Origin of the sequence: Myxococcus guangdongensis, assembly GCF_024198255.1 — a bacterium.
GTDB classification, from domain to species: Bacteria; Myxococcota; Myxococcia; order Myxococcales; family Myxococcaceae; genus Myxococcus; species Myxococcus guangdongensis.
In genome coordinates this window covers 342,416-1,120,510 of sequence record NZ_JAJVKW010000002.1, presented here as the reverse complement: position 1 = coordinate 1,120,510, position 778,095 = coordinate 342,416, and the positions used below count along the sequence as shown (strand labels likewise).

The 778,095-nt window shown below is 70.4% G+C and carries 627 protein-coding genes, 1 tRNA gene, 2 pseudogenes, 1 CRISPR repeat array and 1 riboswitch (1 of these 632 running past the window's edge); of the genes and pseudogenes, 331 read left to right on the top strand and 299 right to left on the bottom strand.

Annotated elements, in window-relative coordinates:
• The 10 genes from LXT21_RS09395 to LXT21_RS09350 all read left to right on the top strand — a co-directional run.
• Positions 1 to 3,806, top strand: a 3,806-nt coding sequence (locus LXT21_RS09395) for a response regulator (protein ID WP_254037748.1), incomplete at its 5' end; no start/stop codon positions are given.
• On the top strand, positions 3,803 to 4,636 hold the full coding sequence (locus LXT21_RS09390) for a CheR family methyltransferase (protein WP_254037747.1): 834 nt from the start codon (positions 3,803 to 3,805) through the stop codon (positions 4,634 to 4,636). The genes LXT21_RS09395 and LXT21_RS09390, both read left to right, overlap by 4 nt.
• Entirely contained in the window at positions 4,633 to 5,181 is a 549-nt protein-coding gene (locus LXT21_RS09385; protein WP_254037746.1) for a chemotaxis protein CheB, read from the top strand. Before LXT21_RS09390 ends, LXT21_RS09385 begins: the two co-directional genes overlap by 4 nt.
• Positions 5,178 to 6,239, top strand: coding sequence for a response regulator (locus LXT21_RS09380; protein WP_254037745.1), 1,062 nt, complete (start codon positions 5,178 to 5,180; stop codon positions 6,237 to 6,239). The genes LXT21_RS09385 and LXT21_RS09380 overlap by 4 nt, the downstream gene beginning before the upstream one ends.
• A gap of 30 nt (positions 6,240 to 6,269) precedes the next feature.
• Complete coding sequence (locus LXT21_RS09375) at positions 6,270 to 6,674, top strand: hypothetical protein (RefSeq protein ID WP_254037744.1); 405 nt, start codon at positions 6,270 to 6,272, stop codon at positions 6,672 to 6,674.
• Entirely contained in the window at positions 6,667 to 6,927 is a 261-nt protein-coding gene (locus LXT21_RS09370) for a DUF5985 family protein (protein ID WP_254037743.1), read from the top strand. The genes LXT21_RS09375 and LXT21_RS09370 overlap by 8 nt, the downstream gene beginning before the upstream one ends.
• 15 nt (positions 6,928 to 6,942) lie before the next feature.
• A complete protein-coding gene (locus LXT21_RS09365; protein WP_254037742.1) occupies positions 6,943 to 7,209 on the top strand; it encodes a DUF5985 family protein in 267 nt (88 codons plus the stop codon).
• A gap of 84 nt (positions 7,210 to 7,293) precedes the next feature.
• Complete coding sequence (locus LXT21_RS09360) at positions 7,294 to 8,463, top strand: alkaline phosphatase PhoX (RefSeq protein ID WP_254037741.1); 1,170 nt, start codon at positions 7,294 to 7,296, stop codon at positions 8,461 to 8,463.
• 51 nt (positions 8,464 to 8,514) lie between these two features.
• Positions 8,515 to 9,450, top strand: coding sequence for an aldo/keto reductase (locus LXT21_RS09355; RefSeq protein WP_254037740.1), 936 nt, complete (start codon positions 8,515 to 8,517; stop codon positions 9,448 to 9,450).
• Positions 9,451 to 9,654: 204 nt separating this feature from the next.
• The gene (locus LXT21_RS09350; RefSeq protein WP_254037739.1) at positions 9,655 to 12,045 is read left to right on the top strand and encodes a sensor histidine kinase; all 2,391 of its coding nucleotides are present in this window, start codon (positions 9,655 to 9,657) and stop codon (positions 12,043 to 12,045) included.
• Here LXT21_RS09350 and LXT21_RS45340 read toward each other — a convergent pair.
• A complete protein-coding gene (locus LXT21_RS45340; protein WP_254037738.1) occupies positions 12,014 to 14,551 on the bottom strand; it encodes a S41 family peptidase in 2,538 nt (845 codons plus the stop codon). The two genes, LXT21_RS09350 and LXT21_RS45340, sit on opposite strands and share 32 nt — an antisense overlap.
• A 328-nt stretch (positions 14,552 to 14,879) precedes the next feature.
• On the opposite strand from LXT21_RS45340, the gene LXT21_RS09340 reads away from it, so the two are divergent.
• From LXT21_RS09340 to LXT21_RS09330, 3 genes are all read left to right on the top strand, one after another.
• Entirely contained in the window at positions 14,880 to 15,371 is a 492-nt protein-coding gene (locus LXT21_RS09340; protein ID WP_254037737.1) for a hypothetical protein, read from the top strand.
• Positions 15,372 to 15,932: 561 nt separating this feature from the next.
• The gene (locus tag LXT21_RS09335) at positions 15,933 to 17,777 is read left to right on the top strand and encodes a protein kinase domain-containing protein (protein ID WP_254037736.1); all 1,845 of its coding nucleotides are present in this window, start codon (positions 15,933 to 15,935) and stop codon (positions 17,775 to 17,777) included.
• Positions 17,778 to 17,855: 78 nt separating this feature from the next.
• A complete protein-coding gene (locus LXT21_RS09330) occupies positions 17,856 to 19,160 on the top strand; it encodes an ABC1 kinase family protein (protein WP_254037735.1) in 1,305 nt (434 codons plus the stop codon).
• 7 nt (positions 19,161 to 19,167) lie between these two features.
• Here the strand turns inward: LXT21_RS09330 and LXT21_RS09325 are convergent, their stop codons facing one another.
• Both LXT21_RS09325 and LXT21_RS09320 read right to left on the bottom strand, forming a co-directional pair.
• On the bottom strand, positions 19,168 to 19,572 hold the full coding sequence (locus LXT21_RS09325; RefSeq protein WP_254037734.1) for a response regulator transcription factor: 405 nt from the start codon (positions 19,570 to 19,572) through the stop codon (positions 19,168 to 19,170).
• Positions 19,573 to 19,774: 202 nt separating this feature from the next.
• Positions 19,775 to 21,004, bottom strand: coding sequence for a sensor histidine kinase (locus LXT21_RS09320; protein WP_254037733.1), 1,230 nt, complete (start codon positions 21,002 to 21,004; stop codon positions 19,775 to 19,777).
• Between the two features lie 309 nt (positions 21,005 to 21,313).
• Here LXT21_RS09320 and LXT21_RS09315 point away from each other — a divergent pair, with 309 nt between their 5' ends.
• Positions 21,314 to 22,015 carry a LuxR C-terminal-related transcriptional regulator gene (locus LXT21_RS09315; protein WP_254037732.1) on the top strand — a complete coding sequence of 234 codons (702 nt, stop codon included), beginning with the start codon at positions 21,314 to 21,316 and terminating at the stop codon, positions 22,013 to 22,015.
• A 177-nt stretch (positions 22,016 to 22,192) separates the two neighbouring features.
• On the opposite strand, the gene LXT21_RS09310 is transcribed toward LXT21_RS09315, so the two are convergent.
• From LXT21_RS09310 to LXT21_RS09280, 7 genes are all read right to left on the bottom strand, one after another.
• Positions 22,193 to 23,236, bottom strand: coding sequence for a methyltransferase (locus LXT21_RS09310; protein WP_254037731.1), 1,044 nt, complete (start codon positions 23,234 to 23,236; stop codon positions 22,193 to 22,195).
• The gene (locus LXT21_RS09305; protein ID WP_254037730.1) at positions 23,233 to 24,132 is read right to left on the bottom strand and encodes a tryptophan 2,3-dioxygenase family protein; all 900 of its coding nucleotides are present in this window, start codon (positions 24,130 to 24,132) and stop codon (positions 23,233 to 23,235) included. The genes LXT21_RS09310 and LXT21_RS09305 overlap by 4 nt, the downstream gene beginning before the upstream one ends.
• Positions 24,133 to 24,288: 156 nt before the next feature.
• Complete coding sequence (locus LXT21_RS09300) at positions 24,289 to 24,681, bottom strand: response regulator (protein WP_046710855.1); 393 nt, start codon at positions 24,679 to 24,681, stop codon at positions 24,289 to 24,291.
• On the bottom strand, positions 24,674 to 27,613 hold the full coding sequence (locus LXT21_RS09295; RefSeq protein WP_254037729.1) for a response regulator: 2,940 nt from the start codon (positions 27,611 to 27,613) through the stop codon (positions 24,674 to 24,676). The genes LXT21_RS09300 and LXT21_RS09295 overlap by 8 nt, the downstream gene beginning before the upstream one ends.
• 3 nt (positions 27,614 to 27,616) lie before the next feature.
• Positions 27,617 to 28,780 (bottom strand): FIST signal transduction protein, encoded by a 1,164-nt coding sequence (locus LXT21_RS09290; RefSeq protein ID WP_254037728.1) that lies wholly within the window; start codon positions 28,778 to 28,780, stop codon positions 27,617 to 27,619.
• A 28-nt stretch (positions 28,781 to 28,808) separates the two neighbouring features.
• Positions 28,809 to 30,662, bottom strand: a complete 1,854-nt coding sequence (locus tag LXT21_RS09285; RefSeq protein ID WP_254037727.1) for a cytochrome C — start codon at positions 30,660 to 30,662, stop codon at positions 28,809 to 28,811.
• Between the two features lie 263 nt (positions 30,663 to 30,925).
• Positions 30,926 to 32,776 (bottom strand): sensor histidine kinase, encoded by a 1,851-nt coding sequence (locus tag LXT21_RS09280; protein WP_254037726.1) that lies wholly within the window; start codon positions 32,774 to 32,776, stop codon positions 30,926 to 30,928.
• Between the two features lie 239 nt (positions 32,777 to 33,015).
• Between LXT21_RS09280 and LXT21_RS09275 the strand changes: the two genes are divergently transcribed.
• The 5 genes from LXT21_RS09275 to LXT21_RS09255 all read left to right on the top strand — a co-directional run bounded on the left by LXT21_RS09275 (position 33,016) and on the right by LXT21_RS09255 (position 40,298).
• Positions 33,016 to 36,072, top strand: a complete 3,057-nt coding sequence (locus tag LXT21_RS09275) for a helicase-related protein (protein WP_254037725.1) — start codon at positions 33,016 to 33,018, stop codon at positions 36,070 to 36,072.
• 162 nt (positions 36,073 to 36,234) lie between these two features.
• A complete protein-coding gene (locus LXT21_RS09270) occupies positions 36,235 to 37,029 on the top strand; it encodes a TadE family protein (protein ID WP_254037724.1) in 795 nt (264 codons plus the stop codon).
• The gene (locus LXT21_RS09265; RefSeq protein WP_254037723.1) at positions 37,008 to 38,543 is read left to right on the top strand and encodes a pilus assembly protein; all 1,536 of its coding nucleotides are present in this window, start codon (positions 37,008 to 37,010) and stop codon (positions 38,541 to 38,543) included. Before LXT21_RS09270 ends, LXT21_RS09265 begins: the two co-directional genes overlap by 22 nt.
• A 1-nt stretch (position 38,544) precedes the next feature.
• On the top strand, positions 38,545 to 39,501 hold the full coding sequence (locus LXT21_RS09260; protein WP_254037722.1) for a hypothetical protein: 957 nt from the start codon (positions 38,545 to 38,547) through the stop codon (positions 39,499 to 39,501).
• The gene (locus LXT21_RS09255; RefSeq protein ID WP_254037721.1) at positions 39,498 to 40,298 is read left to right on the top strand and encodes a hypothetical protein; all 801 of its coding nucleotides are present in this window, start codon (positions 39,498 to 39,500) and stop codon (positions 40,296 to 40,298) included. The genes LXT21_RS09260 and LXT21_RS09255 overlap by 4 nt, the downstream gene beginning before the upstream one ends.
• 42 nt (positions 40,299 to 40,340) lie before the next feature.
• Here LXT21_RS09255 and LXT21_RS09250 read toward each other — a convergent pair whose 3' ends face one another.
• The 3 genes from LXT21_RS09250 to LXT21_RS09240 are packed head-to-tail and all read right to left on the bottom strand — an operon-like array spanning position 40,341 to position 41,930.
• On the bottom strand, positions 40,341 to 40,895 hold the full coding sequence (locus tag LXT21_RS09250; RefSeq protein ID WP_254037720.1) for a hypothetical protein: 555 nt from the start codon (positions 40,893 to 40,895) through the stop codon (positions 40,341 to 40,343).
• Between the two features lie 3 nt (positions 40,896 to 40,898).
• Positions 40,899 to 41,660: a hypothetical protein gene (locus tag LXT21_RS09245; RefSeq protein ID WP_254037719.1), complete on the bottom strand. Its 762-nt coding sequence runs from the start codon at positions 41,658 to 41,660 to the stop codon at positions 40,899 to 40,901.
• 45 nt (positions 41,661 to 41,705) lie between these two features.
• A complete protein-coding gene (locus tag LXT21_RS09240) occupies positions 41,706 to 41,930 on the bottom strand; it encodes a hypothetical protein (RefSeq protein ID WP_254037718.1) in 225 nt (74 codons plus the stop codon).
• Positions 41,931 to 42,101: 171 nt separating this feature from the next.
• On the opposite strand from LXT21_RS09240, the gene LXT21_RS09235 reads away from it, so the two are divergent.
• Positions 42,102 to 42,758 (top strand): hypothetical protein, encoded by a 657-nt coding sequence (locus tag LXT21_RS09235; RefSeq protein WP_254037717.1) that lies wholly within the window; start codon positions 42,102 to 42,104, stop codon positions 42,756 to 42,758.
• Here the strand turns inward: LXT21_RS09235 and LXT21_RS09230 are convergent.
• From LXT21_RS09230 to LXT21_RS09220, 3 genes are all read right to left on the bottom strand, one after another.
• Positions 42,650 to 43,633 (bottom strand): hypothetical protein, encoded by a 984-nt coding sequence (locus LXT21_RS09230; protein ID WP_254037716.1) that lies wholly within the window; start codon positions 43,631 to 43,633, stop codon positions 42,650 to 42,652. The two genes, LXT21_RS09235 and LXT21_RS09230, sit on opposite strands and share 109 nt — an antisense overlap.
• Positions 43,634 to 43,731: 98 nt before the next feature.
• Entirely contained in the window at positions 43,732 to 44,109 is a 378-nt protein-coding gene (locus tag LXT21_RS09225) for a hypothetical protein (RefSeq protein WP_254037715.1), read from the bottom strand.
• Between the two features lie 73 nt (positions 44,110 to 44,182).
• Complete coding sequence (locus LXT21_RS09220) at positions 44,183 to 45,946, bottom strand: ABC transporter ATP-binding protein (protein WP_254037714.1); 1,764 nt, start codon at positions 45,944 to 45,946, stop codon at positions 44,183 to 44,185.
• Between the two features lie 158 nt (positions 45,947 to 46,104).
• Between LXT21_RS09220 and LXT21_RS09215 the strand changes: the two genes are divergently transcribed.
• The 4 genes from LXT21_RS09215 (at position 46,105) to LXT21_RS09200 (ending at position 51,888) form a co-directional block, all read left to right on the top strand.
• Positions 46,105 to 46,545 (top strand): hypothetical protein, encoded by a 441-nt coding sequence (locus LXT21_RS09215; RefSeq protein WP_046710872.1) that lies wholly within the window; start codon positions 46,105 to 46,107, stop codon positions 46,543 to 46,545.
• Between the two features lie 175 nt (positions 46,546 to 46,720).
• Positions 46,721 to 47,851, top strand: a complete 1,131-nt coding sequence (dnaJ, locus tag LXT21_RS09210) for a molecular chaperone DnaJ (protein ID WP_254037782.1) — start codon at positions 46,721 to 46,723, stop codon at positions 47,849 to 47,851.
• Between the two features lie 246 nt (positions 47,852 to 48,097).
• Positions 48,098 to 50,266, top strand: coding sequence for a penicillin-binding protein activator (locus tag LXT21_RS09205; protein WP_254037713.1), 2,169 nt, complete (start codon positions 48,098 to 48,100; stop codon positions 50,264 to 50,266).
• Complete coding sequence (locus LXT21_RS09200) at positions 50,263 to 51,888, top strand: WD40 repeat domain-containing protein (protein WP_254037712.1); 1,626 nt, start codon at positions 50,263 to 50,265, stop codon at positions 51,886 to 51,888. The genes LXT21_RS09205 and LXT21_RS09200 overlap by 4 nt, the downstream gene beginning before the upstream one ends.
• 57 nt (positions 51,889 to 51,945) lie before the next feature.
• On the opposite strand, the gene LXT21_RS09195 is transcribed toward LXT21_RS09200, so the two are convergent.
• Entirely contained in the window at positions 51,946 to 52,638 is a 693-nt protein-coding gene (locus tag LXT21_RS09195) for a ferredoxin reductase domain-containing protein (protein ID WP_254037711.1), read from the bottom strand.
• Positions 52,639 to 52,726: 88 nt separating this feature from the next.
• On the opposite strand from LXT21_RS09195, the gene LXT21_RS09190 reads away from it, so the two are divergent.
• Positions 52,727 to 53,467 (top strand): transglycosylase domain-containing protein, encoded by a 741-nt coding sequence (locus tag LXT21_RS09190; RefSeq protein ID WP_254037710.1) that lies wholly within the window; start codon positions 52,727 to 52,729, stop codon positions 53,465 to 53,467.
• A gap of 36 nt (positions 53,468 to 53,503) precedes the next feature.
• Here LXT21_RS09190 and LXT21_RS09185 read toward each other — a convergent pair whose 3' ends face one another.
• From LXT21_RS09185 to LXT21_RS09170, 4 genes are all read right to left on the bottom strand, one after another.
• Positions 53,504 to 55,588, bottom strand: coding sequence for a protein kinase domain-containing protein (locus LXT21_RS09185; protein WP_254037709.1), 2,085 nt, complete (start codon positions 55,586 to 55,588; stop codon positions 53,504 to 53,506).
• 140 nt (positions 55,589 to 55,728) lie between these two features.
• The gene (locus LXT21_RS45155) at positions 55,729 to 57,405 is read right to left on the bottom strand and encodes a hypothetical protein (RefSeq protein ID WP_267145397.1); all 1,677 of its coding nucleotides are present in this window, start codon (positions 57,403 to 57,405) and stop codon (positions 55,729 to 55,731) included.
• Positions 57,406 to 57,419: 14 nt separating this feature from the next.
• Positions 57,420 to 58,361: a hypothetical protein gene (locus tag LXT21_RS09175; protein WP_254037708.1), complete on the bottom strand. Its 942-nt coding sequence runs from the start codon at positions 58,359 to 58,361 to the stop codon at positions 57,420 to 57,422.
• Positions 58,362 to 58,782: 421 nt separating this feature from the next.
• Positions 58,783 to 60,549 (bottom strand): CpaF family protein, encoded by a 1,767-nt coding sequence (locus tag LXT21_RS09170; RefSeq protein ID WP_254037707.1) that lies wholly within the window; start codon positions 60,547 to 60,549, stop codon positions 58,783 to 58,785.
• A 171-nt stretch (positions 60,550 to 60,720) separates the two neighbouring features.
• On the opposite strand from LXT21_RS09170, the gene ung reads away from it, so the two are divergent.
• From ung to LXT21_RS09145, 5 genes are all read left to right on the top strand, one after another.
• The gene (ung, locus tag LXT21_RS09165) at positions 60,721 to 61,398 is read left to right on the top strand and encodes a uracil-DNA glycosylase (protein ID WP_254037706.1); all 678 of its coding nucleotides are present in this window, start codon (positions 60,721 to 60,723) and stop codon (positions 61,396 to 61,398) included.
• A 63-nt stretch (positions 61,399 to 61,461) separates the two neighbouring features.
• Positions 61,462 to 62,280 carry an acyl-CoA thioesterase gene (locus LXT21_RS09160; RefSeq protein ID WP_254037705.1) on the top strand — a complete coding sequence of 273 codons (819 nt, stop codon included), beginning with the start codon at positions 61,462 to 61,464 and terminating at the stop codon, positions 62,278 to 62,280.
• Between the two features lie 39 nt (positions 62,281 to 62,319).
• The gene (locus LXT21_RS09155) at positions 62,320 to 62,814 is read left to right on the top strand and encodes a DUF3592 domain-containing protein (protein WP_254037704.1); all 495 of its coding nucleotides are present in this window, start codon (positions 62,320 to 62,322) and stop codon (positions 62,812 to 62,814) included.
• A 90-nt stretch (positions 62,815 to 62,904) separates the two neighbouring features.
• Complete coding sequence (locus LXT21_RS09150) at positions 62,905 to 63,849, top strand: hypothetical protein (protein WP_254037703.1); 945 nt, start codon at positions 62,905 to 62,907, stop codon at positions 63,847 to 63,849.
• Positions 63,849 to 65,033: a tetratricopeptide repeat protein gene (locus LXT21_RS09145; RefSeq protein ID WP_254037702.1), complete on the top strand. Its 1,185-nt coding sequence runs from the start codon at positions 63,849 to 63,851 to the stop codon at positions 65,031 to 65,033. Before LXT21_RS09150 ends, LXT21_RS09145 begins: the two co-directional genes overlap by 1 nt.
• A 57-nt stretch (positions 65,034 to 65,090) precedes the next feature.
• Here LXT21_RS09145 and LXT21_RS09140 read toward each other — a convergent pair whose 3' ends face one another.
• Positions 65,091 to 65,459 (bottom strand): response regulator, encoded by a 369-nt coding sequence (locus LXT21_RS09140; RefSeq protein WP_254037701.1) that lies wholly within the window; start codon positions 65,457 to 65,459, stop codon positions 65,091 to 65,093.
• A gap of 76 nt (positions 65,460 to 65,535) precedes the next feature.
• Positions 65,536 to 66,897, bottom strand: a complete 1,362-nt coding sequence (locus LXT21_RS09135) for a M24 family metallopeptidase (protein ID WP_254037700.1) — start codon at positions 66,895 to 66,897, stop codon at positions 65,536 to 65,538.
• Between the two features lie 170 nt (positions 66,898 to 67,067).
• On the opposite strand from LXT21_RS09135, the gene LXT21_RS09130 reads away from it, so the two are divergent.
• Together LXT21_RS09130 and gyrA are read left to right on the top strand one after the other, a co-directional pair.
• Entirely contained in the window at positions 67,068 to 67,811 is a 744-nt protein-coding gene (locus LXT21_RS09130) for a tetratricopeptide repeat protein (protein WP_254037699.1), read from the top strand.
• A 244-nt stretch (positions 67,812 to 68,055) separates the two neighbouring features.
• Positions 68,056 to 70,845 carry a DNA gyrase subunit A gene (gene gyrA / locus LXT21_RS09125; protein ID WP_254037698.1) on the top strand — a complete coding sequence of 930 codons (2,790 nt, stop codon included), beginning with the start codon at positions 68,056 to 68,058 and terminating at the stop codon, positions 70,843 to 70,845.
• Between the two features lie 86 nt (positions 70,846 to 70,931).
• On the opposite strand, the gene LXT21_RS09120 is transcribed toward gyrA, so the two are convergent.
• From LXT21_RS09120 to LXT21_RS09105, 4 genes are all read right to left on the bottom strand, one after another.
• Positions 70,932 to 71,426 (bottom strand): hypothetical protein, encoded by a 495-nt coding sequence (locus LXT21_RS09120; RefSeq protein ID WP_254037697.1) that lies wholly within the window; start codon positions 71,424 to 71,426, stop codon positions 70,932 to 70,934.
• Between the two features lie 258 nt (positions 71,427 to 71,684).
• Positions 71,685 to 72,260, bottom strand: a complete 576-nt coding sequence (locus LXT21_RS09115; RefSeq protein ID WP_254037696.1) for a hypothetical protein — start codon at positions 72,258 to 72,260, stop codon at positions 71,685 to 71,687.
• 121 nt (positions 72,261 to 72,381) lie between these two features.
• Complete coding sequence (locus tag LXT21_RS09110) at positions 72,382 to 73,218, bottom strand: PfkB family carbohydrate kinase (RefSeq protein WP_254037695.1); 837 nt, start codon at positions 73,216 to 73,218, stop codon at positions 72,382 to 72,384.
• A 6-nt stretch (positions 73,219 to 73,224) separates the two neighbouring features.
• Positions 73,225 to 73,848 (bottom strand): nuclear transport factor 2 family protein, encoded by a 624-nt coding sequence (locus tag LXT21_RS09105; protein WP_254037694.1) that lies wholly within the window; start codon positions 73,846 to 73,848, stop codon positions 73,225 to 73,227.
• A 177-nt stretch (positions 73,849 to 74,025) separates the two neighbouring features.
• Between LXT21_RS09105 and LXT21_RS09100 the strand changes: the two genes are divergently transcribed.
• The 7 genes from LXT21_RS09100 to LXT21_RS09070 all read left to right on the top strand — a co-directional run bounded on the left by LXT21_RS09100 (position 74,026) and on the right by LXT21_RS09070 (position 80,106).
• Complete coding sequence (locus tag LXT21_RS09100; RefSeq protein ID WP_254037693.1) at positions 74,026 to 75,009, top strand: iron ABC transporter substrate-binding protein; 984 nt, start codon at positions 74,026 to 74,028, stop codon at positions 75,007 to 75,009.
• A gap of 14 nt (positions 75,010 to 75,023) precedes the next feature.
• Positions 75,024 to 76,589, top strand: coding sequence for an ABC transporter permease (locus LXT21_RS09095; protein WP_254037692.1), 1,566 nt, complete (start codon positions 75,024 to 75,026; stop codon positions 76,587 to 76,589).
• Between the two features lie 93 nt (positions 76,590 to 76,682).
• A complete protein-coding gene (locus LXT21_RS09090; protein WP_254037691.1) occupies positions 76,683 to 77,435 on the top strand; it encodes a hypothetical protein in 753 nt (250 codons plus the stop codon).
• 35 nt (positions 77,436 to 77,470) lie between these two features.
• Positions 77,471 to 78,526 (top strand): ABC transporter ATP-binding protein, encoded by a 1,056-nt coding sequence (locus tag LXT21_RS09085; protein ID WP_254037690.1) that lies wholly within the window; start codon positions 77,471 to 77,473, stop codon positions 78,524 to 78,526.
• Positions 78,527 to 78,614: 88 nt separating this feature from the next.
• Positions 78,615 to 78,920 (top strand): YkvA family protein, encoded by a 306-nt coding sequence (locus LXT21_RS09080; protein ID WP_254037689.1) that lies wholly within the window; start codon positions 78,615 to 78,617, stop codon positions 78,918 to 78,920.
• Positions 78,921 to 79,033: 113 nt separating this feature from the next.
• Entirely contained in the window at positions 79,034 to 79,864 is an 831-nt protein-coding gene (locus LXT21_RS09075; RefSeq protein WP_254037688.1) for an SDR family oxidoreductase, read from the top strand.
• 104 nt (positions 79,865 to 79,968) lie between these two features.
• A complete protein-coding gene (locus tag LXT21_RS09070) occupies positions 79,969 to 80,106 on the top strand; it encodes a hypothetical protein (protein ID WP_254037687.1) in 138 nt (45 codons plus the stop codon).
• Here the strand turns inward: LXT21_RS09070 and LXT21_RS09065 are convergent.
• From LXT21_RS09065 to LXT21_RS09055, 3 genes are all read right to left on the bottom strand, one after another.
• Positions 80,097 to 81,206, bottom strand: a complete 1,110-nt coding sequence (locus LXT21_RS09065; protein WP_254037686.1) for a tetratricopeptide repeat protein — start codon at positions 81,204 to 81,206, stop codon at positions 80,097 to 80,099. The genes LXT21_RS09070 and LXT21_RS09065 overlap by 10 nt on opposite strands.
• Positions 81,207 to 81,302: 96 nt before the next feature.
• Positions 81,303 to 83,870, bottom strand: a complete 2,568-nt coding sequence (locus LXT21_RS09060) for a VIT domain-containing protein (RefSeq protein WP_254037685.1) — start codon at positions 83,868 to 83,870, stop codon at positions 81,303 to 81,305.
• Positions 83,867 to 84,364 (bottom strand): MerR family transcriptional regulator, encoded by a 498-nt coding sequence (locus tag LXT21_RS09055; protein ID WP_254037781.1) that lies wholly within the window; start codon positions 84,362 to 84,364, stop codon positions 83,867 to 83,869. Before LXT21_RS09055 ends, LXT21_RS09060 begins: the two co-directional genes overlap by 4 nt.
• 165 nt (positions 84,365 to 84,529) lie before the next feature.
• On the opposite strand from LXT21_RS09055, the gene LXT21_RS09050 reads away from it, so the two are divergent.
• Positions 84,530 to 85,012 carry a DUF2721 domain-containing protein gene (locus LXT21_RS09050; protein WP_254037684.1) on the top strand — a complete coding sequence of 161 codons (483 nt, stop codon included), beginning with the start codon at positions 84,530 to 84,532 and terminating at the stop codon, positions 85,010 to 85,012.
• A 6-nt stretch (positions 85,013 to 85,018) separates the two neighbouring features.
• Here LXT21_RS09050 and LXT21_RS09045 read toward each other — a convergent pair whose 3' ends face one another.
• Genes LXT21_RS09045 through LXT21_RS09035 form a run of 3 tightly spaced genes read right to left on the bottom strand, consistent with a single transcriptional unit; the run spans position 85,019 to position 87,610 of the window.
• Complete coding sequence (locus LXT21_RS09045) at positions 85,019 to 85,858, bottom strand: slipin family protein (RefSeq protein WP_254037683.1); 840 nt, start codon at positions 85,856 to 85,858, stop codon at positions 85,019 to 85,021.
• Positions 85,855 to 87,171 (bottom strand): NfeD family protein, encoded by a 1,317-nt coding sequence (locus tag LXT21_RS09040; protein ID WP_254037682.1) that lies wholly within the window; start codon positions 87,169 to 87,171, stop codon positions 85,855 to 85,857. The genes LXT21_RS09045 and LXT21_RS09040 overlap by 4 nt, the downstream gene beginning before the upstream one ends.
• A gap of 52 nt (positions 87,172 to 87,223) precedes the next feature.
• Positions 87,224 to 87,610 (bottom strand): hypothetical protein, encoded by a 387-nt coding sequence (locus LXT21_RS09035; RefSeq protein WP_254037681.1) that lies wholly within the window; start codon positions 87,608 to 87,610, stop codon positions 87,224 to 87,226.
• Positions 87,611 to 87,841: 231 nt separating this feature from the next.
• On the opposite strand from LXT21_RS09035, the gene LXT21_RS09030 reads away from it, so the two are divergent.
• Entirely contained in the window at positions 87,842 to 88,054 is a 213-nt protein-coding gene (locus LXT21_RS09030; protein ID WP_254037680.1) for a hypothetical protein, read from the top strand.
• 175 nt (positions 88,055 to 88,229) lie between these two features.
• Positions 88,230 to 89,819 carry an amidohydrolase gene (locus LXT21_RS09025; protein WP_254037679.1) on the top strand — a complete coding sequence of 530 codons (1,590 nt, stop codon included), beginning with the start codon at positions 88,230 to 88,232 and terminating at the stop codon, positions 89,817 to 89,819.
• A gap of 7 nt (positions 89,820 to 89,826) precedes the next feature.
• Here the strand turns inward: LXT21_RS09025 and nhaR are convergent, their stop codons facing one another.
• The gene (gene nhaR, locus LXT21_RS09020) at positions 89,827 to 90,726 is read right to left on the bottom strand and encodes a transcriptional activator NhaR (protein WP_254037678.1); all 900 of its coding nucleotides are present in this window, start codon (positions 90,724 to 90,726) and stop codon (positions 89,827 to 89,829) included.
• A gap of 120 nt (positions 90,727 to 90,846) precedes the next feature.
• Here nhaR and LXT21_RS09015 point away from each other — a divergent pair, with 120 nt between their 5' ends.
• Both LXT21_RS09015 and LXT21_RS09010 read left to right on the top strand, forming a co-directional pair.
• Positions 90,847 to 91,641, top strand: a complete 795-nt coding sequence (locus LXT21_RS09015; protein ID WP_254037677.1) for a sigma-70 family RNA polymerase sigma factor — start codon at positions 90,847 to 90,849, stop codon at positions 91,639 to 91,641.
• Positions 91,642 to 91,728: 87 nt separating this feature from the next.
• A tRNA-Phe gene (locus LXT21_RS09010) sits at positions 91,729 to 91,801 on the top strand.
• A 36-nt stretch (positions 91,802 to 91,837) separates the two neighbouring features.
• On the opposite strand, the gene LXT21_RS09005 is transcribed toward LXT21_RS09010, so the two are convergent.
• Positions 91,838 to 92,359 (bottom strand): hypothetical protein, encoded by a 522-nt coding sequence (locus LXT21_RS09005; protein ID WP_254037676.1) that lies wholly within the window; start codon positions 92,357 to 92,359, stop codon positions 91,838 to 91,840.
• A gap of 138 nt (positions 92,360 to 92,497) precedes the next feature.
• Between LXT21_RS09005 and LXT21_RS09000 the strand changes: the two genes are divergently transcribed.
• Positions 92,498 to 93,043: a hypothetical protein gene (locus LXT21_RS09000; RefSeq protein WP_254037675.1), complete on the top strand. Its 546-nt coding sequence runs from the start codon at positions 92,498 to 92,500 to the stop codon at positions 93,041 to 93,043.
• Positions 93,044 to 93,086: 43 nt separating this feature from the next.
• On the opposite strand, the gene LXT21_RS08995 is transcribed toward LXT21_RS09000, so the two are convergent.
• Both LXT21_RS08995 and LXT21_RS08990 read right to left on the bottom strand, forming a co-directional pair.
• Positions 93,087 to 93,893 (bottom strand): type VI immunity family protein, encoded by an 807-nt coding sequence (locus tag LXT21_RS08995; RefSeq protein WP_323394260.1) that lies wholly within the window; start codon positions 93,891 to 93,893, stop codon positions 93,087 to 93,089.
• An 80-nt stretch (positions 93,894 to 93,973) separates the two neighbouring features.
• The gene (locus LXT21_RS08990) at positions 93,974 to 94,762 is read right to left on the bottom strand and encodes a hypothetical protein (protein ID WP_254037673.1); all 789 of its coding nucleotides are present in this window, start codon (positions 94,760 to 94,762) and stop codon (positions 93,974 to 93,976) included.
• 240 nt (positions 94,763 to 95,002) lie between these two features.
• On the opposite strand from LXT21_RS08990, the gene LXT21_RS08985 reads away from it, so the two are divergent.
• The 3 genes from LXT21_RS08985 to LXT21_RS08975 all read left to right on the top strand — a co-directional run bounded on the left by LXT21_RS08985 (position 95,003) and on the right by LXT21_RS08975 (position 99,782).
• Positions 95,003 to 96,409, top strand: a complete 1,407-nt coding sequence (locus LXT21_RS08985; protein WP_254037672.1) for a M16 family metallopeptidase — start codon at positions 95,003 to 95,005, stop codon at positions 96,407 to 96,409.
• Complete coding sequence (locus LXT21_RS08980) at positions 96,406 to 97,878, top strand: M16 family metallopeptidase (protein WP_254037671.1); 1,473 nt, start codon at positions 96,406 to 96,408, stop codon at positions 97,876 to 97,878. The genes LXT21_RS08985 and LXT21_RS08980 overlap by 4 nt, the downstream gene beginning before the upstream one ends.
• Before the next feature lie 239 nt (positions 97,879 to 98,117).
• Positions 98,118 to 99,782 (top strand): hypothetical protein, encoded by a 1,665-nt coding sequence (locus LXT21_RS08975; protein WP_254037670.1) that lies wholly within the window; start codon positions 98,118 to 98,120, stop codon positions 99,780 to 99,782.
• Between the two features lie 57 nt (positions 99,783 to 99,839).
• Here LXT21_RS08975 and LXT21_RS08970 read toward each other — a convergent pair whose 3' ends face one another.
• The 5 genes from LXT21_RS08970 to LXT21_RS08950 all read right to left on the bottom strand — a co-directional run bounded on the left by LXT21_RS08970 (position 99,840) and on the right by LXT21_RS08950 (position 105,884).
• Positions 99,840 to 101,090 (bottom strand): DUF1615 family protein, encoded by a 1,251-nt coding sequence (locus LXT21_RS08970; protein WP_254037669.1) that lies wholly within the window; start codon positions 101,088 to 101,090, stop codon positions 99,840 to 99,842.
• 580 nt (positions 101,091 to 101,670) lie between these two features.
• Positions 101,671 to 102,426, bottom strand: coding sequence for a hypothetical protein (locus tag LXT21_RS08965; RefSeq protein WP_254037668.1), 756 nt, complete (start codon positions 102,424 to 102,426; stop codon positions 101,671 to 101,673).
• A gap of 438 nt (positions 102,427 to 102,864) precedes the next feature.
• Entirely contained in the window at positions 102,865 to 103,680 is an 816-nt protein-coding gene (locus tag LXT21_RS08960) for a hypothetical protein (protein WP_254037667.1), read from the bottom strand.
• A gap of 118 nt (positions 103,681 to 103,798) precedes the next feature.
• Positions 103,799 to 105,604 (bottom strand): acyl-CoA dehydrogenase, encoded by a 1,806-nt coding sequence (locus LXT21_RS08955; RefSeq protein ID WP_254037666.1) that lies wholly within the window; start codon positions 105,602 to 105,604, stop codon positions 103,799 to 103,801.
• 22 nt (positions 105,605 to 105,626) lie between these two features.
• On the bottom strand, positions 105,627 to 105,884 hold the full coding sequence (locus LXT21_RS08950; RefSeq protein ID WP_254037665.1) for a hypothetical protein: 258 nt from the start codon (positions 105,882 to 105,884) through the stop codon (positions 105,627 to 105,629).
• A 243-nt stretch (positions 105,885 to 106,127) separates the two neighbouring features.
• On the opposite strand from LXT21_RS08950, the gene LXT21_RS08945 reads away from it, so the two are divergent.
• Both LXT21_RS08945 and LXT21_RS08940 read left to right on the top strand, forming a co-directional pair.
• Positions 106,128 to 107,270 (top strand): linalool dehydratase/isomerase domain-containing protein, encoded by a 1,143-nt coding sequence (locus LXT21_RS08945; RefSeq protein ID WP_254037664.1) that lies wholly within the window; start codon positions 106,128 to 106,130, stop codon positions 107,268 to 107,270.
• Positions 107,267 to 107,530: a hypothetical protein gene (locus tag LXT21_RS08940; RefSeq protein WP_254037663.1), complete on the top strand. Its 264-nt coding sequence runs from the start codon at positions 107,267 to 107,269 to the stop codon at positions 107,528 to 107,530. Before LXT21_RS08945 ends, LXT21_RS08940 begins: the two co-directional genes overlap by 4 nt.
• 3 nt (positions 107,531 to 107,533) lie before the next feature.
• Here LXT21_RS08940 and LXT21_RS08935 read toward each other — a convergent pair whose 3' ends face one another.
• Positions 107,534 to 108,082 (bottom strand): ECF-type sigma factor, encoded by a 549-nt coding sequence (locus LXT21_RS08935; protein ID WP_254037662.1) that lies wholly within the window; start codon positions 108,080 to 108,082, stop codon positions 107,534 to 107,536.
• A 491-nt stretch (positions 108,083 to 108,573) separates the two neighbouring features.
• Between LXT21_RS08935 and LXT21_RS08930 the strand changes: the two genes are divergently transcribed.
• Complete coding sequence (locus LXT21_RS08930) at positions 108,574 to 110,661, top strand: methyl-accepting chemotaxis protein (protein ID WP_254037661.1); 2,088 nt, start codon at positions 108,574 to 108,576, stop codon at positions 110,659 to 110,661.
• A gap of 55 nt (positions 110,662 to 110,716) precedes the next feature.
• Here the strand turns inward: LXT21_RS08930 and LXT21_RS08925 are convergent, their stop codons facing one another.
• From LXT21_RS08925 to LXT21_RS08915, 3 genes are all read right to left on the bottom strand, one after another.
• The gene (locus LXT21_RS08925; RefSeq protein WP_254037660.1) at positions 110,717 to 111,016 is read right to left on the bottom strand and encodes a hypothetical protein; all 300 of its coding nucleotides are present in this window, start codon (positions 111,014 to 111,016) and stop codon (positions 110,717 to 110,719) included.
• 56 nt (positions 111,017 to 111,072) lie between these two features.
• A complete protein-coding gene (locus LXT21_RS08920) occupies positions 111,073 to 111,372 on the bottom strand; it encodes a hypothetical protein (RefSeq protein ID WP_254037659.1) in 300 nt (99 codons plus the stop codon).
• An 88-nt stretch (positions 111,373 to 111,460) separates the two neighbouring features.
• Complete coding sequence (locus LXT21_RS08915; RefSeq protein WP_254037658.1) at positions 111,461 to 112,123, bottom strand: hypothetical protein; 663 nt, start codon at positions 112,121 to 112,123, stop codon at positions 111,461 to 111,463.
• Between the two features lie 245 nt (positions 112,124 to 112,368).
• Between LXT21_RS08915 and LXT21_RS08910 the strand changes: the two genes are divergently transcribed.
• From LXT21_RS08910 to LXT21_RS08885, 6 genes are all read left to right on the top strand, one after another.
• Complete coding sequence (locus tag LXT21_RS08910; protein ID WP_254037657.1) at positions 112,369 to 113,304, top strand: 4-hydroxyproline epimerase; 936 nt, start codon at positions 112,369 to 112,371, stop codon at positions 113,302 to 113,304.
• Positions 113,301 to 114,437, top strand: coding sequence for an NAD(P)/FAD-dependent oxidoreductase (locus LXT21_RS08905; RefSeq protein WP_254037656.1), 1,137 nt, complete (start codon positions 113,301 to 113,303; stop codon positions 114,435 to 114,437). Before LXT21_RS08910 ends, LXT21_RS08905 begins: the two co-directional genes overlap by 4 nt.
• A gap of 278 nt (positions 114,438 to 114,715) precedes the next feature.
• Positions 114,716 to 114,985 (top strand): (2Fe-2S)-binding protein, encoded by a 270-nt coding sequence (locus LXT21_RS08900; RefSeq protein WP_254037655.1) that lies wholly within the window; start codon positions 114,716 to 114,718, stop codon positions 114,983 to 114,985.
• Entirely contained in the window at positions 114,978 to 116,258 is a 1,281-nt protein-coding gene (locus LXT21_RS08895; RefSeq protein ID WP_254037654.1) for an NAD(P)/FAD-dependent oxidoreductase, read from the top strand. Before LXT21_RS08900 ends, LXT21_RS08895 begins: the two co-directional genes overlap by 8 nt.
• Positions 116,255 to 117,145, top strand: a complete 891-nt coding sequence (locus tag LXT21_RS08890) for a dihydrodipicolinate synthase family protein (protein WP_254037653.1) — start codon at positions 116,255 to 116,257, stop codon at positions 117,143 to 117,145. Before LXT21_RS08895 ends, LXT21_RS08890 begins: the two co-directional genes overlap by 4 nt.
• Before the next feature lie 79 nt (positions 117,146 to 117,224).
• Positions 117,225 to 118,799: an aldehyde dehydrogenase (NADP(+)) gene (locus tag LXT21_RS08885; protein WP_254037652.1), complete on the top strand. Its 1,575-nt coding sequence runs from the start codon at positions 117,225 to 117,227 to the stop codon at positions 118,797 to 118,799.
• Positions 118,800 to 118,846: 47 nt separating this feature from the next.
• On the opposite strand, the gene LXT21_RS08880 is transcribed toward LXT21_RS08885, so the two are convergent.
• Positions 118,847 to 120,982, bottom strand: coding sequence for a M9 family metallopeptidase (locus LXT21_RS08880; RefSeq protein ID WP_254037651.1), 2,136 nt, complete (start codon positions 120,980 to 120,982; stop codon positions 118,847 to 118,849).
• Between the two features lie 326 nt (positions 120,983 to 121,308).
• On the bottom strand, positions 121,309 to 123,498 hold the full coding sequence (locus LXT21_RS08875) for a M9 family metallopeptidase (protein ID WP_254037650.1): 2,190 nt from the start codon (positions 123,496 to 123,498) through the stop codon (positions 121,309 to 121,311).
• A 106-nt stretch (positions 123,499 to 123,604) separates the two neighbouring features.
• Between LXT21_RS08875 and LXT21_RS08870 the strand changes: the two genes are divergently transcribed.
• On the top strand, positions 123,605 to 124,405 hold the full coding sequence (locus LXT21_RS08870; protein WP_254037649.1) for an AraC family transcriptional regulator: 801 nt from the start codon (positions 123,605 to 123,607) through the stop codon (positions 124,403 to 124,405).
• Positions 124,406 to 124,460: 55 nt separating this feature from the next.
• The gene (locus tag LXT21_RS08865) at positions 124,461 to 125,078 is read left to right on the top strand and encodes a hypothetical protein (RefSeq protein ID WP_254037648.1); all 618 of its coding nucleotides are present in this window, start codon (positions 124,461 to 124,463) and stop codon (positions 125,076 to 125,078) included.
• Between the two features lie 3 nt (positions 125,079 to 125,081).
• Here LXT21_RS08865 and LXT21_RS08860 read toward each other — a convergent pair whose 3' ends face one another.
• A complete protein-coding gene (locus LXT21_RS08860) occupies positions 125,082 to 125,702 on the bottom strand; it encodes a hypothetical protein (protein ID WP_254037647.1) in 621 nt (206 codons plus the stop codon).
• A gap of 66 nt (positions 125,703 to 125,768) precedes the next feature.
• On the opposite strand from LXT21_RS08860, the gene LXT21_RS08855 reads away from it, so the two are divergent.
• Positions 125,769 to 126,545: a hypothetical protein gene (locus LXT21_RS08855; protein WP_254037646.1), complete on the top strand. Its 777-nt coding sequence runs from the start codon at positions 125,769 to 125,771 to the stop codon at positions 126,543 to 126,545.
• Between the two features lie 5 nt (positions 126,546 to 126,550).
• Here the strand turns inward: LXT21_RS08855 and LXT21_RS08850 are convergent, their stop codons facing one another.
• From LXT21_RS08850 to LXT21_RS08830, 5 genes are read right to left on the bottom strand one after another with little or no spacing between them, the layout of a single operon-like run.
• Positions 126,551 to 126,751, bottom strand: a complete 201-nt coding sequence (locus tag LXT21_RS08850; RefSeq protein WP_254037645.1) for a hypothetical protein — start codon at positions 126,749 to 126,751, stop codon at positions 126,551 to 126,553.
• A gap of 2 nt (positions 126,752 to 126,753) precedes the next feature.
• The gene (locus LXT21_RS08845) at positions 126,754 to 127,596 is read right to left on the bottom strand and encodes a hypothetical protein (RefSeq protein ID WP_254037644.1); all 843 of its coding nucleotides are present in this window, start codon (positions 127,594 to 127,596) and stop codon (positions 126,754 to 126,756) included.
• A gap of 35 nt (positions 127,597 to 127,631) precedes the next feature.
• Complete coding sequence (locus LXT21_RS08840; RefSeq protein ID WP_254037643.1) at positions 127,632 to 128,801, bottom strand: TadE/TadG family type IV pilus assembly protein; 1,170 nt, start codon at positions 128,799 to 128,801, stop codon at positions 127,632 to 127,634.
• Between the two features lie 12 nt (positions 128,802 to 128,813).
• On the bottom strand, positions 128,814 to 130,430 hold the full coding sequence (locus LXT21_RS08835) for a TadE/TadG family type IV pilus assembly protein (RefSeq protein WP_254037642.1): 1,617 nt from the start codon (positions 130,428 to 130,430) through the stop codon (positions 128,814 to 128,816).
• Positions 130,431 to 130,453: 23 nt separating this feature from the next.
• Positions 130,454 to 131,287 (bottom strand): TadE/TadG family type IV pilus assembly protein, encoded by an 834-nt coding sequence (locus tag LXT21_RS08830; RefSeq protein WP_254037641.1) that lies wholly within the window; start codon positions 131,285 to 131,287, stop codon positions 130,454 to 130,456.
• Positions 131,288 to 131,622: 335 nt separating this feature from the next.
• Here LXT21_RS08830 and LXT21_RS08825 point away from each other — a divergent pair, with 335 nt between their 5' ends.
• The 3 genes from LXT21_RS08825 (at position 131,623) to LXT21_RS08815 (ending at position 136,274) form a co-directional block, all read left to right on the top strand.
• On the top strand, positions 131,623 to 134,754 hold the full coding sequence (locus LXT21_RS08825) for a GAF domain-containing protein (RefSeq protein ID WP_254037640.1): 3,132 nt from the start codon (positions 131,623 to 131,625) through the stop codon (positions 134,752 to 134,754).
• Complete coding sequence (locus tag LXT21_RS08820) at positions 134,751 to 135,887, top strand: hybrid sensor histidine kinase/response regulator (protein ID WP_254037639.1); 1,137 nt, start codon at positions 134,751 to 134,753, stop codon at positions 135,885 to 135,887. The genes LXT21_RS08825 and LXT21_RS08820 overlap by 4 nt, the downstream gene beginning before the upstream one ends.
• Positions 135,888 to 136,058: 171 nt before the next feature.
• A complete protein-coding gene (locus LXT21_RS08815) occupies positions 136,059 to 136,274 on the top strand; it encodes a hypothetical protein (RefSeq protein WP_254037638.1) in 216 nt (71 codons plus the stop codon).
• A gap of 6 nt (positions 136,275 to 136,280) precedes the next feature.
• On the opposite strand, the gene LXT21_RS08810 is transcribed toward LXT21_RS08815, so the two are convergent.
• The 3 genes from LXT21_RS08810 to LXT21_RS08800 all read right to left on the bottom strand — a co-directional run bounded on the left by LXT21_RS08810 (position 136,281) and on the right by LXT21_RS08800 (position 137,960).
• Positions 136,281 to 137,069, bottom strand: coding sequence for an FRG domain-containing protein (locus LXT21_RS08810; protein WP_254037637.1), 789 nt, complete (start codon positions 137,067 to 137,069; stop codon positions 136,281 to 136,283).
• A 79-nt stretch (positions 137,070 to 137,148) separates the two neighbouring features.
• The gene (locus tag LXT21_RS08805; RefSeq protein WP_254037636.1) at positions 137,149 to 137,568 is read right to left on the bottom strand and encodes a response regulator; all 420 of its coding nucleotides are present in this window, start codon (positions 137,566 to 137,568) and stop codon (positions 137,149 to 137,151) included.
• Between the two features lie 155 nt (positions 137,569 to 137,723).
• The gene (locus LXT21_RS08800) at positions 137,724 to 137,960 is read right to left on the bottom strand and encodes a hypothetical protein (protein ID WP_254037635.1); all 237 of its coding nucleotides are present in this window, start codon (positions 137,958 to 137,960) and stop codon (positions 137,724 to 137,726) included.
• 262 nt (positions 137,961 to 138,222) lie between these two features.
• Here LXT21_RS08800 and traC point away from each other — a divergent pair, with 262 nt between their 5' ends.
• Together traC and LXT21_RS08790 are read left to right on the top strand one after the other, a co-directional pair.
• Positions 138,223 to 140,034, top strand: coding sequence for an outer membrane exchange accessory lipoprotein TraC (gene traC, locus LXT21_RS08795; protein ID WP_254037634.1), 1,812 nt, complete (start codon positions 138,223 to 138,225; stop codon positions 140,032 to 140,034).
• Between the two features lie 312 nt (positions 140,035 to 140,346).
• Positions 140,347 to 141,822 (top strand): M57 family metalloprotease, encoded by a 1,476-nt coding sequence (locus LXT21_RS08790; RefSeq protein WP_254037633.1) that lies wholly within the window; start codon positions 140,347 to 140,349, stop codon positions 141,820 to 141,822.
• 75 nt (positions 141,823 to 141,897) lie between these two features.
• On the opposite strand, the gene LXT21_RS08785 is transcribed toward LXT21_RS08790, so the two are convergent.
• Positions 141,898 to 143,169 carry an MDR family MFS transporter gene (locus tag LXT21_RS08785; RefSeq protein ID WP_254037632.1) on the bottom strand — a complete coding sequence of 424 codons (1,272 nt, stop codon included), beginning with the start codon at positions 143,167 to 143,169 and terminating at the stop codon, positions 141,898 to 141,900.
• Between the two features lie 908 nt (positions 143,170 to 144,077).
• Between LXT21_RS08785 and LXT21_RS08780 the strand changes: the two genes are divergently transcribed.
• The 3 genes from LXT21_RS08780 (at position 144,078) to LXT21_RS08770 (ending at position 146,745) form a co-directional block, all read left to right on the top strand.
• Positions 144,078 to 144,983 (top strand): AEC family transporter, encoded by a 906-nt coding sequence (locus tag LXT21_RS08780; RefSeq protein WP_254037631.1) that lies wholly within the window; start codon positions 144,078 to 144,080, stop codon positions 144,981 to 144,983.
• Positions 144,984 to 145,145: 162 nt separating this feature from the next.
• A complete protein-coding gene (locus tag LXT21_RS08775; RefSeq protein ID WP_254037630.1) occupies positions 145,146 to 145,946 on the top strand; it encodes a nucleotidyltransferase family protein in 801 nt (266 codons plus the stop codon).
• Between the two features lie 124 nt (positions 145,947 to 146,070).
• A complete protein-coding gene (locus LXT21_RS08770) occupies positions 146,071 to 146,745 on the top strand; it encodes a hypothetical protein (protein ID WP_254037629.1) in 675 nt (224 codons plus the stop codon).
• A 139-nt stretch (positions 146,746 to 146,884) separates the two neighbouring features.
• Here LXT21_RS08770 and LXT21_RS08765 read toward each other — a convergent pair whose 3' ends face one another.
• Positions 146,885 to 147,196, bottom strand: a complete 312-nt coding sequence (locus LXT21_RS08765; RefSeq protein WP_254037628.1) for a hypothetical protein — start codon at positions 147,194 to 147,196, stop codon at positions 146,885 to 146,887.
• Positions 147,197 to 147,458: 262 nt separating this feature from the next.
• Here LXT21_RS08765 and LXT21_RS08760 point away from each other — a divergent pair, with 262 nt between their 5' ends.
• A complete protein-coding gene (locus tag LXT21_RS08760) occupies positions 147,459 to 147,848 on the top strand; it encodes a hypothetical protein (protein WP_254037627.1) in 390 nt (129 codons plus the stop codon).
• A gap of 55 nt (positions 147,849 to 147,903) precedes the next feature.
• Here the strand turns inward: LXT21_RS08760 and LXT21_RS08755 are convergent, their stop codons facing one another.
• Entirely contained in the window at positions 147,904 to 148,113 is a 210-nt protein-coding gene (locus tag LXT21_RS08755; protein ID WP_254037626.1) for a hypothetical protein, read from the bottom strand.
• A 231-nt stretch (positions 148,114 to 148,344) separates the two neighbouring features.
• On the opposite strand from LXT21_RS08755, the gene LXT21_RS08750 reads away from it, so the two are divergent.
• Both LXT21_RS08750 and LXT21_RS08745 read left to right on the top strand, forming a co-directional pair.
• Positions 148,345 to 148,539: a hypothetical protein gene (locus LXT21_RS08750; RefSeq protein ID WP_046710946.1), complete on the top strand. Its 195-nt coding sequence runs from the start codon at positions 148,345 to 148,347 to the stop codon at positions 148,537 to 148,539.
• Positions 148,540 to 148,626: 87 nt separating this feature from the next.
• Positions 148,627 to 148,908: a hypothetical protein gene (locus LXT21_RS08745; protein ID WP_254037625.1), complete on the top strand. Its 282-nt coding sequence runs from the start codon at positions 148,627 to 148,629 to the stop codon at positions 148,906 to 148,908.
• Here the strand turns inward: LXT21_RS08745 and LXT21_RS08740 are convergent, their stop codons facing one another.
• Positions 148,909 to 150,102: a hypothetical protein gene (locus LXT21_RS08740; protein ID WP_407666974.1), complete on the bottom strand. Its 1,194-nt coding sequence runs from the start codon at positions 150,100 to 150,102 to the stop codon at positions 148,909 to 148,911.
• A gap of 107 nt (positions 150,103 to 150,209) precedes the next feature.
• On the opposite strand from LXT21_RS08740, the gene LXT21_RS08735 reads away from it, so the two are divergent.
• The 4 genes from LXT21_RS08735 to LXT21_RS08720 all read left to right on the top strand — a co-directional run bounded on the left by LXT21_RS08735 (position 150,210) and on the right by LXT21_RS08720 (position 159,589).
• Complete coding sequence (locus LXT21_RS08735) at positions 150,210 to 153,296, top strand: MG2 domain-containing protein (RefSeq protein ID WP_254037623.1); 3,087 nt, start codon at positions 150,210 to 150,212, stop codon at positions 153,294 to 153,296.
• Positions 153,293 to 155,722, top strand: a complete 2,430-nt coding sequence (locus LXT21_RS08730) for an alpha-2-macroglobulin family protein (RefSeq protein ID WP_254037622.1) — start codon at positions 153,293 to 153,295, stop codon at positions 155,720 to 155,722. The genes LXT21_RS08735 and LXT21_RS08730 overlap by 4 nt, the downstream gene beginning before the upstream one ends.
• Before the next feature lie 210 nt (positions 155,723 to 155,932).
• Positions 155,933 to 156,967 carry a trypsin-like peptidase domain-containing protein gene (locus LXT21_RS08725; protein ID WP_254037621.1) on the top strand — a complete coding sequence of 345 codons (1,035 nt, stop codon included), beginning with the start codon at positions 155,933 to 155,935 and terminating at the stop codon, positions 156,965 to 156,967.
• 48 nt (positions 156,968 to 157,015) lie between these two features.
• Positions 157,016 to 159,589 (top strand): coiled-coil domain-containing protein, encoded by a 2,574-nt coding sequence (locus LXT21_RS08720; RefSeq protein WP_254037620.1) that lies wholly within the window; start codon positions 157,016 to 157,018, stop codon positions 159,587 to 159,589.
• A gap of 9 nt (positions 159,590 to 159,598) precedes the next feature.
• Here the strand turns inward: LXT21_RS08720 and LXT21_RS08715 are convergent, their stop codons facing one another.
• Both LXT21_RS08715 and LXT21_RS08710 read right to left on the bottom strand, forming a co-directional pair.
• Positions 159,599 to 160,174 (bottom strand): imm11 family protein, encoded by a 576-nt coding sequence (locus LXT21_RS08715; RefSeq protein WP_254037619.1) that lies wholly within the window; start codon positions 160,172 to 160,174, stop codon positions 159,599 to 159,601.
• 19 nt (positions 160,175 to 160,193) lie between these two features.
• On the bottom strand, positions 160,194 to 161,531 hold the full coding sequence (locus tag LXT21_RS08710) for an AHH domain-containing protein (RefSeq protein ID WP_254037618.1): 1,338 nt from the start codon (positions 161,529 to 161,531) through the stop codon (positions 160,194 to 160,196).
• 299 nt (positions 161,532 to 161,830) lie between these two features.
• On the opposite strand from LXT21_RS08710, the gene LXT21_RS08705 reads away from it, so the two are divergent.
• Complete coding sequence (locus LXT21_RS08705) at positions 161,831 to 163,324, top strand: DUF4041 domain-containing protein (RefSeq protein WP_254037617.1); 1,494 nt, start codon at positions 161,831 to 161,833, stop codon at positions 163,322 to 163,324.
• Positions 163,325 to 163,340: 16 nt separating this feature from the next.
• Here LXT21_RS08705 and LXT21_RS08700 read toward each other — a convergent pair whose 3' ends face one another.
• Entirely contained in the window at positions 163,341 to 164,492 is a 1,152-nt protein-coding gene (locus LXT21_RS08700) for a hypothetical protein (protein WP_256571480.1), read from the bottom strand.
• 184 nt (positions 164,493 to 164,676) lie between these two features.
• On the opposite strand from LXT21_RS08700, the gene LXT21_RS08695 reads away from it, so the two are divergent.
• Complete coding sequence (locus LXT21_RS08695; RefSeq protein ID WP_254037616.1) at positions 164,677 to 164,982, top strand: hypothetical protein; 306 nt, start codon at positions 164,677 to 164,679, stop codon at positions 164,980 to 164,982.
• A 53-nt stretch (positions 164,983 to 165,035) separates the two neighbouring features.
• On the opposite strand, the gene LXT21_RS08690 is transcribed toward LXT21_RS08695, so the two are convergent.
• Complete coding sequence (locus LXT21_RS08690) at positions 165,036 to 165,848, bottom strand: SDR family oxidoreductase (protein WP_254037615.1); 813 nt, start codon at positions 165,846 to 165,848, stop codon at positions 165,036 to 165,038.
• Positions 165,849 to 166,005: 157 nt separating this feature from the next.
• On the opposite strand from LXT21_RS08690, the gene LXT21_RS08685 reads away from it, so the two are divergent.
• The 6 genes from LXT21_RS08685 (at position 166,006) to LXT21_RS08660 (ending at position 173,892) form a co-directional block, all read left to right on the top strand.
• Positions 166,006 to 166,680, top strand: a complete 675-nt coding sequence (locus LXT21_RS08685; protein WP_254037614.1) for a MotA/TolQ/ExbB proton channel family protein — start codon at positions 166,006 to 166,008, stop codon at positions 166,678 to 166,680.
• A 2-nt stretch (positions 166,681 to 166,682) separates the two neighbouring features.
• The gene (locus LXT21_RS08680) at positions 166,683 to 167,108 is read left to right on the top strand and encodes an ExbD/TolR family protein (RefSeq protein WP_046710966.1); all 426 of its coding nucleotides are present in this window, start codon (positions 166,683 to 166,685) and stop codon (positions 167,106 to 167,108) included.
• A gap of 10 nt (positions 167,109 to 167,118) precedes the next feature.
• Complete coding sequence (locus LXT21_RS08675; protein ID WP_254037613.1) at positions 167,119 to 167,910, top strand: energy transducer TonB; 792 nt, start codon at positions 167,119 to 167,121, stop codon at positions 167,908 to 167,910.
• 59 nt (positions 167,911 to 167,969) lie between these two features.
• Positions 167,970 to 170,690 carry a TonB-dependent receptor gene (locus LXT21_RS08670; RefSeq protein WP_254037612.1) on the top strand — a complete coding sequence of 907 codons (2,721 nt, stop codon included), beginning with the start codon at positions 167,970 to 167,972 and terminating at the stop codon, positions 170,688 to 170,690.
• 2 nt (positions 170,691 to 170,692) lie between these two features.
• A complete protein-coding gene (locus LXT21_RS08665) occupies positions 170,693 to 171,619 on the top strand; it encodes a hypothetical protein (RefSeq protein WP_254037611.1) in 927 nt (308 codons plus the stop codon).
• Between the two features lie 95 nt (positions 171,620 to 171,714).
• The gene (locus LXT21_RS08660) at positions 171,715 to 173,892 is read left to right on the top strand and encodes a caspase family protein (protein WP_254037610.1); all 2,178 of its coding nucleotides are present in this window, start codon (positions 171,715 to 171,717) and stop codon (positions 173,890 to 173,892) included.
• A gap of 6 nt (positions 173,893 to 173,898) precedes the next feature.
• Here the strand turns inward: LXT21_RS08660 and LXT21_RS08655 are convergent, their stop codons facing one another.
• From LXT21_RS08655 to LXT21_RS08645, 3 genes are all read right to left on the bottom strand, one after another.
• Positions 173,899 to 174,474, bottom strand: coding sequence for an imm11 family protein (locus LXT21_RS08655; RefSeq protein ID WP_254037609.1), 576 nt, complete (start codon positions 174,472 to 174,474; stop codon positions 173,899 to 173,901).
• A gap of 22 nt (positions 174,475 to 174,496) precedes the next feature.
• On the bottom strand, positions 174,497 to 175,831 hold the full coding sequence (locus LXT21_RS08650; RefSeq protein WP_254037608.1) for an AHH domain-containing protein: 1,335 nt from the start codon (positions 175,829 to 175,831) through the stop codon (positions 174,497 to 174,499).
• 161 nt (positions 175,832 to 175,992) lie between these two features.
• The gene (locus tag LXT21_RS08645; RefSeq protein WP_254037607.1) at positions 175,993 to 176,772 is read right to left on the bottom strand and encodes an alpha/beta fold hydrolase; all 780 of its coding nucleotides are present in this window, start codon (positions 176,770 to 176,772) and stop codon (positions 175,993 to 175,995) included.
• 97 nt (positions 176,773 to 176,869) lie between these two features.
• Here LXT21_RS08645 and LXT21_RS08640 point away from each other — a divergent pair, with 97 nt between their 5' ends.
• Both LXT21_RS08640 and LXT21_RS08635 read left to right on the top strand, forming a co-directional pair.
• Complete coding sequence (locus LXT21_RS08640; RefSeq protein WP_254037606.1) at positions 176,870 to 177,376, top strand: nuclear transport factor 2 family protein; 507 nt, start codon at positions 176,870 to 176,872, stop codon at positions 177,374 to 177,376.
• Between the two features lie 237 nt (positions 177,377 to 177,613).
• Entirely contained in the window at positions 177,614 to 178,033 is a 420-nt protein-coding gene (locus tag LXT21_RS08635) for a type II secretion system protein GspG (protein WP_254037605.1), read from the top strand.
• A gap of 145 nt (positions 178,034 to 178,178) precedes the next feature.
• Here LXT21_RS08635 and LXT21_RS08630 read toward each other — a convergent pair whose 3' ends face one another.
• Entirely contained in the window at positions 178,179 to 180,338 is a 2,160-nt protein-coding gene (locus LXT21_RS08630) for a Kelch repeat-containing protein (protein WP_254037604.1), read from the bottom strand.
• A gap of 152 nt (positions 180,339 to 180,490) precedes the next feature.
• Positions 180,491 to 181,003, bottom strand: a complete 513-nt coding sequence (locus LXT21_RS08625; protein ID WP_254037603.1) for a hypothetical protein — start codon at positions 181,001 to 181,003, stop codon at positions 180,491 to 180,493.
• A gap of 223 nt (positions 181,004 to 181,226) precedes the next feature.
• Here LXT21_RS08625 and LXT21_RS08620 point away from each other — a divergent pair, with 223 nt between their 5' ends.
• Positions 181,227 to 182,318 carry a leucine-rich repeat domain-containing protein gene (locus tag LXT21_RS08620; RefSeq protein WP_254037602.1) on the top strand — a complete coding sequence of 364 codons (1,092 nt, stop codon included), beginning with the start codon at positions 181,227 to 181,229 and terminating at the stop codon, positions 182,316 to 182,318.
• A 4-nt stretch (positions 182,319 to 182,322) separates the two neighbouring features.
• Here LXT21_RS08620 and LXT21_RS08615 read toward each other — a convergent pair whose 3' ends face one another.
• On the bottom strand, positions 182,323 to 183,114 hold the full coding sequence (locus LXT21_RS08615) for a ceramidase (protein ID WP_254037601.1): 792 nt from the start codon (positions 183,112 to 183,114) through the stop codon (positions 182,323 to 182,325).
• A 186-nt stretch (positions 183,115 to 183,300) separates the two neighbouring features.
• On the opposite strand from LXT21_RS08615, the gene LXT21_RS08610 reads away from it, so the two are divergent.
• A complete protein-coding gene (locus tag LXT21_RS08610; RefSeq protein ID WP_254037600.1) occupies positions 183,301 to 185,751 on the top strand; it encodes an ABC transporter permease in 2,451 nt (816 codons plus the stop codon).
• 62 nt (positions 185,752 to 185,813) lie between these two features.
• Here the strand turns inward: LXT21_RS08610 and ureG are convergent, their stop codons facing one another.
• From ureG to LXT21_RS08585, 5 genes are all read right to left on the bottom strand, one after another.
• Positions 185,814 to 186,548 (bottom strand): urease accessory protein UreG, encoded by a 735-nt coding sequence (gene ureG, locus LXT21_RS08605; RefSeq protein ID WP_254037599.1) that lies wholly within the window; start codon positions 186,546 to 186,548, stop codon positions 185,814 to 185,816.
• 12 nt (positions 186,549 to 186,560) lie between these two features.
• A complete protein-coding gene (locus LXT21_RS08600) occupies positions 186,561 to 187,223 on the bottom strand; it encodes an urease accessory protein UreF (protein ID WP_254037598.1) in 663 nt (220 codons plus the stop codon).
• 20 nt (positions 187,224 to 187,243) lie between these two features.
• A complete protein-coding gene (ureC, locus tag LXT21_RS08595) occupies positions 187,244 to 188,959 on the bottom strand; it encodes an urease subunit alpha (RefSeq protein WP_254037597.1) in 1,716 nt (571 codons plus the stop codon).
• Positions 188,956 to 189,726, bottom strand: a complete 771-nt coding sequence (gene ureA / locus LXT21_RS08590) for an urease subunit gamma (RefSeq protein WP_254037596.1) — start codon at positions 189,724 to 189,726, stop codon at positions 188,956 to 188,958. The genes ureC and ureA overlap by 4 nt, the downstream gene beginning before the upstream one ends.
• An 84-nt stretch (positions 189,727 to 189,810) precedes the next feature.
• Positions 189,811 to 190,647 carry an urease accessory protein UreD gene (locus tag LXT21_RS08585; RefSeq protein WP_254037595.1) on the bottom strand — a complete coding sequence of 279 codons (837 nt, stop codon included), beginning with the start codon at positions 190,645 to 190,647 and terminating at the stop codon, positions 189,811 to 189,813.
• 185 nt (positions 190,648 to 190,832) lie between these two features.
• Between LXT21_RS08585 and LXT21_RS08580 the strand changes: the two genes are divergently transcribed.
• Both LXT21_RS08580 and LXT21_RS08575 read left to right on the top strand, forming a co-directional pair.
• Positions 190,833 to 191,945, top strand: coding sequence for a saccharopine dehydrogenase family protein (locus tag LXT21_RS08580; RefSeq protein WP_254037594.1), 1,113 nt, complete (start codon positions 190,833 to 190,835; stop codon positions 191,943 to 191,945).
• Positions 191,942 to 192,601 (top strand): TetR/AcrR family transcriptional regulator, encoded by a 660-nt coding sequence (locus tag LXT21_RS08575; protein WP_254037593.1) that lies wholly within the window; start codon positions 191,942 to 191,944, stop codon positions 192,599 to 192,601. Before LXT21_RS08580 ends, LXT21_RS08575 begins: the two co-directional genes overlap by 4 nt.
• Before the next feature lie 12 nt (positions 192,602 to 192,613).
• Here the strand turns inward: LXT21_RS08575 and LXT21_RS08570 are convergent, their stop codons facing one another.
• From LXT21_RS08570 to LXT21_RS08560, 3 genes are all read right to left on the bottom strand, one after another.
• Complete coding sequence (locus LXT21_RS08570; protein ID WP_254037592.1) at positions 192,614 to 192,973, bottom strand: PilZ domain-containing protein; 360 nt, start codon at positions 192,971 to 192,973, stop codon at positions 192,614 to 192,616.
• 81 nt (positions 192,974 to 193,054) lie between these two features.
• Positions 193,055 to 193,747, bottom strand: a complete 693-nt coding sequence (locus LXT21_RS44780) for a TFIIB-type zinc ribbon-containing protein (RefSeq protein WP_256571375.1) — start codon at positions 193,745 to 193,747, stop codon at positions 193,055 to 193,057.
• A gap of 56 nt (positions 193,748 to 193,803) precedes the next feature.
• A complete protein-coding gene (locus LXT21_RS08560) occupies positions 193,804 to 195,168 on the bottom strand; it encodes a glyoxal oxidase (RefSeq protein ID WP_254037779.1) in 1,365 nt (454 codons plus the stop codon).
• A 304-nt stretch (positions 195,169 to 195,472) separates the two neighbouring features.
• Here LXT21_RS08560 and LXT21_RS08555 point away from each other — a divergent pair, with 304 nt between their 5' ends.
• Together LXT21_RS08555 and LXT21_RS08550 are read left to right on the top strand one after the other, a co-directional pair.
• A complete protein-coding gene (locus tag LXT21_RS08555; protein WP_254037591.1) occupies positions 195,473 to 196,900 on the top strand; it encodes an ELWxxDGT repeat protein in 1,428 nt (475 codons plus the stop codon).
• A gap of 45 nt (positions 196,901 to 196,945) precedes the next feature.
• Positions 196,946 to 199,459 (top strand): hypothetical protein, encoded by a 2,514-nt coding sequence (locus tag LXT21_RS08550; protein WP_254037590.1) that lies wholly within the window; start codon positions 196,946 to 196,948, stop codon positions 199,457 to 199,459.
• Positions 199,460 to 199,463: 4 nt separating this feature from the next.
• Here LXT21_RS08550 and LXT21_RS08545 read toward each other — a convergent pair whose 3' ends face one another.
• Together LXT21_RS08545 and LXT21_RS08540 are read right to left on the bottom strand one after the other, a co-directional pair.
• Positions 199,464 to 200,237: a glucose 1-dehydrogenase gene (locus LXT21_RS08545; protein ID WP_254037589.1), complete on the bottom strand. Its 774-nt coding sequence runs from the start codon at positions 200,235 to 200,237 to the stop codon at positions 199,464 to 199,466.
• 29 nt (positions 200,238 to 200,266) lie between these two features.
• Positions 200,267 to 201,253 carry a zinc-dependent alcohol dehydrogenase family protein gene (locus LXT21_RS08540; RefSeq protein WP_254037588.1) on the bottom strand — a complete coding sequence of 329 codons (987 nt, stop codon included), beginning with the start codon at positions 201,251 to 201,253 and terminating at the stop codon, positions 200,267 to 200,269.
• Positions 201,254 to 201,437: 184 nt separating this feature from the next.
• Here LXT21_RS08540 and LXT21_RS08535 point away from each other — a divergent pair, with 184 nt between their 5' ends.
• Positions 201,438 to 202,547: a lysylphosphatidylglycerol synthase domain-containing protein gene (locus tag LXT21_RS08535; RefSeq protein WP_254037587.1), complete on the top strand. Its 1,110-nt coding sequence runs from the start codon at positions 201,438 to 201,440 to the stop codon at positions 202,545 to 202,547.
• Here LXT21_RS08535 and LXT21_RS08530 read toward each other — a convergent pair.
• A complete protein-coding gene (locus tag LXT21_RS08530; protein WP_254037586.1) occupies positions 202,480 to 204,696 on the bottom strand; it encodes a molybdopterin oxidoreductase family protein in 2,217 nt (738 codons plus the stop codon). The two genes, LXT21_RS08535 and LXT21_RS08530, sit on opposite strands and share 68 nt — an antisense overlap.
• Before the next feature lie 76 nt (positions 204,697 to 204,772).
• Here LXT21_RS08530 and LXT21_RS08525 point away from each other — a divergent pair, with 76 nt between their 5' ends.
• The 9 genes from LXT21_RS08525 to LXT21_RS08485 all read left to right on the top strand — a co-directional run bounded on the left by LXT21_RS08525 (position 204,773) and on the right by LXT21_RS08485 (position 216,349).
• On the top strand, positions 204,773 to 205,684 hold the full coding sequence (locus LXT21_RS08525) for a hypothetical protein (RefSeq protein WP_254037585.1): 912 nt from the start codon (positions 204,773 to 204,775) through the stop codon (positions 205,682 to 205,684).
• Between the two features lie 142 nt (positions 205,685 to 205,826).
• The gene (locus LXT21_RS08520; RefSeq protein WP_254037584.1) at positions 205,827 to 206,822 is read left to right on the top strand and encodes a 3-oxoacyl-ACP synthase III family protein; all 996 of its coding nucleotides are present in this window, start codon (positions 205,827 to 205,829) and stop codon (positions 206,820 to 206,822) included.
• Positions 206,823 to 207,146: 324 nt separating this feature from the next.
• Positions 207,147 to 207,698 (top strand): chalcone isomerase family protein, encoded by a 552-nt coding sequence (locus tag LXT21_RS08515; protein ID WP_254037583.1) that lies wholly within the window; start codon positions 207,147 to 207,149, stop codon positions 207,696 to 207,698.
• Between the two features lie 128 nt (positions 207,699 to 207,826).
• Positions 207,827 to 208,630, top strand: a complete 804-nt coding sequence (locus LXT21_RS08510; protein WP_254037582.1) for an OmpA/MotB family protein — start codon at positions 207,827 to 207,829, stop codon at positions 208,628 to 208,630.
• Positions 208,631 to 208,673: 43 nt separating this feature from the next.
• On the top strand, positions 208,674 to 211,292 hold the full coding sequence (locus LXT21_RS08505) for a TonB-dependent receptor (protein WP_254037581.1): 2,619 nt from the start codon (positions 208,674 to 208,676) through the stop codon (positions 211,290 to 211,292).
• Positions 211,293 to 211,294: 2 nt separating this feature from the next.
• Positions 211,295 to 212,164, top strand: a complete 870-nt coding sequence (locus LXT21_RS08500; RefSeq protein ID WP_254037580.1) for a hypothetical protein — start codon at positions 211,295 to 211,297, stop codon at positions 212,162 to 212,164.
• Between the two features lie 249 nt (positions 212,165 to 212,413).
• Complete coding sequence (locus LXT21_RS08495) at positions 212,414 to 214,681, top strand: pyridoxal phosphate-dependent decarboxylase family protein (RefSeq protein ID WP_254037579.1); 2,268 nt, start codon at positions 212,414 to 212,416, stop codon at positions 214,679 to 214,681.
• 169 nt (positions 214,682 to 214,850) lie between these two features.
• Complete coding sequence (locus tag LXT21_RS08490) at positions 214,851 to 215,279, top strand: hypothetical protein (protein ID WP_254037578.1); 429 nt, start codon at positions 214,851 to 214,853, stop codon at positions 215,277 to 215,279.
• A gap of 113 nt (positions 215,280 to 215,392) precedes the next feature.
• Positions 215,393 to 216,349 (top strand): hypothetical protein, encoded by a 957-nt coding sequence (locus LXT21_RS08485; protein WP_254037577.1) that lies wholly within the window; start codon positions 215,393 to 215,395, stop codon positions 216,347 to 216,349.
• A gap of 6 nt (positions 216,350 to 216,355) precedes the next feature.
• Here the strand turns inward: LXT21_RS08485 and LXT21_RS08480 are convergent, their stop codons facing one another.
• Complete coding sequence (locus LXT21_RS08480; protein ID WP_254037576.1) at positions 216,356 to 217,609, bottom strand: Hsp70 family protein; 1,254 nt, start codon at positions 217,607 to 217,609, stop codon at positions 216,356 to 216,358.
• A gap of 166 nt (positions 217,610 to 217,775) precedes the next feature.
• On the opposite strand from LXT21_RS08480, the gene LXT21_RS08475 reads away from it, so the two are divergent.
• The 3 genes from LXT21_RS08475 (at position 217,776) to LXT21_RS08465 (ending at position 220,392) form a co-directional block, all read left to right on the top strand.
• Entirely contained in the window at positions 217,776 to 219,257 is a 1,482-nt protein-coding gene (locus LXT21_RS08475) for a hypothetical protein (RefSeq protein ID WP_254037575.1), read from the top strand.
• Positions 219,258 to 219,335: 78 nt separating this feature from the next.
• Complete coding sequence (locus tag LXT21_RS08470) at positions 219,336 to 219,695, top strand: tenascin-X (protein ID WP_254037574.1); 360 nt, start codon at positions 219,336 to 219,338, stop codon at positions 219,693 to 219,695.
• A gap of 118 nt (positions 219,696 to 219,813) precedes the next feature.
• Complete coding sequence (locus LXT21_RS08465) at positions 219,814 to 220,392, top strand: DUF4142 domain-containing protein (protein ID WP_254037573.1); 579 nt, start codon at positions 219,814 to 219,816, stop codon at positions 220,390 to 220,392.
• Position 220,393: 1 nt separating this feature from the next.
• Here LXT21_RS08465 and LXT21_RS08460 read toward each other — a convergent pair whose 3' ends face one another.
• The 3 genes from LXT21_RS08460 to LXT21_RS08450 all read right to left on the bottom strand — a co-directional run bounded on the left by LXT21_RS08460 (position 220,394) and on the right by LXT21_RS08450 (position 222,581).
• Entirely contained in the window at positions 220,394 to 221,293 is a 900-nt protein-coding gene (locus LXT21_RS08460; RefSeq protein WP_254037572.1) for a CHAD domain-containing protein, read from the bottom strand.
• 4 nt (positions 221,294 to 221,297) lie between these two features.
• The gene (locus tag LXT21_RS08455) at positions 221,298 to 221,837 is read right to left on the bottom strand and encodes an inorganic diphosphatase (RefSeq protein ID WP_254037571.1); all 540 of its coding nucleotides are present in this window, start codon (positions 221,835 to 221,837) and stop codon (positions 221,298 to 221,300) included.
• 90 nt (positions 221,838 to 221,927) lie between these two features.
• Positions 221,928 to 222,581: a hypothetical protein gene (locus tag LXT21_RS08450; protein WP_254037570.1), complete on the bottom strand. Its 654-nt coding sequence runs from the start codon at positions 222,579 to 222,581 to the stop codon at positions 221,928 to 221,930.
• 181 nt (positions 222,582 to 222,762) lie between these two features.
• Here LXT21_RS08450 and LXT21_RS08445 point away from each other — a divergent pair, with 181 nt between their 5' ends.
• The 3 genes from LXT21_RS08445 (at position 222,763) to LXT21_RS08435 (ending at position 225,224) form a co-directional block, all read left to right on the top strand.
• Positions 222,763 to 224,076, top strand: a complete 1,314-nt coding sequence (locus LXT21_RS08445) for an AHH domain-containing protein (protein WP_254037569.1) — start codon at positions 222,763 to 222,765, stop codon at positions 224,074 to 224,076.
• Between the two features lie 3 nt (positions 224,077 to 224,079).
• Entirely contained in the window at positions 224,080 to 224,649 is a 570-nt protein-coding gene (locus LXT21_RS08440; RefSeq protein ID WP_254037568.1) for an imm11 family protein, read from the top strand.
• 62 nt (positions 224,650 to 224,711) lie between these two features.
• The gene (locus LXT21_RS08435; protein ID WP_254037567.1) at positions 224,712 to 225,224 is read left to right on the top strand and encodes an Imm21 family immunity protein; all 513 of its coding nucleotides are present in this window, start codon (positions 224,712 to 224,714) and stop codon (positions 225,222 to 225,224) included.
• Positions 225,225 to 225,352: 128 nt separating this feature from the next.
• On the opposite strand, the gene LXT21_RS08430 is transcribed toward LXT21_RS08435, so the two are convergent.
• The 6 genes from LXT21_RS08430 to dps all read right to left on the bottom strand — a co-directional run bounded on the left by LXT21_RS08430 (position 225,353) and on the right by dps (position 230,007).
• Positions 225,353 to 225,778 carry a hypothetical protein gene (locus LXT21_RS08430; RefSeq protein WP_254037566.1) on the bottom strand — a complete coding sequence of 142 codons (426 nt, stop codon included), beginning with the start codon at positions 225,776 to 225,778 and terminating at the stop codon, positions 225,353 to 225,355.
• A complete protein-coding gene (locus LXT21_RS08425) occupies positions 225,775 to 226,323 on the bottom strand; it encodes a hypothetical protein (protein ID WP_254037565.1) in 549 nt (182 codons plus the stop codon). The genes LXT21_RS08430 and LXT21_RS08425 overlap by 4 nt, the downstream gene beginning before the upstream one ends.
• Positions 226,324 to 226,369: 46 nt before the next feature.
• Positions 226,370 to 227,812, bottom strand: coding sequence for a protein adenylyltransferase SelO (locus LXT21_RS08420; RefSeq protein WP_254037778.1), 1,443 nt, complete (start codon positions 227,810 to 227,812; stop codon positions 226,370 to 226,372).
• A 58-nt stretch (positions 227,813 to 227,870) separates the two neighbouring features.
• Positions 227,871 to 228,488, bottom strand: a complete 618-nt coding sequence (locus LXT21_RS08415; RefSeq protein ID WP_254037564.1) for a glutathione S-transferase family protein — start codon at positions 228,486 to 228,488, stop codon at positions 227,871 to 227,873.
• A complete protein-coding gene (locus LXT21_RS08410) occupies positions 228,485 to 229,348 on the bottom strand; it encodes an SDR family oxidoreductase (RefSeq protein ID WP_254037563.1) in 864 nt (287 codons plus the stop codon). Before LXT21_RS08410 ends, LXT21_RS08415 begins: the two co-directional genes overlap by 4 nt.
• Positions 229,349 to 229,452: 104 nt before the next feature.
• Entirely contained in the window at positions 229,453 to 230,007 is a 555-nt protein-coding gene (gene dps / locus LXT21_RS08405; protein WP_254037562.1) for a DNA starvation/stationary phase protection protein Dps, read from the bottom strand.
• A 321-nt stretch (positions 230,008 to 230,328) separates the two neighbouring features.
• Here dps and LXT21_RS08400 point away from each other — a divergent pair, with 321 nt between their 5' ends.
• Complete coding sequence (locus LXT21_RS08400) at positions 230,329 to 231,420, top strand: TonB C-terminal domain-containing protein (RefSeq protein ID WP_254037561.1); 1,092 nt, start codon at positions 230,329 to 230,331, stop codon at positions 231,418 to 231,420.
• Positions 231,421 to 231,425: 5 nt separating this feature from the next.
• Here LXT21_RS08400 and LXT21_RS08395 read toward each other — a convergent pair whose 3' ends face one another.
• Complete coding sequence (locus LXT21_RS08395) at positions 231,426 to 231,863, bottom strand: rhodanese-like domain-containing protein (RefSeq protein ID WP_074949113.1); 438 nt, start codon at positions 231,861 to 231,863, stop codon at positions 231,426 to 231,428.
• Positions 231,864 to 231,987: 124 nt separating this feature from the next.
• On the opposite strand from LXT21_RS08395, the gene pdxR reads away from it, so the two are divergent.
• The gene (pdxR, locus tag LXT21_RS08390) at positions 231,988 to 233,454 is read left to right on the top strand and encodes a MocR-like pyridoxine biosynthesis transcription factor PdxR (protein ID WP_254037560.1); all 1,467 of its coding nucleotides are present in this window, start codon (positions 231,988 to 231,990) and stop codon (positions 233,452 to 233,454) included.
• A 30-nt stretch (positions 233,455 to 233,484) separates the two neighbouring features.
• On the opposite strand, the gene LXT21_RS08385 is transcribed toward pdxR, so the two are convergent.
• Complete coding sequence (locus LXT21_RS08385; protein ID WP_254037559.1) at positions 233,485 to 234,999, bottom strand: hypothetical protein; 1,515 nt, start codon at positions 234,997 to 234,999, stop codon at positions 233,485 to 233,487.
• Positions 235,000 to 235,157: 158 nt separating this feature from the next.
• The gene (locus LXT21_RS08380; RefSeq protein WP_254037558.1) at positions 235,158 to 236,300 is read right to left on the bottom strand and encodes an esterase/lipase family protein; all 1,143 of its coding nucleotides are present in this window, start codon (positions 236,298 to 236,300) and stop codon (positions 235,158 to 235,160) included.
• Positions 236,301 to 236,407: 107 nt separating this feature from the next.
• Between LXT21_RS08380 and LXT21_RS08375 the strand changes: the two genes are divergently transcribed.
• The 4 genes from LXT21_RS08375 (at position 236,408) to LXT21_RS08360 (ending at position 242,646) form a co-directional block, all read left to right on the top strand.
• Positions 236,408 to 238,486 (top strand): S46 family peptidase, encoded by a 2,079-nt coding sequence (locus LXT21_RS08375; protein WP_254037557.1) that lies wholly within the window; start codon positions 236,408 to 236,410, stop codon positions 238,484 to 238,486.
• 201 nt (positions 238,487 to 238,687) lie between these two features.
• On the top strand, positions 238,688 to 241,057 hold the full coding sequence (locus LXT21_RS08370; protein ID WP_256571372.1) for a serine/threonine-protein kinase: 2,370 nt from the start codon (positions 238,688 to 238,690) through the stop codon (positions 241,055 to 241,057).
• A 297-nt stretch (positions 241,058 to 241,354) separates the two neighbouring features.
• Positions 241,355 to 241,954: an adenylate/guanylate cyclase domain-containing protein gene (locus LXT21_RS08365; protein WP_254037555.1), complete on the top strand. Its 600-nt coding sequence runs from the start codon at positions 241,355 to 241,357 to the stop codon at positions 241,952 to 241,954.
• A gap of 41 nt (positions 241,955 to 241,995) precedes the next feature.
• Complete coding sequence (locus LXT21_RS08360; RefSeq protein WP_254037554.1) at positions 241,996 to 242,646, top strand: glutathione S-transferase family protein; 651 nt, start codon at positions 241,996 to 241,998, stop codon at positions 242,644 to 242,646.
• A 10-nt stretch (positions 242,647 to 242,656) separates the two neighbouring features.
• On the opposite strand, the gene LXT21_RS08355 is transcribed toward LXT21_RS08360, so the two are convergent.
• Together LXT21_RS08355 and LXT21_RS08350 are read right to left on the bottom strand one after the other, a co-directional pair.
• Positions 242,657 to 243,256 carry an HAD family hydrolase gene (locus LXT21_RS08355; RefSeq protein ID WP_254037553.1) on the bottom strand — a complete coding sequence of 200 codons (600 nt, stop codon included), beginning with the start codon at positions 243,254 to 243,256 and terminating at the stop codon, positions 242,657 to 242,659.
• Between the two features lie 56 nt (positions 243,257 to 243,312).
• On the bottom strand, positions 243,313 to 243,753 hold the full coding sequence (locus LXT21_RS08350) for a host attachment protein (protein ID WP_254037552.1): 441 nt from the start codon (positions 243,751 to 243,753) through the stop codon (positions 243,313 to 243,315).
• Between the two features lie 191 nt (positions 243,754 to 243,944).
• Between LXT21_RS08350 and LXT21_RS08345 the strand changes: the two genes are divergently transcribed.
• The 4 genes from LXT21_RS08345 (at position 243,945) to LXT21_RS08330 (ending at position 250,242) form a co-directional block, all read left to right on the top strand.
• Positions 243,945 to 245,171, top strand: a complete 1,227-nt coding sequence (locus tag LXT21_RS08345) for a hypothetical protein (protein ID WP_254037551.1) — start codon at positions 243,945 to 243,947, stop codon at positions 245,169 to 245,171.
• A gap of 5 nt (positions 245,172 to 245,176) precedes the next feature.
• On the top strand, positions 245,177 to 246,463 hold the full coding sequence (locus LXT21_RS08340; protein WP_254037550.1) for a MopE-related protein: 1,287 nt from the start codon (positions 245,177 to 245,179) through the stop codon (positions 246,461 to 246,463).
• A gap of 226 nt (positions 246,464 to 246,689) precedes the next feature.
• Positions 246,690 to 248,237: a serine/threonine-protein kinase gene (locus LXT21_RS08335; protein ID WP_254037549.1), complete on the top strand. Its 1,548-nt coding sequence runs from the start codon at positions 246,690 to 246,692 to the stop codon at positions 248,235 to 248,237.
• 169 nt (positions 248,238 to 248,406) lie between these two features.
• Positions 248,407 to 250,242, top strand: coding sequence for a gliding motility-associated C-terminal domain-containing protein (locus tag LXT21_RS08330; protein ID WP_254037548.1), 1,836 nt, complete (start codon positions 248,407 to 248,409; stop codon positions 250,240 to 250,242).
• A 33-nt stretch (positions 250,243 to 250,275) separates the two neighbouring features.
• Here LXT21_RS08330 and LXT21_RS08325 read toward each other — a convergent pair whose 3' ends face one another.
• Positions 250,276 to 250,812: an FHA domain-containing protein gene (locus LXT21_RS08325; RefSeq protein ID WP_254037547.1), complete on the bottom strand. Its 537-nt coding sequence runs from the start codon at positions 250,810 to 250,812 to the stop codon at positions 250,276 to 250,278.
• Positions 250,813 to 250,960: 148 nt separating this feature from the next.
• Between LXT21_RS08325 and LXT21_RS08320 the strand changes: the two genes are divergently transcribed.
• Both LXT21_RS08320 and LXT21_RS08315 read left to right on the top strand, forming a co-directional pair.
• Positions 250,961 to 251,506, top strand: coding sequence for a hypothetical protein (locus LXT21_RS08320; protein WP_254037546.1), 546 nt, complete (start codon positions 250,961 to 250,963; stop codon positions 251,504 to 251,506).
• A gap of 39 nt (positions 251,507 to 251,545) precedes the next feature.
• On the top strand, positions 251,546 to 252,970 hold the full coding sequence (locus tag LXT21_RS08315) for an alpha/beta hydrolase (RefSeq protein ID WP_254037545.1): 1,425 nt from the start codon (positions 251,546 to 251,548) through the stop codon (positions 252,968 to 252,970).
• Between the two features lie 24 nt (positions 252,971 to 252,994).
• On the opposite strand, the gene LXT21_RS08310 is transcribed toward LXT21_RS08315, so the two are convergent.
• Positions 252,995 to 253,843: an ATP-grasp domain-containing protein gene (locus tag LXT21_RS08310; protein ID WP_254037544.1), complete on the bottom strand. Its 849-nt coding sequence runs from the start codon at positions 253,841 to 253,843 to the stop codon at positions 252,995 to 252,997.
• A 295-nt stretch (positions 253,844 to 254,138) separates the two neighbouring features.
• On the bottom strand, positions 254,139 to 255,755 hold the full coding sequence (locus LXT21_RS08305) for a serine/threonine-protein kinase (protein WP_254037543.1): 1,617 nt from the start codon (positions 255,753 to 255,755) through the stop codon (positions 254,139 to 254,141).
• A 182-nt stretch (positions 255,756 to 255,937) separates the two neighbouring features.
• On the opposite strand from LXT21_RS08305, the gene LXT21_RS08300 reads away from it, so the two are divergent.
• Positions 255,938 to 260,467: a lamin tail domain-containing protein gene (locus tag LXT21_RS08300; RefSeq protein WP_254037542.1), complete on the top strand. Its 4,530-nt coding sequence runs from the start codon at positions 255,938 to 255,940 to the stop codon at positions 260,465 to 260,467.
• Positions 260,468 to 260,566: 99 nt separating this feature from the next.
• Here LXT21_RS08300 and LXT21_RS08295 read toward each other — a convergent pair whose 3' ends face one another.
• The 4 genes from LXT21_RS08295 to LXT21_RS08280 all read right to left on the bottom strand — a co-directional run bounded on the left by LXT21_RS08295 (position 260,567) and on the right by LXT21_RS08280 (position 263,969).
• A complete protein-coding gene (locus LXT21_RS08295; RefSeq protein WP_254037541.1) occupies positions 260,567 to 261,208 on the bottom strand; it encodes a TetR/AcrR family transcriptional regulator in 642 nt (213 codons plus the stop codon).
• 67 nt (positions 261,209 to 261,275) lie between these two features.
• A complete protein-coding gene (gene sitI6, locus LXT21_RS08290; protein WP_254037540.1) occupies positions 261,276 to 261,989 on the bottom strand; it encodes a SitI6 family double-CXXCG motif immunity protein in 714 nt (237 codons plus the stop codon).
• Between the two features lie 13 nt (positions 261,990 to 262,002).
• Entirely contained in the window at positions 262,003 to 262,674 is a 672-nt protein-coding gene (gene sitA6 / locus LXT21_RS08285; RefSeq protein WP_254037539.1) for a SitA6 family polymorphic toxin lipoprotein, read from the bottom strand.
• Positions 262,675 to 262,712: 38 nt separating this feature from the next.
• Positions 262,713 to 263,969 carry a metallophosphoesterase gene (locus LXT21_RS08280; RefSeq protein WP_254037538.1) on the bottom strand — a complete coding sequence of 419 codons (1,257 nt, stop codon included), beginning with the start codon at positions 263,967 to 263,969 and terminating at the stop codon, positions 262,713 to 262,715.
• Between the two features lie 240 nt (positions 263,970 to 264,209).
• On the opposite strand from LXT21_RS08280, the gene LXT21_RS08275 reads away from it, so the two are divergent.
• Complete coding sequence (locus tag LXT21_RS08275) at positions 264,210 to 268,565, top strand: RCC1-like domain-containing protein (protein WP_254037537.1); 4,356 nt, start codon at positions 264,210 to 264,212, stop codon at positions 268,563 to 268,565.
• Between the two features lie 61 nt (positions 268,566 to 268,626).
• Here LXT21_RS08275 and LXT21_RS08270 read toward each other — a convergent pair whose 3' ends face one another.
• The 3 genes from LXT21_RS08270 to LXT21_RS08260 all read right to left on the bottom strand — a co-directional run bounded on the left by LXT21_RS08270 (position 268,627) and on the right by LXT21_RS08260 (position 274,412).
• Positions 268,627 to 269,601, bottom strand: coding sequence for a TIGR02996 domain-containing protein (locus LXT21_RS08270; RefSeq protein ID WP_254037536.1), 975 nt, complete (start codon positions 269,599 to 269,601; stop codon positions 268,627 to 268,629).
• Positions 269,598 to 271,013, bottom strand: a complete 1,416-nt coding sequence (locus tag LXT21_RS08265) for a reverse transcriptase family protein (protein ID WP_254037535.1) — start codon at positions 271,011 to 271,013, stop codon at positions 269,598 to 269,600. The genes LXT21_RS08270 and LXT21_RS08265 overlap by 4 nt, the downstream gene beginning before the upstream one ends.
• Before the next feature lie 210 nt (positions 271,014 to 271,223).
• On the bottom strand, positions 271,224 to 274,412 hold the full coding sequence (locus LXT21_RS08260; protein WP_254037777.1) for a HEAT repeat domain-containing protein: 3,189 nt from the start codon (positions 274,410 to 274,412) through the stop codon (positions 271,224 to 271,226).
• Positions 274,413 to 274,449: 37 nt separating this feature from the next.
• Between LXT21_RS08260 and LXT21_RS08255 the strand changes: the two genes are divergently transcribed.
• The gene (locus LXT21_RS08255; protein ID WP_254037534.1) at positions 274,450 to 275,082 is read left to right on the top strand and encodes a hypothetical protein; all 633 of its coding nucleotides are present in this window, start codon (positions 274,450 to 274,452) and stop codon (positions 275,080 to 275,082) included.
• 155 nt (positions 275,083 to 275,237) lie between these two features.
• Here the strand turns inward: LXT21_RS08255 and LXT21_RS08250 are convergent, their stop codons facing one another.
• The 4 genes from LXT21_RS08250 to LXT21_RS08235 all read right to left on the bottom strand — a co-directional run bounded on the left by LXT21_RS08250 (position 275,238) and on the right by LXT21_RS08235 (position 278,634).
• Positions 275,238 to 275,855 carry a hypothetical protein gene (locus tag LXT21_RS08250; protein WP_254037533.1) on the bottom strand — a complete coding sequence of 206 codons (618 nt, stop codon included), beginning with the start codon at positions 275,853 to 275,855 and terminating at the stop codon, positions 275,238 to 275,240.
• 167 nt (positions 275,856 to 276,022) lie between these two features.
• Entirely contained in the window at positions 276,023 to 277,087 is a 1,065-nt protein-coding gene (locus tag LXT21_RS08245) for an alpha/beta hydrolase-fold protein (RefSeq protein WP_254037532.1), read from the bottom strand.
• 75 nt (positions 277,088 to 277,162) lie between these two features.
• Positions 277,163 to 278,071 carry a TIGR01777 family oxidoreductase gene (locus LXT21_RS08240; protein ID WP_254037531.1) on the bottom strand — a complete coding sequence of 303 codons (909 nt, stop codon included), beginning with the start codon at positions 278,069 to 278,071 and terminating at the stop codon, positions 277,163 to 277,165.
• Positions 278,068 to 278,634, bottom strand: coding sequence for a peroxiredoxin family protein (locus tag LXT21_RS08235; protein ID WP_254037530.1), 567 nt, complete (start codon positions 278,632 to 278,634; stop codon positions 278,068 to 278,070). The genes LXT21_RS08240 and LXT21_RS08235 overlap by 4 nt, the downstream gene beginning before the upstream one ends.
• A 112-nt stretch (positions 278,635 to 278,746) precedes the next feature.
• Between LXT21_RS08235 and LXT21_RS08230 the strand changes: the two genes are divergently transcribed.
• The 11 genes from LXT21_RS08230 to LXT21_RS08180 are packed head-to-tail and all read left to right on the top strand — an operon-like array spanning position 278,747 to position 289,122.
• Positions 278,747 to 279,832 carry a polyprenyl synthetase family protein gene (locus LXT21_RS08230; RefSeq protein WP_254037529.1) on the top strand — a complete coding sequence of 362 codons (1,086 nt, stop codon included), beginning with the start codon at positions 278,747 to 278,749 and terminating at the stop codon, positions 279,830 to 279,832.
• A 7-nt stretch (positions 279,833 to 279,839) separates the two neighbouring features.
• A complete protein-coding gene (locus tag LXT21_RS08225) occupies positions 279,840 to 281,396 on the top strand; it encodes a phytoene desaturase family protein (RefSeq protein WP_254037528.1) in 1,557 nt (518 codons plus the stop codon).
• Positions 281,393 to 282,409 carry a phytoene/squalene synthase family protein gene (locus LXT21_RS08220; protein ID WP_254037527.1) on the top strand — a complete coding sequence of 339 codons (1,017 nt, stop codon included), beginning with the start codon at positions 281,393 to 281,395 and terminating at the stop codon, positions 282,407 to 282,409. The genes LXT21_RS08225 and LXT21_RS08220 overlap by 4 nt, the downstream gene beginning before the upstream one ends.
• Before the next feature lie 33 nt (positions 282,410 to 282,442).
• Positions 282,443 to 283,900, top strand: a complete 1,458-nt coding sequence (locus LXT21_RS08215) for a phytoene desaturase family protein (protein ID WP_254037526.1) — start codon at positions 282,443 to 282,445, stop codon at positions 283,898 to 283,900.
• On the top strand, positions 283,897 to 284,820 hold the full coding sequence (locus LXT21_RS08210) for a carotenoid 1,2-hydratase (RefSeq protein WP_254037525.1): 924 nt from the start codon (positions 283,897 to 283,899) through the stop codon (positions 284,818 to 284,820). The genes LXT21_RS08215 and LXT21_RS08210 overlap by 4 nt, the downstream gene beginning before the upstream one ends.
• The gene (locus LXT21_RS08205; RefSeq protein ID WP_254037524.1) at positions 284,817 to 285,944 is read left to right on the top strand and encodes a glycosyltransferase; all 1,128 of its coding nucleotides are present in this window, start codon (positions 284,817 to 284,819) and stop codon (positions 285,942 to 285,944) included. The genes LXT21_RS08210 and LXT21_RS08205 overlap by 4 nt, the downstream gene beginning before the upstream one ends.
• On the top strand, positions 285,941 to 286,318 hold the full coding sequence (locus LXT21_RS08200) for a lycopene cyclase domain-containing protein (RefSeq protein ID WP_254037523.1): 378 nt from the start codon (positions 285,941 to 285,943) through the stop codon (positions 286,316 to 286,318). Before LXT21_RS08205 ends, LXT21_RS08200 begins: the two co-directional genes overlap by 4 nt.
• The gene (locus tag LXT21_RS08195; RefSeq protein ID WP_254037522.1) at positions 286,315 to 286,671 is read left to right on the top strand and encodes a lycopene cyclase domain-containing protein; all 357 of its coding nucleotides are present in this window, start codon (positions 286,315 to 286,317) and stop codon (positions 286,669 to 286,671) included. The genes LXT21_RS08200 and LXT21_RS08195 overlap by 4 nt, the downstream gene beginning before the upstream one ends.
• A complete protein-coding gene (locus LXT21_RS08190) occupies positions 286,668 to 287,345 on the top strand; it encodes a lysophospholipid acyltransferase family protein (protein WP_254037521.1) in 678 nt (225 codons plus the stop codon). The genes LXT21_RS08195 and LXT21_RS08190 overlap by 4 nt, the downstream gene beginning before the upstream one ends.
• Positions 287,342 to 288,208, top strand: a complete 867-nt coding sequence (locus tag LXT21_RS08185; RefSeq protein ID WP_254037520.1) for a MerR family transcriptional regulator — start codon at positions 287,342 to 287,344, stop codon at positions 288,206 to 288,208. Before LXT21_RS08190 ends, LXT21_RS08185 begins: the two co-directional genes overlap by 4 nt.
• Before the next feature lie 14 nt (positions 288,209 to 288,222).
• Positions 288,223 to 289,122, top strand: a complete 900-nt coding sequence (locus LXT21_RS08180; protein WP_254037519.1) for a MerR family transcriptional regulator — start codon at positions 288,223 to 288,225, stop codon at positions 289,120 to 289,122.
• On the opposite strand, the gene LXT21_RS08175 is transcribed toward LXT21_RS08180, so the two are convergent.
• The 7 genes from LXT21_RS08175 to LXT21_RS08145 form a co-directional block, all read right to left on the bottom strand.
• The gene (locus LXT21_RS08175; RefSeq protein ID WP_254037518.1) at positions 289,085 to 290,161 is read right to left on the bottom strand and encodes a WD40/YVTN/BNR-like repeat-containing protein; all 1,077 of its coding nucleotides are present in this window, start codon (positions 290,159 to 290,161) and stop codon (positions 289,085 to 289,087) included. The two genes, LXT21_RS08180 and LXT21_RS08175, sit on opposite strands and share 38 nt — an antisense overlap.
• A 35-nt stretch (positions 290,162 to 290,196) precedes the next feature.
• Complete coding sequence (locus LXT21_RS08170) at positions 290,197 to 291,690, bottom strand: ADYC domain-containing protein (protein WP_254037517.1); 1,494 nt, start codon at positions 291,688 to 291,690, stop codon at positions 290,197 to 290,199.
• A 163-nt stretch (positions 291,691 to 291,853) separates the two neighbouring features.
• Positions 291,854 to 296,566, bottom strand: coding sequence for an nSTAND1 domain-containing NTPase (locus LXT21_RS08165; protein ID WP_254037516.1), 4,713 nt, complete (start codon positions 296,564 to 296,566; stop codon positions 291,854 to 291,856).
• The gene (locus LXT21_RS08160; protein WP_254037515.1) at positions 296,563 to 298,380 is read right to left on the bottom strand and encodes a sigma 54-interacting transcriptional regulator; all 1,818 of its coding nucleotides are present in this window, start codon (positions 298,378 to 298,380) and stop codon (positions 296,563 to 296,565) included. Before LXT21_RS08160 ends, LXT21_RS08165 begins: the two co-directional genes overlap by 4 nt.
• Positions 298,381 to 298,475: 95 nt before the next feature.
• Positions 298,476 to 299,141, bottom strand: coding sequence for a hypothetical protein (locus tag LXT21_RS08155; RefSeq protein WP_254037514.1), 666 nt, complete (start codon positions 299,139 to 299,141; stop codon positions 298,476 to 298,478).
• 5 nt (positions 299,142 to 299,146) lie between these two features.
• Positions 299,147 to 299,638 carry a hypothetical protein gene (locus LXT21_RS08150; protein ID WP_254037513.1) on the bottom strand — a complete coding sequence of 164 codons (492 nt, stop codon included), beginning with the start codon at positions 299,636 to 299,638 and terminating at the stop codon, positions 299,147 to 299,149.
• A 262-nt stretch (positions 299,639 to 299,900) separates the two neighbouring features.
• Positions 299,901 to 301,433: a hypothetical protein gene (locus tag LXT21_RS08145; protein WP_254037512.1), complete on the bottom strand. Its 1,533-nt coding sequence runs from the start codon at positions 301,431 to 301,433 to the stop codon at positions 299,901 to 299,903.
• 339 nt (positions 301,434 to 301,772) lie between these two features.
• Between LXT21_RS08145 and LXT21_RS08140 the strand changes: the two genes are divergently transcribed.
• A complete protein-coding gene (locus LXT21_RS08140; protein ID WP_254037511.1) occupies positions 301,773 to 303,017 on the top strand; it encodes an APC family permease in 1,245 nt (414 codons plus the stop codon).
• On the opposite strand, the gene LXT21_RS08135 is transcribed toward LXT21_RS08140, so the two are convergent.
• On the bottom strand, positions 303,014 to 304,453 hold the full coding sequence (locus LXT21_RS08135; RefSeq protein ID WP_254037510.1) for a glutamine synthetase family protein: 1,440 nt from the start codon (positions 304,451 to 304,453) through the stop codon (positions 303,014 to 303,016). The genes LXT21_RS08140 and LXT21_RS08135 overlap by 4 nt on opposite strands.
• Before the next feature lie 289 nt (positions 304,454 to 304,742).
• On the opposite strand from LXT21_RS08135, the gene LXT21_RS08130 reads away from it, so the two are divergent.
• Positions 304,743 to 305,549 (top strand): alpha/beta hydrolase family protein, encoded by an 807-nt coding sequence (locus LXT21_RS08130; RefSeq protein WP_254037509.1) that lies wholly within the window; start codon positions 304,743 to 304,745, stop codon positions 305,547 to 305,549.
• A 10-nt stretch (positions 305,550 to 305,559) separates the two neighbouring features.
• On the opposite strand, the gene LXT21_RS08125 is transcribed toward LXT21_RS08130, so the two are convergent.
• Entirely contained in the window at positions 305,560 to 307,623 is a 2,064-nt protein-coding gene (locus LXT21_RS08125; RefSeq protein WP_254037508.1) for a thaumatin family protein, read from the bottom strand.
• 227 nt (positions 307,624 to 307,850) lie between these two features.
• On the opposite strand from LXT21_RS08125, the gene LXT21_RS08120 reads away from it, so the two are divergent.
• Together LXT21_RS08120 and LXT21_RS08115 are read left to right on the top strand one after the other, a co-directional pair.
• Positions 307,851 to 308,189: an ArsR/SmtB family transcription factor gene (locus LXT21_RS08120; RefSeq protein WP_254037507.1), complete on the top strand. Its 339-nt coding sequence runs from the start codon at positions 307,851 to 307,853 to the stop codon at positions 308,187 to 308,189.
• Complete coding sequence (locus tag LXT21_RS08115; RefSeq protein WP_254037506.1) at positions 308,186 to 308,665, top strand: SRPBCC family protein; 480 nt, start codon at positions 308,186 to 308,188, stop codon at positions 308,663 to 308,665. The genes LXT21_RS08120 and LXT21_RS08115 overlap by 4 nt, the downstream gene beginning before the upstream one ends.
• Before the next feature lie 83 nt (positions 308,666 to 308,748).
• Here the strand turns inward: LXT21_RS08115 and sitI6 (LXT21_RS08110) are convergent, their stop codons facing one another.
• From sitI6 (LXT21_RS08110) to LXT21_RS08070, 9 genes and pseudogenes are all read right to left on the bottom strand, one after another.
• On the bottom strand, positions 308,749 to 309,492 hold the full coding sequence (gene sitI6, locus LXT21_RS08110) for a SitI6 family double-CXXCG motif immunity protein (RefSeq protein WP_254037505.1): 744 nt from the start codon (positions 309,490 to 309,492) through the stop codon (positions 308,749 to 308,751).
• Between the two features lies 1 nt (position 309,493).
• Positions 309,494 to 310,153, bottom strand: a pseudogene (sitA6, locus tag LXT21_RS08105) (SitA6 family polymorphic toxin lipoprotein).
• A 104-nt stretch (positions 310,154 to 310,257) separates the two neighbouring features.
• Positions 310,258 to 310,995 carry an SDR family oxidoreductase gene (locus tag LXT21_RS08100; RefSeq protein ID WP_254037504.1) on the bottom strand — a complete coding sequence of 246 codons (738 nt, stop codon included), beginning with the start codon at positions 310,993 to 310,995 and terminating at the stop codon, positions 310,258 to 310,260.
• A complete protein-coding gene (locus tag LXT21_RS08095) occupies positions 310,973 to 312,370 on the bottom strand; it encodes an FAD-dependent oxidoreductase (protein WP_256571370.1) in 1,398 nt (465 codons plus the stop codon). Before LXT21_RS08095 ends, LXT21_RS08100 begins: the two co-directional genes overlap by 23 nt.
• A complete protein-coding gene (gene kynU, locus LXT21_RS08090; RefSeq protein WP_254037502.1) occupies positions 312,357 to 313,634 on the bottom strand; it encodes a kynureninase in 1,278 nt (425 codons plus the stop codon). The genes LXT21_RS08095 and kynU overlap by 14 nt, the downstream gene beginning before the upstream one ends.
• Positions 313,631 to 314,647 carry an amidohydrolase family protein gene (locus LXT21_RS08085; protein ID WP_254037501.1) on the bottom strand — a complete coding sequence of 339 codons (1,017 nt, stop codon included), beginning with the start codon at positions 314,645 to 314,647 and terminating at the stop codon, positions 313,631 to 313,633. Before LXT21_RS08085 ends, kynU begins: the two co-directional genes overlap by 4 nt.
• Positions 314,644 to 315,168, bottom strand: a complete 525-nt coding sequence (nbaC, locus tag LXT21_RS08080) for a 3-hydroxyanthranilate 3,4-dioxygenase (protein WP_254037500.1) — start codon at positions 315,166 to 315,168, stop codon at positions 314,644 to 314,646. The genes LXT21_RS08085 and nbaC overlap by 4 nt, the downstream gene beginning before the upstream one ends.
• Positions 315,169 to 315,597: a RidA family protein gene (locus LXT21_RS08075; protein ID WP_141324887.1), complete on the bottom strand. Its 429-nt coding sequence runs from the start codon at positions 315,595 to 315,597 to the stop codon at positions 315,169 to 315,171.
• 21 nt (positions 315,598 to 315,618) lie between these two features.
• Positions 315,619 to 317,061: an aldehyde dehydrogenase gene (locus LXT21_RS08070; RefSeq protein WP_254037499.1), complete on the bottom strand. Its 1,443-nt coding sequence runs from the start codon at positions 317,059 to 317,061 to the stop codon at positions 315,619 to 315,621.
• Positions 317,062 to 317,347: 286 nt separating this feature from the next.
• Between LXT21_RS08070 and LXT21_RS08065 the strand changes: the two genes are divergently transcribed.
• Both LXT21_RS08065 and LXT21_RS08060 read left to right on the top strand, forming a co-directional pair.
• Positions 317,348 to 319,090, top strand: a complete 1,743-nt coding sequence (locus LXT21_RS08065; protein ID WP_254037498.1) for a GAF domain-containing sensor histidine kinase — start codon at positions 317,348 to 317,350, stop codon at positions 319,088 to 319,090.
• A gap of 48 nt (positions 319,091 to 319,138) precedes the next feature.
• The gene (locus LXT21_RS08060; RefSeq protein ID WP_254037497.1) at positions 319,139 to 319,921 is read left to right on the top strand and encodes an SDR family NAD(P)-dependent oxidoreductase; all 783 of its coding nucleotides are present in this window, start codon (positions 319,139 to 319,141) and stop codon (positions 319,919 to 319,921) included.
• A gap of 71 nt (positions 319,922 to 319,992) precedes the next feature.
• Here LXT21_RS08060 and LXT21_RS08055 read toward each other — a convergent pair whose 3' ends face one another.
• Positions 319,993 to 320,601: an outer membrane beta-barrel protein gene (locus tag LXT21_RS08055; RefSeq protein WP_254037496.1), complete on the bottom strand. Its 609-nt coding sequence runs from the start codon at positions 320,599 to 320,601 to the stop codon at positions 319,993 to 319,995.
• A 236-nt stretch (positions 320,602 to 320,837) separates the two neighbouring features.
• On the opposite strand from LXT21_RS08055, the gene LXT21_RS08050 reads away from it, so the two are divergent.
• Positions 320,838 to 321,623: a 2-keto-4-pentenoate hydratase gene (locus tag LXT21_RS08050; protein WP_254037495.1), complete on the top strand. Its 786-nt coding sequence runs from the start codon at positions 320,838 to 320,840 to the stop codon at positions 321,621 to 321,623.
• A 7-nt stretch (positions 321,624 to 321,630) separates the two neighbouring features.
• Here the strand turns inward: LXT21_RS08050 and LXT21_RS08045 are convergent, their stop codons facing one another.
• The 3 genes from LXT21_RS08045 to LXT21_RS08035 all read right to left on the bottom strand — a co-directional run bounded on the left by LXT21_RS08045 (position 321,631) and on the right by LXT21_RS08035 (position 326,139).
• Positions 321,631 to 323,085: a hypothetical protein gene (locus tag LXT21_RS08045; protein WP_254037494.1), complete on the bottom strand. Its 1,455-nt coding sequence runs from the start codon at positions 323,083 to 323,085 to the stop codon at positions 321,631 to 321,633.
• Positions 323,086 to 323,276: 191 nt separating this feature from the next.
• Complete coding sequence (locus LXT21_RS08040) at positions 323,277 to 324,566, bottom strand: hypothetical protein (protein ID WP_254037493.1); 1,290 nt, start codon at positions 324,564 to 324,566, stop codon at positions 323,277 to 323,279.
• A 118-nt stretch (positions 324,567 to 324,684) separates the two neighbouring features.
• Positions 324,685 to 326,139 carry an FAD/NAD(P)-binding protein gene (locus tag LXT21_RS08035; protein WP_323394258.1) on the bottom strand — a complete coding sequence of 485 codons (1,455 nt, stop codon included), beginning with the start codon at positions 326,137 to 326,139 and terminating at the stop codon, positions 324,685 to 324,687.
• Between the two features lie 199 nt (positions 326,140 to 326,338).
• Here LXT21_RS08035 and LXT21_RS08030 point away from each other — a divergent pair, with 199 nt between their 5' ends.
• A complete protein-coding gene (locus LXT21_RS08030) occupies positions 326,339 to 326,863 on the top strand; it encodes a cysteine dioxygenase (protein ID WP_254037491.1) in 525 nt (174 codons plus the stop codon).
• On the opposite strand, the gene LXT21_RS08025 is transcribed toward LXT21_RS08030, so the two are convergent.
• The 4 genes from LXT21_RS08025 to LXT21_RS08010 all read right to left on the bottom strand — a co-directional run bounded on the left by LXT21_RS08025 (position 326,802) and on the right by LXT21_RS08010 (position 332,055).
• A complete protein-coding gene (locus tag LXT21_RS08025; protein WP_254037776.1) occupies positions 326,802 to 327,803 on the bottom strand; it encodes a sensor histidine kinase in 1,002 nt (333 codons plus the stop codon). The two genes, LXT21_RS08030 and LXT21_RS08025, sit on opposite strands and share 62 nt — an antisense overlap.
• Positions 327,804 to 328,082: 279 nt before the next feature.
• Positions 328,083 to 329,279, bottom strand: coding sequence for a serine/threonine-protein kinase (locus LXT21_RS08020; protein WP_254037490.1), 1,197 nt, complete (start codon positions 329,277 to 329,279; stop codon positions 328,083 to 328,085).
• A gap of 123 nt (positions 329,280 to 329,402) precedes the next feature.
• Entirely contained in the window at positions 329,403 to 330,308 is a 906-nt protein-coding gene (locus LXT21_RS08015; protein ID WP_254037489.1) for a hypothetical protein, read from the bottom strand.
• A 343-nt stretch (positions 330,309 to 330,651) separates the two neighbouring features.
• Entirely contained in the window at positions 330,652 to 332,055 is a 1,404-nt protein-coding gene (locus tag LXT21_RS08010; RefSeq protein ID WP_254037488.1) for a serine/threonine-protein kinase, read from the bottom strand.
• Positions 332,056 to 332,337: 282 nt separating this feature from the next.
• Here LXT21_RS08010 and LXT21_RS08005 point away from each other — a divergent pair, with 282 nt between their 5' ends.
• Both LXT21_RS08005 and LXT21_RS08000 read left to right on the top strand, forming a co-directional pair.
• A complete protein-coding gene (locus tag LXT21_RS08005) occupies positions 332,338 to 334,599 on the top strand; it encodes a PAS domain S-box protein (protein WP_254037487.1) in 2,262 nt (753 codons plus the stop codon).
• Positions 334,600 to 334,619: 20 nt separating this feature from the next.
• Positions 334,620 to 336,395, top strand: a complete 1,776-nt coding sequence (locus LXT21_RS08000) for an OPT/YSL family transporter (protein ID WP_254037486.1) — start codon at positions 334,620 to 334,622, stop codon at positions 336,393 to 336,395.
• A 250-nt stretch (positions 336,396 to 336,645) separates the two neighbouring features.
• Here the strand turns inward: LXT21_RS08000 and LXT21_RS07995 are convergent, their stop codons facing one another.
• The gene (locus tag LXT21_RS07995) at positions 336,646 to 340,674 is read right to left on the bottom strand and encodes a serine/threonine-protein kinase (RefSeq protein WP_254037485.1); all 4,029 of its coding nucleotides are present in this window, start codon (positions 340,672 to 340,674) and stop codon (positions 336,646 to 336,648) included.
• A 172-nt stretch (positions 340,675 to 340,846) separates the two neighbouring features.
• Here LXT21_RS07995 and LXT21_RS07990 point away from each other — a divergent pair, with 172 nt between their 5' ends.
• Both LXT21_RS07990 and LXT21_RS07985 read left to right on the top strand, forming a co-directional pair.
• Positions 340,847 to 341,197: a hypothetical protein gene (locus LXT21_RS07990; protein ID WP_254037484.1), complete on the top strand. Its 351-nt coding sequence runs from the start codon at positions 340,847 to 340,849 to the stop codon at positions 341,195 to 341,197.
• A gap of 46 nt (positions 341,198 to 341,243) precedes the next feature.
• Complete coding sequence (locus tag LXT21_RS07985; protein WP_254037483.1) at positions 341,244 to 341,597, top strand: DUF1428 domain-containing protein; 354 nt, start codon at positions 341,244 to 341,246, stop codon at positions 341,595 to 341,597.
• 78 nt (positions 341,598 to 341,675) lie between these two features.
• Here the strand turns inward: LXT21_RS07985 and LXT21_RS07980 are convergent, their stop codons facing one another.
• Complete coding sequence (locus tag LXT21_RS07980; RefSeq protein WP_254037482.1) at positions 341,676 to 343,169, bottom strand: Do family serine endopeptidase; 1,494 nt, start codon at positions 343,167 to 343,169, stop codon at positions 341,676 to 341,678.
• Between the two features lie 440 nt (positions 343,170 to 343,609).
• Between LXT21_RS07980 and LXT21_RS07975 the strand changes: the two genes are divergently transcribed.
• The 5 genes from LXT21_RS07975 (at position 343,610) to LXT21_RS07955 (ending at position 348,094) form a co-directional block, all read left to right on the top strand.
• Complete coding sequence (locus LXT21_RS07975; protein ID WP_254037481.1) at positions 343,610 to 344,065, top strand: response regulator transcription factor; 456 nt, start codon at positions 343,610 to 343,612, stop codon at positions 344,063 to 344,065.
• 72 nt (positions 344,066 to 344,137) lie between these two features.
• Entirely contained in the window at positions 344,138 to 345,088 is a 951-nt protein-coding gene (locus LXT21_RS07970) for a lysylphosphatidylglycerol synthase domain-containing protein (RefSeq protein ID WP_254037480.1), read from the top strand.
• A gap of 126 nt (positions 345,089 to 345,214) precedes the next feature.
• The gene (locus LXT21_RS07965; RefSeq protein WP_456094087.1) at positions 345,215 to 346,513 is read left to right on the top strand and encodes an AHH domain-containing protein; all 1,299 of its coding nucleotides are present in this window, start codon (positions 345,215 to 345,217) and stop codon (positions 346,511 to 346,513) included.
• Between the two features lie 174 nt (positions 346,514 to 346,687).
• Positions 346,688 to 347,188 carry a peptidylprolyl isomerase gene (locus LXT21_RS07960; RefSeq protein ID WP_254037478.1) on the top strand — a complete coding sequence of 167 codons (501 nt, stop codon included), beginning with the start codon at positions 346,688 to 346,690 and terminating at the stop codon, positions 347,186 to 347,188.
• A gap of 129 nt (positions 347,189 to 347,317) precedes the next feature.
• Positions 347,318 to 348,094, top strand: a complete 777-nt coding sequence (locus LXT21_RS07955) for a glutaminyl-peptide cyclotransferase (RefSeq protein ID WP_254037477.1) — start codon at positions 347,318 to 347,320, stop codon at positions 348,092 to 348,094.
• Here LXT21_RS07955 and LXT21_RS07950 read toward each other — a convergent pair.
• The 7 genes from LXT21_RS07950 to LXT21_RS07920 all read right to left on the bottom strand — a co-directional run bounded on the left by LXT21_RS07950 (position 348,091) and on the right by LXT21_RS07920 (position 359,732).
• Positions 348,091 to 349,461 carry a sigma-54-dependent transcriptional regulator gene (locus LXT21_RS07950; RefSeq protein ID WP_046711085.1) on the bottom strand — a complete coding sequence of 457 codons (1,371 nt, stop codon included), beginning with the start codon at positions 349,459 to 349,461 and terminating at the stop codon, positions 348,091 to 348,093. The two genes, LXT21_RS07955 and LXT21_RS07950, sit on opposite strands and share 4 nt — an antisense overlap.
• Positions 349,443 to 350,924: a sensor histidine kinase gene (locus LXT21_RS07945; RefSeq protein ID WP_254037476.1), complete on the bottom strand. Its 1,482-nt coding sequence runs from the start codon at positions 350,922 to 350,924 to the stop codon at positions 349,443 to 349,445. Before LXT21_RS07945 ends, LXT21_RS07950 begins: the two co-directional genes overlap by 19 nt.
• A gap of 369 nt (positions 350,925 to 351,293) precedes the next feature.
• Entirely contained in the window at positions 351,294 to 352,877 is a 1,584-nt protein-coding gene (locus LXT21_RS07940; RefSeq protein WP_254037475.1) for an MXAN_6577-like cysteine-rich protein, read from the bottom strand.
• Entirely contained in the window at positions 352,874 to 354,853 is a 1,980-nt protein-coding gene (locus tag LXT21_RS07935) for a TonB-dependent receptor plug domain-containing protein (RefSeq protein WP_254037474.1), read from the bottom strand. The genes LXT21_RS07940 and LXT21_RS07935 overlap by 4 nt, the downstream gene beginning before the upstream one ends.
• Positions 354,850 to 356,949 carry a carbamoyltransferase family protein gene (locus LXT21_RS07930; RefSeq protein ID WP_254037473.1) on the bottom strand — a complete coding sequence of 700 codons (2,100 nt, stop codon included), beginning with the start codon at positions 356,947 to 356,949 and terminating at the stop codon, positions 354,850 to 354,852. Before LXT21_RS07930 ends, LXT21_RS07935 begins: the two co-directional genes overlap by 4 nt.
• An 8-nt stretch (positions 356,950 to 356,957) precedes the next feature.
• Positions 356,958 to 358,190 carry a hypothetical protein gene (locus LXT21_RS07925; protein WP_254037472.1) on the bottom strand — a complete coding sequence of 411 codons (1,233 nt, stop codon included), beginning with the start codon at positions 358,188 to 358,190 and terminating at the stop codon, positions 356,958 to 356,960.
• Positions 358,191 to 358,259: 69 nt separating this feature from the next.
• Positions 358,260 to 359,732, bottom strand: a complete 1,473-nt coding sequence (locus LXT21_RS07920) for a cobyric acid synthase (protein WP_254037471.1) — start codon at positions 359,730 to 359,732, stop codon at positions 358,260 to 358,262.
• Here LXT21_RS07920 and LXT21_RS07915 point away from each other — a divergent pair.
• The 3 genes from LXT21_RS07915 to LXT21_RS07905 are packed head-to-tail and all read left to right on the top strand — an operon-like array spanning position 359,731 to position 362,401.
• Positions 359,731 to 360,672, top strand: coding sequence for an ABC transporter substrate-binding protein (locus tag LXT21_RS07915; protein WP_254037470.1), 942 nt, complete (start codon positions 359,731 to 359,733; stop codon positions 360,670 to 360,672). The genes LXT21_RS07920 and LXT21_RS07915 overlap by 2 nt on opposite strands.
• Entirely contained in the window at positions 360,669 to 361,463 is a 795-nt protein-coding gene (locus tag LXT21_RS07910; protein ID WP_254037469.1) for an ABC transporter ATP-binding protein, read from the top strand. Before LXT21_RS07915 ends, LXT21_RS07910 begins: the two co-directional genes overlap by 4 nt.
• A complete protein-coding gene (locus LXT21_RS07905; protein ID WP_254037468.1) occupies positions 361,460 to 362,401 on the top strand; it encodes a FecCD family ABC transporter permease in 942 nt (313 codons plus the stop codon). The genes LXT21_RS07910 and LXT21_RS07905 overlap by 4 nt, the downstream gene beginning before the upstream one ends.
• A gap of 269 nt (positions 362,402 to 362,670) precedes the next feature.
• On the opposite strand, the gene LXT21_RS07900 is transcribed toward LXT21_RS07905, so the two are convergent.
• The 6 genes from LXT21_RS07900 to LXT21_RS07875 form a co-directional block, all read right to left on the bottom strand.
• Positions 362,671 to 363,924 (bottom strand): cytochrome P450, encoded by a 1,254-nt coding sequence (locus LXT21_RS07900; protein WP_254037467.1) that lies wholly within the window; start codon positions 363,922 to 363,924, stop codon positions 362,671 to 362,673.
• Between the two features lie 97 nt (positions 363,925 to 364,021).
• Positions 364,022 to 364,642 carry a histidine phosphatase family protein gene (locus tag LXT21_RS07895; RefSeq protein WP_254037466.1) on the bottom strand — a complete coding sequence of 207 codons (621 nt, stop codon included), beginning with the start codon at positions 364,640 to 364,642 and terminating at the stop codon, positions 364,022 to 364,024.
• 28 nt (positions 364,643 to 364,670) lie between these two features.
• Complete coding sequence (gene cobS, locus LXT21_RS07890; RefSeq protein ID WP_254037465.1) at positions 364,671 to 365,411, bottom strand: adenosylcobinamide-GDP ribazoletransferase; 741 nt, start codon at positions 365,409 to 365,411, stop codon at positions 364,671 to 364,673.
• 54 nt (positions 365,412 to 365,465) lie between these two features.
• A complete protein-coding gene (cobT, locus tag LXT21_RS07885; RefSeq protein ID WP_254037464.1) occupies positions 365,466 to 366,527 on the bottom strand; it encodes a nicotinate-nucleotide--dimethylbenzimidazole phosphoribosyltransferase in 1,062 nt (353 codons plus the stop codon).
• A 153-nt stretch (positions 366,528 to 366,680) separates the two neighbouring features.
• The gene (locus LXT21_RS07880) at positions 366,681 to 367,226 is read right to left on the bottom strand and encodes a metal-dependent hydrolase (protein ID WP_254037463.1); all 546 of its coding nucleotides are present in this window, start codon (positions 367,224 to 367,226) and stop codon (positions 366,681 to 366,683) included.
• 34 nt (positions 367,227 to 367,260) lie between these two features.
• Positions 367,261 to 367,494, bottom strand: coding sequence for a hypothetical protein (locus LXT21_RS07875; RefSeq protein WP_254037462.1), 234 nt, complete (start codon positions 367,492 to 367,494; stop codon positions 367,261 to 367,263).
• Positions 367,495 to 367,607: 113 nt separating this feature from the next.
• Between LXT21_RS07875 and LXT21_RS07870 the strand changes: the two genes are divergently transcribed.
• The 3 genes from LXT21_RS07870 to LXT21_RS07855 all read left to right on the top strand — a co-directional run bounded on the left by LXT21_RS07870 (position 367,608) and on the right by LXT21_RS07855 (position 371,033).
• The gene (locus tag LXT21_RS07870; RefSeq protein ID WP_254037461.1) at positions 367,608 to 368,129 is read left to right on the top strand and encodes a MarR family winged helix-turn-helix transcriptional regulator; all 522 of its coding nucleotides are present in this window, start codon (positions 367,608 to 367,610) and stop codon (positions 368,127 to 368,129) included.
• A 109-nt stretch (positions 368,130 to 368,238) separates the two neighbouring features.
• Positions 368,239 to 369,489 carry an HlyD family secretion protein gene (locus LXT21_RS45150; protein ID WP_267145396.1) on the top strand — a complete coding sequence of 417 codons (1,251 nt, stop codon included), beginning with the start codon at positions 368,239 to 368,241 and terminating at the stop codon, positions 369,487 to 369,489.
• A gap of 2 nt (positions 369,490 to 369,491) precedes the next feature.
• On the top strand, positions 369,492 to 371,033 hold the full coding sequence (locus LXT21_RS07855; protein WP_254037460.1) for a DHA2 family efflux MFS transporter permease subunit: 1,542 nt from the start codon (positions 369,492 to 369,494) through the stop codon (positions 371,031 to 371,033).
• Between the two features lie 143 nt (positions 371,034 to 371,176).
• Here the strand turns inward: LXT21_RS07855 and LXT21_RS07850 are convergent, their stop codons facing one another.
• On the bottom strand, positions 371,177 to 372,217 hold the full coding sequence (locus LXT21_RS07850; protein WP_254037459.1) for a heparin lyase I family protein: 1,041 nt from the start codon (positions 372,215 to 372,217) through the stop codon (positions 371,177 to 371,179).
• A 459-nt stretch (positions 372,218 to 372,676) separates the two neighbouring features.
• Between LXT21_RS07850 and LXT21_RS45145 the strand changes: the two genes are divergently transcribed.
• Positions 372,677 to 375,424, top strand: a complete 2,748-nt coding sequence (locus LXT21_RS45145; protein WP_267145395.1) for a CHAT domain-containing protein — start codon at positions 372,677 to 372,679, stop codon at positions 375,422 to 375,424.
• A 7-nt stretch (positions 375,425 to 375,431) separates the two neighbouring features.
• Here the strand turns inward: LXT21_RS45145 and LXT21_RS07840 are convergent, their stop codons facing one another.
• Entirely contained in the window at positions 375,432 to 376,442 is a 1,011-nt protein-coding gene (locus LXT21_RS07840) for a cupin-like domain-containing protein (protein ID WP_254037458.1), read from the bottom strand.
• Positions 376,443 to 376,589: 147 nt separating this feature from the next.
• On the opposite strand from LXT21_RS07840, the gene LXT21_RS07835 reads away from it, so the two are divergent.
• The 4 genes from LXT21_RS07835 to LXT21_RS07820 all read left to right on the top strand — a co-directional run bounded on the left by LXT21_RS07835 (position 376,590) and on the right by LXT21_RS07820 (position 380,704).
• Positions 376,590 to 376,748: a hypothetical protein gene (locus LXT21_RS07835; protein WP_254037457.1), complete on the top strand. Its 159-nt coding sequence runs from the start codon at positions 376,590 to 376,592 to the stop codon at positions 376,746 to 376,748.
• 165 nt (positions 376,749 to 376,913) lie between these two features.
• Positions 376,914 to 377,471, top strand: coding sequence for an RNA polymerase sigma factor (locus LXT21_RS07830; protein ID WP_254037456.1), 558 nt, complete (start codon positions 376,914 to 376,916; stop codon positions 377,469 to 377,471).
• The gene (locus LXT21_RS07825) at positions 377,468 to 378,904 is read left to right on the top strand and encodes a zf-HC2 domain-containing protein (protein ID WP_254037455.1); all 1,437 of its coding nucleotides are present in this window, start codon (positions 377,468 to 377,470) and stop codon (positions 378,902 to 378,904) included. The genes LXT21_RS07830 and LXT21_RS07825 overlap by 4 nt, the downstream gene beginning before the upstream one ends.
• A gap of 153 nt (positions 378,905 to 379,057) precedes the next feature.
• Entirely contained in the window at positions 379,058 to 380,704 is a 1,647-nt protein-coding gene (locus tag LXT21_RS07820) for an acyl-CoA synthetase (RefSeq protein ID WP_254037454.1), read from the top strand.
• Between the two features lies 1 nt (position 380,705).
• Here LXT21_RS07820 and LXT21_RS07815 read toward each other — a convergent pair whose 3' ends face one another.
• Positions 380,706 to 381,794, bottom strand: coding sequence for a YcjF family protein (locus LXT21_RS07815; RefSeq protein ID WP_254037453.1), 1,089 nt, complete (start codon positions 381,792 to 381,794; stop codon positions 380,706 to 380,708).
• A 314-nt stretch (positions 381,795 to 382,108) separates the two neighbouring features.
• On the opposite strand from LXT21_RS07815, the gene LXT21_RS07810 reads away from it, so the two are divergent.
• From LXT21_RS07810 to LXT21_RS07800, 3 genes are read left to right on the top strand one after another with little or no spacing between them, the layout of a single operon-like run.
• Positions 382,109 to 385,045: a cation-translocating P-type ATPase gene (locus tag LXT21_RS07810; protein WP_254037452.1), complete on the top strand. Its 2,937-nt coding sequence runs from the start codon at positions 382,109 to 382,111 to the stop codon at positions 385,043 to 385,045.
• Complete coding sequence (locus LXT21_RS07805; protein ID WP_254037451.1) at positions 385,042 to 385,281, top strand: hypothetical protein; 240 nt, start codon at positions 385,042 to 385,044, stop codon at positions 385,279 to 385,281. The genes LXT21_RS07810 and LXT21_RS07805 overlap by 4 nt, the downstream gene beginning before the upstream one ends.
• Positions 385,282 to 385,292: 11 nt before the next feature.
• The gene (locus LXT21_RS07800; RefSeq protein WP_254037450.1) at positions 385,293 to 385,901 is read left to right on the top strand and encodes an HMA2 domain-containing protein; all 609 of its coding nucleotides are present in this window, start codon (positions 385,293 to 385,295) and stop codon (positions 385,899 to 385,901) included.
• On the opposite strand, the gene gndA is transcribed toward LXT21_RS07800, so the two are convergent.
• From gndA to zwf, 3 genes are read right to left on the bottom strand one after another with little or no spacing between them, the layout of a single operon-like run.
• A complete protein-coding gene (gene gndA / locus LXT21_RS07795; RefSeq protein ID WP_254037449.1) occupies positions 385,898 to 387,334 on the bottom strand; it encodes an NADP-dependent phosphogluconate dehydrogenase in 1,437 nt (478 codons plus the stop codon). The two genes, LXT21_RS07800 and gndA, sit on opposite strands and share 4 nt — an antisense overlap.
• Positions 387,335 to 387,355: 21 nt before the next feature.
• Positions 387,356 to 388,027 (bottom strand): 6-phosphogluconolactonase, encoded by a 672-nt coding sequence (gene pgl / locus LXT21_RS07790; protein WP_254037448.1) that lies wholly within the window; start codon positions 388,025 to 388,027, stop codon positions 387,356 to 387,358.
• Positions 388,024 to 389,565 (bottom strand): glucose-6-phosphate dehydrogenase, encoded by a 1,542-nt coding sequence (zwf, locus tag LXT21_RS07785; protein WP_254037447.1) that lies wholly within the window; start codon positions 389,563 to 389,565, stop codon positions 388,024 to 388,026. Before zwf ends, pgl begins: the two co-directional genes overlap by 4 nt.
• Positions 389,566 to 390,088: 523 nt before the next feature.
• On the opposite strand from zwf, the gene LXT21_RS07780 reads away from it, so the two are divergent.
• From LXT21_RS07780 to LXT21_RS07770, 3 genes are all read left to right on the top strand, one after another.
• On the top strand, positions 390,089 to 390,814 hold the full coding sequence (locus tag LXT21_RS07780; protein ID WP_254037446.1) for a lysophospholipid acyltransferase family protein: 726 nt from the start codon (positions 390,089 to 390,091) through the stop codon (positions 390,812 to 390,814).
• 7 nt (positions 390,815 to 390,821) lie between these two features.
• Positions 390,822 to 392,705: a hypothetical protein gene (locus LXT21_RS07775; RefSeq protein WP_254037445.1), complete on the top strand. Its 1,884-nt coding sequence runs from the start codon at positions 390,822 to 390,824 to the stop codon at positions 392,703 to 392,705.
• A gap of 130 nt (positions 392,706 to 392,835) precedes the next feature.
• Positions 392,836 to 395,598: a PQQ-dependent sugar dehydrogenase gene (locus LXT21_RS07770; RefSeq protein ID WP_254037444.1), complete on the top strand. Its 2,763-nt coding sequence runs from the start codon at positions 392,836 to 392,838 to the stop codon at positions 395,596 to 395,598.
• Here the strand turns inward: LXT21_RS07770 and LXT21_RS07765 are convergent.
• Complete coding sequence (locus LXT21_RS07765; RefSeq protein ID WP_254037443.1) at positions 395,589 to 396,227, bottom strand: hypothetical protein; 639 nt, start codon at positions 396,225 to 396,227, stop codon at positions 395,589 to 395,591. The genes LXT21_RS07770 and LXT21_RS07765 overlap by 10 nt on opposite strands.
• Positions 396,228 to 396,274: 47 nt before the next feature.
• Between LXT21_RS07765 and LXT21_RS07760 the strand changes: the two genes are divergently transcribed.
• Positions 396,275 to 396,469: a hypothetical protein gene (locus LXT21_RS07760; protein ID WP_254037442.1), complete on the top strand. Its 195-nt coding sequence runs from the start codon at positions 396,275 to 396,277 to the stop codon at positions 396,467 to 396,469.
• Here LXT21_RS07760 and LXT21_RS07755 read toward each other — a convergent pair.
• On the bottom strand, positions 396,460 to 397,098 hold the full coding sequence (locus tag LXT21_RS07755; protein WP_254037441.1) for a hypothetical protein: 639 nt from the start codon (positions 397,096 to 397,098) through the stop codon (positions 396,460 to 396,462). The two genes, LXT21_RS07760 and LXT21_RS07755, sit on opposite strands and share 10 nt — an antisense overlap.
• A gap of 236 nt (positions 397,099 to 397,334) precedes the next feature.
• Here LXT21_RS07755 and LXT21_RS07750 point away from each other — a divergent pair, with 236 nt between their 5' ends.
• Genes LXT21_RS07750 through LXT21_RS07735 form a run of 4 tightly spaced genes read left to right on the top strand, consistent with a single transcriptional unit; the run spans position 397,335 to position 404,197 of the window.
• The gene (locus LXT21_RS07750) at positions 397,335 to 398,579 is read left to right on the top strand and encodes an exonuclease SbcCD subunit D C-terminal domain-containing protein (protein ID WP_254037440.1); all 1,245 of its coding nucleotides are present in this window, start codon (positions 397,335 to 397,337) and stop codon (positions 398,577 to 398,579) included.
• Positions 398,576 to 402,589: an AAA family ATPase gene (locus LXT21_RS07745; protein ID WP_254037439.1), complete on the top strand. Its 4,014-nt coding sequence runs from the start codon at positions 398,576 to 398,578 to the stop codon at positions 402,587 to 402,589. Before LXT21_RS07750 ends, LXT21_RS07745 begins: the two co-directional genes overlap by 4 nt.
• A 37-nt stretch (positions 402,590 to 402,626) precedes the next feature.
• On the top strand, positions 402,627 to 403,385 hold the full coding sequence (locus LXT21_RS07740; protein ID WP_254037438.1) for a hypothetical protein: 759 nt from the start codon (positions 402,627 to 402,629) through the stop codon (positions 403,383 to 403,385).
• Positions 403,385 to 404,197: a hypothetical protein gene (locus tag LXT21_RS07735; protein ID WP_254037437.1), complete on the top strand. Its 813-nt coding sequence runs from the start codon at positions 403,385 to 403,387 to the stop codon at positions 404,195 to 404,197. The genes LXT21_RS07740 and LXT21_RS07735 overlap by 1 nt, the downstream gene beginning before the upstream one ends.
• Before the next feature lie 15 nt (positions 404,198 to 404,212).
• On the opposite strand, the gene LXT21_RS07730 is transcribed toward LXT21_RS07735, so the two are convergent.
• Positions 404,213 to 405,145 carry a serine/threonine-protein kinase gene (locus tag LXT21_RS07730; RefSeq protein WP_254037436.1) on the bottom strand — a complete coding sequence of 311 codons (933 nt, stop codon included), beginning with the start codon at positions 405,143 to 405,145 and terminating at the stop codon, positions 404,213 to 404,215.
• Positions 405,146 to 405,148: 3 nt separating this feature from the next.
• Positions 405,149 to 405,943, bottom strand: coding sequence for a TIGR02266 family protein (locus LXT21_RS07725; RefSeq protein ID WP_254037435.1), 795 nt, complete (start codon positions 405,941 to 405,943; stop codon positions 405,149 to 405,151).
• A 220-nt stretch (positions 405,944 to 406,163) separates the two neighbouring features.
• Here LXT21_RS07725 and cglD point away from each other — a divergent pair, with 220 nt between their 5' ends.
• Positions 406,164 to 409,544 (top strand): adventurous gliding motility lipoprotein CglD, encoded by a 3,381-nt coding sequence (gene cglD, locus LXT21_RS07720; protein ID WP_254037773.1) that lies wholly within the window; start codon positions 406,164 to 406,166, stop codon positions 409,542 to 409,544.
• A 111-nt stretch (positions 409,545 to 409,655) separates the two neighbouring features.
• Here the strand turns inward: cglD and LXT21_RS07715 are convergent, their stop codons facing one another.
• Positions 409,656 to 411,410: a M14 family zinc carboxypeptidase gene (locus LXT21_RS07715; protein WP_254037434.1), complete on the bottom strand. Its 1,755-nt coding sequence runs from the start codon at positions 411,408 to 411,410 to the stop codon at positions 409,656 to 409,658.
• 31 nt (positions 411,411 to 411,441) lie between these two features.
• Positions 411,442 to 412,377, bottom strand: a complete 936-nt coding sequence (locus LXT21_RS07710; RefSeq protein WP_254037433.1) for an MBL fold metallo-hydrolase — start codon at positions 412,375 to 412,377, stop codon at positions 411,442 to 411,444.
• A gap of 209 nt (positions 412,378 to 412,586) precedes the next feature.
• On the opposite strand from LXT21_RS07710, the gene LXT21_RS07705 reads away from it, so the two are divergent.
• Positions 412,587 to 413,537, top strand: a complete 951-nt coding sequence (locus LXT21_RS07705; protein WP_254037432.1) for an alpha/beta fold hydrolase — start codon at positions 412,587 to 412,589, stop codon at positions 413,535 to 413,537.
• A 12-nt stretch (positions 413,538 to 413,549) separates the two neighbouring features.
• Here LXT21_RS07705 and LXT21_RS07700 read toward each other — a convergent pair whose 3' ends face one another.
• The 4 genes from LXT21_RS07700 to sitA6 (LXT21_RS07685) form a co-directional block, all read right to left on the bottom strand.
• Positions 413,550 to 414,506: a hypothetical protein gene (locus tag LXT21_RS07700; protein ID WP_254037431.1), complete on the bottom strand. Its 957-nt coding sequence runs from the start codon at positions 414,504 to 414,506 to the stop codon at positions 413,550 to 413,552.
• A gap of 1,064 nt (positions 414,507 to 415,570) precedes the next feature.
• A complete protein-coding gene (locus tag LXT21_RS07695) occupies positions 415,571 to 415,786 on the bottom strand; it encodes a hypothetical protein (RefSeq protein WP_254037430.1) in 216 nt (71 codons plus the stop codon).
• A 614-nt stretch (positions 415,787 to 416,400) separates the two neighbouring features.
• On the bottom strand, positions 416,401 to 417,123 hold the full coding sequence (sitI6, locus tag LXT21_RS07690; protein WP_254037429.1) for a SitI6 family double-CXXCG motif immunity protein: 723 nt from the start codon (positions 417,121 to 417,123) through the stop codon (positions 416,401 to 416,403).
• Positions 417,107 to 417,805: a SitA6 family polymorphic toxin lipoprotein gene (gene sitA6 / locus LXT21_RS07685; RefSeq protein WP_254037428.1), complete on the bottom strand. Its 699-nt coding sequence runs from the start codon at positions 417,803 to 417,805 to the stop codon at positions 417,107 to 417,109. Before sitA6 (LXT21_RS07685) ends, sitI6 (LXT21_RS07690) begins: the two co-directional genes overlap by 17 nt.
• 83 nt (positions 417,806 to 417,888) lie before the next feature.
• Between sitA6 (LXT21_RS07685) and LXT21_RS07680 the strand changes: the two genes are divergently transcribed.
• On the top strand, positions 417,889 to 419,349 hold the full coding sequence (locus LXT21_RS07680; protein WP_254037427.1) for a sensor histidine kinase: 1,461 nt from the start codon (positions 417,889 to 417,891) through the stop codon (positions 419,347 to 419,349).
• The gene (locus tag LXT21_RS07675) at positions 419,346 to 420,764 is read left to right on the top strand and encodes a sigma-54-dependent transcriptional regulator (protein WP_254037426.1); all 1,419 of its coding nucleotides are present in this window, start codon (positions 419,346 to 419,348) and stop codon (positions 420,762 to 420,764) included. The genes LXT21_RS07680 and LXT21_RS07675 overlap by 4 nt, the downstream gene beginning before the upstream one ends.
• 145 nt (positions 420,765 to 420,909) lie before the next feature.
• On the opposite strand, the gene LXT21_RS07670 is transcribed toward LXT21_RS07675, so the two are convergent.
• The 7 genes from LXT21_RS07670 to thrA all read right to left on the bottom strand — a co-directional run bounded on the left by LXT21_RS07670 (position 420,910) and on the right by thrA (position 429,452).
• Complete coding sequence (locus tag LXT21_RS07670; RefSeq protein WP_254037425.1) at positions 420,910 to 421,758, bottom strand: MetQ/NlpA family ABC transporter substrate-binding protein; 849 nt, start codon at positions 421,756 to 421,758, stop codon at positions 420,910 to 420,912.
• Positions 421,759 to 421,825: 67 nt separating this feature from the next.
• Positions 421,826 to 422,509: a methionine ABC transporter permease gene (locus LXT21_RS07665; RefSeq protein WP_254037424.1), complete on the bottom strand. Its 684-nt coding sequence runs from the start codon at positions 422,507 to 422,509 to the stop codon at positions 421,826 to 421,828.
• A complete protein-coding gene (locus LXT21_RS07660; protein ID WP_254037423.1) occupies positions 422,499 to 423,500 on the bottom strand; it encodes a methionine ABC transporter ATP-binding protein in 1,002 nt (333 codons plus the stop codon). The genes LXT21_RS07665 and LXT21_RS07660 overlap by 11 nt, the downstream gene beginning before the upstream one ends.
• The gene (gene cysK / locus LXT21_RS07655; protein ID WP_254037422.1) at positions 423,497 to 424,465 is read right to left on the bottom strand and encodes a cysteine synthase A; all 969 of its coding nucleotides are present in this window, start codon (positions 424,463 to 424,465) and stop codon (positions 423,497 to 423,499) included. Before cysK ends, LXT21_RS07660 begins: the two co-directional genes overlap by 4 nt.
• Positions 424,466 to 424,722: 257 nt before the next feature.
• The gene (locus LXT21_RS07650) at positions 424,723 to 425,880 is read right to left on the bottom strand and encodes a trans-sulfuration enzyme family protein (RefSeq protein WP_254037421.1); all 1,158 of its coding nucleotides are present in this window, start codon (positions 425,878 to 425,880) and stop codon (positions 424,723 to 424,725) included.
• A complete protein-coding gene (locus LXT21_RS07645; protein ID WP_254037420.1) occupies positions 425,792 to 426,919 on the bottom strand; it encodes a trans-sulfuration enzyme family protein in 1,128 nt (375 codons plus the stop codon). Before LXT21_RS07645 ends, LXT21_RS07650 begins: the two co-directional genes overlap by 89 nt.
• A 31-nt stretch (positions 426,920 to 426,950) precedes the next feature.
• Positions 426,951 to 429,452: a bifunctional aspartate kinase/homoserine dehydrogenase I gene (gene thrA / locus LXT21_RS07640; protein WP_254037419.1), complete on the bottom strand. Its 2,502-nt coding sequence runs from the start codon at positions 429,450 to 429,452 to the stop codon at positions 426,951 to 426,953.
• A gap of 308 nt (positions 429,453 to 429,760) precedes the next feature.
• A riboswitch (SAM-I-IV-variant riboswitch) is annotated at positions 429,761 to 429,880 on the bottom strand.
• Positions 429,881 to 430,861: 981 nt separating this feature from the next.
• On the opposite strand from thrA, the gene LXT21_RS07635 reads away from it, so the two are divergent.
• The 3 genes from LXT21_RS07635 to LXT21_RS07630 all read left to right on the top strand — a co-directional run bounded on the left by LXT21_RS07635 (position 430,862) and on the right by LXT21_RS07630 (position 432,674).
• Positions 430,862 to 431,116 carry a hypothetical protein gene (locus LXT21_RS07635; protein WP_254037418.1) on the top strand — a complete coding sequence of 85 codons (255 nt, stop codon included), beginning with the start codon at positions 430,862 to 430,864 and terminating at the stop codon, positions 431,114 to 431,116.
• Positions 431,117 to 431,232: 116 nt separating this feature from the next.
• Entirely contained in the window at positions 431,233 to 431,553 is a 321-nt protein-coding gene (locus tag LXT21_RS45615) for a type II toxin-antitoxin system HicB family antitoxin (RefSeq protein WP_407666970.1), read from the top strand.
• Between the two features lie 539 nt (positions 431,554 to 432,092).
• Positions 432,093 to 432,674 carry an imm11 family protein gene (locus LXT21_RS07630; protein WP_254037417.1) on the top strand — a complete coding sequence of 194 codons (582 nt, stop codon included), beginning with the start codon at positions 432,093 to 432,095 and terminating at the stop codon, positions 432,672 to 432,674.
• A gap of 48 nt (positions 432,675 to 432,722) precedes the next feature.
• On the opposite strand, the gene LXT21_RS07625 is transcribed toward LXT21_RS07630, so the two are convergent.
• Positions 432,723 to 433,520, bottom strand: a complete 798-nt coding sequence (locus LXT21_RS07625; RefSeq protein ID WP_254037416.1) for a hypothetical protein — start codon at positions 433,518 to 433,520, stop codon at positions 432,723 to 432,725.
• 319 nt (positions 433,521 to 433,839) lie between these two features.
• Between LXT21_RS07625 and LXT21_RS07620 the strand changes: the two genes are divergently transcribed.
• The 11 genes from LXT21_RS07620 to LXT21_RS07570 all read left to right on the top strand — a co-directional run bounded on the left by LXT21_RS07620 (position 433,840) and on the right by LXT21_RS07570 (position 451,693).
• Positions 433,840 to 435,084 (top strand): TolC family protein, encoded by a 1,245-nt coding sequence (locus LXT21_RS07620; RefSeq protein WP_254037415.1) that lies wholly within the window; start codon positions 433,840 to 433,842, stop codon positions 435,082 to 435,084.
• A gap of 479 nt (positions 435,085 to 435,563) precedes the next feature.
• Entirely contained in the window at positions 435,564 to 436,025 is a 462-nt protein-coding gene (locus LXT21_RS07615; protein ID WP_254037414.1) for a hypothetical protein, read from the top strand.
• Complete coding sequence (locus tag LXT21_RS07610) at positions 436,022 to 437,188, top strand: efflux RND transporter periplasmic adaptor subunit (protein ID WP_254037413.1); 1,167 nt, start codon at positions 436,022 to 436,024, stop codon at positions 437,186 to 437,188. Before LXT21_RS07615 ends, LXT21_RS07610 begins: the two co-directional genes overlap by 4 nt.
• Entirely contained in the window at positions 437,188 to 440,361 is a 3,174-nt protein-coding gene (locus tag LXT21_RS07605; protein ID WP_254037412.1) for an efflux RND transporter permease subunit, read from the top strand. The genes LXT21_RS07610 and LXT21_RS07605 overlap by 1 nt, the downstream gene beginning before the upstream one ends.
• 36 nt (positions 440,362 to 440,397) lie before the next feature.
• Positions 440,398 to 441,696, top strand: coding sequence for a cupredoxin domain-containing protein (locus LXT21_RS07600; RefSeq protein WP_254037411.1), 1,299 nt, complete (start codon positions 440,398 to 440,400; stop codon positions 441,694 to 441,696).
• Between the two features lie 23 nt (positions 441,697 to 441,719).
• The gene (locus tag LXT21_RS07595) at positions 441,720 to 442,268 is read left to right on the top strand and encodes an RNA polymerase sigma factor (protein ID WP_254037772.1); all 549 of its coding nucleotides are present in this window, start codon (positions 441,720 to 441,722) and stop codon (positions 442,266 to 442,268) included.
• A gap of 203 nt (positions 442,269 to 442,471) precedes the next feature.
• Entirely contained in the window at positions 442,472 to 443,446 is a 975-nt protein-coding gene (locus tag LXT21_RS07590) for a GIY-YIG nuclease family protein (protein WP_254037410.1), read from the top strand.
• 234 nt (positions 443,447 to 443,680) lie between these two features.
• Positions 443,681 to 447,292, top strand: a complete 3,612-nt coding sequence (locus LXT21_RS07585) for a chitobiase/beta-hexosaminidase C-terminal domain-containing protein (protein ID WP_254037409.1) — start codon at positions 443,681 to 443,683, stop codon at positions 447,290 to 447,292.
• A 110-nt stretch (positions 447,293 to 447,402) separates the two neighbouring features.
• On the top strand, positions 447,403 to 449,895 hold the full coding sequence (locus LXT21_RS07580; protein WP_323394202.1) for a heavy metal translocating P-type ATPase: 2,493 nt from the start codon (positions 447,403 to 447,405) through the stop codon (positions 449,893 to 449,895).
• 107 nt (positions 449,896 to 450,002) lie between these two features.
• Entirely contained in the window at positions 450,003 to 451,067 is a 1,065-nt protein-coding gene (locus LXT21_RS07575) for an aromatic ring-hydroxylating dioxygenase subunit alpha (RefSeq protein WP_254037408.1), read from the top strand.
• Positions 451,068 to 451,264: 197 nt separating this feature from the next.
• Positions 451,265 to 451,693: a hypothetical protein gene (locus LXT21_RS07570; protein WP_254037407.1), complete on the top strand. Its 429-nt coding sequence runs from the start codon at positions 451,265 to 451,267 to the stop codon at positions 451,691 to 451,693.
• 68 nt (positions 451,694 to 451,761) lie between these two features.
• Here LXT21_RS07570 and LXT21_RS07565 read toward each other — a convergent pair whose 3' ends face one another.
• The 4 genes from LXT21_RS07565 to LXT21_RS07550 form a co-directional block, all read right to left on the bottom strand.
• The gene (locus tag LXT21_RS07565; RefSeq protein ID WP_254037406.1) at positions 451,762 to 452,451 is read right to left on the bottom strand and encodes a helix-turn-helix transcriptional regulator; all 690 of its coding nucleotides are present in this window, start codon (positions 452,449 to 452,451) and stop codon (positions 451,762 to 451,764) included.
• A 12-nt stretch (positions 452,452 to 452,463) separates the two neighbouring features.
• The gene (locus LXT21_RS07560; protein ID WP_254037405.1) at positions 452,464 to 452,874 is read right to left on the bottom strand and encodes a DUF1761 domain-containing protein; all 411 of its coding nucleotides are present in this window, start codon (positions 452,872 to 452,874) and stop codon (positions 452,464 to 452,466) included.
• Between the two features lie 159 nt (positions 452,875 to 453,033).
• Complete coding sequence (locus LXT21_RS07555; protein ID WP_254037404.1) at positions 453,034 to 454,017, bottom strand: serine/threonine protein kinase; 984 nt, start codon at positions 454,015 to 454,017, stop codon at positions 453,034 to 453,036.
• Positions 454,018 to 454,100: 83 nt separating this feature from the next.
• Positions 454,101 to 454,958: a class I SAM-dependent methyltransferase gene (locus LXT21_RS07550; protein ID WP_254037403.1), complete on the bottom strand. Its 858-nt coding sequence runs from the start codon at positions 454,956 to 454,958 to the stop codon at positions 454,101 to 454,103.
• 79 nt (positions 454,959 to 455,037) lie between these two features.
• Here LXT21_RS07550 and LXT21_RS07545 point away from each other — a divergent pair, with 79 nt between their 5' ends.
• The 4 genes from LXT21_RS07545 (at position 455,038) to LXT21_RS07525 (ending at position 461,558) form a co-directional block, all read left to right on the top strand.
• On the top strand, positions 455,038 to 455,526 hold the full coding sequence (locus LXT21_RS07545; protein WP_254037402.1) for a helix-turn-helix domain-containing protein: 489 nt from the start codon (positions 455,038 to 455,040) through the stop codon (positions 455,524 to 455,526).
• 270 nt (positions 455,527 to 455,796) lie between these two features.
• Entirely contained in the window at positions 455,797 to 457,119 is a 1,323-nt protein-coding gene (locus LXT21_RS07540) for a hypothetical protein (protein WP_254037401.1), read from the top strand.
• Positions 457,116 to 461,171, top strand: a complete 4,056-nt coding sequence (locus LXT21_RS45335; protein ID WP_323394199.1) for an RHS repeat-associated core domain-containing protein — start codon at positions 457,116 to 457,118, stop codon at positions 461,169 to 461,171. Before LXT21_RS07540 ends, LXT21_RS45335 begins: the two co-directional genes overlap by 4 nt.
• A 33-nt stretch (positions 461,172 to 461,204) precedes the next feature.
• On the top strand, positions 461,205 to 461,558 hold the full coding sequence (locus LXT21_RS07525; RefSeq protein WP_254037400.1) for a hypothetical protein: 354 nt from the start codon (positions 461,205 to 461,207) through the stop codon (positions 461,556 to 461,558).
• A gap of 14 nt (positions 461,559 to 461,572) precedes the next feature.
• Here the strand turns inward: LXT21_RS07525 and LXT21_RS07520 are convergent, their stop codons facing one another.
• The 10 genes from LXT21_RS07520 to LXT21_RS07475 all read right to left on the bottom strand — a co-directional run bounded on the left by LXT21_RS07520 (position 461,573) and on the right by LXT21_RS07475 (position 474,247).
• The gene (locus LXT21_RS07520) at positions 461,573 to 462,466 is read right to left on the bottom strand and encodes a hypothetical protein (RefSeq protein WP_254037399.1); all 894 of its coding nucleotides are present in this window, start codon (positions 462,464 to 462,466) and stop codon (positions 461,573 to 461,575) included.
• 177 nt (positions 462,467 to 462,643) lie between these two features.
• The gene (locus LXT21_RS07515; RefSeq protein WP_254037398.1) at positions 462,644 to 464,008 is read right to left on the bottom strand and encodes a multicopper oxidase domain-containing protein; all 1,365 of its coding nucleotides are present in this window, start codon (positions 464,006 to 464,008) and stop codon (positions 462,644 to 462,646) included.
• Between the two features lie 83 nt (positions 464,009 to 464,091).
• Positions 464,092 to 465,513, bottom strand: a complete 1,422-nt coding sequence (locus LXT21_RS07510) for a TolC family protein (RefSeq protein ID WP_254037397.1) — start codon at positions 465,511 to 465,513, stop codon at positions 464,092 to 464,094.
• Entirely contained in the window at positions 465,510 to 465,854 is a 345-nt protein-coding gene (locus tag LXT21_RS07505) for a heavy metal-binding domain-containing protein (RefSeq protein WP_254037396.1), read from the bottom strand. The genes LXT21_RS07510 and LXT21_RS07505 overlap by 4 nt, the downstream gene beginning before the upstream one ends.
• A 290-nt stretch (positions 465,855 to 466,144) precedes the next feature.
• Positions 466,145 to 466,972 (bottom strand): peptidoglycan recognition protein family protein, encoded by an 828-nt coding sequence (locus tag LXT21_RS07500; RefSeq protein ID WP_254037395.1) that lies wholly within the window; start codon positions 466,970 to 466,972, stop codon positions 466,145 to 466,147.
• A 96-nt stretch (positions 466,973 to 467,068) separates the two neighbouring features.
• Positions 467,069 to 470,197: an efflux RND transporter permease subunit gene (locus LXT21_RS07495; RefSeq protein ID WP_254037394.1), complete on the bottom strand. Its 3,129-nt coding sequence runs from the start codon at positions 470,195 to 470,197 to the stop codon at positions 467,069 to 467,071.
• A complete protein-coding gene (locus LXT21_RS07490) occupies positions 470,187 to 471,371 on the bottom strand; it encodes an efflux RND transporter periplasmic adaptor subunit (RefSeq protein ID WP_254037393.1) in 1,185 nt (394 codons plus the stop codon). The genes LXT21_RS07495 and LXT21_RS07490 overlap by 11 nt, the downstream gene beginning before the upstream one ends.
• Positions 471,368 to 472,594: a TolC family protein gene (locus LXT21_RS07485; RefSeq protein WP_254037392.1), complete on the bottom strand. Its 1,227-nt coding sequence runs from the start codon at positions 472,592 to 472,594 to the stop codon at positions 471,368 to 471,370. Before LXT21_RS07485 ends, LXT21_RS07490 begins: the two co-directional genes overlap by 4 nt.
• Positions 472,595 to 472,707: 113 nt before the next feature.
• Entirely contained in the window at positions 472,708 to 473,046 is a 339-nt protein-coding gene (locus tag LXT21_RS07480) for a hypothetical protein (protein ID WP_254037391.1), read from the bottom strand.
• 235 nt (positions 473,047 to 473,281) lie between these two features.
• Complete coding sequence (locus LXT21_RS07475; RefSeq protein ID WP_254037390.1) at positions 473,282 to 474,247, bottom strand: PLP-dependent cysteine synthase family protein; 966 nt, start codon at positions 474,245 to 474,247, stop codon at positions 473,282 to 473,284.
• Positions 474,248 to 474,416: 169 nt separating this feature from the next.
• Here LXT21_RS07475 and LXT21_RS07470 point away from each other — a divergent pair, with 169 nt between their 5' ends.
• From LXT21_RS07470 to LXT21_RS07460, 3 genes are all read left to right on the top strand, one after another.
• Complete coding sequence (locus LXT21_RS07470; RefSeq protein ID WP_254037389.1) at positions 474,417 to 475,883, top strand: sensor histidine kinase; 1,467 nt, start codon at positions 474,417 to 474,419, stop codon at positions 475,881 to 475,883.
• A gap of 66 nt (positions 475,884 to 475,949) precedes the next feature.
• Positions 475,950 to 476,546, top strand: a complete 597-nt coding sequence (locus LXT21_RS07465; protein ID WP_254037388.1) for a DUF2378 family protein — start codon at positions 475,950 to 475,952, stop codon at positions 476,544 to 476,546.
• Between the two features lie 596 nt (positions 476,547 to 477,142).
• Positions 477,143 to 478,393: a hypothetical protein gene (locus tag LXT21_RS07460; protein ID WP_254037387.1), complete on the top strand. Its 1,251-nt coding sequence runs from the start codon at positions 477,143 to 477,145 to the stop codon at positions 478,391 to 478,393.
• A gap of 11 nt (positions 478,394 to 478,404) precedes the next feature.
• Here the strand turns inward: LXT21_RS07460 and LXT21_RS07455 are convergent, their stop codons facing one another.
• Complete coding sequence (locus LXT21_RS07455) at positions 478,405 to 480,285, bottom strand: trypsin-like serine peptidase (protein WP_254037386.1); 1,881 nt, start codon at positions 480,283 to 480,285, stop codon at positions 478,405 to 478,407.
• 349 nt (positions 480,286 to 480,634) lie between these two features.
• Between LXT21_RS07455 and LXT21_RS07450 the strand changes: the two genes are divergently transcribed.
• Together LXT21_RS07450 and LXT21_RS07445 are read left to right on the top strand one after the other, a co-directional pair.
• A complete protein-coding gene (locus LXT21_RS07450) occupies positions 480,635 to 484,978 on the top strand; it encodes a DEAD/DEAH box helicase (RefSeq protein ID WP_254037385.1) in 4,344 nt (1,447 codons plus the stop codon).
• A gap of 69 nt (positions 484,979 to 485,047) precedes the next feature.
• Entirely contained in the window at positions 485,048 to 487,630 is a 2,583-nt protein-coding gene (locus LXT21_RS07445) for a S8 family peptidase (RefSeq protein ID WP_254037384.1), read from the top strand.
• Positions 487,631 to 487,656: 26 nt separating this feature from the next.
• Here the strand turns inward: LXT21_RS07445 and LXT21_RS07440 are convergent, their stop codons facing one another.
• Positions 487,657 to 488,478, bottom strand: a complete 822-nt coding sequence (locus LXT21_RS07440; protein WP_254037383.1) for a metallophosphoesterase family protein — start codon at positions 488,476 to 488,478, stop codon at positions 487,657 to 487,659.
• A 56-nt stretch (positions 488,479 to 488,534) separates the two neighbouring features.
• On the opposite strand from LXT21_RS07440, the gene LXT21_RS07435 reads away from it, so the two are divergent.
• On the top strand, positions 488,535 to 489,194 hold the full coding sequence (locus tag LXT21_RS07435; RefSeq protein WP_254037382.1) for a biliverdin-producing heme oxygenase: 660 nt from the start codon (positions 488,535 to 488,537) through the stop codon (positions 489,192 to 489,194).
• Positions 489,195 to 489,202: 8 nt separating this feature from the next.
• Here LXT21_RS07435 and LXT21_RS07430 read toward each other — a convergent pair whose 3' ends face one another.
• Positions 489,203 to 489,766, bottom strand: a complete 564-nt coding sequence (locus tag LXT21_RS07430; protein WP_254037381.1) for a DUF420 domain-containing protein — start codon at positions 489,764 to 489,766, stop codon at positions 489,203 to 489,205.
• A 171-nt stretch (positions 489,767 to 489,937) separates the two neighbouring features.
• Here LXT21_RS07430 and LXT21_RS07425 point away from each other — a divergent pair, with 171 nt between their 5' ends.
• From LXT21_RS07425 to LXT21_RS07400, 6 genes are all read left to right on the top strand, one after another.
• Positions 489,938 to 491,977 (top strand): DUF1585 domain-containing protein, encoded by a 2,040-nt coding sequence (locus LXT21_RS07425; protein ID WP_254037380.1) that lies wholly within the window; start codon positions 489,938 to 489,940, stop codon positions 491,975 to 491,977.
• Entirely contained in the window at positions 491,977 to 492,654 is a 678-nt protein-coding gene (locus LXT21_RS07420) for a hypothetical protein (protein ID WP_254037379.1), read from the top strand. The genes LXT21_RS07425 and LXT21_RS07420 overlap by 1 nt, the downstream gene beginning before the upstream one ends.
• 17 nt (positions 492,655 to 492,671) lie before the next feature.
• Positions 492,672 to 494,069: a DUF1501 domain-containing protein gene (locus tag LXT21_RS07415; protein ID WP_254037378.1), complete on the top strand. Its 1,398-nt coding sequence runs from the start codon at positions 492,672 to 492,674 to the stop codon at positions 494,067 to 494,069.
• A gap of 7 nt (positions 494,070 to 494,076) precedes the next feature.
• The gene (locus LXT21_RS07410; protein WP_254037377.1) at positions 494,077 to 495,642 is read left to right on the top strand and encodes a hypothetical protein; all 1,566 of its coding nucleotides are present in this window, start codon (positions 494,077 to 494,079) and stop codon (positions 495,640 to 495,642) included.
• A gap of 31 nt (positions 495,643 to 495,673) precedes the next feature.
• Positions 495,674 to 499,393 (top strand): VCBS repeat-containing protein, encoded by a 3,720-nt coding sequence (locus LXT21_RS07405; RefSeq protein WP_254037376.1) that lies wholly within the window; start codon positions 495,674 to 495,676, stop codon positions 499,391 to 499,393.
• Positions 499,394 to 499,459: 66 nt separating this feature from the next.
• Positions 499,460 to 499,873, top strand: a complete 414-nt coding sequence (locus LXT21_RS07400; protein WP_254037375.1) for a hypothetical protein — start codon at positions 499,460 to 499,462, stop codon at positions 499,871 to 499,873.
• A gap of 13 nt (positions 499,874 to 499,886) precedes the next feature.
• Here the strand turns inward: LXT21_RS07400 and LXT21_RS07395 are convergent, their stop codons facing one another.
• Positions 499,887 to 500,831, bottom strand: a complete 945-nt coding sequence (locus LXT21_RS07395; RefSeq protein ID WP_254037374.1) for a DMT family transporter — start codon at positions 500,829 to 500,831, stop codon at positions 499,887 to 499,889.
• A gap of 78 nt (positions 500,832 to 500,909) precedes the next feature.
• A complete protein-coding gene (gene ligD / locus LXT21_RS07390; RefSeq protein ID WP_254037373.1) occupies positions 500,910 to 501,839 on the bottom strand; it encodes a non-homologous end-joining DNA ligase in 930 nt (309 codons plus the stop codon).
• A 207-nt stretch (positions 501,840 to 502,046) separates the two neighbouring features.
• On the opposite strand from ligD, the gene LXT21_RS07385 reads away from it, so the two are divergent.
• The 9 genes from LXT21_RS07385 (at position 502,047) to LXT21_RS07345 (ending at position 512,495) form a co-directional block, all read left to right on the top strand.
• Positions 502,047 to 502,364, top strand: a complete 318-nt coding sequence (locus LXT21_RS07385; protein ID WP_254037372.1) for a hypothetical protein — start codon at positions 502,047 to 502,049, stop codon at positions 502,362 to 502,364.
• A 120-nt stretch (positions 502,365 to 502,484) separates the two neighbouring features.
• Positions 502,485 to 502,970, top strand: coding sequence for a ferritin-like domain-containing protein (locus LXT21_RS07380; RefSeq protein ID WP_254037371.1), 486 nt, complete (start codon positions 502,485 to 502,487; stop codon positions 502,968 to 502,970).
• Between the two features lie 93 nt (positions 502,971 to 503,063).
• Entirely contained in the window at positions 503,064 to 504,536 is a 1,473-nt protein-coding gene (locus tag LXT21_RS07375; protein WP_254037370.1) for a TraB/GumN family protein, read from the top strand.
• A gap of 66 nt (positions 504,537 to 504,602) precedes the next feature.
• Positions 504,603 to 506,102 (top strand): hypothetical protein, encoded by a 1,500-nt coding sequence (locus tag LXT21_RS07370; RefSeq protein ID WP_254037369.1) that lies wholly within the window; start codon positions 504,603 to 504,605, stop codon positions 506,100 to 506,102.
• A 66-nt stretch (positions 506,103 to 506,168) separates the two neighbouring features.
• On the top strand, positions 506,169 to 507,704 hold the full coding sequence (locus LXT21_RS07365; RefSeq protein WP_254037368.1) for a hypothetical protein: 1,536 nt from the start codon (positions 506,169 to 506,171) through the stop codon (positions 507,702 to 507,704).
• Between the two features lie 66 nt (positions 507,705 to 507,770).
• The gene (gene hutF / locus LXT21_RS07360) at positions 507,771 to 509,153 is read left to right on the top strand and encodes a formimidoylglutamate deiminase (RefSeq protein ID WP_254037367.1); all 1,383 of its coding nucleotides are present in this window, start codon (positions 507,771 to 507,773) and stop codon (positions 509,151 to 509,153) included.
• A gap of 57 nt (positions 509,154 to 509,210) precedes the next feature.
• On the top strand, positions 509,211 to 510,344 hold the full coding sequence (argE, locus tag LXT21_RS07355; protein ID WP_254037366.1) for an acetylornithine deacetylase: 1,134 nt from the start codon (positions 509,211 to 509,213) through the stop codon (positions 510,342 to 510,344).
• Between the two features lie 473 nt (positions 510,345 to 510,817).
• Positions 510,818 to 511,405 carry a flavodoxin family protein gene (locus tag LXT21_RS07350; protein WP_254037365.1) on the top strand — a complete coding sequence of 196 codons (588 nt, stop codon included), beginning with the start codon at positions 510,818 to 510,820 and terminating at the stop codon, positions 511,403 to 511,405.
• A 181-nt stretch (positions 511,406 to 511,586) separates the two neighbouring features.
• A complete protein-coding gene (locus tag LXT21_RS07345; protein ID WP_254037364.1) occupies positions 511,587 to 512,495 on the top strand; it encodes a DUF2167 domain-containing protein in 909 nt (302 codons plus the stop codon).
• Between the two features lie 72 nt (positions 512,496 to 512,567).
• Here LXT21_RS07345 and mfd read toward each other — a convergent pair whose 3' ends face one another.
• Positions 512,568 to 516,161 (bottom strand): transcription-repair coupling factor, encoded by a 3,594-nt coding sequence (mfd, locus tag LXT21_RS07340; protein WP_254037363.1) that lies wholly within the window; start codon positions 516,159 to 516,161, stop codon positions 512,568 to 512,570.
• 237 nt (positions 516,162 to 516,398) lie between these two features.
• Between mfd and LXT21_RS07335 the strand changes: the two genes are divergently transcribed.
• Positions 516,399 to 517,871 (top strand): PAS domain-containing sensor histidine kinase, encoded by a 1,473-nt coding sequence (locus LXT21_RS07335; protein ID WP_254037362.1) that lies wholly within the window; start codon positions 516,399 to 516,401, stop codon positions 517,869 to 517,871.
• A gap of 12 nt (positions 517,872 to 517,883) precedes the next feature.
• Here LXT21_RS07335 and LXT21_RS07330 read toward each other — a convergent pair whose 3' ends face one another.
• The 9 genes from LXT21_RS07330 to LXT21_RS07290 all read right to left on the bottom strand — a co-directional run bounded on the left by LXT21_RS07330 (position 517,884) and on the right by LXT21_RS07290 (position 529,591).
• Positions 517,884 to 518,195, bottom strand: a complete 312-nt coding sequence (locus LXT21_RS07330) for a hypothetical protein (RefSeq protein WP_254037361.1) — start codon at positions 518,193 to 518,195, stop codon at positions 517,884 to 517,886.
• A gap of 69 nt (positions 518,196 to 518,264) precedes the next feature.
• The gene (locus LXT21_RS07325) at positions 518,265 to 518,588 is read right to left on the bottom strand and encodes a c-type cytochrome (protein ID WP_254037360.1); all 324 of its coding nucleotides are present in this window, start codon (positions 518,586 to 518,588) and stop codon (positions 518,265 to 518,267) included.
• Between the two features lie 48 nt (positions 518,589 to 518,636).
• Complete coding sequence (locus LXT21_RS07320; RefSeq protein ID WP_256571363.1) at positions 518,637 to 519,272, bottom strand: pilus assembly FimT family protein; 636 nt, start codon at positions 519,270 to 519,272, stop codon at positions 518,637 to 518,639.
• Positions 519,273 to 519,279: 7 nt separating this feature from the next.
• Complete coding sequence (locus LXT21_RS07315; RefSeq protein WP_254037358.1) at positions 519,280 to 520,500, bottom strand: PilW family protein; 1,221 nt, start codon at positions 520,498 to 520,500, stop codon at positions 519,280 to 519,282.
• A complete protein-coding gene (locus LXT21_RS07310; RefSeq protein WP_254037357.1) occupies positions 520,497 to 521,012 on the bottom strand; it encodes a type IV pilus modification PilV family protein in 516 nt (171 codons plus the stop codon). Before LXT21_RS07310 ends, LXT21_RS07315 begins: the two co-directional genes overlap by 4 nt.
• Positions 521,009 to 525,406: a pilus assembly protein gene (locus LXT21_RS07305; protein ID WP_254037356.1), complete on the bottom strand. Its 4,398-nt coding sequence runs from the start codon at positions 525,404 to 525,406 to the stop codon at positions 521,009 to 521,011. The genes LXT21_RS07310 and LXT21_RS07305 overlap by 4 nt, the downstream gene beginning before the upstream one ends.
• A 42-nt stretch (positions 525,407 to 525,448) precedes the next feature.
• The gene (locus LXT21_RS07300; protein ID WP_254037355.1) at positions 525,449 to 526,129 is read right to left on the bottom strand and encodes a hypothetical protein; all 681 of its coding nucleotides are present in this window, start codon (positions 526,127 to 526,129) and stop codon (positions 525,449 to 525,451) included.
• A 305-nt stretch (positions 526,130 to 526,434) separates the two neighbouring features.
• Complete coding sequence (locus LXT21_RS07295; protein ID WP_254037770.1) at positions 526,435 to 528,069, bottom strand: hypothetical protein; 1,635 nt, start codon at positions 528,067 to 528,069, stop codon at positions 526,435 to 526,437.
• 172 nt (positions 528,070 to 528,241) lie between these two features.
• Positions 528,242 to 529,591: a methyltransferase domain-containing protein gene (locus tag LXT21_RS07290; protein WP_254037354.1), complete on the bottom strand. Its 1,350-nt coding sequence runs from the start codon at positions 529,589 to 529,591 to the stop codon at positions 528,242 to 528,244.
• Positions 529,592 to 529,807: 216 nt separating this feature from the next.
• Here LXT21_RS07290 and LXT21_RS07285 point away from each other — a divergent pair, with 216 nt between their 5' ends.
• From LXT21_RS07285 to LXT21_RS07265, 5 genes are read left to right on the top strand one after another with little or no spacing between them, the layout of a single operon-like run.
• Positions 529,808 to 531,991, top strand: coding sequence for a GumC family protein (locus LXT21_RS07285; RefSeq protein ID WP_254037353.1), 2,184 nt, complete (start codon positions 529,808 to 529,810; stop codon positions 531,989 to 531,991).
• The gene (locus LXT21_RS07280) at positions 531,988 to 533,247 is read left to right on the top strand and encodes a glycosyltransferase (protein ID WP_254037352.1); all 1,260 of its coding nucleotides are present in this window, start codon (positions 531,988 to 531,990) and stop codon (positions 533,245 to 533,247) included. Before LXT21_RS07285 ends, LXT21_RS07280 begins: the two co-directional genes overlap by 4 nt.
• A gap of 9 nt (positions 533,248 to 533,256) precedes the next feature.
• Positions 533,257 to 534,381, top strand: a complete 1,125-nt coding sequence (locus LXT21_RS07275) for a glycosyltransferase family 4 protein (RefSeq protein ID WP_254037351.1) — start codon at positions 533,257 to 533,259, stop codon at positions 534,379 to 534,381.
• On the top strand, positions 534,378 to 535,868 hold the full coding sequence (locus tag LXT21_RS07270) for an O-antigen ligase family protein (RefSeq protein ID WP_254037350.1): 1,491 nt from the start codon (positions 534,378 to 534,380) through the stop codon (positions 535,866 to 535,868). Before LXT21_RS07275 ends, LXT21_RS07270 begins: the two co-directional genes overlap by 4 nt.
• Positions 535,837 to 536,979 carry a glycosyltransferase family 4 protein gene (locus LXT21_RS07265; protein WP_254037349.1) on the top strand — a complete coding sequence of 381 codons (1,143 nt, stop codon included), beginning with the start codon at positions 535,837 to 535,839 and terminating at the stop codon, positions 536,977 to 536,979. The genes LXT21_RS07270 and LXT21_RS07265 overlap by 32 nt, the downstream gene beginning before the upstream one ends.
• Positions 536,980 to 536,983: 4 nt before the next feature.
• On the opposite strand, the gene LXT21_RS07260 is transcribed toward LXT21_RS07265, so the two are convergent.
• On the bottom strand, positions 536,984 to 538,132 hold the full coding sequence (locus LXT21_RS07260) for a glycosyltransferase family 4 protein (RefSeq protein WP_254037348.1): 1,149 nt from the start codon (positions 538,130 to 538,132) through the stop codon (positions 536,984 to 536,986).
• Between the two features lie 46 nt (positions 538,133 to 538,178).
• Positions 538,179 to 539,423, bottom strand: coding sequence for a glycosyltransferase family 4 protein (locus tag LXT21_RS07255; protein ID WP_254037347.1), 1,245 nt, complete (start codon positions 539,421 to 539,423; stop codon positions 538,179 to 538,181).
• Positions 539,424 to 539,704: 281 nt separating this feature from the next.
• Here LXT21_RS07255 and LXT21_RS07250 point away from each other — a divergent pair, with 281 nt between their 5' ends.
• Positions 539,705 to 541,270 (top strand): serine/threonine-protein kinase, encoded by a 1,566-nt coding sequence (locus tag LXT21_RS07250; protein ID WP_254037346.1) that lies wholly within the window; start codon positions 539,705 to 539,707, stop codon positions 541,268 to 541,270.
• A 117-nt stretch (positions 541,271 to 541,387) separates the two neighbouring features.
• Here LXT21_RS07250 and LXT21_RS07245 read toward each other — a convergent pair whose 3' ends face one another.
• Genes LXT21_RS07245 through LXT21_RS07235 form a run of 3 tightly spaced genes read right to left on the bottom strand, consistent with a single transcriptional unit; the run spans position 541,388 to position 544,338 of the window.
• Positions 541,388 to 542,497: a glycosyltransferase family 4 protein gene (locus LXT21_RS07245; protein ID WP_254037769.1), complete on the bottom strand. Its 1,110-nt coding sequence runs from the start codon at positions 542,495 to 542,497 to the stop codon at positions 541,388 to 541,390.
• 26 nt (positions 542,498 to 542,523) lie between these two features.
• Positions 542,524 to 543,666 carry a glycosyltransferase family protein gene (locus tag LXT21_RS07240; protein ID WP_254037345.1) on the bottom strand — a complete coding sequence of 381 codons (1,143 nt, stop codon included), beginning with the start codon at positions 543,664 to 543,666 and terminating at the stop codon, positions 542,524 to 542,526.
• A 3-nt stretch (positions 543,667 to 543,669) separates the two neighbouring features.
• Positions 543,670 to 544,338 carry a class I SAM-dependent methyltransferase gene (locus tag LXT21_RS07235; RefSeq protein ID WP_254037344.1) on the bottom strand — a complete coding sequence of 223 codons (669 nt, stop codon included), beginning with the start codon at positions 544,336 to 544,338 and terminating at the stop codon, positions 543,670 to 543,672.
• Between the two features lie 246 nt (positions 544,339 to 544,584).
• Between LXT21_RS07235 and LXT21_RS07230 the strand changes: the two genes are divergently transcribed.
• The 7 genes from LXT21_RS07230 to LXT21_RS07205 all read left to right on the top strand — a co-directional run bounded on the left by LXT21_RS07230 (position 544,585) and on the right by LXT21_RS07205 (position 550,238).
• Positions 544,585 to 546,102, top strand: a complete 1,518-nt coding sequence (locus LXT21_RS07230) for an oligosaccharide flippase family protein (RefSeq protein WP_254037343.1) — start codon at positions 544,585 to 544,587, stop codon at positions 546,100 to 546,102.
• Positions 546,103 to 546,119: 17 nt separating this feature from the next.
• Complete coding sequence (locus tag LXT21_RS07225) at positions 546,120 to 547,070, top strand: glycosyltransferase family 2 protein (protein WP_254037342.1); 951 nt, start codon at positions 546,120 to 546,122, stop codon at positions 547,068 to 547,070.
• 4 nt (positions 547,071 to 547,074) lie between these two features.
• On the top strand, positions 547,075 to 547,992 hold the full coding sequence (locus LXT21_RS07220) for a glycosyltransferase family 2 protein (protein ID WP_254037341.1): 918 nt from the start codon (positions 547,075 to 547,077) through the stop codon (positions 547,990 to 547,992).
• 132 nt (positions 547,993 to 548,124) lie between these two features.
• Positions 548,125 to 549,153: an ROK family protein gene (locus LXT21_RS07215; RefSeq protein ID WP_254037340.1), complete on the top strand. Its 1,029-nt coding sequence runs from the start codon at positions 548,125 to 548,127 to the stop codon at positions 549,151 to 549,153.
• 277 nt (positions 549,154 to 549,430) lie between these two features.
• Complete coding sequence (locus LXT21_RS44765) at positions 549,431 to 549,553, top strand: hypothetical protein (RefSeq protein ID WP_256571362.1); 123 nt, start codon at positions 549,431 to 549,433, stop codon at positions 549,551 to 549,553.
• A gap of 44 nt (positions 549,554 to 549,597) precedes the next feature.
• Positions 549,598 to 549,867, top strand: coding sequence for a hypothetical protein (locus LXT21_RS07210; protein WP_254037339.1), 270 nt, complete (start codon positions 549,598 to 549,600; stop codon positions 549,865 to 549,867).
• Between the two features lie 5 nt (positions 549,868 to 549,872).
• Positions 549,873 to 550,238: a hypothetical protein gene (locus LXT21_RS07205; protein WP_254037338.1), complete on the top strand. Its 366-nt coding sequence runs from the start codon at positions 549,873 to 549,875 to the stop codon at positions 550,236 to 550,238.
• 94 nt (positions 550,239 to 550,332) lie between these two features.
• Here the strand turns inward: LXT21_RS07205 and LXT21_RS07200 are convergent, their stop codons facing one another.
• The 4 genes from LXT21_RS07200 to LXT21_RS07185 form a co-directional block, all read right to left on the bottom strand.
• Positions 550,333 to 551,295 (bottom strand): glycosyltransferase, encoded by a 963-nt coding sequence (locus LXT21_RS07200; protein ID WP_254037337.1) that lies wholly within the window; start codon positions 551,293 to 551,295, stop codon positions 550,333 to 550,335.
• A 278-nt stretch (positions 551,296 to 551,573) separates the two neighbouring features.
• The gene (locus tag LXT21_RS07195) at positions 551,574 to 552,635 is read right to left on the bottom strand and encodes an acyltransferase family protein (RefSeq protein ID WP_254037336.1); all 1,062 of its coding nucleotides are present in this window, start codon (positions 552,633 to 552,635) and stop codon (positions 551,574 to 551,576) included.
• 13 nt (positions 552,636 to 552,648) lie between these two features.
• On the bottom strand, positions 552,649 to 553,611 hold the full coding sequence (locus LXT21_RS07190; protein WP_254037335.1) for a glycosyltransferase: 963 nt from the start codon (positions 553,609 to 553,611) through the stop codon (positions 552,649 to 552,651).
• Positions 553,608 to 554,705 (bottom strand): acyltransferase family protein, encoded by a 1,098-nt coding sequence (locus tag LXT21_RS07185; protein ID WP_254037334.1) that lies wholly within the window; start codon positions 554,703 to 554,705, stop codon positions 553,608 to 553,610. The genes LXT21_RS07190 and LXT21_RS07185 overlap by 4 nt, the downstream gene beginning before the upstream one ends.
• Before the next feature lie 315 nt (positions 554,706 to 555,020).
• On the opposite strand from LXT21_RS07185, the gene LXT21_RS07180 reads away from it, so the two are divergent.
• The 5 genes from LXT21_RS07180 (at position 555,021) to LXT21_RS07160 (ending at position 561,216) form a co-directional block, all read left to right on the top strand.
• Positions 555,021 to 556,505, top strand: a complete 1,485-nt coding sequence (locus LXT21_RS07180) for an MraY family glycosyltransferase (protein WP_254037333.1) — start codon at positions 555,021 to 555,023, stop codon at positions 556,503 to 556,505.
• Positions 556,502 to 557,539, top strand: a complete 1,038-nt coding sequence (locus tag LXT21_RS07175; RefSeq protein WP_254037332.1) for a nucleotidyltransferase domain-containing protein — start codon at positions 556,502 to 556,504, stop codon at positions 557,537 to 557,539. Before LXT21_RS07180 ends, LXT21_RS07175 begins: the two co-directional genes overlap by 4 nt.
• A 118-nt stretch (positions 557,540 to 557,657) precedes the next feature.
• A complete protein-coding gene (locus tag LXT21_RS07170) occupies positions 557,658 to 558,629 on the top strand; it encodes a nucleotidyltransferase family protein (RefSeq protein ID WP_254037331.1) in 972 nt (323 codons plus the stop codon).
• A gap of 101 nt (positions 558,630 to 558,730) precedes the next feature.
• Complete coding sequence (locus tag LXT21_RS07165; protein ID WP_254037330.1) at positions 558,731 to 560,029, top strand: UDP-glucose dehydrogenase family protein; 1,299 nt, start codon at positions 558,731 to 558,733, stop codon at positions 560,027 to 560,029.
• Positions 560,026 to 561,216, top strand: coding sequence for an acyltransferase family protein (locus tag LXT21_RS07160; protein ID WP_254037329.1), 1,191 nt, complete (start codon positions 560,026 to 560,028; stop codon positions 561,214 to 561,216). The genes LXT21_RS07165 and LXT21_RS07160 overlap by 4 nt, the downstream gene beginning before the upstream one ends.
• Before the next feature lie 6 nt (positions 561,217 to 561,222).
• On the opposite strand, the gene LXT21_RS07155 is transcribed toward LXT21_RS07160, so the two are convergent.
• On the bottom strand, positions 561,223 to 561,513 hold the full coding sequence (locus tag LXT21_RS07155; protein ID WP_254037328.1) for a hypothetical protein: 291 nt from the start codon (positions 561,511 to 561,513) through the stop codon (positions 561,223 to 561,225).
• A gap of 185 nt (positions 561,514 to 561,698) precedes the next feature.
• Between LXT21_RS07155 and LXT21_RS07150 the strand changes: the two genes are divergently transcribed.
• Positions 561,699 to 564,299 carry an O-antigen ligase family protein gene (locus LXT21_RS07150; protein ID WP_254037327.1) on the top strand — a complete coding sequence of 867 codons (2,601 nt, stop codon included), beginning with the start codon at positions 561,699 to 561,701 and terminating at the stop codon, positions 564,297 to 564,299.
• A 7-nt stretch (positions 564,300 to 564,306) separates the two neighbouring features.
• Here LXT21_RS07150 and LXT21_RS07145 read toward each other — a convergent pair whose 3' ends face one another.
• A complete protein-coding gene (locus LXT21_RS07145) occupies positions 564,307 to 564,846 on the bottom strand; it encodes an aminoacyl-tRNA deacylase (RefSeq protein WP_254037326.1) in 540 nt (179 codons plus the stop codon).
• A gap of 128 nt (positions 564,847 to 564,974) precedes the next feature.
• Entirely contained in the window at positions 564,975 to 566,297 is a 1,323-nt protein-coding gene (gene astB, locus LXT21_RS07140) for an N-succinylarginine dihydrolase (protein ID WP_254037325.1), read from the bottom strand.
• 5 nt (positions 566,298 to 566,302) lie between these two features.
• Here astB and LXT21_RS07135 point away from each other — a divergent pair, with 5 nt between their 5' ends.
• From LXT21_RS07135 to hpf, 9 genes and pseudogenes are all read left to right on the top strand, one after another.
• Positions 566,303 to 567,277, top strand: a complete 975-nt coding sequence (locus LXT21_RS07135) for a lysophospholipid acyltransferase family protein (RefSeq protein WP_254037324.1) — start codon at positions 566,303 to 566,305, stop codon at positions 567,275 to 567,277.
• Positions 567,278 to 567,291: 14 nt separating this feature from the next.
• Positions 567,292 to 567,849 carry a hypothetical protein gene (locus tag LXT21_RS07130; RefSeq protein ID WP_407666969.1) on the top strand — a complete coding sequence of 186 codons (558 nt, stop codon included), beginning with the start codon at positions 567,292 to 567,294 and terminating at the stop codon, positions 567,847 to 567,849.
• Entirely contained in the window at positions 567,842 to 568,429 is a 588-nt protein-coding gene (locus LXT21_RS07125; protein WP_254037323.1) for an LptA/OstA family protein, read from the top strand. Before LXT21_RS07130 ends, LXT21_RS07125 begins: the two co-directional genes overlap by 8 nt.
• A complete protein-coding gene (gene lptB, locus LXT21_RS07120; RefSeq protein WP_046711212.1) occupies positions 568,426 to 569,169 on the top strand; it encodes an LPS export ABC transporter ATP-binding protein in 744 nt (247 codons plus the stop codon). Before LXT21_RS07125 ends, lptB begins: the two co-directional genes overlap by 4 nt.
• A gap of 248 nt (positions 569,170 to 569,417) precedes the next feature.
• Positions 569,418 to 570,935 carry an RNA polymerase factor sigma-54 gene (gene rpoN, locus LXT21_RS07115; RefSeq protein WP_254037322.1) on the top strand — a complete coding sequence of 506 codons (1,518 nt, stop codon included), beginning with the start codon at positions 569,418 to 569,420 and terminating at the stop codon, positions 570,933 to 570,935.
• A 57-nt stretch (positions 570,936 to 570,992) separates the two neighbouring features.
• A complete protein-coding gene (locus LXT21_RS07110; protein WP_254037321.1) occupies positions 570,993 to 571,643 on the top strand; it encodes a GNAT family N-acetyltransferase in 651 nt (216 codons plus the stop codon).
• A 94-nt stretch (positions 571,644 to 571,737) separates the two neighbouring features.
• A complete protein-coding gene (locus LXT21_RS07105) occupies positions 571,738 to 572,517 on the top strand; it encodes a hypothetical protein (protein ID WP_254037320.1) in 780 nt (259 codons plus the stop codon).
• Between the two features lie 223 nt (positions 572,518 to 572,740).
• Positions 572,741 to 573,503, top strand: a pseudogene (locus LXT21_RS45610) (SDR family oxidoreductase).
• Positions 573,504 to 573,739: 236 nt separating this feature from the next.
• Positions 573,740 to 574,393: a ribosome hibernation-promoting factor, HPF/YfiA family gene (gene hpf, locus LXT21_RS07095; protein WP_254037319.1), complete on the top strand. Its 654-nt coding sequence runs from the start codon at positions 573,740 to 573,742 to the stop codon at positions 574,391 to 574,393.
• 301 nt (positions 574,394 to 574,694) lie between these two features.
• Here hpf and LXT21_RS07090 read toward each other — a convergent pair whose 3' ends face one another.
• A complete protein-coding gene (locus LXT21_RS07090; RefSeq protein ID WP_254037318.1) occupies positions 574,695 to 575,312 on the bottom strand; it encodes a hypothetical protein in 618 nt (205 codons plus the stop codon).
• A 233-nt stretch (positions 575,313 to 575,545) separates the two neighbouring features.
• Here LXT21_RS07090 and LXT21_RS07085 point away from each other — a divergent pair, with 233 nt between their 5' ends.
• A complete protein-coding gene (locus LXT21_RS07085; RefSeq protein ID WP_254037317.1) occupies positions 575,546 to 576,007 on the top strand; it encodes a PTS sugar transporter subunit IIA in 462 nt (153 codons plus the stop codon).
• A 22-nt stretch (positions 576,008 to 576,029) separates the two neighbouring features.
• On the top strand, positions 576,030 to 576,875 hold the full coding sequence (locus LXT21_RS07080) for a hypothetical protein (protein WP_254037316.1): 846 nt from the start codon (positions 576,030 to 576,032) through the stop codon (positions 576,873 to 576,875).
• On the opposite strand, the gene dtd is transcribed toward LXT21_RS07080, so the two are convergent.
• Positions 576,872 to 577,339, bottom strand: coding sequence for a D-aminoacyl-tRNA deacylase (dtd, locus tag LXT21_RS07075; protein ID WP_254037315.1), 468 nt, complete (start codon positions 577,337 to 577,339; stop codon positions 576,872 to 576,874). The two genes, LXT21_RS07080 and dtd, sit on opposite strands and share 4 nt — an antisense overlap.
• Positions 577,340 to 577,554: 215 nt before the next feature.
• Here dtd and dacB point away from each other — a divergent pair, with 215 nt between their 5' ends.
• Both dacB and LXT21_RS07065 read left to right on the top strand, forming a co-directional pair.
• A complete protein-coding gene (dacB, locus tag LXT21_RS07070) occupies positions 577,555 to 579,825 on the top strand; it encodes a D-alanyl-D-alanine carboxypeptidase/D-alanyl-D-alanine endopeptidase (protein WP_254037767.1) in 2,271 nt (756 codons plus the stop codon).
• 543 nt (positions 579,826 to 580,368) lie between these two features.
• On the top strand, positions 580,369 to 580,872 hold the full coding sequence (locus tag LXT21_RS07065; protein ID WP_254037314.1) for a single-stranded DNA-binding protein: 504 nt from the start codon (positions 580,369 to 580,371) through the stop codon (positions 580,870 to 580,872).
• 153 nt (positions 580,873 to 581,025) lie between these two features.
• Here the strand turns inward: LXT21_RS07065 and LXT21_RS07060 are convergent, their stop codons facing one another.
• On the bottom strand, positions 581,026 to 581,703 hold the full coding sequence (locus LXT21_RS07060) for a succinate dehydrogenase (protein WP_254037313.1): 678 nt from the start codon (positions 581,701 to 581,703) through the stop codon (positions 581,026 to 581,028).
• A gap of 265 nt (positions 581,704 to 581,968) precedes the next feature.
• Here LXT21_RS07060 and hslO point away from each other — a divergent pair, with 265 nt between their 5' ends.
• The 7 genes from hslO (at position 581,969) to LXT21_RS07025 (ending at position 591,952) form a co-directional block, all read left to right on the top strand.
• Positions 581,969 to 582,859 carry an Hsp33 family molecular chaperone HslO gene (hslO, locus tag LXT21_RS07055; RefSeq protein ID WP_254037312.1) on the top strand — a complete coding sequence of 297 codons (891 nt, stop codon included), beginning with the start codon at positions 581,969 to 581,971 and terminating at the stop codon, positions 582,857 to 582,859.
• 34 nt (positions 582,860 to 582,893) lie between these two features.
• Positions 582,894 to 583,925: a Glu/Leu/Phe/Val dehydrogenase family protein gene (locus LXT21_RS07050; RefSeq protein WP_254037311.1), complete on the top strand. Its 1,032-nt coding sequence runs from the start codon at positions 582,894 to 582,896 to the stop codon at positions 583,923 to 583,925.
• Between the two features lie 56 nt (positions 583,926 to 583,981).
• The gene (locus LXT21_RS07045) at positions 583,982 to 584,803 is read left to right on the top strand and encodes a phosphoribosyltransferase (protein WP_323394176.1); all 822 of its coding nucleotides are present in this window, start codon (positions 583,982 to 583,984) and stop codon (positions 584,801 to 584,803) included.
• A 19-nt stretch (positions 584,804 to 584,822) separates the two neighbouring features.
• The gene (selB, locus tag LXT21_RS07040) at positions 584,823 to 586,739 is read left to right on the top strand and encodes a selenocysteine-specific translation elongation factor (RefSeq protein WP_254037310.1); all 1,917 of its coding nucleotides are present in this window, start codon (positions 584,823 to 584,825) and stop codon (positions 586,737 to 586,739) included.
• Positions 586,736 to 589,252 (top strand): ATP-binding protein, encoded by a 2,517-nt coding sequence (locus tag LXT21_RS07035; protein ID WP_254037309.1) that lies wholly within the window; start codon positions 586,736 to 586,738, stop codon positions 589,250 to 589,252. The genes selB and LXT21_RS07035 overlap by 4 nt, the downstream gene beginning before the upstream one ends.
• Positions 589,249 to 590,694 carry a sigma-54-dependent transcriptional regulator gene (locus LXT21_RS07030; protein WP_254037308.1) on the top strand — a complete coding sequence of 482 codons (1,446 nt, stop codon included), beginning with the start codon at positions 589,249 to 589,251 and terminating at the stop codon, positions 590,692 to 590,694. The genes LXT21_RS07035 and LXT21_RS07030 overlap by 4 nt, the downstream gene beginning before the upstream one ends.
• A 451-nt stretch (positions 590,695 to 591,145) precedes the next feature.
• A complete protein-coding gene (locus tag LXT21_RS07025) occupies positions 591,146 to 591,952 on the top strand; it encodes a GNAT family N-acetyltransferase (protein ID WP_254037307.1) in 807 nt (268 codons plus the stop codon).
• 91 nt (positions 591,953 to 592,043) lie between these two features.
• Here LXT21_RS07025 and LXT21_RS07020 read toward each other — a convergent pair whose 3' ends face one another.
• From LXT21_RS07020 to LXT21_RS06990, 7 genes are all read right to left on the bottom strand, one after another.
• The gene (locus tag LXT21_RS07020) at positions 592,044 to 593,603 is read right to left on the bottom strand and encodes an NADH-quinone oxidoreductase subunit N (RefSeq protein WP_254037765.1); all 1,560 of its coding nucleotides are present in this window, start codon (positions 593,601 to 593,603) and stop codon (positions 592,044 to 592,046) included.
• 24 nt (positions 593,604 to 593,627) lie between these two features.
• Complete coding sequence (locus LXT21_RS07015) at positions 593,628 to 595,358, bottom strand: complex I subunit 4 family protein (protein ID WP_254037306.1); 1,731 nt, start codon at positions 595,356 to 595,358, stop codon at positions 593,628 to 593,630.
• A complete protein-coding gene (gene nuoL, locus LXT21_RS07010) occupies positions 595,355 to 597,589 on the bottom strand; it encodes an NADH-quinone oxidoreductase subunit L (RefSeq protein WP_254037305.1) in 2,235 nt (744 codons plus the stop codon). The genes LXT21_RS07015 and nuoL overlap by 4 nt, the downstream gene beginning before the upstream one ends.
• A gap of 22 nt (positions 597,590 to 597,611) precedes the next feature.
• Entirely contained in the window at positions 597,612 to 597,914 is a 303-nt protein-coding gene (gene nuoK, locus LXT21_RS07005; RefSeq protein WP_046711231.1) for an NADH-quinone oxidoreductase subunit NuoK, read from the bottom strand.
• Between the two features lie 75 nt (positions 597,915 to 597,989).
• On the bottom strand, positions 597,990 to 598,499 hold the full coding sequence (locus tag LXT21_RS07000) for an NADH-quinone oxidoreductase subunit J family protein (RefSeq protein WP_254037304.1): 510 nt from the start codon (positions 598,497 to 598,499) through the stop codon (positions 597,990 to 597,992).
• The gene (gene nuoF / locus LXT21_RS06995; RefSeq protein WP_254037303.1) at positions 598,496 to 599,836 is read right to left on the bottom strand and encodes an NADH-quinone oxidoreductase subunit NuoF; all 1,341 of its coding nucleotides are present in this window, start codon (positions 599,834 to 599,836) and stop codon (positions 598,496 to 598,498) included. The genes LXT21_RS07000 and nuoF overlap by 4 nt, the downstream gene beginning before the upstream one ends.
• Before the next feature lie 35 nt (positions 599,837 to 599,871).
• Positions 599,872 to 600,360 (bottom strand): NADH-quinone oxidoreductase subunit NuoE family protein, encoded by a 489-nt coding sequence (locus tag LXT21_RS06990; protein ID WP_254037302.1) that lies wholly within the window; start codon positions 600,358 to 600,360, stop codon positions 599,872 to 599,874.
• Between the two features lie 105 nt (positions 600,361 to 600,465).
• Here LXT21_RS06990 and LXT21_RS06985 point away from each other — a divergent pair, with 105 nt between their 5' ends.
• The 3 genes from LXT21_RS06985 (at position 600,466) to serB (ending at position 604,241) form a co-directional block, all read left to right on the top strand.
• Positions 600,466 to 601,215 (top strand): TIGR02266 family protein, encoded by a 750-nt coding sequence (locus tag LXT21_RS06985; protein ID WP_254037301.1) that lies wholly within the window; start codon positions 600,466 to 600,468, stop codon positions 601,213 to 601,215.
• 66 nt (positions 601,216 to 601,281) lie between these two features.
• The gene (locus tag LXT21_RS06980; protein ID WP_254037300.1) at positions 601,282 to 602,868 is read left to right on the top strand and encodes a serine/threonine-protein kinase; all 1,587 of its coding nucleotides are present in this window, start codon (positions 601,282 to 601,284) and stop codon (positions 602,866 to 602,868) included.
• Between the two features lie 182 nt (positions 602,869 to 603,050).
• A complete protein-coding gene (serB, locus tag LXT21_RS06975) occupies positions 603,051 to 604,241 on the top strand; it encodes a phosphoserine phosphatase SerB (RefSeq protein WP_254037299.1) in 1,191 nt (396 codons plus the stop codon).
• Between the two features lie 4 nt (positions 604,242 to 604,245).
• Here serB and LXT21_RS06970 read toward each other — a convergent pair whose 3' ends face one another.
• Entirely contained in the window at positions 604,246 to 605,109 is an 864-nt protein-coding gene (locus tag LXT21_RS06970) for a GspE/PulE/PilB domain-containing protein (protein WP_254037298.1), read from the bottom strand.
• 81 nt (positions 605,110 to 605,190) lie between these two features.
• Between LXT21_RS06970 and LXT21_RS06965 the strand changes: the two genes are divergently transcribed.
• Together LXT21_RS06965 and LXT21_RS06960 are read left to right on the top strand one after the other, a co-directional pair.
• On the top strand, positions 605,191 to 605,385 hold the full coding sequence (locus tag LXT21_RS06965; RefSeq protein WP_046711237.1) for a CPXCG motif-containing cysteine-rich protein: 195 nt from the start codon (positions 605,191 to 605,193) through the stop codon (positions 605,383 to 605,385).
• A 259-nt stretch (positions 605,386 to 605,644) separates the two neighbouring features.
• Entirely contained in the window at positions 605,645 to 606,094 is a 450-nt protein-coding gene (locus LXT21_RS06960) for an Hsp20/alpha crystallin family protein (protein WP_254037297.1), read from the top strand.
• A 132-nt stretch (positions 606,095 to 606,226) separates the two neighbouring features.
• Here LXT21_RS06960 and LXT21_RS06955 read toward each other — a convergent pair whose 3' ends face one another.
• The 6 genes from LXT21_RS06955 to LXT21_RS06930 form a co-directional block, all read right to left on the bottom strand.
• On the bottom strand, positions 606,227 to 606,847 hold the full coding sequence (locus LXT21_RS06955; RefSeq protein WP_046711239.1) for a response regulator: 621 nt from the start codon (positions 606,845 to 606,847) through the stop codon (positions 606,227 to 606,229).
• Positions 606,848 to 606,882: 35 nt separating this feature from the next.
• Entirely contained in the window at positions 606,883 to 607,464 is a 582-nt protein-coding gene (locus LXT21_RS06950; protein ID WP_046717472.1) for a KdsC family phosphatase, read from the bottom strand.
• 29 nt (positions 607,465 to 607,493) lie between these two features.
• A complete protein-coding gene (kdsA, locus tag LXT21_RS06945) occupies positions 607,494 to 608,333 on the bottom strand; it encodes a 3-deoxy-8-phosphooctulonate synthase (protein ID WP_254037296.1) in 840 nt (279 codons plus the stop codon).
• Entirely contained in the window at positions 608,330 to 609,964 is a 1,635-nt protein-coding gene (locus LXT21_RS06940; protein ID WP_254037295.1) for a CTP synthase, read from the bottom strand. The genes kdsA and LXT21_RS06940 overlap by 4 nt, the downstream gene beginning before the upstream one ends.
• 84 nt (positions 609,965 to 610,048) lie before the next feature.
• Complete coding sequence (locus tag LXT21_RS06935) at positions 610,049 to 610,282, bottom strand: hypothetical protein (RefSeq protein ID WP_254037294.1); 234 nt, start codon at positions 610,280 to 610,282, stop codon at positions 610,049 to 610,051.
• A 316-nt stretch (positions 610,283 to 610,598) separates the two neighbouring features.
• Positions 610,599 to 612,365: an ABC transporter ATP-binding protein gene (locus LXT21_RS06930; RefSeq protein WP_254037293.1), complete on the bottom strand. Its 1,767-nt coding sequence runs from the start codon at positions 612,363 to 612,365 to the stop codon at positions 610,599 to 610,601.
• A 94-nt stretch (positions 612,366 to 612,459) separates the two neighbouring features.
• Between LXT21_RS06930 and LXT21_RS06925 the strand changes: the two genes are divergently transcribed.
• Complete coding sequence (locus LXT21_RS06925) at positions 612,460 to 613,308, top strand: aldo/keto reductase (protein ID WP_254037292.1); 849 nt, start codon at positions 612,460 to 612,462, stop codon at positions 613,306 to 613,308.
• Between the two features lie 14 nt (positions 613,309 to 613,322).
• On the opposite strand, the gene kdsB is transcribed toward LXT21_RS06925, so the two are convergent.
• The gene (gene kdsB / locus LXT21_RS06920; protein ID WP_254037291.1) at positions 613,323 to 614,066 is read right to left on the bottom strand and encodes a 3-deoxy-manno-octulosonate cytidylyltransferase; all 744 of its coding nucleotides are present in this window, start codon (positions 614,064 to 614,066) and stop codon (positions 613,323 to 613,325) included.
• Positions 614,067 to 614,171: 105 nt separating this feature from the next.
• On the opposite strand from kdsB, the gene wecB reads away from it, so the two are divergent.
• Both wecB and LXT21_RS06910 read left to right on the top strand, forming a co-directional pair.
• On the top strand, positions 614,172 to 615,302 hold the full coding sequence (gene wecB, locus LXT21_RS06915) for a non-hydrolyzing UDP-N-acetylglucosamine 2-epimerase (RefSeq protein WP_254037290.1): 1,131 nt from the start codon (positions 614,172 to 614,174) through the stop codon (positions 615,300 to 615,302).
• A gap of 276 nt (positions 615,303 to 615,578) precedes the next feature.
• Positions 615,579 to 616,634: an RluA family pseudouridine synthase gene (locus tag LXT21_RS06910; RefSeq protein ID WP_254037289.1), complete on the top strand. Its 1,056-nt coding sequence runs from the start codon at positions 615,579 to 615,581 to the stop codon at positions 616,632 to 616,634.
• 66 nt (positions 616,635 to 616,700) lie between these two features.
• Here LXT21_RS06910 and purF read toward each other — a convergent pair whose 3' ends face one another.
• Entirely contained in the window at positions 616,701 to 618,086 is a 1,386-nt protein-coding gene (gene purF / locus LXT21_RS06905; protein WP_254037288.1) for an amidophosphoribosyltransferase, read from the bottom strand.
• Between the two features lie 144 nt (positions 618,087 to 618,230).
• Between purF and LXT21_RS06900 the strand changes: the two genes are divergently transcribed.
• Both LXT21_RS06900 and LXT21_RS06895 read left to right on the top strand, forming a co-directional pair.
• Positions 618,231 to 619,541, top strand: a complete 1,311-nt coding sequence (locus LXT21_RS06900) for a neutral/alkaline non-lysosomal ceramidase N-terminal domain-containing protein (RefSeq protein WP_254037287.1) — start codon at positions 618,231 to 618,233, stop codon at positions 619,539 to 619,541.
• 107 nt (positions 619,542 to 619,648) lie between these two features.
• Positions 619,649 to 620,437 carry a crotonase/enoyl-CoA hydratase family protein gene (locus LXT21_RS06895; RefSeq protein WP_254037286.1) on the top strand — a complete coding sequence of 263 codons (789 nt, stop codon included), beginning with the start codon at positions 619,649 to 619,651 and terminating at the stop codon, positions 620,435 to 620,437.
• A 30-nt stretch (positions 620,438 to 620,467) separates the two neighbouring features.
• On the opposite strand, the gene yhbY is transcribed toward LXT21_RS06895, so the two are convergent.
• The 3 genes from yhbY to LXT21_RS06880 all read right to left on the bottom strand — a co-directional run bounded on the left by yhbY (position 620,468) and on the right by LXT21_RS06880 (position 624,399).
• Positions 620,468 to 620,758, bottom strand: coding sequence for a ribosome assembly RNA-binding protein YhbY (gene yhbY, locus LXT21_RS06890; protein WP_141328741.1), 291 nt, complete (start codon positions 620,756 to 620,758; stop codon positions 620,468 to 620,470).
• A gap of 61 nt (positions 620,759 to 620,819) precedes the next feature.
• Positions 620,820 to 622,553, bottom strand: coding sequence for a J domain-containing protein (locus tag LXT21_RS06885; RefSeq protein WP_267145398.1), 1,734 nt, complete (start codon positions 622,551 to 622,553; stop codon positions 620,820 to 620,822).
• Positions 622,554 to 623,586: 1,033 nt separating this feature from the next.
• Positions 623,587 to 624,399, bottom strand: coding sequence for a hypothetical protein (locus tag LXT21_RS06880; RefSeq protein WP_254037284.1), 813 nt, complete (start codon positions 624,397 to 624,399; stop codon positions 623,587 to 623,589).
• A 199-nt stretch (positions 624,400 to 624,598) separates the two neighbouring features.
• Between LXT21_RS06880 and LXT21_RS06875 the strand changes: the two genes are divergently transcribed.
• A complete protein-coding gene (locus LXT21_RS06875; protein ID WP_256571421.1) occupies positions 624,599 to 625,312 on the top strand; it encodes a TSUP family transporter in 714 nt (237 codons plus the stop codon).
• Between the two features lie 6 nt (positions 625,313 to 625,318).
• Here the strand turns inward: LXT21_RS06875 and LXT21_RS06870 are convergent, their stop codons facing one another.
• On the bottom strand, positions 625,319 to 625,834 hold the full coding sequence (locus LXT21_RS06870) for a YfbM family protein (protein ID WP_254037283.1): 516 nt from the start codon (positions 625,832 to 625,834) through the stop codon (positions 625,319 to 625,321).
• A gap of 196 nt (positions 625,835 to 626,030) precedes the next feature.
• On the opposite strand from LXT21_RS06870, the gene LXT21_RS06865 reads away from it, so the two are divergent.
• The gene (locus LXT21_RS06865) at positions 626,031 to 626,522 is read left to right on the top strand and encodes a hypothetical protein (protein ID WP_254037282.1); all 492 of its coding nucleotides are present in this window, start codon (positions 626,031 to 626,033) and stop codon (positions 626,520 to 626,522) included.
• Positions 626,523 to 626,525: 3 nt separating this feature from the next.
• On the opposite strand, the gene LXT21_RS06860 is transcribed toward LXT21_RS06865, so the two are convergent.
• The 4 genes from LXT21_RS06860 to LXT21_RS06845 all read right to left on the bottom strand — a co-directional run bounded on the left by LXT21_RS06860 (position 626,526) and on the right by LXT21_RS06845 (position 628,773).
• Positions 626,526 to 626,795: a hypothetical protein gene (locus LXT21_RS06860; protein ID WP_254037281.1), complete on the bottom strand. Its 270-nt coding sequence runs from the start codon at positions 626,793 to 626,795 to the stop codon at positions 626,526 to 626,528.
• Positions 626,796 to 626,897: 102 nt separating this feature from the next.
• Positions 626,898 to 627,530: a hypothetical protein gene (locus LXT21_RS06855; protein WP_254037280.1), complete on the bottom strand. Its 633-nt coding sequence runs from the start codon at positions 627,528 to 627,530 to the stop codon at positions 626,898 to 626,900.
• Positions 627,531 to 627,593: 63 nt separating this feature from the next.
• Positions 627,594 to 628,400 carry a hypothetical protein gene (locus LXT21_RS06850; protein ID WP_254037279.1) on the bottom strand — a complete coding sequence of 269 codons (807 nt, stop codon included), beginning with the start codon at positions 628,398 to 628,400 and terminating at the stop codon, positions 627,594 to 627,596.
• 88 nt (positions 628,401 to 628,488) lie between these two features.
• Positions 628,489 to 628,773 carry a hypothetical protein gene (locus LXT21_RS06845; protein WP_254037278.1) on the bottom strand — a complete coding sequence of 95 codons (285 nt, stop codon included), beginning with the start codon at positions 628,771 to 628,773 and terminating at the stop codon, positions 628,489 to 628,491.
• Between the two features lie 194 nt (positions 628,774 to 628,967).
• Here LXT21_RS06845 and LXT21_RS06840 point away from each other — a divergent pair, with 194 nt between their 5' ends.
• Both LXT21_RS06840 and LXT21_RS06835 read left to right on the top strand, forming a co-directional pair.
• Entirely contained in the window at positions 628,968 to 631,238 is a 2,271-nt protein-coding gene (locus tag LXT21_RS06840; RefSeq protein WP_254037277.1) for a zinc-dependent metalloprotease, read from the top strand.
• Positions 631,239 to 631,315: 77 nt separating this feature from the next.
• Positions 631,316 to 632,140 carry a hypothetical protein gene (locus LXT21_RS06835; protein WP_254037276.1) on the top strand — a complete coding sequence of 275 codons (825 nt, stop codon included), beginning with the start codon at positions 631,316 to 631,318 and terminating at the stop codon, positions 632,138 to 632,140.
• Positions 632,141 to 632,187: 47 nt separating this feature from the next.
• Here LXT21_RS06835 and LXT21_RS06830 read toward each other — a convergent pair whose 3' ends face one another.
• Together LXT21_RS06830 and accC are read right to left on the bottom strand one after the other, a co-directional pair.
• A complete protein-coding gene (locus LXT21_RS06830) occupies positions 632,188 to 632,697 on the bottom strand; it encodes a biotin/lipoyl-containing protein (protein ID WP_141331022.1) in 510 nt (169 codons plus the stop codon).
• Positions 632,698 to 632,724: 27 nt separating this feature from the next.
• A complete protein-coding gene (accC, locus tag LXT21_RS06825) occupies positions 632,725 to 634,245 on the bottom strand; it encodes an acetyl-CoA carboxylase biotin carboxylase subunit (RefSeq protein WP_254037275.1) in 1,521 nt (506 codons plus the stop codon).
• Positions 634,246 to 634,524: 279 nt separating this feature from the next.
• Between accC and LXT21_RS06820 the strand changes: the two genes are divergently transcribed.
• Positions 634,525 to 639,006 carry a hypothetical protein gene (locus LXT21_RS06820; RefSeq protein ID WP_254037274.1) on the top strand — a complete coding sequence of 1,494 codons (4,482 nt, stop codon included), beginning with the start codon at positions 634,525 to 634,527 and terminating at the stop codon, positions 639,004 to 639,006.
• Positions 639,007 to 639,130: 124 nt separating this feature from the next.
• Here LXT21_RS06820 and LXT21_RS06815 read toward each other — a convergent pair whose 3' ends face one another.
• The 3 genes from LXT21_RS06815 to LXT21_RS06805 form a co-directional block, all read right to left on the bottom strand.
• Positions 639,131 to 639,742, bottom strand: coding sequence for a hypothetical protein (locus LXT21_RS06815; RefSeq protein WP_046711263.1), 612 nt, complete (start codon positions 639,740 to 639,742; stop codon positions 639,131 to 639,133).
• Between the two features lie 122 nt (positions 639,743 to 639,864).
• Positions 639,865 to 641,427, bottom strand: coding sequence for an acyl-CoA carboxylase subunit beta (locus tag LXT21_RS06810; protein WP_046711264.1), 1,563 nt, complete (start codon positions 641,425 to 641,427; stop codon positions 639,865 to 639,867).
• A gap of 50 nt (positions 641,428 to 641,477) precedes the next feature.
• A complete protein-coding gene (locus LXT21_RS06805) occupies positions 641,478 to 642,191 on the bottom strand; it encodes a Coq4 family protein (RefSeq protein ID WP_254037273.1) in 714 nt (237 codons plus the stop codon).
• Between the two features lie 242 nt (positions 642,192 to 642,433).
• On the opposite strand from LXT21_RS06805, the gene LXT21_RS06800 reads away from it, so the two are divergent.
• A complete protein-coding gene (locus LXT21_RS06800; RefSeq protein ID WP_254037272.1) occupies positions 642,434 to 643,591 on the top strand; it encodes a site-2 protease family protein in 1,158 nt (385 codons plus the stop codon).
• A 27-nt stretch (positions 643,592 to 643,618) separates the two neighbouring features.
• Here LXT21_RS06800 and LXT21_RS06795 read toward each other — a convergent pair whose 3' ends face one another.
• On the bottom strand, positions 643,619 to 645,007 hold the full coding sequence (locus tag LXT21_RS06795; protein ID WP_254037271.1) for a hypothetical protein: 1,389 nt from the start codon (positions 645,005 to 645,007) through the stop codon (positions 643,619 to 643,621).
• A gap of 315 nt (positions 645,008 to 645,322) precedes the next feature.
• The gene (locus tag LXT21_RS06790) at positions 645,323 to 645,739 is read right to left on the bottom strand and encodes a hypothetical protein (protein ID WP_254037270.1); all 417 of its coding nucleotides are present in this window, start codon (positions 645,737 to 645,739) and stop codon (positions 645,323 to 645,325) included.
• 209 nt (positions 645,740 to 645,948) lie between these two features.
• On the opposite strand from LXT21_RS06790, the gene LXT21_RS06785 reads away from it, so the two are divergent.
• The 4 genes from LXT21_RS06785 (at position 645,949) to LXT21_RS06770 (ending at position 652,558) form a co-directional block, all read left to right on the top strand.
• Positions 645,949 to 649,032, top strand: a complete 3,084-nt coding sequence (locus LXT21_RS06785) for an aminotransferase class I/II-fold pyridoxal phosphate-dependent enzyme (RefSeq protein ID WP_254037269.1) — start codon at positions 645,949 to 645,951, stop codon at positions 649,030 to 649,032.
• A gap of 180 nt (positions 649,033 to 649,212) precedes the next feature.
• Positions 649,213 to 650,211, top strand: a complete 999-nt coding sequence (locus tag LXT21_RS06780) for an SAM-dependent methyltransferase (RefSeq protein ID WP_254037268.1) — start codon at positions 649,213 to 649,215, stop codon at positions 650,209 to 650,211.
• A gap of 88 nt (positions 650,212 to 650,299) precedes the next feature.
• On the top strand, positions 650,300 to 651,088 hold the full coding sequence (locus LXT21_RS06775) for a hypothetical protein (RefSeq protein ID WP_254037267.1): 789 nt from the start codon (positions 650,300 to 650,302) through the stop codon (positions 651,086 to 651,088).
• A gap of 93 nt (positions 651,089 to 651,181) precedes the next feature.
• Positions 651,182 to 652,558, top strand: coding sequence for a WS/DGAT/MGAT family O-acyltransferase (locus LXT21_RS06770; protein ID WP_254037763.1), 1,377 nt, complete (start codon positions 651,182 to 651,184; stop codon positions 652,556 to 652,558).
• Between the two features lie 13 nt (positions 652,559 to 652,571).
• Here the strand turns inward: LXT21_RS06770 and LXT21_RS06765 are convergent, their stop codons facing one another.
• The 6 genes from LXT21_RS06765 to LXT21_RS06740 form a co-directional block, all read right to left on the bottom strand.
• Positions 652,572 to 653,963 (bottom strand): sigma-54-dependent transcriptional regulator, encoded by a 1,392-nt coding sequence (locus LXT21_RS06765; protein WP_254037266.1) that lies wholly within the window; start codon positions 653,961 to 653,963, stop codon positions 652,572 to 652,574.
• Positions 653,960 to 655,501: a sensor histidine kinase gene (locus LXT21_RS06760; RefSeq protein WP_254037265.1), complete on the bottom strand. Its 1,542-nt coding sequence runs from the start codon at positions 655,499 to 655,501 to the stop codon at positions 653,960 to 653,962. Before LXT21_RS06760 ends, LXT21_RS06765 begins: the two co-directional genes overlap by 4 nt.
• A gap of 60 nt (positions 655,502 to 655,561) precedes the next feature.
• Complete coding sequence (locus LXT21_RS06755; protein WP_254037264.1) at positions 655,562 to 658,918, bottom strand: GspE/PulE/PilB domain-containing protein; 3,357 nt, start codon at positions 658,916 to 658,918, stop codon at positions 655,562 to 655,564.
• Positions 658,919 to 658,969: 51 nt separating this feature from the next.
• A complete protein-coding gene (locus tag LXT21_RS06750) occupies positions 658,970 to 660,265 on the bottom strand; it encodes an RDD family protein (protein ID WP_254037263.1) in 1,296 nt (431 codons plus the stop codon).
• Positions 660,266 to 660,400: 135 nt separating this feature from the next.
• The gene (locus LXT21_RS06745) at positions 660,401 to 660,667 is read right to left on the bottom strand and encodes a GlsB/YeaQ/YmgE family stress response membrane protein (protein ID WP_141333503.1); all 267 of its coding nucleotides are present in this window, start codon (positions 660,665 to 660,667) and stop codon (positions 660,401 to 660,403) included.
• Between the two features lie 110 nt (positions 660,668 to 660,777).
• A complete protein-coding gene (locus tag LXT21_RS06740) occupies positions 660,778 to 661,512 on the bottom strand; it encodes a 16S rRNA (uracil(1498)-N(3))-methyltransferase (protein WP_254037262.1) in 735 nt (244 codons plus the stop codon).
• Positions 661,513 to 661,695: 183 nt separating this feature from the next.
• On the opposite strand from LXT21_RS06740, the gene LXT21_RS06735 reads away from it, so the two are divergent.
• Positions 661,696 to 663,090 carry an adenylate/guanylate cyclase domain-containing protein gene (locus LXT21_RS06735; RefSeq protein WP_254037762.1) on the top strand — a complete coding sequence of 465 codons (1,395 nt, stop codon included), beginning with the start codon at positions 661,696 to 661,698 and terminating at the stop codon, positions 663,088 to 663,090.
• Positions 663,091 to 663,117: 27 nt separating this feature from the next.
• On the opposite strand, the gene LXT21_RS06730 is transcribed toward LXT21_RS06735, so the two are convergent.
• From LXT21_RS06730 to LXT21_RS06715, 4 genes are all read right to left on the bottom strand, one after another.
• Positions 663,118 to 663,633, bottom strand: a complete 516-nt coding sequence (locus tag LXT21_RS06730; RefSeq protein WP_254037261.1) for a DUF962 domain-containing protein — start codon at positions 663,631 to 663,633, stop codon at positions 663,118 to 663,120.
• A gap of 18 nt (positions 663,634 to 663,651) precedes the next feature.
• Positions 663,652 to 664,140 (bottom strand): Mpo1 family 2-hydroxy fatty acid dioxygenase, encoded by a 489-nt coding sequence (locus tag LXT21_RS06725; protein WP_254037260.1) that lies wholly within the window; start codon positions 664,138 to 664,140, stop codon positions 663,652 to 663,654.
• Positions 664,141 to 664,268: 128 nt separating this feature from the next.
• Positions 664,269 to 665,258: an AraC family transcriptional regulator gene (locus LXT21_RS06720; RefSeq protein WP_254037259.1), complete on the bottom strand. Its 990-nt coding sequence runs from the start codon at positions 665,256 to 665,258 to the stop codon at positions 664,269 to 664,271.
• Positions 665,259 to 665,375: 117 nt separating this feature from the next.
• Positions 665,376 to 665,882: a DUF1993 domain-containing protein gene (locus LXT21_RS06715; protein ID WP_254037258.1), complete on the bottom strand. Its 507-nt coding sequence runs from the start codon at positions 665,880 to 665,882 to the stop codon at positions 665,376 to 665,378.
• 124 nt (positions 665,883 to 666,006) lie between these two features.
• On the opposite strand from LXT21_RS06715, the gene LXT21_RS06710 reads away from it, so the two are divergent.
• Entirely contained in the window at positions 666,007 to 667,140 is a 1,134-nt protein-coding gene (locus LXT21_RS06710) for a metal-dependent hydrolase (RefSeq protein WP_254037257.1), read from the top strand.
• Positions 667,141 to 667,353: 213 nt separating this feature from the next.
• On the opposite strand, the gene LXT21_RS06705 is transcribed toward LXT21_RS06710, so the two are convergent.
• A complete protein-coding gene (locus tag LXT21_RS06705) occupies positions 667,354 to 668,220 on the bottom strand; it encodes a 50S ribosomal protein L11 methyltransferase (RefSeq protein ID WP_254037256.1) in 867 nt (288 codons plus the stop codon).
• A 130-nt stretch (positions 668,221 to 668,350) separates the two neighbouring features.
• Here LXT21_RS06705 and LXT21_RS06700 point away from each other — a divergent pair, with 130 nt between their 5' ends.
• A complete protein-coding gene (locus LXT21_RS06700) occupies positions 668,351 to 668,623 on the top strand; it encodes a hypothetical protein (RefSeq protein ID WP_254037255.1) in 273 nt (90 codons plus the stop codon).
• The gene (locus LXT21_RS06695) at positions 668,620 to 669,588 is read left to right on the top strand and encodes a hypothetical protein (protein WP_254037254.1); all 969 of its coding nucleotides are present in this window, start codon (positions 668,620 to 668,622) and stop codon (positions 669,586 to 669,588) included. Before LXT21_RS06700 ends, LXT21_RS06695 begins: the two co-directional genes overlap by 4 nt.
• A gap of 6 nt (positions 669,589 to 669,594) precedes the next feature.
• On the opposite strand, the gene LXT21_RS06690 is transcribed toward LXT21_RS06695, so the two are convergent.
• Complete coding sequence (locus LXT21_RS06690) at positions 669,595 to 670,050, bottom strand: hypothetical protein (protein ID WP_254037253.1); 456 nt, start codon at positions 670,048 to 670,050, stop codon at positions 669,595 to 669,597.
• A 122-nt stretch (positions 670,051 to 670,172) separates the two neighbouring features.
• Here LXT21_RS06690 and LXT21_RS06685 point away from each other — a divergent pair, with 122 nt between their 5' ends.
• The gene (locus LXT21_RS06685) at positions 670,173 to 670,742 is read left to right on the top strand and encodes an imm11 family protein (protein WP_254037761.1); all 570 of its coding nucleotides are present in this window, start codon (positions 670,173 to 670,175) and stop codon (positions 670,740 to 670,742) included.
• A 60-nt stretch (positions 670,743 to 670,802) separates the two neighbouring features.
• Here LXT21_RS06685 and LXT21_RS06680 read toward each other — a convergent pair whose 3' ends face one another.
• Positions 670,803 to 673,403 (bottom strand): M16 family metallopeptidase, encoded by a 2,601-nt coding sequence (locus LXT21_RS06680; protein WP_254037252.1) that lies wholly within the window; start codon positions 673,401 to 673,403, stop codon positions 670,803 to 670,805.
• 195 nt (positions 673,404 to 673,598) lie between these two features.
• Here LXT21_RS06680 and LXT21_RS06675 point away from each other — a divergent pair, with 195 nt between their 5' ends.
• The 13 genes from LXT21_RS06675 (at position 673,599) to LXT21_RS06615 (ending at position 688,660) form a co-directional block, all read left to right on the top strand.
• Positions 673,599 to 676,088, top strand: coding sequence for a plectin 1 isoform 8 (locus LXT21_RS06675; protein ID WP_254037251.1), 2,490 nt, complete (start codon positions 673,599 to 673,601; stop codon positions 676,086 to 676,088).
• Positions 676,089 to 676,101: 13 nt separating this feature from the next.
• Complete coding sequence (hemW, locus tag LXT21_RS06670) at positions 676,102 to 677,307, top strand: radical SAM family heme chaperone HemW (RefSeq protein WP_254037250.1); 1,206 nt, start codon at positions 676,102 to 676,104, stop codon at positions 677,305 to 677,307.
• 33 nt (positions 677,308 to 677,340) lie between these two features.
• Complete coding sequence (locus LXT21_RS06665) at positions 677,341 to 678,186, top strand: hypothetical protein (protein ID WP_254037249.1); 846 nt, start codon at positions 677,341 to 677,343, stop codon at positions 678,184 to 678,186.
• Positions 678,187 to 678,352: 166 nt separating this feature from the next.
• On the top strand, positions 678,353 to 679,891 hold the full coding sequence (locus LXT21_RS06660; RefSeq protein WP_254037248.1) for a DUF4388 domain-containing protein: 1,539 nt from the start codon (positions 678,353 to 678,355) through the stop codon (positions 679,889 to 679,891).
• Positions 679,892 to 680,171: 280 nt separating this feature from the next.
• Positions 680,172 to 680,960, top strand: a complete 789-nt coding sequence (locus LXT21_RS06655) for a TadE/TadG family type IV pilus assembly protein (RefSeq protein ID WP_254037247.1) — start codon at positions 680,172 to 680,174, stop codon at positions 680,958 to 680,960.
• Between the two features lie 8 nt (positions 680,961 to 680,968).
• Positions 680,969 to 682,504 carry a hypothetical protein gene (locus LXT21_RS06650; protein ID WP_323394166.1) on the top strand — a complete coding sequence of 512 codons (1,536 nt, stop codon included), beginning with the start codon at positions 680,969 to 680,971 and terminating at the stop codon, positions 682,502 to 682,504.
• Positions 682,505 to 682,560: 56 nt separating this feature from the next.
• Positions 682,561 to 683,628 (top strand): hypothetical protein, encoded by a 1,068-nt coding sequence (locus LXT21_RS06645; RefSeq protein WP_254037245.1) that lies wholly within the window; start codon positions 682,561 to 682,563, stop codon positions 683,626 to 683,628.
• Entirely contained in the window at positions 683,628 to 684,479 is an 852-nt protein-coding gene (locus tag LXT21_RS06640; RefSeq protein ID WP_254037244.1) for a hypothetical protein, read from the top strand. The genes LXT21_RS06645 and LXT21_RS06640 overlap by 1 nt, the downstream gene beginning before the upstream one ends.
• Positions 684,476 to 684,682: a hypothetical protein gene (locus LXT21_RS06635; RefSeq protein ID WP_256571356.1), complete on the top strand. Its 207-nt coding sequence runs from the start codon at positions 684,476 to 684,478 to the stop codon at positions 684,680 to 684,682. Before LXT21_RS06640 ends, LXT21_RS06635 begins: the two co-directional genes overlap by 4 nt.
• A gap of 408 nt (positions 684,683 to 685,090) precedes the next feature.
• On the top strand, positions 685,091 to 685,894 hold the full coding sequence (locus LXT21_RS06630) for a TadE/TadG family type IV pilus assembly protein (RefSeq protein WP_256571355.1): 804 nt from the start codon (positions 685,091 to 685,093) through the stop codon (positions 685,892 to 685,894).
• Positions 685,870 to 687,423, top strand: coding sequence for a hypothetical protein (locus tag LXT21_RS06625; RefSeq protein ID WP_254037242.1), 1,554 nt, complete (start codon positions 685,870 to 685,872; stop codon positions 687,421 to 687,423). The genes LXT21_RS06630 and LXT21_RS06625 overlap by 25 nt, the downstream gene beginning before the upstream one ends.
• A complete protein-coding gene (locus tag LXT21_RS06620) occupies positions 687,420 to 688,484 on the top strand; it encodes a TadE/TadG family type IV pilus assembly protein (RefSeq protein ID WP_254037241.1) in 1,065 nt (354 codons plus the stop codon). Before LXT21_RS06625 ends, LXT21_RS06620 begins: the two co-directional genes overlap by 4 nt.
• A complete protein-coding gene (locus LXT21_RS06615) occupies positions 688,484 to 688,660 on the top strand; it encodes a hypothetical protein (RefSeq protein ID WP_254037240.1) in 177 nt (58 codons plus the stop codon). Before LXT21_RS06620 ends, LXT21_RS06615 begins: the two co-directional genes overlap by 1 nt.
• A 27-nt stretch (positions 688,661 to 688,687) precedes the next feature.
• Here the strand turns inward: LXT21_RS06615 and LXT21_RS06610 are convergent, their stop codons facing one another.
• The gene (locus LXT21_RS06610; protein ID WP_254037239.1) at positions 688,688 to 689,929 is read right to left on the bottom strand and encodes an ABC transporter substrate-binding protein; all 1,242 of its coding nucleotides are present in this window, start codon (positions 689,927 to 689,929) and stop codon (positions 688,688 to 688,690) included.
• Between the two features lie 184 nt (positions 689,930 to 690,113).
• Here LXT21_RS06610 and LXT21_RS06605 point away from each other — a divergent pair, with 184 nt between their 5' ends.
• From LXT21_RS06605 to LXT21_RS06570, 8 genes are all read left to right on the top strand, one after another.
• The gene (locus LXT21_RS06605) at positions 690,114 to 690,626 is read left to right on the top strand and encodes an SUF system Fe-S cluster assembly regulator (RefSeq protein ID WP_254037238.1); all 513 of its coding nucleotides are present in this window, start codon (positions 690,114 to 690,116) and stop codon (positions 690,624 to 690,626) included.
• Positions 690,623 to 692,059 (top strand): Fe-S cluster assembly protein SufB, encoded by a 1,437-nt coding sequence (sufB, locus tag LXT21_RS06600; RefSeq protein WP_254037237.1) that lies wholly within the window; start codon positions 690,623 to 690,625, stop codon positions 692,057 to 692,059. The genes LXT21_RS06605 and sufB overlap by 4 nt, the downstream gene beginning before the upstream one ends.
• Positions 692,060 to 692,062: 3 nt before the next feature.
• Positions 692,063 to 692,851: a Fe-S cluster assembly ATPase SufC gene (gene sufC, locus LXT21_RS06595; RefSeq protein WP_254037236.1), complete on the top strand. Its 789-nt coding sequence runs from the start codon at positions 692,063 to 692,065 to the stop codon at positions 692,849 to 692,851.
• Positions 692,848 to 694,167, top strand: a complete 1,320-nt coding sequence (gene sufD / locus LXT21_RS06590) for a Fe-S cluster assembly protein SufD (RefSeq protein ID WP_254037235.1) — start codon at positions 692,848 to 692,850, stop codon at positions 694,165 to 694,167. The genes sufC and sufD overlap by 4 nt, the downstream gene beginning before the upstream one ends.
• Positions 694,164 to 695,387, top strand: coding sequence for a cysteine desulfurase (locus tag LXT21_RS06585; RefSeq protein ID WP_254037234.1), 1,224 nt, complete (start codon positions 694,164 to 694,166; stop codon positions 695,385 to 695,387). Before sufD ends, LXT21_RS06585 begins: the two co-directional genes overlap by 4 nt.
• Positions 695,384 to 695,845: a Fe-S cluster assembly sulfur transfer protein SufU gene (sufU, locus tag LXT21_RS06580; protein WP_254037233.1), complete on the top strand. Its 462-nt coding sequence runs from the start codon at positions 695,384 to 695,386 to the stop codon at positions 695,843 to 695,845. Before LXT21_RS06585 ends, sufU begins: the two co-directional genes overlap by 4 nt.
• A gap of 18 nt (positions 695,846 to 695,863) precedes the next feature.
• Positions 695,864 to 696,406, top strand: coding sequence for a putative Fe-S cluster assembly protein SufT (sufT, locus tag LXT21_RS06575; protein WP_254037232.1), 543 nt, complete (start codon positions 695,864 to 695,866; stop codon positions 696,404 to 696,406).
• A 160-nt stretch (positions 696,407 to 696,566) separates the two neighbouring features.
• On the top strand, positions 696,567 to 696,956 hold the full coding sequence (locus LXT21_RS06570) for a hypothetical protein (RefSeq protein WP_254037231.1): 390 nt from the start codon (positions 696,567 to 696,569) through the stop codon (positions 696,954 to 696,956).
• 63 nt (positions 696,957 to 697,019) lie between these two features.
• Here LXT21_RS06570 and LXT21_RS06565 read toward each other — a convergent pair whose 3' ends face one another.
• Entirely contained in the window at positions 697,020 to 697,727 is a 708-nt protein-coding gene (locus LXT21_RS06565; protein WP_254037230.1) for a type 1 glutamine amidotransferase domain-containing protein, read from the bottom strand.
• 241 nt (positions 697,728 to 697,968) lie between these two features.
• Here LXT21_RS06565 and LXT21_RS06560 point away from each other — a divergent pair, with 241 nt between their 5' ends.
• From LXT21_RS06560 to LXT21_RS06545, 4 genes are all read left to right on the top strand, one after another.
• Positions 697,969 to 699,087, top strand: coding sequence for an isoaspartyl peptidase/L-asparaginase family protein (locus LXT21_RS06560; protein ID WP_254037229.1), 1,119 nt, complete (start codon positions 697,969 to 697,971; stop codon positions 699,085 to 699,087).
• A gap of 82 nt (positions 699,088 to 699,169) precedes the next feature.
• A complete protein-coding gene (locus LXT21_RS06555) occupies positions 699,170 to 700,543 on the top strand; it encodes an alpha/beta hydrolase family protein (protein ID WP_254037228.1) in 1,374 nt (457 codons plus the stop codon).
• A gap of 103 nt (positions 700,544 to 700,646) precedes the next feature.
• Positions 700,647 to 701,009: a hypothetical protein gene (locus tag LXT21_RS06550; protein WP_254037227.1), complete on the top strand. Its 363-nt coding sequence runs from the start codon at positions 700,647 to 700,649 to the stop codon at positions 701,007 to 701,009.
• Between the two features lie 102 nt (positions 701,010 to 701,111).
• Complete coding sequence (locus LXT21_RS06545; protein WP_254037226.1) at positions 701,112 to 701,489, top strand: hypothetical protein; 378 nt, start codon at positions 701,112 to 701,114, stop codon at positions 701,487 to 701,489.
• A gap of 61 nt (positions 701,490 to 701,550) precedes the next feature.
• Here the strand turns inward: LXT21_RS06545 and LXT21_RS06540 are convergent, their stop codons facing one another.
• Positions 701,551 to 702,408: a DUF6463 family protein gene (locus LXT21_RS06540; RefSeq protein ID WP_254037225.1), complete on the bottom strand. Its 858-nt coding sequence runs from the start codon at positions 702,406 to 702,408 to the stop codon at positions 701,551 to 701,553.
• A 118-nt stretch (positions 702,409 to 702,526) separates the two neighbouring features.
• On the opposite strand from LXT21_RS06540, the gene LXT21_RS06535 reads away from it, so the two are divergent.
• Positions 702,527 to 703,153 carry a TetR/AcrR family transcriptional regulator gene (locus LXT21_RS06535; RefSeq protein WP_254037224.1) on the top strand — a complete coding sequence of 209 codons (627 nt, stop codon included), beginning with the start codon at positions 702,527 to 702,529 and terminating at the stop codon, positions 703,151 to 703,153.
• A gap of 48 nt (positions 703,154 to 703,201) precedes the next feature.
• On the opposite strand, the gene LXT21_RS06530 is transcribed toward LXT21_RS06535, so the two are convergent.
• The 6 genes from LXT21_RS06530 to LXT21_RS06505 form a co-directional block, all read right to left on the bottom strand.
• Positions 703,202 to 704,542 carry a PQQ-dependent sugar dehydrogenase gene (locus tag LXT21_RS06530; protein WP_254037223.1) on the bottom strand — a complete coding sequence of 447 codons (1,341 nt, stop codon included), beginning with the start codon at positions 704,540 to 704,542 and terminating at the stop codon, positions 703,202 to 703,204.
• A 138-nt stretch (positions 704,543 to 704,680) separates the two neighbouring features.
• Positions 704,681 to 705,736, bottom strand: coding sequence for a hypothetical protein (locus LXT21_RS06525; RefSeq protein ID WP_254037222.1), 1,056 nt, complete (start codon positions 705,734 to 705,736; stop codon positions 704,681 to 704,683).
• A 148-nt stretch (positions 705,737 to 705,884) separates the two neighbouring features.
• Positions 705,885 to 709,661, bottom strand: a complete 3,777-nt coding sequence (locus tag LXT21_RS06520) for a DUF3858 domain-containing protein (protein WP_254037221.1) — start codon at positions 709,659 to 709,661, stop codon at positions 705,885 to 705,887.
• 76 nt (positions 709,662 to 709,737) lie between these two features.
• A complete protein-coding gene (locus tag LXT21_RS06515; RefSeq protein WP_254037220.1) occupies positions 709,738 to 711,591 on the bottom strand; it encodes a serine/threonine protein kinase in 1,854 nt (617 codons plus the stop codon).
• 105 nt (positions 711,592 to 711,696) lie between these two features.
• Complete coding sequence (locus LXT21_RS06510) at positions 711,697 to 712,287, bottom strand: GAF domain-containing protein (protein WP_254037219.1); 591 nt, start codon at positions 712,285 to 712,287, stop codon at positions 711,697 to 711,699.
• 305 nt (positions 712,288 to 712,592) lie between these two features.
• Complete coding sequence (locus LXT21_RS06505; protein WP_254037218.1) at positions 712,593 to 712,838, bottom strand: hypothetical protein; 246 nt, start codon at positions 712,836 to 712,838, stop codon at positions 712,593 to 712,595.
• 302 nt (positions 712,839 to 713,140) lie between these two features.
• Here LXT21_RS06505 and LXT21_RS06500 point away from each other — a divergent pair, with 302 nt between their 5' ends.
• The 5 genes from LXT21_RS06500 (at position 713,141) to LXT21_RS06480 (ending at position 720,476) form a co-directional block, all read left to right on the top strand.
• Positions 713,141 to 713,596: a hypothetical protein gene (locus LXT21_RS06500; protein WP_046711314.1), complete on the top strand. Its 456-nt coding sequence runs from the start codon at positions 713,141 to 713,143 to the stop codon at positions 713,594 to 713,596.
• A 48-nt stretch (positions 713,597 to 713,644) separates the two neighbouring features.
• The gene (locus tag LXT21_RS06495) at positions 713,645 to 715,078 is read left to right on the top strand and encodes a sensor histidine kinase (RefSeq protein WP_254037759.1); all 1,434 of its coding nucleotides are present in this window, start codon (positions 713,645 to 713,647) and stop codon (positions 715,076 to 715,078) included.
• A complete protein-coding gene (locus tag LXT21_RS06490; RefSeq protein WP_254037217.1) occupies positions 715,075 to 716,418 on the top strand; it encodes a sigma-54-dependent transcriptional regulator in 1,344 nt (447 codons plus the stop codon). The genes LXT21_RS06495 and LXT21_RS06490 overlap by 4 nt, the downstream gene beginning before the upstream one ends.
• Positions 716,419 to 716,615: 197 nt before the next feature.
• Positions 716,616 to 717,872, top strand: a complete 1,257-nt coding sequence (locus LXT21_RS06485; RefSeq protein WP_254037216.1) for a peptidase C39 family protein — start codon at positions 716,616 to 716,618, stop codon at positions 717,870 to 717,872.
• A 900-nt stretch (positions 717,873 to 718,772) separates the two neighbouring features.
• Entirely contained in the window at positions 718,773 to 720,476 is a 1,704-nt protein-coding gene (locus LXT21_RS06480; RefSeq protein ID WP_407666968.1) for a L,D-transpeptidase family protein, read from the top strand.
• Between the two features lie 2 nt (positions 720,477 to 720,478).
• Here the strand turns inward: LXT21_RS06480 and LXT21_RS06475 are convergent, their stop codons facing one another.
• From LXT21_RS06475 to LXT21_RS06460, 4 genes are all read right to left on the bottom strand, one after another.
• A complete protein-coding gene (locus tag LXT21_RS06475; RefSeq protein WP_254037215.1) occupies positions 720,479 to 720,892 on the bottom strand; it encodes a secondary thiamine-phosphate synthase enzyme YjbQ in 414 nt (137 codons plus the stop codon).
• A 7-nt stretch (positions 720,893 to 720,899) separates the two neighbouring features.
• Positions 720,900 to 721,646 carry an alpha/beta hydrolase gene (locus tag LXT21_RS06470; protein ID WP_254037214.1) on the bottom strand — a complete coding sequence of 249 codons (747 nt, stop codon included), beginning with the start codon at positions 721,644 to 721,646 and terminating at the stop codon, positions 720,900 to 720,902.
• Positions 721,646 to 722,380, bottom strand: a complete 735-nt coding sequence (locus LXT21_RS06465; protein ID WP_254037213.1) for a peptidylprolyl isomerase — start codon at positions 722,378 to 722,380, stop codon at positions 721,646 to 721,648. Before LXT21_RS06465 ends, LXT21_RS06470 begins: the two co-directional genes overlap by 1 nt.
• A 90-nt stretch (positions 722,381 to 722,470) precedes the next feature.
• On the bottom strand, positions 722,471 to 723,469 hold the full coding sequence (locus LXT21_RS06460) for a PGAP1-like alpha/beta domain-containing protein (protein ID WP_254037212.1): 999 nt from the start codon (positions 723,467 to 723,469) through the stop codon (positions 722,471 to 722,473).
• Between the two features lie 178 nt (positions 723,470 to 723,647).
• Here LXT21_RS06460 and speD point away from each other — a divergent pair, with 178 nt between their 5' ends.
• The 7 genes from speD (at position 723,648) to LXT21_RS06425 (ending at position 731,966) form a co-directional block, all read left to right on the top strand.
• The gene (speD, locus tag LXT21_RS06455) at positions 723,648 to 723,947 is read left to right on the top strand and encodes an S-adenosylmethionine decarboxylase (protein WP_254037211.1); all 300 of its coding nucleotides are present in this window, start codon (positions 723,648 to 723,650) and stop codon (positions 723,945 to 723,947) included.
• Positions 723,944 to 725,845, top strand: coding sequence for a DUF4178 domain-containing protein (locus tag LXT21_RS06450; protein ID WP_254037210.1), 1,902 nt, complete (start codon positions 723,944 to 723,946; stop codon positions 725,843 to 725,845). Before speD ends, LXT21_RS06450 begins: the two co-directional genes overlap by 4 nt.
• 30 nt (positions 725,846 to 725,875) lie before the next feature.
• Positions 725,876 to 726,037: a hypothetical protein gene (locus LXT21_RS06445; RefSeq protein WP_170300389.1), complete on the top strand. Its 162-nt coding sequence runs from the start codon at positions 725,876 to 725,878 to the stop codon at positions 726,035 to 726,037.
• Entirely contained in the window at positions 726,037 to 726,264 is a 228-nt protein-coding gene (locus LXT21_RS06440) for a DUF350 domain-containing protein (RefSeq protein WP_046711323.1), read from the top strand. Before LXT21_RS06445 ends, LXT21_RS06440 begins: the two co-directional genes overlap by 1 nt.
• Positions 726,265 to 726,310: 46 nt before the next feature.
• Positions 726,311 to 727,807 carry a polyamine aminopropyltransferase gene (locus tag LXT21_RS06435; protein ID WP_254037209.1) on the top strand — a complete coding sequence of 499 codons (1,497 nt, stop codon included), beginning with the start codon at positions 726,311 to 726,313 and terminating at the stop codon, positions 727,805 to 727,807.
• Positions 727,798 to 729,429: an FAD-dependent oxidoreductase gene (locus LXT21_RS06430; protein ID WP_254037208.1), complete on the top strand. Its 1,632-nt coding sequence runs from the start codon at positions 727,798 to 727,800 to the stop codon at positions 729,427 to 729,429. Before LXT21_RS06435 ends, LXT21_RS06430 begins: the two co-directional genes overlap by 10 nt.
• A gap of 179 nt (positions 729,430 to 729,608) precedes the next feature.
• Positions 729,609 to 731,966: an arylsulfatase gene (locus LXT21_RS06425; RefSeq protein ID WP_254037207.1), complete on the top strand. Its 2,358-nt coding sequence runs from the start codon at positions 729,609 to 729,611 to the stop codon at positions 731,964 to 731,966.
• Between the two features lie 83 nt (positions 731,967 to 732,049).
• Here the strand turns inward: LXT21_RS06425 and LXT21_RS06420 are convergent, their stop codons facing one another.
• The gene (locus LXT21_RS06420) at positions 732,050 to 733,216 is read right to left on the bottom strand and encodes an acyl-CoA dehydrogenase family protein (protein ID WP_254037206.1); all 1,167 of its coding nucleotides are present in this window, start codon (positions 733,214 to 733,216) and stop codon (positions 732,050 to 732,052) included.
• An 87-nt stretch (positions 733,217 to 733,303) separates the two neighbouring features.
• Between LXT21_RS06420 and LXT21_RS06415 the strand changes: the two genes are divergently transcribed.
• Entirely contained in the window at positions 733,304 to 734,317 is a 1,014-nt protein-coding gene (locus LXT21_RS06415; RefSeq protein ID WP_254037205.1) for an NADP-dependent oxidoreductase, read from the top strand.
• 37 nt (positions 734,318 to 734,354) lie between these two features.
• On the opposite strand, the gene LXT21_RS06410 is transcribed toward LXT21_RS06415, so the two are convergent.
• The 6 genes from LXT21_RS06410 to LXT21_RS06385 all read right to left on the bottom strand — a co-directional run bounded on the left by LXT21_RS06410 (position 734,355) and on the right by LXT21_RS06385 (position 741,485).
• Positions 734,355 to 735,422, bottom strand: a complete 1,068-nt coding sequence (locus LXT21_RS06410; RefSeq protein ID WP_254037204.1) for a hypothetical protein — start codon at positions 735,420 to 735,422, stop codon at positions 734,355 to 734,357.
• 56 nt (positions 735,423 to 735,478) lie between these two features.
• Positions 735,479 to 735,886, bottom strand: coding sequence for a hypothetical protein (locus tag LXT21_RS06405; protein WP_254037203.1), 408 nt, complete (start codon positions 735,884 to 735,886; stop codon positions 735,479 to 735,481).
• A 132-nt stretch (positions 735,887 to 736,018) separates the two neighbouring features.
• Positions 736,019 to 736,624 carry a hypothetical protein gene (locus LXT21_RS06400; RefSeq protein ID WP_254037202.1) on the bottom strand — a complete coding sequence of 202 codons (606 nt, stop codon included), beginning with the start codon at positions 736,622 to 736,624 and terminating at the stop codon, positions 736,019 to 736,021.
• Between the two features lie 6 nt (positions 736,625 to 736,630).
• Positions 736,631 to 739,453, bottom strand: coding sequence for a hypothetical protein (locus tag LXT21_RS06395; RefSeq protein WP_254037201.1), 2,823 nt, complete (start codon positions 739,451 to 739,453; stop codon positions 736,631 to 736,633).
• Positions 739,454 to 739,719: 266 nt separating this feature from the next.
• The gene (locus LXT21_RS06390) at positions 739,720 to 740,031 is read right to left on the bottom strand and encodes a hypothetical protein (protein ID WP_254037200.1); all 312 of its coding nucleotides are present in this window, start codon (positions 740,029 to 740,031) and stop codon (positions 739,720 to 739,722) included.
• Positions 740,028 to 741,485 carry a DUF6209 family protein gene (locus LXT21_RS06385; protein WP_254037199.1) on the bottom strand — a complete coding sequence of 486 codons (1,458 nt, stop codon included), beginning with the start codon at positions 741,483 to 741,485 and terminating at the stop codon, positions 740,028 to 740,030. Before LXT21_RS06385 ends, LXT21_RS06390 begins: the two co-directional genes overlap by 4 nt.
• Before the next feature lie 228 nt (positions 741,486 to 741,713).
• On the opposite strand from LXT21_RS06385, the gene LXT21_RS06380 reads away from it, so the two are divergent.
• The 3 genes from LXT21_RS06380 (at position 741,714) to LXT21_RS06370 (ending at position 744,174) form a co-directional block, all read left to right on the top strand.
• Positions 741,714 to 743,015, top strand: a complete 1,302-nt coding sequence (locus LXT21_RS06380) for an AHH domain-containing protein (protein WP_254037198.1) — start codon at positions 741,714 to 741,716, stop codon at positions 743,013 to 743,015.
• A 1-nt stretch (position 743,016) separates the two neighbouring features.
• Complete coding sequence (locus tag LXT21_RS06375) at positions 743,017 to 743,595, top strand: imm11 family protein (protein WP_254037197.1); 579 nt, start codon at positions 743,017 to 743,019, stop codon at positions 743,593 to 743,595.
• Positions 743,596 to 743,739: 144 nt separating this feature from the next.
• Positions 743,740 to 744,174: an SgcJ/EcaC family oxidoreductase gene (locus LXT21_RS06370; protein ID WP_254037196.1), complete on the top strand. Its 435-nt coding sequence runs from the start codon at positions 743,740 to 743,742 to the stop codon at positions 744,172 to 744,174.
• A gap of 7 nt (positions 744,175 to 744,181) precedes the next feature.
• On the opposite strand, the gene LXT21_RS06365 is transcribed toward LXT21_RS06370, so the two are convergent.
• Together LXT21_RS06365 and LXT21_RS06360 are read right to left on the bottom strand one after the other, a co-directional pair.
• Positions 744,182 to 745,534, bottom strand: coding sequence for a sigma-54-dependent transcriptional regulator (locus LXT21_RS06365; RefSeq protein WP_254037195.1), 1,353 nt, complete (start codon positions 745,532 to 745,534; stop codon positions 744,182 to 744,184).
• Positions 745,531 to 746,742, bottom strand: a complete 1,212-nt coding sequence (locus LXT21_RS06360; RefSeq protein WP_254037194.1) for a sensor histidine kinase — start codon at positions 746,740 to 746,742, stop codon at positions 745,531 to 745,533. The genes LXT21_RS06365 and LXT21_RS06360 overlap by 4 nt, the downstream gene beginning before the upstream one ends.
• 458 nt (positions 746,743 to 747,200) lie before the next feature.
• Here LXT21_RS06360 and LXT21_RS06355 point away from each other — a divergent pair, with 458 nt between their 5' ends.
• From LXT21_RS06355 to LXT21_RS06345, 3 genes are all read left to right on the top strand, one after another.
• Positions 747,201 to 748,349 (top strand): hypothetical protein, encoded by a 1,149-nt coding sequence (locus LXT21_RS06355; RefSeq protein WP_254037193.1) that lies wholly within the window; start codon positions 747,201 to 747,203, stop codon positions 748,347 to 748,349.
• A 14-nt stretch (positions 748,350 to 748,363) separates the two neighbouring features.
• A complete protein-coding gene (locus LXT21_RS06350) occupies positions 748,364 to 750,532 on the top strand; it encodes a bifunctional alpha,alpha-trehalose-phosphate synthase (UDP-forming)/trehalose-phosphatase (RefSeq protein ID WP_254037192.1) in 2,169 nt (722 codons plus the stop codon).
• Between the two features lie 168 nt (positions 750,533 to 750,700).
• Complete coding sequence (locus LXT21_RS06345) at positions 750,701 to 751,903, top strand: serine hydrolase domain-containing protein (protein ID WP_254037191.1); 1,203 nt, start codon at positions 750,701 to 750,703, stop codon at positions 751,901 to 751,903.
• A 420-nt stretch (positions 751,904 to 752,323) separates the two neighbouring features.
• Positions 752,324 to 753,924: a CRISPR direct-repeat array (repeat unit 37 nt; unit sequence GTCGCTCCTCGTGAACGCGAGGGGCGTGGGTTGAAAC).
• Positions 753,925 to 754,030: 106 nt separating this feature from the next.
• Here LXT21_RS06345 and LXT21_RS06340 read toward each other — a convergent pair.
• Positions 754,031 to 755,374, bottom strand: a complete 1,344-nt coding sequence (locus LXT21_RS06340; protein WP_254037190.1) for a hypothetical protein — start codon at positions 755,372 to 755,374, stop codon at positions 754,031 to 754,033.
• Between the two features lie 88 nt (positions 755,375 to 755,462).
• A complete protein-coding gene (locus LXT21_RS06335) occupies positions 755,463 to 759,122 on the bottom strand; it encodes a DUF3857 domain-containing protein (RefSeq protein WP_254037189.1) in 3,660 nt (1,219 codons plus the stop codon).
• A gap of 269 nt (positions 759,123 to 759,391) precedes the next feature.
• Between LXT21_RS06335 and LXT21_RS06330 the strand changes: the two genes are divergently transcribed.
• Positions 759,392 to 760,360, top strand: a complete 969-nt coding sequence (locus tag LXT21_RS06330; RefSeq protein WP_254037188.1) for a DUF6624 domain-containing protein — start codon at positions 759,392 to 759,394, stop codon at positions 760,358 to 760,360.
• A gap of 13 nt (positions 760,361 to 760,373) precedes the next feature.
• Here the strand turns inward: LXT21_RS06330 and LXT21_RS06325 are convergent, their stop codons facing one another.
• The 8 genes from LXT21_RS06325 to rsfS all read right to left on the bottom strand — a co-directional run bounded on the left by LXT21_RS06325 (position 760,374) and on the right by rsfS (position 770,280).
• Complete coding sequence (locus LXT21_RS06325; protein ID WP_254037187.1) at positions 760,374 to 761,117, bottom strand: arylamine N-acetyltransferase family protein; 744 nt, start codon at positions 761,115 to 761,117, stop codon at positions 760,374 to 760,376.
• Positions 761,118 to 761,208: 91 nt separating this feature from the next.
• Positions 761,209 to 763,932, bottom strand: coding sequence for a M1 family metallopeptidase (locus LXT21_RS06320; protein ID WP_254037186.1), 2,724 nt, complete (start codon positions 763,930 to 763,932; stop codon positions 761,209 to 761,211).
• Positions 763,933 to 764,048: 116 nt separating this feature from the next.
• Positions 764,049 to 765,317 (bottom strand): SBBP repeat-containing protein, encoded by a 1,269-nt coding sequence (locus LXT21_RS06315; RefSeq protein ID WP_254037185.1) that lies wholly within the window; start codon positions 765,315 to 765,317, stop codon positions 764,049 to 764,051.
• Positions 765,318 to 765,520: 203 nt separating this feature from the next.
• A complete protein-coding gene (locus LXT21_RS06310) occupies positions 765,521 to 766,222 on the bottom strand; it encodes a ComF family protein (RefSeq protein WP_254037184.1) in 702 nt (233 codons plus the stop codon).
• Positions 766,223 to 766,395: 173 nt separating this feature from the next.
• The gene (gpmI, locus tag LXT21_RS06305) at positions 766,396 to 767,937 is read right to left on the bottom strand and encodes a 2,3-bisphosphoglycerate-independent phosphoglycerate mutase (RefSeq protein ID WP_254037183.1); all 1,542 of its coding nucleotides are present in this window, start codon (positions 767,935 to 767,937) and stop codon (positions 766,396 to 766,398) included.
• Positions 767,938 to 768,024: 87 nt separating this feature from the next.
• On the bottom strand, positions 768,025 to 769,176 hold the full coding sequence (locus LXT21_RS06300) for an RNA ligase RtcB family protein (protein WP_254037182.1): 1,152 nt from the start codon (positions 769,174 to 769,176) through the stop codon (positions 768,025 to 768,027).
• Positions 769,177 to 769,246: 70 nt separating this feature from the next.
• Positions 769,247 to 769,711, bottom strand: a complete 465-nt coding sequence (locus LXT21_RS06295; protein ID WP_323394251.1) for a 23S rRNA (pseudouridine(1915)-N(3))-methyltransferase RlmH — start codon at positions 769,709 to 769,711, stop codon at positions 769,247 to 769,249.
• Positions 769,708 to 770,280, bottom strand: coding sequence for a ribosome silencing factor (gene rsfS, locus LXT21_RS06290; protein ID WP_254037181.1), 573 nt, complete (start codon positions 770,278 to 770,280; stop codon positions 769,708 to 769,710). The genes LXT21_RS06295 and rsfS overlap by 4 nt, the downstream gene beginning before the upstream one ends.
• Before the next feature lie 60 nt (positions 770,281 to 770,340).
• On the opposite strand from rsfS, the gene LXT21_RS06285 reads away from it, so the two are divergent.
• Positions 770,341 to 770,655 (top strand): tetratricopeptide repeat protein, encoded by a 315-nt coding sequence (locus LXT21_RS06285; RefSeq protein WP_254037180.1) that lies wholly within the window; start codon positions 770,341 to 770,343, stop codon positions 770,653 to 770,655.
• A 9-nt stretch (positions 770,656 to 770,664) separates the two neighbouring features.
• Here the strand turns inward: LXT21_RS06285 and LXT21_RS06280 are convergent, their stop codons facing one another.
• A complete protein-coding gene (locus tag LXT21_RS06280; protein WP_254037179.1) occupies positions 770,665 to 771,729 on the bottom strand; it encodes a hypothetical protein in 1,065 nt (354 codons plus the stop codon).
• A 99-nt stretch (positions 771,730 to 771,828) separates the two neighbouring features.
• On the opposite strand from LXT21_RS06280, the gene LXT21_RS06275 reads away from it, so the two are divergent.
• The gene (locus LXT21_RS06275; protein ID WP_254037178.1) at positions 771,829 to 772,368 is read left to right on the top strand and encodes a hypothetical protein; all 540 of its coding nucleotides are present in this window, start codon (positions 771,829 to 771,831) and stop codon (positions 772,366 to 772,368) included.
• 11 nt (positions 772,369 to 772,379) lie between these two features.
• Here LXT21_RS06275 and LXT21_RS06270 read toward each other — a convergent pair whose 3' ends face one another.
• Positions 772,380 to 773,441: a coiled-coil domain-containing protein gene (locus tag LXT21_RS06270; RefSeq protein WP_254037177.1), complete on the bottom strand. Its 1,062-nt coding sequence runs from the start codon at positions 773,439 to 773,441 to the stop codon at positions 772,380 to 772,382.
• A 174-nt stretch (positions 773,442 to 773,615) separates the two neighbouring features.
• Entirely contained in the window at positions 773,616 to 775,022 is a 1,407-nt protein-coding gene (locus tag LXT21_RS06265; protein ID WP_254037176.1) for a sigma-54-dependent transcriptional regulator, read from the bottom strand.
• Between the two features lie 135 nt (positions 775,023 to 775,157).
• Here LXT21_RS06265 and LXT21_RS06260 point away from each other — a divergent pair, with 135 nt between their 5' ends.
• From LXT21_RS06260 to LXT21_RS44760, 3 genes are all read left to right on the top strand, one after another.
• Positions 775,158 to 775,733 carry an NUDIX hydrolase gene (locus LXT21_RS06260; RefSeq protein WP_254037175.1) on the top strand — a complete coding sequence of 192 codons (576 nt, stop codon included), beginning with the start codon at positions 775,158 to 775,160 and terminating at the stop codon, positions 775,731 to 775,733.
• A 225-nt stretch (positions 775,734 to 775,958) separates the two neighbouring features.
• Positions 775,959 to 776,735, top strand: a complete 777-nt coding sequence (locus tag LXT21_RS06255) for a TenA family transcriptional regulator (RefSeq protein WP_254037174.1) — start codon at positions 775,959 to 775,961, stop codon at positions 776,733 to 776,735.
• A 231-nt stretch (positions 776,736 to 776,966) separates the two neighbouring features.
• A protein-coding gene (locus LXT21_RS44760; protein WP_256571354.1) for a methyl-accepting chemotaxis protein crosses the window boundary here: on the top strand, positions 776,967 to 778,095 show its 5' portion. 662 nt of this gene lie beyond the right edge of the window; the window shows 1,129 of its 1,791 coding nt (coding positions 1-1,129); the start codon lies at positions 776,967 to 776,969; the stop codon falls past the right edge of the window.

Genomic DNA, 778,095 nt, shown 5'->3' with positions numbered 1-778,095 from the left:
TGGACGTGCGCGGCGAGATTCTGGAGCTGAAGAACACCATCAACACGATGGTGGACCAGCTCAACTCGTTCGCGTCCGAGGTGACGCGCGTCGCGCGTGAAGTGGGTACGGAAGGAAAGCTGGGCGGACAGGCTGTCGTGAAGGGTGTGGCCGGCACGTGGAAGGACCTCACGGACAACGTGAACTCCATGGCGTCCAACCTCACGTCGCAGGTGCGCAACATCGCCGAGGTGACCACGGCCGTGGCGCGCGGTGACTTGTCGAAGAAGATCACCGTGGACGTGCAGGGCGAAATCCTCGAGCTGAAGAACACCATCAACACGATGGTGGACCAGCTGTCGTCCTTCGCGTCCGAGGTGACGCGCGTCGCGCGCGAAGTGGGGACGGAAGGAAAGCTGGGCGGTCAGGCCGAGGTGAAGGGGGTGGCCGGCACGTGGAAGGACCTCACGGACAACGTGAACTCCATGGCGTCCAACCTGACGACGCAGGTGCGTGGCATCGCCAAGGTGGTGACGGCGGTGGCCAACGGAGATTTGAAGCGCAAGCTCGTCGTGGACGCGAAGGGCGAGATCGCCGAGCTGGCGGACACCATCAACGGGATGATCGACACGCTGGCGGTGTTCGCCGACCAGGTGACGACGGTGGCCCGCGAGGTGGGTATCGAAGGGAAGCTGGGCGGACAGGCGCGCGTGCCCGGCACGGCCGGCATCTGGCGCGACCTCACCGACAACGTGAACCAGCTGGCCGCGAACCTGACGACGCAGGTGCGCGCCATCGCCGAGGTGGCCACGGCGGTGACCAAGGGTGACCTCACGCGCTTCATCACGGTGTCCGCGCAGGGCGAAGTGGCCGCCCTCAAGGACAACATCAACGAGATGATTCGCAACCTGAAGGACACCACGCGCAAGAACACGGAACAGGACTGGCTGAAGACCAACCTGGCCAAGTTCACCCGCGTCCTCCAGGGCCAGCGAGACCTGCTCACCGTCTCCAAGGTCATCCTGTCGGAGCTGGCGCCGCTGGTGGACGCGCAGCACGGCGTCTTCTACATCTCCGAGCGCGCCGAGGCCGGGGAGCAGATTTTGAAGCTGCTCGCGTCCTACGCGTACCGGGAGCGCAAGGGCCTCTCCAACTCCTTCAGGCTGGGCGAGGGGCTGGTCGGCCAGTGCGCGCTGGAGAAGGAGCCCATCCTCCTGTCGGACGTGCCGGACACGTACATCCGCATCTCCTCCGGGCTGGGCGAGGAGGTGCCGCGCAACATCGTCGTGCTGCCGGTGCTCTTCGAGGGTGAAATCAAGGCCGTCATCGAGCTGGCCTCGTTCCACCGCTTCAGCGAGGTGCACCTGGGCTTCCTCGCGCAGCTCACCGAGTCCATCGGCATCGTCCTCAACACGATTGCCGCCAACATGCGCACCGAGGCGCTGCTCAAGCAGTCCCAGGCGCTCACGGACGAGCTGCGCAAGCAGCAGGAGGAATTGACGGAGACGAACAAGCGCCTGGAGCAGCAGGCCACCTCGCTCCAGCAGTCGGAAGAGCTGCTCAAGCGCCAGCAGGAGGAGCTGCGCCGCACCAACGAGGAGCTGCAGGAGAAGGCGAAGCTGCTCTCCGAACAGAAGACGGAGGTCGAGCGCAAGAACGGCGAGGTCGAGCAGGCCAAGCGCGCGCTGGAGGAGAAGGCCGAGCAGTTGAGCCTCACCTCCAAGTACAAGTCCGAGTTCCTCGCCAACATGAGCCACGAGCTGCGCACGCCGCTCAACTCGCTGCTCATCCTCAGCCAGACGCTCAGCGACAACGTGGAGGGCAACCTCACCGGACGTCAGGTGGAGTTCGCCAAGACGATTCACGCCTCGGGCGCGGACCTCCTGGAGCTCATCAACGACATCCTCGACCTGTCCAAGATTGAGTCCGGCACCATGACGGTGGACGTGGGCCCGCTGCGCTTCAGCGACCTGCGCGAGTTCGTGGACCGCACCTTCCGCCAGGTGGCGGACAAGAAAGGCCTCCAGTTCGACATCGACCTGTCGCCGGGCATGGCGGGCGAGGTGGAGACGGACGCCAAGCGGCTGCAGCAGGTGCTCAAGAACCTGCTCTCCAACGCCTTCAAGTTCACCGAGTCCGGCTCGGTGTCGCTGCGCATCGGCATGGCGAAGAACGGCTGGACGCCGGACCACGCGGTGCTCGCCAGCGCCCCCTCGGTGGTGGCCTTCTCCGTGCGCGACACGGGCATCGGCATCCCCAAGGACAAGCACCACATCATCTTCGAGGCCTTCCAGCAGGCTGACGGCTCCACCGCGCGCAAGTACGGCGGCACCGGCCTGGGCCTGTCCATCAGCCGCGAAATCGCGCGGCTGCTCGGCGGCGAAATCCGGCTGGAGAGCGAGCCGGGCCAGGGCAGCATCTTCACCCTCTACCTGCCCCTGGACTTCATGGCGGACCGCCCCGGCGCGGAAGCCCGGCCGGTGTCCTCCGTGCTGGCCCACTCCGTCGCCATGCTGCCGCCGCCCATGCACCTGGAGGAGCCGTCTCCGACGCCGACGGGGCACCTCGCGCTGTCCATCGACGATGACCGCGCCAGCATCCAGCCCGGGGACAAGGTGCTGCTGGCGGTGACCCACGCGCCGGACCACGCGTCCAGGCTGCGCGCGGCGGCGCAGGGCGCGGGCTTCAAGGTGCTCGTCTCCACGGAGGTGGAGGGCGCGCTGGACGTGGTGCGCGACTCGCGGCCGGTGGCCGTGGCGGTGGACCTGGACCTGCCGGAGATGGCGGGCTGGGTGGTGCTCGACAGGCTCAAGCACGACGCCAGCACGCGCGCCCTGCCGGTGTACACGGTGTCGGATGACGACCACCGCGAGCGCTCGCTCAACCTGGGCGCCATCGGCCACCTGCGCGCGGCGGCGGACCCGGCCGCGGCGGTGGCGGCGCTGGCCTCCCTGCGCGACTTCGTGGACCGCAAGGGCCGGGGGCTGCTCATCGTCGAGGACGACACCGTGCACCGTCAGTCGCTGCTGGAGCTGCTCGGCAGCGATGACGTGCAGACGGTGGCGGTGGGCACCGCGGCGGCGGCGCTGAGCGCGCTGGCGGAGCGGCGCTTCGACTGCATGGTGCTCGATTTGGGCCTGCCGGACCTGCCCGGCACGGAGCTCATCCGCCGCGTGCGCGAGGCGCATGGGGCCGGCGGGCCGCCCATCATCGTCTACACGGGCCGCGAGCTGTCGCGCGCGCAGGAGACGGAGCTGCGCCGCGTGGCGGAGGCCATCGTCGTCAAGGACGCGCAGAGTCCCGAGCGCCTGCTGGAGGAGACGAGCCTGTTCCTGCACCGCTCGCCCTCCACGCTGTCGGAGACCAAGCGCCGCATGCTGGAGAAAGCGCGTGAGAGGGACCCGCTGCTCGTCAACCGCAAGGTGCTGGTGGTGGACGACGACGTGCGCAACATCTTCGCCCTCAACACCGTGCTGGAGCGCTACGGCATGAAGGTGGCCTTCGCGGAGAGCGCGCGCGAGGGGCTGGCGCAGCTGGAGACAGACGAGGACATCGAGCTGGTGCTGATGGACGTGATGATGCCGGAGATGGACGGCTACCAGGCCATGCGCGCCATCCGCCGCATGGAGCGCGTCTCACACCTTCCGATTCTCGCGCTCACCGCCAAGGCGATGAAGGGCGACCGGGAGAAGTGCCTGGAGGCGGGCGCGTCCGACTACATCACCAAGCCGGTGGACATCGAGAAGCTGCTCAGCCTCTTGCGAGTCTGGCTGCACGCGCCCCGGGGTGCCCAGGCCAAGGGGCCGCGCACGGAGGTCTCCGGGTGAGCGCCGGGGCCCAGTCCGCGGCGCTGGAGACGCTGGAGGCGGAGCTCCTGCTGGAGGGCGTGGCCCGACACTGGGGCTTCGACCTGCGCAGCCACTCACGTCCGCAGCTGCTCCGGCGGCTGCGACGCCACCTGCGCGAGGAGCGTCTGGAGTCCTTCTCCGCGCTCCAGGCCCGCGTGCTCCACGACGGCGAGGCGCTGGAGGGGCTCTTGCGCGCGCTGTCCTGCACGCCGCCCGCGCTCTTCTCCGACGCGGCCTTCTTCCGTGACTTCCGCTCGCGCGTGGTCCCCGTGCTGCGCACCTGGCCGTCGGTGCGCGTGTGGCACGCGGGCTGCGGCACGGGCGAGGACACCTACGCCTTGGCTGTCCTCCTGCACGAGGAGGGGCTGTGGGGGAGATGCCGGCTGTACGCGTCCGACGCGAGCGAGGGGCTGCTCGCGGACGCGCGCACGGGCGTGGTGCCCCTGCCCGACGAGGACTGCGCGCGCCGCCACGCGGAGTCGGGGGGCAAGGGGTCGCTGTCGGAGCACTACACGCGCGACGGCAACTGGGCGCTCATCCACCCGAAGCTGCGCGACGGCATCTTCTTCACCCAGCACAACCTGACCATCGACGGCTCGTTCAACGAGTTCCACGTCATCGTGTGCCGGGACACGCTGCTGTCCTTCAACCGCGCGCTGCACAACCGCGTGCACTCACGGTTGTACGAGAGCCTGGCCCGCTTCGGCTTCCTGTGCCTGGGGCGCAAGGAGTCGCTGTCGCGCACGCCACACGCCCACGCCTTCGAGGAGCTGGAAGGCAGCGGCCGCATCTTCCGGAGGGTGTCATGAGCGTGGGGTTGCTGGTGGTGGGCGCGCCCCGTGGCGCCGCGGCGGACCTGGAGACCCTGCTGTCGGCGCTGCCGGCGCACCTGCCGGCGCCCGTCGTCGTGACTCTGCACCGGGGGCCGCACGACCGGCTGGTGGAGCCCTTGGGCCGCCGCTGCGCGCTGCCGGTGGTGGAGCCGGACGACAAGGACGACCTGGTGCCCGGCCGCGTGTACCTGGCGCCGTGGGGCTACCACCTGCTGGTGGACCGGGGCTCGGTGTCGCTGTCGGTGGAGCCTCCCGAGCACGGCTGCCGGCCCGCCATCGACGCGCTCTTCGAGTCCGCGGCGGACAGCCACGGCGCCGCGGCGGCGGGGTTGCTCTTCGGCGGCCATGACGACGGCCTCGCGGGGCTGGGCCTGCTCCAGGCGCGCGGCGGCCGCGTGGCGCTGGTGGGCGGCGAGGACGTGGAGGTGCTCGACACCGAGGTGGAGCGGTTGTCGCTCCATGACGTGGGAGGATGGCTCGCGCGACTGGCCTACGTGTCGCGCGGCAGGGTGCAGCCATGAGCGCGGGGCCCGTGTCCATCCTCATGGTCGACGACCAGCCCGAGGGGCTGCTCGCGCTGGAGGCGACGCTCGCGCCGCTGGGGCTCAGGCTGGTCACCGCGCGCAGCGGCCGCGAGGCCCTGCGCCACCTGCTCTCCCAGGACTTCGCCGCCATCCTCCTGGACGTCGTCATGCCGGGCATGGACGGCTTCGAGACGGCGAGCCTCATCCGCGAGCGCGAGCGCAGCCGCCACACCCCGCTGCTCTTCCTCACCGCCCTGTCGCGAGGCCAGCTCCCGGAGCTGCGCGCCTACGCCGTGGGCGCGGTGGACTACCTGCTCAAGCCCTACGAGCCCGAAATCCTCCGCTCCAAGGTGGGCGTCTTCGCGGACCTCTACCGCAAGACGGAGCTGGTGAAGCGCCAGGCGGAGGTGCTGCGGGAGACCGAGCGGCGCGAACACGAGGGCGAGCTGGCCGAGGCCCAGCGCCGCGTGGAGGCCGAGCGCGCCCGCGCCCGCGAGGAGCTCTTGCGCCGGGAGATGGAGACGCACCGCAACCAGCAGCGGTGGCTGGAGGCCGTGCTCGCCGCGCTGCCCACGCCGCTCGCCCTGGTGGAGCCCGGCACCGGTCAGACGCTGCTGGCCAACCGCGCGGCCCAGGGGCTCGCGGGCGGAGGGCTGGCGTACCGCGAGGCGCCGGGCCTCCACGAGGGCCTGGTCGTGCGAGGCCTGGCGGGCCACGTGCTCTCCACGGACGAGCGGCCCCTGATGCGCGCGGCCCGCGGCGAGGCCCTCCAGGGCTTCCACGTGGACTGGGAGTGGGGCGGACAGCAGGGCTCGGTGCGCGCCTTCAGCACCTGGCTGCCCCGGATGCACGGTCGTCCGGAGACGGTGCTCCTCGCCCTTCTGGACGTGGCGGCCCCCAGCGCCACGCTGCAGCTTGTGGAAGGAATCAAGCAGCTTGTGCCCGCCCACCTGGGACAGGAGGGCGTGGAGGGCCCGCTTCCCGTGAGGCAGGGCGAGCGGGCGAGGGACGCGTCCCCGCAGGAACCTGAACATCCCGTTGCGAGAAAAGGTTGACGCACAAAATAACGTGGGCATGGTGGCCCTGTGAGCGACGCCGGACTTCAGCCGCGGGTCCAGCGCTTCATCACGATGCACATCGACTCCCTGGAGAAGCTGGAGGTGCTCCTCCTGCTTCGAGCCCAACCGGGGCGGGAGTGGACCGCGTCATCGGTGAGCCTGGAGCTGCGCATCACAGAACCTTCCGCCGCCGCGAGGTTGGCGGACCTCGCCGCGAGGAGCCTGCTGGTGAGCGACGGCGGACGTGTGCCCGTCTACCGCTTCAGTCCCGCGAGCTCCGAGGACGTGCAGGCCGTCACGGAGCTGGCGGCGGTGTACGGGGCGCGTCGGGTGAGTGTCATCTCCTTCATCTTCTCGAGGCCGCTGGACAAGGTGCGCGGCTTCGCGGAAGCCTTCGTGCTCAAGAAGGACAAGGACGGCGACCATGGCTGAAGCGGTCTACATCCTCTGCGCCCTGACGAGCATCGCGTGCGCGGTGCTGCTCCTGCGCGCGTGGAAGCGCAGCCAGTCGCGGCTCTTGCTGTGGAGCGGGCTGTGCTTCGTGGGCATGGCGGTGAGCAACACCCTGTTGTTCATCGACCTGGTGGTCCTGCCGACGACGATTGATTTGTACGTGCCCCGTCAGCTCGCCACGCTGGCGAGCGCCTCCATCCTGCTGTACGGCCTCATCTGGGACGCCTCGTAGCGACGGACTCCGCCCATGCTCCATTCCATGCTCAGCGGCGCGGTGGCGATGGCGTGGCTGGCGTGCGCGCTGTTCTTCCTGCGCTTCTGGAGGCAGTCGCACGACCGGCTGTTCGCCTTCTTCGCGCTGTCGTTCGCGGTGCTCGGCGTGAACTCGGTGGTGGCCGCGCTCATCGACGCGCAGGACGAGCGGCGCTACTACATCTACGTGGCCCGGCTTGTCGCCTTCCTCATCATCCTCTACGCCATCTGGGACAAGAACCGCGCGAGCCGACGCGGCTGATGTGTCCTGACGCGCACCCGGCCTCCGCGTCCAGTGGTGGGTCGGCGCGAGGGTGATTCTCCTGCCCGGTACAGGAGAACCCGCATGCGGCTCGGTCGTCGTGACTTCCTTCGTCTCTCCGCGCTCGGAGGGAGCGCGCTCGCCTTCGGCCCTGGGTTCTGGAAGGCGGCCTACGCGGCGCCGGCCCAGGCGGGTCCGGGGCCCTACGGCGCCCTCTCCAGCTCACCGGACGTCAACGGCCTGAGGCTGCCGGCGGGCTTCACCTCGCGCATCATCGCGCGCTCGGGGCATGGGGTGGGGCACACCGGCTACGTGTGGCACCCGGCGCCGGACGGGGGCGCCTGCTTCACGCGGCCGGAGGGCGGCTACGTCTATGTCTCCAACAGCGAGGCCGTCTCTGGCGGAGTCAGCGCGGTGCGCTTCGACGCGGGCGGCGGGGTGTTGGCGGCGTACCGCATCCTCGCGGGCACGCGGCTGAACTGCGCGGGCGGGCCCACGCCGTGGGGCACGTGGCTGTCGTGCGAGGAGCACCCCACCGGGTGGGTGTGGGAGTGCAACCCGTCAAGGCCGTCCCAGGGCGTGGAGCGGCCGGCGCTCGGCGCGTTCCCGCACGAGGCGGTGGCGGTGGACCCGGTGGGCAAGCGGCTCTACCTGACGGAGGACCAGCCCGAGGGGCGGCTGTACCGCTTCACGCCGTCGGTGTGGCCCCGGTTGTCGGAGGGCACGCTGGAGGCCGCGAAGGTGTCGGGCGACGCGCTGGCGGGCGAGGCCCGACTGTCCTGGGTGCGGTGCTCGCCGGCGAAGTCCGTGACGCGCCAGCCGGACGTCGCGGCGCGCACGACGGCGTTCGATGGCGGCGAGGGCTGCTGGTACGACGGCGGCACCGTCTACTTCACCACCAAGGGGGACAACCGGGTGTGGGCGCACACGCCGGCGACGGGGAGGCTGGAGGTCATCTACGCGGCGTCGCTCCTGCCGTTCGCGCCGCTGACGGGCGTGGACAACCTGGTGGTGTCGCGCTCGGGGGACCTCTTCGTCGCCGAGGACGGCGGCACCATGGACCTCTGTCTCATCACCCCGGGGCCCCAGCGCGTGGTGTCGTCGTTCCTCCGGCTGAGGGGGCACTCGGGCTCGGAGCTCACCGGGCCGGCCTTCAGCCCGGATGGGCGGCGGCTGTACTTCAGCTCGCAGCGCGGCACCACGAACTCCATCAACGAGGGCGTCACGTTCGAGGTGTCCGGTCCCTTCCGCTGAAGCACGCACGTGGCTTGACGATGCGGGAAGGCTCTTGCACATACGGGGGCCATGTCCACGCTCCCTTCCTTCTCGCCCCGCCGCGCGCTGGGCCGCACCGGCTTCGTCGCCACGGCGGTGGGCATCGGTGACATCGCCGACCGCTCGACGCCGCGCGAGGTACTCGTCGCCACGCTCACGCGCGCGCTGGACGCGGGGCTGAACGTCATCGACACCGCGCCCAACTACGAGGAGGGCCTGAGCGAGGAGGTGGTGGGCGAGGCGCTGCGGGGGCGGCGCGAGGGCGTGTTCCTCATCGACAAGGTGGACGTGCTCGACGCGCCGGTGGGGCCTCAAGTCGCGGCGAGCCTGAAGCGGCTGGGGCACGCGCACGTGGACCTGTTCGTCTTCCACGCCGTGTCGGAGCTGTCCGCGTGGGAGTCGCTCGCGGCGCCCGGTGGGGGGCTCGAGCAGCTGGGGGAGTGCGTGCGCGCGGGGCAGGCGCGCTTCCGGGGCATCTCCAGCCATCATCCGGAGGTGCTGCGCCAGGCGGTGCTGTCCGGGCTGTGCGACGTGGTGATGTTCCCGTTGGGGCCCTTCGTGGACGCGCGCTACGTGGAGGACGTGCTGCCGCTGGCGCGCGCTCGCGGCGTGGGCGTGGTGTCGTTCAAGACGTTCGGCGCGGGCAAGCTGTTGGGCGACACGGAGGGCTATGGCCGACCGCTGGAGTCGCGTCCCCGGGGCAAGGTGGGCTCGGGCGGACGGGATGACCGGGAGGCGCCGCTCTTGCCGCACCTGGGCGTGGAGGAGTGCGTGCGCTACACGCTGACGTTGGACCCGGACGTCATGTTGATGGGGATGAGCCACCCCAACGAGCAGGACGCGGCGCTCGCGGCGGCCCACGCGTGGCGTCCGCTCACGCCCGAGGCGCTGGAGGACGTGCGCGCGCGCGCGACGCGGGCCATCGACGGCAAGGGCGCCGTGTGGTGGAACCCGACCTCGGCCTGACTTCGTGGCGCGAAGGCCCCGAGTCATTTCGTACGAGACACACCGTGAGCGTGGGTGGTGTGGCCATTCAACGTCTCGCGGGTCTGGGATTGGACAGTCCTCCCGTCCGCGGAGGGGGGCGGCATTGTTGCCAGCGTCGAGACGCTCTTAGCTGAGGACCTCACCGCCGCGCGGCGCCTCACCACTCTCTCGGGGTCCGCCTCCATGTCCGCCGAGCCGAACCTACTCGACGACCTTCCTGGCGATGCAGCCGGGACCCCGCGTGGTACCGCGGCGCCGGGGCCTCGCGCCGAGCCCGCGCCCTCCGAGTCCGCGCGGCTGGCCTTCCTGTATCGCGCGGGTGAGGCGCTGGGCGCCTCGCTGGAGTGGCGCACGGTGTTGCGCCAGCTGGCCGAATTGGTGGTGCCGGAGCTCTCCGACTGGTGCGCGGTGGACGTGCTGGGGGACGACGGCCGCGTGGAGCGCGTGGCCGCGGCGCATCGGGAGCCGGAGCGGGTGGCGCTGGTGCACGAGCTGTTCCGCCTGCGTCCGGTGGACCTGGCGACGTCGGACGCCATCGCGCAGACGCTGCGCACCGGAGTCGCGTCGCGGCTGGAGGCCACGTCGGAGCGGGCCTGGGAGCGCGAGGTGGCGCTGGGCGCGCGGGCGGGGATGGTGCTGCCGCTGGTGGCGCGGGGCCGGGTGCTGGGGGCGATGTCGCTGTTGCGCGGTGACGCGGCGGCGGGCTTCACGGAGCAGGACCTGGAGGTGGCGCGGGAGCTGGGGCGCCGCGCCAGCCTCTCCATGGAGAACGCGCTGTTGTACGAGGAGGCCCGGGCGTCGCAGGCCCTGTCCGCGCGGCTGCAGACGGTGACGGCGGCGCTGTCCCGCGCGGCCACCGCGGAGGACGTGGCCCGGGTGCTGGTGCATGACGGGTTGGAGGCCTCGGGGGCGTCGCGTGGCACGGTGATGAGCCTGTCGGACGAGGGCTTCATCCGCTTCATCGGCGCGTTCGGTTACTCGCGGGAGTTCAGGGCCGCGCTCGAGGGGCAGCGTCCCCAGGTGGTGCCGGTGCTGGCGCGCGCGGCCGAGCGGCGGGAGGCGCAGTGGTTCTCGCGCCTGGAGGACTTGTTGCCCATGACGGGCATCGTCCGGCGCGAGGTGGCGGCGCTGGGGGACGGCGCGCGCGCGATACTTCCGCTGCTCACGGAGCGGGGTGTGCGCGGCTTCGTGTGGCTGGCCTGGGAGGGGCAGCGAGGCTTCACGCCGCTGGAGCGCTCGTTCCTGGGGGCGCTGGCCCAGCAGTGCTCGCAGGCGCTGGAGCGGGCGGTGTTGTACGGCACGCTGCGGGAGCGGGGCGAGCGGTTGCACCACGCGCTCCAGATGGGGAAGGAGGCCGAGGAGCGGCTGTTCTTCCTGCTCGAGGCGAGCCGCGCGCTGGCCGAGCACCTGGACGACGTGGAGTGGACGCTGGAGCACGTGGCGCGCGTGGCCGCCAGCAGCGTGGCGTCCAGCTGTCTGGTGGAACTGGTGGGGCCGGATGGCACGCTGCGGTGCGTGGCGTCCGCGCACCAGGAGCCCTCGCGGGATGCGTCGGTGCTCCAGGCGCTGGGGGGCGAAGGCGCGCTGTCGCTGTCGCGGGAGTGCTTCCAGTCCGGGGAGCCGCGCTTCGTGCCGGACGTGGACGCGGCGTTGTGCGAGCGATTGTCGGACAGCTCCGAGCAGCGGGCGTTGTTGCAGGCGCTCAGGCCCGCGTCGCTGCTGGTGGTGCCGGTGCGCACGCGCGGCCGCACGTTGGGCGTCATCACGCTGGGGACGTCGCCGCCGCAGCGGCCGTTGGCCATGTCGGACGTGTCGATGATGGAGGAGCTGGCGCGACGCGTGGCGGTGGCGCTGGAGAACGCGTCGCTGTATCGGGATGCACAGGCGGCGGTGCGGCTGCGCGACGAGTTCCTCTCCGTGGCGAGCCACGAGCTGAAGACGCCGTTGACGAGCTTGAAGCTCCAGCATGGGCTCATCGACCGGGCGCTGGGGCCGGACTCTCGTGAGAAGGTGGCGCCGAGGTTGTCCACGGCGATTCGTCAGGTGCAGCGGCTGGCGTCGCTGGTGGACCACCTGTTGGATGTGAGCCGTGTCTCGCTGGGGCGGCTGGCGCTGGAGCCCACGGAGGTGGACCTGGGGCAGGCGGTGCGCGACGCGGTGGACCGGATGGAGGAGGTCTTCGCGGTGGCCGGGTGCTCGGTGCGGGTGGAGATTCCCGAGCCGCTGCAGGGCCGGTGGGACTCGCTGCGGTTGGACCAGGTGTTGGTCAACCTGCTCACCAACGCGGCGAAGTACGGCGCGGGGCGGCCGGTGCAGGTGTCGGCGGCGGCCGAGGGCGAGGCGCGGGTGCGCCTGTCCGTGCGCGACGAGGGCATCGGCATCTCGGAGACGGATTTGCCGCGCCTGTTCGGCCGCTTCGAGCGCGCGGTGTCGGAGCGCCACTACGGTGGGCTGGGATTGGGGCTCTACATCAGCCGGCAGATCGTGGAGGCGATGGGCGGGAGCATCGAGGTGGAGAGCCGCGAGGGCGTGGGCTCCGTCTTCACCGTGCTGTTGCCTCGTTCAGCAGGCTGAGGGCGCGCTCGAGCACCTCGTCGCGGCCGGCGCGCAGACCTTCGAGTGTGGGGTGGACCTCCACGTCGGGGCGCAGCCCCGCGCCCTGGACGGCGTGGCCTTCGGGCGTCTCGAAGCGCTGGCCGGTGAAGAGGACGCAGAGGGCGCCGGGGAGGCAGACGTTGGTGGTGTCGCCCACGGCGCCCGCGGTGGTGGAGCCCACGAGGCGTGCGCCCGAGGCGGCGCGCAGCATCATCGCGGTGTATTCGCCCTGGCTCAGCGTCCGTGCGTCCACGAGGAGGATGACGTGTCCTCGGTAGAGGGGACCGTTGCTTGGTGGGAGCAGGGCGGGGAAGCGCTCCTCGAGGCGCTCTCCGGCGGAGAGCCTGGGGCGGGAGATGAGCGCGGACGTCGTGGCGCCGCGCGTGTTGAGTCGGGGCGCGAGTGTCCAGGCGCTGCCCTGGGGATATCCGCGCAGGTCGAGCACCAGGCCCCGCGTGTCCTTCAGGGCCGTGAGCATGGGGTCCACGGACTCGGCGCGCAGCCTGCGCAGGTCCACGTAGCCGATGCCGCCCTTCAGCGTCTTCCAGGGCGCGTCATCGCGGGGAGGGGGACGGAGGAACGGGAGGAAGTTGCGCGAGCGTGGCAGGCGTGACTCCTTGATGCGGCCGTCGGAGCCCTGGAGCATGACTTCGACGGACTTGCCGTCCGCGCCCGCGAGCAACAGGCTGGCGACACGCTCGGTTCTCGCGGCGTCGTGCGAGGCGCCGAGGAGTGAGGCGAGTCGCTGTGCGCGCAGGGCGACGGGCTCTTGTTCCACGGCGACGACCTCGTCGCCCACCTGGAGGCCCGCGGCGCGGGTGACTTCGGGCGCGGGCAGCTCCGTCACGATGAAGCGTCCCTGCACGGGCCGCAGGACGACGGGCGCGGTGGCCTCGGCGAGCGAGCGCAGCGGCTGGCCCTGCTCCGCGACGAAGATGTGTCCGTCGTGGACGCGCGCGGCCAGGGTGTAGAGCACTTGTGCGTATTCGCGAGCGTCCGCCGCCGCGCGAGCCTGACCGAGGAACGTGGGCAGGACGGCGTCCCAGTCCCGCAGGGCCTTCGGGTCGGGGTGAAAGAAGCGCATCACGTTCCAGAAACGGATGACGGCGAGCAGCCGATGCGGCTCCGGTGGATACGCCGGAGTTTCGTACATGGCATCGACGCTGATGGCGGGGAGCGTGGAGGCAGATGCGGTTTTGCGACGAGAGGCCTGCCCGCCGCTGGTGGTGCGTGGTGTGGCCTGTGCGCCCGAGGGTGCAGAGGTGGTGCGCATGGATGATGCTGCATGCGGTGTGGCGTCCGCGCCGCCAGTGGGGAGTGCGGATGCGGTTGAGCGAGTCGCGGCCTGTGCGCCGCTGATGGCGAGCGGCGTGGCCTGTGCGTTACGTGTGGAGGGCGCGTTGGTGTTGCGCGTGGCTGATGTCGCGTGGGGCGCACCTCCTGTTCCGGAGGAGCGGCGCGATATGGATGTGCCGGTGCGTGTCCGTGTTCCCACAGTGCCCGAACGCACCAGTCGGAGCGCGGCTTGAACCGCGGGACCTGAGTCACCCTCGTCCGCCCCATCCGGCACGGTGACGTCCGAGAACAGTCCCGAGGCGCCGGAGGCGAACACGAGCTCCGACGCGCGCACCACCGCGCGATATCCCCCAGGCAGGGGCAGCGTGCGAGTCTTCACCGCGGAGGACTCATCGAGCCCGCCCTGCGCCACGACTCGTGTCCGAGGCGTGGACATCAGCGCGAGCACCCGCGGCGTCAATGGCGTCCGCGCGTTGACGAGCAGGGCCACCGTGCGCTTCGGTGTACCCGCCACCGGTGTGAATCTCCGCGCCAGCCGCGTCTCGACGGACGCGCTGTATCCCCCGGAGCTGGGACCGAACTGCACGGGAAAGCCCGAGTACACACGGAAGCGCTCCGCGGGCGCCGTCAGCTCCTCCGCCACCAGCGCGCGCTCCAGGACGCCGAGCGCCATCTCCGCCCACGCGGCCTCGTCACCTCCACTCACGCGCAGGTCGATGACGACGCGGCGAGCCCGCGCGAGCTCCGGCTCCAACGCGCTCATCGCGGGATACAGCGCGTCGACGTTCGCGAAGCGTCGGTCCAGGTCCAGCACCAGCACGTCATCCACCCAGCGAGACAGCGGCCCCGCCCCGGTGCTCGTGGCCACCACCGACTCATCCCTCACGACCCGGGTGAGCGGGTCCTCGAGCGCGCGCAGCATGTCGCCCACCGTGGCGGCGAGCGCGTCGGGGGTGCTCGCGGCGAGCGCACCGGGCAGCGCGTCGAGGAGCGCCGCATCCCAGTCGACCGCGTCCATCGCGAGCGCCGGATGCGCGTACTTCACCTCGCCCCAGACGCGCCCCAGCACCGCGGCGTTCTCCAGCGCGGGCTCGACGCGCGTCCCCGGTCCACGAGTCTCCGCACCCGTCACGCCCCCCGCGCCGAACAGCACCGTCAACACCCCGACACCCACCGTCCAGGTCGGCACCCGCCGGACTCGCACGCGCTCCACAGCCACCTCCGATGACGGCCCCGCCTGCTCGACACCACCGGCACGGGAAAGTTCCCGAGCGAACCGCGCCGAAACCTCTCGAGGCGCTGTCATCGAGGCTCCGCGTTCAAGCGCGTCCACACACGGTGAAGCGCGTGGCCGCGCGCGCGGGTGCCGGGTCTTCTTCGCGTGGTGGAAGTGCTCGCGGGGAGCCGTGGTCGGATGGGCTGACTCCCTCGCTCCAGGCGTGTGGCCCGGCCGTGCTCACGGCTCCGGGGGCTCGCGCGGCGCTCGACACCCGTACACCTGGAACTGGAGAACGTTCATGCGACGTCTGAACCTCATTGCGATGCCCTCTCTCGTGGTGGCCCTGTGCGCGTTGCTCGCGAGCGGGTGCGGTGGCTCACCCGGACCCGACGCGGAGCCGTCCACCGGCGCGCCTCAATCCGGTGGCCTGGAAGGCTCGCCCGACACGGACGAGGGACAGGCCTCGGGAGTCGACTCGGATGATCCGCTCCACCTGCTCGACTCGGGCAAGGTCACCGTCTGTCACATCCCGCCGGGCAACCCCGCCAACGCGCACGCCATCAGCGTGGGCCTGGCCGCCGTGAAGGCGCACGTCAAACACGGCGACACGCTGGGCGCATGTGACAGCGAGCCCGACGCGGGCACCGGCGGCGAGCCCGACTCGGGCACGGGTGGCGACGTGGATGCCGGCGCCTGCGCGCCCGTCGAAGCACCTTGTGGCGGCGGCGTCACCTGCTGCGCGGATCTGGCCTGCTCGAACGACGGCTCCTGCGAGCCCATCATCGGCTGAGTCCCGAGGGCTTCGGCCCCGCCAAGATGACGTCTCGCCAAGACCCCTCCGGCGGCGCCTTCGTGGCCCCGTCCGAGGGGTCTTCCTGTTTCCCAGGTGCGCTTCGCCCCTCGGTTCATCCTCATCACATCTTTTGACTCAAGGAACCCGACCCCCTGCGTCTTTCCTCCAGGGGGGCGTCGAGACAGGAAAGCCGTGAAACGTGTTCCACAAAACATGGGAGTGAGACGGAGAGAAAAGGAATCCCAGAAACCCAACCGCCCAATGCGAGTCGAGCGGTAAAGTTTTCAACCGAATGGCTGTAGTTTCTGCGGAGAGAGCAGGGGAGACTTCCAGCAATGAGGGGTGCTTTCCTCCCTCACTGTCCGGAACCCGAAGCTGCTCGACTCCTTTCGCATGAAGCGCCGGTGCCAGCGCGGTTGAATCGAGGGTGGCACACGACTCGCAATCCGTCGTCCGCATCACCCTGTCCCCGCGTCCCCCAATCGCCCCGTGTTCGTCCAGAACGTCATCTGCTCCTGCGTGCCTCCGCACTCCGACCCCAGCGAGTGTCCGACCTGGGTGCGTCCGCACCGGAACACGCCGGTGGAGGGGAACACGATGCTGTACGCGGGGACGCCGCCTCCGCCCGTCCGGGTGGAGACGCTGACGCCGGTCCCCACGCCCGTGCCGGGCTCGCTGGTGGGGCAGCAGCTGGGGCACTTCAGGCTGCTGAAGGAGCTGGGCCGCGGCGGCATGGGCACGGTGATGCTGGCCGAGCACGCGCTCATCCAGAAGCGCGTGGCCATCAAGGTGCTGCACTCGCACCTGGCGCAGGACCCGGACCTGGTGGCCCGCTTCCTGTCGGAGGCGCGCACGCTGACGGTGGTGCAGCACGAGAACGTCGTCGCGCTCTACGACCTGGACACGCGCGACGGCCGTCCCTACCTGGTGATGGAGTACCTGGAGGGGCAGAGCCTGGCGGCCTTCGCCAAGGAGCCGCTGCCGCCCGCGCTGGTGGTGGACCTGCTCTCGCAGGTGTGTGACGCGCTGGGCGCCGCGCACGCGCACGGCATCGTCCACCGCGACCTGAAGCCGGCCAACGTGTTCCTGGTGCCGGGGCCGCAGGGTCGCCACCGCGTGAAGCTCCTGGACTTCGGCATCGCCAAGCTGCTGTCGCGTCCGGCGGGCGTGCACACCACGGAGGTGGGCGTGCTGTTGGGGACGCCGGAGTTCATGGCCCCCGAGCAGTGCGGCGATGACGTGGTGGACGCGCGCACGGACCTCTACGCGGTGGGCGTGCTGGGCTACTTCCTGCTCACCGGGCGCGTGCCCTTCGCGGGCCGCACCGCGGCGGAGGTGCTCATCGGCCACCTGCAGAAGCCGCCGGTGCCGCCGCACGAGGTGCGCCCGGACGTGCCCAGGACGCTGTCGCGCGTGCTCCTGCGCGCCCTGGCCAAGCGCCCCGCGGACCGCTTCGCCCAGGCCTCGGACCTGCGCGCCGCGCTCGCCACCGCGCTGGTGCCCGAGTCGGAGCCCGCCGCGTCCGGCTTCACCGCCCGGGTGCGCATGGCGGGCACGCCGCACTCGCACGAGCTGTCCTGCGAGTGGGTGGGCCGCGCCGGCCTCTTCCTGCACTCGCCCGCCGCGCCGCCGCCGCTGCTCTCCGACGTGGGGCTCCTGTTGCGGCTGCCCGGCGGAGAGCTCGCCTGCACCGGCCAGGTGGTGCGCCACGTGACGGAGGAGCAGGCCAAGGCCTGGCGCATGTCGCCGGGCTTCGGCGTGCAGCTTCGCGACACGTCCCCCGCCTTCCAGGAGGCGCTCGCCCGGCTGAAGTCCGGCGTGCGCCTGGAGCCGCCCACGCCGCCGCCGTCCCCCATGCGCGAGGACGCCGAGGCGGAGCGGGTGCTCCAGGGCTTCCGCAACCGGCTGTCCGGAGACCACTACGCCGTGCTGGAGGTCCCCCGGGACGCCACGCCGGAGACGCTGCGCGTGGGCGCCCAGCGTGCCCGCATGGCGCTCGAGTCCCTCAAGGCGCGCAACCTGTCCTTGGGCCAGCGCGCCCAGTTCGAGCGGGTGGGGGAGCGGGTGGCCGCGGCGCTGCATGTGCTGGGGCACGTGGAGCGCCGGGCGGAGTACGACGCGCGCCTGGGCAACGTGGAGGGCGTGGAGCGCTGCCTCGCCGCGGGCCTCACCGCCACCGCGCTGGAGCACTGCCGCCGCCGCTTCCTCTCGGAGTTCCCGGGCCGCGACGGCCGCGCCGCGGTGCAGCGGCTGTCCGGTGACGCGCTGTCCTCGGTGGGCCGGCTGCAGGAGGCGCTCGCCGCCTATGAGCAGGCCGTGCGCATGGACCCGTTGGACTTGGAAGGGCTCAAGCGCTGGCGCATGCTCCGGGCCCGGCTGCGCAACACCCCCACGCCCCGGTAGGCGGGCGGCCGGGCGACAGGGGTGGACCCACGTACCTTGCGTCCCGGGGTGGGCTCCTCGTTAATCCCCCCTGTACCCATGGCCTCCGACTCCGACGACTCGCTTCCACCTCAAGGGCGCTTCACCCGGCTGCGCAAGCTGGCGGGCCTCTCCATGCAGGTGGGCACCGACGTGCTCAAGAGCAGCGCGAAGCGCCTGGCGGGTGGCACGCCGGAGCTGCTCAGCAAGAACGCCGCGGAGAAGCTCGTCTCCACCCTGGGGGAGCTCAAGGGCGCGGCCATGAAGCTGGGGCAGGCCCTCTCCATGGACCCGGACCTGCTCACCCCCGAGGTGCGCCAGGTCCTCGCCCGCCTGCAGAACCAGGCCCCCGCCATGTCCTACGACATGGTGTCGCGCGTGGTGCGCGAGGAGCTGGGCTGTCCCCCGGAGGAGGCCTTCCGCGAGTTCAGCCGCGAGCCTTTGGCCGCGGCCTCCCTGGGCCAGGTGCACCGCGCGGTGCTCGCGGACGGGCGCTCCGTGGCGGTGAAGGTGCAGTACCCGGGCATCGCGGAGTCCCTGACGCACGACATGGAGAACCTGGGCCTCGTCGTGAAGACGATGTCCAAGGCCTCGCGGCTGATGGACGGCTCGGCGTACTTCCAGGAGTTCCGCGACGAGCTGCTGCTGGAGCTGGACTACCGGCGCGAGGCGGCGCTCGCCCGAGGCTTCGCGAAGAGCGTGGCCCGGCTGGAGGACCTCCAGGTCCCCGGCGTCATCGACGGCCACAGCGCCGGGCGCGTGCTGACGATGGAGCTGCTCGAGGGCCTGACGCTCAAGGACTGGGTGACGCGGGAGTCGTCCAACGAGGAGCGCTTCCGCGTGTCGCGCCAGCTCATCCGCGCGACGTACGGGCCCTTCTTCGGCGCGGGCGAAATCCACGCGGACCCGCACCCGGGCAACTTCATGGTGATGCCGGACGGGCGCCTGGGCCTGCTCGACTTCGGCTCCATCAAGCGCTTCAGCCCGCGCTTCGTGGACGCCAACCGGCGCATGTTCCAGCAGTCCCTGAAGCTGGAGCCCTTCGACGTGCTGCGGCTGAGCCTGGAGGTGGGCTTCACGGTGGAGCTGCCCGGTGACGAGGCCGCGGACCTCATCCGCGAGGTGCTGCACATCGCCGGCAGGCCCATGCGCACCACGCCGTACGACTACACGACCTGCGAAATCCCCCGCGACATGCGCAACCACTTCACGCGCAACGCGGCCCGCTTCCTGAAAATCAAGCCGCCACCGGAGGCGGTGATGTTCTTCCGCTCCACGGGGGGCCTGGCGCAGAACCTGCGGCTCATCGGCGCCAGCGGGGACTTCCGCGGCGTCTTCCTGGAGATGGCGGAGCTGCTCGGCTGACGGCGCGCTACGGCGCGGACGAGGCCGCCTGGCCGCGGCCCTTGGCGTGGATGGCGTGGAGCCTTCGCGCCAGCTCCTCGCCCTGGGTGCTCTTGGTGATGTAGCCGTCCGCGCCCGACTCCAGCGCCAGCTTGCGCAGCTGCGCCTCGTCCGACGCGGAGAAGAGCACGAAGCGCGTGCCCACCGGGGCCTGCCCCCGCGCGAGCGTCAGCACCTTGTCGCCAGTGAGGGCCGGGATGTTCACGTCCAGCAGCACCAGGTCCGGCATCGTCGTGCGCACCAGGTTGGACACGCCCAACGAGGAGCGGTGGGTGCGCACGTCGAAGCCGTACGCCGACAGCGAGCGCTCCGCGAGCGTGAGCTGCTCCTGGTCGTCATCCACCACCAACACTCGGATTTTCATCTCCGACATGACTCCTCCCCCTCATGGGCGCCCGACGCCCACCGGATGTCGCCACCAGGCCGGGTGGCCTACGGATTATCACCTAGGCGGGGGCCGCCTGTCGCCCCCTCCCGCCCTCGCGAAGGGGCCTGTCTCCCCCGGGTGACAGGACGTGGTGGGTGGACCGGGTGTGCCTCCACCCGCCCCGTCCACCCCGACGGGGGTTCGTGTCTCAGCCGGAGCGGTACTCCGAGGCCCGGCCCCGGCCCGTGGCGGTCCGCCGCAGCGAGGGGAGGGTGATGGTGAAGACGGCGCCGCCTTCCGGGCGGTTGGACGCGACGAGGGTGCCGCTCGCCCGCGTCACCACCTCGTGCGCCATGGAGAGGCCCAGGCCCGTGCCGTGCTGGCCCTTGGTGGTGAAGAAGGGCTGGAAGATGGAGAGCAGGTGCTGCTCGGGGATGCCCGTGCCCTCGTCCTCCACGGTGATGATGACCTGGCCCGTCGGGCTCTGGTGGCCGCGCACGCGCAGGGTGCCGCCCTGGGGCATGGCGTCGCGTCCGTTGCGCAGCAGGTTGAGGAACACGCAGCGCAGGTCCGCCGCGGAGCTCTCCACCAGCGGCATCCGGGGCACGTCCACGTCCAGGTGCAGGCTCAACCCCTCGCGCGCGGCCCGCGACTCCAGCTCGCTCCGGGCGATCTCCACCGAGTCACGCACCACGTCGGCCAGCTGCACCGGCTCCACCGGGGACTCGGGCTTCTGGCGCGCGAAGTCGCGCAGCCGGGTCAGCCGGGTCGTCGCGTCCGCGACGATGCGCAACAACGTGTCCACGTGGGCCGGCGTCTGCTGCCCGCCCTGCTTCCCGGGGTGGGTCTGCAACATCTCCAGCCGCAGCTTCATGGCCACCAGCAGGCTGCTCAGGTCATGCGCGATGCCCGACGCCTGCTCACTGAGCATGCGCAGGTGCTCCCGCTCCGCCAGGGCGCGGCGCTCCTTCTCCAGCGCCTCCTCCTGACGCGCCTGCTCGGTGATGTCCCGGGCGAGCACCAGGACGACCTTCGGCGTCAGGTCCGCGCGGACCTGACGGGCGCTGATTTCCAGCTGCTGGTGGCCCCCCGCATAGGTGTAGCGCGACGTGCGGGCCAACTCCTCCGGTGCCGAGTCCAGCGCCCGCACCTCCGCGGCCACCACGCTGCGCAGCGTGAGCAGTGCGGGCCCCTCCTCCTGTCCACGCTCTGTCAAACGTCGCCAGGGTCCCCGGGCGAGTGTGAGGGATTGCCAACGCAGGTTGACATAGAGCACCGCGTCACCCCGGAGCAGGGCCGCCGCGCCTGCAATGCCTTCCAGGGCGGAGGAGTGTCGGGAGGGCGTCAGGGGCTCGTCCTGGAAGTCAGGTCCGTGTGTCTTGTTCACCTTCTCGAGGATGGCCGTCAGCTCATGCTCGGTCGATGACGCGGGTGACATGCGTTGAGCTGTAACCCAGCCAGCATCACGCGGCAAGGGAGCCCCCCGCTCCCTCACGGAGCTCCAGCCCGCACGGGTATGTAGGGTGTGGACTGTACTGCCATTCCCCCGTGCGCCGGACGCGAAAGACTGACATACGGAGGGGTACCCGACATGGACATCATCCCTGGATGGAGGACCCGCGCGCCAGTGAATGGCTTACCTTGAACAGCCCTTGAACAACTTTTGAACATCACATGATGAACAAGGTCGCGGAAGGACGCTCGTCGCAGGTGCATCCCGAGGGCGCTCCTTGCATCTGGAGTGATGATGACGACAGACATTTCCAATGAGAGAATCCGGGTGGCGCTCCTGGAGGACCAACAGGTCTTCAGGGAGAGTCTGGTATTGGTCCTCGAGAGTGCGGGCATGGACGTGGTGGCGCGCTGCTCCCAGACGCCGCCCTTCCTGGCGAGGGTGCGTGAGCAGATGCCGCACGTGGCGGTGTTGGACCTGAAGCTGGAGCCGCCGGACCAGGAGGGGTCGGCGACGGGGATGACGGCGCTGCAGTGCCTGCATGACTTCTATCCGTCGGTGAAGTCGTTGGTGTTGTCGAGCCACCACGAGCCGGAGGTGGTGGAGCAGTGCCTGCAGGCCGGCGCCGCGGGCTACCTCTGGAAGCACAACGTGGGCTGCGCGGAGGTGGTGGAGGCGGTGACGCGCGTGGCGCGAGGGGAGCGGCTGATGCCCCCCGGGCTGTCGTGGGTGCCGTCGCTGCCCGGCTTCCTGATGCAGCAGGACGTGCCGACGGGCGGCGCGGAGCTGGGGCTGCTCACGCCGCGAGAGCGCGAGGTGCTGGGGTACGTGGCCGCGGGCGCGGACAACCTCAAGATTGCCGCGTGCTTGAGCATCACCGAGCGCACGGTGAAGGCGCACATCACCAGCATCTACAAGAAGATTGGCTCGGAGAACCGCACGCAGCTGGCGGTGCTCGCGCTGCAACTGGGCGTTCAGCGCCCGGCAGGCATCTGAGACCGCGGTGCGCCAGCACTTGCAGGCAATGGGCGCGCGCGCGGGCCCATGAGAGGGTGTTTGAGCCCGTGGCGCTCCACTCCCGAAACCCCCGCGCGCGGGTCTTCGCGACACCGTCCCCGGCGGGCCAGGGCAGAACCGAACGCAGCGGCTGCCCTGGCCCGTTCACTGTTCGCGTCAGGGCTTTTCGGCCGTCACCAGCTCGAAGGGGCCTCCGGACAGCACGCGCACGCGGTGGAAGCCCGCTTGCGAGAGCATCCGCTCGTACAGCTCCACCTCGCGCAGCCGGCTGACGCACGAGTCCACGCCGATGAGGAAGTAGGTCCAGAAGAACTGCGCGGCCAGGCGCTCCGGGGTGCGGAACTCCTCGCAGATGATGACGCGCCCGCCCGAGGGCAGCGCCGCCCACGCGGCCTGCAGCAGCGCCTGCGCCGTCTGGGGGGACCAGTCGTGCAGCACGCGCACGAAGCTCATCACGTCGTAGCCCGTGGGCAGCGGCTCCTTCAGGAAGTCGCCGGCCACGAAGCCCAGGCGCGAGGGGGACAGGCCGAAGCGCTCGCGCGTGCGCTCCACCAGCGCGAGCGTCGCCGGCAGGTTGAAGACATCCACCTTCAGGCCCGGGTGCTCTTTGGACAGGTGCGCCGCGAGGCTGCCGTCGCCGCCGCCCACGTCGAGCACGCGCTGGTCCTCCCTCCACAGCACGGGCGCGTGCAGGCGCAGCGCCTCGAGAATCGGCGGCAGGCCCGCCGCCATGCTCGTCTCGAAGCCCTCGAGCTGCTCGGGCGTGCGCAGGGGCCAGTCGAAGTCCGTGGGGGCGATGGAGTGTTGCCCGCGCAGCACCTCCGGCAGCCGTCCGTGCAGCGTGCGCCAGGCGAACTTCTCGCGGTCCGTCTCCCGGCCGTTCGGCCCCAGCACCGCCAGGGCCGCGTCGCGCAGGCCCTCCACCGCGTGGTAGCGCGCGGACGCGAGCGCGTCCGTGTCCTGCTCGCGCGTCACCAGGCCCAGGCTCTCCAGACAGTCGAGCAGCTTGTAGAGCCGGCCCGGCACCAGGCCATGCTTCGAGGCCAGCTGGGCCAGGGTGATGGGCTCGGGGCCCTCCAGCGAGTCGAGCAGCCCCAGCTCCAGCGCCGCCGTCAGCACGTCCACCGCCTTGGCGCCGTTGTAGAGCAGGTGCAGGAGCGCGCGAGGCGAGCGATTCGCACCGCCCGCCTGCGACGTCACGACTCGCTCCGGGTGGGCGTGAAGCCCGCATGCGCCACCGGGCACACCCCGCCCGTCCTGGCGGGAGCCGTGTAGGCCGCCGTGCTCATCGCGCCCTCCATGCAGCCGTCGCGGCGCGCGCCCGGAGAGTGGCCTCCCTCGCGGCGCCACCCGGCCGTCAGCTCCACGCGCACGTCCCAGAGCTGACGGAACAAGGGCAGCGTCATCCGCCCCGCCAGCACCTGCGTGGGCAGCCCGTCCAGCGCCTTCACCGAGCGGTCCACGCCGATGGTGCGCCGCACCAGCTGGAAGTGTTTGTACAACCAGCCCTGGAAGGCCTCGTCCACGTCCACCAGCTGCTCGCACAGCCGCTTCAAGTCATCCGGCCCGCCGCCCGAGTAGACGTCCAACAGCGTGCGAGCGCGCCGCGCCAGCAGCCGCTCCATCGCCCCCTCCAGCCCCTCGGCCGCCTTGCGCAGCGTGTTGTAGCCCGGGGACTCCTGGCCGCTGCCGTTGCCCAGGCTGCGGCGGATGACCTGGTAGGTGTCCGGCGTCATCGTCTCCATCACCACCAGCTCCGCCTCCAGGCTCCGGAGGATTCGCGCCAGCCGCTCCAGCCTCGCGGACGCGGCCCACAGCGAGTCCCGGTCCAGCTCCGCCACCACCTCCACCGCCTCGCGCGAGCCCAGCTTCAGCCACAGCTCCTGCGCCTGATGCACCACCTGGAACATCAGCTCGTCGTGCGAGACGCGCTCCTCCTCCGGCGACTGCAGCGACAACAGCTGCTGCGTCTTCAGATAGACCTCGTAGTCCAGCTCCCCCTTCCCCACCCACTTCTTCAACAGGGGGTTGAACAGCGGTCCATCCAGTTCTCGCCGTAACTTTTCCGCAGGACTGTAATCATTGAACGTGTGCATGGACCCCTCCGGAGGGGAGAAACGGGCATTCAGGGCGGAGAGCGAAGCAGACGTGCCCGACGGTGACGGCCAGAGGCTCGCGACGACGAGGGTGCTGCTGTTGCGGGGGGAGCCGCGCCCCGGCCCTGGGGGGCACGAGGCGCGGCGGTGAGGACTTCAGGGTGAAGGGGGGCGCGGCTTGAGGCGGAAGGTGCGCAGCCGGTTGGCGAGCTCCTCCCCCTGGACACTCTTGGAGATGTAGCCGTCCGCGCCGGACGCCAGCGCGAGCGAGCGCAGCTTCGACTCGTCGGACGCCGAGTAGAGGATGAACTTCGTCTTGGCGGACGCGTACTGGCGCGCCAGGTTGACGACCTTGTCGCCCTTGAGGGCGGGGAAGTTCACGTCGATGAGCACGAAGTCCGGCTCCGACTGGCTCACCAGGTTGGACACGCCCAGCGCGGAGGTGTGCGTGAGCACCTCGAAGCCATACGCGCTCAGCGAGCGCTGCACGAGGTCGAGCAGGTCCGGGTCATCGTCCACCACCAGGACGCGTGCTTTTTCTTCAGCCATGGCTTCTCCCTAGATGCTTGCGGATCATCTCGAGCAACTGGTCACGATCAAGGGGCTTGGTGAGGTACGCGGTGCAACCGGCCGCGTGCGCCTTGTCCTGATATTCACGCCCCGCGTGAGCCGTCACCGCGATGACCGGCACGTTGGCCACGGAGGGTACCGCACGCAAGCGACGTGTTGCCTCCCAACCATCCAACCGCGGTAGGGACAAGTCCATCAGGATGAGGTCCGGATTGTCGCGCGTGGCGCGCTCCAGGCCGTGCTCGCCGTCCTCCGCTTCGATGACTTCGAACAGTCCGCCCAGATAGCGGCGGACGATGTCCCGATTCTGGGCACTGTCCTCCACATACAGGATGCGCGGCAGCCGCCCCGCGGACGCGGCGCGCTGGGACAACAGCAGGCCCTTCGCCTGCGCGATGACGTCCTCGAGCGCGTGGCCGCCCTTCTTCACGAAGCCGGCGAAGCCGTCGCGCAGGAGCGCCTCCTCCTCGGGGGTGAGCGACTTGCCGGTGAGCACCACCACGGGCACCTGGAGCTTCTCGGCGCGCAGGCGCCGGAGCACCTCGAAGCCGTCCAGGTTGGGCATCATCAAATCCAACACGACGAGCGACGGCGGGGACACGCGCGCCTTGAGCAGCGCGTCCTCGCCGCTCCGGGCCTCGGCGGTGCTGAAGCCCGCGCGGCGCAGGTTGCGGCTGACCAGCTCGCGCGTGGCCGAGTCGTCGTCCACCACCAGCACTTCGCCCACCCCCGCGGACGAGCCCAGCGACTGGGCCAGGCTGCGCTGCACCACCTCCACCAGCCGCTCGGGCTCCACGGGCTTGACCAGGTACTCGCACGCGCCCAGCGAGAAGCCGCGCGAGCGCTGCTCCTCCACGGAGATGAGGATGACGGGGATGCCCGCCAGCGCCGGCTCGCTCTTGAGCTGGCTGAGCACGCTCCACCCGTCCAGCTTGGGCAGGTGGATGTCCAGCAGGATGGCCTGGGGCTTGAGCTCCCGCGCCCGCTTGAGCGCGATGATGCCGTCCTCGGCCACCACCACCTTGAAGCCCGCGGGCTCCAGCTGGCCCGTCACCAGCTGCTGGATGAGCGGATCATCATCCACCACCAGCACGGTGCTGCCCGGCTGCGCGAGCGCGCCCACGTGGCTGGCCACCTCGGCCACGGGGACGGGCTGCGAGGCCTGGGCGCCCGTCGGCGCCGTGTCCGTGGTGTTGGGCAGGCGCACCGTGAAGGTGGTGCCGCGGCCCAGCGTGGACGTCACGGAGACGGTGCCGCCCAGGACGCGCGACAGCTCGCGGACGATGGCCAGCCCCAGGCCCGTGCCGCCCACCTTGCGCGTGGTGGAGCCGTCCACCTGGCGGAACTTCTCGAAGATGAAGGGGAGCTGGTCGGCGGGGATGCCCACGCCGGTGTCCTCGACGATCATCACCACCTCGTCCCCGTTGGGGACCAGGCTCAGCGCCACCTCGCCCGTCTCGGTGAACTTGGCGGCGTTGCTCAACAGGTTGAGCATGATCTGCCGCAGCTTCAGCGCGTCGGTGCGCAAGGTCTCCGTCGCCGCGTCCACGTGCACCGTGAGGGCCACGTCCTTGCCCTTGAGGTACTCCTTCACGGTGGCCATGCACTCCTCGGCCAGCTCGCGCACGTCCACGGGCTCGGTGACGACGTCCACCTTGCCCGACTCGATCTTGGACAGGTCCAGGATGTCGTTGATGAGCGCCAGCAGCGTCTTGGCGTTCGTCTTGACGACGTTGAGGTCCCTGCGGCCGTGGGCCGTCAGCCGCGAGCCCTCCTCGCGCATGAGCAAATCGCAGTAGCCGATGATGCCGTTGAGCGGCGTGCGGATTTCGTGGCTGAAGTTGGCCAGGAACTCGCTCTTGAGGCGGGCGGCGGCCTCGGCCTCGCGGGCGCGCTCCTCCTCGTTGCGCTTGGCCACCGCCAGCTCCTGGGCCAGCCGGTCCAGGTCCTCGTTCTGCTGGCGGATGATCTCCATCTGCAGCGCGCGCTGCTGATAGGACGCCAGCGAGCGGGCGGACACCGCGCGCGTGCGCTTGATCTCCTCCAGGCTCGCGGCCAGCTGCTTGTTGGCCGCCTCCAGCTCCGCCTTGGACGCGCGCAGCATCTCCTCGTTCTGCTTGCGCTCGGTGATGTCCTCGGTGACGCCCAGCACGTAGCGGGCCTCGCCGGTGGCGTCGAGCAGCGGCAGCTTGCGCGTGGCGAAGATGCGGTCCACGCCGCCGGCGCGCGCCACCTCCTCGAACGAGCGCATCTTCTTGGACGCGAGGATGTCCGAGTCGATGGCGATGAACGACTCGGCCTGCTCCTTCGGGAAGTAGTCGTGGTCCAGCTTGCCGAGCAGCCACTCCTTGGTGACGCCGAACGCGTCCGCGAACGTCTTGTTCGCCACCACCAGCCGCCGCGTCGCCGCGTCCTTCACGAAGAGGACGAAGGGCAGCGCGTCGATGATGTTGCCCAGTATCCAGTTGGCGTGATGCAGCTGTTCCTGGGTGGCGTCATGGCGCAGCCGGTCCCCGGCCAGGGGCAGCTCGCGCCGCAGCACGGGCCCCAGCCGGTTGAAGCGGTCCTCGCTGACGTAGTCGCGGGCGCCCGCGCGGGTGGTGGCCTCCAACACCGCGTCGCTCCACTCGCGCGACACGACGACGAAGGGCAGCTCGCGCGAGTGCTTGCGCCACAGGGCCTGAGCCTCGGCGAAGCCCAGGCCGGGCAGCTCCGAGCCACACACGACGAGCGACCAGGGGCGGGCGAGCGCGGCCTCCAGGGCGGGGGCGCTGGTGGCGCGCTCGACGTGGGCGACGACACCCGCGTGCCCGAGCGCCTCTTCCACGCGCTGGCACTCGCGCTCACTGGCGACGAGCAACAGGGACGTGGCGTCCGTCGCGGGGACGGAAGGGGGGAGGGAGGTGGCCATGGCTCAGTTCGCCCCGAACACCAGCGCGGTCAACGTGGTGTTGATGTGGAACCCTGAATAGATTTCGAAGTGCACGTTCATCCCAGCGGCGGTGGGTGCGGCCTTCAGGGTCTCCGCGAGCTGGGCCACGCTGTTGGTGGCATGCGCGTACCACATGCGCCCGCCGCAGTGGAACAGGAGAGCGGCCTGGGGGTTCTGCACCCTGCGGGGCATCTCGTCGGTGAAGAAGCCGCGCGTCATGCCCGCCATGTCCCCCAGCTTCATCAGCTCCAGCTCCGTGCCCTCCTCCAGCAGGTTGGCGAAGAGGATGGAGCCGTCCTCCTGGGGCCGCCACGCGGCGCGGATGAAGTACTCGCGGCCCACGCGCAGCGCGGTGGGGCGCACCGCGAAGCCCTCGGGCGTGCCGAACTCCAAGTCCTTCACGTCCTTGACGCCCAGGATTTCGGCGTAGCGCTTGGCGGCCGGGTGCCCGTCGATTTCCAGCGCGCGGGTGTGGCTCTCGTCCACCTTGGTGATGGTGAGCTTCTCCCCGGTGGGCACGTACCAGTGCGAGCGCAGCGCCGCCCAAGGGGCGCTCGTGCGGAACAGCGCCACCAGCACCGCGTCGGTGGCCACCTCGCCGTCCACGTGCACCAGCGCGGACTGCTTGGCCGGGTCGCGGTTGTCGTCGCTCGCGCCGCCGCCCACCAGCACCAGCGTCTGGCTGCGCTCCAGGATGCCGAGCAGCAGCTCCTCCTTCTTGTAGCGAAAGCCGTCATCGATGACGAGGCCCACGTAGCGCCGCGGGTCCAGGTCCTGCTGGCGCACGCCCAAATCCTCGCACGCGCGCTTGATGGCCGTCTGTCCCGCGGTGATGGCGTCCACGGACAGCTGCGTGCCCAGCCCCAGGCCCACCTCCACGTCGCCGGAGAGCGCGGACAGCACCACGCTGCCCTCGTGGATGCCGGTGTTGTCCAATTCGCCCGCCGTCGTCGCGCCGACCAGGCGCGTGCCCGGGGGCAGCCGCTCGCGCACCGCGCGGTTCAGCGCGTGCTGGTCGCGGTTGCGCGAGGCGAACATGGTCACCAGCACGGGCTTGACGTTGCCCAGCTGGCTCAAGAGGTCCTCCGCGGCCGCGGACGGCTCCGTCAGCGTGGTTCGAGCCGTCTGCATCTTCACTTGGGCCATGGAGGACCTCTTGGGTGTCTGGCGGCGGCTAGAGGCCGCTGCGCGGGTGCTGGGTATGACAGGCGCCGGTGCACTGCTCGAAGGACGTGGGTCCTCCGCCGACGTACATGCTTTCAATCTTCCCGAACTGGGCCTCGTGGCTCTTCGGGTAGCTCTTGTGGCACGACAGGCACGCGGCCTTGCTCGTGCGCTGGATGCTCTCCTTCGTCAGGTGGCAGGAGGCGCACTGCTCCAGCGGCTTGTCGAAGCGGTTGGAGCGCGAGTGGATGAAGTGGGTGCGCACGAAGACGGGCCCCTCCAGCTCGAAGCCCAGGGGCGCGTGGCACCCCGAGCACGCGGCGCGGTTGTCGTTGCCGTGGAGCACCTGGGACAGCTCTCCGCCCTCGCTGTGGCAGCTGTTGCACGGGCCCGTGGTGAGCCTGGCCTCCGTGCGGCGCGTGGTGCCCACCTGGATTTCAATCGTGCGCGAGCCGGGCAGGTCCTCGCCCAGGTACGTGCGGCGGCCCTTCACCGTCACCAGATACGTGCCGGGCGTGGCGTTGGCGGGAATCTTGTACTGCCACCTGTCCGTGTTGGGCCGGTCCCAGAGGCCCTCCTCCGGGAAGAAGGCGCCGCGGAAGACGATGTTGGCGAACGGGAGGATGGCGAACTGCGAGTACACGCCGTCGCGCGCCTCGGTGGCGACGACCTGCTCGTCCACCTCCGGGTCCAGGAAGGCCTCGAGCGCGATGACGCTGCGGATGGGCTGGATGTTCTGTGCGGGCCCGATGATTTGGGACATCAACATCCGCTCCCGGTGCTTGCGCCGGTAGTACGTCGTCGTCGCATCGAAGAAGGCCCGATAGTACTGGATGCCCGCCGCGTTTCCGTCCGGCGCGACCTCATTGTAGGACGGCAGACTGCCTTCGGGGTGCAGTCTGTTGCCCGCCCCGTCCTTCAGGGTGACCTGGAAGGTGATTTCGGACCCTGGGGCATAGGTGCCATCGCGGCGCGGCGGGGTGAGCGCCTTCACGTCGATGCCGAAGCCATAGGTGTAGTCGGCGTCGCGCACCTGCTCCACGGGGATGATGTAGGGCGTGAAGGGGCGCAGGCTCCAGCGCAGCCGCAGCGCGGTGGTGGTGTTGGTGAGCGTGAAGGCCTTCGCCTTGGCGTGCTCGTACGCGTTGCGCACCTCCAGCAGCGCCTCCTCCTCGAACTTCTTCGCGCCCGCGCAATTGGTGGGGGACTGGCAGTCGGTGATGGACTGGATGGCGCGCAGCCGGCGGATGAAGAAGTCGTCGGTGCGCTCGCGGCGCGAGTCCTCCGAGCCGATGTTGAGCACCACGGGCAGGCCCGTGAGCCGGCCGCGCGAGTCCACGGGCTCCACCGTGAAGAGGCTGGGCACGTCCATCCACGCCGCGCCCCGGTAGAAGCGCCGACGGGTGAAGGCGCCCGGGCTGCCCAGGAGCACCGGCTCCTCGTCCACGGCCTTGAGCCCCGCCCAGCCCAGCCCCGCGAAGTCGCTCTGCGTCTTCAGCGCGTTGAGCCCCGTGTCCCGGTTGGACAGCACCGAGGCGCGCAAATCAATCTGGTTGATGTAGAAGCTCGAGCCCGCGCGCACGCGCAAGAGCTGCCCCTTGCCGTTGTCCACCTCGAGCGCCAGCCCCACCGGCTTGGGCAGGGGCGGCCACGGCCAGCCCAGGAGCGCCTGCGCCTGCGGGGTGCCCTGCGCGGGCTCCGTCGCCAGCGCGGACTCATCAAAGGACACGTCTTCCGGTCCGCCGCAGGCCACCAGCAACCCCGTCACCAGGGCCCACGCCAACGTCTGGCGGGCCGTGGGGTAACCGAGCGAGCGGTGCGTACACGCTTCGCGCTGGGACCAGGGTGCTCCAAGTCCACCCATGGGTGACTCTCCTCGTACATGTGGTTGAAGGCACCGCCATTGGCGCCCCGGCCAGCGGACCCTGTAGCCCGTCGCCCGCAGGGGGCGAGGGGGGCCGGATCTCTCCCGTTTCCGGGTTTCCCCGGTTCGAGCCTTTTTAGCCGTACGAAGAATATCTGGACTGAACAGACGCCTTCAACTTCTGGGAAAATAATCCGCTCTCTTTGAATCCCGGAAGGCTTTAACTGTTCGGATTTCCTCAATACGCTGCGGGCTGAACCGACTCAAGCGGTTGCTTGCAGGGGAAGGTGAGTCCTGCCCTGGAGGGCACGTGGAAGTTCGACGGTGAATTCCGCGCCTTCCCCGATTCGGCTCCGGACGCGGATGGAGCCGCCGTGGGCCTGGACCAGCTGGTGGACGATGTAGAGCCCCAGGCCGGTGCCGGGGTGGTGGCGGCCGTCGCCGTGGACGCGCTCGAAGCGGTGGAACAGGCGCTGCTGGTCTCCGGGGGCGATGCCCAGGCCCGCGTCCTTCACGGTGACGCGCGCATGGGAGTCGTCGGCGTGGACGGTGACTTCCACGGGGTGGCCGTGGCCGAACTTGAGGGCGTTGTTGACCAGGTTGGTGAGGGCGCGGTCCAGGCGCAGCCTGTCCCATGAGCCGGAGGTGTCCTCCTCGAGCACGCGCACGGTGAGGGCGCAGCCAGCGGCGGCGGCCTGCTCCGCGTGGCGCTCGGCCACCTCCCGCGTCAGCGTGGCCAGGTCCATCTGCTCGCGGTCCAGCGTCATGGGGCCCGCGGACAGGCTCGACAGGTCCAGCAGGTTGTGGAGCAGCCGGCCCATGCGCCGCGCCTCACTCTCCGCGCCCACCAGGCCCTCGCGCAGGCGGGGCTCGTGGGCGTTCGCCTCCAACAGCCGCAGGCGCCTCAGGCGAAGCTGGAGCGAGGACAGCGGGTTGCCCAAATCGTGCGCGGCCACGCCGATGAGCTCCAGCGCGCCCTGCGCCTCGGTGAGCAGGCGCGCGTTGTCCAGCGCGAGCGCGGCCCGGGCGGCCAGCTCCTCCATGAAGGCGCGGTCCACCTCGCCGTAGCGCCGCGCGCCGGTGGACAGCAGGCACAGCGCGCCCAGCACGCGCGAGCCCACCGCCAGCGGCACGGTGAGCGAGGAGGTGACGCCCAGCACGCGCAAGAGCTCGCCGTGGGCGCTGCCCTCGAGCGCCGTGGGCAGGTGCGCCGCGTCCACCTCCGACAGGAGCTCGCCTCGGCCGGTGCACACCACGTGGCAGGGGCCCACCTCGTCCGCGTCGGGGCAGCGCAGGAGCGGCTCCCACAGGCGGCTGGCGGCCTGGTCGTCCGCGCACGCCACGGCCTGGGGGCGCACGCGGCCGTCGGCGGAGGGGAGGAAGAGGATGCACGCGTCGGCGACCTCGGGCACGCACAGGCGCGTGAGGGCCTCGCCCACCTCGCGCGCGCCGGACAACGGCTGCAGCACGCGGCCCGCCTCGGCGAAGAGCGCCTGGGCGCGCTCCATGCGGCGCCGCTCGGTGATGTCGCGCGTCACCTCCGCGAAGCCGCACAGCCGCCCGCGCGAATCCGACAGCGCGGTGAGCAGCGTCTCCGCCCAGAAGCGCGTGCCGTCACGTCGCACGCGCCAGCCCTCGGACAACAGGCGGCCCTCGCGCCGGGCCCGCTCCAGCTGGGCGCGAGGCAGGCCCGCGGCCACCGCGTCCTCGGGGTGCAGACGCTCCAGCGCGCTGCCCGCCACGTCCTCGGCGGCCCAGCCCGTCAGCCGCTGCGCGCCGGCGTTCCAGGCCGTCACGCGGCCCCGGGAGTCCAAAAAGCACAGCGCGTAGTCCGTCACCGCCTCCATCAGCAGGCCCAGGCGCTGCTCGCTGTGCTCGTGGCGCGCGTGCAGCGGCGCGAGCAGCTGGCGCAGCACCAGCCCCAGCGAACCCACGCCGATGAGCCCCACCGAGCCCGCGAGGAGCGCCTGTCGCAATGCCAGGCGGGAGACCTCCTCGTGGGTGAACAGTCCGTGCACGACGGACAGGAGCGTCGCGAACAACAACAGGCCGGCGAGCATGCAGGCGGACACCCCCGCACCCACCCGCTGGGCGAACGTCCAACGTCGCATCATGTGAGGCTCCCCCCGCTCCTGGCGAAAGCCCGCACGCGGCCCGCATCAGGAAGGTGATGGACAGCATCCCCGATGCGAGGACAGCGGAAAATTGCCCGGTTGGACAAAGTCTGAGTCACCCCAGGGAGGTTGCTGACACTCCCTGGGTGGAAGGACTCCCCATCTGGCATGGCCATCACCAGGGCGCGGGGTTATGAGGCGAGCCCCCCTCATTCGTCTTGCGTCTGTCCCCACCGCCTATGTCTCTCGTCGAAGGTCTGAAGGTCCGCTATCTCCCCCAGCCCGAATGGGGTGTGGGTCACCTGCTGTCCCTCCAGGAGGACGGAGCCAAGGCGCTCGTCGTCTTCCCCGCACGGGAGGACGCCCCGGTGCTGGTGTCCACCAAGGGCGGCGCCCTGGTGTCCTACCCGCTGCCGCCGGGGGAGCCGGTGGTGACGTACAAGGGTCGGCTGGCCCTGGTGGTGGCCGAGGAGCCGGGAGCGCGGGGCCTGCGGCGCTACGTGTTGAGGTACGCGGACACGGGCGAGGAGGACGAGCTGCCAGAGTCCGAGGTGCGCGCGCTGCCGCCGCGTTCGGACCTGTTGTCGACACTTCGCGAGGGCCGGGTGGGGGACGCGCGCGCCTTCACGCTGCGCAAGCAGGCGCTGGTGCTGGATGACGAGCGGCGGTGTGACGCGCTGGGCGCGCTGCTCGCCAGCCGCGTCATGGTGAAGCCCCACCAGGTGGGGGTGGTGCAGCGGGTGTTGTCCGCGCGTCGCCCGCGCTTCGTGCTCGCCGACGAGGTGGGCCTGGGCAAGACGATTGAAGCGGGCATGGTGTTCAGCGCGCTGCGGCTGTCGGGCCTGGCGCGGCGCTGCCTGGTGGTGGCGCCCAGCCACCTCACCGTGCAGTGGCTGGTGGAGCTGTTCCACAAGTTCAACCAGCTCTTCACGCTGATGGACTCGGACCGCTACGCGCAGTCCCTCAAGGAGGCCCCGGGTGTGTCGCCCTGGGCGCGCTTCCCGCTGGTGGTGACCAGCCTGGAGCTGCTGTCGCGCAGCGAGGAGCACCGCCAGGAGCTCGCGGGCGAGGACGCGTTCTGGGACCTGGTCATCATCGACGAGGCGCACCACTTGAAGGGCGAGCGCGCCTTCGAGGCCGCCTCCGTGCTGGCGAAGAACTCCTGGGGCCTCTTGCTGCTCACCGCGACGCCCATGCAGCTGGACCCGGCCGAGTACCACGGGCTGCTCACGCTCATCGACGCGGCCACGGCCCCGTCGGTGAAGGGCTTCGAGGAGCGGCTCGCGCGTCAGGAGGAGCTGTCCACCGCGGTGCGCGCGCTGCGCGAGGGTGGCAAGGCCCAGGCCACGGCGGCGGTGAAGGCCCTGGCCCAGCGCTTCCCCGAGGACGCGCGGCTCAAGACGTTGAAGGAGCCGGACGCGCTGTTGCAGCACCTGGCGGAGACGTACAGCCTCAGCGACACGCTGGTGCGTAACCGCCGCGCGGTGGTGGGTGGTTTCTCCACGCGCAGGCTGCACCGGCACCCGGTGGCGCTGCCCGCCGAGGAGCTGAAGGTCCGCGACGCGGCGCTGGAGGTGTTGGCGCAGGGCACGCTGAGGGGCGCGCCGCTGGGCAACGTGCTGCGCCGGTTGGAGTCCAGCTCCGCGGCGTTCTCGGGCGCGGTGAAGTCCAACCCGGTGCTCAAGGCGAAGGCGGACGTGCTGAAGCTGCCGTCGCGCGACGCGAAGTTCAGCGCCTTCGTGGACGTGCTGCGTGGCGTGTGGAAGGCGGAGCCCTCCGCGAAGGTGCTCGTCTTCACCGAGAGCCGCGACACGCTGGAGATGCTCCAGTCGGAGCTGTCGCGCGAGAACGTGGAGGCGCTGGGCTACCACGGTGACCTGCCGCTGGTGGAGCGGGACAGGCAGGTGGCGCGCTTCAGGGATCCAGAGGGCCCCAAGGTGCTGCTCTGCACGGAGGTGGGTGGCGAGGGCCGCAACTTCCAGTTCGCGCACCACCTGGTGCACTACGACTTGCCCTGGAGCCCGGCGACGGTGGAGCAGCGCATCGGCCGGCTGGACCGCATCGGCCAGACGCACCCGGTGGAAATCCATGTCTTCGACGTGGCGGGCACGCTGGCGTCGGACGTGCTGACGCTGCTGGCGGACGCGGTGGGCGTGTTCGGCGAGACGGTGGGCGGCCTGGACGCGGTGCTGGAGGAGGTGGAGGACCGGCTGGCGGAGCTGGCGCTGCTGCCTCGCGAGGCGCGCGTGGCCTATGCGGGCGAGCTCAAGGCGAAGGTGGAGTCGGCGCGGGAGCAGGTGAAGCGCGCGTATGATCCGCTGCTGGACGTGCGCAGCTTCGACCGCCCCGCGGTGGAGCGCCTGGTGAAGAAGGCCCAGGAGCGCATGGGCATCGAGTCGGACGAGGACGGCGACGACGGCGAGGCCCCCGGGCTGGAGGACGGCCTGTGGGGCGTCGCGCGGGATTTGGACGAGCGGCTGGAGGAGACCGTCACGGAGCTGGCGCGCCGGGTGGGCATCGGCGTGGACACCGACGAGCAGGTGGAGGCCTTCCAGGTGGCGTTCCAGTTCGGCCACGCGCTGAAGGTGGACGGGCTGCCGGGGCTGGACGTGCTGGAGGACCGCACGCAGCTGGGCACCTTCTGGCGCGACACCGCGGTGGAGGCCGAGGAGCTGGAGTACTTCGCCACCGGCCACCCGCTGGTGGAGGCCCTGTTCGGCTTCCTGCGCGACGGGCCCTATGGCCGCAGCGCGTTCCGCTTCATCGAGAAGCGCGGGCCCCAGAAGGCGCGCGGCGTGGAGCTGCTCTACCACCTGCAGCTGCCGGAGCCGGAGGACACCTCGCCCGGCGCGCGCGTGCCCAGCCGTCAGCTGGCGCGCTTCCTGGAGCGCACCCTGGTCCACGTGGCCGTGGTGGACGGCGGCGCCTCGGGCCCCAAGGCCGACGACGCGGTGCTCCCCGCGCTGGAGACCGAGGGCAAGACGCTCAAGGGTGACGAGGTGTCGCGCGCCTTCCCGGGCTTCGACGCCTTCCTCGACGCCGCGGTGCCCGTGGGCCAGAAGACCGCCGAGGCCGCGCTCAAGAAGCTCACCACCTCCGCCCGCGAGGCCATCGAGGCCGAGCGCGACGCCGGCCTGGAGCGCCTGCGCCTGTCGCTGGACCACCAGGGCCTGTCGGATGACGCCCTCGCCACCCAGCTGGGCGCCGAACACGCGCACTACGAGCGTCTGCTTCACGCCCTTCGTGACGCGAAGGTGACACTCGACTCGGCTTGCGGTTTCATTCTCAACCGCTGAGACGTGCGGGGCAGGGCGGGGCGTTGTGCCTGTGACGCGAGGTGTCGGATGCTCGCGCGGACAGTCCCACTGTGTCGTGGACAGTGGGACTGGGTACCGAATTTGGCTACGGTCCAGTTGACCGATTCCTCAATCAACAAGATTCAGGGAATTGGAAGGTGTATGCTTTCCCGCGCCATTGCACCCACATCCCGGCAGTCCGGACAGGCAGCGGTGGAAGCGGCCCTGACGCTCCCGCTGGTGGTGTTCCTGGTGTTGGGGACGCTGCAGCTCTTCATGATGCTGCAGGCGCGAATCCTGGCGCAGGTGGCGGTGTACCGGGCGGTGCGGGCCGGCAGCCTCAACCACGCGGACTGCCTGCCGATGATGCACGCGGCGATGGTGACGATGCTGCCGTCGGTGGTGCGCACCGACAGCCCCCGGGCGCTGGCGGACGCGTTCCGGCTGCGACGGGACAACGAGTACCGGGTGACCAGCTCCTACGGGAACGTGTTCCGGGGGCCCATGGTGGAGATCGTCCGCGACTCGCCGGACGTGGCGTGGGTGAACTCGCTCGCCTTCAACGAGGACCTGCTCTTCGACCAGCCCACGGACAGCGACGCGGCGCTCGACAGCCGCACGTTGGAGATCCGCATGGTGGCCTGGTACTACATGCGCATCCCCTTCGCGAACTGGGTGATGAGCCGGATGTTCCTGGCCCACTTCGGTCTGCGTCGGTACACGGCCACCAACCCGCTGATGCCGGCGCAGAAGCAGTCGGAGTGGTGGAACGACGAGGCGCCGCCCTTGGGTCCGGATGACTGGCCAGGGGGCGCGCTCGACGAGCGCATGGTGTCGTGGAGCCGGCAGGGCCACTTCGTCTTCCCCATCCAGGTCCACGCGGCGATGCGGATGATGACGCCGGTGATGGCCCAGAACTTCCCGCGAGGCGCCGAATGTCCCGTCACCGGCTTCTGAGTGCGCCGCGCGGTCAGGCGCTCGTCCTCTTCGCGCTGACGCTGCTCTTGCTCGCGTTGATGGTGCTGATGACGCTGGGCTTCGGCATGCGCGCCAAGGAGCGCGTCGAAATCCAGATGGCGGCGGACGCGGCGGCCTACAGCCAGGCGGTGGCCGCGGCGCGCACCTTCAACGCCATCTCCGTGATGAACCGCGCGCAGGTGGCGCACATGGTGGCCATGGCCGGCACCCAGGCGCTCATCAGCCGCAGCAGCCAGGTGTACGCGGCCCACATGGTCTGCGCGCCCAAGTTCACCCTGGCGCAGTGGGAGCTGGGGGACAAGGACGCGGCCACGCAGACGAAGGAGGCCCAGTCCAAGGCGGGTGCCCTGTACCGGGCGGGGCTGGAAATCTACGCGCACCTGCTGGAGGAGCACATCGCGGGACAGAAGCTCGCGGTGCGCATCGCCCGGGGCGCCAACCCGGAGCTGGAGGCGACGGCGGACGGCGCGGCGAAGAGCTTCCTGGAGCTCAACGGCTCCGAAGACGTGCCCCGCCACGGGGCCCTGATGGACGCCGTGCGGCGGGGCGAGGGCGCGTGTGGCAGCGGCGCGGTGTGCCCGGTGGGCGGCAGCACGCGCGCGCACCTGAACGCCACCATGGGCAGCCTGGGCTGGACGTGGGTGCACAACCGGCCCACCGGCAGCGCGGGGTTCGGCACGGGAGGCGCGTCGGCCGGGGCGGGCTTCCGTCGCTATGGCTCGGCCGCGGAGATGGACCCGTCGACGTACGGCACGGTGTCCGGGCGCAACTCCACGGGGCATGACCACGCGACGGCCATCGTCCCCACGCAGTGCGCGAGCAACGCGCCGCCCGCGCCGGTGCCGGTGCTGGATGCGTGGGTGATGTCCGACGAGCGGCAGACGCCGCAGGACCAGCACGTCTACGGCCTGCGTCTTCCGCCGGGGCAGGCGCCCGAGGCGGGTGAGCCCCTCTTCGAGCGGCACACGCTGGGCATGTGCGTGTCCTGCCCGGGCATCTGGCCGTTCGCCATGAGCTACAACGTGGACGAGATGTGGCGCGGGCCGAGCAACCACTACGCCCAGCCGAAGCTGTACTCGGTGTTGCATCGCGATTACGGCAGTGACGCGCGCCGCAACAACCCGGACCCGTGGAACCTGTTCTTCCGCTTCAAGTTCTCCGAGGAGAACACGACGGAGTTCGACCTCTCGATTCCGCTGGGGCGCTCGCGGCCGACGGGGCGTGAGAGCGTGCAGCGCAACCAGGTCGCGCTGTCGGCGGGCATCGTCTACTACCACCGGCCGCGCGCGGCGGCGCAGGGGGGAGGCTGGCGCGAGCCGCCCAACTTCCTGAACCCCTTCTGGCGCGCCACGCTGGTGAGCGCCGAGGGCGCGGTGGACGACAAGCCAGCCGAGAGCCTGGAGACGGCGGGGTTCTCCGAGCACGGCCGGACGCTGCGGGAGCTGGAGCAGGCGGGGTATCGCGGCGGCAGCCGGCGGGGAGCGGGGTACTGACATGCGCTCACGACGCGCGGCACGGCGAGGACAGTCGCTCATCGAGACGGCGCTGGGGTTGATGGTGTTCGTCACCATCCTCCTGTTCGGCATCTACTTCGCGGAGGTGGGCGCGCTGACGCTGAAGGTGCAGGAGGCCGCCAACTTCGCGCTCTGGAATGCCACGGGGCGCGTGATGCACGACCCGGCGGCGGGGGAGTGGCAGCGGCCCTCCGCGGTGACGGGCGCGCTGGCGGAGGCGAACGGGCGCTACGTGGACTACGACGGGCGCAGCCGCATGGACGGAGCGGGTGGGGTGCCGGTGCAGCTCGCCGTCGCCCGGGCGCAGCCCATCCAGGTGGACTGCGAGGCGGAGCTCCCGGCGAACGTCCCCACGCTGGCGCCGGTGCACGCGGGCGGGCCGCTGGCGGAGATGCGGGTGGCATCGCCGGGCATGCGCTGCACGGCGTCCACGCGGCTTCGCGCCGAGCGCATCGGCCGGTTCATGGAGCCGAGCTTCTTCCAGACCTCGCAGCGCGTGGCGGCGGCGACGTTCCGCGTGTGCGCGGCGGGGCGCGCGACGGCGGGCGAGTGCCGGGGTCGGTTCGGGTTGTTCCTGGACGACTGGGGCCTGTCGACGGTGGCGGAGGGGCGCGCCTGCGCGCTGAGCCTCAACAGCGGCGCGGTGTGCGGCAACCCGGACTACTACCTCTGGGCGGAGCGGGTGTATCGCCGCAACGGCGGTGGAGGGAGCGCGGGCTCGGCGCTGGCGAACCTGGTGGGCTCGGAGTCGGTCAACGAGGACCAGTTCTTCATGAGCTTCCGGGGCGAGGAGGACCGCTACGAGGAGAACATCGGCGCCACGCACGCGGGCGGACAGTCCGTCTGGGAGACGACGCCGTTCCGCGCCTCGAACCTGGGGCGCCGGTATGACGTGCCCCGGGAGAACCGCTGGCTCGGTGGAGTGCGGGTGCGGTGAGGTCCGCGCTCGCCGTCCTGTGCCTGCTGGGCACGGCGCCTGTCGCCGCGAGCGACGCGACGCCCAAGCCCGCGGCGGCGTCTCCTGAGTCGAAGCGTGTCGGGAAGGGCGCGTCGAAGTCCGGCACTGCCACCGCGAAACCGGACGCCTCGAAGTCCGCCGCGAGCCCTCCCGCGGACACCGGGCCGCGCTTCGCGTGGCCGTCGCTGCGCGTGCTGGAGCAGGTGGACGCCAGCGAGGTGCTCGACGCCAACGGCGTGCCCGTGGTGCTCCGCGCCGTGGTGGTGAAGGACTCCGCGCAGGACCTGGTGCAGCGCTTCGCGGACGCCTTCCGCGCGGGCGGCCTCCACGTCCCTCCGGGCTCCGAACAGCCGCAGCTCGCCAGCGGCGCGGCCATGCTCACCGGCGTCGACATGGTCCGGGGGCTCACCTACACCGTCATCCTCCAGCCTCAGGAGGGCGGCGTCACGCTCGTGTACCTGGGCGAGGCCAACCACGCGCTCGCCCGCGAGCCGAGCGCCGCCGGTGACGTCGCCACGCTCCCTCCCGGCGCGCACGGCGTGATGCGCGTGAGCGACGAGAGCTCCAGGACCCTGTCCTTCCTCGTCCCCATGTCCGAGGCCGAGGTGAGGACCTTCTACGCCCAGGTGTTGGTGCGCGACGGCTGGCGGCTCGCCGACGGGGAGACGTCCCTCTACACCCGTCCCGGTGAGGAGCTGCGCATCATCCTGGCCCCCGCCGAGAAGGGCCTGCGCTCCGTGGTGCTCGTCCACCGGGGGCGACTTCGCGGGCCCTGAGACGCGAATCGTCGCGCCACGTCCCGTCGGACACCGTGCGACTCAGGCGCGCAGCTTCTCGCGCAGCGCCTTGGCGCGGCCCTGCATGTCCGGGTCCATGCTGGTCAGCTCCACCGACTTCAGCCGCTGGTCCAGGCTCTGCGGCTTCTTCTGCAGCTTGCCTTCCTCCGCCAGCACCTCCAGCCGGGCCAGCGCCTTGTCGACGATGCGCTCGCGGGGGTGGTCCAGCAGGCTGTCGAGGAAGTACGCGTCCTCGGGCAGCTCCGGGTACTTCTCCAGGTAGTCCACCACGGCCTTCACCCAGTCGGCGCGCGTCTCGGACTCCGTCACCTTCTGCATGGCCTGCTTCTGGGCCTTGCGCTTGCCCTCCGGGTCGAACGTCTTCGCCAGACCCTCGGGCAGCTCGCCGCCCGTGAAGAGCGCGTCCGCCGCGGCCTTGTACTTCTGGTAGCTCGCGCTGCGTTCAATCTTCTGCTGCGCGGGGTCATCCTGGCGCGAGTGGTACTTGCTGCCCTTGGCGCGGCCCGCGTCGATTTCTCGCCACGTCTTGTTGCGCTTCCCGGAGAAGCCGCCGCCGTCGTCGTTGTCCTTGGCCATCCTTCATCTCCCCTTGCGTGCGCCCCAGAGCGCCGCGAGTCCGCGTTGGACGAGGGTGCGCACCACCTCCAGCTCCTGTGCGGTCAGGGGCTGCTCCTCGTCCTGCTCCGCCTCGAAGAGCGCCTCGGCCGCGTACGTCCGCAGCGACTCGGGCACCGGTGGAGCCGTCGTGTCCGCCACCAGCGCCGCCGAGCGCACCGAAGCGACTCCCGGCGACCAACCCAGCTCCAGCATGGCGTACAGCTCGAAGAGCAGGTGGCGGGCGACCCCGTATCCTTCGTCCGTGAGCCCCGCGGCGTCAAGCGCGCCCAGCAAGGCATCCTGTCGGTTCTCGAAGGCGTGCATCAGCCGCGTGCGCGCCTTCTCGTCATCCTCCAGATAACGCCAGGCCGTCTCGACGAATTCGCTCGAGGGCTCGCCCGGGTGGAAGTCCGCGGGAAGCACGGGCCGGCTCTTCTTCGGCCGGGGCGGCCGCTCCCCATCCTCCAGGCGCACCACGCGCCCCTCCGCCACCAGGTCCCAGAGCCCCAGCAGGTTCTGGTACAGCTTGCGCGCGATGTCCGGCGAGGGGAAACGCGGCTCGCCCTCGAAGAGCCCCGGGATGACGTCGCCCTGCGGGCGGCCCTTGGCGTGCGCGGCCTGCATGCGGGCGAGCACCTCCGCGGTGTCGTACGGGCTGCCGGACAGCTCCAGCAATCCATCCAGCATCGGCGCGCCCTCGAACTGGCGCTGGAAGTCACTGCCTCGGTCCTTGGAGCGGCTCATGGCGGCGGGACGCTTACCCCGGCGGGCTGCCGAGCGCACGCGGCTTCAGGTGTCCTGGGGCCACTCGCCCATCAGGTTGTCCTGGTGCTCCTTCGGGTTGGACGTCCACTCGAAGTCCTCCGGGACGTGGCCGCCGCCGTGCTGGCGCGTGCCGTCCCAGCTCACCTGTCCGGTGAGGAAGTGCTCGTCGGGCTCCCCCGTGATGGCCGCGCGCTCGTCGGGCAGCGTGAAGGGCGTCTCCAGGGGCTCGTTCGGGATGAGGATGGGCATGGCGGACCTTGCTGCGCAGGCGTCGCGGGCGCCAGGTGTTTGCTGGCGCACGCGCGCGTCACCCCCTCAACCTGGGCAGGCGGCCGGGACCTGGGGAGCCGGTGGGGGCGACCGGGCGGGGGCATGGCCGCCTTCCGTTTCGGGGCCGACGCACCTAGTCTCCCATCCCGAATGGCCGAGTCCTCGCCGGAGACGTTGAAGACCGCGGTGCTGGCCCTCTCCCGCGTGCACGCGGTGGAGGGGCCGCCGGGAGAGAACGGGCTGCGCACCGTCTGGCACATGGGGACGGACGGCGCGGAGCTGATGTCCCAGGTGGACACCGACGGGCGCGTGCGCAGGCAGGAGCTGACGCTGCTGGAGGACCACTACATGTGGGCCAGCGGCGAGGGCGTGCGCACCGGCCGGGTGGAGTCCGAAGGGGGCCCCACCGTGCCCGTGGTGAAGGCGGACCCACAGCTGGTCCCCCACCGGCTGGTGCGCGCCGCGCAGGCGCTGGGCACGTACACCGGACAGGACCGCTACATCCTCCACATGCAGCGCGTGCTCGCGCTCGCCCGCGAGGGCCTGGAGATGGCCGGCGCGGGTGTCATCGTCCGCGAGTCCCAGCGTCCCTCGGAGCCCACGTTGCCCTCACTGGAGTCCGCGCCCGTGTCTCCGCCCGTCACGCCCGAGCCATCGCCGGAGGAGCAGGTCCAGTACGTGTTCGGCGCGCCGCATCCTCACGAGGTGGCCCCGCCGGTGTCGCGCGGCTCCGAGGGCATGGTGATGCTCGCGGTGTTCGGCGTGGGCGTGGTGGTGGGCCTCCTGTTGCTCATCTGGCTGCTGTGAGCGGGGGCGATCTCCAGGCCTAGCAGTCGCAGCATGTCCAGCGTGGTGGGTACTGTGTCGCGGGGCAGGGTGACGTGGGTGTTGCGGGCCACCGAGCGCACCGGGTGCAGGTCCATCACCAGCAGCGCCGCCACGGCGGCAGCGGGCACCAGCCTGGGAATCCAGCGCGGCCCGGGGTGTGCGGGGTCCTGGCGGCTGAGGCCCCGCGCCAGCAGCATGATGCCCAGCACCACCAGCACCGACGTGCACATCCACCGCAGCTCGCGCAGCCGCACGGCGGACTCCATGCCGAAGGACACCCACTCCTCGCGGCCGGCATGGGGCACCTGTCCCAGGCCGGTGAGCATCTCCAGGAAGTGACGCGCCTCCAGCGCGCCCACCGCCGCCACGGACGCCAGCGCCGCCGTCACCCCGCTGGCCAGCAAGAGGCCCCGGGCGCGCCGCGTCCCGCGGGCCTCGTCCGAGGGACGGAAGCGCGCCAACGCGAGCCCCAGCGCGAGCCCCAGCAGGAGCGCGGTGCTGGTCCACGCCCCCAACAACCGGGGCGCCATGGCCTGGCCGGTGCTCAGGGCGACATCCAGCGCGGTGTCCTGCGTGGACAGCCGAGTCAGGCTGGACATCGCGCGGCCCACGAGCACCTCGGTGCCGAGCAGCCCGACCATCCACGGCAGCGTGGCCATGCCCAGCATCACCGCCAGGGGGACTCGACGACCCAGCCCCGTGCTCGCCAGGGCCAGGGACAACAGCGGCAGCTCCACCAGCAACGACAGGGCCACCATCGCGGCGAAAGGACCTGCTGCGTCCACCACCTCCGCCAACGCCTCCGGACCGTTCATCAGCGGTGCGAGCGTGAAGCACCACACGAAGACGGTCACCGGCACCGCCGAGGCGACGGACAGTGCAGGAGCGAGACGGGGCCGCAGAGTAACAAGCATTCCCGGATAGACTAGTCTCTCCAGGTAATTCTTGGAATTCAGACTGGGGGACGACCGATGAGCCAGTACACGACGGTGGCGAGTGCGCCGGCGATGGGCGAGGCGAGCACACCCAGCAGGTAGAGCTGCGAGCAGCCGCCCTCAGCGCAGCCGATGCGGCCGTAGGCGAGGGCGCCGGCGAGCAGGAGCGGCACGTGCATGCCGATGAAGAAGACGCCCAGGCCCCGCACGACGAGCCCGCGGTACCAGGTGCGGGTCCACAATCGGAAGACGATGGGGACCAGGACGAGGGTGCTGGTGGTGGCGGCGGCGAGCACCCCTTGGCGCGCGGACACCGCCACGCACGCGAGGGCGGCGAGTGCCAGGGAGGGCACCAGGAGCAGCGCGTTGAGGGACAGGGGCTCCCGGTGACGCATGACGCGCTCGGAACGCTGGCAGAGCAGGTGCCCGGAGGCAAGCGCGTCCCACGCGGGTGTCGGGCAGGAAGCCTTACGCGGCGACCGCGCCTTCACCCAGCAGTCGCGTGTACCGGCCGCGCAGCGCGAGCAGCTCCGCGTGAGTGCCCGCCTCGACGATGCGGCCCTCCTCCACCACGGCGATGACGTCCGCGTCGCGCACGGTGGACAACCGGTGCGCAATCACCAGCACCGTGCGCCCGCGCATCAGCGTCTCCAGCCCGGCGCCCACCGCGGCCTCGCTCTCCGCGTCCAGCGCGCTCGTCGGCTCGTCCAACAGCAACACCGACGGCTTGCACAGGAACGCTCTCGCCAGCGCCAGCCGCTGCCGCTGTCCACCTGACAGCCTCGCTCCGCGCTCACCCACGGACTCGTCCAGTCCCCCCGGCAGCGCGCGCACGAAGTCCTCCGCGTGCGCCAGCTTCAACGCCTCCCACAACTCCGCGTCCGTCGCCTCCGGCCGTCCCAGTCGCAGGTTGTGGCGCACCGTGCCCGAGAACAACACCGGCTCCTGCGGCACCCACGCGAGCTGTCCCCGCACGCTCGACGGCTTGAGCGACGACAGCGGCGTGTCGTCCCACGACACCTGTCCACCCGACGTCGGCAGGAAGCCCAGCAGCACGGAGAACAGCGTCGTCTTCCCCGCGCCGGACGGCCCCACCAGCGCCACGCGCTTGCCCGCGGGCACCACCAGGTCCACGCCGCGCAGCGCCTCGCGCCCGTCCTGGTACGTGGCCCTCACGTCCTTCAGCACGAGCGCCTTCGACAACGGCCGCGCGTCGTCACCCGTGTCCGGAGGTGAAGGCTCGTCCGCGATGGCGAACAGCCGCTCCGCCGCGGCCAGGCCCGTGAGCACCTGCGACAGCGTGCCGCTCAGCGACTTCACCGGCTGGTACAAGAGCAGCGCCGCGGCCAGGAACGACAGCAGCCGCCCGGCCAGCTCCGGGTCCGCCGACACGGCGCGCGCGCCCCACGCCACCGCCATGGCCACGCCCGCGATGCCCAGCAGCTCCACCGTGGGGCTCACCGCGCCGCGCAGGAACAGCGAGCGGCGCATCTCGCCCAGGTACTTGTCCGCCTCCACGTCGAAGGCCTCGAGCGCCCGCGCCTGCCCGCCGTACGCCTGCACCACCGGCAGGTTTTGCAGCTGCTCGGCCATCAGCGACGTCTGCAATCCCAGACTCTGCAGCGAGCGGGCGGCGACCTTCTTCAGCGAGCGGGCGAAGCGATTGATGGGCAGCACGGTCACCGGCACCACGATGAACGTGAAGAGGAAAAGCTTCGCGTCGATGAGGAAGCACGTCGTCAGCAGGGCCAACGCCTGCAGCCCATCCTTCACGTACGATGACAACGCCTGCGTGATGGAGAACTCCACCAACGGCACGTCCGACGTGAAGCGCGCGAGCAGCTCCCCCGAGTGACGCCGCTCGAAGAACGCGGGCGGCTGTCCGAGCAGGCGCCCGTAGAGGAAGCCTCGCAAATCCGCCATCACCCGCTGGCCCAACCGCTGCATCAGCCCGCCCTGGAGGAACTGGGCCGCGGCCTTCACCAGCGCGAGCGCGATGACCACCAGCGGCAGTCGTCGCAACAACGCATCACCCGGCAGCGACACGCCCGCCACCGTGACGGGCTGACTCGTGAGCACCGCGCGCAAGAGCGGACCGACGACCCACGCGTACGCGGACGTGGCCACCGCGGCGACCAGGGACGCGCCCACTCCCGCCGCGAGCAGCGGACGATAGGGACGCAGATAGCCGAGGAGTCGGCGGTAGACGTGTGCGGAAGGACGAGGAGCCACTGTTCGGCGGCGGACTCTGTCACTGAGTCGTCAGGAGGTCCACGTCCAGGGGCGCCTCGCGCGTCGTGCCCCGTCGCCTGCCCTGCCACCAACCATCACCGGCAGGCAGGCCCGTTCCATTGCCCCCCTTCATCCCTGCGGACAGCTTCAGGGGAGCCATGGACACCAATAACGAAAAAGAGGTCCTTTTCAATCCGGGCTGCGAGCCGGTGGTTGAAGACGAGGAGCGTCGCCGGCTCCTGTGGCTCATGGCCGAGTACTTCCGCACCATCGGATACACGGACATCAAGGCCCGTCTCCCCGGCTTCATGCCGCCTCCCATCCTGTCGGGCACCATCGAGGATGCGCGTCCCGACTTCACCTGCCGCCAATCCGATTCGGCGCGCACACCCATCATCCTGGAGATCGTCACCCCGAGCATGGTGGAGGAGCCGACCGCGGAGAACCGCTGGAGCCTGCTGGCCAGCGCCGCCAAGCTCTACAACGCGGAGCTCCACTTCGTGGTGCCCAAGTGGGCCTCCACCGGCGCCGTGGACCCGACGCTCAAGCGCCGCCTCGCCCGCATGGAACTCACCGCCAACCGCGTGTGGACCGTCTAGGCCCACCCGCCTCAACCCAGGCTCGATGCCCTCTCTCGCCGCCCGGCGGGCCCCACGGCCCCCGGGCGGCCCTCGTTTCAACCCCCTCGGATTGCTGGCGCGTTCGGCTGCGTTATAGTGACTCAGAGTTTTTCGCTGAGTCAAAAAGTCCAGCAAATTCCAGGGGTTGAAGCGAATGCCAGCGGCGGCGGGACAGAAACGCGACTACTACGAGGTCTTGGGTGTGGCCAAGACCGTCTCCGCGCAGGAGCTGAAGAGCGCGTTTCGCAAGGTGGCGCTCCAGTACCACCCGGATCGCAACCCGGGGAACAACGAGGCCGAGGAGAAGTTCAAGGAGGCCTCGGAAGCGTACGAGGTGCTGAGCGACCCTGACCGGCGGGCGAAGTACGACCGCTTCGGGCACTCGGGCAACCCCTTCGAGGGCTTCGGCGGCGCGGGCGGCGGGTTCCAGGGCGTCAACATCAACGACATCTTCGGTGAGATCTTCGGCGACATCTTCGGCGGTGGCCGGGGTGGCGGGCGCCGGACCAGCTCGCGCGGCGCGGACCTGCGCTACAACCTGGAGATCACCTTCGAGGAGGCCGCGTTCGGCAGCCGGCCCAAGGTGACGATTCCCCGGCCGAAGAAGTGCGAGACGTGCAGCGGCTCGGGCAGCAAGAGCGGCGCGGGCCCGCGTCCTTGCGGCACCTGCGGCGGCAACGGCGAGCTGCGCTACACCCAGGGCTTCTTCGCGGTGTCGCGTCCGTGTGGTGACTGCGGCGGCACCGGCGCGGTGGTGCCGGACCCGTGCGCGCGCTGCAAGGGCTCCGGCAAGACGCCTTCGGAAGAGGTCATCGAGGTGGCCATCCCGGCGGGCGTGGACAACGGCACGCGCGTGCGGCTGACCGGCATGGGCGAGCCGGGCGACAGGGGCGGGCCTCCGGGCGACCTCTACGTCACCGTCATCGTCAAGGAGCACCCGCTCTTCCAGCGCGAGGAGTACGAGGTCTTCTGCGAGGTGCCCATCTCCTTCACCCACGCGGCGCTGGGCGCGAAGATCGACGTCCCCACGCTCGACGGGAAGGTGAAGATGACCATCCCAGCCGGCACCCAGTCCGGAAAAGTCTTCAGGCTCAAGGCCAAGGGCATCCCCCACCTGCACAGCCAGCAGCGCGGAGACCAGCACGTGCGCGTGGTGGTGGAGACGCCCACGGAGCTGTCCTCCAAGCAGCGCGAGCTGCTCGAGAAGCTCGCGGAGCTGTCGGGCGAGGAGTCCCATCCCCAGTCGAAGAGCTTCTTCGCCAAGGTGAAGGAGCTGTTCGGCTGACGCGGTGAGGCCGGACCTCCCGTGTCCGGCTGGCCGCTCCACGTGGAGGCCCGGGAATCCATGGAGCGTGGCCCCAGGGCCGCGCGGGCGTGGTCCGGGCGCCGCGCCAACGTGAGGAAGTCAACGCAGGCCGGGGCATGGGCCGCATGGGCATGAAGGGTGCAGCAGGCGAGGGGTTCCACGAGGAATCTTCTCCCCGCTCCGTTGTCGACGGAGGCGCGTCGCCGCGCTATGCACCCCACTGCCATGGAAGTCCTGCCTACCTTGCGCCGCTCGCTCATCGTCGCGCTGGCCCTGCTGCTGACGGCCTGTCCTCGTTCCTCCCGCATTCCGTCCGGTGGCACCACGGGCGAGGAAGTGCCCACGGGGGACCCGTTCCCGAAGAAGCCCGCCATCGAGGTGAGGAAGGACGCGTCCGCCGACGCGGCGCTCGCCCAGGCGCGGCAGACGGCCCAGGCCACGCCGGACAAGAAGCAGGCCGCGGAGGCCTACCTGTCGGTGCGCAAGGCGTACCCGGCGACGACGGCGGGCCAGGACGCGCTCTATCAGGCGGGTGTCCTGTTCTTCGAGTCGAAGGACTACGTCAACGCGCGCAAGTCCTTCAACGAGCTGCTCTTCGAGAACCCGCTCTACACCCAGGCCGAGGACGCCAAGCGCAAGCTGGCGCTGTCCGCCATGGAGGTGGGCGCGTACCGGGACGCGTACCAGACGCTGTCCAGCCTCGCCGAGCGCGCCGAGGGCGCCGAGAAGGAGCAGCTGCTGCGTGACGCTGCGCGCGCGGCCGAGGGCGCGGGCCTCTACGGCCAGTCGCTGACGATGGCGGTGGAGCAGGCGGGGAAGGCGAAGACGCAGGCGGAGCGCGACGCCGCGGTGGCCCGGGTGGAGGCGCTGGTGGAGGGGCGCGCGGACTTCGTGGACATCGCGCGCGTGGCGGACGGGCTGTCGCCGTCCAACCCGGCCTGGCCCGTGCTCACCTTCAAGCTGGCGCGCGTCTACTACCACCTGCGCGAGTGGAACCGGCTGGAGGAGACGCTCAACCGCTTCCTCGCGGAGGCGCCCAACAGTCCGTTCGCGCCCCAGGCCCGGGAGCTGCTCGCGCGCGCCACGCGGCGCGTGGAGGCCAGGCCCCGCACGGTGGGCGTGCTGCTGCCCATGACGGGCCGCTACCAGCCCATCGGCGAGGCGGTGCTGCGCGGCATCCAGCTGGGCCTGGAGGGCAGCGACATCGAGCTGGTGGTGAAGGACACGCAGGGCGACGTGAACAAGACGGGCCAGGCGATGGAGCAGCTCGCCTTCGACGACGGCGCCATTGCTGTCCTGGGGCCGGTGCTCGCGGAGGACTCCAAGCGCGCGGCGCTGGTGGCCGAGGAGCTCCAGGTGCCGCTGCTCACCATGACGCGGCAGGACGGCGTCACGGACCTGGGCGCGTACGTGTTCCGCAACATGCTGACCAACGCCGCGCAGGCCAACGCCGTCGCGGACTACGCCATCAACGTGAAGGGCTACAAGAAGTTCGCCCTGCTGTACCCGAACATCCCGTACGGCGTGGAGCTGGCGAACGAGTTCTGGGACCAGGTGGTGGACCAGGGCGGCGTGGTGCGCGGCGCGGAGCGCTACTCGCACGACCAGACGACGTTCACCCAGGAAGCCAAGAAGCTGGTGGGCCGCTACTACCTGGAGGACCGCGGCGACTACGTGGAGGGCGTGCGTGACTTGCAGGGTGAGAACCTGGACGCCTTCCGCCGCCGCAAGGCGCTGGAGAAGGTGAAGAGCAACGTCGAGCCCATCATCGACTTCGAGGCCATCTTCATGCCGGACGACTGGCGGCGGGTGAGCCTGGTGGCCCCGGCGCTGGCGGTGGAGGACATCGTCACCAACGCGTGCGACCCGCGCGATTTGGAGCGCATCCGCAAGACGACGGGCAAGAAGGAGCTGAAGACGGTGACGCTCTTCGGCGCCAACCAGTGGAGCAGCCCCAAGGGGCGCTCGGGCCTGCCGGAGCTCATCGAGCGCGGCGGCAAGTTCGTCACCTGCTCGGTGTACGTGGACGGCTTCTTCGTGGACTCGCAGCGTCCGGCCACGCGCAACTTCGTGCGCAAGTACCGCGAGTCGTACAAGCAGGAGACGGGCAAGGACCCGGGCCTGCTGGAGGCCATCGGCTACGACTCCGGCCGCATGCTGCGCCAGCTCGTGGAGAAGAAGGAGGGCGCTCCTCGCACGCGCGCGCAGATGCGTGAGTCGCTCGCCAACCTGAAGGACTTCGACGGTGCCACCGGCCGCACCTCGTTCAACGACAAGCGCGAGGCGGTGAAGCAGCTGTTCCTCCTGTCCATCGACAACAAGGGCGTCACCGAAATCAACGTGGACAAGGAGCGCGAGAAGGCGACCTCCGCGACGGGAGGCTCGGGTTCATGAGGTGTGGGGTGGGGCTGCTGGCGGCGGCGCTGCTGGCGGCGGGTGGTGGTGGGTGCGCGCACGGTGTCGCGGCGCTGCCCTCGGACGTGGTGTCCCGGCTGGACGAGACGCCGGGCGCCTATGTCACGGGCGCGACGGCGGGGCTGGGCAAGGGCGCGGTCCTCAACCGGACGGACTTCATCTGGGGCCTGGACTTCTCGCCCCGGCAGCGGCGCGTGGCGTACACGCGGCTGGGCTCGCGCTCGTACTTCCTGACGCTGTGGGCGCTGGAGACGCCGCCCCGGAAGTTGGGGGACCCGGCCCTCAACCCGTACGAGTTCGACGTGGAGGGCGTGGCCTTCTCGCCGGACGGCGGGCTGGTCGCCACGGCGGGGCGTGACGGCGCGGTGCGCCTGTTCGACGCGGCCACGGGTGAGTCCAAGGGTGTGCGCGTCACCGAGGAGCCGCTGTCCGTGGTGGCCTTCCACCCCGAGGGCAAGTGGTTGGTGGCGGGTGGGGCGAAGGGGCTGCTCACGGTGCTGGCGGTGCCGGACCTGGCCTACGTGTCCGAGGAGCGTGGGCACGAGGGGCCGGTGAGCGGCGTGGCCTTCTCCCCGGACGGGACGCTGTACTCGGGCGGTTGGGACAAGCACGTGCGCGCGTGGAACACCGAGGTGCAGTCGCTGTCGCCGCAGGAGGCGCGGGTGCGCTTCGAGCGGCGGGGCGGCTCGGCCATCGTGGTGGGCGCGCTCAACGGCAAGACGCCGGTGGGCTTCACGTTGGATGCGCGGGTGCCCCAGGTGGTCATCACCCGCGAGGCCGCGTCGCAGGCGGGCATCGACCTGTCTCAGCTGAAGGACACGGTGGACGTGCCGGGCGCGCTGGGCACGACGCAGGCGCGGGTGGCGCGGGGACAGTCGCTGCGCTTCAAGGCGCTGGAGGTGCGCGACGTGGACGTGGCGGTGTGCGACGCGTGCGTGCCCCAGGGGTTCCAGGGCGTGCTGGGCGCGCCGTTCTCCGAGAAGGTGGACGTGGCCTTCGACGAGCAGACGCTGGAGGCGCGCCTGACGCTGAAGGGCGGTGTCCAGGCGGGCGCGGCGGTGGTGGACACGCTGGTGCTCGCGCGACGCTCGGACTTCACGTTCCCCGCGTACGTCAGCGACGTGACGGTGGACGCCCGGGGCGCTCGGCTGGGCGTGGGGTTGTCGGAGCAGAAGCCGGAGCGGGACCGCGCCGTGTACGAGCGCGAGCGCAAGGGCGTCGAGGAGCCTCGGGGCGACTTCAACGCGGGCGCGGTGGTGGATGCGGCGAGTGGGAAGGTGCTGCACAAGTGGCCCGTGCACCGGGGCGTGGTGTCGACGGCGGCGATTTCTCCGGATGGGCGCTCGCTCGTGTCCGGGGGCTGGGACAAGCAGGTGCACCTCTTCACGGAGGGGCAGGAGTCCGCGCGGGGCTCGTACGGCTTCGACTGGTCCGTGCGCCGTGTGCGCTTCAGCCCGGATGGGCGCAGGGTGGGCGTGGCCGCGTGGACGCCGCAGGTGGCCAGCAGCTCCGGGGAGAGCGACCCGTCCGCGGTGCTGCTCGACGTGGGCTACGTCGACGGAGCCACCGTGGTTCCTCCGGGGGCGCCTGTCGTCCCGTAGCGCTGGGCTGGCTCGCGCGCCGTCTGGGAGGGCACGAGCCGTGCTGGCTGACTCGACTCAGAAGTTGAAGAAGATGTGCTCGCGAGGCACGCCGCGCTCTCGCAGCGCCTCGATGACACCCTGGGACATGCCGGGCTGTCCGCACACGAAGGCGCGAGCGTCCGCGACGGCTTCTTCCCCCAGGTGGGTCTGCACGTAGCCGGTGAGCCCCTGCCAACCGCTGGCGCCGGGCTGGCTGACGGTGCGCACCACCTGCACGCCGCCGTCCTCCCACGTGTGCAGCTCGCCCTGGTACGCGAAGGCCCCGGGCGTGCGCGCGCCGAAGTAGAGCTTCACGCGGCCAAAGAGCGAACGGTCCCGACGCACGGTGGCGATGACGGGCCGGATGGCGGAGATGCCGGAGCCGGTGGCGAACAGCAGCACGTCATGCCCGCGCGCCCGCTCCACGGGGAATCCCCGGCCCTCGGGGGCGGACACCTGCACCTGCGCGCCGAGCGGCAGGCGGATGAGCGCGTCGGGCAGCGGGCTGCCGTCCTTGAGCAGGAACTCCCAGCGAAGCCCCTGGACCTCGGGTGGAGAGGCGATGGCGAACATCCCTGGCTGGAGCCCGGGCAGGCTCATCCGGACGTACTGGCCGGGGTGCGCGTGGGTCCCCACCAGGGGCGTGCCCTGGATGTCGAGCACGAGGTCGGTGAGCCCATCGGCTGCGGGGGTGCGGGCGGTGACGGTGGCCGGATGCCAGTCGGGCATGGTGAGTGCGGTTCTAACCCGTGTGTCGGGCGAGTGCTGCCCCTGGTAGCCTGGGGCGGTGAAGAGTCTCTTGTGGATAATCCTGTTCATGCTCGGCCTGGCCGGCGTGCTCATTCCGCTGACGTATCTCTATACGGCCAGCAAGCTGCCCCAGCTCGAGAGCGAGTTCGACGTCGAGAAGCTGCTCAAGCACAGCATCGAGGGCGAGCGGATGAGCCTGCGCGCGGGCCAGTTCGAGCGCAACCCGCGCCCCATCACCTTCAACCGGCCGGACTTCTCCCGGCTGCCCAAGGACCTGGTGGCGCTCTACATCCGCCACATGGACTGCCCGCGCTACTTCCAGACGCCGCGCGAGGATGGCGCGGCCTGGGCCTGGCGCCTGTTCGTGGGCGCCACGGTGGGCTCGTCCCCGCCGGGCGAGGGCGCCTGTGAGCGGCTGTTGGCCATGCGCATCGCCCAGTCGCTGGGCATCTCCGGCAAGCTGGAGCTGACCGTCGCCGCGCACCGGCTGCACACCTTCATGCAGAAGGACCAGCTCATCGCGTACGACCTGGCCATCCTCTACTTCGAGCGCGGCATCGTCGGCGTGGAGGACGCGGCCTTCCGGCTCTTCAAGAAGGAGCTCAACGAGCTGCAGCTCCAGGAGTTCGCCGAGCTCCAGCTCGCGCTGCCTCCGTTCTACCGCTACTGGGACATCCGCCAGTGCAAGAACCCCACGGTGCTGCGGCAGGACCGCGACACGCTGCTGGGAGACCTGGCCGGGTGGAAGCTGGTGAGCGAGGACCGCGCGCGCAACGCGACGTCCCAGAAGCTCGGCTGCATGGAGTGAGCGGGACGCTCGGGCGCGCGCCGCTGCGCCCGGGCCTCAGTCCTTCTTGATGAAGACCCTCTCCAGGTGGTCGAGACCCACCTGGACGTTGCGCAGGGCCTCGGCGTCGCTGGCCTCCTTGGCTGCGGTGCGGAGTGTGGCCAGTGAGTTGATCATGGCGTCCGGGCTCGTCACCCGCTCCTGCTCCATGAGCTCGGGGAGGGCGTCCTCCAGCGACTCGATGCGCTTGAGCACCCTGGCGCGTGACTGCGTGTCCAAGGGAAGGGCGGAGGACTTGCTCGGGCTCGAGGGGCGTTCAGTGGGAGCCAGCGTCTCCGGTGCCTCAGGGGTGGGACGGGTCGCGCGCGAGGACTTCACGGCCAGCGACTTCTTCGCGGTGGTGGCCGAGCCCTCGGACTTCATGGCGTCCTCCGCTTCGGACTCAGGCGGGGCGCCCGTGGGCGCGCTCGCCGCCGCCAGTGGACCACCGGGCTGTCCGCTCGCGCCAGCGACGGTGGGGACCTGCTGCTCCGGAGTGGTGCTCCCGGGATTCTGACCCTCACCGAGCGCCGCGGCTCCGACGGAGCCACCCTCCACCGGGACCTGCTGACCGGCGCGAGCCGCATCACCCGTCGCCACGGCGAGCTGTCCCGCGCGAGCCTCGTTCTCTGCATCCACGACGGGATGCTCGACGCGGGCCGTGTCATCGGTCGCCGCGGCGAGACGCTCGGCCTGGGCATCCTCCCGAGCCTTCGCGGCGAGACGCTCTGCGTGGGCGTCGTCCCGAGCCTCCGCGGCGAGACGCCCGGCGCGAACATCCACCTCGCGCTGCGGCGTGAGCGGCACGGCGCGGGCCGGCTCGTGCATGATCAACGCCGCACCGCCGGCGAGCAGCAGCACGGCCGTCCCCACCGCCACGGCCACGGGCAGGTGCTTGCGCGTGGGCGCATCCAGCACGGCCGTCGGCCGGAGGCCCCGCTCCGCGCCCAGCTCCGTCGGCGCGGGCACGGGCGCGGTGGGCCTGTGCGAGGCGGCGGCGTCCGGGACGGACGGCTTCGGGTGGGTGGGAGCGAGCGCGCTCGCGTTGGAGTGGGTGGTGGAGCGCAGGGAGCGGCGCAGCTTGTGGAGCTGCTGCCGGAGCGCGTCCGCCGAGTTGGGGCGCGCCTCCGGGTCCTTGGTCAGCATCTGCAGGATGAACGCATCCAGCGCGGGAGGCAGGTCGGGGACGAACTCCGACGGCCGGGGTGGACGCGCCTCCACGTGCTTCATCAGCAGGTCCACCGGCGAGCTGCCGATGAAGGGCAGCCGCCCCGTCACCATCTCGAACGTCACGACGCCCAGCGCGTAGAGGTCGGTCATCGGACCCACCTCCTGGCCTCGCGCCTGCTCCGGAGCCATGTACTCCGGCGTGCCCACCACCATGTCCGTGCGCGTCTGCGCGGTGCGGCCGGTGGGGCCCTGGCCCCGCTTGGCGAGACCGAAGTCCAGCACCTTCACGTACCGCGAGCCGTCCGGCTGGTGGACCATGAAGATGTTGCTCGGCTTCAGGTCCCGGTGCACCACGCCCGCGCCGTGCGCCGCGGCGAGCGCCGCCAGCACCTCGTCCAGGATGGGCAGCGCCTCCAGCACGGGCAGCCGCGTCCTCTCCGAGAGCACCGCGTCGAGCGGCTGGCCCTCCAGGTACTCCATGACGATGTACTGCCGACCGTCGGGCACCTGGCCGAAGCCGAAGATGTCGATGATGCCGCGGTGGCGGATGGCGTTCACCGCGCGCGCCTCGGCGAGCAGCCGCTCCACCTGCTCGGTGGAGTGCGCCAGCTCCGGGCGCAGCACCTTCACCGCCACGCGCTTGCCGATGAGCGGCTGGATGCCCTCGTACACCAGCCCCATCCCGCCCACGCCCACCCGAGCGCGCAGCTCGTACTCACCAAGCTTCAGGCCGATGAGCGGATCCCTCATGGACTCCGCCGAGGCCTCCAGGGTGCTCTGCACGATGACCTTCGGCTCGTCGGCCCCCGGCGATGCCGGTGCCGGCGGTGGGACGTGGAACGCAGCGAGTGCCACGGTGCCATCCCGCGGGCACACACCGGTGTCGGCGGGGACGGGAAGACCACAGGTTTCGCAGTTCAGCTCGGAAGCCATCTCAGGAAGAAAGGCCAGCGTAGCAAGACCGGGAGGGGGGCGCGATGGGCTTCGGACCTGAGTGCAGGGCGAGCGTTCAGGCGACGCACACCCCAAGTGCCCCCGACGCTCCTCCAGCGTCGGTCAGCCGACGGATGTCCCTACGGCGAGGTAGGACAGCCCAACGTCGGCACGGACGCGCCGGGTTCGCCCGCAGGGCCCGCGCTCGGTCCGCCATCGCCGCCCGGCCCCTGGGTGATGGTCGTCCCCGCGTCGCCCTGAGTCACCTGCGCGCGTGTGCACCAGATGCCCACCGAGGGGCCACCGCCACCACCACCGCCAGGCCCACCCGCGCCGCCGTTGCCGCCCTTGCCACCAGGACCGCCGGCGCCGCTCTTGTAGGTCATGTCCTCGACGTTGGTGCGCCCCACGGTCAGGCCGCCCTCACCGCCGGAGCCCCCGCGGCCACCCGCGCCGCCCCGGCCACCCGCGCCGCCGCCGAGCGTCTCGATGGACGTGGCCGTCTCCAACGTCACGCTCGAGTCGAACAGCAGCAGGCCGATGGAGGCACCGCCGCCACCGCCACCCGCGCCGCCCTGGCCGCCGCAGCCGCCCGCGCCGCCGCCGCTGCCTCCGGGGCTGGCGGGCTCGGGGAGTTGGGGGCTCGACTGGATGACGCAGCTGCCACCACTGCCGCCGCCGCCGCCGCCCGTGCCAGACGTCCCCGCCTCACCCGCGACGCCGTTCTGGCTCGCGCCCACCGTCCACGTCCCGTCGATCTCCGACAAGGTCCCCATTCCCGCGCCGAACGCGCCCGCGTCCCCAGGGATGCCCGCGACGCCCGCGTCTCCCGCGAAGCCGTCGCCCGCGCCACAACTGCAGGTGGAGGGGGAGGACCGACAGTCCCTCGTGTCCAGGGCCCCACCCAAGCCACCCGTGCCTCCCGTCGCAGGACCTCCCGCCTGGGGCTGCCCGGGGGCTCCGTCGTTGCCCACGGTCTTGTGAACTCCGTGGGCGCCGTCTCCGCCTGAGCGCGAGCCCTCCTCGCCGGGGCACGCCAGGTTGATGCCGCCCGCGCCACCCTCACCCGGCACGTTCGTGCTGGTGGGGAGCGTCTTGGTGCCCTCGCCGCCGTCGGGGCCCGGTGCTCCGGCGTCCCCATTCGCGCCATCCTGGCCCGCGCCGCCGCGTCCCGCCGCGAGCACGGTGTGGCGCAGCCGCACGTCCGAGCCGATGACGCGCAGGGCGATGGAGGGCTGTCCTGGCGCCTGTCCATCCGCGGAGCTCACGCGCAGGTACTCCAGCACGACGCCCGCGTCCGACAGACCGCGCACGGTGAGCGCGGTGGGGCCGGCCTCCAACTGGGCCACCTGGGTGCCGACGCGGCGCCAGCCCCCATCACGCCCCGCGTAGCCGCCGTGGAGGGAGACGGGGACGTCCAGCGTCAGCTCACCCTCCTGGTACGCCCCGCCCGCCAGGTACACCCGCGTGGGCGCGCCGCCGTCCCACTGGCGCACGAGCGACAGCGCGTGGCCGAGCGTGCGCAGCGGCGCGTCGCGCGAGCCCGTGCCGTCGACGTCGCTGCCGTTCACGGGGTCGACGAACAGGCCCTCGCTGGCGCGGCCATCCACGCCATCGCAGTCGGAGTCCTCGAAGGAGTCGTCCGGCGTGTCGTCGATGGCGGTGTTGGGGATGCAGCGTCCGGCGTCAGGCACCTGCTCGCACCGGCCCTCGTCGAGGCAGCGCTTCTGCGCGGCGTCGAAGTCGTAGCAACCGCCGGCGGCGAGCACCGCGCCGAGTGCCGCGCCCAAGGCGCCGAGCGTCCAGGTCTTCCGCATGGGTCCTCTCGAGGTCATGGCCACGTCCCGGACAGGCCCACCATGGCGCCACCCGAAGTCACGGTGGCGGAGGGGACGACCTTCGCGGGCGGGTCCTCCGGCCACAGGAACATCACCGCGCCGGCGACGAGCCCCGCCGCGCCCAAGCCGAAGGCCACGCGGCTCACCGTCTGCGCGTTCTTCCCCTGGGACACCAGCGCGTCCGAGTCACGCAAGGGGAGGTCCGTGCCGCCGGTCTCCAGCGTGTCGTAGCGGTCCTTGGCCTTCAGGTAGAACACCGTCCCCACGCCCGCGAGCACCACGCCGCCCGCCGCGGGCAGCCACGCCCAGCGTCGCGCGGAGGAGGACTTCTGCACGATGGCGGGAGCCTCCGGCACGGTGGATGTCTCGGGGCCGGGCTCGGAGGCGCCGGGCCGGGTCACGCGCGTGGGCGGGGGGACGTCGTCGATGCGCGGTGCGGGGGGCGGGGGGCGCAGGGCGCGCAGCGTCGCGGGCAGCACCACGTCCAGCGTCTGCGTGAGCGCGTCCAGCAGTCGGTCCTCGAGCACGTCGGAGACGGAGTGCTCGGAGATGAGCGCGCCGTCCTTGGCCGCGTGGGTCTTCACTCCCGCGCGGTAGCCCTGTGGTTTTCGCACCAGCTCCGTGATGAGCACGACCTCCGCCTGGCTGGCGGTGCCCAACCACTGGAGACAGGGGGCCTCCGTGCGCTTGCAGCGCAGCAGCGCGCGCCGCTTCGTGGCGGGCATCTTCCGGGTGACGTTGTCCATCCGGATGACGCGCACGCCTCGCGCCTCGAGCTGCGCCGTGACGTGCTCGCGCGCGAAATCCACGATGTGTGAGGGGGTTCCCGTCGCGTCTGGAGGCGCGACCAACACGCTCAAGGGCCCTTGTGGGGCGGGGAGCGCGGGCGCCTGCGCGGCGACCACGGTGAGGACGGCGACGAGGGAGATCAACACGCGAGCACTTTCCCCCCGACACGACCTCCTCGCAAGGCCGGGAATCAGGGGTGACTCACCTCGGGGGGGGCGTCACGCTCGCGGGCGGTGCGTGCGGTGGCGGGGGACTCCACCACCCGGGTAGGGCGATGGAGTCGTGACCCAAATGTTCAGCGACGAGGCCGCCTCAATGGACCACCGAGGATCTGCATCCGTGAAGCCGCTGGGAGCGGCGCCATGGATTCAGCGGTGAGGGCGCGCAAGGGCGGGGCGATTCAACCTCGGCAGCTGCCGGGCGCGTCCCATCCGCTCCGCGACGAGGCCGCTCCGACGGAGTCTCCTCCCTGGCGGGGACATGGATGCTGTCCCCGCACTGGGCGGCGAGGCTTCTTCGAGGAACACGGTGCGGCTCCGCCTCCGCGGAGCCCGGGCCCCCACCTGCTCAGCGACGAGGCCGCTCCGACGGCGCGGGGCGGATCTGCGTCTTCTCGGAGCCGCCCTGGGGCTCGGCTGTCGCACCCGTGTCCTCGTCTTCGTCGTCGACGTGGGCGGGCATGGACGGCGGGGGCCTGCGCGCGGCGAGCGCGGGGCGTGCCCCGGGAGGCGGCGGCCTGGGCGGCGGCGTGCCCGGGCGACGCGGCGGCGGAGCACGGCCCGCGTCGGTGAGCAGCTCCTCATCCACCTCCACCTTGGCCTCGGCCGCGTGGTCCATCCCGCTGGCGAACGGGCTGCGGCTGGGGGGCGGCGTCTTGTCGTCGTCGCTCTCGGGAGGCGGCGGCGGGCGCGCGGCGGCGGGAGGCCGGGCGGCGGCCTGACCCGCGGGCGGCGTGGCGCTGGCCACCCGGGGCGGCGCGGCCGGCGGCATGGCGGGCTTCGAGGTGGGCAGGTTCGCGGGGACCTGCACCTGCACGGGCGCGGCGGCGGGCGCGGGCGCTCCACCCGCCTTGGCGGCCTTGGCCTCGCGCGCGTCCTGCTTGAGCTTCTCCTCGAAGGCGGACCACTCCTGCTTGAAGTGCGAGGGGTCCGGCTGTCCCTCCTCGCGGTGCTTCAGCGAGGGCGCCCATCGCACGGTGTACGACTCACCGGCGTGGAACGTGGGCGGAGGCGGCAGGCCGTAGGTGGCCGGGTCGAAGAACGAGTCCTCCAAGTCGTTGAAGCCGTACGCCTTCGCCTTGGCGACGAAGTTGGGGATGATGCCCGTGGGCGCGTGGTAGCCCAGGATGTGGTCGTCCTCGTCCTTGGCCACCGGCGTGAAGACGAAGATGTCCTGCGTGCGGTAGTCGCCCTTCTCGTTGAGCGGCAGCACCTCCGACAGGGCAATCGTCTTGCGGCTGCCGTCGTGCAGACGCTCGCAGCAGATGACGAAGTTGATGGCGCTGGCCACCTGCGCGCGCACGGCCACCATGGGCAGCTCCACGCCGGACATGAGGCACAAGGACTCGATGCGGCGCAGCGTGTCCGTGGGCGTGTTGGCGTGCGTGGTGGCCAGCGAGCCGCCGTGGCCCGTGTTCATCGCCTGCATCAGGTGGAACGCCTCGCCGCCGCGCACCTCGCCGACGACGATTCGGTCCGGGCGCAGACGCAGCGCCGAGTGCAGCAGGTCTCCCATGTCCACGCCGCCCTTGCCGAACTTGTCCGGCGGACGGCTCTCGAAGGCGACCACGTGCGTCTGGTTGAGCTGGAGCTCGGCCGAGTCCTCGATGGTGAGGATGCGCTCCTCGTCGGGGATGAGCGACGAGACGATGTTGAGCAGCGTCGTCTTGCCGGAGCCCGTGCCGCCGGCCACCAGCATGTTGAGCTTGGTGGCGATGCCCGCCTCGATGAGCCGCGCCATCTGGGGCGTCAGCGAGCCGAACTTCAGGAGCGACTGGACGGTCAGCTTCTCCTTGAAGAACTTGCGGATGGAGATGGTGGTGCCGCGGCGGGCAATCGGCGGAATCACCACGTGGATGCGGCTGCCGTCCGGCAGGCGCGCGTCCAGGCGCGGGCGCTCGTCGGTGAGCATGCGGCCGACGAACTGGGCCATGTTGCGCGCGGCGCCGATGAGGCCTTCCTCGGTGAAGGCCGCGTCCGTCTTCGTCAGTCGGCCCTTCTTCTCGATCCACACGTCGGTGGGGCCGTTGATCATGATCTCCGACACCGCCTCGTCGTCCAGATAGGGCAGGACGGGCTTGAGGAAGGCGCGGAGTGACTCGGTGTACATCGTCATGGCGCCACCCAGGCTAGCGCGCCCGGGGCCTTCCCCCCAAGAACCCGTCCCGCCCGCCCGGTCGCTTCCAGTCCGGCTGTCGGGCCCCGGACGCCGGGACGAAAGCGGTGGGCCCCCCGCGTGGGCGGTGCTTCAATGTCCGACCTCGTTGGTCGGACGGGGAGTCACGCCATGTTGAAGGACGGGTTGCCGGAGGACTGGAAGCGGGAGCTCAAGTCCGCGCTCGATTCACCCTCGTTCCAGGACCTGGAGGGCTTCGTCGCCCGGGAGCGCGAGGCCGCCACCGTCTTCCCCTCGGAGGAGGACCTCTTCTCCGCCTTCCGGCTGACGCCCTACGCGGACGTGCGCGTGCTGCTCCTGGGCCAGGACCCGTACCACGGGCCCGGGCAGGCACACGGGCTGGCGTTCTCCGTGAAGCCCGGCGTGCCCTCGCCGCCCTCGCTGGTGAACATCTTCAAGGAGCTGGAGGCGGACGTGAAGCAACCCCGTCCCAAGACGGGCTCCCTCATCCCCTGGGCCGAGCAGGGTGTGCTCCTGCTCAACGCCGTGCTCACCGTGCGCCAGGCCCAGCCCAACAGCCACGCGGGCCACGGCTGGGAGGACTTCACCGACGCCGTCATCCGCGCGGTGAGCGCCAAGCAGGACGCCGTCGTCTTCCTCCTCTGGGGCAAGTACGCCCAGAAGAAGAAGAAGCTCATCGATGCCAGGCGCCACGTGGTCATCGAGGGCACCCACCCCTCGCCCCTGTCGGCCAGCAGCGGCTTCTTCGGCAGCAAGCCCTTCAGCAAGGTGAACCAGGCCCTGGAGTCCAAGGGCCGCCCCCCGGTCGACTGGCGCCTGTCCCAGTGAAGAAGCGGGCCGCACCGCGCGTCCGGGCACGAAGGCCGTGCCTCCAGGACGAGGCTTGATACGGTGCGTCGCGACATGACCGCCGCCTTCGTCGCCGCCTCCACGCCCGAGCCGCTGGAACCCAACGTCTACCGCACCCGCTTCCACGCGGACTGGTACCAGGGGAGGGGCGCCTACGGCGGCGTGGTGGCGGGCACGGCGCTGCGCGCGCTGGAGCACACGCTGGCCGACGCGGCCCGGCCGGTGCGCTCCTTCACGATGCACTTCTGCTCCCCCGCGGTGGAGGGCGAGGCGCGGGTGCTGACGCGAATCGAGCGCGCCGGCAAGCTCGTCACCCACGCCACGGTGCGGGTGGAGAACGACGCGGGCGTGGTGGCCGTGGGCAGCGCGACCTTCGGCGCCTCGCGCGGCGGGGCCCTGGAGTACCTGGACCTGACGCCCCCCAAGGTCCCGTCCCCGCTGGAGGTCCCGGCGACACCCGACGACGTGCCCATGCCGGACTTCTGCCGCCACTTCGAGTTCCGCTTCTGCCTGGGCTCGGCGCCGTACTCGGGTTCGGACGTGGCGGAGACGGGCGGGTGGCTGCGCCCCCGGCAGCCCACGGTGCTGGACGCGCCCCTGTGCGTGGGGTTGATGGACGCCTATCCCCCGGCGGCCCTCTCCCGCGTGGAGGGCTTCCGCCCGGCGGCCACGGTGGACTTCACCGTGCACTTCTTCCACCCGCTGCCCATGCCCGGGCTGAAGCCGGACGCCCACTTCCTGCGCACCGGCCGCTCGCGTCAGGCAGGGGAGGGCTACGCGGACGACTACCAGCAGCTGTGGACCGAGGACGGCGTGCTCCTGGCCCAGTGCCGCCAGCTCTTCGTCGTCATGGGCGGCTGAAGACCGGACGGCCTCCCGCCATCTGGTAGTGTCGGCGGCGTGCAAGTGCTCTGGGTCGTCGTCACCGCCATCTCCGCGCTGCTCGCGGCGGTGGGTGTCCTCTTCGTGGTCGCCGGTCTCAAGGACGTCCTGCGCGCCCGGCGCACCCTGAGCTGGCCCACGGCGCCGGGCACCATCCGCTCCGCCGAGGAGTTCGAGCGCCGCCTCCCCGTGGCCGGCCCGGCAGAGCCCCGCATCCACTACGAGGCCGTCGTCCAGTACGAGTACACCGTGGGCCGCGTGCTGGTCGGCACCTCCACCCTGCGCGTGGACCCCGCCGCGTACACCAACCCGGAGCACGCCCAGTCCGTCCTCCGGCGCTATCCCCCGGGGCAGGCCGTCCGGGTCGCCTACAACCCGGCGGACCCCACCGACGCGGTGCTGGAGCCCGGCGCGCACGCGCCCAGCTTCGTGCGGCTGGGGCTGGGGCTGGGGCTGGTGGCGCTCGGCGCCTGCATGCCGCTGGTGGCGCGCTGGTTCGCGGCGCGGCTGTAGGAAAATCTCCGTCCTGGACGCAACTGATCCACGTCCTCCGCGACAATCCCTTCACATTCTTTCCCGGCCAGTCCCCGGCCGAGGTCCGCCATGAGCGATCGCTCCTCCATCCGTCGCGGTCAGCAGAACCCGGTTCGCACCAGCCAGACGTCGCAGAACGGCTCGGTGGTGAAGAACACGACCACGGAGAAGGTCGTCAAGGACACCAACACGGGCGTCCAGACCACCTTTGATAACGGCCGGCTCCAGAGCCACTTCGAGCGTGAGAAGAGCACCACGCAGAACTGGAACACCAGCTACAGCCACGAGTCCCAGCACGAGTCCTCGGGCCGCGTGACGGGCGCCATGGCGAGCCTGCTGGGCGCCATCCCGAAGGTCGGCATCGACGGCCAGTTCACCAAGGGCGCGGCGGTCAAGAAGTTCGAGGGCGGCTTCGGCGACGCCAACAGCGTGGCCCAGGGCTACGGCAAGGTGAGCCTGCTCGAGGCCGAGCTCAAGGGCTCCGGCGAGGTGGGCATCGAGGGCGGCAAGCTGTTCGCCCGCGGCGATTTGGACGCGAAGGCCACGCTGGTGGACGCCGAGGGCACGCTGCGCGCGGGTGTCGGCCCCATCCAGGCGGAGCTGCAGGGCAAGGCGTGGGTGGGCGCGAAGGCGGGTCTCCACGGTGAAGTGACGGTGGACCCCATCAACGGCAAGTACGCGGCCCGCGTCGGTGGTGACGCGTTCATCGGCGCCCGCGCCGGTGCCACGGGCACGGTGAAGCTGGGCGACTACGGCGGCGTCACGGGCCGTGCGGAGGCCTGGGCCGGTGTGGGTGTCTCGGCGCGCGCCGAGGCCAGCTGGGACAACGGCCGCTTCAAGGCCCGCGTGGACTTCGGCGCGGCCCTGGGCGTGGGCTTCAAGCTCGGCTTCGACGTGGACATCAACTTCGGCAAGATTGCGGACGCGGTGAAGAGCGTCGTCGAGAAGCCCATCGAAGTGGCCAAGAATGTGGTGAAGTCCGTCGGCAACTTCTTCAAGGGGCTGTTTGGCTGATGGCGGAGACCGCCAGGTACGACGCACTTCTCGCAGCCGGGGAGCTGGACCAGGCACGCCGGGAGGCCGAGGCCGCGCTCAAGCGCGACGCCTCGGACCTGGCGGCCCGGGTCGCGCTCGCCCGGCTCGCGGCATTCGATGGCAACGAGGCCCAGGCCGAGTCATGGCTCGCGGGCGTGAGCGCGGAGGAGCCGGACGTGCAGCTGGTCCGGGCCGCGCTGCTCACCCGGCGAGGTGACGCGGCGGGCGCCCTGGCGCTCTACCGGAAGGTGGCGAAGGCGCGGCCCCAGAAGGCCGAGGCCTGGTTCGGCCAGGGCTACCTCCTGGCGGAGCAGGGCGACAACGCCGGCGCCCGCACCGCGCTCGAGCAGGCGGTGAAGCTGTCGCCGAGCACGGCCATCCATCACTTCCACCTGGGGCGCGTGCTCTTCGCCCAGGAGAACCTGAAGGACGGCTTCCACCACCTCCAGGAGTCGCTGCGCCTCAACCCGAGGCACGGGCCCAGCTACCTGGTGCTCGCGGTGGCGCTCCAGGCCGGCGGTGAGCTGGGCGCGGCCGAGGAGCTGTTGCTGACGGGCATCAAGGCGCTCGACGGCGACCCGTACCTGCTCAACGCGCTGTGCAACGTGCAGCTGGCGCGCGGCAACCTGAGCGGCGCGGTGGCCACGGCGGAGACGCTGGCGCGCGTGGAGCCGGACGCTCCCGCGGCGCAGGCGAACCTGGCGCGGCTGCGGCTGGCGCAGGGGCGGCTGACCGACGCGCTGGAGCTGTGCAAGAAGCTGGCGTCGCGCGGACAGGCCACCGCGCAGAGCTGCATGGTCGAGGGCATGGCGCTGGAGGCCATCGAGCCGGTGGACATCCCCGCCGCGCTGACGGCGTGGCGCGAGGCCATGAAGCTGGACCCGGATGACTGGGCCCCCGCCAACAACCTGGGCAATCTGCTGATGCGCATCCCGGAGGACGAGCTCCCGGGCGCGGGCCAGCAGGCACTGGAGGTGCTGGAAGAGGCGCACCGCCGCGCGCCGGAGCGCCCCGAGCCGCAGCTCAACCTGGCGCTCGTGAGCGCGCGCCTGGGCGACAAGCCGCGGGCGACGCAGATGGCTCAGTCGCTCTTGAAGCTGGAGCGCCTGGACCCCGAGTGGCGCGATCAGGCCGAGCGGCTCATCAAGGCGCTGGCCTCCTGAGCGGATGTGACGGACGGGCGCTCACGGGCGCCCGTCCCCAGACATGAAACCCGTGTTTCACGCCGCCACGTTGGCGAGCTGCTTCATGAGCAGGCGAATCAGCTCCACGGGGTGGATGGGCTTGGGCAGCAGCTCCGCGCCGTAGCGGATGGCGACGGGGATGAGGTCGTCCAACTGCTCGTGGCCGGTGAGGAAGATGAAGGGCGCGTCGCACTCCTTCAGCTCGCGCATGGCGATGAGCACGTCCGCGCCGTTCATCGACGGCATGTTGTAGTCGCAGAGGATGGCGGAGATGCTCCCCAGCTCCTCCTGGAACGCGCTCTCGGGTGACTGCACCGTGCGCACCTGGAAGCCGGCGCTCTGCAGGATGTCCGTCACCAGCGAGAGCACGAACAGGTCATCGTCAATCACCAGCACGGTCTGCATCACACGCTCTCCCGGCAAGCCTGTCTCATCCTATGAGCCGGGCCAGTCGGGAGAGTAGGGCGAGCAACGCATTCCGTCAGCGCGGTGCGGGAGCCACGGGGTTCTGCTGACCCGGGGTGCCCGGCGACGGGATGAGCACCAGGTCCTCCTGCGGCGGAATCAGGTACTCGGCGCCCGTCTCGGTGACGACGGCCATCTCCTCCACGGAGAGGACGCGCATCGCGTCCGGGCCTTCCTTCCACGCGAAGAACCCGTCGAAGGCGAACACCTGCCCCGTCCGGATGATGCGCGTGGACTGGCCCTGCTTGGGCTTGTCCTTCGCCCCACCGGAGAGCGCGGGCCCCACATCATGCGCCCAGTACCCCACGGGGTGGCCGGTGCCGAACATGTTCATCGGCTCCGAGCCCGCCTCGCTCATCCACACGCGCTGCGCCTTGTCCACGTCCCAGCCGCTGACACCCGGCTTGAGCGCCGCCAGCGCCACGCGGTTGCCCTGCCGGCCCTTCTCCCACCGCTCCAGCGCGTCCTTCGGCACCTGGGTCTGCCCTGGCGCGAGCACGTAGGCGAAGCGCTGGATGTCCGTCACCCACAAGTTGCCCACGCGGATGCCGAAGTCTGTCTGGATGAAGTCACCGGGCTGAATCACCTTCTCCGTGGCGTGCGAGTGGCCACGCAGAGGTCCGCTGTTGACCGCCGGGTTCTGGTCCGGCGCCCACGCGTCCCCCACGCCCAGCTCCGCCATGCGCTTGCGAAGGAAGCGCGCGACGTCGGAGTCACGCGTCTTGCCCGGCACCACCGTGGCGTACGCCTCGATTTGCAGCTGCGCCGTGAGCGCCGCGGCCTTGCGCAGGATGTCCACCTCCTCGGGCAGCTTCACGGACAGCCACTCGGAGACGACGTCCTCGGACGACACCAGCTTCTTGCGCAGCGCGGGCGTCAGCGCCTTCTCCAGCGCCGCGCGCTGCGAGGACGACAGCCCGTCCGCCACCGTGACGGACGTGGACGCGTTGATGGCGATGCGCGCGGGCTTCGCCGCCGACAGCTTCGCGGCAATCTGCGCATAGAGGTCCTGCCCGCGCTCCACCGAGATGACCTCGTCCATCGGCGCCACCTCGCGCAGCGCCGTGGCCTCGCTCACCGGCGACAGCGCGAGCGAGCGCACCGTGTCCCCCTGTCGCAGGAACAGGAACGCCGCGGTGCCGCCCGCGTTCTCCCCGCCGACGTGGATGGCCAGCGGGTCGTTGTCGTTCTCCCGGCAGAGCACCACCCAGGCGTCCACGTTCGCTCGCGCCATGGCCTGCGGCAGCAGCTTCTGGATGCGCTCCTTTCGGATGCGTGGCCACGGGTCGCCGGAGACGATGGAGGCCTTGCCCGTCGCGCCCGCCAGGGGCGCGGCGAGGAGCAGGGTGGCGACGAGAGCGGACCGGACGCGCTTCATGCTTCGGGAATCCTTTCGGGAGAAGGCGCCGCCATCATCCCCGACCTCGTCCGCCCCAGGCACCGCCCCCATGTGAAGTCCTGTCGCGTCGCCCTGAAGAAATGCCCGGGCAAACCGGAGAAAACCGCGAGTGCAAGCGCCACCGCCGTCGCTCGTTTAAGGTGATGACCATGGCCAAGAGCTCCTCCCGCAAGTCCGCCGCGAAGGCGAAGGTGAAGGTGAAGAAGCCCGCCGCTCCCCGAACCGCCGCTCCCCGGAAGAGCCAGGCGAAGCGGCCCGCTCGCCCGCCCGAGCCGCCGCCCATCGTCCTCGAGGCCGAGCCCGTCTTCCCCGATGAGCCCACGCTGGAGGACGCCCCCAAGGCGCTGCCCGCGGGCGAGGAGGGAGGAGGCCGCGTGCTCCCCTTCGAAATCGACCCCAAGCGCATGGAAGAGGGCCTGCGCAAGCTCCAGGGCGAGGTGGTGCACTGGGCCAACAAGGGCCGCTACACCCGCGTGCGCTTCAAGTTCCGGGGCAAGCAGCTCTTGCCGGACCTGCCGCTCGCCGCCGTCGTCGCGGCGGAGGGGCTCACGTTCTACTGGGGCGGCATCCTGCGCGTGCTCATCGCCAACGTGGTGGGCGGCAGCGTGTTCCAGGTGGAGCTGGTGAATGACGCGGAGAAGCGCGTCCAGGCCGGCAAGGAGGCCCTGCTGTCGGGCGACGTGGACCAGGCGCTGGCCCTGTTCCGCGAGGCCGTCGCCATGGACCGCGACTCCGCGCCCGCACACCTCAACGTGGGCGTGGCGCTCAAGCTCAAGGGCGACAAGCAGGGGGCGCTCGCGGCCTTCGAGAAGGCCCTGGAGAAGGACCCCGAGGGCCCTGTTGGCACCGAGGCCGAGCGGCTGGCCGCCCCCCTTCGTCCCTCGCCCGTCTAGCGTCCGTCCCGGGCCCTTCCGGAGGCCCGTTTTTCTTCGTCGGAAGCGGGCTGAAAACAGGGTGTTCGAGCGTTCAGTAGGGGGCGCTTCTTCGCGCTCCGATGACTTGATTTCGAACCCCTCCGCATGTGGGGCGTACACCCCCTCGTTTCCCTTGTTGACGTAGGGAAATCCAGGGGTTACGAACGCTCCCTCACTGGACGGCGGCCCTTCACGGGGTCCCTCCGCGAACCTCCCAGAGCCCATGGCTGACGACACCACCGACAAGCCGGCCCCGCCCTCCCCGCCTCCTCCTCCGGACGGCGCTGGAGAGCTCATCCCCGTGAACATCGAAGACGAGATGCGCCGCTCGTATCTCGACTACTCGATGTCCGTCATCATCGGTCGCGCGCTGCCCGACGTGCGCGACGGCCTCAAGCCCGTGCATCGCCGCGTGCTGTTCGCGATGAACGACCTGGCGAACTACCACAACCGCCCCTACAAGAAGAGCGCGCGCGTGGTGGGTGACGTCATCGGTAAGTACCACCCGCACGGCGACTCCTCCGTGTACGACGCCATGGTGCGCCTCGCGCAGCCGTGGAGCCTGCGCTACCTGCTGGTGGACGGTCAGGGCAACTTCGGCTCGGTGGACGGCGATATGCCCGCCGCCATGCGCTACACCGAAGCGCGCATGGACCGCCTGGCCGAGGAGCTGCTGGCGGACATCGACAAGGAGACCGTCGACTTCGGCGCCAACTACGACGACTCCCTCGAGGAGCCGCTCGTGTTGCCGGCGCGCTTCCCCAACCTGCTCGTCAACGGCAGCAGCGGCATCGCGGTGGGCATGACCACCAACATCCCGCCGCACAACATGACGGAGGTCATCAGCGGGACGCTGCACCTCATCGAGAACCCCACGTGCACCGTGCGGGACTTGATGGAGTTCATCACCGGCCCGGACTTCCCCACCGGCGCGTTCATCACCGGCCGCGAGGGCATCCACCGCGCCTACGAGACGGGCCGCGGGCAGATTACCGTGCGCGCCCGGTCGGAAATCGAGACGTCGAAGAAGGGTGACCGCGAGGCCATCATCTTCACGGAGATTCCGTACCAGGTGAACAAGGCGCGGCTCATCGAGAAGATCGCCGAGCTGGTGCGCGAGAAGAAGCTGGAGGGCATCAGCGACATCCGTGACGAGAGCGACCGTCAGGGCATGCGCATCGTCATCGAGCTCAAGCGCGACGCGATTTCGCAGGTGGTGCTCAACAACCTGTACCAGTCCACGGCACTGGAGACGACGTTCGGCGCGGTGATGCTGGCCATCGACGGCGGCCAGCCGCGCACGTTGAACCTCAAGGAGCTGCTGGACCGCTTCATCGCCCACCGCCGCGACGTGGTGACGCGCCGCACGCGCTACGAGCTGCGCAAGGCGCTGGCGCGCATGCACATCGTCGAGGGTCTGCTCGTCGCGCAGGACCTCATCGACCTGGTGGTCAGCCTCATCCGCGCGTCCAGGGACCCGGACGAGGCGCGCTGGGGCCTGATGAACATCCTGTCGCCCACGCTGTACGAGCACGAGCGCTTCGCGAACCTGCAGCGCATCGACTACGACAAGGCGAAGGCGCAGATGGAGCTGCTCGTCTCGCGCGCGCGCAACGAGGAGCCGCAGTACCGGGGGCTGGCGCACAAGTACGAGGGCGCGGGCTTCAGCCAGGAGCAGGCGCAGAACATCCTCGAGATGCGCCTGCAGCGGCTCACCGGCCTGCAGCGCGAGGAGCTGTTCCGCGAGCTCATCGGCCTGGTGCGCGACGTGGCGCGCCTGCAGGACATCCTCGCCAACGAGCAGAGCCTGCTCAACGTCATCAAGACGGAGCTGATGGAGATTCGCGAGCGCTACGGCGACAAGCGCCGCACCGAAATCATCGGCGCCGTGGATGACATCACCAGCGAGGACCTCATCGCCGAGGAGACGATGGTGGTCACGCTGTCGCACACCGGCTACGTCAAGCGCTCGCCGCTGTCGGAGTACCGGGCGCAGAAGCGCGGTGGGCGCGGCAAGACGGGCGCGGCGACGAAGGAAGATGACTTCGTCAGCAAGCTCTTCGTGGCGAGCACCCACGCGTACCTGATGCCGATTACGACCAAGGGCAAGCTGTACTCGCTCAAGGTGCACCAGATTCCGGCGGCCAGCCGCACGTCGCGCGGCAAGGCGATGGTGAACCTGGTGCAGTTTGGCGAGGGCGAGAAGCTGGCCCAGGTGCTGGTGACGCGGGACTTCCCGGAGAGCCGCTACGTCTTCTTCGTCACGAAGAAGGGCGTGGTGAAGCGCACGGACCTGAGCGCGTTCGAGAACGTCCGCTCCAGCGGCATCATCGCGCTGGGCATCGACGACGGGGATGAGCTGGTGGCGGTGATGATCACCGACGGCTCGAAGGACATCCTCCTGTCGACGGCGACGGGCATGAGCATCCGCTTCCCGGAGTCGGAGGTCCGCTCCATGGGTCGTCAGGCCTTCGGCGTGAAGGGAATCACGCTGGAGGACGGGGACGAGGTGGTGGGCGCCGTGGTGGTGGAGAACGAGTCCGCCATCCTCACGGTGACGGAGAACGGCTACGGCAAGCGCACCGAGGAGGCCGAGTACCGGCAGCAGGGCCGCGGCGGCAAGGGCATCATCGACATCAAGACCACCGAGCGCAACGGCAAGGTGGTGAGCGTGGTGCAGGTGAAGGAGTCGGACGAGGTGATGCTCGTCACCAACGGCGGGATGCTCATCCGCATGAAGGTGAAGGAGATCTCCGTCATCGGCCGCAACACGCAGGGCGTGCGCCTGATTGCGCTGGAGAACGAGCAGGAGAAGGTGATGGCCCTCTCCAAGCTCCCCGAGGGCGAGGAGTCCGAGGAGGAGTCGGAGACGACGCCGCCCGCCGAGGGCGCTCCGGAGGGCGCGTCCGCGGAGGCCGTGGCCACCGAGGTCGAGGCCGCTCCCGCCGCCGAGGAGGCTCCTGCCTCCGAGACGTCGGCCGAGGACTCCAGCTCCGAGGAGCCGCAGGCCTGAGTCGGACGATGATGTGAGGCACCCAGGCCCCTCTTCCCCGTGTGTGGGAAGAGGGGCTTCGTCTTGTCATGGGCGCGGTGGGACGCTCAGGGCAGCCCGAGCAGCGTCAGCGTCGTCACGCCGGACATGCCCTGGATGCCTGAGGAGGAGAAGCACTCGAACAGGTCCACGTCCAGGTACGTCAGCGTGCGGACCGCGGTGGCCCCCTGGAACTTCCCGGACTCCACCGTGCCGCTGTAGGTGACGGCGATGGTGGTGTTGCTGATCTGGAGGGAGGTGCGCGTCTGGAACAGCGTGGACGTCTCGCCCGTGTTCCAAATCACCTCCGCGCGCGTCGAGCCGAGCTCCAGCAGGTCCCGACAGGAGTAGGCGGGGCGCTGGACGTCGATGAGGAGCTCTCCGGACGTCACCTCCGGGTCGAACAACGAGACGCAGTTCGTGAACGAGGACATCCCGGTGATGTGCGTGTCGCGGGGGATGACCGACAACGGTGGCGTGTATTGATTCACCGTCGCTCCCACTGGACAGGCCACCATCGACAGCCGCTGCTCCGTCTGGGTGGTGTCCTCCTCGGACGGCAAGGGAGCGGGCGGCTCCTCCCCGCAGCCTTGCAGGACACCTCCCGCGAGACATGACAACAACAGGATGAATCTGGAGTTTCGGCGCATCGTGGACCCCCTGGTTTGAAGAGGTCGCTGGGATAGGGATGTACCTTCGTCCAGGGCCACGTGGGACCCGGGCGCACCGTTCGTGGACGGGCCCGGGCCTTGGACCTTCGTCCAGTGCGCGAGGGTGATTCGTCAGGCTCAGCGCAGGACGTCTGGGAGCTTGGAGACTGTCTAGGGCAGGCCGAGCAGCGTGAGGGTCGCCGTGCCGCTGAGCTGCGCGAGGCCTTCTGGCGAGGAGCAGGCGTCGAGGTCGGCGCTGAGATAGGTGGTGGTCCGAATCGCGGTGGCGCCCGCGAACTTGCCCGACACCACCGAGCCCAGGTGCGTGTAGAGGACAGAGAGCCCTTCCACCCGCGTGCCGACCCGGGTCAGCGTCAGGGTCGAGGTCTCGAGGGTGTTCCAGGTGATGACCGAGTCCGACGTGCCGGAGGTCAGCAACTCGTGACAGGAATAGCCGGGCCGGAAGAGGTTGAGGCCGATGGTCCCGGAGCTCACCCCGCTGAACAACGCGTCGCAGCCTGAGAGGGTGAAGCTGCCCGTGTTCGTCACGTCCTGGGGCGTGTTCTTCAACGGCGGGGAGTATTGGATGACCGCTGTTCCGAGGGGGCACGAAACCAGCGTCACCAGGCCCTGCTCCACGGTCGCCGGGCTTCGTGGCGCGGTGGGCTCCTCGTGTCCTCCGCAAGCGGTGAGCGTACTTCCCGTCATGATGAGCACGACGATTGCGCGCCACGATGGTCGATGCATGACTGCCTCCTGGGTGTGAGGCATTGGCTATAGCTGTCTGGTTTTGACGGGGCCACTCGCGACGCGAGGGGGCTGTCCGGGAGGATGCAAAGGCCTTGGACTCGAGGACAGTCGCCCGGGCTCAGCGCAGGATGTCCGGGAGCGTCGAGACATCCACGCGTGGCACGCCGACCTGCGTCACCGCTTGTGCGCCGAACCAGTTCGCCAGCTCCGCGCACTTCGCCAGCGTCCAACCCCGCAGCAGTCCCAGGGTGAAGCCCGCGAGGAAGCAGTCCCCGGCGCCCGTCGGGTCCACCTCCTCCACGGGCCAGGAGGGCAGGTGGACCGAGTGCCGCGCGGTGAGCACCGTGCTGCCTTTGCGTCCGCGGGTGATGACCACACACGTCCTCGCGCGCACGGCGTCGAGGTCCAGCGCCCGCGCCTCCTCCTCGCTCGCCTTGAGCACGCGCAGGTGTCCCAGCAACTCCGCGTAGGGCGTGTCCTCCAGCCGCTGGTTCCACACGCGCCCCTCATCATCCAGCGTGCGCAAGAGGCCCTGCGCGTCGGCGAGGACATGCTGGGCCCGCTGGGACATCCGGACGAGCGTCTCCGGAGGCACCTCGCCCATCACCCCGCAGGCGAGCGCCACGCGCGCATCGAAGACGATGTCCTCGGGCGGGATGCTCACGGAGCGCGCGTCCACGCGCAGCACGCGCTCTGCCTGGCTGAAGTCCGCGAGGAACCGCGTGGTGCGCGTGCCCGGGATGATGCGCGGCGGGTACCGGACGCGGTCCGCATAGGCGAAGTCCTCGCCCGCCACCGCCACCACCGCGTGGTCCACGCCCGCGGCGTCGAACACCGAGGAGATGTACGCCGCGGAGCCGCCGAGCGTGTGCACCGCGCCGCCCTCTCCCGAGGGCAGCACGTCATGGCAGTAGTTGCCCACCACCAGCACGTCGCACGAGGCGCGTCCCGACACGGGCGGCTACTTGCGCGTGAAGGTCGCGGGCACGGGCGCGCCGGCGGCCTTCTCGTCCGTCCAGGAGATGTGCAGCACCCACCAGCGCTGGCCGTCGAAGACGAGCTGGATGTTGTTGACGCCCTTCGTGAGCACCGCGCCCTCCGGCGCCTCACGGGCCTCGTACGCGCTCAGCACGTTGACCAGGTCGCCATAGCCATACATCTGGCGGTGCGTCTCCTTCTCGAAGAAGCCGTGCGTCTTGAAGAACGTCTCGCCCCAGGCCACGTAGTCGTCCGGGGTGATGGGGGACACACCCGGGAGCCCGCCGGGCTTGGTGCGATTGACGGACGCCATCTGCGCGCCCGGATAGAACAGCGAGCGGAAGCGCTGCCAGTCGCGCGCCTTGCCGGCGGGACCGCTGATGACGTCATAGAGCGCGGCGAGCAGCGCCTCCTGCGTCTTCACGTCCTCCGACCTGCCGGGGGGATGTTGCTGGAGCGCCGCCTGGGTGCGCTCCGCCGCGAGCTTCATCGGGCTGGGCGCGGCGGGCGGCTTGGGCGCGACGGGGGGCGGCTTCGCGGACTGCGCGAAAACGGAGGCGGAGCTCAGCAGGACCACGACGGGGACCGCGGCGATGAAGCGGGGCATGGGATGGACCTCCAGACGTCGAGGAAGCACCGCGCGACAGGTTACCCTGACGTCCGAGGAATGTCTGACGCGGTTCGAGGCGGGCGTGGGGTGTTCGCGCTCCGACACTCGACGCGCGGCGCAAAAGCCCGGGCTCCGGGTGGCATGGTGAGGGCCCGTCCGTTAGGGTGCCCGGCCATGATGCGTCGACTCCTACTGACCCTGTTGTTGTCCGTGTCCTCCACCGCGATGGCGGCGGAGACGCTCACCGTCTACTCCGGCCGCAACGAGAAGCTCGTGGGGCCCCTGCTCAAGAAGTTCACCGAGAAGACCGGCATCGAGGTGAAGGTGCGCTACGGCGAGACGCCGCAGCTGGCCGCCACGCTGCTGGAGGAGGGCGACAAGACGCCCGCGGACGTGTTCTTCGCGCAGGACGCGGGCGCGCTCGGCGCGCTGAGCAACGCGGGCCGTCTGCAGGCGCTGCCCAAGGCCACGCTCGACAAGGTGGACGCGCGCTTCCGCTCGCCGACAGGCCAGTGGGTGGGCGTCAGCGGCCGCGCGCGCGTGGCCGCGTACAACACCAAGAAGGTGAAGGCCGCGGACCTGCCCGACAGCATCCTGGGTTACACGGATGCGAAGTGGAAGGGCCGGCTGGGCTGGGCGCCCACCAACGCGTCCTTCCAGGCCTTCGTCACCGCGCTGCGGCTGCTCAAGGGCGAGGACGCGGCGAAGCAGTGGCTCCAGGGCATCCAGGCCAACGGCGTGCGCGTGTACAAGAACAACGCCGCCATCGTCGAGGCGCTGGGCCGCGGTGAAATCGACGCGGGCTTCGTCAACCACTACTACCTGTACGCCGCGAAGAAGAGCAACGCGGAGCTGCCGGTGGCCAACGACTTCTCCGTGGCGGGCGACCCGGGCGCGCTGGTGAACGTGGCGGGCGTGGCCATCCTGAAGGAGTCGAAGAAGCAGGACGCGGCGCGCAAGTTCTCCGCGTGGCTCCTGGAGAACGACGCCCAGGCGTACTTCTCCCAGGAGACGCACGAGTATCCGCTGGTGGCCGGCGTGAAGACGGCGCAGGACCTGCCGGCGCTGTCCAAGGTCGGCTCGCCGGAGCTGGACCTGTCGAAGCTCGACGACCTGCGCGGCACGGTGAAGCTGCTGCAGGACACCGGCGTCCTGTAGAGGGAGCGGGCTTCGTGACACGGCGGGCTCCGCGGTGGTTGTTGATATCGGGCGTGCTGGTGGCGGCGCTCGCGGTGCTGCCCGCCGTGTACCTGGGGGTTCGCGCGGCGGAGGCCGACACGAGCGCCTGGGGGCTGCTCTTCCGGGAGCGCACGTGGGGCCTGTTGTGGCGGACGTTGGGGCTCGCGGCGGCGGTGACGGTGCTCGCCGCCGCGGTGTCCCTGCCGCTCGCGTGGCTCACCACGCGCAGTGACTTGCCGGGCCGTCGCCTGTGGACGGTGCTGTTGTGCGTGCCGCTCGCGGTGCCCACGTTCGTCAGCGGCTACGTGCTGCTGGCCGCCTTCGGCATCGGCGGAGTGTTGGAGGAGCTGCTGACGCGCTGGGGGCTGCCGGTGCCACCGGTGTATGGCTTTCCAGGTGCGCTCGTGGCGTTGACGGTGTCGACGTATCCGTACTTCTTCCTCGCGCTCCGAGCGGGGCTGCTCTCGCAGGACCCCGCGTGGCTGGAGGGCGCGCGCAGCCTGGGCCTGAGCCCGACGCGGGCCTTCTGGAAGGTGACGGCGCCGCTGCTGCGTCCGGCCTTCGTGTCCGGGGCGCTGCTCGTCGGCTTGTATGTGTTGTCGGACTTCGGCGCGGTGGCGCTGGTCCAGTACGACGCCTTCTCGCGCGCCATCTATGTGCAGTACGAGGGCGCGTATGACCGCACCTACGCCGCGCTGCTCGGGCTGGCGCTGGTGGCGGTGACGGTGGTGGTGCTGGTGCTGGAGGTGAGGCTGCGAGGACGTGCCGGCTATCACCGCAGCTCGAAGGGCGCGGCGCGGGCCTCGGCGCCGGTGTCACTGGGGCGATGGCGGGTGCCCGCGCTGCTCTTCTGTGGCGCGGTGGTGCTGGCGGGCGTGGTGCTGCCGGTGGGCGTGCTCCTGTACTGGGGCGCGCGAGGGCTGGCGCGGGACGAGGCGTCGCTGATGCAGCCCGCGCTGGGCTCGCTGCTCGCGTCGGTGCTGGGCGCGGTGGCGTCGGTGTTGTGCGCGCTGCCGCTCGCGTTCCTCGCGGTGCGCTACCCGAGCCGGCTCACCCTGGCGATGGAGCGCGTGTCCTACGTGGGCTATGCGCTGCCGCCCATCGTGCTGGCGTTGTCGCTCGTCTTCCTGGGCGTGCAGGCGCTGCCGTTCCTCTATGGGACGCTGGTGATGCTGGTGCTCGCGTACGTGGTGCGCTTCCTGCCGCAGGCGGTGGGCACGGTGCGCTCGGCGCTGCTCCAACTCAACCCGCACCTCGCGGAGGCCGCCGCGTCCCTCGGGGAGTCCCCGGCCGGAGTGTTCCGCCGTGTTACCGCGCCGCTGTTGCGTCCGGGATTGCTGGCGGGAGCGGCGCTCGTCTTCCTCACGGCAATGAAGGAATTGCCGGCGACGCTGCTGCTCGCGCCCATCGGCTACGAGACGCTGGCCACGCGCGTGTGGGGCGCCACCGCGGAGGGCCGCTTCGCCGAGGCCGCGCTGCCCGCGCTGGTGTTGATGGCCGTCTCCGCGCTCGGCGTGGGGCTGCTCGTGTCGCAGGAAGGCGACGCGCCCCGGGGCTGAGACACCGCCTCGAAAATCGAGACACTCTCGACGGATGAGATGTTGCTCGCGTCGCTTGGCCTGTGCCCGCACGCGCGTTACACGTCTGGCTTCATGTCCCTGCCAGCATCCGTCCTTCCTCCGCTCGCCGCTGATGCGTTTGCTTCCACCGCCAATGCGCTCGGTGAGCTGCCCTGTGGCCCGCCGTACTCCCCGAAGCACGTCCAGTCCGTCATCGAGGAGCAGAAGCCCACCACGTTCGACGGCGCGGTGAAGGCGCTGGGGTCCGCGGGCAGCTCCACGCTCGCGTTCGTGGCCTCCGTCTACAAGGACGCGCCGCGCACGGCGGCCACGCTGGCGGGGCCCTTCACCGTCACCGAGCCCACGGGACACGCGGGGGATTTGCACATCCAGGGGGACCTGACGCTCGGGAAGTCGCTCGTCGTCGTGGGCGACCTCACGGTGGACGGCGTGCTGCGGGACGGCGAGCACACGAAGCTCGTGGTGGTGGGGCAGGTGCGCTGCCGCGCGATGCACACCTCGGGCTGGGTGACCATCATCGGCGGGCTGACGGTGGAGCACGCGCTCTATGGCCGCTACAACGATGACTCGGTGGAGGTGCTCGGCCCCATCACCGCGGGCATCATCGTGAGCGACGACCACCTCATCTACGGCAAGCCGAAGACGGCGACGCTGCGCCCGTCCCAGGGGGGCGCTTGGGGGCCGGACACCTTCGACGCCCGGGATCGAGCCCACAAGGCCGAGCTGCCCAAGGTCCTGGTGGACGGCATCACCTCCCTCGACGAGGACGGAGAGGTGAAGGTGGATGGGGAGAAGCTGGTGGCCGCTCGGCCGCCCTGGAAGTAACGGCGGAACGCGGTAGGGTGCGTGGCGCTTTCGCCATGCCCCTGCTCTCGCTCGAAGCCCTGTCCCTTCGCTACACCACCGGCGGCACCGCCGCGGTGGATGGCCTGTCGCTGTCCGTGGAGCCCGGGGAGGTGGTGGCCCTGCTGGGCCCCTCCGGCTGCGGCAAGACGACGACCCTGCGTCTGGTGGCGGGCTTCGAGCGCCCCGGCACGGGCACCATCACCCTGGACGGCCGCGTGCTCGCGGGCCCCGGGACGTTCGTCGCGCCCGAGCAGCGCAGCGTGGGCATGGTGTTCCAGGACTACGCCCTGTTCCCGCACCTGTCCGTGCTGGAGAACGTGACGTTCGGCCTGTCGCGACTGCCGCGCGCGGAGGCCGAGACGAAGGCGCGCGCCATGCTGACGCTGCTGGGCCTGGGCGAGTTCGGCGCGCGGATGCCGCACGCGCTCTCCGGGGGCCAGCAGCAGCGCGTGGCGCTCGCGCGGGCCCTGGCGCCGGGGCCTCGGGTGCTGTTGTTGGACGAGCCCTTCTCCAGCCTGGACAGCGCGCTGCGCGCCTCCACGCGGGTGGAGCTGCGGCGCGTGCTCAAGTCGCTGGGGGTCACCGTGCTGCTCGTCACGCATGACCAGGCGGAGGCCATGGCCTTCGCGGACCGGATGGCCGTCATGCGCTCGGGGCAGGTGGAGCAGGTGGGCACGCCGGAGGCCATCTACTCGACGCCGCGCACGGCCTTCGTCGCGTACTTCCTGGGCGGCACCAACCTGTTGCCCGGCATGGGCTTCGGCGGCGCGGCGCGCACGGTGCTCGGCAACCTGCCGGTGGTGGGGCAGGCGCGCGGCAAGGTGCTCCTCTCGCTGCGTCCCGAGTCGCTGCGCCTCACGCCGGACACGGACGCCGTGGCGGTGGGAGGTGCCCTGCGCGCGGAGGTGTTGTCGCGCGAGTTCCAGGGCCCCAGCGCCGAGTTCACCATCGCCTGTGGCGGCATGGAGCTGGTGGTGCGCGGCGCGCCGGAGCTGCCCCTGCGGGCCGGTGACAGGGCCCGTCTGGAAGTGGTGGGCCGAGCGGGCGTGCTGGAGGACAGTCCCGACTAGCTCGGCTGTCCTCCGAGCGTGCGGACGGCATACGCTGGCGGTGTCCCCTGGGTGCAATCACCCGGGCTCTCCGTGCGTAGAGGTGGGTATGAACATCGCAGGTCTTCGTGGCATGGGCACCCGCTTCTTCCGGTACGTGAGAGACCCTCGCGTGTCGCTCTGGCGCAAGCTGGCCGGAGTGTTGGCGGTGGTCTATTTCGTGTCGCCCGTGGATGCGGTGCCGGACGTCATCCCCGTGCTGGGCTGGATGGACGACCTGGGCGTGCTCTCCGCGGCGGCGCTCTTCATGATGCGCGAGGTGCAGCGCTACCGGCCCGAGCAGCCCTGGGACGGCGTGCCTCGCGACGAGGAGGGCCACGAGCGCGTGCCGCCCGCCGTCCGCAAGCACGTCTGAGCGGGAAAGTTCCGCCGGGAATCCCCGGCTCCAGCACTGTCCCAGGACTGTGACGCCGCGCGTCCGCGAGTTCCCGTGGTGTGCGCGGAGGGGACGCGGAATCATGGGCGTGCATGGACACGTCCCAGGGAAGCAAGGTGGTCCTCGTCACGGGAGCCTCCTCGGGTATCGGCGAGGCGTGCGCGGAGCTGCTCTCGGTCCGCAAGCACGTCGTCTACGGCACCAGCCGTCGTCCTCCGGAGACGCCGTCGGTGGGCTACCGGATGCTGGCGTTGGACGTCACCCAGGAGGACTCGGTGCGCCGCGCGGTGGCGGAGGTCCTCGAGCGCGAGGGCCGCATCGACGTGGTGGTGAACAACGCCGGCCACGCGCTGGCGGGAGCGCTGGAGGACACCTCCTTGGAGGAGGCGTGGCGCCAGCTCGACACCAACGTGCTGGGTGTGCTGCGCGTGTGCAAGGCCGTGCTGCCGCACATGCGTGAGCGGCGCTCGGGCCGCATCATCAACATCGGCTCGCTGGGCGGCGTGGTGGGACTGCCATTCCAGAGCCTCTACAGCGCCAGCAAGTTCGCGCTGGAGGGGCTGACGGAGAGCCTGCGCCAGGAGGTGGAGGCGTTCGGCATCCAGGCCTCGCTGGTGGAGCCCGGCGACGTGCGCACGCGACTGACGGACAACCGCGTCCGCGCGGCGGGCTCGCGTGACGGGTCCGCGTACCGCGAGCCCTTCGAGAAGGTGCTGGCCCTCATCGAGAAGGAGGAGCGCGAGGGTGTGCCCGCGGAGGCCGTGGCGCGCAAGGTGCTCGAGGTGATGGAGGCGACAGAGCCGGACGTGAGGTACTCGGTGGGGAAGCTCTCCCAGCGCGCCGCGGTGGTGGCGAAGACGCTGCTGCCCGCGAGGACCTTCGAAAGCCTCCTGATGTCCATGTTCGGACTCAAGCGCCGCTGAGCACCGCCCTCAAAGACAGTCACTCCGGTGCTCGTGGTGGGGTGACATGTCTTTGCCATTGAGTGGCGGAAGCCTCGCGCTCCTCACTCGCGCAGGAGGCTTCCATGCGACCGTCGAGCCCGTGCGCCAGTGTTGTTCTGGCGAGGGTGTCCCCCGTCCTGGCCCGTGAGCGATTGCCGACGGTGGGTGTCTCCACCGCGGCGCTGGGGCTCGCGGCCCAGAAGCGACGTCGTCAGAACTGACCACCCATGGCGAGGCCCGCGCCGTTGCGACCCATCAGCGTGGGCGTCACCGCCACCGGAGGCAGACGGCGGGCGTCGAAGTTGCGCGTCAGGTAGGCCGTCAGCGCCAGGCCGCCCATGACGCCGATGCCCGTGCCGATGAGGATGGGGTCTTCGTCGTTGGTGCCCGTGAGCAGCAGCGTGGTGCTCGCGCCCATCAACCCGCCGATGATGCCGCCCGCGTCGATGATGAGCATGCGGCCCCGCGTCACCGGCATGTTCCGCGACAGCAGCGAGAAGGCGATGATGCCCGCGGACGCCGACGCCATCTGGGCCCCGAACAGGCTCCTCGTGCTCTCGCCGTCGACGACTCCCAGGAACAGCGTCGTCAGCACGCCGGCCCACAGGCCTCCCGAGTTCGCCATCGACACCTGCCCCGCGGTGGGCTTCAGGGTGGTGGCCAGCAGGATGCCCACGCCGGTGAAGCCCGCGGCGCCCAGCGCCACCGAGCCGAACGCCGCGTCCTCCTCCAGGTCGAACGCGATGAGCGAGGCGACGCCGAAGTAGAACCCCCACATCGTGCCGGCGTTGATGACCGACGCCTGCCCCGGGGTGATTCCGTCCTGGACCAGCAGCAACGTGCTGAGCGTTCCCAGGCCCGCGCCGAGCAACGCCGAGGCCGGATAGGCCCGGTCCGCGCACTCCGCGATGGCACACAGCAGCATCCCCTGAACCGCGCCGTGCATCGTCTGAATCACCGTGAGAGAGGCCGTCGCGCCGCGCGTCGGGCGCTCCGTGTTCTCGAACACCGCGGCCTGCGCCAGCTTCGCGCCGGGCTTGAGCCGCGCGCGAGCAAGCCGCTCGAGCTCGGGCGCTTTCGAGTGCTGGGGACACAGCTCCAGGACCTGACGGAAGGCCTCCGCGGCCTCCTCGTCGTCGCCCTTGCTGAGCGCGTCGAAGCCTTCGTTGTAGAGGGTCTCCGACTCGGGGGGGCAGGCCTCGGGCGAGGCCATCAGCGGCGGAGCCGTCAGCGTGTCCTGGGCGCGGACAGGGGCTTCGTCCTGGGAAGGTGAAACCTGGGCGGCACCCAGAGCGACGAGCAGGATGGTGGCGAGCGTCATGTGCGCCCGCCACTTTACGCGACGACCCCGGCCCGTCCACGAGGGGAGGGGCCGAGGTCGCCGATGACTTGGGGCGTCGGGTGAGACGACCCGGGGTCAGCGCGTGGCGAGCGTGTCCACGTGCTGACGCAGCTCGACGTCATTGCCCAGCCGGGCGGCGAGCCCGGACAGGGGCTTCGCGGCCTGCTCGATGCGGCCGCGGGTGCGGGGCCCCGCCGCCACGAGCCACGCCACGCCCAGGGCGAGCTCGGCCACCTCGGGCGCGCCGGTGAGCTGGCTGGCCAGGTTGAGCAGCGCCTCCACCGCCTTCTTCACCTGGGCGCCGTGCAGCGCGTGGCCGCTGGTGATGCCCTCGCGCAGCAGCTCCAGCAGGGCGAGCGCCGTGCCGCGGGCCTGCCGCACCGGCTCGGGACCCGTGCCCGCGCCGTCCCACAATCCGTTGGCGAGCTGGCGGCCCAACAGCGCCTCCACACCCCCTGCCTCGGGCTCGTGGGCGACAGGCGCCATGTCCCGCGACTCGCGCAGCTCCGCTTCCTCCGACAGCGAGTCGTCGTACGAATCCATGGGCGCCATCTCCGCGCGCTCCATCTCCTTCTTGCGGGACTTCTTCATCCCGCCTCCGCCGAAGATGCCGCCCAGCATTCCGCTCGCGCTCTTCGCCATCTCGCCGACGACGCTGACGCTGCGGCTGGGCATCATCGGGGACGGCGACGGAGGCGCCATGGGCGCCGCGGCGGCGGGCGCGGGGATGCGCATGGGCGGGGGCGGCGGCGGCATCTGCGCCGAGCCTCCACGGTTGCGCGCACCGGGGCGCTGCACGACGTTGCCACCCTCGGCGTCCGCCTCCCCCTTGTCCTTGTCGAACATGGCCCAGCCCGCGGGCGCGTTCACCGGGACGACACGCGTCTCCGGCTGACCCGAGGCGCGGCGGTCGCCCGTGCGCTCCTCGACGACGACGAAGGACGTGTAGCGCGTGACGATTTGATGGGCGACGGCGAGCTCCACGATGCGCTTCTTCATCGACTCGGCGCGCCGGCCGATGAGGCCCGTGGACTCCCAGCCCTTGATGCGCTCGGCGGCCCACAGCTTCTCCACCGCGGGGCGGTCCGACTCGGCGGGGAAGTTCACGCTCACGGTGAGCGCGAAGGGCTCCTTGCCCGAGCGTCCGCGCAAGGTCAGCTTGCCCGAGCCCGGCGCGGTGTAGCGGCCCAGGAGCGTCCAGGGCACGCCGTCCACCATCGTCGGCAGCTCCGCGGGCGCCAGCTCCGTGCCCTCCACGCCCTCGAACGTCGCCTGCAGCTCGGTGACGCGAGGCGCGAGCGCGCGGGCGAACTGGGCCACGACCTTGTCGTCGATGCGCTCGCCGGGGTGGATGAACTCCACGTCGCCGCCCGTCTGGCGGGCCATGTCGCGCAGCAGCGCGTCGCTCACGTTGGTGCCGATGCCGAACGAGTACACGCGCGCCGTCTTGCGCTCGGCGAGCACGGCGCGGAGGATTTCGTCCTCGTTGCCCACCTGGCCGTCGGTGAGCAGCACGAGCACGCCATCCGGCGCGGTGCGCGCGGCGGCCTGCATGGGCCCGAGCAGCTCGGTGCCGCCGTCGGCGCGCAGCGCGGCCACCCACCGGTCCGCGTCCTCCAGCATGCGCTGGGTGAAGGGCACCGGCTGCGGCTGGAACGAGCGGAAGCTGCTCTCGAAGGCGATGACGTTGAAGCGGTCGCCCTCGCGCAGGTGGCGCAGGCACAGCCGGAGCGCGGCCTGGGCCTGGGGCAGGCTCTCGCCGTCCATGGAGCCGGAGACGTCCACCAGGAAGATGACCTCCTGCTTGGGCGGCGTGGACGCCATCGCGAGCAGGTCGGGCACCACGGTGAGCGCGAAGGTGCCGGGGCCGTCACCCTTGCGGTGCGTGACGAGCGGCACGAAGACGGCGCTGGTGTCCGGGCTGCGCAGGGTGAGGACCAGGTCGCGGTCCAGGGCCACCTCGCCGCGCGCGAAGCTCACGCGGCCCCGGGTGCTGCTCTCGCGGGTGAAGGTGATGGCGTGCGAGGGGCTCTCGACGACGACTTCGCGGCCCAGGTCGACGAGCAGGTCCAGGCGCAGGCCGTACTGCACCTGACCGATGGGAGGGCTGATGCGGTCCGCGTCGGGGACGCGGGCGGTGGGCTCGGCGGCGCCGTGACCGGTGCGGTCACCCGAGGGCGCGCCGGGGATGTAGCGCGGGGCGACGAGCGTGGGCAGCATCCAGCGCACGCTGCCCTCCTCGGCGGTGACGGCCTGGAGGAACTCCACCTCGATGAGGGTCTCTTCGCCGGGCAGCAGGTTGCCCACCTGGGCGGTGAAGACGTTGGAGCGCTCCTCGTCGAGCAGCGCCGCGCCGTGGCCGGCGGTGACGGCGTCGTCGTAGGTGCGGAAGGCCTCTTCGCGCTCCTTGACGACGCCGTCGATGCGGCGGCCCGCGCACGTCATGGAGAAGGCGGACAGGGTGCCATCGGAAGGAAGGGGGAAGGTGTAGACGGCCTCGACGGGGCGCTTCTCGTCGTTGAGGTAGCGCTGGCGCACGCGCACGCGCGCATGACCGCCGAGCAACTCACCCGTGACTTCGACGCCCTGCAGCGGCACCTGCTTGCCTTCGCGCGTGAACAGCCCAGCTTGCTCCGTCGTCATGGCTTCTCCTTGTCCTGGAACTCTTCGATGAGGGCGCGCACCCGCTCGGCGAGCGCGCGAGTCTTGGCTTCCGCTGAATCCGACACGTGCAGCTCCAGCCCGGGAGCCAACTCCCACCGCTGGTAATTCGATGCCCCGTTGGGACGCCGGACGGGTGGCGCAGGTGCCACGATTTGTGGCTCGGGGGAGGTCGCCGGCCCGTACGTGGGCGGCGTGGGGGTAGGGTCCGACTCGGCGAGCTTTCGCAGCTCGTCGGGCGTCAGCCGGAGCAGCTCCGCCTGGATGGCGTCCAGGGGCAGGAACCGCGCCTGGAGGACCCGGATGGCCTTGAGCCGGATGAGGTGCTCCTCGCCATACACGGTGTCCGGTCCCTTGAAGGGAGGCGCGGGGAGCAGCCCCCGCTGGACGTAGTAGCGCACCGTGCGTGGCGAGACGCCCGCCTCCTCGGCCAGCTCCGCCAGCTTCCACTCGCTCTGTGTCTTCCGCGTGTTCACGACACGAACAGTAGGATTCGACATGGTTACTGTCAAGTCGACAGTGTCGAATTGTTGGGAGCGCGGTGTCGAGATGGAGGGTGGGTTGGTGTCGGATTGGACAGTGCTGGTGTCGAGATGACCGGGCGGGTTGCGCGGGGTGGGGCGGGGTGGAACAGAGGGGGGATGAACGGTGCGGAAGGGTTGGATGTCTCGTCGATACGGTTGATTGGGACGGCGGTGACGCCGGCGGTGATGGTGTCGGCGTGCGGCATCGTAGCGACGGGGTTGGACAATCAGATTGCGCGGATGACGACGCGGATGCGGGAGATGTTGCGGGAGGTGCGGCTGTTGCCGGAGGGGCACACTCGGCGGGAGGTGTTGCGGCAGGAGGTGGACATCCTGGACCGGCGACACGCGATTCTGGCGAGGGCCATCGCGCTCACGTACACGGCGCTGTTGTCATTCGTGGTGACGTCGCTCTTGTACCTGACGAAGCGTCAGCTCGACATCCCGGAGCCGTTGCCGGTGGTGGCGTTCGCCCTGGGCGTGTTGTTGCTGGGCGCGGTGGCGGTGCTGGCGTTGGCTTCGCTGAGACTGAGCCGGCTGGCCATCCAACTCGAGCGCGAGGAACTCTTCGGCAGTAAGCGCGCGCCGCCGGTGCGTTAGGGGGGCTCAGCTGAGCCCGCCCGCGGGAGGGCCCTCGTCATCGTCGTCGAACTCATGGCGTGAGTCGTCACGCGAGCCGAAGCCGCTCCGGGCTGCCGCGGCGCCGACGGCGCGCAGGATGTCGAGCGGGATGGGGAGGATGGTGTGGTTGCCGCCCGTCGTGATCTCCACCAACGTCTGGAGATAGCGGAGCTGGAGCGTGGCCGGATTGCGGCTGAGCACGTCCGCCGCCATGGCGAGCTTCTCGGCGGCCTGGTGCTCGCCCTCGGCGGCGATGATCTTCGCGCGTCGCTCGCGCTCCGCTTCGGCCTGTCGCGCGATGGCTCGCTGCATCTCCAGCGGCAGGTCGATGTGCTTCACCTCCACGTTGGAGACCTTGATGCCCCACGGGTCCGTGTGCGCGTCGAGCACCTGCTGGATTTCGCGGTTGATGCGCTCGCGCTCCGTGAGCAACTGGTCCAGCTCCACCTGCCCCAGAATCGCGCGCAGCGTGGTCTGCGCGAGCTGACTGGTGGCGTAGAGATAGTCCTCCACCTGGAGCACGGCCTTGTCCGCCTGGATGACGCGGAAGTAGACGACGGCGTTGACCTTCACGCTGACGTTGTCTCGAGTGATGACGTCCTGGGGCGGCACGTCGCGAGCCACGGTGCGCAGGTCGATGATGACCATGCGCTCCACGAAGGGGATGAGCCAGCGGAAGCCCGCGCGCTTCAGCCCCACGTAGCGTCCCAGGCGGAACACCACGCCGTTCTGGTACTCGTTGACGATGCGCACTCCGGAGAGGAACAGCAGGAAGACGACGCCCAGGGGGATGAGGAACCCGAGCAGTCCGAACACGTCGGTCATGGCTTCACCTCGTCGACGAAGAGGGTGAGCCCGTCCACACGACGGACCACCACGTGAGCGCCCCTGTGGATGGGCTTGGGGGAGGTGGCGCGCCAGCGCTCACCGTGGACGAAGACCTCGCCGTGCTCGGGCGAAGTCGGCGAGAGCGTGGTGCCCTCCTCACCGATGAGCCCCGCGTCACCGCCGAGCTGCGGCAACCGGCGCGTCTGCGCACCCCGCCACGCGATGTAGGCCGTGGCTCCCGCGAGCACCAGCGTGGTGGGAATCAACCACGCCCACGTCACACGGAAGGACGGGTCCACGAACCAGCCCGGGTCGAACCGGTCCACGAGGAACAGTCCCCCCAATCCCAACAGCACGACCCCCGAGGCGCCGAGCAGCCCACTGGTGACGAACAGCTCCGCCACGATGAGCGCCACGCCGAGCAGCAACAACAGCAGTGCCCCCATGCGAACGGGCAGCGCCGACGAAGCCATCAACGCGAGCACCAGCGCCACCGCGCCGAGGAGCCCCGGAGCGATGCCGCCCGGATGGGTCAGCTCGATGACGAGCCCGAGCGCGGCCATGAGGAACAACAGGTAGACGAGCGAGGGATGCGCGAGCGCATGGACCAGTCGTTGTGACAGTCCAGGCGTCAGGTCCACGAATCGCGCATCGCGAGTGTCCAGACGTACGGTGTCCCCGCTGGCCACCTGGACCGCGCGTCCATTCACCTGGTCGAGGAACTCCTCCTCACTGGAGGCCAGGTACTCCACCACGCGCAGCTCACGCGCCTGGTCCGCGCTGACGGCGACACTGGCGCGCACGGCGGAGGCGGCCCAGGTGACATTGCGTCCGCGTTGTCGCGCGATGCTCTCCGCGAAGGCGACGGTGTCGTTCTCCACCTTCCGCGCGAGCTGCGCGCCTCCCGCCTTCTCCGGGTCCTCGCCGGTGAGTCCCACCACGGGATGTGCGGCGCCGATTCGGGTCCCCGGGGCCATGGCGGCCACATTCGATGCGAGGGTGATGAACACGCCCGCGCTGCCCGCATGCGCGCCGGAGGGTCCCACCCAGACGAGCACGGGCACGGACGCGCCCAGGAAGGCGCGCACGATGGCATTCGTGGCCTCCAGCGAGCCACCCGGCGTATCCAGTCGGACCAGCAGCGCCGAGTGCCCACCCAACTCCGCGCGCCGCACGCAGTCGACCAGATAGGCGCCCGAACCGGAGTCGACCACGCCATCCAACTCACAGCGAGCCACCGTGTCGTGAGGAGCCTCTGTCGACGGTGTCGCCGCGAGCAACCCCAGCGACAGTGACAACAAGAGCCCCATCGCACCGAGTCGTCGCGTGTGTCGAAGTGCCGAGGAACGAGATGGCCACACGTCACACCTCCCGGAGCGAGCCGTGGGAGGTGTCCCGCTGGGCGACGTCGCGCGTCCAATCCGCCTCGATGTCAAAGCCATTGCCGCACGACTTCCATTTCCAATCGGTCTCGTTGCCTCGGTCCGCGAAGCGCGACATCAACAGGTGGACGTTGTCGAGGTGCCGAGCGGGCGCCTCATCGCCGTGGAGATGCTCTCCGTTGGCATGGATGGAAGAGTGGGGGTCGCGTGACACCAGGGCGCGGAGGATGTCCCAGACGCCTTTACCGCCAGACGCTGCACTCAGAGGTTGAGCGCGTGCTCCACGCAGATGCTCGGCGCGGAGCGGGAGCCTGACGCCACGGTGCGTGGCGAGTGCTCGCTTGTCGGCGTCGACGACATCCCGCATGGCCGTGAAGCTCCCAGGGGTGAGTCCCTCCCAGCACAACGGTGCTCATGGCCCACGGCCCGTTCCTGAAGGTCCCTCCGCATGTCCGGTATCCGGCATCGTGAGCGAGCGCCCGCATGCCCGGTCGGTCACCGGGTGGTGGGACCAGGCGTCAGACCCCACATTGCTTCAGGAGGTTCGCGCGGCATGGGCCGCCAGAGGCAGTCCCATCATCTTGGACGAGGAGGATTCATGCGCCGTGTCGTTCTCATCGCAGCTCTGGGCCTGGGCGCCACCGCGGCGTTCGCCTGTAAGACCACGCAGCCTCCCGGGACGGAGACGCAGGCGCCGATACAGGGGCCTGATCAGGTGAGAGAGCCCGTGCAGACGGTGCCGGACGACCCGCCCGGTCCCGCCACGCCCATGCCCACCGAGGCGGACGCGGGCACGACGGAGACTCCGTAGCGACCGAGGCCGCACCGCCGAACCTTGTCGTCCACAGCCATCGTCATGACTCGAGCGGCGCGGATGTCTCCGTCAGGAGCATCCGTGCCGGGCCATCTGGACGCCGTCCGTGACAGCACGCCAGGGCTCGCGCACAGTGCGCGGGCACACAGGCAGGCACCCACGGAGGCGCACGGTGGCGACCACGGTCTATCTGGCGGAGCGAATCTGGACACTGGATGCCGAGCATCCCCGGGCCCGGGCCTTGGCGGTGCGCGATGGCCGCGTGCTGGCGGTGGGCTCGGCGGAGGACGTGCGAGCCGCCGCTCCGGGCGCGCGCGAGGTGGACCTGGGTGACGCCACGGTGGTCCCGGGTCTGGTGGATGCGCACGCGCACATCCACGGGCTGGGCCGGAGCCTCACCACGGTGCGCCTGGAGAAGGCGCCATCGGTGGACGAGGTGGTGCGTCGACTGGCGCAGGCGCCCGCGTCCAGCTTCCAGGGGGACTGGTTGTTGGGACGCGGCTGGGACCAGAACGAGTGGCCCGGCGGAGCCTTCCCGGGACGCGCAGAACTCGATGCGCGCTTCCCATCGACGCCCGTGTTCCTCACGCGAGTGGACCATCATGCGGCGTGGGTGAACGGCGAAGCGCTCCGCCGCGCGGGCATCACCCGAGACACGCAAGACCCCGAGGGTGGCCGCATCCTGAGGGACTCGCGGGGAGAGCCCACGGGCGTGCTCGTGGACAACGCGATGGACGTGGTCGCCGCGGCGATGCCTCCGCCCACGAAGGACCAGCTCGAGACGCGACTGCGCGCGGCGCTGGAGCGCTGTGCCCGGGTGGGCCTGACGGGCATCCACGACGCGGGCATGGACCTGGATGCCTTCCGTGTCCTCCAGCAATGGGACGCACAGGGCGCGCTGCCCTTGCGCGTCTACGCGATGGCGGCGGGCCAGGGCGACGAGCGGCACGCGTACCTGGAGCAGGGCCCCTGGCAGGGGCGGATGTTGACGATGCGCGCGGTGAAGTTCCTCGCGGATGGCGCATTGGGGAGCCGAGGCGCCGCGCTCCATGAGGACTACAGCGATGAGCCCGGCCAGCGCGGACTGTTGTTGATGTCACCCGAGGAGCTGGAGTCGAGGACCCGCGCGTTCATGGCGAGGGGCTTCCAGGTCTGCATCCACGCCATTGGAGACCGTGCCAATACGTTGGTCGTGGACGTGCTGCTGCGAGCGTCGGAGGCGACGGGGACGCAGGCGCTTCGACACCGCGTCGAGCACGCGCAGATTCTCCGACGCGAGGACATCACGCGGCTGGGCGCGGCGAAGCTCGTGGCGAGCGTGCAACCCACCCACGCGACCAGCGACATGCCCTGGGCGGAGACGAGGCTGGGCCGCGAGCGGCTGCGCGGAGCCTACGCGTGGCGCAGCCTGAAGGACGCGGGCGCGAACCTCGCGCTGGGCAGCGACTTCCCCATCGAGAACCCCGACGTGCTGGCGGGCCTGTATGCGGCGCGCACGCGGCAGGACGCCACGGGCAGACCCGAAGGCGGCTGGAGGTCGGAAGAAGCCCTGTCGGGACGAGAGGCCCTGGAGGGCTTCACGCTGGGCCCCGCGTGGGCGTCGTTCGAGGAGGCACGGCGCGGACGGCTGGCGCCGGGACAGGACGCGGACTTCGTGGCCCTGTCCGTGGACCCGGTGGAGGGCGCCGCGAGGGGCCTGGTGGACGCGCGAGTCCTCGCGACGGTGGTGGCGGGCGTGGAGGTGTTCCGCGAGTCGCCGTGACGGCCGCTCACACGCTGAAGATCTGCGAGCGCGCCGCCTCGGCGATGGCGACGACGGCGGGGTGGCGCAGGCGGCGCTCGACGGTGATGGCGTAGAAGCAGGTCTCGATTTCATCGGTGCGCCCGATGACGGAGCAGTTGAACGCGCGCTCCATCTGCGACTCGATGACGGAGGGCAGGGCGAACACGCCGTGGCCGCTCTGCCCGAAGGCCTGCAGCAGCGCGCTGTCGTCGAAGTCGCCGGCGATGAGCGGGCGCAGGTTCTGTCGCTCGAACCAGAGGTCCAGCGAGCGGCGCACGGAGGACTCGTCCGAGGGGAGCAGCATGGGCGCTCCATCGAGTGAGCGGGGGAAGTCCTTCTTCAGGTGGCGCAGGTTGTTGGCCGCGAAGAACGACACACCGCACTTGCCCAGCAAGTGGTTGAAGGAGCGGACGCTGACCGGCTCGGAGCTGGGCGCATCCGCGAGCACCACATCCAGCTCATGCAGCGCCAGGGAAGCGAGCAGCTGGGGCAGCGGGCCCTCGCGGCAGATGATGCGCAAGGAGGGCCCCGCCTCGAGCGCGGGCTTGAGCAACTGCTCGGCCACCAGCTTCGGGATGACGTCGAGGATGCCCACGTTGAGTCGCAGCTGCTGACCCGGGGGCAGGCCGGCGACCACGTTCTTGAGCTCGTTGCCCAGACGGAAGATTTCGTCCGCGTACCGCATGACGGTGCGGCCCACGTCCGTGAGGACCAGCTTGCGGCCCTGTCGCTCGAAGAGCTTGTGGCCCAGCGACTCCTCCAACAGCTTGAGCTGGCTGCTGATGGTCGGCTGGGCGAGGTGCAATTCCTCGCCCGCCTTGGCGATGCTGCCCGCCCGCGCAACCGTCCAGAAATACAGGAGATGGTGGTAGTTGAGCCAGCTCATGAGCTTAGAAATAACCGATGGATTCGGTTCAAACTACCTAATTTTTTTAAGAATGGCGGTGACTTATTCCTTGGGGCGTTCGCGGCGATTGGTTCGCCGCGAATGAACCGGAGGAGGTCCATGGAAGCCATCAAGGTGAACGAGTTCTGCGAGTCCCCTGAGCTTGAGGTGCCGGGCGCGGTGGTCGAGGCGCGGGTACGCGAGCACCTGAAACTGGTGGAGCGGCTGGCATGGAAGTACCGCTGGACGGGGCTGCCGCAGGACGAGCTGGTGGCGGAGGGCAACGTCGGGTTGATGGAGGCGGCGGGGCGGTTCGAGGACCGGGGCGTTCCGTTCGGGGCGTACGCGAGTCAGTGGATTCGGGCGCGCATCCGGGCGTACGTGGGGCGCAACTGGAGCATGGCGGGTGGGCGGGCGCCCTGGGTGGTGTTCCAGCTGCGTCGGGAGCGGGCGCGGCTGGAGGCCCGGTGGGGGGAGGGTCACCCGGAGGTGGTGCGGCGGCTGGCGGACGCGCTGGGCAAGAAGGAGGAGGACGTGGCCCGGGCGGCGGAGTCGCTGACGAGGGACTTGTCGCTGGACGCGCCGGTGACGCAGGACGGGGACGTGACGCGGCTGGAGGTGTTGGAGGGGGACTTCGAGTCGCAGGAGGACTCGGTGGACCGGGCGCAGTGGGCGGAGCGGCTGCGGGCGAGCGTGGAGGAGGCCTGGCCGGAGCTGGACGCGAGGGAGCGGGCGTTGGTGGAGGAGCGGATGATGGTGGAGGAGGGGGTGAGCGCGGAGTTCCTGGCCCAGCGCTTCGGGGTGACGGCGGTGCGCATCCGGCAGATCGAGCAGGGGCTGAGGGCCAAGCTGAAGAAGAGGCTCACGGCCAGTCTGACGACCTGGGACGCGGAGGCGATGCCGCGTGCGGCGTGACGACGAGGTGAAGGGCCGTCAAATGGGTGCTTGACGGCCTGGGGACGGGCTCGATATGAGAGCGCGGCTTCTCGCGGTGACCCGTACGCCCAGGTAGCTCAGTCGGTAGAGCAGGGGACTGAAAATCCCCGTGTCGGTGGTTCGATTCCGCCCCTGGGCACACGTTGAAGACTTCAGGGCCCTGGACCTCTCTGGTTCAGGGCCCTTTGTTTTTCCGGCGGGTGTCCGGATTGAGCAGGGGCGGGCCGCAGGACAGGGCGCCACCCTTGACCTGGTTCTCCAGGCTCAGGGCGGACGTGCCGTCCGGGACCTGCACGAACCGGTAGCCGAGGTGCGCGTGGATGAACGCCTGCGTCCGCGCGTCCAGTGACAGGGCTCCACTCGCGACCTGTCGGATGTCCTCGGGTGACAAGGTGGGGAGCACCAGCCGGTCGCAAACATAGACACAGAAGTTGTCGCCGCTGCGCCGTCCGCTGGCGTGGCTCCTGAGCCGGTCCGTCAGTCCCCGGGTCTTGGTGGAGGAGGACTCCTCCACGAGCGGGCCTCTGCCTGCCATTCCCACGTAGACGAGCTGCGGGTCTCTCCAGATGGAGTACACGCCCGCGGCGATGCTCGGCAGGGCGTGGTGGGGCCAGTCCGAGAACGCGAACAGTGGCCCGTGCTCAAGATGATGAAGTGCGGCCGTCCAGTCGGGTCCCTGGAAGTGTGGGCTCGTCATGATGTGTGCAGGCTATCCCGCACGGCGTGGTGGGCCCATCGTCGAGCGAGGTGGCGGCGAGCAGACGGCCTCGTGCGAAGCCGGGTGCACAGGACGCCTGGGGCAGGGTAGAGAGAGGGCTCGGAGGAGTGACTCGAGATGGACGCGAACGCAGTGGCGGAGCTGGAGAAGGCGGGCGTGAAGGCGGATGCGCCGGACCGGCTGTTTGTCGCCGTGGAGTGGGACGCAGACAAGAAGCACGTGGTCCCCGTGGGCTCCCGCGCTCTGGTGCGTGATGGCGAGAAGCTCGCGCACGTCACCCTCCAGCCCATCTCCAAGCTGTGGACCGGTGACGTGAAGCCTCCCAGCTTCGCCAAGACTCCGCCCCCCGAGTACCACCCGTTCTTCATGCTCCTCGAGGCCACGGCCGCCGGCTACTGCCGCGCCGTGCGCAACACGGAGACGGACCAGGAGTTCGAGCGGCTCTATCGTCACCTCGCCCGCCGTCCGGACGGCACGGACCGCAACCCCCTGTTCTCGTACCTGCAGGGCGCCGCGCGCCTCTACATGTCCCTGCGTGACGTGAGCCAGGCCGAGTTCGAGGCCGTCGTCCTCCGCCTGCACCAGTCCGCCAAGCACCACCAGACGCATACCGGAAGCATCAACTACTTCCAGGACGTGCTGCGCGGCGTGCTCGGTGCTTGAGTCAGTGCCGGCTCTCGTAGGCAGGGCGTGTCTCGACGCCCTGTCAGTCGATGAAGCGTCGCTCCCATCGGCGTAGCTCCTCGCTCGAGGGAATCTCGCCCACGGGTTGCCGTTCGTGAAAAAGCCAGGGAGCCAGTGAGGTGGCGAGCTTGCGGTACGAGGGCCGAACGCCGCCGTGCTCCGCCTCTCCCGTTTCGGGTCCCGGGGCGAGTACGACGGCAACTCGCTCGTTGCCCAACTCCAGCACGGTGCCCCCCGTTGAGCGAAGCTGCTCACGGAGCCCCGCCGCACCCAGCACCGGCTCTCCCAGGAGCGTCATCCAGGAGACCGTGCTGACCTTCGTGCCGAGCTGTGATGCAAGCCGGCTCATCCGAGGGAGGTCCATCCCCGGATACTTGTGGCACCACGTCCAGACCTCAGCTTCGACTCCCACGAGGTCCAGCTCGCAGTTGAAGGCGAGCCCCGCGTGCCCGGAGTTGAAGGGGAGCTCCCTGGCAAGTTCCAGCACCAACTCCCGCAGGGGTTCGGCGCCGTGCTCCGTCAGGTACTCGGTGGGCAGCCAGAAGCCCACCGCGCAGACTGTGTCCGAGGGGGCATGCACCGACATGTTCCGGCCGAGATACTCGAAGCGATACCGCTTCTCTCCCGATGCGTCCCGAAGGTCCAGGACCGCACCCCTCGGTTCGAGGAGTTCGTCTCGGATGGTGGTGTTCCATCCCTCCTCGTCGATCGGCTCCCAATCCCCCGCCTCTTCGGCGTAGCTGCTCAAGGCGCCTGCGGGAAGCTCGCGCCGATAACGCTTCAACGCCCTCAGGACGAACGGGGCCACATCCACATGTGGACGGTGCATGTAGAACTGGATGCAGAGTGAATCTCGAATCAGGAGCGCGCCGCTCGTCGCGTGAACGCGGATGCGCGGTGGACGCTCAGTCATCGGACGATTCCGAGTCGAGGAACGATGCGTACGGCGCGCACTCCGAGCGCCTGTTCGTACATCTCACCCTGATGGAAGCCTTGATGGCAGTGCCCCTTCGGATATTTGCGCCAGGGAGGCGCCTCATCGACATTCGCACAGGGGAATTTGAAGTCGTAGACGGCTTGCGCCTGCGCGGGGTGGCCCGCGTGGATGACGACATCGGGGACAAGTGTCCCTTGGAGTTCGCCCCCGTTCCCAGATTGTTTCAGGGCCTGGACATCCGCCTCGGTGACGACCTTCGTCCCTCCGGTCTGCGCGTCATGGCGGTAACAGGGCTCGAGGCTGTAGTCGCCCGGTCGCAGGCTCGTCAACGCGCGTTCGGCACAGCTCATCGCGGCCGCGTGCATCTCCATTCCCAACTGCATGGCCCGGCTCAGGTTTCTGCCTGATGCGTTCCGGACCATCTGCTTGCACTCCTCGCGCGTCGGCGTTTGTCCCGCGAAATCCCCCCGATGCGCGAGCAAGACCTCCGTACGTGACTGCTCCGCGCAACGGACGAGCGCTTCCTCGATGCGTTCCTGTTCCCCACGCTCCAGAACTCGCAGCGCCTCACGCGCCGAGGCCCCCATCGTGGCGACTGTGAGCCCGGGCGTCTGGGTGAACTCCTTCCCGGCAAGCGCGGCGCACGTCTCCGGCCGCTGCCTGCAAGTGTTCGAGACCGTGTCGAAGCGATAGCTGCTCGTCCCCTGGGTGGGAGTGGCCGCGCAGCCAGCAAGAGTCCACACGAAGGCGACCACCAGCAAGAGCCCTCTTGAGAGGGGCTCGACACCTGGCGATGTGCGACGTCCTGCGAACATGGAGTCACTCGATGGAGCCCCACGACCAGGCGCGCTGCTCCGAGAGGGAGGGTAGTCGATGCCCGGCCCCGATGGACGCGCCGCGGCGTGGCCGGGATGTCCTCCGAGGTAGGTACGGGGCGCAGAATCTGGAATATCGTGCCCCGCCGCCCGTTCCCGGGCGTCTTCCTCACCCCAGGAGCACGGATGTTCCGTCAGTCCCTCCTCTGGACGTCGTGCCTGGCGCTGCTGGCGGCTCCTGTCGCCTGCGCCCAGACACAAGCCAAGGCCCCCAAGCCCGCCGCCGCGTCCTCCCAGAAGCTCGGCGCCAACGTCGAGACGCGCACCTTCAAGAACGGCCTCAAGGTCATCGTCTGGCCGGACCACGACATCCCCAACGTCGCCCTCTTCAACTGGTTCCGTGTCGGCAGCCGCAACGAGTACCCCGGCATCACCGGCCTGTCCCACTTCTTCGAGCACATGATGTTCAACGGTGCCAAGAAGTTCGGCCCCGGTGAGTTCGACCGCGTCATGGAGGCCAACGGCGGCTCCAACAACGCCTTCACCTCCGAGGACGTCACCGTCTACCAGGACTGGTTCCCTCGCTCCGCCCTCGACATCATCTTCCAGCTCGAGGCCGACCGGCTCCAACACCTGTCCTTCGACCCCAAGGTCATCGAGTCCGAGCGCGGCGTCGTCTACTCGGAGCGCCGCTCCAGCGTCGACAACAACAACATGGGCGCGCTCGCCGAGCAGGTCCAGGCCACCGCCTTCGTCGCCCACCCCTACCAGTTCCCCGTCATCGGCTGGCCGTCCGACATCGAGTCGTGGCGCATCGAAGACCTCCAGCGCTACTTCAAGACCTACTACGCCCCCAACAACGGCACCCTCATCATCAGCGGCGCCGTCACCCCCGCCGAGGTCTTCGCCCTCGTCGAGAAGTACCTCGAGCCCATCCCCTCGCAGCCCGCCCCCGAGCCCGTCCGCACCAAGGAGCCCGAACAACAAGGCGAGCGCCGCGTCGTCGTGAAGAAGGTCTCCCAGTCCCCGCTGCTCCAGCTCGCCTACCACGGCATCGCCGGCAACGACGCGGACGCAGAGGCCCTCACCCTGCTGCTCAACATCCTCGGCGACGGTGATTCGTCGCGACTCCACCGCCGCCTCGTGGAGGAGGAGCGCGTCGCCATCCGCGCCGGCACCATGTACTCGCCCGGCTTCGACCCCGGCCTCGTCTGGCTCACCGCGGACCTGCCCGCTGGCGGCGACCTGGCCCGCGCCGAGGCCCTCCTCACCGAGGAAGTCGCCCGCGTCGCCAAGGACGGCGTCACCGAGGCTGAGCTGCGCAAGGCGCGCAACATCACCCTCGCCAACCACTGGCGCTCGCTGGAGACCATCAGCGGCCGCGCGTACACGCTCGGCGCCTCCGAGGTCTTCCGCGGTGACTACCGCAAGGTCTTCGACGCCCCTGCCCGCTACGAGCGCGTCACCCGCGAGGACCTCCGCAAGGTGGCCGCCCGCATCTTCGTCACCCAGCGCCGCACCGTCGGCTGGCTCGTCCCCACCGACGCCGCCGAAGTCGCCTCCCCCGCCGCTCGCAAGGACGCCACGCGATGATCGCCCCCCTCACCTGGAAGACGGTCCTCACCGCCGTCCTGCTCTCCTCGGGCACCGCCGCGGCCCAGGGCGCCGCGCCGTCCAAGCCCGCCTCCACCGCCGCGCCCGCCGCGGCCCAGGGCGTCAAGCTGCCCAAGCCCACCACCGTCACGCTCAAGAACGGCGCGAAGCTGCTCCTCGTCGAGCGCAAGGAGGTGCCCCTCATCGCCTTCAGCGCGTGGCTGCGCGGCGGCGCGCTCGCGGACCCCTCCGGCAAGGAGGGCCTGGCTGCCCTCACCGCGGAGTTGCTCCAGAAGGGCGCCGGCTCCCGCGATGCCCGCCAGTTCGCCGAGGCGGTGGATGGCGTCGGCGCGATGCTCGAGACCAGCGCGGACCTGGAGAACCTGGTCGTGCGCGGCGAGTTCATGTCCCGCGACAGCGCGCTGATGGTGGAGCTGCTCGCGGACCTGCTCACCCGCCCGCGCTTCGCCCAGGACGAGCTGGAGAAGACGCGCGAGCGCATGGCCTCCGAAATCACCGCGGCCAAGGACGGTGACCCGCGCGGCCTCATCAACACCTACTTCGAGGCGTACCAGTTCTCAGGCCACCCCTACGGCACCCCCGTGGGCGGCACCGAGGCCTCGCTGCCCACGCTCTCCCGCGAGGACGTGCTCGCCTACGCCAAGAACCAGCTCGGCGGCGACCGGCTCATCCTCTCCGTCGTCGGTGACTTCGACAGCAAGGCGCTCGCGGCGAAGCTGGAGGCCGCGCTTGGCGGCTGGGCGAAGGCCGCGAGCCCCGCGCCCCAGGTGCCCGCCACCACCGTCTCCCAGGGCCGCCGCGTCCTGCTGGTCGACAAGCCCGACGCCACGCAGACCTACTTCACCATCGGCAACACGGGCATCGCGCGCAACGACGCGGACCGCGTCACCGCCAACCTGGTGGAGACGGTGCTCGGCGGGCGCTTCACCTCGCTGCTCAACACCGAGCTGCGCGTGAAGTCCGGCCTCACCTACGGCGCCCGCGCCTACTTCGCCCCGAGCACCCACCCGGGCACCTTCGCCATCTTCTCCTTCACCCAGACGGAGAAGACGGACAAGGCCATCGACATGGCGCTGGAGGTGTACAGCCGCTACCGCAAGACAGGCATGGATGACGCCATGCTCGCGTCCGCCAAGTCCTACGTGCTGGGCCAGTTCCCGCCCCGGCTGGAGACGGGCGGCCAGGTGGCCAACAAGCTGTCGGAGCTGGCCTTCTACAACCTGGACGCCAACGACGTGGATGGCTTCGCCACCGCCGTGTCCTCCGCCACCCGCGACTCCGTGGGCGCCGTCCTCCAGCGCACGCTGCCCGCGCCGGAGAACCTGACCTTCGTCTTCATCGGCAAGGCCTCCGCCATCCGCGAGATGGCTCGCAAGTACGGCCCCGTCACGGAGATGAAGATCTCCGACAAGCGCTTCTCCCCGGCGCCCGCGCCCGCCAAGCGCTGACGCCTGGCTGTCCCATCGCGCCCTCCGGGTCCGCCGACACCTCGTCGGCGCCGGGGGGCGCGGTGCGTCCGGCCCATGGACAGACATCCTCGCCAGGAAATGGCCCGCAACACCTGACGGGCCCGGAATGCGCAAAGCTCGCGCGGATGCTTGCTGGATGTGATTCAGCGGGAGCGCCCTCTGGGCCGGCTGGAGGGCCTCGGCTAGCGTGCCGAGGCTTTCTTCCGAAGGGGGCTCTCATGAAATCGCCGCGATTGTCTTTCCTGCTGGGCGCGACGTGCGTCGCGTGGCTGGTGGGGTGTGGAAGTGGTGCGCCCGAGTCGAACGGACTCGGCGCCGGGCTGGCCTCTGTCGATACGGACACGGACTCGACAGGGGATGGGACGTGGATGGGTGAGCCCATCGCCGAGGGCTGCGCGCCGGATGCGGGCGTGCCCACGGATGGAGGCGAACCCCCGGTCGACGCGGGCGCACCCTGGGGCGTGGTGCAGGTGATGAGCACCACCCGCTTCCACACCTCTGTCGGCATCGCCGAGCGCCAGGAGGACCTGTCCGCCAATCCTCCCGAAATCCTCGTGCCCACCGGCTCGACGTTCGAACTCCATCAGGGCTCGCCGGGCCCGGAGGGCGGCTGGAGGTTCACCAGCATCCGCCAGGGGCCGTACTACGTGCGCACGGGGTCCACCTTCCTCGTCACGAACTCGAGATACGTGGACGTCGGCCGCAACCGCCTGGGCCGCCCCGACGCGGAGTACGTGGACGTGGCGTCCTCGCCGCTCCAGGTCAACCTGCTGAACCTGGCGCCGTGGCAGAACTGGGAGGGCAGCACGCAGCCCGGCTCCAGCCTCCAGCTCACCTCGTCGCAGGTGGACCTGTACTCCACCGCGAGCGTCTTCGACTTCATCCCGGAGGGCGCGACGTCCATCGTCACGTCCAACGCCGTGATGGACTCGGGCCTGGGCAACCTGCCGGTCTTCGAGGCGGACAGGGGAGACCGGCTCTACGTCAACCAGCTCAGCGAGTTCAGCGCGGGCTCCCTGCCGGATGGACGCCCGCTGGGCTACACCGCCGTGGAGCGCTCCGCGCAGGTGGGGGCCTTCGACTTCCTGCCGGATGGCTTCACGCCCATGCCCGTCACCGGGCTGCTCCAGCCGGCGCGGATGCGGGAGTTCCCCATCGAGTGGCGGCTGCCCGACTTCGCGCGCTTCGCCTCCCACGTCCACCCCAATGCGCAGCCGGGGATACCGCGGCTGGACCTCGTGCCCGGCCCTCATGGATTGCAGGAGGGGTGGATTGGCTATACCGGCGAGCTGCTCAGCCTGAGCCTGCCGCGTGGCACCGCGTATGACCTCACGGCGCGGCTGCGGTTCGGCAATCCCTATCCGTCGAACTGGGGCGTCATCGGCGTGGTGTCCTATTCGTTCCGCAACCAGGAGCGCATGCCGGATGGCTCGGGCCGACTCGGCAGCATCACCGGGAGCTATACGGAGTGGGACTCCGTCGACAGCCTCATCGCCGGGCCCCTGGTGCCCAAGCTGTCGCCGCCGCTCGCCTTCACCATCGATGGCGTGTCCGCCTCGATTCCGCGCAGGGTGGGGACCGTCAGCCCGGTGCTCGCGTGGACGCCGCCGCTGGTCGGCACGCCCAGTGCCTATCGCGTCAGCATCCAGCGGTTCGACCCGGACTTCGGCTTCGCGTTCACCTGGCGGGTGCTCTACATGCCGGGCACCATCACCCAGGTGCGCCTGCCGCCGGACACCCTGGAGCCCGCGACCAGCTACATCGCCACGGTGAGCGCCATCGACAGCCCGAACTCCAACATCCACACCTTCCCCTTCCGGACGTTGGATCGACTGCCGTATCGCTCGTTCACCACCACGAGCTCGTACTTCACCACGCCGTGAGTCGCGGCGGGTGAGCACGCCGGGAGCCCTCTGTGCACGGGGCTCTGGGGGTGCGGGTCACTTCGCGCCCTGGATGTCCCGGGCGCGAGGTGGCGGCTTCGTCAAATCGCGGTAGCGGCCCTGGCACTTCTGGAAGCGCGCGTCGACGGAGCGGGCGAACCAGGCCGTGGTGCGCTCGCCCTTCAGCTTCGGGCTCTGGAGTGTCACCTGCGGCAGCTGCGCGTAGACGGGGGACTGGCCTGTCTGGTTCGCGAAGACGCGCTTCACCGCGCGGAACGTCTCCGTGGACTCGAAGGACTCCTCCTTCTCCTTCTTCACGTCGCGGCGGACCTGGCGCTCGCTGAGGTCCGGGGCGAGCGTGCGACGGAAGGTGAGCAGCGCGGTCAGGGACTTGCTGTCCTGGCTCCTGGGCTCGCCGTTCTTGTCGTAGAGCTGGAGGTCTCCGTCGAGCACCAGTGACACGCCGGTGAGCTGGCTGACCTGGGCCTGGAGCGCGGCGTTGCGCGAGGCGTAGACGCCGGCGTTGTAGTCCGCGAAGCGGAAGAGGGGCTGGGGGTAGGCGGCCTCGAAGCCGAGCAGTCTCGCGGTGCCGTAGCGCACGCCGCCTTCGCGGGTGTACAGCGCGTCGCGCACCTTCACCGGGTCCGCGTCCTCGCCCGCCTTCTCCACCGCGTAGCGGACGCTCACCTGCATGGAGCCCGCGGTGGTGACGGGGTTGAGGTCCTCCAGTCGACGCGAGGAGAACAGGGCGCTGGCCAGGTTCATCGTGGCGAAGGTGGTGGGGTACTCGGCCTCGTAGAACGCGAGCATGTCGCGGAAGAGCGTGTCCAGGTCGCGCTCGGTCTGCACGGCGCGCAGCCGCGCGTCGAACGTGCGCTTCTGTCCAGGCGCCTTGCCCGAGAGCACCGAGGCCAGGGCCTTGTGGCCGAGCGGGCCCAGCGTGTCGGCGTGCTCCTCCAGCTTCGTGCGCACCATGCGCGAGAGGTTCGGCACGGCCGGGTCCGCCTTGAAGCCGGACTCCTGCTCGATGATGGCGAGCACGGAGCACACGGTGACCGGAGATGGCGGCACATCCTCCGCCTCCAGCGCCGCGAGCACGTCACGGGCCCAGCCCTCCTTCTCCTTCACGTGGGTGGGGATGAGGCGGGTGACCTGCTGGACGGAGAGCCTGGGTGGAGGAGGGACGGTGGGCTCGGGCGTTCCCGCGCCTCGGGGGGCGCATGCGGTGAGGAGACACAGCAGTGGCCAGGTGACGCGCTGGCCTGCGCGGCGCCGCGCTCCGGTTCCACCTGGGCCTGGGTCATCCATCCGCTCGCCTCCAAGATGCGGCACACCGCTCCACCGATGTCGGACGGTGGAACAGCCGGCACGGCGACTTCCTCCCGCCGCCGTGCTCGTCGACGGGGGAACAGCGGAGGCATTCAGTCCGTGACTCGGGGCGTCATCCTACCTTGGCTTGAGTGGTGGCGGAATGTGTTCGCACGGGAGCGCGGTGGGCCGCACCTCGCGTGTGAGGCCGCGTGCTTCCTCGGTGATGAGGCCCTTGTGCGGACCGGATGGTGGCAGGTGAGGGCTGCCTGATTCGACTGGGGATGGCGTGCTCTCCCGTCGGAGCGCCGGTGCTCGGTGACGGATGCTCGCGTCGGGCTTGATGCCGTGACTTCTCTCTGGGGCTCTCGTTGTGGCTCGCTGGGCCTTGTCCTGTCTCGACGAGGCCGAGCCTTGTCAGGACACGCGAGACAGTGGCGGATGCGCGCGATGCCGCGGCCTCCCGTGAGGACGAAGCCCGCGTGTACGGGCTGGTCCTCATCGAGTGGGCCCGGCGACATGCGGGGCCTCGCCTCTTCTAGGTGAGAAGGGAGCGTTTGCCGTCGTCAGCACATGCGCGTCAGCGGCGGATGCGCACGTCGCGCGCGATGCTGCGGCCCCCCATGAGGACGAAGCCTGCTCGCACGGGCGTGCCCTCCTGGAGCTGGCGCAGTGACACGCGTCGCCCCTGGCGCATGCCCTGGCTCCGCTCGTCGAGCGTGAGCACGTAGTCGTTGCCCTCACGGTCTCGCACGGTGATGGTGTCTCGGCCCACGCGCTTGACCCGGCCGCTCACCGCGCTGGACGCGATGACCACGTTCTCGAGCGAGTGGTTCGACGTGTTCTCGGGGAGCGCGGCCTGCGCTGCTCGCGCGGCGCCCTTGAACCAGTCCTCGTCCTCGCTCGCCTGCACCGCCTCGGTGCCAATCATGATGCGTCCCGCGCCACCGGTCCCCGTGTTCTGCGCACCCGTGCTCGTGGCGTTGCCCTGCGTGTTGCTGGGGTTCCGCGCGCCCGTCGCGGAGGCGCCTGCGCTCGCGCCCGTGGCGGCGGTGCCCTGTGCGTTGCCGGTGTTCCTTGCGCCCGTGGCCGCGGTGCCTGTGTTCACGCCCGTGGCGGTGTTGCCCTGCGCGTTGCCAGTGGTCCGTGCGCCTGTCGCGGCACTGCCCTGCGCCGTACCCGTGTTCGCCGGGGTGCCGGGGTTCCGCGCGCCTGTCGCGGCGTTGCCTGTGTTCGCCGCGGTGTTGCCCGGGGCTGTACCCGTTACAGGGTTGCCTCGCGTGTCGCTGGCCGTGTTCTGCTCACCACCAGGCTGAGCTCCGACGACTCCCGCCATCGCGGGGGCCTCGACCTCCTTGGACTGTCCACTCGTGGCGCGAGCCGCCTTCCCACCTTCGTGTCCTTGACGCTCGGCACAGCCCGTGACGCACGCGCAGAGACCCAACATTCCCACCCACGCCCATCGACTACCCATCCGCGCACCTCGCGTTCTCATTCGGAGTGACCTGCGAGGAGGTCCGTGCAAACGCCGTGCTTCAGCCAACCAGCCCGTGGGCCCGTGCGCTCGTCAGTCCCTGACGTCGTCTGCTCGCCTGCTCCGTGGCCGACCTCCACGACAGTGCATCCCGCGGGATCGCGGCGCTGAAGCCGAGCTCACTGCGGGCGTGCCCACCCACGCGTCGAGCCGCCATGGCTCGTCAACGCGACGTCACGCCGCGCGCTCGCGTCGATTCGGCGACACATCCCCACCCGATGCGCGTCGACCCGACGTCGCTCAGCGCGGGCTCGCCATCGCGCGCGCCACGGCCTTCACGTGGGCTCGCACCAGCTCTCGCGACGCCATCAGGTCCGTGGCGTTGTCGGGCGCGTAGCCCAGGCACAGCACCACGTCGTCCTCGGGCGCCGCCCGCATGCCGAGCTTCATGTAGTCGAGCATTCGCGGCACGGGCTCGCCCTCCGTGTCCTTCGTGAAGCGACCGAAGACTCCCGCCTTCGGGTCCCTGCGCGGCGCCGTCTCCTTCAGCGCGAACAGCTTCCGCACCGCCGCCAGCACCCCGGGCTGCTCCAGCATCTGCTCCGGCCGCGCCGGCCCACCCAGCTCCCACTCCAACAGTCGCAGGCAGCCGCGCACGTACTCCACATCCGTGATGACCAGCCCGTACAGATACCAGTCCGCGCACGCCGCCTGGACCAGACGCGCCTGCCCATCCGTCAACCACCCGAACGACGGACACGTGAACGTCTCACACACCGACGAGCGATACACACCGCAGTCCCGCAGGTCCGTCCCACCCGTCGTCAACGGATGCCCCAGGCACCCCACCTGCTTGCGGTCCTTGTCCAGGAACCCCAGCAGCGGACACACCCGGACCGCTGGGAACATCGGGGCCGCGCGACGCGCGTCCACCAGCTCCTTCGCCGCCGCGCTCCAGGCCGAGGCCTCGTACGGCACCCGACGCAGCCGCTCGGTCTGCATCGCGAGCTGCTCCATCAGCGCCCCGCGCGAGTGGTCCCGGAAGTTGTAGAGGCCACAGCAGGCGCCACACGAGGCGCCCCCACCGGGCTGACAGAGGTGGAAAGAGACAGACACCCTTCACATCTTACGAGCACCAACGATTAATGCAGCCGAAACGTAGCGAGCGAGCAGTCGTTTCACACGCCCGGAGCGGGCGGGCGGACGTCGAAGAGTGAAGCCGAGCGGGGTGGGGTCAGAACCACTCGGGGCGCATCCGGGCGTAGGAGTCCTCGCCCGTGCGGCACAGGTCGATGAGCAGGGGCACGCGGGGCAGCTCCACCGCGAACCAGTACTGCGCGGTGGCGAGCTTCCCCTCGTAGAAGTCCGAGTCGCCCTTGCCGCGCGCCAGGCCCTCCTTCGCCGCGGCGGCCTGCTCCAGCCAGCGCCACGCCACCGCGAGGATGCTGAACAGCTCCAGGAAGTCCGCGCTGTGGCGCAGCATCAGCTCCACCTCGCCGGCCATGCCCCGGGCGCCAAGCTCCGAGACGAGCTCCGCCACCTGGCCACACGTCCGCTCCAGCGCGTCACCCCACGCGGTGTCCACCCCGGCCGCCTTCGCGCGCGCCGCCGTGCGACCCACCTCCCGCGCGAAGATCGCCAGCGCCGCGCCGCCGCCCGCCACCACCTTGCGGCCGAGCAGGTCGAGGCCCTGGATGCCCGTGGTGCCCTCGTGGATGCTGTTGAGCTTCTGGTCCCGCAGCCACGCCTCCGGCAGGTACTCGCTGGAGTAGCCGTAGCCGCCGTGCACCTGCACCGCGAGCGCGTTCGCCTCGAAGCCGCGCTCGGCCGGGAAGCTCTTCGCCACCGGCGTGAGCAGGTCCACCAGCAGCCCCGCGCTCCGACGCGTGTCCTCGTCCGTGGCGTGCGACGCGAGGTCCGCCTGATACGCCGACGTCACCAGCAGCGACAGGCCGCCCTCCACGATGGCCTTCTGGCGCAGCAACATGCGCCGCACGTCCGCGTGCTCGATGATGGGCGACTGCGGCCGCGTGGCGTCCTTCGCTCCGACGGGCCGGCCCTGGGGCCGCTCGCGCGCGTACGCCACCGCCTCGTGGTACGCCGCCGACGCGGTGGCCACGCCGTTGAGGCCCACCATGATGCGCGCCTCGTTCATCATCTGGAACATGCACGCGAGGCCCCGACCCGGCGGGCCCACCATCCAGCCGCGACAGTCACCCGCTTCGCCATAGTTCAGCGCGAGGCTGGGGATGCCCTTCCAACCAATCTTGTGGATGACGCCCGCCACGCGGACGTCGTTGTCCACCAGCGCTTCCCCCTCGCGCCGACGCGCCGGCACCGCGAACAGGGAGATGCCCCGCGTGCCGCTCTCGGGGCCCTCGGTGCGCGCGAGCGTGAGGTGCACGACGTTCTCGGTGAAGTCCTGGTCACCACCGCTGATGAAGATCTTGGAGCCCTGGATGCGCCACGAGCCGTCCTCCGCGAGCGTCGCGCGCGTGCGCACGTCCGCGAGGCTGCTGCCCGCCTGGGGCTCGGTGAGGGCCATGGTGCCGGTCCACTCGCCCCGGTACAGCGGCTCCATGAAGGCCTGCTTCACCTCCGGCGAGCCGAAGACCTCCAACAGGTGCGCCGCGCCGTGCGTCAGCCCCAGGTACGCATACGCGCTGAGGTTGGCGGCCATGAGGTACGCGCTGGCCAGCGCGTGCACCGTCATGGGCAGCTGCTGTCCGCCCACGTCCGGAGGCCGGGTGGCGGTGAGCATGCCCAGCTCGACCAGTCGCGGATACAGCTCGCGCATCAGCGGATGGACCTTCACGCGTCCGCCCTGGAAGGACGGGGGCTCCAGGTCCAGCGTGCGATACGTGGGGTAGAGCACCTCGCGCGCGAACCGGCGGGAGCTGTCGAGCAGCAGGCCGAAGGTCTCTCGCGAGTGCTCGGCGAAGGCGGGCAGCGTGCAGAGATGCTCGACGTGAATCACCTCGTCGAGCTGGAAGTCCACGTCGCGGTCCGACAGCAGCGGATTGGGGCGGGGCGCGCTCATGCCCGCGTTGTTAGCAGGAGCGCTACCAGGAGGCGATGGCCTCGTCGAAGTCCACGGCCTCCTCGGCGTCGTCGCGAGGCTCGTGGGTTCGCGGTGCGGAACGTCGCCACCGCTGGCCGGGGCCGCGCGGTGTCTGGTGCCGCTCGCCCAGGACCTCCAGCAGGCCGGACGTCATCGCCGCTTCACCGAGGCCCTCGAGTCGCGAGGGGCGACGCAAGCGCCCCAGGATGCGCCGCCGCGCCGGGCCCGAATCCCAGTTCGAAGATGCTGTACTCCACATGACACACCCCTGCTCCGGGAGGCACCCGCGCCTGCTTGTACGTACGACTCCTCAACTTGGGTCTGCCCTTCAGTCCGTGCCATGTGGGGAGCACTCGCCCCCTTGCTGGCCGCAGGCTGGCCGACAGGGAGGCCGAGCGCCCGTCCCCTCGTCCCCCGAGCTGGAGCGACCGCTCACCGGGTGGCGCTGACCGTTCACTGGCGTCGTCCACGAACGCGCTGTCCGCTGGCGGATAACCCGCGCATGCGACGCATGCTCCTGCTGCTGCTGGCGATGGCGGTGTGGGTTCCCTCCCTGCAGCTGGGGTTTCGGCCCGACAACCCCCGGGACTGGGTGCCGGCGCTCGCCGCGCGGCAGCGGGCCCTGGCCCTGGTGGCGGACAGCCCCGAGCGCGACGTGCTGCGTCGGTCCAATCCGGAGTGGGACTTGATGGCGCGCACCTTCTCCGTGCTCGCCTTCGCGAACCTGGCGCTCCACGAGCCGGAGCGCAGGGCGGACCACCTGGCCGTCGTCGACACGCTCATCACCCGCACGCTGGAGGACGAGCGGGGCGGGGTGGACACGTTCCTCCTGCCGTACGTGCACGCCGCGCCGTTCAAGGACGCCTCGGGGCGGAGCCTCTTCATCGACGGTGAGGTGGCGCTGATGCTCGCGGCCCGACAGTTGGTGGAGCCGCGCGAGGCGTGGGCGCGGCCGCTGCGCGAGCGGGTGGACCGCGTGGCGGCGCAGATGGAGCGGGCTCCGCTGCTCTCGGCGGAGAGCTACCCCGACGAGGGGTGGATTTTCTGCAACACCGTGGCGCTCGCCGCGCTGCGCCTGTCCGACGCGGTGGATGGCCGCAGCCATGCCTCGCTGCGCGAGCGGTGGGTGCGCTCCGCGCGCGAGCACCTGCTGGACGCGCGCACCGGGCTGCTCGTCTCCAGCTTCACCCATGAAGGCGCGACGCGGGACGGGCCCGAGGGCTCCTCGCTGTGGCTCGCCGCGCACATGCTCCAGCTGGTCGATGCCGACTTCGCGCGCGAGCAGTTCGAGCGCGGCCGGGCGCTGTTCATCGGCGAGCGCCTGGGCTTCGCCTGGGCGGCGGAGTGGCCCGCGTCCGACAGTCGCGCGGATGACATCGACTCCGGTCCGACGATTCCCCTGGTGAACGCGAACGCGGGCTCGAGCGGGCTCGCGTTGGTGGCGGCCTCGGCCTTCGGCGACGAGTCGCTGCTGAAGGGGCTGTCCACCAGCCTGCGCTTCGCCGCGTTCCCCATCTGGGAGGACGGCGGCCTGCGCTTCGCGGCGGGCAATCCGCTGGCCGATGCCGTGTTGCTGTACTCCCTGACGCAAGGTCCGCTGTGGCGGCGAGCGCTGTCACCGCGAGGGCTGGAGGCCCATCGATGATGCTCTCCCGGATGTCGCGCGCGCCCATGGTCCTGATGGCGCTGGCGTTGGTCGCCGTCTTCCTGCTGCTGCACCTGGCGGGAGGCCGGCAGTACGTCGGTGTGCTGTCGGGCACCCGCGTGGGGGGCGCGCCCGAGCTCCTCTTCGGGCTGCTGTACGCGCTGACGTGGTTCGGCGCCGTGCTGCTGGCGCCCATCCTGCTGCTGGCGGGCCTCGCGGACGCGGCGCTGCCCCGGCCGCCCTCCGCGAAGCGGCGCTGAGCTTCAGTGGCTCAAGCGCTCGGTCAGCCAGACGCGCACGTAGGCCCAGTCCCGCCGCGCCGTGGCCTGGGACACCTCGAGCGCCGCGGCTGTGTCGGACAGGCTCAGGCCCGCGAAGTAGCGCAGCTCCACCAGCCGCGCGAGCCGGGGCTGGAAGGACTCCAGCTCCGACAGGGCCTCCTCCAGCTGGAGCACCTCGAATTCGGCGCCCGCCGGGGCTTCGTCTCCCAGATGACGCAGGCTCACCCGCTCGCGCCTCGCCGCGCGACGCAGGAGGAGCGGCGCCCGGGCCCGGTCCACCAGGACCTTCCGCATGGCGCGCGACGCGGCGCACAGGAAGCGGGGACGGGACTCCGGAGAGACGCCCGCCGCGAACAGCCGCGCCCAGGCCTCCTCCACCAGCCGCATGGGATGCAGGGGCGTGACCTCGGACACCTCCGGCGAGAGCCTCCACTGGAGCTCCCGGCAGGCCGCCGCCATCAGCGCATCCCGAGCGCCCGAGTCCTCCTCACGTGCCCCTTCCAACAACTCCGCCAGCTCCGCCGTGCTCATGTATCCCCCTCGGTCCTACCTGGACCGCCCCCGGAACCATCTCCGTGCCTCTTCTTAACGACGGATTAGCCGGAAATCCTTGAGTGGCCGGAAGTAGCCCTCACGGGACAACAATCCGACCGGAGGGGGAGGGACGGCGGTCCGGGCCGTTGACTCGCTCGGCGGAGGGCCACTGGGGGCCCTGGTCCCCCAACAGCGTGTCGACATGAATACAGGTGTGACACAACTTGCTGTTTGTTCGTGATTGGCTCGCGTGGCACGAGTTTGTTCCATGTAGACAGTGGAGCACTGTTCCAAGTGTCGATGACTGTCTCGGGCTTGCTCATACATCGAGAATGAGCAGACGGGCGGGGTGGGGTGGACCCGTTTACAGCGATGTCTCGAACACACGAGCATCGCCACACATGTCTTGGTCTCTTGTCCCGCAGCGCGTGTCGTCACCGTGTCATGTCTCGCGTCGCGCTCCTCTTGTTTCGAGAGGGCGTCTCCCCGTGGAGCGGTCCACGCGTTGGTGGGCGAAGCTGTCCTGGGTGCTGGCGCTGGCGCTGGCGTGGAGCTTCGAGGCGCAGGCGCAGACGCGCCTCGCGAGCATCACGGAGCTCAAGGACGGGTGGCTCTACCGCTGGGGAGACTCACCGCTGGCGCCGGACGGCGTGCCCACGTGGGCGAAGGAGCCCGACAAGGTCGACTGGAAGTCGATGGAGCCCCTGAAGGTTCCGCCGGGTCGGGACGCGCACACGATGTTGTGGGTGAGCATCCCCGTACCCCAGGGCGGGTGGGGTGAGCCGGCGCTGATGCTGGGCTCGGTGACCAACGCGTACGAGGTCTATGTCGACGGCAAGCGCGTCTACGCGAACGGGAAGCTGAACCCGTCGGGGACCGAGGTGCGCGAGTCCATCTGGGCGCAGCTGATTCCGCTGCCCGCCTCCGCGCAGGGCTCACGGGTGCTGCTGCGCATCCAGAGCAGCACGGCGGCCATGGGCGTGAGCCAGCACGCGCGGGTGGGGCCGCGTCATGAGCTGCTGGCGCAGGTGGTGCGCACGGGCCTGGGCTGTCTCATCACGGGCAACCTGCTGCTCGTCATCGCGCAGGTGGCCCTGGGCATGTCGTTGCTGGGACGGCAGCGGCGCATGCTGGTGGCGCTCGGAATCTTCTCCGGTGGCGCGGGCGTGCTGCTCGTGGGCATGAGCGGGGTCATCAGCGCGGTGTGGGGCGTGGAGCTGTCGCTGTGGCGCGCCACCTTCCTCGCGGCCTACTGCGTGCTGCCGGGGCTGGGCTGGTTCATCCAGGAGGGCATCCTGGAGGGACGCGCGCGCTGGTTCAGCGCGGTGGTGTGGACGGTGACGGTGCTCGCCGCGCTCCAGGGGGTGGTGGCCATGGTGGACCTGGGGACGGCGAGCCGGCTGTTCCAGGTGCTCATGGTCTACTCCATCCCGGTCCTGCTCACGTACGTCATCGTCGCGGTGGTGGCCGCGCTCCGGGGCAATGTCGACGCGCGCATCTTCGGCGGCGGTCTGGGCGTGCTCACCCTGGTCCTGGTGGCGGCGATGCTGCCGCTGTTGGGCTGGGTGAAGATGGATGGGATGTTCATCCACTGGGGCTTCCTGGCCTTCACCGCGTCGCTGGTGGGAATCGTCGCGCGGCGCTCCTCGCATGTGGTGCGCTCGCTGTCGTCACACGCGAACCAGCTGGAGGCGCGGCGCAAGGACGTGCGCGAGCTGGCCGAGGGCATGGGCACCGGCGCCGGAGAGCTGGCCACGGTGGTGCAACAGCTGCGCACCTCCAGCGAGGAGCAGACGGACGGCATCGGTCGTCAGGCGACGGCGCTCAAGGAGCTGGAGCAGACGGTGCAGGAGATTCGCCAGGGCTCGCTGGTGACGTCGGACAAGGCGCGCGTGCTGGCCGAGTCCATCGTCGCCGCGGAAGAGGCGGGGCGCGACGGCGGCGCGGCGCTGGACAAGACGCTGACGAACCTGGAGGCCATCCGCGAGGAGGTGTCGGAGATGGCGCGGCGCATCCTCGCGCTCGATGAGCGGACGCGGGAGATCGCCGGCATCGTCGACACGGTGAAGGGCCTGGCGGACCAGTCCAACATGCTCGCGGTGAACGCGGCCATCGAGGCGGCGCGCAGCGGCGAGCACGGCCGGGGCTTCAGCGTGGTGTCCCGCGAGGTGCGCAGCCTCGCGGACCAGTCCATCCTGGCCACCCAGCGCATCCGCGAGGTGCTCGAGGGCGTGAGCGGCAGCATGCGCGAGGCCGCGAAGATGAGCGAGCAGGGCGAGCAGCGCGTCCGGGTGAGCGTGGAGGCGGTGCGCGTCTCTGGCACGCAGCTGCGCAAGCTCGCGGGCATCATCGGTGACACCAGCAACAGCGTGCGGCAGATTTCAGCGGCCGTGTCCCAGCAGGACGCGGGCACGTCCCAGATCGCCGTGGCCATCCAGGACATGTCCGGACAGATGCAGCAGACGCTGCGCGTCGTCGAGGAGACGCGCAACGTGACGCGCTCGGTGCAGACGCTGGCGGAGAGCATGGCTGGCTCGGCGCGCAAGGCGATTCAATCCGGCACGCTGGGCAGCTGAGGTGATGCGTCTCGTCCACGCTCTTCGCGGCGTGGACGAGACGGGGGAAGCGGCCTCAGAGGGCGGCTTCACCGCCTCCGCACAGGCCACTCCAGTAGTAGTAATAGGGCGTGGGCGTGGTGTCGCCCCAGGTCTGGATGACGCCGCGGCACTTGCAGATGACCACGCCGGTGGGCTCGCCGCTCATCGAGGGGTCCGCGTAGTAGTAGTACTCCCAGGCCGTCGTCCCATCGCAGACGTCGCTGGCGCTCCGGGTCGCGTCGTCCTGGACCTGCTCCTGGCCATCGGGGGCGACTCCACAGCCCGCGAGGATTCCGGCCGTCAGCATGACTCCGAGGAAGTTGCGTGGATGCATGTCGTGCTCCTTGGGGGTGAGGAACAGATGCTATTCCATGACGGATGCCATCCGGCTTACGGGTCGATGGGGGCGGGGCAGAGGGGGAAGAAGGGACCACACGCGAAGCGCTGGGTGCAGAATCCACCCCCTTGCGTGGGCCAGGCGTAGGCCATCCCCTCGGGGGCGCCGGGAGGACAGTCGAAGGTGTGTGTTTCGACCCGGCACCAGTCCGCGGGGTCACACGTCCACGGGTCCGACAGGCGCTGGGGCGTGGAGGTGTTGGGGGCTTCGGGGCTTCCGACGTCGGAGTCCGGACCACAGGCCGTCAGGAAGAAGGCCACCACGACAACTCCACTTCGCTTCCGAAGGTTCATTGCGTGCTCCCTTTGCGTGAGGAAGCACCGCCTCACGCGAAGGGCTGACACTCCCAGGGAAACCCCGTGGGAGTCGTGGCCGGGTGCGTCACCCGGGGACGAGGCCGTGGCGTCGCAAGAACGTCTGGGCCTGGGTGCGCAGGGTGGGAGACACGACGGAGAGGTGCTTGTGGACCTTCCTGGCGAGGTCGGGGTGGCGGGCCTGGGTGAGCAGGAGCGCCGCGACGGCGGCGACCTGGTCCTCTCCACGGCCGTGCTCGAGGGCGGCGATGAAGTGAGGCACGAAGGGCGTCTTCCCGAAGGTGCCGAGCGTCACGAACACGATGCGTCGGGCGCGCGCGTCGGCGTGCATCACCACGTGCTTGAGCATGCCGTGGGGCGCGCGAAGCTTCCCGTCTTGCTTCAGGAGGGCGACGGGCGGCACCGCGTGCGGGTCCACCGCCGCCAGGGCCTGCGAGATTCCCAGGGGTGCGCGAGCAGTGAGGTTGTGCCTCGCGGCGTCGAGCCACGCGGCGGCGAAGGCCTTGTTGTCGACGCTGCGGAGGGTCTTCTTCCAGGCGGTGGGTGAGAAGGGCGTGGCCGTGCTCGGGCGCGTCCTTGGGGTGGTGGCCTTGGGCGCGAGGGCCGCGAGCCCGGCGCGGAGGTCCTTCAGGGCCCGGGCATCGAGGACCTGCTTCGCGTTCGCGGGCAGCGAGCCGATGTTGAGACCGGGCTCACGTGGGGCGCGGGTGAGGGTCGCCTGCCAGAGCACGTCGAGGGCGTATTCGACGCGAGGGCCGGGCCAGTCGGACAGCAGCCCGAAGCCCTTGGGCGAGAGCTGCTTCTTGCCGCGCAGGTGGTCGCGAAGCTGCGCGCGGCTCCGGGGGCACTCAACCCGTTGGGTCCCTGGCGGATTTGCGTGTTTGCCACGCGGGTGTGGTCGAATCGCGCAAGAAACCGCGCTCCAGGACTCCTAGGGTGTCATTCGGGAGGTCCCGGGTGGAGGGAGTGGTCCGCATGCGGCGCATTCGAGTCATCGACAGTCATACAGGTGGAGAGCCCACGCGGGTGGTGACGGAGGGCGGCCCGGAGCTGGGCACGGGCGACCTGGCGAGCTTGCGCGAGCGGTTCCGGGAGCGCTTCGACGACTTCCGCAAGGCCATCGTCTGCGAGCCCCGGGGCTCGGACGTCATGGTGGGCGCGCTGCTGTGCCCGCCTGTCAGCCCCTCGAGCGTCGCGGGCATCATCTTCTTCAACAACGTCGGTTACCTGGGCATGTGTGGCCACGGGACCATCGGCGTGGTGAAGACGCTGGAGCACCTGGGCCGCATCGGCCCCGGCGTGCACGCGCTGGAGACGCCCGTGGGCGTGGTGAAGGCCACCCTGCACCCGGACGGGAGCGTCAGCATCGCCAACGTGCCCAGCTATCGATATGCGCACGACGTGAAGGTGGACGTGCCCGGGCATGGCGTGGTGCACGGCGACATCGCGTGGGGCGGCAACTGGTTCTTCCTCTCACGCGCGACGAACCCTCCGCTGGAGCTGGCGCGGGTGCCGTCGTTGCTCGCGTACACGTCCGCCATCAAACAGGCGCTCGTGGACCAGGGCATCACCGGCGAGGGCGGCGCGGAGATCGACCACGTGGAGCTGTATGCGCCGTCGCCGACGCCGGGCGTGAACGCGCGCAACTTCGTGCTGTGTCCGGGGCTCGCGTATGACCGCTCGCCGTGTGGCACGGGGACGAGCGCCAAGGTGGCGTGCCTGGCCGCGGAGGGGGTGCTCGCCGAGGGCGACACGTGGGTGCAGGAGAGCATCATCGGCAGTCGCTTCCAGGCGCGCTACGTGCGTGATGGCGACCGCGTCCTGCCCACGATTACGGGCACGGCGTCCGTCAACGCGGAGGCCACGCTGCTGGTGGACCCGAAGGACCCGTTCGCGTGGGGCATCGGATGAGCGCCTTCGATTGCGTCATCGTCGGCGGTGGCATCGTCGGCGCGGCGCTCGCGGAGTCGCTGTCCACCGAAGGGTTGTCCGTGGCGCTCGTCGAGGCGCGCTCCATCGGCACCGCGACCACCGCGTGCGGGATGGGGCACCTGGTCGCGATGGATGACAACGCGGCGGAGCTCGCGCTGACCGCGTACTCGGTCTCGCTCTGGCGACAGCTCGCCCAGGGGCTGCCGCGCACCGTGGAGTACGACGCGTGCGGCACGCTGTGGCTGGCCGCCGATGACGAGGAGATGGCCGCCGTCTCCGCGAAGGTCGCCAACTACCGCGCCGCGGGCGTGCGGGCCGAGGTGTTGGATGCGGCCTCGCTGTATGAGGCGGAGCCTTCGCTGGCTCCCGGGCTCGTGGGTGCGCTGCGGGTGCCGGAGGACGCCGTGTTGTATCCGCCTGTGGCCGCGCGGACCTTCGCGCAGCGGGCGCAGGCGCGTGGCGTGAAGGTGATGACGGGATGTCCGGTCCGCGAGCTGCGACCCGAGGGCGTCTTCCTGGCGAACGGGGACGTGCTGAAGGCCGGGCGGGTGGTGCTCGCGGCGGGCGTGGCGAGTCCCTCGCTCTGTCCGGAGCTGCCCATCTCTCCGCGCAAGGGACATCTGCTCATCACGCGGCGCGGTGCTCCCGTGGTGCATCACCAACTCGTGGAGTTGGGGTACCTCAAGAGCGCGCACGGCACGGATGGCGCGTCGGTCGCGTTCAATGCGCAGCCGCGTGTCACCGGGCAGTTGCTGCTCGGGTCGTCGCGACAGCCAGGGGAGGCGAGCCGTGAGGTGGAGGCCGCCATCCTGGAGCGCATGCTGAAGCGCGCGGCGATGTTCCTCCCGGGGCTCGATGGCTTGCAGGCGCTGCGTGTGTGGACGGGACTGCGTCCCGCGAGCCCGGATGGACTGCCGCTCCTGGGGCCGCATCCGGAGAAGCCGTGGCTGTGGCTGGCCTGTGGGCATGAGGGATTGGGCATCACCACCGCCACGGGGAGCGCGAGGCTGGTCGCGGACCAGATGCTCGGGCGGACGAGCGCCATCGATGTGGCGGCGTACTCGCCCTCGCGCTTCCTGGGGGCGTCGGCTCGCGAGGTGGCGCATGCGTGAGGCTGTGCCGCATGGGGCCTGCGTGGGTGCCTCGACGGGAGTGAGTGGGGATGGGGCGCGCCGCCCGTGGGTGGGCGCTTCGTCGCTCTACGCCGCCGGTGGGGTGTGGCATGCGCAGGAGGTGCGAGGCCCTTGGATGGGCGCTTGGCTGGATGCCGTCACGAGCGGGTCTCTTCGTGAGTGTGCCGCGCCACGCGCTGGGATGGGTGCCTCGTCGTATTGGTCCATGGGTGGGCGGACGTCGCGCCACTCCGTGCGGTTGCGTCGTGAGGTGTCCCATGGGTGAGCCATCGCGCAAGGCACCTGCCTCCGTCACGTTGCGCATCAACGGGCAGGCCGTCACCGTCCCCTCGGGCACCTCCGTGGCCGCGGCGCTCGCGATGACGGAGCGGTTCGTCAGCCGCGCGGACCTGGGTGGACGTCCCCGCGGACCGCTGTGCGGCATGGGCGTGTGCTTCGAGTGTCGGGCCACCGTCGACGGCGTGTCCGAGGTCCTCACGTGTCTGACTCCGTGTCGTGACGGCCAGGAGGTGGCGACCGATGCGTGAGACGTGTGACGTCGTCATCGTCGGCGCGGGACCCGGTGGACTCGCCGCCGCCTGTCATGCGGCCGAGGCGGGGCTGAAGGTCCTGGTCCTCGATGCGCAACCCGAGCCCGGTGGGCAGATCTGGCGCGGTGAGGCCCGGACGGGGAAGAACCCGCTCGCGCGCAGATGGCTCACGCGCTTCGCGGCCTCGGGTGCCCGCTTCCGTCCTGGCTCGCGGGTCATCGCTTCTCCCGAACCCGGTGTGCTCCTGGTCGAGGAGGGTGCCTCCTCGTTCGCGGTGCACCACGGCCGCGTCATCCTGGCCACGGGCGCACGTGAGCGCTTCCTCCCGTTCCCCGGCTGGACGCTCCCCGGTGTGCTCGGGGTCAGCGGTCTCCAGGTGCTCGTGAAGGACGGCCTGCCGATTCGCGGCAAGCGCGTGGTCCTCGCGGGCACGGGGCCGCTGCTCCTCGCCGCCGCCGCGACGATTCAGTCCCACGGCGGGGAGGTCCTCTACATCGCCGAGCAGGCTCCCGCCGCGGACCACTGGCGCTTCGCGCTCCAGCTCTGGCGCCATCCCTCGAAGCTGCTCCAGGGCGCGGCGATGACCGCGAAGCTCATCAGCGTCCCCACGTCCACGGATGCGTGGGTGCTCGCCGCCGAGGGCACGGACCGACTCGAGTCCGTTCGCCTGTCCGTGCGCGGCCACGAGGAGCACCTGCGCTGCGATTACCTGGGCGCGTCCTTTGGTCTGGTGCCCAATCTGGAGCTGCCCCGGCTGCTGGGCTGCGAGGTCTCCCACGGCGCGGTCCTCGTGGACGAGCGACTGGAGACCCGCGTCCCTCGCGTGCACGCCGTGGGCGAGCTGCTCGGCATCGGCGGCGTGGACCAGGCGCTCGTCACCGGCGAGCTCGCGGGCCTCGTCGCCGCGGACCGGCCCATCCCCGAGTCACTCGTTCGTGCATGGCGAAGCGTGCGCGACTTCTCCGTCCACCTCGCGCGCCACGACGCCCCTCGCGAAGAGCTGCGCCGACTGGCCCGGCCCGACACCTTGCTGTGCCGCTGTGAAGACGTGCCCCTGTCCGCGCTGGAGGGGTGCACGAACCTGCGCGAGGCGCGCCTGTACGCCCGGCTGGGCATGGGCGCGTGTCAGGGCCGCACCTGTGGCCCTGCGGCGCAGACGCTCTTCGGCTGGTCGGGCGAGGACGTGCGCCCGCCCTGTCTCCCCGCGCGCATCGGCAGCCTGCGCCTTCCTCCCCCCGACGTTTCCTCTTCCCACACGAGCAAGTCATGAGCCTCTGGTCCGGTGTCCTCCCCGCCATCACCACCCCCTTCAACGCGGACCTGTCCGTCGACCACGGCGCGGTGCGCTCGCACGTGCAGTGGCTCATCTCCCAGGGCTGTACGGGCATCATCCCCTGCGGCTCGCTGGGCGAGGGCGCGACGCTGACCTCCGAGGAGAAGGCCGCGCTGATGCGCACGTGCGTGGACGCGGTGAAGGCGCCCGTCATCCCCGGCATCGCCGCGCTGTCCACCGCGGAGGCCGTGCGTCTGGCCCGCGCCGCCGAGGAGGCCGGGTGTGCGGGCCTGATGGTGCTGCCGCCGTACGTCTATTCCAGCGACTGGCGCGAGATGAAGGCGCACATGTCCACGGTCCTCCGCGCCACGAAGCTGCCGTGCCTGCTCTACAACAACCCCGTGGCCTACAAGACGGACTTCACGCCCGCGCAGTTGGCGGAGCTGGCCGCCGAGCACGACAATGCGGTCGCCGTGAAGGAATCCTCCACCGATGCCCGCCGCGTCACCGGCATCCGCGCCCTGCTGGGCGACCGGTTGGCCCTGGGCGTGGGCGTGGATGACTGCCTCGTCGAGGGCGTGGAGGCGGGCGCGCGCTTCTGGGTGGCAGGGCTGGTGAATGCGTTCCCCGCCGAGTCGGTGCGCCTGCTCGAGCTGTCCCTGGCGGGCAAGAAGGACGCCGCGTTCGCGCTGTACCGGTGGTTCCTGCCGCTGCTGCGCCTGGACACCGTCCCGAAGTTCGTCCAGCTCATCAAGCTGGTGCAGCAGGAGATGGGCTGGGGCCACGAGCGGGTGCGTGGGCCCCGCATGGAGCTGGTGGGCGCCGAGCGTGAGGAGTGCCTGCGCGTGCTGCGCGAGGCGTTGGCGAACCGTCCCGCGCTGTAGGGACGATTCGTGGTGTGACGTATTCGAGGTCGAAGCTCGAGGGGCACGCCCGTGTCCCTCCCCGACGTGAGGTAGTGGAATGAGCTGGATGGGATTGTCGTTGATTGGCGCCGAGCGCGGCGAGCCGGGTGGCGCGACGTTCACCGGATGGAACCCGGCGGAGGGCGTGGCGCTGGAGCTGCGCTTCCACTCCGCGCGGCCTCAGGAGGTGGAGCGGGCGTGCTCGCTCGCGGCGGAGGCGGCGCCGTCGCTCGCGGCCCTGTCCTCGCGTCAGCGCGCGGTGTTCCTGGAGCACATCGCCGAGGCGCTCCTGGCGGCGGAGGCGGACTTCCTCGCGGTGACGCCGAAGGAGACGGGGCTGCCTCCCGCGCGCATCCAGGGAGAGCTGGCCCGCGCGGCGGGACAGTTCCGTCAGTTCGCGCGGCTGTTGGAGGAGGGGAGCTGGGTGGATGCGCGCATCGACCACGCGCTGCCCGAGCGCAAGCCCCTGCCGCGCGCGGACCTGCGCTCGATGCTGCGTCCGGTGGGGCCGGTGGCGGTGTTCGGCGCGAGCAACTTCCCGCTCGCGTTCTCCGTGGCGGGAGGTGACACCGCGTCCGCGCTGGCCGCGGGCTGTCCCGTCGTGGCCAAGGCCCACCCCGCGCACCCGGCGACGTCGGAGCGCGCGGCCGTGGCCATCCGCGCCGCCGTGGTCGCGTGTGGTCTGCACGAGGGCGTCTTCTCGCTCCTGTTCGATGCGGGCACGGAGGTGGGCGCGGCGCTGGTGCGTCACCCCGCCATCCGCTCGGTGGGCTTCACGGGCTCGCGTCAGGGAGGACAGGCGCTGATGGCGCTGGCCGCCTCCCGGCCCCTGCCCATTCCGGTCTTCGCGGAGATGGGCTCCATCAATCCCATCTTCGTGTTGCCGGAGGCCCTGTCCGCGCGCCCCGAGGCGATGGCGGACTCGCTGGCCGCGTCGATTCTCCAGGGCGCGGGACAGTTCTGCACCTCTCCCGGTCTGGTCGTGGCGGTGGAGGGGCCGGGGTACGAGGCCTTCCGCGCGCGACTGGCCGAGAAGCTGGGAGCGGCCTCGCCCGCGCCCATGCTGACGCCGAACATCGCCAATCGCTTCCGTGAGGGGGTCGGCCGTCTCGCGGCGCGCGCGGACACGCGGACCTGTGTGCGCGGTGAATCGAGTGCGGCGCTAGGGGCCGCGGCGTTGTTCGAGGCGCCGGCCACGGCGGTGCTCGCGGAGCACGCGCTGACCGAGGAGGTGTTCGGGAGCTGCGCGGTGCTGACGCCGGCGAAGGACGCGGCGGAGTTGGTGCGTGTGGCGTCCGGGTTGGAAGGCCAGCTCACGGCGACGGTGTTGATGGACGCAAGGGACACGGAGGTGGCCGCCGCGCTGCTCCCCGTGCTGACGGACCGCGTGGGGCGCGTGCTGGTGAACGGCGTGCCCACGGGCGTGGAGGTCTGTCCGGCGATGGTGCATGGCGGTCCCTTCCCGGCCAGCTCGGAGGCTCGCTTCACCGCGGTGGGCACCGGCGCCATCCGGCGCTTCGTGCGGCCCGTGTGCTACCAGGACGTGCCGGATGCGCTGCTGCCGTCCGAGCTGCGCGAGTCGAACCCGCTCGGCCTGTGGCGCACGGTCGATGGGGTGCTGAAGCGGGAGTGAGTCGACTCCCGGGTGGCGCCACGTCCACCCGGGAATCTCGCTTCACGTCACGGTCCCGTGTCGAAGCGGGACTCCAGCTTCACGTCCGAGTACGGCGCCCGGGCGTTGAGCATCAGGTAGATGTAGCTGCCGGTCGGCGGTGACGGGATGTCCACCGTCTCGTCATTGCCCGCCAGGTAGGGCCGGTGGTCGTAGGTCGTGAGGCTGGGCCACGACGCGGCGCGCACGTAGAGGTCGGCGTTGCCCGTGCCGCCGCTCATCTGGAAGCGCAGGTTGCGCGCGCCATTGGGCACCCACAGGTAGAAGTACTGCAGGCCGCTCGTCGCGGAGAGGGGGCCGCGGTAGCAGCCGTTGCCCAACCTCCGGGCGTCGGAGTCCGTGCACGGTGTCCCCGTCCCAGGTCCGGGCCCAGGCCCAGGACCCGGGTTCACACAGGTGCTCGGGTCGCTCGCGGTGGCCACACACGTCAACCACTCGTGGAACTCCGTGTCGTTCGTCGTGCCCAGCGCGTCGAGCGACTGGCGATACGCGGCGTAGCTCCCCGCCCGGAACTGTCCCAGGAACGTGCCCACCTGGTCCGCGTGCCGCTCGAACATGAAGCGCACCGCGAGATAGCCCCACGTGTACACACGCTCCGTGCCGCTGTTGTAGTCGTTGCGCAGGATCTGGCTGAGCTGGAACGCCTTGCCGGCGCCCACCGCCACCGCGCTCGCGTTGTCGCTCTTCTTCGAGATGTACTCGGCCAGGCCCTCAATCCACCAGATGGTGGGCTGGCTGACGCTGGCGCTGAAGTCGCCCTTCATGTCGAAGCGGCCGTCCAGGTAGTGCACGTACTCGTGCTCCAGGTTCCATATCTGGAACGTGGGCCGCACCCACTCCGCTTCATACGCGATGAAGCGCGCCTGGTTGCCCGACGCCGAGGGGTTTCCCTCCAGGTACATGCCGCCATTGTTCGTGTCGATGCCGAACAGCGCGCCCGCATACGTCTGGTAGTCCAGGCTGCTGTCGAAGATGACCATCTCCAGCGCGGTGTTGTTGTCCCCCGCCACCGGCACGCGCCCCGTCTTCAGCGTGTCGTGGAAGTACGTCTCCTGCGTGGCGAGCCGCGAGCAGCTCTGGCTGAACTGCGCGGCCGTCATGTCCTGCGCGCGCATGCGCAAGGTCGCGCCGCAGTTGTACGTCATGCTCAACACCGTCTGCTCCAGCGTGCGACGGAAGTCACAGATGCCGTAGTACGCGCAGTTCGCGCCGTCGTAGTACTCGGCCATCTCCGCCGAGCCCACCCAGACACCCGCCGTGGGCCCCGTCATCTGGTGGTTGACGATGAGCGCCCGCACCCTGGGCCGCGCCTTGTCCTGGAGCGCGCCCGGGTACTGGAGGAAGCGCGCCAGCTCGCGCGCGGCGTTGACCGTGAGGTACTGGTTGTCCGTGCCCAGCAGGTGCTCGGTGCGCAGGCCGAAGGACTCCAGCGCGTCGATGATGGTGCTGTCCAGCCGCACGGCCGCGACGAAGTCCGCGTTGTAGTGACCCCGGAACAGGCCCACGAAGACGTTGTTCGTGGCGCTGCGCATGTACCAGAACGCCTCCGCAGTGGCGTTGAAGCGGTCCAACAGCCCCTTGAACGTGCCCAGGTGCAGCGCGTTCTGTCCCGAGCTGTCGATGAGCGTCACGAACTCACGCAGCACCGCGCCGTGCGCGTCGTTGACGTCCCGGAAGTGGCTGTTCGCGACGAAGGCCGCCAGCGCCGGACGGATGGCGTCCCTGAGCGCCGTGCCGTACGCACCCACCACGTCCGGGCTGTAGAACTGCACATAGTACCCGGCCCGTAGGAACAGGATGAGCTGCAGCGTCTGCGCGCTGTTGTCTCCCACGTAGCCCTGCGCGCTGGTGGTGAGCGCGTTGGCGACGGTGACCATCTTGCTCTCGATGAACACCTGCCGCGCCAGCGTGCCCGTGACGCTGAACAAAGAGTTGATGCACGCCTCCGTGGAGCCCTTCACCAGGGTGACGAGCGCCGCGCCGCTGGCCGAGCCGAAGGCCGCCGTGTCACAGGCGGCCAGCAGGGTCCGGGCAGGAGGCGGCGGTGCGAGCTCCCGACGCAGGTTCTCCGGCGCGACGTCGGGCGAGCGCTCGTCGGGCAGGATGCGCTGGTGTGCGTGCTCGAGCCCGTGCGGACGTTGCACGGACCCGGTCGGCGGGGGAGCCCCAGGGCGGGCGTCCGCTCCAGGGGCGAGGACTCCGATACAGAAGGCGAGGACGATGTGACAGCGACACCAATCCGTGATTGGACTGCGCATGCTCGTGCTCCTCGGGGTGGGGGCTTTGCTGCACGGTGTCGACAGTACAGGACGACTCCGACGTGGGTTTCACGCGGTGTTCAAGGTATCCATGTCCAGAGATGTCTTTCTTGTGTCTTTCCATCGTGGAGACGCATGGAAATGACCAAGGGATGCCGAAGCGGGAGTGACTCCCAGGTGGCGGCAGGTCCACCCGGGAGTCGCCTCAGGACTCACGGCCCCGTGTCGAAGCGGGCTTCCACCTTCACGCCCGTATAGGGCTGGCGGGCCTTGAGCATGATGTAGAAGTAGCCGGAGCGCGGAGACGGGATGACCACCGCCTCGTCATTGCCCGCCAGATAGGGCCGGTAGTCATACGTCGTGGCGGTGGGCCAGATGCCGTGGTTCACGTAGAGGTCCGCGTTGCCCGTGCCGCCGCTGAGCTGGATGCGCAGGTTGCGCGCGCGGGAGGGCACTACCAGGTAGAAGGACTGCTGGCCCTGCACGTTGCTCAAGGCGAGGGGGCCTCGGTAGCAGCCATTGCCCAGCGCCTGGGGGTCGGAGGCGGTGCATGGGGTCCCCGTGCCGGGCTCCGGGGGCGGAACGGTGTTCGCGCAGGTGCTCGGGTCGCTCGCGGTGGCCACGCAGGTGAGCCACGCGTGGAACTCCGTGTCGTACGCCGTGCCCAGCGCGTCGAGTGACTGGCGATACGCGGCGTAGTTCCCCGCGCGAAAGTGTCCCAGGAACGTGTTCACCCGGTCCACGTGTCGCTCGAACATGAAGCGCACCGCGAGGTAGCCCCAGGTGTAGAGGCGCTCCGTGCCGCTGTTGTCATCGTTGCGCAGAATCTGGCTGAGCTGGAACGCCTTGCCGGCCCCCACCGCCACCGCGCCCGCGTTGTCGTTCTTCTTCGAGAAGTACTCGGCCAGGCCCTCAATCCACCAGCGGGTGGGCTGGCTGATGCTGGTCTGGAGGTCGCCGCTCATGTCGAAGCGACCATCCAGATAGTGCACATACTCACGCTCCAGGTTGGATACCTGGAACGCGGGCCGCGCCTGCTCCTCTTCATAGGTGATGAAGCGCGCCTGATTGTCCGACGCGGAGGGGTTCCCCTCCCGGTAGATGCCGCCGTTGTCCGTGTCGATGTCGAACAGCAACCCTGCATACAACTGGTAGTCCAGGCTGCTGTCGAAGATGACCAGCTCCAGCGTGGTGTTGTTGTCTCCGGCCACCGGCACCCGCCCCAGCATGTCGTGGAAGTACGTCGCCTGCGCGGAGAGCCGGGCGCAGGTCTGCCTGGACTGCTCGGTCGTCATGTCCTGGGCACGCATTCGCACGGCGCCGCAGGTGAACGTTTTCGGGAGCACCGCCTGCGCCAGCGTGCGACGGAAGTCACAGATGCCGTAGTACGCACAGTTGGCGCCGTCGTAGATGTCCGCCGCCTCGACGGAGTTCACCCAGACCACCGCCGTGGGCCCCGTCATCGGGTGGTTGGCGATGAGCGCCCTCAACATGGGCCGCGTCTTGTCCTGGAGCGCGCCGGGGTACTGGATGAAGCGCGCCAGCTCTCGCGCGGCGTCGATGGTGAGGTCCTGATGGTACGTGCCCAGCAGGTGCTCGGTGCGCTGGACGAAGGAGTCCAGCGCGCCAAGGATGGCATCGTCCTGCCGGACGGCCGCGATGAAGGCCGCGTCATGGTGCCCGCGAGACAGGCCCGTGAAGACCTTGCTCGTGGCGGAGTACATGTACCAGGACTCCAAGGTCGTGTCGTCGAAGCGGTCCAACAGCCCCTGGAATGTGCCCAGATGCAGCGGCGTCTCTCCCGAGCTGTCGATGAGCGTGACGAACTCCCGCAGCACCACGCCGTGCTCGTCGTTGACGTCCTGGAAGTGGCTGTTGGCAACGAACGCGGCCAGCGCCGGACGGATGGCGTTCCTCAGCGCCGTACCGTAGGTCCCCACGATGGGGTTGAAGGACTGCACGAAGTACCCCGCCCGCAGGAACATCATGAGCGGGAGCGCCGTCCCATGGGTATCCCCGGCGTAGGCGTTCGCGCTGGGTGTGAGCGCGTTCGCCACGGTGATCATCTTGCTCTCGATGAACACCTGGCGCGCCAGCGTCCCCGTCACATCGAACAGCGTTCGGAGGCACTCCTGCGTGGAGGCCTCCACCAGGGTGACGAGCGCCGCGCCGCTGGCCGCGCCGAAAGCCGCCGTGTCACAGGCGAGTCGCGACGGCGTGGAGGAGGGTGGAGACTCCTCGGGCAGCGGACGCTGGCGGGGCTGCTCCAGCCCATGCCGCGGGAGTTCGGCCCCGGCTGGCGAGGGGCCTGAAGGTCGGGCGTCCGCTCCCAAGGCGGAGACGGCAAGACAGATGGCAAGGACGATGGGATAACGACACCCATTCGTGACGGGGTGACACATGGTTGGAGCTCCGAGGTGTGTGACTGCCTGCGCGGTGTCCCTTTCAGGGGGAGACTGGCGGGGAGTCCACTCTCCAGGAAATAGCCGTAAAAGAGAACAGCTCTGAATGGAAACCACCCAAGGGCGTGAGGCGTTGGAGCACTGGCGGGTGGAGTTCATGGGACGGGTGACGAACCCGCTGTTCGCGGAGGCGCTGTTCGACCGGGTGCCGGACATCGTCTTCTCCGTGAAGGACATCCAGGGTCGCTACGTGTGCATCAGCGAGGCGTGCGCGGAGCGCTGCGGCCTGAAGAGCAAGGCGGCGGCGGTGGGGCGCACGGCGCACGAGCTGTTCCCCCAGCACATGGCGGACCGGTACGTGCGGCAGGACGAGAGGGTGTTCCGCACCGGGCGCCCGCTGGTGGACAACCTGGACCTGACGCTCTTCAACAACCGCGAGCCGGGCTGGTGTCTGACGAGCAAGGTGCCGCTGTTCGACGCCGGGGGCGAGGTGATGGGGCTGGCGTGTCTGTCCAAGGACATCCACGAGCCGGGGCGCGCGGGGCTGGTGGACGAGCGCTTCGCGGCGACCATCGACTTCATCCAGGCGAACTACGGCGAGCGGCTGCGCATCGACTCCCTGGCGCGACGCGCGGGCATGTCCGCGGCGCAGTTCGAGCGGCGGATGCGGCGCATCTTCCAGCTCTCCGCGGGGCAGTTCATCATGAAGACTCGCATCGACGCGGCGGCGGAGCGACTGGTGGAGGACACGCGCGAGCCCATCGCCGTCATCGCCCTGTCCGTGGGTTTCTGCGACCAGAGCGCCCTGTCACGTCAGTTCAAGCAGGTGACGGGCCTGAGCCCCCGCGAGTACCGGCAGCTCGTCGAGTCCGTCCCCGGCACCGCCGTGTCCCGTCGCAAGCGCTGAGGGGCCTGGGGGGCTTCCCCAAAGCCTGTCAGATGTGATGCGCTCCGGGGCGGCCATGAAAGCCTTCACGCTGCCCGTGTCCACCGTCCTGTTCCATGTCGTGGCCCTGGGGTTCTTCGGGGGCTGCGCGGCGTGGCTCGTCCAGGAGGCCCTGTCGTTGGGCGAGCGTCGGGAGATGATGGGGTTCGCGGTGGCCCTGGCCTCGGGCGCGCAGGTGCTGATGTCATTGAGCACCTTGAGGGCGCTCTGGAGCGCGAGGGGCCCCATGCCGCTGTCTCCGCGCTCCCGGGTGGGGACGTACCTCCAATTCCTGGGGCTGATGGTCTTGTTGGTGCTGTTCGGCGTGCACCTGATTCACACGGAGGGCCGACCGGCGCTGGGCACGTTCTGCGTGGGGTTGGCGGTCTGGCTGGGGGTCCTCGGGCTGCACCTGGTGCCCGCGCTGTTCCTGTCCGCCGATGGGTTCATCGACCACCTGGGGCGCCACACGCGCTTCTCGGAGCTGGAGTGGTACTCGCTCCAGAAGAGCGAGGGCACCCCGCCGCGCGTGCTGCTCCAGGTGGGCCGGGGCTCGACGCTGCGGCTGGAGGCGCGGCTGCGCGGCGCGGAGGTGGAGGGGGTGAAGGGGCGGCTGCGCGAGGCGGGGTTGGCGCTGGAGCCCTCCTCGAGCTGACGCTCACTTCCGGGCGGCGGGCGGGGGCGACACGGGCTCCGGAGGGCGCTCCCTCCACGGGTCTCCGCCCACGCCGAAGTCCACGAGCTGGAAGGGGTTCTCTCCGCTCATCCGCACCAGCCCCAGGCCGGGCACGGAGGCGGACCACTCGGCGGTGATGCCGCCGGAGTAGGAGTATTCGCTCACCTCCAGCGTCCTGCCGGCGAGCGTCTCCGTCGTCTTCTGGAGGAACCTGCCGTCGCGCCGCGTCTTCAATTCGTCGGGGAGCGGGCCGGGCACCTCGCGCGGCTTGTCGCCGGGCAGGGCCGCGCGCATCAGCAGCACATTGCCCGCGCTGAAGCGCTCTCCGGCGACCAGGAACTGGAGGGTGATGCGCCCCGTGGCGGGCACTTCTATCTCCATGTCGAGCCAGCGGCCCTGCTTGCCCTGATGCCGCCCCGGCGCGCCGACCTTGACCACGAAGCGGGTGGGGCCGTCCGAGGACACCGCCTGGTAGCGCGCCCAACCTCCCTCGCGCACCACGAGGGGCAGCTCGGGCATGCCTTGCGGTGAGGCGACCTGGGATTGAATCAGCACGGCCAGCAGGGAGAGCAACCCAGCGCCCATCATCCACGTCCTTGCCATGTGGCGCCCCTTGGCCAGACATGTGCTGGAATTGGGGGGAGAGGCAGAACCCTATAGGATTGGCACATGCCCCGCCTCCCCCCGGTTGTGAGTGTTTCCTTGTGGCTGCTCTGCGCCTGCACCGACTCGCGGCGCGCTGCGGAGGACGCCGGACCGGGCTTCGAGCGGATTCCCCTGACACCCCCTCCCGCGCCTCCACCGGAGGCCCAGGTCGAACCCGAGGACGCGGGAGTCGCCGTGGCGCAGGCGTCGACGGCGGTGGACGTGTCGCGGCTCGCGGAGGCTCGCGCGTTGGTGCCCGCGCCCTTGTTGTATGGGCGGTTCCAGCCCGTGGTCGGCGCGTGGGTCGACTACGAGCTGCGCGGCGGCAAGGGCTCGACGCGGGCCCGTGTCTCGCTGGTGGGGGAGACGACGCGCGAGGACGGCGTTCCGCTGTACCAGCTGGAGATGGACCATGAGGTCTCGCCGCGCACGCTCGTGGTGCTCTGGGTGCGCGGGAAGGAGCGGCCCTTCGTGGAGCGGCTCGCCGTCTCCGTGCCGCCGCATCCGCCGATCTCCATCCCTGTGGACCTCTTCGTCGACCAGCCGGAGCTGAGGGGCGCGCCGCGTGGAGACAAGGACGCGGTGCTGCGCGAGGGGGCGTTCGCGGGCAAGGCGCGCGAGCAGACCTTCCTGCGCGAGGACGGGAGCACCGTGGGCGTGGTGCACACCGAGCGCGTCCCGCTGTGGGGCGTGGTGTCCGTCCGGGACGGGGAGACCACGTGGGTGGCGCGGGCCTCGGGCACGGGCGCGAAGCCGTCGCTGGACGCGGTGCCCATCGCCGTGCCCCGCGTGCAGGAGTGAGGGCATCAGCCCAGGGGATAGCCGAGCACGACGTAGAAGCCGCGCACGTAGATGGTGTACGCGGCGAACATGTCCGGCGCGAACGAGTGGAGCCCGAGCGTCATCAGGAACAGGGCCATCAGCAGCAGGGACAGCTCCGTGAGCGCCTGTCCTCGCGAGCGGGGACGACGAAGCCAGTGGACGGTGGAGCGCATCCAGCCATTCATGTTCAGGGCTCCTTCCTCGAGTCGATGAGCTCGAGCACCGCGGTGACGAGTGTCTGCGGGGACTCGCTCGTGCCCATGGGCGACAGGGACAGCGAGAGGGTCTCCCCGGGCTTCTGGAAGTCGAGCAGCTCCACGCCGGCCGCGCCGGTGCGCGCGTCCTTCTGCACGTAGCCGCGCTGCTCCAGCTGGGTCCGATAGAAGGCCGCGAGCGCGCCGGGCGTGCCCTGGGCGAGCTCGGTGATGGTGGTGTTGCCCTGCGTGGGCCCGCGATTGCGGTCCTCGATGCGCATCATCGTCATGGCGCCCGGGGCGCGCGGCAGCGCTGGCAGGGGTTGGGCTTGCAGGTGCATGCCCTCGGGCGCGTCGATGATGGAGGGGAAGACCTGGGTGCGAGGCGGCGTGCCGCCCATGCCCACGGCGGTGACGGAGACGAGCGAGCCGCGCTTCGCGTCGTAGTAGCTGATGGCGCCGCCTCCGGCCCCATCGGGCTCGACGGCGGTGCGGTGCCCCTGGCGACGGAACTCCCGGGCGTAGAACTCCATCACCGCGCCGGGGGAGTCGCCGGTCTCGAAGACCGCCATCTCCATCGGGTTGCCGTTGGCCTCCAGTTTCCCCATCGGGATGACCTTCGCCCGAGGGTAGGCGGGGAGCAGGCCCAGGAAGCGCTTCGTCATCGGCTCCGCGCTGGCGGGCGGCGTGAGCAGCGGCGTCGCGGGCGGCTCGGGCGGTGGAGGTGGCTCGGCGGGAGGCTCACGGAGCGTGGCCGCCGTGGCGACGACGAGCAGCACGCCGCCCAGGCCCAGTACCCGTGTCACGGTTCCCGTGCGGTCCCTCAACAGCCTCATCGCGCGTGCTCCTCGTCCTGCTGCCGCCGTGGTGACTACTCGTTGTCCCGGCTCGTGTTCGGACCGTCCGCGCACGCGAAGTTGCCGTAGTTGAAGTACTCCTTGCCCTGGCTCTTCGAGAGCGCGTACTCGGACTCCGGCGCATCGGACTTCGCCGCGCCCTGGAAGAAGTCGCCTCGGCAGTTGTATGCACGCATGGGCCAGTTGTAGTGGCCCTTCTCCGAAGAGCCCTTGAGCCCACGCTTCTCCTTGATGGGCTCGGGCTCGCAACCGTTGAAGCAAGGATCGATGTCGCTCCGCCAGTACGCGGCGAACAGCCTGTCTCCGGGGACGGTGCGAGTGTCGGTGTTCGGTGCGGCCATGTAGCGACCCGAGTCCTTCACGCTCTTGATGCTCACGGAGTCGCGCAGGTAGTCGGACTTCAGGGGGAAGTCCAAGCCCAGCACGGACAGCACCGCGCCGATGGCGTCGAGCGTCCCGCCCTGGGAGGCGAGGCCCGCGTAGGCAATCTGTCTCACCCGCAGATAGGTGAGCTCCTCGACGCGGGGATAGGTATTGGCGGGATGGTCGCCCGGGTTCCACGCGCGCCACGTGTCGTGGACCAGGAAGAAGGACTCCTTGAAGGTCACATCCAGGCGCGGGTCGTCGACGCCGCGGGTGAGGAAGGCGAGCTGCGAGGGGATGAGGCCGTTCTCGATGCGGACCTCCACCTGCGCGCGCACGGCGCCTCGGTTGGGGTCCAGTCCCATGGCCTGCGCGACCTTGCCCGCGGTGGAGCCCAGCGCGCCGAGCACCACGCTCATCCCCTGCATCGCGCCTCCGGGGCGGCCATCGCCCGAGAGGGACTCGTCCTGGAGCGAGGCCTCCGTGTCCTCCGCTTGGATGTCGAGCGTGACGCGGTTCCTGTGGCCCAGCCCCGTCGGGCGCGAGCCCGTCTTGGTGGTCCCGTCGAGGTCCTGGTAGCGCGTCCTCGCCTCGCTGACGATGCGGTTCACGTCGGAGCGCACCGTGCGCTCGAAGGCGACGTAGCGCACCACCTCCGCGGCCTTGAGGCGCACGTGCTGCACCTCCCAGAAGTAGGTCGTGCCCAGGATGAGCAGCACGAAGACGGGCGTGAGGATGGCGAACTCCGTCGTCGCCGCGCCCCGCCGTGCCCTCCGGCCCAGGTGGACCTGTCCTCGCCTCGTGATGGCTGGAGTCGTCATGGTCACCTTCCGTCAGTAATTGAGGGCATTCGAGAAGCCATGCTCGGCGACATCCCAGCCGTCGATGAATTCGCTCATGGCCTGCTGTTCCCAATGCGTCTTGGTGGGGGCCAGTCGGGCGGTCCACAGCGGATTGAAGAAGTTGGGCTCCTCCTTCCAGACTCCGGGTCGGTGGTAGATGGCGCGGCCCACGGCCATGGCCATCATGCCTCCTGTCGCCTTGCGGAACTCCGCGACGCGCTTGCCGTTGGCTCCGCCGGTCAGGTTCCAGGTGATGTCGAGCATCCCGCCGAGGATGCTCTCGCCTTCGTCATCGAAGCGCTTGGATCTCGCGGACTTGAGGAAGCCCTCGCCGGTGCGCAGCCCGTCCAGGTGGAAGGGCTGGGGCTTGGAGATCATGTCCTTCGACAGGAGGGTGACGTTGCAGGCCGCGCTGAAGTGGTTGTGCCACGGGTCGACGAAGCTGGTGTCCGTCGTCAGGAAGGGCGTGATGCCCTCCCACCCGTGGTGGTCATCCGTCTTGGTCGTCCCGTAGACCTGATGGAAGCCGCCCCGCTTGTCCGCGGCGGCCCGGAAGTCGAGGTCGAGGATCGTCTTCCAGCCCTTGTTCGCGCCACCGAAGTAGGGGCAGGGCATGCGCCATTCAATCTTGATGTCGTCGGAGGCGAAGAGCTGGTCCCTCCGGTTGCCCTGGAATGTCTCGTCGAAGCTCTTGATCTGACTGTCCGCCACCTTGTCGATGCGGAACTGGATGACGGGGGGGACGCAGAGCTTGAGCGACCACTTGCGTCCGACGAGCAGGACGTTCTTTCCCTCGGCGGTCCACTGGCGCCGCACGCCGTTGGCGAGGTTGCCCATCAGCAGGCGGTACTTGGCCAGGTCCGGGTCGGACAGGATGTTCTTGTTCTGGTTCAGCAGCCTGGCGCGTTGGGCGAGCCCGGTCGGGTCCGTGAGGGAGAAGGTCTTGTCACTGCCCCGGGGCCCGTCGTCGATGATGTGCAGGAAGTTCTTCAGGTTGGAGTGATTGACGTTGTACTTGCCCATGATGGCGCCGAGCGCCGAGCCGTTGGACATGGACGGGCCTGGGCGTGATTTGGGGTCTGTCCCCATCAAGGTGGTCTCGCCTCCGGTCAGCAGCAGGTCCTTCAGCGTGCCCATCATCATCGCCTCCTGGGCGAGCCAGAGCGCCACGTTGAGGGCGGATAGGAGGGGGATGAGCAGTCGTGCGACGGTCTCCACGGTTTTCTTCCAGGCCTTGATGAGGGTCTGGACCGCCTTGAAGATGGCGCCGATGCCCGGGATGTACTGGGCGACGCTCGCCAGCTTCCCGATGGTCATGTCCAGGTACAGGGCATGGCTCACGTACGACATGAAGGTGAGCATGGCCGAGTAGTGCACGACCATCGCGCGGTTGGTGTAGGCCAGGAAGTTGTAGGCCCGGGCCTCCTTCACCGCGAGCGAGTAGGCCTGCGCGTCGGCGGCGTCCTGGAGCTTTATCTTCTGGTGCACGCCATGGCCGATGCTGACCGAGGCCATGACGGTGACGGCCAGCACCAGCATGGCGACCGCGCCCATGACCAGGGCCTGGCCCCGCTCGTCCCGGCGCAATCTGCGAAGCAGTGAGAACATGTTCGTCCTCTCGGGAGCCGGCGTCAGCCGCCGACGGCGCAGCGGCCGGGGCCGTGCTGGTCGTTGTTGAAGAGGTTGGACTGCATGCGCATGGTCCAGGTGGCGACCAGCGGCATCACGTAGTGGCGATCTCGGCCCGTGCCGCGCGCCAGCGCGACAATCTTCGGGAAGTCCCCCTGCTTGCTCAGCGCGCGCTCCTGCAGGTACTGGATGGCGTTCCTACCACCCACGCGCTGCAGCTCGAACTGCATGCCCTTGAGCTGGTCCAGGTACTCACGCCCCAGATAGAAGGCGTGCAGCTGCATGTTGGCGAAGGGGATGCGCAGCTCGTAGAAGTAGGTGAGCCGGATGGACAGCAGGTTCGCCTCGATGACGCGGTCATCCCGCACGTCGTCGTAGTCGATCTCCCGCCCCTGCACGCCATAGGTGGTGAAGAGCTGGCTCAGCTCGCCCCGACTGGGATTGAGCACATCCACCCGGAACAGGGGCAGCCCCGCCTCCAGGTAGAAGGGCAGCAACCGGTTCGCGGCGAACAGCCTCTGGACGAAGTTCGTGTGGACCTTTCGCGCGGCATCCAGCGTGTCCACCCGGCCGTCCTTCCCCGGCAGGGGCGGCAGCGTGGGCAAGAGCGCAGAGAGCGCCGCCTTCTCCATCAGCGTGCAGTCGCCATGGTTGACGATTCCCGCCCGCACGGCCCGATAGGCGCCGTACTCGGTCATCAACCGGGCGTTGTGCACCATGCCCAGCTGGATGATGCCCAGCACCATGAAGACCATCATCGGGACGACGATGGCGGTCTCCACGGCGGCCTGTCCGGACTGCCCTCCGGCAATCCCGCGTCTGTCTTTCGAGTGCATGGCCCTCCCCGGGCTCGACGTCACTGCACCCCGACCCTCCCACCCTTGAACCCAGACTCGTTGGATGTACGCGCTGTGCTGGAAACGTCAGACCTTACGGGAGGTCGCAATGAAATGACAAATTTGCATGCGGGTGGTTCCTGCAATTCCGTGACGGCAGATGCCGCGTGTCTGGCGTCAGACAGAGAGAGAGGGATTCCCAGCGGGTCGGAATCGTCCCTCCCGGGGAGGGGGCCGGCGGGGCCTTGTCCCTCGGGACGATTGTCAGCTGGTGGAAAACCCGGGGGTGCTGAAAGGGCGGTCCCTGTGCGGACTGTTAAGGTCACGTGCGCTCCATGTCCCCTCACCCCCCCTCTCCGGAGGCGCCGGTCCCCACCGTGGACCTGACCCCGGGCGCGCTGTCCCTCCAGGTCCTGGAGAGCCTCCCCCAGCTCGTCTGGATGACCCGTCCCGACGGGCACCACGTCTACTTCAACCGCCGCTGGTACGAGTACACCGGCCTGACGCCCGAGCAGGCCATGGGCGACGGCTGGCTGCGCATCGTCCATCCGGAGGACGCGCAGGAGGCCGGCAGGCGCTGGGCCCACTCGCTGAAGACGGGGGAGCCCTACGAGGTGGAGTTCCGCTGCCGGCGACATGATGGCGTCTGGCGATGGATGCTCGGCCGCGCCAGCCCCCTGCGCGACGCGAAGGGCGATGTCCTCCAGTGGTTCGGCACCACCACGGACATCGAGGAGCCCAAGCGCGCCTCGGAGTCCATGCGCTTCCTGGCGGAGGCGGGGGCGCTGTTGTCCTCGTCCGCGCTGGACCTGGACGACACGCTGGCGCTGCTGGCGAAGCTGGCCGTGCCGCAGCTGGCGGACTGGTGCGCGGTGGAGCTGGTGGAGGAGGACGGCGGCACGCGTCAGGTGGCGGTGGCGCACGTGGACCCCAGCCGGGTGCGGCTGGCCGAGGAGGTGCGGGTTCGCTTCCCGCCCCGCGAGGACGACCCGAACGGCGTGCTGGCCGTCATCCGCACGGGCAGGCCGGTGTTGCTGGAGTCCGTGTCCGACGACGTGCTGACCCTGGCGGCGCGGGACGCGGAGCATCTGCGCTTCCTGGAGGCGCTGGGCCTGCGCTCGGCGATGCTCATCCCCCTGAAGGCGCGCGGCCGCATCCTGGGCGCGCTCACGCTGGTGACGGCCGAGTCCAGCCGGCGCTTCGGACGGGCGGACCTGGAGCTGGGCGAGCAGCTGGCGTCGCGCGCCGCGCTGTCGGTGGACACCGCGCGGCTGTACCGCGAATCCCAGGTGTCGCTGCGCCGCAGCCAGGAGGAGCGCCGCACCGCCCAGACGCTCTTGCGCATCGGCGAGACGCTGTCCTCGGAGCTGGACCCAGGCGTGCTCGTCCAGCGCATCACCGACGAGACGGTGGCCCTCACCGGCGCGGGCTTCGGCGCCTTCTTCGAGAACCGCGTGGACGAGCGGGGTGAGTCCTATCTGCTCTACACGCTGTCCGGCGCGCCCAGGGAGGCCTTCGCCCACCTGCCCATGCCGCGCAACACCGCCATCTTCGGCCCCACCTTCCGGGGCGAGGGCTCGCGGCGGTACGACGACGTGACGCGCCAGGCGGACTACGGCAAGAGCGCCCCGTACCACGGCATGCCCCAGGACCACCTGCCGGTGAGGAGCTACCTGGCGGTGCCGGTGAAGAGCCGCTCCGGGGAGATTCTGGGCGGGCTGTTCTTCGGACACTCGGAGCCCGGCCGCTTCCGCGAGGAGCACGCGCGGCTGGTGGAGGGCGTGGCGTCCCAGGCCGCGGTGGCGCTGGACAACGCGCGCCTGTTCCGCGACGCGCGGCGGGCCGAGGAGCGCTTCCGCTCGCTCGTCACCGCCACCGCGCAGGCCGTGTGGGTGACGCGGCCGGACGGGCTCATCGAGGAGGACAGCCCCTCCTGGCGCGAGTACACCGGCCAGTCGTACGACGAATGGAAGGGCACCGGCTGGCTGGACGCCGTGCACCCCGAGGACCGGGAGGCGTCCCACCGCGCGTGGACGGCGGCGGTGACGGACGTGAAGCCGTACGAAGTCGAGTACCGGCTGCGCCGTCCGGACGGGACGTACTCGCCCACGCTGGCGCGCGCGGTGCCGGTGCTGCACTCGGACGGCAAGCTGCGCGAGTGGATAGGCACCAACACGGACATGACGGCCCAGCGCCGCGTGGAGGAGGGCCTGCGGCGGTTGGACCGCGAGCAGGTGGCCCGCAGGCTGGAGGCGCTGCGCGCGGAGATGAGCGGCGCCCTGGCCAAGGAGGGCTCCGTCGCCGACATCCTCCAGGGCTGCGCGCAGGCGCTGGTGCGTCACCTGGACGCGGAGGTGGCGCGGCTGTGGCTGTACTCGCGCAGCTCCGCCATGTTGGAGCTGGTGGGCAACGCGGGCGTGTCCGCGCCGCCGCGCGAGAAGTGGGCGCGCGTGGCGGTGCACGGCACCAGCCTGGTGGCGGAGGTGGCCCGCACGCGCGAGCAGGTCTGGGTGGACAAGATGGAGCACGACGCCCGGGTGCTGGACCCGACGTGGATTCGCGAGACGGGGCTGCGCTCGTTCGCGGGCATCCCCCTGGTGGTGCGCGGGCAGCTGGTGGGCGTGATGGGGCTCTACAGCAAGACGGTGCTGGGCGGGGACAAGGTGGCGGCGCTGGCGGCGGTGGCGGACGCGCTCGCGCAGGGGTTGGAGCGCCGGCGCGCGGAGGACTCGCTGCGGCTGCGCGCCAAGGAGCTGGCCCGCTCCAACGAGGAGCTCCAGCAGTTCGCCTACGTGGCCTCGCACGACCTGCAGGAGCCGTTGCGCATGGTGGCCGGCTACACGCAGCTGCTCGCGCGGCGCTACCAGGGCAAGCTGGACGCGGAGGCGGACACCTTCATCCACTACGCGGTGGACGGCGTCACGCGCATGCAGCGGCTCATCCAGGACTTGCTGACGTACTCGCGCGTGGGCACGCAGGGCCGCGAGCCGCGCGCGGTGGACGCGGCTCGCGCGGTGGAGCGGGCCCGGACGAACCTGCAGGTGGCGCTGCGGGAGTCGGGCGCCACGCTCGACGTGGGCCCGTTGCCCACGGTGCTCGCGGACGAGACGCAGCTGGTGCAGCTGTTCCAGAACCTCATCGGCAACGCGCTCAAGTTCCACGGCGCCGCGCCGCCCCGGGTGGAGGTGGCCGCGGAGGTGAAGGGCCCGGAGGCGCGCTTCACGGTGCGGGACTGGGGCATCGGCATCGACGCGCAGGACTCCGAGCGCATCTTCGTCATCTTCCAGCGCCTGCACGGCAAGGAGGCGTTCGCCGGGACGGGCATCGGGCTGGCCATCTGCAAGAAAATCGTGGAGCGTCTGGGAGGCCGCATCGGCGTGGAGTCGAAGGTGGGGGAGGGAAGCACGTTCTGGTTCACCCTGCCGCTGGCGCCGTCGGTGCCCGCGCCTTCCGAGGTGTCGTCATGAGTGACATCGGCACCGAGGAGCGCCCGCTGCGGCTCCTGTTGGTGGAGGACAACCCGGGCGACGCGCTCCTCCTCCAGGAGGAGCTGCGCGAGGTGGGCACCACGCGCTTCGAGGTGCTGCATGTCGAGCGCCTGGCGGAGGCGGTGCGCCTGGTGAGCGAGGGGCCCTCGGTGGACGCGGTGCTCCTGGATTTGTCGCTGCCGGATGGGCACGGGCTGGGCAACATCCCGCCGCTGTTGCAAGCCGCGCCGTCGGTGCCGCTGGTGGTGCTCACCGGCACGGACGACGAGCGGCTGGCGGTGCGCGCGGTGCACGAGGGCGCGCAGGACTACCTGGTGAAGGGCCAGGTGTCGGGGCCGCTGCTGGTGCGCGCGCTCAGGTACGCCATCGAGCGCAAGCGGGTGGAGGAGGGCCTCAAGCGCGAGGAGGCCGCGCGGCGCACGGCGGCGTTCCGCGAGCAGTTCCTCGGCATCCTCGGCCATGACCTGCGAAACCCCCTGCAAGCCATCGCCGGCAACGCGTCGCTGCTGTTGCGCCACGGGGGCTTGAGTGAGCCGCAGCGCAAGGCCATCAACCGCATCTCCATCTCCGCGGACCGCATGGCGCGGATGATCAACGACCTGCTCGACTTCACGCGCACGCGGCTGGGCGCGGGGTACGTGCTGGAGCGGGCGCGGATGAACCTGCACGAGGTGCTGCGGCAGGTGGTGGAGGAGCTGGAGGTGGCGCACCCGCGCCGCCAGTTCGAGCTGTCGCTGGCGGGCAACGGCTGGGGGGACTGGGACGCGGACCGCATCGCCCAGGCGGCGTCGAACCTGGTGGGCAACGCCGTGCAGTACTCCCCGGAGGACACCGTGGTGCGCGTGACGGTGGCGGACGCGGAGGGCGGCGTGCGGGTGGAGGTCCACAACTGGGGCCTGCCCATCCCCGCCGAGCGCCTGGGCTCCATCTTCGACCCCTTCGGTCGCGCGCAGGACAAGCGCAGCGCGCAGCGCAACGGCCTGGGGCTGGGGCTCTACATCACCCACGAAATCGTCCGGGCCCACGGCGGCCTGTTGGGCGTGTCGTCCACCCCCCAGGACGGGACGTCCTTCTGGCTGAGCCTGCCGCGCCAGTACGTCGCCGGGGAGTGAGGGGCCAGCACGTCAGCCCCCTGGCCGCCCGCCCGCTGACGGAAGGGGCGAGCCGGGCAGCCGGGCACGAGGCGTGGGTCGCGGCGGGAAGAAGGAGGACACACCCTTCGGGGGTGCGTTCAACCTGGCCGGCGCTCTTCGGGTGACGGCCCCCAACCTCGAGGTCCAGCGATGACCATTCTCGGCGCGGCGCTCATTGGAACGCTCCTCTTCGGTCTCATCATCCTCGCCGTCATCCTCTTCGGCGCGGCCGGCAACAAGTGGGAGAAGGACATCCGCGAGGTGACCGAGAACCAGCGGGCGCGCGGCATCGTCGGCGACGTGACGATGAACGACAGTGACGATGACCACCACCACGACGGCCCCCACGTGCACGCGCACGCCTGAGCGGGCCTACCGGGGCCGCGGGCTGTAGTAGCGACGCAGCCAGCGGCTCAGCCCGTCCAGGCCGGGGAAGAGCACCCGCTCGGTGAGGTTCGCCTGGTCCAGCTTGTCGCGCACCTCCCACTTGAGGTCCGCGGGGATGATGAGCCGGCGCACGCCCTGCTTGCGCCGCTCCAGGAAGGTGTCCAGGCGCGCCTCCGGTCCGTTCATCACCGAGAAGAGCGCGAACTGGTTGACGATGCGCGCGTCCAGCGACGGCGGCTCGAAGAAGAGCACGAACGGGTGGCGCGCCAGCCGGTCCAGGTCGGAGATGGACGGCGCCACTTCCGCCAGCATCTCCCCGGAGAAGACGTCCGCGCCCTCGCGCTCGAGCAACGTCTTGAGTGGGCGGGGCAGCAGCCGGTTCGTGGCCCGGTAGTCCACGCACCACACCACGCCGTCCTCGTGGGCCAGGTCCGGGTCCTCGGTGAGGAAGTGCAGCGCGACGTAGGGGCTGAACGTCCAGTCCAGCATGCGCGTGGGCAGGCCGTGGTGCTGCGCCAGGGCGAGCCAATCCCAGACGGAGTCCAGGGGCTCGCGGGGCGTGCCGCGCGCGTACTTGCGGAAGGCGCGCAGCAAGTCCTTCTCCTTGCGGACGAACAGGCCCCGGCGGTTGAGCGCGGTGGACAGGTCATGGTCCGCGTGGGGCATGCCGCGGAACACGTAGCTCGCGCGGTGGCGGCCCAGCGCCTCGTTCCAGGAGTCCGCGAACAGCGCCTCCTGGAGCTCCAGCCACGAGCTGACCCGGTGCTCTTGCATGGGAGAAGGCCCGCCTCCCCGCGAGGGGACACACGGCCTCCAAGATGCGGCGGGCGGGGCTGCTTGGGAAGCCGCGCCTTCAGCTGGCGCGCGAGTCGGTGGGCGCGAAGGATTGGGGCGCGGACGTGGACCGCGTCGGGTGGGTGAGCCGGTGGAGGATGCGCGACAGCTCGGTCGAATCGAAGGGCTTGCGCAACAGGCACACCGCGCCCTCGAAGCCCGGCAGCTCCAGCTCCAGTCCCGTGGTGAGCACCACCGGCAAATCGGACAGCTCCCGCTGCGCATGGAGCAGCCGGATGAGGTCTCTGCCCTCGATGTCGGGCAGGAGCCAGTCGAGCACCAGCACGTCCACGTGGGGCTCGGCGAAGAAGGCCTTGAGCGCGGAGAAGCCGCTGTCGCACGGCACGACGCGGTAGCCCTCCAGCTCCATGGCCTCGGCCACCGCCTCGCGAAGGAGGCCATCATCCTCGGCCAGGACGACGACGGGACGGTCGGTCATGCGCGCGGACTCACAGCGGCCGGAAGAAGACGTCCAACGAGCGGCGCGTGGGTCCGGCGCTCCCACCGCCTGCGAAGGACCAGAACCCCCGAGCCCCCCGGCCCTCCTCCCGCACCTGGAGGAGGGGCCGGCGCGTCGGGGCCCGGGCGGACGGCCTAGGGCCTGCCGGTGTCCGCGGGCTGGTTGAAGGCGTACTGGTCCGCGCCGGGCGCGGCGTCCTGCTGGAACAGGGGGCACCTGGAGCAGGTGAAGCTGTCCCAATCCTGGCGCACCGCCACGTCGATGCAGCCGCCGTAGAAGCGGCAGTGCACGTTGCGGTGCTCCTCGATGGAGAAGGACTCCGCGCGCATGGGCAGGCGGAACTCGGTGGGACGCGGTTGTGGACAGGACATGATGACTCTCTTGCCCCCCTCGTGGGTGCGATGAACCGACTACCGGCTGGTGCGACGCGTCATTCCCATCCGCGAGTCCGGGAGCGCGGGCACCACGAGGTGCGTCTCATAAGGGCCAGCAGCAAGGGTTGCCGACCCGCCGGGTCGTCCGTTCGAGGGGCGAGGTGCCAGGCGTGTGGGAGGGGCCTGGCGGGCGTGGAGGGGGCGGGTCGCCGACATCCGAACACTTCACCCGGTGGCGCCTTTCCCCGAAGATGCGGGCGTGTCCGCTCCCCTCCGTCCCCCCCGTCCGGCTCCCTCGTTGTCCCGCGGCGCGCTCGGCGCCTTCGCCCTGGCCGCGCTCCTGGCCCTGACGGCCTGCTCGGCCTTCTCCCGCGCGGTGAAGGAGGGCGACACCGCCAGCCAGCAGCAGAAGTGGGCGGAGGCGGAGGCCGCCTACCTGCGCGCGCTCGCCGCGGACCCGGAGGCGTCCGAGGTGACGGTGAAGCTGCGCGAGGTGCGCCGCGCCTGGAGCCAGGTGGTGCTGGAGGAGGCCCGGAGCGTCCATGACTCGGGGGATTTGGACGGCGCCATGAAGCGGCTGGTGCGCGCGCTGGAGCTGGACGCGGAGAACGTGGCGGCGCGGGAGCTGCTCAACGTGACGCTGGACGAGCGGGTGGCCGTGGCGCTCACCGCGCTCAAGGCGGACAAGCTCCAGGAGGCCCGCGCGGAGCTGGACGCGGTGCTGGCGGTGGCGCCGGATCACGCGGGCGCCAAGAAGGCCCTGGACGCCGTGCAGGTGGCGTGGGCGAAGCGCTGGTTCAACACCGGCGACGGGCTGGAGAAGGCGGGCAAGCTGGGCAACGCGCTCGTCGCCTACGTGCGCGCGGACCAGGAGCGCGTGGGCGCCACCGCGGCGCGCGAGCGGGCGGAGGCGGTGCGCCAGAGGCTGCGCGACGAGGTGGCCTTCCTCGTCGTGGCGACGCCGGTGGAGGACCGCGCGGGCGCGCCCGACGTGGCGCAGCGCCTGGCGGCGGGGAGGCTCGCGGCCATGCTGCCCACGCACCTGCCCCTGCGCGTGGTGACGGAGGCGCCGGACGGGCGCGAGGGCGTGAAGCTGGATTTGTCGCTGGAGCGCGTGCTGCCGCTCAAGGCGGTGGAGGACTCGCAGCGCTCGCACCGCTACCTCGCCGGCAAGACGTCCGTGCCCAACCCCCGCCGCACCGGCTTCGAGACGAAGCTCCTGCAGGCCGAGCGCACCCAGGAGGAGGTGGACCGCAAGCAGGCCCAGGCCCTGCGCGAGTACCTGCGCCTGCAGACGGAGCTCAACCTGCTGCGCGCGGGGACGGAGCGCTGCCGCGAGCGCGAGCGCCGCGAGTGCCTGGAGGCGCTCAAGGAGTGCGGCGAGGCCGCGCGCGAGGCGGAGAAGCCCGGCACGCTGCCCGGGGAGTGCAGCCCCGCCCGCTGCGCCTCCAGCTCCTGCGCGAAGGAGGAGCAGGCGCTGGTGGTGCTGCTGCTGGCGGTGAAGGCGAAGGAGTCCATGCTGGAGTCCGCGCTGGAGAAGTCGGAGACGCAGCGCATCGAGGTGCAGCGCCACCGCGACACCACGTTCCGCGAGCCGATTACCGTGGAGGAGCCGATGTTCTCGGACTTCGTCTACGACGTGCAGCTCCACCGGCTCACCGTGACGGCCTCGGTCACCGCGGTGATGCGGGATTTGCTCAAGTCCCAGGTGCCCGCGCCGCACACGGATGACTTCTCCGTGATGCACGAGGACCTGACCCACAAGGGCTACGACCGGTACGGCGTGCTGGCGGACCCGGTGCAGCTGCGCAACGAGCTGGAGCTGCGCGTGGAGGTGGGCGACAAGGCCGTGTCGGACCTGGCCCGCCGGGTGAAGGAGCGCTTCGACGAATACCGCGGCAAGCGCGTGGAGGACGCGCGCCGGGGCATGGTGCGCCCGGGCGCCGAGGACGTGGTGGAGACCGCCGTGCGCGCGCTGCTGCTCACCGCGGACGCGCCCCCCGCGGATGTCCTCCAGCCCCTGGCCCGCGCTCGCGGCCTCAACCGGCCCGAGACGCTGCTGGGCCTGTAAGTCGCCGTTGCCCCTGTAACCAGAGTCCGTCCGGACCCGCGACACCTTTCCACTCAGGTGTCCTGTGTCAGGACACTTTCGTTGCGGCGTTGTAACCCTTTGAAATCAAAGAACTCGTATTTCGAAATGTGACGAGTCTTTACGCTTCGGTCACGGAGGCGTGGAGTCCATGCGCTCCGTGGATACCGGGTGTTTCAGTCGTCACCTAAGGGAAATCCGCTAGTTACCTGGATGGCATGACACCTGCTCAGGGCAGGGGTCCCCGGGCTGTGGGAGTCCGGGAGCCTCGTTCCTCTGTGAAGAAGGATGTTCATGTCCCAGTCCAAGATTGTCGGTGCCCTCGCGGGCCTGGCGCTGCTGGCCGGTTGCGGCGGCGGCGAAAACACCACCCCTCCCCCCTCCGAGGAGGTCAGCCAGGGCATGTCGTGGGAGGAGTTCCTCTCGGGCGTGTACCAGGAGCCCGACACCGGCATCTACATCGCGGATGGTGACACGCCGTTCGCCACCGAGAAGCACCTGCGCGAGTTCTATGAGAACACCGTGCGCGACGGGCAGCTCATCGTCCACCGCCCGGGCGGCGTGGATGCGGCGTGGAACGCGACGCAGAAGAAGAACATCACCTACTGCGTGAGCACCACGTCGTTCGGCACCCGGTACAACACCGCGGTGGCGGCCATGAAGAGCGCGGCCGAGGCCTGGGAGGCCGTGGCCAACGTGGACTTCGTGCACGTGGTGGCGCAGGACGGCAGCTGCACCGCGAGCAACCAGAACGTCGTCTTCGACGTGCGCATCGTGAACTCGGGCGACCAGTACCTGGCTCGCGCGTTCTTCCCGAACGACACGCGCGCCAACCGCAACGTGCTCATCGACACCTCGGCCTTCGGCAGCATTCCGCCGTGGACGCTCGCGGGCATCCTGCGCCACGAGCTGGGCCACACGCTGGGCTTCCGCCACGAGCACACCCGTCCCGAGGCGAACGCCGGGAACTGCTTCGAGGACAACAGCTGGCGCCAGCTGACCCCGTACGACGCGAAGTCGGTCATGCACTACCCGCAGTGCAACGGCACGCAGACGGGTGACCTGGTCATCACCGCGCTGGACGAGCAGGGCGCCGTGGCGCTCTACGGCGCGCCGGGCGGCACGGACCCGGAGCCGCCGGGTCCTGGCACGGGCACCCCGACGACGACGACGCTCACGGGCACCGTGGCGGCGAGCACCAACAACGCCTTCGCGGGCATCTCGGTGGTTCCCGGCACGGCCTTCAACGTGACGATGACGGGCACGGGTGACCCGGACCTGTACGTGCGCTTCGGCGCGGCCCCGACCACCGCCACGTACGACTGCCGCCCGTACCTCGACGGCGCGTCCGAGTCCTGCAACCTGACGGTGCCCGCGGGCGTGACGACGGCGTTCGTCATGGTGCGTGGCTACACGGCCGCCACCTTCACGCTGACGATCAACTACACCCGTCCGGCGACGGGTGGCACGCCCGCCACGGACAGCAAGACGGGTACGGTGGCCTCGGGCAGCGTCACCAACTTCCCCGCGTACACCGTGGTGGCGGGCAGCACGTTCAAGGTCGTGATGACGGGCTCGGGTGATCCGGACCTCTACGTCAGCTTCGGCTCCGCGCCCACCACCACCTCGTACACGTGCCGTCCGTACCTGACGGGCGCCGCCGAGACGTGCGATGTGACGGTGCCGGCCGGTCAGACGAGCGCGTACGTCCAGGTCCGTGGCTACTCGTCGGGTTCGTACAGCCTGGCCATCAGCTACACCAAGCCGTAGTCCACTCGCTCCCGACACCCGGGAGTGAAACACGGGCGGTCTTCCCGAGTCGGGGAGGCCGCCCGTGGTCTTTTTTCAGTCCAGGAGTGGGCTCAGTTGCGCGCCCACCGCGCGCTGTGCATCCAGGCGGCGGCGGCGGGCTGGGGCGATGACGAGCTGCCACACCGCGCAGACGAGCCCCAGCACCAGACATCCGAGCCACAGCGTGGTCGTGCCCGCGCGCCCCAGCACCCGTCCCCCGAGCGCGGGCGCGGCGCTGGACGCCAGGCCCCAGAGCATGTGGTACGCGCCCTGGTAGCTGCCGCGCAGCCTCACGGGCGCCAGGTCCGCGACGACGGAGGGCGCGACGGGTGCCTGGGCCATCTCCCCGAGCGTCCAGATGGCCACGGCCAGGGCCGCGAGCGCCACGTTGCCCGTCAATGCGTGCAGGCCGAAGCCCAGGCCCGTGAGCGCCGCCGCCAACGCCAGCGAGTGCGCGCGGCGAAGGTGCTTGAGCGCCCGGTGGGACAGGGGCTGGAGCGCGACGATGAGCAGGCCGTTGACGGACAGCACCGCGCCGAACTGCGCCTCGGTCAGCCCGCGCGCGCTCAAGTCCAGCGGGAGCGACACCTGGCTCTGATGGAAGATGATGGCCACGCCGAGGATGGGCAGCGCGAAGGCGACGAAGGTGGGGTCCAGGAAGGGCGTCAGGAGCGAGCGCAGGGCGCCGGGGGCCTGGGCGTCCTCCGACGCGGTGCGGGCGGGGCGCGTCTCCGGCAGGAGGAACCAGATGCAGCACCCATACGTGAACGTGGTGATGGCGTCGGCGACGAACAGCGTCACGTAGCCGAAGCGGACCATCAGCCCCGCCAGCGGCAGCGCCACGGCGAAGCCCACGTTGATGACCCAGTAGAGCAGGCCGAAGGCGCGCTGCCGGTCCTCGGGCGTGACGACGTCCGCCACCGCCGCGGACACAGCGGGACGGTAGAGCTCGCCCATGATGCCCAGGCAGAAGGCGGCCAGGGCGATGGACGAGGGCTCACGCGCGAAGCCGAGGAAGAGCATGCCCACCGAGCCGAGCCACAGTCCGCCCGCCAGCGTCAGGCGCCGGCCCACGCGGTCCGCGAGCATGCCGCCCAGGGGGCTGGCGATGACCGCGCCCACGCCGTAGAGCGACACGGTGAGGCCCGCCTGCTCCACGCTGAAGCCGCGCTCGCGCGTGAGGTACAGCGCGAGGAAGGGCACCACGAAGCTGCCCAGTCGATTGACCAGGGTGCCCACCCACAGCACCCAGTAGGTGCGCGGCAGGCCGCCGGCCATCTCATGTACGGCCCTGCCCAGCGCGCTCGTCGTCCATCGCGAACTCATGTGCGCACGCAGCATGTGTCAGCGCGAACGCCCATGCACGGGCCGCCGCGGGAGCCCGTGGAACGTGGTGCTGCTTGGTGCTCAGAGGAGTTCAAGTGGGGCGGATGGGGGAGGTCGGGCATGGGAGCGACGGCGGTGGGGGTGCGTGCTTCGCGCTGCGCCAGAGGCTCCGGGGACGGCCGCTCGATGAGGCCCTGACGGAGGCTGGGACGAACCGAGTTCGCGGCGCTGGGCTCTCGAGTGAGGGCTGGGCGAGGGCCTCGCGGGCACTGGCGCGGTTGCCCCGCCGGGGCCCGCGAGTGAGCGCGGTGGCGAGGGCCTCGCGGGCACTGGCGCGGTTTGCTCGCCGGAGCCTGCGAGTGAGCGCTGTGGAGAGGGCCTTGTTGTGGCGGTGGGGCGGTTTGCTTGCCGGGGCTTGCGAGTGAGCGCTGTGGCGAGGGCCTTGTTGTGGCGGTGGAGTGGTTTGCTCGCCGGGGCTTGCGAGTGAGCGCTGTGGCGAGGGCCTTGTTGTGGCGTTGGGGCGGCTTGCTCGCGGGGGCTTGCGAGTGAGCGCGGTGGAGAGGGCCTTGTTGTGGCGGTGGGGCGTTTTGCTCGCCGGGGCTTGCGAGTGAGCGCGGTGGCGAGGGCCTTGTTGTGGCTGTGGAGAGGGCCTTGTTGTGGCGGTGGGGCGTTTTGCTCGCCGGGGCTTGCGAGTGAGCGCGGTGGCGAGGGCCTTGTTGTGGCGGTGGGGCGGTTTGCTCGCCGGGGCTTGCGAGTGAGCGCGGTTGCGAGGGCCTTGTTGTGGCGTTGGGGCGGTTTGCTCGCCGGGGCGCTGGCGTGGGACCACTCCTTGGCGCTATCAGCGCGGGACGTCGTCGTCCTCGAGGCAGGTGTGGGACGGCGCGGCGAAGCAGGAGGGCGTGGGCGTCATGAGTCAGGTCATCGGGTTGTTGGGCACGTGTCTGGTCTTGGGCGTGCTGGCCCGCAGGAGCGGGAAGTTCCCGGAGGGCTCCGCGGGGCCGTTCAACACCTTCGTGCTGTACGTGGCGCTGCCCGCGCTGGTGCTGCGCGTGATGCACCGGCTGGAGTTCGTACCGTCGCTGCTGGTGGCCGCGGTGGTGCCCTGGCTGTACTACCTGGCCGCGGGGCCGTTCTTCCGGTGGCTGGGGCCCAGGCTGGGGTTGTCCAAGGAGTCCGTGGCCGCGCTGGTGCTGACGGGCGGCCTGGGCAACACCGCCTTCGTGGGCCTGCCGATGGCGGAGGCGCTGCTGGGCTCCGAAGGGCTGGCGGTGGCGGTGGTGGTGGATCAGCTCGGCTCGTTCCTGGTGCTGTCCACGCTCGCGACGCTGGCGGCGGCGAGGGCGAGCGCGGAGGTGGCGCTGCCCCTGGGCGCGCTGGCGAAGAAGGTGGCGACCTTTCCGCCGTTCGTGGCGCTGGTGCTGGCGCTGCTCCTGCGGCCCGTGGGCTACCCCGTCTGGGTGGACTCCGTGCTGGAGCGGCTGGGCGCGCTGCTCACACCGCTGGCGCTGTTCTCGGTGGGCCTGCAGCTGCGACTGTCGGGCGTGAGGGCGCGGCTGCCGGCGCTGGCCTTGGGTTTGTCCTACAAGCTGGTGCTGGTGCCGGGCGTGGTGATGCTCGGCCTGTGGGCCCTGCCCGGACTGTCGCCCATGGTGGTGCAGGCGACCGTGCTCCAGGCGGCGATGGCGCCCATGGTGAGCGCGGCGATTCTGGCCGCCGAGCACCGCCTGGACCCGGAGCTGGCGGTGTTGATGGTGGGCGTGGGCATCCCCCTGTCCTTCGCCACCGCGCCGCTGATGTTGTGGCTGGTGCGCTGAGTCCTTCGCCGGGCTCGGGGGAGCGGGCGTCCGGCCTGCTCGCCTGCTCTGCGGGCGGGTGTTTGGACGGCTCACTGACATGTAGCCGGGGCTCCCCTATCTTCCGTCATGGCCGAGCAACCACCGAAGGCTTCCGGGGCACCCGGAGGAGACCCGAGGCGGATGGAAGTGCGGCGCTCCGTGGCGGAGCTGGGCGCGCGCACCTACGCCATCCAACTTCTCACCGACGCAGGCATCCCGTTCCTCGTGGGTGGGGCCTACGCCTTCGCCCACTACACGGGCCTCTACCGCGACACGAAGGACCTGGACCTCTTCCTGCATCGCAAGGACGGCGACCGCGCGGTGGAGCTGCTCGCGCGCCACGAGTGGCGCACCGAGAGCGAGGTCCACGGCTGGCTGCACAAGGCCTTCTGGGAGGACTTCCTCGTCGACCTCATCTACGGCTCCGGCAACGGCTTCACCGCCGTGGATGACGCGTGGTTCGAGCACGCCGTGCCGGCCCAGGTGCTGGGCTGTCCGTGCCGTGTCCCGCCCGCGGAGGAGATCTTCTGGAGCAAGGCCTTCGTCCTCGAGCGCGAGCGCTACGACGGCCACGAGCTCACCCACCTGTTGTTGAAGGTGGGGCCCACGTTCGACTGGCAGCGCCTGCTGCGCCGCTTCGACCGGTACTGGGAGGTGCTGCTCTCGCACCTGCTCTTCTTCCGCTTCGCCTATCCGTCCGACCGCGCCACGGTGCCGGAGTGGTTGATGCGCGAGCTGCTCGCGCGCGCGAGCGGCTCCGTGGACGCGGGCAACTGGCAGGAGCGCATCTGCCGGGGGCGCATCCTGTCCAAGGTCAGCTACCAGGTGGACGTGGACGAGTGGGGCTTCCAGGACGGGCACACCTGGGACAAGGAGGAGCGCCAGCGCGAGGCGGACTCCGTCGCGAGCGGCGAGGCGCCGGGCCTGCACGGGCCCCACTGAGCGCCCGGACTCGAGGGGCTCCACGTCCCACCGTGCGAGCCCCCGAGTCATGGGCCCATGTGCCTTCCGGGCTCACGGCCCTACCTTGCTTCCAGTGTCCCTTCGCGAACAAGGCAGGTGTCCCGTGTCCCGTCCCCCATCAGGACCTCGACGCGCGCTCGGCCGCTTCGGCGCGGTGCTGTTGTCCTTCGGTGTCGTCGCGCCCGCGAGCGCGCAGCTCGCCACGTCCCAGCGCACGGGGCCCATCCGCTTGCAGGTGGGCGACCAATCCCTCGCCGTCTCCCTGGGGAAGGACCGCCTGAGCGGCGGCGGCTTCGACCTGCGCCGCACGGGGGCGTCCTTCCAGGGGACGCTGCGTGGAGGCGACGTGGAGCTCGGTTGGCGACGAGGCCCCATCGTGGGACGCGTGGGGGTGGAGGACACGCGGCTGGAGTTGTCGCGCTTCTCCTCGGAGCAGGGCATGCGCGTGGACGGCGAGCTGTCGAACTGGTCCACCTCGCTCGTCTTCTCGCCCGTGGGCATCTCCGGGGACGTGGGCGGGTGCAGCTACTCGCTGACGGTGGCGGGAGGGCGCTACACCGGCTGGCGCACCTGTCAGCCGGACCTGGAGGGTGAGCCGACCGCCGTCACGTTGAGCCTGCCGGAGACGGTGCTCGCGCTCGACACCCCGGAGCAGGCCGCGCTCCTGTCGCTGCTGCTCTCCGCCAAGGGCCTGCCACCCGCGCCACCGCGCGAGGCGCCCGCGAACACCGGGCGCACGCTGGAGGGGCCCGGCTTGAGCGACACCCCCCGACGCTGACGCCAGCGCGGTGTGTGCTGTTGGCGCGGAAGGTCCCCCGCAAGTCCTTGCGTGGGAGGCGCATGGTTCAATTCCTTGCTCGCGCGCACGTCGGTGCGTGAGGGCCCTTTGGGGGGCCCATCCTTCGCGAGAGAGGGAGTCACATCATGCGGCTGTCGTCGGCTGTGTTGTCTGCCCTGGTCGTGTCCTGTTTGTGGGCGTGTGGTGGCACGGACGCCGTCGAGCCGGAGCCGCCGGAGGCGGAGGTGTCGGCCTCGGTCATCTGCGTGGCGACGTGCGCGAATGGTAACTCGGTCTTCTGTGAGGGCCAGACGTGCACCGGGAATGACGGGGTCGGTGTCTGGTGCGATGGCGTGCCCACCACCTGCGTCATCACGCCGAGCTGCATCCCGTCGGCCGGGGCCTGCTCCTCCCACGCGGGCAAGCCGTGCGCGTCACCCGGCAGCACCAAATCGTGTTGTCTCCCGCAGAATGGGGCGGGGACTTGTACCTGTATCGCCAGCAGCGCCCAGGCCCGCTGGGTCTGTAGATAGCCTCCCGTCCGGCGGGTGACACAGCGGGCCGCTCCACGCGGAATCGTGCAATCCGGATGCAGCCGCCATGGTGAGTCACGGGGCACTCGCGAGAGTCCCCTTGGGGTTCGTGGTTCAATCCCTCTCTCCGCTCGCGCGTTGGGTATGAGCCCATCCTTCCCGCGGAAAGGGAGTCCCACCATGAAGCTGTGCTTGGGTGTGTTGTCGGCCCTCGTCGTGTCCGGTCTCTTGGCCTGCGGTGGCACCGGCGTCGTGGAGCCGGAGGAGGATTCGCTGGGGCAGATTTCGAGCGCGGTCGTCTGTTCGACGACGTGTCCGAACGGCTCGACGGTGACGTGCGAGGGCACGACGTGCAACACCTATCCAGGCGAGTCCGTGGAGTGCGACGGGCTGCACAACATCTGCGTCCCGACGTTCCCCTCCGTCTGCCTGTCGCCCAACAGCGCCTGCTCGTATCTGGCGGGACGCTCCTGCTCACCGGTGGGCGGCACGCGCTCGTGTTGCATCAACCGCCGCGTGGGCAACTGCTACTGCATGCCGACGGGCCAGTGGGCGTGTAGCGCGTCCTGAGTCAGGAGGGAGATGCGCGTCGAGCCCTCTCCCGGGCTCGACGCGGAGGAAGACTTCAGGCGGTGGCGGTCGCGCCGAAGGACAGCTCCACGCCGTTGTCCTTCACGCGCATGCGCGGCTTGGACAACCAGTGGCAGTGCGCGCAGTAGCTGTTCGCGCCGGAGGGAGTGGCGCGCACGCTCACCTCTCCGCCGCAGAGCACGCAGCCGTCGGGAAGGACGAATTCGGCGAATCGCTCGCCGAGGTTGCTCTCGATTTCGGTCATGTCTCACAAGTAACGCAGGAATCGCGCGGCACAAGCCGACCGCATCCGACCCTCCCGTATGCTGCTGGCCCCCATCCCGCAAGGAGCAGGCGGACAGGCGAGCGCACCTGCATTCCTTACGGGCTCGGACGCGAGTGACGTCCGGGCGACATCGCAACCCCTGGCTCCGACGTGGCGCGACTGGCACGTGGATTGATCTGCCACGCGCCGGGAACACGAGAGGGGGAGGGCATGGGTGGTGTGGAGCGTGTGGATGTGCGCGAGGAGAAGAAGGGGTGGGGCGTCGAGGTCGTCACCTCGGACGGCGAGGTGAGGCGCTACCGGTACGCGAGCGAGGCGCAGGCGCGCTACTTCGCGGCCATCTTCGAGCTCGGTCCCCGGGTGTGGCCGCCCGTGCGACGGGGGAAGGCCCGGAAGGCCGCCTGAGCCGGGAGCCCTCGTGCCCGGCCTCAGGGAGCCGGGCCTGGTGGCTTCTGACTACCCTTGGGGCCGGGTTTCGGAGAGGCTTGGGCCATGAGCGACGCGAGCAAGAACTTCCTCCACCGCCCGAACCGGGAGTACATCACGCAGGAGCCGGACCCCGCGGGCCGCTGGAGCACGCAGTTCCCGGACATGATTGGCTACCGCAACCAGGGTGGCGGCAAGGTGCCGGCGGACTTCGGCTGGAACACCAGCCCCAAGCAGTGGCAGGAGGAGATGACGCCGCAGACGCTGGCGGAGCGCTTCAACGAGCTGCGCGTGCTGCCGCCGAAGCCCGAGGCGCCCGCGCTGCCCGCCGACACGCAGCAGAAGTAGTCAGCTGAAGGGCAGGGCCGCCAGGCGCTCGCGGAAGCGCTCGAGCAGGCCCCAGGAGCCCGCCTCGTCCAGGCCCTCGGCGGCCTCCTGACGCGCCTTGCGCAGGAAGCCGTCGAAGGGCGTCGAGCGACCATAGAGCGCCGCGGCCGTGTCCACCGCGTCCGCCAGCACGCGCGCCGCGCCCTGGGAGCCGAGCGTCAGGTGCATCTCCGCCTGCTCCAGCTTCGCGCCGCACGACGCCCACAGCTCGCGGTCATGCACGGTGAGCCACGTGCGCGTCACCTCGTCCATCGCCTCGTCGAGGAACCCCAGGAACGGGTCGACCAGCTCCGGCAGCGCCTCCGCGGGCAGCTCGCTCCTCCCCGCGGCCTCCTGGATGCGCGCGCGCAAGGTCAGCACGTGCTGCTTCTGCGGCGTGCGCAGCGCCACCGAGGCGGGCAGGGTGATGAACGCGGACAGGCTCTCGGCCGCCTGCCGCGCCAGCGTGGGCCGTGAGGGCGCCTCCGCCTTGGCCGCGCGCTCCAGGCGCCCCTGCAGCGAGCGACGCAGGTCCGCCGCCGCCGCGCGCAGGGCCGCGCGCGCGCCCACCTGGTGCACGTAGCCGGGCACCACGTCCTCGCGCCGCACGTCCTCGAAGGCCGCGGCCGTCAGGTACACGAGGTCGCCGATGCGCACGCGGAAGTCCGCGCGGAAGGCCTGCAGCTTGGCCATCAGCGTCCACTGGTCGCTGACCACCTCCGGCCGGCGCATCTGCTGGCCCAGCTCCGACACGCGCTTGGACAGCCGCTCCGCCATGGCGTGCAGCACCGTCTCCACCTCCTGCGCCAGCCGCTCGTCGGAGCTGGCCGGGGGAGGCGCCCAGCCGCCGTCCGAGGAGGCTCGCGCGGGCGGCGGGGGGAACTCGTGGTGGATGGCGGTGACGAGCTGGTTGACGCCCACCAGCGTGTCGCCGATGGCGGGCGCCATCGTCTCCCACAGGGCCAGGTCCGCGCCGCCCTCGGGCTCCACCGTGGTGGGCTCGTACTTGGCGATGCTCAGGTGCCCCAGCCGGTCGATGGCCACCGCCGCCGCGCGGTGCACGCGCTCCAGCCGGTCCGCCAGGTGTCGGTCCGTGAGGGAATGCAGCAGCGCCTCCAGGCGGGAGGGCAGGGCATCCTGGGGAACGCGGGGCGCGCGGGGCTTGGGTGGCGACACAGGCATGGAGCGCTCGACGCTACCGCATGGGTGCCGTGTACGCGAAAAGGGACGCTGGGAACGGTTTGGGGGCGTCCCGGCGTACAGTAGGGACTCGGGGAGGATGCATGACAGAGCGGTTGCGACGCCGTCCATGGCTGACGGGGGGCCTGGTGGTGTTCCTGCTGGCGGGCCTGTGGGCCTTCACGGACTGGGACGTGTGCGTGTCCACGTGGATGCTGCGAGGCGTGAAGCTCGCGCGCTGCCCGGCGGGGACGCTGCGTCAGACGGTGAGCCTGGGTGCACAGGGACTCGGTCGGAACCTCTCCGGCGAGGTCTTCGCGTGGGTGGACGCGCACGGCGTCGACTCGCGGGGCGCGCGGATGACGGCGCGGGTGCGGCGCGGCTCGGTGGAGTTGTTCCTGGTGGACGCCGAGGGCAAGCAGACGCCGCTGACGCCCGAGAAGGACGGCCCCTGGAAGCGCGACGACGGTGAGGTGTCGCGAGCCACGGTGAAGCTGCCCGACGTGCCGGATGGTGACTACCGGCTGCGCGCCCGCCTCTCCACGCCGCTGGGCGAGGACACGGTGGAGATGCCGCTGCCGCTCTATGCGCCCGCGGTGGCGCACGTGCTGACGGACCGGCCGTTGTATGAGCCGGGCAACGAGGTGCGCTTCCGCGCTGTCGTGTTGCGCGCGAAGGACCTGGCTCCGCTGGATGGGCGGCCCGGGACGTGGTTCCTGAAGGACCCCTCGGGCGAGGTGGTGCTCGAGGAGCGCGCCCCCGCGGGGCCGTGGGGCGTGGTGGCGGGAGGCTTCCCGTTGGACCGCGGCGCGCCCACCGGACAGTGGACGGTGGAGTGGGCGAGCGGTGAGGCGGTGGCCCGCGCGCAGTTCACGGTGAAGCCGTTCACCCTGCCGCGCTTCCGCGTGGAGGCGCAGAGCTTGCGGCCCTACTGGCGCGCGGGTGACGTGCCCCAGGTGGAGGGACAGGTGGTGTACGCGTCTGGCGCGCCGGTGGCGGACGCGGAGGTGGAGCTGACGTGGGAGGTCTCGGGCGCGTGGCCGCCGCCTCCCGAGTGGAGCGCGGGCGGGTTGCCGGGCCAGGCGCGCACGGACAAGGCGGGCCGCTTCCAGGTGACGCTGCCGCGCGTGCCGGAGGACCTGCGGGGCCAGGCGCGGCTGTCGGCGAGCGTGGTGGCGAAGGACGCGGCGGGTGACCGGGTCGCGAGCGGCGTGTCGCTGCTGCTGTCGGAGGACGCGCTCGCGGTGTCCTCGGTGACGGAGCTGGAGGACGGGTTGGTGGAGGGCTTCAGCAACCGCGTGTACCTGCGCGCCACCACGCCGGACGGACGGGTGCTGCCGGGCGCGGAGCTGACGGTGACGCGCGCGTGGGATTCCCAGGACGAGGGCGTGCGGGGCGTGACGGACGAGGACGGCGTGGCGGCGTTCCAGCTGGACCCGGGCCCGCCCGTCAACGTGGTGGTGCCGCCGATGCCGGTGCGCCGCCCGCCGCCGACGCCCTCGGTGACGCTGACGGAGGTGCGCAGCCTCTTGGAGGAGGACGGCGAGGAGTCGCTCCAGGACCGCGTCGCGGTGGAGGCCTGGCTGCCCGCGTTCTTCCCGTGCGCGCGCTTCGTGCTGCCGGAGGACTCGGTGCGCGAGGTGCCGCTGGCGGCGCGCGTGGGCGCGGGGGGCGCGGTGGTGGACGTGGTGGGCGCGAGCGACGCGCTCTCCCGGTGTCTGGCCCAGGCGGTGCGCACGCGCACGCTGCCGGCGGGGCGTGAGCGGATGCTGTCGCTGAGCCTCGAGGTGCGGGACCCGGGGCTGCCGTGGCTGGAGCTGGAGGTGAATCCGGCCTTCGGCACCGCGACGGCGTTGATGGAGGCGCTCGGCGAGGCGTCCCGGGATGCGCGGGCCTGTGTGCCCTCGACGCAGTCCACGAGCAGCCTGTTCCCCCTGGCGCTGGGCTGGCGGTTGGGCGCCAAGGGCGCGCTGACGACGTCCTGGTCCTCGCGGCCCTGGGTGGAGCGCACGCTGGGGGTGTCCACGGTGGCGTGCATCCAGGAGCGCTTCTCGCGACTGAAGGCCTCCGCTTCCGGTGAGGACACGGGGCTGGAGGCCATGGGCATCGTCAACCTCGTCGTCCACCCCGCCGGAGGTGAGGGCGAGGACGACGGCGAGGGACAGGCCACCACCTTCCTGGGCTACGAGCTGAAGGTGGCCGCGACGGTGGAGGGCAAGCCGGTGGGCGACACGAAGTGGCTGCTGCGCCCGGCGAGCCTGCCGCCCTTCCGCCTGCGCGCGACGCCGGTGCTGGCGCGCGGTGGCGAGGAGGTGCGCATCGACCTGATGCGAGGCCCATCCTTCCAGGGCAAGCTGCCCGAGGAGCTGCGGCTCCAGGCTGGCAAGCAGACGCTGGTGACGAAGCTGGAGAAGGGCGCCACCTCGGCGCGCTTCCGGTTGCCGGAGGACTTCGAGGGCTGGGCGGAGGCCGAGTGGGAGGGGACGCGGGCGCGGGTGTACGTGGCGCCGCGCGCGCGGCTGTCCGTGGAGGTGTCGCCGGAGAAGCCGGCGTATGCGCCGGGCGATTTGGCGCGGCTGCTCGTGCGCACGCGGGTGGATGGGAAGGACGGCTCGGCGGCGGTGGGCCTGGTCGGCGTGGACGAGACGCTGGGGCAGCTGGTGCCGCTGCCGGGTGGGGACGCGCTGTCGAGCCTGCGTCCCTCTCCGTCGGTGTCCTCGCCCGCCTTCGGGGTGCTGGATGGCGTGGCGCTGGCGCAGGGGCGCATCCGGGGCTCCAACGCGGCCGCCGCGGCGCTGCTGCGGGTCAGCTCGGTGCCCACGCTGGTGGACACGGAGACGCGGGTGCGGGGCCTGAAGGTGAGCGAGTTCGACCCGGACGTGGAGCTGACCGAGCCCTTCTACGCGGTGCTCGCGGAGCTGCACGCGCGGGTGCGCGAGTGGGAGGAGAAGGCGCCCGAGGGGGAGACGCTGGCGCCCGAGGGCCTGGCGAAGCTGTGGGCCCAGGCGCTGTCGGCCTGCGAGGCGCGCGGCGAGAAGGTGACGGATGCGTATGGTCAGCGACTGCGGTTGTCGCGGCTGCCCCAGGCGCTGCTGGAGCTGACGGACCCGCGCGCGGTGGTGTCGCGCGGGACGCGGCTGCCGGAGGACGTGGAGAACTGGAACGCGTGGGTTGCCCGGGAGGCGCCATGAAGCGCACGGTCATCGTCGGAGTGGTGGGCTTCATCGCGGGCGTGGTGGCGGTGTTCTTGGTGCTCTTCGCCGCGCAGCCGCTGATGCGCTCGTCGGCGGACGCGCTGGCCGGCTCGTTCAACGAGGTCCGGCTGGTGGACAGGGACGAGTCCATTCATGCGTTGAAGGCCCAGGCCGCGGCGCCGATGGAGGCAGTGGCAGAGCCGATGATGGAGGAGGCGGAGGGCGGCGGTGGACCGGGCGCCGTGGCCATCGGCGGCATGGATGATGGCTTCTTCGGCAAGAAGAAGGGCGCTTCGCGAGGCGGCCCGACGAAGGACGAGGCCAAGCCCCAGGACGAGGGTGCGCCGAGCCGCGCCTGGTTCCCCGAGACGTTCCTCTTCGAGCCGCTGGTGGTGACGGACGACTCGGGCGCCGCGACGCTCCCGGTGCGCGTGCCGGACCGGCTCACCCGCTGGCGGGTGCTGGCGCTGGCGCACTCTCGCTCGGGCGCGCAGGCGGGTGCTGTCACGAGCTTCGCGGGCACGCTGCCCACGTACGTGGACCCGGTGGTGCCGGCCTTCCTGCGCGCGGGAGACACCGCGCGGGTGCCGGTGCAGGTGGTGAACACCACGGAGTCCGCCGTGGAGGCGCCGCTGAAGGTGGCCGTGACGGGCGCGGTGGTGGAGGGCGGCCTTCGCACCGTGCGCGTGCCGGCCCGGGGCAGCGTGGTGGAGTACGTGACGGTGCGCGTCGCGGGCCCCGGGCCCGTCGCGGTGCGCGCGGCGCTGGGGGACGCGGACAGCGTGGAGCGTCCGCTGGATGTCTGGCCCACGGGACGTCCGGTGGTGCAGACGCGCAGCGGCACGCTGGCCACGCCGCGCACGCTGTCGCTCACGGGCCCCGCGGACGCGCAGGAGGGCAGTGAGCGCGTGCGGCTGCAGGTGTACCCGGGTGGGCTCGGCGTGCTGCGCTCGGAGCTGTCGTCGGCGGGCGGGCGCGCGAGCGTGGAGGACGTGGCGCACGCGCTGCTGCTGGCGGGCAAGGCGCCCGAGCTGCTCACGGCGCTGGGCGAGCCCGACGCGGCGAAGGCGGTGCGCTCCGCGCTCTCGCCGAGCCATGGCCGGGTGGCGATGCCTCCGGAGTCCTCGGGCGGGCTGGTGGACGCGGAGTCGATTCGCGTCCTGGTGGCGCAGGCCACGCAGCGCGCGCTGCGGATGTCGCGCACGCCGGACGTGGTGGCGGGGACGCTGCTGGTGGAGGGCGCGCTCGCGCATCCGGACAACCCGGTGCTGGCGCGGCTGGGCGAGCGGCTCGCGGGCTGGGTGGCGCAGGCGCAGCGGCCGGATGGTACGTGCCAGGGCGGTGATGGCTGGACGCTCCAGCGGCTGCTGGTGGCCACGGCGGACTGCGCGCGCGCGGTGGTGGCGGCGTCGGGGAGCCCCGCGGGAGCCCGGCGCGCCTCGCGCTTCACGGCGCTGGCGGAGGGCGCGCTGGAGCGCAACCGCGCGCACGTGAAGGACGGCTATACTGCGGCGGCGCTGCTCTCGAGTGGCGTCGTGAAGGGCTCGCTGCGGGAGGCGCTGCGGGCGCAGGTGCGCGACGCGCTGAAGAAGCGCGAGGACGGCTCCGTGTACCTGCCGGTGGAGTCCGGCGTGGTGGCGGCCAACGGCGAGTCCCCCACCGAGGCCGAGGCCACCGCGCTGGCGGTGCTGGGCCTGGAGGGTGACCCCCAGGCGCCCCTGGCGGACCTGGGCGCGTCGCTCCTGTCCGGCTACGCGCCGTCCACCGGCTGGGGCAACGGCCGCGCGAACCGGCTGGCGCTGAGGGCCGTGGTGTCGCTCTTCAAGGAGCCCCTGCCCGCGCGGGTGCGGGTGGTGCTGGAGCGCGACGGCCAGGCCGTGACGGAGGGCACCTACGACGCGAAGGCGCTGCGCGAGGTGCTGGTGATGGAGGCCCCGGCGACGGGCTCGGCCGGCGCGCATGCGTGGACGGTGCGCGCGGAGCCGGCGGTGCCGGGACTGGGCTTCGCGCTGGCGCTGTCCGCCGCGGTGCCGTGGGCGAAGGAGGACTCGCGAGGACTGGAGCTGGCGGTGGCCTCGCCCCGTGAGGCGAAGGTGGGCCAGCCGGTGGAGGTGACGTTGCAGGCGACCACGCCCTCGGGCCTCGCGCTGGAGCTGCGGCACGGGTTGCCGGCGGGCGCGCAGGTGGACGCGGCGAGCCTGGATGCCCTGGTGGCCTCTGGCAGCGTGTCCTCCTGGACGTCGGAGGACGGCGCGGTGACGTTGAAGCTGCCGCCGCGCGGTCCGGGGACGCCCTTCCAGGCGCGCTTGCGCGTCATCCCCACGCTGGCGGGCACGCTCCAGACGGGCGCGTCGTCGCTGCGCGTGGTGGCGCGGCCGGACCTGGTCTCCTACGTCCCCCCCGCCACCTGGGCGGTGCGCTGAGCGCGGTGTCCGCGTCGACTCCCGGCCCCGGGCCTCAGGGGCTGGGGCCATGGGGTGGGGGGGCCTGCCAGGAGGTGGGGCCCTGCACGTCAGGGCATGCGGGCCGCTTCCACTGGGAATCCCGTCGCGCCGTGCGGAGAATACAGGAGCGTCACGGCGGCGGCGGCGGGCCGGGGCAGGCCTCGTCAGCGGTTCTTCACGGGTGGCACCATGGAGCTCGACGGCGCGGAGAGAGACGAGTTGCTGCTGGCGCTGCTGGGGGCCTTCCCCTCGGTGGAGGAGCTGCGTCGGGTGGTGGCCAATGTCTGCCACCGCGACTTGGAGTTGCTCGTGCCCAAGGGGGGCCCGAGGGAGCGGGCGTCGGGGCTCATCCTCCGCGCGGAGTCGGAGGGGTGGACGCGGGAGCTGGTGACGGGCATGCACGGCGCCCAGCCGCGCCACCCGCGCTTGAATCGCTTCATGCAAGGCTACCTCGCGTCGGTGCAGCGCAGCGTCCCGCGCCGCAGCCTGGAGCGCATCGTCGGCCCGGTGTGGGAGCAGGGCGCGGCCGACGGGTGGCGCAAGCGCCTGTCCGCCATCGAGCGGCGCGTGTGTCGGGTGGAGCCCGTGGTGGGGGCCTCGCTGGGCACGGGCTTCCTGGTGTCGCGCGACGTGGTGCTCACCAACTTCCATGTCATCGAGAACCGGCTCCTGGAGTCGTTGCGCGTGCGCTTCGACCACAAGGTGCTGCCGGACCGGACGCTCTTGCAGCCGGGCAAGCAGTACGCGGTGAAGCGCTGCATCGCGCGCAGCCCGTACAGCCCCGCGGACCTGATGCACCCGCGTCCGAGGGAGGCGACGGTGGGCGAGCTCGACTACGCCTTCCTCCAGGTGGAGGGCGCGCCCGGTGACGAGCGGGTGGAGGACGCGCCGAGGGGCTGGTTGGAGTTGCCCGAGGAGCGCACGCCCCTCATCCCCGGCCAGCTGGCGCTCATCGTCCAGCACCCGGAGGGGCAGCCGATGAGCGTGGCGCTCGACGAGTTCCTGGGCGTCAACGCCTCGCGCACGCGGGTGTCCTATCGGACGTCCACGAGCCCGGGCTCCTCGGGGGCGCCCTGCTTCACGCAGGACCTGCGGCTCGTCGCGCTGCATCACAGCGGCGGGCCGCGCATGCCGTCCGCGACCGGTCACAACGAGGGCATCCCCACGGACACCATCCGCCATGGGCTGTCCCCGGAGGTGAAGGCGCTGCTCGGCTGGACGTGAGGGCGGGCGCGAACTGGAGGCGGGGGGCGCGCCTGTTATCGTCGGTGGATGTTCGTCCTCGATGCCCGCTTCCTCCGTGGTCGGGGCTCCTGCTTCCTGGCCCTGCTCGTGTGGCTCGTCACGCCGTGGCATGGCGCGAGCGCCCAGTCGCGGCTCCGCGTGGCGGGCGCCACGGCCAGCAACGAGGTGAAGCTGCGCACGACGTCGGAGGACTTCCGCGCGGTGCTGCGCGTGGACCTGTTGTCGCCTCCCTCCGTGGACGCGGGCGTGGAGGACGGGTTGCCCGGCGGCGTGACGGTGCTGGTGGATCCGCTCCAGGCGAGCGACGGCTCCCAGGTGGCGCTGACGGCGGTGGTGCGCGAGACGGCCTCGGCTGACGCGGGCGTGGCGCCGTTGTCCCCGCGCTCGCCGCTGCACGTGGAGGTGTCCGGGAGGCTGCCGGCGGCGGGGGATTACACGGGGCAGGTGGTGCTGGTGCACGCGGGTGGGCGGGAGACGACGTCGCTCCTCGTCACGCGGGTGCAGGCGGTGCCCGCGGTGCAGTTCGTGGCGACGTCGCCCGCGGTGGCCGCGCCGGGGTGGGGCTTCGGCGTGGTGGACGCGACGGTGCGCCTGCCGTTCAAGGAGACGGCGGGGGTGACGGGCGAGGTGTCGGTGCCGAGGCTGCTCCAGCTCGCGCACAAGGCGCCGGACCTGGGGGCCACGCTGGTGCAGCCGCGCTTCGGTGGCGCGGACTTCTGGTTGGAGGGTGGGGGGAAGGATGGGAGGGATTTGGACCTGGCCACGGTGGAGGGCGTCACGGTGGCGGCGAATGGCAGTGGCACGCTGTTGATGCGGTTGAAGGGGCTGGATGGGCCGGGCGAGTACACGGGCACGGTGCGCATGGCGGTGCCGCAGGGCGTGGCGGTGGAGCAGCCCTTCACGGTGTGGGTGAGGACGCCGTGGTTGTGGGGGGCGCTGCTCATCGCGGCGGGCGCGGTGTCGTCGTATGGCGTGCGGTTGTACACGCAGAGCATCCGGCCGAGGGCGCAGCAGCTCCAGCGGGCGCGGGTGCTGCGGCGGCGGATGAGCGTGTTGTTGGAGGGGCAGGAGGAGGACGCGCGCAAGGTGGGCTTGGAGGTGCGTGGGCGCATCGACGCGCTCATCTCGCGCATCCGCTCGCCGGTGAGGGGTGGCCGGGTGGCGGACGGGGAGCTCTCGCGGGTGGAGTCCGAGCTGCGGCTGTACGAGGCGTGGCGGGGCTGTTCGCGCGAGCTGCGGGCGCTTCCGGCGGAGATGCGCCCCGAGTCGGCGAGCGCGGCGCTGGAGGAGGCGGAGACGTCGCTGCGGATGGGCACGGTGCCGGCGGAGCGACTGGAGGAGCAGCTCAAGGTGCTGCGCGGGCAGAACGTGCAGGAGCTGGCGCGGGCGGGGTTGAAGGCGAAGCTGGAGGAGTTGGAGGCGCAGGCGCGAGCACTGGCGCAGAAGTTGGGGGAGGACAGCCTGGGGTTCCGGCTCACGTACGAGTTGTTGCCGTTGCTGCAGGACGTGAGGGCGCGGTTGGGGCAGGGGGACGTGGCGACGGCGCGGCAGCAGTTCGAGATGGCGCGTCGCTCGTACTTCGATGTCCTGTGCGCGGAGTTGTCACAGGCGGTGGCGTCGCCGCGCAATCCCCGGGGCTTCTCGCTGGAGGAGTGGCGGGAGCTGACGTCGGATGTGAAGGAGCGGTTGAAGCAGGCGCGGGCGCGCGCGGACGTGAACGTGGATGAGGGCTTCCGGCTGTACCAGGGGGCGTACGCGCACTACGTGCGGCGGTTGTTGTTGGAGCTTCGTGGCGCGGTGGAGGAGGCGCGCAGCACGGCGACGGAGGGGCAGAAGGCGGACCTGGACGCGGCGGAGGCGAAGCTGCGCGAGGCGATGCTGGCGCTGGCGGCGGAGTCGCCGCACGAGGCCTCGGCGAGGTATCGCGAGGCGAGGGATGCGCTCCATCGCGCGCAGACGGGACAGGTGCGTCTACGGATTGCCGGGTTGCGCGCGGAGGTGTCGCGCAAGCGGGGGGAGGCGGAGGGCGAGGGGCAGTTGCACGAGCTGGGTCACATCCAGGCGTTGCTGAACGAGGCGGAGCTGGCGCTGACGCCGGAGACGTTGCAGGACGCGGAGTACAAGGCGGACAAGGCGCAGCTGGCGTTGGAGGGGTATCCGAGCTCCCAGGGGGTCGGCATGGGACGACCGGGGATTCCGATGCCGTTCGTGGAGCGGGGCTCGTCGCCGTCATTGCCCGAGGTGCCCTCGGCGAGTGCGCCCACGGGAGGCAGCCTGCCCGCGTTGCCGGAGGCGCCCGTGGGGGCGGAGGACGCGGGCGGGGCGCTGGGGGAGTTGGAGGGGATGCCGTTGCCGTCGGCGCGCCACCTGTGGCTGGTGGAGCTGGCGATGTTGGTGTTGCTGACGGGCGTGGCGGTGGTGCTGGGGCTTCAGTTGCTCAATGTCTTCTCACCGACGTGGGGAGGCTTTGGCGCGGGGATGACGGCGTTCCTGTGGGGCTTCGGCTTGCATCAAGTGGGCAACGCCAGCTTCGAGGGACTCGCGGGCCTGTTGACCCGAGTGGACCGCCGAGGCGGCGCGAGCGCGGGCGGGGAGTCCTGACAGACGGGGTCAGACTTCTTCGAACTCAGCGCCGGTGACCTTGGCTCGCTCCAGGGCGGTCTTGATGTCCTCGGAGACGATGAGCGCGACGGGCCAGCCCCAGGTGCGGAACACCTTGGCGTCACCGACCCGTGTCGGGTCGAGCTTCATGCCGAAGACGCTGCGGTACTGGCCGAGCATGTCGGGCCGGTCATCCTCCGGCTTCCAATAGAGGACGTCCTCCGTCGCCGCGTCGTCGATGCAGCGGACAAGCCGCGTGGCGACGAGAATGACGTACTCGTCGGCACAGCCCGCGATGTCCACGGGGAGCAGTTGAACGTCCCCAGGTGCAAGCTCCGCGAAGAGGGTTGCTACTCTGACATGAATGACGGGAGTCATGCTGACGCCCGCCAGGCTGAAGTCACGTCGTTTCCCAGCTTCCTGCAGGGGGATCGTCAGTCGGCCATGCGTCTTGGTGGGCCGCCCCGATGTAAACTCCCAGAGGTCATCCGGTTCCTGTCCCCGTTCGTCTAGCGGAGTCCCGAGGTACCAATTGCCAGCCTGAACATGCTCAGCGAGCCTGAAGTAACGAGAGCGCTTCGGCATGGTGGACGACCTGACGACCTCATTTTCGTTGAGTCAGAAGCCTGTGGAGATACGAACCTGGGGTCTGGGCGTCCTTGCCGAGAAGCGTCAGTTCGCTTGCGAGTCGCTTCCGGCAATCTACCATCCTCCGGCAGTTCCCCAATGCCCTCGCCAGTCGCTCCATCACGAACCGATGATATCGCTCGGGATGAGGCCCCTTGTGGCCAACGACCTCGACGATGTTCTCGGGGTCCTTGAGCTTCATCCCGGCCCGTTGGAAGAGCTCACGGAACCGCGGTGTCCACGGACCACCGCGCGCGGTGGAGACGTCGTTCTTGTTCGTGGCGATGTGGTGACGCTCGCTCCTGCCTCGCATCCCCTGGCTCGCCATGGCGACGGCGTTGGGCGCGAGCGCGATGGTGAAGCCCTCAGAGGTCAGGGCAACGGACCGCACACCACTGACGGCGGCGTACTGGAAGCCCGCCTGGGTCTCCACGGCGAGTGCCGCTGGCGCGGAGGCAGGTAGCCGCGTCGAACTGGCGGCGAGCCCGGCGGTGTTTCCGATGGCGACCGTCGCCAGCATCACGAAGACGCGCGCCGCGTTCTCCCCGAGCACCTCGCCGTAGGCTTGTCCCGCAGCGTCGATTTGCTCGAAGCGGGTGGCCTGGTCCACCTCCCGCACCAGCATCAGCCAGCCATCCAGCAGCCGCCACACCGTGTCCACGCCGAGGTAGGCAATGGCGAGAGCGGTCAACGTCGCCGCAACACCTTTCGAGATCGGCTCGGGGAGAGACCAGAGCAGGAGGTACATCGTGACCGAGGCCGTCAAGGTCGCCATGACGGCGCCCGGGTCCGTCATGTCCTCCAGTGCCTCAGCGGTCTCATCCCAAACGGAGTCCATGGCGATGGCCAAGGCCCAGACGTATTTGCCATCACTGGCCAGTAGCGGGCCCTCGTCCAGGAGATGCAGGCAGTCTCCGGGCCGGTCCTTGACTTCGCACCAGTGGCCATAGGAGCGCGTCAGTGCATCATCCGCGTAGGACTCCAGCAGGCGGGGTCCATCTACGTCATCCCGCTGGGGGATGAGTCGCGCTGGGCGCTGCTCGAACCGATAGACTCCGCTGCGCGACGGCACGCCAAAGAGTTCTCGTGCCTCCTGCAACGGATGGCGGAAACGGCGCACGTCGCGGGCCAGTTCGGTGAGCGCCTCTTCATATTCGTCATCCTCGACTTCGGCTGCGGACAGTTCCGCGCCAGGTGCTTCGTGCGGAGTGACGACGAAGGAATCGAGCTCCGTGTCCAGCCGGACGACCCGGCTTGTCGTACATCCTGTGACCATCATCAGGAGGAGCAACGAAGCCATCTGGTGCGCGGCCATGAAGTCTCCCCAGCGAGAGTCCTGCGGCCTGCGATGAGTATCGTGAAGGGCTGACAACGTTCAGACGCCCCCCAACTGTTGAGGTTCCGCGAACGCAGGCCCCGGACATCGATGTCTCTACCCCTCGGGTGGTATGGCCGGTCATGGGGCTCCACTCGATGCTGGTGTGAATCATTGCTGGAAGGGGGCCCTGTATGACCGGGTGGTGTCTGCTGCTCCTGGCTGTTGCGTTCGCGGAGTTCATTGCGATCTCCGTCCTTGTCGGGCTGAAGAAGGATGCGGAGGCAACGCTTCGTTCGGTGAAGGATGAGAGCGAGCGGCAGCTCTCCACCCTGCGTGAGCGCAATCGCGTGCTCGAGAAGTACCAGGGAATCATCGACGTGGAAGCCCACGTGGTGACGATACGCGCCGAGGCCCAGAAGAAAGCGGACGCGGTCCTGGCGAGCGCTTCGGAGGATTCAGTGTCCCTGCTGAGCCGGGCCGACGCTGACGCCGCTGCGATTCGCAAGCGCGCCGACGCAGTCCTCGCGGATGCGAGCGGTGAGGCCAGTCGGCTCATCGAATCGGCGAGCAAGCGCGCACAGGAGATCGCCGGAGAGGCCTTCACGGCCATCCAGAAAGCAAAGCAACTGGAACAGACCGCCACGGCGATGCGCAACGTCATCGAGGGATACGGAGATCGCTACCTCGTTCCCTCTTACGGCGTGCTCGATGAGTTGGGAGAGCAGTTCGGCTTCACCGACGCCGGTGCCAGGCTCAAGACCGCCCGAGAGAAGATGCGCTCGATGATTCGCACCGGCAAGGCGGCCACCTGCAACTACGCGGAGGCCCATCGCCGCGCCACCGCCATCGAGTTTGTCCTCGACGCCTTCAACGGCAAGGTGGACTCCATCCTCGCGGACGTCCGCCACGACAACCACGGCACGCTCTCACAGAAGGTCCGCGATGCCTTCAGTGTCGTGAACCACAACGGGCAGGCCTTCCGTGAGGCGCGAATCCAGCAGGACTACCTGAACGTGCGCCTCGATGAACTCAAGTGGGCCGTGGTGGTCAACGAGCTGAAGTTGAAGGAACGCGAGGAGCAGCGGCTCATCAAGGAGCGCATCCGCGAGGAGGAGAAGGCCCAGCGGGAGTTCGAGCGCGCACTGCGTGAGGCCGAGAAGGAAGAAGACGTCCTCCGCAAGGCGATGGAGAAGGCCCGAGGCGAGTTCGAGAAGGCAGGGGACGCGCAGAAGGCCAAGTATGAAGAGAAGCTCGCCGAACTCGCCCTGAAGCTCCAGGAGGCGGAGGAGAAGAACAAGCGAGCCCTCTCCATGGCCCAGCAGACGAAGACGGGCCACGTCTACGTCATCTCCAACATCGGCTCCTTCGGCGAAGATGTCTTCAAGGTCGGACTCACCCGTCGGCTGGAGCCGCTTGACCGCATCCGGGAGCTGGGGGACGCGAGCGTGCCCTTCGAGTTCGACGTGCACGCCCTCATCCACAGCGAGGACGCGCCGTCCCTCGAACGCGAGCTGCACAAGCGCTTCGTCCGAGCCCAGGTCAACAAGGTCAACCCCCGGAAGGAGTTCTTCCGCGTCGCGCTCAGCGACATCCGACAGGTCGTCGACGAGATGGGCCTGCAGACCCAGTGGACGATGACCTCCGAGGCCCGGGAGTACCGGGAGACGCAGGCCGTCGAGCGCTCCATGCAGAGCCAGTCCTTCGAGGAGAGCGCCTGGCTCAAGAAGCAGCTCGAGGCTCAGGACACCATGCGCCTCGAAGCCACCCGTGGCGCCGAGCTCGCGGGGTGACGCTCCCGCGCCCCGGCTACGGCGCCGGCAGCGGCTGCCAGTTCGGGTCGGGCCAGACGAACGGATTGCCGCCCTGGCCCGGGCTCGCGTTGCCGAAGTAGCGCCGGCAGCCCTCGGTGTTCCCCGGCTCCCCCCGAGACTCCCAGAAGCCCTGACACACCTCGGCGGAGATGCGCACGCGGCAGTCCGCCATCGTCCGCTCGCCTGCGTTCGGCTGCGCGTAGTACGCACTCACGAAGTTCCACGCGATGCGCTGGAGCGCCTGGACCGTGGCGGCGTTCGCGCCCGTGGGGCCCGCGGCCCCCTCGGGCGAGGACCGGAACACGGCGGCATGGTGCACCGTGGCCATGAAATACGAGCCCAGGTTCGTCAGGTGGACGTTGTCGCTGAAGAGCACGTTGAGTCGCTGTGACGTCGTCCCCGTGATTCCCGGCACTTCACCCGCGATGACCCGCTCCACCAAGTCGACCAGCGCCGCTCCGCCCGGAAGCGCACGCACCCGGTCCGTCCGTCCCGCGGCCTGCAAAGTGAGGTTCACCTTCGAAGACACACACTCCCATGCCACCCGGGCGTTCTTCTCATAGGCAATCCACCGCGAGGGGTTGGCCTTATCGATGTCCAACCACGTGTGATAGAAATACGTGACGGCTTGTGGGTTCCCGGCGATCAACCGGTCATGGAAGTGCCGCAGATAGCCGACGGTGTTCTCCCACTCGATGGTGCCCAGCAGGTCGTGTCGCTCAGTGATGAGCAGGGTGTCGTACTTCTCTCCCGTGCCCAGCGTCCGGGGTGACAACAGTTCCTGGACCACGTCCATGTCGGAGCCCTCGCGGTTCTTCCCGGTGCGATACCCCTCCCAGTTCCTGTTGCCCCAGGTCCGCACCCGGAGGGGGGAGCCAATCACATTCTGCTGGTTCCACTTGGAGTCCTTGCCCTTGCTCGCGGCGATGTCCGCGAAGTGGTCGGGCATGGGGTTGTCGAGCAGGCTGTGTCCGGAGAAGAAGACCCGGGCGCTCGTGATGGGCGCCGCGTCAGGTCCGCCCGCATCCGGAACCCCAGCATCCAGTGTCCCCGCGTCCGGAGTCCCCGCGTCACCCGGACCGGAGTCCGGCGCGCCCCCGTCCGGCGGCTGTGTGCCCGAATCCACGGCATCGGGCGGGTCCTTCATGATGTTGCTCTCGCCACATGCCAGTCCGAAGGAGACAGATAGCAGGGCGCACAAGCCCCAACGCGATGCATTCATGGTCCAGGCCCTCATCCCGCGAATGGGACCTCTCTAGCGCGGGCCCGAAAGGGAAGTCAGTACGTCAGCCGGCCAGTCTGCCTTGCAATACTTCGAGTGCGGGTTCGTAATGCCTGACGTCCGCACCGACGCGGACGGCACGGGAGACTCGATGAAGAACCTGCGATGGCTGATGTGCGCGGTGGCGCTGTCTGTCGTTGGCTGTGGTCCTGTCCCGGAGGAGGAGACGCTCTCCGAAGAGGCGTCCGAGGGTCAGGTGTCCCAGGCGGCCGTGACGTGCACGGAGACCTGGGGGACGTGCAACGTGGGGCGGTGCGAGCTGGGCGCGCTCGACCGGTTCCAGATTCTCACCACGACGTGTTGTGACGCGAACGGCGCCTGTACCACCACGCGCAAGCGCATCTGCGGCTGCTGACGGCTTCACGGCTCCCGGTCCACCCCCGTCACGGTGGACCGGAGCCTTGCGTCCTACCGACGCCGGTCCTGGATGGTCTTGAAGACGATGCGGTCCAGCAGGCCCGGAGTGAAGAGCTTGAGGTACTGGCCCACCTTGCCCTTGGGGGTCATCACCACCTCGCGCTCGCGCCGGTCCATGGCGCGCAGGATGATGGCCACGCAGGTGGCCACGTCCATGTTGTTGCCCTCGCTCTCGTCATGCGCGCTCACCTGGAGCGGCTTGCCGTCCTTGCCCAGCGCGTTGGCGCGCACGTTGGTGGACACGAAGCCGGGGCACACCACCGTGACATCCACCCCCGTGCCCATCAGCTCCACGCGCAGCGAGTCGAAGAACCCGTGCATCGCGTGCTTGCTCGCCGCGTAGCCCGTGCGCGTGGGCACACCCGTCTTCCCCGTCAGCGACGAGATCGCCACCAACAACCCGCGCCGCGACTTCAGCGAGGGCAGCGCGGCGTGCGTGCAGTACACCGCGCCCAGGTAGTTGATGCGCATCAGCCGCTCGAAGATGCCCAGGTCCGTGATGTCCTCGAACTTCGCGTCCATGGAGATGCCCGCGTTGTTGACGAGCACGTCCACGCCGCCGAAGACCTCCACCGCCTTCGCCACCATCCGCCGGCACGCCTCCGGCTCTCCCACGTCCGTGGCCACCGCCACGGCCTTGCCGCCGGCCGCCTCGCAGCGCTGCTTCACCCGCTGGAGCGCGTCCTCGCTCCGGGCCGCCAGCACCAGGTTCGCGCCCCGCGCCGCCAGCGCCACCGACAGCTCCTCGCCGATGCCCATGGAGGCACCCGTCACGACCACACACTTGCCTTGCATGGCCCGCATTCTCACCGCGTGGGAGGCGGCCCGTCGAGGCCGCCTGCTCCGGGTCCTACACCCGCGCACAGAGGATTCAGATCGCCCGTAAATCATCCGGGTGACACTTCCTGGAGCCCCCGGTGTTCCAGTCGCGCCAACGCTTTTCATGAGGGGAAGGAACACCATGTCGTCCATCGCGGTCATCGCCCAGGCTCACGCGGAGAACCTCGGGTGGCTCAGCAGCAAGCTGCTCGGCTTCACGCTCACCTCCGCCGAGTGGGTGCTCTGGATTCTGGTGTGCCTGTCGGTGCTGTCCATCGGCATCATGCTGGAGCGCGCGGTGTACTTCGCCCGGTACCGGCTGGCGGACTCGGAGGCGCTCGCGGTGCGCCTGGCGCGCGGCGAGCACGAGGCGGTGCGCGTGGCCATCCAGGGCAAGCGCGGCATGGAGGCCGCCATCATCCGCGAGGGCCTGGCCTCCAGCGAGCAAGGCGCCGACACCGTGGAGCAGGTGATTGCGTCCACCATGGCGCGCGAGCGTCCCCAGTACGAGCGCTTCCTGTCCTTCCTGGGCACGCTGGGCAACAACGCGCCCTTCATCGGCCTGTTCGGCACGGTGCTCGGCATCATCAAGGCGTTCAATGATTTGGGCGCCACCAACGTGAAGGGCGCGGCCATCCAGCAGACCGTCATGGGCGGCATCTCCGAGGCGCTCGTCGCCACGGCGGTGGGCCTGGCCGTCGCGATTCCCGCCGTCGTCGCGTTCAACGTCTTCAACCGTCAGCTCAAGACGCTCACCAGTCGCGCCAACGCCCTGGGCCACGCCCTGGTCGGCAGCCTGCGCGCGGAGGCTCGCTAGCCATGGCCGGAGGAGCGCAGGAGAACGAAGAGGAAATCACGGGCATCAACGTCACGCCGCTGGTGGACGTGGTGCTGGTGCTGCTCATCATCTTCATGGTGACGGCGAACTTCATCGTCCGCGAGACGGTGGAGGTGGACCTGCCCCGCGCGGCCAACGGCGGCGAGACGGTGCAGGGCCTGGTCAACGTCGTGCTCGACAAGGAGGGCAAGCTCTACTTCGACGGCGCGCCCGTCACCGAGCCGGAGCTGTCCGCCAAGGTCGCGGAGGCCGTGGCCAAGGACAAGGACACGCGCGCCATCATCAGCGCCGACCAGACCATCGCCTACGGACAGGTGATGCGCCTCATCGACACGGTGAAGGGTCAGGGCATCGCGAAGTTCGCCCTCAACATCGAGAAGGACGCCGCGCCCGCGCCGCGGGGCTGACGTGAAGGCCATGAGTACGAGCGCGCTCGACAGTGATTTCGTCCTCCCTCGCAGGGGCGGCAACGGGTTGTTCGTGGGGTTCGTCGCGGGCTCGCTCGTGTTGCACGGGTTGGGGTTGGTGGTGCTGCACACCCGTCCTCCCGAGCGCACCGCGCCGCAGCGGCCCGTGGAGTTGGTGATGGTGGAGGTGGCGAAGCCGCCGCCTCCTCCGCCCGAGGTGAAGGAGGAGCCCAAGCCCGAGCCGCCTCCGCCGCCCAAGGTGCGCCTGAAGCCTCCGCCGGTGAAGGTGGCCCAGGCCTCCAGGCCCCTGCCGCCTCCGCCCCAGGAGGCGCCGCCGCCCCCCAACGAGACGCCGCCTCCGAGCGCGAAGCCCGCGCCGTTGGTGGTGGGCATGTCGATGTCCTCCACCACCAGCGCCGGGGGCTTCGCGGCCCCGGTGGGCAACACGCTCTACGGTCGCACCGCCGACAAGGCCAAGGCGCCGCAAGAGGTGAAGACCTACAGCGCGCCGAAGTACACGCCCATCTACCAGGTGGACCGTGAGCCGCAGCTCGCCAGCGAGGTGAAGGTCCCCTATCCCGAGGAGGCGCGCAGGCTGGGCGTCGAGGGCACGGTGACGCTGTCCATCACCATCGACCCGGAGGGCCGCGTCGTGAACGCGCGGGTGCTCAACGGGCCGGGGCACGGACTGGAGGAGGCCGCGCGCAACGCCATCCTCCGCTTCCGCTTCCGTCCCGCCTTCAAGGGCGGCGAGGCCGTGTCCACCGAGATGAAGTACGCCTATACCTTCCTGCTCGATTGAAACCCCGCTCCGCGCGAGAGCCCACACCCCGTCTCCACGTCCCTGCTCCTGAAAGACTTATGTCCTCGAATGTGAATGCCCGCGCCGCGCTCGCCGCCGCCTCCCTGTGGGTGGCGACTCCGGTGCTCGCCCAGGCGCCCACGCCTCCGGCCCCGGGCACGGAAGCCGCGGCGCAGCCCCAAATCACCAAGCCGCCCGCGCTGGTGCAGCCCGTGGAGGCCGTGTATCCGCCGGAGGCGCTCGCCCAGGGCCTCACCGCCTCGGTGCGCCTCATCATCACCATCGCCGAGGACGGCAGCGTCTCCGACGTGCAGCCCACCGAGCCCGCGGGCCACGGCTTCGACGAGGCCGCGCTCGCCGCCGTGCGCCAGTTCCGCTTCTCGCCCGCCGAGGTCGACGGTGTCCCCGCGCCCGTGCAGGTCGAGTACGTCTACCACTTCACCCTCACCGAGAAGGCCCCCGCGGAGGGCGCCGCCACCGAGGAGGCCGAGCGGCCCAAGGCCGTCCTCACCGGTCAGCTCATCTCGCGCGGCAGCCGCTCGCGCGTGGCGGGCGCCACCGTGCGCTGCGGCGACGATGCGGACGCGACGGAGGCCGTGTCGGACGTGGACGGCCGCTTCACCCTCGAGGTCCCGCCGGGGGAGTGCGCGGTGCGCGTCGTCGCCTCCGGCTATCAGCTCTACCAGACGAAGGAGACGCTGAAGGAGAACGAGACCACGGAGGTGAACTTCTATCTGGCCCCGGCTGGGAGCGCCTTCGAGACGGTGGTGCGCTCGGACCGCCCGAAGAAGGAAGTGGTCCGCCGCACGGTGACGCGCGAGGAGGCGCAGAAGACGCCGGGCACCTTCGGTGACCCCATCCGCGTCCTCCAGACGCTGCCCGGTGTCGCGCGCGCGCCGTTCATCTCCGGTGACTTGCTGGTGCGCGGCTCCAACCCGGGCCAGACGGCGACGCTGATGGACGGGGTGCGCATCCCCAACCTCTTCCACCTGCTCGGCGGCCCGTCGGTGGTGAACGCGGAGTTCATCGACTCGCTCGACTTCTTCCCGGGCGGCTACGGCAGCCAGTACGGGCGCGCGGTGGGCGGTGTGGTGGACGTGACCACGCGCAAGGGCGCGGCGGACACGGTGCACGGCTCGGTGAAGGTGGACCTGCTCGACGCGGGCTTCTTCCTCGAGGCGCCCATCACCGAGGGCATCAGCGTGGCGGCGTCCGCGCGGCGCTCGTACATCGACACGATTCTCCCCGCGGTGCTGCCCAAGGACGAGGGCACCACGCTCTCCATCGTCCCGGTGTACTGGGACTACCAGCTCCGGTTGGACTTCGGCGCCCCGCGCGGCTCCACCCCGGAGCCCGGCGCCGCGCGCAGCACCGGCTACGTCATGGCCTTCGGCAGTGACGACAAGCTGCGCCTCGTCACCGGCGGCGAGGAGTCGTCCGCGGACATCGAGCTGAACACGCACACGCGCTTCCACCGCGTGAAGGGCGACTGGACGTACCGCAAGGGCAACTTCAGCTCCGTCTTCACGCCGTACGTGGGCGTGGACTACTTCGACATCTCCTTCGGCAACTACGTCGAGGACGACACCATCTACTCGCTGGGCGCGCGCGAGGTGATGGCCCTGGACGTCTCCTCGCTGCTCACCGTGCGCACGGGCCTGGACGTCTACTTCGACCACGTGAAGATCGACGTGCAGGCCCCGTCCGTGGGCGGCGCCGAGTACGTGCCCTTCCCGGGCGCGGAACCCGTCTCGGAGCTCATCTACGAGAAGCGCACCATCAACGGCTTCGACGGCGCGCTCTTCGCGGAGGCGGACCTGAAGCTCGGCCCCGTCACCATCACTCCGGGCGTGCGCGGCAACTTCCAGAAGGTGGGCGGCACGCGCAACTTCCTGTTGGACCCGCGCCTGTGGGTCCGCTACGGGTTCAGCGAGCGCACCGCCTTCAAGGGCTCGCTCGGCCTCTACAGCCAGCCGGCGGACACCTTCCAGTTCGTCTTCGCCCCGTACGGCAACCCGCTGCTCGGCTACCAGCGCGCCTTCCAGTCCAGCCTCGGCGTGGAGCAGCGCATCACCGACGTGTGGAACGTGGACGTCACGGGCTTCTTCAACCGCCGCTTCGAGAACGTGGTGTCCCCCGGCGACGTGCGCCCCTCGGACAACGGCAGCTTCGTCCAGGACCGCTTCGTCAACATGGGCATCGGCAAGGCGTACGGCGTGGAGCTCATGGTGAAGAAGGAGCGCGCCTCCGCCACCGACAAGTGGTACGGCTGGCTGTCGTATACCCTCAGCCACGCCGAGGACGGCCGCGCGGGCCTCAAGCCCCGCGCCGAGGGCCCCCTGGGAGACGGCGGCCTGCCGGGTGTGGGCGAGGAGACCTACGGCCCCAGCCCCTGGGACCAGACGCACATCCTCACGCTGGTGGCCAACTACGTGCTCGGCAACGGCTGGGAGCTGGGTGGGCGCTTCCGCCTCACCACGGGCCGCCCGGTGACGCCGCTGGTGCACCCGCATGACATCTACAACTCGGACTCGAACAACTATTCGCCGTCGTACGGGCGCTATCTCTCCGGGCGGGCCTCGAGCTTCCATCAGCTCGACGTGCGCGTGGAGAAGGGCTGGCGCTTCGACAACTGGACGCTCGCGCTCTACCTGGACGTCCAGAACCTCTACAACGCGGAGAACGTCGAGTTCGTCTTCAACGACTACCGCTACCGCAAGGAGATGGAGATTCCCGGCATCCCCATCCTCCCCGTGCTGGGCGTGAAAGGGAGCTTCTGACCATGGGGACCTGGTTCAAGTGTGGCGGACTGTTGTTGGTGGCGCTGGGCGCGGTGGCCTGCGTCGACCCGGATGACCACTCCTCCCACGTGCGCGACCTGCGCGTGCTGGGCATCGCCGTGGAGCGCCCGGAGCTGATGGCTCCGACGTGCGAGGCCACCGCGGAGGCGCTGGAGGTGCTCACCGAGCAGGTGTCGTATCGGGCGCTGCTGGTGGACCCCTTGGGGCAGGGGCGCGCCATCGACTACACGTTGACGGCCTGCGCGGACCCGGAGGACTCGCTCTGCGCGGACGCCTCGAAGCGCGTGGAGCTGGCGCGGGGCACGACGACGGCGGGCGAGCTGGTGCTGCCCATCCGCCCGGGGGCCTCGCAGCTCGCGGACGGGACGCTCTTGCTGGACGCGGTGCGCGAGGCGGACCCGTACCAGGGCTTCGGGGGCCTGCGCATGCCGCTGGTGCTGCACGTCACCGCGGGCGAGGAGGGCGTCTACGCGCAGAAGCTGATGGTCTTCACGTGTCCGCTGGTGCCGGGCATGGCGCCCAACCAGCAGCCGCGGTTGCAGGGGCTCACGTTGGACGACGCGGCGTGGGACGCGGAGGCGCTGCCCGAGCTCAAGGGCGAGGGGCCGTTCGTGGTGCGCGCCAACGACATCTCCGCGCTCGAGGAGTCGTACGTGGTGCCGGGCTTCCGCAAGGAGGCGGTGCAGCTCAAGGAGTCCTGGGCCATCACCTGGCACGCGACGTTGGGGAAGTTCACCGTGGAGCAGACGGAGAGCGTGGAGTTCAACGGGCAGCCGGGGCGCCATCGCACGGAGTGGGAGCCGCCGGAGAAGGACGGGGTGGCACAGGTGGTCACCTTCTGGGCGGTGGTGCGCGACGGGCGGGGAGGCAGCTCCTGGCTCGTCCGTCAGGCGCGCTGGACGCCGTGACGTGGTAGCGGATGGCTCGCAAGGGGGCGGCCATCCGAGGTATGCCCGGTGCTCGCGCGAGGCCGGGCCGGAGCAGGAGCGGAAGTGGGACGCGGATGATGAGTGGGAGCACAGCGCGCCGGTGGGGACGCGTGGCCTGCATGTTGGCCATGTGGGTGCTGGGAACGTGGACGCGCGAGGTCCGCGCGGCCCGTCGTGACGAGGCGCCCGACGCCACGTTGCGCCGCTTCGCGCTCATCGCGGGCTCCAGCGAGGGCGGCCCGGGGCGCGAGCGCTTGCGCTACGCGGGCTCGGACGCCCTGGCGATGTCGCGGGTGTTGCAGGAGCTGGGCGGCGTGGCCTCGGCCGACCAGGTGCTGCTGCTGGAGGCGGACCGGGGCACGCTGCTGGCCGCGCTCGAGCGGCTGGTCTCGCTGGTGGAGGCCGCCGCGGTGCCGGGGCTCCGGCGCGAGCTGGTGGTGTACTACTCGGGCCACTCGGACGCGGACGGGCTGTTGCCGCGCGGCGAGCGCGTCTCCTACGACGACCTGCGCAAGCTCATGTCCCGCGTGCCGGTGGACGTGCGCATCGCGATCCTGGACTCGTGCGGCTCGGGTGCGCTCACGCGGTACAAGGGTGGGCTCAGGCGCCCCTCGTTCCTGACGGATGCGTCCGCGCAGGTGCGGGGCCATGCGTACCTGGCCTCGAGCTCCGCCGACGAGGTGGCGCAGGAGTCGGACATCATCGGCGCGTCGTTCTTCACGCACTTCCTGGTGACGGGGCTGCGCGGCGCGGCGGACACGTCCGGGGACGGGCGCGTCACGCTGCACGAGGCGTATCAGTTCGCGTTCCACGAGACGCTGGCGCGCACGGAGCGCTCGCAGGGTGGGCCGCAGCACGCGGCCTATGACATCCAGCTGGCGGGCAGTGGTGATTTGGTGATGACGGACCTGCGCGGCTCGAGCGCGCGTCTGGGGATTGCCGAGGAGGTGCACGGCCGGCTGTTCGTGCGCGACTGGGGCAACCAGCTGGTGGCCGAGCTCCAGAAGCCGTTGGGGCGGAGGTTGTCGTTGGGGTTGGAGCCGGGGCGCTACCACGTCACGTTGGAGCGTCCCTCGCAGCGCTTCGAGGCGGAGCTGGTGGTGGGGGTGAAGGGCGGCGCGGAGCTGCGGGTGGGGGACTTCGTCCCGGTGACGCTGACGCGCACGGTGTCGCGTGGCGGCGTGGTGACGGACGTGCCGCTCGCGCGGGAGTCCTCCTCGGAGGGGCGGGCGGATTTGCCGTCGGTGCCCATCAACCTGTCGCTGGTGCCGCCGCTGTCCACGTCGATGCTGTGGGGAGGCGGTGGGCTCAACCACGTGGCGTTGGGTGGGTTGGCGGTGCGCTCGTTCCAGTTGCGCGGGTTGGGGTTGGCGGGTGGGTTGGGTTGGGTGGATGGGACGATGGAGGGCGCGCAGGTGGCGGGCATCGGCAACGTGACGGGGGGCGAGGTGTTGGGGCTCCAGCTCGCGGTGGGCGGCAACCTGGCGTTCGGTGGCGCGACGGGCGTGCAGGCGGCGGCCATCGTGAACTATTCGGAGCGCGCCTTCGGTGGGCTCCAGCTGTCGGTGGTGGGCAACCGCGCGGACGCGCAGATGCAGGGTTCCCAGGTCGCGGTGGGGGTCAACATGGTGGAGCGCCTCACGGGGGCGCAGGTGGGGCTCTTCAACCTGGCGGGCAGTGTGTCCGGTGCGCAGGTGGGCTTCATCAACGTGGCGGGGAACGTGAAGGGGGTGCAGCTGGGGCTCATCAACATCGCGGATGACGTGTCGGTGCCCATCGGGTTGTTGAGCCTGGTGCGCAAGGGGCGCATCGCGTTCGAAATCTGGGCGGACGAGGTCTCTCCGTTGTCGGTGGGCGTGAAGTACGGCAGTCGCACGGTGCATGTGATTGCGAGCGCCGGGGTGTCGCCCTGGAAGGGTTCGTGGCGTTCCTTCAAGTCGTTGGGCGTGGGGGTGCACCTGCCGGTGGGGGTGGCGGACCGCTATTACGTGGACCTGGACCTCTCGATGGGGGGTTGGACGCCGCAGTTGTTCGAGGATGGGACGCCGAACCACCTGTATCGGCTGCGCGCGAGCTTCGGTTGGGAGCTCAAGCGGCGCTTCGCGCTGTTCGGTGGATTGTCGCTGAACGCCTACAAGCCGCCCGAGGAGGACCCGGACCAGGGCGTCACGTGGATGCCGCAGTTCCAGACGGGACGCGGTGCCTCCGGCACGCGCATGTGGCCCGGCCTGTTCCTGGGCGTGCGCATCTGACGCGCGTCAGACCTCCTCGAACGCGGCCCCGGTGACCCTGGCGCGCTCCAGGGCCACCTTGAGGTCCTCGGAGACGATGAGGGCGATGGACCATCCCCAGGTGCGGAACACCTTGGCGTCGCCCACTTTCGTGGAGTCGATTCGCATTCCGAAGACACTGCGGTACTGACCGAGCTTATCGGGGCGTTCGTCCTCCGGCTTCCAGTAGAGGACTTCTTCGGTGGCCTGGTCGTCGATGCAGCGGATGAGCTTCGTGGCCACGAGCATGACGTACTGTTCAGGGCAGCCTTCGACGTCGACGGGGAAGAGCTGTACGTCGTCGGGAGCCAGCTTGGCGAAGAGGTCGGCGACCCGGACATGGACGATGGGCGCGCTTCCGACGCCTGCCGTGCAGAAGTCCAATCGCCGTCCAGGCTCTCTGATGGGGAACGCCAGGCGACCTGGAGGCGGGATGGGGTGTCCCATCTTGAAGGCCCAGATGTCCTCGACCTCCTGGCCTGTCGCATCCAAGGGGTCTCCCAGGTACCAGTTCCCGCCTTGGACGTCCTCGCTGAGCCTGAAGTATCGCGGTGGGTTCGGCATGACGGACGCTCTAGCTACCACACTAGCCCTGCGTCAGAAGCTTGTGGATTCGTGTCCCGGGCGTCTGTGCTTCCTGGGAGAGCTTGCGCAGCTCGCTTGTCAGCGCCTTGCGACAATCCACCACGGTCCGACAGCCTGACAGGGCCTGCCTCAGTCGCTCATCGACTTGCTTGTGATAGCGCATGGGATGGGGGCCTTTGTGGCCCGCGACCTTGACGATGTTCTCCGGGTCCTTGAGTTCCATCCCCGCGCGGGTGAAGAGTTCCCGGAATCTTGGCGTCCAAGGTCCCCCTCGCGCGGTGGAGATGTCGTTCTTGTTCGTGGCGATGTGATGTTTGTGGGGCTTGCCCATGCCCTGGTTCGCCATCGCCAGTGCATTCGGAGCGAGTGCGACGGTGAATCCCTCCGAGGTGAGAGCGATGGACCGCACGCTTCCTGCCGCCGCATATTGGAAACCCGCCTGGGCCTCCACGGCGAGGGCTGCCTGCGCCGAACCTGGGAGTCGGGGGGCTTTCGCCGCGAGCCCGGCCGTGTTGCCGATGGCGGCCGTGGCCAGCATCAAGAAGACGCGTGCTGAATTCTCCCCGAGGACTTCGCCGTAGGCTTCGCCGGCCGAGTGGAGTTGCTCGAAGGTCCTGGCCTGGTCGACTGCGCGGACCAGCATCAACCATCCGTCCAACAAGCTCCACACCGTGTCCACGCCGAGATAGGCGATGGCGAGGGCCGTCAAGGTGGCCGCGACGCCCTTGGACACGGGTTCGGGCAGTGCCCAGAGCAGCAGGTACATGGTCACCGCGGAGGTGAGGGTGGCCATGACCGCGCTGGGGTCCGTCATGTCATCGAGGGCCTCCAGCGACTCCTCCCAGACCGAGCCGAGGGCGATGGCCAGCGCCAGCGTGTACTTGCCATCGCTGGCCAGCAAGGGGCCCTCGTCCAGCAGACGCAAGCAGTCTCCGGGCTGGTCACGTCGTTCACACCACTGGCCATAGGCACGCGTCAGTTCGTCGTCCGCGTAGGACTCGAGCAGACGGGGTCCATCCTCATCCTCCCGGGACTGAGGAATGAGCCGTGATGGACCGCGCTCATACCGGTACACCCCGCTGCGTGTGGGCACGCCGAAGAGCTCCCTTGCCTCCTTCATGGGGTTTCGGAAGGCGCGTACGTCCTGGGCCAGCGCCGCCAGCGACTCCTCGAACTCATCGTCGTCGATTCGGGCTTCTTCGACTTCTCCGCCGACCTCCTCGTAGGGAGTGAGCGTCACGGAGTCGTACCCTGTCTCCAGCCGCACGATTCGATTCGTCGCGCAGCCGGAGGCCCACAGCATCAGGAGCAGCGGAATCGCGCTGCGAAGCAACATGGAGAATCCCCCCGGCGAGTTGCCAGCAATCCCTGCGCATCTTCGCCGAGGGACGGTGCGTGCTCCACCGTCATCATGGCCCTTTCATCCTGGCCACACGGCGCGGAGTCGGGCGCCATGTCGAGCAGTGAGGTGTGTGCGGAGGGGCCGATGCGCGGACCTCACTCGCGCAGGAGCCACTCCAGCAACTCCTTGGCTGCGTCCACGTGGACGAAGTGGCCCGCGTTGGGGAACGTCGTCACCGGGCAGCCGGCGGCCTCCAGGCGCGCGGCCTCGGCGTCGGAGACGTAGCGCGAGCGGCCGCCTCGGACACCGCGCATCGGAGGATGGTCCGGGCGCTCCAGCGCGGCCCACAGGTCCGTGCCGTTGACGCGCGAGTGCAGCTCCGCGAGCGCCTGCCGGTCGAAGCGCCAACGCACGCCGTCTCCCTCCGCCATCAGGTTCATCACGAGCCAGTCGGCCAGGTGGTCCGACAGTCCACGCGAGGTGAGCTCGGCGCGCATGTCCTTGCGGTTGGGCGCGCGTTGCGGCGCCTGGAGGAGGATGCCCAGCACCATGCCGCTGTCGGACAAGTCGTACGGCACGGGACCCGGCGCGATGTCGAGCAGCGAGACATGCGCCACGGCCTCGGGGACGTGGAGGCTGGCGGCGAGCGACACGCGGCCTCCGAGCGAGTGGCCCACCCAGTGGAGCGCGCCGGTGAAGCCCTGGGCTCGCGCGGTGTCCACCACGTCGCGGGCCATGCTGAAGAGGTCCGAGCTGGGGGGCGGGACGGGAGAGGCGCCGTGGCCGGTGAGGTCCGGGAGGAGGAAGCGTCGCCGAGGGTCCGCCTGGCTCCACGCCGTCGCCAGCGAGCGCAGGTTGCGCCCCGTGCCGAGGAAGCCGTGCAGCAGCACCGTGGGCACATCCCCCTCACCGACCTGGAAGCTCTCGAGGACCACGCGAGTCACACCTTTCTGGCCAGCCCGGGTGCGCTTGACCCGGGGGTGGGCCGTGCCGCTTCATACCGCGAACTTCTCTTCGACGAGGTTGCTTCGCGTGTCCACTGTCTCCCTGTTGTTGTTCGTGCTCGCCGCGGCCCCCGTGACGGGTAAGGCCGCTGACCCGAAGGCCGCCATCACCACGCTGCTGGACGACTGGCACCTGGCCGCCGCCCAGGCGGACGAGGCGCGCTACTTCAAGTACTTCACCCCCGACGCCACCTACCTGGGCACCGACGCCACCGAGCGCTGGACGCGCGACGAGTTCCGCGCGTGGGCGAAGCCCTACTTCTCCAAGGGCCAGGCGTGGAGCTTCAAGGCCACCTCGCGCCACATCACCCTGTCCAAGGACGGCAAGGTGGCCTGGTTCGACGAGGTGCTCGACACGCCGAACCTGGGCCCCAGCCGCGGCAGCGGCGTGCTGGTGAAGGACGGCGCCACCTGGAAGATCGCCCAGTACAACCTGTCCATCCCCATCCCGAACGACATCGTCGATGACGTGGTGAAGCGCATCGCCGAGGCGTCGAAGCCGGCGGCGCCCGCGACGCCCGCGCCGAAGAACTGAGGTGACGGGTCCCTGAGCGGGAACTCTCGGCCTGGGACATCGCCGACAGTGGGCCCGAACAGGAAGAGCCTCATGACGGCACGTGGTCTGCACTGGCCTCCTCGTGGCGCCTATCTCCAGTTGTCGGCGGTAGGGCCACGGGGCAGCGCCATGCGTGAAGCCAGGCGTTCGAGCGACATGGCGACGCGCGCGACGCAAGCGGGCCTGCCAGAACGTCACATGAGGTGAAGAACAGTCATGAGCCGGAACAAATCCAGGCAGCACCGTCGTCACCGTCGCGGCATGACCCTCATCGAAATCATGGTGGTCATCACCATCCTCGGACTCATCGCCGCGGCCGTCGGCGTCGCCGTCATGCCCATGCTGGGAGAAGCGAAGGAAGACAGGGCCTCGTTGGACATCAAGAACATCGAGACCGCGCTCAAGCTCCACTACACGAAGACGGGGCGCTTCCCGGACACCAGCACGGGGCTCGGCGCGCTCGTGGAGAGTCGCGTCCTCGAGCAGCTCCCCAAGGACCCGTGGCAGAACGACTACGTGTACCTCAACGAAGGCGGGCGTCCCGTCGTCCTCTCCTATGGCGCGGACGGCACCGCGGGCGGCGAGGACGAGAACGCGGACATCGCGTCCCCCTCCGCACAAGCCCACAAGAGTTGAGTCGGACCGATGGCTTCGGAGTGGAGCGAACTCCACTCAGCTGACTGACCTCGGGCGTCTTGCCCGAGGCTGTTCGGCGCGCGTCTTCTCTTCGCAGTACCTCCAGGGCGACGGGCCCGAAGCACCGTCGCCCCGTGACACGCTGCTACGGCGTGTACAGCTCCGCCGAGGGCTCACCGGCGGGCGCGCATCCCACCGCGAGCACCTCCTGGGTGTAGAGCGGCGTCAGCGTGAAGCCCGCGCGGGCGACGCGCATGCCCGCCGTCTCCTTCCAGGTGTTCGTCGCCGGGTCGAACAGCTCCGCGCTGGCCAGCGTAGTGGTGACGGGCTGCCCGCCACCCACGCGCGACCAGCCTCCCGCCGCCATGAGTGAGCCCGAAGCGAGCAACGCACTCGAGTGCTCGTGGCGCGTGGTGGCCAGGCTCCCCACCGGAGTCCAGGTGCCCGTGGCGTGCGAGTACACGTCCGCCACCTTCACCGAGAACGCGCCGAAGTTGAGGGAACTGCCCGAACGTCCACCGACCGCGAGCGCCAGCCCCGAGCCCAGCACATCCAGGGTGAAGTCGCTCCTCCCAGCCCAGGCGATGTTGCTGGTGTACGTCCAGGCACCCGTGGCCGGGTCATAGAGCTCCACCGTCGGCGTCTGCATCGTCATGGAGCTCGCGAAGTACGCGCCGCTCGCCGCCATCACCCGACCATCTGGGAGCAACACCGCGCTGTGGTCCGCGCGGCCGAAGTTGAGGCTGCCCGTGGCCGACCAGGTGCCCGTGGCCGGGTCGTAGACCTCCGCGCTGGTGAGGTAGTTGATGGTGGCGGCGCGGCCTCCGGCGACGACCACCCTCCCCGTGGGCAGCACCGTGGCCGTGAAGCCCGAGCGCGCGTTGAGCAGGCTGCCGCGCGCCGTCCACGTGTTGGTGTCCGGGTCGTACAGCTCCGTCGTGGTCTGCGTGGTGGACGCATTGCCGCCGATGACCAGCACCTGCCCCCACGGCAGTCGCACGGCCACGTGCCCGCTGCGTGCCTCGGTCATCGAGCCCCGCGACGTCCAGGTCTTGGTACCCGGGTCATAGGACTCCACGCTCGCGAGCGGAGTCCCCGAGTTCGAGCCGCCCGCCACGAGCACCGCCCCCGAGGGCAGCTCCGTGGCGGTGTGCTGGCAGCGCCCCACCCAGAGCGAACCGGTGGCGTTCCACGACTGCTGTCCCGGCTCATACAGCTCCGAGGAGGCCGTGACCGTGGAGCCGAGGTAGCCGCCGGAGAACAGCACCTGCCCGGAGCGCAGCAGCGCGGACACGCCGCCGCTGCGGCTGGAGACCAGCGGCGCGGTGATGCTCCAGGTGCCCGTGGCGGGGTTGTACAGCTCGCTCGTGCCGCTGCTGTCGAAGACGAGCACCTTCCCGGACGGCAGCAGCGCGGCGTGGTGGTTGGAGCGGGCGCGGGACATGGCGCCCGTGGGCGCCCAGGTGTTGGTGGCCGGGTCATACAGCTCGGCCGTGTTGATGCCGCTGCCACCGGCGATGAGGACCTTGCCGGAGGGCAGCAGCGTGGCGGTGTGGCTGTGGCGCGCCTGGATCATGGGGGCGGCAAAGGTGAAGCTGTTCGTCGCGGAGTCGAACACCTCCACCGTGCTCAGCGTGCTCAGCCGGCTGCTGCCTCCCGTGACGAGCGCCTTGCCGCCGGGCAGCGCGGTCATCGTGTGGCGGTAGCGACTTCCGTTCATGCCCGTGGCCGTCCAGCTGTTCGTGAACGGGTCATAGAGGTCCGCGCTGGAGAGGATACCGATGGCGCCCGAGTAGCCGCCGCTGATGAGCACCTTGCCCGTGGTGAGCTTCACGGCCTGCCCCTGCGTGCGCATCGAGGGCGCGGCGGCCGCGGCGGTCCAGGTCCCCGTCGTCGGCCAGTAGATTTCCGCGGTGTTGAGCACGACGCCCGCGCCACCCCCGCCGTAACCGTTCGCCACCAGCACGCGGCCATTGTCGAGCAGGGTGGCGGTGTGCTCGCTGCGAGCACCCGTCATCGAGCCCGTGGACGTCCACGAGGCGTTGGCCGGGTTGTACAGCTCCGCGTTGGCCGTCACGACGTTGGAGACGCTGCCTCCGACGACGAGCACCTGACCGGTGGCCAGTCGCGTGGCGGTGGCGTTGCCCCGCGCTTGGAGCGCCGAGGTGGTGGGGAGCCATTGCGGCGCCGCCAGCACGGATGTCTGAGAATCCGTGGCGGGAGGCGGTGACTCCACGGCCGAGGAACCACAGGCCGCACATGCGAGGAGCGTGAGCAGGGCAGGGAGGAGTGCAATTCGTTTCATGGGAGCGCCCGACGGCGCGGGAATCGCTCTCCGCTCGGGCGCGGCGAATCCTGGACGCTTATCCCAGCCAGTTCAAATGGACCCCGGCCGGGTCGGTCGCCACCTCGGCGCTCGAAGGCAGGCTTTGAGCGCGGTGCGTCAGTCGTTGTGCATTACTGGATGTAGGTGACGATCTGACTCTGACAGGTCACCGGGTCGATATAGGAATTGGCCGTGTCGACGCCGCACTGGACGCCCTGATTGCCGAGGGCGGCCTGGTTGAGGGTGCCGGTACAGACACCGTTGTTGTCGAAGAGGACCGCGAACTGCCAGAAGCACGTCTTCGCGTTGCCAGTCGGGTCCGCGGGATTGGTCGTGGAGTAGTATTGCTGGGTGACCGGAATCCAGGCGGCCACCCTCCCCATCGCGAAGTTGCCGTTGGCGGTCGGGCTCGAGATGGGAGGAGCGAAGGAGCTGAAGGTCGAGATGATGAGGCCCGTGAAGTTCCCCACGTAATAGTCTTGTTGTATGGGCATCAAGAGTGAGGCCGTGTCCGCGCCCGTGAGGCGCGAAGGCAGCACGAAGGTCTCTGTCCAGGACGGGCTGAGGGGCTCCGAGAGCGCGCCCATCGGCGCAAGGGACAGCGGCAGGGCGAGGGCCAGCAATCGCTTCACGTTTCGCGTCACGAGAACCTCCTGGAATGCCATTGTGGGAATGGGTTCAATTGCTAGCATGTTTGCCGTTGGTGCCGCAAATGAGACGGGTGGGGTTGAAGTGGGAATAGATGTTTTCGAAGAGGCACGGTCTGGCCTGGAAGTCTGGGAGGTCGGGCGCGCTGTCGTCGCGAGCCGGGCTCCGGGATGAATTCGCGCTTCCCTCGCTCATTCGGATGCGGGTAGGGAACGAGGAATGCCGAAGAAGTCCGTGTCGCCGACGACGCAGTGGAAGAAGGTGGAGAAGCAGGCCACCCAGGTGCTGGGGAAGGGCTCCGCCGGGCGCTATCCGGAGGACCTGGAGCCGCGCGTCGTCCCGTTCGCGTCCGCACCCGACGTCGCGCCGCTGCTGCCTCCCGAGTACGTCGAGTTCATCGAGGCGCTCGGCTACCGCTGGCTGTCGACCTCCGAGTCCACGCTGGGGTTCCTCCCGCCGCGCTGGCGGGTGAGCCTGTCCCAGCAGACCGGCGTCCCCGACCGGAGCTGGATCGAGGTCCGCGCCGAGCGCGAAGCAGGGACTCACCCGTACTCGTTCGTGATGTTCGCCGCTCGCGACCTCGAGGACGTCAACGGCTTCGCCTTCGGCAAGGGCACGCAGGGCGACGGGCTGGTCGTCTGGAGCGTCGAGGAGAGCCTCCCCGTGGACGAGCTGGGGTCGTTCTCCCACTGGCTCGCGGAGGAGCTGGACTCGATGGCCGCGTCGCTCGCGGACGTGGAGGAGGGCGCCACCTCTCAGGAGCCGCCGGACCTGGAGAACGCTTCCCTCCCCACCGCGAAGAAGAAGGCCCCCGCCGCCGCGAAGGCCAAGGGCGCCTTCGCCCTGTTCGACACGTTCCCGCGCGACTCCAAGGAGCTGCTGTTCAACGGCCGCAAGCTGGGAGAGCTGCCGCCCGTCATCGGCGAGTTCACCGAGCTGCAGTCCCTGTGGGTGCGCACCACGGGCATCCAGCAGGTCCCTCCGGAGCTGGGGCGACTCACGAAGCTCAAGAAGCTGGACCTGTCCTTCAACCCCCTGCTGGTCGAGCTTCCGCCGGAGCTGGGGAACCTCGAGTCACTCGAGTCGCTCGACCTCCGGCAGACCGGCGTGAAGACGTTGCCCGACTCGCTGGAGCGGCTGCGTGGCCTGAAGTACCTCGACCTCCAGTCCACGCCCCTGACGACGGTGCCCCCGGTCCTCTTCCGGATGCCGTGGCTCAGGGCACTGGACCTCTACTCGACGACGCTGCCTCCCCAGGAAATCGAGCAGCTCCGGCGCGCGCTCCCCGAGTGCAAGCTGGGCCTGAACTGACGCATCACGCTCCGGGCGGTGTCAGGCTCACGCGCGGGACTACGCCCAGGAGCCTCCCGAGGCGTGAGTCCTTCCCCAGCGTCCGCAGCCGCTCCTTCGCGATGACCAGGAGGAGCGCGTTGAACCCGAAGGCCACCAGCACGTGCCACCAGGCATGGAACTGGGGGTTGGGGATGCCGTGCGCGGGGAGCGCCTCGTTGAGCGTGGGACAGAACTGGATGTCGCTCACCCACAGGATGATGGCGAGCGCATAGGACGCGATGCCGAGCCGGAACAGCCGCTTCGTGCTCGCGTCCGGGCTGCGCCGCTGGAGGACGTAGGCGCGGCCGAGCGCGAAGAACTCCAGTGACGCGAAGCTCACCTGGAAGAGGAAGAACTGGAGCTCGCCGCGCGTGAAGGCGGTCAGGTACGTCACCAGCACCGCGTGTCCGAACAGGAGCCACGGGAACCAGCGCCCGAAGCGCCGCTGCGGTCGGTCCTCGAGCAGGATGTAGACGATGACGATGGCCAGATAGAGCATCGGCAGCTCGTCCAGCATCTGGTGCTCGCGGCGCAGCGTCGTGTGGAACGCCGTGCTACCCACGCCCACCAGCGCGAGCAACCCGAAGGCGAGCAGGAACCGGCGCTCCAGCACGCGCCAGTGGAGCACGACGCCCAGCACGCCCACGAGGACCAGCACCAGGCTGGAGGCCGAGTTGAACAGCTCGCCGATGTGGAAGAAGTGCTGGTAGTTCGTCTCGCACCAATCCACGGTCGAGGTGCTCGGGCCCCAGTAGCCCGTGGGAGTCGCGGACATGTGGGCGGAGCGTAGCACCTCGGGGCGTGCGCCCAGGGGCCATGCGAGCAGGCGCGCGTTCCACGCCTGGGATGCGCGCGTCCCAGAAGCGGAGCGTCGACTTCACGCAAGGACTGGCGCGCCGAGGGTGTCCCTCATGGCACGCTAATTCCATGGCCGGGGTCATTCCCCAGCGGAGGACGCGGCATGACGGCAGTCTGGCAGGACCTTCGATATGCCGTGCGTGGCCTTCGGCGCGCTCCGGGCTTCACGTTCGTGGCGGTGCTCGTGTTGTCGCTGGGCATCGGCGCGAACGTGAGCTTCTTCTCCGTGTTGAACGGCGTGCTGCTCAGGCCCCTGCCGTACCCGGAGCCGGAGCGACTGGTCGTCCTGCAGCAGGAGAAGCAGGGCGAGACAGGCGGAGTCGCATACCCGAACCTGCTCGACTGGCGCGCGGGGGGCACGTCGTTCGAGCGCATCGCCGTGTACACAGCCACGCGCTTCACGCTGAGCAGCGACGGTGAGGCGACGCGCGTCACGGGCGCCATCACCTCCGCGGACCTGTTCCCGCTGCTGGGTACGTCGGCGCTGCTGGGGCGCACGTTCCTCCCGGAGGAGGACCGGCTCGGCGGTGGACCCGATGGTGCGCGCCCGGTGGTGTTGAGTCACGCGTTCTGGCGCAAGCACTTCCCCGGCGCGGGAGCGGGAGACCCGGGAGTGCTGGGGCGCGTGGTGCGTCTGGACGAGTTGCCCTTCACCATCATCGGGGTGTTGCCGGAGGGCTTCTCCTTCCCGCTCCAGCGCGAGTCCGCGGACCTGTGGGTCAGCGTGGCGGTGGACGCGGAGCCGAGCGTGTATGGCGGCACCATCCCCACCAGTCGGGGTTACATGCGCTACGACGCGGCCCTCGGGCGGCTGAAGCGCGGTGTCTCGCTGGAGACGGCGCGGCGGGAGATGGGCGCGCTCGCCGAGGAGCTCTCGCGGACGTATCCGGACGCCAGCTCGTACACGGGCGTGCGGGTCACCTCCGGACACGAGCGTCTGGTGGGACCCATCCGGCCGGTGTTGTGGCTGCTCTTTGGCGCCGTCGTCTGTGTGCTGCTCATCGGCTGCGTCAACGTCGCGAACCTGCTGCTGGCCCGGGCCACCGTGCGGCGCCGCGAGGTGGCGGTGCGCCTGGCTCTGGGCGCCAGCCGCGCGCGCGTCGTCCAGTGGATGCTCACCGAGAGCGTGGTGCTGTCGCTGCTCGGCGGCGCCCTGGGGTTGCTGCTCGCCGTGTGGGGCGTGGATGTGCTCCAGGCGTTCGCGCCGCCCGGTGTGCCCCGGCTCGACGAGGTGCGGGTGGACGCGGTCGCCGCGGGCTTCGCGGTGGTGCTGTCGTTGGTGACGGCGCTCGCCTGTGGGCTCCTCCCCGCGCTCAGCGGCACCGAGCCGGGGCTGCGCGAGGCGCTCAAGGACGCGGCTCGGGGGACGACGGGAGGCCGCGCGGCCCTGCGCGTGCGCGGCGCGCTGGTGGTGGCGCAGACGGCGTTGGCGCTGGTGTTGCTGGTGGGCGCGGCGCTGCTGGTGAACAGCCTGGTGCGCCTCACCCACGTGGACCCGGGCTTCGACACGCGCGGGGTGCTCGCGGTGGGACTGGACCTGCCGGTCTCCCGCTACCCGATGCGCTCGGCGGACGTGAGCGCGTTCTACGCGCGACTGACGGAGCGGCTGCGTGGGGTACCTGGGGTGCTCTCCGTGAGCACCGCGGAGTTCTTGCCCCTGAGCGGCCTGGACAACGGCACCAGCGTGCAGTTGGAGGGCGCGGCTCCGCGCAAGGACGAGGCGCAACTGCGCTTCGTGGGCCTGGACTACTTCCGCACGCTGGGCATCTCGCGGGTCTCCGGCCGGGACTTCTCGGTGGCCGACGACCGGACGGCGCCTCCGGTGGTGTTGGTGAACGAGGCCTTCGTCCGTCGCCACCTGGAAGGGCAGTCCCCGCTGGGTCGCAGGCTGCGGCTGGGGTGGGGCGGGGAAGCTCCGAAGGAGATTGTTGGCGTGGTGCGGGACGTGCGGCACCAGTCCCTGGGCGCCTCTCCGGAGCCGGAGGTGTACGTCCCCCACGCGCAGTTCCCCCTCAACGCCTTGACGGTGTTCCTGCGCACGTCGCGCGAGCCGATGTCCCTGGTGCCCACCGTGCGCGCGGAGGTGCGTGCCCTGGACGCGGGGCTCGCGCTGTCGGAGGCGAGGACGGTGGAGGGCTTCGTCGACGAGGCGCTGGTGCCTCAGCGCTTCGTGACGCTCCTGCTCGGTGCCTTCGCGGGGGTGGCGCTGGTGCTGACGCTGCTGGGGCTCGCGGGTGTGATGGCGTACACGGTGGCGCAGCGCACGCACGAGTTCGGCGTGAGGGCCGCGCTGGGGGCCCAGGCGTCGGACGTGTTGTGGCTGGTGCTGCGGCAGGGCGTCCAGCGCATCCTCGCGGGCGTGGCCCTGGGGCTCGTGGGCGCGCTGGTGCTGTCGCGGATGCTCGGGCGCTGGCTCTATGGCGTCACCGCGACGGACCCGTGGACCTTCCTGGGGGTCTGCGTGCTGCTGACGGGGTGTGGGCTGCTGGCCTGCTACGTGCCGGCCCGGAAGGCCACGCGCGTCTCGCCGCTGGTGGCGATGCGCGCGGACTGACGTGCTCCCTCGTCGAAAGGGAAGGCGGCCGTGATTCACGACGACGGCCGCCTGGGTGAGGCTCAGCCCGCGCGGGCCCCGGTGCGCTGCCTCCACGCGGTGAGCAGGTGCTCGACGACGGCGTCCACGCCCACGCCCTTGGTGACCTGGGTGAAGACGAAGGGACCGTCGCCGCGCATCTTCTTCGCGTCGCGCTCCATGACGCCCAGGTCCGCGCCCACGTGGGGCGCCAGGTCCGTCTTGTTGATGATGAGCAGGTCGGACTGGGTGATGCCCGGTCCACCCTTGCGCGGCACCTTGTCCCCGCCCGCCACGTCGATGACGTACACGGTGTAGTCCGCCAGCTCGCGGCTGTACTGCGCCGCCAGGTTGTCTCCGCCGCTCTCCACGATGAGCAGCTCCGGCGTCAGCGCCTCCATCAACTGCTCGAGCGCCAGCAGGTTGTGGCTGATGTCCTCACGGATGGCCGCGTGCGGACAGCCTCCCGTCTCCACCGCCTTGATGCGCTCGGGCGAGAGCGCGTGGTTTCGCACCAGGAACTCCGCGTCCTCCTTGGTGAAGATGTCGTTGGTCACCACGCCCAGCCGGTGACGCTCGCGCAGCGCCCGGCACAGCGCCAGCACCAGCGCCGTCTTCCCGCTGCCCACCGGCCCGCCGATGCCGATGGTGAAGGCGCGGGCCTTGTAATCGCGCTTCTGTGGCTCCTCGCGCTCGTGGAAGTGGCCCGGATGCTCCCACTCCTCATGCGTGTGCTCGTGGTCATCGTCGTGGCCGTGGCCCCTGTGGTCGTCGTGCATGTGCGCTTCACCTCAGGACAGGAAGAGCCTCGAATAGAGGCGGTCGTGCGTGGAACCCAGCAAGTCCAACAACGGCGAGGGCTGCGCGAGCGACTCCAACCCCAGCCCCGCGCAGCGCTCCAGCACCGCGTCCAACAGCGGCGCCGCCTGATGCTGGAGCTGGTGTGACTCGTGCGTGCCGATGATGCCCAGCCGCACCGCCGCCGACAGCGTGCCGCGCAGCGTGAGCGACAGGTGCAGCCGCTGCGCCTCCGACAGCTCGACCTCCAGCGCGGCCAGCACCGCGCCGAACACCGGCGCATGGTGGAAGCCCAGCCCTTGGGCCCGCGCCGATTCGCGCAGCGGACCCACCGGCCCCGGGAAGATGCGCGCGCACGTGTCCAGGAAGGCCCGGCCCTGCGTGCGGCTGGCCCGGTGCGCGACGTGGCTGGTGAGGAACGCGTCCGCCCGCGCGTCCAGCTCCGGCAGCCGCGAGGGCTCGCGGTGCGCCGCGCTCAACAGGGGCAGGGCGCCATATCCCGCCTGCCACAAGAGTTCCCGCGTGAAGCGGCGCAGCTCCGGCGCGCCGCGCACCTCGCCGGCCTGCACCGCCGCCTCCAGCCCTCCCGAGTGGGCGAAGCCGCCCGTGGGAAAGCCCGAGTCCGCCAACTGGAGCACCTTCCAGGACGAGCCCATGCGCGCGTGCCCTCGTGCTTTCAGAACAGCGAATAGCGCTGCGCGAGCGGCAGTCGGACGGCGGCCTCGCAGCGGAGCAGCTCTCCGTCCGCGCGCACCTCGTAGGTCTCCGGGTCCACGGTGATGACGGGCAAGGCGTCGTTGAGCCGCATGTCGCGCTTGCCCAGGCCCCGGCACCGCTTCACGGCGACGACGCGCTTGCCCAGGCCCAACTCGCGCGTGGTGCCCTCGGCCAGCGCGCGCGGTGAGACGAAGACGAGGCTGGTGGCCCCGAGCGCCCGGCCCCTCGCGCCGAACATGGGCCGCATCATGAACGGCTGCGGCGTGGGGATGGAGGCGTTGGCGTCCCCCATCTGCCCCCAGGCGATGAAGCCGCCCTTGAGCACCAGCTCCGGGCGGATGCCGAAGAAGGCGGGGCGCCATAGCACCAGGTCCGCCAGCTTCCCCACCTCCACCGAGCCCACCTCGTGGGACAGCCCGTGGGCGATGGCCGGGTTGATGGTGTACTTGGCCACGTAGCGGCGGATGCGCAGGTTGTCGTTGTCGCCCTGCTCGCCGGACAGCCGCCCGCGCTGCTCGCGCATCTTGTGCGCCGTCTGCCACGTGCGACAGATGACCTCGCCCACCCGCCCCATGGCCTGGCTGTCCGAGGACATGATGCTGATGGCGCCCAGGTCGTGAAGGATGTCCTCGGCGGCAATCGTCTCGCCCCGGATGCGGCTCTCCGCGAAGGCGACGTCCTCGGGGATGCCCGGGTCCAGGTGGTGACAGACCATGAGCATGTCCAGGTGCTCATCCAGCGTGTTCACCGTGTACGGGCGCGTGGGGTTGGTGGATGAGGGCAGCACGTGGTCCACGCCGCACACGCGGATGATGTCCGGCGCGTGTCCGCCGCCCGCGCCCTCGGAGTGGTAGGTGTGGATGGTGCGGCCCTTGAGCGCCGCGAGCGAGTCATCCACGTAGCCCGACTCGTTGAGCGTGTCGGTGTGGATGGTGACCTGGACGTCCTCGTCCTCGGCCACGGTGAGGCAGGTGTCGATGGCGGCGGGCGTGGTGCCCCAGTCCTCGTGCAGCTTCAGGCCGATGGCACCCGCGCGAATCTGGTCCACCAGGCCGTGGGGCAGGGACGTGTTGCCCTTGCCGGTGAGGCCGATGTTGAGCGGCAGCGTGTCGGTGGCCTGGAGCATCCGCTGCAGGTTCCACGCGCCCGGGGTGCACGTGGTGGCCTTGGTGCCGGTGGCGGGGCCGGTGCCGCCGCCCACCCAGGTGGTGATGCCGCTGGCGAGCGCCTCGTCCGCCTGCTGCGGGCAGATGAAGTGGATGTGCGTGTCCAGCCCGCCCGCGGTGACGAGGTGTCCTTCCGCGGAGATGGCCTCCGTCGTCACGCCCACCACCATGCCCGGTGTCACGCCCGCCATGATGTCCGGGTTGCCCGCCTTGCCGATGCCGACGATGCGGCCCGCCTTGACGCCGATGTCCGCCTTGTAGATGCCCGTCCAGTCGAGGATGAGCGCGTTGGTGATGACCAGGTCCAGCGCGTCCGCGTCGCCCACGCCGGCGCGCTGGCCCATGCCCTCGCGCAGCACCTTGCCGCCGCCGAACTTGCACTCGTCGCCGTAGACGGTGGCGTCGCGCTCCACCTGGGCCCACAGGCCCGTGTCGCCCAGCCGCACCTTGTCCCCGGTGGTGGGGCCGAACATGTCCGCGTAGTGACGACGGTCCATCTTCCGGCTCATTCGCGCTCCTCCTCGTGGCCGAAGCCCCGCTCGCGGACCTGCGCCATCGCGCGCGCCCGGTTCTCGGCGGACACCTTGCCGCTGCCCAGCGCGTTGCCGCCCCGCACCACCTGCTCGCCCGCGATGGCGACCAGGCTCACCGTCTTCGTCTCCCCCGGCTCGAACCTCACCGCCGTTCCCGCGGGGATGTCCAGGCGGTGGCCGTAGGCCTTCTCCCGGTCGAACACGAGCGCGCGGTTGGTTTCGAAGAAGGGATAGTGGCTGCCCACCTGGATGGGGCGGTCTCCCCGGTGCGTGACGGAGAGGGAGACGCTCTCGCGGCCCGCGTTGAGCTCCACCTCGCCGGGCAACACGCGCACCTCGCCGGGGATGCCGTCGCCTGGGGTGGTGGTGGCCGTGAAGCGCTCTGTCGAGGGCACTGGCAGGAAGCTGCCGTACAGCGCGAGCTCCAAGTCCCCGTGCTCGGCGACGACGGGGTGGTGCACCGTCACCAGCTTGGAGCCGTCCGGGAAGGTGCCCTCCACCTGCACCTCCGCGAGCATCTCCGGCACGCCCTCCATCACCTGCGCGCGGCCCAGCAGCTTGCGGCCCAGGTCCATCAACTCCGCGACGCTTCTCCCGTCACGGATGAACTCCAGCAACTGGGTGGCGATGAGGGCGATGGCCTCCGGGTAGCTCAGCCGGACGCCTCGGGCGAGCCGCTTCTGGGCCAGGAAGCCCGCCTGATGCAGCAACAGCTTGTCGACGTCTCGAGGGGACAGGTGCACGCGCGCGACTCCCGGGGTTCGACGGCGCCATGACTTGACGCGTCAACACTAGTGCAAGGTCGGGGCGGGCCGCCAGCGGGGGGCTCACACGCGGCGGGCCCAGGGGTTGTCTCCGAGGAGGGCGGGGAGGAAGGAGAGCCAGTCGTGGGTGGTGCGCACCAGGGATTCGACGGAGACGGCGGCGGCGCGGAGGAGCAGGCCGTGGGTGCCCAGGGGGCTGGCGGAGGGGATGAGGTCGGCGCGTGGGGTGACGGGCAGCGCGGTGACGCGGGCGAGCAGGGCCTCGCGGGCGGTGGCGAGGGCGGGGCCGACGAGGAGGACGGAGGCCATGGCCTCGAAGCGGCCGAGTCGCTCGCACAGGGGGCCGTGGGTGGGGTCCAGGAGCCAGCGCTCGTCGACGAGGGCGCGCTCGCCCACGTGGACGCGCAGGGTGGAGGCGTAGTGGGAGAAGGCCCAGCGCTCGCCGCTGGCGCTGCGGCCGGAGGTGACGATGTCGGCGACGACGAGCGACGCGGTGGGCGCGAGCTGGAAGGCGAGTGTCTGGGTGTAGCGCGCGCCGGTGAAGCATGCGGTGGGGTCTGGCACCCACGCGAGCAGGGCGTCGTCGCCCACGCGGGCGGACACGTCACTCGCGCAGCCGGAGGGGGAGCGGTAGACGCGGTTGGCGCCCTGGGAGGACAGCCACGCGGAGGCGCCGGGGGCCACGTCGATGTCGAGGTGGAGCGAGTCTCCGTCCACGAGCCCGCCGCCGAACGAGCTGGTGTAGGCCCACGCGGCGTGGCCGTGGTTGCGGGGTGTGAGCAGTCGCAGCGGGCTGTGCGCGAGCGCGGTGCGGACCACGGTGCGCTCACCTGCGCGCTCGAAGGCGAGCCGGGCGAAGCCCGCGCGTCGGGGTGTCTCGGAGGAGGGGACCTGGCTCACGTGGGGGGAGCCTGGGCCAGTTGGTAGGGGAGCACAATGGCTGGTGTCTGAGAGGGCTCCAGTTGGAGGGTTGAGGCCCGAGGTGGCAGGGACCCTCCGGACGATTGTCGTGAAAATTAGGTCGAATGACCTATATTGACCTCCCGTGAGGCACGGATGTCCCGTGTCCGTGCACGGGAGTCGTCATGGAGTCCGAGGGAAGCGTCGTCCTGGTGGGTGGCTATGGAATCGTCGGCGTCCGGCTCGCCCGGCTCTTGCGGGAGCGGCACCCGACGTTGCCGCTGGTCATCGCGGGCCGGCGGCAGGAGCCGGCCGAGGCGCTCGCCTCCCAGCTCGGCCTGGCCCGCGGCGTGGCGATGGACATCCGCGCGAAGGACCCGCTGGCCGTGCTGAAAGGACGACCCGCCGCCGTCGTCGCCCTGGTGAACGACCCCGAGGACCACCTCCTCGTCTCCGCCGCGCGCGCCGGAGTGCCGCTGTTGGACATCACCCGATGGACCTCGCGCATGCGCTCCGCGATGTTGCGACTGTCGGGCATGCCCCCTCGCGCACCCGTGCTGCTGGGCTCCGCGTGGATGGCCGGACTGGTGCCTCGCCTCGTCGCCGTGGCCGCCTCGCGCGTGGGGGCGCTGTCCCAGGTGGACGTGGGCATCCGCTTCGCGCTCGCCGACGTGGCGGGGCCGGACTCCCTCGAGTACATGGACCGGCTGGCCCTGTCCTTCGAGGTGAAGGAGGACGGCCAGGAGCGCCACGTGCTGCCAATGACGGATGGACGGAAGGTCACCTTCTCCGACGGGAAGAGCACGCGCGTGTTCCGCCTGGACACCCCCGAGCAGGCCACGCTGCCCGCGGTGCTGGGCGCGCGCGGCGTGGCCACGCGCATGGGCTTCGACTCGGACTCGGCCACCTGGTCGCTGGTGGTCCTCCAGCGGCTCGGCGTGCTCAAGCTCCTCCAGCACCCCCGCCTGACGCGCCTGCGCCGCGCGCTGCTCGCCACCAGCAACAAGGGCGGTGACGCGGCCTGGGTCGCGGACGTGGTGGGCGAACACGGCCGCGCCCGAATCGAGGTGCTCGACCCGAAGGGCCAGGCCCACCTGACGGCCGTGGGCGCGCTGCTCGGCGTCGAACGACTGCTCGGCGTCGACGGCGCGCCTCCACCCGCCCCCGGCGTCTGGTTCCCCGAGCACGAGCCCCGCGCCGAGGCGTCCCTCGCGGCCCTGCGCGCCTGCGGCGTCCAGGTGCGCATCGACGCGTCGCTCGTCGCCTCCGCCCCCGCGCCGTTGAAGGTGGCCGCGTGAGCCCCCGCCGCGCGAGCAAGACGCCCGGCACGCTCCCCTCCGCGAAGCCCCGCGAGGGCACCGCCGTCCACGCCAAGGGCCACGAGCGCGTGGAGCGCATCCTCGACGCGGCCATGGAGGTGCTCGTGGAGGAGGGCTACGCGGGCCTCGCCCTGCGCGGCGTGGCCCAGCGCGCGGGCCTGAGCCTGGGCAACCTCCAGTACTACTTCCCCACCAAGCAGGACGTCGTGCGCGCGCTCCTGTCGCGCTACCTGGAGGCCGCCATCCGCCACGTCCGCGAGCGCATGGACGGCGCGGGCGCGCACCCCGACCAACGGCTGCGACACGCGCTGGACGCCATCCTGGAGGACCAGGAGTCCCCCCGACACTTCCAGCTCTTCGCCGAACTCTGGGCCCTGGCCGCGCGCGACCCCATGGTGGCCGAGGCGCTCGGCGTCTTCTACGCCGGCTATCGCGAGGGGCTCGTCGAGCTGCTCCAGCCACTCACCCCCGCGCTCACGCCCGCGCGAAGGGAGCGGCGAGCCGCCCTGTTGATGGCCTTCTTCGAAGGACTGTCCCTCTTCCGCGGCGGCGGCAGCCTGCGCTCCGTGGCGGTGCCAGGACTGGAGCAGGAGCTGCGCGCCCTCTGGGCCGACTGGACGACCCCGCCGAAGTGAGCGGGGGGCGCCTCAGTCCTCGGCGACGAGCACCGACTTGAGGCGCTCGAGCGCCTCCGGGGTGACGTCCATGAACGCGAGCCCGACTTCGTAGACGGCCTCCGCGTCCTTGGGCAGCTTGCGCAGCCACGCGACGCGCGCGCGACACTCCAGCGTCGTGCCGTCCCCGAGAAACAGGTCCACCTCCAGGTTGCTGCCCTCGGTGTACGCGTCGTCGGAGTAGATGCGCACGCCGCCGAGGCTCGCATCCAGCACCCGCTGCTTGTCCCCGAACTTCAGTCGCGCGGGGCGCGCGTACAGCGCCGCCTGGAGGCGGGGGAACAAACGGCGGTCATCCGCCAGGCTGCTCTTCTGACTTGCTGGGTTCATCATCGGCGCTCCCCCCGTCAGGATCCGGCGGGTCTCACGGGCCTGTCACGAGCATAGGGGATTCAGGCGTTCTGTGCAGGTGGGTCACTGGAACAACCCCGCCACCACCGCGAGCAGCCCGCCCACGGCGGCGGAGACCACCTCGCCCCCCTCCACCGCGGCCTCGACGGCCGTGCCCACCCCCTCGGCGGCGCTGCCCGCCAGGTCCACCGCCCCCACGGCCAGCTCCACCACGTCCACCGATTCGGCCGCCTGCTCCACCGTGGACTGGAGGACCTCCGTCACCCGGGTGCGGGTGGGGGTGTCGGCCGCCACCTGGGAGAGCGCGATGGCCGCCGCCGCCGTGGTGCCCGCCGCCGTCAGCCCCACGACGAGCGGCCGCTTCCAACGGCGGTGCCAGTCCATCAGCTGCTTCAGCTCGTTCGCGTCCAGCCAGAGCCCGTGGCAGCGCGAGCACACATCCACCGCGCAGACCTCCGTGCGCACCTGGGACAGCGTCTCGTCGCAGGACGGACAGCGCGCGACGGCCGACCCACACAGGCCACATTCTTCGCGCGTGGCCGGAACATGGTGCCGCGCATGACGGCAACGCCGGGTCGCGGAGGGCAGCGCGGCCTGGAGCGCCTCCGTCCTCCATCCCGGTGCCAGCCGCTCCAGCTCGCCCGCATCCAACCAATGGCCCTGGCAGCGCGCGCAGGTGTCCACCGGGACACCGCGCAGGTCGATGACGCGAAGCGTGGGCGCGGGAGGCGGGCAGACGGGGCAGGAGCGTTCCATGGACCGTGCATCCTCCCATGAAACCGCGGGGACCGCGGGCCGAGTCGGCACGGGGCTCATGGGGGCGGGATGCGCAGCCTTCGGCCGGTCGAGGGCACGCCCGCGTCGTTCACGATGAAGAGCTGGTAGTAGCCCGGCGGCGCGAGGTTGCGATTGGGGGGCGCGGTGACGGTGAGGGCGCCGGCGGTCCGGGTGAAGGGCAGCGTGAGCAGCCGCTGGTTCATGTCGAAGGTGTGCGTCACCGAGTTGAGCGCGATGAGCGACACGAGGGTGATGCGGTCCGCGTCGGGCGTGGTGATGGAGAAGGTGGCGCCCGGCTGGGACGTGGTGGGCGCGGCGGTGACGACGGGGCGAGGCCCCTTGAAGAGATAGGGCGGGGAGAAGACCTCCGCGGTGCGCTCCTGGGCGCCGCCGGCCGACAGCACGCGCCCGTCCGGCAGCAGCGCCGCGGTGGAGTGGTAGCCGCGGTAGCGCACCTGGCTGGAGAGCTTGGTCCAGGTGTTGGTGGCGGGGTTGTAGAGCTCCGCGTAGAGGACGGGCGAGTCCGCCGAGTCGAAGCCGCTGCCGCTGCTGCCGCCGATGACGAGCACGGTGCCGTCCGGCAGCAGCACCGCGTTGTGCTGGCGCCGACGGATGCTCATGGACGTCATGTACCGCCAGCTCGGCGCCGCCGCGGTGAGGTCGATCTGCTCCACCGTGGGGGTGGGGGGCTCTCCTCCGCCGAAGAGCGTCACCTTGCCGTCGATGTACACCGCGGGCCCGTAGCTGCGCCCGCCGAAGTTGCTCAGGGGGCCGGGGGTCCAGGCGCCGTTGCCGTTCGGGTTCAGCCACAGCGAGCCTCTGAGCTGGCCGGCGTAGAAGAGCTGCCCGTTGGGCGCCAGGAACATCTTCGGATAGAAGGGCACGCTGAGCTGCGCGCCGGTCAGCGTGCGCCAGAGGCTGGTGCCCGCGATGAAGCGCTGGGGTATCTGGTTGATGTCGCCCGCTCCGGCGATTTCACCGGAGACGACCACCACGTCCCCGTTGGGCAGCGTGGTGTTGGTGGGGTACCAGCGCCCCGCGTTCATGTCCGGCAGCCGGGTCCAGGTGTTGGAGAGGTAGTCGTAGGAGCTGGTGTGGGGCAGGCCCACGCGCGTGGCGATGTGGCCCCCGGTGACGAGCAGCTTGCCGTTGGACATGAAGCTGTGGCCGCTGCAGAAGATGTTGTAGCCGGCGTACGGGTACGGGTTGAGCGCTCCGGTGACCGGGTCCCACCGCTGCGGCGGCTGCGCGCCCTCCTCGAACTCCCCGTAGAAGAACACCTTGCCGTCGGGCAGCACGGACAGGTGCGTGGCGGAGATGGGCCAGTTCATGACCGCGGACCAGCGGCCCACCTGGGCGGGGTTGGGGGTCTGGGCCCGCGCCGACGCGGAGGCCAGCATCACGATTCCCAACAACCAAGCCCGGAGCGGGCATGGCCGGGTGAGGAGGTGGCGATTCTTCATTGCGGGCTCCGAGCGGGGACAGGCCAGGCGAGGGGGCAGAACCTAGGGGCAGGTCACGCGGGCGCGAGCTGTCCCGGCGTCGCAAGCGCCTGCCATCCGCGCGACGGGATGCCCCCACCCCGGGGGGATTGTCCCGGGGGCCGGAAGGGCGTCGTCTTCCGCCCTGTGCGCGGGTGGCTCGGGCGGGGTTCGTCTCGTCGCGCGCTCGCGGTCGACTCCGGTCGACGAAGGAGACGTCCCGATGAGGTGCTGTGGCCTGGTGGTGATGTGTCTGCTCGCGGCGTGTACCCAGTCGCAGGGGACGCCGGAGCCGGTGGGCGCGACGTCCGCGCCGCTGGTGGATGCGTGGGAATACTGCTCGCGGACCGCGGTGTCGTTGGGCGTCAACCTCATCGACGACGTGACGTTCGCCGCGCCCATGGCGCCCAGCGCGGGGGGCATGGTGTTCACCGCGGATGACAGCGCGCGCGGCCACGAGCCCTGGGTGAGCACGGGCTCGCCGGGCGCGGGCACGCGGTTGTTGGTGGACCTCTTCCCGGGGACGCGGGGCTCGGAGCCCCGGTGGTTCACGCGGGTGGGCGGACAGGTGTTCTTCGCCGCGACCGACCCGGTGGCGGGGCGCGAGCTGTTCGTCACGGATGGGACGACGGCGGGCACCCGCCGGGTCAAGGACATCTGGCCCGGTGAGGTGGGCTCGTTCCCGAACGCGCTCTTCGAGTACCAGGGGCTCTTGTACTTCACGGCCGGCACCCCGGCGTACGGGCGGGAGCTGTGGCGCAGTGATGGCACGGCCGCGGGCACGGTCATGATCGCGGACCTGGAGCCCGGCGTCGAGGACTCCGCGCCCGACCAGCTCACGAAGGGCGGAGATGGCGCGCTGTACTTCGTCGTGTCGGCGGAGTCCGTGTTCGTGAAGCTGATGCGGCTGGGCGTGAGCGGCTCTCCGGTGGAGGTGTTCCGGACGACCAGTGATCTGGGCTTCCAGTTCCCGATGGTGGCGGTGGGGCGCAAGTTGTTCTTCGTCACCCGCATGGAGCACCACGGCGCCGTCTCGCTGCGGGTGACGGACGGGGGCGCGCCGTCGGTGTCGGTGGGCATCTTCGGCCGGGTGGGGGACATGGTGGCGCAGCGCGACTGGCTGGCCTTCGTCGCCGCGGCGCACATGGAGGACGAGAACACGGAGCTGTGGCGCAGCGATGGCACGGTGGCGGGCACCGTCCTGGTGGAGGACGTGCGCGCGGGCAACGTCGGCTCCGCGCCCGACCACCTGGCGGTGCTCGGGGACACGCTCTTCTTCGCCGCGGACAACGGGACGAACGGCGTGGAGCCCTGGGACAGCGACGGCACGGCGGTGAAGACGCGCCTGTTCGGAGACCTGGAGCTGGGGCCGGGCAGCTCGTTCCCCCAGGCGCTGACGGTGGTGGAGGACTTCCTGTTCTTCAGCGCGGACGTCCGGGGGCGGGGCCAGGAGCCGTGGGTGAGCAACGGCATCCGCGTGGGCACGGTGGCGTTGACGGAGCTGGCGCCGGGGCCGCGGGGCTCGTCGCCGAGGAACTTCCGTCGCTCGGGGTGGAGCGTCTTCTTCTCGGCGGAGGACGCGGCCGGGGTGCGGCGGCTCTATGCGCTGCCGTTCCATCCGGAGGGGGAGTGCCTGGTGCCGGAGCCGTGAGCGTCGGGAGGGCAACCGGCGCCGGGACGTTGTAGACAGGAGGGCATGGCTCCCTTCTGGGACAATGGCGCGGTGCGTGGCGCGCGGGTGCGGTGTCCGGGCTGCACCCGCTTCAATCCTCCCGGTGTCCGGTGTCCCAGTTGCGCCTGTGGCCCGGTGGCGCCCGAGCACTACGGCGCCGCGCGCATGTTGCTGCACGCGGGGGTGGACCGCTTCGCCTTGACGGGGCGACTGGAGGTGCTGGAGCCGGGGCTGTCCCGACAGTTGGAGGCCCAGTACGCCGCGCAGTGGGCGGCCGCGCTGCGCGTCGTCGAGGAGGCGCGGCGCTGCGAGCCCTTCCTGACGCTCGGAGGCTTCGCGGAGGAGGCGGAGGACCGTTGGGCGGACGCGCTCCCCTGGAGCCAGCCGCCGGCTTCGCGTGACGCGACACCGGAAGAGGACGACTCGCTGGAGTCGCTGTACCAGCGGAGCCAGGACCCGAGCGTGCGACAACTCACGGCGCTCGCGGCGGTGAATCGAGGCCAACCGTCGCGGGAGTTGTACTCCGCGGCGCAGGGCGCGCTGTACACCGACGGGCTCGCCCGCCTGGAGGCCGCGCTCGCGTTGACGCGTTGGCGAATCTGGTTCGTCGCGTCGTCGGGCAGGCCGCAGCGTGAGCTCATCGCCCGCCATGCGCGTGACGTGTTCGAGACGCGTCCGGAGCATGCCGCCCGCGCCGCCGTGGCCTGGGTGCGCGCCACCGGCCAGGCGCCGGAGGTGGACCTGTTGCTCGCGCTCCGCGCGGGGCTGCGCGCCCAGGACGAAGACATCGCCTTCGAGTGCGCGCTCGTGTTGGGGGATGAGCTGGGGTTGCTCGCCGCGGTGGGCTCGGACGACGAGGACAGGGCCGCGCTGGCGGCGAGGACGCTGGCCTCGATGGGCGCTGCCTCGCTGCTCGCGGTCCTGCGGGAGACGCGGAGCGCGGTGCTCGCGCGCGAGGTGATGCGGCGTTGGCCCGCCCCCGCCCCGTGGGAGGTGGTGGACGCGCTGCTGACCCTCTCGCCCGGGTTCGATGGCGGGCTCATCGAGGCGCTGTCCCAGTGGGCGCCCCAGACGCCCTTCATGCGCCTGTCGCCCGAGGTGCGAGAGCGCTGGCGGCAGTGGGCCCACGACAGCCTGGGGACGTGGCCCGCGGCGCGTGTGCTGAAGATGCTGGAGTGGGTGCGCGATGGCGACGAGGCCCCGGATGATGCGTCCGCGCGAGCCTTCCAGCGGGCCGCCGCCCGGGCCCTGTCCTCCGCGTCCTCGGCCGAGCGCGCGGAGCTGTTGCAGTCGCGGGTGCTCGTGGACTTCCTCGTTCACGGTGACGTGGAGGAGCTGGCGCTGGTGCACACCTGGGCGCGGGACGCGGTGTGCGCGGCGCCGCTCCTGGAGCTGCTCGTGTCGATGCCCGGACGCCTGCGCCGTGAGCACGCGGTGCCGGGGCGTTGTGCGCGGCTGCTGATGGCCGCGTGGGAGCGGCCCTCTCGCTCGTCGATTCTGGCGCCCTTGAACAAGGCGGTGCGCTCCTGGAGCGGCATCTCCGGGCGCGAGGAGCTCATCGACGCGGTGTGGCTGCGCTTCCAGCGTCACCCCGTCGAGCGCGCGGAGCTGCTGGCCGCGTTCGAGCCCTGGCGCCAGGAGCTGTGGGAGCGGCAGCTCGCGGCGGAGCCGGACGCCATCGCCACCTTCGAGACGTGGTGGCGCGTGGACTCACAGCGGCGGCTGCCGGAGCTGGTGTCCTTCCTCGTGGAGAACGCGCCCGCGGAGGCGCTGCCCGCGAGGCTCCCCTTCGTGTGGGCGGCGGCCGAGGCGCGGGTGGACGCGTGGCCCCGCTCCACGTCGCACGCCGTCTTCCTCGCCGCGGCGCCGCTGGCCGGGGGGCTGCGCTCGGGACATGACGCCCTCGTCCCCGGCGCGGAGCGCTTCCTCGCGTGGTTCCCCGGCTTCGAGGCGCGGGTGCTCGCGGCGTCCTCGCCCGAGGCCGAGTCGAGCTACCACAGGGACTTGCTCGAGGACCTGCGCGTCGAGGTGCGACTGATGCGCGAGGCCCTGGAGCGTCGAGCCCAGGAGGCGGAGTCCCAACGCCAGGCGGAGCTGCTGAAGCGGGTGGAGGAGTCGCGGCGCAGGGACCGGGAGCGTCAGCAGGAGCTCGCCCGACGCGAGGCCGAGGCCGCCGCGCTGGAGGCCGCGCGGGCGCGCGCGGAGCAGGAGGCGCACCAGGCCCGGTTGGCGGACGCGCTGGAGCGGCTGGGGCCGCGTCCCGTGCAGTTGCGACGGTTCGACGCGAGCCCCCAGGTGGAGCTCCTCCCGATAGACGTGGAGGTCATCTTCCCCGGCGCGACGATGGCCTCGGTGCTGGACTACTCGCGCACCCTCAAGGCCCTCAGCGGGGCCGGGGACTGGATGGAGTTGCTCGCCGCCAATGGTCTGTCCATGACGACGTGGAGCACGGAGGCCCGCGCCTGGGGCGAGGCGATGATTCGACGCCCGGAGCTGGGACTGCGCTTCTCCCAGCTCTTCCATGCGCCTTGGAGCTGAACCGCTACTGCGCGGTGGCGCCGCCGTCGAGAATCATCTCCGCGCCCGTCATCAGCTTCGACTCGTCCGAGGCGAGGTAGACGACGGCGTTGGCCACGTCATCCGGCTCCCCCAGCGCGCCCTGGGGAATCGTGCGCCGCAGCCCCTCGCGCGCCCGCTCCGGCGAGCCCGAGGAGGCAATCAGCGCCTTCACCATGTTCGTCTCGATGAACGTGGGGTGGATGGAGTTGCAGCGGATGCTGTAGCCGTGGTGCGTGCAGTGCAACGCCACCGACTTGGTGAACATGTGCACGGCCGCCTTCGCGCTGCCGTACGCCACCAGCGTGGGCACGCCGATGAGCCCCGCCACGGAGGAGATGTTGATGATGGAGCCCCGGGCGCCCGACTTGCGCATGGCCTGGATGCCGTGCTTGCAGCCCAGGAAGGTGCCGTCCAGGTTGACCGCGTGCACCAGCCGCCACTCGGCCAGGGTGATGTTCTCCACGTCCTTGGGGACGCCCAGGCCCGCGTTGTTGACGAGCACGTCCAGCCGGCCGAACTTCGCGAGCGTCGTCTCCATCGCGCGCACCCAGTCCTCCTCGCGCGTGACGTCCAGCGGGACGAACAGGCCCATGCCCTCACCCAGGGATTGGGCCACCTGGACGCCAGCCTCCTCCTGCTGGGGCCGGTCCGTCACCACCACCTTGGCGCCCTCGCGCGCGAGCATCCGCGCCGCCGCGCTGCCCAGCCCGCCCGCCGCGCCCGTAATCAGTGCCACCTTGCCTTCCACGCGCTTCATCGTCGTGCCTCCCGTCGAACAGCGTGTCTTCAGACAGGCCCATTGGGCGTGAGCAGCACCTTGCCGCCGCGTCCACCCTCCATGGAGCGCGCCAGCGCCTCCTGGATGGCGTCCAGCGTGAAGGTGCCCTCCACGGCCGTCTTCAGCGTGCCGTCGGCGACCAGCTTCGCCAGCCGGCCGAAGGTCTCCTGCTGCTGCTCGCGCGGGGCGCGCTTGAGCCACAGCACCAGCCAGAAGCCGCGCAGGGTGATGTCCTTGAAGATGGTGGCCGCGGCCGACAGCTTGGGGCCCTTGCCGGACATCACGCCGTAGTTCACCACGGTGCCGCCGGTGGCGAGCGAGTCCCCCAGCCGCCGCGTGGAGTCGCCGCCCACCGCGTCGATGGCCAGCCGCACCTTGGCGCCGCCCGTCGCCGCCTTCACGCGTTCGGGCAAATCGTCCGTGTCGGTCAGCACCACGTCCGCGCCCAGCTCGGTGAGCTCCTTCGCCAGCTCCTCGCGGCGCACCACGTTGAGCGTCTTGTAGCCGGCCTGCTTCGCCAGGGTGATGAGGTAGCGGCCCACCGCGGAGTTGGCGGCGTTCTGCAGCACCCAGTCCCCGGGCTTCAGCGCGCCGAACTCGCGCAGCAGGATGTCCGCGGTGGGCGGGTTGACGAACAACATGGACGCCTGCTTCACGTCCGTGCCGGGCGGCACCGTCAAGAGCCCCTCGGCGGGCGCCACCAGGTGCGTGCGCCACGTGCCCGCGCCCAGCGGCAGGAAGACCAGGTCTCCCACCTTCACGGCCGAGGTGTCCTTCACCTCCACCACGCGGCCCACGCCCTCGTTGCCCGGCACCGCCGGCAGCTTGGGCAGCGAGCCGTACTGGCCCGACAGGGTGAGCACGTCCGAGGGGTTGATGGGCGTGGCGAGGACCTCGATGCGGACCTGCCCCGATTCGAGCGCCGCGTCGGGCTCCTCCACCACCTCCACGACCTTCAACGGGTGCCCGAACTTCGAAAACCGGACCACTTTCATGGGTTGCTCCGAGTGCGCGCGGGAAATCGTGGCCGCACCCTAGCGACCTTCGGCCCCGGAGCCGAGCACGCACTCCAAGTCGTCGCGACAACCCGTTCGCCGGGGTGGGGGCACCGGGCACGGTGTCCACCGGAGGACGCGCGGGGAGGGGCAGGGAGGCACGAGGGCCTCGCATTCCCGCGTCGTGCTGCTCACCTTGCGTGGTGACTCGGGGCGGCTGGGTGGCGAGGAGGCGACAGTGGGCAGCGACGTGCGCGGGGGGATGACCCTGGGCCGACCGATGGAGGCCGCGACGGTGGCGGCTCCGCTGGCCGTCCCCTGGAGACGCAGGGCGATGGGGATGTTACGGCCCCTCTTCGCGGTGGCCGGGGTGGGCATGCTGGCGCTGCTGGTGCGCAAGGTGGGTCCCCAGGAGCTCGGAGCCGTGCTGCTGGACGCCGCGCCGTGGCTGCCGTGGGTGGCGCTGTTGGAGGTGGGGCGTCAGGGCATGGACGCGCTCGCCACGCGCGCCTCCTATGGCGCGAGCGCGGAGCGGGTGCCTCTGAGGGTGCTGGCGCGCGCGCAGCTCATCGGCACCGCGGTGTCCAGCATGGCGCCCGCGGGCCGCGCGGCGGCGGAGGCCACCAAGGCCGCGCTGCTGTCGGCGCACATGGGCGGCGGCACGGCGGCGGCGGCGGCGGCCACGTCCCAGGCGGCGTCACTGGCGGCCGGCGGACTCATCTCCTTCCCCTGCGCGGCGGCCTCGTTCCTGCTCACCGGTTGGTCCGTCTTCACGCTGGCGATGCTCGGCCACGGCGTGGTGTTGGTGCTGGCCTCCACGGGCGTGCGCGCGTGCATGCGGGCCCATGGGCCGTGCGCGTGGCTGGCGAAGCGCTCGCGCAGGTGGGCGCAGCTCACGGAGCAGTTCCGTCAGACGGCGTGCCATGGGTCGCTGCTCCCCAGGAGCCCGGTGCTCGCCTTCCTGGGCAGCCGCACGCTGCAGGTGGCGCAATACGCGGTGCTGACGCACGCGGTGGGCATCGACACGTCGCTGGTGCAGGCGCTCTTCTCGCAGGGCCTCTATCTGTGCGCGCTGGCGGTGGGCTCGCTGGTGCCTGGACAGGTGGGCGTGAGCGACGGCGCCTTCGCGCTGGCGGCGGGCGTGCTGGACACCACCGCCGCGCGCGCCATGTCGGTGGCGCTGCTGGGCCACCTGGTGCAGCTGGTCTTCGTGTTGGCGGGCGCGCTCACGCCGCTGGTGTGGCGGCTGCCTGGGGTGGCGCGGCCGGCCGCACCCGCACCGGCGTGCCGTTGAAGGCCGCGTTGCCGCTGACGGCGTCCACCGCGTGGTCGTCCGTCAAATCGTTCTGGCTGATGCCCGCGTGCTCGGTGGCCACGCGCAGCTTCGTGCCCTGACGGCGATGGCCATAGCCGTGCGGCAGGCTCACCACGCCCGGCATCACCTCGTCCGTCACCGCCACCGGCACCGTCACCTCGCCCACGCGGGAGGTGACGGTGGCGTCCACGCCGTCCGTCAGCCCGAGGCGTGTCGCGTCCTCCGGGTGCACCATCAGCGTGCAGCGCGGCTTGCCCTTGAGCAGGCCCGGCACGTTGTGCATCCAGGAGTTGTTGTCGCGCAGGTGTCTGCGGCCGATGAGCAGCAGCTCCCCCGCGCGTGCGTCGGGCGCCGCGCCCTCCGGGAAACTCTGTGCGAGCCGCTGCACGTCCGCGACGAGCAGCGAGGGGGCCAGGTGGAGGCGCCGGTCCTTCGTCTGCAGCCGCTCGGGCAGGCACGGCTTCAACGGGCCCAGGTCCACGCCGTGCGGCGCGGCGCGCAGCTTCGACAGGGACAAGCCCTGGCGCAGCGGGTGGAACCGGTTGCCGTGGGGGCCCATCCGCAGGCCGACATCCAGCATCCGCTCCGGCCCCAGCCGCGTGAGGGCCTGGTAGCGCAGCGTCTGGCGCACGGACGGACGACCCTTGCGCAAGGTCTCCAGGCGGTGCTGCAGCGCGAGCACGATCTGCCAGTCGTGACGCCCCTCCGGCCCGGGCTCGAACAACGGCGGCGAGTACTTGGCGGTGTTGCGCACGGCCAGCGCGTGGAAGGCCACGTCGTAGTGGCCGCGCTCCAGCGGAGACACGGGCGGCAGGATGATGTTCGCGTGGCGCGTGGTCTCGTTGAGGTACGGGTCCACGCTCACCATGAAGTCCAGCCCCTCGAGCGCGCGCTCCAGCTGCGCGCCATTGGGCGTGGACAGCACGGGGTTGCCCGCCATGGTGACGAGCGCGCGCACGCGGCCGTCTCCCGGGGTGAGCATCTCCTCGGCGAGCACGGCCGAGGGCAGCTCGCCGCCCGTCTCCGGCAGGCCCCGCACCCGGCTCTTCCACCGGCCATGGCTGCCCCGGCCGAGCGCCATCGCCTTGGGGCCGCAGATGATGTCGAAGGCGGGCTGGGTGAACATGGCGCCGCCCTCCTTGTCCATCTGGCCCGTCACCACGTTGAGCACGTTGATGAGCCATTGGCACAGCGAGCCGAAGGGCTGCGTGGACAATCCCATGCGCCCGTAACAGACGGCCGCTTCGGCGGCGAGGAAGTCGCGCGCGAGCGTGCGCACCGTCTCGGCCGGAACCCCGGTGTGGGGCGCCACGCGCTCGGGTGGGAAGTCGCGCGCGAGGGCTCGCACGGTGTCGAGCCCGTCCGTGAGCGCGTCCAGGTGGCCCGTCCTCGGCGGGTGCTCGTGGAGCACGACGTTCAGCAGCGCGAGCAGGAGCAGCGCGTCCGTGCCGGGGCGGATGAAGACGTGCGTGTCCGCGATGGCCGCGGTCTCCGTGCGGCGCGGGTCCACCACCACCAGCTTGCCGCCGCGCTGCTGGATGGCGCGCAGCCGGGTGCGCACGTCCGGGGCCGTCATCAGGCTGCCGTTGGACGCGAGCGGGTTGGCGCCCATCACCAGCAGGTACCGCGTGCGGTCCAGGTCCGGGATGGGCACCAGCAGCTGGTGGCCGAACATGAAGTACGACACCAACTGGTGGGGGAGCTGGTCCACGGACGTGGCGGAGAAGCGGTTCTTCGAGCGCAGCGCGCGCACCAGCTCCGAGCCGAACACCATGTTGCCCAGGTTGTGCACGTTGGGGTTGCCCAGGTACGAGGCCACCGCGTCGCGCCCGTGTGCCTGCTGCACCGCGTGCAGGCCCTTCGCCGCCGCGTCCAGCGCCTCGTCCCACGACACGCGCTCCCACCCTGCTTGGGTGCGGAGCATCGGGTGGCGCAGCCGGTCCGGGTCCTCGTGCAAGTCCTTGAGCGCCAGCGCCTTGGGGCACACGTGGCCCCGGCTGAACGGGTCCTCGTCATCTCCCCGGATGGAGGTGATGCGCTCCTCCCGCAGTTCGATGCGCAGGCCGCACATGGCCTCGCACAGGTTGCACGTACGGAAGTGGACCCGGGACGTGGCCTTGGCGCTCATGCCGCGCACTCTACACAACGCCAATGGCTGACGCGGATGGCGGTGCCATGGAAGGATTGTGTCTCCAGGAGAACACATGCGCCGGATGGAGCCGTGGGTCATCGCCGTGGGGTTGTTGGCATTGTCACCGCTGAGCGTGGAGGCCACCGAGCCGCCCCGGGTCGCCGTGTCCAAGGCCCGCGCGCTGACCTTCACCCGGCAGGACGCGGTGGTGGGGCGCGCCGAGGACGTGCGGATGGGGATGACGATGCGGCAGGACTTCTACATCACCGCGCCCGACATGGAGCCGGAGCCCATCGACGTCTCCACCGAGATGGCCCAGGCGCAGGTCTTCACCCCGCTCGAGGTGAAGGGGCCCCTCGTCACCAAGGCGAAGCTCGCCTACGGCGACGTGGTGGATGTGATGAAGGACCCGCAGGGCCGGCAGAAGCGGCAGGTCACCCTCGTCCACCAGAAGACCTACGTGGGTGAGGCCAAGGCGGGCCGCATCGAGGTGACGGACGCGGACGGCAAGCCGGTGACGCCCGAGGAGGCGGAGCTGGTGCGCAAGGATTTGGACGGGCTGGGCGTCGAGGACCCCATCACCGCCGCCTTCCCCCAGGGGCCGGTGAAGGTGGGCGCGAAGCTGGACGGCGTGGCGCGCGCCTTCGAGAAGCTCCTGCAGAAGGGCAACCCCGCGAACGTGAAGTTCCGCAAGACGCGCGTGCAGCTCAAGGAGATACACGAGGACCCGCGCGGCCTCGTCGGCCTGTTCCTCGTCTCCACCACGCTGGAGATGGCCCCGGACGAGCAGAACCCCATGACGACGACCATCGCCTACCAGGGGACGATGAACGTCCTGGGCGAGGGCACCGAGCTCACCGCCTTCAACCTGCAGGGGCCCGTCGTCTACACCCCGATTCCCGCGATGAAGGCCAAGGGCATGAAGGTGGAGGGCAAGGGCGACTCGGTCCTCTTCTTCTCCGTCCAGCCCGCCGCGAAGCCCTGACGACACGTCGCGTCAGGCCGTCGTCGCGCTGTGACGGGGATGGTCCGGCGTGACGCACGGATGGCCGGCTGCCCCGCGAAGCAGCGCGAGCGTGACAGCACGCTGACAGAGAATGGGCAGGGTTGGGCGTTAGAGGGTTCCCATGTTCCTGCACGCGCTCGGGCACTTCCATCCGCCCAACCTCCTCACCAATGCCTTCCTGGAGGAACTGGGGCTCGAGACCTCGGACGCGTGGATTCTGGAGCGGGTGGGCATCCGCTCCCGTCACACGGTGCTGCCGCTGGACTACCTGCGCCAGACGCGCAACCGGGACGTGAGGGCCGCGCAGGAGGCCGCGCTCTACAGCAACGCCCAGACGGGCGCCCACGCCGCGCGCATGGCGCTCGAGCGCGCGGGGCTGAAGCCCTCCGACATCGGCCTCGTCGTCGCCGGCGGATGCAGCCCGGATGAATGCATCCCGGCCGAGTCCAACCGCGTGGCGCAGGAGCTGGGCATCGACGCGCCGGCCGTGGACCTGCAGAGCGCCTGCTCGTCCTTCTGCACGCAGCTGCACTTCCTGACGGGCATGCGCCCGGAGCGGCTGCCGGAGTACGTGCTCGTGGTGAACATGGACAACTCCACGCGCGTGGTGGACTACACGGACCGCTCCAGCGCGGTGCTGTGGGGTGATGGCTCCTCGGCGGCGGTGCTGTCCCCGCGCGTGCCCGGTCGCTGGCGAATCACCGAAACGCGGCTCGCCGGAGACCCCTCGGGCGCGGACAAGGTGCGCGTGCCGCGCATCGGCCACTTCACCCAGCACGGCGCGGAGGTGCAGAAGTTCGCCATCCGCCGCGCGGGGGAGACCTTCCTGGACCTGCGCGCCGACTACCTGGCCCGCCACCCGGACCGGAGCAACGCCAACGTCACCTTCATCGGCCACCAGGCCAACCTGCGCATGCTGGAGGCCGTCCAGCGCCGCTGCGAAGTCCCGGAGTCACGCCACTTCTTCAACGTCCACGTCCGGGGCAACACCGGCGCGGCCGGCGCCCCGGGCGTCCTGAGCGAGCACTGGGACGACCCCGGCCTGGGCGACGCCCTGGTCCTGAGCGTGGTGGGCAGCGGTCTCACCTGGGCCGGCGCCCTGCTCGAGCGCACTTAGGCCCCCCTGGCGCTCCCCGGCCGCCCCGGCTCGAAGTGTCCGCCCGGGCGCCCGTCATGCAGCCTCCTCCCCCGCACGTCGGAGACCGCTGGTATGTTCTCCAACGAGCGCCATGGCCCCGACACACCGCGACATCCCCCTCCCGAGTTCCTCGTGGCTCACGGCCCCGGACCGGTGTGCCTCGACGCCGGGCATGGGCGGGGCCTCACCCCAGGTCCGCTCCGTCCACTGCTCCACAGGGATTTGGAACGATCGGCTGGCGGTCGCGTCCAGGCATGCGCACCTATCCGGGCACCGTACTCGGACGGGGCGGGGGTCGGACGCATGAGAGAGCAGGCGTGGCGGAGCGCGCGGTGGCTCGTGCTGGGGCTGGTGCTGGCGACGGGCGCGGCGCAGGCGGGACAGAAGCAGGTGGGTGGGGTCGACATGCCGGACTCCCTGCAGCTCCAGGGGCGCACGGTGGAGTTGGCCCACATGGAGCTGCACAAGCGCTTCTTGTTCAAGGTGTACGTGTGGAGTCTCTATCTGGAGTCGCGGCCACGCAGCGCGTCGGAGGCCATCGCCTCCAACTCCGTGAAGCGGCTGCACTTCCGCTTCCTGCGAGACATCACCCGCTCGCAGCTGGTGGACAGCCTGCGCAACGGCCTGCACCGCAACCCGGAGCTGCGCGAGGGGCCGCTGTCCCATCAGCTGGGCGTGATGCTCGCCTCGCTGCGTGACGTGGAGAAGGGCGGGGACCTCATCATCACCTACACCCCGGATGGCGGCCTGGAAGTCGGCGGCGCGGCCAGCGGCGGCGTGTTCATCCCCGGCAAGACGTTCGCCGACGCGCTCTTCGCGGTCTGGCTGGACGTGCACCCCATCTTCCCTCGCTGAATCTTTCCACCCGGGCCCTCTGGCGAGGGGCCGGGCTGGCGAAATGCCCGTGTGGGTTCTCCCTGACCTTGGTGCTTCCTGGCGGTAGGCTGGAGCTCCAACCATCGCTGTCAGGAGAAAACATACACATGCGGACACGGCTGATGCTGGCTGCGCTCATCGCGCTCTCCACCACGGGATGCGTCTCCCAGGGCACCTTCGACGCGAAGGCCCTGGAGGCGGAGAACCTCACCAAGGGCCTCAACGACGAGAAGGGCGCGCGCGAGGCCGCCGAGGCCAAGGTCAAGGAGCTGACGGAGAAGATCGCCGCCCAGGAGGAGGAGAAGAAGGCCCTGGAGACGCGGCTGACCACCTCCGAGTCGCGCCTCACGGCGGGCGCCGCCGAGCGCCGCGCGTTGCAGGACCAGAACGCGCAGCTCGCCGCGCTCAACGAGGAGCTGGCGCGCAACTCCAAGAAGCTGGCCCAGGCCAAGGAGGAGCTGGAGAAGAAGAGCTCCGAGTACGAGAACCTGGCGCAGAGCCTCAAGTCGGAGATCGCCGACGGGAAGATTGAATTGTCCGAGCTGAAGGGCCGCATGACGGTGCAGCTCAAGGACAAGATCCTCTTCGCCTCCGGCTCCGCGCGCGTGGGCAAGGAGGGCGGCGACGCCCTGAAGAAGATCGCCGACGCGCTCAAGACGGTGCAGGGGAAGATCATCCGCGTCGAAGGACACACGGATGACGTTCCGACGGGCGGCGGCCAGTTCCCCACCAACTGGGAGCTGAGCCTGGCGCGCGCCATGGCGGTGGTGCGGGCGCTGCAGGACGCGGGCGTGGACCCGACGACGCTGTCAGCGGCGGGCTATGGGCAATACCAGCCCATCGCGGTCAATGACTCGCCCGAGAATCGCAGTCTGAATCGTCGTATCGAAATCGTCCTCGCGCCCAAGTAGTGAAAGGGTTAGGGAGGTCGGGCGCCTTCGCGCCCTTCCTCCCATGAGAACGTTCCTGGCCGTTTTGTGTTTCTGCCTCGCCGCCGGAGCCTGGGCCCAGGCTCCGGACGGCGGTGTCGCCGACCCCGACGCGGGCGTCCCCACGGGCGTGTTGACGAAACCGCCCGAGCTGTTGCGTCAGGTCGAGGCTCCCTATCCACCCGAAGCCGCCGCCCAGCAGCTCGAGGGCACGGTGGTGATGTTCATCGACATCTCGGAGACGGGCGCCGTCACGAATGTCGAAATCACCCAGCCCGCCGGCCACGGCTTCGACGAGGCCGCCGTGGAGGCCGTGAAGCAGTTCGAGTTCTCCCCCGCGGAGGTCGACAACGTCCCCTCCCCGGTGCGCATCCAGTACGCCTACCAGTTCGTCTTCCGGCCCGTGGCCCCGCCCACCGACGCGGACGGCGGCACCGTGGAGCCCGAGGCCCCGGTGAACTTCAGCGGCCAGGCGCTGGAGCGCGGCACGCGCAAGCCGCTCAACGGCGCGGAGGTGGTGCTCCCGGAGCTGGACCGCTCCGTCGTGGCGGACTCGGAGGGGCGCTTCTCCTTCCGGGGCGTGCCGCTGGGCACCCACGAGGTGCTGGTGGTGCAGGGCGGCTATGACCGCTTCAAGACCCGGGAGACGGTGTCCGAGGGCCGTGAGACGCGCGCCACGTACTACGTGCAGAAGCGCATCTTCAGCCCCTTCGAGACGGTGGTGCGAAGCGACCGTGAGCGCAAGGAGGTGACGAGCACCACGCTCCAGGTGGCCGAGGTGCAGCGCGTGCCCGGCACCCAGGGCGACACGCTCAAGGTGGTGCAGAACCTGCCCGGCGTGGCGCGCCCGGCCTTCAACGGCGGCGCCCTGGTCATCCGTGGCACCAGCCCCCAGGAGTCCGGCGTCTTCCTGGACGGCCAGCGCATCCCCCTGCTGTTCCACTTCGGCGGCCTGACGAGCGTCTACAACTCCGAGCTCCTGGAGTCGCTGGACTACCTGCCCGGCAACTTCTCCTCGTACTACGGCGACATCACCGGCGGCGTCATCAACGTCAACAGCCGCGAGCCGAAGATGGACCGCATCCACGGCACCGTGGGCGTGAGCCTCATCGAGTCCAACGCCGTCATCGAGGGGCCGATTACGGACACGCTGGGCTTCGCCATCGGCGGCCGGCGCTCGTACATCGACCTGGTGCTGGGGGTGATTCCGGAGGGCGACGACGGCCCGAGTCTCCAGGTGGCGCCGCGCTACTACGACGCGCAGCTCAAGCTGGTGTGGAAGCCCATCTCCCGCCACACCTTCACGCTGCAGGGCATCACCTCGCGCGACCGGCTGGGGCTGGTGTTCGACCGGCCGTCGGACAACGACCCGTCCGTCAACGGCAACCTGGACGTGACGACGGGCTTCAACCAGCTGCGCCTGCGTCACCAGTACCGCGGGGAGCGGCTCACGCTGGACACGCACGCGCTGGTGGGCAACACGCTGGTGGAGTTCGAGATTGGCGAGCGCAACCTGCGCATCGCCTCCACGGACCTGAACCTGCGCGCCACGGCGGAGTACGCGCTGGTGGAGCCCTTCACCCTGGCGGGTGGCGTGGACGTGACGAGCAGCTTCGCGAACGTGAAGGCGCGCATCCAGCGGCCGCCTCGCGAGGGTGAGCCGCCCAGCCCGCTCATCACCGAGGACCTGCTCGACACCGACGGCGACTTCCTCCAGTACTTCCCCTCGCTCTGGATTGAAGGGCGCTGGCGCCCGTTCAAGGGGCTCCTGGTGGTGCCGGGCGTGCGGTACGAGGGGTATGTCTTCACCGACCAGAAGAAGGTCAAGCGCACGCTGAACCCGCGCCTGGCGGTGCGCTACGCGCTGACGGACACGCTGACGCTCAAGGGCGGCGCGGGCGTGTACCACGGGCCTCCGGTGCAGGATGAGCCCAGCCTCGCGTTCGGCAACCCGGACCTCTCCGCGAAGCGCTCGCTCCAGTACGGCGTGGGCGCGGAGTGGCAGCCCGTGCAGGAGTGGTTCGTCAGCGGCGAGGTCTTCTACAACGACTTGGACAACCTCATCAGCCGCTCGGACGCGCTGGTGGAGCGCGACGGGGAGCTGGTGCCGGAGCGGCTGAAGAACGGCGGCATCGGCCGGGTCTACGGGTTCGAGCTGCTCGTGCGCCGCGCGCTGACGGAGCGCCTGTTCGGCTGGATTGCGTACACGCTCAGCAAGAGCGAGCGCCGGGACGCGCCCGGGGCGAACTGGCGCCTGTTCGACAACGACCAGACGCACGTGCTGACGGCGATTGCGTCCTACAAGCTGCCGAGGGGCTGGGAGGTGGGCGCCAGGTTCCGCTTCGCGTCCGGCAACCCGACGACGCCGGTGGTGGGCTCGGTGCGTGACGACGGCACCGACGTGTTCCTGCCGCTGTTCGCGGGGGTGAACTCGCGGCGGCTGCCGTCCTTCAACCAGCTGGATGTCCGCGTCGACAAGATCTTCGTCTTCGACCAGTGGACGCTGGACCTCTACCTGGACTTGACGAACGTCTACAACAACGCGGCGGTGGAGGGCATCGCCTACAACTACAACTACACCCAGAGCGCCTACTTCGAGGGACTGCCCATCCTCCCCGTCATCGGCGCCAAGGGGAGCTTCTGACCATGCGCGCGTGTGTCTTCATCTCCCTGGCCGCGGCGCTCCTGGCGTGTGGCCCCGACTTCGAGCTGCAGAGTGAGATCCGCCGGGTGCGGGTGCTCGCCATCCGCGCCGAGCCGCCCGAGCTGGTGCTGGACCCGGACACCGGCGCCTTGCCCGGGCCCACGTCCTTCACCGCGCTGGCGGTGACGCCCGACGCGCGGCCCGTCACCGTCACCTATGCGCTGTGTCGCCTCAACGGCAACCCGTACGACGGCCGCTGCCCGGGTGAGAACGGCGTGACGCTCGCGGATGGCACCCTGTCGTTGCAGAACCCCGACGTGCAGGCGGTGCTGCTGCAGGCCCTCCAGGCCGCCAACCCCAACGGTGGCGCCACGCCCAACCCGGACGACCCGCGCACGCGCGCGGCGCTGGAGAAGGGCATCCCCCTGTTCGTGGGCTACGAGGCGACGGACGGCTCCGGCACGCCCGAGGGCTCCGAGCGCGGCGTGCGCCAGGTGCTGGTGCGCATGACGCGCGAGCCGAACCACAACCCGGGCGTGGCGGACATCCTGTGGAACGACGCGCCGCTCGTGGGGCCGCTGCCGTTGAATCAGGAGGTGGTGTTCCGCCCCACGCTCACCGAGGGCAGCCTGGAGGTCTTCACCGGCGAGGACGGCCCGGAGACCGAGCAGGTCTTCTACAGCTGGTTCGCCACGGGTGACGGCGAGGTGAAGGAGTTCCGCTCGCTGGAGCCGGTGGACGGCAGGCCGGGGGACCCGACGTCGAAGTACGAGACGCCCAAGACGCCCCAGCGCATCACCGTGTACGTGGTGGCGCGCGACGGACGCGGCGGCGTGGGCTGGCTCAGCCGTGAGGTGGATGTGGGGCCGTAGTCACTCCCCCACGTGAGCACCTGTCGATGAGGGAGCGGCCCGCTTTCGAGCGGGCCGTCTGCCTTTGAGGGAGGGGTCGACGGCTCCCGGCCCCGGAGGGCGGTGGGACTGTCTGGAATTGTCGCCACGTCGCGAGCGTGACGGGGGCGGGACACGACTCCTGTATGTCTGGCGCGGACCGTGGCCACCCCCCAGCGCGCGCGCCCACGTCGCGCCACGGTCCTTCCCCGTCGGCAAGGAGCGTCCCTCATGGCTAACAAGTCCCAACCGGACTACGCCGGTCGTGCCCTCGACAGCTTGAAGCAGGCGTTGCTCGAGCGATTGGACCGCAATCAGCTCGTGCACCGAGATGTCCCCTGGAGCTCCTCGCGCGCGGAGGAGTCGCCGCTCACGGGCGGACGCGACGTGGAGGCGTGGTTCCTGGGCCCGCGCGCGGAGAACGCGGAGCTCTTCGAGCAGCTGGTGTTGGAGGCGCTGAGGGACCACTCCTTCTGGCGCCGCAACTTCCACCCCACGGACCCGCCCGCAATCACCCAGAGCATCAAGCGGGACCCTGGCTACCTGCGCGCGCTGGACACGCTGCACACGGAGTTCGACACCCTGCTGGCCGAGCTGAAGAAGTCCGCGCCCTTCTTCAGCATGCGCTACCAGGGCCACATGACGTGGGACCAGACGCTGCCGGGCATGGCGGGCTACTTCGCGGCCATGCTCTACAACCAGAACAACGTCGCGCTGGAGGCCTCGCCGCTGACGACGGTGCTGGAGGTCCGCGTCGGTGAGGATTTGTGTCGCATGGTGGGCTACGCCGAGCAGGGGCAGGTGCGGCCCTGGAGCCACCTGACGTGTGGTGGCACCACCGCCAACATCGAGGCGATGTGGGCCGCGCGGAACCTCAAGTTCTACCCGCTGTCCCTGCGCGAGGCCTTGAGCAAGGAGCCCTCGCTCGCCGCCGCGAAGGGGCTGGAAGTCACCCTGCCGTCCGACAAGAAGGCGCGACTGTTGGACTTGAACGCGTGGCAGGCGCTCAACCTGGAGGTGGACGAGGTGCTGGGGCTGCCCACGCGCATCCAGGACCAGTTCGGCATCCCGGTGGAGGCGCTGACGGCGCGGCTGTCCGACTACACGCTCCAGGACCTGGGCCTGGTGGAGTTCACCCGGCGCCACCTGGGGGAGGTGAAGGCGCCGGTGTTCATGGTGCCGGGCTCCAAGCACTACTCGCTGCCGAAGGCCGCGGCGATTCTGGGCCTGGGCGCGGACCACATGTACAGCATCCCGCTGGATGAAGCCGGGCGCATGGACATGGAGAGCCTGGAGTCACGGCTGGACCAGTGCCGCGCGGACAAGCGACCGGTCATCGCGGTGACGGCGGTGATGGGCACCACGGAGGAGGGGTTGGTGGACCCGCTCGCGTCGGTGACGGCCCTGCGCAAGCAGAAGTACCACCCGCTGGACATGTCCTTCTGCGTGCACGCGGACGCGGCGTGGGGCGGCTACTTCGCGTCGCTCTTGCGCCCGGCGCCCGGGCCCAAGGGCGCGCGCTCGGGTCCCCCGGCGCCGGTGCTGCAGCTGAGCACCTATGCGATGAAGCAGTTCGAGGCGCTGCCGGAGGCGGACACCATCACCGTGGACCCGCACAAGACGGGCTACCTGCCGTACCCCGCCGGCGCGCTGTGCTACCGCAACCAGGCCATGCGCAGCCTCGTCGCCTTCGAGGCGCCGTACATCAACACCGCCGGCAGCCAGGAGGACCTCACGGTGGGCAAGTACGGCATCGAGGGCTCCAAGCCCGGCGCCGCCGCGGCGGGCGTGTACCTGAGCCACGCCGTCGTGCCGCCGGACCAGCGCGGCTACGGCAAAATCCTCGGCAGGGCGCTCTACAACTGCAAGCTGTTCCACGCGCGCCTGCTGATGATGAACGCGGTGGCGGACGACTACCGGGTGGTGCCCGGCCCGCGCTTCGAGCTGCCGGAGAACCTGCGCAAGAAGTACGGCGGGACGCAGAAGGCGCTGGAGATGCTGCGACACCAGCTCACCAGCAAGCGCCACGAGGAGCTGCTCACCAGCGCGCAGCCCGAGGAGCTGGAGCTGCTGCGTGAGATGGGCGCGGACCTCAACATCCTCACGTATGCCTTCAACTTCCAGACGGCGGATGGGCTCAATCCCAGCCTCGCCAAGGCCAATGAGTTCAACCGGGGCATCTACGACCGGCTGGGCGTGAAGGCGGATGGCCGCGACATCTACGGCTACCGGCTGCTGGTGAGCACCACGGACTTCATCGAGGCGGACTACGGCAAGAAGTTCTTCGCCGACTACGAGGAGCGGCTCTTGGGCACCGCCACGCCCGAGGACGCCGAGGAGGGCCGCATCACCGTGCTGCGCTCCGTCATCATGGACCCCTGGATTACCGAGGACCTGGAGGGCCGCCCCTTCCTCGACACCATCATCCAGGAGCTGCGCGCCGCGGTGGAGGACACCCTCTACGAGATGAAGGGCAAGGCCACCCGCCGCACCCGGTAGCCGGGGGACTCCGGCCACCTCGGGGTGCTCCGAGGTGGCCGATGTAGACCGAGTCAACGGAAACCTTGTTTTGTCTTCGTAAATAAGAATTTACGAGAAGGCCCCTTGGCTCTGTTCGCGGGGAATGCTTGGTTGCGCGTTCCCCCTCACCTGGAAAGGTGCGCATCGAATGCGGAACTTCCTCGCAGTGACGGCTTCCATCCTCTCGCTCTCACTGTTCGGCTGCAGCAGCGCGGCGCCGGAGCAGGCCCCGGCCGAGCCGACGCCGGAGACCACCGAGCAGACCCAGAGCCTCTACCCCACGGGCAGCGGCTGTCAGTATGACTCCGAGTGCGGTTCGGGCCTGTGCTGGCTCGAGGCGGACTCCTACCCGCTCTACAACCCGTACTGGATTCGCGCGGACTCCTGCACCGAGGAGTGCAGCGAGGGCGACCACCAGAGCTGCCGTGACCTGGCCGCGTCCCTGAACGCCCCGTCGCCCAACACGGCGCGATGCATCCCCGCGCGCGGCGTCTACGACGACTACCCCTACGACGACATCTTCTACGTGTGCGACATGGTCGCCGCGGGCCTGGGCCACGTCGCCTGGGTGGAGTGATGTCTTTCGCGCCGTCCGGAGCGGGTGTCTCCGGGCGGCGCGGTGGTGCTGGGAAATCCATGCCGATTCCATGATTGGCGTGAGGCGCCTTCCGGAGGGAATGCTCCGAGCCCATGGAACGCAGGCTCCTTGTCGTGGGTGTGATTGCAGGGCTCGTGCTGGGGGCGTGTGCCCCGCGCGGGGTGCGTCCGGTGAGTCCCCTGGGGAGCGAGTCCGACGTGCGGACGCGGCCGGGGAGGTACGTCGGCTACTCGGTGACGCTGAGCTTCTTGCAGACGGCTCGCCACCAGGGATACCTGGGCGATGTCGTGGTGATGGGCCTGGGCGAGGTGCCCCTGGTGACGACGTCACTGCGGCAGGGCGAGGTCGCGCTGGAGCGGCGGCTCGCGCCCGGCCTGAGCATCGAACATCCCGTGATGATGGAGTCCCAGCGACCCTCGGCGGCGCGACCCGGGCGGGTGCTATCGCGTGTCGAGGGCCTCGACTACGACTACCTGCGCGACCAGGGATGGTTGTTCGAGCACTGCGAGCCGGGGTTCGCGTGGCTGTGTGAGCCCGGCAACAGGGTGCTGGTGGCTCCCAGCTTCCAGGTGGTGGATGCGCTCGTCGCGTATCTGGGGCGCTGGATGCAGGAGGGGCATCGCAAGGGCGCCATCGTCATCCAGGTGTGGGCGCCACTGGGCACGGTCGACCAGGTGAAGACTCGCCTGGGCGCGCAGGACGGCTACACCGTCGCGTGGTGCAAGCCGGCGGAGCACCCGGGCCACCGTCTCCTCGTGCTCACGGGGCAGGGGACGCGGCTCTTCGCGCCGCTGGTCGCCGGTGAGCCCGAGGCCATCGAGCAGCGCGGCAACACCGGGGTGCTGATTGGCGCGCCCGGGACGGAGCGTGGGCTCACCACGGTGTCCCGGCCCGGCTGCCATGCGCCCTACGCGGCCTGGGTCGACGTCCACGGGTATGGACAGGTCGACGCGGCCATCGCGTGGTGGGGCCGCCGCCTGAAGGAGGGCGACCACGCGGGAGAGCTCCTGCTCCGGGTGTCGGGGCCCGAGCTGCTCCGCCTCGAGTGAGCGGGCTCAGCCCACGGTGGCGGAGGCGCGGCCGAGGCCCTCGGCCACGGAGGTGAAGGCATCGGCGGTGCGCACGCGCTCCTCGCCGAAGCGGCGCACGTAGAGCTGGCGCACGGCGGGAATCTGCGACGAGCCGCCGGTGAGGAACACCGCGTCGATGTGCTCGGCCTCCGGGTGGCGCGCGAGCAGACCTTGCGTGCACTGCTCCAGCTCGTCGAGCAGCGGCTGGCTGAAGGCGTCGAACTCGGCGCGGGTGATGAGCTCGTGGAGGTTGATGCGAGCCTCCTCGAAGTCGATGGTGGCGACGTCCTCGCGGGACAGGCGCACCTTGGCGGCTTCGATGGCGCGGAACAGGCGGTAGCCCAGGTTGTCGACCACCAGGTCGTGGAGGGCCTGGATTTCGGTCGGCTTGTCGCTGGTCTCCATCATCGTGTTGAGCAGCTCCTGGGTGGACTTCTCACGGATGAAGGACATCTCGTGCCAGGACATCAGCTTGGCCATGATGTGTTGCGGAATGGGCAGGCGCTTGTCGCTCAGGCCGCGCACCCGGTACGTGGAGCCGGCGCCGAAGCGGGGCAGGAGCTTGTGGCGCATGATTTCGGCGTCGAAGCGATCTCCGCCGATGCGCACGCCGGTGGAGCCGACGACGTCCGGGCGGCGGTCCTTGGCGCCCCGGCGTGAGGGGCCCAGGCGCATCAGGGTGAGGTCGGTGGTGCCGGCGCCGAAGTCGGCCACGAGGACGAGTTCGTCGCGGGTGAGCTGGGCCTCGTAGGCGAGCGCGGCGGCGATGGGCTCGATGAGGAACTCGATGTGCTGGAAGCCGGCGAGCTCGGCGGCGCGGTGCAGGCGCTTCTGGGCGAGCGCGTCCGCGTCCGGGTCCGGCGTGAACACGGCGGGGCGGCCGAGGACGACGGCCTCCGGGGGCGTGCCCATGTGGGCGCCGGCGGCCTCGCGCACGCGGCGCAGGAGGATGGCGACCAGGTCCTCGATGGTGAAGGTGCGGCCCTTGACCTGGGTGGCGCGGAAGGAGCTGGAGTGGAGGAAGGACTTCACGGACTGGATGAAGCGTCCGGTGTTGTCCTCGAGGTAGCGGTTGATGGCGTCGGCGCCCGTGTAGATTTCGCGCTCGTCGTCCGGGAAGAACATGACGGAGCGATAGAGCCGGGGCTCCGGGGTGTGGGGTTGCAGGGACAGCACCGTGCCATCAGGCAGGGCCGCCGCGGTGTTGCTGGTTCCGAAGTCGAGTCCGCAGGCGTGCATGGGGGTGCGCCCCTTATCCCCAAAGTCCCTGAAAGGGTAGGGCGTCGTGAGGTGGGCTGCCCGATGTAGGACGGCCGAGTGGGCGTCCGCCCGGAGAGGGCGTGGGTTGGGCGGAGTTCGATGACTTCCCATGTTCCTTGTTCGGGCAGTCACGACAGGAGGTTTCATGAAGCTCCGCGCGAAGTGGGCAATGGCCTCGGCCGCCGCGTTGCTCGTCACGGGATGTCGGTCGAAGTCGTCGCAGGCGGACGAGCAGCAACAGCAGGCCGCCCAGGCTCGCGAGGACGTCCAGCGAGAGCAACGCGAGCTGGACGAGGCGAAGGGCCGGGCCGGGCGAGAATCCGCCGAGGCCCAGCAGGCTGGTCAGCCGTCGGGCCAGGGCGCACAGGCAGGCACGGATGCACGGCAGCAGGCCGGACAGCAGGCGGCCGAGGCACAGCGTCAGGCCACGCAGGCGGGGCAGCAGGCCGATGTGGCTCGGCAACACGCCATGCAGGCTCAGGGCGCTCAGGCGGGGCAGAGGGGCGAGGCCGGGCCGCAGAGCGCGCAGGCAGTTCAGACGGGCGAGGCCGGGCCGCAGTCCGCACCGGCGGGACAGCAAGACGCAACCGCACAACAGCAGTCCGCGCAGGCGAGTCAGGTGGGCGAGGCACCGCAGCAGACCACACAGGCGGGTCAGCAAGGCGCGGATGCGCAGCAGCAGACCGCACAGGCGGGGCAGCAAGGTGCGGATGCGCAGCAGCAGACGGCACAGTCCCAGCAGGGCACGGGAGCCACGGGGACGCTGACGGACGACGCCAGCGACCTTGCGTCGGAACGCGAGGCGGAGCGGAAGGCCGAACTGCGCGCGGAGCATCAGGCGAGACAGTCCGGCACGGCGGCCAGTGGTTCGAGCGCGGAGACTTCATCGAGCCCGTCGGTCCCGTCCCAGTCCAACACGGAGCCTGGAATCGGAGGATCCTCCGTGGCGGGCGACTCCCAGTCATTGCCCTCCACCGATTCGAGCAGCTCCGCGCAGTCCTCGACACAAACCGCGCAACCCGTCGAGGAGGGACCCCAGCCCCTCTCACCCCTCGAGCAGCTCGATGCACGGCAGCAGCAGGAGCAGATCCTCGGCAAGACGGAGCCGCAGCCCAGCGCATCCACTTCGGACACGCAGCAGCCCGTGGCCACCGCGCCCTCCACCGATACGCAGACACAGCCTCAGACGGGAACCTCGACAGGAAGCACGGGGGCCCAGACACAGACCGGGACGGGCACGCAGCAAACCCAGCAGCCCGTGGTCATGCTCCCCGTTCCGCCCACGGGGACATGGCAGGGCGGCACGGCGTCATCCGCGGCCCAGTCCCAGCTCGGCGCGGAACAACTGTTCAACGGCGAGGTGGTGCGAGCCTCCGAGAGCGAGGTGCTGCTCAGCGAGAACGGCGAGCCCCAGCTCCGCGTGTCGGTGAGCCCCTCGACGTTGGTGATGGTGAACGGCATGCAGTCGGTCGCCGAGGACCTCCCGGAGGGAGCCCAGGTGCGCGCCGCGTACACCATGGACGAGACGGGCGAGGCCACGGCGACGCGCATCGAGGCCACCTCTCCGGGTGGGCCCACCGGCTCCACCACCCCACTCCAGGACACGCAACCCACACCGCAGCAGTAACCCCATCGCTCTGGTGACGGGGTGTCGAGAATCGCCACGTGATACGAGAGGCCTCCTCACATCCGAGGAGGTCTCATCATGAAGCAGCGTCTCGTCGTCATCCTGGGAGCACTGGGGTTGGGCGTGGTGATGGGCTGTGGTGGAGCCGTCGAGCAAGCCCCCGAGCCGACCGCCAGCGAGGCCGCGTCCCTGTGGGACGACCCGCAAGAACCCGCGCTCTGCAAGCAGGATGGGGAGTGCGGCTCCGGTGAGGACTGGGTGACATGCCCGGCGGACTGCGAGCCTCCACCGGACACGTGTGGGGACGGCGCTTGCCTCGGCGCGGAGACGCACCAGAGCTGCCCGGCGGACTGCGACGCTCCGGGTGACGGGTGTGGCGACGGCTATTGCATCGGCACGGAGACGCACCAGAGCTGTCCGTTGGACTGCGACGGCTGAGCATCGTCGGTCGGGCACCTATCGTCCGCCGGACAGTGGCAACGGTTCCCGCGCCCATACCGCTCGCACCTGCCCCTCCCCAACCTCCGCCAGCCTGGGTGGGAATCAGGGAGGGGACATGCACGGGGTGAGAGGGTGGATGGGCGCGCTGCTGGCGGGCGTGGTGGTGGTGATGGGCTGCATGAGTGAGTCGAGCGAGAGCCAGGTGCCGGGGCTCAGCGTGCGGACGGTGGAGCTCACGGACGCGCAAATCCTCCGGGCGATGCAGGTCGCGAACGAGAACGAGATTGCCTTCGGGGCGCTCGGGCAGTCCCGCGCGACGACCGCGTCGGTGCGAGCCTTCAGCGTGAAGATGGTCACCGAGCACACCGTGGCGCGCGAGGAGCTGGGCATGGTGGCCGTGGACCAGGAGCTCCGGCCCGCGGACAGCGAGCTGTCCTCCATGCTCATGGCGGAGGCCCAGCACATGATGGCGGAGCTGGACTCGCTGGAGGGGACGCGCTTGGACCTGGCGTTGATGGACGTGCAGCTCGCGCTCCATGCGCGCACGGCCATGCTGGTGGACTCCCTGCTGTTGCCCCAGTCGAGCAACGTGGCCTTGAGCCAGTTGCTCACGGCGCAGCGCAAGGCGGTGCAGGGGCATCTGGAGGAGGCCCTGTCCATCCAGAAGGCCGTCTTCGACGCCCCTGCGCCCTGAGCTACGAGAGGACCTGGAGCAGCCGCTTGGGGATGTCCTCGGCGTGCCAGCGCTGGAGCTCGCGGGCAATCTCGGCGGAGCGCTTCGCGCGGCCCTCGCGGATGAGGGGGAGCAGGGCGCGGGCCGCCTTGCGCTCCTGGGGCTTGCCGCCCGCGGCGAGCCGCTCGAAGACCTCCAGCCGGACGTCCGCGTCGTGCAGCTCGCCGAGTCCTTCCTGGAGCGGGACGAGCATCTCGGTCAGCGCGCCGAGGGTCCGTCGGAAGGCGGGCTGGAAGATTTCGAGCTCGTAGCGCAGCTTCTTCAATTCCTTGCGCAGCACATGGGCGGAGACGGCGTCGGGCGCGTCCATGTAGACCTTCATCCGCTTGTGCACGCGGCGCACGCGCCAGTGCAGGGGCTCCTTCACGCGGCGCCCGCCGAAGCGGTGGTCATCCTCCAGGCCATCCACTTTGCGCAGCATGCGAGGCAGGGTGCGAGCCGCCCAGCGCTTCAACTCCGAGCGCAGTCGCTTCTCCTTCGGCGCCAGTCCGGACAGCTGGGCCTTGCCCAGCGCGGCGATGCCCTTGCGCGTCTGCGGCTTCTCCCGGCGCGCCTTCTTCGCGACGTCCTCCAGCCACAGGGCCTGGACGTGGAGGTCCCGCACGTCGCCGAGCGCGTCCTGGAGGCGCTTCACCTCGTGCTCCAGCTTGGTGAGTCCACCCAGGGGGCGGAACACCTGGAGCGCGGCGCGGAGCCTGCGGGTGGCGACGCGCATGTCGTGGACGGCGTCGTCGTCGATGGTGCCGTTGAGCTTGGACTCCGGCTTGCGGACATCGGCGAGCCGTCCGGCGAGGATGCGGCGCGCGGCCTGTCCCAGTTCGCTGTCGGGGCCGAGGCCTCGGATGGGCGTGGGTTGAGCCATGGGGTCAGCCTTTCTTCGCGGGGTAGGTGCGAATCATCTGCTCGGCGGCCTCGGGGCCTTCCCAGCCGAGGACTCGGGCGTCCTTGTCGGCGAAGTGCACGACGGTGAGGAAGAAGTGCGCCAGCTCGTCGCGCTCGCGGTGGGAGATGTCCTGGTAGGTGCGCAGCTGTTCGGCGCGAGGCGCCTGGGTGGGGATGGCGAGGATGCGGTCATTGCGCTCGCGCTCACCGGGCTTGCCGTCCTTCTTCTTCTGGTCGACCAGGAGGACGCCGAGGGCGCGGCAGGGCAGCACGACGCCGGGCCAGGTGGAGTCGTCCCACAGGACCATGGCGTCGAGCGGATCTCCGTCCGGGCCGAGGGTGGAGGGGATGAAGCCCCAGTCGAAGGGGTAGCGCAGTCCCCGGGTGAGGGGGCGCGAGAGCGAGAAGGCCGAGAGCGCGGTGTCGTACTTGAGCTTCACCGTCGAGCCGCGAGGCGACTCGACGACGACGTGGAAGGCGCCCTGGGGCCCGCGCGTGGGCAGGCGGGAGAGGTCCGTCGTCATGGAAGGTGAAAGGTCGTGCCGGAGGTGCATCTCGGCAAGAGCCCATGTGGGCGACGTTACGGGTCGCCAACCTTCCGAGTGTCGAGAAGTCTACCGGGCCTGGGTGGGCTGGCCCTTCCAGAGGAAGCGGCCGACGTTCTGGAAGGAGGTGCCCCTCCACTTGAGGATGCGCTCGGGGAGGGCGGAGGGCTCGCGGGACTGGCGGAAGACGATTTCCGGGAGCCCGTCGCCATCGACGTCCTGGAGGGCGCCGACGGAGCAGGCGCTGGAGGTGCAGCCGTTCTTCCACTCCTCGGAGGTGAGGAGCTTGCGGTTGGGGACGTCGTAGACGCGCACGTAGGTGGTGGCGTTGCCGACGTCGTAGTGCTCCACGACGATGAGGCCCTTGCCGAGCTCATGCAGGCAGGTGGTGAGCTGCGAGATGCAGGGGGAGGCGTCGACGATGGTGGCGTCGGTCTTGCCGCAGCTCGACAGGGTGAGGCTCTTGATGGACTGGTTCTGGCCGCAGGCCTTCGAGCTGGCGCGGATGAGGGCGTCGTTCTTCTCGAGGAACCAGAGGGCGTCGGGTTGCCGGGAGAGGGTGCAGAGCCCCCAGGTGACGCGGCCGCTCCAGTCCTTGTCGCACGAGCGCTCGGGGGCCTTGTCGCGGGCGTCGTCGAAGTTCGGAATCAAGGAGGAGGGACGGGCCGTCTGGGCCTGGGCGAAGGAGGCCAGGAGCACGGCGAGGAGCAGCAGGGCGCGCATGCGGACATCCTGGGCGAGCGCGGGGCGGGAACTCAAGTGCCGGGTGGCTCCGTCGCTGGAGTGGAAGTGAAAAGATGTAGGGAGTCATATCTTGATTTGGTGACCTTTGAGGTTGTCTGTCTGGACTGTTATGTCGCGCCGGACCGCCCGAGGCATTTGGTGTCAGGGCTGGGGGGAAGACATGAAACTCCAGGGATTTATCGCCCTGCTCTTGCTCGGTGTCGGGTGTTCAGCGCCCCGTGTCGTGAACCTGAGGACCGGGCCTGGGGCCGCCATCGCCTACAGGCCGGTGGAGTCAGCGCCGGTCGAGATCGAAGAGGACGCCTTCAGGGAGGTGGTCTCCCGGCTCGTGCTCGACATGAAGCTGGATGTGGCGTTCAGGGAGAGTGAGGAGGAGGACCTCCGTCGCTCGTTGCTCGCGTCCTCGGGTGGCTTCGTGGATGGGGCGCAAGGACGCGCCGTTTCTCCGGAGTATGAGCGCATCTGCCAGCGGCAGGATGATCCTGGAAACTGCCTGGGAATGCTGGCGGGAGGGCTCGCGCTGGGGCCGATGGAGCGCAGGATGATGGCGCTCTACTTCGCGCTCGACACGGTCTGGGAGGGAGTGGAGGAGGCGCTCGATGACGTGGTGAACGCGGCAGCCTTGCGCGCGATGGTGACATCCCTGATTGGGACGGCGCTGGTGATGTTGGTGGCGCCGGAGCCCATCACGAAGCTCGTCGCGGTGGCGCTGACAGCGTCGTTGATTGCGTATTTGGGGACCGGGCCGGTGTGGAATCTCGGGCAGGGGTTCCTGCGGCTCATGGACGAGTCGAAGGCGGCGGCGAACTTCGCGGACCTCGAGCGGGCGGGGCACCGCTTCGGCAAGCTCCTCGGGGACAACGGCGCGCGGGTCCTGGTGGTCGTCGCGTTGTCCGCGCTGGGTGGAAGGGGCGCGATGGCCGCGCAGGGGCCGAGGCTGCCGGGCTTCGCTCTCGCGGCGACACGGGCGCAGATGGAGGGTGGCTTCCTCCTCACGGGGGCTTTGGTCGGCGAGGTGCAGGCCATCTCGGTGGCTTCCGCCGGAGTGTTGAACGTGACGCTCGCGCCGACGGCGGTCGCCGCCGTGGCGATGGGGCCGGGCGCCTCCGCGCAGACTGGAGGCGTCATCCAGGGTGACCCGGAGGGCAACGTCCACCATATCTGCACTGACAAGAACGAGATCTCCGAGGTAGCCGGTGGCCCATGGACGCCGATCTTCCAGGCGTTCTTCGAACGAGCGAACATGAGCCTGAATGACACCGCGAACCTCGTACGAATCCAGGGGCATAAAGGCCCGCACCCTGCTGAGTATCATCAGGAGGTGCTCCGCAGGCTCACGGATGCCATGCAGGGCTGTCGAGGGCCCGCGAAGTGTCGTGTCGCGCTTGTCGACGAGCTGGCGAAGATTGCGCGGGACCTGACGACCCCTGGTAGTTGGCTCCGGAAGCTGGTGTTGAAGGACATCGAGGGATGACACATGGGGCGCCGCTTCTTTGATTTGAAGATCGACGTATACGTGCCCGGCCGTTGGTACCTGTCGGACCCTCAGAATCCCGCCGGAGACGAGATGGAGGACATCTGGCAGTTCATCCAGGGCAAGCCGGTCGAGTTGACCGAGCGATTGTGCATCCCGCTCGATCAAGCGGGGGCTTCACTGGACTTCACGACCGCGGGGGCAGGGCAGGCGCCAATTGTCAGCGACCGCGTCGCGTCACTGTTCCGCCAGATGGCCCCCGAGGATGTTCAGCTCTTCCCCGTGGACGTTGAAGGAGAAACTGGGTCCTTCTTCCTGCTCAACGTGGCTCGAAAGATTCGGTGCATCGATGATGCCGCATGTGCGGAGGTCCAGATTCGTACCGCGGACGAGTACACGGAGCGGGTCGGGGAGTACCGTTCAGTGTCCAGGTTGCGAATCGACAAGACGAAGGTTGGCGACGCGCGCGTGTTCCGGACCTGGGGATGGCACGCTCCCATCATCGTCGATGAGGACATCAAGGACGCGCTGGAGGCCAATGGCATCTTCGGCGGCAGATTCGACGAGGTCTGAGGGATGAAGATCCAGGTGGCGCTGGAGCTGCTACTGGAGAGAGAGTTTCGGGGCCAGGATGAATGGTGCCTTGCGTCCTGGAGAGGGAGACTGCTGTGCTGAGCACGGAGTGGATCGAGTCAGCGGGTGGGCCCCTTGTTGTCATCCCGCGCTCTGTCATCGCTGAGTGGAAAGGGACTCCTGCCGACTATGAAGAAGCCTGCGGGGTAGCGGACTATCTGGGCTTGCTCTGTCGTGAGTGGGGGGACGTACTGGTTCTCGGAGATGAGCCTCTGCGAACAGCGGTTGTTGCTCGCCCGGAGGGTCCGGTGATTGTGCGCTGGATGTTCGCTCCTTCGGCAGAGCAACTAGTGGACGTGGCACTCAATGCGAAGCTTGATGAGTTGAGTGCGGTTGAAACACACTGTGTTGGGCTGTGTGATGAAGTTTATAGTGTGTTTGATAGTGGCGCCGATGGCTCAGGCGCTGTGACGGTGGAGTTTATTCCGCCGCGCGGAGTTTCTTTGGTTAGGACTTATGTGGTCAGGGATGATGTGAAGGAGGTTGGGATGATTCTTCATTGCTTTTGGCGCTGATTGCCTGTGGCCTATGGCCTCGTGTGGCTGTCGTCGCTGCTTCGGCGCATCGGCTCGAAAATCATTGCCTAGGTCCGACGGCTTGCTGAAGGCGATGTCTGATGGCGCGTCCTGTCGCCCCGCATCGCTCAGTCCCGCACGTCGCCCCCCAGCAGCCAGACCAGCAGCGTGATGGCGAGGCCAAGTCCCGAGCAGGCGAGGCCCGCGATGGGCATCCAGCGCAGTCTCGCGAGCTCGGGCGTCTTCGCCACGCGGCTCATCATCACGAGGTTCATGACCACCGCGCCCCCCTGCAGGATGAAGCAGAAGGGGAGCAGTGACATCACGCCCAGGACGAAGCCCGTGATGACCGTCGACTTGCTGGTGCTCTCCTCCCCCGGCACGACGCGCGAGCGCAAGTCCCAGCACGGCGGACACATGGGCCGTGCCTCCGGCCGCACCCGGCGCTCACACGCCGGGCACATGAACGTGCCACAGCGCAGGCACACCCAGCTCGCCCCGGCCTCCGGATGCGCCGCACAGCTCGCCCCCTCCGGCGGTGCCTCCACGCTCATGCCGAGCGCACCTCACGCGCTGGCATCGCCCTCGAGGCCTGTCCCGCCTGGAGATGCCTCAGGATGGCGGACGCCGCCTCATTGCTGGGAAGCTGCAACGTGACGTTCCGGTCGTCGATGCGCAACACCTGCGGCACCTTCCCCTTCACCGCCACGAAGTACGCCACCACGGGGATGAGCACGGCCACCAGGACAGCCACCATCAGGTAGCCCCCTGTCCGCGTGTTCCCCGCGAAGGTGGCGATGGAGCCGAACAACACGGCGATGGTCCCCAGGAACGACAACCCGAAGACGACCTTCGCGCGCTTCCACTGCGCCCAGCCCTCCTCGCTGAACGGCAACGTCCCCTGCGCCCTCTTCGTCAGCAGCATCGCCACCAGCAGCACGATGAGCGCCGCGAACGGCACGAAGATGAGCAGCCAGCGCGGGTACCACGAGAACTTCACCGGCTGGAACGTGATGCCTTCCGTCTGCCCGGTGATGACGCACACCCGGGGCAAATCGAACTCACTGAGCTCGTTCTTGGGAATGACGACCTGACGCATGGCCGTCTTTCTAATCCACCGCTTCCCTCGAACACCAGCCAACCCCTCAAGAGCTGCAGCTCACCACCAGGTGCCGACCCCAGGCAGGCGGCGCCACCGTGTACTCCTCGTACTCCGGGCGCTGGGTGAACGGATCCGCCAGTGCGGACAGCAACCGGACCACCTCCGAGGAGTCCCCCTGCCGCGCCCGGTCGATGGCCGCCTGCGCCATCCAATTGCGCAGCACGTACCGCGGATTCACCCGCTCCATCCGGACCCTGCGCTCCTCGTCCACGCTCCCCTCCGCCACCAGCCGCGCCCGGTAGCGCTCCGCCCACGCTTCGAACGGCACGCGGTCCGCGAACATCACCCCCGCCTCCTCCACCCGCCCGAGCGCTCGGAAGAAGCGCGTGTAGTCCACCGCCGCCTCGGCCATCACCGAGAACAAATCCCCCACGAGCCCCCGGTCCTCCTCGCGTGCCTCCCGCAGCCCCAGCTTCTCGCGCATCAAGGACAGGAACTGCGCGCTGAACGTCGGCTCGAACGTGGCCAGCGCCGCGCGGGCCTCGTCCTCGGTCATCAGCGTCAACAGCGCCTCACCCAGGCACGCCAGGTTCCACATCGCGATGCGCGGCTGCTGGTCGAACGCATACCGGCCCCGGTGGTCCGAGTGGTTGCAGATGAACCCCGGCTCGAAGTCATCCAGGAACCCAAAGGGCCCATAGTCCAGCGTGAGCCCCAGGATGGACATGTTGTCCGTGTTCATCACCCCGTGCGCGAAGCCCACCGCCTGCCATCGCGCCACCAACCGCGCCGTGCGCTCCACCACCTCCGCGTAGAAGCGCGCATACCGCCCCTCCACCCCGGACAGGTGCGGGAAGTGCCCGTCGATGACGTGGTCCGCCAGCCGCGCCACCTGCTCGGGCTGCTCGGTGTAATGGAAGTACTCGAACGTCCCGAACCGCACGTGCGAGGGCGCCATCCGCACAATCATCGCGCCGGTCTCCACCTCCTCGCGGTACACCGACTCATCCCCGCCAATCAGACACAACGTCCGCGTGGTCGGGATTCCCAATCCGTGCATCGCCTCGCCGCACAGGTACTCGCGGATGGACGAGCGCAGCACCGCGCGCCCATCCCCGCTGCGTGAGAACGGCGTCGGGCCTCCGCCCTTCAGGTGCAAATCCCACTTCGCCCCATCCGCCGTGCGCACCTCGCCCAGGAGAATCGCGCGCCCGTCCCCCAGCCGCGGCACGTACACGCCGAACTGATGCCCCGCGTACACCATCGCGAAGGGCTCCATGCCCGGCAGCGGCCTGCCACCGCCGAAGGCCTCGACGAACTCCGGCCGCCGCGCCTCCTCCGGCTCCAACCCCAACAGCCGCATCGCCGAGGGGTTCACGCTCAACAGCCGGGCGTCCGGGAAGGCGCGGGGCGCCACCCTCGCTCCAAATCCAGACGGCAGGCGGGCGTACGTGTTGTCGAAGACGAGTTGTTCGAGCGTGGGCATGACGGAGGACAACATGCGGGGACGCGGCCGTCGTCCGGCCGCATCCCAGGAGGACGACTCAGGGAATCTTCATGCCGCGCTGCACGGCGGGGCGGCTGCCCACGCGCGCGAGCCACTGCGGCACGCGCGTCAGGCCCGCGAACAGCTCCGGGAAGTAGCTCTGCATGCCCGCCACCCACGGATACAGCGAGATGTCCGCGATGGAGTACGCCCCCGCGACGTGGTCACCCTTGCCGAGCTGCCCGTCGAGCACCTTGAGCAGCCGCTTCGACTCCTGCGTGTACCGGTCGATGGCGTAGGGAATCTTCGAGGAGTGGAAGCGCGCGAAGTGGTTGAGCTGCCCGAACATGGGCCCCACGCCGCCCATCTGGAACATCAGCCACTGCGTCACCTGCGCCTTGCCGCGCAGGTCCGAGGGCATCAGCTTCCCCGTCTTCTCCGCCAGGTACAGCAGGATGGCGCCCGACTCGAAGACCGTGATGGGCTGACCACCCGGCCCCTGCGCGTCGACGATGGCCGGAATCTTGTTGTTGGGATTGACGGCCAGGAACTCGGGCTTGAACTGCTCGCCCTTGGAGATGTCCACCGACTTCGCGGTGTAGGTCAGCCCCAGCTCCTCCAGGGCGATGGAGACCTTGCGCCCGTTGGGCGTGGCGAACGTGTACAGGTCAATCATGGTGTGGTGACTCCCGTGAGCCGCGCGCTTTCGCGCCAGAGTTGCTCTGCGAGGGCGTCGTCCCGCGCGGCCGCGGACGGCTTCCTCTTCTTGCGTCGAACGAAGTACTTCCCGGAGACCTTCTCCACGTCGGGCGAGGTGGCCAGGTAGATGGACGTCCTGGCGCCCCCTGCCGGCGACAAGAAGAACGGCCCGCCCAGCTTCACGATCCACTTGAAGAAGCCCAGCGTGTTGTGCCCGAAGCCCGAGCGCACCACGCCCGGGTGCACCGCGTTCGTCGTCACGGCCGTGCCCTCCAGCCGCTTCGCCAGCGCGTGGGTGAACAGGACGTTGGCCAGCTTCGACGTGGCGTAGACGCGGAAGCCGTCATAGCGGCGCTCGCTCTGCAGGTCGTCGAAGTCCAGCTTGCCGATGTAGTGCACGTCCGACGACAGGTTGATGACCCGCGCGGCGCCGCTGGCCTTGAGCGTGTCCAACAGGAGGTTCGTGAGCAGGAAGGGCGCCAGGTGGTTCGTGGCGAGCGTCGCCTCCAGCCCATCCACCGTCACCTGCCGGCGGTCGATGATGAGCCCCGCGTTGTTCACCAGCACATCCAGCCGCGAGTAGCGCGAGAGGAACACCTTCGCCAGCGCGCGCACGGCGGACAGCGAGCTCAGGTCCGCGAGGATGAAGTCGACCCGGGCGTCCGGCGCCGCCGCCTTCACGGCGTCCACGGCGGCCTGGGTGCGAGTGGCGTCCCGGCCCACGAGCACCACGGTGGCGCCCAAGCGGGCCAGGGCCTTCGAGGTCTCCAGGCCGATACCGCCGGTGGCCCCGGTGATGAGGCACACCTTCCCGTCCATCCGTGTCTCGGCGCTCATGTGACGTCCCCAGGATTTCGAGGACGCCTTCTATATGCCGACGCGGGCCCGGACGCTCGTGGAAGCGCCGGGCCCGTGTGGAAGGGACGACCCTTGTCGTGGCCTCAGGCGTTGGAGGGGCGCGAGGGCTCGGTGCCCGCGTCCCGGCCACCCTTGCCAGGGCGCGTGCCCGGGCGAGCGCCGCCGTTGAGGTGGCTCTCCAGGAACCACATGTCCAGCTCCACGTCGCCCAGCACCTGGGTCAGCAGGTCCACGGTGATGGGCTCCTCCAGCTCATCGCAGCGCTGGATGCCGCCGCGGATGGAGGCCGCGTAGCGGGCGAAGCGGTCCACCAGGGCCTTCAGGTGGTCCTCGCTCTCCACCGCCTTGAGGTCGTACTCGGGCAGCTCGCTGTTCTTGGCGGCCAGGCGGATGGTGCCCTCGGCGTAGCCGCCCAGGGTGCCGGCGCGCTCGGCGAACTCGTCGGCCTGCTTGCGCGCGTGCTTGGCCAGGTCGTCGAACAGCAGGTGGCGGCTGTAGAAGTGTGTGCCCCGGATGTTCCAGTGCGCTTGTTTGATCTGCCAGTGCAGGTCGATGGAGTCGGCCAGCAGCGTGTTGAGCAGGTCGATGATCTCCTCACGCTTCTCACTGGCGACATTCACATGGCTGGGAAAGTTCATGGTGTGGCGCTCCCTCCAGAAAGCTTTCCGAAGAGTGGGGATGACCTCCCACATGCGCCATGGCGGCCCATCACGCCCGCAGAGCGGCCGGCCAACCGGGCGGTCTCCCCGACGACACGTGGCGGCCAGCCCCGGCGTGAGCAGCGCGAGGCAGGCTCCACTCCGAGGGGTTTCCCCGGAAGACAGGCCTGCTCCTAGGGGCTCCGACGACGTGGCTCGAAGCCTCCTTCGCCACGGGAGGGGCCGGGTGGGGGCTCGGGGACGGACATTTCGGGCGGCGAAGTGCTTCATCTCGGGGCGCACTGGAGGCAGACTTCAGGTGTGTCCCGGCGCTCTTCGTGGTCCATCGCGGTCGTCCTGTCGCTGCTCCTGCACGCGGCGCTGTTCGTGGCGCTGTCGCGCATGAGCGGGCCTGTGCCCGCGAAGCGGACGACGGTGACGGAGATGGACATCGTCTACGTACCGCTCAAGGCGCCGCCGGTGGCCCCGCCCGCTCCGGCGCCGAGCCCCGCCGCGCCGCAGGCCCCCAAGCCCTCGCGCAAGCCGGAGCGCCCGCCGTCGGACCTGGCGAAGGCGCCCGCCACGCCGCCGTCCTCCCCTTCGACGGAGCCCCCGCAGGTCGCGCAGGCACCGGGGGGCGGGAAGCAGGAGGACACACCGCAGGCCGACGAGCTGCCCGCGGATGCTCCCCGTGCGCGCGGGCCGGCGATTTCGCTGATGCCCAAGGGCTGGGTGGGCGGAATGCCGGTGGGCCCGTCGCAGTCCGGGCGGACGCTGCGCAACAACGGTGACGCGGGGCCGGACCCGAGCGTGATTGCGCGCGAGCAGGCGGAGGAGGCCCAGGCGCGCGTGGATGGCTGGGCGGCGGACGTGGCGGCCTCGGCGCGCGCCGAGAGCGGCGCGGTGAACCCGTACTTCACGAACCTCCAGGACCGGTTCGCCAAGAAGCTGGTGAACCCGCCGTCGCCGGACCTGAAGGTGCTGGGCTCGCGGATGAAGCGCGAGCAGGTGGAGGCCACCGAGCGCTACGGGAAGACGGGGACGCCCTCCGTGGCGCAGAAGCGCGACCGTCGTCTCGAGGAGCGCAACCGCATGCAGGCCGCGGTGGAGGCGGGGCGCGCGGCGCCCATGTTCATGGTGGACATCACCGAGCCGATTCTCGCGCTCGCCGCGGTGGTGGAGGTGCGGCAGACGCGCGAGGGTGAGCTGGTGGACCTCCGGGTGCTGGAGGGCTCCGGCGACCCGAAGTTCGACGCGTGGGCCGTCGCGCACCTGAAAGAGGCGCTGGCCAGCGCGGACTCGCCGCCGGAGTCGGGCCATGGGCTCCGCTCGGATGGGCTGCGCAGTCGCTGGCGCCTGGAGGAGTACGTGGGCAACCCGCGCGTGAAGGTCATCCTCATCGGCGTGTACTGAAGGGCTCAGCGCTCCGCGTACACGGGTTGGCCCTGGGGCGCCGTGCCCTCGGTGGCGTAGCCCTCCTTCACCCAGTACTCGATTCCCCCCAGCATCTCCTTCACGCGGAAGCCGAGCGCGGCCAGCTTCGCGGCTGCGCGCGTGGAGCCGTTGCAGCCCGGGCCCCAGCAGTAGGTGACGATGACGTCGTCCTTGCTCAAGCGGGCGGTGGTGGTCTCGGAGAGGGTGCGCGTGGGGAGGTTCAGCGCGCCTGGGATGTGGCGCTGGGCGTAGGCGTCCGGCGAGCGGGTGTCCACGACGACGAAGCCCTTCTTGCCGCGCTCCAGGTCCAGGTGCACGTCGGCGGCGTCGGTCTCCACGGAGAGCTTCGCGAGGAAGTGGCGACGGGCCTCCTCGGGTGACGCGGCGGGGACTTCGAGGACGAACGAGAAGGGAGTGGTCATGCGAGGGGCTCCTGGCCGGTGGGCCGTGATGCCCGGAACAGTGCGCTCCAAGTGGCCCATGGGAAAGCACCACTTCGATGCCCCGGAGTGGACCATTTCGCGGGGCCCGGTTACGTGAGGGGGCATGTCGAAGCGCTCCCAAGGCGTGCCGCTGTCCTTCCTGATGCTGGACCCGAGTCGGGGGACAGGCCCGCTGCATCGGCGCCTCTACGAGCGGCTGCGCGAGGCCATCCTCTCGGGCACGCTGGCGCCCCGGAGCCGGCTGCCCTCCACGCGCACGCTCTCCCGGGAGCTGGGGCTCTCGCGTGGGACGGTGGAGGAGGCCTTCGCGCAGCTCGACGCGGAGGGACTCCTGGAGCGGCGCGTGGGCTCGGGGAGCACCGTCGCGCTGCCGGAGCATTCACGCGCGCCGCGAAGCACCCGTGTGCGCGGCGGCGCGTCGTCGGCCCGGGGCGCTGGACTCTCCCGCCGGGGACGGCGGATGGCGAGCGACGTGCTCCCACCCGAGGCACGGGACGTGCGTCCCTTCACGCCGTGCCTCCCCGCGTTGGAGCTGTTTCCGGCGAAGGCGTGGGCGCGCGCCGTCGCGAGGCAGGCGAGGGCGTTGGTGCCGGAGCGGATGCTCTCCGGGGAGCCCGAGGGTTTTCGTCCCCTGCGCGAGGCCATCGCGGCACACCTGGGGCCCGCGCGTGGCGTGCGCTGTGATTGGCGTCAGGTGCTGGTCTTCTCCAGCACGCAGCAGGCGTTGGATTTGACGGCGCGGCTGCTCCTGGATGAGGGCGATGGCGTGTGGCTGGAGGAGCCGGGCTACCTGGGCGCGCGCGTGGCGTTCGACGCGGCGGGCGCGCGGCTGCATCCGGTGCCGGTGGACGCACAGGGGCTCCAGGTGGACACAGGCAGGGCGCGGGCGCCGAGGGCGCGGCTGGTGTACGTCACGCCCTCGCATCAGTACCCGCTGGGCGTGACGATGAGCCTGCCGAGGCGACTGGCCTTGCTGGAGCATGCGCGGGCCTCTGGGATGTGGGTGCTCGAGGACGACTACGACAGCGAGTTCCGCTACGCGACGCGGCCGGTGGCGGCCATGCAGGGCATGGACGCGGCGGGGCGGGTGCTCTATGCGGGGACGTTCAACAAGGTGATGTTCCCGTCGCTGCGGCTCGCGTTCCTCGTGGTGCCCGACTCACTCGTGGATGCGTTCGCCTCCGCGCGAGCGTCGACGGAGGGGCATGCGCCCGTGCTGACGCAGGCGGCGATGGCGGACTTCATGGAGGCGGGCCACTACGTCGCGCATCTGAGGCAGATGCGGCAGGTCTACGCGGAGCGGCGTGACGCGCTGCTGGATGCCTGGCGGCGTGAGGGACACCCCGCGCTAAGGCTGGGAGAGGCCGAGGCGGGCATGCACGTCACGGCCTTCCTGTCGGGACGGCGCGATGCGCAGCCACGAATGGAGGAACGGCGGCTGGGCGCGCGTCGACTGTCGCCGCTCTATCTGGGACGGGCGCGTGAGCAGGGCTGGGTGCTGGGCTTCTCGGGAGCGAGCCCCGCCGGGCTTCGTGGGGCGGTCCGGGAGTTGTCGCGGCTGCTCGAGTGAATCCTCAGGCGAGAGAGGGCTCGGGGGGCGCTACCAGTACACCAACTCGGTGGGGTGGTCGCAGTCATCACAGGCCCGGGTGGTGCGCACCGCGAAGCGGGGCTGTTGACTGGCGGAACGCAGCATGTTGCCGCAGACGTTGCAATAGACGAAGTAGCAGCGGGTACAGATGTGCCAGTGCCCCCAAGGACCCGAGGGGAACGCGCCATGGTCGCGGCTGCAGGCGTGACACTGAATCGTCGCTGTCGCGACGCGGGGCGCGCGCAGCAGCGCGGGAGGGTTGAGCGTGGGCTCGGTGTCGTAGCGAGTGAACCGCGCCGTCTCTTGCTTGAGCTGGCTCACGTCCGAGATGCGCGGGTCAGGGCGTAGCTCCAGGACGAGGTTGGGCCAGCCGCGCATGTACTCAGGACAGTGGGTCGTGTCCTCGACGTCGATGACCAGCCGGTCGACGTCGGCCAGCTTGGAGCCCTCAGGCACCGTGTCCGTGAGCACCGCTTGCAGGAAGGTGCCGTAGGTGTTGTCCGAATCGCGGAGGGCCTTGCCGTGGACGTCTGGGAGGAAGCTCGACAGCGTGGTCTCCAGCGACAACGGAGAGGTGTTGTGGCGGTAGGTCCTGACCGCATCGAGCACGCTCATGTAGACAGCGTCGGGACTCTCCATCTGGGACCCCAACCAGCCCTGGCTGGCTGTGTCCAGATGGGCTCGGGCCCTGCGAAGGTTGAATCGAGGGAGGAGGCAGAAGCGATTCTTGCTCACCATCTGGTATTTCTTCTCGACGTTCTCCGCGGCCAGCCGATGGAAGAGGAAATAGAGAAAGCCAATCAGGGCTGGCTCCTTCTTTCCGAGGGAGGCGGCGTCGGGATTGTTCTCGAGGAAGTGGGTCAGCATCAGCTGGCCGACGAGTTCGGGCGCCTGTTTTTCGACCTCGCACCAGCCGAGTAACTCTTCGAAGGGCCCCCCGGGTGAACGCTGGACGAGTTCTCCCAACGTGGAGAGGTTCGTCGAGAAGCTGATCTGCAGGCTCTCTGACGGACCCGTTCCGTTGACGTGCAGGGTCTCGCCAAGTCTTTGCACCAGCGACTGGAGGCCATTGGGCTTGGCCTTGCTGAAGTTCTTTGGGAGGTGGAGGTCCTGCTTCAGGGACTGCTGGAGCTTCGTGTGGCGCGCGAGGCTGCTCTCTTCGAGCAACTGCCAGTCCTTGGCGACGCCCACGTTGAGCGCGTCCAGCGTCTCTTTCATCGGCGCTCCGCTGGGTTTGCTTTGGAGGAAGCCGTCCAGCTTGTTCCGGATGCGTTTGACGGCGTCGATCATCTCCTCCCATTCCCGCTCCCGATAGGGGTCCCGGGCGGGGGCGGTCACGAGCTCCAACAAGGAAGGTCCATCGCGGCCCGCGTACTCGATGACGCCCGCGATGCTTCGATTCCGGGAACGGAAGAGCGGCAGTCCCTTGAACCCGTCATACCGGAGTGGCTCACACTTGCCCTTGCCGGCCATGTCGGCCTTGACGGTGACGTGGGGGAGTTCGAGCTCGAAACCCAATGACAAGGCGCACCTCCTGGGCGAATCCAAGACACTACTTCGCCTGGGAACGCCCTCGATCAGGGGAACCCCTTATCCGGGGGCGGATGGCCGTGAGCCATTGCTGCTCTCTACGAGGCAGGCTCATTCCATATTCATGGGCGCCAGTCCCGCGGCCACCGGCCTCAGCGCGACGCATCCTCGAAGATGAAGTCGGTGATGCTCTTCCAGGTGGCCTCGAACTGGGGCCGCCGGAAGCCGGAGCCGGAGATGAGCCAGTCCACGTGCGGCGGCTGGTGCGCGGGCTGGTCGAAGTGGCCGATGGCATCCAGGTGGTCCGCGCGCACCGCCGCGAGCACGCGTCCGTACACCTGTGAGCGCGTGGGGACGATGCCATCACACGCCGTGGGTCCCGGCATCGCGCCATACGCCTGCACCAGCGCCGCCGTCTGCGCGGGCGAGTGCAGTGGCAGCGCCGTCAGCGGCATGCGCTGCGTCTGGCCGTACACGAACGCGTAGATGGTGTGCGTGAGCTGCGCGTACGGGTCCAGGCCCGCGGACACGCGCGTGCGCAGCGACGGCGGCCGGGCCTGCGTCACCACCGAGCCATAGCGCACGCCCGGCCGGTCCACGGTGCTCGCGTTGAACAGGTCGATGCCCTCCGGCGTGAGCTGCGGAATCAGCGACGTGTCGTTGCCCACGTCGCTCAGGAACTTCGACACCGCGTCGCGCCGCTCGGAGGAGAAGTCCCCCAAGAGCTGGTCATAGAGCTGGTCCAGCAGCGTCTGCTTCCAGCCGAGCTGGTCATCCGCGCGCGCCATCAGGTGCCCGAAGCGGAACACCACCCGCAGCGGCAGCCGGCCGAAGCGCAGCACGTACACCGTGAACAGCGACAACAGCTTCAACAGCCGCTGGCCGAACAACCCCAGGAAGAACGACGCCAGCGGCGTGCCCGCGTGCGGCGTGGACACCGTCACCACCGAGCGCACCCGGCGCGCGAACGGCTCCAGCTCCAGCCCCTCCGCCAGCTGCGCCCCGGGGCTCGTGAACAGCCGCGCGTCCAGCCCGCCCGTCGAGTGCCCCACCAGATGGATGGGCCCGTCGTCCCCGCTCGCCGTCTCCTGCACCACCTTGAGCAGGTCCGCGGTGCGCGTGCGGATGGACGCCGTCGGATGGGACAGGACGATGGTGACCTCCGAGTCCGTCATGCCCCGCCGGGCCAGCTCCGCCTTCAAGTAGTCGAGCGCGTGTCCGAAGTAGACGAGCTCGCCCAGATTGATGAACCCGAAAAAACCGGGGACGAGATAGATGTGGTGCTTCGCGGCCATTGCCTCCACCATACCTGACGCGCCGCGTGGTTCCCCTCGGGAATGCTGCCGCCGAGCAGGCGTTGTGCGGCGCCTTTCTCACTCGACTTCCAGAAGGATGAACACCCGTGGACCGTGCATTGCTCGCACTTGGCCTGCTCCTGTCGCTGCCCGCCGTGGCGGACGAGGGCATGTGGACCTACGACGCCTTCCCCGTGGAGACGGTGAAGAAGGCCCATGGTTTCACGCCGACCCAGGCATGGCTGGACAAGGTCCGGCTCGGCTCGGTGCGTCTGGCGGGCGGCTGCTCCGCCAGCTTCGTGTCCCCGGAGGGGTTGGTGATGACCAACCACCACTGCATCCGCGGATGTATCGAGGATTTGTCCTCACCCAAGGAGGACCTGCTGGCCAAGGGCTTCCAGGCCCGCACGCCCGCCGAGGAGCGGCGCTGCCCCAAGGTGGAGGCCAACCAGCTGGTGAAGATGACGGACGTCACCGAGCGGATGAACACCGCGACGAAGGGCCTGTCCGGCGCGGCCTTCAACACCGCGCTCAAGAAGGAGATGTCCGCGGTGGAGTCCGCGTGCGCCACGTCCACGGACGTGCGCTGTGACGTGGTGACGCTGTTCAACGGCGGCAAGTATCATCTCTACGAGTACCGCCGCTTCCAGGACGTGCGCCTGGTGTTCGCGCCGGAGTTCTCCATGGCGGCGTTCGGCGGGGACCCGGACAACTTCAACTTCCCGCGCTTCGGCTACGACGTGGCCTTCCTGCGCGTGTGGAAGGACGACGCGGCGGCGAAGAGCCCGGACTACCTGCCGTGGGCGAAGACGGGCGCGAAGGATGGGGACCTGGTCTTCGTCTCCGGCCACCCCGGCGGCACCGAGCGCAAGGCGAGCATCGCGGAGCTGGAGTTCCAGCGCGACGTGAATCTGCCCTACACGCTGCTGATGCTCGCGGAGGTGCGCGGCAAGCTGAAGGAGTATTCGAGCACGTCGCCGGAGCGCTTCCGCACCACGCGCTCCCGGCTGCGCGGCGTGGAGAACGGGCTCAAGGCCCTGCGCGGTCGGCTGCAGGCGCTCGCGGACCCGTCGGTGCTCGCGAAGAAGCGCGAGGACGAGGCGGAGCTGCGCCGGCGCGTGGAGGCCCATCCGCAAGTCAGGGCCGCCACGGCGGGGGCGTGGGAGGAGACGGCGAAGGCGCTCGACGTGTACCGCCGCATGCTGCCCGAGTACCGCATGAAGGAGGCCGGGGACGCGTACGGCTCGGAGCTGTTCGGCATCGCCCGGCAGCTGGTGCGGCTGTCGGAGGAGCAGGGCAAGCCGAACCCGGAGCGGCTGCGCGAGTACACGGACGCGCAGCTGCCCTCGCTGCGTCAGCAGCTGCTCCGGAGCGCGCCCATCGCGCTGGAGCTGGACGAGTCGATGCTCGCCTTCGGCCTGGGCCGGCTGCGGGAGACCCTGGGCGCGGATGATCCGTTCGTGCGCGAGGTGCTCGGCACGGAGTCCCCCGAGGGGCTGGCCCGCGCGCTGGTGCGCGGCACGAAGCTGGGCGACGTGAAGACGCGCAAGGCGCTGCTCGAGGGGGGCAAGGCCGCGGTGGACGCGTCCAAGGACCCGATGGTGCTGTTCGCGCGCAAGGTGGACGGCCCGGCGCGCGAGGTGCGCAAGCGCTACGAGGACACGGTGGAGGCGGTGCTCAAGCGCAACGGGGAGCGGCTGGCCAAGGCGCACCTCGCCGTCTACGGCACCTCGGGCTACCCCGACGCCACCTTCACCCTGCGCCTCAACCCCGGTCAGGTGAAGGGCTGGGAGGAGAATGGCCGCCCGGTGGCGTCGCTGACGACGTTCGGCGGGGCCTACGCGCGCCACACCGGCAAGGAGCCCTTCAAGCTGCCCGACACGTGGATGAAGGCCCAGGGCAAGGTGCCCGACGCCACCCCCCTGGACATGGCCACCACCAACGACATCATCGGCGGCAACTCCGGCTCGCCCGTCGTGGACCGGGACGGGCGCGTGGTGGGGCTCATCTTCGACGGCAACCTGCACTCGCTCGGCGGGCGCTACGCCTATGTCCCGGAGACGAACCGGGCCGTGGCGGTGCACGGAGACGGCATCCTCGCCGCCCTGGAGCACGTCTACGGCGCCGCCCGCGTGGTGCGCGAGCTGAAGGCCGCCAGCGACGTGGAGGCCCCACCCGCGAGGTAGGTTGGATTCAGGACGCTTCGCCGAAGCTTCCTCAAGCTGTGAGAAGTCGATACCCCGAGGTGTCCCCGTCGAGGGCGCCTCGGGGTGCAGTGTGCCTGCGGAAATTTCGCGGGGACGTGCGCGGAGGGTTGCTGACGGGCCGAGGCATGTCAGGGGTTCCAGGATAGAATGCGGTTTCCGGTGTGAAGGCCGGCTTCATCCATGGGCTCCTCGCCAACGAAAGACATTCCCCTCGGTACGGTCCTGCGGGACACGTATGAGATCTCCGGCGTCCTGGGCCGAGGAGGGATGGGGACCGTCTTCCTGGCGCGGCATCTGCGGCTGCCGGGCAGGCACGTGGCGGTCAAGGTGCTGCGGCACGACGCGAGCCTGGGGGAGGAGGTCTACCTGCGCTTCCGGCGGGAGGCGGAGATCGCCTCGCGGCTGGGGCACCCGAACATCGTGGAGGTCATCGACTTCGACACGCTGGCGGACGGCTCGCCGTTCCTGGTGATGGAGCACCTGAAGGGGATGCCGCTGTCGCGGCGCATCCGCAAGGGCGCGCAGATGACGCTGCCGGAGGTATTCTCCATCGCGCGGCAGATGGGCTCGGCGCTGCAGGCGGCGCACGGGGCGGGGGTGGTGCACCGGGACTTGAAGCCCGGCAACGTGTTCCTGGTGCCCACGGAGCTGGCGGGCATGTCGGTGGAGCACGTGAAGCTGCTCGACTTCGGCATCTCGAAGATCATCGATTCGAAGACGGTGCAGACGCAGGACGCCATCCTGCTGGGCACGCCGCAGTACATGGCGCCCGAGCAGGCCACGGGGAAGAACCGGGAGGTGGACCCGCGCACGGACATCTTCTCGTTCGGGTGCATGGTGTACGAGATGCTCGCGCGCAAGCTGCCCTTCAAGGACGGGGGCATCCTGCCGGAGCTCATCTACCGCATCGTCTATGATCCACCGGAGCCGCTGCTGGAGGTGGCGCCGCAGACGCCGGCGCACGTGGTCCGCGCCATCGAGCAGGCGCTGGCGAAGCGCCCGGAGGACCGCTTTCCGGATGTGAGCGCGTTCATCGCCGCGCTGACGGGGACGCCGCTGCGCACCGCGACGCCGTCACCGGACGCGCCTCCGCCTGCCCCGCTCCCGTCGGCGGCGCAGGTGCCGACGGCGACCGTGCAGCCCCGGCCCATCGCGTCGCCACCGTCGAAGCCCGCGACGCAGGTCGTCTCGCCTTGGCGTGCCTCGAGGCAACAGGCGGACGCGGCGGCCCGCCCGAAGGCGGCGGAGGCTCCTCGTGAGGAGGTCTCGTCTCGCGCCGTGCTGGAGTCCACGGGGCGCGCGCCGAACGGCGCGGATGCGTCGCCGCGCTCGGCGCAGGGGGCGGGACGAGAAGCGAACGGGGCGGAGGCCTCGCCTGGGGCGCAGGGCCCGGGTCGTGGCGCGAACGGGGCGGATGCCTCGCCTGGGGCGCAGGGCCCGGGTCGTGGCGCGAACGGGGCAGACGCCTCGGTGCGCTCGGCGCAGGGGGCGGGACGAGAAGCGAATGGGGCGGATGCCTCGGCGCGCTCGGCGCATGGCACAGGACGCGGGACGAACGGAGCAGAGGCTTCGGCGCGCGCGCCACTCGGTGCGGTGGTCCATGGCGGTGACGGCTCCACGCGTCCCGCGCGAGGCTCCGCGGCGCAAGGCCCGAGGGCCTCGTCCGAGGTCGAGCGAAACGACGCGGGGCAGGGCGCCGAGGACCCGAACAAGCTTCCCGCCGACGCCTCGCGAGCACCCGCGTCGGGGCTCGTCGGCAAGTCGGTGCGCGTCTCTCCTCCGAAGTCCGGAGCCGTCGCGCGCGCCCCCGTCGCGGCGCCTTCCCCGCCACTCGAGCTCTCCCGGCCTCCCGTCCCGGATACTCCCGCCGTTCCGCTGGCGGTCTGGAGACCTCCCGCCGCGAACGCGCCTCCCGTCGAACCTGATTCGGACTCCGAGCCGGAGACGATTCGCTCGCCCTCGGGCGGTGTCCCGGTGGTGGGCCCCCGGCGCTACGGGCGGTGGCTGCTCGCGGCCGCCGTGCTCGCCCTCCTGGGCGCGGGCCTCGTGGTGACCCAGAAGAACCGGTCCACCCCCATCGTCCCGCTGGTGACGACTCCCACCCAGAACGCGCCGCCGCCCGAAGTCGCGCCCCCCTCTCCAGCACCGCCGCCGCCCGCGACGGAATCACAGACACGGCTCGTTCAGGGCACGTCCCCCGCGGAGACGAATCCTCCCGCGCCGGAGCCCACCGACCCCGCGTCGCCCCCGACGGGCATCGGCCAGATGGAACCCCCCGAGGCCAAGGCGAAGCCCGAGGGCGGCAATACGAAGCTCACCGACCTGGAGCTGGCCGAGAAGGCCCTGGCCCGTGGAGACCCCGGCGAGGCCATCCAACTGGCCCGTCGCAGTCAGCGCGGAGAGGCCACCGGCGCCTCCTTCGCGCTCCTCGCGCGCGCCCACTGCCACCAGAAGGACCTCACCAGCGCGCGCTTCGTCTGGCTCCGCGTCCCCACCTCCGAGCAGGCCGAGGTGCGCAGGTACTGCCAGCAGCACGGCATCACCCTGTAAGCACAGACGAGCGTCCGCTCGCCTCTGTCATCAGCCCAACCCCGACACGACCCGCCACGTTGTTGGCCAGACACGACCCGCCAGGGCCCCTTGGGCATGACTGGTGCGCCGCGTTACATATGAATTCTCCTGATGGTGCCGAGCAGGATGGTTCAACGACGCAAGGCGGCGTCCTACCAGGGCGAGCAGCCGTCCGAGGTCCGGTCCCCGCTGTGACGGGGGGCCCGGCTGGGACCGGGACCCTCGTCCTGAAGTAGGCTTTCGAACAGCAGGCATCGGGGGGAGGGGAGATGAGCGATGGTGGTGGAGGCACCCGAGCCGGGCAAACTGTCGGCCATCCTGTTCACGGGCATCGAGGCCGTGGGCCGTCAGTCCTGGCGTGATGAAGCGCTCCAGCAGGTGGTGCGCGAGGAACACGCGTCATTGGTCCGAGAGCTGCTGCCGCGCCATGGAGGGCGCGAGGTGAAGCGTCTGGAGGATGGGTTCCTGTTGGAGTTCGAGGGGGGGCTGTCCGCGGTGGACTTCGGCCTGGCGCTCCAGCGGGAGCTCGAGACCCGCAACGGCACCGTGGCCGCCGAGCGCCGCGTGGTGCTGCGCGTGGGGGTTCACGTGGGCATGGTGGTGCACCGCGACGGCGACGTGTTCGGCGAGGGCGTCAACCTGGCCGCGCGCATCGAGGCCCTCGCGAGGCCCGGCACGCTCTACGTCAGCGAGTCGGTGGCCCGACAGGTCGAAGGCCGGCTGGCGTCGCCGCCGGTGCGCCTGGGCCGGGGCGAGATGAAGAACATCCGCCTGCCGGTGGCCGTCTATCGCATCGACCCCCGCGAGCATCGGGGCCGTCGTCCGTTCCTGTCGCGGATGCGCTCGCTGTTGAGTCGCACGCCCACGGCGAACTGAAGCGCGGGCGTTCAACGGACGCTGGCGCTACGGTGCGCGCCATGCCCCAGCTCACCCTCGTCGTCGCCTCGAAGAACTACTCCTCGTGGTCGCTTCGGCCGTACCTGGCGCTCTGCCATACCGGGCAGCCCTTCCAGGAGGTCGTCATCCCCCTGGACACGCCAGGGACGCAGGCCCTCCTCCTCCAGCACTCGCCCAGCGGACGGCTGCCGGCGCTCCAGCATGGAGACCTGGTCATCTGGGACTCGCTGGCCATCTGCGAGTACCTGGCGGAGACCTTCCCGGAGGCCCGGCTGTGGCCCGAGTCCCGCGAGGCCCGCGCGGTGGCGCGCTCGGTGACGGCGGAGATGCACTCGAGCTTCTCGCGGCTGCGCGAGCACATGGGGATGAACCTGCGCGCGCGCAAACCCGGACAGGGCCGCGCGCCGGGCGTCGCCGAGGACATCGCCCGCATCCAGGCGCTGTGGAACGACTGCCGCTCGCGCTTCGGTCAGGGCGGGCCGTTCCTGTTCGGCCGCTTCAGCATCGCGGATGCGTTCTACACGCCGGTGGCCACGCGCTTCGTCACCTACGATGTGACGCTGGACGCGGTGAGCGCCGCGTACCGCGACACGCTCTTGTCCCAGCCCGCCTTCAAGAAGTGGGCGGAGGCCGGACTGCACGAGCCGCCCGTGGCGAAGTACGAGGACTGAGCGCGGCGCCTCACAGCCCCAACCGGGTGAGCTGCGCGTCGAACGCGGCGGCGGTGGTGAAGCGCTGGCCGCGCAGGCCCAGCGCGTCGGCGGCCTCCACGAACTCCGGCAGGTCGTCGAAGAAGGCGGCCTCGCGCGGCTCCACGCCGGCGCGCTCCAGGGCGATGCGGTAGATGTCCGGCTCGGGCTTCACGAAGCCCACCTCGCAGCTCATCACCAGCGCGTCGAAGCGCCGCAGCAGCGGGAGCTGGGGCCGCAGGTAGGCCGCGTGCAGCGCGTTGGTGTTGGACACCAGCACCAGCTTCACCCGGCCGATGAGCGACTCCACCCGGGGCAGCACGGCCTCGTGGGTGGTGAAGTGGCTGCTCCACAGGGGCGCGAACTCGGCCATGGGCAAATCGACGCCCAGCGCGCCGCACACGCTCTTGCGGATGCCCTCGGCGTCCAGCGTGCCCCGGTTGGCCTCGGTCCACCCGGCGCCCATCAGCCGCTGGGAGACCTCCGCCGCGGACATCCGCGCGCACGCCCCCAGCCGCGAGAAGAGCAACGCGTTGTCGTGGAAGACGAGCACGTTGCCCAGGTCCAGCAGGACCGCCTTCACCTCCGCCATGCCTGCTCCTCGCACCGGGCCGGCTGGCGGCCCGGTCATCAGAAGGGCAGGCGAGGCTAGAGGAGCGGGACGCGCTCAGGCAAATCCCGCGCGGGCACCGTCGAGTAGTCCGAGCCCACGTCCAGGAGGACCCGCTGGCGCACCCGGGTGCTCAGCGCCTTGCGCAACCTGCCGAGGAACTCCGGCGGCGCCGCGATGATGAGCTTGTCGAACGCGTGGCGGTCGTGCCCCTTGTCCAGCACGCCGGACAGCTCGCGCGCGAAGCGGTCGTGCTCCAGCTCCCGGCGACCCTGGGGCTCGTTCTCCCCGGGAGGACCGTGCAGGGTGCCCGCGTTGGGGTTGTCCGGCTGCTCGCGGAGTTGCTCGCTCTTGACCCGGCTCTCCTCGTGATGGAACTCCTCGACCAGACTCCACGCCTCACGCGCCTTCGCGTCGGTCTCGAAGAGCCGCGCCCGGCTCGCGTTCCCCACGAGAATCCAGAGCTTTGCGTCCGCCATGTGTCACGCCTCCTTAGGTGGGAGATGAGGACCCACGCGGCGCCCGGCAAGCTTCCTGTCCCGTGCCGCTCCCCTGTCGCGCGCAGGGCAGGCGGGCGTGTCACGCGGGTTTGACACCCACATCTGGAGTTCCGGTGTTCGGAACCGGACCGATCATTCCGTTGGGAATGGCAAAGGAGTAGAACGGCGGCATGCGCATTCCCGCGTCGTTGCCTGTCGCCGTGCTGGCGCTCGTGTTCTGGGCCCAGCCCGCGAGGAGCCAGGAGCAGGGTGGCCTGGGGCTGGACCTCAGCTCCGAGACATCGTCATCGGAGTCTCCGCCGCAGGAGCAGCCGGCGCCGGGCATGGGCCTGGACCTGCGCGAGGGCGAGGAGAGCGCCGTGTCGCTGACGCCGCGCTTCATCCTGTTGGGGTTGGAGACGCCGGAGCGCGCGGGCTCGCAGCAGGCGGCGGCGTGGCTGCGGGAGCTGGCGAAGGGCGCGATGTCGTCCGGCATGGTGGAGTTCGCCGCGACGCCCAAGCAGGCGCGAGAGCGGCTGGAGGCGGGCTACGAGGCGGCGCTGAGCTGCGCCCAGGCGTCGTGCATGACGGAGCCGGCGGAGCAGCTGGACGCGGACCTGCTGACGACGGCGCGGCTGTCGCTGGAGGACGCGGGGTGGACGCTGCGCGCGTGGACGTATGACCGCGACCGCGGCGTGGTGCACGAGGACGTGGTGTCGGGGCGCAACCCGAAGGACGAGGCCTTCCAGAAGGAGGCGGCCACCAAGCTGGGCCACCGGATGATGGCGCTGGCCCGTCCGCGCGCGCTCTTGAAGGTGAGCGTCAACGTGCCCACGGCGGTGGTGAAGGTGGGCGAGCGCATCCTCGGCGTGGGCAGCGTGGAGGCGCGGCTGGCGCCGGGCACGGTGCAGCTGGAGGTGTCCGCGGACGAGTACGCGTCCTTCACGAAGACGGTGGTGCTCAAGCCCGGCGCTCGTGAGGAGGTCCAGGTCCGCATGGAGATTTTCGGTCCGGCGCCGGAGGGGCCCGAGGACGGCGTGGCGCGCGCGTCGTCGAAGCGGCGTGGCGGCAGCAACACGCCCATCTACAAGCGGCCGGCGTTCTACACGGCGCTGGTGGGGCTGGCGGTGGCGGGCGCGGGCGCGGTGATGAGCATGAGCGCCAAGGACGTGGAGAAGCGGGCCACGGACACGAACGGGGACGGCATCATCGACGTGACTCGCCAGGAGATGCTGGACGCGAAGTCGAAGGCCAACCTCGCCGCGGGCCTGCTCATCGGCGGTGGCGCGGTGGCGGCCGGCAGCGTCACGTGGCTCTTGGTGATTCCGTCGCGCAGCGAGTCTGCCGCGCCCGTGGGTACGGTGAGCGCGGGTGGCGCGTCCACGGCGGTGCACGTCGTCGTCGGTGGGAGCTTCTGAGCCTTATGAAGACCTTCGAATCCTGGCTGCGAGCCCTCACCGCGGTGCTGCTGCTCTCCGGCGTGGCGGGCTGCAAGGTGACCTTCCCCGACAACGCCGCCTACACCTGTGAGAAGGACGGGGACTGCGGTGGCGAGGGCTTCGTCTGTACGTCGCTGCCCGAGGACGGGCCCCGCTACTGTTGCCTCCCGGAGGGCGAGGAGCGCTGCAACGGTCTGGACGACGACTGCGACGGCGTCATCGACGAGCTGGAGTCGTCGTGCTTCTCGGGCAAGGACGAGAACCGGGGCAAGGGCGCGTGCCGTGATGGCCAGTCCGTCTGCACCCGCCAGGGCACGATGGCGTGCGTGGGCGACGTGCTGCCCACCGTCGAGCGCTGCAACGGCGTGGATGACGACTGCGACGGCGAGGTGGACGAGGACTTCAACCGGCTGACGGACCCGTTCAACTGCGGCACGTGCGGCACGGTGTGCACCGCGCTGCAGGCCTGCGTGGAGGGCGTCTGCCAGAAGCGCGGCGAGCTCGACTGCGGCAACGGCATCGACGACAACCGCGACGGCGCCACCGACTGCGCGGACCGCGACGACTGCGACAACCAGCCGTGCGGCGCGGGCTGCCTCTGCGAGAACGGCCGGAAGAAGGAGTCGAACTGCGGCAACGGCGACGACGATGACGGTGACGGGAGCATCGACTGCGCGGACCGCGACGACTGCGACGGTCAGTCCTGTGGCACCGGCTGCCTCTGCGAGAACGGCCGCAAGACGGAGTCACTGTGCACGCCGGACAGCGGCGACGAGGACGGCGACGGCCGGCTCAACTGCGCGGACCCCGACTGCGAGCGCAGGGAGTGCGGGCCGGGGCTGGCGTGCCTGGGCTCCAACTGCGTCGAGGGCGCCTGCAACAACGGCGAGGACGATGACAAGGACGGCCAGACGGACTGCGCGGACTCGGACTGCAGCGGGCAGTCGTGCGGCGTGGGCTGCGTGTGCCGCAACAGCGCCAAGGCCGAGGCGAACTGCACCGACCGTCAGGACAACGATGGGGACGGACAGGTGGACTGCGAGGACTCCGACTGCGGCGGTCAGCTGTGCGTGGCCGGAGAGGCGAACGCCGTGTGCGGCGTCTCGTCGAAGCGCTGCGCGGAGGTGAGCTGCAACGACCTCATCGACAACGACGGCGACACCCTGACGGACTGCGCGGACACGCTGGACTGCCCGAACAACTCCCGCTGCTCGCGGCTGGTGAACGGCAACCGCGTGGCCGGAGTGTGCCGCGCGGGGGTCTGCACGTGATCCACGCCGCCCCGCCTGGAAGCCCGGCCTCCGCGCCTGTCCACGAGTGGACAGTGGCGGTGCCGCCGGGCTGGTGCGGGGCGGGTGGTGCTGGGCTTCGGACAGGGTCTTCGTCGACCTCCGTCTCGCGAGCACCGCTGAGGACGTGGGACGTGGGCGTTACGTGGAAGACAGAGGGGCCGCGGTGGGTTGCCGTTGGGCCCGAGCATGGAGAGTTCTACACACCATGGGCAACGATGACCTCTTCGCGCAGACCTTGTTGTCCTCTCGCGGAGGGCCCGTGAGCGGCGAGCAACGCGTCGGCGTGGAGCTGCGGGAGGGCTCGCTGCTGGGCAGCTACCAGCTCGAGTCGCTCCTGGGCGAGGGCTCCATGGGCCGGGTGTTCCAGGCGCGTCACGCGCGGCTGGGGCGCCAGGTGGCCTTGAAGGTGCTCAAGCCGGAGCACGCGCGCGACGGCGGCTTCGTGCAGCGCTTCTTCCAGGAAGCCCGCACGGTGAATCAGATCAACCACGAGCACATCGTGGAGATCTTCGACTTCGTGGACGAGGGCGAGGGGGGCCACGTCTACTGCGTCATGGAGCTGTTGCGCGGGCAGGGCCTGGGCGCGCTGCTGAAGCAGGAGCCCCTGTCGCTCGCGCGCATCCAGCGCATCGCGGTGCAGGTGTGCGCGGCGCTGGGCGCGGCCCACCAGGTGGGCGTGGTGCACCGGGACATCAAGCCGGACAACCTCTTCCTCACCCAGCGCGCCGGGCAGCCGGACTTCGTGAAGGTGCTCGACTTCGGCGTCGCCAAGCACCTGGCCACCGAGGGCGCGGTGCCCACGGGCACGCTGGACGGGACCATCATCGGCACGCCGGCGTACATGTCCCCGGAGCAGGCCGCGGGCCTGACGGTGGACGCGCGCTCGGACATCTACGCGGTGGGCAACATCCTCTACGAGATGCTCACCGGCCGCCCGCCCTTCCAGGCGGAGGCCTTCGGGCAGTTGGTGGTGCAGATCATCACCCAGCCGCCGCCGCCGCTTCCCACGCAGATGGCGACCGGTGAGCCGCTGCCGTCCCAGCTCGCGGAGCTGGTGATGCGGTGTCTGGCGAAGGAGCCGGAGGCCCGGCCCCAGACGCTCGCGGAGGTGACGACGGGGCTGTTGCTGTTGCCCGTGCAGGTGTCCTCGTCGCCGGAGGCCGTGGCGGCGCTGGAGCCGTCGGAGCGGCCTACGCGCCGGATGCCCACCGTGATGGGAGGCCCCCATCGTCGCCGCGCCCTGTGGGCCGCGGGGGTGGGCACCCTGGCGCTGCTCGCGGCCGGTGCGCTGGTATGGCGTGGGGCCACGGCGCCGAGCGCGCCGGTCATCGTCCCGAGCGCGGCCGAGTCCGTCGTCTCCCCGGAGCGCGCGCCGGAGCCCGTGGTGCTGGCGCCCACGCCCGAGGAGGTGGTGGTGCCCGCGGTGAAGCTCACCGTGCACTCCTTCCCGGAGGGCGCGCAGGTGGTGCGCTCGGACACGGGTGAGGTGCTGGGCATCACGCCGCTGGTGCGAGAGCTGCCGCGCCGCGAGGTGCCGCTGCACCTGCGCGTGGAGCTGGCGGGGTACGTGTCCTCGGTGCGCTCGGTGCGGCTGGATTCGCACACGGAGCTGGAAGTGCCGTTGGCCAAGTCGCTCACCGCGCCGAGGGCGAACGCGAGCAAGAAGTCGAACGCGAAGAAGCCGCCCCAGGGCACCGCCAGCTCGCGCAAGTCGCACACGCGCGCGGCGAGCGCCGAGCCCTCGGGGCGTTAGGCCGCCTGTCGCGAGAGGCCCTGCGCGCTCTCGCGCGGCGGCGCAAGCCCGTCGCCTCCATCCCAAGACATCCTTGCTCCGTGCAATGGTGTGACAACCGTCACCATTGTGCCCCAGACATTGGGTGGATTAGACGCGGCGAGGTGCCCTCTCGAATGGAGCGCCTCGGATGAAACACCTGCTGCTGATGCTCGTCTGTCTGTCTTCGCTGCCCAGCCTCGCGGATGGCTACATCCGCGGCAACACCCGGGTCCTCCAGGGCTCCGTGGAGACCTACGTCGTCGAATGGCCCTCGTGGACCAGCGACCACGACCGCTACGCCACCGTCACGTGGAACGTCATGCACGGCACCCTCCTCTCCCAGGACAAGGGGTCGGCCACGGTGCAGTGGGACGTGTCCGAGGACCACCTGGACCTGCTCGGGAGCCTGGATGTCTATGAGGACCTGGGCGGGCAGGGGGCCTCCATCAGCGTGGAGACCATCAACACCCACGCGGGGGAGTCCTCGTTCTGCTCGGGCGTGCTCGGGCCCGCCGCCATCGCGGTGGACTTCGGCCGGGGAGGCAATCCGGGGCCGGCGCTCCCCTCGGGGGCCACGACCTATGGCTACGAAGCGCTCTGCGCGATTTCGCCCAACCACTACACGCTCACGAACAGCTCGGTGAACTGCCGGAGCCCCTGGCATGGGATTACCCAGGACCACACCCCGGGCGACACGAACGGCTACTTCCTCATGGTGGACGCGGATTCCAACCCCGGCGAGTTCTACCGGACCACCGTGAATGGGCTGACGCCGGCCTTCCGCTACGAGTTCTCCGCCTGGGTGGGCAACCTGGACAGGAATGGCCTCTACGAGCGCCCGCGCATCCGCTTCGAGGTCCATGGGCCCTCGGGCTTCATCGCGACCAGCGGGGACCTGGTCATCCCGCCCACGTCGCCCTTCCAATGGCAGAAGGTCGGCTTCATGTTCGACCTGCCCGCGGGCGTCTCATCGGTCGACATCGTGATGGTGAATCGCAACCAGAGCGGCTCGGGCAATGACCTGGTCATCGACGACCTGTCGTTCGCGCCGTGCTACCCACCGGTCATCGCCTCCTTCGAGAATGGCCCCGTGGTGGACCGGGAGCACGCGTGCAACAGCGGCGCGGTGAGCCTGTATGGCCGGTGGCCCTCCACCATTCCGTTCACCACGCCGGCCTATCAGTGGCAGTGGAGCCCGGATGGCGGCGAGAGCTGGCTCAACGTCCCGGGGGCCACGAGCCTGGCGTCCGCCCATTCCCAGCCGTCGCCCGGAATCCACCGGTACCGGCTGATGAGCTACGAGGCCCTGAACCCGTCCCAGCAACTCGTGTCGAACCCGCTGACGTTCTATGTGCAGCGGCTGGTCGTGGAGCCCCGGACCCACCACCTGTATTCCTGCAATGGGGGCAACACCTACGGCTCCCTGGCCGCGTTCTACCGGTTGGAGTTCTCCGACCCCGTCATCCAGACGTCCTATGCTGTCCGGTGGTCGCCGGCCACGTACCTCTCCAATCCGAACACGAGCCCGACGTCCATCCTCCTGCCTTCGCTGGGGGCGTCTCCGCCTCCCAACGGGCCGCCGGTCCCGGCCGCCAACCACCTCTACACGGTGACGGTGACCGACAGTGTCCATGGCTGCACGGGGAGCGGGCAGCAGACGGTGGCGCAGCACAACCCGCGCAAGGTCGCCGTACCCAACGCCTTCACGCCGAACGGTGACGGGTTGAACGACCTCTTCCGGCCGCTCAACCTGGACGACTACCCCGGCTCGCGCTTCTTCATCTACAACCGCTGGGGACAGGCCATCTTCTCGTCCCAGGGGCCCACGCTGCTGGACTACTCCTGGAATGGCACCTTCGGTGGCGTCCCCCAGGGCAGCGGGGCCTACGCGTGGCGCATCGAGATGAGCGACTGCTTCGGCAACATCATCAACGGCTCGACAGGGAACAACAGCCCGTCCGGAACGGTGACCCTCATCCGGTAGTCAGCATCCGGGCGAGCGCCCGCCACGCGCGCTTCAGCGTGGCGGCGCCGTCTGGGCGAGCACCTGCGCGGCGATGCGGGAGATGCGCTCGTCGAAGCCCGCCGCGTCGTGGAAGGTGAGGCGCACGTCGCCCACCTCCAGCCTGGCGCCGGGCGTCAGCACCACGCCCGCGTCGGGCAGCTCCCGGCCGTCCAGCTTCACGGGCCGGGCGTCGGCCACGCGGGCCACGTGCCAGCTGGCGTCGGGCTGGGGCGTGAGGATGAGCTGCTCGCGCGACACCGTGGCGTCGTTGACCACCAGCGCGTTGTTCTGCGACGCGCGGCCCAGGCGGATGGGGCCTCGCTCGGCCAGGGCCACCAGCTCGAAGCACATGGCGTCCCCGGCGGGCAGGCAGTCCTTCAAGTCCGTGAGCGGCAGCCGGGTGGCGCCCACATTCCCGTCCACCGTCTCCGGGACGTTCCACGCGCCTGCCTCCCACACCAGCCAGGGGTGCGGGTACTTGGCGCGAAACTTCTCTTTGAGTGCAAGGTGCTGCCTCACCAGCAGCGAGAGCAGCAGTGCGCGAGCCATGGAGGACTCATAACCCCTTCGGCCCCCGCAGCGCGCGAGAAGGTGCATTCCGGTGTCCACGAATCGTCTGAAACCCGGCGGGTGCCCCCCACTCGCGCGCGGAGTGGGCCCTGTAGTACACCCGCGCCCACATCCCTCTGGAGGTCCCATGCGCCGTCTCCTGCTCGCTCCGCTCCTGCTCCTCGTCCCCGCCTGCAAGGGAGAGACGGCCAAGGACGTCACCGCCACGGTGGTGGGCAAGACGGTGGAGGTCGCCAAGGGCGCCGGCAGCGGCGTCGTCGAGGGCTTCAACGAGGGCCGCAAGGGCGCCGCCAGCGCGGACGGCTCGCGCACGCTGTCCACCGCGGAAGAGGTCAACGCCAACACGGAGCTGTCCGTGCTGGAGGCGAAGGCCTCCAACGGCGGCGGCGTGGAGGTGGTGCTCGCGGTGACGAACAAGACGGCGGAGCCGCTGCACCTCCTGGGCCTCCACGAGGGCGGCGGCGCGCAGCTGTTGGACAAGGACGGCTTCGCCACGCCGCTGCAGGCCCGCTCTCCCGGGCAGTCGGCCGACTCCATCAAGGTGCCGCCCTCCGTGAAGGTGAAGGCGAGCATCTACTTCGATGGCGAGGCGGAGAAGGCCGCGAAGGTCCGGGTGTGGGGGCGCGAGCTCACCGTGCCCGCCGCGGCCACCGCCGCCAAGCCGCAGCCGTAGTCCGTCCCTGCTTCTCGCCTGCCGCCGCCTGGAGTCGTGATGCGCCGTCTGTCCTTCGTCCTGCTGTGCGCGAGTCTGCTGTCCGCCTGTGATGATTCGGAGGGCGCGCCGGTCGTTCCGCCTCCGCCCTTCACCCAGTCCTATCCGGACGCGGGGCCGACGCCCGACGGCGGTGGGGGCCCGACGAGCTGGGCCTGTCAGCGGCAGGCGGTGGTGAAGGGCGCGCCCATGTCGCTGCTGGCGGACCTGCAGCTGGCCATGGGCCGGGCCGCGACGTCGAATGAGCGCACCCAGGCCATCGACCGCTTCGTGGCGCAGGTGGAGGCCCAGGGCGGCACGCCGCTGGTGAGCGACGCGAGCGCGGGCCGTCAGCGCGTGGCCTTCTTCGTCCGGGGCGAGGCCGCGCGCGACACCTTCGTGGCCGGTGAGTTCAACGAGTGGTCGCCCACGGCGACGCCGCTCGGGCAGGTGCGGGACACGGACTTGTACCTCGCGGAGGTGGAGGTCCCGCGCACGGGCCCGCAGCCGTACAAGCTGGTGAAGGGCGGCGACTTCTTCGAGGACCCTCGCGCGCGCAACGTCGTGTGGGACCGCCTCAACCGCAACGACGTGGGCCAGTTCAACTCGCTCGTCTACCCGGACGCGCAGGACCCGGCGAAGGGCCGGCTCACCGCGTGGTACGACGTGCGCGCCACGGCGTTGAACGACGCGCGCGATGTCTTCGTCTACACGCCCGCGTCCTATGACGGCCCGGAGTGCCCGTCGCTGCCGGTGATGTACGTGCACGACGGCAACGAGAGCATCACCCGCGAGTCCTTCGTGGACGCGGCGGACGCGCACTACAAGGCGCGGCCCCAGGACGCGGCGGTGCTCGTGTTCATCGCGCTGCCGAGCCAGGACGTGCGGCTGGGGCAGTACACCTTCCCGCCCGCGCTCGCGCCGGGCTGGCCCACGCCTCGGGGTGACGACTACCTGGCCTTCATCGTCAATGACCTGATGCCGCGCGTGGAGTCGGGCCTGCGCGTGAAGAAGGGGCCCCAGGAGACGGGCATCTCCGGCGCGTCGCTGGGCGGGCTCATCTCCGTGTACGCGGGCTTCCGCGCCCCGGAGAAGTTCGGCTTCGTGGGCACGCAGTCCGGCACGCTGTTCTGGCCGCACGACGGCGAGGTGGACCGCAACGACGGCAACGCCATGGTGGTGCGCGCGAGCGCGGACCCGGTGGTGCCGGTGCGCTTCTACGTGGACCACGGCTCACCCTCGACGGGCTGCACGCGCGACGGCGAGCAGGGCGGGGACGACTGTCAGTCCAACCTCCAGTTCGTCACTGCGCTGCGCAACAAGGGCTACGGCGTGGTGCACGTGAACGAGGTGAGCGGCGCGCACGACTGGGCCTTCTGGAAGAAGCGTCAGCCGGGGCTGCTGTGCGTGTTCCGCAACGCGGATGCGAAGGAGTGCGGCTTCTAGGCGCGCACTCCCTCGGGGGCGCCGCTACAGCTTCGCGGCGATGGCGCGCGCCAGCCGGTGCGGGGACTCGGCGTCCAGGGTGAGGAAGAGGGAGGGCTCGGTGACCTCCACTTCCTGCAGCCGGGTGACGCCTTCGTTGTCGGTGGCCACGTCCACGCGGGCGTAGAGCAGCGGGGCGCCCATGGCCTCGAGCACGCGCTCGGACAGCTTCAGCTCCTTGGGGTCGGGCGCGAAGGTGCTGGGCTCCGCGAAGCCGCGAGGCGCGGACTTCAGCGTGGGCGGGCGGCGCACCGCGTGGCTGAAGACACCCTCGAAGAAGATGTAGCTGCGCTCGCCTTCCGACTCGAAGGCCCGGAGGTAGGGCTGCACCATCAGCTCTCCGCTGGCGGCGAGTCGGGTGACGAGCGCGTTGCCAGCCGAGGCCTCCGCGCGCGGGATGATGTGCGTCTCCACGGCGCCAGCGGACACGGCGGGCTTGAGGACCAGCGTGTCCCAGCCCCGGGCGCGGGCGAGGACCTCGAGGTCCAGGGCGCCGTCGCGCTCCACCCACGCGGTGGGCGTCACGGGGATGCCCTTCTCCTCGAGCTCACGCAGGTAGAACTTGTGCGTGTTCCAGCGCAGCACGTCGGCCGGGTTGTGGAGCCGGGTGAGCCGGCCGACCTTCTGGGCCCAGGCGACGAAGGTGTCGCGGCGCAGGTGGCTGTCCCAGGTGCTGCGCACCACGGCGAGGCGCACGGTGTTGAAGTCCACCGTCGGGTCGTCCCAGACGACGGGCCGCGCATCCAGGCCCAGGGCTCGGAGCGCGGGGAGCAGGGGGCGCTCGAACTCGGCGAGCTCGGGCATGTCTGAGTAGGTGAGGACAGCGACATCCATGGTGACGGACTCCAGGTGGGGCGCCGCGGGGTGTGGGCGGTGGCCTGGCACGGGCGCCCCGGACCTCGAGGCGGACCGTGCGGCGCGCATCGATACGATACGTAGCGCGAGGGCGTCGGGGCAGCAGGAGTTTCGCGCGGTCGCCGCGCTGTACGGGTCCGTCGCGCGACGAGGTGTGCTCCCGTTTCGCGCGAAGCCTGCTGGCAGGCCGGGACGTGGAGCGGAGGGCCCCAGCACTCGCGAGGAACGCCGCGCTGAATCCCTCGCGGACGGGGGGCCGAGCGGAGCCGACGTCTCAGGCCGAGCGAGCGGGGGCCTGAGCGCGCGCGGGGCCCTCGGCGGAGGCCTGGGCTCGAGCCTCCTTCTCCTGCTGCTGTCGCTCCGCCGCCTCGCGCAGGACGCCCGCGAGCAGCGCCTGGCCTCGCGGATACGGCGCGGACTCGCCCTCGAGCGCGAGCAGCTGCTGACGCAGGAGGGCCCCGCTGGCGGTGCGCTGCTCGGGCCGCTTCTCGAGCAGCCCCATCACCGCCGCGTCGAGCGCGGGCGGCACCTCCGGATTGAAGCGCGAGGGCGGGAGCACCTCCTGGTCCAGCGTGGCGCGCAGCAGCGCCTCCTGCGTGGAGCCCTGGAGCGCGCGCCGCCCCGTGAGCGCCTCATGCAACGTCAGCCCCAGCGCGAAGAGGTCCGCGCGCCCATCGAAGGGCCTCCCCGCGGCCTGCTCGGGCGCCATGTAGCCCAGCTTGCCGCGCACGCTGCCCGCGGCCGTGAGCTGCGAGCGCGCCGAGTCCCGCGCGATGCCGAAGTCCGACAGCTTCACGTCGCCGAAGCGCGACACCAGCACGTTGGGCGGGTTGAGGTCGCGGTGCACCAGCCGCAGCGGCTGTCCGTCCGCGCCCGTGCGCCGGTGCAGGTAGTCGAGCGCCGACGCCAGCTCCGCCCCCAGGAACGTCACCGCCGCCACCGGCAGCGGCCTGCGCGCAAGCCCCCGCATCAGCGAACTCAACGGCATGCCGTCCACGAACTCCATGGCCAGGAAGTACGTGCCCCCGTGCCGCCCCAAGTCGAAGACCTGCACGATGTTGGGGTGATTGAGCGACGAGCACAGCTCCGCCTCGCGGCGGAACATGGCGACGAAGTCGTCGTCATCCGCGAACGAGGGGAGGATGCGCTTGAGGGCCACCTGCTTCTGGAAGCCACCCTCCGGGCAGTACGTGGCCCGGTACACCTCCGCCATGCCGCCCGCGCCCACGCGCTCGTGCAGCACGTACTTGCCCATGACCTCCTGCTCCCGCAGCGCGGACAGCGCGCCCCGCGTCAGCTGCAGGAAGTGCCGCGCGAGCGTGGCGGTGAAGACGCCCGCGGCCACGAAGAAGAAGGCCCGCGTGGCGATGAAGCGCGGCGTCAGCGTGATGAGCGCGGACTCCGGCAGCAGCGGCTGGACGAAGAGGAAGTAGATGCCCAGGTACTCGGCGGCCACCAGGATGCCCGCGGCCAGCGCCAGCCGGGGGTTGCTGCGCAACGTCGCGAGCGTGATGAGCGTGGGCCAGATGACCAGCGTGGGCGCGGTGAGCGCGTAGATGGGCCCCTGGAAGCGCAAATCGAACGCGAGCACCACCGCGGGGATGCTGACCTCGATGGCCACGTTGAGCCAGGGGATGGCCGGATGGAACGCGCCCGAGCGCAGCACGCGCCACAGCGCGGTGTAGTAGAGCGCCAGCACCGCCGACAGCCCCATCAGCGCCTGCGTCAGCCCCCAGCCCAGCGAGGGGCCCAGCGCCGCGGCCACCACCACCGACGCGCCGGACAGGCCCGCCATGAAGCGCGCCACCGACAGCTCGCGCCCCTGCGCATCGCGTCGTAGGTGTCCGTCGAGGAAGCGGGAGACGGGGCTGGTCAGGGTGTGGGCGGTCATCGGCTTCTCAGTCTACAGAAAGGTGGGAAGTCGCCACTGGGGCGCCCCGAACCCCTTGCAATTCGCCAGGGCGGATTGCCCCGGGGACGTCTGTTACCGAAATGTTTCACAGGCTACTCTGCGCCGCATTTCAGGGACATGCCGTCGAGCACCCAGGTGGGTGCCCCCAGGAGACCCACGAGATGCGAATGTCGCCTCGCTTGTTGTTGGCCGCGCTCAGCGCGGTGTGGCTGTTCCAGGTTGGATGTTCGCGGGAGGACCCGAAGCCCTGTGAGGGGACGGGCTGCACCCAGGCGCCCGTCTGCGGCAACGGGGTCCAGGAGGAGGGGGAGGCGTGCGACGACGGCAACAAGCAGGGCGGCGATGGCTGTGAGGCGGACTGTACCTCCACGCCCACCCGGCCCCAGGCGGCCTGTGGCAACGGCAAGCTGGAGGGCACCGAAATCTGCGACGACGGCAACCTGACGGGCCAGGACGGCTGTGAGGCGGACTGCTCGCTGACGCTCACGCGCTGCGCGGCGGCGGATGCCCCGCCCCTGGCGAGCGGCGCCACGTGCGAGGTCTCCAAGGCCGGCAACGGCGCGCGCCTGTTCACGGGCGTGGTGCTCATGGAGGACGAGACGCTGGTGGGCGGCCAGGTGCTGGTGGACGCGAGCGGCGTCATCACCTGCGCGTCGTGTGACTGCTCCGCGGAGGCGGGCGCCGCCGAGGCGACGCACGTGGCGTGCCCCACGGGCGTCATCTCCCCGGGCCTCATCAACACGCACGAGCACCTCACCAAGCAGAGCGGGCCGTTCGCCGGGACGGACGAGCGCTACGAGCACCGGCTGGACTGGGTCGTCGGCCTGGGCAACCACACCCGCATCTCCAACAGCACGAGCTCGGCGGTGGACAAGGTGAGCTACATCGAGCTGCGCCACCTGCTTGCGGGCACCACGTCCATCGCGGGCCTGGGCGGCGCCGCGGGCCTGCTGCGCAACGTGGACCAGCCGGTCAGCCGTCAGGAGGGCCTGGACCAGTGGCTCACCTCCTACGTGGACTTCCCGTTGGGCAACCGCGAGACGGACATCAAGTCCGACACGTGTGACTACGCCAGCATGCCGCGCACCTCGAGCGTGCCGAACCACGGCACGTACCTGTCGCACCTGGCCGAGGGCATCAGCCAGGAGGCGTTCAACGAGTTCCGCTGCCTGTCGACGGGCATCAACGACATCATCCAGCCGCGCACGTCGGTCATCAGCGCGGTGGGCGTGACGGCGAAGGAGATTGCGCTGATGGCGGAGCGGGGCACGGGCCTCATCTGGTCGCCGCGCTCCAACGTCGCGCTGTACGGCGACACGGCGATGGTGACGGCGTACAAGCGGCTGGGCGTGAACATCGCGCTGGGCACCGACTGGGTGCAGTCCGGCTCCATGAACCTGCTGCGCGAGCTGAAGTGCGCGGACGCGCTCAACACCGTGCAGTTCGACCGGGCCTTCAGCGACGTGGACCTGTGGCGGATGGTGACCAGCCAGGCCGCGGGGGCGGTGGACATGCAGGCGGGGGTGGGCCGCATCGCCCCGGGCAAGCTGGGTGATTTGGCCATCTACTCGCTGCGCACGCACGCCGCCTCTCCGCACCGCGCGGTCATCAGCGCGGAGGCCGCGGACGTGGTGCTGACGATGCGCGGCGGCAAGGCGCTCTACGGAGACCAGGCGCTGGTGGGCGCGCTCGTGTCCGGCGCGGAGCCGTGTGACGCGCTGGACGTGTGCGGCAGCGGCAAGACGGTGTGTGTCCAGTCGGAGCTGAAGAAGACGCTGGCCACGCTGGCGGCCGCCAATCCCGAGGCCTACAAGCTGTTCGCCTGCGGCGTGCCCGAGGGCGAGCCGGTGTGCGTGCCCCGCCGCATCTCCAACAACCCCAGCTTCCCCGCGTCGGTGAAGCGCTCGAACGTGTACTCCGGCGAGAGCCGCTCGGATGACCCGGACGGTGACGGCCTGAAGGGCAACGCCGACAACTGCCCGTTCGTCTTCAACCCCATCCGTCCGATGGACGGCGGCAAGCAGGCGGACTCGGACGGCGACGGCGTCGGTGACGCGTGTGACGTGTGCCCGCTCGACGCGAACACGACCTCGTGCGCCACGTACACCGCGGGCGACGACGACCATGACGGCCACCCCAACTGGCAGGACAACTGCCCCTACGTGGCGAACCCGGACCAGGCGGACCAGGACGGCGACGGCAAGGGCGATGCGTGCGACGCGTGTGTCTCGGACCCGAACCCGGGCCACCTGGGCTGCTCGAGCGCCTCCGTCCACGAGCTGAAGACGCAGGACGGCAATGGCCGCTACCCGTGGGTGGGCAAGACGGTGAAGTTCGACGACGTCGTCGTCACCGCGCTGGTGAAGGGGGCGCTGACGGAGATGGGCTTCTGGGTTCAGGTGCACCCGCTGCCGGCGGGCCTGGGCGTGGAGAACTCGGGCATCTACGTGTACGCGCCCAAGGACGACCTGGTGGTGGGAGACCGGCTGGACATCCTCACGGCGACGCTGACCGTCTACCAGGGCCTGCCGGAGCTGGTGGACGTGAAGTACCGCAAGCGCGGCGCGGTCGGCCCGCTGCCGGTGCCGGTGGCCGTCACCACGGCGGACGTGCGGACCGGCGGCGCCCGCGCGAAGGGGCTGGAGGGCGTGCTGGTGGACGTGTTCGACGTGACGGTCTCCAGCGGCGTCGACTCGTTCTCCCAGTTCCTCGTCAACGAGAGCGGGGACCCGGGGCAGCCCGGGTTGATGGTGGATGACTTCGCCTACACCTTCCGGGACCCGGCGGTGGGGACGCGGTATGGCGTGCTGCGCGGGGTGCTGACGTACATGTTCAGCGACTCGAAGGTGTTGCCGCGCAGCTCGGCGGACCTGATGGCGCCCATGCCGACGTTGACGAGCTTCGGGCCGGGGGCGTACGTCCGCCTGGGTGGGACGGGCGCGGTGAGCACCTTCCCGCAGGTCCTCACGCTGACGTTGTCGGCCCCGTACACGGAGGCCATCGACGTGGCCGTCACCTCCAGCAACAGCGCCGCGCTGCGCGTGGTCAACGACGTGGTGCGCGTGCCGCGCAACCAGGGCTCGGTGGAGGTGAAGGTGGAGGCGCTGGCGCCCGCGCAGAGCGTGGTGCTGACGGCCACGCTGCGCGGGGTGTCGCGGCAGGCCACGGTGCGCGTGCTGGGGCAGGATGAGCAGGCGCTGCTGGCGCGCTTGTCGCCCGCGGAGGTGACGATGGTGCCGGGCGGCTCGGTGACCTACACCGTGTCGTTGGACCGGCCCGCGGCGGACAACGCGTCCGTGGCGCTGTTCGCGACGCCGGAGACGGGGTTCGGCACCTTCACGCCGGCGGTGTCCGTGCCGGTGGCGAAGAACGCGATGCAGACGACGTTCACCTTCACGCTCGACGAGGCCGCGGTGGGGCCCACGGGCACGGTGACGGCGGCGGTGGGGACGAGTCAGGCGAGCTCCGCGGTGACGGTGGACCTGACGGCGCCCCGGCTCGTGTCGCTGTCTCCCGCGGGGCCGGTGTCCGTGCGGTACGGCGAGACGCAGGAGTTCCGGGTGGCGTTGTCCTCGGCGCCCGCGCAGGACCTGGCGGTGACGTTGGGGGCGGCGCCGGGGACGGGTGTCACGCGCTACGGCTCGGTGCCGGCCACGGTGACGGTGCCGGCGGGGAGCACGGAGGCCACGTTCCTGTTCACCGCGGACGCGGAGGGCGAGGGCACGGGCACGGTGACGGCGTCGCTGCTCGGGGTGAGCCGCGCGGCGACGGTGGTCGTGACGCCGCCTCCGGCGAAGCTCGCCTCGCTGACGCCCGAGACGTCGACGGCGTACTTCGGCGCGAGGAAGGGCTTCATCGTGACGCTGGACCGCGCGGCGTCGTCGGGCGGAGTGGTGGTGGAGCTGACGCTGACGCCGGCCACGGGGCTCGGCGTCCTGGCGTCTCCCACGGTGACGGTGGCGCCGGGGCAGCGGAGCGTGCAGGTGCTCTTCGTCGCGGGCTCGGAGCCGATGAATGGGAGCCTGTCCGCGACGTACGCGGGCGTGACGAAGACGGCGCAGATCTCCACCCTGGAGCGGCCCCCCATCAACCACCTCGTCATCAACGAGGTCGACTACGACGTGAAGGGCTCGGACACGAACGGGAAGGAGTTCGTGGAGATCTACAACCCCACGCAGAACACCCTCTCGCTGGGCGGCGTGTCGCTCGTCTACGTGAATGGTGGCACGGCGTCACACGCGAGCTACGCCAAGGTCGACCTCGCGCCGGTGGGCTCGCTCGGGCCAGGGGAGTACCTGGTCGTGGGGCCCTCCTCGGTGACGGGTCCGCTCAGCGGTCTGCCGGGCGTCAAGGTGCTCGTGTCGACCACCGCCATCCAGAATGGCGGCACGTCGGGCAACCCCTCGCCGGATGCCGTCGCTCTCTATGACGGCGCGCACGACGCCATCATCGACTCGTTGTCCTACGAGGGGGCCGTGGTGCAGGCCTCCATCACGGGCACGCAGACGCGGTTCGACCTGATGGAGGGGCCGGTGAGCACGGCGGCACTGGCGGACCTCGACTCGATGGACGGCTCGCTGTCCAGGATTCCGAATGGAGTGGACACGGACGACAACGAGCTGGACTTCAAGTTCACCACCCAGTTGACGCCGGGGGCTCCGAACGTGTTCGTGCCGGTGCCCAATCCGTGAGGTCGGTGGCGTGAGTTGAGGACGTGGTCCGGGCGGCTCCTGGAGACGGGGGCCGCCCGAGTCGTTTCATGGGGCGGGGTGGATGGTGCCGCGGGGGTGTCAGGGGTCCTTGCGTGCGAGGGCGCCGGAGGTCAGCAGGCCGTCGAGCACGGCGGCCATCGGGTCGTAGTCCAGGGTGGAGCGGAAGAGATTCTGGAACATGAGCGCGCCCATGTAGCCACCGTAGATGCCCTGGGCGGCAATCACCGGGTCGAAGTCGCGGCGGAACTCACCGGTCTTCTGGCCGTGGCGGAGGATGCCGCTCAGGATGTGTGAGTACAGGGCGAGCTTCTCGCGGATGGCGTCGGCCACCCGCTCGTTCGAGTCGGCGGCCTCGGCGGCGAGCATGCCGAAGAAGATGCCGCACTCGCGATGTTGTCCGAGGAAGTCGTGGGTGCGGCGGGTGAAGGCCAGCAACTGCTCGCGGGCGGGGAGCTCGCGGTAGGTGGAGAAGAGGTCCCCGAAGGCGATGACGTAGCGTTGGTGGAGCTCGTCGATGGCGGCGAGGAGCAGGTCTTCCTTGGCGGGGAAGTGCCAGTACAGGGCGCCGGGCGTCATGTGGATGGCGCGGGCGAGGTCGGCCATGGTGGTGGCGAGGAAGCCACGCTTGGCGAACAGGGTGATGGCCGCTTCGAGGATGTCCACGCGGGTGCGCGCGGAGCGTTCCTGCTTGAGCTCTCGTTTCGCTGGTTCCTTGCCCATGGCGGCGAAAACCATACCCCGAGGGTCTCGGGTCACCAGCGTTACCTTCACGATTCCGGGCGGAACGCTAACGGGTGGGCAGCTCGTGGAAGGTGAGGCCGGACAGCTCCAGGCGCTGCACGGCGTCCATGAAGCGCTCGGTGACGACGCTCACCGTCGCGAAGTTGCCCACGCGGAACAGGTCCAGGTCCGAGGGCAACGAGGCGGCGTCGAGGATGGGCTCATCTGGGAGGCGGAAGTACCTGTGGCCACACATTCCGCACGGAGGGGGCACATCCGGAGGGATACAGTCCGGATGCAGTTGGCCATGGGGCTCGAGCTGGAGCTCCAGCAGCTCCGGTGGGTTCTTCTTGCGGAAGCGCAGCTCGGTGGGGCCGCCGAGGAGGCCTCGGACTCCTTCGGCCTGGAGGCGCTCGAAGGCATCCTTGAGAACCACCCAAGGCAGATGGCCCAGGGATGTGAACGCGCCGAAATTTCCGGACGCGGTGCCCACGAGCGGGCCGAACAGCGTGCCGGGAAGGAGCAGGGCGTTGGGTGGCGCGAGAGGGCGCACCAGCTCTCGGAGTCGTGCGAATTCGGCGAAGGGTTCGGGACGGGCTTGCTCGAACTCACGGCGCTCCGGCAGTTGGGACAGGTCTACGGCCGGGTACAGGAGTCCAGAAGTAGCCCAGGTGGTTTGGCAAGCGGGGCAATGGACGCCAGGAAGGCCCCACTTGTGACTCGCGTCGAAGCTCGCCGTGACGGTTGCCTTGTTCTCGCGCAGCCGAAAGTACCGGGTCATGAGTGAGAGGCTCTCATGTCCCGGGATGCTGGTAGTAGGGTCGAATGGGCCCGCCCACCAGTTCAAACCGGTGGATCAACTCACCCGCGAACCGGAAGATCTCCGTTGGAGGAGCGCCTGGGTTGTTTGCCATGAATTCCCGCCAGGCATCATTCCACGCCCCTCCGCGTGCGCCTCCATCATGGATGCGTCGGTGGACGTGGAGCGGAATGGGCATGGTGTAGTGGTGGATCTTCACACCCTGTCGGTCGAACCACTCCGCCAGGTCTCGAGACTGGGGAAAGATGTGGTGCTTCTCCCAACGTCCCTTCGGGAGCTGCCGTGACGGCGGGATGACCTGCGAGGGAGCGCCGTTCCAGTTGGGGAACGTCATCACCCAGCCCTTGGGGAGCTGCTGCGCGCCTCCCCAGTTCCTCCTCGGTCCACTGCCCGGAGCCGCCGCGGCGGCAGGTGGACGCGAGGGAGGAAACCGCGTCAGCTCGATTTCGCCGGGCGTGCTCTCACAGGGATAGAACCCACAGGTGTCTCCCAGACACAGCAGGGTGACGCACCGGTCTTCACTCGAAGCATCGCACTCGGTCTCCGCGACCTCCCAGGCCTCTTGTGCCACGGAGGGCGCGACGCTGGCGCAGCCCAGCCAGGAGACGGCGAACAGCGAAAGGCAGACGGCGAGTCGGGTCCGCATGGTCAGACAGACCTAGCATCCAGGTCTGTCATGACTTGTCAGGCCAGCAGCGTCACCTTCACGATTTCAGGCGGAGCGCCGACGCGCAGCGGAGGACCCCAGAAGCCTGTTCCACGGCTGACATACAGGTGCTTCCCCTCCTCCTGGAAGTGTCCCGCGTCGTGCTCCCAGATGGCGGACACCGCGAGCGTGAAGGGGAAGAACTGTCCCCCATGCGTGTGCCCCGACAACTGCAATCCCATCCCCGCCTGCGCCGCCACCCGCCAGTTCGAGGGCTGGTGCGCCAGCAGCACCGCCGCCCGCTCCGGCTCGCGCCCCTTCACCGCCGCCTCCAAATCATACCCGCGCACACCCGTGTGCCCGCCGGACCAGTCGTCCACACCCACCAAATCGAAGGACGCCCCCGCGTCGCCAATCCTCACATGGCGATTGCGCAGCACCTGGATGTCCATTCCCTCCAACGCCCGCGCCCACGCATCCTGGTCCCAGTAGTACTCGTGGTTCCCCGTCACGAAGTACGTCCCGTGCCCCGCCCGGAGCTCCCGCAGCGCCGCCACCGCGGGCCCCAATGACGCCACCTGCCCGTCCACCAAATCTCCGGTGATGGCCACCAGGTCCGGACGCAAGTCATTGCACCGCGCCACCAGCTCATCCATGAACCGACGCTGGATGACCGGACCCACGTGGATGTCACTGAGGTGGACGATGGTGAACCCATCCAATGCCTTCGGCAGCCCTGGCAGCTTCACCGCCACCTCGTTCACCACCGGCGGGTGGAACGCACGCCACGCCCCGTAACCCGTCAGCCCTCCCGACGCGAGCAACGCGCCGCCCGCCGTGGCCCGCGCGAGGAACCGCCGCCGCTCCACGTTCACCTCGGCGGGCGCCACCTCCACCTCCAGCCCACTCCCCGCGCCCTCCATCACGGCCAGCACCCCTCCCGCCACCACGCGCCCCGTGTCCGCCTTCGACACGCGCGAGCCCGTCAGTCGGCGCCCCAGCGCCCGCGCACCGCCGATGCCCCACAGCGCGAGCAGCAGGTACAGCGCCGCGCCCATCCACATCCACACGCCCGTGGCCACCGCGAACAACGCGTCCATCGGCAGGAAGCGCGTCACGGACCAGGACAACACCAGCAACGTGCCCAGCACCGTCAGCACGCCCATGCCCACCCGCCGCCACCTCGCGTCCTCCAGCGTGTCCGCGAACAGGCGCCGATACAGGTAGATGTGGACGGCCACGGTGATGAGCCCCGTGAGCACCGCGAAGACGATGAAGCGCGCCGGTGAATCCATGGTCCCCCCAATACTCCCCCGAGCCCGACGCGTCGCAAGGCGCTCCTCCGTGAAGAAGCGTGAATCACACCGCGTGTGCGCCCGACACGCCTGCCCGCCTGGGAGGCACCAGGGTCCCTCCTGACGCGGGCCGATGACGCGACGTCACGTGCGCGCCCTGGCAAGCAAGCTCACGCTCCGTGCTTCTCATTCCCCAAGGACACGATGTATGGACGGCCGCTTCTCGCTGGAGGCTGAGTGATGCGGATGGACAACCTGAGGGTGGGCGCGGCGCTCCCACTGGTCTTGGTGCTGGGCCTGCTGCTCGCCACGGGATGTGAGGACACCTCCTCTCCCGAGGCCTTCCCCGAAGCGCGGACCTCCCGCACCCAGGCCCTCGAGGCCGCGTCGTCCCGGGTCGCCGCCGGGGGGCAGCACTCGCTCTACGTCACCCCGCTCGGCGCCGTGTGGGCCTGGGGTGGCAATGCGTCCGGGCAGCTCGGCTCCGGCAGCATGTCCTTCCAGCGCGTCGTCGCCCGACAGGTGTCGGGACTGACGGACGTGCTCGCCGTCTCGGCCGGCAACGTCCACTCGCTCGCGCTGCGCTCGGACCGCACGGTGTGGTCCTGGGGTGGCAACACCTCCGGGCAGCTCGGCGACGGCACCCTCGTCGACCGCGCCACGCCTCGCCCGGTGCCCGGCCTCTCCGAGGTGGTGTCGGTGGCCACCGGCGAGTTCCACTCGCTCGCGCTGCGCTCGGACGGCACCGTGTGGGCCTGGGGCAGCAACTTCTACGGGCAGCTCGGCCGAGGCCACACGCAGCAAGGCCCGTCGCCCGCGCAGGTGGTGGGCCTGACGGACGTGGTGGCGCTCGCGGCGGGGTTCGACTTCTCCCTGGCCGTGCGCTCGGACGGCACCGTGTGGGCGTGGGGCGCGAACGCCTCCGGTCAGCTCGGCGACGGCACCACCACCCAGCGCCTGTTGCCCAAGCGGGTGCTCGCGCTCGAGGGCATCACCTCCGTGGCCGCGGGTCTCTATCACGCGCTCGCGCTGCGCAAGGACGGCACGGTGTGGGCCTGGGGCAGCAATGGGTCCGGTCAGCTCGGTGACGGGGCGTGGGCGGACCGCTCCACGCCGATGCAGGTGCTCGACGTGAAGAACGTCCGGTCCGTGAGCGCGCAGGAGGCGGGCTCGCTGGTGCTGCTCCATGACGGCACCGTGGCCGCGTGGGGCCGCAACACGCAGGGGCAGCTGGGCGACGGCACCACCAACGACAGCAACTTCCCGGTGAAGACGAAGGGCCTGGGCTCGGTGACGGAGCTGGCCGCGGGGGCGCAGCACTCGCTGGTGCTGCGCGCCGACGGCACGCTGTGGACGTGGGGCAGTGGCGCGTCCGGTCAGCTCGGCCACGGCGGCGCGGAGCGCCTGCTTTCACCCGAGGTCGTCACGCGCCTGTCCGGTGTCACCGCCGTCGCGTCCGGCAGCTTCCACTCCCTGGCCACGCTGTCGGATGGCTCGGTGTGGAGCTGGGGCCGCAACGCCAACGGACAGCTCGGAGATGGCACCCTCACCGAGCGCATCGCGCCCGTCCGTGTGTCCAATCTCACCGCCATGGTCTCCGTCGCCGCGTCCGGGCATCACTCGCTCGCGCTGCGCTCGGATGGCACCGTGTGGAGCTGGGGCCGCAACGCGAACGGACAGCTCGGCGATGGCTCCACGAGGGACCGCGCCATCCCCGCGCCGGTGTCGGGACTCCAGGGCGTGACGTCGCTGGCCGCCGGCGGCGGTCATGTGCTGGCGCTGCGCGCGGACGGCACCGTGTGGTCCTGGGGCTACAACGGCGTGGGGCAGCTCGGCGATGGCTCCACGAAGGACCGCCTCACGCCGGCGCAGGTGCCCGGCCTGTCAGGCATGGTGGCCGTGGCCGCGGGCACGTACTTCTCGCTGGCGCTGCGCTCGGACGGCACCGTGTGGGCGTGGGGGGATGGCTTCGAGGGGCAGCTCGGTGATGGCACCGGAGCCCAGCGCGTCTCGCCGGTGCAGGTGGTGGGGCTGACGCGCGTGGTGAAGCTCGCGGCGGGCGCGGCGCACGGGCTGGCGGTCCGCGACGACGGCACCGTGTGGGCCTGGGGCGACAACGCGGACGGCCAGCTCGGTGACGGCTCGTGGACGGACCGCTTCCGCCCGGTGCAGACGGCGGGCCTCACGGGCGTGGAGTCAGTGGCCGGAGGCCAGTACCACTCGATGGCGGTGCTGAAGGACGGGACGCTGCGCTCCTGGGGCGCGAACACCTACGGACAGCTGGGGGATGGAGGCGTCGCGTCCCGCGTGGTGCCCGGTGGGGTGCCGGGCCTCTCCGAGGTGAAGGTGCTCGGGGCCAACTACATGCACGTGCTCGCGGTGCGCCGCGATGGGCGGCTCTTGACGTGGGGCTACAACCGCTTCGGCCAGCTCGGCCTCGGCGCGGTGGGTTGGAGCGCGCAGCCCGTCCTGGTGCTGGGCCTGGGGCAAGGTCGGCGGCTGTCGGCGGGCAGCTCGCACTCGATGCTGGTGCGCTCCGATGGCGGGGTGCTGGCGTGGGGACAGAACACGTCCGGGCAGCTGGGCGATGGCACCACCACGCATCGCGCGGCGCCCATCTCGGTGCAGGGCCTGCCGTGCACGCGCTCGGTGGCGACGGGCGCGAAGCACTCCCTGGCGCTCGCGTGTGATGGCTCCGTGTGGGCCTGGGGCGCGAACGCGCGGGGGCAGCTGGGCGACGGCTCGCTCAAGCCGCGTGTCGCTCCTGTCCTTGTCAGTGGCCTGGAGGGCGTGGTGGCCGTGGCCGCGGGCGGTGACGCGTCGATGGCGCTGCGCGCGGATGGCTCGATGTGGACGTGGGGCGCCAACGAGCGTGGGCAGCTGGGCGATGGCAATCGTCTGGACCGCTCCACGCCAGCGCCATTGAAGAGCCCGTCGAACATCGCCTCGATGTCGATGGGCGCCGGGCATGCGCTCGCGGTGGGCACGGACGGTGTGGTGTGGGCGTGGGGGGCGAACGACAGCGGGCAGCTCGGCGATGGGAGCACCGTGTCCAGCGCCACGCCGATGCGGGTGAAGGGGCTGGAGGCGGCGACGGCCGTGAGCGCGGGGTTGGCCTACTCGCTGGCGGTGCTGAGCGACGGCACGGTGTGGGCGTGGGGCGCGAACACCAGCGGGCAGCTCGGTGACGGCACCAACGAGTCGCGTGGCGCGCCGAAGCCCGTGTCGCTGCTCGCGGGCATCAAGGCGGTGGCGGCGGGCGCGCATCACGTGATGGCGATGAGCCTCGACGGGACGGTGTGGGGGTGGGGTGACAACGGCTATGGGCAGTTGGGGGACGGCACGCACTTCCTGCGCTTCAAGCCGGTGCCGGTGGTGGAGCTGTCCAACGTGGCGGAGGTCGTCGCCGGTGAGCAGCACACGCTGGCGCTGCTGGGCGACGAGAGCGTGCGCTCCTGGGGCAGCCACGAGTACGGCCAGCTGGGTGAGGTGGAGTCCGGTCCCCGGATGCTGCCCGTGGACGTCAAGCTGCCGACGTCGAAGGACTTCGCGCCGGTGGTCACCGTGCGCGCCTGGCATCAGCACGCCGTGGCGGCGCTGGCCGACGGCTCCGTGCAGACGTGGGGCAGCAACTCCCACGGGCAGCTCGGGGATGGCACCACGGAGAGTCAGTCCATGCCCACCACGGTGGAGGGACTGACGAAGGTGCGCGACGTCGCTCCGGGCGCGTGGCACACGCTGGCGCTGGCCGAGGACGGGACGGTGTGGGCGTGGGGCAACAACGTCTTCGGGCAGCTCGGCGATGGCACCACGATGAATCACACGCGGCCGGTGCAGGTGCTCGGCCTGCAGAACGTGGTGGCCATCGCCGCGGGCAGCTACCACTCGCTCGCGGTGGACGCGGACGGCGCCGTGTGGAGCTGGGGCTACAACGTCTTCGGACAGCTCGGTGATGGCACGGCGGTGGCGCGCGCGGTGCCCACGCGCATGGTGGACATCGACGGCGCGGTGGCGGTGTCGGGTGGAGACCACCACTCGCTGGTGCTGCGCGGCGACGGGACGCTCTGGGCCTGTGGCAACAATGCCTACGGGCAGCTGGGCGAGGGGACGGCCACCAACCGGATGACCCCCATGAGGGTGATGGACCTGGACGATGTGAGCGCCGTGCAGGCGGGGGGCTATCACTCGCTCGCGCTGCGCTCCGATGGGACGGTGTGGTCCTGGGGCGACAACAGCCATGGCCAGCTGGGCGATGGGACTCTGTCGACGCGCATCTACCCGAAGCCTGTTCCGGGGCTCTCGGGGGTGAAGCGCCTGGGCGCGGGCGCCTACCACTCCTTCGCCGTGGGCGACGAGGTGTGGACGTGGGGACGCAACTCCCACGGGCAGCTCGGTACGGACGACTGCGACAATCGGTGGGAGGCGACGCCCGTGAAGGGCCTCGCCGGCGCGAGGATGGTGTCGGGAGGTGGTGAGTTCTCCGTGGCCCTCGACATGGAGGGACGGGCGCGCAGCTGGGGCACGAACTTCCACGGCACCCTGGGCGTGGGGCTCCCCGGTCAGCGCGCCGTGCCGGGCGTCGTGTCGCTTCCCTGAGTCGGGCCTTCGTCGTCCGGAGCGGGTGTGGACTCCCCGCTCCGGGCGTCGAACCCGACGCTCAGAACCGCAGCCCGGTGCCCAGTCGCTTGATGAGCGGAGCCAGCGCGTCCGGGTCCAGGCCGATGTCGAGCAGCTCCAGGCGGCGCAGCGACGGCAGCGACTTGGGCGAGCGGAATGCCAGCGCGCCCTCCTCGCTGATTTCGTTGCGGGACAACTCCAGTCGCTCGAGGCGGGGCAGTCCCTTGCTCTTCGAGAGCGCCACCGCCGCCTCGTCACTCAACTCGTTGCGATTGAGCGCCAGCCACTGGAGCGCCTCCAGGCCCTTGGCGCGGGCGAGCGTCGCCACGCCTTCATCGGACAGGCCGCTGCCGGACAGGTACAGCCGCTCCCAGGGGACGGTCGCCTTCGCGAGCACCGCCGCGCCCTCGTCCGACAGCGCTCCGCTGGAGAAGCTCACCGAGCGCACCGCGGGCAACGCGGGCTTCTGTGTGAGCGCGCGCAGGGACGCGTCCGTGGCGCCCGCGAGCACCAGCCCCGACAGTCGCTCCGTGCGAGGCGCGGACACCAGCGCCTGGACCGCGGCGTCGACCCCGGGGCCTTGCAGTCGCAGCCAGCGCACCTGGGAGAACCAGGGCTGCTCGGCGGCGAGCCCCAGGCCCTTGCCGTCCCGGGTGGCCACGCACAGGCGCGACACCGGCTCCCGCGCGAACAGCTCGTGCCCGTGCTGGGCGAGCTTGTCCTCGGCGAGGTTCAGCTCCTCGATGAAGCCCCGGTGGTAGGTGGGCTCGTGCACGCGCGCGTCGCGCAGGGGCTTGAGCCAGGCCACGCCGTGCTCGTCGAGCAGCGCGCGCTGGCGCAGTTGGAGCGACCTGCGTCGGGCCGGGTCCATGCGTCCGGGCAGCGCGAGCTGCACGCGGATGAACTCGGCGCGCGCGGGGTCCACCGTCTGAAGGGCGTCCGCGCAGGCGAGCCTCACCGCGTCGTCATCGGGCGCCTGCACCAGCTTCGCCAGCCACGTGTCGAAGTCGCTCATCGTCCCAGCAGCTCCTTCACCTCGCGCTGCCAGCGCGTGCCCAGCTCCGGGTGCACCATGCGCACGTACGCGGCATAGCCCTCCAGATACGCCGGGAAGTCCGGACGGCCTCGGGCCTGCGAGTCCACGCCGTGCTTGCGGCAGTTGGCGAGGATGGCCTTGAAGCGGCGGCGCTCCTCGCGGGGAATCGCCACGCGCTGGTTGACGGTGAGCCCCGTCACCCGCTGGCGCCCGGCTTGTCGCATGACGCGGCGCTTGGGGGCGTTCTCCGTGAAGCCCTCCTGCTGGAGGATGGCGTTCACCCACCAGAAGAAGCGGCCCAGCTTCTCCGGAGGCTTCGCGAAGGAGAAGGACAGGTCGTCCGCGTAGCGCGTGTACGCGGCGCCGGCCTTCGTCGCCAGTGCCTGCAGGCGCGCGTCCATGCGGCGACAGACGAGGTTGGCGATGGCGGGCGAGGTCGGCGCGCCCTGCGGCAACACGCCGGGCCACACCACGGTGCCGTCCGGCAGCTTGGGCCGCCACGTGGTGAGGCCCGCGAGCGTGGTGGCCACCTCGTCGTTGTAGCCGTACGCCGCGAAGAGGCCCTTCACGCGCCGGTAGTGCACGGTGGGGAAGAAGTCCTCCAGGTCCACGCGCACCACGACGTTCGCGCCCACGTGGGCGTTCGCGTTCGTCACCGTGGAGCGGCCCTGCACGAAGCCGTGCACGGCGTCATGCGGAGGCAGGTGCGCGAGCAGCCCTTCGAGCAGGGCGCGCTGCGCGGACTTGAGCTTCTCGCGGGGCGCGCAGATGCGGCGCACGCCACCGGAGCGCTTGGGGGCCTCGAACTCCACGTAGCCGGAGCCAGGGCCGGAGCCGGGACGCATCAGCGCCTCCAGCTCCGATTCCTCCACGCCCACGAGGCGGGCCACGTCCTGTCGGCTCTCGAGCTTCGGCAGGGTGGGGAGGTCGTCGGGCTTGCGCTTCACCTTGCCGCGCGAGCGGGGGTAGAGGCCGTAGAGCCAGCCGGTGGGGTTCCAGCCGCCCAGGGCCCTGGGGTGGGGACGTCGCGGCGGCTTCATGCGCGTGTCGGGCAGCGACACGTCGGAGAGCCCCAGCTTGTGCACGGCGGCGCGCGCGGCGGAGGCCACGCGGGTGTCGGCGTCCTTCACCCGGCGGCGCAGGTGCCCGGCGGCGATGAGGCGCGGGAAGAGCAGGGGGATGAGGCGCACGGCCTCCTGGCGCTCGCGCGGGTCCTGACTGTTGAGCCGGCGGGAGACCACCGCGCTCCAGTGGCGGCTGACGTAGAAGCGGGCGACCTCGTACTCGGCGAGGCCCTGGTGGCGCTCGAGCAGTCCCGTGATGCGGCTGAAGTTCCCCTCGGGGTCCTCCATCAGCGGCTTGAGCTCGAGGAGGAGTGAGACCAGGTCCATTCACGTGCTCCGGGACCACCGATGAGACTGCGAGCTCCTGGGGACGCCGCCACCTGCACGGCAGAGGCGGACGAGGTCGGGGAAGCCCGCCAGGCGGACCTCGTACCGCGTCGTCCTTCAATGGGTGTCATGGGCAGCCGCGACGTGACATCGCGGACGGAAGGCTGGCTGCACGCGACCCCAGGAGCGGAACGAAGCTGACCACATCCTTCACGATGAAGGAAGGTCCTCCAGCTCGGCCGGGCCTTCTTCGTCCATCAGGGCGAGCAGCGCTTCGCGAGGGCCTCCGGGAGCCCGGCGGACCAGGGAATCGAGGAGTCGTCCCTGGGCGCGCACGCGCTCACCGTGGGCGCGCATGGCCCCCAGCGCGTCGGGTTCCATGTACGGGCGGGACAGCACGTCGAGGTTGTGGAGCAGCTCGCGCCGGTTGCGCGGCGCGGTGAGGCTCGCGCTGACGCCTGGCTGCGAGAGGGAGTAGCGGTAGCAGTCCACGGCCGTCGGGAGGGGCGCGTCCTGGGGCTCGCCGGGGACGGGCTTGAGCAGCCGGCCGTAGCAGGTGGTGGTGAAGGTGAGGACACCGGTGCCGCGACGTTGGGCCTCGGGGAGGAAGGTGGCCTCGGCGCCCGGGTGCGCGGCGCTGTGGCGGGTCATCACCACGGGCCAGTCGTGTCGGACGAGGGCGTCGCGGGCGAGGTCTCTCAGGTGTGTGGAGAAGCCGAAGGCGCGCAGCTTGCCCTCTTTGCGGAGTTGCTCGAGCACGGCGTGGTTCTCGTCGGAGAGGCGCTCGGGTGCGCGGACCCAGAAGAGCAGGAAGACGTCGAGCCAGGTGGTGTGCAAGCGGCGCAGCGCGGACTCCACGTCGCGTCGGATGGCGGCGGCGCCCGAGTGGTAGGTGCCCGCGATGATGACGGACTGCTCGCGCGTGCTCCGGCCTCCGCGCAGGAACTGCGTCAGCGCGGCGTAGCGGGGCTCCCAGAAGAACGTGTCGATGCCTGCGTCGCGGGCCTCGAAGAAGGGCTCGCGCGTGGTGAGGTGCGCGCCGGAGAGGACGAGGGGGGAGACCGTCAGGCCCGTGCGGCCGAGAGGGCGTGCGCTGGCGCGTGGGAGGAAGGGCCGTGGCGCGGGACGCTCCCGGGGGCGTGAGGAGGCGGTGGGGCGCTGACGCGCCAGCTCGGGTTCGTCGGCGAAGAGGGGCTCGGGGAAGGTGAGGGAGAGGGCCCGCAGGTGGGGGACGACGCGGGGGGACTCGGTGGTGCCGCCGAGGGACTCACGGAGCCGGGCGAAGGCGTCGTCGTCCGCGCGGCGCAGGCGCCACGTCCAGGCGGCGATGCGCAGGTCCACGGTGTCATCGGTGGCGGGCTGGCGCAGGAGTGCGTCGAGGCGCGCGTCGAGTGTCTCGCAGGACTCCAGGGGCGAGGCCGCCGCCGTGCGGACCATGAGCTCGGTGTCGCGTGACAGGCGCAGGAGCGCGCGCAGCTCCGTGTCTGCGTGCTCGGGCGAGAGCTGCTCCGCGGCGCGGGCTCGTACCCACGGGTCCGGTGAGCCGCAGCAGGCGAGGGACACGACGGTCTTGAGCGCTGGGGCTTCATCGCTCTCGGGCGCGAGTGGCTCAGCGGATGAGGGGCCGCCGGCTGTGCTCGCCGGGGTGGGCCGAAGCGCCGAGGCTTCATCTGTTTCGAGCGAGAGCTGCTCCGCGGAGCGGGCGCTCATCCCTGGGGCGGGCGCCCCGTTGCGTGCGAGTCCTTCGGTGGATGGGACCGCTGGGGTTTCAGCGCGCTCGGTCGAGGGCTGCTCGTCGAATCGGGCGCGCATCCCCTGTGCAGGCGAGTGACTGCGAGCGAGCGTCCCTGTTGATTCGTGCGCGAGGCCTTCGTCGTCGAGCTCGCGTGCGTGCGTGAGCACCAGCTCCAGCGCCTGGCGTCGCAGCGTGGCGTCCGCGTCGTGGAGGCAGGCGTGTGCGGCGTTGTCCACGTCCAGCACGGCGGCGCGCAGCCACGGGTCTTCGTGAGCACGGGCCTGCTGTCGCTCCGCGTCGCTGAGCTCGCCCAGCGCGGACAATGCCTCCAAGGACGCCGCGCTCGTCGCGGAGTCCTCGTCCCAGGCGAGCTGTCGGAGCACGTCGAGGTCCTGCTGATGGGCCGCGGCGGAGGCGACAGCCCGGCGCTCTCTCGGCGTCCGTGCCTTGGGCGCGAAGGCGACGAGTGCCTCGACGAAGTCGTCGAACGCGGCGCGCGCCTTGGGGCGTTGCTCCCACGCCGCGATGACCTCCTCGCGCACCGTCTCGTCCCCGTCATCCAGGGCGTTCAGCACGTCGCGACGATGCGTCGGCGCATGCACGAGCGCGCCGAGCGCGGCGCGGCGATAGGTGGCGTCCGGATGCACCATCCAGGCAAGGAGCTGGGACACGTGGTCCTGAAGGCCGTGCTTCACCGCGATGCGCCCGGCCCACGCCAACGCTCCGGGCCTGGGCTTCGGGAGGGATTCGAGGACCCGCCTGGCGAGCGCGACTTCATCCACGGGCGGTCGGTCGAGCAGCGCCTGCGCCTCGTCGCGCGCATGCGGGACACGGGGCTCGTCCAGCCATCGCATCGCGAGGCGGATGGCCTCGACCTCCTTCCGCTCCCTCAACCGCCGCCGCGCGAGCGCACGCAGGGGCTCATGCGGATCTCCCAGCCACTCCACCAGCTCGCGCGCGGAGACGGACTCGGCGGACCGTGCCTCCAGTCGCGCGGTCGTCACCGCCGGGTCCTCGCTGGAGAGGGGCTCGGCTCCTGGCACCCCGGCCGGAGACGCGAGAGGCGCGGGCAGCGTGGCTCCATCCCGAGCGCCGGTGTTCCACTCGGACTCCAGCCACGCCACCGCCGCGCGCACGGGGCCCTGGGGGTGTCTCTCCGCGGCCTGCTGGACCTCGTTCCGCAGGGCTTCGTTCTCCGCGCCCAGCCACGCCAGGGCCTGCACCGACGCGTGACGCACGCGCCAGAATGGGTCCTCCAGCGCAGCCAGCAACACCGCCACGGCCTCCGCGCCCGCGACAGAGGCCGAGGCGCGCACCGCGGCCCTGCGCACCCACCACACGGGCTCCCAGCGCACGGCCCGTGTCGCCGACGCGAGCAGGTCCTTCACGCCCAGTCGCGCGAGCGCGCGCCACGCCCGGTCCCGCACCATCGGCATGGGGTCTTCGAGCGACTCCAGCAGCGCGGGGGCGAAGCGACCGTCCCTCGCGTCTCCCAGTCGCCGCGCGGCGATGGCGCGCACCTGCGCGTCCTCGTCCGTGAGCAGCGCCTGCCTCAGCGCGTAGCGTCCGTCGAGCCGCGAGCCGTCGACGGTGCCCGCCGCCTCGCGCCGCACCGTGACGTCCTCGTCGAGCAACCGCACGGTGGCCAGGTCCCAGTCGAGCATCACCCGCGAACTCTATGCGCCCTGGTACACTGCGGACATGCCCGACATGCTGGCCATCATCAGCAAGGCGATTTTCGAGAAGGAGGCCGCCGGCCTCGCTCCCGGCAAGGTGCTGCCCACGGACCGCTACCGCAGCCAGAGCAAGCACCTGGCCCCGCTCGAGAACGGCGGTCGCCTCTTCCTCGTCACGGTGCGTCCCCCGGACGAGGCCCTGTGGCTCGTCGCCGTGCTCGAAGGGCTGTCCCTGGATGACGACGGCTGGGTGGGCCGCAAGAACCGCGTGCCCATCACCGACATCACCACCGCCATCCCCAAGCTGCGCTTCGAGTCGGGCAAGGGAATCCAGGCCGCGAAGGGCGCGCTGGGCATGTCGCTCCAGACGCCGCGCACGCTCACCGCTGGAGACGCGGAGCTGCTCCTCTCCAGCGCGGGCGGGGGCCCCATCAACTTCACCGCGCACCAGGAGAACTCGGCGCTGCCGTGCCTGTGCAAGAGGTGCCTGCCCGCGAGCCAGGAGCACGCGCAGGCCCAGGGCATGCGCTTCGTCCGCGCCCAGGTCGAGACGGGCGGCAAGCTGCTCTACTACTGGATGCCCGAGGAGCTCACGAAGCAGGCGCGCGCGGTGTCCAACGCGGTTCGCGGCGCGCTCGTCGGGCGGCTCGGTTCCTGAGTCGGGGCGGGGCGCATCGTCCGCGCCCCGCGCTGATTCTCGAGGAGCGGCGGGTCTGCGCGCGCCGGGCATGACGCGTCGTCCGACGCAGGGCAAGGCGTGCGCTCATCACCACCGGCGCGGCCCGGCGGGGCGACAACCCCTCGCCTGGGTGACTACGGCTTCGCGTCCGGAGCGGACAGCTCGGAGCCGATCTGCCGCCACTCCTGCGCGTAGGCGCCGCGGGTGAACGAGCGCAGGTCGTCGCTCGTCACGGTGCCCCGCGCCATCGCGGTGTCGAGCGCGCGGACGACGGCGGCCCGGTGCGGCTGCTCGACGTACGGGTTGCCCTCGCGGAACACCTCACCGAAGAGCGACTCCAGCCGGCCATCCTGCTTCAGCCGCTCGACGATGCGGGCCTGTGAGGCGGGCTCGTCCGCGTGCGCGTGCAGCATCGCGGAGGCCATGCCGCCCTGCGCGTCCGCGTCGGAGAACTCGGAGAGCAGCTCCAGCTCCGCGTCCGCCCCGGCGATGGCCGAGGCCTCGGAGGACGCGGGCGCCAGCGGGCCACCCCCCAGCGCCACCGCCGGCGTGGCGCGAGGCGTCGGACGGCGGTCCGGCTCGAAGTCGCTGCGCCCCTGGAACGGGCTCACCGCGCGAGTTGCCTGGGCGTCCTTCTTTCCGGGGCTCTGCTGCGCGCCCTTGGCGGCGGAATCCGCCCGCTCCGTGCTGGAGCGCTCCGGGAGGGAGCTCTTCGGCGACGACGAACGGTTTCCACCATCAATGCGCGACATGCGTGCGCTCCAGGAAGACTGCGAGCCGGTGCTGACATGGCTCCGGGAAGTCTCAAGGGAGTTATCGGACGCCTCCGGCGCCAGTTGCGTCCAGCCCGAAGGTGGCTCCTCCCTCCGCTGTGCGCGAGTCGAATGACCACCTGTAGACAATCCAATTCGTTCAGCAACTACCGGCGTTTGGCGGCGGGGGAGGGAGGGAACAGGCACTCCAGCCCACGCACCAGGTCATCCCGCCAGGCGGTGTAGTTGTGGCCGCCGCTGTACTCCCGGTACTCCACCTGGTGGCCGCTGGCCTTCAGCAGGGGGTCGATTCGCTGGTTTCCCTCCAGCAGCCCCTCGAACCGGCCGCAGCTCATCCACACCTCCAGCGGGCGTCGGGGCACGTGCCGCGCCAGGTCGAAGACGACGAACTCGTGGTTTTCCACCACGAAGGCGCCCGACTGGGACAGCACCTTCCCGAAGGTCTCCGGCGCGCGCAGGCCGATGAAGAGGGACATCAGCCCGCCCAAGGACGAGCCCAGCACCCCATGGGCGCCCGGGTGGTGGCGCTCGTCCATCAGGGACAGGTGCTCCCGGGCCAGGGGCAGCACCTTCCACGCCAACAGGCCCACGGTGTACTCGCTGCACGCGTACTCCACGTCGCGCATGGGGCCGCCGTGGGAGACGAGCGCCAGGGCGATGGGGCTCATGCGGCCATCGGCGATGAGCGTGTCCACCAGCTCCGGCAGCCGCACGCGGCGCAGGTACTCCTCGCCGTCGAGCACCACCACCAGCGGCACGGGCGCCTTCGTCGGCGGGGCGTACAGGTGCACGGTGCGCTGGCCCGTCAGGCCCGTGTCGGACATGTCCACGCGGTGCCGGGTGACGCGGCCGCGGGGGATGCCTCGGGGCCTGCGCGAGGGCAGGGCGGGCCCTCCGTCGGGCATGTAGAAGACGTGGTTGCTCTCGCCGAAGCCGTTGTCGCAGACGCGCGCGTTGAAGTCGTCCCTCACCCGACGGCCCTTCGCGTCGAACAGCGCGTACTCGACATAGGCGTCGCGGGGCAGCGCCAGCGAGCGCTTCCACAGGCCGGGGCCCGCGCGCTCCAGCGGCAGCGGCTCGCCCTTCCAGTCCTGGAAGTCCCCCTGGACGAAGACCGGCCCGCGCCCGCGCCACACGAAGGTGGCGGTGTCGCCGATGATGACGGGTGTCCCTTCCGCTCGCGCTCGCGCTTCCAGCTCCCTGGCGTCCATCCCGCGTCGCTCCTAGGCAGTTCGAGTCACCGTTTCTAGCCCGAGTCACCCACGCGAAGGTCTGGGCTTCATCGCTCAGCCGAGCAGCTGCTTCAGCGCGCCTTCCAGCTCCGGGAAGCCGAACGCGAAGCCCGCCGCCTGCGCGCGCGCGGGCAGCACCCGCTGGCCCTCGAGCACCACCTTGGACATCTCCCCCAGCGCCGCCTTCACCATGAAGGCCGGGACATGCATCACGCTGGGGCGCCCCAGCGCGTGGCCCAGCGCGTGCGCGAAGGCCGCGTTCGTCACCGGCTCCGGCGCGGTGGCGTTCACCGGCCCTTCCAGCTCCGGGTGCGCCAGCGCGAACTGGAGGAGCGCTCGCGCGTCGTCCAGATGAATCCAGCTCACGTACTGCTTGCCGCTGCCCACCGGGCCTCCAGCGCCCATGCGGAACGGCGGCAGCATCTTGTGCAGCGCGCCCCCGTCCGGGTGCAGCACCATGCCCATTCGCACCACCGCCGTGGAGATGCCCGCCTCCGCGCGCGCCCGCCACGCCTCCGCCTCCCACGCCACGCACACCCTCGCGAGGAAGTCGTCGCCCGGCGCGCTGTCCTCCGTCAGGGGCTCCGCCTCGCGCGCTCCGCCGTAGTAGCCGATGGCCGACGTGGACACGAAGCGCTTCACCGTGCCCGCGGCCTTCATCGCGTCCACCAACACCCGCGTGCCCTGCACCCGGCTGTCGTGGATGCGCTGCTTCGCGTCCTTCGTCCACCGCTGCGCCACCGGCTCGCCCGCCAGGTGCACCACCGCGTCCACGCCCGAGAGCGCCTCGGCCCCCATCGCCGTCCGCCCGTCGAACACCGCCCCCGTCACCCCCGAGGGGAGCCGCTCCAGCGCCCGGCCCACGTCCCGCGTGAGCACCTGGACCTGGTGGCCCTGGGTCAACAAACCCTGGACAACCCCCGGGCCCAGAAACCCCGTGGCCCCCGTCACCGCCACCTTCATGGGGTGGCTCCCGGCGCGGCCACCGGCGTGGTGAGGTCCACCCCCACCAGCTTGCTGAGCGTCTCGAAGAAGGCCGTCTGCTCCTCCGGCTTCATCTTTCCGGAGTGTCGATAGAGCAACACTCCCTGGGCATCCAGCAGCAGCACGTTGGAGGTCTTCAGCGGCAGCGTCCACGGCGCCGCGCCCATCGTCCCCTTGAGGTCCACCAGGATGGGCACCCCCACCTTCTTCTCCTCGTCCCGGACATAGGAGAGGGCAATCTGCCGGGCGGGAAAGAAGTCGAACTTCATGAGGTTGGCCACCGCCACCACCGTGGCCGCCCCCAGGAGGTTGCGCTCCTTGCCCCGCGCGAAGAGCTCCTCCTTCAGCCCCGCGTTGAGCGCCGTGGAGTCCTTGTCCTCGTAGAAGAGAATTACCGGTTTTCCACGCCAGCGAGAGAGACGCACCTCATCTCCGCTCGAGGTTCGTAACGTCGCGTCCTGCGGGCCGTCCGGAAGGTTGGACGCGAGGGCTCCCTGGGAAAGCAGGGCGGCCGCCAGTGTGCCGGTGATCCACGTCTTCATGAGGTGACCCCTGGTGGACAAGGTTGATACAAACCATGGACATAGCCTTGACAAGGCCTGGACGCAAACGCTACCTCTCAGTGGCAGCCGCCTGAATCCGGAGGATCAACCGATGGCCCTTCCCCGTCCCGCCGCACAGCCGATGTCGGGCGAGCTTCCCCTGGAGCAGGCCTGGCTGAAGCTCGTGCAGGCGCAGGTGGAGACGTCGTTGGGCGAGCTGTTCGACTTGCCGGACGAGGCCCGCCTGGACGCGCGCTGGACCTGGGCCATGGCGCAGGCGCGCACGTACGCCCTGCGGCCAGCCAAGCGGGTGCGACCGGCGCTGGTGATGGCCGGGCATTGTCTGGCGAAGGGCACGCCGGTGGTGCCGGCCGAGCTGTGGCGCTTCGCGGCGGGGCTGGAGCTGCTGCACACCTTCCTGCTCATCCACGACGACGTCGCGGACCGGGCGCACCTGCGGCGGGGCGGGGCGGCGCTGCACCACCTGCTCGCGCCGGGGCGCGGAGGCGAGGACCTGGCGGTGGTGGTGGGCGACCACCTCTTCGCGCGCTCGCTGGAGGCCATGTTGGAGTCGGGCCTGCCGGGCGTGGCGAGGGTGGTGCGCTACTACTTGTCGGTGTGCCGGCACACGGCGGCGGGCCAGTACCTGGACCTGGCGTTGGGCGGCACGCCGCTGTCGCAGGTGTCGCTGTTCCAGACGCTGCGCGTGGCCTACCTCAAGACGGCGCGCTACGGCTTCTGCGCGCCGCTCGTCTGCGGGGCCATGTTGGGGGGCGCGAGTCCGGAGCTGGTGGCGGGGCTCGAGCGCGTGGGTCGGCACGTGGGGCTGGCCTACCAGCTGCGCGACGACCTCATCGGCCTGTTCGGTGACTCGAGCGTCGCGGGCAAGGCGGCGGACGGCGACTTCATGCAGGGCAAGCGCACCTTCCCGGTGCTGGCGGCCTACGTGCGCGCCACGCCCAGGGCCCGCGAGGAGTTGGACCTGCTCTGGTCGCTGCCCGAGTCGCTCAAGGACGCGCGCGCCCTGGCGCGGGCCCGGACGTTGGTGGAGGAGTGCGGCGGCCGTGAGGCGTGCGAGCGATGGGTGACGCGCGGCTCCCACGCGGCCCGGCGCGCGCTGCATTCGCTGCCCAACCCCAACGGGGCCCGGGATTTGTTGGACGCGCTCATCGCCCGTCTGGCCCATCGCATCGCCTGAGGACCTCATGAGCTCGCGAATCCAAGGCAGACGCGTGGTGGTGGTGGGCGCCGGAGTCGGAGGTCTGGCCGCGGCGGCGCGACTGGCGCACCAGGGCTTCGACGTGCGCGTCGTCGAGAAGACGTCGGGGCCGGGAGGTCGCTGCAACCGGCTGCGGGTGGAGGGGTTCACCTGGGACATCGGTCCCACCATCGTGCTGATGCCGGAGGTGTTCGAGGAGACCTTCCGCGCGCTCGGCCGCCGAATCGAGGACTACCTGACGCTGCTCAAGTGCGAGCCCAACTACCGGGTGCACTTCCGCGACGGCTCGGACGTCACGTTCACCTCCGAGCTGTGCGCCATGGGGCGCGAACTGGAGCGGGTGGAGCCGGGCAGCTACGCGCGCTACCTCGCCTTCCTCGCCCAGGGGCGTGTCCAGTACCGCACGAGCCTGGACCACCTGGTGGGCCGCAACTACGAGGGCATCACCGACTACCTGTCCCCGCGCGTGCTCGCCCGCATCCTCCAGGTGCGCGCGCACCGGCGCATGTACCCGGACGTCAGCCGCTACTTCAAGGACGACCGGCTGCGCGCGGCGATGACCTTCCAGACGATGTACCTGGGCGTGTCTCCCTTCGAGTCGCCGGCGGTGTATGGCCTGTTGCCCTTCACCGAGTTGGGCGTGGGCATCTGGTTCCCCAAGGGCGGCCTGTATGCGATTCCGCAGGCGCTGGAGAAGCTGGCGCTCGAGGAGGGCGTGCGCTTCCACTACGGCACGCCCGTGGAGCGCATCCTCACGGAGGGCGGCCGCACCACCGGGGTAAGGCTCGCGGGCGGCGAGGTGCTGGAGGCGGACGCGGTGCTGTGCAACGCGGACCTGCCCTACGCCTACGAGAAGCTGCTGGACCCGGAGGTCACCACGCTCAAGCGCCGCGAGTCGCTGCGCTACACGTCCAGTGGCTACATGCTCTACCTGGGGATGCGCCGGAAGTACCCGGAGCTGGGGCACCACAACGTGGTCTTCGGCCGCGACTACAAGGGCTCGTTCGAGGACATCTTCCAGCGCTTCCGCGTGCCGGAGGACCCGAGCTTCTATGTGAATGCGCCCACGCGCACCGACGCGTCGCTCGCGCCCGAGGGCAAGGACTCGCTCTACGTCCTCGTCCCCGTGCCGCATCAGCACCCGTCGCTCGACTGGAAGGAGGAGGGCCCCAAGGTGCGCGCCAAGGTGTTCGCGCGTCTGGCGGAGCTGGGCCATCCGGACCTGGAGTCGGACATCGAGGTGGAGCGCGTCTTCACGCCCGATGACTGGGCGGGCACGTTCAACCTGGCGAAGGGCAGCGCCTTCGGACTGGCGCAGAACTTCCTGCAGATTGGTCCGTTCCGTCCGTCGAATCAGGACGCGCGGGTGAAGAACCTCTTCTTCGTCGGTGCGTCCACGCAGCCGGGCACGGGGTTGCCCACGGTGCTCATCTCCGCGCGGCTCGTCACGGAGCGGTTGTTGTCGTGGGCTCGCGACCGGGGCGTCCAGCTGGCGCCGCGCTCGGACCCGTCGAAGTCGGTGACGGCGGAGGTGGCGGCATGAGCGCGCCCGACGAGAAGGCGCTGGTGCGGCGGGGCTACGGGCTGGCCCGCCGGGTGACGCGTCACCACGCCAAGAGCTTCTTCTTCGCCTCGTATCTGTTGTTCGGTCAGCGTCGGAAGGCGGCGTTCGCGCTGTATGCGTTCTGCCGGCGGCTGGATGACCTGGTGGACGAGGCGGGGACGGAGGGCGAGGAGCTGGCGGTGCGGTTGGACCGGGCCCGGCGCATGGTGGCGGAGCTGTATGTGCCCATGCCGGAGCTGGCCTCGCACGAGCTGGGGCCTCCGAGCGGACGGCTCAGCGGCGTGGCGGCGCGCTCGCCGTGGGACGCGGGGGAGTTCGCGGCGCTGGCGCACACGGTGCGGCACTACCGGATTCCGGAGCAGCCTTTCCAGGACCTCATCTCTGGCATGGAGATGGACCTGACGAAGAACCGGTACGAGACGTGGGAGGAGCTGGACCTCTACTGCTACCGCGTGGCGGGCGTGGTCGGGTTGATGCTGACGCCGGTGCTGGGGTGCTCGGACGTGTCGGCGTTGCAACCGGCGGCGGACCTGGGCCGGGGCATGCAGCTCACCAACATCCTGCGCGACGTGCGTGAGGACTTGGAGCGCGGCCGCGTGTACCTGCCCGCGCGGGAGCTGGCGCACTTCGGGCTGTCCGAGGAGGACTTGCGCCAGGGGAAGGTGGACACGCGCTGGCGGGACTTCATGCGCTTCCAGGTGGCGCGGGCCCGCGTGTACTACGCGCGCGCGGCGCAGGGTGTGCCCTCGCTCACGGGCTTCGGCAGTCAGCGCATGGTGCGGCTGATGGGCGCCATCTATGGCGACATCCTCGGGGAAATCGAGGCGCGCGACTACGACGTGTTCAGCGCGCGTGCCTTCGTGTCGACGGGCCGCAAGCTGTCGCTGGCCGCCGCGACCTTCCTGCGTCCCATGAGCGTGCTGCCCGCGCCGCGTGGCGAGGCGAGCGTGCCGTTGCTGCCGAGTGAGGCAGGGGGCCGACACCATGGCTGATGCGTGTGTGCGCGAAGGCCTGGAGGCACGGTCATGAGGGCCTCCCGGGTCGCGGTGGTCGGCGGAGGCATCGGCGGGCTCACCGCCGCGGGACTCCTGGCGAAGGAGGGCCACGCGGTGACGCTGTTCGAGGGCAGCGCGTCACTGGGCGGCAAGGCGCAGGCGGTCACCGTGGACGGCGTGACCCTGGACACCGGGCCCACGCTGTTGACGTTGCCAGACCTGGTGCGTGGCACCTTCGAGCAGCTGGGCGCGATGGACCTCCTGCCTCAGCTCACGGAGCTGGAGCCGCAGTGCGCCTATCGTTTCTCGGACGGGTGCTCCTTCACCGCGTACAAGGACGTGGACCGCACCGCGGACAGCGCGGGGGACGTGAAGCCCTCGGAGCGTCGAGGCATCCGTGGCTTCTACGCGGAGGCCGCGGCCATCTGGGCCGCCGCGGGTGAGCCCTACCTGGAGGCGCCCTTCGAGGGCATGGCCGGCTTCATGGGCCGCGTGGCGAGGCGGGGCATCGGCGCGGTGCTCGCGGGCATGCAGCTGTCGTCGCTGCACTCCCTCGCGGTGAAGCACCTGCGCACCGAGCACCTGCAGCAGTACGTGGGGCGCTTCGCCACCTACGCGGGCGCGTCTCCGTACGAGGCGAGCGCGGCCTTCGCGCTGATTCCGCACATCGAGCACGCCTACGGTGTCCACCATGCGCGCGGTGGCGTGGGCGCGCTGGTGGATGCGCTGGGGCGCGCGGTGCGCAGGCTGGGCGTCACGGTGCACCTGCAGACGCGGGCCCGCTTCGAGCGCACGCACGAGGGCTACCGCGTGGGCCCGGAGGAGGACGGCGCGCTGTTCGACGGCGTGGTGGTGAACGCGGACCCGCTGGAGTCGCTGCGGCGCGAGGACGAGGCGCTGGCGCTCTCCGGCTTCGTGCTGCTGCTGGACGTGGAGGGACGACTCCCGCTGCCGCACCACGCGGTGCTCTTCGGCAGCGACTACCAGCGCGAGTTCAGGGAGCTGTTCAGCGGGCAGCTCGCGTCGGACCCCACGGTGTACTTCTGCAACCCGTCCGCGACGGACCCCACCATGGCGCCCGCGGGGCGCACGGGGCTGTTCGTCATGGTGAACGCGCCGCCGTTGTCCGGAGGGCCTGGTGCGCTTGAGGCCAGCGCGCGCGCGTGGGAGCAGCACGGCGAGCGGGTGAAGGCGCAGATGTTCGAGAAGCTGCTCGCGCACCACCCGGAGCTCAGGGGGCGCGTGCGGGTCATCGGCCAGCGCTCACCGGTGGACCTGGCGGCGCAGGGGGCGCCGGGTGGCTCCATCTACGGCTTCCTGCCCCACGGCAAGCTGGGGCCCTTCCGGCGTCCTCGCATCCGAGGCAACACGCCGGGCCTGTTCTTCGCGGGCGGCGGCACGCATCCGGGCGGTGGGGTGCCCCTGGTGATGCTGTCCGGCCGCTTCGCCGCGGAGATGGCCTCCGCGCATCTGCGGAGGGGCGGATGAACACCTTGCGAGACATTCCGGCGCTGCCCGGTGAGGCGGGGGCCTATCGCTGGTTCTACGCGGACGTGACGGCGGGTCCGTTCAGCGCGGTGTGCATCTTCATGCTGGGCTCGCTCTTCTCGCCCCGCTACTCGGTGGCGGCGCGGCGAGGGGGACGGCCCATGGAGTACAGCGCGGTGAACTTCGCGCTGTACCACGAGGGGGTGCGCCGCCTGTGGGTGCTCAGCGAGTATCCGCATGCGCAGATGGAGTCGCCTGGGCGGCTGCGCATCGGCCGCTCGACGCTGACGTATGGCGAGGACGGCGTGGTGTGCATGGAGGTGGACGACTGGACGGCGCCGTGGGGACGGCCCGTCAGCGCGCGCCTCACGTTGGAGCCTCTGACGCCCATGGGCGAGGTGGTGCGGTTGATGCCCGAGCTGCCGCACTACTGGCAGGCGCTGGCGCCGCGCGCGAAGGCGAAGCTGGAGGTGTCCTCGCTCGGCGTGACGGCGGAGGGGCTGGGCTACCACGACACGAACCACGGCGAGGAGTTGCTGGGCGAGCGGCTCGCCGGCTGGCACTGGGCGCGCACGCACCGCGAGGACACGACGGTGGTGGACTACCACCTGCCGGATGGCGTGGCGCCGCTGCGGATGACGGCGTGCTCCAGTGGCGTGCGCTGCGAGCGTGGCGAGGAGCCGCAGTCGCGGCCGACCGTGATTACAGGCTGGGGGCTGCGCGTGCCCTCACGGCTGGAGTCGGGCAACACGGTGGTGGGGCAGGCGCGGCTGTTGGAGTCCTCGCCCTTCTATGCGCGACTGGAGGCTCGCAAGGGCGCGCTGGACTGCATGGGCGAGGTGGCGGACTTCCGCCGGTTCCACTCGCCCTTCATCCGGTGGATGGCCCACTTCCGCACGCGCCTGGGGAGGGCGGCATGAGCGCGCCGGTGCTCCTGGGCCTGGGATGGACGGCGCTCGCCACGGGCTTCAGCGCGGTGACGCTCGCGCGCCTCCTGCGCCTGCGGACGGGGCGCGTGATGCGAGCCCCTTCGCCAGCCCGCGTGCTCTTGCTGCGCCCCGTGGACGCACCCACGCCGCGCGAGCTGGAGAATCTCGCGCTCCCCATCGACTACGCGGGTGAGCTGGAGCAGGTGGTCGTCTCGCCCTACCGTCCGCGCCTCGGCCCGGACGTGCGCTGGCTGCCGAGCGACCCGCTCACGCCGAACCGCAAGGTGGGCCACCTCCTCTACGCGTTCTCGGTGCTGCCCACCGAGGGGCGCGTGGTGCTGGCCGTGGACGCGGATGTCGCGGTGACGGGCGCGCTGGTGGAGGGACTGGTGGCCCCGCTCCTCGAGGGCGCCGCGCTGAGCACCGCCGCGCCCACCCCCGTGGACGCGCGTGACGGCGCGGGCCGCGCCATGGCGGGCCTGCTTCGCTACACGCACCACAGCTTCCTCGCGCTGCACGCGATGAGCGCCGGCGCCCCGGCCGTGTGTGGCAAGGCCCTGGGCCTGTCCGCCGAGGCCCGTGCCTCACTCGAGCCCCTGGCCGACCACATCGGCGAGGACCTGGAGCTCTCCAAGCGCCTGCACGCGCGCGGGCTCGACGTGGCGCTGAGCGCCGCTCCCGCCGTGGTGCCGCTGGGCGAGGTGGGCTCGTGGGACATCCCCCTGTCCCGCTTCACGCGGTGGATGCGCGTGCTCGCGAGCCACCGGCCCGGCCTGTACCCCACCGTGCCGCTGCTCTTCACGCCCACCGTGCCGCTCGTGCTGTGCGCGGCGCTCCTCGGCTCGCCCGGGTTGTCCGCGGCCGTGGCGGTGCTGGTCGCGGTGCGCGCGGCGCTGGCACACCGACTGTCGGTGCTCGGCGCGCCCCAGGGACCGGTTCCAGGACGTGGCCGGGCCTGGACGGACTGGCTCCTGGGAGAAGGCTTGCTCCTGGCGGCCTTCGCCGTTTCACTGGGCCGGCAGGGGACGGTGACGTGGCGTGGACGGACGTACACCCTCTTGCGCGGTGGCCGCATGGTCCGCGTGTCGCCAGAGCTGACGGGAGGACCCGGATGACCTACGCACGTTTCCTCGGGCTGTTCGTCGTACTGCCCATCCTCATCCAACTCTGGCGCTACCGGCGGACCTTCTCCGCGAAGACGCTGGCGCCCATGGGGATGCTCCTCATCGTCGTCTACGCGGCCACGTCCCCCTGGGACAACCTGGCCGTGAAGTGGGGCCTGTGGGGCTTCGATGCCGAGCGCATCTGGGGCATCAAGCTGGGCTACCTGCCGCTCGAGGAGTACCTCTTCTTCGGCCTCCAGACGCTGCTGGTGGGCCTGTGGGCCCGCGCCCGGCTGGCCCGCGCGCTGGAGTCGCCCTCCGTCGAGACGAAGGCTCCCGCGACGCCGTCCGACCGCGCGCTGTCCCCGAGCGAGGTGTCGTCATGATGGAGTCTCGCTGGGCCTACCTCATCCACCTGCTCGCGTGGACGCTGCCGCTCATCGCGTTCCAGGTGGTGGTGCTCGTGCGCCACTACAAGGAGCGCTCGGGCGCGGTGCTGCGCGCGGTGCTGCCGCCGGCCTTCATCCTCGGCCTGTACCTGGCGGTGGCCGACCACCTGGCCATCTCCACTGGCATCTGGAACTTCGGTGAGGGCAAGCACCTGGGCATCTACCTGGGCCTCGTCCCCCTGGAAGAGGTGCTCTTCTTCGTCATCACCAGCGTCCTCGTGTCGCTGGGGCTGGCCCTGTTCACCGGGCTGGTGGAGCTCGTCTGGAAGAAGGAGGCGCGCTCGCCGTGATTCCCGCGGCCAAGGGAGGCCCCTTCGGGTGGGCGCTCGACCGGTACATCGGGTGGAAGTTCCGCTCGGCGTTCCGGGGCCTGTGGGTGCGCGGCGAGCTGCCCGCGTCCGGCCCGGGTCGGCTGGTGTACCTGAACCACGCCAACTGGTGGGATGGCTTCATGCTGCACCAGCTGTCGCGCGTTGCGGGGTGGGACGCGTACTGCCTCATGGACGAGGAGAACCTGCGGCGCTACCGCTTCCTCGCGCGCATCGGCGCCTTCAGCATCCGCCGCAAGGACGCGATGTCGTCCATCGAGTCGCTGCGCTACGCGAAGGAGCTGCTGCGCCGTCCGAGCGCGGCGCTGTACGTCTTCCCCGAAGGTGAGCACCGCCCCTTCGGTGAGCTGCCCCTGCGGCTGGAGCGCGGCGTGGAGATGCTGGCCCGGGTGGCGAAGGTGGAGTGCGTGCCCATCGGCGTGCGCTACGCCTTCTTCGAGCACGAGCTGCCGGACGTGTTGTTGGAGGTGGGCACGCCGCACCCACCCGGACCGCTGTCCGTCTTCCAGACAGGCCTGGAGACGGTGGTGAAGCGGCTCATGACGACGACGAGCCTGGAGGGCTTCACGCGCAAGGTGTCCGGCGCGCGGGGCGTGGCCGAGCGGTGGGACGCCGCTCGGGGAGTCCAAGCATGATGTTGCGCATCCGCACCATTTCCCGACTGACCGGCATCCGCGAGGCGACGCTGCGCGCGTGGGAGCGCCGCTACGGCTTCCCCCGGCCCCTTCGCAGCGAGGGCAACAACTACCGCGTGTACTCGCGTGAGGAGGTGGAGGCCGTCCGCCGCGTCGTCCGCCTCATCCAGCTGGACGGGCTGGCGGTGAGCGAGGCCATCGCCCAGGTGGTGACCTCGCCGCTCAAGTCGATGCCTGGCGCGGAGCGACTCCAGGAGCGCTTCTGGGGCGCGGCGCTGCTGCTGGACGAGGACGAGCTGTCGCGCGTGCTGGACGAGGCCCAGCGCGCCATGGACGTGGACACGTTCTGCGACGGCTTCCTCATGCCGCTGTTGCGTGAGATGGGCACGCGGCTGGACGTGGCGCGCGAGCACCTGGCCTCGGGCTACATCCGCCAGCGGCTGCGTCAGGTGCTCTCCAGCCTGGAGAGCACGGCCGGCGGGCCCCGGGTGCTCCTGGCGTGTCCCCGGGGGGACTCGCACGAAGGGGGGCTCCTGGGGCTGGCCGTGCAGCTCAAGCGCAAGGGCTGGCGCACCACGTTCCTGGGCGCGGACACCCCCGAGGAGGCCCTGCGCGTGGCGTGCGAGCAATTGCGGCCGGACATCGTGGCGCTGTCCTTCGTCCACGGGCGGGAGCCGGAGGAGTTCATGACGGTGCTGGCCGAGGCGCTGCGTGCCTGCGCCCCATCGCCCGTCGTGATAGGAGGGCCCGGCGCGCGCGAGCACCTGAAGACCGTCTTCACGCTCGGCGCGCAGTTCGCGGAGTCGTCGCAGGAGTTGATTGCCCTCTGGAATCAGGTGCGGACCGCGCAGAATCGCCCCTGAACCGTCCGCCCCATATGGCCGAGCGCACCTACCGAATCCACGTCGCCGCGGAGCTGTCTGGGGTTCGGGTGGAGCTCATCCGTGCCTGGGAGCGGCGCTACGGGGTGCTCCAGCCGCTGCGCACACCCGCCGGCTACCGCGTCTACACGGAGCGGGACGTGGCGCTGCTCAAGCGCCTGAAGAAGCTCACCGACGAGGGCGTGGCCATCAGCGAGGCGGCGAAGATGCTGCCCCAGCTGCTGGCCGAGCTGGACGCGGCGAGCGTGGCCTCCGCGGAGGACCCGCTGGCCTCGGGCGCGGGGCTGGACTTCTGGCGCGACGCGGCCCTGCTCGCGGCCGAGGCGTATGACCAGGGCGGCGTGTCCGCGGTGGTGGACGAGGTGCTGTCCGCGCTGCCTCCCCTCAAGGCCTTCGAGGGGGTGCTGGCGCCCCTCCAGCGCGAGGTGGGCGAGCGCTGGCACCGGGGCACGCTGACGGTGGCGCAGGAGCACCTGGTGACGCAGGTGGTGCGCGCGCGGCTGGTGAGCCTGCTGCACGCGGCGCCGCAGGGGGGCCGCAAGCACGCGCTGCTCGCGTGCTTCCCGGAGGAGGAACACGAGCTGGGCCTGCTCGCCGTGGCCCTGCGCCTTCGCCACGCGGGGCACCGGGTGACGCTGTTGGGTCAGCGCGTGCCCGCCGTGGACCTGGGCCGCGCGGTGACGCGGCTGCGTCCGGACGTGGTGGGCCTGTCGGCGGTGAACAACCCCGGTGCGGACGTGTTCGAGGCCACGCTCACCCAGGTCCTGCGCGAGCTGCCCCCGGGCATCCCCGTCTGGGTGGGCGGCGCGGCGGCCATGGCCCACGCGGCCCTCGTGGACCGGCTGGGCGCCCGGCTGTTCAGCGCCGAGGGCGACTGGGCGAGGCTGGTGGGTTAGCCCGGGACGGCCGCGAGCGCTGGAGCGTGGCGATGAGGCCCGCCTCTCCCACGGCCCAGACGCGGTTGCCCGAGCGCGAGGTGGAGACGGCGTGGAAGCCGGTGGTGCCCAGGGACATCCACGTGCGCGCGCCGTCCACGGACAGCTCCGAGCCGGACGGGCCCACGGTGACGAGCGTGGGCCCCGGCGCGCCGTGCACCTGCGCGACGCACGAGCGATAGCCCGCGGGCCGTGTGCCCGGGGGCACCGTCCACGTCTTGCCGCCGTCCTTCGTGAGGGCCAGGTTGCCGGTGGCGTCGGTGGGGCGCTGGTGGTTGCCGCCCACGGCGATGCCCTCGTGCTCGTTCCAGAAGAGCAGCGAGAAGACGCCGCCGCCGTCGCCCGTGGCCAGGGGCGTGGTCGCCACGCTCCACGTCTTGCCGCCGTCGGTGGTGCGCACCACGCGGGCCGCCTTGCCGCCCAGGCCGAACCACGCCTGCCTGGGGGCTCGCACGGCGATGCTGGTGCCGCTGGCCGCGAAGCCCGCCTCGCCCGGCAGCGCGGGAGGGAAGGCCTCGGTGGGGAGCGGCGTCCAGGTGGCGCCGCCGTCGGACGTGGCGATGACCAGGAAGCGGCCCTGCACCGGGTCGCTGAAGGCCACGCCGTGGCGCTCGTCCCAGAAGGCCATGCCGTCGAAGAAGGCGCCGGGCGTGGTGTTGGTGAACTGCAGCCGCCACGTCTCGCCGCCGTCCTCCGTCTTGTAGATGCGGGACTTGTCGCCCTCGCCGATGGAGAGCAGGTACGCGGTGTTGGCGCTGAAGGCGTCCACGTCCCGGAAGTCCAGCGCCTCCGCGCCCGGCACCTTGCCCGGCCTCCACGTCTGGCCTCCGTCCGTGGTGCGCACGAAGGTGCCCTGGTCTCCGCTGGCCCAGGCCACGCGGGCGTCGACGGCGCTGACGCCGCGGAGCCTCACGCTGGTGAGGCTCGGCTGGGTCTCCCACCGCATGCTCGCGCTCCCCACCGACAGCATCGCGGCCAGAAAGATGGCTCCCGTCATCATCCCTGAAGTCCTCCTCGTGAGGACGGGAGGCTAGCTCACGGCTGGGGCGGGGCCAGCTGTTCGTTGGATTTGGAGTTGTTGAAGACGACGCTCTTGTAGCGCTGGGCCGCCTCCTGCGCGTTGTCGCAGATGGGCGAGCACTTGTGCGTGCCCGCGACGTTGTTGGGGTCGCGGCAGTCGTTGATGACCTTGCCCGAGGCGTCCACGATGGGGGGCTGCAGCTCCACGCAGCCGGCCTGCAGGTGCTGCCAGCGCCAGTGGCTCAGGCACGCGGGGCCCGTCGTGTCCCAGCCCGCCTCGAACTTCATGTCGGAGCTGCCGCCCGCCTGCGGCGCGGTGATGATGTTGGGCGTCAGCGCGTCCCATGGCTGGATGGGGGTGCCGTCCTGGGTGAAGGGCGTGCCGTTGCCGCAGTAGTCCGCGCGGGCCATGCGGGTGCAGGCCCAGTGGGCCTTCGTCACCGCGCCCGGCGAGGCGCCGTCGAGCCAGGGCTTGTAGCCCCAGCGGTAGCACTTGGCGAGCACGCCCGGGTCGCAGCCGAGCGTGAAGCTGCTGGGGGTCTCCTGGCGCGTGCCGCTCGCGTTGAAGTAGCCCTCCAGGGGCACGGCCCAGGCCCAGCCCACGGCCGGGTCCACGCCCGTCTTGCACAGGTCGACGGTGGTGCCTCCGGACGCGGGCGTCACCTGCACGCGGTAGAGGAAGGTGGCGCCGCTGGCGTCCCAGATGCCGGGGGACTCGGGGATGGTGACCTGGTCAGCGTTGATGGCGTCCACGATTTCAATCGTGGAGCTGTAGTGGGCCGTCGAGAGGCTCCGCAGCTGGGTGCCGATGAGCTGCTTGCCGCGCAGCTCCTTGTGCTCCACGGGGAAGCGGGCGCTGCGGGTCTTCGGCGCGGCGCTCCAGGGTTGCCCCGGGAAGTAGGGCCCCGCGAGCACGGTGAAGATGCCGCTCCTGGGACAGGTGAACTGCACGGAGGGACACTCGAGGGCACAGCTGGGGTCGGGCTTCACGACGCCCTCGGACGAGCCGAGGTAGCCCTGGCGCGCGTGCTCACAGGGCTTCTCCCCCGCGCAGACGCGCAGGACGGGGCGCCCGGTGCAGCTGCCGGCCGAGCCCGCGCACTCGCCGCTGTCGAGGGTGACGACGGCGTCAGGGGTGCACACGCCCTGGCCCTTCACGGTGAAGCCGCAGCTGCGCGCCGCTCCCGATTCGGGTCGCAGGAGGCACGGGCTGAGGCTGGCGGTGGTGCCCGAGACGGCGAGCGGCATCTTCGCGGCGAGCTCACCTCGGAAGACGCGCAGCAGCGCGGGGCGGCGCACGTTCTCGAAGAGGACGGTGGCGGGGTCGTAGAAGAACGAGCCGATGGTCGTGCCGTGGAGCTGCGTCCCCTGGGAGTGGGAGTCGTCGTTCCCGGCGAGGAAGTCCTGGGGGGTGAGCTCGGGTGTGGCTTCGCCGGGGGACACGGGCGCGCAGGCGGCGAGCAGGGACAGACACAGCGTGGATGACAGCAATCGCGAGACGGTGCTCATGCGAGGGACCTCGGGTTCGTTCAATCCATCCAGACGCGGTGCGGTAGAGCATCCGGCATGCCATGGATGGGGCAGGGGACACGGGGTGCGTCATGGGGCCGAGGTGGCAAGGGATGCCGGCAAGACTTGCCGGAGTGTGGCGAGGGTTGCCGTGTCCGGGCCTTCAGGGCCGAGGCGTGGCGCACACGCGCAGGCCGGTGAGGGCCTCGCGTTGGGTGGGCTCGACGCGGTCGCGATTGGCGGAGTGCGCGGTGAGGTCGCTCTGGTACCAGCTGCCGCCCTGGGCGGAGGGCTTGGACGGGTCCACGCTGGAGCGGGTCCATTCCCAGACGTTTCCGGCGAGGTCGTCCACGCCGAAGGGGCTGCGGGAGCCGGGGTGGCTGCCCACTTCGTCGGGGCCGAAGCCCCAGGGCTCGCGGCCGTAGGTGACGTCGTGGTTGGCGTCGTCGGGGGAGAGCCAGTCGCCGGAGGGGTAGCGGCGGCCGTCGGCGCCTCGGGCCGCGCGCTCCCATTCGTGCTCGGTGCAGACGCGGGCGCCGGGGACGCGGCCGGTGTGGTCCAGCCAGGTGACGTAGGCGAGGGCGTCCTCGAAGGAGATGGCGGACACGGGGAAGCGCAGCCAGTTCTGCTCGGCGCGGCGGTCGCGCTTGCCGTAGCGGAGGGGTTCGCCGTCGAGGACGCTGTAGCTGGCGGAGGCGGGGCGCAGGTTGAGGCGCCAGCGGCCATCCGGTTCGCGGGAGAGGTCCACCACGGTGAGCCGGCGTCGGGAGCCGGGCATGCGCGCGGCGCGCTCCTCGGGGGAGAGGGTCTCGAGGAAGGCGATGTAGTCGCCGAAGGTCACCTCGTGACGGGCGATGAGGTACGCGCCGGTCTCGACCTCGTGGAGAGGTGGGGCGAAGAAGAAGGCGCGGCGCAGGTACGCGTTCTCGGCGGCGCCTTGCAGGAAGCGGCCGGGTGGGATGTACACGAAGCCCTCGGGGACCTGGGGGGGCTCCGGCAGGGTGAGCTCTTGTGAGAGCGATTCACCCGGGCGCAGGAGGATGGGGACGCGCACGGGGACGCGGCCGGGCGCTTCGATGAGGAGCAGGTGCGAGCCCGCGGGGAGCGAGAGTTCTCGCAGCGGTGTCAGGCCGAGGAGCGCGGTGGAGGGCTGATTCCGCGAGGCACCCATGGAGCCAGACTGTGCGGTGTCGTTCGCGGAGTCCCGCGCATGGTGTGGGCCCTCCACGTTCGGCGTCGAGGGAGGGGGCGTGAGGTTCGCATGGCCCGCTGTCGACGACGCGCCGACGGGCGCGATGTTCGACCCACTCGCGGGGGCTTGCGCCTGGTGCGGGCTCTCCGCGCTCGGTGTCGAGGCAGGAGGCGCGAGGTTCGCATGGCCCGCTGCCGACGGCGCGGTGTTCGCCCCGTTCGCGGGAGCTTGCGACTGGCGCGGGCTCTCCGCGCTCGGTGTCGATGTGGAGCCAGTGCGTGAATCCAGCAACGTCACCCGTGCGCCTGGAGGGGACGTGACAAGGGAGATGCGCGCGGGAGCATCGAGCCTGCGCTGTCGCTGCCCTCCCGTGTCATAGGCGGCGAGCCGTGCGAGGAGTTGTGCGCGGACCTCGGGCTGTCGTTGCCGGTCCGCGCGCTCCACGCGCTCCGCGAGCAGGTCCGCGAGCAGCTCGTTCAACCGCGTGCTCCCGGGGTCCAGGCCCCACGCCGTCTCGAGCGCGGCCTGGGCTCGGAGGCTGAGCGTCTCCACCGCCAGCTCCTCCTCCTGGACCTGTGTCCACAGCGTCTCGGCGGCCTCGCGATTCTGGGGGCCCGGCGTGTCGAACAGGGTGAAGGCGTCCTGTCTCAGTTGCTGGGCTCGCGCATCCTTCGCGCGCGCTTCGTCGTGATGTCGCTGTGCTTCGTTCAGATGCTGAGAGATGCGTGAGTCGAGCTGCGCACGTGACTGCACCCGGGTGACGGCCACCACCGCCAGCAGCGCGAGCGGCGCGGCGATGGCCACCGCCCAGCGAGCCACGCGGCGTTGGCGCGCGACCTGTCTGGAGCGCGCGAGGAAGTCCTGCTGGAGGCGCGCGCCGGGAAGCACGTTCGCGGCAGCGGCCTCGGAGAGCTGTCGCTCCGCATAGAGCAGCTCCGGGGGACGCCCCAGTCGCTCCCACTCCGTCGCCGCGCGCGAGAGTCGATGGCGGATGGCGCGATGCTGTTCGTCCTGTCCCAGCCAGCCGCGCAGCGTGTCCCAGTGGGTCAGCAGGCTCTCGTGCGCGAGCGTGTACACACCCTCGCCGCTCTCCGCCTCGCTCGCGGTGAGCAGTCGACCGCGAACGAGCCCGTCCAGCACCGCGCGACCGGCGTCGTCATCAGACCCACGCAGCAGCTCGTCGCGAGTGCGACGCAGCCGGGTCCCCTCGGAGGTGACCAGCTCGAGGAGGAGCTCTCGCGCCCGAGGTCGCTGCTCGGGTCTCAGTCGGTCCACCACCGCGTCCGCGTGCCGGGCCAGTGCGCCCTCCACGCCGCCCAGCGCGGTCAGCGCGGCCATCGGGATGAGGCCACGAGAGACGTCGCGTGCTTCCCAGAGGGCTTCGAGGACGAACTGCAATGACGGCAGTCCGCCCTCGGCGCGCGTGGCGGAGGTGACGAGCGCATCGACCAGCTCGGTGGACTCGAAGCGCACGCCGAGCGCACGCGCGGGACCTTCGACGGCGTCGCGCAGTCCACGCTCCGTCAAGGCGCGCACCAGGTAGAGCGCGCGAGGCAGCTCATCGCCCAGTCCCGGCAGGGCCACCAGTCGGGTGAGACAGTCGCTGCGCGCGGTGGCGAGCACGCGGATGCGCGGCACCCGGTGCAGCGCGAGCGCCAGCTCCTCGGCGAGTCGGGTGACCTGCGACGGCTCGGAGAAGGTGACGAGCTCTTCGAGCTGGTCGATGAACAGGAGCACCGGATGCGCGCTCCTGCGACGCCTGCGCAGCGCGCGAGCCAGGGCGCCCGGCTCCTCGGTCTCCACCTGTGACAGCAGCACATCCGGGCTCTCGTCGAGCGTCGGGGCGAGCGCCGCCGCCAGGGACTCCAAGGGGCGTCGCCCCGGTGCCCACGAGACGATGTCCCACGAGGTGTCACTCCCGGGACCGGTGAGCGCGGGAAGGACCCCCGCGCGACACAGCGAGGACTTGCCGACACCAGAGTCACCGGCGAGCAGCACGAAGCGCTCGCCACGAAGGCGGTCCATCACCTCACGCAGCTCCGCTTCGCGACCGAAGAAGACCGCGCGGTGCTCGGCCTCGAAGGCGCGCAGTCCGCGATAGGGATTGCCGGAGGGGAGGGGCGTCGCCTGCGCGGGGAGGTTCAGGGCTTCGAGTGCTTCCCTGAGCGCATCACCCGAATCGAAGCGCTGGTCTGCTTCCAGTGCGAGACAGCGGTCCACCACGGACGCGAAGCCAGCAGGCAGGTCGAGCCGTTGTCCCTCGAGCAGCGGTGGGCGTCGCGCTGTCACCGCGAGGCCCAGCTCCGCGAGAGGCACGTGCTGATGGGGTGCGCCGCCCGTACACAGCTCGTGCAGCATGACGCCCATCGCGTAGATGTCGGTGGCGCGACTTGCGGGCTCGCCACGCCAGAGCTCGGGAGCGAGATAGAGCGGCGTGCCGGGCACGGTGAGCCGCGGCGCGGGAGCGACACCGTCTCGGGCTCCTCCAGGCCCCGAGTCGTCCCCAGGGCTCGCGGGATGCGCTGACGCGCCGAGACCCGGAGTCATCCTCCGGTGCGGGGACCCATCGAGGTCCGGAGCCATCGCTCGCGCTCCGCTGCCCGGTGGAGCGCCGAGAGCCGATGGTGGCTGCTCAGGCCCTCCGTGTCCCGGCGATGCCTCGCGGTCCAACAGGCGCGCAGACTCCGCCGTCGCATCGATTCCCATCGCCATCGACGCATGTGCTGGCGCGCCGAGGTCCTGAGTCCACCCATGATGCAGTGGCCCATCGAGCTCGACCGTCGTTGACGGAGACGCCAGCTCGCCAGGGACTGGTGGCAGTGCAGGTCGAGGTGGCCCACCGAGGCCCCGAGCTCTCTCGTCATGCGACGGCCCGTCGATTCCCATCACCATCGACGGATGTGCTGGCGCACCAGGGTCCTGTGTCTTTCCTGGATGCGCCGGCTCAATGAGGCCAGGACTCATCGCGGGCGGAACCCGCGTCTCCACGGCCGACGCCGGCACGCCCTCGTGAGGCACTGCCGGAGCCATCGGCCGCGTCTCCACCTCCGGTGTGCGAGCCGCACGGTCCGGTTCGAGGTGACGGCGTTCGTCGCGCGCCGGCTCGACACGCGTGTCCCTCCTGGAAGCCGCTCCCCGGTCCGTATCGGGCGTCGCGCGCGGCCCCTCTTGAGCCACTGTGTGCGAACCCGACCAAGCCTCCGCCAGCCCGAAGTCGAGCAGCTTCACCTCACCGTCCTCGGAGAGGATGGCATTGGCGGGCTTGAGGTCCCGGTGCAGGACGCCCCGGCGATGCGCGGCCGCGAGCCCTCGCGCCAAGCCGATGGCGAGCGCCAGCAGCCGTCTCCCCTCGACCGGCAAGCTCAGCGTGTCCAGCGTCTCGCCCCGGATGAGCTCGGACACGAGGTAGGGCTGTCCACGCACTTCGCCCACGCGATGGATGGCGACGACATTGGGGTGCTGCAGTCGCGCAATCGCACGGGCTTCCTGGAAGAAGCGCGCCCGAGCCCCCGCGTCCGGCAACCGTCCCGCGGGCGTCGCGATGAACTTCACCGCCACCAGTCGGTCCAGCAGCGTGTCGCGCGCGAGGAACACCTGTCCCATCGCCCCGCGCCCGAGCGGCCGGAGCACCTGGTACTCCTCGAACTCGCGGGGAGGCTCCAGCAGCCCGGGCGGAGTGCTCATTCCGTGGGGGGGCCCCGGCGCGGAGCCCGGGGTTGGAGCCCGAGCTGCTTCAACTTGAACGAGAACGTCCGGATGGGCATCCCAATCAGCGCCGCCGCGCGCGTCTGCACGCCCTCCGCCTCCTCCAGCGCCTCCTGCATCCTCCGTCGCTCCAGCTCGCGAATCTCCTGCGCCAGCGGCAGCCGCGCGCGTCGGGGCGCCTCCACGGGAGCCACGTCAGGGGCCACGGGCTCACCCCCCGACACCCCCCGTCCTCCGCCGAGCATGCGCGCCGGGAGATGGTGCGGCTCCACGACATTCCCCGTCACCGCCGCGGCGACGTAGTCCATCAGGTTGCGCAGCTCGCGCACGTTGCCCGGCCACCCATGCCGAGACAGCGCATGCATCGTCCCCGACGCCAGCTCCAACTCCGGACGCCCGAGCGCCGAGCACGCCCGCTCCAGGAAGTCCCGCGCGAGCATCGGCACCTCGCGAGGCCGCTCCCGCAGCGACGGCAGCAGCACCGTGGCCGCCCCGAGCCGGAAGTACAAATCCTGTCGGAACCGCCCCTCCGCCACCTCCGCCTCCAAGTCCCGATGCGTCGCCGCCACCACGCGGATGTCGATGGGCCGCTCCCGCGTCTCTCCCACGCGGGTGACGCGACGCACCTCCAACGCACGCAGCAGCTTGGCCTGCGCGGACGCGGGCAGCTCGCCCACCTCGTCCAGGAACACCGTGCCGCCCTGCGCGCTCTCCAACAACCCCACGCGCGCATGGGTCGCCCCGGTGAACGCGCCGCGCTCGTGGCCGAACAGCTCGCTCTCCACCAGCCCCTCCGGCAACGCCGCGCAGTTGACCGGGACGAAGGGCCCGCCCGCGCGCCTGGACCAATGGTGCACGGCGAACGCGGCGTTCTCCTTGCCCACGCCCGTCTCTCCCCGGATGAGCACCGGCAGCTCACTCGCCGCCAGCCTGCGCAAGAGCGCATACAGCTGCGCCATCGCCGGGTCCGCCACCAGCACCACGCGCTCCGCCAGCGCCAGCCGCGTCACGCCCTCCGCCGCCGACGCGAAGCCTCCCGGCGCCGCTGTCTGCGCGGCCGTGCGCGCCGCGGCCACCAACGTCTCCGCGTCACACCCATCCGACGGACACGTCGCCGCGCCCAGCCGAGCGCGAGGGCTCGCGGACAACAGCGCCTCCACGCGCTCGCCCAGCCCCTCCTCGCCCGGCTCTCCGGTCACCTCGGGCAGCAGCCACAGCAGGTGCCCCGCGTCGAGCCAGCCCGCCGCCTCCGCGGGGCCCGCCTCCGACGTCAGCACCGCCTCCACCAGCTCGCGCCCCCCCTGCTCGCCGAGCGCGAGGGCCAGCACCGTCAGCGGCCGGCCATACCGCAGCGCGCGCTCCACCTCCTCGCGCAGCCGCCCCATCAACCGCTCCGAGTCCAACGCGCGCCGCGCGGGCATGGGCCGATGCCGCGCGCGCACCACCGCCACCACCGCGCCGAAGGAGACCACGTCCCCGGACAGCAGCGGCCGGGCGTCGTCGATGGGGCGGCCATTGAGGCTCGTCCCGTTCTGGCTGCCCAGGTCCACCACCCTCGGCCCCTCGTCCGTGACGAGGATGCGCGCATGTCGGCGCGAGACGCTCTCGTCCTTCAGCCGCAGGTCCGCCTTGTCGTCGCGCCCCACCAGCACCACGCCCTCCGCGGGCAGGGGGAAGCGCCACGACGACTCGCCCTCCAGCACCAACAGGTACGCGGCGCTCGTCTCGGCGGACTCCGAGCCGGAGCCGATGGGACGGGTGTCTCGGGCGCTGGGAGGCAGAGCGGACGACATCGAGCGGGCGTCCATGCTGGCACGCCCGTGTCGAGTCGGGCAACTCGTGGGCATCCTGGAAAGCTGGAGCCACATGAACCCCAACCGCAGCCTGCTCACCGGCGCAGCGTCATGGGCAGGCGTTCACCGGCGCGAGACAGGTAGACGCGCGAAGTCACACGGCCCCCCTCGTTGTGGGGGCGGACCACCGTCTGTCCCCGCAGGCCCGGCACACGGGAGAGCGAGACGAGCAGCTCCGCCTGGGAATCGTTCCCCTCGTGCTCCACCTCCAGCGTGCACAGGTGGGTGCGGCACTCCACCCGGGTGAGCCGCGAGCCCGCGAAGTCCTTCCCCCGGAAGGACTCCGTGACGAGCGACTCGGTGGTGCCCGCCCACGCCGTGTCCCGAGGCTCGGTGTTCATCGCCCCCTCCAGCTCCGCCTCCAACTCCAACACCCGCTCCTGGCGCCGCTGCTCGTACACGACGAGCGCGGCCTCCCGCGAAGGCGCGGAGTCCTCCTCGACCGGGACGTCCTCGCGCGCCGGTTGTGCGACGGGCGACGGCGGCTGCTCCAGGCGCCCCTGCCGTTGACGCAAGGACTCCAGCTCCGCGCGCAGCACGCGCACCTCCCGCTCCAGGTCCGCTGGGGCGTTGGCGGGAGCCCGAGCGGCCTCCACGGGTGTGGCGCCTCCCCCAGGCGCGTCCCCCCTCGAGCTCCAGACTCCCGCGGTGAGCACGACGGCTCCCGCCAACCCCAGCACTCCCCAGCGGACCTTGGACATGGCGGCTACTCCGAGATGTAGAAGCTGGAGAGCGCGGAGTTGAAGCCGGAGTAGGGCGCCGGCAGCTCACAGCGCAGCGCGATGAAGCCGCTCACCGAGGCGAAGGTCGTCGGCACGCTCAGGCTGATGGTCTTCGGGTTCGCGGTGTCGGCGCCCGCCGTGCAACCCGTGTCGGAGGCGAGGGCGGTGCCGTCGGACTCCGTCACCGTGGCGGTGCAGCACACGTTCTCGGTGAGGTGCGGGTCTCGCGCGGTGACGAGGAAGGACACCGTCTCGTTGAAGCCGGGGATGGTGACGTTGCGCTGCACCGGGCACACCACCTCGAGCGCGCTGCCCGTCTGGTTGATGAGCCGGCCGCTGCGGAACATGCTGGGCGCGCTGAAGCCCGACACGGAGGTGCACAGCGAGCCCGCGTAGGTCGCCGGACCGGCGAGCGTCGGCATCGCACCGAGCACCGCGAGCGCGGCCACGGACTGCTTGAACAGGTTCTTCGTCATGGAGGTCTTCCTCGTCGCGCGCGTCCCCCTCGAGCTGTCGCGTCATGCGCAAACTGGGGTGACGTGCTGGCCGCGAGGAAGAGCAACGCGAGTGCCAAGCAGTCCCGGCCCGGAGCGGCCTCGCGGGCACGGCAAGTCTTGCCGTACTCCCCGCGAGTCGGACGGCAAGCCTTGCCAGGGCCGGCGAACCTTGCCGGTGGAGACGACGAAGCCCCGGCCCACCACGGGCACCGGGGCTTCGGAAACCTCGGACGCGAGCGGACTACTTGCGCGCGGGGGCGCTGTGCGCGACGTGGTTCTGCGACTGGAGCGCCGGGGGCGAGGCGTTCAGCGTGCCCAGGTACAGCCGCCCGTGGAAGCCATCCGCGCGCGCCTCGCTGGCGAGCGCCACGCCGGGGCGCTGCTTGGAGGACTGCCGCGCCTGGAGCGTGGGGCTGATGCCGAAGACATTGCACTCCACGTCGTCCCAGACGCTGTAGCGACAGGCGAACTGGGTGCCGCGCTGGAAGCCCACGTCCAGCGCGCGCACGGAGGGCAGCGCCTTCGCCACGCGCGCGCCCATGGGCTCCAGGTCGCCGTCCCAGTCCACCTTCGAGGTGCGCGCGTGCACGCTGCCGGTGAGCACCAGCGTCCAGGCCTGGGCGCGCTGGGCCTGGAAGGCGAGGAGGTTTCCGGCGAGCTGCGCCTCGCGCTCGTTGCCCTGCGCCTTGTCCGCGTCGATGGCGGCCAGCGCCACGTCCTTGCCGGAGGCGCGCAGGCGGCGGGCCTGCTCCACGAGCCACAGCATGGCGCGGCTGCTGCGTCCGTCCTGGTGCGCGCGGCGCCAGAAGGCGCTCTCCCGGAGCAGCTCCTGCGCGTCCTGCGACGTGCCCTCGCTGGCGAGGTAGCGCGTCAGGAGCGGCTGCTCGGAGGCGGGCACCGACAGGGCCAGCGTCACCGGCAGCCCCTGGGCGGTGGCCTCGCACAGCATGCGCAGCGCCGCGGAGGGCAGCTCCTGGGTGCCCAGCGGGTCCGCCATCAGCACCACCCCACCGGCCGACAAGAGCGACGTGGCGCCCTCCACCCGCTCGCCGCAATCCGGGGCTGCGCTGGACGCATCGCCCGCCTCGCCCCAGCCCTCCATCATCACCGAGCGCATGGACACCGGCGCGTTGCCGCCCACCAGCTCCAGCGCGGGCACCATCTCCATCCGGGCCAGCAGCGTCTGCTCGACGTCCAGGTCCCGGTAGCCGCGCACGTAGCGGAAGCGCTCCAGGCCGGGCGCGTTGGGGAAGGGGTTGCGCATGGCGATGGTGCGCAGGGCGTTGTGCCGCGCGGGAGGCGCGCTCAGGTGGGCCTCGGACCTCGCGTCGAACGCGTGCTCGGTCTCCTCGAGCGACAGCTGGCTGTCGCGGCTCGTCATGTCGCCAATCTGCTTGGGCGTCTCCTCGATGAGGTTCTCCATCTCGGAGTAGCTGAGGCGGAACACCCGGATGAGCGTCTGGCGGGGCCCCAGCCGCTCGCCCTTCACGTAGTAGCGCTCGTGGTTGCGCAGGCCGTTGCGGTTCTTGCCGGGCTCGTGCGCGGAGGAGAACAGCTCCAGGCCGCCCTCCTTCTCCATCACGTCGTAGCGCTGCTCCTCGAGCACGCGCCGCGCCATCATCATCGCGTCCTCGGGGGGCGCCAGGTACACGGTCTCGTGGGTGGGCGTCTCGTACTCCCCCGTCTCGGGGTTGAACTGGGTGTCGAGCCCCCGGGTGAGGGTGGTACACCCCGCACACCCCAGGACGCCCATCAGCAAGCCGATTCGACGCATCACTTCCTCCGTGCAGCCCAGGCGCATCCGGGCCGCGGTGTCTCGAGCTGGAGCCGCGGCGGGAACGACGGGTACACGGGGAGTATATCGCGGGGGGAGTCACCTCCCCAGCCGGTGGGGACGGGCCGTGTGGTGGGGGACACGCGCCCGCTCGGAGGAGGCTCTGGCTGTGCACCCGTCGACGGGGACGAGCCGATGGCCGCCGCCCCCACGTCCGCAGAGCGAGCGTTCGGCGGGCACTCCTTGACGCGGTGGGTTGGTGTCGGGCGCCCGGCTGTAGTGAACTTCCCCGCCGTGCCTGCCTCTCCCGCTGTCTCCTCCGTGGCGCAGGAACGGACCGTGGGTCCGCTCCAGCTGCTCGCCTTGGGCGTCAACGGCATCGTCGGCGTGGGCATCTTCTTCGCGCCCGCGGAGGTGGCCGCGCGAACGCCGGGCCTGGGCGCGGTGCTCGCGTTCGCGGTGACGGGGCTGGCGCTGGTGCCGGTGGCGCTCGCGTTCGCGGTGCTGGGCCGGCGCTTCGACGCGGATGGCGGGCCCGTGGTGTTCGCGCGAGCGGCCTTCGGTGAGCGGGTGGCCTTCCTGGTGGGCTGGGTGGCCTACGTCAGCGCGTTCCTGAGCACGTCCGCGGTGGTGGCGGGGCTGTCGCAAGCGGTGGCGCCGTCGCTGGGGCTCGAGGGCGCGTGGGGACAGCGGGGGTTGGCCTCGGCGCTCGTGACGGCGCTGGGAGCGATTGTCGCCTCGGGCATCCGCGTGTCGGCGAGGGCGTGGACGGCGCTCACCGTGCTCAAGCTCCTGCCGCTCGGGGCGCTGCTCGTCGCCTTCGTCGCGGTGGCGTTGTCGGGGCCGCTGCCCGTCGCGGCGAGCCCCGTGGCGTGGACGGCGGGGGCGTGGCTGCCCGCGGGGCTGACGGTGATGTTCGCGTACCAGGGCTTCGAAGTCGTGCCGGTGATTGCCGGGCAGGTGCGCTCGTCGGAGAGGAGCGTGCCGTGGGCCACCGTGGGCTCGCTCCTGGGCGCGGTGCTCCTGTACGTGGGGCTGGTCTGGGCGTGCGTGGCGGCGCTGCCGGAGCTGGCCTCGTCCAGCGCGCCCCTGGCCTCGGCGGCGGGCGTGTGGGGCGGGGCGGGGCTGTCGCGCGTGGTGGCGATGGGCACCAGCGTGTCCGCGCTGGGCATCTGCGTGGGGATGATGGTGACGACGCCGCGCTACCTGTCCGCGCTCGCGTCGGGGGACAGGACGCTGTTGGGGCTGGAGCGCATGTCACCCAAGGGCGTGCCCGTGCGGGCGCTGGGCGTCACGTGGGCGGTGGTGCTGGTGTTCGTGAACCTGGGGAACCTGTCGGAGCTCTTCGCGCTCTCCAGCATCGCCGTGCTGATGCAGTACGGCGTCACGGCGGCGGCGCTGGCGTGGCTCTCCTTCCGACGGGAGCGCGCGTTGACGCCGTGGCATGCGGTGCTGGCGGTGCCCACGCTCGCGCTCGGCCTGACGCTGGTGGCGTTCGGCGCGAGCCTGCGGGAGGCCGCCACCACCGGTGGCGCGGTGGTGGCGGGCCTGGTGCTACGGGGCCTGTCCCGGCCGAGGGCCTAGAACTGGCTCCAGAGGTACTGGTTGGTGATTTCGTGGTGGAACTGGATTTCGGACGTCTTCACGCGCGTGCCCAGCTGCTTGGGGCAACGCTCGGCGGAGGCGGTCTTCAGTTCCGCGAACTTGCTCTGCACGTTCTCGCCCAGGATGTTGGCGACGAACGAGCTGCCCTTGAAGAGGCGCACGGCGTCGAAGATGTTGTCGGGCAGGAAGCGGGTGCGGCTGCGCTTGGACTCGGCGTCCTCCTGGGGCTGCGGGCCCTCCAGGCCGGTGCGCAGCAGGGTGTAGAGCACCAGGTAGGGGTTGGCGTCCGGGGCCACGGAGCGGCACTCGACGCGGGCCGAGCGCTCGTTGCCGTAGGGGATGCGCACCATGGCGCCGCGGTTGTTGGCGCTGGCCTTGATCTGATTCGGCGCCTCGTAGTGCGGGTCCAGGCGGCGGTACGCGTTGACGCTGGAGTTGAGGACCAGGCAGATGTCGTTGGCGTTGGTGAGCAGCCGGTCGATGAAGTCCCAGCCCATCTGGCTGAGGTTGTCCTGGCCGGCCTTGTCGTAGAACAGGTTCTTGTTGTTCTTCGACAGCGACATGTTCATGTGCATGCCGTTGCCATTGACGCCCGTCACCGGCTTCGGGAGGAAGCTGGCGGTGGTGTCCATCTGCGCGGCGACCTGGCGGCAGAGCAGCTTGTAGAGCTGGATCTGGTCCGCGGAGACCAGGGCCTCGCTGTACGAGAAGTTCATCTCGAACTGGCTGGGGGCCACCTCGGGGTGGTCCTTCTCGTTCTGGAAGCCCATGGCGCGCTGGGCCTCGGCGGCCTTGTCGATGAAGGCGCGCAGCGGGTCACCGGGCAGCGAGTGGTAGTAGCCGCCGGTGGAGATGAAGTCGAACTTGCCCGTCTCGTGGTAGTGGCGCTCGGCGTCGCGGCCCTTGAAGAGGAAGCCCTCGACTTCGGGCGCGGCGTGGAAGACGGTGCCGTCCTTCTGGTACAGCGCCTCGGTGACGCGCTTGAGCTGGCCGCGCATGTCGGCGTGGTAGGGCGAGCCGTCGCGCTCGAGGACTTCGCTGAACACCAGCACCTTGCCGGGTCCGAAGATGTCCGAGGGCAGCCAGTAGAACGAGCCCCAGTCGACGTTGAGGCGCAGGTCACTCTCCGCCTGCTGGGAGAAGCCGCGGATGGAGGAGCCGTCGAAGGTGAGGTTGTCGGCGCTCTTGAGGAGGAACTTCTTGTCGTAGTCCAGCATGTGCAGCCGACCCTCGAGGTCGGTGAAGCACACGGTGACGGCCTTCAGGTTGCGCTCGTCGGTGAGGTACTTGACGCGCTCCTCGCGGACCTTGTCGGCCGACACGTGCTGGAGGCGCTGCTCCTTCACCTTGAGGTTGCGCTCCTCCAGCTCGTCGTAGGGAATCTCCAGGAACGTCCGCAGCCCCTTCGTCTCCATGTGTTCCGTGCCTCCAGGCCGGTCGTCACCGCCAGAGCGGTGATTTCGAATCCGTGGGCGCAGGTATTTACATTTGGAGATGGGAAATCAAGCCTAAATTCCGTGTCGTGAAGCTTAAAAGATTGGTCCAAAAAGCTTTAGAGCATGGTGGGCAACACTCTGGAGGGGCGCTGGAGGCTCTGGGATGACCTCCGGTGGACACTTGGAGGCCTCCGGAGCCTGCCTGCCTGGTTGGGGGTGGGAGGGGTAGTTTCTTGTGAGCGTCGGGGTGGTTTTCGAAGATGCGAGCATGAGCTCGATGTGGATTCTGGACGAGGCACCTCCGGCGCCGGATGCGCGCATCCCCTATGGGCCGGGGACGCATCACTTCGGAGAGCTGCGACTTCCCTCGGGGCCGGGGCCGCATCCCGTCGTCATCGCCATCCACGGCGGGTTCTGGCGCGCGAAGTACGACCTGGGCCACCTGGGCCACGCATGCGCGGCGCTCACCGCGAGCGGCTTCGCCACCTGGAGCCTGGAGTTCCGACGCGTCGGCCACGAGGGTGGCGGCTATCCCGGAACCCTGGAGGACGTCGCGCTCGGCGCGGACTTCCTGCGCACCCTCGCGGAGTCGCATCCCCTGGACCTGTCGCGCGTCGTGTTCCTCGGCCACTCGGCCGGAGGTCACCTCGCGCTGTGGCTCGCCGCGCGGCCCCGGCTGCCCTCGGGCAATTCGCTCTACAGCCCGACGCCGCTGCGGCCGCTCGGCGTCGTCTCGCTCGCGGGGGTGGCTGATGTCACGCGCGCCTATGAGCTGGGCCTCAGCGACAACGCGGCGGGACAGTTCCTCGGGGGCTCGCCCCTGGAGGTGCCCCTGCGCTACCAGCGCGCCTCACCCGCCGCGCTCCAGCCGCTCGGCGTCCCCCAGGTCCTCCTGCATGGCTCCGAGGACGACACCGTCCCCGTGGCGATGAGCGCGGACTTCTGCTCGCGGGGCCGCGCGCACGGGGACGAGGTGCGCTGCGTCGTGCTCCCCGGCGCGGGCCACTTCGAGGTCGTGGACCCACGCTCACGCGAGTGGGCCCAGGTCGTCGACGCCGTGCGCTCGCTGCTGTGACGCGAGCGCTTCAGTTCACGTCGCCGAAGACGACGTTGTAGCCCACCGTGTTCGTGCCGCCCGTGCCCGCGCTCATGCACGTGAAGGTGCTGGTCACGTCGTCATAGGCGTACGTGTACGCCGTGGGACACGCCTTCTTCAGGAACGCGAGCCAGGGCTGGACGTTCTGCGCCCACGCCGGGTTGTTCGCGTAGCACTGCCCCTGGCCTTGCTGGCTCGGGTTGTTGCCGGGCTCCAGCAGCGTGGGCCAGAAGCTCCCCGCGTCGTTGCCCGGGTAGGTCGCGCAGCCGCAGCAGGCTGGCGTGTCCGCGTTGCTGTTGTAGCAGGATGAACCGAAGTTGCCGGCGCACAGGAAGAGATTGGTGAGCGTGTCCTGCACGGCGCCGCTCTGGGTCTGCACCGTCATCGTCTGGTTGCAGTCCAGCGGCCCGTAGCCGAAGGTGGTGCTCGCCGAGCACAGGTCTTCATAGGACCACCAGCCGATGGACTGGCCACACGTCTGCACGAGCGGCGACGTGCCGCCGACACCCGGCAGGAACGCCGTGCCGCACACGGCCGTGCCTCCGTCTCCCGCGCAGTCGCTGTCCGACGTGCACGTGCTGCAATAGCCCGCGTCCGGGTTGTTGGGGTTGCCGCACACCTGTCCGTTCGCACACGTGGGACCGCACTTCGTCCACGTCGGCTGACACACGCCGCCGGCGCACGTCGTCCCCGCGCCGCAGTCACTGTCCTGTCCACAGGCGGGCAGCACGACGGCCCGGAGCAGGGCGGTGTAGTCGGCGGGGAGGCCCGCGCTCGTGTCGGGCGCGAAGCTCCACGAGCACGCCTCCAACAGGCCCGTGGTGTTGTTCCCCTGGACGCTCGTGGAGCCCGCCGTGCCACAGGAGTACGGAGACGGTGGCGTCGGCGCCGCGAAGCCTCCATCACCGCTGGGGCCCATCTGGAGGCTCACGTTCGCTCCGTTGATGACGGTGACGTCGTAGAAGTCGACGGTGTTCGGCTGGAGCGTGAACTCCGCGGCCGTGAAGGGATTGGTTCCGCCCTTGCCGAGTGGACAGGGCATGCCGGCCGCGTTGCCGCAGTCCGCGCTCAGGCAGCCCGTGCCATCGGACTGACAGCCCAGCCGTCCGAACAGGCCGCCGCTCCAGCCGATGGGCGACCGACACATGCACGAGGCGCCGCCATCCTCCGGGCACTGCGTCGCCGGGTCCGTGAGGTTGCCGCCATCCGCGAGCAGACAGCGGCCACTCTGGCATTGTGAGTTCTGGAGGCACGCCGTCATTCCCGGTTGAAGGTTCGCGAACGCGGGCGGCAGCGACGAGGGCATGCACAGCGTCGTCGACTCCTGGGCCGTCAACTCCAGCGCATCGAGCGGAACCCCGCCATCCGTCCTCGGGTACTGACAGAGCCCCAGCGCCACGGTGCAGGACTGACCGCTCGGGCACGGGTCGCCGGACGAACTGCACGCCTGGTTCTCGCCGGGGACGACGGACTGGAAGTAGCACTTGCCTCCGTTGGCGAGACTGCACTCCTGCACCTGGGTGGAGCACGTCGTGCCGTTGGGGCAGGAGGCCTGTCCACCGTCGGCGCACATGCACAGGCCCGTGGTGGAGTCACAGCCCTCCGTGCCGCAGTCGTTGCACGCCGGCACCTCCACCGCGCCCGTGCACAGCGCGGTGGGGAGGTCGACGGTGACGATGGGCGCGCCGCCATTGCAGCCCGAGTCGGGCGCCACCATGCACTGTCCCGTATTCGTGTCGCACATGTTGCCCGAGTTGCAATCCGCGAAGCTGGTGCATCCCGGGTTCACGCAGGACTGGTTCGGCCCACAGTCGCTGTCCGTGGTGCAGGTGAAGGGCGGAGGCGCCGCGCCCGCGGTCTGTCCAATCCAGACCGTCTGGCTCGCCTGGTTCGTCAGCGTGAAGGGGCGGAAGCCGGGCGGGCAGGCGGATGAACCCGCGTCGCTTGGAGTGGGTGTGTCCGTGGGCTCGCGGCCCTGGAGGGTGCCGAACACCACGAGCGCGACAGCCAGTCCAAGCGACACCACGGGAATGAGCAGACGACGTGACGCCATGACGGGCCTCTCAGTCAGGTCTGTCGCGCGACGGTAGTGGGCGGACGCATCCAGCCCAAGGATTCGGGGCGTCGGCCGCTCGCACGCGCGCGAACGAACCCGGGGCCCCTGATTCCCCAGGCCGCGCGCCTCACCTTCGTGGCCGAGTCAGGGCTGACGCGCTGCCTGCCCAGGTATTTCGCGCCCCAGGACTTGCGCGAGAGAGGGCCATTGCTAAACTGAACTATATGGTTCAGTATCAATCCCGACTCGATGCGACGTTTGGAGCGCTGGCGGATGTGACGCGCAGGGGCGTCCTGGAGCGGTTGGGCCAGGGCGAGGCGTCCATCACGGAGCTGGCGGAGCGCTTCGACATGACCCTGACGGGCATGAAGAAGCACGTGCACGTGCTCGAGGAAGCAGGGTTGGTCATCACGCAGAAGCAGGGGCGGGTGAGGACCTGCCGGCTAGGGCCATGTCGCCTCGAGGACGAGGTGGCGTGGATGAATGGCTATCGGCGTCTGGTGGAAGCGCGGCTCGACCGGCTCGGCGAGTTCCTCGCGCGAACGAAAGGGGAAGAGGAATGAACACGGCACTCAGGGAAGCACTCGTCACTCAGCCGACGGACCGCGAGATTCGCGTCGAGCGCATCTTCGATGCGAAGCGCGAGCGGGTCTGGAAGGCGATGACGGACGCGAAGCAGGTGGCGCAGTGGTGGGGGCGGGGCAACAAGCTGGTGGTGGAGCGCCTGGAGGTGGAGCGGGGAGGCCACTGGCGCTTCGTCGAGCACGCGGATGGACAGGAGCACGGCTTCGAGGGGCGTTTCAGAGAGGTGACGCCCGTCGAGCGGCTGGTGCAGACCTTCGAATGGGACGGCATGCCCGGCTACGTCATCCTCAACACGACGACGCTGGAGGACCTGGGGGACGGGCGCACGAAGGTGGTGGCGGTGTCGTTCTTCTTCACGACGGAGGAGCGCGACGGCATGGCGGCCTCCGGCATGGCGGACGGCCTCAATCAGAGCTACCGCGCGCTCGACGCGTTGTTGGCGCGCGAGCCGTAGTCGCGCAAGGCTGGGCACTCCCGCCCGCCACGTGAGGTGATGGGCGGGAGTCGTTCATCAGTTCAGGAGGCAGTCGTAGATGCTCATGTCGCCGTGGTGCGCGCTCGAACCGGCAACTCGCGCCAGCTGAGTCCGTCGCCCCCGACCCTGCTCACGGCGTCGAGGAATCTTTCGGTGCAGATGACCATCGTCGCGAAGTTCCCGACCCGGAAGAGGTCAAGGTCGGAGGGCAGTGACGACGCGTCCAGAATGGGCTCATCGGGGCGCTTGAGCCCAAACCGCCCACAGGTCGTGCAGGGCGGAGAGACTTCGTCCGGAATGCAATCCGGATGGAGCTGCCCTCGGTGGGCTAACTGCATCTCCAAGACGTCTGGTGGCGACTTCTGGCGAGACCGGAGTTCCGTAGGAAAAGCATCGAGGCCTCGGACTCCTCCTGCCTGGAGGCCATCGAGCACCCTGCGATGGAGCAACAGCTCATCAACGACCCAGGTGAAGTCAGGGAGCTGACCACTGCATCTGCCGACCAATGGGCCGAAGGTCGTCCCAGGCGGCAGAGGGGCACCCGGTGGCGCAAGGGGCAACACCAGCGCCCTGAGTCGCGCGAGTTCATCGAATGGTTCTTGCCGCGCCTTCCGGAACTCACGCTCCTTCTCCCCGAGTGGCGTGAGGTCGACTCCAGGGTAGTAGTGGCCCGCCGCAGCCCAACCCTTCTCACACGTGGGGCACTTCAGCAGGCCAGGGAGCCCCCAGCGATGCGAAGCATCGACATGCCCACCGTCCCTGGTGGCCGCAGCTTGGTCCTCGTCCAACCAGTAGAATCGGTCCATCTCACGTCCCAGGTCGTGAATAGTGCGATTGAATCGGTCCGCCTGTGAGCTGGAACCGGTAGATGAGCTCGCCAGCGTGCTTGAAGATCTCCTCTGGCGATGCGGAGGCGTTGCTTCTGATGAACTGCCGCCAGGCCTCGTTCCACTGCCCTCCCGGCCCACCGACTTGGTGAATCCGCCGATGCACTTCGTATGGGAGGGGGAGCGTGTAGTTGTGAATCTTCACGCCTTGCCGCTCGAACCACTCCTTGAGCCGTGCCTCCTGCGGGAAGAAGTGGTGCTTCTCCCATCTCCCAGAAGGAAGCTGGTGTGAGGGCGGGATGATTCTCTCGGGAGCGCCGTTCCAGTTGGGGAACGTCATCACCCAACCCTTGGGGAGCCGCTGGCCGCCACCCCAGTTCCGCCGTGGGCCAGAACCTGGTGCCGCCGCGGCTGCCGGCGGGAATCGGGCCAGTTCTATCTGCCCGAAGTCCCGGTCGCACGGGTAGAAGCCACAGGTGTCACCCAGGCACAGAAGCGTGACTCACTGGTCGTCGAGCGGTGTGTCGCACTCGAGCTCCGCCGCCTCCCAAGCCTCCTGCATGGGCTGCTTCCCTGAGGTTGCACAGCCCGACCACGCAACGAGAAGCGCCGAAAGCCAAACAACTCTCAGAACGTTCATGGGGCGGCGCAGCATGCCTTGCAATCAAGACGCTGCGCCACCGTCCCCTGCCTTCGTCATTGCGCTGACATTGGCCCTCCGTACTCTCCAGCGCCAGCGAGTCGTCAGAACCCGCGCGCCGCACCGCCGTCGACGGCAATCGACTGGCCGGTGATGTACGAGGCCTGCTCGGAGGACAGGAACGCCACCAACGAAGCCAGCTCGTCCGGACGCCCCAGTCGCCGCGCGGGAATCTGCGGGGCCACCTTCTCGTCCGTGAGCCCCAGCTGCGTCATCCGCTCCGTCGCGTGGAAGCCCGGCAGCACCGCGTTGAGCGTGACGCCGTGCTGCGCCACCTCGTTGCTCACCGTCTTCACCAACCCGAGCAACCCCGCGCGCAGACCGTTGGAGATGGTGAGGTTCGGCATCGCCTCACGCGCCGCCAGCGACGTCACCAGGATGATGCGCCCCCACTTGCGCTCCTTCATCCCCGGCAGCGCCGCCTGGATTCCGTCCACCGCCGCCATCCACAGGCTCTGGAACCCCAGCTGCCACTGCTCCGCCGTCAACGATTCGAAGCCCCCCGCCGGAGGCCCACCCGTGTTCACCACGAGCACGTCCACGCCGCCCAGCTTCGCCACCACCTCGTCCACCAGCCGCTTCGCCGCGCCCGGCTGATTCAAGTCGGCCGGCACCGCGAGCGCCGCGCCCAGCGCCTTCGCCGCCTTCTCCAACTTCTCCCCACCGCGAGAGCAGATGGCCACCGTGGCGCCCTCCTTCACCAGCGCCTCGGCCGTCGCGTAGCCCAGCCCCGCCGACGCGCCCATCACGAGCGCGCGCTTACCCTTCAGTCCGAAATCCATCCGCGTGCTCCTTCATGAATGGCACCAGCCGCCCGTGGATGAGCCGCTTCGCCCGCTCCAGGTCCACGTCCTCGGCGCGCGTCAGCCCCTCGGACAACTCCGAGACGATGCCACCGGCAATCGCCCCCACCTCGTACGCCAGCCGGTACGGCACCCGGCTGAAGCTCACCATCGAGTAACGACTGACGAACTCACCCGGGAAGGTGTTGAGCAACACCTTCTCCACCGCCTTCTCCAACAGGAAGCGCGGGTTGCCCGTGCTGTCGCGCATCTCCACGAAGTTCTCCACCGCCATGTCCGCGATGGCATCCGCGTTCGTCTTGCGCAGCCGCGCCAGCTCCCCGAACAGCGTCTCCCAATCCCCGCCCTTGCCCAAGAGCCCCTCGAGCACCGTGCAGTCCTCGAAGCCGCAGTTCATCCCCTGGCCGAAGAACGGGACGATGGCGTGCGCCGCATCGCCCATCACCACCGCCTTGCCGCCCACGTTCCACGGCGCGCACTTCACCGTCACCATGCTGCCCGTGGGCCGCGCGAAGAACGCCTGCGTCAAATCCGGGATGAGCGCCTTCGCGTCCGGGAACTGCTCCTCGAAGAACACCTCCAGCCGGGCAGGGGAGTCCAGTGACTCGAAGCTCACCGGCCCCTTCCACGGCAGGAACAACGTGCACGTGAAGCTGCCATCCTCGTTCGGCAGCGCAATCAGCATGTACGTCCCACGCGGCCAGATGTGCAGCGCGTGCTTCTCCATCTGGAACGCGCCGCCTGGCCCGGGGGGAATCGTCAGCTCCTTGTACCCGTGCCCCAGCGTCTCCGCCGTCGACTCGAATCCCGGCGCCTTCTCCAGCGCCTGCCGCACCGCCGAGCCGGAGCCGTCCGTGCCGAACACCACGCGGCCCTCCTCGCGGCGCTCCTCACCGGTGGCCTCGTCCACCACCGTGAGCACGCCGTTCTCCAGGTCCGCGCTCGACACCCGCTGCTTGAAGCGGATGCGCACCTTGCCGGTGGCCTCCGCCGCGCTCATCAGGAACTGGTTCAGCCACGCGCGAGACAGCGAGTTGATGTGCTGCGAGTCATCCTTCCCATAGGGCTGGTACATCAGCGCGCCCTTCGGGGGATGAATCATCCGCCCCCGCATCGGAATCGCGTGGCGCAGCGCCTCCTCCTCCAGCCCCACCTGCCTCAGCGCGTACAGCCCGCGCGTGGAGATGGCCAGGTTGATGGAGCGCCCCGCGTCGATGACCTCGCGCCGCATGTCCGGCCGACGCTCCAGCACCTCGACCGAGTGCCCACGCCGCGCCAGGAACACGGACAAGAGCGAGCCCACCAGGCCCGCGCCCACCACCGTGACGGCCTCGTTCCGCTCACCCACGGGCATGTCCCTCCAGCGTCTTCACGAAGCGGTACACATCCGTGAACGAGCAATACAGCGGCGCGGGCGCCGCGCGGATGATGTCCGGCTTGCGGAAGTCACAGATGATGCCCGCGTCCGCCAGCCGCTTGAGCATGCTCGGCGCGTCACCCTGGAACCGCAGGGACAACTGCGCCCCTCGCTGCTTCACGTCGCGCGGCGTGGTGATGCGCACGTAGCCCGGCGGCAGCTTGTCCAACAGGAACTCCAGATACCCCGTGAGTCGCTCGCTCTTGGCGCGCAGCGCCTCCATGCCCGCCTGGTCGAACAGCTCGAACGACGCGCGCAGCGCCGCCAACTGGAGGATGGGCGGATTCGACAGCTGCCAACCCTCCGCGCCCGGCAGCGCGTCGAAGTGCGGACCCATCTGGAAGCGCGTGGCCTTGTCGTGTCCCCACCAGCCCTCGAACCGGGGGATGTCCTTCGCGCGCGCGTGCCGCTCGTGCACGAACACACCCCCCAGGCTCCCAGGTCCGCCGTTGAGGTACTTGTACGAGCACCACACCGCGAAGTCCGGCCCGTCGTCGTGCAGCGACAGCTTCAAATTCCCCGCGCCGTGCGCCAGGTCGAACCCGACCAGGCAGCCCTTCGCGTGCGCCGCGCGCGTAATCGCGGGGATGTCGAACGCCTGCCCCGTGAGGTAGTTCACGCTGCCCAGCAGCACCAGCGCCACCTCGTGGCCATGCTGCTCCAGCGTCGCCAGGATGTCCTCGGTGCGCAGCGTCTCCTCACCTTGGCGCGGCTTGAGCTCCAGCACCGCCTCGCGCGCGTCATACCCGTGGAAGCGCGTCTGCGAGGCCACCGCGTACTGGTCCGACGGGAACGCGCCGCCCTCGACGAGAATCTTGAAGCGCTCCTTCGTGGGCCGGTAGAACGACACCATCATCAGGTGCAGGTTCACCGTCAGGGTGTTCATCACCACCACTTCCTGCGGCTTCGCGCCCACCAGTCGCGCGGCCTGCTCCGTGACGAGCTCGTGGTAGTGCAGCCACGGGTGGCGCCCGTGGTGGTGCCCCTCCACGCCGAAGCGGGCCCAGTCCTCCATCTCCTCCTGCACGTAGCGCGCGGCGTTCTTCGGCTGGAGTCCCAGCGAGTTGCCCGCCAGGTACACCACCGGCTTGCCATCCGGGCCGGGCGGGAAGTGGAACTGCTCGCGGTAGGAGGCAAGCCTGTCCTCGGCGTCGGCCTTGCGCGCGAAGTCCTCGGAGTCCTCGAAGGTGTACGTCGTCATGGGGCGAAGTCCTCGCGCGAGCGCCCCAGCCACGTCAGGGCGTTCTTCCACAGGAGCTGCTCGCGCGCGTCGGATGAAAGCTCCGTCAGCGATTCGATGAGGGTGCCCGGGCGCAGCTCGCCCAGGGGGAACGGATAGTCACTGCCCAGCGCCACCTTGTCCTGGCCGAACAGCTTCACGATGAAGCGCAGCGTGTCCGCGTCATGCACCAGCGAGTCCACCCAGAAGCGCCCCAGGTACTCGCGCGGCGGCACCTTGTTGTCCACCGCCACCAGGTCCGGCCGCGCCTCGAAGCCGTGCTCGATTCGGCCCAGCGTCCCGGGGAACGCGCCGCCGCCGTGCGCGAAGGCGAAGCGCAGCTGGGGCAGCCGCTCCAGCACGCCGCCGAAGATGAGCGAGCACATGGCCAAGGACATCTCCGCGGGCATGCCCACCAGCCACGGCAGCCAGTACTTCTGCATCTTCGCCTCGCCCATCATGTCCCACGGGTGGACGAAGATGGACGCGCCCAGCTCGCTCGCCGCCTGGAAGAACGGGAAGAGCTTCTCGTCGGAGAGGTTCCAGTCGTTGACGTGGCTGCCAATCTGCACGCCCGCCAATCCCAGCTCCTTCACGCACCGCTCCAGCTCCCGCACCGCCCGCTCCGGCGACTGCAGCGGCACCGTGCCCAGCCCCACGAAGCGCTTGGGGTGCTCGCGCACCACCGAGGCCACGTGGTCGTTGAGGAAGCGCGACAAGTCCAGCCCGTGCTCCGGCTGCGTCCAGTAGCTGAACATCACCGGCACGGTGGAGATGACCTGCACGTGGACGCCCACGTCGTCGCATTCCTCGATGCGCTTCACCGGGTCCCAGCAGTTGCTCTCGACCTCCCGGAAGAACTTCCCGTCGTCGCGCAGCATCCGCGCGCGGCACGGCGCGTGGTGGTCCAGCGTGATGAAGCCGCCGTACCCGTAGCGCTCGGCGAATCGCGGCAGCTTCTCGGGGAGCAGGTGCGTGTGGATGTCGACCTTCAACGCGTCGGCCCTCCCTTGGTCACCTTCGTCCCGCACTTCTTGCAGGTGCAGTTCGCGTCGTTGCCGTAGAAGTGCTCGAAGATGGGCGGCAGCTGCGTCACGAGGTTGGTGACGTGCACGAACTCCTCGTAGAGCTTCTCGCCGCAGGACGGGCACATCCACATGAACCCGTCCATCTCGTGCGGCAGGCGGCGGCGCTCCAGCACCAGCCCCACGGTGCCCGCGGGGCGCTGGGGCGAGTGCGGCACCTTGGGCGGCAGCAGGAAGATTTCGCCCTCGGAGATGGGGATGTCCACGGGCTTGCCGTCGTCGAGCACGCGCAGGTTCATCGTGCCCTCCAGCTGGTAGAAGAACTCCTCGCCCTCGTTGATGTGGAAGTCCGTGCGCGCGTTGGGGCCGCCGACGACGGTGACCATGAACTCACGGTCCGCCCACACCTGCTGGTTGCCGACGGGCGGCTTGAGCAGGTGGCGGTGCTCGTCGATCCACTTCTTGAAGTTGATGGGAGTCAGGCGGCCCATTCATTCATCTCCGATGGTGGCGATGCACTTGAGCTCGATGGCAATCGGCGTGGGCAGCCGGTTGATTTCGAGCGTCGTCCTGCACGGCGGGTTGTCCTTGAAGTACTCCGCCCACAGGCGGTTGTACGTGGGGAAGTCCTTCTTCATGTCCGTCAGGTACACCGTGACGTCCACCAGCTTGTCCCAGGAGGAGCCCGCGTCCTCGAGGATGTAACGGACGTTGCGGAACACCGAGTGGCACTGGGCCTCGATGTCGTACGAGGTGATGTTGCCCTCGGCGTCCAGCTCCACGCCGGGAATCTTCTTCGTCCCGCGCTCGCGCGGGCCCACGCCCGACAGGAACAACAAGTTGCCCACACGCCGTGCGTGGGGATACAGGCCCACTGGCTCCGGGGCCTTCTGGGAATCGACTCGCTCACTGGTGCTCACGTCGCGTCTCCGTCCAGCGCGTCACAGCTTGATGCACACGTTCTTCGGCTCGGTGAAGAAGCGCAGCGCCTCCCAGCCGCCCTCGCGCCCCACCCCCGAGTCCTTCACCCCGCCGAACGGCGTGCGCAAATCGCGCAGCATCCAGCAGTTCACCCAGACGATGCCGCTGTGCAGTCGCGAGGCGAAGCGGTGCGCCCGCTTCAAATCCCGCGTCCACACGCTCGCCGCCAGGCCGTACTTGGTCGAGTTCGCCCACGCGAGCACCTCGTCCTCGGTGTCGAACGGGATGAGCGTGGCCACCGGGCCGAAAATCTCCTCCTGATTGGTGCGGCAGCCCGCGTCCAGGCCCTCGATGAGCGTGGGCTCCACGAACCAGCCCTCGCGGCAGCGGCCCGTCAGGCTCGCGCGCTTGCCACCCGCGAGCACGCGCCCGCCCTCCTGCTTCGCCAGGTCGATGTAGCCCATCACCTTGTCGAAGTGCTGCTGGGACACCAGCGCGCCCTGCTCGGTGCCAGCCTCCAGCGGGTCGCCCACCTTGAGCGCCTGCGTGCGCGCCACCAGCGCGTCGCGGAAGCGCTCGTAGATGGGGCGCTGCACGAAGATGCGCGGGCCGCAGAGGCAAATCTGTCCCTGGTTGGAGAACGACGAGCGCACCGTCGTCGCCAGCGCCTCCTCGAAGTCGCAGTCCTCGAAGATGACGTTGGGGTTCTTCCCGCCCATCTCCAGGGACAGCTTCTTGAACGACGGCGCCGCCACGCGGGCAATCTCCGCGCCCACGCGGGTGCTGCCGGTGAACGAGATGGCCGGGATGTCCGCGTGCTCGCTCATGGCCGCGCCCACCTTGGGGCCCAGGCCGTGGACGATGTTGAGCACGCCGGGCGGCAGGCCCACGTCGCGGCACACCTGCGACAAGAGGAACGCCGTCATCGGGGTGACTTCGGAGGGCTTGGCCACCACGCAGTTGCCGATGGCCAGCGCGGGCGCGAGCTTCCACGTCAGCAGGTACAGCGGCAGGTTCCACGGCGAGATGCAGCCCACCACGCCCAGCGGCGAGCGCAGCGTGTAGTTGAGCGCGACGCCGTCGGTGGCGTGCGCCTCGCTGGAGAACTGCGTCACCGCGTCCGCGAAGAACTCGAAGTTGAGGATGCTGCGCGGGATGTCCACGCTGGACGCCACCGACAGCGGCTTGCCCGAGTCGATGGACTCCGCGCGGGCGAACGCATCCAGCCGCTCGCGAATCGTGTCCGCCACCTTGCGCAAGAGGCGCGAGCGCTCCGCGGCGGGCGTGGCGGCCCAGGCCGGGAAGGCGCGCTGGGCGGCCTCCACCGCGTGCTGGAGGTCGGTGGCATCCGAGTCCGGCACTTGCGCGTAGTTCTTGCCCGTCGCGGGCTCGGGCTTGTCCAGCCACTGGCCGCCGCGCGCGGGGATGAGCTCTCCGCCGATGTAGTTGAGCACCTTCTGCATGTCCGAACCCTCCGTGCGCGTGTCGTCCCCGGCGGCCTCCCGCGAGCGCCTGGTCCCTCGGGTGCCGGGAGACAGGGGGAGCGAGGGGGCCCGGGTCGAACGGGGCGCAATGTACGCAACCGAGCCAGCCGTCACCAGCATCACGGAAAGCGCGCCTCGCGCCGTCGTCCTCTCGCGTCAAACGCGTGACGACTCCGGCTGCCTGGAGGGTGGGCGAGCGGTGGGGGAATACGGGGGACTGGAGGCGCGAGGGGCCGGACCGGGTTGTGTGTAAAGGGAGTCAGAGATGCCCATGGAACCTGTCGCGCCGATGTCCGAGGGAGAGGCGCGCGCGGCGGCGGATGCGGACTCACGACAGCTCCTCTCGGCGGCCACCGTCGAGGAGGCGCTCACGGTGCTCGTGGAGGTCGCCCGCCGGCTGACGCGCGCGCACCAGGCGACCGTGGTGCTGACGCCTGCTCCCGGCAGGACGCGAGGGGCGAGCGTCACCTCGCTCTCGCGCGCCTATGAGGTCTGGGGCGGGTATGCCGTGCCCTCCAGGGGTGGTCCAGGTCGCGCCCGGCGGGAGCGCCGCGCCACCACGCGCGCCGCGGAGCCCCGGGGCCGACTGGCCGTGACGCTGCCCTCGGAGGCGGGCGTGCTCTACCTCTTCGACCGGGAGGTGGGGGACTTCACCCAGGAGGACGAGGTCGCCCTGTCCCGCCTCGCCCGCCTCGCGGGCCTGGCGCTGGAGTCCGCCCGCCTGCTGCTCGAGGAACAACAGGCGCGCACGGAGGCCGAGGACGCCGAGCATCGCGCGGCCTTCCTCTCCGACGCCAGCCGCCTGCTGGCCTCGTCGTCGCTCGACCCCAAGGTGACGCTCGACACGCTGGCCCGGCTCAGCGTGCCCGTCATGGCCGACTGGTGCTTCGTCGACATCATCGACGAGGCGGGCACCGTGCAGCGCACGTCCGTGGCGCACGCCGACGCGCTCGATGCGCCGCTCGCCTTGCGCGTGCGCGAGTTCCCGCCGGGACCCGAGGGCAGCGCCCACCCCACCACGCGCGTGGCCCGTCACGCCGAGTCCCTGCTCGTCGACGACATCGACGACGCGTGGCTGCATCGGGTGGCGGTGAGCGACGCGCACTACCAGACCATGCGCGAGGTGGGCTTCCACGGAATCATGTCCGTGCCGCTCGTCGCGCGGGGTCGCTCGTTGGGCGCGCTCACGTTCCTCGCGGTGCGCCCCTCGCGTCACTACAGCCGGGCGGACCTGGACACGGCGCAGGACCTGGCCCGCCGCGCGGCGCTGTTCCTGGACAACGCCCGGCTCTACCGCGAGGCGCGCCGCTCGGTGCTGCTGCGCGACGAGTTCCTCGCCGTGGCCAGCCACGAACTCAAGACGCCGCTCACGCCCCTGCAACTGCGCCTGCAGTGGCTGCGGCAGCAGACGCGCAAGGACAAGCCCTACCTGCCCACGTCGATGGTGCTCTCGCAGCTGGACGTGGTGCAGCGCCAGGTGGACAAGCTGTCGGGGCTGGTGCACGGGCTGCTCGAAGTGTCGCGCATGTCCAGCGGGCGGCTGTCGCTGCACCGTGAGGACGTGGACCTGGAGGTGCTGGCGCGCGAGGTGATGGCGCGCCTGTCGCTCGCCGCGAGTCAAGCCGGTAGCGAGGTGTCGCTCACCACGCGGGGGGACGTGACGGGGCGTTGGGACCGCCTCCGGCTGGAGCAGGTGTTGACGCACCTGCTCGCCAACGCGCTGAAGTACGGCGCGGGTCAGCCGGTGCGCCTGGCGCTGCGCGACGCGGGGGACGACGTGGTGGTGCGCGTGGAGGACGCCGGCATCGGCATCGCGCGTGAGTACCAGTCCCACATCTTCGAGCGCTTCGGCCGCGCCGTCAGCGAGCGCCACTACGGTGGACTCGGGCTGGGGCTCTACGTCACCCGGCAAATCGTCGAGGCCCACGGCGGCACCATCCAGGTGTCGAGCGAGCCGGAGCAGGGCAGCCACTTCGAGGTGACCCTGCCCCGACGCGAAAGCACCTGACGTGCGTCCCGCTCCCGCTCGGCTATAAACGCCTCGGGAGGAAACAACATGTCACGCAAGGTGGCCCTCATCACCGGAGCATCGGCGGGGTTGGGTGAGCAGTTCGCGCGGCGCTTCGCTCGGGACGGACACGACGTCATCCTGGTCGCCCGCAGTGCCGAGCGCCTGGAGGCGCTCGCCGCGACGCTCCAGAAGGAGCACGGGGTGACGGCCCACGTGCTGCCCGCGGATTTGACGCGGCCGGAGGCGCCCGAGCAGCTCTTCGCGCAGGTGTCCGAGCGCGGCCTCGCGGTGGACTTCCTGGTCAACAACGCGGGCTTCGGCTCCGCGGGCCCCTTCCTGGACCAGGACGTGAAGCGCGAGGGGGAGATGGTGGAGGTGAACTGCACCGCGCTGCTGAAGCTCACGCACCTGTTCGCCCGGCCCATGCGCGAGCGCGGCCGCGGCCGCATCCTCAACGTGGCCTCCACCGCCGGCTTCCAGCCCGGGCCCTACATGGCCACGTACTACGCGACCAAGGCCTTCGTCGTGTCGCTGTCGGAGGCGCTCTCGTACGAGCTGAAGGGCACGGGCGTGACGGTGACGTGCCACTGCCCCGGCGCGACGCACACCGAGTTCGCCCAGCGCGCGGGCAACGACAAGACCCGCCTGTTCCAGCGCACCGGCGTGGCCAAGGCCCCGGACGTGGTGGAGCACGCGTATGCGCAGATGATGCGCGGCAGCGTGCTGGCCATCCACGGCGTGCTCAACGGCTTCGCGGCCTTCATGGTGCGCCTGAGCCCGCGCGCCGCCGTGCGCGCCATGGTCGCCGGGCTCAACCAGCAGGGCTGAGCGCCTCATGCGGCTCGGGCCGTGAGCCCCTCGGTTCGAGGAGGCGTCACGGCCCGGCGCGCGACCCCGCTTCAGTTGTAGGTCGCGGTGAACATCAGCGAGAAGTGGGTGACGTTCCAGTCGTCGTTGCCGCCGCTGCGGATGCGGCCCAGCGCCAGCTCCGCGCCGATGCCCACGCCCCAGTTCTCGCTCACCCACCACTCCTTGCCCAGGCCCACGTGCAGGCCCACGCCGGTGTCCGTCTGCGCCTCCGTCTCACCGCCGTACGAGGCGCTGAGCTGGTTGGCCACCACCGCGCCGGACAGGTAGAAGTTGGCGGGCATGAAGTAGTACGCGAGCCCCACGCCGAGGGCCGCGTAGTTGCTGGCCACGTCGTCGTCCTCGTCCCCCTCGATGGTGGTGCCATCCACCTCGATGTCCGGGTTGGGCGTGGAGGTGCCGAACAGCTTGCCGTAGATGATGAAGTTGTTGATGGGCGCGAAGCCCAGCTCCAGGTTGAGCGTGCCCGCGCCGCCCTTGAGGGCCAGGTCCACGCCCTGACCCACGGCGGCCGAGTTCGTGTAGCCCAGGCCCAGCTGACCGCGCAGGTAGAAGCCGTCGTGGGTGTGTCGGCCGCGGTCATCCGCCAGCGCGATGGAGGAGGGAAGCAGCACTGCCGCGAAGAGCCAAGAGTATCGCATGAAGTCGAGTCCTTGCTTCGGTGGAGCCCGCCCCGGCCGGGAGGTCTCGTCGGGGTGATGCCGCATGGCGACCGCTCGATGCCAGCCCGGAAGCCACCCCCCTTCCCGGGTCCTCGGGCTTATACCCCGGTGATGGCGGATGCGAGCAACCCTCGCCCGACACCGCGAAAGCTGCTCTGCTGCGCGCCCCCCGGCGCCCCCTTTCCGTTCGCGCCGGAGACTCGGAGAGGGATGCGATGACTGGGACTGTGAACCCCGCGGAGCTGGCCCGACGACTGGACGACGCGAGGCTGGAGCGGCGGGAGGTGCCGCCCCTCACCAACGAGCTGCCCACGCTGTCCGTGCCGGACGCGTACGCCATCCAGGAGGAGGGCCTGAAGCTGCGGCTCGCGGCGGGTGAGCGACTGGTGGGCCTGAAGATGGGCCTGACGTCCGAGGCCAAGCGCCGGCAGATGAACCTGGACTCGCCCGTGTACGGCGTCCTCACGGACAAGATGCGCGTGCTGGCGGAGGGCGTGGTGTCGCTCGCCCAGGGCATCCACCCGAAAATCGAGCCGGAGATCGCCTTCCGCACCGCGCGCGAGCTCAAGGGCACCGTGACGCGCGACGAGGCGCTGGATGCGTGTGAGTCCGTGTTCGTGGCGATGGAGATCCTCGACTCGCGCTACCGCGACTTCAAGTACTTCTCCCTGCCGGACGTGGTGGCGGACAACGCGTCGTCGTCGCTCTTCGTCCTGGGGACCCAGGAGCACCCGCCGCGCGCGATGGATTTGACGCGGCTGGAGATGAAGATGTTCGTGAACGACGCGCTGGCGCACTCGGCCCGCTCGGACGCCATCTCCGGCGACCCCGTGCTGTCGCTGGTGCAGCTGTGCGAGCTGCTCGCGAAGCGCGGACAGGTGCTGCCCGCGGGGAGCATCGTCCTGGCGGGCGCGGCGACGGTCGCCCACATGTTCCAGCCCGGAGACCGGGTGAAGCTCGTCGTCGAGGGACTCGGCGAGGTGGCGGTGTCGGCCGCCTGAGTCGTCTTCACTGGAACCAGGAGGCGGTCGCGCCCGCGCTCTGGTGGCGCGGGCGCACGTCCGCCTCCAGCCATTGCACCGCGTAGCGCTCGCCGTGCTGGCCAAGGAACGCGTCCAGTCGCTCGGGCCGCAGTCGCTCACGGGTGGAGTGATGCGCGGAGAACGCGCTCCGCATCGCCGGGTGGTAGCGCACGAAGGATGCGAAGTCGCGCGGGTACTCGCGCTCGTCCACGCCGAGGAGCTGGCCCTGGGTGCGGCCTCGCGACAACAGCTCGCGCCAGTGCTCCATCGTCGCCAGTCCGATGGACTCCACGCCGCGCGAGCAGAGCGTCAGGTACATCGCGTCCCACGGCGCGGAGCGGTCCAGGTAGCGCTCGAGCGCGCGCGCGGAAGGCCGTGTGTTGAGCACCATCCAGAACGGCACGGCGCCGGTGCGCAGCGTCCACCAGGGCTCCAGCAGGATGGAGCACTCCGCCAGCAGCTTGCCCGAGGGCACCCGCCGCTCGCGGTACCAGTGCCGATACAGGTCCGCCACCAGCGGGCTGAGCGCTTCCGGCTCCGGGTAGACGATGCGCTTGAGTCGCCAGCGCTGCTTGCGCGCGAGGCGCAGCAAGTCGTCGCGCAGGGCGGGCTCGAAGCCCCACTCCGCCTCGGGGCTGTCGCTGTCTGGCGGTGGCGACGGCCAGCGCGTCAAGGACGCGCCTTGTTTGCGCAGGTACGCCTCCACGCGGGGGCCGCCCAGGTAGTACTCGTCCGGGCTCGCGCCGCCGAGCGAGCCTTGCTGGAAGACGTGCCGCTCGCCCTGTTGGAGCGTGGGCCAGCGCAGCTCGCACTCGGACACGAAGAGGGTGGCGCCGGGCTCCAGGGACTGCTCCAGGAAGCGGAGGTACGCGGGGCTCAGTCCGCGTCGCTTCACCCGGAAGTGTGTCAGCCCCTGCAGGAGGAGCCGGTCGTGGTTGGCGTCGTGGGTGTGGTGGAGCTGCAGGTCCGGATGGGACTCGAGCAGTCGGCGTGCGGGCTCTCGCGCGAAGCCGAGCGTCTTCATCGGCTCGTCCACGGGCACCTGTCCGTCATGGCGCACGGACAGCAGATGCGTCTGCGGCAGCCAGGGGATTCCCAGCGCCGCGCACAGGTGGACGAGCGCGCCGTTGGTGGCGCCGACCACCGCCGCCGGGTAGCGGCGTCGCGGGTAGCGGCTCACCACCCAGCGCGCGAGGGACTCCGCGTCGAAGCGTGCGAGGGCCTTCGGCGTCAGCGCCTCCGCCAGCGCGCCGCGCACCCACGCGCTCTCGCGCAGCGGCACCGACAGGCGGTTGACGGCGGGCACGAGCGCTTCGAACAGCGGATGGGTGTGGCGGTGGGCGCCCAGCGCGGGGGCGTCCCGGCCGTGCAGGAAGGCCGCGAGCGCCCGCAGCAGCGCGGCCGACGAGTCGAGGTCCGCGACGAAGCGGCCCGCCCTCATCGCGCCAGCTCCGCGCGTCGGGGCCCGTGCGCGCCTGACGCCGCGCGACGTACGTGTGGTGGACTCATCTCCCCCTCCAGGGCTCTGGCTCGGCGTCCTCAAGCAAGGTAGCCCTGGCACACCCACCGGACAGGTCGCTGACCGGGGTCTGCTCGCCTGCAGTCCTGGGAGGCTGGGATGGACGCCGTGCGTCAGGGCCCTGGTTGTCGCGCGAGGTCCGCCGTCACGCGCAGGCCCTGCGCCGAATACGCGCGCGAGCAGGGACGCAGCCGGGCCTCGGTGGGGCCCAACGGCTCCAGCACGAAGGAGGAGTCCTTGTGGCGGGGCGGCGAGTCCGGCCAGTGGCCTCGCTCGGCGCGCGCCAGGTCCACCTCCGCCAGGGTGACGAGCGCGTCGTGCTGCAGCCGGCGCAAATCCAATCGCTCCGCGTACTCGCCATAGGTGACGACGTCCGGGCCATGGAGGCTGAGCGTGCCCAGCTCCAGCAGCGCGAACGCGCGCCTGCGCGCCCCCGTGGGCAGGTCCGCGGCGGCCGTCAGCGCGTCGAAGCCCTCCACCAACTGCCACCACGCGCGCCGGGCCGTCAGCGCGTTGTCATCCGGAGTCCCGAGCCCCAGCAGCTCCGGCGGGGCGATGTCCTGACTCCCCGGCGGCAGCCGCTCCAGCGTCTGCGCGGAGAGCAGCGGCCGGAAGTGGACCAGCTGCAACAGCACCGACTCCTGTCGCAGCGTGACGGAGAAGGGCGCGTAGCCATCCGCCAGGCGCGCCAGCTGGGAAATCGCCAACCGCTTGCGCTCCAGCGGCGCGGCGTCCAGCGCGTCCGCGCACGGGTGATAGAGCACGCCGTGGCCCGTGGCGGAGAGCAGCTGCCCCTCCATGCCTCCACCCAGCTCCAGTTCCCGACTGAGCGCCAGCCCGTCCAGGCAGACATCCAGCGCCGCCGAGGCCTGTCCCTGGGACAGCCGCACCCGGGTCTCCAATGCGGCCAGATGCACCACGTACATCAGCGCGAAGCGGCCGTTGGCGCGGGCGGGGGTGAGGGGCGCCAGCGCTCCCAGGCGCTCGGGCAGTCCGCCCACCTCCGCGTGCGTCGCCAGCAGCACGCTCGCGAGCAACGGCCGGGCCCGCTCCAACGCCTGCTCACAGCCCTGCGTCAGCGCGGACGTGGGCAGCTTCCCGTCCGCCACGTCCCGGCACGGCTGGCACCGCGCCGAGTTTCCCTGTGACTTCTGTTGCTCCTGATACAGCTGCAGCACGGGTTCGAGCAGTGGCTCCAGGTGGCGCGCGAAGCAGCCCGGCACCGACGGACTCACGTGCGAGGGACGCGCGTAGCTCGTGCGCGACAGCTCCCCCACCTCCCGCACCAGCCGCTCCTCCAGGGGGCCCGTGCGCAGCTTCACGTACGCCAGCCCGCCCCCGCAGGCGAGGAGGACGGCGAGTGCGCCGCCAGCGAGGGTGTAGAGGGGACGGTGGAGGGCCATGAGGGGGAGTCCGGCGGGCGGAGCCTCGCATGAAACCCCCGCGCGGGGGACTCGCCGCGTCATCCTTCCGTGACTTCACTCGCCGTCCAGGACAGGGGGCCTGGGTCCGGCCAGCGGGTCAGCCGGCGCTGCGGCGGGGGGGCAGGAGGCCATGACTCAGTCGGCCCAGCAGGTGGTCCGCGAGCCCGCGGGCCTGGGCACGAATCTCCGGCACGGCGGTGGTTTCCCACAGCGCGCCCCGGCGCAGGGGCCCCAGGGTGTAGAGCAGCCCTCCGGCGTGCCCGTTCGAGTCCAGCAGGGCGCCGTGGCTGTCGGTGTCCAGGCCCAGGCCCAGCGCGTCCGGGCGCAGCCGCCCCTCGTCCGCGAGGCGCTTGAGCAGCGGGTGGCCGTGGCGGGTGAGGGTGCCCTCGGGGCCGGTGCAGTTCACCACGTGGCGGACCTGGAGGTGCTCCTCGCGGCCCTCGCCCCGGGGGAGGATTCGCGCGTGGACCGTGCCGGAGTCGTCCAGCCGGAAGCCGCGCACCCGGGCCGCGCGCACCGTCAGCCGCCCCTGGGTCATCAGCTGCTCGAGCCCGTCGGCGACGCCGGGCGCCATCCGGTGGCGGTGGACATCCCAGTAGGAGCGCAGGTGGCGCAGGAAGCGCCGCCGCTCCACGTCCGACAGCCGCTGCCACAGGGGCACCGTCACCGGCCGGAGCGCGTCCACCACCGCGCGCCAGCTCGCGCCCGCGTCCGTGGCCCGGCGCACCTCGCGCCGCAGCACCCGGAGCAGCGCGCGCACGCGCACGGGGATGGGGTGCGCCGTGGAGTCGTCCTGGGGCCTCAAGCCCTCGCGCCGCAGCGCGCGCAGCACGTCGCGGATGCCGGGCGAGTCGTACGTCCCCGAGGAGGCGCGCACGTGCCGGTGGGGCAGCAGCCCGTGCCTCGACAGCGCGTACAGGGGGCCGGTGTGGCCCTGCTCCTCCAGTGACAGCACCGCGTCCACCATGGTGAGCCCCGTGCCGATGAGCAGCACCGCGTCACCCGCGCCGATGCCGCCGAGCGCGTCGTGGACCCAGGGAGACCGGTGGTAGTGGGGGCTCGCGTACAGCCCGCCGTCCTCCACCCGGAGGTCCGCGGGGCTCGCGTTGCCCAGCGCCAGCACCGCCCTGCGCGCGACGTGCTCCGCGCCGTCATCGGTCGTCAGCGTCGCCAGGCCGCCGTGCTCGCGCACCGAGACCACCTGCGCGGACCGCGTCTCCAGCCGCACCCCGGCGGCCGCGCGCGCGCGGGTCTCCTCCAGCACCTCCGCCAGGTACTGGCCGTAGCGCTGCCGGGGGACGAAGTCTCCGGGCGCCGTGTCGGGCGCCTGTCGCCGCACGGCGCGCAGGAAGTGCTCCGGGTCCTCCATGAAGGCGCCCATGCGCGCGGCGGGGACGTTGAGCAGGTGACGCTGGCTGCGGGTCGAGTAGGCGAGCCCCTGGCCCACGCTCCGCCCACGCTCCAACAGCAGCACCCGCAGTGGCGCGCGTGCCTGCTTCAGGAGGTGGATGGCCAACAGTGTTCCGCTGGCCCCGCCCCCGACGATGGCCACATCCCATGGGCTGCTGTGTCCTTGCACGCCGCAATCCTATGTCCGCCTGCGCGTGACGGCATCCACGCTGGCGGTGTGGACAATCGGATGGCAACCCCTGGTCAGGGTCCGAGGGCGTGTCCACACTCCCACGCACATCCCGGGAGGACCCATGCGAGAGCGCTCCACCTCAGGAGATTGGGACCGTGAGGTCCCGGACATGAAGAGCCTGCTCGGCTGGTCACTGCCAGAGGGCCCAGACGCCGTCCCGTCGCTGACGTGGCTGGTGGAGCGGCTTCGCGACAGCCGCCCCGACTGGGGGCTCTTGGGCTCGCTCGTCCGGTTCGACGACGAGCGCTACGTGCGCACGACGCTGGCGAAGACGGACGCGTGTGAGCTCTTGCTCGTGTGCTGGATGCCGGGGCAGGGCTCGCTCGTGCATGACCATGGAGGGAGCGCCGGCGTGTCGCTGCTCGTGCAAGGGAGCCTGGACGAGACGCGTTACGACTGGGCCGGAGACCGGCTGCTGCCGGCCGTCGTCGAGCGCGCCCACGAGGGCGACTTGATGATCGAACAGTCCGACACCATCCACCGCGTGCACAACTCGTCGCGTCGGGGCGCGGTGTCGCTGCACCTGTACGCGCCGCCGATGGAGGGCATGACGCCCTACGACAGCCAGGTGGTCAGAGCGCCGCGTCCAGTTGACGTGGGGGCTGGGCGAAGGCGCCGGCCACGGGCAGGGTGACGCGGAAGATGCTGCCCCGGCCGGGCGCGCTCTCCAGCGTGAGGGTGCCGCCCAGCGAGGTGACGATGCCGTGGCAGACGGCGAGCCCCAGGCCGGTGCCCACGCCCAGGGGCTTGGTGGTGAAGAAGGGGTCGAAGATGCGCTCGCGGTGCTCGGGGGAGATGCCGCAGCCGGTGTCGCGCACCTCCACCGCGACGACGCGGCCGGGCATGGCCTCGCTCGCGACGACGCGCACCTCGTTGAGCTCCACCTGGCCAGGGACGATGGCCTGCGCCGCGTTGAGCAGCAGGTTCAGGAACACCTGACCCAGCCGCGCGCCGTTGCCCTGCACCGGGGGCACGCCGTCGCACTCGACGACCAGGCGCGCGCGGTGCCGCAGCTCGTGCATGGCCATCTTGGCCGCGGTGCGCACCACCGCGCCCACGTCCGACGGGCCGCTGCCCACGTCCTCGGAGCGCGAGAGCGTCTGCAGGTCCCGCACGATGAGGCGGATGCGCTCGGCGCCGTCGCGCGTCTCCGCGAGCGCCTCGAGCACCTCCTGGCGCTCCCGCTCGGGCAGCTGCTCCTTCTGCTGGAGCTCCTGGTGGATGTACTCCAGGTTGCTGAGGATGAAGGCGAGGGGGTTGTTGATTTCGTGGCCCACGCCCGCGGCGATGCGGCCCAGGGCGATGAGCCGGTCGGCGAAGAGCAGCTGGGCCTGGGTGGCGTGGAGCTGCTCCAGGCTGCGCGACAGCTTGGCGTTGGCGGCCTCGAGCTCCGCGGTGCGCTCGCGCACCGTCTCCTCCAGACGTCGTCCCGCCTCCGAGGCCTCGCGCGCGCTCGTCGTGGTGGAAGCTTCCGGGCCGGACGGCATCCCCTGACGGGCCAGGAAGGCGCGTCGCAGCGTGCCTCGCCGCTGCGCCACCGCCGACATCAACAGCACCCTGGCTCGTAGCGTCATCACGTCGCAATCCCAGCGTCAGGTGTCCAGCCCACGAAGAGCGCGGGGACGGGGTGGACGCTCCCAGTCAACACCGCCGGGACGGCCCGGGCAAGGAGCCGATGTCGTCTGACGCGGGGGCCAAAGCCCTTCCAGGTGGGTAGTCGACGGCGGCGCGCCCCCGCGTCGGCACCACCGTTGGGCGGTGGAAGCTTGCGCGGATGTCAGAGAGCGGCGGCGCGGGTGGGCGCGCGAGGTGCGATGCGGGCACGCACGCATGGAGGGCCCACCGGGTGCGTGTCACCGCGCGCGCGGAGCCTGTGGGGCGCGGCTGTCCGGCGCCGCCGGGAACTCCGACGGCTGCGCGCGCCGGGCCCAGCACGCGCCGCCCACCAGACACGCGCCCATGCCCACCGCGAGCATGACGCGCGGAAATCCTCGCCCGTGCGCCGTCCTCGCCGCGGGCCGTGCCCGGACGACGAGCTGGGGCGCTGCTGGCTCGGCGGCGGACGTCGGCTGATACGCGGGCAGGCCACCGGAGCTGGCCGCCCCGCGCCGGCCCCTCGATGGAGGCCGGACTCCCTGTCCGTCTTCGGGCACCTCCGCCACGTCGGGGAACAGCGGCGCGTCCCACGCGCCGTCCGCCGACACGAGCTCCGCCTCCAGCACCGAGCACCAGGTGCCCGCGGTGCCGCGCCGCCAGGGCTGCTTGGACAACAGCCGCGAGCACAGCTCGCTCAACGCCCACGGCACCCTCGGGTTGAGCACGTGCGGCGACACCGGCGGATGGTGGATGACGGCCAGCTCGCCCTCGGGCGTCTCCACGTCCACGAACGGATGGCGCGCGGTGAGCATCCAGTAGAGCACCACGCCCAGCGCATACAGGTCATCCGCGGACGTGGGCGGGTACACCCCGTCGGGATGCGCGCGTCGGAAGGCCAGCGCCTCCGGACTGCGGTAGCGCGGCGTCCCCGGTGGCAGCACCCCGCGCGGCAGCCGGGGTGCCCCCGAGTAGTCCCCCACGCCGAAGTCCATCAACACCGGCGTGCCGTCCTCCTCGCGCACGACGACGTTGTCCTCCTTGATGTCGCGGTGGAGCACGTCCGCCGTGTGCGCCGCCTCCAGCCCCCGCGCCATGCCCAGCGCCAGCGTCGCGGCCCCGCGCGCGGAGGGGTTCTCCTCCTCCACCCACTGCGCCAGCGGACGCCCCCTCACGTACTCCATCGCCAGGTAGAGCCACGCGGGGGACTCGGAAGGAAAGAGCCCACCCGCGCGGAAGCCCACCACGTTGCGATGCGCCAGCCGCGTGAGGATGGCCACCTCCCGCAGGGCCCAGCCCCCCAACTGCTCCAGCGACTGCAGCTTGAGCGCCACGGGAGCCCCATCGCGAGAGGCGCGGTACACCACGCCGCACCCTCCCGCGCCCAGCAACGCCTCCACCCGGTAGCCCGCGATGTCCGCGCCCTCGGGCGCGTCCAGGACGTGATGCTTGTCCATGCCACCTCCCCAGTCGGACACGACCTCGGGAATGGGGTGAGGCTAGCACCACCTCCGAGGACGTCCCCACCGACAAGGTCCGTGCCCGCCCGCGAATGTCTGGCAGCGGATGGCGCACGGCCCTCAGGGGCAGGCGCCGCAGTCGGCCTTGCAGCTCAGCGCGGTGGTGCCGGTGCCGCAGCGCTCGGTGAACTGGCAGACGCCATCCCCGCACCGATAGATTTCAGCGGGGCGGATGCGCGCGGTGATGGGCTGGTAGGTCTTCCCGTTGTGCGTGCACGACTCGTAGTAGGGCAGGTCCGTGGTGACGTTGTTGGCGTTGGTGACACGCGCCGGCGTGCACAGCGTCGCGCACATGCCCAGGTGGGTGATGGGCGGGCACTGCTGCGTGGCGCTCGAGGCGAGGCCACACGTGCGAGGCGTGCTCCGCTCCGCGGCGAGGTACGGCTGGTCATTGGCCGCGAACACGCCCGTGCCGTCGAAGAGGTTGCCGAAGTAGCAGGCCTCCCTCTCGCTGTAGAGGTCCAGCTCCGCCTGGGTGTAGGGGATGGCTGGAGCCGGGGTGTTGGGGTTGGTCACCGCGACGCGACCCAGCACGGAGATGGGCACATGCAGGCCGTACTTGTTCGCGTGCGCCGCCAGGCACGCGGACACCACCTGCTGCTCCGCCGGCGTCGCCCCCACCCCGTTCGCCCAGTTCGTCGCCAGCCCCAGCGAGCCCAGCCACGTGTACTGGACCCCCGTCACCGGGTTGGTGAAGGTGCGCGTCTGCCCCGCCGCCACCGCGCACGTCACCACGTACGACATCACCGCGTCCGCCGTGCTCGGGTCCTGGTTGAACCAATCCCTGAAGCCGTTGGTGGACAGGCCGTTGGTGGACAGGCCATTGGTGGACAGGCCATTGGTGGACAGGCCGTTGGTGGACAGGCCGTTGGTGGACAGGCCGTTGACGGACAGCGCGTGCACGCGCAGCTGCCCCAGCTCCTCTCCCACCGGCTCCAGCTCCACCCCGCATCCCGCCGCCCCCATCCCGAGTCCCCAACCCAGGAGCCCCACCCCGCATCCGCGAACCCAACGGCGGATGGAAGTGGTGTGGCGACGCGACTGCGAAGCAGGAATGCGGTGCATGCGTTTCCCCCGTGTGTGGTGGCCAGCGAGGGCTGACCACCTTGTCGCCCACCCGCTTCAGCGCTCCCAATCGCGCTGAAAACTGATGGGTTCGACAAGATTCGTAGGGGGTTTCCCTTTGCGCATGCCGCTACGGAGGAATTTTCTTCTCCAGTCGAATCAATGACAGCGGGGTTGTAAAATCCTAGACCCAGTCAGGTCTGGATGGACGGGACTCAACGGAGAATTTGTATTTCAGGAAAAACTAGAGAGGCTCTGGAAACTCCAGGCTCAGCGCGGCGGCGGGGGTGAGGGCGAAACCCTCCGGTCCGCGCAGCCTCCAGGCACTCACATCGGTGACGGGGCCGCCGACGATTTCGGATTCGCCGGTGTCGCCGCGCGTCTCTGCTTGTCCCAGGTGCAGGCACAGGTGGACCTGGGCATCCACGGGGTCGGCGAGCTTCTGCGCGGCCTGCTGGAGGATGCGCAGCGAGCGCTCCGCCTCGCGCAGGTACGTCGTTCGCTCGGGGGTGGGCGAGCCGTTCTCCAGGGGGCGCACGGCGAGCAGCGTGGTGCCGGACTGCAGCGCCAGGAGGAAGCCCCCGCCGCGCAGCCCCTGCTCCAGCCCATCCAGCACGTCCGCGAGCACCGCGTACATCGCGTCGTCGTCCTGGGCCGCGGCCGACGACAGCACCACCTCCGCGTGGACGGCGAGCGCCAGCCGGCTGCGGTGGGTGGGCTGCACGGGCTCCTCCGCGGCGTCGGCGAGCGCGGCCAGGAACGCGCCCACGCTGCCGAAGCGGCGGCTGGCGTCCTTCTCCAGACAGCGCAGCACCACCTGGTCCACGGCCGGGGAGACCGGGGCGATGGCGCTGGGCCGGGGCGCGGGGGCTTCCAGGTGCAGCCGCTCCAGCTCCATCCGGTCCTCGCAGAGGAAGGGGTAGCGGCCGGTGAGCAGCTGGTGCAGGAGCACCCCCAGCGCGTAGATGTCCGTGTGCGGGCCGATGGTGCCCCCGCGGAACTGCTCGGGGGCCATGGCGTGGGCGGTGCCCAGCCGCTGGCCGGCGATGGTGAGCCCCTCCTGGGTGGCCTCCGCGGACAGGAGCTTGGCGATGCCGAAGTCGAGCAGCTTCACCCGAGGCTTCTCACCCTCCTCCACGACGAGGATGTTGCTGGCCTTCAAGTCGCGGTGGACGACGCCCGCGCGGTGCGCCGCCTCCAGCGCGCCGCACACCGGCTCCAGGTAGGCGCGCGCGCGGGACGCCGACAGCCGGCCGCGCTCCTGCACCACCTGGCCCAGGGTGCGCCCGGCGAGCAGCTCCATGACGTAGTAGGGGCTGCCGTCCGGCATCAGCCCGAAGTCATAGACGTCCACGATGTTGGGGTGGCGTATCTGGTTCACCACCCGGGCCTCGCGCACGAAGCGCTTGAGCATCTCGCCCTGATCCGCCAGGTGGGGGTGGAGCACCTTCACCGCGGCCCGTCGGCCGAGGATGCGGTGCTCGGCTTCATAGACGCTGCCATGTCCGCCGGAGGCCAGCAGGGCCTTGAGGACGTACTCGCCCGCAAGTGTTCCCGGGCCTCGGCCCGCATCCCCTTTTGCCCGCTCGGCGCCATGGAGATCCGCGCGTGCCTGGATGCGGAACGTGCTCTCGGAGTCGGCCGCCATGTGGCGTCCCACCCTAGCACCGCCCCCAGGACGCCCGCTGCATGCCCTGGGCCCGAAGCGTCCGCCGCGGCGCGGCAATCCTACCTGGGCGTTCACCACCCATCACCTCGGGTCGGGGGCGCGGGGGCAGATGTTGCCTGGCGTATGCTCCAAGGCCCCATCACCCGGGGTGGTTGGACGCTGGCCCCGGGGACTGCTGGATTCTCGGGACGTGACACCACGCGTGCAAGCTGGGGCAGGTGGAGTGGACGGACGCGGCGCGGGGTGCCGGGGGGCTGCTTGATGACGACATTGGATGACCTCACGACCTGCGCCGGTCTGGCGCTGGCTCCGCCGTCCTCGACGGGAGCCTGCCTCATCCTCATCAGCACCACGACGCCCGCGGCCATCGGCAAGGCGTACCGGCTGGAGCCCGGCGAGCACATCATCGGCCGGGGCTCCGAGGCCACGGTGCGCATCGACGACCATGGCGTGTCGCGCAAGCATGCCCGCATCGTCCGGCTGCCGGACGGGGGCTGCCATGTCACGGATCTGGAGTCCACCAACGGCACCCTGCTCAACGGCACGCCCATCGCCACGGCGGAGCTCCAGGAGGGCGACCGGCTCCAGATTGGCACCGTCACGGTGTTCCGCTTCTCCAAGCGGGAGCTGCTCGAGCAGCGCGAGGAGGCGCTGCGCCAGGCGCTGTCCGCCGCGCGCGTGGGCATCTGGGATTGGAACGCGCAGAGCGGCCGGGTGACGTGGAGCGAGCAGGTGGACCGGCTGTTGGGGCTGCCCGTGGGCAAGCTGTCCGGCCGCGCCATGGAGCTCGAGGAGGTGGTGCACCCCGCCGACCTGCCGCGCGTGCGGGAGTCCCTGTCCATCGCGTTGGAGAAGAAGACGCAGGTGGATGTGGAATACCGCATCGAACCGCAGGGCAGCGGGTGGCGCTGGATTTCCTGCAAGGGGGACGTGCTGTGTGACGCCTCGGGGATGCCCGCGCGGGTGACGGGCACGGTGATGGACATCACCGCCCGCAAGCAGGCCGAGCAGGAGCTGGCGCGCCAGGCGCTCATCTTCGAGAGCATCTACGACGGCGTGGTGATTACGGATTTGGGCGGCGGCATCATCGACTGGAACGCCAGCGCGGAGCGGATGTTCGGCCGCAACAAGTCGGAGGCGCTGGGACAGACGCTCTTCCGTGTGCTGCACCCCGACGAGCCGGACCGGATGACGGGCATGGTGCTCGCCGGGCTGGAGAAGCAGGGCCGGTGGACGGGGGAGCTGGAGTTCAAGCGCCGCGACGGCACCACCTGCTGGTGTGAGTCCGTCGTCGTCCCGCTGCGCGACAGCGAGGGCCGCACGATTGCCAACATCATGGTCCACCGCGACACGTCGGAGCGCAAGCAGCTCCAGGCGCACCTCGTCGTGGCGGACCGGCTGGCGTCGGTGGGCACGCTGGGCGCGGGGGTGGCGCACGAAATCAACAACCCGCTGGCGTACATGCTGGTCAACCTGCACCTGGTGCGCGAGGGCCTGGAGCGGATGGAGAGCCAGGTGCCCGCGGCGGCCATCGCCTCGCTGCAGCAGCTGGTGCGGGAGACGACGGAGGGCGCCGAGCGCATCGCCACCATCGTGCGCGACTTGAAGGTCTTCGCGCGCGGCGAGCAGGAAGTGCGGCTGATGCCGGTGGACGTGCGGCGCGCGGTGGAGCTGGCGTGCAAGATGGCGGACAACGTCATCCGTCACCGCGCGCGACTGGTGACGGAGTTCGAGCCGGTGGCGCCGGTGGAGGCCAGCGAGTCGCGGCTGTGTCAGGTGTTCCTGAACCTGCTGCTCAACGCGGCGCAGGCGATTCCGGAGGACCGCTCGCCCGAGCACGAGCATGAAATCCGCGTGGTCATCCGCGCGGGAGACCGGGGCCGCGTGTTGGTGGAGGTGCGGGACACGGGCATCGGGATGACGGCGGAGGTGATGGACCGCATCTTCGACCCGTTCTTCACCACCAAGCCGGTGGGCGTGGGGACGGGGCTGGGGTTGTCCATCTGCCACGGCATCATCGAGTCCATGGGGGGCTCCATCCACGCGGAGAGCGAGCCGGGCAAGGGCAGCACGTTCCGCGTCGTGCTGCGCGCGGCCACGCGGGAGCTGGAGCTGTTGCCGAGGCTGCAGGCGGTGGTGCCGACGAACACGCGGGCGCGCATCCTGGTGGTGGACGACGAGCCGAACGTGACGCTGGCGTTGCAGCGCTCGTTGGCGGCGGACCACGAGGTGGCCACGGCGAACAGCGCGCAGGCGGCGCTGCGGCTGCTCAACGAGGGGAGCCGCTTCGACCTCATCCTCTGTGACGTGATGATGCCGGGCATGACGGGCATGGACCTGTACAACGAGCTGGGCCGCAGCGCGCCGGAGCAGGCGGGCCGCATGGTGTTCATGACGGGGGGCGCCTTCACGCCGCGCACGGTGTCCTTCCTGCGCGAGGTTCCCAACTTGAAGATTTCCAAGCCGCTGGACCTCACCCAGCTCCGCGAGCTGGTGGGACGCTCGGCGGAGGCGAGCCGATGACGGGCTCGGCGGAGCGCGCCGTGTCTACTTCGACGACCGCACCTGACTCCGCCGGTGACGTGAGCTTGAGCGCGGTGCCTCCGGCGCCCGTGGCCCCTTTGCCCGGGATGCGCGAGTGGACGCCGCGCGCGGTGGGCATGGGGTTGCTGGTGGGCTCGCTGTTGGCGGTCACCAACGTGTCCATGGGGTTGAAGCTGGGCTGGTGGGAGAGCGGCTCGGTGATGGCGGCGGTGCTGGGGTTCGGAGGGCTCGCGGCGGTGTCGCGCCGACGGGGGGCTGCGTACACGCCGCTGGAGAACAACCTCACGCAGGTGTCGGCGGTGGCGGTGGGCGCGATGCCCGCGGCGGCGGGGCTGTTGGGGCCGTTGCCGGCGCTGATGCTGTTGGGGCTGGAGGTGCCGGGCGTGGCGGTGGCGGCCTGGAGCGTGGCGCTCGGTGTGTTGGGCGTGCTGGCCGCGCACCTGTTGCGGCGGCGGTTGATGGAGGAGGAGGCGCTCGCGTTCCCGACGGGCATCGCCACCGCGGAGGTCATCACCGCGATGCACGCGTCGGCGCCCGAGGAGAACCGGGGACGTGGTGTGTGGCTCGCGGTGGCGGCGGTGTTGTCCACGGGCTTCACGGTGCTGCGGGATGCGTTCCAGAAGGTGCCGGGGATGGTGGCGGCGCCGGGGACGGTGGGCGGCGCGTCTGCGGCGTCGCTGACGTGGGGATTGGCGTGGAGCCCCATGTTGGTGGCGGTGGGGATGATGGCGGGCCTGCACCTGGGGCTGAGCATGTTGCTGGGCGCGCTCGTGGGGTGGGGCGTGCTGTCGCCGTGGCTGGTGTCGACAGGAGCGGTGAAGGAGGCGAGCTTCGACGCGCTCCAGACCTGGCTCACGTGGCCGGGCGTGGGGTTGTTGTTGGGCTCGGCGGTGGTGTCGCTCACGGCGCAGGCGCGGGACTTCTGGCGCGCGGCGAAGGACCTGGGCTCGCTGCGCGGTGGTGGGGGATTGCCCCGATGGGCGTGGCTGAGCGGGGGCGTGGCCTGTGTGCTGGCGTGGGGCCTGGGCGTGGGCGTGTATGGGATGAGCGCGGCGCAGGTGGTGCTGGCGTTGGTGTTGGTGTTGCCGCTGTGCGCGGTGTGCGCGCGAGGGGCGGGGCAGCTCGACGTATCGCCGGTGTCGCAGGTGGGCCAGTTGTCGCAGGTGGCGGCGGGGGTGCTGCTGCCCGGAGGCGTGGGGCCCAACGTGGCGGTGGGCGGCGTGGTCTCCGGTGCGGCGGCGCAGACGGGCGTGAGCTTGTGGGCGCTGAAGGCGGGACACCTGTTGGGCGCGTCGCCGGGGCGGATGCTGGGGGCTCAGTTGTTGGGGGTGCTCGCGGGCTCGTTGGTGAGCGTGCCGGCGTACCTGCTGCTGACGCGGGCGTATGGCTTGGGTTCGGAGGCGCTGCCCGCGCCGTTCGCGCAGCAGTTCCGCGCGGTGGCGGAGCTGGCGTCGAGAGGGTTGGACGGCTTGCCGCCGAACGCGCTGCTCGCGGGGAGCGTGGCCGCGGGCGTGGGCGCGCTCCTGACGTTGCTGGCGCGAGGGCGCGCGGCGCGCTGGGTGCCTTCGCCGGTGGCGATGGGCATCGGCTTCATCCTGCCGGCCTACTTCGCGGTGACGCTGTGCCTGGGCGGTGTGCTGGCGGCGGTGGCGCGCTGGCGCTGGCCGGCCTCGACGGGCCGCAACGTGCCCGCGCTGGCCGCGGGGGCCATCGCGGCGGAGTCGCTGGTGGGCGTGGCCCTCGGCGCGCTCAAGCTCCTGGGCTTCATGGCGTAGCGGGAGCCATCGCCCCAGAGTCGCTGGTGGGGCCTCGGCGCATTCGACCTGCTTGGCTTCGTTGCGGAGCGAGCGCCATCACCGCCGGGCCGCGGGTGTGCGTGAGGCCCGGAGCCCTCGACCTGCTTGGCGTGATGACATTCCGCGAGACGCGCCGAGGCGACGAAGACGCGAGGGCCCTCGCGGTGCCCCCGTGCTCCCGCGGCCTCGTCGCTCGAATCCCAGGAGCGTGCTCGCCGCGCGGCACTCCCTACACGGGGAGCTGTCCGTCCTGAGCACGTTCGAGTGAGCGGCGGATGCGTGCCTCCATGAGATTGGGCATCCGCGAGGCGAGCATGAGCGCGTCCGTGAGGATGCGCACCGCCTCCTGAGTCTCATCCCTCCGCAGCGCCGCCAGGCCCATCATCTCCAGCACCTCGAGCGGCTCCTGCTCCACGGACACCTGGCTGGAGCGCTCACGCAGCGCCGTCCACTCCTTCGCCGAGGCGTCCCGCGTGGACAGCTCCACCATGGAGAACAGCACCTCCTCGGGGGGGCTCAGCTCCACGCCGTTCCGATTCTCCGACAGCACCTGCTTCACCTGCGCGAGCAGCTCGCGCGCCCGCGCCTGCCTCCCCGTCCACGCCATGGTGCGAGCCTGGAGCAACAGCGCCCACGGGCGCGGCGCCACCTCCGGGTGCCGGCGCTCCAACGCAATCGCCCGGGCGATGTGCGGCGCCGCGGCATCCACGTCGCCCGCCTGGTAGTGCAGCTCGCCCAGGTTGTGCTCGGCGAAGTACTCCCAGCCCACCATGCCCAGCTCGCGCCCCAGGTGCATGAAGCGCTGCTGGTCCTTCAGCGCGCTCGCCAGGTCCCTCCGAGCCACCCACAGGTTGCGACGGTTGTTGATGGCGCTGCCCAGGTGGAACAAGTCTCCGCGCTCCGTGCACGCGGCGACCACCTCCGCCAACACCCGGTCCGTCTCGTCGATGTCTCCCAGGTTGGGGAGGATGACGGCCAGCAACAGCTGCGACACCACCTGCGTCTCGTAACCCGCGTCGCCCAGCCGCTTCGCGAAGACCGCCGCGGCCTCCAATGGCTCGCGGGCCTCCTGCCACTCACCCTTGCGGAACAGCGCGCGGCCCAGGGCGAGCAACAGCCGGCTCTGCACATACGCCGACCGCACCTGCATCGCCATCGCCTGGGCCTCCAGCGCGCGCTCCTCGCTGGCCGCGTAGTCGTTCACCCAGTCCAGCGCCATCGCCTCGTCCAGCAGCAGCTCCACCTCGGAGCGCACGTCCCCCAGCTTTCGCGCCCGCTCGCGCGCCGCCGCGAAGTCCGCCAGCGAATCGTCGTACCGACCGATGCGGATGCGCATCAGCCCCCGCCCTCGCAGCGCGGTGAGGCAACGCAGCTCGTCCTCGGCGTCCAGCAACTCCAGCGCGCGCGTGTACATGGCCTCCGCGTCGAGGAACGCATGACGCCCCCGCGCGGACTCCGCCAGGTCGATGGAGAGCGCGGCGGCCTCCTCGCGCAGGTCCGCCGCGGCCGCGTGCAGGGCCAGTCGAGGCAACCGCTGCCGCTCACTCGCGCCCGCGGGCCCCAGGTAATACCGATATGCGGCGCGGTGGATGCGCTGTCGTTCGGCGGCCGGCAGCGTGGCGGCCACCGCGTCACGGAGCAGCTCGTTACGGAAGCTCAGCCCCTCCTGCCGATGCAACACGAGCAACCCGGAGTCCAACAGCCGCCGCGTCGCGTGGCCCGCATCCAACGGGAAGCCGCCCGCCGCGCCGTCCCGCTCCAGCTCCCGCACCACGCCCTCCGCCGTCGCGGCGGTGAAGTCCGTGCCCAACAAGGCACACAGCCGCGCATGCGCGGCGAGCGTCGACGGCAGCGCGCCCAGCTCCCGGTCCGCCAGCCACTCCACCAGCCGCAGCTCGGGGACCTTCTCCACGCCGTCGGTGACCAGGTACCAGCTTCCACCCGGCGCGCGCTGACGCACCAGCCCCTGGCGCTTGAGGCCCCGCACCAGCTCCACCAGGTACAGCGGCACGTGCTGGGCGCGCTCGACGATGCGCTCCACCGCCTGCGCGGGCACGTTCTCCACCGGCTTGAGGAGCATGCGGCACAGCTCCTGCGACGGCTCCGCCGCGAGCGCCCGCAGCGACACGGTGACCTGTCGCGCGGCGCGAGCCCCCCACAACGGCCGGCTCTTCTCGAACCCTGGCCGCGCCAGCACGCACACCCAGATGGGCACGCTCGCCTCGGCGAGGCACGCGTACTCCAGCGCATCCAGCGCCGTCTCCTCCGCGAAGTGCGCGTCGTCGATGATGAGGCACAGCGGACGCTCGCGGGCGGTGGACGCGAGCAGCTCACCGGTGGCGCGCATGGCCAGCGAGCGCAGCGCGCCCGGCGCCGCCGCCCAGCTCTGCAGCTCCGGCCCGCCCGGCGCGTACCAGCCCAGCGTCGCGGCCACGCCCGGCCACAGCTCCGAGCCCAGCGTGGGCCCCAGCCGCTGCATGATGGACGCGCGGCCCTGCTCCTCGGTGTCCGTGTCGTCGCTCTCGAAGGCATTGAGCGCGCAGCGAAGCAACGTGCGCAGCGTCCCGTCCGGGTCGCCCTGCACCGGCTCGCGCGAGCGCGTGCTGTACATCCGCGCCAGCGGCAGCTGCAACTGGAGCTCCCGCACCAGGGCCGCGGACAGGTGGCTCTTGCCCAGCCCGCGCTCGCCCATCACCGTGACGAGCGTGGGCGCCGCCTCACCCACCGCCGCGCGAGCGCTGTCCACCAGCGAGGTCAGCTCCGCGTCGCGGCCCACCAGCACCTCGCTGCCCAACTGCAGCACGGTGATGTCTGGCCGGGGCGCGGCCCCCGGTGACGCCGGACGCAAGAGCCCCGGGTGGTTGGGCACCTCCGTGCACGGCACCTCCGGCACGGCCTCCGCGGCGGCGGGGGACAACAGGAGCCCATGCGTGTCCGGGCCCGTGGGGTAGCGGTCCGTTCGGGCGAAGATGGCGCCCAGGTAGCGCGGCGCTCCGGTGGGGCGCCGCTGCACGGTGACAGCGGACACGTCCACGAGCGCGCTCGCGGCCAGGCCCCGCTCGGCCATGCCCTCCGCGGCGCGCATGGCCCGGCGCACGGGGTTCTCTCCGACGTCCGGGTCGAACACCGCCGCGATGCGAGGCCCATCCGTGTGGGCCAGGTGCCCGCCGTACGAGCCCAGTCCCTTCTGCACGCTGACCGGATTGGAGCGCGAGGTGAGGAAGAGCACGGCGACGGAGCGGCGCACCTGCGCGGGCCGAGGCTCGCCGGGCGCGGTGGGGCGGGGCGTGACGGGCTCGAGCGGACGGTGCGCGTGCGAGAACGCCTCGCGCAGCGCGGCGGCCAGCGCGGCGGCGTCCTCCGGCCGGCGCGAGCGCTCCTTCGCCAGACACCGCAGCACCACCTCCTCCAGCGCGGGAGGCACCGGCGCGAAGTCCGACGGCGGCGGCGGACGCAGCGCCAGGTGGGCCTGGAGCACATCCGGCGTCGAGCCGAAGAAGGGGGGGCGGCCGGTGAGCATCTCGTAGAGCAGCACGCCCAGCGCGTACACGTCCGTGCGCGCGTCCACGTTGGCGTTGCCCGCGCACTGCTCGGGGGCCATGTACTCGGCGGTGCCTGCGAAGCCCGAGGTGTCGCTCGTCGTCGCGCCCTCGCCGGGCAGCGCGGTGCCCTCGATGGGCGCGGTGCCTCGCACCAGGCCGAAGTCGAACACGCGCACCTGCCCGCCGCCGTCCTCGTTGAGGAACAGGTGCTCGGGCTTCAAGTCGCAGTGCGCCAACCCGAGCGCGTGCACGTGGGCCACCGTGTCCGCCACCGACAGCGCCAGCTGGGGCAGCTCCTGCGCGGGCACGGGCCCCGACGCGCGCGCCAGTCGCTCCGCCAGCGTGGGCAGCGGCACGTGCTCCATGACGAGGAAGCGCACGCCATTGGAGAGCACGCCCTCCTCGTACAGCGCGGGCACGGTGGGCGGCCCCAGTTGGCGCAGCGCCTCCGACTCGCGGATGAGCTGGGCGCGCGCCAGGGCATTGCCCGTGCGGGCCAGCTTGATGGCCACGCGCTGGTGGTCCGTCTCCCGCCGCGCGCCGAGCAGCACGCCGAAGCCGCCTTGCGCCAGCACGCCCTCCACCTGGTAGCCGGGGATGCGCGGCGGCGTCGGCTCCACGGACGTCGCCCGTCCCGCCCCGTCTGGGGATGGACTCGGCGGGCACGGCGCATGGGAGCCTTCCCAGCGCCGCCCACATGTCTGGCAGCGCGGCACGCCGCCACTCTACGCCAAACGCCCTGGGGATTCAGGAGACCCGTGGGAAACCCCTGGGGTCGCTTTCGCATCACCTGGACCTGGGAGGCCGCCAGCCCGGCGCGACGCGTTCGTTGCCCCAGTCAAAGAGCGGTGCTGTCATGCCGCTCCTTTCCTGGGGAGATGCGCATCCATGAGCCTGGCGAAGAAGCTGAACCTCAAAGACGGCATGAAGGCCCGTGTCATCGGCAAGCCGAGGGGCGTGGACCTGGATGACGTGGTGACCAGCACCTCCGCGAAGGCCGAGGGGCTGCTCGTCTTCGTCCAGCACCTCGAGGACGTGGAGACGAAGTGCGCGCCGCTCATCGCCGCCGCGAAGGAGGACCGCGTCGCGTGGGTGGTGTACCCGAAGGCGGGACAGCTGGGCACGGACCTCAACCGGGACATCCTCTGGAAGCGACTGGCCGAGGACGGCATCGACAGCGTGCGTCAGGTCTCGGTGGACGACGTGTGGAGCGCGCTGCGCTTCCGTCCGGCGAAGTGACGCGGCCGGGGTAGCCTGCCGGCCTTCTCGTGGATGGAGGTCGGCCATGCCCTACGTCGATGGTTTCCTGCTGCCGCTGCCGAAGAAGAACCTGGCCGCCTATCGGAAGATGTCACGCAAGGCGGGCAAGCTCTGGCGCGAGCACGGCGCGCTCCAGTACATCGAGTCCATCCAGGACGACCTCCCGGAGGGCCCCTCCACCGTCTCTTTCGCCCGGGGCGTGAAGCTCAAGCCGGACGAGGCCGTGGTGTTCGCCTTCATCGTCTACAAGTCGAAGGCGGACAGGAATCGCGTCAACAAGAAGGTGATGGCCGACCCGCGACTGGGCTCGCCCGAGGGTGTGCCCTTCGACAGCAAGCGGATGATCTGGGGCGGCTTCAAGTCCATCGTTTCGCTGTAGCGCCACCCTCGCGGGTGAGGACTCGACGACGTCCGGCGGGTGGGAGGGGAAGACGCCCCGCCGGACGTCGTGAGCGACTCAAGGCACTTCGAGCGCGCGCAGCACGGTGTTCGTCGAGTCCGGGGCGCGCACGCGCAGGAGCAGGGCGGCGCCGGACTTCGCGCCCGTCAGGCTGCGCACGGCGTCGGAGGCGCTGGACACCTTGTCGTCACCGACCTGCACCAGAATCATCCCGGGCTGCAGGCCCGCGCGCTCGGCGGGGCCACCGGGCTCCACCTCGGTGATTTGCGCGCCGCCCTCGGGCGCGTCACGCAGGCCGATGCCCAGCTTGCGCGTGGAGGGCGCGGTGCTGTTGCGAGGCGTGAGCTCCTCCTCGCCGCGCTGGGTCGGACGGGTGCCGAGCGTCACATTCACCGTCATCGGCTTGCCGCCGCGCACCACGTCCACCTTCACGCTGCTGTCGGGCTTGAGCAGCGCGACGGCGCGGGTGAGCGCTCCGGCGGAGTCCACCGCGCGTCCGCCGACGGAGGTGATGATGTCCTCCTCCTTGAGACCCGCGCGGTCGCCAGGGCCACCCTGGCTGACCCCCGCCACCACCGCGCCCTTGTTCGCGTCCACCTTGAGGGCCCGCGCCAGCTCCGGCGTGAGGTCCTGGATGGACAGGCCGAGGAAGCCGCGGCGCACCACGCCGGTCTCCTGCAACTGGGGCAGCAGCGCGCGGATGAGGTTGCTGGGCACCGCGAAGCCGATGCCGCTGGCGCCGCCGATGATGGCGGTGTTCATGCCCACCACTTCACCCTGCATGTTGAACAGCGGGCCGCCGGAGTTGCCGGGGTTGATGGCCGCGTCCGTCTGGAGGAAGTCGTCGTAGGGGCCCGAGTGGATGTCCCGCGCTCGGGCGGAGAGGATGCCCGCGCTGACGCTCGAGTCCAGGCCGAACGGGTTGCCGATGGCCATCACCGGGTCTCCCACGCGCAGCGCATCCGAGTCACCCAGCGGCACATACGGCAGGTTGCCCGCCACGCCCTTGAGCTTGAGCAGCGCCACGTCGGTGAGTGGGTCTCTCCCGAGCACCTCCGCCTCATAGGAGCGGCCGCCCTCCAGCTTCACGCGCACCAGGTCCGCGCCGTCCACCACGTGGTTGTTGGTGAGCACGGTGCCGGAGGCGTCGATGATGAAGCCCGAGCCCAACCCCTGGCGCGGCGGCGCGTTGCCCTGCATCCCGGGCGGCACGCCGAAGCGCTCCGCGAAGCCGGGAGGAAGCCCCTGCATGCCGGACATGCGGCGCGGGCGGGCCTGCACCTCCACGTAGACGACGGCGCCCTTCACGGATTCGACGAGCGGGGCCAGCGAGGTGACGGTGCCCGCCGTCGCGGGGTTGAAGCGCGCGGGCTGCACGGGCGCGCCGGAGGGCGTCGCGGCGGATGCGATGGCGGCGGGGACGGTGGACGCCGCGTTGGAGGTGTTGGGCGAGCCGAGTGCCTGGGCCTGTCCGCACGCGAAGCCCAGCGTCGCGGCGGGAAGGAGGGCCAGGGCACCGAGGAAACGGCGAGAGGGGAGCGAGCAGGCCATCGTTCGTTCTCCGAAGAGGCCGGAGTGAGTCCGGCTGGGAAAGAGGTGTCAGGAGTCGGTCCGGAAGTGGGGAGCCCGTGGAGGAGCTCCTCCTGGAGATGGAAAGGTCTGCCGCTGGTCGTCCCCCGACTCCCGACGGCTTCCTGGCTCGGGGCTCGTTCCGCGAGTCCCCACTTCCGAACCGACGTCTGGCTCCATTGCAGATGCCGGGCCAGCGCTTCGTGTGAGGGATTCCCTCGGAGGGTGGGGGCGTGGGGGCAGGGGGGCGCGGGGCAAAGTGCCCCGGTCGGGGCAAATCTCCCCGGGGCGGTTTGCCACGCCCTCCCGTGGAGACGGGTGGCACGTCGAATGCTCTGCCCGGGCACGCCGCGCCATGTGGGCGCCCTCGTCGGGAGGGCACGCGGGCGGGCATCCCACCACGCCAGAAGGAGGCCGTCTTGATGGGTCCAGACGAGGAGCAGGGAGTCGGAGCGCAGCCGTGGCCGCTGCCGAGCACGGGGCGCGAGCAGGCGCCTCGGGTGTTGGTGGCGGAGGATCAACCCGAGATGCGCGCCCTGCTGCATCGGGCGCTCAAGCGCCGGGGCTATGAGGTGGTGGAGGCGGCGGACGGGCCCGGGTTGGTGAAGGCCATCATCGACGGGTTGCTGGCGGACCAGACGTTGGTGCCAGACCTCATCATCACGGATGTGCGCATGCCGGGGTACTCGGGGCTGGAGGTGGTGGCGCGGCTGCGGCGGGAGGGGTGGACGACGCCGGTCATCCTCATCACTGCGTTTGGAGATGCGCAGCTGCACCGGGACGCGGCGGAGCTGGGCGCGGCGTGTGTGTTGGACAAGCCCTTCGCCATGGAGGATTTGTGCGCCACGGCGGAGGCGCTCGTGCCGCCGTTGCGTTGAGGGGCCGGCTGCCCTTCGAGTGCCCGGGCGCCGTCCTGTGAGCACCATCCAGGGGTGCTCTCGAGGACCGTGATGAAGCGGGCGCTCCTCGCCTTGCTTCCCCTGGGGTTGCTGGCGTTGGCGTTCATGGTGCTGCGTCACGAGCTGCGTGAGCTCCACGGTGAGGATGTGGCCCGAGGGCTTGCGTCCATTCCGCGAGAGCGCGTCGCGTTGGCGGTGGTGTGCGCGGCGTGCAACTACCTGGCGTTGACGTTGTACGACGTGTTGTCGCTGCGTCACCTGGGGAAGCGGCTGCCCTACCGGCAGGTGGGCTTCACGTCCTTCGTGGGGTACGCGTTCGGCCACAACATCGGCATGTCGTTCCTCACGGGTGGCGGCGTGCGCTACCGGCTGTACTCCGCGCGCGGGCTGACGGCGCTGGACGTGGCGCAGGTGGGGACGTTCAACGCGCTGACGTTCTGGGCGGGGTTGTTGGCGGTGGCGGGCACGGCGCTGGTGGTGGACGCGGGGCAGGGGGCGATGTCCGCGTTGTCGCTGTCACCGTGGGTGGCGCGGGGATTGGGGTTGGGGTTGTTGGCGGTGTTGGGCGTCTACTTCGCGGCGTGCACGTGGATGCGGCGGGTGCTGCGGGTGCCCAGGCTGCATCTGGAGGTGTCGCTGCCGACGTCGCGGCAGGCCCTGGAGCAGCTCGGGGTGTCGTGCATGGATTGGACGCTGGGGGCGATGGTGCTGTGGGTGTTGTTGCCGGCGGGCGCTGGGATTTCGCCGCTGACGATGGTGGCGTTGTTCGCGGTGGCGCAGTTGTTGGGGATTGCCAGTCAGGTGCCGGGAGGGTTGGGGGTGTTCGACTCGGTCATCCTGGCGGCGCTGACGCCCGCGATGTCGGCGTCGACAGTGATTGGCACGTTGGTGGTGTACCGCATCGTCTATTACCTGCTGCCGTTCGCGGTGGCCGCGCTGATGCTCCTCGGCCACGAGCTGGCGGAGCACCGGTGGTGGGGACGGAGGCGACAGTCTGTCTGACGACGCAGTGTCAAGGCATGTGTTTGCCCCGGGCCTACCCCCGTGGTGGTAGGTCGTGAGCTTGAGAGGAATTGAGCCACTCGCCCAGGATTCGCGCGTCTTCATGACGCCTTCCTGGGGGATACCTTGCGTGGGTCTGGAATCATCTTGCTATGTCTGCTCACGGGCTGTGCCACCACCCGCGTCGTCAATCTCGACGCGGGGCAGGGCAGGCGAATCGCTTACACGTCGATGGAGGTCGCGCCCGTCGAGGTGGAGGAGGACGACTTCCAGCGGGCGCTCTCCGAACTCCTCCTCGCCTTGAAGCTGGATGTCGCCTTTCGTGAAGCAGACGCGCTGGACCAGCGCGGGTGGGGACGCTCCCGCGCGCTGCTCGCCTCCTCGCGAGGCCGGGTCGGCTCCAGCACGGAGCCCTCGCCCGAGTCGCTCTACGCGCGCCTGTGCCCCGTGCAGGACGCGTGTCTGCCGCTGATGGGAGGCGCGGGGTTGGCGTTCTCACGCAAGGACCGCACGTTGATGGCGTTGTCCTTCGCGCTGGATGACGTGTGGGAGGGCGTCGAGGACGGCCTGGGGCACACCGTGAACCCCGGAGCCTTCAGGGCGGTGGTCAGCTCGGCGGCGTTGGCGCTGCTGCTCACGATGAGCCTGCCCGAGCCCATCACCCAGCCTCTCGCCATCGCGCTGACGGCGTCCCTGGTGGCCTATCTCGGCGTCGTCCCGGTCTGGGAGATGAAGCAGGGCTTCATCCGACTGTGGGACGAGTCCGCCCGAGCCAGGGGCCTCCTGGAGCTGCGGGACATCGGTCAGCGCTTCGGGCGGGTGCTGGGCGTGAACGGGGCACGAGTCCTCGTGTTGGTCCTCACGGCGGGGCTCACGGGACGCGATGCGCTGGCCGCGCGGGGCCCCAGGTTGCCGGGGTTCTCGGGCGCCGCGGTGCGAGCGCAGGCCGAGGGCGGGTTCAGGCTCGACGCCGCGCTCGGCGCGGGCGTGACCTCCCTCGCGCTGCCGGAGGAGGGGCGGCTCGACGTGGCCCTCGCGCCCAAGGCCGTGGCGGTGGTCGCGTCGTACTCGACGGGGCGCATCCCGGGAGATTCCCAGGGCCACGTCCATCACCTCTGCACGACCGAGAGCACCCAGGTGTCGAAGTCTGGCGAGACGTGGGCCGAGCTGTGCGAGGACGTCTTCGACCGGGCGGGCATGAGCCTGGAGGACGTGGCCAACAAGGTGCGCCTCGCGGGGCGTGGAGCCTCGCCTTCCGAGCCGTACCATTCGCGGGTGGTGCCTCGCCTGCAGCGGGCCGTGGAGGACTGCGAGGAGACCGAGGCCTGCCGCGTGCGGCTGGTGAACGAGCTGGCGAGGATTGCGCACGAACTGCTGACGCCAGGCTCGGAGCTGCGCGGCCACGTCGTGAAGCCAGGGCGCTGAGGAGGCTCTTCCCGGCCTTCGTGCCGGGGTGTCCCTCAGGTGACGGTGGAATCGTCCGACAAGGCAACCATTCCCCGTGCCCCGGGGCGGAGCACCTCACGTGTTCGTTGCGGACAGCGGCACCGAAGAGGTAGTGGTGTGCGACTTTCACCCTCTACCTCCAGGGAACCTTCCATGCCCACGGTCGAACTGACGACGAACTTCGGCAACATCACCATCGAGCTGGACGAGGCCAAGGCGCCCAAGTCCGTCAGCAACTTCCTGGAGCTCGTCGGGAAGGGCCACTACGACGGCACCGTCTTCCACCGCGTCATCCGCGACTTCATGATTCAGGGCGGCGGCTTCGAGCCCGGCATGCACCAGCGCAAGGTCCCGACGGCGACCATCCAGAACGAGGCCAACAACGGCCTGAAGAACGCGCAGTACACCGTCGCGATGGCCCGCACCAACGACCCGCACTCGGCCTCCGCGCAGTTCTTCATCAACACGGTCGACAACCCGTTCCTGAACCACACCGCGCCCACCGTGCAGGGCTGGGGCTACGCCGTGTTCGGCAAGGTGGTGAAGGGCCAGGAGGTCGTGGACAAGATCAAGGCGGTGCGCACCGGCACCAAGAGCGGCCACAGCGACGTGCCCACCGAGGACGTCATCATCCAGAGCGCCAAGGTCGTCTGACGCGGAGGGTGGGGACGTCGTCGTCCGCGCCGTGACACGTCCCGGTCCTCCCGGGCCGGGAGTGTGTTGTGCCGGTCCGCGTTTCCTGCTTCCGTGCGTGACTCGATGCACTTGAATCAGCGAGCGTGGATGTCGGCCATCTGTGTGTTGGGGCTGGGCGTGGGCTGTAGCTGTGGACCTGTCCATCGTCGACCGACAGAGGGCGGCCCCACGCGGAAGGTGGCCCGCATCGTCCAGGAGTACCCGCACTCCACCGAGGCCTTCACCCAGGGCCTCGTCTTCCACCAGGGGCGCCTGTTCGAGAGCACCGGCCAGAAGGGCTCGCTGCGCGAACTCTCGCTCGAGTCCGCCACGCCCCTCTGGATTGAGCGCCTGGGCGACGTCTTCACCGAGGGCCTCGCCAGCGACGGAGAGCGCCTCTACCAGCTCACCTGGACCGAGGGCCTGCTCTACACCTGGAGCGGCCTGCCCCCCACGCGCGAGCGCACCACGCCGTACGAAGGCGATGGCTGGGGCCTGTGCTACTGGCAGGGCCGACTGGTCCGCAGCGACGGCAGCTCCACGCTGACCTTCCACGACCCCGACACCTTCGAGCCCCTGGACTCCGTCGAGGTCACCCTCCAAGGGCAGCCGCAGGAGCAGCTCAACGAACTCGAGTGCGCCAACGGCGTCATCTACGCCAACGTCTGGCACTCCACGGACGTGCTCGAAATCGACCCGACCACCGGCCGAGTCACCGCCGTCATCGACGCCTCCGCCCTCGCGCGCTCCGTGGCCTCCCAGGTCCGCGGCATCACCGACGCCGTCCTCAACGGCATCGCCGTGGAGCCCGGCACCGGTCGCATGCTGATGACCGGCAAGCTCTGGCCCAAGCTCTTCGAGGTGAAGCTGGAGACGCTCGACTAGGGCTTCTTCGCCTCGTCGTCCCGCTCCAGCTTCCGGTACAGCGTCTTGCGGTCCACACCCAGGATGCGCGCCGCCAGCGTACGGCTGCCGCCCACCGTCTCCAGCACGCGGTGGATGTAGCGCCGCTCCAGCTCCTCCAGCGTCACCAGCTCCGAGGGGTCCGTGTTCTCCGGCACCACCTTCGGCTGGCTGTAGTTCCGGATGCGCTCGGGCAAATCATCCACGGTGATCTGCTCGAACGACGTCAGCGCCACCGCGCGCTCCATGCTGTTCTGCAGCTCGCGCACGTTCCCCGGCCACCCATAGGCGAGCAGCCGCTGCGCCGCCGCGGGTGACAGCCCCACCACCCGCTTGTTGTTGCGCGCGGCGAACTGCTCGATGAACCGCTGCGACAACAGCAGCACGTCGTTGCCCCGCGCCCGCAGGGGCGGCAGCTCCACGCCGATGACGTTGAGGCGGTAGTACAAGTCCTCGCGGAAGCGGCCCTCCTCCACCGCCAGCTCCAGGTCGCGATTGGTCGCCGCGACGATGCGCGCGTCGAACGGCACCTCCGTGTCCCCGCCCACCGGCCGCACCACCCGCTCCTGCAGCGCGCGCAGCAGCTTCGGCTGGAGCGTGAGCGGCAATTCGCCCACCTCGTCCAGGAACAGCGTGCCGCCGTGCGCCTGGATGAAGAGCCCCGCGCGCGCCGCCTTCGCGTCCGTGAAGGCGCCCTTGGCGTGGCCGAACAGCTCGCTCTCCAGCAGCGCCTCCGGCATGGCCGCGCAGTTGATGGCCACGAAGGCCCCCTGCGCCCTGCGCCCGCGGGTGTGCACCGCGCGCGCGGCCACCTCCTTGCCCGTGCCGCTCTCACCGGTAATCAACACCGTCGAGTCCAGGTCCGCCACCCGGTCGATGAGCGCATACGCCTGCTGCATCGCGGGGCTCTCGCCCACCACCGCGCCGGTGTCCTGCTGCCTGCGCCCCAGCTCCTGCCGCAGCCTGCGCACCTCATCGCGCAGGGCGCGGTGCTGCACCGCGCGCTCCAGCACCAGCACCAGCGCGTCGATGTCGATGGGCTTGGTGACGAAGTCGTAGGCCCCCGCGCGGATGGCGGCCACGGCCGTCTCCATGCTGCCGAACGCCGTCATCACCACGACGGGGATGTCCGGCCGGTTGAGGACGATGCGCTCGCACAGGGCCAGCCCGTCCATGCCTGGCATGCGCAGGTCCGTGAGCACCACGTCGAAGTCCTCGCCGGCGAGCTTCGCCAGCGCCTCGTCGGCGGAGCCCATCGCCACGGGCGTGTAGCCCCGGCGGGTCAACCCCTTCTCCAACATGGCGCGCATCTCGCGCTCGTCCTCGACCATCAGGACGCGGCCTGGCATGTGTCCCCTCCGCTCGGCAGATAGATGGAGAAGCAGGTACCGCGTCCCAGCTCGCTCTGCACGGCAATCCAGCCGCCATGGTCCCTCACCAGACCATAGGACACGGACAGCCCCAGCCCCGTGCCCTCGCCCACGTCCTTCGTGGTGAAGAACGGCTCGAACACGTGGGCCAGCACGTCCGGGGCAATCCCGCTGCCCTCGTCCTCCACGTCCACGCGCACGTAGCTCCCCTCGGGGCCACCCACGTCCTGGGGTGGCGTGGTCCGGGAGTGGGCCGCGTGCACGCGCACCGTCCCTGGCTGGTTCATGGCCTGCAACGCGTTCATCACCAGGTTGGTCAACACCTGCTGCACCTGGCCGCCATCCGCCTCCACCGTGACGCCGGGGGGGATGTCCTCCACCAGCGTGATGCTCTTCTTGGCGGCCATGGGCTTGAGCAGGGACAGCGAGCGGGAGACCAGCTCCTGCACGTCCTCCGGGGCCCGGTGGGGCGCGCGACGCCGCGCGAAGTCGAGCAGCTGCCGGATGATGCGCGTCATGTGCTGCGCCTGCTGGCCGATGATGCGGGCGCTCTCGGCGACCTCCTCGCCCTCCGCCTCGCCCGACGAAATCATCTTCGCGCGGCCCATCACCACGTTGAGCGGTGTGCCCAGCTCATGCGCCACGCCCGACGCCAGCTTGCCCACCGTGGTGAGCCGGTCCGCGTGCCGCAGGTGCTCCACCGCGGACAGTCGCGCGGCCGTCTCCGCGGACAGCCGCGAGCGCGTCTCCTCCAGCTGCTCGCCCATGCGGTTCATCGCGTTGGCCAGCGTCGTCAGTTCGTCCCCCCGGCGCTGCGGTGGCAGCCGCACGCGCGCGGACAGGTCTCCCTGGCCGAAGCGGTCCGCCAGCTGGACCAGCTGGTCCACGGGCTCGCCGATGAGCCTGCGACCCATGGCCATGGCGACGATGAGGAACGCGAAGGTGATGGTGCCCGTGGCGACGATGGTGCCCACCACCGTGACGAAGACGTGCTGGCGCTCTTCTCCGAGCGACTCGGTGATTTCGATGGCGCCGAAGCGCGGGCCGATGCGCACCGGCGTGTACGAGTGCAACAGTCCCGGCGCCGGGTCCGGGTCCACCATGGAGCCGTCCTGGCCCTGGCGCAGCGTGGCCATCAGCCGGGTCGGGAAGCCCGCGAGGGACGGTGTCCCGGGGCCGCCATCCAGCCAGACCCAGCGCAGGTGGACCTGCTCCTGGTAGTTGTTGGACTGGTTCAGCAGGTTGAGCGCTTCACGCTCACCGGCCAGTTGCCACGCCTTGCCGATGGTGCCCGCGAGCGTGTGGCCGAGCAGCCGATGGTCGTGTTGCATGTCCAGCGCCGAGCGCTCCAGCTCGCGGCGGACCTGGATGACCTGCAGCGCGGCGATGACGGCCACGGCGAGCAGGACGAGGGCGAGGGTGAACTTGCGTGCGAGTCTCACGGTGGGTCGAGGCTATTCCGGTCCATGCACGTGGGAGGGGTCGAGAATGCATGGACCGGAAGGAAGTACTCAGAAACTACCGCGACTGCCGTGAGAAGGCGTCAGTACGTCGCGTCGGGCTCCTCGGCGGGCGAGCAATCGCCCGAAGCTCGGCGTGGGTGCACGAGGACCGACGTGCGCTGCATGACGCCCCCTCCGGTTCAGCCCCGCGATGTGGCCGGGGCACGCGGAAGCTCTAGAGCATCCTCCGTGCCAGCGCCTGGCTCGGGGTGGCCTCCTCGGAGGCGGGCCCCGGACGGGGTGGAATGTCCCGCCGGGGTCGGGGCACATTGCCCCATCGGGGCGAAGTGCCCCCGAGGTGCCCCGGAATCAGGGCAGGGCCACCACGTCGCTGACCAGCGAGAAGCCGCTGGCGGGGCAGGCGGCGATGGCGGGCTCCGAGGTGTCCTTCAGGCCCCGACGCTCGACCAGGGTGTTCCCAACGATTTCGTGGACGAAGACGCGGCCGCCGTTGGTGTCACCGGTGTAGATGCGCGGGCCCACCACCGCGAACCGGCCGGCGGCGGGGATGGGGCAGGAGCCGATGCCCGGCGAGCAGACGATGGGCTCCGAGGCCACCACGGTGTCCTGCGCGTCCAGCATCACCAGGCCCGTGCGCTCCACGGCCACCAGCTTGAAGTCGGCGTCATAGGTGGACTTGCCGCCGCAGCTCACCACCAGGTGCTCGCCCACGGACGCCACCGCGTTGGGGTTGAGGCAGTCGTCGCCCAGGCCGACGAGGCTCACCGCGCCCGTCGCCGGCTCGATGCGCGCGAGCAGGCCCGGCCCGCCGGGGGCGTAGGTGGCGGGGTTGAGGTTGTTGAGGGCCACGTACACCTTTCCGCGGTGCTGGGTGATGCCCGCGGGCGTGGACAGCGTGGTGTTGTCCGGGAAGGGCCGGAGCGCGGCGCCCGTGGGCAGGTCGATGGTGGTCGTCACGCGAGGCTCGGAAGGGGACGCCATCGAGACGCGCGCCACGCGGCCGCCCGCGCTCGGGTCGCCCACGAGGTTGCCGTAGAGGGTGACCCACAGCTCGCTGCCCACGCGCGCCATGCCGAAGGGGTTGGTGTTGGCGCCGAAGCTCACGCTGGCCACGTTCTGGAGCGAGATGCCCTCGGGGTGCTGCTTGCTGGGAGGGAGCGGCTCGGTGCTCTGCAGCACCTGGAGCGTGTTGTCGGTGGAGTTGAGGATGTAGATGTACGGCGCCTCGACGAGGATTTGATTGGGAGCGCGGCCGGTGTCGTGGCGCGGGGGCAGCACGCGGTAGTCACTCAGATGCGCCTGGATGAGCTTGCGCGTGGAGTCGAGCACCAGCAGCACGTCGCTCATCCGCGCGGCGCTCTGCGGCGACGACGCCACCAGCGTGCCGGGGCCCTTGAGGTCCACGCCGGACTGGATGCCCACCACCTGGCCGGTGTTGAAGCACGTGGCCACGATGTCGTACGTGCACACGCCGCCCCGGCAGGTCCGCGCGTCGCCGCAGACGTTGCCGCAGGCGCCACAGTTCAGGTTGCTCGAGTCTCCGTTCACGCACCCATTGCCGCAGCGGAGCAGGCCCGCGGTGCAGTTGAGCTGGCACGTGCCCTGCTCGCACACCTCGCTGCTGCTGCAGACGTTGCCGCAGGCGCCGCAGTGCTGGGGGGTGGACTGGAGGTCGACGCAGGCGCCACCACAGGCCGTGGCACCGGTCAGACAGCGGCATGCTCCGTCGGCGCAGAGCTGGCCTTCGCCACAGGCATTGCCGCAGGCGCCACAGTTCGCGGACTCGCTGGTGAGGTCCGCGCAGGTGTCTCCGCAGCGGGAGAGGCCTTCGCTGCAGACGACGCCTTCATCGGTACAGCCCGTGAGCAGCAGGCAGCAGAGGAGGGAGCAGAGGAGCGCCAGGTGGCGTCCGGGAAGAGGCGAGGGCTTCATGGGGTGTCCGCCTTGTGGGCAGTGGGAGGGGAGGGGGGAACGTCGAGCGCCAGGGCGATGGAGGCGAGCACCGCGCGACCCGGCAGGGGGTAGCCGTCGAAGTCGTCGACGTGGACGTCGAGCACGTTCTTGAGGTCGACGGAGAAGGTGAGGGCGGGGCGCCGGCCCACCGTGCTCGACAGGCCCGCGTGCAGGAGCGTGCGGCCCGGGAGCACCAGCTCGCCGGTGCGGTTGCGCAGCTGCGAGGACTGGGCGCGCAGCTCCACGCGGCCCGTGAGCCACGAGGGGCCCGCCGTCACGCGCGCGGCGAGGGTGTGGCGTGGCCGGAGCGGGATGTCCTTCAGGTAGTAGCGCGGGTCGTCCCGGAGATTGCGGGAGACGAGGAAGGTGTACGCCAGCGCGCCGGACAGGAAGGAGAAGGGGCGCGCCTCCGCGTCCACCTCCAGTCCGGAGACACGCGCGGAGGCGAAGTTGCTCGGCTTCACGGCGAACGGCGGATACGCCTCGTAGGTGATGAGGTCCTCGTAGTTCGCGAAGAAGCCGCCCACCGACACGAGCGAGCGCTCCGTGCGGTGCGCCAGCGCCACGTCCGCGGACACGGCGCGCTCGGGGCGCAGGTCCGGGTTGGGCAGCAGCGTGCCCTGGCGCACGTAGAGCTCCACCAGCGAGGGGGCTCGGTGTGACTGTCCCACGTTGGCGCGCAGCTCCAGGCGCGCGGGCAGCGTCACGCGCGCGCCCAGCTTGGGGGATAGCAGCGTGTACGAGCCCACGCGCTCCACGCGCAGCGAGGGCGTCACGTGGAGTCGACCGTCGAGCAGCGAGACATCGTCCATCACCCGGACGCTGGCGCGCAGCCACGACGTGCGTCCGTCCGAAGTCACGGGCGCGCCATCGGTGGCCACGCCTTCTCCGCCGAGGCTCGCGAGCGCGGAGACGACGTTCCAGCCTCCCAGCGGCAGGCTGCCCTCGGCCTCCAAACCGCCCGTGCGCAGCGTCTGCACGCCCTGCTGTGACACCGGACCGCCCGACAGCTCCAGCCGCTCCTGGCGATAGTGCGCGCGAGCGGACACGTGGACGTGGTGGCCCAGGTCGCCCAGCACGCGCAGGCTCAGGATGCCGCGGCGATTGGACTGACGCGCGTCCGCGAGCGGGTTCTGCGCCGTGCCCGCGAGCCCCCGTCCCTCCAGGGTCCCCTCGCCCATCGCGTCCAGCACCACGCCCTGGGAGAGGCGATGGCGCAGCCGCACGAGCGCCCCGGCGCCACGCGCGTCGTTGTTCTCGCGCCGACGCACCTCGGGCGCGTCACCTGGCAGCGTGGGCGTGGCATCGAACGGATAGGAGAACCGCCCGGACGACGTGCCACCGTGGAGCAGCAGGAGCAGCTCGCTGTCCAGCACGGGCCCGGTGAGCGAGAGCCACCCCGTGGTGGTGTTCCAGCTCCCGTGGCTCAGCTCGCCCGCGAGGCTCAGCGTGTCGCCGGGGGCGCGGGTGATGATGTTCACCACGCCGCCGAGCGCGCCGCTGCCGTGGCTGGAGCCCGCGCTCCCGCGCATCACCTCCAGCTCACGGGCGAGCGCGAGCGGGACGCGCGACAGGTCCATGCTCCCGCCCGCGCCGTTGAGGGGGATGCCGTCGAGCAACACCAGCGTCCCGTTCGACGAAGCGCCGCGCACCACCAGGCTCTTGCCCTGGCCGTACCCGCCCGAGTCCTGGATGGAGACGCCGGGCGCGGTGGACAGCACCTCCGCCGTGTCACGTGCGGTGCCTCCGCGCTCCTCCACGGAGATGAGGGTGACGACGCTGCTCGGGTCGCGACGGGACGCGCGGTCCATCGGCTCCGGGTCGGGCACCTCGCCCACCACGTCGATGACCTCGGACAGGGGCGGGGTGCCGGCGTCCTCGACGGACTGGGCCCGCACGGAGGCGCACGCCAGCAGCACCAGGCCCAGCATCCCCCTGGCGAGCGTCGTCCTCACACGCCCGGACCGACCCCGAACTGGAGGATTCGGGCGCGCCGCAAGGTGCCGAGCATCCGCGTCAGCTTCTGCTCATCCAGGCTCGAGTCCTCGAGTGAGACGCGCTCCAGGAGCTTCCAGCCGGTCATCCCGCGCTCCACGCACGAGACGAGGGTCGACAGCTCGCTCGACACGAGCTGCACGGCGGTGCCCCACGGCGTCCGCACCTTGAACGCGCCACCCTGTTGTCCGCTGCCCAGCATCCGGCGCGCATCCTCCAGGTTGCGTCCCGAGGCGTCCAGACCAAAGCCCAGCGGCTCCTTCAAGAGAGGGCGAAGGTCCAGCGTGTCCTCCATGCATTCCAAGGACAGGGGCATGATTCGCTCTGCGAGGACGAGCACCTCCAGGTCCAGCAGTGAATGCAGCGCCTCGTGCTTCGACACGAAGCGGTCCAGGAGCACGCAGCCATCCAGCCCCGTGGACAGCAGACCCCACAGCGCGTCCTCGGGCGTCTCGACGATGGGCTCCCCGGCGATGTTGAACGAGGTGTTGAGCAGGATGGGCACACCGGTGCGTTCATGGAACGCGGTGAGCAGCGCGTGCAGCAGGGGCGTGTGCTCCTTCGTCACCGTCTGCACACGGCCGGTGCCGTTGACGTGAGCGACGGCGGGGACGCGCTCGCGTTGCTCCTCGCGGAAGCGCCACACGCGGAGCATGAAGGGGCTGTCCGTGGAGGCCGTGTCGACGTCGAACCACTCGCGCACCTTCTCCGCGAGGATGATGGGAGCGAAGGGACGGAAACCCTCGCGGAACTTCACGCGCGCGTTGAGGGTGTCCTTCATGTCGGGAGGGCGCGGGTCGCAGAGGATGCTCCGCTGCCCCAGTGAGCGCGGGCCCAGCTCGGAGCCACCCTGGAACCAGCCGAGCATCTTCCCCTCGGCGAGCAGGTCGGCCACGTCGGGCACGAGTCGCGGCAGTCTCCGTGACACCACCGAGGGCACGGTGCGCAGCGCGGCGTCACAGGCCTCGGCGCAGTACGTCCTGCCCGTGCTGTCATGGCTCAATCGCCGCGTGGAGCGTCCGCCCGTCAGTTGCCACAGGCCGTGGTACGCCGCGCCGATGGCGGTGCCACTGTCCTCCGCGGCGGGCATCACATAGAGGTCCTTGAAGCCGCTTTCGGTGAAGAGCCGCTCGTTCGCCACGCTGTTGAGCGCGACGCCTCCCGCGTAGCAGAGCCTGTCGCAGGACGTGCGCGCGCGCAGTCGACGCACCAGTCGCAGCAGTCCGTCCTCCAGCGCCGCCTGGGCCGAGGCCGCGAGGTTTCGATACTCCTCCTGCCGCACGGGCCAGCGCTCGTCATGCGTGAAGCGGCGAGGCACGGTGTCGTGGAACACGAAGCGTCCGTCGACCACGTCGAAGAAGTCCGACACGGGCGTGTCCGCCACACCGTGAGGCGCGAGCCCCATGACCTTGCCCGGCCCCTCGAGGACATCCGAGAAGAGCTGCCGTCCGACGGCGGAGTACAACCCACCCAGACTGCCGAAGCGGGGCATGCCCCGGAAGCGCTCCAGGTCCACGGAGGACGTGACCTCCAGGAACGTGCCCAGGTGCTTCTCCACCGGCACGAAGCCCTCGCGCGACGCGTGGTAGACGGACAGCGTCTCCTCCCCATGTCGCTCGGTGACGACGGCCGCCAGCTCCTCGGGGGACAGGTCCTGGATGTTGGAGCCGAACCCATCGACGACGAGCACCAGCGACTCATCGAAGCCGGAGGTCGCGAACACGCCCACCGCGTGGCCCAGGTGGTGGGAGAGGTAGCGCACCGGGACGGCCGGAGCGAGGTCCGGGTTGGCGCGCACGTCGTACAGCGGCCCGCGAGGCCCCATCAGCGAGCAGCACGAGACGAGGCTGAGCTCGTCCGCGCGGATGCCCGCCGTCTCCAGGCAGTAGCGCACCGCGAAGGACACGGCCCCGCCCGGGAGCCACGCCCGCTTGCGGCGGATGAGTCGCTCCTCCTGCACGGCGACGACCACCTCGTCCCCATGCAGGAGGCACGCGGCGCCGTTGTGGTTCGACGCGCCGATGCCCAGCACCCACGGAGCGCTGTCCCCAGGCATCGCCGTCCTCAGTGGACCAGCGACGGCGCTTGTGGGGGCGCGGCCTTGGGCACCTGCTGGCGTTGCGCGGGCGTGGGCGGTGCGACGTTGAAGAGGTTGACGAGCACGCCCACGGCGGCGAGCTGCGAGGTGGCCGGGTTGTAGTCGATGGCCTCTCCGATGGGGAAATCCACGGAGCTGACGGCCTGGACCTGGAGCTGTCCCTCCGGCGTGACGAGCACCGTCCACAGCAGCCCCTCCTGCGTGGTGGCGAAGACATGGGGCTGCCCGCCCACGCTGGCCATCGCGGCGCGGAACGCGAAGGACTGCGGCAGGGACAGGTTCTGCTTCAGGTCCACCGAGCCCTGCGACTGGAGCTCCGCGGGGCGCACGCGGAACAGCCACGTGTTCTTGTCCGACGGGCCCACCGAGCAGGCCACGGCGACCAGGTGGTCATCCAGGAGGGCCAGGCCGTTGATGCCGCGCTGCGCGCTCGGGTTGTAGCGCTTGCGGGCCAGCACGGTGCCCTGCGGGAGCTGGAGCATCACCAAATCTCCATCCTCGGAGCCGGTGATGACCACGCCGTCGCGCCACGAGACGATGTCCCGCACGTTCCAGAGCTGGAACGGGCTGGGGATGGGGTCGGGCGAGCGGACATCGATTTTCTTCAGCACCGCCAACTGCCGGCCGTTGCGCGAGACGCTCCAGATGAGGACGAAGCCGTTCTCGTGGCCTGTCACGAGGTACTCCCGGTTCCCATGGGTGACGAAGACGGCGCTGTTGGCCGTGCCCACGTCCGCGTCATAGGCGAAGTTCTGGTAGCGGAACGCGCGCGGCAGCCGGTCCAGCAGCGCGGGCTCCGCGTCCTCCGCGACGGCCAGGTCCCGCTCGCGCCACAGGGTGAGGGTGGTGCTGTCGTTGGATGTCACGAACGTCCGCTCATCCCGCACGGCCATCATCTCCACGCCCCGGTTGGCGGGCGTGCGCAGCACGTCCGTGAGCATGGGACCCCACTCGGTGGGTCCTGGCGGGCGGAAGAGTGTCATCGAGCCATCGAGGCGCCCCACGATGAACCGGCCCGAGTCCAACCACTGCAATTGCTGGGTGTAGGGGTACGTCGTGCCAACGGGCGTGAGGACCTGCTGGGTGAGTGTCTTTGGCGCGCTGTCGAGCTGCTCCTGCGCGAGCGCGCTGTGCTGACATGCCACGGCCAAGAGCAGCGCCACGCGTGGAAGGACACGAGCGAATCCATCGAGCTTCACGTTGAGCCTCCTCCTTACATTCGCCTGTCGTCGGGAGTCCCCGAGCGCCCCCTTTGGCGGGATGAAGAGTCAGTCGATGGATGTCATGTGCTCGGCCAGGGCGGCAGCGAGCCGATTATAGCTTTCCTCCCGACGGGTGTCGTGGTTGCACAGGGGCGCTGTCAGGACTGGCAATCCCTTGCGCTGGCGCAGCGTGTCGACGAAGGCGCGGCTCAGACGTGGGTTCTTGAACAGGTCATGGATGAAGGTGCCGAAGATGGGCAGCCGCTCGTGCACGGCGCCATCGAAGCCGCCGGGGTGGGCATACATCGGCCGGGCGCTGTCGTACCGGATGAGCCCGGAATGGATTTCATACCCGGACACCTCGCCCGCCTCCCGCAAGGGATTGTCCTTCGTCGGGGTGTAGTGACGGTTGAAGACCGTCTTGCCCGGCAGGAACTCCACGTCGATGTCCAACAGGCCCAGGCCGGTGGTGCTGCCGTGCTCGGACTCGCGGCGGTGTTCGTCGAGCAGGTTGCGCCCCAGCATCTGGAAGCCGCCGCAGATGCCGACGATGGGCGTGGTGGTGCTCAGCTCCTGGAGCACGCGCTCGAAGCCGATGCGTCGCAGGTGGACCAGGTCCCCCACCGTGTTCTTGGTGCCGGGCAGGATGATGGCGTCGGGCGCGCCCAACTGGTCCACGGAGCGCACGAAGCGCACGCGCACGTGGGGTTCCTCCTGGAGGTAGTCGAAGTCCGTGCTGTTGGAGATGTGGGGCAGGTAGACGACGGCGATGTCGACCTCGGGCGTGCCGTGGAGCCGGGGCTGGACGCGGTCCTCTTCTTCCAGCGCGAGGGACAGGTAGGGCAGCACCCCGACGACGGGCTTCTTCGCGTGCTGTTCGATGAAGTCCACGGCGGGCTGGAGGACCTGCCGGTCTCCGCGGAACTTGTTGATGATGAAGCCGGAGATGCGCGCGACGTCCTCGGGGGCGACGAGCTCCAGGACGCGCAGCGTGCCGAGCAGCTCCGCCACCACGCCGCCCTTGTCGATGTCCGCCGCGACGAAGACGCGGGCGTCCAGCCGGTGGGCCACCTCCATGTTCACCACGTCGTACGGGCGCAGGTTGGGCTCCGCGCAGCTCCCCGCGCCCTCGGCGATGACCAGGTCGTAGTGGCGATTCAGGTGGTCGATGGACTCCTGGATGGCGGCGAGCTTGAGCGCCCGGTGCGTGTCGGCCAGGAAGTACTCGCGCGCGTCGACGTCCTGGTGGGGCTTGCCGTGGATGATGAGCTGGCTGACGCTGTCCGACTTGGGCTTGAGCAGCAGCGGGTTCATGTGGACGATGGGCCGCTGCCTCGCCGCGAAGGACTGCACCGCGGTGGCGCGGGCAATCTCCTCGTTCTCCTCGGTGACGAAGGAGTTGAGGGACATGTTCTGCGACTTGAACGGGGCCACGCGCAGGCCCCGGTTCGCGTACAGGCGGCACAGCCCGGCCACCAGCGTGGTCTTCCCCACGTGGGAACCCGTGCCCTGAATCATGAGGTGGGGGTGCTTCGACATGGCGGGCCTCCTCCGGCGGGTGCACTATAAGGCGCTCGTCACGCACTCCTCGGTGCGTGATGCTCCGTCCATGTCCCCTTCGCGCTCCTTCCGTCTGCTGGGCCTCGCACTCCTGCTCCTCGCGGGCTGCCAGCGCTCCTCGCCTCCGCCCCAGGAGCCGGGCGCGCGGCGGCTCGTCTCGCTGTCCCCTGGAATCACGGAGACGCTCTACGCCCTGGGGGCGGGGCCGCAGGTGGTGGGGCGCTCGGACTATTCGTCCTGGCCTCCCGAGGCGCAGAGCGTGCCCAAGGTCGGCTCCACGCTGGCGCCCAACTACGAGGCTATCGCCCGGCTCAAGCCCACGCTCATCCTGGATGAACAGGTGAAGCAGGCTCCCGCGGGCTCTCTGGCCGCCGTCGCTCCGGTGAAGGTGCTGCCCTGGCTCACGGTGGATGACGTGGCGAACGGGGTCCGCGAGCTGGGGCGGCAGACGGGCCGTGAGGCGCAGGCGAACGCGCTGGCCACGAAGGTGGAGACCACGCTGAAGCGCGCGCCTCCGAAGGACGCGCCCCGGGTGCTGCTGGTGATTGGCGACGCGGAGGCCGGGCTCTCCAGCATCTGGTACATCCGCAAGGGTTCGCTGCATGGCGCGGCGCTGGAGGCCGCGGGGGCTCGCAACGCCGTCGCCGAGGACCCCGGCGGCCCGCCGAACATCTCCGTCGAGCAGTTGATGACGTTGGACCCGGACATCATCCTCGTGTTGCTCGAGGGCCCCGTGCCGACGCCCGAGGAGGAGGCTCGGCAGCTGGCCGCGTGGAAGCAGCTGTCGGTGCTGCGCGCGGTGAAGGAGGGGCGCGTGAAGCTGGTGGCGGGGCCGGGTGTGCAGTCCACCGGGCCGCGCATCCTGGATTTGGTGGAGCGGCTGCGGTCCGCGCTGCGGTTCGACGCGAAGACGCCATGACGTCCACGCTGGAGGTCTCCGGGGCGACGGTGCGCAAGGGGGAGCGGACGCTGCTGGCGGACGTGTCCCTGCGGCTCGGGTCTGGAGACTTCGTGGCGGTGGTGGGCCCCAACGGCGCGGGCAAGACGACGTTGATGCGTGTGGCGCTCGGGCTCGAGCGGCCGGACTCAGGGCGCGTCACCGTGGACGGACGCGACGTGGTGGCGCTGTCGCCCCGGGAGCGCGCGGCCCATGTCGCGTGGTTGCCCCAGCGCGTGCAGGTCTCCGAGCCCATCACCGCGCTCGAGCACGTGGCCGCCGCGCGCTATCGCTTCCAGGAGTCGCATCGCCGCTCGGAGGAGCAGGCGCGGGCGGCGCTGGAGCGGGTGCAGGCGGAAGGGCTCGCCTCGCGGCGAATCACGGAGCTGTCCGGCGGAGAGCAGCAGCGCGTCGCGGTGGCGGCGCTGCTGGCGCAGGAGTCGCCGCTGGTGATGCTGGATGAGCCGGCGAACTTCCTGGACCCCGCGCAGCAACTGGAGCTGTACGCGCTCGTGGGGCGGCTGTGGCGCTCGGGGCTGGGCGTGCTGTGCATCACGCATGACATCAACGTGCTCGCCCACGCGGTGCGACACGGGGGCGAGGGGCGGATTCGGGTGTTGGGGTTGTCGCGTGGCCGGGTGGCCTTCGAGTCGCATTACGACGCGCCGGAGCTGGGCGAGCACCTGGGGCAGGTGTTCTCCGTGCGGATGCGGGGCGTGGAGGTCGAGGGACGGAGAATCTTCGTGGGCCTGCCGCTGGAGCGTGGCGAATGAAGGCCCGGCTGGTGGTGATGTTGCTCTTGTGCGGGCTGGTGGCGGTCGCCGCGCCGTTCATCGGGCCGCCCATGCCGCCGGACGCGCGGGACTTCATCCTCTGGCAGTTGCGCATCCCCCGGACGCTGATGGCGCTGCTGGTGGGCGGCACGCTGTCGCTGGTGGGGGCGGTGTATCAGTCGCTCTTCGCCAATCCGCTCGCCGCGCCGAGCACGGTGGGCACCACGGCCGGGGCCACGCTGGGGGCGCTGGTGGCCATCGTCTTGGGGGCTCGCTCCGTGCTGTGGGGATTGCCGCTCATCACCGCGTCCGCGTTCGCGGGGGCGTTGGGCGTCAGCCTGTTGGTGGCCGCCATCGCCGCGGGGCGGGGCGTGCGGATGAACGATTTGGTGCTCGCGGGCATCGCCTTCTCGATGGCGGCGGGGGCCATCTCCACGGGCGTGCAGTTCTCGGCGGACTCGGCGGAGCTGCTGGCGGCCACCCGGTGGACCATGGGGCACCTGCCGCAGGTGGGCTACCAGGGAATCGTCGCGCTCGTGCCCATCGCGGCCGTGTCGGTGGTGGGGCTGTTGTCACTGACGCGGGCGCTGGAGGTGTTCATCTCCGGCGAGGAGCACGCCGAGTCGCAGGGCGTCAACGTGCGCGTGGTGCGCATGGCCTCGATTGGCCTGGGCGCGCTCGGCGTGGCGGGGTGTGTCGCGTGGTGTGGCCCCATCGCCTTCGTGGAGCTCATCGTCCCGCACATCGTCCGGCGTGTGCTGGGGGTGAGCCGGCGCGTGCTGTTGCCGTGCTCGGTGATCGTCGGCGCGAGCTTCCTGGCGCTCTGTGACGCCGCCTCCCGAGTCATCCTGCCTGGGCGAGAGCCGCCCGTGGGCCTGGTGACGGCGGCGCTGGGTACACCGCTGCTTGTGTACCTGGTGGCACGCAAGTCTCGCTGAACCCAAGGGCAGAGCTGGCAAGGCAGGGTGACGGCGGCGCTGGGTACACCGCTGCCCGTGTACCTGGTGGCACGCAAGTCTCGCTGAATCCGAGGGCAGAGCTGACAATGCAGGGTGACGGCGACGCTGGGTACACCGCTGCCCGTGTACCTGGTGGCACGCAAGTCTCGCTGAACCCGAGGGCAGAGCTGACAATGCAGGGTGACGGCGGCGCCAGGCTCGCCGCTGCGCGTGTTCCTGGTGGCGCGCAAGTCGCGCCGAGTGCGGAGTCAGAGCTGGCAGGGCAGGGTGGTGAGGCCGCGGAACACGGCGGTGTCGCGCCGCTTCCACGCACCGGGCACGAGCCGAAGCTGTGGCAGCTCGCGCGCCAGGGTGCCGAATGCGCTCTGGGCTTCGATGCGCCCGAGCGCCGCGCCGACGCATTGGTGGATGCCGTGGCCGAAGGCGACATGCTGGAGGTCCGTGCGCTGGATGTCCAGCGCGTCGGGATTGTCGAAGCGCCTGGGGTCCCGATTCGCCGCGCCGAGCAGCACCCACGCCCACTCGCCCGCGCGGACGTGCGTTCCGCCAACGTCCACGTCCTCCTGCGCCATGCGCGAGACGAGCTGGAGAGGGGTATCGAAGCGCAGCACCTCCTCCACCGCCCCCTTGGCGCGCGCGGGCTCTGCGCACAGCGCCTCCCACTGCGCGCGGTGCTCCATCAACGCGAGCATCCCATTGCCGATGAGGTTGACGGAGGTGTCGTAGCCGCCGAAGAGCAGCAGCATGCATGTGGGCAACAGCTCCTCCTCGCTCAACGCCTGTTCGTCCTCCTGCGCGGCCACCAGCAGCCCGAGGACATCCGATTGCCGCGACTGTCGGCGCCGGGTGACAGCGGCCTGGAGGGACTGGTGCACCTCGCGCGTGGCGGCGCTCGCGGCCTCGCGAACGCCCAGTGGCGCGGAGGCATCCGCGCACCGTGCGAGGCACAGCGCCCAGTGTTGATACAGCCCTTCATCCAAATCATCCGCGCCCACCAGCTGGCGCAGCGTGCTGCGGGCCAGGGGCATGGCGAACTCGGAGATGACATCCATTCCCCCACGCTGGCGCGCCTGGAAGACCAGGGACTCCACCAGGGCCTGGATGTGGAGGGCCAGCTCCTTCATGCGAGGGCCCAGGGCGCGCTTCGTCACCGCGCGCAGGCGCGTGTGCTCCGGCGGGTCCATGAGCAGGAACCACTGGTTGTGCATGGCGGACAGCGCCGCGAGCGCCTCTGGTGGGGGAGGGTAGTCCTGGGGACGGCGCTTCCTCGCGCTGGCGATGTTCCGACTGAAGCGGGGATTGGCGAGCACCTCCAGGCAGTCCGCGTGTCGCGAGAACAACCACAGCTGTGACTCGGCGCTCCAGCACGCGGGCTGTTCGAGGAGCCGCGCATACACGGCATAGGGATTGTCGAGCGCCTGCGAAGAGAAGAGGTCGTGCGTCTTGCCTGGGACGCGGATGACCGGGCGTCCGCTGGCCTCGCCTGGCGGTTGGGTCTCCATGTGCGTGACGCCCCCTTGCACGACGGAACTTCAAAGCCAGACAGTCGTCAAAGGCTACGCCTCGTAGAGAAACACCGTCAAGCCGAGGCGGGGTGCGTCACGGCTCCGCGTTCATCAACTTCACCACGGGCTCGTCACCATAGAAGTCGATGACATTCACCGCCGCGTGCACCTGGTCCAGTCGGAACAGGTGCTCGTCCGACATGCCGAGCGCCTCGCAGAGCAGGGTGCGATTGACGCCGCCATGAGACACCAGCGCGAAGCACTGTCCGGGGTGCCGCGCCCGCAGCGCTCGGCCCCCGGTACGCACGCGCTCTCGCATCTCGGAGAACGTCTCTCCCTCGGGGAAGCGCACCTGGGCGGGGTGTGTCATCCATTCCGCGTACACGGTGGGAAAGCGGCGCTCTGCCTCCTCGTAGGTGAGCCCCTCGAAGAGCCCGAAGTCGATCTCGCGAAAGGCCTCCTCCACTCGGAGCTCCAGCCCCCGGCCCTCCGTCAGCCGCTTCGCCGTGTCGAGCGCGCGAAGCCGCGGACTCGAATACAGGCCGTGCAACTCCACCTGCGCGAGCAGCCGCGCGGCGCGCTCGGCCTGGACGTGTCCCTCGGGCGCGAGGCCCACATCGAGCCTCCCGTAGCAGCGGCCCTTCATCTCCTCGGAGGGCTTGCCATGCCTCACCAGGATCATGCGCGTCACGCCGCTCGGCAGTCGCCAGTCCACGCGTCCGTTTCCTTTCGTCGCGAGCGCGTCATCCGAGCGCCAGCGCGAGCACGAGCACCACCGCCTCGCACACCTCTGTGTTGGCGCCCATGGTATCGCCCGTGATTCCGTCAATCTTCTTCCGGCACCACAGGGCCTGGAGCATCGACACCATGGCCACCACAGCCATGATGACACCGCCACGCCAGCCCATGAGCCCCACGGCGATGCCGAGCCCCAGCACCGTGGCCCCCGCCACCTCGACGCGCCCGACATGGTCCGTGATGGCCACGCCGATGCCCCCCGTGCGGCGCGCATAGGGGAACAGCCACCCCTGGGGCACCGAGCCCCACCGCCCCAACGTCAGCGCCACCACCAGCGCGACGTCCGCCTGTCCCCGCTCGAGCAGCGCGGCCAGCGCGCTCGACTTCAGCCCCACATCCAAGAGCAGGGCCGTCCCGCCATACGCGCCGATGACGTGGTCGCGCATGATGCGCAGCACGTCCTCCTTCGTGCGCCCGCCGCCGAAGCCGTCCGCCATGTCCGCCAGCCCGTCCAGGTGCAGCGCGCCGGTCAGCAGCGCATAGACGACGAGCAGGATGAACGCCGTCACCGTGGCGGGGAGCAGGGGGAAGAGCGCGTGGCGCACGCCCACCAGGATGGCCGCGAGCAGCGCGCCGACGAGCGGGAAGCACAGCGTGGCGCGGCCCACGTCGCCAGCGTCGAACGTGGCCGCCCCGGGGACGGGGATGCGACTGAGGAACGCGATGCCGGCGAGGAGTCGCTTCATGGGAGCCCAGGTATGGCGCGACTCCCGCCGGGTTTCCAGCCGGGGACACGCGCTTCAGCGCTGCGACTTCTCCGCGACGCCGGCCGAGGCGAAGGTCGCCATCTCGTGCAGCACATGCAGGCTGCTGTCCACCAGCCCCATCGCGAGCACCGCGCCGGTGCCCTCGCCCAGCCGCAGCCCCAAATCCAACAGGGGCCGCAGGCGCAGCGCCTCCAGCACCCGCCGGTGGCCCGCCTCGCGCGACATGTGACTGGCCATGAGGAAGGGCATCACCCGGGGACACAGCCGCGCCGCCACCAGCCCGGCGACCGAGGAGATGAAGCCATCCAACATCACCGGCACGCGCTTCGACGCCGCGCCGAGCGCCGCGCCCGCGAGCCCCGCGATTTCGAAGCCGCCCACCTTGGCGAGCACATCCAGCGGGTCCGCCGCGTCCGGCTGGTTCACCACCAACGCGCGCCGCACCACGTCCACCTTGCGCGACAGGCCCGCGTCGTCCACGCCCGTGCCGCGCCCGGTGGCCATGTCTGGTGACACGCCCGCGAGCACACACGTCAGCGCCGCCGACGCGGTGGTGTTGCCGATGCCCATGTCCCCCAGCCCGAGCAACGTCACGCCCGACTCCGCCAGCTCGAGCGCCAGGAGCGCGCCCACGCTCAGCGCCTCCTCGGCCGTCTTGCGCGACATCGCCGGTCCCCGCGCGAGGTTCGCCGTGCCGGGGCCCATGCGGTGGTGGCGCACGCCCGTGAGCCCGTCCACGGGCACGCGCACGCCCATGTCGACGACCTCCACGCGCACGTCGTGCTGGCGCGACAGCACGTTGATGGCCGCGCCACCCCGGGAGAAGTTGGCCACCATCTGCGCGGTGACTTCAGCGGGATAGGCGCTCACGCCCTCCTCCGTCACGCCGTGGTCCGCGGCCATCACCACCATGCCCTTGCGAGGCATCGCCGGAGCGGGCTCTCCCCGCAGCGTGGCCCACTGACACGCCAGCTCCTCCAGGCGGCCGAGGCTCCCCTGGGGCTTGGTCTTCATGTCCAACAGCCCCTGGCACTGCCTGCCGGCCTCGGCGTCAGGTTCGGGAATCCTGGCGAGCACGTCACGGTATGCGGGCATCGGGCCCCCTTCGCGGGAAGGCCTTCAAGCTAGGCGCGGCACGTCCGGCGACACAACCCCGCACCGCGCTCGCGCGGCCCCGTGCTCGCGATGTGTCACGGTCCCTACAGCGCCGTTGTCTCATGGGACAAGTGAAGCGCCTCCGGCCAGGCTTCAGCCTCCGGACTTCGCGACGGGCTCCTCGCCCTTGAAGCGGCGCCGCAGGGTCTGCGTGACGACCGCGTCCCAGCGCGCGGAGAACACCTCCACGAAGGTGCGCCGCCCGGGCCCCAGCGCGCACGCGAAGATGGCCAGCGTGGTGAAGAGCCCGATGACCGAGTTCTGCCACGACGACAGGTTCCACTGCCCCTGCCAGAACCACTCCCGCATGCTCGTGGGCCAGTAGTAGTGGATGGGCCACCCAGGCCCGCTGCCCGCGAGGTCACAGAGCAGGTGCAGGTGGAACGCCACCATCGCGAGCACCGCCACCCGGGCGCGCTGCCTCGCCAACGCCGCGCACACCGCCGTGGTGACGAACGCGCCCACGTACCCGTGGAAGAGCACGTGGTGATAGCGCGCGTACCACGCCTCGCCGCCCAGCAGCGTCAACCCATCCAGGTCCGGCGCCAGCCCCGCGCACGTGACGAGGATGCGGTCCCTGCGCTCACGCAGCCCCTGGGCCGTGAGCCACGCCAGCTCCGCATGGACGATGGGGTTCATGTCCTCACGAGCTTACGGCGCCGCCGGCCCCTGCTCACAAGGGCAGGGGCGCCACGCGCGGCGTCCCCAGCAGCGCCAGCGTCCGCGCCGCCACGTCCACCAGCGTGGCCGAGCAGGGTTGGCAGCCCCCTCCGCAGCAACTCGGCCACTCGCCCTCCGGCTCCCGGAGCAGGGGGTAGACGCAACTGAGCAGGGAGTCGGGCAGCCCGGCCTCGTCGCTCGCCTGCCGCAGCGCCGCCTGCACGGTGGGGTCTTTCACGTCCAGCACCTCCACGTCATAACAGCGCGTCCGTTTCCTCCCAGCGCCTCCACTATTTCGTTGCGCGCGGTAGTTAGGAGCCTTACGACTCAGGGGCGGCGGAGTTCTTCCCGCGCCTCATCATGAGCGTCACGCCTCCCATCACCCGCTTCGAGCGATTGCAGCGACTGTCGCAGCGCTTCCCTCAACTGGACGCGAGCGCCATCGAGACCTGCGTCCTCCTGCTGCGCATGTCGAACGAGCTGTCGAGCGCCTACGAGGCGAACCTCGCGCGCCATGGCCTGTCCACCGGCCGCTTCACCGTCCTGGCCCGCCTGCTCTCCTACCGCGAGAGCGAGGACGGCCAGGGCCTCACTCCGGCGGAGCTGGCGGAGAGCTCCTGTGTGAGCCGGGCCACGATGACCGGGCTGCTCGACACGCTGGAGAAGGACGGCCTCATCTCCCGCGCCGACCACCCCGAGGACCGGCGCATGTACACCGTGCACCTCACGCCCAAGGCGAGCGCGCTGTTGGAGGAGCTGCTGCCCCTCCACTTCCGCCGCGTCGCCGCGCTGATGTCCACGCTGAGCGAGCCGGAGCGCGTCACCCTGCGCGAGCTGCTGGCCAAGGTCTCCTCCGGCCTGCCGACCTTCCGAGAGCCCTGAGCTTCCCCTCGAACCCTTGATTCCCCTCGGGCATGGCCCCGCGGATGTCCTGTGACGGCCATTTGGTTAGGCCCCTTATCATCGACCCGTTGAACCTTCGAGAACACCCATGAGCACTGCTTCACCCTCCCTGGATGCCCAGGACACCGACGTACCGAAGAAGAGCCCCTCGCTGGTGAAGGAGCCCGCGGCGCCGCGCTCGCGGGCCAAGCGGGTGTTGCCCGCGCTGTTGGGGATTGCGCTGTTGGGCGGCGCCGCGCGCTGGGCGCTCACCCGGGGTGAGGAGTCCACCGATGACGCGCAGGTGGAGGGCCGCATCGCCAACGTGTCGCCGCGAATCGCGGGGCAGGTGGCCCGGGTGCTGGTGAGCGACAACCAGCAGGTGAAGGCCGGCGACGTGCTGGTGGAGCTGGACGCCACGGACCTGGAGGCGAAGCTGGAGGTCGCCCGCGCGGACGTGTCGAGCGCGGAGGCGCAGTCGGCGAACGCGCAGGCGCAGCTGGCGCTCACCGAGGTCAACGCAGGCGCCAACCTGCGTCAGGCGCGCGGCGGCGTGGTGCAGGCGAGCAGCGGCATCAGCTCGTCCAAGGCGGCGCTGGACCAGGCGCGCGCGGACGTGGTGGCGGCGGAGGCCCGCTTCAAGCTGGCGGACACGGACCTGACGCGCGTGAAGACGCTGAAGGCCGAGGGCGCGGTGACGCAGGCGGACCTGGACACGCGGCAGTCCACGCATGACCAGGCGAAGGCGGCGCTGGACGTGGCGCGAGCGCGGCTGACGTCCACGGAGGCGGGCGTGCAGGGCTCCTCCGGTGGGCTGGAGACGGCGCAGGGCAAGCTGGCCGCGGCGGAGACGGGGCCGGTGCAGGTGCAGGCCGCGCAGGCGGCGGTGAAGCTGGCGGACGCGAAGCTCAAGCAGGCGCAGGCGGCGCTGCACCTGGCGGAGCTGGCGGTCTCGTACACGAAGGTCCGCGCGCCGACGAACGGCGTGGTGAGCCGCCGCACGGTGGAGGTGGGTCACATGGTGGGCCCGGAGCGTCCGCTGATGGCGGTGGTGCCGCAGGACGACGTGTGGGTGGTGGCGAACTTCAAGGAGGACCAGGTCGGCGAGATGAAGGCGGGCCAGGTGGTGGACGTGAAGGTGGATGCCTTCAGTGGTCATCACTTCAAGGGCCACGTGGACAGTCTCGCGGGGGCCAGTGGCGCGCGCTTCGCGCTGCTGCCTCCGGACAACGCGTCCGGCAACTTCGTGAAGGTGGTGCAGCGGATTCCGGTGCTCATCCGCTTCGACGGTGACGCGAGGGATGTGGCCCTCAAGCCGGGCATGAGCGCCATCGTCACGGTGAATACGAGGGGCGAGTAGTCGTGAAGGGCGACGCCATCACCGGCTCGAAGGCCGGTATCACCATCGCCGCCATGGCCGCGGCGCTGATGTCCGTGCTGGACATCTCGATTGTGAATGTCGCGCTCAGCGACATCCGCGCGAGCTTCGGCACGCCGATGGACCAGATTGCGTGGGTCTCCACCGGCTACATGATGGCCAACGTGGTGGTCATCCCGATGACGGGCTGGCTGCAGCGTCGGTTCGGTTTCCGGCGCTACTTCACCGCGTCCATCCTCATCTTCACGGCGGCGAGCCTGTTGTGTGGGCTCGCGTGGAACCTGCCGTCGCTCGTCGTCTTCCGCATCCTCCAGGGCGTGGGAGGCGGCGCCATCATCCCCACGTCGCAGGCGATTCTGTTCGCGCGCTATCCGCAGAAGGAGCACGGCATGGCCGGCGCGCTCTTCGGGCTGGGCGCGGTGACGGGGCCGCTGCTCGGGCCGACGGTGGGCGGCATGCTCATCGAGGTGGCGAGCTGGCACTGGATATTCCTCATCAACCTGCCGGTGGGCCTGTTCGCCGCGTACATGGCGTGGCGTCACATCGAGCAGAAGGACTTCGAGGTGTCCCACGAGCGGGTGGACCGCTGGGGCATCGGCCTGTTGGCGGTGGGCATGGCCGCGCTCCAGTTCGTGCTGGAGGAGGGCACGCGCGAGGACTGGTTCGACAGCATGAAGATCACGGTGCTCGCGGTGGTGGCGGGCGTGGCGCTCATCACCTTCATCGTGCACGAGCTGGAGACACCTCAACCGGTGGTGGATTTGAGGGTGTTCGCGAACCGCTCGTACGCGGCGGCGACGGGGGTGAACTTCCTCATCGGCACGGCGTTGTTCGGTGGCTCGTTCCTGTTCAGCCTCTTCTGCGGAACGGTGATGCGCTACTCGGCGCTCGACATCGGGCTGGTGTTCCTGAAGGGGAGCTTCATCCAGGTGTTGTTGATGCCGCTCATCGGGAAGTTTGGCGGCAAGTTGGACGGGCGGATGTTGGTGGGGGTGGGCATCATCGGGATGTGCCTGTCCTTGTGGACGAACGGGCACTTGAGCAGCACGGCGGACGAGGCGGCGTTGATTGCGCCGGTGTTCATCCGGGCGTGCTCGATGGGGTTCATCTTCGTGCCGCTGTCGGTGATGGCGCTGAGCAACCTGCGCCCGGACCAGCGAGGCAACGCGGCGGGGTTGTTCAACCTGACGCGTGAGCTGGGCGGGTCGATTGGAACGGCGTGGATGAGCAGCGCGCTCAACCGGCTGACGCAGGTGAACAACACGGCGCTGGCCTCGCATGTGGATGCGTACAGCCAGGTGACGCAGGAGCAGCTCGCCGCCATGCAGGCCACGGTGGCCTCGCGGGTGACGGACCCGCTGGCCGCGGCCTATGGCCTGTTCAGTCAGCGCATCAACCTGCAGGCGCTGGTGCGGGCCTTCAACGCGAACTTCACCGTGCTCACGGCCATCTTCGCGTGCTCACTGGTGCTGGTGTTCATGCTGCGCCGCGCCGACCCCAACGTGAAGGTCGAGGGCGCGCACTGAGGTTGCGGTGGTGGCTGGGTCGATGAAGCGGGTCCTCCTTCTTGGGTGGGCCCGCTTTTTCGTGGGCGCCGTCCTGAAAGACGAAGCGGGCCCGCCCTGCTGGAGGACGGACCCGCTGTGGACCTTCACGGTGTCGCGACGACTCAGCGACGCGAGCCGCGAGCCCGCACCGTCGCGGGCTTCCTCCGACGGCTCAGCAGCGCGGCGAACGCGAGCAGGCCCGTGGCGGCGATGAACGGAGCCCCGCCCGTCGCCGTCGCACCGCAGCCCTGCGCCGCCTGCGGATTGTCCGTGCCGTCATCCGTGTCGATGACGCCGACGCGCGGCGTGCCGTTGCCCGGCAGCGTGGGCACGCTGACGATGGGCGGCGTGGTGGGCGTCGGCGTGGGCTCGGGCGTCGGCTCCGGGGTGGGCGTCGGCGTGGGCTCGGGCGTCGGCTCCGGGGTCGGCTCCGGCGCGGGCGCGGGCGTCGGCGCGGGCGGCAGGACGTCCTCCAGCGCGGTGCTCATGGTGAAACCGTCGTGGTACACGCTCGCCTCGGGACGGATGCTGTCCTCGCGGTACAGCCCGAGCTTCAGGTAGTTCATCTCCTTGCCGAACTGCGTCGCCCCCATCGTCTTCGGCAACACCAGCTTCCCGTTGTGCCACAGCTGCACGAAGCCGACCTTCGCGTTGGACGACCACTTCACCTGCAGGATGAAGTCGTGCCACTGGCCCTTGTTGATGGGCCCCTTCCAGGGGATGTCACCGTCCGCGCCACCCACGCGCAGGTGCATCTGGTCCCCCTTCACGAAGAACTCCAGCGGCGGCGAACCACAGCAGCCCTCCTGGTGCCACTGCGCGAACACCTGCCACCCATCCGAGATGGGGTAGTTCGACGGGAACATCGTGCTCCACTTGTAGAAGTACGTGGAGCCCGCCTTCTCCTCGCTGATGTAGAGCAGCTCGTTGCGGTTGCCGCTGGCGCCGATGGGGTCATCGCCCTGACGCACCGTGGCCTTCAATGCATAGCGGCCCTCACGGACCACGTCCGACACCACCTGGAGGCGGCTGTTCGCGACGCTCTGCGCGCGCGTCCACTGCGAAATGTTTCCGGTCTCGAAGTCGCCCTTCCACACCACCTCCGCGGACGCGAGGGGGGGAACCAGCAACACCAGGGCGGCGAGTCGAAGGAATGCGGTCAAACGAGGTCCTTTCATTCCGGGTTGGCGCATTGGGACATCCGGCCGGCCGTGCTACTTCCCGCTCCTGCTCGTCCGCCAAGCCCCTGAGGTTCGAGCCCCCGCCCTGTCGCTCGGTGAGGCACGAGGAGTCGGGGCGCCCTCGGCCCCGCTCGTCGCTTGCCGCCCATCGCAATGATTCCCGGTGGATGAAGCGACGCGCCGGAAGTGGGAGTGCGCGGCACCTTGGGCTCCCGCAGCGCTCGCCCGCTGTACGGCCCGGGGACGCGGCGTCTTCTCCCGCGCCTGCGAGCGCGCGGGAAAATCCCCGCGAAATGTCCGCGCCCAAGGACCTGCCGGGATGTGCGTTCGTACAGAGGCGACAGGTCCGGTGTGGGCCTAAAGTCGTCGCCAGCCGGAGGGTTGGTGTAGAACCCGGCCGGTCGGTGACTGTCTGGGGGAGACAGCACCCGAGGGGGCAGCATGTTGAAGTCGAAGTCCGACAAGGCCCTGGTCCTGGCGTTGGCCGCGCCCGTGCTCGTCGTCACCGCGCTGCTCGTGCGCACGTCGTCCGGGGGGAACGACGTGGAGGCGCGCTTCTGGGCCGAGCGTCGGGCGTCCGCGCGCATCGAGGCCCGCCTCACCTATCCGGAGGCCGACCGCTACCGACCGCGCGTCTCGGCCGGCGGCTGTCTGGTCCCCGCCGAGCCCATCCCCCTCAAGGAACTCGCCCGGTTGGAGGAGGACGGCAACTGGGCGGGCATCGCCGCCGCGTACGGCCTGCAGGGCGAGTGGAACCAGGCGGGCTCCTTCCTCGAGCGCATGTCGTCCACCGTGGACCGTGACAGCGACCTGGCCGCCGTGCAGCTCTCCCGGGGGGCACACGAGCAGGCCCTGCGGCTGCTGGACCGCGTGCTGGCCCGTGCCCCCGCACATCCCCAGGCGCTGTGGAACCGCGCCCTGGTGCTGCGCGACATGGGCCTGACGATGAAGGCGGCGGAGACCTTCGAGAAGGTGGCCGCGCTCGGTGAACAGGGCTGGAGCAAGGAGGCCAAGGCGCAGGCGCTGACGCTGCGGGAGGAGACCCAGTCCCGCTCACGCAAGTGGCACGGCGCGCGCGACGCCACGCTGGCCCTGCTGGAGGACCCGAAGGCGCCGCTGCCCCTCCAGGAGGCGCGTCAGAGCCCCGGCGTGGTGCGGCAGCACTTCTACGATGTGGTCCGCGCGGCGTCCTCCAAGGAGCGCGTGCTGTCGCTCATGCCGCTGGCGCGAGAGCTGGACCGGCTCCAGGGCGGCACGTCGCTCGGGGACTATGTGACGCGCGTGTCCGGCCGCGACTTCACGCGCCGGGGCGTCCTGTCCCAGGGGTACTCCGAGTGGGTCAGGAAGCGCGCGGGCGCGCCGGAGTCGCTGGTGGAGACGGTGCGCGCCTCGGGTGAGGAGGACCTGTTCGTGGGCCTCGCGCTGCACAACAAGGCCGCCGCGCTGCGCTACCTGCCGGACCTGGTCTCCCACGTCCAGCGCGAGCAGGACACCTGGCTGGGCCTGTTCCTGGAGCGCGAGCAGGCCCGCAAGGAGATGGCGGACGGCGAGTGGTGGAAGGCCGAGCAGCGCCTGTTCAACGCGCTCCAGCGCTGCCGCGAGGGCGCCTTCTCCGCGCGCTGCGTGGACCTGGAGATTCGCCTGGGCATCCTCTACGCGGAGCTGCGCCGGCTGACGGAGGCCGAGCAGCACGCGCGCACCGCCTGGTCCTGGGCCCGCCAGCTCCAGGAGTGGGAGCTGGAGCTCACCACGCTGGAGCTGTTCGTGCACATCTCCAGGGACCGTGGCGACTTCTCCAGCGCGCTCGCCTACGTGGAGGAGTGGACCGCGCGCGGCGGCCGCGTCATCGACACCTGCTACTGGCCCCACATCAACCAGGCCCACACGCACTACCTGGCCCTGCGTCCGGAGGCCGCGCGCGCCTCGCTGGAGGCCGCCGCCGCGTGCCCCAACGCGAAGCTGGACCTGATGTTCGGCGCCACCTTCGCGGAGATGGCCCGCGCCCGCCCGGACCCGAAGGACGCCGAGCGGCTGAGCCAGGCGCTCGACGTCGCGCGCGCCAGCAACCCCACGCCCGGTGACGCCATCTACGCGCGCTACCTCGAGGGCCGCTTCGTGCTGGACCACGAGCACGAGCGGGGCGTGGAGCTGCTCACGCGCACCCTCGAGGACGCGCGCAAGCTGCCGTCCACCGAGCCGCTGGCGCGCGAGGCGTGGACCCTGGGCTACTCCTCGCTCGTCACCGACGCGGGGCGCCGGGGCGAGTACGCGCGCGCCCTGGAGCTGCTCGCCGAGCAGCTGGGGACCCAGGTGCCCCAGAAGTGCGCGCTCGGCGCCGCCGTCCACAACGAGCGCTCCGTGGCCGTCGCCCGGGGGCCCGCAGGAGAGGTGGTGGGCGACTACCAGGGCACGCGCGAGGTGCCCTTCCCGGAGAGCCCCAGCACCCAGCTGGTCCCGGAGCACGTGCGCCAGGCACTCAGGGGCTGCGCCCAGGTGGAGGTGCTCGCGTGGGCGCCCGTCTTCGGCCGCACGGACCTGTTGCCCGCGGACCAGCCGTGGAGCTTCCGCATGGGGCGCATCGTCCCCGGCGCGCCCGCGCCGTCGCGGCGCCTGGTCGTCTCCAGCGTGGAGGCCCCCGCGCTGCTGCAGCTGCCCAGGCTCCCCACGTGGACCCCGCCGCCCGAGCCGGAGCCCACCGCGCTGGAGCTGTTGTCCGGCTCGGACGCCACGCCCTCGCGCGTGCTGTCCAGCATGTCGGACGCGACGGAAATCGAGATTCACGCGCACGGCATCAGCGACCCGGTGCTGTCGGACGCCTCGCTGGTGGTGCTCTCACCGGAGGGCAACGGCCGCTACGCGCTGACGGCGGACATCGTGCGCAAGCAGAAGCTCGCCGGCGCGCCCATGGTGTTCCTGGCCGCGTGCAGCGCGGGGCGGCTCGCCTCCACCACCACGCACGAGCCCTTCAGCCTGCCCGCCGCCTTCATCGAGGCCGGCGCCCGCGCGGTGCTCGCCTCCACGGTGGACATCCCCGACGCGGCCGGGCGCTTCTTCGACGGCGTGCGCCAGCGCATCCGCGGCGGCACCGCGCCCGCCGTGGCCCTGCGCGACGAGCGCCAGAAGTGGCTCGCCCGCGACGCGCGCAACGGCTGGACGCACCACGTGCTGCTGGTGGAGACGTCCGACTGACGCCGCCTCACAGCGGCGTGGGCAGGTACGTGTTCCCCTGGGGCACCTGGAAGTGGTGGAACGTCACCGACGCGCTCACGTCGAGCGCGTGCACCCAGTGCCACCAGCCCACCGGGATGAACACCAGCTCCCCCGGCTCCAGCACCGCCTCCACCATGTGCGCCTCCGCGTAGAGCGGGTGGCGCTCCACATCCGGGCTCGCCGCGTCCACGTGGCTGAACGTTCCATAGCGGGGGTACATCAGATGCCGCTGGAAGGAGGGGATGAGCTTCACGTGCTTTCGCCCCACCACCTGGGCCAGCAGCACGTTCATGTTGTCGTGGTGCAGCGGCGTCACCGTGCCCGCGGGGCCCAGGAGCAGCGTCATCATGTCCGGGCGCAGGCTGTCGTCGATGATGCCCTGGGGCGCGCGCACGTCCTCGCGCAGCGGCTCGAAGCCCTGGCGCTGCCAGTTCTCGTTGCGGGGCACCATGTAGTAGTCGTTCGTCTCGCCCCCCGTCGCCACCCGGTGCACGTAGTCGCGAAAGCGCATCGTCTCGCGGTGCTTGTCCGGCTCGGGCGCGTGGTCAGGGTTGGATTCACGCCGCGTCATCACCTCCACCTCCACGTCTCCCACCCGCTCGGCCAGGTAGGGCAGCGACCAACGTCCGAGCGCCGGCCAGTCCTTCATCCGCCCCGTCAACACCACCGGCCGGTGTCCGAAGTAGTAGCGCGTGAAGAACTCCTCCGCGGACAACTCGTGGCGTCGCTCCAACGCCAGATGTCCCCCCGATTGCCGATGCAGCGTGCTGTACGTGTCCATCACCGACTCGAGCCACCCGTAGCGTCGCCCCACCCGCTGGCAGGCCTGGAAGAAGGGATGGGCCTCCACCCGCGCCACCTCCTCTCGCGCCACGTCCTCCGACACGCCCGCGCTCGCCAACGCCAGACACGCCTCCTCGCGCGTCACCCCCAACGCCAGGTTCTCCACCAGCCAGACCTGCCACTCCAACGCCAATCGGGATGTATCCACGCTCATTTGGAAAACCTCGAAATCCCAGACGCAATCCACCCCGCCGCCCCTCACGGAATTGCACCGGAGCATGGTAAGGACGGCGACAGATTCAAAGTTTCATCCACCAGCAACTTGTCCGTGCTGCTGTACCCCAGCATGAGGAGCGAACGAATGACGTCCGATTCCAAGCCCGTCGAGTCGAGTGCCGCGGACGCCCACGTGAAGAACAACTACGTGGACTGCGCCACCACGGTGGGGGTGCAGCGCGCCCGCAAGCCCCTGCCCATGCCGTCCAGCCCCGCCCTGGCCTCTGCCCCGCAGCAGCGCTAGGCGCGTCTCCTCTCCAGACCTACATCCGCTGGAGATCCATGCCCGGACAGGGAATTCATCCCTTCCGGGCATTGCCTTGTTGGTGCCCTTGCACTTTTTTCTCAAGGAACGGACGGCATCGCGTCTTTGACAGGGAAACCTGCCGCGCGAGGCATGTAGGACATCATGGCCAACCTCTTCAACCGGGAGCGGAGGCGCTTCGAGGCGTTCATCCGACAGCACCGGCCCAGCCTGCTGGGACTGGCGCGTCGTCTGTCCGCCCGCTCCAGCCTGGAAGCCGAGGACCTGGTGCAGGAGACCTTCGAGCGCGCGATGCAGGAGTTCGAGGCGTTGAAGGACCGGACGGACGCGGCGGCGGCGGCGTGGCTGTGTACGACGATGACCAACCGCTTCCTGGACTACTGCCGCAGACAGCGGACGGAGTCCCGGGGAATGCCCCACCTCGCGCTGGTCCAGGAGGGGGTGGCGCAGGCGGAGGCCCAGGAGAACTGGGAGCTGGTGAGCACCGAGGAGTTCCAGAAGGCGGTGGAGCGGCTCAAGCCGCACCTGCGTGATGCCTACCGGCTGCACGCGGAGGGCAAGCGCTACAACGCCATCGCCGAGCATTTCAACGTTCCCGTGGGCACGGTGGGCAGTTGGCTCACCCTGGCGCGCAGGGACCTGAAGGACTTGCTGCTGCCACAGGTAGCGGTGGCCCGGGAGCAGGGGGCAACGAGCTCATGACGACGCCATGCACCAACAACCGACTGCATCTCTTCGTGGACGGGGAGCTGTCCGCCACGGAAGCGGATGCCTTCCGCCAGCACCTGACGCGGTGCGCGGAGTGTGAGTCGGGATTGAGGGATTTGTTGCAGCTGGAGCTGTTGGCGGCCCGGGCGCTGGGGGGAAGCGCGCCGGTGACGCAGGGCACCGACGTGGTCGAACCGGTGGTGGGCGGCAACGTGGTGTCCCTGCGGGCGCGGCTGCAGAAGGGCCTGAAGCTGGCGATGCCGCTGGCGCTCGCGGCGGGGCTGGCGGCGGTGGTGGTGGTGCGCGGCCAGGCGGAGCCGGAGATTCCGGGCGAGGTGTGGCTGGCGAGCGCGGACACGCGCACGTTCGAGGCGCGGCTGTCCCATCCGAAGGCGGACCGCTTCCTGCCCTACAGCCCGATGCGCGGCACCAGCCACACGACGCAGATGCTGCCGCTCAGGCCGCTGGCGGAGCTGGCGGAGCGGCACGACTACCGGGGCATCGCGGCGGCGTACGCCCTGCGCGGCGACTGGCAGCAGGCCGAGGCGTTCCTGGGCCAGGAGCCGGAGTCCGCGGACAAGGCGAACGACCTGGCCGTGGTGGCGCTCAGCCGTCAGCGCTACGAGGAGGCGCTGGGGCTGCTCACGAGCGCGCTGAAGCTCAACCCGAACCACGCCCAGGCGCTGTGGAACCGCGCGCTGGTGCTGCGCGAGAGGGATTTGCTGGACCGCGCCGCCGCGTCGTTCGACACCGTGGCGTCGCTGAGCGAGGCGGGGTGGAGTGGCGAGGCGCGGCGCATGGCGGCGGAGCTTCGCACGCAGCTGGCGGAGGAGCGGGTGCGCTCGCGCCGTCAGGTGATGGACGTGTGGGCGACGCTCACGGGCGAGGCACCCTGGGACGCGAAGCAGCTCGCGCAGCGGCCCGCGGTGGCGCGCGCGGCGCTCTACGACGCGGTGCGCACGGTGCCGTCGAAGGAGCGCGTGGAGGCGCTGTTGCCGCTGGCCCGCGAGCTGGACGCGCTGGGTGGGGGCTCGGTGCTGCAGGACTACGTGCGGCAGGTGGCCGCGCGGGACTTCACGGCGCGCGCGCCGCTGGCCCAGGGGTACGCGGGGCTCTTGCGTGACAGCGACACGAAGAAGGACGCCACGGTGCTGCTGGACTCGCTGCGCCGCTCGGGGGAGCGGGACATCTACTTCGGCGCGCTGATGCACGCGGGCACCGCGGTGTCGGACGCCACGGCGATGAGCGCGCTGCGCGGCTTCGCCGAGGGGACGCCGGACCCGTGGCTGCACCTGCTGGCCGAGCGCGAGAGCATCCGCCGGGAGCTGGCCGCGGGCCGCACCGCCCAGGCGGAGAAGCAGTTGATGGACGCGATGCTGACGTGCAACGGGATGGGCAACATCGTCCCGTGCATGGAGCTCAACTGAGTCCACCGTCGATTCTCCTCGTCACACACCGGGGTCGGTCCTCTGAAGAAGGGCCGGCCCCTCTGCTTTTTCGCGGGGCGGGCGTGTTGTCCACCGTGCGATGCGGGGGCGCGTGGACGGACGGCGCGAGGAGGGCGTGGCAGGCTCGCCCGCATGGCCCAGTCCACCCCTCGCAACATGCGCGACTACGCGGCGACCCACCGGGACTTCCGGTGGGAGCGGCCCGAGCACTTCAACTTCGCCACGGACGTGGTGGACCGGCACGCCGCCGAGCGCGGGGAGTCGCTGGCGCTGCTCTGGTCGGATGAGACGGGGCGCGAGCAGCGCTTCACGTGGCAGGGCGTGAAGCAGCGCTCGCTGCACGCGGCGCAGTTCCTCACGGGGCTGGGGCTGAAGAAGGGTGACCGCGCCTTCATCATGATGCCCCGGGTGCCGGAGTGGTGGTTCCTGGTGCTGGGCTGCATCCGCGCGGGCATCGTCTTCATGCCGGGCACGCCCATGCTCACCGTCAAGGACATCCGCTACCGGCTGGTGGCGGCGGACGCGAACGCGGTCATCGCGGACGTCAGCTGCCTGGAGCGCTTCGAGGGGCTCGCGGGCACCGGCCGCGTGGAGACCTGGGTGGCGGTGGGGGAGGGCGCGCCCTCGCCGTGGGTCCGCTACGAGTCGGGCACGGTGGGCACGGGCGCGCACGGACAGGACTTCGCGCCCACGCGCGCGGAGGACCCGCTGCTCATCTACTTCACGTCCGGCACCACGGGCATGCCGAAGATGGTGCTGCACACGCAGGTCAGCTACGGCCTGGGCCACGTGATTACCGGGCGCTACTGGCTGGATTTGACGCCCGAAGACAGGCACCTGACGTTGAGCGACACGGGCTGGGCCAAGTGCGCGTGGGGCAAGCTCTTCGGGCCGTGGAGCCAGGGCGCGTGCAACGTCGTCTACGACTTCCGGGGGCGCTTCGAGCCGGAGAAGCTCTTGAAGGTGCTGGCGTCCCAGAAGGTGACGACCTTCTGCGCGCCGCCCACGGCGTGGCGGGCGATGGTGCTCAAGGCGTTGAAGGACTACGACTTGTCGAGCCTGCGCCACACGGTGAGCGCCGGCGAGCCGCTCAACCCGGAGGTCATCGACACGTGGAAGGCGGCCACGGGGCTGCACATCCGCGAGGGCTACGGCCAGACGGAGACGGTGGTGGTGGTGGGCATGTTCCCCTCGGTGGAGCCGCGCGTGGGCTCCATGGGCAAGCCGTCCCCGGGCTTCACGGTGGGCGTCATCGACGACGCGGGCCAGGAGGTGAAGGACGGGCAGGAGGGGGACATCGCGGTGCGGGTGGCGCCGGAGCGGCCGGTGGGGCTGTTCCAGGAGTACCTGGGGGACGCGGCGGCCAACGCGGCCTGCCGACGGGGCGACTGGTACGTCACCGGCGACAGGGCGGTGCGCGACGCGGAGGGCTACTTCTGGTTCGTGGGCCGCGCGGACGACGTCATCAAGACGTCCGGCTACCGCGTGGGGCCGTTCGAGGTGGAGTCCGCGCTGCTGGAGCACGCGGCGGTGGCGGAGTCCGCGGTGATTGGCGTGCCGGACGACAAGCTTGGCCAGCGGGTGAAGGCGTACGTGGTGCTGGCGCCGGGCTTCATCGCGTCGCACGAGCTGGCGAAGGAGCTCCAGGAGCACGTCAAGCGCACCACCGCGCCGTACAAGTATCCGCGCGAGGTGGAGTTCGTCCTCGAGCTGCCCAAGACGGTGAGCGGCAAGATTCGCCGCGCGGAGCTGCGCGCCACGCCGCCCAAGCCCGCGTGACTCAGGCCGTGGCGCGGCGCAGGGACAGCTCTTCCTTGAAGGCGCTGATGACGTCCTCCACGAGGGGAATCTCCCCGGAGCGCCGCTCCATCAGCTTGGAGAGCACGGCGATGTAGGCCTCGCCGAACAGGGTGGTGAGCGCGGTGGCGGTGGAGGCGGCGATGAGCGCGCCGACCAGGGTGCCCGCGCCGGGGATGACCTTGAGCAGGCCGGACACGATGGCCTGTCCGGAGAAGGTGGCGCCCAGCCCCGTGGCCACGGAGCTCACCAGCGTGGAGAGGAAGGCCTCGGTGAGCGGCAGGCCGAAGACACTGCTAATCCCCGCCAGCATTCCGACCTGCGTGGGGACGAGCAGGGCGGCGTCGGCGAAAGGGATGGGGGTGGCTCCGATGGCGGCCGCCGCGGCGGCCGCGCTGGCGACGATGCCGTGGGCCCGCTTGCGCTTCTGTTCGATGCTCACCCGCTGCGCGGCGGCGAAGGCGTTGCGCTGCGCCTCCGGCACCAGCTCCATGGTGAGCTCCACCAGCTCGACGAGCCCCTTGGCCTGGAGCGTGTTCCCCTCGTCGTCCGTCTCCTGGAGCGCGCGCACGCGCATGACGTTGCGAGCCATGGGCAGCAGCCGCTCCACCTCGGCGCGGAAGCCCTGGTCATTGCGCGCCTTGGTGACCACGACCACCACGGGCATGTGCCGCGCCAGCATGCGCGCGACCTCCAAATCACCATCCTCCACCCGCCGCGAGTCTTCTCCGACGCAGAGCCACGCGCAGTGCAGGTGCCGTGTCGCGTCCGCTTCCCGGCCCCGCGTGGCCACCAGGTCCTCGAGCAGCGTCAGCGTCTGCTTGTAGGCGCCCAGCTCCAGACCCCGGGTGTCGAGGATGCTCACGGGCACGTCGCTCTTCGTGTACTCGCGCGTCTCCTGCGTGACGGGGCGGCCCTGGCCGGTGTCCGCGATGCGCCCGTGGAAGACGGCGTTGATGAGCGTGCTCTTCCCCACGCCGCTGCGCCCGGCGATGACGATGTTGACCTGTCCGCGTCTGCGGAAGGCCTCGTCCACCTGTCTGCGTATCTCTTCGGTGAGCTGGAGCTCCATGACACACCTCGTGGGTCCTCCCGGGGGAGAGGACACTCCGTCCCGGCCGCGCGGAACGGGCTTCTGGGTAGAAGCCTAGCGGACCTGGGCCGGCGCGCCATGTGACACGATGGCGGCGCGGGTGCGCACGGGCGGGCGAGCGGGCCGGTGGATGCACCGACGCCCACTGTGCCTCGCGTCGTCAGCGGAACACTCCCCGCTGGCGCTGGGCGTGCGGGCCGAGCGTCTGTCCAGTGCTCCCCAGGGAAGCGAGCGTCCCGTCGGATGGCCGCGCCCGCCGTGCGCCCTCACCTTGGGCCCTCCGGGGGTCGCGGATGGTGGTGTTCCTCATCGATGGGAGGGCGGCGCCCGCAAGCGTGGCGCGGCATGCGGTGGCCTCGCGTCGGCTCCGGCTGGTGGTGCCGGGGCTCCTGGGCGACCGTCATCTGGGACGTCGATTGGAGCGCACGTTCCACACCTGGCCCGGCATCGAGGAGGTGAAGGCGGAGCATCGCAGCGGCCGCGTGCTGGTGCGCTACGGCCCCGACGCTCCGCTGCTCACGCGCTTGAAGGAGACGCCCGCGGACACCGGGCCCACCGTCGCGCGCGCGCCGCGTCCCGCGCCCGTCCCCGCGTCTCGTGACGAGGTGGCGTGGCACGCGCTGAGCGTGGACGAGGTGATGCATCGCAGCGGGACGGACGCGCACGGCTTGTCCGGAAGGGAGGCGGCGGCGCGCCTGCGGCGTCAGGGGGCGAACCTGGTGGCGGGGTTGCCGCCGCGCTCGCGGTGGTCGCTCCTGCGCGCGCAGGTGGCCACCGTGCCCATGGGGCTGTTGATGGGCTCGGCGGCGGCGTCGGCGCTCGCGGGGGACGTGCTGGAGTCGACGGCCATCCTCGCGGTGGTGGGGCTCAACGCGGGCATCGGCTATCGCATCGAGCGGCGCAACGAGTCGCTCCTCGCCTCCTGGCAGAAGCTGGAGGCGGGGCAGGCGCAGGTGCTGCGCGACGGCGTCCTCCAGGCCGTGCCCGCGGCGGACCTGGTGGTGGGGGACGTGCTGCTCGTGCGCGCGGGGGACGTGCTCCCCGCGGACGCGCGCGTGCTGGAGGCACACCGGCTGAGCGTGGACGAGGCGCCCCTCACCGGCGAGAGCGAGCCGCAGGCCAAGGGCGCGGAGCCGGTGGCCGGGGACGCGCCGCTGGCCGAGCGTCACTGCATGCTCCACGCGGGCACGGTGGTGTCGTCGGGACATGGCCGCGCCGTCGTCGTGGCCACGGGGGGGAACATGGCGCTGGCGCGGGTGCGAAAGCTCGTGGAGGAGACGGCCTCTCCGCCCACGCCGCTGTCCCGCAAGCTGGAGCGATTGGACAAGCGCGTGGCGCTGTTCTCCGTGGGGGCCGCGGCGATGTCCGGCGTGGTGGGGCTCGCGCGGGGGCGTCCGATGGGGCAGGTGCTGCGGGGCGCGGTGGCGCTGGGCGTGGCGGCGCTCCCGGAGGGGCTGCCCATCGTCGCCACCGCGGCGCTGGTGCGCTCGATGCAACGCCTGCATGCGCGCGGCATGGTGGTGCGTCGCGTGTCCTCCGCCGAGGCGCTGGGCGGCGTCACCGTGATTTGCACGGACAAGACGGGGACGCTCACGCGCAACGACATGTGCCTGGAGGTCCTGGACGTGGGCACGGGCCCGGTGGACCTCGCCTCCCTGCGCGCGAAGCCGAAGGCGGTGCTGGAGGATGCGCCGACGCTGGCGCTCGCCGCGGCGCTGCTCAACAGCGACGTGGACGTGCACCGCAACGGGCACGAGGTCATCATCGCGGGCAGCTCCACCGAGCGGGCGCTGGTGTCCGCCGCGCACGCCGCGGGGCTGGATGGCGCGGCGCTGCGCAAGGCCTTCCCTCGACGTCGCCTGTTGGAGCGCACGAACGGCATCCACTATGTGGTGAGCCTCCACGACGCGCCGCGGGGCGGCGTGGCGTTCATCAAGGGCGCGCCGGAGCAGGTGGTGCGGCTGTGCTCGCGTGATGCGAACGGCCCGCTGGGTCCGGAGGGTCACGAGCGTCTGCTCGAGCGCAACCGCGCGCTGGCCCGAGACGGACTGCGGGTGCTCGCGCTGGGCTGGCGACGCATGGACCCGAAGGACGCGGGGGCGCCGGAGGGCGACTACACCTTCGTGGGCTTGATGGGCCTGAGAGACCCGCTGCGCGAGGGGGCCGAGGAGACGCTGCGCCAGTCTCGCGTCGCGGGCATCCGCACCATCATCCTCACCGGCGACCAGCGACACACGGCCGAGGCGGTCGCCCGCGAGGTGGGCCTGCGAGGCGAGACGCTCACGGGCAAGGAGCTGACGGAGCGACTGGCCGAGGCCGAGGGCGGGGACTGGCTGGACCGGGTGGCGGTGCTCGCGCGGGTGGCGCCCGAGGACAAGATGGCGCTGGTGCGAGCCCTGCGCGCGCGTGGCGAGGTGGTGGCCATGGCGGGCGACGGCATCAACGACGCGCCAGCCCTGAAGGCCGCGGACGTGGGCGTGGCGGTGGGCGCGCGCTCCAGTGACATGGCCCGGCAGATGGCGGACATCGTCATGGCGGGCGAGGACTTGCGCGGCATCATCCACGCGGTGGGCGAGGGGCGCATCGTCCAGGACAACCTGCGCCGCGCCCTGCGCTTCCTCTTCGCCACCAACCTGTCGGAGATGGCGCTGGTGGTGGGCGCCTCGCTGGTGGGGGGCAGGGATCCGCTCACACCCATGCAGTTGCTCTGGCTCAACCTGCTGACGGACACCTTCCCCGGGCTGGCGCTGGCGCTGGAGCCTGGCGACGCGGACATCCTGGACCGACCTCCCGCGCCTCCCGACGCGCCGCTGCTGTCGCGCGGGATGTCGCGGCGGGTGGTGCGTGACGCGCTGCTGCTGGCGGGCCTGGGCGCCGCGGGCCTCGCGATGGGCGGACCGCCGCTGGCCTTCGGGATGCTCACGGCCGCGCAACTGGGTTACGCCTCGGTGTGCCGGGCGCCTCGCGTCGGAGCGCGGAGGCGCTCGCTGGACTCCGGGCGCTTCACGATGTGGGTGGGAGGCGCGATGGCCATGCAGGTGCTGGCGCTCACCGTGCCCCCGCTGCGCGCCGTGCTGGGGCTGCCCACGCCGTCATGGCTCACCCTCGGTGGGGTGTCGGTGGGGCTGGTGCTGCCCGGGGCGCTCCACCATCTCTCCCGCCGTCTCCCTCGGAGCGCGGCGCATCGTCGTCCCTTCCTCATCCCCGCTTTCGCGGAGGTTTCCCCATGACGTTCCATCTCCCGTCGTTCCTGTTGGGCTACACCGCTGGCGCGGGCTCGGTGATGTTGAGCAAGCACCTGCGCCCGCTGCTGGTGGAGCTGGCCACCGCCACCTACCGCTTCGGCGACATGGTGATGTCGAGGACCGCCATCAAGCAGGAGGACCTGGAGGACCTGCTGGCCGAGGCGAAGGCCCGGGCCCGACGGGCCGCGAACGGCCATTCCCAGGGACAGGCCGAGGCCTGAGGAGGCCACCCGTGTCACGCTTCATCTATGTGGTGCATGTCCTGCCCGGCCGCGTGCGGCTGAGGCTCCCGTGGCTGCGCGAGCATGGCGTGGTGGCCAACGAGCTCGCCGAGGGCCTCTTGCGCATCCGCGGCGTGGACGAGGTGGAGGTGCGCCCCTTCACCGGCAGCGTCCTGGTCCTCCACGACGCGGACGCGCTCGATTTGGAGGACGTGCTGGCGATGGTGCGGAGGCTCACCGACGTGGACCTCGTCGTGCGTCAGGGAGAGGAGCCGCCCGAGGAGGAGGTGCTGCTGGAGGCGTTGTCGATGGGCAGCGACGTGGCGCTCGCGACCAGCCGCTTCGTGAAGGGGCTGGACGTGGAGGTGCTCCGCGCCACGGGAGGCAAGGTGGACCTGGGCTCGCTCGCGTCGCTGGGCTTCGCGGTGGCGGGCGCGGCCAAGGTGATTGCGACGAAGAAGCTGCCCACGCCGGACTGGTTCAACCTGGCGTGGTGGGCCTTCGCCACCTTCTCCGGCGTGGAGCGCACCGCCATCGGCAACACGGCCTCGCCGGTGCGCACCGGGCCCCGGGAGTCACCGTCTGTCGACGATGACTCCCCGACGAGCGCGCCTTCCTAGCTGTTCCAGTCGCTGTGTACGAAGCCGGCGTCGGGCTTGTCCCGGCGCTGGTACGTGTGCGCGCCGAAGGCGTCGCGCTGGGCCTGGGTGAGGTTCTGCGGCAGCTCCGGGCTGCGGTAGCTGTCCAGGTACGCCAGCGAGGAACTGAACACGGGGATGGGGATGCCCACCTTCGTCGCCGTGCCCACCAGCTTGCGCCACGCGGGCGCCAGCTTCTCGAGCACCGGGGCGAACGCGTCCGACACCAGGAGGTTCGGCAGGTCCGGCTGCTTCGTGAAGGCCTCGCGCAGCGGGGTGAGCAGCTTCGCGCGGATGATGCAGCCGCCCCGCCAGATGCGCGCCATCTCCGACAGGGAGATGTTCCACGTGTACTCGTCGGACGCCGCCTGGATGAGCCGCAGGCCCTGCGCGTACGTCACCACCCGCGCCGCGTACAGCGCGTCATGTGCCCACGCCGCCAGCTCCGCCTTCTCCTCCGCGGACAGCGAGGCCGTGGGCCCCGGCAGCTTGTGGCTCGCCGCCACGCGCTGGTCCTTCATCGAGGACAGGTTGCGCGCGTCCAGCGCGGAGGCGATGGAGGGCACCGGCACGCCCAGGTCCAGCGCCACCTGCACCGTCCACTTGCCCGTGCCCTTCTGGCCGGCCTTGTCCAGCACCAGGTCCACCAGCGGCTTGCCCGTCTCCGCGTCCTTCTTGCGCAGCACCTTGATGCTGGTCTCCAGGAGGAAGGACTCGGCGATGCCCTGGTTCCACTTCGTGAACAGCTCCGCCACGCCCTCCGCCGACAGCCCCAGGCCCCGGCGCAGCACGTCGTACGTCTCCGCGAGCAGCTGCATGTCCGCGTACTCGATGCCGTTGTGCACCATCTTCACGAAGTGGCCCGCGCCATCCGGCCCCACGTGCGTGACACACAGGCCCTCGTCCGTGCGCGCGGCGATGGCCTCCAGCACCGGCTTCACCAGCGCATACGCCTCCGAGGGGCCGCCGGGCATGATGGACGGGCCGTGGCGCGCGCCCTCCTCGCCGCCGGACACGCCGACGCCCAGGAAGTGCAGGCCCTTGGCCTTGCACAGCTCCTCGCGCCGCCGCGTGTCCAGGAACCAGGAGTTGCCCGCGTCCAGGATGACGTCACCGGGCGACAGGAGCGGGAACAGCCGCTCCATCATCTGGTCCACCGCCGTGCCCGCCGTCACCATCAGCAGGATTCGCCGGGGGCGCTCCAGCCCCTTCACGAAGTCCTCCAGCGACGCGAAGCCCTTCAGCGACGGCTTGCCGTGCTGTTGGTTCATCTCGTCGATGCGCTCCGCATGCCGGTCCCACACCGCCACCCGGAAGCCATGGTCCGCGATGTTGAGGGCCAGGGCCGCGCCCATGACTCCCATGCCCGCCACGCCGAACTGCGCGCCCGTCTGGGCGCTCGCTGCCGCACTCATGATTCCTCCGACAAGGCCCGCTCACCGTCCCGCGGCGGCGGTGTCCAACATCCACTGCGCATTCGTCACCCGGGCCGCCGGAAGCGTCGCATCCCGCCCGAGCGCCCGCTGCACCGTCTGTCGCTTCCCCGCGCCTGCCACCAGCATCAGCACCGCGTTCGCCGACAACAGCGTCGGCATCGTGAGCGTCATCCGCCAGGGCGGCGGCTTGGGGCCCACCACGGACAGCACGCGCCGGCTCTTCTCCTCCAGCGCCGGGTGGCCGGGAAAGAGGCTGGCCGTATGCCCGTCCTCCCCCATGCCGAGCAGCACCACGTCCAGCACGTCGGGCAGCCGCGCCTCGTAGTCCCTCGCCGCGTCCTCGCGGTCCTCGCGCTCGCCCTCCATGCGGAACACCTGCGAGGGCGACAGCCGCAACGGCCCCACCAGCGCCTCCTCCACCAGGTGGTAGTTGCTGTCCGGGTGGTCCGGCGGCACGAAGCGCTCGTCCACGAAGTACAGGTCCACCCGCTCCCACGGCAGCGTCAGCCGCGACAGCTCGCGGTACGCCGGCCCCGGCGTGCTTCCGCCGGACAGGGCCAGGCTCGCCCGCCGCTTCATCGCCAGCGAGGTCTGCAGCGCGCGGCCCATCCACTCCGCGGCCTCGCGGGCCAGGGACTCGGGGGGCACCACGCGCGGAGGCAGCGCGCTCATAGCAGCGTCCACCTGCGGCCATCGCGGGCGAGCAGCGCGGAGGCGGCCTGCGGCCCGATGCTCCCGGTCGCGTAGGGGTGCAGCGTCCCGCCCTCGCCGGACTCGAGCGCCTGGAGGATGGGCGTCACGTACGCCCACGCCTGCTCCACGCTGTCCTGCCTGGCGAAGAGCGTGGCGTTGCCGCGCATGCAGTCGAGCAGCAGCCGCTCGTACGCCTCCGGCACCGGCTTGTTGAAGCTCTCCGCGTAGTTGAAGTCCATGGTGACGCCCGCGATGTTCACGTCCTCGCCGGGCACCTTGGACTCGAAGGAGAGCGCGATGCCCTCCTGGGGCTGGATGCGCAGCGTGAGCACGTTGGGCTGCAGGCGCTGGCAGGTGGCGCCCTCGCCGGAGAACAAGCCGATGGGCACCGAGCGGAAGTGGATGGACACCTCCGTCAGGCGCTTCTTCAGCCCCTTGCCGGCGCGCAGGTAGAAGGGCACGCCCTCCCATCGCCACGAGTCCACGCTCAGCTTCATGGCCACATAGGTGGGCGTGCGCGAGTCGGGCTTCACGCCCTTCTCACTCAGGTAGCCCTCGTACTGGCCTGCGACCACGGAGCGAGACACCTCCTTGCCCTCCACCGGCCGCAGCGCGCGGAACACCTTGTTCTTCTCGTCGCGGATGTCCTCCGCGGCGAAGGACACCGGCGGCTCCATGGCGCACAGCGCGAGCACCTGGAGCAGGTGGTTCTGCACCATGTCCCGGATGACGCCCGTCTCGTCGTAGAAGCCGCCGCGGCCCTCCACGCCAATCTGCTCGGCCGCCGTGATTTCCACGTGGTCGATGTGGTTGCGGTTCCACAGCGGCTCGAAGATGGCGTTGGCGAAGCGGAAGACCAGGATGTTCTGGACGGTCTCCTTGCCCAGGTAGTGGTCGATGCGGAAGATCTGCTTCTCGTCCAGCACCGCCGCCAGCTCGCGGTTGAGCTCGCGGGCGGTCTCCAAATCCCGGCCGAAGGGCTTCTCGATGATGAGCCTGTGCCAGGGCGTCTGGTGGGGACGCTCCTCGCGCTTGAGCAGGCCGGCCTCGGCGAGCCCGTGCAGAATCTGGGGGAAGGTGGAGGCGGGCGTGGCCAGGTAGTAGAGCTGGTTGCCCTGGGTGCCCTGCTGCTGGGACACCTGCTCCAGCTTCTCGCGCAGGCGGGTGAAGGCGGCCGGGTCGTCATAGGCGCCGGAGATGCCCTCCAGGCGCGGGGCGAACTTCTGCCACGTCGCCTCGTCGAGCGGCTGGGTGCGCGCGAACTTTTTCAGGCCCTCCTTCACGTGGAGACGGAAGGCGTCGTTGTCCAGGGTGGAGCGGCTGAAGGCGACGACGGAGAAGTGGTCCGGCAGGAGGTTGGCGCGCGCCAGCTCGAAGAGGGCGGGGAACAGCTTGCGCTGCGCCAGGTCCCCTGTCGCGCCGAACAGCACCACCGTGCAGGGGTCCGGTCTCGTTGCCCTGAGCAGCGGGTCTCCCTCTCGGGGATGCGTCTCGATGTGCAGGCCCTGCGCGTCCATTCCGCTGCCTCCTCGAAGTGACTGCCGTGGGCGGCCACCTTACGCCCCTCTCGTCGCCTCGCGGCAAGCCAGAGTGCGTGCAGTGACGTGCGCGTGACGTCTGGAGCGTTCGAAAGAGCGCCCCAGGAGCCTGCTCTAACAGTCGGAGGGCCAGGTCGCCACGCCCGACAGCGTCGGAGAAACCGCGTCGCATCCTGGGAGGCGTCGGGACGCGCACGCAGCCCGTCGAGGACCCGCCGGAGGAGGCCCGAGCGAAGGGGCCCGGCCGCGCCGCCTACACCTTCCGCGGCCCCGGGGCTGAAGGGCGTCTGCGCCCGGTGCGAACGCGAGCGCGGCGTGCCCGAGGTCCGGGTGCTGCGCGGGGCTCATTCGGGATATCGTCGGCCCCAGCCGGCTGTCTGCCCGCTTGTCGGAGGGCCGTCCACGTGCGCTGGAGGTCCCTGCTGTATGTGCCAGCCGGGTCGCGCTATGTCGGTGAGCCGATGCGCCCCCGTCCCGAGCACGCACCCATGAGCCCTCCGCGATGAAGTACGTCATCACCGTCTGGTTCTGGTTCGTCTTCCTGACCACCGCGCCCATCCTCTTCACGCTGGGCGCGCTGCTGCTCCTGTTCACCTATCCGGTCGACAAGGACCGCCGGATGCTCCACTGGCTGGTGTGTCACTGGTGCCACGGCCTGTGGCTGCACCTGTCGCCAGGGTGGCGCACGCGCTTCGAGGGCAAGGAGCTGCTCCCCTCCGGGCCCTGCGTCATCGTGGTCAATCACCAGTCCGCCATGGACATCCTGGCCGTGATGGGGCTGTACCACCCGTACAAGTTCGTGGCGAAGGCGTCGCTGTTCTCGCTGCCGCTGGTGGGCTGGATGATGACGCTGCTGGCCTACGTGCCCATCGTCCGGGGCTCGTCGCAGGCGATGCATCAGCTCTTGGACCCGTGTCGGCGTTGGCTGCGTCGAGGCATGCCCGTGCTCATCTTCCCCGAGGGCACCTACGCGAAGGGCGGTCAGCGTCTGCCGTTCAAGCGCGGCGCGTTCCAGCTCGCGGTGGAGGAGCACGTGCCCGTGGTGCCCATCGTCGTGGAGGGCACCACGCAGTTGCTCGACGGCGATGGCCCGTGGCTGAACGCCCGCGCCTCCATGCGCGTGCGCGTGCTGCCGCCGCTGTCGCCCGAGTCGCTGGGACAGGACCCCGTGGAGCTGGCGGAGCGGGTGCGCGGACTGTACGAGCGCACGCTGTCCGCCAACGGCTGAGCCACGCATGGGTTGGGTGCTCTGGGCGCTGGAGACGTTGTGGGCGATGGGGGCCGCGTGGGCCCTGTCCGCGGCGCTCCTGCGTGAGCGCTCCACGGTGGAGCGCTGGATGGCCGCGCTCCTCTTCGGCGCCGCGAGCGTGCTCACCTGCGTGCAGGGGTTGGGGCTGGTGGGGCAGCTCGGCCGACTCCAGCTGGCCGTCGTGGGATTCGCGCTCCATGGCGTGATGCTCGGCTGGAGCGTGCGTCGGGTGGGGTTCGCGGAGCTGCGCGCGCGGTGGGTGTCGGACGTGAAGGCGCCGGTGCGGCTGTGGCGAGACATCCGCGCGCGTCAGGAGCTGGCCGCGTGGGCGCTGTTGCCGGCGGCGTGCGCGCTCATCGTCTCGGGGTCCATCGCGTGGCACTTCCCCAATTGGGCCTGGGACGTCGTCTGGTACCACACGCCGAAGACGAGCTACGCGGTGCAGACGGGCCGCATCACCTGGGTGGACACGTCCGTCTGGTACGTCAACGGCTACCCCGAGCTCACCGAGCTGCTCTCCGTCTGGCACGTGCTGCTGCCCCACCACTCGCGGCTGGAGGACCTGACGCAGCTGCCCTTCGGCGTGCTGGGGGCGCTCACCGTGGCCGCGTTCTGTCGCCGCGCGAGCGCCAGCCCCGCGCTGTCCGCGTCGCTGGGCGCGATGTGGCTGGCCCTGCCCGCGGTGGCCCTCCAGCTCCACACCACGCACGCGGATGTCGTCGCGGGCGCGCTGTTCATCACCGCCTTCTACTTCCTCACCGAGCGCGACTGGAGTCCCACCGCGCGCACGCTGACGTTGCTGGCGCTGGGCCTGTATGCGGGCACCAAGGTGACGGGGCTCTTCCACCTCGCGCTCGTGTCGCCGCTGCTGCTCGTCCGGGGCGCGCTGGTGCTGCGCGCGGCGAAGGGGTCGCGGGGGCGGGTGCTGGGGCAGACGGGGCTCGCGCTGCTCCTGCTGGTGTGGCTGGGGTCGCCGACGTACGTGGAGAACCTGGTCCGCACGGGCAATCCGTTCTGGCCCGCGCGGATGCAGGTGCTGGGGCACGAGCTCCAGGGGCCCATCGGCGCGGATGAAATCGCGGGCCCTCCCGCCTTCTTCGGCGCGCCCGGCGCCTTCGAGCGCATGGTGAGCAGTTGGACCGCGCCGGAGGGCATGTACTGGCCGGACGTGCGCGAGCGCGCCTTCGGCTGGCTCTTCCCGTACCTCCTGCTGCCCGCGCTCCTCTGGGTGAGCGCCACCGCGGTGTTCAGTCGGGAGCGGCGGTCCCGGCTCGCGCTGCCATTGCTCGCGGGCATGTCCGTGTTGGTGCCCGCGGCATGGTGGGGGCGCTTCACGCTGGGGCTGCCCGCGGCGGGGCTCGTCGCCTTCGCGGTGCTGCACCGTCAGGTGGGGACGCGCTACCTCCAGGTCCTCCTGTCCGCGCTCGCGGCGTTCTTCTGTGTGGCGTCCTATGCGAAGGCCTCGGTGGGGTATCAGGTGCTGCCCACGATGGGGCGCCGCGCGGACCCGTCCCTGCGCGACGAGGACCGGGTGCGCGCGCGCATGGGCTGGCTGTGGACGCCGGAGGCGGTGCGCCTGCGTGAACGGGAGCTGCGACCCGGTGACGTGGTGGTGTACGACAGCGGCACGTCCTTCCTCGGCGAGTACTGGACCTGGGATTTGCGCAACCGCGTCGAGTACGTGAATCACGAGGGGAACGACGGCGTGTACCTCGACCAGCTGCGCGCGCTGTCCCCGCGTTGGGTGAGTGTGCGCAAGCACAGCCCCGCTGAGCGACTGCTGCTCTCCCGGGCCGGCGCCTTCGAGAGGCTGTTCGACTGTCCGTTGAGCTCGGCCGTCATGTATCGCGTCACCGGGAGCGACTGGTAGGTGGAGGGCGTCGCCCGGGGTTGGATTCCACAGCCTCGTTGAAAGGATTCGGTGAGGTTGCGGGCGTGGGGCGTCCTGCGTCTGGATGACCGAGCAGGCCATCGAGACGTGTGCGGTACCCTCTCGGCTCATGCGCCAACTCCTCCCCCTGCTCCTGCTGCTGGCGGCGCCCGTCTGGGCCGCGGTCCCCTCGGGCTTCGTCGAGACTGTCTACACCTCCAATGATTTGAATCAGGCGACGGGGATGGCGTGGGCGCCGGATGGCTCGGGCCGGCTGTTCATCACCATCAAGAACGGTCCCATCCGGGTCGTCTCACTGAAGGACGGCGTCCCGGAGACGCAAGCGGGGAACACCACGCTGGTGACGCGCCTGTTCGCGACGGAGCCCGCGGTCCACACCAACAGCGAGTGCGGCGTCATCGGCATCGCGTTCGACCCGAACTACGTGGCCAACCGCTACGTGTACGTCTTCGTCACCGTGTCCGCGACGGAGCAGCAAATCGTCCGCTACACCGACGTCAACGGCGTGGGCTCGGCGCGCACGGTGCTTGTCTCGCGGCTGCCCACGCGTGGAGAGAACCACGATGGTGGCGGCATCGGCTTCGGGCCGGACGGCAAGCTGTACTTCGCCATCGGAGACTTGGGCAATGGCACGGGCGTGGACGCGGACCTGACGTCGCTGGCGGCGAAGGTGAGCCGGGCGAACCGTGACGGCACGCCGGTCAACGACAACCCGTTCAACGACGGCGTCGGTCCCAACAACGAGTACATCTGGGCGCGCGGCTTCCGGAACCCCTTCACCCTCACGTTCCAGCCGAGCACGGGCCAGCTGTGGGTCAACGTGGTGGGCACCGGCTACGAGCAGACCTTCGTGGTGCCCCGGCGCGGGCACGCCGGCTACAACGACTACGAGAACAACCAGCCGACCGGAAACGACTACATCACCCCGGTCATCAAGTACCGCACCAACGGCCTCGACACGCGCACCCTCACGGCCACCGGGGCCGCGCGCGCGGGCGGCGTCGCCACCTTCACCACCACGGGCAACCACGGCTTCCGCAAGGGCGAGAAGCTCACGCTCGAGGGCGTGGGTGACGCCTCGTTCAACGGGGACTTCTACGTCGCGAGCGTCCCCAGCGCGACGACCGTCACCGTCACGCAGTCGGGCCTGTCGGATGCGACGAGTGGCGGAGGCACCGCGAAGACCCAGGAGCTGGGCGGCTGCATGAACGGCGGCGTGTTCTACGACGCCACGCTCTTCCCGCCGGAGTACCGCGGCAACTACTTCTTCGGCGACTACAACGACGCCACCTTCATGCGCGCCACGCTGGCCCCGGACAACACCGTGGCCACGGTGGACATCTGGGGAACCAGCTTCACGTCATACGTGGACACCTCGGTGGGGCCGGACGGCGCGCTGTACACCATCGGCGTCTCGGGAGGGCGTCTGCGCCGCATCGTCCCGACCACCACCGGTCAGCGTCTGGTGGTGACGAACCTGTACCCGCGCGTGATGGAGGGCGGAAAGGCCACCTTCACGGTGCGACTGGCGGAGGCGCCCACGACGTCGGTGGTGGTCGATGTGTTCCGCGCGCCGGGTGGCAGCACGGACCTGCGCGTGTCCGGCGCGTCGACGTTCACCTTCACGCCGCAGGACTGGAGCACGCCTCGCGTGGTGACGATTGACGCGCTGGAGGACGCGGACAACGTGGTGGACACCGCGACCTTCACCGTGGCGTCGAGCGGCCTGACGTCCGAGTCCGTGCTGGCGACCACCATCGAGGACAACTCCGCGCAGCTGGTGCTCTCCTCGAGCAACGTCGCGGTCCCCGAGGCCGGCACGGCCACGTTCGACGTGTCGCTGACGCGCCAGCCCGTGGGCACCGTCACCGTCACCGTGAGCCGCGCCTCGGGTGATGCGGACCTCACCGTGGAGTCGGGAGGCTCGCTCGTCTTCAACGCGAGCAACTGGAGCGCGCCCCAGACGGTGACGCTGCGGGCCGCCGCCGACGCGGACAACCAGGATGGCGTCGCGTTCTTCACGGTGGTCGGCGCAGGGTTGGACGCGCGCACCGTGACGGCGACGGAGGTGGACGACGAGGACCTGGCTCCCATCATCACCTCCACCGCGCCGACGCAGGCCGTGGTGGGCAATGTGTACCGCTACGACGTGGAGGCGAGGGCTCGGCCCGCGGCGACGTACTCGCTCACCACCGCGCCGACGGGCATGTCCATCGACGCGGCCACGGGCCTCATCACCTGGACGCCCACCACCGTGTCGACCCCGGGTGAGGCGGTCACCGTGCGCGTGGCCAACAACGTGGCGCCCGAGGCGACGCAGTCCTTCACCGTCACCGTGAAGCAGGATGACCCTCCGGTCGCCGTCCTCACGCGTCCCACGGCGGACGAGCGCGTGTCCGGCGCGGGCGCGGAGTTCTACGGCGACTGCCAGGACGACGTGGGCTGCACGCGCGCGGAGTTCTTCGTGGACGGCGTGCAGCGCTACGTCGATGAGCGCACGGACAACCACTTCCACTTCGGTGGTGAGCACAACCGCTGGGACACGACGGAGCTTTCGCCCGGTGGACACCGGGTGCGCTTCGCCGTGGTGGACACCTCCGGTCAGCGGCACCAGGTCGAGGTGAAGGTGTGCGTGGGCGAGGGCGACTGCACGCTGGTTCCGCAGCCGGACCCCGACGCGGGGACGGACGCGGGCGCACAGCCGGATGCGGGGCCGGTGCGGGACGGGGGCATGGGCTCCGATGGTGGGATGAGCCCGCCGGACCCGAAGGATGACAGTGGCTGCTCGTGTGGCAGCGCGCCGGTGGGCTCGCTGGCGTGGGCCGCGCTGACGGCGCTGGCGCTGATGCGCCGCAAGCGTCGTCAGGACTGAGCGCGTCGTCGCGAGTGCGGTGGGAGCGCTTGCCCGGTGGACAGATGCAGGGCGTCCGCCAGGGCGAGCGCGGGGGCGATGAGGGCCTCGAGCTTCTCAGGAGAGGTGGGCACGCCCTGCCTCTCCGCCTCCATCGTCCCCGCGAAGATGGACAGCCGCCAGTAGTACCGGTACGCGTGCATCAAGGGCTCGCGCAGGGACGGCGTCAGGAGCAGCTCCCGCGTCCTGGGGGAGAGGTTGTGCAGGTTCAGGAGGGTGTCCAGCTCCACGTCACCGACCTTCTCGCCCACCGGACTGAAGCGCATGCGGAACGTGTCGCGCAGACTCTTTGTCTCCAACAGGAGTTCAGGGGGTGCCGCGTCGCTCAGCTCCATTCGCAGCACCGTGATGGCGGGGTCGCCCTGGCTCAGGGTCGTCGCCTCGGTGCGCAGAGAGAATGGCCGTCCCCGGTAGAACCCCTGCACCTCCAGGGCTTCATCGGACTGGCTGGAGGTCCAGCCCTGGCGGGTCGCGAAGATGCGCCATGCCTGTCGTCGTCGGCGCTTGTACCAGGCTTCCAGGTAGTAGATGGCGCCGATGAGGAGCCCCGCCAGCGCGAGCGTGAGGTACGGGGATTGCGCGGAGGGCATGGCACGAAGCATCTCCGTTTGGCGCCGATGGAGCCAGTCTCTCCAACTTGGTGCCTCGGCCGGCCCCCGATGTGGGCGCACAGCCGGATGCGGGGACGACGCCCGACGCGGGCGCGGGCCCTGATGCCGGGACGGACCCCGAGGACCCCAGGGATGACAATGGCAGCGCGCCGGTGGGCTCGCTGGCGTGGGCCGCGCTGACGGCGCTGGCGCTGATGCGCCGCAGGCGTCGTCAGGACTGAGCGCGTCGTCGCGAGTGCGGTGGGAGCGCTTGCCCGGTGGACAGATGCAGGGCGTCCGCCAGGGCGAGCGCGGGGGCGATGAGGGCCTCGAGGTCCTCATGCGCGGTGGGCACGCCCTCCTTCGCCGCCTCCAGCATCCCCGCGATGATGGACACGCGCTGGTAGCTCTTGTGGGCGCGCAGCAGGGGCTCGCGCAGGGTCGGCGTCAGGAGCAGCTCCCGGGTCCTGGGGGAGAGGTTGCGCAGGCTCAGGGCCGAGTCCAGCGCCGCGTCGCCCACCTCCTCGTCCACCTTGCCGAACAGCTTGAGGAACTTGTCGCCGAAGGTCTCTGTCTCGAGGTGGAGCTCCTGGGGCAGGGCGTCGGTCAGCTCCAGGCGCAGCACGGTGACGAAGTGGGAGCCCTTGCCGGTGCCGTACTTCTCGGTGAGCAGCGAGAGCTGTCGCTCGCGATAGAGCCCCTGGACCTCCAGCACGTCACCCGACTGGCTGAAGGTCCATCCCTGGCGGGTGGCGAAGATGCGCCAGGCCTGCCGCTGCCGGCGTTTGTCCCGGGCCCCCAGGTAGATGATGGTGATGACGAAGAGCACCATCAGCGCGAGCGGGAGGTACCCGGTGAGCTCGGAGGACATGGCACGAAGCATCTCCGCCCGAAGCCTGGCGGGCCAGTCTCCCCAGCGGGTTCTTCCGCGACTTCGAGACTCGCGGGGCCGGGTGGCTCGGCAACCCCCTGGAATTGCAGCGGCCTGGGCACATGTCAGAGGGAGCGTGTAAGGGAGCAGGCGCCCGGCGCTTGGAGCGGACGGCTTCCCTGAAGGAGGCTGCCGGCCGGCCCGAGTGCCGTGGGGTGAGGGAGGGTGAACGCGGGATGCGCTTGCTGCACACGTCGGACTGGCACCTGGGGCACACGCTGTACGACGTCTCGCGCGAGGCGGAGCACGGCGCGTTCCTGGAGTGGCTGCTGGACACGCTGGAGGCCCAGGCGGTGGACGCGCTGCTGGTGGCCGGCGACATCTTCGACACCGCCAACCCCAGCGCCGAGGCCCAGGCCGCGTGGTACCAGTTCATCGCGAAGACGCGCCGGCGGTTGCCTCGGTTGGACGTGGTGGTCATCGGTGGCAATCACGACTCGGCGGCGCGGCTGGATGCGCCGGACCCGTTGTTCGCGGCGTTGGGCGTGAAGGTGGTGGGCGGATTGCCACGCGCGGGCGGCGTGCTGGATTTGGAGCGACTGCTGGTGCCGGTGCACGACGCGAAGGGGCACGTGGGCGCGTGGGTGGCGGCGGTGCCGTACCTGCGGCCCTCGGACCTCCCGCCTGTTCGCGAGGAGCTGGGGGACCGGCTCGTGGCGGGGGTGAGGGCGGTGTACGAGGAGGTGCTGGAGGCGGCGCGGCTCCGGCGTCGGCCGGGGCAGGGGTTGGTGGCGATGGGACACTGCTACATGACGGGCTCGGAGCTGTCGGAGCTCAGCGAGCGGAAGATTCTGGGCGGCAATCAGCACGCGCTGCCCGTGGAGCTGTTCCCCGAGGACGTCGCGTACGCGGCGCTGGGACACCTGCACAAGGCACAGCGCGTGGGTGGACGCGAGGGCGTGCGCTACAGCGGCTCTCCGTTGCCCTTGTCGCTGTCGGAGGCGAACTATCGCCACCAGGTGTTGGTGGTGGATTTGAAGGACGGGGTGCTGGAGGGCGTGGAGTCGGTGCCGGTGCCGCGTCGGGCGGAGATGGTGCGGGTGCCGGCCCGGGATGCGGCGACGCTCGAGGAGGTGGTGGGGTTGTTGGAGGCGCTTCCGGCGATGGAGGAGGGCGTGCCGGACTGGCGGCGTCCCTACCTGGAGGTGTGCGTCTCGTTGCCCCGGCCCGAGCCGGCGCTGCGCCTGAAGGTGGAGAAGGCGCTCGAGGGACGCGCGGCGCGGCTGGTGAAGCTGACGCCCGCGTACACGGGGACGGGCGGCGCGCTGGCGGAGGCGCGTCCGGGGTTGTCGCTCCGGGAGCGCACGCCGGAGGACGTGTTCCGGGCGCGGTATGCGCGTGACTACGAGGAGCCTCCGACGGATGGGTTGTTGGAGGCGTTCCACACGCTGCTGACGCAGGTGCAGGAGGACGCGTCATGAAGGTCCTCGGCATCCGGGGCAGCAACCTGACGAGCTTCTCGGGGAACTTCGAGCTGGAGCTGGACCGGCCTCCGCTCGACCGGCTGGGGCTGTTCGCCATCACGGGCGCGACGGGGGCGGGCAAGAGCACGCTCCTGGATGCGCTGTGTCTGGCGTTGTTCGACCGGACGCCGAGGTTGGGGGGACGGGGCGGTGTGCCGGTGGGGCGCGCGGACGAGGAGGAGGAGGCGCGGCTGTCCGCGTACGACGTGCGCGGCTTGTTGCGGCGGGGCGCGGCCGAGGGCTTCGCGGAGGTGGACTTCCAGGGGAAGGACGGCAAGCGCTACCGGGCGCGGTGGAACGTGTGGCGGGCGCGTGGGCGGGCGGAGGGGCGGTTCCGGCCGCAGGAGATGAGCCTGACGGAGGTGGCCTCGGGGCAGCAGTTCGGCCGCACCAAGGGCGAGGTGCTGGTCGCCATCCAGGAGCGGCTGGGGTTGTCGTTCGACCAGTTCCGTCGCTCGGCGCTGCTCGCGCAGGGAGAGTTCGCGGCCTTCTTGAAGGCGGACGCGAGCGAGCGCGCGGAGCTGCTGGAGCGGATGACGGGCACGGAGGTGTACAGCCGGCTGTCCATCCGCGCGCACGAGAAGAACAAGGCGGAGCAGGAGGCGCTGGCGAAGCGGGAGCAGGGGCTGGCGGCGATTGTGCTGATGGAGGCGCAGGAGCGCGGGGCGGCGGAGGAGCGGCTCGTCGACGAGGCGCGGGCGCGGGCGGAGGTGGAGACGAAGCTGCGGCAGGCGGAAGGCGCGGCGGCGTGGCACGCGGAGCGCTCCGCGTTGGTGCGGGCATTTCGCGAGGCGGAGGAGAGGGAGGTCCGGGCGGCGCAGGCGCTGGAGGCGGCGGCGCCTCGGGCGAGGAAGCTGGAGGAGGTGCGCGCGGCGGAGTCCTTCCGGGAGGTGGTGACGGCGGCGGAGGTCGCGGGGCGACGGTGGGAGGACGCGGAAGGGGCACGAAGATCGCGCGCGGAGGAGGTGGAGGCGACGAAGGCCCGGGCCTTCCAGTCGGTGGGGGTGTTGAAGGGGGCGGAGGAGGCGAGGGCGGCGGCTCGGACGGCGCAGGAGGAGGCGACTCCGGCGTTGGAGGAGGCGGCGGCGCTGGACGCGCGGTGCGAGGCGACGGCGCGCGACGCGGAGGATGCGAGGGCGAGGGCGAGGGCGTCGAAGGAGGAGGAGGCGAAGGCGCGGGAGGTGTTGGAGGCGGTTGGGGCGCGGGAGGAGGAGGCGCGGGCGAAGGGGGAGGCGGCGCGGGCGTGGTTGGTGGAGAAGGCCCACTGGGAAGCGCTGGCGAAGGAGTGGCCGCGCTGGCAGCGGGAGCTGGAGTGGTACGAGGTGGCGCTGGGGGAGGGGAGCGCGGCGCGGACGCAGGTGGAGACACAGCGCGCGGAGGTGGAGCGCCTGCGGGAGTCCACGCGGCTGAGGACGCGGGAGCGGGAGACGGCGGCGGAGGCCGAGGCGCGGGCGCAGGCGGCGGCGACGCACGCCGAGGCCGCGTTGGGAGAGGGCACGGCCGTGGAGCGGCGCGTGCTGCGCGAGTCGCTGCTGGCGAGGCGGGAGTCGCTGCGGGCGTTGGAGTCGGCGCGACAGGGTTTGTGCTCGGCGGAGTCGGAGGCGCGGCGGGCGGAGCAGGAGGCGGTGGCGGCGCGCGGTGAGGCGGAGAGCGCGTCGGTGGCGGTGCGTCAGGCGGCGGAGCGGCGGCTGGAGGGTGACGCGGCGTTGAAGGAGGCGCGCCGGTCGCTGTCGGTGGCGCAGGCGACGCAGGGCCACGCGGCGCAGCGGGCGCTCTTGCGTGAAGGCGAGGCGTGTCCGCTGTGTGGCGCGACGGAGCATCCGTATCGGCACGAGTTGCCGGCGCTCGACGGGCTGGTGGCGGAATCCGCCGCGCGGGTGGAGACGCTGGAGTCCGAGCGGGCCGAGTGCTCGCGAGCGGAAGTGGAGGCGAGCGCGAAGCAGGCCGCGGCGCGAGCGCGGATGTCCCAGTCCGAGTCACGGCGTGACAACGCGAAGGCGCAGTGCGTGGAGCACGGCGCGGCCTGGGGGCGCGGACGTGAGCAGTGGCAGCGCGTGGAAGGCGAGGCTGCCCGAAGCAGGCAGGCGCGTGACTCGCGCGATGCTGCATCGAGTGGAGCCGGGCACACCGAGGTCATCGCGTCCACCGTGCAGGCGAGTGATGCAGGGACGGTGAGCGGGAAGGCGTTGCGCCACGAGCGGGCTGCTCACGCAGGCGCTTCCTCCGTGCACTCCATTGCCGGAGCGCTTGGCTCGGAGGCGTCGGCCGAAGGCTCATGGGGCGTCGTGCCGTCGGAGACGGAAGTGCCTCCGGAGGCAGGTGCCTCGGTCGAGGCGGGGACCTGGCTGGAGTCCATGGTCGCGCGAGTCCAGGCGCGGCTTGCGGCGTTGAAGTCGGAAGAAGAGGCCGCCGAGGGGCTGGAGCGTGCGGCGCGAGAGGCGCGCGCGTCGCTCGAGACGCAGCGTTCTCGTCGCGAGGTCGCCGTCGATGCGCTTCGTCGCGCGGAGGAGGCCTTCACGCGAGCGGAGAGCGCGCTGCGCGAGGGATTGGCGCGAGTCGAGGCCGCCGATGCGGTGGTGCGTCAGGTGCTCGCGGACGTCGCGCCCATCTTCGCGGCGGACGCCGGATGGGAGGGGAAGCTGGAGGCCGCGCCCGCGGACTTCCGTCAGAAGTGCGGCAAGCGCGTCTCGATGTGGAAGGAGCGCGAGAAGCTGGTCGAGGATGCGAAGGCCCTCGAGAAGAAGGAGCAGGAACAGCGGGCGCGGGCGCAGGGACAGCTGGAGGTGAGCACCCGGCGGGCCGAGGACGACGCGGCCCAGGCGGCGCTCAAGGAGCAGGCGCGCGCGGACGCGACACGGGCCCGCGCCGTCTTGCTCGGAGGCCGTCCGACGCAGGAGGTCCGCGCGGAGTTGAAAGCGAAGCTGGACACCGCGCTGGCGGCGTACGAGCAGGCCCGGGTGGCGGCCGATGCCTCACGTCAGGCCGAGAGCGTCACCCTGGCGCGTCTGGAGGACGCCGTGAGGAGTCTCGCGAGCGCACTGGAGACGCGCGAGACCGCGCGGGTCGCGCTGGACCATCGACTGTCGGCACAGGGCCTCTCGTTGGACGTGGTGAAGGCGCTGCTCGCGCACGACGCGGCCTGGTGCGAGGCCGAGGCCCGGGCCCTGTCCGTGCTTCGCGAGGCACAGGCGCAGGCGCGCGCGGTGCGTGACGAGCGGCGGGAGCGTCACACGACCCACGAGCAGGGTGGACCCCCGAGCCTGTCCGAGGAGGAGGCTTCCGCGGCGCGGACCCAACTGCGCGACGACGTGGAGGTCCGCCGTCGAGCGGAGGCGATGTTGCGTGCCAGGCTGGAGTCGGACGACGCGGCGCGGGCGCGTCACGGCAGCGAGGCGCAAGCGCTGGCGGAGCTGCGGCGCGCGGGTGAGGTGTGGAAGGTGTTGGGAGACCTCATCGGCTCGCACGACGGCAAGCGCTTCAAGGTCTTCGCGCAGAGCCTGACGCTGGACGCGCTGTTGCTCCACGCCAACGCGCATCTCCAGGAGCTGGCGCGGCGGTATCGCCTGATGCGGGTGCCGGGTCACGACCTGGACCTGCAGGTGGTGGACGGGGACATGGGCGACGAGGTGCGCGGCGTGGCGAGCCTGTCCGGAGGCGAGAGCTTCCTCGTGTCCCTGGCGCTCGCGTTGGGGCTGGCCTCCCTGTCGTCGGAGACGACGCAGGTGGAGACGCTCTTCATCGACGAGGGCTTCGGGACATTGGACCCGGAGACGCTGGAGGTGGCGCTGGCGACGCTGGACGCGTTGCAGGCGACGGGCCGACAGGTGGGCATCATCTCCCACGTCTCGGGGCTGGCCGAGCGCATCGGCGTCCAGGTGCGCGTGGTGAAGCAGGGCGGTGGTCGCAGCCGACTGGTGGTGGAGGGAGACCTGGGGATTCCGTTCGCCGAGGTGCGCCGACTCGCGTGAGGCCAGGTGTCAGGCTGTTTCCATGGGGGTGAGACAGATGAGCGCGTCGAAAGACCTCCTCGAGGATGCCGGCGTCGAGGTGCGTTTCGAGACGGTCACGGGCGGCATGCACGTCGCCTGGGTCGAAGTGGAGCACACGAGTGGGGCTGACTACTTCAAGGACTCGCTCGGCCGTCCCTGGGTGCGCAAGGTCGACATGGGCTGGCAGGAACTGCTGGCGGAGCTCGTTGGCTGGTCCCTGGGCAACGCGCTGGGGGTTCCGCAGCCTCACGGGGCTTTCTTCAAGGGACCGGGCGCCGAGGTGGGGTGGCTCAGCACGCTGATTGCCTCACCGCTTCACTGGAATGGTGCGCACGCGCACTTCGTCAAGAACCTGGATGGACTCGGAGCCATGCTCACGCTCGATGCGCTCATCCACAACCACGACCGCCATGCGAAGAACATCCTCCTGACCTCGATGGGGGATGAGCTGGACGTCTGGGCGTGGGCCATCGACGCTGGGGCCTCGCTGGTGGGCTATCCCCAGGACTTCTCCGATGCGGGCCTGTCGATTCCAGAAAAGCCCAATCTGGCCCGAGGCCTTCCTGTAGGGCTGCTGGAGGTCGGTGCCTACAAGGCCGCGAAGAGGGCAGCCGAGCTGGCGGGCTCCGTCCTGTTGCGGCAATGCGTCCAGCAAAGCTGCATGCTTGTCGGGGAGTCGGGCAGCGACCTACTGTTCTCAGCGCTCTCCAGGCGCATGGAGCAGGCCACACAGCTCGTCGAGCGCTACATCCAGGTGGTTGGAGCAATCCGGTGATGACTCGCATCCGTCTCGTACATTACGTGCCGGACCCCTTCTCGGGGGCGAAGGTCACCATTGGTGCGCTCGTGGAGAGCGGAGCCCGGGTAGAGTTCGCGCGCTCCCCGTGGCTGCCTGCGCCCGGCTGTATCGGCGGACGCAAGTCGCACTTCGCGATGCTGGCCATCCTCGATGCGCTGGCCAGTCCCTCGCGCTTCGACCTCCCCTCTGGAGAGGTCAGCCCGCTGGCGCGGCTTGGAGAGGAGCTTCTCCTGCCCCGGGAGGTGACGAATCCTCGCGCCTGGGTAGAGAAGCATCTGCTTCCCCAGAAGCCCGCGAACGAGACCGATGCCCGGGAGAGCGTGCCACGAGGACCTCATCGGGACACGTTGGGGCAGCGCTTCCTCGAGCAGTGGCAGGTGGGCCAGTTCGTCCAGCGGCGCTACTCACCCAGCTTCCTGCCGAGTACGCACGCGAAAGCGGCCCATGAGATTTCGCAGTTCGTCGAGGGGCGACAGGACCTCCTGTTGATGGAGCCCATCGTCGGGACTCGCTCGCAGCTCGAGGAGGACCTTCGAGACATCAGCCAGGAGTTCCTCGCCTTCCGCGAGCTGTTCCGGAGCGCGAATCTGGACAAGCGCCCCCTGTTCATCGCCTACGTGATGACGCGAGGCCATCAGGCCGCTGTCGGCGTCGCGGAGCAGGTGCTCTCGAAGGCCGCGGATTGGGTCATCAACGTGGATGACACCGTCCAGCGTGAGCGCTTCCTCAAGCGAATCGTCGACGTGGGACGCTCGGGGACGCCGCAGGGAACGCTGCCCTTGCAGTAACAGGGCGCTGAGCCCTCAGGCCCCCGGGCCCATGAGCCCGCGCACCACGGCGGCCACGGCCAACGGCGTGGCCACGCGGTCATCCGTCAGCGAGGACAACGCCCGCGCGAACTGCTCCGCGGAGCCGAACCTCTGCGCGGGGTGGGGCGCCAGCGCCCGGTCCAACACCAACGCGAGCGCGTCCGACACCTCCGGCACGTGCAACCGCACGGGCTTCACCCGTGCGCCCCGGATGGCGGACTCCACTTCCTCTCCCGGCCCGGAGGGGAAGGGCGACTCCAGCGACAAGAGCTCGTACAGCAGCACCGCCGTCGCCCACAGGTCCACCGCCACGGACACCTCGCCCGCGAGCAGCTCCGGCGAGCGGTAGTGCTGCTTGCCCAGCCGCCGGGCGTCCAACGTCATCCCCGCCCGCGAGCGCGCCACGCCGAAGTCCGCCAGCTTCACCTCCCCCGTGCGCGACAGCAGCACGTTGTGCGGCGACACGTCACAGTGCACCACCCCCAGCGGGCGCCCCGTGGTGCTCGTCGCCTGGTGCGCGTGCGCCAGCGCCTCCAGGACCTGTCGGACGATGAGCACCGAGATGTCGATGGGCAGCTCGATGCGCCGCTTGCGGCACTGCGCCAGCACCCGCCCCAGGTCCGGCCCCTCCACCAACTCCAGCGCCAGATAGCCGCCGTCGCGCAGCTCCCCATACTCGACGAAGCCGACGATGTGCGGATGGCGCAGGCACCTGGCGAGCTCCGCCTCGTGGAGCAACTGCTCGTGCGCCTCGTCGTCATGCGCGCGCTCGGGGCGCACGCGCTTGAGGGCCACGTGCTCTCCTTCCCGGGGGCCCTCCTTCACCCGCGCCAGGAACACCTCCGCCATCCCGCCGCGCCCCAGGCGCGACAGCAACTCGAAGCGACCACAGTCGCGAGGCCAGCGCTCTTCTCCCCCCACGTCCATGACCTATCCCGCCCCGCCCACCAGGCTCGCCAGATAGCCGTCGAGCGTCCGCGAGAAGGTGGCGTCGTCACTCAGGAACGCGAGCCCCACGCCGCCGTTGTACGGGTCATCCACCACGTGCACCACCACCGCCTCGCCCTGCAGGTGCTCGCCGTTGGGCAACGTCACGTCCACCGTGACGACGCTGTCGGGAGGAGGCCGGTGTGCGGTGCGCACGAACAGCCCGCCGTTGGAGATGTTCAGCGCATGCTCTCGCACGAAGTCCAGCTCCGTGCGGAACGCCAGCTCCAGCCGCACCGCGAAGCGCCGTCCCCGCCGCTGCGGGCTTCCCGGCGGCGCTGCGGGCACCTTGCGCGGGTCCTCCTCCGACGTCGCGACAGGCCCAGGCCCGGACGGCGCCGCCGCCGGCTCGGCGGTGGGCTCTGGCCGCGTCGCCAGCGTGCTCACGTGCTGCGCCAGCGTGCGCGCCGCGCTGGCGCGCTCCTCGCCGTCGAAGGTGCGCCCCTTCGCGAAGGTGGTGTTGCGGAACGCATCCCGCTCCGCCTTGGGCAGACGCCACAGCTCCACGAACGTCCCGCCGCTCTTCTTCACCTCGTCCGCGAGCTGCTCGACGGACGCGCGCGGATAGCCCGGCGCTTCCACCTTGAGCTCCACGCCGGCCTGCTCGGCCTGCATCGCCACGACGAGCTGCATCGATTGCGCGGTAGGCAACAATCTGCCCAAGTCCTCCACCACCGCCGCCGCGCGCTCGGGCGAGGCCCTTCCATTCCACAACGCCGCGAGACCGAAGACAGGCACGAAAGAGACGATAACCGACGCCTCCCAGGGTGCGAACACTGTTCGCAAACAGCCACGCGGCAATCCGCCCATGACGGTGAACAGAGAGCATACGAAGAGCGACGGTAAACTCGTACGCGGGGGAATAGACGCTGCCCAGAGGGCCCTACTCTTCATAGACTCGGGGTTCCCCCTGGCTCATCCATAACCCCCCCCGGAGCCAGGGCCCTGGAGTCGAATGATGCGCAAGCCCCTCACCCGGCTCATCGCCTGCGTGCTCGTGTCAGCTTCGTTGCTGGCCGGCTGCGGCGGGTCGGACCCCGACCCCAAGCCTCCGGATGACACGGAAGACGGAGGACCGAACAACCCAGACAGTGGCTCGGACGGTGGTGTCCTCCCGCCAGAAGACGCGGGAGTTGAGCCCGACCCCGACCCCGACCCGGGTCGTGTGCCCACGGATGTGAATGACACGAAGAACCCGAACAAGGACTCCGACTGCGATGGCCTGACGGACGCGGAGGAGTTCGCCAATGTCTATCCCGGTGGGTTGAAGACGGACCCGGGTCTTCGTGACACCGACGGCGACGGAATCCGTGACGGCGTGGAGGTTGGCCGCACCAGCAGCGTGGACCCCAACTGCTCCTTCCGCGCGGACCTTGATCCGGACTCGCGCACCTCACCCGTCAAGGCGGACACGGACGGCGACGGAATCCCGGACGGCCTGGAGGACACCAACCGCAATGGTCGCCGCGACCCGGGTGAGACCGACCCCAACGCCATCGACTCGGATGGCGACGGCATCCCCGACGGCGTGGAGGACGCGAACAAGAACGGCTCGGTGAGCCCCGGCGAGACGGACCCGCGCAAGCGCGACACCGACGGCGACGGCCTCTCGGACGGGTTGGAAATCCAGATGGGCACGGATCCACTCAACCCGGACACGGACGGCGACTCGTGCGCGGACGGCGACGAGGACCGCAACCGCAACGGCGTGGTGGACCCCGGCGAGACGGACCCCAAGGTGCGCGACTGCGCCGCCTCCATCCCCGACGCGGACTTCGACGGCATCCCGGACGCGGTGGAGATCGCCACCGGCACGGACCCGAACAAGGCGGACACGGACGGTGACGGCATCCCGGACGGCGTGGAGGATGAGAACAAGAACGGCCGGGTGGACGCGAACGAGACCGACCCGCGCCTGACGGACACGGACTGCGACGGCCTGCAGGACGGCCCGGGCCGCGACGGCTTCCTCGGCGAGGACACCAACGGCAACGGCAAGGTGGACGGCAACGAGACCGACCCCACCAACCCGGACACGGACGGCGACGGCCTGCGCGACGGCCTGGAGCGCGGCGTGACGACGGCCAACGCGCCCCGCAAGAACTGTGGCTACTCCGGCGACACGGACCCCACCACCACCACCAGCCCCACCAACCCGGACTCGGACGGTGACGGCATCGCCGACGGCGCCGAGGACGCGAACCAGAACGGCCGCGTGGACGCGGGCGAACTGGACCCGAACAACCCGGCGGACGGCGCGCCGAACACCCCCGCGGGCCAGGCGTGCCGCGCGTCGAACCTGCGCCCGGTGACCTTCAAGGAGGAGAACGGCGCGGACATCCGGCTCGCGCTGCCGGCCACCTTCAAGGACGCCAACATCACCAACATCACGGTGGCGGGCTCCACGGTGGGCGTCATCGGCTGGGACGACACCCGGCAGGTGACGGTGATTGCGTACAAGCGCGGTCAGGCGGGTGGCTCCACCACGCCCACGGGCGACGAGGCCTCCATCCGGGGCGCCTCGTTCAACACGGCGACGCGCGACGTGTCGCAGACGTTCAACACCTGGGACGGCTACGCCGCGCTGTCGGCGCGCTACGCCCTGGCGGGCACGCAGGACCTCAAGGCCCTCACCAACACGCTGGTGCGCTCGATGGTGCCCAACAGCACCGGCTCGCTCGCGGGCACGGCGGGCATCACTGGTCCGTTCACCCTGCAGGGCCAGTACGTCCACCGCTCCAACGACAGCGTGTTGGTGGTGCTCGCCATCACCCCCACGTCCCGTTACAACGAGGCCGGCAGCCTGTTCACGCTGACGGACACGGCGGGTGGCTCGTCGCTGGCGCAGTTCGGTGACGCGGACGCGGTGCAGTGCGAGCTGTTCACCTCGCGCGCCGCGGTGGTGGACTTCATCTTCGTGGTGGACGACTCCGGCTCCATGGCCAGCAGCCAGCAGTCGCTGGCGAACGCGGCCACGGCCGTGGCGAACAAGCTGGGCAACTCCACGCTGGACTGGCGTCTGGCGATGGTGACCACCAGCTACACCTCCACGAACAACAACCACACCAACCGCAACGTGGTGCGTGGCTTCACCACGAACATCAACCAGTTCCGCGCGTGGCTGACGGAGAACAGCGCCTGCTCCGGCGGTTCATGCAGCGGAGTCACGGAGGCCACGACCTGCGCGGCCAACACGGACTGCTGGGTGCGCACCAACGGCAGCGCTGACGAGAAGTCGATGGACGCGGCGCGCGCGGCCATCAACGGGCCCATGGCGCCGTCGACCACCAGCTCCGAGCCGGCGCGCATCCGAGCGGGCGCCAAGGTGGTGGTCGTCATCCTGACGGACACGCACGACTACTCCACCGACTCCATCGCGACGTTCGAGCAGTACTTCAAGGGCACGGGCACCACGCCGGCCACGAAGAACCCGCTGGGTCAGACCATCCAGGTCCACGGCATCATCTGCCCGCCGGAGCTGGCCACCAATGACACCTCCACCTGGTGTCAGAACCAGGAGGACCCCCGCAACCCGAAGCACCTGGACATCATCCAGGCGACCGGCGGCGTGGTGGGCTCCATCCGCAACGCGGGCTCCATCACCACGACCATCAACGGCATCATCGACAGCGTCATCGCGTCGGTGGGTCACCGCACGCAGCAGCCGCCCATCGGCGCCTCGGTGAAGGTGTCCGTGGGCGCGGTGGCCAACCCCACCACGTGCCCCACGCCGGCGGACCTGCCGCGCAGCCGCACCCACGGCTTCGACGTGGACGGCATCAACCGCACGCTGTCGTTCTTCGGTGGCTGCCGCCCGCTGGCGGACAACACCCAGGCCGCGGTGTCCTACCGCTACTGGAGCGACCGCACGACGAACCCCAACGGCGTGCCGCCCCCGTGCCGCAATGACCCGTACTACGACGCGACCGAGGCCGACTACTGCGACGGCAAGCTGTCGTGCAACCGCACCACGGACAAGTGCGAGTGCCCGTCGGACTGCGGTGGTGGCGGCGCCTCGGGCCAGGTCTGCAACACGGACCCGGCGGTGTGCTCCTTCACGTGCGCGCCGGACTGCGGTGGCACGTGCGGCACGTACGAGTCGTGCAACACGGCGACGTGCAGTTGCTCGTGCGTCCAGACGGCCACGTGCGCGGCGGGCTACAAGTTCGACCCGAACGTGTGCGCCTGCGCGTGTGACACGGCGACGCTGAACTGCGGCCCCACCGCGCAGCCGGACGCGGCGTCCTGCTCGTGCGCGTGCAAGGCGGACTGCGGCGGCTGCCCGTCGAACACGGTGTGCAACCCGAGCCTCTGCGCCTGCGAGGGCGTCATCGGCTGATGCATCCCTTTGCGCGCGTCGGCCCTCGTCGTGAGGCGGGGGCCGGCGTGGGGACGGGCTGAAGCAGCACAGCGGCCCCGGTGGCTCAATCGCCGCCGGGGCCGTCGTGTTTCAGCGCGAGGCCGAGGGCGCGGCGGCGGTGCGCACCACGGGGTAGACGCGCAGCTGCGTGTCGCGGGCGGGGTGGCGCTCGTAGAAGAAGCGCAGGCGGGCGCGCGGGTCCTTGGCGAAGGCCGGGTCCTTGAGCTTCGCGTCCCACTCGGCCTTCACGGTGGCGTCCTTGGCCAGCAGCTCCCGGGCGAAGGGCTCCAGCACGTAGTCCTCGATGTACTCCTTCTGCTCGAAGTGGGCGTTGAAGAAGCCCCACGCGAGCAGCGAGTCGGCGCCCGAGGGCTCGAACAGGTGCGCCACCAGCGCCACGCCGGGCTGCGCGGCGGGCACGTACAGCGAGCCCGCGGGGAGCTCCTTCGACTGCTTCTCCCACGCGCCCTTGACCGACAGCGTCTGGCGTCCCTCGTTGGACTGCGCGCCCCACTTCAGCTCGGTGGCGCGGAAGACCTCCACGTCGGTGGCGGGCGTGGGGCGCGTCAGGCGCTGGAAGGTGAGGCCATGGGTGGTGAGCTTGTCGGCCACCCAGGCCGCGTGGGCCGGGGGCACCACGTAGCCGCCCGAGGGCACGGCCACGGTGAGCGCCGGCTCCACGGTGTCGAAGTAGGGCACGTTCCACACCTGCGGCTTCGTGTCGTCGTAGCGGACCCATGTCTGGCCGGAGACCTCGGATGGGCCGCGCTCGTAGGCGTAGCCCTTGAACGGGATGACGCGGCTCTTCGCCGTGCTCTTCCACGCGAGCACCACGTCGCGCACCTTGCCGGCCTGGGCCTCGGCGTCGGCCGCCTTCACGGCCTTGAGCAGCGCTGCTCCGTCACGAGCGACCAGGCGCAACAGCCCCGCGACGACGTCTCGCGTGGCCTTCACGCGCACGGCGTAGGGCTTCCATGAGTGCGTCTCCACCAGCACGCCGAAGCGGTGGTGCGCGGCGGCGTAGGCGTGGCTGAAGCGCGGGGTGGGGACGCCGTAGGCGAAGCCGGAGGCCGGGTCGTCGTCCTCGAGGAAGGACGGGTAGAACTCGAGCGGCTGGTGGCCCTCCTTCTCCAGCTCCTGGAAGAGCTCCTCGCGCAGCTTCACGCCGAGGGTCCGCAGGGGCTGGGGTCCCGACTGCTGCGGCTCGATGCCGACGGAGACGTCGGGCTGGAACTTGGCGCCGTCGGTGACGTGCAGGTCCGCGTACACGAGCGCGTCCCACGTGTTGAGGTAGCGCAGCAGGGCCACCATCTCCGGGGCCTCGGCCTTGACGTAGTCGCGGTTGAGGTTGAGGTTCGACGCGGTGGCGCGCCAGCCCATCTCCTCGGGGCCCACCTGGTTGGGGCGGTGGTTGGGGGCGAAGCGCTCGTGACCGTCCACGTTGAAGACGGGGACGAAGACGGCGGTGACGCCCTTGAGCACGCCGGGCAGCGTCTTGCCGGAGAGCAGGTCGCGCAGCAGCGCGAAGCCCGCGTCCTTGCCGTCGATTTCGCCCGCGTGGATGCCGCCCTGGAAGAAGACGACGGGGCGCATCTTCTTCGCGTTGGCGGCGGGGGTGAGGGTGCCGTCCGCGCTGGCGACGAGCGCGAGCATGGGCCGCCCCTCGGGCGTGGTGCCGAAGGTGTCGCAGCGCACCTTGCCGGGGTAGGCCTTGGGGAAGGCGCGGCAGAGCGCCTCCACCTCGGGGTAGCGGCCGGTGCGGACCCAGCCGCTCTGCTCGGACACGGTGGTGAGGGGTTGGGGCGCCTGGGTGAGCGCCAGGGACAAGGCGGTGGCGAGGAGCATGGGCTTTCCACAGCACAGGCTCCGGTGTGATTCAACCGGCGCGCACGGTGAGCGTTCCTCCCACCGGCAGCACGTGCAGGTCCTCGCGCGGCCAGCCCCGGCGGTTCCACTCGGTGTCCAGGCGGCGGGGCGGCTCGTCGAGCGGCTCATCGGTGAGCTTGAAGGTGCCCCAGTGCATCGCGAGGAAGCGCTTCGCGCCGAGCGCCGCGTAGGCGCGCGCCGCGTCCTCGGGGTTCATGTGCTGGCGGCTCATGAACCACTCCGGGTCGTACGCGCCGATGGGCAAGAGCGCGGCGTCGAGCCCGGGGAAGCGCTGGCCGATGTCGGCGAAGCCCTCGAACCAGGCGGTGTCGCCCGAGTGGTAGATGCGCGCGCTGGAGCCCTCCACGACGAAGCCGCCCCAGAGCATCTGGTTGGCGTCGTTGAGGCCGCGGCGGCTCCAGTGCTGGGCGGGGACGAAGTGCACGGTGACGGGGCCCACCTTCGTGGACTGCCACCAGTTCAGCTCGGTGACGCCCAGGCGGGTGCCCTTGAACACGGGGGCGTGGCCCAGGCCGGTGACGATGGGCGCGCCCACGTCGATGAGCGTGGGCAGGTCCAGGTGGTCGTAGTGGTTGTGGGAGACGAGGCTCGCGGCGATGGGCGGCAGCTTGTCGATGGGGACGCCGGGCGGGACGTTGCGGCGGATGACCACGTTGATGGCGTCGCGCAGCACGGGGTCGATGAGGAGCGACAGGCCGTCCAACTGGACGAGCCAGCTGGCGTGGCCCAGCCAGGTCAGCCGCGCGCCTTCACCGGGAGCCGGAGGCGTGTGGAGCAGGGCGAGGTCTGGCTCCACGCGAGGCACGGGGGCGTGGTCGGGGGACTTGCGGCGACGGCCAGCGAGCTTGTCGGCGACTGCCCACTTGAAGACGGTGCCGAACGGCTGGGGGCCGCTGCCATCCAGGTTCTTGAAGCGCGTCGTCATGGCGGGGTTCCTCGGGAGCAGGGGCGGTGGCGCCCCTCGAGGCTCTCATGCTCGCGGGTGGGTGGGGGCGCAAGGGGAATGATATGGGGCTCGAGTGGGAGTGTGCGGCGTCAGGACAGCGCGCGACGGGAGGCAGGCACGTCCGAGCGCCCGCGCGCATCAACCCGGGCCTCGGTCCCGAGGCGGCAGCGAACCCAGGAGGAGTCGACATGAGCGACATCACGCATCGCACGCTGGAGACGAACGGCATCCACCTTCACGTCGCGGAGGCGGGGACGGGGCCGCTGGTGTTGCTGCTGCATGGGTGGCCGGAGTCCTGGTACTCGTGGCGGCACCAGCTCATCGCGCTCGCGGTGGCGGGGTACCACGCTGTTGCTCCCGACATCCGAGGCTATGGGCAGAGCGACAAGCCCGCGGCCGTCGAGGCGTACAGCATGAAGCAGCTGGTCGCCGACGCGGTGGGGCTGCTCGACGCGCTGGGCGAGGAGCGCGCGGTGGTGGTGGGCAACGACTGGGGCTCCGCGATGGCGTGGACATGCGCGGCGCTGCATCCGGAGCGCTTCCGCGCGGTGGTCGGGATGAGTGTGCCGCACCTGGGGCGCACGCCGATGCCCCCGACGCAGCTCTTCCAGGGGGCGTTCGCGGGGAAGTGGTTCTACATCCTGTACTTCCAGGAGCCGGGCGTCGCGGAGGCGGAGCTGGAGGCGGACGTGCCCAGGACGATGCGCACGATTCTCGCGGGGGAGCCGGGGTTCGACCTGGGCGCGGGGGTCGTGCGCGCGAAGAAGCCCGGAGATGGCTTCCTCACGCCGCCTCCGGTGTCGTTGCCGGCGTGGCTCTCGGAGGAGGACGTCGCGTACTTCGCGGGAGAGTTCGAGCGGAGTGGTTTCCGAGGGGGATTGAATCGCTATCGGAACATGGACCGCGACTGGGAGGAGCTGCCCGAGCTCGCGACGGCGCGCATCGAGCAGCCCGCGTTGTTCATCACCGGGGAGAAGGACCCGGGGCGCCTGCTGGCGCCGCTCGAGCCGATGAAGGCGCTGGTGCCGGGGTTGAAGGAGGTGCGGGTCATCCCGGAGGCGGGGCACTGGGCGCCGCAGGAGCGGCCCGCGGAGGTGAACGCGGCGTTGCTGTCGTTCCTGTCGAAGCTGCCCGCGTGACGAGGGCGCGGCTCAGCTGAAGACGGTGGACAGGTGGAGGGGGCCGGCCGGGACGCCGACGTCTCGGCCGACGGGGCTGTCGGAGGGCGTCTGCCAGGCGTTGGCTTGCGTCACGGTGGCGCCGCCGGTGGCCTGGTTGGAGATGGACATGTTGCCCTGGTGGCCGGCGGGGGAGATCTGGCTGGTGTCGTAGCCGCTCCAGCCGGTGGCGGCGTGGCCGAAGGAGGCCTCGCCCCAGGTCTGTCCGTAGTTGGCGCTGGGGTTCGCGGTGCCGTCCTTGGAGACGCACCAGGCGACGCTGGTGTTGGTGTCGAAGGCGACGAGCTGGGATTGGCCGGGCTGGAGGGTGAAGGTCTTGGGCGTGCTCTTGTCGAAGTGCTGGCCGTCGTTGGGGCCGCCGTGCTCGCCGGTCTTGTTCCAGAGGGTGATGGTCTGGGGCTGGTTCGTGCTGTTGGTGAAGGTGTTGGTGTACTTGAACTGGCTCTTCTGGTCGGGCTCGATGAGCTGGAGGTTGCTGTTGTAGGGCGAGCCGACGTTGTTCTTGGCGAGCCACGGCTGGTCGACGGGGGCGGGCTCGGTGGAGCCTGCGGAGGGCGCGCCGAAGCCGGGGCCCGCGTCGCTGGTGTGGTTCGTGCGAGGGGCTTCGGTGGCCTTGGCTGCGAGGCTCGGCGCTGAAGCCTTCTGGGGCGCGAGGCTCGCGGGAGCGGAAGGTGCTTCGCCGCCGAGGGACGCGGGTGCCTGGAGACCGAGGGACTGGAGTTGTTGCGAGAGTCCGCCGAGGAGCTGCGACAGATGGGCCTGGAGCTTCGCGAGGTCGCCTGTCGGGCCTTGCTCGAAGGAGTCGGTCTGGAGCTTGCGCTGGAGGTCATGGCCGGCGCGCGGCGTCGGAGCGGACTGGGGGAGGGCGGCGGTGGGCTCGAGGCAGGACGTGCGCGGGAGGGGCGAGCGGTTCTGGATGGCGATGGACATGTCAGCCTCGGGGGAGTGGAGCGGGCGGTGCGTTGCGCGACCTGTGGGTGTGTTGAGCAGGACCTGTGCCAGGAGCCGGGCCTGCGGGGCGCGCGTGACGTCCCGTGGGAAATCACAGGCTTGGGATGCTCGTGCACGGTGCGGAGTGAGCACCGTGCGATGACGACGGGCATCACCTGATGACTGGGGTCACCAGTCGGGGTGACAGACCCAGGGGCTGGAGGGGCGACGCTGGAAGCAGCGGTAGCCCTCGTCACAGGTGTTGGGATCCTTGGGGTCGCAGGGCTGTTTGCAGGACCAGCCATCGCAGACCTGGGCGTCGGAGCAGGGAGGGAAGCGGTCACCGCAGCGCTGCTCACACTCGGACCAGATGCGGTCGGGCTGCTGTGGCGCGTGGATGACTCGACATGCTTGTCCGTGAGGACATGGGGTGGCCTGGCACAGAGGTCCCAGGACGCGAGCACAGGCGGAGGCTCCTTCTTCGTGCCGGATGCAGTGTTGGCCGTCAGGGCAGGTGCGCTGCTCGCACGTGGGAAGACAGATGGGGGCAGGGAGCGTGTCTGCGCAGAAGAACCCAGGGGCGCAGTCACTCGGAGCTGTGAGTTCGCAGGGCCGTCCGCAGAATCCAGTCCGGCCGCCGCAAATCAGGCCACGGGAGCAAGCCTCTTCAAGAGTGGCTGGAATCTTGATGCAGGGCTCTCCCTCGCCGCGGAGGCCGATGGGGAGACAGTGCCGGACGAACGGCCCATCGCCCTCTGTTGCGAGGACCTGGCAGGTCTGACCGTCCGGGCATTGCGAATCAGCGAAGCACTGGCTGTCGGCGCAGTACTGCGCGTGCGCGCGCGCATCCATGATGCAGCCCAGGGGAGGCTCACAGCCGGAACTGTCACGGCAGTTGCGGTGGTAGGTCCTGAGCTGACCGCGAACTTCCTCGGAGAGAATCGGGCTGACCTGACGGCCGTGAATCGACTCCATGCGTTCGGTGCGCAGCGCGCTCGCGAAGAGGAGGACGAGCGGCAGAGGAAGCATCAGCGCGGCTATCAGGCTCGCGGAAGAGCGCCAGTTCATTCGGGCTCACCACAGTGCTGGACGCACTCGGGGTCGTCCGGTGCCTTGCCGCCGCAATACAGCTCACGCTCCTTGCTGGTGCACGACGTGGGGATGTTCTCCAGCGAGTCCCTGTGCACGGCCCGGTCGACGAGCCCATCGCGTCGATGCACCTCGGGACAGCCCAGCAGGGCGCAGGACAGCGCACAGACCCGGATGGTCGGCCACGTCATCGCTGTCCCCCTAAAGCGAAGGGAATGAGCGCAGTGACTGAATGCTAGTTTTCGAAAGAGGCTTTGCTTGGGGCCAGTTTGCGAGAGTGTGTGAGGGCGGACAGGCGCCGAACACTCGATGCCCTGGGGTGGCCTATTTGGATGGCACGGTTTCGGATATGGGGCTCGAACCGGCGGGTGACTAGCGACTAACGGTGCTTGCTTTCATTCTTGGCCAGCAGAACAGCTCCTATAATCGAAAGAACGTGTCATGGTTCAAGTCGTTGCGGAAACCTCGAGTCTTCATTGCTCCCTCTCGATTCGTACCCACTTCATGAGGATGGTCTTGTCGTTTCAGTGGGGGCGAACTCAACCGTTGCTTGTTTCTGGTGGGAGTACCTCCGGGTTCACGAACTAGAGCGGCGGAGTGGCAGGGCTGCGAGGTGTGGTGCATTCAGGTGGATGTCGCTCGTTTTTGTCGGGCAACGATGATTCCGAGCGCGGATTGAAACTAGGAACTGTTTGCTCGGAAAGCGACGAAGGGTTTGTAGCGCACTGCTGGAGCGTCTTGCTCTGGCAGTGCGCTACGACCCTCCAGGGGTGGGCGTCACCTCTCCACGTGCTGAGACGTTGAGTCAGCGCGACGGAATCTCTCGGAGCGAGATGCCGTCGAGCCTCAGTTCCTGCACGGCCTGGGCGAAGCGCTCGGTCCCGATGAGCATCGTCGCGAAGTTCCCGACTCGGAACAGGTCGACATCCGTTGGGATGGATTCTTCAGTCAGCACTGGTGAGTCCGGGCACGAGAGTGGAAACCACCCACAGCTCGGGCACGGGGGCTCAAGGTCGCGAGGAACGCAGTCCGCGTGCAACCGGCCCCGGGGCTCGATTTGCAGTTCGAAGTACTCGGGCGAAGCCCCCTGCCTCCAGCGGAGCTCAGTGCGATGTGCGGACAGTCCTCGCACTCCGCTCGATTGAAGCTGCTCCAACGTGTCGCGGCGCAACAGGAGCAGGAAGTTTCCCTGCCAGGTGACAGGGCCCAGGTCCCCACGGGCAGTGCCCGTGAGCGGTCCCAGGTGCGTTCCGGGCGGCAGCTCCGAGTGAGGCGGAGCCAGGGGGCGTACCAGTTCGCGAAGCTCGTTGAACGCGGCAACGGAGACCGGGGCTGGGCTGACGAACCGGGCTCGTTCCCGCAGCGAGGCGAGGTCGACACTTGGGTAGTGGTGGCCTGATTCGCCCCACGTCTCCCCGCACTCGGTGCACTCGATGGAGGGAAGGAACCAGGTGTGGGCGGCATTGAAGTCGCCTTTGTGTCGGGCGGTGGCCGCCCGGTTCTCCCTCAGCTCAAAGAACCGCGTCATCCTCGGGATGTCCTTGCTCGGTCCGGGAATGGTAGGGGCGAATGGGGCCGCCGAGGAGCTGAAAACGGTAGATGAGCTCTCCTGCGTGCTTGAAGATCTGCTGCTTGCTCGGTCTGGGGTGGCGCTCCTGGAATTCGCGCCACGCATTGTTCCATTCGCCCCCGCGGTCGCCGCCCCTATGGATGCGCTGGTGCACGTCCCGGGGAATCGGCAGGGTGTAGTCGTGGATGTTGATGCCCCGCCCCTTGAACCACTCGGCCAGGTCCTTGGCTTGGGGGAAGATGTGATGCCGCTCGAACCGCCCCGCAGGAAGCTGGTGGGACGGCGGAATGAGTTTCTCGGGGGCTCCATTCCAGTGGGGGAAGACCATGACCGCCCCAGGCGGGAGCTTCTGTCCGCTGCCCCAGTTCCTCCTGGGGCCTGACCCTGGAGCGCTGGATGCCACCGGAGGCCGAGCGGGAGGAAACCGTGCCGGTTCCAGCTCTCCCGTGATGTCTTCGCAGCGATAGAAGCCGCAATCGCCACCCATGCACATCAGGGTGACGCACTGGTCGTCCTCATGTGCAGGGCACTCGACGGCGGTCTCTCCTGACTCGAGTGGGCGGGAAACGTGGCCCGTCGTCGAACAGCCACACCCGAAGAGCACGGCCCAACACAGCGCGAAGATGTGAAGCGCTCGCATGCCCGCGAACCCTACCACCCCATGTTCAAGGGGCATCGGCTGGGCCCCACCATTCCGCCCCGCTCTCCCTTATATAGAGCGCGATGCTTCCGACCTCCGGCTCCACGACTCGCAAGCTGCTGCTCGCCTTCGGTGCGTTGGTGGCGCTGTTCACCGCGGCCTCGGGCTTCGCGCTCGCCCGGCTGGCGGACATCCACGATGGCTCCCACGAGCTGCGCGAGGCTGGAGGCCGTGTCCGGGAGGCCCTCGAACTCGCCACCGCCGTCCGGGACCAGTACGCCCACCTGGCCCACACCATCATCCTCGGCAACGCCAGCCACGTTCACTTCCACGAGGAGTCGCGGGCTCGCGTCGAGGAACTCACCCGCCGACTCCGCGAGCAGGCTCAGGACGCCGAGGAGCGCGCCTGGGTGGCGGACATCCAGGAGAACGGTGACGCGCTGGACCGCCTCTACCGGGAAACCCTCCTCCCCGCTGTCCTCGCCAAGGACCACGCCACCGTCACCTCCGCCCACGGCCGCGCGCTCGAACGCGTCTCCCTCATCCAGGCTCGCGCCGAGGCCCTCGCTCGCCGCTTCGACACCTCCATCGGCTCGTTCGAGGAACACGTCGCCGCCGTCGAGCACACCAGCTTCCGCTGGGCCCTGCTCCTGCTCGGCGGCGCCACCCTCTTCGCCGTCGGCGTGGGCATCTACATCGGCAACTCCGTCGCCCGCCCCGTCGCCCGTCTCTCCGAGGGCGCCGCGCGGCTCGCTGAAGGCAACCTCGATACCCGCATCCCCGAGGACGACCCCGGAGAACTGGGCCGACTCGCCGCGCAGTTCAACCGCATGACCGAAGCCCTCCGCACCCATCAGGCCCAGCTCGTCCAACACGAGAAGCTCGCCAGCGTGGGCCGGCTCGCCGCGGGCGTCGCCCACGAAATCAACAACCCGCTCGGCGTCATCCTCGGCTATGTGCGCATCCTCCAACGCAAGGCGGAGGGCGCCCTCGCGGAGGACCTGAAAGTGGTGGAGGAGGAGGCGGTGCGCTGTCAGCAGATTGTCGAGGGACTCCTCGACCTGTCCCGTCCGGGCCAGGGCCCCGTGGAACAACTCCCCCTGCGGGAGACATGTGAGGACGTGGTGGCACGCCTCCGTGAAGCCGAGCGCCTCGGCCAGGTCCAGGTGCGCGTCGAGGGCGCGGCGAATGTCTGGGCCCAGCCCTCACGACTGCGTCAGGTGCTCCTCAACCTCGTGAAGAACGCCGCCGAGGCCGCCGGGAACAGCGGCACCGTCGAGGTCCGCATCGAGCCCTCCCAGGACGGCGGCGCCACCGTGTCCGTCTCCGACTCCGGTCCGGGCGTGAAGCCCGAGGACCGCCGCCGCCTCTTCGAACCCTTCTTCACCACCAAGTCCACGGGCACCGGATTGGGCCTCGCCGTGAGTCAGGCCATCGCCGAGGCCCACGGAGGCCGCATCGAGGCCGATACCGGGCCGCTCGGTGGCGCGCGCTTCACGCTGCGACTGCCTCCCGTGTCCGCGGAGCGGGAGGCCATGTCATGAGCTCCTCCAACAAGCCGACCGTCCTCGTCGTCGACGACAAGGAGAACATGCGAAAGCTGTTCGCGCGCATGCTCGGAGACGCCTACGCGGTGACGGAGGCCGCCGATGGAGCGCAGGCCATCGCCTGCCTCGCCTCGCGCGACTTCGACGTGGTGGTCACCGACATCCAGATGCCGGGCGCGGATGGCTTCGCCGTGCTGCGCGAGGTGAAGCGCCGCGCTCCCGAGACAGAGGTCCTCCTCGTCACCGCCTTCGCGAGCATCCCGAAGGCCGTGGAGGCCATCAAGGAGGGCGCCTACGACTACCTCTCCAAGCCGTTCGACCCGGACGAGGTCGCGCTCGTCGTGGCCCGCGCGTTGGAGAAGCGTCGCCAGGGCCGTGAAGCCTCCTCCCTGAAGGCACGCCTCGCGGTGGCCCCTGGTCTCCACGGCATGCTCGGTGAGAGCCCCGCGATGCGCGCGCTGCACGGCCTCTTGTCCCAGGTGGCCGCCAGGGACCTCACCGTGCTCCTCACGGGAGAGACCGGCACGGGCAAGGAACTCGCCGCGCGCGCCGTGCATCGCGAGAGCCCTCGCGCCACGAAGCCCTTCGTCGCGGTGAACTGCGGCGCGCTGCCCGCGGAGCTCGTGGAGAGCGAGCTGTTCGGCCACGCAAAGGGCGCCTTCACCGGCGCCACCGTGGCCAAGCCCGGCCTCTTCGAGGAGGCCCACGGCGGCACGCTCTTCCTCGACGAGATTGGGGACCTGCCGCTGCCAGTGCAGGTGAAGCTCAACCGCGCGCTCCAGGAGAAGGAGGTCCGACGCGTGGGCACCACCACGCCGGTGAAGGTGGACGTGCGCGTCGTCGCCGCCACGCACCGTGACTTGTCCGCCGAGGTCTCCGCGGGCCGCTTCCGCGAGGACCTCTACTACCGACTCAACGTGGTGACGGTACGCCTGCCCTCGCTGCGAGAGCGACGCGAGGACATCCCCCTGCTCGCGATGCACTTCCTCGCCCGCGCCGGGCGCCCCGAGGTGGACAGCTTCACGCCCGAGGCGCTGCGCGCGCTGTCCACCTACGAGTGGCCCGGGAACGTGCGTCAGCTCGAGAACGCCGTGGCGCGCGCGGTGGCCGTGGCGCAGGGCACGCGAATCACTCCCGAAGAGCTTCCACCGGAAGTGCTGACAACGTCTCGAGGCGCCGCCACGGCCCCAGGTGTCCGCGCCACGACCGAGTCCCTCGCGAAGCTGCCCTACCGCGAGGCCGTGGATGGTGCGCGAGACACCGTGTCACGCGAGTACCTCACCGCGCTGATGCAGGAGTTCGGAGGCAACGTCACCCACGCCGCCGAGCGCGCCGGCATGGAGCGCGAGAGTCTCCACCGGCTGCTCAAGCGCTACGGCGTCCGCTCCGACGACTTCAAGCGCTCCGAGTAGCGACCCATCTGGACTCAACGAGTCCCGGCCATGTGCAGGCCGTTGCTTCGGCGCGTCTCGCATGGCGTGAAAGAAGACGCCACCGCGATGCCCCGACGTTCCACCGGAAGCGCGCCGCCAACATCAGCGGCGCGCCCGGAGCCTGTCAGAACGCGGGAACCACCGCGCCGCCGTAGTTCGTCTCGATGAACCGCCGCACCTCCTGGGACTGCAAGGCCTTGAGCAGCGTGCGGACCTCGGGGCGGCCCTCGTCACCCTTCCTCACGACGAGCACGTTGGCGTATGGGTTGCGCGTGGAGGACTCACGGGCCAGCACCTTCGCGTCCAGGTTCAGGTGCTTCTGCGCCTCCAGGAAGTAGTTGCCATTGATGACGGCGGCGGCCACGTCCTGCAGGGTGCGCGGCTGCTGCTCCGCGTCGATTTCCCTCAGCTCCAGCTTGCGAGGATTGCCCACCACATCCTGCAGCGTGGCGCCAGCGCCCGCGCCCTCGCGCAGCCGCAACAGCCCCTGGTCCGCCAGCAGGTGCAGCGCGCGGGACGCGTTGCTCGGGTCGGCGGGAATCGTCACCTGCGCGCCCTCGGGCAGCTCCGCCAGCTGACGGAACTTCGTCGAGTACAGCGCCAGCGGCTCCAGGTGCACCGAGCCCGCGCTGCGCAAGGACAGCTTCCGGTCCTCGGCGAAGCGCTCCAGGTAGGGCACGTGCTGGAAGTAGTTGGCGTCGAGCTGCCGGTCCGCCAGCGCGATGTTGGGCTGCACGTAGTCGGTGAACTCCACCACCTCCACGCGCACGCCGTCGCGCAGGGCCACGGGCACCGCCGCGCGGAGAATCTCCCCGTGTGGCACCGGGTTGACGCCGACCTTCAAGGTGGGAATGCCAGGGGCCTCGCCGGTGGCGGGTGCCTCCGACTTCTTGCAGCCCGTCCCCACCAGCAAGGCGACGGAGACGGCCGCGAAGGCCAGGGGGATGAGCAGGAATGACGCGGGTGGCTTCATGGGGTGGGGGTTCCGCATGTCCGAAAGAGAAGAGGGCGCGGGCCAACAGCGGGCCCGCGCGGAAATTTCACTCGTGTGCGCGGCTGGGGCGCTGCGTGGTGTGGTCGAAGCGGGACGCCAGTCCGTCACCCAGCCACTGGACGAGCTGCACCAGCGCCAGCAACACGGCGAGGCAGCCCAACATGACGTCGGTGCGGAAGCGCATGTAGCCGTACTTCACCGCCAGGTCTCCCAGCCCACCTCCGCCCACGGCGCCCGCCATGGCGCTGTAGCCGAGCAGGCTGATAACCACGAGCGCGATGCCGCGCACGAGAGACGGCAGGGCCTCCGGCAACAGCACCCGGAAGATGACCCGCCGATGCGTCGAGCCCATCGCGATGGCGGCCTCGACCAGCCCTCCGTCCACCTCGCGCAGGCCCTGCTCCACCACCCGACCCATGAAGGGAATCGCCGCGACCACCAACGGGACGATGGCCGCCGTGGTGCCGATGGTCGTCCCCACCAGGAGCCGTGTCAGCGGGACGATGGCCACCATCAAGATGATGAACGGCACCGAGCGCCCCACGTTGACCAGCGTGCCCAGCACGCGGTTCAGCGCCGGCCGCTCCCACAGTCCGCCCCGGTCCGTGAGCACCAGCAGCACACCCAACGGCAGCCCCAGCACCACCACCAGCACCGTGGCCACCGACGTCATGTAGAGCGTCTCGAGGGTCGCCACCCACAACGCCTGTACCAACTGCTCACCAGGCATGGGCGGCCTCCTCGGACGTCAGGCCCTGCTCCCGCAGGAACGCCAGCGCCTGGCTCACCGCGTCCGGCGCGCCCGTGAGCTCGAACAACAGCCGCCCCACGCGCGCTTCACCCACGCGCTCCAGCGAGCCCTCCAACAGGTGCGCGTCCACGTCGAACCGTCGCGCCAGCGTGGACAGGATGGGGCGCGTCGAGTGCTCACCCGACAGGGACAGCGACACCCGCTGCCCGCCTCGCAGCACCGACGCCTCACCCGTGGCGAACGGCGGGTAGCACAGCTCATGCAGATGCGTGCCCGGCCGCGACAGGAGCTCCACCACCTTGCCCTGCTCCACCAGCCGGCCCTGCTCCAGCACCGCCACCGAGTCGCAGATGGCCTTCACCACCTCCATCTGGTGGGTGATGAGCAGGATGGTGAGCCCCAGCTGCCGATTCAGGTCCTTCAGGAGCGACAGCACCGAGCGCGTCGTCTCCGGGTCCAGGGACGACGTCGCCTCGTCCGACAGCAGGATGCGCGGACGCGGCGCGAGCGCCCGCGCGATTCCCACCCGCTGCTTCTGCCCGCCCGACAGCCGCGAGGGATACACCTCCGCCTTGTCCGACAACCCCACCAGCGAGAGCAGCTCCGCGACACGCTCGCGAATCTGCTCTCGCGACAGGCCCGCCACCTCCAGCGGGTAGGCGACGTTCTGCGCCACCGTCTGCGAGGAGAACAGGTTGAAGTGCTGAAAAATCATCCCGATGCCCTGCCGCGCCTGGCGCAGCTCATCGGGACTCAGGGACAGCATCTCCTTCCCGTTCACCCGCACGCGCCCCTGGGTGGGGCGCTCCAGCAGGTTGACGCAGCGGATGAGCGTGGACTTGCCGGCGCCGCTCTGTCCGAGCACGCCGAACACCTCGCCCGGGTCCACCCGCAGCGTCACGTCCTGGAGCGCCGACACCTCGCGCCCGCCCTGCCTGTACACCTTGCTGATACCGCGCAACTCAATCATCCACCGACTCCCTGCGGTGTCTTCGCCAACTCCTCGGCGAAGGCCGCGAACAAGCTCCAGTAACGCTCCCCCGTGTCCGGCAGCACCGTGAGCACCGTCTTGCCGGGCCCCAGACGGCGCGCCACCTGACGGGCCGCGTGCAGCGCCGCGCCACTGGAGATACCGACGAGCAGCCCCTCCTTGCGCGCCAGGTCCTTCGCGGCCACGTACGCGTCCACGTCCGACACGTCGATGACCTCGTCGTACACGGCGCGGTCCAGCACCTCGGGCACGAAGTTGGCGCCGATGCCCTGGATGCGGTGCGGCCCCGCCTTGCCCTCGGTGAGCAGCGGCGAGCGCAGCGGCTCCACGGCGATGACCTGTAGCCGCGGGTTGGCCTTCTTCAAAACACCGCCCGCGCCGGTGATGGTGCCGCCCGTGCCGATGCCCGCGACGAAGGCGTCCAGCTTCGTCACGTCCAAATCCCCCAGAATCTCCTTCGCCGTGGTGCGGCGGTGGATCTCCGGGTTGGACGGGTTGCGGAACTGCTGCGGCATGAAGCCCTTGTCGCCCAACTGCTTGAGCAGCTCGTCGGCCGCCTCGACGGCTCCGTTCATCCCCTTGGCCGCGGGCGTGAGCACCAGCTCCGCGCCATAGGCTTCGAGGATGCGCCGACGCTCCACGCTCATGCTCTCCGGCATGGTGAGGACGATGCGGTAGCCCTTCACCGCGGCGACCATCGCGAGCGCCACGCCGGTGTTGCCGCTGGTGGGCTCGACAATCGTCATGCCTGGACGCAGTCGGCCGTGGTTCTCCGCGTCCTCGAGCATGGCCAGGCCGATGCGGTCCTTCACGCTGCCGCCCGGGTTGAAGAACTCGACCTTGGCCAGCACCGTGGCCTCCTCCGGTGTGCCGATGCGCGACAGGCGGACGATGGGCGTGCGGCCGATGAGCTGCGTCACGTCGGGGTAGATGTTGTGGGGCATCCGGTCTCTCGGTGGGAAGGGCCGGGACCTCGATGCAGCGCCCCGGCGTGTGGGGAAAAAGAGAACGGCCCGTCTCCAGGTGCTGGGGACGGGCCGGACACGCCTGTGCGCGAAGGACGCTCAGTACGTTCGAACGGACGGACCCGTCGTGGCGCGACAACACATGCCGCGACAACAGGTTCCGGACGTGGCGACGAAGACGAGCATCGAGCTCCAGACGTAATCAATCCGTCCCGCACTGTCAATCCGACCGCCTCCTAAGCGGCCTCGCGGAAGGCCCGGCCCAGCGCGTTCGCCAGGTCCGCCTGGAGGTCTTCCACGTCTTCCAGGCCCACGGAGAATCGGATGAGCGCGTCGGTGATTCCCCGACGCTCGCGCTCGGCGGCGGGCACGGAGGCGTGCGAGTGCCTCGCCGGCACCGTGAGGATGCTCTCCACCGCGCCCAGCGACACGCCGAGCAGCGGCAGCCGGAGCGCCTCCACGAAGGCCGACGTCATCGAGTCGCTCGCCAGCCGGAAGGACACCACCGCGCCGATGCCCGGGTAGTGGACCTCCTCGATTTCATGTCGGCCAGCGAGCCAGCGAGCCAACGCCGCGGCCGTCCGCACCTGACGCTCCATGCGGACCTGGAGCGTCTTGATGCCGCGCTGGAGCAGGAAGCAGTCCTGGGGACCGAGCACCGCGCCCACTGCGTTCTGGAGGAAGTAGACCTCCTTCGCCAGCTCCGGCGTGCGCACCGCCACCGTGCCCGCGATGACGTCGCTGTGTCCGCCCAGGAACTTGGTGGCCGAGTGCACGACGATGTCCGCGCCCTCGGTGAGCGGCCGCGAGAGGTAGGGCGACAGGAACGTGTTGTCCACGATGAGCAGCGCGCCGTACGTGCGCGCGAGCGCGGACATGGCCTTGACGTCGGTGCGCTTGAGGAACGGGTTGCTCACCGTCTCCACCAGCAGGCCCTTCGTCTCCGGGCGGAACGCGGCGCGCACGGCCTCCGGGTCGCTCGTGTCCACGAAGGTGGCCTTCAGTCCGAAGCGGCTGAACACCCGCGTGAGCACCCGATAGGTGCCGCCGTAACAGTCATCGGTGACGACCAGGTGGTCGCCCGCGCTGAAGAGCATCAGCACGGTGGACAGCGCGGCCATGCCGGAGCCGAAGGCGAACGCCCCCGCGCCCTCGTCGAGCGCGGCGAGCACGCCCTCCAGCGCCTTGCGCGTCGGGTTGCCGGAGCGCGCGTAGTCGAACTCGCCGGGCGTCTCCAGGCCCGGCTGGTCGAACATGGACACCTGGTAGATGGGCACCGCCGCGGCGCCCGTCACCGGGTCCACCTCATGGCCGGTGTGCAGGAGCCGGGTGGCGAACGTCTTCGGAGCGGGAGAGCCCGTCGAGCGCCTGGGCCAGGTCGGAGATGATGTCATGGCAGTCCTCGATACCCACGGAGAGGCGAAGCAGTCGGTCAGTGATGCCAAGCTGTTCCCGGCGCGCGACGGGGATGTCCGCGTGGGTCTGCGTGGCGGGGAAGGTGATGAGCGTCTCGACGCCGCCCAGCGACTCGGCGAAGAGGCACAGGCGCACGCCGGCGAGCACCTGGGGGACGAGGGCCGCGTCCTTCACGCTGAAGGACAACATGCCGCCCTGGCCCGAGTAGTGGACGCGCTCCACCTTGGGGTGGCCGGACAGGAACGCGGCCACCTCGCGCGCGTTGGACTGGTGGCGCTCCATGCGCAGCGCGAGCGTCTTGAGTCCGCGGATGACCAGGTACGCGTCCTGCGGCCCGAGGATGGCGCCGATGCCGTTCTGGATGTACGCGAGCTTTTCGCCGAGCGCCGCGTCGCGGACCACGAGCGCGCCGGCGACGACGTCGTTGTGACCGGCCAGGTACTTGGTGGCCGAGTGCACGACGATGTCCGCGCCCAGCTCCAGCGGGCGCTGGAGGTACGGCGTGAGGAAGGTGTTGTCGACGATGAGCAGCACGCCCGCCTCACGCGTGAGCGCCACCAGCGCGGGCAGGTCCGCCGACTTCATCAGCGGGTTGGTGGGCGTCTCCACCACCACCGCGCGGGTGTTGGGGCGCAGCGCCGCGCGCACCGCCTCCGGCTTCGTCGTGTCCACGAAGGTGTGGGGCAGGTGGAGCAGTCGGTCCACGAGGCGGAACGTGCCGCCGTAGAGGTCCTCGGTGAGGACCACGTGGTCCTCGGGGCCGAAGAGGCTGAGCGCGGCGTGCAGCGCGGCCATGCCGGACGCGAAGGCGAGCCCCCGGGCTCCACCCTCGAGCTGGGCGAGCGCGTCCTCCAGCGCGGCGCGGGTGGGGTTCTTGGTGCGGGAGTAGTCGTAGCCGGTGGACTGGCCGAGCGCGGGGTGTTGGTAGGTGGCCGAGTGGTAGACGGGGACGGCGATGGCGCCGGTGGCCGGGTCGCGGCGGGTGCCGGCGTGGACGAGGGCGGTGGCGAGCTTCATGGTCGTGATTCCTTTCGGAGTCGAGGATGCTTCATCGACCGCGAAGTGTCTGGGAGACGCGGAGGATGTCCGCCAGGACCCCGGAGGCCGTCACGGCGCCCCCCGCGCCCGCGCCGCGCACGGTGAGGGGGAACTCGCTGTGCCGCGTGGTGGTGAAGGACACGAAGGACTCGGAGCCGCGCAGGTCCGCCGCGGGCTGTCCCGCCTCCACGGGCGCGAGCCCCACGCGGATGACGGGGGTGTCGGTGCCCAGGCGCGTCGGGTCGATGCGGGCCAGGTAGCGCAGCACCGTGCCGCCCTGGCGGGCGTGCTCCACCTTGCGGGTGTAGTCGGCGTCGAGCGCGCGGAGGCTTCGCAGGTAGGACTCGGCGGTGTCGCCCGCGTCGGCGGGCTCGGGGACGAAGGGCTCTAGCGCGACGTCGGAGAGGGACAGGGGCAGGCCCAGCTCGCGGGCGAGGATGAGCGCCTTGCGCGCGACGTCGGCGCCGGACAGGTCCTCGCGCGGGTCGGGCTCGGTGAAGCCGCGCTCCTTGGCCGTGCGCACGGCGGTGGACAGCGGCACGCCCGCCATCAGCTCGTTGCAGATGAAGCCCAGCGTGCCGGAGAGGGACGCGGTGATGAGGCGCACGGTGTCACCGGTGCGCACCAGGTTGGCGAGCGTGTCGATGACGGGGAGGCTGGAGGCCACCGTCGTCTCGTAGTGGTAGGCCACGTGGTGACGGCGGGCCTCGGCGAGCAGCGCCTCGCGCTCGGTCCACGGCAGGGCGAGCGGCTTCTTGTTCGCGGCGACCACGTGGATGCCTCGGCGGAACGCCTCCGTGTAGAGCGAGGCGACGTCTCCACTCGCCGTGCAGTCGACGAGGATGGGCACGGGCAGCCGGCGCAGTTCGTCGAGCAAGGGTGGCAGGGCGCGGGTGCCGGACTCACCCCGGACGACGCTCGCGAGCTGCGCCTCGAGCCCCTCCAGCGGAAGTCCCGCGGAGTCGAACAGGCTGCGCCGGCTGTCGGCGATGCCCACCACACGCAGGGCGATGCCGTGGCGCTCGCGCAGCAGCGACTCCTGACTGCGCAGCTGCGCGAGCAGCTGTCCACCCACGGTGCCCTTGCCGAGCAGGAAGAGGCTGACCTGTTGGTGCGCCAGGTTGAAGGCCGCGTGCGTGGTGCGCACGGCGATGGCGGTGTCGGCCGCGTCCACCACGCAGGAGATGGAGCGGGAGCTGGCGCCCTGGGCGCTGGCGCGCACGCCGACGCCCACCGCGCCCAGCGCGCTGAAGAAGCGGCCGGCGACGTTGACGCCGTGGCCCATCGCCTCGGCGACCAGCGTGAGGAGCGTCACTGGCTGACGCACGCCGAAGGGCTCGACCTCGCGGCGGGCGAGCTCCTGCGCGAGCTCCGTCTCCAGCGCGGCCTTGGCGCGCTCGGTGTCGGGGCGCGGGATGACCACGGCGATGGACTGGCCGTTGGCGGACTGGGCCGTCATCCACACGGTGACGCGGGCCGAGCGCAGCGCCGCGAGGACCCGCTCGCCCAGCTGGAACTGGTCGGACAGCTTGCGCACCTCGATGCCGAGCAGGGCCAGGTCCTCGCGGGTGGCGATGCAGGTGGGGCGCTGGACGTCGCTCGAGCCGACGGCGTCGATGAGCGTGCCCGGGTGCTCCGGGTGCATGGTGTTGCGGATGCGCAGGGAGATGCCGGACTCGATGAGGGGAATCATCGTGCGCGGGTGGAGCATGCGCACGCCGACGGCGGCCAGCTCCAGGCCCTCGCCATGGGTGAGGTGCGGGACGGGGTACGCGTCGCTCACCAGGTCCGGGTCCGCGGTGTGCAATCCGAGCACGTCGGTCCACACGGTGACCTCCGTGGCGCCGAGGCCCTGCGCGACGAGGGCGGCGGTGTAGTCGGAGCCGTTGCGGCCGAGCGTGGTGGTGCGGCCGTCAGCCGTCGACGCGATGAAGCCCGGGATGATGGGGACGGTGGTGCCCCACTCGGCGCTGCTCGACTGGAGCCGCTCGCGCGTCCGGGGCACGTCCACGCGCGCGGTGCCGAAGGCGTCGTCCGTGACGAGCAGGTGACGCGCGTCGCGGAAGCGGGCCTGGGTACCGGAGGCCTCGAGCAGCTCGGCGAGGAGCGTGGCGGAGACCAGCTCACCGAAGGAGAGCACCTTGTCCTTGGACGCGGGTGAGCACTCGCGGGTGAGCGAGATTCCATGGAGGAGTCGTTGCAGTGGCGCGAGCAGCTGGTCGACGCGGGCGGCGAGCGTGGCGGACTGCGCGGGGTGGAGCGCGGCGGCGTTCGTCTTGGCGAGGTGGGCGATGCGGCCCGCCACGGTGAGCGCGCCCTCCAGCTCGCCGCGGGTGGCGAGGTCCGCGGCCTCGAGCAGCCAGTCGGTGGTGTCGCCCATGGCGGACACGACGACGGCGAGCGGGCCCGTGCGAGCGTGTTGTCCAATCAACTCGATGACCTGACGCAGTCGGCGCGGGGAGCCCACGGAGGAGCCGCCGAACTTCATCACCCGATAGGAATTGCTGCTCATCTGCGAACCTCGAACGCGGGCCCGGGGCCCTGAAGGCATGGGGGCGCACGTCCGCGACGCCGACGCACACGTCGAGCGAGCGCGGCGCTGGTGCGCCGACGGAAGAAAGGGAAGGGAGGGGGAGGTGGAAGCCCTAGCCGGCGTGCACCGGCCCGCGCATTCGCGCGAGCGTGCGTAGCAGGGCGTGGCGCATTCGGACGCTCTCGAGCGAGCGGAACGCGCGACGGACCTTCGCGGGGTACAGGGGGGCGATGCGAGCGGTGGGAACCACGAGGTCCTCTCTCACCGAAGCGGAGGGACTGCCTCGCCTCGGACACTTGGTTTGCCCGGCGAGCACCTGCTCTCCGGACCGCATCGTTTGGACACCTTGGAGGTCCGTCTCCAGGTTGTCGGGCCCCGCCGAAGCGGGACCGCTCTTGATGCTGTATGCGAAATAAACGGGATGCGGGGCCTTGTCAATCCCTCGCATGCCCGCACGGCTGTCCGTGCGAGAGCTGGAAGCGAGGCTGTCCGCTTCGCTTGCGGGACTTCCTGAGAGACGTGTAGGTGGCCTCGACGTTGCCTGGGGGAACTGCTGGGTGAAGCGGAGTTACAACGGTCTTGTTGTGTCCCGGCGACTTGGTGCGGCAATCCGCCATTCGGTACGCTTTTTCCTCGTTAGTGGGAGATAGTGAACGAGGGCGAAGTGTCTTCGACGCAGGTTGTGCCAGCCCTCCATGCACTGTAGGACGGCCATCCTGGTCTCTGCGTGACTAGGACCACAGACCTCGAATCGCCGCTACATCAGGACCGACAGCTGGTTGCGTCGTGTCAGTTCGCTTCGGCGTCACGTAGGCGCCTCTACAGCCCCGAATTGCTGCGACACCAAGTTGGTCGAATCATGCCTCTTTCTTCAACCGCATCAACTCTTGCCGGGTCTGACCGGCGAGGGGAAGTTTGAGGCGCCAGCGGTCAGTGCTCGTTGTGGAGGTGGCCCCGATCCAGCAGGACCTGCCCCAGTTCCACCACGGAGGAGAGAGTTCGCACCCAGAGCAAATACCCCTTGAGGGGGCTGATGAAGTGTTCGGCGCAGCCATTGCTCTCGGGGCAGCGCACTTAAGCCCGCCTGCTGGGCAGGCAACCACCAGGAGCACCAGATATTTTGAGGTCTGTTGCGTAACCTCTCTTAATTGCTGGTGATTTCATGTCCTCCTGACTTCAGCTTGTGTCATGCGCTCTTCAGGTACGCGGTGGCTTCTTGGTTCTTGCATTCTGGTACCACAGGTGGTACTATTCTTTCGAGGAGAGGTTACGGAGATGAGTTCAAGTAGGCCGCGAAAACCCCCGTAGCTCTAATGGAGCCACGGCTAAGTCCGTCAAAATCTTACAGGAGGTTGTGACCATGTATTTGCGTTTTGGAGATTGAGGATATGTCGAATATTGAAGCAGATATTACCGAACTTGAGCTCGGCGGAGTGAGATTTGAGCGTCTTGTAGTGCTTTGTAAACGCTACTTTGATGGTCGGAATGGAAAGGGGAGTCATTATATTTTCAAGACCCCTTGGTCCGGAGACCCACGCATCAATATCCAGCCTTCAAAGAACTCAGGGGAGGCTAAGGAATACCAAGTCCAGCAAGTGCTTGCTGCCTTTCGGAAGTTGCAAGCCATGCAACAGGAGGACTAGGTAAAAACCAATCGCTCCATTCACACCCCCGCAGCAGAGGGCATACATCTGCTCGGGGTTGTGAATGAAGTCCTAGCGCGAGGGGTTCTTCCTCGTGACTTCGAGAGGTTGAAATTATGCTTAATGAGTATCAGTACGTAGTGGAGTGGGAGCCTGCAGACCGAGTGTTCGTCGCGAGGGTCACTGAGTTTCCTTCGCTTGCCGCACACGGTGACTCACATGAAGAAGCACTGCGTGAACTTCGCGGCGTAGTGGAAGAGGTTGTTGCGGATTTGACGGAAAGCGGTGAGCCCGTGCCAGAGCCTCTCTGTTTACGTCAGTACAGCGGAAAGCTTAACTTGCGGATGCCTGTAGATCTGCACAGGCGATTAGCCGTTGAAGCTGAGCGCAAGGGAGTGTCGCTGAATCAGTTTATCAACATGAAGCTGGTTCAATAGCTGAGGATAGAACTGCCTACCGACTTGGGTGGGGGCTTTGTGCTAGGCTTGGGCACGCCCAGGGCGATTTCATGTACAGGCTAAACAGCCTATCGTTAGGGCTTGGGAGAGAGCACACCTTTGGTCGGGTCGTAGGTGACAGTCCTCAACGAAAGTCGGAGCCCGGCCGGTCGTTGGCAAGGAGTATCCCCCAGTTGAGAGGCATGGGGCCTCTAAGACGACCGCCAACGTGCACAACACTCACGAAATCTTCCCGCATCTGGACTTTGGCCTACGGTGAGGATGCCCTCGGGCCGGTCCTAGCCCCGACCCCGCCTCGAGAAGCTGCAAGGCGAGACAGGCTAGATCTTCGAGGAAGAATCGCCGTGAGCTGCGTCTGCGCGGCATCGCCCGCGTATTGGTCGTTCGGGCGTCGATACCAAGGAACGACTCGGCGGCTACTGATGGGGGCGCGCACTCTGGCCTGGAATAGCCAGTTCCGCCGACTTCGCGTCTGCGACGAACTTAAGGGTGATGCCCACGTAAGATAGGAGGCCCGGGTGGAGCGGAACTTTTATTGGGTGGGGTTGGCGGACGTGCCTCGATGGCTCGTGGAGACGCCTACGCGGGCATCCGGCGAGGCGTTCGAAGAGCCTTGGCTGTTCACGGATGGGCGCGTGCTTGAGGACCCTGGCCCCATCAAATCCCAGGTTTCACACCCAGGGACGAAGCGCGCTTTTGCGTTGGGAGGGGTTGAGCGCACGCCGATTGTCAGCGCGGCGCTCGCGGACGTCTTCAGGGCATTGGCCTCCGGCGACGTCCAACTGTTTCCGGTGACGGTGGAAGGAGAGTCGGAACGATACTTCGTCGTCAACGCGACCAAGGTGGTCGACGCCATCGACGAGGCGCGGTGCCGGGAAGTGCATCACGATGATGGAGATGCACCTGGGTATGAAGGGGAGTACGGCTGGATCTACGGGCTGCGAATCGACCCCACGAAGACGGAGGGCGCCCATGTGTTCCGGCTGAAGAGGTTCAAGGTCGCGTTCGTTGTTTCGGAGGATCTCAAGAATGCGCTCGAACGCGTGGGGAACCTCGGGGTGTCGTTCGAGCGCGTGACTGGGCCGCACGAGCCTCGATGAGGGTGGTGACGCGCCCCGCATCGAGTGCACGATGCAGGGCGCGGAGGCTCACGGTATGCACTGCCCCGGGTTGCTGAGGTCGGGGACGCAGGTCTCCGTGAACAGGCGCAGGTCGTGGAAGATGAGCTCCGAAATCGAGTTGTACGAGTTGATGACGTAGAGCTCGAAGGTGACCTGCATGCCGGGCTCCACGAGCGTCTCGACCTCGAACGCGCCGACGGGGGCGTACTGCTCGATGGGGAGGTCGCGTGAGGCGACCTGGGTCCAGTCCGGGAACGCTCCACCCCGCTTCTTGATGACGAGCCTCAAGGTGGTGTCCGGCGCACAGCCACCCGCGGCGGCACAGTAGTACTCATCGAGCGACACGAACGCCGTGCCGCGCACCACGGCGGGACGGATGTGGTCGACGTAGGACGTCAGCTTGGCCTGGAGGACCGGCGAGCCCGTGTAGCGGGACCAGCTCGCCGCCTGGTACGTGGAGTTCGCCAGGTCGCACTGCACCTTCTCCACGCGGTAGAGGAAGTTGTCGAAGGTGCCCCAGTACAGCGACGACACCTTGACCTCACGGGCTCCGCGCGCCGGGTCCGCCCGGACGTACGACGAAGCGATGTAGGGATGCAGCCAGTGGCTCGACGGCGTCTGGCCCGTCGGGCACGCCGCCTGCTTGTTCCCATCCAGCCAGCAGAGCCAGTTGGACGTGCGTTGAGCCGCGTCACAGACGGGGAGCGTCACCTCCGTGCCGGTGAGCTCCGCCTCGCTCGTGCCCAGCGTGTCCTCGGCTCCACCGAGGCTGCCATCGCCGGAGCCGCCACACGCCGTGGCGCCCATCAGGGACAGAAGGGTCATGGTGCGAATGATTGACGTCACATTGTTTCCTTGGATGGATGAGGGCGTCGGCCGGAGGCGGCCAGCGTTCCCTTGAATGCAGTACGAGCCGTGGCTCACGGGCTGGCTGCTCATCCTGGTGATTTCCGATACGGGCCCCGTGTCGCGGTCCCTGGACCGGACAGGCGGTGATGTGCGCTGTGGGGCCACAGGGTCGTGCTCCGCTCGGGGCCATCACAGTGTGATGGAAGTGGTCACACCTGTGGCCGGGGCGCCGGCTCGCAACCTGTTGGAATCGCTGTGGGTCGGCGTGGGTACGGGGCTTGCGTTGGAGTGGGGCATGTCGCTCGTGTCCGCTGCCTTGTCGCTCGTGCTGGCCGCCTCGCCCTCGGAGGCGTGGTCACTGGAGCGTGTGGTGTCGGAGGCGCTGGCGCGCAGTCCGGAGGTCGCGGCGGCGCAAGCGGAGGAGCAGGGCGCCGAGGGTGTGCGCGCGACGGATGGACGCTGGCCCCGCGCGAATCCTTCCGTCGAGCTGGCGCTGGTCACGGATGCGCTCACGGGAGACACCGGCGAGCAGCGCGCGGAGCTCGTGTTGAGTCAGTCCCTGGAGGTCGCAGGACAGTCGGGGCTCCGTGTGGCGCGTGCGAGCGAAGCTCTGGAGGCAGCCCGTGCACGACGTCACGCCGTGATGCTGAGTGCTTCGGCGGGCGCGGTGGAGTCGGCCGTGGAGCTGGAGCGTCGTGAGGCGCGCGCGGCGCTGGCGCGTGAGTCGCTCGAGCTGACGCGGGAGATGGAGGCGGCCACGGTGCGTCGCTTCGCGGCGGGAGATGTGTCGGAGCTGGACCGCAATGCCGCGGCCCTGGAGCGCGCGCGTGCGGAGGCACGCTCGGCACAGGCCGGGGCGGAGGTGGTGGCGGCTCGGGCCGAATTGAATCGTCGACTGGGGCGCTCGATGGACTCGGCCTTGCGTGTCTCGCTCGTGGACACCGCGACCCAGCCGCTGCCCTCGTCACTGGAGGGCGAGCCTCCGAGCCTGGTCGCGGCGCGCGCCGACGTGGCCGCCGCGGGCTCGGAGGTGGACCTGCTGCGCCGGGAGCGCATCCCGAGTCCGACGGTGTCCCTCGGCTACGAGCGTGAGCGGCGGCCGGAGTCCCATGGTGCACTCTCGGATGTGCACACCGGGCACCTGCTCATCGCGCGGCTCTCGGTGCCGCTGCCGCTGTGGGACCGCAACCAGCCGGAGCTGGCTCAGGCGCGAGCCCGACGCAAGGTGCGTGAGGCGGAGCAGGTGGCGCGGGAGCGGGAGGTGTCCGCGGAGCAGGCCGTGGCGCGGGCGACGTTCGATGCGGCGCGCTCGGCGCACGAGGCCCTGGTGGCGGTGCGTCCCTCGGTGGACCGGAATCTGGAGCTGGTGCGCCGCGCGTACGAGGCGGGAGAGCTGGGGCTGGATGCGCTGTTCCTCGCGCGGGACAGGGCGTTCGCCGTGGCGGGGGAAGGGGTGGATGCGGCGGCCGCGCTCGTCCGGGCCCGGGTGGCCTTGCTGCGCTCGGTGGGCCGGCTCCCGACGGGACAGGTGCCGGAATGAGCGCGACGCCGAAGCATGCGGTAGCGGACCCGCGAAGTGTCGAGGCTCCTTCGCTTCGCCCCGGACGGGCCTTTGCCGTGCAGGAGAGCCGACACATGGGGTGGCGCACTGCTGTGAGTGAGGACACATCGCCCCGTCGCGCCGCGCTCCGCATCGCGCCTGATGCTCGGCGTCCAGGGTGGAGCGTGCTCGGTGTCATGGTCACGGCGTTTCGACAGGAGTCGGACCAGGTCGTGCGGGAGGCTCACCGCGCATGGCGGTCCGTGCTCGTTGTCTTGGCCACCGTGTTTCGATGGACCTCGCTCGCGGTGTCGTGGGCGCTCATGCCCTCATTGCGCGGTGTCATGACGGCAACAGCGAATCGTGGGGCTCTGCCTCTCAAGGGGATACGGGTCCGACGAGCTTTCGCGGTGTGGACGTGCGCGCTCCTGGCGCTCCCTGCCCTGGCGCATGAGGGCGAGTCGCATGGTGGGCCTGCCATGTCCGCCACGGTCCAGGATGCGCAGCACGTGCGCGCGGCGACGGGTGACGTGTTCGAGGTCGTGCTCAGGCACCCCGAACACTCCGAGACGCCGAAGACCCGGGTCCGCATCTGGGTCGCCGAGACGGAGACGAACGCCCCGGTGAGCGGCGCGCAGGTGGAGCTCACGCTCACGGGCAGCACCGTGCAGAAGCTGTCTCCGCGAATGCTCTCGGCAGGAGCCTACGAAGCAGAGGCCTTGCTCGAGCCCGAGACGGAGTGGGCCGCCGTGGTGACGGTGACACGCGGCAACGACGTCGACGTGCTGGCGCTCGGCACGGTGCACCTCGAGCAGGACCACGACACGTCGAGCGCCGCCGGAGCCACGGGGGGCTGGCGTTGGGGTGCGGTGGGCGGGGCATCGCTGCTGGCGGCTGTCGGGGCGTGGTGGTCGTCTCGCCGCAAGAAGGTGCGGACATGAACTCGGTGACGCGGTCCACGTTCTCGCTGTTCCTCGGCCTCTCCTTGTCCAGCACCGTCGCCCTGGCGCACGCGGGCGAGCCCCAGGCTTCGACACGGCCCGTCGTCACCGGCCCCTCCTTCTCCGTCCCGAAGGAGACCCAGTTCCTCCTGGAGGTCCGGACGCGCCGCGCGGCCGTGCGCTCCGTGGAGTCCCGTCTGGTCACACCCGGGAAGGTGGTGCCGCGCACGGACCGCATCGCGCAGGTGTCCGCGCCCGTCGCGGGACGGGTGCTCGCCGCGAATGGCGCCGTACCGCTCGTCGGCCAACGCGTGAAGCGCGGCGAGGTGCTGGCGCTGGTGCAGCAGAGCCTCTCCACCTCCGAGTCCACCGGCCTGTCGACGAGCCACTTCCAGGCGGAGGCCGAGGTCTCCCGAGCTCACGCCGCATTGGAGCAGGCCCGGCGGGACCTCACGCGTCTCGAGTCGCTCCAGGGCGTGGTGGCGGAGAAGGAAGTCCAGCAGGCGCGGCTCACGGTGAGCACGGCCGAGCAGGAGTGGAGCCGGGCGAAGTCCGCGCGCGAGGTCCTCGCGGGGGCGCGCCAGGGGCAGGGCACCGCGCGAGTCTCACTGGTCGCGCCCATCGACGGAGTGCTCGTGGAGGCTCGCGCCTCCGTGGGTGAGCAGGTGGACCCGTCGCGTCCACTCTTCACCGTCCTGGACGCCTCCATCGTCTGGGTGGAGGCGCACGTGTACGAGGCCGAGGTCGCTCGGGCCGAGGGCACCACGGGCGCACTCATCTCCACCACGGCCTATCCGGGCCAGCACTTCACCGCGAAGCCCTATCACGTGGGCCAGATGGTGGACGAGGCGACGCGCAGCGTGCGCGTGCTCCTCGAGGTCGACAACCGCGAGGGCCGCCTGCGCCCCGGCATGTTCGTGGACGTGGCGCTCGGGGAGGGCGGACGCAAGGACGAGCTCGCCGTGCCGACGGACGCGGTGGTCGAGGACGAGGGCCGGGCCTTCGTCTTCATCCACACTGGACCGGAGACCTTCGAGCTGCGCCCCGTGGTGCTCGGTGGCACCGATGGCGCGTGGAGGGCGGTGCGCCAGGGACTGAAGACAGGCGAGCGGGTGGTGGTCTCCGGCGTGGCGGCGCTGCGGCTGGCGCGAGGGGGACGGTAGTGCTGGACCACGTCATCCTCTTCTCGCTGCGCCATCGCCTGTTCGTCGTGCTCGCGGCGGTGGCGGTGCTGCTCTATGGCGGCTGGGCCGTCACCCGGCTCCCCGTGGACGTGTTCCCCGACCTCAACCGACCCACCGTCACGGTGATGACCGAGGCGGGAGGGCTGTCCCCCGAGGAGGTGGAGACGCTCGTCACCACGCCCATCGAGACGTCGATGAACGGCGCGCCCGGAGTGCAGCGGGTGCGCTCGTCCTCGGGGGTGGGCCTGTCCATCGTCCACGTGGAGTTCGACTGGGGCACGGACATCTACCTGGACCGACAGCTCGTCTCCGAGCGGCTCCAGGTGGCGCGAGAGCGCCTGCCGCGCGACGTGGCGCCGCACTTGACGCCCGTGTCCTCCATCATGGGGGAAATCCTCCTGCTCGGCGTGCAGAGCGAGGAGGGGCGCACGTCTCCACTGGAGCTGCGCTCACTGGCGGACTGGGTGCTGCGTCAACGCCTGCTCACGATTCCCGGCATCGCCCAGGTGACGGTGCTGGGTGGCGGGGTGAAGCAGTTCCAGGTCCGCGTGACGCCCGAGAAGCTCCTGGCCTTCGGGCTCACCTTCGAGGACGTGGAGCGCGCGGCGGGGCTGTCACAGGGCAACACCACGGGCGGCTTCGTGGACAAGGGCGGGCGAGAGTTCCTGGTCCGCAACCTCGCGCGCAGCGCCTCCGTCGAGGACCTGCGCTCCACGGTGGTCGCGATGCGAGACGGCGTCCCGGTGCGCCTCTCCCAGGTCGCGGAGGTGGACGTGGGGCCGGCGGTGAAGCGCGGCGATGGCGGCATGAATGGTCGCCCCGCGGTCATCCTCGCGGTGCAGAAGCAGCCCGGGGCCAGCACGCTGGCGCTGACGGAGCAGGTGGACCTCGCGGTGAAGGAGCTGCGCTCCACGCTGCCCTCGGACGTGCGCGTGGAGATGCTCTTCCGACAGGCGGACTTCATCCAGGCCGCCATCGGCAACGTGGTGGAGGCGCTGCGGGACGGCGCGCTGCTCGTCGTGGTGGTGCTGTTCCTCTTCCTCGTCAACCTGCGCACCACGGCCATCACCCTCACCGCGATTCCACTCTCCTTCGTCATCACCGCGCTGGTGATGAAGGCGTTCGGCCTGTCCATCAACACCCTCACGCTCGGTGGCCTGGCGGTGGCGGTGGGCGAGTTGGTGGACGACGCCATCGTCGACGTGGAGAACGTCTACCGGCGTCTGCGGGAGAATCGGACGAAGGAGCAGCCGGAGCCCGTGCTCCGGGTCATCTACCTCGCCTCCTCGGAGGTGCGCGGGTCCATCGTCTTCGCCACGCTCATCGTGGTGTTGGTCTTCCTGCCCCTATTCGCGCTCGGTGGCATCGAAGGTCGTCTGTTCGCGCCGCTCGGCGTGGCCTACGTGGTGTCCATCCTCGCCTCGCTGCTCGTGTCCCTCACCGTGACGCCCGCGCTGTGCGCGTACCTGCTCCCCAAGGGCCGCTTGCTGGAGCACGGCGACGGCGCGGTGGTGCGGTGGCTGAAGGCGCGGGCCCGGCATGTGCTCGACTTCTCCCTGGCCCATTCGGGCGCGGTGCTGGTGGGCGCGGCGGTGCTGGTGCTCGGCGCGGTGGCGGTGGTGCCGTTCCTCGGGCGCTCCTTCCTTCCGCCGTTCAACGAGGGCACGGCCACGGTGAACGTGCTGGCGCCCCCGGGCACGTCGCTGGAGGAGTCCAACCGCTTCGGGCTGTTGGCAGAGCGGCTCATCGCCTCCGTCCCCGAGGTGAAGACGGTGGGCCGCCGCACCGGCCGCGCCGAGCAGGACGAGCATGCGGAGGGCGTGCACTACTCGGAGCTGGACGTGGACTTCAAGGAGGGCGGGCGTCCTCGGGACGTGGTGCTCGCGGACCTGCGCGAGCGGCTGTCCGTGCTGCCCGGCCTGTCCGTGTCCGTGGGCCAGCCCATCTCGCACCGACTGGACCACCTGTTGTCCGGCATCCGCGCGCAGGTGGCGGTGAAGCTCTTCGGGCAGGACCTGGATGCGCTGCGAGGCAAGGCGGAGGAGGTGCGCGCCGTCATGGCCCAGGTGCCCGGCGTGGTGGACCTCCAGGTGGAACAGCAGACGCTGATTCCCCAGCTCCAGGTGCGCCTGAAACGCGAGGAGGCGGCGCGGCTGGGCGTCCAGCCGGGCGCGATGGCGGAGCAGTTGGAGAAGGCCTTCAACGGCGTGGTGGTGGGACAGGTGCTGGAGGGCCAGCGCACCTTCGACGTGCTGGTGCGCTACGAGGAGCGCGCGCGAGTGGATGCGGAGGCCTTCCGTCGGGCCCTGGTAGACACCCCGTCCGGCGCGAGGGTGCCCGTGGCCGCGGTGGCCGAGGTGGTGGAGTCGCGCGGCCCCAACGTCATCCACCATGACCACCTCCAGCGGCGCGTGGTGGTCATGGCCAACGTGGCGGGCAGGGACTTGGGCAGCGCGGTGGAGGAGGTCCGCGAGCGCGTGGCCGCCAGCGTGGTGCTGCCGACGGGGACGTTCCTCTCGTATGAAGGACAGTTCGAGAGTCAGCAATCCGCGACGCGGCTCATCGCGCTGCTGTCACTGGTGTCGCTCGTGGGCATGTTCCTGGTGCTGTATGCGCACTTCCGCTCGGCGCGACTGGTGGCGCAGGTGATGCTCAACATCCCGCTCGCGCTGGTGGGCAGCGTGACGGCGGTGGTGCTCACCGGGCAGCCGCTGTCGGTGGCGACGCTCGTGGGCTTCGTCACGCTGTGCGGCATCGCCAGCCGGAACACCATCATGCTCATCTCGCACTACCTTCATCTGGTGGAGCACGAGGGCGCGGTGTTTGGCCGCGAGATGGTGGTGCGCGGCTCGCTCGAGCGGCTGGTGCCCGTGCTGATGACGGCGCTCACCGCGGGGCTGGCCCTGGTGCCGCTGGCGCTCGCCTCGGGGGCTCCGGGCAAGGAGATACTGCACCCGGTGGCCACCGTGATTCTGGGCGGGCTCATCAGCTCCACGCTGCTGGACCTGCTCGTCACGCCGGCCGTGTTCCACCGCTTCGGACGTCCCGCGCTGGAGCGCTACCTGGCGCGCAAGGCGGCGGCGCGGACCGAGGATGACCTGACGCTCCCGGGGCCCCGGCCCGAGGGAGAGCGACTCGCGGGCTCGTACTGAGGCCCTCGCGGGTCCGCATCTGGATTGAGGAGAGAGATGAGACACGGATTCATCGCGGTGATGGTGGCGGCGGGGCTGGTGGCCGCATGCAGCAAGAAGGAGCCACCGGCGCCTGTCGCCGCGCGCTCCCACGTCGAGGAAGCACCGCATGCGCATGCCGCGCCCCACGGTGGGTTGGTGGAGTCCACGCCCCGGGGCCACCTGGAGTTGGTGACGACGCGGGCCGGTGGTTATCGCGTGTACCTGCTCGATGCGTCGCTCGCGCCGCGTCCGGTGGAGGGCGCCACGGGCTCGGTGAAGGTCGCCAAGGGTGGCCATCCGGACGTCACGCTGACGCCCTCGGGCGACCATCTGGTGGGGCAGGGGCCCGAGCACGGTGATGAGCACCTGGCCATGGTGGTGACGGTGGTGAAGGACGGGAAGCCAGAGGTCGCGCGCTTCTCAGCGCACCTGGAGGCGAATGGACACGGTGGTGGGCTCGTGGGGACGCTGCGTGTGGCGCCGTGTCCCGCGGCTCCTTCCGAGGGCCTGAGCGCGGCGGACTGCGCGAAGCAGGGCGGCGTGTACTCATTGGTCCGAGATGGCGGCGTCACCACGCGGGTGTTCGCCGCCCCGGGGCAGGACGCGAAGAGCCTGTTGAGCACGCGCGTGGGGCAGCGCGTGCACGTGAAGGGCACCGAGGCGGAGGGGCGCGTGGTGGCCGAGGCGGTGGCGCTGGAGCACGACCACACGCCCTTCCACGGCGGCGTCGTGGCGATGAGCGGCGACACGCATCTGGAGGTGCTGTCCCTGCGCTCCGGTGAGGTGCGGGTCTGGGTGACGGATGCCTTCCGTCAGCCGCTGCCGCTCGTGGGACGCAAGGGCGTGGTGGAGGTGACGGGCGCGTCCGCGCCGCTGGTGCCCGAGGCGGGCGGCGCGTACCTGAGCGGTGCGCTGCCTCCCTCGGACGTGGAGCGGGAGGTGACGGTGCGTCTGCCGATGCCCGAGGACGCGGAGTACTTCATCGGCTTCCTGCTGACGCCCACGGACGCGCCGAAGGCCGACGCGAAGCCCCAGGCGACGGGCGGCGACGCGGTGCAGGAGGTGACGATCACGGTGCAGGGCGGCTATCAGCCGAGCGAGGTGCCGCTGAAGCAGGGCGTGCCCGCGCGGCTGCGCTTCGTGCGCAAGGACTCGGGCGGCTGCGGCGACGAGCTGCTCATCCCCGACTTCGGCATCCAGCGCCCGCTGCCCGGCCTGACGGAGACCGTGGTGTCCTTCGTGCCGGACAAGGTCGGCACGTTCGAGTTCACCTGCGGCATGCAGATGATGAAGGGCCAGCTGGTGGTGAAGTGAGTGCGTCCGAGAACACCGAGGCGATGCGCGAGGAGGGCGACGCGGTGACGCGGGCGCTGGTGGAGAACCATCGCCAGTTCCTCGCCTTCGTGGAGCGGCGCGTGGGCAACCGCGCGACGGCGGAGGAGATTCTCCAGTCCGCCTTCGTGAAGTCGCTGGAGAGCCAGCGTGTCCTCGACGACGACGAGGGCGCGGTGACGTGGTTCTACCGGCTGCTGCGCAACGCGCTGGTGGACCACTACCGCCATCAGCAGGTGGAGGGCCGTGCGCTGGCACGCGAGGCGCTCGGCGCCGAGGAGCCCTCCGAGGACCCCGAGCTCAAGCAGGCCGTCTGCGCGTGCGTGGGCGAGCTGTTGCCCACCCTCAAGCCCGAGTACGCCCAGATGGTCCGCGAGGTGGACCTGGAGGAGCGCTCCGTGCTGGACGTGGCGTGGGAGGCGGGAATCACCCCCAACAACGCGGGCGTGCGCCTGCACCGCGCGCGACAGGCCCTCAAGAAGCAGCTCGAGCGCAGCTGCGGCACCTGCGCCTCCCACGGCTGCCTGGACTGTTCGTGCAAGGCGCGCTCCTGAGCAGGCGGCGGGCGGGGCGCTCGGGCCCGGCGAGAAAGCGCTTGCCGAAGTCGCGGGTGCGCCGTTAACTCTTTCGCAGGTGCCGAGGGGCGCCTGCCCGAAAAGACGACGTCACCCTCGCTTCATCCGGCAGGTCCGACAGTTTCCGATGAGTTCCTTCCACGGCCCATGACACGGGTGGGGCCGCCGTTCAGGGACTTCTCATGGGAACCGTTGCAGACACCGCCGAGCCCCTCTCCCTCCAAGAGTGCAAGGTCCGCGCGTCGCTCCTGCTCAAGGCGCTCGTCGCGTCCGACACCGCGAAGGCCTCGCGCGCGGCGGAGCGGCTGCGCGTGCTGCCGGGCTTCGCCAGCCTGTCTTTGGGCGAGGTGCTCGCGCGCCGTGACGCCATCCAGCGCAAGCACGCGCTCGCCGTCATCGCGAGGGAGCAGGGCCACGCCACCTGGAGCGACTTGAAGCAGGCGCTGGAGGCGCGCGACGCGCCCCAGGTCGACTTCGAGCGACTGCTCTCCCGCACCGGCGGGACATACCTCAACCGCTGGTTCACCACCTACGAGGAGGCCGTCGCGTCGCTGCGCGAGTTCGGGGGCCACCTCTTCCCCTACCGCGAACAGTTCTTCATCTGCGAGCCTGGGCTGCTGGGCCTGCTCGGTCTGGACCCGGCGGACCCGGACTGGGCGCGCGCGGGGCCGGACTGGCTCGCGCCTCGCGATGTCCACGCCCACGCGCGGCTCGAGCAGCGCCTGCTCCAGCGCTGCCGCGAAATCCCCACCCACCCCACGAGGAAGTCGCCCATGTCGTCCCCTGAAGCCAACGGAAGCCGGGCCCGTCGCTCGGACCTCAAGCGCGAGTACAAGGAGAACCCTCCCGAGATGGGCGTGTTCGCCGTGCGCAACCACGCCAACGGCAAGGTGCTGGTGGGCTCGTCACTCAACGTCCCGGGCATGCTCAACCGCATCCGCTTCGAGCTGACCATGAACATGCCGCGCATCCCCGCGCTGCTCGAGGACTGGAAGCGCCACGGCGCGGAGAAGTTCACCTTCGAGGTGCTCGACGTGCTCGAGCCGCCCAAGGAGCCCGGCGTGGACCTCAACGAGGAGCTGCGCGTGCTGGAGCACCTGTGGCTGGACCGCCTGAAGCCTTACGGCGACGCGGGCTACAACGCGCCACCCAAGTAGGCACGGAAGGGCAGGCGCGGCACGCGCTCGACTCCCCGGGCGCTCGCCGCGGTACCGCGCTCGCGGGTGGATGGGATGCCTTTGGAGGCGCAAGGAGTCTGTCCTTGAAGGCAAACCGTGAAGTCTTGGCTCTCCCGAGGGGGGCCTGCTAGGACTGCGCGCGGAGCGTCTGTCTGTCCCAGCTCCCGCGCGGCGCTCGCCCTCGAGCGCGGTCCCATTCCTTCAGGAGCTTCGATGTCACGGCATTCATCCCGGTTCCGGGCCCCTCGGCTCCTTGGCGTCCTCACGCTGCTGATGGTGGTGAGCGCCTGTGGAGGTGGGGGAGGTGGGCCTGGTGGCGGAGGGCGTGAGGATGGCGGTGGGGGTGGCGGCCTGGATGCAGGCCCGGACGCGGGTCCGGATGGTGGGCCTCCACCGACGCCGGACACGACGCCTCCCACCACGGCCTTCGCTCCCGTGGGCGGGCTCTTCAAGGGGCCGACCACGGTGGTGCTCACCTGTGACGACGGCTCCGGAGTGGGCTGCGAGGCCACCTACTACACGCTGGATGGCAGCGCTCCGACGGCGAGCTCGCCCCGGTACACGGCGGCCTTGCGCCTCGAGACCACCGCGAGGCTGCGGGTCCTCTCCGTGGACCGCGCGGGCAACGCCGAGGAGGCCCGCTCGGCGGAGTATGTGATTGATGCGCAGCCGCCCACGGTGTCCTCGACCCCTCGCTCGGGTGCGTATGGCAACGACCGCACCGTCACGCTGAGCTGTGATGACGGCGCCGGCTCCGGCTGTGTCGCCATCTACTTCACGCGGGATGGCTCCGCGCCTTCGACCGCATCCCTCCGCTACTCCTCGCCGCTGTCGCTGCCGGGGTCCGGGACCCTGCGGGTGCGCTTCCTCGCCGTGGACCGGGCGGGCCACCTGTCCAAGCCAGGGGATGAGCAGTTCGTCGTGGACACGAAGCCCCCTGTCACGACGGCGTCACCGCCGTGGGGCTCCTACGGTGAGCCCATCCACGTCACGCTCTCGTGCAGTGACACGGGCGGCGGCGGCTGCGCTCGAATCCACTACACGCGGGACGGGACGGCGCCGACGACGAGCTCCCCCGTCTATGAACGCCCGCTCCTCATCGAATCCCCGACGCGCGTGAGGTTCTTCTCCGTGGACGTCGCGGGGAATCAGGAGACCCCCTTGTCCTTCCCCTTCGTCGTCGACACCGCGCCGCCCGTCACCCAGGCGAGCCCCGCGGGAGGGACGTTCAATGGCGGCACGACGGTGTACCTGTACTGCAATGATGGCAGTGAGGGCTCGGGCTGTGCTTCCACCTACGTCTCGTTCGCGGCCGACGCGAGCGCGCCCGTGCCCCCGTACCAGCGAGTCACGGGGCAGACCGCGGTGGTGTCGAGCGGGGTGTTGAGGTTCTACTCGGTGGACGCGGTGGGCCACGCGGGCCCCGTGCAGATGGTGACGTTCCTCATCGACCGGACGAAGCCGACGGTCTCCGTGGCGCCCCGGGGCGGAACCTTCTTCACCCCCCAGACGGTGACGCTGACGTGCGAGGACACGGGGGGCTCGGACTGCGCTCACATCTACTACACGGTGGACGGCTCCTGGCCGCACAGTTTCTCCCCGCGCTACACGCGGCCCCTCGACCTGTCGAAGGACACGATGTTGAGGTTCTTCGCGGTGGATGGCGCGGACAACTCCAGCGAGTTCATGCTCGAGCAGTATGTCTTCAGGCTGGACACGACGGCGCCCACCACCGTGGCCAGCCCCGCGGGCGGTCTGTTCCGTGAGGCGCAGCCCGTGACGCTCGTCTGCGGCGATGGCGAGGGCATCGGTTGTTCGAGCACCCGCTACACGCTCGACGGCAGCGAACCCACCGAGAGCAACGGCTTCACGTATTCGGGGCCCATCTCCCTCGCCACCACCACGCGCCTGCGCTTCCGCTCCGTGGATGCCCTGGGCCAATGGGAGGCGCCGCGTCAGGCGGAGTACGTCTTCGACATGGACGTCCCGAAGACCCAGGTCGAGCCGCCGGGGGGCACCTTCGAGGGCCCCCTCTTCGTGCGCCTCGCCTGTCAGGATGTCGGGAGCGGGTGCGCCGAGACGCGCTACACGGTCGACGGCACCGAGCCCACGAGCAGCTCGCCGTACTACGTGGGGCCCATCCCCGTGGGGCAGACCACCACGGTGCGCTTCGCGTCGGTGGACGAGGCGGGCAACGTGGAGGCCACGCGCCGGGAGACCTACAACCTGGACGCGAGCACCCTGGCCTCGGCCCAGCTGGCCTCCCTGCGGACGTCGCCCCCGAGCGCCGGCCAGCCCCGGCTCGTCGACGGGGCCTTCATCACCTACGTCAAGCCGGCCGTCGGGACGACGCGGCTGGAGCCCGAGGGCTTCTTCCTCCAGGCCGAGAAGGTGGGGCCCGCAGTGTTCGTGGAGGTGCCCCTGGCGTCGCTCGCCCCCGCCCCCGTGGCGGGAGACCGGGTGCGCGTCCTGGTGACCCAGGTGCGCTTGGGAACGATGGACATCGCGACCATCGACGTCGCGAGCTTCGCGGTGCTCGGGAGCGGGTATCCCATGAAGGTGCTGGCGCAGGAGGTGAGCGGCATCAACCTGCCATCGAACAGTGATTCGTATGAAGCAGAGCTCGTCTCCATCCGCGGACAGCTCATCGAGGCGTTCGCCAGCGACGGCGTGGGGACCGGCTTCTCCTCGACGCGCCTGGTGACCTCGGGGGTCCCCTCGAGCTCCACCAGCAGCTACTCCCAGAAGCTGCGGATGCCGGAGCTGGCGCTGGGCCCCGAGCTGACCCCGGGCTGCACGGTGTCCATCACCACGCCGCTGTGGCGGTCTGGCGCCGCCTACCTCACCGTGTGGAAGTGGGAGCTGCTGGACTCGGTGGTGTGCCCCCTGCCTCGCGTGCTGTTCGCCCAGGCGCTGGATGGCTCACAGGTCCAGGTGCGCTTCGACCGGCGCATCGATGCGAGCAGCCTGGACAGCGCCGGCGGCCAGTTCTCCATCCCGGGCCTGCTCGTCACCGGCGCGACGCTCCATGGCCCGATGGAGGTCCGGCTCCAGACGTCGACCCAGGCGTCTCGTGGGCACTACCGCGTGACGGTCTCCGAGACGCTGACGGACCGGCTGGGGGCTCCTGTGCGCTCGCCGTCCAATACCTACGCCTTCCGGGGTTACGCCACGCCGGCGCGGCTGCGTCTGTCGGAGATAGACCCCAGCAGGTCGAGTGGCGCGGTGGCCCGCGTGGAGCTGGAGGTCCTCCAGGCAGGCCCCATGACGAACCTCGCGTTGTGGAAGGGCCACGTGGCGACCCCCGTCGCCACGCTCCCCGACGTGGACGTGGCGGTGGGGGACATCGTCGTCGTGCACCTCGTCGAGGAGGGGTTCTACCCCAAGCTGCTGCCCCGCTCCGAGGTGAGCCGCAAGGACGAGGTACCCAGCAGCACCCATGCGCTCGCCCATGACTCCGCATGGGATGTGCGAGGCTCGAACGAGTTCACCGTGGAGGGTGAGGAGGCGGTGCTGCGGCTGACGGACTCGTTCGGAAACCTCCAGGACGGTCTCATCCTCCACCGCCCTGGCTTCAGCCGGGTGGGCTTCGAGGCCGAGGCCCACGCGCTCCAGGACGAGCAGGGCTGGCTGCCCGCCTCGTGTGGAGGGGTACGGTGCACCTCCGCGTCCTCCCCCAGGCTCTGGGATATCAGCGCCAACATCGGGCCGCTCTTCGGCACCGGGGGCGCGACGCAGTCCCTGACCCGGGTCCGGGTGGAGGACAGCGACTCCGCGGTGGACTGGGCCCTGCGGACCCAGGGCGTGGGGCTCCCCAACCTCTAGGTGCGCCTGCTCGCCCGGCGGCAGTCGTCTCCATGGACCGCGATGTTCATGGAGATGACCTGTAAGAGTCCGCCGGGTGTCTCGTTGGCCCGGGGGAAAGGAGACGCACCATGCATCGCCACTCCCACCCGGGCTCCCACTCCCACCCGCACCCCTCGACCCCTCCTCCCCCGAGCGAGGGGGCGCACGCCATCGACCCGGTCTGCGGGATGAGGGTGGACCCGAGCGCTCCCAAGGGCGGCAGCCTGGAGCACGAGGGGCGGACCTTCCATTTCTGCAACCCGAAGTGCCGTGAGCGCTTCCGCGCGGACCCGGCGCGCTATCTCGCGCCACCCGCGGACGCGCCCGAGCCGCCGCCTCCCGCCGCGCCGGGGACGATGTACGTGTGCCCCATGGACCCGGAGGTGCGTCAGGACCACCCGGGGGCCTGCCCGAAGTGCGGCATGGCGCTGGAGCCGGAGACGCTCGCGCTCCCCGAGACGCGCGTCGAGTACGTGTGCCCCATGCATCCGGAGGTGGTGCGCGAGGGACCGGGGAGCTGCCCCATCTGCGGCATGGCGCTGGAGCCGCGCACGGTGCTGCCCGAGGACACGCCGGACCCGGAGCTGACGTCCATGTGGCGGCGCTTCCTCGTGGGCATGGGGCTCACGGTGCCGCTCCTGGTGCTGGCGATGTCGGACATGATTCCGGGGCAGCCCGTGCAGCACGCGGTGCCCGCGTCGGTGCTCGCGTGGGCGCAGCTCGTGCTGGCCACGCCGGTGGTGCTGTGGGGCGGCTGGCCCTTCTTCCAGCGCGGTTGGGCATCGGTGAAGAACCGGCACCTGAACATGTTCACGCTCATCGCCCTGGGCACGGGCGCGGCGTATGTCTTCAGCGTCTTCGCCACGCTCTTCCCGGACCTGCTGCCCCACGGGCTGCGCACGGGACACGGAGGCACCGCGCCGCTGTACTTCGAGGCCGCCGCCGTCATCGTCACCCTGGTGGCGCTGGGGCAGGTGCTGGAGCTGCGGGCGCGTCACGCGACGTCGGGTGCGCTGCGCTCGCTGTTGAGCCTGGCGCCTCCGGTGGCGCGGCGGATTCGCGAGGACGGGCACGAGGAGGACGTGCCGCTCGCGCACGTGCACCCCGGTGACCGCCTGCGGGTGCGGCCCGGTGAGAAGGTGCCGGTGGACGGCGAGGTGCTGGAGGGCGCCAGCGCGGTGGACGAGTCGATGGTGACGGGCGAGTCGCTGCCGGTGGAGAAGTCGCGCGGGGAGAAGGTGACGGGCGGGACGGTGAACGGGACGGGCTCGCTGGTGATGAAGGCCGAGCGCGTGGGCAAGGACACGCTGCTGTCGCGCATCGTGCAGCGGGTGAGCGAGGCGCAGCGCACGCGAGCGCCCATCCAGCGGCTCGCGGACAAGGTGGCCGCCATCTTCGTGCCGGTGGTCATCGCGGTGGCGGTGGTGACGGCGGTGGTGTGGGCGGTGTGGGGGCCGGAGCCCCGGCTGGCGCACGCGCTGGTGAACGCGGTGGCGGTGCTCATCATCGCGTGCCCGTGCGCGCTGGGGCTGGCCACGCCCATGTCCATCATGGTGGGGACGGGGCGGGGCGCGCAGGCGGGGGTCCTCATCCGTGACGCGGCGGCGCTGGAGCGACTGGAGGCGGTGGACACGCTGGTGGTGGACAAGACGGGCACGCTCACCGAGGGCAAGCCGAGGCTGGTGTCGGTGGTGGCCTCGGAGGGCATCGACGAGGCGACGCTGCTCCGACTCGCCGCGAGCCTGGAGCGGGGCAGCGAGCATCCGCTGGCGGAGGCGATTGTCTCGGGCGCGCAGGCGCGCGGAGCGGTGCTGACGGCGGTGGAGGACTTCCGCTCGGAGACGGGCAAGGGCGTGGTGGGGCGGGTGGACGGCGTGGAGGTGGCGCTGGGCAACGCGGCGCTGATGTCGGCGCGCGGCGTGGAGGCCACGGCGCTGACGGCGCGGGCCGAGTCGCTGCGTCAGGAGGGGCAGACGGTGGTGCTGGTGGCGGTGTCGGGCCGCGTGGCGGGGCTGCTCGGGGTGGAGGACCCGGTGAAGGAGTCGACGCCGGAGGCGCTGTCGCTGCTGCGTCAGGAGGGCCTGCGCGTGGTGATGTTGACGGGGGACAGTCAGACGACGGCGGAGGCGGTGGCGCGCAGGCTGGGCATCTCGGAGGTCATCGCGGGGGTGTTGCCGGAGGGGAAGGGGGACGTGGTGAAGCGGCTGCAGCAGGAGGGCCGCGTGGTGGCGATGGCGGGGGATGGGGTCAACGACGCGCCAGCGCTGGCCCAGGCGGATGTGGGCATCGCGATGGGGACGGGGACGGACATCGCGATGGAGAGCGCGGGCGTCACCCTGGTGAAGGGGGACCTGAGGGGTATCGTCCGGGCGCGGCGGCTGAGTCAGGGGGCGCTGCGCAACATCCGGCAGAACCTCTTCTTCGCCTTCATCTACAACCTCCTGGGAGTCCCCCTGGCGGCGGGGGTGCTGTACCCCTTCTTCGGCCTGCTGCTCAGCCCCATCTTCGCCAGCGCGGCGATGAGCTTGTCCTCGGTGTCGGTCATCGCCAACGCGCTGAGGCTGCGGCGGCTGAAGCTGTAGGTCCGGGGCCGCGCTCCCGGGGAGGGCGACTGCTCGCCCCCCGACGGGAGGCGCGGGCCTGCACGGGAAGACGTGCACCGGCCGTGCGGGCCATTAGACTGCGTCGTATGAGCCCGCCCGCCGGTCACGTCTCCGTCGTCAACCTGCCGAATGCGTGGTTCATCCTCTGTTCATCGCGAGAGCTGGGGGACAAGCCGCTGGCGCGCACGCTCCAGGGCACGCCGCTGGTGCTCTTCCGGGGCGAGGGCGGCAAGCCCGGCGCGCTGGTGGACCGCTGCCCGCACCGCAACGTCCCGCTGTCGCTGGGGCGCGTGAAGGGGGGGCAGCTCCAGTGCGGTTACCACGGTTGGAAGTTCGACACGGGGGGGCAGTGCCGCGCCATCCCCGGGTTCATGGGTGAGCCGGAGGCCCGCTCCCGCTGCGCGACGTCGTACGCGACGCGGGAGCAGGATGGGTTCATCTGGGTCTACTCGACGCCGGGCGCGGTGCCCACGACGGAGCCGTACCGCTTCCCGCTGTTGGAGGCGGGGGACTACACCACGGTGCGCCGCATCCTGCGCGCGCCGGGCTCGCTGCACGCGACGCTGGAGAACACGCTCGACGTGCCGCACACGGCGTACCTGCACGGGGGCTTGTTCCGCACGGAGGAGAAGCGCAACGAGATCGACGTGGTGGTGCGGCGCAGCGCGGACCGGGTGGAGGCCGAGTACATCGGCGAGCCGCGTCCCAGTGGCGTCGTGGGGCGGCTCCTGGCCCCGGGCGGCGGCGTGGTGCAGCACTTCGACCGCTTCCTGATGCCGTCGATTGCCCAGGTGGAGTACCGCATCGGCGAGGGGAGCCACATCATCGTCACCTCGGCGATGACGCCCGTGTCGGAGTGGGACACGATGGTGTACGCGGTGGTGACGTTCCGGCTGCCGCTGCCGCGCTGGCTCCTGCGCGCCGTGCTGCCCGTGGCCATGCCGGTGGCACTCCACATCTTCAACCAGGACGTGCGCATCCTGAAGACGCAGACGGAGACCATCCGGCGCTTCGGCACGGAGACGTACGCGTCCACCGAGATTGACGTCCTGGGCCCCGGCATCCTCCGCCTACTGCGCGCCGCCGAGCAGGGCAAGCCCGGCGCCGTGGGTGACGCCGTGCACGAGACCCGGCTGAAGATGAAGACCTGAATCCAAACCGAGCCATCCTCAACAATGCTTGTGCATCACTCCCTGGAGCTGCCTGCCTGAAAAGCGTCTTGCAATGGCACAGCATCGTCCCGTAGGGTCACGCGGAGTGAAATGCTGAGCCTTTGGGGAGACTCATGAGATTCATTTTCGCTGCATCGCTGGTGCTGTCTTTGATTGGGTGCGGGTCGCCGGAGACCGTGCGGTCCGAGGATACCCAGTCGCCGTCCACGCATGAGGAGGTGCTCGCGGAGGGTGCGTGTGATTCGGCGGAGTCCTCGAACACGGATGGCACGGTGTCCGCGCAGGCCTGTGTCAAGCTTTGCTCCGGGGGGACGTTCGCGGGCCAGAGCTGTATCATCGACGCCAGCTGCGGGAAGACGTGTTCGGGCGGCTCCTTCGCGGGACTGGGCTGTAACACCGACGCCAACTGCGGCAGGTCGTGCGGCAGCGGGCCCAACGCGGGCCAGAGCTGCAGCATGGACGCCAACTGCGGCAAGACGTGCTCCGGGGGAACCTTCTCGGGTCTGACGTGCAGCACGAACGCCAACTGCCCCGGTGGGGTCTGCGTTTCGCACCTCTGCAATTCGCATGTCTGCACCTCTCACCTCTGCGTGACCTACTGCTGAGCCACTCGATGTCACCGCGCCGTGGCCTGGTTCACGGTGCGGCGGCATGCGTGGGGGAGAGGCTTGTTCTACTTCGCGAGGTCCAGCTGGGCCTCCCAGCGTCTGCGCAAGGCGGCGCGGCGCTCGGGGTAGGGCGTGTCGAGGAAGTCCACGCTGAGCAAGCGCTCCGTCCTGAAGTACCGGAAGTCGCGCCGCAGCTCACACCAGGCGATGAGCACGCGGACGCCCGTCACGTAGCCCACGAGGATGGGCCACACCGTGCGCTTGCTCGTGAGCCCCTCCGCGTCGGTGTAGTGGATGTGGAGCTTCAGTTGCTTGCGTGACCACTCCCGCAGCCGGCCGAGGTCGACGGTTCCGTCCGGGTGACTCCGCCTCGTCGGTGGCGTCCCCACCACCGGGTCGTCGACCAGCTCGCGCAGGTGCTCCGGGACGATGGCGGCGACCTTCGCCAACACGCCCGCCGCCGCCGCCGACAACGTCTTGTCCGCGTTGGCCGCGACCCACTGGGTGCCGAGCACCACCGCCTCGATTTCGCTCGGCGTCAGCATCAGCGGCGGGAGGTCGAAGCCGCGCTCGAGCACGTAGCCGACCCCTGCTTCTCCCCGAATCGGCACGCGGCGCGCCATCAGGGCCGCGAGGTCCCGGTACACGGTGCGCTGACTGGTCTCGAGTCTCTCGGCGATGGCGCTGGCCGTCAGCGGACCCTTGGCCCGTCGCAGCACCTGAAGAATCTCGAACAGCCGGTCCGCGCGTCGCATGCGTCCTCCGCGCTACGCCATGGCGGTGAGGATAGCGCAGCTCACGAGGTTGCTGACCAGGAAGTAGGGCGCGTTGATGGCCCCGTAGAACAGTGGCCTGGGCATGTTCGGGTTGATGGCCACGTTGAACACGGTGGCGACGAGATAGCCGAGTCCGCTGATGACGCCGAAGGCGAGCGCGTCCGCCATCGTGTCGATGTGGAACGAGCGCAGCAGGACCGCGTTCGTCAGCGTCACCACGAGTCCGCAGACCGACGGACCCCAGATGAAGAGCGGCTCCGGCTTGCGGCCCACCAGGTCGGTGCGCGCGAGCGCCAGCGCATAGGGCTTCGGGATGACCCCCATGTACCAGGCGGCGCCGAGCACCTGCAGCGCCACGGTCGAGAGGAGGGCAGCGAGCCAGTTGATTGAAAGCGTGAACATCGTGTGCGTCCCGGTTGAGGTGAGACGCACGGAGTACCGCCACCCTGTTGCCACCGTGGTGGCAGCAGTGAACGCCTGGCTCCCTCGTCGGACACGAACCCAGCGCGGTGGGCCGCGTTCGCCGCCTCCTCGCAACAGGCCCGACGCCGCCACGAGGAGTCAGCCTTGTCCCGAGCGGGACCTCGACTGGGTCTCCAGACCGTCTGGAGCGACAACGTTCGGGTCGTCGCTCGTGACGTGCTGGATGAGCTGGGCCACCTGTCGCGGAGTCACCGGCGCACCCTCCGAGCGGATGAACTCCTCGAGGTCGGCCTGGAGCTCGCGGCAGTCCGGGTAGCGTTGGTCCCGCTCCTTGGCGAGCGCTCGGGTGAGGACGTCTCTCAGGGCCACGGGCAGGTCCGGCCGATGCTGCTCCGCGGGCACCATGGGCTTGGACAAGACGGTCATCGGCAAATCCCAGTCGGACGCGGGCGCGAAGGGCTTGCGCAGGGTCAGCAGTTCGTAGAGCACCACGCCGAGCGAGTAGACATCGATCCGCCGATCTCCCGGCAGCCCCCTGACCTCTTCGGGAGACATGTACATGTGCGGGCCCAGGATGGGGATCATCCCCTTGGGCGTGAAGCGGGCCCGGAAGGAGTCGATGCCGAAGTCCACCACCTGGGTCATCCCCTGGCGCGACAGCAGGATGTTGTGGGGCCTGACGCAGGCGTGGAGGAGCTCCGCTGGCTGCTGCGTCTGGGGGTCGATGAAGTCGTGGATGTAGGCGAGCCCCTCGCAGGCTTGCGAGATGATGCGCGCGCACAGGGTCGCTGGGAGGGGCATTCCTCGGGCGGCCGCGCGACCGATGACCTGGCGCAGGCTGGGCCCGTCGACGTGCTCCCTGGCGAGGAAGTACGTGCCGTCCGCCTCGCCGAAGTCGAAGACCCGCGCCACGCGCGGGTGCCGGAGCCCGGCGGCCTCCCTCGCCGTGTCGAGGAACATCCGCGGGAGCTCCATGGCCTCGGCCATGTCCGACCGGAGGCACTGGAGCACCAACGTCTTCTTGTTGAAGCCCCACAGGCCGGAGGTCTGGGCCAGATGGTCCTCGACGATGCCGTCATCAAGCAGGCGGATGCGATGGTATTTGCCGACGCGAGATGTCACGAGGCGGATGAATAGCAGACAAGGGCTCACGCCTCGCGCCCAAAGGGGCCACTCCATCTCGCGATGGCCTGTCTCATCGCGTCCTAGGTGTTGACGGACGGAGCGCGGGCCTCGATGCGCCAGCAGGCGGCGGTGAGTCGCACTTCGTCACCGTGGACGAAGGGGCTGAAGGCGGCGAGGAGGGTGTCGATGAGCCGCGCCCGTGCCTGTTCGTCGAGCTCTTGAATCACCCGGCCCACGGGACCGAGTCGGGTCACGTACTGCGCCAGGCTCCGCGCGGGCATGGTGCACGGGACGTCGATGGCGCGCAGGGTGATGTCCGTCCAGCCGCTCTGCTCCAGGATGTGTTGGACGCGGTTGCGGTCCGCGAAGGCGAACTGTCCCGGTGCGTCCGGGACGCGAGGCGGGATGTTCGTCAGGAAGGGCGCCGCGGCCTTCTCGGCGGTTGTCATGAACGGGTTCTCCTCCGGGCTCCTCCACGCGATGCAACACAGAGGCGCGTCACCGGTGGCCGCGCGTCGGAGGTTCGTGAAGGCCCGGACCGGGTCGTCGAAGAACATGACGCCGAAGCGGGACATCACCAGGTCGAACGACGCGGGCTCGAAGGCATGCGTCTCCGCGTTCGCCTCGATGAAGCGGGCGGCCACGTGCTGTGCCTCGGCCTGCTCCCGCGCCACGGCGAGCATCGGCGTGGAGACGTCGAGTCCGACGCACTGTCCCGTCGAACCGAGGTGCCGCGCGACGGCGAGCGTCGTGCTCCCCGTCCCGCAGCCCACGTCGAGCACCCGGTGGGCCCCCGCGGCCCGCACGGCGTCGATGAACAGTGACTCGAAGGGCTTGAACAATTGCTCGAGCGCTTCCCGGGTGTCCACCCAGGCATGTCCCGCGGGGCCCTTCCAGAGCGCCTCCTGCTCGAGAGGGGTGGGGGTTGGGGCAGTCATCGCGTGTCTCCTTCCTCATACCGATGAGATGTGCTGAAGACGCCACAGTGCCAGTTCAAGTCGACTTGAGGTCAAGCAGATGATGGACCTGGACATCACGGAGGTGGCGCGGCGCTCGGGCGTACCCGCCTCGACGCTGCGCTTCTACGAGGAGAAGGGGCTGCTCTCCTCGACGGGCAGACGGGGCCTGCGCCGCCTGTTCGGTCCGGACGTGCTGGAGCGGCTCGCGCTCATCGCGCTGGGCCGGGAGGCCGGGTTCTCGCTGGAGGAGATGGCCCGGATGTTCGCGCCGGATGGGCGCCTGGCCCTCGACCGGAAGCTGCTGGTCGAGAAGGCGGAGGAGCTCGACAGCTCCATCCGGCGACTGAGCGCCATGCGCGACGGCTTGAGGCACGCCGCGAGCTGTCCCGCGCCGAGCCACCTGGAGTGTCCCCGGTTCCGCCGGCTGCTGTCGGCCGCCGTGTCCTCCCGACGCGAGGAGGCTCGAGCGACATCAGCTGTGGGCTCGCGTCGGCATGGAGGTGCGCCCGGCAAGCGCGTGGCTCCCAGGCGCCGTCCGCTGAGGTGAAGGACTCCGAATCGTCGCCCTCCCTCGCCATGCGGGAGCGCGTCGAGGTCTCGTGCGGGGTCGAGGTCCCACCTGTCCACCCTTGCCTCGTTGGCCGTGGACCGGACACGTGCCGTCTGGGGTCTGACAATCCCGCGCGGATGTGAGGGCTTTCAGACCCTGATGGGCGGCCCTGCTTTGTCAGGAGTCGATGCGGTCGGCCAAGGTCTGGCCGCGCGGGTTGACTGATGGGCCATGGATGGATGCCCGGGGCCCTGCGCGGGGTGGGCGATGGGACTCAGCACGAGCCTGGACAGTCTGCGCGCTCCCATCGTTCGCCGCGTCGAACGACTCCAGGCACAGTGGGCGACGTTCGCCGAGGACGAGGACGCGCGCCTGCTTCGTTGGGTCCTCGCGCCGAACGAGCGGCAGCTCATGGACACCTTCTTCGTCGTCGAGGAGCACGACGGCGGCGTGTCGCCGGACCTGTTCCTGCGACTGGAGGTGCCCTTCGCTTCGCCATCCCGACATGGCCTGGAGCTCGTGGAGGCGATGACCTCGCAGTACCACGCCATCCGGCACGACCTGGAGGAGGCGGGCGTGGATGTGTCCTGGGTGGCACCCCGCCGCGAGTCGGGACAGGACGACGCGCGGACCTTCCTCCAGGCGGCACAATCCTTCCACGAACACCACCAGCCCTTGTTCCGCCACCTCGTGCTCGTGCTCCTCCCGGAGGCGGTCTCTTCGAGCTCGGACTGGGCGGCGTGGGTCGAGCGGACGGTGATGCAGGCCCACGCGGCCCAGGTGCGGCTGGTCTGCTTCGACTTCGCATCCGCGCCCACGCTGGCGGAGGTGGCGCGGGCCCAGGCCCGCCGGGTCCGGACGTGCGTGGCGGGCCTCGACATGGGCGCGGCGATGGAGGAGGTGTCCTCGGCGGCCGGGCGCCTGGACACGCCACAAGGCCACTTCCGGCATCTGTACGTGAAGCTGGGCCGGTCCCTGGAGGCGCGGGACCTCGGGGCGGCGCGAAGCCTGGCGACCGAAGCGCTGGCGGTGGCGAAGGCCCAGGAGTGGAGTCACCTCGTCGTCGCGACCCACGTGGCGCTGGCCACGGGGTACATGACGAGGCAGGACTTCCCGGCGGCCATCGTCTGCTACCGCGCCGCGGAGGCCGAGGCCCTGGCCGCGCATGGACGCGGTGAGGCGCAGGGGCTCCCCTTGCAACTCAAGGTGCGCATGGCCCTGGGGGGCGCGCTCATCTGCGCGCGGACCTATTCGCGAAGCGCGGACCTGTATCGCGACACGGCGCCGCTGGCCGAGGAGCTGAAGGACGACCGCATGCTGCTGGAGTGCTGGCGCATGGCGGCCTACGGCCATGAGCTGGCCCGGGACCATGACGCCTCCTGGGCATGCGGGGTGCGCGCCTTTCCCGTGGCGCACCGGATGGATGAAGAGACGCGCCGCACGTCCACGTTGGGCTATCTGGGCGACGGGTTGATGCGCCTGACGCGGACGTGGAAGTACCGCGCGCATCGAAGCGTCGTCGAGGAGCAGATGTCGCGGCTGTTGGGCTCGGCGTGGCGTCCCGCGGACTCGCGGAGGCCGTCGTCATGATGCCGGCCGCGAAGCACTTCGACCTGCTGCTGGGCATCGATATCCACCTCATCCAGCCGCCGGGCCCCGTGCCCCCGGTGCCCATCCCGCATCCGCATCTGGGGCTGGTGTTCGACCCTGTCGACTACGTGCCCGTCCTGGGCGCCACGGTGCTGGTGGGCGGACTCCCGCGCGCGCAGGCGGGCTCGTCCGGCATCGCGCTGCCACCGCACATCCCCCTGGGCGGCGTGTTCGTGAAGCCTCCGGCCAACGAGTCGGAGATCTTCATGGGGAGCTCCTCGGTGTCCGTGGACGGGGACGCCTTCAGCTACCTGGGGCTCCCGGTCCTGAGCTGCCAGGACATCGGCATCCCGCCCATCCCCCGGCTCAAGAAGAAGAAGTCCACGAAGTCGCTGGTGTTGCCGACGACGGTGGTGCTGTCCATCCCGCAGCCGGTGTTGGTGGGAGGCGCGCCGACCGTCTCCCTGATGGCCCTGGCCATGCGCGCGGGCTTCGCGCTGCTGGGGGCGTTGCTGCGCAAGGTGAAGGGGCTGCGCAAGACGCGCAAGGCGCAGAACGGCGTCCACTGCACGGGCGGCCATCCGGTGGACGTCATCACCGGGGCCAACTTCGATGAGTTCACCGACGCGGTGTCCCCGCCGCCCGGGCTCCTGCGCTGGCGGCGCCACTACACCACGGCGCGCGCGGCCGAGCAGGGCCCGCTGGGGTGGGGCTTCCGACACGAGTACCAGCACACGCTGCGCTTGATGCGGCAGGCCTGGCGTTACGAGAACGGCCAGGGGCGCATCATCGACTTCACGCCCTTGGGGCCCGGGGAGGTGGAGACGCTCCAGCAGGGCGTGGTGCTGCGCAGGTTGGACGCCCGGCGCTTCGAGGTGTGCGAGGCGGATGCGCCGCGCTTCGAGCTGGAGTTGGAGGGCGCGACACCGCTGGCGCGCCTGCGCTTCGTCCGAAGTCCGGAGGCGGAGCTGGAGCTGCGCTATCAGGGCGCGCGGCTCGTCCTGCTCATCGAGCGGACACCGCGCGGACGTCAACGCTACGCCTGCGCCTACGACGCCCGGGGCCGGATGACGTCGCTCCTGCGGCTGCGTGAAGGGGGCTCCCCCGAATGCCTGGCCTCGTATGGATACGACAAGCGCGGCCGGCTGGTGACGTCGTGTGATGCCGAGGGTGGCCGTCATTCGCTGGTCCATGACGAGGCGCACCGCTGGACGGAGATGACCACCCCCGGTGGCTACCGCTTCTGGTGGAAGTACGACGCCCAGGGCCGCTGCGTGGAGACGTCCGGAGAGGACGGGCTCTGGTGGGCCCGCTTCGAGTACGACGCCGAGCATCGCGAGACGCGTGTCACGGAGCGCCAGGGAGGCGTCTGGGGCTTCAGGTACGACGAGAACGACACCCTGGTGGAGCGGGTGGACCCCTACGGCGGGGTGCTGCGGCGCGAGGTGGACGCGGACGGCTGCATCGTGCGCGAGGTGGACTCGGGGGACCGTGTCACGCACTGGCTCTACGACGCGCGGGGCGCACACACGGGGCTGTTGGACCCCTTCGGACAGCGCCTGCCTCCCGCGGAGGTCCAGCCCGTTCCTCCGGACCCCGAACTCTTCCCGCATCCCCTCACGCCACTGGGGCACCTGCTGGGCAGCGGTACGCAGGACCTGCCGCATGCGACGAGCGGGGACGTCCCCGGACTGCTCGAACGTGTTCCGGCGGAGCTGTCCACGGTCCTGTCCTCGCTGGTGGAGGCTCACGGCTCGAAGGGGGCGGCGCCCGTCCCCGTGCGCGAGTACGACCGACTGGGCCGCTGCACCCAGGCGGTGGACGCCGCGGGCCGGGTCCAGGCGTGGAGATACGACACCGGGGGCAACCTGGTGTGGCACCGGGACGCGGATGGCTCGGTCACCCAGTGGGGGATAGGGCGGTGGAATCTCGTCGTGTCCGAAACGGATGCGCTCGGACACACCCTGCACATCACCCACTCCTCCACGGAGGAGGTGGTCCGTATCGAGGACGCGGGCGGCACCATCAGCGAGTACGCGCGGGATGAAAAGGACCGGCTGGTCCGGGTGACGCGGCACGGGGTGGTGCGGGACGAATACGTCTGGGACGTGGGCGACCGCCTGGTGGAGAAGCGGGACGGGCACGGCAGGCCGCTGCTGAAGCTGGACTACGAGCAGGAGGGGCACCTGGTGACGTGCGCCCTCGCCTCGGGGGGAACGCACTTCCTGGCCTTCGACCTGGAGGACCAGGTCATCCGTGCCTCCACGGACGCGCACACGGTGGCGCTCGAGCGCGACACGCGGGGCCGCATGCGAAGCGACCTGCGCGATGGCCTGGGCGTCGTGCACTCCGTGAGGGGCCGCGAGCGGCGCACCGACGTGCTGGGCTTCACCACCACCGTGGTGGACGAACGAGGGTCGCTCGTCCAGGTGGTCGACCCGACCGGTGGAGCGCACACCCTCTGGAAGCACTCGGCGGGGTGGGTGTTGCGGGAGCACGCCCAGGGCACCCGGGAGCTTCGTCGGTATGACGACCGGGGCTGGCCCCTGGCGACGCTGCGGTGGCGATGGACCGACGACGGGCACCTCCAGCACCACGGGGTCCGCTACGAGCGCACCGCGGAGGGGGACTGCATCGCCGTGCACGACAGCGTCGACGGCGAGACGCTGTACACGGTGGATGCCGCGCACCGGCTGGTGGAGGAGGACGGCCCTGGCGGGAGACACCTGTACCCCCTGGACGCCGCGGGCAACCTGCTGGCGAAGCCGGGGCTTCGGGGTGTGGTGCTCCAGGAGGGCAACCGGCTGGTCGAGGCCAACGGGGAGCGCTTCGTCTACGACGGCCGCAATCACATCGCGGAGCGGCACCGCGAGGACGGCTCCCGGGTCCGCTACACCTACGACAGCGCGGACATGCTCATCCGCGTCGAGGATGGCCACGGAGAACCGTGGACGGCGGACTACGACGCGATTGGCCGACGCATCCGATGCGGACGTGGGGCGCGACAGACCTGGTTCTACTGGGACGGCGAGCGACTGGCGGCGGAGCTCGCTCCCGATGGGCGGCTGCGCATCCATGTGTATGGGGGCCACGACGCGCTGGTGCCGCTGCTGTTCGTGGACTACGCGCACCTGGAGGCGCATCCCTCGACGGGGCGCGTCCACGCGCTCTTCACGACCCCGAACGGCACGCCGTTCCGCATCGAGGACACGCGAGGGCAATCCGTCTGGCGTGCCACGCGCATCGAACCCCACGGGCACGTGGAGGTCGACCCCGCGTCCACGGTGGATTTTTCGCTGCGGATGGTGGGGCACTATCACGACGCGGAGACAGGGCTCTTCTACAACCGCTTCCGCTACTACGAGCCTCGCCTGGGACGCTATCTCCAGAGCGACCCGCTGGGCACGGGGGGTGGCAGCAACCTGTATGCCTATGCGCCCCATCCGCTCGACCAGTTCGATGTCCTCGGGCTCGTCCACTCGAAGAAGGCGAAGGCCAGCAAGAAGGGGGCAAAGTCCCTCAAGGGCGTCACGCGCGTCGAGACGCTGCTGACCATGCCCATCAAGAGCCGCATCCATCAAAAGAAGAAGCTCCTGGCGGCGAAGAAGATTGTCTACACCGACCCCCAGGGCGGGAAGTCGACGTACTTCGTGGACAACAAGGGGCGCACGCTGCTCAGCGAGGTCCCGTTGGATCCACCCAAGAAGTACAAGAAGAAGGGTGTCAGCCACATCATGCCGGATGGGTACCAATCCGGCATCGACCATCGAGGGCACCTGGGGCCCGAGCGCGGTGTGGCGAACCAGGACCTGGTGAACGTGCCCGAGAACGTCATCGCGGAGCACGGCACCAAGTCGAACCTCAGCGCCAAGAAGAAGTTCGAGAACAAGTCCATCGCCACCGCGAAGACCACGCCGAACACCCTGTTCGTCAGCGAGCCGCAGTACTCAGGCAAGTCGGGCCGGCCCACAGAGGTCGCTCACTCACTGTTCGACGGCTCGGGTAAGCCCATCGTGGGTCATTCACAAGTCATTCCCAATCCCAAGAACTAGGTCGTCCTCTTTCCCGAATGGTAAGGGTGCTGCATGGGCACGGAGATTTCAGACGAACAGTTGCCGATTGATCGCGAACTGGGGGCCGCGGTCCTCTCGCTGCTGCCCGATGAATGGACGGGTGCGCTCCTCACGGTCGAGAAGGTCCCCGGAGAGGGGGACGCCGAGCGCTACCACATCCAGATTGCGCCCACGGGCAAGGGGAAGGGGAGTGTCACTCCGGACGAAGACGTCGAGCTCGCCGTGCAGAAGCTCTTCCTCCTCAACCAGCGCTTCAAGACGGGCCTGAAGTCGATTGCGTACACCTATCGCCAGAAGAAGGACGGGAGCTGGGGACAGGTCGGCGAGTACGAATACGACGACGCGGATGAAGAGGCCGTGGGCTGAGCAAGGGCTGCTGACTATCCACCCAGCTCCGGTGAGGGAATCAGCGTCCACCGGGCTCCATCGAAGCGATGGACTCCGTCCTCGCGCACGACATGGAGCGTGCCGCCACGCACGTGCATCGCGTGGTTGTGGTTCACCGACGCGCCGGGCGGCAGTACCTCCACCACGGTGTCTCCCTCGACACGGAAGACCGACTTCAAGTCGGAGAGGTAGAGCTGCTCGCCGAGGACCGCCGCGTCCCACCACGCGGCCTTCGTGGTGAGCGCAACGGGCTGACAGTCCTTTCCGTCGGTGACACGCCAGAGCGTGTTGCCCGCGGCGAACAGCGTGCCGTCGCTCTCGCGATAGGCCAGGGCCTTGACCTCTTCATCGAAGGTGAACGGGAGCCTGCGCCATTCTCCCGACTCCAGCACGTGGACCTCGCCCCGGGTGGCCACCGCGGGGGCCATACCCATCGGCACCACGGCCTTGATGCCCGTGAGTATCTCCCGGCCTATCCGCAGGCTCCCCCGCTCGTCGCGCCACGCGCTCCCGTCCCACGCGTAGAACTGGTTCCCCATCCCCGCCAGACAGGGACGCTGCGCGACGGTGACGAGTTCTCCCACGTAGCCCCGGTAGTCCCCGCTGAGGGGGCCGTTCCCCACCGTGGGAATCTCCACCGTCTTCCCACGCTTGCCCGGAACCACCACGTGCGTCTTCCCGCTCCGTGAGGCCAACACGAGCGTGAGGCCCTGTTCGGGACTCACGAACGACGTCATCAGCCACATCCCCGAGGGCACGGAGAAGTCTCGAGTCCGCTCACCTTGCCGCAGCTCCACCACCCGGTACTTCTTCGCCTCGGTGACCAGCAGGTACAGCGTGTCTTCCGTCTCGCCGAATGCGAGCGCCTGGGTATGTGTCCGCGCCATGAGAGGGCCATACCACGCGAGCCGCCGAGCGGCGCGGAGCCGCGACCCCTCCGATGAATCTCTCGACCCGCGGTTCCTGACTCCGAAGCTTCTCGGAGTCTGCTGGCTGTTCACGTTGTCGAAGTCTCCGAAAACGAGCGGGGCGCGTGCTCACGCTCGTCCCCGGAGTTCATCCGTTCATCCGTGAGCGAGTCCACCCGGAGACGCGGGTTCGGCCTTCGGCGGTGCGTCCACGTCGATGCCATCCTGGCTCAGTTCGGCCGGGCTGGCCGCCATCGCCAGCGTGCCGGGCGGGTTCTCGTACCAGCCCGGGTCCGCGTCGCCCGTCAATCGCTCGCGCACCTTGAGCACCGTGAACATGCCGCCCATGGTGATGACGTCGTGCTTGCCGCGCGCACCGCTCATGGGGATGGAGTTGGTGGGCACGGGCATGCCCATCTCCACCATGTCGCCCATGCCCGTCTGCCCCATGGTCATGTAACCCGGCAAGAGCTTGCGCACCTTCGCGTCGAGTCCCCCGGGATTCACGCCGATGAGGTTCGGCAGGTCGTGCCCCATCTGGTTCATCAGGTGGTGCGTCATGTGACAGTGCATCGCCCAGTCACCCGGTACATCCGCGACGAACTCGATGGAGCGCGTGCTGCCCACGGGGACGAGCACCGTGGTCTCCGGCCACTGCGCGGACTCGGGGATGCGGCCCGCGTCCGTCTCCGTGATTCGGAAGTGGTAGCCGTGCAGGTGGATGGGGTGGTGGTCCATCGCGCTCAGGTTGCCCAGGCGGATTCGCACGCGCTCGCCCTGTCGCACCACCAGCGGCTCCGTGCCGGGGAAGGCCTTCGCGTTGAACGTGAGCAGGTTGAAGTCCGTCATCTCGTTCGGGTCCGGACGCCGGGTGCCCGGGTCCACGCGCCACTCGTGCAACATGAGCGCGAAGTCCTTGTCCACGCGCGGACCCACCGGGCGACGCGGGTGCATGATGAACAGCCCCACCATGCCGAGCGCCATCTGCGTCATCTCGTCGTGGTGCGAGTGATACATGCCCGTGCCTGACTGGCGGATGGTGAACTCGTAACGGAACGTCTCGCCCGGTGCGATGGACTTCTGGTTGAGCCCTCCGACGCCGTCCATGCCGTTGGGCAGCAGCAGGCCGTGCCAGTGCACCGTCGTGGGCGCGGGCAGCCGGTTGGTGACGTAGAAGCGGACGCGGTCACCCTCCACCACCTCGATGGTGGGGCCGTGCACCTGGCCGTTGTAGCCCCAGCAGTGGACCTTCAGGCCCGGCGCGAGCTCGTGCTCGACCTCCTCGGCCACCATGTGGAAGACCTTCACGCCGTTGACCAGCTTCCATGGCAGCTTCGTCCCGTTGGGCACGATGACCGGTCGGTAGTCCCGGTTCGGCATGCCAGGGGACTGCCAGTCACGCCGGGGCGGTGGGCTCGCGCGAGGTGCCGAGGTCTGCGCATGCGCGGCGCCGCCCTGGAGCAGCAGCGCACCGCCCGCGAGCGAGGCCCCCGCTGTCGCCAGCATGCTCCGTCGGCTCATCGCTCCTGGCCGAGCACCTTGCGACTCCTCCTCGACCTGGGTCGTGGTTCGCATCGAATGGGTGTTGTCGTGAAGAGGGGACTTCATGGGGTGGCTCCGTGGTCATGCCCGGAAGGAGGTTGAGTGGGCGCGGGGCTGGCGGGCGTCGCGTGGCTCCCACCGGGAAGCCGACCTCCGACGAGCTGCTCCAGCTCCGCGTGCGCCAGCCAGTAATCGCGGACCGTCTCGATGTACGCGCGGTAGGTCTCGACCTGTGACTGCTTCGCGTCGAGCAGCGCGTACAGGCCAATCTGCATCGCGTTGTACTGGAGCTGGGATTGCTCGACGACCTGCTCACGCAGTGGCAGCACCACGCACTGATACCGCTCGGCCACGCCCCGGAGCGTCAGCAGCCGGGCCCTCGCCGCGCGGACCTCCGAGCGAGCGTTGACGGACAGCTCCGTCTGCCTCCGTTCGCTCTGACGATGCTGCGCCTCGAGCTTCGCGATGAGCGCCTGACGCTGGTCGAAGATGGGCAGCTCCAGCGAGAGCGTGGGCCCGAGCAGCCGTGGCCCATTCGCGTCCCGGTGTGTATGCACGCCCACGTCCACCCGGCCGAAGAAGCGCGTGCTGCGCGCCAGCTCCAGCGCGTTCCACATCAGCTCCGTCTGCTTGCGCGCCGCATCGATGTCCAACCGTTGCCGGATGGCGAGTGACTCCAGCCGCTCCAGCGTCGCCTCCTCCTCGGGCGGCGCCGGGAGCTTCTCCGCGATGGCCCACGCTGTCCTCCCACCCCACAACCCCAACAGCCGGTTGAGCCGCTCGCGGTCCTCCACCAGCGTCAGCTCCTCGCGCGCCAGCTCCAGCCGGGCCTCCTCCGCCGCGGCCTTCTCCGTCGCCAGGTCCAGGTCCGTGATGTTGCCCGCGGCGTGCTGGAGCGTCGCCAGCTCGGCGGCGGCCTCCGAGGCCTCGAGCACCATCCGGCGCAGCTCCACCAACTGCTGCCGCGCCTGCACCTCGCGGAACACCTTGCGCGCATCGGCCGCCGTGGCGAGCGCCTCGTGCGCGACGCGCAGCGTGTCCGCGATGAACTGCTCCTGCGCCACGCGCTTGCGCAAGGGCAGGGTGAACAGCTCCACGAAGCCCTGCACCAGCGAGAACTCCGTCTCGCTCACGCCGTCGTTCGTGAGCGGAAAGCCGATGCTCCCGTCGAACGTCGGGTTGCTCAACAGCCCCGCCTGCACCATGTCCGCCTGGGAGACCCCCAGGTCCTCATAGGTCGCCTGGAGCGCGGGGTTGTTCAGCAGCGCCACCTCCACCGCGCGGTCCGAGGTCAGCTCCCCCGCGAGCAGCGTGTCCAGGTGCCGGGAGACCTCCGCGTCCTCCGGTGTCCCCTGATTCCAGCGCGTCTTGCGGCCGATGCGCTCCTCGACGAGCGCGGCGACCTCCGCGTGGCCCTTCTCCTTCTGGATGGAGGCACAGCCGCCCGTGAACACCAGGACGGCGGCGAAGAGCGCGCGTCTCACCGGTGCTCTCCGTGTCCCTCATGGCCCGACGCGGGCTTCGCCGGTGTCAGCTTCATGTTGCACTGGGGGCACACGCCGGGCTTGTCCGACTGGACCTCCGGGTGCATCGGGCACGTGTAGAGCGCGGTGCCCGCATCCGGCGGCGCCGACTTCTCGGCCTCCGGAGCGCGCGGTGACTTCGCATCGGGAGGCGCGGCCGCGAGCGCGCTGGAGAGCGGAGCAGCCGGGGACTCGGGCGCCTCCGGGTTCGACGGGTCCAGGGACGGGGCGAGCCGCTTCGGCTCGGAGGCACAGGCGGCGAGCGTGGCGAGGCTCGCGACGACGCTGAGGAAGGAACGCATGAGATGACCTCGATGAGGCGCGCGGTGAAGCGGGCCGAAGACGCCGCGCGGTTGAGCAAGCCCCAGGCCATGTCGGCGCGAGCGCCAACCGTGCGAAGGGACGAGGCTCTCGAGGTGGAAGGACGCGATGCCGCGCGGCCCTGGTGTAACCGGGGTCATCACAGTGTGATGAGCGCCGCGAGGCCCGGCTGTTCAGCCGCGCACTCCGCGTCCGCCGGAAACACGAAGCGCGGGGAGCACCCTGTCAGGCACTCGACCCGCGCTTCACCTGCTTCACTTCACGACGACGCTCAGGAGATGCCCTTGCGCAGCCGCGACCAGTCGAAGTTCGGCGCCGGGTCGTTCTTGCGGCCCTTGGGCACCGCCACGTCCGCGTGGCCGACGATGTTCTTCATCGGCACGTCGTACTTCTCCTTCAGGTGGCTCGTCAGCTGGGTCAGCGCCTTGTACTGCGCCTCCGTGAAGGCCGTCTTGCCGCTGCCGTCGTTGACGATTTCGATGCCGATGGAGCGCGCGTTCACGTCCGTGGGGACGCCGTGCAGCTCGCTCTTGCCCGCGTGCCACGCGCGCTTGTCGTCACCGACGAGCTGATAGATTTTGCCGTCGCGGTCGACCATGTAGTGCGCGGACACGCCGCTCTTCGGGTTGCGCATCCACGACAGGTCGGCCTTGCCGTCGTTCGACGCCGTGTGGTGCAGGACGATGGTGTCGATGTCCGTCCCGTTGCGGCTGTCGGAGTTGGGCGAGGGCGCGCTGATGACCGCGGGCTTCGTGCCCGGCGTCGTCGGCGTGGTGGGCGTCGTCGGCGTGCCCGACAGCGCCTTCTTCAGCGCCGCCTGCGTCTGCTCGCCGTAGTACCCCGTCGTGGGAAGTTTCTTGTCGGCCTGGAACTTCTTCACCGCGGCTTCAGTCTGCGCGCCGAAGGTGCCGGGGCCCGTGGCCACCTGCTTCGCCGTGAGATAGCCGAGCTTCACCAGCGCGTCCTGCAACTGCTTCACCTTGGGGCCCGTGTCGCCCTTGCTCAGTCCCGCGGGAGGCACCGTGACGGTGTTCGTGGCGGCGGCCTTGGCCTTGGTGGTGGTGCGGGTCGTCGTGGAGGGGGGAAGTCGCAAGCTCATGAATGGCCCCAGGTTGGTAAGTGTGAGAATCACGGGATTGTCGGTGCTCCAGGTCGAAAGTTGCGGACCCAAGACCTGGGGCACTTCTCGTGTTCTTCAGGACACAGTGGGGCTGCGCGCGGCCACACCTCGACGACGCACCTTCTCTCTGACGCCGTGCACCCACACGTAAAAAGTCGGCAACACCAACAAGGTGAACAACGTCGAGGTCACGAGCCCGCCCACCATGACGATGGCGAGTGGGCGCTCAATCTCAGTTCCGTGGAGAGGCAAAACCAACAGTGGCAGCAGACCGAGGATGGCGGTGGCGGCTGTCATCAATTTGGGACGCACGCGCCCGAGGCTCGCCTCTCGCACCGCGTCATCGAATGACCTGCCGCGTGAGAGCAGGTCCTTGGTTTGTGAGACGAGCACCAGGCCGTTCTGCACGGCGATGCCGAACAGGCCGATGAGGCCCACGAGGCTGGAGACGTTCCACGTCTCGCCCGCGATGAGCAGCGCGAGGATGCCGCCGACGAAGGCGTCGGGCAGCGTGGCGAGGATGACCAGCGCCTCGGCGACCGAGTCGAGCGCGAGGTACAGCAGCACGAACACCGCGAGGATGGCCACGGCGATGGCCATGGCCAATGACTGCGCGGCGCGCTGCTGGCTCTCCACGCGTCCGCCCACGTCGACGAAGTAACCGGTCGGCAGCTTCAGCTCCGCGGCCAGTCGCTCGCGCACCTCGGCCGCGGTGCTGCCCAGATCGCGCCCGGACACGCTCGCCTCCACCGCGAGCCTGCGGCTGCCCGCCTCGCGGCGCACGCTGCCCGCGCCGAAGGTCTCCTCGATGGTGGCCAACTGGCTCAAGGGGATGCGCGTCCCGTCGTGCCCGTCCACCAGGAGGTTTCGCAGCGCCTGCAAGTCACCGCGTCGGTGGTCCGCCAGTCGGAGCACCAAATCGTGTCGTCGCTGGCCCTTCCACACCTGCGAGGACTCCTCGCCCACCATGCCCACGCGCACCGCGCGGATGACGTCTCCGGGCGTCAGGCCCACGCGCGCCACGGCGGCGCGATTCACGGTGATGCGAAGCTGGGGCAGGCCGCTGAGCTTCTCCACGCGCAGGTCCTCCACGCCGTCCACCTTCGCGAGGATGGCGCGCGTGCGCTCACCCAGCGCCGCGAGCGTCTCCAGCTCCGGCCCGAAGACGCGCACCGACAGGTCCGCGGGGCTGCCGCCCAGGCCCTCGTCGATGCGCATGCCCAGCGGCGTGGTGAACAGGGTGGTGACGCCGGGCACCCGGTTCACGGCGACGCGCAGGTCCTCCTCCAGCTTCTCCAGGCCCCTGCCTCGCTCCTTCTTGAGCACGACGAGCACGTCCGACACCGTGTGCGGCATCGGGTCCTCGGTGCGCTCGGCGCGGCCGGTGCGGCGCACCACGTCCTCCACCTCCGGGAAGCCGAGCAGCACGTCCTCCACCAGGTGGTTGAGCCGGTCCACCTCCTCCAGGGAGGCCTCCGGGGGGAGCACCGTCTGGAGCAGGAACGCGCCCTCGTCCAGGCGGGGCATGAAGTCGCTGCCCACCGCGAACGCGAGCCCCAGCGCGGGCACGGTGATGGCCAGCGCCACCAGTCGCACCAGCCCCGCGCGCCGCATGCACGCGTCGAGCAGCGGCGAGTACACCGCCTTGATTCTGCGGATGAGCCACACGTCCTCGGGCGTGCCCTCGCGCGGACGCTTGAGCAGGAGCGACGAGGCCACCGGCACCAGCGTGAGCGCCAGCGCCAGCGACGCGGCGAGGCACGCCACTACGGCGGCGGCGAGCGGCTGGTACATCCGCCCCTCGATGCCTGTCATCGCGAACAGCGGGATGAAGACGGACACGACGATGAGCGTGGCGAAGGCGATGGGGCGCCCCACCTCCATCGACGCGGACAGCGCCTCCTCGCGCACGGACCGCTGTCCCTGTCCCTCGCGCAGGTCATGGATGATGTTCTCGGTGACGATGATGGCCGTGTCCACCAGCAGGCCCACGGCGATGGCCAGCCCGCCCAGCGTCATGGTGTTGATGCCGATGCCCGCGACCTTCAGCAGGATGCCCGCGAGCGCCAGCGACAGGGGCAGGGTGAGCGTGACGATGAGCGCGGCGCGCCAGTCCCCCAGCAGCACGAAGAGCACCAGCACCACCAGCAGCGCGCCCAGCAGGATGGCCCGGCTGACACCGCCCAGCGCCGAGTCCACCAGCTCCGACTGGTCATAGACGACGCGCAGCTGCACGCCCGGAGGCATGGACTGCTTCAGCTCCTCGAGCGCCACGCGCACGCCCTTCGCCACGGCCTGCGTGTCCGCGCCGAACTGCTTGATGACGCGGCAGCTGACCACCTCGCCCTTGAGCCGGTGGGCGATGCCTCGGCGCACCGCGGGGCCCTCGCGCACGTCGGCCACGTCCGCGAGCAGCACGGGCGTGCCGTCGCGCAGCGCCACCACCGTGGTGTTCAGGTCCTCCACCGTCTGGGCGCGACCCACCGCGCGCACCGTCCACTCCATGGGCCCCTGCACCACGAAGCCTCCGGAGGCGTTGAGGTTGGCGCCCTCCAGCGCGTGCTCCACCTCGGTCAGGCTGACGCCTCGGGCCACCATCTGGTCGGGGTCCAGCAGCACCTGGAACTGGCGCAGGTAGCCGCCCAGTCGCTCCACGCCCGCGACGCCCGGCACGGCGAGCAGGCGGTTCTTCACCTCGAACTCGGCCAGGTCCCGCAGCGCCATCAGGTCCGCGGAGCCGGGCTCGGCCTCGAGGGTGAACTCGAACACCTCGTTGAGTCGGCCCGTGAGGCTGGAGACCAGCGGCGCGTCGGTGCCGGTGGGCAGCTCGCCCTGGGCCTGGGCCACGCGCTCGGCGACGTACTGGCGGCTGCGGAAGTAGTCCGCGTCCGGCTCGAACTCCACCGTCACCTGCGTGACGCCCAGCTGCGAGGTGGAGCGGATGCGGCGCACGTCGGGCAGGCCCGCGAGCGCCACCTCCATCGGGATGGCCACCGCCGTCTCCAGCTCCTCCGCGCCCATGGCGGCGTTCTGGACGATGACGTTGAAGATGGGCGCGGACAGGTCCGGGAACACGTCGCGACGCAGGCCATGGAGCGACACGGCGCCGAACGCGGACAGCGCCAGGGCCAGCATCACCGTGAGCCCGGGCCGCGCGAACGACGCGCGCAGCACGCGGCCCACCCAGGAGGTGTCAGTGGCCATGATGGTCCGCTCCTCCCGCGGACTTCTCCACCTCGGCCTTGAGCAGGAACGCGCCGTCCACCACCACCTGCTCGCCGACCTTCAGGCCGGAGAGCACCTCCACGTGGTCTCCCAGCGTGCGGCCTCGGCCCACCTGACGCCGCTCGAACGAGCCGCGCTCGCCGGTGGGCAGGAAGACCACCCAGCCGTTCTCCAGTCGCTGGAGCGCGGCCGCGGGCACGGCGGTGATGGTGCCGTCGGGGCCGCCCAGCGGAATCGACGCGGTGGCGGACATGCCGGGCTTGAAGAGGCCCTCGGCGTTGTCGAGCACCAGCCGCACGGGGATGGTGCGACTGGCCGCGTCCACGCGCTGGCCCACGTGGCCCACGCGGGCGAGGACCTCCTTGCCCGGGAAGGCGGCGAAGGTGATGCGCGCCTCGGTGTCCGGGCGCATGCGCACGGCGTCGCGCTCGAACGCATGGACGATGAGCCACAGCGAGCCCAGGTCGCCGATGCGGAAGAGCGTGTGCTCGGCGTCCGCCATCTGTCCCATGCGCGCGTCGCGCTCGATGACGGTGCCCTGGATGGGCGAGCGCAGGATGAAGCCGGCCACGCCCGCGGTGTCCTCGCTGGCGCCCAACGCCGTCAGCTCCGCGCGGGCCGCGGCGACCTCCGCCTCGGCGCCGGCTGCTTCCACCTCGGCGGCCTGCACGTCCTTCTGCGCGACGATGCGCTCGGCGGCGAGCGCGCGCTTGCGCTCGGCAGCCTGTCGGGTGGCGGTGGCCCGGGCCTTGGCGGACTGGAGCGCGGCGCGCGCCTTGCCCAGCTCGGGGCTGCGCAGCTCCGCCAGCTTCTCGCCCTCCTTCACGTGCTGGCCCGTGGTGACGAACACCGCGCCCACGCGCGCGGAGATGGGCGAGGCCACCTCCGCGTAGGCGTCCTCGCTGAAGGTCAGCTCGCCCAGCGCGTTGACGCTGTCTCCGCCGGGCCGCGCCGCCGCGGGGGCGGTGGTGACGCGCAGGTCGCGGAGCATCTCCGGCGCGATGTGGACGTGGGACTCGTCATGTCCCTCGTCGTGGCCCCCCGCGGGTTGGGCGCCCTCCTCGTGGTCGTGCTCGTCCGCGTGCTCGGGCTTGGACTGCTTGCAGGCCGCGAGCGCGAGGGCCAGGGACGCGATGAACGCGAGGCGCTTCATGGAAGGACTCCCATCTCGACGGCGAGCTGCACCCGGGCGAGCGCCGCCTGCAGGTGGCTGTCGAGCAGCGCCACGCGCGTCTCGAGCGTTTCACGGCGGACGAGGAGCAACCCCGCGAGGTCCATCTCCCCGGCTTCGTAGGAGCGGCGGGCCAGCGACTCGTTCTCGTCGAGCAGCGGCAGCGCATCCGTCTCCAGCACGGCCAGCGCCTGCTGACGCGAGGCATCGCGCACACGCGCGGCCTCCACCTGCACGTCGCGCGCGCGGCGAGCGGACTCCAGCGCGGTGCGCAGCCTGCGCACGCGCGCATCGCCCGTGACCTTCGCCTCCTGCCCTCGGGAGAACACGGGCAGGGGGACGCTGAGGGTTCCGACGAGCGCCTTCTCGTCGACCTCCTTCTCGTAGCGCACGCCCACGCTCACGTCGGGCCAGCCCTCGGCGCGGCCCAGCCGCAGGTCCGCCTCCGCCTGCGTGAGCTCGGACTCCAGGGCCACCACGTCCGGACGCTCCTGTGTCTCCGAGGGCGCCGCCACGGGCAGCGAGGCCAGCTCCCGCAGCTCGCCGCGCACCGTGAGCGGGTCCTGGAGCGGCAGGCCCAACAGGGCGCGCAGCTCGTTGAGCAGGGCCTGTTCTTCTCCCTGGGCCGTCACCACGCCAGCGCGGGCGCGGGCCAGCGCCACCTTCGCCACGTTGACGTCGACGACGGGCACGTCCCCCGCGTCGAAGCGCTTGCCGGTGGAGTCGGACAGGTTCCTCGCGGCCTCCTCCGTCTGCTGCATCAGCCGCGACAGCTCCCGTGCATACAGGGCGCGCAGGAAGACCGCGCCCACTTCACCGAGCACGCGTCGCTCGGCGTCCTTCTGCTCGGCGTCCTGTCGCTGGAGTCCCGCGCGCGCGGAGTCCCGACGCGCGCCCTGCTTGCCGCCGAGCTCGATGGGCTGCGAGACGCCGAGGGACAACTGCGTCCCACGAAGGTCGTCGTGCGTGCGCGGCCCCAGCTCGAAGCTGACGGTGGGGTTCTCGCGGAGCCACGGCGATGCGCCGGCGACGGGTCCCTGTGCCTCGGCCACGCGGCCCGCCGCATCCAGCAACGCGGGCGCGCGTCGTCGAGCGAGGGCGAGGGCGTCCTGGAAGGACAGCTCGGAAGGTGAGGCGGTGCTGGCGAAGGGCCAGACCAGGGCGGCGACGAGCCCGAGGGCCGTCATCGCGGAGGGGTTGAGCACGGGAGGAGACCTCACGAGAGGGAGGCGCGCGTCAGGCCGACGGTGCCACGGGCCCACCGTGGACACACGTCACCTCGGCACTGCTCGCGCGCGGAAGTCGGACCACCACCACGTCAGGCGAGGTCGGCTCTGGGGACGTGCAGGATGTCGTCGAGGTCGGCGGAGGCGGGGGCGTCCTCGTCCACCAGCACCGGGCGCGCTCGAGGTGCGATCCACAGCAGGGAGGGCGACGCGACGGGGGCGGCGCTCACCGCGCGCACATGGCCGCAGCAGGTGCAGTCCGCGCAGTCCGGAGCACACTGGCCGCTGGCATCATCGTCCGGGCAGCGCTGCGTGCACACGGTGTCCGTCGCGTTGGAGAAGGCCATCCACAGGCCTCCCTCCGTCGGGGCGAACAGCAACAGGCTGAGGCACAGCCAGATGCGCGGCAGCACGAGGTCGGCTTCTAGCATGCACCCCGACTGAGCGCACGTGGATGACCACCGCGCGTGAAGTACCTGTCGGAAGTCGAGGCGCGCCAGCTCGGAGCCAGGGCGGGGTGACGCGGCGGGCCGTGAAGCGTCTGTCCCCGTGCGGACGCTCGGCGTGCCCCGTGAGGCGAGGCACCGGAATGCACGCGCGACGCCTCCGGTGTCCGACCGGGCGCCGCTCGGGTGTCCGCTCCGAGCGGCTCCCTCCCGCGTCAGCTCACGCCACGCCGCGCGCGGCCGCCGGACGCTGCTGAATCAGCTCCGTGGAGAAGTAGCGCTCCATGCGGTCGGGGAACACGGTGACGACCTGCGCGCCCGGTCCCAGCCTGCGCGCCGCCTCCACCGCGGCCACGTAGTTGAGCCCCGACGACGGCCCCACCGGGAAGCCCCGGCGGATGAGCGCGCGCGCGGTGCACATCGCCTGCTCGTCCGACACGTCCAGCTCCACCCGCCCCGGCATGTCCGCGTCGCGGTACAGCTTGGACATGCCATCCACCACGCCGGGCACGCGCGGGCTGAAGCTGCAACACTCGATGTCACACCCCAGGCCCGCGATGGGCCTCGCGATGAACGCCGTCACCGGACAGCCCGCTTCCGCGAACGCCTGATACAGGCCCACCACCGTGCCGCCGGTGCCCACGCCGCTCACCACGCCGTGCACCAGCCCGCCCGGAATCTGCGAGAGCACCTCCTGCCCCGTCCACACCCGGTGCGCCTCCGCGTTGTCCGGGTTCTCGAACTGGCGCGGCGCGAAGGCCTTGCGCTCACGCGCGATCTCCTCCGCCTTCTGGATGGCCCCACGCACCCCCAACTCCCGGGGCACCAGCACCACGTCACCGCCGTAGGCGCGGATGGTGAGCACGCGCTCGTCGGTGACACCCTCCGGCATCACCGCCGTGAAGCGCACGCCCATCTGCGCGCTGGCCAGCGCCAGGGCGATGCTCGTCGAGCCGCTGGACGCCTCCACCACCTCGCCGCCCGGGCTCAGCTCGCCCAGGCGCCAGGCCTTCTCCAACATGTACCGCGCGATGCGGTCCTTCGTGGACCCACTGGGGTTGAGGAACTCCAACTTGCACCAGATGGTGGGCCCCTCGGCGTCCAGTCGGACGGGGACGAGTGGCGTCGGAGCGATGGCCTGGAGGAAGCGGCCATCCGCGGGCAGCGGGCGACAAGGAGGACGCATGGGCCATCCCTATCGCGAAACCGCCCGTCCCGGCAGGGTCCTGGCGCGACCCCATGCGCTTCACGCCCATCCGTTCGTCCGCCCGTCCTGTAAGGAAGCACCCGGGGTCGGAGATGGATGTGGCGCGACCCAGGGCTCACGACTACGAAGCACTTCAGCTCCGTACATCATGAGTCCTCCTTCTCCGGTCATTCTGAACGTCAATGATGATGTCGCCAGCCGCTACGTGACGAGCCGCGTCCTGGGGCTCGCCGGCTACCAGGTGGTGGAGGCCGGCTCGGGCCGCGAGGCCCTGTCCCTGGCGGACGAGCGCACCGACCTGGTCATCCTGGACGTCCGCCTGCCCGACATCAGCGGGCTGGAGGTCTGCCGCCAGCTGAAGTCGTCTCCGCGCACGCACGACACGCTGGTGCTGCACCTCTCCGCGCAGGCCGTGGGTCCTGGAGACCGGGCGCTGGGCCTGGAGCACGGCGCGGACGGCTACCTGGTGGCCCCGGTGGACCCCGAGGAGCTGGTGGCCCAGGTGCACGCGCTGCTCAGGCTGCGCCGCGCCGAGCGCAAGGTGCACGCGCTGTCCGAGGAGGTCGAGCACCAGCGCAGGCTGCTCGCCATGGCCATGGCCTCCGCGGCGGACCCGATGGCCCTCTATGACGCCACCGGCCGGCTGCTCTTCGCCAACCACGTGGCCCACGCCGCACGGGACCCGAAGGGCGTGGTCACCCCGGGCATCTCGCTCGCGGAGCAGGAGGCGAAGGACCCGGCGCTGGCTCCCTTCATCCGGATGATGGGCGTGACGCTGTCCACCGGCCAGGTCCAGCGCGGCGCCGTCGTCCTGGAGACGGCCCGGGGGCCCCGCCACTACGACTTCACGTTGTCGCCCACGCTGGGCACGGACGGCCGGGTGGCGGCGGTGATGGCCACCGCGCGCGACGTCACCGAGGAGCGCAGCGCGGAGGAGTTCCGCGAGCAGTTCATCGGCATGCTCGGCCATGACCTGCGCAACCCCCTCAACGCCCTGTCCATGTCCGCGCAGCAGCTCAAGCGCAAGGGCAACCTGGACGAGCGCCAGGCGGCCCTCACCGAGCGCATCCTCACCAGCGCCGAGCGCATGGACCGGATGATTCGTCAGCTACTGGACTTCGCGCGCGCGAGGCTGGGCGGCGGGGTGCCGGTGGTGGCGTCCGACTGCGACGTGTTCGACGTGGCGCGGCGCACGCTCGAGGAGATGCGCGCCAGCCACCCCGGCCGGATGCTCGTCCTGGAGGTGGTGGGGGACGGGCGGGGCTCGTGGGACCTGGACCGGCTGGAGCAGGCCTTCAGCAACCTGCTGGCGAACGCGCTCAAGTACAGCCCCGGGGACAGCCCCGTGCGGATGTGGGGCGAGGCGGACGGGCAGGGCGTGGTGCTCCGGGTGCACAACGGCGGGCCGCCCATCCCCCCGGATGAGCTGCCCCATGTCTTCGCCGCATGGCGTCGAGGCTCCCGCGCGGTGCAGCACGAGTCGAAGGCCGCGTCGGGCCTGGGGCTGGGGCTCTACATCACCCGGCAGATCCTGCTCGCCCACGGTGGCGAGGTGACGGTGGAGTCCAGTTCCGGAAACGGGACGACCTTCACGATGCGGCTGCCGCGCGGATGATGACCAGTTGACGATTGGAATGCGGAATGGCTCGCCGTTGCGGGGGGCCATTGCCACCTTTCCGTCATGTCGCCCGGGAAGCTCATCTTCGCGCAGTCCGTGGAAGCCCTCTTCGTGCGGGCCCTGGGGCCCTACCTGTCGAAGGAGGGACGCCAGCGCCTGAAGGGCGTGGGCCTGGATTTGTCGGAGCCGCTGCGGCCGGCCTACTCCCTGGAGCAGTGGCACGGCTTCCTGCGCGTGGCGGTCCAGGACGTCTTCCCGACGCTGCCTCCCAACGAGGCGTGGCTGATGCTGGGCGCGCGCTACCTGCAGGGCTTCCGGCAGACGTCGGTGGGGCGGGCCAGCCTGTCGCTCGTCACCCGGCTGGGACCGATGCGCACGCTGGAGCGCGTCCCCTTCAACGTGAAGGCGGGCAACAACTTCAACGAGGTCCGCGTCGAGGAGTCCACCGAGGGCGCGGCCACGCTGTGGATGAAGGACGTGGTGGCGGACAACCCGTACTTCTCCGCGGGCTTCCTCGCCGAGTCGCTGCGCGTCGCGGGCGCCGGCAACGTGGTGGTGGAGCCGCTCGCCTTCGACGGCACCGCCGCCACGTACCGCATCACCTGGGGCCGCGCGGCCGCCGCCCCCGTGGGCGAGTCCATCCCCGCTCCGGGCGTCTGAGTCTCGTCGAAGCCTCACCCGCTCGACGCCGCGAATCCCTGTCGCGGTGTCGCGGGCCCGTGTGTCTTTGAATGGCGTTGCCTCGGGTCCGCCCGCGAGCGCTTCGGCGTGCGGGCCGGAATCGTGCGCGCCTACCACCGGGGAGGGAGTGACTTCCCTTTCTTCGCGCGTAATCCTGGCTCCATCAGTGGGGGCGAGGATTCATGCGTGGAGGGGTGAGTCAGCGACGCTCGGGGCACATGTGCTGCCGTGGCCATCTGGATGCTACTCGGGGGGTGATGCCTCCGCCCGGGGCCGATGCCTATCTGATGGGTAGCATCATGCAAAACAAGATTTGTCCTGAATCGGTTTGCGTCAAGTGAGTCAGGGTCGTGCCGGATGACGCGCACGGGGGGAAGCACATGGTGAAGTTGAATGCTCGACTGCGGCGGTGGGTGATGATTCTGGGGGCCGCGGTCACGCTGGGGGCGGGGACGGCGTATGCGCAAATCATCCGGGAGGGCGCTTGTTGTGTTCCCTGTTCGTGCAATCCGGATGGAAGCACCGGGAAGTGCTGCGCGCCCTGCTAAGGACCTGCGTTCCACGTGAGTCCGGACATGTCCAATGCGATGCGGATGGCGATGCGCCTGGGGCAAGGCTCCCTGGTCCTGGGGGTGTTCGGGGCGGTGGCGTGGGTGTCCTGGTTCGCCACGTCGTCCTTGCTGACATCGCAAACCTCCGCCGCCAATGCGTGTGTCGCGCCCGGGGCGGAGGCGCCGGAGGTGGAGGCCTCGCTGCTCGCGGCGAGCACGGAGGCGTTCCAGGTCTCGCGGGGCGTGGCGGCCGCGCGCATCGAGGGGGGCGTGGGGGGCTCGGGGGGGCTCGCGCACGTCTTCCAGGGGCAGGTGCTGGCCCGTCCGGGGATGAGCCTGTTGTCGGGCGCGGTCCGGGAGACGCGGCGGGTGGGGCGGGCGCAGAGCACGTCTGCTCAGGAGGCGCCGGAGCCGGAGCCGGAGTCGACGCGCGAGGAGCTGCGCGTGCGTCCGGCGATGCAGCTCGACTGTTCCTTCGACAAGGGGAGCTTCCGCTGCGGCGAGTGCGCGACGGATGGTGACTGCCCTTCGGGGCAGGGCTGTGTCATCAACTATGACAAGCGGCGGTTCGAGTGTTCCGACAGCGAGTGCGAGGACGACTCGCATTGTTTCCCCGGGGATGTCTGCCGGGTGGCGGCGGGGGAGTTACCGGGGCCGGTGGTCCGTCGGTGTCTGAAGGCGGGCGTGCGTCAGGCGGGGGAGACCTGCAGCCGGTTGCCGACGACGGCGGACGAGGCCTGCGTGGAGGGGTTGTTGTGCATCAACCACCACTGCGGACCGCCGTGTGAGCCGGGGAAGGAGGGGGCGTGTCCGGAGGGGGAGACGTGTGAGCAGAGCTCGATGGGGGCCGCGTGCCTGCCGGACTGTCGCAAGTCCGGGTGCATCGAGGGGCGCGCGTGCGCGGCGCTCAACGGGGGCTCGTTCCAGTGTCTGGAGTTGGTGGTGGATGAGTGCTCGGACGAGCAGCCGTGTGGGGGCGGGAAGAACTGCGTGGTGAGGGGCGGGCGTGGCGGGCGCGCGGGTCGGTTCTGCTCGGCGGCGTGTGCGTCCTGGCGGCCGGAGAGCTGTGGCAAAGAGAGCGTGTGCGGCGTGGGTGGGCCCACGGGGAGCACGTGCTACACGCAGTGCAATCCGGACGTGGTGGATTCGTGCCCGGAGCGGTGGATCTGCTCCACGGTGACGGAGGATTTGCAGTCGTGGGGCTGCATGCCGGACTTCCTGAGCGGCGCGAGCACGCCGCCGCCGCGTCGCAGTGACGAGCCGCCTCCGTTCTGACGCAGGAGCGGTTACTGGGGCTGGCTGCTGTCTCCGATGGGGGCGACCATCGGGAAGGTGTCCTGGATGGTGCCGGGCTTGATGCGCTGGATGGCGAACTCCGGCAGCGAGCCGAGCAGGTCCGCCATGGCGAGGGCGAGGGCGAACTTGCCCTGGTTCTCCTTCCACTCCCCGGCGAAGTGCAGGCCCACGACGACCTTGTCGTTGCGCAGGTCGACGAGCGGCGCGCCGGCGACGCCGACGGTGGTGCTGACGTCACTGCGCAGGGCGCGCACCACGGAGGGGTGGGGCTCCTGGCTCGGCGTGAGTGACACCACGCGGCCGGGCATCAACCGGCGGACGTCGTAGGTGTCGCCCAGCAACGGGCGCAGGAAGTTCTTGGGCAGGTTGCTGCCCTCCGAGGGATAGCCGATGACGTAGACGTACTGGTCCACGTGGGACTTCACCGACTCGGGGTTCCACTCGAGGGTGACGGGCGGGTGGCGCTGCGTGTCGTGCGCTTCGAGCTCGAGCAGGGCGATGGTGCGCGGCGCGGTGGACGAGGTGTCGTGTCTGGCGAAGATGACCTGGGTGACCCGGTGGGACTGTTTCGGGTTGCCGCCATCGTCGTCGAAGGTGAACTGCCACTTCTCTCCCGTGAGCGGCTGGGGCTCGTGGTGGTCGAGCATCAGGGGCGGGACATGGTCCCCGACGGTCATGATGACCCGTGGCGCCACGGCGAACGCCGTCAGGTAGGTGGTCTTCCCGTCGGGCTTGGTGATGAAGAGCGAGCCGGTCGCGCGGCTGACGGGGAAGCCGGAGTCCTGGCCTGACTTCAGGTGCTGCTGCCAGTTCTCCGGGAGCGGGTCGGAGACACGGTCGCCCTGCATGCGCAGCGCGGGGCGCACCTGGGCCAGGACCTCGTTCTTGTCAGGCGTCGTGGCGCGGGCGGAGAGCGCCACGCCGGCCTTCTCCGGCTCGGTGGGCTTGCGCGCCATCATGACGTACTGCAGCCGGTCGTTCTGCGCCTGGATGATGTCCTCTTGGGTCTTCTGCTCCGCGGGCAGCAGGTCCAGCAGGTCCGCGCGCAGCAGGTAGACCTCCGCGAGCCGCGTGGAGCCGGCGACCTGTCGGTCGAGGAACGCCCGGAGCTTCTTCACGCTCTCGAGGTTCTCGGCGCTCAGTCCCAGCAGCGTGGCGCTCCGGTCGCGCAGGTCCAGGTACTGACTCCAGGCCTCGGCCCAGGCGCAGAACTCGGGGCGAGGCACCTTGGACAGCGCCTTGTCGCCGCCCGCGAGCTGGGCCCAGATGAGACCGCACGCGACATGGAACGCGGCCTTGTCCACGTCGGGCTGGCCGGCGATGTCCAGGACCTGTCCGTCGATGTGGCTGCCCTCGGAGCGCAGCGGCCCGCGCGTCCAGCTCGCCAGGGCGCGGATGCCGTTGGGATGTTTCTCCACGACGCCGGTGAGCTCGTTGGGCGTGCTCACCCGGTCTCGCAGCCAGGTGAGCAGCTCCTTGATGTTGACGCCCTGGACGGTGAGCTCGACGGAGGAGAGGTCGTTCGCCGAGGAGAGCAGGGCGTCCAGGTTGCCGTTCCAGAACGTGGAGTCGGGCAGGGGCGCGATGGTCCCCGTCGGAGTCTCCGACTGATTCGCGCTCTCGCGCCGCTGGTGCTCCACATGGAGCAGGTGCTTGAACGACTGGTGGTGGTAGGCGATCTGTCGCGCGAAGGCCTTGGCCTCCGTGGCCTTGGCCTCGCCCGTCTCGAAGAAGTCGAAGCGGCCGATGTACAGGCGCTTGTCGACCCAGACCCGCTGCATCTCGGACACGAACAGGGTGACGAGGCCCAGACAGACCACCGTCAGCACCGCGGTGTAGAGCAGCTTCGCCACGACATCCGAAATCGCCATGCCTGAAACCTCTGTCGACCGCGCGGCCTGGCGGCTGAAACCCATCCCGAGGAGCTTGAAATGCTAGCGAAGGCGAGGAATCGCTGACAAGGCGGCGCTCCGGGCGAACAGGGCTCCTGTGTCTGTCTTTCCTCGGGGGCTCGCGCCGGATGGGAGTCATTGGGTTGTGAGTTCAAGACAGGATGTGTCAGGTCGTCCTGGGCATGGGTCCTGACACGTCGGCGTGGGGGCTCGTCCGCCTGGTTGGGGACTACCCGGGCGGAGGGTGTGGGCGTGGGTCCTCCCACGCGGTGCGCGCGTTGACGCCCGCCTGTACCTGTGTTCAGGCTCCCACCTGGAGAGGTATGCAATGGCCCCCCAAATCAGCCTCGACTTCGCCGCCGAGTGCGCGGCGCATCCGGCCCTGGCGAGCTTCCACCCCGTGGTGCGCCGTTGGTTCGCCGAGCGACTGGGCGAGCCCACGCGCCCTCAAATCGAGGGCTGGCCCCTCATCCAGGCCGGGCACGACGTGCTCATCGCCGCGCCCACCGGCTCCGGCAAGACGCTCACCGCGTTCCTCGCCGCGCTCGACTCGCTGTTCCGGCTCGCGCTGGAGGGCGGCCTGGAGGACCGCACCCAGGTGCTCTACGTCTCGCCGCTCAAGGCCCTGGGCAACGACGTGCAGAAGAACCTCCTCCAGCCCCTGGAGGAGCTGCTCTCGCGCGCCCGTGGCGAAGGCTACACACCCACGGAGCTGCGCGTGCAGGTGCGCAGCGGTGACACGCCCGCGTCCGAGCGCGCGCAGATGGTGCGCCGCCCTCCGCACATCCTCATCACCACGCCGGAGTCCCTCTACCTCTACCTCACCGCCGAGCGCGCCCGCGCCACGCTCAAGGGCGTGCGCACCGTCATCGTCGACGAAATCCACGCGCTCGCCCGCGACAAGCGCGGCAGCCACTTCACGCTGTCCATGGAGCGGCTCAAGGCCCTCACCGAGGTGCGTCCGCAGCTCATCGGCCTGTCCGCCACCCAGAAGCCGCTGGACGCCATCGCCGGCTTCCTCACCGGCTCGAGCCACCGTCAGTGCCGCAAGGTCGAGGTGGGCCACCTGCGCCCATGGGATTTGACGCTCGAGATTCCCGACGCGGAGCTGTCCTCGCTGGCGAGCCACGAGATGTGGGGTCAGGTCTATGACCGGCTCATCGCGCTGACGGCCTCGCACCGCACGACGCTCATCTTCGTCAACACGCGCAAGATGGCCGAGCGCGTGGCGCATGATTTGGGCGAGCGACTGGGCGAAGGGCTCGTCGCGGCCCACCACGGCAGCATGTCGCGCGAAATCCGGCTGGCCGCCGAGGAGAAGCTCAAGGACGGCCGCCTGCGGGTGATGGTGGCCACCGCGTCGCTGGAGCTCGGTATCGACGTGGGCAACGTGGACCTCGTCGTGCAACTGGGCACCACGAAGGCCATCTCCGTGCTGCTCCAGCGCGTGGGCCGCGCGGGCCACCACAAAGCCGCCATCTCCAAGGGCATCCTGTTCGCGATGACCCGCGACGAGCTGGTGGAGTGCGCCGCGCTCCTCAACGCCGTGCGCGAGGGTGACCTGGACCGGGTCATCATGCCGGAGAAGCCGCTCGACGTGCTGGCCCAGCAGGTGGTGGCCGCGTGCGCGTGCGAGGAGTGGGACGAGCGCGCCCTCTTCAGTCTCTTCCAGCGCGCGTATCCGTACCGCGACCTCACCTGGGAGGAGTACCAGGGGGTGCTCGAGGTGCTGTCGGAGGGCATCAGCGACCGACGCGGCCGCGCGGGCATCCACCTGCACCGCGACCGGGTGAACCAGCGCCTCAAGGGCCGTAGGGGCGTGCGCATCACCGCGCTCACCAACGGCGGCGCCATCCCGGACACCTTCACCTTCAGCGTCACCGCGCAGCCCGAGGGCAAGGTGGTGGGTACGCTGGACGAGGACTTCGCGGTGGAGTCCTCGCCCGGAGACGTGTTCCTGCTGGGCAGCACCGCGTGGCGCATCCAGCGGGTGATGGGCAGCACGGTGATGGTGGAGGACGCCCGGGGCGCCGCGCCCAACGTGCCCTTCTGGCGCGGCGAGGCGCCGGGGCGCACCGACGAGCTGTCGCTCCAGGTGGGCAGGCTGCGCGAGGCGCTGCTCGCGCGCGAGGACGCGCAGAGCTTCCTGGAGAAGGAGCTGCGCATGTCCCCGCCCGCGGTGGACGCGCTGCTCGGCTACCTGCGGCTGGGGCGCAAGATGCTGGACGCGCTGCCCAGCCACAACCTCATCGTCGCCGAGCGCTTCTTCGACGAAGCGGGCGGCATGCAGCTCATCATCCACGCGCCCTTCGGCAGCCGCATCAACCGGGCCTGGGGATTGGCGTTGCGCAAGCGCTTCTGCCGCTCGTTCGACTTCGAGCTCCAGGCGGCGGCGACCGAGGACGGCATCCTCCTGTCGCTGGGCGAGCAGCACTCCTTCCCGCTGTCGGACATCTTCGACTTCCTCCACCCCGAGCACGTGGAGGAGGTGCTGGTGCAGGCGGTGCTCCAGTCGCCGCTGTTCGGCACTCGCTTCCGCTGGGTGGCCACGCGGGCGCTCGCGCTCCACCGGATGATGGGCGGCAAGCGCGTGGCGCCCAACCTCCAGCGCGCGCGAAGCGAGGACCTGCTGGCCGCCGTGTTCCCCGCGCAGGTGGGCTGCCAGGACAACCACGGCGGCGCGGACGTCGAGCTGCCGGACCACCCGCTGGTGAAGCAGACGATGGACGACTGTCTGCACGAGGCCATGGACGTGGAGGGGCTGCGCGAGGTGCTCCGGCGCATGCGCGACGGCCGCATCCGCCTGGAGGCCCGCGACGTGCCGGAGCCGAGCGTCTTCGCGCACGCGATGATTCACAGCCAGCCCTACACCTTCCTGGACGACGCCCCGGCGGAGGAGCGCCGCGTGCGCAACGTGGCCCTGCGCCGCGCCATGCCCGCCGAGGACGCGGCGGCCTTCGGCGCGCTGGACGCCACGGCCATCGCCACGGTGGTGGAGGACGCCGCGCCGCCGATACGCGACGAGGACGAACTGCACGACCTGCTCCTCCAGTGGGTGCTGGTGCGAGACACGGAGGTGCCTCGGGGGCTCGCCGAGCCGCTCTTCCAGCAGGGGCGCGTGGCGTGGCTGACGCTCCCTGGCGGACGCTTCCTGGTCGCGGCGGAGCGCGGCAGCGCGGTGCGCGTGCTGTTCCCGGACGCGGTGACCCAGCCGCCGCTCCCGGTGCTGGAGCACGACCGTCCGGTGGAGCGCGAGGCCGCGGTGCTCCAGGTGGTGCGCGGGCGCATGGAGAACGTGGGCCCCGTCACGGTGGCGGAGCTGTCGCGCCTGTGCGTGCTCAGCGAGGACGAGGTCAACGCGGCGATGCATCAGCTGGAGATGCAGGGCACCGTGCTGCGAGGCCGCTTCCGTCCGTTGGAGCAGCCGCTGGCGCCGGGCGAGACGCCGCCCCTGGAGTGGTGTGACCGGCGTCTGCTCCAGCGCATCCATCGGATGACGGTGGGCCGGCTGCGCCGCGAAATCGAGCCGTTGAGCGCGCGCGACTTCATGCGCTTCCTCTTCCGGTGGCACCACCTGGAGGACGTGGACTCGCTGCGCGGCTCCACGGGCCTGCTCAAGGCGGTGCGCCTGCTCCAGGGCTACGAGGCGCCGGCCTCCGCGTGGGAGCGCTTCTTGTTGCCCGCGCGCATGCGCGGCTACACGCCCGACCTGATGGAGCGCGCGTGCTACGGCGGCGAGGTGGCCTGGGGCCGGCTGACGATGAAGGAGCCCAAGCCCGTGGCCGGGCCCCGTCGTGGCGCACCCGTGACGCCGGAGTCGGAGCCCGCCCCCACGCGCTCCAGGGCCTCGCCCACGCGCAACGCGCCGCTCACCTTCGCCCTGCGCGAAGATCTGGAGTGGATGCTCGTCGCGGCCCGGCCGCACGCGGTGCTCGCGGACGGAGACGTGTGGACGCCGCCGGACCTCAGCGTCGCCGCGAAGGACGTGGTGTCGGTGCTGGAGCGCCGGGGCGCGTGCTTCTTCCAGGACCTGGTGTCGCGCGCCCGCCGGCTGCCAGCGGAGATCGAGGACGCGCTGTGGGAGCTCGTGGCGCGCGGTCTGGTGACGGCGGACGCGGTGCAGAACCTGCGCGTGCTCCAGAGCCCCGCGCACCGCAAGCGTCAGAAGCTGCTCCAGCGCGGAGGTCCGGGACGCTGGAGCCTGCTGGCGCCCGCGGAGCCGAAGACGTCGGACGAGGTGATGGACTCGCTGGCCCGCCTGTTCCTCCAGCGCTACGGCATCGTGTGGCGGGACCTGGTGATGCGCGAGGCGCTGGCGCCCACGTGGCGCGAGCTGCTCTTCGTGTACCGGCGCATGGAGGCGCGGGGCGAGGTGCGGGGCGGACGCTTCGTGGCGGGCTTCGTCGGTGAACAGTTCGCGCTGCCGGAGGCGGTGGACTCGGCGCGCGCGGTGCGCCGTCAGCCTCCGTCCGGCGTGCGAATCCAGATTTCGGGAGTGGACCCCCTGAACCTGACGGGTGTGGTGACGCCCGGGCCGCGAGTGCCCGCGCTGCCGGGGAATGTCGTGACGTACATCGACGGTGTCCCCGGAGATGTGAACACCCTGGCGGATGAGGCTGAAGCGAACGTTCGGGAGGGCACGGACGACGACGAGGTGGCGCAGGCGAGCTGAGAAAGCACGTCCGCGCCAGGTCGCGATGTTAGGTTGCCCCTCGGTTCCGTGGTGAGGGGGTCATCCTGAATGTGTCGTCCATGGCTCGTGGGGTTGTGGCTGCTGCTGTCCGTCAGTGCGTGTGACGAGAGCAAGGGGGGCGGAGGTGCCGACGGTGGAACGGACCCCAACAAGGGCACCGTCACGGGGACGTTGACGCCCTTCCGCAGCAACGAGCAGTCCACGGAAGGCGGCGTCTCGCGCGAGCTGAAGCTGCCCTTCGGCAAGTCGGTGGCGAACCGGCTGGCGGAGCAGATTCGGAGCGCCAGGGCCCAGTCCTCGCGCCGCGCCGCGCTGGAGCAGACGGACCCGGGGCTGCCCATCATCCCCGCGCCGCTGGGGCCGCCGCCGCTCTCCCGCGTGCCGGACGAGGACCCGACCATCCCCGGTGACGTCGTCGTGCGCTTCGAGGAGGCGTCCGTCCCGGCCGAGCGCGTGCTCGCCACCGCGAAGCTCCCCGGCTACCGCGCGGTGCACAAGGGCCACGCCAGCGAGCACCTGCACCTGGTGGGCTTCGAGGCGGAGGATGGCCACGCGGTGACGGCGGACGAGACGCGGGAGCTGGTGTCGAGGCTCGCGGCGCTGCCCGGGGTGCGCTTCACGGACCGCAACCTGCGGATGCACAAGCTCGCGGTGCCGAACGACAAGGGCTACAGCCTCCAGTGGCACTACGCCGCGCTCAACCTGCCGGCGGCGTGGGACGTCGAGTCGGACGCCACCGGCGTGGTGGTGGCGGTCATCGACACCGGCATCGTCATGCACCCCGACCTCGACGGCCACGTGGTGCCCGGCTACGACATGATTTCGGACGCGACCAACGCGGGGGACAACAACGGCCGCGACGCGAATCCCCTGGACGAGGGCGGTGACCTGCCGTCAGGCGGCTCGTCGTGGCATGGCTCGCACGTGGCGGGCACGGTGGCCGCGATGACGAACAACGGCTTCGGCGTGGCGGGCGTGGCCTGGAACGCGCGCATCCTCCCGGTGCGCGTGCTGGGCCGGGAGGGTGGCAACAGCTTCGACATCGCGGCGGCCATCACCTGGGCGACGGGGGGCTCGGTGCCCGGCGTCTCCCAGTCGCCCGCGGTGGCCGCGAAGGTGGTGAACATGAGCCTGGGTGGCACCGCGCCGCCGCAGAAGCTCTACCAGGACGCCATCGACGCCGCCGTCGCGCGGGGCGCCACCATCGTCGTGGCCGCGGGCAACGAGAACATGCCCGCGTCCGACAGCACGCCCTGCAACCAGCAGCAGGTCATCTGCGTGGGCGCCACCGGCCTGTCCGGCCGTCGCAGCAGCTACTCCAACTACGGCTCGGGCGTGGACGTGGTGGCCGCGGGCGGAGAGATGGTCGAGGACCTCAACGGTGACGGCTACGCGGACGGCGTGCTCTCCACCGTCCTGGATGACGCCCGTCAGCCCGCGTACACCTTCTCGCAGGGCACCAGCATGGCGTCGCCGCACGTGGCGGGCATCGTGGCGCTGATGCACGCGCACTCGGGCGGGACGCTCACGCCCGTGCAGGCGGAGAGCATCCTGAGGGCCACCGCCACGCCCGTCACCGGCGCGCAGTGTCCCGGGGGCTGCGGCGCGGGCCTGGTCAACGCGCAGGCGGCGCTCCAGCGTGTCGCCAATACGAACCCGGACAATGAGCCGCCGAAGCTGAGCGTGTCCACCTCCACGCTGTTCTTCCAGGGGACGGAGACGCAGCACCTCACCCTGAGCAACATCGGCGGACGTCAGGGGGGCGAGCTGGTGGTGACGGCCTCCGTCGACGGCGCGGCCCGCGCGACGGTGTCGTTCCCCGGAGGCACTACGAAGACGGTGCCGGCGTTCGGCTCGACGTCGTTCGACGTGGCGGTGAACACCTCGGGGCTGGCGGATGGGGACTACCTGGCCACGCTGAACCTGGCGGGCTCGGGCGCGGCGGGCGCGGCCTCGGTGGCGTTGAAAATCTCGGTGGGGGCCGCCGCGGGCCGCGACGCCATCATCGCGTTCCTCTGGCAGGACGACCTCACCGGCGAGTGGGATACGAACCGCGACTCGCTCATCACCGTCTCCGCCGCGCGGGGCTATGCGTACTCCATCTCGCTGGTGCCTCGGACGTACTACACGCTGGCGACCATCGACGAGGACGACGACGGCAACCTCTTCGAGGACGGTGAGCTCACCGGCTTCTGGCGCAACGTCGATTCGCTGGAGTCCATCGACGTGACGGCCCGCTCGACGACGCGCAACATCGACTTCGCGCTGCTCCCGCTCGCGCCCATCGACGATGACCCGTCGCTCCAGGTGGGCGCGCCGTGCTCGTTCGACGCGGAGTGCGGCGAGGGCCTGTGCAACACGAACTTCCCCGGCGGCTACTGCACGCTCCAGTGCAACGCGCAGGCCTGTCCCGCGGGGTCGAAGTGCTACCTCGTGAACTCGTTGACGGGCCTGAAGAGCTGCCTGGACAACTGCTCGAGGGAGATTGGCACGGGGCAGGGGGACTGCCGCTCGCAGTACCGCTGCTACAACGACGGCACCGGCATCGGCGCGTGTCAGCCGAGCTGCCTCGGGACGGGCCTCAGCTGCGCGCCCCCGGCCACCTGCCGCTCCGACGGCTTCTGCCGCTGACGTCATGAGGCGGCGGAGGAGCGGCGTCAGCCCTTCGCCGCCGCGCGCTCGAGCAGCACCGCCCGGCTGTCCACGTTGAGGACCTGCGTGCCGCTGGGCAGCGTGGCGAGCGGCTCGTCCCAGTGGGCGTGGCCACAGATGACCAGCGAGCCCGGGGCCATCTCGACGGCCTCGCGGATGATGGGGCTGCCGCGCAGGCGCGTGCCCTCGACGTCCGGCCCCTGATGCAGCACCAGGACCTCCGGCCCCGCGCGCAGCACGTCGACGAGGTGACCCAGATACTGGGACTCCTCGCGGCGGCCCGGCTTGCCCGCGTGGCCGATGATGCCGCCCACGCCGCCCACCTTCAGTCCGTCCAGCTCCACCACCTCACCGTCGAGCAGGTTCACCCCGGGGCGCTGCTGGAAGCGCGTCTGTTCACGCGCGCCGCCGAAGGTGTCGTGGTTGCCGGCCACGCCCACCACCCAGCGGAAGTGGGAGGCGAAGGCGAGCCACACCGAGCGCACGTCGCCGGAGGCCCCGCGCACGTTCGCTCCCGGTTCGGAGAAGAGGTCCCCGGCCAGCACCACGCCGACGGTGCTCGGGTGCGGCAGCTCGCCCAATTCCCCCAGGAGCGCCAGCTCGTCGGCGAGCACCTCGCCGAGCAGCGCCACCGCGCCGTCGTGCAGCGCGTGGGGCGCGACGCCCTGGAGGTCGGAGAGCACGAGGAGCGCCGAGACATCGTCGGGCAGCACGTCCACGGTGCCCCGCAGCAACGGGAAGAACACCGTCTCGGAGCCTCCCCGGGGCGCGGCGGATTGATAGGGCCAGCTTTGACACGGCGTCGGATGAAGCGTCTGGATTCGCATGGCGCCCCGGTCGCCCGTCTCCCCAGGTTCCTGACAGGTGCCCCTGGCCGCTGCCCGTGCGGGCGGGCCCTCGCCCGTGGATTTCGTCGTTCCCTCCGCGCGCCCAGGACGGCATCTTCCCCTCTGTGTCCCTGCCGCAGCGACTCAAGACGGAGACCCGCCCCCATCACGAGCGCGCCGAGGCCGCGGTGCGCCTGTTGGAGCCAGGGCTGACGCTCGACGGCTACCGCCGTCACCTGGAGGCGCTGTACGGCTTCCACCAGCCGGTGGAGGAGCGCCTGGGCGCGGTGCTCACGGAGGCGCTGCCCGCGCTGCACCTGCGCGAGCGCCTGAAGCGGCCGTGGTTGGAGGCGGACCTGCGCGCGCTCGGCCATGACGCGGCGTCGCTCGCGCGGCTGCCCCGGTGTCCCGAGCCGCCGTCGCTCCCGTCGCTGCCCGAGGCGCTCGGGGGCTGCTACGTGCTGGAAGGGGCCACGCTCGGAGGTCAGCTCATCCTGCGCCACCTGCGCCGCCACTTCGAAGGGGCACCGGCGGGCGACTTCGTCTTCTTCCGCGCCTACGGCGACGACGTGGGGCCGAAGTGGCGCGGCTTCGCGGAGGTGCTCACGCGCGCGGCCGAGGATTCATCGGAGCCGCACTTCGAGGACCGCGTGGTGCGCGGTGCCCAGGACACCTTCGACGCCTTCGAGCACTGGCTCCGGCGCGCCCTGGGCTGACCCAAGCTTCAGGGCATGGACGGCACGCTGCCGCGCAGCATGAAGAACACCACCACGCCCGTCACCGACACGTACACCCAGATGGGCGCCAGCCACCGCGTCACCTTGCGGTGCCGCGTGAAGTCCTTGCGCCACACGAAGTAGAAGGCCGCGAGCGCCATCGGCACCACGCCCATGGACAGCAGCACGTGGCTGGCCAGGATGCACAGGTACAGCCCGCGGAAGTCGCCCGCGTAGCGCGTGTCGCCGTGTACGTAGTGGTACGCGAGGTAGCACACCAGGAACAGCGCGGACGCCGCGAAGGCGGACACCATCAGGTACTGGTGCACCCTGCGCGCACCCTTCTTGATGGCCACCCACCCGGCGATGAGCAGCGCCGCCGCCGTCGCGTTGAGGCTCGCGTTGACCGCCGGCAGGAAGCGCAGGTCCACGCCCTCCAGGGTGGCGCCGCGCCGGCCCATCAGAATCCACCCGATGAACGCCAGGGCCGCCACGGACACGACGCCGGTGAAGACATAGAAGGCCCGGTCACTCACCCGGGGCGGAAGCGGAGCGGAGCTGGCGTTCGACATGCGCCCTATGTCTCGCGCCCCGTCGACAGATTCAACCTGCACCCGCGTGTGTCACGGTTTTGTGCCGACATGTCGGATGAACGAATCTGTTAGGCCGACTGGATCTCTTATCTGTAATCCTTGCATACTAGGTGACAGTCGCCCCCGACTCCCCCTCCACGGAGGTTCCCCGTGCTCCGCGAGCGTTGCCTTGCCATCCTGGCCGGCGCCGCATTGTTCCTGGCTCTGCCAGCCTCCGCCGATGAGGCCGCTGTCTGCGCGCCCGTCGCGAAGGTCCGCCCCGAAAGACATCTGCGGCAACTGACGCTCGACCTGCTCGGCCGCCCTCCCACCTGGGACGAATACAAGGCCGTGCAGGCGAAGGGCGCCGTCACGCAGGAGGACATCCAGAAGATGATGGACAGCGAGGGCTTCTACACTCGCATCCGCAACTTCCACCGCGCGTTGATCCGCTCGAACATCACCACCAGCGTCAACAACAACGGCAACTCGCGGCTCGGCGGCAACGGCACCACCACCGCCTTCGGCTTCGCGAACAACCCGTCCGCCGCGCTGCGCGGCGTCAACGGTCAGTCGTGCAACTCGGACATCGAGCAGAGCGCGTGTCTGACGCAGACGCAGGACCCGCACGCCGCCCCGCTGACGGCCGTGGCCCGCACGTCGTGCAACGACGCCATGGGCGTGCCCATGCCCGTCAGCTTCGACTATGACGTGAACTTCTACCGCTGCACGGACCTGGCGACCGCGACCAGCAACGCGGTGACGGACTGCTCGCAGCTGACGGCCTCGCCCTCCAGCAACACGTGGGCGAAGTACCGCTACTTCTGCGACAACCGCGGCGCCGGCACGGGCATCAAGCCGTTCCTCTGTCTGCCGGACCCGGCCAAGAACACCACGTCCGCGCTGACGGTGGAGACGAAGGACGCCAACGGCTACGTCATCTCCTTCGACCATCCGAACCCGGACTCGAAGCCCAGCCTGACGACGCTCAAGCGCTGCTCGCTGGACCTCAACCTCAACAACAACATCAAGGGCGCGTACGCGGCGGTGCGCGGCTGCGTCCACCGCGAGGGCTACGTCAACCGGCCCACCGGCTACTGGGCCCCGGCGGGCGCGCCCGCGACGGTGAAGGTGTGCGCCATCGAGGCGCAGGAGCGCGTGGAGAACCCCTGGACGCGCGAGTCCTGTGAGGCCGCCCGCTTCGTGAATGACCGCAGCTGCGGGTGCGGCGTGGGCATGCGCCGCTGCGAGGTGCCGGCCATCGGCGCCACGACGGACCCCCTGTACGTGCGCAACGTCTACGACCTGCGCGTGGCCGCGTTCAACGACGAGCCGCTGCGCATCGCCGACTCGGTCATCCGCAACGACGAGCCCTACTACAACATCCTCACCACCCGCCGCTCGTTCGTGAACGGCCCCCTGGCGGAGCTCTACCGCCAGCGCCAGGGCGTGGGCGTGTTCAACGTCTCCGCGCCGGCGCCGCTGGAGGCCATCCCCCAGGTGGCCTACGCGGACGCGGCCACGTGGCAGTCGTATACGCGCGATGACTCGCACTCCGGCATCCTGACGACGCCCGCGTTCCTGTACCGCTTCCCCACGCACCGCGCCCGCGTGTCCGAGTTCTACGAGGCCTTCCTGTGCAAGACCTTCGTGCCCGCCTCGGACGGCAACCTGCCGGCGCCCGAGGACGCGTGCAACCGCGAGAACAACCTGGCCAAGCGCTGCGGCTGCAACTACTGCCACGCCACCATCGAGCCCACCGGCGCCCACTGGGGCCGCTACGGCGAGCGCACCGCGCAGTTCCTCAACCCGGACCAGTTCCCGCGCTTCGACCCGAAGTGCCGCGACTGCGCCATCAACGGCGACACCAACTGCGGCGGCGAGTGCTCGCAGTACGTGATGCAGGCCTACGACGGCGACGGCGCCAGCAGCCTGGGCATGCTCAAGACGTACCTGTACCGCACCGCGGACGAGGAGCAGAACATCGAGGCGGGCCCGCGCCTGTTGGTGGAGCGGATGTTCCAGTCGGGTGAGCTGGAGCGCTGCACCGTCAAGCGCGTGTGGAACGAGTTCCTCGGCCGGCCGATGACGGGCGAGGAGCAGCGGATGTACCTGTCGCCGCTGGCCAGTGAGTTCGCCAAGAACGGCCACCGCTTCAAGGCGCTCATCGAGCGCGTGGTGACGACCGACGCCTACCGGAGGATCGACTGATGCGCCGCTGGCTCCTGACCGCCGCGCTGCTCGCGCTGAGCGCTGGCTGCACCAAGTCCCCCGACGAGAAGTCCGGTCCCACCGAGGACGGGACGCTCGAGCCCATCGCCAACCCCCACCAGCCTGGGGACTTCGAGCCGCTGCCGGACCCGGAGGCCCAGGGCGGTAGCGTGGGCCGCGCCCCGCGCCGGCTCAACGTGGCCCAGCTGGACGCCGCCATCCTGGAGGCCGTGGGCCGCCGCTGGGTGAACGGCGGAGACGGCATCGACGCGCGCGCCTCGTCGCTGGGCCGCGCCGACTACGCGCTCGTCAACAGCGAGAACACCGAGCCCAACCTGGTGTTCGCCAAGTTCCTGGAGGACGGCGCGCGCTTCGTGTGCATCGGCCAGGCGAACGACGAGCTGAAGCTGGCGGACGCCACCAAGCGCACGCTGTCGCGCACCCTGCCGGATGTCTGGGGGGATTTGCGCAAGCTGACGGACGCCCAGGTGCGTGAGTTCCTCGTCTACAACTCCCTTCGCTTCTGGGGCGCGCCCCTGGAGGGAGAGGAGCTGGACAAGTGGGCCACGTTCTTCACCCAGGCCTCGGCCCGGGCGGAGACGGCCAAGCGGCGCTCGGACGTGTTGGCGGTGATGTGCATCGCCATGCTGACCGACACGCGGTTCATCACCTACTGAAGCGCGGAGTGACTTCGATGAAGAAGAATCGCCTCGACGAGAACCACCGTCCCGAGCGCCGCACCTTCCTCAAGGCCGCCGCCGGCTTCATGGGCTCCACCCTCCTGGGCGGACTGCCCTTCCGCTCCTTCGCCCAGGCCGCCGCGCTGGCCCCGGCGGACCGCTGCTTCGTCTTCGTGTACTTCAACGGCGGCTGGGACCAGCTGCTGGCCTTCGACCCGAAGGACCCGGACGAGTTCACCGCGGACCGCGCCGCGGAGACGCGCATCCTCCCCGGCTACAACCTCATCGGGGACTCGCGCTTCTCCTCCATCCCCCTGCGCCCGGACATCTCCGGCAAGGGCCGCTCGAACATCGACTTCGGGCCGGCGGTGGGGCGGCTGGCGGACCACTTCGACTTGATGACGGTGGTGCGCGGCATCAACATGAACACGCTGGGCCACGAGGTGGGCTACCGCTACTTCCTCACCGGGAAGATGCCCATCGGCAGCGCGGCGCGTGGCTCCTCCACGGCGACGGAAATCGTGGGGCAGATGAAGCCCCGCGTGCCCATCTCCAACATCGCGTTCAACGTGGAGTCGTACAACGACCGCTACCCCGGCTACGCCAACGCGCTGCGCGTCAGCCGCAAGGACGACCTGCTGCTCACGCTCAAGCCCAACTCGCAGGTGCTGGACAGCGAAATCGAGAAGCAGCTGGTGGACTTCCGGGGCCAGCCCATCAACTGCGAGCAGGCCGCCTACGGCGCGCGCGGCGTGGGCACCACGTACCAGAACAGCCGCGACCAGATGCAGCAGGTGATGACGCAGCAGCTGGAGTCGTCGTTCCGCTTCGAGCTGAACAACGACGACATGGCCGCGGTGCGCCAGCGCTACGGCCTGGACCAGAGCGGCCGCTACGACAACGAGGCGGGCCGCGCCGCCATGGTGGGCACGGCGCTCAAGAAGGGCATCGCCCAGTGCGTCACCATCAACCTCACCGGTGGCCTGGACACGCACTTCGGCACCCAGCTCACCCACGCGAGCAACCAGCGCCGCGGCTTCGACGCGCTGGCCAGCCTGGTGGATGACCTGCGCGCGTCCCAGCACCCCTCGGGCGGGACGTTCATGGACCACACCACCATCATGGTGTTCTCCGAGTTCTCCCGCACGCCGCTCATCAACAGCTCCGGCGGGCGAGACCACCACATCTCGAACTCGTGCATGGTCATGGGCGCCGGCGTGAAGCACAACTACGTCTTCGGCAAGAGCGGCGACATCGGCATGGCCCCGGGCACGTTCGATTTGCGCACCGGCGCCGCCAACCCCAACGGCGAGAACATCCTCCCCGAGCACGTCATCGCCACGGTGCTGGCCTCGGCGGGCCTGGATTACAGCATCACCCGTGTGGAGCCCCTCCGTCCCATCCTCGCCTGAAAGCCGCATGCGCACCCATCCCCGAGCCCCCCGGGACCTGGCCCAGGGGCGGTCCTCCGCCCCCGGCCTCCTTCGCCTCCTCCCCCTCTGCGCCGCCGTCCTCCTCGCCGCGTGCGGCGAAGACTCACTCCCGCTGGACAGGCCCCGGCCCGTCTCGTTCCGACCCACCGAGGTCCGGGCGAAGACGACGTTGGCGTCCGCCCCGGGTTTCGCGGACCAGTCGGGTGGCGGCATCTTCGCCAACACCAGCGGCAACGTGGTGCGCCTGCGGCTGGACGGCTCGCTCGGCGCGCTGGAGCCCCACCCGGGAAACAGCGCCCAGCCGGGCACGGTGAACGCCGTGTTCCGGATGGGGCCGCACAGCGCGCTCGTCGAGGCGCAGAACGGCCTGTTCCTCGCCGAGTCGGGCTGGCTCATCTCCCCGCCGTGGCGTGACGCGCTGGGCCTGGGCATCAGCGCGACGACCCAGTCCGCGGACGGCGCGGTGTGGCTGGCGCATCCCACCGGCCTGTTCCAGCTGCGCGATGGCACGCTGTCCGCCCTGAAGGTGAAGGGCGAGGCGCTCACCGGCATCACCGCGCTGGCGGCGGCGCCGACGACGGAGGGCTCGGCGGGCGTGTGGTTCCTGCGCGACGGCAAGCTGTTCGTCGCCGTGGCCACCAGCCTGGTGCACTTCGACGTGCGCGAGCAGGGCGCGCCGCTGGCGGAGGGCGAAGAGGTGCTGTCGCTCGCGGGCCTGGGGCCGGGGCTGGGCACGGCGGGTGAGCTGTGGCTGCTCACGAACCAGGGCCTCTTGCGCCACACGAAGGAGGGCTGGCGTCGGGTGACGCTGCCGCAGCGGCCGGCGCAGCTGCTCGCGTCGGGGCGCTTCCTGTGGGTGAAGTCGAGCGACGCGCTGTTGCTCTACGACGCGGACGCGAACGAGTGGGGCCTGGCGCAGGGCATCGACACGCGCGAGTTCCGCTTCCTGTCCGCGGACGAGAGCGGCTGCGCGTGGGTGCAACTGGGCGGCGAGACGGTGGCGGTGAGCAAGTCTCCGGCGCCGCGCGTGACGGGACTGCACCAGGGCATGCAGGTGGTCGAGGACGGCCTGGTGGTGCGCGCGGTGATGCCCGCCGGCGTGAATCCCGAGGAGATTGTCTTCCAGCTCGGCGGCGCGGAGTTCCGCGCCCAGGGCGAGGGCCCCGTGTACAGCCTGGGGGGCACCGAGGATGACGGCACGCCCAAGGCGTACTCGTTCGCGGGCCTGCCCGCGGGCCGTCTGGCGCTGGGCGTGGTGGCGCGCTTCCTGGATGGCACCGAGGCGAAGCGGCTGGTGCCCTTCGACTACCAGCCGGTGAGCACCGCGGTGCTGAGCTGGGCGACGGACATCCAGCCCATCCACGTGTCGCGCTGTGAGAAGTGCCACATCACCGGCCCCGGCCGGGCGCTCAACACGTACGCGCTGTGGAAGGAGAACGCGGCGCTCATTACCGCCGCGGTGAGAGACCAGCGCATGCCCGCGGACGGGCCGTTGGACCCGCAGCTCATCTCCCTCATCCAGCGCTGGGCCGCGTCCGGCGCGAAGCCCTAGTCGTCCCGCCTTACCCCCCCCGAGGCACCCCATGATTCGATTCCCTCGCGCGGCCCCCCTGCTCGCGCTCCTCGTGACGGCCTGCTCCGACGACCTGGAACCCGCGCGTGAGCAGGAGCCGCCTCCGGAGGTGGACCGGTGCACGGGGCTGTCGCCCGTGAGCCTGCGCGCCGAGCCCACGCGGGTGCGCGTGGGGGGCCCCGTGTCGCTGGTGGCCACCGGCGGCAGCGGCCAGTACCGCTACACGCTGCAGGACGGAGGCTCGTCCGGCGAGCTGCGCGGCAGCCGCTTCATCGCGGGACACACGCCGGGCAGTGACACGCTGGTGGTGGAGGACGCGCGCTGCCCCGGTGACGCGCGCGCCACGGTGGACGTCATCGCCGCCTTCGACATCGCGCCCTCGCGCGCGGACGTGAGGCCGGGCGTGTCCTTCCAGGTGGCGGCGCGGGGCCTGCTGGGCACGGCCACGTACAGCCTGAAGCAGAACCTGTCGGGCGCCACCCTGACGCCGGAGGGCCGCTACACCGCGGGCACCGGCGAGGGCCTGGACCTGGTCTCCGTGCGCGACTCGCAGACGGGCGACGAGGTGGAGCTCCAGTACACCGTGAGCAAGACGGCGCGGCTGGCCGGCGCGCCCGCGTATCTGGCGGTGCCCTCGGGGTCGTCCGTGCCGCTGTTCACGCGGGGCGGCAGCGACAGGGTGGTGTGGAGCAAGGTGTCGGGGCCGGGGACGCTCGCGGCCGGGCGCATCGGCTTCCTCTCGGGTGACACGGGCGCGGCGCTGCTGGAGGCGTCGGACCCGTTCACCGGTGACAAGGCGTCCGTCACGGTGGTGGTGCTGGACGAGCTGACGCGGCCGGGGCTCGCACACGGACGGCTCACCGACGCGGCCAGCATGGTGACGGCGGACTTCGACGGCGACGGCGTGCTGGACCTCGCCGTGGGCCAGCGCGAGAGCGATTTGGGCCGGCCCACCGGCGGCGCCGTCTTCATCTACAAGGGCGGCAACGACGGGCTGGACCCGCAGCCGCTGTGGGTGCTCACGGGTGACACGGACACGGCGCAGTTCGGTGACGCGCTGGCCGCCGGCGACCTGGACGGCGACGGACGCGCGGAGCTGGTGGTGTCCTCGCCGGGCGCGGACGTGGCGGTGAGCAACGCGGGCGCGGTGTACCTCTACACGTTCAAGGGGGGCGCCCCGGCGCCGCTGCGCTTGCAGCTGGCCGGCCTCCTGCGCGACGCGGCCTTCGGCGCGGGCATGGCCGTGGCGGACATGGATGGGGACGGCAAGGTGGACCTGGTGGTGGGCTCGCCCGCCGGAGACCTGGCGCCCACCAGCGCTATCCGCGCGCGCGGCACCGTGGACATCTACCTCTCCTCGGCGAGCGCCCCGGTGCCGGACCTGCCCTCGATTCGCCTGGGGGGCTCGGACCTGTCGAAGGACGGAGCGCCCATGGCACGCACGGGCTCGGACATGGGCCGCGTGCTGGTGACGGCGGACTTCAACAAGGATGGGCGGCTGGACATCGCCGCCCTCAGCAAGGTGTCGCGCTACACCGCGGAGGGCGCGGTCTCCGGCACGCAGGTGGCCATCTCCGTCTTCTTCGCGCGCTCGGAGGGCATCCGCTTCCGGGCGTCCCCGGACGTGTACGTGCTGCCCGCCAACCTGGCGGACTCGAACGAGGGGACGTGGCGGCTGGGCGCCATCCCCGGTGACGACACGCGCCCGCCGCTGCTGATGGCGGTGGCGGACCGCGCGGACTCGCCGGACCTGAGCGCCAGTGGTGGGAATCGCGCGGCCACCGACGCGGGCGGCGCGCTGCTGTTCGACCTGAGCACCTTCGTGCCCACGGGAGACCCCGCGGCCACGCCGCCGCAGGTGAAGCGCGAGGAGGCCTTCGCGCGCATCTACGGTGAGTCGGCCAGCATCGTCGCGGGGCGCAGCTTCGCGGTGCTCGACGTGGACGGCGTGGCGGGGCCGGAGCTGCTGCTGGGCGCGCCGTATGCGCAGCCCGGCACGGGCGCCACCGCGCTGCGCTTCGGTGGCAAGGTGCTGGCGTACCCGCTGTCCACGCTGACGAAGGGCGCGGTCATCAACAAGCCGCTGCTGGCGCTCAACGGCACGGCCCGCTCCGACACGCTGGGCGCGGGCCTGGCGGTGTGGAAGCTGCCGGATGGGGACTCGCTGGCGGCCTTCGCCGGGCGCGCGTCGTCGGCGGCGGGGGTGTTCACCGGCCGCGTGGAGCTGTTCCGCCGGGGTGGCGCGTCGCTGACGGAGTGGGCGCGCACGTCTTCCTATGTCCCCGCGCGACCCAGCGTGGAGCGCGTGGGTGAGCAGGTGGCGGTGGCGACGGGCGCCTCGGGCGCGCTGGCGCTGCTGGGCGCGCCGGGGTGGTCCGGCGCGGGCGCCAACGGAGACGGTGACGCGCTCTCCATCGGCCGCGCGTACGTGCGTCCGGTGGCGCGCACGGGGGAGGCCGTCGTGGGCGCGGAGGGTGCTCCTTCCCCGCATACAGCGGGCCGCTCGGTGGGCGCGGACGTGGCCTTCACCGACTTCAACAAGGACGGCCGCCCGGACCTCGTGGTGGGCGCCACGGGCCTCATCGTCCCCGCGAGCACCAGCGCGGAGCACGCGGCGCAGTACCACACGACGCGCGCCGAGTGCCTCACCACGGGCAGCCAGTCCGTGGGCGGCGTGCTGGTGTCGCTGGGCCAGGCGGACGGCAGCTACAAGCCCGCCTACCGGATGTGGGCGCCGCTGCAGATTGCCGGCTGCACGCCGGAGACGGACGCGAAGTGCAAGCGCTCGGCGCTGGGGCGCGGCCTGGTGGGCGGCTTCGACTTCAACAACGACGGGTTCGAGGACCTGGGCGTGCTGCGCGACCGTGGCCTGGAGGTGTTCCTGGGCCGCGCGCCGGATGACACGGGGCTGAGCAAGCTCACCATGGTCTGCGACCCCGTCTACACCTGGCCCTCCATGGCGTTGCAGACCAGCGCGCTCACGTCGCTGGGCGACATCGACGGCGACACGTGTGACGACCTGGCGTGGCGCTACGCGGAGGGCACCCGCTCCGGCGTGGCCATCCTCCTGGGCTTCGGCGCGAAGTGCTCGCGCACCACGGCCACCGTGTGGCGCATCGCCGCGGACAGCGAGGTGCAGCTCAACAACCAGGGGCTGGGGCTCGCCATCGCCCGCGCGGGCAAGGTCCTGGGCAACGCGGGCGGCGGTGGTGACGCGCGCGACTTCCTGGCCATCAGCGCCACGTCCGTGCCCTTCAACGGCACCACCCAGCCGGTGGTGCTGCTCGTCGACATCGCCACGCTCCGGGCGGAGATGGCCAAGCCCGACCACGTGGCCTCGGGCGTGGTGGGCCTCTTCGGTGATGGGCTCAACCCCATCGTCCTGGTGCACAAGTCGCGCGCGGTGGGCTTCGGCACGTCGCTGGCGGGCAACGTGGACCTGTCGGGCGACAAGGTGCCGGACCTCGTGGTGGGCGCGCCGGGCGCCTCCGAGGCCTCGGATGGCGGCGGCGCCGTGTTCATCTACGCGGGCGGCCCCGGCATGCAGGGCGCGCTGTCGCCCTTCCTGCTCGTCGCGGGGGATGGCTCCGAGCGAAGCCAGATTGGTCAGGATATCGCGCTGACGCCGGGCAACCAGACAACACCGCCTACGCTGGTCATCGGCGCGCCGCGCAGCTTCCGGACGGGCACGCAGAATGGGACGGCGTTCTCGCTGCCGCTGCGGTTCTAGCGGCGGACGAGTGGGAAGCGCGGGCGGTCGGGCCTATCCTGGGCCCGGCCTCTTCGCGGGAGTCTCATGGCAAGGGATTGGGAGCAGGAGTGGAACCACGGCGCGCAGCGTGCGTGGTTGGAAGCGCCGGACATCCTGTGGGCGCGCTTCCGGGGCGCCATCACCGAGGACACGTCGCGCTGGTCCTGTGGCCTGTATCAGTCGCTGTCCTCCGAGGGGCGCTTCTACCTGGCGGCGGACATCGCCGAGTCGCAGCTGAGCCCGGAGTCGCGCCGCTACCTGGTGGAGCACGCGAAGGCGGACTGGTTCCTGGGCATCGTCTACGTGGGCGCGGCGCTGGAGCAGAAGGCCACCACCAAGAGCTTGATGGTGGGCTCCATGCTCACCGGTGGCCGTCCGCTGGACGTGCGCTACGTGGACACCCTCGAAGAGGCGCGCGCGTGGATACAGGAGCACCGCGCGCTGAACGCCTCGCGGTGACCTTCGAGCCCCTTCAGCTCCGGGCCTGTTCGTCGGATCGGGGCGGGGACCGCTGGGGGAGCGCATTGGCCAGGGCCGCGCTCCCCAGGATGAGCGCGCCGCCCACGACGAGTGACACGGTGAGCGGCTCGCCGAGGAACGCGACGCCGAGCACCACCGCCACCAGCGTGTCGAGCAGCGCCATGGCGCCCAGCGCGGTGAGGGAGATGCGCGGCAGGAGCCAGTAGAGACACAGGTAGGTGAACGCGGTGCCGAAGATGGCCAGGTAGAGCACCGCGCCCACCGCGCGCGGCGTCCACGTCACGGTGGCGTTCGACTCCAGCAGGAAGGAGAGCGCGAGCAGGGGCACGCCGCTGCTGAGCGCCTGTCCGAAGACGAGCACGCGCGGTGGCACGTGCGCCATGTGGCGACGGACGAGCACGTTGGCCACGGCGATGAGGACCACGGAGAAGAGCGTCATCCCCACGCCCAGCAGCACCTTGCCGGACAGCGCCAGCCCCTGGATGTCGGAGGACTGGAGCATCACCACGCCCGCCACGCCCAGGCCCGCGGCCACGAGCTTGCCGGGGGTGAGCGGTTGGTCCGGCAGCAGGACGCGGCCGACGAACAGCAGCCACACCGGGAAGGTGGAGAACAGCAGCGCGGCCCAGCTGGATGGAATCCACTGCTGCGCGAAGAAGAGCAGGGTGAAGGGCGCCGCGAGCTGGAGCATGCCCAGCCCCGCGATGCGTCCGCCGGTGCGCAGGTCCACCTGTCCCGCCGAGCGGGCGAAGGGCATCAGGACGAGCCCCGCCACCAGCATCCGTGTGCCGAGGAAGCGCAACGGTGGCAGGTCCTCCAGGCCCACCTTCACCACGGACCAGGTGGAGCCCCAGAGGAGGAAGCAGGTGCAGTAGGCGAGGGCGACCTTCAGACGGCTCGCGGGCTTCACGGGGCCGGAGGCGACAGCGGAGTCCATGGTGGGTCGCCCCCATAACACCGGCACTGACGTCGTGCACGGTGTGTCGCGAATGGGTGTGGCGAGCCGCCGAGCGTGTCAGTCCGGCAGCCGCTGTGGGTGCTTCAACGCGGGCGCGAACAGGTCCCCCACCTTGTCCAGGCGCCTCTTGAGTGCGCGGAGGTTGAAGCGCGCGGGGTCGAGGCGTCGGGTGACCTCGCTCCACTTCAGGGGCGCGGAGAAGGGCGCTCCCGCCTTGGCCCGGAGAGAGTAGGGCGCGACGATGGTCTTGCCGCGCGCGTTCTGTCCCGTGTCCAGGTACAGCCGGCCCTTGCGCGCGCGGATGCCGCGCACCGTGGTGGCCAGCGCACCCAGTCGCTCCTCCAGCGCATGGGCCACGGCGTCCGCGTGTGCCTGCACCTTCGCGTACGTGTGTCCGGGGGCGAGGGGAATCATGACGTGCAGGCCGCGCTTGCCGGAGGTCTTGGGGTAGCTCTCGAGGCCCTGTTCCTCGAGCAGTCCGCGCAGCGCGAGCGCCACCGTCACCACGTCGGACCAGCCGCCCTTGCCCGGGTCCAGGTCCATGGCCAGGAAGTCGGGCTGCGAGAGCTTGGGCGCGCGGCTCAGCCACATGTGGAGCGTGAGCGCGGATTGGTTGGCGAGCCACAGCAGGGGCTGCTCGCCGTTCACGTTCACGTGGCGCAGCGTCTTGTCCAGGTGGCGCACGCGCTGGGTGGGCACCCACGCGGGGATGCCCGACAGCCCATGCCGGAAGAAGCCTGGTGCCTGGATTCCAGCGGGCCACTGCTGCACGGAGATGGGACGGTCCTCGAGGACGGGGACCATCAGGGGCGCGACCTCGCGGTAGTACGCGAAGACATCCGCCTTCGTCAGGCCCGCGTCGGGGAAGAGGACGCGGTCCCCATGCGTCAGCGTGGCGTGTGATGCGGGCGCGGAGGTTCTCGCGGCCTGGGCGCGTGGTGCTCGCAGCGAGCCCGTCGAATGACGTCGTGTGCGCGCGCGGTTCACGGCTCAACGGTCGGCATCCAGGAGGCCCGTCGCAACGTCGACCGCGCCACCGTTGGCGAGCACCTGCGTCACCGCCCCTCCGAGCGGGCGACCCGTCGAGCCCTGGCCTCATCGCCGGCACAGCGGGGTCTTTGTGAGCCCCCGAGGAATGCGCGGCTGGCGCCGTGCCCGCACACATGCGCATCTGTACCCGGGAGGCACGGCGGCATGGGCATCGAGGCGGTGGGCTGGTTCAGTTCCTTCATCTTGTTGCTGACGTTGGGGACGCAGATCCACAAGCAGTGGAAGACCGGCTCCAGCAAGGGCGTGTCGCAGTGGCTCTTCCTCGGGCAGATCACCGCCTCCGTGGGTTTCACCACCTACAGTGTGCTGGTGGGCAACTGGGTCTTCGTGGTGACCAACGTGCTGATTCTGGTGAGCGCGCTGGTCGGCGAGCTCATCGTCCTGAAGCACCGCCGCGCCGAGCGCCGTGGCGCCCGCGGTGAGGGCGCGCTGCCGCTGCGTCCCGCACATCCCCGCTCCTGAGCAACCTCCAGGCCGCCTGCTCGGCGTCAGGGCGGCCGGGCCGAGGCACCGGGGGACGGGTTGGCTCGTGGGAAGAGGCTTCTCACATTGCTCGCGGTCCCTGGCTTGGAGGAAGTCGACATGGCCGAGAAGTCCGAGGTGGCACGCCTGCGCAGCCTTGCGCAGCTCGACGCGGACGCGGTGGGCGCCTATGACGCGGCGCTCGCGCGCATCCCGGAGCCGCTGGTGCGTGAGCGGCTCGCCGAGTTCCGTGCCGACCACGTGCGCCATGTGCGGGAGCTCAACGGCTTCATCCACCACTTCGGAGGCACGCCGCTGGACCTGAAGCCCGACCTGAAGGGCGCGGCGATGAAGGGCCTGACGGCCATGTCCAGCATGATGGGCACCGAGGCCGCGCTGGTGGCGATGCTCGGCAACGAGGAGTACTCGAACCGCTCCTACGACGTGGCCCTGCGCTTCGAGTGGAGCCCCGACGTGCGCCTGCTCATCGAGCGCCACCGCGAGGACGAGCGCCGCCACATCCTGTGGATTCGCGAGGCCGTCCGGACCCGCCCCTGGGAGAAGGAGCGCGCCCCGTTGCACGAGGGCTCGGAGGTCCAGGCCTGACCCAGGGCCCGCACCCGGAGTAGGCCTGCGCTGCGATATGCCAGCCGTGTGCCTCCGTTCTAGTCTCCCGGACAAGGACTCCCAGGAGGCGGCATGGTGCGCTCCGCAGTCGTCGCGGTGTTGGCAGGTCTGTTCGTCATGGGCTGCGCGGCCCATCGCAGTGATTTGGACTACCCGGACCGGGAGGCCATCTACGACAGGCCCCTCGAGGAGATGTGGCCGGAGGTCCAGGGCTTCTTCACCCGGAACGAGCTGCCCTTCCGCGAGGACAAGGGGAGCCGGGTGTTGGAGACGGAGTGGCGGCAGGAGTTCGGCGGCTCCAAGGTCTCCGGCTTCTTCCACCGCTACCTGGTGGTGGGCCGGCGGGAGACGCCCACGTCGAGCAAGCTGCAGATCTTCCGCATCACCAAGAGCCGGAACAAGACGCTGCAGAACCCGGCCGTGCAGATCGACTGGGGCGTCAGCCGCAACCTGGCCCCCCCGAGTGACTCGGAGACGAGGGGTCTGGGCGTGGAGGACTTCGAGGACCGGCTGGCGGAGCCTCGGGGCGAGAACGCCTTCTTCGCGGAGTCCGGGCAGGGCCAGCGGGACATGGTGATGGAGTGGCGGGTGTTCCGCGAGGTGGCGCCGCTCCTGTCGAAGGAGGAGAACGCGCCCAAGCCGGTGCAGGTGGCCAAGGCGCCCAACGCCAAGGAGGCCCCGTCGCAGATGGCGGTGGAGTGCGGCCTGCCCATCATCGGCCTGGGCAAGAAGGCGCAGCCGGGCACGGTGATGCTGCTGGGCGAGATGCACGGCACGCAGGAGGTGCCGCGCTTCGTGGCGCAGATGGCGTGTCAGGCCGTGGTCGCGGGGCTGCCGGTGACGGTGGGGTTGGAGCTGCCGCTGGAGAACCAGGGCCGCGTGGATGCGTTCCTCGACAGCAAGGGCGAGGAGGGCGACTGGCTCAAGCTGATGGAGGCGCCGTTCTGGCGCAGCCCGTACCCGGATGGGCGCGGCAGCGCGGCCGTGGCGAACATGCTCGAGCACCTGCGTCAGCTGCGCTCGCAGGGGCTGGACGTGGATGTCTTCGTGTTCGACCACCCGAAGGCGAACGGGCAGCAGCGCGAGGACGCGATGGCGGCCACGGTGGCGCTCCAGGCGGAGGTGGGACCCAAGCGCTTCCACGTGGTGCTGTCGGGCAACATCCACTCGCGCACGAAGAAGGGCCTGCCGTGGAACAAGGACCACCGGCCGATGGGCTACCTGCTGAAGCAGAAGCTGGACGACGTGGTGGCGCTGGACATGGCGTACGACAGCGGCACGGCGTGGATCTGCTCGGTGGACAGCAAGGGCGTGCGAGACAGGCTGGACTGTGGCGTGCGCGACGCGAAGGGCAAGAACAACGGGGAGCGCTACTTCGTGCACACGTGGGACTCCGCGAATGCCGAGGGCTACCACGGCGTGTTCTACGTGGGCGCGGTGAACGCCTCCGCGCCCGCCATCCGCGTGGGTGACAGCGGCCCGGGCAAGGAGGGCGGCAAGAGCCCCTTCGTGCCGGAGGCGGGGAAGCTCGCGTCGTCGAAGTAGCTCCGGGCGATATGTCCGCCCTCCCACTCGCGTTTCTCGCTCTGGAACGTGATGTCGGGAGGGTGGATGCGCTCGGTTCTTTACGCGGTGATGTTGTTGTCGACGTGGGTGGGGCTGGGGTGCGCGGCCCACCGCAGTGACCTGGAGATTCCGGACCGGGAGGCCATCTACGACCGTCCACTGGACGAGATGTGGCCGGAGGTCCGGGGGTTCTTCACCCGCAACAAGCTGCCCTTCCGCGAAGACCGGGGCAGCCGGGTGCTGGAGACGGAGTGGCGGCAGGAATTCGGAGGCTCGAAGGTCGCGGGCTTCTTCCACCGCTACCTGGTCGTGGGCCGACGGGAGACGCCCACGTCGAGCAAGCTGCAGATCTTCCGCATCACCAAGAGCCGGAACAAGGCGCTGCAGAACCCGTCCATTCAAGTCGACTGGGGCGTCGGGCGTGCCATGTTCAATGATGCGGATGCCAGGCCGGCGAACAGTCCGGGCGAGAGCGCGCCGCTGACCAGCTCCGAGGACTGGGAAGAGGTCATCGCGGAGCCTCGTGGAGAGAACTCCTTCTTCGCGGAGTCGGCGCAGGGGCAGCGCGACCTCTTGATGGAGTGGCGGGTATTCCGCGAGGTGGCGCCGCTGCTGGCGAAGGAGGAGAACGCGCCCAAGCCGGTGCAGGTGGCCAAGGCGCCCAAGGCCAACGAGGCGCCGTCGCAGATGGCCATCGAGTGCGGCCTGCCCATCATCGGTCTGGGCAAGAAGGCGCAGCCGGGCACCGTGATGATGCTGGGTGAGCTGCACGGCACGCAGGAGGTGCCGCGCTTCGTGGCCCAGACGTCCTGCCAGGTGACGGTGGCGGGGACGCCGGTGACGGTGGGGCTGGAGATTCCGCTGGAGAACCAGGGCCGTGTGGATGCGTTCCTCGACAGCAAGGGTGAGGAGGGCGACTGGCTCAAGCTGATGGAGTCCCCGTTCTGGCGCAGCCCATATCCGGACGGTCGCGGCAGCGAGGCGATGGCGAACATGCTGGAGCAACTGCGTCAGCTGCGCTCGCAGGGCCTGGACGTGGACGTCGTCGTGTTCGACCACCCGAAGGCGAACGGGCAGCAGCGTGAGGACGCGATGGCGGCCACGCTGGTTCACCAGGTGGAGTCCGCGCCGAAGCGCTTCTACGTGGTGCTGTCAGGCAACATCCATTCGCGCACGAAGAAGGGCCTGCCGTGGAACAAGGACCACCGGCCCATGGGGCTCCTCTTGAAGGAGAAGCTGGACGACGTGGTGGCGCTGGACATGGCGTACGACAGCGGCACGGCGTGGATCTGCTCGGTGGACAGCCAGGGCAAGCGGGACAGGCTGGACTGCGGTGTGCGTGAGACGAAGGGCAAGAACAACGGCGAGCGCTACTTCGTGCACACCTGGGACTCCGCGAATGCCGAGGGCTACCACGGCGTGTTCTACGTGGGCTCGGTGAACGCCTCCGCGCCGGCCATCCGCGTGGGAGACAGCGGCCCGGGCAAGGAGGGCAGCAAGAATCCCTTCGTGCCGGAGACGGGGAAGCTCGCGTCCTCACGCTGAGCCGTGACGATATGGCCGCCCTCCTGCTCGCGTTCCTGTAGTTGCAACGCGATGTCAGGAGGGCGGATGCGCTCGGCTCTTTACGCGGTGATGTTGGTGTCGACATGGGTGGGGCTGGGGTGCGCGGCTCACCGCAGTGACCTGGAGATTCCGGACCGGGAGGCCATCTACGACCGTCCATTGGACGAGATGTGGCCGGAGGTCCGGGAGTTCTTCACCCGCAACAAGCTGCCCTTCCGCGAGGACCGAGGCAGTCGGGTGCTGGAGACGGAGTGGCGGCAGGAGTTCGGCGGCTCCAAGGTCTCCGGCTTCTTCCACCGCTACATGGTCGTGGGTCGGCGGGAGACGCCCACGACGAGCAAGCTGCAAATCTTCCGCATCACCAAGAGCCAGAACAAGACGCTGGCGAACTCGGGGAACCAGGTGGATTGGTCCCCGACCCGGGCCTGGGGCATGGGGCCCAGGAGCGAGATGTCGGGGAAGAGCGAGGATGACTACATGGTCGAGCCGACCCAGCCGCAGAGCGCGCCGCTGACCAGCTCCGAGGACTGGGAGGAGGTCATCGCGGCGCCTCGTGGGGAGAACTCCTTCTTCGCGGAGTCGGCGCAGGGACAGCGCGACCTGGTGATGGAGTGGCGGGTGTTCCGGGAGGTGGCGCCGAAGCTGGCGAAGGAAGTGAACGCGCCCAAGCCGGTGCAGGTGGCCAAGGCGCCCAACGCGAAGGAAGCCCCGTCGCAGGTGGCCATCGAGTGCGGCCTGCCCATCATCGGTCTGGGCAAGCAGGCGAAGCCGGGCGCGATGCTCCTGTTGGGAGAGCTTCACGGCACGCAGGAGGTGCCGCGCTTCGTGGCCCAGACGTCCTGCCAGTCGGCCGTGGCCGGGCTGCCGGTGACGGTGGGGTTGGAGCTGCCGCTGGAGAACCAGGGCCGTGTGGATGCGTTCCTCGACAGCCAGGGTGAGGAGGGTGACTGGCTGAAGCTGATGGAGGCTCCGTTCTGGCGCAGCCCGTATCCGGACGGTCGCGGCAGCGAGGCGATGGCGAACATGCTGGAGCAACTGCGTCAGCTGCGCTCGCAGGGTCTGGACGTGGACGTCGTCGTGTTCGACCACCCGAAGGCGAACGGGCAGCAGCGTGAAGACGCGATGGCGGCCACGCTGATTCATCAGGTGGAGTCCGCGCCGAAGCGCTTCTACGTGGTGCTGTCGGGCAACATCCATTCGCGCACGAAGAAGGGCCTGCCGTGGAACAAGGACCACCGGCCGATGGGGCTGCTGCTGAAGCAGCAGCTGGACGACGTGGTGGCGCTGGACATGGCGTACGACAGCGGCACGGCGTGGATCTGCTCGGTGGACAGCCAGGGGAAGCGGGACCGGTTGGACTGCGGCGTGCGTGAGACGAAGGGCAAGAACAACGGCGAGCGCTACTTCGTGCACACGTGGGACTCGGTGAACTCGGAGGGGTACCACGGCGTGTTCTACGTGGGCTCGGTGAACGCCTCCGCGCCGGCCGTGCACCGGGGCCTGGGGCGTCCTGGCGCGGATGACAACACGAATCATCCGGCTCCTGACGAAGGCTGGAAGCTGGCGGAGTTCGGGCGCTGACAGCGACGTGGGTGGACCGTGTCACGGCTGCTGCGTGGCCCGGTCCGCTGGCGTACGCTCGGCGGGGTGAGCGACATCACTGTCTACCAGCCGGACTTCCTATACGTGGGAGGCCGGCTCATCGAAGGGGGCGCCCTGGCCGTGGGCGCCGACGGCCGTATCCTCGAGGCGGCCTCCGTGCCCTCCGGGGCGAGCGTCGTGCGGCTGCGAGGCCGCGCGTTGTTGCCGGGGCTCGTCAATGGCCACTCCCACGCGTTCCAGCGGCTCATCCGCGGGCGCACCGAGTACGTGGCCGCCGGGCATGAGGCGGATGACTTCTGGAGCTGGCGCGAGGCCATGTATCGCGCCGCCGAGTCCCTGGGGCCTGACGACGTCTACGTGGCCTCCCGGCAGGTCTTCGTGGAGATGGCGCTCGCCGGCATCACCACCGTGGGCGAGTTCCACTACATCCACCACCAGCAGGACGGCACGCCTTACGCGGACCGGAACGTGCTGGCCAAGGCCGTCATCCGCGCCGCGCGGGACGCGGGCCTGCGCATCTGTCTGCTCCGCGTGGGGTATGCGCGCGCGGGCTTCCAGGTGGCGCCCAATCCCCGTCAGCGGCGCTTCATCGACCCGGACGTGGACACGTTCCTCGCGTCGGCGGAGTCGCTCGCCAGCGAGGTGAAGGGGGACGCGGCGGTGAGCGTGGGGCTCGCGCCCCACAGCGTGCGCGCGGTGCCGAAGAGCTGGCTGGCCGCGGTCACGAAGACGCGGGGCTTCCCCGTGCACATGCACGTCGCCGAGCAGCCCAAGGAAATCGAAGCGAGCCTCGCGGAGTACGGCCGGCGTCCGGTGGAGCTGCTGTCGGACCTGAGCCTTTTGGGGCCGGGCTTCACCGCCGTGCACGGCGTGCACCTGACGGACGAGGAGGTGTCCATGCTGGGCGCCGCTCGCGCGACGGTGTGCGCGTGTCCCTCCACGGAGCGCAACCTGGGGGACGGCATCGTCCCCGCGGACGCGCTGGTGAAGGCGGGGGCGCGCATCAGCCTGGGCTCGGACAGTCAGGCGCACGTGGACCTGCTGGACGAGGCCCGTCAGCTCGAGGGGCACCTGCGGCTGGCCCGGCTGCGACGCTCGGTCCTGGACCCGGGCGGTGGCGAGGTCTCCGGCCTGGGGGCGCGGCTGTTGGACATGGCCACCGCGGATGGTGCGCGCTGTCTGGGGCTGTCCACGGGGACGCTGGCGCCGGGCGCGCTGGCGGACTTCTTTACGGTGGACCTGGGGCATCCATCGCTCGTGGGCGCGTCGCCGCAGTCGCTGCTCGTCTCCATCGTCCTGGGCGCGGAGAAGTCGGCGGTGCGCGAGGTGGCGGTGGCTGGACGGCTGGTGGTCCGGGACGGGGTGCATCCGCTGGCGGAGGAGAGCGGGCGCGCCTTCCAGACGCTCGCGCATTCGCTGTATCGATGACGGGGGCTGGCGCCTGATGCCGGGCGATGGCATGACGCCACGACGGAGGAAGTCTTCATGAGCGACACGCTGCCCGCGCTGCGGGCCACCCTGGCGGAGCTGGTGGCGATGGACACCACGTCCGCTCGACCCAACGCCCCGCTCATCGACTACGCGCAGGCACGGCTGGAGAAGGCGGGGTTCAGCTCGGAGCGCCAGCGCTACACGGATGACGCGGGTGTGGAGAAGGTGAACCTGGTCGCGGTGAAGGGCGGCACGGGGCGCGCGGCGCTCGCGCTGGTGGGGCACTCCGACTGCGTGCCGTACGACGCGGCGTGGACGGACGCGCTGAAGCTGACGGAGAAGGACGGCAAGCTGTACGCGCGCGGTGCCTGTGACACGAAGGGCTTCATCGCGTGCGCGCTGCACGCCGCCGAGCGGGCCGAGAAGCTCTCCGCGCCGCTGATGGTGGTGCTCACCGCCGACGAGGAGATTGGCCTCATCGGCGCGAAGAAGCTGGTGGCCGCGGGGCTGGGCCGCGCGCGGCACGCCATCGTGGGGGAGCCCACGAAGCTCACGCCGGTGCGCGCGAACAAGGGTTACTGCCTGGCGGAGGTGGAGGTGCTCGGCAAGGAGGGGCACAGCGCGTATCCGGACACGGGCGCGTCGGCCATCTTCCGCGCGGGCCGCTTCCTGCACCGGCTGGAGCAACTGGCCACCACGGTGTTGCGCGAGGAACTCGACGAGGGCTTCCAGCCGCCGTTCACCACGGTGAACGTGGGCGTCATCCAGGGCGGCAAGGCGAAGAACATCCTGCCGGGCTCGTGTCGCTTCACGGTGGAGTGGCGACCCATCCCGGGGCAGCCCACCGAGCGCGTGTCCGAGCTGCTGGAGTCCATTCGCCAGGAGCTGGTGCGCGACGAGCCCGCCTACGAGGCGCACATCCGTGTGCTGCGCACGGACCGGGGCGTGAACACGCGCGCGGACGCGGAGGTGGTGCGTTTCCTGGCCGAGGCCAGCGGCAACGCGTCCACCACGGTGCCCTTCGGCACGGAAGCGCCGCAGATGACGGAGCTGGGCGCGGAGGCCGTGGTGTTCGGCCCTGGCGACATCCGGGTGGCTCACCAGACGGGCGAGCATGTGCCCATCGAGGACCTGATTCGCTGCGAGGCCGTGCTGGCCCGCGCCGTCGCGCACTTCTGCGGCAAGTGAGTCGGCGCGCCGGAGGGCTCTCACGGAGACGCGAGGTGCGCGAGCCCTCGGGTCCTGGACTGGGTGAAGCCGAACGCCGACGGCGAAGCTTGGCGACCGGGCTCTCGCGGAGGCGCGAGGTGTGTGAGACCTCGGGTCCTGGCTCGCGCTCTCGCGCCTGGACTGGGTGAAGCCGAACGCCGACGGCGAAGCGTGGCGACCGGGCTCTCGCGGAGGCGCGAGGTGTGTGAGACCTCGGGTCCTGGCTCGCGCTCTCGCGCCTGGACTGGGTGAAGCCGAACGCCGACGGCGAAGCCTATTCGTCCGGGGCTCTCGTTGCGATGCGAGGTGCGCGAGCCCTCGGACCCTGGTTCCGCTCGCCGTGCCTTGGCTGTCCGACGGGTGCGCCTCGATGTGCGCACGAGTTCGGCCCGTGCGAGACGCGAGCGCCTTCGTTATGAAGGCGCGGTCGCTCCTTCTCCCGGACCTCCGCCATGCACGCCCGTCGACTCCTCTTCCTGCTCTCCAGTGCCCGTGAGAACGGCAACGCGGAGCAGCTCGCCCGCAAGGCCGCGGAGTCCCTGCCTCCTGGCACGGTGGCGGAGTGGGTGAACCTGGAGCGCTACCGGGGTGAAATCTTCAAGGACCTGCGCCACACCCCCGGTGGCTACACGCAGCCCTTGAGCCCCGAGCTGTGGGACCTCGCCCAGCGCACGGTGTCCGCCGATGAGCTCGTCTTCGTCGCGCCCGTCTATTGGTACGGCCTGCCCGCCAACGCGGTGTCCTACCTGGAGCACTGGTCCCACTGGCTGAGAATCACCGAGCTGCGCTTCCGCGAGCGCATGCGCGGCAAGGTGCTCTCGCTGGTCACCTCCCACTCCTCCGAGGAGGATGACGTCGTCGCCGAGCCCCTGTTGAAGAGCCTCCAGCTCAGCGCGGACTACCTGGAGATGCACTGGCGGGGCGCGCTCATCGGCCACGCCAACACTCCCGGTCAGGTGCTCGAGGACACGCGCGCCGTCACGACCGCGCGCGACTTTCTCGTGCGTCCCGTGGCTGTCCCGAAAACCGAAGCTGCCTGAGTCCTTCGCCCGCACCGGCGCTGATTTGACGCGTGCTCCGACGCGCCGCTAGGTTGCCGCGCCTTTCGGGCCCGGGGGCCCGCCGTGCGCGTGCGTCGAGCCGCATGCGGCATCGTCAGCCTCGCTGATGCTTCACGTCCCTCCGCCCGATTGTGTCTGGAATCCCTGGAGGGGGCGCTCAATGCAGTGTCGACGTGGGTTGTTCGCGGTGTTGTTGCTGGTGGGAGTGAGTGCGTGGGCCCAGGCGCCCGAGCCGCAGGAGGCCGCCGAGGAGGCGGAGGTGGTCGCCCCGGCGCTGCCCGAGTTGCACCTGCGCACGGGCGTGGTGGTGCTGGGCGACGGCCTGGCGAAGATGAACGTCCCCGCAAACTTCGGCTACCTGTCGCCCGAGGACGCGGAGAAGGTGCTCGTGGAGGTGTGGGGCAATCCTCCGGGCACGAAGACGCTGGGCATGCTGGTCCCCTCGGACGTGAGCGTGGACGCACCGGAAGGCTGGGGCGTGGTCATCCAGTACGACGATGACGGCCACGTGGAGGACAAGGACGCGGCCAGCATCGACTACGCGGAGCTGCTCGAGGAGATGCAGGAGGGCACCCGCGAGGAGAACAAGGAGCGCACCCGCGCGGGCTTCGAGGCCGTGGACCTGGTCGGCTGGGCCGCCACCCCGCACTACGACGCCAGCACGCGCAAGCTGTACTGGGCCCAGGAGCTGTCCTTCGGTGGCAACAAGGAGCACACGCTGAACTACGCCGTCCGCGTGCTGGGCAAGGAGGGCGTCCTGGTCCTCAACGCCGTCTCCAGCATGGTGGCGCTGCACCAGGTGGAGAAGGACATGAAGCAGGTGCTCGCCTTCACCGAGTTCCAGGCGGGCCACCGCTACGAGGACTTCGACCCCAGCACCGGCCGCGTCGCCGCGTACGGTGTCGCGGGCCTGGTGGCGGGCAAGGTCGCCGCCAAGGCGGGCCTCTTCAAGGGCCTGCTCGCCGTGCTGGTGGCCGGCAAGAAGGTCGTCATCGCCGGCGTGGTGATGCTGTTCGTCGCGCTGGGCAAGCTGTTCAAGCGCGGCGGCAACAGCGACGGCACGCCGTAGTCGGCGCTCCTCGTGTGAATCCAAGAGGCTCGGGACTTCGTGTCCCGAGCCTCTTCTCGTTCCATCGCCGCTTCAGTTCCTCGGCAGCGAGCAGTGGTCCAAGTCGCGGAGCACCTTGCGCGCCTCGGCGATGAGGTCGTGTCCCTGGGTGCCCTGCGCCACGCGGGCGATGAGCTTCATGTCCGGCGTGAGGCGGTAGTAGCCCTTCGAGCGCTGCACCAGCCCCGCGACCTTCGGCCCGTCCAGCAGCGCGTCCGCGCCCAGCGTCACCACCAGCCGCTGCGGCCCCACCTCCAGGCCGCGCAGCCGCAGGTCGCGCATGTCGATCTTCAGCAGCGTCAGCTCGGACAGGTGGTCGACCTCGTCGGGTGCCTCGCCGTAGCGGTCCACCAGCTCCGCGCGCAGGTCCGTCACCTCGTCCGGGTGGCTGGCCTGACTGAAGCGCTTGTAGAAGACGAGCCGCTGGTGCACGTCCGCCACGTAGTCGTCCGGGATGAGCGCCGGCATCGGCAGCGTGACGTCCGGTTCAATCTGCACCTTGGGCGGCTGGCCCTGCAGCTCCGCGACAGCCTCCTCCAGGAGCTGCGCGTACATGTCGAAGCCAATCTCGGCGATGGCGCCGGACTGCTTCTCGCCCAGGAGGTTGCCCGCGCCGCGAATCTCCAGGTCGTGACTGGCGATGGAGAAGCCCGCGCCCAGCTCGGTGAAGTTCTGGAGCACCTCCAGCCGCCGCTGCGCGTCGCGCGTCACCGCCCTGCGCGTGGGCACCAGGAGGTACGCGTACGCGCGCTCCTTGGAGCGGCCCACGCGGCCTCGCAACTGGTAGAGCTGCGCCAGACCGAACTGGTCCGCCCGGTTCACGATCATCGTGTTGGCGCTGGAGATGTCGATGCCGCTCTCGATGATGGCCGTGCACAGGAGCACCTGGTGCTTGCGCTCGGTGAACTCCAGCATGACCTTCTCGAGCTGCCCCTCGCCCATCTGTCCGTGCGCCACGCCGATGGACAGCTGCGGCACCAGCTCGCGCAGCTGCTGCTCCATGGAGGGCAGGGACTCGACGCGGTTGTGCACGAAGAACACCTGCCCGCCGCGGGCAATCTCGCGTTCGATGGCCTCCTTCACCACCATCGGGTCGAACTTCATCACGAAGGTGCGGATGGCGCGCCGGTCCTGGGGCGGCGTGGCGATGATGCTCATGTCGCGCACGCCCGACATGCTCATGTGCAGCGTGCGGGGGATGGGCGTCGCCGTCAGCGTCAGCACGTCAATCTGGGAGCGCCACTTCTTCAGCGACTCCTTCTGCTTCACGCCGAAGCGCTGCTCCTCGTCGACAATCATCAGCCCCAAGTCCTTGAAGGCCACCTCGCCGCCCAACAGCTTGTGCGTGCCGATGAGGATGTCGACCTTGCCCTCCTTGGCGCGCTTGAGGATTTCGCGCACCTCCGGCGGCTTCTTCAGGCCGGAGATGACCTCCACCGCGACGGGGTAGTCCTTGAAGCGCTTCTTGAAGGAGAGGAAGTGCTGCTGCGCCAGCACGGTGGTGGGCACCAGCACCGCCACCTGCTTGCGGTCCAGCGTGGCCTTGAAGGCCGCGCGCATGGCGACCTCCGTCTTGCCGTAGCCCACGTCGCCGCAGACCAGCCGGTCCATCGGCTCCGGCTTCTGCATGTCGGAGAGCACGTCCTCAATCGCCTTGGCCTGGTCCGGCGTCTCCTCGAACTCGAAGTCCGCCTCGAACTGGGCGAAGTAGCGGTCCGGCGCGCTGAAGGCGTGTCCCGGGTGCGCGCGGCGCGAGGCGGCGATTTGCAAGAGCTCCGCCGCCATCTTGAGCAGCTGCTCCTTGACGCGCTTCTTCGTCTTCTCCCAGCTCGTCGTGCCCAGCTTGTCGAGCTGGACCGTCTCCGGGTTGCCGCCGGTGAACTTCTGGATGAGCCGCATGCGGCCCACCGGCAGATAGATTTTGTCCCGGCCCGCGTACTCGAGGACGAGGAAGTCCCCGGGCACGCCGTTCACCTGCATCTTCGTCAGGCCCGAGTAGCGGCCGATGCCGAAGTCGGTGTGGACGATGAGGTCGCCTTCCTTCAGGTCCTTGAAGCCCGCGGCGAACGCGTCCAGCTTCTTGCCGCGCTTGACGCGCCGACGCGCGCGGACGCCGAAGATCTCCTCGTCCGACAAGAGCGCCAGCCCGCCCGCGCCGTCCACGAAGCCCTGGCTCACCTCGCCCGTGAAGAGGTGCGCCCAGACGGCCGGCTCGTACAGCGCCGACGCGTCCTTCATGGGCTCGGTGTGCACCTTCACCATCACGTTGCGGTCGAGGAGCAGCCGCTTGAGCCGGTCCGCCTGGCTCAGCGTGCCGCACGCCACCGCGCACGCCACCCGCGAGTCGCGCCAGCGCTGCAGCCGCTCGACGAGGGGTTGCAGCGCGCCCTCTTCTCCATGGTGCGCGAGGATGGCCTCCCGCAGGTCCTGCGTGCCGCCGAACTGGAACAACACCGGCGGCTTCTCCGACTGCGTCAGCGACAGCCCACCGCCCTCGACGACGCGATAGGCGGAGAGCTGCTGCTCCACCGCGTCGCGCGACAGGAAGTGCTCGGCCGGCGGGCACACCAGGTCCTTGCGCTCCTCGGCCTGGGCGAAGGTGCGCTCCAGCTCCTCCCACAGCGCGTCCGCCGCGCGGGAGAGCTCCAGCGGGTCGTCCAGGTAGAAGACGGGCCCCTCGGGGCTCCACGCGCGCAGGAAGTCGAACACCGTGGCGAGCCCGCCCTCGAACAGCCCGGGCAGCAGGCCCTCCAACCCGAAGCCGGGCAGGCCCTCGCGCAGCGCGTCCAGCCGCTCGCGCAGCTGGATGGTGGGCAGGTTGATGCGGTCGGCGACGGCGCGCGCGGCGGCCTCCGCGCGGGGACGGGTGTCCTCGGTGAGCAACAGCTCGCGCGCGGGCACCAGGTCCACTTCCTTCAGCGCGTCCACCGTGCGCTGCGACTCCGGGTCGAAGGCGCGGATGGAGTCGATGGTGTCGCCGAAGAACTCCAGGCGCACCGGCTTGTCGTAGAGCGGGCTGAAGACGTCGAGCAGCCCTCCGCGCACGGAGAACGTCCCCACATCCTCCACCATGGGGCTGTTCTGGTAGCCCATGCGCGCAAGCTTCCGCGCCAGCGCGTCGCGGTCGTAATCCTGTCCCACCGTCACCCGGTCCGTGAGCTGGGCCATCACGTCCGGGCGCAGCATGCGGCGGTACAGCGCGCGCAGGGACAGCACCAGCACCGGGAAGCGCGTGCCCCGGGCCAGGTGGTACAGCGCGCCGATGCGCTCGGTGACGACGGCCGCGTCCGGGGACAGCTCGTCGTAGGGGAGCACCTCGTCCGCGGGCAGCCGCAGCACCCCCGGCTCGCGCAGGGTGCCCGTTCCGCCCAGGAAGAAGGCCAGGTCCGAGGCCAGGCTGTCGGCCGCCTCCTCGTCCGCCGCCACGCAGACCAGCGGCGCCTTCGCCTCGCGGCAGAGCCGGGCGAGCACGTGGCCCCGGGCCGCGCCCTTCAGACCCTGGGTGCGCGTGCGCTGGCCTGGGCGCAGCTCTCCCAGCAACCGGGAGAAGGTGTCCGTCGTCACGAGAGGCACGCCACCGTCCCGCGCCGCCTCGCCATCCAACCTCTGTGTGTAAGGACTGTCCATGAGTGGACCCCTGAGGGCCCCGGGGTAATTAGAAGCGCGCCCCTGACAGGTCAACGACAGAGCGCGTTGCCTGTCGTGTGTCGGAGCCGACGCGGCCCGGAGTGCTGTGTCCGCCACGAATCAGCCGTACCGGGGCTGGGTTGGCCGCACGCCCGGGGCAGGACCTACTCTTCCTCTCAAGGCATCGCTGGGGGGTGCCACACGCCAGCCATGCAATCCGGCCGTTGGAACAGGGTGATGAGCGGGGCGGGCGCGCCCCCCTCCGAAGCCGTGGTGGTGCTGCGCAGCGTCCGTTCCGCTGAGCAGGGCATCCTGGACTTCGAGTGCGTCTCCGCGAACGTGCACGCGGAGCGCTGGTTGGGGCGCGAGGAGCGCTCCCTGGTGCGCCAGCGGCTGCTCGAGGAGGCCGCGTGGGTGGGGGAATGTGGCCTCTTCGCCGCATGTGTCCGGGTGGCCGTGCGGCGCGAGCCCGAAATCATCCGCGTCTCGCGCCAGTCCTCCGTGGGGCCGGTGTGGCTCTTGGCCCGGGTGTCCCCGTGGGAGGACGGCGTCGTCGTCTTCCTGGAGGATTTGACGGAGCGGATGGCCTCGGAGGAGACGCTGCGCCGCGACCATGACCTGCTCAACGCGGTCATCGAGAGCGCCACCGACGCCATCTACGTGAAGGACGTGAACGCGCGCTACGTGCTCATCAACCCGGCCACGGCGCGGGCCTTCAACCGGGCGCCGCAGGACATCCTGGGGCGCACGGACCTGGAGCTCCTGGGTGGAGACATCGCCGGGCCCACGCTGGCGCATGACCACGCGGTGATGGAGTCGGGCGTCACCGCCACGTACGAGGACTCCGAGGGGGGCCCTGGCAGCGACCGCATCTGGCAGACGACCAAGGGCGTGCTGCGCCGGGGGGACGGCACCGTCTACGGCCTGTTCGGCATCAGCCGGGACGTCACCGCGCGGCGGCGGCAGGAGCTGGAGCGGGACGAGGAGGCGCGCTTCCAGGAGCGCTTCATCGGCGTGCTGGGGCACGATTTGGGCAACCCGCTGGCGGCGGTGCGCCTGTCCGCGGCGGCGCTGCTCGCCCAGCCGACGCTGACGCCGGACGTGCGGCGGGTGGCGACGCGCATCGACGGGAGCGCCGAGCGCATGGCGCGGCTGGTGAAACAGCTGCTCGACTTCACCCGCGCGCGCATGGCGGGCGGCATCCCCCTGCGTCCGCGCGAGGTGTGCATGGAGTCGGTGTGCCGGCGCATCATCTCCGAGCTGGAGCCGGCCCATCCCGACCAGCGCGTGGACCTGGAGGTGGTGGGGGACTCGCGCGGCGTCTGGGACGAGGAGCGGCTGGGGCAGGTGCTCTCCAACCTGGTGGGCAACGCCCTGCAGCACAGCCCCGCGGGCACGTCCGTGCGCGTGCGGCTGGCGGCGAGCGAGCCGCTCTTCCAGCGGGTGGAGGTGCACAACGTGGGGCCGCCGATTCCGGAGTCGCTGCGCCCGCGCCTGTTCGCGCCCTTCCACCGCGGCGCGCCCGAGCCGGGCATGCCCAGGCCCCATCGCCACGGGCTGGGGCTGGGGCTCTACATCGTGTCGCAGATCGTCACCGCCCACGGCGGGTGGGTGGATGTCGCGTCCTCGCAGGAGGTGGGCACGTGCTTCGCGGTGACGCTGCCCCGGGTGGTCCAGTCGCAGGACGAGGCCCAGACGCGCTGGGCCTGAGGGGTGGGGCTGTCAGTACCGGGCGTAGCGGGCCGCGGCGCGCAGGCGCAGCATGTCGTTGAGCGCGCCCGGGTCCACCAGCTCCAGCGCCGCCGCTCCGCGGATGCCGCGGTAGCGGTAGTCCTCCTCGTCCTCCTCGCCCTTGTCCTTGTCCTTGTCCTTCCCGTCGCCCTTGTCCTTGCCGTCATCGGGGCGCAGGGACAGGGGCTCGGGCCGGGAGACCCCCGGCTCGATGCGCGGGGTGCTCAGCGCGTGGGCCTTCACGGAGGTGAAGATGCCCGCGAGGGCCAGGCAGAAAACGAAGAGGGTCGAAAGTGCCTTCATGAGGGGGCTCCGTTTCTCTTCTCGGCAAGACGCGAGCCCGAAACGGTTATTCAGCCCCGAGGCCTCTCCCTACTTGGCCTTCATGGTGCGGATGTATCCCACCAGCGCGTCGATCTGCGCGGCGGTGAGCTTGTCCTTGAAGGCCTTCATCTTCGTGTTGCGAGGAGAGCCGTCGGCGATGGCCGCGCGGATGTCCGCGTCGGACTCGGCCGCCTGCCAGGCAGGCTGGCTCATGTCGGTGATGGACTCCTTCTTGCCCATCTTCGTGTCGGCCTTGCCGTCATCGCCGTGACAGGACTTGCACTTGGCCTTCCACACCTCGACGACCTCGTCGGCCGCGTAGGCGGCGGGGGCCAGACACAGGCTCAGCATCAGGGCGAACCGCTTCATCATCGTCACTGCCTCCTTGGGAGGCCCTGACTGTGACATGGAACGCTGGCTTCAGGGAGCGCACCCGGCGGCGGTGGGCTGCAGCTCGCAGTCCACCAAGGTCGGGTTCCCGGTGAGTGCGTCCACCTGGAGCACGCGGTCGGGCACGGACGGGTCCTGGGGGCCGCGCTTGCGCAGGATGCGCAGCGAGCCCGTCAGCGGCGCCGCCCCCTCCGGGTCGCACATGGTGGCGCCTCGCGTGGCGACGGGGCGCGCGGTCTCTCCGAGCCAGCACAGGCCGTGCAGGCTGGAGACGTCCAGCTCGGGGGTCACCGCGAAGGCGTCACCCACCTGCGCGCAGGTGCAGCCAGACGCGCCGCACGCCGCGGTGAGGCACTCGGTCCGGGGGCATTGGGAGCCCCAGGTGTCTCCGGGCGCGCAGTCGGGCTTCTCCCAGCGCAGGGCGGGTTGGCTGACGCCGTTCTCCACCGTGGTGGTGCGCATGAGCCGCACCGCCTGTCGCGTGCTCCGGGCCTGCTGCCGGGCTTCTTGCGCGGCCAGGAGGATGGAGCGCGAGGCGGCGCTGGCGCGCTGGTTGCGCGTGAGCGCCTGGTAGCCCGTGGTGGCCAGGGCCGTCATCAGGCCGAGGATGGCGAGCGCCATCATCAGCTCAATCAACGTCATTCCGTGTCGTCGAGTGACTCGCATGGTGGTGTCAGCCCCCGGCGTAGCCGAAGTTGCGCGGCGTCACGCGGATGAGGAAGTGGCGTCGCTTGTAGCCGTCATCGGGATTGCCCTCGTCGTCGGAGGGGAGCATCCCCGCGTCGGGCGCCCCGCGCGCGGCCTGTCGGTCCGGACGCGCGGAGCGCGCGGTGACGAGCAGCTCCACCACGCGCACGCGTCGCATCAGCTCGTCCCGCGCGCTGCCCGGTCCGTAGTCCTGTGCTCCCATGGTGCCCGCGTCGCCGGGGATGAGGCCCCAGCATTGAGCATTGGTGCACTGGTCGATGGCGGGACGCGCGGGGATGGCGGCGGGGTCCGGGAAGTAGCGCAGGGGGGTGTTCGGGGCCTCCAGCGTGGCGACGCCCAGGCGCACGCGCAGCTGTTCAATCTCCTCCGACAGCACCTGGAACTCCGCGGGCCCCAGCGAGCCGTCCGGGTCCAGCTCCAGGGCGGGCCGGCCCTGGCTCCAGTTGACGCGGTAGATGCGCGAGGTCACCGGCATGAGCAGTGCGTCCTCGTCATTGCCATTGACCTCCCACAGGGGAGAGGGGCTCACGTTCGTGCAGAAGCTGTTGTTGTTGAACGGCGTGGCCCCTGGAGCGCCCACGGCCCAGGCGATGTTGTTGCTGGAGAGGGCTGGGGGGATGGTGATGTTGCGCTGAGCCAGGGCCACGCCCACGCAGGCGCCCCGGACCTGAGGGTCCGCGGCGACGAGCACGGTGCCCGTGGGCAGGCCCGCCTCGGTGCCGGGCGGAGCCTGCGTCGTCAGGCACAGGGGCGAGGTGTTTCCGTGTCGTGCGTCCGAGCCACCGCTTCCACAGCGATTCATCCTCAAGGCCCGCGCACTGTCCGCTTCGAAGATCTCCAGCACATCCGAGCGGAGGGCCGTGTAGGCGCCACTGGGAGGCACGTATCCGGCGGATGCGCCCGCCGCGCTGGTCACGTTGATGGCGTAGCGCAGCTCCCCGGGGGCTCCGCCCAGGTAGAGCGGTGAGCTGCCGAAGCCCTCTCCGGCGCGCTGGAGCGAGGGGGTGAAGAAGTCCCGCGCCGCGCGGGCGGCGTTCTGGGTCTCCATCGTGCGCTCCTCCAGGTAGCTGCGCCGCTGGAGGTAGGTGCCCGCGGAGACCGCGCCGGCGATGACCACCAGCGCGATGGTGGTGGCCATCATCAGCTCGATGAGGCTGAAGCCTCGAGTGTTGGATGCGCGGCTCATGGCGTCATCCGGGTCTGCAGGGCCACCGCGCGCAGGACCTTGTCCGGGTCCAGCCAGCTCACGGTGACGCGCACATTGACGACGTTGGGCAGCCGCACGCCGGGGAGGACGTCGCGGGCCAGCGCGGGAGTCCCCGCCTCCTCGCCCTCCATGGGCGGGTCCACGTCCACCGCGACGTCGTACTTCATCCGCACGGGCTCGCCCGCGACGGGCGCCGCGTAGCGGGGCGTGCCGTTGGCGCTCCACCACACCTCGTGCCGGTCCCGGTCCAGCGCCTCGATGTTCTGGCAGGGGCGGCCGGGCGCGGGGGTGACACACCTCATCGCGGTGATGCGCTCCAGCTCCTGCTCCGCGATGAGGCCCGCCTGGGCCTGGATGAGGTTGCGGCGGTTCTGCTTCGCGGAGGCGAGCACCGCGAGCGCGATGCCCAGGATGCCGAACACCACCACCACCATGGTGGCCATGGCCTCCAGCAGCGTGGCGCCCCGGCGGGAGCGACGAAGCGTCCTCATGGGACCACCCCCTGGATGTTGCCGGTGGTCTTCACGTCCCAGATGAGGGTGCGCGCGGTGCTCCCCAGCCCCGTGCCCGTCTCGTTGTTGAAGACATCCGAGCCGTTGTTCACGAGCTTGAAGCCGTTGTTGGTCTGGATGACGACCTTCTTGTCGAAGATGAGCGGCTGGGTGAGGCTGTGTCCCTCCAGGCTGGCGTCGTTGGTGGGCTGGGGCGCGCCGTTGCTCCCGTTGAAGGCGTAGACCCGGCCACTCTCGTCGGCGTCGAGGCTGCACTGGTTGGCGGAGGTGCCCACGGCGGTGGCCGTGTGGACGACGCCCTCCTCGTCCACGGAGACGCCGCCCCAGACCACCTGCCTGGGCCCGAGCTTCTGCACCCAGGCGACGCTTCGCCCCACGCACCCGGAGGCCAGCGGGTTGGAGTCGACGAAGGCCATCACGTGGTAGCGGGGACGCGGGTCGCGGTCCACGTCCTCGTTGTCGAGGTCCGGGTTGTTGCCGGTCCCCATGTAGATGCGCACGGAGGTGCCCGAGCCGGAGCGCTCCTGGCTCACCGCGATTTGCGAGTAGAGGCCCTGCCTCGCCGCGTCGTCGATGACCCGGTTCGTGGCCGGGTCCTTGTCGGTGCGCGCGTCGGCGATGACACACGTCGGGACGGCCAGGCCCGGTGCGCGGCTCGCGTCGACGTCGCGCAGGTTGACGCGGAACACGCGGGCCTTCGTCGTGGGGACGTAGACGACGTCGTAGTTGCTGTCGCCGTCCACATCGATGGCCACGGGCGCGCCGCCGACGCCCTCGCCCTCGTCACCCATCACCACCACACCGGCCAGCTTCCGCCTGATCGGGGTCTGCCCGGCATGGGCCACCTGGATGGGCAGCCCCGTCTTCACGTCGATGAGGTACAGCGTCGCGCGGCCGCCCGTGTTCCTGGGCGAGTAGTCGGACGCGAACGCCGCCACCCACTTCTTGCCGCCGCGCGTGCCGAAGTCCATGCGCACCAGGAGCGGGTTGTGCCGCGAGCCGGTGGTGTCGGGGCGCTGGGCGAACTGCTCCTCCAGGGGCTTGCAGCCGTTGGTGGTGCCCGCGCACGGGTCTCCCGAGTTGTTGATGCGCTCTCTCTGGGGGTCGAACTCCCAGAGGACGCCGGGGTAGCCGGCCCCGGTCTCCGTGGGGCGGGTGACGTCCAGGGCGAAGAAGACGCTCTGCTGGGGGCCGGTGGGGCTGACGAGGACCGTCTTCGCGTCGGTGCGCTCGTTGGGCTGGGTGCTCAGGCGCCACTGGGTGCCCGTGGCGGGGTTGTAGCCGGTGTCGGGCAGGTACTCGCTGCCCGAGCGCAGGTCCACCACCGTCACCGCCGGAGACGCATCCACGGAGGCGCGCTTCGTCTTGTCGTTGCCGCGCACGTAGTTCTCCGCGAAGAAGCGCAGGAGCTTGCCGGGCACGTAGGCGTACAGCTCGCCGCCCGTCCCGTACTCGCGGCCCGTGGAGCAGCCCGAGTTGTGGGCGAAGTACCCTCGGAAGTCCCGGAAGGACGTGCAGGAGTCATCACCGGAGCGCAGCTCCCCGAGTGACAGGGCGTGCAGGAAGCCCGAGGTGCTGCCGATGAAGGCCGCCGCGCCTCGGGTCTTCATCACCGTGTTGCCGATGAAGGTGTTGCTGCGGAACGCCGCCTGCTCGCTGAGCGACGCCCGCTTCACCCAGGTGGGCTCGCTGGCGGGACCGACGATGGCCGCCGTGGACAGGTTGATGCCGCCCATGGGCCAGGTGCGCCGGGTGACGGGGCCGGTGGCGAGGCTGTTGTCCTCCCATCCGTACAGCCAGTTGCGCAGGGCGGTGCGGTCCAGCTTGTCGCACAGGCCATCCTGGTTCAGGTCATAGCGACGGCCCAGGGTGGTGGCGCAGAAGTTCCGGGCCTCGTCGTTGGTGTTGGCGACGGTGGGGAACAGGGGACTGCTGTTGTCGTCCGCAATGGCCTGGGACGCCACCGTGACGCGCGAGGTGGGCGTCGTCGTGGGGATGCTGGTGAAGAGCTGGCGGTCATTGGGCGAGGCGGTGCGAATCAGGCGGTTGAGCTGCTCGCCTCCGTCCCACTGATTCCAGTCGTCCGCCTCCGTGTTGGCGCGGTTGGGCCGGTCGGGCTCGTACAGCCGGCGCAGGTAGACGTGGCCCCTCTCGGCCACGTCCAGTCGCTGGTCGTAGACACGCTTGGAGGGGTAGAGCGGGTTGCCGGAGGACTGCTCGTACCAGGGCGCGGGCGTGTACCAGGTCCGCCCCGGCGTCTCCGACACACCGAGGATGACGGTGTTGGCCACGCCCAGGCTGGCGGCGCGGCCGTACTGGCCGGCCTTCTGCGCCTTGTAGGAGATGTTCACGTTGGCGATGGTGGGCTGGCAGGACTCGCCGGGGCTCTCGAAGACCGCGCGCCAGCACAGCTGCGAGCCGGTGAAGCCCTGCTCCAGGAAGTCGTTCACCGTCCGGGTGATGTTCACGCGGGTCCCCGGAGTGGCCGTGGCGTCCGGGAAGGGCATCGTCACCCAGTGGGGGTTGGGATTGGGCTGGAAGTCCGGATTGGACGTCGCGCACCGGTCCACGCACACCTTGCAGTCCAGCGACACCTGATAGGTGATTTGCGGCTTGGGCTGCACATAGCCGTCGGGTATCGGGTTGGGCGCGGGCGGCTGGCAGTCACTGGTCTGGTTGTTGAACCGGTAGTAGGGCTGGTCGTCGATGGTCATCTCGACGGAGGTGATGGTGTAGTCCTGGGCGACATCGAGCGGGATGCTCGACACCAGGTCCGACTTGTAGATGCCGTTGTTCTGTTTGTTGATGAGGATGACGGTGTCGTCGTAGGTCCGGTTGCCGCCGGAGTTCTGGTCCTCCCACCCGAGAATCCAGACGCGGGGGTTGTCCACGGGCGCGCCCACCAGCGTGTGCGCGGCCCGCCGGAAGTAGGATTTGACCTCCTGGTTCTGGTTCGTGTTGAAGCGGACCTGACCGTAGGTGGGAGAGCGCAGGCGGTCATAGGCGACGCCGTCGAGCCATCCGTTGCGCAGCTCCTTCACGGTGACGATGTCGTCCTTCGTCTGATGCAGGTCCAGGTTGAGCAGCGTCTTGGTGAAGAAGACGTTGATGTCACCGTGGGCCCACAGGTCGCACTGCAGCCGCGGACCGCCGCCCTGGTTCGCCGGCCAGGTCGTCATCTTGGTGATGAAGCAGGTGTCCGTGCCGTCGTAGATCTGCTCCACGTACGTGACGAGGAAGAAGACGATCTCCCGCTGTCCCTGGATGACGCCCATCTTCTTGCGGCGGTCCTCCTCGTTGGGGGCCTCGAGGGGATTCCTGCCGGGGATGAGCACGCCCCGGTCATCGAAGGCGCTGGCCTTGTAGTCGGGCAGGCCATCCTGTCCCGTGGCCAGGCGGCTGTCCCAGACGGGCCCCACGGCCGAGCGCACGCCATTGACCTCGCGGTAGGCCATGCGCGGCTGGAAGCACTCCGAGGTGGGGGAGTCGCCAGCGATGTTTCCCGAGGGACAGTGGTTGTCATCGTCGTCCGTGGCGAGGAAGACGAAGTGTCCGATGCCCCGGTTGCCGTTCTCCTGGGACCGGGGCTCGAGCAGGTTGGGGATGTGTGGGAAGAGCCCCCGGTCGCTGAAGTAGCTGTCGACGTTCGTGGGGTTGGTCTGCATGTCGTTGGCGTTGTTCAACACGCCCGCGGGGTGGTCCATCACCCGGGCACCCACCACGCCGCCGCTTGGCTTGGTGCCATAGGAATCTCGCCATCGGCGGGGGCCTGCCGTGGAGCTGTAGGTGCTGGCGACGTTGCAGGGGCCGGTGAGCAGGTCGGGCTCGCGCAGCGTCACCGTGATGCCGTCGGCGCGCTTGTGCTGGAAGGTCTTCGCCTGGTTCCCGCAGCGCGGCCCGTCGCCGATATAGGTCTGCGGGTCGAGGTTGTAGAGATGCTCGTGGAAGTCCGGCACGCCATTGCCGTTCTTGTCGAGCAGGACGTCGTCGTTGGGGTTGTCCTCGTCCTTCGGGTCGATGTACCCGGCGGCGATGAGGTCGTCGTAATAGAACCAGCCCAGCGTGTTGGAGGCGCCGCCGCCGGCCTGGTCATGGACGAGGAGCGCCTCGAGCTCCTGGTCGAAGGGCAGGATGATGCGCTCGGGGTCCAGGATGCTGCGGTTGGTGTTGAGCCGCAGCTTGTTGTCAGGCGTGAGGATGACGGCGGTGGGGTAGCCGGCGTCGGCGGTGAAGGGGGGCTGCTTGTCCTTGCCCGTCTCGTCGATGCAGGGGTTGTAGGAGACGGTGGGGGTTCCTCCGTCTTGCTGGGCGAGCGCCGGGAGCGCGGCGACGAGCGCCAGCGCGGCGATGAGCAGAGGTCGTGAGTACGACATGGGGAGTCCTGGGGTGGGGTGCGGGAAAGGACAGACAGGAGGTCAGCACTCGCCGTTGTTGGCGGCGCCGTTGGTGTCTTCGGTGCTGCAGGCGCCGCCGGGGACCGCGCCGCTGGTGATGAGGGCCCGGATGATGACGCGCTGGGGTTGGGTGCCGTCGCGGCCCCGGACCTCACCCACGGAGACGAGCCAGACGCGGTTGTTGACGTCCGCGGTGCGATCGTTGGCGTCGTCGTTGTCGTCGACGAGGAAGACCCGGTAGAGCACGCGCTCCTGCGCGGGGAAGTCCAGGATGCGGCGGCCATCCGCGCCGTTCATCTCCAGGAAGGCCGTGGTGATGTCCGAGTCGACGGCCGTCCCGGAGGATGCCGCCGCGAGGGTATAGGGCGTCCAGGGGATGACCTCGTACCAGGGGAACACGTTCCCATTGGGAGGACCGCTGGGCAGGCCTGGCTCACCCTGGACGTAGCCATTGGCACGACTCTGCCCGTTGTACTGATTGCTCAGTGCGTCCATGATCCCGTCGAAGGTGGTCTGCTCTGCTCTTCGCAGCACCCGCGTGAGCTCGCGCGCCTCCGCCAGTCCCGCCTCCGCGGCGAAGTGGGCCTCGCGCTTCCTGCGCTCCTGGGCCTGCAGCGCGCTCTCCGCGGCCACCTTGCGCAGGGACACGACGACGGCCGCGGCGATGAACGCGATGATGCCGATGGCCATCAACATCGCCATGCCCCGTGGGGCATGTCGGCGGATTCCAGACGAACGACGGACGGATGAGGGATGCGACACCAGCGGCTCCTTGCCGGGGAACGGCGGAACGAGCAGCGGGCTGAATCAGCAATCCCCAGGCCCGCTGCTGCGGGCTTCCGGGCTTCAGTGCTTTCAGGGCTTTGTGTCGCACCCTGGGTGAAGCGTGACACTGACAAGCTTTTGCGAGCATCGCAAAACTTGCGAGGTGTCACGGGTGTCAGGCGTGTCTTGGAATGTGTTTGTGATTCATCGAATCCGCGATGAATCAGGAAATACTTGAAATATCAGCGACCCGGGAGGGGCCAGAAGGACACACGACTTTGGGGAGGTGCGAGCCACACTGACTCCAGGAAGCGCGTGGCGTTCTGGTCCGCGGTGTCGTGCTCGGTGGAGGCGTGGTGCAGGGCGGCGAGCACGAGCAGCGTGGCCATCGCGGCGCCCAGAGCCCCCACGCCCGGAGCGCGGCGTCCGGGAGGCGTGGCCAGGCCCATGAAGACCCAGCACGTCACGGCGACGAGCACGGCGAGCAACACCGCGCCTGCCGCGGGCTGTGGGAGCCCCAGGAAGGAGAGCACCGAGGGCGGGAAGTAGCCGTCGGACAACAGCGGGAGCGTCAGCCCTCCCAGCACGTTGGAGACATCGTCTGGGATGTAATTGACGAAGGTGGCCAGCCCCGTGGTGAGGATGGCTGCCCCGCACAGCATGGCGGCGAGCCCCAAGGCCACCGGGCGGGACGCGGCGCGCAGCCGCTCCAGCCAGAGCCCCGCGGGCAACAGCAGGAAGGGCACCAGCCCGGTCAGGTGGCGAGGGCCCGTCGTCCATCCCCAGGAGTCATAGGAGAACGACGACGTGAAGTAGAGGTAGCTGGCGACGAGCACCGCCGTCATCCACGCGGTGGCGCGGGCCTCGGCGCCCGCGCCTCGCCGGAACGTCAGCCGCGCGACTCCAGGGATGGCCAGGAGCAGGAAGGGCGCGAGGGTGAACAGCCCGCGCAACGGCGAGACGAGCGACAGCGTGAAGGCGCGCGGGTCCGGCGTGCGGATGCCCAGGAACCCGCCCAGGTGCCACGGCTGATAGCCCGCGTCGTTGAGGTGCTTGTATCCGCTCGTCAGCGGATGCCCGAAGGCGGCCTGGTGGTACAGCATCAGCGCCACCACGAAGGGCAGCGCGCCCAGCGTGGCGAGCCCCGCGGCGCGTCCCAGGCCCTTCCAGCGCTCGCTCGCGGGAGCCTCCTGGAACAGGAAGGTGAGCCCGCCGTAGAGCACCAGCCCCAGCACGCCGAGCGCGCCGGTGTACTCCGCGGCCACGGTGGCGCCCGCGCACACGCCCGCGAGCACGTAGCCCCGCTCCCGCCAGTCGCCGCGAGCGCAGCGCCACAGGGCATAGAAGCCGGCGAAGAGCAGCACCGCCACCGTCTGGTGGCTCATGAACAAGAGCGAATAGCTGAACGCCAGCGAGCCCAGGCCATACGTCACCGTGAGCGCGTCGGCGACGAGCGGCGTCAGGTGCTCGCGCAGGTACCGCCGCACCAGCCACAACAGCCACAGCGTGGGCAGCACGGTGAGGAACAGGCGCGAGAAGAAGACCAGCGGGACTTCCGGCACGGGGCCCGGGCGGGCCACCGCGCGCAGCGCCGCGTAGAGGGGCGTGGCGGCGAACGACAGGAGCGGGGCCTTGCTGGGGTAGTACTTCCCGTCCTTCACGGACAGGTCCCCCACATAGCCGCGCTCGCGCAGCACCTCGTTGATGACCAGCGTGCCGTGGTCCACCAGCGAGATGCTCTGCCACAGCCGGCACAGCTCGTTGGGCGAGCGCAGCTTCGGGTGGTAGGGGAAGAGCAGGAGGTACAGCGCCGCGAGGCCGGCCCACACCCAGCGCGGAGCACCCCGCGAGGCCGCGATGGGGTGAGGCGTGGACACGGGGTGCGCCGGGGCAGCGGGCGGCGGAGTCGCCGAGACCTCGGCGCCGGGGCTGCTCGCCGCCGCGCGAGGGCTCGTCTCGTCGCGCTGTCCTTCCGGGGTGCCGGACGCGGCGGCGGGGTCGACCGGGCTCACGGCGTGCGGTCCTCAAGGCTCGGACGGCACGGCCCGCTCATGCCTCGCCACCGGTGACGCGGGCCACGGCGAAGAGGCTCATGCCCACCGGCAGCTTCACGTGGGCCTCGGCGCGGGCGAACAGCGGGGCCAGCGTGTCGTAGAGCTTGAGCTGCAGCTTGGGCACGGAGCGGCGGCGGAACAGGCGGCTGTTGACGAACCAGCCGGGCATGCCCACCAGGTTCATCCACTCCAGCTTCTCCACCTCGAAGCCGTTCTCTTCCAGCACCGCGCGCAGCGTGGCGGGCGTGTAGCGACGGTAGTGGCCCACCGCCTCGTCGATGCTGCCGAAGAGCTGCTCGAGCGCCGGCACCAGGATGAGCACGCGGCCGCCGGGCGCCAGAATCTGACGGAAGCGGCGCACCGCCGAGCCGTCGTCGGGGATGTGCTCGAGCACGTTGGACAGCACGATGGTGTCCAGCTGCTCCTTCTTCAGCGACTCCCAATCCGCCAGCGCCACGTCCGACAGGTACGGGCGCACGTGCGGACGGCCACGGAAGAGGTTCTTCAGCCGGTCCACGTAGAAGCGGTCCACCTCCAGCGCGATGAGCAGCTCCGCGCCGGACTCCAGCTCGCGGGTGATGGTGCCGATGCCCGCGCCAATCTCCAGCACGCGGCGGCCCAGGTGCTCGCGGAAGCGGCGGCCCAGCCACTGGTTGTAGTGCGTGGCGCCGTCCATGCGCTCCAGCGTGGTGTAGCCCTCGTGCTGGTTGTCCGCGTCGTCGCGCACGGTGGCGTAGCGCATCAGGGTGCGCAGCTGGGACAGGCGCGCGGCGCGCGGGCGGCGCGGCACCGCCTGCAGCGGAGGGAGGGCGACCTCGGTGAGCCGGTACAGCTGCGCGGCCAGCTTCACCACCAGCTCCGCGTCCACCGCGTCGTCGTCGCTGGTGAGCGTGACGGAGCGCAGCGCCTCCGTGCGGAACGCGCGCACGCCGCTGAGCGGGTCGGTCACCGCCACGTCCGTGACGAAGCGGGTGACCTGGCCCATCGCGCGCTCGGCCCACAACCCGGGCGACAGCCCCGTCGCGGCGCGGTGGCCGAACACGGCGTCCGCGGTGTCGTCGCGCAGGGGCCCCATCAGGGCCTCGTAGGCATCCGCCGCGTAGGCGGCGTCCGGGTCCTGGAGGACCGTCACCGGGCTCGTCACGTGCGCGAGCGCCGCCCGGATGGCCACGCCCTTGCCTCCCTGCACGTCCAGCACCCTCAGGCCGGGGGTCGACGCCACGTCGGGCCGCCCGTCTCCGGCGAGGACGACCTCGGCGCGACCCGACAGCTCCCGGGCGAAGTGGGCGGCGGCATCCACGGTGGAAGGAGCGAAGGGGATGATGACCGAATGCTGGAAGCTCACGTCGGGCTCAGTAGCACAGGCGCCCCGGATGCGCGCGGCCCCGCCTCGAAGAAGGGTGGGATGGGGGGCTTCCAGGCGACGGCGGAACGATGGACAACCCGGGGCGGACACGGCACGCTCGACGGTGATTTCCAAGGGTGTGGGTGAAGGTCGGGGCCGGCGGGTGCCGGGCGCCGCCGCACCGCGGGCGCCCCAGGGCTCCAGGAGAGACGAGACGTGGATGGAACGGTGTTCGACCCGGCCGGTGGCCCGACGTCCGCGGGGTTGATGCTCCGCGCGCGGGCGCTGTGGCGGCGCAAGTGGGTCGTGCTCGGCGTGGCGGTGGTGGTGGCGGCGCTGTCGGCCGTCTACACGCTGCGCCAGCCCAAGGTCTTCTCCGCCAGCACCTCCCTCATCATCGACGTGACGGCGCCGCGCTTCCTCGACGGTGAGGTCAAGGAGGTGATGGGCGAGGAGCGCAGCAACTACTGGTTCAACAAGGAGTACTACGCCACCCAGAGCGAGATCATCACCTCGCGCGCGGTGGCCAGCCGCGTGGTGGACAAGCTGGGGCTGTCCACGGACGCCAGCTACCTGGGCGTCGCGCACCTCGTGGACGAGAAGGCCCGCGTGCAGGCGATGCAGGGCGCGGACGCGGTGGGGCTGCTCCAGTCGCGCATCCGCGTGCTGCCCGCCAAGGACTCGCGGGTGATGAACATCGCGGTGGATGACCTGGACGCCGCGCGCGCGGCGCTGCTCGCCAACGAGGTGGCCAACGCCTACATGGCGGAGAACCTGGCGCTCAAGCTGCGCATGACGGACGACGCGCGCAGCTGGCTGGAGAGCCGGCTGGAGGATTTGGAGAACACGTCCAAGGCGAGCGAGCTGGCCGTCTACGACTTCAAGAAGGACGCGGACATGCTGTCCACGTCGCTCGAGTCGCGGATGAGCATCGTCAGCGACCGCATCAACAGCTACAACCTGAACCTCACCCAGGTGAGCACGCGCATCGCCGCGCTGCAGGCGCGCGTGGAGGCCATCCAGAAGCTGCGCAAGGCGTCCCCCGACGACGAGACGTGGGCGGAGGCGCTGCCGGGCGCGAAGGACGGGCCCATCCAGGATTTGCGCAAGAGCTACACGGACGCGCGCGTCGCGTGCGCGGAGCTGTCCGAGCGCTACCTCCCCGAGCACCCCAAGCTCCTGGAGTGCCAGGGCAAGCTCGCGGTGATTCAGGCCGACTTCCTCAAGAGCCTGCGCAACGTGGTGCGCCTGGCGGAGACGGAGCTGTCGGAGGCGGAGGCCCAGCGCAAGAACCTGGTGAAGCTGCTCGACGAGGCCAAGGCCGAGGCCTTCCAGGTGAACAAGAAGTCCATCGAGTACGACCGGCTCAAGCGCGAGTCGGACAACAACCAGCGCCTGTATGAGCTGGTGCTCAAGCGGCTCAAGGACATCGAGCTGTCGGGCCTCTTGCGCACCAGCAACGTGAGGATACTGGACCCGGCGCGTCCGCAGTTCGCGCCGGTGAAGCCCCACGTGAAGCGCAACCTGATGGTGGGCATGGTGCTGGGCCTCTTGACGGGGCTGGGCGCGGCGCTGCTGCTGGACCTGCTCGCGAACACGGTGGCCTCGCAGGAGGACGTGGAGGGGCGGCTGGGGCTGGCGTTCCTGGGCGTGATGCCGCGCATCGAGGGCAACCGTCCGCCCAAGGACCGCGACCTCTTCGTGCACCGCGAGCCCAAGTCGTCGGTGGCCGAGTGCTGCCGCGCCATCCGCACCAACCTGCTCTTCATGTCGCCGGACGCGCCCTTCAAGACGCTGGTCGTCACGTCCAGCGGGCCGCAGGAGGGCAAGTCCACCACGACCATCAGCCTGGGCGTGGCCATGGCCCAGAGCGGCAACCGGGTGTTGCTGCTGGACACGGACATGCGCAGGCCCCGGCTGCACCGGGCCTTCGGGGTGCCCAACGAGCTGGGCATCTCCTCGCTGGTGGTGGGCGAGGGCACGCTGGAGGCCGCGGTGAAGAGCACCGAGGTCCCCGGGCTCTTCGTGCTCCCGTGTGGCCCCTTGCCGCCCAACCCCGCGGAGCTGCTGCACACGCGCGCGTTCGCGGACCTGCTCAAGCTGGTGGCGGGGAAGTTCGACCGCGTCCTGTTGGACAGCCCGCCGCTCAACGCGGTGGCGGACGCGGCGGTGCTGGCCACGCAGTGTGACGGCGTGGTGCTGGTGCTCAAGGCGGGCAAGACGAACCGGGACTCGGCGCAGCGCGCGCTGCGCTCGCTGGCGGACGTGCAGGCGCGCATGTACGGCGCGGTCCTCAACGACGTGGACCTCAAGGCGCCGGGTTACGGCGGCACGTACATCGCCTATCAGGGTTATGGGCAGTACGCCGAGGACCCCAAGGACCGGGTGGCGCAGTCGTGAGCGCGCCGCTGACGGGAGCGGGCCTCCGGGTGTTGCACCTGGGCAAGTTCTATCCGCCGGCGTCCGGCGGCATCGAGAGCCATGTCCAGACGCTGGCGCGCGCGCAGGCGGCGCAGGGCGCGCGGGTGGAGGTGCTGTGCGCCAATCACTCGCGCGACTCGGGGAACACCAGCCACGAGTTCCACGGGAAGAGCCCCACGCATGAGGAGTGGGACGGGCTGGTGCGGGTGGTGAGGTTGGGGCGGCGCGCGTCGGTGGCGCGCATGGACGTGCTGCCGGAGCTGCCCGGGACGCTGCGGCGGATGCTCGCCCAGGGCGTGGACGTGGTGCACCTGCACACGCCGAACCCGACGATGCTCCTGGCGCTGGACATGGTGCCCCGGCTGCCGGCCGTCTTCGTCACGCATCACAGCGACGTCATCCGGCAGAAGGTCGCGGGCGCGCTCTTCCGGCCGCTGGAGCTCTTGCTCTATGCGCGCGCGCTGCGAATCTTCTCGGACAGCGAGGCGTACATCGAGGGCTCCACGCTGCTGAAGATGTTCCGGAGCAAGGTGCGGGCGTTGCCGCTCGGCATCGATGTGGAGCCCTACCTGGCGCCGTCGGTGGAGGCGCTCCAGGCCGAGGCGCGCTGGCGTCAGGACTTCGAGGGGACGCCGCTGTGGCTGATGGTGGGGCGGCTCGTCTACTACAAGGGTTTGTTCACCGCGCTGGAGGCCCTGGCGAAGGCGCCGGGGCGGCTGGTGGTGGTGGGCGTGGGGCCGTTGGAGGCGGAGGGGCGTGTTCGCGCGAAGGCGCTCGGCGTGGAGTCCCGCGTGACGTGGGCGGGCTATCTGCCGCCGGCCTCGCTCATGGGGGCCTATCGCGCGGCCACGGCGCTCTGGTTCCCGAGCAACGCGCGCAGCGAAGCCTACGGTCTGTCGCAGGCGGAGGCGATGGCCAGCGGCCTGCCCGTGCTGAACACGGCGATTCCGCACTCGGGCGTCGCGTGGGTGAGCCGTCACGAGGAGACGGGGCTGACGGTGCCGGTGGGTGACGCGGACGCGCTGGCGCGCGCGGCGCGGAGGCTCGTGGAGGAGCCCGGGCTCGCGGAGCGGCTGGGCCGTGGAGCGCGCGAGCGCGCGGAGGCGGAGCTGCGGCACGATGTCATGGCGACGCGCAGCCTGAGGCTCTACGCGGAGGCGCTGGGTCGTCCCGTGCCCGAGATGGCGGGGGATGCGAGCGAGGTCCCCGCGCTCACCGGTACGGGGAGGGCCTGAGACGCCCGCATGCGCGCGCTGCACGTCTACAGCGGCAACCTCTACGGAGGCATCGAGTCCTTCCTCGTCGCGCTGGCGCGAGCGTCCTCGCTTCACGCCGAGGGCACGACGCATGAGTACGCGCTGTGCTTCGAGGGGCGGCTGTCGACGGAGCTGCGCGAGGCGGGCGCCGCGGTCCACCTGTTGGGCAGCGTGCGGGTGGCGCGGCCCTGGACGGTGTGGCGCGCTCGGAGGGCGCTGGGCGCGTTGCTGAAGACCGGTGGATACGCGGTGGTCGTCTGCCACGCGGCGTGGCCGCAGGCCGTGTTCGGCCCCGTGGCGCGCGCGGTCGGTGTGCCGCTGGTCTTCTACCAGCACGATGCCTTGACGGGTGCGCACTGGGTGGAGCGCTGGGCCGGTGTCACCTCGCCGGACCTGGTGCTCGCCAACAGCGCGTACTCCGCGCGCTCACTCGGCAGCGTGTATCCCCGGGCTCCGCATCGGGTGCGCCATCCGTTGGTGCAGGCGCCGGCGCGGGTTCCAGCGTCCTCGGAGCGCGCGGCGCTGCGGGCCGAGCTCGGCGCGAGCGACGAGGACGTGGTCATCCTCCAGGCCTGCCGGATGGAGGCGTGGAAGGGACACCGGCTGCTGCTCGAGGCCCTGGGCCGCCTGCGCGAGGCGCGGGGCTGGCGATTGTGGGTGGCGGGCGGGGCGCAGCGTGAGGAGGAGACGCGCTACCTGGAGGGGCTGCTCGCTCAGACGCGTGCGCTCGGCCTGGACGGGCGGGTGCGCTTCCTGGGGCAGCGCTCGGACGTGCCCCGACTGATGCGCGCGGCGGACGTGCACTGTCAGCCCAACACGTCGCCGGAGCCCTTCGGCCTGGCCTTCGTGGAGGCGCTCCAGGCGGGGCTGCCCGTGGTGACGACGGCGCAGGGTGGGCCGCTGGAAATCGTGGACGAGACGTGCGGTCGGCTCGTCGCGCCCGAGGCCGGCGCGTTGTCCTCCGCGCTCCTTCGACTGGTGGTGGACGCGGAGGCGCGGCGCAAGCTGGGCGCGGGTGGGCCCGCTCGCGCGGCGGCGCTCTGTGCGCCGGAGGTCTTCTTGCGCGGCCTGGACGAGGACCTGCGCGTGGCCGTGTCGGGAGTCGAGGCGTGAGCGCTCCACGGCCGTCCCCTCGGCCTCAGCTCCAGGGGCCTGGCGTGCTCGGGCGCAGGTACGTGCGCCGCGCGCCGGGCGCGCCGCTGGAGGTGGCGACGCCGCAGCCACCGAGGCAGCCGTCGCCGTCGTCGAAGGAGGCACCGCCCGCGCCGCCTCGCACGGGCCTCCTGTCCTCGAGCCGGCTGGTGCCGCTGTTCATCGGCGTGCTCGTCGCGTGTCAACTCGCGCTGCTGGTGGAGGCCATCGCGCCTCTGCGCGTGCTGGTGCGCATCCTGGCGTTCGGGTTGAGCCTGGCGCTGCTGGTGCTCGTCCCCGGGCGCGGGGCGAGGCATCCGGCGGTGCCCTTCGTGGTGGGCTCGCTGGCCATCACCACGCTCAACTTCTTCCACCCGGGCACCGTCAGCCCGATGGCCGGCGTGGTGCAACTGGGCATCCAGTTGTCCATCATCGCGCCGTTGTTCTGGGTGACGCGGCTGTCCATCGACTCGCGCGTCTTCCGGCTCACCCTCACGCTGTTGTTCCTCTTCAACACGGCCAGCGCCTCGGTGGGCGTGCTCCAGGTCTACTTCCCCGGCCGCTTCCAGCCGGCGATGTCGGCCGCGGTGCAGGCGCAGGGCGACTCCTATCTGCGCAGCCTGGAGTTCGAGACCGCCAGCGGCGCGCGCGTCTTCCGGCCCATGGGGCTGACGGACATGCCGGGCGGCGCGGCGACGGGGGGCTTCTATGCGGTGCTGCTCGGCAGCGGCTTCCTCTTGTCCTCACGCAAGGGCCTGTCGCGCGCGCTGAGCGTCGTGGGCATCATGGTGGGGTTGCTCTGTCTCTACCTGTGCCAGGTGCGCGCCATTGCCCTGACGCTGGGCGTCTGTCTGGCGGCGATGGCGGGCATGCTCGTGCTCACCGGCCGCGTGGCGCGGCTGGCGAAGCTGATGGCGGTGGTGGGCATGGCCAGCGTCTTCGCCTTCGGCTGGGCCGTGGCCGTGGGCGGCGACGCGGTGCAGAAGCGCTGGGACAGCCTGTTCGAGGCGAAGCCGGAGGAGGTCTACCACAGCAACCGGGGCCGCTTCCTCGAGGGCACCTTCGAGTACTTCCTGCCGGAGTATCCGCTGGGCGCGGGCCTGGGGCGCTACGGCATGGCCAACGCGTACTTCGGCGACAACTCCGACCCGGCGCAGCCGCCCTTGTGGGCCGAAATCCAGTGGACGGCGTGGGTCTACGACGGCGGCATCGTGGCGGTGGTGCTCTACCCCCTGGCGCTCCTGGCGACCATGGCGTGGGTGCTCCAGATGGCTCGGCGACGCCATGACTCCGGCGATGAGTTCTGGCTGTGGGGAAGCGTCATCTTCGCCTACAACCTGGGCGCGCTGGCCCTGACCTTCAGCTATCCGTTCTTCATGAGCCAGGTGGGCATGGAGTTCTGGTTGCTCAACGCGGCGCTCTTCGGCGCCTGGACGCATGCGAAGACCCTACACGCTCATCGCCGGTGATTTCGTCGCCACGGGTGGAATGGACCGCGCCAACCTGGCGCTCGCGCACTGGCTGGCGAAGCAGGGCGGCCCCGTGCGGCTGGTGGCCCACCGCATGGCGGACGAGCTGCTCGGCTTCCCCAACGTGCGCTTCGTGAAGGTGCCCAAGCCCGCGAACTCCTATCTGCTCGGGGAGCCGCTGCTGGCCGCGATGGGCAAGGCGTGGGCGCTGCGCACGCGCGCCGAGGGCGGCCGGGTGCTCGCCAACGGCGGCAACTGCGTCGTGCCCGGCGCCAACTGGGTGCACTACGTGCACGGGGCCTATGTCTCGGAGCACGTCGGCGGCGTGCTGCGCCAGGTGAAGGGCCGCGTGGGGCACGCGCGCTTCGTGAGCGAGGAGCGCAAGGCGCTGTGGCGCTCGAACGTCATCTTGGCGAACTCGAAGCGGACGCGCGCGGACCTGGTGGCGGCCACGGGCGTCCCCGAGGCGCGGGTGCACGTCGTCTATTACGGCAACGACTCGGAGCGCTTCCATCCGGTGTCGCCCGAGGCCCGACGCGCGGCGCGCGCGGAGCTGGGCTGGCCGGAGGACCGGCGCGTGGCGCTCTTCGTGGGCGCGCTGGGAGACCGTCGCAAGGGCTTCGACTCCCTGTTCCACGCGTGGGCGCGGCTGCACGCGCACGGGGACTGGGGCGTGGACCTGAAGGTGGTGGGCGTGGGCGCGCAGCGCGAGGCCTGGGAGCAGGAGGCGCGCACGCGAGGGCTGGAGCGGCGCATCGAGTTCCTCGGCTTCCGACGGGATGTACCCAAGCTGTTGTCCGCGGCGGACCTGCTGGTGTCCCCGACGCGGTACGAGGCCTACGGGCTGGGCGTCCACGAAGCGCTGTGTTCGGGACTGCCCGCGCTGGTGAGTCGCTCGGCGGGCGTGGCCGAGCGTTATCCAACGGAGCTCGCGGGCCTGCTGCTGGACGACCCGGATGACGTGGACGGCCTGGTCCGCGCGCTGGAGTCGTGGCGCGAGCACGAGGCGGCCTGGGCTCCCCACGTGGCGGCCTTCTCGGAGCGGCTCCGCGCGTGGACGTGGGACGACATGGCCGCCGGCATCGTCCAGGTGATGGAGCGCGAGGGCTGAGCGGTCAGCGCCGCTCGAGCAACTCCTCGAAGAAGTCCAGGTGCGCGCGAGCGACGACGGGCCACGAGAAGCGCCGCACGGCCCACTCGCGGCCACGTGAGGACAGCTCGCGTCGAAGCTCAGGGCTCTCCAGCACGTCCGAGAGCGCGCGAGCCCACGCACTGTCATCCGCCTCCGGCAGCAGCCGTCCCGCGTCGCCCACGGTGTGGGGGATTTCGCCGGAGGTGCTCGCGAGCACGGGCACGCCGCACGCGAAGGACTCCGCGAGCATGCGGCCGAACTGCTCCTTCCACCGAGGCATCGTCTGGCTCGGGCCGCAGAGCACATCCATGGCGTTGAGCACGCGCGGCACGCCTTCGTGGGGCACGCCGGTGAGGATGCGGACGCGGTCCTCATGGCTCGCGGCCCAGGCGCGCAACTCCGCCTCCATGGAGCCACCCCCTGCCAGCAGCGCGCGCCACGGTGTGCGGAGCTGCTCCAGCACGCGCATCAGCAGCGACACACCCTTCTCGGGGACGAAGCGCCCCAGGTAGCCGATGACGGGAGGACCGTCCGCGCTCCACCCGAGCTTGCGGCGCACGGCCTCACCCGAGGCGCGGTCCGGCCGGAACAGCTCCGTGTCCACGCCCATGGGGATGATGCAGGAGGGGCGCGCGGCATAGCCCGGTCGACCGAGCAGGTTGTCCTTCACCGTCTGACCGCCCGCGACCCAGCCGGCGCTGCGCCCGACGACGAAGCGCTCCGTCTGCGCGAAGGGCGGTGGGTAGCGCTTGGAGAGGTTCTGGAAGGTGCTGAAGACGAGGGGCACGCGGCGCGGGGTGAGCAGCGCCACCTCGAGCCCCGCCAGGACGAAGGGCTCCTCCCAGGCATGGACCAGGTCCACGCCGCGCCGCAGGTGCTCGCGCAGCTCCGGGCCGTAGACGAACGCGTGGAGTGAGCGGCTGAGGAAGGCTCGTACGCCCGCCACCTTCGCGGGCTCGTCGGTGTCTGCTTGGAGGTGGATGGGGCGCAGGTCACCGTGGAAGAAGCGCGGCGCCACGGCGGTGACGTCCCACGCGCCGCCTCCCACGCGGGCCATCTCGTTGGCGAGGCGCCGGTTGAGGGTGACGACGTACGAGTGCGAGACGGTGACGAGTCTGCGAGGCCGCTGCACGGAAGCTCCAGGGAGCGGCGGACGAAACCAGAGCCCCTCGGGGTGGTCAACCCGCGCGAGAGAGGGGCTGTCCGCTCAGGAGCGCGCGGTACACGGAGAGAATCTCGCGGGCGTAGCGCTGGCGGGAGAAGCGCTCCACGGCGGTACTCCGGGCCGCGGTGCCCAACCGGGCACGCAGGGGCGCATCCGTCAGCAGTCGACGCAGCGCCTCCGCCAGGGCATGGGCATCGTTCGGCGCCAGCGTGAGCGCGTCCACGCCATCGGTGAGGGCCTCGGCCGCGCCGCTCACGCGCGAGACGATGGCGGGGCGGGCACAGGCGAGGGCCTCCGCGATGGTGAGACCGAAGGGCTCGCGCCGCGTGCTGGCGTGCACGAAGACGTCCAGCGCGCGGTAGACGGGCGCGGAGTCGGGCTGGAAGGGCACGAGCCCGACGCGTCCGGTGAGCTTGCGCTGCTCGATGAGGCGACGCAGCTCGTCCTCGGAGAACTGCGAGCCCGCGGTCTGGTACAGCGGCGAGCCGACGACATAGAAGCGCACGGGCAGCGACGGCTCCACGCGCGTCAGCGCCTCGGCGGCCTCCAGGAAGAGGTCTTGTCCCTTCCAACGCGCATAGGTGGCCACCAGTCCCACGCGCGACGTCCCCGCTGGGGCGGGAGGCAGGCCCGCCAGCGCGTCCAGGTCGGCGGTGTCGCCCGTGTCCGGCGCGAAGCGGTTCACGTCCACGCCGTTGTAGACGACCTGCACGGGGACCCTGGGGAGCACCTCCCGGGTGTCGTCTCCCACGGCGCGCGAGTTGGCGATGGCCGCCGAGGCCAGCGGCGCGAGTGCGCCCATCGCGCGTCGCACCAGGGGACGCTCGCCGAGGAAGTCGTGGACGTGCCAGACGCGCCGGAGCGGCAGTCCCGCGGTGAACGCACTCAGCAGGTGGGACTTGATGCCGTTGGAGTGGATGAGGTCCGGACGCAGGCGCGCGACTTCGCGTCGAAGCACGTGTCCGTGGCTCGCGAGCAGGGCGGGCACGGGGAGCAGCTTGCTCGCGAAGCGCAGCGTATCGCCCAGGTTTCGCCCCCGCAGGGCGCTGTCCCCCAGGCTCGACAGGCGCGCGGGGAGCGGCAGGCAGCGCGCGTCCACGCCCAGTCGATGGGCCTGCTCCAGCAGCGGTCCTTCTGTCCCCGAGAACAGGTGGAGCGACAGTCCCGCATCCAACTCGCGCAGGCAGGACATCAAATCGAGCAACGCGCGCTCGGCGCCGCCGACAATACCTACAGGATTGAGGAAGAGGAGGCGCACGCACGGCGGACCGAAGCAGAGCCCTTCGAGGGCGTCAATCAGGGTTCATGAAGTCGTGCGTGACCGCACCCCTGGGTCACTGTCCGTCAAGGACTCAAGGGGATGCAGCGATGTCTTGGAAATGAAATCAAGTCAGAGAAGTGAATCCAGAAAAGCGTTTTGCGAGACGTTGGGAGACCTTCGGGTGAGATGGCTTCCGGCCTGCTTGCCGGGCAATGATGCGAGCAACGATGAGTCCTGCGCGTAAATGTCCTCGCTGTGGTGCGAACCACAGGCCGGGAGTGACGGTGTGTCCGCGCGAGGTCTTTCGTGCGGGTGTCGCCGCGGGCGCGGGTGCGTATCGCTCCGAATCGCGCGACGACACGGATGAGGCCACGTTCAAGCGAGGCCGGGAGACGCGCACGGAGCTCGTGAGGCCGCTGGTGGCGAAGGCTCCTGCGGGCGACATGACGTGGGAGGACTCCGTCACGCGCGACGTGCTCGTGGGCACGAAGGTGGGCGACTACCTCATCAAGCGCCGCATCGGTCACGGCGGCATGGGCATCGTCTACGAGGGCGAGCACGCCGTCATCGGCCGCAGGGTGGCCGTCAAGGTGATCCGCCCGGAATACGTCGACGGCGGTCGCGCCAGGGACCTGGCCACGGAGGCGCGCTCGGCGGCGGCCATCCGGCATCGCGGCATCATCGACATCTTCGGCTTCGGCACCATCCCCGACGTGGGCCAGTACCTGGTGATGGAGTACCTGGAGGGTGCTCCGCTGGACGAGGTGCTCCTCCAGCGCGCGCCGATGCTCGAGGTGGAGGTCATCCGGATTCTCGACGCGCTGCTGAGCGCGCTGGGCGCGGCGCACGGCGTGGGCGTCATCCACCGCGACCTCAAGCCCGGCAACGTGTTCCTGGTGCGCGAGGGGGATGGCTCGGAGTCGGTGAAGGTGCTCGACTTCGGCATCGCCAAGCGCAGCGAGGCCCCGTACGGGAGCACGCCGCAGACGCACGCCAACGCGTTGGTGGGGACGCCCGAGTACATCGCGCCGGAGCAGGCCTGTGGTCAGCAGGTGAGCCCGCAGACGGACTTGTACGCGGTGGGCGTGATGGCCTTCGAGATGCTGACGAAGCGGCTTCCTTTTGAAGGGGAGTCGGCGATGGGCATCGTGCTGCAGCATGTCCGCACGCCGCCGCCACCCGTGTCGCGCTATCGGGAGGTGAATGCCTCGCTGGCGGCGTTGGTGGCGCGGCTGTTGGAGAAGGAGCCGGCGGCGCGGCCCGCGTCAGCGGAGGCGGTGCGTCGGGAGTTGAAGGGCATCCTCGCGGGCTTCTCGGAGGGGGCCACGCGGTTGGCCATGGCGCCGTTGCAGGCGCCCCCCAAGGCGAAGGTGGCGCGCAAGGAACGACGGGCGAGAGTGCCAGAGCGTCGCGCTCCAGCGGATTCGGACCAGCGGACGAACGTGGAAGCGCCCACGATGTTGCTGGAGCAGACGGCGTTGGACCACCGCAGGGTGCGTCCTCGGCGCTCGCGCAAGTGGTGGATGGGCGGCGCGCTGGCGTTGGTGCTGGTGGTCGGAGGCTGGGCGTTCCTGTCACAGGCGCGAGCGGCCTCTGTTCGCCGTGAGTCGACTCCGGTGCTGGTGAGTGAGGCGCCGGGGACGGGCACCGTGGTGCTCAGGGTGAGCGGGCCGCCCCTGATGGAAGTGCTCGTGAACGGGAAGAGCCACGGGGAGCGCTACGTGCTCGAGTTGCCCGAGGGCATCCATCGGCTGGAGGTGCGGAGCCGGGATGCCGGGACGACGTACAGCGGCTCCCTGGAGATTCGCGCGGGTGCGTTCATCGAGCACCACGTCACGCTGTGAGCCGGGCACTGGCTCCGTGACGTTGGTGCTGATGTCCTCCGTGGCGGCGCGGAGATGTGTCGAGCAAGCGCCGATGCGCCGCTTCCTCGTGGCGCTGGTACTGAGAGGTGTGTCTGCTCAGCGCAGGAGGCGTTGATACGCGTCGAGGAGGGTTCGCCCGTGAGCCGTCCACGTGAAGCGCGCCGCGCGGGCGAGGCGGGCTTCGAGCGGGGGCGGCGACAATTTGCCGGAGAGCAGCGCGTCGACGGTCTCCGTCCACGCGGCGATGTCTCCGATGGGGCAATAGGAGCAGGTCTCCGCGCCCACTTCGCGCAGCACGGGCAAATCACTCGCCACCACGGGGACGCCGCAGGCGAGGGCCTCGATGAGTGGCAGACCGAAGCCCTCGGCTTCGCTCGTGATGAGCACGGCCTTGGCATGTCGGTACAGGCCCGCGAGCGTGGCGCGAGGCTGGAATGGCGGCTGCACGAGCGCATCGCGGAGCCCCAGCCGCGCGACCTGCTCTCGCTGCGACGCATTCAGTGCGCCACCTTGCTGAACGAGCCGCAGGTCCGGATGCCGTGCACGCAGCGCGGCGAACACCTCGAAGAGGACGTCCAATCGCTTGCGCGGAATCGCGCTGCCGACGTGCAACAGATAGGGCCGTCCACCGAGGGGCGCGAGCACCTGTTCGCTCTGGTCGCCAGGGACGGGCTCAGGTCTGTACTCGGGCGAGGTCCCGAGCGGAGCCCAGACCAGGCGCGCGGGGTCGACGAGTCCGTGGGCGAGAAGCTCGTCACGAACGGCCTGTGAGTTGTGGAAGACGATGGCAGCGCGCTCGAGCCCACGGAGTTGTGCCCGCGCCAGGAGTCGGAACCACGCGGGCCGCTGCTCACGGTGTGGCTCCACGATGGAGCGGAACGCATCCAGGTCGTGACAATAGACACCCGTGCGCGAAGCCGGGAGTGCGTGGACGAGCTGCGCATAGCTGTGGTCCACGACATGGAAGGCGTCGAACCAGGGCCGCGAGAGCAGCGCCCGGGCCGGGTAGAGCCCGAAGCGGGTCAGCAGCCGATCGACATTGAACGCGACATTCCGCGCGCCCACGCCTGGCACCCGCCGCGCCACGGAAGGAATGGGCGGACGAAGCGCATGCGCGGAGACCTCGGAAGGGTGTGCAGCGAGTTCCTCCAGGAGTGCTTCGCCCACCAGGTCCATGCTGTGCCAACCCTCCTCACGAGGGTCCATCAGCACCGCGAGCTCGAGCGACGTTGTCACGAGCGACTCCCGATATCGGAGAGGAGGGTCTCCACGGTGTGCTCCAGCGCGAAGCGCTCCCGATACAGCCCGGCCGCGCGCTCACCGAGTGCCGCATGTTCCTCCGGCTGAGCGAGGAGCCGCTCGGCAACTTCAATCATCGCACTCGGGCTCGTGTCTCCCGCGAGGGCGACGGCGCGCGACTCATGCCAGAGGGGCTCCGTCAGGTGCCCCGTCTGCGTGACGAGCGCACGGCCCAGCGCCAGTCCCGCCATGGTGGACGTGCGTCGGGTGCTGACTCCATCCGGATAGGGCTGAATCAGCACCTCCATCGCGGCCAGATGCGCCGCGAGCTCCAGGGGCGCGAGGTCCTCGCGTGCGACGATTCGCGTGGCAAGTCCGGGATGCTGCTCACCCAGCTCGCGCGCGACGCTCCGACTGCCTCGACCCAACAGCAGGAACCGCCGCCGCTCGTCCGCGCGCAGCAGTGACACGAGCACTGTCTCGAGCGGCCCTCGAATCGCGGACCCATAAGTCCCGAAGTGGCCCAACCAGAGACCCGCGCCCAGTTCCTCGCGGACCACGCGCACGAGCTCCTCGGGCACCTCCGTGGGCAGCGTGCTGGGAACCGGCCTCCATTCCGCGCGTCCACGAAGCCCGGAGGGCAGATGGTCCGCCCAGGTGGGAATGGAGACGAACACACGTCCCGTGTCCCGAGCCACCAGCCGCGCCATCACGCGGGTGACGCCGGCGAGCACCTGATGGCGCACGGGCGAACCGAGACTCCACGGGTAGACGATCTCGTGGAAGAACACCCACCGCTCGTCCCGCACCCGCGAGGAGAACCAGGCGCAGAACGGCACGTTCATCGCCTTCATCCCGAAGGCATGCGGCACGTACTGGAGCAGCAACCGTCGAGGCCCGGGACACCGGTCCAGCTCACGCGTCAACCGAACCAATCCCGGCGGCGTGAAGAGCGCGGGGATGCGGTGGACCGTGACGCCCTGCTCGTCGATCGTGCCCGCATCACCAGGAGCCCAGACGTGGACCCGCTGACCTCGGAGCGCGAGCCCTTGAGCGACGAGGGCCGTGTAGTCACTGACGCCGCCGGGCTGGGGCGGATACTCACCCGTGAGCAGGTGCCACGTGCGGGCCTCCACGGCTCAGGAGGCCTCCATGTCGCGGACGGCGAAGAGCTGGAAGGCGAGCTGGGGGACGCGCGTCGCCAGCGGCTCGGTGAGGATGGACAGGCGGCTGCCCAGTCGCGCGGGCCGGATGCGCGGCAGCGCGAAGTCTCCGCGCAGGGGCTTCAAGCCGCTCATGCCGGTGACACGGTATCCGCGCAGCTCGAAGTCATAGACCTCCCAGCCCGAGCGGTGCACCTGGTGCACGTTGTTGTCCCACTCGTCCTGCGGGAGGAAGCCGTTGGGTGTGAAGATGACGACGCGCTTGCGCGCGAGCGACTCCATCATCTCCAGCAGTCGATAGCCCTCGGGCTTGTCGAAGTGCTCGATGACGTCCAGCGCGACGACCGCGTCGAAGCTCTTGGGCGCGAAGTGCTGTCCCACCTGGAGCAGGTCCAGCTGGTGGTACTCCTGATGGATGCCCGCGGCGCGGCTGCGCTCGATGCTCGCCGAGTAGCCATCGACGCCCACGGTGCGCGAGAACTCGCGGGAGATGTGCTTCAGGGGAGAACCCGAACCACAGCCGATATCGAGCACGCTGTCGCAGGTGCCCACGAGCGTCTCTCGCAGCGTGCGGTGGAACACCTCGTGCTCGGCGACGAGGACCTCGCGCTTGAGGAACTGGAAGAGGGATGGGCTCGGTGACATGGCGGGCGGACCGTAGCCTCGCGGCTTCCTGGGTGGCAACCACGAGTGCGGCACCCTGGCGACCGAGCGGGCCCTGGTCCTCTGGTGACCCACGCGGCACACAAGTGCAGGCCCGCGCGTGTCGCTTGTGAGGGGAGAGGGGCCTCGCTACCATCGAACCCTCATTCGAGCCTCGAGCGCGGGTGGGCGCCGTCCACGTGGGCCGGCCTTCTCCCCGCGGCCCGGAAGCAGACAGCCCCCTTTGCGATGAATGCGACCGCGGCACCCCAGGTGGACACCGGCGAGGTCAAGGCCCGTGCCCTGAAGGGCATGATTGTCCTCGTGCTGCGCACCGTGGCCTCGCAAGGGCTGCGGGTCATCAGCGCCCTGGTGCTCTCCCGGCTGCTGTTCCCCGCGGACTACGGCCTGTTCGGCATCGTGGCCTACGCGAGCTCGCTGGGCGTGTTCCTGGGCGACCTGGGCCTGAGCGCCGCGCTGGTGCGTCAGTCGCACGAGCCCACCCAGGATGAGACCTTCACCATCTTCTGGAGCCACCAGGCCCTCACCGCCGTCATCGTGGCCGCGGTGTGCGCGATGGCGCCGGTGCTCACCGAGGGCTACGCGCTGGGTGCGGAAGCCGTGCCGATGGTGTGGGCCATGGCGCTGGGGTTGTTCCTGTCCTCGCTGCGCGTGATTCCGTTGATGGCGCTGGAGCGGAAGCTCGCGTTTCCGCTCATCGCGCGCGCGGAGTTGGTGGAGAACGTGGCGCAGGTGGCCGGCACCCTGGCCCTGGCGGCGGCGGGGATGGGGGCCTGGGCCTTGGTGGTGGGCTCGCTCATCCGAGGCGCGGTGGGGCTCGTCTGCATCGCTTGGGCGTCCCCGTGGCGTCCGCGAGGGATGTTCCGGTGGGAGGTGCTGAGGCGGCTGGTGGGCTTCGGGCTGGCTTTCCAACTCCCGCCGTTGGTGGCGGCGCTGGTCGCGGGCTGGGTGCCCCTGGTGGTGGGGCAGGTGCTCGGCAAGGACGTGGTGGGGTTGGTGAACTGGGCCTGGGCGCTGGCCTCCACGCCGATGATGTTGAGCGTGGTCCTCAACCGCGTGGCCTTCCCCGCGTACTGCCGGATGCAGGATGACCCGAGCGGGTTCGCGGAGTATCTGAAGACGTCGCTCCGGCGGTTGTCCGCGGCGCTGTTGCTGACGTTGCCGGTGGCGGTGCTGGGGATGCCGGTGCTGGTGCCGCTGTTCTTCGGTCAGCGCTGGATTGCCGCGGTGCCGCTGGTGCAGTGGTTCACGCTGGAGTGTCTGCTCATCACGCTCACGGGGCTGTTGGCCACGGCGCAGAACGCGGGCGGTCGGCCGTGGGAGCGCTTCGCGGTGGTGGTGGGCGTGGGCGTGGCGAAGTGGGGGCTCGGCACCTGGGCCATCCATCGCTGGGGGCTGGAGGGAATCGGACCGGTGGGCCTGATGGTGTCGGCGCTGGAGGTCGGGGTGACGGCGTGGCGGGTGTCGCACCTGAACCCTGGGCTGCGAGGGCTGATGTGGCAGGTGGTGGAGCCGCTGGTCTCGGTGGGGCTCCTGTTGGCGGTGGCGGCGCTGATAGCGCTGAGGCTGGTCCCCGAGGGGGATTGGGCGCGGTGGGGCGTGGGCGGTGTGTCGTTCCTGTTGCTCGTCCTCGCGCGGGAGTGGCTCCCGGGGCTGCGCTCCATGGTGGGCGAGGTGCGGGACATCATCGAGTTCGTCCGGGCGCGACGCGCGACCCGGTCCGCGCCGGCGAGCCCGGCGTCATGAAGGACGTGAGGCATTCGATGTCGAAGCCCGACTTGATCATCTCCATCGTCAATCACAGCAACCCGGAGCTGCTGCACGACTGCCTGCGGACGCTGTACGCGACGACGCGCGATTGCACCTTCGAGGTGTGGGTGGTGGACAACGCCACGGACGGCCGGGGCGTGGAGGCGATGCGGCGCGACTTCCCGCAGGTGCGCTGGCTCTTCAACACCGCGCGCAAGGGCTTCTCCGCCAATCACAACCAGGTGCTGCGGCAGGCGTCGGGCCGCTACTTCTGCATCTTCAATGACGACACCATCGTGCACGAGGGGGCGTTCGACTCGCTCGTGCGGTTCATGGATGAGAACCCGCGGGTGGGGATGGCGGGCGCGCGGCTGTTGAACGCGGATGGCACCATCCAGAACTGCACCTTCCGGCCGATGTCGTTGTCGGGGCAGCTGTTCGATTTGGTGTTCCTGCCGCGTCCGTTGCACTTCCTGAAGCGCAAGGACATCGACCCGGCGCAGTACGGGCACGAGGAGGCCCGGGTGAACTGGGTGCTCGGCGCGTGCATCGTGGTGCGCGAGGAGACGTTGGCGGAGGTGGGGCTGCTCGACGAGGCGATGTCGCCCCTGGGGAACACGGAGGACACGGACTGGTGTGTCCGGGCGTGGAAGGCGGGCTGGGAGGTGGCCTTCTGTCCGGAGGCGGTGATTACCCACCTGACCAGCCGCTCGTTCCGTCCCTCGGCCACGGGGCCGGACAAGGTGCGCGTGGAGCTGTGGCGCACGCGGGTGGCGTACTTCCGCAAGCACCATGGTCGGATGCGCGAGTGGATGCTGCGCGCCATCCTGGTGGGGACGCTGCCGTACAACTCGCTGGTGCTGACGCAGACGTTGCTGCGAGGGCGCATGGAGTTGACGGAGTATCGGCGGCAGCTCGCCACGTTCCTGCGCATCTCCGAGATGGGGCTGCGGACGCGGGTCTGACGACATGCCCTTCTTCTCTGTCGTCATCCCCACGTACAACCGGGCGCGGCTGTTGGAGCGGACGCTGGTCTCGGTGTTCGCGCAGGAGGAGCGGAACTTCGAGGTGCTCGTCGTGGACGACGGCTCCACGGACGACACGCTGGAGGTCCTGGCGCGGCTGGGCGAGCAGGTGAGGGTGCTTCAGCAGTCCAACGCGGGGCCCGGGGTCGCGCGCAACCGGGGCATCGAGGCGGCCCGGGGCGAGTACGTGGTGTTCCTGGACAGTGATGACCTGTGGTTCCCGTGGACGCTGTCCTCGTACCGAAAGGTGATCGAGGAGCAAGGAAAGCCGACGGTGGTGATGGGCACGTCGGTGACCTTCCGAGACGAGTCGGAGCTGGCGCGGGTGGGCCGTGAGCCCGTGCGCGCGTCACCGTTCGCGGACTATCTCGCGAGCGCCTTGGACCGGACGCCGCGCACGGCCTGTGTGCTGGCGGTGCGGACGGAGGCGCTGCGGAGGGTGGAGGGCTTCACGCCGCTGCGCATCGTCGCGGAGGACTACGACCTGCTGTTCCGGTTGGGGACGGAGCGGGGCTTCGCGTGGGTGCGCTCGCCGGTGATGGTGGGTTATCGCCAGCACCACGGCTCCGAGTCGACGATGCTGGAGTCGGCCCATCAGGGCATGGCGTACCAGTTGATGCAGGAGCGGCTGGGTCGCTATCCCGGAGGCCCTGAGCGCAGGCGCGAGCGACTGGAGATGTTGCTGTACGCCACGCGGCACGTGTCACACGTGATGGTGGACCACCACCGGATGGACCTCGCGATGGATTTGTATTGGCGAGGGTTGCCGTTCCATCGGGAGGTGCCCCGGTGGCGCTATCTGTTGGGGTTTTTGCCCAAGGTGGCGTTGAGGCGGCTGAAGCACCTCGTCCGGCGTCGTTGAGCCCGGCCGAGCGGCCAGGGCCTTGCCCGTCTCGAGTGTTTCCACAGCAGGCGGCCATCCGGGCTGCCGAGCGGAGCGAGGTCTGCGCATCTTCCGAGGGACGTTTGTGTGGCCCTTGCGCGGAGGCTGGACATGGAACGGGTCCGCTCGAAGAGGACGGTGACGTCTCGCAGGTCGCGAGCCCCGCGACGCGGGAAGGTGTGGGGAGGCATCGACCTGGGCGGGACGAAGATCGAAGCCGTGGTCATCGATGGGCACGGCAAGCCGATAGGGCACGCGAGGCATCCGACGCCCACGCAGGGCGAGCCGGCCGACGTGGTGCGCGAGATGTACGGCGCGCTGGAGGAGGCGGTGCGGACGGCGGGGCTGCGGCTGACACGGCTGGGAGGCGTCGGCGTGGGGGCGCCTGGGGCGGTGGACGCGAACGCGGGGACGCTGGCGCGGGTGAGCAACGTGGGGCGTGGATGGACGGCTCCGTTCCCGCTGGCGGGGAGCCTGTCCGAGCTGACCCGTGGTCCCGTGGTGCTGGGCAACGATGTCCAGGTGGCGGTGGCAGCGGAGTATCGGCTGGGGGCGGGGCGTCCCTATCGCTCGGTGCTGGGGGTGTGGTGGGGCACCGGGGTGGGTGGAGGGCTGGTGTTGGATGGCGTGCCCTGGCGAGGCCGTGGGGCGGCCGGAGAGATTGGCCACATGGTGGTGAAGCCCGGCGGGGCGCGATGTGGCTGTGGCCGGCGAGGCTGCATGGAGGCCTACGCGGGGCGCGGAAACATGGAGCGCGAGGCGCGCAAGGCTGAGGAGAAGGGCGAGAAGACGCAGCTGTTCGAGTTGATGCGCAAGAAGCGGCGCACGCGGCTGACGAGCAGCATCTGGAAGAAGGCGCTGGAGGAGGAGGACGTGCTGGCCACGAAGCTCATCGAGCGGGCGGTGCACATGCTGGGCGTCGGACTCGCGTCAGCCATCAACCTGCTGGATGTGGAGGCCGTCATCCTGGGCGGCGGGTTGGGCTCACGTCTGGGCGTCGAGTACGCCGGGCGGATTCATGAGGCCATGAGCCCGCATGTCTTCATGACGGAGCGACAGCCCCCGGTGCTGGTCGCGGAGTTGGGTGAGCTGTCGGGCGCGATTGGCGCGGCGCTGCTGGTCGAGCCTGACGTGACGTAGTGTGTGCCCACTCGATTTTGAGTCGAGCGACACGGGCCAGACGAGAGCGCCGCCGATGTGGACACGGCTCCGCCTTGGTGGGCAGGATCACGTCGCGTGGACAGGCCGCGTGAATGCGCGACGTGAGGGGACCGTGTACAGCAAGGACATCTTCTCGACGGTCGCTTTTTCAGGCAGGGCTCTGCTTGGTCTGGTGGGACTTCTGGGAGGGCGCTTGTTATCCGGGGCGGCCGTCATGGGGTGATTGCCCGAGGGACGGCGGGAGTGGGGGGAGTGCATGCTCCTGCTCGGGGGCGTGAAGTCTCGCCGCATCCAGTGGCTGAGCTTCGCGTGGTTCTTCGGGAGCGCGTTCATCATCGCGGTGATGCTCTACGGCAAGCGGACGTACGGTTGGCCGTGAGGGTCGATTCCGCAGACGCGTGAGGGGAAATGGATGCCAGAACCTTGATGATCTTCCTTGCGTTCTCGAGCGGGATTGCAATCGGGCTGACGGGGCTCGTGGGAATGCGTGTCCTGGCCGCCGTCTCCATCACGGGGCATTGGCCGCGGAAACGCAGCGACTGGATGGAGTATCTGGTTTTCGTGACGGGCCCGGTTCGTCGTCCGCGCTTCCAGATCTACTCGATGCCTTGGTTTTGGGGCTGTGGGGTCATTTCGATTGTTTTCACCCTGGGCGTGATGCTGTTCGGACGATGGTTGCAGGGTGACCTCTAGTGGGGATGCGCCGGATTGGCGGCTGTCTGGTTGTGTTGTCGAGTGTTGTCGCCTGCGGTGTGGTGTTGTCGAATCGGGTGCTGCTGGATGGAATCAGTGGGTCCCTTCTTGCCTGGGGGATGGGCGAGGATACGGTCTACTCACCGAAGTATTCGGACAGGGGTTTTCGAGCTGTTTCTCCAAGTATGTCTGAAGAAGAGGTTCGAGCCCTGTTAGGCGAACCCATGGACATCAAGGAGCTATCCACGGGAAGCGGAGTCGGCTGGTCGTTCTCGAGAAGTGCCTCGAAGAACAACTACCGGATCCGGACCATCCGCTTTGGATCGGATGGTCGGGTCTTCGCCAAGACGGCTGATTTCTGGATGGATTGAGACGGTGCTGGGGGCGTAAGGCCACGGGGAGGCATCCCATGCTCGCGAGATAGACGACCCGATACGCGCCCATGGTGATGGGCAGGAGCGTCAATCAGCGCGACTCGTGCAACTGCGCATACGGGCCCTGCACCTGTGCCCAGCGGCTCGCCAGCACGAACAACACCTCTCGAACCGAGTCCCCCCGGAGCGCCAGCGCGGGACTCGCGAGTCCCGCCCCGACCAGGCTCACGCACTTCCTCAGCCGGGAGAGCGCTCCCATGCGGCGCCCCAGGTAGCGCGCCTCGAGCGTCCTCTCGCTGCGCACCACGCCCATGATGAGGCGGATGAAGTAGCGCGTCTCGAAGCGGGTGCTTGGGATGACATGCCACACCTTCAGCGTGGGCCCGTAGATGCGCCGGTGGCCCGCCTTGCCGAGCAGATATCCCAGCTCGATGTCCTCCCCACTCACCATCCGCTTCCCCAGCCGGCCCGGCATGAGCCGCTCGGGCGTTCGCCAGGGGACCGCATCGAGAACGGCCGAGCGTCGCATCCACAATCCCGCGCCAATCGTCGGCGCGAGCGTCGCCTCTGCACCGAAATCAATGAGCGCATCCCCCATCCGGTGGTTGATGGCCAGCAGGTGCTCGCGCCGCGAGATGCTCGGCGGTGGTGGCGTCTCGTACCGAGGATAGATGCGTGACACCACCATGCCGACGCCCGCGTCCTCGAAGTGCGCCAGCCCGTCGGCGATGAAGTTCGGCTCGGGGAGGTTGTCGTCATCCAGGAAGCAGATGATCTCTCGCCGCGCGCTATGGATTCCGCACAGGCGCGCGAAGAGCAACCCTTGGCGTGACTCGAGGACCACGCGCACGTCCACGCCTCGGCGACGCAGCTCCGCGACGGACGCGCTCTCTTCCACCACGCGCGCCGTGCCGTCCGACGAGTTGTTGTCCACCACCACCACTTCGAAGCCTCCGCTCGGCGCCTGCTGCGCGACCAGGGCATGCAACGGCGCCTCCACGCGCCGGGCTCCGTTGAACGTGGGGATGACCACCGTGACGCCAGGTGCGCTCATCGACGCGCCTCGGTCGTCGAGCCTCTGCTCGCACCAGACCTCGCGAAGTCGACCCTCGGCACCCGGAGCGCTCTGGATGGGGACACACGGCTCGTGGGGAGGGCTCCTGGGCGAGCCATCTTTCGCGCGGGGATTGATCATGGCTCTCTGGGACGCGGACCCCTCCGATTCTCGAGCGCCATTCCTAATCACTCAGGCGGTGCTGGCGCCAGTGTGGATACCCCTGCGTTCGCGCAGGCAGTCCCACGACGAGGAGACGGCTTCTCGCGGTTCCCTGTTTACGAGAACGTGGGCGCGGGGTGGGGCTGTCTGCCGCCGATGAACCGCGCCTTCGCTTCGACGAGCCGCCAGGACAGGACGGCGAGCACGAGCGTGGGGAGGAACGCCAGGGCCGCGTTCCACCACCACGGGTTGTTGCCGCCCATCAGTGCCGCGACGACTTGCTGCATGGGAAAAGCGTAGATGTAGAGCCCGTACGAGAAGTCACCGTAGCGCCCGAAGCTCGCGAGTCGGCTCGGAAGGAACGCGAGGTAGACCACCAGGTACGCGCCACAAGAGCCCATGGCGATGGACAGGCCCTTGCCCAGCAGCGACGTGGCCACGAGCACGAGCACACAGCCCGCGGCAATCCACGGACTCATCCTCACGCGCTCGCGCCAGAGGTAGATCACCAGCCCGCCTCCGAAGGCGAGCCCCAGGTTCGGCCAGAAGCCCAGCCGCCCGATGTGCAGCAGCGACACCCCCGCCGTGACACACCACCCGACCAGCGCTAGCTCCTTGCGCAACAATCCCGTGACGCCCAGGCCCAGCACGAGCAGGTAGAAGCCCACCTCGTACTTCAGCGTCCACAGCGAGCCGTTGACGGCTGCCGGGTACACGTTCCCCTCGAACACCCCGGGCAACGTCCATTGCGGCTCGACCAGGGTGAGGTTGCGAAGGATGAACGTGTACGTGTCCCGCGACGAGAAGTACTCCGCCAGCGGGAACGTGGTGAACACGGCGCCGAGCACGAAGGCGGTCAGCAGCAGCGACACCGCGAGCCCGGGGAAGATTCGCAACGTGCGCGCCAGGAGGAAGCCTCGGGCGTCGGGTCTGCGCTCCCAGCTCCGGGTGATGAGCACGCCGCTGATGACCAGGAACACCGCCACGCAGACCAGCCCGAGCGAGAGCTGCCCACGCGTGAAGTCCATCAGGGGCTCGGTGGAGTTCGCGAGGCCCTCGCCCAACGGGAATGCATGGCTGACGATGACGCCCGTGGCCGCCGCGAAGCGGAGGAAGTCCAGGTTGTTCCCCCGGCCTTCCAGACACTCACCCAAGGTGCGACGTGGTGGGGACGCCATGGTGAGGGCTCGTTCAACGTGACTGATGCAGGTGGGGATAGGGGCCCAGCGCTTGTGCCCAGCGGCTCGCGAGCACGAACAACACCTCGCGCACGGGGTCTCCCCGGAGCGCCAGCACGGGGCTCGCGAGCCCCGCTCCCACCAGTCGTGCCCAGTTCTTCAGCCGGGACAGCGCACCCATGCGTCGCCCGAGATAGCGCGCCTCCAGGGTCTTCTCGCTGCGCACCACGCCGACGATGAGCCGCAGGAAGTACCGCGTCTCGAACCGGGAGGGCGGGATGAGGTGCCACACCTTCAACGCGGGAGCGTAGATGCGCCGGTGTCCTGCCTTGCCGACCAGGAACCCCAGCTCGATGTCTCCTCCGCTCAGGAGTCGGTTGCCCAGCCTATCCGGCATGAGTTGCTCGGGTGTCTGCCAGGGAACCGCACCCAGGAAGGCCGTGCGGCGCAGCCACAGCCCGGCCCCAATCGTGGGGGCGATTGTGGCCCCCGCTCCGAAGTCGATGACCGCATCCCCCAGCCGGTGATTGATGGCGAGCAGGTGCTCCCTCCGGGAGATGCTGGGCGGAGGCGGTGTCTCGTAGCGAGGGTACAGCCGTGAGACCACCACGCCGACACTGGCATCCGCGAAGTGCGCCAGTCCATCGACGATGAAGTTCGGCTCCGGGACGTTGTCATCATCCAGGAAGCAGATGATGTCCCGCTGCGCGCTCAGGATTCCGCACAGTCGCGCGAAGAGCAGCCCCTGCCGCGCCTCGTGCACGACGCGGACCTCCACGCCACGACGGCGCAGCCCCGCGACAGCCGCGCTCTCCTTCACCACGCGCGCCGTGTCGTCCTTCGAGTTGTTGTCCACCACGACCACGTCGAAGCAGTCGCTCGTCGCGGTCTGCTCGAGCAGTGCTCGCAGAGGGGCTTCCACTCGGCGAGCGCCGTTGTAGGTGGGGATGACCAGCGTGACGCCGGGTTGACTCATGGCGCCGGAACTCCCTGGGGCACCGCGCCTCGCGAGAGCATCCAGTCCCTCAGCTTGAGGCAGGGTTTCTCCACCGCGACGTAGGTCACCCACGAAACGCCCAACGTCAGCGCGAGGTACGCCAGGAGGTCCAGCCCCCACGCGCCCAGGCGGAGGTCCAGTCGCTCCACCCCTCGCAGCACGAGCCCGTGCCAGAGATACGCGCCATAGGACAACAGCGCGACCTGGTACACGGCCCAGCGCGGGGCGCGAGGGAGCTGGAGCGACTCGATGCCCACGAGCACCCCGCCGAAGCCCACCGCCAGCCCGGCGAAGAGCCAGAGGTGGTTCGTCGTCGTCACGATGGCGCCGTGGTGCCCCACCGTAGCCGCCAGCACGCCCACGCCCGCGAGCCCACACAGCATCCGTCCGCGCGGCGACCAGCTCCGCCACGTGGGCGCGGTCTTCGCCAGGAACACGCCGATGCCCAGCCCGTCCAGGTGCATCTCGGTGGACCACGGCGCGAGCGTGTCCAGGCTCGACAGGGTGACGTCCGCCGGCAGGCCGCGCGAGAAGAGCCAGCGCGCCGAGACGCTCAACGCCACCGAGCCCAGCCACGCCCACGCGGGCCAGCGACGCCCCCCCAGGGCGAACGCGAGCAGCGGCAGCACCAGGTAGAAGTGCTCCTCCACGCACAGGGACCAGCTCTGCACGAAGTCGCGCGGGTGCCCGAAGTTCTGGAGGAACAGCGCGTAGTGCCAGCCGCCTCCAACGAACGGCGTGCCCACCGTCCACGGCTTGAGCGCGTAGAGCGCGAGCACCACGAAGTACAGCGGCAGCGTGCGCATCCAGCGCTTCAGCCAGAAGGTGCGCAGCTGCGCGCCCAACGTGGGCCCTTCCTCCGTGGCGAAGACCTGCCGACCCACGAGGTAACCCGAGAGCACGAAGAACAGGTCCACGCCCATCCACCCGTGCGCGAACGCGAAGCGCACCGCGTACGGCACGGCGTCATGCACCGCCGCGGGCGCATGGAACACCAGCACGCCGAGGATGGCGAAGGCCCGCAGCACATCCAGCCCATCCATGCGCCGCGGGGACGCGAGCTCGCCACTCAACGGGGTGCTCCCGACGGCGGCGGTCCGTGGGCTTCTCGACGAAGGGATGTCCTGGGAGGCATGTGGATGGCTGGCGCATTGTGTCCCCCGACGCGAGGGCGTCAACAGCGGACGACGAAGGGCCTGACAGCAGGGCCGGCCTCTCGCATTCTCCTCCGACGAGGAATCGGTTCCGTTCGAGGTCAACAATGACACGTCACAGCCCGCATGGTTGCTCGGCGAGGGACGACTCAGGCGACATCGCGGTGTCGCACAACGACATTCATTGACGCGCCGTGACGCTCACCGTCAGCATGACGAAGGCGGCCCATCTCGATGATCACCTTCTTCGTTGCCTTCCTCGTTTCGCTGATGGTCGCCCTGGGGCTCACGTACGTCGTGCGCAATCAGGCGCTGGCGTGGGGGTGGCTCGACCAGGCCAATTCCAGTCGCAAGGTCCACGTGCGGCCCATTCCCCGGCTCGGGGGAATCGGCATCGTCGCGGGCTTCTTCGCGCCCCTGTGCGCGCTGTTCCTGGTGGACTCGGGCGTCGGGCACAACTTCCGCTCCCACACGGAACTGGTGATGGGCTTGTTCGTCGGCGGTGGCGTCATCGCCGCGCTCGGGCTCTACGACGATTTGCGCGGCGCGAACGCGCGGCTGAAGTTCAGCGTGCAGTTCGCGGTGGCGCTCGGCCTGTATGCGCTGGGCTTCCGCATCGAGGTCATCGCCAATCCCTTCGGCCCCGAGCTGAGCTTGGGCGCGCTGAGCCTGCCCTTCACCGTGCTGTGGATGGTGGGCGTAGTCAACGCGCTCAACCTCATCGACGGGCTAGATGGGCTCGCGGGCGGCGTGGCGTTCTTCGGCGTGAGCACCAACTTCATCCTCGCGCTGTCGCGAGGCGACGTGCTGCTGTGCCTGCTGATGGCGGCGCTCGCGGGGGCCATCCTCGGGTTCCTCGTCTTCAACTTCAACCCGGCCTCCATCTTCATGGGGGACACGGGCAGCATGTTCCTGGGCTTCGTGCTCGCGGCCGTCTCCATCAAGACGAGCACCAAGAGCGGCACCGCGGTGGCCATGCTCGTGCCCATCATGGCGCTGGGCCTGCCCATCATGGACACGCTGCTCGCGGTGATTCGCCGCTCGCTGTTGGGCCGGCCCCTGTTCAGCGCGGACAAGGAGCACATCCACCACCGCGTGATGAGCCGCATGGTGCTCAGCCACCGCTCCACCGTGCTGGTGCTGTATGCCCTGTGTGGCCTGTTCATGCTCACCGCGCTGGGCCTGAACTTCGCCAACAGCGCGCAGAGCGCCCTCTTGCTGTGCGGCATGGGCGTGGTCATCGCGGTGATGATGCGCAAGCTGGGCTACCTGGACCTGGGACGCGCCGGGGACATGCAGCAGCTTCGTCAGCGAAACCTCCGGCTGCGCTCGGTGGTGAAGCAGGTCATCGGCTCGGTGCGTGAGACCCGCTCGCCGCAGGAGGTCTGGAGCGCCGTGCGCCCGCTGGCGGACGTGCTGGGCGTGTCGCGCCAGGAGCTGCGCTTCCAGCAGGCCCACGACGAGCTCGTGGAGGGCATCGTCTTCGAGACCGAGCGCGCCGCGGGGCTGTCCCTGCCCTTCGAGCGGAGGCTCGAGGTGAAGGATGAGGACCAGGTGCTCGGCTCGCTGCTGCTCGTCTGGCGCGACGGCCGCGACGCCATCGACCGGGACGAGGAGCTGGCGCTGGAGCTGGTGGCGGACGCCATCGCGGAGCGCGCCGTGAAGTTCCTGGCCGTCGCGGACGCCGAACCCGGGCGCGTCATCGCGCTGCGCCGATGACGCCCCGCCCAGGCCCGAGCCCCCTCGTCGGGCTGCTGCGCGCCTGGCCCGAGCCCCCCGAGGTTCGCGCGCCCTTGGGCACCGACGCGGACACCTTCGTGCGCAGCGCCGTCCGTCATGGGCTGGCCGGGCTCGTGGCCCACGCGGTGGGACAGGCGGGGTGGCAGCTCCCCTCGGAGTCGAGCGCGCTGCTGCGTCGGGAGTCCCTCGCTGGCGCGGCCCGCTCGCTGCAGGTCAAGGCGCTGTTACTCAAGAGCCTGGAGGCGCTGTCCCGCGAGGGAATCACGCCGGTGTCCCTCAAGGGCTACGGCCTGGCGCTGAGGCTGTACCCGGACCCGCTCCAGCGCGCCACGCGCGACGTGGACCTGCTCGTGTCCCGCGCCGAGGTGGCGACGGCGGTGCACCAGCTCTCCAGCCTGGGGCTGACGGTGCGCCCGTCGCGCGATGGGCGCCACGCGGACGTGGACTCGCACCACCTGGAGCTGGAGGGCAAGGCGGGGCTGGTGGAGCTGCACTTCCGCGCGCTCGCGGGCTGGGGCAGGGCGCTCGAGGGCGACGCGCTGCTGGCGCGCGCGGTGGAGGGGACGGTGGATGGCCAGCGGGTGCGGTGGCTCCGCCCCGAGGACGAGGCTGTCTACCTGGCCCTCCACGCCAGCCACCACCTGCTGCAGCGCCTGGCGTGGCTGTTCGACCTGAAGCTCCTGGCGGCGCGGGGGCTGGACTGGGACCGCGTCATCGAGGGGGCTCGGGACACGGGGCTGCCCCAGCTCGTCTTCCACGGCTGGGAGGTGGCGAGGCGGCTGTTGGGGGCGCCGGTGCCGGAGGACGTCCTCGCCGCGCTTGCGCCCGCGGGGTGGCGCAGGCGCCTGGGGCGGCGGTTCTTCTCCGAGCCGCGGCTGGTGGCGACCGAGCTGGTGCACAGCCGGCCGCGCTGGATGGCGGCGAAGCTGCTCCTGTCGCCCGAGCCCGTGGCGATGGTCCGCTATGCGCTGCGGCGCCTGGACACCCTGCTGCGCGGCCCGCCCGACAGGTGAGCGGGTGGGGGCTCGCCCTGGGGGGCGGGCGGGATGTCCGCTGTCCACCAGGGCCTCGTCCCGACGGGCGCAGGCAGTGATTGCAGGGCATGCGGTGGGCCCGTTAAAGGGGGCCACCATGCCGCTCAGCCTGCTCGACACCTTCCGCGTCCTCGCCTCGTTCGACCCACCGCGAGGTGCCCTCAAGGGCGCGCCCTGGGAGGAGTACGTGGACTGGGCCATCGCCCAGGGCCTGGCGCCGCTGGCGGCCTACAACCTGGAGTACCGCCTGGGCGCCACCGCCGCGCCCGAGTGGGCTCGCGACAGGCTGCTCTCCGTCTACCAGGGCTCCGTCAACGACAACGTGATGAAGCTCGTCAACTTCAAGCAGGTCGTCGACGAGCTGGAGGGGCGCAAGCTGGTCCTCATGGGCTCGGCCGCCTTCGCCGAGGCGCTCTATCCGCACATCGGCTTCCGCCCCGTGCTCGAGCTTCAGCTGCTCATGCGCCGCATGGACGTGGACGGCTTCGCCGGCTTCCTCTCCAACCACGAGTTCAAGCCGGAGGCCGACACCTCCCACAGCGGGGCCACCAAGGTCGTCACCGACGGCCGCACCGCCATCCACCTCTACTCCGACATCCTGGGGCCCCAGCGCCGCGAGCAGGCCGCCGGCATCATCGAGCGCGCCAAACCGATGAAGGTCTACGGCCCGTCCATGTACCGGGCCGACCTGGAGGATTCGGTCCTCCTGGTCTGCCTGGAGCACGCGCGTCAGGGGTACGACGTACCCTGGCTGTCCTTCATCGACCTTCGCGAACTCGTCACGGGCGCGAAGTGGATGGGCGGGGTCTACTCGCGGCCGTTGGACGTGCCCGCGCTGCTCGCCCGGGCCGCCGACTGGCGCCTGGAGCGCGCCCTGTACACGTCGCTGTCCATCATCGCCCGCCTCTTCCCGGAGGCCGCGGCCGACGCCACCGCCGCGCTGCCGCCCCTGCGCCGCGCCACCCGTGAGCTCCTGGACCGCACGGTGGTGGGTCCAGTCAGCACCCCCGGCCGGACCTCGGCTCTCAGGGGCTTGGAAAGAGTGCGTCGCCTGCTCACCGGGCAGTGAGCCCGCCCGGTTGCTGAACTGGCCCTGGGACGGGCTTCCTTTCCGAGCGCGTCCCGGCGTATGAGTTCTGGTCAAGACACCTCCCCACTGGGACTCCTTCAATGCGTATTGCCATCATCGGAACGGGCTACGTCGGCCTCGTCGCGGGCACCTGCTTCGCGGACTCGGGCAACGACGTCACGTGCGTGGACATCGACGAGCGGAAGATCCGGATGCTCCAGGCGGGCGAGGTGCCCATCTACGAGCCCGGGCTCGAGGAGCTCATCAAGAAGAACGTGCGCGAGAAGCGCCTGTTCTTCACGCGCGACCTGCCGGAGGCCGTCTCCAACGCGCACGTGGTGTTCATCGCGGTGGGCACGCCCGAGGGTGAGAGCGGCGACGCCGACCTCCAGTACGTGCTGGCCGCCGCCGAGCAGATCGGCAAGGCGATGAAGCAGTACACGGTGGTGGTGGACAAGAGCACCGTGCCGGTGGGCACCGCGGACAAGGTGCGCGAGGCCATCCGCAAGGTGACGAGCGTGGAGTTCGACGTCGTCTCCAACCCGGAGTTCCTCAAGGAGGGCGCCGCGCTGGACGACTTCCTCAAGCCGGACCGCGTCGTCATCGGCGTGGACTCCGAGCGCGGCCGCAAGGTGATGGGCGAGCTGTACGCGCCCTTCGTGCGCACCGAGAACCCGGTGCTCTTCATGGACACGCGCTCGGCGGAGCTGACCAAGTACGCCGCCAACGCGATGCTCGCCACGCGCATCTCCTTCATGAACGACATCTCCGCGCTCTGTGAGAAGGTGGGCGCGGACGTGGACTTCGTGCGCAAGGGCCTGGGCTCCGACAAGCGCATCGGCTACCCGTTCCTGTTCCCGGGCGTGGGCTACGGCGGCTCGTGCTTCCCCAAGGACGTGAAGGCGCTGGGCGCCACCGCGCGCGAGTTCGGCCTGGAGCTGGACCTGCTGCGCGCCGTGGAGCGCACCAACGAGCGGCAGAAGAAGCTCCTGGTGAACAAGGCGACCAAGCACTTCGGCTCGCTGGAGGGCAAGAAGTTCGGCGTGTGGGGTCTGGCCTTCAAGCCGAAGACGGACGACATGCGCGAGGCTCCGTCCATCGAGGTCATCGAGGGCCTCATCGGCAAGGGCGCCACGGTGGTGGCGCACGACCCGGTGGCCACGCACACGGCCAAGCGCGTCTTCGGTGACCGCATCCGCTATGCCAGCGTGCCCTACGAGGCGCTGGAGGGCGTGGACGCGCTCTTTGTCGTCACGGAGTGGAACGAGTTCCGCCACCCGGACTTCGAGCGCATGAAGTCGCTGATGAAGTCGCCGGTCATCTTCGACGGCCGCAACGTGTTCGACCCCGTGCGCATGCGCGAGCTGGGCTTCACGTACTTCGGCATCGGCCGGCGGTGAGCCGGGGCGGTTCACTCGATGCACTGACGGGGCTGCGCTTCTTCGCGGCCCTGCACGTCGTGCTGTTCCACTTCGCGCGTCCGGCCCTGGCGCCGGCGCCCGAGTGGCTGCAGGACCTGGTGGGCGCGGGCTTCTCGGCCGTGGGCGTGTTCTTCGTCCTGTCCGGCTTCGTGCTCGCCTGGAACTACCTGGACGCGGACGGGCGCATGGAGACGGGCACGCGCGCCTTCCTCGCCGCCCGCGTGGCCCGCGTCTATCCCGTCTATCTGCTGACCTTCCTGTTGTCCGCGCCGCCCACCATGCTCGCCTCGTTCGCGAGCAACGCGTGGCACGTGGCCGCCGTGAAGCTCGTGGTGGCGGCGGTGGCGACGCTGGCGCTGGTGCAGGCGTGGGTGCCGCTGCTCGCGCTGTACTGGAACCCGCCGGGCTGGTCCGTGGCGGTGGAGGCGTTCTTCTACGCGCTGTTCCCCCGGCTCGCGCGCGGGCTGTCGCGGCTGAGGCCCTCGCTGTTGCCGGTGGCGCTGGCCGCGACGTGGGTGCTGGGGCTGGTGCCGCCGGTGCTCTACCTCGCGCTGCGGCCCGATGGGCTGGACACCGTGGACGCGCATTCGTGGGGCACGTGGCTGGCGGTGCTCAAGTTCGCGCCGCTCTCGCGCCTGCCGGAGTTCCTCTTCGGCGTGCTGCTGGGCTGGTGCTTCGTGCGCGAGCGCCAGTCGGGTGCGGCGAAGGGCTCGGGCGCGGTGCTGGCGGCGCTGGGCGCGGCGCTGCTGGTGGCGGCGGGCGCGGCGGGCGCGCGGATTCCGTACGTGCTGATGCACAACGCGCTGCTGGCGCCCGCGTCGGGGCTGCTGGTGTACGGACTGGCGCGGGGTGGGGGCTTGTTGGGCCGGGTGCTGTCACGCCCGTGGGTGGTGCACCTGGGCTCGGCGAGCTACGCGCTGTACCTGCTGCAGTACCCCGCGGGCGAGGCGGCGATGAAGCTCGAGCGCGTGCTGTCGCCGTGGGTGGACCTCAACACGCCGTGGGGCTGGCTGGGCTCGGTGCTGCTGCTGGCGCTGCCCGCGTCCGTGCTGGTGCACCGCTACGTGGAGACGCCGATGCGCTCGCGGGTGCGAAAGGCGCTGCAGCCGTGGGTGGATGCGGACGGTGCATCCACGCGCGCGCGGCCGGTGGCGCCGGGGGCCTGAGGGCCCTCAGTCGATGCCACCCTCGCGGGCGATGCCGCACTCGCGCTTGCCTTCGGGGGTCTCGATCTTCTTGCAGTCGCAGCCGGCGAGCTTCGTCTCGCAGACGGCCTCCTGCTCGGGCGTGGGCTCCACCCGGTTCTCCTCGCGCGAGGCGTTCTGGAGACAGATTTCCTTCTCCACCGAGTTGATGGAGCAGTCGCACAGCTTCTCGGACAGCTCGCGGCAGGGCCCCTTGCAGCCGGCGAGGCCGGACAGGGTGGCGCAGAGGAGGGCGGTGGCGAGCAGGAAGCGGCGCATGGGTGCGGGCGAAGATGCCAGAAGGTCTTCGGGATGCAAGCCCACTCGGGGGCCGGAGGGGTTTTCAACGCCGGACAGGGAGGGAGGGGCTCCGCGCCTGCCGGCCCTGTCAGCCGCCGAGCAGGATGTGCGGGCCGGAAAGCAGAGGGTTCCGGAGCCCATGCCATACTCGACGCGCACCCCGAATGGCCCCCTCGCAACGCAGCAGCTCCCGGTACACCCGGCTCGCCGAAGTGGCCCTGGCCACGCTCGTCGTCGTGTGTCCGCTGGCGCTCGGCGGAGCGGCCAGGTGGGTGCTCGTCCCGCTGGGCCTCCTCTCCGGCGCGGCCGCGCTGCTGGCGTGTATTGGCGCGCGGCGACACGGGCACTCGTTGCGCTTCCCCCTCGTGGCCGTGCCCCTGGCCGCCGGCGCGGTGCTGTGCGTGGCGCAGCTCGTCCCCTTGCCGTCTGGTGTGCTGGGGCTGGTGAGCCCGGAGGCCGCGGCGCTGCGGGAGTTCGCGCTGGAGCCCCTGGGCCTCGGCGGTGCGCGGCCCGTGTCGTTGGACCCGCCGGCCACGTGGCGTGAGCTGTCGAAGCACCTGGCGTACCTGTTCGTCTTCCTCGCCACGGTCCAGGTGTCGCGCTCGAAGGACAGCCGTCGCAGGCTGCTCGCGGTGGTGACCTTCACGGGCGCGGCGGTGACGCTGGTGGGGTTGGGCCACGCGCTCATGGGCGTGACGTCGCTGTTCGGACTGCGCTCCTGGGTGCATGCGCATCCGACGCTGGTGACGTTCTTCGGCAACCCCAACCACCTGGCGGGCTTCCTCGGCCTGGGGGCGTCGGTGGGCGTGGGGCTGGCGCTCACGATGCGTCCTCCCATGAAGGCGCTGCCGTATGCGCTGGCGGCGGGCGCGTGTGGGCTGGGCGTGGTGCTGACGCTGTCCCGAGGCGGCATCGTGTTCTTCGTCCTCGGTCAGGGCCTGCTCGCGCTGTGGCTGATGCGAAGGCGCCGCGAGGAGCGACGCGGCGTCACATCCGCGCGCAGCTTCGTCCCGGTGCTGGGGCTCCTGGCGGTGCTGGCCGTGGGCGCGTATGCGGTGGCGGAGCCGCTCTGGGCCGAGGCCCGCTCGGCGGACAGCCTGGAGAAGCTGGGGCAGTCCAAGGTGTCGCTGTGGCCGATGATGGCGAAGGCGGCCTCGTCCTTCCCAGCGCTGGGCATGGGACGCGGCGCGTTCGAGGCGGCCTTCCCGCGCTACCAGTCCGAGCTCAACCCCAACACGCTCACGCATCCGGAGAACGTCGTGCTCCAGCTGGTGGCGGAGCTGGGGCTGCCGGGATTGCTGCTGCTGGTCCTGGCCGTCTGGGGCTTCGCGCGGCTGGCGCGACGCGAGGGGCTGGACGCCCTGGAGGTGTCCGCGCTCGCGGGCGTGGCCGCGCTGGCCCTGCACAACCTCTTCGACTTCAGCCTGGAGCTGCCGGCCTGCGCCGTGGCGGCGCTGGTGGTGCTGGGCACGGTGGCGCGTCCTCGCGAGCGTGACACCCTGGATGCGTGGGCGCTGCCTTCGTCCGGGTTGTCGCTGGCGGCCTGTGGTGCGCTGATGGCGTTGGCTTTGGTGGCCTTGCTGCCTGGCGCCTCGCGGCTCGCGGAGGTGGAGACCGAGCTGGCGGAGTTGGTCCGCGCGCGAGCGCCGGTGGAGACGGTGCATGCCCGGGGGCTCGAGCTCATCGACCGGCACCCAGCGGATTACCTGCTGTATCGACTGGTGGCCTCCGCGCACGCGGCGCGCGGTGGAGAGGGCGCGAGCGAGACGCTGGCCTTCGTGAATCGCGCGCTGTACCTGGCGCCACTGGACGCGGTGTCGCACCGGGTCGCGGCGCATGCGCTGCTGGCGATGGGGCATCGCTCACAGGCCTTCCTGGAGTACCGGCTGGCGTACGAGGCGGGCGAGAAGGGCGCGCTCGTGGGCGACGCGGTCCGCCGGGCGCGGACGGTGGAGGACCTGGTGGCGATGACGCCGGACTCCCCCGACATCGCCGGCGCGCTGCTGGACGCGCTGTCCTGGCACTTGAATCGTCCGGAGCTCGCGCTGGCCTATGGCGCCTGGGCGCGAGAGCACTTCGAGGGTCGCCCTGGCGTCACGGCGCTGTGGGCGCGCGAGACGCGGTTGCGGCTGTCGCGAAAGGAGCTGCCCGAAGCGGAGGCGGCCTGCGTGCAGGTCGAGCGTCGAGCGCCGGGGGAGCGAGACACCGTGCTCCTGCGCGCCGAGGTGCTCCGGGGGCGAGGGGAGAGCGAGGCCGCGCTGCGGGACATCGAGGTCCTGCGCTCACGTCACCCCGAGGACCTGGAACTGGCCCTCATCCTGGCCTCCTGGCAGATGGACGCGGGCCTGACGCGGCGGGCGCGCCAGACACTTCAATCGGTGGGCGGTCTCGTCACGGACTACCGTCAGCGGGCGCGCCTGCTGTCGATGGAGGCGGATGGCCTGGAGCGCGAGGGGCTCCTGTCGCGCGCGGTGGACCGGCGGCAGACGGTGGCCCGGCTCCTGCCGAGCGCGGAGGCCCACTTCGCGGTGGCGCGGCTGCAGGAGTCGCTCAAGCGCTACGACGCGGCGGCTCGCTCGGTGAGCGAGGGCCTGGCGCTGTTGCCTCCCGACGCCCGTGAGGCCGCGCGCGCCTGGATGACGCGGCTGGAGTCCGCCGAGCGTGCTCGCGTGGACTCGCGTCGCAAGGAGCTCCTGAGCGACCCGCGAGCGCAGGAGCTGGAGCACCTGCTGGGAGAATCGCGCGAGCCGCTCGTGGAGCCCTGAGCCCTCCTCACGCCGGAATCGGCGCGTCCTGCTCCATCATGAGCGGCGGGATGATGGTGACGGCCGAGGCCGCGGGCTGCAGCCGCTCGTGGATGAACGAGGCGACGAGCGGCCACTCCAGCGTGGCGAAGTCCTGGAAGCGCATCTCCAGGGCCTCCTCGTGCGAGCCCGCGCGGAAGAGCAGGTGCTCGGTGAGGCTCAGCGTTTCGTCCACCGCCACGGGCAGGCCGTACAGCTCGCCGAAGGGCGGCTCCGCCCCGGTCTCGCAGTCCGGGAAGTGGTCGGCGAACTCCCGCTCGGTGGCGAGCCGGGCGGTGCGCACGCCGAGCAGCTCCCGCACGCGCTCCAGGTCCACGGTGCCCGCCGCGGGGACGACGAAAATCCAGGGCTGACGGTCCGCCATCACGATGACGGACTTGGCGACGCGCCAGCCGGAGACATGAAGCGCCTCCGCCAGCTCCTGGGCGCTGACCGCCCTGGGATGCCAGTAGCGCTCGTAGAGGACTCGGTTACGCCGCAGATAGTATTGGATGGAAGCCGGAATCACGGGACGCCACCTCCTTGAACGAAAGGTGTGTCACCGCGACGGTTGGGGCCACGGCACTCCTCGTCCCTCGGGACGGAGCCTCGGGGGCGAGGGCTCGGCGTCCCGTCACTGGGGCAGGCGGGCAGGCGTCACTGCTGGAAGTCGTAGACGCTGCCGAGCTTCAGGAGGCGCGTCAGCTCGTCCAGCGCCGTCATCGTCTCGCGCGCGAGCAGCGGGTCCTGCAGGTCCTTGGGGCGCAGCACGTCGCGGTAGTGGCGGCGCACCCAGGCGGCCAGGGATTCGTGCAGGGCGGGCGTGTAGAAGACGTCCGCGTGGATGGCGCGGCGCTCGGTGTCCGTCAGCCACACGCGCTGGCGCAGGCAGGCGGGCCCGCCGCCGTTGTTCATGGACTGGCGCACGTCCAGGTAGTGCACCGCCTTCACCGGCGTGTCCTCGGCCACCACGCGCTCGAGGAAGCCGCGGGCCGCGGGCGTCTCGCGGCTCTCGATGGGGGCGACGATGGCCATCGTCCCATCCGGCAGCGTCAGCACCTGCGAGTTGAAGGGGTACGCCTTCACCGCGTCCTTGGGCGGCAGCTCCGCGCTGCTGGCCACCACCGCGCGGAAGTCCGGACCCAGCTTCTCGCGCAGCACCTGAAGCAGCCCTGGGTGGTCCACGAAGGCCAGCTCGTGCAGCATGAGGAAGCGCTCGTTGCCCACCGCGAGCACGTCCGTGTGGAAGGCCCCCGCGTCGATGCCCTCGGGGTTCTGCTGCGGGAAGAGCACCGAGCGCGCATCCAACTGGTGCAGCCTCGCGAGGGCCTGGCTCGCCTCCAGCGTCTGCCGCGCGGGGAAGCGCTTGGGGCCCGCCACGTCCTGCCACGCGCTGCGGCCCCAGGCGAGCAGGTGCACGCCCGCGTGCCCCGGGGTGGCCAGGCGTGTGTGGTTGGCCGCGCCCTCGTCCGCGAAGTGACTGCCGGGCGGCAGCGGCGCGTGCACCGCGAAGTGCTTCTCGTCGGCGAAGATGGCGCGCAGCACCGCGTGCGTGGTGTCCGCCTCGAGCGCGCGATGGAACATCTGCGACAGGTTGGCGGGCGTCAGGTGCACCCGTCCATCCGCCGTGTCCGTGCTCGGCGCCACCGTGGCCGCGTTGGCGGTCCACATGGAGGAGGCGCTGGACGTCAGCCGCAGCAGGTGCTCGGCCTCGCGCGCGGCGCGGGTGATGACCTCCTCGTCGGTGCCGGTGAAGCCCAGGGTCCTCAGGGCGCGCAGCGAGGGGCGCGGCTGGGGCGGCAGCACCGCCTGGCCGACCCCCAGGCCAGAGACGAAGCGCATCTTCTCCAGGCCCTGGAGCGCGGCCTCCCGGGGATGGCTCGACTCTCCGACGTGACTCTGTGACGCCAGGTTGCCGGGCGACAGACCCGCGTAGTTGTGGGTAGGACCGACGAGTCCGTCGAAGTTGTATTCGCGCATGGGATATGGAGCGACGTGTGGAGCGTCCACCCTTAGCAAAGCGCCTGAAACGTTTCCTCCGGTACCTGCTCATCCGGACGGTCCTGTTGTGCCTTCAACCCCTCCCCCTGGGGTGGGCCCGGGCCCTGGGCTCCCGTCTGGGTGGGTGGGCCTACGCCATCGCGGGCGGTGAGCGCCGCAAGGCCCTGAAGTCCCTGGCCACCGCGTTTCCGGAGAAGTCCGACGCGGAGCGGCAGGCGCTGGCCCGCGCGTCCTTCCGTCACCTGGGCGCGGCGGCGCTGGAGGTGGCCTGCACGGGCGCGCTGGACCGGGGGCTGGAGTCGCTGGTGGCGTGGCCGGAGGCGGACCGGGCGGTGCTGGACGCGGCGCTGGCGAAGGGCAAGGGTGTGGTCTTCATCTCAGGGCATGTGGGCAACTGGGAGCTGCTCGCCCGGCGGGTGGCGCGCGCGGGCTACCCCAGCCAGAGCATCGCGAAGGAGACCACGGACCCGCGCCTGACGAAGCTGGTGGAGCGGTTCCGGGAGCGGGGTGGGGTGCGCAGCATCTGGCGGGGCCAGGACGGCGCGGCGCGGGCCATGCTGCGCGCGCTCAGGGCCGGTGAAATCCTGGGGCTGCTCATCGACCAGGACACCAAGGTGCAGTCGCTCTTCGTGCCCTTCTTCGGGCAGCTGGCGGCCACGCCCCGCGCCGCGGCGGACCTGGCCGTGCGCACGGGCGCGGCGGTGGTGACGGGCTTCTGCCACCGCGTGGAGGGTGGCGGCTACCGGCTGGTGATGGAGGATGTGCCCCTCCCCGAGGGCGAGGACCGGGAGGCCGCGGCGCTGGCGCTCACCGCCGCCCTGTCCGCGCGAATCGAGGCGGCCATCCGGCGCACCCCCGAGCAGTGGGTGTGGATGCATCAGCGCTGGAAGACGCGGCCCCCCGTCGAGGCCTCCCCCCAGGCCCTGCTCGCCGGGGCGGCGCCGGCCACCGCCCGGTGATAGAAGGCACCCTCGTGTCGCGCTCGCCCGTCCGCCTCCTCGCCCTCTGCCTGCTCGTCGCGGCGTGCACCCCGCGTCGCCCGGCGGAGGACGCCCCCCAAGGGCCCCCGCCCCAGGTGGTGCTCCACGGCGCGCGCCTGGCGTCCTACGAGGGCGAGCGCCTGACCTTGTCGGGAAATGCCGAGTCGCTGACGTACCAGCGCTCCGGCGGCGACGTGCAGGCCACGAACGCGACCTTGCGCATCCCCCCGGGCACCCCCGAGCAGGGCATGTCGGTGGGCACGGAGAAGGGGTTGGACATCAGCGCCCCGAATATGGAGGGCAGCGTCGCGTCCAAGCAGCTGGTGGCGTCCGGCGGCGTGGTGGTGCGCACGGGCGAGGGCATGGTGGTGGAGACGCCGCGGTTGACCTACGACGCCGTGGAGAAGGGCGCGCGGGGCAACGAGGGCGTGAAGGTACGAGGGCCGGCGTACCAGTTGCGGGCGGACCGCTTCTCGCTGTCCTTCCCGGATGAGACGTTCACCTTCGAAGGCTCGGTGGAGACCGTGCTGGGAGAGTCAGGGCGTGATTGAGTTCCTCGTGATGGCCTTCTTCGTGGCGCAGCCGATGCCCGCCGTCGCCGCCGCCACGCCCACGGACGGGGGCACGCCTGCCGCCGCCGCGGGCAGCCCCACCCAGGGCCCCCTGGGGCCGGTGGACCTGAAGGAGCCGGTGCAAATCACCGCCGACCTCATCGAGGGCGGCAAGTCGCAGGCCACGCTCACCGGCAACGTGAAGGTGAAGCACCGCACCCTGGACTTGAAGTGCGACCGGATGACCGCCTACTTCGCGCCGCCCCGCGTGGTGACGCGCGTGGTGTGCACCGGCGGCGTGCACGCGGTGGACGGCGACCGCATGGCCCGCGGCGAGCGCGCCGAGTACGACGTCGCCTCGGGCGTGCTCGTCGTCACCGGCACCCCGGAGGCGCGCCAGGGGACCACGTACATGCGCGGGACCAAGGTCCGCCTCACGTTGGGCAGCGAGAAGCTCGAGGTGGAGAACGCCGTCATCATCTTCGAGTCGCCGCCGTCGGCCCCCACGCCCTCCAAGCGCAAGGCCGCGCCCGCGCCCGCTCGCACGGCCCCCACGGCCCCGGAGGCAGCGCCGCGATGAGCGACGCGAAGCTGTACGCGGAGGGGCTCAAGAAGGCCTACCGCGGGCGCCAGGTGGTCAACGGCGTGTCCTTCACCGTGTCCCCGGGCGAGGTGGTGGGCCTGTTGGGCCCCAACGGCGCCGGCAAGACGACCAGCTTCAACATGGTGGTGGGCCTGGTGACGCCCGACGCGGGCCGCGTGCGCGTGGGCGACGAGGACCTCACGCACCTGCCCATGCACCGCCGCGCGCGCCGGGGCGTGGGCTACCTGCCCCAGGAAGCCTCCGTGTTCCGCAAGCTCACCGTGCGCGACAACTTCCTGTCCGTGCTGGAGCTCCAGAAGGGCCTGGACAAGAAGGCCCGCGAGGCCCGCGCCAGCGCCATCCTCGAGGAGTTCGGCCTCTCCCACGTCGCCGAGTCCCTGGGCGGCACCCTCTCCGGCGGCGAGCGCCGCCGCGCGGAGATTGCCCGGAGCCTGTTGCCCCAGCCGCGCTTCATCCTCTTCGACGAGCCCTTCGCCGGCGTGGACCCCATCAACGTGGGCGACCTCCAGCGGCAAATCTTCCTCCTGCGCGAGCGCGGCCTGGGCGTCCTCATCACCGACCACAACGTCCAGGACACCCTGGGCATCTGTGATCGCGCCTACATCATCACACAGGGGCAGATCCTCGAGGAGGGCACGCCCGCCGAGATTGCCGCCTCGCCCCGCGCGCGCGCCGTCTACCTGGGGGAGCGGTTCCGCCTCCAGCAGCCGCTTTGAGGGACGACTGGCCTCCAGACAACCGAGTGCATAGACTGGGTTGGCCCCGCTTTTGCGTCGACAGGTCAACAAGGCCCAGTCACGCTCAGTGCGTGCAAGCTCTTGGTTTCCTTGTGGAATTTTGAATATGCAAGCAAGGGACCACGATTCCGGCACTAGACGCCGTCAGGGGGCCTTGTTACGTTGGCACGGTCTTTGATTGGTCCCGTGTTGTGTAGGGGCTGAATCACTCGGGGAGACCCTGTCTCATGGCGATGGAACTCAAACAAAGCCTGAAGCTTGCGCAGCAGCTGGTGATGACGCCGCAGCTGCAGCAGGCCATCAAGCTGCTTCAGCTCTCCCGCATGGAGCTGCTGGAGCAGGTCCGCGAGGAGATGGATCAGAATCCACTCCTGGAGCAGCCGGACGAGCAGGCACCGGGCGACGTGGGGGACAAGGAGCCCGGAGAGGCGTCGCTGGAGGCGGACAACGTCGAGATTCCGCGCGACGTGGAGCTGCCGTCGGCTTCCGGGGACAACGCCCCGGAGTTCAAGGCGGACGGGGACGGGCCGCCGGAAATCGACTGGGAGCAGTACCTCAACAGCTACCAGTTCAACGAGCCCACCACCGCGTCCAACAAGGGCAACGTGGCCACGGACGACCTGCCGTCGTTCGAGGCGAACCTGGTCAAGAAGGAGGACCTGGTCGACCAGCTCCAGGAGCAGCTGGGCACGCTGCGCCTGAACGACGCCGAGCGCCGCATCGCCATGCTCATCCTGGGCAACCTGGATGACGACGGCTACCTCAAGCTGCCGGACATCGAGGGTGACCCGCTCATCCGCCTGGCCAACGAGGCGGACGTGCCCATGCACATCGCCGAGCGCACCCTGCGTCGCATCCAGATGCTGGAGCCGCGCGGCTGCGGCGCTCGCGACTTGCAGGAGTGCCTGCTCATCCAGCTGCAGGGGATGAAGGAGCCGCAGGCGCCGCTCTTGGGCCTCATCATCAAGCGGCACATGAAGTACCTGGAGAGCAAGAACCTGCCCGCCATCGCCAAGGACCTGAAGGTCACCTTGGAAGAGGTGGTGGGGGCGGTGAAGCTGCTCCCCAAGCTGGACCCGAAGCCGGGCCGCAACTTCAGCGGGGACGACGCGCAGTACATCACCCCCGACGTCTTCGTCTACAAGATGGGGGACGAGTACACGGTGGTGCTCAACGACGACGGCCTGTCGAAGCTGCGCATCTCCGGCACCTACCGCAACGCGCTGAAGACGGGCGCGGTGGGCCCCGGCCAGACGAAGGACTTCATCCAGGACAAGCTGCGCAGCGCGGTGTGGCTCATCCGCTCCATCCACCAGCGGCAGCGGACCATCTACAAGGTCACCGAGAGCATCGTGAAGTTCCAGCGCGACTTCCTGGACAAGGGCATCGCGCACCTCAAGCCCCTCATCCTGCGCGACGTGGCCGAGGACATCGGCATGCACGAGTCCACGGTGAGCCGGGTGACGACGAGCAAGTACGTGCACACGCCGCAGGGCATCTTCGAGCTGAAGTACTTCTTCAACTCGTCCATCGCCCGCGTGTCCGGCGAGGACACCGCCAGCGAGGCGGTGAAGCACCACATCAAGCAGCTCGTCGCGCAGGAGGACGCGCGCAACCCGTACTCGGACCAGAAGATCGTCGAGCTCTTGCGCTCGCAGGGCACCGAAATCGCGCGCCGCACGGTGGCCAAGTACCGCGAGGTGCTGGGCATCCTCCCCAGCAGCAAGCGCAAGCGGTACTACTGAGCCGGCGACAAGTGGCTCTTGGCGCGCCAAGACGCGCCGACGCAGAGTGGGCGCATCATGAGCGCCCCTGTCCTCCTGCTTGCCTCGGACGAGGGGCTCCCCCGACGGGAGCCCCTGCCGCTGGTCGTTCCCCCCGTCGTCCTCGAGGGCCGCGCGGTGCGCCTGGAGCCCCTGTCGCTCGAGCACGCCCCGGCCCTCGCCTCACTGTGCGAGGACGAACTCTTCACGTACTTCACCGTGGTGCCTCGCACGCGCGAGGACGTGGAGCGCTTCATCGCGGACCGCCTGCGCGGCGCGGAGAAGGGCACCGAGCGTCCGTTCGTCATCATCGAGCAGGCGACGGGCGTGCCCGTGGGCTCCACCAGCTACCTGGACATCCAGCGCGACAGCCGCACGTTGGAGATCGGCTGGACGTGGCTGGGGCGCCGGGTGTGGCGCACGCGCGTCAACACCGAGTGCAAGTTCCTGCTGCTCCAACTCGCCTTCGAGTCGCTGGGCGCCATGCGCGTGCAGCTCAAGACGGACCAGCGCAACACGCGCTCGCGCGCCGCGATTGAGCGGCTGGGCGCGAAGTTCGAGGGCATCCTCCGCAACCACGTCCTGGTGCGGGGTGGGGTGGTGCGCGACAGCGCCTACTACTCCGTCATCGACACCGAGTGGCCGGAGGTGAAGGCGCGGCTCTCGGGGATGCTCCAGAAGGAGGCCTAGCGAGCAGGCGGGCCATGGGCGGGGTGGGAAAGGCAACGCCCCCGTGCCGTTGTGCTCCCGTCGGGCGGGCGCGGGCGGTATAGGTGCGGCCCGTATGCACTCTTCCTCTCGTTTCCGTGGTGGCGTGGTGTCGGGTGTCCTGGCCGCGCTCGGGCTCCTCGCGGCAGGCTGTGGCTCCTCGCTGAAGGAGCAGGACGTGGACCTGGCGGGGCTGTCCGGCCGCACGCTCCTGTACACGCACGCGGACGTGGACCTGTTCGAACTCGAGCAGGCCGCGGGCTCGCACCGCGTCACCGTCACCTTCTCGCAGGCGGGCGGCGACGTCTGCACGCGGTTGACCGAGGGTGTCACGGCGACGTTCAACGGCGAGCCGATGCAGGTGGAGCGGGGCGGGGTGGATGACACCGCGGGCCGTGACGTGTGCCTGCCCACGCGCGCCTTCCTCGACTACGACCCGGATGCGTGGGCCGCGCTGTCGCCCACCAACGCGCGCGTCGTCTTCCAGGACGGCTCCGGCACCACCATCACCCTCGTGATGAAGGAGGCCCAGGCCAAGCGCTCCTTCGATGGCCTGTCAGAGGTGCAGCGGCTGCTCCGGGGCCAGACCTATTCGTACCAGTGGATGCCGTCGAGCGAGTCGCTCGAGTCCGCTGGCGCCACGCTCCTGGCCGAGGGCGGCGCCGTCACCGCGACGCTCACCACCACGCGCGACGGCGGCCGCGTCACCTTCACCGTGCCGCCCAACCTGGGCGCCGCCACGTACCTGCTCACCGTGAGAGGCCAGGTCCGCGGCGAGGTGCTGGAGTGCTCGGGCGTGGTGAGCTGTTCGGGCACCTACTTCCACTCCAAGGAGCAGGTCGTCGCGGTGCAGTAGCCTTCCGCTCGCATCCTTCCGGGGCGGGCGCGTGAGCCCGCTTCGCCCGGTTGTCGCGGCCAGGCTCGGACGCCACCGTGCAGGGACCCTCTTTCCCCTGAACGGAGCGCAGCCAGGGCCCAGAAGAACCCCGACCCGCGTGAGGCGGGCCCCAAGCCTCCCTTCCCCGAGCAGACGCAGCTTCATCCGGGCAAGGAGGGGCGGATGTCGCCGGAGCCGGACCATGGCGAGCAGTCCTACAAGCAAGGGACTGGGGCGGCTGAAGGACCGGGTGGCGCTCGTCACCGGCGGCGACAGCGGCATCGGCCGCGCGGTGTGCCTGGCCTTCGCGCGCGAGGGCGCGGACGTGGCCGTCTCCTTCCTCAGCGAGGGGGACGACGCCCGTCAGGTGCAGCACGTGGTGGAGGACGCGGGGCGCTCGGCGCTGCTGTCGCCCGGGGACCTGGCGGTGGAGGCGACGTGCCGCGAGCTGGTGGAGCAGATGGTGCGGCGCTTCGGTCGCATCGACGCGCTCGTCAACAACGCGGCCTTGAGACGTTCGAGGAGCTGGACCCCGAGCGGCTGGAGCGCACGTTCCGCGTCAACATCCTCGCGATGTTCCACCTGGTGCGCTGCGCGCTGCCACACATGAAGGCCGGCGGCACCATCATCAACACGGCCTCCCTCCAGGCGTATCAGCCCACGCCGCCGCGCTCGACTACGCCACCACGAAGGGCGCCATCGTCACCTGCACCCAGGGCCTGGCGCAGCACCTCATCGAGCGCGGCATTCGGGTCAACGCCGTGGCGCCCGGCCCTGTGTGGACGCCGCTGACGCCCCAGTCCTTCGACGGCAAGCAGGTGTCGACGTTCGGCGAGGACTCGCCCATGGGCCGCCCCGCGCAGCCGGCGGAGCTGGCGCCGTCCTACGTGTTCCTCGCCTCGGATGAATCACGCTTCGTGAACGCGGAGAGATTGGGTGTCACGGGAGGAAGGCTGCTCGCCTGAGCCCGTGTCGCGAGCTACCCGGTGCGCTGCTGTCCGTGCCGCGGCGCATCGCCTGATTCCGAGGGGTTGAAGAGTCTGATGCCCCGCAGGTCCGAGCACCAGCAACGGCGTGTTGTCAGGCCCCGGACGGCAGGTGCGCTCGGGAAGAGTCAACCCGGGGGGATGGGTTGCTTTCCCGAGGTCAGAACGTTTCTGATCTGTCACGCAGCTCCCCTCACCCTAGGAGGCAGCCACGCATGCAGTTCAACATCACCTTCCGTCAGTTCGGGGCGTCGGATTCCCTCAAGGAGTACGCACGCGAGAAGGTCGAGCGGGTGAACAAGCTGTTGGACAGAGCAGGAGAGGCACACGTCGTTTTGTCGTTGGAAGCCGGTCGCATCCATCACGCTGACATCACCGTCCACTCCGGCGCCTGGGTGCTGCGCGGGCGGGAGAAGAGCGAGGACATGTACGCGTCCATCGACCTGGCGATGGACAAGATCGAACGCCAGTTGCGTCGCTACCGCGACAAGCTCAAGAACCATCACGGCAAGGAGCGCGTCCACCACCGACAGGACCTGTTGAACCAGATGAGGGTGCGGCACGCCGTCTTCGAGGTTCCGGATGTGGAGGAGCTGGCGGTGGAAACGCCCTCGCCCAAGCTCACCGTCGCCCCGCCCGCGACGCCCGTGGCCGTCGCGACGCGCGTGGTGAGCTCCACCCAGCTCACCGTCAAGCCGCTGTCGGTGGACGAGGCGGTGATGCAGATGAACCTGATGAACAACGACTTCTACGTGTTCCACAACGTGGAGTCGGACGCGCTGGGCATCGTCTACCGGCGCAAGGATGGCCAGTACGGCCTCATCGAGCCCCACGAACCGCCCGCGCTGGCCGCCGCCGCCGGCACCTGACGTGAGGGCCTGAAGGAAGAACCCGCGCTCCGCCACCCCTCTCGAGGAGTCGGAGCGCGGACGCTCCCATCCTGATGGTGACGGGAGCGTTGCCGCCCCTTCATGGATGCTTCTTCCAAGGCTCGCGGTCGGCCACTGCCTTGGAGTGTCCCCCCCACCACCCGAGGAGGGTGGTGGGTGCATCCGCCGCGAAGAACGCCCGGGCTTTGACGCGCATATCGCGGGACGCCCGGAAAAAACGACGCGCCCCACCTCTCCCCCGGGAGATGGAGCGCGCCTCGGCCCTGGCTGGGAGGGGCCGTCAGTAGCCCTTCTTGCAACTGGAGCTCCCCTGCGCGTTGCGCAGGTCGGTGAGCACACCGGTGGAGACCGCCACGGGCGTGGTGACGACGGGGGCCCGGACGTTGACGAGCGCCAGCGTCATCAGCGCGGCCCGCTCACCCAGCGGGCGCGAGTGGATGGCCGAGGGGAAGGCCACGACGATGTCCGACTCGCGCGCTCCCCCGCACTCGCGCACGCCCGAGAGCGTCTCCGCCTCCCGCTTCAGCAGATAGGCGCAGGGGCCCACCCGGCCGTGCAGCCACGTGCCGTCCTCGGTGAGGTCCACCAGCTGGCCACCGAAGGTGCCCCAGACGCGGGTGTCGTCTCCCTCGGCCAGCTCCAGCCGCGCGCCCTGCTGGGCCACCGAGCCCGTGAGCAGCTGGTAGTCCCACTGGAGCGCCACCGGGTGCAGGCGGTAGCGGCCGCGCAGGCTGTTGCCGGAGATGCTCAGCGTGGAGGTGGGGCCGGTGATGGCGTCTCCCTGCAGGAGCAGGGACTCCTCGGCGGCGTCTCCCAACGCCAGGCCCTGGACACCGGTGGTGGCGCAGCCGGTGGCCAGCAGCGAGAGGACAAGGCTCGAGCACAGCGTTCGCTTCATGGCGGTCGCTCCCCTTTTCTTTTGCTGTCGTGGTTCACTGGCGGAAACGGACGCTGGGGATGGGCATATCGTCCCCTGGGGACGGGAGGGCGGGGAGACATGGGGGCGGCCCAGGGTCCCGGTCCTTGACGCGCAGTGAGCGGGTGTGGCGCCGGGACGACAGGCGACCCTTGCGCGAATCGAGGGTGAGGAGTAATTGCCGCCATCTCAGGAGCGCCAGCGCGGGAGCGTCAGTGAGAATCGCCGAGTTCCTCAGCCCCCAAGCCGTCATCGCGGACATGCAGTCGCGGACGAAGCAGGAGGTGTTGCGCGAGCTGAGCGCCACGTTGGCCCAGGCCCACCCCCCGCTCCTGGAGGAGCGGCTGGTGGAGGTGCTGCGAGAGCGCGAGAAGCTGGGCAGCACCGGCATCGGCGAGGGGGTGGCCATCCCCCACGGCAAGCTGCCGGGCATGACGCAGCTGCAGGCGGCCTTCGGTGTGTCCCGCGCGGGCGTGGACTTCGAGGCCATCGACGGCAAGCCCACCCACCTGTTCTTCGCCCTGGTGGCCCCGGAGAACAGCGCCGGCGTGCACCTGAAGGCCCTGGCCCGCATCTCCCGGCTCTTCAAGAACCCCCGCTTCCGGGCCGCCATCCTCGAGGCGCCCACGGCCGCGGACATCCACGCGCTCATCATCCAGGAAGACGCCCGGCCCTGAGCGCCGGGCCCGGGGGGACACCATGGACGTGGTGCTGCGGCCCATCAACGACGCGTTCTTCCATGAGCAGGTGCTCCCGTTCCTCACTCGCGCCATGGGCGACGCCAGCGGGGCCCTGGAGTCACTGATGGAGCAGCTGGGGGACGGCCAGTCGCGCATGCTGTGCGAGCGCATGCTGGCGACGTCGGTGCCCGGTGGCCTGGGCTCGGTGGACGCGGACCCCTGGGCGGACCTGGTGGACCGGCTCGCGTTCCAGCCCTGGAAGACGGGCCCCATGGGCTGGGAGGTGGACGCCCGCCACTCGGGGTACGCGGACGCCTGGGACGAGGCGCTGCACCTGTCGCTGATGCTGGAGGAGGGCCACTACCCCTACTGGGACAACCGGACGTCCCGAGAGGTGCGCGACGGCTTCCGCCTGCGTCCGCTGGCGGACGTGGGGCTGGCCTCGCTGCTGGCGGGGCAGTGGGACCCCTTCCCGGAGTTCCCCCCGGACCGCGTCTTCGTCACCCAGGGCCGGGGGGAGTACTTCCCCCATGAGCGCTTCGCCTTCGCGGACTGGGCCTGGCGCCCGGCGCGCGCGGTGGCGCACTGGCAGGTGAACCTGCCGCGCAAGCTGGAGCGGCTGCTGACGCGCGAGCAGGAGCGCATGAAGCTGCCGTCGTTGCCGGAGCGTGACGAGGTGCTCGCCTACTGGCTGGGCAAGCAAGCTCAGCCGCCGCCGCTGACGGTGGCCTTCTCCGGGCTGGGGCCGCGCGCGGCGAACTGGATTCGAGAGCTGGGCGCGCTCACCGGCCACATCCGTCAGGCGGCGCTGGCGAAGCAGGGCCTCGCCGCGCTCGTCACCAAGGGCACCACCTCTCGCATCTAGGGCTTGGGCGCGGCGGCGGTGGTCCCGGGGCTCTCCAACAGGAGCGTGACGGGCCCGTCATTGACGAGCGCCACCTTCATGTCCGCGGCGAAGATGCCGGTGCCCACGGACAGGCCGCGCAGGCGCAGCCCCTCGCAGGCCTTCTCGTACAGGGCCTTGGCCACGGTGGGCTCCATGGCGTCGATGAAGCTGGGGCGCCGGCCCTTGCGCGCGTCGCCGTAGAGCGTGAACTGGCTGACGACGATGAGCTGCCGCGAGGTGTCCTCCAGCGACAGGTTCATCTTGCCGGCCGTGTCCTCGAAGATGCGCAGCGTGGCGAGCTTCTCCACCATCCACGCCACGTCCGCCTCGGTGTCGCCCTTGCCCACGCCCAGCAGCACGAGCAGCCCCGGGCCGATGTCACTCACCTTCTGTCCGTCCACCGTCACCGACGCTTCCAGCACCCGCTGCACCACCGCACGCATCGAACTTTCCTCCCAGGGGCGATTGTCCGCCGCCGACTGTCAGGGGCGCGTGGCATCTTGCGCCCTTGGATTATGAAAAGAAGTCCACATGCCAGGGCGGCCAATTTGTTCTTGGCGGGAGAGCGAGCGCCCAACCGTGGACTCCCGCACCCCCTCTCTCTTGCCGTGGTTTCACGCGATTCACCATAATGGCCGCCGACTTCCCCGGAGCGTGCGTGCAGGTTCTTCGAGCCAGACACCTCTTGGCCGCGACGGCCATCGTTTCCCTGCTGCTTCCCCCTGGTGCCCTGGCGGCGCCGCCCTCCGCCGAGAAGCGCGCGGACCGCGAGGCGCTGCGCGCGGCCCTGCTCGAGGTGTTGCAGCGCGCCCCGCTCAAGGTGAGCCGGGTGGGCGTGCACATGCAGAGCCTGGATGACGGCGCGGTGGTGTTCACCCACAACGCGGACGAGCTGCTCAACCCCGCGTCCAACGTGAAGCTGGTGACGTCCGCGGCGGCGCTGGCGACGCTCGGGCCGGAGTTCCGCTACGAGACGGAGTTCCTCGTGGACCCGGAACTGGGCGCGGACGGCAAGGTGAAGACGCTCTACGTGCGCGGCAAGGGCGACCCGTCCGTCACCACCGAGCGGCTGTGGGGCATGGTGTCGGAGCTGTGGCACGCGGGCGTGCGCGAGGTGGGCGAAATCGTCGTGGACGACTCGTGGTTCGACGCCGAGCGCACGCCGCCCGGGTATGACCAGGAGGACTCGGACCGGGCGTACATGGCGCCCACGGGCGCGCTGAGCCTCAACTGGAACGCGGCGGCCATCTACCTGCGGCCCGGCGCGAGCGCGGGCGCCAAGGGCGTGGTGGAGATGGAGCCGCCCAGCGACTACTTCATCGTCGACAACCAGCTCTCCACGGGAGCGCGGCGGGCGCGGCGGGTGTCGGTGACGTCGGACCCGGTGGGCCCGCAGCAGAAGATTGTCGTGCGCGGGCAGGTGCCGCCCGAGCGCGGCGGCGCGGTGAGCGTCTGGAAGAAGATCGACAACCCGCCCATGTACTTCGGGCAGACGCTCAAGCAGCTGCTCAACACGCGCGGCATGAAGGTGAAGGGCAAGGTGCGGGCGGGGCAGACGCCGTCGCGCGCTCGGGCGGTGTACGTGGCGCAGTCGGACACGTTCGACGTGCTGCTCAAGCGGCTCAACAAGCTCTCCAGCAACTTCGTCGCGGAGCAGCTGCTCAAGACGATGGGCGCCGAGGGGCGTGGCCAGCCGGGCACCTTCACCAAGGGCGTGGAGGTGGTGGAGCAGTTCCTGGAGCGCGACGTGGGCATCCAGCGCGGCACGTACGTGATGAAGAACGGCAGCGGGTTGAACGACGCGAACCGCTTCTCGGCCACGCAGCTCAACAAGCTCCTGCGTTACATGTACGAGCGCTTCCCGTTCGCGCCGGAGTACCTGTCCTCGGTGCCCATCGCGGGCAAGGACGGCACGCTCAAGTACCGCTTCGAGGGCAGCGACGCGGTGGGCCGGCTGCGCGCGAAGACGGGCACGCTCGAGGGTGTGTCCGCGCTGAGCGGCTACGTGACGAGCGCGGGCGGTGAGCGCTTCTCGTTCTCGATGATGGTGAACGACTTCGCGGGCCGCGCGGGTCCCATCGTCGCGGGGCTGGACGCGCTGGGCGCGGCGGTGGCGGCCACGGGCTCCAGCCTGGGGCCCTCGAGCGCGGTGGCGTCGCTGGCGGACGGTGGCAAGGCGGCGGGCGCGATTGGAGATGTGGCCTCGCGCGTGAAGACGTACCTGGAGCTGGGCCGTCAGAGAGATCCACGCAACCTGGGCTTCCTGCGCACGGCGTGGCGCAGTGAGCGGGACCCGGCGGTGCGCGCGGTGCTGGCGGAGGGCCTGTACCAGTCCAACCCGCACGACTACCTGGGCGCGCGCACGCTGCTCGACAGCTACTCGGCGGGCAGCGACGTGTACGGCCGGCTGAGGGAGGTGGCGCGGGTGCTGGCGGTGGAGGTGCCGGGCGTCACGAGCATGGTGGAGCTGGCGGCGGGCGGGAACACAGAGGCGCTGGCGCGGGTGCTGGAGCTCGCGGGCGCCACGGGTGTGGATGCCACGGCGCAGGGCGAGATGTCCGTGGCCCTGGGCGAGGTGGCTCGCACGGCGCCGGAGGAGCTGGTGGTGGCGCTGCGCGCGGCGTCGGCCTCGGACCGCGAGGCGTCCACGACGTTGCTGGCCCGGGCGCTGGTGCAGACGGGGCAGGCGGACCATCCGTTCTGGAAGTCGCTGCGCAAGCTGGTGGGCGCGGCGGATCCCCAGGTGGCGACCTTCGCCAAGGGCCTGGACTCGGCGCTGTCGCAGAAGGTGGCGGAGGCCAAGGCCCGCCCGGTGGAAGGCGCGCCGGTGCAGGTGGTGGCTCCGGCGGGAACGCCGCCTCCGGCGTCCTCCAAGCCCCAGGGCAGCGCCCCCGAGGCCCGCACCGCCGAGACGCATCCGGGCGGGTAGCGAGCGTCGCGCCACGCGCGCGCCCATCTTCCGCGTCTCGTCGGACCGGAAGGTGCCTGGGCGCGTGGCCTCCGGGTGTTGGCTGGGGCTCGCATCGCCGAGCCGCACCCGGGCGGTGATTTCGTACCGCCCATCCCGTGCCTCGAAGCCCCCGGACGTGTGGGCTTCACGTGCTGTCGGGCCTTGGGCCCCGCGCCTCGCATCGCCGAGCTACAGCGCTGTGCGGGGGCCCCGGCCGTGCTTCAGGGCTGGCTCCGCCGCGCGACGCTCGGGGACGCACCTCCGTCCTGGTTCGCCTCGAGTGCCGTCCCGTGCGCTGAGCCCTCGGGTTCACGCCCAGGTGGGCCCGTCCCGTACCCGTCAGGTCCTGCCTGCTCGTCTGGTGCGCTGTCGCCCGGGCGGACCCCGTGCCGCGGTCCGCCTTCTGGAAATGTCAGGGCGCACTGCTATACGTGGAAGGCAACCTGCCAGGGCTGACGCCCGGCGGGCCTATTTCCCCCCCGTGGTGGGGGGGAACTCGACGAAAAGGAAGAGGGAGCAGTCATGGCAGGAGGCGTGAACAAGGTCATCCTCATCGGCAACCTGGGTGCGGACCCCGAAGTGCGGTTCACCCCGGGCGGTCAGGCGGTCGCGAACTTCCGCATCGCGACCAGCGAGAGCTGGACCGACAAGAACGGCCAGAAGCAGGAGCGGACCGAGTGGCACCGCATCGTCGTCTGGGGAAAGCTCGCGGAGCTCTGCGGCGAGTACCTGAAGAAGGGGCGGCAGTGCTACGTCGAGGGCCGCCTCCAGACGCGTGAGTGGACCGACAAGGAGAACCGCAAGAACTACACGACCGAGGTCGTGGCCAACGCGGTGACGTTCCTGGGCGGCCGTGACGCCGGGGACAACATGGGCAGTGGCGGCGGTGGTGGTGGCGGGCGCCGGAACTTCGGCTCGCAGCCGCGCGGCGGCGACAACAACGACTACGGCCAGCCGCCTCCGATGGATGACGGCATGGGCGGTGGCAGCAGCGGCGGCAACAACGAGGACGACATCCCGTTCTGAGCCCGTCTCTGGCCTCCGGCCGCTCCGGTCGGACACCCCAGAAGCGAACCGGCCGCTCCCCGGAAGGACTCGGGGGCGGCCGGTGTGCTTTTCAGAAGGTGGGCGCTTCGAGCGACGGGCACCCCTCGCGGAGTGCCCGGTGACGCAAGGGGCCTAGTGGCCCGCGGGCCCGAAGGCCGCGCCCGCCTGGTACAGCGCGTAGATGGCGCTCCAGCTCATCGCCGTCAGCAGCAGGAAGATGATGATGGAGACCGGCTCGAAGCGGCGCATGGCGCGCTCGGAGCCGAGCAGACCCCAGCCCATGGCGAAGCCCTGCAGGCCGTTGGCCAGGTGGTACGCGGTGCCCAGCGTGCCCAGCAGGTAGACGACGAGCGTGGGGCCGTGGAAGTGCATCTCCCGGGCGATGTCCTCGAACAGCTCCGGGTGACCCAGCGTCAGGCGCGGGCGCAGGAACGCCAGCCAGATGTGGGCGCCCAGGAAGGCGAGCACGCCCAGGGCGCTGACGCGCTGGAGCAGGTACTTGAAGTTGCCGTAGTTGTTGTACCGGTTGTTGTTGGGCCGGAAGCTGAAGAGCCGCACCAGGCCCCACCCCGTGTGGAACAGGAGCGGCAGCAGCACGATGATGAAGGTGAGGCCCTGGGCGTACGGGTTGGAGTACGTGGTGACGGCGCTCTGCCACGCCGCGCCGCCACTGAAGGCGGCCAGGTTGTTCCACAGGTGGTTGACGACCCAGAAGCTCAGGGGCACCACCGCGAGGAACGAGCCCAGGCGGGACTTGAGGAGCGGAGTCTTCGTTGCAACGGCGTCGGCGGTGGCGGCCTGGGTGCTCATCGGTTCTCCAGCGATGGCGCGCGGGCAGGTGGCCGCGCCCCAGCTCAAGGTCAGGTGACTGACTGTCGGTCGGCGGTTTATAGCCGTTCCGGCCACGACGCTGGATTTCTTCCGCACCTGCGCATCCCAGCCTTCGCGCATGGAGGCATAAGCCTGGACTTATGCGTCACCCCGGGCGGGCCTGCTGCCGGGCCGGCATGCGACGGGGCGTCCGCCTTCTGACGTTGGCGGGCACGCCGGGCTCGGGCACGCTACTCGCCCTGTCATGTCCGATGAGCTCGTCAGTGGATTGCTGAAGAAGTCCGATGTCCGCGTGGTGCTGGCCCTCACCACGCAGCTGTCCCGTCAGGCCCGGGCCACCCACCACACCGCCCCGGCCGCCGCGGCGCTGCTGTCCCAGTCCCTCACCGCCGCCGCCCTGCTGGGCGCCCTCCAGAAGGGCGACTCCCGCGTCAACCTCCAGCTCGAGTGCGACGGCCCCCTGCGGGGCCTCTTCGTGGACGGCGACACGTCCGGGCTCGTGCGGGGCTACGTGAAGAACACGCTCGTGGAGTACACGGGCAGTGACGACCAGTACCACTGGCGTCCCGTGCTGGGGAACAAGGGCTTCCTCTCCGTGCTGCGCGATTTGGGCGGGGGCGAGCACTACCGCTCCTTGGTGGAGCTGGAGCGCTTCGACCTGGCCGGCGACCTGGAGCGCTATTTCAATCAGTCCGACCAGCTCCCCTCGCACGTGGTGCTCATGCAGTTGCCCGCCGAGGTGGACGGGAAGCCGGAGTCGCTGGGCATCGTCGCGGGCCTGCTCGTCCAGCCGCTGCCCAATGCCGACCTGGAGGTCTTCCAGGCGCTCGGTGAGCGGCTGCGTCGTGACGCGCAAGGCGCCTTGCGGGCCCATGCCCCCGCGGGTGCGTCCGCCGTGCTGCGGGCGCTGCTCCCGGAGGCGGACTTCGAGGTGATGGCCCGCTATCCGCTGCGCTTCGGCTGCTCGTGCAGCGAGGACCGCGTGAAGCGCGCGCTGCTCGCCATGGGACGCGAGGAACTCCAGGACGTGCTGGAGAAGGAAGGACAGGCTGAAGCAACGTGTCAATTCTGCACGACGCGCTATGTCATTCCAGGAGATGAAATTCGGCGCATGTTGGAGAGCGGCTCGGTTTGACTTGGGTGCGTGGCCTCGGTAGAGGCCGCGCGCCATGAGTTACTTCACGCAACTGCTCGAAGGCGGCTACGAAGCCGTCCATCTGCTCAGTGATTCCCGCACGGGGCTTCGCGCCATCGTCGGAATGCACAACACGCGACTCGGCCCCGGGCTGGGTGGCACGCGCGCGCTGTCGACGTACACCAGCGAGGAGGAAGCCGTCGCGGACGCGCTCCGGCTGGCGCGCGGCATGACGTACAAGGCGGCGCTCGCGGGGCTGCCGCACGGAGGTGGCAAGGCGGTCATCATGCTGCCCCGGGGCAACTTCGACCGGGCGAAGCTGTTCGAGTCCTTCGGTCGCGCGGTGGAGTCGCTCGGCGGTCGCTACATCACCACCGAGGACAGCGGCACCAGCACCGACGACATGGAGCACGTGCGCAAGCACACGAAGAACGTCGTCGGCCTGAAGGAGCGCAGCGGAGACCCGTCGCCCGTCACGGCGTACGGCGTGGCGCGCGCCATGGAGGCCACGGCCAAGCACGTCTTCGGCGGCGCGGACCTCAAGGGCCTGCGCGTCACCGTGCTGGGCGTGGGCCACGTGGGCATGTACCTGGTGAAGGAGCTGCACGAGCGCGGCGCCCGGATTTTCGTCAGCGACATCAACGCGGCCAGCGTGGAGCACGCGGTGAAGCAGTACGGCGCCACGGCGGTGGACGCGGACACCCTGCACCGCATGGAGGCGGACGTGTACGCCCCGTGCGCGCTGGGCGGCGCCATCAACGACACCACGCTGCCCCTGCTCAAGGTGAAGGCGGTGTGTGGAGCAGCCAACAATCAGCTGCTCACCATGCGCCACGGCGAGCAGCTGGCCAGCCGGGGCATCCTGTACGTGCCCGACTACGCGGCCAACGCGGGCGGCCTCATCAACGTCGCCCAGGAGTGGGCGGGGTATGACCGGCAGAAGGCGTACGCCCGGGCGGCGAACATCTTCGACACCATCGACACCGTGCTGCGGCGCGCGAAGGAGTCGGGCCTGCGCCCCGAGCAGGTCGCGGACCGGATGGTGGAGGAGAAGCTCCAGGCCTGAGTGAAGGCCGTGGCCGGGAGATTCCCACCGCCTCGTGTCCGTGAGGTGGTGGGGATGTGAGCGGGGATGTGGCCAGGGCGCGCGCCTCGGGGTATGACGGGGCCGCACTTCAGCCGGAGCTCACCGCCGTGGCCACCAAGCGGGCAGCACCCGGGCCCAAGGCCCAGGGCAAGCGCAAGCCCACCGCGAAATCCTCCCCGAAGCCTTCGTCGTCGAAGAAGGCCCCCGCGAAGTCTCGCGTCGCGTCGCCGTCCGCGGCCGCGCGCGCGCAGGCGCAGAAGCTGGTCTCCATCCCATCGGACATGGTCCTGGCGCCTCAAGCGGAGGCCCCCCGTCAGCCGACGGGCAAGGACCAGTCGCGCAAGCGCACCGCGGGCGTGCTGCGCGAGCTGTCGTGGGCGCAGCTGGACCGCGCCGTGCAGCAGATGGCGGACGACATCCGCAAGTCCTTCCAGCCCGAGGCCGTGGTGGGCGTGGCCCATGGCGGCGTGTTCGTGGGCGGCGCGTTGGCGTCGGCGCTCGGGTGCGCGTTCCATCCGGTGCGCATCAGCCGCCGCAGCCGGGACCGCGGCGACAAGGCGCATCCGCGGGGCGGACCGAAGCCCTCGAACGAGATGCCGCGCGAGCTGAAGGGCAAGCGCGTGCTCATCGTCGACGACGTGGCGTCCAGCGGAGACACGCTGGAGCTGGCCATGGCGCTGGCGCGCGAGGCGGGGGCGAAGAAGGTGTCCACGGCGTGCCTGGTGGCGAAGCCGGATGCGTACGCGCCCCAGTTCGCGGGCATCTCCACGGGGGCGCTCGTCGTCTTCCCGTGGGACTACGCGCCCGGCACCGGCGACGCGCGCTTCGACGAGGACCCGGACAAGGCGGGCGCCTGAGCCGTACCGCGGTGATGCGATGATTGTCGGGACGGCGGGCCACATCGACCACGGCAAGACGTCGTTGGTGAAGGCCCTCACCGGCATCGACACGGACCGGCTCCAGGAGGAGAAGCGCCGGGGCATCACCCTGGAGCTGGGCTTCGCGCACCTGACGCTGGACGACGGCACCCTCGCGGGCGTCGTCGACGTGCCGGGCCACGAGCGCTTCGTGAAGGCGATGGCCGCGGGCGCGGGCGGCGTGGACCTGGCGGTGCTGGTGGTGGCGTCGGACGAGGGCGTGATGCCCCAGACGCGCGAGCACCTGGACATCTGCAGTCTGCTGGGCGTTCGCGCCGGCGTCGTCGCGCTCACCAAGTCGGACCTGCTGGCGGAGCCGGGGCCCGAGTGGCGCGCGCTGGTGGAGGCGGACCTCGCCGCGCTCACCGCGGGCTCGTTCCTGGAGGGCGCGCCGGTGGTGCCGTGCTCGACGCGCACGGGCGAGGGGCTCGTGGCGCTGCGCGCGGCGCTCACCCGGGCCGTGGGCTCGCTGGGCAAGCGCCCCTCGGAGGGGCCCACCTTCCTGCCGGTGGACCGCGTCTTCACCCTCAAGGGCTTCGGCACCGTGGTGACGGGCACGCTCCTGTCGGGCACGGTGGCGGTGGACGACGCGGTGTCGCTCCTGCCAGGCACGCCCGGGCCGCTGCGCGTGCGCGGGGTGCAGCAGCATGGGCGCGCGGTGACGCGGGTGGAGGCGGGCCAGCGCGCCGCGGTGAATCTGCCCGGCGTGGAGCCGGAGTCGCTCCACCGGGGGCAGGTGCTGACGCGCGCAGGAGAGCTGCCCGAGACGCGCATGCTCGACGTGGAGCTGACGCTGCTCCCCTCCGCGCCGTCGCCCCTGCCGCGCCGCCGCAAGCTGCTGTTGCACCTGGGCACCGCGCAGGTGGAGGCCACGGTGGCGCTGCTGGACGTGGAGCGGCTGGAGCCCGGCGAGACGACGCTCGCGCAGCTGCGCCTGGACGCACCGGTGGCCGCGCTCGTGGGGCAGCGCTTCATCCTGCGGGGCTCACGCGCGCTGCCGGGGCGGGGCGCGACGGTGGCGGGCGGGCGCGTGCTGTCGATTTCCCCGCCCAGGCGCCGCAAGGGTGGCGCGTCCATCGTGGCGCCGTTGCGAGAAGCGGACCCGGCGGGGCAGGTGGCGTGGCTGCTCCGGCAGGCGGGCTACGCGGGGCTCACGCAGCAGGCGCTGTTCGGCCGCTCGGCGCTGGGACCCAAGGTGCTCACGCGCGCGCTGGAGCTCCTGGGCGCGCGGGGCGCGGTGGTGCTGTTGGACCGGGAGAGCCGGCTGTACCTGTCCGGCGAGGTGCTCGAGGGGCTGCAAGGCCGGGCGCTCGCGGTGCTGGCGGCCTTCCACGAGCGTGAGCCCTTGCGTGAGGGCTTGTCCCGCGAAGAGCTTCGTCAGCGGCTGTCCGGCGAGTTGGATGCGCGGGCCTTCCAGCGGGTGTTGCAGGGGCTGGGGGACGCGGGGAAGCTGGAGGTCGAGCGGGACCTGGTGCGCCTGAAGGGGCGCGGACGCGCGCTGTCGTTGGGGGACGAGGCGGCGCGGGCGCGGCTCGCCGCGGAGCTGTCCGCGGCGGGGCTGGCGCCGCCCACCGAGGGCGAGCTGTCCCAGAAGCTCCAGCTCCCGGCGCCCCGCCTGCGCGAGCTGCTGAAAACATTGATGGCCGAAGGCAAGGTGGTCCGCGTCAGCGAGGAGCTGTGCTTCGACGCGGGCAGTCTGGGGGCCTTGAAGGAACGGCTGGTTGCCCACCTGCGCGAGAAGAAGGACATTACCACCCAGTCCTTCAAGGAATTGGTGGGACAGAGCCGCAAGTTCGTCATCCCTCTGTCCGAGTACTTCGACCGGGAGAAGGTGACGCTCCGGGTGGGCGAGAAGCGGGTTCTGCGTCGCGGATGAGCACCAGCCACTACAGCGAGGCGTCGCTGCGCGCCCTCATCGAGCCCTTCGGCAACCCCGTGCTCGCGGTGGTGGACGGGCGTGTGTCCTCGGCCAATGACGCCTACCTCGCGCTGGTGGGGCTGCCCCGCGAGCGGGTGGAGGGGCGCTCCGTCATGGACTTCGTCCAGCCCGAGGAGCGCAGCCGGCTCGTCGAGCGCTACCGCCTGGTGGAGTCCGGCGGGGCCATGGAGGCGAGGACGCAGGTCTACCAGGTGCCCTCGGCTGACGGCGCCACGCGCGAGGTCGCCCTCTACGCGTCCCGAATCCCGCTGGAGGACGGGCGGCACGCGCTGCTGCTCAACCTGCTGCCGCTGACGGACAAGCCCCCCGAGCTGTCCATGGCGGAGCGGCTGGTGGAGACCTCCGCGAGCCTGGTGTCCGCGCACTCCGAGGACGCGGTGCGACGGGTGGCCCTCAAGGGCCTGGAGGCCGCGGGCTTCCGGGTGCGGCTCTTGCGCTGGGACGGTCTGCGGCTCAACGCGCTCGATGGCGGCGCGCCTCCGCCGGACGTGGCCCTGGGGCTGGAGGCGCTGTCGGACGGGCGCCCCGTGTTCGGCGGCGCGGAGCGGGCCTCGCCCACGCACGTGTACCTGCCCGTCGGCGGCCCCCAGGTGGAGGTCCTTCGGGTGGAGGGGCCGTGGGTGGCGCCCCGGCATGGCTCGGTGCTGACGCTCTTCGCGAAGGTGGTGGGCGCGGCGCTGACGGACGCGCGCGTGCAGTCGGACAGCACGCGCAGCCGGTGGGAGGTGGGGGCCGTCGCGGAGATGGCGCGCTTCGTGGCTCGGCCGATTCCACCCACGCCCGAGGACTTCCTCTCGCGCGTGTCGGAGCTGCTGCTGGCGGAGGCCGCGGTGCTGCACCTGACACGGGAGACGGAGGGGCCCCTGGTGCTGTCGGCCCACGTCGGCCTGACGGAGGTGGTGGGCCCGGGCGGCGACGTGGCGCGGCTGGGGGGGGTGATGGGCGGCTCGGTGCCGGACGCGTTGGATGGCGACCTCACCAGCGAGGCGCAGGCCCAGGCGCTGCGCGAGGCTTCGCAAGGCACGTTGGGCAGTGGCGCGGCGGTGCGACTGGCGCGAGGCGGCGAGGCGTGCGGCGTGCTCCAGGTGCTGCGCGCGCCGGACCGTCCCTTCGACGCGCGAGACGTGCGGCTGCTCGGGACGCTGTCGGAGCTGCTGGTGACGTTGCTCGAGCAGCGCCGGCTGCGCTCGGAGTCCGAACGCCAGCTGACCGAGACGCGGCTGCTCCTGGATTTGGCCCGGACGACGTCGGGCGTGCTGGAGACCTCGAGCATCCTCGACGTGGCGTCGGACTTCCTCGTCCACCTGCTGGACGTCTCCAACTGCTACATCATGCTGTACGACGAGAGCGCGAAGGTGCTCCGGGGCGCGGCGGCCTCCGCGGCGCACCGCGACTTCTTCCGCACGGTGGTGTTGTCGCTCTCCAGCGACAGCGTGGCATCGCGCGCCGCGCGCGAGCGCAAGCCGGTGGTCATCGAGGACGTGGAGGCCTCTGGCGGCGGCTTCAATCCGCAGCTCGTCCAGCGCTTCGGGGAGAAGGCGCTCCTGGCGCTGCCGCTCACCTCGCGCGAGGAGCTCATCGGCGTGGTGCTGGTGGACGACACGCGCCGCGCGCGCACGTTCAGCCCGGAGCTGGTGGAGCTGGCGGAGGCCACGTGTGGCCAGCTGTCACTCTCCATCGCCAACGCGCGCCTGTACGAATCGCTGTGGGCCAGCTACGCGGAGCTGGCCGCCACGCGCGCGGAGATGGTGAAGCGCGAGCGGCTGGCCGCCCTGGGCGAGCTGTCCGCCATCGTCGCCCACGAGGTGCGAAACCCCCTGGGCGTCATCTTCAACGCGGTGGCCTCGCTGCGCCGGCTCCTGGAGCCCTCGGGCGACGCGGCCATGCTGCTGGACATCCTGGGCGAGGAGAGCGACCGCCTCAACCGCATGGTGGGCGACTTGCTCGACTACACGCGGCCCCGCGACCCGGTGCTCCAGCACGAGGACTTGAGCCGCGTGCTGCAGGACTCGCTGGAGGCGGCGCGCGCGCAGGGTGGGGCGCCGGACCGGCCCGTGCGCATCGACGCGGAGGTGGAGCAGGGCCTGCCGCCCGTGCCCATGGACCGCCGGCTCATCCGCCAGGCGCTGGTCAACGTGGCGGTCAACGCCATCCAGTCCATGCCGCAGGGGGGCCTGGTGCAGGTGCGCGCGCGCCGTGAGGCCCACGCGGGCCGGGAGCAGCTGCGCATCGACGTGGCGGACCAGGGGCCGGGGATTCCCGCCGAGCTGCTCCACCGCGTCTTCGAACCCTTCTTCACCACCAAGGCCCAGGGCACCGGCCTGGGGCTGGCTGTCGTGAAACGAATCCTCGAGGAGCACCGCGGCGAAATCGCCGTGGACAGCACCCCCGGTCGCGGTACCACCTTCACCTTCCGGCTTCCCCTCTCGCAGCCCCCGTCCTTCCCATGACCGACGCGAACCTCCCGCCGTCCCGCGGACGCATCCTCGTCGTGGACGACCAGCGCAACATGCGCGCGACCACCGCGCTGCTCCTGCGCGCCGAGCACTACACCGTCTTCGAGGCGGGCACCGGCGAGGAAGCCCTGGCGCACCTGTCCGGCGGCAGCATGGACCTGCTCCTGACGGACTTGAAGATGGAGCCCATGGACGGGCTCACGCTCCTCAAGCGCGCGCTGGAGGTGGCCCCGCGGCTGCAGGTCATCATGATGACGGCCTTCGGCTCCATCGAGAGCGCGGTGGAGGCCATGCGCCTGGGTGCGTACGACTACGTCACCAAGCCCTTCAAGGAGAGCGAGCTGCGCTACCGCGTGGAGCGCGCCCTGGAGCGAGCGCGCCTGCTGCGCGACGTGGACAACCTGGCCACGGACTTCAACGAGCGCCACGGCCTGTCCGCGCTGGTGGGCCGCAGCGCCGCCATGAGGGACCTCACCTCGCGGCTGATGCGCGTGGCCCAGAGCGACGCCACGGTGCTCATCCAGGGCGAGAGCGGCACGGGCAAGGAGCTGGTGGCGCGCGCGCTCCACGCGCACAGCCGCCGCAAGGGGCGCTCCTTCGTGCCCGTCAACTGCGCGGCCATCAGCGAGTCGCTGCTGGAGAGCGAGCTGTTCGGCCACGCGAAGGGCGCCTTCACCGGCGCGGTGAAGGCCCGCCGGGGCCTGTTCGAGGAGGCTGACGGCGGCACGCTCTTCATCGACGAGGTGACGGAGACCAGCCCCACCTTCCAGTCGAAGCTCTTGCGCGCGCTGCAGGAGGGCGAGGTGCGCCGCGTGGGCGAGTCCACCGCGCTGCGCGTGGACGTGCGCACCGTGGCGGCCACCAACCGCGACATCGAGCAGGAGGTGCGTGAGAAGCGCTTCCGCCAGGACCTCTACTACCGCCTCAACGTGGTGACGCTGCGCGTGCCGCCCCTGCGTGAGCGCCTGGATGACGTGCCCGCGCTCGCCGAGCACTTCCTGGGGCGCGCCAACACCCGCAGCCCCAACCCCCGGCGCCTGTCCGCCGCCGCGGTGACGCACCTGATGAGCTACGACTTCCCGGGCAACGTGCGCGAGCTGGAGAACCTGGTGGAGCAGGCCGCCGCGCTCTCGGAGAGCGACGAGCTGTTGCCCGAGGACTTCCCGCTGCGCCAGGCCCGCCTGACGCCCGTCGCCGGCACCAGCGCCCTGGGCATGCTGGACGGCCCGGGCAGTCTGCCTCCTGGCACCAGCTCGGGGCCCACCCTGGCCCAGGTGGTCGAGGACGCCGAGCGCCGCGCCATCGCCCAGTCCCTGGAGCGCCACGGCGTGGACCTGGCCCGCGTCGCCGACGAGCTGGGCGTCTCCTCCACCACCCTGTGGCGCAAGATGAAGCGCCTCAACCTCCGGCCGCCCAACGAGGTGGGTCGGGAGTAGGGTGGAGTTGGACGTGTAACTTTTGCGCACCCGTGGATTCAGATCCGAAATGAACGGGGTTCATCGGTGAAAAACACAACCGCCCGGACTCATTGATGATTTTCAGTTCTGAAAGCCGATTGCAGGGCTGAAATGCAATCACCGGGGTGGGCCATTGTTGGGCAGACCTCTAAGTGCCTGAGAAAACTGGAGTTTGTCTCAAAACGGGGTCTGGCACGGCGACTGCTATAGGTTCACGCGGGACACATCGAAGCGAGGCTGAAGGCGGTTCCCCCCCACCCCTTCAGCACTTCCGGTGAGTCACCTTCAGAAGACCCGCGGCCCGACCCTCCCCTGGAGTGTCGGGCCGCCTTCTTTTGTGCCGTCGGGCGTTGAGTCAGGCTCGCGTCGGTAGCGCTCCTTCCTTGCCGGAGGCAGGCCGATGACGGTGGATGTGGGGTCGTGTCCGTGGGTGCAGAGACCCGGACGCGCCGACGATTACCCGACGTACGCCAGGCTGTTCGTGGAGCTGGGGCTGGAGGACCCTCCGCCGCCCGTATCCATGTGGGAGCAGGAGCTGGCGAGTCGCACCTTCCTCGTCGAGGGGCCGGGTGGGGTGGTGGGGTACACGTCCACGGAGGCCCTGGGTGTCATGGGGTACGTGGGCCAGCTCGTGGTGGCGCCCACCGCGCGCCGTCAGGGGCTGGGGCGGTGGATGATGCTGAGGTCGGCCGAGCGCCTCCGGACGCAGGGCTGCCAGCACTGGTGCCTCATGGTGGTGCGCGACAACACCCCGGCCCTGGAGCTCTACGGCTCGCTGGGGATGCGGCGCGCCCGGCAGGCCACCGACCTGGAGGTGACGCGGGCCCACGTGGCCACGCTGCCGGAGGCGCCCCGCGGCCTCCGGGTGTCGCCCGTGGAGTCATCGGATGGGGAGCCGCTGACGGAGGCCTTCGGGATGATTCCGGGCAAGCTCGCGCGCTTCTCTTCGCTGGCCTCGCACCAGCTCTTCAAGCTGACCCGAGGGGAGGGCGCGGCCACCGAGCGGCTGGGGGTGATGGACCTGCGCTCCGGCGGCGTGGTGCTCTACCCCTTCTTCGCGGTGTCCCTCGCACATGCGCGGGCGCTCCTGGAGGACGCCTTCACCCGCGTGGGGCCCGCGCGTCAGTCCCTGGGCGTGGTGATGACGGACAACCCATCCTTGGAGGACGCCCTGCGGAAGGCCGGAGCCCGCACGCGCCTGGAGACGTACGAGCTGCGCGGCGAACTCCCGCGCTGACCGCGGCACCTGGGTGCCCCAGAAAGACGACGCCCGCCCGGGCACGAGGCCGGGGCGGGCGGAGTCGACGGGCTTGCTGCCCGCGGGAAGGCTACTGACCGAAGAGGCTGCTGGCCTGCTCCAGCCACGCGGTGACGGGGCCGGGGAGGATGCCCAGCACCACCACGGCGGCGGTGGAGAGCACCAGGGCCAGCTCGGTGGACCAGCTGCGCTCCAGCGCCTGGGCGCCCTCGGGCACCGGGCGCATGAACATGTAGACCACCACGCGCAGGTAGTAATAGACGCCCGCCGCGCTGGACAGCACGCCGATGATGGCCAGGCCGATGAGGCCCGAGTCCACTGCGCTCTGGAAGATGAGCAGCTTGCTCATGAAGCCGATGGTGGGGGGAATCCCGCCCAGGGACAGCATGAACGCCGCCATCGCCACGGCCCAACCCGGACGCCGCTGCGCCAGGCCGCTGAAGCGCTCCAAATCCCAGGCGGTGCCCTTCTCCTCGTCCTCGCGACGCTCGAGCACGGAGACCAGGGTGAAGGCGCCCACCGCGCTGAAGGTGTAGGCCAAGAGGTAGAAGAGGATGCCGCGCAGGGCCTGCGAGCGGGCCAGCTCCAGCGGCGAGCCACCCGTCAGCTCCGACGGTCCCAGCAGGCGGAACTGCTCGCCCGGCGCCGTCACGAAGAGCGCCGCCACGCCCACCAGCAGGTAGCCGGCGTGCGCGATGGACGAGTACGCCAGCATGCGCTTCACGTTGCGCTGCGGAATCGCCAGCAGGTTGCCCACCACCATGGTGAGGAAGGCCAGCGACGAGAACAGCACCAGCGGCATCTGCGGGTCGATGCCCTTGCCCACCGTCAGGAACACGCGCACCAGCGCCGCGAAGGCCGCCGCCTTCACGCCCGCGCTCATCAGCGCGGTGACGGGGGTGGGGGCACCCTCGTAGACGTCCGGCGTCCACATGTGGAACGGCACCGCGGCCACCTTGAAGGCGAAGCCGGAGCCCAGGAGGATGAGGCCCGCGTAGACCAGCGCCGGCTGGGTGGCGAGCGCCGTGGACAGCGGGCCGGCCATCGCCGTCAGCTTGGTGGTGCCGGTGGCGCCGTACAGGAGCGCCGCGCCGTACAGCAGCACCGCGGACGAGAACGCGCCCAGGATGAAGTACTTGAAGCCCGCCTCGGAGGGCCGCGTCCCGCGCCGCAGGTACGACGTCAGCGCGTACGTGGCGATGGAGAGGACCTCCAGGTTGACGAACAGGGTGATGAGCTCGTTGGACAGCGCCAGCAGGCTCATGCCCGCCGCGGCGAAGAGCATCAGCGCGTAGAACTCACCGCGCTCCGCGCCGCGCTTGCGCAGGAAGCTCACGGAGCTGAGCGACGCCAGCCCCAGGCCCACGCACACCACGAAGGTGAGGAAGCTGGAGAACGGGTCCAGCACGCCGAAGCCGAGGAACGCCTCGTGCGCCGGCTCGAACATGTTGGACACGGCCACGGCGCCGGCCGCCACCGCCGACACCACGGCGAGCACGGCCTGGTAGGACCGCGACGCGGTGGTGCTGAGGAACACCTCCGACAGCAGCAGGATGCACGCTCCCACCACCAGGATGATGGCGGGCAGCAGCGGGAGGAAGTCTGCCAGGGTGAGATTGGGCAGGGGCAAGGTCATGGCGAGGGCTCAGTCGGCTTACGGCCGGGACGAGGGGACGGCCCGGGCGGCGAGCGGGGCAGGGGCGCTCGGGGCTGCCACGGTGGGGTTGGCCGGCAGGGACATCACCTCCACGCGCACCTGGTCGGCCTGCACACCCGCTCCAGGCGTGCCCACGCGGGCGCGGGAGAGGAAGCGCTCCGTGGACGGCTCGATGCGGTCGAGGAAGGGCTGGGGCATCAGACCCATCACCCCGACGAGGATGATGAAGGGCAGCACCGTCAGGCTCTCGCGCACGTTCATGTCGCGCAGGTGCTGGTTCTCCCGGTGCGTCAGGCCGCCGAAGAACACCTTCTGCACCATCCACAGCATGTAGGCCGCGCCCAGGATGACGCCCGTGGTCGCGAACGCGCCGAACACCGCCGTCAGGTGCGGGTTGCCCGCGGCCGCGCCCAAATCGCTCTTGAACGTGCCCAGCAGCACCAGGAACTCACCGATGAAGCCGTTGGTGCCGGGCACCGCCACCGAGGAGAAGGTGATGATGATGAAGGCCGTGGTGAACACCGGCATCACCTTGGCGATGCCACCGAAGTCCGCCATCAGGCGGCTGTGGCGCCGCTCGTAGAGGAAGCCGAACAGGAGGAACAGCGCGCCCGTGGACACGCCGTGGTTGAGCATCTGGTACGCGCTGCCCGTGGCGCCCTCCGCCGTCAGCGCGAAGATGCCCAGCATGCAGTAGCCCAGGTGGCTGACGGACGAGTAGGCGATGAGCTTCTTGATGTCCCGCTGCGCCAGGCACATGAGCGCCCCGTAGACGATGCCGATGACGGCCAGCGTCGCCAGGAACGGCCGGGCCTGCTGCGCGGCCACCGGGAAGAGCGGAATCGCGTAGCGCCAGAAGCCGAAGGTGCCCATCTTCAGCATCACGCCGGCCAGAATCATGGAGCCGGCCACCGGCGCCTGCACGTGCGCGTCCGGCAACCACGTGTGCACCGGCCACATCGGCACCTTGATGGCGAACGCCAGCGCGAACGCCGCGAACAGCCAGGGGCCGTAGGTGTGCAGCGTCGCGGCCATGCCCGTCAGTGAGTCACACGCCCCCGCGGGTCCCGCCGAGCACGCGGACAGCTGCCGGTTCGCGTCCAACAGGCCGTTGTAGATGCTCGCGTAGTCGAACGAGCGCGCGCCCGCGGGCGAGCTGATGAAGTACACCGCGATGAGCGCCACCAGCATCAGCAGCGAGCCCACCAGCGTGTAGAGGAAGAACTTCACCGCCGCCATCTGGCGGTCCTCGGCGCCCCACACACCCACCAGCAGGTACATGGGGATGAGCATGGCCTCGAAGAAGATGTAGAAGAGCAGCACGTCCAGCGACACCAGCGCGCCCAGCATCGTCGTCTGGAGCACCAGCAGCGCCAGGTGGAACTCCTTGATGCGGTGGCTGATGTACGTGGTGGAGGCCAGCACCACCAGGGGGCCCAGGAACACCGTCAGGAGGATGAGGCTCACCGCCAGGCCATCCACGCCCAGGTGGTAGCTCAGCCCGAACTCCTTGAACCAGGGCACCCGGTACTCGAGCTGGAACTCGGGGCCGCCCACCTCGAAGCGTGAGTACGCCCACGCGCCGAAGACCAGGTCCACCACCATGCCGATGAACGTGACGGCGCGAATCTGCCCCGACTCGCCGGCGGGCAGCATCAGCACCAGCGCCGCGAAGACGAGCGGCAGGAAGACGACGAGGTTGAGCAGGTGGGTGTCGAAGAAGCTCATTGCAGCACCTGGATGAGGGCGTAGGCCACGCCGCCGAGCAGGGCGAGGGCCATCACTGCGGCATAGGCCTGGGCGTCGCCCGACTGGACGTAGCGCAGCGCGCTGCCCACGCGCGCCGTCACCCACGCCGTGCCGCGCACCGCCACGGTGTCGATGAGGAGCGCGTCCACCACGCGGAAGAGGATGAAGCTCATGAACTTGATGGGCCGGATGATGACCAGCTCGTACAGCTCATCCACGTAGAACTTGTTCTGCGCCGCGCGGCGCACCGCCCGGGCGTAGGCCGGCGCGGGCTGACCCGCGCGCGACGGGAAGTAGCGCAGGTACAGGAACGCCGCCAGGGCGCCACCGGACACCGCCACCAGCCACGCGAAGCCGTAGTCGGCCAGCGTGGGGACGCTCGTGTCGAGCTGCACCGTCTTGCCCGTGGCGACCACGCGGTTCATCGCGGCGAACACCGGGCTCAGGAAGTTCTCGAACACCGGCTGGGGACGACCGTCGCCGGGCGCCTTGAGCAGCGGCCACGCGTACACGGAGGCCACCACGCTGAGCACCGCCAGCACCACCAGCGGCAGCGTCATCTGCCACGCGCTCTCGTGCGCGTGCGCCACCTTGGCCTCCTTGGAGCGGGGCCCCTCGAAGGTCAGCAGGTACACGCGCGTCATGTAGAACGCGGTGCACGCGGCGATGAGCAGGCCCAGGTAGTAGACCGCGCTGGACACCCAGTGCAGGCCCTCCAGGTGGTTGTGGTGCACGCCGTGGAAGATGGCGTCCTTCGAGAAGAAGCCGGACAGCGGGATGATGCCGGTGATGGCCAGCGTGGCGACGAAGAAGGTGCCCCACGTCCACTTCATCTCGTGGCGCAGGCCGCCCAGCTTCTTGATGTCCGTCTCGTCCCCGTTGCCGTGCATCACGCTGCCGGCGCCGAGGAACAGACACGCCTTGAAGAACGCGTGCGTCACCAGGTGCAGCACGGCCGCCCAGAAGATGCCCATGCCCACACCCATGAACATGATGCCCAGCTGGGACACCGTGGAGTAGGCGAGCACCTTCTTGATGTCGTCCTGCGCGAAGGCGATGAGCGCCGCCAGGAGCGACGTCAGCGCGCCGATGATGGCCACCGTGGCCATCGCCGTGGGGCTGAGCACCAGCAGCGCGGCCATGCGGCTGAACAGGTAGATGCCCGCGGTCACCATCGTCGCGGCGTGGATGAGCGCGGAGACCGGCGTCGGGCCGGCCATGGCGTCCGGCAGCCAGACGTAGAGCGGCAGCTGCGCGCTCTTGCCCGCGGCGCCCAGCAGGAACAGCAGGAGCGCCACCGTCATCACGCCGCCGAACGTGTAGCCCTCCAGGGGCCCTGAGGCGATGGTCGTGGACAGGTCCACCTTGCCGGCGCCGCCCTCGGGCATCGCCTCGGCGAACTTCTGCAGGCCCAGGAACGTGACGGGGCCCTTGTCCTGGAGCGCGGCGGCGTAGCGCTGGCTCGTGCTGCCCGCGGCCGTGTAGTCGCGCTCGTCGGCCTGCTTGTTGAAGGCGCCGACCATCAGCACCATCAGGAACGTGGCGATGAGGAAGGCGAAGTCACCGATGCGGTTGGTGACGAACGCCTTGCGGCCGGCCCACGCCTTGGCGGGGTCCGTGTACCAGAAGCCGATGAGCAGGTAGCTGGCCATGCCCACGCCCTCCCAGCCCACGAAGAGCAGGACCAGGTTGTCGGCCAGCACCAGCGTCAGCATCGCCGCGACGAAGAGGTTCAGGTACGCGAAGAAGCGCCAGTAGGCCTCGTCGTGCTCCATGTAGCTGGTGGAGTACAGGTGGATGAGGAAGCCCACGCCGGTGATGACCAGCAGGAGGATGCCGGACAGGTGGTCCACCATCAGCCCGAAGTTCACCCGGAAGTCGCCCACCGAGAACCAGGTGCCGTAGTCGTGCGCGATGGCGTAGCGCACGTAGTCCCGCTCGTTGCCGAACGGGTTCACGATGAAGGACAGGAGCCGGCGGCTCTCCAGGTCCATGGAGCTGGTGGCCCAGAAGGCCAGCACGCTCAACACGAAGGCGCCCGCGACGGCGGAGCACGCGACCAGGTGCACGTTGGCGCGGCCCAGCATCTTGCCGAACACGCCGCAGATGAACGCGCCCAAGAGGGGCAGCGCGATGATGAGCCAGAGCGAGGGCGCCATCACTTCTGGCGCGACCGGCGCGACCTGGAGGAATTCCGAGAAGGTGCTCATGAGTGGGCTCCTGGCGTGTCCGTCAGTGCTTCATGGTCCGGATGTCTTCCACCAGGATGCTGCCTCGGCTCCGGAAGACGGCGATGACGATGGCCAGTCCGATGGCCGCTTCCGCCGCGGCCACCGCGATGACGAAGAAGGCGGAGACGTGCCCGATGCTGTCGCCGTGCATGCGGGCGAAGGCCAGGAACGTCAGGTTCGCCGCGTTGAGCATCAGCTCCACGCACATGAAGACGACCAGTGCGTTGCGGCGCACCAGCACGCCGAACATGCCCATGCAGAACAGGGCGGCGGCAAGCAGGAGGTAGTAGGAGATGGGGACCATGGCCGGTTCGGGGCCTCGCGGGCGGACGACCTGCGCCGCCATCTAGCACAGAAAGTTTGAGGGAGTCGGCTGCGATCAGATTCGCGACTTGGCCACGACCACCGCGCCCACGATGGCCACCAGCAGCAGCAGGCTCACCGCCTCGAAGGGAAGCAGCCACTGGGTGAAGATGACCTGACCCAGCGTCGCCATGGTGCCGAAGGTCGCCTGCGCCTCGATGCCCATGGACGGGGGAGGCCCCGCGGGCAGCTTGCTGAGCGCGATGCCCAGCACCACCAACAGGCCCACCGTCGCCGCGCCGCCCAGGATTCGCGCCAGCGTGGGCTTTCCACGCGAGGGCGACTCGCTCAGGTTGAGCAGCATGATGACGAACAGGAAGAGCACCATGATGGCGCCCGCGTAGACGAGCACCTGGAGCACCGCCACCGTGTGCGCCCAGAGCAGGACGTACAGCCCGGCCAGGAAGAAGAACGTGGAGACCAGGGCCATGGCGGAGTTGATGGGGCTCCGCGCGAAGATGACCATCCCGGCCGACAGCAGCGTCAGGAGCGCGAACGCCCCGAAGAGGATGAGCTCGATGTTCAAGACCAGTCTCCGAACGAACCCCAGGGCTTGTCGCCGAACGGGCAGCGCTTCTCGCGGATGTGGGCCTCGAACTCGTCCTTGAACCGCATCAGGAACGAGTGCGTGGGCAGCGCCGCCGCGTCACCCAGCGCGCAGATGGTGTTGCCCAGGCCGATGGGCGGGTAGGGGGCAATCGAGGACGCCACGTTGGAGAGCATCTCCACGTCGCCCGGGTCGCCGCGTCCCTCTTCAATCTTTCGCAAGAGCCGCGTCTGCCACGGCGTGCCCTCGCGGCACGGCGTGCACTGGCCGCAGGACTCCTCCGCGTAGAAGCGCGCCACGCGCCACAGGCTGCGCACCATGCAGGTGGAGTCGTCCATGACGATGACGCCGCCGGAGCCCGCCATGGTCTGCTTGACCTTGAGGGCCTCGAACTCCATGGCCACGTCCAGCTCGTCCGCGCCCAGCACCGGCGCCGAGGACCCGCCGGGAATCACGGCCTTCACCTTGCGACCCGCCGGCATGCCCCGGCCGTACTTGTCGTCGTAGATGAGCTCCGCGAGCGTGGTGAACATCGACACTTCGTAGACGCCCGGGCGGTTCACCGTGCCGGACAGGCAGACCAGGCGCGTGCCGCCCGACTTGTCCGTGCCCAGCTTCGCGTACCAGTCCGAGCCGCCCGTGAAGACGTGGGGCACGCTGGCGAGCGTCTCCACGTTGTTCACCACCGTGGGGCTGCCGAACAGGCCGACGACGGCGGGGAAGGGGGGCTTCAGGCGCGGCCAGCCCTTCTTGCCCTCCAGGCTCTCCAGCAGGGCGGTCTCCTCGCCGCAGATGTACGCGCCGGCGCCGCGGACCAGGTAGCAGTTGAGCTCGAAGTCCTTGCCCATCAGCTTCTTGCCGAAGATGCCCGCCTTGTACGCCTCGTCGATGGCGGCCTGGCAGCGCTCGGCGGGGAACTTGAACTCGCCGCGCAGGTACACGTAGCAGGTGTGCACGCCCAGCGCGTACGACGCGATGGCGATGCCCTCCAGCATCATGTGCGGGTCATCCTCGAGGATGTAGCGGTCCTTGAAGGTGCCCGGCTCGGACTCGTCGCCGTTGACCGCGAGGTACTTGGGCTTGGGGCTGTCCTTGGGGACGAAGCTCCACTTCAGGCCCGTGGGGAAGCCGGCGCCGCCGCGGCCGCGGAGGTTGGACTTCTTCACCTCGTCGATGATGGCGGCCGGCTGCATCTCCAGCGCCTTCTTCAGACCCTCGTAGCCACCGCGCTTCTTGTAGCTGTCCAGCGTCCAGGACTGGGGCTTGCCCCAGGCCGCGGAGATGATCGGGTCGATGCCCTTTGCCGTAGAGGCCATGTGATGACGTCCTGCCTGCGTGAAAGGGTGGCGCTTCAGCTCAGCTTGGCCAGGATGGCGTCCAGCTTCGCGCGGGTGAGGCTCTCGTGATGATCCTCGTTGATCTGCAGGCACGGCGCCGTGCCGCAGGAGGCCAGGCACTCGGTCTCGCGCAAGGTGAACTTCTCGTTGGCTTCACCTGCCTTGAGGCCGAGCTTCTCCTCCAGGTAGGCGAGCATCTTCTCCGCGCCCCAGAGCGAGCAGGACAGGTTCGTGCAGACGTCGATGACGTACTTGCCCGGCTTCTTCAGGTGGTACATCACGTAGAAGCTGGCGACCTCGTAGGCGCGCTCCGGCGTGACTTCCAGGTGCCTGGCCACCAGCCGCAGGCCCTCGGGCGGTAGCCAGCCCTTGATCTCCTGGAGCACGCGCAGCGCCGGGAGCATGCCCGCGCTTTTGCGCTCAGGGGGGTAGTGGGAGATGATCTCCGCGATACCCGCGTCGAACTTCTTCTGCTCTTCAGGAGTGAACAGGGGCTCCGCCATGGCGGGGGGCTACGTATTGCTCCAAAGGCCGCGTTGTCAACATAAACCCTCGACGGTACACTGGGCCGCCATCAGCAAATTGCCGAGCGATTTCAACCCCTTGTTATGACCCCGGGCCCAGAGAACAAGCGCCAGCACCCCCGGATCCCGGCCGTGCTGAAGGTGGAGTACGCGGACGGACGCCAGGCGCGTGACGTCACGGAGAACCTGTCCCATTCGGGGCTCTTCGTGCAGACCGACCAGGCCTTCACGCTGGGGGAGGACGTGCGCCTCGCACTTTCTTTCCCGGGACTGCTGGATCCGGTAGAAGTCACCGGCATCGTGGCCTGGATGAGGCCCGCGGGCGTCGATCAGCCCGGAGGAGTCGGGGTCCGCGTCGAGCGCGCGGAGGACAGGCGCAGACTGGGTGACATCTTGAGTGCGGCAGGACCCAACAGCCACGCGCCCCACGCCGAGCACGAGGGGTACCGTGTGCTCATCGTCGAGGACAACCCGCACATCATCGAGATGTACAGCTACGTCCTGAAGAAGCTGGCGTCCGGGGAGCTGCACGGGAAGGTGCCCCTGGAGGTCCACTTCGCCCCGGACGGGCACCACGCGCTGGGCATGCTGCGCGAGGGCCGCTTCAGCCTGGTGATGACGGACCTCTACATGCCGGTGATGGACGGCTTCGCGCTCGTGGAGCGCATCCGCGAGGATGAGGTCCTCAAGGGCATCCCCGTCATCGCCATCTCCGCCGGCGGCAAGGAGGCCCAGGACCGCGCGCTGCAGCTGGGCGTGGACATCTACCTGCGCAAGCCGGTGAAGTTCGTCGAGGTCCTGGAGACGGTGAAGCAGCTGCTTCGCATCCGCTGAGAACCCCCGGGTTCTGGCAGTCCCACGTTGAGCGATGGCGGGCGGACGTCGTAGAGTCGCCCACCCATGCCGAAGGCCGCCATCAACCGCGACGCCGTCAGTGGCGAGGCGCTGTTCATCCTCCGAAACCTGAGGGAGAACGGCCAACACGGACGCTCCAACAAGCTGGCCGATGTGAAGGCCGCGCTGGAGCCGTCCGTCTCGCTCGATTTCGACAACTACTTCTTCTTCCTGCGCAAGTTCCACTACATCGCCATGGACCGCGAGGCCCAGCTCAAGCTCACCGAGCAGGGCGAGCGCGTGGCGGGCGGGGAGCTTTCGGACAAGTTCTCCGTGGAGGTGGGCGAGTTCTTCGCCGACCAGCTGGCCTCCGCCGAGGACGAGCCCCCCGTGGCCCAGGGCACCGAGGAGTCCCTGATTCTGCCCCCGCCCCCGCCGGAGCTGCTCCTGGACGAGGCGGAGGTGGTGCCCACCGCGGCCACGCAGATTGCGCCGCCCCCGTCGCCGCCGCCCATGCCCCCGATGCGCGCCGCGCGCTCGGCCATGCCCGCGCTGGATTTGACGCCGCCGCCCAACACGTCGCAGGTGCCGGTGCCCGTCCCGGCGCCCTTCACGCCGCCGGCGCCCGTGGCGCTCGTCACCCCCGCGGTGCCCGAGCCCCGCCGGGAGACCTCCATCGGTCTGGCTCCCACCGCGCCGCTGCCCCTCGCTCCCCCGTCGTCGTCCGCCGCCGCCCCTTCCATGCCCCCTCCCGCCGCCACTTCTCCCGTCGCCGCCGCGCCCGTCGCCCCGAAGGGCACGGAGCTGGATTTGCGCTACCAGAAGTTCGACCCCATCGGCACGGGCCCCCTGGGCACCGTCTTCAAGGGCCGCTTCACGGCGCTGGGGCTGGACATCTGCCTGAAGGAGCTCAAGGACATCTTCGGCTACTTCTCCTTCCTGCAGCGCGGTGAGGTGCTCAAGCGGCTGAAGAAGGAGCTGTGCGCCCAGGCCCAGGTGCGCCACCCCGGCATCGTCCAGGTGGTGGACCAGAACGTGGAGGCCAGCCGGCCCTACTTCGTCCTGGAGCTGATGAACGGCAGCCTGAAGGAGCGGCTGGATGCGGGCGGTGGCAGCGGGGTGCCGGTGCCCTTCGCGCTGCGCACCTTCCTGCAGATGGCCTACGGCCTGCGCGCCGCCCACGCCACGGGGCTGACGCACCACAACCTCAAGCCGGAGAACGTCCTCTTCGACGGCTACGGCAACGCCAAGCTGTCCGACTTCGGCCTGGGCCGCGTGGTGGAGGTGGACGCCACCAAGGGCATGCCCCAGGTCTTCGTGGGCACCGGCGGCATGGCGTACATGGCCCCGGAGCTGATGAACCGCGGCGCCAAGGAGCCGGGCCCCTCCGCGGACGTGTACGGGCTGGGCATCCTGCTCTACGAGATGCTGACCGGGCAGATTCCGGGCCGCCGCTCGCCGCTGCCCTCGGAGGTCAACCCCGAGGCGCCCAGCGGGTTGGACCAGCTCTTCGACAAGGCCACCCAGGACAAGCGCGAGCAGCGCTACCCGGACATCGACGCCATGCTCGAGGACTTCTACAAGGCCTTCCCGGAGAAGGAGTTCCTCGTGCGCAACGACCTCATCCTGTCCTCGGAGTCGCCCCAGCAGTGACGCACTGCCGGGCGCGGGCCTCCTCGTGAGGCTCGCCCCCCCGCGTGGACGGTGATGGCGTGGAGGCGCCAGGGATGGGCCCTCCGCCGCCACCGTCACCCCGGCGGTCGCAGGCAGGCACGTCGCGAGGGCCTCGCGGCGTCCGCCCCGTCCAGGCGGCGTCATGGCATTGTCCGCCCGCCATGACCTCGTCTTCCCCTGGCTGTGTGCTCGTCACCGTGACGGGCAAGGACCACCCCGGCATCACCGCCCGCCTCACCGGCCTGCTCGCGGACGCGGGCGCCGAGCTGCTCGACGTGGAGCAGGTGGTGGTGCAGGGCCGCCTGACGCTGTGCCTCCTGGTGCGGCTGCCTGAGTCGGTGGGCATCCCCCGGGCGCTGCTCTTCGCCGCGCGGGAGCTGGGCGTGGCGCTGGACTTCCAGGCGGTGGAGACACCGGACCTCGGGGCTCCCGTGCCCGCGCGCTACGTCGTCACCGCGGTGGGGCGCGCCTTGGGGGCGGGGCAATTGCACTCGCTCACCTCGCACCTGGCCCAGGCGGGCGCCAACGTGGAGCGAATCGTCCGGCTGTCCGAGCCGCACCTGGGCTCCATGGAGCTGCACGTCACCCTGCCGCCCACGCTGGAGCCCCAGGTGCTCAAGCGCTCGCTCCTGGCGCTGTCCATGCGCGACGCCACCTTCGACGTGGCGCTGCAGAAGGAGAGCCTGTTCCGGCGCGGCAAGCGGATGGTGGTGATGGACATGGACTCCACGCTCATCCGCATCGAGGTCATCGACGAGCTGGCGCGCGCGCACGGCGTGGGCGAGCAGGTCTCCCGCATCACCGAGCGCGCCATGCAGGGGGAGATGGACTACGACGAGTCCTTGCGCCAGCGCGTGGCGTTGCTCGCGGGGCTGGACGTGGGCGTGCTGCGGCAGCTCGCGGCGAATCTGCCCCTGACGGAGGGCGCCGAGACGCTGGTGCGCGTGCTCAAGCGGCTGGGCTACCGCACCGCCGTCATCAGCGGCGGCTTCTCCGTGGCGGCCGAGGCGCTCAAGTCGCGGCTCGGCATCGACCACGCCTTCTCCAACGTGCTGGAGGAGGAGGGCGGCCGGCTCACCGGCCGCACCGTGGGGGCCATTGTCAACGCGCGCCGCAAGGCGGAGCTGCTCGAGCAGCTCGCGGCCCAGGAGGGCATCCTGCTCGAGCAGGTCATCGCGGTGGGCGACGGCGCCAACGACTTGCTGATGCTGGAGCGCGCGGGGCTGGGCATCGCGTTCCGCGCCAAGCCCCGGCTGCGCGAGGCCGCCGACACGTCCATCTCCGCCGGCGGGCTGGACACCATCCTCTACCTCCTGGGGCTCACCGGGCGGGAGCTCCAGGAAGCGGGCTGACGCGCTACAGGCGCATCCGGGCGGCGAGCTCGCGCTGCTGGAGCTTGCCCTTCTCCAGGAGCAGCTCCAGCAGGGCGCGCAGAATCTTGGAGCTCTTCTCCTGGTTCTGCTGGAGCGTCTGCAGCCGCTGCAGGTCCTCGTCCGTCCACTCGGGCGTGGTGGACGGGCCGCCGGCGAGGATTTCGTCGAGGATGTCCGCCGCGCTCGAACCCTGGGCCGCCACGGGCGGTGCGGGGCGCTCCGGAGCGCGGGGCGCTGGCGCCGCCGCGGGCGGCTCGGGCGGGAGGATGTCGGCGATGCGCTTCACCACCGTCTTGCCGCTCATGTCGACGACCTTGAACTCGTCCTCCTGCTCGTCGACGGTGGCCTGCGTGTCCGAGGACTGGTTGCGCGAGGGCGAGAAGCGGGTGCTGATGACCGGCTCCTGGCCTCGGTAGTGGCGCAGGATGGCGTGCTCGATTTCACGCTCGCCCGCCACCATGGGGACCACCCGGGCTCGGCTGCGGGCCGCCACCTGGTCCAGCGTGGCCAGGTCCGTGGGGTCCGCCATGGCCAGCACCAGCGTCTTGCCGTTGTCCTTGAGCGACACGGGGAAGACGCCCTTCTGCTCGGCGAGCGTCATGTCCACGCGCGCGAGCGCGCCCGCGTCCCGGCTGATGTTGCCCAACTGCACGCGCTGCATCCCCAGGCCCTGGCAGATGGCCTCCGTAATCGTGTCCTCGGTGGCCAGCCCCAGGTCGGAGACGACGCGCGACAGCCGACCACCCCACTGGTCCAGGGAGGCCATGGCACTGCGGAGCTGGAGCTCGTCGATGACGCGTGCCTTGACGAGGATTTCGCCGATGCGATTGCGGGAAGGAGAAGCCATGGCTCGGGAGTCTACCGTCTGACGGCGCGGACGCTCAGTCCGCGACGCTTTCGCCCGCTACGAGGGCGAGGAGGCACCACCATGCAGCCCTTCGCGGAAGCCGCCATCCAGCAGTGCCCCTACTGTGGCGAAGAGGTGGAGGTCGACGTCGACCCCATCGGCGCCAGCGCGGAGCGCTACATCGAGGACTGCCCTGTCTGCTGCCGCCCGTGGACGGTGCACGTGTCGCGCAACGAGGAGGCCTACGCCGTGGCCCTGGCCCGCGACGACGACTGAAGTCGACCGCGTCCGCCCGTCCTGGAGGGCCCCCGTTCGGAGGCCCGGAGAGCAGGCGTGCGGGCAGGGTGTGAAGGTGCCGCGAGGGCCTGGGGGCGTTGCTTGACACGTCCCGGAGCATGGTTCTCTTGAGTCTTGTGAGGCGGCGCTGGAGTGGAGCCCCGATGGGGCCCCCGAGGCGGAACCGCTGACAACGACAACGTCTGTGATTCACACACCGTGCACTCCGCCAGAGGAGTGTCACGCACAGGAGAAGACCATGCAGAATCGCAACCCGTTCAACTCCGCCGTGGTGGTGAACCCCCTGATGCGCGACTTCGACGCGCTCTTCCGTGAGTTCGCCCAGCCGGGCTTCTTCCGTCAGTCCGCGGCCCGCGAGCGCGTGCCCGCGGCCGACATCCTCGAGTCCGAGGCGGGCGTCACCCTGCACCTCGACGTGCCGGGCGTGGACGCCAAGGACATCCAGGTGACGGTGGAGCGCGACGTGCTCACCGTGAAGGCCGAGCGCAAGGCACAGCCCGTCGCCGAGGGCGTGTCCGTGCGCCGCCAGGAGCGAGCCCAGGGCAGCTTCACGCGCTCGTTCTCCCTGCCGGAGACGGTGGACGCCACCAAGGTGGAGGCGCGCTACGAGCAGGGCGTGCTGACGCTCACCTTGCCGCGACGCGAGGAGTCCAAGCCTCGGGTCATCGAGGTCAAGGTCCAGGGCTGATTTCCGCGCGAGGCGTCGAATCGCGCGCACACCCCTCCTGGGAGGCCGCTGTCCGCCGAGAACGGCGCGGCTTCCTCCTTCTTCACCCCTGTCGAGGGCTTCCGCGAGGGGGCGGCGGAAGCCCTCCCGACCTCAGCGCTTGGCGCCGAGCGAGATGGGCACGCGGAACAGCTCCAGCACCTGCTGCACATCGAGCGGCTTGGCCAGGCACGCGAGCGCGCCAGCCTGCTTGGACTGCTCCACGACGTCGGCGGTGTGCATGGACGTCATCGTGATGAGCCGCACACCCTCCATCTGCTTGCGCGCGCGGATGCGACGGCAGACCTCGAGGCCGTCGATGTCCGGCATGTTCAGGTCGATGATCATCCCGTGCGGCTTCTGCTCGGACACCAGCAGCAGGGCCTCCACGCCGCTCGTCGTCGTCTGAAGCTCCACCTGCGCGGAGAACGGCTTGAACGCGCGCTTGACGGCGTCCAGCACCGCCCGCTCGTCATCCACCACCAACAGCCGCACCGTGCCGCTGCCCAGCTCCTCCGGAACCGGCATCTGGTGCGCGATGAGGAAGGTGCGCAGGTCCGCCGAGCGCACCCGGCGGTGACCGCCCGGCGTCCTGAAGGCCATCAGGATGCCCCGGTCAATCCACTTGCTCACCGTGGACGGATCCACCTGAAGCAAACGACTGATGTCGTGCGTCGTGTAGAGCTGGTCCGTCATCGCCGTACTCCCCTCTTGCTGCATCATTCCGCTGCCCATGGAATCAACCACCTACCTTGAATACGGGGTTTCCTTCAACCTCTCTGCGCACTGCGTCCATCAGTCCCCCTCATCAGACCCACGGCCCCGTCCCACCGGGCACTGGCCTTGAGGCAGAGCTCCACGAGCTCCCGAGCGGCCCCACGGCCTCCCGGGCTCTGAGCCACGAAGTGGACCTCCTGACGCACCTCGGGAACTGCATCCGCAGGACACGCGGACAAGCCCACCCTCGACAGCGGGGCCAGGTCATTGTGGTCATCCCCCATGTAGGCACAGGCCTCATGGGGTACGCCCAACTGTTGGAGAAGCTCGTCCAGTGCGGCACCCTTGTCCCGGCGGCCTTGAAACACAGCCGCCAGCCCGAGCTCCCGCCCGCGTGCCTCCACGATTCCTGAGGTGCGAGCGGTGAGGATGGCGGCGGGCAGGCCCGACAACCGGGCCATGACCAGGGCGTGACCATCCTTCACGTCGAAGCGCTTCATCAGCTCCCCGCCGTCGCCGTAATACAGGCCGCCGTCGGTGAGCACCCCGTCCACGTCGAAGACCAAGAGCCGCACGCGCGCCGCGCGGGACGTCAGCTCTTCCTTTCCAGGCTTGGAAGGTGCGTCCGTCTGCATCGTTTGCTCGGCTCCCCTCGTCGTGTTCATCAGCCGGGCTCGTGTCCCAACACCCGGCGGATATCCAGCACATTTCGTACCACGTCCTCGAACATCTGTGGATTGAGGGAGCACGGACCGTCACACAGGGCACGGTCAGGGTCCTCATGGACTTCCGTGAACAATGCATCAATCCCGGCGGCAGCGGCAGCACGGGCGAGCAATGAGACGAATTTCCGGTCGCCTCCCGTCACACCGTCACCGGAGCTGGGCTGCTGCACGGAGTGCGTGGCGTCGAAGCACACCGCCAGGCCCGCCTCGCGCATCTGCGCCAGGCCCCGCATGTCCACCACCAGGTTGTTGTAGCCGAAGGTCGAACCCCGCTCGGTGACGAGCACGTTGGGGTTGCCCGACTCGAACGCCTTGCGCGCCGAGTGGACGATGTCCTTGGGGGCCACGAACTGTCCCTTCTTCAAATTCACGCCCTTCCCCGAGCGAGCCACCGCCTCGACCAGGTCCGTCTGCCGGCAGAGGAACGCCGGTATCTGGATGATATCCACAACTTCCGAGGCAGGACCTACGTGGCTGGTTTCATGGACGTCCGTGAGGACCGGGACGCCCACTTCATCCCTGATACGCGCTAGGATGCGCAGCCCTTCCCGGAGGCCAGGACCTCGGAAGGACTTCCCGCTTGTCCGGTTGGCCTTGTCATAAGAGCACTTGAAGGCATAGGGCACGCCCAGCCGGCTGGTGATGCCCTTGAGCAAGTGAGCATGTTTCAGCGCCATCTCCTCGGACTCGATGCTGTCCGGGCCGGCGATGACGAAGAGTTTCTGTCCCGGGCCAACCTTGTGGCCACAGAGGGTAATCGGAAGGCTGCTGGCGCTCATGCGCGCACCTGGCCGGCGGAGGCGTCGCGCTGGTCGAGCGCGGCCTTGATGAAGCCGGAGAAGAGGGGGTGGGGGGCGAAGGGCTTGCTCTTGAACTCGGGGTGGAACTGGCAGCCGACGAAGTAGGGGTGGTCCGACAGCTCGATCATCTCCACCAGGTTCAGCTCCGGATTATGACCGGAGATGACCAATCCCGCCTCCTGCAGGCGGCCGCGGTAGCCGTTGTTCACCTCGTAGCGGTGCCGGTGGCGCTCCTGGATGAGGTCCTGGCCGTAGAGCTGGTGGGCGCGGGTGCCCGGCTTGAGCGCGCAGGCGTAGCTGCCCAGGCGCATGGTGCCTCCCTTGTCCTGCACCGACACCTGGCTCTCCATGAGCGTCACCACCGGGTGCGGCGTGTGCTCGTTGAACTCCAGGCTGTTCGCGTTGGTGAGCCCCAGCACGGTGCGGCTGAACTCCACCACCGCCATCTGCAGGCCCAGGCAGATGCCGAAGAAGGGAATCTTCTTCTCCCGCGCGTAGCGCACGGCGGCAATCTTGCCCTCGGTGCCCCGCACGCCGAAGCCGCCGGGGACCAGGATGGCGTCCACGCCGGCGAGCAGCTTCTCGGGCCCCTGCGCCTCCACGTCCTGGCTGTCCACGAAGTGCAGGTTGACCTTCACGTCGTTGGCGATGCCGCCGTGGAGCAGCGCCTCGTTGAGGCTCTTGTAGCTCTCCGTCAGGTTCACGTACTTGCCGACGATGGCCACCTGCACCTGGCCTCGCGCGGGCTCGTACACCTTGCGGATGATGTTCTCCCAGCGCTCCAGGTGCGGCGCGCGGCTCCAGATGTTGAGCACCTCCGCGAGCCGGTCATCCAGGCCCTGGCGGTGCAGCTCCAGGGGCAGCTCGTAGATGCTGCGCACGTCCGGGGACGTGAACACGTTGCCGGTGTCCACGTTGCAGAACATCGCAATCTTGTCCTTGAGCTCGCGCGACACCTCGCGGTCCGTGCGGCACACGAGGAAGTCGGGCTGGATGCCGATTTCGCGCAGCTTCATCACCGAGTGCTGCGTGGGCTTGGTCTTCACCTCGCCGGCCGCGCCGATGTACGGCAGCAGCGTCAGGTGCACGTAGACGGCGTTCTGGCTGCCCACGTCGTAGCGCATCTGGCGGATGGCCTCGAGGAAGGGCAGCGACTCGATGTCGCCCACCGTGCCGCCCACCTCCACGATGACCACGTCCGCGTCCTGGGCCGCCTGACGGATGCTCGCCTTGATTTCATCCGTGATGTGCGGAATCACCTGCACCGTCTTGCCCAGGTACTCGCCGCGGCGCTCCTTCATGATGACCGCGTGGTAGATGCGGCCGGACGTGAAGTTGTTGAGCCGGCTCATCCGCGCGTTGGTGAAACGCTCGTAGTGGCCCAGGTCCATGTCGGTCTCGCCACCGTCCTCGGTGACGAAGACCTCACCGTGTTGGAACGGGCTCATCGTGCCCGGGTCCACGTTGATGTACGGGTCCAGCTTGAGCAACGTGACGGCGAGGCCACGGTTCTCCAGCAGGGCGCCGATGGAGGCCGAGGCGAGGCCCTTGCCGAGGGAGCTGACCACTCCGCCCGTCACGAAAATGAACTTGGTCTTCTTGGAGCGCATATCCCGTTCTGCCAAGTAGGGCAGGGATGCGTCAATTATTCTGCGCCGGACGGGGGGTCGACCGGTCCGCCTGCTGACGCCGCCTCAGTTGCCGTCCCAAGCACCCGGGCGAGACACGGCGAACTCCCGGACGTCGGGTTGTCCGACGCGGAAGTCGCGCAAGTCGCAATTGCGGCAACTCCACCCCTCCCAGCCGCGCTTGACGACCATGTGCAGGCAGGCGTCGTAGTTGGGGCAGTACAGGTTGCGCTGCGCCTCGACGGACTCCTCGTCACGCAGGGCGGTGGGCAGAGGGCTGGGGCACGGGGTGATGGACACGGCGAATCTCCCGGATGGGTACGTCAAGGGTCGGCCACTCCCCCCGGCGCGTCGGAACAGGTTGTCGGGACTTCCATTCCCGACCGGAAAGTAAAAGACCCGCCCCCGCATGCGCGGAGACGGGCCCCTGAAACCTTTAGCGTCTTCCACCGCGACGGAAAGCCGTTTCAGCCCACCGAAGCGGAGGTGGACGCCTGACTCTTGCTGTCGTTCAAGGCATCACCTCCTTTCTTGAGGCCGGAACAATTAATCGCCCCCCTGATTTCGCGCCACTTTCCGGTGCGATTAGCAGCGGACGTGGAGGGTAGGCGAGGGTTCAGGCCGCGACGAACTGGCGCTCGACCAGGCGGCGGTAGAGGCCCTCCTGGCCCATGAGGCTGGCGTGGGTGCCGCTCTGGACGATGCGGCCCGACTCCAGCACGAGCACGCGGTCCACGTTGGCCACGGTGGACAGGCGGTGGGCGATGACGAGCGTGGTGCGGCCCTTCATCAGGCGCTCCAGCGCGTCCTTCACCAGGTGCTCGCTCTCCGCGTCGAGCGCGCTCGTCGCCTCGTCGAGGATGAGCAGGCGGGGGTCCTTGAGCACCGCGCGGGCGATGGCGACCCGCTGCTTCTGACCGCCGGACAGCTGCACGCCGCGCTCGCCCACCTGGGTGTCGTAGCGCTCCGGGAAGCGCTGGATGAAGTCGTGGGCGTTGGCGGCGCGCGCGGCGTGTTCGACCTCCGCGTCGGTGGCGTCGGGCCGCGCGTAGCGGATGTTGTCCGCGATGGAGCAGGAGAACAGCTGCGGCTCCTGGGCCACCATGCCGACGTTGCGGCGCAGCCACTCGGGCTCGAGCGTGGTGAGGGGATGTCCGTCCAGCACCACCGCGCCGCCCTGCGGGTCGTAGAAGCGCGACATGAGCGAGGCGAGCGTGGACTTGCCTCCGCCCGACGGGCCCACCACGGCGACGACCTCGCCGGGCTTGATCTCCAGGTCCAGCCCCTGGAGCACCGGCACGTCCGCGCGCGTGGGGTAGGAGAAGCGCACGCCGCGGAACTCCACGTGGCCCTTCACTGACGGGAGCTGATGGCCTCCGGCGGGGATGGCGGGCACGCGGTCCACCAGTTCGAAGACGCGCTCGGCCGCGCCGCTGGCGCGCATGAAGTCCGCCCACACCTCCGCCACGGCGCTCAGCGAGAGCGCCACGAGCGAGGTGTAGATGAGGAACGAGGTGAGCGCGCCGACGGTGAGCTCGCCGTCCACCACCATGCGGCCGCCGTACCAGAGCATGGCCGCGGTGGAGCCGTACATGGCCAGCGAGGCGATGCCCATGAAGAGCGCGGACTGGCGCGCGCGGTCCTTCGCCAGCGCCAGCGCGCGGTCCACCGCGACGCTGTAGCGCTCCACCTCGTGGCCCTCCGCGGCGAACGAACGCACGGTGCGGATGCCGGACAAATCCTCCTCGGCGACCTCGCTGGAGGCGGCGAGCGCGTCCTGCACCTGTCGCGACAGCACTCGCACGCGCCGGCCGTACACCACCGCGCCGATGGCCACCGCGGGGATGAGCGCGAGCATCACCAGCGTCAGCCGGGGGGAGGTGAAGAACAGCAGCGCCACGCCGCCCAGGGCCTGGAAGGTGTAGCGCAGCGTCATGGAGACGTTGGTGGTGACGGTGTTCTGCAGGACGCTCGTGTCCGAGGCGAGCCGGCTGGTGAGCTCTCCCGTGCGGCGCTCGTCGAAGAAGGCCACCTCCTGGGACAGCAGGCTCTGGAACAGGCGCTTGCGCAGCCGCGTCACCACGCGCTCGCCCGCGGTGCTGAAGAGGTAGGCGCGCAGCGCCATCGCCACCGACTGCACGACGAAGACGGCGAACATCACCAGCGCGATGGTGTCCAGCTTGTCGCGGCTGCGCGCGCCGAGCGCCTCGTCCACCAAATCGCCGATGGCGCGGGGAAAGACGAGCGTGGCGGCGCTGCTGAGCAGCAGGAAGAGCGTGCCCACGACGAGCGTGGGGACCTCGGGTCGGGCGAGGGTGAGCAGGCGACCCAGCGTCACGCGCGAGGGGAGCCGGGGCTTGGCGGGTGACGGACTGGCGGGCACTCGCGGAGACTAGCGCGGAGTTTCCCGCTTCGCACGGCTCCCGGCTGTCGGAGCGGGTGGGAGGTGCTCATCCTTCCGGACACGGAGGTAGGCCATGGAGCAGCGCGTCTTCGGCGGTACCGGCAAGCAGGTTCCCGTCCTCGGTCAGGGGACGTGGCAGATGGAGGAGGATGACCGCGACGAGGCCATCCGCTCGCTGCGCGCGGGGTTGGACCTGGGGCTGACGCACGTGGACACCGCGGAGCTGTATGGCCACGGCCGCGTCGAGGAGTCCATCGTCTCCGCGGCCATCGCCGGCCGACGTCAGGAGGTCTTCCTGGTGTCGAAGGTGATGCCGTCCAACGCGACGTATGCGGGCACGCTGGCCGCGTGTGAGCGGAGCCTGAAGCGGCTGCGCACCGACACGTTGGATTGCTACCTGCTGCATTGGCCCGGCTCGCATCCGTTGGAGGAGACGGTGCGCGCCTTCGAGAAGCTGGTGGCGGACGGGAAGATTCGCTCGTGGGGCGTGAGCAACTTCGGCGTGGCGGAGCTGGAGGAACTCGTCGAGCTCGCGAAGCCGGAGCGCATCGCGTGCAACCAGGTGCTGTACCACCTGGGGGAGCGCGCCATCGAACACGCAGTGCTGCCGTGGTGTGAGGCGCGGGGCATCGCGGTGGTGGGCTACAGCCCGTTCGGCAACGGTCGCTTCCCGCGTCCCGACAGTCCGGGGGGCCGCGTGCTGGAGGCCGTGGCCGGCGCGCATGGCGTCACGCCCCGACAGGTGGCGCTCCAGTTCCTGGTGCGGCGGCCCTCGCTGTTCGCCATCCCGAAGGCGAGCCGCGTGGCGCATCTGCGCGACAATGCCGCGGCCGCGTCGCTGAAGCTGTCCCGGGAGGAACTGGCGCGCATCGACGCCGCGTTCCCGCGGGGGGCCTCCACCGACGAGCTGCCGATGCTCTGAGGCCGGGGCGTGTTCTAGAGCAGGCCCTTCTCGCGCATGACGGCCTCGACCTTCGCGACGTCCGCGGGGATGTCCACGGCCACCGTGCGCCAGGAGACGCGGGCGCAGCGGATGGAGATGCCGTGCTCCAGCGCGCGCAGCTGCTCCAGCTTCTCCGTCTCCTCCAGCGGCGTGGGGGCCAGGTCCGCGAGGCGCAGCAGGACGTCGCGCCGGTAGCCGTACAGGCCGATGTGGCCCCAGCGCGGGACGGGGGTGCCCGTCTCCCGGGCGTGGGGGACCAGGCTGCGGCTGAAGTAGAGCGCGTCGCCGTTGAGCGCGAGCACCGCCTTCACGACGTGTGGGCTCTCCGCCTCGTCGGCCTCCAGGGGACGCACGAGGGTGCCCATGCGCACGGCGGTGTCGTCGAAGAGTCCGGCGAGGGCCTCGAGCGCGGCCGGGTCGACCAGGGGCTCGTCGCCCTGCACGTTCACCCAGACGTCCACGTCAGGACGGGCGCGGGCGACCTCGGCCACGCGGTCCGTGCCCGTGGCGCACGCGGGGCTGGTCATCACCGCGCGGCCGCCGAAGGACTCGACGGTGGCGCGGATGCGCTCGTCGTCGGTGGCGACCCAGACCTCGTGGAAGACGCCTGCTTCCTGACAGCGGCGCCAGACATGCTCCACCATGGGACGGCCGGCGATGAGGGCGAGCGGCTTGCCCGGATATCGGGTGCTGGCGTGACGGGCGGGGATGACGGCGATGGTGCGCGAGGAGGGCATGGCACACTCCGTCTATCAGATTCAGAACGGACGCTGGCCCCTCGATGGGTCGCCGCCCCGCAGCCACTAGGCATCCGACCCGGCGTGCCTAGCTTGGCTGGCGACATGAAGAAGGTCATCCACATCGTCGGCGCGCGCCCGAACTTCATGAAGGTCGCGCCCATTCACCGCGCCATCGCCGCGCGGAATCAGCTCCAGCAGGTCCTGGTCCACACGGGACAGCACTACGACGTCAAGATGAGCGACGTCTTCTTCTCGGACCTGGGACTGCCCGCGCCCGAGGTGCACCTGGGCATCGGCTCGGGGAGCCACGCGCAGCAGACGGCCAAGACGATGGTGGAGCTCGAGCGGGTGTTCCTCGAGCACAAGCCGGACCTGGTCTCCGTCGTCGGTGACGTCAACAGCACCGTCGCCGCCGCGCTCGTGTCGTCGAAGCTGGGCATCGCGCTCGCGCACGTCGAGGCGGGCCTGCGCAGCTACTCGCGGCATCAGCCGGAGGAGATCAACCGCGTCGTCACGGACCGGCTGTCGGACCTCCTGCTCACGCCCTCGCGCGACGCGGACGCCAACCTCCTGAAGGAGGGCGCGGACCCGGAGCGCATCCACTTCGTGGGCAACGTGATGATCGACTCGCTGCTCGCCTCGAAGGAGCGGGCGGACCAGTTGCCCGTGTTGAAGACCCTGGGCGTGGAGCCTCGTGGCTACGCGGTGTGCACGCTCCACCGGCCCTCCAACGTGGATGACCCGAAGCTGCTCGGGGGGCTGTTGTCGGCCATCTCGCACGTGGCCTCGCGCGTGCCGGTCATCTTCCCGGTGCACCCGCGCACGCGGAAGATGATTTCGGAGCAGGGCCTGGGCTCGTGGTTCGAGCGCAGCCCGAACCTGCGCCCGGTGGACCCGATGGGCTACCTGGAGTTCCTCGCGCTGACGTCGCAGGCGAAGTTGATTCTCACCGACTCGGGCGGACTGCAGGAGGAGACCACGGCGCTGGGCGTGCCGTGCCTCACGCTGCGCGAGAACACCGAGCGCCCCATCACCGTGGAGCAGGGCACCAACGAGGTCGTGGGCACGGACCCGGACCGCATCCGTGAATCCGCGGACCGCGTGCTCGATGGTCAGGGCAAGAAGGGCCGCATCCCCGAGTACTGGGATGGGCGCTCGGGCGAGCGCATCGCCGACCTGTTCGCGCGCTTCCTGGGCGTGGATGAGGACGCGCGACGCGCGGCTTCCGCGTGAGGGTGTGACGGCGCACGCGGTGGGGCTCGTGAGGGCTTCACCGTGTGGCCCGTGTCCGCATCGGCGTGAGGCTGTGCGGGCGCGCGGCGTGGGGCGCATGGGGGCCCCGCGTGTGGTGTGTCCGAGGTGTCTCGTAGACGTCGGCGTGAATCCGCTTCGATGTGCGGGTCCTGCTGCTTCCGAGTTGCTGGTACGGGGGGGCTCGTCGTGCGGCCTCCCCGACGATGATGGGTTCAGACTGTGTGCCGTCTCGCGCCGTGGTAGAGCGCGGAGGCGATGCACGGCGAGAAGGAGTCATCGGTGGAGCGCTCCGCCCCTGAGCAGGAAGGCTCGAGTCCCGCGGACGCCGCTCCCGAGGGCTTCGTCGACATCTCCTTCGTCGTCGAGCCCAACTACGCGGGCTGGCGCCTGGAGGACTACCTGGGCCAGAAGCTGCGCCGCATGCCTCGCGAGCGCTTGGCCGGCATCATCCTGCGCGGTGTCCGTTGCGAAGGGCGACGGCTGAAGCCCTCCACGCCCGTGTACCCCGGGCTGGCCTTCCGCCTGCGCCGTCCCGGCAGCGAGGAGCCGGAGACGCCCACCACGCTGCCCGTCGTCTTCCAGGACGAGTGGCTGCTGGTGCTCGACAAGCCCGCCGGTCTGCCCATCCATCCGACGGCGCGCTACCACAAGGGCACCCTCGTCTCCCTCCTGCGCGAGCGCTTCGGTGAGCGCTTCGCCGAACCCGCGCACCGTCTGGACCGCGAGACGAGCGGCCTGGTCGTCTGCGGTCGCACCACCGAATCCTGCCGCGTGCTCGGCCGGCTCTTCGTCTCGCGCGACGTGCACAAGGAGTACCTCGCCCTCTGCGAAGGACATCCTCCCGAGGACACCTTCACCGTGGATGCCCCCATCGCCGAGGGCACCGAGCTCATCCGCATCGCCGTGCGCATCGACGCGCGCGAGGGCAAGCCGAGCCGGACCCGGTTCCAGGTGCTCCAGCGCTTCACGCGCGACGGCGCGCCCTTCGCGCTCCTGCGCTGCTTCCCGGAGACGGGACGGCAGCACCAGATTCGCATCCACCTGCGCGAGGCGGGCTTCCCGTTGGTCGGCGACAAGATGTACGGCCCGGACCCGGGCTACTTCGACCGCTTCAGCAAACACAGCCTGGAGCCCGAGGCCTGGGCTCGGCTGCGACTGCCTCGCCACGCGCTGCACGCCGAGCGCATCGTCTTCCCGCACCCCGGCACCGGCGCGGAGGTCTCGTTCTCGGCCCCGCTCCCCTCGGACCTCGCGGACTTCATCGCGGGCGCTCCCCTGCCACCTCCGCCCTCCTCGACGCAGGGTCGTTGAAACGACGAAGGCCCCCGACCCGGTGAAGGGCAGGGGGCCTCGGGCCTCACGCGCGCGTGAGCGGCGTCAGGCGGTGAGCTTGCTGGCTCCCTGCGCGGAGCCGGCCATGTCTCCGAGGAGGTACTGACCGGAGAAGCACGCCGTGCAGAAGCTGCCCCGGCTGGGGTCGCCCACGGCCTCGCCCAGGCCCTCGATGGAGATGTAGCCCAGCGAGTCCGCCGTGACGTAGCGGGCAATCTCGTCCGTGCTGTGGCTCGCGGCGATGAGCTCCTGCCGGCTGGGCGTGTCGATGCCGTAGAAGCAGGGCCACTTCGTCGGCGGCGAGGAGATGCGCAGGTGCACCTCCAGCGCTCCGGCCGCCTTGATCATCTTCACGATCTTGCGGCTCGTCGTGCCGCGGACGATGGAGTCGTCCACCACCACCACGCGCTTGCCCTTGATGACGTGGCGCACGGCCGACAGCTTCAGCTTCACGCCGAAGTGACGGATGGACTGCTGCGGCTCGATGAACGTCCGGCCCACGTAGTGGCTGCGGATGAGCCCCACGTCATACGGAATCCCGCTCTGCTGCGAGAAGCCGATGGCCGCCGCCACTCCCGAGTCCGGCACCGCGATGACCAGGTCCGCGTTCGCCGGTTGCTCGCGCGCCAGCTGCATGCCCATGCGCTTGCGCACCTCGTACACGCTGTTGCCGAACAGCACCGAGTCCGGCCGCGCGAAGTACACCTGCTCGAAGATGCACCGCCCCAGCCGCGCGGGCTCCGCGAACGGCTTGCTCGTGCGCATGAGGCCGTTCTCGATGACGAGCAGCTCACCGGGCTCCAGCTCGCGCACCACGTCCGCCTCGATGAGGTCCAGCGCCGTCGTCTCGCTGGCGACGACGTACGCGCCTTCCTTCATCCGCCCCAGCACCAGCGGCCGGATGCCCAAGGGGTCTCTCACCGCGACCAGCTTGTTCTCGGTGAGCACCAGCAGGCTGTAGGCGCCCTCCACCTTGCGCAGGGCCTCCACCAGCTTCTGCTCGAAGCTCCCCTGCCGCGAGCGCGCGAGCAGGTGGAGGATGACCTCCGTGTCGGCGTCCGACTGGAAGATGGCTCCGTCGGCCTCCAGCTTCTCCTTCAGCGTCGCCGCGTTGACCAGGTTTCCGTTGTGCGCGATGGCGCACTGACCGCCCGCGTACTGCACGAAGAGCGGCTGCGCGTTCTTGAGCTGGCTGCCGCCCGCCGTCGAATAGCGCACGTGGCCGATGGCCGACTGACCGGGCAAGCCGGCGAGCACTGGCGCATCGAAGATGTCGGCCACCAGCCCCATCTGACGGTGTGCCCGCAGGCCATGACCATCAGAGGCGACGATACCCGCGGACTCCTGCCCGCGATGCTGCAGGGCGTGCAGCCCCAGGTACGTCAGGTTGGAGGCCTCGGCGTGTCCCGTGATTCCGAAGATGCCGCACATGGCGCGCTGCCTTACTCCTTTCGGGCGGTGAGCGGAACAGGAACGCACGCCCCTCTGGTGGGTATTCCACCCGTCACCGGAGTCGTCCGATGTGGGCAGACGAGCCTCGCGGTGAGTGCCGCGTGCCGTTAGTCTGCGCACCGCATGGTGTTCCCACGACGAGCCTCCTGGCGTTCCCTGTTTCCCCTGGTCTTGCTCACCGTGGGTGCCGCTTATGCCTTGGGTTCCTGGAACTGGTGCGGCACGTGGGCGGAGCGCGCGCCGGTGCTGGTGTCGCAGGTGAAGGCGGAGGGGCCGCTGCGCGCGGGCGCGGCGAAGGTGGCCCTGGTGCCGCCGTTCCCGGTGGTGGTGGCGGGCTACTCGCCGCCGCGCCCCGATGCGACGCAGTCCGACCCTCCGCTCCATGCGCGCGCGGTGGTGTTTGAGGTGGAGGGCTCGCGGGTGGGGTTGGTGTCGCTGGAGCTGCTGCTCATCACGGATGTGGTGACGGCGCGGGTGCGCGAGCACGCGAAGACGCTGGGGCTGCAGGATGTGTTGGTGTTGGCCACGCACACGCACTCGTCGCTCGGGGGATATGACTCCCGGCTGGTGTCGCAGCTCGTCGGGACGGGGCGTTATCGGGAGGACTCGGAAGCGACGGTGGTGGCCGCGGCGAGCGCGGCGCTCGGGCAGGCCGCCTCCTCGCTCACGGACGTGACGCTGGAGCTGGGCGAGGCGAAGGAGTCCTCGTATGTCTACACGCGCTCGGGTGGCACCGCGCCGGATGGGACGCTGACGCGCGCGGTGCTGCGGGGGGCGTCCGCGCCGGTGGCGGAGCTGCTCTTCTTCGCGGCGCACCCGGCGATGGTGCCCCGGCAGCGCGCGTACGTGGACCCGGACTATCCGGGCCGCTTGAGCACGCTGCGCGAGTCAGAGGGCAGCGGCGTGACGCTGTTGTTGCAGGGCGCGGTGGGCAACGCGTCGGTGGCCTACTCGGAAGGGCAGGGATTGGAGCGGGTGTCGGGCTTCGCTCGGGCCTTGTCGGAGCTGGCGGGCAAGGCGCCCCTGGCTTCGGCGGGGGCGTCGGTGCGGCTGTCGCTGGCGCGCGCGGAGGCGGTGATGCCCCGGCCGGATGCGTCGCGGCTGGTGCCGGCCTTCACTCGGGCGGCGGGGGATAACTTGTTGTGCAGCTCGGCCGAGCGTGTGGCCGAGGTGTCCGCGTTGGTGCTGGGGCCGCTGGAGCTGGTGACGGTGCCGGGCGAGCCCACGGTGGACGCGGGCGCGGAGCTGGTGCGGCGCACGGGGGCCTCGGGCGTGCTGGGGCTCGCGGGCGGTTACGTGGGCTACGTGGAGACGCCGGACCTGGTGAACGCGAACGGTGGAGAGTCGCGCAGGCAGTACTTCGGCCCCGCGTTGTTGGAGCGGCTGGGCGTGGCGGCGGAGCTGGCCGCGAGCACGGCGGGCTTCACGCGCTGAGGGTGGGCCGCGGCTGAACGTCGTGCGTTGGACGGGGCGATGCGGGTGATGGTGTGAATCGAGGCTCGTGACGGACAATGCGCGTCCACCTCTACCGTGGAGCGCTGATGAGCCCGTCGGACCCTCGCATCACCCTGGAAGTGCGCGGACACCTCGCCCTCATCGGCATCCATCGCCCGGAGAAGCGCAACGCGTTCGATGTGGGCATGCTGCGGGGACTCTCGTCCGCGGTGACGGAGGCGGACCGGCACTCGGACGTGCGGTGCATGGTCCTCTTCGCGGTGGGAGACCACTTCTCGGCGGGGCTGGACCTCGCGAGCGTCGCGCCCGCGCTCTCCAGCGGAGAGCCGCTCTACGCGGAGGGGTTCATCGACCCTTGGGGCATCCAGGGCCCGCCGCGCACCAAGCCCCTGGTGCTCGCCGTCCAGGGACTGTGCCTCACGCTGTCCATCGAGCTCATCCTCGCGGCGGACATCACCGTGGCCTCGGAGGACGCGCGCTTCGGACAGATTGAAATCAAGCGCGGCATCTTCCCGTTCGGCGGCGCCACCGTGCGCTTCCCTCAGCGCGCCGGCTGGGGCAACGCCATGCGATGGCTGCTCACCGGTGACGAGTTCGACGCGCGCGAGGCTTACCGCATCGGCCTGGTGCAAGAGGTGGTGGAGCGCGGCCGGCACCTGGAGCGGGCGCTGGCCCTGGCCGAGACAGTGGCGAAGCAGGCTCCGCTGGGCGTGCAGGCGACGCTCGCGTCCGCGCGACAGGCGGTGCACGAAGGGCCCGACGCAGCCAGGGCCGCGCTGCTGCCCCGGCTGTTGGAGCTGGTGGCGACGGAGGACGCCGCGGAGGGCGTCCAGTCCTTCCTCGAGCGCCGCGAGGCCCGCTTCAGCGGCAAGTGAAGTGAACCCACGGGCTTCGGGGACGGTCCGTCAGAACTTCTCGAACTTGGACTTCTCCTTGCGCTTCTTGAAGAGCAGCGCCGTGCGGCCCAACAGCTGGGCGAGCTCGGCGCTGGTGCCCTCGGCGAGGCGCGCGGCGGCTTCCTGGCGCGACTCGGGGCCCTCGTTGATCTTCACCTTGATGAGCTCGTGGTCGTGCAGCGCCTGCTCGACGGCGGCGATGACGCCCTCGGTGACGCCGGATTGACCGACGATGACCACCGGCTCCAGGTGGTGTCCGAGCGCGCGCAGATGGCGGCGTTGCTTCCCGGTGAGCGACACGTTGCTGTCTCCTTCGACTCCACCCGCGGGGCCCCTGGCCCCTCCGGATGGGGGGCGCACCCTACTTCTTCTGGGCCGCCATGCGAATCTCCCGCTGAGCGTCGATGTGGTCTGGCTGAAGGTCCACGGTCCGCTTGAAGTGCTTCAGCGCCCCCGTGGTGTCTCCCGTCAGCTTCGCAATCACCCCGAGGAAGTAGTGCGCCGGCGCACACCGCTCGTTGCGCTTGATGGCGTTCTGGATTTCCCGGAACGCCTCCGGCTGCGCCGCCTTCTTGTCCGCCGCCGTGAAGAACCGCGCATAACCCCGCCAGGCGTAGAACTCCGCCTCCTCGGCGTTGAGCTGGATGGCCTCGTTCAACATCTTCACGGCCTCCGGGAACTTGCGCGCCTTCACCAGGATGCACGACTTCTGGAAGAGCTCCTCCGCCATCAGGATGGCGTTGATGTCCACCTCCGCCCCGGCCCCACCGCTCTTCAGCTCCTCGAGATAGGCCGCCCGGCTCTTGTCGTCGGACAGCGTCCGGTACGCATCGCCGATGTAGGCGAACACCTCGGCCTTGAGCTTCTCGAGCTCCGGCGGCGCCCCCTGCGGGAGCGTGTCCGGGTGGTACAGCTTGGCCAGACGGAAGTACGCGACCTTGACCGCGCTGCCGTCCGCCTGCTCCGCCAACCCGAGCCGCTGGAAGTGGGTCTGCTGCTTCAACGCCATCGCGAGCTGCTTGAGCGCCGGAATCTCGTCGGCGCCGGGCGCAGGGCCGGAGACCGTGGGCGGCGCCGGACGCGCCGCGGCGGGCGGGGGGCTCGCTGGACGCGCTGGCGCTGCTGCTCCGACGACGGGCGGCGGACGCGGGGCGGCGGCTCCAGGGGGAGTACCCGGACGGGCCGCCGCCGGCGCCGCGGCTCCGGGCGGATTGCCTGGACGCGCGGCCTGCGGTGCACCCGCTCCTGGGGGATTTCCGGGCGCGGTGGACGGAGCCTGGGCCGCGGGAGGCGTGGCGGGGCGGGCGGGCTGTGCGGCCGTGGGGGGCGAGGCGGGGGCCGGTCCGGGCTGCGCCGCGACCGAGGGGCCCGCCGCCGTCGCGGGGACCGTGCGCGCGGCCGCGAAGGACACCGCGTCCAGTTCGCGCAGCAGGAAGGCCAGGCGCAGCAGGTGGTCGGCGTCCTGCGGGAAGTCCGCGAGGAGCTGCGACACCGAGCGCACCCCGTCGATGACCGTGAGCGCGCGAACCTCGTGCGGCGTCAGCCGCAGCTCGCTCGCGGCCACCATCCCGCCCGACTTCATGATGGGCAGGTTGAGCACGGGCATCAGCCGACGCTTGATGTCCGCGGAGGGCATGCGGCGCACGGTGTCGCTGAGCACCGCCCACCGGTTGCCCAGCGGCATGGCCTTGTTGCCGGCCAGCTCCCGCAGCTCGAAGGCGAACATGCCGGACTCGGCGCGCAGGCCCTTGAACAGGATGCTGGAGGCGCGCTGCGCCAGAATCGAGAACGCGGTGGCGGGCTGGAGCAGACCCAGTCCGAAGAGCGCGGCGAGCAGGTCTCCGCCGAAGCGCTCCTTGGCGGCCTCGGCTTGCTGGAGCTGCTCGGGCGTGAGCAGCCGCGCGCCCATCAGCGAGGTGCCCAGCGAGTCCTCGGCGTGGTTGGAGTCGACGAACTCCGGGTTGCCCTTGCGGAAGTGAATCAGGGTGACCCGGTCCGCGAGCGCCAGCTTGAGCAGGCCCGTCTGCTCCGCGGAGGCGATGCGGCCGTAGAGGTTCAGCGGCGAGGTCTGCTCGAGCTGACCCTGCGAGGGCATCGCGTACGGTGAGGCCTCCGCGGAGACGGCGGGCGCGGCTCCCGTGGTGGGGAGAGGGGCAGCGCCGGGCTGTGCCGTCGCGACAGGCGATGGAGGGACGGCTCCCGCCTGCGGCTGTCCGGTGGCTGTGTTGGGCCGTGCGACCGCTCCCGGTGCTCCTGGAACCTGGGGCTGCCCGGCCTGCATCGGGTTTGCCGGCCGGACTCCTGGGCCCGACATCGGGGCACCTGGACGCGCGACGGGCGCTCCAGGGCCCGCAACGGGGCCACCTGGGCGCGCGTTCGGCGTGGCTCCCGCGCCCGCCGCGGGGCTCCCTGGTCCCGCCATGGGGACACCTGGACGAGCCACCTGGACTGCTCCGGGCCCCGCCATGGGTGCACCTGGGCCCGCCATGGGGACACCTGGGCGCGCGTTCGGCGCGGCACCCGGCCCCGCCATGGGAGCGCCTGGGCCCGCTACGGGGACGCCCGGGCGTGCCATCGGAGCGCCCGGCCCCGCCATCGGCACTCCTGGACCGGCCATCGGAGCAGTACCTGGGCCCGCCATCGGTGCTGCACCCGGGCCCGCCATGGGCGCGCCCGGCCCCGCCATGGGCATGCCACCAGGTCCCGTCATAGGAGCACCCGGACCGGCCATCGGCACACCGGGCCCCGCCATGGGGACACCGGGGCGCGCGGCTTGCGCCTGGGGCGCACCCGGTCCGGGGCCGAGGTTGGCCGGCGCGCCGTCACCCCACAGCTCGCGCGGGAACACCTCGCGGGCCTCGGGGAAGCGCCACGGGAAGGCGAAGTTCAGCCCGTCCTCGGAGACCTGGAGCTTGCCCTTGATGGCGCCGCTGTCGACGAGCAGTTCAATGGTCGGCAGGGTGAGGGGCCCCCACAGGGTGCCCCTGTCGTTGCGGACCCAATATTGACGGACGTCACCCTCCGCCATGCGCGGTTCTGCTCCATTCCTGCTGCGAGATGACGGCAACCCTACCGCTCTCCCAGGAAGGCTCAAAGCAGACGGCGGGGCGGACGGCTCATACCCTGGGTCAGGGCGCGGCCCCGTCCAGCGCCGCCATCCCCAGGACCGACAGGCAGGCCGGGTCCGCCTGCTGCTCCACCGGCGGGTCGAAGCAGTGCACCTCGCTGTCGAACACCTTGCAGATGCCCGAGGGCGTGGACGCACACGCGGACTTCGAGAACGCCGTGGTGCACGCATAGCCGCACGCCGGACCCGTCTCCGTGTTGCGGCACTCCGGCGCGGGCATCGCGCGCTTCCACGTGCACAGGGCCGCCGGGGACGGGTCGAAGCAGGTGATACGCCCGCTCGAAATCTTGCACACCCCCGCCGGCGTCCGGGTGCACCGTACCCCCTCTGACGCGTTGAGACAGTTGTACCCGCACGTCAGCTCCACCCCGTTGCTGCGGCAGTCCGCGCGCGGCGTCTCCTTGCCGTACACCGCGAAGACCACCGCTGGCGGGTCGAAGCACTCCACTTCGCCGCCCCGGGCCTTGCACACCCCGGCCGGCGACTTCGCGCACTTCACCCGACCCGGCTGCGTCACGCAGTGGTAGCCACACGCCACCGCTCCATCGATGGCCTTGCACTCGGGCTCCGGCAGCGACGCGCCATACGCCTTCACCACGTACGCGGGCGGGTCGAAGCACACCGCCTGCCCGTCGATGAGCTGACAGCGCCCCTGGGGCGTCTGCGCACAGCGGGCGCGGTTCGAGTCGGTCTTGCACCCATACCCACACGCCACCTGGCTGTTCATCATCCGGCAGGTGGGCGCGGTGGGGTCCTGCGACGGTGGAGCCGAGGCCAGCGTGAGCGCCAGCACGGTGATGAGGGAGGCGAGCATGAAGACCTCGGAGGTGAAACGACCCGGGCATTGACGCCCAAGGTGGAGGGGGACGCAAGAAGCGAGCAGCCGCGACGGCGCCGCGTGGCCCGTGGTACCCAGGCGCCGCTCGAGGCGAGGGAGACACAGGGTGGACCTACTGGTGGACGTCAGTGCGCAGCACCTGCTGCTGCTGTGTGTCGCGGCGCTGGTGGCGGGCATGGTGGATGCCATCGCCGGTGGTGGTGGGCTCATCACGCTGCCCGCGCTCCTGACGGCGGGACTGCCTCCGCACGTGGCGCTGGGCACCAACAAGGGTCAGTCCGTGTTCGGCTCGTTCGCGGCGCTGGTGCGCTTCTCGCGCTCGGGGCTGGTGGACTGGAAGCTGGCGCGCGTGACGTTCCCCTTCGGCCTGGGGGGCGCCTTCGCGGGCGCGGCGCTGGTGCTGCTGGTGAAGCCGGAGGTGCTCAAGCCGCTGGTGCTGGTGTTGCTCATCGCGGTGGCGGTGTTCCTCGCCTTCCGCCGCGCGCCCAAGAGCGCCGCGCACGCGGAGCCCTCGCCCCGCTCCCGCGCGCAGGCCATCGGCGCGCTCATCGCGCTGGCCGTGGGCACCTATGACGGGTTCTTCGGTCCGGGGACGGGCACGTTCCTCATCGTCGGCTTCAACACGCTGCTCGGCCACGGCCTGGCGCGCGCGTCCGCGGACGCGAAGGTGGTGAACTTCGCCTCCAACCTGGCGTCCGTCCTCCTGTTCTCGCTCAAGGGCGTGGTGCTGTGGAAGGTGGCGCTGCCCATGGCCGCGGCGCAGTTCACCGGCGCGTGGCTGGGCGCGCACCTGGCGGTGAAGGGCGGGGACACCCTGGTGCGCAAGGTGGTGCTCGCCGTGGTGCTGGCGCTGGTGCTGAAGCTGGGGCACGACGTGGTGCTGGGCTGACGGCCTTCAGCCGATGTGCACCAGCAGCGCGCCGTCGCGGCGGGACACCTGGGCGACGAACTTCTGGAGCTCCTCGAAGTAGGAGAGCACCTCCTCGAGCGGGTCGCTGTCCTCGGGCGGCTCGTCCCAGGTGCCGGGGTAGATGTCCTGGGCCTGCATCTTCGCCGGGTCGAAGCGGCGGCGCAGCGTGTTCTCGGAGACGTCCTTGAGCGCGGTGGCGAGCGCCTTCACCTGGGTGGGCGCGAAGACGCGCGCGGTGCCCTCGTCGGAGGGGATGTCGCCCACGTCGTCACCGCCGCGCACGAGGAAGTCCAGAGGCGCGCCGCCCTCCCAGGCGGTGCCGGTGAGCAGGTACTGGAGGGCGTGCCACGCCTCGCCGATGTCCAGCTCCAGGAACGCTCCGCCCGTGGGGTCTCCGAAGTCCTCGTCGTCGTCGAGGAAGTCCTCCAGGCGCTCGGGGGCCTGAAGCAGGGCGCCGCGCTGCGCCTCCGTGACGCTGCGCAAGGTGCAGAGCATCTCCATGCGGGGGACCTCGTGTGACGCGAAAGGCAGGGGGAAGTTGAGCGGCGCCGGACCCTACCAGTCCCGGGCGAGCCTGCGGAATTTCGATGCGCGCCCGTCCACGCCCCTGTCCACCGCCGCGGGAGGGAGTCCTCGGAATGCTAGGCTCTGGACGTCGGGCCGTCGTCCTCGCGGGTGGGAAGCCAGGGAGCGCGGTATGCACCGAGGGGTTCGTTGGGTCATCGCCGTCGCGGGCGTCGGGATATCGCTCTCGCTCGCCGCGCTCCTGCGGCAGCGCCTGGTGCCCGAGCCCCGCGCGCCGCTCGCCTCCGCCCCGACGCTCGACGCGGGGGTGACGGACGCGGGCTCGATGCCCATCGAGGACCCCGAGGACCCTCGCACGCTGGAGCCTTCGCGACTGGGGAGCGTCCACGTGCGGACGCTCGATTCATGGGGGCTTCTCCCGGAGCCGGGAATCACGGTGGCGCTCGTGAGCGAGGGCCGCCCGCGTCGACTCCATCCCGAGCAATTGAAGACGGATGCCCACGGCATGGCCACCTTCGCCAAGGTGCGCGCGGGTCTGTTCACCGTCTGCGCCAAGGGGCCGCGCCATGTGGAGACCTGCCGGATGAATCTCGAGCTCTCGGCGGAGAGCAGCTACACCGTGGGGCTGTCCATGATGGAGAACCCCACGGCCGCTGGCAGGTGAGGTTCAGCAGGGCAGCCAGGGCCCGACGCCGCGCTCGCACGAGTCGTAGCAGACGGAGATGGCCTGGGCGCACACCTCGCTGGAGGCCTGGCACACGGACTCGCACCAGGAGTTGGCCTGGTAGCACTCGTCCCAACAGGAGGCCTGGGCGCTCGTCGAGCCCTCGGCCTGGGGCGCCTCGGGGCTCACGGGCTCGCTCGGGGGCGTGCCGCCACCGCAGGCGATGAGGGACAGGGAGACAGCGAGGGAGGCGAGGAAGGGGCGAAGCTGCATGGAGGGGCTCCGTGGCATGGGGGATGACCGCGGAGACCACTGTATCCGAATGGCAAATGCAGAAGCTTCCGACCTCAGGAATTCCGAGGTGCCCCGCACGGGCTAGCTGCAGACGCGGCTCTTGACGGGGCAGGGGAGGTCGAAGCTCCCCTCCACGCGGATGGTGCGCTCAGTGACGTCCTTCTTGTTGGCCGAGCTGTGCGTGCGGGCGGTGAACTTGAACGTGCCGGCCACGCCGCGTCCGTCGAACCGCGTGAGCACCAGGACGCCGGGCACGGTGACCATGTAGTTGACGCCCTTGAGGCGCAGCGCCACGGGCAGCTCACCCGGCTTCTCGTCCAGCGTGACGAGCGGGTACGCGCCGGGCTTGAAGGGGACGCTCTCCTTCGTGTTCTGGCCGGACAGGACGCTCAGGCTGGCCACCTGGATGCCGCCCGCGCTGATGCAGTGGATGGAGAGCGGACCGCTCATCGTCCCTTTCGCCGCGAGCTTCGCGGCGGCGGCCTGGGTCTTCTTCGGGTCCTGCTTCATCCGGCTGTGGATCTTCTCGTAGACCGCGCGCATCTCCTCGGGGGACATCCAGTGGTCCGAGGTGGCGGACTGCGTGCCGCCCTTGCCGGAGAAGGCCATCTGCAGGCCTCCCATCACCCGGACCTCACAGGTGCCCTCTCGCCGCGCCGCGAGCGCGGGCAGCGAGCAGAGCATCACGAGGGCGACGGCGGCGGCGTGTCGCATGGGGCGGCTTTCCGGGGCAGGGGGCGGCGCGAGGCCGCCCGGTGGTCCCCGGACTGTAGAACGTCAGGGGGCCGGAGAGGCGCTCTTCGGGGCGCCGGTCTCCGGCGGCCGGTCGATTTCCTCGGCGGGGAAGTTGGCGGCGGCCTCCAGGTAGCGCGGAGGCTGGATGCGGCGGCGGTCCCGCTTGTTGAGCCCCTCGGGCTCGACGTAGGCCGGCTCCGCGCCCGCGCGCTGCTCCACCAGGGAGCCGTCGCAGAAGTGCCACCGGAAGGTGCCGTCCAGCGCGGCGCGCGCGTAGAACACCGTGGCCTCGCCAATCTTCGGGTCGGCGGTGCACCACGTGCCACGCGCGGTGGCCTCGCGCTGCGGAGACTCTTCCTTCCACTTGTCCTGCGCCTGACGCAGCGACACGGCGGCGAGGACCTTGTCCGCGTCGGACAGCCGCTCGCGCGCCTCCTTCACCAGCTCACCGCCCCGGCGCGAAATCTCCGGGAAGGCGCCCTTGTCCTTGAACCCGCAGCGCGACAGGCCCCGCAGGTTGTTCTCGTGGACCACGAGCACCGGCGGCAGCGTCTGCTGGGCCTCCTTGAGCAGCTCCACCTGCTGTGCGTGGTCCGGTGACGCGGGCGTGTCGAGCTTGTCCGTGCCGTTGACGAAGCGCGCGAGCACGCCGTTGATGGCCGTCAGTTCGTCCGACAGCCAGCGCTGCTCCGCGTCGCAGGGGTTGGCCTTCGCACCACCGTAGTCTCGGTAGTCCGCTCGGGAGATACCCAAGCTGTAGTGCAGGACCGGAGGCGCGGGCCGGGACGCGCACGCAGACAGCGACGCGCCCAGGGCCGCGAGCAGGACTCGGCGACCAGTGACCTTCATGACGACCGAGTCTGCCATGTGGTTTGCGAGCGAACAAACCACGTGGCGAGCCAGGGCGTCGTTTCACACTAAGAGTGTGAGGGAGTGACTAGAGCGGGCACACGATGGGCCCGCGGCTGCCACAGACGTTGCGGGGGATGAAGTAGTGGCCGAGCTCGGCGCTCCAGTACGCGTACATCTGGATGCCGCTGTTGCAGCGCACCGAGGACGTCATGACGATGCAGTGCAGGTCCTCGTTGTACTCCAGGCGGGCCTCCGTCTGGGCCAGCTCGGGAGCGGCCGCTTCCGCCTGCCCGTCCAGGGCCTCGGTGCCACCACAGCCCGCCAACAGCGCGCCAGCCAACCACAGCCCCTTCATGTTCCAGCTCCGCATGGTGCCTCCAGGTGAGCGACAGCTCGGGTTGAACTGAGTAGCAAAAGCATCTGGATTGCGAAGGTCGCATTTAAATCGGGGGCGGGCCCGGTAGGCGCGCGGGAATCGTGTCATGGCCGGGAAGAACCCGAGGGCGCGTCGTTGACCTGTCCGTGGGCGCGCCTCCTCGCGCGTCCCGGAATCGGAGACACGCGATGCGCGGACGCAAGCGGTTCTCTCGGTGCTCGTGGGTGGGAGTGTTGTCGCTGGCCCTGATGTGGGGGACGGGGTGTGGCGAGGCCCCGCCCGACACGCCGGACGTGGCGCTGCCGGACGAGGTGCTGGAGGGGGCCTTCGTGGCGGTGCCCCGGGAGGTGGGGAGCGCCGAGCGGCAGCAGGTGGAAGAGAAGCTGCGAGGCGTGGTGGAGGACTCGGGGCGCGGCTTCTACCTGGCCATCCGCCGGGACCAACTGGCGTCGAAGTGGTTCTTGTCCGCGTACATCCAGCAGTACCACCCGGGAGGCGCCTCCTACTTCGCGGCCAACTCGCTGGGCACGCGCGTGGTGAGCTTCAAGGAGCAGAACGGCAAGCTGTTCGTCCTGGACGTGGATGACCGCAAGGTCTTGAGCGACATCTTCGACCCGCAGGTGCTGGTGGAGGCGTATCCCATCGTGGAGCACCACGCGCCGTTCCACCGGCGGCGAGGCTCGGAGCAGTACGTGCTCATCGACCCGGCGGCGGGGCTCAACCGCTTCGGGGTGATGGGGGACCTGAACGCGGTGATGATGCGCGCGCAGTTCCAGGTGGAGCTGAGCCTGGCGCAGAAGCTGCGGCCCATCGCGGACGGCGTCACCTTCGAGCAGGTCTTCACCGGCTACTCGAACCTGCCGGACGACGCGTCGCGTCTGTACCTGGAGGAGAACCCCTTCCGCACGTCGGGCACGCTGAGCATCGCGCTGCGCCGCTACCGGGAGAGCCCGGGCTACGTGCCCACGCCCTCGCCCGCGCGGGAGCACTACTTCCTGAGCGAGCCCAAGCTGATACCGAACACGGGGGGCGCCACCGAGCGCGTGGCCACGAAGTGGGCCATCCAGCCGGGCATGACGCCCATCCGCTGGAACATCACCCCCAGCCTGCTCACGGTGCAGGCGGACCCGCGCTTCCAGGCGTACGACCTGGTGGGCGCCGTGAAGCGCGGCATCGAGGGGTGGAACGCGGCCTTCGGCTTCCCGGTGCTCCAGACAGTGATGGGGGACAGCTCGAGCGACTTCGGTCGGGATGACGAGAACCACCTCATCGTCGACCCGGACCGCGCGGCGGCCTTCGCCTTCGCCGACTGGCGGACCCACCCGAACACCGGTGAGATTCGCGGCGCCAGCATCTACCTGGGCAGCAACTGGTTGGAGGTGGCGCACCAGACCTTCTCAGGGGACGTGGGCGCGCTGGTGGCGGCCGGGCGGCCCGCCTCGTCGCTGCGGATGTCCTGGGCCGGCATGGGGGGCGAGACGCGGTGTGACTTCCACGCGGAGGCGCTGCTCGAACAGGGCGAGCAGGTCGCGGAGCTCCTCGCCGAGCCCGGCTCGCCGTTGACGAAGAAGCAGAAGGTGGAGGCGTACCTCACGTACCTGGTGTTGCACGAGGTGGGGCACACGCTGGGGTTGCGGCACAACTTCGCGGGCTCACGCGTGTACGACGGTGGCGCGACGGGGCCGCGCTCCAACTCGGTGATGGAGTACCTGGACCCTCGGGATGCCGTGTACGGCGACGCGCCGGGGGCCTACGACGTGCAGGCGGTGCGCTACCTCTACGGCTTGTCCCCGGACCTGCCCACGCAGCCGTTCTGCACGGACGTGGACACGCGGAGCGACCCGTACTGCACCCAGTATGACCGCACCGATGAGCCGCTGACGAAGTTCCATGTGCCCGCGCTGAACGTGGCGATGAACACCCTGCTGAACATCTCGCACCCGCTCCTGTATGCGTCGTTGGCGGGCCGGTTCAACGCGACGGCGAACCCCGTGCTCCAGTTCGTGCGCGCGGGCAGTCCGGCGGTGCAGGCGCAGGCGTATCAGTTGGCGATGCAGCAGGTGCGCCCGCCGCTGGTCATCCCCATGGGGGCGCCCGCCCACTATGCGTCGCGCGCGGATGACCTGGCGCGCAGGCTCCTGGCGCGGCTGTATCTGGACCCGGCGGCGCAGCGCGGCCCCTTCAGCGCCAACCCGCCCGACTCCCCCGCGCTGACGTCGCTGGTGCTGGCGGACGTGCAGGGCATCCTGCTCAACGCGGATGGGGTGCGAGGCTATGCCGCGCGCCGCGCCATGGTGGACATCCTGAAGCTGCAGCAGACGCTGGCCGCGTACTCCCTCCTGATGTCCGCGCGTGACACGCTCACCGCCGCGCTGCCCACGCTGAGCACCGAGGACCGGCTGCAGACGACGGACCTGATTGCCCGCATCACCGCCGCGCTGTCGCCGTACTACCGCTGAAGGCCGCGAGCCCCGCTCAAGTTGATGTACTGGGGATGCAGGTGCAATCCAGGGGATGCTGTGTCTACGCTCGCGGCATGTTCTCGTTGCTCGTGGGGCTCACCGCTTCGCTCCTGGCCGCAGCCCCTGTCGCGAAGGGGGATGCGTGTCAGGGGAAGGTCCGGGTCCACCGGGCCTGGGTGTTCCGGGGCGGGGCGACGGTGCAGCCCTCGCCGTCCGCGGAGTTGGTGGCCATCGACTTCGCGCACCGGGACGCGGAGCCCGTCCGGGTCCAGCTCCAGGATGGAACGGGGAAGGACCTCGCGTCCGACTTCCAGTGGGTGTTGCTCGATGACCAGGGCGCGCCAGTGGACCGCTTCTTCGAGTCCCTCGGCGCCGCGGCGAAGCCTCGTCGACTGGCGCTCATCACCGCCGTGCCCCAAGGCACCCGCGCGCTGAAGCTGGCGTTCCAGGGCATGTGCACCGTGGACCTCACGGTCCAGGCCCGAGGACCCGAGTGGCCGCCGCTGCCCCAGGTGGAGCTGCGCTCCTGGACGCGTCAGGGGCGCTCCGCCACCGCGCTCGTCAGCGCCCGCGGGTTGTTGGACGGGGAGCTGCCCACGGGCGTCGCGCGCCAGGGCAACAAGCTCCGGCAGCCCCTCGCGGCCATCGCCGTGGACGCGAAGGGCCAGCGCCTGGCGCGAGGCACGCTCCAGCGGCGGTACTTCCTGGTGCGCTACTGGCTGGACGCAGACTCGCCGGAGCTCCTCGAATCCCACTCCGGTCCGCTGCGACTGCCTCCGCTCGTGGAGGCGCCGCTGCCCGCGCCCCTGATGAAGGCGCTCACGCGGGTGGAGGACCTGGGCCTCGAATCAGACGACCCCTACGAGGCGAGGCGCTTCGGACTGTCGCCCCGGCCCTGAACGACGTGGGGGCGGCGCGCGCACCCGGGCACGCGCCGCCACGCCGGCTACTCGACGACGACGAGCTTCGCGTTGTTCTCCACGGTGGTGCCTTCCTTGGCGAACAGCTCGGTCACCTTGCCCGCCTTGGGGCTCTTGAGCTCGTTCTCCATCTTCATGGCCTCCACCACCACCAGGCCCTGGCCCTCCTTCACCTCGTCGCCCACCTTCACCAGCACCTTCACCACCTTGCCCGGCATGGGCGCGGTGACCAGCTGCTTGCCCTCCACGGAGAAGCCCGCCGTGCCCGCGCGCAGCCGCAGCCGACGCTCGTCCGCCACGTCGAAGCGACTCACCTGACCGCGCAAGAGCACGCCCACCTCGTCGCCGTTCTCCTCGAACTCGACGCTGTAGGACTGGCCGTCCACCAACATGCTCATGGTGCCGTGCTCGAGCGCGAGCGCGTCCACCTGGTACGTGACGCCGTTGACGGTGAGCTTGTAGCGCTCGCCGCCCAGCGCCTCCAGGTCCACCGGCACCGCTTCCTTCTGTCCCTGCTGCTTCGTGAAATAGCGCATGGAAGTCTCGTGAGCCTCAGGGTGGGGTTAGCGGCGACGCGAGCGCAGCGACTGACGCCAGGCGCTGACCCGGCCCGTGTCGGAGCTGCTCGCGGCCTTGGCGCCGGGGAGCGTCTTGGCGCGCTTGGCGTCGCGCTGGTGCGCGTAGACGACGCCGGCCAGCAGCGCCATCTCGCTGAGCTTCGGGTCCTCCACGCCCTGCAGCGTGGTGTGCTCGCGGCCGAGGAAGCCCGTGTCGTAGTCGCCCTCGACGAACTCCGGGTGCGCGAGAATCGCCCGCAGGTAGCGGATGTTGGTGGTGATGCCCTTCACCACGTACTCGGACAGCGCGCGCTGCGCCCGGGCAATCGCCTCGCGCCGCGTGGGAGCCCACACGGACAGCTTGGAGATCATCGGGTCGTAGACGTTGGGCACCGTGTACCCGGGGAACACGCCCGAGTCGTCGCGCACGTTGGGACCGCCCGGCACGCGCAGGTACGTGATCTTGCCCGGGCTGGGCATGAAGTTGCGCGCCGGGTCCTCCGCGTACACGCGCACCTCGATGGAGTGACCCTGAGGCTCGGGCGCCTGGAGCAGGGGCAGCTTCTCGCCCTCGGCGACCTTGATCTGCAGCGCGACCAGGTCCAGCCCCGTCACCCACTCCGTCACCGGGTGCTCCACCTGGAGGCGGGTGTTCATCTCCAGGAAGTAGAAGTTGCGGTGCACGTCGACCAGGAACTCCACCGTCCCGGCGCCCACGTAGTTGACGGCCTTGGCCGCCTTCACCGCGACCTCGCCCATCTTCGAGCGCAGCTCCGGCGTGAGGATGGGGCTGGGCGTCTCCTCCACCACCTTCTGGTGACGGCGCTGCGCCGAGCACTCGCGCTCGTTCAGGTGGATGACGTTGCCGTGCGTGTCGGCGAACACCTGGATTTCGACGTGGTGTGGCTTCTCGAGATACTTCTCGATGTAGACCGCGTCGTTGCCGAAGGAGTTGAGCGCCTCGCTCTTGGCGGAGCGCCACGCGGACTCGAGGTCCTCGAGCTTCTCGACGCGGCGCATGCCCTTGCCGCCGCCGCCGCCCGCGGCCTTGAGCATGATGGGGAAGCCAATCTTCTGCGCGTACTCGCGCGCCTCGGCCTCGGTGGCGATGGGCTCGGTGGTGCCGGGGACGACGGGCACGCCCGCCTTGATCATGTTCGCGCGGGCGCGGGTCTTCTCACCCATGGCGTCCATGGCGGACGCCGGCGGGCCGATGAAGGTGATGCCGGCGGCCTCGCAGGCGCGCACGAACGACGCGTTCTCGGAGAGGAAGCCATAGCCGGGGTGGATGGCGTCCGCGCCGGAGGCCTTGGCGGCGTCGAGGATGCGCTGCTGGACCAGGTAGCTCTCCCGGGAGGGCGGAGGGCCGACGAAGATGGCCTGGTCCGCGGTGCGGACATGCAGGGCGGCGCGGTCCGCCTCCGAGTACACCGCCACGGTGGCGATGCCGAGCTCCTTGCAGGTGCGCATCACCCGGATGGCGATCTCGCCGCGATTGGCGACGAGCACTTTGCGGATCTTGGGCATGGGCGCCCGTCTACCACGGGCCGCCTCGTTTTGCCTGGGTTGGATGGGCCCCCGTTGTTGGCGGGGAGCGCGTCACGTCGGGCTCTCGGCTATGCTGGCCCCAGGGGCCGCTCACGGTTCGGGCGGGGTTTCCACGTGCCATCCATCTGCATCGTTTCGTCTCGGCTCTCCGTGCTGGGGGGCGGGGTTCTGCTCGCCGTCTGGCTGAGCATGACCGGCTGTCGTCCATCGGACCCACCCGCTTCGTCGCCGGAGGTGTCACAGGGACCCGCCGCCGCCGTGTCTCCGCCCCTGGATGTGCAGGGCGTGGTGCGCCGGGCGGAGCGCGCGTTCCGTGTCGCGCGGGAGGGCGGCTTCACGGGAGACCAGGACACCTATGCGCTCCGGGTGGACCCGGGGGGCACGGTGCGGCTGTCACCCCGTCACCTGGAGGCGGTGGAGGGTGGGGCGGCCAAGACACGCTCGAAGCCCGTCACGGGCGCGCCGCTGTCGGTGCGCACGGTGGCGGTGTCGCGTGGTGGACGCTCGCTGTTGGGGGCGCTGGAGGTGTCCGTCCGGGAGGACGGCGCGCTGTCGCTTTCGCGTGGGGCGCTGGTGGAGGTGCTGGAGAACGGCGACGGAGGGATGGAGCAGCGGTGGGAGTGGGCGCGGGCGCCCGAGGGCGAAGGCGACCTTGAGGTCCGCGTGGCGGTGGAGGGGCTGGCGTACGCGGGGCGGACGGAGCACGGCCACCACTTCATGGACCCGGTGACGAAGCTGGGCGCGCGCTATGGCCTGGCGACGTGGGTGGACGCGGCCGGGCGGAAGACGTCGGTCGAGACGGTGCGCGACGGCGAGGTGCTGGTGATGCGCGTGCCAGCGCGGGTGCTGGAGGACTCGAGCTGGCCGGCGATGCTGGACCCGCTGGTGTCGCCGGAAATCGAGGTGGACGTGCCGGTGCCGGTGCCCAACGCGCTGTCGAACACGCGCGCGGCGGTGGCCTTCGGTGGCGGGCGCTACCTGGTGGCCTGGGAGAATCGAATCTTCACCCAGGACGAGCTGTTCTTCGCGCGCGTGGATGCCGCCGATGGGCGGGTGCTGGACGTGGGCAGCCTGGTGCTGGTTGCGGGTACGGGGGACCAGCGAGGTGTCGCCGTCGCGTCCAATGGGCAGGACTTCCTGCTGGCCTGGGAGGACGCTCAGGTCAGTCAGACGACGGGGCCGTACTCGGACCTGAAGGGCGCGCGCGTGCGAGGGGCGGATGGCCGGGTGCTCGATGGCGCTCCGCTGAACCTCGCGGTGGGCGCGAGGGACGAGCGCAGGCCCTCCATCGCCTCGGACGGCACGGACTACCTGGTGGTCTGGGAGGATGGGCGGCGCGCGAGCAACACCTACGACGTGTACGGCACGCGGGTGAGGGCCTCGGATGGCGCCATCCTGGACGTGGGCGGGCGACTGCTCGCGGGAGGCTCGGGCTCCACGAATCACTGGTTGCCCCAGGTGGGGTACGCGGAGGGGAACTACCTGCTCACCTTCACCAACGGGCGGCTGTGGGGCCAGCGGTTGCGCGCGTCGGACCTGGCCTCGCTGGATGGGGGCGGGTTCGTCATCTCCTCGGTCGCGGGCATCCTGGCCAGCGGGAAGGTCGCCTTCGATGGGGACCTGTTCCTGGTGGTCTGGACCGACTTCCGCAACGGCGCCAGCAATCCGGATGTTTTCGGGGCCCGGGTGACGTTGGACGGAGCGGTCCTGGACCCGAGTGGGCTGCCCATCTCCACCGCCGCGCAGCGGCAGGAGGCGGCGAGCGTCGCGTCGAACGGGAACGGCTTCCTGGTGGCATGGCAGCACACCGTGGCGACCAACGTGACGGACATCCACGCCGCGACGGTGGGGCGCAACGGCACGGTGGGCAGCTCGTTCGCGTTGGGGGTGGCCGCGGCCTCGAGTGACCAGGAGCGGCAGCCCACGCTGGCCTCGGATGGGACGCGCTACTTCGTCGCGTGGCACGAGCTGCGCACCACGGGCCACCTCCTGGTCTCCGGCGCGCGGGTGGACGCGTCGGGGGCGATGTTGGATTCGGAGCAGGTGCTCTCCGTGGACGTGGGCCGGGAGCTGGTGCCCGCCGTGGCGCACGCCTCGGGGACGTACCTGGTGGTGTGGCAGGACGACCGGGCGCGCGCGAAGGTCGCCGACATCCTGGGGGCGCGGGTGCGCGCCTCGGACGGGGTGGTGCTCGACGCGTCTCCGCTGCTCATCGCGACCACGTCGAGCCTGGAGGAGCTGCCGAGCGTCGCGTCCGATGGTCACCAGTTCCTGGTGGTGTTCCAGCGCCGCACGGATGGCGTCTCGGGGAGCAGCGACATTCTCGGGGTGCGCGTGGGGAGGGATGGGGCGGTGCTCGACGCGACGCCGATGCCCATCTCCACGGCGGCGACGGACCAGACGACGCCGTCGGTGGCCTTCAGCGGTGGGTACTATCTGGTCGCGTGGACGGATGCGCGGACCAACACGCAGCGCAGCGACATCTTCGGCGCACGGGTGCGGGCGTCGGATGGCGTGGTGATGGAGCCGCAGGGCTTCGCGGTGTCCGGCCAGGCGCTCGTGGAGCGGCGGCCCGTGGTCGCCTCGGGGGATGGACAGTTCTTCGTCGCCTGGGAGGACGAGCGCAACTTCCCGTACTCGGGGGACATCTTCGGGACGCGGGTGAGGGCGGCGGATGGCGTGGTGCTCGACCCCCAGGGCATCGCGCTGGCCACGCAGACGTATGGTGAGAAGTCACCCACGGTGGCGTTCGACGGAAGCCACTACCTGGTGGCCTGGGAAGACCTGCGCGTCGTCCTGACGACGGTGCAGGGGCGGCGGGTGCGTGCGTCGGACGGCGTGGTCGTGGACCCCTCGGCGTTGTCGCTCGCCACGGAGCTCGTCTATCAGCGCCAGCCGACGCTGGGCTTCGATGGGACGCGGTATCTGCTGACGTGGCACCGGGGCTCGGTGAACTACAGCCAGCACGCGCTGCATGGGCGCAGGTTCTCGCCACAGATGACGCCGGTGGACCCGTCCTCGTTCCTCATCTCAGACAACACGTCCTCGGGCGCGGGGCGCATCGGGGTGGCCTCGTCGGAGCCCGGTCGGTTCCTGGTGGCGTACAACGATTATCGACAGTTCGCTCGCATCCGGGCGCGGCTGGTGACGGACCCGCTGATGAATGGGGCGACATGCGCGGCGGGAGGGCAGTGCTCGAGCGGCTTCTGCGTCGACGGCGTGTGTTGTGACGGGGCGTGTGGTGGAGGGGGGGCGACAGACTGTCAGGCGTGCGCGGTGCAGGCGGGCGGCGTCGTGGATGGGGTGTGCGGTCCGGTCCGGGCGGAGGTCCAGACGGTGTGTCGGCCCGTGTCGGGGCTGTGTGACGCGGCGGAGCTGTGTGACGGTGTCGAGGTGGAATGCCCGGCGGATGGCTTCGTCGCGGCGGGCGTGGTGTGTCGTCCCGCGGCTCAGGTCTGTGATGCCGTGGAGCGGTGTGGTGGGGACTCCGCCGAGTGCCCCGAGGACGTGCTCGAGGTGGACGGGACCTCGTGTGACGACGCGAGCGCGTGCACGCGCGAGGACACGTGTCAGTCCGGGGTCTGCATGGGCTCGGACCCGGTGGTGTGCACGGTGGACGATGCGTGCCAGGTGCCGGGGACGTGTGATGCGGTGACGGGGACCTGCTCGGCGCCGATGAACGTGCCGGATGGGACGGCGTGTGATGACGGCAACGCGTGCACGCAGGTGGATGCGTGTCTTGGCGGTCGCTGCAGGGGCGCGGAGCCGTTGGTCTGTTCCTCGCCGAATCCCTGCATGAAGCCGGGGACGTGTGATGCGACGACGGGACTGTGCTCGCCTCCGACGCCCGTGGCCGATGGGACGGCGTGTGACGATGGCAATGCGTGCACCCAGGTCGATTCGTGTCAGGCGGGTGCGTGCACCGGCGCGAGCCCCGTGGTGTGCACGGCGGGGGATTCCTGCCATTCGGCGGGGACGTGTGACGTGGCGACGGGCCAGTGCTCGCCTCCGGTGCCCGTCATGGATGGGACCTCGTGTGACGACGGCAATGCGTGCACCCAGCTCGATACATGTCGGGCGGGCGCTTGTACCGGAGCGGACCCCGTGGTGTGCGTGGCCGGGGATGCATGCCACACGGCGGGGACCTGTGATGTGTCCACCGGCCAGTGCTCGCCGCCTGTGCCCGTCATGGACGGAACGGCGTGTGACGATGGCAACGCCTGTACGCGAAGCGACGCGTGTCAGGCGGGGGCGTGCACGGGCGCCGCGCCAGTCATCTGCGGCGCGAGTGATGCCTGTCACGAGGTGGGAGTCTGCAACCCGTTGACGGGGCGCTGCTCGAACCCGGAGCGTGAGGATGGCGCCGAGTGCTCCGGCGGCGCCTGTCAGTCCGGCACGTGCATCCCCTCGCCGGACGCCGGCGTGCCGGATGCCGGCGGTGACGAAGATGCGGGAGCACCGGATGCAGGCAGTGAGCCGGATGCGGGTGTCGAAGACGCCGGGATTCCAGACGCCGGCGCGCCGGATGCGAGTGCTGATGACGCTGGGACGCTGGATGCCGGTGTCGCGCCAGACGCGGGCTCCGCCGAGGACGGCGGGCCCCATGGCCCATCCATCCCCGCCCCCGAGGAGCCACTGGGGTGCGGCTGTGGATCGTCCTCGGACTCGTCGAACCTGGGCTTGTTGACGCTCCTGGCGGGCGCGGTGCTGCTGCGCGCCTCACGCCGACGTCACGTCTGACATCCCCTCTCGAACGCACACGGACTCGGGAGTGGAGGCTTCCACCTCCACGCTCGAGTCCACCCGTGACGTCTCGAACTTCCTCACGCCCGGAAGACCCCTCCGGGCGTCACACGCGCGAGCGCTACTTCCGCGCGCTGCGGTACTGCTCCATGTACGCCCGCGCCTGCGCGAGCTTCGCCTCGACGAACCGGTCATCCTCATCCGGCTCCGGAGGCTTGGACGGAACCGCCGCGGCATCCCCCCCAAAATCCACGGCCGCGGCCAGCAGGTTGCGCGCGGTGTTGCCACCCCCGAGCATCCGCGCCAGCAAGCCCGTCTCCACATCCAGCCAGCGAGCGGCCTGGCGCATCACATCCAGCACCTCGCCCTCCACGGCCTTCGAGGGACGGCCCGGACCGCTGACGCACGTGCGCGCGTAGCTGTGCTCCCGGTCCACGAAGATGCCCAACGTGCGCTCACGGAAGTCCTGGGAGATGGCCTGCGCCATGGCGTCGAGCTGCTCCTCCAGGAAGGGCTGCTCGGACTTGCGCGCCTTGCGACCGGGGGCGGGAGGCAGGGCCACCTCCGCGGCGTGCCAGCCCGCATCGGCCAGCCCGTCCGGGGGCGTTTCCACCCACTTCACCTCCGGCGTGGGGAGGTCCACCGCCTCGCAGACACGCTTGAGCGTCTGACGCAGTGCGGTGAGGTTGCCTTCGACGTCGGCGAGAAACAGAAGGAGTCGGCGGTGGGGCAAAATGGGGGTTCCTTTCCTGGCCCGGTGAAAGCCCTCGGGACGCACGAGAATTTCCCGTGCGACGCGAGCCTGCCTGCTCTCCAGCCGAGGCAGAGCAGGCATCCAGGGGCCCGGAAGGGAGCCTACAGCGGGATGTTCCCGTGCTTGCGCGGCGGGTTCTCCTGACGCTTGTCCTTCAACATCTCCAGCGCCCGGATGACCTTGGCCCGCGTCTCCTCGGGGCGGATGACCTCGTCGATGTAGCCCAGCTCCGCCGCCTTGAACGGGTTGGCGAACTTCTCGCGGTAGTCGTTCACCAGCTTCGTGCGCTCGGCCGCGGCGTCCTGCGCCTTGTTCAGCTCGTTGCGGAAGATGATGTTGACCGCGCCCTCGGGGCCCATCACCGCGATTTCGGCGGTGGGGTAGGCGTAGTTGATGTCCGCGCGGATGTGCTTGGACGCCATCACGTCGTACGCGCCGCCGTAGGCCTTGCGGGTGATGAGGGTGATTTTGGGGACGGTGGCCTCGGCGAAGGCGTACAGCAGCTTGGCGCCGTGGGTGATGATGCCGCCCCACTCCTGGTCGGTGCCGGGCAGGAAGCCGGGCACGTCCACCAGCGTGAGCAGGGGGATGTTGAAGCAGTCGCAGAAGCGCACGAAGCGCGCGGCCTTCACGCTGGCGTCGATGTCCAGCACGCCGGCGAGCACCGCGGGCTGGTTGGCGACGATGCCCACGCTCTTGCCGTTCATGCGCGCGAAGCCCACGACGATGTTGCGCGCGTAGTGCTCCTGCACCTCGAAGAAGTGCTTGTTGTCGACGACGGCCTTGATGATGTCCTTGATGTCGTAGGGCTTGTTGGGGTTGCTCGGGACAATCGTCTTGAGCGACTCCTCGGCCCGGAACGGGTCATCGTCACACGGCTGGACGGGCGGGTCCTCCTGGTTGTTGGAGGGCAGGAACGACAAGAGCTCGCGCGTCATGACGATGGCGGCCTGCTCGTTCTCCGCGGCGAAGTGCGCCACGCCGGACTTCTGGTTGTGCGTCAGCGCGCCGCCCAGCGACTCCTTCGACACCTCCTCGTGCGTCACCGTCTTGATGACGTCCGGGCCGGTGATGAACATGTACGAGGTGTCCTTCACCATCATGATGAAGTCGGTGATGGCGGGCGAGTACACCGCGCCGCCCGCGCACGGACCCATGATGAGCGAAATCTGGGGCACCACGCCGGAGGCCAGCGTGTTGCGCAGGAAGATGTCCGCGTAGCCAGCCAGGCTCTCCACGCCCTCCTGGATGCGCGCGCCGCCCGAGTCGTTCAGGCCGATGACGGGCGCGCCCACGCGGGTGGCCATGTCCATGATCTTGCAGATCTTCTGGGCATAGGCGCCGGACAGCGAGCCGCCGAAGACGGTGAAGTCCTGGGCGAAGACGAACACCTGACGGCCTTCCACGGTGCCGTAGCCGGTGACGACGCCGTCGCCCGGAATCTTCTTGTCGCCCATGCCGAAGTCGGTGGAGCGATGGGTGACGAACTTGTCCAGCTCGCAGAAGGAGCCGGGGTCGAGGAGCAGGTCGATGCGCTCGCGAGCGGTGAGCTTGCCGGCCTCGTGCTGCTTGGCGATGCGGTCCGCACCGCCACCCAGCTCGGCCTGCTTCTCCATCTGCTGGAGGCGTGCGCGGAGGGGGTCCTTCTCGGTGGTCTCGTCCATGGGCCCGCGCTCTAGCACGATTGGGGCGCTCGCGCGCTGCCCGCCTTCGCTCAGGCGGCGCGTCGGGCGGGGTCGTCCTTTACCGGGCCCATCAGGACGGGGAGCAGCGCGTCCACTGCCAACAAGTCCACGCCGTAGCGTTGGCGGACCTCCTCCAGGGGGCACGCCCACAGCTCGCGCCAGGGGGCGCCGAACACGGGGCGAGCGCGGCGTCCCAACACCCAGCCCCGGGCGAGCGCCTGGACGCGGGCGTCGCGCTCGGAGAAGGCATAGAACAGGGTGTTGGCGAGCCCTCCGGTGAGGATGCCGAGCGCGAAGGGGCTGCCCACCTGCGCCAGGCTGAAGGCCTGGACGCCCAATTCTCCGGCCACGTCCGTGTCGAAGCCGGTGAGCACGTGCCAGAGGTCGTGGGACTCGAGCAGGTGCGCGCGCACGTAGTCCTCGGGCGTGTGGGCCTCGCGTTGGGGCAGGGCGTCGGGGTCCAGGCCGTTGCGGTCCAGGTGGTCGATGAACGCGCGGCCGAGCGTGCCTTCCGGGAGGGCTCGCAGCGTGGCGAGCGGGAGGCGGCCCACGCGGGGGCGCTCGGCGAGGGCACGGGCGCAGGCGGGGGACTGCATCAGCCGCTCCACGATGCGGCGCATGGCGGTGGGGGGCACGAGCACGCGGGCCAGGTCGATGATGTCGGGGAGGCGGTTGGGGTCCCTGAGCACGCGGGCCGCTCTCCAGACTTCACGGGCGAGCGTGAGGGGGCTGTTCAGGTTCATGAGGGGCCTCTCGAGGGGAAGGGGCATGGCGGGAGTCGAGCGCGGGCACGCTAGCTGGCGAGTCGCGCGCATGGCGCCGTGTCCCGGGGCGAGGTGCTCGTGGGTGGACACCTGGCGGGATGGGGAGCGGACACTCAGGGGCCGGGCGGGCGAACGCGTCACCCCTGGCACCGTGCGCGCGTCGTGCGGCTGACGGACGTTGGTGGGGCAGGCGAGGGCGCGCCGGCCAAGGAGGACGCGAGATGCGCGAGACGCGAGGTGCGTTGCAGGTGGGCTCGTTGCGCGGCATTCCCATCCGCGTGCACTTCTCGCTGCTGCTCGTGTTGCCGTTGCTCGCGTATGTCTTTGGCGGCGCGTTCCGGCGGGCCGCGGAGGTGGCGGAGGTTCCGGCGGGACAGTTGTGGGGCGCGCCGTGGGTGTGGGGGCTGGGCGTGGCGGTGGGGTTGTTCGTGTCGGTGTTCGTGCACGAGCTGGCGCACACGCTCTACGCGTTGGCGCGGGGCGGGCAGGTGCGCTCGATAACGCTGATGATGGTGGGCGGGGTGTCGGAGTTGTCGGAGGCTCCGCCGAGGGCTCGGGACGAGGCGCTGATGGCGCTGGTGGGGCCGCTGACGAGCCTGGCGCTGGCGGGGCTGCTCGCGTTGGCCACGTGGGGCGTGGCGGGCACGGGCTCGTTCAATCTGCAGTTCGCGTGTTTCTACCTGGCGAGCCTCAACCTGTTCCTGGGGGTGTTCAACCTGCTGCCCGCGTTCCCGATGGATGGCGGGAGGATTCTGCGGGCGCTGCTCACGGGGCGGATGGGGATGGTGCGCGCGACGCAGGTGGCGTCGGTGGTGGGGCGCGGGTTCGCGCTGCTGTTCGGGCTGTGGGGGCTGGTGACGTTCAACCCGTTCCTCATGGTCATCGCCTTCTTCATCTTCATGGGCGCGGATGGGGAGGCGCGGCAGGTGCGGATGAAGGCCACGTTGGAGAAGGTGCGGGTGGCGGAGTTGATGACGCCGCGCTGGCTGGGCGTGGACGTGGGGGCGTCACTGGAGGACGCGCTGTGGGAGTTCCGGGTGGAGCGGCGCACGGCGTTGCCGGTGACGGAGGAGGGCAGGCCGTTGGGGCGCGTGGCGGTGGAGGCGGTGCGCGCGGTGCCAGCGGAGGAGCGCACGCGGCGGCAGGTGCGCGAGGTGATGCGCGCGGCGCCGATGGCGCGGCTGGAGGAGGACGGTTGGCGGGCCCTGCGTCGCATGTCGGAGGAGGCGTCTCCGCTGCTGCTGGTGGTGGACGCGGACGGGCGACTGGCGGGGACGCTCGAGGTGGGTGACGTGGAGCGCGGGCTGACGCTCTTCCAGAACCGCGAGGAACGGGCGGAGCGGGATGCTCGGCGTTGGCGCGAGGAGCGACCGGCGTGACGCTCCAGGCGCCAGGGATGCGCGCGTCTACTTCGACTCCGGCAACGTCCAGTCGAAGAAGAACCGGTGCGCGCCACCGGGCGCGCTGTCGAGCCAGCCCGTGATTCGCTCGCTGCGCGCGAGCAGCGGTCCCAGCTCGGAGCTCACGGCGAACATCGCGGCGAGGTTCTCGTCCGACAGCACGTCCGCCAGCGACACCTGGGACAGCCCGCGCGCGAGCAGCTTGGGGTCCAGCGAGAAGTCCGCCGCGCGCTCCAACTTCGCCGTCGTCTCCGGCAGCGCGGCCATCGTCGCCTGCGTCACCGCGTCGTCGTTGCCCACCACCAGGTGCTTGCCCTTCTGCCGCACCTGCACCGTGCCGCCCTTCACTGTCAGCGCCCAGCCGTCCTCCAGCGCCTTCGCCCCCGGCAACGTCCCCAGCGACGCCAGCGCGCTCTTCATCGCCGCCGCGTCCTTCACCTCCGCCGCCATCGCCTGCTTCACCGCGAAGAAGCGCGCCTCCGGCGCTCGAAGCGAGCCGCGCACCTGCACGTTGCTCATGCTCACCAGCATGTTGCCCGTCAGCTGCTTCGCCACCGCCTCCGTCGTCGCCTGCACCTGCTCGCGCGGACACGACGCGCACAGCGACTGGATGTTCGCCCTGAGCGAGCCCACCGCCTGGGAAATCCCCGCCGGCGCCACCGCCACGCGCGAGAACAACAGCCCCTCTGGCTTCATCGCCGCATACGGGCTCGCCGCCTTCGCCTGGAACGGCGGCAGCGGCAGCTTCGTCGTCGTGCCGTCCACCTTCAGCCCCGCCGCCGTGCCGTCCAACCCCAACACCGCTCCACCCGTGGCCAGGAACGCCACCCCCGCCACCTTGCCCAGCCGCGCATCCGCCGCGGGCGCCTTGCCCACCAGCTTCACCGCCTCCTTCAAGAGCGCCGCCCCACCTTCGTCCGTCGCCCCGTACGCGCAGACGTCCGAGCCCTTGAGCGCATAGCCCATGGCCCCGCCCGCCGAGCGCGTCGTGCTCACCGTCGTCACGCCCTTCGACGTCGACGACTTCGCCTCCTCTGCCCCGGCCTGCGTCATCGCCTCGGCCGCCTTGGCCTGGAACACCTTCGCGTCCGACACCCGCATGCACGACACGCGGCCATCCGTCCGCAGCGACACCGTCGCGGGCCCCGCTGGGTCCAACCCCACCGCCGTCAACGTGTCCGGCTTCGTCGGGTCGATGGTCAGGAACGGGTGCAGCTCCGCGCGCCACGCCGCGGGCCTCAGCAGCGCCGCGTGCGTGCCCGCGCGCTCCAGGAAGGCCGTCAGCCCCGCCAGCGCGTCCAGCTTGGGCACGTGGACCACCGTCTGGGCCTGGGCTGCGGAACGGGGCGCGGGAGCAGCCGCCAGCGTGGCGGCGAGGACGAGCGAGGAGAGCATGCCCTCCGTGAGAGCAGCGCACCTCCACCCCTGTCAAGGCACTCGCACCACCCGTCCTCGCGGAAGCCGCCTGGGCCTCACCCGAACGGCCAGTGGTGGACGATGGCGCCGGCAAAACCCCGGTGGAGCAGCGAGGCGAAGCCAGTCCGCCTGACTGCCCACCGGTCCCCCCTCCTCATCCCGGTCCTCGACTCCCCCTCGTCCAGACCCACGCGGGTACGTGGCCCCGGGACCTCGGGCCCCAGGTGCCACGGGCGTCCGCCCGCACGGCCCGGAATGTCGAATCAGACGGGATGCGCTACGACTTCAAGAGACTCAGAGTCGGCCCAGGTTGGCCCACTCAATCATCCGCTCCGCCAGGTCCTCGGTGTTGCGACGCAGGTGCCCCAACTGGAGCACCTGGTCATCCGCCTCCGCGAGCGTCATGCGCCGCGTCAACAGCTCCGCGAAGCGCACCACCTGCGCGATGCTGATGCAGTCGGCGTCCTCCGACGCCCCGGCGAACCGCGCCACCTCCGCGTCCACCTCCAACTGCTCATCCAGGAGCGCCTTCACCAGCGCCGAGCGGGACACCGGCGTCTCGAACTCCTCGGGATTGCGCAGCTGACGACGCCACGGCTGTGCCTCCCACCGCGCACGCGCGGGGTCCCGGATGACTCGGTTCCGCGAGGGCTGAATGCTCATCAAGGCCTGCATGCCGACCTTCGTCGGCGACCCGAAGCTGAGTTCCATCAGTGCCCCCTCTCCACCACGGGGTCTGTCCACGAGCGTGACCGACTTCATTCGTTCCAGCCGTTGCCTTCCCGTCCTACCCACGCGACCACCCCTTCATTACGCGCGAGCGCCCGAAACTTGATTGGAGCCACGACGCCAAAGGGTTGCGTGCATGCGCCAGGAGTGCGTTGACACACGGCGGAGGGCCCGGGACAGTCGCGCGCGCCATGCCGACCTACCCGTCCTCACCCCGAGAGGCCTTCCACCTGTTGCGCGCGTTGTCGGAGGACCTGGCCCACCCAGAGCGGCGTGCCCAGGCTCGGGTGGAGCTGCGCGAGCTGGCGGACCTGTCACGCGAGCAGCCCGAGTCGGCGCCGCTGCGACTGGTGACCGTCACGGTGGCGGTGGGCGCCTCGCAGGAGCGGCTGGAGCTGTTCCTGCTGCCCTCCATCTTCGCGCCCGAGTCCTGGGCCTACACCTTCCTGGAGGGGCTGCTCAGCGTCCCGTTGGATGAGTACGCCGGCAAGCGGCTGGTGGAGGTGGGCGCGGGCTCGGGCTGGATTTGCATCGCGCTGGCGAAGTTCACGCGGCTGGCGCACGTGCACGGCGCGGACCTCAACCCGCACTCGCTCGTCGTCGCCCGCTGCAACGCGTGGCTCAACGGCGACGAGACGCTGGTGTCGCGGCTGTCCTTCGCGGAGAGCGACCTCTTGCGTGGTGTTCCGGCGCTGCCCGCGTGGGACTTCGTGGTGGGCTGCATCCCCCAGGTGCTGCGCACGGAGGAGCTGCCCGGGGAGCTGTCCCAGGCCGACGAGCAGGCGCTGTACGACTTGTCGAACTACTGCACGCTGCAGAACGTGTACGAGGACCACTTCGGTCTGGGGCTCATCGCGCGGCTGCTCGACGAGGCGCCCGAGCGACTGGCGCTGACGGGGAAGTTGCTGCTGAACCTCGCGGGCCGTCCAGGCCGCCCCATCATCGAGCGCATGTTCACCCGCCGCGGCTTCTCCACGCGGGTGCGGGTGGCGCGGCGCGTGAGGCAGGCGGCGGACACGGACATCCGTCCCCTGGTCGCGCTGGAGCAGCGCACCGGGCGCGAGTTCGAGTTCTTCATGGAGGCGCACAGCCCCGAGCCCCTGCGCGCCGCCACCGCGCTGGGCTGGCTGCAGTCGGGCCATGCCGTATGGCACGAGGTGGCGGTGTGGGAAGCGCACCTGTCGCGTCCGCGCGAGACGCTGGCCCTGCGCCAGTCGCTGCGGGGGCTGGGCATCCCCGCGCTGCAGGAGGAGCTGGATTTGGGCGCCGCCTCGCCCGAGCAGCTCGGCTTCGTCGCGGCGCTCTCGGAGCGGCTCGCGAAGGGGCCGCTGCTGCCGTACGCGCACGAGGCGGGGGACGCGTCGTTCCGGCGTCAGCTGGTGCGCTACCTGGAGCGCTACTTCGGCCTCCGGCTGTCGGCGGAGGAGCTGTTCGTCGCGCCCGAGCGCGAGCAGGCGGTGTACTCGCTCCTACTCGCCACGTGCGACGTGGGCGACGAGGTGCTGGTGTCGCGCAACCTCCACCCGCTCTACGCGCGGGCGCTGGAGAAGGCGGGCGTGCGCGCTACGGTGACGCACACGACGCTGGAGGAGATTCGCCGGCTGCTGTCCGCCTTCGACGTGAAGATGGTGCTGCTCACGGTGGAGAAGGGCGAGCGCACCAACCTGTCCGTGCTGCGCGACATCATCGCGGAGGCGTCGCGGCGGGGCATCTGGGTGGTGCTGGACGAGAGCGCCTTCTTCAACATCACCGGCGCGGTGGAGCCGCTCACCCTCTTCGAGTTCCTGGCGCGCGAGCCGTATGCCCCCAACCTGGTCGTGCTCTACGGCCTGGTGAAGAACGCGGTGTGGCCGGACCTGGAGCTGACGCTGCTGCTCCCCGTGCCGGAGCCGCTGCGCGCGGACCTGGAGGTGGCGGCGGAGGTGACGTACTCGCGCATCAGCACGCTGGCCCAATGGTTCTACGAGCGCACCTTCGCGGACCTGTTGTCCTTCCGCATCTCCTTCGCGGAGCCGGAGCCGCCCGGGCCCCGCCGTCACCCGGTGTCTCCGCTGCCGCGCTCCTCGCGCATCCAGACGCTGACGCGCTTCCCCGCCTTCGCGCCCAAGGTGTTCCGCGAGGACGACGCGGAGCTGGTGCGCCTGGACTACGGCGAGAACGAAGGCCCGCTGCCCGAGCCGCTCGTGGAGGGGCTCATCGCCGCCGCCGCCGCTCCCCGTGAGTCCGGCGCGCAGACGGGCCTCTCGGAGGCCGTGGCCGCCTTCCTGCTGGAGACGCGCGCGGCGCGCTACACGCCCGAGGAGCTGGTGCTCGCGCCAGGGGTCTGGCCGCTCATCCACCACCTGGGCGTCGCGCTCAAGAAGCGCCTGGGCCGCGCGCCCCGCGTCTTCCTGACGACGCCCTGCTACGGCGTGCTGCCGCCGACGTTCCTCTCCGCCGGCTGTCAGGTGGACCAGGGCACGCTGTCGGAGCTGCTGTCGCGACGAGGGCAGGGCGGCTTCGTCCCCGACGCCGTGGTCATCTCGCAGCCGTCCAACCCCACCGGCGTCTACGTGGCGCGCGAGGAGCTGGTGGCGCTCGCCAACTACGTGGTGGAGCAGCGCTGCCTGCTGGTGTCCGACGAAATCTTCGGCCTGGTGAACCTCACCAGCCCCACGGCGGAGACGGTGCACAGCCCGGTGACGCTCGAGGGCGCGGTGCCGGGCGTGGGCGCTCGCACGGTGGTGCTCGGGGGCCTGTCCAAGGAGTTCGCCGCGGGCGGGCTGCGCGTGGGCTGGCTCGCCACGAGGGACCGCGCGCTGGCCTCGGCGATGCGCGAGGCGGGGCCGGGCGTGCTGCACCTGGTCACCGCGCGCGCGGCGGCCTACCTGTACGCGGCCTATGCGCGAAGCCCGGACGGCCAGCTCCTCTACCCGGCGCGACACCGCTCCCTGCGCGCCTTCCTCACGAAGATGCGGCGCGAGCTCGCGGAGAAGCGCGACATGCTCGCGGCGGTGCTCCCGTCCGAGGCGCGCGCGGAGGTGGGGGACGCGGGGGGACTCTTCCTCGCCCCTCGCATGACGGCCTGGCTGGGCCGCACGGTGGACGGCGAGCGGCTCACGCCGGAGAACCTGCCGCGCATCGTCTATGAGCACACACACGTGGTGCTCAACGGAGGCCCCTGGTGCTCGGACCCCGAGCGCGTGCGCGCCGTCTTCTCCATCCCCCGTGACAAACTGGTGAAGGCGTGTGAGCGATTGAAGGTCTTCGGCGCGAAGCTCCCGTCCTCCTCCTGACATCCCACCGCTTCCGGCGCGCGACTGTCTTCGAGTCGACGCCGGGGTCGTTCATGTGGGGACAGAGACCCTGTCCCCACGGTGGATGGGGCACTCCAGGTAATTCCAGCATGATTGGTAATCCCCGTTGGGCCTCCGGCCCAGCCCGGGGGTCTTCCGTCTCCTGTCGTGAGGGGTGTCATGCCCAATCTGCTCGACCTGCCTCGGCAGGCGTTGATGGACCTGCGTTCACGGCTGAGCCACCTGCCGTTGGTGTCGCAGCTGCCGTTGCGCAACGTGGTGCCGGACAGTCTGTCGTTGTCGAGTCCGGCGCCGCAGGACTCGGCCTTGTCGGATCCTGCCCGGGTGCTGGCATGGCAGAAGGCGTGTGAGCGGTATGTGAAGCCGGGGCAGGTGGTGATGGACGTGTGCGCGGGGGCGGGCCTGCGCACCTTCGCCGCGGCGACGCGGCATCCCCGGCGGCTGTACGCGGTGGACCCCTCGCGGCTGCTCGACACCACGCAGTGGGTGGCGCGGCGCAACGGGCTCGAGCACATCGACTTCGTGCGTGCGCAGCCGTGGAGCTTCCAGGCGCCGGAGAAGGTGGACGTGCTGCTGCACGAGCTGCTCGGCGAGGCGCTCTTCGACGCGGGGCTGGTGCCCAGGATGTTGGATTTGCGCTCGCGGCTGCTCAAGCCGGGCGGGCGCATCCTCCCCAACCGCTTCGAGGTCTTCGTGGAGCCGGTGCAGCTTCGCGAGGAGGCGTGTCTGCCCTTCATCTGGAGCCAGCGAATCCCGGGCGTGGACTACAGCTGCCTGCAGACGCTGCGCGAGGCGATGAACCCGTCCTACTTCACGCGCATGGTGCGCTCGTACGAGGTGGACCACCTGCTGTGCGAGCCGGAGCCCGCGTTCGCCTTCGATTTGGAGACGATGACGGCGGAGGGCTTGCCGCAGCGCGTGCGCTACGAGCGGCCGGTGATGGAGGAGGGGCGCGTGGATGGCTTCTGCCTGTTCTACAAGGTGGCCTTCGACGCGGAGCTGTCCTTCACGGTGTCGCCCTTGCGAGGACAGAACCCCGCGGGCATGACGCTCTTGCGCGTGGACCCGCGTGAGTTCGCCCGCTACGAGACGCTGGCCTTCGAGCTGGAGCTGCCGGACCCGGGGGATGTGGGCAGCTGGCGCTGGCACTTCCGCTGAGGGAGCGGGCGGCAGTGCTCGCGGGTGGACACCCGGAGGGACTGGAGGGCTTCGCCTCCGGGGGCGCGTGCCTAGGTTTCAGCCCGGCATGGGTTCCATTCGTGGGTGGGTGGTGGTGGGGGGCCTGCTGAGCGCCTTCGCGGCGCTGGGGCAGGAGGGGGGCGAGCGTCCTCGCACGGTGGCGGGCGTCTGCGGAAGCGCCAACTGGGTGTGCGTGGCGGAGTGCATCGAGCCCGAGTGCGTGGACCGCTGTCTGCGCGAGGGCTGCGAGCAATCGCTGGACAGGCTCAAGGCCTGCACCCTGAAGGCGGGCTGTGCGGAGGACGACACCCAGTGTTCCGCGAGGGCGTGCGGCAACACGTGTCAGAAGGCCTTCGAGCCCGCGCCGCCCAGTCCGGAGAAGGAGCAGAAGTCTCCGTGCGACGGGCGGACGGCCTCGGCCAGGCCCGTGCCCCAGAAGCTGATTGGCGCGTGGCGACTGGCGGCCGCGAGCCTGCCATTGCAGACGGACGGAGGCTTCACGCGCATCGAGCCGCAGCCGCGCGCGGACTATGCGCGCACGCTGCAAATCACGCCCGAGGGGTGCTTCGTGCTGCGCACCGCCTTGAAGGACGCGACGCTGGGGCAGGGCAACCAGCTCGTCGTCCGCGCCTGGGGGACGATGGAGGTGCTGGATGACCACCACGTGAAGCTGCTCGCGAAGGATGGCCAGGCGGTGGGGCCGGTGTGCGGTGACAAGCGCGTCATCCCCCTGGCCCGCTCCAAGGTGAAGTTCAAGGGGGGCTCCTTCCGGTGGGACTTCGAGGAGGAGACGCTGACGTTGACGGTCGACGACGCGACGAAGCAGACCTTCCAGTTCGAGCGCGAGGAGGGGTAGCGGCCCGCGAAAGACAGCGCGCCACGGGAGGTCGTCCTGCGCCATCATGGTGTGTCCCGTCGGGTGGGACGCACGGAGGCACGCGTGGCCGGGATGAACCAGGAGCGGATGGCGAGTGTGGACGCGCTGTGGTTCCACATGGAGGAGCCCGCCAACCTGATGATGATTACGGCCGTGCTCGGCTTCGAGGGCCGGCTGGACTTCGAGCGGCTGCGCGAGCTGGTGCGCACGCGTCTGGTGGAGTGCTACCCGCGCTTCCGCCAGAAGGTGGTGCTGGGACGGTTGGGGCAGCCTCAGTGGGAGGAGGCCCAGGACTTCTCGTTGGACGCGCACCTGCGGCGCCTCCAGGTGCCGGCCCCGGGAGACCGCGCCGCGCTGGAGTCCCTGGTGAGCGAGTGGATGAGCACGCCGCTGGAGCGCTCGCGTCCGCTGTGGCAGCTCCACGTGCTGGAGGGGGGGGACGGGGGGGATGTGCTGCTCGCGCGGCTGCATCACTGTCTGTCGGATGGCATCGCCCTGGCGCGGGTGTTGCTGACGCTCACGGATGGCGACGGTGCCCAGACGGTGGCGCCGGAGTCCGCTCGGTCAGCGCCTCGCGAGGGGGGCCTGGCGAAGTGGATGCGCGGGGCGCGGGCGGTGGCGGGCACGGCGCGGACGGTGCTGCGCAAGGGCGCGGAGATTGCCGCGGAGCCCATCCTCGCGGGCGACCTGGTGCGGCAGGGGGCGCTGGGGGCCGCGGCGCTCGGCAAGCTGATGGTGGTGACGCCGGACCCGCGCACGCCGCTCCGAGGGCCCCTGGGGACTCGCAAGCGCGCGGCGTGGTCCTCGCCCATCCCCCTGGAGCGGGTGAAGGCCGTGGGCAAGGCCCTGGGCGGCACGGTGAACGACGTGCTGCTCGCGGCGCTGGCGGGCGCGCTCAGGCGCTACCTGGAGGCTCGCAACGTCCCTCCCGAGGACCTGCACGCGGTGGTGCCGGTGAACCTGCGCCCGCTGGACGAGCCGGTGCCCCGGGAGTTGGGCAACCGGTTTGGCGTGGTGCTCCTGCGGCTGCCGGTGCACCTGGCCGAGCCTCGGCGGCGGCTCCACGAGCTGTCGCGTCGCATGGACCTGGTGAAGAAGTCTCCCGAGGCGGTGGTGACCTTCGGCGCGCTGGAGTTGTTGGGCTACACGCCCGCGCCGCTCGAGCGGGTGGTGGTGGATGTCTTCGCCACGAAGGCCTCGCTGGTGGCCACCAATGTGCCGGGGCCCCGACAGCCGGTGTCGCTCGCGGGCGTGAAGCTGCGCGCGCTCACGTTCTGGGTGCCCCAGGCGGGACACCTGGGGTTGGGGGTGAGCTTGTTCAGCTACGCGGGGCAGGTGACGGTGGGCGTGGCCGCGGATGCGCTGCGCGTGCCGGACCCGCACGCGCTCATCGACCACTTCCACGCGGAGCTGGAGGCGCTGAGCGACGTGGTGACGCAGGTCGCGTAGCCCGCGCTGGCGGCTACAGCAGGGCGTGCTCCTCCAGCTTGTTGTAGAGCGTCCGGCGGCTGATGCCGAGCAGCCGGGCCGCCAGCGTGCGGTTGTCGCCCGCGCGCGCGAGCGCGTCCACCAGGGCCTGCTTCTCGGTGTCCTTGCGCTGGGACTCGAGGGTGCGGCCGCTCTCGGCGGCGGGGGACGCGAGCGCGGTGACGCCCTGGGGCGGCGTGGTCACGGGCGCGGAGAGTCCCGGCTGGCGGGCCAGCTCGCGCGAGACGTCCTCGCCCGCGAGCGTCTGCCCGTCGGAGAGGACCACCAGTCGCTCCAGGAAGTTCTGGAGCTGGCGCACGTTGCCGGGCCACGGTTGGGCGCGCAGCACCGCGAGCCCGTCCGGGGTGAGCGTGAAGGGCGGCTTGCCGTTCGTGCGCGCGTGGATGTCCAGGAAGTGGCGCGCGAGCGGTTCGATGTCCTCGGGGCGCTCGCGCAGGGACGGCAGCCACAGCGGCACCACGTTGAGGCGGTAGAAGAGGTCCTCGCGGAAGCGCCCCGTCTTCACCAATTCCTCGAGCGGCTGGTGCGTGGCGGCGACGAAGCGGACGTCCACCTTCACCGTCTGCGTTCCGCCCAGCCGCTCCAGCTCCCGCTCCTGAATCACCCGCAGGAGCTTCACCTGCACGGCGAGGGAGATGTCGCCAATCTCGTCCAGGAACAGCGTGCCGCCGTGCGCCAGCTCCACGCGGCCGGGCTTGCGTGTGGCGGCGCCGGTGAAGGCGCCCTTCTCGTAGCCGAACAGCTCGCTCTCCAGCAGCGTGTCCGGCAGCGCGGCGCAGTGCAGCTTCACGAAGGGGCCCGCGTGGCGGGGGCTGCCGTCGTGCACGGCCTTGGCGGCCAGCTCCTTGCCCGTGCCGGACTCGCCGCGCAAGAGCACGGTGGCCATGCCGGTGGCCGCCTTCGCGAGCAGGGACTGGGCCTCCATCATCCGCTGGCTGCCGCCGACGAAGGCGCTCGGGGTGCGGAGCGGTTCGTTCACCGCCTCGCCTTGCGCGCGCAGGAGCGCCTTGCGGATGGTGAAGAGAATCTCCTCGCGGTCGAAGGGCTTGAGCACGAAGTCCGCGGCGCCCGCCTTCATCGCCTCCACCGCCAGCGGCACGGTGCCGTGCGCGGTGATGAGGATGACGGGGACGTCCGGCCAGAGCCGGCCCATCTCGGCCAACAGCTGCATGCCGTCCATGCCGGGCATGCGCACGTCGCTCACCACCACGTCCACCGGCCAGCGCTCGAGCAGCGCGAGCGCCTCCGTCCCGTTGCGCGCCGTGTGCGTGGCCAGGCCCGCCTGACCCAGGAGCGCGCCCAGCACCTTCGCCACCGCCGGGTCGTCATCGACCAGCAGCACGGTTCCCTTCAACGACTCACTCACGCGGCTTCTCCTTCGGCCCCACCCTCCACGCTCCGGGCTTCCACCGGCAGGCGCAGACGCACCACCGTACCGCGCCCCTCCCGGCTTGTCAGACCCACCGTGCCTCCGTGCGCCTCCACCACGCGGCGGACGAACGCCAGCCCCATCCCGCTCCCCGAGGCCTTGGTGGTGAAGAAGTCGTCGAAGGCGCGCTCGCGGGTGCGCACGTCCATGCCCTCACCCGTGTCCTCCACCTCCACCGCGACGGCCTCGCCGTCCTTCAGCGTGCGCACCGTGAGCGTGCCGCCCTTGGGCATGGCCTCGGCGGCGTTGCGCACCAGGTTCTCCACGGCGTTGGTGAGCAGGTCCTCGTCCGCGGCGCAGGTCGGCAGGTCCGGGGCGAGCTCGCGGACGATGGTGATGGGGCTGGTGCTCGCGAAGGCCTGGAGGGAGAGGACGCCCTCCACGACGCGGCCCAGGTCGACGGGGCGGGGGAGGGGTTCCACGCGCGCGAGGCGCTGGTAGGTGTCGACGACGCGCCCCAGGCGCTCGACCTGCTCGAGCATCAGGTCGAGGAACTCGCCATGCGTGTCCCATGACTGGCCTCGGGCGTGCTCCTCCTTGAGGTACTGGGCGGCGCCCTTGAGCGCGGCGATGGGGTTCTTCAAGTCATGCGCCATCTGGGCGGAGAAGCGGCCCAGGGTGGCCAGGCGCTCCATGCGCTCGCCGCGGGTGACGAAGGCGGTGACACCTCGGCGCGTGGCGGCCACGAGCGCGAAGGTGATGGCGGTGGTGCACAGGACGAGCGCGCCCACCTGCGCGGCGAAGAGGCGGAAGACGGTGAGGTAGGCGAGCACGCCCACGCCCGCGAGGACCACCGCGTGCAACGCCATGCGCGGGGCGCCCTTGCTCCCGTCGAGTCCAAAGAGCCCGAAGCGCAGCGAGGCGGTGGCCATCAAGGGCAGACACAGCAGCGTGCCCAGGCTGCCCAGACGCGGCACCTGTCGCAGGCCGATCTCCACCGCGAGCTCCGTGAGGAGCAGGGCGACGAGGAAGGTGAGTCCCAGGGCCATCAAGCCCGCGCGGGCGCGCTCGTCCGGGCGTCGCGCTTCGCGCAGGTGCAGCGCGAGCAGTGTGAAGGTCCCGATGACCGGTGGGGCCACGAGGACGGTGACGAAGAGGCCGAAGCGCAGGGTGAGGATTTGGGCGGCGAGCGAGGGCACACCCAGCGCCACGTGCATCAACAGGGCGAGGGCGCCGAAGACGGCATAGGTGCCGTACATGGCCCAGGCCGAGCGGCGACGACGGCCCACGAAGGCGAGGGTGAAGTGCAGGGTGCACGGCACCGTCATCAGCGCGGCGGCGAAGCCCACCAGTCGCCAGCCGGGCTCACCCGCGCGGGCGAACGCGTAGCCGGTGAAGTTCCACGCGGACAGCGCGATGGAGAGCAGGGACAGCGGCAGCGCGAGCGGGCTGCGTCCCACCCGGGCCAACGCCAGCCCCGCGAGCGCGAGCTGCCCGGCGCACGCGATGAGGCTGATCCACATCCCACCGGTCATGGAGTCCTGTCCCGCGCTGGCGTCACCCGCGCAGCATAGCGGGGATGGCACGGCTACCGCTCAGAGCATGCCCAGCCGGCGCGCGTTGGCCGGGTCCACGGCGGCGCTCTCCCACCGACGCGCGGCCACTTCGCGCTCGTTCTCCGGCGCGTCCGCGTAGTAGCCGAGCGTGTCGTTGAGCGCGCGGCTCAGCTCCTCGATGGCGGCGAGCCGCACGTCGAGCTCGCGGTGTCGCAGCGCGGCGATGAGCCAGTCCGCGCGGCGACGGCTGCGGTTCTCCGCCCACCACGCCGCCCACTGCTTCGGGCTGAGGCCCAGCGGCATGCGCGTCACCTCGCGCAGTGCTTCCGCCGCGGCCTGCGCGCACATCTCGTCCTCGCTGCGCGTGAGCTGGATGAGGCCCTCGACGGCCTCGCGGTCATGCAGCGTGCCCAGCGCCCGTGCCGCCAGCGCGCGACGCATCATGTCCCGGTTGTTGAGCTCCTGGCGCAGCTCGCGCATCGCCGAGTCCAACCTCGGCAACTGCTTGAGCGCGGCCGCCGCCACCCGCGCGGCGCTCGAGATGTCCGGCTCCAGGTCGAACAGGCCGCGCAGCACGCCGTCCACCAGCTCCACGTAGGGGAGGTTGCCCGCCGTGAGCAGCGCGAAGTAGCGCGTGTCCGCGTCATGCGAATCCAGCAGCGGCGCCAACGCCTGCGCCGCGGGACGCCCCAGCCGCGACAGCGCGGCGGGAATCGGACCGAGCTCGTCCGCCTCGGGCAGCTCCACCACCGGCAGTCGGCTCCACGCGGTGGGCCCAGGGAAGTGCTGCGCGAGCACCCGGGCACTCGCCTCGGGCGAGCGCGCCAGCTCCACCATCGCGTTCGAGCGCTGCGCGGCGTCCGGACCCGTGAGCCGACGCAGCAGCGGCGCGAAGTCCGGCGGCGGGCGCTCCTCCTGCGACTGCGCGCGAGGCGGCAGCGCGGCGGCGCGTCCCACCGTGCCCGCGGCGCCGCGACCGAAGAACGGGCTCCAGCCCAGCCCCGCTACTACCGCGGGCGCGGGAGCGGGCGTGGCGGCCACCGGCACGTCGACGTCGATGGTGATGTCCTCCTCGATGGAGCGAGGCTCGGACACACGCTGCTTGCGGAAGAGGATGAGCTCCTGGAAGGCCGAAGCCAGGTCCTGGCAGAACAGGATGTAGTCCGACAGCCGTCGCTGGCTCATCGGCTTCTGTCCACAGTCTCCGTAGATGATGGCCACCAGTCGGCCCTTCACCTCCACCGGGTACAGGAACACCGTGCGCGGCGTCTGCCGGCCGAACAGCTCCAGGTAGTGACGGGTGAGCGCATCCGGAGGCAGCGGCCCCGCGTAGCTTCCCCGCGTCACGGCCACCGTGCGGAAGACGCTGCTCGCGTCGAGCGGGACGGACACCTGGGTGAGCCCTTCGCTCGCCATGCCGTCGCCGCGCGCTTCCCATCCAATCGCCGCGCCTCTCAGCACCGCGAAGGCGGCCACGTAGTCGAACGTCCGCCGCCCGAAGCGCAGCGCCACGTCCATCAACTTGTCCCGGTCCTTGGTGGACTCGCGCAACGCGGCGCGCGCCGCCGCCAGCGTCCAGTCAGGGACGTCCTGATTGGCGGATGCGGTGGGGGGCGGCCGGACTTCCGGCTCGGGCGTCTTGGCCCGGGGTTGCGCGGCCGGCTTGTTCGGGTTGGGGAAGACGATGAACGCGGGCTCACTCGAGCGCGGGGGCTGCGCGGGAGGCACCTCGGGCCGAGGACCTCCGGCCGACAGCGGCGAGCCGAAGCGCATCGTGGAGAGGGGTGCGGAGTCCATCCCCGACGTCGGCGCGGCGGGACCCGGCGGCCACAGCTGCGGCGCGCCACCGGACGGCGCGGGCGGCCACAACGCAGGCGCGGCGCCGGGCGTCGTCGCGGACGCAGGCGCTCCGCTGGCAGGAGTCGTCGTGGGACGCGCCGCCGTCGCGGGCTGGGAGGCAGGCTGCGCGCCGGGTGAGGTGGAGGGACGCGCCACCGAGGTTGCGCCACTCTGCGCTGTCGTCTGCGGCTGCGCACCGGGACCTGTCGCGGGTCGGCCCGTGGACGTGGCAGCCGGAACACCGCTCGCCGTCGTCGCCGGAGGCTGCGCACCGGGACCTGTCGCGGGACGGCCCGAGGACGCGCCGCTGGTCGTCGAGGGATGCGCCGGAGGCTGCCCCGCGAAACCTGTCGGTGAGGCGCCGCCCGTCGTGGGATGCGCAGGAGGTTGTCCCGCGAAACCCGCCGGTGAAGCGCCGCCCGTCGTGGGATGCGCGGGAGACTGTCCCGCGATGCCTGCCGGTGAAGCGCCACCCGTCGCGAGAGGCTGTCCCGCGAAACCCGCCGGTGAAGCGCCGCCCGTCGCGAGATGCGCGGGAGGCTGTCCCGCGAAACCCGCCGGTGAAGCGCCGCTCGCCCCGGACACCCCGGCCGAAGCGCCGCTGGTCGATGAACCCGCCGATGACTGCGTCCTGACCGCCCCGGTCGATGGACCCGCCGAAGCCTGTGCTCCCGTCGGCGAAGCACCCGCGGCGCGCGCCGGAGCCTGCACCCCGGATGGTGCAACACCCCGTTGAACCGTCGTGGGCGCCGCTTCCACGGGAGGCCGAGGCGGGGTCGCCGTGAGCACCGGCGGCTGGGCCGGGCGCGAAGTGTCGGGCCTGGACGGCGGCGTCGCGGGACGCTCAGCCGAGGGCATGTTCAGCCGCAGCGGGGCCCGCACGAAAGCGGGGGGCGGCACCGGGTCGGGCGGCGGAGGCGGCGGCGGACGCTGCGGCTCACGTACCGCAGGCGCCTCACGGGGCGCGGCGCGAATCTCCCCGGCCACCGGCTCTCCGGCGACGGAGCGGGCCAGCCGCTCCACCATGTCCACCGTGAGCGACTCGTCCGAGGGAGGCGGAGGCGGCGGCGTGACAGGGAGCTGCTTGTCCGGGTCCAACGCGGACACCAGCTGCGTGAAGCGCGGCGCCAGCGGCTGGCGGTAGATGGTGGAGATCCACTCGCGAATCCGCACCTCGGCGGCCACCCACAACTCGAGCGGCTTGCCGAGCAGGAACCCGACCTCGTCGAGCTCCTTCTTCGGCACCGGATACGCGCAGGCGACGTGCAGCGTCTGCCCATCCAGCGACAGCGGCACCACGCACAGCCGCTCGGCGATCTTCGGCGGGATGAAGGACGCGACCTCGAGGTTCGGCTCGAAGTCGACCAGGTTCACCGGCCGGAAGCCCGCGACGTCACCGAGCAGCGAGAGGACATCCGCCTCGCTCGTGAGCCCCTGCTCCAGCAGCAGCGTGTCCAGATGCCCGCCCTGGGCCTGCTGGAGTCGCAACAACTCTCCCGCCTTCTCCTGGGAAAGGAGCGTGCGGGAGACGAGGAGCTGGGCAAGGCGGGCGGGCATGTAGGCGCGGCATCTTACGGCCGCGGCCGCAAGGCACAATGAAGCGGTGGTTCAGCTCGGTTGAACGACGAAGGTGGACGTCAGCTTGTCATGGAGCGTCTGTCCACGGCGATCAAAGAGCGCCATCCAGAATCCGCCCAGGAACAGCACGAAGGAGAGGCTGGCCAGCATCGCGCGGACGATGGCCCGTCCCGGCGCCGGCGCCAGGCCATGGGTGTCCACCAGCCGCAGGCCCAGCAGCAGTCGGCCCAAGGTGCGTCCGTTCCAGAGGAAGGCCGCCACCGCGCAGTACACGAGCGCCAACACCAGCACCAGGAAAAACCCGGGCAGGAGCACCGTGTGCAGCGCCCGCAGCCACGCGACGAAGCCGTCCAGGCCGGACAGGCCCGCCTCGGGCTTCATCCCCGTCACCGACGAGGCCAGGGTGATGTACAGCGCCGCCACGCCACCGATGGCGGCCGTGTCGACGCTGAAGGACAACAGCCGGCGCCACAGCGACGCGGGGCGCGCGTGCACCTCGGCGACCCCCGGCTGCACCGCGGCGTTGCGCACGGGCTTCGGCTTCTCCGTCCGAGGCGCTGGGCTGGCCATCGCCGGCAGCGCCGAGGGCACCGGGGCCGGCGCGGACTCCATCACCGGGAGGCCGGACGCGGAAGGGGCCGGCGTCTCCAGGGCCGCCATCACGGGCAGTCCCGAGGACACGGGCGCGGGGGCCACGGGCTCCGGCGTGGACCAGGGCAGGCCCGACGGCATGGGCGAGCCGGGCTCCGTGTCCGCGAGGCTCGCGGCGGGCGCCGGGGACTCCACGCGGGGCAGGCCGGGGAGGCCGGGCGCGGGCGCCACCAGGGGCTGCACGCGCGGCGGCACCGGCGCGGTCCCATAGGCGGGCGTCATGGCGGACATGGGCGTGTGCGCCGTGGCCGGCACGGGCGGCACATCCACCGGGAAGCCTCCCCCCTGGGCCCACGAGGGCTGGGCGGGCGGGGGCGTCGGGGCGCGAGGCGCGGGCCGGTGCGCGGGCGTCATGCCCGGCGGGGTGGGGCGGGCGACCCCGGGCGGGTTCTGGGGCGCGGCGGCGCGGGGCGCGGCGGGAGGAGGAAGCGGGCCCGCGAGCGGCGCCACGGACGGCGGGGCGGGGCTGCGCTCGGCGAAGGCGGGGCCGTCGTCACGCACGCCGGAGCGGCGGTCGATCATCAGGTCCCGGTCGAGGAAGCTCGGCAGACCCGGCAGGGTCGTCTGTGCGGCGGCCTTGGCGCAGGCGGGGCACTCTCCGACGGGCGGCAACAGGGCTCCGCACTTCATGCACTTGGACAACGGACTCTCCTCCGGGATGAGACGCGTCGCCATGAAAAGACGTCCGCCCCGAAGGAGCAAGAAAAGTGGCGAGCCCCCGAGGTCCCTCGGTCGAGGAACCGTCAGGGGCTCGTCAACGACGGGCGTCCACCTGTCCCCTGGGGGACAGCCGGTGTGGAGCGCCTCACGCTAGGCGTGGACACGGCGCCGTCCCACCGCTCCGACGATGAGCAGCACGACGATGGCACCCAGCACCGACATGATGAGACCCGAGGGTCGCAAGTCGAAGAGCCGTCCGTCCCGCGTGAAAAGGGACCCGACCAGGCCGCCCAGCAGCGAGCCGACCATGCCCAGCAGCGTGGTCGCCAAGAGGCCCATGCTCTGCTTGCCGGGGAGGATGGCGCGAGCGATGAGGCCCGCGATGAGGCCGATGATGATGAATGCGATGATCCCCATGAACCCTTCTCCTGTCTGTGGGGGCCTGGAAGGTCCCAGATAGCGCAAACGTAGGAATGACCCAGAGAAGGTGGGAACCCGTGTGGAACGGGCGCTCGACTGGCCCCTCGCTAACCAAGCTCCCCATCGAGGTGCATCATCACCGCCAGGGCGGCGAGCGCGGCCGTCTCGGTACGGAGGATGCGCGCACCCAACGTGACGGGGCGGGCGCCCTGGGCCTTCAGCGCCTCCACCTCCTCACGGGCGAGTCCGCCTTCGGGCCCCACGACGAGCGCGATGGGCGTGCCCGCGCCCGCGGCCCGGAACGCTTCACCCAACGGCACCGCGGACTCCTCCTCGTCGAGCACCAACACCACCGTGCCCTGCGCGAGCGCGCGCACGGCGTCCCCCAACGAGCGCGGCACCTCGACGCGGGGAACGTCGTCGCGACGACACTGACGCGCGGCCTCCTCGACGATTTTCGTCCACCGCTGGGTGCGCTCCTGCGCGCGCTTGGGCTCCAGCTTCACCACGCTGCGCAGCGTGTCCACGGGGAGGAACGCGGCCGCGCCCAGCTCCGTGCCCTTCTGCAGCACCCACTCCAGCTTGTCGCCCTTGGGCAGACCCTGCACCACGCTCACCGCGCGGCGAGGCGGCGCCTGTCGCGAGGCCCCCAGGCTCACGCGCACCTCTTGCGCGTCCACGCCCGTGACCTTCGCCTCGAACGCGCGGCCCTTGCCATCGAAGACCTCCAGCGCGTCGCCCTCGCCCAGGCGCAGGACATGGACGACGTAGTGGCGGCGCTCGCCGGTGAGCACGAGCGTGTCGGGGGCGGGCTCGGCGATGGGGACGAAGAGGCGGACCACGTGGGGTTCTCCAGCGGCGACGGGTGGGGGCGTGTCGGGGCGGGGACTTCAACAGCAAGCCGTGGCTCGACGCCAGGGCTCGCTGGCCTTCGCGACTTGAGGCACCATGAGCATGTCGGTGCCCCGTGGCAGGTTCCCCTGGACCTTGTGCACACGGGGCGTGGTGGACGCGCGAACGTGACGATGACGGACCAGGCGAAGGCCCTGGCTCCGCCCCGGGAAGGGAAGGAAGGGGAGCTCGCCATCATGGGCCGAGACGACGAGGGCCCCTCGCCGGGGAAGGACACCGCCGTGGCCCGCTTCGCGCTGAGCCGCGCCAACGAGGAGCTGGTGCTGGCGGAGAGCTCGCTGCGCGGCGAGCGGCGCGTGGCGTGGGTGCGACTGGCGCTGATGGCGCTCTTGTCGGTGAGCCAGGGCGGCCTCGCCCACGTCACCGGCGAGTCCCTGCCGCCGCACGACTTCCAGCGCGTGCTGGCCATCGTCCTGTACGCGGTGTTCTCCGTGCTCGCGTTGGTGGTGCTGCTGCGCCAGCGGCCTCATTTGAGGCACGCGCGGTGGTTGCCCGTCCCCACCACGGTGGCGGACACCAGCTTCTTCGCCTTCATGGGGTGGCATGCCTGGGCGCGCACGGGCCAGTTCGACGCGGGCATGTTGGGCGCGAGCATGGGCATGGTGCTGGTGTTCTCCGTGGCGCGCTTCTCGTGGCTGCACGTGCTCTTGTCCACGGCGCTGTCGTCCATGGGGTACGCCTTCGTCGCGGGCGTGTCCGGGCACGGCACGTGGTCCAGCACCAGCTTCGTCGTCTTCTGCTACGTGACGCTGGGGCTGCTCATCGCGATGACGAACGCGGAGGTGGGCAGCATGTTCCTGCGGCTGCGGCGCCGCGACGGCCTGTCACGCTTCCTGCCCAAGCCGGTGGTGGAGCGGGTGATGGCGTCGGGTGACACCTCGCTGCGGCCGGTGCAGCGCGAGGTGACCATCCTCTTCAGCGACATCCGCGACTTCACCATGCTGAGCGAGACGCTCCAGCCGCGCGAGGTGCTGGAGCTGCTCGACGAGTACTTCGGGCGCATGACACACATCGTGATGGCGCACGGGGGCATCGTGAACAAGTTCCTCGGCGACGGGATGCTCGCGTGCTGGGGCGTGCCGGACTCGAGCGAGGACCACGCGGAGCAGGCGATGCGCGCGGCGCTGGCCATGCGCGAGAAGCTGGCCGAGCTCAACGTGCTGCGCCTGCGCCGGGGACTGCCGCCGCTGCGCATCGGCATCGGCCTGCACACGGGCGTGGTGGCGGCGGGCATGCTCGGGGGCGCCGAGCAGCACGAGTACACCGTCATCGGCGACGCGGTGAACCTGGCCTCGCGAGTCGAGGGGCTCACCAAGGTGCACGGCGTGGACATCCTGGTGAGCGAGAGCACGTGGACGCGCGGCGGCGGCGACTTCGTCGGCCTGCGGCTGGGCGAGGCCCACGTGAGGGGGCGTCGGGAAGCGGTGGTGGTCCACGCGCTCCAGGGCCACGCGCTCAACGCGGACGTCGAGTCGCCCGCTCCCGTGCGCATCGCCAGCGGCACCTGAGGGACGACGACCCCCAGGCGAGGGGCTTCACACGGTCAGCGGCGCGGGGCGCGGCCCACCGGACATGACGCGCGCGTGCAGGTCGCGCTTGAGCCCCATGCCGAACAGCAACAGGGTGATGAGGTACACGGGCTCGATGAAGAACAGCTGCGGCCCGCCCAGGGACAGGCCGTGGGTCTTCTTCTCGAGCACGACGTGCGCGCCCACCACGAGCGCGAAGCGCACTACCATCACCGACACGGCGACGATGGCCACGGTGGTGCCGGGCAGGTGGCCCACGGCCAGCGCGGCGCTCAGCGTGGGGATGAGCGGCAGGCTCATGAGCAGGCCCGCCGTCCACTCCAGGCTGATGGCGTACAGCGCCACCAGGGCCACCAGCACGTGGGCGGCCGACAGCGAGAAGCCTCCCACCGAGAAGCGCACGAGGCCCAGCGGTACGAGCAGGGCGAAGATGAACATGTAAGCGCCCACGAAGTGCACGGCGCGGCTGGGGCCGTTCTCGTGCAGGGGCATCCAGGTGCGCAGCTTGTCGGCGAAGCTCATGGGACTCCGGAGGATATGTCAGGCGCGCGCCGGTGTGGCGCCCTGGGGCTGGGGCTTGATGACGTAGTCGCCGAAGAGCACGGCGACGAAGAACAGCGGGCCCACCAGCGCGTGCACCAGGTTGGTGAGGAAGGACGGGGACTTCTTCTCCCACACGGCGTGGCCCGCCAGCTGGATGAGCCAGCCGAACGCGGCGATGGCCACCACGCTCCAGGTGGGCATCAGCCGACCCAGGGGGAAGCAGGCGGCCATGAAGGCCACCACGACGAGCCCCAGCTTCACGTCCGCGCGCAGGTACCAGACCGCGGTGAGCGCCCAGGCGACCATGCCCAGCGTCAGCACACCGCCCGGCAGCACGGGCACCGTCGCCAACCTCACCCAGTCCAGCATCGCGATGATGTGCAGGACGATGACCGGAATCGCGATTTTGTGCGTCAGCCGGTTGGTGGGGTGCTGGTGCGACGAGTAGTACTCTTCGAAGAGCGCGGCGATGGGGGCCTTGAGCATGGCGTCCTCCGGACAGCGGAGCAGGGGACCTTCCAAATTAAGGGAGTCCCTGGTGCGTGTCCTTGGCGGCTCACGCCAATCTCCTGGCACGGGACGCCACGGGTCGGCTCGCCCGCACGCCCGGTGTCTCAGCCCCGCTCGGCGCCCTCGCGCCAGACGCGCGGCGTCATCCCTGTCCACCGCTTGAAGGCGCGGTCGAAGGTGCTCAGCTCGGAGTAGCCCAGGAGGAAGGCGACCTGGCTGACGCCCAGATTCACGTCGCGCAGGTACTGGTAGGCCAGCTCACGGCGCACCGCGTCGACCTCGTCCTGGAAGGAGGTGCCGTGCTCGGTGAGGCGGCGCTGCAGGGTGCGCAGGCTCAAGTGGAGTCCCCGCGCCACGTCGGTGGCCTGGGGTGAGCCCTCGCGCAGGGCTGCGCGGATGGTGTCGCGCACGGCCTGGACGAAGCCGGGCGCGTCCGGTGCGGGCGAGGGCACGGCGGCGCTCGCGGCACGCTCCAACACGGAGAGCAGCGCGGGGTCCGCGCCGAGCACGCGCAAATCCAACGTGGCCGCGTCCAGCGTGAGCGCGTTGCGGCCGCGATTGAACGTGGGCGCGACGCCGAAGTGGTCCACCAGCGGCGCGATGTCCGGCGGGGCGGGGTGCGCGAAGCCGATGGCGCGAGGCGACCACGGGCGCTCGGTGAGCTGCCGGCCGACGTGGGTGAAGAGCGCGAGCCCGTACTCGCTGGCGTGGCGTCCGTACGCGAGCGGGGCGCCCTCGATGCCATAGGCGAAGGTGCCGCCGCCGTCCGCGTCGTCGGTGAAGGACGCGCTCCAGGCGGGCTCCAGCAGGGCCATGTAGCGGGCGAGCGCGCGGAAGGTGTCGCGCAGCGTGGGCGAGGCCCGGGCGATGTACTCGACGAGGCCGTAGTTGCCTCGGGGGACGCGCTGGGCCACGTGCAGGCCGAGGAAGGCGTCCTGGGAGAGCAGCTCGGCGGCGTCGAGGAAGGCGTGCAGGGTGGTCAGCGGGAGGCTGACCTCGGGGAGCGAGCCCGCGTCGAGCGGCAGGCCGAAGCGCTCCACCAGGGGCGTGGGGTCCAGGCCCGTGGCGCGCAGGTACGCGAGCAGCGGACCCACGAGCTGCGAGCGGACCTCCGTGGGAGGTCTCGGGAGGGACTGGGAGGCAGGGGGCTCCACGCGCCGGGGACGCTAGCCTGTCCGGCGCGTCGGGCCCAAGAGGCGTTCAGCCGGGGCTCACATGGGGCCGAGGAAGTCCTTCTTGCCGATGGGCACGCCCAGGTGGCGGAGGATTCCGTAGGCGGTGGTGACGTGGAAGTAGAAGTTGGGCAGGCCGAAGGTGGTCAGGTACTCGTCGCCCTTGAAGTCGCGCTTGAGGGCGCCGGCGGTGAGCGTGACGGTGCGGTTCTCGCTGCCCGCGAAGCTCTTGGCGGGGACGGACTTGAGATAGGTGATGGTCTTGTCGATGCGCTGGCGCAGCTCGTCGAACGTGCTCTCGGTGTCGGGCATGCGCGGGGCGGGCGCGCCGCTGAGCCGCTCGGCGGTGGCCTTCGAGGTGTCGCTGGCGCGCTGGACCTGCTGCACCAGGTTGAACATGTCCGACGCGAGCCGCGCTTCGAGGACCTCCTTCGGCTCGAGGCCGTTCTCCTGCGCGTACTTCTCGCCCTGGGTGACCAGGGAGGAGAGCACCTCGAGGGAGCGGATGAAGACGGGGATGGTGGCCTCGTACATCGAAAGGGACATGGTGTGCTCCACAAGAAGGGGTGCGCGGGGGCGAGTGTTAATCCGCCTGGGGCTGCCGTGCTGGAGGAATTCGGCTGACGCGAGGTGTCGAGGTCCGCGTGGGGTGAAGTAGCCTCAGGGGAGAATGGACAATCTCGCGCACTCACTCGTCGGGGCCTGGATGGCGGAGGCGGGGCTCAAGCGATACACGCCGCTGGCCACCGCGACGCTCGTCATCGGCGCCAACCTCCCGGATGTGGACGCGGTGGTGACGTTCGCGGGCTCGGATGCCTCGCTGTACTGGCGACGCGGGTGGACGCACGGCGTGTTGATGCTGGCCATCTGGCCGTTCGTGCTCACGGGGTTGATGCTGGCGTGGGACCGCTTCGTGCGCAGGCGCCGCGAGCCGGGGCTGGAGCCCGCGCGCGCGGGACCGCTGTTCTTGTTGTCGACGCTGTCGATATTGAGTCATCCCGCGTTGGATTGGCTCAACACGTATGGCGTGCGGTTGTTGATGCCGTTCGACGGGGCGTGGTTCTACGGGGACACGTTGTTCATCATCGACCCGTGGGTGTGGTTGCTCGCGGGAGCGGCGGTCATCATGGCGGATGCGCGCACGCGCAAGTCCGCGGCGGGGTGGATGGTGTTGGGCATCGCGAGCACGGCGCTCGTGACGGTGCCCGACTTCGTGCCGTGGCCCGCGAAGGTGCTGTGGGTGGTGGGCGTGGCGGCGATCGTGTGGCTGCGATTGAAGGGGACGCAGGTGGTGTCCACGCAGCGCGTGGCCACGGTGTGCGGCGTGGGACTGGTGTTGTACCTGGGGGCCATCTTGCTGGGCTCGCAGGTGGCGGCGCCTCGCGCGAAGGCGTGGCTGGAGGGACAGGGGCAGCCGGTGGAGCGCGTCATCGCGGGGCCGGTGCCGGCGAACCCCTTCGTGCGAGACCTCATCGCGGTGGGGAAGGACCGCTATCACTTCGTGACGGCGGACTTCCTGAAGGGCGGAGAGGAGCACCTGCGCATCAACGGTCCGAGCCTGCCACGCGAGCCGAATCCCGGCCCGGTCATCCAGGCCGCGCTCGCGGCGCCGCACCTGCGCGGCTTGTCGAACTGGTTGCGCCTGCCCACGTATCAGGTGAGCGAGACGGCGCGGGGATGGCGCGTCACCATCGATGACGTGCGCTACTCGCGGATGCAGAGTGGAGGACTGGGCTCCGCGGTGGTCGAGCTGGACAAGGACCTCGAGCTCGTTCGCCCCCCTCCGAGCAACGGAGCGCATTGACGCGGGACCCGAAGCAGGCTGCGAAGGCGCGGGACGTGTCCTGACCCGGCACCGCGTCCTCTCGTCGGGTCGCAGGTCGCCACGGGGCGCCCGCACGCGTGAAGCGGAGTGGCGTCGCGAAGGGCCACCCCTGGGCTCGGAGTCGTGGGGCGCTCCATGCATCCGAAGGCTCGTGAGGGGTTGGCCTCGTTCGAGCCCTCGGAGGGAGACGCTTCAGCGCTTCAAGTCGATGCGCACCCACTCGCCCTGGGTGGCGCCGGGGAGCACGGTGAAGCCGAGGTTGCGGTAGGCGGCCTCGACGTCGGCGCGCTGGTGGGAGAGCACACCCGCGAGGACCAGTCGATCCTTGGCCTTGGGCGCGATGAGCGGCGCCAGCTCGATGAGCGTGTTGGCGAGGATGTTGGCCAGCACCAGGTCGAAGGTGCCCTCCACCGCGGTGAGTTCCTTGCCGGACACGTCGATGTCCGGGGTGCCGTTGTCGGTGAGGTTCTCCTGGGCCAGCTCCACGGAGGTGGGGTCGTTGTCGGTGGCGACGACGCGGCCCGCGCCCAGCTTCTTCGCGGCGATGGCGAGCACGCCGGTGCCGGTGCCCACGTCGAGGACGCTCGCGCCCGGGTGGTCGGTCATGTACGCGTCCACGGCGGCGAGGCACAGGGACGTGGTGGGGTGGTCACCGGTGCCGAAGGCCATCTTGGGCTCGATGACCAGGCGCACCGCGTCGGCGGGGGCGTTGGCCACGTCCCAGGGCGGGCCCACCCAGAGGCGGCCGACGTGGACGGACTTGATGAGGGACTTCCACTCGTTGCTCCAGTCCTGCTGGGGCTGCTCGTCCAGGCCGATGCGGGCGTCGGGGAAGGACTCGGCGACGCTGTCGCGAGCGGACTCGGCGGTGGGGCGGTCCTCGAAGTAGCCGATGACGATGGCCTCGCCCGCGTTGGGGGCCTTCACGCCGGGCATGGTGGGGGTTTCGCGGTCTCGTACCTCGAGGCCGAGCGCACCGGACTCGTGGAGGAGGTCCTGTACGGCCTCGGACGCTTCCTCGGGCAACTCCACGGTGAGTGACAGATAGGTCTGGGACATGCGGGCCCTTTTACCGCGCCGTGCGTAGCGTGGGAGCGCCGTGAGATACCTGTTCATCTTGTGGCCCCTGGCCTGGCTGTGTGCCTGCTCCGGCCCGGAAGCGCCCGACGCGGCGGTTTGTCGGGATGTGGTGACCCGCCTCTGCCAGACATCGGCCTGCCCCGGAGTCGCCGAGCAGCTCGACCTGGACTCCTCCTGTGAGACGACCCTGCTGGAGCGGACGGGGTGTGGCTCGGAGGACTTCGCCTTCGTATCGCCCGCGCGGGGGAGGGTGCTCGACTGCCGGGAGCCGCTCATCCGGGTGGGGACCACGACGGAGCGGGCGCCGAGCTGCGAGGACGCGACGCGCTTCCTGGTGGAGTGCCCGGACGTGGCGACGTTCTTCCGGGGGGAGCAGCCATGAAGCGGTGGGTGGCGTTGGTGTTGATGTTGGCGGTGGGGTGCACACCGCTGGACGTGGAGCGGCGCACGGAGCGAGGGCCTGTCCTGCGCACGTATCTCCAGGAGTCGCAGTTGGGGGAGCGGATGCCCTTCGCGAGCGCGGCGGTGGATTGGCCCCGGCTGTCGCTGCGGTTCTCCACGGCGGACATCTGCCGGACGGAGCAGCACGTCGAGTACACGGAGCACCTCATCAGCACGCACTCGTCACCGGGGGCGGCGGGGGCGGTGAGCTCGGGTGGGGTGCTCACTGGCATCGGTGGCTTCTTGGTGGCCGGGCGGACGTTGTTCTCGAACACGCCGGACCGGGATGGCATCGACCGTGAGGGGCACTACGGGCCATCGAGTCGCAAGGTGGCGACGACGTGGGGCGTGGTGTTGTTGTCGGTGGGCGTGCCGGCGCTGGTCGCGGGGCTCATCCAGCTCCACCGGGGAAAAGAGACCACGGAGTCGCGCAAGGCGGATGAGATGGTGGCGCTGCGTGAGGTGCCCTGTCAGCCCGAGCCGGTGGACGGGGTGGTGGAGCTGACTGGAGGCAAGAGTGAGCCGCCCGCGCCTCGTCCCACGGAGAACGGGGTGTTGGTGCTCGACGTGGAGGACGTGCGGACGCTGAGCTTCAAGGGATTGAGGCTGGATGGGGCGCGGGTGTTGTTGCAGGAGGATGACCAGGCGCGGATGGAGTTGTTCCGCACGTGCGCCGTGTTGCTGTCGGCACCGGTGGATGTGGAGGCGCTCGCGGTGGAGGCGAAGCGACAGCCGGAGAAGCTGCGCCGGAAGCGCGAGCTCGTCCGGGCATGCAACACATTGCCTGGAGCGCCCACGGGGCCGCTGCTCGACGCGCTCGACTCGGCACTGTCGATGGGCATCCGTGAAGTGCCGGAGGCGGAAGCACCACCGCCGTCACCCGTGCTCCCTGGCACCGAACTCTGACGCGACTCAGCCTGGTCGAAGGCTCCCCACGGTCTTGAGCACATTCCAGAGGCCGATGAATGGCGGTCCTGCTTCGAGCTCGACCGCCACGCGTTCACCGCTGACACACACGAGGGTCAGCTGGCTCAGCGCCAACTTTCCGCGCGGGTGCGAGCCAAGCATCGCGCTCGCGTAGCCCGTATCGACCGTCGCGTCGGCGAGTTCCGTCCAGGCGAGGCTGCGCGTGTGTTCGTCCCGATGGATGATGACCTTGTCTGTCGTTATCAGTGTCCATCGCGACTCGTTTTCGAAGTGCGCCAGGACTGGGCGTTCGTCCAAGGCGATGGGGACATGCTCCAGCATTCGCGTTCGCAAGGCATCTGGGAATCGCTCGAAGGCGCGCGTCCACTGCCCCTCGCCTCCAGTGCGCTCGAAAACCCGCAAGAGGCGGTCGACCTTCCCCTGTGGACTCAGGCTCGTCATGGCTCCACATCCTTGACCCATTCGAGGGCGCTTGTCTGAATCCGTGAGCGAGGGAAGTCTCCACTCCAGGCTCGGGTTTGAACAAGCTGCTGACGCGACACGAGTGAGACCGGGGCTACGTGATGGTGAAGCGGTACTTTCAATTGACCGACGATGTCTCAGTGCCGGGCCGCTGGGACCTGGGGCATCCCCGTGAGTCTCGAGGGCGTGAGCTGGATGACCCCTGGATGTTCAGGGAGGGGCGGCCGGTGGCGGTGCGCGGGCGGCTCTCCGTTCCCATCGAAGTGCCGGGCAGGGCGCTCGACTTCTCGCTGGCGGGTTTCAGCACGCCAGTGGTCCACGTCACCGTGGCCAACCTCTTTCAGGAGCTTGCACCTGACGAGGTGCAACTCGTCCCTGTGGATATCGAGGGGCGCCCCGACGCGTACTTCATCCTCGTGGCGACGAAGCTCATTCGCTGCATCGACGATGGCGCGACGGAAGAGGTGCTCTACTGGACCGAAGACGACCATCGTCCGGAGAAGCTGGGCCAGTATCGCGATGTTTACGGCCTGCGCATCGACTCCGCCAAGGTGGAGGATGCGAAGGTGTTCCGCACCTGGGGATGGTCCATCGCGCTCGTCGTCTCCGAGGACATCCAACGAGCACTGGCGCAGCTGAAAGCGACCGGCGTGAAGCTCACGCCGGTGTAGCGCTCGACGGGTGTCCGATGGAAGGCGAGCGCCCGTACCCAGGCGCTCGCCCACCCGACATCACGGACCGACGACGGCGAGCACGCTCTTGTCGAAGTCGATGACCTTGCGCGCCACGTCCCGGACCTGCTCCGACGTCACCGCGGCGATGTGCTCCGCGTAGTGCAGGAAGTTGTCCATGTTCAGCCCGTACAGGGTGTCCATGGCCATCATCCCCGCCCGCGCGCCGTTGCGCTGGAGCGCGATTTCATGCGTGCCGATGAGGTTCTGCTTCGCCCGCTCCAGCTCCTCCTCCGGAATCCGCTCGTCGCGCACCCGCCGCAGCTCCGCGCGGATGCCCTCCAGCGCCGCGTCCACCTTCTCGGGGCTCGTCCCCATGTACGCCGCGAAGTAGCCCGGCTCGATGCCCTCCACGCCGAAGCTGCTCACGCTGTACGCCATGGACCGCTTGTCGCGCAGCTCAACGAACAGCCGCCCGCCCTGACCCGACAACACGCCCGACAGCGCCTCCAGCGCGTGCCGCTCCGGGTCGTTGATGCGCACGCCCCGGAAGCCCATCACCAGGTGCGACTGCGCCTTGGCCAACACGCGCTTCTCCTCGCGCGAGCCCTCGAGCGCCGCCTCCTCCAGGATGCGCGGAGCCGGCGCGGCCTTGCCCCGCGACTTGCCGAAGTACTCGTTCGCCAGCGCGAGCACCTCGTCCACCTTCACGTCACCCACCACCGTCAGCACCATCTGCGACGGGTCCATGTACCGCTCGTGGTACGCGCGGAGCGCCTCGGGCCCCAGCGCCTCCACCGACTCCTTCTCACCCAGCGTCGGCATCCGGTACGGGTGCGTGCGGTACAGCGTCCGGTTGAACAGGTCGAACGCCAGCCCGGACGGCTTGTCCTCCCGCGTGAGGATGTCCTGGAGCATCAGCGAGCGCTCCCGCGCCACCTCCACCTCGGGGAACGAGGGGTGCAGCACGCTGTCCGCGAACAACCGGAACGCCGCCTCGAAGTGCCGCGAGAGGAACTCCCCGCGCAGGTTCACCGAGTTGCGTCCGCTCAAGCCCCCGATGCTGCCCGCGTAAATGTCCGCGAGCTGCGAAATCTCCTCCGCGTCCCGCGTCGGCGTGCCCCGCGTGAGGCTGCGCGCCAGCAACGTCGTCAGCCCGTTGTCCGCCGGCGTCTCGTAGCGCAATCCGCCCAGGAACGCCGCGCGCACCGCGAACAGCGGCACCGCCGGCTCCACGCGCACCACCAGCTTCGCCCCCGAGGGCAGCGTCTCCTGGATGATGTCGCTGGGACCCTTCGCCTTCGCGCCCAGCTTCAACGTGGGCTCTCCCGCCGACACCTTGCGCGCCTTGCGCTCGGGCGGCGCCGCCACGGGGCCCTTCTCCACGCGGTCCAGCACCGCGTTCACCTGCGCCTCCGTGAACTCCGTCCCGTGCGGCAACAGCGCCGTGACGATGGCCTTGTCCAGCCGCAGGTACTTCTCCGCCGCCCGCCGAACCTGTTCGGGCGTCAGCGAGCGCACGGCCTCGTAGTACCGCGCCTCCGCCTCCAGGCTGCCCATGCCGGACTGGAAGTAGCCCATCTTCCGCGCCACACCCTGCACCGTCTCGCGCTGGTAGACGGCCTCCGCCTCCAGCAGCGCCTTCGTCGTGGACAGCTCGTCCTCCGTCACCGGCGTCACGCGCATGGTGGCCAGCGCCTTGGCGGCCTCCTCCAGCGCGCGCTCGCAGTGGCCGGGCTGCAGCGTCATCGACACCGAGAACAGGCCCGGGTCCTGCGGCGTGTACGCGAAGGCGTGGATGTCGTTGACCAGGTTGTGACGGCGCTTCACCTCGCGCGTCAGCCGGGACGCCTCCCCCTGGCCCACCATCATCGCCAGCACGTCCAGCGCGGGCGTGTCCGGGTGCGCGGCCTCGGGAATCGGGAACGTCAGGTGCAGCCACGCCTCCTTGACCTCGTCCGGCCGCAAGAGCACGCGGCGGGCCGTGGGCGCGGGCTCCTCGGGGCGCTTCACCTCCCCCTCGAACGGACGGCCCCAGTCCCCGCCGAAAATCTCGTCCACCCACCCGCGCAGCTCCGCCTCGCTCAAGTCACCCGAGACGGACAGCACCATGTTCTTCGGCGTGTAATACCGGTGGTAGAACTCCAGCACCTTCTCGCGGCTGAAGCTGCGCACGCTCTCCGCCGTCCCCAGCACCGGCAGCCGGTACGGGTGGCGCTGGAAGGCCGTGGAGAACAAGTCACGCGAAGCCCGCCGGGACGGCGTGTCCTGGCTGCGCTTGATCTCCTCGCAGACGACCTCGATTTCGCGCGCCAGCTCCTCGGCGTCGAAGGCGGAGCGGCGCACCGCGTCCCCGAGGATGTCCAGGCCCGTCCGGGCGAACTGGCTGGCGATGACGATGTGGTAGACCGTCTGGTCGTAGGACGTCCAGGCGTTGATCTCCCCGCCGTGGGCCTCCACGTCCCGGGCGATTTCCCCGGGGCCGCGCCGCTCCGTGCCCTTGAAGAGCATGTGCTCGTGGAGGTGGGCCAGGCCCGCCTGGTCCGGGCGCTCGTCGGCGCTGCCGACCTTCACCCAGACCTGGAAGGCCGCGACCTTGGCGGCGTGCTGTTCCTCGAAGACGACAGTGAGCCCGTTGGGCAGCGCGTAGCGGATGGCCATATGGAAGGGTCCGAAGCTGGCACTCGCCCCCCAGGAGGGCAAGGCGAGGTGAGATGTTTCCCTCACTGGCTAACGCCCAGGCGCCCTGGCGTCGAGGGGTCCGTGGGGCCTCCCCGCGTCCGGTCGCCTGAACCGACCCTTCCCGTCACGCGTCCCTGGTAGGCCGCGCCGCCGGGCGGTAACCTGGGAGCGCCCATGCCGTCACCTCCGGAAGAGGTGGATCCGCTCGCGGACCTGCGCGACAGCCTGGACCTGGAGGACACTGGCGTCCAAGCGGCCCCCCCCGCCCCCACCGCCACTGCCCTCCCCAGGCCCCAGCCCAAGCCCCCGCCTTCGGCGCCACCGCCCGCTGCTCCGCCCCCTCTGCCCCCACGCCGTCCGGCGGCGTCCCCGGCTTTGTCGTCGGCGGGCACGGGCGCGGCCAAGGCCCCCGCGACCACGCCCGCCCCCATCGCCACCACCCCCGCCCCCGTTTCGCGGGCGGTGCGGGTGCCCGGGGATGATCCCTTCAAGGAAGCAGCCGAGCCCCGGATGCCCATGGGGGCTTCTCCGGAGGAGAAGCTCGAGTACTTCCGGGCCGTCGTCCGCCAGAAGACGGAGACCCTGGCCCGGGCGCGCACCCTGTACGCCGAGCGCGACGGGGAGGTGACCGGTCTCAAGCAGTCGCTCACCCAGGTGCGCAAGGAGGCCGCGGAGGCCAAGGCGCAGCTGGGCGTGGTGAAGGACTCGCCGGCGAAGCTGGCGCAGACCTCGGAGGCCCTGGCCGGCGCGGAGAAGCGCGCGACGGACGCCGAGGCGAAGCTCGCCACGGTGGAGGCGGAGCTGTCCGCGGTGGAGGCGGACCGCAAGGACCTGTCGCGGGCGCTCGCGGAGGTGGAGTCGGAGGTCCCCCGGCTGACGGCGGAGCTCCACGACGAGCGCGAGTCGCGGGGCGCGGTGGCCGAGGAGCTGGTGGGCGCCAAGGAGGCGCTGTCGCTGGCCCAGGACCGCGTCGCGGAGCTGGCGGCGGAGAAGTCCGAGGCGCAGGGCGCGCTGGAGGCCGTCCAGGAGCAGTACCAGCAGGTGCTCTCCGACGTGGAGCGGCTGGGCGGCGAGCTGGAGACGGCGACGGGCGAGCGCGACTCGTTCGGTCTGCGCGTGGGCCAGCTGGAGGCCGCGCTCGCCGAGGCGCAGGGCGCGCTCTCCGCGGTGGAGAGCGAGAGCGACTGGTCCAAGAGCTCGCTGGAGGAGGCGCAGGGCCGCTCGCGCACGCTGGAGGAGGAGCGCGACCAGGCGCGCCGTCAGCTCGCGGTGGTGGAGGAGGGGCTGCGCACGCTGCAGGCGCAAATCTCCGAGCTGGAGAAGGCGCTGGCCCTGAAGGACGCCGAAATCGTGGGCCTGCGCGCGGCGCTCACCGCGCGCACCACGGAGGCCTCCGAGCTGCCCGTGCTGCGGCAGGCGCTGGAGGGCCGCGCCGCCGAGGTGGCCCGGCTGAACGCGCGGCTGGAGACCGAGGCCGCGCGCGCGACGGAGCGCACCCAGGCCCTGGAAGAGGGGCTCGCGCAGGCCGGTGAGCGGGCGCAGGTGGCGGAGGGCGAGGCCGCGGCGCTCAAGGAGGCGCTGGAGGCGCTGGAGGTCGAGCAGGTCTCGCTGCGCGACCGCATGGAGGCGGACGCGGCGGCGCTGGGCGAGGCGGCGCAGCTGGCCGAGGCGAAGGTGGGCGAGGTGTCCGCGGCGCTGGACGCCGCGCACGTCGAGCGTGACGAGCTCAAGAAGCAGCTCGCCGCGGCGGAGATGAAGACCGCCACCACGGACGCCGAGCGCGTGGGGCTGGCCGCGCGGGTGACCATGCTGGAGACGGCCTCCGGGCAGCGCGAGGCGGAGCTCGTCCGGGTGCAGGGCGCGCTCGCGCAGGCGAAGGAAGAGGTGTCGCTGGAGCGCGTGCGCCGCGAGGCTGCGGAGGCGGAGCGCTCCGACGCGCAGGTGCACGCGGCGGAAGTGGAAGCCCGCGCGGACGCCTTGGCGGAGGGGCAGGGCGGCGCCGAGGCCCAGCTCGTGGAGCTGCGCGAGGAGCTGGAGGCCGCGCGCGCCGAGGCGGACAAGGCGGAGCGGCTCCAGCAGCGGCTGAAGATGCTGGAGGGCGCGCTGGAGGCGGCCAAGAACGACGCGGCCCGCGCGACCCAGGCGGCCCAGAGCGCGCAGGCCGGCAAGCAGAAGGAGGAGGCGGCGGCCCAGGCGGCGGAGACCCGCCTCAAGGACGTGGAGGTCGCGCGGCTGGAGCTGGCCTCGAGGCTCCAGGACGTGGAGGCGACGCGGGTGGAGCTGGCCTCGAAGCTCGAGGACGCAGAGGCCCGGCTCGCTCGCGCGGAGTCCTCGCAGGCGGGCAAGGCGCAGGAGTCCACCCAGGCGCGCGCCGCGTCCGAGAAGAAGCTGGAGGAGGCGAAGGCGGCGCTGTCCGCGGCCGAGACGAAGCTGCGCGCCGAGCAGCAGGCCCGCGAGGCGCTGGAGCAGAAGCTGGCCCAGGCGCCACAGGCCGCGGCGACGGGCGCTGTGCCCGCCGACTGGGAGGCCGAGCGGGAGGGCCTCAAGACGGACGCGGCCAACCTCAAGCGCAAGCTGGTGGCGGCCGAGACGGCGCTCGAGGCGGCGGCCGGCTACAAGGCGAAGATCGCCAAACTGGAAGCGCAATTGAAGGGCCGGAAGTAGAGGTTTGCCCCTCATGCCGTTCGACGCGCCAGTGGACCTGCTCACGGGGATGCCGGCGGCCCGCTTCGGGCTGTACCTGCACTTCCCCTACTGCCTCGCGAAGTGCCCGTACTGCGACTTCGCCGTGGCCGTGGCGCGCCAGGTGCCCGAGGAGCGCTACGCGAACGCGGTGCTGACGGAGCTCGACGCGCGCCTCGCCGCCTCGCCCGAGCTGCGCGACAAGCCTTTGGAGTCCATCTTCCTGGGCGGTGGTACTCCGTCACTCTGGCATCCGCGCTACGTCTCGCGCGTGCTGGAGGGCATCGCCGCGAGGCTGAAGGTGTCGCCCGGCGCGGAGGTGTCGCTGGAGGGCAACCCGGAGCGCGCGGACGCGGAGCGCTTCGAGGGCTACCGGGCCGCGGGCGTGAATCGGCTGTCCCTGGGCGTCCAGTCCTTCGAGCCCCGGACACTCAAGGCGCTGGGCCGCGCGCACGACGCGGAGCAGGTGGAGCGCGCGGTGGAGCTGGCGAGGCGCGCGCGCTTCCCGGTGGTGTCCATGGACTTCATCTATGGCGTGCACGGCCAGACGGTGGCCGAGGTGGAGCAGGACGCGCGCCGCGCGGTGGCGCTCCAGCCCGAGCACCTGTCCACGTACGCGCTGACGGTGGAGCGCGAGGTGCTGGCGGTGGACACGCCCTTGTCCAAGCAGCTCAAGCGCGGCGAGCTGGAGCTGCCCTCGGACGACGACGTGGTGACGATGGCCGCCACGGTGCGCCAGGTGTACGGCGCCGCGGGCCTCACCCGCTACGAGGTCTCCAACCACGCGCGTGAGGGCTTCAGCTCCCGGCACAACGCGCTGTACTGGACGGGCGGCGAGTACCTGGCGCTGGGCGTGGGCGCCACGGGGATGCTGCTGACGCCCGAGCCCTCGCGCTACGTCAACCTGCGCAGCCCGGAGAAGTACCTGTCCCAGGTGGAGGCGGGGCGGCTGCCCGAGGACAGCCGCGAGGCGCTGGGGGCCGAGGAGCTGTTCGCGGAGCGGCTGGCGATGGGGCTGCGGCTGGTGTCGGGCGTGGACTGGGAGGCGGTGTGTGAGCGATATGGCCAGCCGGTGGGGCCCCGACGGGCGGAGGTGGCGCGGCTGGTGGAGCACGGCTTCGCGACGCTGACGAACGGGCGACTGGCCTTGACGGAGAAGGGCGCGGACGTGCACAGCGCCGTCTGCGCGCGGCTCTTGTAGTCGAGCCAGCGCGCGAGGGATTTCGAGGAGCGTATGAGCAAGTGGCTGTTGTGGATGTTCCTGACGCTGCTGACGGGCAGCCCGCTGTTGTCGCTGGGCCTGGTCATCGTCTTCATCTTCGTGGCGGACCGCTTCACGTGGCGGCTGTTGCCCAGCCCCGTGCGCATGGTGAAGCGCTTCCAGCGCGCCGGGTACCTCGCGGGGACCATCCTCACCAACCCCCATGAGCGCCGCGCGCGCCACGAGCTGGCGGACATCCGCGTGGAGCAGAAGCGCTATGCGGAGGCCGTGGACATCCTCAAGCCCAACCTGGAGGCGGGTGACGAGGACGTGGACACCCTGTACCTGCTCGGCGTCGCGTACCTGGGCGCGGGCGACGCGCAGCGCGGCGAGCTGCTCCTGGACGAGGCGGCGAAGCTGGACGCCGGCTACCGCCAGGGCGCCATCGACCTGGAGCGAGGCCGCTTCCGGCTCAAGCGCGGCGAGGTGAAGGGCGCCATCGAGGCGCTGGAGCGCTTCTGCGCGACGCGGCTGGGCTCGGTGGAGGGCCGCTACCTGCTCGCGCGGGCCCTGGCGAAGGACGGGCGGAGCGCGGACGCGAAGCGCGCTCGGGACGCGGCGTGGAACGAGTACGTGGTCGCCCCGGGTTTCCAGCGTCGCCGTGAGCGCCGGTGGGCGTGGCTGTCCCGACCCAGCCGCCCGCTGACGTACGCGGTGCTGCTCGCGCTGGTGCTGGGCACGGGCGCGACGATGGCCCGACAGATGGGCCTGTTCACCCAGCGCACCCACCGCTACGGCGGCGGCTACGGTGAGGGCTACCACCCGGGCGAGGCCCCCTCGGCCGCCGGCTGGGAAGAAGCGGGGCCCGAAGTCGAGTAGCGCCGGGTAGCCCGAGACCCCCGGACCGCGAGTGGAGGCCGGTTCGCTCGCTGTTCGGACCTCCCGGTGAAGGGCCGGTTGTCCAGGGGATGTCTGGAGTGGCGGGACGGGCGTAGGCTTCGGGGCGCAGTCCCTCCCCCGCGTCCACATCCGAGGCCCCCGCTCCATGTTTCCCTCCCCGTCGCAGGTGCTCCGGCAGCGCGAGGGATTGCTCGCGGACACGCCCTTCCCGCTGCTGCTCCAGGCGCTGATGACGGAGGAGCGCACGTGCACGCTGGAGCTGAAGGTGCGCCAGCGCGAGAAGCGCATCCTCTTCGAGGACGGCTCGCCCGTGGCGTGCCAGTCCAACCTGCTCCACGAGACGCTGGGGAAGTACCTGGTGGAGAAGGGCAAGCTGTCGGAGGTCGACTACCAGAAGTCCCTGGCGGAGAGCGTCTCCTCGGGCATGCAGATGGGCGGGCTGCTGGTGCAGAAGGGGCTCATCAGCCCGTTCGACTTGTACAAGCAGCTCCAGGCGAACCTGGCCCACAAGCTGCTCGACTGCTTCCGGTGGGTGGACGCGAAGTACCGCCTCATCGCGGACGTGGAGACGCCCGACGCGAGCGTGCGGATGAACACCGCGCAGCTCATCCTCACGGGCGTGGAGGGCGTGATGCCCTTCGACGCGGTGGCCACCCACTTCACCTTCACCGACGAGCGTCGCTTCGGGCAGATGCCCGCCTTGGAGTCGGGCCCCAAGCTGTCGTCCAAGGACGCGCGGCTGCTCCAGCAGCTTCGCCAGCGCCCCACCTTCAACGAGCTGATGGAGCGCACGGGCTTCGACACGGAGACGGTGCTGCGGCGGCTGTACGCGCTGTGCCTCCTGGGCGTCGCGGGCTTCGTGGAGGACGTGGACGCCCGGGCCGTGGAGCTGTCCTCGCGCGCCGTGCCCGTGGCCACTCCACCCCCGGAGCCCGTGGCGCCCGAGCCCGTCGCCGCCCGGGGCCTGCCCTTCAGCGATGAGGACGTGGCCACGCGCGACGCGCTGGTGTCGGCCTTCCTCTCGCACCGGAGCAAGGACCCCTTCGCCCTGCTGGAGGTCCCCGAGGACGTGCAGCCCCTGCCGCTGCGCCGGGCCTTCCTCGCCTGGGCCGAGCGCTACTCACCCCTGCGCTTCCAGACGCCCGAGCTCAAGGACAAGGCCGAGTCCCTCCTCGCCGCCTACGCCCGCGCCTACGGCACCCTGTCCGACGCGGAGCAGAACCTGCTGTGGCGAAAGCGCCGCGCCGCCCACCGCGAGAAGGAGCGCACCGCCACCGGGCGCCCCTCCACCGCCGAGCAGTTCCGCATCCGCACAGACCTGCTCGACGCGAAGACGCAGTTCGACGAGGCCCGCCGCCGCCTCACCGACAAGCAGTACGCCGGCGCGTTCGAGTACTTCGAGTACGCCTGCGACATCGAGCCCAAGCCCCTGCACCACGCCTGGCGCGCCTGGGCCCGATACCTGATGAAGCCCGAGTCCCATGGCCGGCTGGCCCTCCAGGAGCTCCAGGAGGTGGTCCGCCAGGAGCCCGGTCTGGAGGACGGCTGGGCCCTCCTGGGCGAGGTGGCCCAGGGCGAGGGCCAGTGGGCCCTGGCCGACGAGGCCCTGCGCAAGGCCTTCAAAATCAACCCGAAGAACCGCCGCTACGTGGAGCTCATCCAGGAGATGGCCCGCCGCCGCTAGCCCCGTCCCATCCGCCCGGGAGCAGCCGTGCGAGCGGTGCATGGATGTCTCTTCGCGTCACCCGCTTTTCCAGGCGCTGAGAGTTTTCCCGGGACCCATCGGTCATCTGGCCGAACGGCTCTTTCGCGCACGGCATTTTCACCTAAGGAGAGGGATGCTCGGAGCGGGGAAAGAGGCTCGCAACAACGGGCCTCCCATTCGCGAGATCTCAAGGTCCGTGCAACCCTGTTGTCGTCTGGCGGCAGCCCCCGGTGGGGTGCCGCTCCTGAAGCGAGGCTGGATGCGTTCCGTCCCCACAAGGGCCCAATCAGGCCAGGCCGCGGTGGAGTCCGCCATCGTCCTGCCGCTGTTCGTGTTCCTCATCCTGGGCACGTTGCAGCTGGGGCTGATGCACCAGGCGCGCCTGCTGGCGAAGTACGCCGCGTACAAGGCCGTGCGCGCGGGCTCGCTGCACAACGCCAAGGTGGAGACCATGGAGGCCGCGGCCCTCGCGGTGCTCCTGCCCATCCTCAGCACCCGCACCTCGGGTGAGGGCGGCATCGAGGTCGTCAAGCCCGTCGGCACCGCCCAGGAGTTCCAGACCAAGTTCGAGGAGCTGAAGAACAACCAGATGCCCGGGGCGAACCTCAAGTACGCGGAGGTCACCATCTGCGGCCCCACGCAGGAGGAGGTCTCCGGCGGCGGCGAGTTCGACTTCGACGACCCGGACAACATCCACCCGAGGAGCTGGCGGGAGAACCACCGCACCAAGCTGCGCATCCAGCTGACGCTCAACTTCCGGCTGGTGGTGCCCTTCGCGGACTGGGTCATCTACAAGGCCGCGCGCGGCCGCGAGGTGCCCATGCTGATGCGCATGGGGAAGATCAAGGCGGAGGAGCAGTCCAAGACCTCCACCCGCCGCTTCGGAGGCGCCGCCACGGGCGAGGGCCCCTACGAGAGCGCCGCCTCCCAGGGCGTCTACATCATGCCCATCCGCACCACGTACACCATGCGGATGCAGTCCAACCTGTACCTGGGCGCCAACGCCCTGCCCGCGAGCAACGCATGCCTCTTCCCGTTCTCCTACTGAGCCGGCCTTTGCGTCGCCGCCAGCGCGGGCAGGCCATCGTCCTGGGCTCGCTGTCGTTCCTCGTCCTGGCGCTGATGGTGACGCTCAGCTTCAACCTGAGCCACGCGCTGCGCCGCAAGATGTCCCTGCAGCAGCACAGCGACACGCTGTCGTTCTCCATGGCGGTGCTGGAGGCGCGCGCGCTCAACTACTACGCGGTCAGCAACCGGGCCATCGCCAGCTCCTACGTGGCGATGAACAGCCTGCACGCGTACATGTCCGCCGCCAGCCTCACCGGGCAGATGATGCGCGCGTCGTCGAACAACTTCATGCAGATCGCCATGATTGAGTTCGGCCTGTGCGTCGCGTGCGAGTTCATGTGCGACCACTGCGAGCACATGGCGGAGGCGTTCAAGATCTCCGGCGACTTCCGCGACGCGGGCAAGGACTACGACGACAAGGTGGAGGCCTTCGAGTCCAACTTCCGGCAGGCCATGGAGGCCCTGGACCTGATGGCGGACAACATGCACACCGCCCAGCGTGAGGTCCACGACAAGACGCTCCAGGCCGTCAAGGACGGCAGGAGCCACGGCCTGGGACAGCTGCGCGACTACACCGCGCCCCTCGCCAGCGACTTGGTCTCCGCGGTGGGCTCCATCAACGCCAACGAGTTCAACTGCGCGGTGGACGGCATGGAGTGCCAGGGCAGCGAGAGCAACACCTCGCCCGAGGCCCGAGCGCGGGTGATGACCGAGATTGCCAACGCCACGCGCGCGGGGTGGTCCGCCAACCGCGACAGCCCGGGCGGCGGCGTGTCCGCCAACCTGCCCAAGTACCTCAACTCGCAGTTCTTCGATGAGCTGGACGAGATTCCGGACAACGAGGCGACGAAGCTCATCTCCGGCACCAAGGGCACCGCGAAGACGGTGAAGAGCAAGGGGCAGCTCACCCAGGGCGGCCAGTCCGGTGGCAACGACGGCACCATGGTGGCCGCGTCGGACGAGGGCAACATCTTCCACCGTTGGGAGCACGGCGTGGGCACCAGCAACTTCAAGTCGGAGGTCTGGAGCGACGACGGCGGCGGTGGCCACGTGAACAACGGCGCGCACTCGGGACAGCACCGCTTCGAGGGCGTCAACACGCGCGCGCTCACCGGCTGCGCGGGCTCCGGCAACTGCTTCATGAAGTTCCGCGCCAACCCGGACCCGGACCGGGACTGGGGTCAGCCGCGCGTGTACAGCTACGTGTCCATGCCCTTCCGCGTGGGCAACACGCGTCAGGCGCCGTGGGAGCTCAACGCATCGGCGCAGGTGCGCCTCACCCACGGACAGCAGGGCCAGGGCAGCCTCACCGTGGCGGCGACCGAGGGCATGGCCATGTCCAAGTCCCTGGTCTACTACCACCGCTTCGGTGAAGACGGCTGGAAGGAGGCGCCCAACCTCTTCGCGCCGTACTGGCGCGCCAAGCTGCACCCCTTCACGCAAGGGGACGCGCAGCAGGTGCTGGAGGCGGCGGGCAACTCGGACGCGGCGCAGATGTCCCAGGTGGACGGGGTGGCCCTGTGAAGACTTATGGACAACGCGCACGGCGTGGCGCGGCCGCCGTGGAGACGGCGCTGTGCATGTTGGTCATCATCCCCGTGTTCATGTACGCGCTCTTCGTGGATGACCTGCTGAGGCACACGCTCGACTCGCAGGAGACGGCGCTGTCGACCATCTGGGATTACGCCGTCCAGGACTACCCGACGAAGCCCGAGGACCCTCCACCCGATGGGGAGGAGGAGCCCTTCTACGGCTTCAGCGGCGCGCAGTACTACGCGCGGCTGCAGTACTGCGACCACGAGTCGGGCCTGGACAGCTTCGGCCCCGGCAAGGGCCCCGAGTGCGAGAACGACGAGGGCCACCACGCCGAAGTCACGGCGCACGCGTGCTGGCTCAACCCGGGCGCGCAGCAGGTGGAGTGCACGCTGAACCGGGCGGACCCGAACGGTGGGGGCGGCGGTGGGCCCGCGGGCGCGTACAACGTGACGCTGCACCAGGCGTACATGGATGACTTCGGCAAGGGCGGCGTCATCCGCTGCTCGGCGCGGCTGGGCGTGCAGAACTACCTGTTGCCGCGCACCTTCCTCCAGGACTTCAGCCAGGTGAACCTGGCGCGGCAGACGAAGAAGAAGAGCGACGGCATCCACAGCAACGCGCAGGGCGGCGACTTGCAGGACGACCCGCGCGGCCTGGCGGGTGATGTCTATCTGCTGCCCTGGGAGCGCATCGCCATCGTGACGGACACGTGGGCGCTGACCAAGGAGGCCCGCTACGAGCCGGGCACCGAGGACGGCGACCAGGAGAACCTCTACGCGCGCGTGTCGCAGATCTACACGAGCGGGGACAACCCGGCCTACGAGCAGATGTCCTCGGCCGCGGAGGCGTTCGTCAACGAGGCCACGCAAGAGGTGCTCAGCAGCGACATCAAGCTGGATGACATGCCGCCGGGGGATGACCCGCGCGAGGCGAGCCTCTCCATCGTCCCGTTCCCGTCGAGTGGCGGGCCGACGCAGCAGATGAGCCAGAACGGCAGCAGCGCCACGTACTTCAACAGCGAGTGGAAGGACTGGGACCGCAACAACAACGAGAAGACGCACAACGCGCGAGGGAACAACTACCTGGGCTGCCCCCAGGCGGAGCGGTGCTGATGTCGAAAGCGTCGAGCCTGGTCATCCGCGTGCCCGCGCTGCTGTTCTCCGTGGCGGTGGTGGGCTCGTTGATCGGCTTCGCCTGGGAGGGGGCGGTCTACGGGCGGCGGGACGTGTCCGAGGAGTGGTCTCCTCCGCCCTCGTTGGATGACGCGCCTCCGACGAAGGCGCCGGGGCGCTCGCCCGGGGAGGAGGCGGCGCTGAAGCGGGCGCTGGTGCACTTCCCGGCGTATCCGCGCGCCAGCCGCGCGGAGCTGCTCGCGGTGGACTACCTGGGGCCGGACGTGCCCATCGCGGTGGCCTGGTTCACGACGCAGGACACGCCGGAGCAGGTGTTGGAGCACTACCGCAAGGTGCTGCTCGACAACGGGTTGCCGGTGCTCGGTGAGCGGCACGGGGTGAACGGCGGTTGGGTGGGGTACTGGAGCCCGGCCACGGAGGAGATGCGGTTGGTGTCGGTGCTGGCGCAGGGCGGGGAGACCTTGGGCTTCGTGTCGGCGGGGCAGGTGGCGCCGCTGCTCAAGCGGGCCTCGAAGGTGCCGCAGTGGATGCCGCTGCCGCCGGAGCTGAGCGAGCCGGTGACGCTGTCCTTCGACATGGAGGGCGCGGCGCACCACGTGGTGTCGGGCAGGATGCCGGGGGACTCGCCCGCGGTGGTGGGGGAGAAGTACCGGGCGCTGTTGAAGGAGAAGGGCTGGGAGCTGGGGGCGGTGGAGCCGATGGATGCGGGCGGTATCGGGTTCGAGGTGATGCGGGGGACGACGATGGGTCGCGCCACGCTGCGCCTGAAGCTGCCCGAGCCGGGCGTGGAGCTCCAGCTGTCGCTGCTGCAGCGGGGGGGTGTGCCATGAGTGAAGGGAAGGAGGCCGTGGTGGAGAAGTCGGTGAGGAAGCTTTCGCGTGCGCGCGGCCAATCGATGGTGGAGTACGCCGTCGTCACCGCGGCGTTGATGGGCTTCACCGTGATGGGGTGGCCGTTCCTCGTGCAGCTGCTGAACGCGCTGCACCGGTACTTCAACTCCATCTACTACGTCATCCAGTCGCCCATCCCGTAAGGGCGCTGGCGCGGTACCCGCGGCCCGGTGACGAGTCGCGCGCTCCTGGCGCGCTGGATTCGGCCGGGCGGTTTCGATTCCTGTCTGAGGGGCTTCGTTCGCGCGCGAGGGTGCCGCCTGCCTGGAGGGCAGACGGGAAACCCTTACGTGTTTTCCGAAAGACAGTCTTCGTACTGCCCTTGCGGGCAATGAAATGTCACTGCCGCGTCGTCATGTCGTGGATTTCCCTGAGGCGAATGCCTGTATTTGTTTGATGGCGATGCGGGCAGGCAGGCGGGGTGGTTGAAGTGGCCTTGTCCACTGTGTGGCTGTCATTGATGTGTGGCGCAGGACATTGCGGGTCGGGAATGGAAGATTCGATTCCCAGGCTTTTGTGGTTCTTTCTGTGTGCGTGGTAGTGATTGATGGATGCGATGCCCCTTCCGCTTACATCCTGCGAGGGCGCAGTCTGGACAGTCCGCGGTGGAGACCGCGATTGTCCTGCCGCTCTTCGTGTTCCTCATCCTGGGCATCCTGCAGCTCGGGTTGATGCACCAGGCGCGGCTGTTGACGAAGTACGCGGCCTACAAGGCGGTGCGGGCCGGCTCCATCCACAACGCGAACGTGCGGGAGATGGAGAAGGCGGCGGTGGCGGTGCTGCTGCCCATGCTCGCCAAGCGCTCCTCCGGCCCGGACGGCATCGAGTACGTGCGTCCGGTGGGCAGCGGGCAGGAGTTCTCGGACAAGTGGAAGGAGCTCAACGACAACAAGATGGCGGACACGGAGCTGAAGTACGCCGAGGTCACCATCTGCGGGCCGACGAAGGCCGACGCGGGCGGAAGTGGCGGCGAGGTGGACTTCGATGACCCGGACAACGCCACGTCCGGCGACTGGCGGGCGAGCCACCGCACCAAGCTGCGCATCCAGGTGACGTTCAACTACCGGCTGGTCGTCCCATTCGCGGACTGGGTCATCTTCAACGCCGCCCGCGCCCGCGACATGCCGATGTTGATGCGCATGGGCGAGGTGAAGGGGGAGGAGAAGGGCCTGGTGTCCAGCCGGAGGTTCGGGAGCGCCTCCACCGGCGAGGGCCCCTATGACAGCGCCGCGGCCAAGCGCATCTACATCGCCCCCATCCGCGCCTCCTACACCATGCGGATGCAGTCGAACCTCTACACCAACAACGACGACCTGCCCTCGAGGAACGCATGCCTCTTCTCGTTCGCCTATTGAGGCGGCCTGTCCGCCGTCGCCAGCGTGGGCAGGCCATCGTCCTGGGCTCGCTGTCGTTCCTCGTGCTCGCGCTGATGGTGACGCTCAGCTTCAACCTGAGCCACGCGCTGCGCCGCAAGATGTCCCTGCAGCAGCACGGCGACGCGATGGCGTTCTCCATGGGCGTGCTGGAGGCACGCGCGCTCAACTACTACGCGGTCAGCAACCGGGCCATCGCCGGCTCCTACGTGGCGATGAACAGCCTGCACGCGTACATGGCGGCGGCGAGCGTCACCGGCGAGATGCTGCGCGCAGGTTCGATGAACTTCGGGGCGATCGCCACCGCCGAAGGCCTCAAGTGCGCCGCCTGCCAGGGGAAGTGCCCGTGCTGCAAGCACGCCATCGAGGCCGGGGAGATCGCCGCCAAGTTCACCAAGCAGGCCTTGATGTACGACCGGGACGTCCGGGGCCTGGAGGGTCAGTTCAGGACCGCCATGGAGGGGCTGGACCTCATGGTGGACAACATCCACACCTCGCAGCGGGAGGTGCATGAGAAGACCCTGCAGGCGGTGAAGGATGGCTCGAGTCATGGCCTCTCCCAGCTCAAGACAGAGACCGTGCCCGAGGTCAGTGACCTGGCGTCGGGAGTGGGGGCCATCAACGCCAACGAGTTCAACTGCGCCGTGGACGGGATGGAGTGCCAGGGCAGCGTGGCGAACACCTCGCCCGAGGCGCGCGCGCGCGTGGTGACGGAGATTGGCAACGCGAGTCGCTCGGCGTGGCCCGCCAACCGCAAGGGGCTTCCGCCGGATCACCTGAACAAGAAGTTCCTCGAGGAGTTCAAGACCATCCCCAACAACAAGGGGACGCACGAGTTCGTCGGTCACTTCGGCTCGTCGAAGACGGTGCAGAACATGATGGGCGTCTACCTTTCGGGGCAGACGGGGGGCAATCAAGGGTCCACCGTGGCCGCCAACGAGACGGGCACCCACTCCCAGCTCACGTGGGAGGACGCCACTCCGGTGACCGCGCCCTACCTGGCCAACATCTGGAGCGACGACGGGGGCGGAGGCCACACAGTGCTGATGGCGCACCAGGGGCAGCATCGCTTCGAGGGCACGAACGCGAAGGCGCTCACGTCGTGCGCCGGCTCGGGCAACTGCTTCATGAAGTATCGCGCCAACCCCGATGCGGGCCGCGACTGGGGCCAGCCGCGCGTCTACAGCTATTACACGATGAAGCTGAACGTGGGTGACACGGGGAAGGCCCCCTGGGAGCTCAACTCCTCCCGGAGCGTGAAGGTCACGCATGGCCAGCAGGGCACCGGCAGCCTGACGCTGTCCGCGGCGGATGGCATGAGCCTGTCGAAGTCGCTCGTCTACTACCACCGCTTCAAGCAGGGCGGCTGGTCGGAGCCCCCCAACCTCTTCGCGCCCTACTGGCGCGTGAAGCTGCATCCGTTCAAGCCCGATGAGGCGAAGAAGGTGCTGGAGGAGGCGGGCAACTCCGACGCGGCCTCCATCGCCGAGGCGCCGGAGGTGTCGCTGTGAGAGCCAGGACTGGGAGCCGCTTCGAGCGGGGCGCGGCCGCGGTGGAGACGGCGCTGTGCATGCTCGTCATCATCCCCGTGTTCATGTACGCCATCTTCCTGGACGACCTCCTGAAGCACGTCCTGGACGCGCAGGAGACCGTGGTCTCCACTGTCTGGGATTATGCGGTGTCGGACTACGCCGCCGAGCCGGAGGGCGGTGAGTCCTTCGCGGGCTTCGGCCAGACGCAGGGCCTGGCGCGGCGGATGTTCTGCGACCACGAGTCGGGTCTGGACAGCTACGGCTCCGGCAATGGACCCGAGTGCGACACGGACGATGTCAGCCACCACCAGGAGGTCGTCGCGCATGCGTGCTGGCTGCATCCGGGGGCCAAGCAGGTGTACTGCTCCGTGGATCAGAACGCCGTCGGCTCCTACGGCGTGACGCTGCACGGCTCCTACATGCAGCAGTTCAACAAGGGCGGGCTCATCCGCTGCTCGGCGCGCAGTGGCGTCCAGAACTACCTGCTCCCCACGACGTTCCTCCAGGAGTTCTCGAAGGTCGACCTCGCGAAGGAGCAGAAGGACCGGAGGGAGAAGGACGTCCATGGGAACGCCAAGGGCGGGAGCGAGAAGGACACCTACCTGCTCTCGTGGGAGTACATCGCGCTGGTGACGGACACGTGGGCCCTCACCAAGGGGCAGAGCTTCTCACCCGGAGAGGGGCAGAAGGAGGCGGGCGACCTCTACGCGCGCGTGCAGCAGGTGTATTCGAACCAGGAGAACTCGGGCTACACGCAGATGGGGCCCGCCGCCGAGCAGCTCGTCAACCAGGCCATCAGTCGCAACCTGCTCGCGACCGACCTGCGGCTCGACCACACCCCGGGGGACGACCCGCGTGACGTCAGCCTCTCCATCCAGCCGCAGAACGGCGGCGCGCCGTCACAAGTCATCACCCAGGGGCTGACCCCCGCCAACTACTTCAACAACGAGTGGCGTGACTGGGAGGTGAACAACAACCAGGCCACGGCGCGGGAGCGAGGCCAGTACTACATGGGCTGCAAGCAGCCGGGAAAGTGCTGATGGCCGTGCTGAACCAACGCAAGCCTCGCGGCCAGTCCATGGTGGAGTACGCCGTCGTCACCGCGGCGCTCATGGGCTTCACGGTGATGGGCTGGCCCTTCCTGGTCCAGCTCCTCAACGCGCTGCACCGCTACTTCAACTCCATCTACTACGTCATCCAGTCCCCCATCCCGTGAGGACGGGGGACCGGGCACGCACCACCGCTACGGCTTCACGGTGGTGACGAACTCCGCCTTGCCGCCGGCGACCTTCAGCACGACGGCCTCCTTCACCGCGTCCCGGTTCGCGTCCAACGTGATGCGCCCCGCCACGCCCGGGAAGTCCTTCGTCGCCGCGATGGCGTCGCGCAGCGACGGGCCGCTCAGGTCCGGCGCGCGCTTCATCGCCTCCACCAGCACCCGGCCCGCGTCGTATGCCAGCGCGGCCACGCTGTCCGGCACGCCGCGGTAGCGCGCCTTGTAGCGCGCCAGGAACGACTGGAGCACCGGGTCCGGGTTGCCCGGCGAGTAGTGGTTGGAGAAGTAGCTGCCCTCCAGCGCGGACCCGCCCAGCTCGAACAGCTTGTCGGAGTCCCACCCGTCGCCGCCCAAGAGCGGCACCTTCAGGCCCACCTCGCGCGCCTGCCGCGCGATGATGCCCACGTCCGTGTAGTAGCCCGGCACGAACATCGCCTCCGGCTTCAGCTGCTTGATGGCCGTCAGCTGCGCGCGGAAGTCGGTGTCCCCCTTCGAGTAGCTCTCCGTCCCCACCACCTGTCCGCCGAACTCCTGGAACTTCGCGGTGAAGACGTTGGCGAGCCCCATCGAGAACGCGCTCTTGTTGTCCGTGAGCACCGCCACGCGCGACAGCTTCAGGTTCTCGCGCGCGAACTTCGCCATCACCAGGCCCTGGAACTCGTCGATGAAGCAGACGCGGAAGATGTAGTCGCCCTTCTTCGTCACCTCGGCGCTCGTCGACGTGGGCGTAATCATCGGCACCTTGCCCGCCTGCGCCTTCTCCGCCATCGCCATCGACACCGACGAGGCCGCCTCACCGAGAATCGCCACCACCTTGTCCTGGGTAATCAGCCGCGTCGCCGCCTGCGCCCCTTCCTCCGGGCGCCCCTGGCTGTCGTACACGCGCACCACCACCTTGCGGCCCTTCACGCCGCCGGCCGCGTTGGCCTCGTCCAGCGCCAGCTCGATGCCGTTGCGCGCCGACACGCCGAACGTGGCCTCACTGCCGGTGAGGCTCCCCACCTCACCCACGACGATGGGGCCCGAGTCCCCGGTCGCCTGCCCCTGCGCGCCCGGCTGGGCGGGAGCCTGCGCTGGAGTGCCCTCCTGGGAGCCTTGGGGAGCCGTGGCCTGGCCGCTCGGCGGGGCGTCGGTGGGGGTGGGCGCGGACTTCTTCTCGCAGCCCGCCAGACTCAGTGCCAGTGTGGCCAGGAGCAGCAGATGACGCATCGGCGGATTCCCTCCGGATGACAAGGGCTTCACCCTAGCCCCGTCCCAGAGAGCCTCCAACCGCAGGGCCGACCGCCTCCCGTCAAAATGCAATGTGGACTGAAACGGTCCAGATTACATATGACGCCCCGGCGGGCTGGAGGGCTCGCGTGGGAATGGACCCAGAGAGGAGAGAGCGCCCCGCATGCTCCGGATGAGCAAGATGACCGATTACGGCATCGTGCTGATGACCGAGCTGGCTCGCGTGGAGGGTGGCACCCGTACCACTCGCGAGCTGGCGGCACGTACCCGTGTGCCACTGCCCTCGGCCAGCAAGGTGCTCAAGGGCCTGCTTCAGGCGGGCCTCGTGGTGTCCCATCGAGGCGCGAACGGTGGCTACGGCCTCGCCCGGCCGGCGGCCTCGCTGTCCCTGGCGGAGCTGGTGGCCTCGCTGGAGGGCCCGGTGTCGCTCACCGAGTGTGGCGTGCACCCCACCGGCGGCGCGCCCTGTGAGCTGGAGGCCGTGTGCCAGGTGCGAGGCCACTGGCGCCTCATCAATCAGGCCATCCAGGAGTCGCTGGCGCGCCTGACGCTGGCGGACCTCATCGCCCCGGCGCCGCGCATGCCGGAGCGACTGGTGGGCCTGGGCCTGCCCTCGCGGCCCGCGAGCCCCACCGCCACCCCGACGACTTCATCCGTGACAGGAGCACGCTCATGACCACCGACACATTGCAGGAGCTGACGCGCCGCCCGTACGCGGCGGGCTTCGTCTCCGCCGTGGAGGCGGACACCTTCCCGCCCGGCCTGAGCGAGGACGTCATCCGCGCGCTGTCCGAGAAGAAGGGCGAGCCGGCCTTCCTGCTCGAGTGGCGCCTGAAGTCCTACCGCCACTGGCTCACGCTGCGCGAGCCCACGTGGCAGGCGGTGACGTACCGCCCCATCGACTACCAGGGCATCAGCTACTACTCGGCGCCGCGCTTCAAGCCGAAGAAGGACAGCCTGGACGAGGTGGACCCGGAGATTCTGCGCACCTACGAGAAGCTCGGCATTCCGCTCGAGGAGCAGAAGCGCCTGCAGAACGTCGCGGTGGACGCGGTGTTCGACTCGGTGTCCGTGGCGACGACGTTCAAGGACAAGCTCGCCAAGGCGGGCGTCATCTTCTGCTCCTTCTCCGAAGCGGTGCGCGAGCACCCGGAGCTGCTCAAGAAGTACCTGGGCACGGTGGTGCCGCACTCGGACAACTTCTTCGCGGCGCTCAACTCGGCGGTGTTCAGCGACGGCTCGTTCGTCTACGTGCCCAAGGGCGTGCGGTGCCCCATGGAGCTGTCCACCTACTTCCGCATCAACGCGGCGGAGACGGGCCAGTTCGAGCGCACGCTCATCGTCGCGGACGAGGGCTCCTACGTGAGCTACCTGGAGGGCTGCACGGCGCCCCAGCGCGACACCAACCAGCTGCACGCGGCGGTGGTGGAGCTGGTGGCGCTCAAGGGGGCCACCATCAAGTACTCCACGGTGCAGAACTGGTACCCCGGCGACGCCGAGGGCAAGGGCGGCATCTACAACTTCGTCACCAAGCGCGGCATCGCGCACGAGCGCGCGAAGATTTCGTGGACGCAGGTGGAGACGGGCTCGGCGATTACCTGGAAGTACCCGAGCGTCATCCTCAAGGGGGATGACTCGGTGGGCGAGTTCTACTCGGTGGCGCTCACCAACAACCTGCAGCAGGCGGACACGGGCACGAAGATGGTGCACATCGGGAAGAACACCCGCTCCACCATCGTGTCCAAGGGCATCAGCGCGGGCCGGGGACAGAACACGTACCGGGGGCTGGTGAAGGTGCTCAAGAGCGCCCAGGACGCGCGCAACTATACGCAGTGCGACTCGCTGCTCCTGGGGGACAAGTGCGGCGCCCACACGGTGCCGTACATCGAGGTGAAGAACGCGTCCGCGCAGGTGGAGCACGAGGCCTCCACGTCGAAGATTGGCGAGGACCAGCTCTTCTATTGCAGACAGCGCGGCATCTCCCAGGAGGACGCGGTGTCGATGATCGTCAATGGCTTCTGCCGGCAGGTCTTCAAGGAGCTCCCGATGGAGTTCGCGGTGGAAGCGCAGAAGCTGCTCGGAGTGAGTCTGGAAGGGAGCGTGGGGTAGGTCATGGCGCTGCTGTCGGTTCGGAATCTGCACGCCCGCGTGGGCGACAAGGACATCCTCAAGGGCATCGACCTGGAGGTGGGCGCCGGTGAGGTGCACGCCATCATGGGGCCCAACGGCTCGGGGAAGAGCACGCTGGCGAGCGTGCTCGCGGGGCGCGACTCCTACGAGGTGACGCAAGGCGAGGTGCTGCTCGACGGCAAGTCGCTCTTGGAGCTGTCGCCCGAGGCCCGCGCGACGGAGGGCGTGTTCCTGGCCTTCCAGTACCCGGTGGAGATTCCGGGCGTGGGCAACCTGCACTTCCTGCGCACCGCGCTCAACGCGCAGCGCCGGGTGAAGGGGCTGGAGGAGCTGGACGCGATGGACTTCCTCCAGCTCGCCAAGGAGAAGTCGAAGCTGGTGCAACTGGATGCGGCCTTCATGAACCGCTCGGTGAACGAGGGCTTCTCCGGCGGCGAGAAGAAGCGCAACGAAATCTTCCAGATGGCGGTGCTGGAGCCGCGCCTCGCGGTGCTCGACGAGACGGACTCGGGCCTGGACATCGACGCGCTGCGCACGGTGGCGGGTGGGGTGAACGGCTTGCGCTCCAAGGACCGCGGCATGGTGCTCATCACCCACTACCAGCGGCTGCTCGACTACATCGTCCCGGACAAGGTGCACGTCATGGCGGCGGGCCGCATCGTCCGCTCGGGCGGGCGTGAGCTGGCGCTGGAGCTGGAGGAGAAGGGCTACGGCTGGCTGGGCCTGGAGGGTGGCAAGGGGGCGCCGAAGGGCGGGGAGGTCCGGCGATGACGCGCTACCTGGACGTCGCCTCGCGCTTCCAGAAGGCGTCCGCGAGCGCGCCCGCCTTCCTGCGCGCCCTGCGTCAGGAGGGGCTCGCGCACTTCGAGCGCCTGGGCCTGCCGACGACGAAGGACGAGGCGTGGAAGTACACCAACGTCTCGCCCATCGCGGAGGGGGGCTTCTCGCCCGTGTCGGCGACGCGTGACAGCGCGGCGCTGGCGCCGGTGGTGGACGGGCTCGCGCTCGTGGGTGGACCTCGGCTGGTCTTCGTCGACGGACGCTTCGCTCCGGAGCTGTCGAGCGTGACGGGCCTGCCGCGTGGGCTGATGGTGAAGCCGCTCGGCGCGGCGCTGACGCAGGACGCGGCGCTGCTCGAGGCCCACCTGGGCCAGCGGGCGCGGGCGTCGGAGCAGGCCTTCACGGCGCTCAACGCGGCGCTGCTGGAGGATGGGGCGCTGGTGCACCTGTCGAAGGGCGCGCTGAGCGAGGTGCCCGTGCAGCTGATCTTCCTGACGCGCGGCGATGCGCCCGTGCTCGCGAGCCCGCGTGTATTGGTGCTCGCGGAGGAGGGCAGCGAGGGCACGTTGGTGGAGACGTACGCCAGCGCGAGCGGAGGTCCCGCGGCCACGTTCACCAACGCGGTGACCGAGGTGACGCTGGGCGACAACGCCAGCCTGAAGCACTACCGCCTCCAGTCGGAGGGGGACGCCGCGCTGCACGTGGGCGGGCTGCACGTGAAGCAGGGGCGCGACAGCCGCTTCGTCTCGCACACGTTCGCCTTCGGCGGCGTGCTGGCGCGCAACGAGGTGCACGTCTCCTTCGCGGGCAAGGGTGGCGACGCGACTCTGAACGGCCTGTACGTGGGGCGCGGGACGCAGCATCAGGATGTGCGCACCGCGCTGGACCACGCCGTCGCGGACTGCACCAGCCGCGAGCTGTACAAGGGCGTGCTGGATGACCGGGCACGCGGCACGTTCCACGGCCTGGTGAAGGTGCAGCAGGACGCGCAGCGCACGGACGCGCGGCAGCAGAACCGCAACCTCCTGTTGTCCGAGCACGCGCAGGCGGACACTCGGCCGCAGCTGGAGATTCTCGCGGACGACGTGAAGTGCGCGCACGGCGCGGCGGTGGGGCGGCTGGACGCGCAGGCGCTGTTCTACCTGCGCTCGCGAGGCATCCCCCAGGCGGAGGCGGAGCGGCTGCTCACGTATGCCTTCGCCCGCGAGCTGGTGGAGGCGGTGCCGGAGGGCCCGGTGCGCGCGAGCGTGGAGTCGCTGCTGGCCCAGAGGCTGCCGGGCGCGGCCCGGACGGAGGTGACGGCATGAGCACGTTCGACGTGCAGCAGGTGCGCGCGGACTTCCCCTTGCTGCGGCAGGAGGTGCGGGGCCGTCCCCTCGTCTACCTGGACAGCGCGGCCACGGCGCAGAAGCCACAGGCGGTCATCGACGCCATCGTCCGCTTCTACCAGCACGACAACGCCAACGTGCACCGGGGCGTCCACATCCTCTCCGAGCGCGCGACGGAGGCCTACGAGGGCGCGCGCGAGACGGTGCGCGGCTTCCTCAACGCCCGGGACGTGCGTGAAATCATCTTCGTGCGTGGCACCACGGAGGCCATCAACCTCGTGGCGCAGACCTACGGCCGCAAGCACATCGGCGCCGGGGACGAGGTGCTCATCACCCAGATGGAGCACCACGCCAACATCGTCCCCTGGAAGATGCTGTGCGAGCAGACCGGCGCCACGCTCAAGGTGATTCCGGTGGATGACCGGGGCGAGCTGGTGCTGGACGCGGTGGACGCGCTGCTCACGGAGAAGACGCGCATCCTCGCGGTGACGCACGTGTCCAACGCGCTGGGCACGGTGAACCCGGTGAAGGAGCTGACGCGCCGGGCGCACGCGAAGGGCATCCCCGTGCTGGTGGATGGGGCGCAGTCGGTGACGCACTTCCCGGTGGACGTGCAGGACATCGGCTGTGACTTCTATGCCTTCAGCGGGCACAAGACGTTCGGCCCCACGGGCATCGGCGTGTTGTACGGGCGCCTGGAGCGCCTGGAGCCGATGCCTCCGTACCAGGGCGGCGGGGACATGATCCTCTCCGTGACGATGGAGAAGGTGACGTACAACCGCGTGCCGCACCGCTTCGAGGCGGGGACGCCGAACCTGGAGGGCGCGGTGGGGCTGGCCGCGGCCATCCGGTATCTGCGGGGCGTGGGGCTGGCCGCCATCGCCGAGCACGACCGGCAGATGATGGCCTACGCGACCGAGGCGCTGGAGGCGGTGCCGGGGCTGCGGCTCATCGGCACCGCGCGCGAGAAGGCGGGCGTGCTGTCCTTCACGCTGGAGGACATCCACCCGCATGACGTGGGCACCATCCTGGACCGCGAGGGCATCTGCATCCGCACGGGCCACCACTGCGCGCAGCCGGTGATGCAGCACTTCAAGCTGCCGGCGACGGCGCGGGCGTCGCTGGCGCTCTACAACACGCGCGAGGACGTGGACGCGCTCGTGCGCGGGCTGCACAAGGTGAGGGAGGTGTTCGGATGAGCTCGGGCTCGGATGAATTGAAGGACCTCTATCAAGAGGTGGTGCTGGAGCACTCCAAGCGGCCGCGCAACTACCGCGTGGTGGAGGGCGCCAACCACGAGGCGGCGGGCCACAACCCGCTGTGCGGAGACCAGCTCTCCGTGACGCTGAAGCTGGACGGAGACGTCATCCGCGACATCGGCTTCCAGGGGCAGGGCTGCGCGATTTCACGCGCGTCCGCGTCGCTGATGACGGGGGCGGTGAAGGACAAGTCGCGCGAGGAGGCGGAGGCGCTCTTCGCGCTGGTGCACAAGCTGGTGACCGAAGGGCCGGAGTCGGTGGACCTGGACGCGCTGGGCAAGCTCGCGGTGCTGTCGGGCGTGAGCGAGTTCCCCGCGCGGGTGAAGTGCGCGAGCCTGGCGTGGCACACGATGCGCGCGGCGCTGGCGGGACACAGTGAAGCGGTCTCCACGGAGTAGGGAAGGAGGGAGCGGACCATGCGAGGCGTGACGGCGATGTTGGAGCGGGAGGTCCCCGCGACCATCATCCCCAGTGGTGACAGGGTGGTGCTGCCGGAGGGCGCGGAGCTGCGGGTGATGCAGACGCTCGGCGGCAACATCACGGTGCAGGACCCCTACGGGCAGCTCTTCCGCATCGACGAGAAGGACGGCGCGGCGCTGGGCGAGGAGTACGCGCCCAAGGAGAAGGCCTCGGGCGACCCCAGCGAGTTCCACGAGGAGCAGGTCTGGGAGCAGCTGCGCACGGTGTATGACCCGGAGATTCCGGTGAACATCGTGGAGCTGGGCCTGGTGTACGCGTGCAAGGCGGAGCCGCTGCCGGAGGGCGGGCAGCGCGTGGACATCCAGATGACGCTGACGGCGCCCGGCTGCGGCATGGGGCCGGTGCTGGTGGATGACGTGCGCACCAAGGTCAGCGGCGTGCCCGGCGTGAAGGAGGCCCACGTGGAGCTGGTGTGGGACCCGCCCTGGGACCAGGGCCGGATGACGGACGTGGCCCGGCTGCAGCTCGGGTGGATGTGACTTCCTGAGTCGAGCTGACCACGGGCTTCTGGCCCGCGCGCGTCGAGACAGGGGCGCGATACTCCTGTCTTGAAGTTGCTCTTGATGCCTGGATTGCGGAGGATGCCGCCGGCTCGGTCGTCCTTCGCTCGCACACCTTCTCGACACCAGGAGGTCTGCCATGAAGTGCCTGAAGCTGTGGCTGTGGGCTTGCGCCGTCAGTCTTGTGGTGGGGTGTGGCGGAGTGCCCGCCGAGGCGGCGGTCGACGAGAGCGAGGCCCTGAGCACGTCCTCGGAGGAGCTGGTGGGCTGTTACGCCTCCTGCTCGGATGGCACCACCGTCACGTGTCCGACGACGCCCGTCACCTGCACTTCGACGAATTACGTGGGCGTGGTCTGTGATGGCACGACGTACGCGTGCCCGCCCACCGGCTGCCGGCCCGGGATGCCGACCTGCTCCTTCGCGCGGACCAAGATCTGCCTCGACCTGTCCAGCTTCCCCTGCTGCGATGGCGGCGAGCAGGGGCAGTGCATCTGCCGGCAGGTGGGTAGCACTCCCCGCTGCCTCTGAGCGGCGCTCGAGCTCGTCGCACCGCGGGGAGGGCCGTGGAGCGCACCACGGCCCTCGCGCGCTTCAGCGTGAAGCGGCCAGCCGGCGCACGCCGAAGCTGATGGCGGCGGTGGCCAGGCTGCCCGCGAGCAGTCGGGGCCAGCGCCGCCCGGACTCCTCCGTGGCCGGGTGGTAGCGCGCGGCCACGGGGTGCTCGTCCTGGGCCTGACGCAGGCGCTCGCGCACCTCGGGCATCTTCTCCGCGAAGAGCTCCACCATGGCGCGCTCGAAAGCGGGCAGGTCTTGCGGCCCCCGGCTGGAGACCCAGTTGTCATCGCGCACCATCTCGTCGTCGCGCCACAGTGCGCCGGAGTTCTTCACGTCATCCTGGATGCCGGGCCATGACGTGAGCGTGCGGCCCTCGGTGAGGCCCGCGGAGATGAGCAGCCACGGCGCATGACAGATGATGGCCATGGGCAGGTTGAGCGAGTCCGCGTCGTGGACGAAGTCCTTGGCGAGCGCGCTCTGGCGCAGCGTGTCCGGGTTGATGAGCCCGCCGGGCAGCAGCACCGCGTCGAAGTCCGCGGCCTTCACGTCGCGCAGCGTGGCGTCCACGCGCACCTTCTTGCCCGGCAGCATGTGGTTCATGCCCCGGATGTGGCCGGGCAGCAGCGACACGACGGTCACCTCCGCGCCCTGGCGCTGAAGCTTCTTGACCGGGCGCGTCAGCTCCACCTGCTCGAAGCCGCTCGTCGCCAGCACCGCCACCCGCAAGCCCTTCAGCTTCTTCATCACGCGCTCCCCGGTTCCGTGGACGACCCCGAGACTGTGCACGCCGGCGCCATGCGGCACGGGGGACGGAGCGATCAGCAAGGCGCTTCGTCCGTGGCCTGCTCGTCGCCTGGAGGGCAGGCAGGGAGCCGTCGTTGTGCCCTCCGGAGCGCCGTGCTACCGACGCGGGCACATCCCCCTGGGAACACGCGTGTCGCGGCCTCGCACGCGTCGTCTCCCCGGGCCCGCTGGAGGTCACGGAATGTTCGCTTCCCTGCCGTCTCTTCCCCGAAGCCTCGTCGCTGGGACCGCGCTGTTCCTCCTGCCCGTGGGCTGCACGAGCACCCAGGGCGCGCAGGTGGATGACGCGCGGCTCACCCAGGAGGGCTCGGCTGCTCGCAAGCCCCGGTGGGGGTTGGTCATCCACGGCGGCGCGGGCGTCATCTCACGCGAGAACCTCTCTGCGGAGCGCGAGGCCGAGGTCCGCGCGGCGCTGCAGCAGGCCCTCGCGGCGGGACATGGCGTGCTGGCCAAGGGGGGCACGAGCCTGGACGCGGTGAGCGCGGCCATCCGTGTCCTGGAGGACTCTCCACACTTCAACGCGGGCAAGGGCGCGGTCTTCAACCACGACGGCGTCAATGAACTGGACGCGGCCATCATGGACGGCAGGACGCGCTCGGCGGGCGCCGTCGCGGGGCTTCGTCATGTGAAGAACCCCATCGACCTGGCGCGCCGGGTGATGGAGCAGTCGCCGCACGTGATGATGATGGGAGAGGGCGCGGAGGCCTTCGCCAAGGCGCAGGGCGTGGAGCTGGTGGACCCGAAGTACTTCTACACGGAGGAGCGTTGGCAGGGCCTCCAGCGCGCGCTGGAGAAGGAGCGCGCGACGCCCGCTCCGGGCACGACGCCCTCCACGCTGCGGCCCGGGTATGACCCGGTGACGGGGGACCACAAGTTCGGCACCGTGGGCGCGGTGGCGCTGGACCAGGCCGGCAACCTCGCGGCGGGCACGTCCACCGGCGGCATGACGAACAAGCGCTACGGCCGCGTGGGGGATGCGCCCATCATCGGCGCGGGCACCTATGCGGACCCGCGCTGCGCGGTCTCCGCCACGGGGCATGGGGAGTTCTTCATCCGCTACACCGTGGCGCGCGACATCTGCGCGCGCGTCGAGTACCAGGAGCTGCCCCTGCCCGAGGCCGCCAACCTGGTCGTCAACGACGTGCTGGTGAAGGCGGGAGGAGAGGGCGGCGTCATCGCGATGGACCGAGATGGGAACGTGGCGATGCCCTTCAACTCCTCGGGCATGTATCGCGGCTACGTGGGCCAGGATGGTCAGCCGCACGTGGCCATCTTCAAGGAGCCCGAGGGCGCGAAGTAGCGCGGGGCGCACTGTTGGGGCGGTGACGAGGAATCCGCGCCGGTCGCTTCCAAAAAATCCAGGATGCGGTGTCTTGGGGCTCATGCGCACGACACGATGGGTGATTCTCGTCCTGGCCCTGATGGGCTGCTCCTCGTCCGACCCGAAACCCGAGGCGCCGCTTCCTCCCGAGGAGAGCGCGACTGAATCCAAGCCGTTGACGGTGACGGTCCTCGGCTCGGGGCAGGCGGCGGCGGGAGGGCAGCAGTGGGCGTACCAGTTGCTGCGGCTCCAGGAGGAAGGCAAGGCGGCGTCCTACGCGCAGTGGTTCCCGCCGAGGAATCCGGGCGCCTGGCCCGTGATGATGCTCACGCGTCCCTACGACGGCATCACGTGGACGGGCGAGGCGGTGGACGCGAAGTGGGCGCAGCGAGGCAACGGCTTCCATCCGGATGACAGCGAGCCAGGCCACCACGCGGGCTCGTCCAACATCGTCTACAGCATCAGCACGCCGGAGTTCATCGCGGCCGAGTCGTTCTTCTACCTGTACAACGGCTTCGGCGTGCTCAACGTCTTCGGCCGCTTCTACGCCGGCGGCAGCATCCAGAATGACCGGGACGACATGCACGCGGGGCTGCGCTTCCTCGAGCAGGCGCCCGAAGTGGACCGCTCACGCATCGGCATCCAAGGAGGCTCCTGGGGTGGATTCGAGGCGCTCTACGCGGCGGCGGATGCGCCGACGGCGGTGCGTCCGAAGGCGGGTGTGGCACTCTTCCCGCTGTCCGACTTCGCGCGGCAGTTCGAATACCTGGAGACGGTGATTCCCTCGCGCGTGTCGGACCCGTGGGTGCGCGTCCAGTACGCCACGTTCTTCGAGCCCTATCAGCGCCGCATCGTCGCCACCACGGGCGGGCCACCGGGGGCACCGGGCGCGGACTACAGCACGTGGACGCGCGAGCACCTCGCGCCGAAGCTGACGACGCCCTTCCTCGTCCTGCACGAGGATTGGGACACGCTCGTCCCCGTGGAGCAGACCCGCACGCTCGCGTCGCTCGTGGGCCCGACGATGGCACCGCTGTACGTCCAACATCTGGAGGTCCCGGACTGGAACACGCGTGCGTTGGACCATGGGTCGCTGGTGGTCCAGTACGGCCATGCCGTCACCACGGTGTCCCTGGGGTATCTGCTGACGAACCTGGGGCGCGCCGAGCAGCCGCTCTACATCCCCTTCGTGCAGGACGTGTTGGTGGGGTGGCTCCAGGCGCAGCGCGTACTCCAGCTGAACGGGCGGGACGTGTCCCAGGTGGCCCCGCGCCTGCTCGAGCTGGCGGACCCACGCGTCACCCTGGTCGACATGGCCTCGGGCCACTTCTACGCGGGCTCGGAGGGGGTCGCCGCGCTGGTGAACGCACTCTGGGGCACGCAGCACACGGCGGGGAACATCCGCGAGGTGCTCTCCTCGGGGCTGCCTCCCTGAGGCCGCGTGGGCGGCGTCGTCGGATTGCAACCTCGATACTGCTGTAGGCTCCAGGGTGGACCCGTGGGTGGGTGGGTCCCCCGATGCCGAAAGGAGCCTTTGCATGAGGTGCGTGTCCTCGTCGTGGAGTTCCCCTGTCCGGATGCTGTTCGCGGTGACGCTGCTCTGTGTCGGCGCGGCTCGCGCGGAGTCGAGCGAGGCGGTGGTCTGTGATGCGAGTCCTCCCGCGGAAGCCCTGTTCTGTTACGAGGGGGACTGCATCGGAGACGGTGATTGCTGGGCCCTGTGTCCCATTGCCCGGAGCGTCTTCTGCAACTCGAACAATGTCTGTGAGTTCGATGTGGGAGGCGGAGGGGGTGGCGGTGGTGACCCGGTGTGCGAGATGCAGGAGTGTTCCGAAGACAGGCACTGTGTCTGCAACGGGCGTCCGGGCTCGTGTGGGCCCGACTCCATCTGCCAGTTCTGAGGTCGTGGTGACCCAGGTTTGATTGCAATCGCGGTGCTTCTGTACCTTCCGTGCGGGCCGTGCATCGACGCGCGGCCCGCACGCGTCGAAAGGAGCATCGCCATGAAGTTCCTTCGCAAGCAGCTTCCCTGGAGTGTCGCCGTCCTTCTGGCAGTGTCGGCCGTCGTCTTCGGTGGGACCCCGGCGAGCGCCGAGTCCTCCGAGGACGCGGTCTGTGACCAGGCCGCGTCAGGCGCGACGGAGACGGGCCTGTCCGCCTGCTACCAGTCGTTCTGCAATGAAGAGAGTGATTGCTGGAACGCGTGTCCTGGCGCGCTGAGTGTCTCGTGCACGCAGGGCGTTTGTTACTACCAGCAGCCGGGCGGCGGTGGCGGCGGTGGTGGGTCCGTCTGCCCCATGAGCTTCTGCTCCGAGGACTTCCACTGTCAATGCAAGGGATACACGGGGGTCTGCGGCTCTGACAACCTCTGCTACTACTGAGGTCCGTTGACTCGCTGGGGACGGCGGCCAAGCAGCGCCGTCTCCAGTCCACTCAGGCAGCTCACGCGAGCCGAGGAGTCTTCGCGGCGGCGCGGGCCATGGCGCCCACCACCAGGTGGTGGAACGGGCGGATGACGTTGAAGTACACGGGCCCCGCCCAGTTCCGGTAGCGCACCACGGTGACGACGTGGAAGCGCCGCGGGAGCTCCTGTCCCGGCTCCACCGTCACGGCGAGGACGGCGTCCAGGTGCGAGTCCTCCGCGCCCGCCACCCAGACCCGCTCCTCCTCCGCGTGGCGGACGGTGAAGAAGGCGGCGGCGCCACCTCGGCGCATCGGTACGTCCTGGGCCCTGAGTCGCGTGGGCCGAGGCACGGTGAGCTGACGCATCCCGAGCAGCCGGACGAAGCCTCCGCGCACGCGGTACAGCGCGGTCATCCAGGCGGGCTGGTAGGACATGAGCCCGGCGATGAACTCGCGCAGGGACACCTCCGACTCCACCGTCTTCACGTCCACGTGGTCGGCGCCGTCGACGAACTCGCGAGGCAGCTCGGGCGGCGCGCTCGCGGGACGTCTTCGCGCGAGGGCGTGGAGGCCCAGGGGGAAGAGCACCCAGGCCCCCGTCACCGGCATGGGCACCACGCAGAAGACGCCGAGCCCCCACAGCCCCCAGCCGAAGAGCGAGGGCGGCGGCCGGCCCGTCTCGCGCTCCACCGCTCGGGCCAGGGCGCCCAGCAACATGAAGCCCCAGCCGGAGACCAGGAACCAGAAGGCCGCGGCCCGTGGCCCCAGGTCTCCGTCGAGGCTGGCGACGACCCCCGCCCGGACCATCTCCGACAAGGGCTCGCGATAGAGCACCAACCCCACGAGCTGGTGCATCACCCCGGTGAGCAGCAGCAACGTCCCCGTCGTCACTCGCATGCGCGGACTCCCGTTCCGAGATACGGCGCCGGATGTCCATACGGTACCGTATGGATGAGTCCTAACGTGGAGGCGGTCCTGGACGCCAGCGCGGAGGTCCGCCAGACTTCGCCCGCCGATGAGCCGCGCTTCTTCACGCCCGCCGAGTCCCCCTGCCTTCCGGACGCTCACGGAGATTCGCGCCCGCCGTCGAGGGCCGGGGCTGACGGCCGATGACTGGGCCGACGCGGCGCTGTGGAGTCTCGTCGACGGCGTGGACGCGCTGTCGGTCGAGCGACTGGCGCGCGCGCTGGGTGTGACGAAGGGGAGCCTCTACTGGCACTTCGAGGGGCGGGAGGCGCTGCTCCGGGCCGCGCTCGCACGGTGGGAGCAGCTGGCGACGGGAGACGTCATCCGCCGGTTGGAGCAGCTCCCGACGCCGCGCGAGCGGCTGAGCCAATTGCTCTCGGTGACGTTCGAGCCAGGGCCCGTGGGGCGCATCGAGGTGGCCATCGCCGCGGCGGCCGCGAACCCGCTCATCCAGCCCGTGCTCGCCCGCGTGTCGCGTCGGCGCATCGACTACGTCGTGGCCCTGTACCGGGAGATGGGGCTGTCCTCGCGCGAGGCCCGCTCCTGGGCGCTCCAGGCCTACTCCACCTACGTGGGGTTGCTGCACTTGGCCATCGCGAGCCCGGACACCCTGCGCTCGGCCCGCGAGCGCGCCGACTACCTCCAGCACCTCTCCCGGGCCTTGATGCCGCCCTGAGCCCCGGACGGACGTCGGTACGCCCCGTCCAGGGCTCGGGACCTCGTCTTACGGCGTCACGGTGCGCGTGCCGGTGAACTCGATGCGGCGCACCTCTCCGCCTCCGGCGTACGTCGTGTAGTAGAGCGCCTGGCGCGTACCCGACGGACCGAAGCGCAGCGTCACCGCGGAGCCGGAGCCCAGGCCCGTGGCGAACGCATCCACCGTCACCGCGCCGCCCGTGCCGCGCACCAGCTTGAACACCTTCCCGCAGATGTAATCACTGAAGAAGTACGCGTTGTCGTCCGCGTTCGCCCACGCTCCAGGCGGCGCGAACGCCCCTCCCGTGATGGAGTTGCAGTTCTGGAACGGCGAGCCCGTGGGGTTGGTGCCGCGCTTGTAATCGAAAATCGGGTTCGTCATCCCCGCCGGAGGCGCGCCGCAGTCGGTGGTGGAGTTGTTCGCGCAGTGCCCCTCGCGCGTGTTCCAGCCGTAGTCCGCGCCCTTGATGCCCTCGTCAATCTCCTCCCACACGCTCTGGCCCACGTCGTTGATGAAGAACGTGCTGGTGCCCGGCTGGAAGGCGAAGCGGAACGGGTTGCGCAGGCCCGTGGCGTAGTTCTCCTGGCAGGGCCCCGTGCCCGTCGGCACGCCCGCGGGATTGCCACAGCGCCGGCTGCCCGCCGTCGCGTACCAGGGGTTGTCCGTGGGCGCGGTGCCGTCCTTGCGGATGCGCAGCATCTTCCCGAGCAGCACGTCCAGCCTGCGCGCCGTGGTGTTCTGCCCCGCGCAGCGGCTCGGGTCCCCGAGCTGACAGCCGCCGTCTCCCACGCTGATGTAGAGCAGCCCATCCGGACCGAAGTGCAAATCACCGCCGTTGTGATTGCCACCCGTGGAGGGGATGTTGTCGAGCAGCACCACCTCGCTCGACGGGCTCACCACGTTCGTGCTCGGCAGCGTGAAGCGCGAGACCCGGTTCACCGCCACGTTGGCGATGTTCGTCGTGCACGTGTTGAACTTGTTGAACGTGTAATAGAGGAAGATGTGCCCGGTGGTGGCGAAGTCCGGGTCCACCGCCACGCCCAACAGGCCGCGCTCCGAGTTGGTGCACAGCACCGCGGAGAGGTTCAGCGCCGGCGTCGCCAGCAGCACGCCCCCGCTGAAGACGCGCAGCTGGCCCGTCTGCGTGGTGATGAGCAGCCGCCCATCCGGCGTGAAGGCGAGCGCCGTGGGACGGGCGATGGCCGTCACCTGTGCGTCCGTGTACGACGGGGGCAGGGTGATGGCCGCGCTGGAGGTCCCCAGGCCCTCCGGGGCCGGGGACTCATCCGACGCGGGCTCCGGCGCGCAGGCCGGGGCCACGAGGAACAGGGACAGCAACACCGCGAAACGACAGGACCCAGGTGTCATGGTGCACTCCTGAAGGAGGGGATGAGGCACCTGGGTTTTGCTGCTTAATCTTGATTTTCGCGAGTCTGAACGACGCCCCTGTCGAGGGGTGAACGCTGGGGGTGGGGCCCCCGGAAGCGAGGGCCCCGAGCCAGGCCTTTAGCGCCGACGGTCGCCGTCACCCCGACCGCGTCCACCGTGGTGGCGCTCTCCGCCGCGAACGGGCGTGGCGTCGTGGACGCGCGGCGAGGCGCGGTGGCTGGGGGCGCGCCAGCGCTCGTGGCGCTCCGGCCCGCGGTTGTTGCTCTTCCAGCGGTCATCGCGGCCGCGCCACGAGTCGTCACGGCGGTGGTGGCTAGGGCCCGGCGAGGCGCGGTGGTAGTAGGTCGGCGAGCGCCAGACGCGGTCATGGCGGTAGTAGTGGCCGGAGGCGCGCCACGGACGGTGGTTGTAGTAGCGGACGGCCGGCGCGCGGTACCACGTGTGCGCGAAGTAGTTGGGGTGGCCCCAGCGCACGGACACGCGGGCGTGGCGGAAGACGGGCACGGTGACGTGCAGCGAGCCGCGCGGCGCCCAGCCTCCGCTGACGAAGTGCCAGGACAGTCCGCGCTGCACCCAGCGGGGCGAGACGAAGACCAGGCCCGCGCGCGGCGGGGCGGCCCAGGTGCCATCCACCCAGTCCCAGTTGTTGCCGGACCAGTACCAGTAGCCGGGCTCCCAGGTGAGGTCGGAGGCGGGCGCGGCCGGGCGGACCTCCTGGCGCGGCGCGGGAGGCGCCTGCTGCACGGAGAGGGCCTCGGAGGACACGGCGATGGGAATCTCCACCTCGGTGGTGCCCCGTCGCGCCCAGCCGCCGGAGACCCAGTACCAGGCCCCCCGGTCCTCCTCCCAGTAGCCGTTCACGAACTGGTAGCCGTCCATCGGGGCCAGCCAGGTGCCCTGGTTGAAGCGCCACTCGTCGCCGTCCCAGTACCAGTGCCCGGAGGCCCACACCGCGCCGGCATAGGGCCTGCGCGAGGGCTGCTCGCTGGGCAGCGACGGAGGAGGCTGGGGCGCCATGGGGGCGACCTCCTCGTCGGAGTCGTCGTCGAACTCGCCTTCGCCGTACTCGCGGCCGTCGTACGAGGGGTCCGCGGCGGGCACTGGCGTCGTCTGCGCCTGAACCACCGGGGCCGACAGCAGGGCCACCATCCAGAGCCAGCTTCGAGGACTCATGACGTCTTCTCCAGGTTGAGAATCCAGCGCCCCGTCAGAGGGGCACCTCACGCCCTACGGACGCAGGGAGGGGCCCCCGTATTCAACCCGGGAGCCCCTCACAGGTCGACCCGCCTCGCTGGGAGAGCGGGCGGACAGGCAGGCGTGCCTACTGCTTCACCAGGAACATCTCCCGCGTCTGGATGAGGTCCACGTCGCCGGTGAAGCCGGAGAACTGCTCGTACTGACGGGGCGCGACGCGCGCGCGGGGCAGCCGCAGCGACTCGGTGATGGTGAGCGTCGCGCCCTCCTGCTTCTCGGTGCGGGTGAAGTGGCCGAAGGGGTTCTTCACGTCGAGCGTGGGCTGCGGGTCCGGCAGCCTCCAGCCCGAGGGCAAGGACAGCGTCACCTGCGTGCTGCTGGCCTCGGTGTTGTCGATGTAGAGCGGCGTGCGGCGGCTGCTCAGCTGCACGTAGCGGCGGCCCAGCTGCGCGGGGAAGGTGAGGGGCCCCAGCGCCATGCGCCTGTCGCCCTCCAGCCGTCCGAAGCGCGGCACGGTGAACTCGTAGCGCAGCACGAAGGGCGCGCCCACCTGGTCCTGGTGGTCCAGCGTGACGCTGGAGAGCGCCGCGCCGCCGAAGTAGCGCGCCACCGCGCCCTGGAGCGCCTGGTTGCGGCTCTCCGCCGACAGCTGGTTGAAGGCCTCCGCCAGCTGCGCCGCCTCGAAGCCCGTGTACGTCTCCTCGCCCTTGCCGCTCAGCTTGCCGTCGGCGTCGAGCGACAGCGTCAGGCGCACCTGCTTGCCCGTGGACTGCCGGGTCGCGGGCGTCTTCACCACCTCCAGCTTCTTGCCCGGCTCCGGCAGCAGGTACGCCGTCAGCTCGCCCATGGCGAACTCCGGCAGCTCACCGAAGGGCCCGTAGCGCACCGACGTGTCCACCCACACCGGCGCGCTCCCCGGCACCTCCACGCGCAGCGCCGCGTAGGGCAGCAGGCTGTCGTTGGGGAACAGGTACTCGGCCGGGTCCACGTTGAAGGTGCGCACCGCCGCCACGCGCGAGGGGATGCCCAGCTCCTCCAGGCCCGCCTTCAGCACCGTCAGCCGGCTGCCCCGGTCCTGCGCCACCGTGGACGCCGCGGACTGGCCCAGCCCGTTGTCCCGCCCGGAGAAGCGCTGCATCACCGCCGCGTGCAGCGCCTTGACCGCCTCCAGGCCCTCCTTGCCCTGGGTGGCCTCGCGGGTGAAGCGGACGACCTCCGCGGTGCGCGCCCAGCGCTCCTGGAAGGCGTCGCCGTAGACGCGCGCCAGGCTGTCGTTGCCCGTGGCGCCCGCGCCCACCATGACGAAGGGCAGGTACTCGTTGCCGGAGGGCGGCGCGTCCGGCTCGGGGATGAACGGCGGCACGCGGCGCGCCTCGTAGTGGAAGACCTCCTCGTCGCCCCTCACCGTGGGCTGGGGCGCCTTCATCGCGTGCGCGTCCACCTTCATGCCCGTGCCCTTGGGCGCGGCCACCGTGTACGTGGTCCACGCGTTGGGCTGGTTGGCGATCTGGAAGTAGAACGCGGACGCGGTGAAGCCCGGCTGCGCGGGGCCGCGAGGGCTCTCCGCCAGCAGGTACTCCACCTGCACGCTGTCACCCACCTGCACGCCGGGCAGGCTCACCGTGTCCTTGCCCTCGATGTTCTCCGGCTCGAGCACGCGCCCGTCCGCCTTCAGCGTGCGCAGCGCCAGCACCTGGGCGCCGCGGGGCACGTTGACCTCCGCGATTTCCTGCACGCCCGACTGCTCCAGCGCCTTCTGGATGGTGTGGATGCGGTTGACGATGCTGCCGTCCGGGTACACGCGCACCGCCGCGGCATCCAGGACGAACACCGCCGCCCCGCCGGTGACGGGCTCCGCGTCGTAGGAGCGCAGCGCCTCCTGCCCGTCGATGGCGAACTCCTGCAGCAGCTCCTTGCCCGTCTTCGCGCGCTCCACCGCGCGGCGCAGCGCCAGGTCGTCTCCCTCCAGCGCCAGCGCCTTCTCGCGCAGCGCGAGCGCCTCGGCGCTCTTGCCCGAGTACTCGCGCACGTCCGCCATGCGCTTGAGCAGCTCCGTGTTGCGCGGCCACGTCACCGCCAGCTTCTCCAGCACGGCGATGGCGTCGTCGTGGCGACGCAGGCCCACGTAGAGGCTCGACAGCGACGTGCCCGCGCTCACGCTCGTGGGGTCCCGCGCGAGCAGCTGCGCGTACTCGCGCGCGGCGGCCTCCAGGTCCCCGCGCGTGCGCGCATGGTCCGCGCGCCGCGCCGCGACGCCGGGGCAGTCCTGCTGCGCCTCCACCAGCGTGTTGGAGCGCTCCACCGCGTCGCGCCGCCGCGCCAGGTTGTACTGGAGCCCCAGCGCTTCACACAGCTGCGGCTGGAGCTGCAGCGCGGTGGCCAGCGACTCCTCCGCCAGCGCGTCCACGTCCAGCGTGAGCGCCGCGCGCGCGCGCATCAGGAACAGCGGGAAGCCCGGGGGCTGCACCGCCTCGCTCGCCGTCTTCAAGGTCTCCAGCGCGCTCGCCGCCTGTCCGTCGTCCATGAACAGGTCCGCGCGCAAGAGCAGCGCGGCCACGTTGCCCGTGTCCTTGGACAAGAGCGCCTCCAGGTCCCGCGTGGCCCGGCCGCGCGCCACCTTGGCGGGCACCGTCCGGTCCGTCGCGGCCACCTCCGCGCGCAGCGACAGGAGCGCGGGCGTCGTCGCCTCCACGCCCGCCATCAGCCGCCGGGCGCCGTCCGCGTCGCGCATCAGGCCGTCGCGCGCCGCGAGGAACGTGGAGAGCAGCTCCCCCGCCTCGCCCGCGAGCACGTCCTTGAAGTCCTTCGCGGTGGGGTACACGCCCTTCGCCTCGGCCACCGAGGGCGCGCTGCCCCACGTCGCGGGCGCGGCGCCGGTGGCCGCGGTGAAGCGCACGTTGGCGGGCTGGCCGTCCTCGCGCAGCAGGGAGAACGACAGCACGCCGGAGGTGCCACCCTTGAGCTGGCGCACGATGATGCGGTGCTTGCCCGCGGACAGCTTCACCGCGCGGCCGGCGACGGTGGAGGTGGCCTGCGTCCACGCGGCGCGCTCCAACACCGGCGCGCCGTCCACCACCACCTGGTGCGAGGCGGCGCTCACCGAGCGCGCCACGTAGGTCGCCGCCTCCGGCACCTCCGCGTCGAAGGCCATGAGGTACACGTCGCCCTCGCTCGGCTCACCGCCCAGGTCCAACCGGCCGTCCGGCGCCAGCAGCTTGCGCGTGGGCAGCGCCCCGAAGGCGCCGGTGAAGGGCCCCGCGAGCGAGCCGCCCTGGCCGGTGGGCCACGCCTCGTCCCACGACAGGACATGGAAGGGGGAGAAGGGCCCCACGAGCGTCGCCTCGGACACGCCGCCCAGCTCCTTCAGCACCGCGTCGCGCGTCTTCGTGTCCCCGCGCGTCACCGCGACCGACAGCCGCGCGCCGCGCAAGAGGTACGCCGTCTCACCCGAGGCGCCCGAGGCGAGCGCCTTCTGCGCCGCCGCCAGGATGGCGTCATCCAGGGGGGGCGCGGTGCCCACGGTGTCCAGCGCGAAGCGCGCGCCGATGAGCGCCAGGGGGTGCGTGGGGGCGCGCGTCACCACCTCCAGCGCGGCCACGAGCGCCCGGTCCGGCCGCCCCGCGCGGCGCGCGAGCAGGTGCTGCCCCATGAGCGCGTACGGGTCCGCCGGGTCCTTCGCCACGGCCGCGTCGAAGCGCTGCTGCGCCACCGCGGCGTCACCTTCCATCAGGTACGCGTGGAAGCCGGCGAAGGCGAGCGTGCGCGCCTCGCCCGTGCCGGAGCGCGCTTTCTCCGCGGCGCTCTCCAGCACGCGCGGCGCGACACTGGTGGTGGGGGAGTGGGAGCAGCCCGTGAGGCCGGCGACGAGTGCGAACGCGGTCAGGCCGCGGCGGAAGGTGCGCATAGGAGTGCCGAGGGATAATGCAATCCCCCGTCACTGGCCATATTCCCCTGCGGAACTCTGTCGCCTTCGGGCCCGTCTAGCGGCGCTTGCCGTTCTTGGGCGCCGGCTTGACGGGCTGCTTCTTGGGGGGCGGGGGAGGCGCCTTCTTCGGCACCACGGCCTTGGCGGGCACCGCCGCGGCCACCTTGGGCGGGGCCGGGGTGGGGGGCGGGGGCACCGGCGCCGTCGTCCCTCCGGGCGGCGACTGCTTGAGCACGTAGGTGATGCCCGCCACGCGGCAGGTGCCCTCGATGCAGCCGAAGCCGGGGAAGGGCGCGTCGCCGAACTGCTCCACCCAGCCTGGGCCCAGCACCAGCGGCTCGAAGAGCGCGCGGCGGTCCTTGCCCGTGCCCAGGAACGCCTCCAGCCGCCCTTCCGCGTCCACCGCCAGCTCCACGTTCACCGGGCCGCCCTTGGGGGACTCGATGCCGAGCATGGCGCCCCGGCGCTCGCCGAGCGCCCACTCCAGCCGCAGGGGTTCGCCCACGCCGTTGTGCACCAACGCCACGTAGCGGCCCGTGCTGCCGAGCAGCAGCATGGACGCGGTGGGCGGGGGCGAGGGCTGATAGAGGCTGAACATGTCGCGCAGGCGGCGCTCGAAGGTGAGCGGGGGCGCCTCCGTGAGCAGCTGGGCGGTGAGGCTGAGGCTGTCGCCGTCCCGGCGCGTGACGTCCACGCGCACCCGGCCCACGCCCTGCTCGTCGTCCTGCCAGGGGAAGACGAGCGTCTTGTCCTCGAGCGTGACGGGGCGCCCGGCCACCACCAGGCTCTGCTCCGCCAGGCCCTCGCCCAGGGTGAGCCTGCGCCGCTCGGGGTTGGACTCCTCGCGCCCGGGCACCGGCTGGATTCGCGGCTCGCCCAGGTACGCCATGAGGGTGGCGCCCGGGGCGGTGGCCGCGCGGCGCTCGCCGCTCAGGTAGAAGGCCGTGCCCAGCACGAAGCTCGCCGCCAGCACCATCACCACCGCGGCGGCCTGCATGGTGGTGCGCACCACCTTGCGCACGCCCGCCTTGAAGCGCTGCACCCGCGTCTGCTTCACCGGCAGCATCGACGGCAGGCTGCCGGGGACCAGGAGCTCCAGGTCCGCGATGAGCGCCGCCACCGACGGGTAGCGGTCCTCCGGGTCCGGCTTGAGGCACTTGGTGACGATGCCGTCCAGGCGCGCGTCCAGCCCGGGCTTGCGCTGCGAGGGCGGGTCGAACGTGCCCAGCGGCACCTCGCCGGTGAGCCACTCGTAGAGGATGACGCCCAGGGAGAAGATGTCCGCGCGCGCGTCCGCGTTCTTGGCGTCCACGCGCTGCTCGGGCGCCATGTACGACAGCGTGCCCATGGACACGTGCGTGGACGTCAGCGCGTAGCGCGACGAGGGGCTGGCGTCATCCAGGAACGAGGCGAGCCCGAAGTCCGACACCTTGGCGATGCCGCCGGCCTGCTGGTCCAGCAGGATGTTCTCCGGCTTCAGGTCCCGGTGGATGACGCCGCGGCCGTGCGCGTACTCGATGGCCCGACAGATTTCGAGCATGCGCCTGAGCGCGCCCATCATGTCGAACTGGGACTGGCGGATCAGCTCGCGCAGCGACGGGCCGTCCACGAACTCCATCACCAGGTAGTAGGTGGCGTCCGTCTTCCCCTTGTCGACGATGGAGACGACGTGGGGATGGCTCAGCGCGGCGAGCGCCGCGGCCTCCTTCTGGAAGCGCGCGATGAAGGACGGGTCCTTCGCCAGCTCCGCGTTGAGCAGCTTCACCGCCACCGTGCGGCCGAGCGACAGCTGGGTGGCCTTGTGGACCTCGCCCATGCCTCCGGTGCCCACGAGCTTTTCGAGGCGGTAGCCGCTGATGAGGTCCGGGGAACGAGGCCGGCTGATCGCCGTCGGGTCGATGGAGGACATGGCGGTAGACAGGGGGCCGCCAGGGTAGCAGAAACCCTCGACGCACGGGGCCAGGGCTCGAAGGGGTGGGGTCGCCCGCGCCCTCGGCCGCCCGGCGACCAGGGGCTAGTGACCCGACGCCGGCGTGCGGCCCACCGCCGCCCGGAGGCTGTTGCGCACCTGGTCCAGCGAGGAGCGCATCTGCCCGTGGCGCACCGACGCCGCCACCGCCCGGGACAGCGACTTGAGCAGCGACACGTCCTCGGGCTTCCAGGCCCGGGGCTGCCGGCAGTCCTCGAAGACCGCCACGCCCCACCACTGCTGACGCGAGGGGTTGATGGGGCACAGCAGGATGGAGTGCGTCCCCTGCCGCTCCAGCAAATCACGCATCATCGGCGGGGCGTCACGGGTGGGGCACGCCACCACCATTCCCGCCTCCAGCATGTCCACCCAGCCCGGCGCGAAGTCCCGGAACGAGAACGCGCGCAGCACGGGGTTGGCCAGGGGCGACGCGGTGGGCGGCTCCGCCCAGGCGTAGCGCAGGTCCGTCACGAACCGGCCGTACGTCTGCGACACCCGGTTCTCGAAGATGTAGGCCCGGTCCACGCCCATCGCGTGACCCACCATGCTCAGCGACTCCATCGCCGTGGCGGGGCACAGGCCCTTCTCCAGCAACAGCTTCGAAGCTTCCGACACCTTCGAGAAGGCTTCCACCATGGGGGTGACTCCAGGAAAAAACGGATTTGCAATGGGGTTCCGCAAGTATCCGGAACCGACTGTCATCCTCTGAAGTCACATTAAGCGCGATTACTGTGTTTCTGTCAAATCCCAGTTTTGCTGAAAATCAAGAGTTCGTGACGAAGACAATGACCCGGGCGGGGTGTAGATGACACAGGAGTCTTTCCGAGGGAGGGAGCCTGGCGGTGAAGTGTCCGGGTGACAACAGACCCCGAAATGCCACGAGGGCGCCCCCCTTGGAAAGGGCGCCCTCGCGTGGATTCCTCGAAGTGAGGAAATCGAGACTACTTGGTCTCGGCGGCCGTCTCGGCCTTGGGGGCCTTCTTGGCCTTCTTGCCCTTGGCGGGCTTGGTCTCGGCGGCGGGCTTGGCCTCGGCCGTCTCGGGCTTGGCCTCCTCGGCCTTCATCTCGGCGGCGGGAGCGGGCTGCGCCTCGGCGGCGGCCGGCTTGGTCTCCGCGGCGGCCGGAGCAGGGGTGTTGGCAAACGCGGTGGCGGCGGCGAGCAGGGCGGCGGCGAACACGGTCTTCATGGAATGCTCCGTTGAGGCAGGACGACGCAGGATTGCGGCGTATCAGCGGGCAGACGCTTGAGCAGCGGGCGTGCCAGCGAGGCTTTCCGAGGGAAGCGCGTGCGCTTTCGCGGACGCGCTGGGGAGGAAATCCTCAGTTGAAGCTCCAACATTGGGGGCTTGCTCCCCAGACGGGCGCTTGTCGCTTTGACGACACCGGGCCACTTGAGCAAGCTGCGCACGCGTCCTTTGCTGCAACAGGACACGAGCCCGTCGCACCTCGTCGCGAATCTCTCGCGACCGCGGCGCGGGAGAGACGGTGTATGCGGTCCCTGGGGTTCGCGATGGCGACGGCGGTGGCATGGCTGGCGACAGGGTGCGCGCGAATCCCGCCTGAGCGCCTGGAGGCGCAGGTGCTGGAGACGCTGCACTGGCAGCGCCAGTACGAGGCGGAGCGCGAGCGCATGGAGTCGGTGGCGGTGAAGCTGGCGGCGCTGGAGGCGGCCATCGAGCGGCTCAAGCAGGAGCGCGCGGAGGCGGAGCAGGGGCGCGCGGCGCTGATGGAGGAGCTGGCGCGCACGGAGGCCGACCGGCACGCGCTGGAGGAGCACAACACGCAGCTGCTCGCGCGGGAGCGGGAGCTCAACGAGCTGCGGGAGATGCACGAGCAGCTGTCGGATGTCTTCTATGAGTCGGCGCTGGAGCGGGCGCGGCGGCGGTTGCCGTCGGCGCGGCAGCCGGATGCTCCGGCGGCAGGCGACGGGACGGCGGCGCCCTGACGGTAAGGACGCGGGGCCTCTGCCCGTGCTCCGTGGTACAGGACGACCCTGGTGAGCACCCGCAAGTCCATCCGCGGCTATCGCGCCGGCTTCTTCTTCGTGGTGGCCCTGTTGTCGGCCGTCACGGCCTTCATGTTGTGGACGGAGGTGCGCACGGGCGCGCAGGTGGACGCGCTGGTGAAGCAGGCGCTGGAGCGCGCCGGCCTCATCGGGCGCATCCGCGTGGACGCGCTGTCGCTGGAGTCCGCGATTGAGGCGCACATCCGCGCGACGGACGACTCGGAGCGCCGCGCGGCCGACGCGGTGATGGAGGAGATCCTCACCGACATCCGCTTCGCCTCGGAGGCGTACACGCGCAACCTGCCCTCGGGCGACAAGGCGATGTGGGAGCGCTTCAACGCCGCGTGTCAGGGGCTGGCGGACCAGGTGCGCACGGCGGCGGTGTTCTCGCAGCGGCGCGAGGCGGACCGGGCGCGCCGTCACCTGGCCGAGCGCATCCGTCCGGTGGCCGCGCAGCTGGACGCGCTGGGCGAGTCCCTGTCGGAGGAGAACGCGAACGAGGCCCGCCGGCTGGTGGGGCGGCTCGCGGACCTGCGCGTGCGCAACACGGCGCTGGGCGCGGGCACCACCCTCTTCGCCATGCTGCTGTCGGTGCTGATTGGGTGGCACATCACGCGGCTGCTCAAGCGCCAGGACGCGACGATTCAGGGGCAGCTCGAAGAGCTGGGGCGGCACAACCAGGAGCTGGATGCCTTCACGCGCCGCGTGGCGCACGACCTCATCAGCCCGCTGGCGCCGCTCAAGGGCTACCTGACGCTCATCCGCCGCACGGGCGCGGTGAAGGACGCGGGCGCGCTGGAGATGCTGGCGCAGTGCGAGTCCAGCGCGGTGCGCATGGGGGAGCTCATCGAGGCGCTCTTGCGCTTCTGCCGCGCGGGCACGCGGGGCGAGCGCACCGTGGGCGAGCTGGACACGGCGGTGACGACGGTGTTGTTGGAGGTCTCGCAGGTGGCGGCGCTGCAGAACGTGGCGCTGGACCGGACGCTGGAGGCGGGCGTGGCGGTGGACTGCCCGGGGCAGCTGTTGCAGGTCGCCGCGCGCAACCTGCTGACGAACGCGGTGAAGTACTCGGCGGGGCGGCCCGACGCGAAGGTGACGGTGAGCGTGGCGACGGAAGGGGCGGACGCGGTGCTGGAGGTGGCGGACAACGGCATCGGGATGGGACCGACGGTGTTGACGTCGTTGTTCCAGCCGTTCTTCCGCGCGCCGGAGGTGCGCTCGCTGCCGGGGCATGGGTTGGGGTTGGTCACCACGAAGCGGGTGGTGGAGGCGCACGGGGGGACGCTGGCGGTGCGCTCGGAGGAGGGGAAGGGGACGCGTGTGGTGGTGCGCTTCCCGAAGGTCGCGCGGCAGACGGTGGGAAGCGCCGTCACGTCCGCGGAGTCGTCCACGGCTTCCGCAATCCGTAAGGTGGCTTCGTGAGCTCAGCGCGCATCCTCGTCGTGGACGATGACCCTCAGGCGAGGGATTTGCTCCAGCGGCTCCTCGGGCCGCTCGGCTCGGTGGCGCAGGCGGCGCACCCCCGGGCCGCGCAGGAGAAGCTGGCGGAGGGCGCGTTCGACCTGGTGCTCACCGACATGGCCATGCCCGAGCCGGGGGATGGACTGAAGGTGCTGGCGGAGGTGAAGGCGCACCTGCCAGACACGCCGGTCATCGTGGTGACGGCGTTCGGCAACATCGAGGGCGCGCTGGACAGCATCCAGCTGGGCGCGTTCGACTACCTGGCCAAGCCCTTCGACGTGGATGCGATTCTGCGCATCGCGCGCCGGGCGCTCGAGCAGAAGCGCCTGGTGGAGGAGAACCGCTCGCTGCGTCAGCAGGTGGACCGCACGGCGCTGGTGGGGCGCAGCCCCGCGCTGCTGGAGGTCTACAAGCAGGTGGCCCGCGCGGCGGCGAGCAACGTGCCGGTGCTGATTACGGGCGAGACGGGGACGGGCAAGGAGATGGTGGCGCGGGCGCTGCACAAGCGCTCGCCGCGCTCGACGGGGCCGTTCATCCCGGTGGACTGCGGGGCCATCACCGAGTCGCTGATGGAGAGCGAGCTGTTCGGCCATGCGAAGGGCAGCTTCACGGGCGCCTCGGGCGCGCGGCGGGGGGTCTTCGAGGAGGCGAACGGCGGGACGCTCTTCCTGGATGAGATTGGCGACGTGGGGATGAAGGTGCAGTCGCAGCTCCTGCGCGTGCTGCAGGAGGGCGAGATTCGCCGGGTGGGCGAGAGCGTGCCGGTGAAGGTGGACGCGCGCGTGGTGGCGGCGACGAACAAGGATTTGAAGGAGCGGGTGTCGGAGGGCGTGTTCCGCGAGGACCTGCTGTACCGGCTGGACGTGGTGCACCTGCACCTGCCGCCGCTGCGCGAGCGGCGCGAGGACATCCCGGCGTTGGTGCAGCACTTCGCGTCGCGGCACGCGCGGGGTGGGGTGAGCCCGGTGGTGACGTCGGAGGCGATGGGGCGGCTGACGGCGTACGACTGGCCGGGCAACGTGCGGCAGTTGGAGAACGTGGTGGCGCGGGCGCTGGCGCTCAACGTGACGGGGGTGCTGGGGCCGCAGGACTTCCCGGAGCCGATTGGAGATGCGCCCAAGCGGCTGACGGGGCTCGCGGGGGACATGCCGAGCCTCGCGGAGCTGTCGCGTCGGTATGCCGCGCACGTGCTCCAGGCGGTGGGTGGAAACAAGAGCGAGGCGGCGCGCCTGCTCGATGTGGACCGCAAGACGCTCTACAAGCTGCTGGATGGCGCGGGCACGGAGACGTCGGAGGCGTAGGCGCTTCGGGTGAGTCCGGAGCGCGCGGCGACCGTGTGCAGCGCGCCTGCCGATGCGCTCGTGCGCGGTCGTTCGTCATCAGGGTTCCGCTGCGCCTGCGAAGGGCCGCTCCGGGTGCATGCGAGCTGTCCTGTGATGGAGCGTGTCGCTGCGATGCGCCTTGTCTGGAGCCGTGGAGCCCTCGCAGACTCCGGGCCGTGAACGCGCGCTCCTTGTCGACGTTGGCCCTCCTCATCACCTCCACGCAGACCGCCTGTGTCTCGCCGCAGAAGGGGCGCGAGGAGCTGCCCGTGGAAGAGCCCGGGGCTCCGGCGCGGCTGTGGCGGCGCAGCGCGAGCGAGCGCGACTTCGAGCGCTTCACCCGCGAGGGCACGGCGGTGTCGGCCGACGGCGCGCTCGTGCTGGAGGCCTCGGCGCGAACCGACAGCGCGCCCGTGCCCGCGGGTCGGCTGGAGGATGGGAGCACGCGCTATCACGAGGCGACCTACCGACTGGGCAGCGCCGTCTCCGAGGTGCAGCTCGTGCCGGGGGGCTTCAACAGTGTCATCCCATCCTTCGATGCGCTGACGCCTCCGGGCACGTGGGTGAAGGTGACGTTGGCCGCGCGCATCGAGGGTGCCTGGACGAAGGACTACCACCTGGGGGTGTGGGCCTTCGACAAGGAGCCCGTGGCCCGGCACAGCGTGGAGGGACAGGGCGACGCGGACGGGCAGGTGTTCACCGACACGCTCAACCTCAAGCGTCGCGCGGATGCGCTGCGGATGACGGTGTGGCTGTTCTCGTCGAATCCGGAGGCCTCGCCGCGTGTGCGCGCATTGTCGGCGGCGGTGAGCGACAAGCAGGGTGTCGCTTGGGATGGCGGGGGCGACAGGAACGTCTGGGGGACGGTGCTGGAGGTGCCCGGCCACTCGCAGATGCTGTACCCGGAGGGGGGCCCGGTGTGGTGCTCGCCGACGTCCACCACGATGCTGCTCGCGTACTGGGGACGCCGGTTGGGTCGGCCCGAGCTGGTGACCACCGTGCCGTCGTCGGCGGACCGGACGTATGACTGGGTCTACAAGGGCACGGGGAACTGGGCCTTCAACACGGCGTATGCCTCCGCGATGGGAGACGGCGCGCTGCATGGCGCGGTGTTGCGGCTGGATGGCTTCGCGCAGGTGGAGCGGCTCATCGCCGCGGGCATCCCGGTCAGCATCAGCATCGCCTACGAGGAGGGCGAGCTCACCGGCTCACCGGTGCGCAGCTCCGATGGGCACCTCATCGTGCTGAAGGGGTTCACGCCGGAGGGCGACGTCGTGTGCAACGACCCCGCGTTCAAGACGGACGAGACGGTGTCGGTGACGTACAAGCGAGAAGAGCTGTGGCGTGCGTGGCAGCACTCGCGTGGCGCGACCTATGTGCTGTGGCCCGCGGGGACCGCGCTGCCCTCGGAGCTGGTGGGCGTCCTGCGCTGAATCGCGCGTGCCTCGCTTCGCGCGCTGTTTCACCGTGAGACAATGTCTCGGAGTATCCCGGTGCATACGGGATTCCACTCGTGCGGGCGGGGTTGGCGGGAGGCTCCATTCCGTTACATGTGACATCCACCGTCGTGGCGGCACGGATTACACACCCGAGCGGAGTCGTGCGCAGGGGGCCCCACCTCGGACGACGTTGAGCAAGCGGGCGAGCCCTCGTACCGTGTCGTCCACATGCGACGTTGGCTTCAGCTCGTCCTTCTCCTGCCTGGAATCGCCTGCACGCCTTCGTCCAAGACGGAGGAGCCCGGTCCGGCGGGCGCCGTCACATCCACGGGAGGGATAGCGGCCGCACCGCGTCCCGTGAGCGATGAATCGGGGAGGCCTGGCGCCGCGAACGCGAAGAGCCTCGAAGCTGTTCCAGGCGGACCGTCATCGGCTCCAGGTGGTGCGAACAGCGTCGGAGCAGCGCCAGCGGCGACGGAGACGGCCTCTGCGAACGCGCTCGAAGCAGCCCCTCCAGGGAGCCCGTCACCACGCATCGGTGAGGGAACGACGCAGCCTGGAACGGCTCCTTCCTCGGTGCAGGGCATCGCGAACGGCGCGGCCACACCGAGCGAAACAGGCTCTTCGACAGGACCTGTGAGCGGTGGTGCACTGACGGAACTCGGCGCAGCAGCTCCCGCGAATCCCTCCTCGGGGCAAGGCAGTGCGAGCGGAGCCTTTGCATCGAACAGCGCGAACCCCTCGACGGGCGTGCCCGGTGATGCGGCGAATCCCTCCTCGGGGCAAGGCAGTGCGAGCGGAGCCTTTGCATCGAACAGCGCGAACCCCTCGACGGGCGTGCCCGGTGATGCGGCTCGTACCGGTTCACCTGTTGCTTCCTCCGAAGTGCATCGCGTGGGAGCCAGCGCGGTCGCGGACGTGCAGTCATCGACAGACGGAGGCACACCCGTCACCGCCTCCACTCCAGGCGAGCTGCTCGCGGCCTGGAACCGCACGGCTCCCGTGCTCGACACCGATGGAGGTCCCTCGCGTCCCGTCGCCGCCGCGCAGCCTCCGCACTCCGACTCCGCAGGCCACGAGCCCTCTCTCTCCATCGACCCCGAGCTCAGCGCCACCCCGAAGCCCGAGCGCCAGGACCTCCCACCCGAAGAAGACACGGATGCTTCGCCGCCACCCGCCGAGCAGCTCGTCGTCATCCCCGACCGGAAGAACCCGAGCGAAGAGCTCGTCCTCGGCCCCGATGGTGAGCCCCTCGAGGACACCAGCCTCGTGCTCGACGACCCTGCCCTCGGGCTCGAAGGCGAGGACCCTGATACCACCGCCGCCACCAGTCCCGACGCGGGCTCCGAGCCCGTCGCCATTCCCTACCAACCCGACGCGGGCTCTCTCCGTGTGCGCCGCTCCATCGCCGTGCGCTCCGAGCCGCGTCAGAGTTCACCGCCGCTCGGGACCGTGGCCCAGGACATGCGCGTCCTGTGGAAGAGCGAGACGGCCATGCGCAGCCCCGACTGCGAGGCCTGGGTCGAAATCCAACCGCGAGGCTGGGTCTGCGAACGCTACCTGGAGCGCAACTTCCGCGAGCCCCGCGTGCGAGACCTCCCCCGCCTCCGCGAGGGCGAGCTCACCCCCGGCACCTACGCACGCGTCGTCGGCAAGCGCGTGCGCGCCTACCCGAGCCTCGCCCTGGCCCGCGCACGCAAGAAGGGCGTGCTCCTCAAGGGTTCGGTGACGGTGCAACTGCGCGGACAGGTGCGCGTCGGACGCCGCACCTTCTGGCGCACCACGGATGGCCAATACCTGGAGGCGCGCGTGCTGCGCGAGTACCGGCCCTCGGCCTTCGTCGGCGTGGACGCGGAGCAACTGTCCGAACTCTCCTCGCCCTTCGCCTGGGCCCAGTCACGCCTCAAGCCCAACGCACCCGTGGTCGTCCGCGTCGCCCCCGACGACAAGGCCGCGCGCGAGACGGTGCTCCCACCCAGGACGCTCGTCGCCGTGCGCGAGCTCTCTCCCGATGGTCGTTGGGTGCTCATCTCCGAGGACCACTGGGTGTCACGTGACGACCTGCACGTGGCCTGGTTCACCCACGCTCCTCCCGGCGTCGAGCCCGGTGAGCGCTGGCTGGACGTGGACCTGGAGGCGCAGGTGCTCGTGGCCTACGAGGGCGAGCGCCCCGTGTACGCCACGCTCGTCTCCTCCGGGAAGCCCGGCACGGACACGCCCGAGGGGCTCTACCGCGTGTGGATCAAGTTCGCAGAGGCCGACATGACCGGCTCCGGCACCGCGGGCAACGACACGTACCGCGTGGCCACCGTGCCGTGGACCATGTTCTTCGAGCGCGACTACGCCCTGCACACCGCCTACTGGCACGACCGCTTCGGCGAGCCGACGAGCCACGGCTGCGTCAACCTCTCACCGCGCGACGCCCGGCTCCTCTACACCTGGGCCGCGCCGGAGGTCCCCACCGGCTGGTCCATGGTGCACGCGTCCCCGGACGCTCCCGGCTCCTGGGTGCGCATCCGAGGACAGGCGAGCCTGCCCCCGAAGCCCCAGAAGGAGCGCAAGGCGCGCGTCGTCGCCAGCACGCGCGGCCTGCGCTGACCTCAGCCCACCACCGACACGGTGACGCGTCGGCGGTGGGGGGACGTGCGGTGCTCCCAGACGTAGACGCCCTGCCACGTCCCCAAATCCGGCGCGCCGTTCTTCACGGGAATGCTCAGCGAGTTCTGCGTGAGCACCGTGCGCACGTGCGCCGGCATGTCATCGGGTCCCTCCGCGTCGTGGACGAACAGCGGGTCCCCGTCCTTCACCAGCCGCGCGAAGAAGGCCTCCAAATCCCGGCGCACATCCGGGTCCGCGTTCTCGCTCAACACCAGGGACGCGCTGGTGTGGTGGAGGAACACCGTGCACAGGCCCTGCTCCAGGCCGCAGTGCTCCACCACCTCGCGCACGTCCCGGGTGATGTCCGTGAAGCCTCGCCCCTGCGTGGACACCGTGAGCTGCTTCGCGTGGTACATGACCTCGTCAGCCTCCCAGCCGGGCCTTCAGGAACACGGCCACCCGCTTCAGCTCCTCAATGTCGATGGTGTGCGGCCCGTCGAAGGGGAAGAAGTCCACGGACAGGCCCGCCTTCACCAACGTGTCGCGCAGGCGCTCGGCCACCGCGAAGGGCAGCAGGTCGTCATGGCGACCGTGCCCCTGGAACACGGGCAGCCCCTGACGGGCCTTGGCCTTCTGTATCCACTCGGCCTCCGCCAGCAGCGTGCCCGACAGGATGCACAACCCCGCGGGGCACTCCTCCAGCCGCAACGCCACGTCCGTCGTCACCATGCCGCCTTGGCTGAAGCCGCCCAGGACGACGCGGTTGTAGGGCAGCTTCATCGCCGTCGACACCGCGTCCACCACGGACATGACGGCCCGGCGCGCGGCGGGCAGGCCCTCGGGGACGCTCTTCCCATACGTCTCCCAGTCCCGCTGCTGCCCGAGCATGATGGACTCGGGCAGATGGAACCAGGCGCGTCCGGTGGGATTGCCCCACCGCTCCATCGTCAGCGGCGCGCCAGGGAACACGAAGCGCACGCGCTGCGCCAGCGAGGGCTCGAACGACACCAGCTCCGGGGCCAGCGAGACCAGGTCGGTGGCCGGAGCGCCGAGACCGTGGCAGAGCACCACCACCAGCTCCGGCGTGGTGCCCTCGGACAGCCCGTCCACCACGTTGCAGTCCAGCTCGCCCAGGCGTGTCGCCACGCGGCGCAGCTTGGGCTGGCTCATCACTTCGCCCCGGCCGCGGCCGGCGCGTCCGCCAGGGTGATCTTCTGGATGACCACCGGCTCCACGGGCCGGTCACCGGGGCCCGTCTTCACCTTCGAAATCTTCTCCACCACGTCGTAGCCCTTCGTCACCTCGCCGAAGATGGTGTGACGGTTGTTGAGGAAGTCCGTCACCGCCGTGGTGATGAAGAACTGGCTGCCGTTGGTGCCCGGGCCCGCGTTGGCCATGGCGAGCAGGCCCGTCTTGTTGAACGTGCGGCCGCTCTGGAACTCGTCCGCGAAGCGGTAGCCCGGGTCACCGCGGCCGGTGCCCGTGGGGTCGCCACCCTGAATCATGAAGTTCGGAATCACGCGGTGGAAGATGACGCCGTTGTACAGCGGCCGGCCCGTCACCTTCTCGCCCGAGTTCGGGTCCGTCCACGTCTTCTCGCCCGTGGCGAGGCCCACGAAGTTGGCCACCGTCAGCGGCGCATCCTTGGAGAACAGGCGCAGCTCGATGGTGCCCTGGTTCGTCTCCATCGTGGCCAGCAGGTCCTGGCCGGCCTGGACCTTCTTGGTCCACTCGCCCGTGGCTTCGGGGGCGGCGGGGGGCGGCGTGGCCGCGACGGGCTTGTCCGCGGGCTTCGTGGCGGACGGGGCGGGAGTGGCCGCCGTGGGCTCCTTCTTGTCGGAGGAGTCCTTGCAAGCAGCGAGGGAGAGGCTCAGCACGAGCGCAGTCAGGATTCGGAAGGTCATGGGCGGCGCAGATTACCCCCACCCGCGCCGGATTCCAGGACGTCCCGTCGTCCCCCGCCCCGGAAGTCCACCCCCGGGCACAATCCCCGCTCAGCGAGGCTCGAGCGCCAGGGCCACCATCACCTCGGTGATGTCTCCCGGATGGTAGCGGCTGAAGCCCGGGAAGGCGCGCAGCGCGGCCTCCGCGTGGTCCATGTCCGACAGCCGCACCATGCCCGCGCCCGGCACCTCCGCGTCCAGCGCCGTCACCATGCCGTCGGACGCGTACTGGTAGCGCTCGTCCAGGTAGCGCTGCAGCGCGTAGAGCGACGACATCCGCGACAGGCGCGAGGTGGCCAGCGACACCGTGGGGATGTCCAGGGGGTAGGGGTGCTGGCGGATGAACTCCATCCGCTTCGTGTAGGACAGCTCCTCCACCGAGCGCGACACCCCGTGGAACAGCAGCGGGAAGGCGAAGTCGATGAGCCTGCGCATCTCCGGCGTGGTGGACAAGTCGTGCGCGATGGGCGAGCCGCCGTACGGCGCCTGCAGCGTCACCACCGCGCGCACCACGCGGCGCAGCTCCGGGTACAGCGCGAGCACCGCCGTGCACTCCACGCCGCCCTTGCTGTGGCCCACCAGCACCACCGAGCGCCCGAAGTGCGCCGCGTCCAGCAGCGCCTCGCGTAGCACCGCGACGTTGTCGAGCAGCAGCCCCTCGGTGTCCACCGGCGCCTCGCGCACGTCCAGACCCCGGCGCTCCAGCCGCTGCACGTTGTCCAGCAGGTAGCCAGGCAGCTCGTCGCCCAGCATGCCCCGCACGAGCACGTACTGGTGCCGCACCGCCTCCGCCGGCAATACCGGCTGCCCGTCTCGCACCCGCGCGAGCAGCGCGTGGAAGCGCGGCGTCAGGTCCATGGACGGAGGCGCGCCCCCCGGCGGGTTCAGGAGCCAGCCGGCCATGCCGCCACAGCCCGGCCCCCACCAGCGCGGCGCGGCGGGCAGTCCGCGCAGACCTCGCGTCAGCCGGGCGATGGCCCCGGGCTCCCGCTGGGGCGAGGGCGTGGGGATGGGCTGCACGGGGACTTCGGGCAGGGACGGCCGCGTCATTTCACTCCCGAGCGTAGCGGCAAGCGCGGGCCGGACGCCAACGAGGGGGCGCCCCCATGGGCACGAGCGGCTTTCGTGCGTCGGGGCTCGTGCTAAAGAGGTGGGCAGAGGCGGGAGGACTTCGAAGCTGACGACCGGACAGGAATGGCTCGTTGACGCGAGCGGCTGCTCGCCTGGGGTGCTCAAGGACGCGGCCGCGTTGGCGGCGCTCTTCGAGGAGCTCATCGTCCTGCTGGACCTGAAGGTCGTGGGTCAGCCGCAGTGGCACGTGTTCCCGGAGCCCGGGGGCATCACCGGCCTGACGTTGCTGGCCGAGAGCCACCTGGCCATCCACACCTTCCCCGAGCATGGCTTCGCCGCGCTCAATGTCTACTGCTGCCGTCCGCGCACCCGGCCCGACTTCGAGTCGGTGCTGGCGAAGCGTCTGGGCGCGGCCTCATGCGAGGTGCGTGAGCTGAAGCGGGGGGTGATGGCGTGAGTCAGGGGAGGTGTCCGTCGTGCGGCGCGGACGTGGAGTTCACCGCCGGCTCGGCGCAGGTCGTGGTGTGCGGACACTGCCAGACGGTGGTGGCCCGCAAGGGCGATGACTTCGAGTCGCACGGGAAGATTGGCCGCATCGTCCCCACCGACTCCCCGCTCCAGCTGGGCGCGGAGGGGCGCTACGCGCGCACGGGCTTCCGGGTGGTGGGCCACCTGCAGAAGGACCACGGCGCGGGCCCGTGGGACGAGTGGTACGTGGAGTTCGACGACGGCCGCGCCGCGTGGATGAGCGAGTCCGAGGGCGCCTTCCACCTGCTGCTCGACGCGGGCGTGGAGGAGGGCCTCCAGCTGGAGGACATGCACCCCGGGCAGCGGCTGAAGCTGCGCAACCGCGTCTGGGTGGTGGAGGAGCGCGGCCACGGCACCGTGGTGGCCGCCGAGGGCCAGCTCCCCAGCGACGTGGACCCCACGCAGGACTCCTATTACGTCGACGCCACCGGCTCCAGCGGCGCCTTCCTCACCCTGGACTTCGGCACCCGCCACCGCGACCCGGAGGTCTTCATCGGGGAGCGGCTCAAGCTCGACCAGCTCGGCATCCCCGCCGACCAGCTGCGTCCGCGTGCCAAGCGGAAGGTGGACCTGCAGCAGGCGCGCTGCACCGAGTGCAACGGCCCCCTGGAGCTGCGCGCGCCGGACCAGTCGCTGCGCGTGGCGTGCCCCTTCTGCGGCGCGCTCCTGGATGTGAGGAAGGGCAAGCTGTCCTTCCTGCGGCTGCTCGAGAAGCCGGACCACCCGCCCCTCATCCCGCTGGGCGCGAAGGGGACGCTGAAGAACACGGAGTGGATGTGCATCGGCTTCCTCGTGCGCTCGTGCACGGTGGAGGGCGTCCGCTACCCGTGGGAGGAGTACCTGCTGTACCACCGGGCGAAGGGCTTCGTCTGGCTGATGAACTCCAACGGCCACTGGGTGTTCCTGGAGCCGGTGGCCGCCGGTGACGTGTCGCTGGCCCCGCTGACGTCCGCCTTCTTCGACCGGCGGCGCTACAAGGCCTTCCAGAACGTGCACGCGGTGACGGAGACGGTGCAGGGCGAGTTCTACTGGAAGGTGCAGGCCGGCGAGTTCGCCGAGGCCACCGAGTACGTGAACCCGCCGTACTCCCTCAACGTGGACGCCACCGAGGACGAGGTGACGTACACGCATGGCGAGTACCTGGCGCCGGAGGTCATCCAGAAGGCCTTCAACCTGGAGCGGCTGCCTGCTCCCGAGGGCATCCAGCCCAGCCAGCCCAACCCCTTCTCCGAGCGGATGAAGTCCACGTTCCTGTGGTCCTTCATCTGGTTCCTGGGGCTGCTGGTGCTGTCGGGCCTGTTCTCCATCAGCTCTCAGAACCGGGTGGTGCTCGAGGAGAGCATCACGGTGCCGCCGGAGGCGATGTCCAACACGCCGTCCGCCACGCGCTTCAGCGAGCCGTTCGAGCTCACCAAGCGCGGCAACATGAAGGTGGAGCTGTCCGCGGGGCTGGGCAACAGCTGGATGGGCGTGCAGGGCGACCTGGTGAACCAGGACACCGGCGACGTGACGACCTTCTACCAGGAGCTCAGCTACTACTTCGGCCAGGACAGCGACGGCTCCTGGTCCGAGGGCAGCCCGAGCGAGACCCTGTACCTGTCCACGCTGCCCGCGGGCAAGTACGTGCTGCGCACCACGGCATCCTACGACGCGTCACCGCAGCCCTCCGCGCGCAACTACAACGTGAAGCTGATTCACGACTCGCCCAACGGGAGCTGGTTCTGCGTGGCGCTGGTGCTGATGCTGCTGGGGCCGGTGTTCGCGTTCTTCCGCTCGCACAACTTCGAGACGCGCAGGTGGGCGGACAGCAACCTGGGCAATCATTAGGTTCGCGATGGCACGACACGGAGGCGGGGCATGAAGTGGTTCGGAGGCGTGGTGCTCGCGGCGTACGCGGCCATGATGTTGACCGGGTGGTCTCCATTCACCCGTGAAGAGAAGGACCGGGTGCCGGGCACCGTGAAGCGCGGCCCGGGCGGCATCCTGTTGTGGACTGGTGGTTTTCAGGGAGGGAAGTGATGCTGTTACTCGGCGTCGTCGTGAGCTGGCAGGGTGTGCTGGCGAGCGTCATCTATTCGCTCATCGGCCTGGCGGTGTTCGTGGCGGGCTTCTACGTCATCCGCCTCATCATGCCGTTCGACGTGCACAAGGAGCTGGAGGTCGACCAGAACACGGCGGTCGGCATCGTCATCGGCTCGTTCATCCTCGGCCTGTCCATCATCGTGGCCGCGGCCATCGGTGGTTGACGGGGCGCTTGCCGTCGGGCGACCGACGCGGCCGTGAAGTGACGACGTGAACAAGACGCTGCTGTACATCACCGTCATCGTCATCGCGACGTGCGGGCTCGTCTACGAGCTCGTCGTCGGGGCGCTGGCCAGCTACCTGCTGGGCGACTCCATCACCCAGTTCTCCACCGTCATCGGTGGCTACCTCTTCGCGATGGGCATCGGCAGCTACCTGTCGCGCTACATCGACAAGGGGGTGGCCCAGCGCTTCGTGGAGGTGGAGCTGGCGGTGGCGCTCTTGGGCGGCATCTGCGCCCCGGTGCTGTTCCTCACCTTCACGCTGACGGACATGTTCCAGGTGGCGCTGTACGGCAGCGTCATCGTCATCGGCGCGCTGGTGGGGCTGGAGATTCCGCTCCTCCTGCGCATCTTGAAGGACCAGCTCAAGTTCAAGGACCTGGTCAGCCAGGTGCTGTCGCTCGACTACCTGGGCGCGCTGGCGGCGAGCGTCGCGTTCCCGCTGCTGCTGGTCCCCAAGCTGGGGCTGGTGCGCACCTCGCTCTTGTTCGGCATCCTGAACGCGGCGGTGGGCCTGTGGAGCACGTGGCTGCTCGCGCCGCTTCTGGGCAACCCGCTGCGCCTGCGCATCAAGGCGGTGGTGCTGACGGTGTTCCTGGTGGTGGGCTTCGCGCTGGGCGACAGGCTGACGACGTTCTACGAGGACCAGCTCTACGCGGACGACGTGGTGCACGCGTCCAGCTCGCCCTATCAGCGCATCATCCTGACGCGCGGCAAGCGGGGCTTCTCGCTGTTCCTCAACGGCAACCTCCAGTTCGCGAGCCTGGACGAGTACCGCTACCACGAGTCGCTCGTGCACCCGGCCATGGTGCGCGCGGGCAAGGTGGAGCACGTGCTCATCCTGGGTGGCGGAGATGGGCTCGCCGCGCGCGAGGTGCTGCGCTACCCCGAGGTGCGCTCCGTGACGCTGGTGGACCTGGACCCGGCGATCACGGGCCTGGCCATGCGCTTCGACGAGCTGGTGAAGCTCAACCAGCACTCGCTGACGGATGCGCGCATGCGCGTCATCAACACGGACGCGATGCAGTTCCTGATGGAGGGGACGCAGCAGTACGACGTCGTCATCGTCGACTTCCCGGACCCGAACAACTTCGCCCTGGGCAAGCTGTACACCACGGGCTTCTACAAGCTGCTCAAGAAGCGGGTGGCGCCCGACGGCGTGGCGGTGGTGCAGAGCACCAGCCCCCTGTTCGCGCGGCGCTCCTTCTGGTGCGTGGAGAACACGCTCAGGGCCGCGGGTTATTGGACGGAGCCCTACCACGCGCTGGTGCCGTCCTTCGGTGAGTGGGGCTACGTGCTGGTGGCGCACGAGGCGCCCGGGCACCACCGCGCGCTGCCCGAGGGCCTGCGCTTCCTGGACCTGTCCACGCTGGAGTCGCTGACGCGCTTTCCTCCGGACATGGGCCCGCTGCCCACGGAGGTGAACCGGCTCAACAACCAGGTGCTGGTGCACTACTACGAGGAGGAGTGGCGGCGGTGGAACTGACGCGGCGGGAGCTCATCGCCGCGTTCCTCGGCTCGGCGGTGGCCAGCGCGTGCAAGCGCGAGGCGCCCCGCGCGCCCATCCCCGGCGCCGTCGTGGACCGGGCGGTGGAGGTGGGGCACAAGCTGCGCGGGGGGCCGCTGCCCTCGGCCCAGACGGTGGAGCCGGTGGACGTGCTGGTGGTGGGCGGCGGCATCGCCGGCCTGTCCGCCGCGTGGCGGCTGATGGGCGCGGGCGTGAAGGACGTGCGCGTGGTGGAGCTGGAGGCGGACATCGGCGGCACGTCGCGCTCCGGCCGCAACGCGGTGTCCCCGTTCCCCTGGGGCGCGCACTACCTGCCGGCGCCCACGGAGGACCGGGGTCCGGTGGTGCGGCTCTTGCGCGAGATGGGCGCGGTTTCGGGCGTGGACGCACAGGGCCTGCCGACGTTCGAGGAGACGCTGCTCATCCAGGAGCCGGACGAGCGGCACTTCTACCGGGGCCACTGGTACGAGGGGCTCTACCTGCGCGTGGGCGCGACGGCCCAGGATTTGGCGGAGCTGGAGCGCTTCGATGCGCGGATGAACGCCTTCGCCGCCGCGCGCGACGCGAAGGGGCGCAAGGCCTTCGCGGTGCCCACCTCGCGCTCCAGCGACGACGCGGAGTGGACGGCGCTGGACGCGCTGAGCATGGCCCAGTGGCTGGCGCGCGAGGGCTTCCACTCCACGCGGCTGAAGTGGCTGGTGGACTACGCGTGCCGCGACGACTACGGCGCCACGTCCGAGCACGTCTCCGCGTGGGCGGGCATCTGGTACTTCGCCGCGCGCCAGGACGGGCAGGGGGAGCGCAGTGAGGGCTTCTTGAGCTGGCCCGAGGGCAACGGCCGGCTGGTGCGGCAGCTGTCGAGCTCGCTGCCTCCGCGCGCGGTGGAGCGCGACGTGCTGGTGCACACGGTGACGCCCTCCGCGAAGGGCTGCCGGGTGGACGCGCTGGATGCGCGCACGGGCCAGCCGCGCTCCTTCCAGGCGCGTCAGGTGGTGCTGGCGTGTCCTCGCTTCATCGCCGCGCACGTGGTGGCGCCGTGGCGCACCGAGCGGCCCGCGTGGCTGTCGGCCTTCACCTATGCGCCGTGGGTGGTGGCGAACCTGACCTTGTCCTCGCCGCCGGTGTCCCGAGGCTTCCCGCTGTCGTGGGACAACGTGTTCCAGGAGAGCCGGAGCCTGGGCTACGTGGTGGCCACGCACCAGCGGCTGCGCCAGGACGAGAACGGCCCCACGGTGCTCACCTGGTACCTGCCGATGGCGGGCGGGGACGTGAAGGCGGAGCGGGAGAAGGCGCTCTCGGCCAGCTACGCGGACTGGGAGGCGCTCGTCATGGCGGACCTGCGCCCCGCGCATCCAGGCATCGCGGCGCAGGCGCAGCGACTGGAGGTCCAGCGCTGGGGCCACGCCATGGTGCGGCCGACGCCGGGCTTCATCTGGGGCCCGGAGCGCCAGGCCGCGCAGGAGAGCCTGGGGCCGAGCCTGCACTTCGCGCACACGGACCTGGGCGGGCTGGCCCTCTTCGAGGAGGCCAACTGGTTCGGGGTGAAGGCCGCGGAGCGCGTGCTGGCCGGACTGGGCGTGGCCTCCGAGAGCTGGCTGTAGCGCGCGTGACGTCCAGGGGCTGTCGAGCCGGGCCCTGCTCGCCCGGCTCCACCCTGGGGACAGCGGTGGCTGTCCGGTGGTGTGCCCATTCCTGAGCTTCGGGGCCGGTGCGGTGTCCTCCCGTGAAGGGGGCTCGTGGACGCGGCTCGCGGTGTCACGACTTCTCGGAGGCAAGGGACATGTCGCTCAAGGAATACACGCCGGGCAGTGCCTTTCCCGGCACCATCGGCCGCACGTGGGAGCAGTCCTCACCGGCCTGGCCCCGGCCGCTGCGCGCGAAGGACGGCGCGCCGAACGTCCTCTTCATCGTCCTGGACGACACGGGCTTCGGGCACCTGGGCTGCTATGGCTCGCCCATCCACACGCCGAACCTGGACCGGCTGGCGAAGGGTGGGCTGCTCTACAACAGCATGCACACCACCGCGCTGTGCTCCCCCACGCGCTCGTGCATCCTCACCGGCCGCAACCACCACTCCAATGGCATGGCCACCATCACCGAGGTCTCCCTCGGGTATCCCGGCTACAACGGCACCATCCCCTTCGAGAACGGGTTCCTCTCGGAGATGCTGCAGGAGCAGGGGTACAACACGTATGCCCTGGGCAAGTGGCACCTGACGCCCGCGGAGCAGACGAGCGCGGCGGGGCCCTACAACCGCTGGCCGCTGGGGCGTGGCTTCGAGCGCTTCTACGGCTTCCTCGGCGGCGACACGCACCAGTACTTCCCGGACCTGGTGCACGACAACCACCCAGTGCTCCCGCCGAAGACGCCCGAGGAGGGCTACCACCTCACCGAGGACCTGGTGGACCGCGCCGTGGACTTCATCGCGGACTCCAAGCAGGTGGCGCCGGACAAGCCCTTCTTCATGTACTTCTGCACGGGCGCGATGCACGCCCCGCATCACGTGCCCAAGGAGTGGGCGGACAAGTACAAGGGCCAGTTCGACGACGGCTGGGACGCGTACCGCAAGAAGGTCTACCAGCGCCAGTTGAAGCTGGGCGTGATTCCTCCGGGCACGAAGCTGTCCCGGCATGACCCGGACGTGGCGGAGTGGGAGACGCTGTCCGCCGACGAGCGGCGGCTCTACTCGCGGATGATGGAGGTGTACGCCGGCTTCCTGGAGCACACGGACCATCACATCGGCCGGTTGCTGAAGTTCCTGGAGGAGGCCGGTGAGCTGGACAACACGCTCATCATGGTCATCTCCGACAACGGCGCGAGCGCGGAGGGCGGGCCGCACGGCTCCGTCAACGAGCTGAAGTTCTTCAACAACACGCCCGAGTCGCTGGAGCAGAACCTGGAGGCCATCGACGAGCTGGGCGGGCCCAAGTACTTCAACCACTACTCGTGGGGCTGGGCGTGGGCGGGGGATACGCCGTTCCGCCGGTGGAAGCGGGAGGTGTACCGCGGCGGCACCACGGACCCGTTCCTGGTCCACTGGCCCAAGGGCATCCGCGCGCGGGGCGAAATCCGCTCGCAGTACTGCCACGCCATCGACATGGTGCCCACCGTCCTCGACTGCCTGGGGCTGACGCCTCCGGCCGCGCTGCGCGGCGTCACCCAGTCCCCCATCGAGGGTGTCAGCTTCCGTCACACCTTCGACGACGCCCGGGCGGAGAGCCAGCACCACACGCAGTACTTCGAGATGTTCAGCAACCGCGCCATCTACCACGACGGTTGGCGGGCGGTGTGTCCCTTCCCGGGCCCCTCCTTCGTCGAGGCGGGCGAGGGCTTCGGCGAGTCGAAGCTCACCGAGGAGCGGCTGCGCCAGCTCGACGCGGAGGGGTGGGAGCTGTACCACGTGGACGAGGACTGCTCGGAGACGCAGGACCTCGCGTCCGAGGAGCGGGGCAAGCTCATCGAGATGATTGCCCTCTGGTACGTGGAGGCGGGGCGCTACCAGGTCATGCCGCTCGCGTCGCCGGACCGGGCGGTCTTCTCCGAGGAGCGGCCGCAAATCACCCGGGACCGCAAGCGCTACGTGTACCGGCCGCACACGTCACCGGCGCCGGAGAACGTGGCGGTGCACGTGCTCAACCGGCCGCACTCCATCACCGCGCGGGTGGACGTGGAGGACGACGCGGAGGGCGTGCTGCTCAGCCACGGAGGTCTCACGGGCGGCTACACCTTCTTCATCCAGGACCGGCGGCTGCACTACGTCTACAACTTCGTGGGCGAGCGCGAGTTCCACATCGAGTCCGGCGTGGAGATACCCGTGGGGCCCTCGGAGCTGAGGTTCGAGTTCGAGCCCACGGGCGCGCCGGACCTCGCGCGAGGCCAGGGCGCGCCGGGACGCGGGCGGCTGTTCATCGACGGCGAGCTGGTGGCGCAGAGCGACATCTTGGCCACCATGCCGCTGGTCATCAGCCTGGGCGAGGGGCTGACGTGCGGACGGGATGACAACTCCGCGGTGAGCACGATGTACCACCCGCCCTACGCGTTCCGGGGCGGCACGCTGCGCGAGGTGGTGGTGGACGTTTCGGGTGAGCACCTGCGCGACGAGCAGGCCGAGCGCAAGGCGGCGATGGCTCGGCAGTAGGCATGGGGTGACATGTCGTCGCCCCTCGGGGCCCGGTCTCTTCCCAGCGCTTCAGGGAGGCCGGGCCTCTTTTTATTTCCGGCTCAGAGCACGGGCGTGGGCGGGTCGAAGCCCAGGAGGATTCCGCCGGTGAGCTCCAGCGTGGGCCGGGCCACCATGGCGTGCTGGGTGAGGGTGTGCACGTCGCGCAGGCAGCGCTGGAGCGCGCTCGAGTGGAAGACGGCGGGGCCGCCCGCGGCCTCGTACATGAGGTCCACGGCCCGCGCGGAGCTTCGCGTGGCGTGCGTCATGGCCAGGCGCAGCTCGGCCCTCGCGCGCACCGAGGCGGGGCCACGCGAGGCTTCGTCGAAGAGGGCGTGAATGGTCTCCAGCGCGAGGGCGCGCGAGGAGCGCACGAGGGCCTCGGCCTCGGAGACGGCCTCCTGCACCGCGGGGCGCGAGGCCAGCAGCCTGCGCTCCACCACCACCGTCTTCTGGCGGGCCAGCGTGGTCAGCTCGTCGATGGCGCGCCGGGCGATGCCGAGCGCCACCGCGGGGATGCCCAGGCCGAGCAGGCCGAAGGGGAAGCCGTAGAGCGGACGGGCGACACGCGGAGGCGCGAAGAACGAGAAGCCGTGGTCGTCCGGGACGAAGAGGTCCTTCACCTCCATGTCGCCGCTGCCCGTGCCACACAGGCCCGCGGCGAACCACGTGTCGTGCAGCGTGACGTGCTCGGCGGAGAAGAAGCACAGGCGCGTCTCCGGTACGCCCTCGCGCACCATGCGGGGCTTGCCACCCTCCGTCACCAGCGCGCCGCCAATCAGCCAGTGACAGTGCTGACTGCCGCTCGCCCAGCTCCAACGGCCGGTGACGCGGTGGCCACCCTCGACGCGCTCGGCGCGGCCCAGGGGCGCGGCCACGCCGCCGGTGATGACATCGGGTCGCGAGAAGATGGCGCGTCCCACGGCCTCCGGGAGCCACGCGGCCGTCAGCGCGGTGGCCGAGCCAATCATCGCGTTCCAGCCCGTGGCGCCGTCGGCGCGTGAGAGCGCCTCGATGACCTGGAACGAGAGCGCGGGGTGCAGCTCCAGGCCGCCGTAGGCCTCGGGAATCATCATCCGGAAGACGCCCGCGCGGTTGAGCTCCGTGACGAGGTCCGTGGGCAGACGGCGCGCGCTCTCGATTTCGGCCGAGCGCTCGGACAGGCGCGGCGCGAGCTCCCGGGCGGTGGCGAGCAGGGGATGGACGGGGGGCGTGGGGAGACTCGTCATGGCGGACAGCCTAGGAAGACATGACTTCCTGTTGCCAGTCGGAGGTGGACGGAAGAAGGTGGGGTGCCTCGAACCCGGAGCCTGTCGATGAGCCCTCTGTCGAGCCGTCACATCGTCCTCGCGAGCCACATTCCCGGGCGTCCGGAGCCGGAGCACTTCCGGTTGGAGCCGGTGGAGGTGGGCGAGCCCGGGGAGGGGGAGCTGCGGGTGCGGACGCTGTTCGCGTCGGTGGACCCGGGGACGTTGGCGCGGCTGGGCGGCGTGGATTCGTATGCGCCGGCGTTGAAGCCCGGAGAGGTCATCGGGAGCGCGACGGTGGGCGAGGTGCTGGACTCGCGGGACGCGCGCTACGCCGCGGGGGACGTGGTGGCGGGAGGGTGGGGCTGGCGCGAGCACGCGGTGGTGAGCGCGAAGGGCCTGCGCAAGGTGGAGCGCGGCGCCGAGTCCCTGTCGGCGGAGCTGGGCGTGCTGGGCATCCCAGGGCTGACGGCGTACTTCGGCATCCTGGAGCTGGGGCGCCCCAAAGAGGGCGAGACGGTGCTGGTGTCCTCGGCGGCCGGTGCGGTGGGGTCCATCGCCGGGCAGGTTGCGAAGCGGCAGGGCGCGCGGGTGGTGGGCATCGCGGGTGGGGCCGGGAAATGCCGCTGGGTGAAGGAGGCGCTCGGCTTCGACGCGGTCATCGACTACCGCGCGGAGACGGATTGGGGCGCGGCGATTCGGCGCGAGTGTCCGCGCGGCGTGGATGTGTATCTGGACAACGTGGGCGGGACGATGCTGGACGCGACGCTCACGTGCATGGCGCTCCGGGGCCGCGTGGTGGTGTCGGGGTTGGTGGCGGACTACGGCGTGCCGCCCGAGCAGCGCGCGGGCTTGAAGAACACGCCGTTCCTCATCATCCAGCGGCTGCGCATGGAGGGCTTCGTGGTGCTCGACTACTCCGCGCGCTTCGGCGAGGCGCGGACGGCGCTGCGCGGGTGGCTCCAGGATGGGACGCTGAAGCACCGTGAGCACGTGGCGGACGGATTGGAGTCCGCGCCCGCGCTCTTCGCCGGGCTGTTCCGCGGCGAGAACTTCGGGCGCGCGGTGGTGCGGGTGGGGTGAGGCGCGCCAAGGCGTCGCGGCGCGCCTCTGGATACGGCTACCCGTTGGGGCCGGGGCAGGTGGGGATGAGTCCGTCCGGGTCGGAGGTCAGGTCGTTGCAGTTGCGGCAGTCGAGCGGACAGGTCTGGGGCGTCTCGTCACCGTTGCAGACGAAGTCACCGCACCGGGCGCAGTCGCTCCCGCACGTCCTCGAGTTCTCGCTGTTGCTGCAGACCCCGTCGCCGCACCAACCGCAGTCATCGGCGCAGGAGGTGGCGGTCTCCCGGGGACCGCAGATGCCATTGCCACAGACGGTGCAGTCCGAAGGACAGCTCCTCTCGCCTTCTTGGGCATTGCAGCTGTTGTCGCCGCAATAGACATACGCGGCGAGTGCCGTGTAGAGCGTCGTGTTCCCGCCCTCCGTGACGATGGCCTTGGCCGCCCACTGGAAATCGTAGTCCACGGTGTAGGCGTTGGCGTTCCGGGTGTCCTCGTCGTCGTTGAAGATGACCCCCGCCCCCTTGCCGAAGCGGAAGTATGGCGTCGCGAAGACGCCATACTCGAACTCGAGGATGGGCAGGGAGCTGGCGGGAGTCGTCGCTCCCGTGAAGAGGCAGAAGTACAGGGTCGTGTCCCGACCCTGCACGTTGGGCCAGATGTTCTCCGAGTTCGAGTTCGAGTTCATGTTGTCGCGGTCTTCGTTGTCGAAGTAGCGACCGAACTCGGCACTGCCCGCGGGACAGCTCGCCCCCAGCTTCAGCAGGGCGAAGTTGCTCGAAGGACCCGCGCTGGTCGAGAGCGCCTTGAACTTGTTCCCGTCGACCCGACAGAAGGTGAAGGTGGTGTTGCCGGCCCCGTTCACCTGGGTGGCCCCCACCCAGCCGCTGGTATGGCTGGACTGGCGGCTGTCCTCGTTGTCCATGTGAATCCAGACAGTGGGGGCGAAGGCCGGGCAGCCCGTTTCCGGCGCGATGACTCCCACGTCATTCGCGCTCAACGGGGCGGACGAGGAGGCGACGGCCTCGATGTCCGGTTCCAGGTGCGAGGGTGGCAGCTCTTCCTGGCCACAGCCCAGTTGCGTGGAGCACAGCGCCCAGACCACGAGTCCACGGACGACATTGCGCATGAAAATCCCCCCAGGGGTAGATGAGGGCGCGCAGTCTGGTTGCTTTTGCCATTGAGTCAATGAATTCTGATTTGGCCTTGCCCGGACGTCAAGGTGGTTGTTCCTTGAAGCTGGGTGGCGTGGTGCGGCGTGCGGTTGATGAGTGATTGTGCCTGGGCGGCCAGGAAGCGTTCAATCCCATGCAGAGGCCCGCCGGGCTCCGGGTCCACGGCGACGATGACGATGTCCTTGCGCTGTCCCAGCGCGATGAGCTCGCTGGGGCGTGGCTCCACCGCGCCAGCGGCGCCGCTCACGCCCTCGGGGAAGAAGAGGGCGCGTCCCTCCTCCAGGTAGAGCACGGGGATGCTCGCGCCGTGGGCCTCCGCGTCCTCGGGCGCGAAGACATGCACCGTGCTCCCGAGCGGCTCCAGACGCAGCCCACACGACGTGAGCAGGACGGACAAGGTGAGAAGCCAGCAGCGCATGACCATTCTCCGTGCCCCAGCGCGAGGCCGGGCACCGTGATTCGTGGGAGCCCATCCAGGATGGGCGCGGGTGTCTGTCGTTGATGAGGACTCACGGGAGTGGGCCGTGAGTCCTCTGGCGTCCCCTCCGCCTCAGGTGGGCGGAGCGACGTCGCAGCGCCCGGAGGCGCGTCGGGTGAGGTCTTCCGCGACGGAGCGCAGCAGCGTCCCCGTCAGGCTGGTGCGGCCCCCCTCGCCCTCTTCATCCTTCCATCGCAGCCACGAGGCCATGCGGCCGAGGCTCGCCGCCGTCACCACGTTCAGCCTCACCTCCACCTGGACGATGAAGCGGTCGCCCGTGTCGGCGCGGGACTCCAGCGTCCAGGCGACGCGGTCCAGCTCCAGCGCCGCGGGCCCCTGCGCAAGCAGCCGTCCATCCAGCAGATAGCCATCACGGCCGAAGCCAATCACCTGGGTGAGCCGCGCGCCGTCCAGCCGTGTGTTGAACCACAGCGTCCGGCGCTTCCACAGCGACAGCTCCACCTCCAACTTCCCCGCCATGCCCAACCGCACCAACCGGTCCAACTCCTCCGAGAGGAATGCGAAGGCCTCCGGGCGCACCAGCACGCGCCGACCGGACAGCGTGGCCGTGCAGGCGACGCGAGGCTCCTCCGCCAGGGCCTGGGGCGCGAGCAGTCCCAGCGCGGCCACCATCGCCGCGCCGAGCCTTCGTCTCCCGTGTGTTCCCGTGCGTGCCATGGGCCTCTAGAACGTCCGCACGAAGAACAGGCGCGCCTCGGGAGTGGCCGTGGCCTTCTCGTCCGTGCGCCACGCGACGTCCACGCGCACGTCGTCGGTGAAGTGGAAGCTCGCGCCCACCCCGAGCCGCGCGTCCAGCCACTCGCCGTCTCCACGCACCGTGCCCAGGTCCGTGAAGAGACCGAAGGCGTGCCACCGGTACTCCGCGCTCGCGAGCATGGACACGTCGCCCTTGAACTCCTTGAAGCCGAAGCCTCGCAGCGCCGTCCACCCACCCAGTGCCTCACGCTTCTGCTCGGGCAGGTTGTCGCCGCCCGCGCCTCGCAGGCGCAGCCGCAGCCCCGTCTTCGAGCTGGTGGGCACCACCATCGAGAAGTCACTCACCAGCTTCCAGAAGCGCTCGTCCGCGCCGGTGGTCGCGGGGCCCTCGCCCACCTCCAGCGTCATGAAGGCGTGCAGGAACGGGCGGTGGTCCCAGTCTCCATCGATGTCGAGCAGCGCCGTCTCCGGCGTGCGGAACAGCGAGCCCACCTTCGCGCCGCGCGGGGCGCCGCTGGCGTACTCCACCCGGGCCACCACGGACTGGAAGCGGCCCTCCGTCACCGGCGCGTTGGGGAAGGGCGGCGAGTCGCGGCGGAACAGCGAGAGGGGCGGGGAGAAGCTGCGCAGCGTCTCATAGCGGTCCGAGTGGTACTCGACGCCGGCGAGCCAGTCGGACCAGCGGAAGGTGGCGAAGCCCGCCACGCCCTTGCGACGGAAGTAGTCGCGGTCCGGCCGGTTGATGAGCGCCGAGTACAGCGACGAGTCGATGTCGCTCATCCGCCAGCGGTCCAGCGTGTCCGTGAAGTCGTGCGCCTGGGCGCCCAGCTCCGCCAGGCCCACGGCGGGAATCTCCACCTTCGCGCCGCCGAGCAGGTTCACGCGGCGCTGGCGCCGGGTGCCCTCGGGGTCGTCGGGGATTTTCTGGCCGCCCAGCCGCAGCGCCAGGAACGCCGCGGCGTCGAGCGTGGTGTGGATGCGGTCCTTCCCGTCCCAGATGCGCAACGAGCCCGCGAGCCCCGGCGCGAGTCCCGTCACCTGTGTGTGGATGGGGAGCAGGGACACGTCGACATCCGGACGGCGCGGGCGCACGTGCACCACCAGCTTGCGGCCCTCCAGGGTGATGCCGTCGCCGTCGCGGCCGTGGCGCCAGGACTCGAGCAGCTCGCCCCAGCTCAGCTCCATCTCGACGTTGTCGCGGCGGCGCTTCTCCTTCCGCTTCTGCTCCTGCGTCCGGTAGTGGCGCACGCCATCAGCGGCGCGCTCCTCGATGATGCGCGCGTCGCGGCGCCGGGCCGCGTCCCTGGCGTCGGTGTCCACGCTCTTCGCCTGCAGGAAGGGCAGGCGCGACTCCAGCCGCTCCATGGCGCGCCGTGCGTCGCTGCGCAGGAAGACGTCTCCGGGCTTGAGGTCCAGCGCGTCGCGCACGCGGTCGGCGATGTCGCCCTCCACGCCCACCACGTCCACGGCCTCCAGCCGTCCCTCGTCCACGATGACGGTGAGCTTGCCGTCCGGCGTCAGCGTCCCCGAGAGGCTCGCGAGCATGTAGCCGTCCCCGCGCAGCTCCCTCAACGCGCGCTGCATCGCGGCCGTCACGCCGCCGAGGACGATGCCCGGGCGGTACGTGTCCTTGTCCATGCGGGCCAGCCACTCGCGCGGCGGGTGCCGGGGCGGGCAGGGCTTGGTGACGATGAGCGTGCCACGCGCGCCGCTCACCCGCAGGGTGGCGACGAACTCCTCGTCATCCTCGTCGCTGTCCTCGTCCGGGAAGCGGGGCGGCAGGTGGAGCAACTCCTCGAGGATTTCATCGAGCTGGATGTCCCGCAGGCCCTCCACCTCCACCTGGGTGACGATGGGGTGCTCCTCCAGGTGGACCTCGAGCACCGCGACGCCCTGCTCGGTGACTCGCACCCGAGGCTCCACGCGGGAGAACAGGCCCGTGCGCGCGAGGCGGCGCAGCGTCTGCCGGAGATTCGCCGGCGTGGGCGCGCCGCCCTCGTCGGTGGCCGGACGGATGAAGGAGCGGACCTGTGCGTCCGTCAGGCGATGGAGGCCGTGCAGCTCGAGCGTGGTCGGCGTGAGCGCGCGTCCGTCGACGTCGAGCTGGAGCGGCGCGAGGACGGACAGTTCGTCGCTGTCGTCATCCTCCAGGTCTTCGTCCTCGCACAGGTCGCGCGTCTCGCGTGACGAGTCCGTACGGCCGTCGCGCGACTTCTTGCCGCGCTTCGAGCGCTTGCGCTCGGCCCGCGCCGTCTCCTCGGACGTCTTCTCGCTGCGCTGGCCGTAGCCGCGCCGGGGCTCGGTGTCCTCGTTGTCCTCCGACGCGGAGTCGTCCGCCTCGTCGCGCTCGTCGTCGGCCTGCTCGTCGCGGGACGTCGTCGCGTTCTCGTTGGCGGCCTGCTCGCCGCGGGACGTCGTCGCGTTCTCGTTGGCGGCCTGCTCGCCGCGGGACGTCGTCGCGTTCTCGTTGGCGGACTGTGGGGCGCGGGGGGCTTGCGCCGCCGAGTCCTCGTGGGCGGCCTGTGGGATGCGGGGGGCGCCTCCGGAGGACTCCGGGCGCTCGTTGGTGGCCTGTGCGGTGTGGGCCTCCACCGCAGGCGTCGCCGCGCTCTTGTGGGTGCCCTGCTTGGGGCGGGCCGTGCTCCCCGCGCTCTTGGCTTGCGGCGGCGCGGAGGAGGAGGGCGTGTCGACGGCCTGGGGCCCGGCGGTGACGCCAGCGTCCGGCACGGACTGGGCGCCGGAGGCGAGGGAGACGAGGCAGGAGAGAAGCGCGAGGCGGTTCATGTGCATGGGACAAAGCACGCTGCGTTCCAGCCGCCGCGTCGTGACAAGTGCTTGAAAGGACGAGGGCCGGCCAGCCGTGTCGATGTCATGGGCACATCCTGATGTCGAATCCGGATGTGATACTGACATCGCGCCCCGCGATTGCGGCGCACCTTCGCACGTGTCCCGAGGGAGCACTCCGGGTCCAGGAGGCTCGCGCTGTCGGAGGACGTGGGTGTGTCAGGCGGGGGGCGGCCTTCGGGCCTGTCGTCCCCACCTCGTCGGGCCCTGCTTCAGCCCGGGAACTCGGTCTGGTGCGCGTCCCACCACTTCAGCCAGCCGCGTCGGTTCGCCTCCAGGTCACCCACGACGCCGTCTCCGAAGGTCGTGACGCCGGTGATGCGGCGCAGCGCCGCGCCCCAGAAGACGCTGCCGTGGCGATAGCGCTCGATGATGCGCGGCACCGCCGCGCGCCCGAGCCCCACCAGCGACTCGAAGGACGGGTGCTGGACGAACACGAAGGGGTTGGACGCCTCCCGGTGCTCCTCGCAGTGTTGCTCCCACTCTGCGGCCAGGGCGTCGAAGCGCTCGCTGGACGGGCTCATGACACGCTCACCGGGGACGGACGGGGACGCACGTAGACTCGCACGGGCGCACCATACGAAGGCCCGGTGAGGTCGTCAGCGCTGTCGTGACGGATGAGCGGCTGGGTGCCAATCTTGCTCGTGAAGCGGCCCTGCTCGTCCATCAGCGCGCCGTGCGTCACCTCGAGCGGACCGTTGCCCGTCACCGGCTTGCGCCCGTAGATGACCACCTTCTCCAGCGTGGGGTCGTGGCTCAGGTCCAAGGTGTCGAGCGGCTTGTAGCCCTGCTGCGCGTACAGCGTGTCGAAGTCCTCCACGCGTGTGCCCGGCCAGACCCACTCGCTGCGGTTGCCCAGCGTCCATGCGATGCAGTTGTAACGCTGTGACGCGGGGCCGATGCCCACGAACTTGTCCGCGGTGAGGTTGGGGAAGCTCTTGCTGCGCAAGAGTTCGTTCTTCCAGCCCGGCTCCGCGTCGTCGCGCGTGACGCCCACGGAGAACTTGAAGTTCTGCCCGTTGGCGGAGTCCCACGTCGTGTTGTCGTCCGCCTTGCCTCGGAACCAGACCTGCACGTCCGTGGCCTCGAAGGGCACGCGGACCGACGGCATGAACGCGCCGCCCTTGCCGCCCGCCTGTGCCTGCAGGTCCAGCGGGAACTCCAGCGGCGGCTCGCCGTTGAAGGAGACGCAGGCGACGACCTCGGTGGGCGTCTTGCCGCCCGTAAGCGACTTCAGCCGGTCCTGGTCATACGCGAGCCGCAGCGAGTCGCCCGCGCGCAGCGTGCCGTCCACCTGCGTCTGGAAGTCGTCGGTGAAGGACACCGTCGCGCCTTTGGCGGAGGCGATGGAGGCGTCGCTGCTGGGGTCCCACTGGTTGCTGGTGCGTCCCGACGCGTCCGTGGTGCGGAAGGAGATGCGCACCAGGCCCGTCGCGTCCGAGGGGACGTCGAAGGTGCCCGGCTGGAGGTTCAGCCGGCCCTGCGCATCGCGCGTGCCGTCCGACATGGGGACGACGTTCTCCGCGCCGCCGGGGACCATTCGCCACACCAGCTCCACCTTCTGGTACTGCGACGAGAAGCGCGCCGGGTCCGCCGTCACCGTCAGCGGCTTGCCCGCCTCCACGTGGAACGAAGGACCGCGCCCCGAGCCGGTGGGCAGGTTGACCTGGCCCTGGCCCTCGACGTGCGCCGTGGCGGTGCGCTTGCCCGAGCCGAAGTGCGCCGAGTACCCCGTGGCCGCGTGGAGCTGGGGCTGGATGTCCGAGGCCTTGGAGGGCAGGGCCACCGCCGCCGCTGTCGGGAGCGCGCCGCCCAGGAGGGACGCGCTGGGGCGGGCCGTGCGCGACTCGAACTGGTCGACCTGGCCGCGAGCCTGGGAGGACTTGTCGCCAGTGGCTCGGGCCGCTCGCTCGCGCTCCGGGGTGAGGCCCGTCTGCGCGGTGGGAACGAAGGTGGGGCGGCCGATGCGGCTCGACATGGGGCGACTCTTCCTGTGAAGCGGCCTGGGGCTGGCCGCATGGGATTATCGCTCCGGGGCTTCCTGGGTTTCCTGCCCACTGGGAGTCGCACGGGACGTGTGGTTCCCGCGATGCAGGAGGCTGTCCTCGAAAGGCGGGTGCGTCTCTTATCCCATTGAAGTTGCTGGACACTGGAACCAGGATGCCATCCTCCCTGGATTTCAGGAGGTTCACCTTCGGGGGATTCCATGAAGTGGGTTGGGATGCTCCCGCTGCTGCTGCTCATGGCCGGTTGTGCGACCCACCGTGTCGTCCATCTCGACACAGGGAACGGCCAGCGGGTCGTCCACGAGTCCGTGGACGTCGACCCGGTCGAGGTCTCCGAGGACGCGTTCAAGTCCGCCCTCACGGCGCTCATCCTCGACCTTCGGATGGACGTCGCCTTTCGCGAAGCTGACGAGGCCGACCAACGAGGTTGGGTGCGGTCCAGGACGCTGCTCGCGTCCTCGAAGGGCATTGTCGACTCAGGCCATGGAGGCTCACCCGAGTCGCTGTACGGGCGCATCTGCCCTGAGGGCGATGAGTGCCTGACCCTCGTTGGGGCAACGGGGCTGACCTTCTCCCGCAGGGACCGGACGTTGATGGCGCTGTCGTTCTCGCTCGATACCGTGTGGGAGAGCGTCGAGGCGGAGGTCGGCAAAGTGCTGAACCCAGCGGCGCTCAAGGCCATGCTGACATCGGCTGCGTTGACAGTGCTCCTCACGATGGCCCTTCCTGAGCCCATCACGAAGGTCATCGCGGTGGCGTTGACGGCGGCGATGGTGGCCTACCTGGGCGTGCTGCCGGTCTGGGAGATCGGCCGGGGCTTCGTGAGGTTGTGGGACGACGCGGAGAGGGCAACGAGCGTCATCGAGTTGCAGGACATTGGGCATCGGTTCGGGCGGGTGCTGGGGACGAACGGCACGCGCGTCTTGGTGCTCGTCGTCATGGCGGCGCTGGGCGGCAAGAACGCCATGGCAGCTCAAGGGCCGAAGCTCCCTGGCTTCTCGCAGGCCGTGGTTCGAGCGCGGGCTGAATCGGGGTTCCAGCTCGGAGCGGCGATGAGTGGCGGTGTGACGTCGATGGCGCTTCCCGCTGCCGGCGTGCTCCATGTCGCGCTGGCGCCTGGAGCAGCCGCTGCCCTGGCGATGTACTCGGATGGGCGGATTCCCGGTGACGAGGTCGGGCCTGTTCACCACATCTGCACCAACAAGAACCCGATTTCGGATGTAACAGGGGGCCCGTGGACGCCTCAGTGCCTGAAGATATTCGAGAAGGCAGGCATGTCACTTGAGGACGTGGCGAATAAAGTACGGCTCAATGGCCACGAGGGGCCTCACCCTGAGCTGTATCACCGCGCGGTAATCCGGCGCCTCGAGCTTTCGGTTTCGCGCTGCCGAACCACGGAGGCATGCCGGGCCGGTTTGACGAAGGAACTTGCGAAGATAGCCAACGAGCTTCTGACGCAGGGCTCCGACTTGCGGAGCTTCATTGTGAAGGTGGAGGGGTGAGGTGGAGCGCCATTTCTATTCGGTGGAGCTTGGAGATGTGCCCCGGTGGCTGCTGGAAACGCCGACGCGGGATTCTGGTGAGGCCTTTGACGAGCCTTGGATGTTCGCGGATGGCCGCGTGCTTCCAGACCTTGGACCTCTCAAGGCCCGCATCGCACATCCCGGTAGGAGAAGAGCGTTCGTCTTTTCTGTGATTGAAGCAGCGCCCATCGTCAGCGATGCCGTCGCGAATGTCTTCCGAACACTGGCTCCAGAGGACGTCCAGCTCCTTGAGGTGTCAATAGAGGGGGAGCCCGAACGGTACTTCGTTGTCAATGCAACCAAGGTCATCGATGCCATAGACGAGGCACGGTGCAGCGAGGTGCATCATTACGACGACCATCCCCCTGGATTTGAAGGGGAGTACAACTGGATCTACGGGCTTCGCATCGACCCCTCGAAGTCCGAGGGCGCCCAGGTCTTCCGGTTGAAGAAGTTCAAGGTCGCGCTCGTTGTTTCGGAAGACATCAAGAACGCACTCGAAGGAGTAGGGAACCTGGGAGTGTCGTTTGAACGAGTGACGGGCCCCAATGGGGGATAGAATGGCAACCCAAGGCCTCCTCCCACCCCCGAGAACCCTCCGATGCTCGCTGACCCGCTCCCCGAACTGGCCATCAACACCGCCCGAAGGTCTTGGGTGATAGCTGCGTGCGCGTGGTGGGTGTTCCCCCTGGCGTGTTCTCACGTGGACCACGCGCGGGACGAGCAGCGGATTCGTGAGCAGGTGGACGCGCAGACGGCGGCGTGGAATCGCCAGGATGCGGTGGCGTGGTCCCAGGACTTCGCGCCCGACGCGGACTTCATCAACATCGTCGGGACGCTGTACGCGGGGAAGGAGCAGATTCAGGAGCGCCACGCGGCCATCTTCGAGTCGCTCTTCAAGGGCAGCCAGAGCAAGGTGACGGTGCGCCGTATCTCCTTCGTTGGCGACGACGTGGCCGTGGTGGACACGACGCACGAGGTGACGGGCCATCCGGGCCTTCCTCCGGGCGTGCAGAACACCGAGCCTGGAATCTTGAGGACGCAGATGCGCTACGTGATGCAGCGCTCGGGGGACGGGGCGTGGCGCGTCGTGGCGGGGCAGAACACGGACGTGAAGCCGCGGCCCGCGGCTCCGTGAGCCGCGCTCAGCTCACGGGCAGCCCGAGCGCCTTGATGCGGCGGTAGAGGTTGCCCCGGTCCACTTGGAGCAGGCGCGCGGCGCCGGCGATGCTCTCGCCTTCCTGGAGCGCGGCGCGGATGAGCTCGCGCTCGAAGTCCTCGACGTGCTCGCGGTAGCTCTTCTCGCCCACGCTGGTGCGTTGGGACGTGGGGGATGCGAGGGGGCCGGAGACGGCCTCCGGTCCGAGGACGAGTGGCCCATCGCCGCGCAGCAGATTGAGCCGCTCGATGACGTTGCGCAGCTCGCGCACGTTGCCGGGCCACGGGTATGCGAGCAGGGCCGCCTCCGCGCCGGGAGCGAGCGTGAGGGGCACCTCGCGTCCGGCGAACTCCGCGGCGAAGGCGCGGGCGAGGGGGAGCAGGTCCTCGGGACGCTCGCGCAGCGGTGGGATGTGGAGCGGCATCACGTTGAGGCGGAAGAAGAGGTCCTGTCGGAAGCGGCCGTCCTTCACCGCGCGGGCGAGCTCCTGGTGGGTCGCCGCGAGCACGCGCGCATCCACTGGCACGGGCGCCGAGCCGCCGAGTCGCTCGACCTCTCGCGTCTCCAGCACGCGCAGGAGCTTGGCCTGCAGCTCCAGCGGCATGTCGCCAATCTCGTCGAGGAACAGCGTGCCGCCGTGGGCCTGCTCGAGGCGCCCCGCGCGTCGATTGTGCGCGCCGGAGAACGCGCCTTTCTCGTGGCCGAACAGCTCGCTCTCCAGCAGCGTGGAGGGGATGGCGGCGCAGTTGACCGCGACGAGGCGTCCCTTGCGGCCCGAGGCCAGATGCAGCGCGCGTGCGACGCGCTCCTTGCCGGTGCCTGTCTCGCCGGTGATGAGCACGGCCGTGTCGCTCGGGGCCACGCGGGTGATGAGCCGGCGCAGGGCCTCCATGGAGGGGCTGTCGCCCACGAGGTGTCCGGGGCGCGCGAGTGCGTCCAGCAGTCGCTCCCGTTCCTCCTGGAGCGCGCCGAGCGCCAGTGCGTTGCGCAGCGCCGTGAGGAGGCGCTCGGGGGAAGGGGGCTTCTCCACGAAGTCGGTGGCGCCGAGCTTCAGGGCCTGCGCGGCTTCAGACGGAGAGGCTTCGCCCGACAGCACGACGACGGGCACGGGGAGGGGGCGAGGCAGTCGCGCGAGGAACTCCAGGCCCGTCTCGCCGGGCATGCGGAGGTCGAGCAACATCATCGCGGGCGGGCCTTCGGAGGCATCGAGGACGCGGGTCGCCTCCGCGGTGGAGCGGGCCTCGACGGCGGTGAAGCCCTCGTCGCTCAACAGGCCGCGCAGGGCCTTGAGGACGCCGGGGTCGTCATCGACGACGAGGATGCGAGGGCCGGGCTTCATGACGTGGACACCTGGGGCGGTGGAGGCACGAGGGGAAGCTCCACGCTGGCGAGCGTACCGCCTCCCGGCGCGGGCTCCAGTCGAAGCTGTCCGCCGTGCTCGTGCGTGATTTTCTGCGAGATGGGGAGCCCGAGCCCGCTGCCCTCGGGCTTCGTGCTGAAGAGCCCACGCGTGAGCGCCGCACCCTCGAGCACGCCGGGGACGCCGCTGCCTCCATCCGCCACGGTGACGCGCACGCCTCCGGTGGCGAGCGGCTCCGCGCGGACGCGCACCGGAGGCGCTCCCTCGAGCGATGCCTCGGTGGCGTTCTTCACGAGGTTGCCGAAGAGTCGACGCAGTCCGTCCGGGTCCGCACGCAGGGAGACCTCGGGGCCGGGGACGAGCTCCACGGGGACGGCGGAGGTCCGCGCGTACAGCGAGCAGACCTCGGAGAGCAGCGGCCGCAGCGGCACATCCTGGAAGTGCGGCGCGGGCAGTCTCGCGAAGGTGGAGAAGCTCTGGGTCATGCGCATGAGCAGCTCCACCTCTTCCTGGAGCAGCGCCACGGACTCGGAGATGCGCGTGGCGTCCGCGGGAGACGCCGGGTCCGAGCGCGACAGCCGCGCGAGCGAGAGCTTCATCGCGGTGAGCGGATTCTTCAGCTCATGGGCCAAGGCGCGCGCCACGTCCTGCCACGCGGCGATCTGCTCGGCGGACTTCGCGCGCTCGCGTTGTGCGACCAGCTCCTGTCCCATCCGATTGAACTGGCCGAGGAGGAACTGGAGCTCATCGCGCGGCGGGTCGACGGTGGGCAGGCGCACGGACAGGTCGCCGCGCGCATAGGCCCACATGCCCTCGGTCAACGTCGTCACGGGCTTCGTCAGCGTGCGGCCGAGCAGCACGGCGGCCAGGGCGAGCACGCAGCCCGAGACGAACACGAGCCCGGTGATGAACGCGGGGACACGGCGCGCCAGGGCCCGCCGGGTCAGCTCCGCCTGCGCGAGGTTCAGCCGCGCCTCGTCCAGTGCATCGCGCGAGAGCCCTTGTCGCTCCAGGCTCGAGGACACGCCGTCCAGCACGGCCTCCACGGGCGCGACGGAGACGGACAGCACGCGCTCCAGGACGCCCTGCGCCACCACGCCGAGCAAGACCAGGGGCACGAGTCCCGCCAGGAGCATCACCGCCAGCAGCCGACGACGGAAGCGAGGGGGCGGGGGCGTGGAGGACATGGCGGAGGTGGAAGATTCGGGAACGAGGTCGACAGGCGCACTACGCGGGAGCCGCGCCTCGCTTGCAAGCCCCTCCACTTCACGGCCCGGCTCGGGCTGAATCGCGGTGGGGGCCGGGCACCCTGCCGGGGTCTCCCGCCAGTTCACGGCCCGGCTGGACGGACTGCCTCGTGGCGAGATGTCCCCTTGAGAGGCCTGTCGCGCCTGCGATTTCACCCGCTCCTCGTCCGGTCGAGCTTGGGCGGGTGTGGACTGAATACCCGCCTCCGATGAGGGCGCGCGGGCTCGCGTGTGGGTGCCCGGGGCGAGTCGGTCAGATGCCCTGTTCCGCGACGTGCCCACGTGGAAGCTCCACACCGTGGGGATGTGGCCTGGACACCTCGCTTCCTCGTGTCCTCACGTAGGAGCCGAGCCTCTCCACCCAACCGCTTCGCGAGGCTGGTAGCCTCACGGTCCGGATGCCTCGCTTCCTCGCGCCTTCTCAGAGCTGGCTGTTCGGTCCGCGCGTGGACCTCGCCGTGTTCGCTGGCAGTGCCCTCGTGTCCGTGGCCCTCGTGCTCGCCGCGCCGTGGCTCGGTGCCGCGGGTGACACGCCCCCGTGGGCGTGGCTCTTGCTCGTCGTCTGCGTGGACGTGGCCCACGTGTGGTCCACGTTGTTCCGTACCTACCTGGACCCGGGCCAGCTGCGTGAGCGCCCCGGCCTCTACCTGGGTGCTCCCCTGGTCGCCTGGGTCGTCGGCGTGCTGGCGCATCAAATCTCCGCGGGCGTGTTCTGGACCCTGTTCGCCTACGTCGCGCTGTTCCACTTCGTCCGCCAGCAGTACGGCTGGGTGGCGCTCTACACGCGCAAGGCCCGCGCCTCGGACCTCGAGCGTCGACTCGACGCCGCCGCCATCTACGCCGCCACCGTGGGCCCCGTGGTGTGGTGGCACGCGAACCTGCCGCGCGCGTTCTGGTGGTTCGTCGAAGGCGACTTCCTCCCCGGCCTGCCCTCGTGGCTCGGCACCGTGGCGCTGGCGCTGCACGCGGGCGTGCTCCTCACCTGGGCCTGTTTCCAGCTCGCTCGTGTGGTGCGTGGCGAGGGACTCCAGCTGGGCAAGGTGTTGCTCATCGGCGCCACGTGGGTGACGTGGTTCGGCGGCATCGTCCTCGCGCGTGACGACTTCACCTTCACGGTGATGAACGTCGTGCTGCACGGCGTGCCGTACTTCGCGCTCCTGTTCCGCTACGCGCGTGGCCGCGATGGGGAAGGGGACTTCGGCGTCGCGAGCTCCATCCTCCGCGCGGGCCTGCCGGGCTTCCTCCTGTTCCTCGTGGCGCTGGCGTTCGCGGAAGAGCTCTTGTGGGACCGCTTCATCTGGCACGAGCGCACCGGGCTCTTCGGTGGCGCCGGGTGGGGACTGTCACCGGACCTGCTCGCGCTGGTGGTGCCGCTGCTCGCGCTGCCGCAGGCCACGCACTACGTGCTGGACGCGTTCATCTGGAAACCGGGACGCGAGCCCGCGTTGCTCTCGCGACTCGGCTGGGCCCCTCGCGCGACACACGAGGGTCCAACAATCGCCACCTCGCGCGAATCGACGATGGCCATTCGTGGAGGGAGTGAATAAGGGTTTGAGGCTCTATGCCTCGACTCCTGCTCGTCTCCAATCGTCTCCCTGTCACCGTCAAGGTGGAGAAGGACAGCGTCGCCGTGGTGCGCAGCTCCGGCGGGCTGGCCACGGGCCTTCGACGACCCCATGAGCGCTCCGGCGGTCTGTGGATTGGTTGGCCCGGTGACGTGTCCCGTCTGTCGGAAACCCAACGCACCCAGGTGGAGGCGCGCCTCGCCGAGGAGCGCTGCGTGCCCATCGACCTCTCGCCCAGCGAGGTGAGCCGCTACTACGAGGGCTACTCCAACCGCGTGCTCTGGCCGCTGTGCCACTACATGCTGGAGCGCGTCCCCCGGCAGGACCGCGACTGGGAGGTGTACCGCAAGGTCAACGAGCGCTTCGCGGACCTGGTGGCCCGGAACTATCAACCCGGAGACACCATCTGGGTCCACGACTACCAGCTGATGTTGCTGCCGGGGTTGTTGCGCCAGCGCCTGCCCGAGGCGCGCATCGGCTACTTCCACCACATCCCGTTCCCCTCCTCCGAAATCTTCCGCACGCTGCCCCGACGCGAGGCGCTGCTGAAGGGACTGCTCGGCGCGGACCTCATCGGCTTCCACACCGTGAGCTACGTGCGGCACTTCTCCGGCTCGCTGCTGCGGCAGCTCGGTCTGGACACGGATGTGGACCGCATCATGTGGGAAGGGCGTCAGGTGCGCGTGGGCGCGTTCCCCATGGGCATCGACACGGAGGCGTTCGAGTCGCTCGCGAAGGAGCCGAGCGTGTTGGAGGAGGTCGCGTCCCTGCGACGCACCGCCGAGGGCCAGCGCATCCTCCTGGGCATCGACCGACTCGACTACACGAAGGGCATCCCGCGCCGGCTGCTCGCCGTGCAGCGTCTGTTGGAGCGAGAGCCCGCGTGGCGTGGACGGCTGCGCTTCATCCAGGTGGCCGTGCCCAGCCGCACCCAGGTGGACGAGTACGCCACGTACCGCGAGCTGGTGAACGAGCTGGTGGGGCGCATCAACGGCCACTACGGCACCGTGCAGAACGTGCCGGTGCACTACCTCTACCGCTCCTTCAACGAGAAGCAGCTCGCGGGGCTGTACCGCGCCGCGGACGTGATGCTCGTCACGCCGGTGCGGGACGGGATGAACCTGGTGGCGAAGGAGTTCTGCGCCGCCCGGCCGGACGAGGATGGCGTGCTGGTGCTCAGCGAGTTCGCCGGCTCGGCGGACGAGCTGCACCGGGCCGTCGCCGTGAATCCCTACGACGTGGAGAAGGCGGCGGATGCCATCGAGGAGGCGCTGGAGATGGCCGAGCCCGAGCGCCGCGAGCGCATGCGCACCCTGCGCGCGCAGGTGAAGGCCCACGACGTCCACTGGTGGGTGTCCAGCTTCCTGGGACGGCTGCAGGGGCTGCCCTCGGTCTCCGTCCGCAAGTTCCAGAGCGGCGACGAGGCGCTGGCGGTGATGAAGTCCGCCGAGCGACTGGCGTTGATGCTCGACTACGACGGCACGCTGGTGGGCTTCGCGCGCAGGCCGGAGCTGGCCGCGCCGGACGACGCGCTGCGCGAGCTGCTGGCGAAGCTGTTGGCGCGGCCGGACATCTCCGTGAACGTGGTGAGCGGCAGGCCGAAGGAGACGCTGGAGGCGTGGTTCGGCACGCTGAACATGGGCCTCTACGCGGAGCACGGCCTGTGGTCGCGCCCCAAGCCCGGGGACACGTGGAAGATGCTGGAGGGCGTGTCGGCGGAGTGGAAGGCGGCGGCCCGGCCGGTGCTCGACGAGTTCGCCGCGCGCGTGCCGGGCTCGTTCGTGGAGGAGAAGTCCGCGTCGCTCGCGTGGCATTACCGGCAGGTGGACCCGGAGTTCGGCGCGCTGCAGTCGCGCGAGCTGCGGTTGAAGCTGGCGGAGACCTTCGCGCGCAGGCCGGTGGATGTCCTCCCTGGGGACAAGGTGGTGGAGGTGCGGCCTCACGGCGTGCACAAGGGGCGGGTGGTGGAAGGCGTGCTGCGCGGCCTGCCTCCCGGCACGCGGGCGGTGGCCATCGGCGATGACCGCACCGACGAGGACCTGTTCGAGGCCATGCCCGAGGACGGGCTCACGATTCACGCGGGCAACAAGCCCACGCGGGCCACGTATCGGGTCAGCGGACCCGAAGAGGTGCGCAAGCTGCTCGCCGCGCTCGTCGCGTCCTGAGCGTGGCCATCCGGCGCCGCCCCCAGGGGTGAAGCGCGCGACAGGGGCCCGACGCTTGTGTCGACGGGGCGTGGTCCAGTCCACGAAATCCCGACGGAGCGGGTGACACCGCTTTCCCTCGCTGGTGTTCTGTCCTCCGGGCCGGAGTTTCGAGAGGGGAGAGGGAACATGGATGTCCCGCGCCGGGGTCTGCGGGTCGGTGCCGCGGTATTGGTGGTGAGCTTTTCTGGGACGGGGTGTGCTCCCGGGGACGAAGCGCTCTCCAACGAAGTGGACGCCAGTGAACACGGCCTGGACTGGGGCCAGTCACTGTTGGCGCCGCTGGACCGCGAGACGCTGCGGCAGGTCATCATCGAGCTGCCCGACGCGACTGCCGCCCAGGTCCGCGTGCAGGGCTCCGCGGGCCGGTGGCTCGGCTCCGCGGGCGTGGCGGACCTGCACACCGGCGCGCCCATGCCGACCGACGCACGCTTCCGCATCGGTGGCCTCACGCAGACGTTCACCGCCACGGTGTTGTTGCAGCTCGCCGCCGAGCGCCGCGTGGACCTGGACCGTCCGGTACAGCATTCGCTGCCCGGCTTGTTGCCACCCAATTACCCGCTCATCACTGTCCGGCAGTTGCTCAATCACACCCACGGCCTGCCCGGTGTCCCGCTGTCCACGCGCCATCCCGAGTGGTTCTTCGAGCACCGCTTCCGCCGCTGGTCTCCGCGCGAGCTGGTGGCGCTGGCGCTCCCGCAGGGGCCGCGCTTCATGCCGGGTAGCGTGCAGGAGTACGGGCATATCGGCTATCTGGTGGCGGGGTTGCTCATCGAGAAGGTGACGGGCCGGCCCTACGGCCACGCTGTGCGGGAGCGCATCCTCACGCCGCTGTGCCTTCGCGACACGTCCGTGCCGGGCAATGACCCGACGATTCCTGGCCCCCACGCGCGCGGCTACGAGGCTCTCGCCAGCGCGGACGGGACGCAGCGCTGGGTGGATGTCACGGAGGCGAACCAGTCCCTGATGTGGGCTGCGGGGGAGATGATCTCCTCCACCGCCGACTTGGACACCTTCCTCTCCGCGCTCTTCCGGGGCCAGCTGCTGCCCGCCGAGCAGCTCGAGGAGATGTTCACGGTGCCGGACGTTTCCTCTGCGAGTGGCGGGCGCGCGGCCCATGGCGCGGGCTTGGCGCGCTATCAGCTGGACGGCGTGACGGTGTGGGGACGGCGCGGGGCGCGCCAGGGCTACGTCAGCGGCATGGGTGCCACGCGGGATTCGAGCCGGCGTCTCGTCTATGCCTTCAACACGCACCGCATGGGGCAGGCGCGGCCGGTGCTCGCCGACCGCATCATCGCCACCACCTTCGCCGCTCGTGCGCCTCGGCCCTGAGGCGGGGCGTCGATCATCTCTCCTCACGGGGTGAGCGATGCGGTACGGCCGCCGGGCTGCATGACACCTCGATGCGGGGAACATCTCTCCACGCGTTACGGATGGCGCATGGGAGGACGGTGCTGCCAGGATGACCTGGTTGTAGCGTCCTTCTGGTCCACTGGGATTGGAGGGTGTCAGGATGGCGACGAGAGCGCGCGCGGCTGCGCGGTCGGGAGGCTGCTTGCTGGGGGGCGGCGAAAGCGCGAACCTGTCCCGGTGTGCGCTCCGCCGAGGGTTCGCGCTCTTTGAAATCTCCAATAGTTCTTGAAGGTTGCCTGAGCGAAGGGCTGATTGCTGCGCGCTGTGGCTCCTTCCTTGGGTGGGGTTCGCGCGAAGCGGCCGAATACCCCTGTGGTCATGCTAGGTTGGACAGGCAGGGTCGCTCCTCGTGAACGCGAGGGGCGTGGGTTGAAACCGGGGTCAGTGGGACCTGCCCCACCGCTCGCTTAGTCGCTCCTCGTGAACGCGAGGGGCGTGGGTTGAAACTTCCCGAACAACCCGAAGAGGGCGCCGACCTCGCCCGTCGCTCCTCGTGAACGCGAGGGGCGTGGGTTGAAACGCGCGTAGTCGCGTTGGGACACCCAGCGAGCGCAGTCGCTCCTCGTGAACGCGAGGGGCGTGGGTTGAAACAAGGATTGGTTGAATCAGCTCCAGTCCGAGGGCCGGTCGCTCCTCGTGAACGCGAGGGGCGTGGGTTGAAACTGGCGCAGGGGCTCGAGCACCGACCTCAACGTGGTCGCTCCTCGTGAACGCGAGGGGCGTGGGTTGAAACAAGAGCGGCACTCGGCCGGGAAACCGCGTCCGGGTCGCTCCTCGTGAACGCGAGGGGCGTGGGTTGAAACTCAGCAGAGGCCGCGGGGACCCAGAATGCCTGGGTCGCTCCTCGTGAACGCGAGGGGCGTGGGTTGAAACAATGCCTAACGCCTGTAACACCTACGAGATGCCGTCGCTCCTCGTGAACGCGAGGGGCGTGGGTTGAAACGGGCAGAACATGGCGTCCCGGCAGCAGGCGCTGGTCGCTCCTCGTGAACGCGAGGGGCGTGGGTTGAAACACCCTCCAGTACAAGCGGCAGACGCTGGTGGGCGGTCGCTCCTCGTGAACGCGAGGGGCGTGGGTTGAAACATGGATGCGCACGCGGACATCGACTGGGACAGCGTCGCTCCTCGTGAACGCGAGGGGCGTGGGTTGAAACAGTCTGAGTGGCACCCCTCACGACCTGCCCTATCTGTATGTCGCTCCTCGTGAACGCGAGGGGCGTGGGTTGAAACTCTGCTAGCAACCTAACCACCAACCCAAAGTCGGCCGTCGCTCCTCGTGAACGCGAGGGGCGTGGGTTGAAACACCGGCGCGCCGAACACGGAGGAGATGGTCGCCGGTCGCTCCTCGTGAACGCGAGGGGCGTGGGTTGAAACAAAATCATCAACTTCGTCACGCTCCGCAACGTCCGTCGCTCCTCGTGAACGCGAGGGGCGTGGGTTGAAACATCGTCAGCGGGCCGCCGATGAGGTCGCGGACCGGGTCGCTCCTCGTGAACGCGAGGGGCGTGGGTTGAAACGTCTGGCGCTCCCGCACCGACGTCTCCTCTCGGTGGTCGCTCCTCGTGAACGCGAGGGGCGTGGGTTGAAACGACTGTAGCGGCCTCGTCACGTGGGCGCTGCAGTCGCTCCTCGTGAACGCGAGGGGCGTGGGTTGAAACTTCTCGGCCAGGGAGAGCAACGGCGGGCGGATGAGTCGCTCCTCGTGAACGCGAGGGGCGTGGGTTGAAACCTGGATGCTGAGTTTCCGGACGGCAGCCACCAGCGGCGCTCCTCGTGAACGCGAGGGGCGTGGGTTGAAACCGTTCGGCCCATGGAAAGGCAGGCCCACGCTGTGTCGCTCCTCGTGAACGCGAGGGGCGTGGGTTGAAACCGGCGAGGCCTCCGGCGGTGGAGTCAGAAGCCCGTCGCTCCTCGTGAACGCGAGGGGCGAGGGTTGATGCAGGGGACTCCAGGTGCGTCGTCAGCGTCAGCGTCTGCTTCTGTGTCTCTGCGGCCTCGATGCGCGCGAGCCACATGGAGGCCCCTCTCGCATTCGCTCAAGCCGTGTCAGGGCTGAGGCTTTGGCGCGCGAGCCTCGGGTGCCTGGAGCGTCAGGTCTCCAGGTCTGGGCCCCGCCTTGGCGCTCCAGCCGGGTGCCAACTCCAACACCCAGCCCTCACCCTCCCATCGACCATCTCGGAGCTCCGTGTGAGGGGCGTTCACCGTGGCCGTCTTCCAGTCCGAAGCGAGGAGCACGTCGGAGCTCACCGTGAGCGAACCCCACGCATCGACGATGCGCGCGCCGGGATACACCGTGCCGTGCTCGGCGAGCGGAATGAGCTCACCAGGGTTGAACTGAATGCGCATGCGGACCAACGGGAGGCGCAGCACCGGACCCTCCACCAGCTTCTTGCGCAGCGCCTCGGCCCGGGCCTCGGCGAGGCGAGACCGCTCGCGTTCGGTCTCTCGCAACGCGGCGCCGTCGTAGCGCGCTTCACGCTCGGGTGAGGACTCCGGCATCCCCAACTTCAGTGCGTCCTGAAGCAGCGTTCCCAGGTCCGCCCCGGCGAGCGCCCGGGCCCGCCACCCCTGGGCGCGAGTCCCCGCCTCGTCCAGCAGGAGTCCGTAGGCGGGGCCCGAGGCATAGGCGAACGCACGCACGAAGGACTTCCGCCTGGCGCCATCGTCGAGGTTCTCCAGCGCCAGGGCCCGCCTGCCCCGTGCATCTGCCCCCGCCAGCACGACGCCCGTGTACTCGGCGAGGCCTTCGTTCTCCTCGAGCAGTCCTTCCGCGACGGCCGCCTCGGCGAAGAGCGCGCGGCGCTCACGGCGGAACACCAGCGCGTCCTCGACGGCGCGAGCGCGGACCGAAGGCGCCGTCGCGCGCAGGGCGGCCGCGAGGGCACGCCACTCGAGCTGCAGCAGCGTGCGGCCCTCGATGCCATCGAGGTGCGCATTGTCCTTCTCCCGCCCAGGCTGTCCCAGGGTGGTCCGGAGCCGATGGAAAGCCTCATGGGCAATCAGCGCACGGCGACGCACGGGGACGTCGGGCAACGGCCCCAATAGCTGGACCCAGGTGGTCCCCGCCCAGCTCAGGGCCGTGTTCGCGATGGTGAGCTCCGAGGGGAGCACGCCCACCCACGGCCCTGTCCCCGCGCCCTTCGGCCAGGTGCTCGCGACGAAGACGCGCGTGGCGGGATGGACGACGAGGAGCGGAGCACACAGCGAGTGGCCCCACAGCCGCTGCCCCTCCGCGGCACACGTCCGCTGGAACTCAGCGAAGGCCGAGGTGAGTGTCCCCACCTCCAGGACCTCGGGCACGGGCTTCACCTCGGGCTCGGCCGCGGCCGCACCGAAGCCCGAGAAGACCACCGCCGCCACCGCGAGTCCCATCCATCGTCGGTGTTCCATCGAGCCGCCCTCCCAGGTTGGGGGCGACAGTACACGGCCGGGCTTCCACGGCAACCCACGTGGAGCCCGGCCCTGTGCGCTCAGCCGTTCACGGCGTCAGCGACGCCGTACGCCCGCCGGGCCCCTGGATGACGACCCGACGACCGAAGGCGCGGTCCACCCGACCCAGGAACTCCCGGAACGCCGGGTACTCGTCCGACTTGATGCGCGCGACGGAGAGCTTCACCTCACCCTCGGCGACGAGCTTGCCCTCCTCCACGCGGTAGGTGAGGCGCAGCCTTCCGAACGGGTTCGTCTCGTCCACCGCCTGCGGCAGCTCCGTCACGGACCAGCCCGCCGGCAGCGTGTAGCGCAGGTTGAACAGGTTCACCCACGGGCTCTGCATCACCAGGTCGAAGCGGCGCTCCGCCAGGGGCGCGAAGGCCTGCTGGTAGGTGCGGCCCGTGCCGAAGGGCAGGAAGCGCACCGCGTTGGACATCACCTCCGCGTAGCGCGGGATGCTCATGCGGAAGCCCATGGCCACGTCCTCGTCCAGGCGCGTGGTGTCGTTGAGCGACACCTCGTTCACCGTGAGGCCCGGGAAGCTCTGCGCCCACGCGCGCTCGAAGGTGGACTTGCGCGTGGCCTCGGGGCGGTAGGCGCGGCGGTACTCCGGCGCGCTCTGCCCGCTCACCGTGCTGGCGCCCGTCACCTCGGCGCTGCCGTCCGCGCGCAGCGTCACGTCCATCTTCAGGCCCGTGGCGTTGTCCTCCGCCTTCGCCTCCGGAGTCACCAGGAAGGTGCTCTTGCCGTCCGGCTCCACCACCAGCACGTTGGCCACCCGGTCCGCGCTGGGCAGCTCCTTGGCCCCGTGGAACTCCGCCGTGCCATCCAGGTACAAATCGAACTTGGGCACATACGCAATCGCGTGGTTGAAGGCCGCCAGGCTCGCCGGCTCCGCGTCCAGCGCGCCCAGGTTGCGCATGCGCAAGAGCACCAGCCGGCTGTCCACGCCCGCCACCCGCAGCATGGAGTGGATGAGGCTCGCCTTGTCCTTGCAGTCACCGAAGCGGCGCGCCAGCACGCGGTCGACCCGGTACGGCTTGAAGCCGTGGATGCCGAACTCCAGCGCCACGTAGCGCGTGTTCGTCACCACGAAGTTGTAGATGGCGCGCACCACCGCCAGCTCGTTCTTGCGGTCCACGCCCTGGAGGACCTGGTCCACCGTCTGCTTGAGCTCCGCGTTGGGCTGCAGCTGATCTCTCACGAGCCCCCACCAGTAGCGGCCCACCTGGTCCCACGTCTGGTACGTGGACACGTGCAGGTTCTGGGCGACCTCCGCCCAGCCCGGCATGCCCGGCTCCGGCACCACCTTGGCCACGTGCTTCGCGCCCCAGCGGTACAGCACGCGGCCGCCCTCGAGCGACTCCTGCGCGCTCTCCACGCCGTTCAACTTGCTCTTGTTCCAGTAGAGCGGGCGCTCCTTCGGAATCTCCACCAGGTACTGGAAGCGCAGCTTCGGGTAGACGCCCTGCACGCTCTCCACGTCACCCCAGTAGTCCGACAGCAGGTTCTCCTGCGCGGTGTCGTCCAGGCGGTACGTCACCTCCAGCGTGTCGCCGGCGGCGAGCGACGGGAAGGACAGCACCTTGGCGCGGGCGTCGTAGTACATGCCCGTCCACGGCTCGTTGATGTTGCGGTCGTTCTCCCCGTAGCTCTCCACCACGGAGCCGTCCGCCTTCGTCACGCGCGCGCGCAGGATGCGCACCTCCTGACGGTCCGGCGAGTAGGTGATGGGCAGCGTGCGGAACGCGTCCACGCCGCGCGCGTTCTGCACCTTCACCACCATCTGCGACAGCCGGCTGGACAGGCCGCTCTTCTGGACGCTCACGTAGGTGTTGTCGACCAGGTAGATGGCGTCCTCGTGGACGTAGGCCTCGGCCTCCTTCGCCAGGGGCTTCGCGTCCACCACGTGCTGCATGCCGGCGCCGGTGCCCTCGCCCTTCAGGGCGCGCAGGGCCTCCTTGAGGCCGGGGTTCTGCGGACGCAGCACGAGCGAGCGCTCGAAGGCGGCCAGCGCGGGCTCGCGGCGACCGGCGGCGAGCAGGGCGCGGCCCTCGCGCTCGTAGACCTCCGGCTCGTCGGGCGACAGCGCGCGGGCCTCGGCGAACAGCGCCACGGCCTGCTCCACGTTGCCGTTGCTGGCCTTGAGCTCGGCGAGCCTCACGCGCGCGCCGTTGTCGAACGGGTTGAGGGCGACCAGCTGCGCGTACTCGCGCTCGGCGGCCTCCACCTGGCCGGAGTCCGCCAGCAGCGCGGCCAGCGAGCGGCGCGTGCCCGTGTCGTCGAAGCGCAGCGCCAGCACCACGCGCATGCGGTCCATGGCCTCGCGGTTGCGGCCCAGCTGACGGGAAATCTGCGCCGCGGAACGCACCGCGCGCGGCTGCCGGGGCTGGTAGCGGAAGGACTCCTCCACCAGCGCGTGCGCGCGGGGACGCTCGCCCAGCGCGTCGTGGGCGCGCGCGAGCACCAGGCGCGCGGGGGCGTCGTCCGGCGTCTTCTCCAGCACGGGCGCCACCAGCGGGATGACGCGCTCGGGGTGGCCACGCTCCATCTCGAAGTCGGCCAGCGCCACGCGGGCCTCGGGCAGCGCGGGGTCCGCCTTCACCGCGGCTTCGAGGAAGCGGCGGCGCTCGTTCAGGTCGTCGCGCTGGAGGCTCGCCGCGAGCATCTGCAGGCGCGCGTCCTGGGGCGCCAGCTCCGCGGCGCGCGAGGCCTCCACGGTGGCCGTGTGTTCGCGGTCATCGAAGCCGCGGTAGAAGCCGAGCACCCGCGCGTAGTCGCCGCGCAGGGCCGCGTCGTCGGGGCTCTTCTTCACCAGCGCCTCGAGCGCGGAGGTGAGCGTGGGCAGCACCTGGGGCGCGGGGGCCGCGCCGCGCTCCACGGCGGGGGCCTTGGCCGGCAGCGACGCGCGCACGCCCGGCGCCTCCTGGCGCAGGTAGAAGCCCAGCGGGCCCGTCTCCTGGCACACCTTGAGGAGCACGCGGTTGAGGCCCTTGCGCAGCTTCACGGACACGCGGGACTGGTCCGGGCGCGGCAGGTTGTAGCGGTCCTCCTTGGAGGCGAGCTGGCCGTTGACCCACAGGCGGTAGGCGCCGGAGGTGCCCAGGCCCAGCGTCACGCGCGTCTCCTGGTTGGACTCCAGCCACGTGGCCGCGTACGCCACGGCCTCGCGGTTGGGGCGCACCGCGGTGGCCAGGTCCACGTAGCCATCCGCCGTGTTCGCCGTCAGCTTGCGCCACGACACCTGGCGGCCCTTGGCGCCCGGGTAGGTGGCCGTCAAATCGAGCGCGGCGGCCTCCGGACCGAAGTCCGTGTCACAGCCGGACTTGCCCTCGTTGTCGAAGCCGCCGACGACGTAGTAGTCGCCCACGAAGCCCATCCACTGGCGCACCTCGTTGGCGCGCGTCAGCCGGCCGCGGGCCCGCTCGGTGTCCAGGAGGAGCAGCTGCGCGGTGGCGCGCGTGTTCGCGTCGAACTGGCGCCGCGAGGCGATGTAGGCGTACGTGCTCACCAGCGGCGTGAGGTCCTCGACCTCGTCCACCAGCGAGTGCAGCCGCAACAGGCCGGCCGCGCCCCGGGGCGAGGAGGCTTGCTTCATCGCCTCGGCCGCGTACACGCGCGCTGTTTCATCCGCCGCGGGCTTGGCCTGCGCCCAGAGGGGGCAGGTGAGCACGAAGACTGCGGCCAGCCATGTGAAGCGCGACATCCGTTCTCCTCGGTGCGACATGCGTGGGGCACAGCGTCCCATTCCTGGGGGCGCCGACGGCGATGAACAGGCGGGCCCTCCGGGGCCTTCCCCTGCATGCGACCCCGGACGGCGCACAGGCAACCGAAAACGTTACCCGGGGTGCGCTCGGGAACGGGGTGGGTGTGGGTAGGCACCCGGTGGATTTCGCGCGGAACGAGAGCTTGGTGTCCTGAAAAACCCGCCTACACTGCTGCCCCGTTTTCACCCACACCCCCTGGAGCCCCCGAATGCGTCGTCTCGTCATCCTGCTCGCCGCGTTGAACCTGGCCGCCTGTGCCCACTCCGCTGGCGGCGCGGCCACCCCGGCCGAGTCCCAGGCCGCCGCCGCGCCCAGGCCCGTGCCGACGCCCGAGGCGCGCAAGGCCGCCATGGAGGCGACCGGGCTGGCTGCCGCCGGCAACAACGAGGCCGCGCTGCCCCTGTACCGCGCGGCCTGGGAGGGCGGGGTGCGCAGCAACAACACGGCCTACAACGCGGCCTGTGCGGCGTCGCTCCTGAACCAGGGCGAGGAGGCCCTGATGTGGCTGGGGCGCGCGGCGGACGAAGGCTTCGATGACGTGGCCCACATGAAGAAGGACACGGACCTGGACAACGTCCGGGGCCTGCCGGGCTTCGCGGCCGTCGAGAAGCGCGTCGCGGATGAGGCGGCGAAGCAGCTGGCGGCGGCGGACCCGGCGCTGCGCGACGAGCTGCTGGCGCGCATGGAGGTGGACCAGCAGGTCCGCATGACGCTGATGCGGTCGAACTTCCAGGACGAGGCCGCGAAGAAGAAGCTGGAGGAGGTCGACGCGAGCAACACGGCCTGGCTCAAGGACGTCATCGCGAAGAAGGGCTGGCCGGGCCAGGCGCTGGTGGGCAAGAAGGCCTCCTTCGCGGCGTGGCTCCTGGTGCAGCACGCGGACAAGGACGTGGCATTCCAGGAGCAGGTGCTGCCCATGCTGGAGCAGGCCGTGGCGCGCGGAGAGGGCTCCAAGCAGAACCTGGCGTACCTGACGGACCGCGTGCTGGTGAACACCGGCAAGCCGCAGCGCTACGGCACGCAGATGGAAGAGGTGAACGGGCAGATGGAGCCCCGGAACCTGGAGGACCCGGCGAACGTGGACGCGCGCCGCGCGGCCGTGGGCCTGGGGACGATGGCGGAGTACAAGGCCTCGTTCGAGGCGATGCGCAAGCAGGCCGCCGAACAGAAGCCCTGAGTCCCGGGCCGCGCTAGAGGCGGATGCCGAAGTGCTCCGCCAGCGCCCGGGCGCGAGCGTCCTCGCCCTCCACGGGGTGCTCCTCGCGGGTGGTGCCGCGGGTGAGGACGAGGGCGCCTTCCTTGAGGGTGACGCGGCCGTCCCGCGTCGCCCGGGTGCACAGGCGTCCCCGCGTGAAGATGGACTGGGGGGATGTCTGGTGGTGGTGGCACATGCCCACGAAGTCCCCGAGCGCGCGCGGGACGAGGGACAGGGAGTACTGCGGCTGCCAGCTGGAGTCCTCGCGTCGCAGGAGCATGAGCCGGTCGCCCTCGGGCGCGAGCCGGAAGTCGCGTCCGACGCGGGTCTGCACGCCGCGCTCGTCCAGGCGCAGGGGCTCGAGGTAGCTGTCGCCGAAGCCCACGTCGACGAGCCACGTCCCCTCACGGTCCTCCACCTGGAGCGTCAGGTGGTCGAACTCCGGACCGAAGGTGCCATCCCGGGGCTCCATGGCGACCCGGGCGGACAGCGGCGTCACGCGCAGGCCGCGCTCGGTGAGCAGGCGGGAGAACAGCCCGTTGAGCTCGTAGCAGAAGCCGCCGCGACGACGGACGACGACCTTGTCGAAGAGCGCGTCCGGGTCCAGCTGGATGGGCCGGCCCAGGTGGATGTCCAGGTTCTCGAAGGGCACCGACTCCAGGTGGGCGCGCTGCAACTCGGCGAGCGATGCGTGCGCGGGAGCGCCGATGCGTTCGAGGTAGCGGGCGGAGTCGAACATGGCCCCATGTCTAGCGCGCTCGTGGGGCGCGCGCACCGTCTGCCCGCTTCGAACGGGCTCCCCCGGACACGAGGGGAGCCCGCACGGGCCTTCAGCGGGTGGGGGCCGCGGTGACCTGGGGCAGCTTGCCGACGAACGCGCGCACGCTGTCCTGATGGAGACGGTTGGACTCCACGCACAGCCGCACGGACTCGAGCGCCCGGGCGTAGGCGCGCGGCGCGCCCTCCAGCTTGTCGACGCGGGGCCCGAGGAACGCCTCCATCTGCGCGCGGCTCGTGTCGTCACACAGCGAGCCCGTCATCGCGATGAGCCAGCCCAGCTCATCCGAGCGGACGCGCGCGGCGAGCGTGTCGAAGTTCTCGCGGTAGAACTTCCAGGCCACGGCGCGCGTCTCCGGCTCGCTGAACGCCCCACCGAACAGGGGGCGCGCGTCGCGCACGTCGAACTCCGTCATCGCCAGCGTCAGGTTCTGCTTCACCAGCTCCGGGTCGCGGAAGCTCGACAGCGCGTTGATCATCTGGTTGCGCTCGTTGCGGTCCTCGGCCTTGCGCGCGTGGGCGAGCAGCTGCTCGTAGAGCGCCCGGTCCGAGTTGCGCGCCGCCACCGACAGCGCCACCGGCACCGCCTCCGGGTCCACGCTGTCGCGCCTGGCCAGCCACTTCGCCGCCAGGCCCTTCGCCTCGCGCGTGAGCGTGGGCTCCTCCCCCAGCATCGTCGCCAGCGACAGGAACAGCGAGCGCGTCTGCTTCACCTCGTCGCTGTCGCCCTTCGCGGGCTGCCAGCCCAGCGCCCGAGCGCGCGCGCTGTAGAGCTTGCCCACCCAGGCGCGGAAGCGGTGCCGCTCGGCGGGGGTGAGGGCGTCCTCGCCCACCAGGTTCAACAACCGCGCGCCGCTCAGCGCGATGGAGCGGTCCGGGTCCTTCGCCGTGTCGCTCACCAGCGAGAGCACCTCGCCGAGCCGCACGTCGCCCCGGCGCACCGCGCCCTCGATGTCCGCGAAGAAGGCCAGCCGCTCGGGCACCGTCAGCGACTTCTTGGCCACGCCGTTCACCTGCTGGAACTGCTGCAGCGTGTAGCTGGCGCGGTAGTAGCCCATGCCGCCCGCGTTGAGCAGCACCCACTGGGGGCAGCTCTTCATCGGCAGCTCCATCTCACCGGTGCGCTCGGAGAGCAGCTGACAGGCGCGCACGTCGCCGGCGCGGTCTCCGGCGCGCACGCACACGGGCACCGACCAGGTGGCGTCCTTGGACGCGGTGGAGCCCGCGGGCAGGAAGCGCTCCTGGGACAGCTTCAGCCGAGGCGCCTTGCCCGCGTCGCACACCAGCTGCGCGGAGATGTGGGGCGCGCCGGGCTGGTCGATGAAGCTGCGGAAGGAGCGCGCCACGTCGGGGCTCGCGGCCTGGGCGAGCGTGGTGGCGAAGTCATCCGACGTCGCGGTGCCCCACGCGTGCTTGCGGATGTGCGCGCGCAGGATGTCGCGCATCTTGTCCTCGCCCAGCCAGGACTCGAACATGCCGATGATGGCGGAGCCCTTGGCGTAGGTGGTGGAGTTGTCGAACGAACCGATGACGTCGTCATGCGTATTGGCGGGCTTGCGCACCGGCAGCGCCGCGTCGAGCGCGTCCGCGTTCATGGCGCCCGCGAGCGAGTTGGTGCTCGCGTCCCGACCGAAGCCCCAGCTCGGGTCGAACCCGTCCATCTGCTTGCGGTCCAACCACGAGGTGAGCGACTCGTTCAGCCAGATGTCGTCCCACCAGCGGCAGGTGACGACGTTGCCGAACCAGTAGTGCCCCAGCTCGTGGCCCGCGATGTTGACGTACCACTTGCGCCGCTGGAGCGTCTCCTCACCAGGGCGGATGAGCGTCAGGGGCTGGCCCAGGGCGACCAGGCCCGGGTGCTCCATGGTGCCCCAGTAGCGGGGCACCACCGCGACGTCGAGCTTCTCGTAGGGATACGCCTGGTCGAAGAAGTCCTCGAGCACCGTGACGATGCGCGGGGTGACGCTCGCGGCGTACGCGGTCTCCGCGCCGCGGCCCTTGGGGACGATGAAGCGCAGCGGCACCTGGTTGCGCCCGGTGGTGCCCGCGTCCACCACGTCGAACGGACCCACCACGAAGGCGACGAGGTAGCTGGGCATCGGCTTGCTGTCGCGGAAGGTGATGCGCTGCAGGCCGTCCGGCAGCGTCTCCTTCGCCTCGATGGCGTGGTTGGCCAGCGCCACGTCGTCGGCCTTCACCGTGAAGCGCAGCTGCCAGGGCACCTTGAAGCCCGGCTCGTCGAAGCACGGGAAGGCGCGGCGCGCGTCCACCGGCTCGAAGAAGGTGTAGAGGTAGTTGTGGCCGCCCTCCTCCTGCGAATAGAGGCCCCGGCTGCGCTCCTTGTCGATTTGACCCGTGAAGGCGATGACGATGCGCGCCTTGCCCGCGGGCAGGACTTCCGGAAGCAGCAGGCCCAGTCGTCCCTCGCTCTCGGTGACGGCCCTGGCCTCCAGCGCGCGGCCCTGCGTCTCGACGCGCGCGGAGGTGACCTCCAGGTCCTGCCCGTGCAGCCACACCTGGCGCACCGGCTCGCGCACGTCCACGTCGATGGTGACGGTGCCCGAGTGGGTGGACTCGGTGGAGATGAGCTTCAGGTCCAGCAGGTAGTGCAGGGGCTGGACGGTGTCCGGCAGGCGCAGCGCGGGGGGCCGGGCCTGGGGCCACTCGGGCGCCGCCGCCACCGTGGCCTCGGGCTTGGACGGCCCGGCGGACCCGGTGGCGTGGGTACAGTGGAGTGAGAGCAACGCGGGGACGAGCAGAAGGGAGTGCCAGCGCATGTCGCGAGGCTATCGCGCCCTCCACGATTGGCTACCGCGAAGCTCCCGTCCTGGATTCCGCGTGAGACAGGCAACGAACACCTGTCCCACGTCCGGACATGGAATGCGGGCCTGTCTCAGAAGCGGACGAGGAACGCGTCGTAGCTGCCCGCGTTGGTGCCGCCCAGGCTGCCGTAGGTGGAACCCGTCACATAGGCGTTGCCGCTGGTGTCCAGCGCCACGCCGCTGCCGACGTCCGGCAGGTGGGTGCCGACGACGCGCGTGCCCAGCTTGGTGCCCGAGCCGTCGTAGCGGGTGAAGAAGGCGTCCTGGCTGCCGGCGTACGGCTGGCCGTCCAGGGCGTTGGTCGTGTAGCCCGTCACGTTCACGGTGCCGTTGGAGGCCACGGCCACGCCGCTCGCGTAGTCGGGCTGCGCGCCGCCGAGCATGCGGCTCCACTGGCGGTTGCCCACGGCGTCATAGCGGGCGAGCACCACGTCGATGGTGCCGGCGTTGGTGTGGCCGTCGATGGCGCCGAAGGTGTCGCCGACGAGGTAGGCGCCGCCGTCGGGGCTGACCGCCACGCCCTTGGCGTCATCGAGGTCGGAGAGGTCCAGCTGGCGCACCCACTGCGTGGCGCCGAGGATGTCCAGGCGCAGCAGGAACATGTCCGTGCCCGTGGGCGTGGTGGCGCCGTCGAGGCTGCCGCTCGTCTGGCCCACGACGTACACCTTGTGGTCCGGCGTCACGGCGATGCCGCGCGCGATGTCGCCGTTGGGCGTGCCGAGCTGCCGCAGCCAGTACGGGTTGCCAGCGGAGTCGTAGAGGCCCACGAGGACGTCGTAGTTGCCCGGGTTGCCGCCGTTGGCGAAGCTGCCGCCGGTGTAGCCGGAGAAGTACAGGGTGTCGTCCGCGCCGATGGCCAGGCCCGTGCCGAAGTCATCCATCTGCGTGCCCTGCTGGCGCACCCAGAGCTGCTGGCCCTGCGGGCTGTACTTGGCGATGAAGAAGTCGTAGCCGCCGGCGTTCGTGTGGAAGCCCAGCGAGCCGTAGGTCCGGCCCGTGACGTACACGTTCCCCTCGGAGTCGGTGGTCGCGGCCGCGGGGCGGTCATCCTCGGGCGTGCCGAACTGGTGCACCCACTGCAGCGTGCCCGCGGTGTCGTACTTCGCGATGAAGACATCGTTGCCACCGGCCTTGGGCTCGGGGCCGAGCTGGCTGGTGGTGTTGCCCACGACATAGACGGCGCTGCCCGAGACGGCGACGGCGCGGGCCTGCTCGTCGAGGTTGGCGCCGAACTGCCGGGTCCACGAGGGCGCGGGGACCTGGGCCTGGGCGGCGGTGGGGAGGCTCAGCGCGCACACGGCACCAGCGAGGGCGAACGAACTCAACACGGGGAGTTTCATCACGGACTCCGTTTCGCAGAGGGGGAACCGAGCCGTGAAACGCGAATTGTCTCGTGACACGGCACTGATGCAAGAGCACGGGACGGGAAGTCGCGGAAGATGGGTAATGAAAGACACGCGGGGTCCGCGCTGAATCTGGGTGTGAGTTGTCGTTGACCCGGTTGCAATTGACGCGATGTGACAGTTGCTGCGCCGGGTCGCGTTCAGGTCACGGTGAAGGCGCGGGCGAGGGTGAGGACCTCGACGCGGGTGGCGCCGGCGTCCTGGAGCGCGGTGGCCGCGGCGCGCGCGGTGGCGCCGGTGGTGAAGACGTCATCGAGCAGCAGCACGTCGCGACCCGCGAGGTTGGCGGAGGCGACGAAGGCGTCCGCGACGTTGTCGGCGCGCTCGGCCTCGGTGAGGCCCACCTGTCGCTGGGTCTCCCGCGTGCGCGTGAGCAGGCCCACGGGGGCGCGGACGCCCAGGTGTTTCGCCAGGGAGCCCGCGAGCAGCTGGGTCTGGTCGTACTTGCGTGCGTGGTAGCGGCGGGTGTGGAGCGGCAGCGCGACGATGAGCCGTGGTGCGCGGGCGAGGAAGCTGTGGGCCTCCGCGGCGAGCATCTCTCCGAGGGGCGCGGCCAGCTCCGGGTGGTCTTCGTACTTGAAGCGGTGGACGGCGCGGGCCACGGGGCCTTCGTGCGCGAACGGGGCCCAGGCGCGGGAGAAGGGTGGGGGCGCGGCGCGGCAGCGTGGGCACATGCCGGCGGGGAAGGGACCGGGCTCCGCGCAGGTGCGGCAGCACACGGGCGGCAGGCGCTCCACGGCGGTGTCACAGGGCTCGCAGAAGAAGGCGCCAGGGCCTGGGAGGACCTTCGCGCAGGCAATGCACGCGGGCGGGTAGAGGACATCCAGCAGGGCCCTCAGCATGGGCGCGCGCTCGGGGACGCCCGCTGCGTGGAACCCCTGCACCCGACTCGTGTCGTCCCCATCCCCATCGCCCGTTCCCCCACCGCCCGAGACCGCCCAGCCGAGGAGAGGCTAGGCGGCGGTGGCGGGGAGCGTCGAGCGGATTCGCAGGGGCCCGAATGGGGCCCGCGTGCTCAGGGCAGCACGCCCTGCCGGTTCATCTCCTTCGACTGCGGCAGGTTCATCACCTTGCACAGCGTGGGCGCGATGTCCGCGAGGATGCCGGGGCGCAGCTTCTGTCCCCGGAATGCCGGGTGGATGAGGTGGAAGGGCACCGGATTCAACGTGTGCGCCGTGTGCGGCTCGCCCGTCACCGGGTCCACCATCTGTTCGCAGTTGCCGTGGTCCGCGGAGATGGCCATCACCCAGCCGTTGCGCTCGCACGCCTTGCCGAGCACCCCCAGGCACTCGTCCACCACCCGCACCGCCTGCATCGCCGCGTCCAGCCGGCCGCTGTGCCCCACCATGTCCGGGTTGGCGAAGTTCGCCAGCGCGAAGTCATACGTGCCCGAGTCCAACCGCCGCACCAGCTCCGCCGTCACCTCGCGCGCCGACATCTCCGGCTTCAAGTCGTACGTCTTCACGTCGCGCGGACTGGGCACCAGGTGCCGGTCCTCACCCGGGTAGACGACCTCGCGCCCGCCGTTGAAGAAGAACGTCACGTGCGCGTACTTCTCCGTCTCCGCCGTGCGGAACTGCCGCAGCCCCTGCCGCGACAGAATCTCCGGGAAGATGTCCTGCGGCTGGTCCGGCGCGAACGCCACCGGCAAGTCGAAGGTCTCGTCGTACTGGGTCATGCACACGTAGCGCCCCAGCCTGAGCCCTCCCCGGTCGAACTCCTTGAACGTCGGATACGCCAGGGCCTGCGTCAGCTCCCGCGCCCGGTCCGCGCGGAAGTTGAAGAACAACACCGTGTCCCCATCCTGGATGCGGCCCACGGGTGTCCCATCCCCGCTCGCCAGCACCGTGGGCTTCACGAACTCGTCCGTCACCTTCTCCGCGTACGACGCGCGGATGGCGCTCAACGCGTCCGGCGCCTTGGGCCCACGCGCGTGCACCAGCGCCTCGTACGCCAGCTGCACCCGGTCCCACCGCTTGTCGCGGTCCATCGCGTAGTACCGCCCGCTCACCGTGGCGATGCGGCCCGTGTTCGTCTCGTGGAGGAAGCGCTCCAGTGACTCCACGTAGCCCAGCGCGCTCTGTGGCGGCGTGTCACGCCCGTCCAGGAACGCGTGCACATACACGTGCGGTACACCCCGCTCGCGCGCCGCCTTCAGCAGCGCGTACAGGTGCTCCATCGACGAGTGCACCCCACCCGGGGACACCAGGCCCAACAGGTGCAGCGCCTTGCCGTCCGCCTTCACCCCGTCCATCGCCGCGCGGAGCACCGGGTTCTGCGCCAGCTCGCCCGACTCGGCCGCGCGATTGATGCGCACCAGGTCCTGGTAGACGATGCGGCCGGCGCCGATGTTCGTGTGGCCGACCTCCGAGTTGCCCATCTGCCCCTCGGGCAGACCCACGGCCAACCCCGAGGTCTGTAGCTCGGTGAACGGGTAGGGGCTCGTCAGCTTGTCCAGGTTCGGCGTGCCGGCCAGGAGGATGGCGTTCGCCTCTCGCTCGTGGCGGATGCCCCAACCATCCAGGATGCAGAGCAATACCTTGTGCGCGGGAGTCATGCCCGAACCCTAACCACGCACCCGCCGGACGCGGAGGGGAAAAACGCGCTTCGTCTCCAGGCCCGGGCTTCCTGCCTCGGGGCCGCGCTACTCCTCGTGGGAGCGCGTCTTGTACGTCAGCACCGGCGCCAGCGTGGCCACCACCTTCACCAGCCCCGCCTCCACCAGGTCCGTCACCACCCGGTCGATGGCCTTGTACGCCTGCGGCGCCTCCTCGAAGAGCAGGTCCTTGTTCTCGCAGACGACGTGGCTCTTGAAGCTCGTCCGGGTGAGCGACTCCGCGGTGAAGCGCTCCTTGATGCGCTCCCGGGCCGCCGTGCGCGTCCACTTGCGTCCCGCGCCGTGCGCGAGGCTGTACGCGCTGCCCGTCCCATCCCCCACCGGTGCCACCAGATAGCTCAGCGCGCCACGACTGCCCGGAATCACCACGGGCCCCTCGTCCGCCGGCGCCGCGCCCTTGCGATGCAACCACCGCAGGCTGCCGTCCTCGCGTCGCGGGGTGACGCTGTTGTGGCAGACATCCAACACCCGCCTGGCCGGAGCGCCGATGCCATCCAGCACCCTGCGCGCCACCAGCGCCCGGTTGGCCCGGGCCCACGCCACCGCGTGGTCATGCCGCGTCAGGTACGCCCGCGCCTCGTCCGAGTCCGCCACCAGCCCGCCCGCCGCGTGCCGGTCCACGTGGGCCCGCAGAATCGCCTCGCCCAGTCCGCGCGAGCCCGAGTGCACCAGCAGGAGCAACCGGTCCGCCTCCAACCCCAGCTCGGCGAACGCTCGCGCGTCGTGCACCGCGTCCACCCGCTGCAGCTCGGCGAAGTGGTTGCCGCCGCCCACCGTGCCCAGCGCCCCCTCGAAGCCCGACGGCTTCACCCCTTCTTCCGCCAGGAACCCTTCCACGTCGCCGTTCCAGGGTCCCTCCACATCCAGCTTCGAGGCCCAGCGCTCCGCCTTCGACTTTCGCGCCAGCATCCCCACGTCCCACAACCCCATCCCACAGCCGATGTCGTTGCCCACCAGGTAGGGATAGAAGAGCCCCTCCGAGGTGAAGGCCGCGCCCACTGGCGCCCCCTTGCCCGGGTGCAGGTCCGGAAGTCCCACCGCGGCCCTCATGCCGGGCAGCCGCGCGACGGCCTCCAGTTGTCGCACCGCCTCACCCTCCACCCACGACTGGGGCGAGGCGATGACGCGCACGGTGGCGGCGGGGGAGGCGAGGGTGGTTTCGGTGCTGGCGGTGCTCATGAGGCCCGTTGACGCCTCCTGTCCGGCGGCCCTGACGCCAGCGCCCAGGGGGCCTCGGAGGCCCGCCTGCCTACTTGTGGTACGGCTCACCCTTGAGGATGGTGAACGCCCGGTAGAGCTGCTCCACGAGCACCACGCGCGCCAGCCGGTGGGGCAGCGTCATCTTGGACAAGGACAGCGTCAGGTGGGCTTGGGCCCGCACGCTCTCGTCCAGGCCCTCGTCGCCGCCGATGACGAAGAGCAGGTCGCGCGAGCCCGTCTGGGCCTTGCCCACGTAGCGGCCCAGCTCCACCGAGTCGATGAGCGAGCCGCGCTCGTCCAGCGCCACCAGCCAGTCCTGTGGCTTGCGCTTCGCGAGGATGGCCTCGGCCTCCGCGGCCTTGGCGTCGCCGGGCTTGAGCTTCTTGCCGCTCGCCTCGGCGAGCTCCACCAGCTCGAAGCGGGTGTAGTGCCCCAGCCGGCGGGCATACTCCTGGACCGCCGGCTCGAAGAGGCCCGAGCGGTCCTTGCCGATGGAGAGCAGGCGGACCTTCAGGACACCTTCTCCCGGGCGGCGTCCGCCCAGAGCCCCTCGAGGTCGTAGTGCGCGCGCAGGTCCGTGAGGAACAGGTGCGCCACCACCTCGCCGTAGTCGAGCAGCACCCACTGGCCCGTGTCCACGCCCTCGGTGCCCAGCGCGCGCTCGGGCGCGTCACCCTGCTTGAGCTGCACCTGGACGTTCTCCGCCATGGCGCTCACCTGACGGTCGCTCTCGCCGGAGGCGATGACGATGTAGTCCGCGTACGACGTCATGCCCCGGACATCCAGGATGACGACGTCCAGCGCCTTCTTGTCGATGAGCAGCTGCGCCATGCGGCGCGCCAGGGCCTGCGCCTCGGGCTTCGGCTCGGGGCCACTCTTCTGCTGCGGGGCGGCTGGCAGCTTCGCCTTCTTCTTGGGCCGCAGCGGCGTCTTGCCCGTCGTCTTCTTGCGCGGCGGGGCCTTGGCCTTGGCGGGCGCCTTGCCCTTGGGGGCCGTCCTGCCCGTCGCCGTCCTCTTGGTGCGCGCCGGAGCCTTCTTGGCCGCGCTCTTCTTCCGGGGGGTCGTCTTCTTCTTCGTTGCCATGTGCGGCGCACCCTACCGCACCCTTGGCAACACGCCATGGGTCCTCTAAGGGTCCTGTCCATGAGCGACGCCCGGCTGGAGCAGTTCAAGAAGATGGTGGCCGACTTCCCCGACTCCCCCATGAGCCACTTCTCCCTCGGCAAGCTGTACCTGGAGCGCAAGCAGTACGCCGAGGCCGCCGCCGCCCTGGAGCAGGCCGTGAGGCTGGATGGGACCTACGCGGCCGCCATGGTCTCCCTGGGGGACGCGCTGTCGGGTGCCGGTCAGACGGAGCGCGCCCGCGAGGTGCTCACCCGCGCCAGGGAGCACGCGCTGTCCCAGGGGCACCCGGGGCTCGCCGAGGAGATCGACGAGCGCATCTCCGACCTGGGCTGAGCGTCCTGCTCAGTCGCGCCAGGTGACGCCCACGCCGAACACCTGGCGCGAGTAGCTCAAGTCGTTGCGCGGCAGCCGCGTGCTCCACAGGCCCCAGGACAGCTCCAGGTCCACGCGCTCCGAGACGGGGCGCGACAGCTTCAGGGACAGGGAGTTCTGCCCCTCGTCCTCCTCGACGAGGATGATTTCCGGCGACAGGTAGATGCCGTCCGGGTAGCGCGTCACGCCCAGCGAGCCCTGCGCCAGCAGCGTCATCCGCCAGGGCAGCCGCACCCCGGCGTTCGCGGACACCCGGTGGCGCAGCACCGTCTCCCCGTAGCTGTTGGAGGAGACCTCCTGGTACGTGTACCGCAGCCCCAGGGTCAGCGGCCCCCGGTAGTTGTAGCCGACGCCCGCGGTGAGGGCGCCGTCCTCGCGCCGCCCCGGGGAGCTCTCCACGCCCGGCCGCGGACGCGCCAGCGGCCCGTAGCGCCGCGCGCCCCAGTCGCCGAAGACGGACAGGCTGTGGCGCCGGTCGAAGCGGTAGCGCCCCAGCACGCCCAGCTCCAGCCCGCCGAAGTTCGCGGTGGGGTCCGGCCGGTAGACGAACCTGCGCGCGCCGGCGCGCACCCGCAGCGCCAGCCGCACGTCCGGGGCGTACTCCGCGAACGCGCTCGCGCCCAGATCCGAGTACGCGCGCGAGCCGCCCCGCCGGTCCTTCACGTGCCCCTCCGCGCCCAGGCCGAACTCCGTGCCCAGCGCCAGCGAGGCCTCGAGCGCGCCGGCCTGGATGAGCGTGTCCTCATCCGCGAAGCCCGCGTACTTGCGCGCGCCCAGCTCGTAGCGGCCGACGAGCTGCGTGCGCTCGAACGTCCCCTTCCCCTCGGCGGAGCCCAGCACGCTCAGCGCCGGGTCCACTCCGGGCGAAGGCGTGCTGCCGTCGGTGAAGTCACGGGGCGCGTTGGTGTCCGCCAGGAGCCTCAGGGTGCCCTTGAGCGCGCCCTCCCACTCGGCCGCGGCCGCGGGACGGGCGGTGGCGAGCACCAGGAACACCAGGAGGGTAGGGCGGACGCGGGACACGACGCGGGGCACCATACCCGGCCTCGTGCCTGCACGCCCCACTCGCGGGAGGGCGGGGCCGGCCGGTTGGCTGGCGACGGTGACGACACGGCCCATGCCCGATACATTGTTGGAATGCGCCCTGCCTCACTCCTCGCGGCGGCGGTCGGCCTCGGGCTGGCCGCCTGCGCCCAGTCGACGTTCATCACCGAGGTGAGGGGCGAGACCACCGTGCCCGCGAGCCTGCCGGGCGGCAGCACCGAGCTCAACGCCTTCCCCGCCATCAGCAGCTTCGCGGGGATGGACTTCGACCAGAACCAGGACTTCAAGAACCAGGGGCTCTCCAAGAGCGAGGCCACCTCCGTCCACGTCGACTCGCTCTCGCTGCAAATCCTCAGCCCCAACGACGCGGACTTCAGCTTCCTGGACAACGTGGAGTTCTTCGTGCGCGCCGGTGACCGCGAGTCGCGCATCGCCTGGAAGAACGACCTGTCCAGGAGCAGCCCGCGCGCGCCCAACCCCACGCTGCGGCTGGACCTGGCGGACGTGGAGCTGCAGCCCTTCGTCGCCGCGCCCACCATGAGCATCATCATCCGCGGCAAGGGCCGTACGCCCGAGCGGGAGGTGCGGCTGCGCGCGGTGGTGCGGCTGGAGGTCGAGTCCGGGCTGCTCTAGCCCGGGGGCCCCTACTTCGTCAGCTCCTGCGCGCGGCGCTCCAGCGCGCCGGCCCGTCCATCCAGCTCCTTCGCCAGGGTCTCCAGGCGCTTCGCCTCGGCCTCCATGGCCGTCAGGTCCACCGGCCCTCCGGCGGCCAGGTCCTGGGCGCGCACGCCGTCCACCAGCGGGCGGCGGTCCTGGGCGCGGGCGGACATGGGCTCGGGCCGACTGGGGGTGGGCGTCTCGGGGCCGGGGTCCGGCCCTCCCGTGGGAGCACCCGGGTTGCCCGACATGGGCGGCGAGTCGCTCGAGCCCTCGGAGTCACTCTGGAACATGCCGCCGCCGCGGTCGCTGGGCTCCACCCGCAGGCTCCGGTCCGAGCTCATCCGGAGCCGCAGCCGCCGGTCCTGCTCGTCGAACATCGACTCCTCGCCGAGGAAGTCACTCATCCGGCGGTCCAGGTCGCGCTCCTCGCGCGCCTCGGTGATGCGCGCGCGCATCAGCTTGAGCCGCTCGCGCACCTTGTCCTCGGCGTCACGCAGGGTGTCCGCCTGCTCCAGCAGGTCCTCCGGGTCGTCGCCGCCCGTCGTCGTCCTGTCCAGCGTGGGCACCTTGGAGGCGGGCAGCGCCAGGCGCACCGCGTCGCGCTCCGTGCGCGTGGTGCGCATCACCTCGAGCAGCGTGGCGCGCTGGGCGCGGTCCGCCGTCTTGTCCCAGGCCGTCATCAGCCGCGCGAGCTCGTCCGACAGCGCCTGGTGCAGCGCCACGTGCGCGCGCTCCGACTCGCCCTCCGCCGTGGACACCGCCTGCGCCAGCTGCGTGAGCGAGCCGCTCAGCTCCTGCGAGCGCCTCAGCGCCGTCTCCAGCTCCGTGCCCGTCGTCAGCCGCCCCTGGGCCTTGGCCTTCAGCGTCTCGATGCGCTCGGCCACACCCTGCAGCTCGTCCCGCAGCGTCTGCTGCTGGGTCCTCAGCCCCCGGGCCTCGCTCCTCGCCACCTGCGCCCGCGCGCGCGCCGCCTCCAGGCCGGACGCGGCCCAGGTGGGCACGCCCACCAGCAGGCACAACGCGAGGACGAGGGAGCGGGGGTTCATCAACGGCCCCTCATGAGCAAGCCGGATGCCAGCCTCGCGTCGCCCCCGCGTCCCGGCCCCGCGCGAAAAGCGCTGGGATTCCAGGCGTCTGGGTGCGCCTGGAGAGACGGGGTGGGGTGGGGGGACCGGTGGAAAGTCATGGGGGACGGGCCAGGGGTCACGGATTTCCGAGGATCACCCCTCCTCGGGCGCGGTGCCCTTGGGGAGGAAGCCATACTTCTCCAGCTTGTAGTACAGCGCCGACGTCTTGATGCCCAGCAGGCGGGCGGTCTCCGTCTTCACCCCGCCGGCCTTTTCGTAGGCGCGGGCGATGAGCTGGCGCTCCAGGTCCTCCAGGATGTCCGGCAGCGGCCTGTCGCCGTGCGGCACCGGCAGCCCCGCGTCCATGCGCGGCGTGCCGCCGGTGAGGTGGCCGGGCAGGTCCTGGGCGGTGAGCACCTCGCCCTCGGCGAAGACGAGCGCCTGCTCCACCACGTTCTCCAGCTCGCGCACGTTGCCGGGCCACGCGTGGCGGGCCAGGGCGCGCAGGGCGCCCTCGTCCAGCCCCGTCACCCGGCGGTTGACGCGCACCGCGTGCTTGGCGACGAAGTGGCGCGCCAACGCGGAGATGTCCTCGGGGCGCTCGCGCAGGGGCGGCAGCAGCAGCGGGACGATGTGCAGCCGGTAGTACAGGTCCTCGCGGAAGCGGCCCGCCTTCACCTCGGCCTGCAAATCCCTGTGCGTGGCGCTCACCACGCGCACGTCCACCTTGAGCGTTTCCTCGCCGCCCACGCGCTGGATCTCCTTCTCCTGGAGCACGCGCAACAGCTTGGTCTGCACCGTGTGGGGAATCTCCCCGATTTCGTCGAGGAAGAGGGTGCCGCCGTCGGCCAGCTCGAAGCGGCCCAGCTTGCGCTTCACCGCGCCGGTGAAGGCGCCGCGCTCGTGGCCGAACAGCTCGGACTCCAAGAGGGTCTCCGCCAGCGCCGCGCAGTGCACCACGACGAAGGGCCCGTCCTTGCGCGGGGACTGCTGGTGCAGCATGCGCGCGATGAGCTCCTTGCCCGTGCCGCTCTCGCCGCGCACCAGCACCGTGGCGTCGCTCATCGCCGCCTTGCGCGCCTGGGTGAGCAGCTTCTGCATGGGCTCGCTGTCGCCCACCAGGCTGCCGTGCGTGAGCGCCGCGTCCGCGTCGTGCGCGGCGGTGCGCCCCTCCAGCTTCTCCACGCGCCGGCGGGTGCTCGCCAGCTCCAGCCCCTTGTCCACCTTGGCGCGCAGCACGTCGGGCGTGAAGGGCTTGGTGATGAAGTCGTAGGCGCCCTCCTGCATGGCCCGCACGGCCGTCTCGATGGTGCCGAAGGCCGTCACCACCATGACGACGGCGGAGGCGTCCAGCGCCTTGAGGGCCTGGGTGACGGCGATGCCGTCCATGCCGTCCATCTTCAAATCCGTGACGACCAGGTCGAACGGGGCCTTGCGGTAGGCGGCCAGCCCGTCCGCGCCGCCGCGCACGGCGGACACGGCGTGGCCGGAGCGCGTGAGCGAGACGGTCATCCCCTCGCGGAGGGTGTCGTGGTCGTCGATGACGAGAATGCGCGCCATGGAGGTGCTGGCCCTCGGGTCCCGGGTGCGTCCGCATGAGAACACACCCGGGCGAACCCTACACCGCTCCGGGCAGGCCGGCCGCTTCCAGAAGGCGCTGGCGTGTGAGGGCCCGCCGGAGATACGTGGTCGCGCATGGAATCCCAGAACGCCCACGCCCTGCGGGAGCTCCTGTCGCGCCACGTCCCCGGGGACGACCGGGAGCGCCAGGACCTGGAGCGGATGCGCCAGCACGCGGCCACGCTCGCCTCCCCCTTCTCCCGCGCGCAGCTCACCGCCCACTTCACCGGCAGCGCCGTGGTGGTGGACCCCCAGGGCGAGCGCGTGGTGATGGTGCTGCACGGCAAGCTCCACCGGTGGCTGCAGCCGGGCGGACACGCGGACCCGGTGGACGGCGGAGACATGGAGGCCACCGCGCTGCGCGAGGCGCGCGAGGAGACCGGGTGCCGCGTGGTGCTCCACCCCACCGCGCCCCGCCCGCTGGACGTGGACGTCCACACCATCCCCGCGCGGCGCGACGAGCCCGAGCACCAGCACCTGGACGTGCGCTACCTCGTCGTGGCCGAGGACCCGGCGTCGCTCGCGCACGACCCCCACGAGTCCTCCGGCGCGCAGTGGCTCACCTGGGACGAGGCGCTCGCCCGCGCGGACGAGGCGCCGCTCCAGCGCATGCTGGAGAAGGCGCGCCGCCACGTGGCCCGCACGAAGTGAGCCCCAGCGGGGTCGGCGTAGGTCGTAGAGACAGGCGCGCTGTGGGGCGCGCGACGCCCCCAGGGGTCCCCGGATGAAATCTGAAACAAGGCGGTGAGAAAACCGTCGGGCGACGACAGTCGCGTGGCCACGTGGAGGTGCTGTCACCACTATGGGGCCGCTCTGGCGGGTGAGGGGGGCCATGTCGGTCTGGAACCCGCCGGGATGCAGGAGCGTCGTGCCGCCATGTCGTCTTCCGAGCAGGAAGTGCGCAGCCTCACGTCTCGAGTGCCCGTGCAGCGCTATGGGCCTCCACCACTGAACCCGTCGGCGCATCCCCGCTGGCTCGAGTCCATGCTGGATTCGACCCGTCGGGACTGGGACGCGGCGTGTTGGCCTCCGCTGTTCCGTGACACCGCCGAGGGACGGCGCCCGCCGCTGGCGCACTGGCGCCGCGTGCTGTCGCAGTTCTTCCTCATCGTCGAGTCCTTCCCCAAGTACATGGCGCTGTCGCTGGCCAAGACGTCGTACGGCCGCTCCGAGGGGGACGCGAGCATCCGCCGCTGGCTCCTGCAGAACCTGGCCGTGGAGGCGCGGCACGCCGAGTGGTTCATCGACTGGGTGCGCGCGCTCGGCCTGGAGCCCGAGGCGCTCTTCCGGGTGCGGCCGCTGCCGGAGGTCCTGGCGCTGCACGCGCACCTGCGCGACACCTGCGCCTGCGGCACGCTGGCGGAGGGCATCGCCGCGTCCAACTGGGCCATCGAGGGTGTCACCGGCGTGTGGACGCGCGACGTGGTGGAGCCCTTCCGCGCCTATGCCTCGGTCGGCGCGCGCATCGACGCCAGCGCGATGATGTGGCTCAAGGCCCACGCGCGCTATGACGACCTGCACCCGGTGGAGGCGCTCGAAATCATCAAGCTCTGCACGGACCCCACGGGGGACGAGCCCGCTCGGGTGCTCGACGCCACGCGCAAGTCCCTGCGCCTCTACACCTCCGCCATCCGCGCCTGCTGTGTGGATTGAGGCCGAAATCGCCGCGTCTGTCTTCTTGCTCAACCTTTCCCAAGGAGGGTGATTTCCCGGTTGTGTATGCCTTTCGACGAGCGCCCGGCTGACGGGAGTGCAATGTCTGGAACCGGGCGTGCGCCGCTCGCTTTCCCCTCGACGACGTGCGGAGAATGGGGGCCATTCGCCATCCCTCCATTCCTGGATTCACCGCGTCCCATGGCCGGAGGCGCGGGAAGGCAAGCCCGCATGAGCATCGAAGATTCGTTGATTCGCGAGTATCGCTGGCGCGCGCTCAGGGTGTTCCTGTCGTGGGTGGTTCCCGCGGCGCCCATCGCGGCGTACCTCAACGGCATGTCCATGGGGGTCGCCGGGTGGGAGGGCGTGAGGGCGGTGGCGTGGGTGCTGCCGCCCATCCTGGTGGGCCTGGGGATGCTCTACCCCGCGCTGCTGATGCGATGGATGGTGGGCAACGCGCTGCGCTCGCGCGCGGGCGACAAGCCCGGTGAGCGGCTGGAGCGCATCCTGCGGCTGCCGTGGCGCGTGGCGGTGGGGACGTCGTGGGTGGGGTGGACGCTGGGGGGCTTCTGGTTCAGCCTCCACGTGTGCCTGACGTGGCACAAGGATGTGTCGCAGGTGGTGCTGGGGACCATCATCGGCGTGTGCTGTGGCGTGCTGCTGGGCTTTCCCATCAGCGTCTCGCTCGAGCGGATGTTGTTGCCGCTGGCGTTGGAGGAGCAGCGCAAGCACGCCATGGTGGCGCAGGAGGGCGGCGGCTTCTCGTGGCCCCGGCAGGCGTGGTTCCTGCCCTTCACCTTCGGCGGCTCCATCATCTCCGCGTTGGTGCTCAGCGGCTGCGTGGTGGTGGTGAAGCTGGAGGCCATCCGGGACACGCTGGCGCTGCAGTTGGAGTCCGAGGGCGCGCGGCGCTCGGCGCGGATGTTGATGGAGCTGGGCGGGGTGCTGGCGGGGGAGCTGGCCTTCAGCCTGGCGTGGGTGGGCGGGCTGCTCCTGCTGCCGGGCATCACCATGTGGATGCTGGCGCGCAGGCAGGCGCGGGCGGCGGACGCGGTGGGGCAGGCGATTGAATCCGTGGCGGCGGGGCGCGTGGTGGCGCCCGCGTGGGTGTCCACGGACGAGATGGGGGATTTGGCCGCGGGGATGAACGCGGTGCTGGCGCGGCTGCGGCAACTGCCCCTGACGTTGCAGTCCTCGGCGTCGCGGCTGGGGGAGGCGGGAGGCCACCTGCGCGCGGCGAACGACGCGCAGCAGCAGAGCCTGTCGAAGCAGTCGGCGGCGCTGCACCAGGCGCAGGTGACGTCGGAGGAGATACGCCGCACCTCGAGCATGGCGGCGGACCGGGCGGAGGCGGTGCTGC

Excerpts from the sequence above, each read along its gene's own strand:
- LXT21_RS08520 (WP_254037584.1), top strand. The coding sequence starts at position 205,827 with ATGTTCCTGCACGCGCTCGGGCACTTCCATCCGCCCAACCTCCTCACC.
- LXT21_RS09315 (WP_254037732.1), top strand. The coding sequence starts at position 21,314 with ATGACGACAGACATTTCCAATGAGAGAATCCGGGTGGCGCTCCTGGAG.
- lptB (WP_046711212.1), top strand. The coding sequence starts at position 568,426 with ATGAGCGACGCGAAGCTGTACGCGGAGGGGCTCAAGAAGGCCTACCGC.
- gpmI (WP_254037183.1), bottom strand. The coding sequence starts at position 767,937 with ATGACTCCCGCGCACAAGGTATTGCTCTGCATCCTGGATGGTTGGGGC.
- LXT21_RS06345 (WP_254037191.1), top strand. The coding sequence starts at position 750,701 with ATGGATGTCCCGCGCCGGGGTCTGCGGGTCGGTGCCGCGGTATTGGTG.
- LXT21_RS07955 (WP_254037477.1), top strand. The coding sequence starts at position 347,318 with ATGTCGGCCATCTGTGTGTTGGGGCTGGGCGTGGGCTGTAGCTGTGGA.
- LXT21_RS08545 (WP_254037589.1), bottom strand. The coding sequence starts at position 200,237 with ATGAAGCGCGTGGAAGGCAAGGTGGCACTGATTACGGGCGCGGCGGGC.
- LXT21_RS06340 (WP_254037190.1), bottom strand. The coding sequence starts at position 755,374 with ATGGAACACCGACGATGGATGGGACTCGCGGTGGCGGCGGTGGTCTTC.
- LXT21_RS08320 (WP_254037546.1), top strand. The coding sequence starts at position 250,961 with ATGCGCCGTCTCCTGCTCGCTCCGCTCCTGCTCCTCGTCCCCGCCTGC.
- LXT21_RS06850 (WP_254037279.1), bottom strand. The coding sequence starts at position 628,400 with ATGAAGGTCACTGGTCGCCGAGTCCTGCTCGCGGCCCTGGGCGCGTCG.
- selB (WP_254037310.1), top strand. The coding sequence starts at position 584,823 with ATGATTGTCGGGACGGCGGGCCACATCGACCACGGCAAGACGTCGTTG.
- LXT21_RS08825 (WP_254037640.1), top strand. The coding sequence starts at position 131,623 with ATGTCCCCTCACCCCCCCTCTCCGGAGGCGCCGGTCCCCACCGTGGAC.
- LXT21_RS09305 (WP_254037730.1), bottom strand. The coding sequence starts at position 24,132 with ATGCACACGTTCAATGATTACAGTCCTGCGGAAAAGTTACGGCGAGAA.
- LXT21_RS08260 (WP_254037777.1), bottom strand. The coding sequence starts at position 274,412 with ATGCTCGACTGGGACCTGGCCACCGTGCGGTTGCTCGACGAGGACGTC.
- LXT21_RS07910 (WP_254037469.1), top strand. The coding sequence starts at position 360,669 with ATGACGTCCACGCTGGAGGTCTCCGGGGCGACGGTGCGCAAGGGGGAG.
- LXT21_RS07215 (WP_254037340.1), top strand. The coding sequence starts at position 548,125 with ATGGAACGGGTCCGCTCGAAGAGGACGGTGACGTCTCGCAGGTCGCGA.
- LXT21_RS07915 (WP_254037470.1), top strand. The coding sequence starts at position 359,731 with ATGGCGGGCCTCCTCCGGCGGGTGCACTATAAGGCGCTCGTCACGCAC.
- LXT21_RS08095 (WP_256571370.1), bottom strand. The coding sequence starts at position 312,370 with ATGCCCGTGGGTGAGCGGAACGAGGCCGTCACGGTGGTGGGCGCGGGC.
- LXT21_RS08855 (WP_254037646.1), top strand. The coding sequence starts at position 125,769 with ATGCCCCGCCTCCCCCCGGTTGTGAGTGTTTCCTTGTGGCTGCTCTGC.
- LXT21_RS07415 (WP_254037378.1), top strand. The coding sequence starts at position 492,672 with ATGAAGAAGAATCGCCTCGACGAGAACCACCGTCCCGAGCGCCGCACC.
- gyrA (WP_254037698.1), top strand. The coding sequence starts at position 68,056 with ATGGCTGACGACACCACCGACAAGCCGGCCCCGCCCTCCCCGCCTCCT.
- LXT21_RS08650 (WP_254037608.1), bottom strand. The coding sequence starts at position 175,831 with ATGTTGCTTCGCAGCGCGATTCCGCTGCTCCTGATGCTGTGGGCCTCC.
- LXT21_RS06880 (WP_254037284.1), bottom strand. The coding sequence starts at position 624,399 with ATGCTCGCCTCCCTCATCACCGTGCTGGCGCTCACGCTGGCCTCGGCT.
- LXT21_RS08410 (WP_254037563.1), bottom strand. The coding sequence starts at position 229,348 with ATGAGCGCCGAGACACGGATGGACGGGAAGGTGTGCCTCATCACCGGG.
- LXT21_RS09065 (WP_254037686.1), bottom strand. The coding sequence starts at position 81,206 with ATGACGCTCGCCACCATCCTGCTCGTCGCTCTGGGTGCCGCCCAGGTT.
- LXT21_RS06910 (WP_254037289.1), top strand. The coding sequence starts at position 615,579 with ATGCACGGCGAGAAGGAGTCATCGGTGGAGCGCTCCGCCCCTGAGCAG.
- LXT21_RS08020 (WP_254037490.1), bottom strand. The coding sequence starts at position 329,279 with ATGGACAAGCATCACGTCCTGGACGCGCCCGAGGGCGCGGACATCGCG.
- LXT21_RS06365 (WP_254037195.1), bottom strand. The coding sequence starts at position 745,534 with ATGAAGCCCGGCCCTCGCATCCTCGTCGTCGATGACGACCCCGGCGTC.
- LXT21_RS45155 (WP_267145397.1), bottom strand. The coding sequence starts at position 57,405 with ATGCGGAAGACCTGGACGCTCGGCGCCTTGGGCGCGGCACTCGGCGCG.
- LXT21_RS06265 (WP_254037176.1), bottom strand. The coding sequence starts at position 775,022 with ATGGCGCGCATTCTCGTCATCGACGACCACGACACCCTCCGCGAGGGG.
- zwf (WP_254037447.1), bottom strand. The coding sequence starts at position 389,565 with ATGGACGCGCAGGGCCTGCACATCGAGACGCATCCCCGAGAGGGAGAC.
- LXT21_RS06950 (WP_046717472.1), bottom strand. The coding sequence starts at position 607,464 with ATGCAGACGGACGCACCTTCCAAGCCTGGAAAGGAAGAGCTGACGTCC.
- accC (WP_254037275.1), bottom strand. The coding sequence starts at position 634,245 with ATGCCCAAGATCCGCAAAGTGCTCGTCGCCAATCGCGGCGAGATCGCC.
- nuoK (WP_046711231.1), bottom strand. The coding sequence starts at position 597,914 with ATGGTCCCCATCTCCTACTACCTCCTGCTTGCCGCCGCCCTGTTCTGC.
- LXT21_RS07475 (WP_254037390.1), bottom strand. The coding sequence starts at position 474,247 with ATGCGTCCTCCTTGTCGCCCGCTGCCCGCGGATGGCCGCTTCCTCCAG.
- LXT21_RS08635 (WP_254037605.1), top strand. The coding sequence starts at position 177,614 with ATGAGCCGGAACAAATCCAGGCAGCACCGTCGTCACCGTCGCGGCATG.
- LXT21_RS06565 (WP_254037230.1), bottom strand. The coding sequence starts at position 697,727 with ATGAAGAAGCTGAAGGGCTTGCGGGTGGCGGTGCTGGCGACGAGCGGC.
- LXT21_RS08445 (WP_254037569.1), top strand. The coding sequence starts at position 222,763 with ATGAAACTCCAGGGATTTATCGCCCTGCTCTTGCTCGGTGTCGGGTGT.
- LXT21_RS08840 (WP_254037643.1), bottom strand. The coding sequence starts at position 128,801 with ATGACGACTCCAGCCATCACGAGGCGAGGACAGGTCCACCTGGGCCGG.
- LXT21_RS07775 (WP_254037445.1), top strand. The coding sequence starts at position 390,822 with ATGGGTTGGGTGCTCTGGGCGCTGGAGACGTTGTGGGCGATGGGGGCC.
- LXT21_RS08170 (WP_254037517.1), bottom strand. The coding sequence starts at position 291,690 with ATGAGCACCGTCTCGCGATTGCTGTCATCCACGCTGTGTCTGTCCCTG.
- LXT21_RS08380 (WP_254037558.1), bottom strand. The coding sequence starts at position 236,300 with ATGGCCGCGAAGCACCACATCTATCTCGTCCCCGGTTTTTTCGGGTTC.
- LXT21_RS07180 (WP_254037333.1), top strand. The coding sequence starts at position 555,021 with ATGATCACCTTCTTCGTTGCCTTCCTCGTTTCGCTGATGGTCGCCCTG.
- LXT21_RS08555 (WP_254037591.1), top strand. The coding sequence starts at position 195,473 with ATGAGGTGCTGTGGCCTGGTGGTGATGTGTCTGCTCGCGGCGTGTACC.
- LXT21_RS09105 (WP_254037694.1), bottom strand. The coding sequence starts at position 73,848 with ATGCCCCGCTTCATCGCCGCGGTCCCCGTCGTGGTCCTGCTGAGCTCC.
- LXT21_RS08810 (WP_254037637.1), bottom strand. The coding sequence starts at position 137,069 with ATGCAAGAGCACCGGGTCAGCTCGTGGCTGGAGCTCCAGGAGGCGCTG.
- LXT21_RS07050 (WP_254037311.1), top strand. The coding sequence starts at position 582,894 with ATGAGTTACTTCACGCAACTGCTCGAAGGCGGCTACGAAGCCGTCCAT.
- LXT21_RS07225 (WP_254037342.1), top strand. The coding sequence starts at position 546,120 with ATGTCGAAGCCCGACTTGATCATCTCCATCGTCAATCACAGCAACCCG.
- LXT21_RS06785 (WP_254037269.1), top strand. The coding sequence starts at position 645,949 with ATGCCGACCTACCCGTCCTCACCCCGAGAGGCCTTCCACCTGTTGCGC.
- sitI6 (WP_254037540.1), bottom strand. The coding sequence starts at position 261,989 with ATGACCCGGTACTTTCGGCTGCGCGAGAACAAGGCAACCGTCACGGCG.
- LXT21_RS07490 (WP_254037393.1), bottom strand. The coding sequence starts at position 471,371 with ATGAAGCGCCTCGCGTTCATCGCGTCCCTGGCCCTCGCGCTCGCGGCC.
- LXT21_RS07310 (WP_254037357.1), bottom strand. The coding sequence starts at position 521,012 with ATGAGGACGCTTCGTCGCTCCCGCCGGGGCGCCACGCTGCTGGAGGCC.
- LXT21_RS08295 (WP_254037541.1), bottom strand. The coding sequence starts at position 261,208 with ATGGGCAAGGAACCAGCGAAACGAGAGCTCAAGCAGGAACGCTCCGCG.
- LXT21_RS08600 (WP_254037598.1), bottom strand. The coding sequence starts at position 187,223 with ATGGGCTCGTCCTGGAAGGTGCTCCAGTTGGCGGACTCGGGCTTTCCC.
- LXT21_RS08940 (WP_254037663.1), top strand. The coding sequence starts at position 107,267 with ATGATGCTCTCCCGGATGTCGCGCGCGCCCATGGTCCTGATGGCGCTG.
- LXT21_RS06475 (WP_254037215.1), bottom strand. The coding sequence starts at position 720,892 with ATGTACCACGCGAAGCAGCTCACGGTGTCCACGCAGGGGCGAGGCTTC.
- LXT21_RS08425 (WP_254037565.1), bottom strand. The coding sequence starts at position 226,323 with ATGCGTCAGGTCGTCATTCCCAAGAACGAGCTCAGTGAGTTCGATTTG.
- LXT21_RS07135 (WP_254037324.1), top strand. The coding sequence starts at position 566,303 with ATGGAGCGACGTGTGGAGCGTCCACCCTTAGCAAAGCGCCTGAAACGT.
- LXT21_RS07745 (WP_254037439.1), top strand. The coding sequence starts at position 398,576 with ATGAAGGTCCTCGGCATCCGGGGCAGCAACCTGACGAGCTTCTCGGGG.
- LXT21_RS09365 (WP_254037742.1), top strand. The coding sequence starts at position 6,943 with ATGCTCCATTCCATGCTCAGCGGCGCGGTGGCGATGGCGTGGCTGGCG.
- LXT21_RS07980 (WP_254037482.1), bottom strand. The coding sequence starts at position 343,169 with ATGGCCTGCTCGCTCCCCTCTCGCCGTTTCCTCGGTGCCCTGGCCCTC.
- LXT21_RS07430 (WP_254037381.1), bottom strand. The coding sequence starts at position 489,766 with ATGTCGAACGCCAGCTCCGCTCCGCTTCCGCCCCGGGTGAGTGACCGG.
- LXT21_RS08205 (WP_254037524.1), top strand. The coding sequence starts at position 284,817 with ATGAGCGCGCCGGTGCTCCTGGGCCTGGGATGGACGGCGCTCGCCACG.
- LXT21_RS08120 (WP_254037507.1), top strand. The coding sequence starts at position 307,851 with ATGGTTCAGTATCAATCCCGACTCGATGCGACGTTTGGAGCGCTGGCG.
- LXT21_RS08160 (WP_254037515.1), bottom strand. The coding sequence starts at position 298,380 with ATGTCGTCCGCTCTGCCTCCCAGCGCCCGAGACACCCGTCCCATCGGC.
- LXT21_RS06540 (WP_254037225.1), bottom strand. The coding sequence starts at position 702,408 with ATGCGAGTGACGACGGGGACGTTGCTGCTGCTCACCGGGGTGATGCAC.
- LXT21_RS06440 (WP_046711323.1), top strand. The coding sequence starts at position 726,037 with ATGCTGTTACTCGGCGTCGTCGTGAGCTGGCAGGGTGTGCTGGCGAGC.
- LXT21_RS08005 (WP_254037487.1), top strand. The coding sequence starts at position 332,338 with ATGACGACATTGGATGACCTCACGACCTGCGCCGGTCTGGCGCTGGCT.
- LXT21_RS08305 (WP_254037543.1), bottom strand. The coding sequence starts at position 255,755 with ATGACCGCCCACACCCTGACCAGCCCCGTCTCCCGCTTCCTCGACGGA.
- LXT21_RS08935 (WP_254037662.1), bottom strand. The coding sequence starts at position 108,082 with ATGAGCACGGCGGAGCTGGCGGAGTTGTTGGAAGGGGCACGTGAGGAG.
- LXT21_RS07060 (WP_254037313.1), bottom strand. The coding sequence starts at position 581,703 with ATGAGCACCCAGGCCGCCACCGCCGACGCCGTTGCAACGAAGACTCCG.
- rsfS (WP_254037181.1), bottom strand. The coding sequence starts at position 770,280 with ATGGCAACGAAGAAGAAGACGACCCCCCGGAAGAAGAGCGCGGCCAAG.
- LXT21_RS06695 (WP_254037254.1), top strand. The coding sequence starts at position 668,620 with ATGAAGCGGTGGGTGGCGTTGGTGTTGATGTTGGCGGTGGGGTGCACA.
- LXT21_RS08055 (WP_254037496.1), bottom strand. The coding sequence starts at position 320,601 with ATGCGATACTCTTGGCTCTTCGCGGCAGTGCTGCTTCCCTCCTCCATC.
- LXT21_RS06845 (WP_254037278.1), bottom strand. The coding sequence starts at position 628,773 with ATGCGGAGCTGGAACATGAAGGGGCTGTGGTTGGCTGGCGCGCTGTTG.
- LXT21_RS08775 (WP_254037630.1), top strand. The coding sequence starts at position 145,146 with ATGGAAGTGCGGCGCTCCGTGGCGGAGCTGGGCGCGCGCACCTACGCC.
- LXT21_RS08845 (WP_254037644.1), bottom strand. The coding sequence starts at position 127,596 with ATGAGGCTGTTGAGGGACCGCACGGGAACCGTGACACGGGTACTGGGC.
- LXT21_RS07960 (WP_254037478.1), top strand. The coding sequence starts at position 346,688 with ATGCCCACGGTCGAACTGACGACGAACTTCGGCAACATCACCATCGAG.
- LXT21_RS06465 (WP_254037213.1), bottom strand. The coding sequence starts at position 722,380 with ATGACCTTCCGAATCCTGACTGCGCTCGTGCTGAGCCTCTCCCTCGCT.
- LXT21_RS06530 (WP_254037223.1), bottom strand. The coding sequence starts at position 704,542 with ATGACACCTGGGTCCTGTCGTTTCGCGGTGTTGCTGTCCCTGTTCCTC.
- LXT21_RS06705 (WP_254037256.1), bottom strand. The coding sequence starts at position 668,220 with ATGTCCCAGACCTATCTGTCACTCACCGTGGAGTTGCCCGAGGAAGCG.
- LXT21_RS07235 (WP_254037344.1), bottom strand. The coding sequence starts at position 544,338 with ATGTCACCGAGCCCATCCCTCTTCCAGTTCCTCAAGCGCGAGGTCCTC.
- LXT21_RS06990 (WP_254037302.1), bottom strand. The coding sequence starts at position 600,360 with ATGGCGGAGCCCCTGTTCACTCCTGAAGAGCAGAAGAAGTTCGACGCG.
- LXT21_RS06420 (WP_254037206.1), bottom strand. The coding sequence starts at position 733,216 with ATGACGAGTCTCCCCACGCCCCCCGTCCATCCCCTGCTCGCCACCGCC.
- LXT21_RS08665 (WP_254037611.1), top strand. The coding sequence starts at position 170,693 with ATGGGGACCTGGTTCAAGTGTGGCGGACTGTTGTTGGTGGCGCTGGGC.
- nhaR (WP_254037678.1), bottom strand. The coding sequence starts at position 90,726 with ATGAGCTGGCTCAACTACCACCATCTCCTGTATTTCTGGACGGTTGCG.
- LXT21_RS08145 (WP_254037512.1), bottom strand. The coding sequence starts at position 301,433 with ATGCGTCGAATCGGCTTGCTGATGGGCGTCCTGGGGTGTGCGGGGTGT.
- LXT21_RS08910 (WP_254037657.1), top strand. The coding sequence starts at position 112,369 with ATGCGGCGCATTCGAGTCATCGACAGTCATACAGGTGGAGAGCCCACG.
- LXT21_RS45615 (WP_407666970.1), top strand. The coding sequence starts at position 431,233 with ATGCTTAATGAGTATCAGTACGTAGTGGAGTGGGAGCCTGCAGACCGA.
- LXT21_RS07030 (WP_254037308.1), top strand. The coding sequence starts at position 589,249 with ATGACCGACGCGAACCTCCCGCCGTCCCGCGGACGCATCCTCGTCGTG.
- LXT21_RS08800 (WP_254037635.1), bottom strand. The coding sequence starts at position 137,960 with ATGTCCTGTCCACAACCGCGTCCCACCGAGTTCCGCCTGCCCATGCGC.
- LXT21_RS08925 (WP_254037660.1), bottom strand. The coding sequence starts at position 111,016 with ATGCATCCACGCAACTTCCTCGGAGTCATGCTGACGGCCGGAATCCTC.
- LXT21_RS06885 (WP_267145398.1), bottom strand. The coding sequence starts at position 622,553 with ATGCCCTCGCAGGGTCAGCTCGAGCAGACCTCGCCGCTGAACCTCTAC.
- LXT21_RS07755 (WP_254037441.1), bottom strand. The coding sequence starts at position 397,098 with ATGTCCTCCGAGCTCACCGGGTACCTCCCGCTCGCGCTGATGGTGCTC.
- LXT21_RS08125 (WP_254037508.1), bottom strand. The coding sequence starts at position 307,623 with ATGGCGTCACGTCGTCTGCTCATTCCCGTGGTGTCGCTTGGACTGGCT.
- LXT21_RS08245 (WP_254037532.1), bottom strand. The coding sequence starts at position 277,087 with ATGGACGCCAGGGAGCTGGAAGCGCGAGCGCGAGCGGAAGGGACACCC.
- LXT21_RS07505 (WP_254037396.1), bottom strand. The coding sequence starts at position 465,854 with ATGCGTTCCTTCCTCAGCGTCGTCGCGAGCCTCGCCACGCTCGCCGCC.
- LXT21_RS08065 (WP_254037498.1), top strand. The coding sequence starts at position 317,348 with ATGCCCATGGAACCTGTCGCGCCGATGTCCGAGGGAGAGGCGCGCGCG.
- dps (WP_254037562.1), bottom strand. The coding sequence starts at position 230,007 with ATGAACTTTCCCAGCCATGTGAATGTCGCCAGTGAGAAGCGTGAGGAG.
- LXT21_RS08165 (WP_254037516.1), bottom strand. The coding sequence starts at position 296,566 with ATGAGCACTCCGCCCGGGCTGCTGGAGCCTCCCCGCGAGTTCGAGGAG.
- LXT21_RS09135 (WP_254037700.1), bottom strand. The coding sequence starts at position 66,897 with ATGAAGCGCGTCCGGTCCGCTCTCGTCGCCACCCTGCTCCTCGCCGCG.
- LXT21_RS08955 (WP_254037666.1), bottom strand. The coding sequence starts at position 105,604 with ATGAGCGCGCCCCGCCCCAATCCGCTGCTGTCGGACCGCGACGTGGAC.
- LXT21_RS08235 (WP_254037530.1), bottom strand. The coding sequence starts at position 278,634 with ATGAAGACGTGGATCACCGGCACACTGGCGGCCGCCCTGCTTTCCCAG.
- LXT21_RS06860 (WP_254037281.1), bottom strand. The coding sequence starts at position 626,795 with ATGCAGCTTCGCCCCTTCCTCGCCTCCCTCGCTGTCTCCCTGTCCCTC.
- LXT21_RS06865 (WP_254037282.1), top strand. The coding sequence starts at position 626,031 with ATGCACCGAGGGGTTCGTTGGGTCATCGCCGTCGCGGGCGTCGGGATA.
- LXT21_RS08525 (WP_254037585.1), top strand. The coding sequence starts at position 204,773 with ATGCGCCGGATGGAGCCGTGGGTCATCGCCGTGGGGTTGTTGGCATTG.
- mfd (WP_254037363.1), bottom strand. The coding sequence starts at position 516,161 with ATGGACAGTCCTTACACACAGAGGTTGGATGGCGAGGCGGCGCGGGAC.
- LXT21_RS08620 (WP_254037602.1), top strand. The coding sequence starts at position 181,227 with ATGCCGAAGAAGTCCGTGTCGCCGACGACGCAGTGGAAGAAGGTGGAG.
- LXT21_RS07320 (WP_256571363.1), bottom strand. The coding sequence starts at position 519,272 with ATGCGAGTCACTCGACGACACGGAATGACGTTGATTGAGCTGATGATG.
- astB (WP_254037325.1), bottom strand. The coding sequence starts at position 566,297 with ATGCGCGAATACAACTTCGACGGACTCGTCGGTCCTACCCACAACTAC.
- ureC (WP_254037597.1), bottom strand. The coding sequence starts at position 188,959 with ATGAGCCGGAAGATGGACCGTCGTCACTACGCGGACATGTTCGGCCCC.
- LXT21_RS07610 (WP_254037413.1), top strand. The coding sequence starts at position 436,022 with ATGAACTCGGTGACGCGGTCCACGTTCTCGCTGTTCCTCGGCCTCTCC.
- LXT21_RS07575 (WP_254037408.1), top strand. The coding sequence starts at position 450,003 with ATGAGCCCGCCCGCCGGTCACGTCTCCGTCGTCAACCTGCCGAATGCG.
- LXT21_RS07110 (WP_254037321.1), top strand. The coding sequence starts at position 570,993 with ATGAGCGCCCCTGTCCTCCTGCTTGCCTCGGACGAGGGGCTCCCCCGA.
- LXT21_RS06630 (WP_256571355.1), top strand. The coding sequence starts at position 685,091 with ATGCGATGCCCCTTCCGCTTACATCCTGCGAGGGCGCAGTCTGGACAG.
- LXT21_RS06605 (WP_254037238.1), top strand. The coding sequence starts at position 690,114 with ATGCTCCGGATGAGCAAGATGACCGATTACGGCATCGTGCTGATGACC.
- LXT21_RS07595 (WP_254037772.1), top strand. The coding sequence starts at position 441,720 with ATGCGCGAGGAGGGCGACGCGGTGACGCGGGCGCTGGTGGAGAACCAT.
- LXT21_RS09185 (WP_254037709.1), bottom strand. The coding sequence starts at position 55,588 with ATGGCTTCCGAGCTGAACTGCGAAACCTGTGGTCTTCCCGTCCCCGCC.
- LXT21_RS07460 (WP_254037387.1), top strand. The coding sequence starts at position 477,143 with ATGTCCAATGCGATGCGGATGGCGATGCGCCTGGGGCAAGGCTCCCTG.
- LXT21_RS09075 (WP_254037688.1), top strand. The coding sequence starts at position 79,034 with ATGGACACGTCCCAGGGAAGCAAGGTGGTCCTCGTCACGGGAGCCTCC.
- LXT21_RS06470 (WP_254037214.1), bottom strand. The coding sequence starts at position 721,646 with ATGAGCCAGCCCAAGCTGCGCCGCGTGGCGACACGCCTGGGCGAGCTG.
- LXT21_RS07300 (WP_254037355.1), bottom strand. The coding sequence starts at position 526,129 with ATGGCGATGTTGATGGCCATCGGCATCATCGCGTTCATCGCCGCGGCC.
- LXT21_RS09295 (WP_254037729.1), bottom strand. The coding sequence starts at position 27,613 with ATGGCCACCTCCCTCCCCCCTTCCGTCCCCGCGACGGACGCCACGTCC.
- LXT21_RS06960 (WP_254037297.1), top strand. The coding sequence starts at position 605,645 with ATGCAGAATCGCAACCCGTTCAACTCCGCCGTGGTGGTGAACCCCCTG.
- LXT21_RS06330 (WP_254037188.1), top strand. The coding sequence starts at position 759,392 with ATGCGTCGTCTCGTCATCCTGCTCGCCGCGTTGAACCTGGCCGCCTGT.
- LXT21_RS06460 (WP_254037212.1), bottom strand. The coding sequence starts at position 723,469 with ATGACGCGGCCGTCCCTGCCCGAAGTCCCCGTGCAGCCCATCCCCACG.
- LXT21_RS07930 (WP_254037473.1), bottom strand. The coding sequence starts at position 356,949 with ATGCCTGGGGACAGCGCTCCGTGGGTGCTGGGCATCGGCGCGTCGAAC.
- kynU (WP_254037502.1), bottom strand. The coding sequence starts at position 313,634 with ATGACGACGTACACCTTCGAGGACTCCGAGGACTTCGCGCGCAAGGCC.
- LXT21_RS08025 (WP_254037776.1), bottom strand. The coding sequence starts at position 327,803 with ATGACGCTACGAGCCAGGGTGCTGTTGATGTCGGCGGTGGCGCAGCGG.
- LXT21_RS08150 (WP_254037513.1), bottom strand. The coding sequence starts at position 299,638 with ATGACGAAGAACCTGTTCAAGCAGTCCGTGGCCGCGCTCGCGGTGCTC.
- cobS (WP_254037465.1), bottom strand. The coding sequence starts at position 365,411 with ATGAAGCGACTCCTCGCCGGCATCGCGTTCCTCAGTCGCATCCCCGTC.
- LXT21_RS08540 (WP_254037588.1), bottom strand. The coding sequence starts at position 201,253 with ATGAAAGTGGTCCGGTTTTCGAAGTTCGGGCACCCGTTGAAGGTCGTG.
- nuoF (WP_254037303.1), bottom strand. The coding sequence starts at position 599,836 with ATGGCCTCTACGGCAAAGGGCATCGACCCGATCATCTCCGCGGCCTGG.
- LXT21_RS08870 (WP_254037649.1), top strand. The coding sequence starts at position 123,605 with ATGGAAACCACCCAAGGGCGTGAGGCGTTGGAGCACTGGCGGGTGGAG.
- LXT21_RS08495 (WP_254037579.1), top strand. The coding sequence starts at position 212,414 with ATGGCTAACAAGTCCCAACCGGACTACGCCGGTCGTGCCCTCGACAGC.
- LXT21_RS09040 (WP_254037682.1), bottom strand. The coding sequence starts at position 87,171 with ATGGGGCTCTTGTTGTCACTGTCGCTGGGGTTGCTCGCGGCGACACCG.
- LXT21_RS08220 (WP_254037527.1), top strand. The coding sequence starts at position 281,393 with ATGAGCGCGCCCGACGAGAAGGCGCTGGTGCGGCGGGGCTACGGGCTG.
- LXT21_RS06795 (WP_254037271.1), bottom strand. The coding sequence starts at position 645,007 with ATGCTCTCCTCGCTCGTCCTCGCCGCCACGCTGGCGGCTGCTCCCGCG.
- LXT21_RS06310 (WP_254037184.1), bottom strand. The coding sequence starts at position 766,222 with ATGCTGAGGGCCCTGCTGGATGTCCTCTACCCGCCCGCGTGCATTGCC.
- LXT21_RS06780 (WP_254037268.1), top strand. The coding sequence starts at position 649,213 with ATGCCCAATCTGCTCGACCTGCCTCGGCAGGCGTTGATGGACCTGCGT.
- LXT21_RS09045 (WP_254037683.1), bottom strand. The coding sequence starts at position 85,858 with ATGACCGACGTGTTCGGACTGCTCGGGTTCCTCATCCCCCTGGGCGTC.
- sufB (WP_254037237.1), top strand. The coding sequence starts at position 690,623 with ATGACCACCGACACATTGCAGGAGCTGACGCGCCGCCCGTACGCGGCG.
- LXT21_RS08185 (WP_254037520.1), top strand. The coding sequence starts at position 287,342 with ATGATGTTGCGCATCCGCACCATTTCCCGACTGACCGGCATCCGCGAG.
- LXT21_RS08395 (WP_074949113.1), bottom strand. The coding sequence starts at position 231,863 with ATGACCACTCCCTTCTCGTTCGTCCTCGAAGTCCCCGCCGCGTCACCC.
- LXT21_RS09150 (WP_254037703.1), top strand. The coding sequence starts at position 62,905 with ATGAGCGATCGCTCCTCCATCCGTCGCGGTCAGCAGAACCCGGTTCGC.
- LXT21_RS07515 (WP_254037398.1), bottom strand. The coding sequence starts at position 464,008 with ATGAGCCGACGGAGCATGCTGGCGACAGCGGGGGCCTCGCTCGCGGGC.
- LXT21_RS06855 (WP_254037280.1), bottom strand. The coding sequence starts at position 627,530 with ATGCGACACGCCGCCGCCGTCGCCCTCGTGATGCTCTGCTCGCTGCCC.
- LXT21_RS08210 (WP_254037525.1), top strand. The coding sequence starts at position 283,897 with ATGAACACCTTGCGAGACATTCCGGCGCTGCCCGGTGAGGCGGGGGCC.
- LXT21_RS07265 (WP_254037349.1), top strand. The coding sequence starts at position 535,837 with ATGCGAAGACCCTACACGCTCATCGCCGGTGATTTCGTCGCCACGGGT.
- LXT21_RS07205 (WP_254037338.1), top strand. The coding sequence starts at position 549,873 with ATGCGCCGGATTGGCGGCTGTCTGGTTGTGTTGTCGAGTGTTGTCGCC.
- LXT21_RS08975 (WP_254037670.1), top strand. The coding sequence starts at position 98,118 with ATGAAATCGCCGCGATTGTCTTTCCTGCTGGGCGCGACGTGCGTCGCG.
- sitA6 (WP_254037539.1), bottom strand. The coding sequence starts at position 262,674 with ATGCGGACCCGACTCGCCGTCTGCCTTTCGCTGTTCGCCGTCTCCTGG.
- LXT21_RS07695 (WP_254037430.1), bottom strand. The coding sequence starts at position 415,786 with ATGACGTGGCCGACCATCCGGGTCTGTGCGCTGTCCTGCGCCCTGCTG.
- LXT21_RS07880 (WP_254037463.1), bottom strand. The coding sequence starts at position 367,226 with ATGAACCCCATCGTCCATGCGGAGCTGGCGTGGCTCACGGCCCAGGGG.
- LXT21_RS08725 (WP_254037621.1), top strand. The coding sequence starts at position 155,933 with ATGGAGCTCGACGGCGCGGAGAGAGACGAGTTGCTGCTGGCGCTGCTG.
- LXT21_RS06725 (WP_254037260.1), bottom strand. The coding sequence starts at position 664,140 with ATGCTCAAGGCCCCCATCGCCGCGCTCTTCGAAGAGTACTACTCGTCG.
- purF (WP_254037288.1), bottom strand. The coding sequence starts at position 618,086 with ATGTGCGGCATCTTCGGAATCACGGGACACGCCGAGGCCTCCAACCTG.
- LXT21_RS06380 (WP_254037198.1), top strand. The coding sequence starts at position 741,714 with ATGAAGTGGGTTGGGATGCTCCCGCTGCTGCTGCTCATGGCCGGTTGT.
- LXT21_RS08580 (WP_254037594.1), top strand. The coding sequence starts at position 190,833 with ATGGAGTCCGAGGGAAGCGTCGTCCTGGTGGGTGGCTATGGAATCGTC.
- LXT21_RS07990 (WP_254037484.1), top strand. The coding sequence starts at position 340,847 with ATGAGCCTGGCGAAGAAGCTGAACCTCAAAGACGGCATGAAGGCCCGT.
- LXT21_RS06675 (WP_254037251.1), top strand. The coding sequence starts at position 673,599 with ATGCCGTCACCTCCGGAAGAGGTGGATCCGCTCGCGGACCTGCGCGAC.
- LXT21_RS08475 (WP_254037575.1), top strand. The coding sequence starts at position 217,776 with ATGAAGCTCCGCGCGAAGTGGGCAATGGCCTCGGCCGCCGCGTTGCTC.
- LXT21_RS06535 (WP_254037224.1), top strand. The coding sequence starts at position 702,527 with ATGAGCCGCGCTTCTTCACGCCCGCCGAGTCCCCCTGCCTTCCGGACG.
- LXT21_RS08460 (WP_254037572.1), bottom strand. The coding sequence starts at position 221,293 with ATGGCTCAACCCACGCCCATCCGAGGCCTCGGCCCCGACAGCGAACTG.
- LXT21_RS07615 (WP_254037414.1), top strand. The coding sequence starts at position 435,564 with ATGTCCGCCACGGTCCAGGATGCGCAGCACGTGCGCGCGGCGACGGGT.
- LXT21_RS07675 (WP_254037426.1), top strand. The coding sequence starts at position 419,346 with ATGAGCTCCTCCAACAAGCCGACCGTCCTCGTCGTCGACGACAAGGAG.
- LXT21_RS07190 (WP_254037335.1), bottom strand. The coding sequence starts at position 553,611 with ATGAGTCAACCCGGCGTCACGCTGGTCATCCCCACCTACAACGGCGCT.
- LXT21_RS09300 (WP_046710855.1), bottom strand. The coding sequence starts at position 24,681 with ATGGCTGAAGAAAAAGCACGCGTCCTGGTGGTGGACGATGACCCGGAC.
- LXT21_RS06615 (WP_254037240.1), top strand. The coding sequence starts at position 688,484 with ATGGCCGTGCTGAACCAACGCAAGCCTCGCGGCCAGTCCATGGTGGAG.
- LXT21_RS08690 (WP_254037615.1), bottom strand. The coding sequence starts at position 165,848 with ATGCGGGCCATGCAAGGCAAGTGTGTGGTCGTGACGGGTGCCTCCATG.
- LXT21_RS08965 (WP_254037668.1), bottom strand. The coding sequence starts at position 102,426 with ATGGCGGGAGTCGTCGGAGCTCAGCCTGGTGGTGAGCAGAACACGGCC.
- LXT21_RS06895 (WP_254037286.1), top strand. The coding sequence starts at position 619,649 with ATGAGCCCGTCGGACCCTCGCATCACCCTGGAAGTGCGCGGACACCTC.
- LXT21_RS09240 (WP_254037718.1), bottom strand. The coding sequence starts at position 41,930 with ATGCCCATCCTCATCCCGAACGAGCCCCTGGAGACGCCCTTCACGCTG.
- LXT21_RS08505 (WP_254037581.1), top strand. The coding sequence starts at position 208,674 with ATGAGAACGTTCCTGGCCGTTTTGTGTTTCTGCCTCGCCGCCGGAGCC.
- LXT21_RS09195 (WP_254037711.1), bottom strand. The coding sequence starts at position 52,638 with ATGCCCGACTGGCATCCGGCCACCGTCACCGCCCGCACCCCCGCAGCC.
- argE (WP_254037366.1), top strand. The coding sequence starts at position 509,211 with ATGAGCGACACGCTGCCCGCGCTGCGGGCCACCCTGGCGGAGCTGGTG.
- LXT21_RS08100 (WP_254037504.1), bottom strand. The coding sequence starts at position 310,995 with ATGGATTTCGGACTGAAGGGTAAGCGCGCGCTCGTGATGGGCGCGTCG.
- LXT21_RS07450 (WP_254037385.1), top strand. The coding sequence starts at position 480,635 with ATGGCCCCCCAAATCAGCCTCGACTTCGCCGCCGAGTGCGCGGCGCAT.
- LXT21_RS07170 (WP_254037331.1), top strand. The coding sequence starts at position 557,658 with ATGCCGCTCAGCCTGCTCGACACCTTCCGCGTCCTCGCCTCGTTCGAC.
- LXT21_RS06655 (WP_254037247.1), top strand. The coding sequence starts at position 680,172 with ATGCGTTCCGTCCCCACAAGGGCCCAATCAGGCCAGGCCGCGGTGGAG.
- LXT21_RS06325 (WP_254037187.1), bottom strand. The coding sequence starts at position 761,117 with ATGTTCGACTCCGCCCGCTACCTCGAACGCATCGGCGCTCCCGCGCAC.
- LXT21_RS08440 (WP_254037568.1), top strand. The coding sequence starts at position 224,080 with ATGGGGCGCCGCTTCTTTGATTTGAAGATCGACGTATACGTGCCCGGC.
- LXT21_RS08905 (WP_254037656.1), top strand. The coding sequence starts at position 113,301 with ATGAGCGCCTTCGATTGCGTCATCGTCGGCGGTGGCATCGTCGGCGCG.
- nbaC (WP_254037500.1), bottom strand. The coding sequence starts at position 315,168 with ATGGGCCGCCTGACTCCCATCAACTTCAAGAAGTGGATCGACGAGCAC.
- LXT21_RS08255 (WP_254037534.1), top strand. The coding sequence starts at position 274,450 with ATGCCCGACATGCTGGCCATCATCAGCAAGGCGATTTTCGAGAAGGAG.
- LXT21_RS07635 (WP_254037418.1), top strand. The coding sequence starts at position 430,862 with ATGTCGAATATTGAAGCAGATATTACCGAACTTGAGCTCGGCGGAGTG.
- LXT21_RS09245 (WP_254037719.1), bottom strand. The coding sequence starts at position 41,660 with ATGAGCCGCTCCAAGGACCGAGGCAGTGACTTCCAGCGCCAGTTCGAG.
- LXT21_RS09060 (WP_254037685.1), bottom strand. The coding sequence starts at position 83,870 with ATGACGACGGAGCAAGCTGGGCTGTTCACGCGCGAAGGCAAGCAGGTG.
- LXT21_RS09350 (WP_254037739.1), top strand. The coding sequence starts at position 9,655 with ATGTCCGCCGAGCCGAACCTACTCGACGACCTTCCTGGCGATGCAGCC.
- LXT21_RS07315 (WP_254037358.1), bottom strand. The coding sequence starts at position 520,500 with ATGAGCCGCGCATCCAACACTCGAGGCTTCAGCCTCATCGAGCTGATG.
- LXT21_RS08890 (WP_254037653.1), top strand. The coding sequence starts at position 116,255 with ATGAGCCTCTGGTCCGGTGTCCTCCCCGCCATCACCACCCCCTTCAAC.
- LXT21_RS06555 (WP_254037228.1), top strand. The coding sequence starts at position 699,170 with ATGCGCACGACACGATGGGTGATTCTCGTCCTGGCCCTGATGGGCTGC.
- dnaJ (WP_254037782.1), top strand. The coding sequence starts at position 46,721 with ATGCCAGCGGCGGCGGGACAGAAACGCGACTACTACGAGGTCTTGGGT.
- LXT21_RS06640 (WP_254037244.1), top strand. The coding sequence starts at position 683,628 with ATGTCGAAAGCGTCGAGCCTGGTCATCCGCGTGCCCGCGCTGCTGTTC.
- LXT21_RS07670 (WP_254037425.1), bottom strand. The coding sequence starts at position 421,758 with ATGAAGCCACCCGCGTCATTCCTGCTCATCCCCCTGGCCTTCGCGGCC.
- LXT21_RS08865 (WP_254037648.1), top strand. The coding sequence starts at position 124,461 with ATGAAAGCCTTCACGCTGCCCGTGTCCACCGTCCTGTTCCATGTCGTG.
- LXT21_RS06425 (WP_254037207.1), top strand. The coding sequence starts at position 729,609 with ATGTCGCTCAAGGAATACACGCCGGGCAGTGCCTTTCCCGGCACCATC.
- LXT21_RS08200 (WP_254037523.1), top strand. The coding sequence starts at position 285,941 with ATGACCTACGCACGTTTCCTCGGGCTGTTCGTCGTACTGCCCATCCTC.
- LXT21_RS07815 (WP_254037453.1), bottom strand. The coding sequence starts at position 381,794 with ATGGAGCTCCAGCTCACCGAAGAGATACGCAGACAGGTGGACGAGGCC.
- LXT21_RS06320 (WP_254037186.1), bottom strand. The coding sequence starts at position 763,932 with ATGCGCTGGCACTCCCTTCTGCTCGTCCCCGCGTTGCTCTCACTCCAC.
- LXT21_RS09290 (WP_254037728.1), bottom strand. The coding sequence starts at position 28,780 with ATGGCCCAAGTGAAGATGCAGACGGCTCGAACCACGCTGACGGAGCCG.
- sufT (WP_254037232.1), top strand. The coding sequence starts at position 695,864 with ATGCGAGGCGTGACGGCGATGTTGGAGCGGGAGGTCCCCGCGACCATC.
- LXT21_RS08275 (WP_254037537.1), top strand. The coding sequence starts at position 264,210 with ATGCGGATGGACAACCTGAGGGTGGGCGCGGCGCTCCCACTGGTCTTG.
- LXT21_RS06715 (WP_254037258.1), bottom strand. The coding sequence starts at position 665,882 with ATGTCCCTTTCGATGTACGAGGCCACCATCCCCGTCTTCATCCGCTCC.
- LXT21_RS06350 (WP_254037192.1), top strand. The coding sequence starts at position 748,364 with ATGCCTCGACTCCTGCTCGTCTCCAATCGTCTCCCTGTCACCGTCAAG.
- LXT21_RS06660 (WP_254037248.1), top strand. The coding sequence starts at position 678,353 with ATGTTTCCCTCCCCGTCGCAGGTGCTCCGGCAGCGCGAGGGATTGCTC.
- LXT21_RS08180 (WP_254037519.1), top strand. The coding sequence starts at position 288,223 with ATGGCCGAGCGCACCTACCGAATCCACGTCGCCGCGGAGCTGTCTGGG.
- LXT21_RS08560 (WP_254037779.1), bottom strand. The coding sequence starts at position 195,168 with ATGCTGGCCTCCGCGTCGGCGCGGGCCCAGACCCCCAACCCCGCCCAG.
- LXT21_RS07165 (WP_254037330.1), top strand. The coding sequence starts at position 558,731 with ATGCGTATTGCCATCATCGGAACGGGCTACGTCGGCCTCGTCGCGGGC.
- LXT21_RS06635 (WP_256571356.1), top strand. The coding sequence starts at position 684,476 with ATGAGTGAAGGGAAGGAGGCCGTGGTGGAGAAGTCGGTGAGGAAGCTT.
- LXT21_RS07495 (WP_254037394.1), bottom strand. The coding sequence starts at position 470,197 with ATGGCCACTGACACCTCCTGGGTGGGCCGCGTGCTGCGCGCGTCGTTC.
- LXT21_RS07385 (WP_254037372.1), top strand. The coding sequence starts at position 502,047 with ATGGGCATCGAGGCGGTGGGCTGGTTCAGTTCCTTCATCTTGTTGCTG.
- sufD (WP_254037235.1), top strand. The coding sequence starts at position 692,848 with ATGACGCGCTACCTGGACGTCGCCTCGCGCTTCCAGAAGGCGTCCGCG.
- LXT21_RS07175 (WP_254037332.1), top strand. The coding sequence starts at position 556,502 with ATGACGCCCCGCCCAGGCCCGAGCCCCCTCGTCGGGCTGCTGCGCGCC.
- LXT21_RS06800 (WP_254037272.1), top strand. The coding sequence starts at position 642,434 with ATGCGCGAGACGCGAGGTGCGTTGCAGGTGGGCTCGTTGCGCGGCATT.
- LXT21_RS09250 (WP_254037720.1), bottom strand. The coding sequence starts at position 40,895 with ATGGCCAAGGACAACGACGACGGCGGCGGCTTCTCCGGGAAGCGCAAC.
- LXT21_RS08135 (WP_254037510.1), bottom strand. The coding sequence starts at position 304,453 with ATGGAGACGAAGGGGCTGCGGACGTTCCTGGAGATTCCCTACGACGAG.
- LXT21_RS09200 (WP_254037712.1), top strand. The coding sequence starts at position 50,263 with ATGAGGTGTGGGGTGGGGCTGCTGGCGGCGGCGCTGCTGGCGGCGGGT.
- LXT21_RS07730 (WP_254037436.1), bottom strand. The coding sequence starts at position 405,145 with ATGGACGTGGGGGGAGAAGAGCGCTGGCCTCGCGACTGTGGTCGCTTC.
- LXT21_RS08875 (WP_254037650.1), bottom strand. The coding sequence starts at position 123,498 with ATGTGTCACCCCGTCACGAATGGGTGTCGTTATCCCATCGTCCTTGCC.
- wecB (WP_254037290.1), top strand. The coding sequence starts at position 614,172 with ATGAAGAAGGTCATCCACATCGTCGGCGCGCGCCCGAACTTCATGAAG.
- LXT21_RS07985 (WP_254037483.1), top strand. The coding sequence starts at position 341,244 with ATGCCCTACGTCGATGGTTTCCTGCTGCCGCTGCCGAAGAAGAACCTG.
- LXT21_RS09145 (WP_254037702.1), top strand. The coding sequence starts at position 63,849 with ATGGCGGAGACCGCCAGGTACGACGCACTTCTCGCAGCCGGGGAGCTG.
- sufC (WP_254037236.1), top strand. The coding sequence starts at position 692,063 with ATGGCGCTGCTGTCGGTTCGGAATCTGCACGCCCGCGTGGGCGACAAG.
- LXT21_RS07105 (WP_254037320.1), top strand. The coding sequence starts at position 571,738 with ATGCACTCTTCCTCTCGTTTCCGTGGTGGCGTGGTGTCGGGTGTCCTG.
- LXT21_RS08785 (WP_254037632.1), bottom strand. The coding sequence starts at position 143,169 with ATGAGTTCGCGATGGACGACGAGCGCGCTGGGCAGGGCCGTACATGAG.
- LXT21_RS08610 (WP_254037600.1), top strand. The coding sequence starts at position 183,301 with ATGACGGCAGTCTGGCAGGACCTTCGATATGCCGTGCGTGGCCTTCGG.
- kdsB (WP_254037291.1), bottom strand. The coding sequence starts at position 614,066 with ATGCCCTCCTCGCGCACCATCGCCGTCATCCCCGCCCGTCACGCCAGC.
- LXT21_RS07780 (WP_254037446.1), top strand. The coding sequence starts at position 390,089 with ATGAAGTACGTCATCACCGTCTGGTTCTGGTTCGTCTTCCTGACCACC.
- LXT21_RS06300 (WP_254037182.1), bottom strand. The coding sequence starts at position 769,176 with ATGAGCACCGCCAGCACCGAAACCACCCTCGCCTCCCCCGCCGCCACC.
- LXT21_RS06665 (WP_254037249.1), top strand. The coding sequence starts at position 677,341 with ATGAGCAAGTGGCTGTTGTGGATGTTCCTGACGCTGCTGACGGGCAGC.
- LXT21_RS08225 (WP_254037528.1), top strand. The coding sequence starts at position 279,840 with ATGAGCTCGCGAATCCAAGGCAGACGCGTGGTGGTGGTGGGCGCCGGA.
- LXT21_RS06835 (WP_254037276.1), top strand. The coding sequence starts at position 631,316 with ATGTTCTCGTTGCTCGTGGGGCTCACCGCTTCGCTCCTGGCCGCAGCC.
- LXT21_RS08510 (WP_254037582.1), top strand. The coding sequence starts at position 207,827 with ATGCGGACACGGCTGATGCTGGCTGCGCTCATCGCGCTCTCCACCACG.
- LXT21_RS06410 (WP_254037204.1), bottom strand. The coding sequence starts at position 735,422 with ATGCGCAATGTCGTCCGTGGACTCGTGGTCTGGGCGCTGTGCTCCACG.
- LXT21_RS08515 (WP_254037583.1), top strand. The coding sequence starts at position 207,147 with ATGAGAGAGCAGGCGTGGCGGAGCGCGCGGTGGCTCGTGCTGGGGCTG.
- LXT21_RS09285 (WP_254037727.1), bottom strand. The coding sequence starts at position 30,662 with ATGGGTGGACTTGGAGCACCCTGGTCCCAGCGCGAAGCGTGTACGCAC.
- LXT21_RS06395 (WP_254037201.1), bottom strand. The coding sequence starts at position 739,453 with ATGCACATGAACCGCCTCGCGCTTCTCTCCTGCCTCGTCTCCCTCGCC.
- LXT21_RS07195 (WP_254037336.1), bottom strand. The coding sequence starts at position 552,635 with ATGGCGTCCCCACCACGTCGCACCTTGGGTGAGTGTCTGGAAGGCCGG.
- LXT21_RS08780 (WP_254037631.1), top strand. The coding sequence starts at position 144,078 with ATGAGTCAGGTCATCGGGTTGTTGGGCACGTGTCTGGTCTTGGGCGTG.
- LXT21_RS06515 (WP_254037220.1), bottom strand. The coding sequence starts at position 711,591 with ATGTCCTCCATCGACCCGACGGCGATCAGCCGGCCTCGTTCCCCGGAC.
- LXT21_RS06525 (WP_254037222.1), bottom strand. The coding sequence starts at position 705,736 with ATGAGTCCTCGAAGCTGGCTCTGGATGGTGGCCCTGCTGTCGGCCCCG.
- LXT21_RS08790 (WP_254037633.1), top strand. The coding sequence starts at position 140,347 with ATGTCCCAGTCCAAGATTGTCGGTGCCCTCGCGGGCCTGGCGCTGCTG.
- LXT21_RS08340 (WP_254037550.1), top strand. The coding sequence starts at position 245,177 with ATGAAGACCTTCGAATCCTGGCTGCGAGCCCTCACCGCGGTGCTGCTG.
- LXT21_RS08670 (WP_254037612.1), top strand. The coding sequence starts at position 167,970 with ATGTCCTCGAATGTGAATGCCCGCGCCGCGCTCGCCGCCGCCTCCCTG.
- pgl (WP_254037448.1), bottom strand. The coding sequence starts at position 388,027 with ATGAGCGCGCTGCCTCCGCGCGTGGTGCCCCCCGAGTCCCTGGCCCGC.
- LXT21_RS09270 (WP_254037724.1), top strand. The coding sequence starts at position 36,235 with ATGCTTTCCCGCGCCATTGCACCCACATCCCGGCAGTCCGGACAGGCA.
- cobT (WP_254037464.1), bottom strand. The coding sequence starts at position 366,527 with ATGCCCGCATACCGTGACGTGCTCGCCAGGATTCCCGAACCTGACGCC.
- LXT21_RS08015 (WP_254037489.1), bottom strand. The coding sequence starts at position 330,308 with ATGGGGGCGGCGGGATGCGGGGTGGAGCTGGAGCCGGTGGGAGAGGAG.
- LXT21_RS08985 (WP_254037672.1), top strand. The coding sequence starts at position 95,003 with ATGTTCCGTCAGTCCCTCCTCTGGACGTCGTGCCTGGCGCTGCTGGCG.
- LXT21_RS07970 (WP_254037480.1), top strand. The coding sequence starts at position 344,138 with ATGAAGCGGGCGCTCCTCGCCTTGCTTCCCCTGGGGTTGCTGGCGTTG.
- LXT21_RS08485 (WP_254037577.1), top strand. The coding sequence starts at position 215,393 with ATGGAACGCAGGCTCCTTGTCGTGGGTGTGATTGCAGGGCTCGTGCTG.
- LXT21_RS08920 (WP_254037659.1), bottom strand. The coding sequence starts at position 111,372 with ATGAACCTTCGGAAGCGAAGTGGAGTTGTCGTGGTGGCCTTCTTCCTG.
- LXT21_RS06770 (WP_254037763.1), top strand. The coding sequence starts at position 651,182 with ATGAACCAGGAGCGGATGGCGAGTGTGGACGCGCTGTGGTTCCACATG.
- cglD (WP_254037773.1), top strand. The coding sequence starts at position 406,164 with ATGCGCAAGCCCCTCACCCGGCTCATCGCCTGCGTGCTCGTGTCAGCT.
- LXT21_RS06415 (WP_254037205.1), top strand. The coding sequence starts at position 733,304 with ATGAGCCCTCTGTCGAGCCGTCACATCGTCCTCGCGAGCCACATTCCC.
- LXT21_RS08675 (WP_254037613.1), top strand. The coding sequence starts at position 167,119 with ATGAGTACGAGCGCGCTCGACAGTGATTTCGTCCTCCCTCGCAGGGGC.
- LXT21_RS08155 (WP_254037514.1), bottom strand. The coding sequence starts at position 299,141 with ATGTCCAAGGTCCGCTGGGGAGTGCTGGGGTTGGCGGGAGCCGTCGTG.
- LXT21_RS06255 (WP_254037174.1), top strand. The coding sequence starts at position 775,959 with ATGTCGTCTTCCGAGCAGGAAGTGCGCAGCCTCACGTCTCGAGTGCCC.
- LXT21_RS07335 (WP_254037362.1), top strand. The coding sequence starts at position 516,399 with ATGAGCGGGGCGGGCGCGCCCCCCTCCGAAGCCGTGGTGGTGCTGCGC.
- sitA6 (WP_254037428.1), bottom strand. The coding sequence starts at position 417,805 with ATGCGAGCGCTTCACATCTTCGCGCTGTGTTGGGCCGTGCTCTTCGGG.
- LXT21_RS09330 (WP_254037735.1), top strand. The coding sequence starts at position 17,856 with ATGGCCTCCGACTCCGACGACTCGCTTCCACCTCAAGGGCGCTTCACC.
- LXT21_RS07080 (WP_254037316.1), top strand. The coding sequence starts at position 576,030 with ATGGACGTGGTGCTGCGGCCCATCAACGACGCGTTCTTCCATGAGCAG.
- LXT21_RS06685 (WP_254037761.1), top strand. The coding sequence starts at position 670,173 with ATGGTGAAGCGGTACTTTCAATTGACCGACGATGTCTCAGTGCCGGGC.
- LXT21_RS06610 (WP_254037239.1), bottom strand. The coding sequence starts at position 689,929 with ATGCGTCATCTGCTGCTCCTGGCCACACTGGCACTGAGTCTGGCGGGC.
- LXT21_RS09215 (WP_046710872.1), top strand. The coding sequence starts at position 46,105 with ATGGACACCAATAACGAAAAAGAGGTCCTTTTCAATCCGGGCTGCGAG.
- LXT21_RS07750 (WP_254037440.1), top strand. The coding sequence starts at position 397,335 with ATGCGCTTGCTGCACACGTCGGACTGGCACCTGGGGCACACGCTGTAC.
- LXT21_RS06445 (WP_170300389.1), top strand. The coding sequence starts at position 725,876 with ATGAAGTGGTTCGGAGGCGTGGTGCTCGCGGCGTACGCGGCCATGATG.
- LXT21_RS08430 (WP_254037566.1), bottom strand. The coding sequence starts at position 225,778 with ATGAGCGTGGAGGCACCGCCGGAGGGGGCGAGCTGTGCGGCGCATCCG.
- LXT21_RS07370 (WP_254037369.1), top strand. The coding sequence starts at position 504,603 with ATGCGCTCGGTTCTTTACGCGGTGATGTTGTTGTCGACGTGGGTGGGG.
- LXT21_RS08330 (WP_254037548.1), top strand. The coding sequence starts at position 248,407 with ATGAAACACCTGCTGCTGATGCTCGTCTGTCTGTCTTCGCTGCCCAGC.
- LXT21_RS06360 (WP_254037194.1), bottom strand. The coding sequence starts at position 746,742 with ATGTCCTCCACGCCCCCGCCCCCTCGCTTCCGTCGTCGGCTGCTGGCG.
- LXT21_RS08835 (WP_254037642.1), bottom strand. The coding sequence starts at position 130,430 with ATGTTCTCACTGCTTCGCAGATTGCGCCGGGACGAGCGGGGCCAGGCC.
- LXT21_RS06840 (WP_254037277.1), top strand. The coding sequence starts at position 628,968 with ATGCGCGGACGCAAGCGGTTCTCTCGGTGCTCGTGGGTGGGAGTGTTG.
- LXT21_RS09265 (WP_254037723.1), top strand. The coding sequence starts at position 37,008 with ATGTCCCGTCACCGGCTTCTGAGTGCGCCGCGCGGTCAGGCGCTCGTC.
- pdxR (WP_254037560.1), top strand. The coding sequence starts at position 231,988 with ATGTCGAAGCGCTCCCAAGGCGTGCCGCTGTCCTTCCTGATGCTGGAC.
- LXT21_RS09380 (WP_254037745.1), top strand. The coding sequence starts at position 5,178 with ATGAGCGCGGGGCCCGTGTCCATCCTCATGGTCGACGACCAGCCCGAG.
- LXT21_RS06775 (WP_254037267.1), top strand. The coding sequence starts at position 650,300 with ATGGGTTCCATTCGTGGGTGGGTGGTGGTGGGGGGCCTGCTGAGCGCC.
- serB (WP_254037299.1), top strand. The coding sequence starts at position 603,051 with ATGACCTCGTCTTCCCCTGGCTGTGTGCTCGTCACCGTGACGGGCAAG.
- LXT21_RS06335 (WP_254037189.1), bottom strand. The coding sequence starts at position 759,122 with ATGTCGCGCTTCACATGGCTGGCCGCAGTCTTCGTGCTCACCTGCCCC.
- LXT21_RS08060 (WP_254037497.1), top strand. The coding sequence starts at position 319,139 with ATGTCACGCAAGGTGGCCCTCATCACCGGAGCATCGGCGGGGTTGGGT.
- LXT21_RS07550 (WP_254037403.1), bottom strand. The coding sequence starts at position 454,958 with ATGACTGCCCCAACCCCCACCCCTCTCGAGCAGGAGGCGCTCTGGAAG.
- hpf (WP_254037319.1), top strand. The coding sequence starts at position 573,740 with ATGCAGTTCAACATCACCTTCCGTCAGTTCGGGGCGTCGGATTCCCTC.
- LXT21_RS07200 (WP_254037337.1), bottom strand. The coding sequence starts at position 551,295 with ATGAGCGCACCTGGCGTCACGGTGGTCATCCCCACGTTCAACGGAGCC.
- LXT21_RS08325 (WP_254037547.1), bottom strand. The coding sequence starts at position 250,812 with ATGGCTCGCGCACTGCTGCTCTCGCTGCTGGTGAGGCAGCACCTTGCA.
- LXT21_RS08570 (WP_254037592.1), bottom strand. The coding sequence starts at position 192,973 with ATGATGAACCCAGCAAGTCAGAAGAGCAGCCTGGCGGATGACCGCCGT.
- LXT21_RS08660 (WP_254037610.1), top strand. The coding sequence starts at position 171,715 with ATGATGAGTGGGAGCACAGCGCGCCGGTGGGGACGCGTGGCCTGCATG.
- LXT21_RS08950 (WP_254037665.1), bottom strand. The coding sequence starts at position 105,884 with ATGTGGAGTACAGCATCTTCGAACTGGGATTCGGGCCCGGCGCGGCGG.
- LXT21_RS06280 (WP_254037179.1), bottom strand. The coding sequence starts at position 771,729 with ATGGTGCCCCGCGTCGTGTCCCGCGTCCGCCCTACCCTCCTGGTGTTC.
- LXT21_RS08715 (WP_254037619.1), bottom strand. The coding sequence starts at position 160,174 with ATGCCGAAGCGCTCTCGTTACTTCAGGCTCGCTGAGCATGTTCAGGCT.
- LXT21_RS07545 (WP_254037402.1), top strand. The coding sequence starts at position 455,038 with ATGATGGACCTGGACATCACGGAGGTGGCGCGGCGCTCGGGCGTACCC.
- LXT21_RS08450 (WP_254037570.1), bottom strand. The coding sequence starts at position 222,581 with ATGCGCGCCCTGCTGCTCCTCGCCGTGCTCCTGGCCTCCTTCGCCCAG.
- LXT21_RS07585 (WP_254037409.1), top strand. The coding sequence starts at position 443,681 with ATGTCACGGCATTCATCCCGGTTCCGGGCCCCTCGGCTCCTTGGCGTC.
- LXT21_RS09015 (WP_254037677.1), top strand. The coding sequence starts at position 90,847 with ATGGAAGCCATCAAGGTGAACGAGTTCTGCGAGTCCCCTGAGCTTGAG.
- LXT21_RS06315 (WP_254037185.1), bottom strand. The coding sequence starts at position 765,317 with ATGAAACTCCCCGTGTTGAGTTCGTTCGCCCTCGCTGGTGCCGTGTGC.
- LXT21_RS08530 (WP_254037586.1), bottom strand. The coding sequence starts at position 204,696 with ATGAGCGCCAAGGCCACGTCCCGGGTCCACTTCCGTACGTGCAACCTG.
- LXT21_RS08685 (WP_254037614.1), top strand. The coding sequence starts at position 166,006 with ATGTCGTCCATCGCGGTCATCGCCCAGGCTCACGCGGAGAACCTCGGG.
- LXT21_RS09130 (WP_254037699.1), top strand. The coding sequence starts at position 67,068 with ATGGCCAAGAGCTCCTCCCGCAAGTCCGCCGCGAAGGCGAAGGTGAAG.
- LXT21_RS07940 (WP_254037475.1), bottom strand. The coding sequence starts at position 352,877 with ATGAAGCCCTCGCCTCTTCCCGGACGCCACCTGGCGCTCCTCTGCTCC.
- LXT21_RS07735 (WP_254037437.1), top strand. The coding sequence starts at position 403,385 with ATGACTCGCATCCGTCTCGTACATTACGTGCCGGACCCCTTCTCGGGG.
- LXT21_RS06830 (WP_141331022.1), bottom strand. The coding sequence starts at position 632,697 with ATGCGCTATTTCACGAAGCAGCAGGGACAGAAGGAAGCGGTGCCGGTG.
- LXT21_RS07090 (WP_254037318.1), bottom strand. The coding sequence starts at position 575,312 with ATGAAGCGAACGCTGTGCTCGAGCCTTGTCCTCTCGCTGCTGGCCACC.
- LXT21_RS06390 (WP_254037200.1), bottom strand. The coding sequence starts at position 740,031 with ATGAGCCCGTCCAGCGAGCGCTTCGACGCCCTGGCCGCAGAGTGGGAG.
- LXT21_RS07410 (WP_254037377.1), top strand. The coding sequence starts at position 494,077 with ATGCGCACCCATCCCCGAGCCCCCCGGGACCTGGCCCAGGGGCGGTCC.
- LXT21_RS08175 (WP_254037518.1), bottom strand. The coding sequence starts at position 290,161 with ATGATGACGGGAGCCATCTTTCTGGCCGCGATGCTGTCGGTGGGGAGC.
- LXT21_RS08480 (WP_254037576.1), bottom strand. The coding sequence starts at position 217,609 with ATGCACGCCTGCGGACTCGACTTCGGAACCAGCAACACCGCGGCGGCC.
- LXT21_RS08195 (WP_254037522.1), top strand. The coding sequence starts at position 286,315 with ATGATGGAGTCTCGCTGGGCCTACCTCATCCACCTGCTCGCGTGGACG.
- LXT21_RS07680 (WP_254037427.1), top strand. The coding sequence starts at position 417,889 with ATGCTTCCGACCTCCGGCTCCACGACTCGCAAGCTGCTGCTCGCCTTC.
- LXT21_RS07155 (WP_254037328.1), bottom strand. The coding sequence starts at position 561,513 with ATGCGCCGCTTCCTGCTCGCCACCGCCCTCCTCTGCGCCACCCTGTCC.
- LXT21_RS07465 (WP_254037388.1), top strand. The coding sequence starts at position 475,950 with ATGTCGCCCGGGAAGCTCATCTTCGCGCAGTCCGTGGAAGCCCTCTTC.
- LXT21_RS06745 (WP_141333503.1), bottom strand. The coding sequence starts at position 660,667 with ATGGGGATCATCGCATTCATCATCATCGGCCTCATCGCGGGCCTCATC.
- LXT21_RS09050 (WP_254037684.1), top strand. The coding sequence starts at position 84,530 with ATGAACGGTGCGGAAGGGTTGGATGTCTCGTCGATACGGTTGATTGGG.
- LXT21_RS07420 (WP_254037379.1), top strand. The coding sequence starts at position 491,977 with ATGCGCCGCTGGCTCCTGACCGCCGCGCTGCTCGCGCTGAGCGCTGGC.
- LXT21_RS09000 (WP_254037675.1), top strand. The coding sequence starts at position 92,498 with ATGGACGCGAACGCAGTGGCGGAGCTGGAGAAGGCGGGCGTGAAGGCG.
- LXT21_RS08240 (WP_254037531.1), bottom strand. The coding sequence starts at position 278,071 with ATGAAGGTGGCGGTGACGGGGGCCACGGGGTTTCTGGGCCCGGGGGTT.
- LXT21_RS06735 (WP_254037762.1), top strand. The coding sequence starts at position 661,696 with ATGACGGACCAGGCGAAGGCCCTGGCTCCGCCCCGGGAAGGGAAGGAA.
- LXT21_RS07445 (WP_254037384.1), top strand. The coding sequence starts at position 485,048 with ATGTGTCGTCCATGGCTCGTGGGGTTGTGGCTGCTGCTGTCCGTCAGT.
- LXT21_RS06505 (WP_254037218.1), bottom strand. The coding sequence starts at position 712,838 with ATGAAGACCGTGTTCGCCGCCGCCCTGCTCGCCGCCGCCACCGCGTTT.
- LXT21_RS06870 (WP_254037283.1), bottom strand. The coding sequence starts at position 625,834 with ATGGAGATGCTCTGCACCTTGCGCAGCGTCACGGAGGCGCAGCGCGGC.
- rpoN (WP_254037322.1), top strand. The coding sequence starts at position 569,418 with ATGGCGATGGAACTCAAACAAAGCCTGAAGCTTGCGCAGCAGCTGGTG.
- LXT21_RS07275 (WP_254037351.1), top strand. The coding sequence starts at position 533,257 with ATGCGCGCGCTGCACGTCTACAGCGGCAACCTCTACGGAGGCATCGAG.
- LXT21_RS45145 (WP_267145395.1), top strand. The coding sequence starts at position 372,677 with ATGTTGAAGTCGAAGTCCGACAAGGCCCTGGTCCTGGCGTTGGCCGCG.
- LXT21_RS07580 (WP_323394202.1), top strand. The coding sequence starts at position 447,403 with ATGCATCGCCACTCCCACCCGGGCTCCCACTCCCACCCGCACCCCTCG.
- LXT21_RS07375 (WP_254037370.1), top strand. The coding sequence starts at position 503,064 with ATGGTGCGCTCCGCAGTCGTCGCGGTGTTGGCAGGTCTGTTCGTCATG.
- LXT21_RS07470 (WP_254037389.1), top strand. The coding sequence starts at position 474,417 with ATGAGTCCTCCTTCTCCGGTCATTCTGAACGTCAATGATGATGTCGCC.
- LXT21_RS06710 (WP_254037257.1), top strand. The coding sequence starts at position 666,007 with ATGGACAATCTCGCGCACTCACTCGTCGGGGCCTGGATGGCGGAGGCG.
- LXT21_RS44765 (WP_256571362.1), top strand. The coding sequence starts at position 549,431 with ATGCTCCTGCTCGGGGGCGTGAAGTCTCGCCGCATCCAGTGGCTGAGC.
- LXT21_RS08710 (WP_254037618.1), bottom strand. The coding sequence starts at position 161,531 with ATGGCCGCGCACCAGATGGCTTCGTTGCTCCTCCTGATGATGGTCACA.
- LXT21_RS06955 (WP_046711239.1), bottom strand. The coding sequence starts at position 606,847 with ATGGGCAGCGGAATGATGCAGCAAGAGGGGAGTACGGCGATGACGGAC.
- LXT21_RS06260 (WP_254037175.1), top strand. The coding sequence starts at position 775,158 with ATGGAATCCCAGAACGCCCACGCCCTGCGGGAGCTCCTGTCGCGCCAC.
- ureG (WP_254037599.1), bottom strand. The coding sequence starts at position 186,548 with ATGCACGACGACCACAGGGGCCACGGCCACGACGATGACCACGAGCAC.
- LXT21_RS08470 (WP_254037574.1), top strand. The coding sequence starts at position 219,336 with ATGAAGCAGCGTCTCGTCGTCATCCTGGGAGCACTGGGGTTGGGCGTG.
- LXT21_RS08360 (WP_254037554.1), top strand. The coding sequence starts at position 241,996 with ATGCCCCAGCTCACCCTCGTCGTCGCCTCGAAGAACTACTCCTCGTGG.
- LXT21_RS06810 (WP_046711264.1), bottom strand. The coding sequence starts at position 641,427 with ATGGACGAGACCACCGAGAAGGACCCCCTCCGCGCACGCCTCCAGCAG.
- LXT21_RS07395 (WP_254037374.1), bottom strand. The coding sequence starts at position 500,831 with ATGGACTCCGCTGTCGCCTCCGGCCCCGTGAAGCCCGCGAGCCGTCTG.
- LXT21_RS06965 (WP_046711237.1), top strand. The coding sequence starts at position 605,191 with ATGCAGCCCTTCGCGGAAGCCGCCATCCAGCAGTGCCCCTACTGTGGC.
- LXT21_RS06730 (WP_254037261.1), bottom strand. The coding sequence starts at position 663,633 with ATGAGCTTCGCCGACAAGCTGCGCACCTGGATGCCCCTGCACGAGAAC.
- LXT21_RS07805 (WP_254037451.1), top strand. The coding sequence starts at position 385,042 with ATGACGTTCCATCTCCCGTCGTTCCTGTTGGGCTACACCGCTGGCGCG.
- LXT21_RS07480 (WP_254037391.1), bottom strand. The coding sequence starts at position 473,046 with ATGCTAGAAGCCGACCTCGTGCTGCCGCGCATCTGGCTGTGCCTCAGC.
- LXT21_RS07765 (WP_254037443.1), bottom strand. The coding sequence starts at position 396,227 with ATGCCCTCCGCGCAATCCCCGTACCTCACGCTCGCGCTGGCGGGGCTC.
- LXT21_RS45150 (WP_267145396.1), top strand. The coding sequence starts at position 368,239 with ATGAGCACTGCTTCACCCTCCCTGGATGCCCAGGACACCGACGTACCG.
- LXT21_RS07150 (WP_254037327.1), top strand. The coding sequence starts at position 561,699 with ATGGCCCCCTCGCAACGCAGCAGCTCCCGGTACACCCGGCTCGCCGAA.
- LXT21_RS08695 (WP_254037616.1), top strand. The coding sequence starts at position 164,677 with ATGCCTGACGTCCGCACCGACGCGGACGGCACGGGAGACTCGATGAAG.
- LXT21_RS07540 (WP_254037401.1), top strand. The coding sequence starts at position 455,797 with ATGGGACTCAGCACGAGCCTGGACAGTCTGCGCGCTCCCATCGTTCGC.
- LXT21_RS08310 (WP_254037544.1), bottom strand. The coding sequence starts at position 253,843 with ATGGATGTCGCTGTCCTCACCTACTCAGACATGCCCGAGCTCGCCGAG.
- LXT21_RS07840 (WP_254037458.1), bottom strand. The coding sequence starts at position 376,442 with ATGAGCGTGGATACATCCCGATTGGCGTTGGAGTGGCAGGTCTGGCTG.
- LXT21_RS09205 (WP_254037713.1), top strand. The coding sequence starts at position 48,098 with ATGGAAGTCCTGCCTACCTTGCGCCGCTCGCTCATCGTCGCGCTGGCC.
- LXT21_RS06570 (WP_254037231.1), top strand. The coding sequence starts at position 696,567 with ATGAAGTGCCTGAAGCTGTGGCTGTGGGCTTGCGCCGTCAGTCTTGTG.
- LXT21_RS07455 (WP_254037386.1), bottom strand. The coding sequence starts at position 480,285 with ATGGCGATTTCGGATGTCGTGGCGAAGCTGCTCTACACCGCGGTGCTG.
- LXT21_RS07825 (WP_254037455.1), top strand. The coding sequence starts at position 377,468 with ATGACGACGCCATGCACCAACAACCGACTGCATCTCTTCGTGGACGGG.
- LXT21_RS09115 (WP_254037696.1), bottom strand. The coding sequence starts at position 72,260 with ATGCATCGACCATCGTGGCGCGCAATCGTCGTGCTCATCATGACGGGA.
- LXT21_RS06625 (WP_254037242.1), top strand. The coding sequence starts at position 685,870 with ATGCCTCTTCTCGTTCGCCTATTGAGGCGGCCTGTCCGCCGTCGCCAG.
- LXT21_RS08805 (WP_254037636.1), bottom strand. The coding sequence starts at position 137,568 with ATGACCGACCGTCCCGTCGTCGTCCTGGCCGAGGATGATGGCCTCCTT.
- LXT21_RS06510 (WP_254037219.1), bottom strand. The coding sequence starts at position 712,287 with ATGGTGGAAGCCTTCTCGAAGGTGTCGGAAGCTTCGAAGCTGTTGCTG.
- LXT21_RS07645 (WP_254037420.1), bottom strand. The coding sequence starts at position 426,919 with ATGAAGCTCGCCACCGCCCTCGTCCACGCCGGCACCCGCCGCGACCCG.
- LXT21_RS08860 (WP_254037647.1), bottom strand. The coding sequence starts at position 125,702 with ATGGCAAGGACGTGGATGATGGGCGCTGGGTTGCTCTCCCTGCTGGCC.
- LXT21_RS09320 (WP_254037733.1), bottom strand. The coding sequence starts at position 21,004 with ATGTCACCCGCGTCATCGACCGAGCATGAGCTGACGGCCATCCTCGAG.
- LXT21_RS08850 (WP_254037645.1), bottom strand. The coding sequence starts at position 126,751 with ATGAATGGCTGGATGCGCTCCACCGTCCACTGGCTTCGTCGTCCCCGC.
- LXT21_RS09325 (WP_254037734.1), bottom strand. The coding sequence starts at position 19,572 with ATGTCGGAGATGAAAATCCGAGTGTTGGTGGTGGATGACGACCAGGAG.
- LXT21_RS06405 (WP_254037203.1), bottom strand. The coding sequence starts at position 735,886 with ATGCGCTGCTGGCTTCTCACCTTGTCCGTCCTGCTCACGTCGTGTGGG.
- LXT21_RS09005 (WP_254037676.1), bottom strand. The coding sequence starts at position 92,359 with ATGACGAGCCCACACTTCCAGGGACCCGACTGGACGGCCGCACTTCAT.
- LXT21_RS08365 (WP_254037555.1), top strand. The coding sequence starts at position 241,355 with ATGGTGGTGGAGGCACCCGAGCCGGGCAAACTGTCGGCCATCCTGTTC.
- LXT21_RS08995 (WP_323394260.1), bottom strand. The coding sequence starts at position 93,893 with ATGCACCGTCCACATGTGGATGTGGCCCCGTTCGTCCTGAGGGCGTTG.
- LXT21_RS07380 (WP_254037371.1), top strand. The coding sequence starts at position 502,485 with ATGGCCGAGAAGTCCGAGGTGGCACGCCTGCGCAGCCTTGCGCAGCTC.
- LXT21_RS07525 (WP_254037400.1), top strand. The coding sequence starts at position 461,205 with ATGGGCACGGAGATTTCAGACGAACAGTTGCCGATTGATCGCGAACTG.
- cysK (WP_254037422.1), bottom strand. The coding sequence starts at position 424,465 with ATGCCCCACAACATCTACCCCGACGTGACGCAGCTCATCGGCCGCACG.
- LXT21_RS07665 (WP_254037424.1), bottom strand. The coding sequence starts at position 422,509 with ATGCCTGGTGAGCAGTTGGTACAGGCGTTGTGGGTGGCGACCCTCGAG.
- LXT21_RS08970 (WP_254037669.1), bottom strand. The coding sequence starts at position 101,090 with ATGGATGACCCAGGCCCAGGTGGAACCGGAGCGCGGCGCCGCGCAGGC.
- kdsA (WP_254037296.1), bottom strand. The coding sequence starts at position 608,333 with ATGAGCGCCAGCAGCCTTCCGATTACCCTCTGTGGCCACAAGGTTGGC.
- LXT21_RS08270 (WP_254037536.1), bottom strand. The coding sequence starts at position 269,601 with ATGAGCGACTTCGACACGTGGCTGGCGAAGCTGGTGCAGGCGCCCGAT.
- LXT21_RS06520 (WP_254037221.1), bottom strand. The coding sequence starts at position 709,661 with ATGCGCACCTTCCGCCGCGGCCTGACCGCGTTCGCACTCGTCGCCGGC.
- LXT21_RS07950 (WP_046711085.1), bottom strand. The coding sequence starts at position 349,461 with ATGCCAGGCCGCGTCCTGATGGTCGAGGACGAGCGCGAGATGCGCGCC.
- LXT21_RS07705 (WP_254037432.1), top strand. The coding sequence starts at position 412,587 with ATGAGCGACATCACGCATCGCACGCTGGAGACGAACGGCATCCACCTT.
- LXT21_RS08010 (WP_254037488.1), bottom strand. The coding sequence starts at position 332,055 with ATGGCGGCCGACTCCGAGAGCACGTTCCGCATCCAGGCACGCGCGGAT.
- LXT21_RS07305 (WP_254037356.1), bottom strand. The coding sequence starts at position 525,406 with ATGTCGTACTCACGACCTCTGCTCATCGCCGCGCTGGCGCTCGTCGCC.
- LXT21_RS08700 (WP_256571480.1), bottom strand. The coding sequence starts at position 164,492 with ATGAAGGACCCGCCCGATGCCGTGGATTCGGGCACACAGCCGCCGGAC.
- LXT21_RS07660 (WP_254037423.1), bottom strand. The coding sequence starts at position 423,500 with ATGATTGAGTTGCGCGGTATCAGCAAGGTGTACAGGCAGGGCGGGCGC.
- LXT21_RS08435 (WP_254037567.1), top strand. The coding sequence starts at position 224,712 with ATGGTGCCTTGCGTCCTGGAGAGGGAGACTGCTGTGCTGAGCACGGAG.
- LXT21_RS06900 (WP_254037287.1), top strand. The coding sequence starts at position 618,231 with ATGGTGTTCCCACGACGAGCCTCCTGGCGTTCCCTGTTTCCCCTGGTC.
- LXT21_RS08030 (WP_254037491.1), top strand. The coding sequence starts at position 326,339 with ATGAAGAGCCTGCTCGGCTGGTCACTGCCAGAGGGCCCAGACGCCGTC.
- LXT21_RS07245 (WP_254037769.1), bottom strand. The coding sequence starts at position 542,497 with ATGGACCCTCGTGAGGAGGGTTGGCACAGCATGGACCTGGTGGGCGAA.
- LXT21_RS07715 (WP_254037434.1), bottom strand. The coding sequence starts at position 411,410 with ATGCTCCTCGCCACCGCCTTGTCCCTGGCGCTCACCCAGGCGCCCCAA.
- LXT21_RS08735 (WP_254037623.1), top strand. The coding sequence starts at position 150,210 with ATGACAGAGCGGTTGCGACGCCGTCCATGGCTGACGGGGGGCCTGGTG.
- LXT21_RS07440 (WP_254037383.1), bottom strand. The coding sequence starts at position 488,478 with ATGCGAATCCAGACGCTTCATCCGACGCCGTGTCAAAGCTGGCCCTAT.
- LXT21_RS06985 (WP_254037301.1), top strand. The coding sequence starts at position 600,466 with ATGACCCCGGGCCCAGAGAACAAGCGCCAGCACCCCCGGATCCCGGCC.
- LXT21_RS09100 (WP_254037693.1), top strand. The coding sequence starts at position 74,026 with ATGATGCGTCGACTCCTACTGACCCTGTTGTTGTCCGTGTCCTCCACC.
- LXT21_RS06980 (WP_254037300.1), top strand. The coding sequence starts at position 601,282 with ATGCCGAAGGCCGCCATCAACCGCGACGCCGTCAGTGGCGAGGCGCTG.
- LXT21_RS06545 (WP_254037226.1), top strand. The coding sequence starts at position 701,112 with ATGAAGTTCCTTCGCAAGCAGCTTCCCTGGAGTGTCGCCGTCCTTCTG.
- LXT21_RS08760 (WP_254037627.1), top strand. The coding sequence starts at position 147,459 with ATGAAGCTGTGCTTGGGTGTGTTGTCGGCCCTCGTCGTGTCCGGTCTC.
- LXT21_RS09355 (WP_254037740.1), top strand. The coding sequence starts at position 8,515 with ATGTCCACGCTCCCTTCCTTCTCGCCCCGCCGCGCGCTGGGCCGCACC.
- LXT21_RS44780 (WP_256571375.1), bottom strand. The coding sequence starts at position 193,747 with ATGGAACGCTCCTGCCCCGTCTGCCCGCCTCCCGCGCCCACGCTTCGC.
- LXT21_RS08040 (WP_254037493.1), bottom strand. The coding sequence starts at position 324,566 with ATGGCCCTCCACCGTCCCCTCTACACCCTCGCTGGCGGCGCACTCGCC.
- LXT21_RS07820 (WP_254037454.1), top strand. The coding sequence starts at position 379,058 with ATGGCCCAGTCCACCCCTCGCAACATGCGCGACTACGCGGCGACCCAC.
- LXT21_RS07620 (WP_254037415.1), top strand. The coding sequence starts at position 433,840 with ATGTCGCTCGTGTCCGCTGCCTTGTCGCTCGTGCTGGCCGCCTCGCCC.
- LXT21_RS45335 (WP_323394199.1), top strand. The coding sequence starts at position 457,116 with ATGATGCCGGCCGCGAAGCACTTCGACCTGCTGCTGGGCATCGATATC.
- LXT21_RS06690 (WP_254037253.1), bottom strand. The coding sequence starts at position 670,050 with ATGACGAGCCTGAGTCCACAGGGGAAGGTCGACCGCCTCTTGCGGGTT.
- LXT21_RS08750 (WP_046710946.1), top strand. The coding sequence starts at position 148,345 with ATGGGTGGTGTGGAGCGTGTGGATGTGCGCGAGGAGAAGAAGGGGTGG.
- LXT21_RS09275 (WP_254037725.1), top strand. The coding sequence starts at position 33,016 with ATGTCTCTCGTCGAAGGTCTGAAGGTCCGCTATCTCCCCCAGCCCGAA.
- hemW (WP_254037250.1), top strand. The coding sequence starts at position 676,102 with ATGCCGTTCGACGCGCCAGTGGACCTGCTCACGGGGATGCCGGCGGCC.
- LXT21_RS08500 (WP_254037580.1), top strand. The coding sequence starts at position 211,295 with ATGCGCGCGTGTGTCTTCATCTCCCTGGCCGCGGCGCTCCTGGCGTGT.
- sufU (WP_254037233.1), top strand. The coding sequence starts at position 695,384 with ATGAGCTCGGGCTCGGATGAATTGAAGGACCTCTATCAAGAGGTGGTG.
- LXT21_RS08895 (WP_254037654.1), top strand. The coding sequence starts at position 114,978 with ATGCGTGAGACGTGTGACGTCGTCATCGTCGGCGCGGGACCCGGTGGA.
- LXT21_RS07700 (WP_254037431.1), bottom strand. The coding sequence starts at position 414,506 with ATGTCCATCGCCATCCAGAACCGCTCGCCCCTCCCGCGCACGTCCTGC.
- LXT21_RS08815 (WP_254037638.1), top strand. The coding sequence starts at position 136,059 with ATGACCATTCTCGGCGCGGCGCTCATTGGAACGCTCCTCTTCGGTCTC.
- LXT21_RS08550 (WP_254037590.1), top strand. The coding sequence starts at position 196,946 with ATGGCTCCCTTCTGGGACAATGGCGCGGTGCGTGGCGCGCGGGTGCGG.
- LXT21_RS09080 (WP_254037689.1), top strand. The coding sequence starts at position 78,615 with ATGAACATCGCAGGTCTTCGTGGCATGGGCACCCGCTTCTTCCGGTAC.
- LXT21_RS09170 (WP_254037707.1), bottom strand. The coding sequence starts at position 60,549 with ATGACGATGTACACCGAGTCACTCCGCGCCTTCCTCAAGCCCGTCCTG.
- LXT21_RS06760 (WP_254037265.1), bottom strand. The coding sequence starts at position 655,501 with ATGACCGGTGGGATGTGGATCAGCCTCATCGCGTGCGCCGGGCAGCTC.
- LXT21_RS08745 (WP_254037625.1), top strand. The coding sequence starts at position 148,627 with ATGAGCGACGCGAGCAAGAACTTCCTCCACCGCCCGAACCGGGAGTAC.
- LXT21_RS08230 (WP_254037529.1), top strand. The coding sequence starts at position 278,747 with ATGGCCCTTCCCCGTCCCGCCGCACAGCCGATGTCGGGCGAGCTTCCC.
- LXT21_RS08130 (WP_254037509.1), top strand. The coding sequence starts at position 304,743 with ATGAGCTCGATGTGGATTCTGGACGAGGCACCTCCGGCGCCGGATGCG.
- LXT21_RS07350 (WP_254037365.1), top strand. The coding sequence starts at position 510,818 with ATGCACGCCCGTCGACTCCTCTTCCTGCTCTCCAGTGCCCGTGAGAAC.
- gndA (WP_254037449.1), bottom strand. The coding sequence starts at position 387,334 with ATGAGTGCGGCAGCGAGCGCCCAGACGGGCGCGCAGTTCGGCGTGGCG.
- LXT21_RS07365 (WP_254037368.1), top strand. The coding sequence starts at position 506,169 with ATGCGCTCGGCTCTTTACGCGGTGATGTTGGTGTCGACATGGGTGGGG.
- LXT21_RS08415 (WP_254037564.1), bottom strand. The coding sequence starts at position 228,488 with ATGATTGACCTGTACACGTTCGCCACGCCCAACGGGCGCAAGGTCTCC.
- LXT21_RS06385 (WP_254037199.1), bottom strand. The coding sequence starts at position 741,485 with ATGTCGAGCCGCATCGGCCGCCCCACCTTCGTTCCCACCGCGCAGACG.
- LXT21_RS07325 (WP_254037360.1), bottom strand. The coding sequence starts at position 518,588 with ATGATGAAGCGGTTCGCCCTGATGCTGAGCCTGTGTCTGGCCCCCGCC.
- LXT21_RS06925 (WP_254037292.1), top strand. The coding sequence starts at position 612,460 with ATGGAGCAGCGCGTCTTCGGCGGTACCGGCAAGCAGGTTCCCGTCCTC.
- LXT21_RS06755 (WP_254037264.1), bottom strand. The coding sequence starts at position 658,918 with ATGCCCGCCCGCCTTGCCCAGCTCCTCGTCTCCCGCACGCTCCTTTCC.
- LXT21_RS07870 (WP_254037461.1), top strand. The coding sequence starts at position 367,608 with ATGAGCGTCACGCCTCCCATCACCCGCTTCGAGCGATTGCAGCGACTG.
- LXT21_RS06805 (WP_254037273.1), bottom strand. The coding sequence starts at position 642,191 with ATGAACCTGAACAGCCCCCTCACGCTCGCCCGTGAAGTCTGGAGAGCG.
- LXT21_RS09340 (WP_254037737.1), top strand. The coding sequence starts at position 14,880 with ATGCGACGTCTGAACCTCATTGCGATGCCCTCTCTCGTGGTGGCCCTG.
- sitI6 (WP_254037429.1), bottom strand. The coding sequence starts at position 417,123 with ATGACGCGGTTCTTTGAGCTGAGGGAGAACCGGGCGGCCACCGCCCGA.
- hslO (WP_254037312.1), top strand. The coding sequence starts at position 581,969 with ATGTCCGATGAGCTCGTCAGTGGATTGCTGAAGAAGTCCGATGTCCGC.
- LXT21_RS09280 (WP_254037726.1), bottom strand. The coding sequence starts at position 32,776 with ATGATGCGACGTTGGACGTTCGCCCAGCGGGTGGGTGCGGGGGTGTCC.
- LXT21_RS08300 (WP_254037542.1), top strand. The coding sequence starts at position 255,938 with ATGCGAATGTCGCCTCGCTTGTTGTTGGCCGCGCTCAGCGCGGTGTGG.
- LXT21_RS06355 (WP_254037193.1), top strand. The coding sequence starts at position 747,201 with ATGCCTCGCTTCCTCGCGCCTTCTCAGAGCTGGCTGTTCGGTCCGCGC.
- LXT21_RS07230 (WP_254037343.1), top strand. The coding sequence starts at position 544,585 with ATGAATGCGACCGCGGCACCCCAGGTGGACACCGGCGAGGTCAAGGCC.
- LXT21_RS09070 (WP_254037687.1), top strand. The coding sequence starts at position 79,969 with ATGCGACCGTCGAGCCCGTGCGCCAGTGTTGTTCTGGCGAGGGTGTCC.
- LXT21_RS09235 (WP_254037717.1), top strand. The coding sequence starts at position 42,102 with ATGGCCGAGTCCTCGCCGGAGACGTTGAAGACCGCGGTGCTGGCCCTC.
- LXT21_RS08680 (WP_046710966.1), top strand. The coding sequence starts at position 166,683 with ATGGCCGGAGGAGCGCAGGAGAACGAAGAGGAAATCACGGGCATCAAC.
- LXT21_RS08350 (WP_254037552.1), bottom strand. The coding sequence starts at position 243,753 with ATGGCGGACGCAAAGCTCTGGATTCTCGTGGGGAACGCGAGCCGGGCG.
- LXT21_RS07015 (WP_254037306.1), bottom strand. The coding sequence starts at position 595,358 with ATGAGCTTCTTCGACACCCACCTGCTCAACCTCGTCGTCTTCCTGCCG.
- LXT21_RS09190 (WP_254037710.1), top strand. The coding sequence starts at position 52,727 with ATGCTCGGCCTGGCCGGCGTGCTCATTCCGCTGACGTATCTCTATACG.
- LXT21_RS06970 (WP_254037298.1), bottom strand. The coding sequence starts at position 605,109 with ATGGCTTCTCCTTCCCGCAATCGCATCGGCGAAATCCTCGTCAAGGCA.
- LXT21_RS08315 (WP_254037545.1), top strand. The coding sequence starts at position 251,546 with ATGCGCCGTCTGTCCTTCGTCCTGCTGTGCGCGAGTCTGCTGTCCGCC.
- LXT21_RS06270 (WP_254037177.1), bottom strand. The coding sequence starts at position 773,441 with ATGAACCCCCGCTCCCTCGTCCTCGCGTTGTGCCTGCTGGTGGGCGTG.
- LXT21_RS08730 (WP_254037622.1), top strand. The coding sequence starts at position 153,293 with ATGAAGCGCACGGTCATCGTCGGAGTGGTGGGCTTCATCGCGGGCGTG.
- LXT21_RS07520 (WP_254037399.1), bottom strand. The coding sequence starts at position 462,466 with ATGGCGCGGACACATACCCAGGCGCTCGCATTCGGCGAGACGGAAGAC.
- LXT21_RS07035 (WP_254037309.1), top strand. The coding sequence starts at position 586,736 with ATGAGCACCAGCCACTACAGCGAGGCGTCGCTGCGCGCCCTCATCGAG.
- LXT21_RS08630 (WP_254037604.1), bottom strand. The coding sequence starts at position 180,338 with ATGAAACGAATTGCACTCCTCCCTGCCCTGCTCACGCTCCTCGCATGT.
- LXT21_RS08490 (WP_254037578.1), top strand. The coding sequence starts at position 214,851 with ATGCGGAACTTCCTCGCAGTGACGGCTTCCATCCTCTCGCTCTCACTG.
- LXT21_RS06585 (WP_254037234.1), top strand. The coding sequence starts at position 694,164 with ATGAGCACGTTCGACGTGCAGCAGGTGCGCGCGGACTTCCCCTTGCTG.
- nuoL (WP_254037305.1), bottom strand. The coding sequence starts at position 597,589 with ATGAGCACCTTCTCGGAATTCCTCCAGGTCGCGCCGGTCGCGCCAGAA.
- LXT21_RS07405 (WP_254037376.1), top strand. The coding sequence starts at position 495,674 with ATGATTCGATTCCCTCGCGCGGCCCCCCTGCTCGCGCTCCTCGTGACG.
- LXT21_RS06500 (WP_046711314.1), top strand. The coding sequence starts at position 713,141 with ATGCGGTCCCTGGGGTTCGCGATGGCGACGGCGGTGGCATGGCTGGCG.
- LXT21_RS08045 (WP_254037494.1), bottom strand. The coding sequence starts at position 323,085 with ATGAGGGCGGGCCGCTTCGTCGCGGACCTCGACTCGTCGGCCGCGCTG.
- LXT21_RS07625 (WP_254037416.1), bottom strand. The coding sequence starts at position 433,520 with ATGACCCTTCTGTCCCTGATGGGCGCCACGGCGTGTGGCGGCTCCGGC.
- LXT21_RS08720 (WP_254037620.1), top strand. The coding sequence starts at position 157,016 with ATGTTCGTCCTCGATGCCCGCTTCCTCCGTGGTCGGGGCTCCTGCTTC.
- LXT21_RS09360 (WP_254037741.1), top strand. The coding sequence starts at position 7,294 with ATGCGGCTCGGTCGTCGTGACTTCCTTCGTCTCTCCGCGCTCGGAGGG.
- LXT21_RS07500 (WP_254037395.1), bottom strand. The coding sequence starts at position 466,972 with ATGAGCTTGCGACTTCCCCCCTCCACGACGACCCGCACCACCACCAAG.
- LXT21_RS08355 (WP_254037553.1), bottom strand. The coding sequence starts at position 243,256 with ATGGCGGAGGTGAAGGCGGTCCTGCTGGACCTGGGCAACGTGCTCGTC.
- LXT21_RS07590 (WP_254037410.1), top strand. The coding sequence starts at position 442,472 with ATGGGAACCGTTGCAGACACCGCCGAGCCCCTCTCCCTCCAAGAGTGC.
- LXT21_RS07835 (WP_254037457.1), top strand. The coding sequence starts at position 376,590 with ATGACGTCCGATTCCAAGCCCGTCGAGTCGAGTGCCGCGGACGCCCAC.
- LXT21_RS07975 (WP_254037481.1), top strand. The coding sequence starts at position 343,610 with ATGGGTCCAGACGAGGAGCAGGGAGTCGGAGCGCAGCCGTGGCCGCTG.
- LXT21_RS08755 (WP_254037626.1), bottom strand. The coding sequence starts at position 148,113 with ATGACCGAAATCGAGAGCAACCTCGGCGAGCGATTCGCCGAATTCGTC.
- LXT21_RS07830 (WP_254037456.1), top strand. The coding sequence starts at position 376,914 with ATGGCCAACCTCTTCAACCGGGAGCGGAGGCGCTTCGAGGCGTTCATC.
- LXT21_RS08615 (WP_254037601.1), bottom strand. The coding sequence starts at position 183,114 with ATGTCCGCGACTCCCACGGGCTACTGGGGCCCGAGCACCTCGACCGTG.
- dtd (WP_254037315.1), bottom strand. The coding sequence starts at position 577,339 with ATGCGTGCGGTGGTGCAGCGGGTGCTGGAAGCGTCGGTGACGGTGGAC.
- LXT21_RS06560 (WP_254037229.1), top strand. The coding sequence starts at position 697,969 with ATGTTCGCTTCCCTGCCGTCTCTTCCCCGAAGCCTCGTCGCTGGGACC.
- LXT21_RS07345 (WP_254037364.1), top strand. The coding sequence starts at position 511,587 with ATGCAGTGTCGACGTGGGTTGTTCGCGGTGTTGTTGCTGGTGGGAGTG.
- LXT21_RS08885 (WP_254037652.1), top strand. The coding sequence starts at position 117,225 with ATGAGCTGGATGGGATTGTCGTTGATTGGCGCCGAGCGCGGCGAGCCG.
- LXT21_RS09225 (WP_254037715.1), bottom strand. The coding sequence starts at position 44,109 with ATGCGTCACCGGGAGCCCCTGTCCCTCAACGCGCTGCTCCTGGTGCCC.
- sitI6 (WP_254037505.1), bottom strand. The coding sequence starts at position 309,492 with ATGGACCGATTCTACTGGTTGGACGAGGACCAAGCTGCGGCCACCAGG.
- LXT21_RS06680 (WP_254037252.1), bottom strand. The coding sequence starts at position 673,403 with ATGGCCATCCGCTACGCGCTGCCCAACGGGCTCACTGTCGTCTTCGAG.
- LXT21_RS07065 (WP_254037314.1), top strand. The coding sequence starts at position 580,369 with ATGGCAGGAGGCGTGAACAAGGTCATCCTCATCGGCAACCTGGGTGCG.
- LXT21_RS06400 (WP_254037202.1), bottom strand. The coding sequence starts at position 736,624 with ATGGCACGCACGGGAACACACGGGAGACGAAGGCTCGGCGCGGCGATG.
- LXT21_RS08280 (WP_254037538.1), bottom strand. The coding sequence starts at position 263,969 with ATGGATTCACCGGCGCGCTTCATCGTCTTCGCGGTGCTCACGGGGCTC.
- LXT21_RS08370 (WP_256571372.1), top strand. The coding sequence starts at position 238,688 with ATGGGCTCCTCGCCAACGAAAGACATTCCCCTCGGTACGGTCCTGCGG.
- LXT21_RS08250 (WP_254037533.1), bottom strand. The coding sequence starts at position 275,855 with ATGTCGCGCATTGATGGTGGAAACCGTTCGTCGTCGCCGAAGAGCTCC.
- LXT21_RS08980 (WP_254037671.1), top strand. The coding sequence starts at position 96,406 with ATGATCGCCCCCCTCACCTGGAAGACGGTCCTCACCGCCGTCCTGCTC.
- LXT21_RS08945 (WP_254037664.1), top strand. The coding sequence starts at position 106,128 with ATGCGACGCATGCTCCTGCTGCTGCTGGCGATGGCGGTGTGGGTTCCC.
- LXT21_RS09030 (WP_254037680.1), top strand. The coding sequence starts at position 87,842 with ATGCGCCGTGTCGTTCTCATCGCAGCTCTGGGCCTGGGCGCCACCGCG.
- LXT21_RS08050 (WP_254037495.1), top strand. The coding sequence starts at position 320,838 with ATGACTGGGACTGTGAACCCCGCGGAGCTGGCCCGACGACTGGACGAC.
- LXT21_RS08215 (WP_254037526.1), top strand. The coding sequence starts at position 282,443 with ATGAGGGCCTCCCGGGTCGCGGTGGTCGGCGGAGGCATCGGCGGGCTC.
- LXT21_RS09140 (WP_254037701.1), bottom strand. The coding sequence starts at position 65,459 with ATGCAGACCGTGCTGGTGATTGACGATGACCTGTTCGTGCTCTCGCTG.
- LXT21_RS07330 (WP_254037361.1), bottom strand. The coding sequence starts at position 518,195 with ATGAAGGCACTTTCGACCCTCTTCGTTTTCTGCCTGGCCCTCGCGGGC.
- LXT21_RS08455 (WP_254037571.1), bottom strand. The coding sequence starts at position 221,837 with ATGACGACGGACCTCTCCCGCCTGCCCACGCGCGGGCCCCAGGGCGCC.
- LXT21_RS07810 (WP_254037452.1), top strand. The coding sequence starts at position 382,109 with ATGGTGGTGTTCCTCATCGATGGGAGGGCGGCGCCCGCAAGCGTGGCG.
- LXT21_RS06790 (WP_254037270.1), bottom strand. The coding sequence starts at position 645,739 with ATGGAACTCAGCTTCGGGTCGCCGACGAAGGTCGGCATGCAGGCCTTG.
- LXT21_RS06550 (WP_254037227.1), top strand. The coding sequence starts at position 700,647 with ATGAGGTGCGTGTCCTCGTCGTGGAGTTCCCCTGTCCGGATGCTGTTC.
- LXT21_RS07900 (WP_254037467.1), bottom strand. The coding sequence starts at position 363,924 with ATGGAGACCCAACCGCCAGGCGAGGCCAGCGGACGCCCGGTCATCCGC.
- LXT21_RS06750 (WP_254037263.1), bottom strand. The coding sequence starts at position 660,265 with ATGGCGACGCGTCTCATCCCGGAGGAGAGTCCGTTGTCCAAGTGCATG.
- LXT21_RS07400 (WP_254037375.1), top strand. The coding sequence starts at position 499,460 with ATGGCAAGGGATTGGGAGCAGGAGTGGAACCACGGCGCGCAGCGTGCG.
- LXT21_RS08345 (WP_254037551.1), top strand. The coding sequence starts at position 243,945 with ATGCGCATTCCCGCGTCGTTGCCTGTCGCCGTGCTGGCGCTCGTGTTC.
- LXT21_RS08830 (WP_254037641.1), bottom strand. The coding sequence starts at position 131,287 with ATGCACTCGAAAGACAGACGCGGGATTGCCGGAGGGCAGTCCGGACAG.
- LXT21_RS09385 (WP_254037746.1), top strand. The coding sequence starts at position 4,633 with ATGAGCGTGGGGTTGCTGGTGGTGGGCGCGCCCCGTGGCGCCGCGGCG.
- LXT21_RS08465 (WP_254037573.1), top strand. The coding sequence starts at position 219,814 with ATGCACGGGGTGAGAGGGTGGATGGGCGCGCTGCTGGCGGGCGTGGTG.
- LXT21_RS07920 (WP_254037471.1), bottom strand. The coding sequence starts at position 359,732 with ATGTCGAAGCACCCCCACCTCATGATTCAGGGCACGGGTTCCCACGTG.
- LXT21_RS08900 (WP_254037655.1), top strand. The coding sequence starts at position 114,716 with ATGGGTGAGCCATCGCGCAAGGCACCTGCCTCCGTCACGTTGCGCATC.
- LXT21_RS07565 (WP_254037406.1), bottom strand. The coding sequence starts at position 452,451 with ATGCGACGCGCGGACCGGCTGTTCGAGATTCTTCAGGTGCTGCGACGG.
- LXT21_RS07650 (WP_254037421.1), bottom strand. The coding sequence starts at position 425,880 with ATGACATCATCTCCGACCTGGCCCAGGCGCTCGACGGGCTCTCCCGCT.
- LXT21_RS06275 (WP_254037178.1), top strand. The coding sequence starts at position 771,829 with ATGCGCCCTGCCTCACTCCTCGCGGCGGCGGTCGGCCTCGGGCTGGCC.
- LXT21_RS06875 (WP_256571421.1), top strand. The coding sequence starts at position 624,599 with ATGGTGGATGCCATCGCCGGTGGTGGTGGGCTCATCACGCTGCCCGCG.
- LXT21_RS07905 (WP_254037468.1), top strand. The coding sequence starts at position 361,460 with ATGAAGGCCCGGCTGGTGGTGATGTTGCTCTTGTGCGGGCTGGTGGCG.
- LXT21_RS07220 (WP_254037341.1), top strand. The coding sequence starts at position 547,075 with ATGCCCTTCTTCTCTGTCGTCATCCCCACGTACAACCGGGCGCGGCTG.
- LXT21_RS07710 (WP_254037433.1), bottom strand. The coding sequence starts at position 412,377 with ATGACGACGCGCTTCAAGAACCTGGATGGCAGCGGCCCCCAGCCGTTC.
- LXT21_RS08420 (WP_254037778.1), bottom strand. The coding sequence starts at position 227,812 with ATGCCCACGCTCGAACAACTCGTCTTCGACAACACGTACGCCCGCCTG.
- LXT21_RS08655 (WP_254037609.1), bottom strand. The coding sequence starts at position 174,474 with ATGCCGAACCCACCGCGATACTTCAGGCTCAGCGAGGACGTCCAAGGC.
- LXT21_RS09370 (WP_254037743.1), top strand. The coding sequence starts at position 6,667 with ATGGCTGAAGCGGTCTACATCCTCTGCGCCCTGACGAGCATCGCGTGC.
- LXT21_RS06940 (WP_254037295.1), bottom strand. The coding sequence starts at position 609,964 with ATGCGCTCCAAGAAGACCAAGTTCATTTTCGTGACGGGCGGAGTGGTC.
- LXT21_RS08335 (WP_254037549.1), top strand. The coding sequence starts at position 246,690 with ATGGGCAACGATGACCTCTTCGCGCAGACCTTGTTGTCCTCTCGCGGA.
- LXT21_RS08265 (WP_254037535.1), bottom strand. The coding sequence starts at position 271,013 with ATGGACCTGGTCTCACTCCTCCTCGAGCTCAAGCCGCTGATGGAGGAC.
- LXT21_RS06645 (WP_254037245.1), top strand. The coding sequence starts at position 682,561 with ATGTTGGTCATCATCCCCGTGTTCATGTACGCGCTCTTCGTGGATGAC.
- LXT21_RS09035 (WP_254037681.1), bottom strand. The coding sequence starts at position 87,610 with ATGCGGGATGTCGTCGACGCCGACAAGCGAGCACTCGCCACGCACCGT.
- LXT21_RS07740 (WP_254037438.1), top strand. The coding sequence starts at position 402,627 with ATGAGCGCGTCGAAAGACCTCCTCGAGGATGCCGGCGTCGAGGTGCGT.
- LXT21_RS08115 (WP_254037506.1), top strand. The coding sequence starts at position 308,186 with ATGAACACGGCACTCAGGGAAGCACTCGTCACTCAGCCGACGGACCGC.
- LXT21_RS07600 (WP_254037411.1), top strand. The coding sequence starts at position 440,398 with ATGAGACACGGATTCATCGCGGTGATGGTGGCGGCGGGGCTGGTGGCC.
- thrA (WP_254037419.1), bottom strand. The coding sequence starts at position 429,452 with ATGAGCAGCAATTCCTATCGGGTGATGAAGTTCGGCGGCTCCTCCGTG.
- LXT21_RS09085 (WP_254037690.1), top strand. The coding sequence starts at position 77,471 with ATGCCCCTGCTCTCGCTCGAAGCCCTGTCCCTTCGCTACACCACCGGC.
- LXT21_RS06285 (WP_254037180.1), top strand. The coding sequence starts at position 770,341 with ATGAGCGACGCCCGGCTGGAGCAGTTCAAGAAGATGGTGGCCGACTTC.
- LXT21_RS09260 (WP_254037722.1), top strand. The coding sequence starts at position 38,545 with ATGCGCTCACGACGCGCGGCACGGCGAGGACAGTCGCTCATCGAGACG.
- ung (WP_254037706.1), top strand. The coding sequence starts at position 60,721 with ATGTTGAAGGACGGGTTGCCGGAGGACTGGAAGCGGGAGCTCAAGTCC.
- LXT21_RS07770 (WP_254037444.1), top strand. The coding sequence starts at position 392,836 with ATGCGCCAACTCCTCCCCCTGCTCCTGCTGCTGGCGGCGCCCGTCTGG.
- LXT21_RS08820 (WP_254037639.1), top strand. The coding sequence starts at position 134,751 with ATGAGTGACATCGGCACCGAGGAGCGCCCGCTGCGGCTCCTGTTGGTG.
- LXT21_RS09090 (WP_254037691.1), top strand. The coding sequence starts at position 76,683 with ATGTCCCTGCCAGCATCCGTCCTTCCTCCGCTCGCCGCTGATGCGTTT.
- LXT21_RS07560 (WP_254037405.1), bottom strand. The coding sequence starts at position 452,874 with ATGTTCACGCTTTCAATCAACTGGCTCGCTGCCCTCCTCTCGACCGTG.
- LXT21_RS08070 (WP_254037499.1), bottom strand. The coding sequence starts at position 317,061 with ATGCAGAAGGTGCTCAACTACATCGGCGGAGAGCTCATCCCCGCGCGC.